Genomic DNA, 922,746 nt, shown 5'->3' with positions numbered 1-922,746 from the left:
TGGCCTGCTGGTCTACGTCCGCCGTCGTCCGGCTGACAGAGCGGATCAGCTCGGCAATCCGGTCGGTCATGTTATTGAATTCCGTCGTCAACTCGCCCAGCTCATCGCGGTTGCGCAAACTGATGTGCGTGGTCATGTCGCCGGCGGCAACGTTCCGTGCGGCTTCGCTGAAGCGGTTGATGGCGGTACGTACGGACATGAAGAAGCCGATGTAGAGATAGACAACCACAAGCAGCACGGCGATCAGGGCAACCACAATCAGGCGACGCTGGTTGATCTCACTCTCGAGCCGTGCGCGCAGGTTCGAGTCGACCACGCTGAAGGCAGCCGTCTTGACGTCGTCGTAGTGGGCCAACTGCCCGGACATCAGATCGTCGTATTCGGTCCAGGGCATTTCCAGACGCATGGGCGTTATCACGTTCAGATCCAGATGATCCCGAACCACCATCAAACTCTCGTCAACCCGTTGAATGGCGTTGCCTGCCTGATTGGCGAGGGCCGGCGATGCTTCAGAAGCAAGAGCCAAAGCCGGTGAAAGCAAGGAGGTGCGATTGGTCAACTGGTCATAGATTTCGTTCAGGGTTTCGCTCAGGGCGTAACCTACCTGCCCCTCGACCAGTGCGAAGATTCCGTAGGATTTTGCCCGACCGATCACGGTGCGTGCAGCCGGGAGAGAGTCCTGGACCAGGCCCAGAATCAACTGGTTTTCTCTTGAGGCCCCCTGCCCCAAACCAGAGATTTCAATGGTGGCCGAAAGCAGCGCCTGTGCCTTCTGGACGAATTCCTGATAATACTTGAACTGAGGATCGAAGCTGCCCTGATAATTGTCATCGGCCCGCAATGCTTCCCACTCCTGGCGAAGGCCTTCAACCTGATCGGCCCAGGAGCCAGTCGTATCGAACGAGCGCTCTTCTGCGGTCAGAGCCGCCAAAAGGCTATCAATCTCAGTGGCCGCTTCTTCGGAAACTGCGGTAATGGCACTCTCATCCTTGATGATCGCCGGTGAGCGATAGTCTCGATAATCCATCGCCGCATCCACCAGCCGATCCACTTGCTGGAGTTGCTCCAGCCCCTCGACACCCCGGGTCATGGTCTGAACCGAGCGATTCAGCTCGGAAATGGCAAGCCAGGACAGCCCACCAATTGGTAAAAGGAACAGAATGCTGATGAGACTGAACTTGTAGACCATCGGCAGCCGGTTCATCAGGGCAATGGCAGGATTAATGAGTTGCTTCACAGGGACCCTCGTGCTGGCAAATAACCACTGAACGTTAATTCTTTTCTTCCATTGTCGCCTAAAGTCTTAAAAACTTAAGCTTTATTTGTTGTTAAACTGTAATGTTTTATAAAATCCGGGCTAAACGACGCCGGAAATAACCAGCAGGGCGAGTATGCATATCCATACCAGCATGCTTCTGTTCAGCAGATCCCTTACCGCTCGCAGACTCCTTCCCCCAAACGCTGTCCACTCATCCGGGTGAATCCGGGAAAACCTCGCTGGATCCAGTGCATACCCGGTTAACGACCCGTTGGCCGAAATCATGAGTACCTCGCCCGCTTTTTTGGAGATTCCGGTCAGAGTCTGGCGAGTTTCACGCAGCCAGCCGGCCAGATCTCCGGCAATTCCGAACGTTAACGACAAAAGCCTGGCAGGAATCCAGCCGGCAAGGTCGGACATTTTTGCAAACCTGGGCCTGGCCGGCGCCTGCGGCCATTGCTCGGCGAGCGCTACCAGCCCACGCGCCAGGACCGCGAGACCGATACCGCCAACCACATACCAGAAAGCCACCAGAAAAAAGCGCTGGAACACCGAAACCATCAGTGCCTTGGACAGGGAGAGGTGCATGGCCTCGGGAGACACTGCGGCTCCCCGTTCATCGGCCGGAAGAAGGTCTTTCACATGATGCCAGGCCGACTGCATGTCTCCCCGATGCCACGCCTCCGCATAGGCCCGCAGTACCTGTCGCCAGCCCGGCGTTCCCATAAGGACGACCAGCACCAGGAACTCCAGCGGGTAAGCCGCCATTCTCCAGCCAGAAGACACCAGCAGGTATTCCGCAAGCCCCAGTATCAGGGCCGGCAACAGGACCAGTGCCAGCCCGGTTGCTATCCCCGATTCATGGCCCGCCCTGACCCGGCTGCCGTAGCGGAACCAACGGCGCCAGACCTCATCGCCAGACAGCATGTCCAGGGAATCCAGACGCCTACGTACCATGTAGGCCAGAAGAAACACAACAAATACCATTCAGACGTTCCTCCCCGATCCTCGGACTATTTCCAGGGCTGACCGGAAATACCGCCAGTCAAAAGCCGGGCCGGGATCGCTCTTCCTGCCGGGCGCAATGTCGCAGTGCCCGGTAATCCGATTGGCCGTGATATCCGGCCAGGCCGTCATAATCAGGTCCGCCACTTTCGCCAGCATGCGATATTGCTCGGTGGTGTAAGGGGTGTCGTCGGTCCCTTCCAGCTCAATCCCGATGGAAAAATCATTGCATTCCTCCTGCCCTTCAAAACACGATCGGCCGGCATGCCAGGCCCGATCAAGCAGGCTGACAAACTGCACCAGCGCGCCATCGCGGCGAATCAGCAGGTGCGCAGACACCTGGACGCCCTCGATAGTCTTGAAGTAGGGGTGCGCAGAATGGTCGAGTTGGTTGCAGAAGAAGTCTTCTATTTCGCGGCCACCAAACTGGCCCGGAGGCAGGCTGATATTGTGGACGACCAGAAGAGAGATGCCCGCTCCATCCGGACGAGGCCCGAAATTCGGCGAAGGGGTCCAGCGGGCGAAGGAAATCCGCCCGGTTTCGCGAAGCGAATTTCCATCGGTACCGGAGGCGGAAGGGCGTTCGGAAAAAACGTCTGAATCGGGCAAAGTAATTCCAAAAGTTTCAGAGCATTACAGCCTCTGATTGAATCACAAAGTTGCCACGGTTGCTACGAATCAGTCCTTGCGGCTGCAGCGCAGGTTGTCGATGATCGACTCCAGTGCCCGGTCGAAGATCAGACCATCATCCAGCATGCTGATTTTCCCGAATTCCATGTCGGCGGCCAGTTCCTGACGCAGATACTCTGCCACCTTCGCGCCACTGCGATTCACAAAGATATATTTGCCAGTGGCCTTGATAAAGGCCGCAAGCTTACAGCGCACCCGGGTTTCGTCGCGGGTAAGTTCAATCCAGGAACCCACACGCAGGCTTTCGGCCTTTGACAGCCACTCTGGAGATACTGAAGCAGTCTGCGTTTCAGCGTCCGCCTGGGAGGCAGCCTCGCTGACCACAGAAACAGGCACTTCAGGCTCGGCCGGCGAGGGCGTTGCTTTGACAGCGTCTTCGGCCGCCGGCTCAGGGGGCTCGACGGGCTGCTCAGCAGCGGGCTCCGGAACGAGCAGATCCTCTGGTTCCGAAGGTGATTCCGGCCTGGACGGAGCCGTCACCAATCGCTGGAAAACATCCACATGGGCAAGTTCAAGGTCGCGAATCGCCGCATCGGTGGCAAACGGGTCCCAGGAAATATCCTGCAGTGCCTTGCGAAGGTCGTCCACAATGGCCGGTATTGCCCTCAGCAGATCTGACCTGGTGGTATCAGTGACCGGGCGCGGATCCACACTCCAGACCAACTGCTCGGTCAGGTTCCGGGCGTGCTGCCACCGGTCGCTTTCCTCGCCCTCCCGGAGGACAACCCATTGCAGGTACCGGGTCCAGGCTTCGCTCAGGAGGCCGGCAACCGGTTCGGGCACGTCCCGCTGCTCTGTCAGCTCCTTAACCAAGCCTTCCGCCGCCTGGGACGCCCGCTCCTGTCGAGCCCGCCCTTCTTCAGCATCCCGAAGACGTTGCTCGACGAGCTCACGACGTCGGCGATCGAGATCCATGAAGTGGCTGAAATCTTTCAGCAACTCCTCGAACAGGGAGACGTTGGTAGTGAACTCAGACAGAACCCGATCTACAACCGATTCGATTTTGTCCCGAAGCGGGTCTCTTTGCCCGGCCTTCTTCTCGGTCCAGCCAATGGCCGAGAGTGCCAGCTCGTTAAGCAGTTTTCGAACCGGGTGACCGCCCCGATTGAAAAAGTTCTTGTCACTCAGCGCCACTTTCAGCACCGGAATCTGCAGGCGCCCGATCAATGCTTTCATCACCGGATGCAGTTGGCGATCTTCCAGAATAAAGTCGAACAGCATGGAAACCAGATTGATCACGTCACTGTCGACCTGCCCAACGCTCAGGCTGTTGCCATCGCCGGAACGCAGGATGGGTTGAAGCTGCTCGCTCAGAGGTACAACGGTACCTTCACCCCATTGCCTGCTGCTCGACTGCGCTTCTGTCAAACGGGCCATGAGCCTGTCGGTATCAATGTAGCTTTCGCCGACCGGGGATCCGCCAGTGACAGCATTAGACTCACCGCGATGCAACAGCGCGCTGAGCTCCGAGAAAGTGGCCTGTGATTGAGACATACCCTGACTCTCGCTGGCAGAATCCGCCTGACCGCTGGCACTGGTCGGCACTGAACTCTCTGCTGACCCACGCTGACCGGAGCGGGAGGGCACCTTGCCGGTGGGCGGTCGTTTCATGTCAGGCATTACGCCTTCACTGATCAAGGTGCGATTGGCTTCTTTGTAGAAATCACCGAGGGTATCGGCAAGCAGGCGATCAAACAGCTTCAGAACCACCAGCTTGGCCCGGATATCAATGTCGAGGTCTGCACAGGCCTCGGCAACACCGCCACAGATGATTTCAGGGCTTAGCGGCATTTGTGCGTCTTTCAGCTCGATGCCCGGCACCAGATGCCCGACCCGGACGGTAAGCAGACGGATCTGTTCGGTATAACGGTTCCGGAGTTTATTTATGAGATTGTCGACTGCCACCTGCTGCTCAAGCTGGGAATGATCAACGAGGCTGAGAGAGTCCTCGTCAACTTCATCCAGGGACCTGGCACTTTGCTGGGGCTGGAACCTTCCGATTTCATTGAAAGCCTGGCTGACGTACTGGAGGATCGAGACCACCATGGCCTTGCGACGAAGCCTGAGCTCCCGCATGGCATCAAAGTAGGCGGTCTGGTCGAGGTTGGAGCCGGCTCTGTCCGCGAGTTCAAACAGGGCATCATCGGCACGATCGAAAAAACTGGCAAGAACGGACTTGAGGGACTGACCCGATGCGTCACGCAGGCGCACGAGGGACGCAGGCAAAGAAAACCGGGCGGGCGGTTTCCGGCCTGAAAAGCTGACAACCTTGTTATCGTGCACCATCTCGCTGCTCCGCCTTGTATTACACAATTGCCTGTTTATTTCTCCACTTCACATGATACGAGCTGCCCACGTCAGGTTGTGTCAGAATTTGTCACCTTTTGTGTAGACCTGACGTGCATCACAGTTTAGCAGCCCAGCCCCAAGAGTTTGGCGATTCACCGGCGGCGCTTTAGAATTGACAGCCTGAAACGCCGTCAACCCACTGCACCGGACTTTTTGCCCTATGATTGCCCCTGAACTCCTCCGCCAGGCCAGAATTGAAAACGTTGCCCAGAGTCTGCGGGAGGACATCGGCGATGGCGACATCACGGCCAGACTGATACCCGCCGACAAACAGGCAACAGGGCGGGTAATTACGCGGGAAACCGCCATCGTCGCGGGCAGGGAGTGGGTGGACGAGGTTTTCCGACAGGTGGATCCGGCCGTTGAGCTCGACTGGCAGGTTGCCGATGGCGAGACCGTGTCGCCGGATCAGGTGCTGTTTACCATGCAGGGTTCGGCACGAAGCCTGCTAAGCTCCGAACGCGCGGCTCTGAACTGGCTCCAGTCCCTGTCTGGCGTTGCGACCGCCTGCGCAGGCTATGCCGCCCGGGTTGCACACACCGGTGTTCGACTGCTGGATACCCGTAAAACCCTGCCCGGTCTGCGCCTGGCCCAGAAATACGCTGTAACCTGTGGCGGCTGCTTCAATCACCGGATCGGGCTGTGGGATGCCTTCCTGATCAAGGAAAATCACATTGCCGCCTGCGGCTCCATTGCCCTGGCCATTGAAGCCGCCCACCGGATTGCACCGGGCAAACCGGTGGAGGTGGAAACCGAGAACCTTGACGAGCTGGAACAGGCCCTTCTAGCGGGTGCAGACATCATCATGCTGGATGAGTTCTCACTTGAAGACATGCGGACCGCGGTCGCTACCACTGGTGGCAAAGCAAAGCTGGAGGCATCCGGGGGAATCAATGCCGACACCCTGGTGCCGATCGCCGAAACCGGCGTGGACTTCATCTCGATTGGCGCGCTGACCAAGGATTTAAAGGCTGTCGACCTGTCAATGAGACTGGACTGATCACTCCCCGCTAAGCAGGCGATCGATCACCTCCAGCTCCCGAACCAGCCTGCTACCGGACTCCGGTCGCCCCCGGAAATGCTCTTCGGCCATCGGCGCTATGCCGGAGGCCGAGGGCAACGGGTGGTCGTTTTCGATAATGATCTTCATTCTTTCCACAAAAACAAATTGCAGCCACTGGGTAAATTCCAGCGTATCGATGCAAAAGGGCTGCGCACTCTGGAACGCCTCGTCCGGTGGTGGCTCTGACTCCCAGAGCCCCAGCTGCCGCAACTCCATCTCAATGTTCAGAAGGCAGTCCGCAACCTGCCCGACCGGGTTACCGGATTCGGTCATATCAGTCTCGCTTCAATCGTTAAGCGGCTCAAGCTCCACGGTTTCGCCATGCAGAACCCGGAACAGGTCCTCGTACTGGCGCGTCAGCGGGTGCTTGGGTGCCATGTGAATCAGGGGCTGCCGGCTCTGGTGGGACTCTTTCATCTTCACGGAACTCGAGAGACGCACAGGCAGAACCGGCAAGCCCTCCTCGGTAAGCTCCCTGACCAGCTGCTTGGGCAGGCTGGCCCGCGGCTGGAACTGGTTGGCAACAATCCCTTCGACAACAAGATCCTCGTTGTGGTCTTCCTGCAGATCACGAATCTCGTTGAGGATGTTGTACAGCGCCTGACGGGAAAAATCGTCACAGTCGAAGGGTATCAGGCAGCGCTGGGCTGCAATCAGGGCAGACCGGGTATAGAAATTGAGCGCCGGCGCGGTATCGATGTAGATCGCATCGAAGGATTCACCCAGTTTTTTCAGGGCTTCCCTCAGCTTGTATATCTTGTGCTTGGCCTCCAGCTTGCGCTCGAGAAAATCCAGCTCCGGGCTGGAGGGCATCACAAACAGGTTCTTGAACGGTGAGGCATGGACAAATTCGTCCGGACGGCGATTGAACACGGTAAAGGCCACCGTCTGCTCCAGCATATCCGCAACGGTGTCCTTGAGCTCGCTGGCAGGCTTGCCCAGCAGATAATGGGTGGAGTTTCCCTGCGGATCAAGATCCACGACCAGGGTGCGCTTTCCACGAGCGGCGCTGATAGCTGCGAGATTGCACGTGATACTGGACTTGCCGACACCGCCTTTCTGGTTGAATACCACCCGTCTCATATTGCCTCTCCCTTGATGAATCCCTTATCGATTTCTGCCCTGCGATGAACCCATTCCAACTCACCACCCCATCACTGTCTTCACAAACGGAATAGTAAGCCGCCGCTGTGCCTGAAGTGAATTTTCATCCAGTATATCCAGAATCCCCAGCAAATCACCGAGCCTTCGGGGCGCCCGGCGCATTATATAGCTGGCCACATCATCCGCCATCACCAGGCCACGTTTCTCGGCACGGGCCCTGAGAATGGTCAGGCGATCCTCATCCCGGTAAATACCCAACTGGATGATCAGCCCGTGACTGAATCTGGAGACCAGATCCGGCAACTCAAAGGGCAAACTGGCCGGCAAATCGGCCAGACTCACCAGCAAGAGGCCGCCTCGATCGAGAATCCGGTTATAGAGATGAAAAATGGCCTCTTCCCAGACCCGCTGGCCTGCGATGCGGTCGACATCGTCAAGACAGACGATCTCATGGGTCTCAAGCCCCGACAAGGCATCGGGACCAAAAGGCTCTAGCTCTGCGATGCTGATACACACCGCTGCCCTGCCCTGCTTTTCGCCCAGGTGGCACACTGCCTGTAGAAGATGGCTCTTGCCGGTATCGGCATCACCGCACAGAACAACGACAGGCATATCATCAGGTTGCTGACAAACGCTTTCAAGACGCTGGGCTGCGCTCGTGTTCCGGTCGCCATGGAAATTGTCGAATCGGGCGTCGTCACGCAGCTTGACCCCGAGCACCAACTGGGATGCGGTCATGGCCGGGTAGCCCTCCAGGCCCGCAAGCCCCACACAAACAGGTAATGCGCCCCGCTGAACACGGTGGAAACAGCCACCAGGATAATGCCGGCATCCACCACCCAGGGCTGCATCGGCAGGTCCGCCAGAAGCACGATGATGGCCAGGGCTACAAGAATCTGGATAAACGTATTGATCTTGCCGGGAATGCTGGGCTCCATATCGTATCGACCAACCTTGTAGTGGTAGGCCAGAGCGCCGACCACAATCAGCAGATCACGCCCCAACACCAGCAGAAACAGCCACACGGGCAGAACCTCGGTGAGAGTAAGCATCAGGTACGCGGTGATCAACAAGGCCTTGTCGGCGAGAGGATCTGCAATTGCACCAAGCCTGGAACGCCAATTGAAATGGCGGGCAAGGAAGCCGTCAACCGCGTCTGTGCCGGCGGCCAGAAAGAATATCAGCAACGCCCGGCGATAATCTCCGATCAGTAACGCTCCCGCGAAGGGAGCGATCAGAAGAATGCGCAGGAACGTCAGGGCATTGGGAATCCAGCGCCAGCGGTGCAAATTCAAAAGACTCCCTCCGGTTACACCTTATTCGCCGCCATCGCTCCCGATGACAGAAGACGGTTGCCAACGATAATACAGAACCTGGTACAGGGATTCGAACGCTTCCCTGGCATCTTCCTCATCGACGGGCACCGGCTGATAGGTAAACAGGGCAGTCTCTTCAGACGCCTCCGCAGAGGTTTGCTGATCCGGGCCAGCCGGCTGCGATACCTCGCTCTCGAGCGCCTCTTGCGGGTTCGGCCCAGACGACGCCACCTGGTCCTCTGCTGTGCGGGCGGTAACCGGAGGTTCTGCCGGAACGTCGGCCTCCATTGGAACGAAGCGCGGATCCAGGGCGATGTACTCCCGCAGCTGGTCCAGCTCACCGGAGAAAGCCACCCGCAGGGTCAGTTGCTCGTCCCGTACCCGATGGGCACCAACGCTAACCACGGGGGTCAGTCCTTCCAGCACCTTATTGGCGCCGGCATAGTCTTCAAGCGACGTAACGCCACGCAGCACAATGTCCACCTGGGGCGAATCGCCCACTTCCGACGCAGCAACCGCGTATCGGCTGGCGTATAACTCCGCCCAGCGGTTTATCGTCGCCTCCGCCAGCGCTTCCGGGGTATCGGCGGTTACCGACTCTTCCCCGGCATTCATGGCCATACCATCGAAGACCCAGCCGGCACGCCATTGCCCGCCAGCACGGCTGACCCGCACCAAAGCGAGCACATCATGGTCCAGATTCCCGGATGCAGACTTCACCCGACCAATAAACTGCCCCCAGATATCCGAGAGCAATTCGCGGTCAGAGCTGAAATCTGACGGGGGCAGCGCCACGGGCAAGCCACGCTTTCTGGCCGCCTCATCGAACGCAGCCCTCCAGGCTCCTGCGTCTTCCTGACCAGAGCCGGCCCCGGGCCGTGTTACGAGTGTTCTCGAGCCACGATCCTCGGCAGCAATCCAGGCCAGTGTGAGCGGTCTGTTGGCACCCCACACCGGCGCATCAATTGCAGCCAGCGCGCGATTCACGCCAACCGCTCCGAAGGACATGCTCAGAACACTCTGGCCGGACTCGCCACGGGCAACCTGATAGGAAAGAAGTAACGACTCGGCATCGGACAGCAGGGCTTCAACGCCCTCCATCGCCAGTACGTCTCGGGTACCGGAAACCCTTACCAGTACCTGGCTCAGCCCGTCTGCATATCCCTGGGCGAGTTGACCCGACGAGGACCCTTCCACTGGCACCTTTGCCGAATAGAGACCGGAAACCGTCACGGCACTCGCCTGGGCGGAAAACCCAGACAGCAGAACGGTGAACAACGCAACTACCCACGTCCCGGATAAAGACCTGTGTGCCGGCTTTTGCCCTGATACTGACATGAAACACCCTGCAATTCGCATGAATGGCGCATAGGATACACCATGCCCCAGGGTGTGAGTAGCGGCCCCGGATTTCGGAAAAGCAATATACATTTGGAGCGCCACACCGCACCTGTTAAAATCCGCCGCCTGACCCACTGGCCAACGGTTAAGTACACCATGAGCGAACAGAAGCCCTCCCTGACCTACCGCGATGCTGGCGTAGATATTGATGCCGGCAATGAACTCGTCAGCCGAATCAAGGACACCGCCGCGCGCACCCGCCGCCCCGAGGTTCTTGGCGGTCTCGGCGGCTTCGGCGCCATGGTCTCCATCCCCGCCGGATATAACGAACCGGTTCTGGTTTCCGGCACCGACGGAGTGGGCACAAAGCTCAGACTGGCCATGCAACTGGACAAGCACGACAGCATCGGCATCGACCTGGTCGCCATGTGCGTGAACGATCTGGTTGTCGGCGGCGCTGAACCGCTTTTCTTCCTCGACTACTACGCGACCGGCAAGCTGAACGTAGACGTTGCCACTCAGGTGGTTGCCGGAATCGGCGAGGGCTGCGAGCAGGCTGGCTGTGCGCTGGTCGGCGGTGAAACCGCTGAAATGCCGGGCATGTACGAAGGCGACGACTACGATCTGGCTGGCTTCTGCGTAGGCGTTGCCGAACGCAGCGAGATTATTGACGGCGGCCGCGTCCAGGCCGGAGACGTGCTGATTGCCCTGGGCTCTTCCGGCCCTCACTCCAACGGCTACTCCCTGATCCGGAAAATTCTGGAAGTCAGCAACGCTGACCTCGAGCAGCCAATCGGCGATACCACCCTGGCCAACGCCTTGATGGCACCGACTCGAATCTACGTAAAGAATCTTCTGCAGCTGATTCGCGAAGTCGACGTTCGTGCCCTCTCCCACATCACTGGTGGTGGCCTGCCGGAAAATATTCCCAGGGTGCTGCCGAACGGCACCATCGCTGCCATCGATACCAACAGCTGGTCATTGCCCCCGGTATTCCAGTGGCTCAAGGACAACGGCGGCGTTGCCAGTGAAGAGATGTACCGCACCTTTAACTGTGGTATCGGCATGATTGTCTGCGTGCCTGCCAACCAGAAGGAGCTGGCCCTGGATACCCTGAAAGCACTGGGCGAACATGCCTGGCAGGTAGGCCTGATCGAACGTGCCGATGACGAACAGGCAGATGCCTGCGTTCGCTATGCACCGGGGCTGCTGTCGGCATGAAGGCAGATCAGACCCCGTTACCGAAAATCCTGGTGCTCGCATCCGGAAGCGGCACCAACCTTCAGGCACTGATTGACGCCAGCCGGGAGCGGGATTTTCCCGGGCAGATCATTGCCGTTGGCTGCAACCAGCCCGGCGCGTTTGCCCTTGAGCGCGCGGCCCAGGCAAATATCGAGACCTTTGTGGTAAACCACAAGAATTTCGAATCCCGGGATGAGTTTGATGCCTCCCTGATGGCGGAAATACTCCGCTACAATCCGGAGTTGATCGTGTTGGCAGGCTTCATGAGAATCCTGACCACGGATTTTGTCCGGGCTTTCCGGGGCAAGATGCTGAACATACATCCGTCACTGCTGCCGAAGTACACCGGTCTGAACACCCACCGCCGGGCCCTGGAAGCCGGCGATAAGGTTCACGGCGTTTCAATCCACTTCGTTACCGAGCAGTTGGATGGCGGACCGGTTATTGCCCAGGCCGAAGTGTCCATTGCTTCGGATGATACTCCTGAGAGCCTCGCAGAGAAGGTACAGGCCAAGGAACATATCCTTTACCCTATCGTTGTGCGCTGGTTCTGCGAGGGTCGGATTCAGTTGGGCAGTGATTACGTGATGTTCGACGGTGAGCCGCTGAACGTCCCGATGCGCCTCCCCGAGACCTGATCAACCGCCTGAACGAATTGTCATCCCCCCAGCCTCCCCGAGCAGCTACACTGTCGCCACTGATGACGGTAATTGTTCGGGTTTAACAGGATGCTTTCACGACGACTCACCAGAATAGGTGGCGCGGCCTTGCTGACCTGCCTCGGCATTCTCGCCGGGCCGGTCACTCTGCTCGCTCAGACCGAGACCGAGCTGGTTCCTTTTGAGGCCAGCTACACCGCGGCCATGGAAAAGGGCCTCTCCCTCAATGGTACCGCAAAGCGCACACTCACCTCCCAGGGCAACGACGTCTGGCTGTACCGCACGGATGTGGACTCCTTTATCGTCAGTATCGATGAATCCCTGATTTTTCGCTGGGAGGACGGGCAAGTGATACCCATGCGATATCGCTACCGCCTGTCTGGCTTCCTGGTCAGTGACCGGAAAAACTCCATCGACTTTGACTGGTCCGAAGGCACTGCGACCGGGGAGCACAAGGGAAAACCCTTTGAGATAGAGCTGGAAGAGGGGCTGCTGGACCCGCTGGGGTATCAGCTTCAACTGCACCAAGACATCAAGGCCGGCAAGCGCGAGATGACCTATCGGGTGCTTGATGGCGACTCCATAGACACCGACCGTTTCGCAGTAATCAATGGCGGGAAAATGAACACCGGCAGTCAGCAGAGGGCCACACTCAAGGCAGAGAAGGTTCGCGAGGATTCCAAGCGCCAGACGCTGATGTGGTTCTCGCCGGAGCAGAATTTCCTGCTAGTCCGCCTCAGGCAGGTTGAGCCGGACGGCAGCACCTACGAATTGAAACTCAAGGAAGCAGAGTTCGAGCGCTAGACCTCACGCCCGGCCTCGCGCCACACGGCCTTGACCTCATCGGCAATGATCCGGAGGCCCTCGGCAACCCGATCGTCGTCCTGGGAGTAGGTCACGCGCAGACACTCATGCCGGTGCCTCCAGCCATCTTCCGGTAATCCGGGAAAGAAATAGTGTCCGGAAACGACCAGAACCCCTCGGCTCTTCAACCGCTGATACAGCTCAAGGCTGCAGATCGGCAGATCCGGGAACCAGAGCCACAGGAACATGGCGCCCTCGGGCTTGTGCACATACCAGCGGCAGCTGTCCTCTCCCATGGCCTCCCGGAACGCGGATACCGCCCGTTCCATCTTCGCCTTGTAGAACGGGCAAACCACATCCCTGCTCAGGGACAATATTTCGCCGGAACGAACCAGAGGCTCGGCCAGCATGGCGCCAAAACTGCCCGTGGCCAGGTTCATAATGGCATTAATGCCTGACAACGCCTTGATCACCGGCTCGGCGGCAATCACGATTCCGGTCCGCGCTGCCGGCAAACCAAGCTTCGAGAGGCTCAGGCAGAGGATGATCTGGTCGTTCCAGGTGGGTGTTGCATCAACGAACAGCAAGCTCGGAAATGGTGTGCCATACGCGCCATCGACGATCAGTGGTATGTCGTGTTGGCGGGCGAGCTCTTCAAGCCGGGCAAGCTCTTCGTCAGTAACGACGTTACCGGTCGGATTGGTGGGACGTGACACACAGATAGCGCCGGTCTCACCGGTAACCTCTACGGCATCAAAATCCACCCGGTATTTGAACTCGTGGGCGTCGGTGAACGAGATGTCCGGCTGCACCGCATGGAACAGGCCCGGTTCAATGCCAGCGTCAGCGTAGCCGATGTACTCGGGCGCAAGCGGCAAAAGAATATGCTTGCGGTTACCGTCTCCGTAGTCTCCGCCAAACATGTTGAACAACATGAAGAAGGCCGCCTGGCTGCCGTTGGTCAGGGCGATATTCTCAGGTTTCAGGCCCCAGCCATATTCGCGGTTGAGCAGCTCGGCGAGCGAGGCGATAAACTGCTTTTCCCCCTGAGGCGGATCGTAGATGCCGACCAGACGGCGAACATCGCCCTCGTTACGACTCATATCCGCGAGAATTTCCTGTACTCTCTGCTGGATCTCGGGAATATGCCCGGGATTTCCCCCGCCCATCATGATCATGTCGTCGCCGGATGCCATGGCGTTACCCAGGTCATCCATGAGGGACGTGATACCGGCATCGGCGGTGAACTTGCGACCAAAAGCAGAGAGTTTCATGGGATAAAATCCATCTGACCTATTCTGAATACAACGGGTAATACCGAAAGTGTAGCTTGCTCGCTCCCCAACGTTTATTCGGTGAGCGAAATGCCAAGGTTACTGACGCCCTCGTTGGCTGCATCCTCCCGGAGACGGGCCACGAACTGATCGGTTGGCGTGCGTTGGCGCTTCAGCTCCAGGATCAGGTCCCGCTGGAAGGTTTTGTCTTCTTTCATCAACGGGTGATGATCAAGCAGACGGACGAGCTCGTCTTCCTCGAGGTCTTCCCCTTCGGACAGCTCAATAAAGTTCATCACGGTTCCGGTCGCCATCTGTGACGCATCGGTAGCGCGGTGTTTGGAGGGGTTCAGGCGGTTCAGCAGCGCCTGCTCCAGTAGCTGACAGAAGTCGAAGGCCGGGTAAACACCGTAGGCGTCGTAGGCGTCCACGTCCGGCGACAGGGTTTCCAGTTTGGCGAGCAACTGCGGGATCGCCGATTCGGAGACGTCTTTTTGGAGCAAGTCCCAGCCAAGATCGAGAAGCTGGCGCATTTTGGCACCGGTCTTCAGGCCCATGGCATCGGCAAACAGGGCGTAGTTCGGGAATGAGCGCTCAGCCAGAGCGAGCAGGAAGGCGCATTCGCGCCATCCCTGCAGTTGTGAAACGGCTTTCAGGAACTGGTTGGCGTTCATGTCCTGGGCAGGGTCACGCCGGTCTGGCCAAGATATTTGCCACCCCGGTCTTTGTAGCTGGTTTCACAGATCTCGTCGGATTCAAAGAAGAGCATCTGGGCGACGCCTTCGTTGGCGTAGATCTTCGCCGGCAGGTTGGTGGTGTTGGAAAATTCCAGCGTAACCTGGCCTTCCCATTCTGGTTCCAGCGGGGTGACGTTGACGATGATGCCGCAACGCGCATAGGTGGACTTGCCCAGGCAGATGGTCAGGACGCTTCGTGGAATGCGGAAGTATTCAACGGTGCGGGCCAGTGCAAAGGAGTTCGGCGGGATGATGCAGACGTCGCCGGTGTAGTTGACGAAGCTGTTTTCGTCGAAGTTCTTCGGGTCCACGGTGGCGGAGTGGACGTTGGTGAAGATTTTGAATTCGTTGCTGCAGCGTACGTCGTAGCCGTAGCTGGAGGTGCCGTAGGAGATCACGCGGCCTTTTTCGGTTTCACGAACCTGTCCGCTTTCGAACGGTTCGATCATGCCGTGTTGTTCGGACATCCGGCGAATCCACTTGTCGGATTTGATGCTCATTGGCGAAGTCTCGTATCCACTGGGAAAATTGGGGCGTAGTTTACCTTTTCCCTTGGGGTCTGTCGAAGGCTGTCGAGTCTTTACTTCTGGGGGCTGCAGCTGGGTGCTCGGACCTCAGAATTGGCGGGCTGCGCTCATAGGAGCAGCCTTCCAAAAACCGCTACGAGCACATATATGTAGACCTCTTGTTGCGCAAGCCTCCCAAGCTCTCGGTGGTGTAAAAAGTTAACTGGGTAAAACTGCGCACGTATATCCGGCCTTTATGATGAGTCACTTCGGTGACTCTGGCCTCAATGAAAACCGCGCCCTTGCCGCTTATCGTCCGTACGGAGTTGGAGCTCCGTGTGCTCGCCAGCATTCACAAGGGCCGGTTTAACCCTGTTAACTCATTACTCACCGCATTTGCGTGGGGTGCCTTTGCTCCTTGGGTGCTGCTTTACGCCGCCCGGTACTCCGTTTGGTGGTAGAGCATTGCCCATAGAATTCTTGCCAACTTGTTGGCCACGGCAATCACCGCTTTGTGTTTGCCTCTGCGCTCAATAACCCCTGCCGCCCAGCGTGATAGCCGGTCGGTGGCTTTATCCGTGTATCGGATGACCGACCAGGCACCCTGAACCAATAATCGGCGCAGATAGTTATTCCCTCGACGGGTGATGCGTCCGAGCTTTTGCTTGCCGCCACTGGAGTGTTCGTTCGGAACCAATCCCAGATTGGCTGCAAAGTGTCGCCCGCTCTTAAATGCCTTACCGTCACCGGCATAGGCCACCACCGCGGTTGCCGTTTTCTCCGCAACCCCTTTCACGCCCATCAGGCGCCGTGCCGGCTCCAGCTGTTTGGCTGTTTGCTTCAGTTTCGCCTCATGCATCTGTATCTGGCGATTGGCCTCTCTCCACTCTTCCAACAGACTCTGTAAGGCCTCTCTGGCAGCACAGGTCAGTGGGTTCTCCGCGTCCTCCAGCAACTCTGGTAACGCCTTGAGTAATCGCTCCTTGCCCGGCGCAACGATGACGCCGTACTCGTTCAGAAAGCCCCGGATCTGATTGATCAACGCGGTCCGGGCCTGGACCTTCCGATTGATCAGCTTATGCAGCACCAGTATGTCTGTTTGCTCCAGCGATCTCGGTTCCACAAACCGCATCCTCGGTCGCCGGGCGGCCTCTGTAATCGCAAAGGCATCGTTCCGGTCGTTCTTGTTGCCCTTCACAAACGGCTTCACATGCTGGGGCGGAATCAATAACACCTCAAAGCCCAGCTTCTTTAGCTCCCGACCCCAGTAGTTCGAACCACTGCAGGCCTCCATGGCAATCGTCGCTTCCGGATACTGCAGCAACTTCTCAATCAGCCTATTCCTGCGCACTTGATGATTGAACGCCGGGTTGCCGCTTCGGTTCACACCACAAACCTGAAAGACAGTTTTTGCCAAGTCGATTCCGATTAGGGTAACGTTCATCTGAACACCTCTTGTTGTTGACCTATTGATTTTGCACATCTAATAGTGGCGCTTTGACGCCGATCTCAACAAGAGGTGTTCATCCCATCATCCATGTGCGCTTGGCGAAGGCCATCCATGGCCTTCGACATTTTTGGAAGGCTGCCCCTAAGACCGCGAACTAACATCGGAGTGAAACGCCGCAAACCTTGAGACGTTGTCAGTGCTCCGTCACTGAAACGCTTGAGATCGAACCGGAAAGGTTCCGCTCCCGAGTGGACAGTTCAGCCCCTACCCTTCTCGCGATATCCCGGTAACGACGGGCCACTTCGGAATCCGGTTCGGCGATCACCGAGGGGGTGCCGCCATCGGTTTGTTCGCGGATGGTCATGTGCAGGGGCAGCTGGCCGAGGAGCGTTGTGTCGTATTCCTGGGCAATGCGTTCGCCGCCGCCGTGGCCGAAGAGAGGCTCTTCGTGGCCGCAGTTGCTGCAGATGTGGACGCTCATGTTTTCGACAACGCCCAACACGGGGATGTCGACTTTGCGGAACATTTCGATGCCTTTCTTGCCGTCCAGCAAAGCGATGTCCTGGGGTGTGGTGACGATGACCGCGCCGGTTACCGGGACTTTCTGGGCCAGGGTGAGCTGGATGTCGCCGGTGCCGGGGGGCATGTCGACGATGAGGTAGTCGAGTTCATTCCAGAGGGTCTGCTGGAGCAATTGCATCACGGCGCCACTGACCATGGGGCCGCGCCAGACCATGGGGGTTTTCTCGGTAACGACAAAAGCCATGGAGTTGGCCTGGAGGCCGTGGGCATCCATGGGGACGAAGTATTTGTTTTCGCGGGTGTCCGGGCGTTTGCCTTCGGGCACGCCGAGCATCATGCCGATGCTGGGGCCGTAGATGTCGGCGTCGAGGATGCCAACCCGTGCGCCTTCGGCCTGGAGTGCCAAAGCCAGGTTGACGGCGGTGGTGGATTTACCGACGCCACCCTTGCCCGACGCGACAGCGATGATGTTTTTCACGCCGGGTACTGAGGGCAGGTCTTTCTGGACTTTGTAGGAGTGGATTTTCTGGCCCACGTGGACGTCTACCTTCTCGACACCGTCGACGTCTTCCAGAGCATTACCGACAAGCTGCTTGAGGGCACCTGCAATGCCTTTCGAGGGGTATGGCAGCTCGACCATGAGGGTGACGTTTCCGCGCTCGTCGGCGTTCAGGGATTTTACGGCACCCAGTTGGTAGAGGTCCTTGTTGAGGTAAGGATCACGGTACTCGCGAACCGCTGATTGCAGGGCCTGCTCAGAAATCTGTGTCATCGGGTTCTCCGGAATAAGCTCATGCTCGATTTTAAGCACGGAAACAGGTGATTCGGGTGAAAATTATCTGCTCGGAAGGTATCATCTGTGCCCGTTTCTGACCATATGGGATCTTTACCTGGGGCAATCAATCCAGACAGCCGCCAGTCCCCGTTTTGTCTTTCCAACCCGTGTCAACATAAGGTTCGGACATCACCATGACGCAAGCGAGCAAGCAACAGCGCGATATTCTGGTTACCAGCGCCCTGCCGTACGCCAACGGCCCTATCCATCTCGGGCACCTGCTGGAATACATTCAGACCGATATCTGGGTACGCTACCAGAAGATGCGGGGCCAGAATTGTTTCTACGTTTGCGCCGACGATGCCCATGGCACCGCCATTATGCTCCGCGCCGAGCGGGAGGGTATTACGTCCGAGCAGCTGATCGACCGGATCCGTGAGGAGCACCAGGAAGATTTCGCCGGGTTCCACATCCGCTTTGACAACTATTACACCACGCATTCCGAAGAGAACCGCCAGTTCTCGGAGTACATCTACCGTCAGTTGCAGGAAAACGGGCACATTGCCACGCGCAAGATCACCCAGTCCTACGACCCGGAAAAGAACATGTTCCTGGCGGACCGGTTCATCAAGGGCACCTGCCCGAAGTGCAAGACCGAGGACCAGTACGGTGATAACTGCGAGGCCTGTGGCGCCACCTACACACCTGCCGAGCTGATCAACCCGCGCTCGGCGGTCTCCGGCGCCACGCCTATCGAGAAAGAGTCCGAGCACTATTTCTTCAAGCTGCCGGATTTCCATGACTTTCTCGCCAAGTGGACCCGCAGCGGCACGCTGCAGCCCCAGGTCGCCAACAAGCTGGCGGAATGGCTGGACGCAGGCCTCCAGGAATGGGACATCAGCCGTGATGCCCCCTACTTCGGTTTCGAAATTCCGGACGCTCCCGGCAAGTACTTCTACGTGTGGCTGGACGCGCCGATCGGCTACCTGGCCAGTTTCAAGAACCTGTGCAACCGTGAAGGCATCGATTTCGAGCACTTCTGGAAAGCGGATTCCGAGGCCGAGGTCTACCATTTCATCGGCAAGGACATCATCAACTTCCACGCGCTGTTCTGGCCTTCCATGCTTCACGATGCCGGCTTCCGCACGCCGACGGCCGTCTGGGCCCACGGCTTTGTAACCGTCAACGGCAAGAAGATGTCCAAGTCCCGCGGTACGTTTATCATGGCCCGCACCTACCTGGACCATCTGAACCCGGAATACCTGCGCTACTACTTTGCCGCCAAGCTGACCGGCAGCGTGGATGACATGGACTTGAACCTGGAGGACTTTTCCGCCCGGGTTAATTCGGACCTGGTGGGCAAGGTGGTGAACATCGCCAGCCGCAGTGCCGGCTTCATCACCAAGCGTTTCGACGGTCAGCTTGGTCAGGTCACCGAACATGCCAAACTGAAGGAATTCATCGAAGCCGGCCAGGAAATCGAGGAATTCTATGAGGCCCGCGAATTCGGCCGCGCGATGCGCCGGATCATGGAACTCGCCGACATTGCCAACCAGTACGTCAATGACGAGCAGCCCTGGGTGATCGCCAAGCAGGAAGGCCAGGATGAAAATCTGCAGGCTATCTGCACCAACGCCATCAACATGTTCCACCTGCTGATGACCTACCTGGCACCGGTACTACCGGAAACCGCCAAGGCCTCCGAGGCGTTCCTGAATGCGCCGCTGGACTGGAACAAACGCGCAGAACGCCTCGAGAACCATGGCATCAACAAGTTCAAGCCGTTGATGAACCGTGTCGACATGGCCCAGATCGAGAAAATGCTGGATGCCTCCAAGGAAGAGTTGCCTGCAGCGACCGGCAAACCGGCACCTGCTTCCAATCTTGAGCCCATCGCGGATGAAATAGAATTTGGCGATTTCGCGAAAGTGGATCTTCGCGTCGTTAAAATTGTCAAAGCCGAGCACGTGGAAGGTGCCGACAAACTTCTTCGCCTTACCCTTGACGTGGGGCACGGCGACCGCAACGTGTTTGCTGGTATCAAGTCTGCTTACAGGCCGGAAGATCTCGAGGGGCGCCTGACTGTCATGGTGGCCAACCTCAAACCGCGGAAAATGAAGTTCGGGATGTCCGAGGGCATGGTTCTGGCAGCAGGCCCCGGTGGCAAGGATATCTTTATCCTGTCCCCGGATTCCGGCGCCACCCCCGGCATGCGGATTATGTAAGGGCGGCCGGGCAACGCTGGCAGGGGTCCAAGGGAGCAAGGTAAATGACCGAATATCTGCTGATTCTGGTCAGCACCATTCTGGTGAACAATTTTGTACTGGTTCAGTTCCTGGGCCTGTGCCCCTTTATGGGCGTATCCGGAAAACTGGAGACGGCCATGGGGATGTCCCTGGCCACCACGTTCGTTCTGACCCTGGCTTCGGTGTGCAGTTACCTTGCCTATACCTACCTGCTCGAGCCGCTGGACCTCGCGTTCCTCAGAACCATCACCTTTATCCTTGTGATTGCCGTGGTGGTTCAGTTCACCGAGATGGTGGTGCGCAAAACCAGCCCGTTGCTTTACCGGGTATTGGGCATCTTCCTTCCGTTGATCACCACGAATTGCGCGGTGCTGGGCGTCGCCCTGCTTAACATCAACAAGAACAACAACTTCGTTGAGTCCGTGTTGTATGGATTTGGTGCAGCAGCGGGCTTCTCGATGGTTCTGGTGCTGTTCGCCGCCATGCGTGAGCGCATCGCCGTGTCCGATGTGCCGGTGGCCTTTCGCGGTGCTGCCATCGGGCTGGTGACAGCCGGGTTGATGGCCCTGGCTTTCCTGGGCTTTGGCGGCCTGGTCAGCGTTTGATCGGCCGGCGGGATTAGGAGTAACAGGTTATGTGGACAAGCGTTCTTGTTGCCGTTTTGGTGCTTCTGGCCCTGGCCGTTGTTTTCGGCGGCCTGCTCGGATTTGCGGCCGAACGGTTCAGGGTGGAGGGCAACCCGCTGGTGGATCAGATTGACGCCCTTCTTCCCCAGACCCAGTGTGGCCAGTGCGGCTATCCCGGTTGCCGGCCCTACGCCGAATCCATTGCCGAGGGGGGGCCGATCAACAAATGCCCGCCGGGCGGCGAGTCTACCATCAAGGCACTGGCAGACCTGCTGGATGTGGAACCGGAACCCCTGGATGCCGAACACGGCGTTGAACAGGTCAAACGGGTTGCGGTGATTCGTGAGGACGAATGCATTGGTTGCACCAAGTGCATCCAGGCCTGCCCCGTGGACGCCATTCTTGGCGCCGCCAAGCACATGCACACGGTCATTGAGAGCGAATGCACCGGCTGCGATCTGTGTGTTGATCCCTGCCCGGTGGACTGCATCGACATGGTGACGGTGGAACCCGATATTCGTACCTGGACCTGGACACCGCCCAAGTCCGGACTCATTGCCACCGATCGCCAGGGAGCCAGTGCCTGATGACTCAACTCTGGGATTTCTCCGGCGGCATCCATCCTCCGGAACACAAAGACATCTCAACCGCGCGTCCGATTCGCGATGCCGGCATGCCTGCCCAGTTGGTTCTGCCACTTCAGCAGCACATCGGTGATCCGGCGGAGGCCATTGTTGAGGTCGGCGAGCGGGTCTTGAAGGGCCAGAAAATTGCCGACGTTAAAACCGGCATGGGCGTTCCCGTTCATGCACCGACATCCGGAGTGATCGAGAGCATCGCCGACTTCCCTGTCCCCCATCCCTCAGGTATGGCGGACCGGTGCATCACCCTGAAACCGGATGGCGAGGACCAATGGTGCCAGCGCAGTCCAGTGGCGGATTATCGTTCTCTGGAGCGCGACGAGGTTCTGCAAATTATCCGTGATGCCGGTATTTCCGGTATGGGTGGAGCCGGCTTTCCCACCAATATCAAACTCCGGCCACCAAGGGATCGCAAGGTCAGCACGCTCATTCTGAACGGCGCAGAATGCGAGCCCTATATCACCGCTGATGACATGACCATGCGGGAAAAGGCCGACGAGGTGGTTGCCGGGCTGAAAATCATGGCGTGGATTCTGCGCCCCGAGCGTTGCGTGATCGGTATTGAGGACAACAAACCCGAAGCCATTGCCGCGCTGCGAAAAGCCACCGAAGGCACCCAGACCGAAATTGCGGTTGTTCCCACCAAGTATCCCTCAGGTGGCGAGAAACAGCTGATCCAGATACTGACCGGCATGGAAGTGCCCAGCGGCGGAATTCCCGCTGATATCGGCGTGATGTGCCAGAACATCGGAACCGCCGTTGCCGTGGCAAATGCGGTCCTGGAGGGTACGCCGCTGATTTCCCGAATCGTTACCATCACGGGGGAAGCCGTTCGGGAACCGGGCAACTTCGAAACGCTTATTGGCACACCGATTGAGCATCTGCTCGGGCAGGCTGGTGTTAACCAGGATGCGGTCAGCCGCCTGGTGCTTGGCGGCCCCATGATGGGTTACACACTCACGACCGAAGCGGTACCGGTCATCAAGACCACCAACTGCGTGATTGCGGCAACGGCAGCTGAACTGCCGGCACCACCACCGGAACAACCCTGCATCCGGTGTGGCCAGTGCGCCGAAGCCTGCCCCATGGAGCTGTTGCCGCAGCAACTTTTCTGGCACGCCAAGGCCACCGAATTTGAAAAGGCGGAGCACCTGAACCTGTTTGACTGCATAGAATGTGGCGCCTGTTCCTATGTTTGCCCGAGTTCGATTCCGCTGGTTCAGTACTATCGGTTCGCCAAGGGTGAAATCCGTGCCCAACAGGCAGAACAGTTGAAAGCCGACCGGGCCCGGGAACGCTTCGAGGCACGCCAGGAACGCCTCGAGCGCGAGCAACAGGAGAAAGAACTGAGGCGCAAGGAGCGGGCGCAGGCCGCAGCCGAAGCAGCCGCGAAAAAACAGGCAGAGGCGGAGAAAGCGGCCGCCGAAGGTCAGGCTGTTGACGAACGTGCCGCCAAGTCGGCGCTTGTGGAGCAGGCCCTGGCCCGTAAGAAAGCAAAGGCACAAGCGTCCCAGTCGCCTGCCCCCAGTGCACCGCCGACCGAAGAAAAGCCCGACATCGAGGCCCTTGAGAAGCAGCTGGAGCAGGCCAGGTCCAAGCTGGAAACCATGCAAGGCATGCTTGATGACGCCAAAGCCCAGCAGGCAGACAACGTCGAGAAGCTGGAGAGGGCCGTGGCCAAGAATCACGATCGGGCGCAAAGAGCGGAACAGGCGCTGTCTGAGGCCAGAGAAAAGCTGGCCGCCGGTCCGACTGAATCCCAGACAACCCACTAAACGAGATCAGGCAACACATCCATGGCATTTGTTCAGCAGTCATCGCCACACGCCCACAAGGCCCGGCCAACATCCCGCGTGATGTTGTGGGTTCTTATTGCGGCATTGCCTGGCCTGTTGGCCCAGACGCTATTCTTCGGCTGGGGCAACCTGATCAACGTGGTCTTCTGTATTGCCCTGGCGATCGCCTCTGAAGCTGCCCTGCTCAAGCTCAGAAAAAAGCCGGTCGCCTTCTTCATCAAAGACAATACGGCCGCCGTCACCGGCCTTCTGTTAGGTCTGTCGCTGCCACAGTTTGCGCCCTGGTGGGTATCTGCTGTCGCAGTGATCTCGGCTATCGTTGTAGCCAAACAACTCTATGGCGGGCTGGGCTCAAATCCTTTCAACCCTGCCATGGTTGGTTACGCCCTGGTTCTGGTGTCTTTTCCGGTGGCAATGACAACGAACTGGGCAGAGCCCGCCATGCTCTGGGACGGTGCTCCGGGCTTTGGCGAGACCCTGGCGACCATAGCCTCCGGCCAGCAAACAGCGGTCGATGGCTGGACGATGGCAACGCCTCTTGACGAGTACAAACACAAGATCACCACCCACACAGCAACCGAGGTGCTGAACCACCCAACGTTTGGTGAGGGTATCGCCAGAGGCTGGGAATGGGTCAATGCGGCATTTCTGGCAGGAGGCCTTCTGCTCATCGCCCTGCGGATCATTACCTGGCACATTCCGGCAGGATTTCTTGGTGGGATGATCGTAATGAGCCTGGCCTTTGGCAACAATGCCGACCTCTATGCACCACTATCCCTGCATCTGCTTGCAGGCGGGACCATGCTCGGTGCCTTTTTTATCGCTACCGACCCGGTGTCAGCAGCTACGAGCCACCAGGGGAAACTCATCTATGGAGCGGGAATTGGCATTCTGATCTACCTGATCCGCACCTGGGGCAATTATCCCGACGCCGTGGCGTTCAGCGTTCTGCTGATGAATTTTGCCGTTCCTTTCATTGATCATTACACACCTCCACGCACTTACGGCCACCACAAGGCCCGTCGGGGTGTACCGGGGAGCCAGGGGTAATCATGGCTGCAGTTGCAAAGTCCATCCGCCGCAGCGCCATCGGGCTCGGCCTGTTCGCCGTGATCACCGGCGGCACCATTGCCGTAACCCAGGTGGCCACGGAAGAGCGAATTCGTGAACAGGCCGCCCGCGCAGAGGCCCAGGCCCTGTATGAAATCATTCCCGAAAGCCGGCACAACAACGACCTGCTCAGGGATACGGTACAGTTGCCTGCCAGTGAGCGCCTGGCACAGCCCGGCCCTCTGAACGTCTGGGTAGCTCGACAGAACGAGCAGCCCATTGGCATGATAATGCCCGTAGTGGCACCCGACGGGTATTCCGGCAAGATTCATCTCCTCGTGGGAGTGGACATGACGGGGACCATTCTCGGAGTGAGGGTAACCAGTCACAAGGAAACGCCGGGGCTGGGAGACCAGATCGAAACCCGCAAATCCGACTGGATCAGGAGTTTCGATGGCCGCTCGCTGGGCAAACCACCGCACCGGGAGTGGAACGTTAAAAAGAATGGTGGAGAATTCGATCAGTTCACAGGCGCGACCATCACGCCAAGGGCTGTAGTGAAAGCGGTTCAGAAAGCGCTGATCTATTTTCGGGAAAACCGTCAGATTATCCGGGAGCGGCTCAACGAAGAGCCGTCACCGAGAGACAAGATCCTGAACCCTGAAGCGATTGCCGGCGAATCGTCCAATACGGAGCATTCCTGATCATGGCAACCAAATCATCGAGCGAAATCATCCGCGACGGGCTCTGGGACAACAACCCGGCCCTCGTCCAGGTGCTTGGGCTCTGCCCGCTTCTGGCCGTGACCAGTACCGTTGTTAATGCCATCGGGCTGGGGCTGGCTACACTCATGGTGCTCATGGGGTCCAATCTTGCCGTGTCACTGATTCGCAATTTCGTAAGCGAGTCTGTGCGCCTGCCCGCATTCGTCATGATCATCGCTTCATTCGTAACCTGCGCCGAATTGCTCATGCAGGCCTTCACCTATGAGCTCTATCTGATTCTTGGCATCTTCATTCCACTGATCGTCACCAACTGCGCCATCCTCGGCCGGGCTGACGCTTTTGCTTCCAGAAATCCACCACTTCCGGCACTGCTGGATGGCGCCATGATGGGCCTTGGCTTTCTGGCGGTGCTGGTTGTTCTGGGCGGCCTTCGGGAACTTATCGGACAGGGCACTCTGTTTGTGGACATGCACCTGCTGCTGGGCCCCGTTGCTGCCGATTGGGTGATCCGCCCCTTCGACAACTACCCGGATATGCTGTTCATGATTCTTCCGCCCGGCGCCTTTATCGGGCTAGGACTGCTGATCGCGCTCAAAAATGGTATCGACAACCATCTGGAAGAGCGCCGCAAGGCACATGAACCAGCGCCTGTAGCAGCAGGCAGCAAGCGGGTCCGGGTTACCGGGAACGTATCCTGAGTCCGCACTTGCACAAGACTGAGAGCTGATGAACAAACAGAAACGCATTGAGATCTTCACCCGCCTCAGGGAGGCCAACCCCAACCCGACCACCGAGCTGAACTATTCCAGCCCGTTCGAGCTGCTGATTGCCGTTATTCTTTCGGCCCAGGCCACGGATGTGGGTGTCAACAAGGCTACTGACAAGCTGTTCCCGGTCGCCAACACCCCAGAGGCCATCCTGGCCCTGGGAGTCGATGGCCTGAAGGAGTACATCAAGACCATTGGCCTGTTTAACAGCAAGGCCGAGAACGTGATCAAGACCTGTCGAATCCTGATTGAGAAACACGGCGGCCAGGTGCCGGAGCGGCGGGAGGATCTGGAGGCGTTGCCCGGGGTCGGTCGCAAAACCGCAAACGTGGTCTTGAACACCGCCTTCGGCCACATGGCCATGGCGGTGGACACTCACATCTATCGCGTGTCGAACCGCACCGGCATTGCGCCCGGCAAGAACGTTCTGGAGGTGGAGAACCGGTTGATGCGCCTGGTGCCAAAAGAGTTTCTGCTGGACGCGCACCACTGGCTCATTCTGCACGGGCGCTATACCTGTACCGCCCGCAAACCGAAATGCGGCGCCTGTATCATTGAGGACCTGTGCGAGTTCAAGCAGAAACGGGATTATCTCTGAATCCTCGGCTTAAAAAAGCCGGCATCTTGCCGGCTTTTTGTTTCAGACGCCAAGCCGCGGTTAGCGCTGACCCAGCATTTTCTCCTTCAGATCCTTCTGCGCCGGCTTATCGGACAGCCAGATTCCGAACAGGGCCTTTTTAAAGGCCAGATCGCCAACCGTGTCCTTTTGCTCGCCGTTCTTGAGGACCCGCACGCCTTCGCCCGGCAGGTACACCAGATCGAAAACGTCACCCTCGGTGATTTCTTCCTGGAAGACCGCCATAAACTGGTCCACATCCTCCTGGATAGATGCCATATCGCCGTCGGTGGAGGCCTCGAAACCTTCCAGGGTGGCTTCTGTCATGCGTTCGCTGGTAATCATGCCGGAGATAATGTGCAGAGTGATGGCCTGGGGCTCATCTGCGTTAATCACGGCCTCACCATCGTCGATGGTCTCGGGAACGTACAGACCGCCGACATACAGGTCCATGAACCATTTGGAACGGGTACCTGCGCCATTAAGCGTCAGTTCGGTATCCATGGCGGAATAGGTATCCGGAACATCAACACCTTCCACGGTGAGTGCTGCGGCTGGAGCAGACAGCAGGGCCGTCAGCGTCAGAGCCGCAAAACCGGTTGTAAGAGCCTTCTTCATAGTCCTTTCCTTTTCGATCGTTATTATTGACGTGTTTCATTCGTGCACCGGGTTTCGACACCCTTATCCCCGCCCGGTCACGGCATTCTATCAACGGCGCTGGCGGGCGGGACGCGCCCTGGTTCTCATTTGGGGCGATCCTGAAACACAAAAAAGCCGGCCAGGGATTCCCTGGCCGGCTTTGGATCGAAAGAAAAGAAAGACGTTACTTGAACAGCAGGTTTCCGGACAGGCCTTCCTTCTCCAGGATCTCACGAAGACGACGAAGCGCCTCGACCTGGATCTGTCTTACTCGCTCACGGGTCAGACCAATCTCCTGGCCGACTTCCTCCAGCGTGCTCACCGGGTAGCCCCGCAGACCAAAACGGCGTGACAGAACTTCCTGCTGCTTGTCGCTAAGCTGGTCAATCCACTTCTCCAGGCAGGAACACATATTGTTGTCCTGCAGGAGATCCGCCGGATCCGAAGCCCCTTCATCCGCTACGGTATCCAGAAGCGACTTTTCGCCACCGGCACCAATGGGAGTGTCCATGGAAGCGACGCGCTCATTGAGACCCAACATCCGCTTGACGTCGGCCACGGGCTTATCGACCATTCTGGCGATTTCCTCCGCCGAGGGCTCATGATCCAGTTTCTGGGTCAGTTCCCGCGCTGCACGGAGATACAGATTGAGTTCCTTGACCACATGAATCGGAAGACGGATGGTGCGGGTCTGGTTCATGATGGCCCGCTCAATGGTCTGGCGAATCCACCAGGTGGCGTAGGTGGAGAATCGGAAACCCCGCTCCGGATCAAACTTTTCCACCGCCCTGATCAGGCCAAGGTTGCCCTCTTCGATCAGGTCCAGCAGGGTCAGCCCGCGGTTCACGTAACGTCGTGCGATCTTCACCACAAGGCGAAGGTTGCTCTCGATCATCCGTTTGCGGCCGGACTCCTCTCCCTTGCGTGCCAGACGGGCAAAATAGACCTCTTCTTCCGGCGTAAGCAGGGGGGAAAAACCAATTTCGTTGAGATACAGCTGAGTGGCATCCAGCTGCTTTTGACTGGTGAAATAACGTCCCTGGGTGGGGATGTCCTCTTCTACTTCGGCCACTTCTTCGGTGGGCTCTTTTTCAACTTTCTCTTCTGCTAACAACTGATCCTCGGCATCGTCCATGTCCGATACACGATCAATGATGATGTCTTCTTGCTCTGCTGACATTTGTCTTGCCCCGCCTCTCAATAATCCTGGATGTTCGCCCGATACTTCTTGTTATTGCGGACGTCTTTGTCTTCACACTTTTTTCTTCAGGACATTTTGTTGGTCGGCCTGTCATGGCCTTTACCGTTCTTGTTTTTCTTGCGAACGCGGTGTTTTGTCAGTGCCAGGGTGTGCGATCAGGGCAGCCTGCTGACTGCGTCATTCATTAGCGCGGCGGCAGATAATGGACTGGGTCAACCGGATTGCCATTTTTACGAATCTCAAAATGCAACATGGGTCGTTCAGCGCCACTGCTACCGAGCTCTGCGATCACCTGCCCGGCTTTCACATCCTCCCCTTCCTGCACCAGAATCTTCCGGTTGTGAGCGTAAGCACTTAAATAGTGCTCGTTGTGATTCACGATAATCAGGTTGCCGTATCCAAGCAACCCGTTGCCGGCATAGACCACATTCCCGGTGGCCGCAGCTCTTACAGCATCCCCGGCTTGCCCGGCAATATCAATACCTTTATTGACTTTTCCGGATGTTGAATATCCAGCAATTACAGTGCCAACGTGAGGCCAGCGCCATTCAATCCGGGCCACGGTCTGGGTCTGGGAAGCGAGCGGCGCGCCCTTGTTCGCCGCTCTCGTCACCGCAGGTTTGGGTGCCGTGGCGGCTGTCTGTTTTGGAGGCGAAGCACGACTCGCCGTTCTCGGCGGTTGCGATCCAGACGGCTTTTTGGCAGCTGTAGTCTGACTGCCCGAGGTTACACTTCCGCGAAGATCCAGACGAATCACCTGACCCGCTTTGAGATTCCAGGGCGGACCAATGCCATTGGCGTCGCCAAGCTCGCGGTAGTCCCGACCATACCGCCAGGCTATGCTGTAAAGGGTTTCGCCGGGTTTGACGACGTGGCGGCCCCAATAGACCGGGGGATTGTAAATGTCATCCTGGTAGAGTGCCGGCGTGTTACAGCCGGAAAGTAGCAGCAGGGCCATGAGGGGCAGGAGTGCAAGGCGGCTGGCCAGCACCTTTTTCGCGGGGCGATCAGGCTCTGAGGCACCGGACGGGAACCGCGGGGACGCCGGTGAAACGGCATTGATGAGCCCACGCATGAATCTCACAGGAATAAAACTGACCCAGTTATGAAAAATCCGTATAACCGCTGTCGGTTGTCGAAGCAGTTTCTAAAGTTTTTATAGTAACTTGCTAATATATTGCACATTTTTCTCGCGAAGCCAAGTTACTAACCGACCTCCCTTGTTACCTCCAGAAACATCCGTTTTGTGCGTTAGGTAACACTCTTCGCACACAGTCGCCTCAAATCACCTCGATGGTGCGACCTCTCCATGCCGGGAACCGAGCCACTCCACCAGCAGAACGAGGGCAAAACCGGCCGCCGCCATGAGCAGGGCAAATAGCACCTGGGGATCCTGGCCGGCCTGCTCTGCAAAGGTAGAGGGCCAGATACTCGTCTCATTCAGGGGAACTTGTTCACCGGAGCTGTTGATACGCCAACTGAGAGTCTCCTTCCAGGGCCAAACCTTGTTGAGCGCTCCGATCATGAAGCCGGTGAGCAAGGCGAGCACGAGATCATGAAAATGGTGGAACGCCCAGGTGATCAGGCGGGCGATGGATAAAAGACCCACCACGCAACCTGCCATAAACAGAAGCAGAATGCCCGCGTCCAACGATTTGATCGCGGCGAGCACGGGCGCATACATACCAATAATCACCAGGATAAAGCTGCCCGAGATGCCAGGAAGAATCATGGCGCAGATGGCCAGCGCTCCGGCACCAAAGAACGCCAGAGTAGAAGGCGCGACTTCGCTGGCAGACAGGGTGGTTATCCACCACGCGATAACAATGCCGAACAACAGCGGAACCAGCAGTGCGGGCTTGTAGTGTCGCACCTGGCGCCCGACATGCCACACCGAAGCGACGATCAATCCAAAGAAAAAGCTCCAGATCAGGATCGGGTAGGCCACCAGCATATAGCTGATCCCAGATGCCAGGGTAGCAATACTGGTCAGGACGCCCGCCAGCAAGGCGACCAGAAAAGTTCCGTCACAGGCATGCCAGAACCGGCTGAACCGGCCGCGAATCAAGTCATGGAAAACTGCTCCCGGAACCGCGTTGATAGCTTCCAGGAGGCGGAAATAGATACCGGTGATGAAGGCAATGGTACCACCGGAAACCCCTGGAACAATATCAGCGGCACCCATGGCGATTCCCCGAAGAAACACGGCTGCAGGGTGGTGGCTGCGTGCAATATCGCTGTCCAGGTTTGGTTTACTTTCTGAAGAGTCGACCATGATTATCGGACAACCCCGCCCAGAAGCGGCACAAACCGGACCGGTTCCAGCTCCTTGTGATCAAAGCGATCTCCCCGCCGGGTTACCTGCACCAGCACCTGATTCTCCTCACCGACAGGGGCAATCAACACGCCACCGTCTGCCAGTTGGGCGAGCAATTCGGCTGGAACTTCAATGGGCGCTGCGGTCACGATAATACCGTCGAAAGGGCCACGTTCAGGCCAGCCCATGCCACCATCAGCATGTTTCAGGAACACGTTTCTGGCGTTCAGTTGTCGCAACCGGTCCCGGGCCCTGTCCTGAAGCGCCTTGATACGCTCGACGCTGTAGATTTCGGCGAACAGACGGGATAGCACAGAGGTCTGGTAACCGGACCCGGTGCCAAGCTCCAGGACCCGTGAGGGCCCGTGGGCAAGCATTAATTCAGTCATGCGGGCCACTATGTAGGGCTGTGACAAGGTTTGGCCGTAGCCAATCGGTAGCGATGTATCTTCGTAGGCCCTATGGGAAAGCGCCTCATCCAGGAAAATGTGCCGTGGCACCTCTCCCATAATCTCAAGTACCCGGTCCGACTCGATGCCGGCTTCCCTGAGGCGCTGAACCAGTCGCATCCGGGTGCGTCGGGAGGTCATCCCGATGCCTTCGAGCTGCGCTGTCATCCCCGCCCCTCCAGCGAAACCTCCAGGGTATCGACCCAATCCCGGAGCCGTGAGAGCGCCTCATGCCGGGTCATGTCGATGTGAACCGGGGTAACCGAGACATAACCTTCACGTACGGCATTGAAATCAGTGCCGGGACCGGCGTCACCGCCGACACCTGCCGCCCCGATCCAGTAACGCTCTTTGCCGCGAGGACAGGTCATCGGGACGGCACCCTCTGCCCGTTCCCGGTGGCCGAGGCGCGTCACCCGAATGCCAGCCAGTTCCTCCCAGGGAACATCCGGGACATTCACGTTGAGAATGGAGCGAGACCCCAGCACCAGGGGACGCTCGTTCTCGAGCAGCACCCGGACAACCCGGGCGGCGGTCTCGTAGTGAAAGTGGCCATCGTTGACAAGGGAGACGGCAATGGCGGGAAGTCCGAGGTGGCGACCCTCGGTTGCCGCAGCAACGGTACCGGAGTAGATAATGTCGTCGCCTAGGTTGGCGTGGGTGTTGATACCCGACACCACCCTGTCGAACGGCTCACGGAACAATCCGTTCACCGCCAGATGGACGCAGTCGGTCGGTGTTCCATCGACCGAACGAAAACCGTTGGGATGTTCCTCAACCGTCAGGGGGCGATTGAGCGTCAGGGCGTTACTGGCGCCGCTGTGATCCCGGTCAGGCGCCACGACCTCAAGCTCACCCAGTCCTTTTAAGCCATCAAACAGGGCTATAAGCCCCGGTGAATGAACGCCGTCATCATTCGACAACAGAATACGCACAGTGTTCTCCGCTAGCCTTGTTGTTCGTTGTGTCGGCCGAGGCTCATGTCCTCAAGCTCGAAAATATCACTCAAAATCGTTGTCGCGTACTGGCCGGGCGAAAGAAAAAACGCCAGCTCCAGACAGTCCTCAGCGACCCACTGCCAGGAGAGGCTCTCCGGTTTTACCGCCAATGGCCTTCGCTCCGGTTTCATCCGGGTGACCGAAAACAGGGCGGCCAACTCCGGGGTTTGCGCGACAATGCCTCGCTCGAAGGTTTCCAGGGGCCCGCAAGCGGTGGTGCCGCCGTCACCCCACAGTGGACCTGTCGCTCCTGCCTCGGCCCAGCTGCCATCGTCTACCCGAGCTGCCAGCACCTCATTGAACAGCCAGGAGCGCGCTGCCGAAAAATACAATACGTTTTTCGAGCCGTCGCTGCCAGCTCGCTTTTTGCCACCCCGGCCTTTTCCACCGGACCGGCCACGTCGGTTCAGGGTAGCGGGATCAAGATGCACCGCTCGGTCAAGGTTAGCGCCATCATTGCCAAACCGTTGGGGGCCAAAGTAGTTTGGAGCCCAAATATCGCCCAGACGCTCCAGCGCTCGGTCAATAACCTGGTGCTCACCGGAGACGGCCCTCAGGGTAATCGTGAAGCCATTACCCCTGTGCTCCCCGCGCCGCAATTTCCGCGCCTGCCGCGAAGCCGCCAGAACCGGCCAGCGTAGGCCAATCTCCCGGATCAGAGCGTTGTCCTGATCCTCGTTTCCGGGACGGTACAGACTGAACCACTGGCGGGTCACAGCATGCCTATCCTTGAGCCCACAGAAACCGACATCAAAGTGACGACACCCGGCGATCCTGGCCAATTCGCGGGCAACATACTCTGTGTTATCACCCACTTTCTCCAGTTTCAAACAAAGATGCTCGCCACTGCCTGCGATTACATCTCCGTCGACGGCCGGGCCGCTTTCCGGCAGCTCCAGCAATTCGTCGACAATGAAATCGCCCGGGGCGGTTTTCAGGCGGCCAGAGGCAATACGACTGCCGCCGGAGGTTGGCCAGTCAAGGCGCCAGTTGCTCAAGATTCCACCGGTTCAAGCAGGCAGATCGCCTGGCAGGCAATGCCTTCCCCGCGCCCGGTAAAACCCAGCTTTTCCGTGGTGGTGGCTTTCACGCTGACACGACTGGCCGGCACGCCCAGATCTTCGGCAATGTTCAAACGGATGGCATCGATATGGGGTGCCATCTTGGGGGCCTGGGCAATGATTGTGGTATCCACGTTAACGACGGAGAAGCCCTCGTCCCGGACCCGGTTCACAACCCGACGCAAAAGGTCCCTGCTGTCGGCCCCTGCCCACTCGTCACTGGTGTCCGGGAAGAAATGCCCGATGTCGCCAAGCGCGGCAGCGCCCAGCAATGCATCTGCCAACGCATGCAGCAGGACATCACCATCAGAATGGGCCTTGAGCCCGTGGGAATGCGGAATGCTTACGCCGCCAATAATCACAGAGTCGCCTTCGCAGAAGGCGTGGACATCGAAGCCCTGACCAATACGCATAATGTGCTCCGGAACACTCCGAAAGTTCAGAATTGGCTCAGAATGAAGCCTGCCAGTGCCAGATCGGCGGGCACGGTGATCTTGATATTGTCCGGCCGCCCTTCAACCAGCACCGGCATGTTACCGGAAAACTCCACCGCGGAGGACTCATCGGTCACCGGAAGGTCCCGGGCAAGAGCTGCCTCCAGAGAATCAACAAGAACACGATAGCGAAACATCTGGGGCGTCAGAGCCCGCCACAACCCCGTGCGATCAACGGTCTCAATCACTTCCGGGAGTTCAGCAGTACCGGCTTTCTTTAAAGTGTCGGCAACCGGCGAGGCAAGCAGCCCCCCAACCGGATGGCTGTAGAGCCGGTCAATCAGATTGGAAAGATCCCGGGTATCAAGGCAGGGCCTCGCCGCATCGTGCACCAGAACCCAGTCGTCATCTTTCACCTGTTCCGCCATGGCGTGCAGCGCCGACAACACCGAACCAGCTCTTTCGGAACCGCCGGTACAGGTCTGGATTCGGCTATCGCCGCTGGCTTCGGTATCCGGCCACCAATGGTCGGCCGGGTGCAAGGGCACCATGCAGCCGGAAAAAGGCGCGGAATCCATCAGTCGGGAAAGGGTGATGTCGAGAATGAAACGTTGGTCGATCCGAAGGTACTGTTTCGGTTGCTCAGCCTGCATGCGCTGGCCGATGCCGGCGGCAGGAACAATCAGCCAAAGTCTCGGAGCAGGCATAGACAATCAGTTTTCAACAACCAGGAAAAAGGTCTCGTCGTCTCTTATCAGGCCGAGGTTCATTCTGGCCCGCTCTTCAACGGCGCCCTGCTCGTTACGCAGATTCCTGACTTCGGCATAAAGACGTTCATTGCGGGTAGCCAGCTCGGCATTTTCTTCACGTTGCTCGGCGATGGACTGCTCGAGTGCCCATACCTGCGCAAAGCTGCCCTCCCCGACCCACAGGCGCACCTGCAGCAGGAGAATCACAACCACCATTATGGTCCAGAGCAACTTCATTGCCGATTCCGTTCAAAATTCAATCAATCAAAATACCAACGCCGGACGTTGAGTATAGACCTTAGAGTAGATTAGCAACAAATTCTTCTAACTGCCTGTACAAAAAGGCCATCATGTCCGGAATTTCGCCCAGAACACGATGGCCTTAACAGTTTTTCGCCAATTACCGGCCAGACACTCTGCCAGAACCGGTGGGATCAGTCGATCAGCCCTGCCCTTTGATTTCGCTCAGGCCGCGGTAAGGCGCCTTACCATCCAGCGCTTCTTCGATGCGCAGCAGCTGGTTGTACTTGGCAACACGATCCGAACGGCACAGGGAACCGGTCTTGATCTGGCCGGCGCAGGTCGCCACCGCCAGATCGGCAATGGTGGTGTCCTCGGTTTCACCGGAACGATGTGAAATCACGGCAGTGAAACCGGCATCCTGGGCCATCTTGATGGCATCGAGGGTTTCGCTCAGGCTGCCGATCTGGTTGAACTTGATCAGGATGGAGTTACCCACACCCTTCTCGATACCCTGCTTGAGGATCTTGGTGTTGGTAACGAACAGGTCGTCGCCCACCAGCTGAACCTTGCTACCGAGCTTGTCGGTCAGCACTTTCCAGCCATCCCAGTCGCTCTCATCCATACCGTCTTCGATGGAGACAATCGGGTAACGCTCGCACAAACCCGCCAGGTAGTCGGCAAAGCCTTCGGAATCGAAGCTCTTGCCTTCACCGGACAGCTGGTACTGGCCATCTTTGTAGAATTCGGAAGACGCACAGTCCAGGGCCAGCGTCACATCGGTACCCAGCTTGTAACCGGCCTTCTCGACCGCTTCTTGAATCACTGCCAGTGCGGCTTCGTTGGAGGGCAGGTTGGGAGCAAAACCGCCCTCGTCACCCACCGCCGTGTTCAGGCCCTGGGCCTTCAGCACTTTCTTCAGGCTGTGAAAAATCTCCGCGCCAACACGAAGGGCTTCAGAGAAGCTCTTGGCGGAAACCGGCTGAACCATGAACTCCTGGATATCAACGTTGTTATCCGCGTGCTCGCCACCGTTCAGGATGTTCATCATCGGCACCGGCATGGAAAACTCGCCGGAGGTACCGTTGATGTCTGCAATGTGCGCATACAGCGGCTTGCCCAGGGAGATAGCTGCAGCCTTGGCCGCCGCCAGGGAAACCGCCAGAATTGCGTTGGCGCCCAGGTTGGCCTTGTTCTCGGTACCGTCGAGGTCCAGCATGATCTGATCCAGAGCACGCTGATCAGCTGCATCTTTGCCTACCAGTGCATCACGGATCTTGCTGTTCACGGCTTCCACAGCCTTCAGAACACCTTTGCCAAGGTAGCGGGAGGCGTCACCGTCACGCAGTTCCAGCGCTTCGCGGGAACCGGTAGACGCACCTGACGGCGCACAAGCACTGCCCACCGTTCCGTCTTCGAGGATAACGTCTGCTTCGACAGTCGGGTTACCGCGGGAATCCAGAACCTCACGGCCCTTGATGTTGGCAATCTTGGTCATTCTTCTCTGTCTCCAAGTTCATGTTCAAATTTGGGAGTCAGAGCGAGAGGGAACGGCCCTCTACATTTTCGCAGGGCCGTTCCCGCTCGCTCCCATAGTCCGCGTAAAACGCCAACACCGCCAATCAGGCGGTGTCGATAGGTTTAAAACTCTTTACCAGGTCATCCACAGCTTTCACCCGCTGCAGGAAGGGCTCCAACTGACTGAGCCGCAAAGCGCAGGGGCCATCGCATTTGGCCTTGTCCGGGTCCGGATGGGCTTCCAGGAACAGGCCGGCCAGGCCCTGGGACATACCTGCCAGAGCCAGATCCGTCACCTGGGCCCTGCGGCCGCCGGCGGAATCGGCTCGTCCGCCCGGCATCTGCAGGGAGTGGGTCACGTCGAACATCACCGGCACGTTCATGGCCTTCATGATGCCAAAGCCCAGCATGTCGACAACCAGGTTGTTGTAACCGAAGCTGCTGCCCCGCTCACACAGGATCACCTTGTCGTTGCCGGCTTCCTCGCACTTGGTGATGATGTGCTTCATTTCCTGGGGAGCCAGGAACTGGGCCTTCTTGATGTTGATCACCGCACCGGTTTTCGCCATGGCGACCACCAGGTCCGTCTGGCGGCTCAGGAAAGCCGGCAGCTGGATGATGTCGCATACCTGCGCTGTGGGAGCGGCCTGGGCCGGCTCGTGGACGTCCGAAATAATGGGAACACCAAACTTGCTTTTGATGTCCGCCAGCATCTGAAGACCTTTCTCCAGGCCGGGGCCGCGGAAGGAATTCACCGACGAGCGGTTGGCCTTATCAAAAGACGCCTTGAAAACGTAGGGGATACCGAGATTGCCGGTGGCTTCAACATAAGCCTCGGCCACTTCCATGGCCAGTTCCGGCGACTCGAGGACGTTCATGCCACCAAAGAGCACAAATGGCTTGTGGTTGGCGACGTCGATTCCCGAAACGTTTACGGTGCTCTGCGCCATACTCAGGATTCCTTCTTGCAGGCCAGTGCTGCCTCAACAAAGCCTTTGAACAACGGGTGGCCGTCCCTGGGCGTGGAAGTAAATTCCGGATGGAACTGACAGGCGACAAACCAGGGATGATCCGGCGCTTCAACCACTTCGACCAGACGACCATCGGTCGAACGACCTGAGATCTGAAGACCGGCCTCTTCCAACTTTGGCAGGAAGTGGTTGTTGACCTCGTAACGATGGCGATGACGCTCGCGAATGGTTTTCTTGCCATAGCAGTTGGCAATGGTGGAACCTTCGGTAAGCACGCAATCCTGGGCGCCGAGACGCATGGTCCCGCCAAGATCAGATTCTTCCGTACGCTCTTCGCGCTCTCCGGTGGAATCCAGCCATTCGGTGATCAGGCCCACCACCGGCTCCGGCGTGTGCTCGCGGAATTCTGTGCTATGAGCGTCGGTCAGGCCGGCCACGTTCCGCGCGTATTCAATTACAGCAACCTGCATACCCAGGCAGATGCCAAGGTAAGGCACCTTGTTCTCACGGGCATACTGAACCGTGCGGATCTTGCCTTCCACGCCGCGCTCACCGAAACCGCCCGGCACCAGAATCGCGTCGGCATTGGCCAGCGCACCGGTGCCATCACGCTCGATGTCTTCGGAATCGATGTAGTTGATATTGACCTTGGTGCGGGTCTTGATGCCGGCGTGCAGCAGGGATTCGATCAGCGACTTGTACGCGTCGAGAAGCTCCATGTACTTGCCAACCATGGCAATGGTCACTTCCTGCTCGGGATTCATCAGTGATTCAACAACGTTGTCCCACTCACTGAGGTCCGCAGGACGTGCATCCAGGCCGAATCGTTCGATAACGAGCTGATCCAGGCCATGCTCATAGAGCATGCGAGGAATGGCGTAAATGGATTTGGCATCCTGGAGAGGAATAACGGCCCGCTCTTCGACGTTGGTGAACAGGGCAATCTTGCGACGTGAACTGGCGTCCACCTCGTGCTCGGAGCGGCACAGCAGGATATCCGGCTGCAGGCCGATAGAGCGCATTTCCTTGACCGAGTGCTGGGTGGGCTTGGTCTTGATCTCACCCGCAGTGGCAATGTACGGAACCAGGGTCAGGTGCATGAAAAGTGCACGCTGGGGACCGACTTCAACCTTCAGTTGGCGGCAGGCTTCTAGGAACGGCAGGGATTCAATATCGCCTACCGTGCCACCAATCTCGATCAGCGCTACGTCGGCGCCAGCAGCACCTTCAACGACCCGGCGCTTGATCTCGTCAGTGATGTGGGGGATTACCTGCACAGTTCCCCCCAGGTAGTCGCCACGGCGCTCCTTGCGGATTACTTCCTCGTACACCCGACCGGTGGTGAAGTTGTTGCGCTTGCTCATCGGGGAGCGGATGAAGCGCTCGTAGTGGCCCAGATCGAGGTCTGTTTCCGCGCCATCCTCGGTGACAAAAACCTCACCGTGCTGGAACGGGCTCATGGTGCCGGGGTCCACGTTGATGTACGGGTCCAGCTTGAGAATAGTGACCTTCAGGCCGCGTGCCTCGAGGATCGCAGCCAGAGAGGCTGATGCGATACCTTTCCCCAAGGAGGACACGACACCGCCGGTGACGAAAATATAACGCGTCATGCAGATTCCGTGATTGTCTGGTTCGGTGAAGGAGGGAGATTGTCATCTCAAGATGGGACGCCAGACTACCAGAAAGGCCCCATTGACTCAATCACATTCCCGCTCTATGACCAGCCGCCAACCGGCGGCATGGGCGCCTCCCGAGTATTGTTCAGAACACCATAAATCGCCAATGGCAATGAGCTCTGCTGCGCCCTCTGAACCCGCGAAAACCAGCGGCAGACGGGCCCTTTCCCAGGGTGGAACGCCGACTTCCTGCAGCCATTTCTTGAGCGAACGGGACGGCCCATCGGGACGGAAACGGACCCGCTCGCCACCCTGCCTCGTAAATATCCGTATTGGCGGCAACGACTGTTCCGGGGTAACGACAGATTCCAACCTGAGGGACCACTCTCCCCACGCCACGCCCTCCCCCGGCTCGAGATCGACCGGAGCGTCCGGTAAAGGGCCGCGGTCGGGAACCAGGCAAAGATCACCCTGGAAACGTCGCAGACTGAAACCGTCGGACCGGAACTCCGGCTCCCGATCCTCTGCGGCAAACAGCAGGTCCCGAATGACCTGCTGCCAGTCACCAGGGGTGGGCGCATGAAACCCGCGTTCCCGTGCCCACCAACGGACCAGATTCTTCTGCTCCGCCAGAGGCAGTGTTTTCAGGCCATCAACGGGGAGACGGTCCCGGTCGCCGCCGATTGCCTGCCACTGCAAAGCGGCCAGTTTGCGGTTCAGCGCTTCGCTCTCGCCACAGGATTCCGCCGTGTGCCGCAGCCTGCGATTCAACCCCGGCCAGCGATCCCGCAAGAGCGGCAACACAGTGTGACGGAGGAAATTCCGGTCAAATCGCTGGTCGGTATTGCTGGGGTCATCAACCCATGACAGGCCAGCGACCCTGGCCCAGCGCTCGAGTTCGGCCCTCTCAAACGCGAGCAGGGGCCGGACGAGGGTCGCGGCGCCCAGCTCACGACTGGCCGGCATGCCCGCCAGCCCGGCCAAACCGCTGCCCCTGAGCATCCGGAACAGAACGGTTTCCGCCTGGTCATCCCCATGGTGAGCCATCAAGACCAGGTCGCCCTTCCCGACCAGCGCCTCGAGGGCGGCATAGCGAGCCTTGCGGGCAGCTTCCTCTATACCCGCACCCGAGCTACGACCACCATCGACGGTTACCCGCTCAACCACAAGCGGCACGCCAAGTCGCTCACATTCACCGCGACAAAACGACTCGGTATCCGATGCATTGGGTTGAAGCTGATGATTGATATGGATCGCCCGGACAGCGCCGGAACAGCCATGGCAGTGGGCTGCCAGGTGCAATAACAGGGTGGAATCGAGGCCACCGCTCAGGGCGACCCAAAGACGGGCGTGATCGGGGAGTTCTCTGACCGGGGCACACAGGGCCTCCGGCCAGTGGAATCCGGAACCGGGCTCAGCGCCCGGTGTCATAGCGGGTCAGCCGCTCGTAGCGGCGGGATACCAGCTCATCCAGTGGCAGGCGGCTGAGCTCAGCGACGCCTTTCGCCAGAACCTCTTTGAGGGATTCCGACATTTTTTCAGGGTTGCGGTGAGCACCGCCGAGGGGCTCGGTTACCACGTTATCCGCCAGCCCCAGATCTTTAAGCCGGTCAGCCGTAACACCCATGGCCTCCGCCGCCTGGGCAGCGTATTCGGCACTTTTCCAGAGGATCGACGCACAGCCCTCTGGGGAAATCACCGCGTAGGTGGAATACTGCAGCATGTTCAACTGGTCACAGACACCGATGGCCAGCGCGCCACCGGAACCGCCCTCACCGATCACCGTGGAGATAATGGGTGTCTTGAGGCGGGACATCACGGCCAGGTTGAAGGCAATGGCCTCACTCTGCCCACGCTCTTCCGCACCAATGCCGGGATAGGCACCCGGCGTGTCGATGAACGTGAGAATGGGCATCTTGAACCGCTCGGCCATTTCCATCAGGCGCAGGGCCTTGCGATAGCCCTCAGGGCGCGGCATACCAAAGTTGCGCTTTACCTTGTCCCGCACTTCCCGGCCCTTCTGGTGACCAATCACCATTACCGGCTTGTCGTCCAGCCGGGCAGTACCCCCTACGATCGCCAGGTCGTCTGCATAACGGCGATCGCCGTGCAGTTCATCGAAATCCTCAAACATGGATTCGATGTAGTCCAGGGTGTAGGGCCTGCGGGGATGGCGAGCCAGTCGGGCAACGTCCCAGGGTTTGAGATCGGAGAAAATGCTCTCTGTGAGGCTGACGCTCTTTTTCTTCAGCCGGGTGATCTCGTCGGTGATATTGATGTCGGTGTCATTGCCAACCATCCGAAGCTCTTCAATCTTGGCTTCCAGGTCGGCGATTGGCTGTTCGAAATCCAGATAGTTAGGGTTCATGATGTTCCATCATTTTTTGCCAGGCGGGAAAATGCTCCGCCAAACCAGAATTTACACAAAGATAGCAGCGCCCGGTCAGTGGCTAAAGCGGACATTGGTATGAGTCCGCTATCTGACAAACTTTTAATTTTCAGCTTACTCAATCATAGACCAGTTCTACCGACTGGTCGCCTACGAGGTAACGGAGCTCCAGTAGCAGGTTGTCATCCGGCTGCACCCGCCAGGATTCACCCAGCTCGATCCGGGTGGACGCCTCGGGGCTGCTGTACTCAATCCAGACCGGACTGCCATCACAGCGGAAGGGTCTAAGGGTGGTGTCCAATTTCTCCAGCAGGCCGTTTTGTAGCTGATCGGCACGCAGGTTCAGCTTCAGTCCGCGGCTGAACTGCTGGCGAGCGCTCGCCACATCCATAACCGTGCTCACCCGCATCTTCATCTGGCCGGAATAGTCGTCGTGGCTGACTTGCCCCTCCACCACGATCACCTGGTCCGACTGCAACAGTTCCCGATTTTCAAAGAAAGCTTCCGAGAATAAGGTCGCCTCGATCCGCGCGCTCCGGTCGTCCAGGGTAATGAAACACATGGTGGAGCCGGTGCGGGTTTTCATGGTGCGCTGGGCAACCACTAACCCGGCGACGCGCTGGGGTGACTTGTTCGGCTTCAGATCGGCGATGGAGGACCGGACAAACCGCCGAACCTCTTTCTCGTATTCATCGAACGGGTGGCCGGTGAGGTAAAGCCCCAGGGTATCTTTCTCGCCTTTCAGCCGCTGTTTTTCGGGCCACTCGCGCATACCGGCCACGTCCTCGTAGGGATCGCCACCGTCGCCCGCCTCGAGCATTTCACCGAACATATCCATCATACCGACGGATTCGTTACGGGATTGCTGACCGGCCTGCTGCACGGCCTTATCGATGCTGGCCATCAACTGAGCCCGGCTGGCGCCAAGCTTGTCCATGGCGCCGCACCGGATCAGCGCTTCCATGGCGCGCTTGTTGACCTTTTTCAGGTCAATGCGTCGGCAAAAATCGAAAATATCCTGATAGGGCTCGCCATCGCCACGACCTTCCACGATGCTCTGAATCGGGCCCTCGCCCAGGCCTTTGATAGCACCGAGGCCATACACAATCTGGCCTTCGTCGTTGACGGTAAAGGTGTATTCCGAACGGCTGACGTCTGGCACCAGAAGATCCAGTTTCATGTTCCGGCACTCTTCTACCAGCGTGACCACCTTGTCGGTGTTCTGCATATCGGCAGTCAGTACCGCGGCCATGAATTCTGCCGGGTAATGGGCTTTCAGCCAGAGTGTCTGGTAGGACACCAGTGCATAGGCGGCGGAGTGGGATTTGTTGAAGCCGTAGCCGGCAAACTTCTCTACCAGGTCAAAGATGTTTTCGGCCAGGGTCGTGTTGATCCCGTTCTGCTCACAGCCATCCAGGAAAAACTGCTTCTGCTTGGCCATTTCCTCGGGCTTTTTCTTACCCATGGCGCGCCGCAGCATGTCCGCATTACCAAGGGTATAACCGGCCATCACCTGGGCGATCTGCATGACCTGCTCCTGGTACAGGATAACCCCGTAGGTGGGCTCCAGAACCGGCTTCAGGCCTTCATACTGGTAATCCGGATGCGGGAAGGACATGGGTTGGCGGCCGTGCTTACGGTCGATAAAGTCGTCCACCATGCCCGATTGCAGCGGCCCCGGCCGGAACAGGGCCACGAGGGCGATCATGTCTTCCAGTGAGTCTGGCTGCAGACGGCGAATCAGGTCCTTCATGCCCCGGGATTCCAGCTGAAACACCGCCGTGGTTTCCGCTTTCTTGAGCATGTCGAACGAGGGCACGTCATCCAGCGGAATCTCGTTGATGTCGAGCGGCTGCATGCCCTTCTTTTCCCGGCGTGGATTGATCATGTTCAGCGCCCACTTGATGATCGTGAGCGTCCGCAGGCCCAGGAAGTCGAACTTCACCAGCCCGGCGTCTTCCACGTCGCCCTTGTCGAACTGGGTCACCAGGCTTCCGCCCTCGTCGTCGCAGTACAGGGGCGAAAAATCGGTGATCTTGGTGGGCGCGATCACCACGCCGCCGGCGTGTTTACCGGCGTTCCGGCAAACTCCCTCAAGCTTCAGGGCCATTTCCCATATTTCCTGGGCTTCCTCGTCGTTCTCGAGAAATTCGACCAGCTGTGGTTCCTGCTCCAGAGCCTTTTCCAGGGTCATGCCCGGCTCGAAGGGAATCATCTTGGAGAGTTTGTCAGCCAGACCGTAGGATTTGCCCTGAACCCGGGCAACGTCCCGCACAACCGCCTTCGCCGCCATGGTGCCGAAGGTAATGATCTGCGACACCGCCTCTCGCCCGTACTTCTGGGCGGTGTACTCGATTACCCTGTCCCGGCCTTCCATGCAGAAGTCGACGTCAAAGTCGGGCATGGAGACCCGTTCCGGGTTCAGGAAACGCTCGAACAGCAAGTCATACTCTAGTGGATCCAGGTCAGTAATCAGCTGGGCGTAGGCCACCAGCGAGCCGGCACCGGAACCCCGGCCTGGCCCCACGGGCACACCGTTGTTCTTGGCCCACTTGATGAAGTCCATCACGATCAGGAAGTAGCCCGGGAACCCCATCTGGATGATGATATCCAGCTCGAAGTTCAGGCGCTTGTAGTAGGCCTCGCGTTTGGCATCGTATTCCGGATCGTCCTTGCTGAGGGTCTTGGCCAGCCGCTCTTCCAGCCCCTCCTCGGAGACCTTCCGGAAATAGTCGTCCATGGTCATGCCATCGGGAATCGGGTAATTGGGCAGGAAATACTCACCCATCCGAACCTTCACCGAGCAGCGCCGGGCAATCTCCACGGTGTTCTCGATTGCTTCTGGAATGTCGCTGAACAGCTCGATCATCTCATCGGCGCTGCGCAGGTACTGCTGGTCACTGAAGCGGCGATCACGGCGCGGATCATCCAGGGTACGACTCTCACCGATACAGACCCTGGCCTCGTGAGCCTCAAAGTCTTCCGCCTCCAGGAAGTGCACATCGTTAGTGGCAACCACCGGAAGGCCAAGAGCACCGGCCAGCTCAACACTCAGGTGCAGGCAGTCTTCGTCTCCTGGACGACCGGTGCGCTGTAACTCGAGGTAGTAGCTATCCGGGTACAAATCCATCCAGTAACGGGCGCGCTCGCGGGCCAATTCCGTTTTGCCCGCCATCAAAGCCTTGCCCACATCGCCCATTCTCGAACCAGAGAGCGCAATCAAACCGTTCGGCCGAGCCTCAAGCCATTTGCGCTGGATGATCGGCTTGCCAAACCGCTGCCCCTCGGTATACCCCAGGGAAATGATTTCGGTGAGGTTGAGATAACCGTCGTTATCTCGCGCCAACAGCGTGATGCGGAACGGATTCTCGGGCTCGTCGGGATTTTCCAGCCACAGATCGGCGCCAATGATGGGTTTGACGCCCGCGCCCATGGCCGCCTTGTAAAAGCGAACCAGCGAGCACATGTTGGATTGCTCGGTAAGGCCAACAGCCGGCATGCCCAGCTCGGCAACGCGCTTTATCAGCGGTTTAACCCTGACCAGGCCATCCACCATGGAGTATTCGGAATGGACGCGGAGGTGTACAAAAGTCTGCGACATAACGTCAGGTTATTCCTGCTGTGTAATTCAGTTGGGGCGGCCGGCTCAACCGCCGATCACGGCCCGGAGTTCTTCTTCGGTCTGGGGTCCAAAACGGGTCTCGACCAGATCGCCGCCCGGATTAACCAGAAAAGTGGCAGGCAGCGCGACCGGTAACTTCCAGCCGAACCCCGGCCCTGGATCGTCCGCCAGCATGGTAAATTCAATCCCCATACGCTCGCCCAGTTCGACCAATGCGTCGCCCCGCACCCCATCAAAATTGACGGCTAGTACGGTAATGTCGGGCGCCTTGTCCAGCTCATTGAGCTCGGGAATTTCTTCGAGGCACGGTTTGCACCATTCCGCCCAGTAGTTAACCAACACCCACTGGCCGCGCAAGGTGTCCCAGTTCAGTTTTGTGCCTTCTGCCCGCTCAAGCTCGATTTTCTGGCAGCCGGACATCGCCAGAATGAGCAGCGCCACGGCCAGAACATGCAGGCCGGAACGCCTACGGACAGAATCAGGGTACTGCACTGGAAAACCTCCTGTTAGACTACCGGCCACAGAAATCGTGGACTCCATTCAGACAATCAGGCACGAAGATGACAGAACCCACCCGGATTTTCCACAACCCTCGCTGCTCGAAATCCCGCCAAACCCTTGAACTGCTTACCGAACGGGGAATTGAGCCAGAGATTATACGCTACCTGGAAACACCACCGACAGAGCAGGAGCTCAAGGATATCCTGAACGCACTGGATCTTCGCCCCCGCGAACTGATGCGCACGAAAGAAAAAGAGTATAAAGAACAGGGCCTGAACAGCCCCGACCTGAGCGACGAACAACTCATCGCCGCGATGGTAGCAACACCGAAACTGATTGAACGACCGATTGTGACCGCCAACGGCAAAGCAGCACTTGGCCGGCCACCGGAAAACGTTCTCTCGATCCTGTAACGCCCAACAATCTCCTCCAGCCAGATCAGAAGGATCTCTGAAGATGTCCGATCAATTGCCCTATGTTCTCGTGCTATTTTACAGCCGCACAGGCCAGACTGCGGAGCTGGCCAGCCAGATTGGTCGTGGCGTGGCCCGGGTAACAGGCATTGAAGCGAGGTTGCGGGCGGTACCGCCGGTTTCACCGGACACGGAAGCGTCCCTGCCCGCAGTTCCGGACTCTGGAGCGCCTTACGCCAGCAAATCCGATCTCGCAAATTGCGCCGGTCTGGCCATCGGCAGCCCCACCCGCTTTGGCAACATGGCAGCGCCCCTGAAGCATTTCCTCGACACGACCGGCGACCTCTGGCTGAGCGGAACCCTGGAAGGCAAACCGGCGGGCGCGTTTACCTCTACCGGCAGCCTCCATGGCGGGCAGGAAACGACTCTCATGACCATGATGATGCCGCTGCTGCATCATGGCATGGTGGTCTGTGGTCTCCCCTACTCGGAGAAGAGTCTCGGCGAAACGGACACCGGTGGCACACCCTACGGCCCTACCCACTGGGCCGGAACCGGCGAACAGCAACCCCTGAGCACGCATGAGAAAGCCCTGTGCCAGGCCTTCGGCGAACGTCTGGCGCGACTGGCGCTGAAACTCGCTGACTGATACGCGACCGGGCGCAGGACGTACTTTGCTTTACACTTACCGACTCCGGAACACACTATGCTGAACAACCCGAAGGCCCGCATCACTGTGCGGGCGACGATCGCCCTTTACATCGGCGTGCTTGCCACCCTGCTGATTACCACGTTCTACCCGGCTCCCGTCGAGGGTGTTTCAATACCCCTGATGCTGGCGGTGAAACTGGTCCCGCTTCTGCCCTTTGCGGTCACGGTCTTTCGCGGTCACAATCGGGGCTATATCTGGATGTCCTTCGTGGTGATCTTCTACTTCACTCAGGCCGTTGTTTCGGCATGGCTGAGCGAAGGCGCCCCGGGGCCGGTCATTTTGACGGTACTGACCTTCCTGTTGTTCACTGTTGCCATGATTCACCTGAAGGTGAACCGGCCGGTGGCAGACGGAAACACACCCTGAAGACCTGGAACTGACCCTCTATGGCTGACACAAGCAACTCCGGAACGGTGCAGCGGCCACCCGCGCCGCCCAGAAGTACCCTGACCCTGAGAGATGTTTGCACCGCGCTTGTTACCAGCGGGGAAATCAGCCAGGAAGACGCAGAGCGGGTGTTGTCGGCCAACCTGGGCGCGGCAACCGGCGACGGACAGAAAGGCAGGCGCCACCCGCTGGAACTGGTGGCGATTGCCGCGCTGACCAGCCAGAAGAGCGGTCGTACCCTGGATCTGGATCGGCTGACTCACTGGCTGGCCGACTGGGCGGGGCAACCCTATTACCATATTGATCCCCTCAAGATCGACACACCCGCCATTGCCCGGGTGATGTCTTACGCCTTTGCGCAGCGCCATGGCATCCTGGCCGTTGAGATCGGCGCCGATGAGGTGCTGATCGCCAGCGCAGAACCTTTCAAGAGCGATTGGGTGCAGAACCTTCAACAGGCCGTTCGCAAGGATATCCGGCGCGTTGTCGCCAATCCCGAGGATATCCGCCGGTACACCGTGGAGTTCTACCAGCTCGCCAATTCCGTCAGCAAGGCCAGCGGCAGCCAGGGCCCGGGTGTTGCCGGCAACCAGAATTTCGAGCAGCTGCTCGATCTTGGCGCCAGCGAACATCCGGACGCCAATGACCAGCACGTCGTCAAGATTGTCGATTGGTTGCTCCAGTACGCCTTCGACCAGCGCGCCTCGGATATTCACATAGAGCCCCGCCGCACGGTCACCCAGGTCCGGTTCCGGATCGACGGCGTTCTGCACAACGTTTATGAGTTCCCCGAGCATGTGGGCGTGGCGGTGACCAGTCGCCTCAAGATCCTCGGCCGCCTGAATGTGGCTGAGAAACGCCGCCCCCAGGACGGGCGCATCAAGACCCGCAAGCCCGACAACCGTGAGGTGGAGCTGCGTCTGGCCACCATGCCGACCGCCTTTGGCGAAAAGATGGTCATGCGGATCTTTGATCCGGACGTGCTGCTGAAGTCCTACGAGCAACTGGGATTCGGCAAGGAAGACCGCCAGCGCTGGCAGGAAATCACATCCCGCCCGCACGGCATCGTCCTTGTCACCGGGCCCACTGGTTCCGGCAAGACCACGACCCTGTATTCGACCCTGAAACAGATTGCATCGCCCGAGCTAAACGTCTGCACCATCGAGGATCCCATCGAAATGGTGGAGCCGGCGTTCAACCAGATGCAGGTTCAGACCAACATCGACCTGACCTTTGCCGCCGGCGTAAGGGCGCTGCTGCGTCAGGACCCGGATATCATCATGATCGGTGAGATCCGCGATCTGGAGACGGCGGAAATGGCCGTGCAGGCTGCCCTGACAGGCCACCTGGTGCTATCAACCCTGCATACCAACGACGCTCCGAGTGCGATCACCCGGATGATGGAATTGGGCATTCCCCCTTACCTGATTCGAGCAACGGTACTGGGCGTGATGGCACAACGGCTTGCCCGAACGCTCTGCCCTCACTGCAAATCCCCTGGCCCTGCTGATGAACAGGCCTGGCAAACCCTCACACGGCCCTGGAAAGCGCCGGTTCCAAAGCAGTTCTATCAGCCCGTGGGTTGCCTGGAATGCCGGAACACAGGGTATCTTGGCCGCGCAGGGGTTTATGAAATTATGACGCTGTCTGGCGCATTGCTACGACAGATCACCGATCATTGCGAGCTGGAGCAGCTCAGGCTGGATGCCTACAAGGAAGGCATGAAATCCCTGCGCTTGAGTGGTGCACAGAAAGTGGCCGCCGGCCAGACAACGGTGGAAGAGATTCTGAGGGTGACGCCGGAAAGCCAGCGCTGAATGAGGGTCAGGCTCCCGGGCGCAATCCGCACTGGCCCAGTAATTCCTGCCAGGCTTTGGTGTGGGCCATCATGGCCACGTCCAGTTCCCGCCACAGGCTGGCCTCGGCGCTCTGTGAGAGATGCCGCTCATACCAGCCGGCGAAACTTTCTGGCATGACCGCCCGCTGCATTTCCGCCAACTGCTCGAACGGCTCGATGAGCGCCACCCGTCCCTGGGTCACAGTGCTCATATAGGGTTGGATCTTTTCGATATAAACACTGAAAAACATACTCTGAACAATATCCGACTGGTTGTTCGGCTGGCCGTTAATACACAGAGGCTTGCCCTCAATTCTCTGCCTGAGCAATGCCGTCCCGTCCTTCAGCCTTGCAGTCAGAAGAAGCGCGCTGTTGATCAACTGACCGGCGCGGTATTCTGCCTGCCAGCGCTGATGAACGTCGCCGGCAAAGTCGAGGGAAACCGCCAGATCTTCAGAGTACAAACGGGCCACTGCTGCGTTCAGGCTGTCGATATCAAGGGCGAGATCAGACACCGGATTGCCCTCTGGCGCGACGGGATAGTCACCCTTGGCCAGGGTAAACAGTTTTTCGATTTCTTCGACGCCCCAGGTGGCATTCCAGATAGCAATGGGCAGGGATTCAAGCTTGCTGTCGATACCACCGGCAAGCTCTTCGGCAAATTCTTCATCTTCTATATCCGGCAGACAGTCCCTGGCCGCTTCGATAAACCGGATTTCATAACGAAGGCGGTTCAGGGGTTGCATAACCCGCCCCATCACCGAGTTTTTCTCACCAACAACGTACTGGAGTTCACAGCCGTAGAGCGATAGAAAATCGAGCATTCCCATGTCCAGTTCGGGCATGGTCAGCACACGGTCACGGCGGCGGGGAAGCTGGCTGGCGGAGGGAATGTCAGAAAACTCGGGATCGGCTTCCAACACGCGGGCCACCCGCTCCACATACTCGTCCATCATGGGACGCGCATCCGAGAACGGGTCGCAACCGGCAAGAAGCACGGCGAGAACCGGCGCAAAGATTCTGCAAATTCCGGTTCCGGGCATTCATTCCTCCTGCGATGGCGTTAAAAAGCCCTGGGCCTAGCGCTTTTGCAGCAGGGCATCAACCTCCGCAAAATCACGGGCAACGAAACGTTCGGTTTCCGGCAGATCTCCCTCGCGAACAAGCCAGGCAGTTTGCATGCCGGCTTCCTCGGCTGCCTCCAGTTCGGCTTCCACATCAGACAGGAACAGCACCGTGCAGGCCTCGACGCCCAACTCAGACAGAATATTCCGGTATGAAACGGTCTCTTTCTTGCCACCGATGCGGGTATCGAAATAGCCCGAGAAAAACGGCGTAAAATCGCCTTCCGTGGTAAAACCGAAAATCAGCTTCTGGGCTTTCACCGAACCTGATGAATATACGAACAAACGCAGCCCCCGATCATGCCAGCGTTGAAGGTAGTCGGCTGCGTCAGCATAGATGTGCCCTTTCAGCTCTCCCTGCTGATAGCCCTGCTCCCAGACCATGCCCTGCAGCGTCTTAAGAGAGGTTTCCTTGCGGTCTTCCCTGATCCAGGTTTCAAGCACTTGGATCAGCCCTTCGACATCCTCACGCGCAACGCCTGAAACCTCGGCCACTGCGTCCAGTTGCTCAGACACAGCCGAGCTGTCCTGATGCTGGTCACGGACAAAACGCGGCAGGTGCTCGCTGGCATAGGGAAACAGGACATCGTGCACAAACGAAATAGAGCTGGTGGTGCCTTCGATATCCGTGAGCACAACCCGGATCATTCGGCCGCTCCTGCCAGCGCCTCATAGCGAGGCAGGCGACCGGCGATGTCTTCACCGGTAAAGTCCGCCACCCAGCCCTCGGGGTTGGTGAACAGGCGAATGCAGGTAAACGCAGGTTCCGGGCCCATATCAAACCAGTGGCGAGTGCCATCGGGCACACTGATCAGATCGTTTTTCTGGCACAGCACGGCGAAAACCTCGTTGCCGAAGTGCAGGTAAAACAGGCCCTGGCCACGGACAAAGAAACGAACTTCGTCTTCACTGTGGGTGTGCTCATCCAGAAACTTTTGCCGGAACGCGTCTTTCTGCGGATTGTCCGGGTTCAGGCTGATCACATCCGCGGTCTGAAAACCACATTCGTGCTTCAGTTTCGAGACTTCCTCGCTGTAGGCCTCAAGGATGTCTTCCTGGGATGCGTCAGCCGGCAGATCTTTCGTTGGCCACTGCTCATAGCGCACACCGTGGCGGGCCAGAAGCTCCCGTATTTCTTCAGGATTCCCGGTCACTTTGCGTGCCTTTTCGGGCTGGCTCTGGTCGAAAATACTCAGGGTAGTCATGGGCGAACCCTCATGGTTTCAAGCTCACATTCAAACAGGAATTCAAAGGCCTCGACATGGCGCAGGCAATCGGCCATGGTTTTGCCCCAGGTGTACAGGCCATGGCCACGAATCAGGTAGCCTGGCTGTTCCGGATGCTCCCGGAACCATTCGCGAGTTTGCTCCGCCAACGCGTCGATGTCCTGGGTGTTGTCGAACACCGGAACCGTCAGGACTGATTCGTGGGTCTCAACGCCGGTAAACGCCTTCTGCAGCTCATAGCCTTCCAGCGCCAGTGGCTGGCCGGGCTCAAGCAGACGACTGAGCACCGTTGCCTTCACCGAGTGGGTATGCAGAACCGCGCCCACCTCGGGAAAGACCTCATACAGCACCGTATGCAGCCTTGTTTCTGCAGAGGAGCGACAGTCGCTCTGTACCGGCCGGCCGGCCAGATCGACCACCATGACATCACCCGCCCCCAGCTGCCCCTTGTGACGGCCTGAAACAGTAATGGCGATGTGTTCGGCATCGATGCGGGCAGAATAGTTACTGCTGGTTGCGGGCGACCAACCCTGCTGGTACAGGAATCGACCGGCTTGCACAATCGCATCCGCGGCGACGGCGTATCGGGTTACATCAAACACGAGTTCTCTCCCGGGTTTCAGAGCGCTTGGGACACTCCCATGGGCGCCATTATAGGGACGAACCAGCTCCTCGCAAATGATGCCGTGCGGCAATCAGATCGGCGACAATGGAGACAGCAATTTCTGCCGGTGTCTTGCTCGGAATATCAACACCAATGGGAGCTCGCAGGCGTTCGAGTGCCTCTTTTTCAAGCCCCAGAGATGCCAATCGTTCCCGCCGGGCTTCCGAAGTTCTTTTCGACCCCATTGCGCCTATGTAAAAGGCACTGGAGTGAAGAGCTGCAAGCAACCCCATATCGTCGATGCGCGGATCATGGGCGAGGGCCAGAATACCGGACCAGGCGTCGCCAAACTGTGTCGAAATCAGATCATCGGGCAGGCGCCGGTCCAGGGGAATCCCTTCAAAACTCCAGCCGGCGGCGAAGGCCTCCCTCGGCTCACAGAGGGTGACAGCAAAATCCGCCGCGGTCGCGAATTCAAAAACGTAACGGGCGACTTCGCCCGCACCGATCAGCAACAGCCGGCACTCGGGCTGCAAAGCATGAAGAAGCTGTTCACCGTCGAAGTGGACCGCGTTACCGGCCCGGGAGACAGAATGCTCCAGCGTCGGAGCCCCGTTTATCGGCACGCGACGAACCACCGGTTCGCGATCGCGCAAGGCAGCCGCCAATGCCTGAACGTGATCGAGACCCATCTGGCCCCGGAAGGGTTCAATCAGAAGCCGTATCCGGCCACCGCAAGGCAGCTGGAAATGATCCCGGTCATCATCGGTGATTCCATAATCAACGAAAACCGGATGTTCCGGCCCGTCTTCCGCTGTGCGCCGGAGCAGATCCTCTTCCAGACAGCCACCGGACACCGACCCGCTCCAGTGACCGGATTCTGCAATCGCCAGCCAGGAGCCGACCGGACGCGGCGAGGAGCCCCAGGTGTCCACTATGGTGCAAAGCCAGGCTCTCTGACCTTCCGCCAGCCAGTGAGACATTCTGTCTAATACGGTCTGGTGGCCAGTAGCGACCGAATAGGCGACGCTTGAATCAGGCATTGGCTCTCAATGGCAGGCTACGCTGCCGCTTTCCATTGAGCGCAAACAGGGCATTACCCAGGGCCGGGATCACCGGCGGCACGCCAGGCTCGCCGACTCCGGTCGGCGACTCGCTGCTTGCAACAATATCCACCAATACCTCAGGACGCTCGTACTGCCTCATTAGGGGGTAGTCGTGGAAATTGCTCTGCTGGACCTCGCCATTCTCCAGCGTGATTTCTCCATAAAGTGCCGCGGTCAGCCCAAACAGGATACCGCCCTCGATCTGGTCCTCCACGATACGGGGGTTAACGACCTGGCCGCAGTCCACCGAACAGGTGACCTTGTATACCCGGATCGCACCATTCTCGACTCCGGCTTCCACCACCTGGGCAACGTACGTTCCGAAACTCCGGAACAGGGCGAGCCCCCGGGCCCGCCCTTCTGGCACAGGCGACTGCCAGTCGGCCAGCCTGGCAACCCGGTCAAGCACTTCAAGGTGCCTCGGCTCGTGGGCAATAAGGCGACGACGGAACTGGTAAGGATCCTCACCTGCCTCATGGGCAAGTTCGTCCATGAAAGTTTCGACGGCAAACCCGTTGTGGGAAAAACCTACCGAACGCCACCAGGTAATCGGAATGCCGGGATCGGTGTGGGTATGACGGATATCAATATTGGGGACCCGGTAGGGGTATTCGATAGCCCCCTCAATCGCGGAGTGATCTTTCGGCGTGGCAATGCCTTCGGCCATTAGCCCGACTGAGCCAAGTGTGTCGTACATGAATTTTGGCGCCCAGGGATACTGGGCAGGGGCCGCATTGCGGACATACCAGTCCAGGATCTGAGGACCAACAATCTGGTGATGCCAGCCCGTCAGCTCAGCACTAGACAGGCTGGCTTTCATACGGTGCAGCATGGCAGGGCGATAGAGATCGTGACGGGTGTCCTCTTCACGGGACCAGATGACCTTAACCGGCCGTCCGACCCGATAGGCCACTGCCGCCGCTTCTTCGATATAGTCCTGAGTCAGTCGACGGCCAAAACCGCCGCCGAGAAAGGTCGTATTGATAGTGATATCGTCGGGGCCAAGATTGGTCACCCGGGCTGCTGCTATCCGGCCAAGGTCCGGCGCCTGTGTAGGGGCCCACACCTCCATGCCGTCCTCTCGGTACCAGGCCGTGGCACTCATGGGCTCCAATGTCGCGTGGGCCAGGTAGGGCTGGGCATATTCCGCTTCCACCACCCGGTCGCCCTCCTCCATGGAACTGGCAAAACTGCCCTCACTACGCTCGGACTCTCCGGGATCGTCATCGGCGGCGGCGCGGTAGGAGTCGAACACGTCGCCCGTAGACAGAGACACGGCATCCGAAAAATCCCAGTCTATCTTGAGCGCGTCCTGAGCCTTCCGGGCACGCCAGTATTTGTCGGCAACAACGGCCACGCCACGCTCGATCTCAAAAACATCAAGCACACCCGTCATTGCACGGACCTGATCAGCGTTGAAGTCCCGAACGCGGCCGCCGCGTCGGGGAGAGCGTGAAACAACGCCGTACACCATGTCCGGAAGATCGACATCAATCCCGTAAACTGCGGTTCCCGTGGACTTCGCCCGGGCATCGAGTTTGCCTCGCTGCTTGCCAATGTATTTCCATTCGCTCTGCGGCTTGAGCGCTATGTCACCACGCAGCACTTCTTTGGCGGCCAACTCAACCAACTGGCCATAGGCCATGGAGTCGATACCGTTCGGGTGCACCACCCTGCCTTCACTGGCGCGACATTCGGTTGCTTCGACGTTCCATACACGTGCTGCCGCCATAACCAGCATTTGCCGGGCTTCCGCTCCGGCCGTTCGAAGCGGCTCCCAACTGGTCGCAACACTGGTGCTACCGCCTGTCAGTTGAAGCTTGTACAGAGGATTTCGATACTCCGGCGCCACAGGTGCAAAGCGTGGGGTGATCCGCTCCGGCTGGATTTCCAGCTCTTCGGCAATCAAAGTGGTCAACCCGGTGTAAGTTCCTTGCCCCATTTCGACCCGGGCCAGGGTGAAGAAGACTTCATCATCGGCAGTCAGTTCCAGCCAGGCATCGGGACGCCATTCGCCCGTGTCCGGCTCATACCCCGTCTGGATTCCCGCGCAGCCCGGCAACGTTATTGAAACCATGAGGCTCCCGGAGGCCCCGGCACTGACCTTGAGGAAATTTCGTCGATTCATCGCCATGTTATGCGGCCCCTCCCTGAGCGCCGTCTGACGTATCAGCGACGACGGATTCCACGGCTGCAATGATCCGCGAGTAGGTGCCGCATCGGCAAAGATTGCCTGTCATGGCCGCAACAATTTCCTCACGTGAAGGCGCCGGATTGCTGGCCAGAAGGTGGGCCGCACTCATGATCTGGCCCGACTGGCAGTAGCCGCATTGAGGAACGCCGTGTTCTATCCAGGCATCCTGCAGTGCATGAAGACGACTTCCCTCCCCCAGGCCTTCAATCGTAACCACATCACCACCCGCGGCCATTTCGACCGGTGTCGAGCAGGAGCGCACAGGCTGCCCGTTCAGGTGAACTGTGCAGGCACCACAGAGGCCCGCGCCGCAACCGAATTTAGTTCCCTTGAGCCCCAGCTCATCACGCAATACCCATAGAAGAGGCGTATCCCCTTCAATGTTCAGCGACCGCTCGTCGCCATTGACTGTCAGGCTCACGGCCATCCCAACCCTCTCCTTTACCTGTCTCCGGTGTTGTTTCCGGCTTTATTATTGTCGCTACCCCTATGGCAGATACCAGAGTCCTATCTGACGACTTCTTCGCCATCCTTGTTAACCCAGATCTTGCGTTCGCCGGACTCCATCTTGCCGTTTGAGTCCCAGACCTCCCGATCCGTTGTGGCCTCTTCAACCTTGCCGTTGTCGTTCCAGATAACTCGATCCTTACAGCCCGCCAGTGCCAGTACGGCGAATACAACCAATACAGCTTTTTTCACGACGATAACCTCCGTTCAGCCGCCACCGCGGCTCGTGTTAAGGAATACCTGGGATTGGCAGCCCTAACGGCTGCCGTGGAGTTCACGATTATGCTGCTTATCCCGGTCACTCTTTCGCACCATGACATAAACAGCCCCCGTACCACCATGGTGTTTCTGGGCCGAATGAAAGGCCAGGACATCGTCCAGCTCCGGCAACCATTTGGCGAGGTAGCTTTTCAACTGGGCGATACCATCAGGATTACGCTCGCCCTTGCCATGAAGAATGATGACCGACCGCAGGCCATAGCGCACGCAATCACCGATGAACCTGAAGACTTCGCGACGGGACTGCTCAACGGTCATACGGTGCAGATCAAGGCGCGCTTCGATCGGATACTGGCCCAGCCGGAGCTTTCGAAATACGCCGTGCTGGATGCCTGGCCGCTGCCAGCTCAGGATATCGTGGGCCGTAAGCGGCTCTACCATGTCGGAAGTCAGGGGATTGGTGTCCCGCGCGGGCTTTTCAACAGCCGCCCGCTGACGTTCCAGATGACCTGGCGTCAGTTCCCGGGGCGTTGTCACCTCGGCCCGGTTGGGCTTGCGGATACGCCGGACGTCTTTCATTTCCTCAAGGAAACTGAGGCGCTCTTCTTTGGTAGTCATGGCGTTACAATTAATGACCTGTTTCAGAGACCGACTTTACCACCTGGGTAACCGGCCTTAAAGAAAACTGATCTATGTCAGACTTATTGCGACCAAAATCGTAGGGCAACAGATGCTTTGGCTACACTACACTTCAGACGGACAATAATAACCAGCGAGTGACGACGGACATGGCCTCAGCGCACCAGGAAAATGACCGCCCGCAGAACATCCGCGCCATCATGACGTTTTTGCGGGAACACGCGCCTTTCTCCAGCATGGATGACTCCCATCTTGCGCATTTCGCGGAGAACGCCTCCATCCAGTTCTACGCCGATGGCGATATCGTGCTGTCTCCGGATCAGGATGTCGTTAAACGATTTTACGTGGTCAAACAGGGGCGGATTCGTGGCGAGCGCCACAACGACAAAGAAGACCGCACGGAAACGACCTTCGAGATCAGCCAAGGCGAGTGCTTTCCCCTCGCCGCCATGATCGGCGAACGGCCAACCAGAACCCTGCATCGGGCAGACGGCGACACCTTCTGCCTCAGCATCGGGCAGACAGCGTTCGTTACACTCTTTGCTGAAAGCGAACCTTTCCGGGATTTTTGCCTGCGGGGCGTCAGCAGCCTGCTCGATCAGGTGAACCGGCGCATACAGTCAAGTGCCATGGCCTCAATCGGGTCCAGCACGTCCCTCGATACGCCACTTGAACGCTATGCCCTGCGCAATCCGATTGTCTGCTCGCCCGATCTGCCGGTGCGTAAAGCCGTGGCCCGAATGCACGAAAACAACGTCGGCAGCATTATCGTTACCGATGAAAACCGTATCCCGACCGGCATTTTCACACTGCGGGACCTTCGCACCATGATCGCCGAGGGCACCGGCCCCCTGGATACACCCATACAGCAGGTAATGACCAAGAATCCCTGCTGCCTTCCCTCCCATGCGGATGCGTTCGAAGCTGCCATGCTGATGGCGGAGCATCATTTTGCGCATCTTTGCGTCATCGACGATGACCGTAAACTGATTGGCGTGGTTTCGGAACGAGACCTGTTCTCCCTGCAGCGCGTGGACCTGGTAAACCTTGCCCGCACCATTGGCACGGCCACCCACCTGCGCACCCTGGTCAGCCTGCGAACAGACGTATCACGCCTGGTGGATGCGATGCTCGCCCACGGCGCCGACTCCGGGCAGGTGGTCAAGATCATCACCACGCTCAATGATGTAACCGTCAGACGGGTCCTGGAACTGAACATCAAGAAGAACGACCCGGGCATTCCCTTCACCTGGCTGACGTTTGGCAGCGAGGGCCGCCAGGAGCAGACCCTGCTGACCGACCAGGACAACGGCATACTGTTCCAGACGCCGGAAGGGATGACCGCCGAACAGGTCCGGGAAAAGCTGTTGCCCTTTGCGCGAAAGGTAAACGACGAACTGGCCGAATGTGGCTTCACCCTGTGCAAGGGCAACATCATGGCCAGTAACCCGAAACTCTGCTTGAGCGACAAGGAGTGGGACGACTGGTTTATCCGGTTCATTGATGCCTCCACACCCCAGAACCTGGTGTATTCCTCAATTTTTCTTGATATGAGGGCTATCTACGGTCCAACCGAGCCGCTGAACGATCTTCTGGACAAGATCCTCACGCGGATCCGGAAAAACGCCCTGTTCCAGAAAATGCTTGCCGGGAATGCGTTCCAGCGGAAGCCGCCGCTCACCATGTTCCGCAATTTCCGCTATATATCCGAGGGCAACAAGCACTCACTGGACCTCAAGCGTCAGGGCCTGGCGCCGTTTGTTGAGGCAGTGCGGGTTTTCGCCCTGGCGAATGGCGTTGAGACCGCGAACACGCTGGAGCGCATGGATGAGCTGGCGAAAAAGGGCGTCTTCGATCCGAAAGATGCCAACGCCTGGAAGGAAGGTTATAGCCTGATCCAGGCGATCCGCATGCGGGCCCACCAGGAAATGCTGGCAAAGGGAGAGGAGCTCACCAACTACATCGATCCCGACGATCTGAACCCACTCGACCGTCGAATCCTGCGGGAATCTTTCAGGCAGGCGCAGCGGTTGCAACAAAAACTCGAAGTTACCTACCAACTCTGACCTTCAGGCGCGAGACATGCTGGAACAGATCAAACAATGGATTGAGCATCGCCGGGGCGGAAAAATCGGCAGCCACGATCCTGGCAATCTGCCCAACCCGAAAACGCCAGGAGAACAGTTGCTTACGGACTGCCGTCTGATCGTGCTGGATCTTGAAACCACGGGACTGAACCCCTCCAAGGACGAGGTGATCGCTATCGGGGCCGTCGCCATCCGCGGCGGCATTATCCATCTGGGCGACCAGTTCGACCTGATCCTCAGGCGTCCGGAGCTCGACATCCGCGAAACCGTGCTCATTCACGGGATCGGGCCCGAGGCGCTGACCCAGGGGCACGAAATCGAGGATGCCCTTCTTTATCTTCTTGAGTGGATGAACGGCGACCCTATCCTGGCCTACCACTCGGCGTTCGATCAAAAATTTCTGGAAAAGACCCTGAAGGCGCAGCTTGGCTATACCCAGCCTCATACCTGGATGGACGTGGCCGACTTGATGCCTGCATTTTTTCCAAACACCAAGACCGGTGGCAAAGGACTCGACAACTGGGCCGATTATTTCGGCCTTGAAGTCAGCGAACGTCACCACGCCGCTTCCGATGCTCTCGCTACAGCCGAACTTACCCTGGTCGCACTTAATAAGGCGCGGTCGGAAGGGGTAAAAACTCTCAAAGGGCTTTACGACAAGCTCCATTACCATCGGCGCCTGCAAAACATGCATCGTTTCTGAATCGATGCCTGGCGGAACATCGCATTTATAGACCGACGTCACGCCAAATTACTGAGAATTAGACCTTTTGCCAATATCTATAAATCGCTTGACCAGTAAAGTCAGTAGGGACAACTAGTCGGAGAAGTACTTATATGAATAATAAATTCTCTAACAGAAGTGCCTCACCAAAAACCCACCCAACCTCCACAACAACAAAACAGGAGTGATCCTATGTCAGCAGGTCATAGCTACGATGCTGAAGCGTACTGGAAGGCGAATCTGCGCCTGATATTCGGGAGCCTGATAGTCTGGGCCCTGGTATCTTACGGCTTTGCAATTCTGCTCCGTCCGATGCTTGCCGGTATTCCGATTGGTGGTACTGATCTGGGCTTCTGGTTTGCCCAGCAAGGTTCCATCCTCACGTTCATCGCTCTGATCTTCCACTACGCGTGGCGCATGAACAAGATCGATGAAAAATTCGGCGTGCACGAGGAGTAAGAACGAATGAGCCAATTTGCCATTAACATCATTTTCGTAGGGGGCTCATTCCTCCTCTACATCGCAATTGCTATCTGGGCCAAGGCCGGAAGCACGAGTGACTTCTACGTTGCCGGCGGCGGTGTTCATCCGATCACCAACGGCGCAGCAATCGGCGCCGACTGGATGTCCGCGGCATCGTTTATCTCCATGGCAGGTCTGATTGCTGCCGGTGGCTACGCCAACTCCACCTTCCTTATGGGCTGGACTGGCGGTTACGTTCTGCTGGCCATGCTGCTGGCTCCGTACCTGCGGAAGTTTGGCAAGTTTACGGTTCCCGAGTTTATCGGCGACCGTTTCTACAGCAAGAATGCCCGCCTCGTAGCGGTTATCTGCCTGATCGTAGCGTCTGTTACCTACGTTATCGGCCAGATGGCTGGTGCTGGTGTTGCCTTCTCCCGCTTCCTGGAAGTTGATTCCACCGTTGGCCTCATGATCGCGGCTGTCGTGGTCTTCATCTACGCAGTTATGGGTGGCATGAAGGGTATCACCTACACCCAGGTGGCACAGTACTGCGTGCTGATCATTGCCTACACCATTCCTGCTGTGTTCATCTCTCTGCAGCTGACCGGTAACCCGATTCCAGGTCTGGGTCTGTTCTCGACTCACGTGGATTCCGGCATGCCGATCCTCAGCAAGCTGAACCAGGTTATCACCGACCTCGGCTTCAATGAGTACACCGCCGATATCGACAACAAACTGAACATGGTTCTGTTTACCCTGTCGCTGATGATCGGTACTGCAGGCCTGCCACACGTTATCATCCGCTTCTTCACCGTACCCAAGGTGGCTGACGCACGCTGGTCCGCAGGCTGGGCTCTGGTATTCATCGCCCTGCTGTACCTGACTGCGCCGGCGGTTGCTTCCATGGCTCGCTTGAACCTGATGACCACCATCTACCCGGACGGCACCTCAGCGGAGCCCATCCAGTACGATGAGCGTCCGAACTGGATCAAGGAGTGGGAAGTAACTGGTCTTATCCAGTTCACCGACAAGAACGAAGATGGTCGTATACAGCTGTATAATGACAGCGAGGCCTTCGCTCCCCAGGCTGAAGCAAGGGGCTGGAACGGTAACGAGCTCGTGGTTAACCGGGATATCCTGGTACTGGCCAACCCGGAAATCGCCAACCTGCCCGGCTGGGTCATTGGTCTTATCGCAGCAGGCGGCCTGGCAGCAGCACTGTCCACCGCGGCTGGCCTGTTGCTGGCGATCTCCTCAGCGATCAGTCACGATCTGATCAAGGGTTCCATCAATCCCAACATCACTGAGAAGGGCGAACTGATGGCAGCACGGATATCGATGGCCGTCGCGATCGCGGTGGCCACCTGGCTTGGCGCCAATCCCCCGGGCTTCGCGGCACAGGTGGTGGCCCTTGCCTTCGGTATTGCCGCCGCCTCCCTGTTCCCGGCACTGATGATGGGTATCTTCTCCAAGCGTGTGAACAACAAAGGCGCAATCGCCGGCATGCTGACCGGTCTGGCCTTTACCCTTGCGTACATCTTCGTGTACAAGGGCTGGTTGTTCATTCCGGGCACCAATAACCTGGCAGACACTCCGGAAAACTGGGTGCTGGGCATCTCCCCGCTGTCTATCGGCGCGGTTGGTGCAATCGTCAACTTTGCGGTAGCCTTCATTGTATCCAACGCAACTGAAGAACCGCCCGTTGAGATTCAGGAACTGGTTGAAAGCGTCCGTTACCCACGTGGTGCCGGTCAGGCTCAAGACCACTAAGCAACATCTCAGCCTGATTTGTTCGATGAACTGACAGGTTGATACTGAACGGGCTTCCTCAATGAGGAAGCCCGTTCTTTTTTGAGGAAGTCATAATATGTTCTGGACATTTGTCGCTACTGTAGTTTGCGGCCTTGGCGCTGCTGGTATTGCACTGGGTATTCGCGCCGCCACTCGAAACAAAGCCCCGAAGTGGATCATCCCCGTTTTTGCCGGCGCGGGCATGCTCGGCTATCTCATTTACATGGAATACACCTGGTTCGACCAGAAAGAAGCACGTCTGCCGGACGAAGCGGTGGTTGTGAGCACCGAATCCGACGGCATCCTGTGGCGCCCATGGACCTTCGTGCTCCCTTACGTCACCGCATTTTCCACGGTCGACACCAAAAGTATCAGCCGTGATACCAGCAGCGAAGACATCGTCCGGTTTACCCTCTATCGCTTCGAGCAGAAGATGACAGACGCGGTTTCTCATCGCGTTCACATCATTAACTGTGCGACCCGGGAACTGGTACCTCTGGGATCTGACGGAAGCCCGCGAGTGGATAACCTTAAACTGCTCGAGCCCGGAGACCCCCTGTATGAAACCGTCTGCGCCGAGTGATAACTCGTTAGCGTGATGCACCAACCTGCTGATACTGTCGGGAACGCGTAACCATGATTAGTGCCTGGCTGCTGGTCCTCATTTCCATCACCTACATCTCGATCCTGTTCGTGATCGCCTGGGCCGGCGACAAACACCCCGGGTTATATCGCAGGCGCCTGGCACGCACGCACATATACGCACTCTCCCTGGCAGCCTACTTCACCTCCTGGACTTTCTACGGCGCCGTTGGACGCGCCACCCAGGAGGGTCTGGGGTTTCTCCCCATCTACCTCGGGCCCTTGCTGGTCTTCGTGTTCGGTGCGCCCTTGCTGCGCCGGATCATCTATATCAGCAAGCGCAATAACAGTACCTCCATTGCCGACTTCATCGCCTCCCGGTATGGCAAATCCCAGCTCCTGGCCGCAATGATTGCAACCTTTGCCCTGATCGGCAGTGTTCCCTACATTGCGTTGCAACTGAAAGCCATTGCAATGGGCTTCAACGTGCTCTCGGCTACCGGAACAGGCTATGAAGAGCTGAGCACGGCGGCCTGGAGTGACTCCGCGTGGTACATCACCCTTGCCCTGGCGGTCTTTACCGTTCTGTTCGGTACCCGACACCTGGAATCCACCGAGCATCATCGGGGCATGATCCAGGCCGTGGCCTTCGAATCACTGATCAAGCTCGTGGCTTTCGTCGCTGTGGGGCTGTTCGTTGGCTACGGGCTCTATGGCGGGTTTGGCGATCTGTTTGAACGGGCTCGGGACGCCGACCTGATCGGCACCCTGACCACCGATGGTATCGAAGCGCCGGCATTCATTACCCAGACACTCATTGCCATGCTCGCGATCATCTGCCTGCCCCGGCAATTTCATGTCATGGTGGTTGAAAATACCGATCATCGGGACTTCGAGATTGCCCGCTGGGCTATGCCGATCTACCTGATCGTAGCCAGCGCCTTTGTGCTTCCTATTGCCGCTGCGGGCCTGCTGTCGCCCGAGGCCTCTGCTGGAAATCCTGACATCCTGATACTGCAGCTGCCGATCATGGCAGGCGAGGAATGGCTGGCCATACTGGCGTTCCTCGGTGGCGGGTCAGCGGCTGCAGCCATGGTAATCGTGTGCTCAGTGGCGATTGCCACCATGGTCAGCAACGAGATCATCATGCCGGCCCTGCTGAAATTTTTCCGACCAGGCATGAACCGGCGCACGGACCTCAGCTACCTGCTCCTGAGTATCCGCCGGGTCGCTATCTTTGTGGTGCTGCTCACCGCCTATGGTTTTTATCGGATGGCCGGCGAAGACTACAGCCTGACGGCCTTCGGCCTGCTGTCATTTGCGGCAGCGGCGCAGTTCGGGCCGGCGCTGGTAGGCGGCATTATCTGGCGCCGGGGCAATTACATGGGCACCGTCTGGGGCCTTGGCCTTGGTTTCCTGATGTGGTGTTACACCCTGCTACTGCCGGCACTGGCCACCACCGGTTGGGTCAACGACACACTGATTGAGCAGGGAATCTGGGGACTGAACTGGACGCGCCCCACTGCCCTGTTCGGGTCCGAGCTGGACCAGACCAGTCACGGCATTATCTGGAGCCTCGGCATCAACACTTTGGTGTACATCGTACTTTCGATGCTGACCCGTCAACGTGTCCGAGAGAAGATCCAGATTGCCTCCTTCTTCCACGATCCGCAGCCCAAAGCGGAGACCGCGCAGCATCAGAGCTGGCAGGGCGAAATACTGACATCCGACCTCCAGGCGCTAACCGACCGGTTCATGGGTGAAGAACGCTCGGAAACCATTTTCCGGAATTACGAACGCCGCAACGCCATCCGTTTGCACCCGCACCGCCCGGCATCGGCGCACCTGATGAAATACATCGAGCGCCAACTGGCCTCGGTGATCGGCGCCTCCACCGCCAGGGTGGTCCTGGAATCGACCCTCACCGGCCGGGACATGCAGATCGAGGATGTGGTCAGCATCGTCGACGAAGCGTCCCAGGCCATGACCTTCAGCCGGGAGTTGCTCCAGTCAGCGATTGAAAATATCAGTCTGGGCGTGTCTGTGGTTAACCACCAGCAGCAACTGGTGGTCTGGAACCACCGATATCTGGAACTGTTCACCTACCCGAAGGGCTTCGTCAGGGTCGGTCGGCCTGTTGAAGATCTGATGCGCTATAACCTTACCAATGCCAATCTATCTGCCCGCCGGATTGATGAGATCGTCGTCGATCGCTGCACGAGCATGCGGGAGGGACGGCCGATGTCCTACGAGCGCCAGAGACCGGATGGTACGGTGTTACGCATCGATGGCAGCCCGATACCTGGTGGTGGCTATGTCACCACGTTCCAGGACATCACGGCCATGCGCAGAACCGAGCAGGCCCTCAAGGAGACCAACATCTACCTCGAGCAGCGGGTCAAGGAGCGCACCCAGGAGCTTCAGGTCATCAATGAGCAGATGCTGAAGGCCAAATCGGTGGCAGAACAGGCGAACCAGAGCAAGACACGCTTCCTAGCCTCTGCCAGCCACGACCTTCTCCAGCCCCTGAACGCAGCCAGACTGTTTACCTCTGCTCTCGCCGGGAAAGCAGATGACGGCGAGATGAAAGATCTCGTGGACCACATCGACAGCTCTCTCGGGGCTGCCGAGGAAATCATCAGCACCCTGCTGGATATTTCAAAGCTGGACGCGGGTGCGTTGGAGCCCGATATCGGGGTCTTCCCCGTGAACGAGATCATGCGCCACCTGGCAACCGACTTTTCAGCAATCGCCAAGGACCAGAACCTGGAGCTGCACGTTGTGCCCAGCACGGCCTGGATCCGATCCGATTCCAAATTGCTGCGTCGTGTGGTCCAGAATTTCCTGTCCAACGCCATACGTTACACGCCGGAAGGCAAGATTCTGCTCGGGTGCCGGCGTCTGAAAGGCTATATTCGTATAGAAGTCTGGGATACCGGTCCCGGTATACCCGAGGACCAGCTGGCACACATTTTCGAGGAATTTCGTCGGTTTCAGCATGGCCGGGATAAAAAGGGCCTGGGGCTCGGTCTCGCCATCGTTGACCGTATCAGCGGCATGCTGAACCACCCGGTCAGCGTCCATTCCGTCCAGGGCCGAGGCAGTGTCTTCGGTATCACCGTGCCAACAGCGGCTCCGGAACAGAACGAGACCACCGCTGCCAAGCCCGCATCGGGCTCACGCAGGGTATCCAACCTCGGAGGCCTGCATTTCCTGTGCATCGATAACGATCCGGCTATCCTGCAGGGCATGGTCGCGTTGCTTGGGAACTGGAAATGTGACGTAACGGCCGCCGAAAGCCTGGAAGACGCCATGGAAAAACTGGAAGGGAATCGGCCTGATATTATACTTGCCGATTATCAGCTAGATGATAACAAGAACGGCCTCGATGCCATGGACAGCATTCGCGGTGCTCTTAATGCCAACATCCCGGGCATACTCATCACCGGTTATATGGCGCCTGAAGTTCGGGAGGATGCCATCAACCGGGGCTACCAGATTCTCTACAAACCGGTGAAACCGGCTGCACTGAGGGCACTGGTTAACAAGCTACTGAAACAGAAGCGCTCATGACCGACACCAAAGCGGACGCCAATCCTTTCGGCAAACTCAACTATCTCGTGATCGATGACTTCGAAAATTTCCGGTTGTCCATTCGCCAGATGTTGCGCAGTTGTGGCGCTGACTCTATCGAGCTGGTCTCCAATGCCAGTCAGGCCATCCAGCACTGTACCTACAATCACGTGGATGTCGTGTTGTGCGACTTCAACCTGGGAGAGGGCAAGAATGGCCAGCATATCCTCGAGGACCTCCGGTATAAAAAATTACTGAAGCGCTCATCCCTGTTCCTCATGGTAACAGCGGAGACTTCCAAGGAAATGGTCATGGGGGCGAGGGAGTACCAGCCCGATGCCTATCTGACCAAGCCCATCAACCGGGCTGTACTCGAGAAACGTCTTAGCGCCCTGATCAGCCAGCGCAACACACTCATGCCCATCAATCGGGAAATCGACCGGGAAAACTACCCGGAAGCCATTTCGCTCTGTCTCCAAATGCTGCCCCGGCAGCCACGTTACAAGACCTGGTTAATGAAAACCCTGGGCGACCTGTATTTCCAGCTCGGGGACCTGGCGCACGCGCTCAAAACCTTCGATGACGTTCTTGCACAACGGGAATTGTCCTGGGCAAGGCTCGGACGCTGCAAAGTCCTGCTCGCCAATCGAAGCTTCGACCAGGCTGTTGAAGGCCTGCGAGAGCTTATTGCAAATCATCCGGACTACATGGAGGCCTATGACCTTCTGGCAGAGGGGTTCGAACGGCAGGGCCGGCCGACACAGGCACAGCAGGTACTGGAGAAAGCCATAGAGCATTCCCCCAATGCCCTACTTCGGCAAAAGCATCTTGCACAGCTGGCCGGCTCCAACCAAGATCTCGAAACATCATCCGAGGCCTGGCAGCGCACAATAGAGCTTGGCACCCACTCGATTCACGACAATTCAGAGCATTACCTCGCCTTGGGCCAGGCACTTTCCGACCTCAGCGAGGGCAATCTTGAAGAAGAAGGCAAAGAAAAAGCCAGGGAAGCACTGACCGTTCTCAAGAAGATGGAAAAACGATTCGAGGCCGAGGAAGGTATCAGTTTGCGGAGCCAGATCGTCCAGTGCCGGGTTTATGCGGGACAGAGTCAGGATAAAGAGGCGACCGAAATCCTCGAGAGGATCAGACCGAAACTCGACAATGCCGCAGCCCTGGATGCCGCAACGGGTCTTGATTACGCCAAGACCCTGTTTCGACTCGGACATGAAAGCGACGCCAAAGCGCTATTACGAGAGATGTCAGAGCGGTTCAGCAACGAGCCTGACATACTTCAGAAGATTGAAAGCCTCCTTGATGAGCCCGTAGGGTTCCGGCAGAAAATCAAAGCCCGAACCCTCAACCGGGATGGCATAAAAGCGTTCGAAGCCGGGAACCTGCAAGAAGCCGTGGAGATCTTTTCAAAGGCTCTGGAAATCGTCCCGGACCACGCTGCCCTGAACCTTAACCTGGTTCAGGTGCTGATGAAGGAGAATGACAACAGTCCCGGTAACGCTGAGCTCCTCAAACGCTGCCAGACTTGCCTGGATCGCCTTGCAGGACTGCCGGAGCAACACCGCCAACATCGGCGCTATATCGCCTTACAACGAAAACTGAAGGGGCTGATGGTATGAAAGACCAGAATATCGATTTTTCCATGGTGCTTGCCTCAGCCGTTCACGATATGAAGAACTCGCTTGGCATGCTCCTTAATTCCCTCGACGAGCTTCGCAGCGAGCACGAGGAAAGCCTCGGGGAATCTTCCCGCTTCAATACCTTGCAGTACGAAGCCGAACGGATGCACAACGATCTGGTGCAACTCCTTGGTATATACCGGCTTGGCGAGAACAACCTCTCGGCACACATTGAGGAGCACTTTGTGCCGGATTTCCTCTCGGAACACCTGGCCAGACACAACCCTCTTCTGCAAGGGCTCGGCATTGATGTTTCCGTGGACGCTGAGGACATAAACGGCTTTTTCGACGAGGATCTGTTGACCGGTGTACTCAATAACACCATCAACAATGCCATCCGCTATACCCGCAGCAGAATCCGGCTTACCGCTGGTGAGAGAGACGGTTATCTGGTGATCGGTGTTGAAGACGATGGCAAGGGCTATCCTGACAGCATGCAGCACACGGGAACACTCAACTTCAAATCCCTTGATTTCAAGAGTGGCAGTACCAGCCTCGGGCTGTTCTTCGCCTCATCCGTTGCCAGACTGCACAGTGAGGGAAAGCGAAGTGGGTCGATAAAACTCCACAACGGTGGAAGCCTCGGTGGTGGTGTGTTTGAGATCTGGCTGCCCTGATCCAGGTCTTTTCTGAAGGCAATAAAAAACCCCAGCATCGAGGATGCTGGGGTTTTTGGTATTAGGAGCCTGACGATGACCTACTCTCACATGGGCAACGCCACACTACCATCGGCGCTGGTCTGTTTCACTTCTGAGTTCGGGATGGGATCAGGTGGTTCCAGACCGCTATGGTCGTCAGGCAAAACGGTTGATCACTGGGGGACGAGAAGGAACTGAGTGATGTTGATTTCGTTTGAGCGGTTAGGCTCTGCGTTATCCGCAATTGTCTTGGGTGTTATATAGTCAAGCCGCACGAGCAATTAGTATCGGTTAGCTCAACGCCTCGCAGCGCTTACACACCCGACCTATCAACGTCCTGGTCTTGAACGGCTCTTCAGGGACCTCGAGGGTCCAGGGAGATCTCATCTTGGAAGGGGCTTCCCGCTTAGATGCTTTCAGCGGTTATCCTGTCCGAACATAGCTACCGGGCAATGCGACTGGCGTCACAACCCGAACACCAGAGGTTCGTCCACTCCGGTCCTCTCGTACTAGGAGCAGCTTTCCTCAAATCTCCAACGTCCACGGCAGATAGGGACCGAACTGTCTCACGACGTTCTAAACCCAGCTCGCGTACCACTTTAAATGGCGAACAGCCATACCCTTGGGACCGGCTTCAGCCCCAGGATGTGATGAGCCGACATCGAGGTGCCAAACACCGCCGTCGATGTGAACTCTTGGGCGGTATCAGCCTGTTATCCCCGGAGTACCTTTTATCCGTTGAGCGATGGCCCTTCCATACAGAACCACCGGATCACTATGACCTACTTTCGTACCTGCTCGACGTGTCTGTCTCGCAGTTAAGCGGGCTTGTGCCATTACACTAACCGCATGATGTCCGACCATGCTTAGCCCACCTTTGTGCTCCTCCGTTACGCTTTGGGAGGAGACCGCCCCAGTCAAACTACCCACCACACAGTGTCCTCATCCCCGATAAGGGGACCAAGTTAGAACCTCAAACATGTCAGGCTGGTATTTCAAGGTTGGCTCCATGAGAACTGGCGTTCCCACTTCAAAGCCTCCCAGCTATCCTACACAAACATGCTCAAAGTTCACTGTGAAGCTATAGTAAAGGTTCACGGGGTCTTTCCGTCTAGCCGCGGATACACCGCATCTTCACGGCGATTTCAATTTCACTGAGTCTCGGGTAGAGACAGCGCCCCCATCGTTACGCCATTCGTGCAGGTCGGAACTTACCCGACAAGGAATTTCGCTACCTTAGGACCGTTATAGTTACGGCCGCCGTTTACCGGGGCTTCGATCAAGAGCTTCGCGCAAGCGCTAACCCCATCAATTAACCTTCCGGCACCGGGCAGGCGTCACACCGTATACGTCCACTTTCGTGTTTGCACAGTGCTGTGTTTTTAATAAACAGTCGCAGGGGCCTGGTATCTTCGACTGGCTTCAGCTCCACCCGCAGGGATTTCACTTACCACCAGCGTGCCTTCTCCCGAAGTTACGGCACCATTTTGCCTAGTTCCTTTACCCGAGTTCTCTCAAGCGCCTTGGTATTCTCTACCTGACCACCTGTGTCGGTTTGGGGTACGGTCTCGAATAGCCTGAAGCTTAGAAGATTTTCCTGGAAGCAGGGCATCAATGACTTCCCGCTCTAAGAGCAGTCGTCGTCGCGTCTCGAGATTGTGGACCCGGATTTGCCTAAGTCCACTCCCTACTCGCTTAAACCGGGACAACCGTCGCCCGGCTCACCTAGCCTTCTCCGTCTCTCCATCGCAGCTATCCAAGGTACGGGAATATTAACCCGTTTCCCATCGACTACACCTTTCGGTCTCGCCTTAGGGGCCGACTCACCCTGCGCCGATTAGCGTTGCGCAGGAACCCTTGGTCTTCCGGCGTGCGGGTTTTTCACCCGCATTGTCGTTACTCATGTCAGCATTCGCACTTCTGATACCTCCAGCATGCTTCTCAACACACCTTCGCAGGCTTACAGAACGCTCCCCTACCCCGCATACAAAGTATGCAGCCGCAGCTTCGGTGACCAGTTTGAGCCCCGTTACATCTTCCGCGCAGGCCGACTCGACTAGTGAGCTATTACGCTTTCTTTAAAGGATGGCTGCTTCTAAGCCAACCTCCTAGCTGTCTGAGCCTTCCCACATCGTTTCCCACTTAACTGGTACTTGGGGACCTTAGCTGGCGGTCTGGGTTGTTTCCCTCTTCACGACGGACGTTAGCACCCGCCGTGTGTCTCCCGGATAGTACTCACAGGTATTCGGAGTTTGCATCGGGTTGGTAAGTCGGGATGACCCCCTAGCCGAAACAGTGCTCTACCCCCTGTGGTATTCGTCCGAGGCGCTACCTAAATAGCTTTCGGGGAGAACCAGCTATCTCCGGGCTTGATTAGCCTTTCACTCCGATCCACAAGTCATCCCCTGGCTTTTCAACGACAGTGGGTTCGGTCCTCCAGTGCCTGTTACGGCACCTTCAACCTGCTCATGGATAGATCGCCCGGTTTCGGGTCTATGCCCAGCGACTAAATCGCCCTATTCAGACTCGGTTTCCCTACGGCTCCCCTAAACGGTTAACCTCGCCACTGAACATAAGTCGCTGACCCATTATACAAAAGGTACGCCGTCACGGAACAAGTCCGCTCCGACTGCTTGTACGCATACGGTTTCAGGATCTATTTCACTCCCCTCACAGGGGTTCTTTTCGCCTTTCCCTCACGGTACTGGTTCACTATCGGTCAGTCAGGAGTATTTAGCCTTGGAGGATGGTCCCCCCATGTTCAGACAGGATATCACGTGTCCCGTCCTACTCGATTTCACCAGACTCAGGTTTCGGATACGGGGCTATCACCCACTATGGCGGCACTTTCCAGAGCCTTCTCCTACCAGTTGTCTAGCTTAAGGGCTAATCCCCGTTCGCTCGCCGCTACTTAGGGAATCTCGGTTGATTTCTTTTCCTCGGGGTACTTAGATGTTTCAGTTCCCCCGGTTCGCCTCTTACACCTATGTATTCAGTGCAAGATACCGACCCGAAAGTCGGTGGGTTTCCCCATTCAGAAATGCCCGGATCACAGCTTGTTTGCCAGCTCCCCGAACCTTATCGCAGGCTTCCACGTCTTTCATCGCCTCTGACTGCCAAGGCATCCACCGTATGCGCTTAGTTGCTTGACTATATAACCCCAAGACAACTGTGTTCCATTCATCGATAACCTGGTAAACCAGGGCATCAATAAGTGGAGACAGTTCCTTGAAGCGATATAACAACCACTTCAACGACAACACCGGATAACGCTTGAAATCGTTATCACTCTGATCAATGAATTCCGGAGATAATGGAATCCATCAATCGTGTTCTATCTCGTCCAATTTGTTAAAGAGCAAATCTGACCCAGTGATCAGAAAGAAGGGCTTCGAACTTTTTCATCAAGTTGAAACACTTGTTTCTGCACACTGCTAACCGGAGTTAGTCAGTTATGTAAGCATCGATCGTTCAGGCTTTTGGTGGAGCCAGGCGGGATCGAACCGCCGACCTCCTGCGTGCAAGGCAGGCGCTCTCCCAGCTGAGCTATGGCCCCTCGATCTTCCACACAAGCCAGGTCGTTTAACCTTAGCTATAGAATTGTGTGGATCTAGGCGCTTGCAAGCGTAGCGTGCGAGTCGCACGTGAGCTTGGAAGCAACGACGAGCCACGCAATTCTGGTGGGTCTGGGTGGACTTGAACCACCGACCTCACCCTTATCAGGGGTGCGCTCTAACCACCTGAGCTACAGACCCAAAAACACGGGCCTGCAACGACCCATCTGCTCTCTTTATTCAGCTAACCAAGTAATTCGTGTGGACTCTGACCGAAGCGTTCGGCTTCGTTTAAGGAGGTGATCCAGCCGCAGGTTCCCCTACGGCTACCTTGTTACGACTTCACCCCAGTCATGAACCACACCGTGGTGATCGTCCTCCCGAAGGTTAGACTAACCACTTCTGGTGCAATCCACTCCCATGGTGTGACGGGCGGTGTGTACAAGGCCCGGGAACGTATTCACCGTGACATTCTGATTCACGATTACTAGCGATTCCGACTTCACGCAGTCGAGTTGCAGACTGCGATCCGGACTACGATGCGTTTTGTGAGATTGGCTCCCCCTCGCGGGTTTGCAGCCCTCTGTGCGCACCATTGTAGCACGTGTGTAGCCCTGGCCGTAAGGGCCATGATGACCTGACGTCATCCCCACCTTCCTCCGGTTTGTCACCGGCAGTCTCCCTAGAGTTCTCAGCCGAACTGCTAGCAACTAGGGATAGGGGTTGCGCTCGTTACGGGACTTAACCCAACATCTCACGACACGAGCTGACGACGGCCATGCAGCACCTGTGTCAGAGTTCCCGAAGGCACCAATCCATCTCTGGAAAGTTCTCTGCATGTCAAGGCCAGGTAAGGTTCTTCGCGTTGCGTCGAATTAAACCACATGCTCCACCGCTTGTGCGGGCCCCCGTCAATTCATTTGAGTTTTAACCTTGCGGCCGTACTCCCCAGGCGGTCTACTTAGTGCGTTAGCTGCGCCACTAAGACTTCAAGAGTCCCAACGGCTAGTAGACATCGTTTACGGCGTGGACTACCAGGGTATCTAATCCTGTTTGCTCCCCACGCTTTCGCACCTCAGTGTCAGTATTGGTCCAGGTAGCCGCCTTCGCCACTGGTGTTCCTTCCTATATCTACGCATTTCACCGCTACACAGGAAATTCCACTACCCTCTACCATACTCTAGCCTGACAGTTCGAAATGCCGTTCCCAGGTTAAGCCCGGGGCTTTCACATCTCGCTTATCAAACCACCTACGCGCGCTTTACGCCCAGTAATTCCGATTAACGCTTGCACCCTCCGTATTACCGCGGCTGCTGGCACGGAGTTAGCCGGTGCTTCTTCTGTGAGTAACGTCAAGCCCTACGAGTATTAGTCGCAGAGTTTTCCTCCTCACTGAAAGTGCTTTACAACCCGAAAGCCTTCTTCACACACGCGGCATGGCTGGATCAGGGTTGCCCCCATTGTCCAATATTCCCCACTGCTGCCTCCCGTAGGAGTTCGGGCCGTGTCTCAGTCCCGATGTGGCTGATCATCCTCTCAGACCAGCTACGGATCGTCGCCTTGGTAGGCCTTTACCCCACCAACTAGCTAATCCGACATAGGCACATCCAATAGCGCAAGGTCCGAAGATCCCCTGCTTTCCCCCGAAGGGCGTACGCGGTATTAATCCGGGTTTCCCCGGGCTATCCCCCACTACTGGGCAGTTTCCTATGCATTACTCACCCGTCCGCCGCTCGTCAGCGGGGTGCAAGCACCCCCTGTTACCGCTCGACTTGCATGTGTTAAGCCTGCCGCCAGCGTTCAATCTGAGCCATGATCAAACTCTTCAGTTTAAATCATACAAGAATCCGAAGATTCTCTATTCTTGCTCAAGACAAAACTCAATTTCGACGAGTCACTGTCCTGATATTTCATATCCGAAATACCTCGGCCAGCGCCCACACGAATTACTTGGTCAACTTTTTAAAGAGCGTTTGAGCTGTTGCTCAATCAAGGCCGCGTATTCTACATCGTAGCGCCGCCTTGTCAACCGTTTATTTTTCGATGTTTTCCGTCTCCGGAAAGCGCCGAAAAATGACCCGGCTTACTGCTTGTTTCGAGGCGCGCATTCTACAGTGAATCGCTTGCCTGTCAACTGCTTTCTGAAGAATTTTGAAACTCATTTTCTTCAGCGCTTTCAAACAGTTATCTTTCGATTCCTCAGCCGCCTCAGCGGTGCTCCCCTCGAAAGAGATGCGCATTCTACAGACCTGCCTGAAGGTGTCAACGGTTCGTTCCGAATTTTTTCGGAAATCGTCATCGAACCTTCATAAGCCTGGCTGATCAGAGCCAGGCCTGGGTGAACCTCACAGTTCAACGGTAATCGAATTTGCCGAGTCGCGAGCTTTCTTGCGCGCTTCATCCACCGTTGCGCCCTTCGCCAGGGCAACGCCCATTCGACGGCGCCCCTTCAACTCGGGCTTGCCGAACAAACGCAATTGAGTATCCGGCTCGGAAAGCGCTGTCTCAAGACCGGAATACGATACGGACGCCGAATCGCCCTCAGGAAGAATCACGGCTGATGCCGAGGGACCAGTCTGCCGTATCGCGGGAATGGGCAAACCCAGAATGGCTCGGGCATGCAGAGCAAATTCGGACAGGTCCTGTGAGACCAACGTAACCAGGCCAGTATCGTGCGGACGCGGCGAAACCTCGGAGAACCAGACATTGTCTTCCTTAACAAACAGCTCCACACCGTAGATGCCATAGCCACCGAGGTTTTCGACCACAGCGCGGGCAACTTCGGCCGAACGCTCGTAGGCCAGCGGGGCCATTGGCTGTGGTTGCCAGGATTCCCGATAGTCTCCATCTTCCTGCCTGTGCCCGATGGGCTCACAAAAAGATACGCCATCACGGTGCTTGACGGTGAGCAGGGTAATCTCATAGTCAAAGTCCACAAAGCCTTCGACAATCACCCTTCCCTTACCGGCACGCCCGCCAGACTGGGCATATTCCCAGGCCGCTTCAATATCATCCTCGGTCTTGACGGTACTCTGCCCCTTGCCCGACGAGCTCATGACCGGCTTTACCACAAGTGGCAGGCCTATTTCGTTCACGGCGGCAAGGTATTCTTCCCGGGTACCCGCAAAGCGGTAGGGTGAGGTAGGCAGCCCGAGCTCTTCAGCCGCGAGCCTCCGGATTCCTTCACGGTTCATGGTGAGGTTCACCGCTCTGGCGGTGGGGATGACGCGATAGCCTTCCTCTTCGAGCTTTACCAACTCCGGCGTGGCAATCGCTTCAATCTCCGGAACAATCAGATCCGGCTTTTCCTGTTCGATAACACTGCGCAGGCTGGCGCCGTCCAGCATGTCGATGACATGGCTCCGATGCGCCACCTGCATGGCAGGCGCATCCGCATATCTGTCGACAGCGATCACTTCGACGCCATAGCGCTGAAGTTCAATGACAACTTCCTTGCCAAGCTCACCGGATCCACAAAACAAAACCCTGAAGGCATTACCTTTAAGGGGAGTACCAATTCGAACTGAGTCAGTCATGATTTACCAACACCTATGTTAGCCGTGAATCAGGGAACCTTTTTCGCGCTCCGCCACTTTCCGGAGCACCTCGCGCCGTTCGTCGTCATCCATCCTGGTCCAGAGGGTGATCTCATCCCCACTTCGATGGCAGCCCACACAGATGTCATTTTCATCAAGCGCGCAGATGCTTACGCAGGGCGATCGAACCTTGTCAGCAACACTCATTTTTTCGGCTCGCAGGGCTTGAGCTCATCGGCGTAGCGGGCAGCATTCTGAACATAGTGCTGCGCACTCATTTCCAGCATCTTCTTCTGGCTATCGTTGAGCTCCCGCTTGATCTTGCCCGGCGAACCGACAACCATGGAGCCGTCAGGCACCTCCATTCCTTCGGGAATGAGAGCATTGGCGCCAATCAGGCAGTGCTTGCCAATCTTTGCTCCGTTCAGAACCACAGCATTTATGCCAATTAAAGAGTAATCACCAATCTCGCACCCATGGAGCATTACCTTGTGACCAACCGTTACACCCTTACCCAGAGTAAGAGGCATACCCGGGTCTGTATGCAGTACCGAACCGTCCTGAACATTTGTTTCAGGCCCAATGGTGATCCACTCGTTGTCACCACGTAGAACGGCATTGAACCAGACGCTGGCCTTATCCATCAGCCGGACACGGCCTATCACCGACGCGTTCTCGGCCACAAAGTGACCCTCACCTTCCAGTTCCGGCGTTCGGTCATTCAACTGGTAAAACATTCTCAGCCTCCTTCAGGCGGTTCAAGCAGATCGATTCCGGCATCGTACACAGCGTTCAGGAAGTCAACCAGAACCACTGCCGACAGGCCCCAGATCTCGTAGCGTTCCCAACGGTAGCAGGGTACGTAAAACGTATGGTTCAGGAAATCCAGAGCATCTGTGCGCTCCCGCCTGTCTTCCAGAAAAAACGATAGAGGCACGCGGAATACACTTTCGATTTCATGGGGGTTTGGCTCCAAAGGATGATCTCCGGGAATCACACCAACGTAAGGTGTAACTAGAATTCCGTAGCGGGACATCACCTGACTGAGCGGCGCAATTAGTTGTACTTGATCCGGCGGCAATCCGATCTCTTCATGGGTTTCACGTAACGCCGTTGCTGCCAGAGACGGATCTTCCGAATCCCTTTTGCCGCCGGGATAGGCGACCTGCCCGCGATGGGTGCTCAGATTCTCGGACCTGAGCGTAAAGATCATCTCCGGGTTTTTCAGATCGTCGGTTACCGGAACCAGTATGCCTGCCTCAGGATAATCCAGGGCCAACTGGCGCGGTGCATAGCCGGCCAGGCGCTCGGCAAGTAAATCACGCAATGTTCATCTCCACGGTACATCCGGAGGTTGGATGAGACAGAGGCAGCCGGGATCGTTAAACTGACTACCAAACCAATTTAAGTATACGGGGAAAATCATGAAGTACTGCAGCACATGCGGCCATCCGGTTGAACAACGCATCCCCGAAGGCGATAACCGTCACCGCTATGTCTGTGTCAGCTGCGATACCATACATTACCAGAACCCACGCATTGTCGCCGGCACGGTGCCCGTGTGGGAGGGCCAGATACTGCTGTGTCGCCGCGCTATCGAACCTCGCTATGGTTACTGGACGCTGCCTGCGGGTTTCATGGAGAACGCCGAAACCACCATCGAGGCCGCGGAGCGGGAAACGATGGAAGAGGCGCTTGCAGAGGTTAACATTGAAGGCCTCTATTCCATCATCGACGTCCCGCACATCAATCAGGTTCACATGTTCTACCGGGCCACACTGAAAGACGGTCAGTTTGGTGCAGGTGAGGAGTCCCTCGAATCCAGACTGTTCGGCCTGGACGAGATTCCCTGGGAAGAAATCTCGTTCCCGACCGTCAAGCGAACCCTGGAACTTTTCCTGTCTGACTACAGCCGCGAATCCTTCGGGGTTCACGTGAGTGATATCCGCCACCCCATGGCGAAAGACCGCAAGTAGCGCGGGCGACTACAATTCCTCCATTCGATAGATTTCGTAAGCGGGCTCCTCGTATGGGTGGGCCTGCTTGAGTGCCGCGAGAGCATCCTTTATCAGCTCGTCGGCGCAAACCAGCTCAACCTTGTATTCATCCACCGCTTCAATCTCCCCGGCATGACCGAGAAACGGATCGCTTCCTTCAAGCGGACGAAACTGCCCTCTTCCAAGACATTGCCAGGCACAGGAATCGTAATCACCGATTCGACCGGCGCCGGCATCGAACAATGCCTGTTTGGTTTTTTCGACGTGAGTCTCCGGAACGAAATAACACATCTTGTACATCGAAAAACCTCCTTCAGGTCGGATATTTTTTGTACAGATTAATAGCTTAGATACTTACCCACAGAATCTGTGGATAACTCTGGGGAAAGTTTTTGGGAACACGCCCTCAAACCCCGTAATCACTGCACTTCCGTTAAATTGGCGACAAAATCACCTGATTCATTTATTCTATATTTTTCAATTGGTTATGACTTTTGAGCAAAAGTTGAACCAAATTCCCGCTCTTTGTGCACAGAACAAACAGGGAGGCACCAGCAATGTGCATAAAAATACTGAGTCAAGGGGATTTTTGCCATTTTTGCCGATTTTTTCCCTTGAAAAACGCCCAAAAAAAGGGCGCAAAACAAAAAAGCCGGCTTTGGAATAAACACTCATGTTGAGCGCACCCAAAACCGGCTTGTCACTGGAACGGAAAATCAGCCGAACCAGCGTCTCGCATTTCGGAACATGCGAATCCAGGAACCATCTTCCTGCCATTCTGAGGGGCGCCAGGAATGCTGGACAGCCCTGAACACTCGCTCGGGATGCGGCATCATGATGGTGACCCTGCCATCGCGCGTCGTCACACCAGTAATACCGGCTTCGGATCCATTCGGGTTGTAGGGATAGCGTACGGTCGCCTGCCCCCGATTATCCACATAGCGCAGCGCCACCAACTCGTTCTCGGAGAGAGCTTCTGCCGAGGTGCCGCTGGCAAACTCAACCCTGCCCTCGCCGTGAGCAACGGCAATCGGCATACGGGAACCGGCCATGCCATCCATGAACGCCGACGGTGACGGCATCACCTCAGCCATAACCAGGCGCGCCTCAAACTGCTCGGACTGGTTGCGTACGAAACGTGGCCAGCCCTCACTTCCCGGAATCAGTTCGTGAAGATTGGAGAGCATCTGACAGCCATTGCACACACCCAGCGCCAGCGTGTCCTGGCGATTAAAGAACGCCGCAAACTGGTCCCTGACGCGATCGCTGAACAGAATCGACTTGGCCCAACCCTCGCCAGCGCCCAGAACGTCACCGTAGGAGAAACCGCCACAGGAAACCAGGCTGTTAAAGCCTTCCAGCGTAACCCGGCCGGAGAGCAGATCGCTCATATGCACGTCGACAGAATCGAAGCCGGCACGGTCGAATGCGGCTGCCATCTCAACCTGACCATTGACACCCTGCTCCCGCAGAACCGCAACTTTTGGACGGGCTCCCTTGTTGATATAAGGGGCAGCCACGTCGTCGTTGATGTCGTAAGAGAGTTCGGCGTGGAGACCGGGATCCTCTGCGTCAAGCAGGTTATCGAATTCTTCACGAGCGCAATCGGCGTTATCCCGGAGCGACTGAACACGGTAACTGGTCTCGGACCACAGGCGCTGGAGCTCCACCCGGGATTCATCCACCACAGTGCTACCTTCGAAGGTCAGGCGAAGGTTGTCAGTATCATTCGGGCTACCGATAACACTGATGTAATCCCCAAGACCCGCGGCAGAGAACTGCTGCAGGACAAAACCGGTGTCTTCCCTGCGTACCTGGATGACGGCACCCAGCTCTTCATTAAAAAGTTCCCGGGCAAACTGACTGCGATCCTCGGCGAGGCCATCCAGCTTGATATCAACCCCACAGTGGCCGGCGAAACACATTTCAGCAAGGGTGACGAACAGGCCGCCGTCTGAACGATCGTGATAGGCCAGGAGCTTACCGTCGCTGTTCAGACCCTGAATAACCGCAAAGAAAGCCTTGATGTCCTCCGGGTCATCCAGATCCGGTGCAACTGCACCGACCTGACGGTAAACCTGAGCCAGAGCGGAGCCCCCGAGGCGGTTCTGGCCAGCAGCAAGATCCACGAGGATCAGATCTGTCTCGCCAGCATCCTTGACCAGCTGGGGAGTCAGCGTCCTTGCAACATCAATAACCGGTGCAAAACCACTGACAATCAATGAAAGCGGTGCAGTCACGCTTTTCTGTTCGCCGCTGTCTTCTTCCCACATGGTCTTCATGGACATGGAGTCCTTGCCCACGGGGATCGTGATTCCAAGCTCCGGGCACAATTCCATGCCTACGGCGCGAACGGTCTCGTAGAGATTCTCATCTTCACCCGGGTGGCCAGCAGCGGCCATCCAGTTTGCAGAGAGCCGGATATCGGCCAACTTGCCGATCGGCGCTGCCGCCATATTGGTAATCACTTCACCGACGGCCATGCGACCGGACGCGGGCGCATCGATCGTGGCGACCGGCGTGCGCTCGCCCATGGCCATTGCTTCACCGGTGCGAACATCGAAGGAGGTGGCCGTCACAGCCACATCAGCCACCGGAACCTGCCAGGGCCCAACCATCTGATCCCGAGCAACCAGGCCGGTAATGGTCCGGTCACCAATGGTGATCAAAAAGCTCTTGGAGCCAACAGACGGCAGACGCAGAACGCGGCGAATGGCATCATCCAGATCGATTTTGGTGGAGTCGAAAATGGGCTTCGTAAAGGAAGCGCGGCTGACACTCCGATGCATGCGCGGCGGTTTGCCGAACAGCACTTCCATCGGCAGATCAACCGGCTTGTCGTCGAAGTAGGAATCGCCCAATTCCAGATGATGAGCTTCTGTCGCCTCGCCTATCACGGCATAGGGGCAGCGCTCGCGGCGGCACAGGGCGTCAAATTGCTCCAGGTTTTCCGGAGCCACTGCCATCACATACCGTTCCTGGGATTCGTTACACCAGATTTCCAGCGGAGACATTCCCGGCTCGTCACTGGGAATGTCGCGAAGCTCGAATTTACCCCCGCGACCGCCATCTTTGACAAGCTCAGGCATAGCGTTGGACAGACCACCGGCGCCCACATCATGGATGAACGCAATAGGGTTCTTGTCGCCCATCTGCCAGCAGCGGTCGATAACTTCCTGACACCGACGCTCCATCTCGGGGTTGTCCCGCTGCACTGACGCAAAGTCCAGATTTTCGTTACTGGAGCCCGAGTCCATGGACGAAGCCGCACCACCGCCCAGACCGATCAGCATGGAGGGCCCACCCAACACGATGAGTTTCGCGCCCACCGGGATATTGCCCTTTTCAACATGCTCCTCACGAATATTGCCAAGACCACCGGCAATCATGATCGGCTTGTGGTAACCGCGGACTTCTTCGCCGGCGGCTCCGGGCACTTTCTCCTCAAAGGTCCGGAAGTAGCCCGCCAGGTTGGGACGTCCGAATTCGTTATTGAATGCCGCGCCACCAATAGGCCCTTCAATCATGATGTCGAGCGGTGAAGCGATGCGTTCAGGTTTGCCGTAGTTGATTTCCCATGGCTGGGGATCGTCCGGCAGATTCAGGTTTGAGACTGTGAAACCAGTCAGACCCGCTTTGGGCTTGGAACCCCGGCCGGTAGCACCTTCGTCGCGAATTTCGCCGCCGGAGCCCGTGGCGGCGCCGGCGGCAGGAGCAATCGCCGTCGGGTGGTTGTGCGTTTCCACCTTCATCAGAATATGGATTTCTTCTTCGTTATATCCGTAGACACCCGTCTCGGGGTCCGGGAAGAAGCGGCCACCACGACTACCCCGAATAACCGAGGCATTGTCCTTGTAGGCCGATAGCACGCCCTCGCTGTTCATTTCGAAGGTATTCCGGATCATGGCGAACAGGGATTTTTCCTGACCCTCGCCGTCAATATCCCAGGACGCGTTGAATATCTTGTGGCGACAATGCTCGGAGTTCGCCTGGGCGAACATCATGAGTTCCACGTCGGTCGGATCCCGTTCAAGATCCGTGAAGGACTTAACCAGGTAGTCAATTTCATCTTCGGCAAGCGCCAGCCCCAGGCGCGAGTTGGCTTCCACCAGGGCATCGCGGCCACCGGCGAGAACTGGCACCCTCCCCAGGAGCCGAGGCTCTTCATGGCTGAACAACAGCTCTGCGCCGCCCATCTCATGAAATACTTTCTGAGTCATGCGGTCATGCAGCAGCGCTGCGATTTTCTCGCGTTGTTCCAGGCCAAGCTTGCGCCCCGAACGAATGTAATAGGCCGTGCCCCGCTCAATCCGATGTATCTGCCGCAAGCCACAGTTCCGGGCGATGTCCGTTGCCTTGCTGGACCAGGGCGAGAGCGTGCCGGGGCGAGGCACAACCAGGAAAAGCACGCCGTCAGGCTCTTCCACCGGCACACTCGGGCCATAGGTCAGGAGCCGGTCCAGAATAGCTTGCTCCGCGTCCGAGAGGTCTGCCTCCAGGTCAACAAAGTGCATGAACTCAGCATAAACATGCTCGATTTCAGGCACGATATCCTGAATCCGGGAATGCAATTTGCGGGAGCGGAATGGCGAGAGCGCGGGAGCGCCGCGAAGTTCAAGCATGATATCAACCTGTATCGCGCGAAACGGGGAAGTCTGGGTGCAATTTGAAAGGCCGACATGATACTCGAAAGCGGGGTCAGGATACAGCGCTTGAGGCGTTAATCCCGGGCTGTACAATTAACATTGTTTTGCACATTAATTAACCAGCTTTATTGACCAGGCCTCCGACACCAAGGATCATTGAATGTGTGGAAAGGAATTCCACGCTCAGGATAGACAAGGTTGCGTGGCTTTATGCGACGCTACAACCAGATGATCCAGCCGTGACGGAGTCCATGGACTTGCCAAAGATATTTGCTGCTTTCAAAAGCGCATCCGCCGGGATTGTTTTCTTCCTCGGCACTGCCCTGATACTGACCGGATGCTCACAGCCCAGCACTCTCCAGGAAATCCGTGATGAGGGGGTGCTGCATGTGATTACCCGGACGGCGCCGTCTATCTATGTGGAAAGTGAAGACGGCCCCACCGGCTATGATTACGAACTGGCAAAACTGTTCGCCGAGGAACTTGGCGTAAAGCTCCGGGTCCGCGTTGCCGATAACAACACAGAAATCCTGTCCGTTCTGGAAAAGAACTACGCCCACTTCGGGATGCTCGGGCTCTCCAGGCAACCCCATACTGCCAATCAGTATCGCACCGTAGCGACCGGCATCACCGCCCAGTCGATCCTGGTTTATAACCGCGATGTCGAGCGGCCTGAATCATTACAAGACCTGATCGGGAAAACGGTGCACGTGGTATCCGACAGCAACCACGAGCACCGCCTGAATGAAGCCCGCCGGGAAAACGCAGAGCTTGAATGGGAGGTGCATCCCGGACTGGACGCCGCGGGCGTTCTGTCCCGCGTTGAAAGCGGCGAATTCCCCTACGCAATGGTTTCCTCCAACGAGCTCGACCTTAACCACGTATTCTACCCGATGGTGAAGGAGGCCTTTACCCTTGGAGAACCCGGTGAACTGGCCTGGTTTTTCCCGTCAGCGCAGGATGATTCCCTGGCAAAAGCGGCCCGCCAGTTCCTGGAAAGTCTCGAGACCAACGGAACATTGGCCCAGATTTCCGAGCGCTTCTATGGCCACCTTGATCGACTGAATTACGTGGGTGCCCGAACCTTCATGCATCATGTGGAGAACCGGTTGCCCAAATACGAGTCGCTGTTTCGCGACTATGCCCGCGAGTTCAACATGGACTGGCGACTGCTCGCAGCCATTGGTTACCAGGAGTCCCACTGGCGCCCCAATGCGGTATCGCCCACCGGGGTCCGTGGACTGATGATGCTGACCAGGAACACCGCCAGCCATATCGGCATCAATAACCGCCTGGACGCCGAAGAAAGCATTCAGGGCGGCGCCAAGTATTTCCGGATCGTGCACGAAAAAATCCCGGAACGAATCCCGGAGCCAGACCGCACCTGGTTCGCCCTCGCCTCCTACAACGTGGGTTTCGGGCATCTGGAGGACGCCCGACGACTTACAGAAGGCGCGGGACGAGACCCTGACCGGTGGATGGACGTAAAGGAATTCCTGCCGTTACTGGCCGAGAAGGAATGGTATACCAAGACCCGCTTTGGCTATGCCCGGGGCCACGAACCGGTGATCTACGTCCAGAATATACGGCGCTATTACGATGTACTCGCCCGGCTCAACCAGCCGGGTATCCCGGCGACCGAAGCAGAGGAACAGATCGTACAGATGGAGGAAAGCCGGGCGCCGGAAGGCCGATCAGGCGAGCTGCAAACGGACGGAAAGCTCAGGGCCGGCCTGCCCGCAGAACTGGGCATGATACCGCCAACCCTTTGAAGAATCTGATTTCCGCCGGCTATTCGCTACGAGCCTCGAGCGCGCGCTCCACCTGACTGGCGGAAAAGCCCCTACGATTCAGAAAACGCGCCTGCCGCACTTTTTCGTCCCAGTCGTCACTCAGATCCGCCAGGCCGAAACGCTTATCGCGGATACCGATAGCTCGCTGACACCAATCCTCCTCCGCCATCTCGGCAACACACTCCGGAGTCTTGTGGACCCCGCGCTGCTGAAGTTCGCCAAGAATCCGTAGCGGTCCGTAACCAAGGTCCATTCTTTGGCGGGCGTAGACGTCAGCAAACCGATCATCGTCTAGCCAACCCTCTTTCTCGTAATCATCCAGAACAGCGTTAATAATGTCGCCCGGCAGCTTTCTTTGGCGGAGTTTAAGGCTTAACTCGAGGCGACTGTGCTCGCGCCTGGCAAGCAACCTGAGTGCCGTTGCCCGGGCCTTGTAATCCTGATCGTTGTCATTTTCCTGTTTTGCCATACAGACCCTTTCCGCACACGCATACAAAACGCTAGACTAGCCGCGAATTTTTCCTGCTGGCCAGCACCTCAGGCTGACCAGTCAAACTACCCGGTATCCCTGACCGGATGCCGACGGCCGGTGGCGGCACAACTTTGCCCGACACCGTGAACTGGTTTCAACACCCAAGGATACTCTTATGGCCGCGTTCATCCAGAAACTGTTCAAATCCCGCAAGACAACCGAGGCAACGCCAAAACAGCGGAAAGCCACCCAGCCAGAGCCTGTCGAACAGGAAGATACCCGGACTGACCGGAGGGAAGAACAGCTCAAAACACTGGAGAGCGCACCATCCCAGGATGTCCTGGCCAAGCTTGCCATTGAGGGCGTTACCGCGGATATCCGGCAGTCCGCTGCAGGCAGACTGACCGACGAAGCCAGCCTGCAGGACGTGCAGAAACAGGCCAAAGGCCGTGACAAAGGTGTCTACCAGATCGTTAAACTGGCACTGCAGCAGCGGCGCGAAGAACAGGCCCGGCTGGACAGCATCAGCCAGACCATCGCTACCCTTACCCGCCACGCGCAGGATCAGGCGAAGAGTGACGATACCAAGCTTTATGGGGCCCGGCTCGATGCCCTGCTGAAACAATGGACAGAGGTGGAAACACACGCCTCACCGGAACAGGCCCAGGCCTTTCTCGAAGCGGTTCACCTGTGCAAAGAGCGCATTGCGGCCCTGCAATCTGCGGCGGAAGATGAAAAGCGCCAGCGCGAGCAGAAGCTGCAACGTCAGGAAACCCTGGATCTGCTGACCCGCACACTGGACGAGCTCAAGTCTCAACCGCCTGAAACACTGCCCTCACTGGCGTCCCTGGATGCACTCCAGAAAACTCAGGAAAACCGCTGGCTGGAAGCAACCCGGGATACGGCAGTGGAGAAGCAGGAACAGAAAGCCTACGAAAACGCCATGCTGGCACTGCGCAATTACCTGAGTTCTGTCCGTCGGATTACCCAGGAACGGGAAACCATCGTCGAACTTGGCGCACTGCTCGAGCGCGCAGACGATGCCACCGACGAGCAGCGTGCCCAGGCAAAGACACTGGTTGCCGAGATCAACTGGCCGGAAGGCTATCCCATCCCGGCACTACTGGAGCCATTGCGGAAGCTGGCCGGCAAACGCAAGAAACCGGCAGAGCCCCGAGTTGACCAGGAGCAACAGAAAGCTCTGACGAATCGCCTTGAGGCCGAAATCAGGCAACTGGAGGAGGCTCTGGAGGCCAAACAGCTGAAAGAATCCAAACAGCTCTTCAAAACGGCACAACAGCACTTCCGGGATCTGGACCAGCGCCACGCAAAACCCTATCAGGCGCGTATGCAGCTGCTTACCGGGCAATTGCGTGAACTCTCGGACTGGCAGGGCTTCGCCACGGAACCCAAGCAGATTGCCCTGTGCGAGCAAATGGAATACCTGGCAGAGCAGCCAATGGATCCGGAAGCAAAGGCCGAGCGAATCAAGGAGTTGCAGAATGAGTGGCGCGATCTCGGCGGCTCTTCAGATCGCTCGCTGTGGTCCCGGTTCAAAGCTGCCTCGGACAAGGCTTACGAGCCCTGCAAGGCCTACTTCTCTGCCAAGTCCGGCCTCAAACAGGCCAATCTGGAAAAACGGTCCGCCATTTGCGAGCAGCTCGAAAGCTTCCTGGACAATGCCGACTGGTCTTCCATCGACTGGAAAGCCGCGGAACGAATCCACCAGACCGCCCGCCAGGAGTGGAAAGAGGCCTGGCCAGTGGAATTCCGCGACAATCGGGCCGTTCAAAAGCGCTTCGATGAACTGCTCAAGAGGCTGGAAGCACCCCTGGACGAGGAACGGCGCAAGAACGAAGGCCTGAAACAGACGATCGTGGACAAGGCCCAGGCCCTGGTCGAACACGAGCCGCTTCAGGAGGCCATGAACCAGGCCAAGGCCCTCCAGGGAGACTGGCAAGCCATCGGAATCACCCGCCATCGGGAAGACCGCAAACTATGGCAAGCGTTCCGAAAGGCCTGTGACCAGATCTTCGCCCGCCGTGATGCCGAGCGCTCGGAACAGCAGCAGGCATCACGTGCCGCCGACGAGACGGCGCAAGCAGGCCTGAATAAGGTTTCAGGAATATCCCCGGAAAGTGACGAACAGGCAGTCACTGCGGCCCTGGCGACGCTCAAGGATATTGATGCCGCTACGCTCTCAAAAGGCGTCAGGGAACAGGTCCAGCAAGAAAAGCAGCGGCTGAGCAAGATTCTCTCGGCTCTGAGACTGCAGGCAAAAATGGCTTCCTGGCAGTCTCTGGTGATGGCGGCCACAGCGGGCCAGTCCAGCAGTGAATCAGCGCCTCAGCACTGGGCTGCGCTGGCCGAAACGTCAGACGCCAGCGATCCGGTCGAGCTGGTGATTCGCGCAGAAATCCTTTGCGGCGTGCCCTCCCCCGAAGCCGATCAGCAGCGCCGCATGGAAATCCAGGTTCAGCGCCTTGCCAATGGCATGGGTTCCGCCGACAACAGCACGGATCAAATGCAGGATGTAGAGAAACTGCTGGCAGCCTGGTGCCTGGGTGGCACTGGCAAAAACGCGGACACGGAGCTCGCTGAGCGACTGAACAGGGCTATCGCCAATCTGAACGAGGCCTGAGGCGCCCAGCGGTCTACTCCCGCTGATGTTCCCTGACGAATTCCCTGGCTTCCTTTACGGCGGCCAGGGATTTCTGTTTCATCCCCTTGAGTTCCTCGTCCGCCAAGTAAAACATCATATCGATTGAATGCCGGTAATACCGTGTGGGCAGTCGGTTGAGAGCCACGCACATAACATCGGTCAGATAGTCCGCTGTGTCAGACTCCTCCCGCGTTGCCTCGATGGCATCCACCACCAGCCGCTCGTAGAAATTGTCGATTGCATCTCGCAGAGACATGGCTTCCGCCTCCCAAATTCGTCTGCGGTTTCTAACACCATAGAAGCCAGCCCCCTCCTTGTCATGGTTCATGAGCAATTTCGCCAATGCGATTGGCAGCCCGCGTCATTACCCCCTGCAACCGCAACCGGCTATGGTTGTGTCATCGGTAAATCAAACCCGAAAACAATATGACCAGAGGACAAGCAATGACCACCGAGGCTTATATCTTCGATGCAGTCCGCACCCCCCGGGGGCGCGGAAAAAAAGACGGATCACTTCACAGCGTCAAACCCATCTCGCTGTTGACCACGGTGCTCCATGCGCTGCAGGAGAGGAACAGCCTGGATACCGCCCAGGTGGACGACATTGTGATGGGCTGCGTAACCGCCGTGGGTGACCAGGGTGCAGATATCGCCAAGACGGCAGCGCTGGCCGCTGACTGGGATGAAAAAGTGGCGGGCGTCACCCTGAACCGTTTCTGCGCCTCCGGATTGGAAGCCGTGAATCTGGCGGCCATGAAAGTTCGCTCTGGCTGGGAAGACATGGTGGTTGCCGGCGGCGTGGAGGCCATGTCCCGTGTGCCCATGGGCTCCGACGGCGGAGCCTGGGCCACAGATCCGGAAACCAATCTGCATACCGGTTTCATGCCCCAGGGCATCGGCGCAGACCTGATTGCCACCCTCGAGGGCTTCAGCCGTGAAGACGTTGATGGCTTTGCCGTGAAATCCCAGCAGAAAGCGGCCAATGCCTGGCAGAACGGCTACTTTGCGAAGTCCATCATTCCGATCACTGACCAGAATGGCGTGGTGATCCTTGATCGCGATGAGCATGTGCGTGGCAACACTTCCCTGGAAAGCCTTTCCGGCCTGAAACCCTCCTTCCAGATGATGGGCGAGATGGGCTTCGACGGTGTCGCCCGGGAGAAATACCACTACGTGGAGAAGATTAACCACGTTCATCATGCCGGCAACTCCTCAGGTATCGTCGACGGTGCCACCGCCATGCTCATCGGCAGTGAAGCCAAGGGCAAAGCCATGGGGCTGACGCCGCGCGCTCGCATCATCGCCACGGCCGTGACCAGCACAGACCCCACCATCATGCTCACCGGCCCCGCCCCGGCAGCGCGCAAGGCACTGGAAAAGGCGGGCATGACTGCCGATCAGATCGATCTGTTTGAAGTGAACGAGGCCTTCGCCTCTGTGGTTATGCGCTTCCAGCGGGAACTCTCGGTTCCCGGCGAAAAAGTGAACGTGAACGGCGGGGCTATCGCCATGGGCCACCCGCTGGGTGCCACCGGCGCCATGATCCTTGGCACCCTGCTGGATGAGCTGGAGCGGCGCGAGCTGCGCTACGGCCTGGCCACACTGTGCGTCGGTGGCGGCATGGGCATTGCCACCATCATTGAGCGCGTCTGAACCCGTCCACTTTTCCAGGAGAACCAATTATGAGTGCTATTCGTTACGAACTGGGTTCAGACCAGATCCTGACCCTCACCATCGATATGCCCGGCCAGTCCGCCAACACCATGAACGCTGCTTTTCGGGACGCCCTGTCGGAAACCGCCGCAAAAGTGAAGGAAGACCTGGATAACATTCGCGGCATCATCATTGCCTCCGCCAAAAAGACGTTTTTTGCCGGCGGCGACCTGAAAGAACTGCATAAGGTCACGCGCGAAGACGCCGGGACTTTCGAGGATATGGTCAACGGCCTGAAATCGCACATGCGGTTTCTGGAAACCACCGGAAAACCCGTGGTGGCAGCCATCAACGGCTCCGCCCTGGGTGGCGGCCTCGAGATTGCCCTCGCCTGTCATTACCGTGTCGCCATCAATGACGACAGCATTCAACTTGGACTGCCGGAAGTGACTCTGGGCCTGCTGCCAGGTGGCGGCGGCACCCAGCGACTGCCTCGAATGATTGGCCTGGAGGCAGCCTTCCCGTTCCTGATGGAAGGCAAAAAGGTAAATCCGAAAGCTGCGCTCAAGGCCGGCATTATCAACGAACTGGCAGATTCTGCCGACGATATGATCACGAAAGCCCGAGCGTTCATTGAGGCCAACCCGAAATGTCAGCAGCCGTGGGACCAGAAAGGCTTCAGGTTCCCGGGTGGCGCGCCCCACCATCCTGCCATGGCGCAGAAGCTGGCGATCGCTCCGGCCATGCTGAAGCAGAAGACCAAAGGCTGCTATCCGGCCCCGGAGCGCATACTTTCTGCTGCCGTTGAAGGCGCTCAGGTCGATTTCGATAACGGCAGCCTGATCGAGACCCGGTATTTTGCGGAACTGGTGATCGGCCAGGTTGCCAAGAACATGACCGGCACCTTCTGGTTCCAGTTGAACGCCATCAAGGCGGGCGGCAGCCGCCCCGAGGGCGTTGAGAAAGAAACCTTCCGCAAGGTGGGTGTTCTGGGCGCAGGCATGATGGGCGCAGGTATCGCCTATTCAACGGCGACACGGGGTATCGATGTGGTGCTGAAAGACGTCTCCGTTGAAAATGCCGAAAAAGGCAAAAGCTACTCGGAGAACCTGCTCGCCAAGAAAGTCAGTCGTGGCCGAATGACGGAAGAACAGAAGGCAGACATCCTGAGCCGCATCAAGGCCACCGATTCGTCAGACGATCTGGAAGGCTGTGACCTGGTGATCGAGGCGGTCTTCGAGGACAGTGGACTGAAGGCAAAAGTGACCCAGGAAGCGGAACCCAAACTGGTGGCAAACGGGATTTTTGCGTCCAACACCTCAACCATCCCCATTACCCAGCTCGCCGGAGCCTCTGCGAACGCCGAGAACTTCATTGGCCTGCATTTCTTCTCACCGGTCGACAAGATGCAGCTGGTAGAAATCATCGTCGGCGAAAAAACCTCGGATGAAACCCTGGCGCGCTCGTTTGACTACGTTCAGCAGATCGGAAAGATTCCCGTGGTGGTCAACGACAGTCGAGGGTTCTTTACCTCGCGGGTCTTTGGGACCTTCGTCAACGAGGGCATCTGCATGCTTGGCGAAGGTATTCATCCAGCGAGCATTGAAAACGCGGGGGTGCTGGCCGGTATGCCCGTCGGGCCACTGGCGATTTCCGACGAAGTCAGCATGACCCTGATGCAACACATCCGGGATCAGAGCAGGAAGGATACCGAAGCCGCCGGCGGAACCTGGAATCCCCACCCAGCGGAGGCCGTCACTGATGCGATGGTCAACGAACATGGCCGCAAGGGCAAGGCTGCGGGCGCGGGCTTCTACGAGTACCCTGCCAACGGCAAGAAACACCTCTGGCCGGAGCTGGAAACTCTGTTCGTGAATGCGGAGAAGGCAAGAACGGTCAAACTGCAGGAGCTGAAAGACCGGATCCTCTTCATTCAGGCCATCGAAACCGTTCGTTGTCTGGAGGAAGGCGTATTGCGAACGGTAGAGGATGCGAATATCGGCAGTATCTTTGGCATTGGCTATGCGCCGTGGACCGGTGGCGCGATTCAGTTCATCAATCAGTATGGCGTGAGAGCATTCACGGAGCGGGCATCGGCGCTCGCCGAGACCTATGGTGAACGCTTTGCACCACCCAGACTGTTGCAGGAAAAGGCGGAAACGAACACACCGTTCGCCTGATTCAGCCTCTGCACGTCTGCTGCCGGGAGGATTTACCGATTCTCCCGGCAGTTTCCCCGTGTGCAACACGCCTCAACCCCGATGATCCCTCAGTTACGAACGTGGCGTCTTCATGGACAGATTGTCACGATCCGATACGCCCTGCCTATGGCATCGGGTGTAGTGCTTGCCTACAATAAATTTAATAAGTCACGGGTAGACACTCCCTCGCAAACCGAGGGGCTACCAACACCGTCGGGTAAGCATTTATGACCATCGCGGAAAGAATTATGGCTCGTCGCTCTTCGGCCGGATCTGTTCGGTTCGGGGTGTGCAAGGCAATGACTGTAGCATTGCTGCTGTCTGCGCCACTGGGGCTTCATGCGAACGTTGAAACTCCAGACGTGTACGAGCCAGTTGCACCGACGATTGATCAGGCGCGAGCCAATATCCTGATCGCCCGTCAACTGCAGTTTACCCACTTCCGGGACCTCGGAATCAGCGATGAACTCTCCGGAGATGTGTTTGATGCCTACCTGGATTACCTCGACGGGCAGAGAATCTATCTTTCGCAGGACGACATTGCGAAGTTCGACAAAATCCGCACTCAACTCGGCTCTGCCCTGAAAACAGGTCAGCTTCAGCCCGGATTCGATATTTACAATCTGGTTCAGCAACGGATTATCGAGCGCCTCCAGTTTGCTCTGGAAACAATCGACAAGGGCATCGACACGCTGGATTTCTCGGCCAACGAAAGTATTCTGGTCGACCGCTCGAAAGCGGACTGGGAATCGAACGCCGAGGCCCTGGACGATCTCTGGGTCAAGCGCATTAAAAATGCGGTGCTGGCTCAGCGCCTGAACGGGGCAGAAGACGAAGCCATCGTTGAAACCCTGCGCCGCCGCTACGAAGGCCAGTTGAAGCGCGCGTACCAGGCCCGCAGTGAAGATGCCTTCCAGGCCTATATGAATGCGTTTACCGGCATGTGGGACCCGCACACGTCCTACTTTTCGCCGCGCACCTCAGAAAACTTCAATATCAACATGAGCCTTTCACTGGAAGGCATCGGTGCTGTGCTTCAGTCGGACAACGAATACACCAAGGTGGTGAGACTGGTACCCGGCGGGCCCGCCTCCAAGCAGGGTCAGCTTGAGCCCGCAGATCGCATTGTTTCTGTCGCACAGGAAGACGAAAAGCCGGTGAATGTGATCGGTTGGCGTCTGGACGAAGTGGTGGATCTGATTCGTGGGCCGCGCAATTCGACCGTCACACTGGAAGTGATTCCGGCCAATGCCTCCGACGAGACCATTACCGAGACCATCGCCATCAAACGCGATGAAGTAAAGCTGGAAGAGCAGAGCGCCAGCAAGGACACCATACGTCTTGAACGTGGTGGCAAGGAATATACGATTGGCGTCATTACCATCCCCACGTTCTATGCGGATTTCCAGGCCATGCAGGCTGGTGACCCGAATTACAAGAGCACGACCCGCGATGTCCGCAACCTGATTGCGGAGCTCGAAGCCGACGGCGTTGACGGCCTGGTGATGGATTTGCGAAACAACGGCGGTGGTGCGCTGCACGAAGCCAATGATCTGGTCGGCCTGTTTATTGACAAGGGCCCCACCGTTCAGATTCGCAACGCCAATAACGATGTGCAGGTACTCAATGACGAGGATCCTTCCGTGGCCTACAACGGGCCTCTGGTGGTACTCACCAACCGCATGAGTGCGTCAGCGTCCGAAATTTTCGCCGGCGCCATCCAGGACTATGGCCGCGGACTGGTTGTCGGTTCCCAGACCTTTGGTAAGGGCACCGTTCAGGCTGTGCGTCCCCTGAACCACGGGCAACTCAAGATCACCCAGTCCAAGTTCTATCGGGTATCCGGCGGCTCCACGCAACACAAAGGGGTTATCCCGGACATCGAGATTCCTTCTCGTATCGACAAGACCCGCATCGGTGAGGACGCCCTGGATCATGCCCTGCCCTGGGACCAGATCGAGGCCGTGCCGCATACACGCTACTTCGATTTCAGCGGCATTATCGATGAGCTTCGCAAGCGGCACGAAGAGCGGTTCTCAACCAACCCTGAGTTCAGCCTGCTGAAGCAGGAGATCGACTTCCTGACCAAACAGCGCGCCACCGACAGCGTCAGCCTCAACCTGGAAGAACGCCGCGCTGAGCACGAACAGATTGAACGCACACGGCTCACGATCGCAAATGCCCGTCGTGAACTGAAAGGCCAGACACCGTTCGAGTCGCTGGAAGACCTTGAAGACTGGCAAGACCAGCAGGCGGCGGACCTGAATTCCACCGATGAGGAGCTGGATTTCGTGATACGGGAAGGTGGACATATCATGGCCGACATGCTGGACCTTGATAACCGCATGGCATCGATCCTGGATCCCCAGCAATTTGCGGCACAGTCTCCGGCCGCCGCAGTGACACGTTGAACAGGCAGCTCCAAGTCTCATGACTGAGCAGGACGCAGGCGGACAGGATAGCCACCAGAAAGCACGGATGTTGCAAGACATGCTACTGGACGCGCTACATGCCATGCGCTCCCTGGAGGAAGTGGAAGGGTTGGAGAAACCGGCGGCTCAGGAACGAACGCCGGAAGGCCTGATCGACCGCCTGGCAAGCCTTACCGGGTCTGCGCTCCGCTTCGGGGTCAAGGCGACGGATACGTCTCTTCGGGTGGGCCGGGCACTGATCAATTCCCAGGATCAGCTGCGGGCAATGCTCACAGCAGGCCAGTCTCTCAAAGACATCCGCGAAGTGGCCGGCCTCACCGTATCTGAAATGAGCGAGGCCCTTAACCTGCGGGACAAGTCCGTCCTGGAGGCTATAGAGAACGGCACCACCACCCTGTCCTTCGAACTGATACTACGTCTGGCAGCCCTCATTGCCAGAAACGATCCCATCCCGTTCATCATGCGCACCACGCGCAACTACAATCCCGAAGTCTGGCAGATTCTGAATGACTGGGGCGTGGCGAGACTGCCCCTGCAATTTGAGCGGGAGCGGGAGTTTATCAACATCTTCCGCCGGCATGATGACGCTCGCACGCTCTCGGATGAAGGTTTCCAGAAAGTGCTGGAGTTCACCCGTCAAAGCTTTGAAATGTCCCTGCACTTTATTGAGGAGCAGGAACGGCAGGTGGCCGAACTCAGGGCCACCTACGAGGAAAAGCACCCCGACGTGAAAAGGTCACCTGACAAGCCTGCCGCCAAAAAGAAGCAGCCGGAGCGCACCCCACCGTCAACCAAATAACGCCTGCATACCGGTTATATTCGGGTTATGCACCACGCCCTTTTCAGTAACGATCGCGTCGATCAGGCTTGCCGGTGTCACGTCAAAGACCGGATTGAATACGTTGATGCCTTCCGGCGCCAACCCGATACCGCGTATCTCCCGGATCTCAATGCCGTCGCGCTCCTCAATGGCCACATCTGCCCCTGACGCCGTGGCCATGTCCACCGTGCTTGAAGGCGCGACCACCATGAAGCCCACTTTGTGATGGCGGGCCAGAACCGCCAGGCTGTAGGTGCCGATCTTGTTGACCACATCACCATTGGCAGTTATTCGATCCGCGCCGACGATCACCCAGCGTACGTCTTTCCGGGCCATGATGGCGGCAGCGGCACCATCGGCATTCAACGTGACGGGAATGCCGTCGCGTGAAAGTTCCCAGGCCGTCAACCGGCCACCCTGAAGCCAGGGGCGAGTCTCGTCGGCATAGACGTCTGCCAGCAGCTTTTCCTCATGGAGACGACGAACAACGCCCAGTGCCGTACCGTAGCCCCCGGTGGCCAATGCACCGGTATTGCAATGGGTCAGCACCGAAAACGGTGCCTCTGCTCCGATAAACTCAAGGGCATGGTCCGCCATGGCAAAGTTGGCGGCCAGGTCTTCCTCATGTATGGCCCGGGCCTCCGAGGCCAGGCGTTTTACCGCTTCGTCCAGCGAATGGCACGCATGGAAAATCCTTTCCATGCGCTGCAGCGCCCAGAACAGGTTTACTGCGGTCGGACGTGAAGCTGCAAGCTCGCGAATGGCCTGTTTGATTTCGGCCTTCCAGTCCCCGCCACCGGCATGTCTGGCCGCAAGGGCCACCCCGTAGGCTGCACTGATGCCGATTGCAGGAGCGCCCCGAACCACCATATCCCGGATACTCTGCGCTACACCGGCAGCGCCTTCCAGCGTTATCCAGTGCTCCTCTCCCGGCAGCAGGCGTTGATCCAGCAGCTCAAGACTGCTGCCGTGCCAGCGAATCGCAACGGTGCCAATGGCCCGTTCTTGGGAGGGTTTCGGGGTTGTTGTCATAGAAGACTGCTCCGGTTTTTCAGCGCTGAAAACTGCCAGTATAACGGTTATACTTCCGGGCTACATTTTCAAGGTGTGGAAGCTCCGCGCCATGCGCTGTAAGGCAGGATAAATGACGGCAGACACTATCACCGCAGCCGATATTCGCATCAACGCGCGCTGGCTGATCCCGATTGAGCCGGCAGGCACGGTACTTGAGCATTATGCAGTGATTATCCAGGGTGACCGCCTTGCCGCAGTCATTCCCCAGGAACAGGCGGACAGATCGTTCAGAACCCGGGAAACCGTTGATCTTCCGAACCACGTCGTCATGCCCGGCCTGATCAACATGCACGGCCACGCGGCCATGAGCCTGTTCAGGGGCATGGCAGACGATCTTCCGCTGATGACCTGGCTGAATGACCATATCTGGCCGGCCGAAGGTCGCTTTATCAGCGAGCAGTTCATTGCCGATGGCACCCAACTGGCCATGGCCGAGATGCTGCGTACGGGAACCACCACGTTTTCTGACATGTATTTCTTCCCGGAAATTGCGGCTCAGATGGCGCACGATACGGGCATTCGTGCGCAAGTCTGTTTTCCGCTGCTCGACTTCCCGACGCCGTGGGGTGCCGGACCCGAGGAATACCTGAGCAAGGGCGCCGACTTTATCGACAGCTGGAAAAACGATTGCTACATCATGCCGGCCATTGGCCCCCATGCACCCTACACTGTGTCCGACGGCCCGATGATTGAAGCCGTCCGGCTCTCCGAAAAGACCGGCGCAGCCATCCAGATCCACCTGCACGAAACGGCATTCGAAGTGGCCGAGGCTACTGAAAAGCTGGGTCAACGGCCGACAGCCCGGCTGGCGGATCTCGGCCTGCTCCGCCCAGAGACCCAGTGCGTCCATATGACCCAGATCGATGCCAGCGATATCAGCTTGCTTAAACAAACGGGCGCCCATGTTATCCACTGCCCGGAATCGAATCTGAAGCTGGCCAGCGGCCTTTGTCCGGTGCAGGAACTCCTCGATAGCGGGATCAACGTTGCCATAGGCACCGACGGCGCCGCCAGCAACAACGACCTCGATCTGTTCGGGGAACTTCGGACTGCCGCCATGATGGCCAAAGTAGTGGCCAATGATGCCTCGGCGCTGTCGGCGCACAAGGCCCTACAGATGGCCACCATCAACGGGGCAAGGGCTCTGGGGCGGGACCATGAACTGGGTTCTCTGGCCGAGGGCAAGCTGGCGGACATCATTGCCATTGACCTGAGCGACCCGTTTTTGCAGCCGGTCTACGACCCGGCTTCGCACCTCGTATACAGCAACCATGGTCGATCAGTAAGCCACAGCTGGATTAACGGCGTACCACAAGTACAGGATGGCCGGCTTACCCGCATTGACGTTGCCGATCTCATGCTTCGAGTTGAGGACTGGGCCGGGCGAATCCGCACAAAGGCTGACTAACTGATTTCCTATTGATTCACCAGGCAGAACCAACCATGACAAACCAGAACGTAGACCGGAACGAGATCGCCAAATTCGAGGCCCTTGCCAGCCGCTGGTGGGATCCCTCGAGCGAATTCAAGCCACTGCATGATATTAATCCCCTGCGGCTGAACTACATCGACGAGCGGGTTTCCCTGGCCGGAAAGCGCGCTCTGGATGTCGGCTGCGGTGGTGGCTTGCTGTCGGAGGGCATGGCCCAGCGAGGCGCCCACGTTACCGGTATCGACATGGGCGAGGCTCCGCTGGCCGTCGCGCGGCTGCATGGCATGGAGAGCGGCGTGAATGTGGATTATCGCCAGATCACCATCGAGGAACTGGCCGAGGACAGCGAACACGCGGGCCAGTACGACGTGGTTACCTGCCTGGAAATGCTCGAGCATGTGCCGGATCCCGCATCGGTGGTGAGGTCCTGTGCCGCCATGCTGAAACCGGGCGGCCATCTGTTTGTATCAACCATCAACCGGAACCCGAAATCGTTTCTTTTTGCGATTGTTGGGGCGGAGTACGTGCTCAGGTTGCTCCCCAAAGGCACCCACGAATGGAAGAAATTTATCCGGCCATCGGAAATGTCCGACCATCTTCGCCACGCAGGGCTGGAAGTCCGTGAGCTTACGGGGATGACCTATAACCCCGTCACCAAGGTATACAAGCTCGGACGGGACGTGGACGTCAACTATCTGATGCATGCCAGGGATATTCGTGAAGCCTGAAACCACGCATCGAGCCTCCACGGTCCTGTTTGATCTGGATGGAACGCTGATTGACACCGCACCGGACTTTATCCGGTGCCTTAATCAGTTACGGGAACAACACGGGCTCCCCGCCCTTCCACACAAGCATATCCGACGCTCGGTCTCGAACGGCGCGCGCGCCATGATCCGGGTCGGCTTCGGCCTGGAACCGGAACATCCGGAATACCTGGAAAAACACACCGCGTTCCTCGACCTCTACGAGGCGGGCGTGGCAGTGGAGACCAGCCTGTTCGAGGGCATGGACGAGCTTCTCAAAGCCCTCGAGGAGCAAGGTATTCCCTGGGGCATTGTGACCAATAAGCCTGCCAGGTTCGCGGTTCCACTGATCGAAGTCCTTAACCTGGCTGACCGGTGCGCGGCACTGGTTTGCCCCGATCACGTTGCCCAGCGCAAACCTCATCCGGAGGCCCTCTATCTGGCCTGCCAGCAGATCGGCGCCGATCCCGCCACCGGCATTTATGTGGGCGACCACGAACGGGACATCGAAGCCGGGCGTAACGCAGGCATGAAAACCATCGCCGTCCGCTACGGTTACATCGAGGAGCCGGAAGCCATTGACCTGTGGCAAGCGGACCTCATCGCCGACACCGTCACGGATCTGGCAAAGCTGTTACAATAGCGCATCAAATTTAGGATCCGGTGTTCAGCCGGTAACAGCCTGACACGGAGACAGGTTATGCATAATTACCAAGCACCCGCCGATCTTCTGAAAGACCGCATCGTGATGGTGACGGGTGCCGGCAGCGGCATTGGCCGGGCTGCAGCCAAGGCCTACGCCGCCCATGGCGCCACCGTGGTACTGGTAGGTCGCACGGTCAGCAAACTCGAAACGGTTTACGATGAAATTGAAGCAGCCGGCCACCCCAAGCCTGCCATCGTGCCCATGAACTTCGAGGGCGCCGCGGTGAAAGACTACGAAGAATTGGCCATGACCCTGGAAGATAACTTCGGGCAGCTGGATGGTTTGCTGCACAACGCGGCAATTCTGGGCGACCGCAGTCCCGTGGAGCTTTATGACCCGGAAACCTGGAACAAGGTCATGCACGTGAACGCAACGGCGCCGTTCCTACTAAGCCGGGCAATGATTCCCCTGCTTCGAAAATCCGACGACGCCTCGGTGATCTTCACCTCCTCTGGTGTCGGCCGCAAGGCAAAAGCCTACTGGGGCGCCTATGCCGTCTCCAAGTTTGCCGTAGAGGGCCTGAGCCAGTTGCTGTCCGAAGAACTGGACGACGAGCGTCACAATGTCCGGGTAAACAGTCTGAACCCCGGCGCGACCCGTACCAACATGAGAGCCCACGCCTATCCGGCGGAGAATCCACAGCAAAATCCGGCACCAGAGGACCTGATGCCGATTTACCTGTATCTCATGGGCAAGGACAGCCAGGGCGTCAACGGCCAGAAATTGGACGCACAACCGAAATAATGGAACTGCTTTTTTACACAACCTCTCAGTGCCACCTGTGCGAACTGGCCGAAGCCCTGCTTGTAAGCACGCCCATGCCGGAGCCGATCCCGGTAGATGTGGTGGACATTGCCCAGTCCGAAGAACTGGTAGAACGCTACGGTACCCGGATACCGGTGCTCCGACGCAACGATACCGGTGTGGAACTGGACTGGCCTTTTACCAGGGATGACTTACTTACATTCCTGCAATGAGGATTGCCTGACATGTTGATGGTTGTTTCCCCTGCCAAAACGCTGGATTACGAGAGTCCGCTGGCGACCAGTACCTATACTCAGCCGGAATTCCTTGAGGATGCCTGCGAGCTGGTCGACCAGCTTAAAACGCTGGAGCCGCACCAGATCAGCAATCTGATGAGCATCAGCGACAAGCTTGGGCAGCTGAACGCCGAGCGCTTCCAGAACTGGCACACACCGTTTACCCCCGAGAATGCCCGGCAGGCTGTGCTGGCTTTCAAAGGTGACGTGTACACCGGCCTGGACGCCGAGAGCTTCAGTGAACAGGACTTCGACTTTGCCCAACAGCATCTGCGCATGCTTTCCGGTCTGTATGGCGTCCTGAAACCGCTGGACCTGATGCAGCCCTACCGCCTGGAAATGGGTACCCGGTTCGAGAATAACCGTGGCAAGGATCTGTATGCCTTCTGGGGCAGCAAGATCACAGAGGAGATCAACCGGCTGCTTGCGGATGACGACGGCGTGCTGGTCAACCTCGCCTCCAACGAGTATTTCAAAAGCGTAAAGAAGAAAGACCTTGAAGGCCGGCTGATTACCCCCCAATTCAAGGACTGGAAGAATGGTCAGTACAAGATGATCAGCTTTTATGCCAAGAAAGCCCGGGGGCTGATGTGTCGGTTTGCCATTCAGAACCGCATTACCCAGGCCGACGACCTCAAGGGATTCAACCTCGAAGGCTATTACTTCAGCGAAGACCAATCCGATAAGAACAACTGGGTTTTCCTGCGGGATGAACAGTAATCCACGTTGAAATCGGAGTCAGCAATGAACGAAGCAATGTTTTCCCAGATCGCCATGCTGGTGTTTCTGACCGGCCTGATTGTCTGGATGGGTGTCATCGTCTGGGATCTGGCCAAGAAATCCCAGGCCGGCAAGTTCGGCACCATCGCACTATTTACGGTGCTGGGCGCCGGCGTTGTGGGCTTTATCGTTAAAACCGTACTCGTAGAGATCATGCAAATATGAAAGACAAGGACCAGCCCTGATGTGGTTTCGCAACGCCCGCGTATTCCGATTTACCAAACCCTTTGATATCTCTGCCGAAGAGCTGGAGGAAAAGCTGCAGGCCGATGCCTTCAAGCCCTGCGGACCTCAGGAAACCAGCCGCCAGGGCTGGGTTCCGCCCCTGGGCAAGCATGGCGAACAACTGGTTCACAGCGCCAACGGCTATCACCTGATTGCCCTGCGCAAGGAGGAAAAGATTCTTCCCGGCCCGGTGGTGAAAGAAGCGGTTGAGGAGAAGGCCGAAGCCATCGAGTTCGAGCAGGGCCGGAAGGTCCGGCGCAAAGAAAAGGACGAAATCAAGGAACAGGTAATGCTGGAGATGCTGCCCCAGGCCTTCTCCAAGAACCGCCGCTCCTTTGCCTACCTCGCCCCCCAGGACGGTGTTCTGGTGGTGGACGCGGGTTCCGCCAAGCAGGCGGAAGATCTGGCCTCGACTCTGCGCAAGAGCCTCGGATCGCTGCCGGTTCGTCCACCCGCGGTGGAACAGGCACCTGCTTTCACCTTTACCGGTTGGCTGAACGAATCCATCGACCTGCCCGGCAAGGTGGTTCTGGGCACGGAATGCGAACTCAAGGATCCGTCTGAAGATGGCGGCGTGGTGCGCTGCAAAGGCCTGGACCTGAAAGCCGATGAAATCCGCAACCATCTGGATGCGGGCATGCAGGTGACCAAGCTGTCCCTGACCTGGGACGACAACGTCTCCTTTGTGCTGGATGAAGAACTGGGCATCCGTCGCCTCAAGTTCGGCGAAACACTTCAGGATCAACTGGATGATGTCGACGTGGACGACCACGCTGCCAAGTTTGATGCGGCTTTCACGCTCATGACCCTTGAGCTGTCCCGGCTGATTCCAGGGCTCCTGGAAGCGCTCGGCGGCGAAGATCGCTCTGCGATTGTCGAAGAGTAGTGCCGTAAATCCGGGTCAGATACCCGCTTTATCTGACCCGGCCTCCCTTGCGCTCTTCAGTGGGCACTCTTTCCCAGCCGCTCTCTCTGCCAGTCTTTTTCCGGTTCGTTCAGGACCAGCCGCAGATCCATCACTTCCTCTTCGGTATTGAACTTGATTTCAAAGCCCAGATGTTCCGCCAGCTGCAACATGGGACGATTATCCGGCAGCACATTGCCCACCATTTCCACGGTACCCCTGGCCCGACAGTAATCGATCATCTTTTGCATCAAGGCAACGCCGAGGCCTTCGCCCTTCATTTTATCGTGCACCATGACCGCGAACTCGCATTGCAGGTTATCGGCATCGGTCCAGGTGCGCACGGTTCCGAGGGTTTCCTCGCCTTCCCCGTCTTCCCTGGGCGCGTTGGCAATAAAAACCATCTCCCGGTCGTAATCGATTTGCACCATCTGGGCTACGTCTTCGCGAGAGAAATGCTTGCGATACTGGAAGAACCGGTAACGAATGGATTCCGGCGACTGCAACTCATGGAACGCCCGGTGGGCAGGCTCATCTTCCGCCAGTACCGGTCGAATGATGACCCGGCGCCCGGATTTGGGCAAAACAATCCATTCCTCCAGTTCCCGCGGGTAAGGCTGAATAATCGGCCGCCCCGGCTTGTCGGCCAGATTGATGGCAATATTGACAGCCACGGCCCCCTGCTCGTTGAACAGCAAGGGCGAGATCTCAAGCCCCTTGATTTCCGGAATGTCGATAACGATCTGTGAGAGGGTGACCAGGGTCTCGGACACCGCGCGGATATCCTCCTCCGGCTTCAGGCTGTGTTCTTTCAGCAGCTTGTACATGTAGGTACGGCGCAGAAGCTCACGGGCCAACACCATGTTCAATGGCGGCAGTGCGATCTGACGATCGGTCATCACGTTGATCTGGGCGCCAGCTGCACCACAAACCACCAGGGGCCCAAACAATGCGTCCCGGGTAATGCCGACACTGAACTCGATCCCACCCACGTGCTGGTAGGAACGCTGAACCGCAAACCCGAGAAATCCACTTTCCGGGAAATGGCTCTTGTATTCCTCCATCAGGTAGCGGCACGAATCCATGATGGCTGCCTCGCTGTTCAGTTTCTGGACCGTACCCTTGTAACGACGCTGGGTCGGACTCAGGTCCAGAAAAGGATGGCACGCCTGCTCATGAATGATGGTGATGTCGATGGGGCGCCGCTCAACCGCAAACACCTCCAGCACCTCTTCCATATCGTCGCAGTACATGGTTTCGATGGTGCTGATCCCGTAGTCCCGCACCAGATCCCGCGCTTCCCGGTTCGACAGGTGATACCGACCTGCTCGAAGGGCCCTGTTGACCACATGACGGGTATGGGTGCGGTCTGCAAAGTGGTCGGTAAAGGATTCCGGCGTTTCCGTAAGCAGCCGCTGAACCCGCTGGTGACGAACATGTTGCATGAATGCCATCACGGCTTTTTCGGGATTGAAGAACGACGGCAGCCCGGCCCGGTAAAACTCTTCCCGCGCATCCATGACCGTACTCTGGCCGAGCCAGCAGGTGAACACATTCAGACGTGTGCCCTTGGACGCCTGCACAACCGCGTCCGCAATCTGGAGGCTGTCCTCAGTCAGACTCGGGGCATACATCACCAGAACGTTTGCCACTTCCGGATCCTTTGCCAGGATCTTGATGGCCTGGCCGTAAAGTTCCGGCGAGGCATCGTAGTTAAGGTCAATGGGGTTTTTGCGGGTCCAGTAAGGTGGCAGCAGCTCGGCCAGGTTCTCAATGCTGGATTTCGACAGCTCTGCCAGTTCACCACCAAGATCCGCCAACCGGTCCACGGCCAACACCCCGGGGCCGACCCCATTGGCCATGATCGCCAGGGTTTCGCGGCGCAAGGGACGCATCCGCGTCAATGTCTCGAGCGCATCAAACATCTGGCCAAGGCCATCCACTCGGAGCACACCTGCCCTCTGAAGCATGGCGTCGTAGATTGGATCGCTGCGTTTCAGGCCATCAGGGAGGTCGTGGGGAAACCACTCCGACTCCGGCACCCGACCGGACTTCACCGCAATCACCGGCTTGGTGCGGGACGCCACCCGCACCGCCGACATGAAGCGGCGGGCATTGGGAATGTTTTCGATGTGCAGGAGAATCGCACGGGTCTGTGTATCCTGCGCCAGGTAGTCGATCAGGTCGTCGTGATCGATATCCATGCCATCGCCCAGGGTCAGGAAGTAGGAAAACCCCACACCACGGGCGAATGCCCAGTCGATGACCGAACTGGCGATGGTGCCGGACTGGCCAACGAAGGCAACCCGGCCAGGGATGGCGCCCATATGGGCGTAGGTAGCGTTCAGGCTGCGTGCCGGGACCATCAGGCCAATGGTGTTGGGGCCCAGAACCCGGATTCCGGTCTCCCGGGCCGCTTCACGAACGGAATACATCAGGGGCTGGCCGGTTTTACTGTGAGTACGTGACATGCCACCGGTCATAACGATCGCGGTGCGCACCCCGGCCTCCCCCAGCCGCTTGATGGTCTTGGCCACGGTATCCGGCGGCGTACAGATGATTGCCAGGTCCGGGGAAAATTCCATTTTCGAGACTTTCTTGACGCAGGGCACCCCGTGCACGTTGTCGTAATCGTTCTGGTTAACCACCAGTAACCGGCCGGGATAACCGCCCCCCATCAGGTTCCGCAACACCATACCGCCAAGGTTGTCTGCCCGCTCCGACGCACCGATCACCGCAATGGACGCGGGATTAAACAGGCTCTCCAGATACCGGGTGCTCAAGCTGACTCTCCTTTGTATGCGGCCGGCAGACCGTTGGGAAATAAATGTAATAAAACAGGTTACTTATGAGTGTAACTCTTATCTTAGGCCTTGATACCCCGATGTGAAACGACTATCGCCGTTATAAGACCAAAGAAACACGGCATCGTGCAGTTTTCCCTGATAAGCTTGAAGAAAATATAAGCATATCGAAGGCAGTCCGAGACGTATGACCACGGCATTCTTTTCCCACGATGACTTCATGAAACACAACATGGGGCCGGAACATCCGGAAAGCCCTGAGCGGCTGGCGGCCATCATCAGCTACCTTGCTGATACTGGCCTGGACCAGAAGCTGGACTGGGTGCGGCCGGAAGAAATCACCCGTGATCAGCTTCTGATGGTGCATCCGGAAAAATATCTCCATCAACTGGACCTGATGCAACCGACCCGCGGCCGCGTGTTTACCGACCCGGACACGGCCATGATGCCCGACACCCTTCGAGCCGCTCGTCTGGCAGCTGGTGCCAATATCCAGGCCGTGGATATGGTCATGAGCAGCCAGGTTACTAACGCGTTTGTGTGTGCCCGGCCGCCCGGGCACCATGCCGAGCGGGCGAAATCCATGGGGTTCTGTTTTTACAACAACGTTGCCCTGGCCGCCATGCGCGCCCTCACCTTTCATCATTTGGAGCGGGTCGCGATCATCGATTTCGACGTGCACCAGGGCAATGGCACCGTAGACATTGTCAGTGGCGACGAGCGTATCCTGATGTGCTCAAGCTTCCAGCATCCCTTCTATCCGCACTCCCACGTGCACCGGCAGGCCGACAACATCGTGAATATTCCGATTGAGGCAAACTGTTCGTCTGAAGAGTACCGGAAGCAGGTGGAGGCGGGATGGCTGAAGCGCCTGAATGAATTCAAACCGCAGTTGATCCTGATTTCGGCGGGTTTTGATGCCCACCGGCTGGATCCGATGGCAGAACTGAATCTGGATACGGAAGATTATCGCTGGCTAACAGAAATGATTGTGAGTGTCGCCAGTGAGCACAGCAATGACCGGATCATTTCAACCCTGGAGGGCGGGTACCATCTGCGGGCCCTGGCGGAAAGCGTCAATGCCCACCTGGAAGTACTGGATTCGGTTTACTGACGCCAATCAGCCCCTGGGTTCGCCGCCATAACCGTTAGCCTGCTGCAGTTCCGGGCGGTCACCGGCCCGTTGCAGGCGGATATTGGTGCGCCGGTTATCGGCGGGCCGGTTGGATACCGGGTACTGGTCGCCGTGAGCCCGAACGGTAATCATGTTTTCATCAATACCGCTCGCCTTGAGGTAGTCGGCCACCACATTGGCGCGATCTTCGGAAAGCGCACGGTTGTCGATCCGGCTTCCAATACTGTCACTATGACCATCCACGAAAATCCGCTCAACCGTGGAATCTGCGTTCACATAGGCCACGATGTTATCCAGTAGTTGCCTGTCGGCATCGGATAATTGCGTGCTGCCGCTGGCAAAGGGCACCCTCGAGCGCTGGATCTGATCAAAGTTTACCGGCAGTAGATTGGACGTACAGCGCTGATAACGCTGGTACTCGCCGGCGAAGTTAATGTTGGAGACCTGAACCCGCACCGGGCGGCCATCAAACCACGATTCCCTGGTTACCGTCGGGCGCATCCCGTCCAGAAGTCCATGGGCGACCACGAACGCCTGACGGGTATCCAGCGAGACCTGACGGCGATCATCCGAGACATTGACCGTTCCCAGGGGCTTCGGCGCCACACCCGGACGCCAGGCCGGTGCCTCGACCACAAGGCTGCCGCGCCCTGGTCGCATCAATGCGGAATCAGACTCCAGGAAAAAGCTGAGACTTTCACCGGCGCGATGATTGAACACCGCCCGACCGTAGCCGGGAACTTCGTGCACCAGCCGGCATTCAAATACCGACTCGGCGAGATACCACTGGCTGTTCTCGATTCCGGCGCCATAGCTGGCAGCCTGCGCGGTTGCCGGCAGAAGCACCACGGGCAACGTGGCAACCAGCAGAGTATTCAGGAGTTGTCCGGGGCGAAATCCCATAGAGCTAGCCATCAGTGTCCGGAGTTAGCAGAGTCAGACTGTTTAACGGCCTGAGCCGGAAGTTCTTTAGCCACCAACCGGAAAACAATCACCCGCGCCTTCTGGTATAATTCGCCAAATTTTTTCGGCTCCCAGAGAACCGGGCACAAGCTCGCCCCGCCAAAGGTATTTCGGACAAACGCCATGACAGACAAGCTCACGCTCACACGCCCCGACGACTGGCACCTTCACGTACGGGACGGCGACATTCTCAACGACGTGGTACCGGCTACGGCCGCCTGCTTCGCTCGCGCCATCATCATGCCTAACCTGGTACCGCCAGTTACCACCGCAGCCGATGCCACAGCCTACCGGGAACGCATTCTGGCGGCTGCCAATGGCACCGAGTTCGAGCCGTTGATGACGCTGTATCTGACCGAGAGCATGACGGCGCAGACCATCCGGGATGCCAGGGCTGCCGGCGTTGTGGCTGCCAAGCTTTACCCCGCCGGAGCAACGACCAATTCCGACTCCGGCGTGAAGGATATCCGCAACATCTACCCGGTTCTGGAAGCCATGGCCAATTGTGGCATGCTGCTGCTGGTACACGGCGAGGTAACCGATGCCGATATCGACATTTTTGACCGGGAAAAGGTATTTCTGGAGCGTGTCCTGGCACCCACTCTCGAGGCTTTCCCGAACCTGAAGGTTGTACTGGAACATATCACCACGGCCGATTCCGCAGAATTTGTCCGGCAGCACGCCGGTGACAACCTCGGTGCGACTCTGACGCCCCAGCACCTGATGTACAACCGCAACCACATGCTGGTAGGCGGCATTCGACCGCATCTCTATTGCCTGCCAATCCTGAAGCGTAACCGCCATCAACAGGCGCTCAGGGACGCGGTGGCCAGCGGCGACAAACGCTTTTTCCTGGGCACGGATTCCGCCCCCCATTCAAAGGATCGCAAAGAGGCAGCCTGCGGTTGCGCTGGCTGTTACTCGGCCTACGGCGCAATCGGTCTGTATGCGGACATTTTCGAAGAGCTTGGCATCCTGGATAAACTTGAAGCATTCGCCAGTTTCAACGGGCCGGATTTCTATGGCCTACCGCGGAATACCGATACCATCACCCTGATTCGTGACCCCTGGACCATGCCGGCAGAGCTGCCGCTGGCTGACGGAACCATCGTGCCCCTCAAGGCTGGTGAAACCGTTCACTGGAAACTGGCGTAAACCTGACTTATTCCTTCTCACACACGGCCAAGACCGGAGCTTGAGTGACTGACGAAAACAAACCACCGCATCCCATGTCCCGCCGCTTTCGCGGGTTTCTGCCTGTTGTAGTCGACGTGGAAACCGCTGGCTTCAATCCCGAGCGGGACGCCCTGCTGGAAGTGGCGGCAGTGATACTGACCATGGACGACGATGGCTGGGTGCGGCGCGCTGAAACCCACGTTCAGCAGATCGATCCTTTCGAAGGCGCGAATCTGGAGCAGTCCGCGCTTGATTTCACGGGTATTGATCCGTGGAATCCGGAGCGAGAAGCGGTACCCGAGCGGGAAGGACTCAGCGAGATCTTCAGCCCCATTCGCAAGGCGGTGAAGAACCACGATTGCAAGCGAGCCGTCCTGGTGGGCCACAATGCCACCTTTGACCATAACTTCATCTTTGCAGCCGCGCTGCGGGCCGACATCCGTCGTAACCCGTTCCATCCTTTCTCAACCTTCGATACCGCCACGCTGGCCGGCCTGGCCTATGGCCACACGGTTCTGGCCCAGGCCTGCAAACTCGCGGGCATTCCGTTCAGCAACAAGGAAGCCCATTCCGCCGCCTATGACGCGGAAAAAACCGCAGACCTGTTCTGTGGCATTGTGAATCGCTGGAAAGAACTGGGCGGCTTTCCGCCTCCGGTGATCCCCGAAGAGACCGAATAACCGCCATAAAAAAACCCGCCGCAGCGGGTTTTTTTCTGTGTGCCAGGCCTAAGTGTTGAAGGCACGCCTCATACTCAGCTGACTTTAAAGCGGGACAGAGAATCCCTGAGCTGATGAGACAACTCCGCCAAGTCACCACTGGCTTCGGAGATCTGGACCATGGCCTGTTTGGTCTCCAAGGACTTTTCAGCAATTGTGGATACGTTGCGCGTTACTTCTTCGGCCGTGGCTGATTGCTCTTCGGAAGCCGTAGCAATCTGCTCCGCCATACCGGACATCCGGGCAACCTCTTCCACTGCCTCGCGAAGCTGCAACACTACGGTTCCTGCCCGCTCAGAAATACCTCTGGCCTGGGTGCTGCAGCGGGTAACCACCTTTGAAGCACGCTCCGAAGAATTAACCAGAGTTTCGATGGAACTACTGATCTCCTCGGTCGCCTTCTGGCTGTTCTGGGCCAGGCTGCGCACCTCATCCGCGACCACCGCGAAGCCCCTGCCCTGTTCACCGGCCCGGGCCGCTTCAATAGCGGCATTCAAAGCCAGCAAGTTAGTCTGGTCGGCGATGGACTTTATCGAATCCAGAACCCTGGTGATGGATTCCATATTCTTTCGCAAGTCCTCTATGCCGGCTTCTGCTTCCTCCAGTTCCCTGGCCATAGCACGGGTGTCCTCAGCGGAGGATTCCACCTCGGTGGCGCTGCGGCTGACCGCCTCATCAGTGCGCCGGGCGGCGGCTGCCGATTCCGAGGTATTCTGGGACACCTCGCTGATGGCAGAGGACATTTCTTCAATGGCCGACGCCACCTGCTCAGTCTGCTCTGCCTGCTGATTCACACTGTCCAGAGTCTGCGAGGTGGTACCGGACAACTGTTCAGATGCACTGGCCTGGCGCTGGGACGCTTCTTCAACCTTGAAGATCACTTCTTTCAGGTCTGACACCATCTTGAGCATGGAGCCGTATACGCCCGTAGCCTTGTCACTGTCGGACGAATCAATGACCAGGTTACCTGCAGCTACCTGTTCCGCCAGTGCCTGCAATTCGGACGGGTCTTTGCCGAGGGGTTTCATGATCCGCACTGCGGTCCAGACCGCCACGGCCGCCACAGCCAGGAGCACAATAGCAATGGCTATCGCCGCCAGCGTCCACATTTCACGCACCGGCGCCAAGGCCTCGTCTTCGCTAATCTCCGCCACCAGCGCCCAGTTCAGCCCGCCTACGGTAACTGGCCTGTGGGCGGAAAACACTGGCTCGCCACGGTAGGACGTAACCACGCCTTCACCGGAATTTCCGGCCAGGGCCTCATCCACCGATGTCGAACTAATGCGTCCATTCTCCGGGTCGGCAAAGGAAGCGACAACACTGCGGTTTTCCGGATCCAGGTAGGAGTCTGACCGCATCAGGTTATCCGGCCCCACCAGATAGGCATCCCCGGTTTCGCCCATGCCATCTCGTTCCATCATGATGTTGTTCAGGCTGTCGATGGGGAACTGGAAGGCCAGCACGGCCAGCCGCTCATCTTTTTCGGAATATATGGGGGTTGCCACAAATCCGGCGGGCGCACCGTAGGACGGTACATACCGAGTAAAATCAACAAAAGTCGGAGCAGTATCCTGTCCGTCAGACATCGCCTGACGATAAGCTGCCGCCAGGCCAGAATCCGCGTAGGGACCATCTTTCAGGGAGGTAGCAAAATCCACCTCTTTGGCTACGGAATAGATAACGTGGCCTGTATCGGCATCAATGAGATAAATATCGTAGTAGCCGAACGCCTCCTGAAACTCCTTGAACGAGGTGTGCCACTGTTTGTGAAGCGTGTTATAAAACTGCGCGATATGGACGTCAGCCGATACCAATTCGTCTTTCTGCCCCACAGGATTCGGGTTGTCCACGATGTAACCCATCTGCAGAGCCAGGCTGTTTTTGCTGAGGGATGCAACGAAGTCCGAGGCTGAACGTCCGTTAGCACCACCATTTTGCTGCAAGGGTGGCAAAAAATTCTGCTGATAATAAGCCTCGACGTTTTCTCGTAAGGTCGACTGCTCCTCTTGTACCAGTTTTTCATAATTCTGGAATGCCAAACCAAACCCCTGGGCCGCCGTTCGGGTCCCGCGATTATTGGCCATGGCTTTCAGCTGCCGGGCAATAGTGCTGAGATAATCTTCAACACTATGCTGCTTATTGGTAGCCGCAATAGAGAGTTGTTGCAACGCCTGTTCCGTCAGGCTCTGTCGGGCAATTTCGGCGTTAAAAAATGAGATGGCAATGACGGGAAGCAGGCCAACCAGCAGCAAAGTCAGCAAAAGACGTTTCTTGAGAGTCATCAATAGCCCTTCTTTTATATTGTTCTTATGTTAACCATCGGCTATCGGCTGGTTTTCTTTAGCCCAGAACACTTTATAAAAGAGGCGAATCTCGTTTAACCCATTAATATGGGAGGGGAAATAACTCCCCCTCCCACTCGATTCGGGGGCAACTGCGTTACCAGTAGATGCCCCGCATGATGGCGGCGAAAGCCACCTGCTCGCTGGACACCTTCGGCTTCTCCCCGGAACGGCTACCGGCGGCGACCGGTGAATCCGGGAACATCCGGTAGCCGGTGTTCATGACGATCTCGGCCATCTTGGGCGCCAGGGCGTGAAGCACCTGGGTAAAGATACCCAGGCGGGTAGCGATTCGCTTCGGCCGATAGACAATGGCATCGGCAACCATGGTTGCAGCCTCGTCAGGCGTTAGCGTGGGGACAGAATCGTAGATCTTGGTTGGCGCAATCATCGGCGTTTTCACCAGCGGCATGTTAATGGTGGTGAACGTGACATTGCGATCCGACCATTCCGAAGCGGCGCAGCGGCTGAAGGCATCCAGCGCGGATTTGGAAGCCACGTAAGCCGAGAACCTGGGAGCGTTGGTCAACACACCGATGGACGAGATGTTGACCACGTGACCGCGGCGATTCTCAAGCATCTTGGGCGCAAAGCCCATGATCAGACGAACGGAACCAAAGTAGTTCAGTTGCATGGTGCGCTCGAAATCGTGGAAGCGGTCGAACGACAGATCCAGTGAACGGCGAATCGAGCGCCCGGCGTTGTTGACCAGCACGTCGACCTGGCCATGGTTATCCAACACGGTCTTCACGAACTCGTCGCAGGCATCCATATCGGAAAAATCGCAGGGATAGGCGTGTACGCTTGCGCCCCGGGACTCCAACTCTGCGGCCACCTCTTTCAGGCGCTCGAGTTTGCGGGCACCGATCACGAGGATCGCGCCGGCGTCTGCCAGTTTCTGGGCAGTTGCAAGGCCAATACCGGACGTAGCACCGGTCACCACGCAGACGCGACCTTCAACCGTGCCCTTGAGCGTGCGGTCCTTGAACAGGTCCGGATCCAGATTGCGCTCCCAGTAATCCCAGATCACCGGCGCGTAGTCCGGCAGGCGGGGCACTTCAATGCCGGTGCCTTTCAGAACGCGCTCGGTTTCGCGGGCGTCAAAACGGGTCGGGTAATTGATGAACGACATCACGGATGGCGGAATGCCCATGTCATCAAGAATGGCCGACGTCAGACGCTTCACCGGTGGCAGGTTCTTCAAGCTCTGGCGAATGAATGGCGGAATAAAGCCGAACATGCGGGAATCGATCCGCATCCCCATCCGGGGTGCGTGACCAGCCTCGCTGAAGATGTTGAGAATTTCGCCAACCTTGTACGGATCGGTATCCACCAGGTGGAAGCACTTGCCGTCTTCACCCTCAAGGTGAGCAATGTGATCCATGGCGTTAACCACGAAATCCACCGGCACAATGTTCAGACGCCCACCCTCGACACCAATGGTCGGGACCCACTGGGGCAACGCGTGGCGGATTTTCTGAATCATCTTGAAGAAATAGTAGGGGCCATCCACCTTGTCCATTTCACCGGTAGCGGTATGCCCAATCACCATGCCCGGGCGGTAGATGCGGAAGGGAACCTTGCATTCCTCACGAACGACCTTTTCAGATTCGTGCTTGGTCCGCAGGTACGGATGATCCAGCTTCTCGGCTTCGTCGAACATGTCTTCGCGGAAGATTCCCTTGAACAGACCGGCAGCCGCAATGGAAGAAACGTGATGGAAGTGTTTGGCGCCCATCGCTTCTGCAGCATTCACCGCAGCGCGGGTGCCCTCGATATTGGTCGCCTGCTGGGCTTCTTCATCTGCGCCCATATCGTACACGGCGGCGAGGTGAAAAAAGTGGTCGATTTTCCCTTTCAGGGCTTTCATCGTCTTGGCGTCGATGCCCAAATTCTTGCTGGTCAGGTCGCCTATGACGGCCTTCACCTGGGTTTCATCCGCGCCCCAGCGCTCACGCAATTTGTCCAGCTTGTCCTGGGATTGTTCACGCACCAGTACGTGGACAGTGCCACCACGTGCCAGAAGCTTCTCCACCAGGAAACGGCCAATAAATCCGGTGCCACCCGTCAGGAAATAATTCATCAATCTTCCACCCTGCCTGTTGCTCTGTTGTTGTCTATCCATGCCGGCACCCATACGACTAAAGTCTTAGAGTTTTCCGGAAACGCCGGCATTGTACTTAATTGCAACCTTCATGTATCGAACTTTTTTAGAGCTTTTACTCTGTAAGCCTTTGTTTTGTATAGAGCTATTACTCTAAATTTCTGACCCGACAAGCGGGACATGCCTGTCCGGTTCGTCGACACAATGTTTTTGAGACTAGCACAGAAATTGCCCCGTGCATGCTCAATTTCCGGATTACCACAATGCAATGAAAGCGCCCGCCAGCAATGACATAATCGGGAACTTATCGCGCCTTTTGGCATCTCTTGTTTTCACAGGAACACCGACCTTCGGAACCCCTACTATGCAGAAAGACAATCCCAACGCGGAACGCTACATTTCGATTGCCCGGGCCTGCCTGAAGGCCATCAACGACACAGCCGATAACGCTGGTTCACGGGAAGAGAAAATTCAGGCGGTCTACGAGGCCATCGACAAGGCCTTCCAGGCCGAGTTCGCCGATTATCGCCAGTCCGTCGCCATCATGGCCACGGTTCTTGAGCGTATTGCCTCGGGCCAGCTGGACAGTGAGAAAGCCGCGGATCTGGCACGTAAAACACTTGACCAGCAGCCTGAAAGCACCCGCAACGCGCTGATGCACTGATTCGCAAACCTCTTCTCCGGATCCCAGAGGGCCTATGAACACACGTACCGTCAGGAAGAACTCCATGCAGAACCCGATCTCACGCCTGTTTTCCCTGCTCATACTTTTGCTGTTCAGCACCCTTGCTCTTTCTGCGCAGATTCCCGAGAAGAGCCCCAATGACGACAACCAGTACCGGTTTATCGAACTGGACAACGGCCTGAAGGTCATTCTGGTGTCTGATGAGGATGCAGACAAAGCGGCGGCCTCAATGAACGTTGCTGTTGGTAGCGGAGATGATCCGGCGGAGCGCGAAGGCCTCTCCCACTTCCTCGAGCACATGCTGTTCCTCGGGACCGAGAAATACCCCGATCCGGGCGAGTACCAGCAGTTCATCAAGAGCCACGGTGGCCAGCACAATGCCTTCACCGCGTTCCAGGACACGAACTACTTCTTCGATGTTCAGGCCGAATTTCTGGAACCGGCACTGGATCGGTTCGCCCAGCAATTTTCCGCGCCCCTATTTACCGCCGAACTGGTGGATCGTGAGCGCAACGCTGTGCACTCGGAGTTCAGCGCCAAACAGAAAGACGATGGTCGACGCTTCTATTCCGTCAAGAAGGCCGTTAGCAATCCGGATCACGCCTTCAGTCACTTTGCCGTCGGAAACCTGAGCACCCTTGAGAATACGGAAGCAAATCCCCTTCGGCCGGATCTGATCGAGTTCTGGAAGCAGCATTACTCCTCGAACATCATGAGCCTGGCGGTTTACGGGCCCCAAACCCTGGACGAACTGGAATCCATGGTGCGAGGGCGGTTCGATGCCATTGAAAACCGCAACCTTGAGACCAAGCGTCACGTCGCCAGCCTGTACCGCTCAGATGAGCTGCCAGCCAAGGTCACAGCAGAAGCACTGAAGGACGTTCGAAGCCTGTCGCTCACGTTCCCTATTCCGTCCCAGGAAGCGAACTACCGCACCAAACCCGCCAGCTACGTGGCCAACCTGCTCGGCCACGAGGGCCCGGGCAGCCTGTTCGACGTTCTGAAACGGGCCGGTCTGGCGGAAAGCCTTTCCGCAGGTCTGGGCATGGATACCGGCGAGAACGCCACCCTCGAAATCAGCATTTCCCTGACACCGGAAGGACTGGCTCGCCATGAGGACATCCTGCCGCTGGTATTCGATTACATCGAGAAGATTCGCCAGAAAGGTATCAGCGAGCAGCGTTTCCTGGAAATGCAGAACCTGGCTCGCATCGATTTTCGATTCCGCGAACAGGGTAACCCCCTGCACGAAGCCATGCGCCTTTCTCGTTACCTCCAGGACTATCCCGCCGAAGACGTTTTGCGGGCGCCCTGGCTGGTTGAGCGCTTCGCGCCGGAACAGTACCGCGACATTCTGGACAGGCTGACGCCGGACAACCTCCTTACTTTTGTTCTGGCACCGGAGCCTGAACTTGAAAATCCGAACCGAACCGACTGGTACGAAGCGGCGTGGGCCCGAAAACCACTCGACCCGGCAACACTGAGGACCCAGTTCCTGCCAGAACTCGCTGCCCAGCTGCGCCTGCCGCCGGAGAATCCATTTGTGCCGGAAGATCTGGCGATGGTGCCCGGAAAAACCATGGCGCAGCCGACACAACTGGCAACCATCGAGGGAATGGATGTCTGGTTTGCCCGGGATACCCGGTTTGATACCCCGAAAGCCAACGTGTTTGTGGGCCTTCGTACGCCTGCCACCCGAGCGTCGGCACGCAGCTACGTGCTCACTCAGCTGCTGGTGGACGCTATCAATGCCAATCTGAACGCCTGGGCTTACTCCGCCAGTCTTGCGGGCCTGGATTACAGCGTCTATCCGCATCTCAGGGGTATCACGGTCCGGGTCGGCGGTTACGACGACAAACTCCATACCCTGATGAACCGGATTCTGCTCCAGGTGGCTGCACCGGAACTGACCGAACAACGTTTCGAGATCGCCCGGCAGCAGCTGATTGACGGCCTGCAGAACAAGGCCAAGGATCGCCCCGTCGAACAGACCTCTGAGTTTATCCAGACGTCCCTCATCGAAGGCGCCTGGCCCACCGACGCCAAGCTGAGAGCCGCCCGGGAAGTTAGCTTCGAGGAACTGCAGTCCTTCTCTGAAGCCCTGCTGTCACAGGTTGACCCGGTTATGATGGCGCACGGAAACCTTACCGAGGCCTCGACTCTTAACCTCGCGCGGCAAATTGACGCCATTGTTCTGGGCAACAGCGAGCTGGTCCGGGTAGCACGAAGCCAGGTGCGCCAGCTGCCAGATAATGAAACCCTCGTCTCCATCGACGTGGACCATCCAGACACGGGCTATACCCTCTACATGCAGGGAGACAACACCAGCTTTGAGGAACGGGCCCGATTCCGGCTGCTGGCCCAGATTATCAGCAGCCCGTTCTACGAAGAGATCCGAACCACCCGCCAGATGGGCTACATCGTTTACGCAACGCCTTTTGAAATGCTTGAAACACCGGCCCTGGGGTTTGTTGTGCAGTCACCTTCCGCTTCCCCGGCAGAGATTGACCAGGCTGTTCAGGAATTCTCCAACAGCTTTGAGGAAACCCTCTCCGCTTTGACAGCGGAACGCCTTGATCGGGAGAAACAGGCCGTTATCAGCAAGCTACTCGAGCGGGACCGGCAACTCGGCGAGATTTCCAGCCGCTACTGGCGTGAGATTGATCGGGGCATGGACACGTTTGATTCCCGCCAGCAGTTGGCCAACGCGATCAAGCAGGTCGGAAAACCACAATTGCTGGAAACCTTCAAAAAGGCCGTCCTGGAGCGCAAGCAGGCATTAGAAGTGGTTACAGGTGGGAATGGCCTGGAGGCAAACCGGGCGCTTGGCAGGCTCACCGAGCTGCCGCCGGTGCCCGCCAGCTAGCCCGAATTTCTCATGAGGGGATAAAAGAAAGCGGCTGAAAGTGTTAAAATTTCAGGACCTTACACCATCAATCAACACCAACAACCGCTATCCAAAATGGTACCTCAAAAACTGACCTTCTCGCCACTTTCCCGCCGCCAGATTGAAACCGACTTCTCCGGAGGCCATATCACCTCCGATGCCGGCTTGCTGTTACTGCGCGAAGTCGACAAACAACACCGGTTAACCCAACGGCTGGCCGAGACTCTGACCGACCAGCGGGATCCCCGGATGATTCGTCATGAGCTCAAGTCCCTGGTCCGGCAACGGGTCTACGGTGTGGCCGGTGGCTACGAAGATCTGAATGATCATGAAGCGCTTCGCTTTGATCAGGCACTACAAACCGCCACGGGGAATGCCTCGACTCTGGCCGGCAAGTCCACGCTTTGTCGAATGGAGCAGGCGATGGATCGGCAAACCATTGTCAAAGCGCATGAGTTGCTCTGGCACCACTTTATCGAGCAGCATGAGAAGCCGCCCAAGGAAATCGTGCTGGATTTTGACGGCACCGATATTCCGGTGCACGGCGACCAGCCGGGTAAGTTCTTTAACCGGTATTACGACCATCACTGCTACTTCCCGCTTTACGTCTTCTGCGGTAGGCACTTGCTGGTGAGCTATCTGCGCACCAGCAATCGAGGTGATGCCCGGCACAGCTGGGCCATTCTGGCGCTGCTGGTGCGATTTATTCGCGAGTATTGGCCACAGACCCGGATCGTGTTCCGGGGCGACTCCCACTTCAGCAAGCCCCGACTGCTGGCCTGGTGCGATCGCAACCAGGTGGATTACATCGTAGGCATGGCCCGCAACCAGCGGCTGGAGGCGCTTGCCGCCCCAGCCATGGACAAAGTCCGGACCTACTACGAGGCTCATGGCCATAAGCTCGCCAGCACCTTCCGCTTCCGCTACAAAGCCCGAAGCTGGCATAAGCCACGCTGGGTGGTTGCGCGCCTGGAATATGGCCCTCAAGGCCCGAACCCCCGGTTCGTTATCAGCTCCCGCTACGATGACGGATTCAAGCTCTACTACGAACAGTATTGCGCACGGGGTGATATGGAGAACCGGATCAAGGATCAACAACTGGATCTGTTTGCCGGTCGCACCTCCAGCACACACTGGTGGACCAACCAGTGGCGGCTGATCTTATCCGGCTTCGCCTACACCCTGTTCGAGCGTTTGCGGGTGCATCTGAAAAACACGCCCTTCGAACGTATGAGTGCCGGCACCTTGCGCTTGAAGCTGATCAAGGTTGGCGCAGTCATCATCCGCAACACCCGCCGAATACGGGTGTTGATGAGTGATAGCTATCCACACAAGAACGATCTCTCAGCACTGGTTCAGCGCTTGGTGCCCCAGTAGATAATCGGGCTCCCCCGGCCCGATACCAATGGGGGAAAGGGGGAGTTGTGCCTGAATGCCGGAAACTGGCTAAATAATCGCCAACTTCGACCATGACCACTCGGATCTGGCACTACCAGGCTTGGTCTGCGAAGGTTGTTGGAGCACTATGAGAAATCCGGGCTAGAGTACTCAAAGAGTGCGCAGAAAGCGCGCCCAGTCTTCGGGCTCGTCGACATCCCAGCGGGGCTCCAGCAAACAATAGCTGAGCCCCGATGCTTTAAGGCGCTCACAGGTCTGGGTCAGAACCTCCGGCGTGCCCCAGGCAATGTCATCCAACATTCCCTCAGCCACTCGGGAGGCTCCAATCAGGACATAGCCGCCATCGTCTGAGGGCCCAAGCACAACGTCGTAGTCTTTCAGGAGCGCGACGGCGTTACGGGCGTAATCCGGATCGACCGAGGGGCAATCACTGCCCACCACCAATGCCCGGTCATAATCCTGAAGAGACAGACTCAACGCTCGATACATCCGTTGGCCCAGTGTGCTCCCCTCCTGAACGCCTTGCATCAGGCCGGCGGCATCAAGCTCTTCAATGATAGAGGCCGCCTCGCCGGGCCGGTCATCCACCGGTCTATCCCACCAGAATTCCACCGGATAGCCGGTCGCACACAGGTTATCCAGCACAGCCAGCGTGAGCCGAACATGGGCTTCGAGAGCCCCGACCGCACCCAACTCGGGCATCAACCGGGTTTTAACCCGTCTGGCTTCCGGCCATTTGGCAAACTGGAGAAAAACCGCCGCAGGCGGATTACTTTGAGGCATTGCGCACATCCGATCGGTAAATTTGGGCCAGGGACTCCGGCGATTCACCACGCCAATACCGCCAGCGCAGCTGCCACATCAGAAAAATCGTTCGCCAGGCACCGTATTTCTGCCAACGGCGGCTATCGGTAACGACTGGCTCTTTTATACAGAAAGGATGGGACACCAGGCAAAGACGGCGTGAGAATTCGACATCTTCCATGAGCGGCATCGGGTGAAAACCATCCAGGGCGTCGAAAACGTCCCGCCGTACGAAAATTGCCTGATCACCGGTGCAGATGCCTGACAGGCGCGAGCGCTGGTTCATGAACCAGGCAATAACCCGGAAAAGCAGCCGCTCACCACTCAGCCGCACATCGAACCGCCCCCAGGCGCGACGGGAATGGACGAAACTTGCGAGATGCTCCAGAGCTTCTTCCGGCAGGCGCGTATCTGCGTGCAGAAACAACAGTAGATCGCCCTTTGCAACTGCCGCGCCGGCGTTCATCTGAAGCGCCCGGCCCTTCTCTGACACAACCACCCTGTCGCAAAGTGGCCGGGCCAGCTCAACGGTTCGATCGGTACTGCCACCATCAACGACAACCACCTCATGCCCCCGGTTACGGATCGGTTGCAGGGCGCGCAGGGTGTCGGTTACACCTGCCGCTTCCATCCACACGGGAACAATCACGCTTAGCGAGAAAGGATCTGGCAAAACACACTCCGTGGCATTCTCTGAAACCGGACCGAACCTTGAGCCTCAGGTCTTAGCCCGCTATCATACCGCCCTTCTCGCGATAATGCCCCCGTAGCTCATCTGGATAGAGCGTCCCCCTCCTAAGGGGAAGGTAGCAGGTTCGAGTCCTGCCGGGGGTACCACCTCTCTTAACCCCGATTCTCGGTCCGTGATATTCAACCTGGCTCCAGGCGAGCTAAACTGCCCTCCTTACCGACATCAGGACTTCTCAATGGCCCGCTTTACCGAAATCGGAACCGCAATGATCCCCGGCAAGGGAACCCGATTACGTCTTTTGCAACGCAATGATGAATTTTCCATCAAAATTGCCGGCACCACCGGAGAATTGATGAACAGCCGGATCCACGGCTCGGAGGATGCTCTTGCCACCCTGGCGTGCGAACGGATTGCCGATCAGCCTGCTCCCCGGGTTCTTATCGGCGGCCTGGGCATGGGGTTCACGCTGGCAGCAGCGCTGGCCGCTCTGGGCGACGATGCGCAGGTGACGGTAGCCGAGCTGGTTCCCGAAGTAGAAGCCTGGAATCGCGGGCCGCTGGGCTCTGCGGCGGGCAACCCGCTGAACGACCCGAGAGCACAGGTTCACATTGGTGATGTAGCCGAATTACTCAGAAACAGCGACGGCGAATGGGATGCCATCCTTCTCGATGTCGACAACGGCCCGGAAGGCCTCACCCGCAAAGAAAACAACTGGATCTACTCACCGGATGGCATTGCGGCCGCCCAGAAAGCCCTGCGACCTGATGGCATCCTTGCCTACTGGTCTGCCGGCCAGGAGCATTCCTTCACAGAGAGGCTGCGGCGGGCAGGATTTTCTGTTGAGCCCGTTACAGTGAGGGCCTTGCGACCCGGCAAGGGTGCCCGCCACGTTATCTGGCTGGCGTGGTAATCATTCATCGACTCTACCGGAATCTGTCCTGGCTCAATTTGGGATTATTCCTTTGTTATATACTTATTCCAAAGCCAAGAAGCCCGGGAGAGATTCAATGACCAAACCGACCATCACAACAGCCTTGCTATGCTCCTTGCTTTCCATGCCACTTCTCGCGCAACCCCAAGCAGATAGCCCGGAAGCAATGGTTGCCGAAGCACGTTCCCTGGTGAAAAGCTTCGGCGGCTCACTGAAGCAGGCGCTCCAGGCGGCCATCAAAGAAGGCGGCCTCACAAACGGTATTGGTGTTTGCAAGACTGTGGCACCGGAAATCGCCAGCAACAATAGCAGCGGCGGCTGGGTCATCAGTCGGACCAGTCTGAAAGTCCGGAACCCGGAAAACACCCCGACCGACTGGCAGGAGATCCAGCTGCTGGCCATGGACAGACAGCCGGTAAAGAACGGAAAACCGGTGGAGGTCTGGCAGGTCTCCGAAGCGTCCGGACAGCCGGCGTTCCAATATATGAGCGCCATCCCGACACAGAAACTTTGCCTTGGCTGTCACGGTAAGTCCATCGCCCCGGAGGTGAAGGCAAAACTGGCTGAACTCTATCCTGAAGACAAGGCGACCGGCTTCTCCGAGGGCGATTTGCGGGGCGCGTTCGTTGTTACGCGGGATGTTCCAGTAAACTGATGGCACTAGCCATTTCTTCAGCGATTGAGAACAGGTATGTCACTGAACTACAGAATCATTCCGGTCACGCCTTTCCAGCAGAACTGCTCACTGATCTGGTGCGAAAAGACGCGCCGGGCAGCCGTAGTCGATCCGGGCGGGGATCTGGAGAAGATTCGCGCCGCTGCGGCTGAGGAAGGCGTGACGGTCGAGAAAATTCTGCTTACCCATGCCCACATTGACCATGCCGGCGGAACTGCGGAGCTGTCCAAAGAGCTGGGTATTCCCATTGAGGGGCCGCAGAAGGAAGACAATTTCTGGATTGTTGGCCTGCCCCAGCAGGCGCAGATGTTCGGGTTTCCGGCCCCGGAAGTTTTCACCCCGGATCGCTGGCTGGAAGATGGGCAGCAGGTCACCGTGGGTAACCAGACCCTGGAAGTCCTTCACTGCCCCGGCCACACACCGGGACATGTGGTTTTTTACCACAAGGAATCCGGTCTGGCGCTGGTAGGTGACGTGCTGTTCCATGGCTCGATCGGACGCACGGATTTTCCAAAGGGCGACCACGCAACACTGATTCGCTCTATCAGGGAACAGCTGTTCCCGCTCGGCGACGAGGTTGCGTTCATTCCCGGACACGGTCCGATGTCCACCTTTGGCCGGGAGCGAGCCACCAACCCCTTTGTTTCCGACCATCGGGGCTGAGCCTGTCGCCAGACCCACGCCGCCGTTCTAAAGGCGGCTTTCCTGATTCAGCCGGAACTGTTCGATGGTTTTCCTGAGATTCTCGGCCATGGCCAGAAGGTCTCCGGCAATTCTCGCTGTCTCCTTGGCATCCCCGGAGGTCTGCTCTGCCGAGCGACTGATTTCAATCACGTTGTGATTAATGGATTCGGAGACATCGCTCTGCTCGTTGGCAGCGCTCTCCATTTCCTGATTGAGGTTGGTGATCTCCCGCACAGCAGAGGCAATGGTTTGCAGTTCAGACTCTACTGTCAGAATGGCTGAAACCTGATGCTCTGCCATCTCAGAGGCATGGCGCATGGTGGCCACACAATCGACAACCTCTCCCTTCAGTCCGTTGATGGTGTTCCGGATTTCCTCCGTTGAATCCTGGGTTCTCGACGCCAGCGCACGCACCTCATCGGCCACCACAGAAAAACCGCGCCCCTGCTCTCCGGCACGGGCCGCCTCGATGGCGGCATTGAGCGCCAGCAGGTTGGTCTGGTCAGCGATATTGGAGATTACCTCCAGCATATCCGACATCTGGCTGGTACGTTGATCCAGCTGCTCAATGCGTTTTGCGCCACTCTGGACCTCGGTGTTCAATGCCTCGATGCTTTTTACTGCATTCCGGGCAAGGCTCTCACCCTTGCTCGCTGATTCCGCAGTATCTGCGGATTTTCGGGTGGTATGAATGGCATTTTCCCGGACCTGAACCGCAGATGCGGCCATCTCGGTAGTGGCGCTGGCCACCTGATCTGTGTTGTCACGCTGGGCAAGCACTTCCCTCTCTGTCGTGTCAGCCTTCCCCGCAATGCTTCTGGCCGCCTGTTCAACCTGTTCGGCGTTGTCCATGACGGTATTCATGCTCTCCCGTATCTTCGCCATCATCCGGTTGAACGCCCGGGACACGGAACCGATCTCGTCGTTGCGGGTAACCTCAAGCTCAATGGTCAGGTCAGAATTTCTGGAGATCTCGTCCATGCGGTCGTGGAGTCGCCGCAAACGGGAAAACACCAGTCGACTCAAAGCGGCGGCGGTCAGGAAAAACACCGCAGCAAAGATGGCTACCTGAATACCGCCACTGGTCAGCAGTTGCTGCTGCAAACGGGCATCGCTGTCAGCCATGGAATAGTCCACCCGAATGGCTCCAAGAACGTCTCCCTCACTGGCCTGATGACAGCCAAGACAGTTGACGCCCTGATAGTTCTCCATCGCGATCACGGGCTCGATCAGTGTGTAGACTCGCCCGTCCTCATTGCTGGAATAGGACTCCACCCGCTCACCGGCAAGCGCTTTCTTGTCCAAAGGTTCCCGCTTCTGTTCCGACGCGTTGCCGTTGCCGAAGATCCGGTTCAAATGGTCACTGCGAATCACCCGCACGTCCAGCACGTCTTCAGACGCCATCACCTTTTTCCGAAGCACATCCCGGTTACCGATGGTGCCGGTGACCATCATGGTATTCAGCCCATCGAAATAGGATTTTGCCAGTCCATCCACGTATTTGTGGCTGAACTCTTCAAGATGATCACGCTGCGAGTCTGCACTGTAGATTACGGTAAACACGAGCACCAGGGAGAAGGCAGCCGCCAAAGCGGCAAGTAAGAGAAAGCGGATGGAATACTGTTTTTTCATGGTAACCCGACACAGAGACCGCGCGGCATGCGGCCAGGACGTTGTTTTGACGTTTCGTGATGACAACTAACTGTCGCCAAACTTTATAGATATGCGTCAATTATTTCCTGACCCAGATCAGATCCGGGAAAAGTCGTTTACACATGAAGGAAGGAGGGAGCCCTCAGCCCGGGACTTCATCGAGTTGGCCTGAAAGCTGCAGAGCATGATGACAAGCATTCGTGATTCCCAACGCTGACTGTTCGGAAACCGCACTCCGGTTGACCGAAGGAGGAAACCCACCCATGTCCCTACTGACATCTCTGATCCGGGCGAGCACCCAGTTCCAGCAGGCCATGGAAAGGCGCCAGACGCCTTCAACAGGGCCGGAAGCCGCGCCCGGCAAAGCACAGGCAAAGGCCATGGAAACCGAGCCGACACCTGGCGATGACCGCTTTACACCCTCGGAGAACAACCAGTCTGACCTCTCACGGCTGAAAGCCCGCCGACTGGCCATGACCGACTACAAACAAACTGTGGGGCAGGATCTTGCCTTCGTTCGAGAAACACTGCGGCACAAACTTGCCGAATACAACCTGCACCCGGCAACCGCATTGAACGTGAGCAAAACGGAGAATGGCAGCGTTGCGGTGGAAGGGAAAATCGCAGACAACACAAGCATCCAGATTGAAAAAGACCTGAACGTAAACAAAAACTTCAAGGAAGCGTTCAATCGCCTCAGCGTTAACGAGCCAACGCTGCATTTCATGGACAATGCGCTCAAACTGAATCAGGCGTACGGGGTGAATAACCCGCTATTGGACACACTGATCAGCGAGAACCAGCAATTTAACGGCCTGCAGGACCTCGTGCACCGTTACGACACCATGCGCCGCTCAGTGAGTGCCGAGCAAATCGAAGCTGCAGGGAATAGCCAGGCGTACGCCTTTAATCTGAACGCCCGGGCATAAAGGAAAGACGGATCAGGAGAATCAGACCTCGAAAGGCGCCGGATCCCCCTTACCAACACGGGTAACCACCGGAGCCTCGCCGGTAAAGTCCACGACCGTGGTCGCTTCCATACCGCAGAATCCCCCGTCGATAATCAGATCCAGCTCATGCTCCAGGGTTTCCCGGATTTCATAAGGGTCTGTCATCGGATCGGTTTCGCCCGGCAGAATCAGAGTGCTACTCATGATGGGCTCACCAAGCTCGCCCAACAGCTCCTGAACAATGGCATTGTCCGGCACACGGACGCCCACTGACCGGCGTTTGGGATGAAGCAGCCGCCGGGGCACTTCACTGGTGGCATCCAGAATGAAAGTGTAGGGCCCGGGCGTGAAATTCTTCAGCAACCGGTACTGGGTGTTGTCCACCTTGGCATAGACCCCGATGTCCGAAAGATCCCGGCACACCAGAGTGAAGTTGTGCTTGTCATCCAGACGGCGAATCCGCTTGATCCGATCCGCTGCCTGCTTGTCACCCAGATGACAGCCAATGGCATAGGCTGAATCCGTGGGGTACACGATCACCCCGCCACGACGCAGAATATCCACCGCCTGATTGATCAGACGCTTCTGTGGCGTCTCCGGATGAATCTGGAAAAACTGACTCATGAACCCTCTCCCTGTGCGGTCCGCGTCGCCATCGCCGGATCTTTCTTCGACCCGCCCATACAATTCGGAGATTCTGGCGCCGACTGCCCCGTCGCCTCCCATTCTTCCGGTGAGTATAGATGCAACGCCAGCGCATGAACCGGCCCCGCCAGTTCCTCGGCAAGCACCTTGTAAATCGCCTGATGCCGCCGCACCCTCATCTGCCCCTCGAATTCCGGCGACACCAGGGTCACCTTGAAATGGGTTTCAGAATTAGGCGGCACACTGTGCTTGTGGCTCTCGTTCTCCACCTGAAGCACACGCGCATCGAAGGCGTCGTTCAGCTTGGTTTCAATTGCATTCTGGATCTTCATGTTTCAATACTCCTGCCTCCGCGTTTGAACCGTAGAGGCGAATGGCACGTTGTCAGAAGCGGGTGTGGCGATGGCCTTCCCAAAAGTGTGCGTTGCCATGGATGGCAACGCCAAGCCCCCATGGATGGGTTCACGGCGTCTTTTGGGAAGGCCATCGCCACAGCCGCCTCCCCTACAGCAACCAGTCTACTACACATACCAGGCACCACCCGAACCTTGACACCATAAAGCCAAAGCGCCACATTCCCATCCCGATTCCAAAACACCCAAACCCCATGCACCTGTACATCGCCGAAAAACCAAGCCTCGGCCGCGCCATCGCCGCTGCCCTCCCTGGCCCTCACCAGAAAGGCCAGGGCTGGATACGCTGTGGCACTGGCGAAAATGCTGCCACCGTTAGCTGGTGCATCGGCCACCTGCTGGAACCGGCAGAACCTGCACGCTATAACCCCGCTTGGAAGAAATGGCGCCAGGAAGACCTGCCGATGTTTCCCGACAAATGGGAGGTCATGCCCAAGGACAGTGTTCAGCAACAATTAAAGGTGCTGGAATCCCTGATTCGCCAGGCCAAGACCATTATTCATGCTGGCGACCCGGATCGGGAAGGCCAGCTGCTGGTGGACGAAGTTATCCGCTATTTCGGTGCCAGCGCCCCGGTTCAACGGATACTGATCAACGATTTGACGCCAGCGGCCGTGGCCCGGGCGATCCAGAGCCCCAGGGACAACCGGGAATTCCGTCGGTTATCCCATTCCGCCCTGGCCAGACAACGCGCCGACTGGCTCTATGGCATCAACCTGACCCGATTTTATACCCTCAGTTATCAGCGGCAGGGTGAACAGGGGGTCTATTCCGTTGGCCGGGTACAGACTCCGGTACTTGGCCTTGTGGTTGAACGTGACAATACCATCGAACACTTCCAGCCCAAGCCCTATTACCGCATTGAAGCAAGGTTCAGGGCTCAGGAGGAAGAAGCCGACCAGCAAACCTTCACCGCCCGCTGGCAGCCCAACGAGCAGTTCCAGGATTACCTGGATGAAGAGAACCGCCTGCTCAACCGGGAAGTCGCTGAACAGATTGCCGACAGCGTTCGAAACCGACCCGGCACCATCACCGAGTCCCGCTTTCGGGATCGGTCGGAAGCGCCACCGCTGCCGTTTTCCCTGTCGGCCCTGCAAATTGAAGCAGGCCGGCTATTCCGCATGGGTGCCAAAGACGTCCTGGATACCGCCCAGAATCTTTACGAGCGCCACCAGCTCATCACCTACCCGCGATCAGATTGCCGGTTTTTACCGGAAGGCCACTACAGCCAGCGGGAGCAGGTGATAAGAGCCATTGCCCGAGTGGCACCGGATCTGGAGCAAGCCTGCAACGGCGCAGACCTTGGCCGCAGGACTTCCGCGTGGAACGACAAACAGGTCGACGCCCACCACGCTATTATCCCAACCAGCCGCCCGACGCCGAACGGCAAACTCAGTGACGCGGAAGAAAAAATCTACGGACTGATCAGCCGGTACTATCTGATGCAGTTCGCGCCCGATGCCGTGCACAGGGAGGGTAAGCTAACGGTACGAGTGTCAGAGCACGAATTCCGCGCGACGGAAACGGCCATCCTGGTGCCCGGCTGGAAAACGCTGGAACTGAAACTGCGAGAAGCTCGCAAGGAACCGGAGAAGGCACCGCTTCCCAGACTGGAAAAAGGCGAACCGGTATTCTGCGACGATAGCAACCTCAGCGAGCGCAAAACCCAGCCGCCCCAGCATTTCACCGATGCGACCCTGCTCTCGGCGATGACCAACATCGCCCGTTTTGTAACCGATACCGAACTCAGAAAAACCCTGCGGGAAACCGATGGCCTGGGCACCGAAGCGACCCGCGCGGCTATCATCGACACCCTGTTCAAACGGGATTATCTGTACCGCGACAGCCGACACATCCGCGCCACCGACAAAGCCAAGGCATTGATAGGCGCTCTGCCCGAATCGGTCAGCAAACCGGATCGCACAGCGGTGTGGGAAGCGAACCTGGAGAGCATCCGCCGTGGAGAGGGTGACCCGAGACAGTTCCTGGAAACCCTGAAAGAGGAAATTCGCGGCTTTCTCAACAGGCCACAGGGCCGGCCCGCCCAGGACAACGAACAGGCCGGTACAACTTCACCAGAGTCCCAGCCTCATTGCCCCAAATGTCGCGCCCCGATGCTGGAGCGAGAGGGCAAATTCGGCCGCTTTTTTGCCTGCACCCGCTACCCGGATTGCCGGGGCACCCGACCGCTGGAAGAAGCCACGCCTCAGGATGGCACTGGCCAGAAACCCATTCCATGCCCCCACTGTTTCTCGCCGCTGGTGCGACGAAAAGGGAAAAAAGGCTGGTTCTGGGGCTGCAGTAATTTCCCCGGCTGCCGACAAACACTGGACGAAGACAACGGAAAGCCTTCAGTCCGTTTACGCAAGTCTACATAACGATACTGAACGCAGATCCACATTTTGTGATAATTGATTGATATAGCAGAGTAGTCCATTGAAAGCTCTGCTCGATACCAGGCAAGAGAGCGACACTCCGGGAGAGGCTTAATGCGTATTGCTTTGCTTGAAGATGAAACCGAACAGGCACAGCACATCCAGTCAATTCTGTCTGAAAGCGGGCACCACTGCGACAGCTTCCCGACCGGCCAAAATTTCCTGAGCGCGGTTCTGCACCGCAGCTATGACCTCCTGATTCTGGATTGGCAGATTCCGGACATGACCGGCATTGATGTTCTCGAGAGCGTTCGCGCCCAGCTGAACTGGCCGATTCCAGTCGTGTTTCTCACTCAGCGGGACAGCGAGGCAGATATTGTTCGGGCTCTGGATGCCGGCGCCGACGATTACCTGGCCAAGCCGGCCCGTGCGGCGGAATTGGGCGCGCGCATCAATGCTCTGGCGAGACGCTCCAATCCTGACAGCGAAAAGGAAGTGCTTCGCTATGGTCCGTTCGAAATCAACACGCAGCAAAGGGTCATTGCACTCCATGGTGAAGAACTGACGCTGACCGACAAGGATTTCGATCTGACCCTGTTCCTGTTCCAGAACCAGGGCCGGCTGTTGACCCGGGAAATGCTGCTTGAGCGCGTCTGGGGTCTGGCGCGGGATATCAATACCCGTACCGTGGACACGCATATGAGCCGACTGCGCCGTCGTCTCGGCCTGAACCCGGAAAACGGCTTCCGCATCAAGACCATTTACCAGCGGGGCTACCGACTGGAGGCCATGAAGGCGCAGGACCAGGCCTTTGACGTCGACGAACCCGCCAGGGCAGCCAATGACTGACAGCCCGGCTCCGCGATTACCGGCACTGCTGCTGATCCTTTCACTGCTTGCCTGGGCTGCCCCCGCGGCTGCCGAGCTTTCGGTAACGCGCGGTTCAGCCGGGCATTCTGACGTTTCGTCGGCCAACCCGGTGCCCGAGTGGATCTACACCTTGCGGCCTGGAGAAAGCTTTTCGGAAGTGGCCAACGACCTGCTCGCACCCAATTATCCCGCGAGTCGCCTTCTGCAATACAACAAGATTGGCAACGGTGCCATTCTGGGTGCCGGCGACAGTGTGCGAATTCCCCTTGCCTGGCTAAAGCGCCAACCTCAGCCGGCGCGGGCGACATCGGTCACCGGAACCGTACAGCTGATTTCCGGAAATACCGGTCGGAAAACACCCCTGAGTGAAGACGCCCTCATCCGCGTTGGTGATGAAATTCTGTCCGCGTCCGGGACCGCCACCATTGAACTGGCGGACGGCTCGGAAGTAAGGATTTCTCCGAATTCTCGACTCATCTTCAATCGCCTGACCCAATACGGCAAAGCCGGCATGGTCGATACCAGACTCCGACTCGACAGGGGCGAGATCCACACCCGGGTGAAGCCGGTCATGGAGGGAGGCGCACGATTCGAGATTGAAACGCCTTCGGCCGTCGCCGCCGTGAGAGGTACCGCATTTTCACTCCAGACATCGGCAGAGGGCACTCGCCTGCAGGTAACCGAGGGCGACGTTGACTTCGGGGCCCCCGGCAAGACCCGCCGGATCCCTGCGGGTTTCGGAGCCAGCCTGTCCACCACTAACAATGACGGCCTGAGCATTCGCCGCCTACCGCCAGCGCCGGCGCTCGATCCACTGCCACCGAGACTGACCCAACTGCCCACCACCATGACCTGGCAGGAAAGTCGCGCCCCCATGCACCGGGTGGACATCTTCGAAAGCGACACAGGCCGCTGGGTAGAAAGCCGAAAACTGACAGGCAACAGCTTTGATATCGGGCAACTGGATAATGGCAGCTATGAGGTACACCTGGCGGCACTCGATACTCGCGGCACGGCGGGGATGCCACGCGTCGTCCCGCTGGAAGTCGATCTTCAGGCCAGGACTGCCAGCCTGGTTGCTCCGGAAGATGGGGGCACCGTCAACGACGATATGCCCGAGTTTCGCTGGCAGCTTAACGGCGACAATGAAGTGGCTCGGGTAGAGATAGCCGAAGATCAGGATTTCCGGAACCTGATCGCCACCAGCGAGTGGGCACCCGAAACGGCTGCCCTGCCCTCACGCCCGCTTGGGCCTGGCAAGTATTACTGGCGCGTGGTGACCGAAGCAGGCGGCAATTCAGTTGCTACAACGCAGCCGCGGGAGCTGGTGGTCAATGGCAGCCTGCCTCCGGTTCGGATCATCAGCGTGAACTACATCGACAGCCAGGTAAGGGTGTTCTGGGAGAAGGTAGACACGGCGGCAGAATACCGACTGCAACTCTCGGAGGAGCCGGGCTTCAACAATATCATCAAGGAGGCAACACTGCCTGATACCACGGCAGCCTTGCGTCTTATTCCCGGAAGGCGGTATTTTGTGCGCCTGAAAGCTCTTTCTGATGGTCCACTGCAAAGCCGTTGGGGACCAGGGAGGGAATTGTACCTGGAATAATCCGTTGATCGACCGAACCACACAGCAGGGCTCATGAACCGGGATTGGCTGCCAATTAAAACGACCCCCTGGACTCTGGGCCTGATACTGCTGGCACTGCTCCTGCTTATCCAGACAACCGAACTACCTCAACGCCTGGATTACTGGCTGTACGACCAAGCCATCACCTCGAATCCACTGGAAGCCTCGGACGAGGTGGTTCTGGTGACGATCGACGAGCTGAGCCTGAATCGCCTGGGCCGCTGGCCCTGGCCCCGTAATCTGCACGCTGAGCTCATTGCCAAGCTCAACGAGGCAGGCGCAAAAACCATTGTGTTCGATATTCTGTTCGCCGAACCGTCGCCAGACGACCAGCAACTGGCAGAACAGATGCGAAGTCACGGCAACGTTATTCTGCCAGTCTATCTGTCGCCTCCCACCTCCCAGTACCTGTTAAGCGAACAATTGCCGGTTGGAGTGCTGGCTTCAGCGGCCGCCGGTCTGGGCCATGCTCATGTGGAACTGGACAGCGACGGCGTTGCCAGAGGTCTTTACCTGTTTAATGGCCTCGGGAACCAGCTCTGGCCAAGCCTTGCGCTGGCCGCAAGCGGTGTTGGACCACAAAATCCGGAGGCCGGGGATACGCCTTCCTATGTCAATATCCGGGATCAATACCGTGCCGTGCCCCTGATCGGTGGTGCCGGCTCTCTCCAGTCGTATTCTTTCTCACAGGTACTCACTCAGCCGGCCGCACCCGAACACTTCAGTGGCAAAATAGTCTTTGTCGGTGCCACAGCCGCCGGTTTTGGCGACATACTGCCCACGCCCTTCTCGGGGCTGAGCCGTCCGATGTCCGGCGTTGAATTCCACGCCAACGTGTTGTCGGCATACATGCAGGGATTGTTGATTAAGCCGGCACCGGCGTGGGCGTCTGCCCTGCTGGCCATGACAACCATCCTGATACTCGCCCTCGCCCTGCCACCCATGCGCCCTGCGCGAACCCTTCTCGCCTGCGCGATGGTTCTGGCGGGACTGCTCGGAATCTATCTGTTCGTGCTGCTGACGATGCGATGGTGGTTTCCCCTTGCAAACGCACTGCTGGTTCCACTCTTGGCCTTTCCTGTATCCAGCGGCCTTCGACTGGCCATGACCAACCGATTTTTGAACCGTCAACTGGACGAACTGGCCAGAAGTCCCCAGGTCGCACTGCCCGCACCCTCGGGAAGGAACCCGACACAACTTCTGGAGCACTTCCAGGCCCTGTTTCGCCCCACAGGGTGGCTTTTGATGGAGGAGAACGACATCCTCTCCGCACGTGGACTGTCACAGAGCGATATTCCAGATGACCTGACTCCGGGGCACTGGTTTCACGACAGCAATCGCAGCTGGATTCAGCTATTGCGAGCCGGCACCCGCTATCACCTGGGCCTGCTGTTACCCAATGATCTCGGGCGCGAGGCCATCCAGCGCTATCTGCGCAGGCTTCACCTTGAGCAAGCCGTACCGGCGGATTCTGCAGCCAGACCCAGTGAAAACATTTCTGCACGAATCGAGCGGGTCCGCATCGCCACGGATCGGTTGAACCACATGCAGCAGTTCATCCGGAGAAGTTTTGAGCGCATGCCCGACGGTATCATCGTGACCGACGAACTGGGGGTCATCCGTTTTGCCAACGGCCACATAGAGGAATGGTTCCGCGAGCCCATGCCGAGCCTGGCCGGCCTTCCCCTGGTAAAACTGCTGGAGGGACACGATCCGCGGGAAACGCCACCCTGGCATGAAACCGTTTCCGACACCCTGACCCTATTACAGAGCCGCACCGTAGACCTCAGGATTCGCGACAAAGATTTCCTGATTCATTTTGCACCGTTTTCGCTGCCAGACAGCGACCAGCAAGGCATCATTGCCAATATTTCGGATATTTCGGAATTGCGGGAGCAGCAGCGCCAGCACCGCGAGGCAATCGACTTTATTTCCCATGACGTGCGCTCGCCTCTGGTTTCACAGCTTGCCCTGATCGAACAGTTGAAACGGGATCCCAGCCACATTGAACAGGAACAGCTGGAACAACTGGGGCGGCTGGCCCGGAGAAGCTATCACCTGGCCGAGGAATTCGTGCAGTTGGCCCGGGCGGAACAATTAACGGAAACCCGGTTCTACGAATGCGAATTTCTGGCGATCGTAGAGAACGCCCGTGACAGCGTCAGCGAGCAGGCTGTAGAGAAGCAGATACAACTCCAGTTACAGGGTACCGAGGATTTGTGGCTGAAAGGCAATGCAGAGCTTCTGGAGCGCGCCGTTATCAACCTGCTGACCAATGCCGTTCAATACAGCCCGAGTGGATCAGACGTCAGCATTCAGGTCTTCCGCGCTGGCCATCAGGCCTGTTTGACGATTGCCGATGAAGGTACCGGTATCGATCCGGAGGAACTGCCGCACCTGTTTGACCGTTACCGGCGTCAAAAAAGCACTGAGCTGGCCGGAGTCCACGGAACGGGACTCGGACTATCCTTCGTCAAAACCGTTGTTGAAAAGCATAGAGGGGAAATTTCGGTGTCGTCGCAACCGGGCGAAGGCTCTGCGTTCACCCTCAAACTGCCGATTGCAGACCCGATGGCCTGAGACTTCACACTCCAGGCCCGGGGTTCTAGTCTCAGGAACGGATGGACTTGCTCACAACATCGGAGGGCTCACTGATCAGCCCGTTGGTATCCTGAACCTGGATAGTGAAATACCAGGTCCCTGCGTCCAGACCACTCACTTCGTAGGACATTTCCGCTTCGGCCTGAGCATTGGTGACGACCACCTCTTCGCTCAGCTCGTCAGCATCCTGACCGTACCGGATCACATATTTGTCGAGCTCACCCATCGGAATGCTCTCGCCGTTAACGCGAGTCAGGGGAGCGCTCCAGCTCAATACTGCGGAGCGCTCGGGAGATGGCTCTTGTCCTCCGGTGCCCCCGGAATCAACTTGACCGCCTGAACCAGCGGAATCTCCAGAATCGCCCGGCGAACCGACGCTAGCACTACCCGATGATCCACCCCCACAGCCTGTGAGAAGTGCTCCAAAAATAAACGCGGCGATCCATGCCTGTGACACTTTGATGACGCGTTTCATATGCATTAAGCACCAATAAATCGTCGACTTTGTTAAATTGTATAAAACGTGGACGATTGTCGGTGTGACGGTGGTCATTTTCCTAATTACGAAAATGTCAATTTCCCGTCAGGGATTTGTAATAAAGCGGGGAAGTAATTGATCAGGCGGGCAAATTTTTGCCGAGCGGAATCAAGCGCCATACACAACGTTACAAAAAAGTCCGGGCAGGGGCAGTGGAGAGCAAAATGGGTGTGCTGGAGTGCGAAAAAAGCCCGCAAAAGCGGGCCGGGTCTGCACCATCCACTTGTCGACACGAGAAATCCAGTCGGCCATTGAGTCCGTTCAGGCGGGAAGTCGCAAGGCGGTGACTGACATAAATGCACAAGTTGCCAGTGCCGCAGAAGAGCAAAGTTCGGTGACGGAACAGGTCAACCAACTTAAAAGCGCGATCGAGTTTTTCAAGCTGAACAAAACCCGTTCCAACAGCAATTATTAATTGGTTATTCTCTTGAAGGGATAAATCTGAAGAAGATATAGGCGTTCGCTGGTGCAAAGTGAAGCAACTCGCTCTAAAGGGGTAGTCCCAAACAAAAGACACCCACGGCAGACCCCCTACCTTGAAATGAGAGGAGACCATATTCAAGTGACAGAGCGTGTCTCTTTGCAAATCAGGTGTTCCCTACAACAACGCCAGCACCAACCCCTCTTCCCAACTGATCAGCACCAGCGTCAGAATGGTTGCCAGAAGGAACGGAAGCAAAGCCCGGAAAATAGCCATCGGGGATGCGCCGGTCATGGCGGAAGAAATATAAAGGCCCGCACCAACCGGTGGTGTAAGCAGGCCAAGAACCAGCGTCAGGCACACCACCACGCCGAACTGGTAGGCGCTAATGCCAAACTGGGCTTCCGCTATGGGCATGAGGATCGGCACGACCAATATCAGTGCGGCAATGCCATCGATCACCATGCCCACCAGCAGCAGGATACCCACGACCAGCATCAGAAACATGAATGGGTCTGTGGTTTGTGCGGCGATCCAGCTGGCCGCACTTTGGGGAATTTTTTCGAAGATGATCACCCAGCCGAATACACCCGCGGCAGCAATCAGCATGATGACCATGCCGGAATTGAAGGCGGTCCTTTTCAGAACGCCAAAAAGGTTTTTGTACTTGAGGTCTCGGTAGACGTATTTTCCAATCACCAGAGCACCCAGTGAGGCCAGCGCGGCTGACTCTGTGGGAGTGGCCAGCCCGGTGAGGATACCGCCGATGATGATCAGCGGAATAAGCGCCGCCGGAATGCCCATCAGGAAATAATGCTTGGCCTGCTGTCGCGTTGGCCAGCTGCCTTTCGGGTACTCATATCTGAGGCCGAGCAGGCTGATCGCGATAAAGAACAGAAAAGACATGACCAGCCCCGGAATGATGCCGGCGATGAACATATCCGCAATCGGAACCTGGGCCAGTACGCCAAACAGCACGAACAGCATGGACGGCGGGATAATGGGCGAGAGCAATCCCCCGGCAGCGGTTATGGCGGCGGCATAAGGCTTTTCGTAACCGTCCTTCTCCATGGCAGGCACCATGGCGCGGGACATCATGGCGATCTGTGAGGCAGCAGAGCCCATAATGGCCGCCATCATCATGTTGGCCACCAGGTTGATGTAAGCCATGCCTCCGCGAAACCCGCCCACCAGGATGCGCGCCAGGTTCACCAGCCGGCTGGTAAGGCCACCTTCATTCATCAATTCGCCGGCAAGCATGAACAGGGGTATCGCCAACAGTCCATAGCTCTGGATGGCGCCGAATAGCTGTTGCAGGTAGGAATCTAGCAGCACGGTATTACCCGAATCGTAGATATACCAGAGCGCCGTCAGCGCCAGGACCAGTGAGATCGGCACCGCAAGAAACAACAAAACGGCGAAGACAACCGCAGTCATGTCATACCCACGCTCTGTTCGGGAGCAGTCTCGGAACTGAGAAGATTGGCTAAACCATGAAGGGTCAAAGTGATCGACAGAATGGGCAGAATCATCCACACCCAGAACTTTTTGATGCCAAGGGTGCTGGTGTTTTCCGCGTACATGAAGTTGAAGGTTTCCGCCTGAAAGTTTTGCAGGTCGAACCCCACCTGATACAACGTGAACGGGTCGTACCAGCGCCAGCTGAGCCAGGCCAGAATACCGCCAAACAGAAGCACCATCAGGTCACTGAATTTCGCCAGTACCGTTCGGGTGCTACCTTTTACATACTCGGTCAGCAGATTGACAGCAACGCTTTCCCGACGTTTTAGCAGCACGGATGTCGCAAAGAAGGTCATCCAGATCATGCAGTAAATCGCCAGTTCATCCACCCAATAGATGGCGTAACCGGCAGACCGGGTAATAATATTCAATAGGATCAGCAGGGTCACCGCACCGGCAAGCGATGCGGCGATGACAGCTTCAATGCGTGCGACAAAATCCGAAACAGCTTTAAGCATGGTGCGTCGCCCGGATTATTGGGCCTTGATGTCCTCGGCGACGTTGCGCAGGATGCCAAGAGACGGGGCTTTCTCAGCCCAGATGTCTTCCCAGGCGGAAATGGCGTCAGCGAATTCACTGCGGTTTGCTTTTTTCACGGTGATATCCAGCTCTCTGAGCTGCTGTTCCTGATCCTTCTCCTGGGCCACAAACTTGTCCATTACGGCATTCAGGTGAGCTTTCATGGTTTCCTGGATGAGCTGTCTGTCTTCGTTGCCCAGGTCACGCCAGACCTTGCCAGATACCACGCCCACCATGGGGAACATCATGTGGTTGGAAATCAGCAGGTGGTCGGCGCGCTCGTAAAACTTGAGCACCAGGATGGAGTCGAAATCCATGTCGATGGCGTCGACCTGGCCATTCGCCAGCGCGTCATACACCGCAGGCAGTGGCAACGGCGTGGGTGCCGCGCCGATGGCGTTGTAGAAATCCCGGATGGGCTCGAACGGGGTAATGCGTAGCTTCTTGCCCTCAAGATCGACAGGACCAGAAACCTCATCCCGGCTGAGCACCTGGCGCATTCCAGCCATGGCATAGCCTACACCTACCAGGCCAACGTTGGCCGGCAGTTGGTCCAGAAGTTTGTTCGCTTCCTCGGAGCGCAACAATTCCGCGGCCTGGTCAATGTTGTCGACCAGATAAGGCGCATATAGCGCGCCGAAATCCGGCACCCGGTTGGAAACTTCAGCAATGGTCAGGAACGCCATATCCAGTGCGCCCGTTTGCAGCTGCTGAACCATCTGCGCCTCGTTACCCAGCTGCCTGGCCGGGAAAACCGTTACCGAATGCTCTCCCCCGGACTGTTCATTCAGATCCTGCCCAAACTCGTTGGCCGCCTTGGTCCAGATGTGGGGCGGTGGCGTTATCAAGCCGAGGCGAAAATCGCGGGCCTCAACGGCGGCACTAGACATAACTGCAAAGGATGCAAACGCGGCAAGCAGGCGTTTCATTGAACTCATCGGAGGCTCCATTTCTGTTGTTTTAGTCATCAAACGATGGTTTCGGAAACTCAGTCCCGAAGCATACCCTAGAACGACGGAGTTTTGGACGGGCGATATGGCTAAACAAGTTCTCAATATCGCAACAAAAAAGGCAGACCAGTACGAAACTGATCTGCCTTTCTAGACTATGGTAGCGGGGGCTGGATTCGAACCAACGACGGTTATGAGGCCGATAATTTTGACCCACTTTTTTTGTGCCAGAATTATCAAAATTGCCATAAATCTACGTATGATCTAGGATTCTACAGAAATGGCGCGGTGGAAGCTAGTGTGCCGTTCGGTTAATTCGCTCATTTATTGTCAATCAAACTCAGCTTCGCCCGAGCCACTGACGTCATAATAGATTCTGCGCTTTTATGCCAACGGAACGGCTTTGCCAGTTTTTCGTTGTGAACCTTGATGAACTTTTTAATCGCAGACTTTAATTCGCCGACGCTGGTGAAAATACCTCGGTAAAGGGCTCGTCGCTCCAGTTGGCCAAACCAACCCTCAACCGCGTTCAGCCACGACGCACTCGTGGGCGTGAAGTGCAGCTTGAACCGAGGGTGCTCGGCCAGCCAGGCTTTGACTTCCAGCGTCTTGTGAGTCGAGCTGTTATCCAGGATCAAATGCAGATCCAGATCCTTCGGCGTTTCCCGGTCGATCTGTCGCAAGAAGTCTAAAAACTCCTTGGCCCGGTGGCGCTGAGTGATTCGTCCGATCACTTGACCCGTCAGCGTATTGAATGCAGCGTACAGGCTGGTTGTGCCATGACGCTTGTAATCATGTGTCTGTCGCTCAACTTGTCCCGGGCGAAGCTGCAATTTCGGCTGGGTCCGATCAAGAGCCTGAATCTGGGTCTTTTCGTCAACAGACAGAACCAGTGCATTGTCCGGAGGATTCATATAGAGCCCGACAACATCGCACACTTTTTCAGCGAAGTGGGGATCGTTGCTGATCTTGAACGTTCTGAGCCGGTGCGGCTTCAAATCGGCTGCTTTCCAGATCTGATGTACTTGCCAGCGCGTTACCCCGGCATGCTCTGCCATGAGACTGATGCTCCAGTGTGTGGCCTCTTTCGGAACTTTATGAACCGTGTCGTCTAAAATTTTCTTGACGGTTTTACCATCCAGTTTTCGAGGCTGGCCAGGTCGCGGTGCATCATGAAGCCCCTCAAGACCGCTCTCACTGTAGCGTTTGCGCCACTTGAAGACCGTTTGAGTGCTAACCTGAAGAGACTCCGAGATCCCTTTTGGTGTCTCGCCTTCGTTCAGTAACAAAAGTATCTTGGCGCGTTGCGCCAGGTGCTGACTCAGGGTATTAGCTCGGCACCAACTTTCGAGTTCCAACTGGTCGTTTACAGTCAAATTAAACGGCGCTGCGGGTTTGGGCACAATGGGAACCTTTTATTGCTGATCGACGGTTCCTATTATAACAAATATTGATCAGCGAATTAAACAGACGGAACACTAGATGCCCACACCGCCCATGCCGATGAGCTAGCCGACCCGTTGCCTCAGGAGCTCACTCCGCTGGAACGCCTCAAGGGTTCCGTCAAACGCTATGATCGGCCTACCGATTCGGTTTGGGACGAGTATTTCGACTCTGATGGCGTCAGTGACGATTTTATGGAAGACCGCGAGCCACCGGCACCGGATGAGCGTGATAAGTAACGATATCATCATCGCGGAAAGGTAGAGGCCTTCCATGCCAAGCATCACACGGATCGACCCGGAACCGTTTTTCAGCCTGCCACACCGCACCAGCGGCCCAGCCGGTGCGCCGCTGCATAATCGCCTTCCGTTTTACCGAGCCTATGCCACCGGCCTTCCGAGTCATGTGAAGAGCCTTGTGTTGACCTCCGATCTCCAGGGGCGAGAAGCCGGCGGTCAGAATTGGCTGCTCGGCGTGCCTGTTGCTGAAGCACTTTTGGCACTGTCTCGGGAAGGCGTCATTCCGGCGCCCGACGCGGTGTTTCTGTGCGGTGACCTGTACGACTATCCCGAATGCCGAAAACGCGGCGGTACTGGGCCGGTGGACGAGGTGTTTCAGGCGTTTTCTGCGATCACACCGGAGGTCGTCGGCGTTCTGGGGAACCACGACCAGATAGAGTACCCCGAGGCGCTTCCAGACAACACCACCGTCCTGGATGGCGAGGTGGTTGGGGTGTTGGGCAACCTGAACGTCGGTGGCGTCAGCGGTATCGTGGGCAATCCGAATCGCAATCAACGGCGAACCGAGGACGATTTTCTGGCCGCACTGGAGTCGGTGACCGATCAAGTCCCGGATATCCTGCTACTCCATCAAGGCCCAACCGACCCGGAACGGGCGGCGCGTCGGGGTCACACTGTGCCACCAGGTCACTCAAGCTGTACGATTTCTTATCCTTCATCATTTTACCTTCGAGAGCCTCTGCAACCCCGGATCACCGCGGCTTGCCGCACTCCGGTTTCTGAATTGGAGAATCTGTCTAGCGCCTGATATTCGCCATCCCACTCCGGAGCATGCCGGTACCGGACTACCTGTTCGGGGATGAGCTCGACAATATCATCAAATCCGGTTTCGTAGCCCTCGACCAGCACTGGCGTCTCCGGCGGCAACTTTTGTAGTTGCGTTATCAGCTCTTCTGCTGTCATTTCGACTCCCCCGGTCAAATTTGACCGCTTCAAACTTCTATCACAATCGGTGCATTCCGCGGCTCATACCGAGAAGTACAAGTACTGGCGTTAATCAACCTCGTTTGCCCTCGCTGGTACTCCCCATAGCCTTCGTGGATATGGCCAAAAATGTGCGCTTTGAGTGAGAGTTGCTGGATTCGGTCAAGCAAGTCAATGCAGCCAACATTCTGGCATTTGAATCCAAGGTTTGCCTCATCGCCGATACCTTTGGGTGGGCCGTGGGTAATGAGCACATCGGTATCGCCCGGTATAAGCTGCCATTTCTTGTGCAACTGCTGACCACGCTCCAGCATAAACGCCCAATCCATAAAGGTGGGCGTCCAGGGTGAACCCCAGAACCGAATACCCTCAATCTCCACGCCGCTGTCTTCCAGGTAAATGGCGTTGGTCAGTGCCTGACGGGCTAGTTCCGGCGTTTCCTGGAAAGCCCAGTCGTGATTGCCGGCAATCACAATCTTATACCGATGCGGCAGCGTTCCGAGCCAGTCATTGAGCTCTTCGATGTTCTCCAGCGTGCCCTGGCCCAGGCAGTCACCAGCATGGATCAATACATCTCCATCTGGAATATCCGGTATGCGATGGTGCAGGCTGTGGGTGTCGGAAATACAAACCAGTTTCATACTGGCACCTCCGGTGGCGTCAGCAACTCGGGTTCCAAAGACCAATCCATATACGGGAGGACTCGGGCCATATTTCGCGCATCGTCCACACCACGATGGTGATGGCCCTCAAAGTCCAATCCGTGAAAAGCTAGCGCGTGGGCAAATCCATTCTTTCTCTTCTGCCCCGTGGTGCGTCGCCAGATACGTTTCAAATTCAGGTGCGGGCGAGCCAGGATGACCGGCCAAGCACCATCCAGCTGGCTTTGGGCTTCCAGGTGCAGGCGGTCGTAGTTGCCCCTGCTGCACCAGATGAAGTCGTCCGGTAGATCACCCAGCCAGGCATTCATGGCCTCAATCGCCTCGGGGAGTGTGGGCGCGGCATCCACCATCGACTGGGTGATCCCGGTCAGCTCCGTGCAGAAGTCGCTCAGCACAGGATTCCGGGTTGGCCTGACCAGAAACGAGTGGGCATCCAGCAGGTTTCCCTTCCGAGTGGCGAGGGCACACCCGACTTCAATGATCTCCATGTTGTGGATACTCTGAGAATCACCATTGGGTGCCCGCTGCATCTCCCAGCAAGTTGCCTCTAGGTCCACAATCAGCAACATTGATTGTTCCAGCCCTGTTTCTCCAACACCCAAACACAACATGTAGACTTTAAGCCTACCACCCAACGCATCATATAGATGAACCGCACAAGGCCATGCTACCAACGCCCGCAAAGCTGCGCCACCGGTTCTTCACAGGTCAATGATGAGAAAAGAGTTAGGGTAAGTCCTTTTTGCCCAAGGGCTATAAGACCTATATGTAATATTCTACTACCCATGTTTGCACGCTAGTATTTAGGCCACTATGCGCCAACATGGAGTCAAGGAATGAGAAAAGTTTCAGTTCGTTGTTCGACCGTCGTATTTATCGCGTCAATTCTCTCAGGATGCGGAGGAGGTGGTGGTAGCGACAACAGCACTACCCCGCCAAAGACCGAAGCGCCGAAGCCTATTTCCGAAACCCTGAGTATAACCACCAGCGAAAACCAGCAGGTAACTCAAGCCCTGCGCGGCACACCGGTTTCCACCACCCGAATTCGTGGCACCGAAGCCATCACAGCAGACACCACCGAAGACGGCACCCTGAACATTTCGGTAGCAGAGCTTCAAAACGAAGGTGATGCCCGGTTCAAGGTGACCACCAAAGATGGCAACACCACCATCGAATACATCGTGAGCGTGAGCGCCGAGAACACCAGTGCACGGGCTTCGCTTGAGCAAGCCGAACAGATCACACAGGTGTCCGCTGAAAGCCTCGCCCTGACCGACGAACAGCGTCTGGCGCAGATCGCGCTTGAAATCGAATACCTGACTGGCGCGGTCGATGCCACCCTGAAAGATATGACGAACACTGAGATTGAGCAGACCATCACCCAAGCAGGCGCCAGCCTGACCGAAAGCCAAAGCCAACTGGCCCAGGCCATCAAGGATTATCAGAACGGCACCGCCACCGAAGCGGAACTGGCTGAGCATCTGGCACAAATGGACACCGATATTCAGGCAATCAATGAGACCGGCACAACCGTACTGGCCGCCGTTGAGACAACGCTGGTCGCCCTGGGCGTTGACCTCCCGGAAACCCTGACCTTCACCTATGACGAAACGCTGGGACGCTACACCCGGTTTACCAGTCCAGACCTCGGGGCATACAACGACAACGGCGAATGGGTATTCAATGCCGAATACGACTGGCTGAACGCTGCCCTGCCCCTGACCACCCAAACACAACGCTAAGCGCCGGGAGACACGATCATGAAAACCAACAACACACTGCGTACCGCCATCCCGACCGCCCTGTTTGCCACCGCAACCGGCGCTCAGGCTCTACCTGCAGAGACCACCACCCTTGCCATGAGCGGCACCCCGAAGGTCAACCAGAAGGCCGATACGGTATACCTGATGATTAAGCGGGAAAGCTTGAAAGCCGAAGGCTGGCCGTGGGAGCGGGTTGAAGTCAAAGCCAGCGAGGCGGAAGAGACCATCAAGGAGCTGCTGGAAGATCCGGATGTGCTGATCGTAGAAAAGGACACCAAGATGCACACTCAGCAGTCTTCCAGCACAGAGATCGACCTTGACCGTTACTACAACGATGAAGGCTACGCCGAACAACGAATCTTTAAGGATGCCTCCGGCACAAAAATGCGACTCATTGAGGGGCTTCAGCGCATCCAGTCTGATCGCACTATGCGCATCGGTGTACTGGACGGAGGTTTCGAGGTATCCAACGATATTGAGTACCAGGAGGGCTACAACTTTGTTACATGGGAGACGCCATCGATCCCATACGGTCCCGCCTTTCAAAATGGTGACTCCGGAATCTGTGACGGACGCGATTTTGTTAGCACTCACGGTGCAGGCGTCACAAGCATTGCCGCTGCAAAAACCAACAACTACATCGGGATTGCAGGCGTAGCACCCAATACAGAGGTTGTCGCAGGACGGGTGGCCAACTGCACCGGAAACGCCTTTAGCTCAGAGATCGCAGAGGGAATTCTTTGGCTAACCGGCTACGGGAGCAGCAGCAACGGCACCCACCCAATTGAGCCAGTAGAGGTCATCAACATTTCGCTTGGCGGAGAAGGCGCTTGCCCAGTCATGGTTCAAGAGGCTATCAACGAGGCAATCAGCCGAAACATTACCGTTGTTGTGTCAGCAGGCAACGAGTTGACTAACGCCGATGACATCAACCCGGCAAACTGTGATGGCGTTATCACGGTCGCAGCAACGAACCACGACGGCGAACTGTGGGAAGATTTGGAGTGGAACGAAGGCTCCAATACAGGATCCGTTGTTGATATTGCGGCCACAGGAGAGTGGGTACGTATGCTGGCCGAGAATGACCGCATCTCAATCGGTACCGGAACCTCTATGGCATCGCCGCTCGTAGCAGGCGCGATTGCTGCCGTTAAGCGGGATCGCCCCAACATGACACCCGCTGACTTTGAGCGCGCACTACAACACTCCGGCAACCCACTGACCGTTGAAACCACGCACTACGGCATCGGCGGTGGCGTACTGGACCTGATGAAACTGATGGACGAAGCCGGCATTCCCCGGGCCCAGGTTCCGGTGAACCATGCCCTGACCGGTGAGCGCGAGCGCTTTGCAGCGGCCCTGCTACACCCGAAGGCAGTTCAGTATGTGGCCGATACCGGCACAATCAGCGACAACCTGTGCAACCTGACCGAAGTGGATGGTCGTGACCTGAACCCGGACAATGAATCCACACCGATCAGCCTGTTCCGGGTAGCCAAAGGCTCGCCGCTGACTCCGGCTGACCCAAGCGCCACCATCATCGACCAACTGGATGCTAGTCAGAATCGCGGCATCATCGAGCTTGGCGCCACTCTGGACACCAGCGCCTATGACTACGGCATCGCCCAGTGCGACACCACCACCGGCCTTGGCTGCAACCAGAAAGACACCATCCGGGCCGTTGATCCGGCCTCACTGGTCACTCCTGCGGCCTGTGAAGGCCGAATTGTGGCCAGTCGGCTGTAAAGAGGCAATAACGGAAGGCTCACCGGAGCCTCGCTATCTCAGGACCTCCGGTAAGCCTCAATCTCCCGCTGTAAATTCGCAGAAAATGACAGCAACTCATCCTGGGTTGCTGGCTTATCAAACACCTTGGCAACTTTCTGCTTCTCAATCGCCTCACGCTGCTCTTGGTATACGTAGTGCAGCACCGATGCCGAAAAGTCGACCCCTTCGTTTTCATTCATCTGCTTGCGCAGTGCTTTGAACTGATCTGGGGCCGGAACCAATTTCCGTTTTGCAGCGATATCTTTCGGGCGTATCTCAAACCCTTTGCCCCACACATCCACGGCATGGTGCCATGCCGCCGTCAGAGGCCGGTCTTCGGTAATAAATACCTTCGCCGCCCTGCCCCGCAGGTTCACAGAGAAATAACACTGATCATGCTTGCAGCGATTACCACGCCCAATGCCGAGTGTGATCCCCTGAAAACCTACACCTCGGTGTGGCAGCGTAGAATAATGATTCTTAGAAATGAAATCCCGATACTGAACCGCAGCGGAACGTGCTTGCCACCGGGCCTCATAGTATCTGGCACGGGTTTCCTGGTAGCGAAACCAGACCTCTTCGGGGATGCGTTTACTCGGGCGGTTCAGTGAAAAATACTTCTGATAGCGTTTGCCACGAATGGTGGCAACCACTCTCCAGCCACAAAAACCTGAGGAGAGCTGGCCTTTCTCGTAGAAATTTATTGCCATTCAGTCCTGTAGCCCCATACCAATTAAAGAGTTAGCATAATACCAGCTGACTCTCAGGGAGCCATAATCATGAACATGCTTGCAGCTTTGGTAGGTTACGGTGGGTTTGTGCTGGCCTTATTGACGATAGGGCTCATCGGTTACTGGAAGGCAGATAAGCTAGAGGCTTGGGCCACACGAAAGCTCAAAGGCTAAGTGGCCGCCTCAATACCCGGGATAGCGCTCCCAAAGCCCGTCATCCTCCATATAAGAATGCCACTCCTGGCACGTCCACAAATCGGACGCAACGGCCTCAATAACGTCCCGAAGCTCCAACGGCTCCAGCCACCGCTGCGGAATCACCCCGGTGCCAAGCATGGCGCCAAGCATATTCCCGGTGATAGCCCCCGTGGAGTCTGAATCCCCATCGTGATTCACTGCCAGCACAATGCCCTGTTCGAAACTTTCAGCTACCAGGGCGCAATAGACAGAAATCGCCAGTGCTTCCTCTGCGACCCAGCCTTCGCCGAGTTCCTGGATAGCGATATGGTGTGGCATACCGGACTGGCTCAGTTCAACCGCCTTATCCAGAGCCGCCAACGTCTCCTCGTGACCGCGTTCTGTAACCAGTAATGTCTTGGCGGCACCCAGGGCATCCAGCAGAGTTTTGTCGTTCAATAACTCAAAGATCAAAATGGCCAACACGCCACCGGTCAGATAACCGCTGGGATGGCCGTGGGTGAGGCCGGCGCACATACACCCATCTTCAAATGCCCTTTCCAAACCGGAGTTACCGTTGAAGGTGCGCCAGTAAAGCCCTACCGGAGCCACCCGCATTACCCCGCCACACCCCTTACTGTCATTGCCGGCGGTCTCTGGAACACCCGGGTAATCCCGCAGCGCACTCAAACACGTCATGCCCGGTGCTCGCTGGCTGTGCAACTCTGGCTGCTGAAACAACCAGCCGTCTTTCTCTGCGGTTACCGCACGACACTCGTGGCCCTGTGTTGCCAACCAGCGCAGATAGGCAATGGCAACTGTGTGGTCGAAACCTACAATGCCTTTACTGACTCCCCGCATTCGCCCCCGCAACAGACCATCTGCGGTGAACAGGGTCATTTGGGTGTCATCGGTTATCTTGCCTTTGCCACCGTAGGCCGGGGCGTAGTCGGTTATGCCGGCAGGGCCAAAGCGGCTCAGGATTTCAGCGCGGGACATGAACTCCACGGCGGCACCGAGGGCATCGCCTATGGCGCCGCCGAGGAGGCAGGCTATGTAGTGGTCACGCATGCTCGCATCACAGTCGATAAGAGGTGACCTTTGCGATTGATCCATCATCTTGCTGCATCCTGCGTTGGTAAAGCATTCTCGAGAGAGCGCTTAACTCTCGCTATAACTTCCTCTCTGTATTCACCATGCCCATGCGTGGCCCGCGGATGAGCAATCCGAAAACAAACACTGCCTGCGTAAACCGCTGAAGGTTGCCACCCATTCCACGTGAAGCCTGCCACCCGGACCGGAGCAAGGCTGCCACCCATCGGAGCGTAGCGACGCGGGGTTTCTCTTCTTACTTCGAAGTCTCAGTGCCCGTCAACTTTGCCTGCTGTTTTCGCATGGATTCGCCCCGCAGATTGATCTTGTAGGCGTTGTGTACGAGCCGGTCCAGGATGGCATCTGCCAGAGTGGCGTCACCGATGATGCCGTGCCATTCCTCGATGGGTAATTGGCTAGTGGCGATGGTGGAGCGCCGGCCATGTCGGTCTTCCAGCACCTCCAGCAAGTCCCGCCGGTTCTCCGCGCTCAGCTTCATCAGCCCCCAGTCATCCAGGATCAGCACGTCGACCTTGGCCAGGCTGGTCAGGAGCTTTGAGTATTGGCCATCGCCCTTGGCGATGGTCAGCTCTCGTAGCAGCCGGGTCAGGCGGACGTACTGGGCGGTGTAACCCTCCCGGCAGGCCTTGTGTGCCAGAGCACAGGCCAACCAGGTTTTCCCGACGCCAGTCGGGCCGGTGATGAGCACGTTCAGGTGTTCCTTCACCCACTGGCAGCTGGCCAGACTCTGGACAAGCCCTTTATCCAGGCCCCGTGAGTTCCGGTAATCAATGTCTTCGAGGATGGCGGCGTGTCGCAGCTTGGCCCGGCGCAGGCGGCTGCTCATGCGTCGGTTGTCCCGTTCCGTCATTTCCCGGTCGACCAGCAGGCCAAGGCGCTCCTCGAAGCTCAGGTCGGTAATGTCGGGGGTGGCCGATTGATCCGCCAGGGCGGCGGCCATGCCGGTCAGTTTGAGGGCGTGGAGCTTATCCAGCGTGGGATGTTTCAGCATGTCAGGTTCCTTCAGTGGTAGTAGGCGGGGCCACGGATGTTGTCGTGTGTGTCGGGTAAGGCCAGTTCTTGTTGCTCTTCCAGGGGCTGCTCATCCAGGCGATGCTTGAGGATGGATTCGATGCTCTTGTATCGGCAGCTGCCCAGCATCAGGGCGCGTTGGCAGGCACGTTCTAATCGTGCCTCGCCGTAGCTCTGGCCCAGCCGGAGAATGCCCAGACAGGACCGATAGGCCTGTTGCGGATGCTTTCTTGCCCCCAGCGCGGTACGGATAAGCTTTTCAGTTGCCGGTCCAGTCTTGGCTGCCCAGGCGGTCAGTCGCTCTGGGGTCCACTCGCCGGCTTGGCGATGGGACTCCGGCATGTGAGCGGCGATGGTGCTATGCCGACCCTTCTGATCCGAACGCCGGTGGCTGGCGATCCGGTTGCCCCGGTGGAAGCATTCGATGGTGTTGTGGGTGATCCGGACCTCCACCTCTTTCTTGATCAGGGTGTAGGGCACCGAGTAGTAGTGCCCATCGATGGCCACGTGGTAGTCGATGTGTACCCGGGCTTTTTTCCACTCGGCGTAGACATACGGCTCGGCGGGTAGCGGTTGTAGAACCGGCTGGTCCAGCTGTTTGAAGTGATCAAGCCGGCACCCGGGCAACTTGCGGAAGGGGCGGCTATTGAGCTTCTCCAACAGCTCACGGATGGTGGCGTTGAGCTGCCCCAGGGAGAAGTGCTGACGATGGCGCAGGGCCGCCAGGATCCAGCGCTCAACGATCAATACGCCACCTTCCACCTTGGCCTTGTCACGGGGCTTGCGAACCCGTGTAGGGACAACGGCCACGCCATAATGGCCAGCCATATCCTGATAGGTCGATGAGATGGTCTCCTCCCCTCCTAATCGGCGTCGCAATGCGCCAGGATAGGGAAGGAGAATTTTCCTATCAGAAACGAGTGGGAGGAGACCATGAGTAAGGTTACAACGGTTGGCATTGATCTCGCAAAGAACACGTTTGTCCTTTTTGGGCTGGGCCCTAAAGGTCACAGCGGGTGGAAGCGCAAAGTGCGCCGCAAGCAGTTGCTGGAGCAGTTGGTGCGTTTGGAGCCTTGCACAGTCGCTCTTGAGGCGTGTGGGAGCTCGCACTATTGGGCTCGCCAGATACGAGCGTTAGGGCATCAGGTTGAGTTGTTACCGCCTCAACATGTGAAGGGCTATCTTCGAGGTCAGAAAAACGATTACAACGATGCTCAGGCCATTGCGGAGGCCAGTGAACATGGGCGAATTCGCCCGGTGCCGATCAAAGAGGTCGAGCAGCAGGATGATCAGATGCTGCACAAGCTGCGCCAGGGCGTGAGCAAGGATCGGGTACGAATCAGCAATCAGCTTCGAGGATTGCTGGCCGAGTACGGTGTGATCATGCCCCAGGGAATAGCGGCGCTGCGCCGGGAGCTGCCACTGGCACTGGAAGACGCTGACAACGGGTTGAGCGAGCGGGCCCGGCAGTTGTTGCACCGCCAGTATCAGCGTTTTCTGGAAGTAGAGCAGGAACTGGCCTGGTACGACCAACAAGTAAAGCAGAGATCGAGACAGGATGAGACCTGTCGGCGCCTGCAAGCGATACCGGGCGTTGGTGAAGTCGTCGCCAGTCTGCTGAAGGGCTGGATGGGTGATGGCCGCCAATTCCGGCGAGGCCGAGACGCTGGCGCAGCGCTGGGCCTGATCCCCCGTCAGAACAGCACCGGGGGCAAAGACGTCTTACTGGGAATCAGCAAGCGAGGCGACCCGTACGTACGCGCCCAACTGGTTCACGGGGCGAGAGCGGTGGTTGCCCGTGCGGACGGGAAAATGGACCGCCTCAGCCGATGGATCCAGCGACTCAAGGCAGAGCGAGGGTTCAACAAGGCAACCGTCGCATTGGCCAACAAGTTGGTTCGCATTGCCTGGGTGATTATCGCCCGAGGCGAGCACTACCAGCCATCGGAGCAACGGCTGGCGGTATGAATAAGTCAGGGATTGACTGAGCTAAATCACCGACGCGACGTCGGAAAGTAAAGCGGTTACCCTTCCCGCAGGTTGCGAGGGTCACAGCAATCGATGGCATAACAGGTCAGACCGGCCTGCCGAAAACCTGACTAATCCAAGGGCCCCAGAGGCCGTTAGGTCGATAAGGACGGCAGGCGCGGATCTTCCATCAAGGCCAGAGGCGACAAAGCCGCCTCATCAAACAGGCCGGATATACGGGCGCAAACCTGTCCCTGACATTGAGTGCTGAGACCTTGCAAACGGGGAGGAGACCATATACGGATTGAGGTCCGGCTCGTAGCGATGGGCCTTGCTGACGCCGGAACGGAGGTTATCCGGAACCACCAGTTCCGGCACGCCGCCCAGGAACTCGAAGGCTCGGATGTGGGAGCCGATCCAGTCCGGCAGGGTCTGGCTCCAGGTGGCCTCGGCGTAGGTGTAATTGGACGCACCCATCACCGCCACAAAGACTTGCGCCTCATGGATCTCACCGGTGGTGCGGTCAATGACGGGCACCGTGTGCCCAGCATAGTCCACGAACAGCTTTTCACCGGCTCGGTGGTCCTGACGCATCACCAGATCCAGCTTGCCCTGCCAGGCCCGGTAGTGCTCGCAGAACCAGCTGTACTGGTAGCCATCCGGATTGGCTTCCCGGTACTCCTGCCAGAGCAGGAACAGGGTGACGTTCTTGCCCCGTAAGCAATGGGATGGACTCCTCCTCACCTCACCGGCATCTACGTGGCAAAATGGTGAGTGATTAGCCAACCATCATGAAGATGAGGAGAAGCCCAAGTGAACATTATCCGTGTCGGTGTTGATATTGCCAAATCAGTTTTCCACGTGCACGGCGTAGACCGTCACGGCCAAACTCGATGGCAAGGCAAGTATTCTCGCAGCAAGTGGCTTGATGCCCTCAGCCGAAAAGTACCGGCCGGCGCCGAGATTGGTATGGAAGCCTGCGCGTCATCACACCACTGGGCTCGGGAACTCCAGAAGCGGGGGTATCATGTTCGGTTGATTGCCGCCCAATTTGTCAAACCTTACGTCAAGAGCAACAAGAACGACCGAGTAGACGCGGAGGCAATCTGCGAAGCCATGAGTCGCCCGAACATGCGATTTGTCGCTCCAAAGACGGTCGCTCAGCAGGATATTCAGGCTGCACATCGGATCCGGGAAGAGCTTGTGGGGCAGCGCACGGCCAAGGCCAACCAGATCCGGGGTTTAGTGGGCGAGTACGGTATTGTAGCGCCAGTGGGCATCCAGCAGCTGCGCCGGGCCTTACCAGGCTGGCTTGAAGATGCTGAGAGCGAGCTTACCGATAGTTTCCGCATTCTGCTCAATGGGTTGGCCGAGGACCTCCGGCATCTTGATGATCGCATCACAGCCCTTGATGACCGGATCACTGAGAGTGTCAGGCAGGATCCTGTAGCAAAGCGCTTAATGACATTACGCGGCGTGGGGCCGCTCACAGCCAGTGCCTTGGCAGGTGCCCTGGGCGACGGGAAGGCCTTCCGCAAAGGACGAGACTTTGCCGCTTCTCTTGGATTGACACCTCGACAGCACAGCACCGGGGGACGGGATCGTCTGTTAGGGATCAGCAAGCGCGGCGACAGTTACCTGCGCAAGCTGCTCGTTCACGGAGCACGGGCCGTGTTGCGTCATGTTGAGAGCAAAGACGACGGACTGAGTCATTGGCTCAAAGCCCTTGCCGCCCGGAAGCATGTCAATGTGGCAACGGTGGCATTGGCCAACAAAACAGCCCGTATTGCCTGGGCGCTGGTACACAACGAGGAAGCCTATAACGAAGGGCTCTCAGCGGCAGGAGTTTGAGTGGGTAGCTGCAAGGCTGAGTGTGCCAGGGTAACAACCGGCAACTTTTCAGGAGACGTCCAACACCACGATTGCATGGCATTTTGATTGATGGCGAACAGGTCGAACCGGCGCTGGGAAACCCCTAATGAACGTGGAGCCTTGAGCTCGTGTAAGCGATTGGGAACCAGTGCGCGGATAGCCCATCAGGGTCCGATGCCTACAGGGACGGCATCATTAAAGAGACCGAATACACGTAGGCAGTCGTACCTTAGTCGCGATCAGACAAAGTGCTTGCAATAGAGGAGGAGTCCATACACGTTCATTCCACGACGTTCTGCCACCCTGCTGAAAATCGCCCTACAGTAACCTCACACTTTCCAACACGAGGTTACCCCTATGAGAAAGCACCGCACACCCGAACAGTGGCAGGCTCTGGTCAATCAGCAGCGTGACAGTGGTCTGTCAGCTTCGAAGTTCTGCAAACAAGAGAACATCGGCTACGCCAGTTTCTGTAACTGGCGCAAGCGCCTGTCCGATCAGGCGGCCGGTGACTCAGCGGATTCCGGCGAAGCCGGTTTTCTGGGCCTGTCCTCTCTGATGGGTGCAGCGCAGTCCGGCCCAGGCTGGAACATTGTGCTGAGCCTGGGCAACGGCGTCGAACTGCGGCTGAGCCAGAACGGATGATCGGGCTCGATAGCCAGGCGCGCATCTGGCTGTGCACCGAGCCTACCGACATGCGCAAATCGTTCCGGGGCCTGAGCGCCCTGGTCCGGAATCAGTTAAAGCACGATCCGCTCAGCGGCCAGTATTTCGTCTTCGTTAATCGCCGCAAGACCCAGATGAAGATGCTCTACTTTACCGCCACCGGTTACTGTCTGTGGGCCAAGCGCCTGGAGCAGGGCCAGTTCCGGGTGCCGTTATCCGCCTCCGGTCAGCGAACCCTGACCCTGACGGATTTGCAGCTGCTGATTGACGGCATTGAGGTGCAGAAATACCGCCAGTTCAAGCGTTTTCGAGGGGTATAGAAGACAGAGTTCCGGTATAATATCGGCCATGAATTCAACGGCTTCAGCTTCTTCTCCCGGTACACTTTCCTCCTCGGCTCTGGCCGAGGAGAATGCACTGTTGCGGGAGCAGGTCCAGATCCTGCAGCGCCAGTTGGACTGGTTCAAGAAGCAGCTGTTCGGCCCCAAATCCGAGAAGCAGGTGGTCGATCTGCCCGGGCAGGACAGCTTGTTCCAGCCAGAGGAGGCACCGCGACCGGAACAGCCTACCGATGAAGAAAAACGCACTATTAAGGCTTACCAGCGCGGCACCGGCAAGAAGCAGCGGGACGACGATTGTCTGAACGACACTGGCCTGCGCTTTACTGCCGGGGTGCCGGTGGAAGTCATTGAACACCTGCCACCGGAGCTGACCGGTCCGGACGCCGACCAGTACGACATCATTGGCACTAAAACGACTTATCGCCTGGCCCAGCGCGCCTCCAGCTATGTGGTGCTCAAGTGTGAGCGCCCGGTGTTCCGTCGTAAGGGCACTGACTCAAAACCTGTGACGACGCCAGCGCCGTTCAACGTACTGGACAACAGCCTGGCCGACGTCAGCCTGCTGGCCGGGCTGCTGGTGGATAAGTTCCAGTTCCACCTGCCGCTGTATCGTCAACACCAGCGCATCCAGCAAGCCGGTATTACCGTTAGTCGCAGCACCCTGACCCATCTGGTCAAGCGCGCCATCGACCTGCTTCGGCCCATCGTGGCTGCCCAGACCGATAACGTATTGCGCAGTCGGGTGCTGGCCATGGACGAAACGCCCATCAAGGCTGGCCACCAGGGCCGGGCAGGCCCGCAAAAAGGCAAGATGAAATCCGGCTGGTTCTGGCCGCTGTACGGCGATGCCGACGAAGTGGTGTTCACCTACTCGAACAGTCGGGGCCGACTGCACATCGAGGAGGTTCTGAACGATCAGTTCAGCGGCACCCTGATCAGTGATGGCTACGCGGCCTATGCCCGCTATGCCGCTGCCCAGGAGAACGTCACCCACGCCCAATGTTGGGTGCACAGTCGCCGTTACTTTATCGAGGCTCAAAAGGATCACCCGGAGACCGTCACCGAGGCCCTGCAACGGATCGCCAAGCTCTACCAGAATGAAGAGACCATCAAAGCTCAAGGGCTGACCGGCGAGAAGAAACGCCAGTACCGCCTGGATCACTCCAAGCCGGTGGTCAGCGACTTCTTCCAGTGGTGCCGGGATCAACTGGAGCAAGGCGGTCTGGTGCCCAGCGATCCGCTGACCAGGGCTCTGAACTACGTGCTCAGTCGGGAAGTCAGCCTGACGGTGTTCCTGGAGAACCCGGACGTGCAGCCGGACACCAACCATCTGGAACGGGCCCTGCGCCCCATCCCCATGGGCAAGAAAAACTGGATGTTCTGCTGGACCGAACTGGGCGCAGAACACCTGGGGATCATCCAGAGTCTGATCAGCACCTGCAAGCTGCACGATATTAACCCCTACACTTACCTGGTGGACGTGCTGCAACGCATCAGCCTGCATCCAGCCAAAGAAGTGGCAGACCTGACGCCAAGACTCTGGAAGCTGCGGTTCGCGGATAAGCCACTGAGATCCCTGATCGATCCACGCCATCCTGACCGCCAGAACAGAGAGCCGGAGGCCCCCTTCCATGCGCATTGAAGATCTCAGCATCGATCAGTTACTGGAACTGAACCGGTATATCTGTCAACGCATCGATGAACTGCAAGATCAGGAAAACCTGCAAGCGTTGAGCCAGTTGCGGGTGGGGCTGAAAGTGACCTTCGAAGGCCGGGAAGGACCGGTGTTGGGGATCGTCACCAAGATCAACCGCAAGAGTGTGATCGTGCTGGGTGAGGATGGCAGGAAGCAGTACAAGGTCTCGCCGGAGTTATTAAGGCCCCTCCGTGACGTGAAGTAGGTCAACTACGTCGTGGAATGAACGTGTATGGACTCCTCCTCTATTGCAAGCACTTTGTCTGATCGCGACTAAGGTACGACTGCCTACGTGTATTCGGTCTCTTTAATGATGCCGTCCCTGTAGGCATCGGACCCTGATGGGCTATCCGCGCACTGGTTCCCAATCGCTTACACGAGCTCAAGGCTCCACGTTCATTAGGGGTTTCCCAGCGCCGGTTCGACCTGTTCGCCATCAATCAAAATGCCATGCAATCGTGGTGTTGGACGTCTCCTGAAAAGTTGCCGGTTGTTACCCTGGCACACTCAGCCTTGCAGCTACCCACTCAAACTCCTGCCGCTGAGAGCCCTTCGTTATAGGCTTCCTCGTTGTGTACCAGCGCCCAGGCAATACGGGCTGTTTTGTTGGCCAATGCCACCGTTGCCACATTGACATGCTTCCGGGCGGCAAGGGCTTTGAGCCAATGACTCAGTCCGTCGTCTTTGCTCTCAACATGACGCAACACGGCCCGTGCTCCGTGAACGAGCAGCTTGCGCAGGTAACTGTCGCCGCGCTTGCTGATCCCTAACAGACGATCCCGTCCCCCGGTGCTGTGCTGTCGAGGTGTCAATCCAAGAGAAGCGGCAAAGTCTCGTCCTTTGCGGAAGGCCTTCCCGTCGCCCAGGGCACCTGCCAAGGCACTGGCTGTGAGCGGCCCCACGCCGCGTAATGTCATTAAGCGCTTTGCTACAGGATCCTGCCTGACACTCTCAGTGATCCGGTCATCAAGGGCTGTGATGCGATCATCAAGATGCCGGAGGTCCTCGGCCAACCCATTGAGCAGAATGCGGAAACTATCGGTAAGCTCGCTCTCAGCATCTTCAAGCCAGCCTGGTAAGGCCCGGCGCAGCTGCTGGATGCCCACTGGCGCTACAATACCGTACTCGCCCACTAAACCCCGGATCTGGTTGGCCTTGGCCGTGCGCTGCCCCACAAGCTCTTCCCGGATCCGATGTGCAGCCTGAATATCCTGCTGAGCGACCGTCTTTGGAGCGACAAATCGCATGTTCGGGCGACTCATGGCTTCGCAGATTGCCTCCGCGTCTACTCGGTCGTTCTTGTTGCTCTTGACGTAAGGTTTGACAAATTGGGCGGCAATCAACCGAACATGATACCCCCGCTTCTGGAGTTCCCGAGCCCAGTGGTGTGATGACGCGCAGGCTTCCATACCAATCTCGGCGCCGGCCGGTACTTTTCGGCTGAGGGCATCAAGCCACTTGCTGCGAGAATACTTGCCTTGCCATCGAGTTTGGCCGTGACGGTCTACGCCGTGCACGTGGAAAACTGATTTGGCAATATCAACACCGACACGGATAATGTTCACTTGGGCTTCTCCTCATCTTCATGATGGTTGGCTAATCACTCACCATTTTGCCACGTAGATGCCGGTGAGGTGAGGAGGAGTCCATCCCATTGCTTACATGCCGCCTACAGCTTGCGTAGGCACCGGCTGCAACGCCAGCCGCTCACTGAAACGCTTACGGTAGGCCGGGTCTTTACGCGAACGCAGCAGGAAATATAACAGCAATACAGGCGTGAGCAGCAGCAACGCTGTTGAATACAATACTTTAATCATGGGTGTTTACAACACAACAAAGTACGTCAGCCCCATCAATTAGTAACAGGTAATAGCTCATGCCAGCGATGCTCCGCATAAGGCTTCTTGCTATTCAACACACCACCACTAATAACTTTTAGATAGCACTGCTGATAAGCCGCAGCCATCGTCAGGTTATTAAATCGGGTTTTAGCGTAGTGATGACAGGCTTCGCGATCATACTTGCTACTGTCTTGCATCACCGATGCAAGCTCACTGTAACTTGACGACAGAAAGCCAAGCTCTGGCTGGGTGATGATTTCAGGAATTGCACCATACGGCGTTGCAAAAACAGGAGCTCCCAAATATAAAGACTCAATAATGGCAAGACCAAAAGGCTCGTGCCAGCGGACCGGAAATAACAGCCCCCGTGAATTACGCACCAACTTGTTTTTAACTGCGCCCCCCACCATGCCGTTAAAACGTAAATGCCAATCAGGATGGAAATAAAAGCCTCTGCTACTGAGGCTAAATCGGACACCACCTAATATCTGTAACTTGACACCCGCTTGCTTTGACACAGCCACTGCGCCACTGAGGTTTTTTATCGGCCATTTGGCCTTGCCCAGAAAATGGAAATAATTCTGTGGTTTACCTAAATGCGGCTGGCCATATTCGGTCCAGTCCAGACCGTTGTGTATGAAACACTCCGCATTGTGGTTGTTAGCGTGGCGTGCACTTAAAAACACTGTATTTTGGCCATAGCTACGGGCATGTTCTGCATTACCATGCTCAGTACTAATATAAGGCACATCTAACTCACCATCAAAGGGCTGGTGAAAATGCACTATATCGGGCCAGCCGCCTATCTGCTCACGCATAGACTTTGTCGCATCATACCGAGCAGCATTCTTTGGTAAGTCTGGAGCGTCCCCCCACAACAAACGTACCTCGTGACCAGACGCCTGTTGCGCAGTTAATAAGCCCCAGACAATACGCTCAGTTCCACCGTAATCTCGAGCAGGCAAAGACAATTTACTTTGCAGTACGTGCAGAATTTTCATTTTAATCGTCCTCTCTGCAGAGCATCGGCATGTTGTTTACCGGCAAGCTGTTGGTATTCAAACAATTTTGCCTCTTTTAGAAAAGCATACATAGCTTCAATATGCGCATGCACAAGCCCCCGCTTACCAGACAGAAACATTCTTTGCAGAACATAGGATTTGACAAAGGTAAGAGGGAAAATAAAGCAGAGTTTAATCAGAGATGGTCTTTTACGTTTTTCAAACTTTTCAAGCGCTTTGAGCGAAGAGTACTTATTCTTTTTTTGCATCAGTAACTCTGTGGTTCCGTAACCAAAATGCGTAACCAGCCCCTGCACTTTGACAGTCGATACCCCTTTTGCCAACACCAGATTTTCATGAACTTTTCGATCAAGTGGGTACTGCGCCTGACTTCGCCGGAACACGCGGACTATAGAACGTTTGCCTGAATACGGCGACATGGGCTCGCCCCAAAAAACATCCTCAAAGTACAAGCGCATGGCAATGTCTTCGCTCTGTTCGTACAGTTTCCGAATATGTGTTATCACCTCAGATGAAAGTATTTCGTCGCCATCAACATTAATTACCCAATCATACTGGCACAATGACATGGCAAAGTTTTTTTGCTTAGCAAATCCCAGCCAGTCCTGATGAACTACTTTAGCACCTTTTGCCCTGGCTATTTCCTGAGTGCCATCTGTACTGCCCGAATCAACCAGAATAATTTCGGCAAAGTCCTGCAAAGCATCCAAAACGGATGCTATGTGCGCTGCCTCATTACATGTCACCAGAAAGGCACTTATGGGTAATTTTTCAGCAGACTTTGTCATTGCTGTTTTGCCTTATGCTCAGCCTGTAAAGTAACCAGTGCAGCGTATTTATTAAAACCGTATTGCCCCAAAATAATGGCCATCAAAAAGCCTCTCCACCCGTCTAAAAAACCAAGATGTAACAAATATTGCTGCAAGAAGTCGGTAAAAAAACGTAGCACTGCAAACGCCAGGCTACTCCTTTTTCCTTTGGCATATTTTTCTTCAGCCAGTAAACAGGCATATTTCAGGTGTTTTTCCTGTGCATGATGATAACTGCGCCAACTGTGGTGAATAATGGCAGACTTAAGCGTACGACTTTTCTCATTTGGAATAAGCAGCGTTTCATGCACTTGGCGGTTCTTAAAACTCACACCGGTCTTTAAAAATAATTTACCCTGCGGCGAGGAATAACGACCATGCTTCAGCAACTTACCAAAAAAGTAAGTATGCCAAGGCATTTTAAATAAATTTTCCTGCAAATCTGGTTCAGACAAGACAGCATCAATTTCTGCTTTAAGGGCATCAGTCATGACTTCGTCAGCATCGATGTTTAATACCCAATCATGCTCACACCAGGTTAAAGCGCGATTACGTTGAGGGCCAAAGCCCGGCCAGTCAGTCTGATAAACCTTGTCTGCATACTGTTGTGCTATAGCTACAGTATTATCCTTACTGCCCGAGTCCAATACGATTAGCTGATCTACCCAACCAGAAAGCGATTGCAAACAACGCTCTATCCGATCTTCTTCATTACAGACAATCACAAAACAGGAAATTTTTCTCGTTCTCATGGCTATTTTGTCCAAGTATCACACTACGCTGCTTCATTGACGCCTTAATCGAAAAGCGCCAGTACTCTCGCATCAGGTTGCCGCTGAATAAATGCCAACAACCGCTCAAATACCTGCTTTGGCGGCAAGCGTGTTTTACTGCCCACCACACAGAATAACCCCGGATTGTCGGCTGCGAAGCTATCCGCCACCTGCCACTGCTCATAGGGGTGAGAGTCGTGTATCAACATGAGCTGCGGCACTTTACTGGTGCCTGCAATCACATGAAACTGCTCTAACAGCTGATGCTTTAGCGCACACAGATAATATAGCGAATATTCGGTCCACTTTAGCTGCAGGTAACGGCCCAGCCACCAGTTGCGTGGGTCTGTAGGGTTGTGTAATGAGCACAACCTGTCAGCCCAAGTTAACTGTCTGTTTTTTGGTTTTAAATCCTGCATCAACTGTTGGCTGATGGTTTTTGCCATCAACGCCGGTGTCACTGTCATACCTACTCCTTTCGGGCCGATATTTGCACTGATACCTAACAGCCGGGCAGACGAACGCCACCATTTCGGATGCTGTGCCCTTGGCTCATACTGCAACAACGCCTTGCCCTCGGGTAGTAACAATAATTCTGTTAACGGCTTTAAGCAGACCACATCGGCATCCAATGTCAGATAGAACTTATTAGACACTTTATTTGCAATCGCTATTTTGACCAATTGCTGCTTACGCCAGCCGCGCATCTTAGGGTATTTTTTCAGCTCCGGCAGCAACTCGTCTTCAGAAATGACGATTATATTTAACCCTTGCCAACAGGCATATTCATGTCTGACCAATTCCACTTCATACCCGGGCACGACAACAAACAATTCGCTAATCAACCCCGCCGGCAAAAAAGTGCTGAGCGACGTAAAAAGAATGTGCGCCCGCTTTAAGTCGTTGACATCATAACTGCCACTGGCTTTCAGGGGCAAAACGGCGCTAATCGCCATAAAAACTCCTCTATAATCACACCGGCCCTATCCAGGGATAATTTTGTGTCACAGTGAAAGGCGGCGTAGCCTACCCTAACAGGCTGTTGAAAAATCTGGTTTTCCTGAATGCTACGACTTTTATAACAAGTGCGCCTTAGTAAAATTTATCTTGGTATTTCTCGATGCTTCAGCACCAATAATCTTTCTGCAGCAAGTCTTGTTCAAAATTTGATCAAAACACTCGTAAATGTCAGCTATCAAAGCCCTTACTAATCAGAAACAAAGTAAGCGAACATCACCCGGCGATATACGCCAGGTCCGGATGACCGAAAAAAGACTTCAATAACCGGGGTAGTTTCTGTAACCGCCGAAGTTGTCGATAAACGATATTCCGAAGTTGGTCTTTGCTGTTTATGATCTTTTTTCCGACGTGGTGGTATTTGATGTAGCCCCAAACGGACTCATCAGGATTCAGTTCCGGTGAGTAAGGCGGCAGGAAGAACAGCTTGAGCTTGCCGTTGAGGCCCTCCACGTATGCCCGGACCCGGCGGGCATGGTGCACTGGATGGTTATCCAGAATCAGGAATATCGGCTTTTCGGCGTCTTGTACCAATGCTTTGAGGAACCCAATGAAGGCGTCCGTATTCATTGTCCCTTCAATGGTTTTGAACCGAAGCTCTCCACGGGGGGAAATGGCAGAGATCATATTGATGCTGAAGCGACTACCGGTATTGCGAATCACCGGCGTTTCTCCGATGGGCGCCCAGGTAGTGCCACTATGGTAGTCAGAACGTATGCTGGCCTCATCACCAAAATAGATGGTGGCGCCGACCTTCTTGGCTTCTTTGCGAATCTCTGGGTAAGTTTCCTCTTTCCACTGCTTTACAGCCTCTGGCTTCTGCTGGTACGCCCGGTGCAGTGGCCTTTGCGGTGTCAGCCCCAGGTTGCGAAGCAGGCGACCGACAGAGACATCACTGAGTCGAACGTTGAACTTTTGCCGGATCAACTCCCGTACCCGACCCCGGGTCCACAAGGCAAAATCGAACTTCAACTGGTCCGGGGTAAAGGTGGTAATCCAGGTGTAAAGCTCCCGAATCTGTTCGCCGCTAAGCTTTTTCGGACGCCCGGGAATCTCTTTGGCCTTCAGTGCGTCAAACCCACCTTCACGGAAAGCAGCCAGCCATTCATAGATACGGGCCCGACTCATACCCAGGGCTTTGATGACAACTTCAGGACTTTCACCATCCATAACCTGTTGGACAGCACGAATGCGAAGAGCTTCCAGAGTTTTATGATCCAGTTTACGACCGTCAGTATGGCGCATGAGTAGGCAACTCCGATAAGGTCGGTTGAACAATGCCTACATTATAAATGATGTCCGCTTACTTTTGTACTTCTTAGTAATTGCCCTTTCAGACAATCAACACCTTCAATCGGGTCAAATTATAGGCAGCCGCCGTAAAGCGGAAGATCCAAGAGACCTTGGCTCGCCCAACATGACGAAGTTTTCTCATCAGCCCTATATCTTTCATCAAGCCGAAGCACTCTTCAATTCGCTTGCGTTTGACTTGGCTGATTTTATAGCCCTCGGTGCCCGTCGTTCGTTTATCAATGCAGCTACGCAAGGACTTGGCAGCTACGTGTGGGGTAATGCCCAAGCCACGACTACCCTCAACAAATTCCAGGGTGTCGTAGCCTTTATCGGCACCTACGGTTCTTCCGGGACGTGTTCCCTGTTTTGCCAACATCGTGGTACCCGCATCCCACTCTTTACTTGTGCCAGCTTCAGTGACTTCAGCCTCTACGATCAGTCCGTTTCGATTTTCCGTCAGGATGTGCCCCATGTGACACAGCTTTGACTCTTTCCCTTTGCCCTTGCGAAACAGCTTTGAGTCCGGATCTGTGCTTGATTGATGGGTCTCGTTGCTCCGCTTCTGGCCATGAAAGTTTTGACCATCACTGTCGTCGTCACCACCGTCATCTTTCGGCTTAAAAGATTTGACCGAGGCGCAGGCCTCCAGCAAGGTGCCATCCACGCTGAAATGATCTTTCGACATAAGCTGACGGGCGCTCGCTTGCCTCTTGATGGCATCGAAGAACAGCTCGTCGATCTCACTGGCAAGAAGGCGATCCCGGTTCTTTGAGAACACCGAGTGATTCCATACCTTGTCATCCATAGACAACCCAACAAACCAGCGGAACATCAGATCGTAGTCCAGGCGTTCCATCAGTTGACGCTCTGACCGGATCGTAAAGAATATCTGAAGAAGTAGTGCCCGAATCAACTGCTCTGGGGGGATCGACGGACGGCCAACAGCCGAATACATCTCAGAAAACGCAGGTTCAAGCTCGATCAACGCCTGATCGACTATTCCGCGCACCTTTCTGATGGGGTGCGACGTAGGAATTCGACTCTCGAGGTCAACATAGCTGAAAAGTGCCGCTTGAGTTTTGGATTGTCCCCGCATCGTCATTGCCCTTTGTAAACGGATGCGCTATTTTCTCATAAATCGGGTTTTTCAACAGCCTGCTAACCCGGATTTCTCATGAAGGGATAAAAAGAAGCGGCTAAAAGTGCTATAGTTTCAAGAACCTAACCAATCCACCAAGCACCAGTAGCCGCATCCAGAATGGTACCTCAAAAACTGACCTTCTCGCCACTTTCCCGCCGCCAGATTGAAACCGACTTCTCCGGAGGCCATATCACCTCCGATGCCGGCTTGCTGTTACTGCGCGAAGTCGACAAACAACACCGGTTAACCCAACGGCTGGCCGAGACTCTGACCGACCAGCGGGATCCCCGGATGATTCGTCATGAGCTCAAGTCCCTGGTCCGGCAACGGGTCTACGGTGTGGCCGGTGGCTACGAAGATCTGAATGACCATGAAGCCCTGCGCTTTGATCAGGCGCTACAAACCGCCACGGGTAACGCCTCCGCTCTGGCTGGCAAATCCACGCTGTGCCGAATGGAACAGGCAATGGACCGGCAAACCATTGTGAAGGCCCATGAGCTGCTCTGGCACCACTTTATTGAACAACACGAAGAGCCGCCGAAGGAAATCGTGCTGGATTTTGACGGCACCGATATCCCGGTGCATGGGGATCAGCCGGGTAAATTCTTTAACCGGTATTACGACCATCACTGCTACTTCCCGCTTTACGTCTTCTGCGGCCGGCACTTGCTGGTGAGCTACCTGCGCACCAGCAACCGGGGTGATGCCCGGCACAGTTGGGCCATTCTGGCGCTGCTGGTGCGATTTATTCGCCAGTATTGGCCACAGACCCGGATCGTATTCCGGGGCGACTCCCACTTCAGCAAGCCCCGACTGCTGGCCTGGTGCGATCGCAACCAGGTGGATTACATCGTAGGCATGGCCCGCAACCAGCGGCTGGAGGCGCTTGCCGCCCCAGCCATGGACAAAGTCCGGACCTACTACGAGGCTCATGGCCATAAGCTCGCCAGCACCTTCCGCTTCCGCTACAAAGCCCGAAGCTGGCATAAGCCACGCTGGGTGGTTGCGCGCCTGGAATATGGCCCTCAAGGCCCGAACCCCCGGTTCGTTATCAGCTCCCGCTACGATGACGGATTCAAGCTCTACTACGAACAGTATTGCGCACGGGGTGATATGGAGAACCGGATCAAGGATCAACAACTGGATCTGTTTGCCGGTCGCACCTCCAGCACACACTGGTGGACCAACCAGTGGCGGCTGATCTTATCCGGCTTCGCCTACACCCTGTTCGAGCGTTTGCGGGTGCATCTGAAAAACACGCCCTTCGAACGTATGAGTGCCGGCACCTTGCGCTTGAAGCTGATCAAGGTTGGCGCAGTCATCATCCGCAACACCCGCCGAATACGGGTGTTTATGAGTGATAGCTATCCACACAAGAACGATCTCTCAGCACTGGTTCAGCGCTTGGTGCCCCAGTAGATAATCGGGCTCCCCCGGCCCGATACCAATGGGGGAACGGGGGAGTTGTGCCTGAATGCCGGAAACTGGCTAAATAATCGCCAACTTCGACCATGACCACTCGGATCTGGCACTACCAGTGCTTGGTCTGCGAAGGTTGTTGGAGCACTATGAGAAATCCGGGCTAAGCGCAATCCGGTGTAAAAAATTCTTTTGCAATAGCTAAGATCCGTTAGAATAACCTCACTTAATCAGTGATTCGAGCTTAATATGCCCAATTTAACGCAAAGTTTTCTGGATAGCCTGCAACGTCATCGTGATGTATTTGCCATAGTAGAAGCCTATCATGACGCTGCTATGCAGCTGTTAGAAGCCGTGCAGAACTGCTTAAAGCAAGGCGGCAAAGTGGTTTGGATGGGTAACGGCGGCAGCGCTGCAGATAGTCAGCATTTGGCAGCCGAATTTATGGTGCGCTATAAAGCCGAGCGCGACCCGTTGGCCTCAATTGCCTTAACCACTGATACGTCTATTCTTACGGCCCATGCCAATGACTACCATTTTGACAGCGTATTTGAACGTCAGGTACGAGGCCTGGTGCGGCCACAAGATGTCGTAATTGGCCTGACAACCTCTGGCAAAAGCCCGAATATCAATCTAGCACTACAGGCCGCTAATGAGCTTGGTGCATACACTGTGGCGCTGACCGGCCGCGACGGGGGCCTGGTAAAAGATATTGCCAAGCTATCTATTATCGTTAAAAACGATGAAACCGCCCGTATTCAAGAGGTGCATATGTTTATTGGCCACTGGCTGTGTGAAGCCCTGGACATGGCTATTGTAGGACGCAACTAATGATCGACCTAAGCCTGCTGCAAAATTTGTCTTCTGCTTCTGTACTGGTAGTAGGTGATGTAATGCTGGACCGCTATTTTAATGGCGACTCACAGCGCATTTCACCTGAAGCACCGGTACCAGTGGTGAAAATAAGCAAAATTGAAGACAAAGCCGGCGGTGCGGCCAATGTGGCACGCAATATTGCACACTTAGATGGCAAAGTGGCCTTACTAGGCATTATTGGCGATGACAGCGCTGGCGACTCTTTACAACAGCTACTAGCCAGCGAGCAAATCCATTCAGAATTAATCCGGCAACAACAGAAACCGACTATCGCCAAAATGCGGGTGGTGTCACGCCAGCAGCAAATTGTGCGGCTGGATCAGGAAGACAGCTTCAGCAGCGCTGACGCGAAATTACTGGCCGATCGCTTTGCTGCCGTATTCAGCCACTATGATGTAATAGTATTTAGCGATTACTACAAAGGCTCGTTGCAACATATTACAGCTATGATTGCTTTGGCAAAAGCAGCCGGGAAAACAGTGTTAGTTGACCCCAAGCAAGCCGACTTAGCGGTTTATGCAGGCGCCGATGTGATTACGCCCAATTTAGGCGAATTTAAAACGGCAGGTGGCAAAACCGGCTCTGTCGACGAGATGCTAAGCTCAGCCCGCGAGTTAATGCAAAAAGCCGGCTTGGCATCCATTTTATTAACTCGCAGCGAACAAGGCATGAGCCTGATAACGCCGACCGAACACCATCATTTTCCGGCACAAGTACTGGAAGTAAGCGACGTAACCGGTGCCGGCGATACCGTTATCGCCACCTTAGCCGTAATGCTAAATGCTGGCATGTCGTTACCTGATGCCACTCAGCTGGCAAACTTAGCTGCTGGCATCGTGGTGGGTAAAGTAGGTGCCGCTACCGTATCGCCAGAAGAGCTTGCGGCTAAGTTGAACAAGGACTTATTTCGTCAGGGCGACTTTTACCAGACGCCTTTTGATAAAGTGCTGCAGCATATTCAGTTTGCCCGGCAAAACGGCGAGCGTATTGTGTTTACTAATGGCTGCTTTGATATATTACACGCCGGCCATGTCCGCTATTTAGCACAGGCCAAAGCACTGGGCGACAGGTTAGTGGTCGGCCTTAATTCAGATGCTTCAGTACGTCGGTTAAAAGGCGAACAACGTCCTATTAATAGCTTGGAAGACCGCGCTACGGTATTAAGCAGCCTTGCCAGCGTAGACTGGGTAGTGCCTTTTGGCGATGATGCAGCAGAACAGGATACGCCGTTAAAGCTTATCAGCAGCATTTTGCCCGATGTGTTGGTTAAGGGCGCCGATTACAGCATAGACACTATAGTAGGTGCAGATGTCGTGCTCGCCAACGGTGGCGAAGTGCAGGTATTAACCTTTGTCGATGGCCGCTCTACCAGCAAAGTAATCCGCAAAATCCAGGATTTGCAGGGAAATAGCTAAGTGCCTAAGCCGTTAACGTCCATTTGTATTTTGAGGTTATCCGCTATTGGTGATGTCTGTAATGCAGTGTCTGTAGTGCAAGCTATTCAGTGTCAGCATCCTCAAGCTCAGATCACCTGGGTGATAGGCAAAGTAGAAGCACGATTACTGGAAGGTTTACCTGGAGTGCGGTTTGTCGTGTTTGATAAAAGACAGGGCAAGGCTGCTTACCGCCAACTGAAACAGGACTTACAACACGACCATTTTGATGTGCTGTTGCATATGCAGGTGGCTTTTCGCGCTAATCTGGCCTCTTTGTGTATCAAGGCGCACAAAAAAATTGGTTTTGACTGGCATACGGCCAAAGAGCTACATGCGCTTTTTATGCGCCACCGTATCATACCCTCACCACGCAGCCATGTGCTGGATGGCTTTAGCCAATTTGCCAGAGCCATAGGTGTGTCAGAGCACTTACTAACGCAGCCGCCTAAATGGCAGTTACCTATACCGGAAAGCGATGAGCAATGGGCAAAGCAGCAACTGGCCGCCGTGGCGAATTCACGGGTATTGATCATCAGCCCCGCGGCATCTAAAGCCGAGCGCAACTGGCTGCCAGAGCGTTATGCTGATCTGGCAGATTATGCCCATACCAAAGGCTTTGCAGTGATATTGTGTGGTGGCCCCACGGAGCTTGAACGCACATTAAGCCAGGCCATTTTGGCAACGGCTAAGCAGCCGATCACAGACCTGACAGGTCAAACCAATTTAAAACAACTGCTGGCCCTGCTAAAACACGCTAGTGTAGTATTAGCACCAGACACTGGCCCTACCCATATGGCGGTCGCGGTCGGCACGCCAGTTATCGGGCTTTATGGCCATAGCAATCCGGATCGCACCGGGCCTTATTTATTTCGTCAGTATGTGGTAGAGGTGTATCATTCATCTTTGATCGCGCAACAGGGTAAAACCGCAGCACAGCTTAAATGGGGCACCCGCGTTAAAGGCAAAGATATTATGCAAAAAATAACGGTCGATGCTGTTATTGCGATGTTCGATAAAGTCGTCGCCGAGCAGCAGTTATGAACCACACACAAAAAGCCGCATTTTTGGACAGAGATGGTGTTATTAACATCGACCATGGCTATGTCAGCAGCCCGGAGCAGTTCGAGTTTATCGATGGTGTATTTGACGCTTGTCGCCACCTGCAGCAGCAAGGTTATTTACTGATAGTGGTGACAAACCAATCAGGCATTGGCCGCGGTTATTATAACGAGCAGCAGTTTGCAGCGCTGACCCAGTGGATGACAGCACAATTTGCACAGCATGGCGTTAGCATCACAGAAGTGTTTTTTTGCCCACATCATCCGACTAATGCCATAGCCCCTTACCAAATCGATTGCCAATGCAGAAAACCTGCACCGGGCATGTTGTTACAAGCCCTAGAAAAATATCAGATTGATCCTGGCCAAAGTCTTATGTTGGGCGATAAAAGAGCCGATATGCAAGCAGCAAGAGCCGCCGGCATTAAACGCAAAGTGTTAGTGCTGTCTGGTCAGAGTGTGAGCGAAGAAGATAAGGCCAGCGCCGATGAAGTCTGGCCTTCTATTAAAACCGCGTTAACTGCCTTGTAAACAGCCTGGCAGCCGACACAGTTACAGCGCCGCTAACATCACCTCAGCTTTGCTCACTTCAAAGGTTTTTGGCGCTTCAACGTTTAACAGTGTTACCACACCGTTTTGAACAACCATGGCATAACGCTGTGAACGGGTACCGCCAAAATCACCGGTTTCCATGGTCAGCCCAATGGCTTTATGAAAGGCCGCGCCGCCGTCGGCTAAAAACATAATTTCTTCAGCGTTCTGGCTTTTGGCCCAGGCATTCATCACAAACGCATCGTTTACTGCAGTACAGATAATGGCATCAATACCCTTGGCTTTAATTTGGTCAGCCAGGGTAATGTAGCCCGGCAAATGCGCAGCAGAGCACGTGGGTGTAAAAGCGCCTGGCACGGCAAACAGCACTACCTTTTTATTGGCAAACACCTGGCTGGTGGTTGGGTTCATTACGCCTTCTTTGGTCAGCTGCGAAAAGCTCACTTCAGGCAGTTTATCGCCGACTTTAATCATCTTGGTCTCCCCACGAGTTTCATTAGTTATTAAAGGTGTCGTTATTTATTAAATATCGGGTATACGGATTTAATGGTTGATGGGGCACCTTCACCCCATCAATCTGATACCACCCTCAGATGGTTGATAGATCGACTCCGTAGTTGAGTTCCTCTGCGAAGTCCGGCAGTCCGTAACCGATGGTTTTCTTGTAGAAAGGAGAGACCTTCGCAGTCGGTGCCTTCTTCTTGTGCTTCGTGGTGTAGAGCATTCGTGCCCGCATCACCTCGAAGGAGTAACCGCGCCCTTCACGGTTCTTGTCCTTGGCCAGTCGGTTGATGGACTCCGTGTAAGCGTTGGTGACGGGCATGTCCGTCTCGAAGTAGGTCATGGTCTCTTCGCGCCAGTTTCCCACTGCCCTGACCAGATCGCTCCAGACTTCCTTTTGGCCCTTCGGGATGGTGGCTATCCACTCGTCCAGGGCGGCTTCTGCCTGGAGCCGTGTGGTGGCGTCCCAGATGCCGTAGAGTAAGCAATGGGATGGACTCCTCCTCACCTCACCGGCATCTACGTGGCAAAATGGTGAGTGATTAGCCAACCATCATGAAGATGAGGAGAAGCCCAAGTGAACATTATCCGTGTCGGTGTTGATATTGCCAAATCAGTTTTCCACGTGCACGGCGTAGACCGTCACGGCCAAACTCGATGGCAAGGCAAGTATTCTCGCAGCAAGTGGCTTGATGCCCTCAGCCGAAAAGTACCGGCCGGCGCCGAGATTGGTATGGAAGCCTGCGCGTCATCACACCACTGGGCTCGGGAACTCCAGAAGCGGGGGTATCATGTTCGGTTGATTGCCGCCCAATTTGTCAAACCTTACGTCAAGAGCAACAAGAACGACCGAGTAGACGCGGAGGCAATCTGCGAAGCCATGAGTCGCCCGAACATGCGATTTGTCGCTCCAAAGACGGTCGCTCAGCAGGATATTCAGGCTGCACATCGGATCCGGGAAGAGCTTGTGGGGCAGCGCACGGCCAAGGCCAACCAGATCCGGGGTTTAGTGGGCGAGTACGGTATTGTAGCGCCAGTGGGCATCCAGCAGCTGCGCCGGGCCTTACCAGGCTGGCTTGAAGATGCTGAGAGCGAGCTTACCGATAGTTTCCGCATTCTGCTCAATGGGTTGGCCGAGGACCTCCGGCATCTTGATGATCGCATCACAGCCCTTGATGACCGGATCACTGAGAGTGTCAGGCAGGATCCTGTAGCAAAGCGCTTAATGACATTACGCGGCGTGGGGCCGCTCACAGCCAGTGCCTTGGCAGGTGCCCTGGGCGACGGGAAGGCCTTCCGCAAAGGACGAGACTTTGCCGCTTCTCTTGGATTGACACCTCGACAGCACAGCACCGGGGGACGGGATCGTCTGTTAGGGATCAGCAAGCGCGGCGACAGTTACCTGCGCAAGCTGCTCGTTCACGGAGCACGGGCCGTGTTGCGTCATGTTGAGAGCAAAGACGACGGACTGAGTCATTGGCTCAAAGCCCTTGCCGCCCGGAAGCATGTCAATGTGGCAACGGTGGCATTGGCCAACAAAACAGCCCGTATTGCCTGGGCGCTGGTACACAACGAGGAAGCCTATAACGAAGGGCTCTCAGCGGCAGGAGTTTGAGTGGGTAGCTGCAAGGCTGAGTGTGCCAGGGTAACAACCGGCAACTTTTCAGGAGACGTCCAACACCACGATTGCATGGCATTTTGATTGATGGCGAACAGGTCGAACCGGCGCTGGGAAACCCCTAATGAACGTGGAGCCTTGAGCTCGTGTAAGCGATTGGGAACCAGTGCGCGGATAGCCCATCAGGGTCCGATGCCTACAGGGACGGCATCATTAAAGAGACCGAATACACGTAGGCAGTCGTACCTTAGTCGCGATCAGACAAAGTGCTTGCAATAGAGGAGGAGTCCATACACGTTCATTCCACGACGTTCTGCCACCCCGCTAAAATTCGCCCTAACCCGGATTTCTCATCTTGGATTCAAATCCGAAGTGCATCACTTGATGAGGTAGAAAAGGCGGCCAGCTGAGAGTATGCTTTGCCGCTTTTTCTCCGGCAAGAGATTAAGTGATGACCAAACCATACAGCCAGCTGACCTATGAACAAAGATGCCAGATTTATCTGCTAAATAAAAGCGGTTTAAGCCAAAGAGAGATAGCCAGCGCTGTTGATGTCAGCCAGTCAACCATCAGCAGAGAGCTTGCCAGGAACCGAGGAGAGCGGGGTTACCGGTTTCAGCAAGCGCACGCCAAAGCCGTTGAGCGGCGCCAGGAGGCCGTCAAATGCACAAAAATGACCCCCGAGATGGTAGCAGTCATTGAGCATAGGATTCGCCGGGAATGGAGCCCAGAGCAGATTTCTGGCTGGTTGCTCGAAGATCAAGACAAGCTCATCACCCATGAGAGCATCTACCTTCACATCTGGGCTGACAAGCGAGCCGGTGGAGACCTCTACACGTATCTACGTCGCCAGGGAAAGAAATACGACAAACGTCGAAACGGTAAGTCCACCCGGGGCCAGATCAAGAACCGGGTCAGCATAGACCAGCGCCCCCCGGTTGTTGAGGAGCGTTCACGAGTCGGTGACTGGGAGATAGACACCGTCATCGGAAAAGGCCACAGCGGTGCCTTGGTGACCATTGTAGAGCGAATGACAAAGTTTACTGTATCCGCTCAGGTCAACAGTAAGAGCGCGGCTGATGTTACCCGAGCAACCATCGCATTGCTTCGGCCCTACAAGGAAGCTGTGCACACCATTACGGCTGACAACGGCAAAGAGTTCGCCTATCATGAGCAGATCAGCAAAGCGCTTGACGCCGAGGTTTATTTTGCCAACCCGTACAGCTCTTGGGAGCGTGGGTTGAACGAGAATACCAACGGGTTGTTGCGTCAGTATTTTCCCAAAGACACGAACTTGAAGCTGGTCACCAAAAAGCAGGTCAAGCACGCCACGGACCGGTTAAACAGCCGTCCGAGAAAAACATTGGGGTTCAAGACTCCCGATCAACTGATGCTCGACCACATGAGCAGACTAGCAGCATAGGTGGTGATGCACTTCAGAGTTGAATCCAAGATCTGAATTTATTGCGGCGCTTAGATAATGACCGTTTCAACTTTGCTTTTTTCCGAAGCCATTGGCCCTTCAGGCTTTCTCTAAAAATTCTTAGCTCTTCTTCGACAGGAAAGGTTGCGCACAATTTTGCATTGCTGCCAGCATCGTCTGACAGATTTGACAGGGCTTTTTCTAGCACTTCGGGAAGAATTAGAGAATCTCTCCAGAAATGCAGAAGATAAGGTTCGAGGCTTTTGGTTTCGAACTGCTTAGTTGCCTGTAACGAGACGGCTATCTGTTCGACCCAGCTGTTGTGGGGAAGGAAATCCAAAATTTGATCACACGTTTCCAATGTTTCAGAGAAAAACGCGCGATTTCCTTCAGGGATTCCTATGGCTCCTGAGTTCCACATTTCCCATGGGGGAGGGAAGTTTTGGCTGAGTGAAGGGTTTTCTGATAAAAGTGTAAAATAATCAGGGTGGTTTCGAATGGAAACTTTTCCTTCGAGCTGATGCATCCAACACATTTTTGGATTTTCCGCTAGTTCCCTCAAGGCGGGTGAAGGGGTTTTTATCCACTGTGTGTCGCAATCTACAAAAAGTATGGGACCGCTAGACATGGACTGGGCGTGGCGTAATATTTCGAGTTTGACTCGATGGGTGTACTGGTGTTTTCCTTTATACTGTCTAATTTGCTCAGGACTAATGGTTCGAGCCGTTATCAATTCGTGCCTAGGGACCCAGGTGTCATCGTCGGTGTAAACTATAATTCCAATTGAGTTGTCTGGCTCTTCCTTTAGCCAGTAAAGCAGAGAGTACAGAGAGAAGATTGCTTGCTTGGTGTACTTTTGGCCGCCGTGTGCTAGATAAACGATATTCTTTGATTTCATTGTTTTGGTTCCGGTTCACTGTTGGAATCTTTTGCTGGTTGTCAGGAGTGGTGAGTGTTTCTCAGTCTCAATTTGTATGGAGCCTAAAGTTTCATCCGCCTATGTGTCAACCTGAATCCATACACTGGCTCGATGAGTTAAACTCTATTTCAGAGCTCGAGATTCAGGAGCATTACCATGCCCAAGCCACAATCAGAGCTGCCCGAGAATCAGGTGACTCCCAACCCCGGACTGGAGAAGCGCACCCGGCGGCAGTTTAGCACCGAGTATAAGCTGAAAATCCTGGCCGAAGCCGACGCCTGCCAACATGGCGAAATCGGCGCCCTGTTGCGCCGAGAAAAGCTCTTCAGCAGTCAATTAACCACCTGGCGTCGCGAGCTGGCCGCTGGAGGTGCCGAAAAGCTGTCCAAAACCGCACCGGGGCCGAAAGCCTCCAAGTCCGCTGAACAAAAGCGTATTGACCAGCTTGAACGCGAGAACGAGCGCCTAAAGAAGAAGCTGGCGGTGACCGAGGACTGCGTATCGCTCCAAAAAAAGCCTTGTCGATGCTCGATCACACGAACAATGGGAGCGAGCAATGATTAGCGTTATTGAGCAGCGCCCGCCTCGGCTTCCACTGGCCACTGCGTGTGAGGCACTGGGCCTCAATCGCAGTACGGTCTACGCCTGGCGCTCCGGCACTAACAAACCTTCAGACCCAGCGGCACGGTGGCGCAAGCAAGCGCCGCAACCGAAGGCCTTGTCTGGCGCTGAGCACCAGGCGATGCTGGACACGGCGTTTAGCGAGAAGTACCGGGACCAGCCTGTCTACGAGATCTATCATGACCTGTTGGATAATGGCGTGTACATGGCGTCGCTGAGCACCTGGCACCGGGTGCTGCGCAAACACAACGCCAGCGGCGAGCGGCGCCCCCAGCGGGCGCCTCAGAGCCACGCCATCCCGCGTCTGAGCGCGAGCGAGCCGAATCAGGTCTGGAGCTGGGATATCACCAAATTACCGACACGCCGGCGCGGCGAGTACCTCAACCTGTATGTCGTCTTGGACCTGTTCAGCCGCTTTATCGTTGCTTGGATGATCTCACGCAAAGAGAACGCGGCGCTAGCTCAGCAGCTGATGAGCGAGGCGGCTCAGCGCTACGACATCCGCCCAGGCAGCCTGACGCTACACCAGGACCGAGGCGCACCAATGATCGCGCACAGCTACCTGGATCTGATGGCCGAACTCGGCGTGACCTGTAGCCACAGTCGTCCGCGCGTGAGCAATGACAACGCCTTTAGCGAAAGTCAGTTCAAGACCAGCAAATACCAGCCCGATTATCCGGGGCGCTTTGACAGCGTTGCCCACGCCCAGCAGTGGGTCAAAGACTATGTCCAGTGGTATAACCACGAACATCACCACAGTGGGCTGGCGGGCTTTACGCCGGAGCAGGTCTTTACCGGCCGTTACCTGGCAATCGCCCAGCAAAAACAACAGGCGCTTGATGCGCAGTTCGACGAGCATCCCGAGCGCTTTGTACAGGGTCGCCCAACGGTCGTCTTGCCGCCAACGACGGTCTCTATCAATCCGGTTCAGCCGGATGAGGACACCGGAGCGGTGAGCACGGCGGTAAACTTCCCGACGCTACCGTCGGCGAAACACACAGCCAGAGAATCGACATTAACTGATTAACTGACTGTCCGAATCAGGTTGACAGGTTCCCTCCCACTTCAGCAAGCCCCGACTGCTGGCCTGGTGCGATCGCAACCAGGTGGATTACATCGTAGGCATGGCCCGCAACCAGCGGCTGGAGGCGCTTGCCGCCCCAGCCATGGACAAAGTCCGGACCTACTACGAGGCTCATGGCCATAAGCTCGCCAGCACCTTCCGCTTCCGCTACAAAGCCCGAAGCTGGCATAAGCCACGCTGGGTGGTTGCGCGCCTGGAATATGGCCCTCAAGGCCCGAACCCCCGGTTCGTTATCAGCTCCCGCTACGATGACGGATTCAAGCTCTACTACGAACAGTATTGCGCACGGGGTGATATGGAGAACCGGATCAAGGATCAACAACTGGATCTGTTTGCCGGTCGCACCTCCAGCACACACTGGTGGACCAACCAGTGGCGGCTGATCTTATCCGGCTTCGCCTACACCCTGTTCGAGCGTTTGCGGGTGCATCTGAAAAACACGCCCTTCGAACGTATGAGTGCCGGCACCTTGCGCTTGAAGCTGATCAAGGTTGGCGCAGTCATCATCCGCAACACCCGCCGAATACGGGTGTTTATGAGTGATAGCTATCCACACAAGAACGATCTCTCAGCACTGGTTCAGCGCTTGGTGCCCCAGTAGATAATCGGGCTCCCCCGGCCCGATACCAATGGGGGAACGGGGGAGTTGTGCCTGAATGCCGGAAACTGGCTAAATAATCGCCAACTTCGACCATGACCACTCGGATCTGGCACTACCAGTGCTTGGTCTGCGAAGGTTGTTGGAGCACTATGAGAAATCCGGGTTAGCACCGTTGCCGGGTAAATGCCTGCTTCACAGCCCAGCTGCTGTCCTCACACAACATCGAATAAAAAAGGGGTGTGGCCGCAACGTGCTCACACCCCTCACTGTAGTTTTCATCCGCCTCATCCGTGAGCTTCTATCGATGGCCGCCAATATGTGTTGTTTCCGAGCCGCCCAAAACCGATTGGCTGGCGCTTTCGATAGGCCTTCCGCTGATTGTCAGCCATGGCACTCTGGGCATCGGCGTCCCGAACATAACGGGCAAGCGTCATCGCAGGGCTGACACCGTAGCGAGCACCGGGCGAGGCACAGGTCCAAATGTGCCGGAGTGCAAGAGCCGCATCAGGGTCTACCTTGTCAAGATAAGCCAGGCCGTAGGCGCAGGCCTCTAAAGTCATGTCGGCATGGTCGCACAACCTTGCAGTTGCTGTCGGCTTACCCCACGTATCATAGGTGTAGGTCTTGCCAATATCGTGCAACAAACCAGCGACGAAACCGAGTTCCTGAAGTTCTCGTGGCATGTCTGGTTCATTGGTCTTCGTCATGACCACTACGTTCTTCGCCACGTCCAAGGAATGAGCCAGCAGCCCGCCAGGCTCGTTATGATGGTAATTCCTGCTCGCCGGAGCTTTTAGAAAGACTTCCAGCCTGTCACGGCGCTCCAATACTCGCTTAATGAACATCTGTAACGGGGCTGACTGCAAAGACCGAACCGCAGCCACCAGCTGATCCAGTGCCTCCGGTCTCGGACAGAACGTCCGTGGCAAAGTCTGCAATGCAGGCAAGCCGGCAACGTCTGCCTGCAGCGGGCGGCGGATATCGGTCAGCAGGATCTCACTTTCCTCCGCACCCACACACACCTGCCCTTTGACCACGACCAGATCCATGTGGCCCAAGTGCTCTGGAATCAATATAGAACCAATTACCGCCAGAACCACGATGTCGCTGGCACAGCTGCTCAACCGAAGTTTCAGATACGGAATGCCTTCATCATCAAAACAGGCAACACGCCCCGTCAGTCGGTAGGTGCCTTTAAAAGTTTCCTGCATCAACGGGCGTAGATCATTCAGTTTCATCACCTACCTCCTTATCGTTTTCGATGACCCGACTCTGAATCAGTCGCTCAAAGGCGCTGCCATCCATGCGAGTCAGGTTCGGGATATAGCGGGAATACACTTTAAACAGCATTTCCGTTGAGGAATGGCCCAGAGTGCGGGCGACCCATTCCGGGTTTTCTCCCGACGCGAGGAGTAGCGTCGCAGCTGTATGCCGGGTCTGGTAGGGTCTGCGTTTCTTCAGCTTGAGGTGTTCCAACAAAGGGTACCAAACACGCTTGGTCACGTTATTGTGGTCCAGCGGCTCTCCCAGCCGGTTACAAAATACGAACTTGCTGAGTTTGCCGGTTGCCTCGTACTGGGATTTGAGTGCCTGGTACACGGGGCCAAACATTGGAATTTCCCTTTGTGAGCCGTCCGTTTTTGTGTATTCGGTTTGGCCGTGGATAAGTGTTTCACGTACCAGGATTTCCCGCTTTTCAAAATCCACGTACTCCCACTTGAGGCCATCAACCTCCCCCGTTCGCATGCCGGTGTAAAAACGCACCAGGTAATAGTTGTGGTAATCCTCTCTGACCGTTTCGAGAATCTTTTCTACCTCATTCAGGGAGAAAGGCTCGATGTGTACCCTCTGCTGCTTGAGCGGCTTTATGTTCAGATAGGGATTCGTGAAGTCAAACCGCTCAGCCGCCTCCGTTAGAATCATCCGCAAAATGGTCATGTGGCTGTTGATGGTTTTGGGCGCCATCAAGCCACTGGCCCCTCTTCCTTTCCGCCGAGCCATCTTGTTACGAGCGGCCAGAATATCCGGCTTGGAAATCTCGCCTACCCGTTTATCCTTGAAGGCTGGCTTGAGAGAACTGGCCAGGATGGATTCCACGTTGCGAGTGTGGGAGTTCCGCCACTGGATTTTGGATTCGAGGAACCACTGGTCAGCGAAGTCTGCGAACAAAGGAGTATCAGACGCCCTGCCATTTTCTGAGGTATTAGTTGCCCCAGAATTTGCTTGGCTGGCCTGGATCTTCTTGAGATTACGACTATCAGGAAAATACTCCGCATAGTTGAAGTCACCCAAGAGAATCATGGCCTCAACTTTCTGCAAAAGTGCGTTTACACGCTTTCGGTTTTGAGGCGTGTCCATCAAGGCCGTTTGCTCCCGACAGCGGTGACCTGCGTACATAAAGTCCAAATACAGCTTTCCGGTTTCTTTCCTTGTCCTGACCTTACCCATGACAAACCACCCCGCTCGCCATGGGAATAGCCAAATGCTCATGCTCCCTGGCACCGTCTAACATTTCCTTTTCGACCTCCTCCCAAAGAAAAAGAATCTTGCGGCGGCCGAACGGCTTGATGTAGTGCTTGCCCTCAAGGAGAACCGTGTCTTTCAGACACTGGCGAATGGTCCGGCAGTCATATTTGATTCGACCAGCCAGCTCTTCAGTGGTCAGATAGGTGTAAGAGTTTTCCATCGAAATATTCCTTCCGCTGCGATATTCTAAATCAACAAAAGACATTCCCTATATCAGAATGCCATCCTGAATGACATTTTAGACAACAAAAGGACATTTGCAAGAGCTTTTTGCCATTCTGGATAACATTTTTTCATTAAGGATAATTTAGAGATGATTCGATGCCACCTGGCCCGCATCATGGGCGAGCACAAAATGAAAATCGTAGATGTGGCGCGAGAGACCGGCCTGAACCGCAACACGGTGACTCTGCTGTATAAAGAGACCGCTCAACGGATCGATCTTGATGCGCTCGACAGACTCTGCAAATTATTCAAATGCGAGGTCAGCGATCTGCTGGAGTTTCAGGAAGACCAGTGAGCAACAATTAAAGGCAACTGGGGTAATGCCAGAGAAGAGGTTGCCAAATGAGGGTTGACCAGGCTATACGCAGCGAGGTTACCCAACCTGTGACAGCAAAAGACTTACGGTCAATCTCACCGAACCATCCAAATGGGGCGTCACAAAGATTGGCACAGATATGTCACATATTCGTCACAGGGAAGTTTGGCGGCCCCAAACGCAAAAAAGGCAGATCAGTAACTAACTGATCTGCCTTTCTTTTTTATGGTAGCGGGGGCAGGATTCGAACCTACGACCTTCGGGTTATGAGCCCGACGAGCTACCAGACTGCTCCACCCCGCATCAAAACTGGTTGTTTACCGGGCTACCCCGATCAACGTGCGCGTATATTAAGGATTGGATTCAAAACTGTCAATCGATATCTTCGAAAAGGTCTGCCCGGTACTGAAGCTCTTCGGGCTCTGGGGCAACGTGATCTTGATAGAATCCCACTGTCTCAATCACTTCCTGAACAGGTCGAAAGGAGCGGCGGTGTTCAGTGGTTGCTCCGAGGCGGCGCAGGGCCTCCAGATGGACCGGGGTCGGATAACCTTTGTGCTGCGCCAGGCCGAACCCGGGGAAACGCGCTTCCAGCGCTTCCATTTCCCGGTCACGGGTTACTTTGGCAATAATAGAAGCGGCGCTGATGGCAGCCACCCGACTGTCGCCTTTGACAACCGGTTCCGACGGCCAGCGCCACTTGGGACAGCGATTACCATCCACCAGAACGTACTCAGGCACCACAGCCAGCCCCGATACTGCGCGCTCCATAGCCAGCATTGTGGCCTGGTAGATATTCAGCCGGTCGATTTCGTGGGACTCGCACCGGCCAATGCTCCAGGCTTTGGCATGCTCGAGAATCTGATCGTAGAGGGCGTTGCGACGCTTCTCGGTCAGTTTCTTTGAGTCAGCCAGGCCTGCGATTGGCCGGTCCGGATCCAGAATGACCGCGGCAGTCACGACGGCCCCGATGAGCGGCCCCCGACCGACTTCGTCCACGCCGGCAAGCAAAGAACCGGTGTAACGACACTCGAAGGGTGGCAAAGGGCTCTTGGGCATCAGTGGACACCCTGCTCTATCAGGTCTGAGATCGCCTGAGCGGCTTTTTCATCAGCCCCCTGCTTCAGTGAATGGTGCAACTCGGTAAAGGCTTCGTTAAGCCTCGCCCTCTCCTCTTTGTTCTCCAGTCGCTCAAGCACTGCTGCACCCAGACTCTCGGCCGTGGCGTCGTCCTGGAGCAGCTCTGGAACAAGCTGGCGCTTCGCGAGGAGATTGGGCAATGCGACATGAGGCACCTTCACCAACTTCGACAGAAGCGCATAGCTGAACCCGCTCAGGCGGTACCCTACAACCATCGGCTTTTTGAGAAGCATCGCTTCGAGTGTTGCCGTTCCAGAGGCCAAGAGCACAACGTCGGAGGCGGCCATAACATCCCTGGAACGCCCACGTACGATGGTAACCGGAAGCTTCACCTCCAACGCATCGACCAGATCGCGCACCTGCTTATCCCGGTCCCGGTTCACGCAGGGGATCACCAACTGCAGATCAGGTCTTCTGTCCTGTATCCAGCGAGAGGCCTCAAGAAACAGGGTACCAAGTCTCTCCACTTCTCCTGCACGACTACCGGGAAGAACCGCCAGTACGGGTGCATCCGCATCTATTCCCAACGACTCCCGCATCTTGAGGGTATCCGGCGCCATGGGAATTCGATCTGCCAGTGGATGGCCCACGAAGGCCACAGGCACCTGATGCTCCTCGTAAAACCTTGCCTCGAAAGGAAACAGGGTCAACATCAGGTTGACCGATTTGGCAATTTTGAAGATCCGCTTCTGCCGCCAGGCCCAAACCGATGGGCTGACATAATGCACGGAAAGAATGCCGGCCTCGCGGCAGCGCCGTTCGATCGCAAGCGTAAAATCCGGAGAATCGATACCGATCACAACATCCGGTGGCGTGGCGAAGAAATAGTCCAGGAGCCGGGCCCGGATGCTGAACAGTTCACGAATTCGTCCAAGGACCTCCACCAGCCCCATGACCGAAAGACGTTCCATCGGCACCAGGGAATGAAATCCCTCCGCAACCATTTCCTCCCCGCCAATGCCGACGAACCGGGCCCGGGGATAGCGTTGGCGCAGCGAACGGATCAGGCCGGCACCGAGGATATCCCCCGATGCCTCACCGGCAATGATTCCGAATGTGATTTTACGCTCGCTGATGGTCGCGTGAGAAAGATCTGTCACCGACAGGCTCCTGCCGGGTTAGCGGATGATGCCGCGGTGAGCTCCACGCAGGGAGTCAATGAGGGGACGTATTTCTGCAACATCGGAATAGGACTTCTCAAGCTCTTCGACGGCCTGTTCGGTGGTCAGGCCCTGCCGGTATATGACCTTGTACGCCCGGCGCAGAGCCAGTAATACGTCCTTACTGAACCCACGACGCTTGAGGCCCTCCACGTTCATGCCGTGTGGCTCCGCCGACTGGCCGCTGGCCATCACATACGCAGGGATATCCTTCAACACAATACTGCCACCGGCTGCCATGCTGTGAGCGCCAATATGGCAGAACTGGTGAACCATAGTACCGCCGCCCAGAATGGCGAAATCACCAACGGATACATGGCCCGCCAGGGTCGCACAATTGGCCAGGATGGTGTTGTCGCCTACGATGCAATCATGGGCCACGTGTACATAGGCCATCAGCAGGTTGCCGCTGCCAATACGGGTTTCGCCCCGGTCCTGGACCGTGCCACGGTGAATCGTGCAGTTTTCGCGGATAATATTGTTATCACCAATCACCAGCGTGGTGGGCTCGCCGGCGTATTTCTTGTCCTGACACTCTTCACCGATGCTGGAAAACTGAAAAATGCGGTTATTGCGACCGATTACCGTTGGGCCCTTGACCACCACGTGGGAGAGAATCTCGGTACCCTCGCCGATCTCCACACCGGGACCGATGTAACTCCAGGGGCCTACGGTTACGTTGTCTGCCAGTTTGGCTGACGGGTCTACAATCGCCTGAGGATGGACACCCGACCAGTCATTTGTCGCCATCAAGCTTCTCTCTCAGCGGTCATGATTTCTGCCACGCACACCACTTCGCCATCAACGAGTGCCCGGCAATTGAATTTCCAGATACCGCGCTTGGCGGAGACAAATTCAGCCTCCATATCCATGCGGTCTCCCGGCACCACGGGGCGCTTGAAGCGCGCTTTGCTGGAGCCAGCCAAATATTGTATCACGCCATCAGAGGGTTTCCGTTCTACAGTCACAAAACCGAGAATGCCCGCCAACTGGGCCATGGCTTCGATAATCAGCACGCCGGGCATAATCGGGTTATCCGGGAAGTGCCCGGTAAAGAACGGCTCGTTGAAGGAGATGTTCTTGTAGCCTTTGATCGACTTACCTTTCTCCACATCGGTAACCCGGTCTACCAGCAGAAACGGGTATCTGTGTGGCAGGTACTCAAGAATCTCATCAATCTTCATCTGCATGTTGATCGGCCTCAGCCCTCTGATTTCTTTTCCAGTTCTTTTATGCGCCGGGCCAGGCTGTCCAGTTGCCTGAAACGCACGGCGTTCTTGCGCCAGTTCCGGTTAGTGTCGGCACTGGTGCCGGAAGAATACACGCCCGGCTCTCGGATATCACCCGTTACCAGCGTCATGCCGGTAAGGTGCACCTGATCCCCGATCTCCAGGTGCCCCGCCACCCCGGAGGCGCCACCAAACACACAGTGTTTGCCGATGCGGGTACTGCCGGCGATACCGACCATGGCAGCCATGGCGCTGTGATCACCGATATGAACGTTATGGGCGATCTGGATCAGGTTATCCAGCTTCACACCGTTGCCAATGACTGTGCTGTCGAGCGCGCCACGGTCGATGGTGGTGTTGGCGCCCACTTCCACATCATCACCCAGCACCACACCGCCAAGTTGGGCAATGCGGTGCCACTGGCCCCGCTCGTTGGCAAAGCCGAAACCGTCTGAACCGATCACCGCACCGCTGAGGATATGGCAACGCTGCCCCACCACAATGTCGTGGGCCAGGGTAACCCGGGGACGGATGATGGTGTGGTCTCCGATGCGGCTGCGTGCGCCGATGACGGTGCCGGCGCCTATTACAACGTGGGCTCCAAGATACACACCGGCTTCGATGACCGCGTGGGGCCCCACGCTGGCAGTGTTGTCTATGCTGGCGCTCTCATCTACCACAGCGGTGGGATGAACACCGGCTGAGGCCACCGGCGCAGGGTCAAACCAGTGACTGAGGCGAGCATAGCCCATGTACGGGTTGTCCAGTAACAGGACATTGGTAGGGCAATCATCTGCGGCTACAGGTGAGAGGATAACCGCACCGGCCCGGGTATCTTGCAGGTATTTGCCGTAGGCCGGATTGGCCAGAAAGCTGATCTGATCCGGGCCGGCGGCCTGCAAGGTGGCCAGGCCGCTGACCATGATATCGGGGTCTCCCCGGAGACTGGCTCCCAACGCATCGGCTATTTCCTGGAGCCGATAGGACTTCTGTGACATTGCCTTCTCCAAACACCGGGGCGGGGAGCCCCTTGTTCTTTACTTGTTCAGTTTGTCCAGCAGCTGGGACGTCAGATTCATTTCCGGCTTCACGTAAACCACCGCTTCGCTGGGCAGGATCAGGTCCAGGTCATTTTCCTCAAGAAGTTCTTTGACAGCCGCGTCCACTTCCGGGCGAGCCTCTTCCAGGAACGCCTGCTTGCGCTGATTGACGGCGGTATCGAGCCGCTGCTTGAGGAAGTTGAACTCTTTCACTTTTTCCTGGAACTCACCGGCAAGTTTGTTACGTTCGGTCTCGTTCATCATGGCGCCGTCCTTTTCGAGGCGATCCTTGAGCTTGTGAGCCTCTTCCTGCGTCTCGCGGACCTTGGCTTCATCGCCGGCAAAATCCTTCTGGAGCGATTCGCTGAAGGCCTTGGCATCATTTGAGGAAAACAGTGCCTGCCTCAGGTCGACCACACCGATGCGGGTTTCTGCCATGGCCGGGACTGAAAACGCCATAACCATGGCGGCGAATATCAACATGAATCGGGACATTGGTTTTCTCCTGATTTTCATCCGTAGGTTGTTATTATCCATGCGCTAGAAGGTCTGGCCCAGCGAGAACTGGAATACCTGGGTGTCATCACCCGGCTTGTCGTTCAGCGGCTTCGCCAGACTGAAGGCCAGCGGGCCAACAGCGGTAAGCCACTGGAAGCCAATACCGGCGGACATTCTGATTTCGCTCAGTTCCGGATCGAAACCGCGCGCAGTGTCGAACACCTGACCTGCGTCCAGGAAAAACGCCGTTCTCATGGAGCGGGTATCACCGGCAAAGGGCGTGGGGAATATCAGCTCAACACCACCTTCAGTGAGCAGGTTACCGCCGAACGGATCCGGGCGTGAGAGGTCGTTGACGTTGTTCGTAGCAAGGCGACCCAAGGAGTTGGCCCGGTACCCCCGAACCGATCCGTAGCCCCCTGCATAAAAGTTCTCGTAAAACGGCATCTGGGTCCGATCTCCGTAACCATCACCATAACCGATCTCTGAACGCGCCCGTAAGATCCAGCGATTATCGTCAGTCACCGGATAGTAGAAATCGGTCTTGTGTGTCACCTTGTAAAAGGTCAGATCGCTGCCCGGCACTGCTACGTCAAGCGACAACGACTGGCTATGGCCATCACTGGGCAGAACACCCCGGTTGAGAGTACTGCGGCGCCAGCTGCCGAAGAGGAAGAAGTTATTGAACGAATCCCCTTCCTCATCAATGAACTGAATGACCTCCTGTGAGGTGAACAGGCCTCCCGTAAGATTGGACTGGGTAAACCCGGCCCCGAAGTTCAAACGGGTGATATTGTCCGTGGGATAACCGAAGGTGATACGGCCGCCATATTCGTCCAGCAGGAAGGCGGAGATATCCTCTTGCTCATAATTGGTTTGCCGGGCAAAAAGACTGTAGCCACGGCTTACGCCGTCAACCGTGTAGTAAGGGTCCAGGTAGGAGACGTTTGCGCTTTTGACAAAAGCACTCACGTTGACACCGAAAGAGACGCTCTTCCCGGTACCGAAAAAATTATTCTCGGACACGTTGGCGCCAAGAATCACCCCGGACTGCTGCGAGAAACCGACGGAAGCGGAAAGACTGCCCGTCGGCTGTTCTGCCACGGAGTAGTTCACATCAACCAGATCGTCGGTGCCCGGAACTGGTACCGTCTCAACATTCACCATCTCGAAGAAGCCGAGACGCTCCAGTCTGGTCTTGGAGAAGTCGATACGATCCGAAGAAGCCACGCCCCCTTCCATCTGCGTCATTTCCTGGCGGAGAACGTCGTCACGAGTCGACACGTTGCCCTCGAAATTGATCCGTCGCACATAGGCCCGCTTGCCCGGTTCAACAAAGAAGGTGACGGCGGCTGTGTTGTTTTCTCCCGGCTCGGGGACGGCATTGACGTTGGCGAAGGCGTAGCCTTCCCTTCCGAGCCGGAATGCCAGGGATTCGGAAATTGCCGTCATGCGGGATCGGGAGAATACGTCGCCCTCCTCAACAGGAATCAGCGAGCGCAGCTCCTCTTCACCCATGATCAGCTCACCACGAAGGTTAATCTCGGAAATGGTGTACTGAGGCCCCTCATTCAGGGCAATCGCGATGAAGACTTTTTGTTTGTCAGGCGAAATGGATACCTGGCTGGACTCGACGTTGAAATCCAGATAACCACGGTCAAGATAGAACGACCGCAGCGATTCAAGGTCGCCACTCAGGCGCTCTCTCGCGTACTTGTCCGAGTTTGTAATTGAGTTCCACCAGCTCGTGGTCTGCAGCTCGAACAGCTCTTGCAGTTCTTCGTCACTGAAGTCCTTGTTGCCGATCAGGTTGATATGGTGGATCGCAGCGACCGACCCCTCATTGATATCCAGGCGAATCGCAACGCGGTTTCTGGGCAGCTCCTCGGCCGTTGCCTTTACCCGGGCGTTGTAGCGCCCCTGGGCAATGTAAGAGCGCAGAATTTCCAGTTCCAGACGTTCAAGAGTCGCACGCCGGAATACCTGGCCTTCCTGAAGCCCGGCGCCAGCGAGGGCATCCATCAACATCTCGGTTTCAATGTTCTTGTTGCCCTCAATCTCGATATCGCTGATGGAGGGTCGTTCACGAACCGTCAGGATAAGCACACCGGCATCCCGGCTGGCCTCAATGTCGGTGAAAAGACCGGTCCGGAACAGCGACTTGATCGCATCAGCCAGCTCGGTCTCGTCCACCTGCTCGCCAATATTGACAGGGAACGCGGAAAAAACAGTACCCGCAGATACCCTCTGCAGGCCTTCCACCTCAATATCCGCAACAGTGAACTGATCAGCAAATGCTGGCTTCAGGCCGGACACGGCTACAGCGAGGCCAACGGCTACACCTAGAAGAGAACGTCTCATTCAAATATTTCGCCTGGTTAATGCGCGTAAGGAGCTCGCAATTCTCACAACCGCATCAGGTCGTTGTAAAGAGCAAACACCATTAATGTGAGGATCATTGCCATACCAATTCGTAATCCAAACGCCTGAGCCTGCTCGGAAAGCGGCTTCCCACGGAGAGCTTCGATGGTGTAGTAAACGATATGACCACCATCTAGCACCGGCACAGGCAGAAGGTTCAGAATGCCCAGGCTCACGCTCAGATAGGCAAGAAAACGCACGAAGTCTTCGAACCCGGAACTGACACTGGCTTCAGCAACCCGGGCAATGGTAATTGGTCCACTGAGGTTGGTGGGTGACAACAGGCCGGTGACCATCTTCTTGATGGCCACCAGTGTCAAGCGGGTATCCGCCCAGGTTTCGCTGAGGGCGACCGGAACGGCGGCGAATGGGCCGTAGCTGACATCACGCAGCACCTCTTCTGGCCATGAGATAGCTTCCACACCGGCACCGACAAAACCGATTGACTCACCACTTTCCTGAGTCTTCGCTTCCGGTGTCACGCTGACGGATTGTTCCGCACCATTACGCTCGATGGTTACCTGAAGTGTCTGCTCCGGGGCATTGCGAATAAACTCGACCAGCTCAAACCAGCTACTGATCGGCTCGCCGCCCACGGCCACAATGCGATCCCCGGGCTGCAGGCCGGCAGCCTGAGCGCGGCCACCATCGGAAATCTGCCCCAATACCGGCGGAACAGCCGGGCGCCATGGCGTAATGCCGAACTCGGCTAACGGATTGGGAGTATCGTCACTCAGGCCCCAACCGGAAAGCTCACCGCTGACTGTACCGCGGGCGCCATCTTCCGATACCTCCATGGAAATCAGACCGTGCTCGCCGGTCCGCTCCAGAATGCGCATATTCACATCGCGCCACGAACTGACGCGATGGCCATCCACAGCGTGAATCTCCATACCCTCCTGAAGACCTACCCGCTCGGCCACACTCTCGTCAGCGATCTGCCCGACAATGGGTGCAACATGGGTAACGCCAACCACACTCAGCAGCCAGTAAGCAAAAATGGCGAACAGGAAGTTGGCCACGGGACCGGCCGCCGCAATGGCAATACGCTGGCTCGGAGGCTTGGAGGTAAAGGCCTGATCTCTCAGCTCCTCAGGAACTGGCCCTTCCCGCTCATCCAGCATTTTTACATAGCCGCCCAGAGGAATGGCGGCGACGGCAAACTCGGTCCCATGCTTGTCGTACCAGGAAAACATCGGTTTCCCGAAACCCACGGAAAAGCGAAGTACTTTTACGCCACAACGCCGGGCAACCCAGAAATGACCGTATTCGTGAAGGGTCACCAGGATGCCCAGGGTAAGCGCAAGTGCGAGGACGGTTTCAATAATCTGCATAGCGTTCCTGATTGAATGGCTTCAGCCGGGCAGCATTCTGCTGCGACTATCAGACAGTTAACAGACCTATCTGTTCCCGTGCACAAGCCCGTGCTTCTTTATCCTTGGCGAAGATAACGTCAAAGTTGTCGGCGGGCTCAACGGCGGTCACAGCGAGCGTTCGCTCTATGATAACGGGGATATCCGAAAAACACAGGCTACCCTCAAGAAAAGCGGCAACAGCCACTTCATTGGCGGCATTAAGAACCGCCGGGGCAGTGCCACCCTCCTCAAACGCTTCGGCAGCCAGGCGCAGGCAGGGGAAACGCACCAGATCTGGCCGCTCAAAGTGAAAGCGGCCGATCGCGAACAGGTCCAGAGGCGGGACACCAGCGTCAATACGCTCCGGCCAGGCCAGGCCATTGGCAATCGGCGTTTTCATATCCGGGCTGCCAAGCTGGGCCAACACAGAGCCGTCCGCATACTCAACCATGGAGTGAACAATGCTCTCGGGGTGAACATGCACCTCGACTTTCTGCGGTGTTGTATTGAACAGCCAGCAGGCTTCAATCAGCTCAAGGCCTTTGTTCATCAAGGTCGCAGAATCCACGGAAATCTTCTGCCCCATGGACCAGTTCGGATGGGCACAGGCCTGCGCCGGCGTTACCGACCGCAGGTCCTCGGCGGAGTGCTCGCGGAAGGGGCCGCCGGAGGCCGTCAGCAGTATACGCGTGATACCGGCACCGGCAGGATCCCGTATCTTGTCCGCCGGCATGCACTGGAAAATGGCGTTGTGTTCGGAGTCGATCGGCAGGAGTTCCGCCCCGGCCTCGGCCACGGCATCCATAAACAACTTCCCGGACATAACAAGGGCTTCTTTATTGGCAAGTAATACACGCTTCCCTGACCGCACCGCTGAAAGCGTTGGCGATAGCCCCGCCGCCCCGACAATAGCAGCCATCACCGTATCAACAGCCGGCGTGGACGCCACTTCGCACAGCCCTTCCAAACCAGCGAGCACTTCAATATCCGGCAGATCAGTCAGTAACTCCGAGAGCACACCGGCAGCTTCGGGATCGGCCATAACAGCCACCCTGGGACGGAATTCCCGGCACAGTACGGCGAGCTCTTCAGCGCGGGTGCTGGCGGTCAGCGCGTAGACCGAGAAACGCTCCGGGTGACGTCGAATAACATCAAGAGTGCTGAGACCGATGGAGCCCGTAGCCCCGAGTATACTGATATGACGGGTTTCCATGCTCACCAGTGCCCGGTTGTCAGCCAACCAAGTTGGGTAATAATCAATGCAAATACCGGAATGGCCGCCGTCAGGCTGTCGATCCGGTCCATGATGCCACCGTGACCGGGTAACAGCTGACTACTGTCCTTGATGCCACGGTGCCTTTTGAGCATGCTTTCCAGCAGATCGCCCAACACTGAAACAAGACCCGTGGCGAGGCTGGCAACAATTAGCAGCGAGGTCTGAACCGTCCCCGCCGAAGCCAGCCAGCTGACAACCAGGGCAAAAACCCCGACGGCCATCAGGCCGCCCCAAACGCCCGCCCATGATTTGCCAGGACTGACACGGGGCGCCAACTTTGCTTTACCAAACGCCCGACCGGCGAAGTAAGCACCGATATCGGCAACCCACACCACACAGAATACGTAGAGGATGAGCAGCAGGTTGTTGGTACTGTCACCAAACTGGAAACCGCCGGTTCGCAGGTGATTAAGGCCCACCCACGCCGGCACCAGAACGAACAGCCCCATGACGGCTCTTGCGGGGAGACTGCCCCATTTTTCGGAGCCGCCGGGATAACTACGAACCAGAAGAAAGCACACGCCCCACCAGAGCAACGATAACCAGAGGACTGCCACAAACGGAACGTTCAGCAGACCGTAGAGAAGGATAGCGGTGGCCAGTGCGTAGCCAACCCGACCAGCAGGACTCTCAATACCGGACATATTCGCCCACTCCCAGGCGCCCAGGGTAATGATGGCGCCGGTAAAGAGCGCAAAACCCAGGGGCGGGAGGAAAAAGATCCCGCCAATGGCGATAGGAGCGAGGATCAGTGCGGTAATAATTCGGGTTTTTAACACGGTTGACGTCGCTATCGTTCGTTATTGTTGTACAGCCTTGGCCGCTATCTGATCATCCGTCTGGCCAAAGCGACGCTGTCGGCCGGCATAGGCCTGCAGGGCCTTGAGCATCTCTTCCTGCTGGAAGTCAGGCCAATACACCGGCGAAAAGTAGAGCTCTGTGTAAGCCAGGTGCCAAAGCATGAAATTGCTGATTCTTTGCTCACCGGCGGTACGAATCATCAGGTCCGGCATTGGCAGGTCACCGATGCTGAGGTGCTGCTGAATCAGGTCATCGGTGATGTCAGAGGGTGCCAACTGCCCGGAACGGACCTGCTCGGCCACCTTGCGTGTGGCCTGCGTGATATCCCAGTGACCACCATAGTTGGCGGCAATTACCAGGGTCATCCGGGAGTTGTTGCGGGTCAGCTCTTCAGCCGCCTCCATGTGTTCACGCAGTGAGGTGCTGAACGCTGACCGATCACCGATAATGCGCAGGCGGATATCGTTCCGGTGAAGTTTGCGAACCTCGCGCTCAAGGGCGAACAGAAACAGCTTCATGAGCGCCGACACTTCGTCCTTGGGCCGACGCCAGTTCTCGCTGGAAAAGGCAAACAGCGTGAGCACTTCCACGCCTTCACGGGCACAGGTTTCCACCACTGCCCTGACCGCATCGACACCGGCCTTGTGCCCAGCCACTCCCTTGAGCCGACGGGCCTTGGCCCATCGATTGTTCCCGTCCATGATGATGGCCACATGCCGGGGCCGACTGTCTGCCGACACCGGAATCTCTGCGGATACAGTTCCCGTCATGAAATCCCCTGTGCGGCCGGAGCGCCTCGGTGCTTCGGCCTTTCAATTCGCTTGCAAGTAGGTCCGGACGGTTAAACCGCCATCAGGTCTTCTTCTTTGGCCTTGAGCATCTTCTCGACTTCTGCAATGTAGCGGTCAGTCAGCTTCTGAATATCGTCCTCGCCCTTGCGCTCGTCGTCTTCGGTGATTTCCTTTTCCTTCAGCAGATCCTTGATCATGCTGTTCGCGTCACGACGCGCATTACGGATGGAAACACGACCATGTTCGGCGTCTGCTTTTGCCTGCTTAACCATTTCCTTACGGGTTTCTTCTGTCAGCATGGGCATCGGGATACGGATGATATCGCCGCTGGTCGCCGGGTTCAGGCCAAGGTCTGACGCCATAATAGCTTTCTCAATGGTCGGCATCAGGTTTTTCTCCCAGGGAGAGACCGTCAGCGTGCGGTTATCCTCGACGTTGACGCTAGCCACCTGCTTCAGCGGCGTCTCCTGGCCGTAGTAGTTCACCATGACACTATCCAGGATAGAGGGGTGGGCACGGCCGGTGCGGATCTTGTTGAACGCGGAGTTAAGGGACTCCAGGCTCTTTTTCATTTTCTTTTCGGCTTCTGCTTTGATGTCGTTGATCACTTCAGCATCCTCAATTCGTTCGTCATGTCATTCTGTAATCTGGCGCCACGATCCTGTGGGGCCGGGACAGCGATTCATTCGATCAGTGTACCTTCTTTCTCGCCAGTTACGATGCGAGTAAGGGCGCCGGCACGGTTCATATCGAACACCCGCAGCGGCATGCCGTGGTCACGGGCGAGACAGATGGCTGTCAAATCCATCACACCCAGTTTCTTGTCCAGAACCTCATCATAGGTGAGGTAGTCGTATTTCTCTGCACTGCTGTCGAGGTGCGGATCCGCTGAGTATACGCCATCCACTTTCGTAGCCTTCAGCACCGCGTCGGCCTCGATCTCAATGCCACGCAGACATGCAGCGGAATCGGTCGTGAAGAAAGGGTTACCGGTACCGGCGCAGAAGATCACGACATCGCCATCCTTCAGATCCCGTACCGCGCGACGGCGGTCGTAGTGCTCAACAATGCCGCTCATGGGGATCGCGGACATCACACGGGTCCGGATGTTCGAACGTTCCAGGGCATCACGCATGGCCAGACCGTTCATCACGGTGGCCAGCATGCCCATATGATCACCGGTAACCCGATCCATGCCGGCCGCATTCAGGGCTGCGCCACGGAACAGGTTGCCGCCGCCAATCACCAGACCAACCTGCACGCCGATGCCAATCAGCGCACCGATTTCCAGTGCCATGCGGTCAAGAACTTTGGGATCAATACCGAAATCGTGCTCTCCCATCAGGGCCTCGCCACTGAGTTTGAGCAGAACACGCTTGTATCTGGGCTGGGTTTTCGATGATGTCGGCATGATGATCCCCTTGTCGTCTGTTGGCTGCTATCCGGCGTGGTACCCGTTGCAGGCTTGTATCTGACATACTCCTCATAAAAAGGGGTATCTCAGATACAAGCCCGCCACGAGAGCCGGGAATTCCCGGCTAACGTGGCAGACTCAGGTGATACAGTGGCTCAAAGCCCGCTGCATCGAACGAAGGATCAGGCCTTGCCTGTGCCGGCTGCAGCAGCAACCTCGGCAGCAAAGTCCACTTCTTCCTTCTCAATGCCTTCACCCACTTCCAGACGAACGAAGCCAACCAGCTCGCCGCCGTTGGACTTGATCAGCTCGCCCACGGTCTGGTCCGGGTTCTTGACGAAAGGCTGCTCAACAAGGCTGTTCTCCTTGAGGAACTTCTTGATGCGGCCACCCATCATCTTTTCGACGATCTCGGCAGGCTTGCCTTCCATATCCGGCTGGGCCTTGATCACATCCTTCTCTCTTTCGAGTTCTTCAGCCGGCATATCTTCCGGCTTGCCGACACGCGGGTTAACGGCAGCTGCGTGCATGGCGATGTCACGGGCAACTTCAGGATCACCGGCAGTCAGGGCGACAACCGAAGCGATCTTGTTGTTGCTGTGAACGTATCCACCAACAACCGGGCCTTCAACCTTGACGACACGACGAACAGTAATGTTCTCGCCGATTTTCTGAACCAGCGCTTCACGCTTGGATTCCAGATCGCCTTCCATCAGCTTGGCTACGTCGGTTTCGCCATTTTCAAACGCAACGTTCAGCACGTCGTTGGCAAAGTTCAGGAAGTTGTCATCGCGAGCAACAAAGTCGGTCTCGGAGTTCACTTCCAGAATAAAGGCAACGGTGTTGTCGTCAGAGATCTTGATCAGTGAAGCGCCTTCAGCGGCGGTACGGCCGGCTTTCTTGGCAGCTTTCAGACCGGATGACTTGCGCAGCTCTTCGATCGCAGCGTCAACGCTGCCTTCGGCTTCAACAAGTGCCTTCTTGCATTCCATCATGCCAAGGCCGGTACGCTCACGCAGCTCTTTGACCATTGCAGCGGTAATTGCAGCCATGTTCAATCCTCTCAACTGTTCCGAATTCGGTGGGGCGGTGTGCCTCGGAAAACACCAGGCACACCTTACATCTAAACCGTGAAGGTAAAACGTTACTCAGCGGCTGGAGCAGCGCCTTCAGCGTCTTCGCTGACTTCAACAAACTCGTCAGCACCGGCACCAGCAGACTGGGCTGCTTCCATGCAGGTATCAGCAACGGCTTTCACGTAAATCTGGATCGCACGGATAGCGTCATCGTTGCCCGGGATCACGTAATCGACACCGTCGGGATCACTGTTGGTATCAACAACACCGATGACAGGAATACCAAGCTTGTTGGCTTCCTTGATGGCGATACGCTCGTGGTCAACGTCAATCACGAACATCGCGTCCGGCAGGCCGCCCATGTCCTTGATACCACCAATGGAGCGCTCAAGGCGGTCCATTTCACGGGTACGATCCAGTGCTTCTTTCTTGGTCAGCTTGTCAAAAGTACCGTCCTGACTCTGGGTTTCCAGGTCACGGTAGCGACGGATAGACTGACGGATGGTCTTGTAGTTGGTCAGCATGCCACCGAGCCAGCGGTGGTTAACGAACGGCTGACCGGCACGCTCGGCTTCTTCCTTGATGATCTTGGCCGCGGCACGCTTGGTACCAACGAACAGGATCTTGTTCTTGTTCTCTGCCAGCTGCTGAACAAATTTCAGCGCGTCGTTCATGGCAGGAACAGTCTGCTCAAGGTTGATGATATGAATCTTGTTACGGGCGCCGAAGATGAACTTCGACATTTTCGGGTTCCAGTAGCGGGTCTGGTGACCGAAGTGAGCACCTGCCTTCAGCAGGTCACGCATATTTACCTGAGCCATGATAGTTACCTTTTTAGCTTCGGGTTAGTCCTCCACGTATCCGATTACCCCAACCTGACTCCTTTAAAAGCAGGACCAGGCACCCTGGGATAACGTGCCGACACGTGTGTGAATTTGCTGGATTCGTTTCCAGCGGGCGCGTTTATACCATATTCGGCCCGACAAACGCCATTATTTTTGACGGCGAGCTTCCTTGTACCCGGGCAGCAGGCCCCTTAAAATGCCGGTTTGGCACAAACAACGGGAAACCCAATGCAGGTATCGATCAAGACACCGGAAGAAATTGAAAAGATGCGCGTCGCTGGCCGCCTGGCGGCCGAAGTGCTCGAGATGATTGGCGATCACGTCAAGCCCGGCGTTTCCACCGAAGAGCTCGACCGGATTTGCCACGACTATATTGTAAACGAGCAAAAGTGCATTCCGGCACCACTCAACTACAAGGGGTTTCCGAAGTCCATCTGCACGTCGGTCAACCACGTTATCTGCCACGGCATTCCGTCTGAGAAGAAAATCCTCAAAGATGGAGACATCCTTAATATCGATGTCACCGTAATAAAGGATGGCTACCACGGCGACACCAGCAAGATGTGGATTGTCGGCAAGCCGAAACCTGGCACCGAGCGGCTGATCCAGATTACACAGGAGTGCCTCTATAAAGGTATTGAACTGGTCAAGCCGGGAACCCGTCTGGGCGATATCGGGCATGTGATTCAGCAGCACGCCGAGAAACACCGCTATTCCGTGGTTCGAGATTACTGTGGCCATGGCATCGGCGCAGTATTCCACGAGGAGCCTCAGGTAATGCATTACGGCAAACCCGGCACCGGTCTGGAGCTGCAGGAAGGTATGACGTTTACCATTGAGCCAATGATCAACCAGGGCAAGTACCAGACCAAGCTTCTGCCGGATGGCTGGACCGTCGTTACCAAGGATCACAAACTCTCTGCACAATGGGAGCACACCATCCTTGTGACGGCGGACGGTCATGAGGTCTTGACCAAGCGAAAGGAAGAGTCCTTCTAAGTGGACCAAAGCGAGCTGGAATCCCGCATCAGTAATGACCCATCTCCGGTTACGGCGGCCCGGGAGCTGTTAAAGGGCAGGTATGACGCCGATGCCGAGGCCTTTCGACAAGGAGCCGATGTGCGCGCCCTTGTCCGCTCCCGGGCTGACACGGTCGATACAGTTCTCAGATTGATCTGGAACCGCTACCCCTTTTCCGATTCACCGGACATTGCCCTGATCGCCGTCGGCGGCTATGGACGGGGTGAGCTGCACCCGCATTCGGACATCGACCTGCTCATTCTCACCCGTGCCGGCATCGAAGACAGTTGGCACGAAGACCTGGGCGCGTTCGTTACCCTGCTGTGGGATCTCAGGCTGGATATCGGCCACAGTGTTCGCAGCATCGAGGAAAGCAAGACAGCCGCCCGCGAAGATATCACCATACTGACCAACCTGCTGGAAACGCGCACGATTGCCGGCCCGGATGAACTCCGGTCAGATCTGAGCGAGCAAGTCTATTCCGATGATGTCAGCACCGACCGCGACTACTTTATTGCGAAGCGTGAGGAGCAGCAGCAACGGCATCAGAAATACGGCGATACCGAATACAACCTCGAACCAAACGTGAAGGGTTCCCCGGGCGCCTTGCGGGACATACAGACGATCGGCTGGATTACCAAGCGACATTTCGGACTGCAGAACATCGCTGACCTGACCCGCTTCAGCATTCTTACCGAGGAAGAGCATCAGATTCTGTTCCAGGGTGAAACCTTCCTCTGGCAACTGCGATACGGCCTGCAGCTGCTCGCTGACCGGAATGAAAACCGGCTGCTGTTCGATCATCAGCGAGCCCTGGCCCAGATGCTCGGCTATAGAGATGAAGGTAAGCGGCTCGGCGTCGAATTGATGATGCAGGCCTACTATCGCACCGTCCTGGCCCTCGCCGAACTGGCGGATGTGATTCTGCAGTATTACGACGAAGCGATTCTGGGTAGCCCATCGGAAGACGCCATCCAGCCCATCAACAAACGTTTCCAGATTCGTAACTACTATATTGAAGCGGTCAACAACCAGGTCTTCGCCTACGCGCCCTATGCCATCATGGAAATCTTCGTTCTGATGGCTCAGCACCCTGAGATCAAGGGCATCCGGGCCACGACGATCCGGTCGCTTCGGGCCCACCGGCATTTGATCGATGATGCGTTCCGATCTGATCTGGCGGTGACTACCCTGTTCATGGAGCTGCTCAGAACGCCCCATGCCCTGGATCAGACGCTGTCTGCCATGAAGAAGTACAACGTGCTCGGGCGCTATCTCCCGGAGTTTGGCCAGATCATTGGCCAGATGCAGCACGACCTTTTCCACATTTACACCGTGGATGCCCACACCATGCGGGTCATCCGCAACATGGTAAGGCTTGGCAGCGCGGAAGCCCGAACCGAGTATCCGCTGGCATCCCGCCTGATTCACCGGCTGCCGAAACTGGAAACCCTCTATATTGCGGGCATTTACCATGATGTGGCCAAAGGCCGGGGTGGCGATCACTCGGAACTGGGTGCCATCGATGCCGAAGCCTTCTGCCAGCGGCATCACCTGAGCGAACGGGACACCCAGCTGATTTCCTGGCTGGTGGAAAACCACCTGCTGATGTCCATGACAGCCCAGCGCAAAGACATCTCCGACCCGGACATTATCCACGGATTTGCCAGGGCAGTGCCGAGCCAGGCGCACCTGGATTACCTGTACGTTCTAACCGTATGCGACATCAGCGCTACCAATCCCAAGCTATGGAACACGTGGCGGGCCTCGCTGTTGCGCCAACTCTATATCGAGGCCAAACGGGCTTTGCGTCGGGGCACTGAAACGCCCATCGACCGACAGGAATGGGTTCGCGCTACCCAGTCGGAAGCCCGGGAAATCCTGCATGCCCAGAACATGACCGATGAACAGATCGACGCCATCTGGGACACCGTGGACGAAGACTATTTCCTCCAGGACTCGACCGTGGACATCGCCTGGCAGACTGCTGCCATCATCAGACACGGCGACAATACGGACCCGCTGGTGCTGATTCGAGACACGCGGGGCGGCCCGACGGACGGCTACTCCCAGATCATTATCTACATGAAGGACCGGGTTGCCCTGTTCGCTGCGACAACGGCGGTCCTCGAACAGCTGAACCTGAACATCGTGGACGCGCGCATCAGCTCAAGCGAGGGGCCCTACTCGATCAGTTCCTATGTGGTACTTGATGAGAAGGGACAGCCTCTGGGCATCGACCCTGCGAGAAAAGAACGGGTGCGTTTGCGCCTGATCGAAGAACTGGACGACCCGGATGACTATCCGGACATCATCCACCGGCGCACGCCACGCCAGCTCAAGCATTTCGCTTTCCCGACGGAAGTGACGTTCTCGAATGACACCATCAACCAGCGCACCGTAATGGAAGTGATCACGCCCGACCGCCCGGGGCTTCTGGCCCGCATCGGCCAGGTGCTGCTGGAGCACCGGGTACGCCTGAGCAACGCCAAGATTGCCACCCTGGGCGAGCGCGTGGAGGACGTTTTCTTCGTGACGGACGAACACGGCGAGCCCATCCGGGAGCCGGCGGTATGCCAGGCCCTGCAGCAAGATCTCTGTAAAATGCTGGACGACATTCAATGAATCCGAACCTCGACAGACTTCACCCCTACCCTTTTGAAAAGCTTGCCAAACTAAAGGCAGGCATCAGCGTGCCCGATCATCTCCGGCCGATTTCCCTGGGGATTGGAGAGCCGAAGCACCCGTCGCCCGATTTCGTCAAACAGGTCATTGCGAACAATCTGGACAAGCTTGCCAATTACCCCACCACCCGGGGTACGGATGAACTCCGCGAGGCCATCAGTGGCTGGGCAACCCGCCGATTCAATCTGAAGGCCGGCAGCCTCAGCGCGGCGAACAACATCGTGCCGGTAAACGGCACACGTGAAGCCATCTTTTCCCTGGTTCAGGCTGTCGTGGATGCCACCAAGCCTGCCACCGTAGTCAGCCCCAATCCGTTTTATCAGGTTTACGAGGGAGCCGCCCTCCTTGCAGGCGCGACGCCCGTATACCTCCCCTGCGATGGCTCAAATGGCTTCATTCCCGATTTTGATTCAGTGCCCGAATCCATCTGGCAAGAATGCCAGATACTGTTTCTGTGCTCCCCGGGCAATCCCAGTGGTGCTGTTATCTCCCGGGAGGCGCTGACCAAGGTGATAGCCCTGGCCGACAAACACGACTTTATCGTTGCTTCCGACGAATGCTACTCCGAACTCTATCCGGAGGAAGGCAACGCGCCGGAAGGCCTCCTGCAAACCTGCGCCGCCATTGGCCGGGATGACTACGCCCGCTGCGTGGTGTTCCACAGCCTGTCCAAACGCAGCAACCTGCCCGGCCTGCGATCGGGTTTCGTAGCCGGGGATGCCAGCATTCTTGACGGCTACCTGAAGTACCGCACCTATCACGGCTGCGCCATGCCCATCCACAATCAGCTGGCGAGCATCGCCGCCTGGAGCGACGAAGACCACGTTCGGGAGAATCGTGCAGCGTACCGCGCCAAATTTGAGGCAGTGGTCCCCATCCTCCGGGAAGTTATGGATGTTGATTTTCCGGATGCCGGGTTTTACCTGTGGCCGATAACTCCGATGGACGATGAAACGTTTGCCCGGGAGCTCTCGGCACAACAGAACGTGCACGTGTTGCCTGGGCGATATCTTTCCCGAACCGTGGATGGCCATAATCCCGGAGAAAACCGTGTCCGGATGGCCCTGGTCGCCCCGCTGGAAGAGTGCGTAGAGGCAGCGGAACGCATTGTTGAATTTGTTAAGGCGAACAAGCCATGAAACTGTACGGCATCAAAAACTGCGACACCGTAAAGAAGGCCCGGAAGTGGCTGGACGAACAAGGTATCGACTACGAATTCCACGACTTCAAGAAGGATGGCCTGCAGAGTGATTTGCTGTTCCGCTGGGAACACGCGGTCGGATGGGAAACCCTGCTGAACCGCCGTGGCACCACCTGGCGCAAACTTCCGGAGGACGTTCGTGATACCATTGACGCCCAAAGCGCTCACGAGATCATGCTGGAGAACCCATCCATTATTAAGCGTCCCGTTGTCGAAAACGGCGGTGATGTGCGCGTAGGTTTCAGTGCAGACGAATGGTCCGCATGGCTGGCCTGAATCTCGGGCAAACCAGATCCAAACTTTAATTTCAGGGGTCTTCAGGCATTGCCCTGGCCCCACATTCATAACAGGAGCAACCATCAGATGAGCTTTGCATTCGGTATCGGTATCGGCACCCAGAACAACCAGGGCGAGTGGCTGGAAGTGTTTTACCAGCAGCCGGTCATGACACCCGATAACACCCTGATGGACGTCATCTCCAACGCCCTTGATTACAAGGGTGGTAACCAGGCGATCAGCGCGACCGCCGAGCAGCTCAGCCAGCTCGCCAACGCCTTGCGTCAGATCGGCCAGACAGGCCAGGCATCACTGGCGGACAAAGCAGCCGCCAGCAAGCGCCCGGTGGTTGTCACAGTACTCGAAACAGATGACACCGCGTCCAGCACCCCGGAGGTTTACCTCAAGCTTCACCTGATTTCTCATCGCATGGCCAAACCTCACGGATTGAAGCTGGACGGCATTTTTGGCCTGCTGCCGAATCTGGCATGGACCAGCGAAGGCGCGATCGATCTGAACGAACTGTCCGACCGCCAGCTTCAGGCTCGCCTGGAAGGCCGCACACTGGAAGTCAAATCCGTGGATAAATTCCCGCAGATGACCGATTACGTGGTACCGAAAGGTGTCCGCATTGCCGATACCGCCCGGGTTCGCCTTGGCGCCTATGTGGGTGAAGGCACCACGGTCATGCACGAAGGGTTTATCAACTTCAACGCCGGCACCGAAGGCACCAGCATGATCGAGGGCCGTATTTCCGCCGGCGTCATGGTTGGCAAGGGGTCTGATCTGGGCGGTGGATGCTCCACCATGGGCACCCTTTCCGGTGGAGGCAACATCATCATTGCCGTTGGCGAGAACTGCCTGATCGGCGCCAACGCCGGTATCGGCATCCCGCTGGGCGACCGTTGCAAGGTCGAGGCCGGGCTGTACATCACAGCCGGCACCAAGGTTGCGCTGCTCGACGACAACAACGAGCTGGTTGAGGTGATCAAGGCCCGCGATCTGGCCAACCAGACAGACCTGCTTTTCCGCCGTAACAGCCAGACTGGCGCGGTGGAGTGCAAAACCAACAAGTCTGCCATCGAGCTGAATGAAGAGCTGCATGCAAACAACTGATTCCCCGACCCTCGAACTTGCCGTTGATCTGATCCGCCGGCAGTCTGTCACGCCAGACGATGCCGGCTGTCAGGAACTGATGATGTCGCGCCTTGCGCCTCTGGGCTTCACCGGCGAGAACCTGCGCTTTGGCGATACCGATAACCTCTGGGCCCGAAAGGGCTCCGAGGGGCCGGTGCTGGCCTTTGCCGGCCATACCGATGTGGTACCAACCGGGCCGGAAAAGAACTGGTCGCACCCACCCTTTGATCCCGTGATCAGGGATGGCTACCTCCTCGGCCGTGGCGCCGCGGACATGAAGGGCAGCCTGGCAGCCTTCGTAACCGCATGCGAGCGCTTCGTTGCAAGCTACCCGGACCATCGGGGTTCCATAGCCCTGCTGATTACCAGTGACGAAGAGGGGCCAGCCCAACACGGTACGGTCAAAGTGGTGGAAACTCTCGAAGCCAGGAACGAAAAGATCGACTGGTGTCTGATTGGCGAGCCGTCCAGCACCCGAGAAGTGGGTGATGTGATCAAGAATGGTCGACGGGGCTCTCTGCATGGTTACCTGACCGTGCATGGGGTTCAGGGCCACGTAGCCTATCCGCACCTGGCCGAGAACCCGGTTCACCTGGTTGCGCCTGCCCTGGATGCGCTGGCAAAGGAATTCTGGGATAACGGCAACGACTTTTTCCCGCCAACCACCTTCCAGATTACTAAGCTGGAGGCCGGTACGGGCAGCAACATTATTCCCGGTGAATGCCTGGTGCACTTCAACTTCCGCTACTGCACGGAAAACACTGCAGAAAGTCTGGAGGAACGGGTGGTAGCCATCCTGGACCGCCACAACCTGAAATACGATCTGCAGTGGCACCTCAGTGGCCGTCCGTTCCTGACGGACAAGGGCGCACTCGTGTCTGCCAGCCAGAGCGCCATTCGCACGGTGACAGGCCGGGAAACCGAACTTTCAACCTCCGGCGGCACCTCGGATGGTCGCTTCATTGCACCTACCGGCGCGCAGGTGGTCGAACTTGGCCCCATCAATGCGACGATTCACAAAGTGGATGAGTGCGTAAAGGCCGAAGATTTGAATACCCTGTCTGAAATCTACGAACAGATTCTGATCGAACTGCTGGCATAAAAGCAGGAGCCGGAATCCAACGAAAAGGGATCAGATGAAACCTTCATCTGATCCCTTTTTAATGCGCCACTTTCAATAATGAGGGGGAGGTGTTTCGTCCTGCTCTGACTTGATATTGGACGGTGAAACATCTTTCAACTGTTTGTGCAGCAGCCGCTTGGCCTCCCACAACTCACGGATATCCATTTCCTGCTTGGCAACCTGTTCGCTCAGGGTATTGATAACGTCGTCCTGAAAGGCCAGCCGCGTTTCCAGCTCGTCCAGTCGGGTTTCCAGATCGTTCTGGCTCATCGGGTATTGGTACTCCCCTGGGTAGTTCTCTCTAGAATGTGATTGATGACACTGCTTATTCCGTTGCTTGGTCAGCGCTCGGGATAATCTGGTATCATGCCGCTTTTGCCCGCCAGCACTCCCGTTTTTCGGGGTACTGTCGGTTTTCACCGGCCGGATGTGCGATTTTACCCGATATCCGGTTTTTATCGTTAGCGTTACAAGAATGGAGAAATTTCAGTCAATGCGTAATCCATCCAAAGCGATCCTTTTTTCTCTCCTGATCGCCATCCCCGCACCGCTGGTGCTTGCCCTGTTGCTGTCTTTTACACCAGAGCCTCTTCGCCTGATCGCTGCAGGTCAGCTTATTGAGGCCCTCGGTAGCACTCGTGGCATCGCAGCCTACATTATTACGCTGATCGTTTTCGGCATTGCGGGCTTCCTGGCCATTGCGCTTTCAGTCAAGAAACCGGCCGAACAGCAAAGCCCATCCCGGCCGAGCAACCGTGCCCCCAGCCAGAACCACAATGATGACGATGATGATGGCTATGACGAAAGCAGCCCTGAGGGTGATGAAGAAGGCACCGTCAAGTGGTTCAACGTGAAGAAAGGCTTTGGCTTTATTGTGCGCGATAGTGGCGACGAGGTTTTCGTACACTTTCGTGCAATCCGCGGCCGCGGTCGCCGGGTTCTGCGCCAGGGTCAACTGGTTCGCTTCAATGTTGTGGAAGCAGACAAAGGTCTTCAGGCCGACAACGTGTCCATCCTGAGCGACTGAGTCGTCCACTGAAAGCAAAGAGGCAGCCCACGGGCTGCCTCTTTCAGTTCCAGACGACCTGTTGTTCGCCCCGGTGGTCCAGGCGCCACCACTTTTCATCCTCTACCGGCTCGCCCTCTTTCCAGTCTCCCGGGCTGCAACGGATCTCGGCACCCATGGCACGCCAGGCACTGCGCGCGCAGTCGAGGTCGCTGTTCCAGGGCACCTTTGGCCCCTCAATGACCAATGAGGTGAAACGTTTGCCAAATGCCCCCGGATAAAGCGATATCCGCAGTCTCTCGCCCTCGAAGCGGGCAAAGCCCTTGATCACGCCTGTTACCTCAACGTCATCCAGTTCCAGTTCTTCAAGGTGGTTCTCAAGCCACCCGGAAACCGCCCCCGGCTCCAGATCACGAATGTAAATTTCCAGATCCTGCACCCGCTGAATCTCCATCCTGATTATTGCAATGCCGCACATAGTGAACCGGCCCGGGCCGCGCTGCAACCCAGCGTTCCAGTTCCTGCCGCAAATCTTCAGTGCTCAGCTGCCGGAGCTTGCCGGCGGCTTTACGCTCATGCCAGGCAACCTCTGCAGCCACACGATGAAGCTGAATTTCACCAAGCGAAGCCTCGATGTCGTCGATCGGCTCTTTCCGCGCCAGGGCAACCAGGGACTGACGCCTCAGAGTATCAGCCTGTCCAGCCAGGGCCACCGCCTCGGCCGGGCCTCTGCGGGCAACGAGGTTCAGCCGGGCGGCCGCCCGTTCCAGCCACTGCAGCATTCCGCCCGGCGTGCTCACGCACCGGCTCCGGCGAGAAGCAGCAAACCGGATCGCCGACCGAGGCACCTGCACATTCCACTGCTTCTCGATGGCGGCCTGGTGGGCTGTCAGAATGGCCTGACGCTGAACCACGCTTGAAACCGGCATATCAAAGGTGTCGAGGGTGCGGCCCAGACGATGCTGCAGCGCCAGGGCGGCACTGCTTTCGCGAGGCTCTTCAGGCCCCAGCAGAAGTATTGGACCTGCCCATTGAAGTACCAGCGCTGACGCCAGCCCATCAGGAAGATCCATCAGCGCAATCAGGTCCGCTGGCGAGATATTGTCCAGTACCAGTACCGGCCAGCGTGGCCCTTCCTCTCCCGGACCGCCCTCCGATGAAAGCGCCGGAAGAACCGGAAGATCACTGGCCATGATCTCCGCTTCACGCCTGAGATCCAACTCAACGTAATCCTGCTCCAGTACCGGAAGCAGCGATTGCAGCCAGGCGGTCTTGCCCGCTCCACGCTCGCCACGGACCCAGATCATGGCTGACGGCGACGCCGCCAGACCGATCGCGACATCCTCAGCCAGCTCAACCCATGCGGAATCCGTCACTACCACGGGCGCTCTCTGGAAGTTATCAATCGGCGCCGGCTCCCGCTCCCCGGACGAATCGGGCCAGCGTGGGACCAACTCAAAAACCGCCACATAGGCTTTTTCCTGCAGCCGCTCCGCGTGGCGAACCAGCGCCCCCAACAGTTGAGACCATCCGAGCCATGGCGAATCGTTGGTTTCCCGGGCCGCCGCGAACCAGTACATCAATTGGGAAGATAATTGCCCTTCGCCGCCCACTTCCGTCACGATCGGTTGTTCGCACTGAATGGTGCGGGTGAGTTCGTCCATATCCACGCCGCAGCCACGCAGAAAGCGGGCTATAGCGGGTGCGGAGTCCAGCAGGGCAAGCAGGTAATCTTCAACGGTAATCACCGAGCCACCACGGCGTTCAACACTTTCCCGGGCTCGTAATAAAGCGGTCTGGCACTGGGGATCCAGGCATCCTTGCCAATCGTCCATCAAACTTCTCCATGTTCTGAATGCATCGTCCTGATGCGAAAGCTATGTTTCAGGTTGTTATTGTATCACGCTCAAGCCCCTTGCGGCGCCCCGCCTGCGGGCTTACCATGTGCCAGTGTTTTCCATGCTGGCCCAGGGTTCCTTCGGTGGCAGCGCCTCGCCTTTCTGCAGAAGCTCAATCGAGATGTTATCCGGCGTGCGGATAAAGGCCATATGGCCGTCACGGGGCGGACGGTTAATCGTTACCCCATTGGCTTTGAGGTGCTCACAAAGGGCATAAATGTCACCCACCCGGTAGGCCAGATGGCCAAAATTACGCCCGCCGGTATACTCTTCCGGATCCCAGTTGTAAGTGAGCTCGATCATCGGCGCCCGGTCTTCACGGGCACGGGCTTCGTCTTCCGGTGCAGCCAGAAACACCAGGGTGAATCGGCCTTTGTCGCTGCTCTTGCGATTGATCTCAACCATTCCCAGCAGATCGCAAAAGAAATGGAGTGTCTCGTCCAGGTTGCTCACCCGGATCATGGTGTGAAGATATTGCATGAAGCCTCCTTCAGAACTGTATTGATCATCGTGCCTTGCGGACAGTTTACGGTATTCTGGCCATATGGATGCAAAAACAACCCCCTACTCAACTCGACAACTGACCACGCCGGCGATCAGGCACCTTGCCTGGCTATGCCGGGCGCCCCAGCTGCTGCAGTCACCACTGACGTTTGAGCCGGCCAGTTATCTCCCTGACGGTATTACAGAACAACTTCAGGCCTGGGATGAAAAGCCGGAAATAGCGCCTGCGCTGCTCAGAGAGACACCCCAGAAGCGGCTCGGCTTCTATTTCGAGCAGCTTTACCGCGTATTACTGGAAGACCTTCTGGGCTGGGATGTTCTGCTTCAAAATCGACAAATCCAGTCCCACGGCCGAACCATGGGCGAGCTGGATTTCGTGGTGCATAATCGGTCAGAAGATCGAATCGAGCACCACGAAATTGCCATCAAATACTATCTGGGAGTTCCGGAGCAAAGCGGGAGAACTCTGTGGTATGGCCCGAATGCCAAAGACCGGCTCGATCTGAAAACAGACCGGATGCTGCGCATGCAAAGCCAGAGAACCGCGTTGCCCGAGGCCCGGGCGTTGCTGGCAGACGCTGGAATCGCAGAGCCTGTCATTCCCCGGATTTTCATGCCGGGGTACCTGTTTTACCCGGCAGGAACACAGGTGATCGCTCCTGAGTCCGTGCCAGCCAGTCACCTGCGCGGCCAGTGGCGCTATCTCTCACAGATTGAGACATCGGACCTCCCCGGCTGGGTGGTATTGAACAAACCCCACTGGATCGGCCCGTGGCGTCAAAGCGAGCCACCGGCCCCCAATGCAGTAACTGCTGCATTGAACACCATCGAGCGCTACAACATCCCGCTCCTGTTCGCGAAACTCGAGGAGGACTCCATCAGCGGCCTCTGGCAGGAAACCAACCGCTTTTTCGTGGTGCCGGACAGCTGGCCATAGCCGTCTTTCAGTTATCAATAAGGTCGGTTGCCCACTGAGGCAAGACCTCCTGACAGGTACGCCACTGCCCCGCCTCCCAGACCGCAATGCGCACGTAGGGTTGATCGAGACTGGAGTTATCAACGAGGTGCAGTTCGTCCGCCAGCCCGATACATTCGCGAAGATTGGCAAGGGTCCTTGGAATTCTGGACTCAACCTTGGCCTCGGGCACATGATGGCCGCCGGATCTTACCCGGGAAGCCACCCGAGCCTTGTTCAACGCAGCGAATTCGAGGTGGAAATAAAACAGCCGAATGCGAAATCCGGCAGCCTTGGCAGCCCCGACAAAATCCACCTTCGAGGAATGAGAAAAGACAGTTTCGAAACAGAAACTCTGGCGCTCCTTAAGCAGTCGGAACCGTTCCTGTTCAGCAATCAGCGCCGCCTCATAACTGTGTTTCTCGGGCGCGTCAGGCCACACACTGCGGGCGATGTTATCGGCATTCACCAGAGGAATCTTCCGGCGGGCCAGGAACCGCTCATAGAATGTGGTCTTGCCGGCACCGTTGCCGCCAACCAGCAGCCAGAGTTCAGGCTGCGTTGTCACGGTCACTCAGTGCTTCAAAACGCCCGTTGCGAAACTGACCGACTTCCCGAGTGCCATCCGGATAAATCGCCTCCAGATAGCCGGGCTTTTCTCCAGACGCCTGATACACCGTACGACCTCTGGCAATCGAGCGCCCCAGATTACCGCTTTCCCGGGCCTGATCTACTTCAGCCCAGAGGTCATCACTGGAAACAGACTCAGCCACCACCGGTTCAACCCGCACCTGGCGGATACCCTGCAGAATAGCAATCAGATCTTCCGCACTCACGTCCCCGGCAACGGCACGGCCTATCTCGGCCCAGTACTCAATCTGCTTGGGTGTCGAACGCCGATGAACCGCGCCCTCTGCGGCGGCGTGGCGGACCAGAGTGTCGTCGAGACGGACAGCGGTTGTCATGGTGGCCTCCTGAGGTATTGCTTAACGCTTGTAACAGGCTACCACATGCGTTGCATTATGCAACAATTGAGGTTTTGTTCATCAACCCGGCTTTAGATTGGCCACGCACCGGGCGGTCGCAGCTTCCGATACTCCTCCATCGAGATCTTGCCCAATTGCGGCGTAAGCTTGCAGGTTCGGCTTCCCCAAGGAAACCTGCTCTGGCGCTGGTGGACCTCTGTCCAGCCTTCCCCGTCCTTCCAGGATTCAAGATCCAGGTCCCGCCAATACCTCGGGTTCCGCCCGGTCTTTCTGTCATGCTCAGCTGTTACCGGGTCCAGATGACGGAAGGGCTCTAGTCGCGGTGTATCCGGCAGTGGCTGGGTCACATCCATGTAGCGTTGCAACATATCCCACAACGCCAACACTTCTGACTTTTCCGACTCAATGGTACTGAAGCCTGTTTTGTTAAAGGTTTTCTGAGTGTAACGGTGCACCAGCATCAACCGGTAAAAGATACCGCCGTGCTGGACAACACGTTCCACATAAGCATCAAACTCCGCGAAAGGCGCCTCGAAAAAACGCCCCCGACACAGGGCAATACGAACCTGACCATCAACGCGGTTGAATTCGCTACAGCCGTCTTCAAGGGTGGAATCCAGTCTTTTGTTAATGGTGTTTTCGAAGGGTTTGAGGAGGAAGCTTATTCCGGTGCTCATTATCCAGTTGGTTGAAGGGGGAATAATCCAGAATGAAAATAACAACCAAGCTGGTACCAACAAAAAAAGCAGCAACAAGTGAATGAATGAGGGAAGTCCATACTCAGTCGCGGCATCAAAATCCTTATTAGAGAGGCTGATCCGCATTTCCCGGGGAACGATGATCGGCTCTTTCTGCCCCTCCGGCACGAAACACACCTCGCGGCGTTGGCGGTTAAACGGGCGGGCGTTACGTTCTTTAATTTGGAATAAGCCTGCCAGCACGGAAGGGAGAGTGTGAACAAGCCCAAAGAGCCACCTAACGTCATTTGCCAACCGAACACCGATGTCGCCCCTGCCCAAAAAGTCCAGGTATCCGTCATTCACTTCCCCCACCGCATGGCCATGATCCACCGGCGGCAGGCCGGTTGGCAGGGGTTTGGGGGATAAAAGAGTCAGCCGGCCACTCGGGAAAGGCTCGGAACGCCCCGCGTGTAGAGGCTGTTCGAACTGAGTACTTTTTGAGTTCATGAGAGACCGTCCATCGTCTGGCATTGACTGCAGACTAGGGTTTCCGATCTTCCAAGCTGATCAAGCTCGGCTTGTGACAGCTGAATGACGCCATAAAGCCTGTGCGGTTTGCGTTTACAATGTTTGTCATCATTTCCTCCTTGAAATGGCTTTACTACTTCATCAATTGGTTGATGCCAGCGGCAGACGGTCCTCCTCGGCATACACTTCCGCAAAGACTTCATAGGGCAACCGCCCCGGACGGGCCTTTTGCTTCTCAAGAACCTTCTGGCTTAAGCGCTTGAAGGTCTCGCTGGGCTTGGCCCACTCGCTCTCAGATAACGGTTCAGACCACTCCGCCATGTCCCTGGGCAGCGTTTTTCGGGTCATGCGTTTGATCTTCCTGACTTCCCACTCCACCAGTCGGTTGGGCAGGGTCCAAAAGGTCATCAGGTGGTACAGGTACCAGCCGGTCAGGTAGTGCACTCCCCGTTTGCCTTCCCGGTATTCCTCATGAAGACGTTTGCGGGCATTGCGGAAAACATGGACGCCCTCCCAGGGCGGATCATCCGGGCCCTGAAGTTCCAATGGATCCTGGATCTCTTTCAGGGTGTGGACTTCGTACTCCATGTAGGCCCGGATGGCCTCCCAGTTGCTGATGGCCTGGGGCAAACCGTAAGTCTGGAATTCCAAGCTGTACTTCTCGCCGGTTTGTGGGTGGAGAAAGCCTACACCGAAGCCGTACTGGCGCTGTACACCGTACTCGGTCACCCCCTGGGCCTCGGTCACCCAGGCCACCAGTTCCTCCCAGGGTACGAAAATGGGCTCCCGGTGACCATTGGGCACGAAGCACACCTCGCGGCGCTGGCGGTTGAAGCGGGTGGGGATGACCTGGGATTTTTTCTTGAGTTCTATTACGGACGCAACTAGCCACCAAAGCATTAAACCTCCCCCTCCCCAAAAGCCAATCCAGAAGCTGATCTCTATCACTCCCCAAAAAGCATGAATGGCATCGGGCAGACCATTGCCGAGCCAGTAAAGCATTAAAAAGGCAATCGCCGGAAAAACCATGGCCACCATAACGAATAAGCCAAAAGGGCCGCCAAGAGTCACCTGCCAGCCAAACACCGAAGGCAACCCCACCCCGAAGTCCAGATAGCGTTCGTTCACCTCACCCACTGCGTGCCCGTGGTCCGTGGGCGGCAAACCAGTGGGCAGGGGCAACGGTGACAGGTACGTCACCGTTCCGCTGGGGAACTTGTCACTTCGCCCGGCCCTGGGGGCGTTCGCTATATCCGCCTTGGGCGTTTCCTGTGTCATTCGAAGATATCCAGTTCCATAAAGGGATTGCGTACCTGGTACCAGAAGGTCCTGCCTTCGTTATCCTGGGGAGGTTCCTGGACAGGCGTCACCGGCCAGTCACTGTCAGGCGTTACCTTGAGCATGTACACCTCCTGGGTGTAGCGGTCCTCCGAATGGTGGGTGTCCAGCCGGACCATCAGCGCCAGGTCACGGGTTTCGGGATACGGATCGCTCTTGCTGTGGTCCGGGGGCGAGAACGCCAGTTGCAGATGCCCGCCCCCTTCCCGGATGGCCAGGCTCGTCAGGATATCATGGGAACAGCGCACCCAGGTTTCCGGGGTGTCACGGAACCAGCCCGAGCGTTCTGGCCGGATGCGCCAGGCACTGAGCCACACTCGCCGGGGCGCCGGCTGGTCCAGGGGCTCTATCAACCCCGCCGCCGTCAGAGCATGGCAGTTCAGCACCAGTTGGTCCTTACCGTCTTGCTCTTCCGCCGGGACCTTCTCCAGGGACAGGCTGTTGCCGAGCTGGGCGAAGGCCTGCTCGTACTCCTCCAGCGATCCGTTGTGGATCTGGCCGGGTTCCCGCGACCAGGGGGTGGTCTGCAGCCACTGATCCCGCTCGCTCAAATTGTAGCGGTTGTACAGCCAGGTGCCCCCCAGCTCGAGCATGGTAAACGCCAGCCCGGCAATGTTCAGGCGGACGAACAGGCTGGACAGACGGGTGCCTGCGGTGGCCCAGGCACCTGCCTTGTCGGCGGCTCGCCATACCTCCATCGCAGCTATTCGTGTCTGGTTTAGGCCATATAGATTTGTCGCCGTCAGCCCGCCGCTGCCCACCATGCCAAGGGTCGCCCCCAATTGCGCCTGCGCATTACCGGTCCGTACGGCTTCCAGCCAGTTGCTGGCATGCTTGTAGGTGCCGATGGCGGCGCTGATAGCACCCGCGCCGTATGCAAATATTCCCAACCCAACATGCAAGCGGCCCATCTGGATATGGACCGACTGCACGGCGCTGCGCTGCCAAGAGTTTGCCAGGGTCTGGGCCCTGGAGGACAGAGCGGTGTCCGCCAGGCTTTGGGCGGCCAGGAAACCGGCGCCGGATGTAGCAGACAGACTTTCGATAAGTTTGCCATAGCTCCTGGCGTCTGGTGACTGAGCTTTAACTTCGGAAACAGCGTGAAAAAAGTTCACCAACTGCGCCGCAAACACCATCACACCCAGCCCATCCCCCAGCAGGTTCACCCGTGGCGCAGAGGTCAGGCCCTGGCGGAGGTGCCCCATCAGTGTGCCCATCTGCTGCTGGCCCGCGGCAGGCAGCAGCAGGGAGATACCCGCCCTGCCCGTGGTTGCGGGCTCGAGCCGCAGGCCGGTATTGGTTTCCTCCACCGGGCTGAGGGCGCCGGCCAGACGCCGGCCCAGGGCCCGCTGTTCCTCCCGGGTGGCCTTGAACTCGTTGACGATGCTTTGCGCCCGCTCGGATTTGTGGCCGTGGGTGGCCTTGGCCACGTCGTGGTCGTGGGCCAGGGATTCCAGCCGCTCGTTCAGCGACAGCAGTTGTTCCAGGTTCTGGCGGAAGGTGGCCAGCTCCGGTTCCGAGGCAACGCGGAACTCTACCTCACCGGCTTGGATGACCTTGAGCATCTTGCCCTTGAAAAAATACGGCAGGTCCCGGAACAGGTCGTCCAGGGGCGGTATCCGGTTTGCCTCAATGCCTTGGTAAAGCTGTTCCATAGCCCGGGCGATACCTTTTGACACCGCCGGTGCCAGGGTGTCGCCAATGGCGGCTGCCTTTGCCTGGATTTCATGGGAGCGTAACTCAAGGTCCGGCAGGTGTCCGGCCTCCGCCTCGGCCAGGCGCCGCGCCCACTCGGCGGCCCTGGTCACCAGGCTGTAGCCGGCCCCTGCGATACCAAAGTAGGTGGTCGATGGCTCTGCATCCGGCGCCTGGGCGGCCTTGGGCAAGGTGTGGAACAAGGGGTGACTGTACTGGGGATTCTCCTCCAGCCAGGCCAGTACCTTTTCCGCCGCCTCGTCGGTGCGGCAAAGATCCTTCACGCAGGCATAGTTCAGGTCCAGGGCCGCCTCCAGTTGCTTCTCATCCGCCACGTCGAAATACCAGGCGGCCTGGTGGAAGCGGGAATCACACAACAGGGTGGCCCGGTCATCGGTGATGTCCGCCAGCAACCCTTGCCACCGTGCCAGCTTGGCCCGCTGCGCCGCCATGAAGGCATCCATACGGGGGCGGTCGATCAGTTCATTGATGCCGCGCTGGCCCAGTTTGGCCCCGTTAAGCTGGTAATAGTTCTGCAGGTTGAGCTGATTGATGGTGTCCCGGTGCTGATCGTAGTTCGCCTGCCCCAGGGCATCAATCATGGCCAATTGTGCCCGGACCAGGGGATTATCCCCGTGGTGCTCGCGCAGGTAGGTTTCGGGGCCCATCGGTTGCGGGCCACGGTAATCCCTTCGCACCTCCAGGTAGTCGTAGATGGACTGGCGTTGTGCATCGTCGGTACTCTCGTACAGCGACTGGAAAGGTTCGCCTCCCGGTCTTTCGCCAGCCGTCTCCAGAGCGTGATCGTTGATCAGTGTCATGGACTCTATCCAAGCACCCAGCATATAGTCCCGCTCGGTGTGCCCCGGCTCGTCACCACCTTCCGCCCAGTCGCCGATCCAGCCCACCACATCATCCTGCTGCTGAGCCAGGTCCAGCATCACGCCCACGTCGTCCCTCAGCACCAGGCACAGGCAATTGTCCGGGTCTTCCACGGCCTGCTGCTTGATCAACTTGCCAAATCGGCTCTTGTGGTAATAGGGCTGATTCTCCCAGTGATAGGGCTCGCTTTCCTGGGCGTGGCCGTTTTCGGGGGCATCCGGCGTATAGTCTTCGCCAAATTCAGCCACCCATTGTTTGGCCTGTTCAGGCGTCAGCAGGTGCTCACCGCCGCTGACCGGCGAGGCACTGGCCAGGTCGATTTCCTGCATGAAGTGCGCACGCTCCTCCTGGCTGTCAAGTATCTGAGCTTTCTTGCGTTCGGTGAGGGGCACATCGGCGAAGCAAACGTAGAGGGTGTGCTGCTTCGGGTATTCCAGCTTGCCACCGTTGTGGCCCGTCAGTTCACCATTTTCATGCAGGTACTCGTGGAGCTCCCCGGTATCTGCGTCCAATACATAAAGATAGCCATACCTAAGAAGGCGGTAGCCAAGCGGGCGGGAGGTCAGTGAGTAGGGGTACCCCGGGTCTGTATCGGCGGGCGCAACTTCTACCCTGCCGTACCGAATAGGCAGCAGGTTCACGGTTCTCAGCAGCGGGCATGAAGCGGGTTCATCAATGGGGGTGCCTGGTTGTTCCCAGCACAAAAGATCGTTGCTTGCCCGGTCGTCAGTGGGGCGTTGTATCCGTGTCATTGTTCATCCTTGATTCAATGGAGGCGCCGTTTCCGTCACGGCATTGCTATCGGCTTGTGGTGGCAAGGTTACGAACAGGAATTGCATAACCTCCCGCAAGTTGTTGCATCCGTTGCCAAGGGCCTCTTCCAGTATTCTGCCGAGTGCCGGGTAGGCATCCCTCAAATCAGGACCACCCAACTGGTTGCGCACCGACTCATGCAGGTTGTTCCATATGTGCAGTGCGCCTTTGCGCCGATTGAAGGCATCGAAAGCGCCCTTCAAGTCCCGCGAGGCCATCATTTTTTCGGGTTGGTCACCTATGTCGCCAGACTGAACAGCCGGGGGCTCGACAAGGTGCCACTGCTCGCTGATACAATCCGGAACAATCAACCGGTCCACGGCCCTGGTGGGGAAACGCGGCAAATTGCCCCCGATCACCGTGGCGGCCAGTGCCGGATGGGCAATCCGCACCAGTTCTTCACAGCCCGGCGCCACTTCTACCTGCAGGTGGGAGCGCATCCAACAGGCACAGCTAGCATGGTCTGTGGCCGAAATCAGCAGGTAACCCTGCTCTTGCCTGGGCCCCTGCTCCAGGAACCCTTCCAGCACCGGGTCTTCTGGCCCACTGAGCCATACAAGCCAGGGGGACAAGTCCGAAACCGCCTCCCAGCGGGTTGCAACGTACAGGCACTCTGCATTAATGGTTTGTCCGCCGGCCCACTGGTAGATTTGCTCACCGAGTTCGGGGATAGCAACACCATCCAGGACAAGCCCAACAGGTTGATGGCCAGGCCAGGGAACATGGGTAAAGGGCGACTCCCGCAACGACCAGGAATCCTGATTCATGAGTTTTGCTCCTCACAAACCGGGCAGGTTGCATTCCCCTTCCTGAGTGCCGCAACTTGGGATTCTACATTGATGGCCGGAGCGTTCTTCCGTTGTTCAACTTCCGCCAGTGCCTCCTGCTCGGGCTCGTGGGGCTGATCACCCTCAATAACCCTTGGCATTTGCGCCATCACCACGCTCTGTCCAGAACCGCTGCCTGGCGAACCACCAGAATTGATCTTGATGCCAGGCCCGGATAGCGTCACGCCGCTTGGGTCCAGTTTCAAAAAACTGCCACCCGCCGAAATGGTGATTTCAGCGCCGGCATCCAGCACCACTTTGGTTCCCGCCTTGTGGTGTACTTCAGTGCCCGCTTCGCTAAATGTTCCCTGGGAGGATTTCTGGTGGAATGTGCCGCCTATGTTCTGGCTGCAATCGCCTCCGATGGATTCCCGCTGTTCGCCATCGACTGTGCGATGCTCGTTGCCTTTCACATGACTGAAATCGTGGTTTTCCACAGTGCGATGACTGTAGTTCCGAATCACCTCCGTGCGGTTGTTCTCGGTAAGCAGGTCCAGATCTTTCTGGGCGTGTACGTAGATCTGTTCCTGATCGGCCTCGTCCTCAAACCGCAGTTCGTTACTGCCCTCGCCCTTGTGGGTTTTCGTTTTCAGGGTGGTGCGGGTTTTGTGCTCGGGCAGCCCATAGGGTGGCGTGTTGGTCACGTGATGGGTTCGCTGCCGCCTTCCTCTTCCAGAGCCTGGGGCTGCGTTCCGGTGTGGATGATAGACGTTAGCAGCCACTCCCGATTGAGATTGTCACTATCGTGCTCGGTCAGTTCCACTTTCGCGCCGGGGCTGAAATCCGGGCGGTTGCTCTCGCCGGAGGCGGTGCTGGCGTCATTGCGAAGGGATTGCAGTCTGGCTTCGGTAAAAGGCTGGCCACTGGCGTCGGCCTTGAAGCGGCCGGGGTAGTCGTAGTGCTGGTAGTCTTCCCGGTGCTTCAGATCGCCAGAAGCATGCTCATGCATCAGGGCATAGGCGGGATTTCTGAAGGTGTAATCCTTCATTGCCACAGAGGCCACCCGCACCCGTTCTTCATACCGGAACCGATACACCGCCGGGCGCTGGGTGCTGCCGCCTGCTTTGGCGTTGTATGCTGCCGGCTCCAGTTTCGGAGCATCGCCATGATGGTCGGCGATTATAAGCGCCGACTGGGTGTCCCCGTCCACGCTCCCCTGTTCATAGCGGTAATGCCAACCCTCTTCAGCCGCGAGGCGTTCGAGAAAGGCCAGGTCGCTTTCCCGGTGCTGAACACAGTATTCCCGTTGCTCCGGCGTGCGCTTCAGATCGAAGATCGAATCGATAATGCCGCGCTCTTCCAGGAGAGTGCGCACAATGGTGTCGGTGCCCTGGGTTTGGAAAATCCGGCTGTTGTGCATCAGTCCAAGACGCCAGAGCGGCGGCTGGATAATCAGTTCATAGCGGGTACGCCGGTGGCCGGCATCGCCTCGGACGAATTCGTTGACCACCCCGGTAAACCGCCGAAGAGGCATGCTGTCCTGCCAGATAACGAGATCTACTGGTTGCTCCAGAATCTCTGCAGCCTGAATGGAGGGGTCGGTGCTGGCCAGCTCAAGGTGACCCTGAAACACCTCGGACAGGCGCTCGGTCAGTTTAAAGCCAACCACTGAAAATAAATCTGAGGGGAGTCCGCCAACACGGGCGGTAAACTGCAATCCACTTGCCTGGGGCATATCTTCATTCCTTGAAGAGCAATCGGTTTTTAAGCTCGTCCTGAGCAGGCCTCCGATTATAGCCATCAAGCCGTAGAATGAAACCCCGGGGCCAGTCTTGTGTCGGCATGATGAGAGGTTGACCGGAAATCCATTCTGCTGCACCCTAATCTGGTTTCATTATGCAACCGGAGAGAACAAGTGAGCGAATACAAGAACCGAGCCGTCGTGCTCAAACAACGCCCACAGGGCGAAATCCAACAAGGCGATCTCGTTTTGGAAGAGCGTCCTGTCCGTTCCCCTAACGAGGGAGAAGTTGTTGCTCAAGTGCTCTGGCTTTCACTTGACCCCTACATGCGTCCACGCATGAACGATGCCAAGGGCTACATGGACCCCATTGGCATCGATGAGCCAATCGTCGGCGAGAGTGTTGCACGTGTTGTTGAGTCCCGCTCGGACGACCTGAAAGTCGGCGACCTGGTTACCTGCTACTCCGGCTGGCAGGAATACGTCACCTTCCCGGCGGACGCGCCGATGGTCTACAAAATTCAGCAACGGGACAATGTGCCCCTTCAAACCTACCTTGGCGTTGCAGGCATGCCAGGGCGCACCGGTTATTGCGGCCTTATGTACGTCGGCAAACCGAAAGCCGGCGAAACCGTGGTTGTCTCGGCAGCCTCCGGCCCTGTCGGCACTGTCGTTGGCCAAACCGCAAAAACAGAGGGTTGCCGGGTGGTTGGCGTTGCCGGTGGGCCTGAGAAGTGCGATTTCGTGGTCAATGAGCTGGGCTTCGACGCCTGCGTCGACTACAAGGCGGGGAACCTGGAAGCGGATCTCAAAGCGGCCTGCCCCGACGGCATCGACATCTACTTTGAAAACGTGGGTGGCGCCGTTACGCGCGCCGTTGCCCCATTGTTGAATGAGGGGGCCCGGGTGCCCATCTGCGGTTTTGTCTCTGCCTACAATGCAAAAGATATGGCCAGCGTGGAAACTCCCTTCCACGTGCTCGGGGCGCTTGATCCGGCGCCGGAGCATCGTTTTTTCCTCGTGACCGAATGGCAGGACCAGCATCAGGAAATCACGGACATCCTGGCCTCACGGGTTGCTTCCGGAGAACTGAAATACCGCGAAACCGTTGCCGAAGGGCTGGACAACGCCGTTGATGCCTTTAAGGGCATGCTCAAAGGCCAGAACTTCGGTAAACAGCTGGTTCACATTGCAGACTGACTGCAATACCTGAGACGCGTGTGGTCTGTGTGATTCAGTCCGAGATTTTCAGGAGCACCTTGCCGGTGTTCCTGTTCTCAGCCACATAGGCCATCGCCTCTTCCACCTCTTCTATCGGCCAGGTGCTATCGATCAGAGGTTCAATCTGGCCGGCTGCGAGCAGTGGCCAGACGTGCCGGTAGAGCGCCTGCATCACCTCCCCCTTATCCTCGACCGTGCGTGAACGGAGGGTGGAACCGATCAGGCGCTGGCGTTTGATCAGCATGATGCCCAGATCCACTTCGGCCATACGGCCACCCATGAGTCCGATGAGCACAATGCGGCCATCGACGTTCAGAACCCGCTGATCTTCGGCAATATAATTGCCACCGACCGGATCCAGAACCATATCCACGCCACCCCACGCTGTAACAGCATCAACAAAGGAGCCTTCGTTCCGGTTCCAGACGCCACTGGCTCCCAGATTGCGACAAACCTCCAGTTTGGCCTTATCACCGGCGGTCGCAAAGACCGGATTGCCAAAGGCCGTTGCGAGCTGAATTACCGCAGTGCCAAGGCCGCTGGCACCCGCATGCAGGAGCACACGCTCGCCCGGTTTCAAGGCTGCTTCGTGATACAGATTCAACCAGGCGGTCGCAAAAACCTCGGGAATAGCCGCAGCTGTCTCCAGCGAAACCCCTTTGGGAACGGGCAAAACCTGCACCGCGGGTACCACCACACGAGTCGCATAACCGCCGCCGGTCAGGAGGGCGCAGACTTCATCACCGGGTTTGAGGTGGGTAACGCCGGATCCGACCGAAGCGATGCGACCACTAACCTCCAGCCCGAGAATATCGGATGCTCCCGGAGGCGGGGGATAGACGCCAGCGCGCTGCATGAGATCCGCACGATTGATGGCTGTCCAGACAACCTCGATTTCGACGTGGTCTGCGGGCGGTTCACCCGGTCCTTCCCAGGGCTCCCAGCTTAGATTGCCCCCGGTTACCTTGATTGCTTTGATCATGTATGACGTCTCGGCCTTGCTCATATGGGCACAGGATACCCCAAGTTTTCCGAGCATTGCACAAATGGCGCAAAGACAGGATCAGCCGGTAACTTCCAGGTTGGACAGCCACACACTCTGATAAGGTTTCAGGGTGATCGAGCCAGACAGATCATCAATAGTCATCCCGGAAATCAGATCCAGCCAATGATCGGTGCCGATGAGATTGATGTCGCTCAGCGCTACCTGCTGCACCTCGTTACTGATGTTGTGAATGCAGAAGATGGACTGGTCCCGGCGCATACTCTGGCGCCAGAAACCAAACAGCTGCAGGCCGAGATGCAGGGTGAACTGGGTGGCGTTCGGGTGAAACGCAGGTTGCTTACGCCGGATGGCAATCAGCCGTTTCAGCTCCTCGAACGCCTTACTGTGATGGCTCAGGGGATCTGCGAGCTTCTGCTCCAGAGTATCCAGTTGCCACTGGCTGCGGTTAATGGATCGAAGCCGGCCGGTGTGCTCCACCCGCTCCAGATCGTTCTCAGTCGCCAGCAGACTGTGAATGTAGAAGGCCGGAATCCCCTCAAGCGCCAGCATCACGGTGTGGGCGCAGACGAAGCGCTGCAACTGCCAGTGGTCCCGACCCGACTCCGCCGTGCCTTGCAGCGCATCGTACAGGGCGATGTTGATTTCGTAGGGCTGGTCGCGACCATCCGGCGTGCGCCGGTACGAGACCTTGCCGCCGAACGAGTCCATGGTGTTGATCAGCCGCTGCTTCTCTTCCTCCGTCAGCAGACCATCCGTTGGCCGCATACCCACACCATCGTGGGACGCAATAAAATTCAGATAGGTGGTGCCCATCTGCGCGGGCGGCATGCTCATCAGCCAGGTTTTCAGGTGCTTGCAGTCACCGGTAACCAGGGTATTGATCAGCAGGGGCGGCAGGGAAAAGTTATAGATTACATGGGCTTCGTTGGCGTTGCCGAAATAGGTGAGATTTTCGCGGTTGGGTACGTTGGTCTCGGTAATCACCACCGCATCCGGGCTGTGGTGCTCGATCAACAGGCGCAGGATCTTGATCAGCTCATGGGTTTGCTGCAGATGAATGCAGGGCGTGCCCGGCTCTTTCCAGAGAAAGGCGACGGCATCGAGCCGGAAGATGATGATGCCACGCTCCAGATAGCGCCTGATGATCGCCGCGAACTCGATGAGCACCTTGGGGTTGGCAAAATTCAGATCGACCTGATCCTCACTGAAGGTGCACCAGACATACCGCTCGCCATCATCGGTCTGAACCGGATTCAGCAGTGGCGAGGTTCGGGGCCGCACAACGGCACTCAGATCATCCCTTGGATTGCCCTCGAAGAAATAATCCTTCCCCGGGTCGACACGTTTGCGGAAATTCTCGAACCAGCGGCTGCGGGCCGACATATGGTTGATCACCAGGTCCGCCATCAGCTTGTAATCCCGGGCGATGCCCTCGATATCCTCCCAGTTTCCGTGGGACTCGTTCACCGCCAGATAGTCCATGACCGAGAAACCGTCGTCGGAGCTGTAGGGGAAAAACGGCAGAATGTGCACTGACGAAATTGAATCTGACAGGCAATCCGCGAGGAACCGATGCAATGTCTGCAGTGGTTTTTCTTCCGCCCGCTGAACCGTGTCGGCATAGGTAATCAGCACCACATCCGATTCATCCCAGTTATTCTGGTGCGCAGGCGGCGGGGCCTGGTTGGGCTCCAGCCCCATAGTGGTCAGCAACTGTTCGGCCAGAAATTCACAGTCCAGCTCTGGATAGACGACATCCAGCATGGAAACCAGCTTCGCTTTCAGAGCCTGGGTCATGGCCGGAATTCCTCATTATCCAGCTCAACGGCCTCCAGCAACTGCTCCTTGATGTCGGGAATCGCGCTTGTGACCCGGTTCCAGCTGGGGATAAAAGGTGTGTCCATCGGGTTATCGAGGAAATAGGCGCCCGCCCGCATCACGTTCTGGGCGAACAGCTCCACCGCCTTTTCTTCCTTGTGTCGATCAAACGTCAGGCCGTTGATAATGGCGTCGTTCTGATAGGTCTCCACAAAATCCAGTGCAATACGGAAGTACGTGGCCTTGATAGTCCGGAATTTCTCATTGGAGAAAATCTCACCGTTGGTCGCCAACTTTCGGAACAGAGCCTTGGCGATATCCATGCTCATTTTGGACAGGCCCTTGCTGGCATCTTCCGGTGAGAGCTCCTGATGCTTGTGATCATAGACATCGGCAATATCCACCTGGCACAGGCGGTTGGTGGCGTAGTTGCGCTTCATCTCCGACAACACACCGATCTCCAGTCCCCAGTCGCTGGGAATACGCAGGTCATTGATCACATCCGTGCGAAACGAGAATTCCCCGGCCAGTGGGTACCGGTAACTGTCCAGGTAATCCAGGAAGTCGTTGGGGCCGCAGACCTTCTTCAGGGATCGGATCAACGGTGTTACCAACAGGCGACTGACCCTTCCGTTCATTTTTCCGTCCGCTACACGGGCGTAGTAGCCTTTGCAGAACATGTAGTTGAAGCCGGGGTTAGCCACAGGGTAGATCAGCCGGGCCACAAGATCCCGGGAATACGTAAGGATGTCGCAGTCGTGCAAGGCTACGGATTTGCTGACACCCGAAGCCAGTACATAGCCAAAGCAATACCAGACGTTTCGCCCTTTACCCATTTCCGTCGGTGCCAGGTTCTGCTCCCGAAGTTTCAGATCAATATTCCTGAGTCGAGGCCCGTCGTTCCAGAGCACCTTGAAGTTCTGTGGCAGCTCGGAGAAGTACTCCAGGGCGTGGCGGTATTGTTCCTCGTTGGCTCGGTCCAGGCCAATGACCACCTGGTCCAGATAAGGCACCTTGCCCAGCTCATGCACGATATTTTTCAGGGCCGGCCCTTCCAGCTCCGAGTACAGGGAGGGCAACACCAGGGACATGGGCCGGGTCTTGCGAAAACTCATCAGCTCCGCTTCGAGTTCCTCTACCGGACGCCGAACCAGGTTATGAAGGGTTGTGATAATGCCATTCTGGTAAAAGTCGCCCATGGCGGCTCTCCTTTTTTATACCCGCACTCGAACGGGTCAGTACCCGTACTCAAACAGGAGATTGAGCACGCACTCATTCCAGCCTTCGGGGCCGGGCTTGAGGGAGCGAATGGCGTGTTTTGCCGAAGGCAACTGAACCTCTTCGCTTTTTACGCCCCGGATTACCACCGGTATATCCGCCGATTCAAGCATCTGCTGATCGTTGGGGCTATCACCCAGGGCAATGGCCAACACTGGCCCATCGCCATACTGCTCCCGGTATTGCTCTTTGTATTTGTTTAGCAAGAACCGGGCCCCATCGGCTTTATCAAATATACCCATGGCATGGAGAAAACGTCCGCCCGCTACCAGGCGGAGATCCTCGGCACTCAGAGCCGCTTCAAACTCCGCCAGCTCCTGCTCCGAGCCCTGCCAGATCAATGGTTCGGTTCCCAGCCGCTCTTTGGCCCGCCCGGCCGCTGCCGGATCCAGGCCGGTCTGCGCTGCCAGTTCATCGGTAGACATGTCGGCAAAGCCCCTGAATCGCGCGCCCTTCTTCCGTTGCGTGCCCAGCACCTCAAGGACGCGTTCCCGGGTTGCACCAAAATTCACCACTTCTTCTTCCGCATTGCCCAGGGCGTGGGGCGGAATAACCACGGCTGCACCGTTTTCGACAATAAACGGATCGTTGTTTCCAAGTTCTTCCCTCAAAGCCCGGATCTCCGGCATGGTTTTGCTGGAGTTAAGCACCAGGGGAATATTGGCTGCCTTCAGCCTTTCCAGGGCGGGCCCCGCCGCGTGCCAGCGGTAGTCGTCGTGGTCCAGCAGGGTGCCGTCCAGATCCGAGAAGAGAATCAAATGGGGTCGGGCCATGGCCGGTCTCCGTCAGGCTTCGCGGAACTGCGGAAGGCCGAGGGAGTGATCCTCGGCCACGTTGATCAGAACATCGGCCCGGACCGGCATTTCAGCGAGGCAGGCACGGGTAACCCGCTCATAGTGCATCACGAAGCGGCCAACTTCGTCGTCGGTCATAATGCGCAAATCCTGTGCATTAGCATGGAGCTCGCCACGTTTTGGTGCATTGCGAATTTTCTTCGCCAGCTTTTGCTCCTGGAGTCGACGCCATTCAAGAACACACTCCATGGAAGGAGCCTTCAACATGACCAGATAATCGATTTCATCAAAAAACTGCCGGTACTCCCCTTTCAACTGATCGTTCACATAGCGCCGCCAGACGCCGTCCGGATCCTCGTTCTCCTCCAGGCGATTCATCGGCTCAGCGAGCGCACTGTCTTTCTCCGGTCGCGCATCCAGGCACCAGCCCTCCAGAAGAATGACCTCCGCCCTTCCCCCGAAGACAGGCCACTGATCCCGGGGAACCCGGTCGTCCCGCGACTTGTCGAATGCAGGAATCGGGGTGGCATCTTCAGGCACTGCACTGCGCAAGCGGTTCAAGACCTGTTGCCCGAGCGCAACGTCGTGTGTTCCCGGCACGCCACGGGTTATAAACAACGGGTGCACCCGTTCGGCGAGGTCCTGGCGTTCACCTCTGGTAAGGTAAATATCATCCAGGGAAAAATTGGCCGCAGACCGGTTGCGGTGGCGCAGCAGAATTTCCCGTAAAAAGAGTGTCAACGTAGACTTGCCCGTACCCTGGGCTCCGTGAATACCAACCACAATGGGTTGCTTTTCCGTATCATGGAGCGCACAGATTCGGTCTGCGAGCGGCAGAATGGTCTTTTCTACCGTTTCGGCGTAGGCATCGGGCAGGCCTTCCTGCTGAATCAGGGCACTGATGGTTTGTTCTAGCGAGCGATCAGACACGTTGGGTTTCCAGTTCAATGGATGACTTAAGAGAGACGGCAGCAGAATTCATACCAATGGGAGTATAGGCGTTTTATGAGTGGCAACGATTTTCGAATAGAGCATCGCTACCTGGAGCTCCCGGACAGTTTTTATACCCGGGTTCAGCCCTCACCACTAAAAGACGCAAAGATGGTGTGCTTCAACCACAAGCTCGCGGAACAGATGGGCTTTCGCGCCGATTCCGAATCGGAGTGGACCGGCGTGGGTGCAGGATCAGAGTTACTCGAGGGCATGGAGCCTGTGGCCATGAAATACACGGGCCACCAGTTCGGCGCCTACAATCCCGATCTGGGCGACGGCCGTGGACTGCTACTGTGGGAAACCGTTGGCCCCGATGGACGACGCTGGGACTGGCACCTCAAAGGCGCCGGTATGACTCCCTACTCCCGCTTCGGAGATGGCCGCGCTGTGCTTCGCTCCACCATTCGCGAATACCTGTGCAGTGAAGCCATGCACGGACTGGGTATCCCTACCACCCGGGCACTGTTCATGGTGAGCGCCAAAGACCCGGTGCGCAGGGAATCCATCGAGACGGCGGCGGCACTGGTGCGCGTGGCTCAAAGCCATATTCGCTTCGGACACTTCGAGTTCGCCGCTCACCACGAAGGACCTGAAAGCGTAAAGACTCTGCTTGAGCATGTGATCTCGCTGCACTTCCCTCATCTGATCAACCTGCCGGATGACGATCGATACGCCCGCTGGTTCGAGGAAGTGGTGGAACGCACCGCAAGAACGATTGCGGACTGGCAGGCAGTCGGCTTCTGCCATGGCGTGATGAACAGCGACAACATGTCCATCATCGGCGACACCTTTGATTATGGCCCTTTCGCATTCCTTGATGATTTCGATGCCGGCTATATAAGCAACCATACCGACCAGGGCGGGCGCTACGCCTACAACCGTCAACCACAAGTCGGGTTCGAGAATTGCCGCTACCTGGCCACAGCCCTGCTCCCGGTAATGGAGGAGGACGACGTGCGCCGGGGGCTTCGCCGCTATGAAGTGGCCTACAACGAACGCTTCCTCCAGAACATGCGAGACAAGCTTGGCCTGATCATCGAGGATGAAGCGGACCTGAGCCTGATCATGGATACCTTCAGCATGATGCACGAGCACCATGTCGACTACACGGCTTTCTTCCGGGCGCTCTCGAATCTGCACAGCCATGGCCATGGGCCGGTGCGGGATCTGTTTGTAGATCGCAGCGTGGCAGGCCAGTGGCTGGAGCGTTATGAGGAGAGACTCATGAACGAAAGCCGCGCTCACGATGAGCGGGAATACGCCATGCGCCGTGTAAATCCGAAGTATGTGCTGAGGAACTATCTGGCCCAGCAGGTTATCCAGGAAGCGCAAAACGGGGATTACGAACCGATAAAAGCACTATTGAAGGTTCTCGAACGCCCCTATGACGAGCAACCGGAAAGTGAGGCTTATGCTGCATTGCCGCCGGATTGGGGCAAGCACCTGAATATCAGCTGTTCAAGTTGAGGTAGCTGCGCCAGTCAACGAAAAAGGGCCGGACGATATACTCGTCCGGCCCTTTTGTTTTTTCTGCAACCTACCGAGATCAGACCGCCTTGGCAGCAATGATCTTCTCGTGCCACTCCGCAGGACCTGTCTGGTGCACAGACGAGCCGCGCGAATCAACGGCGACTGTGACCGGCATGTCTTCGACCTCGAACTCGTAAATGGCTTCCATTCCCAGTTCCGGAAAGGCAACCACTTCCGCATTCTTGATGGCCTTGGAGACCAGGTAAGCGGAACCGCCCACAGCCATCAGGTAGACCGCACCAAATTCCTTGATGGCGTCGATGGCCACCTGACCGCGCTCGGCTTTACCGATCATTCCGGTAAGGCCGGTCTTTTCGAGCATGGTGTGGGTAAACTTGTCCATTCGGGTTGCAGTCGTCGGGCCTGCAGGACCAACGACCTCTTCGCGCACCGGATCAACCGGGCCCACGTAATAAATGAAGCGACCCTTCAGATCGACTGGCAGTTCCTCGCCTTTCTCGATCATGTCGACCATCTTCTTGTGGGCAGCATCCCGGCCAGTCAGCATCTTGCCGGAGAGCAGGACGGTTTCGCCCGGCTGCCAGTCCTTTACGTCTTCCGGGGTCACCGTATCGAGGTTCACGCGACGCACGTTGTCGCCGACTTCCCAGGTAATTTCCGGCCAGTCTTCCAGGCGCGGCGGCGTCTGCAAGGAAGGTCCGGTGCCATCCAGAGTGAAATGCGCGTGGCGAGTCGCAGCACAGTTCGGGATGATGGCCACCGGCTTATTGGCAGCGTGCGTCGGGTAATCCTTGACCTTAACGTCCAGAACGGTGGTCAGGCCACCCAGCCCCTGGGCACCAATACCGAGATCATTCACCTTGTCGAACAGCTCAAGACGCAGTTCCTCGGCTCTGTTCGAGGCACCGCGCGCTTTCAGGTCGTGGATATCGATCGGATCCAGCAGGGATTCCTTGGCCATTTCCATCGCCTTTTCGGCGGTACCGCCAATACCAATGCCCAGCATGCCAGGCGGGCACCAGCCAGCCCCCATCTGCGGGACCATTTTAAGAACCCAATCGACAACCGAATCGGACGGATTCAGCATCGCGAACTTGGACTTGGCCTCTGAACCACCACCTTTGGCAGCCACGTGCACTTCAACCGTATCGCCCGGAACCATCTTGTAGTGGATGATAGCCGGCGTGTTATCACCGGTGTTCTTACGCTTGCCGTCCGGGTCATCCAGAATAGAAGCGCGCAGCACGTTGTCCGGATGGGTATAGGCGCGACGCACCCCTTCGTTGATCACATCATCCAGGGGTAGCTCGCAGTCCCACTGGACGTTCATACCGATGTTGACGAATACCGTCACAATGCCAGTGTCCTGACACAAGGGCCGATGCCCTTCCGCACACATGCGCGAGTTGATCAGGATCTGGGCCATGGCATCCTTGGCCGCCTGGGATTCTTCCTTCTGGTAGGCCTCATACACACCATCAATGAAATCTTTCGGGTGGTAGTAGGAAATGAACTGCAGCGCGTCCGCTACGCTTTCAATCAGGTCGTCCTGGCGGATTACGGTGGTCATAGGCGCCTCATCAGCTTGGTATCGTTATGTCGTGTCGTAAAAATCGGGAGGCGAGAGTTTACCAGAAAATCGGTTTGGCGAGTGATTGGACAGATGGCGAAGCAAGGATTAAAACCCGTGAAAAACGCCACGAGAAAAGGGTACCATCCTAACCAAACTAGAATAACACCGCAGGAGACACCGTGACTGACCTCGTCCTCACCGAAATAAAAGACCGGATTCTCATCGTTCGACTGAACCGGCCAGAGCGCAAGAACGCCCTCACCCACGCCATGTACACCGCCATGGGGGACGCTCTGGAGCAGGCCCGGGATGACACCAACATCCGGTGCGTACTCTTCACCGGCACAAGCGAGTGTTTCACTGCAGGCAACGACCTGAGCGAATTTGCCGCCGGCTTGCCCGGTGATTTCGAACAAACCCCAGTCGGCCGCTTTCTTTTATTACTGGCCAGTGCAACCAAACCTGTGGTGGCGTCGGTCAATGGCGCGGCCGTTGGCATTGGCACCACTATGTTGCTGCACTGCGATCTGGTGTTCGCCGGCAACAACACGGCGTTCCAGATGCCCTTTGCCAGCCTCGGCCTGTGCCCCGAGGGCGGCTCGAGCCTGCTACTCCCCTCCTGGATAGGCCGGGTGCGCACTGCCGAACTGCTGATGCTCGGCGGCGCCTTTTCCGCGGACGAGGCCTTCCGGCTTGCCCTGATCAACCGGGTTTGCGAGCCGGAGCAGACAGAAACCAGTGCCTTCGAGACCTGCCAGCGGCTGGCCGAAAAAGCGCCAGCTGCGATTCGAGCCACCAAAGCCCTTTTGAATCAGCCAACCATGGCGGCACTTCGGGAGACCATGCTCGAAGAGGGTCAGCTGTTTGCCGAGCGCCTGAAATCCCCAGAAGCTGCCGAAGCCTTCCGGGCCTTCATGGAAAAACGCGCACCGGATTTCTCGCGCTTCGAGTAAACCTCGACTGCGCCTCAATTTCCCCGTTGCCGGACCTCGACAAACCGTTATCCGGCAACTATTTTTCTCAAAGGCCGAACTCCAACTGTGCGGGGAGGATTCAATCCAGAAGAATCACACTTTTGGCTGATCAACACTTGCCATACTGTCGCTATAGTCAGAGATACAGAAATTGGCTTACAGCGCTGGCTACAATTTCAGACAACAGTTTAAGCAGAACAGGCCACTGACAACGGGCTTACCGGATCAGACCGGCCCCGTCAGCTGCCGAACATAACGACACAACAACAGGAAAAGGTTCCACCCATGTTCAAGAAAACTCTAATAAGTCTTGCCGTGGCGTCTTCCGTTGGACTTACAGGCTGCTTTGATAGCGGCGAGACGGGGGCGAATGCCAATCCGGATTATCTGATTGAAGATACAACGATTGATACATCAATCGTACGCCCCATCTACGATCCCAACCCGATCGCGGCCGATCCGAAATTCCCGATCAATGCGGACTTGATCCTGTTGTTGGGCGCCACCCAGAGCGCCAACTATGACTTCACAGGGCTCTCTGGCGGCACTTCTCCAGCCGATGATGCGGTAAACGATCTTTCCGGCTTCTCTACCTCCGGCGCGTTCACACTGAAGTTTGACGGATCCCTGAATCCTGTATCCGTTCAGGCCGGCGCCACAGTATTCCTGCTGCCAGTCAATGTGGCAGACGCCGTAGAGGGCGTTCCTGAGGCTCTGCCGAATACCAATCCATCCGGCATTATCCAGTCAAACCCGTTTGATCTTGCTGCAATTCCCAACTTCCGCGCTGATGTGGTGAGCGTTGACGGCGGCAGCGATAACGCAATTCGAATCGTACCTCTTGAGCCTCTCGCCGAGGGCCAGAAGTATCTGGTGATTGCAACTAATAACATCGTTGGCGCTGACGGACAGCCAATTGAGCGGTCTGTTCAAGACGTAAATCTTGCCGATGGTGTACTGGGCAACCCAGCCCTAGCTAACGTGAAATCGATCCTGCAGGCCTCAGACGCCCTGGCGAACGGTTTCCTCGCTCAGGCGATTCCTCAGGACACCCCAGAGTCGGCACTTGCCTATACCTTTACCACCAATTCTGATACCGACGTGTTGCGCGCTATGATGGCGCCGGCCGCATTTGGAAACGCGTTGGGTCAGAAAATCGGCTTTACAGCTCAGTTGAAAGCCGTCAGAGACAATTATCCGACGCTCAATTTCTCTCAGTTGACCACCAAACTCGGTGAAATTGCACAGCTTGCTGCGGACCTGCAAGCGGGCGACATAGATCCAAGCGACCTGGATGCCCAAGAGCTGGCAGCAATAACCGCTCTAGCTACTGTCGGCCCTCTTACAGAGCCAAGTGACCTGCAAGCAGCAATCGGTGCAGAAATTGGTGATACGCTTCATTTGCCGGTTCCCAGACCCTCCTTCTTTAACGCAGCTGAACCGGCGACTGATCTAGCTACTATCCAGGCATTGGCAGCAGACCCAACCAATGCTATCGCGCAGGCTGCACAGCAGGTGCAGGTTTCTGAAGGTGCCATCGCTCTGCCGTACTTCCAGTCACTTCCGGGTGAAACCGGAGCTGGCATTGTGACTGGCAGTTGGAGCGGAAGCACAAGCCTGGAAGAGGATCTGAATGAGAACCTGGCACCCGGCCAGACCGTTTTCTCATTCCTTCGCGACATTGACGGCACGCTGAACGTGAATGGGTATTTCCCGTTCCCAGAGCAGAATGCAACCACGACTGTCCCTGTGGTGGTGTTCAGCCCGGTTCTCGATGGCAGCCCAGCTCAGCCGGCCGCATGCGCGGGAACCAATGGAGCTGGGAAACCCGAAGGAGTAACCATTTTCCAACACGGCATCACGGTAGATCGCAGTGTTTCCATGCTGCCCGCTATCCTTCTGGCACAAAGCGCATGTCAGACTGTCGTGGCGATCGACCAGCCACTTCACGGCCTCGCAGGTGCTTCAACGGGCACTGTAGCAGGACTATCTGCTCTTGATGCGGACGCACTTACCACAGATGTAGAAGCTGCTATCAACCTTCTTGATCCCAATGACCCAAACCAAGCAGCAGTCATTGCCCAGCTCAACGCACTGATTTCGGCTGACTACATTGGTGAGCGTCATTTCGGATACACCGCTAATGCCTCCCTACAGCCGGTTCAGGCGCCGTTGGCCGATATCTCATCAGGTAGTCTGTTTATCAACCCGCTCAATATGATGAACAGTCGCGACAACCTCCGTCAGGGCGTTGTCGATCTGCTTAACGTTGCGGCATCAATTCAGACCTTTGACATCAATAAGGATTTCGCACCGGGCGACCTGGCTGATGTGCCGGTGAACTTTATTGGCCACTCTCTTGGAGGCATCTCCGGAACTGTCTTTGCCTCTCTGGCAAACGACGCGACCTTGAACGCCACTCTCAACGGCACGTATGTGCAGGCCGGAGTTCCTCTTTCGAACTTCACATTCCCGACGCTTAACTCGGTCGTATTGCACAACACCAGCGGCCAAGTTACTCGCCTGATCGAGAACTCTCCGGCCTTCTCCGGCCAAGTTCTTGGTGGGCTGGCTAACGCCGGTGTCACCCAGGGAACCTCTGATTTCGAGAGCTTCTTTTACGTCTTCCAGTCAATCTCAGATGCCGGCGATCCGGTGAACTTTGCGAAAGGTCTTGGTGCTTCTACCAGCAACCTTCTGGTCACAGAAGTTGTTGGCGACACCACGGTTCCCAACGAAGCCAACGTCAATCCGCTCAGCCCGGCGTTCTCTGCACCGCTGACAGGCACTGAGCCTCTGATGGCACTCCTTGATCTGGGCGCTGGAGGCAGCAACCTCGCTGATGGTAATGACCTGAACCTGCTGCAGGCGGGCGACACCTCAGGATCACCCACCCCAGTGGCTGTGTTCTTCGATGGCAGCAACCCTTGCACAACTGCCAATCACGGAACCTTTGTCGCACCAATCGTTCCGAATGAAGCGTGCGGAGGTGCGGCAGACACCAGCGCCGCCTTCAGCGTGATGGTGACCCAGACCGCCCGGGCCTTAAGCGGTCTGTCCGTGCCGGCAACACCGAGCAACATTGATGCTCTCGGAACCAGTCCTACTCTGGCGAACGCACTCGATCAGGACGAACAGGCTGCTCCGTAAGGACTAGCTTCTGCCTACAAGCCCCGGCATCGCCGGGGCTTTTTTTTGGCGAGCCCCCACATGGGTCAGAGACGAACCATCAACACATCGAAGAGCCTCCACCCCCCCAGAGCTCTTGCAGCAATGCAGCCGCACACATTGTTGGGACAACCATAAATTCTGAAGATGTTTGACGGCGCCCAGATAGCCAGAGGAACAGGCGTGTAGCGGAGGAAAGGTGGCTAGAAAGCAGGGACTTGCTCGCTTTACAAGTGGTTAGATCGCGCTCTTAATTGAACTCAACGGCATGACTAAGAGCAACAAAAAACGCCGCACTCGTCAGAGCGCGGCGTTTTCATTCTGGTTTAAGTCTTAATCTGAAGAAATAACAGTCTCACCCTGCGGCAACAGGTTTGCCTGAATATCTTCCTCAGTAAAGAACAACTGGCGGTAGTCCTTGTTGGAATACTGCTCGCTCTGATCACTGAAGAATGGTGACATGGCATCCGTAGACTGGGAATAACTCACGAGGCCATAAGCCTCCGGGCCATTGTCCGTAAATTCCAACCCGAAGTGCCAGCTAGTACCCCTGGCCATCAGCCAACCGTCGATGCCATCAGAGCCGTCTGATAGCCCTGCTGTGTTATCGATGGTTGAAGGTGCAATCCGCGGGAACCGGGTATCCTCCAGGAACGGATCTGTCACCACACCGATCGCATTGAAAGCCCCGTCAATGCTGCCGTCACCGCCGTGCCAGGGAATTGGCTGGGTCTGGAAAACGGGAGTCCCACCGGAACCGGGAACCACACCACCGGAAGCGCGGTAATATTGCAGGTCGCCCAATGCATCAGTCGGCAAAATTCCTTGAGACTGCAAAGCACTCACACCATCAGCAAGCGCCAGAAGCATCGTGTCGCTCGCTGTACCTGCATTCTCGTCGGAAGGATCCGCCGGTGTGCCTACAGGGTCAGCCGGGCTAAACGGCGTTGTCAGATCTGAATCCAGATCATTACGATAATTCGCCATGAACACACGGAAAATATGAGCGCCCACGCTGTCCCGATTGTACAGGCCATCCCAAGTGCTCAGAGATTGGCACCAGGAAGACAGATCGACGCCATTAACTGCCGTACTACCAATCGCATCACAACGCTGCAAAAGCTCCGGCAGGAACTGTTCTGCATACCAGGCCCGGTTGTTCCAGATCACGCCGATCAACTCTTCTGCACTGAACTTTCCGTCCTGTCCGGCTGGAAGCGGCGCATACGGAAAGCCAGGATCCATCAGATTCTGAAGCATCTTGATGCCCAGGCGCGTCCGAGCATTGATAGGGGCTTTTTCATCACCAAACAGAGGCGAGAAGCCTGTCAGGAACTCGTCCGGATTGGTTGACCAGTAGCTGCTGTTGGAGTTCTGTACCCAATCCGATCTAACCAGTTTTGGCTTCTGGTCATAAGGCACCAAAGGACCACAAGCGGTCTCCACCCAGTCCTCCTGGGAGAGTCTGCCGTCGAGCAACGTAACGCCCTGGTCAAAGAGGCCAGCGTATGCTGCACTGCCTGCCCTTCTGAAATTCACGAGCGCAATGGCTTTCTCGGAAAGGTTCGGTACCGAGCTGCTGTCGATGTAGAACGCATTGCCCTGATCATCCGCATAGGTGGTATTGGTCCAGAGGGTGGAACCACAGTTCTGGAAGACACCCTGGAACTCCTCAAGATTACTGGCTCGACTCATACCCAACCAGGTGTCCAGAAGACCGCCAGTGTTGGCATTGGCATCACGATAGGTGTGAGCCACCACTGAGGAGGTGTTCAACGCACCGTTGTCACCCCAAGACGGCAGCTGATTACTGACTGCATTCGCCGCGATCATCGGGCCGTATTCGGAGAAGTAGAAGGTTCTCTCCAGAACAACCGTCTGAGCCCCTAAATCGACCTCAATCTGATAGGTCTCTGTAGTGATCGGCTTTTCAACTCCGTCTTTCACGTAGGTGAGAAACTCTCCATCATCCTTGAGAACCAGCTCATACCAAGTAAAGCGACGACTAGTGGTGACAGTGTGAGACCAGGCAAGATTCTCGTTGAAATTGATTAACGGAATAGCCGTGCCCAGGAGGCCTGCGCCGTGGACGTTCAGGTATCCCGGAACAGTCATCTGGACTTCATAAAGCCGGCGATGGCCTGTGTACGGGAAGTGTGGGTTCGCCAGGAGAGCGCCCCTGCCCTGTTCGGTCAACTCACTACCAATACCCCACGCGTTACTGGCAAGGCCCATATCCGCGAAATTGGTCTGTGATTTTGCGCCGGCCTCTGCGGTAGCCACAACACTCTTGAGGAGCTTGTTTACTTCCTCAACATTCGTCACCGAGCTTACTGGTGTCGGTGCCGGACTCTCTGTTGGTGGGACTGCGAGGAAAACTGCCCCTGTGGCGAACAACGCACCGCTCGCGTACTGGCCGACAATGCGATAATGGGCCAGGAGATCCACCGGAGTTATCGGCTGCACCCATTCCTGATCCGCACATTCTGCAGGGAACTGAGACGAATCAGTTTCGTTAACATAGCGGTTATACCCCTCCGTAAAACCTTCAATGAGCGCACGGCTCTCTGGGCTCAGAGTGGGGAACTCAGCCTCTGCGCCGGCGTATATCTGCTGAGCCTTGTAACTAAAGTCATTGACTATATTGATACCGACACCAAATCCCGCATCCGGTCCAGGCCCAAAGTACTTCGCTCTCTCGCTTCGGGCCTTCACAACCGCCTCAGCCAGCATACAAACATTGTCCTGCGCCTGCGCATAGCCATGTCCGAAAGCCGCAGATTTCAGGTCGTCAGCGACGATATGAGGCACGCCGCCCGTAGTTCGACGGATGGTCGCCTCTAGCTGACCATCAGACGGAAAAAGGTTAGGATCCACCTCAGCCTGTGAGGGGCCGGAAGAGTCGTTATCGCTATCAAAACAACCTGCCAGCAAAGTACTGCCAAGCAGGGCGACAGTGAGACTGAGGGCATGTTTGCCACTCGGGGTTTTCCTGAGCTTCATAGTGTATTCCTTGTATTTGTTCACTACGGTTCCACCGTTTCCGGTGACATTTATAAAACTAGCAGAGCCCTCCTTTTCAGCCAGACAAAACTGAACACTTATTCACGTTATTTTCTTCTAAAGAAACCGATCGTTATCAGCTCCGAGCATTTTCCCGATCCGGGACGTTTCCGATGGCGTTTTCTCGAACTTGATCGGGAATCCGATCTGCGGTTGTTGAGTGCCATCCCCTCTATCAACACCAATCACCATGTCCCTGGCCTTCAGCTGTGGGTGCTCGGCGGCCTCCGAAATGGTCAGAACCGGCTCCACGCAGGCATCCTCGTCGGCAAAAATCTCCTGCCACTCCGCCAGGGGTTTCTCTGCAATCTTTTCTTTCAGAACCGCTTTAAGGTGTTGCTGATGCTCAGGATTCTGGCTCATGGCGAGGCTGGTTACCTCAGAGATCCCGAGGGTGTGGAACAAGCGGGAAGCGAACTGCGGCTCGAGACTGCCAACTGAAAGCCAGCGACCGTCGCGCGTCTGGTAGTAGTCGTAAAAGGAGCCGCCGTTCAGCAACGCGCGTTCCGGCTTCTGTTCCTGGCCTCCGGCGAGGCACGCCGCCCCGGCCATGGCGTTCAGCGCAAAGGCCGCGTCGGTCATGCTGATATCAACAAACTGCCCTTCTCCGGTTCGTTGCCGGTGAATTACCGCAGCCAGGATGCCCATCACGGCATGGTGAGAACCACCAGCTACATCTGCAATCTGTATACCCATGGGTGGCGGGCCGCTGTCGGCTCGGCCGCAGTGGCTGCTGACGCCCGCGAGGGAGAGATAATTGATGTCATGGCCCGCGCGGTCCTTGTAGGGGCCGGTCTGGCCGTAACCGGTAATGGAGCAATAGATGAGACGAGGATTTACTGCTTTGAGGGTCTGGTAGCCAATGCCGAGCCGGTCCATCACTCCCGGGCGAAACTGCTCGATAACAATGTCGTGGTCTTTGACCAGCTCCAGGACTTTCTCTCGGCTCCCCGGCTCTTTGAGGTTGAGACCGAGCGACTTCTTGCCTCGATTCAGAAAACCATGAGCCGTGCTCACCCCCGCATCATGGGGCGGCATTACCCGTGTCAGATCCACCCGGTCCGGTGCTTCCACACGTAATACATCTGCCCCCATGTCCGCCAGCAGCATGGTGGCGTAGGGACCGGGCAACAAGGTACTGAAGTCCAGAACTTTCAGCGAAGTCAGAGGACCCGCCATGATGATCTCCTTTTTATTGTGAGAGTTGTCCGAATAGCATTCGTTTCCTTCATGCTGCCCGGTTTTGCCAACGGGGCCAACTGCCGGTTCCGTCATTCCGATTGGCCGTTTCTACCAGCCTGTCCGGACGGCCTCGGTTGCATTGTTCTGCCGGGGTTTTATGATGGGTTTCGTTTTTATGGAATGGCGAGCGTGATGTCCGATCTGACGGTTTCGAAGCACTTTGTTCAGGCTGCCCTGGGGGGTGCTGAAAGACTTGGTTTTGATACCCGGGAAATGCTCCGGGAGGCAGGAATCTCGCCCGATCTCCTGCGTATCGAGATGGCCCGGGTCAGCAGCGACCAGTTCAGCCATCTTATGCAGGTGCTCTGGAACCGGATGGGGGACGAGTTTATGGGGCTTGGGCCCAGGAGGGCCCGGACAGGCACCTTCGCAACCATGTGTGCGCTGGTGATTGACTGCCCCAACCTGGAATCGGTGTACCGGCAAGCCTTCCAGTTTTCCCGGCTCTTCGAGCCCATGGTATCGATGGAGCTCGAAATCGGCGAGGACAAAGCCCGACTGGTGGCCAGGATGGAAGGCGAAATAAACGATCCCAGTTTCTTCTTGAGGGAAAGCATCCTCGTAATCTGGCATCGCTTGGGCAGCTGGCTCATCGGGCAACCCATAGAACTGGAAAAGGCCGAATTCGATTACCCCCGGCCGCCCCACGGCGACGAATACCGGCACATTTTCCACTGCCCCCTGGCATTCGAATCCGACAGGATTGCCCTTACCTTCGACAAACGCTTCCTGTCGGCGCCAGTGATCCGCGACAAGCCGGAGATGCGGCAATTCCTGAAGACGTCGCCCGCAGACCTGCTGTCCCGGCCTGACGAGAGCAATACCTTTACGGGGCGGATTCGTGCGCTGATCGGGCGAGATTTCTCAAAGCCGTTACCGGATTTCGAATGGATTGCCGCAGAGCTACATACCAGCCCGCAAACGCTGCGTCGCCGGCTGAAGCAGGAAAATACCTCGTTTCAGGAAATCAAGGACCTGCTACGGCGGGATATGGCGATTTACTACTTGAGCCGGCAGGACCTGCCCATCAACGACATCGCGGCCAAGGTTGGCTTCACCGAGCCCTCAACCTTCCACAGGGCTTTCAAGAAGTGGACAGGGGTGACGCCCGGCGCATACCGGGAGGGCGAACGAGGCAACCTCCCTGATTGAATCAGGATCCGGACGGTAGCTGAAGTGTCCGGATCAACTGCCCCAGCGTCTCAGCAATCTCCTGAACTCGCTCACGGTTCGCGGCCAGTTGAAGCAGGCGGGAGCCATCCCTTGGATCGTAAACCCAGCAGGTCGAAACAGCGGCTTCACAACGCCACTCAACCTGGGGGTTAATGCCAAACACCGACATCGGCTCGGTGCTCCTCAGTATACGGCCATCTTCGGCTCGCCTGATTTCCTGCACCTGAATCTCGTCTCCCTGGGTTCCCAGGCGATATTCCACATCTGCCGGCCGGTCCAGCCGCACCACTGCCTGATCACGGCGCCAGCCTGCGAGTTCAAGAAGGCTGTTGATATGAAGGGTCAAGGCTTCACGGTCTGAATCCGCCAGATAGAGCTTGCGCAGTGACTCAACGCGGCCCTCACCCGCTGGTTCAATAACCGCAACCGGCTCGCTTTCGCCAGCAGCCTGGGGTGCGACAGCGTTCTGTCGCCTGGTCTTCTCGATAGAGGTGATCAGCTGAAGGGATTCCTGATAGTGGGCTCCCTTCGCACCCGCCTGGCTTACATAGGTCTCAAGGGCCGACTGGGCCTCGTTCAAATGGGAGGACTGGAGCATCACCCGGCCCCGATAAAAATAGTAGTCTTCCGGCTTTTCCCCCTCCAGTTGCTGCAACCGGTTGAGGTATTCCGCAGCCTCACCCCAGTTCTCTGCGACAACGGCCTCTTCCGTAGCCAGCATCAACCTGCGGGTTTCATGTTCGGGCGCCAGCGCCAGCGCCGGCCCCGCCAGGAGCACGGAAGCCAGGGCGGCCCCGAGGACAAAACAGCGACCTGTTCCAAATAATACTGCCATGGCATCTACTCCTGCTCGTTATCTGCACCAATCGCCTGCTCCTCAGAATCAGGCCGGTCGTCGTCCCCGGAATGAAGGAATTCGTCGGAACCGTCCACTTCCGCCTGATCCATGATCCCCTTGGGCAATTCTTTCTTGACCCGAACACCCAGCTCAACAAAGCGATTGGCCTGCGAGATCAGGTTACCCCGCCCGCGGGTCAGGGTGTTCATGGCCGAGTCGTAGGTTCCCTGGGCGGTATGCAACTGGGTGCCGAGGCGTTCCATCGCTTCCACGAACACCCTGAGTTTGTCATAAACCGCGCCTGCCCGCTCGGCGATTCGTCGGGCATTCTGGCTCTGACGCTCATAACGCCAGATGTTTTCGATTGTTCTCAATGTTGCCAACAAGGTTGTTGGAGTTACCACAATAATCTTTCGCTCAAAGGCTTCTGCGAAAAGGTTCTCGTCCTGTTGAAACGCCGCCACAAAGGCAGGCTCGATTGGCATGAACAAAAGCACGAAATCCGGCGAATGAAGGCCATGCAGTTGGCTATAGTCCTTTTCACTCAACGTACGGATGTGATTTCGAACGGCCTCAACATGCTGTTTCAAAGCCTCTTCCCTGACCACGGAATCCTCGTCTTCCGTGACCCACTGCTGATAAGCCACCAACGACACCTTGGAATCAATGATCAGGTTACGGTTGTCTGGCAGATGCACGATGACATCCGGCCGATACAGCTGATTATCGCTGTCCCGATAACTGCCCTGGGTGTCGTATTCAACGCCCTTACGAAGGCCGGACTTTTCCAGTACACGCTCGAGAATCAGCTCACCCCAGTTGCCCTGGATTTTCTTGTCACCCTTCAGTGCGCGGGTCAGATTGGCGGCTTCTTCAGTGATCTGTCGGTTCAGGTCCTGTAGTGATTTGATCTCACTGCGCAGGGCCTGACGGTCCCGGGTTTCATTGGTATACACGTCCTCGACGCGCTTTCGAAAGTCCTGCAGCTGATCCCTGAACGGATTAAGCAGGGTATCCAGGCTGGTTCGTGTCTGTTGGCTGAAACGCTCGCTCTTCTGCTCGAAAATCTTGTTGGCAAGGTTTTCAAACTCCTGCTTCAGGGCGTCACGGTTACGCTCAAGCAGCTCCAGCTTCTCACTGGCTGAACGGCGCTCCTTATCAATTGTCACTTCCTGCTCCCGGAGCGACATGCGGGCCTCACCCAGCGCTTCGGACAGCTCTTCCGCCTTTGCCCTCAGGGTCTGACGTTCGCTTTCCACCTGCGCAAAGCGCTCTTTCCGGCTCTCCAGCTCCGACTCAAGCCCGGCCAGTCGGTTCTCAAGGCTTGCGGCATGCTGCCTCCAATGTTCGACGTCCTGCTCAAGTCGACCATTCCTGCCCCAAAGCCCTTTCAGAACGATCAGAAGAATCAAAACAACCATCAGCGCCGCCATCAGATCAGGACGGGACAACATCTGTTCCATGATGGCTTCAGGCACCTGGCAATACTCCCATTAAAACTCTCTTCAGATGAATGATCGGTACGATTCTGCTTGAACACAGTCTAACCCACGCAGGGAACCTTTTGCCCGGCGCACCGTCAAGTTGACTGGTGCTGCCGGTAAGGACCACGACTGTTTGGCAATAATTCGAAGCCCGGGCATCTAGCTCTGGACGCCCAACGTAATATCGTCTAAAAGGGTAAAATGTTCACCCGCCAAGTGGTTATTACCCTTTGGTAACCGTATGACGGGCACGGACGGGATCAGAAATGGATAACAGATCATGCTGAAAGAATTGTGGCGAAAGCTGGGGGCGGAGTTTCTCCACGATGACGGCTCCAGTCAGGACAGCCAATCCGGATTGTTCGGTACAGGCGCATCCCGGAACAAGGAAGCATTCAGAATCCTGCCGCACATTACCCACACTGGCGAGTTTCACCTCGAGCGCCTCACCAGCCTGCTTAAAACCCGGTACGGAAAGAGTTTCGGGATGCCTTCCAGCAGTGCCGAAAGCGACGAGAACATCCGGGAACTGATCAGTTTTGCCGCCCGAATTCAGGATCAGGATGTGCAGCGCGAACTGCTGCTTTTCTACCTCAATTGCTCCCCCGTTATTCAGGAATACCTGCGTGCTGAAACCGTGCTCGGTGAAGGACATTTCCTGTCACGGTAAACACTACTGCCCCTTAACCATCTGTAAATCAACCACACAGGTTGGATGTTGTATACTTCCATTCCGTTTTTATCCGGTTTCACATGCACAGACCGTCATCACCGTTCCCACTCAGGTATGACAGGCTGCCAGCTCAGGGGTTATTCATGGGTTTGAAATGTTTTCGGGCTGGACTGCCTAAACCTTCCTTCATCGCACTCGCAGGCATCCTCACACTGACGGGATGTTCGGCAGACCGTTATTTCATGGTTCCCAAAACAGACCTCAATGAGCTTCAGGGATCCGTCAAGAGCCAGCGTGCGACTCTCGTTACCATGGAAGAGAATGCAGCGACTCGACACGAGCAAGCCGTTGCCCAGACCCGCTCATCGACTCAAACCATACTGGACGCGATCGCCACCCAGGTAGAAAAGCCCGAATGTCCGCCCGTTCAGGTCCAGAAGCAGTGCCCCGCAACAGACAACTCAAAAGGCCGCGCTGATCGCCTCAAGGGGAAAGTCATTGTCGGTGAGGTAGAGAATTTCTACCTCGCGGACCCCGGCTTGATCTACAAAGCTCGAATCGACAGCGGCGCCGAAACTTCCTCCATCGACGCACGCAACATCACCCGGTTTGAGCGGGATGGCAGCAACTGGGTGCGGTTTGATGTACCCGTTCCCGGCGCCGACAAGTTCGTGACCCTGGAGAAAGAAATCTCCCGTCGTGTCCGGGTTATTCAGGCCAGCGCGGACGAGGCTGAGCGCCGTGTTGTTGTCGAACTCCAGTTCTTTATTGGCGACCATCGGCAGGTAGCCGAGTTCACACTTGCCGACAGAACAAACCTGACCTACGAAGTTCTGATCGGCCGCAATATTCTGCGTGACGTAATGCTGGTCGATGTCGGCAAGGAGTACGCCACCGAATTGCCTGAATCCATCCGCAAAAGCAACGGGAACGAATCGTGACCACCCGCTCGCGCCTGCCGTTTTATATTGCCGTTTTTCTCCTCATCGCAGCGGGCATTTCGCTTGCTGTCTGGAGACACATTGAGCTTGGCATACCCTGGCTGACAGGCGAGCAGCGTCCTGTCTGGATGGTCGAGGCCCGAATCGATTTTGACGCCGGCGACGGATCAGTGCTTGCCAGCCTCAACATACCCGAGCAACCCCCGGGATTCCGTATCCTTACCGAGCAGGCTGCATCACCTGGCTACGGCTTTTCTATCATCGACAGCTCGGGAAGCCGCCGGGCGGAATGGAGCAAGCGGGAAGTCTCCGGACCGCAGACACTGTACTTCAAAGCCCAGTTTATTCCGGACGCTAACGCTCAACCGGAAATTCCCGTGCGGGAACCGAAAACACCGAGGACCTTTTGGGAGGAACCCGAAGCCACAGCCGTTCAGGAAATACTGGACCAGGCCAGGGCCCGTTCGAGTACTCCAGAAAGCATGACCCGAGAGCTTATCCGGCTGATGCAGCCCGACACCCGCACCCAGAACACCACCCTGCTGGTCTCGGAAGAGAACTACCTGGACCTTCTGGTCGATATGCTCAACCATAGCGGTATCGCTGCCAGGATAGCCGACGGCCTCAGGCTTGAGGATGCGCGCAGGCGGCAACAGCTGATGCCCTACCTGCAAATCTACAATGGCAAACAGTGGCTCACCTTCAACCCGAAAACCGCTGAACAGGGCGTACCTGACGATCTGTTGCTCTGGCGCCAGGGCTCTGCTTCTTTGCTGGATGTCGTGGGCGGGGAAAACTCCGAAGTGAGCTTCTCCATGCTCCGGCAAACTGTTCCGGCCCTGCAACTGGCGACCATGGAATCCGCCTCCAACGGCCTCGGTTTCCTGAGCTTCTATGAGCTGCCCATTGAAGAACAAAGCATGTTCCGGATGCTGCTGTTGCTGCCACTCGGTGCACTCATGGTGGCCTTCATGCGGATCGTCATCGGCATCCGTACCTCTGGCACTTTCATGCCCGTGCTCATCGCCGTGGCCTTCGTCCAGACAACTCTGGTGCCCGGGCTGATTGCTTTCCTGTCGGTTGTCGCCATAGGTCTGCTCATGCGCGGTTATCTGTCCAGTCTCAACCTGTTGCTGGTATCTCGAATATCCGCCCTGATCATTCTGGTTATTTTCATCACCGCGGGCTTGAGCATTATCGGTTACCAGATGGGATTCAACACTGGCATGACGGTCACTTTCTTCCCGATGGTTATTATTGCCTGGACGATTGAGCGCATGTCCATCCTCTGGGAGGAAGAAGGCGCCCACGAGGTCATGGTTCAGGGTGCCGGCAGCCTGTTCGTGGCCATCTGCGCCTATCTGCTGATGAGCGCGCCTCTGGCTGGCCATCTGACCTTCAATTTCCCGGAGCTGCACCTCGTGATCCTCGGGCTGATCCTATTGATGGGCCAATACACCGGCTACAAGCTCAGCGAGCTACGACGGTTCACGCCAATGAAGGCGTACGACTGATATGGACTGGATTTCACCGCGATCTCTCAAGAGGCTCGGGATGCTCAATATGAACCGGAGAAATGTCGACTACATTTCCCGGTACAATGAGCGCTCGTCGTACCCTCTGGTGGACAACAAGCTGAAGACCAAGCTGGTGGTTGCCGAATACGGGGTAAAAACGCCCAAGCTGCTTCAGATTGTTCGCCAACAGCATGAAATATCCCACTTCCGGGAGATGGCTGAAGACCTTGAGGGCTTTGCGATAAAACCGGCGAAGGGGTCTGGCGGCAAAGGCATTACGGTGATTACCGGGCGCGATGGTGATGATTACATCAAGGCTTCCGGCTCCCGTGTCGATTCTTCATTCCTTGAGCGTCACCTGACCAATATTCTGGCCGGTCTCTACTCTCTTGCAGGCACTCCGGACGTTGCGATTGTCGAGAACCTGGTGGAATCCGCTCCCTCACTGGCAAAGTATTCGCATCAGGGTGTGCCCGACATCCGTATTGTGGTGTTTCAGGGTTACCCAGTGATGGCCATGCTGAGACTGGCTACAACCGCATCGGACGGTAAAGCCAATCTGCATCAGGGAGCTGTAGGCGTCGGTCTTGATATCGGGTCTGGTCGAAGTCTGAACGCAGTTCAGTTCAACCGTCCCATTACACTTCACCCGGATACCGGTCTTGCTCTGGAAAACATCCAGATTGAAGCCTGGGACGAGATGCTGGAAATGGCCTCTCGTTGCTACGAAGCTACCGGACTCGGCTACATGGGGGTTGATCTGGTGGTCGACGCCAACGAAGGGCCACTGTTGTTGGAACTTAACGCCAGACCCGGGCTGGCGATCCAGATGGCAAACGGTCGAGGGCTTCTGCCTCGCCTGAGGGCTATTGAGGCTCTCAAGCGGCCACACTTCACGCCACTGGAACGCTCTCGTTTCGCCATGGACACGTTCGCCAGTTTCTGAGCGCTAATCAGACATAAAAAAACCGGGGCCAGGGCCCCGGTTTTTTTATCTCAAAGCACTCTTAGGCGAGCTCACCTCTGGCAATCAGAAGTTTACGCTCGTGACTGAGGCCCTTCAAAAGTCCCCACGTCATGACCAGGAGAACGACCGTAAACGGCAGACCAGCACTGATCGCAGTCGCCTGGATTGCGCCGAGCGCATCCTCACCACCACCAAAGATCAGGGCTGCAGCAATGGCACCCTCTGCAACTACCCAGAACACACGCTGAGCGGTCGGAGCGTCGGTCTTGCCGCCGGCTGTGATGCTGTCGATAACCAGCGAGCCGGAATCCGAAGATGTTACGAAGAACACCAGCACCAGAATAATGCCCACGAATGACAGGATCCCGGTCAGCGGCAGATTCGCAAACATCTGGAAGGTCGCAAGTGAAACCTCAGTCAGACCGTTCTCAGCCAGTTCACCAACGCCCTGCTGAATCTGTTCGATAGCAGCACCACCGAAAGCACTCATCCAGACAACCGTGATAACGGTCGGAACGATCAGCACTGCAGTCACAAACTCACGAACGGTACGTCCCTTGGAAACACGGGCAATAAACATACCTACGAACGGTGACCAGGAAATCCACCAGGCCCAGTAGAATACAGTCCAACCCTGGAACCAGGCCTCATCTTCACGGCCAAACGGGTTACTGAGCTGCAACGCGTTGCCAACATAGTTGGAAGAAGTCACCCACAGGGTTTCCAGAATGGTCATGGTTGGACCGGCGAAAATAACGAACAACAGCAGAATGGCTGCAACGCCCATATTGATGTTACTCAGGACTTTCACGCCTCCATCCAGGCCCCTTAACACTGAGATCAAGGCAAGCGCTGTAACACCCACGATAATTGCCATCTGGACGTTCGTTCCAGCGCCCACATCAAACAGATAATTGAGGCCAGAAGCCGCCTGCTGGGCGCCAAAACCGAGGGATGTCGCAAGACCAAAAATGGTCGCTACAACCGCCAAAACATCAATAATGTGACCGGGCCAACCCCACACTTTGTCTTTAAGCAAAGGGAAAAAAGCCGAGCGGATGGTCAGAGGCATGTTCTTATTGAAGGCAAAAAACGCCAGGGAAAGAGCAACGATCGCATAGATGCCCCAGGGGTGCAGACCCCAGTGGTACATAGTCGCGCCCATCGCAAGATTGCGGGCTTCATTCGTACCCGCCTCTACGTTCAGTGGTGTCTCATACCATCCTGTGTAGTAAGCCACCGGCTCGGCAACGGCCCAGAACATGAGACCAATACCCATGCCAGCCGCGAAAAGCATGCAGAACCACGAAATTGTAGAGAACTCAGGTTTGCAATCCTGGCCGCCTATACGGATCTTGCCCATTGGCAGGAAGATCAACGCCAGGCACACAACCACGAAAATATTGGCACTGATCAGGAAAAACCAGTCAAACGTCGCGATAATGTCCCACTTTGTTCCATCGAGAAGCTCCTTCGCTTCCCCTGGGAACATCAGGGTTCCTATCACGAACGCAAAAACCAGTATCGCCGTAATCGGAAATACCGGTGCGTGGAGATCCAGCCCGAACGGTGTGATATTGTCCTGGCCGGCCACGTAGTCCGTCGAATATTCGTCTTTAACTACCTCGCCCACGTTATGGCGCCTCCTGAGTTGGTAAGTCGTTTATTCAGAATCGGAGTTCAAACATTACAAGAGCGTCATCATAATGTTTTGAGTTCAAAACATCAAAACTACAATTATTACCGCCGCCTTGATATTTATCATAGACCATGATCGACAACGGACCAGCCAAAGTCCGGACCAATCGCGGCAGAACTCCGCTTCGTAGGACTAAACTCTTCTTAATCCGGTGAGCCGGTCGAGCCGGTTTTGTGAGACAACCAGAGGATTCCATGGAAAAAACCAAGACCTTTCCGCTTCGCTATTCGGCCTACGGGCTCAGCATCATCGGCTTTTTCGTCTCTTTTGGACTGGTCATGTTCGCAGGCGTAAGTTTGGCGTTTCCGCTGATCTTTGGTGCCTTCGCAGCCCTTGGCACCTACGACCTGCTGCAAAGACGGCACACGGTCAGCCGGAATTACCCGATCATGGCCAACTTCCGGTACCTGCTCGAATCCGTCGGGCCAGAAATCCGCCAGTATTTTATCCAGTCAGACACCGAGGAGCGCCCCTTCTCTCGGGAGCAACGCACGATCGTCTATCAGCGAGCCAAGAATGTCCTCGACAAACGCCCTTTTGGCTCCCAACTCGGGATGTATGACGAGGGATTCGAGTGGATGAACCATTCACTCGCTCCCACCCGCCTCGACAGCAGTGACTTCCGGATTCTGATCGGCAGGAACTGTGATAAACCCTACAACGCCAGTGTATTCAATATTTCCGCAATGAGCTTTGGCTCGCTTTCCGCCAACGCCATCCTGAGCCTGAATACCGGTGCCAGAATGGGCGGTTTCTATCATGACACCGGAGAGGGCTCCATCTCCCGATACCACCGACAGCCAGGTGGCGATCTGGTCTGGGAGATCGGCTCAGGGTACTTCGGCTGTCGCCACAAAGACGGTTCGTTCAACGAAGATATGTTTCGGCAGAACGCCACGATTGAACAGGTCAAAATGATAGAACTCAAACTATCTCAGGGTGCCAAACCGGGCCACGGTGGAATTTTGCCGGGTGCCAAGGTTACCCCTGAGATCGCCGAAGCCCGGGGCGTTTCGGTGGGTGAGGACTGCGTTTCTCCCGCCAGTCATTCGGCGTTCTCAACCCCCATCGAGATGCTTGAGTTCATCGACCGCCTGCGTGAACTGTCTGGCGGCAAGCCCGTCGGCTTCAAGCTTGCCATTGGCCACCCCTGGGAGTGGTTCGCCATCGTCAAAGCCATGCTGGAAACCGGTCGAAAACCTGATTTCATCGTCGTCGACGGAGGTGAAGGCGGCACAGGAGCCGCTCCACTGGAGTTTATCAACCGCCTTGGCATGCCAATGACTGAGGCACTTCTGCTGGTTCACAACACACTGGTCGGCACCCATTTGCGGGAAGACATCGCCATTGGCGCAGCGGGCAAGATCACCTCGGCCTTCAACATAGCCCGAACTCTGGCCCTTGGTGCGGACTGGTGCAACGCGGCCCGTGGCTACATGTTCTCCCTGGGCTGCATACAGGCGCTCAGTTGCCACACAGGGCGCTGTCCGAGCGGCGTGGCCACCCAGGACTCCAGGCGCGGCAACAAGCTCGACGTAGAGCTCAAGAGCCAGCGGGTGTACAACTACCATAAGAATACTCTGGACGCGCTGCAAAACCTGCTTGAGGCTTCCGGGCTCAAGCATCCATCCGAGCTTGGTCCGGAACACGTTGTCCGGCGGGTGTCTAAAACCGAAGTTCACTCTTACATGGACCTTTTCCCGTTCCTTGAGCCGGGGGCCCTGTTGGAGGGAAAAACAGACCTGACTGTGTTCGATAAGTACTGGGAATCAGCCCGGGCGGATACCTTCGAACCACCGGAATTCATCCTCAAACTTCGGGAGACCAAGCTACGCTAAAAATTGCGATCAAAATCGCCGTCGGATGTTTATTTTTTCCATGGGCTCGTGTAGACTTCGCTCCCGCTAAGACACTGAGAATACTCTCAAGTTTCGATGTGGCAAAGAGCGAATCGGGGCGTAGCGCAGCTTGGTAGCGCACTTGCATGGGGTGCAAGGGGTCGTAGGTTCAAATCCTACCGTCCCGACCAGATTCCGACAAAAAGCCCGGGCCGAAAGGTCCGGGCTTTTTGTTATAGGCACTTACTCGGCAAACGAACCCGTAAATTCAATTTTGCCGCGCGCGAGACGCAACCTGCCCTTTCGCTCAAGCTCTTTGAGCAGCCTGCTTATCACCTCTCTCGCTGTGCCGAGCTCAATGGCAAGCTCCTGGTGGGTGATGGTGATTGCGCGGTGCCCGGCTCTTGCCTCAAGCCAGTGAAGAAGTCGTTCGTCCATTCGCCTGAACGCAACCTCCTCCACCAGCAGCATCAGATCGTTCAGGCGGCGACCGTAAGACTCCATTATGCCCAGCCGGAAATCGGCGGACTGGTCCATGAGCCGATCGAACAACCCCCTGGGCACCATCAACACTTTGGCATCCTCCTCAACCACGGCCTCTGCGCGAAAGCCGTCACCGGTCATCAGGCACCCGATCGAGAGCGTGCAAATGTCATCCGCGCCCATCCGGTACAGGACGATGCTATTCCCCGACAGCCCTGTCATCTGAACCTTTACACTGCCATGGAGCACCAGTGGAAGGCCCTGACACGGATCTCCCGCTCTAAAAAGCACCTTTCCATGCTCAAATTGAATCGCCTGCAGTCCGTTCAGAGCGTCCCGCCGAAGGGATTCCGGCAATGTTTCAAGAATGCTGTGTTGCAACGTCAGTTTTTCCATAGTTAACGAGACTAGCTTATCCAGTGCTTTTCCTTGTGTGACTTTATCACTGAACAGCCCGGGAGCAGGCGTTAGAGTGGCCTTACTGCCTCAAATCAACCAAGGAGAATGGATCATGAGCATCAATATGGGATCTGCGGACCGTATCATACGCGCCATTGTCGGCATTGTACTTCTGGCGCTCGTATTTGTGGGCCCACAAACCGCCTGGGGCTGGATTGGCATCGTTCCTCTGGCCACTGCCGCAGTGGGCAACTGCCCCGCCTATTCAATTCTGGGCATCAAGACCTGCAAGAAGCAATAAACCTGCAGGCATAAAAAAACCGGGGCAGCTTCTCGCTATCCCGGTTTTTCTTCAAAGCTTCGGAAGCATTATTTGACCGGCGCGTTGAGAACCTCGAGCACCTCTTCCAGCTCTGTAATCATCTGCCGGATCAGCTGCTTGTACTGGGAGGTATCGTCTTTCACCTCGTGACTGCTCAGCTTCTGCTTCGCGCCACCGATAGTGTAGCCCTGGTCATAGAGAAGGCTACGAATCTGGCGGATGGTAATAACGTCCGCCCGTTGATAGTACCGACGGTTGCCCCGACGCTTTACCGGCGACAGCTGCGGAAACTCCTGCTCCCAATACCGCAGGACGTGTGCTTTCACAGCACACAGCTCCGCTACTTCACCAATGGTGAAATAACGCTTCCCCGGAATGGTGGGAAGTTCGTTGTTATGACTGGGTTCCAGCATACGCTTCTACTTTTTGCTTTAGTTTTTGTCCCGGGCGAAACGTAACGACACGCCGTGCACTGATCGGAATCTCTTCACCGGTTTTCGGGTTCCGTCCCGGCCGCTGCTTCTTGTCCCGCAGATCGAAGTTACCGAAACCCGACAGCTTCACCTGCTCGTTGTGGCTGAGAGCGCCTCTGATCTCATCGAAAAAAGCTTCTACCATTTCCTTGGCTTCGCGTTTGTTCAGGCCCAATTCCTCGTACAACCGCTCCGCCATTTCCGCTTTCGTCAAAGCCGCCATCTCTCAACTCCTCAGTGTTGCCCCCAGCTCTTCTTTCAATGCGTCGATCACACCGTTGAAGAGCGAATGCACTTCATCCTCGTTCAATGTACGTTCGGGGTGCTGCCAGAACAGACTCAGAGCCAGGCTTCGGTTACCCTCACCCAGACTCTCGCCCTCATAGACATCGAACGCACGCAACGCTGTCAGCTGCTCGCCGGCATGCTTTCTCGCTACACGCTCCACATCGGCGAACGCTACCTCGCTTCCGATAATAATAGCCAAATCCCGACGAACTTCCGGGAATTTTGAAATTTCTTTGAAATTAGGCACATATCCGGTAACGATTGAATTCAAGAATAGCTCAAACATCAGGATCGTGCCATTAAGTTCAAGATTTTTCTGAACTTGTGGATGCAGAGTCCCCAGCCAGCCCACGTGCTCGCCGTCGCGCATGAGTTCTGCAGTCTGTCCCGGGTGCAGCGCAGGATGCTGGCTGCCAACAAAATGGATCTCAATGCCCAGCAGACTGAACAGACTCTCCAAATCCCCTTTTACATCAAAGAAATCCGCGGTTCTGCGACCGTTTGCCCAGTTTTCAGGATACTGGCTGCCAACCACCACACCGGCCAACATCGGTTGTTGATCAATCCGCTCGCCCTCCTGGAGGAAGCGCAGACCGGTTTCGAACAGACGTATGCGCGGCTGCTGGCGATTCTGGTTATGGGCCACGGTTTTCAACAAGCCACTCCAGAGGCTGGTACGCATCACCGACAGATCCGAAGAAATCGGATTGGTCAGCGCGATGCCCTGACGATCGGGGTCCACCAGTTGCTGAACCTTAGGATCGACAAAGCTGTAGGTCACCGCCTCCTGGTACCCATGATCCACAAAGAAGTTGCGGATGGCCGATACCGGGCGAACAGCTTCCTGCTCCGGGCGCAGACCGAGTGAGCCCGTAGGCTCGGTTACAGGCAGATTGTTGTAGCCATAAATTCGACCGACTTCCTCGATCAGGTCTTCTTCAATAGAGATGTCCGGGCGGAAGCTGGGCACACTGACACGCCAGCCGTCTTTCAGGAGCTTTTCCACCCGCAGGCCGAGCCTGGTCAGGATCTCCTCGACGGTGGTGCGATCAATTTCCATACCCAGAACATCGTTAAGCCGGCGGGATCGCAGGTCGACAACCCGATCCTCGGGAATATCCTCATCGCTGGCAACTTCGACGATTTCGCCAGGCTCACCACCAACGATGTCCATCAGCAACCGGGTGGCCCGCTCCATCGCATCCCGCGCCAACTTGTAGTCAACACCTCGCTCGAACCGGTGCGATGCGTCAGTGTGCAAACCATAGTGACGAGCCTTGCCCGCCAGCGTAATCGGATCGAAGTAAGCGGATTCCAGCACCAGGTCCCGCGTTTTCGGACTGACTCCGGAATGCTCACCGCCCATGACACCGGCAATGGCAATCGGCTTCTCATGATCCGCGATCACCAGCGTTCCCTGGGTGAGCTCGACCTCCTGACCATCCAGCAGAACGAGCTTTTCACCAATTCGCGCCATGCGGACAACGATCCCGCCCTGGATTTCGTCACGATCGAAGGCGTGCATGGGCTGGCCTAGTTCCAGCATGACGTAGTTGGTGACATCCACGGCGGCATCAATGGAGCGAATACCTGAACGGCGAAGCTTTTCCTGCATCCACAGGGGCGATTCCGCCTGCAGGTTCACATTGCGCAGAATACGGCCAAGGTACCGCGGGCAGCCTGCCGGCGCCTCCACCCGGATATCAGGCACTTCAGAGTGCACCGATTCCACGGGCTCGATTGCCGGGCTGTTGACCAGCATGCTGTTCAGAACACCCACTTCACGGGCGATACCCTTGATAGACAGGCAATCGGCGCGATTCGGAGTCAGATCCACATCAATGGTGACATCGTTCAGCTTCAGGTAATCGGCCACGTCCTGCCCCACCGGTGCGTCCGCCGGGAGCTCCATCAGGCCATCGTGATTATCGGAGAGCCCAAGCTCTGACTCGGAACAAAGCATGCCCTCAGAAGGCTGACCGCGAAGCTTGGCCTTCTTGATTTTGAAATCACCGGGCAGAACCGCCCCCACCACGGCAAAAGGAACCTTCATACCTTCACGGACATTGGGAGCGCCACAGACCACCTGAACCTCGGAGGCACCATCACTGACCTGGCAAACCCGCAGCTTGTCTGCATCAGGATGTGGCCCTACTGACTGAACTTCTCCAACGACCACGCCGCTGAATTGACCGGCCACCGGCTCGAAACCGTCCACTTCCAGACCTGCCATGGTGATCTGGTCCATTAATTCCTGGGTATCGATTTGCGGGTTAACCCACTCGCGCAGCCACTGTTCACTGAATTTCATGGTTATTGCCTTGTCCTGATGCGGTTATGCCTGTTTGATTGGATGCCGTGATCTTGCCGGTTAACGGAACTGGCGCAGGAAGCGCAGATCATTTTCGAAAAACATACGCAGATCGTTCACGCCGTAGCGAAGCATGGCCAGGCGCTCTACCCCCAGACCGAATGCGAAGCCACGGTATTCCTCGGCATCGATTCCGCAATATTCAAACACCTTGGGATGCACCATTCCGCAACCCATGACTTCAAGCCACTTGATGCTGCCATCGGCTTCCCGACCCCATTCAATGTCCACTTCTGCGGAGGGCTCCGTAAACGGGAAATAGGAGGGCCGAAAGCGGACCTGAAGGTCCCGCTCAAAGAACACTCGCAGGAATTCTTCAACAGTACTTTTGAGATCCGCGAAGCTGACATTTTTCTCGACCAGCAACCCCTCCACCTGGTGGAACATGGGGGTGTGCGTCATATCCGAATCACAGCGGTAAACCCGGCCCGGGCAGATCATCCGGAATGGTGGCTTGCCCGCTTCCATGGTTCGAATCTGTACCGGCGAAGTGTGAGTTCGCAGCAGGGTGCCCGGGTTAAAATAGAACGTATCGTGCATCGCGCGAGCAGGGTGATGGCCAGGGATGTTGAGGGCCTCGAAGTTGTGGTAATCGTCTTCGATCTCGGGCCCCTGCTCGACGGTATAGCCGGCCCGGGCGAAGAAATGCTCGATCCGCTGGAGGGTGCGGGTAACCGGGTGCAATCCACCCAGGTCCTGACCACGGCCAGGCAGAGTCACATCAATGGATTCACTGGCAAGTTTCTGCTCGATGGCGGCACGTTCAAGATCGCTTCGCCGGGCATTGATGGCTTCTTCGACCTGCCCCTTGGCTTCATTGATTTTCTGGCCGGCGGCAGGGCGCTCCTCAGCAGAAAGCTTGCCCAGAGTTTTCGCCTGCTGGGTAATCACACCCTTCTTGCCAAGATACTCAACACGAATTTGATCAAGTGCCTGCAGGCTGTCGGCGCTATCAACTGCTGCCAGCCCGTCCTGAACCAGTTGCTCCAGGTTTTCCATTGACCCTGCTCCAAACCAGAAATGGAAGTGCTTAAAAACGTAACTTCAAAAACAAAAATAGGGGAAGAGCGTGCCCTTCCCCTATCAGGAGGCGCCGTCATGAAATCATGAGACGCCCATATCGATCAGCAATCGATGAAAGAGCTAAGCGATCACAGGGACGCTTTGGCCTTCTCAACAACAGCGGCAAACGCCTGCTGCTCGTTCATGGCCAGATCGGCCAGAACCTTACGATCGATTTCAACGTTAGCCTTTTTCAGACCAGCGATCAGACGGCTGTAAGACAGACCGTTAGCGCGGGCACCAGCATTGATACGGGCAATCCACAGAGCGCGGAAAGCACGCTTGCGGTTACGACGGTCACGGTAGGCGTACTGACCGGCCTTGATAACCGCTTGCTTGGCTACACGGAATACCCGGCTACGAGCGCCGTAGTAACCTTTGGCCTGATTGAGAATCTTTTTGTGACGACGGCGTGCGACCACACCACGTTTTACACGAGCCATACTTTAATCCTTCTACCTGTACTTTCTAAGGAATGATACTCGCGGCTGGATCAGCACGCGGTCATACGCTTGATAGATGCAACATCCGACTTGGCGATGAGCTTGGTGCCGCGCAGCTGACGCTTACGCTTCGGGCTCTTCTTGGTCAGGATGTGACTGGTGAAGGACTGCTTGTGCTTGAAGCCGGTGGCGGTTTTCTTGAACCGCTTGGTGGCTCCGCTTTTGGTTTTCATCTTAGGCATTTTTTAAAACTCCGCATTCTATTTTTAAATAAACAATAATGTGCCCCTGAACGACAAATCCCCCGCATGCGCGGGGGACAAGCACCCGATCAGGTTCACTTCTTCTTGCGGGGCGCCACAACCATGGTCATCTGCCGGCCTTCCATTTTCGGCCGCATCTCTACCTGGGCAAGCTCTTCAATATCTGCTTCTATGCGCTGCATGAGCTGCATACCAATTTCCTGGTGTGCCATCTCACGGCCACGGAAGCGGATAGTGATTTTGCCGCGGTCCCCGTTTTCAAGGAAACGTACCAGGTTGCGTAGTTTGACCTGATAATCCCCTTCTTCAGTTCCTGGACGGAACTTAAGCTCTTTGACCTGCGTCTGCTTCTGCTTTTTCTTGGCAGCCGCCTTGGCCTTCTTCTCGTCGAAGATTTTCTTGCCGTAGTCCATTATCTTACAGACGATCGGATCGGAATCCGTAACCTGGACCAGGTCAAGAGATGCCTCTTCTGCTTGCTTGAGAGCATCCTCTATTGGTACTACACCGACCTGATTGCCTTCTGCGTCAATCAGTCGGACTTCGGTTGCGTCAATATTCTCATTGATAGGCGCCTTTGGTGTGCGCCCACCCCGATTCGCTCGCTGTTTAATAATCAGATCTCCGTCTTTGTTTTGCCCTTGCGTTCAACATCTTCACTTAAGAATTGCTCAAACGCTTCAAGCGATAAAGTTCCCAAATCTTCGCCCTTGCGGGTTCTCACCGCAACGGCGTTGTTGTCGACTTCTTTGTCACCGACAACGACAAGGTAGGGAACCTTGTTAAGAGTATGCTCGCGGATTTTAAAGCCGATCTTCTCGTTTCTCAAGTCAGCATTAACCCTATAGCCCAAAGAATCCCACTTTTTCGCCAGATTCTGACAATAATCACGCTGATTATCGGTGATATTGAGGATAGCCACCTGAGTCGGCGCCAGCCAGGTCGGGAATGCACCTTCGTATTCCTCGATCAGGATACCAATAAAACGTTCAAAGGATCCCAATACCGCCCTGTGCAGCATGACCGGGGTCTTCCGCTCGGAATTATCGGCAACATACTGCGCACCCAGACGACCCGGCATCGAGAAGTCCACCTGAATAGTGCCACACTGCCATACCCGTCCGATACAGTCTTTCAGCGAGAACTCGATTTTGGGTCCGTAGAAGGCGCCTTCGCCTGGCAGCAATTCCCAGTCTACCCCTTCGCGATTCAACGCTTCTTCCAGGGCGGCTTCCGCCTTGTCCCAGACCTCATCGGAGCCAACCCGTTTTTCCGGACGGGTTGAGAGCTTGTACAGGATTTCGGTAAACCCGAAGTCTGTGTAGATCTCGTGCAGCATTTCAATAAATGCCGAGACTTCCTGCTGAATAGAATCTTCTTCGCAGAAAATGTGGGCATCGTCCTGGGTAAAGCCCCGAACACGCATCAGTCCATGCAGCGCCCCGGAGGCCTCGTTCCGGTGGCAGGAGCCGAATTCCGCCAGTCTCAGGGGCAGATCCTTGTAGCTTTTCAGACCCTGGTTGAAGACCTGCACGTGGCAGGGACAGTTCATGGGCTTGATGGCGTAGTCGTGCTTCTCCGACTCGGTGGTGAACATGTCGTCCTTGAACTTGTCCCAGTGCCCTGACTTCTCCCACAGGGTCCGTGACACCACCTGTGGTGTCTTGATCTCCTTGTAGCCATGCTCCTGCTGCTTGCGGCGCATGTATTGCTCAACTTCCTGATACAGCGACCAGCCATCCGGGTGCCAGAAAACCATGCCCGGTGCTTCTTCCTGCATATGGAACAAGCCAAGCTTCTTGCCGACCTTCCGGTGATCCCGCTTCTCGGCCTCTTCCAGACGGTGCAAATAGGCTTTGAGATCTTTCTTGTTACCCCAGGCGGTTCCGTACACGCGCTGAAGCTGCTCATTGCTGGTGTCGCCACGCCAATACGCGCCGGCCACCTTGGTCAGTTTGAAGGCCTTCAGCTTGCCGGTGCTGGGAACGTGGGGACCGCGGCACAGGTCGATAAAATCGCCCTGGCTGTAAAATGAAAGGTCCTCATCGCCGGGAATGTCCTGAATGATACGGACCTTGTATTCTTCGCCCATATCCTCAAAGAGCTTGATCGCCTCATCGCGGGACATGATGGAGCGAGAAACCGGCAAGTCCTGTTTGGAGAGCTCTTCCATCCGCTTCTCGATCCGCGCCAGATCCTCATTGGTGAACGGGCGGTCGTACTTGAAGTCGTAGTAGAAGCCATTGTCGATAACCGGGCCAATGGTGACCTGGGCTCCTGGAAACAGTTCCTGGACAGCCATGGCCATCAAGTGCGCCGTAGAATGGCGAATGATATCAACGCCGTCTTCATCACGCTCGGTGACGATTGCCAGCTCGGCATCGTTTTCGATGCGATAACTGGTGTCCACGAGCTGGCCATCCACCTTTCCGGCAAGGGCGGCTTTGGCAAGGCCAGCGCCGATATCGGCGGCGACATCATGAACGGTTACGGGTTCGGCAAAACTGCGATGGCTACCATCGGGCAGGGTTACGACGGGCATGAAAGGCTCCTGTTGGTTACTCAGCGGTGATCTATACCAGAGACCACATGGTGACGGCACGGCGCGATACAAACCGCGGGCCGCTTCGAGGCGAAGTCTAACAGAAAAAAACCCGGCAGGTTAATGCCGGGTTTGCACGGACAGGTGTGGCGTCAGGCTGGCTGGCCGGCGGCTTCCTCCCTGGCCCGCCGACGCAACTGACCAAACGCCAGAAGGCCGAGTAACACCAGAGCAGGAATGAACATCAGCTCTTTTGGCGGCCGTTCCAGGTCAACCTGCACGGCATCGATGGTCCAGCCAAACTGGATGCCAGCATCCTCCGCCGGGCTACCGAAACCAACGAAGTCTACCGCCATCTTTTCGCCATCCGGGCTGAGTTCAAGGCCGGCGTCCATCAGACGTTGCTCGGGCGTGTCGCCAGCGGGAATCTCAAGCCGCACATAGGTGGTCACCTCGTCGCCGTCAATCGTCATCCCGGAAGCCTTCAGGACAATCGGTTTGTCTGCTGGCACATCCTCAACATACTCCATGATCTCGGCGCCGGGCCGATCTGCCGTGGGCGGGTAAACCATATCCCACCAGAAGCCGGGCCGGAACATGGTGAACGTAATCAGCAGCAATAACAGCGATTCCCACTTATAGCTCTTGGTAAACCAGAACCCCTGCGTGGCCGCGGAAAAGACCAGCATCGCAGTGACTGCACTGAAGATCGTAACCAGCAGGTCAAACCATCCGGTCAACCCAATGAGCAACAACTGGGTATTGAAAATAAACATGAACGGGAGGATCGCCGTACGGATGTCGTAGGTGAAGCCCTGGATACCCGTTCGTATGGGATCGGCGCCGGATATGGCAGCGGCGGCATAAGCCGCCAACCCCACGGGCGGCGTATCGTCCGCCAGAATGCCAAAGTAGAACACAAACAGATGCACCGCAATCAGCGGCACGATCAGCCCATTCTGGGCGCCCAGAGTGACGATTACCGGCGCCATCAGCGTGGACACAACGATGTAGTTGGCAGTGGTCGGCAAACCCATGCCGAGGATCAGGCTGATAATGGCCGTGAAGATCAGCATCAGCAGCAGGTTGCCGCCAGACAGGAACTCGACAAATTCGGTCATCACCAGGCCAATACCGGTCAGGGTAACCGTACCCACCACGATACCGGCGGTGGCAGTTGCCACGCCAATACCCACCATGTTTCGGGCACCGGTGGCGAGCGAATGCGCAAGATCAAACACGCCATCCTTGAACGCAGTGAGGAAGTTGCCGTGCTTGTAGAAAAAGGCCTTCAACGGTCGCTGTGTAACAACAATGAAAATCATGAACAGCGTGGCCCAGAACGCCGACAGCTGTGGCGAGAAACGCTCAACAGTAAGGCACCAGACCAGCACTACAACGGGCAGAAGAAAGTACAGCCCGGTCTTTACAGTTGGGCCAACCGGCGGCAATTCGCCCATGTCCTTATCCGGATCGTCTTCCTCGAGTTCCGGAAATCGGGTGGCATAGCCAACCAGGCCGATATAGATCAGCACCAGCAAAGGTGCCAACACCCACATCGCCGCTTCACCGAAAAGCGTTTTCGTCCAGCCGATCCCGTAATACACCACCAGGGTCAGCACACTCAGGCCGATGAGGATAACGACCCAATTCAGCATCCGCTGGGCAAGAGTCGGCTTGTTGAGACGCTCAATGCCCTGCATGTTCAGCTTGCAGGCCTCAAGGTGCACGATATAAATCAGTGCCACATAGGAAATCATCGCAGGGAGGATGGCGTGCTTGATGACCTCCAGGTAGGAGATACCCACATATTCGACCATCAGGAAAGCGGCCGCGCCCATGATGGGAGGTGTCAGCTGGCCGTTGGTTGATGCGGCCACTTCCACTGCGCCGGCCTTGGTAGCCGGAAAACCAACCCGCTTCATCAGCGGAATGGTGAACGTGCCGGTAGTGACGACGTTGGCAATAGACGAACCGGAAATAACGCCGCTTAAACCACTGGAAACCACCGCAGCTTTGGCGGGACCACCACGCATATGCCCCAACATGGCATAGGCGACTTTAATAAAGTAATTACCGGCGCCTGCTCTCTCAAGCAGCGCGCCAAACAACACGAACAGAAAGACGAAGCTCGTGGAAACCCCAAGTGCAACGCCAAACACGCCCTCAGTGCCCAACCACTGGTGCGACGCCAGCTTACTGAGGCTCACGCCTTTATGGGCAATCACATCCGGCATATAGGGGCCGGCAATCGAGTATGTGATGAAGACCGCAGCAACGATAGTCAGCGGGAGCCCGAGCGACCTACGCGTGGCTTCCAGCAAAAGCACGAGACCGATAAGCGCAACCCACAGATCCTGGGTGATCGGCGCGCCGGGCCGCGTTGAAAGCTCTTCGTAAAAAACGTAGAGGTATGAGGCGCAGAAAGCGGCAACAAGCGCCAGAATCCAGTCATAGATGGGGACGATATTTACATGCCGCCCCTTGATCATCGGGAAGGCAGAAAACGCCAGGAAAACGGCAAACGCAAGATGGATCGAGCGCGCTTCCGTGGAATTAAAGATTGCGAAATTGAAGATATAGGGCAGCGGTGACGCAATCCAGAGCTGAAACAACGACCACACCAGGGGAACGATAAAAAGAATAACCGCAGCATATCCGCTGGTCGCCCTGCCCCCGGTTTCAGTCTGCAGGATCTGGTCTACATTACTGCTACCACCAGCACCAGCTCCGTTAGCCGGATCGCTCGTCGCCATAAATTAGTCCCGTACGTAAAAATCAATCTCTGAAAGGGCGTCACAGCGGGCTTGAGCCCGCTGTGACGGAGTGCAGGCAGATCAGTCGATCAGACCAGCTTCTTTGTAGTACTTGGCAGCACCCGGGTGCAGAGGCGCACTCAGGGCATCAGAGACCATTTCTTCCTTGTTCAGGTTGGCAAATGCAGGATGCAGGCGCTTGAAGCTGTCGAAGTTCTCGAAAACAGCCTTCACAACCGCGTAAACAACGTCATCGGGCACATCAGTGGATGACACAAAGGTTGCCGCAACGCCGAAGGTGGTAACGTCATCGTCACTGCCACGATACATACCACCAGGGATGACTGCCTTACGATAGTACGGGTTTTCGTCGATCAGCTTCTGTGTGGCAGCGTTATCAACGTTAACCAGTACACTGTCACAGGAGGTGGTCGCTTCCTTGATTGCACCAGAGGGGTGGCCAACCGTGTAGAAGAAGGCATCAATGTTACCGTCACACAGGGCCTGGGACTGCTCCGCGGCCTTGATTTCGGCAGCCAGTGAGAACTTGTCCAGCGTCCAGCCCATCTCATCCATCAGGACTTCAGCAGTGGCGCGCTGCCCTGAACCGGGGTTGCCGACAGATACCCGCTTGCCTTCCAGGTCTTCAAAGGTTTTGATGCCTGAGCCCTTGCTGGCAACAACAGTGAACGGTTCCGGATGCAGAGAAAAGACCGCGCGGAGATCTTTGTTAGCACCATCATCCTTGAACTGGCTGGTGCCATTGTAGGCATGGTACTGCCAGTCGGACTGGGCAACTGCCAGATCGAGCTCGCCCTGGCGGATGGCATTCAGGTTGTAGACGGAACCACCGGTACTCTCCACAGAGCAGCGAATACCGTGCTCTTTACGGTCCATGTTCACCAGACGACAGATAGCACCGCCAGCCGGGTAATAAACGCCGGTTACACCGCCGGTGCCGATGGTCACGAAGCGCTGCTCCTGGGCGGAAACGGAGGTTGAAGCAGCGCCCAGGCTGACTGCGGCAGCGACAGCGAATGCGGAGGCTTTAAGTTTCAGTGTCATGTGAGTTCTTCCTTTTTTCTGTTCATTGTAATTCGGCGCCCGCTTCGGGAGCGGGCAAGACGTACGATCACCATAAAACATAGACCACTTCACACCATAAATAAAGTATGGATTAGCTCGCTAACCGGTTGACCAGACAACAAAAAAGCCCGCAAAGCGGGCTTTTTTGCAGGTCGGTGCGAATGTTATTTCGCAGCTCGAGCCTTGGCAAGCATCTGATCCGGCCGCAGCAGGAACCGGGCCAGGGCCGGCAACAGCCAGATGGCTCCAACCATGTTCCAGAGGAACATGAAGAACAGCAGGAAGCCCATGTCGGCCTGGAACTTGATTGGCGAGAATATCCAGGTGACAACACCCAGACCCAGAGTCACACCGGTAAACATAACCGCCTTACCAGTGGAGCGCAGGGTCTCGTAGTAAGCCTCCTGAAGCGTTTTGCCTTCAAGCAGGTATTTCTCCAGCTTGCTGTAGATATAAATGCCGTAGTCGACACCTATACCGACACCCAGGGCAATAACCGGCAGGGTCGCCACTTTGATACCAATGCCGGATACCGCCATGATTGCCTCACAGAGGATCGAAGTCAGTCCCAGAGGTATCACGATACACAGCACCGCACGGATCGAACGGAAGGTCGCGAAGCACAGCAAACTCACCACACTGTAAACGAGGATCAGCATCTTATCCTTGGCGCCGGAGATAACCTCGTTAGTAGCGGCCTCGACACCGGCGTTACCCGCCGCTAGCAGGAACCTGTGCTCATCAGTGCTGTTGTTCCCGGCAAACTGTTCGACGCGCTCAACGACGGTTTCCAGAGTTTCTGCCTTGTGGTCCTCAAGGAAGACCAGTACTGGCGTCAGGCTGCAATCAGTGTTGATCAACCCGGCAGGCGCCTCACGAATGGACGCATTGATAATGGTCTGGTTGCGGGAGATCTCATACCACTTCCAGTTGCCCTCGTTCAGAGCCTTGGTCACCATCTTGGAAACATCTGCAAGTGATACCGAAGACTGAACGCCCGGCGTGTTCTGAAGCTCCCACTGCAGAGTATCCATGGCCCGCAGCACATTATACTGCGTGCACTGCTCTTCCGGTGTTTTGACCATCACCACCAATACATCCGCACTGGTCGAGTAATTATTGATGATGTAGGCATTGTCCTTGTTGTAGCGGGAGTCCGCACGAAGCTCAGGCGCACCCTGATCCAGGTCGCCAATCTTCAGGTCCTGCTTGTAATAAAGACCAAGACCGAGACCAATTACAGCAATCAACAACGAAATTGGCGCAACGCCCGGATGGGAGAAGTAGGACAAAACACGCCATTTCCGATCCTGTTTTTCGCCGTGATTCTGCACGTGACGAATACCCCCTTTGGAGATACCGACATAGGACATAATCAATACATGCAAAACCAGGTTGGTGAAGATCACGAACGCCACACCAATACCTGCGGCAACAGCCAGGTCCCGGATAACGTCGATCTCGATAAAGAACAGGGTCAGGAAACCAAAGGCATCCGAAATCAGAGCCAGCATGCCCGGAATGTAAAGAGCACGGAAAGCCAGGCGCGCAGCGGTCACCGCATCAAAGCCCTTGGCAGCTTCAACCGCCATGGCATTCACAATCTGAACGCCGTGACTGATACCAATCGCAAACACCAGGAATGGCACCAGCACCGAATAAGGATCCAGCCCGTAGCCCAGCAGCCGAAGCGTACCCAACTGCAGGAACACTGCAATGATTGAGGTAAAGACAGGAACCAGGGTGCCGGCAATAGCCCGCGAGTACCAGAACAGAAGCAGCGTGGTCAGCAGAATGGTAATCCCTGCAAACCAGGCAATAGAACCAATCCCCTCAATCAGATCGCCGACCTTCTTGGCGAAACCGACTATATGAATCTTGATGTTCGGGTTCTGTTCTTCGTACTTTTCACGAATCTTTTCTTCAAGCTGACGGGAAAATTCGCCGTAGTCCAGAGCCTCACCGGTCTCCGGATTCTTCTCGTACAGCGGCGCGTAAACGATCGTTGATTGGAAGTTATCAGAGATCAGGCGCCCGACTTCGTTGGAACGAAGAACGTTCTGGCGAAGCTTCTCCAGACTGTCCCGGGAGCCGTCATAGCCGTCCGGTATGACAGTGCCACCCTGAAAACCCTGTTCGGTAACCTCAACCCAGCGGACATTCGACGTCCAGAGGGATTTGAGACCCGAACGATCCACGCCGTTGAGATAAAAAACCTCGTCGGTGATCTGCTTCAGGGTTTCCATGTACTCTTGGGTGAAAATATCGCCCTCTTCTACCTCGACGGCGATACGAACGAAGTTACCGAGGTTTTCAAGATCATCCCGGTGCTCAAGCATATTTACAATGTAGGGATGCTCAAGCGGAATCATTCGCTCGAAGCTGGCATCCGGCTGGATCTTGACGGCGTTATACCCCAGAAACAGCGTCAACACGGCGAAGACGACAAGAATGATTGGCCGATTATTGAAGATCAGCCTTTCGAGAAAGGGTTCGGCCTTGGGCGTGGTCAGATAGTGCTCGCCCTTGTCATGCTTAGGGTTGGACATTCAAAAGCCCCTCTATTATTCGTTCGGTTGTTGCCACATCAGGGCGTTATTGAAGGTTTCTTCCACGGGCGTCTGTGATTTTTACGCCACCTTCGCCGACAATCAGCAGGTCTGTTCCTGAGATAGGCACCGCGCTCATGACACCTTCACGATCACTTCTGAAATGCTCGCGGAAGGTTTCGGCGCCATTGGTGCTCATCAGTACCGCACCACTATTACCTACCAGGGTGATACGACCATCTTCCGAAACGACGCCGTCGTTGAGCGTAGCCCCAGCTGAATTGGGGACCATCCGCCAGCTTCTGCCGAGGTCTGAAGAGAACAGCATGTTGCCACGAAGGCCGAAGGCGAGCATCTCGTTCACCCGGCCTGTACCGATGACACCGAACAGGGAGCCTTCATAAGGCGCCTCACGGCGCTCAAAGGTCTCACCACCGTCTACAGAGACATGTATCTGACCGGCTTCACCAACGACCACCAGTGCACCACCCGTGATCCGGGTAATGCCATTGAGATGGAAGTTCTGCCGGTTATCAATTCTTGGCGCCCAGTCTTTCCAGGTCTCACCACCGTCCATGGTGCGCAGGAACATACCGTAAGCGCCTACCACAAAACCGCGGTTCTCGTTTTCAAACCAGACATCCAGCAGCGGGTTAACTGGACCAATGTCCATATCCGCCTGAATGTTCTCGAGGGCAAAGTAAAGGTCGTCCAGTGCCCACTCGAGATCCTCTTTCTCTTCTTCGGGCGCTTCTTCGATGCGCTCCTCCATGGCGGCAATCTGCTCTTCCCGGCTCTCAATGGCCAGTTCCATGGCGCGGATACCGTCAATCTGAAGGTCCCAGGTGGCCCCGGCGTCGCTGGTATGGAGGACAACGCCGCTGTGGCCCACGGCCCAGCCATGGCTGTCGGAGCCAAAATCGATCCCTGTCAGGGTCACAGAAACAGGTACCTCACCCTGAACCCAGGTTTTCCCCTCATCATCCGAGTAGATGATATGGCCGCGTTCTCCCACGGCCACAATGCGATCCCCAACCCGGGTCGCATCGGTGAGAAGATTTTCCGGGGCCAGATCCGTCGGCCGGGCCGGGGTTTCGATGATATCTGCAAGCGCAAACGCTGCAGGGGCAGACCAGACCATGGAAAGTCCAAGGCAGGCAGCGCCCAGAGTCTTGCACATCAACCTTTTAGCCATTCAGATTGCCTATTATGTTGTATTGAACTGTGTCTCTGACCGGCAAAGCCGGGAATAACTGTAAACATACCGGCAACCTTACGATTGCCGGTATGTCGGGTCGCCACTTCCTGTGGGCGGGGACGCATCCCTCGGCCAACAGTGCGTTAGCGAACACTCCTGCGGCGCAGGGAAGCCGGCGAGAAGTAACGCTTGTTCGGGACCTCATTGGTGAACACGCGGGTATTGGCCTCTTCTGTGTCCAAACCGAGTACATGATAACGACGGGCCTGAAGGTCATGATAGACGTCAAGAACCGTCCACACACCTGGAAGTTCATAATAATTTTTCGGCAGCCCCATCGTGACACGCCAGAGTTCGCCGCGACCGTCGTATTGATCCAGCAGAACCGTGTTCCAGCTGTCCTCGTCGATATAGAAGCGGCGCTTGCCATAGATATGGCGCTCACCGTCTTTCAGTGTGGCTTCTACCACGTGCACACGGTGAAGCTCCCAGCGGGTGAGGTCCGGATTCAGATGGGAGATACCGAGGATTTCCTCGTAAGGAAGACCTTTTTCCCCAATTCGGTAATTGTTGTAGGGGATGTAGATTTCCCGCTTGCCTTCGTAATTCCAGTTATAGCGATCCAGGGCCCCGTTGAAGATATCGGTATCATCTGCGGTCCGGAGGTTGTCAGCCGCTGCAATCGGGGAGTCGTACCCCAGGTTTGGCGCCCGACGTACCCGACGCTGACCGGCGTTGTAGCCCCAACCATTCCGGGGATTGATGATCTGATTCAGGGTCTCATGAATCAGAATGGCGCCACCGGCAAGGCGGGGTGGTGACTGGGTAAACGACAGGTAGTAGAAGATCACGTTATCCAGATCTTCTTCACCGCCTTCCGGGTTGTAGTAGTTGAAGAAGGCTTCCTGTTGAGAGGTAACCAGCGAGTAGTCACCGTTGGTCTGGACTGCCACCTCACTGGAGCGACGGGTTATATTCACGCCCCGCCAGCGGGTCAGGTGGTTCCAGACCGCCTGCCAGGCCTTCTGCTCGTCATTGCCGTGCAGGATCGGGAATGGGTAACCGCCAAAGGCTCCGTCCAGGCCTTCGCCCTGGCCAACAATCTCCGCGCTTACCGCGTTTTCACGGGTATTCTCAGCCACCCAATCAGGGACCGCATGGGTACGACGGGACTGGTAAACGGGCACACGGAATGTGGTCGGGTAGGTTTCGAGCATCGCCTTCACACCGTCAGTGAGGTACTCCTCATACTGATCCATGTTGGCAGGCGTAATGGTAAAAAGGACTTCATCATCCGGGAACGGATTAATGTGGTGCTGTCCGCTTCCCTCATAGCCGGGAGGCGGCTCTGTCAAGCCTCCGGTCCAGGCCGGAATGGTTCCGGCGCTGTTGCCGGCCTTGGGCGAGCCAAAGGGTGTCAACTCCTGGCCCAGACGGGCCGCTTCACTGGCGGAGACCGCCGCCCACGCAGGCGCTGATGCCACGGAGAAAGCCAGCAGGCCGCCGAGAATCGCATTTTTGTTATACATCATTGTGAAACCTTAAGTGCGTCTGGAAGCCTCTGCGGAGGCTTTTTTATTGTCGTCTGATGGAATTACAGACCTTACTCCAGATTACCCGATCCCAGACTAAAGTCTATCGACCGAAAGTGCGATTTTGTATCTGGCTTCACTCCGCGAGGCTCTTGTGCACCACCTCATAAACATCCCGGGACAATCCGGATTTGTCGCGAATACGCTCCAGGGCAGATTTCATCTGAGCGCTGTACGCGGGCGCAAACTTTCTCCATCGGGTAAGCGGCGTCACCAGGCGCGCAGCAATCTGCGGGTTGCTGTCGTCCAGGCGGCAGACCTGATCCGCCAGGAATTCATAACCAGAACCGTCAGGCTTGTGGAAAGCAGCCAGATTCTGACCCGCAAACGCACCCACCACAGAGCGAATCTTGTTGGGGTTTTTCCAGTCGAACGCCGGATGCTCCAGAAGCTTACGGATGTCCGCCAACTGCCCGGCCTGATCACTGGACGCCTGCACAGAGAACCACTGTTCAACAACCTGCGGATCTTCCTGGAACCGATCATAGAAGTGATCAAGCGCCTGCCGGCGATCAGCCTCAAAGCCCGAATTGACGAGCGCACGCAAAGCACCCATGCGATCGGTCATATTGTCAGCAGCGTTCAACTGGCTCACAGCCAGGCCCCGACCCTCCTCGTCATCAATCATCAGCAACCAGGCCAAAGCGGTATTGCGCAGGCTACGACGGGCAATGGCCTCCGGCGTCACCTCGTAGGGACCACTGTCCTGTTGGCGCTGGTAGCAATCAATCAGCTCGCCTTTCAGGGCACCGGCCAGGTGCCGCAGCACTGAGTCACGAGCCCGGTGAATGGCTGGCACATCGGCGTTTTCGGTAAGCTCAATCAGGTACGCTTCCGAAGGAAGCTGTAGCATTTTCGCCACCAGGGCCTGATCCAGATCGGTGTCGGAAATCAGCTTGCGATAAGCCTCAACCAGTCTTGGTTCGATGTCCGCATCGTCCGGCGCTCCGACCAGTGACTGGATGACATCGACGGCCAGTCTCTGGCCCGCATCCCAGCGGTTGAAACCGTCCGGATCATGGCTCATCAGGAAGAGCAGCTGTTCTCGGCTCCAGTTGTAGCGAACCCGAACCGGCGCGGAGAAGTGCCGCAAAAGTGATGGCACAGGTCTGGATTCGACGCCATGGAATTCGAACGTGTGGACGGCTTCGGTCAGCTCAAGCACCCGCTCCGTCGGCGCACCCGAATCTCCGGATTCAAGCTGCAACGGCAGGGGCTGGCCATCCTGTCCAAGCAGACCCAGCGCAAACGGGATGTGCTGGGGTTTTTTGTTGGTCTGGCCCGGGGTATCCGGAATGCTTTGCTCAATAGTCAGGCGGTACACACCTGTCTCCGCGTCAAAGTCGTCCGAAATGGCCAACACCGGCGTGCCGGCCTGCTCGTACCACAGACGGAACTGGCTCAGATCACGGCCGGAGGCATCCTCCATGGCTTTTACAAAATCATCGGTTGTGACGGCCTGGCCATCGTGGCGCTTGAAATACAGGTCACTGCCCTTGCGGAACATGTCCGGCCCCAGCAGGGTATGGATCATGCGTACGACCTCTGCACCTTTCTCATAAATGGTCAGGGTGTAGAAGTTGGAGATTTCCATGTAGGAAGCCGGCCGCACCGGATGCGACATCGGGCCTCCATCTTCAGCAAACTGGGCGGTACGCAGCAGCGTGACATCCTCAATCCGCTTCACAGTCGGCGAACCCATGTCTGCCGAGAACTGGGAATCCCGGAAAACGGTAAAGCCCTCTTTCAGGCTGAGCTGGAACCAGTCGCGGCAGGTGACCCGGTTACCTGACCAGTTGTGGAAATATTCGTGGGCGACGATGGCCTCAATGCGCTGGAACGCCAAGTCCGTAGCGGTTTCCTGGCTGGCCAGAACACAGGACGAGTTGAAGATGTTGAGCCCCTTGTTCTCCATGGCGCCCATGTTGAAGTCGTCTACCGCCACAATCATGAAAATATCGAGGTCGTACTCACGACCATAGACTTCCTCATCCCAGCGCATGGAACGCTTCAGCGAGTCCATGGCGTGATCGCATTTCTCGGCGTTACGGGGCTCCACATACATGCGCAGATCGATGTCGCGGCCAGAGCACGTGGAAAACGTGTCCCTTTTCTCAACCAGATCTCCGGCCACCAGGGCGAAGAGGTAACAGGGCTTGGGGAACGGATCTTCCCAGGTAACAAAATGACGGCCGTTTTCCAGCTCGCCTTTTTCGACGTCATTACCATTGGAGAGGAGAACCGGATAGGCGTCCTTGTTGGCTTCTATGCGAGTGCGGAAACGCGCCATCACGTCCGGGCGGTCCGGGAAGAATGTGATGCAGCGGAACCCTTCAGCCTCGCACTGGGTGCAGAACATGCCCGAGGACTTGTAAAGCCCTTCCAGACGGGTATTGTTCTGCGGCTCGATCCAGGTGACGACTGTCAAAGTGAACTGTTCCGGCACCGAGCGAACCACCAACTGATCGCCCCGATCTTCATAATCACCAGCGGCCAGCTCAGCGCCGTTCAGAGCGACGGATTCGAGCGTCAGACTGTCACCATCGAGCTCCAGAGGCGCCGCCGTCTCATCCGATTCCGGGTTCCGGCGGAGTTCGAGGGTGCTGTGCACCCGTGCGCCATCCTCAAAAAGCTCGAATCGCAGGTCTACAGTGTCGACCAGATACGCAGGTACCTTGTAATCGCTCAGATATATGGTTTGTGGCTGGCTGGTACGCATGGGTTTTCTCCAGAATTCGCGGCCGGCGGGCACTGGCATACAGTACCCACAGGCATGACAAGATTTGCCGGGAAAGGCGCTATCAGCCTTCCATGACCCGGAAGCGGACTTCATAACCGGTGAACTTCCGAATATTGATCACACCGGTATCCAGAATAAGGTACTGCCCCTTGATGCCCTCAAGTACGCCCTCGACTTCCGGCGATTTGTCGAGGTTATGGGTTTTGATCTTGGCTGGCCAGACCTGGACAGGATAGCTCAGGCCAAGCCCCTGCTCGTCAACTTCCCGAATGGAGTCCTGACCGTGGGCCTGCCTGAGCGACTCAAGGTCGTCGGATATCAGCCCAAGCATCCGCTGCCGCTCATCCACCAGATCGAGTTCCGGGACATCGCCCTTGAGCATGGCCCGCCAGTTGGTCCGATCGGCGACGTGAGCCTTACAGGCAACTTCCACAAGGCCTGCGAGGTATCGCGTTGCAACGCGCACCATCGGTATAGCGTCAACAGCCCCCTGGTCAATCCACCGTGTTGGCACCTGGGACGCCCGGGTAATACCAACCTTGAGACCCGACGAGTTCGCAAGGTACACCACATGCTCCACCATGCAATGGGTTTCACCCCACTCGGGCTCACGGCAGGTACCAAGATGATAGTGGCACTTCTCCGGACTCATGATGCAGCTGTCACAAGCGGCAAGCTTGCGGAAACAGGGGTAACAAAAACCCTGATTAAAGCTTTTGTTGGTTTTCCTGTCGCAATGAATACAGCGAATCACGCCATCAAAATCCAGGCGCAAAGGCCTGCCGATCAGATCATTAAGAGGGATACGGGTATCGCCAACGGCAATGGAATAGGCCACCGGGTTTCCGGCCTCCGCCGGCATTTTCCGGAGCCGGCCGGTGACATCAATCAGTTCGCTCAAGACTTGACCTCGACAAACTGGCTGGGGTCCATATCGTCTTTATCCTGCTTGCGCTGCACCGAAGGATCGCAGGCGGTACCGGCTTTGCTGCCCCGATCCAGGTAGCCAGTACGCTCTTCTTCAGGAATGTTGTGAAGGTTCTCGTAGTAGATCACCGCTTCCAGGCTGATTTCACGCTGTTCGGGCGTCAGTTTTCGGCCATCAGGCCATTTGCCGAGTTCAATTGACTGCCGGAGGCTCCGGTAGACATTGGGATCCAGTCGCTCGATCAGTTCTTCGTAAGTCATCCCGCTCTCCTGAAAAAACGTTCATTAAAAATATGGCGGAACCGTTTGACAGCATCAAACGATAATGATTATCATTAATTCACCAAATGACGACGGTCGTATCATTTGGTCTCTCTCATCAGGAGCTAAAAGCTCTTTTAATGCCCCGCCTCTGGCGGGGCTTTTTTATGCGCCCCTTCTGCCTTTTACGGGCAAAACCACCGCAAGGGCCAGGCCGGCAACGAATCCGCCCAGGTGCGCCTCGTTGGCCATACGCCCGAGCCCGATCATTTCCGGCAGCGGGGTAAACCCGATGACCATCCACGCAACGGCAAAGGTTACCAACGCAGGTGGAAACTGAAACCTCGGTGCCGATCGCTGGCTGAGCCAACAATAGCCCAGAATCCCATAAACCACTCCCGATAGCCCACCGAACAACGGGCCCGAGACAAAATACTGCAGGCCGTTGGAAATCAGGCTAGTGATCACAAACAGCATGATTAGCCGGGCGCGACCATCAAACCACTCGATCTGGCTACCCAGAAACCAGAGCATGACCGAATTGAAAATGATGTGGGTCCAGCTGAAGTGCAGAAAATCCGGCGTCAGCAGCCGCCAGACCTGGCCGCTTGCCAGCGTCGCTGTCAGCGCTTCAATGCGGCCGGCCATGGTGCTCCAGTCGTAATCCCGGGGGTCGATCACCATCAGGCTGGCCGCCAGCTCATTCTGCCCCATGGCCGTGAGCCAGACCATGGCTACCGCAAACACGATAATCCCCAGCACTAGCGGCGCATGACGCGGAGAAGGTTGCCAGCGGCCACCAACAAACACCGGCGAGCGGTTCTGACGATCCACCGCTTCCCTGATCTCCGGTTCCGCCATAAAACGGTCAAGGGCCGAGAGCACGGGTTCCGCATGGGCGGGATCTTCCAGCCAGAGCACCTGGAACCCGCCCTCTTCCGTGATGCGGTGGGCCACACCCTGACCGTTCAGCCAACGGCTGAAGCCCGCCAGGTTTACCGTGGTATCCAATTGCTTGACTCGGTACACCGTTTACTCCGCCTCCGGAAATGATTCAGCCACAACGCTCGGTCTAGCGTGCGAGACTGTCCTCGCTATTGGGATAATCCGCTTGCTCCGGTCTTTCCACATCAACCCAGACAAATTTGTCCCGGGAAAGTGCCCGCTCACCATCCATTCGGTAAGCGACCAACCGCCCGTACTTCACGGCACTGTAGTCGATGCACGCGACATTGGATTTGAGCGGCGCCGGCTCTCCTTCCATCCAGTAATGCCCGACAAAAACCGGGGGCGCATCGAGAGGATAACTGATCAGCTGCTTTCGCTCGCTTTCCGTCAATACGCGGCTTGCCACTTCCGGTGGCAACGGGTCCGGCTGGAAGACAACATCGGCATAGGTATGAGGATCGTCGGCCCAGAACTTGGTTCGGAAAAACTCGCGCACATAGCCATCCCGACCGGTGATGGTCATTCCCCGGGGGAGCCGCAGATCCGTCCCCCTCAAAAGGGTATCCATAACCTGCCCGGCAAAAGACTCGATGGCGGCAGAGGCGTGCAGGAAATCCTCATCAATGCACGCACCACCCTGCGACTGCTTGAATTTCTCGATCAGGTCGCCATCCCAACACGCGTGCACAACGCGGAAATCCTCGTCGTCGATGAACAGCGGTATGGTGTAGAACCACTCGAGAAACTCATTCCACTCGTAGGGGTGCGCTTCGAACTGCTCGAGAGTCTCGCGGATCAGGCGGTCGTGACGCGCGTTGTGCTCGCGCAGGAAGGTTTTGCCGCTGCCCGGGCGCGCCCGCGTACAGTAACCCAGGGCATTGTACTCATGGTTGCCCATGACAATTCGGGCCGAACCATGTTCCACCATATCGCGCACAAGGTGCAGGGCTTCACGGATGCGTGGGCCACGATCAATGATATCGCCGATGAAGATCGCCTGACGACGGGGGTGCTGGTAGACCCCGTTGATCTTCCGATAGCCCATCTGGTCCAGCAATCGGGCCAGGGTATTGGCACAGCCGTGAATGTCGCCAATGATGTCGTAACCGCGGTTTGCGGTCGGTTTTGTCGCAGCCATGATCAACTCGCTGATATTTCACTAGCCCAGCCAAGCTTGTCACGGCAGGTGGCGTAGAAATTATGGTCTGTGGGGTGAATCAACCGGATCTTGAACGGCTTTTTGGTAATGCGAATGATATCGCCTGGCGCGCAGGCAATGTTCATCTGGCCGTCAAAGCTGATTTGCGGATAGGTTTCATTGGTCTCCCCGATCACCAGTTTGATTTCACTCTTGCCATCGACAACGATCGGCCGGCTACTGAGAGTGTGGGGAAACATGGGCACCAGAACAATGGCGTCCAGCTTCGGGTGCATAATCGGACCACCGGCAGACAGCGAATAGGCGGTAGACCCTGTCGGCGTAGAGACAATCAGGCCATCCGAACGCTGGCTGTACACGAAATGGCCGTCGATGAAGAGGTCAAAGCCAATCATCCGGGTGGATTTACCGGGATGCAGTACGACATCGTTCAGGGCCGTACCAAACCCCAGGGGCTGGCCGTTGCGCTCAACATTGCCATCCAGCAGGAACCGCGTCTCCTCCATGTACTCGCCTTCCAGAACCTTGCCCAGGCGCTCCTCAAGATCGGACGGCGAAATGTCAGTCAGGAAGCCCAACCGCCCACGGTTCACCCCAAGCAGGGGAATCTTGGACTTGGCCAACTCCCGGGCGGCGCCCAGAAGGCTGCCATCCCCGCCAACCACGATGACCAGATCACAGATTTCGCCCAGAAGCTTTTTGCTGGCCACCTGCAGGCCATGCCCTGGCAGCATGCTGGCTGTGTCTTCTTCAAGAATGACGTGGTAATTGTTGGTGATCAGGTACTGTTTGAGCTGGCGCAGTGATTCAACCACTTTCACACTGCCCATTCGGCCAATTACACCAATGTTCCTGAACTGATCCATGAAGTTTCCTGTGATGTCGGGATGCGGCGGGGACCAACGAAACCGTTACCCCGGTGACAATCTGGCGTACAGTTTAACGAAAGTCACCCCGATACTGAAAAAGTTCGAACCTCAGGCCTGGTGTTTCTCACACCGATCGTCAACGCCCGGGCGGAATTCCGAGGGTTGGCTTACCCGCAGGATAGGCTCACCGCAGGGTTTGCCATCATTGCCCTTGTGGGTGCACACAGGATTTTCATAGTGATCCAGCCATTCACGATAGGCGGGTTCATTCATGCCGCAGCGTTCCGCGGCATAGGCGGTGGGGTTGCTGAAGTAGGTCTCAATGTCCTTGAAGGGCAGCGTTACGTGACCGACGCCTGGCTGGTAGGCCACCAGGAACACCGCCTGGCGCTGCAGGTGGTCCATGATGGAGTCTTCCGGAGGTTCGCGGTTTCTCAGCTCGTGGTTCTCTTCCTCGAGAGCGACAATCTTCTCGTCTCTCAGCTCGAGTTCACGCTGACGCCGCTCCAGCTGCTCCCTGAGGAGCAGGAGCTCGGCACCCGCGTTTGAATCCTCCCGCTGTTTCTCCTCACCTACCGCGGCCATCTGCTCCTGCATGGCGAGGTACTGCTCGTTTCTTTCGGAAAGTCGCTTCTTGAGCTGCTCATTACTGAGGCGCTGGCGTTCGTATTTCTGCTCGAGATCCGCAATATCACTGCGTAACCCCTGGACCTCCAGCCGGTGCTCTCGCTGGATATCCGAAAGCGCATCGCGGTGGACACTCTGGAGGGTCTTGATCCGCAGGCGTTGCTCACGAATCAACTGCGCCAGGCGGGAACGGTCGGCGGCGGCTGCGGCCTCTTCGCGCTCCGAAGAATCTTCTGCCTGCTCACTCAGAACCGGAATATTCTCTTCCTGTACCGGCTCAACTTTGCGGAATTTAAGGCTATTGGCCTCTACTGCCTTGCGAATGGCCTGGAAATGATTATTCCCCGGGGTCATGTCCGGGTCCCAAAGATCCTCCTTGAACTTGGGATCGGGGCATTGGCTTCGGCAAACCAGCCGGATCGGACCACCGCCCATGTCCGGCCCCTTGGCGCCTTGCCTGGCGAGCTCTTCAATCGGCAGGTTCCAGTGACTGTCTGCCCTGCCCTCCTCATCAAACCAGATTCGGAAGAACACGAGTGCCTGAACCCGAAGATCGGGACTCAACTCAACCAGAACAGCCCTGACATCGGTTTCGGCAAGATCGGACAGCCCAACGTAGCCATCCAGGAAAGCGCCGAATTCCGTGGCCCGCATTTCGCGAGCCACCTGGCTTCCTTCCACAAAAAATACCGCCGAATAACCATCGGTTGCCTGGTCGGCAGACACCATTGCACGTTCTCCAAAGTTCAACGACTCGACACCACACGACAGAACACTGAGAGATGTTCCATCCGATCGTGGTGCCGGCCTCTTCAACCCCAGCCTCCCGGAGCCGGGGCGAAGACGCAAGCTGACAGACTCAAAGCTATTAGTCTAGCCAGACAATCGTTTCTGCACAGGGAAAAAGTGCAACGATTTGTGATCGTGTTTGCGCTTAAAGCTCTGCTGCCAGGCGACTGCCCTGGTTGATCGCTCGCTTGGCATCGAGTTCAGCCGCCACATCCGAGCCACCAATCAGGTGAACTGGCAGGCCCGCTGCCTCGAGTTCGCTTTGCAGTTCGCGCAGCGGCTCCTGGCCCGCGCAGACGATAATGGTATCCACGGGCAGCATACGATCTTCGCCCTGCTCTGCGCCTTTCGGCGTGACCGTTATATGCAGCCCCTCATCATCGATTTTACGATAGGTCACACCGGGCACCATCTGAACCTGACGGTTTTTTAGGGAAGTCCGGTGAATCCAGCCGGTGGTCTTGCCCAGGTTCTTACCCACTTTCGAGGCCTTGCGCTGAAGCAGATAGACTTCCCGGGCCGGCTCCGGTACCTGGGGCTCAACGCCCTGGATGCCACCACGATGCTCGACACTGAGATCCACACCCCACTCACGCATGAAGTGATCGGTATCCAAAGCAGCTGACGTGCCCTTGTGGATGATAAACTCGGAGACATCGAAACCGATACCGCCGGCGCCGATCACGGCCACTTTCTGGCCAACCGGCTTGCGCTCCAGCAGCGCGTCCAGATAACCGATCACTTTGGGATGATCGATACCCTCGATTTCCGGCGTACGCGGCTTTACGCCAGTGGCCAGAATCACTTCGTCAAAGCCACCGGCTTTCAGGTCGTCAGCGCTAACCCGGGTGTTCAGGCGTAAATCGACCTGATGCTTGTCGAGCATCACCCGGAAGTAACGCAACGTCTCGTAAAACTCTTCCTTGCCCGGAATCAGCTTGGCAACGTTGAACTGGCCACCAATCTCACTGCCGGCGTCAAACAGTGTCACCTTATGGCCACGCTCTGCCGCCACGGAAGCAAAAGCCAGTCCTGCCGGGCCGGCACCAACCACCGCGATGGATTTGGGCTTCGCGGTCTTCACGTAGGTCAGCTCGGTTTCATGACAGGCGCGGGGATTGACCAGGCAGGACGTCAGCTTGCCACTGAAGGTGTGATCAAGGCAGGCCTGATTACAGCCGATGCAAGTGTTGATCTCCTCCGCGCGATCTTCCGCCGCCTTCAGAACCAGATCGGCGTCTGCGAGGAACGGCCGGGCCATGGACACCATATCGGCATCGCCCTCGGCCAGAATCTTCTCGGCCACATCCGGCATGTTAATCCGGTTGGTGGTGACCAGAGGAATGCTCACTTCACCTTTCAAGCGCGCGGTCACCTTGGTAAATGCGCCCCGGGGAACTGAGGTGGCAATGGTAGGTACGCGGGCCTCATGCCAGCCAATACCCGTATTGATGATGGTTGCACCCGCCTTCTCGATTTCCTTGGCCAGATGCACCACCTCTTCCCAGGTACTGCCGTCTTCAATCAGATCCAGCATGGACAGGCGGTAAATCAGGATAAAGTTCTCGCCCACTCGTTCACGAACCCGGCGAACGATTTCGATGGGCAGACGAATGCGGTTTTCGTAACTGCCACCCCAACGGTCAGTCCGATGGTTGGTATGAGACACAATGAACTGGTTAATGAAGTAACCCTCTGACCCCATCACTTCAACGCCGTCATAACCGGCGCTTTGTGCCAGTGCGGCGCACTCCGCATAGTCCTGAATCTGCTTCTCGATGCCGTCTTCATCCAGCTCCCGGGGCTTGAACGGATTGATTGGCGCCTGAATGGCCGAGGGTGCCACCAGCTCCGGAGAATAGGCGTAGCGGCCAGCGTGGAGGATCTGCATGCAGATCTTGCCATCAGCTCCATGCACCGCATCGGTAATGACCCTGTGCTTCTCGACTTCCTCTTCGGTGGTCATCTTGGCGGCGTGCTGGAAAACGCCCCCCTCCACATTCGGAGCAATACCGCCAGTCACGATCAGGCCGGCACCGCCTCTGGCACGCTCTGCATAGAATGCCGCAAGGCGTTCGAAGCCATTTTTGGCCTCTTCCAGGCCGGTGTGCATGGAGCCCATCAGGGTGCGGTTACGCAGTTTGGTAAAACCAAGGTCCAGTGGCTCAAGCAGGTTCGGGTACTTGGCAACGCCTGACGTCGTGCTCGCGGTCATGTTTGCTCTCCTCATCGTGATCTCGGGCGGAACGCCTGTAAATGACAGGGCTCCGTTCATTGTTGAGCCTTAAACTACCCGCGCATCTTGCCATCGACAATATCCAGGGATAACATTTTATTATCTTTGCATAACATGTCAGACAAAGGCTTCAATGAACGCCCACCTCTCCAGCCCGTCAAAAAACCGAAACTCACTCGGGGACATCAGTGTTCTCTATGTGTCGGCTCTTTTGCGGGCCGCCGAAGCCGAAGGCGCCAGCAGCGCAGAACTGGCATCCCGTTTCCAGCTTGACCATCAGACCCTGACATCACCGGAAGCGCGCATCAGCATCCCGCGGTTTATGCGTCTGGGGCATGCCGCGATCAACGAGACCGGCAACCCGGCTCTCGGGCTGAGGATGGGTGCGCTATCACGCCCTGTCGACGCGGGTATTGCAGGGCTGGCCGGAGAAACCGCCGGCACCGCTGGCGCAGCACTCGCCACGCTGATTCGATACGCTCTGCTAACCAGCCGCAATAGCCGTGGCGTTCCAACGGTCCAACCGGAAACCCGGCAAGCAAAGTTCTACTCGATTCGTCCCTATAACGGCTTCAACTACTTCGTGGTGGATTCTGTTCTTGCCGCGTGGACCCAGTTTCTCAGGACCGTTACGGGCCGTTATGACGTTCTGGAGAAGGTCACTATCGAATACCGATCAATCGGCCAGGATGATTTGTTCGAGAGCTGGTTCCGCTGCCCCGTGCAGTTTGGAGCTTCGAGCAACAGCCTTACCGTTCGTCAGGACATTTGGGAAAGCGCCAGCCAGCAGGCTCAGCCCGCCATGCATGAAAAGCTTTCGGATCTCTGCGAACGGGAACTGCAGCAGATACGACGGGGGTGGACCACAGGCGACCGCGTAAAAAACCTTCTCACACCCCTGTTTCGGGGCGAGACACCCAGCCTGGAAACCATTGCAGTTAAACTGGGGATTGCGCCATGGACGCTCCAGAGACAACTGGCCGCCGAGGGAACCGGATTCAGGGAACTGGTGGATGAAACGCGAAAACAGTTAGCGCGGGATTATATTCGGGAGACAGAGACATCACTGGCAGAGATTGCCTGGCTTCTGGGTTTTGCCAATCCTGCGGCCTTCCACAAAGCCTACCGGCGCTGGTTCAATCTAAGCCCCGGGGAGCACCGAAAGCAGATCAGGCATGGATGACATCGGTGATGGTTTCATCCCTTGCCTATAACTCCATGGCGTCGTCCCAGCCATCATCGTCTTCATATTCTTCGAACTGGTTTTCAATCAACTCTTCTTCGTAATCCCGCATCACAGCCTTCCTGATTCCTGAATTTTCAGAAATAGCCTAGAAGTTCTCAATGACAGAACGATGACAATGAAGCTTGGCGTTGAATGTAATGCAACTGGAGAAGTCGGATAACGTGAAAGGTAAAACGAGGGGAAAAAATGGCGGAGCGGACGGGACTCGAACCCGCGACCCCCGGCGTGACAGGCCGGTATTCTAACCAACTGAACTACCGCTCCGTGCGGGTCATCACAGCTCGCCTCGAAAAGGCTTGGCAATCAAGGGTGTGATTGCTCTGTGACAACGAGGGCGCATTATAAAGAGGCGCCCTGTTATGTCAACGCTTTTCCTAAAATATTTTCAGAAAAAGCGTTCTGTTACATGGCATCGACCATGGCGTCCTTGCCCTGGGCGGTTTTGCGGTATTCGATAGGTGTCATTCCGGACCAGCGTTTGAATGCGCGATAAAAAGTGCTGGGCTCAGAAAAGCCGGTCAGGTAGACAATCTCATCAATGGATTCATCGGTGGTTGCCAGCAACTGACGGGCCAGGCGATAGCGAAAATCCGCCAGTACCTGATTGAAACTGGTCTCGGCCTCTGTCAACCGGGTACGCAGGGTCCTCGGCTTGATGCCGAGCCGCTCGGCCACGGCATCGAGGGTGACCTCTCCACTATCGAGGAGCTCTGCGACAATCCGCTCCACCTGACCAACGATGTCTTTCTTCTCCAACCGGGCAACCTGTTCGCTGGCAAACCGCTCGTGCAGATCCAGCAGCTCCGGCTCGGCATGCGGCGAAGCATGGGAAAGCAGCTTGGCCGGGAAATACAGCCGGTTTTCCGGCGCACCGAAGGTGACATCGCACCCCAGCACCTCGCGAACATGATCCTGGCCCTCGGCACGCTCATGCTCGAACTCGATGCGTGACGGGTAAAAGTTGCCATCGGTGATGGAGCGGAAAAAGGTAATCAGTCCCAGCACGAAACATTCATTGAAATGCCGTAAACGACGTACATCATCAGACGCTGCATCCAGAACCATGCAGGCATCGTCGCCCTCAATGAAGAAATCGGTGTTAGCGGCATCACTCAGCAGACGCTGATAGTTCTGGGCCCGACGCAGGCCCTCGCCGAAGGTTGGGCTGCTCAGAAAAAGGTATTCCAGCACCTGCCCCTTATACGCTGGCAGCAACTGTCCCAGATGCAGGCCAACATCCGGATCGCCGGAAACATCCTCAACAGCCTGCCAGAAGTACATCTGCGCACTGTGGGGAGTTCGAAGCTGTTCGGTATAAACGTAATTTTCATCCACACCCAGACGGCTGAAAATCGCATTGGTATCGATTCCCTTCTTTTTCATCGCCTCATAAATCAGGCGCAACATCACTCCCGCGTCACGAAGTTCCTGCATAAGATCCCGTTTTCTTATTTGTTGACTTCTACTTTGGCCGGCCGGACAGTCGCCGGGGCTCGCCAGGTCAATGCCTGATCTGGCAGGGTTTGCCACACTCCAGAGGTTTGTCAGATCCAGAGGGCCCAGAAAAGGCACCCTGTTAGACAATCGTCTTATATTAGAGCATATCAGGCCACGAACGCCGAGTTGTACCAAAATGTAAAAAAAAGCATATCCTCTGCTACTACGCTTTTACTCAGGCAGCGCCGGCATTTCCGGTCGAGGCTATAAAGGAGAACATCCATGCCAGAGACCCTCGTTTACCACACGACACCACCCGCCCTATTGCCCATGTATGGCAGAACACTGCTGCCGAAACAAAAGCAAACCGGCGGTGACGTCAGCATCCCGGAGTTAGCCGCCAGCCTGCTTGGCGTCAGTACTGCCGGCAAGAACCTCAAGCGCTACCAGCAGGTCTGTGGCTTCGCGGCAGGTAGTCATCTGCCCGTTACCTGGCCCCATGTGCTGGCTTTTCCACTGCACCTGAAACTGCTCACCGAGAAGGCCTTCCCCCTGCCGCTGCTGGGCCTGGTGCACCTGCGAAACACCATTACCCAGCACCGGCCGATCGGCACCGGGGAGAACCTGGATTTATCTGTACGACTGGGGAATACCGCAAAAAGTGACCGGGGCGTGGAGTTTGATCTCATCACCGAGGCTCGCTCGGCTGGCAAACTGGTCTGGGAAGAAGCGAGCACAACGTTGTTCCGACAACCGGATGGCGAGAGCAAGTCGTCCGGCAAAAAAACACCGCCAGAGCTGGAACGTTATCCGAACACCGAAAATTTCAAGGCGCCCGAATCGATTGGCCGGCAATACGCCCGGGTATCCGGCGACAGCAACCCGATCCACATGCATGCCCTGAGCGCCAAAGCGTTCGGCTTTCCAAGGGCAATCGCCCACGGTATGTGGACCAAAGCCCACGCACTGGCGCTACTGGAACAACAGGAAGGCTGGCAAGCCAGTGCCCTCAGCATCAGCTGCCAGTTCAAGAAACCGCTGTTTCTGCCTGGTACAGCCCAGCTGAACTGGAAAACCGGAGAAACGGGGTGGGACTACCAGGTGCTGAATGCCAAAGGCGATGCGCCCCATCTAACCGGGCGCGTCGACTGGCTTTAGGCAGGCTTGCCATCCGGTGCGCAGGGGGAACCCTGGGCGCCGGCAACGGGCAACGTGAAATAGAAACAGGCACCACCGCCTTCCGGCCGCTCGAAACCGATGTCGCCACCCTGCGCCTGTATGAGGGAACGGCAGGTTGAAAGACCAATCCCCATCCCTTCATCCTTGGTCGTGAAGAACGGCAGGAACAGTTTCTCTTCGGCATCTTCCGAGAGGCCGATGCCGTGATCCCGCACCTGGATTCGAACACAGGTGCCACCCTGCACACTGGCACTCACTTCTACCGGCGCGCTGGAATCAATACTGCTGGTCGCTTCCAGAGCGTTGCGAATCAGATTCAGGGCGACCTGCTGTACCTGAACCGGATCGGCCAGAACCTCAGGCATATCCCCAGGCACGGACAGCTCAATAGCGCCCTTGTTATTACGCATATCCACCTCGGCAAACTGCCGGGTGTCTTCCAGCAACGCGGGCACCGACAGTACTTCCTTGCCCGTCGCCGGTTTTTTCATGAATCGACGAATGCGTCGGATGATTTCACTGGCGCGATGGGACTGTGCCTCGATCTTGTCGAGGGTCTCCTGGAGCACCCCCATGTCAGGGCTTTCCTTTACCATCATCCGCTTGGCGACCCGGGCATAATTGGTGATGGCGGTCAGCGGCTGGTTCACCTCGTGGGCAACGCCGGCGGCCATTTCACCCATGGTGGTCAGGCGCGAGGTATGGGCAAGCTGATCGCGCTGTTCCTGAACCAGTTGCCGGGCATCCTCCAGCGCCTTTTCATTGTCCAGTTCGGCGGTGATATCCCGGAATACAACAACAGCACCGTGGAGCTCGTCAGAGTCCAGTTTCGGCGTTGAGCGGTACTCCGCCGGAAATCCGGTTCCGTCGGCCCTTAGCATTCGGATATCCCGCTGGTTCTCGGCCACACCCTGCTGACAGGTCGCCTTCACCGGCAGTCCGTCCGGATTGTCACCGGCAGTCGCGAAGTGGGTTTCGAAGAAATCACGACCAATCAACTCTTCCACCGGGCAGCCAACAATTGATGCCGCCGCCGGATTGGCAAATTCAATAATGCCGTTCTCATCGAGGCCGTAGATGCCTTCGCTGATGGAGTTCAGAATCCGGGCCTGGTCACTTTGCAGCTCCCGGTTGCGGGCCTGCAACTCTCTTTCAAGACGAATAACGCTGGCGTGGGTTTTCACGCGAGCGATCACTTCCTGGGACTGGAACGGCTTGGAGATGTAGTCGGCACCGCCGAGTGAAAAGCCCTTCACCTTTGCCTGCAGGTCGTCCAGCGCAGACAGAAAGACGACGGCACAGTCGGCCGTCTGCGGGGCGGCCTTGAGGCGCTCGCAGACTTCATAGCCGTCCATCTCCGGCATCATGATATCAAGGAGAATCACTTCGGGCTGATGGCGGTGGGCAAGGTCGAGGGCCTTTTCGCCCTCGTTGGCAATGAGTAGCCGGTAACCTTTGTCTTTCAGGGTCTCATAGAGGACTTTGAGGTTCTGCGGATTGTCATCCACGAGCAGAACCGTCACCTCCGAGTTCTCGCTGACAGCTTCAGTCATAAATGTCGGGCCGGTTAGAAAAGTAACCGTATGATGCCGCCGGGATCACCCTGCGTCGATAAGGTCCTTTACGGACAGGACCATACGAACGAGATGTGCCAGGGAATGGGTCCCCATCTTGTGCATAACGCGGGAACGGTGGATCTCGACCGTGCGCTGGCTGATTTCCAGCTCAATGGCAATCACCTTGTTGGCCTGACCGGCAATCATACGGTCCATGATCTCGTGTTCCCGGGGGGTCAGGCTCTTGATGCGGCGAATGATCTCCTGCTTCTCGTCCAGAGACTTTCGCTGCTCAAGATCCTGTTTGAGGGCTGCCTCAATTTTCTCCAGCAGTGCCTCCTCACGGTAGGGCTTTTGAATGAAGTCCACAGCGCCCTCTTTCATGGCGTCGACGGCCATGGGGACGTCACCGTGACCCGTCACAAAGATAATCGGCAATATAGAGTGTTTTTCATTGAGCTTTTTCTGGAGCTCCATACCGTCCATGCCCGGCATGCGAATATCCAGCACAATGCAGCCTGCCATCTTGTCGGAGTAGTCCTTCAGGAAAGCGGTTGCACTCTCATAGGTCTTTACCGGCTTGCCGTCGGATTTCAGCAGCAGCTCCAGGGAATCGCGGACTGCTTCATCGTCCTCAACAACGTACACGGTTTGCTGGATATCAGTCATGGGTGTGTTCTCTCCTGTCCGTTTTCTTATGATCGCCGGTCAGTGAATTGACGGGTCTTTATGGTCGTCACGGGCATGTTCCTGGCGCTCGTGTTCCCGCATTTTTTCTAGCCGTTGCTGGATAATGCCAAAAACGCTCTGCTTCGGGTACCTGCCTTTGTCATCGGCCTTGCCCGCAGGCTTTCCAAGCAGCAGCGTGATGGCCTCTTCAACACGGGCGACCGCGTAAACCGCAAACTGCCCCCCGCGCACTGCCTGCACCACTTCGCTGTCAAGCATCAGGTTCTGCACATTGGTGGATGGCACAATGACACCCTGGCTGCCTGAAAGCCCACCCTTGAGCTGGCAGGTGGTAAAAAAGCCTTCCACTTTTTCGTTGACACCGCCAATGGGCTGAACCTCACCAAACTGGTTGACCGACCCCGTAATCGCAAGATCCTGCCGAACCGGTATACCGGAAAGAGACGAAATCAGCGCGCACAGCTCTGCCAGAGAAGCACTGTCTCCGTCCACTTCACCGTAGTTCTGCTCGAAGGTCAGACTGGCCGACAGGTGCATCGGATCGTTGACCGCAAAATGGGAGGCTAGCCAGGAGCTCAGGATCATCACGCCCTTGGAGTGCAGATTGCCACCAAGCTTTACATCTCGCTCAATATCCATGACCGCGCCATCTCCATAATAGCAGGTAGCGGTGACACGGTTGGAAAGACCGAACTCAAATCCACCCGTGGACAGCACCGAGAGTGCATTAACCTGGCCAACACACGTGCCACTTGTAGTTACGAGCGTTGTGCCGTCACGGATGGAATCATAAAACTGATCCCGGATCCGGCTGCTGCGGTATTTCGCGCTTTCCAGCGCGCGCTCAACGTGCAGGTCCTGGATCAGCTTGGCACCGGCCTGACGGGCCCAGAAATCGGATTCCCGCAGCAGGTTGGCAATATCGGCCGCGTGCAGGGACAGTCGATCCTGATGCTCGGCCATACGGGCACTGTGTTCAATCACCCGGGCAACCGCCTTGTTCGAACAGTGCAGTAGCTTCTTCTCGCTCACCAGGCTGGCGATGAACTTGGCATATAGCAGCTGACTGTCATCGGAACGGTACATTTCGTTCTCGAAATCCGCCGTGACTCGAAACAGCTCGGCGAATTCAGAATCGTATTCCTGCAGCAACATCCAGGTTTCACGGTCGCCGAACAGAACAATCTTGACGTCCAGGGGCACCGATTCCGGTTCAATTGAGATGGTTCCGGACAGCGTCAGTTCCCGTTCCAGGGAATTTATCTGTATGGACTTCGAACGCAGCGCACGCTTGAGGCCATCCCATACGAACGGTTGCTCCAGAACCTTGATGGCGTCCATCAACAGATAGCCACCGTTGGCCCTGTGCAGGCTGCCAGGGCGAATCAGGGAGAAATCCGTGAACACGGTGCCCTTGAAGGTGACGTTCTCAACGTAACCGAACAGGTTGTGGTAGGTGGGGTTATCCTCCACCACCATTGGTACTTCGTTGGTTTTCTGGTGCACCAGAACATTGACGAGGTAACGGCGGGGCATCTTCTTGTCGAGGGACGCATACGCAATCGCTGCCTGTTCCTCGTTGTCATCGAGGAAAATCTCGAGATTTTCAACCAGGTCCGCCCGAACCGCCTCAAAGAAGGCGACCACGTCCGGCAGATCCTTGTATTTCTCGATCAGCTCATCGATCTGATGGCCTGAGATACTCTCGAGGGTCTCCTGGTTCAGGGCTTGCTGTTTATCAGCGTATTCCTGTTCCCAGTCCGCCAGTTTGCGGAGCGCCTGCCTGAGCTTTTTCTCAAGCTTGTTGATGGCATCTTCGAACTTGTCGCGCTGCTCATCAGTCAGAGCCTGGAAAGATTCCGCAGTGTGGGGTTCGTCGCCATTCATGGCCACCAACCGATAACCGCCCGGGGTTGTCACAGTGAGGCTGACTTTTTTGCGCTTGGCCTGTGCCGCCACCTTCTCGAGCTCGTCTTCCTGTTTTTTGCCGTATTCGTTTTTCAACTGTTCCGAGCGCTCAAGAAAGCTGTCGCTGTCAAAGGTCTGTGGAATAACCTTGACCAGGCGACTCATCAGCTTTTCCATATCCTGTTTGAGCTGGGTACCCTTCCCGGCCGGGAGCTGCAACAGCTTCGGAATGCGCGGCTCCTCGAAGTTGGCCACGTAGCACCAGTCATGGCTCTGCTGATCCGTATCCACATGATGCTCGAGGTAACGCAGCATCATGGTGCGCTTACCCAGGCCATTACGGCCAACGGCATAGACGTTGTAACCGCCATGGGGCATTGCCAGAGCAAAACGCACAGCCTCCTGGGCACGGTTCTGGCCAACGATTTCAGCCAGGGGCTCCAGTTGCTTGGTGGTTTTGAACGGCAGATCTTTCAGAACACAGGCTTTGTAAAGCTGGTGCAGAGGCAGTGACTTCAAGGTTTGGTCCTGTAACGGTTAACACATTGGCCGGTCATTGTAGATTCTGCGGTCGGCTCTGTCGCGTTCAGCACGAAGATTTCTGGAGTCGCGCACATTGCGCGGGATTTTGTTAGGCAGTTCACAATTCCGCCGCCGCTCATTTTTCAGCCAGCCTTTCCGGAACTACACTTTATGTCCCAACCATAAAAACAATGCACGCAACGGACGCCAGCGTATGACCAATGATTCCGCAGAGCGCAGAATCAAGGATCGTTACCCCGCCTCCTGCCTGAAGGTCCAGCTCCGGGAGCGTAGCTTCCTTGGTCGTGGCAAACACCCCACGCCGGTTACCTGCCTGGACCTCAACCGGTACGGAATGGCAGTGCTATGCCCCCGACCAGTAGAGCCGGGCGCCCGTCTGTTCATGGATTTTGACGGCAAGTACATCAGCGAATCGCGGGTTTGTGCCCGGGTGGTGGAATGCCAGCCCTTCCAGACCGGCTATCGCGTCAGTGTCCAGTTCAGCTATTGCCTGGACAAGAAGGGCTATTCACGAACTGTCGACAATGCCCTGTCGCGGATTGAAGGCTTCTACAACCGGTTTGCCAGCTGAGCCAGGCCTTCGGAATCAAACCAGCCCGGCGTCAAGGCTGGCCGCAACATACATCCCCAGCTCCCGACACTGATCTTCAAACTCTTCCCGGTATTCACCCCGGCAGATCAAAGGCTCCTGGACCAGCTTCCAGCGTAGCCCGGTAGTAATGCTTTCTATTGCCCGCTTGGTGCCCGTGCCGTCATGGCCGGCGCGAATGTAATAGGCAAAAGGTAGCCCCTGGGTTTTCTCGAGGCAGGGATAGTAGCTGCGATCGAAGAAGTCTTTTAAAGCACCACTCATATACCCGAGATTCTCAGTGGTGCCCAGAATAATGGCGTCGCAGGCAAGAACGTCTTCGGGACCGGCATCCAACGGTGCCAGAACGGTTACTTCAACGTTTTCGATATCTTCATGGCGGGCACCCTCATCCACAGCTTCTCGTAGGCGGAGGGTGTTCGGGGAAGGCGCATGGGCAACAATCAAAAGTTTCTTCATGCCATCCATACGTCCTCCCTACATCAAGCTTAGAGCAGCTCGCCGTTGGCTTCTGCGGGCTCTTCTTTTGCGTCTTTCTTGGGTTCAGGCTTGGGCATCAACTTGTCCCGAACCTTGGCTTCGATCTCGTTGGCAATGTCCATGTTTTCTTCCAGGAACTTGCAGGCGTTGGCCTTGCCCTGACCGATCTTGTCGCCATTGTAGGCGTACCAGGCTCCGGACTTGTCGACAAAGCCTTCCTTGACGCCCATATCCAGCACTTCCGCCATGTGGTAAATGCCCTTACCGTACATAATCTGGAACTCGGCCTGCTTGAACGGCGGCGATACTTTGTTCTTGACCACTTTCACGCGGGTCTCGTTACCGACCACTTCGTCACCATCTTTCACGGCACCAATGCGGCGGATATCAAGGCGAACGGAGGAGTAGAATTTCAGCGCGTTACCACCGGTGGTGGTTTCGGGCGAGCCAAACATAACCCCGATTTTCATACGGATCTGGTTGATGAAAATCATCAGGCAGTTAGCGTGTTTGACATTACCGGTCAGCTTGCGAAGCGCCTGGGACATCAGTCGCGCCTGCAGACCTACGTGGCTGTCGCCCATTTCACCCTCGATTTCCGCTTTCGGGGTCAGGGCCGCCACGGAGTCCACGATGATCACGTCTACCGCATTGGAACGAACCAGCATGTCGGCAATTTCCAGGGCCTGCTCACCGGTATCCGGCTGGGACACCAGAAGGTCGTCCACATTGACGCCCAGCTTTTCGGCGTAAACCGGATCGAGCGCGTGCTCGGCATCCACGAATGCGCAGGTTTTGCCGGCTTTTTGTGCTTCGGCAATTACCTGCAGGGTGAGCGTCGTCTTACCGGAACTTTCCGGACCGTAGATTTCGCAAATTCGACCATATGGAAGACCGCCAATACCCAGGGCAACGTCCAGGCCAAGGGAACCGGTGGAGACCGCAGGAATGGCTTCGCGGGGCTGATCGCCCATTTTCATCACGGCGCCCTTGCCGAACTGGCGCTCAATCTGCCCAAGTGCTGCGCTCAATGCTTTCTTGCGGTTGTCTTCCATCAGTGCAAACCCTCTGTCGCCTGGGCCGCCACCCTCAGGAAAAGGCTGGCAGCGAAATAGTGAATCGGGAATCTGTACAGCTCGAACAGCCCATTCCCTGTATATTTGAACAGTATTAAAACATAACCCGCAGAGGAGACCAACCCCTCCGGATGTGAAAGCCGTCAGACTTCGTCCACAAAATTGTTAACCCCTTGAAGGGCAAAGAGAACGGCCTGCCTGCGGACCTGATCACGATCGCCCTCAAAGTGCTTTACCACGGCCACGGTGGAGGCCGGGCTGCTACCCCAGGCAAACCAGACGGTGCCCACAGGCTTGTCATCGCTGCCACCGCCGGGCCCGGCAACACCACTGATAGCCACGGCAACGTCAGCATCTGTCGCCACCAGGGCACCGGCAACCATTTCCCGCACCACCGGTTCGCTGACCGCACCGTGTTCATCCAGCGATTTCCGGGTTACGCCCAGAAGCCCCTGCTTGGCCTCATTGCTGTACGTGACCAGGCCACCCAGCACGTAGGCCGAAGAACCGGCACGATCGGTCAGTACCTTCGCAACCCAGCCGCCGGTGCAACTCTCCGCCGTCGCAACGGTACGGCCGGTTGTCAGCAGTCGTTCACCAAGGCGGTTGCCTGCCTCTTCCAATTCCTGATCGCTGGCCAGCATAATGACCTCCTTCGTTTCATCACGGCGGTTATTTTCTTACAATTCACGCCTTCATCCAAAGCAAGGCTACCGGACCCGTTCATGTCAGCAGCTCAGACCGATCTTTCCAAGCACACCCCAATGATGCAGCAGTACCTGAAGATCAAGGGCCAGCACCCCAATGAACTGGTTTTTTACCGCATGGGGGACTTTTACGAACTGTTCTACGAAGATGCCAAGAAAGCGGCCGAGCTGATGGGTATTACCCTCACCGCCCGGGGCCAATCTGGCGGCAATCCGATCCCCATGGCCGGCATCCCCTATCACTCTTCTGAGGGCTACATTGCCCGGCTGGTTCGGGCAGGTCAATCCATCGCCATCTGCGAACAGATCGGAGATCCTGCCACCAGCAAGGGTCCGGTTGAGCGACAGGTGGTGAGGATCGTCACACCGGGGACCCTGAGCGACGACGCCTACCTGGAGGATCGACGGGACAATCTACTGGTGGCTATCTATAACCATCGGGAGCAGTTCGGTTTTGCCTCGCTCGATATTTCCAGCGGCCGTTTTGCCGTGTCGGAGCTGGAAAACCTGGAGGCCCTGCAGGGCGAACTGCAGCGCCTGCGTCCGGCGGAAATCCTGATCAGCGAGGATTTTCCCTACGAGGACGTTCTGGAGGGTTTCACCGGAATACGCCGTCAGGGGCCCTGGCTCTTCGAATCCGATACGGCCCGCAGGGTTATTACCCATCAGCTTCAGGTCAGGGACCTGACAGGTTTCGGCTGCGAGGAACTCAATCTCGCCGTCTGTGCCGCGGGCTGCCTGCTGCAGTATGCCAAGGAAACCCAGCGTACCGCCCTGCCCCATATTCGCAAGCTGACCCGCGAACGGCGCGATGAAGCAGTCATCCTGGACGCGGCCAGCCGTCGCAATCTGGAAATTGACACCAATCTCATGGGCGGCCACCAGTATACCCTCGCCTGGGTCATGGACCGCACCGCCACATCCATGGGTGGACGGGAACTCCGGCGCTGGCTGAATCGGCCGCTTCGGGATGTGGAAATCGTCCGCCAGCGTCAGCAGGCGGTATCGGCACTGCTGGACGGGTTCCACTATGAGCCGGTGCACGATCTGCTGAAAGCTGTTGGCGACATTGAGCGCGTGCTCGCACGGGTCGCCCTTCGTTCGGCCCGCCCAAGAGACCTGGCGCGGCTTCGGGATGCCTTCCAGGCCCTGCCGGACCTGCAGGAAACCCTGAAACCGGTCAATTCCCACCACGTCGTCAGGCTGGCGACCATCATTGGGGAATACCCGGAACTGGCGGATCTGCTGGAGCGCGCCATCATCGACAATCCCCCGGTCGTGATCCGTGAAGGCGGGGTCATCCGGGAAGGCTTCGACGAGGAGCTGGACGAGCTGCGCAACATCAGCGAAAACGCCGGCCAGTATCTGCTGGATGTCGAAACCCGGGAGCGGGATCGCACCGGTATCAGCACCCTCAAAGTAGGTTACAACCGGGTCCACGGCTACTACATCGAAATAAGCCGGGCCCAGTCCGATCAGGCGCCGGTGGATTATATTCGCCGGCAGACCCTGAAAAACGCCGAGCGATTCATCACGCCGGAACTCAAGGAGTTCGAGGACAAGGCCCTGAGTGCCAAGAGCCGGGCCCTGGCCCGTGAGAAAGGCCTTTACGATGACGTACTGGAAACCGTCGCCGGGCAACTTGCGCCACTTCAGGATGCCGCGCAGGCACTGGCAGAACTGGATGTGCTGAGTAATTTTGCCGAGCGCGCCACCTCTCTGCGCTTTTCCGCGCCGGAGTTCAGCGAATCCCCGGGTTTTGACATTGAGGAAGGGCGCCATCCGGTGGTTGAACAGTTGCTGGACGAGCCCTTCGTACCGAACGATCTGCTAATGGACACCCAGCGCCGCATGCTGGTGATAACCGGCCCGAACATGGGCGGTAAATCCACCTATATGCGTCAGGCCGCGCTGATTGCGCTGCTCGCCTACACCGGCAGTTTCGTGCCCGCCAACCGGGCAGTGATCGGCCCCGTGGACCGGATTTTTACCCGCATGGGTTCCTCGGACGATATCGCCGGCGGCCGCTCCACCTTCATGGTGGAAATGACCGAAACCGCCAACATCCTGCACAACGCCACCGAGCACAGTCTGGTGTTGATGGACGAGGTTGGTCGTGGCACCAGCACCTTTGATGGCCTGTCCCTGGCCTGGGCTACTGCCGAACACCTTGCCCGGGAGATACGCTGCTACACGCTGTTTGCCACCCACTATTTCGAGCTGACCCAGCTGGCCGATGAGCTGCAACATGCCGTAAACGTCCATCTGACGGCCACCGAACACGATGACAGCATCGTGTTCCTGCACAACGTGCATGATGGCCCGGCAAGCCAGAGCTACGGTCTGCAGGTAGCAAAGCTGGCAGGCGTGCCACAGGATGTGATCCGTAACGCCAAAACCCAGCTCTCCCACCTGGAGGGCAGCGCTTCGCCAGCGGCGCCGGCAGCCTCGGCCGCCGAACAGGGCAACAACGCATCCCTGGCCAAGCCGGCAGCAAAGGTAAATGAATCCGTTTACCAGGGCGACATGTTCGCCAGCCTGGAGCCCAGCGCCGTGGAAGAGGCACTTAAAGACATGGACCTCGACGGACTAACCCCCCGGGATGCCATGAATCAGCTTTACGAACTGAAGGCGTTGATGAAGAAATAGCGAAGAATTGATCTGTGTAATAAGGTTATAGCAGTCGAACGCTTGCGGCTGTGCGGGTCGCTCCCTACAATATCGCGCACCAAAATATAACGGCAGCGCCCGACGGCGCTCCTGATGAGACTGACCGACCACTGGACCAGGGATCTGACTATGGCGTTTATCGTTACTGATAACTGCATCAAGTGTAAGTACACAGACTGCGTGGAAGTCTGTCCGGTAGACTGCTTCTACGAGGGACCGAACTTTCTGGTAATCGACCCGGACGAATGTATCGACTGCGCCCTGTGCGAGCCAGAGTGCCCGGCCGAAGCCATTTTCTCGGAAGACGAACTGCCGGCCGATCAGGTCCAGTTTGTTGAGCTGAATGCCGATCTGGCCGCCAAATGGCCGAACATCACCGAAAAGAAAGATCCACTGCCAGACGCTGAAGAGTGGGATGGCAAGCCGAACAAGCTTCAGTATCTGGAAAAGTAATCATCCGGAACTGGAACAAAAAAGGGAAGCCGAGGCTTCCCTTTTTCTTTGCCTGAAGTTCCGTGATTGCGTCAGGTGCTGGCCAGCTTGGCGCCCATGGCCACGAAAAACCCTCCCGTCAGGCCGTTCAGCGTTCGCTTTACACGCGCGTTTACACCAAGACTCCGAAACGTAACCACCACCCAGGCCAGACCACACTGCCAGAGCATTGCCAGCAGAAAATGCACACCGGCCAGCATCAGCGATTGCTGAAAGGCGTTGCCTGCCGGATCCACAAACTGTGGCAGCAAAGCCATGTAGAACAGGGCGGTTTTGGGATTAAGAACGTTGGATAGCAGGCCCTCACGAAAGGACACCGCCAAGCCAACCTTCCGGCGGGCGACCGCTACGTCCTTTGCCGCAGGCGCGTCACCCCGGCGAAGGGCCTGGCGCAACGAACCGATGCCGAGCCAGACCAGGTAGCAAGCGCCGGCCCACTTCAATGCAGAAAATGCCCAGGCGGTTTCCACCAACAGGAGGGAGATGCCCAGCGCCGAGAGCGTGGCATGAATGAACAGGCCGCTACAGATGCCGACACTGGTCACGCACCCATCCCGCAAACCGCCCCGGCCGGTATTACGCATCACCAGCAGGGTATCCACACCGGGCGTGATGGTGAGCAATGTAATGGCAACCAGATAGGCCCAGAACAGATCCGATATCAACGTCATGCCCTCTCAAAATCCTGAACGAAACCTTCCCCGGGGCCCTGCCGACAATCTCAGACTCAGGCCTCCTGCTGGAGAATCTTACGCGCAGCGGCGGACTTGTAAAATGGCGCAAGCCGCCGACGAACCAGGGCCTCAACATAGCCCTCTTCACGTAACACGTCTATAACCGGAATTGCGTAGGCATCTATCTCCGCCATAACAACCTCACGGCTTACCCCCATATCGCCCAGCAGGTCTGTAAGCGGGCGCTCGCCATATTTGTCGAACAGGTGGGAAACCACGGCCCGGGCACAGTTCTCAAAGTATCCGGTCTTGCGAAACTGCAGCCAGAACTCATAGCCAAGCACCACAAACTCCTGCAGCTGCACGTCTCCGAGCCCCTCGTGAAGCTCGGCAATGGTGCGATCCTCCAAAGACACCCAGGCGGCCATCACACTGTCGCGCAGCTCCTCATCAGACAGGGCACTGTGCAGGAATTGCTCACTGCGGCTGATCAAACCGGGCAGGCTGTCAGACAACCAGGCTTTCAGTCGACGCTCAAAGGTTTCATCCAGCCCCGGCACCGCCCGGTTGGCCATCCGCTTGCCAAATTTCATCATCGAACCAACGCCCGGCACAGACTTGGTGATCAGGTTATCCTCGTACAGGTAGTTCACCAGGCCGTGGTACACCACATTGGACACCAGCTCCTGATAGACCGGGTGCGCCATGATCTCGCTGATCACCCGTTCACGTTGCTGCCGGAGCTCCAGAGCTTCCTCCAGAAAGCCCGTGGCCTGTTCGCGGGTGATGATCTCGCCCAGGGTGGTCTTTGACTGCACATCGGCATTGAGCACCTCGGTGGCCATCTCCGCAGCCAGTTCCGGAATGCCTGCATCCAGTTCCATGTCCATAACGATACGCTGGATAACGCCCATCACCTGCTCTTCCGAGGTTATCCGGCCAAGGGTTATCTCGCCGGCATAATGCCAGAGCTCATCGAGCTCCTGCTCCAGGAACTTGCGCAGCTTTGCGCCCTTTAGCGAAGCCAGCTCATGTTTCACATGCTGCTCAAGCAGTTGGTTGGCGAGATCCGTTTTGCCTTTGGTCATGGCGTCAGTTGTCCTGTTGAAGAAATGAAACACACAGGCCAGAGGCTAACACGAACGAAACGCTGGCAGGTTTGCCAAAACTACAGGTGGAGAGGCGCGGCCGGGCCAGTATGATTCAGTCACGCACTCTGAGAAGGAGTTACTGAAAATCGTTGAAGGTGTGGGGTTCCGCAGCAAGTGCGAGGCAAAGACTGCCGGGGCCAACGTAGATGCTGCTGGTAATCCCCATCTGGGAGAGCAGCAGTTCCACACCATTGCGTTCGCAAGCATCGCGCAGTCGGTTGAGCCCGGGCAAATCCTCGATCTCCGTCCAGGTAAGACCACAGGACAGGCTTACATAGGGTGTCAGAAGCCCGGCTTCGACACGGGCAGCGGCATAGTTCATCACCTTTTCCACGGCCACGTCGAAACTCCGGGTTTTGGCCGCGGGCTGGCCCTCGGCCCCTTGCCCGAAGATAACCGGCGTAATGTTCAGTGCTTTGCCCAGGAAGGCAACCAGCGCCGATACACTCTTGTCGCCACGCCGCCGTGCCCGTTCACGGATGTAGTGCAGATCCCTCGGAATGACGCAGGTGTAGATCTTGTCGCTGAAGGTTTCCACCTCATGGCGCAGGGCATTCTTGGACACATTCTGGCCGATCAGCTTGAGCGTGTGGGCTGCCAGCAGGCCCTGGCCGGCAAAAATCTGTTTACTGTCGATCACACGCATAAAGAACCGGCCATCACGACCGGCGGCCTCCCGCGCACCTTCGTAATTCGCCAGGACACTGTTCATAGCCTCGGTGGCATTCTGGAAAATCAGGCTTCGGGATTTCGTGACCGTCTCGCAGATAGCAACATCGAACTGGGTGACGATCTTCTCCATGAACAGTTCGTGTATCTGCTCTGCGGTGAAGGCGCGGGTTTCCGCCTGATGTCCTTTCTGCAACAGGCCGCTCTGATAGAACTCCTGGGTCCGAACCGGATCATGCTTGTCTATGTAGGTCTGGCCATCGATTACAGCGGTTACCGGCAGCACGAACAGGTCGTGCTTGCGGCTGAACTCATAGGGTAAGTCGCACGCAGAATCGACGATCAAACCAACTCGCATGGTGGGCCTCCAGCTCCGGGTAGCTTCTCGAACGGAAGCCCCCTTTATTGTCGTTATTCTTTGTGCCGCACAGTCTTACACACCGCGATCAGAATTTCAGCAACCCGGCCCTATCGTGCTGCCGATGTCATATCCAGCTCACGGAGATTCTGCTCGAGCAGCTCGCGGTTGTCCTGCTGCCAGGGGTGAAAGCCTTTACGGAAATACGCCAGGAATTCCGGCAGACACTTGCGGAGCACTCCGGGCTTGCCCCAGAGAAAATTAAACCCGCCAACCCAGGTGCGCAGGCTCCAGAGTTTGCCATCGGCCTTCAGCAGGCTACAGGTATTCAAAAAGGTGTACTTGAAGAAATTCCAGGTAACAAAGAGGAAGACGATCCGGCGAAGCTGTTCATTGCCGACACATTCCCGGTAAACATCAAAGGCGACGGATTTGTGTTCGGTTTCCTCAATCGCATGCCATCTCCAGAGCTTTGCCATGGTCGGCGTGGCGCCTTCCATCCACTCCGGGTGGCTCAGGATGGCATTGGCCAGGACGGCGGTGTAGTGCTCGGCGCCACAGGTACCTGCCAGTTGGCGGCTTGGTGGCAGTTTACCCACCCACTCCATATGCTTGCGGAACCGTTGGTCCAGGGCATCAATATCGTAGCCCCGGGCCTTCAGGGCCTCGTTGTAATCCTTGTGCTCCCTGCTGTGCAGGGCTTCCTGGCCAATAAATCCGCGGATCTCCGCTTTAAGCTTTGGATCCTCGATCTTGTCCCGATAGAGCCTTACGGCATTGATAAACTGCTGCTCGCCATCGGGAAATTGCAGGGAAAGGGCGTTGAAGAACGCGGTCCGGAAAGCATCGTTGCCATGCCAGAGCGTTTTCAGATCCTCGCTGACATCGAACCGCAGATGTCTCGGCTCAACGGACACCCCCTCGGGCGTGGAGCTGATGGTCATGACTGCCTCCTGTTTTTGTAGTGTTGTTATCAGTATTGAACAGCGGACAAAATTTCATCAGTTCTGGCAGTTTAAACCCGGAAACCGCGCGGAAGGAATACTTCAGGAGGAAAAATTAGACAAATTGTCACGAAATGACATTCTGTCAACGCCCATGCTCAGGGAAACATTCAGGCATAAAAAAGGGAGGCACGAGGCCTCCCAAGGACACACAGGGGGTCAACGCCTTCCGGTGCAGAGCCGGAAGACGCAGGTTTAGTGCTCTTCCGCGGCTTTCACGCCCGGCGCTTCCGGGTCGGCGGTAAAGCCAAGCAATTTGGTACGTTCAATCAGGAAATAGAGGACGGCGCCGGTGGCCAGGCCCCAACCTGCACCGTATACCGCGAGAACCACACCCATAGTGCCGGCGATGCCACGCTCGGTGTTATTCTCCAGCTGCTCCAGGCCTACCATCAGGCAGATATAGCCGGTCAGCAGCAGTGTCAGTGACAGGGCAATCGGCAGCACCGGTTGGAAGAAGCTCACCAGCGGCAGAACGAAAAGCGCAATAAAACCCGTAATCCAGAAAGTACCGCCGCCACTGTAGATGGAGTCCATGGCGTTACGACCGTACTTGTAGCGCTCGGCCATGGTGGCAGTGACAGCCGTCCAGATCGGGCCCGCCAGCCCCGGATAGGGTGCGAAGAACGCGTGGCCACCATTGCGGATAGCGGTTACCAGATGCACCCGGTCGATGCTGTTATCGATATCTTCGTCTTTGCGCAGATGATCAACGCGGTTCATCAATGACTGGCCGACCACGATATCGCCGAAGGCAATCACGTAGGCGATCACCGCCGTGGGAATGGCGTACAGGAAGACGTTGGCATCCGGGAATCCGACGGCGAACGGCAGGTAGTTCCACAGCTCATCAAACGCGGGTTTGGTGATGCCCCACTCCACATTGGGCACCTCGTATTCGCCAGTTGCAAAGCCAACCAGGATCGCAACCACCATACCCGGCACCATGCCGTAGTTGGCAATCTTGCGGGCGATTGAATTGCTTTCCACAAAACCTTTGAACGATACCGAGAACATCAGGTAGAGGCACACCAGGCCACCGATGATCAGGGAGATCGGCGTGTTGGCGAGACGTCCGCCTGCCTCAATCTCACCCATCAGGGCGGCGATACCGGCACCGATGATAATCCCGCCTTTCATGGAACGGGGAATCAGCTCCACCAGTTTGCTGCCCAGGCGGGTAATACCCAGAACCAGGAAGATAATGAACACCAGGAACTGCAGCGCGAACAGCGCCTGAATCGCCTCGGGGCCCGGCTCATAGTCGCTCAGGAACAGCAGAACCACAGGAATCCCCGGCGTAATCCAGCCCGGAACCAGGGGAACACCCAGCAGTGCCGGCAGCATGAAACCGATACCACAGATCACCACGTAAGCCAGAGCCACGTCGTAGGGCACACCCAGGTATTTCTCAAGAAGGGGAATCATGGCCAGGCTGACCACGAACATGATCAGAGCCTGCACCATCTCCGCGAACTCCCAGCGGTAATGAACGAACGGCAGACGAACCTTGAAGGGACCGGCCGGCCAGAACGGCTGCTCTTCCCCGTTCTTTCGGTGAAACATTTGCATAAAAAGGTCTCCGGGCTCACGCGGCGCGTGTGCCTGACAGCGTTGTTTTTTCTGGTTTAATTCGGCTGCGCCGGGGCCGGCGCAGCCGATCGGGGAATCAGTCCAGTTCTTTGGCCTGGTCCCTCAGCACGAACTTCTGGATCTTACCCGTGGAGGTTTTGGGCAGCTCCGAGAAGACGATGGTCTTCGGTACCTTGAACCGGGCCAGGTGCTCGCGGCAGAAGTTGATGATGTCTTCCTCGCTGACTTGACCGGCTTCCGGCTTCAGGGTCACAAAGGCGCAGGGGGTTTCGCCCCACTTTTCGTCCGGCCGGGCAACCACAGCTGCCTCAAGCACAGCCGGGTGGCGGTACAGGGTATCCTCAACCTCAATGGTGGAAATGTTCTCACCACCGGAGATGATAATGTCCTTCAGCCGGTCCTTGATCTCCATGTAGCCGTCTTCGTGCCATACCGCCAGGTCGCCGGTGTGGAACCAGCCACCCCGGAAGGCCTCTTCGGTGGCTTTGGGGTTCTTCAGGTAGCCCTTCATCACGGTATTACCGCGCAGGAAGATTTCACCAATGGTTTTGCCGTCTTTCGGCACCGCTTCCATGGTGTTCGGATCGCCGACCATGGTGCCTGCCAGGGTGTGATAACGAACGCCCTGACGGGCCTTTTTCCGGGCACGATCATGCAGTGGCAGCGCATCCCACTCGGATTTCCAGGCACAAACGGTTACCGGGCCATAGACTTCGGTCAGACCGTAAACGTGAGTCACCTGGATGCCCATTTCCTCGATGGCACCAATGACCTGGGCGGGGGGTGCCGCGCCTGCTGTCATGGACTTCACGTCGTGATCAATGCCGGCCTTGGCGGATTCCGGCACGTTCAGCAATGCGTTAAGCACAATCGGGGCGCCGCACATGTGGGTAACCTGATGGTCGCGGATCAACTGCAGGATCTTCTCCGGGTCAACCCGGCGCAGGCAGACGTGGGTTCCTGCCATGGCGGTGATGGTCCAGGGGAAGCACCAGCCGTTGCAGTGGAACATCGGCAAGGTCCACAGGTACACCGGGTGCATGTCCATGGACCAGACTGTCTGGTTGCCGATGGCATTGATGTAGGCGCCACGATGATGATAGACCACACCTTTTGGATTGCCGGTAGTGCCGGAGGTGTAGTTCAGAGAGATCGCATCCCACTCGTTCTCCGGGAAGCTCCACTGGAATGCCGGATCCCCTTCCTGCAGGAACGCCTCGTAGTCCAGATCGCTGACCTGAACACCCTCGCCATACTCTGGATCGTCCACATCGATCACCAGCGGCTTGGTGTCCAGCCGGCTGACGGCGTCCCTGATCACCTCACCGAACTCCCGGTCGGCAATCACAACCTTGGCCTCACCGTGATCCAGCATGAAGGCGATAGCCTCAGCGTCCAGGCGAACGTTCAGGGTGTTCAGCACCGCGCCAATCATGGGCACCCCGAAATGGGCTTCCACCATTGCGGGAATATTCGGAAGCATGACAGCAACGGTATCACCGCGTCCGATGCCGCGCCCTTTGAGGGCTGATGCCAGACGGCGGCAACGTTCGTAGGTCTGCGCCCAGTTGTAACGGATGGCCCCGTGAATGACGGCGGGATACTCCGGGTAAACCGTGGCGGTCCGTTCGATGAAATCAACGGGGGATTGGACGGCGTAGTTGGCGTCGACGGGCGCCAGGCCTTGATCAAATATCGAGGTCATTGCGTGGTCCTCTTGAGTACTGTTGTTCTTATGGCGTATTCAGGAATATCGCTAAACTAGCTATACTTCGGGCTGGTCAGAATAGTATTGGATAGCAAAAACACTAGAAACTATACCAACGTATTATAGTTAATTTACTATAACGATAAGCCATGAACGATTTTTCCACTCCAAGTGTATTTAGTTTGCATGACGCCGACCCGCAACCCGGTTTGATCCTGGATGCGACAGGCAGCGTTCTGGAGGGCAACCTGGCCAGCCATCATCTTTGCCAGAACGCCAACCTGACCTCGCTGTTCCATCTGCTGCCGATCAACGTTCAGGCGCTTGTGAAGTCGTCCCTGGAGCAGGAACGGTCGATCGAGAATGTGGAAGCCAGAATTCCGGCAGACACCACCGAGCGTTTCCTGGTGTGGACGTTCGTCCCCGATATCGGGAGCTCGACGGTTCTGGCGCGGGCCAGAGACGCTACAGACGAAATCATCAACCGGGAAGAAGCGACCCGCTCCAACCGTCTTTACCGGCTGATTACCGAGAACACCACCGACCTCATTTCCCGCCATGCCCCGGACGGACGGTTTATCGATGCCACGCCCGCATCCTGGCGGCTGCTGGGCTACTGGCCGGAAGAACTGAGGGGTAAGCCCCTGGAAGAAATTTTCCGGGGCGATCAGGTGGTTCAGAAGCTGGCTGAAACCCGCAACCAGCTACGGGACGACGGCTACGCCACCATGACCCTTGAGATTATTCACCGGGACGGTTCCCGCCGCTGGTTCGAGATTGCCAGCAGGGCCATTCGGGAAACCTACACTGGCGCTGTGATTGAAGTCATCAGCGTATCCCGGGATATCACCGCCCGGGTAGAGTCCGAGGAGAACAACCGCAGGCTGGCCGACGAACTCGCCCACACCGCCAGGCTCGCCACTCTGGGGGAGCTTGCCTCAAGCATTGCCCACGAGATGAACCAGCCATTGGCCACCATCGTGAACTTTGCCAGCGCCAGCCAGCGCTATCTCAAAAGCGCCCGAACCAATCCCGAATGCCTCGATCGAGTGGACGATGGCCTCCAGAAGATTGTTCACCATGCCAACCGGGCCTCGGAGGTCATCAAACGTTTGCGAGCCTTCCTGCGCAAGGGGCAGAAGCGGACCGCACCAATCGCACTGAATGAAGTCGTCAGCAATGTCGCCCGTCTTTGCCAATGGGAGGCCGAGAAAAACAAAGTGCAGATCCGCGAGAATCTGGCCTGTTGTGCGCCCGTCATCACCGCCGACCCGGTGCTTCTGGAACAGGTGCTGATCAATCTGATCCGCAACGGTATCGAAGCCACTGTTGAGGCTCGCGGTGAGGACAACCCGGGCCCACACTCGCAGATCGCCATAACGACCTGCATCAACGATCAGAACGAAACCCTGATTGAGGTCATCGACGAAGGCCCGGGGCTCGACGCGCAGGGCATTCGCCAGATGTTCCAGCCGTTCTATACCAGCAAGCCCCAGGGGCTTGGCCTCGGGCTCTCGATGAGCCGTTCGATTATCGAAGGCTTTGGAGGCTTCCTGGACGCCAGGCCGGCAGCAACGGGCGGACTCTCCCTGATCTGCCGTTTCCCGGCCGGCCCGGGCCACAAGAACAGAACCCCGAACACGGAGATGCAGCCAGATGAGTGATCAAGCGACACCGGAAGCCACCACCGTTTATGTGGTTGACGACGACGCCGGCATGCTGGAATCCACCCAGTGGTTGCTGGAATCGGTCGGCTTGAACGTGGAAGCCTACAGCGACGGCCGGAAATTCCTGGATGCGGTTGGCAACAAGAAAGCGGGCTGCGTGGTTCTGGATGTGCGGATGCCCGGGCTGGGCGGCCTGAACGTTCAGGAGGAGCTTCAGAAGCGGGGGCTGGACCTGCCGATCATCTTTGTCTCCGGGCACGCCGACGTTCCCATTGTGGTGAGGGCGTTCAAGTCCGGGGCCTTCGATTTCATCGAGAAGCCGTTCAATGAACAACTGCTCCTGGACAGCGTCCAACAGGCGCTGCAGGAACATCAGCAGTCCGCTCCAGAGTTGCAGGGTGATGAGGCAACCGAAGCCCTGCTGGCCACCCTCACCCGCCGTGAACGGGACGTGTTCCTGCCACTGGCCCAGGGCTACACGAGCCGGGAAATCGCAGAACAGCTGGATGTCAGTGTCAAGACGATTGATCTCTACCGGGCACGAGTCATGAAACGCCTGGGCGCCGATCGCCTGCCGGATGTTACCGGCACAGCCATTGCCACCGGGCTGCTCGACCCGCTGGACCTGCGCAGGGAAAAGAACTGAACGGCAAGAACGACTCGGTACGGCACCCCCAGGCGCGTTATCATCAGTCGAAACCGCCCATCAGGAGAACAGCCATGACCTACCCCATTTACCAGGTTGATGCTTTTACCAGCAAGATTTTCGGTGGCAACCCGGCCGCGGTCATGCCGCTGGAAAGCTGGCTTCCGGACGAAACCATGCTCTCGCTTGCCATTGAGAACAACCTCTCCGAAACCGCCTTCTTCGTGCAGCTGCCTGAGGGGGACGAAGCCGATTTCCACATTCGCTGGTTCACTCCGGGCATCGAAGTACCCTTGTGTGGCCACGCCACTTTGGCCAGCGCCTGGGTCATCTTCAACAAACTTGGCTGGGACAAAGATCAGATTCGCATTCGCTCCAAAAGCGGCCCACTCTCCGTCCGGCAGGCCGATGATGGCTGGCTGGTATTGGATTTCCCGAATCTGGCTTTCGAGGAACAGAGCACGCCGGCACTGATTCGGGAAGCCCTGGATAACGCGCCTGATGCTTCGTTTTTTGTTCCAAACGACACCAATTACATGGTGGTTCTGAGGGATGAGGACGCCGTGCGATCTGCTCAACCGGATCTGCGCAAACTCAAGCAAATCGGCAATCAGGGGCTGATCATCACCGCACCTGGCGAAGACTGCGATTTCGTCAGCCGCTATTTCGCTCCGGGCGCCGGTATTGATGAAGACCCGGTTACCGGCTCCATTCACAGCGTGCTCGTGCCCTACTGGTCAGAAAAACTGGGCAAGACACGGCTCGACGCCCGGCAGGTTTCAGCCCGGGGCGGCGTGCTGCACTGCGAGTTGAAGGGGGATCGGGTCGACATCGCCGGCCAGGCTGCATTCTTCATGGAAGGCTCCGTCTACCTGCCCTGAGACTGGTATACTGCCCGCCGTTTTCTTTCCAACGGCGGGCAGTATGACGGCAGTTTCAGCATCACAGTACGACGTAATCATCCTCGGCGCCGGCGCGGCGGGCCTGATGTGTGCGGCAACCGCCGGCTATCGCGGCCGCAGGGTGCTGGTGCTGGACCACGCCAACAAGCCAGGCAAGAAAATCCTCATGTCCGGCGGCGGCCGCTGCAACTTCACCAACCTGAACAGCACGCCCGCCAACTTCCTGTCGGACAACCCGCACTACTGCATTTCCGCACTCAAGCGCTACACGCCCCAGGATTTTCTGGAACTGGTAGACCGGCACGGCATTGAGCATGAGGAAAAAGCCCCTGGCCAGTTGTTCTGCAAGGACAGCGCCAAGGATATCCTCAACATGCTGCTGACCGAATGCGAGTGGGCAGGAGCAGAAGTGAGAATGAAAACAACGGTCGACCGCATTACCGAAATCGACAGCGGCTACCGCCTGAGCGTCGGCTCCGGCGATCTCACCTGTGAATCCCTGGTGATCGCCACCGGTGGCCTGTCGATTCCCACCATGGGCGCCACCGCATTCGGTTACCGGGTAGCCGAGCAGTTCGGGCTGGACATACTTCCCACCCGCGCGGGCCTGGTACCCTTTACCCTGCAGCCGGAATTGAAAGACCAGCTCGCGCCTTTGTCCGGTGTCAGTTGTCCCGTTGACGTGCAGTGCCATGACCAGCACTTCCGGGAACCGATGCTGGTCACCCATCGCGGGCTCAGTGGCCCGGCGATGCTCCAGATTTCCAGTTTCTGGGAGCCGGGCGACAGCCTGGCCATCGATCTGCTGCCGGCCTGCCGCATCAAGGATGACCTGCTGAACCTCCGGAAAACCCGCCCGCAGTCAACCATTGCAAACTACCTGACCCAGCACCTGCCAAAACGGTTTGCCCAGGCCTTCAACGAACTGCAGGGCTGGACCGGTCCCTTGCAGGGCTACAAGAACAGCGATATTGAGCAGGTTGCCGATGTCCTCGGCCATTGGTCGATCAAGCCGGCGGGAACCGAGGGCTACCGCACGGCAGAGGTTACCCTGGGGGGTGTGGATACACGCCAGCTCTCCTCCAAAACCATGGCGGTGCTGGAGAAGCCAAACCTGTATTTCATCGGTGAGGTGGTGGACGTGACCGGCCACCTCGGCGGCCATAATTTCCAGTGGGCCTGGGCTTCGGGTGTGGCGGCCGGCAACAGCGCCTGAGGGCACATCCGACTGCCCAAAGCGACCGTCGAACTGGTAAGCTGAGTTCATGTATTGGCATGACCGGAGAACACACAAGATAGGGGGAACGGATGCTCCAGACCCACAGTGACACCACAACCAGCAATGCCCTCGTTGTCGAAGGTGGCGCCATGCGCGGCATCTTCGCCGCCGGCGTACTCGATGCCTTTCTCGAAAAGCGGCATCAGCCTTTCACGGAAGCCTGGGGCGTCTCCGCGGGCTCAACCAATCTCATCGGCTACCTCTGCGGCCATCACGGCCGAAATCATCGAGTAATCACCGACCACGCCTGTCGGCCGGAATTCATCAACTGGGGGCGTTTCTTCCAGGGCGGGCATTTGTGCGATGTTCACTGGCTCTGGCATCAGTCTTACCAGGAAGTACCACTCGATCTGGAACGCTACCTGTCTGGCACCACCAAACTCTGGGTGGCAACCACGTCGGTGGTGACCGGTGAGGCCCGGTATTTTCCGGTCGACGACCAGAACATCCACAACGTGCTCACCGCCTCCTGCTCCATTCCCCTGGCCTACCGTGATTATCCAAGAGTGGAGGACGAGCCCATGAGTGATGGCGGAATTGCCGATTCCATTCCGGTTGCGGAGGCCTATCGCCGGGGAGCCCGGGATATCACGGTGGTGCTTTCCCGACCGCTGGGCTATGAGAAGAAGCCGTTGGCGTTTCCGGCGCTCACCAAGCGGATGTTCCGGGAGCAACCGGGGCTCGCCGAGGCCATAATCCGGCGGGGCGAAAGATACAACGAGACACTGGAATTCATTCGAAATCCGCCGGAGGACTGCCGGCTCCGGATTATCGCGCCACCGGAGGATTTTCCGGTAAGCCGGTTGACCACGGATCTGAACAAGCTGGATCTGGGGTATCAGCAAGGCCACCGCGCGGCGATGGCCTATCTGGCCGAATTGGCCCAGGAAGTAACCTAGCGAAGCACCACCAGGGGCTTTTTGGCGGTTTTCAGCATCGTGGTGGTTGTACTGCCCACCAGGAACTGACGGATGCGGGAGTGCCCATAGGCGCCCATCACCAGGATGTCGATGTCGTGTTCTTCCTGGTAGGCGTGCAACGCGGGTTCCACATCCCCGGCCCGGATCGCCAGAGTGATCTCGGATTCCAGACCTGCCAGCATTTTCTCGGCTTTCCTGAGCTGCTCCCAGCGGTCGTTGGTGTCCGGTCCAACCATCACCAGATGCAACGGCATGCCTTTCAGAACCGGGCTGCCAGCCAGCAATTCCACGCCCTTGAACGCCGTAGCGCTGCCATCGAAGGCCAGCATGGCGCTGCGGGGCTGGGTATAGTCGTCCGGCACCAGGAGAATCGGGCGGTGCATGCTGCGAATCACCGTCTCCAACTGACTGCCGATGTGGGTGTCACGCTCGGAACTGCTTTCACCGTGCAGCCCCATGACCAGCAGGCGGGTCTGATTCTCCAGCGCCAGCAGAGACTCGGTCAGGTCACCATGGCGCTGACGCTGCACCACGTCATTGATACCGGATTCGCTGACCCGCTTTGCCGCTTCGTCCAGCATGTGGTGGCCGTGTTCCAGGGCCAGCTTGGCGCGCTTGCGGTCCAGCTCTGCCAGGTCTTCGAGCAGCTGTTCACGGCTGCCCAGACCAATGTTGCCAGCCAGATCCGGCTCCGCCGGATAACGTTCCTCGTCCAGCACGTGCAGCAGCATCATGGGCGTTTCCATGTGCTTGCTGGCCCAGGCTGCGTAATCGCAAACCGCCGGCGCCGCCTGGGAGCCATCAATACAGGCAACTACTCGTAACATCTCAACCTCGCCTTCATGATCCTTGTGATTGTTATTCTGACTGCGATCGCTGTTGGATTCCTTGGTCTGTGTCATGTCAGTGCCCCATCAGCTGGTCAACGGCGTCCGGCTTGTCGTGCACGCCAAAGCGGTCAACAATCGTGGCACTGGCTTCATTCAGCCCGATAACCTCAACTTCCGCGCCTTCCCGGCGGAACTTGATGACCGCCTTGTCCAGGGCACCGACTGCGGTGATATCCCAGAAATGGGCCCGGCTCAGATCAATGACCACATTATCGACTGCTTCCTTGAAATCAAAGGATTCCGTGAATTTTTCCGAGGAACTGAAAAACACCTGGCCCACCACTGTGTAGGTGCGGGTATCGCTTGCTTCATCCAGCTCAGAGGTCACCAGCATGTAATGGCCAACTTTGTTGGCAAAAAACAGGGCCGCCAGCAGAACGCCGGCCAGAACGCCGAACGCCAGGTTATGGGTGGCAACCACCACAATCACCGTAACAACCATCACGATGTTGGTTGAAAGCGGATGTTCCCGCAGGTTCTTGATCGAGCCCCAACTGAAGGTACCAATCGACACCATGATCATCACAGCAACGAGGGCCGCCATGGGGATCTGGACCAGCCACTTGTCCAGCACCAACACCATAATCAGCAGGAACACACCGGCAGTCAGTGTCGACAGCCGGGTACGGCCGCCGGATTTGATATTGATAATGGACTGCCCGATCATCGCGCAGCCCGCCATACCACCAAGCAGGCCGGAGCCGATGTTGGCAATGCCCTGACCCTTGCACTCACGGTTGCGGTCACTGGTGGTGTCGGTCAGGTCATCGACGATGGTTGCGGTCATCATCGATTCCAGCAGCCCCACAACAGCCAGCCCCACGGAGTACGGCAGGATGATCATCAGGGTTTCCAGGTTCAGGGGCACATCCGGCCACAGGAAGATCGGCAGAGTATCGGGCAATTCGCCCATATCACCGACCGTGCGGATGTCGAGGTTCAGGTACATGGCAACGCCGGTCAGAACCACAATGCACACCAGAGGTGAAGGCAGGATCTTGCCGATCCGGGGCAGCAGCGGGAACAGGTAGATGATGCCGAGGCCGGCCGCCGTCATGGCGTAGACATGCCAGGTAACATTCGTCAGTTCGGGCAGCTGCGCCATAAAAATAAGGATGGCCAGGGCGTTTACAAAACCGGTTACCACCGAGCGCGAGACGAACCGCATCAGGCCGCCGAGCTTAAGGTAGCCAGCGGCAATCTGAAGAACACCGGTCAGCAGCGTCGCAGCAAGGAGATACTCGAGACCATGCTCTTTAACCAGTGTCACCATCAACAGGGCCATGGCGCCAGTGGCTGCCGAAATCATGCCGGGACGGCCACCCACGAAGGCAATGATCACCGCAATACAAAAAGAGGCGTAAAGACCCACTTTGGGATCGACACCGGCAATGATCGAGAAGGCAATGGCCTCCGGGATCAGTGCCAGCGCCACGACGATACCGGCGAGCACATCGCCACGAATGTTCGAAAGCCAGTTGGCTTTTAGGGAATTCACCATAATGTCGGGTTTCCGGATTGCTGTGGAGATAAAAAAACTGAGATAAAACCGTCGATTGCACCCAACCTATCTCACGTTGGCTACAGGGATATGTCTCAGGGGATTAAACCAGAGGAAGAGGAAGCTGAGCGCTAGGGCGGAAGGATCGTCACGGTTTCAGTTTGCTGCACGGTTGATGAAAATCAGGTAACTGCGAATTTCAGGGTCGCGAAGCTTACCAGACCCCTAACGGGAAAGTAAGGCGGTTACGGGAATCTTCTTAGAGGTGTAACGACCGGTTGCACCTGCTGCTATCATCAACATATTCAATTATTAACAGGAGCCTACGCCCTCCCATGGATGATCTTGCTTCCCAGTTTCTGGCCGGAAACCAGACCACTCTCGACCTCGCCGTTGCGCTTTTGCTTGGCGCCATCATTGGCCTGGAGCGGGGATGGGATGCCCGGGAACAGAAATCCGGCGAGCGAATTGCCGGCATCCGCACCTTTGCCCTGGTAGGCCTGCTTGGCGGTATTTCCGCGGTATTGGCACAGGAAATCACGGAATGGGCGTTTCCCGTGCTTCTGGTCAGTGTCGTGGCCATGGCCATCGTGGCCTACAGCGAGCGCCTTGAGCATATCCGTAATTTCAGCATCACCGGTATGGTTGGCATGGTGCTGACCTTCTGCTTCGGTGCGGTGGCGGTGGCAGTGGACCCGGTCATCGCCACGGCCGCAGCGGTGGTAACCGCAATCATTCTGGACAACAAGGAAGAAATCCACGGTTGGGTCAACAAGCTGAAGGAACATGAACTGGATGCCGCTCTCAAGCTGCTGCTGATTTCCGTGGTCATGCTGCCGTTGCTGCCAAACGAAAAGATGGGGCCTGGCGGGGTTCTGAATCCCCGGGAAATCTGGTGGATGGTGGTGATGATCGCCTCCATTTCCTTTGTCGGCTATTTCGCCATAAGGGTCGCCGGTACCCGCAAAGGCATCCTGTTTACCAGCCTATTCGCCGGGTTGAGCTCGTCCACTGCCCTCACGCTGCACTTCGCCCGCCAGGCCTCGAAAACTCCGCAGCTCAACGCCCAGTTCGCCACCGGTATCCTGATTGCCTGCGGCACCATGTTCCCCCGTATCCTGGTTTATTGCCTGGTGATCAATCCCGATCTGTTGCCCAGTCTGATCTGGCCCGTGCTGGTGATGACCGCCCTGCTATACGGGCCCGCGCTCTTTATCTGGCGGAAAAATGACCGAGAGCTTCAGGTAAGCCAACCAACCCTTAACCAGAACCCGCTGGATTTGACCTCTGCCCTGGTTTTTGGCGCGTTGCTCACAGCCATCCTGCTTATGGGCGAGTTCCTCGGCAACTGGCTAGGTGATGCGGGCATCTATTTCCTGGCAGCCACCTCCGGCATCGCGGATGTGGACGCAATTACCCTCTCCCTGACCCGCATGTCCAACAACAGCCTGGCCATGGGAACAGCAGTCATAGGCATTGTGATCGCCGCTGCCACCAACAACCTCGTGAAATCGGCGCTGGCCGGGTTTGTCGGCAATCGCCAGATCGGGCTGCTGGTCGGGGGGCCGATGGTGCTCTCTCTGGCAGCCGGGCTTCTGGTCGCCTGGCTGCAGTAATCCCTTACCTGGCCCGACGGAACGTCAGATTGTAACGATACCCGCCCGTTAGCGGGTGCTCCCCGGCTTTGAGGGTCAGCACGCCGTGATAACGCATCCGGGCCGGGCCGCCCCAGACCACAACGTCACCATGGGCAAGTGGCACGCGGATGGGGCGTTCGCTGCGTTTGAGACCACCAAACTGGAACACCATCGGCAGGCCCAGAGAAACCGACACGATGGGCTGCGTGAAGTCCTGCTCGTCCTTGTCCTGATGCAGCCCCATTCTTGCCCCGGGCTGGTATCGATTGATCAGACAGGCGTCCGGTTCAAATCCCTCAAAACCAGCGGTTTCGGCGGCGCTTCTGGCCAGTTCCCGGAAAGCCGCAGGCATGGCGGGCCAAGGCCGGCCGGATTCCGGATCCTCCGCCTGATACCGGTAACCCCTGCTATCGGTAACCCAGCCAAGATCCCCGCAGCAGCTCATGGCCGCAGACATGGCATGGCCACCAGGGGTCTTCATGTGTCTGAACGGCGCTTCTGAGGTAACCGTTTCAATGCTGGCCATGAGTGATTCGGCGTTCGGGAGCGCGAACTGCCGCAGCACCACCGCGCCATCCATCAGAGGCTCGACTGTCTGTTCCGGTGGCAGGTTAGAAAACAGGTCTTGGGTCATGACTACTGCCCCCTCATAAATGATTTAATCTAATAGCTTACGTGGCTTTTTCACAGGTCGATGAAAGCCTGTTCATGAAGCCGGGCTGAAAAACACGTATATTCTATGGGCTGATTCATTCCTGTTAAGGACTTATTAATGCTGTTTGCAATCATAATTGGCGGTCTGATTGGCTACGCCTTTGGCAAATTCCCGGGCTTTCTCATAGGTGCGGCGATTGGCGCCTTTCTCTTGAACCTTCTCAAGCGCCGCCTGATTGGCAAGCTCCAGAGCATTCAGTCCGGTTTTATTGAATCGGTTTTTGCTGTGATGGGTGCCCTCTGCAAGGCAGATGGCGTGGTATCCAGGGATGAAATTCAGATGGCCGAAGCCATGTTCGTTCGCTTCCGCCTGAATGAAGAACAGAAAGCCAAGGCCAAAACCGCCTTCAACCGTGGTAAAGAGCCGGATTTCGACCTGGATGCCGAGCTTAACCAGTTCCTCCAGGCCAGCGGACGCCAACCCGCGTTTCTCCAGATGTTCCTGCAGGTTCAGGTATCAGCCGTAGCTGCGGACGGCAAGGTGCACCCGGCCGAACACGAAATGCTGGTAAAAATCGCCCGTGGGCTGGGGTTACCGGAGAGCCAGGTGGACCAGCTCGAAGCCATGCTCCGTGGGGCCCACACCAACCGGGCCGGTGCTGGCCAGCCCTCCTCCGCTGATCAGATCAGCGATGCCTACAAGGTTCTTGGGGTATCGCCTTCCGCCAGTGATGATGAGCTCAAGAAGGCCTACCGTAAGCTGATGAGTGAGAACCACCCGGATAAACTTGCGGGCCGGGGATTGCCCGAGAGCATGCGGGAGATGGCAGAGGAACGCACCCGCGAAATCAGTCATGCCTACGATGTGATCAAGGAAGCCCGGAAAAAATCTGCGTAAGGCCCTCTGCCGTCACCGGGTCAGAACCAGCGCGGTACCCGCACGCGATAATGCTCGTAGTCCTCGCCAAATTTATCCGCCAGCGCCTTCTCCTCCTCCCGGGCCTGGCGGGTGATCACCAGTACACCGGCCACCAGGCATACCAGGGAAAACACACTGGGCAAGGCCAGGAAAAAACCGAGCTGCCCAGCCATCACAGCCAGGAACAGGGGATTACGGGAACGGCCAAATGGCCCGCCTGTGAGCAGTTTGCGCTCATCCTTCCGAGGATCGATACCAGAGCGCCAATCCTCATGCATGTAGGCCTGCAGATAGTTCACGGTAGTAAATGAGCCAATCAGGAGGAGCATGCCAACCAGCAAAATCGGCCACACATAGAGCGGGCCGAACACGCCCAGCCAGGGGTCGATATCCGCAAAAATCCGCACCACGCAGACGCCGAGAATGAACGCCCGAAACACATTGAAGGTTTGCCGGTGCCACCAGGGCGCACTCCCTCGCTCACCATAGTTAATGTGCGAAAAGCGCATTCTCTGATACAGCCCGAGGCTTCGGCCAGCAAACTGCAGACCGATCATCAGAAAGAAAATGCCGAGAAAGTGGCGTACGAGGGGTTCAATAAATTCCATCAGGATCGCTTACAACGTTTTCAGGCCGACAGCTTATTATTTGAAGAGGTCTGTGAAAAGGCCCTGTGCTAGCCGCCGACCACTCACCCTACCTAAAATGACATGTCATCACATTTTCAAATGCAGTAGAGTCGTGGAATCACTTTCAAGGAGAGTCTGGCCATGAGCGCCCCGCAGTCCTGCCACAGTTTCAGAAACGACGCGATAGGTTGCGATGACGCCACTGCCCTTGCCGAACGGGTCCGCCGCCGGGAAATATCGGTCACCGAACTCACTCAAGCCGCTATCGCTCGCGCACAGGCGGTCGAACCGCTCCTTCACGGTCTGGCCTCGGCGAATTACGACCAGGCGATCCGGACTGCTTCAAAGCTTGATGCCGCCGACCAGACCGGTTCCTTTCCCCTGTTCCGCGGTGTTCCAACACTTGTCAAAGACAACACCAACGTGTCGGGCATGACCACACGGCACGGCTCCCTGGCCGTGCCCAGCGTTCCTGCATCCGATACCAGTCCATTTGCCCGCCAGTTGCTTGCCCAGGGTTTTCTGTGCCTGGGTAAAAGCACCCTGCCGGAATTCGGATTCAACGCCACAACCGAGCCCGCACACGCGCCGGCAACCTGTAACCCGTGGAACCTGGCCTATTCCTCCGGAGCCTCCTCAGGCGGTTCAGCGGCCCTTGTGGCGGCCGGCGTGGTACCCATTGCCCACGCGAATGACGGCGGAGGCTCCATACGGATTCCGGCCGCCTGCTGCGGCCTGGTCGGCCTTAAGCCCACACGAGGACGATTGATAGACAACGAAGCGGCGACCTCCCTGCCGATCAACATTATCAGCGAGGGCGTAGTGACGCGCTCGGTACGGGATACCGCTAATTTTTTCGAGCAGGCCGAGACCTATTTCCGCAATCCCGGCCTGCCGCCCATTGGAAGAATGGAGGGCCCCTCCGGTCGTCCGTTGAGAATCGGACTGGTGCTGGATTCCATCAATGGTCACAAAACCGATGACATCACCCGATGGACTGTCGAAGAAACGGCGCTCAAGCTGGAAAAAATGGGCCACCGCATTGAGCCAGTGCCCGTTCCGGTGCACAGCACCTTCCCCGATGACTTTGCCCTGTACTGGGCACTGCTTGCCTTCGGCATCAGGGCCAACGGCAGGAAACTGCTTCACCCGGCCTTCGACAAACACAAAACAGACGGCCTGACCAACGGCCTCGACAGGATGTTCCGGCGACAGTTCTGGCGCCTGCCAACTGCGCTCTGGCGGCTCAAGCGTTCCTGGCACGACTATGCACATGCCATGGCCGGATTTGATGCCGTGCTCACGCCGGTACTTGGCCACACCACACCCGCCCCTGGCCATCTGAGCCCCGATGTGCCTTTTGACACCCTGTTCGAACGGCTGCGCGAGTATGTGAGCTTCACCCCTCTGGCAAACGCCACGGGCGCACCGGCAATCTCACTGCCCATGGGCCACACGCCCGATCAACTGCCCGTGTCCGTTCAGTTTATGGGGCGGCACGGAGGCGAACGCACGTTGCTGGATATCGCCTTCACTCTGGAAGCCACCCATCCCTGGCCGCTGCTTTGCGATTTCAGCCGGAACAATCCTGGCAGTGGGGAACAAAACGCCAGGGACTCACTGGCCAATCCCGCTTGAAGTTGGACACTTATAAAAACAGCTGCCATATTCTTTAAAGAACTTAGACGTAACCTGATCAAGTATCCAAACCGAGAGCCAAGGCCGTTCGTAATTCGAAGAAGGACAATTTATTGAGCCCGGCCATGCGTGACAGTGAAGTCCTCGTGACCCACCACAAGGCACTGATGGAGCTGAGCCACAATACCAGCTTTATCGAGATGCCCCGCCCCCGGAAGCTGGCAGCACTCATGGAGCTGTGCACCCGGCTGTTGGGCGTGAAACGGGCGAGTGTCTGGCTTTTCCCTCCGGAACGGGACCGGATCACCTGCGAGTGGCTTCACGACACAGAGCTGCCCGGCCGCAATAGCTGCATCGCGCAGAATGGCTCAGAGTTCAACCTGTTTCGCTCAGACCACCCTGACTACTTCCGCGCCATCACCGAAGAACGAGTCATTGCCGTGGAAGACGCCCGCAATGATATCCGTACCCGTTCCTTCGACCGCGATTATCTGTCCGTGCAAAACATTCATTCCATGTTAGACGCGCCGATTTTCGACGGCGAACAACTCAGCGGGGTTGTCTGCCTGGAGTCAAGTGTGCGCCGTGACTGGTCGGTCCCGGACATTTCGCTGTCAGCTGCCATTGCAGACACCATAAGCCTGATGAACACTCACGAGGCATGGCTGAGATCCAAGCGGGCGCTGGAATACGTCAGTCGCTACGACTCCCTCACCGGACTCGCCAACATTGATTCACTGCGTGACCGGCTGAACCACCTGGTGCGCAAGATCAAAGGCCGGGGCACCGGCAGTCTTGCACTGCTCTGGATTGACGTTGACCGCCTGAAAACCATCAACGATGGCCTTGGCCCTCAGGCGGGGGATCAGGTCATCGCCGATATCGGACAGCGCCTGAAAGAAATCCAGTTGGCGGGCAAGGACTTTCTGGCGCGCATTGGAGGGGATGAATTTGCCCTGGTTATTCGCAACTACACCCAGCCGAGCTTTCTGGACGAGGTGATCCGCGAGATCCATAGCCGTATTCGCCAGTCGATCCGGGTGTCCGATCAGGATCTGAATGTCAGTGCCAGTGTGGGCATCTGTCACTTCCCGGGCGATTGCCACGAGTCAGAAGAACTGCTCAGAGGCGCAGAGGCTGCGATGTACCACGCGAAACGGCAGGGCGGGGACCGTTCGACCCTGTTCGATTCGGAAATCCAGATGACAGCCCGCTCCCGGTTTGCGCTCGAGAGCGAGCTGCGGGAAACACTCAGAACCAGCGGCCTCGATGTCTTCTACCAGCCAATCATGGACCGCACGGGAACACAGCTGGAAAGCGCCGAGGCCCTGGTTCGCTGGCAGCACCCGCAACGTGGCTGGCTGTCACCGATTGAATTTCTGGACGTGGCGCGCAGCGCCGGCCTGATGTATGAGCTGGGCGCCTGTGTGCTGAAAAACGTCTGCGCCCACTGGCGTGAGGCAAAAGACCGGAATACGCCATTACCAACGATATCCGTCAACCTGTCGGCAGAGCAGATATTGGTCCCAGAGTTGCCAGAGCTGGTAAAAGAGATCTGCGGTAACCAGGGCATGCCGGTCAGTGCCCTGCAGTTTGAGGTGACCGAAGACTCCATCCAGGGTGATTTCAGTGTCATCGGTCGGGTTCTGGAACAGCTGGTACACGCCGGCGCCGAGCTCGCTATCGACGACTTTGGCACCGGGTACTCATCGCTGTCCCGGCTCAAAAGCCTGCCCTTCTCCCGCATCAAGATCGACCGCTCGTTCATCAACAACCTTCCGGATGACGAAAACGATTGCGCTATCACCCTGTCGATCATTGGCCTGGCCAGGGGGCTTGGCCTTTCTGTCGTTGCAGAAGGTGTGGAGAGCGAAGCCCATGAAAGCTGGCTGTTCGAGAAAGGCTGCGACTACCTTCAGGGCTACCGTTACAGTAAACCGCTTCCCTACCCAGAGTTTATCAAGCGCTACTTTTCCGAGTGATCCCGTACGTCAAATCCCGGGAAAAGCGATAACACCTCCAGAAAGCTCGCCTCAGGCGCGGCGCTAATGGTCAGTGGTTTACCCGAAACAGGGTGTCGGAATGCCATCCGGGTTGCGGCCAGCATCAACCGCCCCTGGCCGAATCGCTCTGCAAAATAGCGGTTGTGGCGGCCCCGACCGTGATTGGCATCGCCAATGATCGGGTGGTTGATGTGTTTCATATGCCTGCGCAACTGGTGCTTTCGGCCAGTTTTCGGGTTCAGTTCAACAACGGCGTAGCGACTGCTCGGGTATTTCTCGATCTCCACTGGTATCTCGGTCGTCGCCAGCGTGCGGTAATAAGTGAGAGCGTCCCGCACCGGCTGCTCTTCCCCTTTCAGCCGTCGATCCTCCGGTTCCTCTCGCAAGGGATGATCAATCTCCCCGTGTTCCGGCGGCCAGCCACGCACCATCGCCAGATAGGTTTTCGTCACCTCACCGGCCATCAGCGCCATACCCAGCGTGCGGGCAGTGTCGCTGTCCCTGGCAAACACCAGGACGCCGGAGGTAGGCCGGTCCAGTCGATGGACCGGGTAAACATGCTGGCCCTCATTTAGCGCCCGGGCATATTGCAGGGCAAACTCGGTTTCGTGTTTGTCGATAGGGCTCCGGTGAACCAACAGCCCGGCCGGTTTGTGGACAGCCAGAAGGTGTTCGTCCCGGTAAAGAACGGTTAGTGGGTTGCTCATAAGATAGATGTCATAAAAGCTTCATATTCAAGTCGGCCAATTGCATTCAAGAGCCCGCTTCTCTAGCCGATACCAAAGTAGATAACCTAATCAACTAACGCTACGTATACACTAGCGACACACCCTTACCATCGATCGCTCCCAGGAATAGCTGATGAACTGGTACTCGAAAAGCATTCTCAACCGGGTTCTTCTCGTCGTTTTGACGGCAAATCTAGTCGTCGCCGCAGTGGCGGTGATTTACCTGAACTTCTCCCTGAAAGTCAAAGATGACTTCAACAGTCTTGTAAGTACCAGGATGGTGAACGCCCTTGAAGCCCAGGATGTGCTTTCTGATTTCAAGACCCAGGTCCAGGAGTGGAAAAACGTCCTGATCCGCGGAGCCGACCCGGAACAACTGGACAAATACTGGGGCCGATTTCAGCAGCGCGAAGCATCAATACAGAGCCAGCTTGATGACCTGATTCCCCGAATTCAGGAGCCACAGGCAAAGTCACTGATGTCCGACTTCAAACAGGCACACCAGACGATGGGGCGTGCCTATCGTGAGGGATTCGAGGCGTTCACACGCTCAGGCTTTGATCCGAACGCAGGCGATGCCGCGGTACAGGGGATCGACCGTGAACCTGCCAGACTGATTGTAGATGCTGCAACCGCAGTCCGTGAAGATAGCCTTGTCCGGGCCCGAACCCTGAACACCGTTGTCACCGAGCGTAGCTGGCTGGTGGCGGGTCTTCTGATTGCCGCCATCATTCTGGGTACCATCGCGCTGATAATGATCCTCTTGTCAGGTGTGGTCCGGCCCGCACAGAAGCTCACCTCGCAGATCTCCCGACTGGGCGACGGTGATCTTTCGGATCCTGTAACCATGCAGCGGGCTGACGAATTGGGGCAATTGGCCGACGCTGCCCGAAGCCTGCACCGCTTCCTCAGCGATACCGGAAGCCAACTGAGCGAGAACGCCAGGCAACTGAACGATACCGGCGAGTTGATCCGCCAGAACGCCGACAGTGTCGTCAGCCAGTCTGACCTGGCCCACCAGCGCATTGAGCAGATTGCGACAGCCATGAACGAAATGTCTGCCACCGCGGAGGATGTGGCCAGTCACGCTGCCTCGGTAGCCACCGAAGTGAGCCAGACATCCGACGAGACGGCTACAGCGGATTCGCAGATCAACAAGGCGGTAGACAGCATGCGGCGTCTGACCGACCAGATCCGGAACTCGGCCGAAACCGTTAACCAACTCGCCAATGATGGCAAGAAGGTCGGCGACGTTATGCAGGTTATCCGGGAAATTGCAGACCAGACCAACCTGCTGGCACTGAACGCCGCCATCGAGGCGGCCCGGGCCGGCGACGCAGGTCGCGGATTCGCGGTGGTTGCCGATGAAGTCCGGAACCTGGCTGCCAAGACCCAGGAAGCCACCGTGGAAATCGACCAGATCATCGGCGCCATCAGTGGGGCTTCGCGGGACGCCACCGAGTTCATGCAGGCCTCAGGCGTTGTAGCTCAGGAAAGCAGCGAGGCCGTTGAAGCCGTACGCGCCACCCTGGCCGAAATCAACCGGCGCATGGGCAGCATCAACGACGCAACAACCCAGGTTGCTACAGCGGCCGAAGAACAGACCAGTGTCTGTGAAGACATCAACCGCAATGTCACGGATGTGGCCGAAACCTCCGAAGCCATGCACCAGGCTGCTGAAAACAACCTGCGCACGGTACCTGAACTGGAAGCCATGGCTGCCCGGGCCCAGGAACTGGCGGGCCGGATCAAGCATTAAGTAGTTCGGAAGCGGCTGGTCAGACTCCCGAAAGCCCGACCGGCCCGGTTACCCAGCACCAGCAATGCAGGTGTGAGCAACAGCGTCAGCACCGTAGCAAACGCCAACCCCCCCGCGATGGCACTGGACAGCTGGGTCCACCACTGGGTTGATGGCGCACCAAGGCCCAGGGAGGGCGTCAGCAGGTCCACATTGACGCCGAGGACCATGGGCATCAACCCCAGCACAGTGGTGATGGCCGTCAGCAGCACCGGCCTCAGGCGAAGGCAACCGGTTTCCAGGGCGGCCTCGTAGGCCTCAACCCCGTCCTTGCGCATCTGGTTGTAGGTATCGATCAGAATGATGTTGTTGTTTACCACGATGCCTGCCAGGGCAATCGTACCCATTCCCACCATCACAATGCCGAACGACTGACCGTTTACCAGAAGCCCGAGCAGCACCCCGGCGGTGGAGAGCACAATCGCCGAGAGAATCAGGAAGGTCTGGTACAACGAATTGAACTGGGTCACCAGTATCAACAGCATGAGGCCGATGGCTACCAGGAAGGCCGTCGCAAGGAAGTTTGATGCCTGCTGCTGATCCTCGTTCTCGCCGGCAAACTTCACCGAAATTCCCTCTGGCGGTTCCGGCATCTCGGCCTGCAGGGCCCGCAGCAGCTCATCCACGCGGCGCCCCTGTGCCAGATCGGATTTGATGGTTACCGTGCGCTGGCCATCCACCCGGACAATACTGTTGGTTTTGTCGCCCGGGCGAAGATCGACGAATTCAGAGAGCGGCACCTGGCCCCGGGAGGTATGAATGGTCTGGCGCTGCAGATGATCCAGTTCCCGCCAGTTATTCGGAACTCGCACCACGATGTCCACTTCATCCCGCACGTCCTCAGGGCGATAGGTGGCCAGTTTCAACCCGTTGGTCACCAAGCGCACGGCACTGCCGATACCCAGCACATCGGTACCGAAGCGAGCGGCGGCTTCCCGGTCAACCTGCAGCCGCCACTCAATCCCCGGAAGGCTGCGGTCGTCTTCGATGTCCACGAAACCACCGAGCTCACGCATGCGGTCTTTGATTTCGTCCACGTAGCCATTGAGACTGTTTGCTTCGCGGCTGCTCACCTGTAGCTCTATCGGTTTGCCTTCGGCAGGCCCACCTTCCTGTTTGCGGAATTCCAGCTCAACGCCCGCTATATCAGAGGTCATGTCGCGGAAGTCCTCGAGAATCGCGCTGGCCGGTCGCCGGGTGAACCAGTCGGTAAACTGGAATTGCAGAACGCCTATGACATCTGGCGCCAGTTGCGAGCTGGTCTGTACCATTGAGCGGGCGTACAGGGCCTTCACCTCGGGCATGCCACGCAACCGCTGCTCCACTTCACGCACAATGGCATCCCGCTCCCACACTGAAAGATCACCCCTCGCCCTCACCTGAACCTGGGCGGAATCCGGCTCCACACTGGGGAAGAACTCAACCCCATGGTTGAAGCGGGCGTACGCGGCGTAGATCACGGCGATCACGCAGAGCACACCAATCAACGTCAGCCCCGGTGAACGAAGTAGCAGCCCCAGTACCCGTCGATAACCCTCCATCAGGCGCCCCGAAGAATGCCCCTGCCGCGCCCGGCGCCCCCCACTGGTGCTGCCCAGCACGGGCAGGAACACCAGCGCCATGGCCAGGGAAGCAATCAGACAGATAATCACCGTCAGCGGCAGGAACTTCATGAACTCCCCGACAACGCCGGGCCAGAACAACAACGGCACAAACACCGCCAGCGTGGTTGCGGTCGACGCAATAATGGGCCAGGCCATGCGACTGGCCGCCTCGGCCCAGGCGTGCTTGACCGTCTGCCCTTCCGACAGGTTCCGGTCCGCCAGCTCCGAGACCACGATGGCGCCATCCACCAGCATGCCCGCTACCAGAATCAGGCTGAACAGCACCACGATATTGAGCGTGAGCCCCATGCTCCAGATCACCAGGATACCGGTCAGGAACGCGCCCGGAATGGTCAGCCCGACCATCACCGCAGAACGAGGTCCCATGGCGGCGATCACCACAATCAGAACGAGCACGATGGCGGTAAGTACATTGTTCAGCAGATCACTGAGGATATCGCGCACTTCTTCGGACTGATCCATGATGTAGCGGATTTCCAGAGAGTCCGGCAGCTCCGGTCTGGCCTGATCAATCAACTCACGAACCTGGGCAATGGTCTCGATAATGTTGGCACCCGAGCGCTTGGAGACTTCCAGCACCAGCGCCGGCTCCCCATTGATACGAGCGAAACCGGTGGGGTCCTTGAAGGTACGCTGGAGCATGGCCACATCGCCGAAGGTGACCACTGTGTCACCGTCCACCTTGATCGGCATGGACATCACATCCTCGATGGTTTCGATCACCCCGGGCACTTTCAGGGCCATGCGGCCATTGCCGGTATCCAGCGAGCCGGCCGCCACCAGCTGATTGTTGCGGGTTACCAGCGAAGCCAGCTGATCAAAATCAACGCCATAGCTCTCCAGCACCTGGGGATCGACCACGATTTCCAGCAGATCCTCCCGATCGCCACCAATCTCCACTTCCAGAACTTCCGGGATAGACTCGATGGCATCCTGGAACCGCCGGGCGATGGTTATCAGCTCCCGCTCCGACAAGGGGCCAGACAGACCCACGGACAGCACCGGGAACAGGGACACGTTGATCTCGTTTACCCTGGGTTCATCCGCTTCCTGGGGCAGCTTGGTACGTGCTGTATCCACTTTCTCCCGCACGTCCTGAAGCGCCTTGTCCGGATCAAACCCGGCATCGAACTCCAGCATCACCGAGGCATGACCTTCCGAGGCGGTACCACGCATTTCCTTGATGCCTTCAAGCGAACGCAGCTCCTGCTCCATGGGCCGCACCAGCAGACGCTCGGCGTCCTCCGGGCTGATGCCATCCAGGGTCATGGAGACATAGATCATGGGGATGGTGACGTCGGGGTTGGCTTCCTTCGGGATGGTCTGAAACGCGGCAATACCCCCGAGCAGGAGGAACAGAAGCGTCAGCAAGGTGGTCCGGCTGCGATCAATGGCTGCGAAGATCAGTGCGCGCATGCGGTCTAGCCCCTGTCTTCAGCGGCGTCGACCGGCACAACCTGTTCCCCGGTGCTGACGAAACCACCGCCGCGGGTAATCAGGCGGATCTCATCCGGCAAGCCGGTCACCCAGGCACCCTCGGTGGATACACTCAACAACTTCACTTCACCGAACTCGACACGGTTCTCACCGTTCACGTATTTCACACCGGGGCGACCGTCATCACCGAGGGACAAATAAGCGGGTGAGATAAACATCGCCTTTACCTCCGGCAATGCCACCCGCAGGCTGGCGCTGCCACCGGCCACCCGTTTGCGATCCGGATTCTCCACCGCGATCTCCACGGCAAAACTCCGGGTTTCGGGCGAGGCAGCGCTGGCCACAAAGGTCACCACGCCAGAAAGACGGCTGCCATCCAGCAAATCCACGCGAACAGACTGACCGGGCGCCACATTGCCCACCGATTGCTGGGGGATCTGCGCGGTAGCCTTCAGGCGATCCACCCTCACCAATTGAAACAGGGGGGAACCCACCTGCACCAGATCGCCGATATCCACCGATTTGCTGTTGATAATGCCGTCAAAAGGCGCCTCGGGAGTGAGGTGGCTGATGGCCTGTCGGGCACCGGTCAGCTCCGCTTCAGCGGCAGCAAGTTCGCTTTCCAGGCTCAAAATCTGGGATTCCGAGGCAAGGTTATTGGCGCGGAGCCGGCGGGCCGCCACCAGGTCCGCTTCCAGTTTCCGAACCTGGGACTGCCAGCGCAACACCGCGGCACTCCGCCCTTCATCAGCTATCGTAAGCAGCTTCTGACCCTGCTGGACCTGCTCACCCAGACTCACAGCCAGAGACTCCACGCGGCCGGGCACCTGGGCACTCAGCATCACCGAACTCCAGGGCTCCAACTGGCCCTGCAGCATCAGGCCCGGCTCATGCAGCCGTGCCGTCAGGGTTTCCACCTGCACAGTTGTAGGCTGGCCATCGCCGCTGTCCTGACGTTCCGGAGCCTCATCACTGGCCACCTTTACCTCACCGGTCGCCATCCAGACCACCAGCGCGATCACGATCAGAAGTGACAGCCCAAGAGAACCCCATTTTGCTTTCGTCATTGAATGCTCACTGTTCCTGAATCGGAGGTTGGCAGAAAAACCGGCAATTAACGGTTGCATCTGTATAAAAACGTGGGGTAGATTCTACACAGAATCTTTTTACGAATTCAGAGCAGACTGTCGATTTTATGAATCTCAACGCAGTGATTGTCCTTGTGAAGCTTGTCCTGGTGGTCGTGGTACCGTCCGGGGGCTTCTGCGTGGACAAGCGGGTGAGATAGCGACAAACCTGACAAAACACCAGAAACCCCCGGCACCGAAAGGTCCCGGGGGTTTCTTTTTTTACGGCAAAAGAAAAGGGAAAAACGACCATGAACGGCGCACAGCACATTCTTGAAGCGTTCCACCGCCACAACATCAGCACGGTTTTCGGGTATCCGGGTGGCTGCATCATGCCGCTATACGACGCGCTGGTGGACGATGTGGGCGTGGAGCACGTGCTGTGCCGCCATGAACAGGGCTGCGCCCTGGCGGCAGACGGCTACGCCCGGGCCAGTGGCAAGCTGGGCGTCTGCATTGCCACGTCGGGCCCCGGCGCCACCAACCTGATCACCGGCGTTGCCAACGCGCACCGGGATTCCATTCCCATGCTGGTGATCACCGGCCAGGTTCCCTCGGGCCTGATCGGCACCGACGCCTTCCAGGAAACCGACGTACTGGGCATGACCCTGGGCATCGTTAAACACAGTTACCTGATTGACGATGCAGACAGCCTGCCGACCATCATGGAAGAGGCGATCGAACTGGCTCAGAGCGGTCGCCCCGGGCCGGTCTGGATTGATATTCCCAAGGACCTGTTGCTGAGCGAAGCGGCCTATGCGCCCTTCCCCCAGCCTGAAGCCCGTGAAACAGCTTCAACCGACCTGACGGACGCCCTGGCAATGCTGCGCGCAGCCCGCAAGCCCCTGCTCTACAGTGGCGGTGGCATCAGCCTGGCCCACGCCGAGGACAGCTTCCGGGCCTTTGCCGAATCCTCCGCCCTGCCCGCGGTTGTAACTCTGAAAGGCATCGGCAACCCCGGGAAACACAATCCCTACAACCTCGGCATGCTGGGCATGCACGGCTCCCGGGCTGCCAACAAGGCCGTCGACGAGTGCGACCTGCTGCTGGTCATCGGCGCCCGCCTGGATGATCGCGCCACCGGCAAACTGGATGGCTTTGCGCCCAACGCCAGGATGATTCACATCGATGCCGACGCAGCCGAAATCAACAAACTGCGCGACGCCGACCTGGCCATCCGCGGCGACCTGAACGAGATACTGAAATCACTGGCGGACGCATTGCAGGCCGAGCCACTGGCCATCAATGAATGGCAGAAACAGTGCCGCACCTGGCACACCACCGGCGGCTTCCATGCGGCCGACAACGATGACCCGATGGCCCCGATCACCGGCCCGGCCTTCATCCGCCAGCTCTCCCGGATTGCCCCGGACGACACCGTCATCGCCTGTGACGTTGGCCAGCACCAGATGTGGGTGGCCCAGCATTACGACTTCTATCACCCGCGCCATCACCTGACCAGCGGCGGCCTCGGAACCATGGGCTTCGGCCTGCCAGCTGCCATCGGCGCCCAGTTTGCGGATCGCAACAGCACCGTCATCAACGTAACCGGTGATGGCTCGTTCATGATGAACGCCCAGGAACTGGCCACCATCCGCCGCTACAACCTGCCGGTAAAGCTGATCGTCATGGACAACCAGTGCCTGGGCATGGTCCGCCAGCAGCAGGAACTGTTCTACAACAACCGCGAAAGCCAGATAAACCTGGACGACAACCCCGACTTCGTCGCCATGGCCCGGGCCTTCGACATTCCGGCCCTGCACATCGAACGCACCGACCAGATCCGCCGCGGCATCGAAACCATCCTGGCCTACAACGGCCCGATGCTGCTGCACGTTGCCATCAGCCGTGAAGAAAACGTATGGCCCATCGTCAAACCCGGCGCAAGCAACACAGACATGATCGACGAAACCGCCCGCACCGCAAAAGCCAGCAAGGAGCAAGTTGCATGAACCCGCAAAGCCAGCCATCAACGCCCAGCTACACCATCAACTGCCGCATGACCCACGAAGCCGCCGCCCTCGAGCGGCTCTGCCAGGTGGTCCGCATCCGCGGGTTCCGGATTGCCACCATGGCCGTCGAAACCGCCGGCGAGCATCTGAACATCGCCCTCACCCTGGAAGGCACGCGGCCGATTGCCATGTTGCAGTCGCAACTGGAGAAGCTTCATACGGTTGCCGAGGTTGCCCTCGCGGCTGGATCTGTGGCCCGGTCTCGTTCGGCCTGAGACTTTGGGGGGTATCGTCCTTTCCTAGCCTGAGGTTTGGCGGGCGTGGTCTTTCTGTAGCCTGAGATTTGGCGGGCAGGTACGGGGGTGGGGGTATCTTTTCTTCGGGGAAAACAACTCGCTGCGCTCAGACATCTTTTCCCTGTCAGAAAAAATACCCCCACCCCCTACCGACGGGCAGCAGCGATAATTCTAAAGGGAATATTTCGTAGGATTAGCGAAGCGTAATCCGACAAAACCCGTTGGATTACGCCTGCGGCTAATCCAACCTACAAAAGCACAAAAATCCTTAAACCGGTGAACCCGTGTTGCACGTCGGCGCGGGGTGGCAGGTGGATTTTTCGCCGGAAAAAGGTGTCTGAGCGAAGCGAGTTCTTTTTCCAAGAAAAATCCACCTGCCACCCCGCAGGCCCGCCCCTCAACCAACAGGCTACAAAGGCGGGCTCTTCCGATTTACCAGGCTTTGTAAGGCAGGAACTTCCCGTTCATAGTCACGACCACACGGTCGCCCTTCGGATTCTCTTCCTTCTCGATGTCCATGGTGAAATCGATGGCACTCATGATGCCGTCGCCGAACTTCTCATGGATGAGCTCTTTTATAGTGTCGCCGTAGACACCCACCACTTCGTACAAACGGTAAATCAGCGGATCCTGCGGAACGGCGCCGTCCCAGGCTTTTTTGGGGCAGACCTGCAGGGCTTCGGCTATCGGCTTGTCCAGGTCGAGGACTTCGCACAGGGCAAAGGCCTTGTCTTCGGTGAGGCTGTTCATACCCAGGGCCGCTGAGGTGGTGAACACCGGGGATAGGCCGATGGTTTCGGCGATGGCTTCCCAGGTCATTCCCTTGGACACTTTGGCTTCCAGGATTTTTGCGGTCATCAGTTCTTTGTTCATCATGGCTGTTTCCTCTCTTGGGTTTTAACGTCAGGCATTCACCGCACGGGCGGCAGTCTCAGATTCGGATTCGGTTTCAGAGTCGGCAGACGCTGGCGTGGACTGGGCAACGCCTTTGGCGGGTTCGACGATTTTCGGGGTGCCGTCTTTTTCCGGCAGAGCCGAGCCGCTTCGGTTGACCAGGAAGTCCACCAGGTAGTCCCGGGTTTTGTGGTAGGCCGGGTTCTGGAAGATGGTGGCCCGGGCCCGCGGGTGCGGAATGTCCACTTTCACGCTCTCAGCGATGCGGGCGTTGGGGCCGTTCGACATCAGGAAGATGCGGTCAGACAGTAGAATGGCTTCGTCCACATCGTGGGTGATCATGAACACGGTCTGGCGGGTTTCTTCCCAGATTTTCACCAGCTCGTCCTGAATCACACCCCGGGTGAGCGCATCCAGCGCGCCGAAAGGCTCGTCCAGCAGCAGGAGTTCCGGCTGGGTGGCGAAGGCCCGGGCGATACTCACCCGCTGACGCATACCGCCGGACAGCTGGGACGGCTTGCGGTTCAGGGCGTGGTCCAGGCCCACCATCTTCAGGTAGCGTTCGCTGTGCTCTTTCACCTTTTCCTTGGACCACTCCGGCCAGCGGGCGCGCACGGCGAAGACGATGTTGTTCAGGGTGGTTTTCCAGGGCAGCAGGCTGTAGTTCTGGAACACAACCCCGCGCTCAAGGCCTGGGCCTTTGATTTCCTTGCCGTTCATCACCACGTTGCCGGCGCTGGCTTCGTCCAGGCCTGCCAACACGTTCAGGATGGTGGATTTGCCGCAACCGGAGTGGCCGATGATGCAAACAAACTCACCTTTCTCCAGGGCAAAGCGGATATCCTCGAAGACGGTCAGCTCACCGCCCTGGCCGTCCGGATAGACTTTGGACAGGCCATCTACTTCCAGGAATGATTTACTCATAACAGGTCTCCATTCGGAGGGTTGAGGCCGGCACCGGAAACCGGTGCCGGACCGCTCATTCTTTGTATTCCACCAGTTTCTGGGCCTTGCCCAGGGCCAGGTCGAGCAGCATGCCCACCACCCCGATCATCAGGATGGAGAAGATCACACTGGCCAGATCCAGGTTGTTCCATTCGTTCCAAACGTAGTAGCCAATGCCGGTGCCGCCCACGAGCATTTCCGCGGCCACGATGACCAGCCAGGCAATGCCAATCGAGATCCGCATGCCGGTCAGAATGGTGGGTGCTGCGGCCGGCAGGATCACCGTAATGGCGGTGCGCAGTGGGCCGAGTTCGTGGGTGCGGGCCACGTTGACCCAGTCCTGCCTCACGTTCGCCACACCAAAGGCGGTGTTCAGAAGCATTGGCCAGATCGAGCAGATGAAGATCACAAAGATCGCTGAGGCATCGGAGTCCTGGATGATGAACAGGGCCAGGGGCATCCAGGCCAGCGGCGAAATTGGCCGCAGCACCTGGATGTAAGGGTTCAGGGCCTTGTACATCAGCGGCGACATGCCGATCAGGAACCCGACGGGCAGCGCAATGGCCATGGCCGCCAGGTAGCCGGTCAATACCCGGTACACCGAATAGGCCAGCTGGATGCCGATGCCCTTGTCGTTGGCGCCGGCGTCATAGAACGGATCGGACAACTCCGCCCAGGCCAGCTTGATCACCGCCGAGGGTGGCGGCACCCGGGATTCCTGCTCCACACCACCCATCAGCATTTCGTATTCGGTCAGTCCTGTCTGGGCCTCCGGGGGCTGGGTTGCCATTTCCCAGAGCCCCAGGGCCAGAATCAGGAACGACACCGACAGCAGTGCTGCCCGGACGTTCAGGGAAGCCATGGTTACACCCTCCCGATGTCGAAGCTGCGTGCGTATTCTTCGGCACGATCAGAATCGAACGTCTTGCCCATGATGGTGTGGGTCTTGTAGGTCTTGTCCGGAGCGGTGTAACCCAGTTCTTCCATGATCTTGCCGGTCTCGCTCGCCAGGTAGACCTGCTCGGCAATGCCTTTGTAGTCCACATCACCCTCGATATAACCCCAGCGCTTCATCTGGGTGAGGATCCACACGCCCATGGAGTGCCACGGGAACGGGTCGAAGTCGATGCGGTCCGGCACGTCTTTTACCTCGCCAAGGCCATCGGCGTAGTAGCCGGTCAGCACCTGCTGAATCACCGGAACCGGCTGGTTCAGATAGTTCTTTGGCGCGATGGCTTCGGAGATTTCCTTACGGTTATCCGGATTGTTGGAGTACTGCGTCGCGTCGATGATGGCGCGCAACAGGGCGCCGTAGGTGTTCGGGTTCTGGGTCGCGAACTGCTTGCTGCAGGCAAAGGCGCAGCACGGGTGGCCTTCCCAGATGTCCTTGGTCAGCATGTGGATGAAGCCCACCTTCTCCCAAACAGCACGCTGGTTGAACGGATCCGGTGACAAGTAGCCATCCAGGTTACCGGCGCGGAGGTTGGCAACCATCTCGGGTGGCGGGACCACACGGATCTGCACATCTTTGTCCGGGTCGATACCGTTCTCGGCCAGGTAGTAACGCAGCAGGAAGTTGTGCATGGAGTACTCGAACGGCACGCCAAACTTGAAGCCTTTCCACTGTTTCGGGTCGCGCTTGTCCTTGTGGTCGACGTGCAGCACGATGGCCTGGCCATTGATGTTCTCAACGGCCGGCATGATGAACGGCTCCGGTGTGGAGCCCGCGCCCATGGTCATCGCCAGGGGCATGGGAGTAAGCATATGTGAGGCGTCGTATTCGCCAGCCAGGGACTTGTCCCGGGCCACCGCCCAACCTGCGGTCTTGGTAACGGTCACATCCAGGCCATAGCGCTCATAAAAGCCCATGGGGTGAGCCATGATGATGGGCGTGGCACAGGTGATCGGTACAAAGCCAACGTTCAGCTTGGTCTTCTCAAGCTTGCCCAGGGATTCCTTTACCGCGGCCTTCGCCTTCTCCATCGGGAACACGCTGCCCAGAACCGCCGCTGCGGTACCAGCGCCCATCATTTTCATGAAGGCACGCCGGCTGTGTTCGTTGTGACCAAACACCGAGCGCACCACCGCGCCCTCGATGGCGCGATCCATCATCGCTTCTGAATCCAGATGCTCGTCAGCAACTGCCTGCTGGCCGGCAGAGGGCTTGAGATCGAGGGAAATGGACGGGGTGCTGTCGCCGGGTTTGCACTCCGGGCAGCCGCAGGTCTTTGCGTGAATCAGGGACTTGTCACCGTCAAACGGGTTTCCAAGGCTTTTCGTGGTCATGGCGCACTCTCCTGGGTTTGGGACCTAAGTTTTGGGTTATTTCTGCACTCTCACGGTGCAACAAAGGTGCGGCTCGGGCCCGAGGCTGAAAATGGTCGGGTCGGCTCCGCGTTCTGAGAGAGCTATCGCAGGGTTTGTGCCAAGTCCGGCTATTTTTTTAACCCATTGTTTTTAAATCATTAGGCATGCGAAGCCTGAAAACAGGAGAGCTACGACATTTCGTATTTCACGATTTTTCGTAGCCAGGACTGCGATTTTTCGTAGTTGGCACAGGGTTTGTTTCCTCCTTCGGGGACTGACTCAGGAAATCGCCATGAATACCGAAGCCATCATTCACCCTGAAATAACCGGCAGCTGGATTGACCACCTACCAGAAGCGGCCCTGCTGGTAGACGCGGGCCGGGATCTGATTCTGTCCGCCAACAGTGCCATGGGCCGGATGATCGGCACCGACCGGCAATCTCTCGTCGGAACGCCATGCACCCACCTGTTCACCGACCAGCGGCCCCAACTGATTGCATTCACTGAGGAAACCCTGTTTCGCAGCCACGGCTGGAGCCGGGATTTCTTTCTCCAGCACCGGGACGGCCACACCGTGGAACTGGAAATCTCCTCATCCAGGGTCGGCGAGGCGGAAACCCAGAATGTGCTGCTGTTGTTGAGGGACCGACGCCAGCTGCGAACCCTTCGGGAGCGCCACGATGCCAACCACTACCACCGGGGCGGCCTGCTTGAATGGCGGCGGGTGGAAGAGCTGTTCAAGGACATGGAGCGGGAAAACCAGCTGATTCTTCATGCTGTCGGGGAAGGCATCTACGGGGTGGATGCCGAGGGGCGCGGCACCTTCGCAAACCCTGCCGCCGAGCGCATGCTGGGGTGGCGAATTGACGAACTCATGGGTCGGGTTCTGCACCGCGTGGTGCACCACTCCCATGCCGATGGCAGCCTGTACCCGCTCAAGGACTGCCCGATATACGCCGCCTTCCGCGATGCCAGTGTGAAGCGGGTTGGCGAGGACTGGTTCTGGCGCAAGGACGGCAGCGGTTTCCCGGTGGAATACACCAGCACACCGATCCTGGACAACGGGCATCCGGTGGGTGCAGTGGTGGTTTTCCGGGATATCTCCGCCCGCCAGGAAGCCCAGCAAGAACTGCAGAAAGCGCTGGAGGAAGTGGAGACCCTCAAGCACCGGCTGGAAATGGAGAACGCCTATCTGCAGGAAGAACTTAGCGCCGAGTACCACTTCCACGAAATCTTCGGCCAGAGCGAGGCCATCAAAGCCATCGTGCGCCGGATCGGTATGGTGGCGCCCACCGATGCCAACGTGCTGATCACCGGCGAATCCGGCACGGGCAAGGAGCTGATTGCCCGCGCCATCCACCAGTCCAGCAGCCGACGGGACCGGCCCCTGATTCGGGTGAACTGTGCGGCCATCCCCAAGGATCTGTTCGAGAGCGAGTTCTTCGGCCACATCAAAGGTGCCTTCACCGGCGCCGTCAGCGATCGCGTGGGCCGATTCGAACTGGCCGACGGCGGCACCCTGTTCCTGGACGAAGTGGGCGAAATCCCCCTTGAACTCCAGGGCAAGCTGCTCCGGGTGCTGCAGGACCAGCAATTCGAGCGTGTGGGCGAAAACAACACCCGGGCGGTGGATGTTCGTGTGATTGCCGCCACCAACCGGGACCTGAAATCGGAAGTCCAGGAGAAAACTTTCCGGGAAGATCTCTATTTCCGCCTGAACGTGTTCCCCATCGAGTCGGTGCCGTTGCGCCGGCGCCTGGAGGACATCCCCATCCTCGCCCAGGAGTTTCTGAACCGGGCCTGCCAGAAGTTCAACAGACCGCAGTTGGCCCTGAAAGAGCGTGACGTTGAAACCCTGAAAGCCTACCACTGGCCCGGCAACGTGCGGGAGCTGGAGAACGTGATCGAGCGCCAGGTAATCACCTCAGACGGTCGGCTGGATCTGGACCTGCCAGGGCCAGAATCCGCTGCCCGAACCACCCCGGCAGAAGTGGCCCCGGCGAGACATTACAGCGGCGAATTGATGACGGAACAGGAGTTGCGGGACCTGGAGAAGCAGAATCTGGCCCGGGCCCTCATGATGAGCAGTGGCCGGGTCTTCGGCGATGACGGCGCGGCGGCCATGCTGGGCATCAAACCCACCACCCTGACCTCGCGCCTGAAAAAGCTGAAGATCGACGCCAGGGAGTTCCAGGTCAGGCCGGAGTGATGCCCACCTGGCTCAAGGCATAGGTCACCACAATCCAGATCAGCATCACCAGCGGCAGGTAGCGACCAACCAGGTACATACGCCATTCCCACCAGCGGCTCTGGGTGCCCAGTACCGTCCGGATCTTCTCGGGCGGAATGAACCAGCAGAACATGGCGGCCCCCAACACCCCGGAGAAGATGATCACATTACCGCCGGCCACCCGGTCGATCACATCCAGCACCGGCTCCCCCGCAATGTTCCATTGCAGGGGCGTAAAGCTCAGCGCGGATGCCGTGCCCAGCACCAGCATGACAAGAGTGACAAGACTCACAGCCTTGCCATTGCTGAGCCGAAACTCTTCCGACACCGCCGCAATCATCACCTTCAGTCCAGCCAGGCTGGAACTGAACGCCGCCATAAAAAACAGGCTGAAAAACAGCGTACCGACCCAATAGCCGCCAGCCATATCCTCAAACACCCGCGGCATGGTCACAAACGCCAACTGACTGCCCTCCGTAGGCTCCATACCCAGACTGAACACAAACGGAAAGATCATCCAGCCCGCCAGCAGCGCCACACTGGTCTCGGTACCTGCAACGATCAGACAGGCCCGGGGCACGTGGGTCTGCCGGGGGATAAAACTGCCATAGGTCACCAGGTAGCCCTGACCAATCGCCAGCGTGTAGAACGCCTGCCCGAACGCAAACGCCCAAAGCTTGCCGTCCGCCAGCCGGCTCCAGTCCACCTGGAAAAAGAAATCCTTGGTCTGCTCCCAACCGGGTGTGCGGCTGGCGAAAATCACCAGACCGATCATCACAATGATCAACACCGGCATCAGGATCTTCGACATCAGCTCAATGGCCGTCACATCCTTGGCCAGGATGACTGCCCCCAGCACGGTCACCGCGAAGAAATACCAGAGCGAGTTATACCCGGCGGTAAAGTCGCCAAACACTCGGAGATTGTCTGTTGCGGCATCCACCGCATAACCCAGGGTCCAGCCGGTAATCACCAGGTAATAGCTGGTAATGGCCATGGTGATGAGCACCACAAACCACCCGTAAACAACCCCGAAGCGGTTCACCTGCCGGTAGGTCTGAACCGTACTGCCCTTGGAAAGACGTCCTGCAGACACTTCCAGAATCATGATGGGCAAAACCACGACAATCAGCGCCAGCAGATAGGCCACCACAAAAGCGCCACCACCGTTCTCCCCCACCATGTACGGAAACCGCCACAGGTTCCCAAGCCCCACAGCCGCTGCGGCCATCGAAGCCACAAACGCGGGCTCGGAACTCCACTGTTTGCGGGATTCCTCAATAAACTCGTGGCTCTTTCGCACGGGGGTTCTTTCTCCAATGCCGGGGACGTTCAATGCATTTAAGGCTAGCAAATCATGGCTTGGGCCGCATGACTGATATCAAAGTCACTAACTTCGCGATATCTCAGGGGGTATCTCGGCGCGGGGTGACCGGTGGATTTTTCGCCGGAAAAAGGTGTCTGAGCGAAGCGAGTTCTTTTTCCAAGAAAAATTCACCGGACACCCCGCAAGCCCGCCCTAAAATGGGCAGGCTACAACGAGGACAATTCCACCAAATCAGATCAACTCGATAGCAACGGCAGTCCCCTCGCCACCACCAATACACAGCGAAGCCACACCGCGCTTCAGGCCACGCTGCTTCAGGGCATTGATCAGGGTAACGATAATCCGCGAACCGGAAGAACCGATCGGATGCCCCAGGGCACAGGCGCCACCGTGGACGTTCACCTTGTCAGCCGGGAGTTTCAGTTCGTTGATGGCCGCCAGGGTGACAACGGCGAAGGCTTCGTTGATCTCGAAGAGATCCACGTCGTCCACGCTCCAGCCGGCTTTCTTCAGCACCTTCTCGATGGAACCAATGGGCGCAAGGGTGAACTCGGCCGGCAGTCGGGCATGAGTGGCGTGGGCCACGATGCGGGCCTGGGGTGTCAGGCCACGGGCGTCGGCTTCGGCGGCGGAGGCCAGAACAAGGGCGGAGGCGCCGTCGCTGATGGAGCTGGAGTTGGCCGCGGTCACGGAACCGTCTTTGGCGAAGGCCGGCTTCAGGTGCGGGATTTTCTCCGGCTTTGCGTTGCCCGGCTGCTCGTCGGTGTCGACTTCGGTGTCACCGCCACGGCCAGGTACGGTTACCGGAACAATTTCGTCGCGGAACCAACCGTTTTCGATGGCCGCCAGGGATTTCTGCAGGGAACCGATGGCAAATTCGTCCATGGCCTGGCGGCTGATGTCGTATTTGTCAGCTGTACGCTGGGCGAAAACGCCCATCAGGCCGCCTTCGTAGGCGTCTTCCAGGCCGTCCAGGAACATGCTGTCCATCACCTGGCCATGGCCCATGCGCATGCCGGCGCGGGCCTTGGGCAGCAGGTACGGCGCCTGGCTCATGTTTTCCATGCCGCCAGCGATCATGATGTTATTGGTGCCTGCCTTGATCTGGTCGTGGGCCATGATCACGGCCTGCATGCCGGAGCCGCACATCTTGTTGATGGTGGTGCAGCCGGAGCTGTCGGGAATGCCGGAAGCACGGGAGGCCTGGCGCGCCGGGGCCTGGCCGAGGCCTGCGGGCAGTACGCAACCCATGATCACTTCCTGCACATCCGCCGGCTGGAGGCCGGAGCGTTCAATGGCGGTCTTGATGGAGATAGCGCCCAGATCCGGCGAGCGCACGGAGCTGAGGGAGCCCATCATGCCGCCCATCGGGGTTCTTGCTGAGCCTGCTATTACCACATCATTGCTATTCATTTGGTTGTCCTCCTGATTCTGTGGAAGGCCCGACCAGGGGGCAGCCTCTCCGGGACACGCTGTAAATACTTCCCTGTACGCTTGACTGCAGCATCCATGCTGCAGACAGTCCCGGAGAGGCTGCCCCCTGCTCGGACCCCGAGCATTCGACTTGCCTTCTGAGGCCTTAAAGGCCCTTCTTTCAGGCTTTGCCCAGTACCGACCGGGCAATAATTTCTTTCATGACTTCCGAGGTACCGCCATAAATGCGCTGCACCCGCGCGTCGATAAAGGCCCGGGAAATCGGGTATTCGGTGGTGTAACCGTAACCGCCAAACAGCTGCAGGCAGCCATCGGCCACGCGGCACTGCATTTCAGTGGCGCTGTACTTGGCCATGGAGGCAGTTGGCGCGTCCAGTTCACCCAGGTCGTACTGGTCGATGCACTGGTCCACGAACGCCTTGTTCACCCGGTAGTCGGTTTCCATGCGCGCGATTTCAAATCGGGTGTTCTGCAGTTGGGCCAGTTTCTGTCCGAACAGTTCCCGCTCCTGGGCGTAGGCAATGGTCAGATCCAGGGAGCCACGGGCGGCAGCCACGCCAAGGGCGCCAATCACCAGACGTTCACGGGGCAGTTCCTTCATCAGGTACACAAACCCCTGCCCCTCTTCGCCAAGACGCGCGGAAGCCGGGATGCGCATGTCGGAGAAGAACAGCTCGGAGGTATCCCCGGAATGCTGGCCGATCTTGTCCAGGTTGCGGCCTTTGCTGAAGCCAGGCAGTGAGGTATCCACCAGGAACAGACTGATGCCCCGGGCGCCGGCCTTCGGATCGGTTTTCGCGGCAACGATGACCATATCAGCGTGCTGACCGTTGGTGATGAAGGTCTTGGAGCCGTTCAGGATGTAGTCATCGCCATCTTTCACCGCACTGGTGCGGATCGCCTGCAGGTCACTGCCGGCACCGGGCTCGGTCATGGCGATGGCGCCAACGGCTTCGCCGGAAACCAGCTTGGGCAACCACTGCTGACGCTGATCTTCATTGCCCATGTGGCTCAGATAGGGAGCGACAATGTCCGAATGGACCATCACGTTGGTGGATAGCGCGCCGAATCCCATGCGGGCCAGCTCTTCACCTACCACCACGGAGAACTGGAAAGGCGCACCGATGCCGCCCCACTCTTCAGGCACATCCACGCACAGCATTCCGGCGTTGCCCAGGGTGTTCCAGAGCTCGCGAGGCACCAGCCCGGACTTCTCCCAGGCTTCGTAGTGCGGCGTCACTTCTTTTTCCAGGACCTTGATAACGGAATCCCGGAACATCCCCAGTTCTTCTTTATCAACAGACACGGTCATGTATGTCTCCTGCAATTGAATGCTTCACTTGGGCGCCATGCGGAGCGCGCAGTCCAGACGAATCACTTCGCCATTGAGAATCGGGTTACGCACCATCTGATCCACCATCATGCCGAACTCTTCCGGCTTGCCGAGGCGCTTCGGGAACGGCAGCGTGGCCGCCAGGCTTTCCTGAACTTCCTCGGGCATACCCGCCATCATGGGCGTCATGAACAGGCCCGGTGCAATCGTATTTACACGGATGCCCTCGCGAGCCAGCTCACGGGCCGACTGCAGGGTTAGCGATACCACACCGCCCTTGGAGGCACTGTAGGCCGCCTGGCCAATCTGGCCCTCATAGGCGGCCACCGATGCTGTATTGATGATCACACCGCGTTCACCATCGGCATTGGGTTCGCGCTGCGCCATATCCGCTGCCGCCAGGCGCAGGATGTTAAAGGTACCAATCAGGTTGACCTGAATAACCTTGCTGAAGTTCTCCAACGGCATCACACCCTCACGGCCCAGAATCTTCGAGGCCGTGGCAATACCGGCGCAGTTCACGGCAATACCGCAGGGGCCATGGGCCTCGCGGGCGGCGTTGATGGCGGCTTCGGCGCTGTCGGGGGAGCTTACATCGCACTCAAGGAAAATCCCGCCAATGTCCTCGGCCACCTTGCGGCCCTGCTCTTTCTGAAGATCCAGGATCGCCACCTTGCATCCGGATGCCGCCAGCGCACGGGCCGCACCCTCGCCCAGCCCGGAAGCACCGCCTGTTACAATGGCTGCCACATTTTTGAATTCCATCGTTCACTCCCCTTTTCAGGATTCTGTTTGTTAAAAATCGGACCCTAAAACTACTTTACGTTTACGTAAACTTTATCTAACCTAAGTCTAAAAAGGAAATCCCAATGGACATTAAACAGACATACAGCATCAGCGAGCTCGCCAAAGAGTTCGACGTGACAACCCGGAGCATTCGTTTCTACGAGGATCAGGAGCTGCTCAGGCCCACGCGGCGCGGGCAGACACGGATCTTCAGTTCAAAGGATCGAGTGCGTCTGAAGCTTATTCTCCGCGGCAAGCGAATGGGATTTTCCCTCGCGGAAACCAAAGAATTGTTCGATCTGTGGGACGAAACCCTCAGCGGCAATGAAAAACAGCTGCTGAAGATGCTGACCATCCTGGAAAACAAACGGGCTCAGCTGGAACAGCAGAAAAACGACATTGCCCAGGCAGAAATGGAAATGGATACAGCCGAAGCTCGGTGCCGAGAAGCCCTGGCCGAGCTGCAGAAGAAAAAGAAACAGCAGGCGCCGGCGAAAGAAGAAGCCAGGCAGACCGCTGAAAACTAATGAATGACAGAAATCAAAGGTAGCCAACGATGAAATCACAATACTCAGAGCTCAACTTCGGCCTCGGTGAAACCCTCGATATGCTCCGCGAGCAGATCAACGGCTTTGCTGCTTCCGAAATCGCACCGCGCGCCGAGGAAATTGACCGCAACAACGAGTTCCCCATGGACCTGTGGCGGAAAATGGGCGGCATGGGCCTGCTGGGTATCACCGTGAGCGAAGAATACGGCGGCTCCGACATGGGCTACCTGGCGCACGTCATCGCCATGGAAGAAATCAGCCGTGCTTCCGCCTCCGTTGGCCTCTCCTACGGTGCCCACTCCAACCTGTGTGTGAACCAGATTCACCGCAACGGCACTGAAGAACAGAAACAGAAATACCTGCCGAAGCTCGTCAGCGGCGAGCACATTGGCGCCCTGGCCATGTCCGAGCCCAACGCCGGCTCCGACGTCATCTCCATGAAACTGACCGCCAAAGATGAAGGTGACCACTACCTCCTCAACGGCAACAAAATGTGGATAACCAACGGCCCGGATGCGAACACCTACGTCATCTACGCCAAGACCGACACCTCCGCCGGCTCCAGGGGCGTGACCGCCTTCATCGTAGAGCGCGACGCCCCGGGCTTCAGCCGCCACCAGAAACTCGACAAGCTCGGCATGCGCGGCTCCAACACCTGTGAGCTGGTGTTCCAGGACTGCAAAGTACCCAAGGAAAACGTCCTGGGTGGTGTTGGCAACGGCGCCAAAGTCCTAATGAGCGGCCTCGACTACGAACGCCTGGTTCTCTCCGGCGGCCCGCTGGGCATCATGCAAGCCGCTATGGACGTGGTCGTACCCTACATCCGCGAGCGCAAGCAGTTCGGCCAGGCCATCGGTGAATTCGAACTGGTCCAGGGCAAAGTCGCCGACATGTACACCTGGATGAACACCGCCAAGTCCTACGTCTACATGGTTGCCATGTCTGCCGACCGTGGCGCGGAAACCACCCGTAAAGACGCTGCCGGCGCGATCCTCTACTCCGCCGAAATGGCCACCAAAATCGCCCTGGATGCCATCCAGCTGCTCGGCGGTAACGGCTACATCAACGAATACCCGACAGGCCGCCTGCTGCGGGATGCCAAGCTGTATGAGATCGGTGCCGGCACGTCCGAGATTCGTCGGATGCTGATCGGTCGCGAGCTGTATCTGAACAAGTAAACAGCCGCTGATCACATCGATTTACGGAAGATAACTCCCTCGGCACGCCGAGGGCGTGGCGGGTGTTCCTCCCGGGAATGTCTGCGGCCATGGATGGCCGCAGTCAAGCGCACATGGACGTGCTCGTAGCGTTTCCCGGGAGGAACACCCGTCACGCCCGGATGCCCCCGAATAAGAAGGCAGGGAAAATGACCATACTTCAAAGCAAAATCAATCCGCGGTCCGAAGAGTTCCAGGCCAACCAGGAATCCATGGCCCAGGCCGTAGCCGACCTGCGCGACAAAGTTTCCACCATCCAGCAAGGCGGCGGCCCCTCCTACCAGGAGCGCCACATCGCCCGTGGCAAGCTCCTCCCCAGAGAGCGCATCAACCGTCTCCTGGACGACGGCTCCCCGTTCCTGGAAATCGGCCAGTTCGCCGCCTACAACGTCTACGATGAAGAAGTCCCCGCAGCAGGCGTGATCGCCGGCGTGGGCCGCGTCTCCGGCACCGAATGCATGATCATCGCCAACGACGCCACCGTAAAAGGCGGCAGCTACTACCCGCTGACCGTCAAAAAACACCTGCGCGCCCAGGAAATCGCCCTGCAGAACCGCCTGCCGTGCATCTACCTGGTCGACTCCGGCGGCGCCAACCTGCCCCGCCAGGACGAAGTCTTCCCGGATCGCGACCACTTCGGCCGCATCTTCTACAACCAGGCCCGTATGTCTGCCGACGACATCCCCCAGATCGCCGTCGTTATGGGCCTGTGCACCGCCGGTGGCGCCTACGTGCCCGCCATGGCCGATGAATCCATCATCGTCCGTAACCAGGGCACCATCTTCCTGGCCGGCCCGCCGCTGGTAAAAGCTGCCACCGGTGAAGTAGTGACCGCCGAAGACCTCGGTGGCGCCGACGTACACTGTAAAATCTCCGGTGTTGCCGACCACTACGCCGAGAACGACGCCCACGCCCTGGAAATCGCCCGGCGCAGCCTCTCCAACCTGAACCGTCGCAAGCCAACGGATGTGGAAATCCGCAAGCCCAAGGCACCGCTGTACGACGCCGAAGAAATCTACGGCATCGTCGGCACCGACCTGCGCAAACAGTTCGACGTTCGTGACGTCATCGCCCGCACCGTCGACGGTTCCGAGTTTGACGAATTCAAACGCTACTACGGCCAGACCCTGGTGACCGGCTTTGCCCACATTCACGGCTACCCGGTGGGCATCATCGCCAACAACGGCATCCTGTTCAGCGAAGCCGCCCAGAAAGGCGCCCACTTCGTTGAATTGTGCTGCCAGCGCAACATCCCGCTGCTGTTCCTGCAGAACATCACCGGCTTCATGGTCGGCCAGAAATACGAATCCGAAGGCATCGCCAAGCACGGCGCCAAGATGGTTATGGCCGTGGCCTGTGCCAACGTACCCAAGATAACCGTACTGATCGGTGGCTCCTTTGGCGCGGGCAACTACGGCATGTGCGGCCGTGCCTACAGCCCCGACTTCCTGTGGATGTGGCCGAACGCCCGCATCTCCGTCATGGGCGGCGAGCAGGCAGCCGGCGTTATGGCCACCGTTCGTCGCGAAGGTATGGAACGCAAGGGCCAGGAATGGAGCGCCGAGGAAGAGGCTGAATTCAAGCAGCCGATCATCGACACCTACGAACACCAGGGCCACCCCTACTACGCCAGTGCGCGCCTCTGGGACGACGGCGTTATCGACCCGGCCCAGACCCGGGAAGTGGTTGCCCTGAGCCTGTCTGCCACCCTTAACCGACCCGCCAAGCCGACACGCTTTGGCGTGTTCCGGATGTAATCGGGGAGACTGACATGACAGACAACGAATCCGCAGTTCTGCTCAAACGTCGCGACGAAGGCATTGCCGAGGTGGTTCTAAACCGCCCTGACAAACGCAACGCCTTTGACGACGTGATCATCCAGCAGCTGATCAGCACCCTCACCGAGGTGAATGCCGACAACAGCGTGAAGATCGTTATCCTGCGCTCCGAAGGCAAGCACTTCTCCGCCGGGGCCGACCTTGGCTGGATGCGCCGCATGGCCGAGAACAGCCGCCAGGAAAACCTGGACGATTCCCGGGAACTGGCGCGGCTGATGAACGTACTCAACCATCTGGCCAAGCCGGTGATCGGACTGGTACAGGGCGCTGCCTTCGGCGGCGCGGTGGGCCTTGCCGCCTGCTGCGACATCGTCATTGCCACCGAAAAATCCAGCTTCTGCCTCAGCGAAGTGAAGCTCGGCCTGATTCCGGCGGTGATCAGCCCCTACGTGGTGCGCGCCATCGGCGAGCGCCAGGCCCGGCGGTATTTCATCTCTGCCGAAGTGTTTACCGCAAAGCAAGCTCAGGAATACGGCCTTGTCCACATCGTCTGTGACGATGTCGACGCCATGGAAGCCCGCTGCAACGAGATGCTCCAGCAACTGGCCATGAACGGGCCCGAGGCCATGAAAGCCGCCAAGGACCTGGTATTCGCCGTCAGCCACAAACCCATCAACGACGACGTGATTGACGACACCGCACACCGCATCGCGGATATCCGGGTGGGTGAAGAAGGGCAGGAAGGGCTCAGCGCCTTCCTGAACAAGCGCAAGGCCAACTGGGTTCCGGAGGAAGAATAACAATGTTCAGCAAGATACTGATCGCCAACCGGGGCGAAATCGCCTGCCGGATCATACAAACCGCCCACCGCATGGGCATTCGCGTCGTCGCCGTCTATTCTGAGGCCGACGCCAATGCACGGCACGTGGCTATGGCCGACGAAGCCTTCCACATCGGCCCCGCGCCCAGCTCCGAGAGCTACCTGCGGGCTGAAAAGATCATTGAGATTGCCAAGAAGAGTGGTGCTCAGGCCGTTCACCCGGGCTACGGTTTCCTCTCTGAAAACACCGCCTTCGCCGAAGCCTGTGAGGCCAACAACATTGTCTTCATTGGCCCGCCCTCCTCGGCCATTGCCGCCATGGGCTCCAAGTCTGCGGCCAAGGCCATCATGGAAAAAGCCGGCGTGCCCCTGGTGCCCGGTTACCATGGCGACGACCAGTCTGTTGAAACCCTGCGGACCGAAGCCGAGAAATGCGGCTTCCCGCTGCTGCTCAAGGCCGTCGCCGGTGGCGGTGGCAAGGGCATGCGCGTGGTGAATAACATGGGCGAGTTCGACGATGCCCTGGCGGCCGCCAAGCGGGAAGCCCAGAACGCCTTCGGCAACCCGGACATGCTGATCGAACGTTACCTGACCCAGCCACGGCACGTGGAGATTCAGGTTTTCTGCGACCAGGACGGCAAGGGCGTGTACCTGGCCGAGCGTGATTGCTCCGTGCAGCGCCGCCATCAGAAAGTCCTGGAAGAAGCCCCGGCCCCTGGCCTGAGCGAAGAAACCCGCAAGGCCATGGGTGAAGCGGCCGTGCGCGCCGCACAGGCCATTAACTATGTGGGTGCCGGCACCGTTGAATTCCTGTACGACGTCGACGGCTCCTTCTTCTTTATGGAGATGAACACCCGCCTTCAGGTCGAGCACCCGGTTACCGAAATGGTCACCGGCCAGGATCTGGTGGAATGGCAGCTGAAAGTGGCCTGGGGCGAGCCCCTGCCGCTGGAGCAGTCCCAGGTGAAAACCCGCGGCCACGCCCTGGAAGCGCGAATCTACGCCGAAGACCCGGACCAGGACTTCCTGCCGGCCACCGGCAACCTGCGCTACCTGAGCACCCCGGACGAAAGCGCCCATGTGCGGGTGGATACCGGTGTGACCGAAGGCGACGACATCAGCATCCACTACGACCCCATGATCGCCAAACTGATCGTATGGGACGAAACCCGCGACCAGGCCATCAACCGCATGGTCCAGGCCCTGGAGCACTACCGCATTGCCGGCGTGAAGACCAACATCCGGTTCCTGCACGCCCTGGCGGACGCCCAGCCGTTCCGGGAAGCCGACCTGACCACCGGCTTCATTGAGGATCACCGGGAACTGCTGTTCCCGAAGTCCAAACTGGATACCCATAAAGCCCTGGTACTGGCCGCCGGTTTTGTTCTGGAGCAGCGAAAATCCCGGGAAGTGGTCAGCACCGACCCCTGGTCACCGTTCGGCCGCCAGAACAGCTGGCGCATGAACTCAGAATACGCCCAGCCGCTGCAACTGCAGGTCGGTGACGAGATTCACGACCTGAAGGTACTGGAGCGTGATGACCGTTATCAGGTGTATGTGGGCGACAGCGTCTATAACCTCACCGCCCGCCTGGACGACGATTATCTGCAGGCGGTCATCAACGGCCACCGCATCAGCATCCACGGCAACCTGCACAACGACCAGCTGGTGCTGTTCTACGAAGGCGACACCTTCAACTGCACCGTGTACAAGGAAAGCTACGGCTTCGAGGAAATGGCCGGCGAAGGCAGCCTGGCCGCGCCCATGAACGGTGCCATCGTCGCCGTGCAGGCCAAAGTCGGCGACAAGGTCACCGCCGGCCAGAGCCTGGTGATCATGGAAGCCATGAAGATGGAGCACGCCATCAAGGCCCCGGCCGACGGCGTGGTCACCGAGATCTTCTTCGCCGAAGGCGACCAGGTTTCCGAAGGTGCCGAACTGATTGCCATTGAGGTGAACGACCCAGAAGCGAAACAAGAGGAGGCAGGCTAATGGCCTTTCCCAGACAGGTTCGCCTGGTTGAGATGAGCCCCCGGGACGGACTCCAGAACGAGCCCGGCCCGGTGATCGCCACCGCCATCAAAACCGGGCTGATCGACCGCCTGGCCGACAGCGGCCTGAGCCACATCGAGGCCGCCAGCTTCGTGTCCCCGAAATGGGTGCCACAAATGGGCGACGCCGCCGAGGTGATGGCCGGCATCAATCGCAAGGCTGGCGTTCGCTACTCCGCCCTCACCCCGAACCTGAAAGGGTTTGAGGGGGCACTGGCGGCGAAGGCCGACGAAGTGGCGGTGTTCGGCGCCGCGTCCGAATCCTTCACCAAAAAGAACATCAACTGCACCATCGCCGAAAGCCTCGAACGCTTCGCCCCGGTGGTGGAAGAAGCCCGCAAACACGGCATCCCAGTGCGTGGTTACGTTTCCACCGTCATGGGCTGCCCCTACGAAGGCGACATCGCCCCGGAACAGGTGGCCACCGTGGCCAAAGCCCTGTACGACATGGGCTGCCACGAAATCTCTCTGGGCGACACCATCGGCGTGGGCACCCCGATCAAAGCCAAGCGAATGCTCGAAGCCGTCGCTGCCCACGTGCCCATGGAAAAGCTGGCGGCCCACTTCCACGACACCTATGGCCAGGCACTGGCCAACCTGTACGCGGTGCTGGAAGAAGGCGTCAGCGTCATCGATGCCTCCGTCGCCGGCCTCGGCGGCTGTCCCTACGCCAAAGGCGCCTCGGGCAACGTCGCCACCGAAGACGTGCTATACCTGCTTAACGGCCTTGGCATCAAAACCGGCGTCGATCTGGAAAAGCTTGTCGCCACAGGCGACTGGATATGCAGCCAACTGAATCGCCACAACGGCTCAAAAGTCGGCCAGGCACTAGGCGGCAACTGCCAATGATCAAATTGGCGGGTGGGAACAGCTTCCCAGGACTGTCTGCAGCATGGATGCTGCAGTCAAGCGTACACGGACGTATTCACAGCGTGTCCTGGGAAGCTGTTCCCGCCCGCCAAAGCACCAAACAGGAAGGCTAGGAGCCCAAGAATGAGCAACAAAAACGTAGTGGCCCTCGATCTCCCCATCCCGGAGATCAAAGACATGCCGGAAGACACCCAGAAGTACTTCCAGATCTGCCAGGAAAAACTGGGCATGATCCCGAACGTACTCACCGCCTACAGCCAGAACCTTAAACAGCTGGACGGTTTCAACCGCCTGTATAACGAGCTTATGCTCGGTGAGAGCGAACTCTCCAAACTGGAGCGGGAAATGGTCGCCGTGGTGGTTTCCTCCGAGAACAAATGCTTCTACTGCCTGGTTGCTCACGGCGCCGCCGTGCGGGTCCTGAGCGGCGATCCCCAGTTGGGTGAGCACATGGTGATGAACTACCGCAGCGCCAAACTCGACAAGCGCCAGCGGGCGATGCTGGATTTTGCATCCCACCTTACCCGCTCGCCGGCCACCGTCACCGAAGACGACATCCAGGCCCTGCGGGATGCCGGTCTGAGCGACCGCGGCATCTGGGATCTCAGTAACCTGATCGGCTTTTACAACATGTCCAACCGGGTGGCGATTGCCAGCGATATGCAACCGAACCCCGAATATCACAGTCAGAGTCGCTAGCAGGTAAACCACCCTGCTCGCCCTCGAATACAAAAACAATGGAGGCAGAGATATGAGCAAGACTCTACCAAGTTATACCAGCGGAGCCGCGGAAGTGCCCCTGCTGGGCATGACCATCGGTGAAATGCTCGACCGCACCGCCGAGAAATACCCGGACAACGAAGCCCTGGTGTGCCTGCACCAGGACATTCGCTGGACCTACAAAGAGTTTGTTGAAAAAGTCGACGAAGCCGCCCGCGCCTTCATGGCCATTGGCGTCAAACGCGGCGACCGCGTGGGCATCTGGTCCCCCAACCGCTACGAGTGGACCGTTACCCAGTTCGCCACCGCCAAAGTCGGTGCCATCCTGGTGAACATCAACCCGGCTTACGGTGTCCACGAACTGCAATACGCCCTCAACCTGGCTGGTATAACCACCCTGGTGACGGCTGACAGCTTCAAAGCTTCCAATTACCGCGAGATGATCTACGAGCTGGCCCCGGAGCTGAAGCGAAGCTCCCCCGGCAAGCTCAAGGCCGACCACGTTCCGGAATTGCGGGCCGTGATCAACGTGCACGAAGACAAGCACGACGGCATGTGGACCTGGAGGGAATTCCTCGGCTTCTCAAGCGACGTGTCCCAGGACGATCTGGTAAAACGCCAGGGCGAACTGCAGTTTGACGACCCCATCAACATCCAGTTCACCTCCGGCACCACCGGCAACCCGAAAGGCGCTACCCTCACCCACCACAACATCCTGAACAACGGGTACTTTGTGGGCGAGAGCCAGTTGCTGACCGAAAAAGACCGCCTGGTGATTCCGGTGCCCCTGTACCACTGCTTCGGTATGGTCATGGGCAACCTGGGCTGCATCACCCACGGCTCCACCATGATCTATCCGGGCGAAGGCTTCGAGCCCAAGTCCGTGCTGCAGGCCGTGCACCAGGAAAAGGCCACCGCCCTGTACGGCGTGCCCACCATGTTCATTGCCGAACTGACCGAGCCGGAATTCGAGACCTATGACCTTTCCAGCCTGCGCACCGGCATCATGGCGGGGTCCATCTGCCCGGCAGAGGTCATGAAGAAGGTCAACGGCAAGATGAACATGAAAGAGGTTCAGATTGCCTACGGAATGACCGAAACCAGCCCGGTTTCCACCCAGACCAGCTCCCTGGATCCGTTCGAGAAGCAGGTCACCACCGTGGGCCGCACCCAGCCGCACCTGGAAACCAAGATCGTTGATCCGGGCACCGGCAACGTGGTTCCGCGTGGCGAGATCGGCGAGCTGTGCACCCGTGGCTACAGCGTGATGCTGAAGTACTGGAACAACGAAGAGAAAACCCGCGAAGCCATCGACAGCGCCGGATGGATGCATACCGGCGATCTGGCCACCATGGACGAAGAAGGCTATGTCCAGATCGTTGGCCGCATCAAGGATATGGTCATCCGCGGTGGCGAGAACATCTACCCGAAAGAAATCGAAGAGTTCCTCTACACTCACCCGGCCATCGAAGAAGTGCAGGTAACCGGCATTCCCGATGACAAGTACGGCGAAGAGCTGATTGCCTGGGTGAAGCTGGCTCCAGACGCGGCGCCAGTCACAGCCGAGGACCTGCAGGCCTTCTGCAAGGGCAAGATCGCTCACTTCAAGATCCCGAAGAACTACAAGTTCGTGGACGAATTCCCGATGACCGTCACCGGGAAGATCCAGAAATTCAAGATGCGGGAGATTTCAATCGAGGAGATGGGACTGAAGAAATAACCACGGTCCCTGCTTTGGTTGAACGGACAAACCCCGGCACTTGCCGGGGTTTGTCGTTTTCCGCTCCAGCAAATCAAGGCCGAATACGTGCTTGTCAGCGCTCCACCGCCATGCTTCACTTCTGTGATTAGCATGCAACCGGAGACGCCCCTATGCCCAGCCCCGCAACCGACTACTCGAAAACAAAAATCAGCCTTCAACGTGTCTGGGTGCTATTGCTCAGCGCGGTGCTCCTTGGCGGGTGCTCCACGGTGTACTACAAAACCATGGAAAAATTCGGGTATGAAAAGCGGGACATCCTGGTGGATCGGGTTGAAGATGCCCGGGACAGCCAGAACGACGCCCAGGAAACCTTCCGTTCGTCGCTTGAGCGTTTCCAGAGTGTGGTGGACACGCCTGACACCGAGCTAAAGGAACAATATGCCGAAATCAGCGATGCCTACGAAGACAGCCTGGCGAGTGCCGAAGAGGTTAGAGACCGGATCGACAAGGTAGAAGAAGTCGCCGAGGACCTGTTCGATGAATGGGAAGACGAACTCAGCCTGTACGAGAGCGCATCACTGCGCCGCAGTAGCGAACAGCAGCTGAAAGAGACCCGCGTTCAGTACGGCCAGCTGATCAGCCGGATGCACGACGCCGAGGACAGAATGGAACCGGTGCTGCAGGCATTTGAGGATCAGGTGCTGTACCTTAAGCATAATCTGAATGCCCAGGCGATCGGTTCGCTGGAAAACGAACTGGTCAGCATCCGTCAGGATGTAGATTCCCTGATTCGCAATATGGAACAGTCAATCGCGGAGTCTGAAGCCTTTATTCAACGCTTTCGCCAGGGCGGGTAATACCTCAAGGGAGCCAACGCTATGGAGCGCCAAGACGCAGATCCTGCGCTCAAGCCGGCATTGATGCAATTCGACATGGCGCTGGCAGAATTTGCCCGCGCCCGCAAATCGGACCCCAAAGCCTCAAGTCTCAGTCTCCTGGAGCGCACACGGATGCTGATGACGCTGCCAGGCGGCTTCGACGCCATCTACCGGCGCGTAAGGTCGCTCGAATCCGCTGGCATTTTCGGCACCAGCGACTGGGCCCGGCCAGCCCTGCTGCAACCGGCGCTCGCCAAACACTCTCTGAGGGAGGCGGGTGCAGTTACCACCATTGTCGAGGCGATCAGCGAACTACGCATGCTGGCCGTCACCCGTGGCAAATACTTCCATCCCGGAATTTCTGCTGAGCAGGCACGCCACTTTCTCACCCAGGTGATGGCATTAAACCTGGACCTGCTGTCTGGCCAGCTCACCGAAGCCGATCGTGAAAGACCCAAGCAACTTGGCACCATCGTTCAGGAACTCTATCGGTACCTGATCTCCCACCTCGGTTATGAAAGCCTATTGGACAGCCTGGTGGCGGAAGTCTGGCGATTGCTGGACCAGGGGCCGGTGCAGGTCGACAGTATTCGGGAAATGATCGGGCAGATCGCCAAATGCCTTTACGACCCCGACATCAAAACCGGACGCAATGCCGATGCCACGCGGCTGGTGAAGGCCCTCTTTGCCCCCACACCTGCCAGCGCCGAGGACCCCGGCCTTGCCGTTTACGAGCAGCGTTTGAAAGACATGGACGACGTGGCGCTCTCCTCCGAAGCCACCTACTTTGCCCGCAGCATGTTCGACACCGGCCTTGCCTCTCCCTACCACGCGGTGATGCTCCGGTTCCTGCGCGCCAGCGGCCAGGACGATCTCATCCCCAACACACTGGGGCTGACCATGACCGGGCTGGACGATCTCTACTGTTACACCGATCTGGTCCATGCCCTGATTGACGAGGCCATCTACCCGGAAACCTGCCAGGCCGTCTATGGCCTGACCATGATGCTGGAGCGCGGATCGCTGTTTACACCCTCTGTGGCCCAGGCACTGTGGCGGCAAATCAAACTGAAGCCCTCTGCGGAAACCGATCAGGCTCTCAGAGAGGCGTTCGGCGATGCCCGGCCACCCCGGGTATTCCTGCTGGCCGGGGTTATCAACCTGCTGGGCCAGCCGCTGGGCGTTGGTCAGGGCAACAACCCCACCTGCCAGTCTGCCATTGGCCTCTCCATGTGGGCGTCAAACGAGGCGGATTACCTGTTGCAAGTCCTGGCCTGGGCAGCACGCGACAACGAAGTGCTGAGCCGCTTTGAAGGCCAGGAGGTTTCTTCCCGCGATCTGGAACCGGGCCTGGTTAAGGGAACGCCAGTGGATGTGGACCCGGTATCGCTCGTGCTCATCCCTCATCTCGATCGCCTCTACGGTGAGATGTGGCGCCGCTGTGAGACCCGGGACGACGACGCCCATCGCTGGATCAACCCGGAATTCTACGGCTGGTGGGTCAGCCACGGCTTCCGCGTGGTCGCCGACGTAAAAACCGGCGAGGTAAAGGACTACGAGGGATTTATCCGGCATTTCTACGCGAGCTATCACCCCTTCTACAACGGCAACATACCGGTCATTCACGCCCAGCCGGCAGGGATTGCTGTAACAGACAGCGCCGCCCGCTTTGTTGGCCGGCACGCCATCAATATCCTGCGGGTTGCCCTGAGCCCGAAGAACGAGATGCGGGTGTACTTTTTTAACCCCAACAACGACAGCGGCCAGAACTGGGGCCAGGGCATTACCTGCTCAACCCACGGCAATGGCGAGTTTCGCGGTGAAGCTTCCCTGCCCGCGGCCGAATTCACGTCTCGACTGTACGCCTTCCACTATGACCCGCTGGAACTGGGCGATCTATCGGCGATACCCGATGAGGAAGTCGCCCGGGTTATGGACCTGGGCTACACAAGCTGGGCGGCGCCGAGAGATACATCCGAGGAATAACACTCTCGGCTATCCGCCCTAATAGCTCTCGGTCTTACCGGTGACCGGCGACAGGGGCTCGCCCTCCTCGTTCTGCAGCTGATAGTCGTAGGCGGCCTGCAGACCGGTATCCTCTTCGGTCTCATCATCCGGTTCGTATTCCAGATGCCTTGGATAGAGCGGCGACAACATGGCCACGATAATGCCGATGGCGCAGAACATGGCAAAGGCATCGGCGTAACCCACCTTGCCAACAAGAATACCGACTATCGGCGAGCCAGCCGCCTGGCCCAGTGATACTGCCATGAAAGGCAGTACGGGGCCCATGGACAGCCGCCCCGGCAGCAGGCGAATGCCGGTCATCAGGTACAGCCCGGTCAGACTCATGTAGGCCAGACCAAACACCAGTGCTGAAAACGCCGAAATCATCAGGTTGTCGGGGCTGGCCGCCAACAACGCCAGGCTCGCGGCCAGTGTCATCAGCATCAGGGCCTGGGTAACCGGTGGGTTGTTCCGGTCAGCCAGATCGGCCACCACCGCGCCGCCAAGGCCGGCAATACCGACCCCCAGCCACAGCCATGCCGTGGCATCGGATGGCATGGATCCCAGATTAACCACGAGATCGGGTGCGAAAATCCAGTAGGCGGCGGAGACAAAGCCCATCATGAACGCGAACAGCGAGAGCCTGAGCAGTCGCCACCATTGATCCGCACTGATTGGCTGCGCCGGCGCAGCATTGGCGGGCACAACACGGGATACAGACGGAATGAAGAACCAGGTGGCAATCACGCCAATTACCGCCAGCACGGCAAAGGACGCGTAGGCATAGCGCCAGGCCCCGGCGAGGAACAGGATCGTCGGCACAGCAACGACGACACCGATACTGGTGCCCGCGTTCATCACCGAGCTTACCCGGCCGTGGAGCGAGCGTCTCACCAACGCCTGCATGGCGGCTGTGAGAGCCGGCATCATCAGGCCCGTGCAGATACCACAGAGAACAACACCCACCCCGAGGGAGACGGCCCCCACGGCCTGGCTGATCAGCGCCAGGCCAACAACACCAAAAATACCGGATGCCATGGCGGTATTGCGGGCACCAAGACGATTTGCCGAGAGCGGAGCCACCAGGGTAGCGAATACGAAACTGATCAGCGGCAGCGCACCGATCACACCGATCACATCCGGCGCCAGCCCCAGGTCATCCCGGATCGGGGGGACGAACAGACCGAACGCAAAGCGCGCCAGACCATAGCTGATCGCGATCAGTGCTGCGCCGAGGAGTGCAAATGACGTGCTCGAAGGAAACTTCATTCCGCTGTGCTCCTTGCGCTGTCCATCTTCGTCAGACTAGACATCAAAGCAGGATTTTTAAAGCAGCGGATGGCCTGCGCCAGCGATCAGCCTGCGGTCTGGGGCAGAAACCGGCGGTCCCAGACCCGCTCAGCGGCCTCGAACAGGCTGTCCACCGTCAGCGCGAGCATGCCAATCAGAATCGCGCCCTGCAACACGTAGGCTGTGTTGCCATTGACGAGACCGGCGATCACCGGATCCCCCAGGGTTCTGGCACCGATGGTTGAGCCAATGGCGGCCGTTGCAATGTTGATGGTTACCGAGGTCCGGATACCGGCCAGGATCACCCTGCCCGCCAGCGGCAACTCCACCTGCAACAGCACCTGAAAAGGCGACATGCCCATACCCAGCGCCGCCTGCCTCACTGTGGCATCGACACCCTCCAAGCCGGCCAGGGTATTGCGCAGAATGGGCAGCAATCCATACAGAATCAGCGCCACCAGAATCGGCGCCTCACCAAACCCGAGAACCGGCACCGCCAGGGCGAGAACCGCCACCGGCGGGAAGGTCTGGCCGATAGAGGCGATCTGGCTAACCAGCGGCAGAAAGTCGCGCCCAGCCGGGCGCGTGGCGAAGATTCCCCCGGCAACCGCAGCGACGGTTCCAACCAGGGCGGAAATCACCACCAGCATCAGATGGTTCTGGAGCAGAAAGAGAAAGCTCTCCCGCTCGTAGACCACATTCTGTTTATCCGGCTGCACCCACTCGAAAAGCGGTTCGAGAGTCGGCATGCCCGCGCTCAGGGCACAGAGGAGCACAGTCAGCAACACAGGCGGCAGCCAGACCCGCATCAGGCACCTTCCTGGATAATGCGTTCACGGGTGATGGTTCCGGTTTCCTGGCCATCGGCATTGAACACCGGCACCTGCCTCCAGTTCTGCCAGAGCATGATTGAAAGAGCCACTCGCAGGCTGTCGTCTTCCTTGAGGCCGTCGGCGCCGGGTTCCGGCTCTCTGGGCTGAGGGTGAGCCTCCATCAGATCCCGCACGGTATGCAGGCTCATCAGTTTCAGGCCTCGGTCCTGCTTGCCCACGAGATTCTCCACAAAAACGGAGGCGGGTCGCCGGAGAATGTTCTCCGGCGTGTCGTGCTGGATAATCCGGCCCTGATCCATCACGGCAATGCGGGTCGCCAGCCTCAGGGCTTCGTCAATATCGTGGGTTACAAACACCGTGGTTTTCCGCAGCTGACTCTGGATACGCAGCATCTCCAGCTGCAGGTTCTCCCGCGTGATGTCATCCAGCGCACCGAAGGGTTCGTCCATCAGCAGAATATTGGGGTTGGCAGCCAACGCCCTGGCAACGCCCACCCTTTGAGCCTGCCCGCCGGACAATTGCTGGGGATATTTGTTGGCGTGGGTGGCCTGGTCCAGATCCAGCAGCGTCAGCAACTCATGCACGCGCTCGTCGATCCGCTCCCGTGGCCATTTCAGAAGCTGGGGTACCATGGCGATATTGCGGGCCACCGTCCAGTGTGGAAACAGCCCCGTGCCCTGAATCACATAACCCATGTTCAACCGCAGCTGCTCGGGGTTCATGGCGGTAACATCGTTACCATCCACCAGGATCTGGCCCTCACTGTGGGGCAGCAACTGGTTGATCATCCGCAGGGTAGTCGACTTGCCGCAGCCTGAGCTGCCCACCAGCACGCACACTTCGCCGGTTTCGACCGTGAGGTTTATCCGGTCCACCGCCACGGCATCTCCAAAGCGGCGGGTAACGTTTTTCAGTTCAATCATCCGGGCTTATCCCTCTCCTGTCAGGCCGTCGCCGGTGTCGGCTTGAGACTGGCCGCCAGCATGGTGAGCAGAGCATCCGCCAGCAGCGCGAGTGCAATGGTGGGCAGCGCACCAAGCAATACCAGATCCATCGCCGCCTGCCACAGGCCCTGAAAGATAAAGCTGCCAAAACCGCCGGCGCCAATGAGCGCGGCAACCGCGGTCAGGCCAATGGCCTGGATGGTGGTAATGCGCACGCCTTCCACAATCACGGGAAGCGCCAGTGGCAACTTGAGTTTGAAGAACAGCTGTCGCTCGTTCATTCCCATACCCCGCCCGGCATCGGCGAGGCTTTCCGGCACCTCGGTAAGCGCGACGAAGGTGTTGCGCACCATGGGCAACAGACTGTAAGCCACCAAAGCCAGCAAGGCCGGAGCCCAGCCAATGCCACGAATCCCCATGGCCTGCAGTGCCGGAAAAGCGGCCGCCAGCGCACTGAGCGGTGCGATCAGTAACCCGAATACCGCCAGGCTGGGAATAGTCTGAAGAAAGCTGACCGCGCCAAGGATGGGACGGCGCCAGGCCACACTACGAATCATCTTCAGGGCCAGTAGAAAAGCCAGACCGGCGCTGATGCCGACCGCGCCAAAGGCCAGTGCCAGATGAGTCCACAGGGCCTGCTCGAACTTGTCCGGGCGGGCGTTGAATTCCCGAACCAGCGACAAACTCTCCAGCCCACCGCCTCGAAGGATCCACAGCCAGCTGCCAACGATGACGGCCAGTATCATCAGCTGCAGCCCTCGCCCGCTCCCGAGGCGCCCGAGGATTTCGATCAGCATCAGCGACAGCAAAAACAGCAAACACCAGAAACCGGCTCCGATGGACGACCGCGCATAAGGTGCGTCTTCCGGCAGGTGCCGGCCCGCAAAGACCTCGAGCAACAGGGGCAGCAGCGCCAGGGAGAGGCCTACCAGGCCCAGAAGCGGCAGGTACCGCCGGCGCAACGGCAGAAAAGACAGCAGAACGCAGCCAGCCAGAACCAGTGACACCAGGCCAGCCCAGGGCCCGCCAACGGCCGAAATGAGGCCGTGACCGGTACCCGGAACAATGCGGTTGGGTTGAATGACGCCCAGGTCCAAAAGCCAGACCAGCGCCAGGGCAAGACACCCCAGCACAGGCAGGACACGGTTCGGCATGGTGTTCGAGGCAACAGAGCTGTAAATCGACAAACCTCAGTCCTGGGCCAGGGAATCCAGGTAATCCCGGGCGACGGTATCCGCCGGTACCCCGTTCACGGCCACCTGGCCATTCAGGCGCTGCAGCGTTTCGAGATCCAGCGATTCGAAGATCGGCGTCAGCACTTCCCGGATCTGCGGATAGGCTTCCAGCACCTCGCCACGCACGATCGGCGCTGGCTGATACACCGGCTGAACGCCTGCGGTATCTTCCATTACCTTCAGATCCAGCGCATCCAGCCCGCCATCGGTGCCGTAGGTCATCGCACCGTTTACGTCGTTGTTATTCAGGGCCGCCGCGCGCAATGTCGCCGCCGTGTTGCCACCGGAAAGAATCAACAGCTGGTCGGATTCCAGCTTGAAGCCATAGGCCTCCTGGAACGCCGGCAAGGCACTGGCGGATTCCACAAACTCGGCGCTGGCCGCAAACTTGAAGGCACCGCCCTCATTGATGTAATTCGCATGATCTTCGAGTGTGGCCAGGTTATTTTCCCGCGCCAAATCGCCCCGCACGCTCATAGCCCAGGTGTTGTTTGCTTCGGCGGGTTCCAGCCAGACAATGTTATGTGCCTCTTTATCCAGGCGAGCAGCCTCCTGGTAGGCCTTATCCGCATCTTTCCAGATATCCCGATCCGCCTGATCGTGAAAGAACGCAGCATTGCCGGTGTACTCGGGGTAGATATCGATTTCGCCGGCCTTGATCGCATTGCGGACGATGCTGGTGCCACCCAACTGCAGTCTGTTTTCAACCGGAATACCCGCCCCCTCCAGGGACTGCAACACCATCTGCCCCAGTACCGAGCCCTCGGTGTCGATCTTGGAGGACACCACCACGGGATCAGCAGCCATTACCGATCCGGACATCACGAACGCTATCAATGCCGCTGTGCGGCGCAAAAGGGATTTGGGAGTCACGGCCATTCCTCTCGGTTTTTGGTTACCACTATCAGTCTAGAGGCCGCATCTACGAAGGCAAACGGGATTTGGTCTTGCCGGCACCGGCCCGCAGGAGGCCAGTTCCAAAATCGGGCGGAACGGACATCGTATTTGAAATCCGGAAACCCAACGGGTTAGGCTGTCTAAATAGCGAGCAGCATGGTAGTGAAGGTTATGGCACAGACCCTGGAAAAGACCCTCGAACCCACCTCCACCGTAGCGCCCCTGAACCCTGATAACGTGGCACTGCTCGAACAGGAAGGTTTAACCCTCAAGCCACTGGACCCTATCGGCGTTGAGATCTACGGATCCGACGTGCGCAACCAGCTGCCAGAGCCGGCTATCAAGGCCCTGGAAGAGGAAATGGCAAATCGCGGGTTCATCGTATTCAAGCACCAAGCCGGCCTTTCCCCCGATGAACTGATTGAAGCCTGCAAATGGTGGGGCGGGCGCGAGATCCATTCCACCCACGGCGTGCATCCCGCAACACCCGGCCGTAACCGGCACATTTTCCGCTGCTCTAACGATGGCCGCCAGGGCATTCTTGGCGTTGGCCCGCAATGGCACAACGATGGCAGTTTCGAAGCCGCCACCTTCTCCCACAGCGCCTACTACATGGCCCGTGCGCCCGAGAATGGCGGCGGCACCCACTTCGCGCACCAGGGTGCGGCCTTTGACGCACTCCCTCCGGAGAAACAGGATTTCTGGGAACGACTGGTGTCGGTAAACTCCGCATCCAGTGTGACCCACCCCGTGGTTCACACCCACCCGATTTCCGGTCGCAAGAGTGTCTGGCTGCATCTGGGCATGACCGGCGCCGTGCTGGAGCGCCTGCCGGAAGAAGGTCTGACGCTCGACCAGTTAAAGACTCTGCCTGCACCCGCGGACAGCTTCCACCTGCTGGACGACGCCGCCATGAAGGAACTGTTCAACGATTACAATGATCTGCTGAACGATTCCTTCGAGGGTGGCTACGGAATTCGCTACGAATACGAAACCGGCGATCTGTTATTTATCGATAACTGGGCCGTCGCCCACCGCGCCGCGCCAGAAGCGCATCTGCCGGCAGAGCAACAGGGACTGCGCATCATGGACCGGGTCACCATCAAGGCACCGAGAAACCTGTCGCCCCATTTCGGGCTGCCCCAATACATCAACATGGCCGGCCCCCACCCGTTCAACAAAGACGGCGTATGGCAGGCCGGTGGCGTGGGCTTCCGGTGGAAAGACGATATCCGCATGCAGAACTGATTCACCCGTTTTGCATGCGGCCGTGCGTCACTGCACCGGCTGACAACCGCGCACAGCGAGAGAGATATTCGTTGCCGCCTTTATCTGATCGTAGTATTTCGCGGCGGTTTTCACGCCCATATCCGCGTAGTTCCCGGCACTGGGGCTGATCAAGGTGCCCAGCTGGGCCCAAGCCGCCGCGGATTGCCGGTCACTCTCATAGGCTGAAAATGCCTGGTAGATTTCATTACAGGTAATGCCGTCTCCATCCATAGCTGCGGAAGAAACATGAGAGGACGTCTGACAGCCCGTCAAAGCGCCAACCGCCAACAAAAACCCAAGACTCTTGTACTTCATTGATCAGGTCTCCCAGGCCGTAATGGCCTCTTTTCGAAAGTATGGATAGCATGGTCTTATACATTCCAGCCCGATGCCAGACCTGCTGGTCTCAATGGAAAGATGCATTGAAAATTCCTCGCCACAAACTAAGCTATTCCTGTCTCTTCACTCTTTTGAGCATGCCCATGAAAGCGTGTCTTCATGCAGGTCTCACTCTCGCGCTATCCATTCTGCTTCTCTGGAGCCCAGCCCGAATTGGCCATGCGGAAACCGTCCTGCACGTTGCCTACGAAGATAAAACGCAATTCCCCTACTACATGGGCGACACCCAGGAGGTTCTGGAGAGACCCGGCGCAGCGGTGGAGCTGGTCAAATTGCTGGAAGAGCGGGTACCGGGGTTGCGGATCAAGTTCAGCCGATACCCCTGGAAACGATGCCTGGCCATGCTCGAAACCGGCCAGGTAGATGGTATTTTCAATGCTTCTTACAATGCTGCCCGCACCCGAATTGGCGAATACCCCTGGCGGGACGGTCAGGTTGACCCTACCCGCCGACTAACCACCATCAGCTACAATCTCTATGTCCTGCCAGATACAGAGCTGGGCTGGAGCGGCAAGGCTTTCGAAGACACGGACCTGTCAGTTGGCGCCCCATTGGGCTACTCAATCGTGAACGATCTGGAGAACCTGGGCGTTTCCGTAATCAAGGTTCGGAGTTCCAGGCAGAGCCTGCAGTTACTGACTGCCAGACGCGTTCATGCCGTTGCGCTCCAATCGGTCACCGCCGATTTTCTGTTACGCCAGAACGCCAGGCAGCTCCCGGGCATTGTCCGGATTGATCCCCCTCTCAAAACCAAGCCCTACTACCTGATGCTCTCACGGGAATTCAAAGCGGCAAACCCGGAGCTTGCAGAGCACATATGGAATGCCATCGGCGAACTCAGAGAAGAAAAGCTTGAGGCCCTGGCGCAGCCCTATCTATCCGAGTCCGGCTAGTCAGCTTTCCCACTTATTTGGCCTATTGAGAGTGAGTAAGCCCATAGTCGATGGCAGCACACACCGCCGCGGCCTGCGCGGCATTGCATTGCTCGGGGGTTACGCGGGGGCTGTCGGGGTAAACCTCGGTGGTGGTCCGGTAGGGCGCACTCGTAATACCGGCGCACAGGCCCCACTGCGTGAGCGGATACGCGATCACGCCCCGGGCGACCACCGGGGAGCCGAAGATCTCGCCGCTGTCATCGGCCGGCGCAATATGCGTCACCTGCTCCACCGCTCTGATCAATGCCTGCTGGAATTCAGGCTGTGGGTTCTCGCTGTCGTCGACCACGTAAAAGCCATCGGGAATCCCCGCCGGTTCGAACGGCTTGCCGTCGCGGGCAGCCAGCGCCGGGCGAAACTCCGATTCGTCGGTATCGGCAGTCTCGTGCAGGTCGATATGAATCAAGGCACTGTCACGAACAGGCGCTACCAATCGCATAAGGGCGGCTGACTCCTCCGCCCGACTGCCCTCGTGGAATGAACGGTTGGGATCAATCGCATTATAGTTCCAGCGATGAATGCGCTCATACGCCCAGGGACTGACACAGGGCGCAACCAGCAAGTTCACGCGGCCGGCATAATCCTCCGCGTGCTTATCCAGGAACTGCAGCGCGCCATGCACACCACTGGTTTCATACCCGTGAACGCCGCCGGTTATCAGCACCACCGGCAGATCGTTATTCCAGTCGCGGCTGCGAATCGCCATCAGCGGATAGTAATCCGGGCCGTAATCCAGAGCGCCGTACTCTTCCACATCAAAGCGCGAGCGCAGGCCCTCGATCACACTCAACACCTCCGCCTCGTAACTGCGCTGGCGGGTCTGCCGTGACAACCACTCGGCGCGTTCCGCATCGCCCCAGGGAGTGCCGGGAGTGCCAATTGGATAGGGTGTTGAAACTGTGTTCATAGCAGCGCTCCGTTAACGATTGCCCGTAACTCCTGACGGATGGGGTATGTTGATGAGGGAATCAGTTGCGTCATGAAGATCATCACCAGCTCCTCCACGGGATCGACGAAAAAGTTGGTGCTCGCAAGGCCACCCCAACCGTACTCACCGACCGATCCGTTGGTCTGGGATTTGGCGACGTCGGTTTTTACCGAAAAGCCCAGACCAAAGCCAGTGCCGGCATAAGGTGTCTCGCTGAAAGCACCGACAGACAGGCCCGGTAGGTCCTGATTGTAAGGCAGGTGGTTACGACACATGAATTCCAGAGTTTTTCGACCAATAATCCGCCGCCCGCGGAACTCGCCACCCTGGCACAGTGCCTGGGCGAAGTGGAAATAATCGTCGATGGTGGAAACCAGCCCGCCGCCGCCGGACACGAACTGAGGCTTGCGCCGGAAGGGAGACGTCTCGGGGTCATCCTGCAGCGTGAACTGATCACCGGCCTGGTACTGATAACAGGCAGCGAAGCGGTCAAGCTGATCATCCCGAACGTGGAAGCCGGTGTCACACATGTCCAGAGGCTCAAAGATATGCTCCCGCAGATACTCATCAAACGGCTTACCAGACAGCAACTGCACCAGATACCCAAGCACATCCGTGCTGACCGAATAGTTCCAGGCTGTGCCCGGGGAAAACTCCAGAGGCAGCTCTGCGAGGTGATCGACCAGGGCTTCCAGCGTCATACTCCGGCTGCCATCCAGCTTAAGCTCGCGATAGGCAGCATCAACGTTGGTGCGCTGCATAAATCCGTAAGTCAGGCCTGACATATGCGTGAACAGGTCGCGAATTGTCATGGTGCTGGATGCAGGCGTGGTCAGGAAGTTGGGGTAAACCCCGCTTTTATAAATCCGCCGGGTTCTCCAGGCAGGAATATACTTGTGTACGGGATCATCCAGTAAAAACCGCCCCTGCTCATAAAGCTGCATCATGGCGATAGATGTGATCGGCTTGGTCATGGAATAGATGCGGAACACCGTATCCCGGCGGACCGGCTTGTTGCGTTCCACGTCCATCAGTCCCTGGGCTTTCACATAGGCAATTTCCCCTTGCCGGGCGACCAGTGTCAGCGCGCCGGGTAACTTCCCGGGCTGGATGTAGCAACGGTCAAGGTGGCTTTCAATGTTTGAAAGATGATCCGTAGACAGGCCAGCAACCTGTGTGTGTTCCGTCATTGCACGGGTACCTCTTCAAGCGCCTCATCCCAGGCTGCCCTGCTCACCGTGAAAATATGCGCCGTTGGCTTTATGGAGACTTCGGTGTCCAGACACCCTGCTGGAACCACAAGCAAACCTTGAACCTGAGTGCCTGGCAGTGCGGAACCACACAGCTTACAAAAACTCTTGCTATGGCGAGTACCCGGAAGCGTGTAGGACGTCACAGCATCCTCACCGGCCAGCCACGTCAATTTGGCGGATTGCGAAAACAGATTGGCTGCATGGGCAGAACCCGTATCCTTTTGGCAGTGCTGGCAATGGCACAGGTAAAAGTTCTCGAAATCGCCTTCAATCTCGAATGTCACGGTGCCGCAAAGGCAGGAACCAGAATGAACAGTCATCGGTGTTTCTCTATCGCTGTTACCGAATAGCCAGGACATCCTCGATATCAACCGGCCTTGAGAGTAGGGATTTATACCAGATAAGATCCTCCTTCAGCATCAAGGGAAGCTCAAGGCCAAGTAAGTGCACGGTCTCGTATCGAGAAAAATCGATGTTTAGCGCAACCCAGGTTCTATTTTGCGCATCGAAGATTTGTGCACGGTCGGCGTTACCCACCTCCACTTTGACACCTTCATACTTGAACTGGACGTAGGTCAGATCCCAGCCTTCCTCCCGGCGGTGAGCGGCAGCTTTGGATATGAACTGATGTCCTGCCTGGACCACAGACGAAAAGTGCTCCCCAGGGACAAAGAGTGGCAAGCCCCCGATACAGTAGACGCCTGATAGCGTTACACTAAACGCAAATCTACAGGTGTTGGTAATGAGCGGAAAGCGATACTCCGAAGAATTCAAAATCGAGGCGGTCAAGCAAGTCACGGAGCGTGGCTACAAAGTGACTGATGTGTGCCGGAGACTGGGGATTACCTCGGCCAGCCTGCACAAATGGATCAAGCTATACGGCGATGCTGGAAGCCAACACCAACAAATCAGCGAGCAGCAGGAAGAGCTGCGCAAGCTCAGAGCGGAATTGCGCCGGGTCAGCGAGGAGCGCGACATACTAAAAAAGGCCGCAGCGTTCTTTGCCAAGGAGTCCAAGTAAAGTATCGCTTCATCAGGGCTCACCAGAGTGAATTTCGAGTCCGTGTCATGTGCCGAGTTCTAGGCGTTCACTTCAGTGGCTTCTATGCCTGGCTAAATGCACCAGAAAGCCCTCGCACCAAGGCCAACCGCCGCTTGGTGGGACTGATCAAACAAGCCTGGCTCGAAAGTGGTGGCGTGTATGGCTATCGGAACATCACCCTGGATCTCAAGGACCTCGGCGAGAGGTGCAGTAAAAATCGGGTATATCGATTGATGAAGGCCGAAGGTATCCGCGCTCAGCGCGGCTATAAACGCCACAAAGGCTACTACGGCGGGGAACCTGCTCACGTCGCGCCCAATCACCTGGATCGTGATTTTGAGGCTCAGAAGCCGAACGAACGTTGGGTGACTGACATCACCTACATTCGGACCCATGAGGGCTTTTTGTACCTTGCCACCGTTCTGGACCTGTTCTCCCGGCAAATTGTGGGCTGGTCCATGAAGCCACGGATGTCGACAGACCTCGTTATGGACGCCTTACTAATGGCTTCCTGGCGGCGAAGGCCGAAGCAGGAGGTTCTGATTCATTCAGATCAAGGCTCTCAATACACTAGCCGTGAATGGAGAGATTTCCTGAAGGACCACCGTTTGAAGCCCAGTATGAGCCGTCGCGGAAACTGTCACGACAATGCGGTTGCGGAAAGCTTCTTCTCATTACTCAAAAGTGAGCGAGTGAAGCGGAAAATCTACAAGGATCGGGAAACAGCCCGGCAGGATATCTTCGATTACATCGAGATGTTTTATAACCCTGTTCGCCGTCACGGCAACAACGGTGGCTTGTCGCCGGTGGACTTCGAAAAGCAGTACTTCACAAAGCTGTCAGGTGTCTAAGATATCGGGGGCTTGCCAGAGATCAATGTCATGCAGATCGCGTTGAGAGCCATATCCCCTTGCGGCGAGCCCGCCACAAATCAGGAAGGGAATGTTCCTTTCCCTCAGTTGCGACACAATCCACTTGGCGGCTGATTGATGCACGCTCTCTCCTTTCGTGATTAAAGCTGGACGATTGCCCTGGTGGGTAGGATGCTTCGATTCCGCCCAACGCATCTGATAGTGTAATCGACCTTTCAGTAACCGTTCATTGGAACTCTGGCATGGCCCCCTCCAAGCAGCACCCATGGCTTCCGCTACTCATATTCCTGGGCGCGACCTTTACCTTCAGCGTGACCATGATCGGCACCACCATGCCGACACCGCTCTACCCCATCTACCAGGACAGGTTCGGCTTTTCGGATCTGATGATCACCATCATCTTTGCCGCCTATGCCTTTGGTGTGATCGCCGCGCTGGTAATGACGGGGCGCTGGTCCGATCAGATAGGCCGCCGGCCAATGCTGTTCGCGGGCCTTGCTTGTTCCATCATCAGCGACCTGGTGTTCTGGCAGGCCAATGGGCTGGGAATGATACTCACCGGCCGGGTGCTGTCCGGATTGTCTGCGGGGATCTTTACCGGCACCGCCACGGTGGCCGTGCTTGAATTGGCTCCGCCTCACTGGCGGGACAAGGCAACCTTCTTTGCCACGGCGGCGAACATGGGCGGGCTTGGCCTCGGCCCAATGCTTGCCGGCGCCCTTTCCGAGTATCTGCCCTGGCCACTGCACCTGACCTTTCTGGTGCACTCCGCCATGGCCCTGCTGGCCGTGTGCTGCATCTGGGCAGCCCCGGAGACCGTCTCAAAACCCGCTCGCCCAAAACTCACCATCCAGCGCCTGAGCGTGCCACCGGAAGTTCGCGGCGTATTCATTCCCGCCGCCATTGCCGGTTTCGCCGGCTTCGCCATGTGCGGCTTCTTCACATCCATCGCTCCGGCGATGATGGGCAAGGTCCTGGGCTATGACAACCGGTTGCTGATCGGTGTTGTTGCCGGAAGCATCTTCATCGCCTCAACCCTGGGCCAGTTCCTGCAAGGCGCCCTGCCGCTGCGGCTGCGCCTTCCCCTGGGCTGCGTGTCTCTGATGCTCGGGGTAATTCCGATAGCACTGGGCATCTATACCCAATCCCTCTCACTATTCATAACCGGGGCCGTGATTGCCGGCATGGGCCAGGGTATTTCGTTCCGGGCCGGCATGGGCGCCATTGCCTCAGCCAGCCCGACGACGGAGAAGGCCGCCGTAACGTCCGCCTTCTTTGTTGTGGCCTATATCGCGATCTCGGTGCCGGTGATCGGCCTGGGCGTGATGGCAACCGTGACCAGCCTGACGACAACCGGGATCAGTTTCGCCGCTGTTATGGGGTCACTGGCGGCGCTGGCATTGGTACTGCTGATTCGACGGGAACGGGCAGAGGCGTGATAAGGCCAGAGAAAAGGCGCGTAATACTGCGACTGGTTATGAGTTGGCTCTGCAACCACCCACCTTCAAGACCCGCTTGGTTGACGCCGGATATTTACCAAGCAGTGACGCAGGGCGAATCGGACGGGGTGAGAAATTACCACCACAGTTGGGGCATTGGTTACCCAAAACACCCGAGGCGCACGATTGGCAGAACGTGCATTCGAATGTGCAGATGACTGCCTCACTGGAGTCCGGTGGCAAATCCTTGTCGCAGCACTCGCAATTGGGTCTTAATTCGAGCATAGAATTCTCCGTACTTCTTCATTTGTACTATTTCTAGACGCTCACATTTCTCGCCCTGTGGTGCAGAACACGCTGGCCTCGGTCACGACAAGCTGGGCCAAAATAAGCCGTTTGTCTGACTTATCCAAAGGCACCCAATTTTCCTCTGGTAGCGACAGCGATTCAGGATCAAGGGTTTCCGGATCACCAGCGATCTGGGCGCGACGATCAGCCTGTGTCTTGATGCAGTTGTACACCTTTTCACTGATGTTCGTCGCTTCTTTCATTCCCACCAAAAAATGGTTCAGCTCGGCGCTGGTAAGCTTGCCGTCTGCATCAAAAGGTGGGTCAGTGAACAGTTGATCACATGCACTGGTGAATAGTGCGATAGACGTTAACAAGAAAGCACGCCCAAATCTCAGACCTTTTTCCATGCATCTAGGTCCCATGCAATGGTGTTGAAACCATAAATTGGCTGCTAATCCAGTCTACTGCTCTATCGCCAAGTAAGCCTTCCTTAGCAAACGTTTTCCAGGCAGATTCCATGCTGCCAATAATGACTAAATCTGCAGCTAAGAAGATTAGCGCTTTTGTTTAGCTGCGGCCATGTAGCGCAGCTAAATGGGTGTCCGGTGGAGGGTAGAAGGCCCGAAACAAACTACTATCACTTGTTACGCGTTACTCCTCGTCGCCCGACGGAAACCGCTCATAAGCCTTTAACGTGCCGAGGTGGGGCACCCAGGTTTGGCGCTCGGCCGTTTGGACCTGGACCCCGGGTGGTAGCGAGTTCGGGTTATCGAGAGTGGCGGTCTGCACGTCAATAAGACCTGGCAGAACATCGGCATTTCGGTAGAACAGCCCTGTGCCACACTCTGGACAGAACGAACGCATAGCAGCGCCGGATGAATTGATTGTCTTCGGCACACCCGCGATGACCTTGACCGATGATTCAGGAAACATAGCCCATGCAACGAGTGGTGCCCCAGCACTGCGTTGACAATCCCTGCAATGACAAACAGCCACTAAATTTGGACTGCCTGTAATGTCGTATTTAATCGATCCACACAAGCATTGACCAGTTTGTTTCATTGTCATTTCCTCGCGAGATGAACAGTGATGTTCTTCTTGTGCAGTGACGCATAACGCCAGCAATAAACGGCGCCCTGACAAGGCCGTAACGAATTTAATTGCCTTGTTATGAGTGCAGCCAACGTTGCACCCTCACTTTATCCTGACCAACGACCCGCTCGATTAATTCCGCCAAAAAATCCATGTTCTCGTAATGCTCGAGCCTTGTGCCCTGAAGCTCCGAACCTTTCAAGATAATGGAGTCGACTCGGGACCGCCTCTTGTTCAGCACGAGCTTATCAACTTTGCGGAGGTCGATCTCCGTCTTGTAAGCACTGCCTCGGCTTACGAGATTTTCGCCAATGATCTCCAGATGGTGATCTTTCCATAGCTCCGGAACAACCGGGCCGGTAAGGCTTCCCGCAGGGCCGGCGAATGACTCAGCCGCCACGGGCCGTGGGCTGATTTCGCGGTGTTCCAGGCCAATCTGACCGGGACACCCCGCTTTCTCAGCTCACGATACCCCCTTCGGCCCCATTGCTTCCACACGTAACTTCTCATTCTCCGCCGTATCCACTTGTCCAGGTCCCGCAGCGGGCTCAGTACTTCGGCTGCGTCGAAGTACGCTTTCCAACCAAGCAGGGTCTCTTTCAGATCTGCGATCACCCGGGCCAGTGAGTGGCCCCGTGTTCGGCGGCTCAGTATCCGGATCTGGGTTTTCAGCTTGGTGATGGCTTTGTCAGCCACTTTCAATCGCTGCCCTTTCCGGCTGAGGGTGAAGCCCAGGAAGCTGCGCTTCCAGGGCCGGTCTACCGCGCTCTTTCGTGTATTCACTGTGAGCCTCAGTGAGTCCTCGATAAGGCGCGTCAGACTCACCATCACCCGCTCGCCTGCGCGGTGACTGCCCACGTAGATCTGGCAGTCATCCGCGTAGCGAGCGAAGCGCAGGTTGCGCCGGTCCAGCTCCCAATCCAGTTCGTCCAGCACCACATTCGCCAACACCGGGGACAGTGGCCCGCCTTGCGGCACGCCCTCGGGGGTCGGAGCTTTGCGGTTGTCGATCTGAACGCCTGCCTTCAGGTACCGGTTGACCAGCCTGAGCATCGGCCTGTCCGGCGTATGCCGTTTCAGCCGTGCCATCAGCCGATCATGATTTACCCGATCGAAGAAGGCTTCCAGGTCCAGATCCACTATCCAGTTACGGCCTTCCCGAGCGCAATGCTGTCCGTATCGGACCGCATGATGCGCAGAGCGTCCCGGACGGAAGCCATAGCTGTGTGGATGGAAGCGGGGTTCCCAGTCCTGCTGGATAACCTGAGCGATTGCTTGCTGGATAAAGCGATCCAGCACCGTTGGAATACCCAGAGGGCGGGAACCGCCGTTGGCTTTGGGGATGGTGACCCGCCGGACCGGTTTTGGTCGGTAGGTCTGCTGGAGCAACTGCTGCCGAATCTCCGGCCAGTGTTGGCGCAGATAATCTGGCAGCTCATCCACGGTCATGCCGTCGATGCCCGGCGCTCCCTTGTTACGTCGAACCTGTTTCAGGGCGCGATTGAGGTTGTCCCTGCTCAATACACGCGCCATCCACGGTGAAGGTTGAACGGAGTGCGAGCCTTCCCGGTTTCCGGCAACGGGTTCATCCCCTGGTTGCTCCAGGGGCAGCGCAAGCTGCTTTGCGGATGCCATCCCGTTTCCCTGCACGGACTCTCGACTCCTGTCTCTGTTCGGGCCTTCAGTTCACGGGCGAACCTACTATGCCCTCGGCTGATTTCTGCCACGCGATCAGAAGCGATCGCTCGTCTCTCAGTGGGTCCGTCCACACGTGGCAGACCTCCCGGGGTAAGGCACAGAGCTTTCACGGCGTGAACGCCCGATTTATAAAGTACACCCCAATCGCAGAAGGAGGGCTTCGCGGTCACGTGCCCACTCGCCCCGGGTGTACCACACCTCGTATCGGGTTCCTGTTCGTCGCCCCGCCGCTTTGGATTGAGCTTCCTCCAGACCCCACCTCACGATGACGCCCTTGCCCTTCTCCTAGCCTTCGGCTCTGCGAACACCTGGCAGGAGGACTTTCACCTCCCTAGTTCTGTGCCATGCCCGGCACACACGCCGTTGTTCAGCGGTGCCCTTGTAGCGCAGCGAAAAGGGCATCCGGTGGAGGGCCGTCAGGCCCGGAACGAACTGGAACACTTGGTTAGATTTATTGGATCCTACCGCCTGAAACATGGGCCGCGAAACCTTCCCTCGCTTCCTGTGTTATGCCGGATAGATCTTTGGCCGGGACTCGCTCAACTTCAATCCCCATGGCCTCAGCGACTTTGACCAGATCATCCGCGTGGTACTCAGTCGCTATGAACAATTTTTGGGGTCTTGAGCCAGATTGGCCTTCAGCGTCGGCCAACAATTTCCGTGACAGGAATTCCGGCAAACCAGACATGCTTACCTGAACAAGCTCCATGCCAAAGATCATCCCCGTTGCCACCTCCATGATGGCCATAGCGTTGAAATCTCCATCGGCCTCCGTCATCACCGGTGCTTCGTTCAATTGGAAAAGCAGCCAGGCTTCATTGTGGGCATAATCAGACGGCTCAATTGGCAACGTACTCTCCTGATTCTTTTAAATCTAACGCGAAGCTTAGCGGCGCCCTTGTAATGGAGGCGAAGCCGCAATGGAAAAGACGTCGCCGTGCCTGCGATTGTTAGGCTTAGATGCCACAGTTAGCCAGTGCCTGTTTGATATCTTCGCCTAATGCATATTCTCCAGTAGTTGTTGCGACTGAATTCACTCCAAATCCGATAATACGCATTTTGAGCACTTTGCCTACTTGAAGTTGGTCGACAATCTTCTCCGCTTTTTCACCCGCTGTGGCCGTGTACGGGCTTGACATTTTTTGGACATTTTCCATAGTCGCAGCCATAGATTTCTCCATCGCCTCAGCGTCAACACCTTCAATGCCTTTCATGTAAGACATATCTATCTCGTGGGAGCTTGAGGAAAAGCGCAAAGGGGTTTCAGATTGCGATATCGAGATAAAGTTATTCCCATCAATCCGTATCTGAACATCGCCAACAGGTACTTCGTAATCGTTGTGCACCCCAAAAACAACACCATCAGGACCATTCTCAATGAAGGGATAATAATGTATACCGCCTAACCCCTTGACCATTCCCTTACCAAAATCAGTTCCGTAAACTACTCTGCACGTTTTTTGATCGGTAAATTCATCTTGATAGTTTCTTGCCGACCAGTTCGTCGATGCACAAGCACTTAAAAGGACAATGAAGAGTGATAGCACCACCTGTTTCATTACGAACTCCATTTTTCTATAAGCCTAACGCTGAAGCGCACCGGTGACTTTGAAGTAGCGAAGCGGAGACAAAGGCATCCGAGTGACGCGCCTGGCTAGCTGCTCTCGAGCATGTACGCACGGAGTTGCCTTTCCTCCCGCATTACATAAAGGACAAAAACCCGCTTATCATTCTCACGATAAAAAATGCGACACGGTGGAACAACTACTTCCCTGTATACCGAATTAGGAAGCTCTGGAGGAGTCCGCCCGGATTGCGGAAAATCTTCCAAGCGATCGGTTTTATCAAAAACCTCTTCTACCAGACGGCTTGCAGCGGCAGGATTATCCAGAGCAATGTACTCTGCGATTGCGCTTAATTCTTGAAGGGCCGGCTCAGTCCAGATTACTTCAGCCATTTACTCATTTTCTCTCTGGCCTCACTTTGGCTGTACGCTCTTCCCTCAAGTACAGCACGCTCCCCCCGTGACAGCCCCTCAAGCAGCTCAAGTCGGCGCTGCATGAACTCGTAATCCTGCACATCAACAAGGTATGCAGATGGCTGACCATGCTCCGTGATCAGTATCGGCTCTTTAGACACGTGCAAATCTGCCAGAATCTTTGTCGCTTGGCGCTTGAGATTCGTAACCAGCTCAACTTTCATGGGCTCACCCTGAATCAGACTAATAGTGACACTATAGTATCACTATTCAGATGGGGCAATCCCAGCTAACGCCCGCAGCATGCGCGGCTTTGGAATGGAGGCAAAGCCGCAATGGAAAAGACGTCGCCGTGCCTGCGTTTGTTAATTCTTTAAAATGGGGAGCTAAATATAAAAAAAGCGCCCCGAGGCGCTTTAATTTAGGCAGCTGCTTCTGTGAAACTACCTTTGAAATCAGCTTTATAACGATTAACTTTTTCTACAGCTTTTTTATGGTTAACAATAATGCTGAAATTTTTAACATTCTTTCTTCGGCGCATCTTCGACAGATGCCTTAGAAGCCTAATCTGCATTTTGCTATTTCGTTCCAAAAGGCTGGAAGTTATGGACATAAACTCAGCCATAATTTTCCTAACTTCTTCATTTTCAATCTTCTTCTTTATAACTCTAACGCGTCGCTCTTCCTCGGAAGAATTATGATACTCAATCAAAACGTTTATTATTTTATTTATGGAAACCGACTCTATAGTTTTAATATGAAAGTTTATTGAATCAACAATCTGCCGATACTCCCAAGAGTCTTCCTCAATCTCGCCCTTGACGACGAGCATCGCGAGTTGATCTCTAATCGCAAAATAACGAAATCTATACTTATCGAAAATAATTTGGTTGTAACGACTCACCTGTAAAGCAAGCATATAAACAACAAATGTCAACAAAATTAAATTGAAAGTGGTAGCCATAAAGCTCACCTTATTTTCCTGATTTTTCTTCCCTATCTGGAATCAAATATGATTCCTTGCAATCACCGTTCGTTGATCTGTGCTCTTTGATTAATGGACTTTCAGAACCATGATGGAGCAGTTCTTTTCGTACGTTTGCGAGTCTATCGATCTCATTTTGATAAACCCCTCTTATTCGTTTCAGCATGTAGGCCCACCCTACGTTTGTTACTACGATAATAACTATGAGCGAGCCTTTACCTACCAACACTTCATTAATCAAAATTTTCAAAATTTCAGCTAGCTCTGACCCCGGAAGCCTCCAGACGATCAGCGAAAAAATTCCTAGCAAAAACAGCCCGAAAGCTGGATAAATTTTATTATTATTTATTAAATTAAATAGGCCTTCTATAAAAATCGCGAGAACTCGCCAGCCGTTGTACTCGGGCGAAGGCTTGGCTTTCCGCGTCGACTTCCCTTTCTGTTTCGCCATAAAAATCCCAAATTACCTAAGCCTACTGAATGCTTGGACAAATTTCAACCAAAACAGACTCGCACGCTGGAAACGCGATCGATCCCCAGTTGCCAAAGAATTAACGCCGGCCATAAGCGGCGCCCTGACAAGGGCGTCCGGTGGAGGGCCATCGGCCCGGAACAGACTTAATGGCATTGTTAACTGGCATGAGGCACGTAACCCTCGAACTCCCATCCAAGGGTTCGGGATAATTTATTGGAAACCTCGCCCCAGTCCGAACCCGTACATTGGGTAACCAGCTTATTAACAGCTTCCTCTATACCTGCCCAAGAAAACTCTGGAAGAAGTAAGTAGCCTCTCAACCACGACGGAGCGGGCAAAGATTTGACGGCAGCTGGCGTAACCACCTCGAAAGAGAAAACCTCAGCCCCTTCACTTTCAGAAGGTCCGATTTCCACCTCTATCAAGACACAACAATTTTCGGGATCGTCCGGAAGTGAACCGTAGTCCAAATCCGGGCTCATGATACTCTTGACCCGAGCGTACATTGCTGATCCTTTGCTAGTTAACGCCGCGCACAACGGCGCCCTGACAAGGGCGTCCGGCGGCCGCAGGCCGCGTATTGATGCGCCTGGTTAAGGGCCGTTCACCCGATTACTTATTTTGGCACCCAATGCTGAATGCCCACTCCCGATACCTTGCACCAGGCTGACCCATGGCGCCAGGAACCAGAACACCGAATGCACGGAAACTACCCGATGAATACGCCGGATTGCCCCGCGACCTGAACACCGAAAGAGCGGGTAAAACCGCTGCCAGACCGCCGGCTGTGTTCTGCCCGAAAACTGCTGCCAAACCGCGCCCAAACACCGCGCCCAAGAACACTGGAGCCAGGCATTTAACGCCTTACTAAAAGGCGGAAAATGTTTGGCTATACTTTGCGACGAAGGAGCACAAGCCAAGCGTTTTGCGTCCTTTTGAGTAAATTGTTAGGGCTAGTGTTCCGTCTGTTTAATTCGCTGATCAATATTTGTTATAATAGGAACCGTCGATCAGCAATAAAAGGTTCCCATTGTGCCCAAACCCGCAGCGCCGTTTAATTTGACTGTAAACGACCAGTTGGAACTCGAAAGTTGGTGCCGAGCTAATACCCTGAGTCAGCACCTGGCGCAACGCGCCAAGATACTTTTGTTACTGAACGAAGGCGAGACACCAAAAGGGATCTCGGAGTCTCTTCAGGTTAGCACTCAAACGGTCTTCAAGTGGCGCAAACGCTACAGTGAGAGCGGTCTTGAGGGGCTTCATGATGCACCGCGACCTGGCCAGCCTCGAAAACTGGATGGTAAAACCGTCAAGAAAATTTTAGACGACACGGTTCATAAAGTTCCGAAAGAGGCCACACACTGGAGCATCAGTCTCATGGCAGAGCATGCCGGGGTAACGCGCTGGCAAGTACATCAGATCTGGAAAGCAGCCGATTTGAAGCCGCACCGGCTCAGAACGTTCAAGATCAGCAACGATCCCCACTTCGCTGAAAAAGTGTGCGATGTTGTCGGGCTCTATATGAATCCTCCGGACAATGCACTGGTTCTGTCTGTTGACGAAAAGACCCAGATTCAGGCTCTTGATCGGACCCAGCCGAAATTGCAGCTTCGCCCGGGACAAGTTGAGCGACAGACACATGATTACAAGCGTCATGGCACAACCAGCCTGTACGCTGCATTCAATACGCTGACGGGTCAAGTGATCGGACGAATCACTCAGCGCCACCGGGCCAAGGAGTTTTTAGACTTCTTGCGACAGATCGACCGGGAAACGCCGAAGGATCTGGATCTGCATTTGATCCTGGATAACAGCTCGACTCACAAGACGCTGGAAGTCAAAGCCTGGCTGGCCGAGCACCCTCGGTTCAAGCTGCACTTCACGCCCACGAGTGCGTCGTGGCTGAACGCGGTTGAGGGTTGGTTTGGCCAACTGGAGCGACGAGCCCTTTACCGAGGTATTTTCACCAGCGTCGGCGAATTAAAGTCTGCGATTAAAAAGTTCATCAAGGTTCACAACGAAAAACTGGCAAAGCCGTTCCGTTGGCATAAAAGCGCAGAATCTATTATGACGTCAGTGGCTCGGGCGAAGCTGAGTTTGATTGACAATAAATGAGCGAATTAACCGAACGGCACACTAGTCTATGAATTGTTATTGAGCTTCTTTTGTCTTTTAATATAGCTATACAAAAAAACAAACCAAATAAGACTAAAGAATGTAGGTGTTAATGCTTCAAAATATGAACCTAAACTAAGGTAGTACTTCCCATTTTTAGATAAATATACAATAGCAAAATCACCTGGTTGATAGAGGTTGGCATATTTCTTTTTTGAAATACATGTTGAAATATCACCTGGCTTAACATCCCCAATAATAATATTCTCATTGCTTGATAATATTTTTAATTCTACCTCAATGATGCAGGAGTTTCTAAAACCCACATCGGAATACCTATCGAATTCAGAATCAATTATTTCAGCTTCTAGAACTTCAGAGTCTAAGGCACTAAAAACTTCATAAACCTGAAAAGGCATAAAAAATACTGTAAGTCCAAAACTAAAAAAGGTGAGAACTAAAATACAAATACCTTTAAGCTTGTCCATTGGTCAAATCGATCCTTGATAGCCCTAACGCCCGCATTTGCGGCTGGTTTGGAGCGCAGCGGAAAACCAGTCCGACAACATGCGCTTGTTATATGCTTTATAGCGTAATTTATTTGGAGTTCATTCTTTCTTGTGCTTCTTTTTTATAAGTTACTAATGAACCACCTGGAGAATCATTATTTACTGAGAATTGATTGATTGCTGTTAAGAGTATTTCTTTCTTAAATGCCACGTGGATGGCATCTGCCGTTCCGTTGTTAATTCTGGCTGTCAAGGAATTGGGCCATCTGTTAGAAAGCTCTTTCGGTGCATTGATTGTGTTATATCCAACATACACGCAAATCAATGGTATCTTGTAAAAATCAACAGCCTTTTCGATTTCGTATGACAACATGCTTCCCGTTTTTCTGGTGTCATCACTTAATATTACAATACAGTTTTTTGATGCAGCCAACCTTTCTCTGATTCTTGATTCTAATGTACTCCGAAGACTTGTATCTCTTACGGCTGCAGTTTTGTCATGGCTATTTACAAACTTGAAATCAATGTTTTTTCCTGCGCTCCATGCTTGCATTGTTGCGTAATACTTAAAATCAGACTCCGTAGGGTTTGTTTTTCCTAGCCCGGATTTCTCATGAAGGGATAAAAAGAAGCGGCTAAAAGTGCTATAGTTTCAAGAACCTAACCAATCCACCAAGCACCAGTAGCCGCATCCAAAATGGTACCTCAAAAACTGACCTTCTCGCCACTCTCCCGCCGCCAGATTGAAGCCGATTTCTCCGGAGGCCATATCACCTCGGATGCCGGTGTGTTGTTACTGCGCGAAGTCGACAAACAACACCGGTTAACCCAACGGCTGGCCGAGACTCTGACCGACCAGCGGGATCCCCGGATGATTCGTCATGGGCTCAACACCATGATCCGGCAGCGCGTCTACGGCGTGGCCAGCGGCTACGAAGATCTGAATGATCATGAAGCGCTTCGCTTTGATCAGGCACTACAAACCGCCACGGGTAACGCCTCCGCTCTGGCTGGCAAATCCACGCTGTGCCGAATGGAACAGGCAATGGACCGGCAAACCATTGTGAAGGCCCATGAGCTGCTCTGGCACCACTTTATTGAACAACACGAAGAGCCGCCGAAGGAAATCGTGCTGGATTTTGACGGCACCGATATCCCGGTGCATGGGGATCAGCCGGGTAAATTCTTTAACCGGTATTACGACCATCACTGCTACTTCCCGCTTTACGTCTTCTGCGGCCGGCACTTGCTGGTGAGCTATCTGCGCACCAGCAACCGGGGTGATGCCCGGCACAGTTGGGCCATTCTGGCGCTGCTGGTGCGATTTATTCGCCAGTATTGGCCACAGACCCGGATCGTATTCCGGGGCGACTCCCACTTCAGCAAGCCCCGACTGCTGGCCTGGTGCGATCGCAACCAGGTGGATTACATCGTAGGCATGGCCCGCAACCAGCGGCTGGAGGCGCTTGCCGCCCCAGCCATGGACAAAGTCCGGACCTACTACGAGGCTCATGGCCATAAGCTCGCCAGCACCTTCCGCTTCCGCTACAAAGCCCGAAGCTGGCATAAGCCACGCTGGGTGGTTGCGCGCCTGGAATATGGCCCTCAAGGCCCGAACCCCCGGTTCGTTATCAGCTCCCGCTACGATGACGGATTCAAGCTCTACTACGAACAGTATTGCGCACGGGGTGATATGGAGAACCGGATCAAGGATCAACAACTGGATCTGTTTGCCGGTCGCACCTCCAGCACACACTGGTGGACCAACCAGTGGCGGCTGATCTTATCCGGCTTCGCCTACACCCTGTTCGAGCGTTTGCGGGTGCATCTGAAAAACACGCCCTTCGAACGTATGAGTGCCGGCACCTTGCGCTTGAAGCTGATCAAGGTTGGCGCAGTCATCATCCGCAACACCCGCCGAATACGGGTGTTGATGAGTGATAGCTATCCACACAAGAACGATCTCTCAGCACTGGTTCAGCGCTTGGTGCCCCAGTAGATAATCGGGCTCCCCCGGCCCGATACCAATGGGGGAAAGGGGGAGTTGTGCCTGAATGCCGGAAACTGGCTAAATAATCGCCAACTTCGACCATGACCACTCGGATCTGGCACTACCAGGCTTGGTCTGCGAAGGTTGTTGGAGCACTATGAGAAATCCGGGCTAGTCCGTCAAAAGCGATATAGGTTCCGGTTCTGTTTGCCATGCTATTCCCCAAGCAATATTAATTTAAACATTAGTTGTGACTCAAATTCCATTTTCTATGGCTTTAATATCCAATAGATTTATAGAAGCAATTTTATCTTTGTGAATGACAATGTTTAATTTCGCTGGATATTTGAATTTCATTTCACTCACTCGAAATGTCCAAAGCATTATCTTGAGCAATTCCTCATCACTGATATTTTTATGTTCTTTAATTCGAGTTATGCCAGACCCAAATATTGGAACCGAAACACTTTTCTGAGAATAAACTCGGTTAACGCTATCCCAAAAATTTATCAAGAATTCTAGATACTCAGGCATGCTAAGAACCGCTTTATTCTGGCTATCAAACTTCGAAAATGCAGCCAATAAATAGTCATCTATAAGACAAACGGTTCCTAGTTTGTATTTTTTTGACTTTCCCGTGCGTTTAACATCTCCATCTACTATCTCGCCATCCTCAAATGGATAATCTTCGATAATTTGATCCAGCTCAGCCACTGATAAGTTGGAGTGTTCATTGATGTATATTCCATTCAGTGAGTTCTTGGAAATAATCCTATCGTCCACTTGAGTATCGAAATATTCATTAAATGCTATCGCTTTAATGCCGCTCTGACTGAACAAATCTCCGGTCAATACTGATACTTTGCTTCCATCAATTGAAAGATTCAGGTGTCTGAGATTGTTGTATCTCCACCACAGAAATAGGTACAAGCCAGCAAAGAAAAGTACAACTGACAAACCGGCACAATATTTATACTTATCGGAAACATCAATAAAAATGAAAGCTATCGAGAAAATGGCCGATATTATCGACATCATTTTCAAGAACTCCTGCCGTATGGACTTGTCTGTAATCTTAACTTTCAATCTATGCTTCCTTTTCCTTGATCAATGATTTTGTAGCCCGATGGCTTGGGCATATAACGCCAACAGCACGCGCGGCTGCGGAATGGAGGCGAAGCCGCAATGTAGTAGACGTCGCCGTGCCTGTGATTGTTAGGAAATGCCGATGGTCCCGACATTACGTCAGATCCTGATAAGGGTTATAGGCTACTTCCCAGTAATGACCCTCCGGATCTTGAAAGTAACCGGAGTAACCGCCCCAGAAAACCTCCACCGCTGGTTTGATAAGTTGGGCACCTGCGGATACAGCCTGACTAAGAACAGCATCAACTTCTGACTTGCTTGCTACATTATGGGCCAATGTAATGCCGGAGAAGCCAGCCTGAGTGGAAATGGCTAACCCGATGTCCTTGGCTAACTCTTCCCGCGGGTAAAGTGCTAACCAGGTTCCCTCCAGGCTGAAAAAGGATATATTGCCACCTTCAAAGTCGTGCTTTGGCAGACCGAGCCCCTCGCCATAAAAACGGGTGGCCCTCTCCAGATTCTCCACACCAAGCGTGATGATGCTGATCTTCGGTTTCATGATTTCCTTCCTAACGCAGAGCGCACCGGCGACTTTGACGCAGCGAAGCGGAGACAAGGGCGTCCGAGTGCCGCGTTTTGTTAACTGGATTGTTCGATATTGGCACGGCGCTTTCGCTCCTGCTCAGTCATTTGTTCCTGACGCTCCTCAATGGAGTTCAGCCCAAGACGCGCGCGGCGTTCATTAACCGTAGCAGAATCCTCAATAGGAAACGGTGTCGGCCAACCGTTTTCATCAACATCAAACTGAGTGCCGTAGTATTGAGGCTTCCCAGCTAGAGTGCGCACCCGATCCTGAAGGAATGCCAACTGCCAGCCCGCTACATCCTCTCTTGCAACGGCATCTTCTAGTAGGGAGACACACTCTCCCATGAACTCGGGATCTGAAACGGAATGCTGAACGACCAGCCATGCAGCTTTGGCACCCTCTGCCCCAACTGACGAAACGCCAGGCCAACCGTATGCACCAATAATCTCTTTCAGGCGAGAAGCATTCTGCTCATGCAGAGCTTTCATCCGGGGATGATAAGACTCCGATGGCAGCTCTCCGGAATCGAAGAGTTGCTGCAATAATCGCTGGTCTTCTGCCATCATGGTGATCAGCTCTTCTGCAAGATTCTGATTCATGGGCTCCTTCCCAGTTAACGCTTTTGTTTAGCGGCGCACATGCAGCGCAGCGAAATGGGCGTCCGGTGTAGGGCCGGAGGCCCGGAACGAACTACAACTACTGGTTATGCAATTTTGCCGAGCCCGAAGTAGATGGCTGCGACAAAAAGCACCAAGTACAGCAACATAAAAGACAATCCGAATACGCCTTTTTGCCAAAACCGAAGCCCCAATTCATCAAATTCCTTGATCGCAACTGCCGCAGAAAACGCAAGGTAACCAAAGGCATAAACCACCAAGAGAAAGATCAGTCCATGGATAACGAAGGTGTTGCTGCCTGGCTTATCAAGCCCACGAGTGAGAAGCGCTGCTGCCACCAGCATTGCAGTTGGCGAAACAAGGCGTTTTATCGCCGAATCAATGGTATCAAGGACTTCCTTCACCTCACCCTCCTTGGTTAGATCTCAGTACCTGCATAACGCTGAGGTAACCGGTGCAGGAGCGCCAGCGGAGGGAACCAAAAGCGGTACGCTTTTGGCGTCCGGTTGACCGCCTTGTTAATGGCCGTTCACCACCGTGGTTGAGCCTGACACCCAGGCCGCATGCCCTCTCCCGGACAGCTTGCACCAACTCGACGGATGGCGAAAGGAACCAGAACGCAAAAGCCGCCGACCCGATTACCATTTAAGACGGACGGCCCCACGACTGGGGCACGTCATGAATACCGACACTGCTGGGCATTGTGGCAACCAAACCAGACAGCGAATTTTCCGGCCTTGGCGATCACCAGAGTGAGCGGGCTTACAACCAATCCCGGTGCCAAGGCCTTTGCACCCCACTTGCTAAAAACTCACGAATGCCGGGCCAATAACAGTTAATTATACGAACGCGTTCGTATATCACCCGTTCGTAAAACTCCATTCAAACACGCTCAAGAAAAAACGAACTTCTTCAGTAAAAACAATCCCTTGAGCACCAGTTACCACGGCTACCGCGGGAGTTATACGCCCTCTTTTGAGCCACTCCTGCTCCTTCGGTGGGCGTATAACTCCACCCAGTCTTTTCCATCTTTCCAACCCTATCAGATAGTTACCGACATTTCTCATTTGGCATCTGGAGTTTTGCGAACGCATGCGTATAACTCCAGCACCCGGCGCCTCGACACTACCCTCTCACTTGCATACCTGAGATACTCACCTATATCCACCAAACAGGATGTACCGGTCGTCTCCATACGCCGGGCGGTGGGCAAGGCTGCTCCCCTTTCGACAGGCGGGGCACAGGGAAACAACACGACAGGAGGTCACTCCCATGAAACGCATTGCTGTCTGCTTCGATGGCACCTGGAATCGCCCGGAAGAAATCCTGGGTGAGGACTTTCCCACCAACGTTCTGCAATTTGCCCGCGCCATCCGGCCTACCGACGGTAACGGGGTGGAGCAGGTGGTGTTCTACGACTGGGGCATTGGCTCCTACCACGATTCACTCCGCGCCGGCGCCACCGGTTACGGGCTGGAGAAGAACGTGATGGACGGCTACCGGTTTCTGGTGCACAACTACGAGCCCGGCGACGAGATTTTCCTGTTCGGGTTCAGCCGCGGTGCCTACACGGCCCGAAGTCTTTGCGGAATGATCAACAACTGCAGCATTCTGCGAAAAGAACACGGCAGCCGGATCGAGGAGGCCTTCAAGCTCTACAAAACCAAGAAGCACAAGGCCAACGGCGACCACTCCATGGCCTGGAAGGCGAAATATTCGCTGGAGCGGCGCACGCCCATCCGGTTTGTCGGGGTGTGGGATACCGTGGGTGCCCTGGGCCTGCCCTTTACTTTTTTCGGCCTGATCAAGGATCGGGACCTGTTCTACGATTGTAAGATCGGCAGCAACATTCGCGTTGCCCGTCACGCGCTTTCGCTGGACGAGCAGCGGGAGGATTTCGAACCCACGCTCTGGGAGCCGCGAGACGGCACCGATCTGGCCCAGGTCTGGTTTGCCGGGGTGCACTCGGACGTAGGCGGCGGTTACGAGCCAGACAAACAGGGCCGCACCCTGGCGGATATCCCCCTTCTGTGGCTGAAAGAGGAAGCGCAAAAACACGCCCTGGTGTTCAATGATTCCCTGCCCGCCGTAACCCACGCCAACGCCGATCAGCACAATGAGTACAAGGGCAAGTACAAGTTGCTGGGCAAGCTGGTGCGCGAGATACCCCCGCCCGAGACCAACCGCACCTGGGTGCATCCCACCGTGAAAGAGCGCTATGCCGGCGGCTACCGTAGCGAGCCCATCGAGCAGTACAACAAGCTCCACGGCCAATGGCCACCGCTCTGGCCGGGATAAGCCCGCGCGTTATCGGCCTGGTTTTTGATAGACTCCGCAGCCACAGAGTACCGTTCGGTCGTGCCGGACGGCTGTTCACCAATAGGGGGCTGTAAGTTGTGAAGAGCTGGATTTTTCTGGGCGTTGCCATCGTAGCGGAAGTGATAGCCACCACCGGCCTGAAAGCCAGTGAAGGGTTCACCAAACTCTGGCCCAGCCTGCTGGTGATCGCTGGCTATACAATTGCCTTTTACTTCCTCTCGCTGACTTTGAAGGAAATTCCCGTAGGCGTGGCCTATGCCATCTGGGCGGGGATGGGCGTTGTGCTGGTGGCACTGATCGGCTGGCTGATTTACGGGCAGGCTCTGGATGCCGCCACTGTGATTGGTATGGCGCTGATCATCACCGGTGTTGCAGTGATCAATCTGTTTTCCAAGTCAGTCGCTCACTAACCTGTCGGTAAAACCGGAGCTTCTCGATGCACCTCCCTTTCTGGCTGACGACTACCCTGCTCTTTCCGGTACTGCTCTACCAGGGCAAACAGGCGCGCCGCACAACGCCCAGGCTGCCGGAGGCCGGTGGCTCTCCGTGCGGCCAATATGGCGAAGGTACTCCCGCCAGGCGAGTCCTGGTGATTGGCGAATCCACGGCGGCCGGTGTGGGTGTTGAAACCCACGATCAGGGCCTGGCCAGCCAGTTGGCAAGGGAAATCCACGAGCGCACGGGCCAGACCATTGCCTGGCATACCTTTGGGGTCAACGGCATCCGGCTCGGGGCGTTGATTCACACGCTGGAAACCGCCGAGTTGCCAGAGGCGGATGTGGTGCTGTTGAGCATGGGGGTGAACGACACCACGGGCTTCACGCCCCGCTTTCGTTTCCGCCGGCAGTTGCAGGCATTGCGTGAATTGCTGGCGCCACGATATTCAGGGCCTATTCTGCTTTTGAGCGTGCCGCCGATGCATCTTTTTACGGCGCTGCCCTCGCCGCTTCGGCATGTGATGGGGTGGCGGGCCAGGCAGCTGGATAACCTCTATATCCGGCTGGCGCGCCAGTTTCCTGAAGACTTCCGTTACGTGAACTACCCGGTGGTTACCGATCCTGAGCTTCTTGCCAGGGATGGCTATCACCCCGGCCAGAAGGGCTACCGCTATATTGCCGAGGCACTGGCAGACAGGGTCAGCCCCACCAATCGGTCAGGCTAACCCTTCCTTCCCCCCTCAGGGCGCCAGCTTGCGCTTCAGCGCCTTGGAAACCGACAGCGGCAGGCTCGGCAGTGAGCGCAGCATCCAAGGCAGTATCCGGCGCTTTACCCCGCTCAGGGATTCCGGGATCACGGCTTCAATAAGGTGTGGGCCCGGCATTCTCTGGGCGTATTCCAGGGCTTTTGCCATTTCCTCAGCGGTGTGCACCCGCACGCCGTGAACGCCCATGCCGTTGGCCATTTCCGCAAAGTTGATCACCGGGCCCCGCAGGTCCAGCTGGGACTTGGCCTTCTCTCCGGCCTCTTCGGCACCGACCCGCTCCAGCTCGATGTTGAGCACGGAGTAGGAGGCGTTGTTGAAGATGATGGAGGTGACGTTCAGCTGTTCCCGGGCCATGGTCCACAGGGCCTGAATGGTGTACATGGCGGTGCCATCGCCGATCAGGGCGATAACCGGCCGGTCCGGACAGGCTACGGCAGCACCCACTGCATTGGGCAAGCCCTGGCCGATGGCGCCGCCGGTGAGGGTAATCATGTCGTGGCGGGGTGCACCGGCGGTCATGACCGAAAGCATCAGGCTGGAGGTGATGCCCTCGTCCACGATGATGGCGTTCTCGGGCATCAACTCGCCTACCGCTTTGCAGACTTTCTCGGCAGTCAGCTTGCCCCGTGGCCGGCCCGGTCGCTTCTCGGGCTGGAGCTTCGGCTGCGCCTGGCTGGCACCAACGGCGGCGTTGAGTTTGTTAAGGCTGGCCAGAATATCCTGGTCCGGGGCGGCCAGGGTGTGTACCTGGCAGGTATCCGGCACCAGGTAGCTCTTCTTGCCGGGATAGGCGAAGAAGGAAACCGGCGCCTTCGAATCCACCAGGATCAGCTGTTCGATGTCGGTCAGCTGCACCGTGGCGAGTTCCGCCAGGTAGGCGATCCGTTCGATGTAAGGCAGGCCGGCACCCCGCTCCATGCGGGTAGGGAAGGTTTCCGCCAGCAGGGTAACGCCGCTGTGGGCGGCCAGTTTGGCGGCCGCCAACATGCTGGGCTCTCGCAGGGAATGGCCGCCCATCAACAGGGCGGTTTTCTTGCCGGAGCGGATAGCCTTGGCAATGGCTTCCACGGTGGCATCGTCTGCCGGCTCCGGTGTCGGCGGTGCCATGGGCGCACTGGGCACACCGCCCTCGCCCCAGGACACATCGGCCGGCAGAATCAATGTAGCTACCTGCCCGGGTGCCGTACGGGCCGCCGCGATGGCTTCGGCGGCATCCTGGCAGAGGGTTTCCGTGCTCTTGGCGGTGCGCACAAACCCCGGGGACACGTTGCGGGCTACGGTCTCGATATCCGACTGCAACTGGGCATCGTACTTCACGTGGTAGGTGGCGTGGTCGCCCACAATGTTCAGCACCGGCACTTTGCCCTTGCGGGCGTTGTGCAGGTTGGCCAGGCCGTTGCCCAGCCCGCAGCCCAGGTGCAACAGCGTGGCGGCAGGTTTGTCGGCCATGCGGGCATAGCCGTCGGCGGCGCCGGTGGCGACCCCTTCGAACAGGGCAAGCACCGCCCGCATCTTGGGCTCGTCATCCAGGGCGGCCACAAAATGCATCTCGCTGGTGCCGGGGTTGCTGAAGCAGACCTCAACGCCGGCATTCACCAGGGTTTTCATCAGGGCTTGAGCGCCGTTTGTCATTGTTGTTCTCCAAGCTTTCCGGGTTCGGGGTTTTGGTTATGTGTTTTGCCCACAGGATTCAGCCTCCGGCCACGATGGCCCGCACCGCCGCCCGGGCTGTCATGATGCAGCCGGGCAGGAAGGTGCCTTCCAGGGAACGTTTTCCGTTCGCACCGCCGCCGCCAAAGCCTGCCGCCTCGCCGACACAATACAGGCCTTGAACCGGCTGCCCGTGGGCACCCAGGACGCGGCTTTGCAGGTCGGTTTGCAGGCCACCCAGGCTCTTGCGGGTAATCAGCTGCATTCGGATGGCGATAAAGGGGCCGGCGCCGGATTTCTGCAACGGGGCCGGCTTGCAGGTGCGCAGGCGATCCGGCTTCCATTCCCGGGCATGCTGGATCATCCGGATCTGGGGGTCGTCGTGGAGGCTGGTGCCTGCCGCGAAGTTGGCATCAAAGGCATCCGCGGTAGCCTTGAGTGTTGCCGGGTTGATGTCGTTGGAGCAGGTCAGCGCGTTCATCTTGCCGGCCAGATCCGTCAGGCTGTCGGCCACCAGGAAGGCCCGGCTTTCATGCTGCATCTGCCGAATCAGGGCGTGGTTGCCCAGCAACAGCTCTTTCACAAACTGGGGGAACTGTTTATCCCGGATGCGGGCATTATGCTCGGCGCCCGAGATGGCAAATTCCTTGGCGGCGATGCGCCAGTTAAGCAGGTGCCAGGTCCAGGGCTTTTCCTGCTCGGCCACGCGCTGGCACAGCCAGTGGGTATCGAAGCCGGTCACCAGGGGTTCCGGGCCAATCCGTTCACCCCGGTGGTTCAGCCACAGGGCCGATTTACAGGGAATGGTGGACAGGCCGTGGCCCGGAAAATGGGGGTACGGATGCGGGAAGCCGGCCGCGTAGTTCCACATTTCGCCGGCGTGGGTAATCCGGCCTCCGAGGGTGTCGGCCACCCAGTGATGCATGCGGCCATCGGCATAGGGGTGGGCACCATTCAGCATGCGGGTGGGTTGCGGGCGATCAACCGGCCAGTTCGCGCGGCATTCCTTGTGGCTGCCGTTGATGCCGCCAGTGGCCAGCACCACGGCCGACGCCGCGAAGCGAACTTCCTCTCCCGTGGCCTCGTTGATAGCCAGGGCGCCGCTGACTTTTCCCGCTTCGTGGTCCAGTTCGGTAATGCGATGCTGGTGCAGCAGCGTGAGCTTTCCGCTGGTGTTCTCCCGGTGCAGCGCGGTCATCAGGCAGCGGACCAGTTCCCGGGCGGTGCCCCACACCACATGGTACCGGGGCAAACGATTCCCATCGCCGAAACGGCCGCGCTCAACCCAGTTCACGGCGGGCAGAAATTTGATGCCTTCGTTGCTGAGCCAGTCGTAAACCTCGGAGCGTGAATGCTCAACGTAGTAACGGGCCCATTGCAGGGGCAATTCATCGTCGGGGGCCAGCTCGCCAAAGCTCAGCCAGTCTTCCAGGGCAATCTCTGGTGTGTCTGCAATCTTCATACGCTTCTGCAGCGGCGTGCCCACCAGCATCATGCCGCCAAAGGCCCACAGGGCCAGGCCTCCCATGCGCTCTTCGGTATCCCGGTCTGCCAGGACAACGGACTTGCCGGCGCGCAGGCCTTCCAGGGCGGCGACAATCCCAGCCAGCCCTCCACCGACTACCAGAATATCTGAGGAAATTACCTTGGCCATATCGCATCCGACCTGATCGCAATGAGTTGTCAGCTTTAAAGATATACCGGTACCATGGCTTTAAAATTGACTTCAGAGGCCAACAAAATTGACGTTAGAGGCCACGGTTTCCATTGGATGGGTTAACACCGTCATCGGTGCTGCCGAGAGACTGTCTTTAAACGCCAACCAACTGCTGGCAGAAGCCGGCATTCCGGAAGCCGCCTGCGAACTGGAGCGCTGGCCGATCGACGATATTACCCGACTCTGGCACGCCGCCGAACGCTGCACCGGCGACCCGGGCTTTGGTTTGAAGGTGGGAGCGGAGTTCTCCCCGATGAGCATCAGTGGCGTGGGTTTTGCGCTGCAATCTGCCGCAACCCTGCGGGAGGCCATTGTGATGGTGCAGCGTTTCCAGCGGCTGATCTCCGATGGCGGGCGGTTCCAGATTGTTGCCGGCAACACAGCCACCTGGCTGGTTTACCATCCCAGGCAGGGCCGGCTGGCCTTCAGCCCGCACCAGATCGAAGCGGTGCTGGCGTCGGTGGTGGGGTTCGGAAGCTGGGTTACCGGCACCCGGATGCAACCATCCCGGGTGCAGTTCAGCCAGCCCCGGTTGGGGCCGTTGGCCGGTTACCAGACCGTATTCAATTGCCCGGTGGAGTTCGAGCAGGCGTTCAGCGGTGTTCAGATCGACAACGCCGTTCTGGACCAGCCCCTGCCCCAGGCGGACCCCCAGCTTGCCCAGGTGCACGAGCGCTACACCAATGCCCGCCTTGCCGCCCTCTCCATCAACAGTGCCTCAGTGCCAGAAATACGAAGATGGCTCACTGCCCGGATAGGCCCGGTTCTGCCCCGCCGGGCAGACGCAGCCGAAGCCCTGGGCATCAGCGAACGCAGCCTGGCCCGGCGGCTCCGGGAACAGGGCCAGACCTTTGACGGGCTGGTCGACGACGTGCGCCGTGAAAAAGCCCTGCAGGCGGTCGTTGATTTCAGCGCTTCCCTACCTGAAATCGCCGAAGCGCTCGGGTTTGCCGAGGTAAGCACGTTTTACAGGGCATTCCGGCGTTGGACGGGCATGCCACCGGTGCGGTGGCGCAAGCAGGAAAACCTGACTTCGTAATTCTTCTTCGGCCGGCGCAAATGGTCACTAAGGTGTCACGTCACTGACACTGCATTGTCACCTCTCAGGATTAGCGTTGCATTGTAAGTCGCAATCAAGCGAGCTTATTCATTGCAAAAGGTGATCCAATGACGCCTGCTTCATACCCCGACATGATGCTTCGCATTGAGGACATGGGGGTGACTTACCCCGGCAATGTCCTTGCTCTACGGCCAACCACCGTTGATTTCAACAAGGGCGAATTTACGGTCCTGCTCGGCCTTTCCGGTGCGGGCAAATCCACGCTTCTGAGGTCACTCAACCACCTGGTGCAGCCAACGGCTGGCAAGGTCGTTTCGGCGGAATTTGGTGACCTTGATAACCGCAGAACCGTTCGGCTGCACCGAAGCCGCACTGCCATGGTGTTCCAGCACCATCAGTTAATTGAGCGCCACACTGCACTCCAGAACGTACTGACGGGCAGGCTTGCCTATCACAGCACCTGGCGCAGCCTGTTACCAATGCCCAGGCGCGATCTTGAACTTGCCCTTCACTGCCTTGAACGCGTTGGACTTGCCGACAAAGCCCTGGCCAGGATTGACCAGCTGTCTGGAGGCCAGCAACAACGAGTTGGCATCGCGCGCGCACTTGCACAACAGCCCTCAATGATCCTCGCGGATGAACCCGTTGCCAGTCTGGATCCGGCGACGTCGGAAAAGGTACTGGGGTTACTGCGCGATATCTGCCAGGAAGACGGTATTACCGCTGTTATTTCACTGCATCAGCTGGAATACGCCCAACGCTTTGCAGACCGAATCATCGGCCTGGCGAATGCCAGGATTGTGTTCGATGCACCACCTGCAGACTTGAAGCAACACCACCTGAATGAGATCTACCACGGAAACTACGAAACCAAACCCCGAACCGTCCCGGTTCCCGCCACCAAACCCGTTAACCCCCAACCGAAGAAACTGGAGATAGCCCGATGAAAGCGTTAATGAACCTCTTGATAGCACTCTGCCTGGTGACAGGATTGAATTCGCAGGCACTCGCAGCGGATCCAGACCCTGATCTTCTGAAAGTTGCTCTCCTGCCCGATGAAAACGCCTCTGAACTGATCAAACGCAATCAACCACTAAAAGACTATCTGGAAAGCACGCTTGGCAAGGAAGTTGAGCTGATCGTGACTACCGATTATTCATCAATGATTGAAGCCATGCGCTTCGGACGTATCGACCTGGCCTACTTCGGCCCTCTGTCCTACGTGATGGCCAAGAGCAAGAGCGACATCGAACCCTTTGCAGCCATGATTGTGGACGGCAAGCCAACGTACCGCTCCATCATCATTGCCAACGCAGACGCCGGGGTTGAATCCTATGCTGACATCAAGGGCAAGAAGATGGCCTACGGTGATCGGGCCTCTACATCGAGCCACCTGATTCCCAAAACTGTCCTGATGGAATCTGCGGGCCTGGAAGCCGGCCGTGACTATGAGGCACATTTCGTAGGGTCCCACGACTCTGTGGCAGTGAATGTGGCAAATGGCAACGCAGAAGCCGGCGGCCTGTCCGAGGTAATTTTCCAGCATGTGATGGATCGTGGCCTGATTGACCGCAATAACGTGAAGGTTCTCGGATATAGCGGCGAATTCCCCCAGTATCCCTGGGCCATGCGCTCAAATCTCGCCCCGGAGCTGAAAGAAAAGGTTCGAAATGCCTTCATCAGCATCGACGACAAGGAAATCCTGAGCAACCTCAAGGCTGAAGGCTTTGCTGCTATCTCCGATTCGGATTACGACGTAATCCGGCGCATGGGCAGCCTCCTGAACCTCGACTTTGCCAAGATGTGAGGAAATCCATGAGTTATACCCCGACGGAACCGGCGACTCTGTCGCCGGCTCCGTCAGCTCCGGTGCTGGATGAGCATGCCCGGGGCTGGCGGAAAAAACTCCTGCAGACAGGTCTGGTCCTTGCGGTGATTCTCATTGCCAGCTGGTACGTGGGCCTGCTCGATTTCAAAACCCTGGCCAATGGCATGCCAGCGATTGGCGTCCTGTTGGGTGAATCTCTGCCGCCCGACTTTACCAATGTCATGAACTGGGTTTCGCCACTTGTCGACACCCTCGCCATGAGCATTGCCGGCACTGCAATTGCGGTTGCCGCTTCGGTACCACTGGCTTTCCTTGCTGCACGGAATACGTCGCCACACCCGGCTGTTTTCCACATAACACGCACCATTCTGAATGGCCTGCGGTCAGTTCCCGAACTGATCATGGGGATTATCTTCGTCGCTGCCGTCGGCTTTGGCGCGCTACCGGGCGTTCTTGCCCTCGGCCTTCACTCTATTGGGATGGTCGGCAAATTCTTTGCAGAAGCCATTGAACATGTGGACGAAGCCCCGGTGGAAGCAGCCGATGCCGCCGGAGCGACTCGCCTACAGGTTCTCTGGCACGCAGTTCTGCCCCAGGTTCTGCCGCAGTTCGCAGATGTATCCATCTACCGCTGGGAGTACAACTTCCGCGCCTCGACCGTTATGGGCATGGTGGGAGCAGGGGGTATCGGTTTCGAACTCATGGGCTCACTGCGCATCATGCAGTACCAGGAAGTCAGTGCCATCCTGATTGTTATCCTCCTGATGGTCACGATTGTCGACAGCCTGAGCGGCTTCCTCCGTAAGAAATTCAAGTAAGGAAAACGAATGAAACCAAGAGTTGTGATAACTCACCGGGTACACGATGAAGTCCTGGCTGCCCTCGAACCACATTGTGAGCTTGTAACCAATCAGTCAAACCGCACGCTCCCGCCAGATTCGGTGAAGGCCAGGGTAGCCACAGCCGATGCCGTGATGGCCTTCATGCCGGACAGGATCGGCGATGAGTTTCTGGCGGATTGCCCGAACCTGAAGATCGTGGGCGCAGCCCTGAAAGGTTACGACAACTTCGATGTGGACGCCTGCACTCGCCATGGGGTGTGGCTTTCATTCGTGCCGGATCTTTTAACCGTACCCACCGCAGAACTGACCATCGGACTCACCGTTGGCCTTACCCGGCAGGTAAAGGCAGCGGACGAATTTGTTCGTTCCGGAGAGTTCAGAGGGTGGCAGCCGAAGTTCTATGGGCTGGGAATTGAGGGCGCTACCATTGGCATTGTTGGAATGGGTGCCATTGGCAAGGCCATAGCTGTCCGTCTGCAGGGATGGGGTGCGAACCTGCTCTACTCAGAGCCCGAGGGCTTGCCCTCTGATGAAGAGAGGAATTTGGGGCTGGCGCATACAGGACTGGAAGAGCTTCTCGCCCAATCCGATATCGTAATACTGGCGCTGGCACTGAACGAGCATACCTTTCACACCATAAACCCTATACGCCTGGCACTGATGAAGCGGGGTGCCTATCTGATCAACCCATGCAGGGGTTCTGTGGTCGATGAGAACGCCGTACTGGCGGCACTGGCCTCCGGACAGTTGGGTGGTTACGCCGCCGATGTATTCGAAATGGAGGACTGGGCACGAACGGATCGTCCGCATGAAATCAGTCCGGAGTTACTTGCCCATCCGAACACATTATTTACCGCTCACATCGGCTCGGCCGTACAAAGTGTAAGGCTGGCCATTGAGCAACGGGCGGCCGAGAACATTCTGCAGGCATTACGGGGTGAACGGCCGCGGGATGCGATCAATTCTCCGTCATTACGTGAGGACTCTCCATGCTGAATCCGGTCTGGCTCAAGAGCTTTATCGCGTTGGTCCAGCATCAGAGTTTTCAGGCCGCTGCAGAGAATCTTGGAATCGCCCAACCCACTCTCTCCCAGCATATCCAGAAACTGGAACAAGACCTGGATGTGTTGTTGATTCGAAGGGGAAGATCAGGCTGCGAGCCCACCAGGGCAGCTTTGGCACTGGTACCATTCGCAAACAGTATATTGCGCCTCGACAAACATGCCCGTGAAGCGGTTCGGGGGGCCGGCGTTCGGATAGGGGCGAGCTCAAACATTGGCATATATATGCTCCAGCCCTATCTTCGGGCCTTCAGGGACGATAAAGCCTCGCCCGACGTGGACCTCGTAATTGATAATAACCCCTCAATTGCCCGGCAACTAACGATCGGTGAACTCGACATAGCCATAATGGAGTGGTGGCAGCCTAAACCCGGATTTCTGGCGCAGGATTGGCGGCGAGAACAGATGGTACTGATTGTTCCACCCGATCACCCATGCGCAGATCTTCAAAGCATAGATCGGGACACCCTCGCAGAAATGACGCTGCTTGGCGGAGAGCCTGGCACAGGCACAGGCCGGCTACTGGCAAACTTCTTTGGTGACGAGGGACCGTTTCCGAAGGTGTCTATGCAACTAGGGAGCACAGAGGCTGTCAAACAGGCAGTCAAGGTTGGACTGGGTATATCGCTGGTGTTGGAAGCGACGGTAAGGGAGGAAGTCCAGGCGGGCTCGCTACGAGCCATCCCCGTTAGTAACCCTGGGTTGGAAAAGGAACTCATGGTGGTCTACCCGAATGCCTTGGCCAATCATCCGCCAGTCTCTGCATTCCTCAGCCAACTGTGCCACTGAGCAAACGAATAGCTCACACCGAGTGTTAGCCAGACTGCAATTTCATGTTGAGCAACAACGGACCAACCAGTAACCTGCTGATCAGACACCAAAGCCCGAGGCCCCATGAAGCCTGACTCCCATCAGCTCCCAGACAATGCCAGCGCAGGAACCGGCCCGCAGTCGCCATCCGATGGCCCTGAGCGTGTTGCCCGGCTGATTCACCGCGTCGCTCAAAAAGACCGCCAGGCTTTCGCCCTCCTCTACCAGGCAACTGCCCCGAAACTTCTGGGCACCGTGTTGCGTATCCTCAGAGACAGAGGGTGGGCAGACGATGTTATCCAGGACAGTTATCTCAAAATCTGGCAAAAAGCCGAGCAGTTTCAGGACGGCAAATCTTCGCCGATTACCTGGCTGGTGTCGATTGCCCGTAACGGTGCCATTGATGAGCTGCGCAAACACCCCGCCGGACGCACCACGAACAGCGACGAGCTGGATGAGATGCCAGGCCGGCAGACATCAGCTCAGGAACAGCTGGAAGACCAGCGGGCGGCAAATCAACTGAATCACTGCATCGACCAACTGGAAAAAGACCGACAGGACATGGTGCGCCTGGCCTACCTTAACGGATGGTCCCGGGAGGACCTGGCAAGCCAGTTTGAACAGCCGGTCAACACGGTAAAGACCTGGCTTCACCGCGCATTGAAACAGCTCAAAAGGTGCCTCGAATCATGACTGAACGCGACGACCTGGACATGCTGGTTGCAGAGTTCGTTCTGGGCACATTGCCAGCCTCGGAGCGGGCCTATCTTGAAAGCCGGCGCAATGAGGACCCGGAGGTAGATGCGCTGATTCTGCAATGGGAAGAGCGCCTGGGTAAGCTGGCCGAGGAAACCGAGCCCGTTCAGCCCTCACCGGCGTTGTTCGCAAAAATCGAGAAGGCTCTGGACCGGGTGGAATCGACGCCTCGCGAGGCTGCCGAAACGTCCAACGTGGTTGCGCTGCGCAGCCAGCTGAACCGCTGGCGCTGGAGCACGGCGATTGCCTCGGCGGCCGCCCTGGTTCTCGTGGCCATTCTGGCGTTCCAGCCGCAGCCCGAGCCTCAAGCCCAGTCGTTTGTTGCGGTTTTCCAGAACAACGATGAGCAGCCGGCCTTCCTGCTGACGGTGGACCTGAAGGAGCAACGGCTCAACATCCGGCCGGTCACCGCCGAGCCAAGACCCGGAAAATCCTATCAGTTGTGGATCAAGGCCGACGAGCTGGGTCCAAACCCCCGCTCCGTGGGCGTTCTGGGCAACGATTTCGCGCTGGATGAAGGGGCGTTGAGCAATTACGACCCTGCCCTGCTCAAGGAGGCCACGTTCGGCATCAGCGTCGAGCCCGAAGGGGGCTCACCCACCGGACAGCCCACGGGACCGGCGATTCACGGTTACCTCTACCCCACCGACGGAAACAATTAATAGGCAGGTGCCAAAAAAATCTTCCGTGCCTGAAACTTTGCGCATCGGCTCCCGTAGCTGCAGTTAACCCGCCCAAAAACAACCCAACGGGCGGGAAACACTGACACTCAGGAGAACGCAATGAACAAGCACGCAAAAACTTCCGCACTTCTGGCCGCCCTCGTTTCCGGCGCTTTCGCAACCGGTTCTGCATTGGCCGCTGAACACAAGGCCGGTGTCTGGACCAACGATCAGTCTGTTGCCAACGGCGTTGTATCCGCCAGAAAGGTGGTTGCCGAGCAGAATGGGTGGCTGGTGGTTCACCGCACCGACGAATCCATGAAGCCGGGCCCTGTTGTCGCCCACGCGCCGTTGCGCAAAGGTATGAACATGGACGTCGCCGCCATCCTGACCGAGGAAGTGCAATCTGGTGACATGCTGATGCTGATGGTTCACAGCGAAGACGGCGGGATGAAAACGGGTATTTTTGAATACACCCTGGGCGCCAAGGAAGACGGCCCGATCAAAAAGGACGGCAAGCTGGTGATGTCGACTATTACCGCAAAATAATCGCTGGCGATAGTGCCGGCTGCTGCGCTGACTGGCGAATGCAGCCGGCATATCAAACCGGATTAATTACCCACGGCCAACCCTATCTGCCGTCCCCCTTCACGCCCAATCTGTCGAGGTAAAGATGGAGTTCCGCCTCGCTAATGTCCACGTATTCAAGTACGCGCCCATACAGCATGGCGGTCGGGACATTGCGGCCCTTCAGCTCTTTCTGAGTTTCATGCAGGACGTAAAGAATGATTCTTTCAGTGCGGGTAAGGCCGTCTCTGGCGTCAGGGATCACTTCAAGGAGAGTGCGAGAGTAGTCTGAACCGGCCATGATGTACCTGGTATGGAGCAATGGACCAGCACATAGTAACAGGCTGGCAGCGAAGCCCCCAGAGGGGGTCGCTGCCTTTTACCGCCAAATCAGATCTGTTTGTAGACCACTTCAGACAACCGGCTGCGATTACCATCGGTGTCCAGGGTACGGATAGCGAAGTACCAGGTGCCTTCAGTCAGCTCATCAACCAGCAGCTCGTCGACGGAGGCGTCACCAATGGCCAGGCTCTGGTCGAGGTTTTCAGCGCTGGTACCGTAGACTACCTCGAAGCCTGCAATTTCACCCATGGCCAGGCTGTCGCCATTTTCGCGGGTCAGCGGCGCGGTCCAGCTCAGCAGTGCTGTGTTTGCAGGAGCGGTTTCCTCAGGCGTCGTCTCGGTGACGGGCTCGCTGATTTCAGTGTCTGTTCCTGTGTCCGCTACGGTTTCGTCGGTGGTTGTATCAGTCGTTGTATCGGTGGTTGTATCACCGCCTGACGTCGAGTCACCTGACGTATCGGGCTCAGTTGTACCGGCAACCTGCTCGTCGGTTGAACCTGTTGAGGTATCGGTCGAGGTATCGGTGCTGGTGTCGGTTGAGGTGTCAGTGGTGCTGCCGGAATCAGTTCCAGCGGTTTCATCGCCGCCAGTGGTTCCGTCGGTGGTATCACCGGAATCGGCGACGTCGGCATTGCTTTCTTCGTTAACATCGGCAATGGTTTTGAAGCGCTGTACATTGCGGTGTTCAACAACGGCCAATCTCTGGCTAATGACGCTTGATTCCACTGCATTCTGGAGCTCGGAAGATTGCAATGCGGCGGCGCTAACCAGATCCGCCAGTGCCACGTTGGTTCCATCGCCCATAACGCTGATCTGGCCGTCGGCACTCACCTGCGAGCTGACATCAGCCAACACATCAGAAATCGAATCCCATTGGGCGTTATCGTTGACCAGTGCAAGGAACGCCGCGTTCGCAATCGCCACCTGAATGGCGTCAGCGGATACGCCGGTCATCTCATCCAGATTGGTGAGATCCGGCGGTGTCAGACGCAGGGCGCCAGCCGGAAGGCCGAACCAGGTTTCGACTGTGGTGTAGGCATTGGAAATGGCAACCGGTGAAAGACCGTCACCACTGCGCTCCGCCAGAGTTACAGCCAAGTGGGTCAGTGGCGTGAGGTTTACGGTTTCCATGCGCAGGTCGCCAGCACCACGTAAGCTGAAATTGCTATCAAGGGGCATGCTCTGTCCAAACGCCACAGCCGCGCCGCCAGCCTGATCGCACTGGGGAACAACGTCGCAGATCATGCGGGTACCACCATCAGCGGTGAGCTCAACCAGCGCCCAGCCCTCGGCCTTGCCGCGGAGCTGCCACTCGTAACTGCCATCGTCTGCCGTCAACACCGGTTTCGCTGCCTGGCGTTGAGGCGCGTAAATGCCGTCCTTGTCCGCAATCAGGCGGTTGGCAACAACCAGCCCCTGCTGGATGACGCCCTTGACCGCTGCGCCGGCAATCTGGACCGTCGGCTCGGCAGTGACCGAGGGCTGTGTGGCGGTGTCTTCGTCACCTGAAATGTCCAGACCGCAGCCCGAAAGCATAACAACCGCAGGTAAAATCAGCAGTCCTTGCTTCGTTAGTTTTTTGCCGCAATATGACATTGTTTCGCACCAATTATTTGACGAATTTGAGCGAATCTTACAGCGGCAGTTTTCGGTTATATGCGGCCCAGTTCCGGATTTTTCGGCCGGATTACGTCAGAAAATTGGCGTTTACGGAGGGATACACGTTGTGATGGAAGGTTACAGCATGGAGCCCGGACTCCCGAGCATAGGTCATTGTTTTAGGTCCGCTTTTCACAATTCGCTTAAATCCCGGCTGTGGGCCGGGAGCGAATAGCGGGCCGACTGATTACAAATTTAAACGTTGATGAAACGGGTACCGTTTCACAGTTTTCCGGTGACTCAAACGCCCAACCTGTCCCGCAGCGCATAGTACCAGGCTCCCATCGCCGTCAACGGCACCCGGAAGGCGCGGCCACCCGGGAACGGGTAATGCGGCAGGCTGGCGAACGCATCAAACCGTTCCTCCTGATCCTGGATTGCCAGTGCCAATGCCTTGCCTGCCACGTGTGTGAAGGTAACCCCATGGCCGGAGCAACCCTGGGAGTAGAACACGTTCTCGTGCAAGCGCCCGAGCTGTGGCAGGCGCGACAGGGTCAGCAGGAAATTGCCGGTCCAGGCGTAATCGATCTTCACATTCGCCAGTTGCGGGAAGGTTTTCAGCATATTCGGGCGAATCAGCCGTTCGATGTTAGCCGGGTCGCGGGCGCCGTAGACCACGCCACCGCCGTAGATCAGGCGGTTGTCACCCGACAGCCGGAAGTAGTCCAGGAGGTAGTTGCAGTCTTCGACGCAGTTGTCGTTCGGCAGCAACTGCCTGGCAACGGCCTCCTCCAACGGCTCGGTAGCAATAATCTGCGAGCCGCAGGGCATGGATTTGGCCCCAAGCTCCGGCACCAGGCCGCCAAGATAGGCGTTGCCCGCCAGGACAACCGTTTGCGCCCTCACCTCGCCCATGTCGGTTTTAACGGTTACGGTTTTACCGGGGGCGATGCTCGTTACCGTGGAGTGCTCGTGAATCACGCCGCCGCGCGACTCGAGGGCCGCGGCTTCGCCGAGAGCCAGATTAAGCGGATGAATGTGGCCGCCGGTGTGATCAATGGCGCCGCCGACATACCGGTCCGTGCCAACCCGGGAACGGATGGCACTCCCATCCAACAGTTCCAGTTGGTCGTAACCGATCCCGCGCCACTGCGCTTGCTGAGACTCCAGGTGCCTGAGCTGCTTTGGATTGAGCGCTGCGAAAATACCGCCTTCTTTCAGGTCGCACCGAATGCCGTAACTCTTCACCCGCTGGCGAATGATCTGGCTGCCCTCAAAGGCCATCTCAGACAGCAGTTTCAGGTGGTCTTGAGAGGTCTGTCTTTCGATGCTGTCCAGATCCCGGCTGAAGCTGTTAACGATCTGGCCGCCATTGCGCCCCGAAGCACCCCAGCCGACCGTCGCTGCCTCCAGAACCACCACCCTGAAGCCAGCTTCCGCCAGGAACAACGCTGTCGAAAGGCCGGTGTAGCCGGCACCGACGACGCAAACATCGGCCTCGCAAGACCCTCGCAGCGCCGGGCGCACAGGGGCCGAATTGGCGGAAGCTGCGTAATACGAGGGAACCGGGGGATACTCGATCATTATGTGACGCCAGAAAAGGTGATAGAGACGTTCAGGATCAGGCTGCAACGATGCGCGCCGCAGGAAGTCTATGCCAGCGCCGCGCGTTCGGAAAGACACGTTCTTATACCTATATCGTGGGCGGCGCCTGGGGATAAAAGTGCTGCTATGATTGCTCAACTCTACAGCCTGCGAGGCGTCCATGAATCAACCCGTCAGCTCTTCCACACCGACCAGCCAGGCCGAATGGCAGGCCCTGGCCACAAACCTCACTCTGGAGGGCCGCGCCTATCTGAACGGCGCCTATCAATGGGCGGCCAACGGCGAGACGTTTACCTCGGTCAGCCCGATTGACGGGCGCGAGCTGGCCCCTATTGCCAGTTGCGATCAGAGCGATGCCGACCAGGCCGTTATGGCTGCCCGCTCCGCCTTTGAGGCGGGCATCTGGAGCCAGCTGGCACCGGCAAAACGCAAGGCGGTGCTGCTCCGGTTCGCTGAGCTTATCGAAGCCCACGGCGACGAGCTTGCCCTGCTGGAAACACTGGATATGGGTAAACCCATCAACCACGCCAGAAACGTGGATGTGCCGGCCACCGCCCGGGCAATCCGCTGGACCGCCGAGGCCATCGACAAGGTGTACGGCGAACTTGCGCCCACACCCCACAACCAGATCGGCATGATCTCCCGTGAGCCGATGGGTGTGGTGGCGGCCATCGTGCCCTGGAACTTTCCGATGATTATGGCGGCCTGGAAAATTGCCCCGGCCCTGGCTACTGGTAATTCCGTCATACTGAAACCCTCCGAGAAATCGCCCCTGAGCGCCATTCGCCTGGCCGCCCTGGCCGGGGAAGCGGGCGTTCCCGCCGGCGTTTTCAATGTGCTTCCAGGCTATGGTCACACCGTGGGCAAGGCCCTGGCGCTGCACATGGACGTGGACTGCCTGGTGTTTACCGGGTCCACGAATGTGGCCAAGCAACTGATGATCTACGCCGGCCAATCCAACATGAAACGGGTATGGCTGGAGGCCGGTGGCAAGAGCCCCAACATTGTCTTCGCCGATGCGCCAGACCTGAAAAAGGCCGCTTCAGAGGCGGCCAGTGCCATCGCCTTCAACCAGGGCGAGGTATGCACTGCCGGCAGTCGCCTGCTGGTCGAGAACAGCATTCGTGCCGAGTTTGTAAGGCTGATATGCGAGGCCCTGAAAACCTGGCGTCCCGGCCATCCGCTGGACCCGGCGACTACCTGTGGCGCGATCGTGGATCAGGCCCAGCTCGATCGGATCATCGACTACATCGGCATCGGGCAGTCTGAGGGCGCACACCTGGTGGAAGGTGGGCAGCGGATTCTGGAAAACACGGGCGGCCTGTTTGTTCAACCCACGGTGTTTGACGGGGTGAATAACCAGATGCGCATTGCCTCGGAGGAAATCTTCGGGCCGGTGCTTTCTGTCATCGGGTTCGATACTGCAGACGAAGCCGTTGCCATTGCCAACGATTCCATCTACGGCCTGGCTGCGGCGGTGTGGACCTCCAATATCAATACCGCCCATAAGGTAGCCAAGGCCCTGCGAGCCGGCAGCGTGTGGATTAACCACTATGACGGCGGCGATATGACCGCACCCTTCGGTGGCTTCAAGCAGTCCGGCAACGGCCGCGACAAATCTGTGCACGCCTTCGACAAGTACACGGAACTGAAGGCCACCTGGCTGGTGCTGGAGTAGTTCGGAATAGTTCGTCGCAGTCCGGCAAATGAAAAACGGCGCCTTCAAGGCGCCGTTTTTCATCCCGGAATTGATCAGACCGTGTGCAGGTACCAGAGATATTCGAGATCGGAGATGGTCATCTCGAATTCGTTCAGTTCATGCTCCTTGCAGGCGACGAACACATCCAGAAACTGGCTGCCGAGATAATCGGCCATCACTTTCGATTGCCCCAGCTCCCGCAAGGCATCCCGCAAGTTATTCACCAATGAGGCTTCGTGCTGTTCATGGGCATTACCCACGGTGACGGGGGGTGGCTCTATCCTGTTGGAGATGCCGTAGTGAATGCCCGCCAGCACCGCAGCCATCAGAAGATACGGGTTGGCATCGGCACCGGCGACCCGGTGTTCGATTCGCAGGGCCTCCGGATCACCGCCCGGCAGACGCAGCGACGCAGTGCGGTTGTCCACGCCCCAGGTGGCGGCGCTGGGAACGTAGTACTCCGGGCTGAACCGGCGGTAGGAATTGATATTGGGGCAGAACAAGGCCATGGCGTCGTTCATGGTGGCGACCAATCCACCCACGGCCCATCGCAACATGTCGTTTGGCTGCTCGGCGTCGCCGGCAAACACGTTACGGCCTTCGCCATCCACCAGGCTCACGTGCAGGTGCATGCCACTGCCGGCCTGGTTGTGATAGGGCTTGGCCATGAACGTGGTGTCCATTTCATGGTCGTAGGCCATGTTCTTGATCAGACGCTTCAGCAGAGTGGCGTGGTCGCACGCCTGCACGGCGTCATCCACGTAGTGCAGGTTGACCTCAAACTGCCCGGGCGCGGACTCGGCTACCAGCGCATCCGCCGGCAATTCCTGCTCATGGGCGGCATCCAGCACGTCCGCCAGGAATTCTGCGTATTCGTCCAGATCATCAATGGAATAGGCCTGCGTGCCCGCAGGGCGTTTGCCAGAGAGGGGTGATTTGGGTGGCTGAGGGCGACCGGCGAGGTTTTCCTGATCAATCAGGTAAAACTCCAGCTCAAAGGCCGCCACAGTAGTCAGACCCAGTTCCTCGAAGCGCTTCATGATGTTCTGCAAGACCACCCGCGGATCTGCGAAAAACGGTGTCTCGCGATCCAGCTCATACATGGTCAACAGAAGTTGCGCAGTGGGCCGCTTCTGCCAGGGTTCCATAGTGAGGGTATTTTCAATGGGCAGACAGACGCGGTCTGCCTCGCCAATATCCAGGCCGAGGCCGGTTTCTTCCACCGTAGTGCCCTGAATGTTCAGGGCAAAGATGGACGCCGGCATAGCCACACCGCGTTCAAACACCTTCGCCAAAGCAGACGGGTCTACCCGCTTGCCGCGAACAATGCCATTCATATCCGGGATCAGCAGATCAACAAACTGCAGTTCGGGGTGTGCCTGAAGGAACGAGTCGGCACTCGAAGAACCAGAAGCCATAAGGGAAGCCATCCACAACGCAAACAGGCCTGGTGCCGAGGAGCCGGCGCAGGGGTTTCAACACTCCTTTATCCCGCTTTCCGGGGTGTTTGGCAAGATAGGGACATACCACAAATCCCGGAGTAAAATTTTTATAGCGCAACCCCGCATCTCATGATAAATATCGCGAGAATTCGGCAGGTTCCCCACCGCCGTTTCCAGGACAAGCCTTAAAGGAGTCAAAAGGCGGCGACCGGTTCTTCCCGGGACAACAGCCACCTGCGGCCACCCTCAGCAGACCTGCACAACACCGCGTGCGTCCTGCACGTTTTGTATTTATCCCTTTTGAGTGAGGGACATCATCCAATGTTGAAGTTGTGTAAGCCACAGGCGCTGGCCGCCTCTGTTGCGTTGTCTCTGTGTGCCTCTTCCGCGTTTGCCGCCGAGGAAGTGCGTGTCTACAACTGGTCCGATTACATCGCCGAGGATACCCTGGCGAAGTTCACGGAAGAAACCGGCATCAAGGTGATCTACGACGTTTACGACAGTAACGAGATCCTCGAAGCCGCCCTGCTTTCCGGTCGTTCCGGCTACGATCTTGTTGTGCCGTCCAACCACTATGTGGCCAAGCAGATTTCTGCCAACGCCTTCGTAGCGCTGGACCACAGCAAGCTGCCGAACATGAGCAACCTCAACCCGGATCTGATGGACGATCTGGAAAAGGTTGACCCGGGTAGCCAGTTTGCTCTGCCTTATCTCTGGGGCACCAACGGCTATGGCTATAACGAAGGCCGTATCCAGGAAATCCTGGGTGACAGCGCTCCCACCGATTCCTGGGCCCTGGTATTCGATCCTGAAGTCACCGGCAAGCTTGCCGCCGGCGGCTGCGGTATTGCCATGCTGGATTCCGGCGAGGAAATGGTTCGTGCTGCCATGGCCTACATTGGCCTGGACCCGAACAGCAACAACGCCGACGACATCAGGAAAGGCGGCGAGGTGATCAAGGCCATTCGCCCGAACATCACCTACTTCCATTCGTCGCGTTACATTGCTGACCTGGCCAACGGTGACCTGTGTGTGGCTGCCGGTTACTCCGGCGACATCCTGCAGGCCGCCGCACGCGCCGAGGAAGCCGAGAACGGCAACGTGATCCGCTACACCATTCCCAAAGAAGGTGCAGTCCTGTGGTTCGACATGATGACCATCCCGGCCGGCGCACCGAACGTTGAGAACGCCCACAAGTTGATGAACTTCCTGATGCGTCCGGAAATCATCGCGGACGTGACCAACTATGTGTGGTACGCCAACCCGAACAAGCCGGCCAACGAATTCGTTGATCCGGAGATTCTGAGCGATATCAGCATCTACCCGACCGATGAGGTGATGAAGAAGCTGTACATCATGGAAGGCCGGCCTCAGGACGCCCAGCGTCTGATGACCCGCACCTGGACCAACGTGAAGTCTGGTCGTTAAGCGGTGGAAAACGGCAACAACACCTCCGCGCAAGCGGAGGTGTTACTCAGCATTCGGAGCATTTCCAAAAGCTTTGATGGCACGCTGGCCGTGGACAATGTGAACCTGGACATCCACAAGGGCGAGATCTTTGCCCTTCTGGGTGGTTCCGGTTCCGGCAAGTCCACCCTGCTACGCATGCTCGCAGGTTTTGAAACGCCCAACGCCGGCTCCATCATGCTCGACGGCCAGGACGTTACAGCTCTGCCCCCGTTCCTGCGCCCGACCAACATGATGTTCCAGTCCTATGCTCTGTTCCCCCATATGACGGTGGAGCAGAACATTGCCATGGGCCTGAAACAGGACAAGTTGCCGAAAAGCGAAATTCGCGACCGGGTGGCCGCCATGCTGAAGCTGGTCAAGATGGAACCCTATGCCCGGCGCAAACCCCAGCAGCTTTCCGGTGGTCAGCAGCAACGCGTTGCCCTGGCCCGCTCACTGGCCAAACGTCCCAAGCTGCTGTTGCTGGACGAGCCCATGGGCGCCCTGGACAAAAAGCTGCGTACCGAAATGCAGCTGGAACTGGTGGAAATTCTGGAAAACGTGGGTGCCACCTGCCTGATGGTGACCCACGACCAGGAAGAGGCCATGACCATGGCCAGCCGCATCGCCATCATGGCGCAGGGCCGGATTGCCCAGATCGGCTCGCCCATCGACATCTATGAGAGCCCGAACAGCCGCATGACGGCAGAGTTTATTGGCTCGGTGAACATTTTCGAGGCCCACATCCGGGAAGACGAGGCCGACAGCATCACGCTGACCAGCAACCTGCTGGATGCGCCGGTTTTCATTGATCGTGGTGTAACCACGCCAGCGGAAACCACCGAAACCCTGGTTGCCCTGCGCCCGGAAAAAATCTACCTCACCGCGGACAAACCCGAGGGCGAGCACAACTGGAGCTGCGGCACGGTGGACAATATTGCCTACCTGGGCGACATCACGTCCTACTACGTAAAGCTGGCCAGCGGCAAACGCGTTCAGGCGACCATGGCGAACGTGGAACGCCGTGGCGAGCGGCCAACCTGGGGCGACAGGGTATTCGTATCCTGGGAAGCCTCCAGCCCCATCCTGCTCTGGAACTGAGCAAATGAGACGGAAACTTTTACCCACCCCTCTGACCGAGCGGGTGCGTGCAGTGCTGTTTAATCGCCGGGTGGTGTTCGGTATCCCGTTCCTGTGGCTGCTGCTGTTCTTCCTCCTGCCTTTTGCGCTGGTGCTGAAGATCAGCCTGACCTCGGCGGTCATGGCCATCCCCCCTTACGAGCCCGTATTCCGGTGGGTGGACAACACCCTGTCGGTGGTGGTGAACATTGGCAACTACCTGTTCCTGCTCTCGGACAGCCTGTATTTCGCCGCCTATTGGGGGTCGGTGAAAACGGCATTCCTGGCAACGGTGGTGTGCCTGGTCATTGGCTACCCCATGGCCTACGCCATGGCGCGGGCGCCGAAGCACTGGCAACTGGTGTTGCTGTTGATGGTGATGCTGCCGTCCTGGACCTCGTTCCTGATCCGTGTCTATGCGTGGATGGGTATCCTCGGCAACCAGGGGTTGCTGAACAGTTTTCTGATGTGGCTGGGTCTGATTGACCAGCCCCTGAAAATGCTGAACACCAACTTCGCGGTGGTGCTGGGCATTGTCTATGCCTACCTGCCGTTCATGGTGCTGCCCATTTACACCAACCTGGTGAAGTTGGATGTGCGGCTGCTGGAGGCGGCATCAGACCTGGGCTGCCGCAGCCTGACCACCTTCTGGGCCATTACCCTGCCCCTGTCGAAGGCCGGCATTCTGGCCGGTTCCATGCTGGTGTTTATTCCCGCGGTTGGCGAGTTCGTTATCCCGGAACTGCTGGGCGGGCCGGATACGCTGATGATCGGCAAGGTGTTGTGGGAAGAGATCTTCAACAACCGCGACTGGCCGGTGGCGTCTGCCCTGGCGATCGTGATGCTGTTGTTACTGCTGGTGCCGATTGTACTGTTCCATCGGTTCCGGGCCCGGGAGATGGAAAAGCATGGTTAAGTCCCGTTCCTTCAGTTTCTCTAAAGTGATGCTGGTTCTCGGCCTGCTGTTCCTGTACCTGCCAATGTTCGTGCTGATCGTGTATTCGTTCAATGCGTCCCGGCTGGTGTCGGTGTGGGCCGGCTTCTCAACTCAGTGGTACGGCGAGCTGTTCCGGGATGAGCAGATTCTGTCGGCGGTGTGGATGAGCCTGCGGATTGCCTTCTACTCCGCCAGCATGGCGGTGTGCCTGGGCACGCTGTGTGCGTTCGTGATCACCCGGTTCAAGAAGATGCGCGGGCGCACACTGCTGTCCAGCATGATTACCGCGCCGCTGGTTATGCCGGAGGTCATCACGGGCCTGTCGCTGCTGCTGTTGTTCGTGCAGATGGCCCAGACCATTGGCTGGCCGGTGGACCGTGGCATGGCCACCATCTGGATCGCCCACACCACCTTCTGCAGTGCCTATGTGGCGGTGGTGGTATCGGCCCGGTTGCAGGAAGTGGACCGCTCCATTGAGGAGGCGGCCATGGACCTGGGCTGTACGCCACTGAAGACCTTCTTCGTGATTACACTGCCAGTGATTGCTCCAGCGCTCGTATCTGGCTGGCTGCTGGCGTTCACTCTGTCGCTGGATGATCTGGTGATTGCCAGCTTCGTTTCCGGGCCGGGTGCAACAACACTGCCGATGGTGGTGTTTTCCTCCGTGCGGATGGGGGTTTCGCCGAAGATCAACGCGCTGGCCACCCTGATCATCGTGGCTGTATCGCTGATTGCATTTATCGCCTGGTATCTGATGCGCCGGGCGGAACGCAAACGGCTGCAGACACCGGACGCCTAGCGTCCGGAAGCCCCGCTCGCGCCCTCACAGGGCATCGGGAAAGGCAGAGACAAGGTAGTCAACCAGCGCACGGACTTTGGGCGTAACGAACTTGCGGGTGGGATAGACGGCGTAAACGCCCAGCTCGGTGGAGCGATACTCTGGCATCAGCTCCACCAGCCGCCCGGCTTCCAGGTCTTTATGAACCAGAAAGCCGGGCTGCAGCACGATGCCCTGGCCGGCCACGGCAGCGCCGCAGCAGGTTTCGCCATTATTGGCGTACATCCATGGTCTTACCCGCACGCTTATTGCGCCATCGGGGCCTTCAAAAGGCCAGTCATTGCCGGTCGTGAAGTTGCTGTAGCCGATAACTCTGTGGCTGAACAGGTCTGCCGGTTTCGCTGGGGAGCCGTGAGTGGCAATGTAATCCGGCGAGGCGCAAGCCATCAGCCGGGTGGAGGTTATCCGTCGGCTGACCAGTGTAGAGCTTTGCAGTGTGGCAATCCGGATGGCCAGATCAAAGCCTTCCTCGACGATGACCACCAGCCGGTCTGAAAGGTCGATGGACAGCTCCACATCCGGGTAGCGGGCGTGAAACTCTCCCCACAAAGGCGCCAGGTGGCTGATTCCGAAGCTGACCGGCGCATTCACTCGTAACGTGCCCCGTGCGACATCATTGCGGGAGGTGATTTCCGCTTCGGCCTCCTCAACGCCAGCCAGTAACTCCCGGCATCGGACATAGAACACCTCCCCTTCTCCCGTCAGCGACAGCCGGCGGGTGGTCCGCTGCAACAGCCGAACCCCTAGACGGGTTTCCAGCTCGCTGACATAACGCGAGACAGCGGCCTTGGACATCCCCAGATTCTCCGACGCAGCCACAAAGCTCCCCGCCTCAACCACGGTGCAGAACGTCTGCATCTCCAGCAATCGATCCATTGTTTCATTTTCCGGAACAGTTAATTCATTAAAGCCACGTTTATCCCTTTTATTGATATTTGTAAAGTACCCACATGCTCACAACACACCCAAGGAGATTCATCATGAACAACGCATTCCTGAACAAACTGATCGCCACTGACGCAGGCTGGGGCGCTCTGGCCCTTCGAATTCCCGTCGGTATCATTTTCGCCGCTCATGGCGCCCAGAAACTGTTTGCCTGGTTTGGCGGCTATGGCCTGGAAGGCACAGGACAATGGATGGATTCCATCGGGCTGAGTCCCGGCTACCTGATGGCCTTGTTGGCCGGCGGTGCGGAATTCTTTGGTGGCCTGGCTCTGATCATCGGCCTGCTGGTTCGCCCCGCCAGCGCGGTACTGGCATTCGCCATGCTGATCGCCATTTTCAGCGTTCATATCGGCAACGGCCTGTTCATGAGTAACAATGGTTACGAGTTTGGCCTGGCCTTGCTGGCCGTATCGGTATCCCTGGTATTCAGCGGCGCAGGCCGCGCGTCCATTGACCGCGCGATTGCAGCCCGATAACCACCGCAACCCGGAGGAGCAAATCATGAGTCTGTTTGTTTCCCACGGCGCTCCCACCTTTGCGCTGGAGCCGGGCCTTGCTGGCCCGGCCCTGACAGAGCTGGGCAAACGCCTGACCCGGCCCGCAGCTGTGCTGGTGGTTTCACCACACTGGATGACGGAAGAAATCCGGGTAGGCGTCTCGGAAACACCCGAGACGATTCACGATTTTCGGGGTTTTCCACCCGAACTCTATAACCTCGACTATCCGGCACCAGGCCATCCGAAACTTGCGCGAACTGCTCTGGCGTTGTTGGAGGCAGGGGGCTGGAAGGCCAGTGCTGACGAGACCCGGGGGCTGGATCACGGGGCCTGGGTGCCAATGATGCACCTGTTCCCTGATCATTCGGTTCCGGTATTCCAGGTTTCGATGCCAACGGATCTTGGGCCTGCGTCTGCCTGGCGGTTGGGCCAGGCCCTGCAGCCACTAGAGCATGAGGGTGTGCTTATTGTCGGATCAGGCAGCCTCACCCACAATCTGTACGACGTTCGCTGGGGTGACCCGAACGCATCCGGGTATGCGAGGGAATTCACGGATTGGGTCCGTGCCAAAGTGCAGGACGGCGACCATCAGCAACTGATATCAGCGTTGGAGGAGGCTCCCCATGCCACGCGGGCGCACCCAACCACCGAGCATTTTCTACCTTTGCTGGTGGCCGCCGGTGCAGCCGGGGAGCAGCAACCCGGCGTGCTGATTGATGGCGGCATCGAACACGGTGTTCTGGCCATGGATGCCTTCGTTTTTCAGCACCCAGCCTGAACGGTCAGCGAACTACGCTGCCGGTTGGCGGCGGTCCCGAACAGACTGGATCCATTTGTAAAATACCGGGACCAGCAATGTGCCCAGAACGGTGGCGGCAACCATGCCACTGAGAACCGTAATACCGAGGCTTACCCGGCTTGCAGCCCCGGCGCCACTGGCAAAGCCCGCTGCCGCCTCCCCGGAGATGGTTACCGAGCGCTTCAAGTTGAAATGCTGGATGCTTGAGGGCCCAAGCACCGGCTTGAGCGAGGCCAGCGTGGTCAGCGTGGTCAGCGGCACCATATCGCCATCCCGGTTGCGGACAAAGTAATGGGACAGATCTTCAGGACGTTGCCGGAATTCACCTTCGGCCTGCAGAAGCACACGGTAGTTCTTGCCGAAACGGGTAAAGTCGTTCACGTAAAGCGAGCCAAGCTGGGTCTGCAGGGTAGAGAAGATATCGGAGAGCTCAATACCCAGAGCCTTGGCCTTGTTCCTCTCGACTTCCAGCAGGTACTGCGGAATGTTCGCGCGGTAGGTGCTGTATACCCGGGAAAGCGCTTCACTCTGGTTGGCTTCGTAGATGAGGCCATTCATAACCTGCGCCAGCTCCGAGACGTCCCTGCCCTGATTATCCTGAAGGCGGAAGTCGAAGCCGGATGAGGTTCCCAGCCCGGGGATCGGAGGCGGATTGAAGACCATCACCTGTGCCTCGGGGATTGTCCAGAGCCTGGAATACAGTCTGGGAATGACCGCCCCCAGACCCAGACTGGCATCTTCCCTTTCTTCCCAGTCTTTCAGCATTACAATGCCAAGGCCATTGTTTGAGGATGCGCCACCCAGCAGCGAGAAGCCGGATACCGTAATGAAGTCAGTTACTGCCGGGTCTTCCAGAACCATGTCCGTTACTTTGGTTAGCACGGCTTCCGTGCGCTCCAGGGAAGCAGCATCGGGCAACTGCACATCCACGAACAGGAAGCCCTGATCTTCCGGCGGGACGAACGCCGAAGGCACTGATTTGAACAGGCCGGCACCGGCAACCAGAATCACCACCAGGGCAACGCCAACGAGCGCCCCTTTGCGCAGGAGCTGCACCACCAGCTTCGAGTAGCCGCTGGTGGTCCGCGTAATCAGTACCTCGAAAGGCCGGAGCCAGCCAATGGCTTTGTCCCCGCTCCTGCCAAGCAGCGCAACGCACAAGGCCGGGCTCAGTGTCAGCGCATTGATTGAGGAAATGATCACGGCCACCGAAATGGTGACCGAGAACTGCTGGTAGAGCTTGCCGGTGATCCCGGGCATGAAGGCAACAGGCACGAACACGGCCAACAAAACCAGCGTGGTGGCAATCACCGGCCCTGTGACCTCCGCCATCGCCTTGGTGACCGCCTCGCGTATTGGCAGCTTCTCCTCAGCAAGAATGCGTTCCACGTTCTCGATAACCACAATGGCGTCATCCACCACAATGCCAATCGCCAGAACCAGTCCGAACAGCGTGATGGTGTTGATGGAATAGCCAAGCACCGACATAACCGCAAAGGTGCCGATCAGAGAGACCGGGATCGCGATACTGGGAATCAGCGTGGCCCGCCAGTTCTGCAGGAACAGGAACACCACCAGGATCACCAGGCCGACGGCCTGGAACAGGGTAACGATGACTTCGCTGATGGAGCGGCTGATAAACTCCGTGGTGTCGTAAAGTACGGTGTGATTCACACCCTCCGGAAAACTCGCGGACGCCTCATCAACCAGTGCTTTTACCCGTTCCGCGACCTCCAGAGCATTGGCATCGGGCAGCTGGTAGATCACCAGGAATGCCGTGTCCTGATTGTTAAGTTTCGCGGTGGAGGTATAGGAACGGGAGCCCAGTTCGATACGCCCGACGTCCCTGAGGCGCACAAAGCCGCCATCAGGCCTGGAGCGGAGAATGGTCTGGGCGAACTCGTCGGGATCTGACAGGCGTTCCCGGGTCTGGATACTGTAGACAAACTGCTGGCCCGCAGGCACGGGCGGCTGGCCGAGTTTGCCGGCCGCGACAATCTGGTTCTGCTCCCGGAGCGCAGCGGCAACCTCCGCAACGGTCACATCCAGCGAGGCCATCCGGCGGGGATCCAGCCAGACTCGCATGCTGTAGTCTTTCGCGCCCATCACTTCCGCCGACCCTACCCCTGGCACCCGACCAAGGGCTTCGACAAGGTTATTGGAGGCGTAGTTGCTGAGGAAGACGCCGTCGAGATCCGGTCGCTCGGAGCTCAGGTTAATACCCATCAGCATGTTGCCAGCCTGCTTGCTGACCACCACGCCCTGTCGACGGACTTCATCGGGCAAAAACGGTTCCGCCAGGGCAACGCGGTTCTGGACGTTTACCTGGGCGCTGGCCCCGGGAAGCGATGCGGTCACCTGAACCTGGGGCGGGGCCATGTCCGGATACATATTGACCGGCAGAATGCGTAACGCCAGTAGCCCGGCCAGGGTGATCAGGATGGAAATAACAAACGCAAACTTCGGTCGATGAATAAAAATCCGGCTGATCATTGGCCAGCCCCACCCATCTGGATGAGCGCTCCGGTTTGCTGATCAATCTGTTTTTCAACGGGACTGACCGTAACCCCGGGTCGCACTTTCTGCAGACCCTCGACAATCACCCGGTCACCGGCTTCGAGCCCTGAACTAACGACCAGCAGCGCGCCCTCCCGGGAGCCGGTCTGGATAAAATGCTGGGCAACCTGGTTCTGGTCATCAACCACCAGAACAAACTTGCCTTCAATGGTTTCCTGAACCGCCACTTGAGGAACGAGCACCTGCGGTTCTCCGGACTGCCCCTCAACCCGGAGCGTTACGTACAGGCCCGGCACGAGCACCGCGTCGGGATTGGGAAAGACCGCTCGCATCGCAACGGTGCCGGTGCTGGCGTCCGTCTGCACGTCGGCGAAATCCAGCACACCAGCCTGCTCATAGCGTTCGCCATCTGGTAGGGTAAGATAGAGCCCCAGGGATCTGGATAGCGCTTGAGCAGATTCCGCTCCCCGGCGGCGGAAGTTAATAAAGTCAGCCTCATTGATCTGGAATTCGACGTAGACAGGGTCGGTCACCTGGATAGAGGTTATTGCTCCAGAAGAGGGACTGACCACGGCTCCTACGTCATAGTTCAGGCGGCCGATCCAGCCATCAAAGGGTGCTCGTATTTCAGCGTACTCGAGGTTACTTCCTGCCTTCTGAACGGCCGCCTGGGCAGCCTGAAGGCGGCTTTCAGCTGCGCTGAAGCGGTCTTTGAGTTTGTCCAGGTCTGCAGCCGACAGGAAGCCTTTCTCCGACACTTCTTCCCCTCGTTTCAGATTTCGGCTCGCAGAATCCACTTCGGCGCGGGCCGCAGCCAGTTCAGCATCAGCCTGTTGGAGATCAGCGCTTGCGCGAGTGTCCTCAAGCCGGATCAGGAGCTCGCCCTGGCTGACTTTCGCGCCCTCGGTAAAAAGAATTTCCCGGATTTCCGCTTCTATGCGCGGCGTGATATCCGCTTTGGCGGAAGCGGCCGTTCTGGCAACAAACTCCCGGGAAGGCCGGATTTCACTGGCCTCAAGTACCACCACGGAAACGGCAACGGGATTGATTTGCTTTGGCTCCTGAGGCTCAGAACACGCTGTCACTGGGCGTTGACGATCCCTGCGCCTCACTGAAAGGCATCGTTGCTGATTACCCCTCTGGTTTTGAGGCTTACCGTGGCAGCTCCAATAGTTTCAGCTCGGTAACTGTCTACAATGCCAAAGAACAGATAATCCGCGGACACTGCGAAGTTTGGAGCTGGGCCAATAACGACAGCGCCTACGTCTGCTCCGGCAATACTCCCAACGACGAGGTGGCGACCACCAGGTACAACACGGCTGTAAACTGGATGGGGCAGTGCCTGGGTGATAGCTGGTCAAGCACTGAAGGGGAAAGAACGAGGGATGGGATGAATGCAGGAATGGTCACCCGGTTCAGCGCGGCTGAGGCTGGGAAACCGAATGTATCGGTTCACAAGGTGGCCTTCCGCGGCGATTCAGCGGTTTATGTGTATGTGGGTACACCCAGTCGTTTGGCGGAGTTCTAACCCGAGAAACCCTGCCAGTTGAACAACAAAAAGGGCCACCCCCAGAGGTGGCCCTTTTTGTTTTCCGAGCTAAAGCAGGCGTCAGCCCAGGTTCTTTTTCACGAACTTCTGGATCTCTCCCACGATACCGCTACGGAATGCCAGTACCGTCAGGACGAAAATCCCGCCGAGGATTGGGTCCACCCAGTCACGCAGGGCACCCTGGGACAACTGGTACTCGATGTTCACCACGAAGGTGGCACCAACCACCGGGCCCAACAGTGTTCCCATACCACCAACCAGAGTCATCAGGATGACCTCGCCCGACATATGCCAGTGGGCATCGTTGAGGGAGGCAAGCTGGAACACCACAGACTTCATGGAACCGGCCAGACCGGCCAGGGCCGCCGAGATGACGAACGCGAGCACCTTGTAGCGATCGACGTTGTAGCCCAGGGAGACGGCACGGGGTTCGTTCTGCTTGATCGCCTTCAGCACCTGGCCGAACGGACTACCGACGATACGCTGTACCAACAGGTAGCAGGCGATGAACACCGCCAGGACGAAGTAATACATGTTCAGGTTGTCTTCAAGATTGATGAAGCCCAACAACTCGCCACGAGGAATGCCGTGCATACCGTCCTCACCACCCGTGAATTCAGACTGGACGAAGAAGAAGAACACAAGCTGGGCAAGCGCGAGGGTTACCATCGCGAAATAGATACCCTGGCGACGAATCGACAGCAACGCAAAGCCAGTACCGAGCACTGTGGCCGCCAGCGTACCGGCGATGATGCCCATCTCGGTGCTTAGCCCGCTGTAATTACTGAGCAGGTAACCGGTGGTGTAGCCCCCTGTGGCCAGGAAGGCTGCGTGGCCAAATGACAACAGGCCGGTGAAGCCGAACAGAAGGTTGAACGCCACCGCAAACAGCGCGAAGCACAGGATCTTCATGAGGAAGACCGGATAGATCATGAACGGTGCCGCCAGCAGGAGGAGCAGCAGGACACCGTTCAGCATCATCTTTTTGCGATCCTGAGCGCCCTGTTCCTGAACGATAGCCTTGTGAATGTCGGCGGAATTGACTGGCTGATTCATGGTTATGCCTCCTTACCGAACAAGCCACTGGGCCGGAACATAAGAACCAGAACCATGACCAGGAAGATGATCGCCGAGGATGCCGGCGGGTAGAAGGTTTTGGTGAGCCCTTCAATCACGCCCATCAGAATACCGGTGATGATGGCGCCGCCGATGGAGCCCATACCGCCGATAACCACCACGGCGAAGACCGTAATCAGTGTGGCCGACCCCATGACCGGTGTCACCGAGTAGATGGGCGCGGCCAGAACACCTGCAAAGGCTGCCAGCGCAACACCAAACCCGTAGGTGAGGCTAATCAGAAGCGGCACGTTAATGCCAAAACCCTGCATCAATTGAGAGTCTTCCGTGCCGGCCCGCAGGTAGGCGCCCAGCTTGGTTTTCTCAATCACGAACCAGGTTGCAAAGCAGACGACCAGTGCCGCTACGATGACCCAGGCCCGGTAGTACGGCATGAACATGAAGCCGAGGTTTACGCCACCCTTGAACATGTCCGGCATGGTGTAGCGAAGCCCGGAAACCCCGAACCAGTTCACCAGTACACCCGAGATGATCAGCGCGACGCCGAACGTCAGCAGCAGACTGTAGATGTGATCCTGCCCCGCAATGCGACGCAGCAGAAAATATTCAATGGCGACACCGAAGGCACCAACCAGAAGTGGCGCCAGCAATAAGGCGACCCAGTAATTCACGCCCAGATAGTCGAACATCAGGACGGTGGTCAAAGCGCCGAGCATATACATTGCGCCATGGGCAAAATTGATGATCTTCAGCAGACCGAAGATGACCGCGAGCCCAAGGCTCAGAAGGGCGTAAAAGGCGCCGTTGATTATTCCGATCAGGAGCTGGCCGGATAGCACAGCTAAAGGGACGCCGAAAATCATGGACATTGGGCTAACTCCAGAAGCAGCACAGGGATTGTTTTTTGGCTTTATTCTTTTCCGTTTTCATGGGTTCGCCCTGCCCTGTTGCAGGACGAACCCATAACGGTCGCTTTTAGTTATTGACCAGCTTGCACTTGCTCTCGGAGAGCGGACGGTAGGACTCTTCGGCCGGGATGGTCCGCAGAATCTTGTACAGATCCCACTCGTTCTTGGACTCGGCCGGGGTCTTCACTTCCGCCAGGTACATATCGTGCACCATGCGGCCGTCAACGCGGATCTTGCCGTTCTTGGCAAACATGTCGTTGATCGGAGTGTCCATCATCTGCTTGCGCACAGTCTGGGCATCGTCAGAACCGGTGGCCTCTACGGCTTTCAGGTACTGCATGGCGCTGGAGTAGATGCCAGCGTGAACCATGGTCGGACGCACGCCGGTTTCTTCCATGAAGCGATCAGACCACTCACGGGTTTCATCGTTCATGTCCCAGTACCAACCGGTGGTGAGCTGGATACCCTGGGCCGTCTGAGCGCCAAGCGCATGTACGTCAGTCAGGAACAGCAGCAGTGCCGCCAGAGTCTGGCCGGACTGGGTTACGCCGAACTCACTGGCGGTGGTGATGGCGTTGGTTGTGTCGGCGCCGGCGTTTGCCAGACCGATAACATCAGCACCGGATGCCTGAGCCTGCAGGATGAACGATGAGAAGTCCTGAGTGGGGAACGGATGACGCACTGAACCGATGATTTCACCACCGTTGGCTTCGACCACGCGAGTCACGTCGCCTTCCAAAGCATGACCGAAAGCGTAATCGGCAGTCAGCATGTACCAGGTTTTGCCACCTTCTTTAACGACCGCACTGGCGGTGCCGTTGGCCAGCGGATAGGTGTCGTAGACATAGTGGATGTGGTTGGGGGTACAGTGTTCGTTGGTAATGCTTGAAGCAGCTGAACCGGAGATGATACCCAGGCGATCGTTCTCTTCCAGGATTTTGCTCACGGCAATGGAAACTGAGGAGGCCACCATACCGGCCACGAGGTCTACATCCTCGTTCTCAACCCAGCGACGGACGGTGCTGGATGAGGTATCCGGGCTGTTACGGTCATCGGCGCTGACCACTTCGATCTTGGCGCCGTTGACGTTACCACCAAAATCAGCGATGGCCATTTCCAGAGCTTTCAGACCGTTTGGTCCTGCCAGGTCACGGTAGGTGCCGGACATGTCCGCCAGATAACCGATCTTGACCGTGTCGTTGGAAATGGCCGCCTGGGCTCCGCCTACCATCATGGCTGATGCAACGGCTGATGTCAGAAGCTTTTTCATCATTGTCATTGTTGTATCTCCGCTACTGTCTTGCGTTGGTTCGGGTTGTTGTTACTTTTCTTGCTCTCGTCCTATCCGGGATCAGACCCCCAAATAGCCATCCAGCACCGACTGTTTTGCACTCAGTTCGTTGGCGCTGACTTCTTCCACAATCTGACCGTGCTCAACAACGTAATGACGGTCGGCTAACGGTGCTGCGAAGTGGAAATTCTGTTCAACCAGGACAATGGTCAAGCCCTTGTTTTTCAGGGCAATCAGGACCTCTCCCAGCTTTTCTACAATAACCGGGGCCAGGCCCTCTGTGATCTCGTCCAGCAACAGCATGTTGGCGCCGGTGCGCAGAATACGCGCCATGGCCAGCATCTGCTGTTCGCCGCCGGACAGCTTGGTGCCCTGGCTGAAGCGACGTTCATAAAGGTTGGGGAACATGTTGTAGATTTCTTCCAGGCTCATGCCGCCGCTACGCACAACTGGCGGTAGTGTCAGGTTTTCCTGGACACTGAGTGAGGAAAAAATGCCCCGATGTTCGGGGCAATACCCGACACCCAACCTGGCAATATGATGAGGTGCACAGGACATGGTCTCCTCACCATTGATCATAATGGAGCCGGTGCGCCGGCCAACCATATTCATGATGGCTTTGAGCGTTGTGCTACGGCCCGCGCCATTGCGACCCAACAAAGTCACCAGTTCCCCGCGGTTCACCACCATGTCGATGCCGTGGAGGATGTGAGACTCGCCGTAAAAGGCGTGCAATCCGGACAGTCGCAGCTGTTCGTACTCGCGGTCGGATTTCGTGGTCATTGCGCTGCCTCCGCCTGATCATTGTCGGCGGTGGTGCCGCGCTCGCCGCTACCATCACTGCCCATATACACCTCGCGAACCCGTGGATCGCCGGAAACCGTCGCGTAATCGCCTTCGGTCAGAACAGCGCCCTGAGCCAGTACGGTGATGCGATCACAGAGTTTGCTGACTACGCTGAGGTTGTGCTCAACCATCAGGACAGTTCGTCCTTCGGCAGCCTTGCGTACCAGTTCCACAACGCGATCAACGTCTTCCGAACCCATGCCCTGGGTTGGCTCGTCCAGCAACAAAAGTTGGGGCTCCATGGCAAGCGTGGTGGCCAGTTCCAACGCCCGTTTGCGCCCGTACGCCAACTCAACCGTGGTGGTGTTGGCGAATTCAGCCAGGCCCACGGCGTCCAGGAGCTCCATGCAACGCTGGTTGAGCTTGTGCAGGGAGTTACCGGATTTCCAGAAACTGAAGGAGGTGCCCTCGAACGTCTGCAAGGCTACCCGGATGTTCTCCAGCGCGGTCATGTGTGGGAATACGGCTGAGATCTGAAACGAGCGAACAATGCCCTGGCGGGCAATGGCGGCGGACTTCATGGTGGTGATGTCCTGATCCTTGAACAGGATCTGGCCCCGGGTCGGGATCAGGAATTTGGTGAGCAGATTGAAGACCGTGGTCTTGCCGGCACCATTGGGGCCGATCAGGGCGTGAATGTGGCCTTTCTGGACCTTCAGGTTCACGTCGTCGACCGCAACAAAGCCCTTGAATTCTTTGACAAGGTTACGGGTCTCCAGAACGTACTGTTCACTCATGAGCCAATCTACCTTTGTTATTGTTGTGCGTTTTATCTGACTACCAGATTAGATTGACGTATACGTAAACGTCAATACTTAATTGCAGTTTTTAAGTACACTCTCGCTACGCAAAAAGTCGTATAGGAGTTCTACTACCTGGTCCTGCTTTTCCAGGTGTGGCGAGTGCCCCGCATCCTCGAGAAGAACACCTCGGGCCTTTGGCCCGATGCCGGCAACGATATCCGTGACCTGCTCCGGCACTCCGTATTCGTCGTTTTCTCCCTGAATGATAATAGCCGGACATTCAATTGCCGCCAGCCAGCGACTGAAATCCATCGCCGCCTGAAACCCTTCGTCACGCCAGACTGTCTGCCAGGCGTTGAAAAGATCGTCAGTCCGGTTGCCGTGATAGCGCGCCAAACGATCCCGGATATCCGTCTCCCTGTAACGTACGGCCATTTCCTCGATACCAGCGAGGGTCAGGTGATCGGCATAGATGTGCGCCGCCATGGTCGCCAGCGCCTTTACACGCCCCCCCATGGTGCCGGCGGTCACGAGGGCAATGGAACCACCGTCGCTGTGCCCTATCAGCACCACATCCCTGATTTCGAGCTTGTCCAGGAGACGGGGCAACCACTGTTCGCCAGCTGCCTCAAGGTAATCGTGTGGGCGCGGGAGCTCTTCATCGGAAGAATGGCCATAGCCCTGACGATTGTAGATCAGCGCTTCGCAGCCGGTTGCTTTCGCGAGCTTCTCCGGAAACTTACGCCACAAGGCGATGCTGCCCAGGGACTCGTGGAGAAAAACCAGCACCGGCCCTTTCGGTTCCGCGTGCTGGATTCGCCTGACTTCCAGCTCAATACCGTCGCCTACCGGCACCATCATGTCACGAATCTGCATGGGATTACCGGTTTGGCGGAATTGAATAGGTCATGGTGGAGTGGGCAACCGGCTCTTCGGCACCTTCCGAGTAAACGAACACTTCGCCCACGCCCATGGTACGGCCGACTTTCAGCATGGTGGCACGGGCCCAGATGGGCTGATGCGCCACCGGCTTGCGCAGAAAATTAATGTTCAGATTGGTGGTCACCGCCAGGGGAACCAGGCCAATCTTGCTCAACAGCGCCGCATAAAGGGTGACATCCGCCAGCCCCATCATGGCCGGCCCGGAGACGGTGCCCCCGGGCCTGAGATGCGCCTCATCCACTTCCAGTTTCATTTCTGCCCAGCCATCCCCGAGCTTCTGCAGGGTGCCGTAGGCCTCCCCCTGCGGAAACTGCTCGTCAAGGAAGGCCTGCAGCTCTTCGAACGTAATGATCATGCGCCGATTTCTTCCTTGGCCTGATTACGCAGGACAAACCGCTGGATCTTGCCGCTGGGAGTCTTCGGCAGCTCATCGACAAACTCAATCTCCCGGGGGAAGGCGTGGGTCGAGAGCCTGCGACGAACCAACTCCTGCAGTTCGTCTTTCAGGGCCTGTTCGTCTCCAAGAGCGTAATCGCCCTTGATCACCACATAAGCCTTGATGATGGAACCGCGCTTTTCGTCCGGCTTGCCGACAACGCCGGACTCCGCCACAGCGGCGTGCTCAAGCAGCGTGCTCTCGACGTCTGCCGGTCCCACCCGGTAGCCGGCCGTGGTGATGATGTCATCATCCCTGCCACTGAAGGAGAAGTTGCCATTGCCGTGGTTGATGACCATGTCACCGGTGAGGTAGTAGCCGTTAACGAACGGGTCCTTTTCACCCCAGGTGTAACCGTCGAAGTGAAAAAGCGGGGACGCTTTTACGTCAACCGCCAGCTGACCAACTTCACCCTCGCCTACAACCTCGTTTTTCTCGTTCAGCGCGACCACCTTGTGGCCAGGAGAAGCATAGCCCATGGAGCCTTCACGGACCGGATGCGCCAGACCGTGGAAGTTGCAGCAGGTCATGCCAGTCTCGGTCTGGCCGTAATGATCTTTAACCGGGCAGTAGTGACGGTTGCGAATCCAGTTCACCACTTCCGGGTTCAGAGGCTCGCCGGCACTGCTGGCAACCCGAAGGCCCAGGTTCTCGCCTTCCGGCAGCACGTGATCGTTTGCCTTGAGCAAACGGTAAGCCGTAGGCGCCGCAGCCAGGTTGGTGATCTTGTACTTGCGGATCATGTCGTAGGTGGATTCCGGGGTAAAACCACCCGGGTTGAAGTGCGTGGCGTGGCCCATCAGCAGCGGCCCAACCACGGCATAGTAAAGACCGTAGGCCCAACCGGGATCGGCCACGTTCCAGAACCTGTCACCATCCTGCAGATCAATGGCGTATTTCATGTAAACGTAGAACGCCAGCAGCGCTTTGGCCGGTACCGCAACCCCTTTGGACTTACCCACGGTGCCGGAAGTGAACATCTGCAGGAACGGATCGTCGCCCTTGATCATGACAGGCTCAAAATCGCTCGACTGGGCCGCCAGGGTCTCTTCGAAGTCAGGGATGTCCGCGCCAATCTCACTGGCGTTTACACCCACAACCGGCGGGCAGACTTTGACGTCGTTCAGCTTGGGATAGTTCTCCGGGTTGGTCACCACCAGCTTGGTGCTGGCCCGCTCAAACCGGTACTCGATGGCCCCGGAACCAAAGGCCGTGAACAGCGGCTGATACACGGCACCAGCACGCAGGGTTCCGGCGATAACGATCAGCAGCTCCGGAGTGCGCGGCAGGAGTGCAGCCACCCGGTCGCCCTTTCCGATGCCCTGGGATTTCAGATAATTGGCAAAACGCGCAGAGGCCTCTTTCAGCTCGGCGAAAGTCAGAGTGCCGTCACCGCCATCTTCGGTTTCGTAGTAAAGCGCAACCCGACTCGGGTCATCTGCCCATTTGTCGCAGATTTCGTGACATACGTTGAGCCCGCTATCCAGACGTCCATCCAGGATGTCCGCTTCCAGAGCAGCAGGATCGAAGTTGTTGTAAACGTCGGTATATTCCGGAAGGCTCATTCTCAACTCCTGTTGTTTTTATCATTGAAAGCACGGGTCAAGGTTTAGCACAGGCTTCACTTTACGTAAAGGCAAACTTTAGACCAAAAAGGAAGAAATCTGCGGGGCTTTATGAGCAGGAAAAGCGGGTGCGACAGGCCTGCCGCACCCTTGAAGGGATCAAACACGAAAATCAGGATTTCGGCGTAATCTTCCCGGGATGGCGGCTTGAAAGTATGTGGTGCAGGGAGTCGCATTCCACCATGGGATCATCGCAATTGACCACGATGTCGGAGCGGGCAATGACATAACCCTTGCCGGTGATGCTGTTTTTGATCACCTGGTACTCACCCTCTTCCTCAACCGAAGTGAATTCACCGATAAAACCCGTCTCTCTGAGGGAAACGGTTTCCAGCTTGTCGCCCGGCTTGATACTGCCTTCGTAGTTCATCAACGCCAGACGGGCGGACGTGCCAGTGCCCGTTGTGCTCCGACAGATCACCCCGGGATGCACATAGGTTGCCGAGCGGGACCGGTAATAGCCCTCTGCCACATGTTCCACAGGGCCCATGAAGTGCAGGAACGGCAGTGGCCCTACGTCGCCAAGCGTATAATGGGAAAAGCCCCGCTCTGCCTGAATCGCCTCGACAATGGCGTGGGCGGTTTCTGCGAGTTTGCGTTCTTCGTCCAGGGTCAGATCGAAGCCCATGCTGGCTGCATCCACCAGCGCATAAAAGCCGCCGCTGTATGCAACACTGTAGGTAATCTCGCCCAGCGAAGGCACGTCGATGGTGGCCTTGTAGGTGTGGATATAGCTGGGCAGACCCTCACAGGTGATGGCTTCTACCACTCCGTCGTGCACCGTCGCCTCAATCTGGACCAGTCCGGCGGGCGATTCCAGTATAAAACTCTGCTGGCCTTCCTGTTTGGGCACAATGCCCGCTTCCAGCACCGCAGTAGCCGTGCAGATGGTGTTGGAGCCCGAGTAGATAGGGTAGCCCATGACTTCCATGATGATGTAACCGGCGGCAGCTCGCGGATCCGTGGGCGGCACCAACAGATCCACAGACATTTCCGGTATCCCGTAGGGCTCTTCCAGCAAAAGCCGGCGTAGACCGTCGGCGTCATCCCGCAGGTACTCCATCTGCGCTCGCACGGTATCACCGGGCAAAAGATCAATGCCACCGGTCACGATCCGGCTGACATCACCGCCGGCATGGGTATCCATCAACTGAATGGTAAGTTCCGGTTTCATCAAGCGCTCTCCAGTGACCAGGGTTGGCCGTGTTCTTCCCATTGTGAGTCGGGAACGATCACGATCTTGCCGAGATAATTACTACCCCGGTTCACAAAATATTCTTCTGCCCGGTGCAGGTCAGAAAGCCGAAACGCACCGTGCAGAACCGGTTTCAGTTGCCCTCCCCGGATCCAGGCCATTAGTTGTTCCGCCTCTTCGCGGGTGCCATGAGATACCCCGAAAATCTGTACCTGGTAGAGGTAGATCCGGGTCCACAGGATTTCGCTGATGTTGCCGCCACTGGCCCCGGCAATACTCAGGCGCGGGTAGGTGCTGCGGGCGTTCATATCGAAGATCATGGTGTCGATGAACACATCGGTCATCTCTCCGCCCACCAGGTCCATCACCGCATCAATGGGCTTGCCTCCGGTTTCCGCTTTCACCCGATCTACAAAGCTGTCCATATCGGAGCGATCCAGCACCGCCTCGGCGCCCAGTTCCAACAGCGCTGCCGCTTTGTCCTGTTTACTGAGAGCATAGGGAATAGCCCCCATAATTCGGCAAAGCTGGATCAGGGCCGTGCCAACGCCCCCGCTGGCGCCGGTCACCAGGACCCGCTCTCCGGCCTTGATGTTGGCCGAGGTAAGCATGTGCATGGCGGTCTGGTAGGAACACATGCCCATGGACGCCACTTCGGCATCCGCCAGTTCGGCATTGGGTATGTGATGGAACTGGTCAGCCGGCAGCGCTACGTATTCCGCGTAACCGCCGTCGGCACCGTGGCCGTAGTAATCGGGCGTGAGATTGATGTCTCGGCGGTCATTGGCGTAGATGTTGAAATCCAGAAGGCCCCGTTCTCCAATGCGGGACTCATCCACACCGTCACCAACAGCCACAACGCGCCCGGCGATGTCTGCCCCCTGGATCCGCGGAAAAACCAGCGTGGGCTTGCCGCCCATCTGGAAGGATGTCATTTCGCCTTTTTTGGTGGGATACAGCCCTTCCCGTGCCTTGCGGTCTGTGTTGTTCTTCGCCGTTGCCGTAACCTGAACAAGCACCTGACCGGCTCCGGGCGCAGGAACAGGCACGTCCTGGTACTCCAGTTTATCGACATCACCGTGACCGGTAAGAACCATGGCTTTCATGGTGTTCGGGATCATGGGCTGACGATCCTCCCTGTTTGCTGAATTTCGGGTATTCAAAGAGGATAGGTGAGTTTAGCGGGCGTGTCAGTGCGTGTTGCGGGTATCCATTATCAGACTACCGGGCAATCACTTTATAGACAGGACGCAGCTTGGGAATCTGCTTGAGTACCACCTGGATGACCGTCATCAGAGGCACCGCCAGGAGCACGCCTACCGGCCCCCAGAGCCAGCCCCAGAAGAAGATCGAGACGAAGATGATCACCGGATTGATCGCCATCCGAAAGCCGTGAATCCAGGGTTCGATAAAGAACCCGACCAGCGTGGTCAAACCCAGGAAGCCAAGTGGCGCAATGGCCATCATCCAGAACTCATCAAGGCTAATGGCAGAGACAATCGTCAGCATGGAGATAGAGAGAATAACCCCCAGGTAGGGAATGAACCGGGCAAGCCCGGCGACCAGTCCCCACACAGCCGGATCCGGCAGCCCGACGGCCCAGCAGATCAGACCAGTTGTGGTGCCGACGGCCAGGTTACTCAGGCCGAGAACGCCCAGGTACTGGGCAATCTGATGCTGAGAATCGTGGGTAATCCGAAGCACGGTTTTCCGCTGATCAATAGGCAACTGACGAACAAAGTTCTTGATCAGACGATCACCGCTCACCAACAGGAAATAGGTCAATGCCAGTGCCAAAGCCAGGCCAGCGATGCCGTTCCGGGCTTTGGTCATCAACTGGTTGCGCCAGGAATCCGTCTGCAGAACAACCGTCGTTGGCTGTTGCCTTTCTGACTCCGAGAGCTCCTCAACGGACTTTTCAACCTGTTCCGCAGACTCGGAGACTCTGGCGATCTGGCGACTGATTTCGCTCTCGCCCACCAGCAGCCTCGATATCCCCTGGGGCACTTCCTCAACCCACTTGAGGGCAGGCGTCGCGACGGCCAGTGTAATGCCGACGATGCCGGCGAGCACCAGGAGCACAAACACCAGGGAGCTGATCATCCGGGGAACCCGCCACTTAACGTATGCCTTCTTGACCAGGGGCGAGAGCAACAGGCTCGTCATCACCGCAAGAATAATGGGCAGGACAATCTGATGAGCAACGTACAGGGTGTACAGGATTCCCAAGCCGAACAAGCCGTATATCGGCGTGGCAAGATCCGATGAAATCAGCAGGCGCTTGTTCTCACCCGGCGGTTCCTTATTTGTGGATTGGTCTTCCATGATGAAGCCTGTATACCGTGAAAAAAAGCTGGCCCGGAAAATCCAGGCCAGTGTTAAAAACGGTCAGTCTACCTTCACCATGGCGCGAGCGCACCCGGGAGAGGGTTACGCGGGGTTCACTTGAGTCGTATTCAGCGCCCGATCAGCTCGCCATCTTTGGCAAAAAGGAGGTGTCCACCCAATACCGCTTGGGGTTTGTGGGATTGATGTAAACGGGAATGGACTCGCTCTGGATATGGTCCGAAGGATCAAACCAGAGGTTGCCGCTCCTGAAGACATGGATATCGGAGGTGACCGGATTCTGCCACTGGCAAACGATCTGATAGGGGCTCTTACCGTTCATGACGATCATCTGGTTCTTTTCGACACCCTGAAACATACCCTGAACCCGTTGCCCGGTTTTGCGAAGTTTGGCAGCCCCACTGGTCCTGACAGCGGGCACAACAAACATACCGGCTCCAACCATAAAGAAAACACCGCCCAAACCGCCTACGATCAGGGTGACTCCCCACAGCGAAAAGAATCCATCGATTCTTGCAGACTCAGCATTGCCGGGCATGAACAACACACGAACCGTCTCTCCGCGACTGTAACTCGGAGGGTTGCTGCCGCTGGATGAGAGGAACTCTGTGAGCCTGCCTTTTTCGTCTTCAAAACGGACGAGAGGATAGTAGGCATTGGAATCACTGGATCGTGATCGAATCAGGTCGGTTACAACGCCCGGCTTGGCTGTCGCGGTTTCAAGAAAGGTTGAAGTGCTCTGGAAAGAGAAAAAGGCGCCGACAAGCATGCCGACACCCACGAGTGAAAAAATCACCCGCAGCGTATTGAAGGTTTTCATATCAGTTCCCTTGAAGATTGCTTCCTTGCCCGAAAACACCCTGTTTTCGGAACTCGGAATTATACTCGATTCAACAAGGCTTGAAAGTCACAAGATGAGACGCGGTTCCTCCAATCCATACAAACTATCTCTATGGTAATTCTGTTGCTCCAAGCAAGTTGATAGAATATTCCCAACACATGGAGTGTTAACCCCATTGCCCGGAACATCCCGAACGCTTCCAGTCAAACCTACCGGCCGTAGTGTCATGGACCGATGCATCGGAGTTTTGCAGGTGGCTGGGCTCTCAAACTGATAAAAATATTCGGCTTCCAACCGAGGCGCAGTGGGAATATGCAGCCCGAAGCGGCGGTAAAACGTTGCGTTATGCCACTGAGAATGGACGTGCAGAAGAAGGTGTAACAATGGCCGCGCGCCCATCACAGTACCGACGGCAAAAACAAGCACTTCCGCAGCCGCCAGGGAGCTACCCTCCAAACCTGCTTGGCTTGCACGACATGTCAGGCAATGCTGCGGAATGGGTGAGAGACTATTATCGCGCCGATTATTATGAGCGCTCCCCTGTAAATAACCCAAAGGGACCCGAGAGCCCAGTCATAGAAAGCTGGAGCAACGAGCCCTACAGGATTCTCCGGGGCGGCGATTTTAGAGATTTTTCAGGGAACACAACAGTCACTAGGCGCAAAGCCATAGAACGGGTAACAAACGAATCGACGGGTTTCCGTTGTTCATTCTCAAAGAGTTTCACTGCGGAACATGCTTGAATTATCGACTTTCCGGATGCCCGTGTCGTTTTCGCTTTTAGCAATCTGATTCGGAAGCTCAGACTGTAGTGTTGCCTTGAGTAACCAAAGCCTACATCCATAGCATCCGAGTCACCCTGATTGGCCTCGAAAGTCACAAGATGAGACTCGGTTCTTCCAGTACACACAAACTATCTATTCGGTAATTCTGTTGCTTCAAGTAAGTTGATAGAATCGAGTAAACAAATGGAGTGTTAATCCCATTGCACGGAGCAAACATGCGTTACCACGTTATTTCCTCTCTTGTTGTCACTTCTGCCCTTTCCGGCTGTAGCCTGTATTACGAATCTCAGGCAAAAGACTTGGTCCAACGCCAGATGGACACCATGATTTTTGTCGAAGGTGGAGAGTTTTTGATGGGGAATCCTGGGGGATGGAGTGTTCGAAGCGATACTATCCCGGCACATCGTGTCATCGTTGATGATTTTTATATTCAGAAATACGAGGTTTCACAGCAGGATTTTGAGCTGTTCATGGCGGTTACGGGATATGAACCCTCAGACAGCCGCTATAAAGATATGAAGAACAAAATGCCGGAGCGTTTTGACAACGCATTACCAGCGGTCACGTCATGGATTGATTCAAATGCTTTTTGCCTTTGGTTGGGCAAACAGACCGGTAAAGAGGTCCGACTGCCCACGGAGGCTGAGTGGGAATATGCGGCACGCGCCCGTGGCCAAATGCTTCCGTATGCCACCGAGAGTGGAGAGGCAATTGAAAATGTCACGATGGCGGCCAAGACTGAAGTGAGCCGCTACTCCGATCCCTCTGCAAAAGCCTCACTACCAAACCCTCCCGGCGCATTTCCACCGAATGCTCTAGGCTTGTATGACATGTCTGGCAACGTTGGCGAATGGGTTGGCGATAAATACTCCAGTGATTATTATCAGAGATCTCCAATCGATAACCCTAAGGGGCCTGCAGTGGGACAAACAGACATCTTTGAAGGTCTTTCCTACCGGGTCCTTCGAGGAGGCCACTACGAAGAGTTTGAAGGAAACACAACCGTGACTCGCCGTAGGGGATCTGAGACACTAGCAGCAAATAGCCGAGGATTCCGATGTTCTTGGGATCCGGCAGGAAATTAACTTTTCAACAAATGCTAGCCGAGCACCCCTGACAACCACTGCTCGGTTCTTAGTGACTGGGGGGAACGAAATAACCTCTGAACAATGATTTTTGAGTAATTGGTCTTAAAATCATGGAAACTACCTTTACGCCCCCCATTACCAATTCTCTTAAAAACCTCTACCAATTCACGGTGGCTACTTATTGTCTCAAGAATTTGCATACTCGCTTCGTTGATCAATTCCTTATATGGATCCTTGAAGTTAAGAGAGCCTGAACTGTTTTTCGTTAGAGCGTCTAGTAATTCGGCCTTGGAAGGAGGGGTTAGCTTATTTAAGTTATCGTTCTCGATAATTACCGCAGCGACATCTCGAATTCGTGAATTGTCTTTTGTCAAATCCGCCCAAAACATTTCAATTCGTTCAACACCTTGAGAAACGATTTGGTTAAAGTCAGATTTAGTTATGGCGAATGTTTTAATTAATAAAGTAATATGCTTAAAAGCGCCTTCATCAATCCAATCCAAAAATCTAAAATCGCTCTGCTCTAGCGACCACCTAACAAACTTAACCAACTCCCAAATCTGCTCAGCATTCAGTTCCGCAGCAACGCCCCCACTCCCGCCGGGACCAAGAACCAAAGTACCCTTGAAAAAGGCCACGAGCTTGCTCTCGCGAAGTTCAATTTTGTAATCAAAACCAAAACCAATGCCGGATGAAACCGCAATTTCTGGCTTTACCTCAGCCAGCAATTCAAACTCAGGATCCCCCCCTGTTTGGTCATCAGTCGCTCCATCAACTTCCTTATAAGCAGCCCTCCACTTAACCCCAAATCTGGCTTCATTACTTACAGTTGCGCCAGCAAAGGCTTGCCCGTTGGTCTCTCCAGAGATACCAACATTCCCGGGTTCACTGGATAACTTCGCGTTTGCAGCGAGAGAAAGACAGGCACCCGCAAAACCCTGAATCCGGTACTCCGCATCGGCCCTGAAGTATCCACAGTGGAGCTCTATCGAGTTTCCCTGATGATCTTCGTACTCGAGGAGCACCTTTGCTCCGGTCTCATCCGGCAGCCTGGCCGCAAAAGTCGCCTCACCCTGCAGGAGACTGTACGCTCCTTGCATTTGGGTACCAATATAGGCTTGGCCCTTTTCGGGCTCGTAGTTGGCTTCCAGGCTGCACTGCGCGGCAAACCGGAACATCTGGGCTTCGGCACTTGCGGCGAAACGACCATCTTCGGTTGAAGCTTCTTTTTTGAATAATTCAATTTCCAACTGGTTGAAGAAGTTGTCCTCTTCGCTCTTCCATTCGGCAAACTTCACCTTGAGCGACCGGTCGCTCTTCAGGCCGTTTTTCGCCTCGTCCCAGGCCCGTTCAAAGTCGGCAGCACTCATAACTGCTCGAACATCCGAAGCCTTGAGCGGCTTCCAGTTACGGCGTAATTGATTCAGAACCTCCTGGCGGGCGTAGCGGAAACCCGCACCACCAGTGAGCTTAAGTTCGACCAGAGGTCGGGCCCTCATAGAGTCGAAATTCGGCTTGGCGAGAACATCGAGGGCCGAAGGCGGACTGGTTTTCACCAAACGCCTCAGGGTTTTCTCTATATCCACGATAAGGTCCCGTCGCTCCTGCTGCTCCTGACGGTACTTTTCAACTTCATCATGGTGGATTACGTTCCAAAGTCGGACAACCCAGGACACTTTCGCGGCATATTCGCTGACGTAATCCATGTAGGGAATCAGCTCATCATCGAGCTCATTCAGTCGTTTCTTTTTGTCTACCAAAGACTGAATATCGGCCTCTGCAATGAAATCCGGCCAACGGGTGTATTTCTTAAGTTCCTGGGCTTCATGCCTGAATTGTCTTATTTGCCGGCTGTCCAGCTCCTTATCGCTCTGGGCCATCCGATACTGCAGCTCAGCCTCCAACGCCGCCCGAAGAAACCTGAGCCTTTCATCCATTCCATCCAGGTCCTGCTTACTGGCTTCAGTTATGAGCTCGTAAGTCTCAACCTTGGTCTTTACAGCGGGCAGTGTCGCTTCCAGTTCAGCACAAAGCGTTGTGAAAACTTTTACTGAGAGCTGGTCTTTCCTGTCTGTGAGGTTGGATTGACTTGCGGGAAACAGAATCTGATTTCGGATCTGATTGATCTCATATTCAATCCGCTTTTCTCTACGACGCTGATGCTCGAGTCGTTGTCGCTCTCGTTTCCAGCGGGCCTCGTAGTCATTGAGCAGCTCCTTTGCTGTCGAACTTTGCTCAGTTTCGGGGAGTGCCCCCAACTCTCGAAGGCTGTCCCACGCCTTTTCGCGCGCAGCAGGTATATCCTCTACGGGCCCCGCTTCCGCTTCCTTTAGCTCAATCAAGGGCTCGTTGAGAGTCTCAATCTCACCAATCAGATCCTTCAGCTGAGTGCGACTAAGCGCATAGACAGTGTCTTCCTCACCAGTGACGTGGACAAGCGCTTCGCACTCAATTGAACACTGGGAGCATTCAAGATGATCTTTCGTATCATCATTAGCCGATTGCGCTGCCGGAAAAGCCTTTTGGTCTACGGAGTTTTCAGGGACAGTGAGATTCCATCCAGCTTCAATGTGATTCACATCCTTGATAATCGGATTCTCATTTTTGATCGCACTCAACGAAACCTGATACTTCGAAGCAATAGCTGAAAGCGTTTCCCCTGACTGAACTTTATGCTGTGGCATCCGTGCCCTCCAATATACGTTCCATCGCGTTCATACGGTCCGCCGGCGTCATCTCCGGGGCTTTCATAACTTTCTGAAAATCTGACGTCCCAACCAGATCAGAGCCAATGCGGATGCAAAGTCGCAACCAACGCTCTTGTAGTGAGGCGCTCTCACAACCGAGGTTCAATGCTCTCTGAAGCTGCTCCAGAACCCAGACTCTTCGGTCTCCGCTTTCAGGCAAATAATCCCGATAAACTTGCTCATAAGCCATTGCACGGTCAGCCAATCTATAGGGCGGCAACGCGGAGAGTTCAGACTGAACCAACGCGGGTTGTTCGGAGAGTTCTGTCTTTCCGGCTTGATCAGGCGATTGGTGTGCTTGCCAATCCGATCCGCTATGCCAGTAGATTGTTACTCCGGCATTCACGATCGGTTTTGCTCGCCCTGCAAAAGCCGCCAGCAATGGACGAAAAGACCTTGGATCGTAAAATCGAAACAGTCGCTCATCTGACTTTGCAAGTGCTAGCAACCATCCCTGAGCCCAATTAAAAACGCACGTCGAGCTTTCCGGCGAATCAATGAGGACTCCCAGCGGCAGAAAGCTCAATCGGTCTTTAAGCTTTCTATGAAATCGGGTGTCTCCATTGAGCGCCAGAAGTATGGGTCCTTGCTTCCATGAGGCCTGCCATCGGGTATTCTCCAGAAGACTCCACCACTGAACCGATCCATGCTGGTCAGCTTCGTAAAGAAATCTGAGGAAGCTATCATCGACCGCGAGGTCAATGACGGCAAAGTCCGCGCTGGAGGGTTCCTGGGCCAGCAAATCCAGGCTATCAAGCGTGCTGATGTAGTTTGCAGCGTCCATTCTCATCAAACTCACAATCGGAAACGACAGGCGCTCCCTGGTTGGCTGATTCCTTCAGCAATGTTGAGTGATCTGCCAAAACCTGCGGAGCACTCTTTCCGTTACCGCGTTGGGTGGTTTCTTCAACCTGCGAAACCTCCGGGCGTCCGATTGAGCCAGCAATCTCGGCAGGCAGCTCCGGGACTTTATACGCCACCCCACTCCCACTCCCAGGCCCACCGCCAGAGTTCATGCGCACCGAGGGCCCGGAGACCGTAACGCCACTGGGATCAAGCTTCAGAAAGCTGCCACCCGCCTTGAGCGTGAGTTCGGCGCCCGCCTCGATTACGACTTTCATACCCGCTTTGTGGTGGATCTCGGTGCCAGCTTCAACGAGCTGGTTTTTGCCCTGTTTGCTGTGAAGACTGCCACCGATGGAGAGGCTGTAATCACTTCCGACCGACTCACGCTGTTCGCCATCGACAGTTCGGTGCTCATTGCCTTTGACGTGACTGAATTCGTTGTTTTCGACCGTGCGGTGACTGTCGTTTCGAATCACCTCCGTGCGGTTGTTCTCGGTGAGCAGGTCCAGGTCTTTCTGGGCGTGGACGTAGATCTGTTCCTGATCCGCCTCATCCTCAAACCGCAGTTCGTTGCTGCCCTCGCCCTTGTGGGTCTTGGTTTTCAGGGTGGTGCGGGTTTTGTGTTCCGGCAGCCCATAGGGTGGCGTGTTGGTGATGTGATGGGTTCGCCCGGTGATGATGGGCTGGTCCGGGTCGCCGTCCAGGAAGGAGACAATTACTTCGTGGCCGATTCGTGGCAAGGCCATGAAGCCATACTGGCCGCCGGCCCAGCCCTGACTGACTCGGAGCCAGGCGCTGCTGTGTTCGTCGTTTTTCGAGTAGCGATCCCAAGGGAAACGGACTTTGACCCGGCCATGTTCATCGCAGTGGATCTCTTCGCCTTCCGGGCCGGTGACAATCGCAATTTGCGGGCCGTCCATCAGAGGACGATGGGGCGTTCGGGGACGCCAGGTCAGGTCTGCAGGTATGGCATTGAACCGGTTGTGATAGGTGGTGGGTTCGCTGCCGCCCTCCTCTTCCAGGGCCTGGGGCTGGGTGCCGGTGTGAGTGACGGCGGTCAGCAGCCATTCCCGATTCAGGGCGTCGCTGTCGTGCTCCTTCAGCTCAACCTTGGCGCCGGCGCTGAAGTCCGGGCGATTGCTCTCACCGGATGCGGTACTGGCATCATTGCGGAGGGATTGCAGTCTGGCTTCGGTAAACGGCTGGCCACTGGCATCGGCCTTGAAGCGGCCGGGGTAATCGTAGTGCTGGTAATCTTCCCGGTGCTTCAGGTCGCCGGAAGCATGCTGATGCATCAAAGCATAGGCGGGATTCTTAAAGGTATAATCCTTCATGGCCACAGAGGCCACCCTTACCCGCTCTTCATATCGAAATCGGTACATGACCGGGCGCCTGCTGCCGCCGCCGGCTTTGGCGTTATATTCTGCCGGCTCCAGCTTCGGTGCATCGCCATGATGGTCGGCGATTACAAGCGCCGGCTGTGTGTCTGCGTCCACGCTCCCGTGTTCATACCTGTAATGCCAGCCCTCTTCAGCCGCGAGACGTTCGAGGAAGGCCAGGTCGCTTTCTCGATGCTGAACACAATACTCCCGCTGCTCTGGAGTGCGTTTCAGATCGAAAACCGAGTCGATAATGCCGCGCTCTTCCAGCAAGGTACCCACGATGGTATCGCTGCTTTGGGTCTGGAAAATCCGGCTGTTGTGCATCAGTCCCAGACGCCAGAGCGGCGACTGAATATTCAGTTCATAGCGGGTGCGCCGGTGACCGGCATCGCCCCGAACAAATTCGTTGACCACACCGGTGAAGCGCCTTAGAGGCTCGCCATCCTGCCAGACCACAAGATCCACCGGTTGCTCAAGAATTTCCGCTGCCTGAATTGAGGGATCGGTACTGGCCAGCTCAAGCCGACCGTGAAACACCTCGGACAGGCATTCGGTCAGGGTAAAACCGACGAGTGAAAAAATATCAGAGGGGAGACCGCCAACGCGGACGGTGAACTGCAATCCATTTGCCTGGGGCATGTCTTCAATCCTTTGAAGTCATCAATCCGGATGATTCTGCTACAAAAACTGCACTATCCCTGGCAGTTCTTCCATCGTAGCGGGTGAAACATTAACAGCGTAGTCGCGGTTATTCAACGAAAAGACCGAACGTTACTCACTCGCCTCCTGGAGCGAACGATACCATTCGGCGTACGGCGTGTTCTCGATCTTGCACTGGGTATAGTCAGGTTCGTCATCAGACCACCAGACCGGCCCGCGCTCACCCAGGGCGCGCTTGGCGTGATCCACCTGTTGCCGGGCATCACGCTCCTGGCTCTCATCGCCGGACGCTTTCGCATCACGCACCATCCGGCGAGCAGCCATCAGGCGCTTGACCTGCTCCCGGTACACCTGCTCCGGAAGACCGGGATTCGAACAACGCCACAGGCGCCCCTTTACCACAAGGTAGCGCCCGTCCGGCGTTTTGATCGTGTCTTTACCCAACCTTTATTCAGGCTTATAAAGCCGCTGAATGCTGGAGAAATCCAGGCTACCGTTGCCCTGCCCAGCATGGAGCTGGAACAGGTTGCGGGCCAGAGAGCCCATGGGAATGGAAGCCTGGTTCTTGACGGCGTTGTCGAACGCCAGCCCCAGATCCTTGGTCATCAGATTGACCAGGAAGCCGCCCTCGTAGTTACGTGACGCGGGTACGCCCTCCATCACACCTGGCCAGGGGTTGTAGACATTCAGCGCCCAGTTGCCACCGGAACTCTGCTTCATGATTTCCGAGAGCACCGCCGGATCCAGACCGTTTTTCACTCCCAATGCCAGCGCTTCGCTGGTGCCGGACATAAGGATGGCCAGCAGCATGTTGTTGCAGATCTTGGCCACCTGGCCGGAGCCATGATCACCGGCGTGGAAGATGTTCTTGCCCATGGCATCGAGAATCGGCTTGGCCTTGTTAAAGGCCTCTTCCGAGCCACCGCAAATGAAGGTCAGCGTACCGGCCTTGGCACCGCCCACGCCGCCGGATACCGGCGCATCGAGGAACGGGATGTCCTTGGCTCGTGCCACTTCGGCCACGCCCCGTGCTGTTTCCGGCGCGATGGTGGAGGAGTCGATAACCAGGGTACCAGCAGGCAGTTTCGCCAGCAGGCCATCATCACCCAGGTAAACCGCTTCCACGTGTTGCCCGGCAGGCAGCATGGTGATGACACATTCAGCGCCATTGGCGGCTTCGTGGGCCGTGTCTGCCGTTTTTGCGCCTTCGGAGACCAGCGCAGCTACAGCATCTTTGGACAGGTCGAATACGGTGACCTCGTGGCCCGCTTTTACCAGGTTTCCGGCCATTGGGCCGCCCATGTTACCGAGACCGATAAAGGTAATCTTTGCCATGTCTTTTCTCCTTGTTCTTGTAATAGATCAGCTAAAAAAATCGTCGATCCAGGCGCTGTCCATTTCGGCAAGGGACGCATAGCGCCAGCGGGGCTGCTGGTCCTTGTCGATCAGAAGCGCTCGGATGCCTTCGGCAAACTCGCCCTTGGTCAGGCACTTGGTGGAAAGCACCAGTTCCTTGTCGAGCACCTCTTTAAGGCTGTCGTGTTTGCAGCCGTGCAGGTGCCGCCAGACCAAAGCCAGGGATGTGGGTGACGCACCAGCCAGGGAGCGGGTCGCTTTCGCCACCCAGCCGTCGCCACCAGACAGTTCTTTCAATTGATTAACGTTCGCTTCCAGGGAGTCAGCATCGGTAACCCGATTGATCTCATCGAAATGAGTGCGAACAGGTGACTCCGGCATGGCGTCGGCGCTCTCACGCTCGTATTGACGCAACACACTACCGACCACTGCATGAGGATCTTCGCCCTGCCAGTTACGCTTGCACAGCTCGGCAACAACATCGGCCTTCAGATCATGCCGGATGAAGCGGTCGGCAAGGCCAGTAAAGATTGCATCAGCGCCGTTCAGGCGAGCACCGGTCAGACCCAGGAACAAGCCGGTGCGCCCGGGGGTGCGGTTCAGGAACCAGCCCGCCGCAACATCGGGGTAGAGGCCGATGGTGATCTCGGGCATGGCAAGCTTCGATCCTTCCGTCACCACCCGGTGAGACGCGCCCTCCATAATGCCCATACCGCCACCCATTACGATGCCGTGTCCCCAGCAAACGAGCGGTTTCGGGAAGGTATGGATCAGGTAATCCAGCTCATATTCCTCGGTGAAGAATGCCTCACCCTCACTGGCACCCTGTGGCTCGGTCATGCTGCGATACAGGGCAACGATGTCGCCACCGGCACAGAACGCCTTGTCGCCCTCGGATTCCAGCCAGACGGCCTGGATTACGGGGTCCTCCGCCCAACGCTTCAGTTGCGGAGTCAGCAACCGGATCATTTCCAGAGACAGCGAGTTCAGCGCTTTGGGCGTATTCAGCCGGGCCACGGCGATCAGCGCGCCATCGCCCGTCTTCCATTCTTCGAAGATAATGGGTTGATCACTCATAACAGGTCCTTGAGCCAGCCATCAAAGCCGGCTTCAGCGGTTTTTCCATTCCGGCTTGCGCTTTTCGAGAAACGCGTTTACGCCTTCTTTCTGGTCTTCGGTAGAGAACAGCTCAACAAACAGTTCCCGCTCCATGCGCCAGCCGTCGTCGTGGCTGCGGCCATCGCGGGCGCTCATCACCAGGGTCTTGCAACGAGCCGTTGACGACGGGCTCTGCTGGCACGCCATTTCCGCCAACTCCAGCGCCTTATCAAGGCTCTGTCCGCTCGGCACCACTTCCTCAACCAGGCCGATTCGCAGTGCCGTATCGGCCTTTACCCGCTCACCGCACAGAATCATCCGCTTGGCCCAGCCCTCACCCACCAGCCAGGGCAGGTTCTGGGTGCCGCCGGCACAGGGCAGCAGGCCAACGCCTGCTTCGGGCAGTGCCATCTGGGCATGCTCTTCGGCAATGCGGATGTCACAGGCCATGGCGCACTCCAGGCCGCCACCCATGGCGTAGCCGTTCACCGCCGCGATAGAAACACCGCGGAACCGCTGCAGCGTGGAGAAGGCCTCGCCAAAAAGCTGGCCCATCTCGTTCGCCCGGGCCTTGTCGCCATCGGCGAAGGTTTTCAGATCGGCGCCGGCAGAATAGAACTTCTCGCCCTGCCCGGTCATTACCAGGGCAAAGATGTCCCGGTCTTCGTTCAGTTCCTTGACGATGTTCGTCAGGGCAATGAGGGAATCCTTCGTCCAGGTGTTGGCCGGTGGATTGTTGATGGTCAGTACCGCGATATGTCCGCGTTTTTCGAGCTGAATCAGGTCACTCATTTGCTATTCCTCATACTGAAAATGGGGTCGGATGACGTTTTCATCAGACCCCATTTTTATGCTTATTGAATTGCCTCAGCCACGCCGTCATCGAGCAGGCGACGGGCAACAATCAGACGCATGATTTCGTTGGTGCCTTCCAGGATCTGGTGCACACGCAGGTCACGCAGATAGCGCTCAAGCGGGTATTCACGAATGTAGCCATAACCGCCGTGAAGCTGCAGGGCCTCGTTGACCACTTCGAAACAGGCATCGGTGGCGAACCGTTTGGCCATGGCACAATGCAGTGTCGCTTCCGGATCGGCGTTATCAAGCTTGAACGCGCCCAGACGAACCATCTGCCTCGCGGCAACCAGGTTGGTGGCCATGTCGGCCAGCTTGAACTGCAGAGCCTGGAAAGCCGCCAGCGGCTTACCGAACTGTTCCCGCTCGTGCATGTAGTTACGGGCACGGAGAAGAGCCGCCTGGGCACCACCAAGGGAACAGGTGGCGATATTCAGACGCCCGCCATCGAGCCCCTTCATGGCGATGGCAAACCCATCGCCCTCGTCACCAACTCGGTTGCTGGCCGGAATGCGGACATTCTCCAGGCTGATCATCCGGGTAGGCTGACTGTGCCAGCCCATTTTTTCTTCGTTCTTGCCGTAGGAAATGCCGTCGGCATCTGCGGGAATCACGAAGGTGGAAATGCCTTTATAGCCGGAGTCCGGCGCTCCGGTTCGGGCCATCAAGACCAGAATATCGGTGGCCCCAGCGCCGGAAATGAATACTTTACTGCCGTTGATTACGTAGCTGTCGCCATCCCGCACGGCCTTGGTGCGAAGACTGGCCGCGTCTGAGCCGGCACCCGGCTCGGTCAGGCAGTAGGATGCGAGCCATTCGCCGCTGGCGAGTTTAGGCACGATTTCCTGCTTGAGATCATCCGACGCAAAGCTGGCGACCATCCAGGTAGCCATGTTGTGGATAGTGATAAACGCGGCGGTCGAAGGGCACGCAGCAGCGAGCTCTTCCACGATGACCGAGGTGTCCAGCCGGGACAGCCCCATGCCGCCAAGCGCTTCGGGCGTGTACATACCCATGAAGCCCATTTCGCCGGCTTCCTTCATCACATCGACCGGGAAAATATGCTCGTTGTCCCACTTCGCAGCGTGGGGCGCCATGGATTTTTCCGCGAACGCCCGCGCGGCCTCGCGAAACGCCAGCTGATCTTCGGTGAGGTTAAAGTCCATCGTTACGCTCCAGATATAGAGGGCTTGGCATTGGGCGGGGAAAACAAGGGGCCGGAAACAGGTTCCGGCCCAAATACCCCACCTTCAACGCAATTAACGCAACTGGATAGAGAAGTTGGCTTCCGAGCTGGTCGCTTCACTGGAGAACCAGCGGGAGGTAACCGTTTTGGTTTCGGTGTAGAAGCGAACCGCCTGCTTGCCGTAGGCATGCTGGTCACCGTAGAAGGAACCCTTCCAGCCGGTGAACGAGAAGAACGGCAGGGGCACAGGAATGGGGATATTCACGCCCACCTGGCCTACGTCGATCTCATGCTGGAAGCGACGCGCGGCACCACCGGAACTGGTAAAGATGGAGACGCCGTTGCCGTACGGGCTGTTATTCACCAGCTCGATGGCATCACCGAGGGTGTCGGTTTCCATGCAGGAAAGAACGGGACCGAAGATCTCCTCGTTGTAGATATCCATCTCGGTGGTAACACCGGAGAACAGCGTCGGGCCAACCCAGTTGCCATCGGGCAGTCCGTCTACGGTGCAGCCGCGACCATCCAGCAGAAGGTTAGCGCCCTGCGCTTCACCGGTCGCGATCAGAGACTCGATACGGTCTTTCGCTTTCGCGGAGATGATCGGGCCATAGCTGGCACCGGAATCGTTCCACGCGCCTGGACGAACTTTCGCCATGGCTTCTTTCAGCTCCGGAATCCACTGCTGGGCTTCGCCCACAAAGACCGCGACCGAAATTGCCATGCAGCGCTGGCCGGCAGCACCAACCGAGGCGCCAACCAGGGCATTGATCACTTGCTGTTTGTCAGCGTCCGGCAGGATCACCATGTGGTTCTTGGCACCGGCGAAACTCTGCACACGTTTCATGTTGCGGGTGCCGGTCTCGTAGATGTAACGGCCAACAGGCACAGAACCTACGAAAGAAACGGCCTTGATGGCGGGATCAGTCAGCAGTACGTCAACCTGCTCCTTGCCACCGTGAACCACCTGCAGAACGCCCTTGGGCGCACCGGCTTCTTCAAACAGCTCGGCAAGGCGCATGGGGGTCAACGGATCCTGCTCGGAAGGCTTGAGGATAAAGGTGTTACCGCAGGCAATCGCCATTGGGAACATCCACAGCGGGATCATGGCCGGGAAGTTGAACGGCGTAATGCCGGCGCACACGCCCAGCGGCTGGATCCAGGAGTGGGTATCCACTTCACGGGCAACGTTCTCAACCGTCTCACCCATCATCAGAGAAGCGACGTTTCCAGCGTGCTCAACTACTTCAATACCGCGCCAGACATCCCCTTTGGCGTCTTCAAACGTTTTGCCGGTTTCCTGCGAAAGGATTTCAGCAATCTCGTCATGATGTTTTTTCAGAAGTGCCTGATAGCGGAGCATAACCCGGGCGCGCTCGGAAACCGGCACTTCCTTCCAGGTCTTGAATACCTCACCGGCATACTTGATGGCCTGCTCCATTTCCGCATGAGTCGTGTTCGGAGCCTTGGCGATCACTTCGTTGGTGGCGGGGTTGGTAACTTCAATCCAGTCCTTGGTCTGGCTCTGGATGAATTCACCTGCAATATACAACGGTACATTTTTCATGTTGATGTCCCTGTTTGTTGTTGTGCGGGAAGCCGGCCGGAACCTGAGGGTTCCTTGCCACGTTTACCCAAAGGCTAGCACGGGATTGACCAATGGGTGATTGACTAAATTTCGCCCGTAATGGACTATCTTTCGATAAAGCTCAAACAAACAAGACCAGAAATGACCCAAACCTCACAGTGGCCGGTGCCCAAAGACAGCATTCGCTACGTGGTGCCTGAGCCGATCATTCGACTGCTCGCGAGCCATCCACTTACCCGGGATCTCTATCCGCTGGCGTTCGGCCACTACCGGCGCGCCGTCGGCCATCACATGCATCGGGAACACCATCACGACAATCTTTTGATCTACTGCACGGAAGGCCGTGCGTTCCTGAACGTAGGCGGGGAGCCCTACACGGTGGAGGCTGGCGATCTGCTGCTTTTGCCGGCCGGTGCCAACCATCGGTATACCGCCGATCCGGACAACCCCTGGACCATTCACTGGGTGCACTACACCGGACCACTGGCAGCAGATTTTCAACACTACATGGGGTTCGACGGCCCGACCCGGATTCGTCATTTGGGCCGGCAACCCCGGCTTCTGGTTGACTTCAATGGCCTGCTATCGGTGCGACAGACCGGTTTCCGGGCCCGCGGCCTGATCCACGCGGCCAACCGGCTTCGGCAACTGTTGGCTGCGGTTCCGATCAACGCCGACGAAACCGGGCACGAGCGGCAGGCAGAACTGGAAACCATTCACAACTATATGCGGGAGCATCTGGATGAGCGTATCAGCCTGGAGCAACTGGCCGATCTTGCCGGCCTCTCACCGGCTCATTTCGCCACCCGGTATCGGGAACAGACCGGCACCTCCCCGATCCAGCACTTCCTGCACCTGAAGGTGGAACGCGCCTGCCAGATGCTGGATACCAGCAGCCTGAGCTTCGCAGACATAAGCCGACGCCTGGGCTATGACGATGCTTACTATTTTTCCAGGCTTTTCAAAAAGGTAATGGGCCAGTCACCCCGGGACTACCGGCATACCGCCCGGCACTGACCCGTCGACAGAGGCCAGATTGAAACCTGCCGCCTTCTACGACTTTTGTTGTAGGAGCCAAGGGGTTAGGCTGGGGGCATCGAATGACAAAAAGAGTGAGCCCATGGCCATGTACACCATTGAAATTGACGAAACCTTTGACGTACCCCGACGACGGGTTTTCGCCCTGTTCGCCGACCATTACCGTTTCGGAAAACTGCTGGGAGCACCGGTCAAACGAATCAAGGACAGCGATCAGGCTGATCCCAACGGCATCGGCTCCGTTCGCAAAATCGGCATCGGGCCGGTCGGCCTGGAAGAAACGGTGACCAGCTTCGAGCCGGATTCACTGATCGAATACACCATCACCAGCATGAGCCCGATCCGCAACCATCTGGGAAGAATCCGTTTCGAGGACACACCGGAAGGCCACACCCGGGTGAACTACACCATCACCTTCGAAGACATCGTACCGTTCACCGGGAAGGTCGTCAGCAGCGCCCTTGAACAGGGTATTCGCCGCGGGATCAAACGGGTACCACAGCTGGCCTGAGAGCCGGCAACAACAAATCGTTACTTGAGGAATATCAGAGAATTGACCTGAGGCAAGAGTTGGCTTTTGTCAATTTTGTAATCTCCGCGCAGCTTGCAATATCCGGCCATTCCGGCCGGATCAAACTGTATTTTGCGGGAGACCGAAATGGCAGCCGAACCCATTGTCCTGTTCGATAACGGACACCACAAATGCCTGATGTTCGATTCCCTGGTAACCGGAGAGGGCGTCCAGTCCAACCAGTTCCTGATTGTCGACGGTAAACATGAAGCACTGATCGACCCGGGTGGTGACCTCACCTACACCCCGCTGTCGGTGGCGGCATCACGCTACATGAACATCCGCGACATGGATTACGTGTTCGCCTCTCACCAGGACCCGGACATCATCGGTGCCATCGACCGCTGGATCGTTCATACCCGCGCGAAGATCGTAACTTCGAAACTCTGGGCCCGGTTCCTTCCGCACCTGGTTTCCAGCTACGTGACCAACCAGCTCAGCGGCAGCGTGTACGACCGCATCGTTAGCGTTCCGGATGCCGGCGCCAATGTGAAATTCGGGGAATCCTATCTGCAATGTCTGCCAGCCCACTTCATGCATTCGGTCGGCAACCTGCAGTTCTATGACCCGGTCTCGAAGATTCTGTTCTCGGGCGACCTGGGCGCCTCCATGGGGGGCGAAGACGATCACCTGCCTGTGAAGGACTTCGACAAGCACATACCGAGCATGATCGGCTTCCATCGGCGCTACATTGCCTCCCGGAAGGTTTGCCAACTCTGGGCGAATATGGTCCGCGACATGGATGTTTCGATGATTGTGCCCCAGCACGGCAAACGCTTCGAAGGACCGGTGATGGTCGATCGCTTTCTGAACTGGGTCAGCGACATGGAGTGCGGCATCGACCTGATGACCCAGGAAAACTACCGGCGCCCGGTCGATTACGTTTAACTGCCGGAAGGCGAGCACCGAGACCGGGGCAATTTATTCTCCGGTCCGGCACTCGGCCCCAGCGCTGACAGGAACTGCTGTGCTGAGGGCTGGCCGCCGTCAACTGCCGCCAGCCGGATCAGACACAAGCCTTCAGCCATGCGGCCTTCGTCAAAAAGGCTTTTTCCCAGCCGCCAGCGGGCATCACTGTTTCCCGCTTCCGCAGCTCGGCGATACCAACTGAGTGCTTCGTCTTTATCCAGGACGGTTCCCCTGCCCTCTTCATAGGCCATGGCCACTTCGACCATACTGATGGAATCACCACTGTCGGCTGCCCGCAGGTACCACTGGAAGGCTTTCTCCTGGTTTTGTTCAACGCCCTGCCCCTGGGCATACATGTTGGCCACATTCAGCATGCCCTGGCGGCTGCCCTCCTCTGCCAGCTCCAGATACTGCTCGAAGGCCGATTCATATTGCCCCATCTTGTAGACGACATAAGCGTTGAGAACCCGGATCATGTCCCGTGCCACCTGGTCCTGATCGCCGTTCTCGTTACCCCCGGCACTCGCCAACGAGCATGAAAAGACCAGGCACAGAAACAGCATACGAACCATTGTCTGCGTTGCGCTTTGTCTTTGCATTCTGTTCCCCGACGCCTGCCAGTTGTCCTCTCACGCTAGCAGTGGCTTGCCTATAGGTCTGTGCATCAAAAGTGCTGTCCTGCTGGCACCTTGGTATTGGCGGATCGTGAAAACCATCCCGGAACAGGGGCCAAATAAGCCTGTCCCAAACCGGCAATGTTGAGTAAAATCCGGCCTTTTCCAGAGAACCAAGAGGCAGCGCAGATGGGCAGAGCCTACCAGAACCGCAAAGAATCCATGGCCAAGACGGCTGCGGCAAAAACCAAGGTCTACAGCAAGTACGGCCGCGAGATTTACATGAGCGCCAAGTCCGGAGGCCCCGATCCCCAGGCCAACCTGTCCCTGCGCGGACTGATCGAGCGGGCCAAGAAAGACCAGGTGCCTTCGCACGTCATTGAAAAGGCCATCGACAAGGCCAAGGGTGGCGCCGGCGAAGACTATGCTGCAGCTCGCTACGAAGGCTACGGACCGGGCAACTGCATGGTGATCGTGGACTGCCTGACCGATAACCCGAACCGCACCTTTGGCGACGTGCGCCTGGCCTTCACCAAGACCAAGTGCAAGATCGGCACGCCCGGAGCCGTGTCTCACATGTTCGACCACAGCGCTATTTTTGCGTTCAAGGGCGAGGATGAAGAGGCCGTACTTGAGGCGCTGATGGAAGCGGATGTCGATGTAACCGACATCGAGAATGAAGATGGCCTGATTACCGTGTTCACACCGAACACCGAATACGCCAAGGCTCGCCAGGCACTCGTGGACGCAATCGAAGACATCGATTTTGAAGTGGATGAAATCCAGTTTCTGCCCAAAACCACCACAATGGTGGAAGGCGACGACATCCCCATGTTCGAGAAATTCCTCGACATGCTGAACGAACTGGACGACGTGCAGAACGTGTTCCACAACGCCGAACTGCCAGAGCAGTAAACAACCCGGGCCGCCGGCCGCGCAGGAAGATAGCACCATGCAACAGAACGCTCCCACAAACCGCAAGGCGCGCGTGGTGGTCCTTAAAACAGGCACCACCTACCCGGACATTCGGGCAAGGTTTGGCGATTTTGACGAGTGGTTCCTGCGCGGGTTGTCAGATGAGCTGGATATAACCGTTGCCAATGCCGAAGCCGGTGAACTGCCGGGGAATCCGGAAGACTGGGACGGCATCGTGGTGACAGGCTCTCCTGCCATGGTCAGCGACCGGGCCGAATGGAGTGAGAACGCGGGGCGTTGGCTGGCAAAAGCGGTCAGAAGCGAAGTGCCGGTGCTTGGTGTCTGCTATGGCCACCAGTTACTGGCCCACGCGCTGGGCGGGGAAGCTGGTTACCATCCGAATGGCCGGGAAACCGGCACCCACGAGGTTGAACTCCTTCCCGAGGCAGCTTCCGATGTCCTGTTCCGGGAGCTACCGGAAAAATTTCCGGCCCAGCTGACACACCGGCAGTCCGTGCTGCGCCTGCCTGAAGGCGCGGTGTTGCTGGGACGCAACCAGTTCGAGCCTCATCAGGCTTTCAGAATTGGTCCCTGCGCCTGGGGCGTGCAGTTCCATCCAGAGTTCACGGACGCCATTATGAGCGCCTACCTGAAGGTCCAGGCGCCCGACCTGACACGGGAGGGGCTTGATGCGGAGGCCCTGATCGCCGGCGTAAAGCCAGCGCCGGATGCGTCCTCGCTGCTTTCCCGTTTCAGCAGATTTGTTCAGGATCGGATCCGGTAATTCGCGGGCCAACCGTTAGGGTCAGTCGAGGATATAGGCGGTTTTTTCCATTGCCTGCTCTTCTTCATCGATGAAACGGAACTCATTCCAGCCAATGCGCACCATGTCGTTGCTGTTGAGACGCTGGCGGTCAGCAACCCGCAATTCGTTCACAAAAGTGCCATTGGTGCTGTTGCTGTCGGTAATGTAGTAATCCACCGTACCTTCCAGATAGGCATTGGGCACCGCTTCTATCAGGGCGTGCTGGCCGCTCACAGAAATTTCATCAATCTGGATATCGTTGTCCGGGCGCCGACCGATGCGCGTTTCCGGTTGACCGAGTTCAAAGGTGTTAACAACAACGTTATCCACCAGTTGCGAAAGCGAAGCCATGTCAGTTTCCTCAATACTCCAACGTCAGTAATACCACAGACACATTGTCACCCGCCTCGTTTGCCAGGCCGGCATCAATCATTGCCTGAACCGTGCGCTCCATGCCGTCACTTTCCTTATGGATTTCAAGCCACCGGTATTCCGGAACCGAATCAGTTAACCCATCGGAACACAGCAGCAGCACATCTCCTTCATCAAGCGTTTCACGCCGATAACTGGGGGCCGCCTGCTCCACCGTTCCCACGGCCCTGGTCAGGACATTCCGGAACGGCACATTGGGCACGTCGGCCCTGGTAATGCTGCCGTCTTCCAGCATGTTCTGGACCACGGTATCGTCCCGCGTGAGACACAGCGCCTGGCTGCCACGCAGGCTGTAGCAACGGGAATCGCCAATGTGAGCAATATGCGCCTGATTGCCACTCAACCAGGCCACCACCAGTGTCGTGCCCATTTTTTCAAGTCTTGGATCCCCGGAACGGCGGCTCACTATGCGCTCATTGGCCAACCTGAAGGCCCGATCCAGTTTTCCCCGGATATCCGCATCCGTGGTGCCGCTCGAGGCACCGGCGATTTCAGGCTCAAGGGATTCGATGATGGCATCAACCGCAAGGCGACTGGCAACCTCGCCTCCCTGGTGACCGCCCATACCGTCAGCAACCACCAACAACGCCTGGTCACCCGCATCATTGATCCGCCAGTCCACCACATCCTGGTTTGATTCCCGGACGGCCCCGCGATGACTCTGGCCGGCAACGTGATATCGCATCAGGACGACACCTCCTGGCCAGCCTCACGAACGGCCAGACGACGCACGGCCTCGGCCATGGTGGCGGCACTGGCAAAGCGCTTGTCCGGCTCGCGCTGGATAGCCTTGTTGATCAGACGGACCACCCCGTTTGGCAGATCCGCGTTGAACTCGCGGACGCTGCGTGGGCGCTTGTTAAGAATCTGGTAGGTCAGGTTGGCCAGGGTATCGCCCTGATAGGGCGTTTCGCCGCTCACCAGCTTATAAAGCGTTACGCCCAGGCTGTAGATATCGGAGGCACCGGTTACCTTCTGACCCTTCAACTGCTCCGGCGACATATACAATGGGCTGCCCATTACCGCGCCGGTGCGGGTTCGCGAGTCATCGGAGATCTTGGCAATGCCGAAATCGGTGATCTTTATATCGCCATTGTCGGGATTGAAGATGATATTCCCGGGCTTGATGTCGCGGTGGACGATTTTCTGGCTGTGAGCGTAGGCCAGAGCGTCCGCCACGCGGGCAACGATATCCAGAACCCTGGGCAGGGGCAGTAACCGTCCGGTTCTGCCGAATTCACTGAGCGGACGTCCTTTCGCATAGTCCATGGCGATATAGGCGAGGTCTGCCTCCTCGCCAACGTCATACACGGTGACGATAGCCGGGTGGCTCAGGCGGCCAGCGGCTTCTGCCTCCCGGAAGAATCGCTCCTTGAGATCCTGAAGCTGTCCATCATCAAATGCCTGGTAGCTGAGAGTCTTGATGGCAACGGTACGGGCAATCTTCGGATCCTTGCCCAGATAAACCACACCCATGGCCCCTCGGCCAATCTCCCGCTCGATTTCGTATCTTCCGAGGGTCGGGCGACTAACGGCGGGCTCGGGCATCAACAGGGTGCGGGTATTGTCGAAACTCCCTCCCTGCATCAACGAGTTATCCGGCGCGAGCTTTTCCAATGCCGACAGCCTCGCGGCGGTATCCCGAAAACCTTTCTTTCGCTCCTGAATACTGCGGTAGGTGCTGACCGCCTTGTCGTACTGGCGCTTGCGCTCCTGCTGGATGGCGGCGTCGTAGCGCAGCTCGATCTCGCTTTCACAGTCGGGGCAGCGATCCAGCGCTTCGAGGGCCTCGTCTGTATGACCTTGTTGCAGAAATACCTTGGCCAGCTTCAGCCGCGCATCCCGCACATTATCTGTCAGTGCACGGATGTGTTTGCGGGGCTGCAGCCAGAACAGCATCACCACGTAACCGACCACCAGCAACGTGAGCACCACGCCAAACGGCACCCAGGCGTTGCGGTAGAACATCAAAGCCGCCTGGATCACCACGAGCGAGCCACCAAGCAAAAGAGTGACCGGCAGGGAAACGGCCGCGCCCATCGCCGGAATTGCAAGCACCAGATACAGTGCCGCAATTGCCAGCCCGGCGGTCACCGCCATGTCGGACCAGAGTGGTTCCGAAAGCCCCCGATCAGCCATAGCCGGCCCGAATGCCTCCTGCGGGAGAATCGTGGCCGGGGTCGCGCCCTCTGGCACGCCGAGAATGCTGAATAGCGCACGGTCAGCCCAGCCAACGAGGGCAAGCTGGTCCCCCATGAGGGCAAACACAACAGCCAGAACGAGAATAACGGCCCGCAGACTGAACAGGCGCGGTATGAAAGAGAGTATGGCGTTCACAGGCAACTTTGTTATAAATGGTTGATCTGGCTAGTTTAGAAAGCGTGGCGGAACTTCGATACAACGACCGGGGTGTTTTTTGTAAGTGTTTGTTTACCTGAGAGAGAGGTCACGTATAGTTATGCCGTCGTTTACCTCAGGGATGATGGAAATACACACATGACACTGAAGTTACTGATTCTCCTGCTGTTGCTCACCCTGGCCGGCATCGGCCTTTACCACACCCAAAAGCCACTGCCGCCAGGCATCAGCTATCGTGGAACCGCGGTGCCATTGGAGGAACCCGTCCTGCTGACAGACGTCACCCGTCACTATCAGAACGGCCGTGAGGAGCGAGACCATGAAATCTTCGACGAGGTGTTCCGGCTTGTGGGACAAGCCAACGAGTTCATTCTCATCGACATGTTTCTGTTCAACAGCACCAAGCCGGAGGATGTAGCCCACCGGCCTCTGGCTCAACAGCTCACAGAGGCCCTGCTGGCGAGAAAAGCGGAAAAACCGGAGCTATCCATTACGGTTATCTCCGACCCCCTGAACACCATGTATGGCGGCACGACCTCACCCTGGTTTCAAGCCCTGCGCGATGGTGGCATTCCGGTTGTGGAGACGGCACTCCGGCCGCTACGGGACAGTAATCCCACCTGGTCTTCAATCTGGCGGCTGTGTTGTCAGTGGTTCGGCAACAACCCCGATGGAGGCTGGCTGGACAACGCCCTGGGCACCAGGCCTGTTACCCTTCGAAGCTATCTCGCCCTACTGAACTTCAAGGCCAACCATCGCAAGCTTATGGTCGCGGATGAGGCGGGCTCCCTGAGGGCCATCGTTACCTCGGCCAACCCCCACGACGGCAGCAGCCGGCATAGCAACCTGGGGCTTAGCTTCACGGGGCCGGCGGTCTTTGATCTGCTGAAAAGCGAGCGGGCGGTTCTCGCCATGTCGGGAGCGGACACCACGCCCATTGATGAGCGAATCAGCATGGCTCCCGAAGTCACTGGAGAACCGCAGAAATCCGAAATCCCCCTGGTGGCAGTGCTGACCGAATCGGAAATCCGGGATCAGGCTCTGTCCATGATTCAAGAGGCCTCGGCCGGTGATCAGCTGGACATGGCCATGTTTTATCTCTCACATCGCGATATTGTCACAGCCCTGGTCGACGCCGCCAGACGGGGCGTTGCACTGCGAGTTCTGCTTGATGCCAACAACGAGGCCTTCGGCCACCAGAAGAGTGGCATTCCCAACAGGCAGGTCGCCATGGAACTGGTTCGCGCGGGCGTTCCGGTACGTTGGTGTAATACCCTGGGTGAGCAATGCCACACTAAACTGTTGATGTTGGCCAGAGAAAACGGCGCAACAGAACTGCTCCTGGGTTCGGCCAATTTTACCCGGCGCAATCTCGACGATCTGAATCTCGAAACAGATGTCTGGGTATCGGTGGTGGAGCAGTCACAGGTTGCGAGCGGAGCCCGGCGATTCTTTGACGAGCAATGGCAAAAAGGCCCTGGCGACGATCCGGTGATGAGCCTGCCCTACGAGCGTTGGGCCGACGAATCCAGACTTCGCTATTGGCGCTACCGGATTATGGAGGCGACCGGCCTGTCGACCTTCTGAACAGAACAGGACAAAAGCCATGACAACACCCGTGCATGCGCGCCCTATCGCAGAGCGTATCGACTGGCTGATGGAGCTCAGCCGGGCCCATTCGGCCAGCTTCTGTAGCCCGGAAAACCATCTGGCCAGGCAGCGCTACCTGGCAGAGCACAATACCCAGATCATTGCCATGAAGTGCATGGATGGCCGCATCCACCTGCCCTACGTGACCCAGACGCCTCTTGGTGTCATTCACCCGTTCCGGAACCTTGGCGGGATCTTTGAGCTGGGCTGGCCCTACCTTGGCGACATGCTGGCGGACACGGTCCAGCAAGCCGTAACCCAGGGACGACGGGTGCTGATCATCATTACCTACCACTATTCAAAAGGTTCACGGGAACGGGGCTGCGCTGGCTTTGACTGCGACCGTGAGGCCGCCATGCGCCATGCGTTCCAGATCCGAAGCCAGGTGGAAAAGCTGTTCGGAAACGGCCACCGAACGGTCTATCCCCTGGTATGTGGCTTCGAGAGCGACGAGGATGCACTGGTTCTGCACGGTAGCCAGGAGCGAACGCTGGATCTGTCTACCATTCCTGTAACGCGACTTGCCGATATGGCCTCCGAAATCGCCTCCCTTTGTCCGGATATGCCGGAACCGGTTCAGCGTGATCTGCTGCCCCTGGTTGAGGGCAATATCCGGCACGTGAACGAGATTCGGCGTTTTGACCGGGAACTGAACATAGAGCACCGGGAGTGGGTCATCTGCCTTGGCAGGGGGTTCGATTTCCTGCACGCACCCAACGTAGCCCTGATCATCGGCCCCTACAGCCCGGATCTGTCCCATCCCATCCGCCAGGCCGCCGGGATCATAAAGAGCAACATGGATAATGGCCGTGTTCCGGACGATGGTTTCCTGCTGCTCTGCTCCGCGCCCTACCAGGAACCGGGCACCCAGAAGGCCCGGGCAGAACTGAAATCGGCGTTCCTGGCAGAGTTCGGTGCCAACGTTATCCACCAGGCGTACCCAGACCTCGCCAGCCGAATGGTCGCACGCTCGGCTATACTCCATTGGCCGGAGCGAAAGCTGCAGGTTTGTGAATCCTGAACGATTCGTATGTTGAGGGAACGCAACCGACTGTTTTATCGTCCGGTTAGTGCAAGATGACTAACAAACCGCTACACCGGAAGTAGCCAACGAACAGGAGTGACCCATGTCAGGCATTCGCAAGCACTTGAGGTACGTTTGCTTTTTTATGGCCATGATGATGGCCCTTGGTTCCGTCTGGTCGGCCACCGCTACCGCCGGCATGGTTGGAACCGGCGAAATGATCGGGCAACAACAGGTTCAGCTGGACCGGCAGGAGCTGATCAGCATGCTCGACAGACAGGATGTGCAGGCCAAGTTGGCAGACCTTGGGGTCAGCCAGGACCAGGTCAAGGAACGCATCCAGAACCTCACGCCCGCGGAACTGGCGGATTTTGAACGTCAGCTCGCCGAGGCCCTGCAGGGCAGGATGTGGTCGGCATCATTGTGTTGTTCCTGCTGGTATTCATTATCACCGATATGCTCTGTGCTACGAATGTCTTCCCGTTCGTGAACTGCATTCGATAGCGGGATCAGTGGCTGCCATTTTTCCCACTCTAGAAGCGACGACATCCAGCAGGCTGATCCTGATGTTACTGGTTAGCCTGCTGGCCGGTTGCGCCAGTGCTCCCAAATGGCCAGCGCCCGAAACTCACCAGGCCATGCTGCCCGACAAGGTTGTGCTGGACGACGTACCTTTCTACCCCCAGGAAAGGTATCAGTGCGGGCCTGCGTCGCTGGCAATGATGCTGAACAGCCAGGGCCTTTCATCCAATCCCGATATTCTCAAGGAGCTGGTTTATATTCCGGGCCGGGAAGGCTCCCTTCAGGTCGAAATGATCGCCGGCGCACGCGCCCATGGCATGTTGGTTTACCCGCTGGACGGTAGATTAGAAAGTGTCCTGACCGAGATCGCAGCAGGCAATCCAGTCCTGGTTATGCAAAATCTGAGGTTTGGCTGGTGGCCCCAATGGCACTTTGCGGTTGTCATCGGCTATGACGCCGGCGAGCGAGACCTGATACTCCACACCGATACCCGCAAGCATGAAGCGATCGACCTGGAGGTTTTCGCCAATACCTGGGGGCGGGCCGATAACTGGGCCGTCACTATTCTGCCGCCGGATCGGGTTCCAGCTACCGCAGCACCGCTTCGTTTTCTGCAATCCGCCCATGACCTCGAAACAACCGGACGAACGACAGCCGCCGGCATTGCCTATAAGACAGCCGAGACGACCTGGCCGGACCAACCGACGGCCACTATGGCCAGAGGCAACCTTGCCTGGCAGTTGGGCCACCAAGGCGAAGCACAGGAGCATTTCTTGCGCGCGGTGAAACGTTTTCCGAAATTCGCCGAAGGCTGGAACAATCTCGCTTTCGCGCTGCAGGCGAGCGGCTGCACAAACATTGCGACCCAGGCGGCGAGATGCGCCGCCGCACTGACACCGGACCGCTTCGGTGAATCAGAATTGCTCAAACAAGAAGGCACCACATCCGCGGAACAGTGTCCTGCACTTCCCGAGTGCCCAAGGGAAGCCCCCTAGGCTGGCTTCCGGAACAGAGCCACATCCTTTCTCGGTATTTCCAGGTGCCAGCCAAACCGGTTGGCGAGCAGCTTGAAGGTGAATTCCCGGTAGAAGACCACATGGGTCGGGTCACGGCGATAATGCCAGTTGTCGAACCGGTCATCGTCGGTCTGGAAGCAGGTCATCACACCCAGCCAACCACCGGGCTTCAGCATCCGGTCGAGTTCCCTGAAAACGCCAGCGGGGGCGTAAAGATGCTCTACCACTTCGGTACAGGTTATGAAATCGTAGGTCTGATCGAGAGCCACTGCCGAGGGATAAAAATAGGGATCGTAGAGACTGACTGCCATGCCTTCCGCCTCAAGTATCTGCGCCAGAGCAGGGCCGGGGCCGCAGCCGAAATCCAGGCCGCTGGCGCCCGATGGCAGGCGCTCAAGCAGAGGTTCTGTCAGTTTCGAGAGAAATGTCCGGTACCCCGGATCAGACGGGTCATTATCATGCAGTTGGTAAATTTCCCGCTCCTGCTCAGGCGATAACCGGCAGGACGCATCCATCACCGTCACCTCGCAGACATCACATCGAAGGTAACGCTGGGCCTTCACTACACGGAAATCCGAGAGACTGCCCTGCTCGCACACCGGACAAAGACTCACGCCCTCACCTCGGATCAAGTCCCGCGGCCGCCCTCATGCGGGCATCGAGTTCCCGGGCGTCAATCTGATCGGACGCTATGATCTCTGCCCGGCTGTAGGCTTGCGGTTCACCCTGAATAACGGTCAGGGCTCCATCAACCACATTGATCGCCCGCCAGCCGTCCACGGTCTGAACGACAGCCTTGAAGCGCACAAAGGCTGAGTCCATGGCCATCACCAGCAATGCGTTCTCATCGAGTATCAGTTCCGGATGTATGCGCCAGCCAACACTGAAATGCCCCTGTCCCTGATTGGTAATCTGTTGCCAGGGCTCGTCATCAATAGCGGGGGCCGGCGATGCAGTCTTATGATGTTGGTGATGGTGAGCTTCCGGATCGGTCACCGGCAGGGCATCCGACTGGCCGTCCAGCCAGCCCGGTGCCAGATGCCCGAACCGCGTGTGGTGAATCGCCCGCTTGGCGGGTTCCAGTTGTGCGGCCCACTCATCAAAATGAGTCAGTTGCTCCGGGGTGCAAAGATCAGTCTTGTTGGCAACGAGAATATCCGCCGCAGCCACCTGATCCCGGAACTGCACATTGCCGAGCACCTTCGGTTCTTCGAGCCTTCGAGGGTCCACCAGGCAGATTACAGGGCCCATGGCGAGCACATCCTGATAGTGCTCGCTGGTCAGGGTGTCCAGAATCTGAGAGGGGTGACCGAGCCCGGTCGGTTCAATCAACAGACGGTCGGGCTTTGCCTTGTGAATCAGCTGGTTTAGCCCTATCTGCATCGGCAGGCCGGCAACGCAGCACATGCAGCCGCCGGGTATTTCCTTGATGAAGGCGCCTTCGGTTTTCAGCATGGCGCCATCGATGCCCACCTCACCGAACTCGTTGACCAGAACCGCCCAGACCTCGTTTTCCGGTTTGCTTTTCAGAAGATCCAGAATGGCGGTGGTTTTACCGACACCCAGAAAACCAAGTATCAGGCTGGTAGGAATAGGTTGAGCCATGGCGCCGGAGGCACTCCTCTAGGAATCAAAATGTTATATTATAACAATTTATCCGCCAGGACGATCCTCTTTCAGGAACAGTCCGACGGCCTTGTCTGATAGCAGGGCATGAGCAAGTGCCGGATAGGGCAGATAGTGAACAAACAGCGTGGCGAGGGTGACTGCATCCATGCCGGCATCCAGGAACATCCAGGCCCCGAAGGCGACGAACAGGGCGGCCAGAAAACCGCCATAGATCCACAGCGCCCGTGAGCGCTCCTCCTGCATCGGCAAACGCTCAAGGGTCCGTGCGATTGAGAAGCTCATGTAGACGGCAATCAGGGCCGCAATGACCAATGAGGCCAGCAACCCGGTAAATCCGATCAGATACCGGAACAGGTAGTTGGTCAGGAAAAACAGGGCAATGCAGGTAACGGCAACAATGGTGATGCGTGTCTTTTCCATGGCGGCTCAGGGTTTGTTGGTTTTAAGGATAGGCGCAAAGAATGGCAGAGACGCCCGGAAAGAACCACCCTTGCTGCGACCGGGGTTCCAGACTGATATGATGCCCGTCATTCTCACTGGCAACCGGAAACCCGATGACCACTGGCAATTCCACCCGGCTCAACAAATACATCAGCGAAAGCGGCATGTGCTCCCGCCGGGAGGCCGATCGCTATATCGAGCAAGGCAACGTCTACATCAACGGCAAACGAGCAACCGTGGGCGACCAGGTGCTTCCGGGTGACACGGTCAAGGTGAACGGCCAGGTGATCGAGCCACGGGCTGAAGAAGATCTCGTGTTCATTGCACTGAACAAGCCGGTAGGGATTGTCAGCACCACGGACAGCGCGGAGAAACACAATATCCAGCGCTTTGTGGGTCACAGCGAACGCATCTTCCCGATCGGACGTCTGGACAAGGACTCCCAGGGCCTCATCTTTATGACCAACAACGGCGACCTGGTCAACAAGATACTGCGGGCGGGCAACAACCACGAAAAGGAATACCTGGTTACCGTCGACAAGCCGGTCACCCGGGAATTCGTGGAGGGTATGGCCAATGGTGTGCCGATCCTCGGAACCATGACGAAAAAGTGCAAGGTGTCGCGGGAGTCACGATTTGTCTTCCGGATCACCCTGGTTCAGGGCCTCAATCGCCAGATCCGTCGCATGTGCGAGTATTTTGGCTACGAGGTTTCCAAACTGGAACGGATCCGGATCATGAACGTGAGCCTGAAAGGGCTTGCGGTGGGCCAGTGGCGGGACCTGAGCGAGAAAGAGCTGGCCGGGCTGTTCGATGCCATCCGGGATTCGTCTTCCGAAGCCCCGTCCGGCGCTGGCAAGCCAGCAAAAAAGAAGTCCGGAACGAAGGCCAAACCAAAGCCTGATCGCAAGCCTGGCTCTGCATCCGCACCAGGTAAGCCCGGTGGCGCCAGGCGCCCCGGCCCGAAAGGCAAGCCCGCACCTGGCAAAAAGCCGGCATCGGGCAAACGGCCAAAAGGCGGCAAGCCAAGGCAAAAGAGCGTTAAACGGTAAGCGAGGCTCGCACCTGGCCGCGCCGGGCTACTTTTTCACCCACTTACCGCCCATTTGCACATACTGGCCGGACGGAGTCTTCTCAATCGCCTTCTTGCCTGCAACCGTCTCCACCTGGGTTACCGGAATGTTGTGTTTTTCGGCAATGCGCTTGTACTCATCCCGACGGGCGCTGTTAATGGCTTCCACCACTTCCTTCGCCTGCCCTTCGGCGCGCACCACTTCCAGATAACCCGTCGGTGTTTCTCCAACCAGCCCCTGCTGCTTGACCGAGTCCAGTTTCTGTTTGGCTTCATCCAGCCCCATGGCAAGCACGGAGGCGCTGATACCGAACGCCAGAACCAGCGCAAACATCTGTATCAATCGTTTCATCTTCAACCCCTCAAACTTTCCGGACACAGTCAGAACAAGCCCTGTTCGCTGAACAGATCATCCACTTCCTTATCCACTTTCACGTAGATTTCGTGCTGGATTTTCACGTTCAGGTTGACCGTAATCGGCTCCTTTGGCGCCGCCATCTGCACTGTCGGCGTGCAGGCAGCCATCGCCAGAGGAAGCATCAGTATCATCAGTGTTCTTGCCATGGGCGACCTTTCAGGCCACCAGGGCCGCACGGGTTTTATCATGGTGCTTTCTCCTCACCGGATTCCTGCAGCAATTTCCGGACGCGCCTGGTAACAGCTTCATTGACCCTGCCACTCAACTGCAGACTGGTGAGCAGCGCGGGAATGTCTTCCTCAAGATTGACATTGAGTACCACCGGCTGCCCACCCCTCAGGTCCGGATTCTTACCTTCGAGGCGAAGGCCAAGGCTCAACTTACCCTGTTCATCGTAGTCTATCGTGCTGTTGAGGACTGAATAGTGAAAGTTTTGCAACGCCTGGACCACGATGCCCATGGCCTGGTTGCCACCGAGCATCGCCTGGAGCTTGTCCGCCGGCAACTGCAAACGGCCGCCAGGATCTATTGCGGAAATACTGCCTGCACTCACCTGCACCCCGTCGCCACTGATGCCCAGAGGAACTCGCCCTCGAAGCAACCCGCTTCCAGACAGTCCTTCGGCTGGATACACGGCCATCAGACGGCTGAGGGAGACGTCCTCAACCTCCACAGGGATGCGACCAGACCCACCGCCTAAATCGTACCTGGCAGGAGGCACTCTCAGGGTACCTTCGAGGAACCGGGCCCTGGCCTGCTGAACCTCCAGAGTGCCGGCCAGCAGTTCCGTGACCGGCGCGCTGTAATTCCCTGAAAAAAGAACCGAGGTGACGGGAATGCCGGCATTGATCTCGCCAACGGTCATGTCCCTGAAACGGGTCGTAATCCGGGAATTTTCCAGCGATCCCCGCACCTGGCCGGTGAGCCCTGATACCGCGGTCCGGTTAAATACCCCGCCAACATCCTGCAGTTCAACGCTGCCACTGGCTGCAAGTTCACCACCCTGGCCGGTCGAAACCTCCATCGACAACCGGGCATTGCCAGAATCCACTGTCAGCAGATCCGGCCATCCGACCAGGGTTTCTGCCAGGGCCTGAACGCCCTGTTTACCGTCGATAACAGAGTCGATGGCGACGGATACGCCGCCTTCGGGATTGAGCTGGATATCGAGATCAGCCGTAAAGCCGGACTCGGAAGCCAAGGTGCCCTGCACCCTGAGATCTGCCAGGCGGCCCTTTGCCCTTCCCTGAAAGTTCCACGTTTGCGGCAGTAATTGCGGATGTTCGACGCGCGCGGCATCGACCCTGATGTCGCCATCAATGGAAATGCGCTGCGCCCAGGGGCCATTTGCGCCATAGTCCAGGGTTACCGTTGTATTGCTGAGATCCGTGCGCAGGTTGTTGAGCGTCAGCGGCTGGTCTGCACCGACAAACGTGAGATGTTTGGTCAGAACAAGAGACGAAGGAGCAAAATCGATGGTTGCGACATCACCGTTGGCGGTCACAGAAGGCCGGACATCTGCACGGCTGCCTGTTACTTCCCATCCGCCGGACCGTATATCCGGCAATGCCATACCCACCGAGCTCTGTTCAATGGCAAAGGACCAGCCTGCAACCGCCAGGGGCCAGGCCACCAGAGCCATACCACCGGCCCAAAGAAGCCCGCGGCCGATGCGTTCAGGCTTTACAGACCCTCTACTGGGCAAAACGACGCTCCTGTCGGCTCGGTTTACTCACCACGCCAGGTCACGCTGTAAAGATCGTGCCGGCGGTCCTGAAGGTTTTTAACGGTACCACTGTTGCGGGCAGTGATCAGTACTTCCGGGCGCAGATCCGCAAAGGCAACCGTCTCCACGTTGGGCTCGGTGTCAGCGGCGATGCCATCCCGGGCGAAGGGAAAGTCGCAGGGCGTCAGGATGCAGCTCTGGCCATACTGGATTTCCATGTTCGGTACGTTCGGCAGGTTTCCGACGTTGCCGGACATCACCACGTAGACCTGATTCTCCACAGCTCTGGCCTGGCAACAATAGCGAACCCGCAGGTAGCTCTGCCGCTCATCGGTACAGAAAGGCACAAAGATGATATGCACGCCCTGGTCCACCAGGTGGCGGGTCAATTCCGGGAACTCCGCGTCGTAGCAGATCAGCACACCGATGGTGCCGCAGTCCGTCTCGATGGCGCTGACCCGGTTGCCGCCCTGAACGTTCCACCAGAACGCCTCGTTGGGCGTCGGATGAATCTTGGGCTGGCTGAACACCTGACCATCCCTGAGAAACACGTACGCCATGTTCCGGATGGTGCCGTCTTCCTCACGGACTGGCGTTGAGCCGGCGACAACATTGATGTTGTGGCGCAGAGCCAGATCCCGCATCAGTTCACGATAACGCTCTGCGTAATGGGTGACTGCGGCAAAGGTCTCGGCGGGGCTGCCCTTGCGGGCTTCGATGGAAAGCAGCTGCAGGGTGAACAGCTCGGGGAACACCACAAAGTCGCCCTTGTAGGTGGAAACAACATCGACAAAATAGCGGACAATCTCGCTGAATTCGTCGAACGATCCGACCGGGCGTTGCTGGTACTGAACCGTGCCTATGCGCACGGTATCGCGCATGCGTTGACCGTAGCGCTTCCGACGGCCGTTGTTCTCCGACTGGGGTACTTTCGGGTTACGCCAGACCAGATGAATACCATAGCCCATGGAATCGTGGTCGGCATCGAGATAATGCGGAATAATTCCGTGCACTTCGAAGCCCTGATGAAGCTGGAAGGAGAGCACCGGATCCTTCTGTTCCTTGCTTCGAATGGCCTCCACATATTCCTCGACGCTCGTGAACTTCTTCAGCCGCTGGCGCAGGCTCGGCAAACGGCCGGCAAACACCACTCCCTGCAGGTTCAGGGCCTGGCATAACTGCTTGCGCTCGTTGTAGAGCCGCTCCCCAATGCGGTAACCCCGGCATTCCGGATCAACACAGACTTCCATCCCGTACAACCAGTCCCCCTCCGGGTCATGCCGCGAGGCATAACCGTTACCGGTGATGGAGGTCCAGTCGTGGGCAGCGAGTGCGATCTCTTCCGCGATCCGGAACGTGGCGCAGTAGCCGACCACGGTGTCTCCGAGCATGGCAACAAACTGGCCGTCGGGAAAGGTATTGATCTGCCCGGTCAACGGCCCCTTGGTATAGCCGTACATGCCCGTGCCTTCATAAACCCGGCGACTGAGCTGGATGATGCCTGGGATATCTGCAAGCGTGGCATTGCGGACGTACAGACGCTGATCAGGATCGGAAAACGGGGGGCACATAGACACCTCAGGAAAGGCGTTGATTTCCCCTCATCTTTGGTGGGACGACAGGGATTCGTCAAGACAAATCGGCTATCCGGCGTTGCGCAGGGAGAAGCGATCGACCACTGAATACACGGAACCGGCCGGGCCAGGCTTGCTTTCGAAAAGCACAAATTCAGTCACCCGGAACTGGCCGAATCCATGGTCACCATATTCAACCAACAACGGTTCAACAGAACCCGGCTGGCGTTTGAAACGGGCCAGCGTAATGTGCGGGCGAAATGCCCGACGTTCAGCCACAAAGCCCAGACTCTCCAGTCGCCGCCCGAGAGTCTGGTGCAGCGCAGCCACCGGTGCCGCCGGCTGAACACCGGCCCATAGATTCTTCGGCCTTTCGGGCTGGCCGAAACAACCAACGCCGGCAACCTCAAGCGGGAAGGATTCCGAATCTATCTCACGGGCTGAACTGGCTACGGCTTCGAGACCTTCCCCGCTCACCTTCCCCAGAAACAGGAGGGTGATGTGCAATTGCTCAGCACTCTGCCATCTGGCGCCTGTCACCGGTGATCTGACCTTCAACAACCGGGCCTTGATTTCAGCCGGAAGCTCCAGCCCGAAAAAAAGCCGTGGCAACGCTCTATTCCTCGTAGATCATCTTGCGCACCATGCCGCCATCGGCCACAAAATTCTGGCCAGTGATAAACGAGGCCTCAGGCGAAATGAGGTAGGCCGCCAAGGAGGCAATATCCCCAGGTTGCCCTACCCTGCCCGCCGGGTGCTGCAGGTGGTCGTTTTCGGAAAGCGGTTCAACCGGCTCTGCGCCGCCCTGCCAGGCCCGGGTATCGACCCAGCCGGGACTGATGCAGTTCACGCGGATATCCGGCCCCAGGCTCACCGCCAGCGCATGAGTAAGTGCCACAATACCGCCTTTGGTAGCGGCGTACGCCTCGGTGTCCGGCTCGGACTGAAGCGCCCTTGTGGAGGCCATGTTAACGATAGCGCCTTTCGTTTTTCGAAGGTGCGGCACCGCATGCTTGGTGACCAGGAACGGCCCGGTCAGGTTCACGTCCAGCCGGCGCTGCCACTGATCCAGGCTCAGTTCCTCAATCGGCCCCGTCTCGGGGTTGGCGATTCCGGCATTATTGATAACGGCGTCCAGACGGCCACTCCAGCGAAGGGCTTCGGTAACGATGCGCTCCACATCGGTTTCCGAAGCCACATCGCCGGGCAGAAAGTGCAGTGCATGATCTGCACCGGCGGCCAACCGCTCACCGACAGCACTGTCGGTGTCACAGAACGCCACCTTCCAGCCAGCAGCGGCCAGGTGAAGCACAATGCCCCGGCCAATGCCTTTGGCGCCGCCGGTCACCAATGCGACGCGATCGGTTTGACTCAAAACAACCTCCGTTACGACCGCCCCTACCGGTTACTCAACCTTGGGCGTGGGCCGGACAAGAATTTCATTTACATCGACATGTGCCGGCTGAGCCACGGCATACATGACCGCATTGGCAATGTCCTCCGGCTTCAACGCATGACCAGGACGTTCATCAAAGAAGGGCGTGTCCACCATGCCCGGTTCGATCAGGGTAACGCGGATACCGGAGCCACGGAGCTCCTCACGAACACCATAGCCAATGGCGGTTACCGCCCACTTGGTCGCACTGTACATGGAACCGGGAATGGTGGCACGGCCTGCCGCAGAGCCGGTTAACAGCAAGTGGCCCTTGCTCTCTTTGAGCGCCGGCATGCAATGCTGGAGGGTCAGGCCCACACCGTAGATATTGGTGAGGATCATATCCTTCCACACGTCCGGGTCAGCGCCGCTGAATCCGCCCGGCTCACCACCGCGGCCGGCGTTGGCAAACACCGCATCAATGCGGCCAAAGGTTTTCAGGGCCTGGTCGACCATGTTTTTCTGGTCATCACCGCTCTGGACGTCGCACTGGACCGTCAACACCGTTTCCTCGCCACCCAGCTCCTGCTGTAGGCCTTTCAGTTTGTCTTCAGATCGCGCGGCCAGAACCAGCCGATAGCCCTGTTTCGCGGCCGCTCGCGCTGTTTCCGCGCCGATGCCTGACGACGCGCCGGTAATCAGCATTACAGGTTGATCTGCCATAAGCTTTTTCTCCTGTTGCTTGGGAAGTGTGGGTAGGGCTACGCCCGGTGACCCCAGACCGATCAGTCAGTAGATCTGCAGCAGGATGAGAGCGACGATGGCCAGGGCCAACAGAAACCAGCGGGCGTAGTGGTCGGGGCGGTCCTCTTGGTCGCTGGCAGCCCGGCTGAGACTGCTGCCGGACGTCTGCTCATACTCGAACACCAGTTGCCGCGCCCGGTAGAGATCCTCATCATCGACATGCACGTTGCTGAAGCCCGCGGCACCAATATCACCCATGGCACCCTGAAGGTAATGACCTCCGACATGGGCCTCAATACCGTTGGCTTCCAACAGACCAGCCACAATGTGGGCTTCGGTTATGTCTCTGGCCCGATAGGCTATTTGCAACACGCGACTCCTTCTGTGACCGTTCCGGGCAGAACCGGGACAAATCTGCGAGTATCATTTGAAGGATAGTTCGACCTGCCCGGTGGGGCCAATAACATACGGATCGACCATGCTCTGGATTATTCTCGCCATCATCGTGTTCATCGTTGCCGCAACCCTGCTTCTGTTCCGGCTTGAGGATCTGTCTCATCTGGACCGGGATGATTACCCGATCAAAGACGCAACACCAAGCGAAGCCAACCGGGAGGTGCTGGGACGCATCCGCGAGCTTGGGCAATCTTCAAAAGGCCTGCGCGGTAAGGCGCGGCTGATGGCGCTCCGAAAACACATGGACGGGCTGAGTGAAGGCATTGAACTGGCCTCGGAGCTGCGCCATTGCGAGTCACCCCGTGGCGAATGGGTTCTCGCCCCGGGATGTGATACCCGCCGCCGCATCCTGTACATTCATGGTGGCGCCTGGGCCGCTGGCAGCCCCAGAAGCCATCGGGCCATTACCGACCGTTTATCGCAGATAACCAGAGCCGCAGTGTTCGCACTGGACTACCGTTTAATGCCGGAGAACCGGTTTATGGACGGTGTCCGGGATTGTCGCGAGGCTTATAAATGGCTGCTGAAACACGGGCCCGACGGTGCCGAGCCGGTAGATTTCATGGTGGTCGCCGGGGATTCTGCCGGGGGCAGTCACACTCTGGGATTGATTGCCTGGATTCGGGACAATGGCCTGCGCCAGGCGGACGCCGCCATCGCTTTCTCACCATCCACCGATCTGACCCTGACCGCGCCGAGCAACCGCAACAACATCGGTACCGATCCACTGCTCGGGCCTGTGTTTGGTGGCCTGTCGAAAATCCCACTGCCGGTCATCTGGTGGGCCACACTGGCGGCATTCCGGGTCTCCCCGACCAGCCCTGTCGCCTCACCATTACGCGGGAATCTGAAGGACCTGCCCCCAACGCTGATACAGGCCAGCGACACCGAGATGCTGCTGGACAACGCCCGGCGTTACGCCGCGCGGGCAGAAGCAGCAGGTTCTCCGGTTACCCTTCATACCTGGCCGGGAATGGTGCACGTATGGCAGATCTTTGTGCCCTTACTTCCGGAAGCGGAGGAGGCTTTCGATGACATCAGGGCTTTCCTGGAGCAACTGGAGTCCCGGGGTAGCGAACAGGCTTCGGCCTAAACCTGGACCTTGCCCCGCAGGGCCTTGGTTTTACCTTTTTTGGTTTTCTTGTCCACACGCTTGCGCTGTGAGGATCGGGTCGGTTTGGTGGGACGTCGGGCCTTGCGGGGTTTGACGGCCTCCTGGATCAGCTCTTTCAGCCGCTCCAGCGCATCTTCCTTGTTCAACTCCAGGGTTCGGAAAGATTGCGCCTTGATGATCAGCACACCTTCTTTGCTGATTCGCTGATCATTGAGCGACATCAGCCGCTCCTTGTAGAACGGTGGCAGAGAGGAGTGGGGAATATCGAAGCGCAGGTGCACCGCGGAGGCGACTTTATTCACGTTCTGGCCGCCGGCACCCTGGGCCCGGATCTGGGTGATTTCGATTTCCCAGTCAGCAAGTTCAACAGCGTTGGATAGTTTCAGCATCTGCTAAGGTTAACAGAATCCAGAACCGTGGGCTTTCAGCACCGGGATTTGTGCGAGGAACAACCAGTTATCATGTGCGGACGATTCACCTTCTATACCCCACCGGACACCCTGATCCTCGAGTTTTTTCCCGAGGGCATGGAGGTGGACGGGCATTTTGACCCCGGCTACAACATCCCTCCCGGCACAGGTATTCCCATGATCCGGATGAGCATGAACGGCAGCCTGATCATGGCTCACTCCCACTGGGGCTTCCGGCCGGCCTGGGCGGATCAGAAAGCGCCGGCTCCGATCAATGCCCGTGCAGAAACAGCAGCCACATCAAAATACTTCCGGGACGCCTTTACCCATCACCGTTGCCTGATACCGGCCAATGGCTGGTACGAATGGCAACAAACGGAACATGGGAAAGAACCTCACTACATAACGCCAGCGAATTCCGGGAAGTATCCGGCGATTTTCTTCGCCGGCCTCTGGACCCCGAGAGAAGGCGACGAGACCACCGCCTGCGCCATCATCACCGAACCGGCCAGCGAACACCTGAAGCATATCCATGAACGTCAGCCCGTGGTGCTTGATCCGGCCTACCTGAGGGACTGGCTGAATCCGGAAATCACCGACCGGACACAATTGCGAGCAGTGACCCATCGCCTGGATCCTGGACAGCTGAAAGCCATTCCCGTTTCGCCGGAGGTGAATAATCCGAGGCATAACTCGCCGGACCTGATCCGGGAAGCCTGAGGCCTGTAGTAATCCTCTAATACCCGCTTCTTCACCGACGCTGATACTGTTTCCAGACTTGGCACGACAATCACAAGGAGACAGCCATGAGCGGGAAGAAGATTCTGATGATTACCGGTGACTTCACCGAAGATTACGAAACCATGGTGCCGTTCCAGGCACTGCAGGCCGTCGGGCACACGGTTCACGCTGTCTGCCCCGACAAGAAAGCCGGCGACACGGTTGCCACCGCCATCCATGATTTCGAGGGTGACCAGACCTACACCGAAAAACCGGGGCACCGGTTCGCCCTGAACGCGGATTTTGACGGGCTGGACCCCGCGAACTACGACGCATTGGTGGTGCCCGGCGGTCGCGCTCCTGAGTACCTGCGGCTTAACAAGGATGTACAGAATCTGGTTCGCCATTTTTTCGAGACTGACAAGCCAGTGGCAGCGATTTGCCATGGTGCCCAGTTGTTGGCCGCAGCCGGGGTTCTGGAGGGGCGCAAATGCTCGGCCTATCCTGCCTGCCAGCCGGAGGTGGAACTGGCCGGCGGCACGTTCGCCGGTATCGAGGTTGATCAGGCGGTTACCGATGCTAATCTGGTAACAGCGCCTGCATGGCCCGCTCATCCGGCCTGGCTGGCGCAGTTTTTCAAGCTGCTGGATCAGTAATGCAAACGGGGCCGGCCCACCGGCCCCGCCACGCTCTCAGGGAGGCCCGCATGTGCAAGCTCTTTATCAACGCCGATCCGGAGCTTTGGGTCAGCCGGACCCACTCCCTGCGAATCGATGGCATGGTGACCAGTGTGCGAATGGAAAACGCCTTCTGGCAGGCACTGGCCGAGCTGGCCGAACGGGATGGCATGAACCTGCCCCAGATGATCACACGGCTTTACCACGAATCCATTGATGCCGGCCACGACCTCGGTAACTTCACGTCCTTCCTTCGGGTGTGTGCGCTCCGCTATCTGGAGCTCCAGCTGAGCGGCGACGTTCCCCGGGATACCCGGGTTCCGATTGCCTCGCTGGATGCAGACCGCATTCTTGCCAGCAAATCCGGTGAGCCGGCAACACCGGAGGTGGTAACCAAGGCCAGGCACTGATAAGAGGAGGTCAGTCAGCGCTGGCGTCCCTGACCCGCCTGTTTTGCCTTGATATCCCGGGTGTCTGCGGTTTCCACAACCTCCTGAAGATTCCGCCTCGGAGCCGCCGGCAAATCTGTCGCCGGGTAACCCAACCTGAGCAGAATCTGCGGGAAACCCGAACGCCCAAGGAGGTGCTGAAGTTTCGGGCGAAGCACGGCGACCTGAATGGGCTGGTTCAGATAGGAAGCCTGCAGCCCCTGCCCCAGGGACCGGAGCAAAACCCGCTCCAGCGCCTGCCCGGCCTTCAGCCAGTCTTCTACGCCATCCCCGGCCGTTCCCAACGCAGCAATCACGGGTGATTCATCCGCCAGTTGACGGTCCTTGGCGCCAACGCCGTTGCCCATATCAAATGTGCGCACCACCAATTGGGCCACGGGCGCAACCATGCCGGGAACCGTCAAACCGTCTCCCTTGCGGCGGGGATGCATCCAGGCAGCCAACTCCCGTCGCCAACTCGGGTTGGACCATTGGGCAGCGTCGCCCTCCGCCACCAGCTCGGCCACCTGATGACGCGCATGCTCCGATTCCAGAACCTGGAACCATGCTCCTTCGGTCTCCGCCGACTCTTCAAGGATGCCCAGCACCTCGGAAGGCACCTGCTTTGACTCAAACCGCTTGCGATAGGTGCGTCGCCTGGCAATCGCCCGGAACAGTTCCGTTTGACGGCCCTCCTCCCCGGATACCGGTGTGAACGAGACGGTCGCCAGCAGATCCTCGTCGCCCGGGTCCGGCAAAAGCTGGCATTCGGTATTGAATCCTGCATGAGCGGCGGCAATCCGAAGATTAAACAGGGCACACCCGCAGCTGATGGTCAGTTCCCGGTCGTCGGGGTCGTTGACCGGCAATGCCCGTAACCGGTCCGCAAACAGGGAAATCCCGGTTTCGCCGAGTTCAAATCGCCAGGGCTGGGTGTTGTGGCTTGATGGCGCCAATGTTGCGCTCTCGAGGATGGCCGCCAGGGTGTCTCGCGGTATGGGGGTGTTGCGTGTTCCTTCGCTCATTGCAGCTCTCCCGAATGGTCTCGTGACAGACTATTCCTGCGTGAAAGGAAAAGATAGCCGGTGATGCCCGGCGACTTTGCTGAGCCGCATCAACAAAATCTCACGCTCCGTAACCTGACATTCCCGGGCGCGACAATTAAAGTGAAGACAGTGAAAACTTGCACAGGGTCTGAGATGCGTTATTCCTTAAAAAACATCTTATTTCTGGCATTCGTGGCGCTTGCGCTCGGCGGTTGCGCCAGTAGCGGAAAGCTGCAGTCGGGTTCTACGCCTGGACTACAGGCCGTTCCTGTCGACGCATCCAGTTCGGAAAAGGCCCAAAAACTCTGGCAGGTGTTCGAGCGTTACCGGGGCACCCCCTATGAATACGGTGGTACCTCCGGCAACGGCTTCGATTGTTCAGGATTCATTCTTACCGCCTACCAGGAAGGTCTGGGCAAACAATTGCCCAGGACAACGACCCAAATGCTTGCCAGTGGTGACGTGGTTCATCCCGGCGAGATTCGACCGGGCGATGTGGTGTTCTTCCGGATTGGCGGAAAGGAACAACACGCCGGTATCTATATGGGCGGGGACCGCTTTATCCACGCATCAACATCGGCCGGCGTTATCCAGTCCTCGATCAGCGGCTACTACTGGAAAGGCCGCCTGACCGAAGCGAGACGCTTTGACTGAGCCAAGCTGAATAGCCCGCTTCAACGCTTTTTCCGGCGCACATAGAGTGCTTTGAGGACGCGCGCGACGAGCTCACCGGATTCATCAACAATATCCACGTCCCACTCTGGCAGCATTTTGTCTCCGTTTGCCGTTGCGGCGCGGATCTCTTCAACACGCTCATCGGTCAATTCAAAGCGTGCCATCACTTTGCCCTTGCCGGGACGGATAAAATCAATACTCGCCGATTTATCCCACACGATGTAGTCATTGCCCAGCCGTCGCATCAGCAGCAGCATATATATGGGATCAACCATGCTGTAGAGCCAGCCGCCAAAGTGCGTGCCCACGTAATTGGTGTTGTACCAGTGCTGGCCCATCTCCACCCGGGCCGAGCTGAAATCCTCGGCAATGTGGGTCACCCGGATTCCAGCACCGATGTAGGGAGCAAACGTGGAAAGAACACGGCGCATGGCCCCGGCACTGGCAAGCCAGCGACGTAGAGTGGCGTTCATCAAACATCCTCGATGGTATAAATGACTGCAAATTCAGTAGCACGCTATCTTCCAACCCGACGCGCGCCGATGCAAGAAATTCATACGATCGTTTGAATATTAAAGACCACTGAACGTGAGATGCAGGGCGATGGCGGCCATCATGATTCCAATGACACCATCGATAATCCGCCAGGCCAGCGGCCGGGAGAGAATGGGCGCCAGCGCCGAGCCGCCCCAGGCAAGCAGGCCGAACCAGAGAATCGAGGCACTGCTCGCACCGGCCACAAAGGTGGTCGCGTCCTCTTGCTGGGCTCCGATGGCAGGAATCAACAGCAGCGTATCCAGATAAACCTGAGGGTTGAGCAGAGTGACTGCCAGGGTCGTGAACACCACGGCTTTAAGGCTTCGTTTGGTTACCTCACCCGCTTCAAGAGCCGCTCTGCCGCGGCTGGCGCGAACGAAGGACTGAATCGCAAGCCAGCCAAGGAAGGCCACACCCAGCCACCGGAGAATCTCCAGGGCCTCTGGCATGGCCATCAGGGCAGCACTGATGCCGAACATGCCCAGGGTAAACAGGGTGATATCGGCCACTATGCACAGCCCGGCTGACCACCAATGATGTTCCCGGCGTATTGCCTGGCTCAACAGGTAGGCGTTCTGCGCTCCGATCGCCACGATAATGCCGCCACACACAATCAGACCGGTCAGGTAACTCTCAAGCACGTGAATCTCTCCTTAATGAATGGCGCAAGGTTACCGCTTCCCAGCTATACTTGAAATTCATACTCATAATGCTGCATCAGTTTTACTTATGATTGACTACAAATTGCTGGAAGCCCTGGCGACGGTCATTGAGTGCGGAGGGTTCGAACGTGCCGGCCTGGCGCTCGGGCTGAGCCAGTCGGCCATTTCCCAGCGAATTCGCACCCTTGAAATCCGGCTCGGACAACCGGTTCTGGTGCGAAGCCCGGCACTCAAGGCCACACCGGCCGGACAGCGTCTGCTCAACCACGTTCAGCAGGTGCAATTGCTGGAGCGCGACCTGACCAAGTCCATCCCGGCACTCTCGGAACCCACAGCAAGACTGCGCATCGCGCTGAATGCCGACAGCCTGGCCACCTGGTGGGCGGCCGCGGTAGGCAACTTCTGTGCGGAGGAGACCCTGCTGCTGGATCTTGTGGTCGAGGACCAGGACATTGGCCTTCGCAGGATGCGGGAAGGGGATGTGGCTGCCTGCCTGTGCAGCAGCCCCCAGCCTGTTGCCGGTGCCCGCTGCGTGCCCATTGGCACCATGACCTACATGCCACTGGCAACTCCGGACTATGTGCGCCGATACTTCGGGAAAGGCCTGAGCGAAACCAGCCTGAAGAATGCCCCGGCCATTGTTTTCGGGCCGAATGACCAACTGCAACACCGGTTCCTGGCCCAGTGCGGCTATCACGGCACCTTCCCCCACCACCTTTGCCCATCCTCGGAAGGTTTTGTAAAACTGGCGCTGGCCGGCATGGGGTATGGCATGATTCCGGAAATGCAGGCCCGCCCGGAAATATCTGCCGGGCGCCTGGTGAGCATCGCGCCTGAACAAACCCTGGAAGTGCAGCTATACTGGCACTTCTGGCGCCATGGCGGCGGCGTGATGGACCGCCTGACCAACGCCTTGCGGTCTGCGGCCACGTTGAATTCAAACATGTAAACAGGGGGAGCAACGATCAGAATGAAGCACCTTGTGGCGGTTTACGGCACGTTGAAACGTGGCCGGAACAACAGCCATATTCTGCGAGGCGCCCGTTTTGTCGGGACAGACTGGATGCCCGAACTGAGCCTGTATCACCTGGGCCCCTACCCGGGTGCCATAGAGGAACCTTCCCCGGGCGTCCGCGTGGAAGTCTATGCGGTTACCGATACGATGCTGAAAACACTGGACGAACTGGAAGACTTCTTTCCTGAACGCCCGCAAAGCAGCCTGTATATCCGCCAGACCATGGACACTCGCCACGGGTCTGCCTGGGTGTACATTTACAATCGGCCGGTTAAAACGATCCAGCGGCTGCGCTCCGGGAGCTGGTAGACCATAGCCCACACACCTTCACCATAAGGACACCAGATTGGACCTGACAACGCCTGCCCTGCTCTTCCCGGCGATTTCACTGCTGTTGCTGGCCTTCACCAACCGGTTTCTGGTGTTGGCGCAGCTGATCCGCCAACTCAAGCAGATGGACACCGAGGAAGACCACGCCCTGATTGCCCGACAGATCGGCATGCTGCGCAAACGGATTGTGCTGACCAAACGCATGCAGGCGTTCGGCGTACTCAGTTTCTTCCTGTGTACGGTTTCCATGTTCCTGCTTTTCCTGGGTGCCGACCTGCCGGGGGTGATCGCGTTTGGCGCCAGCCTGGTACTGCTGTCTTTCTCGCTGCTGTACTCGCTGTACGAAATCCAGATCTCAACCAATGCCATCAATGTCGAGCTGGCCAGCTTTGAGGCCCGCAAGAGTGCCGGCCGGGAAGATGTCGACTATTCGTGAGGCCTGTTTGCGCCGGAATTCACGACCCGGACACCAAACCAGCGCGGAAACCGGAGCAGAAAAAACAGGGCAATCATGTCGTAAAGGGCGTGCCAGACCATGACCAGAGCAAGGCTTTCGGATAACAGGTAGGCCGCCCCCAGGACCATGCCAAGGCCGGTAGCCACCAGAAAATAGGTAAATGAAACGTAGTGCACCAGCCCGAATAACACCGATGCCGCAAGCACGGCCGTTACAGGGTCCGTCTTTGTCATCAGCCAGCCCTGGATTGCGCCCCGGAACAACAGTTCCTCACCGACTCCGGCCAGGAGGGATAGCAGAATGAGTACAGCCGGGGAGTAGCTGGAGGCAAAGTCATACAAACCCTGCATCTGCCGCTCGAGGTTCTCCGGGAACAAGCCGGGCACCCGCGTAAGCAACAGCAAAGCGGCGTAGGTAAGAGCGGCTCCAACCGTCCCCAGGAAGATGCTGGGCCACAGGCCTGGCCCAACATGCAGCACCGGAATTCCGAATAGCAGTATCGCCACTAATCCGATAACGCCAATGGCGCCCTGGAATAACAGAGCGGCATTGGAGGACATACCCGAGTTTCGTCGTTTACCCAACGCCATTTACTGGTCGAACAAGGGCTTCACTGGAAACAGCGCATCGTATTTTGGCGCCTGCTTCTGGGCTTTGGCCTGGAACGATTTCATCATGTCCGTCGGGCGGAACATGCCGGCCTGCCAGGTGGCCATATACTTGAGGCTGTCTTCCACACTGTGGTCGCGACTGTAATTGAGCATTTCCTTGCAGCCAGTGACGGCCAGAGGAGAGTTCGCCGCAATCTGGCCGGCAATGGCCATAACGCCTGCCAGCATGGATTCCTGGTCGGCGTAAACGGCGTTCACGAAGCCCAGATTCTGCGCTTCAGTGGCGGAGAATTTTCGGCCGGTGTAGGCCAATTCACGAACCACGCCCTCGGGCATCAGTTTGGGCAGGCGCTGGAGCGTGCCGACGTCGGCGGTCATGCCCAGCTCGGTTTCCTTGATGGTGAAGTAGGCATCTTCCGTGCAATAACGGCTATCGGCGGCACACACCAGATCCAGAGCGCCACCGATACAGCCACCGTGGATGGCTGCCAGCACGGGAAGCCGGATTTTTTCCAGAGAGGTGAGAGTATCCTGCAACTGCAGCACAACCCTGCGAAGGTTTTCCGCCATGCGCCCGGGGTCACCGTTCATGGGCACGGCTTTGGGATCGCTGAATACACCCAGATCCATGCCCGCAGAGAAGTGTTTGCCGGTGGAGGAAATGACGATAACGCGGGCATCGGTGTTGGCCTCAATATCCTGCATGCACCGGGGCAACTCGAGCCAGAACGCCTTGTTCATGGTGTTCAGGGCCTCCGGACGACTGAACTGAACGTGGGCGATGTGGTCTTTAACCTCAATCGAAAAACTCTCGTAACTGGACAACTCAGACAAGACAGCACTCCTTATATAAATGTCGCTAACCGGCTCATTAGCGGTCGCCCCGGCTAATGTATCGTCAATTCTGCTACCTTCGTATTATGGCGGACAGAGACACGACACGTTAACCCGAAAAGGCCTGGTATGGAATTCACCTTCCTCGGCACGTCAGCCGGAACGCCGACAAAATCGCGCAACGTAACCGGTCTGGCGCTGAGCCACGGCGGACCAAAACACTGGTACCTGATTGACTGCGGTGAAGGCACCCAGCACCAGTTGCTGAGAACCCATCATTCCGTGATGCAGCTGCAGGCAATATTTATCACCCACATCCATGGCGACCATACGTTCGGGCTGCCGGGACTGCTGACCAGCGCCTCCATGCTCGGCCGCACTGCTCCTTTGTACCTGGTTGCGCCAAGACCGGTAAAAACCTTCATAGAGGCCGCCATCGGTAATAGTGACTCCAGCCTGAGTTATGAATTGAGATTTGTCGATTCCGAAGCAGAGAACTTCCACTGGGAAGACGACTCCCTGTCGGTAACTGCAGTCCCCCTGTCCCATCGTGTCTCCTGCAGGGCCTTTGTGTTCACGGAAAAGAATCTGGAACGCCAGCTGGTCCGGGACAGGCTCGAAGCGGATGGTATTGAGGCCGGTCCCGCCTGGGGCCGCCTGCAACAGGGCGACGACGTGGTACTGGAAGATGGGCGCCTCGCCCGTTGTGATGATTACACCCGAATTGCCAGAAAACCTCGCAAGGTTATAGTAGCCGGCGACAACGACCAGCCCGACTTGCTTCTGGCAGCGTGCACGGGTGTTCAGGTGGTCATCCACGAAGCGACCTACACCCAGGAAGTCTCCGACCGGGTCGGACCCTGGCCGCAACACAGCTCCGCTGCCCAGGTAGCCCGCTTCGCCGAGGCCGCAGGCGTTCCCAATCTCGTCCTTACCCACTTCAGTTCCCGTTACCAGTTCAATCCGGATGCCTATCCGCACATTGGTGAGATCGAATCCGAAGCCAAAGGCATTTATCGGGGCAACCTGTATCTGGCCAGGGATTTCGCACGCTATACCCTGGGCAAAGATCTGATATTTAACGCCACTGAGCATCTATAATGCAGTCGTGGATTCAGGCTCGTGCATGACTTCAGATGTGTCGCTTTTGTACATTCACTTTGCGTTTGTTCAAGTTCCAATTAAACTGCAATCACGATAAATTGAACAAAGATTCATTTCTCACTGCTCAGGAAGGCGGTCAATGACCCGGCTCAACGCAAAACACTCCAGACTCAGCAAGGATGCGGTTGTCGTCGCGCCCGGCCTCATTCCCTGTGGCTGTGTCATTGACAGCGTGGCTCTGGGTAAAGAAGGGCTGCGCCTCACCCTGAAGCACTTTTCGTCGCCCGCGGTACTCGACCAACTGTCATCGTCTGCCGCTGCACAGACCGATCTTCATGTTTTCCTCGATAATGACCGTGAAAAACAGCATATCCATTACAGAGGCACGGTTCAGGTTGGCCGCAGTAGCGGCATTTCGCTGGACATAGCGGGGAACACTGAGGAACTCAGCAACGACATTGAGTGTTTGTTACAGCACACTGGAACGAATCGGCTCGAAGCCGCGACTCCGGATCCTTCACTGAAACAGCTCTACCACCAGCATTGCCGTCGGCTTCTGGAACAGTTGCTTCCGGAATTTATGGAAGGCACCTTCGAGGGCATTGAAGCCGACCTGGAAGAAGCTGCAGAGCTGCGTGAAATTACCCGGCTCAAGGACATGCGCTTCATTTTCCAGAGTCGCCAGCAACGAATGCTCCAGGATTTCCAGGCCCAGTTCCAGGCCAATCAGGCAAACCTTGAGCCCGCCGCCGAGTCCCGGGCCGGCAACAAGGAGTTGCACCTGCTGCAACAGCACGAGTTCGAGGACTGGCTGGACCTGCAGGCCATCGCCACCCGCGTAAACAAAGCAAATACCGGGGCCAACTTCCTGCTCAACCAGTTTCTCAACCAGATTTTCCGACAGGACGTCAACGATGACAACAATCCTCTGACGCCCCGGGCCCTGTGCGTCTGCCTGCAGTATATGGTCGATCATCTGGGCATTGCGCGGGAGCACCGCCTGACCATCTACCGCGCCTGGGAAAATGCTCTGGTCCGGGTCTGGCCCGCGGCCATCCGGTCCCTGATCAATGACTGCCGACGAGCTGGCCTTGAGGCCATAGATATCACCGAACTGCCCGCAAACTGGTCACTCCGCGACCGGGAGCACGCAACGGACGACTCAGGTTCAGCAACGACAGCCACAGAAGACTCATCCGAAGAAACTCCGGAAACCAATCACGCCAGGCACGAGGCGTCCGGGTCGCCTTCGGTCGGTCGCTCCCTGTTTCAATTGATGGCACTGGATTCAAACCCCTCGTCTGAAGTTGCAGACTGGGAGGAGCCCAATCCAAGGCTTTCGGAAAACCTCCGCTCCCGGCGCCGGGAACTCCTGGACCGGTTGCACGGCGACGAGCCCGATATGGCGGGACTGCTTCGGGAACTGGCCAACTCGGACTCCGAACTGGCCAGCTCCCTGGATCACACGGCCGTTGAGAAGGCCAACCTGGTGGACCGACTGTTCGAGCCTCTGAAAACCCACGATGAACTCTCGGGCTCGCTTCGCCACCAACTGCAAAAGCTTCGACTACCCGTATTCGAGACGCTGGTTGAAACACCGGATTTTCTGAATGCCGGCGACCACCCGGCCCGGGATATCATCAATAACCTGATGCACATCTGTCTTGCCGAGAGAGCCTCAAGCAAGAAGCTGGAAGCAACGGTTGCCGATATCGTCGAGGAGCTGACAGAGATCGAGGTATCGGATCCGGACCTGATGGGAAGCCTGGGCGAACGCCTGAAACAGCTTGTCGAGCGTCAGGACCAATCGTTTCTCCGCAACTCGGAACGGCTGGCAAAAACCCTGGAGGGCAAGGAGCGCCTGCGCCTTACCCGCAAGGAGGCAAGGCAGAGGCTGAACTCGCTCTTGAGCAACAGGCAGGTTCCGAACATTCTGATCCGCATTCTTCAGGCGGGCTGGGAGCAGTTGATCGTCCTGACCATGCTGAGAGAAGGTCCGGAAAGCCGGCATTGTGAGGAACTGCTTGATGTGGTTGCACAGCTCCAGGCCTGGCTTTCGCCTGCCGACACCTCCGAAGAGCTGGCATTTGAACGGGAGCTGGAGAGCAGCGTCATGCTGCAGTTCATCGAGCGAGAGCTGAAAACCGCCGGGGAAGTCTCACGCGTAAGGCCGGTTATTGACGAGTTATCCGGAATTCTCGAGGGCAACGGGGAAGCAGAAACCACATGGGTTGATGAGTACGGTGACGCCGATGAAGCGCCGGTCCCGCTGCCACCGGAGCTTGAAGACAGTCGTTGGGCCTCAAGGGCAAAGGAGATTTCCGTAGGCGACTGGGTTGAGGTTCGTCTGGATACCGGCGAGACCCGCCGGTTGCGGCTGGTGTGGGGCAGCGAGGATTCACTCAGGTTTGTTTTTCTTTCGCCCAAAGGCATGAGCGAAGTCAGTTACGGGTTTCCCGAGTTTGTGCAGAAACTCGCTGAAGGCGAAGCCTGGCTGGTTGAGAGCGGAGACATCCCATTCCTCGACCAAAGCCTGTTCAGCATCGTTGAAGATGTTTACCGGAAGCTCAATTTTCAGGCAACCCACGATGCCCTGACGGGGTGTATGCACCGCCATGACTTCGAGAAACAGGTTTCTCAGCTGATCAGCATCCTGCCGTCATCTGCTGAAGACCATGCCGCCGCCCTGATGGTTCTGGATATAGACGAGTTCAGTGTCATCAACGCCTCCTATGGCGCGGAAGCCGGCGACGCCCTGTTGAGGCATGTCGCCGACACACTCCGTAAGCAGAGCGAATCCCGATTCGCGGAGTCCCACGTTGGCCGGATCAGCGGCAATGAGTTTGCGGTGCTCATCAATAACATCAGTACAGAAGACTGCCTGGATTTTGCAGAGTCCCTGCGGCGCAACTTCGAGCAACATGTGTTCCGGCACGGGCAGGCGGAATATCGGGCAACCGTCAGCATCAGTATCCGGCCGGTAACCGGGGCGGGACAGTCACCTGGCGACCTTCTCAATCTTGCGAGCCTCTCGCTTAAAGCAGCCAAGAAGCTGGGCGGGAACCGGATTGAACTGGCCAGGGAGAACCGGGACCAGTCCCGGCTCGGCACCCCCCAATGGGTCACCGAAATAGACCGGACCATCCGTGATGGCAGCCTCTACCTTCGGGCCCAGCCAATCGTTGCCCTTGAACCGGAAGACGGCGAAGGCACGATGTATGAACTCTTGCTCGGCCTGAAAGACAGTTCTGGCAAGGAGATCTCGCCCCAGGGCTATATCGAGGCAGCCGAACAGTTCAAACGCAGCACACGGGTTGATTTGTGGGTCATTTCCGAGGTGCTGGCGTGGATGCGCGATAATCCCTCGGCGCTCGCCAGGATTGCCACTCTGAACGTTAACCTGTCAGGCTCTTCGTTGAGCGATGACAGCTTCATGCTCGGCCTGGAATCCAATCTCAGGGCGAATCCGGAGCTGGCCCACAAGCTCTGCTTTGAAGTAACCGAGACCTCTGCCGTCGCAAACCTCCATTTTGCCTCGGATTTCATGCGCGAGATGAAGCGGCTGAACTGCCGGTTCGCACTGGATGATTTCGGCACCGGCCTGTCTTCCTATGCGTACCTCCAGAAACTGCCAGTGGACTTCGTGAAAATTGACGGCATATTTGTAAAGGACATGGCGACCAACCTCACGAACTACGCCATGGTGAGGTCGATCAACGAGCTCTGTCATTTTCTGGATCTTCAGACCATCGCCGAATACGTGGAAGACATGGAAATCATGGACACCCTGAAAGAGATCCAGGTGGACTACGCCCAGGGCTTCGCCATTGCCAGGCCGCGCAGGCTGGACAGCCTTGGAACCGCGAATTCCACTCCCCCGGTTTATGCCTACAAGAAATAGCTTTGCTTTTCCCCGTGGCAGGAGTACAGTGGGCCTCGTTGGAAAGATTTAGCAAAGCATTTCATCAATAAGACCGCTCAGCTGTAATAAGTAGCACGTCCTGTTTTTGATCACGCCAGTTTTTTGTTTCCGCATACCGCCGATCAGCCATCAACAAGATGACGTGACGGCACATTAAATGATTGAAATCAGGAAGAATACTATGTCTACAGTTACCGGCAACGTTAAGTTTTTCAACGAAGCAAAAGGTTTTGGCTTTATCACTCGCGAAAGCGGCCCGGACGTTTTTGTTCACTATAGCGCTATTCAGGGCGGCGGTTTCAAGACTCTGGCTGAAGGCCAGCAGGTCGAGTTCACCGTTACCCAGGGCCAGAAAGGTCCTCAGGCGGAAAACGTTGTCGCTCTGTAAATAACAGACGACACGTTCAGAAAAAGGCAGCTTCGGCTGCCTTTTTTCGTTGTTGCTCCTTGCCGAAACTACAGAATACCTTCCACCGGGATCGTCTCGGTATTTTTTATCTCCCGCAACGCAAAGTTCGAATTCACCTGGGCAATGCCCTGCAGGGTAAAGATTTTTTCATTCAGGAACCTGTCGTAGCTGGCCATGTCCGGCACGATTACCCTGAGCACGAAATCGGCATTACCGGTCACCGCAAAGCACTGAAGCACCTCCGGATAACTGCTCACCTGCTGCTCAATCTCCGCCGTGCTGTCGACGTTGTGCCGCTGCAGTGACAGATTGACGAGCACGCACAGCCCCTGACCAATGCGTTCCGGATCCACTCTTGCGCTGTATCCCTGAATCACACCGCTTTCCTCAAGTGTCCGCACCCGGCGCCAGCAAGCAGCCGGTGACAAACCCACCTGTTCGGCCAGTAACTGGTTACTGATGCGCCCATCCTGCTGCAGCACCGATAGGATTTTCCGATCCAGCTTGTCCAGCTCCACCTGTTTCATTTGGTAACACCTGATTTTTATCAAAGGTTCTTTCACTTTATTGTCTTTTATCAAACATTCTTTCGCAAATCCTGAAAACCTCCTTCCAATAAGCAAGCACCTTTTGAGGACTTCCCTCTAGAATTTTGGTCATAAAATCGACAAAAAGGAGGGCGCCATGTCCGCCGATACCCCACAACTCGACGATTACAAACTCGAAGACCGCTACCTGCGGGAATCCGGTCGGGTGTTCCTGACCGGCACACAGGCCCTGGTCCGAATTCCGTTGATGCAGGCTGCCCTGGATCGCAAGCAAGGCCTGAATACCGCCGGCCTGGTCAGTGGCTACCGTGGTTCCCCCCTAGGTGCGGTCGACCAGGCACTCTGGCAGGCGAAAGACCTGCTGGACGAGAACCGGATCGATTTTGTTCCCGCCATCAACGAGGATCTTGCCGCGACGATCATGCTGGGTACCCAGCAAGTAGAAACCGATGAAGACCGTCAGGTAGAGGGCGTATTCGGCCTCTGGTATGGCAAGGGCCCGGGCGTGGACCGAGCCGGCGACGCCCTGAAACATGGCACCACTTACGGATCCTCCCCCCATGGCGGTGTGCTGGTGGTAGCGGGCGACGACCATGGCTGCGTGTCATCGTCCATGCCCCACCAGTCCGATGTGGCATTCATGAGCTTCTTCATGCCCACCATCAACCCGGCCAACATCGCGGAATACCTGGAATTCGGTCTCTGGGGTTATGCCCTTTCCCGCTACAGTGGCTGCTGGGTCGGCTTCAAGGCCATATCGGAAACCGTGGAAAGCGCGGCTTCTGTGGAAATTCCGCCAACACCGGATTTTGTCACTCCGGACGATTTCACCGCGCCGGAAAGCGGCCTTCATTACCGCTGGCCGGATCTGCCCGGCCCCCAGCTGGAAACCCGCATCGAACACAAGCTCGCGGCCGTTCAGGCCTTTGCCCGGGCCAACCGCATTGACCGGTGCCTGTTCGACAACAAGGAAGCCCGCTTTGGTATTGTCACCACCGGCAAGGGGCACCTTGACCTGCTGGAAGCCCTCGATCTGCTCGGTATTGACGAAGACAAGGCCCGGGACATGGGTCTGGATATCTACAAGGTGGGCATGGTCTGGCCCCTGGAGCGCCGCGGCATCCTGGACTTCGTGCACGGCAAGGAAGAAGTCCTGGTCATCGAGGAAAAGCGCGGCATTATTGAGAGCCAGATCAAGGAGTACATGTCCGAGCCGGACCGTCCCGGCGAGGTTCTGATTACCGGCAAACAGGATGAGCTGGGCCGCCCGCTGATCCCGTACGTTGGCGAATTGAGCCCCAAACTGGTTGCCGGCTTCCTGGCAGCCCGTCTTGGTCGCTTCTTCGAGGTGGACTTCAGCGAGCGCATGGCTGAAATCAGTGCCATGACCACCGCCCAGGATCCGGGCGGCGTCAAGCGTATGCCCTATTTCTGCTCGGGCTGCCCACACAACACCTCCACCAAGGTCCCGGAGGGGAGCAAGGCCCTGGCCGGCATTGGCTGTCACTTCATGGCGTCCTGGATGGGCCGGAACACCGAATCCCTCATCCAGATGGGTGGCGAAGGTGTCAACTGGATCGGCAAGAGCCGATACACCGGCAACCCCCACGTGTTCCAGAACCTGGGTGAAGGCACCTATTTCCACTCCGGTTCCATGGCTATCCGTCAGGCGGTAGCTGCCGGCATCAACATTACCTACAAGATTCTGTTCAACGACGCCGTCGCCATGACCGGCGGTCAGCCCGTCGACGGGCAGATCACCGTCGACAGGATTGCCCAGCAAATGGCCGCAGAAGGGGTCAATCGGGTTGTTGTTCTCAGCGACGAGCCCGAGAAATACGATGGCCATCATGACCTGTTTCCCAAGGACGTCACCTTCCACGATCGGTCCGAGCTCGACCAGGTGCAGCGGGAATTGCGTGAGATCCCCGGCTGTACCGTACTGATCTACGACCAGACCTGTGCCGCCGAGAAACGCCGCCGTCGCAAGCGCAAGCAGTTCCCGGATCCGGCCAAGCGGGCCTTTATCAACCATCACGTGTGTGAAGGCTGTGGCGACTGCTCGGTGCAGTCCAACTGCCTCTCGGTGGTTCCCCGCAAGACGGAGCTGGGACGCAAGCGGAAGATCGACCAGTCATCCTGCAACAAGGACTTTTCCTGCGTTAACGGTTTCTGCCCAAGCTTCGTGACCATCGAAGGCGGCCAGCTGCGCAAATCCCGCGGCGTTGACACCGGCTCCGTACTCACCCGCAAGCTGGCTGATATTCCAGCTCCCAAATTGCCGGAAATGACCGGCTCCTATGATCTGCTGGTGGGCGGCGTTGGCGGTACGGGCGTGGTGACGGTTGGCCAACTGATCACCATGGCGGCCCACCTGGAGTCGCGCGGCGCCTCGGTACTGGATTTCATGGGCTTCGCCCAGAAAGGCGGCACGGTGCTGAGCTACGTTCGTATGGCACCGTCTCCGGACAAGCTCCATCAGGTACGGATCAGCAATGGCCAGGCCGATGCGGTCATCGCCTGCGATCTGGTCGTAGCGTCTTCCCAGAAGGCCCTGAGCGTTCTCCGGCCAAACCACACCCGGATCGTTGCCAACGAAGCGGAACTGCCTACTGCCGACTATGTGCTCTTCCGCGACGCCGATATGAAGGCCGACAAGCGCCTTGGGCTACTGAAGAACGCCGTGGGCGAGGATCACTTTGATCAGCTGGACGCCAATGGCATCGCCGAAAAGCTGATGGGCGATACCGTATTCTCCAACGTGATGATGCTCGGTTTTGCCTGGCAGAAAGGCCTGCTGCCCCTGTCCGAGGCGGCTTTGATGAAGGCGATTGAGCTGAACGGCGTCGCCATCGACCGGAACAAGGAAGCCTTCGGCTGGGGACGGCTGGCGGCCGTGGATCCGAGCGCAGTCACGGATCTGCTGGATGACAGTAATGCCCAGGTGGTTGAGGTCAAACCCGAACCAACCCTGGACGAACTCATCAATACCCGGCATAAGCACCTGGTCAATTACCAGAACCAGCGTTGGGCCGACCAATACCGGGACGCAGTTGCAGGGGTCCGGAAGGCTGAGGAGTCCCTCGGTGAAACCAACCTGCTGCTGACTCGTGCAGTAGCCCAGCAGCTGTACCGGTTCATGGCCTACAAGGACGAATACGAAGTCGCGCGACTGTTTGCCGAAACCGACTTCATGAAAGAGGTGAATGAAACCTTCGAGGGTGACTTCAAAGTCCACTTCCATCTGGCCCCGCCCCTGCTCAGCGGCGAGACCGATGCCCAGGGCCGCCCGAAAAAACGCCGGTTCGGCCCCTGGATGTTCCGGGCCTTCCGGCTGCTGGCGAAACTTCGCGGCCTGCGCGGAACCGCAATCGATCCGTTCCGCTATTCCGCCGACCGCAAGCTGGATCGGGCCATGCTGAAGGATTATCAGAGCCTGGTAGACCGGATCGGTCGTGAGCTCAACGCCAGCAACTACGAAACCTTCCTGCAGCTTGCCGAGTTGCCTGCCGATGTCCGCGGGTACGGCCCTGTGCGGGAGCAAGCGGCAGAAAGCATTCGTGAAAAGCAGACTCAGCTGATCAAGGCGCTGGATACCGGTCGCCCGACGTTGATTCGCACCCAACAGGCTAACGAGGAGGCCAATCATGTTTGAAGCACTCCAGCCCCTGCCCCAGGATCCGATCCTGCAGTTGATGCAGACCTTCCGTGAAGACGATCGACCGGACAAGGTGGATCTGGGCATCGGTGTCTATAAGGATGACGCCGGCAATACGCCTATCATGGCCGCCGTGCACGAAGCCGAGCGTCGCCTGCTTGAGGGCGAAACCACCAAGAGCTACGTGGGCCCTGCCGGTTCCGCCGGCTTCAACAGCGCCATGGCGGAGCTGATCCTGGGCAGCAACAGCCCACTGGTCCGCGACGGTCGCGTATCGGTCATCCAGACACCGGGCGGCTGCGGCGCCCTGCGTATGGCGGCCGAGTTTCTGCGTCTGTGCAAAGCCGATACAAAAGTTTGGGTCAGCACGCCCACCTGGGCCAACCACTTGCCGTTGCTCGGTGGCGCCGGCCTGACTATTCGCGAATATCCGTACCTCAATCCAGAGACCCTGCAGGTAGACTTCGGCGCCATGCTGGAAACCCTGGAACGGGCGGATGCTGGCGACGTGGTGTTGCTGCACGGGTGCTGCCACAACCCCTCGGGCGCGGACCTGAGCCTGGCCCAGTGGCAGGAAGTGACCAGCCTGATCCAGCGCAAAGGCCTGCTGCCCTTTGTGGATATGGCCTACCAGGGCCTTGGCGAAGGCCTGGATGCGGATGCGGCCGGCCTGAGGCATCTGGCCAGTGCGGTACCGGAAATGCTGATCGCAGCGTCATGTTCCAAAAACTTCGGCCTTTACCGGGAGCGCACAGGCGCCCTCGCGCTGGTTTCGGGAACAGCAACTGTGAACGCAGCTGCCACCAGTCAACTGCTCAGCGTTATCCGGTCCCACTATTCAATGCCACCGGCCCACGGCGCCTCAATTGTGGAGACCATCCTTGGCGATGACGACCTGCGAGCCCAGTGGCAACAGGAGCTAAACGGTATGTGTGAGCGCATCCTGCATCTGCGTCACGCTTTCGCCGGTGCGCTCTCACCGGTAGGCGACTTCGACTTCATCGCCCGTCAGCGAGGCATGTTCTCTTTCCTGGGTATCAGCCCGGAGCAGGTTGGCCAGTTACGGAAGGAATACGGGATCTACATGCTGGAGAGCAGCCGCGTCAACGTTGCCGGCCTGAACGACCAGGTTTTGCCACAAGTGGCTTCAGCCCTGCGCGAGATTCTCGGTAAGTAAATATTTTGCGACAACAACCAATCAATCCGACAAAAACAACTAGCCGGAGAGAAAAATGAGTGAGAGTACCCAACCACACCAGCAGGCCAACAACCTCTGGTCCTCACGGATGGCCTTTATCCTGGCCGCTGCCGGCTCAGCAGTGGGCCTCGGAAACATCTGGAAGTTTCCATACATTACTGGCGAGAACGGTGGCGGCGCCTTCGTTCTGATCTACCTGGCCTGCATCTTCCTGATCGGCGTGCCAGTACTGATTGCCGAGACCATGATTGGTCGCCGGGGTGGTCAGAGCCCTGTGGCCACCATGCGCACCCTGACCAGAACCGAAGGCACTGCGAGGGGCTGGAGAGCCATCGGCTGGAACGGCGTGATCGCCTCATTCCTGGTGTTGTCTTTCTACGCCGTGATTGGCGGCTGGGCGCTGGTCTATATCGGCAAAGCCGCAACCGGCCTGTTTACCGGCGCGGACGCCGAAGCCATTGGTGGCCAGTTCGGCGGGCTGTTGGCCAATCCCTGGGAACTGTTGCTGTGGCACACCGTGTTCATGGCCATCGTTGTGTTTATCGTTGGTCGGGGCATTCGTTCCGGGCTTGAGAAAGCCGTGAACATGCTGATGCCACTGCTGTTCGTCCTGCTGATTGCGATGGTGATCTATGCCATGAACAGCGGCAGCTTCGGCCGGGCCGTAAGCTTCATGTTCTCGCCGGACTTCAGCAAGCTGACAACGGCCGGCGTTCTGACCGCCCTGGGGCACGCCGCCTTTACCCTGAGCATCGGCATTGGCGTACTCATGGCGTACGGCTCCTATCTGCCTAAGAACGTCAACATTGCCAGAACCGCCATGACCATCGGGATTCTGGACACCAGCGTCGCACTGCTGGCAGGCCTCGCCATCTTTCCGCTGGTATTTGCCAACGGCCTGGAACCAGGCGCGGGCCCTGGCCTGATCTTCGTAACCCTGCCACTGGCGTTTGGCCAGATGAGCGGTGGCGCCCTGTTCGGCACCATTTTCTTTGCGTTGCTGCTGGTAGCGGCCATCACCTCGGCCATATCCATGCTGGAACCGGTGGTGGAATGGCTGGAGGAACACAAAGGCGTCAGCCGGGCGAAAAGCGCACTTGGTGGTGGTCTGGCTATCTGGTTTATCGGCATCGGTACCGTGTTGTCTTTCAACGTCTGGGACAGCGTGCACCCGCTCGGTTTTATCCCGTTCTTCGAAGACAAGACAGTGTTCGATCTGCTCGACTTCCTGGTCTCCAACCTGATGATGCCCCTGGGCGGACTGGCCATTGCGCTGTTTGCCGGCTGGGCGATGAAGCGTGAGGGACTGGCTGCCGATATCGGTCTGCAGGGCGGCAGCTACAAGGCGTTCATGTTCGTACTGCGGTACTTGACGCCGGCTGGTATCGCCGTGGTGTTCCTTTACAATCTGGTGTAACCGCCACTATCCCCCAGAAAGCCCGGCCTTGTGCGCCGGGCTTTTTGCGTCAGTCGGCCTGTGGAAATTCTACGTTGGTCACTTCGGCAATGAAAAACGGAAAATAATCGTCCGCGGCAAAGAAATTCCCGGCTTCCACGCGGGTCGGCAAGATAAAGCCCTCGAACTCCCGAAACTCTGACAGGTCGCCGCCAAAAGGCTGCAGACGATGGACCTTTTCCGGATTCGCATTGCTCCAGCGGTCGAAACTCACCTGAAGCGGCTGGCCGTCTTCGGCCACGACAACATCCACCGTCTGCTCCATACCCTCGTGGCGGACAATTACCCGCGCTGTATTTACATCCACAAGCTGCCACGCAACCCCTTGGCCTGGGAGCAGTGCCGCCGGCGTCCAGAACACCGCCTCCGCCACATACCGGCCGAATGCCGAACGGGTGTGATCCGGGTCGCCGCCCATCCGGGCCACCGGCAACAATCCCATCAGCCAGAACCGCGTCCACTGTTCGGTGTCTGAGCCGGAAACCCGCAGGGCGCCGCGGCTGGCGCTCATTTTCCAGATAAAGCCTTCGGGCATGGCCAGCATCTGAGTGGCCTGCATATCCATGTAGTCGGGCGATTCCCGATTGCCCATGCCGAATTTTCCGGTCATGGATATCCGGGCAACCGTATAAAGCGGAGTTCCGGGCTGAATGGTGTACCGGAAATACCGCCGGGCGGGCTCCGGCAGCCCCTCGAGGAGAGAAAGATCAAAACGCTGCGGTGAAGCCGGCTGCAGAGCCGCCAACCTCGCCATGGCGGCTTGGTCCGCATTGTGGTCAGCCTGTCGCCAGAACCACAGAGCGACGGTGGCGGCAACCACCAGAATCAACAGGATCAGGAAAACGATTTTCATGTAAGCTATGCTCCGTAGCAGTCATTGTCCCTGCCCTGCCTGCATCCAGTCTTGTTCCAGATCAATGAACGTGGCTGGCCGACTCACTGTCCGTCTGAAAGGTTTTATGAAAGTACCGAAGAGATTACAACCACTTGTCGATGACGGCATGGTGGACGAAGTGCTCTACCAGCTTATGAGCGGCAAGGAAGCGCAGGTTTATGTGGTGCGCTGTGGCGACCAGACACGTTGCGCCAAGGTCTTCAAGGAAGCCTCCAAGCGAAGCTTCAAGCAGGCTGTGGAATACCAGGAAGGCCGAAAGGTCCGGAACAGCCGACGGGCCAGGGCCATGAGCAAGAAAACCAAATATGGCCAGAAGGAACAGGAAGATGCCTGGCTCAATGCCGAAGTGGATGCCCTCTACCGGCTTGCCGCTGCGGGTGTCCGGGTTCCCGAACCCCTAGGCTTTGTGGACGGTGTACTGCTGATGGAACTGGTGGCGGACGAAGATGGCAAGGCCGCTCCCAGGCTGGATGATGTCATTCTTTCCCCGGAACAGGCCCGTGACTTCCACGGCCAGGTAATCCGCGAGGTTGTCCGCATGCTGAGTGCCGGTCTGATCCATGGGGACCTTTCGGAATTCAACGTTCTGGCCGATGCCAACGGACCGGTCATTATTGATCTGCCCCAGGCGGTCAACGCCTCCGGCAATAACAACGCCGAACGCATGCTCGAGCGCGACGTCGACAATATGCGCCGCTATTTTGGCCGATTCGCGCCGGAACTGCTGAACACCGATTATGGCAAGGAGATCTGGGCACTCTACGAGTCGGGCGACCTGCACCCGGACAGCAAACTCACCGGCTGCTTCCAGCACGATGAGACCGCTGCCAACGTCGACGAACTGATGGAGATCATCGATGCGGCAAAAGAGGAAGAATGGGAGCGGCAGGAACGAATGAGGGACGCCGAGGAGGACTGACGCACTGGCCGGCGCTGATCAGCTGGCAGGCGTCGTTTTCTGTTCGCTGACCATTGCCGACAACACCTCCTGTTCCCTGGGCCCGGGCAGAACACCCGTTAACCAGGCTTCGATCACCGGTTCACCGTGCTGATTCGAGAGTATCGCTTCGGCCCGGGCCCGGTTACGCTCATCCACCTCGGTGATGGTGAACACACAGGTGATGGTATCGCCAAAATACACCGGCCGGCGGAATCGAAAATTCATGCCGGACGCCAGCCAGCCTATCTGCCCGCCTACTTCCGTGATCATTCCACCAACCAGCAGGCCATGGCAGATCTTGCCCTGCAGGTTCTTGGCTTGCGCGAACTCGTCGCTGTAGTGCACCGGGTTCTGATCGCGGCTGATCTCGCCAAAGGACAGGGTCTCATCCTCGGTGAACGTTCGCGCCAGGGTAAAGGAATCCCCCGCTTTCAGGCCGGCAATGGCTCTTTTGCGAATATCAGACATGGTATCGATCCCCGATCGCCCAGCCGGTTACAGGTACCGACCGCCCGACCCTATGGCGACTACAATCAGGCCGAGGATCAGATTGATACCGACGAGCCGGCGAATCTTGCCTACCTGAACACCGCCAGCCTGCGGATCCTTGGCTGCAACCGCCTGCTTGAGCCGCCGGAAGGGCGCAAAGTAAACATGGAAGTAGAGCAGCATCATCACCAGGCCGAGCGCCTGCATGGCATGAATATGCCAGCCAGCACCCGCCATACCGCCAAACACACTGAAAATCATCCAGTAACCGGTGACCAGTAGCAACACAACTGAGAGCCAAACCCAGCGAAAGAACCGTTCAAGCGTCCTGGACCAGAGAACGCCCCGCTGGGAGGCCTCCACCACCTCAACCACCGCCGGACGCATCGCCATGTAGGCGAAGAACATACCGCCAACCCAAATAACCGCAGACAGAACGTGCAGTGCAATCGCAAGACCCATCAAAACTACCCCTTTATCTCGTCAAATGGTTTCCAGCTCGACCCTATTCCGGCCGCCGGTTTTACCCCGGTAAAGCGCTTCATCAGCCCGGCTGACAGCCGCACTCAGGTCTTCGCCAGCCCGCAGTTCGCTCACACCGATACTGATCGTAACATCGGCATCACCGCCAGTAATCGCGCTCCAGTCCCTTGCCAAAAACGCATTTCGTATCCGCTCCGCGCTTGCCTGCGCTTTGCCGGAATCCGTATCAGGGAGAATGGCCAGGAACTCCTCTCCGCCCCATCTACCGATCAGGTCCTGAGCCCGCAGTTCCTCACGAATCACATCGGCAACAAAACCCAACACCCGGTCGCCGGTTTCGTGGCCATAGGCGTCGTTGATTGATTTGAAATGATCGACATCCAGCAGGAGAAAGCCAACCGGGTGACCGCTACGGCTGAACCGGGCCAATTCTTTTTCAGCCAGATAGGTCATGTGCCGGCGATTGAAAAGCCCGGTCAGTGAATCCGTTGTTGCCATTTCCCGGAGCTTGCGCTGGGCTGTGACCACCATTCTCAGGTAATAGGAAGACAGGTAACTGAACATGGCGAAGACCACGCTCAGGTTAAACAGATGGACGATATGCAGAGCCGTTTGATGAATCGGCTGTAACGGCTCGATGTACCACATCAGGACATCAAGGGCGGTGTAGTAACCCCACAGGGCCAACAACGCATAGATGGCCCATTTCCGTGATGCGGACACACAAATCGCCGGTATGAACATCAACAGGTAATAATGGAAACCGCTCTCCCATCCAATCAGAACGATGCCAAGGCCGGCATGGCCAAGCACTTCGGCCCAGATGAGTACGACCGCAATCCTGTTCCTGTGGTGTTTGAGTGCGTAATAGGCCCCGGCGTACATGGCCACGCTGACCACATTAACCCACGCCAGAATCGGCGACCCCAAGGCATGGAAAAGAAAGAAAAAGATGACATCCACAGTTCCGGCAATCTGGGCACACCGCATGGCCAGACGCCAGAACTGGGGCCTGCGATCCCGCTCAGGCTCATAATTCATTGGAGTAGTCGCACTTTTCATTGACCGCAGGATTCCTTTTTTAGGTAACAAGAATACTCGTTAAATCGGAATTCTGCCTCTCTCCAATGCAAACAAATGAAAATGATTTCAGGGTTACCAAGGCAACTCTTCGCCGTTGCTATGCCAGAACGACCCGGTATTCTCCAGAGTCAGGCCATCAATGCGCTCCGCCAGCCCTTTTGCCGATTCCTCCGGAGTGATCAACCCGCCAAAATTCACCATGCGGGTTTGGACATAGCCGGGATGTAGCTGTGCCACAGCAATGCCGCGGGGCTTCAGATCCATCGCCAGGGACTTGCCAAAGGCATTGAGCGCGGCCTTGGACGCACGGTACCCATAGCGGCCGCCGGAGTCATTGTCAGCGATAGAGCCCATCCGGCTGGTAATGTTGGCGATTTTCCCACCAGAGGGGATTTTTTCGAACAGGGCTTCAGCCACTCTCAGGGGAGCATAGGCATTGATCTCCATCTGGGTGCGGATGGAATCGAAATCAATACTGCCCAACTTTTCGTCCTGCAGCAGACCGGCATTGTTGATCAACAGATCGATGCGCTCGCCCTCAAGACCAGCCACGAGCTTGGCCACGCCCTCATCAGTCGTCACGTCGACGCTCTCGATAATCCGCTTGTCAACCTCTTCCAGCTCCGGCGAGGCCTCCCGACACACACCGATGACCGAACAGCCACGGCCCGCGTACAGCCGGGCAAGCTCCAGACCAATGCCACGGTTTGCACCGGTAATCACTACAACGGAATTCTCTGACATATCAGCCTCCTCGACGATGGGTAAAGTTCATGCAGCTTCACATCCCCTGCTATCAAGAACAACCAGCAATACGGAACCTGCCTGCTTGCAGATGCCATTTTTCTGTAAGATAAGGGGTAATTCAATCAACGGTCGCTGGGAGCAGCATGTCGGCAGCACTTGTTTTCGCAGTCTTTGCAGTGACCCTGATCGCGGCCACCGTTTTCTACCTCTTCTTTTACCGCACCTGGCGAAGAGAACGGGAACTGAGAGTCCCCTTTCCAGACCTCTGGAGACGACACCTTGAGTCCAGCGTGCCCCTTTACCGAAAACTTTCCGAGCCGCTGAAGCAGGCACTGGAGCAGCGGGTGCAACTGTTTCTTTCCGAGAAAGAATTTTATGGCTGTGACGGCTTTGACGTGGATGACGCCGTGCGGGTCACTATCGCCGGGCATGCCTGTGTGCTGATTCTTGCCCGCCCGTATTCGGATTTTGATGAGGTAAGCAGCATTCTGGTCTATCCCGATGCCTACCATGTCAGAGACATTGAAAGCGACGGAATGGTTGTCAGCGAGAGTAATGAAATCCGGGCCGGCGAGGCTTCCAGCCGGGGCCAGGTGGTGCTGGCCTGGAAAGAATGTGAAGAGGCGGCCATGAACCCGAACAGCAGTCACAACGTGATGCTTCATGAGTTTGCTCACCAGCTGGATTATCTCGACGGCACCGCGGACGGGGCGCCGCCCCTGGGCGGAGAACAGGCCAGGCACTGGCAAAGTTCAATGACCACGGCCTATGAGGATCTCAGGCATTCTCTGCAGCACCACCATAAACCGTGGCTTGATCCCTACGGCGCAACCGAACCGGCGGAATTTTTTGCCGTGCTGACTGAGGCGTTTTTCCAGCAGCCCGGTCACCTCAAGCACGAGCAACCAGAGGTCTACAAAGCCCTGCAGGGCTATTACAGGCTCGATCCGATGAATCTATGAGTAGCGGTTGTGGTAAGCAGTTGTCTGGTCCACTATTAAGGAAAGCCACCATCCAGGGAGACAGGTTTATGCCACTTATCGGCTGGGTATTCCTTTTACTCGCTATCGCTCTGGTAGTTGGCAGCCTTCTGATGCTGCGGGACAGTGCGAACAAATTCCCGATCTCCGATGAAAAGATGCGGAAGATACAGGCGCGGAAAGCCGAAGTCGAGGCGGAGGAAAGCGCCGAAGACCGGGAAAACTAGACGGCTGTTGCCCGCGCAACGAGGCATCAATGCCCGCTATGGTCCATACCATGGCCTGAGTGGTCCATAGTCTCGGTTTTGTCGGCCCGACCATCAAGAGACTCGACCGCAAGGTCAACCTGCATTTCTTCCGCGCCCTCAAAGCTCAGGGTCAGCGGAATGCTCTCACCCTCGCGCAACGGGCTTTTCAGTTTTTCCAGCATCAGGTGGAAGCTGTGGGGCTTCAACTCCACGGTAGTTCCGGCAGGAATTGGAAGCCCGCCTCTGACCGGCGTCATTCGCATCACACTATCGTGCATACTGGTCTCGTGAATCGATACGCTGCCTGCCCTGGGGGTTACGGCTCCGACCAGAGTGATATCACTGCTGCCATTGTTGGAGATACTCATATACCCCACCCCCATGGGGGTACCTGGCGGTGTAGGCCTGCTCCAGGGATGATCGACCTTGACGGGACCCTGGCTGTAATCATGGGCTAGAGTCGTCGGGGCAACCAGGGCCAATGCCAGCACAAATACGCTCAGGCAGTACTTCATGTCCAGTATTCCTTGTCGATGATGTAGGGTTAAAGGATAGAAAGACGTTACCGCGGAGCCAAGCTTTTCAGTGCGACGAATGGTCGCAGATGGGCTCAGCCACCGACAGTCAGAGCCGGATCCGCTTTAAAGCTCTCCAGGGCTTGTGGCCGACTGAAGTAATAACCCTGAAAACGGCGACAGCCCATTTCAGTCAGGGCCCGGGCCTGAGCCTCTTCTTCAACACCCTCTGCTACAAGTTCCATGTTATGGCTCTGTGCGATAGCGATGATACTGCGAATCATGTTCGCCGCTTTCTCGTCTTCCAGAATGGTGTCAACAAAGCTCTTGTCGATTTTCAATTCATCAAGTGGCAGCTTGCGCAAAAGGCTTAACGAGGAGTAGCCGGTACCGAAATCATCCATCGAGATTCGAATCCCGTGTTCACGCAATCGTTCGATTGTTTTCAGCACCTTGTCAAAGTCAGTCATGAACAGGCTCTCGGTGATCTCGAGGACCAGATCACCGGGTGACACATCATGCGCCTCCAGAGCCTCAAGCACTGTGTCGACAAAATCCGGCTGGCGAAACTGGATAACCGAGATATTGATCGCCAGGTCTATAGACCGGCCGATGACTTTGCGAAGCAGACTGTATTCCCGAATACTGGTTTCGACAACAAACCGCCCGAGAGGAACCATCAGACCACTTTTCTCGGCAACCTCTACAAACTCCGCCGGCGAAACAAATCCGAGTTCTTCGTCCTGCCAGCGCACGAGTGCTTCCACGCCTACCGTTTTTTGCGTCTCATCCACCTGAGGCTGATACACCATATACAGGGAGCCGGATGCGAGGCCGTATCTGAGACGCTGCTCAACCGAAAGCCTTCGAAGATAGGCCATTTCCATCTCGGTCCGGTACGTGCAGACATCGTTCCGGCTCTGTTTTGCCTCATAAAGCGCAAGGTGGGCACTTCGTATGACTTTGCTGAGAGAATCACCATGGTCCGGAAAGCTCGCCACCCCAATGCTCGCCGTCACTTGCAACTTCAATCGACCCACCTCAAACGAACGGGACAGGTCGCCCGCCAGCGCTACACAGCCTTGTTCAACGTCCTCAAGGTTGGTTTTTGGGGTCACAATGGCGAACTCATCGCCGCCAAGGCGGGCGAGATCATCCCTGCTTTCAACAAGCTCGGTCAGTCGCCGACTGAACTCCAGAAGGGTTTGATCTCCGGTTTCCAGCCCAAATCGATCATTGATGCCCTTGAAGTTGTCTATATTGAGGACCACGAGACAGAAAGGCTTCTTGTCTGGCAAGAGATCTTCGAGTCGGCCCAGCAATCCATTGCGATTCAACAGACCGGTCAGATCATCGTGCATCGAAAGATAGGAAAGTTCCTGTCGCCGTTTTTTCTCGGCATTATCAATGATCCGGAATCCTTTATAGAAAACCATTCCGACCACCACGAACACGAGGAGGTATTGCATCAGGGATTCGAGAAACTCCCGGTATAGCGGGGCAAACCGGGTTTCTGACACCGCCCAAAGCTCATAGCGCTTGTTGAAGACAGCGGCAGTAAGATAGTCCTCACCCCGGCGCCTGGTTCGGACAACCACCGACTCGCTTCCCTGCATGACCTCCTCCATGCTTAGGCCGAGCTCTTTTTCATAAACTGAACGGTTTTTGTCCCTCTGATCGATCGGCAACTGAATACGCGAGTACTGCTGTGGGCCAATCCCGTCAGCTGACATGAACTGGACATAGCCGTCTGACTCACGGAATAGCATCACCGAGTCAAAGGCGCCGTCGTGCAGAGTTTTGCCAAAAACGGAGTTATTGCCATCAAGCCGCATGCCGGCTGTCATGACGGCAATCACTTCGCCGGTCTCGGACCGGATTGCTTTTCGGATGGGAATCACCCAAGCGCCTAGGGCGTCTACGAAATAGGTCCGCCCCAGCACCATCGCTTCGGAAGACAGAGCCCGCAGGAAACTCCCACGGGTTTCGGGATCGCTTCTGAGATTCGGAAGGCTCGATAGATCAAGGTTGGTGCTGACACGTACCAGCGTGCCGTCGGGTCTTGCCAGCCCGAACCCCACAAGCACCGGGTTGGCTGCAAGGATGCTGTCGAGAAATGGAATCTGACGACCGCCGGATAACATATTGTTCTGATTCAACAATTCGCGGCCAATAACATCAAGAACAAGCTCCTGCGTTCGCAGGATACTGTCAACGGACTGAGCGACCAGCTCAACACGGGCCTTCTGGTAGAGCTTTTCGTCCGAAATCAGTCCCTGCCACCGGAAGAACAACACCGTACAGAGAAGCGCCAGACCACCAAGGAGGATGAGAGCGAAAAGTGTCCAAAGATTGCGTTTGAGAATCGCCAAAAGCAGTTCTAGGAATTCAGGAGATTGGATGACAGCCTCGCATCAGTATACGGGAGAGACTGCGAACTTCATTACTATTCCCTTTAATTTATAGGTTGTTATTTCCCATGGAACTAAATGCTTCGATTCATGACAACAGAGTAATCCCGGCCCCACCAATAACGAAGACAACGGGTGGTATATTCTAAAAATCTGAACGGCAATCGATATGGCAGGAGTGTGTGTATGAACGTGATGTCTGTACTGAACCAGGTAATGAAACAGGCCCAGGGCGGTCAGTCCCAGGGCGGAGGCATGGATGTCAACAAAATGGTGAACAGCCTTGGCAGCCAATTCAAGGGCGGCCAGGGTTCCGGTTCAGGCATCGACGTGAAAAGCCTGCTGGGCGGCGGAGCCCTGGGTATGATGCTGGGATCAAAACGGGGCCGGAAGATGGGCGGCAAGGCCCTGAAATACGGCGCCCTTGCCGGCGTGGGTGTGTTGGCGTGGAAAGCGTACCAGAACTACCAGACCAACAATCAGGCCTCCTCCCAGCCAGCACTGGCACAACAGGGCCAGCCACTGGAGCAACTGCAAGGACAGGAACAGGAACAAAGGGGGCTGGAAATACTCCAGGCCATGATCATGGCGGCCCGTGCCGACGGCCACATCGACGCCAACGAGCGCGCCCTTCTCACCCAGGAGATCGAAAAACTGGGGCCGGACGACGAACTCCACGCCTGGATCCAACAGCAATTCGACGCTCCGCTGGATGCATCTGCCCTGGCCCGCAATGCCGACTCGCCACAGGCAAGCCGGGAAATCTACATCGTCAGCGCAGTCATGATTGATGACCAGAACCCCATGGAACGAGCATGGCTGGATCAACTGGCCAGCGCCCTGCAACTCGACCCGGGTCTTGCGAGGGAACTGGAACAACAGATCCAGAGTGCAACAACGGGGTAAAAGTCAGGCTTTCTTGACGAACTCGGACTTCAGTTTCATGGCACCAATACCGTCGATCTTGCAGTCGATATCGTGGTCGCCTTCAACCAGGCGGATACTCTTCACCTTGGTGCCAACTTTGACAACGGAACTGGAGCCCTTGACCTTCAGATCCTTGATAACAGTCACCGAATCACCATCCTGAAGCTCATTGCCGTTGGCGTCGCGAACCACCTTCGCGGCGTCAGCTGCCGCAGCCTCCGCCTCAGACCACTCATGCCCGCACTCTGGGCATACCAGTTGAACGCCGTCCTCATAGGTGTATTCAGAACTGCACTGGGGGCATGGCGGAAGCTGCGACATTATCATTTCCTGTTAATTGAATGGGCGCAGGATTATACCATCAACGCCCGGGCGACACCCTCGCCAGAACCGTTGGCGTCTCGGAAAGAGGCAAGGCAATGATCACTCCCTCATTGGACGATGGGAAAATATCGGCCAGAGCCGTGACATTCACCTGGTGCGATACCATGATCACCGGCGCACCTTCCTCCAACTGATTGACCAGAGTAATCGTCTGCCGCGTCTGAGTCGGCCCGTCACCACGATTCCGGAAAAACGAATTCAGCGACGGCCACTCGGTCACTTCACCCATGTCCATTCCGGTAGCGGTATCCATACAGCGACACCACTGACTGCTGAACACCCGCGCCTCGGTAATACCATGGTCCGCCAGAAACGGCTTCCACGCCCGAGCCTGCTCCCGGCCGGTATCGTTCAAATTTCGCTGCGTGCTGCAATCGTTAATATCAAAGTTACCCGGATCCCCAGTCCCCGGCGCCAACGCGTGGCGCAGCATCAGAACAGCCCGTCCGTCTCGCAGGGCGTCCCAGGCTTCTTCGTTGTTATCGGCAGCGGAAACGCTGAAACACAGAGCCACCGACAGAAAAACGGTTAGAAGAAATCGACCACGCATAGTTGCTACCTCCCGAAAAGATCCAAGCTCGTTGTAGGATTCGCGGACAAACTGACCATGCCCGATCGAGGCATTGGGAGCCCCCTTCCAAAAATGTTGAAGGCCAGGGATGGCCTGAAACAAGCGCACATGGACGTGCTCGTAGCGGTTTTTGGAAGGGGGCTCTCAATGCCTCCAGCACCAAGTTCCAAGGCTACTGAAGAGATACGCGGACAACATCTATCAGGCTCATATCAACAAAAGGTAGACTCTCGAGAGAACCAAGCAAACAAAAGGAACCACCATGCCAATCTGGGTCGACGCCGACGCCTGCCCCGTCCCAATCCGGGAAATCATCTGCCGCGCCGCCACCCGCTGGCAAATCGACACCACCTTCATCGCCAACCACACCATCACCCTGCCCCCGAGCCCTTACATCAAGCGCCGACAGGTCCCACAGGGCTTCGATGTGGCCGACAACGAAATCATGGACCAGATGCACAAAGGCGACCTGGTCATCACCCAGGACATCCCCCTGGCCGCCGAAGCCATTGAAAAAGGCGCCGACGTCTTCAACCCCCGCGGCCAGGCTTTCACCAAAGAAAATATTCGCCAGCGCCTTGCCATGCGCAACTTTATGGAAGAAATGCGCAATGCCGGCCAGGTCACCGGAGGCCCCGCCCCTTTCAGCCAGACCGACCGCAAGGAATTTGCCGACAAGCTTGACCGTTGGCTGCAAAGAAACGCACGCAGGTGATAATGATTCTATTTTAAAACCTGGGCAGATCCGCTACCCTTCCCGCCTTATTATTTTCAGGCTCAACGCGGGCCTGCCTGATTCAAGGGAGAGAAGCGGAGTATGTCCTCACACAGCCACCAAACCACCAGCAGCTTTGCTGCCCTGGCCCGCCTGCTGAGATACGCCCGGGGATATCGCCGACAGATCATCGCTGCCACCACCTGCTCGATCATCAACAAACTCTTTGATATTGCCCCGGAAATCCTGATCGGTGTCGCCATTGATGTGGTCGTCAACCAGGAAGAGAGCTTTGTGGCTGGCCTCGGTTTTGAAACCGCCCAGGAACAGATCACCATACTGGCCGTACTCACCTTCTTTATCTGGGCCGGTGAATCCCTGTTTGAGTACCTGTTCCAGATTCTCTGGCGCAACCTGGCCCAGCGGCTGCAGTCGGACCTGCGACAGGATGCCTACGAACATGCCCAGCGCCTGGACATGAGCTTCTTCGAGGCCCGCAGTTCGGGGCAACTGGTGGCCACCATGAACGATGACGTGAACCAGCTCGAACGCTTCCTCGACGGCGGCGCCAACGCCATGATTCAGGTAGTGGTGACCGTGGTTGCCGTCGGCGCCGTATTCTTCGTGCTCTCGCCACTCATTGCCCTGCTGGCATTCACGCCCATTCCCCTCATTATCTGGGGCGCCTTCTACTTCCAGCGCAAAGCCGGGCCACTGTATGCCGATGTTCGTGAAAAAGTGGGTGACCTATCCAGCCGGCTGGCGAACAACCTGGGTGGCATCGCCACCATCAAGAGTTTTACCGCTGAACAGCGGGAGGCGAGGCGCCTCAAAGAGAGCAGCGAAGCCTACGTAGAGGCCAATCGCCGGGCCATCCGCATCAGCTCTGCGTTTATTCCGGTGATCCGGATGGCCATCCTCGCCGGCTTCCTGGCCACCTTCACAGTCGGCGGCATGATGGCTCTCGAGGGCAGCCTGAACGTGGGCGCATACGGCGTACTGGTGTTCCTGACCCAGCGCCTGCTCTGGCCTCTGACAGGGCTTGCCGAGGTCATTGACCTGTTTGAACGTGCCATGGCCAGCACCCGTCGGATTCTGGACCTGCTGGCCGAACCCGTGCACGTCCGTGACGAGGGAGGCAAGGCTCTCCAGGAACCGGTAAAAGGCGACGTTGAGCTGGAGAAAGTAAGCTTTCACTATCCCTCCAGCGGTGCCGGCATCCGGGATATCAGCCTGAGCGTGCCAGCCGGCAATACGCTTGCACTGGTTGGCGCTACCGGTTCCGGCAAATCGACTCTGATCAAGTTGCTGCTGCGGTTCTACGACCCCAGCCATGGCGAGATCCGAATCGATGGCCAGCCTATTCGGGATCTCAGCCTGCAATCTCTGCGTGGCGCGATCGGGCTGGTGAGTCAGGATGTCTATCTGTTCGAGGGCAGCATTCGGGAGAACCTGGCCTACGGAAATCCGGCTGCCAGCGACGCCGAGATCACCGACGCTGCGAAAACCGCGGAAGCCTGGTCCTTCATCGAAGCCCTCCCTGAAGGCCTGGACACACCGGTCGGTGAACGGGGCGTTCGTCTGTCCGGGGGACAGCGCCAGCGACTGTCCCTCGCCCGTGCACTGCTGAAAAATCCGCCGATCCTGGTGCTTGATGAAGCCACCAGCGCCGTGGACAACGAAACGGAAGCCGCCATCCAGCGGTCACTGAAGCGCATTGGCCATAACCGGACCGTGATCATGATTGCCCATCGACTCTCCACGATCGTTGATGCCGACTCCATTGCGGTGATTGAAGGCGGCAAAGTGCTGGAACAGGGAACCCACCGGGAGCTGCTGGACCAGGATGGCGCCTACGCCAACCAGTGGCGGGTACAGACCGGACAGATTCAGGCCGCCGTTTAACGCAATATATATTGATAGTGATTCGCATTTAAATTATCCTGCAGGCCCTAAGTATTCCGGGAGCCTGCATGCCTGTTTTTTTTGACGTTTCCAGTCTCAATGTCCGCATTGGCGACACCGCAATTCTTCAAAACCTGAACCTCGGATTCGTTGAGGGCGAGGTAACCGCCCTGCTCGGGCATAACGGCTCCGGCAAGTCCACGCTGCTCAAGGTGCTTGCCCGCCAGCTCGCACCGTCTTCTGGCGAAGTACAGCTTCTGGGGAAATCCTTCCGGAGCACAGGCGCCCGGGAGTTTGCCCGCAGCGTGGGCTATTTGCCCCAGCATCCACCGGGAACCGACGGTTTGACGGTCCGCGAGCTGGTTGCCCTGGGACGCTACCCCTGGCGCGGCCCTCTGGGCCGTTATAACGAGGAAGACCACCGACTGATTACCCAGGCCATTGAGGACACAGGGCTTGGTCCGTTCCAGCATCGCTCTGTCGACACCCTCTCAGGTGGTGAGCGCCAGCGTGCCTGGATTGCCATGCTGCTGGCCCAGCAGACCCAGTGCCTGCTTTTGGATGAACCCATATCGGCCCTGGATGTAAAACACCAGGTTGAAACTCTGCGCCTGGTCCATCGTCTCGCCGAACAGCGGGATCTTACGGTTGTCGTGGTGCTGCACGATGTGGATCTTGCCGCGCGGTTCTGCGACCGTCTGGTCGCCCTTAAATCCGGGCAGCTTGTCGCCGATGGCAGCCCCAGGGACATCATGGACTCCGGCATCCTGGAATCCATTTATGGCGTGCCCATGGGCGTAATGGAACGGGCGCCCGGACAGTGGGTGTCCTATGCTCACTAGGTCTGAACGCTTCTGGCGATACAGCGCGGCGCTGCTGTTGAGCCTGGTGCCGGTCCTTACCAGTGCCGCAAGCTGGCAGCACGAACAGGGGACCCTGACCCTCGATAAAACGCCGGAACGGGTGATTGCTCTGAACTGGGCCGCCACCGAGGCGCTGCTGTTACTGGGTGTCACGCCCATCGGCGTTGCTGATCGCGATGGCTATAACGCGTGGGTCAGGGAACCGGAACTTCCCGAAGGTGTGGCCAACGTCGGCACCCGGGTGGCACCGAGCCTGGAAGCTATTTCCGAGCTAAAACCGGATCTGATCGTCACCAGCTCCGAGATGGCTCCCGCAGCCAACCTGCTGGAGCGCATTGCGCCCACCTACGTTGTCAGCGTTTACAAGCAGGGCTCCCGACCGTTCGAGAAGGCCAGCAGTATGCTTACCACTCTCGGTGAGATGCTGAACCGGGAAGAACGTGCAAAGTCTGTTCTCAACGACATCGACCAGACCCTGCAGGCTCAGCGCCATCGTCTGGAGAATGCCGGCCTCACGGACCGACCGGTGGCGCTGGTGAACTTTCTGGACGACCGCCACGTTCGCGTATACGCACCCAACGGCCTTTTCCAGAGGGCCCTGAACGCCCTTGGCCTTGAGAACGCCTGGCCCCACTCCGGGAATTACTGGGGGTTCTCGGTCGTCGGGCTTGAAGCTCTTTCGCCCTATCAGGACAGCCGGATCATCATCATTTCTCCGACCCTGCCCGGGTTGTCTGACACCCTGGCCAACAGCCCTTTCTGGACCTATCTGCCGCCGGTTCAGCGCGATCAGGTGTACCAGATTGATCCGGTCTGGCCGTTTGGCGGGGTCTTCCCGGTCAAGCGACTGGCAACGTTGCTCGCTGAAGGTCTGCTGGCTGGAGGTTCAGACAATGTACGCTGAATCTGCAAACAACCAGGTCAGTCGCCCATCCCTGCCCGCAAGGGTGCCACTGGCTGCCGCACTGATCTGGTGTGGCGCGTTTCTCGCGAGCGCGGCGCCCTGGTTTGGCCAGCTCGACGTCGGCGCCCTCATCGCCGCCTTCTGGACGTTCGAAGCCAACAATTACGCGTCGGTACTGGCGCACTACAGCTGGGCACCCCGTGTCGCCATTGCCGTCCTCATTGGCTGTGGCCTTGGCCTCGCCGGCGCGGTTACCCAACAGATCCTTGGCAACCCCCTTGCCTCACCCACAACCCTGGGCGTGGAGGCCGGCGGCCAGTTCGGGATAACAGTCGCGACCATATTCTTTCCCGGGTTGCTCGCCTTCAGTCCGGACCTGGTGGCGGTTTCCGGCGGGTTACTGGCAATCGGACTGGTGATCGCGCTCACCTGGCGCCTGGGCTTTTCACCGGTCACCGTGATACTGGCCGGACTTGTGGTCACCTTTTTCCTGGGCGCCGTGAACATGGCGTTCCTGTTACTCAAGGGTGAATGGCTGGGGAACCTGTTTATCTGGGGCGCGGGCTCCCTGGTCCAGAATAACTGGCAGCCGTTCATGGAACTCTGGCCCCGGGTGCTGGTGCTGGGCGTGTTAATGATCCTGTTGATGCGCCCGCTGCAAGTCATGCAACTGGGGCAGACCTCCGCCCGGTCCCTCGGCGCCAAAGTCGGTCTGATTCGGGTGCTGGCGCTGTTTCTGGTGGTTCTGATGAGTGCCACGGTGGTCAGCCGGGTTGGTGTCGTGGCCTTTATCGGTCTTGCGGCACCGGTGCTGGCAAGGCTGCTGGGCGCCCGTACCCTGTCCGAGCGCCTGATCTGGAGCAGTCTCCTGGGCGCGGGTCTGCTGTTACTGGCGGATACCCTCGCCCACTGGGCATCCACCTGGGGCGACGGATCACTGGTTCCCACCGGCACAACCACCGCCCTGATCGGCGGACCGATTATTCTGCTGGCCCTGCAGGGTTTGAAGAACACCCATCATATGCCCGGGCAAGACGACAGCCCCGCCGGTTTCCTGCCCAAAAGACGTTCCACCCTTGTGATTGGCGGAGCCATAGCCGCCCTCCTTCTGAGCACCATTGGTATCTCCATGGGGTGGTCCCCGGGGCTGGACGAGTGGAGCTGGACTCCGATCGCCCAGTGGCACGAGGCGTGGGTCTGGCGCGGCCCCAGATTACTGGCAGCCATTCTTGCGGGCGTGGCCCTGGGCCTTGCAGGAACACTAATCCAGCGAATGACAGGCAACCCCATGGCCAGCCCGGAAATGCTCGGTATCAGCGGCGGCGCGGCGGTGGTTATGGTTTTGATCGTTCTGTTCGGTGCCGATATTGGCCGGGCAGGACAGCTTGGAGCGGCCACCCTGGGCGCCGCAGCTGCCCTCGGTTTGTTGATCATGCTGGCCCGAAAACACCGGTTTGCCGGCAACCAGCTCCTGCTCGGCGGGCTCGCTTTATACGTGTTCATGGACGCGGGCCTTCGCCTGGTCATGGCTTCCGGTGGCACGGTCGCCTCGCAGCTTCTCAACTGGATGTACGGTTCCACCTGGCTGGTCTCGGAAGCCGAGGCCCTGGGGCTTTTGGCGCTGATCGTGCTGATTTCGGCTGGCCTTCTGGCGATTATCCGACCCCTGAGCATTCTTCCCCTGGGTGAAACATCGGCCAGTTCACTGGGCTTGCCGGTAACGAAAGTCCGTCTGCTGTTGCTTCTGTTGGCGGCGCTGCTGACCGCTGCGGCGACGGTGGTGATCGGTCCGCTGAGTTTTGTGGGCCTTATCGCACCCCACCTGGCCCGTGTTCTGGGCCAGCAGACCGTAGGGCGACAGCTGATCGTTGCTGCCCTTGCCGGAGGCTTGTTGCTGGGCGTTGCCGACTACCTGTCCAGAATTGTTGTTTACCCCAACCAGCTTCCGGCGGGGCTTCTGGCCGCCCTGGTCGGTGGCCTGTATTTCCTCTGGGGGCTGAGTCGCCATGGCAGAGCCTGACCGTAAGCCCGGGCTCGGCCAGTGGGCCCGGGAATACAGCCATCTTCTGAGCCAGTCAGGGCTGGACAGGGAATCGGTTATAAACGAGGCGCTGCAACCCTCTGTGGGTGCGTGTAGCGGCCTCTTTTCTCTGGCCCAGTGCCTTGAGCAACCGTCGCTACTGCTCGGCCAGGTTGCCATCGACTACCCAATCGCCGGGCCCCGGGCCGTGCGCGCGTTTGTTTCTGTGCTTCAGCAGGATCTGGCGCTCAACGTGATCGCGCCGCTGACCCTCAGGCTGTTCCGCGACGGCCACGCGCCTTTACCGGACGCCAAACGAATATTCCTGGCCCCGGCGCACGACCAGACACAAACGGTATCCCGATGGTTTCAGGTGCCGGGCGGGGAGCGGGTTGATGAAGAAACGTTTGTCCGGTCCGCAGGCGCTCTGACAGCTGGGTGGTACCCGGCCTTCCGGCAACAGCTGGGAGTCAGCCCTGGTGCCTACTGGAGCAGTATAGGGCTTGGATTGGGGGCACCGTTCTCAGCCGTGTGGAATCGGGCCGAACCGCAAGCGCTTTGCCAGTTGGCGCAAGGATGGCTGGAGCAGTTCCAGAACGATGCAAACCAGTTCATCGACTGGATTCCAGCGGTGTTCGGTGAGCAGACCACGGCAATCCCCCAACGAAAGGGGTGTTGCCTGAAATACCTGCTCCCGGAAGGCGGTTACTGCGGCACCTGTGGTGTGCATCGCAAGGAACGACTCGCCGCACTTACGCCCCAACAGCGGACGACAGCGCCAGGCCAATGGCAACCAGGCCGATAAGCACACCCGCCCCTGCCGCAAGCTTCAAACCTTCGATCATTTCCTGTTCGGGTGCCATTCCCTTTCCTCCCGTTTAAGGTAAACCCATTGGACTCCACTTTATTGCGAATCATTATTATTTGCAATAGTCGATCACTGATCCGTAATTGACCCGGTGCCCTATACTCCTGGTAACGGGAGCGCTGCTCGGCGAAGCCCGCTTCAACTGCTACTCTGAATGTTCTAATGGCACCGGTAGGAACGGAGGCTTCAATGGGTATATTCAAACACCTTGTCCTGACAGGCAGCTTATTGCTGGTTGCCGTTCCCGGCATGGCCAACCAGACCTTTTCCTCCGATAAAGCAGATTTCCGCCTGGAAACCGTGGCACAGAATCTCGAACACCCCTGGAGCCTCGCATTTATGCCGGACGGCTCCATGCTGGTGACAGAGCGGGAAGGAGAGCTGCGAATGATTCGGAACGGTTCGCTGGTGAACGACCCCATCAGCGGAGTACCCGAGCTCGTGGTATCCGGCCAAGGCGGATTGCTGGACGTTATTCTCCATCCGGACTTTGAGCAGAATCAGGTGCTTTTCCTGAGCTACGCCCACCGAAACCGGGACGGCATGACTACCCGGGTAGCTCGCGCCCGGTTGAGTGGTGATCGCCTCACCGACGTTGAAGTCATTTTTGAGGCCCTGCCCCGCTCCGGCGGCGGCCGACACTTCGCGGGCCGCATGGAATTTGACCGGGATGGCAACCTGTACGTGGCGGTGGGCGACCGGGGAGAGATGGACCGGGCCCAGGACAATTCTGACGATGCCGGAGGCGTACACCGGATTACGCCCGACGGTGGCCCCGCACCAGGCAACCCGTTCCTGGACACCAGCGGCGTCAACGATACGTTTTATACAACCGGCAACCGCAATATCCAGGGCATGACCATCCACCCGGAAACCGGCGAGATCTGGAGCCACGAACACGGTCCCCGGGGTGGCGACGAAATCAACATCATCCGGGCAGGCACCGATTACGGATGGCCGACAATCACTTACGGCATAGACTATTCGGGCCTGCCCATTACTGACAAAACCAAGAAGGAAGGCATGGCCCAGCCACTGCATTACTGGGACCCGTCCATTGCGCCCTCGGGCATGGCGTTCTATACCGGAGATCTGTTTCCGGAATGGCAGGGGGACCTGTTCGTGGGCGCACTCAAGATGCGCAAACTGGTTCGTCTGCGCATCCAGGACGGAGAAGTGACGGAAGAGGAAGATCTGCTGACCGATCTCGACGAACGGATCCGCGATGTGCGCATGGGCCCCGATGGGGCACTCTGGCTGCTAACGGATTCACCCCGGGGCAAGGTTTACCGGATGGTGCCGGCTCAGTGAGGATCGTTGGTTCTTTCAGTCTTTTCGAACTGTGGCAGTTCGTCGGTAATCTCGAACCAGTCGGACTTTGAACCAACGAAGACGTGTTGGGCCGGCCCCTTGCCCAGGGGTTCGTTGATGCAACCGACTCTCAGGCGGAGAATCCCGGGAATGGCATCAACACGGCTGTAGAGCTGGCTGCCGCAACGGCTGCAGAAACCCCGGTACTTGCCGGGACGCGATTCGAACTCGGTAATCCTGTCTTCGCCGGTTACGAACCGGAACCTCACCTTCTGCACCGGCGCGCTGGCCGAGAACGCGCTACCGTGGGCGCGCCGGCACTGGCTGCAGTGGCACAGGGCAACCGGGCCGATAGGGCCATCGTATTCAAAACAGATATCGCCACACAGGCAACGACCGGTGTACATGGTGCGGGCCTCACTGGTTCGGCTCAGAGGTTGATTCAGGCGCGATGATACCCGGCGGCCACTTGAAGAACCAGTCTGCCGGCACCACTTTAAGAACACACCACTCGCTAAGGAGGACATTATGTCATTCAGCGCACTTCCGAAGATCGGCATGGGAACGTTCCGGCTCAAGGGCAACGACGCCCGTGATGCCGTCAAGAGCGCTCTGTCCCTGGGCTACCGCCATATCGATACTGCCCAGATGTATGGAAACGAAGCGGAAGTTGGTGATGGCATTACCTCCAGTGGTATTCCGCGCCGGGAAATTTTCCTGACCACCAAAATCTGGCACGACCAGCTGCACGCGAGTGACCTGATCAACAGCCTCCATGACAGCCTCGCACGGCTCAAAACCGACCATGTGGATCTGGCGCTGATCCACTGGCCATCGCCCGGTGACGAAGTGCCCATGAAGGAGTATCTGGGTGCCTTGAGGGATGCCCAGCGCGAGGGTCTGGCAGAGCACATCGGCATTTCGAACTTTACCTGTGCCCAGATGGATGAGGCGAAAGCCATACTGGGCGACACGCCCATCTTCACCAACCAGGTAGAAGTGCATCCGTTCCTGGCCAACCGCAAGGTGGTGGCACATGCCCAGAAGCTCGGCATTACCGTGACCGGCTATATGCCGCTGGCAGTCGGTAAGGTGATGGAGGACGAAACACTGCAGCGCATTGCCGCTGAGCGAAACCTGACGCCGGCCCAGGTGGCTATTGCCTGGGTGGCATCGAGAGGCGTTGTGCCGATCCCCTCCTCAACACGGCCCGGCCACCAGAAGGCTAACCTGGAGGCGCTGGAGGTTGAGTTGAGCGAGGAGGAAATCCGCGCGATTGACGAACTGGACCGTAACGAACGCATCGCTAATCCGGACTTTGCGCCGTCCTGGGACTGAGCCAGAACCCGGCTCCAACCAGCAAGAGCGTAGCCACCGGGGTGACAAGCAACCACCAGGTCTGAAGCACCCATAAGAGGGCGGCACTGAACAGACTCCACAACACCAGCAGCGGCAGGTAGACCCAGCGCCAGGTCCTGGTCACGAGTGCCAGAGCGAGCGCGCCAGCCGCTGCGGTGGTGCCGGGTGCTACGCCAAACAATCCGACGGCCTCCCACTCGCCGGAATCAGCCATTGCCAACCAGGGCAAGACACAGACAGCAAGCAGCCAGAGTACGGCAAGTCTTCCGATCGCTAGCCTGCTGTCATGAACCCCGCCTGAAAACACGGCAGCCGCAAGCAACGCGCCCTGGGCCACGAAGGCCCACCCAAACCACGCCGCCGGCCAGTTAATGGGGCCGAAATAGCCCACCAGAAACCCGTAACCGCTGACAATCCAGGCAAGCGACATCAGGCCGACGGCCAAACGCCGTGCCGCCCTGCTCTGTCTGGAGATCAGCACCGGTATAAAAATGGCCATCACCACCGCCAGCAACTGCCAGGGCCATAGATCCTGGTTGATCCGGACAAACAGCCGCAGAAACACCTGCGGCCCGAACATCACAAAATCCTGTAGCGAGTAGCTCAGCCAGTCAGCCCCACTCACAGCGATCTCACGTAACCCGCCATCCGCTGGCGCTGGCTGGCATCAGGCAATGTACCGTACATAGCCCCCATGTTTTCCTTCATGTGCTCGACCTTACTGGTCGCCGGAATGGCACAGGTCACCGCCGGGTGGGAAATAATGTACTTGAGGAAAAACTCCGCCCAGTTGCCAACACCGGCCTCCCCGGCCCAATCGGGCAGTGGCTCCGACTGGAACCGCCGAAACAGCGAACCACCCTGGAATGGACGATTGACGATCACCCCGATTCCGCGCTCTTGGGCCAATGGCAGCAACCGGTCCTCAACCTCCCGGTCCAGAACGTTGTAGGTCAGCTGCACAAAATCCAGAGGCTCCCGCTCCATAATCTGCGCGAATTCCCGATGCCGGCGACCATGGGATGTGGTGATGCCGATATACCGAACCTCACCGTTCGCCCTCATCTGCTTGAGCGTTTCAAGATGCCCCTGCCACCCCAACAGATTGTGCACCTGCAACAAATCGAACCGGTCAACGCCCCAACGCCTGCTCGAACGCGCCGCCTCCGCCCGGGTTGCTGATTCATCGCCGGTCCAGATCTTGGTAGCTGCAAAAATCCGGTCGTGGCCGTCCAGAGCGTTCAGCGCCTCGCCCATTACATCTGCAGCGCTGCCATACATCGGCGAGCCATCGACCACCGTGCCGCCGAGCTCGAAAAAGGTTTTCAAAACCTCAGTGCGCTGGGTGATTAATTGTTCGTCACCACCAACGTTGAAGGTGATCCAGGTGCCCATACCGATTGCAGGGATGGATTCGTCTGTGCCGGGAATCCGGCGCATGGTGGGAGATAATGCAGTGCTTCCCGATGTGTTTGCGAACAGCATCGGGGCTTTGAGAGCAATTCCGGCGAGGCCGGAACTGATCAGGAACTTCCTTCGAGTAATCTGATTCGCCATAGCGCCCCCACTGACAGAAATTTCAGTGCGAATAGCATGATGCTCAAACAGCGCGGGTGGGTCATCCCTTCTCCAGACCGTGGAGGGCCACGGATGGCCCGACCGAGCCTACATGGAAGTATTTACGGCGTGTCTGGAGAAGGGATGACCCACCCGGGCGGCAGCTACATGGCTGACAGTCTTACCAACAACTCAGTTCCCGTAGTGGGCATCAAGATATTTCAGAATACGGGCAGACTCGAACAGGCCTTCCCCGGTATTGGGGTCTTCAAGATAGGGCACCTGAACCCGCTTGTGCACCTGGAAAAACGCATCCCGCTTGCCACCGGGAATCGGCGTATAAGGCCCCGGCTTGATGCGCTGCTTCGCTGGCCCGATCTCTGTCCAGTGCTCCTTCCCGAGGTTGTGCAAGGTATACGGAATTTCCAGCTCGCACAGCCGCTCACGCACCAAACGTGAAAACGGGCTCCCCTCGAAACTCCAGAGGTGCAACGGCTGCTCCGGCCGCTTGCCCTGGCTGACCCTCAGCCCCCGCATGGCGCTGGTTACCGAGGCTACAGAGCCCAGGACCGGCTGCCAGACCCGGCCACGATAGTAGGACGGCACCGACCGGCCGGCATATTGCCGGAACAGATACTCGATGATTTCCTCGGATTCGTACATGACCGTGCCCGTGTTCTGGTCCGCCAGCAGCGGGAACTGTTGCCTGCCTCCCAGAGCCTCTGCCTGGGCCCGGAAAACCGAACCACCCGTCGGGCAGGGCCGGATGTCCACATCCAGATTCAGGGCAGTCAGGGCTTCACGAACACGACGGCAGTACGGACAGCCTTCCATGTCATAGAGCACAATGGGCTTTTCCGGCTGAGGAACCTTTTTAACCACCAGGCAACCGCGCCAGGCGGTGAGCGACGACGTTGCAACCGAGCCCAGCACGTGGACGTTATGAGAAAGCATATTCGACATAAACAAACCTTTTTTTGGAGACCACGCCATTATCACGCAATCTGACGATTTTCCATTGGCTCCCGGGTACCCATGATGTGATCAAACCAGGGTTTGGTCACGCACCAGTTGGCATTGGGGTTGGGTCCCATATGATGATCATAGTGCCAGGGCAGGTTCTTTCTCGCCCATTCCGGGTCCAGATGTGAGCGCTTATGTACCCGGTAGTAATTCCAGGCGCTGTAGTAGAGAGTACCCACAAAAAAGGGTGCGAATGGCAGCAGCGGGGTGACTGCTGCAGCCCCCGCAACGAGGGCAGCCACCTCCTTGGTTTGGGCATTCCAGGTCAGGGGCGGTCTGCGATAGTCGTCATCCAGGAAGCCATTTCGCCGGACATTTCGGTGATGATCGTGCCAGTGAAACGACCAGAAACTTGCCCGGTTCCGGCCCAGCTCATGAAGAACGTGTTTATGGAATACCCATTCCACGCCATTGGCGGTCAAAAGACCCAGTGGAATACCAATCATGGTGTCCTCCTTTTATTGTTTTCGGAACACTTGGTTACACATTCATCAGGAAACGCCTTTTTGGCCGCGAATTCCATGACTCAAACGCCGGAAAAAGCACCCATAAATCCGATAGAAAAGTCATTGACAACCCGAAGGTTAATTTTTATCCACCTAACTCCATGATTCGCAAGGGCACTTACATCGCGTCACAAAAGTTCAATACAAACAACGACACTACTGCCATTTTTTAACGTCATGTAGAGCTTTTCTGCATAGTACAAACCGGCAGGATGGGCTATTGTTGGACTATAGGAACTCACTGGATAGCGATCATGGTAGCCCCGGGTATGCGGCGTTCTGAAAGTAGAGAAAAAACAGGTTCTGGATTCAGACGGTCTCTTTTGGCATCCCTCACGGCCCTTGCCGTGATTACCACCCCGTCCGTTGTGGTCGCCGAAGACGATAATTCCGGTTTCTCGGGAAATCGCCTCTGGACGAACCAGCTTCAGGATTACGCGCTCAAGTCCCTCCAAAATGAAGACGCCATGAGCATGGCCGCCATTCCGCTGAATGGGCCCGGCATCAATCAGTACATCAATGCCGATGCGCTGATGAGCCCCGGTTCCATCATGAAGCTGGTGACAACCTTTGCGGCGCTGGAGGTTCTCGGGCCCAACCACCATTGGGATACCGATTTCCTGACCGACGGTGTCATGGTCGGCGACACTCTCAAGGGTAATCTCTACGTCCGCTTCGGAGGCGATCCCAAGCTCACTATTGAACGCCTCTGGACCACACTGGGTGAGCTTCGCAGCATGGGAATTACCAGAATCGAGGGAGACCTGATCCTTGATGGTTCCTACTTTCAGGTAGACGGTGGTTTTCCTGCGTTTGAAGACAACGGCGACAACCCCCACGCGCCGTTTCTGGTGGAACCGTCCGCCTATCTGACCAACCTGAACCTGATGCATTTCCAGGTTCGTGCCGATGAGCGTGGCACCCAGGCCTGGAGCACGCCCTCCCTGGGCGAAGTTGTCATCGACAACCGTGTGGTTGCCACTGCAGAAGGCCCGTGCCCATCACGAAGAAACTTTGAATGGGAGCCCATCATTCATGAAGACCACCGGGTGACCGTTCGGGTAACCGGTGAACTTCCCCAGGGCTGCCGAACCACCACCTATCTTTCATTGCTGTCCCATGAGCAGTACAGCGCCTCGTTGATTCGCTCCTTGCTGGCAGACCTTGGCGTCGTGGTGTCTGGTGGAGACCTGAATGGCGTAACGCCTGAGGATGCCCGACTGGTAATGAAAACCACCTCGCCGGACCTGGTTACCATGGTGAGGGACATCAACAAGTGGAGCAGCAACGTGATGGCGCGCCAACTGCTCCTCACCATTGGTGCGGAAAACCGCCAGGAAGATGAAAGCGATGACCGGGTTGCCGGTATACGGGTGATCTACCACTGGCTTGAAAACAAGGGCATCAATACCGCTGGCATGGTGATCGACAACGGCGCTGGCCTCACCCGACACGGGCGGATCACCGCGCGCCAGGGCGCTCAAATATTGGAACACGCCTGGAACAGCGCCTACTCGGCAGACCTCATGGCCTCAATGCCTATCATCGCGATGGATGGAACCATGGCACGCCGCCTGCGCAACACCGGCATGGATGGCGAGGGTCGCATCAAGACCGGTTACCTGGAGGATGTGAGATCGATCGCCGGATTCACCCGCGATTCCAATAACACCACCTGGGCCGTGGTCGGGATGGTCAATAACGATCCTGCCTGGAATGGCCAGGCCGTGCTGGACCGTATTCTCTATTCGCTGCATTTCAGGCCGCCGACCGGGACCGCTATTTCACATGCGGCTTCCGGCACTTCTGAGACTAGCATTCAATAAAAAGCCCCGGCGTAAGCCGGGGCTTTCAAGCTCGATCTTGCTTCCGAACTTACTCTATAACTGGAACAAAATCGTCCATGAGCGTTACCGTGGCGACGCTTTCGGGCCCTTCATTCAACCGGGCTATGGCAGTGTAGACACCGCCAACTTCCAGATTGAGACTTGGGGACTTGTAAAGCACGGTAGCGCCATCCGCCGAAGTTATAAAGACAACATAGTTCCCCTCGGCAACGCCAAGGTAACCGGAGGACTCAGCATAATTGAAGTCGTCCAGAGCAGGCATGGAATTACCTATGAGCGTGTTCTCGGCACCCCCAGCGTCCGTCGGAATAAGGAACACATCGACTGTGGGCGCTTCAATCGCTCCATGTATAACCCTCAGTTTTGCTTCTGTGGCAATTCGACGATTGTTGTCAGCAAAAACCAAAGCATCAAGCCCCTCCGCAAGTACACCTGCGGCAACAACGGTGTTTAAATCGCCGTTCGCAAAATTCAAAGTTGCATCGATAGCAGTCGAAGCAGTCACTCCTGTAGCTGTGACTGCAACACGGTTGTCGCCGGCATCAAGGGGAACGTACTCGCCTGTTGACGGCGCACCAGGCACTGTTTCACCAAATGCTAGATCAGTGGCCGCAGGCGATCCATCGGGCTCTTCGTTGAGATAAATGTCGACATTCGGAGTGGGAGCGGATGAATTATGAACTGCGCGGATACCAGCTCCCGTTCCAATATCGAGAAGTTCGGATACCTCAGCGCCGTTCAGAACCAAAAGACTCACAGGTGAACTTCCGAAGACCGTATTGTCAACAGCGCCTACCAGCAGATCAGAACCCACTGGCAACCCAATTTGCCCACTGTCGAATACAACTCCGTTAGATCCTGCAGCGGTAACCCGGATCTGATAATCGTCCGATGCAGGCAGCTCCAGTGGGCCAACACTTTCTTTAAAGGAGAAGCTGAAGGTAGCTTCAGCAGGGAGCGGATCCCCAAATGCAGTCACATATACATCCACTGGACCAGCGGCAACGGTCTCTGCCTCGGGCGAAAGATGGACAACCCTCAGACGCGCACTGTTGGCATCATCACGGGCACCATCATCCGTCAAGATCAGCGGCTCAATGGTCTCGTCACCAACTTTGCCAACTGCGATCACGTCATAGTTGGTATCCGCACGCAGCGATACGCCGTCAGCGGAAATTACAGTCGCGGTAGCACCGCCGGGCAGCAATCCATCAACCGCGATATCGGCAAGACCGGCACCCGGAGTGAGGACGGCAGCCTGCTTGTAATCAGCACCTGGAACGACAACATCACCGTTCACCCGTACATTCACCGCAGGTGCATCAGAGGACGCATGCAGGACCCGAACACTGGTTGTTGCTGGATCATCATCGTCATCAAGCCAACACCCGGATAGCACAACGCTACCCGCCAAAACCATCGGTAAAGCATATTTTGTCTTCATTTTTCAAACTCCCCACTTTTGAGGTTGTTTACCAGGATTTGAGTGGTTCGAACCTGCACAATTTCCGTCCATGAATCATGCGTCAATGCATTTTCGGGGAGTCAGAAAGAACGGATTTGCATCTTTTGACATTTAAGCTTACAGATGTACGCAATTAATCAAACCTGCGCATGGTGAACTCAGTCATCTTCCCGGCAAGCGGGGCGATGAAGGTCACGAGAGGAAAAGCAACGGCCCAGGCAACGAGAAAAGCCGGCCCCCACCGGTAATGGAATTCGCCGTCGATGCCCGTGTTGATGAAGGTGATCACCCCGGACATCAGCAGCGACATAATTCCGGACATGTAAAAGCCAAAGATCAGCTGGCGTAGACGTGAAAGTCTCATTTAGCTCATGACTTCTCCTGAACAATGCTCCAGGGTTCCCCGGAGCAGCATCTGAAAGGCGTGATATGTCGTACACTGATATCACTCAAAAATGAAATGATAGTGAGCTTGCAATCTTTTTTCGATAAGCTTTTTTACCAAGACAGGTGCGCCATGGATACTGCCAAAGACTGGACACCCGGCTTTTTCAAACCGTTTGTTCTCATTCTGGTACTGGTCCTTGGACTGGTTGGCTGCAGCTCGACCAAGATGGCTTATCGATACGCGGACTGGGGCATCGTGTGGTGGGTAGAAGACTACGTGACACTGACGGCCGACCAGAAACAGCAGCTCAACAGCGACATTGATCAATTGCGGCAATGGCATTGCAGTGCCGAATTGCCCCGCTACCAGGCCTGGCTGGATGAACTCGAGTCTGATGTTTCCAGCAACCCACCCGACAAGGCCACCGTCGACTACCATCAACAACAGCTTTTCAGTTTCTTCCCGAGTCTTCTGGAAAAGGCAACGCCTGTCGCGGTAAACCTTCTCTCAAGCCTGAGCGATGAACAGGTGCAGGAGTTGGCGAACAACATGGCGCAAAGTCAGCGGGAAATGGAAGACGAATTCCTGGCCGACTCCCCGGAGGCGACAGCCGAAGCACGCGCAGAGAGAACCGCGGAGCGGGTTGAGCGATGGCTGGGGGACCTGAACAGCGAGCAGCGCGACATCGTGCGGCAATGGTCAGCCAATCGGGGCGAGCAGACTGAGATCTGGCTGCAGGGTCGAAGGAACTGGCAACTGGCCTTGCTGGAACTGCTGGAAAACAGAAACGCGCCGACGTTCGAGGCGGAGCTGGAATACCTGATTCTGAATTCCGAAGAGGTGCGTGGTGAGGCCTATAAAGCCATGATGGCAGAAAGTCGGGCTGCCATGTCCTCCCTGATGCACGACCTGATTATGGCAGGTGACAGGGAAACACTGGCCCAGCTCCAGGATCGGACGGTGGAGCTGAACGATGACTTCGAGGCACTGACCTGTTCGCCGGCCTGATAAGCTCGGACGTAGTGAAGGCGGGGTCGGATGAAAGCGGTCATCCGACCCCAACGATTACTCAGACTGTCAGGTAGCCACCGTCGGCATTGATGCAGGCGCCCGTGGTGTAGCTGGAAGCATCGGAAACCAGATATAGCACCGTACCCGCCATCTCGCCCGGATCGGCCACCCGCTTCATGGGGATATGGGCCATCGCCTGCTTCTTAATGGCTTCGTTCGTAGTCAGGGCGCTGGCAAACTTGGTATCGGTCAGCCCTGGCAGCAGCGCATTCACGCGGATTTTCTGCTGACCCAGCTCCATGGCAAAGGACTTGGTCATGGAAATCACGGCGGCCTTGGTGACCGAGTAGATGCCCTGGTAGTGGCCCGGATTTACACCGTTCACGGACGCCACGTTCACAATCGAGCCGCCACCGGCTTTCTTCATCATCTGGGCGCCACGGGCGCACATGAAGAAATAGCCCCGGATATTCACATCCACGGTCTTGTTGAACGCTCCCAGGTCGGTGTCCTCTACCGGCCCGAAGTAAGGGTTGGCGGCAGCGTTGTTCACCAGAATGTCCAACTTGCCGTGGGTTTGCTCAATGTGCCCCCAGATACTTTCAATCTGGTCCATATCACCAATATGGCAGGCGTAGGCTTCGGCGCTACCACCGGCATCCCGGATACTGCTGGCAACGGCCTCGCAACCGTCAATCTTGCGGCTGCTTACGATCACGTGGGCGCCATACTCGGCCAGAGTCCGGGCAATACTCTCGCCAATGCCGCGGCTGGCACCGGTAATCAGGGCAACCTTGCCAGTCAGATCAAACAGATTCTTGCTGCTCATTCGTTCACCTCAATTCGCTATCGGAATGTCACCAGGGCGGGATCATCCGCTTCCAGGTGGCTGTAGTTATTAAAAACGGCCAGGCTGCGCCGGGGGCCTGAATAAAGGACCCGCGACACACTGGTGTTGGCGATCACCTCGTTCAGACCGAGTGCCCGGGCGTCATCAAGACCGAGCAGGTGCTGGGCGATCACGGAAATCGGCCCGCCGGAGGTCGCCACCAGCACATCGCCGCCATCGGCGTAGTCAATCATTTCCTCGAAGGCCGCCATAACGCGGGCCTTGAAGTCCGGCCAGCTTTCCTCGTACTCGTGGTCAAACTCGCCCGAGGCCCAGCGATGCACCGCGTGCACAAAGGCCTCCTGGAACGCTTTGGCCGGTTTGGGAAACGCCTTGAGGTCCCGCGCCATCACCGCGCGGTCACTCCACTCCGGGCGGTACCGGGCCACCACAGTGGTGTGATCAAACTCGTTGAAACCGGGAACCACCTGCATATCGGGCAGTTTGGATCCGTACCCGGTGGCGATGGCTTCAACGGTTTCCCGGTGACGTTCCAGATCGCCTCCGAAAACCGCTGCCGGTTCCACTTTGCCCGCCAGCCAGCGGCCAAGCACCCTACCCTGCTCCCAGCCCGTGGGAGACAGTTGATCGTAGTTTTCTTTCCCGAAACTGGCCTGGCCGTGACGAACCAGATAAATCGTCGCCATTACAGGGAGCTCTCCGCAATCAACCGCTGGCAGCGCTTCTCGAGATAATTAGCGGCATGGCCAAAGGCGGCGAAACGCTTGTCCTTGGTCTGGCCATGGTAAAAACGGTAATAGATCTGCTGGACGATCACTGCCAACCGGAACAGGCCGTAGATCTCATAGAAGTCGAAGTTGTCGACCTTTAAGCCGGACTGCTCCATGTAATAAGCCACCACTTCCTTGCGGGTAAGCATGCCCGGGCGATGGGTCGGCTGGCGGCGCAGCATCTGGAAAGGGCCTTCGTCGTCCGCCTCAATCCAGTAGGCCAAGCTGTTTCCAAGATCCATCAGCGGATCACCGATGGTGGCCATCTCCCAGTCCAGTACGCCAATGACCTCGAACGGGTTGTCCGGGTTCAGCACCACGTTGTCGAAGCGGAAATCGTTGTGGATCACCACCTGGGCAATGTCTTCTGGCATCTTGTCATTGAGCCAGCTCATTACCTGCTCAAAGTCACCCACATCGTCGGTGCGGGCCTTGCGGAAACGGTCACTCCAACCGCCAATCTGGCGCTGAACGTAGCCCTCGCCCTTGCCCAGCTTGTCCAGGCCTGCTGCCTTGGCATCCACACGGTGAAGATCCACCAGTTTGTCGATCACGTTCAGGCAAAGCTTGCAGGTATCGGCTTCACTGAGCTCGAAATCCTTGGGAAAGTCCTGGCGCAGGATAATGCCCTTCAACCGTTCCATCACGTAGAAATCGCAACCCAGCACGTCGTGATCATCGCAAATGGCAATGATGTTGGGTACGTAGGGATAAACCGGTTTGAGCGCCCGCATGACCTTCGCCTCACGCAGCATGTCGTGGGCAGACTTGGCAATCTTGCCAAACGGCGGCCGGCGCAAGACGTAGGACCGGTCGCCGTAATCCACCTGATAGGTCAGGTTTGAGGCGCCACCCGGGTATTGACGAATCTCTGGCTCGCCTTGCAGATCCGGGATCGCCTCTTTCATGAACCGGTCTACGGCGCCAGTGTCCAGCTCCTCGCCTTCCCGGATGTCCACGGCCTCGTCGATCTGGGTCATTCAGGACTCTCCTTTTGAATCTTCAGTTTAAAACAGTAAAAAAACCGCGCATTCAGGCCTTGCTGCCACCCATCTTGCTCATCCAGCGCTTGCTTTCCTGATGCATCAGCCAGTCGAAAGCCTTGGGCGCATGGCGTTTGAGCATCCACATGCGGCGCTCCTTGGCGTGGGGCAGTACCCAGAAGCTCTTGTTGTTGACCGACCGGAAAATATCCTCGGCCACGTCCTCGGCGGTTACCGTCGAGCGCTTCATCAGCTTGTTCACGTTCTGCTGAATTCCGGGGATATCTGAACGCATGCTGCTGGTCAGATTGGTCTGGAAAAACGCCGGGCATACACAGCTCACATGAATACCGGCATCCCGAAGCTCCTGGCTCAAGGTTTCAGACAGGGCAATCACCCCGGCCTTGGTCACATTGTAGCTATCCATCAACGGCGCCAGCATCAGCCCGGCCATGGAGGCCACATTCACAAATGCCCCGGAGCCCTGCTGCTTGAACTGCGGCGTGAACGCCTTACAGCCGCGAACCACACCCAGCACGTTGATATCGAGAATCCACTCCCAATCCGCCATGGTGGTATCTTCAATGGAACCGGCAGAGGCAACGCCAGCGTTGTTCACCACCACATCAACGCCACCCCATTTCTTCACAAGATCATCGCGGACCTTTTCGAAATCGGTCAGGCGTCGAACATCGCACTCGACGAAATAACCTTCGCCTCCGGCCGCATTAATCTCTTTCTCGACGCCAACACCCTGCTCCGGGTTAATGTCGCCGATGCAGACTTTGGCGCCTTCTTTGGCATAACGCAGTGCTATGGCGCGGCCAAGTCCGCTGGCGCCTCCGGTTATGAATACTCTCTGAGTCATCAATGCTTCCCCGCTGTTATCTTGCTAAAAACTGAAACCAACTCCGAAGTACGACGGATTTGGCGGAAGGGTGTTTCTGAAACTGTGCGGAGCCATGGATGGCGGAGCCCAAGCGTCACAGGGACGTGCCGCAAGGAGCGTGTTTCAGAAACACCCTTCCGCCGAATCCAGACTCCCGATTCAGATTCTCAATTTTTATATTTACGCAGCTCAAGACGGGCCACCATAGCCCGATGCACCTCATCCGGGCCATCCGCCAGGCGTAAAACACGGGCATAGGCAAACAGCTGTGTCAGCGGGAAATCGTCATCACTGACTCCGGCACCACCGTGAATCTGAATGGCCTGATCCACAATGGTTTGCAGCATGGATGGAATCACCGCCTTGATCATGGAGACCTCTTGAAGCGCCCCCATGATGCCCTTGGTATCCAGTGCCCAGGCGCATTTCAGCGTGAGCAGACGGGCCTGCTCAATGGCCATGCGGGCATTGGCAATGATATCCGGATTGCCGCCCAGCTTGGCGATCGGCCGCCCGAAGGCCTCACGAGTCGTTGCCCGCTTGATCAGAATCTCCAGCGTGCGCTCTGCCGCACCAATCGCCCGCATACAGTGGTGCACTCGGCCCGGCCCAAGACGGCCCTGGGCAATCTCGAATCCCCGACCCGGACCGGCAATGAATGCGCTCTTGGGCAAACGGACGTTGTCAAAAAGCACCTCGCCATGGCCATAGGGCTCATCATATTCACCGAATACCGGCAGCATACGCTCGATCTTGACGCCAGGCGTATCCAGCGGCACCAGCACCATGGAATGACGGCGATGCTTATGCGCATCCGGATCCGTCAGACCCATGAAGATGGCAACCTTACAGTCGGGATGCCCGATACCGGTGCTCCACCACTTGCGACCGTTCAGAACCACTTCGTCGCCTTCAACAACGGCCGTTGCCTCCATATTGGTGGCATCGGAAGAGGCAACCGCCGGCTCAGTCATACAGAAGGCGGAGCGGATCTCGCCGCTCAGCAGACGCGGTAACCACTCGGCTTTTTGCTCTTCAGAGCCATAGTGGATCAATACTTCCATATTGCCGGTGTCTGGCGCGTTGCAGTTGAAAATCTCCGGGGCAATGAAGCTGCGGCCGGTTTCCTCGGCAATCAGGGCGTAGTCGGAGTTCAACAAGCCACAGCCGTATTTTTCGTCCGGGAAAAACATGTTCCAGAGGCCCTGGGCTTTGGCTTTTTCCTTTAGCTCCCGGATGATCGGCAGCACAACCCAGCGGTTATCCAGTGAGGCAAGCTCCTTGTGGTACTGCTCTTCGATGGGAAAAATCTCATCCTTCATGAACTGCTTCACGCGGTTGAGATAATCCTGGCCTTTCTCGGAAATATTGAAATCCATCGCCGTCTCCTCGCTAACGGTTGCACGGTGGCGTGCACGGAATCATCACGTTGAGACCAGTCTAGGGATAACTTAACTATTACGCGACTGAATTATTCTTATCGTTTATTATTAACCAAACTTATTCAAATTCTCCAGAAACGGATCCCGCTCATGGCCCTCAACCGCCTGGACCTGAACCTGTTGCACGTGTTCGACACCATCTACCGGGAGGGAAGCCTGACTCGTGCAGCCAAGTCACTGCATCTCACTCAGCCGGCTGTCAGTCATTCCCTGTCGAGGCTAAGGGACCATTTTGACGACCCCCTGTTTACCCGTCAGGGCAACCAGATGGTGCCAACACCACTGGCCCGGCGGTTCCTTGAGTCCATGCGACCGGGGCTCACCCAGATCCAGGGCGCGGTAAACCAGTTTCATGCCTTTGATCCGGCCACCCAGCGTAAAACCTATTCGCTCGGGCTACGTGACATTCTGGAATCGACCTTCCTGCCCCGCCTGATGGCGCGCCTGGACGCCTATCCGGAACTGGAAATTGTCAGCCAGAGGATCGCGAGGCGCGACATGGAGACGCAACTGGCGGCCGGCAAACTGGATTTTGCCGTGGATGTGCTGTTGCCCGTGAGTAACCAGACGTCCCACGAACTCCTGAGGCGCGACCGTCTGGTGGTTCTGGCCCGGGAGGGGCACCCGCTGGCAACAGAGTCGCTGGATATGGAAGGGTACCTGTCCGCAAAACACGTGCTGGTATCCTCGCGGACCGAAGGACCCGGGATCGAGGACTTTGAACTATCGCGACTGGGGGTACAACGGAGTATCCGCTTGCGGTGTCAGCACTACTATGCCGCCTGCAGAGTGGTGGAAGAGACCGATCTGCTGCTGACCATGCCGGAAGCTTACGCCAGAATTATCGCCGAGCGGGCCAACATCCGGATTATGGATCCGCCGGCGGACCTGCCGTCTATCGACGTGCACCTGTATTGGCACAAGGCTTACGAGCGGGAGCCGGCGCTGATCTGGTTCCGGGAGCAGTTGAAGGCAATCAGTTGAGCCTCAGTAGGCGCCAACCACCATCAGGAAACCGAAGAATCCGATAGCCGTGATCCCCAGGGACGCCATTACGATGCCGAGGCCCCACCAGACGGCGGCACCATCGGATATCTCCACATCGTGGCCCCTCAGGGTTCGGTAGAAAGCCCAGGGGCCCAGGACAAATGCACCAACCACCGCGAATACCAGTCCGACGCTGATACCGGCAAAGGTCCAGGTGGCCAGAACCATGGCCCGGTCTTTGACCTGGTCGGTGACACCGTGGTGCTCAAGAAATTTCTTGCAGAAAAACCAGATCAGAGCGAACAGGATGATGACAAAAACCAGTCCGCCGACAAGGGTGATCATTCGGTATAGCAAGGTGTCGTTCCTGTCAGTTTAGAGGCCCGTCAGGCCGGAAACACGGGCTCCGGAAGGCACTCGAACCCCGGTTTGGCGAATAGATAGCCCTGGTAGAGATTGATCCCCTGGGAGCGCAACCAGAAGTATTCTTCCTTGGTTTCGACGCCCTCAGCAATGATCTGGCCGCCAAGCTGAGTCATCATGGTAATGATGCCTGCAACAACGGCCTGCTTGTTCGGCTGCCGATCAATATCACGGATCAATGCCATATCCAGCTTCAACAGATCGGGCGGGCTGGCCATCATGACATTGTACCGTGAGAAACCGGCCCCGAAATCATCAATGGCGGTGCTGAAACCCATCTCCTGATAAGCCTCGATAATCGACACGAGGTGGTCGACAGATGTGGAGGTCAGCTGTTCGTCCTCAGTAAGCTCGAAAATGATTTTCCGGGTATCAAAATTGTAGGTCTTGGCAGCCGCCAGGGTCGTGCGAATACAGTACTCGGCCCGGTACACCGCGTTGGGCATAAAATTAATGCTGAGCATCGGCTCCATGTTCAGCCTGGCGGCAAGCTTGACCGCCTTGACCCGACAAACCTGATCGAAGGCGTAGCGATTCTGCTCGGTTACCTTCGAGAGGACACTCATCGCCCCCTGACCCTCGGTGCCTCGCACCAGCGCCTCGTAGGCGTAAACAGATTTGTTGAGAACGTCAACAATGGGCTGGAACGCGAAGGTAAAGGAAAAATCCAACCCCTCTCCACATGCACATTGCTCGCAACGAGACTCGTCAAACAGTACGGCGGGTTGGTTCACTTCAACTCCTGAATTCACTTCTGGCGGTTTTGCTATGTTTATATGGCGTATTTTTCACCCAATATAGCCGCGATCCCCTCCCCGGTAAAACCACTTTCTGGTTAAAGCGTGTCAAACGGTGGCATCCCCTGCCTACATGACTAAACTGGGGTTTGTCGTTTATACGTGTCTGTCCACAAAAGGAGTTTCCCTAATGGCCCAAACTACCCGCATCGCTGTAACCCCGGGCGACGGCATAGGTCCTGAAGTGGTTGCCGAGGCTGTGCGCTGCCTCGAGACCCTGCGCGCCAAACACGGCCTGGACCTTGAGTGGACTCGATTCCCCTGGCCATCCCACGCCTGGCACGAGGAGCATGGCGAATCCATGCCCGCGGATGCCCTGGCGCAGTTACAGAAGTACGATGCCATCCTTCTGGGTGCCCTTGGCGATCCGGGCCCTATGGACGATCCGGACCGATACCTGCTTCCAGACAGCATCTCACTGGCGCCACTGCTGGACATGCGCAAAGGGTTCGACCAGTGGGTCTGCGAACGTCCGGCCCGGCTTCTGCCCGGTGCCCGCCAGTACCTGGCCGATGAGCGCGCCAAGGACATCGACATGCTGGTGATTCGGGAAAACTCCGAGGGTGAGTACGTCAGCCAGGGTGGACGTCTGCGCAAGGGCACGCCGGATGAAGTGGCCACCCAGATGGAGGTGTTCACACGCAAGGCAACCGACCGGATCATCCGCTATGGGTTTGAACAGGCCCGAAACCGCGCCGCAGACCGGGTTTCGGAGGGTCGCACACGGACATTCAGGACCCTGGATGGCAGAACCTGTGAAAGCCAGGTGTGCCTGGTCACCAAGCGCAATGCCTTGCGCTACTGGGGCGACATGTACACCGAAGCGTTCGAGGAGATAAGCAAGGACTACCCGGACGTGGCCACGCATCATGAGCTGGTGGACGCGGCCTGCATGAAGTTCGTGCAAAGCCCCTGGGCCTTTGACGTGGTCGTCGCGAGCAACCTCCAGGGGGACATTCTGACCGACCTAGCTGCGGTTCTGTCAGGTGGCATGGGCGTGGCACCCTCCTGCAACCTGAACCCGACGGATCCGGATATGCCGTCCATGTTCGAACCTACCCATGGCAGCGCGCCGGATATTGCCGGCCAGGGCCTGGCTGACCCCACCGCCATGCTCTTTACCGCCGCCCGCATGCTCGAGTGGCTGGGCCGCAAGGACCCTGCCATTGCCGCAGCAGGCAAGGAGCTGTTCGATGCAGTGGCTGCAGACCTTGCCGAAAACTCGGGCAGCCGACGAGGCACCCACGAGATCGGCTCTGCGATCTGCGAGCGGCTGTCCCGATAAATCAGGGTTACTGGTCGGCCATGACAAATTCGAGCCGGCCAGGCGCTACCCGCACATCTACCGGCATCATACCGAACATACGCTGGGCGAAGTCGGTTTCGTCCAGTCGGTACACCGGCATGGTCTCCAGCATCTGGGCAACCAACCGCATGACCGTATCGGTTACAGGCTTCAAATCCCCTTTGAAGAACGGAGAGTCAATACTGCTTTCAAGAAGCTGCAACCGCCGTATGAAGATGGCTTTCTCAGTGCTGTCGTAAACCGGCGCCCCTTCGACCTTCAAGGCAATGTCCACGGGCAGCTTCGCCATCAGCGCATTCAGCGCTACCTGACCTCTCACATCGATCACCGCCACATCGCGACCATCTGGTCCAAGGGTAATGTCGGCGTCGTCGAGACTCAGGCTCAATGGCGAACCACTACTCAGCTGGTTTCGGTCGAAGTCGCGAACCACATCCTGAAGGTGCCGTTCCAGCTCGCCTTCGGAGATGGAATAGGGCGACAGACTGGCGCAACCGCTGGCGAGCACCAGCAGCAGGGCCAGAAGCGCACGGAGGGCGTAAATCGGCGTTCTATTCATTTTCGGCCCGGGCCTCGACATGAGGCGTAAGAGTGTCGTCAAAAACCACGTGTATCAAGATGGGTCTGCAGCAGACCTGGCAATCCTCGACATACTCCTGTTCCGGTACCGACGGGTCGACGCTGACATCCAGCGTCTCCCAGCAGTACGGGCACTGAATCAGTACCGAATCCAGGGCGGACATGGCATCACCTCAGAACTGTTGCTTGGCCATCCAGGGGATGACGCGATCGAACGCCTCTTCCAGCTTCTCGCAGGTCGTGGAGAAACTGATCCGAACGGCGTTGGTGCATCCCTCGCCAAAGGCGTCACCGGGCACCATGCAGACGCCGGTTTCCTTCAGCATTCGCAAGGCCAGATCAGAGCCATCGACATGAGGCGGGAGATCTGGGAAGGCAAAGAAGGCACCGCCAGGCTTGTAACCGGTCATGTAGGGGGTCTGATCGACCAGCTCGACCACCTTGTCCCGGCGCTCACGGTAGATATCTACCATATCGCGAACGCACTGCTGGTCACCGGTCAGTGCTGCGACGCCGGCAAACTGGGACGGCGTGTTAGCCACGGAGGTGGTGAACATGTGGAAGCGACGCAGAGACTTGATGGCCGCCTGACTGGCAATCACCCAGCCAACCCGCAGACCCGCCATGCTGTAGGTTTTTGAAAAACTGCTGATGCACATGATGTTGTCCAGATCCATCGAGCAGTTCAGCACGCTGGCGAAGTCTTCGTCATCAAAGATCAGGTGGTCGTAGACTTCATCGGCATACACCTGAATTCCCCGATAGGCACATTCCTCCAGGATGGTCTCCACGGTGCTACGCGGGTAAACCGCTCCGGTCGGGTTGTTGGGGTTGTTCAGGATCAGCGCATAAGTCCTGGGCCCCATGGCCTTGATGACCTCATCCGGATCCAACTGGTGGTTATTCTCTGCCCGGGTCTGCACAAACTTTACTTCACCACCGTTCATGCGAATCAGGGGCGCATAGAGCAAAAACGACGGGTCCGTCACGATAAACTGCCGCCCGGGCGCAGAGGTGGCTGAAATAGCCAGGTACATGGCTTCTGTAGCGCCACTGGTGATCAGGATATTGTCCCGGGTCAGTTTCCGGTTGTAGCGCTTGCCGTAGTAGTCGCGCAGGGCAACCAGCAATTCAGGCAGGCCGGCATCCATGGTATAGCCGGTCTGCCCCGCGTTGAGCGCATCGATGTAGGCATCGATGACGTGCTTTGGGGTCGGCAGATCAGGCTGACCGATGGAAAGATGAATAACATCCTTCATGGTGGCCGCCATATTCACCATGCGACGGATACCCGGCACCGGGATCGCCTGCATGGCAGGGTTCCAACTGGCCTTGGTTTTCCGGTACTTCACTCTACGCGGTTTTTCCTGACCAGTTTCTTTGTTGGCGGCTTCTGCCATAAACACCTCCTGCAAACGGGGCAAATAAGATCTACCCCTGCAGGTTAGTCAGTATGGATGGCCTCTACAAGACAAAAAATCATATAGATGATGTACGTGAAAGTACCGCCATCAACGCTGTGAGTGGAAATTCCGGTGCCTCGCAAGTTGACCCGACAGAGCCTGCCGACCAGACTGTTATTACCCCTCGGGGCAACGACCAGTTCAACGAAGTCATTCATCAAAAAGGCGGAGGCTCAATGACTCAGCACAGCAAACCTGTTGTTACCGTTCTCACCGCGCCGGGAGAGCAGGAACCGCCGGGAATGGACGCAGTCAGGGCCCGCGCCGATGTGCGCTTTGCCTGTGACGAGCCAACCCTTCGCGACACCCTGCCGGGCACCGATATCATGATGGTGACGGACTTTCGCACGGAGGCCCTCGCGGCCGCCTGGCACACCGCAGACAAGCTCCAATGGATCCACGCCACCAGTGCCGGCGTCGATGCCCTGATGTTCCCGGATCTGATCAGGGGCGATGTAACCGTCACCAACGCGCGGGGCATTTTCGACCGTACCATTGCCGAATACGTGCTGTGCACCATCCTGATGTTCGCCAAGGATTTCCCGAATTCCATCCGGCTGCAAATGAAGCACCAGTGGAAACATCGGGACACAGAGCGGGCAGAGGGCAAGCAGGTTCTGGTTGTTGGCGCAGGTTCGATCGGCCGGCAGATCGGCCGCCTGGTCGGTGCCGCCGGTTTAAAAGCACACGGCATCGCCCGCAAGCCCAGGAAGGAGGACCCCGATTTTGTGGCGGTACACGGCAATGACGACCTTTACGAGCAGCTCGGGCATGCGGACTTTGTAGTGATTGCGGCGCCACTAACACCCCAGACCGAAGGCCTGTTTGACGAAAAAGCCTTCAAGGCCATGAAAAATTCTGCCCGTCTGATCAACATTGGACGTGGCCCGATCGTCAAAACCGATGACCTGATCACGGCCCTCGAAAATGGCGAAATTGCCGGCGCAGGACTCGATGTCTTCGAAGAGGAACCGCTGGCAGAAGATCATCCGCTCTGGGACATGGAGAATGTCACCATGACCGCCCATATGGCCGGCGACTTCATCGGCTGGAAACGTGCACTGACGGATCAGTTCCTGGAGAACTTCGACCGCTGGCACAAGGGTGACGAGCTGTTCAATTTGGTCGACAAGGAATTGGGTTACGCTGGCAGCAAATAACCGTGCCTGGCACTCATCCAAAAACAAAACGGGAGCCAAAAGGCTCCCGTTTTATATTCGAACCATCAAAACCAATCAGCTACCAGACAAGGACTGATCCGATGGATCAATCTCCATCTGCTGGATCGCAATCACCGCCTGAGTGCGGTTCCGCACCCCAAGCTTCCGGAACACCGCCGTGATATGGGCCTTGATGGTGGCTTCCGACACATCCAGATCATAGGCGATCTGTTTGTTCAGAAGCCCCTCGGCCAGCATACCCAGCACCCGGAACTGTTGAGGCGTCAGCGATGCCAGCTTCTCGGAAAAGTCTGTGGCATCTGAATGCATTCGCTCGATCTTGTCGGCCACTCCCTGCGGCAACCAGACGTCCCCTTCCAGAACCGCCTGAATCGCCTCGGTAATGGTTGGCAGTGGCGCCGACTTCGGTATGAAACCGGAAGCGCCGTAGTCAATCGAGCGACGCATTACCTGCAATTCCTCGGATCCTGACACAACCACCACCGGCAGCCCCGGGTACTGGCCTCGCATGAAGACGAGCCCCGAGAAGCCATGGGCACCCGGCATATTGAGATCCAGCAGAACCAGATCCGCATCCGGGTGCGACTCTACCGCCGCCTGCAGTGCCTTGATGCTGTCGACTTCCACCGTCTCGGCATCGGGCACCGCCTGACTGACCGCCTGCTTCAATGCTGCGCGAAACAGCGGGTGATCATCAGCGACGATAATTGTTTGTGCCATTCAACAGATTCCTTACAGGTACATGGCCTGGTAACACACAGGCGTTACTGGTTCGCACGACCGCTGATCAGGTCATCGACTACACCCGGATCTGCCAGCGTAGAGGTATCACCCAACTGGTCGTGTTCGTTAGCGGCAATCTTACGCAAAATACGCCGCATAATCTTGCCAGAACGCGTTTTAGGCAGTCCAGGTGCCCATTGGATCACATCTGGAGAGGCGATGGGGCCAATCTCCTTGCGCACCCACTGGACAAGCTCTTTCTTCAGCTCGTCAGAAGGTTCCTGTCCATGTACCAGGGTTACATAGACATAGATGCCCTGACCCTTGATGTCATGCGGATAGCCAACAACGGCAGCTTCTGCGACCTTCTCGTGGGAAACCAGGGCGCTTTCGACTTCAGCGGTACCCAGACGGTGACCTGACACGTTCAGAACATCGTCGACACGACCTGTGATCCAGTAGTAGCCGTCTTCATCGCGACGGGCGCCGTCACCGGTAAAGTACATGCCCTTGTAAGTGCTGAAATAGGTCTGAGCGAAACGCTCGTGATCCCCATAGATCGTCCGCATCTGGCCCGGCCAGCTGTCCAGGATGACGAGGTTACCCTCGGTCTTGCCCTCAAGGATGTTGCCGTCATTGTCTACCAGTGCCGGCTGAACACCGAAGAACGGTACCGTGGCTGAGCCGGGTTTCAGATCAATCGCGCCCGGCAGCGGGGAAATCAGGATGCCACCTGTTTCAGTCTGCCACCAGGTATCCACGATGGGGCACTTGCTGTTGCCGATAACCCGGTGGTACCACTCCCAGGCTTCGGGGTTGATCGGCTCGCCCACGGAGCCCAGCAGCTTCAGGCTTTCACGGGTAGTGCCGTTCATGCAGGACTCGCCTTCCGCCATCAGGGCGCGAATTGCGGTCGGAGCGGTGTACAGGATGTTGACCTTGTGCTTGTCGACAACCTGCCCCATACGAGAGCTGTCCGGATAGTTGGGCACACCCTCGAACAGAACGGTGATGGCACCGTTAGCCAGCGGGCCGTACAGGATATAGCTGTGACCTGTGACCCAGCCGAAATCGGCAGTACACCAGTACACGTCGCCTTCATGATAATCGAACACGTACTCGTGGGTCATGGAGGCATAGACCATGTAGCCACCGGTGGTATGCAGAACGCCCTTGGGCGCACCAGTGGAACCCGAGGTATACAGCATGAACAGCGGATCTTCGGCGTTCATCGGCTCTGGCTGGCAGTCGGCAGAGGCAGACTTCATCAGGTCTTCGTAACGCTCGTCGCGGGCCTCATTCCAGGGCACTTCGGAATTGCCGGTCCGGGTAACAACCACCACCTTCTCGACATTGGCGGCATCTTCATTCTTCAGGGCCGCGTCCACGTTCTTCTTCAGCGGAATCTTGCGGCCGCCACGAACGCCTTCGTCAGCGGTGACTACGAAGCGGGATTTGCCGTTCACAATCCGGGCACCAAGCGCTTCCGGAGAAAAACCGCCGAACACCACGGAGTGAATCGCGCCGATACGTGCGCAGGCCAGCATGGCGACGGCTGTCTCAACAATCATCGGCATGTAAATGGTGACAACATCACCCTTCTTCACGCCCAGACCTTTAAGGACGTTGGCGAACTTGCTGGTTTCCTCGTGCAGTTCGCGATAGGTCACGTTGCGTGAATCGGCGGGATCATCGCCTTCAAAGATGATGGCTGTCTGGTCGCCGCGCTTTTCCAAATGACGGTCCAGGCAGTTGGCTGAGGCATTCAACTGGCCATCTTCGAACCATTTGATGGACAGATTGTTGTAATCGTAGGTCGTGTTTTTCACCTTGGTGTAAGGCTTGATCCACTCAAGGCGCTTGCCGTGCTCACCCCAGAAGGTATCCGGGTCTTCGACTGACTGACGATACATTTCTTCATACTGTTCCCGGTTCAGAAGGGCCTGTTTGGCCACTTCCGGGCTTACCGGATATACCTGTTTACCAGTCATTGTGCTCCCCCTTTAGTCAGAGTCTGTTGTCATTGTCGGTTTTGGAATTCAGACGTTGAGGCCTCTCCGGCCCTTTAGACGGATAGTGGTAGTTCACCATGCTAGCCACTACACAATGAATTAGACTAACGTCCTAATCCGCCTGAACTTTTAGCCCAAAAAGGTCGGTAACCCGCAAGAAAACAACGGTAAATTGCGCCGAACGAGAAGCTTTTTAAAGGATAGTTGGATTGGAGCCGATGGCAAACCCGGGAAGGAAACGACCACGCATAAAAAAGCCCGGTCGTTGCGACCGGGCTCCTGGGTTCACGCTGCCTTTTTTCGGGCCTTGGCAGAGCGCAGGCTGTAAACCTTGCGCTCCTTGAGGGCGTATCGGTTCAGGCCTGCCAGGTGGATCTTGCGCAGATAGACCGACCAGTCAATCTGGCGGGCATCTACCGGGAACAGCACCTTGTCCAGCTCACCCATCCTCGATGCCAGGGCCAGCAGATCATCATTCCGGAAGATATAGTCTGGCGCGGTGTAGAAACCGAAAATGGTCGCCAGCGAGCGTGTCGTGTCCAGATTCCGGAGCACTTTCAACTCGCGATTCTGGCCCAGCATGCGCAGAACCTTCCCGGTAATGCTCAGTGGAATGCGCACCCCACCTACGACGGCATCGAAAAGTCTGCGATTGACTGCAATGAAGGGTTTGGTCGGCTGTCGGTAGAACAGCTGATCGTATTCGGCGAAGTTGGCTTTGGATTCCGCCATAAGGTGGTCAATAAACTGCCCAAGGGAAACCGGGTTGGAGCTGCCACTGCAACACTGGTAAATCCGGTGACGTGGCGAATCAGCAACGGCTTCAGCCGCCGCCAGGATGATGGCATTGGCCACCAGATCCACGGGAATAACATCGATGACCCCAGCGCGTTTGCCAGGGAAGAGCGTAACCTTCTCGCGGGCATACGCAAGGATAATGGCATCCGCCACCTTCACGCCTTCAATCCAGCCTGGCGCGGGTTCCTCGAGTGCACTTTCAATAATGGATGGGCGCACAATGGTCAGTGCCCGCCCGGACAGGGCCTTGAGCAGGAGTTGCTCACCGAGCCACTTGGTAAAGGTATAGGTATCACTCCAGCCATAATGGTTGGCTTCACGGATGCCAAGGTCCACCAGCTTCTTTTCCAGTGCCTTGCCGGAGTATCGGGAACGCACGTCCGCTATCTTGTCCTCCAGCAGCCGGACAAGTTCTTCGATCTCATAGTAACCTTCAGTGCTCCGGGGTATGGCCTCACCTGCCGGCTTGATCACGGTCTCCGTGATCTGTCCGGAATTCATGCCGTTTACATAGCAGGTGGAAACCTGCAGCACCGCCAGCGACTTGTTCTGTCGCGCAAGCTCGGCCACGTTGTCGAGGCAACGGGTATTGATGGCAAGCGCTTTATCGAGCTCTTCCCGGAAGTTCACACTGGCTGCGGAGTTGACAACCACATCGATGCCGCCAGCCAGCTTTCGGAAACGGTCAGCAGACAGACCAAACAAAGGCTCGGTCACTTCCCCGGTTACGCAATGCACACGATCTTCAATAAAAGTTTCGAAAGCCTCGTTGTCGTCCTGGCGAAGACGATCGAAGACTGACGACGTGGCGATCTCCTCAAAAAAACGATCCCGCGCATCGGGGTGACGTTTGTTTCCACGGATCAGCAAATGAATGCCGCCTATGTCCGGAACGGCGCGAATGAGCTTTTCCAGAACCACCTTGCCGAGAAAGCCCGTGGTGCCGGTAATCAGAACGTGCTTGCCCCGGAGCCGCTCAAGTACTTTTGATGACGCCTCGGGATTCAGCTGCTGTGTTGCCATGGGAGAACTCCTTCTCATTTCAATTCGTTGTCGCCGCATACCCGCCAACCAGAGGAAAGTTTGCGAATCAGATTCGACAGATGTGCTGCATATTGCGGGCCACGATTCAGATTTATGCTCAATCCTTGCACAACTTCGGTGACAGAGCGGTGACACACAGCAAACTTACGCTACAAAAAGTGTAAAAAAAATGACGGAAAAGAAGGTAGGTTTTTCTGCCTATCAGGAGCTGCTTTGGTCATTGCCGGAGAGAGATCGCAAGAGCTGATCCAGCGAGATATCTGCAGGCTGTTCCTTCAGTATGCGCACCAGACGATCCTGCTCACCAAAGCTGATGCGATCGTAAAACGGCTCGCGGAGGACGGATTGGGGCGGCTCGGCAGGCTCCGCTTTATGTTCGAGGGGTGAAATCTGGTCCGCCAGCTCGCGAAGATGAATGGCCAGATGATTCTTTCGCTCGGGGCTGAGACTCTCCCACTGGAACGACCCGAGACCGGTTTGCACAATCTCGACGGCATCACTGTCCAGCGTGCTCCCCAGCAGTGCAAAAAGACGGGTAAATGCTTCATAACGCAGCATAGGATCGATCGGCCCCGCATTAAAAACAGACTCAATCTCACCCACGGCCTGCAGGCACCGATCTTTCAGGGTATCAGCCTCACTTTCGGTTTCGGGCTCCGGCTTGGTCACTGTTTTGAGCGGGCTCTCGGATCCTCGTTTGGACACCTTGTGCCAGTAGGCTGCAATACCAGCCTTTCGTCTCGGCAACTGGGACAGCCGCACATCAAGCATATCCGCGAGGGTATGAAACTGGCGGCAGGAAGGGTCTGAAACAGGCAGAAGCGCGACCGGCTTCTGGTTGAGAACCGACTGCCGAAGGGTCTCGTCCCGCCAGATACCACCCATATAGTGGAGCGAGATTCCCAGGTGGCGCTGGGCAGCGGCGTCCAGGCGCTGGAACACGGACCGTGCCTGACTGGCGCCCTGGGCCATATTCACCAGAATGCTCGGAATCCGGTTATAGCCCCTGCGCCGGAGAACCTTGATCAGCGAAAAGGCGTCGGTAAGGGACGCGGGGTCCGGGGTCACCACCATGCAGGCCAGCTCTGTCGCGGCAATCATATGCAGACCGGCAGCCTGAAGCCCGGCAGCCGTGTCGGTAATGACGTAATCGTAGCGGTTTTCCAGGTTATACAGTGCCCGGAGTATGCGAAGGCTCTCCGTTGGCCCCATATCCATGCATTCCTGCACGCCGGAGGCCCCCGGAACAATATGCAGGCCGTAGTCGGTCTCCAGGATGATGTCCTCAAGACGACACTCTCCGGCCATCACATTGGCAAGGGTTTTTCTCGGATAAAGGCCAACCATAATGCTGACGTTGGCCAGATCGGTGTCGCCATCCAGCAACAGAACGCGGTTATCCTGCCTTGCGAGGGTGAGCGCAAGATTCAGGGCGACCGAGGTCTTGCCCACCCCACCCTTGCCACCCGTTATGGCGATGGTGCGAGGTTGGTTCGGATTGTGCTTGACAGGTTCTCTGGCGTTCATCACCGGCAATCTAGGTCCCTGATTTTTCGGTTTTCTGTATTTTAACCTGTAAAAATTCTACACATATCACGAATCAGATAATATATTGCTTGAAAAAAGAGCAATAAGTATTTAACAACGACGGATTATTGTCTAAGCTCTTTTCCGACAATAAGAATGAACGCTCCGTCAGTTAATGAATTGATTCGCCCCACGGCAGGTAAGCCTATGCACATTGCGCCTGATCTACAGCTACCGAGTCTTCCGGAAGTCACCTTGCGGGCGCTCGAGGCTTGCCATCAGGACGAGAGCTACCGGAAAATCAGCGAAATTGTGTCTGCCGATACCGCACTGGTAGCTCGTATCCTGGCACTGGCCAACTCCGCCCTGTACGGCCCTTCTACTCCGATCCGCTCCGTCGACCAGGCACTCCTGAGACTCGGCACCCGACGTTTTCACACGCTGGTCCTGACCGCAGCACTGCGCCAACTGCTATTCGAGCTGGGCGGTGACGAATGGCAACAACTCAGAGATTTCTGGCGACACTCGCTGACCACCGCGTTGACCGCCCGGGCCCTGGCAACGCTGACCCGTTATCCGGAGCCTGACGAAGCCTTCATGTTGGGCATGCTTCACAACATTGGCGAGCTGATCGCTATTAAAACGCCAGCCACCGAGGCGAAGCAACACTATCTTGATCATCAGTCCGACATCGCAGCGGAACTCGTTGCCTCCTGGGGGCTGGGGCCAATGGCCGCCGATGCCATGCGCTACCAGCAGGCACTACCGTCGGAGCTACGGGATGCCGGACATCTGGTGAAGCTGATCAGCCTGGCCACCCGACTGGCACTCTCCGATGCCGCCGGCATTGCAGCGGCAGGCACGGTATTCGGGCTGAACGAGGAACTGACCCGGGAGATAAATCGCCGCATCGGCCACGAAGTCTCGGGTATGGCTGCATCGCTGGGGATTCCTCTGGACGAAAATTATTGCGGCGAGAGCGCCTCTCGACAGCTGAAACAGACAATTCTGCGCCAGGCCATGGCGAACCAGGCGATCAACCTTGCCGATCTGACCGGAGAAACCGAGGACATTCTCGCCGAGACGGTCAACAGTCTAACGCTGATCACCGGCCTGCCGGCGCTGTGCTTTGGGCACACAGGCGAAAACCTTGTGCTCCTGTCCGGGACCATTGGCGACATCCCTGACCTGGCGGTCACCGCCAAGCCCGGCGGCAGCGTCCTTACGGAAGCCTTTATTTCTGGCCTGCCAGTCAGCCTTGGTGATCGATCCCCAACAGTACTCGACCGACAGTTGCTGTCACTGCTCCATACGCCCTCCATACTTGCCGTACCGGTTAACAATGGCGGGGACTGCCCTGGTGTCTTCGCCCTGGGCACAGACAACGAGCATCTGCCAACAACCCTGGAACTGGCCGATATCTTCACGGCTCAGTTGGCATCGGTACTGGCAGACCGGGTGCCGGCCCAAACCGATGCCGAAGCCAGTACAGAGGGCCTGGATCAGGAGATCGCCCGCGACCGGCTGCGTAAACAGGTTCACGAAGTCAGCAACCCACTGACCATAATCCGACAGTATATTTACCAGCTGCGAGGCAGGCTTGAAGATGCTGGTGTCCAGCAGGAGCTGGACGTAATCCGGGATGAGCTGGATCGGGCGGGCAATCTTTTACTGCAAATGAGCCATACTGACTCCGTGGATCAGGGCGATGACGGGGTTGAGCTCAATGCCGAACTGGAAAGTCTGGCTCGTATCCTTGAAGATAGTCTGTTCAGCTCAGATAGCCGCAGCCTTCGGTTATCGCTTTGCAGCGAGCCAACGCGGGTTGCGGCTGGCCCCACGAGGATTCGGCAGATTGTGATCAATCTGGTTCGAAATGCGGCGGAAAGCCTGGCGGATGATGGCGGCACGGTTGAAATACGGACGTCTTCGCCAGTGTGGCAGAACCACCGAACCTGGGTTGAGCTGGAAATCTCGGACACAGGCAGAGGAATACCCGGTGAGGTCAGGGACGCCCTGTTTTCACCGGTGAAAACCACAAAGGGAGAGGGCCACAGCGGTTTGGGCCTGAGCATTGTGAAACAGCTCGTTGATGACATGGAGGGCATCATTGCTTGTCGCACGGGGCAGGAAGGGACCACCTTCAGGATTCTGCTTCCAGCGGCCAGCCACAAAAAGAATGAGACCGACTGACGCAGAAACAACGGACACAGACCGATGGCACCTGAACATACTGATCAGCCTTTCAGTCACGGGTTAACGGCACGGATACTGGTAGCAGATGACGAACCCCGCCTGCTCAATACACTGGCTTCGCTGCTGCGTAGCCGGGGTTATGACGTTGCGGAAGCTCACGGGGGCCGAAAAGCCTGCGAGCTGATCGACCAGCAAACCTTCGACCTGGCCTTGCTGGATCTCCGGATGCCCGAGGTCACAGGTTTCGACGTTATGGCACACCTTGCCATCGGACAGCCGGATTGCGGCGTGATCGTGGTCAGCGGCGAAAGTTCGTTCAGTGCTGTGAGCCGCGCACTGCGGCGGGGCGCCCTGGACTACATCCGTAAACCCTTTGATCCTGAGGAACTGCTGGCCACCGTTGAGAGCGTGATCGGAAAAAAGTCACTCCTCGAAGCCCACGAGCATATCCAGATGCGGCTGGAGAAATCCGAGGCGCTGCATCGTTACATCGTTAACAGCTCTCCTGACATCGTGTTCATGCTTGATCAGGACGGTCACTTTTGCTTCGTGAACAGCAAGGTAGAAAGCCTGCTCGGATATAAGCCAGCGGAACTTTGCGGCCAGCATTTCCGCCACATTCTCGACGACCGGGACGTGACCCGCGGGACACTGGCCCTGAAGGGACCAAACATCACTGCAGATAACCCTCGAACCCTGGAAGTCCGCCTTAAAACCCGTGGCAGCCGGCGAGCAACCCGTCATTTCGAGATAACCGCTTTTCCCATCGATCCGCAAACCTGGCCGCACTCCGGTAACACGCAAGGAGGCGGCAGTGGCAACGGCGCCACCTATTATGGGACCGCACGTGACGTTACCGAGAGGAAGGAAGCCGAGGCCTTCATCAATTTCCAGGCCTACCATGACCTTTTAACGCGATTGCCGAACCGTGCACTTTTCAAGGACCGACTTGAGCTGGCGATCACCCACGCCAACCGTGGTGGCCAGAAGCTGGCGGTTATGTTTCTGGACCTTGACCGTTTCAAGGTCATCAACGATACCCTCGGCCACGCGATGGGAGATCGGTTGTTGCAGGCAGTGACCCACCGGCTCGAGAAATGCCTGCGCAAGGGCGACACCCTTTCCCGGTTCGGTGGCGACGAATTTACCCTGCTCCTGCCCTCCATCCACAATCACGAAGACGCGAGACAGATCGCCAAGAAGCTGATTGATGCCCTGCGGGCACCGTTTCAACTGGGGGATCACGAAGTCTTTGTGGGTGTCAGTATCGGCATCGCAATCTTCCCCGAGGCCGGCGAGACCATGGATCAGCTGATCCAGAACGCCGACATTGCCATGTACCACGTCAAAGGCAAGGGCAAGGACGGTTACCGCTTCTATTCCGACAGCATGAGTATCGATACGGCCAACAGGCTGAACCTCGAGCGGGATCTGCGTCAGGCCCTTGAACGGGACGAGTTGCGAGTGTTCTATCAGCCCCAGGTGTGCTCAACAACCAACCGGGTCGTGGGTCTTGAGGCCCTGGTTCGCTGGCAGCACCCGGAGCGGGGACTGCTTTACCCGAGAGACTTCCTGCCCCTGGCGGAGGAAACCAAATTGATAGGCCAGCTCAGTGAGCGTGTTCTCGACCAGGCCTGCCAGGATGTCGGCCGCTGGATCCAGGAGGGCCACACCCACCTCCGGTTGGCCGTCAACCTGTCCCCCATACAGGTTGAGCATCCGCGGTTTGTAGAAACCCTGATGCAGCAGGTAAAGGCCCACAATTTCCCGGCCGGCAACCTGGAAATCGAAATCACTGAAAACGTGATCATGAACGATCTGGAACAGATCTCCCAGAAGCTCCGTGAACTGGCAGCTTTGGATGTCCGGATCGCGATCGACGATTTCGGCACAGGCTATTCGTCACTGAATTACCTGCATCGCCTACCCATTCACACCCTCAAAGTCGACCAGTCTTTCGTGAAAGCCATCCGCAGTGGCGACGACGGTGCATGCATCGTAAACGCCATTGTCGCCATGGCCCATGGACTCAAGCTGGAGATCGTTGCTGAGGGCGTAGAAACCGACGAGCAACTGGATTATCTGCGGAGCCTGGGTTGCCACCAGGTCCAGGGTTTCTTCTACGGCCCTGCCAGGCCCGCCGCCGAGATTTCCAGAACTCTCGGATCCACCAGAGCCAAAGCTGCCTCATTCTGACATACGATTATCGATTGTCAGACACTCCGATATAAAAGCGCGATAGGGTTTGCAAAGTATTGCAGTACGTTACTTTGTGTATCCTGAAATGCGCATTACTGCACATATTTCTCCCACCCTGTTCTCTAAGCTCGAATCCATAGGCGCTGATTACCGGAATGTCCGACATTCTCGGACCAATAACGACAAAAACGGTGACAGCATCCAAGGAACAAGAACAGGCAGCAGTCATCATGCGCGACAAGTACAAATACATCGGTCCCGTCTACGATTTTCTCAGCAATCTCTATAGCGGCAAGAATATTCACCGCTGCAAAACCGCCATGCTGGATGTGGAAACCGTCCGGCCCGGAGACAAGATTCTGTTTGCCGGAGTTGGCCATGGCCGGGACGCCATTCGGGCGGCCGAGCTAGGTGCAGACGTGACCGTGGTGGATTTGTCCGAAACCATGCTGCGGAAGTTTGCCGAAGCTCAGGAAAAAGAGGCGCCACACCTCACGATCCGACGCATCCACAGCGACATCATGAAAGTAGATGAGTTCGAGCAGTACGACATGGTCGTGGCCAATTTCTTCCTGAACGTGTTCGATGAAGACATGATGGTCCGGGTCCTCGAACATCTGATACGGCTGGGCAAAGCCGACGCCCGGGTCGTTGTTGGTGACTTTTCCTACCCCACTGGCAACCTGCTTTCCAGAATGTTCAAGAAGCTTTACTGGTACATGGCCGTCTTCATTTTCTGGCTGTTCGCCAACAATGCATTCCACAAAATCTACAACTATCCCGAGCACATGCAGCGGCTGGGCCTTCAGGTCACGGACAAGAAGCACTTCAAGCTTCTGAACATGAACTGCTACTGGTCCATTCTCGGACGCAAGCAGGCCTGAGCACTTTGCTAGAGATTCACCCAACAAAAACAATCAGGGAGCAGCAGCATGTCGGATCAGATACTCGCACTGGACAGGGTTGGCACACTTGAGAGCGGCTCATTCACGTTTACCGAGCGGGTCGGCTTCCTGAAGAAGTACGGTACCCATTCCCAGTCGTTTTCAACGCTCCAACCGGGCATGCAATATTTTGATGTACCGGGCATGGGGTATATCGCCTACATGCGCAAATGGGGCGGCACCTTCGTGCTCTCGGATCCCGTCTGTGCGCCGGAAGACTTTGGCAACCTGCTGGAGAGCTTCCACCAGCGCTTTCCAAACGCCAGTTACATCCAGGTCTCCAAGCCCGTCGTCGATTTCCTGCACCTGCGATTTGGTCTCTACGGCACCCAGTTTGGCAGCGAATCCCGTATCGATCTGGGCCGCTGGTCCCTCAGCGGAAAGAAAAAACAGATCCTGCGAACCGCTTTGAACCAGGCAGAAAAAAACGGTATTACGGTGAAAGAGCGTTTCAGTGACGATCACACCCGTGAAATATCCGAGGCCTGGATTCGAACCCGCAAATGCAAGAGCAATGAAATCCGCTTTCTGATACGTCCCATGGAAATGGACTATCGCGAAAACGAACGGCATTTCTACGCCTATCAGGACGGCAAGGCCGTTGGGTTTATCTATTTTGACCCGATTTATCGCAACAACGAGATTATCAGCTACGTGCCCAATATCTCCCGGGCCAACGCCGATTTCCGACAGGGCATTTTCTATACCCTGATGGCTCATGCGATGGAGGTCTTCAAGGCGGAAGGCGTGCCTTATCTGGATCTCGGACTGATACCCCTTTCACTGGATCCTGCAACAGAGCATCAGGAGAGCAGGCTGTTGAAACGCCTGTTGCACGGGCTCTACGAGAAGGGCAATTTTCTATACAACTTCAAAGGCTTGGAGTTTACAAAGTCGCGCTTTAGGGGAGACAACTTCAAGACCTACTGTTGTCACAAACGGTCGATTCCGGCGCTGGAGTTTTTCGCCATGTTCAAGCTGACCCGGTTGCTGTAGCCCCCAGGGGCTCTCCAGGCCAGTGTTCGCTCACCCGTTTGGCCTCCAGCCCCAGGCCCGCCATGAAGGGCGCGATGCCCTTTGGTGCCGGCCCTGAAAACAGCGCAGCGCTCACAGGTTGTTTCCCTGCGCTGGCAACTGGGCCTTGAGCAACATCAAGCCGACCGGTCTGTTCCAACAGCCAGGCTACCCGTCGGGCAATGGCCTCACCCGAGTCCACCCAGAAACGAACCGTCGGCAGACTCGCCCTCAGACTCTCCAGTAACAGTGGATAGTGAGTGCAACCAAGCACCACGGTGTCCACACCGGCCTCTTTAAAAGGCCTCATGGCTTCGCTCAGCTCGGCAAGCGGAACCTCGATTCCGGAAACCAGGTCCTCTGCCCAGCGCACCAGCCCCGGATGGCCAATACGCTCAATCCTGCAATCGCCAGCGAATTCCTCGACCAGCCTGTCGAGATAAGGTCTGCGAACCGTTGCCGGTGTCGCCAGCAGCCCCATTCGCCGATTCACGGACTTTGCTGCCGCCGGTTTGATGGCCGGCACCACCCCCACAACCGGCACCGCCGTCATCGCACGTAAATGCGGCAGGACCACGGTACTGGCGGTATTGCAGGCCACCACGATGGCGTCTGACGGGTAGAGCTCAAGCGCTCTGGTGATCAGACCGCAACAACGGTCGATCACAACCGCCTCGGATTTGTCGCCATAGGGAAAGCCTGCGTTGTCTGCCAGATAGACGATCTCCAGTCCCGGCAGTTGCCGGTGAATGCAGGCCGCAACGCTCAGACCACCGACACCGGAGTCAAACACCAGAACCCTTGGAGGTGACTGCCTGCTCAAACCGGAATGCCTCCCCGGGAAATCTCGTGTTCCATGGCCCGGATCAATCGGCCAGAAATGGTGGTTTCCGGTGGTACCGGTGGCGTATCGCCCGGCAGGAACCAGTCGGCATCGGCAAGCTCGTCCTCCTGGAGAACCAGCTCGCCTCCGGCGTAATCGGCGAAGAAGCCGACCATGAGCTGATGGGGGAATGGCCAGGGTTGCGAGGCGTGGTAGCGGATGTTGGTGACGTCCAGCCCGGTCTCCTCTCTCACTTCACGGTGCACAGCGCCTTCCAGACTCTCACCCGGTTCAACAAAACCGGCGATGAGGCTGTAGAAGTGCCGTTTGACCCGCGAGGACTTCGCGAGCAGAAGCCGATCATCCCGGCGTATGACGACAATCACGCAGGGCGCCAGCCTCGGGTACCAGGGAATGCCACAGGGTTCGCACCACTTGGCCCGCTCACGCGGATGGAAACCGGTTTCCTCGCCGCAGCGGCCACAGAATCGGTGGTCGCGCCACCATTGCCAGACCTGAAAGCCGGTACTGAGCATATCCGCCGGCGCATCGCTAACCATCAAAAGCGCATCCCGCAGCGGTACAACCTCCTGATTACCGACGTCGGTGTCCGGCAGTTCGGTCACGAATACACCGCGCCCATTGTAACTGCCCAGAGATACGGAATCGGACAATTCGCCCCGGAAAAGGCTGCTGTCGCCGCTGTGCAGCCAGCCGTTATCGGGCTTGACCACACCCGATCCCGACAGCGCGAGGATCAGATCGCCGTTTTCCGGCCGGCGGGTCGTCCAGCCCGGTATCCACTGAGTCATTGCGATCACCATTCGATGCATCAACTGGGTTATTGGAAGATCAATCGGAAATGTACCACATTGCCGCACCGGCCAAGAATGAAAGGTCCACCTTTCCGCCCTGTACTCAACCAAGTAAACTTGGCACCTGTTTCGTCAACGGAGTTGCCATTTATGCGTCTTTACCAGGGCATTCGCAGCCTGATCCTGACCCTTTTCCGCAAGATACTGTTTATCTGGGTCCGGACTGATGTCAGCGGCAACAGCGTTGAAGCCCTCGCCCTGGATCCCGATAAACCGGTTTGCTACGTGCTGCAATACAGCTCGCTGTCGAGCCGCCTGGTTCTGGAGCAGGAAGTTATCCGTGCAGGACTTCCTGGCGCCACCGAAGCCCTTCCGGTGAAGAACGGCCCGTCCCACTCCTTCTTTTTCCTCTATCGCCGGATCGGTGGCTTTTTCAGGGGGCGTCAGGCGCCAGCACCCACGAACGAGTTTCAGGCCCTGGTTCGCTACGGGCTCGAACATCCGGACCAGGACGTACAGATTGTTCCAGTGTCCCTGTTCTGGGGCCGCTCCCCGGACAAGGAAAAGTCCCTGGTAAAACTTTTGCTGTCCGACACCTGGTCCATCGCCGGCCGGCTTCAGAAGTTACTGATCATCATGGTTCATGGTCGCAACACCTACGTTCAGTTTAACCAGCCGCTCTCACTGAAACAGGTGATCGACGAATACCGGCACAGCGAGGAGCGGGCCAACCGCAAGCTGGCCCGGATCCTGAGAACCCACTTCCGCCGGGTTCGCCAGGCGGTACTGGGGCCAGACTTGTCCCATCGCCGCACCCTGGTGGCAGGCCTGGTGCGCACCCAGGCGGTCAAGGAAGCCATCCGGGAGACCGCTGCCAGAGACGACATACCACCAGAGAAAGTCCGCGCCAAGGCCTACAAATATGCGGATGAGATTGCGGCGAGCATGTCCGTTGTCACGATTCGATTCATGGAGGTGCTGTTGTCATGGCTCTGGAACCGGATCTACAACGGCATTGCCATCAACAATATCCGGGTGGTGAAGGAAGTGGCGCAAGACAATGCCGTGGTTTACGTGCCCTGCCATCGTTCACACATCGACTACCTGCTGCTGTCCTACGTGCTTTACAAGAATGGCCTGATGCCTCCGCACATCGCCGCAGGGATCAATCTCAACATGCCCATTGTCGGCCCGATCCTGCGCCGTGGCGGGGCGTTCTTTATGCGCCGCAGTTTCAAGGACAACCCGCTGTACGCCACCGTGTTCAATGAATACATGCACGTGATGTTCTCCCGGGGCTATTCCGTCGAGTATTTCATCGAAGGCGGCCGAAGCCGCACAGGCCGCATGCTGCAACCCCGCCCCGGCATGCTGGCAATGACCGTACGCAGTTTCCTTCGGGACCATCGCAAACCCATCGTGTTCGTGCCCGTGTACATCGGCTATGAAAAGGTGATGGAAGGCCGTTCCTATCTGGGTGAACTTCGTGGCAAGAAAAAGGAAAAAGAAAGCGTATTCGGTCTTGCCAAGACCGTTCGCAAACTCAGTAACTCCTTTGGTCGGGTTTCAGTCAACTTTGGCGAAGCCATTCATTTGTCTGAGGTTCTGGACGATGTTCACGGTAGTTGGCGCGACGAGGCCTACGACGCCGAGTATCGTCCGAAGTGGCTTAACAGCGCGGTTTCAGAGCTGTCCTTCCGGGTAGCGTCGAACATCAACGCGTCGGTTGCGGTAAACCCGATCGGCATGGCCGCCACGGTTCTTCTTGGCACCGAGCGACTGGCCATGGACGAGGGACAGTTGATCCGCTTGATGGATCAATACGCCGCCCTGCTAAAGGCTTTCCCGTATGCGGAAACGGTAACCCTGCCCGAGGGGTCCGGCAAGGACTGGATCGCCTACTGTGAAGGCATGGGCCTGGTGACGCGCCAGCCGCAGAAGCTGGGCGACATTATTGCCCTCGAAGGCAGCAACGCAATCCTGATGACCTATTACCGGAACAACATCCAGCACCTGTTTGCGCTACCCTCACTGATCGCCAGCCTTTTCGAGAACAAGGATTCGCTGGGCCGGGACAAGATTGTGTTCCTCGCCAGCGTAGCCTACCCCTACCTGCAATCGGAACTGTTCCTGAAATACCAGCCCGATGAAGCCAGGAAGGTCATCAATCAGTGGATTGACGTTCTCATCGAACATGACTTGCTGAAGCCCCTGGACGATGACCGGATCGGTCGACCCGAGGAAGGCACCGAAGCCATGCTGAGGCTCAGGGTTCTGTCCCGCTTCATCATCCAGACGGTAGAGCGCTACCACATCGCTCTGGGCATTCTCCGCAAATACGGCTCGGGCAAGATCAGCGCCGCCGAACTGGAAGAACAGAGCGCGCTGCTGGCCGAGCGGATGTCGATCCTGTTCGGCCTGAATGCGCCGGAGTTTTTCGACAAGAGCCTGTTCCGCAACTTCATTGCCAATATGCAGAACAATGGCGTTATCACTACCGATGACAATGGCCTGCTCTGCTATGGGGAGGGGCTGGATGAGGTGGCGGACGATGCCCGCCTGGTGCTGAGTGTCGAGAAGCGACAGGCAATCCAGCAGGTCACCATGCTGGGTGCCTGATGGCGTTTACTGCGGTGGCAGCGCCCGGATGGCGTACACATCGTAGCGGCTGCTCTTGCCCTCAATGCGGGTGGTTGGCTCTGCTCCCTCAATGGCCGATGCCTTACGGGGCCGCTTGACTACCACCCGGTAACGGGCGCGCTCCAGAGCGGCCGCGAGCAATTGTGCGGAATCCTCGTCGTCTCCTACGATAGTGCGGAAAACCTGCATTTCCTTTTTTACCAGGGCCGACTTGTCCCGATGCGGAAACATCGGATCCAGGTAGACAACATCCGCCGCCTCGGTGCCTGGTCGGGCAAGCCATTCAATACTGCTGCCCTCCAGCAGTCGCATGCGCTCGACAATGGCCGCACAATCCACATTCAGGGCTGCGCGCGCAAGACCATCGGCCAAGAGAGCGTGAATGACCGGGTTACGCTCGAACAGGGTAACCGTGCAGCCAAGGCTGGCAAGCACAAAGGCATCCTGGCCAAGCCCTGCCGTCGCATCAACGATATGCAATGCGGCCCGTGTTTTCTGCAAGCCGACCGCCTTGGCCACCAACTGGCCCGCGCCACCGCCGTGCTCCCGCCGATACCCCATCTTGCCGGTCACGAATTCTGCACGCACCGGTCCCGGCGCACCTTTGCCAGTCATCTGCAGGCCAAGGCCCTGCTCATCCAGGAACAGTAAAACCGGGAAGTCGCGGATGTCTCTGGGGCGGACGACACCAAGATTCGGGACCCCGAGCGAATCGGCAAGAGCATCGGCCTGCAATCGGTCACCCAATGCACTGCGGGCAACAGCGACGATGTTCTGGAAACGTTCAGAGAGGGCGTACGGAGCGGACGGGGACGAGTCAGGCATCAGACCAGAATATCAATTCCGGCCAGGCTACCATTGCCGCCAGTTTCCTGACCGGCTGCGGCAACAGAGGCAAAGGTCGACAGCGCCCTGGCGGCTGGCAGGGACACTTCGTCTGCGCGGAACCGCTCCAGACGGGCGTCTTCAGCGGCACGACGGGCTTCTACACGCCGCTCGAGGCTTTCGGTCGCATTGCGGTCGCTGACAACACCCTGATTGCCATCGGCAAGGTCACGGCGGGCCGCGTCAGGTGTTTTTTCGGGCGTTGATGCCGGCGCACGGGCCGCATCGCTGCGCTCCCTGACCAGACTGTTGTTGCCGGTCTGGAAATTGAAATTGTTACCCGGGTTAATTCCGCCAATCATGTTCAGATACCGCTGGCCGGATGACAGGAAAACGTGAAATGGAAGTATGGAAGATTATCGCACGGAAGAAAAGACAGCTGGTCAGTTTTTACCCAAAGCGGTTTGCCCGGATCAGCCCGGGCGGCCGGGGTCACTATCGACCAGGCAGTTTTTTCCAGGCCACTTCATCCCTGATGTAGACAGGTTGAGCCTGCTCCGCCGGCACCGCCTTGCCCTGCCCGAATGCGATCACCGCCAGGCGCGCAACCCAGGCTGCTCGCAGCACCAGGGTTTCATCGACGGGATCAACGCGCCCTGACACCTCCGCTGGCATGGCGGAGCGGTATTGCCAGCCCGGCCCTGCTCCGCACCAGCGCTCGGGGCCCGCTGGCAGTGTGACTGCCTCGGGTGGACAGACCTGTTCCGAAGCCAACGCCGCAGGCAGTCCTGCCCGGGCAGCGAAGCAGCCCCAATACACCTCGCCCATGCGGGCATCAAAGGCTACCGCAATACCGGTTTCCTCGTGAGGATCCAGAGCATCCATGGCACCCAGCGCCACGGCCTGCAGTGAAGACACCGGCACCACCGGAATGTCCAGCCCCCAGGCAAGACCCTGCACAACACCGGTCGCGATCCTGACACCGGTAAAAGAGCCCGGCCCGCAGGCAAAGGCCAGGGCATCAAGCTCTGCCGGAGCAAGATTCTTCTCCGCCAGAAGCTCCCGCACCATCGGCATCAATAGCCGGGTATGGCCTCTGGGGGCAAGCTCAAAGCGTTCGGAGATTTCGCCATCAACAAGAAGGGCTGCCGAGCAGCCCTCTGATGACGTATCCAGTGCCAACAGTTTCACCGGTGTGAAAACCTCAGGTCAGGATGCCAATTTATTTGAGTTCAGACAGGATCTGGTCGCGAATGCTGTCCAGACTGCCAACGCCCTCGACACGGACGTATTTCGGTGCCGCGGCTGGCTCTTTCGACGCCCAGTCCTGGTAGTAGCCAACCAGCGGTGCAGTCTGGTCGTGGTAGATTTTCAGACGCTTGCGAACCGTCTCTTCCTTGTCGTCCTCACGTTGAACCAGCGGCTCTCCGGTCTGGTCGTCCTTACCCTCGACCTTGGGCGGATCGTATTTCACATGGTAGATACGACCGCTTCCCTCATGCACCCGGCGACCGGACAGACGGCTGACAATTTCTTCGTCATCCACGGCAATTTCGACCACATAGTCGATGGCAATTCCCTGGTCTTTCAGAGCTTCAGCCTGGGGGATGGTCCGCGGGAAACCGTCGAGCAGGAAACCGTTCTTGCAATCAGGCTGTTGAATACGCTCTTCGATCAGCGCAATGATGATGTCGTCAGACACCAGGCCGCCTGTTGCCATGACTTCCTTTACCTGCTTGCCCAGCTCGGACTCGGCTTTCACCGCCGCACGCAGCATGTCACCGGTGGAGATCTGGGGAATATCAAACCGTTCAGTAATGAACTGGGCCTGAGTCCCCTTGCCTGCGCCCGGCGCGCCTAACATGATGATTCGCATAACGCTGTGCTCCCGTTTTAGTCATTATCATTTGAAAAGCTGTGGCAAAAACCCGTGCCTTTGCGACAGCCTCTCCTGCACGGAACAGGTGTCAGCCGAAATCGGCGAAGGCGCATTATACGAAGTCAGCCACGTCAGAGAAAGTCGACCTCCGTATCATGCACCGGAAGTCCGTATTTCCCAGCGAATAACGACAGGGTGTCAGGATGACAGGGAGCTGGCCAGTGCGTCCAGATCCGGAGCCACACGATCCAGTTCAGCATTCAGTTCTTCCACAACATTGGGCGTCAGTCCCAGGCCTTCCAGCAAAGCGGGCACGTCGTCGGGATTGAATTCATCGCCAATACCGCGGTCCTTCAACAGGGCGTTGGCCAGCTGTACCATCAAGACATAGTTCTCGTGCTCGCCATGGTAACCCGATTGTTGATGCACGCCGGCCGCCTTGACCACAGGATCAGGCAGTTGCCATAAACGGTGGAGGATACCGCCGATAGCGCCATGGCCCACCGACAGGATTTCCTGGCCATTGCCCTGCCCGAACACCTGCTGCTCAAGCGAGTGCATGCTGGCTTCAGGATTCGCTTCGCGAAGCTCATTGAGCTCATCAAATTCGGCCGGGAACAGATGCCCGACCAGCAACAGGCCGAAGTTGTGCAACAGGCCGCAGAGATAGCCCAGCCCCTTTTCGGCGCCACATCGCGGCGCAATGATCTGGCAAAGGAACGCGCAGTACAGGGAGTGGCGCCAGAAGTTGTCCATACCGAGAATGCCGTGACGGGGTACTTCAAAGGCACGAACGGAGGCGATGCCCAGGGCGATGTGGGCCACACGATCGAAGCCCAGCACACGGGTGACCGCCTCCTGCACCGAATTGACCTGGCCGGGATAATTGAACAGTGCAGAACGGGCGTAACGCATGATCTGGGCCGTGAGACTGGGATCAAACTCGATCAGCTCTGCCAGCTCACGAGCCGTCGCATCGGTGTTGGCAGTCAGCCGCAAAATACGCAGCGCCAGGGCCGGCATGGGGGGCAGACGGTAAAGTTTCTGTAGCTTGTCGGCCACTTCCTCGAGCGTCAGCGCCTCGCGGTTGCCGTTACCCGGCCCCCGGATAACCAGGTGGCCCGCCCTGGCACCGGCCAGGGCCAGACGGAAGGATCGGCCATCCATCTCTAGCAGGGAATGATCAGTGCCACTGGAAAACACGACCTGATCCGCCAGCATCACATCCTCGTCCACGATAACGGGCAGCTCGTAAGCCTGTCCGATGGGCGGGGTGAAGCCGGGATCACAGTCACTGAACAGGCGCATGGTCTGCCGTGCGGTCAGCGGCTGAAGACGGCGACCGGTCAACTGGTGAACGGCATCCGGGTCCAGGGAACTGTCGAACTTGTGCACGGCCATCACGACACCGGTAATGTCGATCAGCAGAGTGGCCTGTACAAAGCTGTCCTGAGACATCCCCGAGGCAATCACTGCCGCATCCAGGCTGGTGACCTGATCTATCGGCAACTCCCGATAAGTGATGCCCTTGCGGGCGAGAAAACGTTCCAATCGTGCAGCCAGAGCCACAGCTTACTCCCTTTGTTCTTGGTCGGTGGCCAGACTACCCGGCCTTGTCCCGGCACTTTTTTCTATTCTGCTGCAAGGTCAGCCAGTATTCCGCATGCCCGCAGCGATACCTGCCATGGTGACTTTCAGTGCTCTTTCCACCAGTTCCGGCACCTCGCCCTTGCCTTCACTTTCCCGGTCCCGCCGTAGCAATTCGGCCTGAAGGTAGTGCAGCGGATCCGTGTATGGGTTACGCACCCTCATCGAATGCGCAAAGACGGGCTCTCCCTCCAGCAGATCCGTTTGCTCCTTGAGTTCCAGAAGTCGCTCGATACAACCCTGGAGGCGCACGCGAAGACTCTCCCCAAGGGCTTTCAACCGATCATCGTCCAGCAGCGTCTGCTCATAATAGCTGGCGATGCGCAGGTCTGCCTTGGCCAGCACCATTTCCAGCATATCCACATAGGTGCGGAAGAACGGCCAGCCCTGCATCATCTCACGCAATACTGGGAGCCGGTGGTCCCGGGCCGCCTCTTCAAGCGCCACGTCACTGCCCAGCCAACTGGGCAGCATCAGCCGCATCTGGGTCCAGGCAAATATCCACGGTATGGCCCGAAGGCTTTCCACGCCGCCGGTGGCCTTCCTCCGGGCCGGGCGACTTCCGAGTGCCAGTTTCCCCAGGGCCTGTTCCGGCGTGACCTGGCGGAAATAGGGCACGAAGTCGGGATTTTCCCGGACCACATCGCGGTAGGCTTTCAAGGACCGCTCGGTAAGCCAGTCCATGGTTTCACGCCAGCTGTCTTCGGGCTGTGGTGGCGGGGCCAGGGTAGCTTCGATAACCGCCGTGGTGTAGAGCGTCAGGCTCTGAACCGCCAGCCTCGGCAAACCGAACTTGAAGCGGATCATTTCGCCCTGCTCGGTAATCCGGAAACTGCCGTTTACCGAGCCCGGCGGCTGGGACAGTATCGCCCGGTTGGCAGGTCCGCCGCCACGGCCAACGGTACCGCCACGGCCGTGGAACAGGGTCAGATGCACGCCATACTGGCGGGCAACGTGGGTAAGTTTCTCCTGGGCCTGGTACTGGGCCCAGGCCGCCATCAGCTGGCCGGCATCCTTGGAGGAATCCGAATAGCCGATCATCACTTCCTGCCTGCCCTGGCAATACTCCCGATACCACTCAACCTCGTACAGCGCAGACATGCTGTCTGGAGCACCACGCAGGTCATCCAGGGTCTCAAACAGGGGCACGACCCGCATCGGAAACTTCATTCCGGATTCCCTGAGCAGCAAAATCACGCTCAATACATCAGAGGGCTTGCTGGCCATGGAGATAACATAGGACCCGAGGGCTTCCGGCGTTTGCTGCGCCACCACTTCACAGGTTGCCAGCACCTCGCCGACCGATTCGGAGGGCTCCCAAGTTTGGGGGACCAGTGGGCGCCGGCCCTGAAGTTCCTTCACCAGGAATGCCTGGCGCTCCTGTTCTGACCAGGACAGATAATCCCCCAGGCCAAGATAATCGACCATTTCGGCAACCGCCTCCGCGTGGCGGCTGGCCTCCTGGCGGATGTCCAGACGAATCAAAGGCAGGCCAAAAGTATGCGCCCGGCGGATGGTATCCAGCAGCGGACCATTGGCGATGTCCTCGAGTCCGCACTCAACCAGGGATCGGTAACAGAGCTCCAGGGGACCGGTGAAATCCTCGTTCTCAAAGAGAATACCGTTGGCATCCGCGGTCTCGCCGTTGACGCTCGCCTCTGCCCAGTCCCGGGTTCTGATCAGCCGCTCACGGAGTTCGGCGAGCACATGGCGGTAGGGTTCCCGGGAATCACCAACAACGGCCTTGAGCTCGTCGCTGGCCTGCCACATGGACAGTTCGGCCCGCAGCGCCTGAATATCACGAAGATAGAGATCCGCTGCCATCCAGCGGCCAAGCAGGAAGACCCGGCGGGTCACCTTGTGGGTGACATTCGGATTGCCATCACGATCACCGCCCATCCAGGATGCAATGCGGATGGGGGATGCCTGCAGGGGAAGGCCCTTTCCGGTCGCGTCTTCCAGCGACGTATCCAGGCTCCTCAGAAACTGTGGCAGGGCCTGCCACAGACTGTTTTCAATAACCGCAAAGCCCCATTTGGCCTCATCCACTGCGGTTGGTCGCTCCTGACGAATCTCGTCGGTGTGCCAGGCTTCGGTAACCAGTTGAGACAGGCGATTGACGATTTCCTCCCGTTCAGCAGGCATGAGGTCGTCATGGTCCAGACGCGCCAAGCAGTCCGACATCTCGTCGTATTTCATAATAAGGGTGCGACGCGCCACCTCGGTGGGGTGGGCCGTCAGCACAAACTCGATTCGCAGATCCGCCACCCTCTGATGCAGTTCCTCCGGCGTGACATCACCTTGCTTGAGCCGCTCAAACACCTCCCCGAGCGATTCGACCATCAGATCAGACTGGTGCCCGCGTTTGCGACGAATACCATGGTACTGCTCGGCAAGGTTGGCCAGGTTCAGGAACTGGTTGAAGGCACGGGTCACCGGAAGCAGCTCATCATCGCTCAACTTGCGCAGCAGATTGACCAGTCGCTGGCCGGACCCGCTTTCCTGGCGACGGTCGGACTTGGCAGCCGCCCGGATTTCCTCAATCAGCTCGTAGCATTCCTGTCCGGGATACCGCCGTATGCTCTGGCCCAGAAGTTCACCCAGCATTCGTACGTTCTCTCGGAGTTCGGGATGTAGCTCAGTCACATTGACGTCCTTTTGAATTGACGGAGGCGAAGTAAACTTACGATACTAAGGAACAGTCGAGAAAGTCTATTGGCGATTCAAGCCTGTAGCTGCAAGGAGTTATCATGAAGGTCACTGATTTGCCCAAACACTGGGAACAGCAAAAAGAGCCCGTGGAGCGTACCCACGATTATAACCTGCGCCTGCCGCTGGAAGATGCCGCACGCGTGGCCGCACTGGCGGAACTTTACCCGGACCGCAGTGAAAGCGATATTCTGAACGACATGATTGGTGCAGCTCTGGACGATCTGGTACGCCAGAGCCCACTGAAGGACAAGCTGGAAGGGAAAGACAAGTAAATAGCGGCGGGCAGCTTTCGCTGCCCGTGTCGTCAGGCGACTGATTCCAGTTGACGGGCCTTGAGGCGCTGGATGTGCTTCTGGCTCAGGCTGACAAACTTGGGAGTCAGGCCCTGATCTTCGTAGATCTCGAAGCCATCCTCGTCGTACGCCACCACTTTGGTGCCCTGAACATACGGAAAGCTGGTCTCCATTTCGTCCAGTGCTGCAGAAATCAGATCCCGCATCAGATCCTGAGGTGACTTCATCGGATAGAGCGCTGCGAGTTTCTCGAGACGCTTGTGATGCTGGTCAGACAACGCCATGAAGTAGGCGTCTCGGGTAAGCCGACCACGTGCATGCTTGTCCCAGTAGTTGACCAGATCTTTGATTTTCATGGTGCCTTCACTCCTGCATCTTATTGATGGCGCACGGCGCACGGCGCACGAAAACTGTGCATCCGTTTCCGGAAGTGTAGACGAAGCCGTCGGTCCGGGGGCGAGAAAATTGGTAACGGATTGTACTTACCGATCCGCCATTTTCAGTGCTCGTTCTCTCCCCGCTCCACGCCTTTCACCGCCTGCCACACGGCATCCAGCGCCTCCAGAGATTCTTCGTCCATATCGCGGCCCTCCCGTTCCAGCACACGTTCAATCGCCCGGAACCGGGCGTCGAATTTATGGTTGGTTCGATTGAGTGCCTGCTCAGGGTTAACCTTCATGAACCGTGCCAGGTTCACACAGACGAACAGGAGATCGCCGAGCTCATCTTCAACGGCATCGGGATCACCGGCGCCCGTCTGTGCGGCTTCCCATGCCTCCTTGAGCTCGTCGATTTCCTCGTGAAGTTTGTCGAAAACCGGGCCAACATCCGGCCAGTCGAAACCGTGCCTGGCTGCCCGTTTCTGGAGCTTCTCGGCCCGAGCCATTGCAGGCAGGGTCCGGGCAATGCCGTCAAGCCGACTTAGCTCGGCGCTGGCTTCCGGTGCCGGCTTCAGTGCCCGCTCCTCGGCCTTGATGCGCTCCCAGCTTTCCTTGATCCAGGCCTCATCCGGCCGGTTATCCGGATCGATGCGACTTTCCAGCGTCCCCTCCGGAAAAACGTGGGGGTGCCGGCGTACCAGTTTGCGCACCAGATGATCCACCACACCATCAAAATCGAAATGACCATCTTCGCGACCAAGCTGGGTATAGAAGATCACCTGGAACAGCAGGTCTCCCAGTTCGTCTTTCAGGTGCGGGTAATCCTCGCGCTCAATGGCATCGGCAACTTCGTAGGCCTCCTCCAGCGTGTGCGGCACGATGGTCTTGTAAGATTGCCTGGTATCCCAGGGACAGCCCGTCTCCGGGTCCCGGAGACGGGCCATCAGGGTTTTCAGATCCTCGATGGTATAGCTCATCCGCGTTTACGCCTTACATCAATGATATTGGGCAGGTTGCGAATCTGCGCCAACAACCGCGCCAGCTGCTCCAGGCTGGAAATCTCCACCGTCACGGTCATGGTGGCCGTATTCTCGTCCTTGTTGCTCTGGGTATTGAGGGACAGGACATCACTCTTGGAGGCCGACAGCACCTGGGTGATATCTCTCAGCAGTCCGGACCGGTCGTAAGCCTCAATCTCGACATCAACCGGATAGACCGCCGCCGGCCGGCCACCCCAGCTCACTTCAATGATCCGGTTGGGCTCGAACTCACGCAGGTTCAGGAACGTCAGGCAGTCCTGACGGTGGACTGTAACGCCCCGGCCGACGGTGATGTAGCCGCCAATGGCGTCACCGGGCAGAGGTTTGCAGCATTTAGCCACCTGGGTCTTGAGCTTGCCGACACCCAGGATCTGGATATCCGATTCGGTATCGTAGGGCTTGCGGCGCTGAGCACTGAGTTTCAGATCCAGCTGTTCGGACTTGGGCTCCAGCATCTGCTGGGCCACATTGGCGACATGGGTGGGGCGAAGGTCGCCGGCACCGGTGGCGGCAAACATGTCCTCGGCACTGTGGTAATTGACCTTTTTAGCCAGCTCACCAAGATCCACGTCGTACAGGGACAGGCGCTTGAACTCGTCCTCGAGGATGGCACGGCCGTCGGTGATATTGCGACCCCGATCCTGCTGTTTGAACCAGTGGGTAACCTTGGCCCGTGCCCGGGAGGTCTGGATGTAACCAAGACTCGGGTTCAGCCAGTCTCGGCTCGGGGCCGGGTTGTTGGAGGTCAGGATAAACACCTGATCACCGGTTTTCAGCGGATAGGTCAATGGGACAATCCGACTGTTCACCCGCGCACCACGACAGGCATGGCCGATTTCGGTGTGAACCCGATAGGCAAAGTCCACCGGGGTTGCCCCCTGCGGCAGATCCACAACGTGGCCCTCGGGCGTGAATACATACACCCGATCTGATGCCACATCGGATTTCAGATGGTCGGCCAGCCCGGACAGGTCGCCAAGTTCTTCCTGCCACTCCAGTACCTGGCGCAGCCAGTTGATCTTGGCATCGTACCCTGTGGACTTGTTGCCCTTGTCCATACCTTTGTACAACCAGTGGGCACAGACGCCCAGTTCCGCCTCCTCATGCATCTTGTGGGTACGGATCTGCACTTCCATAACCTTGCCCTCCGGCCCGATCACCGCCGTGTGCAGGGACTGGTAACCGTTTTCCTTCGGGTTGGCGATATAGTCGTCAAACTCGTTCGGAATGTGGCGCCATAGCGTGTGGACAATGCCCAGGGCCGCGTAGCAGTCGCGCACTTCCGGCACCAGGATACGCACGGCGCGGACATCGTAGACCTGGGAGAAATCGATGCCCTTGCGCCGCATTTTCCGCCAGATGCTGTAGATGTGCTTGGCACGCCCAGACAGCTCACCCTCTATGCCGTAGGCTTTCAGTTCGGTCTGCAGGGTTTCAATCACCCGCTTGATGTAGCTGTCGCGGGCGAGCCGCTTTTCATCAAGCAGCTTGGCGATCTTCTTGTACGCAGACTCATGCAGGTAGCGGAAAGACAGGTCCTCCAACTCCCACTTGATGTGGCCGATGCCAAGGCGATGGGCCAGGGGCGCATAGATATCAAACACTTCCCGGGCCACGCGCATGCGTTTTTCTTCCGGGGCATCCTTGACCGCCCGGATAGCACAGGTCCGTTCGGCCAGTTTGATCAGGGCAACCCGGACGTCGTCGATCATGGTGACGAGCATCTTGCGGACATTGTCCAACTGGCCTTCACTCTGTCCCAGCACGTTCCCTTTCAGCGGGTGGTGGATGGACGAAATCGCCGCCATCTGCTGTACACCGTTGATCAGGCCTGCCACCTCGTCGCCAAATTCCTTGCGGATCATCTCGAGCGGAACACGCTCTTCCCGCACCGCGCGGTAAAGAATCGCCGCCACCAGACTGGCCTGATCCAGGTGCAGCTCCGCCAGCACCTGGGCCATCTCGATGCCGATCCGGAAGCTGCTGGAACCCGGCGCCCACTGCCGGTCCTGCCGGAACGCCTGGAGATCAATCTCGGCTGCCTTTTCGCAGGCCTGCCGGAACTGCTCCGGGTCTTCCAGGTGTGTCTGGGAGGCTATCTGACGGACCCAGCCCTCGATATCCACCTGGCCGTCGCCGGTCATTGCGTAATCTTCGCGAACTTTTACCATATCAGTCTTGTTATTCCTGATGGTTGCCGCAGCCATCCCTGACTGCCCACCGCATCTTCAGTCGGAATCCCGTTCGAACAACGCGATGGATTCCACGTGAGTGGTGTGGGGAAACATGTCCATCACACCTGCGCGCACCAGGCGATAGCCATTGCGCACCATAACGCCTGCGTCCCGCGCGAGTGTTGCCGGGTTACAGGAGACATAGACTATCTTCCGGGCACCGAAGGCGGTCAGGTACTTGCAGATTTCCTCAGCGCCGGAGCGGGGCGGATCAATCAGGATCTTGTCGAATCCTTCCTTCGCCCAACTCTGGCCAGTGAAATCGCCGTGCAGATCGGCACCGTGAAAAGCGACATTGTTCAGGCCATTTAGTTCCGCGTTTTCCCGACCGCGGACAACCATGGTCTCGTCACCCTCCACGCCGACAACCTGTCCGCCACTTCGGGCCAGGGGCAGCGTAAAGTTCCCCAGACCACAGAAGAGATCCAGGACACGCTCACCCGGCTGGATATCCAGCCATTCCACAGCCCTGTGTACCATCGCACGGTTAATACCTGCATTGACCTGGGTAAAGTCCATGGGATGAAATTTCATGGTCAGGTCGAATTCTTCCAGCCTGTAGCTCAGTCGCTCATCATCCCGGCCAGAGGACTCGGGCCAGATCCGATGAACGGTATCGGGCCCTTTTGGCTGCAGGTAGATATGCAAATCGTGAGCCTGGCCGAAGGCAATGAGCTTCTCCCGGTCACCAGTGGACAGGTCATCCATATTGCGGAATACCATTACCGCCACATCATCGCCACAGGCAACTTCCACCTGGGCGATTCGGCTGTAGGCGTCCAGATCGTGCAGCATATTTCGAAGGGGCAGTATGCGGTCGCCAATGCGGGGATCCAGCACCACACAACGGTCGATGTCGGTCAGGAAACTGTTGCGTTTCTCCCGAAACCCCACCAGGACAGACTCCCGGGCCTTGACGTAACGAACCCCGAGGCGCGCCTTGCGGCGATAGCCGAGGCTCTCTTCCGAGCGCAGTGGCTCAATCCACTCCTCGGGTTCGATGCCCCCGAAATGGGCAAAATGCTCCCGCAGGGTATTCTCCTTGAACGCGATCTGCGCATCGCCACTCATATGCTGCAGGCTACAGCCGCCACACAGGTCGGCAAACTCGCAGGGTGGCGTCTGACGATCCGGCGCGGCTTCCAGAACCTCTTCGGTGCGCAGTTCGTCGAACTTGCTTCGACTGGACACCACTTTCGCCATCACGGTTTCGCCCGGAAGGGCGCCATCGACAAACTGGGTCTTGCCATCCTGACGGGCGATACCCCGGCCGTCATGGCTCAGGGTCTCAATCTCACAGCGCACGGGCTCTTTTGGAAGAACCTTCCTGCGTCGTCTGCTCATACTCGGGTCTCTTGGTGGAATCGTGTTCAGGCGCCGGGAAATACACCGGTGGATAGATAGCGGTCGCCGCGGTCACAGATAATGGCCACGATGATGGCGTTTTCAACCTGCTGCGAGAGCTTGAGCGCGGCCGCGATCGAACCGCCGGAGGAGACGCCACAGAAAATGCCTTCCTCGGAAGCCAGGGCCCGCATGGTGTTTTCGGCCTCTTCCTGGCCAACATCCAACACCTCGTCCACCCGTGCGGCATCGTAGATTTTCGGCAGGTAGGCTTCGGGCCATCGACGTATCCCGGGTATGGACGCACCTTCTTTGGGCTGAAGCCCGATAATGCGAATATCCGGGTTGCGCTCCTTGAGGTAACGGGACACGCCCATGATGGTGCCAGTAGTGCCCATGGAGCTGACAAAATGGGTGACACGCCCCCCGGTCTGCTCCCAGATCTCGGGACCGGTCGTGCGGTAGTGCGCCAGAGGGTTGTCCTGGTTGCTGAACTGATCCAGCACCCTGCCCTTGCCCTCCGCCTGCATCTTGAGGGCCAGGTCACGGGCAGTTTCCATCCCCTCTTCCCTGGTGACCGTGACAATCTCCGCACCATAGGCGCGCATGGATGCCCGACGCTCCTCACTCATGTTCGCGGGCATGATCAGCACCATCCGGTACCCCTTGATGGCAGCCGCCATGGCCAGGGCAATGCCGGTGTTGCCACTGGTCGCCTCGATCAGGGTATCGCCCGGCTTGATGTCGCCCCGACGCTCCGCCTCCTGGATCATGCTGATAGCCGGGCGGTCCTTCACCGAGCCGGCGGGGTTATTCCCTTCCAGCTTGGCCAGAATCACGTTACTCGTCTCACCGGGGAGACGCTGCAGGCGAACCAGAGGGGTGTGCCCGACATAATCTTCAATGGTGGGAAAATGCATATGATAACCCTGTGGTACACTTTTGGCTTCGCATGATACGCGTTATCGCCCCGGTCTCCCAATACAGCTTCTCGCTATATCCATGACCGGCGGCTATATCCGACACGGGATTTTCCGGTACCGTCGGGACTGATACCACAGTTATCCCGTTCCGGATCAGCTATTCTTAACACGGACGTTTTCCGCTCTGCGGCGCGGACAAAAGCAATAATTCAGGAACACGGTATGCGACGTTGGGGCATTCGCAAGAAAGTTTTAGTGGTGACGCTGGTTCCCACCCTGCTGACCACCCTGATGCTGGGGCTGTTCTTCACCTACAGCTGGGTCAACAATATCGAAAGTCTGCTGAAGGACCGGGGCGAGTCACTCTCCCGTCAGCTCGCGGCCGGTTCCGAGTACGGCCTTTTCACTGCCAACCGAAGTCTCCTCAGCAGCCTCTCCAATGCCCTCCTGGAAGAGCAGGACGTGCGTTCCATCACCTTCTTTGGCAGTGACGGCTCCCGCCTGCTCCACACCGGGCCCGGAAGCTCGGAGACCGTGCAGTCCGACGAACTCACCGCCGAGCACGCCACCCGGATATCCCGAAAAAACAGCACCCGGTTTATCACCCCCGTGTTTCTGCAGGATCTGATGATCGAGAGCATGCTCGACCCGGATGCCCGCCAGTCCATGTCGAATCTGCGGGAGCCTCTGGGCTGGGTGGTTGTGGAAATGTCCCATATCCGCACCGAAAAAGAGACGTACAAGGCCCTGCTTATTTCCCTGCTGCTCATTCTCGGGGGCGTCATTCTCAGCATGGCCATTGCCCTGCGACTGAGCCGTGCGTTCACCAACCCGGTATTCGAACTGAACGAGGCCGTTGCCAAACTCAAGGAAGGCAAGCTGGATACCCGGGTCTACACCGGCGCCGGGCCGGAGTTCGAACAGCTGGAATCCGGCCTCAATGCCATGGCCGAAGAGCTGAGCAAGGCCCAGGCGGAAATGCAGCAGAACATCGACCAGGCCACCGAAGATCTGCGGGAAACCCTGGAAACCATCGAAATCCAGAACATCGAGCTGGATTTCGCCCGGAAGGAAGCGCTGGAAGCGAGCCGGATAAAGTCAGAGTTCCTGGCCAACATGTCACACGAGATCCGCACCCCGCTGAACGGCATCATCGGCTTCACCGAGCTGCTCCTGAAGAGCCCCCTGCCACGGCAGCAGCGGGACCATCTGAGCACCATCAGGAAATCCTCGGAGATCCTGCTTACCATCATCAACGACATCCTGGACTTCTCCAAGATTGAGGCCGGCAAGCTGATCCTGGACCGGGTGCCCTTCCAGTTGCGGGATATTGTTGAGGAAGTCATGGTCATGCTGGCGCCGGCCGCCCATGCCAAGAACCTGGATCTGGTGCCACTGGTCTACAACGATGTGCCGGACAACATCATGGGTGACCCCTTGCGGGTCAAACAGGTGATCACCAACCTGGTCAACAACGCCATCAAGTTTACCCAGACCGGCGAGGTAGTCCTGCGGGCGAGCCTGGAAGAGGAAGAGACCGATTCCAACCGGGTTACCCTGCGCCTGAGCATCACGGATTCCGGCGTGGGTCTCTCCCGGGCCCAACAGCAATCCCTGTTCAACGCCTTCAGCCAGGCCGATGCCTCCACCGCCCGTCAATACGGTGGCACCGGCCTCGGGCTGGCCATCTCGAAGCGTCTGGTTGAGGAGATGGGGGGCAAGATCGGGCTTGAGAGCGAACTTGGCAAGGGCTCGACCTTCTGGTTCACCCTCACCTCGGAGCTTGCCACCAGCGGTGAGGCCATTGCCCCCCGGGATGCCCTGCGTGGTGAACGGGTCATCTATCTGGAACAACAGAAAACCACCGGCCTGGCCGTGGAACACCTGTTGCGGGACTGGGGCATGGTGGTCGACCGGGTGGCCTCCCCCGGTGCACTGCAGGAACACATTGAGGAAGCCCAGAAAAGCCAGGCCGGTTACGCCGTGGCCATTGTCGGCATTACCCGGCACCTGCTCAATTCCAGCCAGTACTGCAGCCTTGTCCGTACCCTTGAGATCGAACGGGATTGCCGGACACTGTTGCTGACCCCCACCCTGGAAACTCACGACACGCCACTATCGGGGCTTGCCAGCGGCCACCTCACCAAACCGGTGTGCCGCGATTCCCTCTACGACGAGCTTCTGCTGCTGGTGCACGGCATCAATTCCAGCGGGCGGGTGCCCGAATACGAGATTTCCGCCAACCGAGTGACCACCGCCAATGTTCCCCGGGTACTGGCAGTGGATGACAACGACGCCAACCTGAAGCTGGTAATGACCCTGCTGGAAGACTGCCAACTGGACGCCGAGGGCGCTTCCAGCGGATTTGAAGCCCTGAGCAAGGCCAGACAGAAACCCTTCGACCTGGTCTTCATGGATCTGCAGATGCCCGGCATGGACGGTGTGGAAACCACGGCCAGGCTGAGGGAGATGGATACCGGCAATCACCGGACCCCGATCATTGCCCTGACCGCCCATGCCCTGTCGGACGAGCAGGAACGGCTGACCAAGCAGGGTTTCGATGGCTACATGCCCAAACCCATCAGCAGTGGCCAGCTCAACGACATCATTCATGAGTACACCGGCTACGTGTGCCCGAAGAGCGGCAGCGACGGTCGGCTTCCCGTGCCGGAAGTTCGCGACACCCGTCGGGCCCTGCGGCCATCAACGCGCAAAATGCAGCAGGACTGCGTCAGCGTCGAGGAAAGCATTCAGCTGGCCGCCGGCAAAGCTGACCTGGCGGAAGAACTGTTCAGCATGCTGCTGGAACAGGTCCACGTGGATCGGGAGCGGATCCCGGAACTCTGGACCAACGACAATATGGAAGAGCTGCTGGAGTGCGTTCACAAACTCCATGGCGCCACCCGCTACTGCGGCGTACCGGAACTGAGGGCCGCAGCTAACCATCTGGAAACGGCGATCAAATGCTCTGCCCCGGATCTGGAGCACCAGAAAGACCAGCTGCTCTCGGCCATGGAGCGCCTGCAGATCTGGAGCGACCAGACCGACTGGCAACAGCTGTTCCGCGAACGCCACGAGGCCGCCGAAACGACCTGACGCTACCTCGAATCAGGCCCGGCTGCGGGCCTGATCAATAATGGCCTTCATATCCCGGACCGCTTCTTTCAGACCGGTGAAAACCGCACGGGCGATAATGGCATGGCCAATATTCAGTTCGTTGATGCCATGGATCGCCGCTACCCGCTCGGTGTTGTGATAATGCAGGCCGTGGCCGGCATTGACGATAAGCCCTTTCTTGCGGGCATAGGCCACCGCATCGGCAATGGTTTTGAACGCGGCATTTTCAGCCTCTGGCGTTTCGGCCTCGGCATACTCTCCGGTGTGAAGTTCGACTACCGGCGCGCCGCAACGCACTGCGGCATCAATCTGGGCCGGGTCCGGATCAATAAACAGTGACACCTCGGCACCAATCCGGGCCAGGCGCTCACAGGCCTTGGCAACCCGGGATTCCTGACCCTCGACATCCAGTCCGCCCTCGGTGGTCAATTCCTCACGCTTCTCTGGCACCAGGCAAACACATTCCGGCCGCACCTGTTCGGCAAACGCCAGCATCGCATCGGTTACCGCCATTTCTAGATTCATCTTGGTCTGGAGCACCTCTTTGAGCAGCAGCACATCCCGATCCTGAATATGACGCCGGTCTTCCCTGGGATGGATTGTGATGCCGTCTGCGCCGGCCTCCTCGGCCATCAGCGCTGCCTGGACCGGATCAGGGTACCGGGTACCTCTCGCCTGACGGAGGGTGGCAACGTGATCAATATTGACGCCAAGCAGTACTCTAGGATTCATGGGATTCTCCCCGAAGGTGAGTGAAAAGGCTGCGACTGTTCAGGGGACGCCCCTGGAGAAGGTAATCGATCAGGACTCGCATGACCCGTTTCGCCAGTCGCCGACAGCGCTCAGATTGCAAATCTTCCCCGGCCAGATCGAGCAAAACATCGCCCGGAAGATTTCGCAGGCGCACACCGGGCGACAGCCCGGACACTATGCCCTGCTCCGGATCATAACAATACTCCCCGCCGGGCTCGACGGATTGCCCGGTATCCGTGGCACGATCCCAGGCAAAGTCATAGCCGAGGGCGGAGGCAAAGGCGAGTTCAAAACGCCGAAGCACCGGCTCCACATCTCTGGTGTCGGACAACTGTCCGATGGCATCGATGTAGGCTGCAAAGAGCGTGGGATGGGGATCTGCAGCGGGCAGAATCCGCTGCAACAGTTCATTCAGGTAAAGGCCACTGTAGAGCGACACTGTCCGGGTAATTGTGGGGCCGGCCCGAACATCGACCTGGGTCAGGGTTTTCAGGTCGCCCCGGCCAGCCCAATCCACTATCAGAGGCTGAAAAGGTTGTAGCTGGGCTTTCAGGGGACTTTTGGCGCTGTTGGCTCCCCGGGCGATGACGGTCATCCGGCCATGGTTCAGGGAAAACAGATCCACCATGAGACTGGTTTCCCGCCAGGGACGTCGGTGAAGGACATAGGCGGGCTCCTGCAGCTCAGGCCCCTTCATGGCTGCCTCAGAGGTCGTTCATGCCCAGGCTTTTCAGGGCCCGGTCGCTGTCTGCCCAGCCACGCTTCACCTTTACCCAGAGCCTCAGCATGATCTTGCTGTCGAACATACGCTCCATATCCGTACGAGCTTCCTGACCAATGCGGCGCATCCGCTCGCCCTTCTCGCCGATGATGATCTTCTTTTGACCTTCGCGCTCGACCAGGATCAGGGCGGATATGTGCAGGGTCTTGCCCTCGCGCTTGAACTCCTCGATCTCCACCGCCACCGAATATGGCAGCTCTGCTCCAAGCTGTCGGGTGATCTTTTCTCGGACAATCTCGGAGGCCAGGAATCGCTCACTGCGATCGGTGATCTGGTCGTCCGGATAGAAATGAATACTCTCCGGCAGGAAACGCCCCACGGCCTCTTCCAGAGGTTCCAGATTGGTCTCTTTCAGGGCCGAAAGCGGAATGATCTCGGCAAACTCGCGCTTTTTCGAGAGCATATCCAGATGCGGCAGCAGGCTTTCCCGTTTTTCGATCTTGTCGACCTTGTTCACCGCCAGGATCACAGGGCATTTCAGGCGACTGAGTTTCTCCAGCACCATCTCATCCGCGGTCGTCCAGGCCAGCTGATCCACCACAAACACCACCACATCGACATCAATGAGCGCCGACGTGGCCGCCTTGTTCATGTAGCGGTTAATGGCACGGGGCTCCTCCTCGTGCATGCCAGGTGTGTCCACATAGATCGCTTGCACCGGCCCTACGGTCTTGATACCCAGCACCTGATGACGGGTGGTCTGCGGCTTGCGGGAAGTGATGCTCAGCTTCTGCCCGAGGATATGGTTCAGCAACGTGGACTTGCCCACGTTCGGACGGCCAACGATGGCCACAAAACCGCAGCGACTGTCCGGGTTTTCCGGACGGGTGATATCGTTCATTACTGGTTCTCCACGCCCAACTCTTTCAGGGCGTTACGGGCTGCCTGCTGCTCGGCCACCCGGCGGCTACTGCCAGTCCCGGTGGTCTTTCGGTCCAGCGACGGCAGCGCACAGGATACATGGAATGTCTGGTTGTGGGCCTCGCCGTCCACGGAAATGACGTCATAGCGTGGCAGCGGAAACTGACGCGACTGGAGATATTCCTGCAAACGGGTCTTGGGGTCTTTCTGGGTGTCCTGCAGGTCGAGCTTTTCCAGACGGTGCTCGAACCAGCGCAATACCTGTTCCCGGCAGGTATGGAAATCACTGTCGAGGTAGATGGCGCCGATGATGGACTCCACGGCGTCGGCCAGGATGGATTCCCGGCGGAAGCCTCCGCTTTTAAGCTCTCCCGAGCCCAATCGAAGGTATGTGCCGAGCTGGAACTCCCGACCAATTTCGGCGAGTGTAACGCCTTTTACCATCCGGGCCCGCAGACGACTCAACTGGCCTTCCCGGGCTTTTTCGAAGTGCAGAAACAGATACTCGGCAATCACCATATTCACAATGGAATCGCCGAGGAATTCGAGGCGCTCGTTATTCTGATTTCCATAACTCCGGTGGGTGAGTGCCAGCAGAAGCCGCTCTGGCGATTTGAACTGATAGCCGATGCGCCGCTGTAACTGATCCAGATCCGGTTGTGAACTCACTTGCCCTTCATCTCATATTTGTGCTTGAAGTGAACCACCGTATCCACATTGCTGAACAGGTTGTTGCGCACTTCGTAATCAACATTGATAACGACCAGATCGCCGTCTTTATCGACCGAAATATTCTTGGCGTCGAATCCCCGGACATTGTTCACGCTGAGCCGTTTGTTGATCAACGTACGGACCTGGGCAGGCCCCATCTGGGAGAGACCTTCGGTGCCATCAAGGCTTTCCAGCGCTTCCTGAATGGTTATGTCATCCAGATAGGCGGGACCAAGCTTGATCACCAGCGTCAGCAGGCCACCAAAAAACAGCACCATCACCATCATGGTCAATGCCGAGGCACCGCGCTGACGGCCCATGCCGGAAAGATTATTTTTCTTCATTACGACTGCGCTCCAGATAGTCCGAGTTACTCGATTCCGCCTACACGATCAAAGGATGGCAGACTGGTAAGGGATTTCCAGTGCATCCAGATAGCAAAGGCCTTGCCCACCACCAGCTCGTCCGGGACCGTGCCCCAATAGCGGCTGTCATTACTGTTGTCGCGATTGTCACCCATGACGAAATAATGACCCTCGGGCACCAGCCATTCGCCCTCACCACCGCCGCCAGACCGGCCCATGGTCAGAAAAATGTCGTGCTCTACTTCACCGAGATCCTCGCGGCGCAGTTCCATCGGCGGTAGCCGCGCGATAAACCGGGTTTCCACCCGATCGCCATTGATGAACAGCTGCTTGTCACGGTAGCGGATATGGTCGCCGGGCAAACCGATCACCCGTTTGATGTAGTTGGTCTGGCCGTCCTCCGGGTAGCGGAAAACCATCACATCGCCGCGCTGGGGATCGCCGACCGGAATCACTTTGGTGCCGGCAACCGGCAGCCTGAACCCGTAGGCGTATTTGTTCACCAGAATGAAATCGCCGACTTCCAGGGTGGGCAACATGGATCCCGACGGAATCTGGAACGGTTCAACCAGGAAGGACCGGAGGACCAGAACAATCGCCAGCACCGGAAAGAACGATCGGCTAAGGTCAACCAGGTAGGGCTCTTTTGGCTCCTCCGATTCCGCCGGGGAGCCTTCATCCACTGCGTCTCCGGTGCCGCTGGCACGGTAGGCAGCCAGACGACGCTCACGAAGAAACAGCTTGTCCGCCAGCCAGATCAGACCCGTTGCAAAGGTCAGTACCACCAGTACCAGGGGAAAATCGATATCCATCCAGGAGGCCTTTTATTTATCCACTTTCAGTACGGCAAGAAACGCTTCCTGAGGCACCTCGACATTACCCAGCTGCTTCATACGCTTTTTACCTTCTTTCTGCTTCTGCAGCAGTTTCTTCTTCCGGCTGACGTCACCACCGTAGCACTTGGCGGTTACGTTCTTGCGTAGCGCCTTCACGGTGACCCGCGACACAACCTGATTACCAATGGCGGCCTGAATCGCGATATCAAACATCTGCCGAGGAATCAGCTCTTTCATCTTTTCGATCAACTGGCGCCCTTTGTGGTGAGCCTGCTCCTTGTGCACGATCAGCGCCAGGGCATCGACACGCTCGCCGTTGATCAGCACGTCCAGGCGGACCAGGTTGGCGGTCTGGAACCGGGTAAAGTGGTAGTCCAGGGACGCAAAGCCGCGGCTGGCTGACTTGATACGATCGAAGAAATCCATCACCACCTCGGCCATCGGCAGCTCATAGGTGAGCTGGACCTGGGTCGTCATGAAGTGCATGTTCTTCTGGACGCCGCGCTTTTCCTCACACAGGGCTATCACATTTCCGATATGCTCCTGAGGCACCAGAATGTTCGCTTCTACGATCGGCTCACGCATTTCCTCAATGGAACCAATATCCGGAAGCCGGGACGGATTGTCTACCGACAGGGTCTCACCCTGTTTGGTAACCACCTCATAGATCACCGTTGGCGCCGTGGTGATCAGGTCGATGTCGTATTCACGCTCCAGCCGCTCCTGGATGATTTCCATGTGCAGCATGCCCAGGAAACCACAGCGGAAACCGAAGCCAAGGGCATCGGAATTCTCCGGCTCGAAAAACAGCGAGGCATCGTTGAGGGTCAGTTTTTCCAGGGCATCCCGGAAATCGTTGTAGTCGTCGGCGCTGACCGGGAACAACCCTGCATAAACCTGGGGTTTGACCTTCTTGAACCCCGGAAGCATAGGCGTCTGCTCGGCGAACTTCTGGTGGACGATGGTGTCGCCCACGGGCGCACCATGGATATCCTTGATTCCTGCCACCACGAAACCGACGTCGCCGGATTCCAGCACGTCGGTGTCCTTAGGCTTGGGATTGAAAATACCGACCTTGTCGGCGTTCCAGGCCTTGCCGGTGGATTTGATGACGATCTTGTCGCCCTTTTTCAGGGTACCTTCGGTCACCCTCACTAGCGACACAACGCCCAGATAATTGTCGAACCAGGAATCGATGATCAAGGCCTGCAGGGGCGCACTTCGGTCACCCTTCGGTGGTGGGATTTTCTTGATCAGATCTTCCAGAACATCTTCCACGCCCAGGCCACTCTTGGCGCTACAGCGGACCGCATCAGACGCTTCAATGCCAATGATGTCCTCGATTTCCGCCGCTACCCGTTCAGGTTCGGCCTGTGGGAGATCCATCTTGTTCAGAACCGGCACTACTTCGAGACCCTGCTCAATGGCGGTGTAGCAGTTGGCCACAGACTGGGCTTCAACGCCCTGCCCGGCGTCCACCACCAGCAGGGCCCCCTCGCAGGCATAGAGCGAGCGCGAAACCTCGTAGGAAAAATCCACGTGGCCCGGGGTATCGATAAAGTTCAGTTTGTATTCCTGCCCGTCACGGGCGGTGTAATTCAGCGTGACACTCTGGGCCTTGATGGTAATCCCTCGCTCACGCTCGAGATCCATGGAGTCCAGGACCTGCTCGGCCATTTCGCGGTCGGTCAGGCCGCCACAGACCTGAATAAAACGATCTGCCAGCGTGGATTTACCATGGTCGATGTGGGCGATAATGGAAAAGTTACGGATTCGGCTCAGTTCAGTCACAGACGATGAATACTCAGTTAAGACGAAGGATTGAGCCCGGAAGGGCCGCTACCGGGATCCGGGAACGGCGTGATTTTACCGGTTACCGGCCGCCATTGCCATGATCAGGAAATCAGCGGCCGTTCGTATTGCCGGATAAGGAAACCGATGAGCGCATCCTCGTCCAGCGGATAGCTGAACAGGTTGCCCTGACACTGGGCGCAGCCGTGAGTTTTCAGGAAGCTCAGCTGCTGTGGGGTTTCCACACCCTCCGCAACCACCGTAAGGTGGAGCTTGCGGGCCAGGGCAATCACTGCGGAGGCCACATCCGTGGCACTGACATTGTAGGGAATGTCGCGAATGAACCGGTGGTCGATCTTGATAACATCCAGCGGCAGCTGCTGCAAAGCAACCAGTGAACAGGAGCCGGTGCCGAAATCATCCAGTATCAGACAGACCCCGAGATCATGGAGTGACACCAGCAACTCCCTGAGCATTCGCGGATCTTCATTGAGCAGCTCCGCCGGCATCTCCAGCTCCAGCCGCTCCGGCGAGACGCCCGTCTCGGTGATGACCTGTCGGATCATGTCGAGGAAGCCCGAATCGGTCAGTTGTCGAACAGACAGATTCACCGCCATTTTCAGGGATTCAAAGCCGGCCCGTTCCAGGGCCTGAGCCTGAATACAGGCCTGTCTCAAAGCCCATTCACCCAGGCGAACAATCAGGCCGGTTTCCTCGGCAAGACCGATGAACTGCTGTGCCGACACCAGCCCCTTCTCCGGATGATGCCAGCGCAGGAATGCCTCAACCCCAATCACCCGCTCACTGGCCAGATCAATCTTCGGCTGGTAATGCAGAACGAAGCGATCGCCATCCAGCGCCGTGGCCAACTCCTCCTGTTGCAGAAGCCGCCTTGCCGCCTTGATGTTCATGGCCGGGGTGAAGAACTGGAACGTATTCCGACCCAGCTCCTTGGCACGATACATCGCCAGATCAGCGTACTTCATCAGGGTTCCGGCGTCCTCACTGTCGTGGGGAATCATGGTGATGCCGATACTGACCGTGATGCCGACTTCGTGATCGTTCAGCCGGATTCGCTGGCAAAGACTGCGCAGAATGGTCTCTGCGACCTTGCCGGCAGCATCGGAGTCACTGATCCGGGACAGCAATACCACAAACTCATCGCCGCCGAGCCTGGCAACCGAGTCCTCCTCACGGACACAACCCACCAGCCACTGCGCCACCTGGCACAGCAGTTCATCGCCGGAATCGTGCCCCAGGGTGTCGTTGATACGTTTGAAGCCGTCGAGATCCAGGAACATGAGGGCAGCCGGCTCACCGCTCCGGCGACTGCGGCTGACCACGTGATTCAAACGGTCCCGGAACAGTTGCCGGTTCGCCAGGCCGGTAAGCGGATCATAGAATGCCAGCCTGTGCAGCTCGGACTGGGCGGCCTTGAGCTGGGTCAGATCCCGCAGGCTAAGCACAACGCCATTGACGCCTGGCACCGACAACATGGCCGTAAAGGTGCCCTCCATATCCCGCCACTGCCCCTTGGCATCACGGATACGGACCCGGATGACCGGCATCTGTTTGCCCGGCGACTGAACGGAATCGTCAAAGCCTCGCTGCAGCTGGGGCCAGTCGTCACCATGAACGAGCTCCTCAAAGTTCAGGGCCTGAACCTGATCCGGCTCGAAGCCAAGGATATCCAGGCTGGACGGGCTCGCGTACAGGGGCTGCCCGGCACGGTCCATCACCAGGGTGACATTGGCTGCGCCTTCGGTAATCGCCCGATAGCGGCCGGCACTGATCTGCGCCATCAGCCGTGAACGGATCAAGGCAAGCACGAAGAGGAACAACAGGGCACTGATCACCAGGCCACTGCCGAGGACGATCGGAGGCCGCGGATCCGAGGCCAGGAAATCAAATGCGGGCGTGGAGCGCGTCTGCAACAGCCAGTCTCGACCACCATGGCTGATGGTCTGACTCATCTGGAAACTGAATTCGTTGTCCAGGGACCCCAGATTGGAGCCATACATGAGGTTCTGCCGTTCCACGACTCCGGCATCGTAGATCCGGACATCAAGAAACGGCGAGATCAGGCCAACGATGCCGTCGATAAGATTGTTCATCCGGAAGGCACTGAACACATAGCCCGCCAGCATCATGCGACGCTCGGCCCGGATCTCGGGCACTTCTCCCCCCTGGTAGACGGGGTAATACATCAGAAAACTGGCCTGGTCTTCGCCGAGCTCTTCCTGAACCAGCACCACCTTGGCAGTCACCGTGGGGATCGCATCATCCCGGGCCTGCTCCATGGCCTGGCGATGAATGGGATCACTGAAGGCATCGTAGCCGAGGGCCCGTCGGTTCCGTTCCGTGCCAGGCTCCAGGTAGACCATGGGGTAGTAGTAGGGACCGCTACCCAGCGGGTTCACCAGGTAATTATGCACCCCTTCCGCGCGGACAGAGGCAATATGGTCGGCCATCTGGCGTACACCGATACGGCGAACATAGCCAATACCCTGAATGCCCGGGTAGTAGCGGTTGATATCAACCTTGTCCACGTATTCGCGCCATTGATCACGGGAAACGTCTCCGGCCACCGCAAACAGACCGGCACTGCCGGCCAGCACCTGCTCGTAATTCAGCAAGCGCTCTTCGATGGCGGATTTAAGCTGGAGCGATTGGGTGCGAAAACGGGCTTCCGTGCGGTCTTCCACCAGCCGGATGGACACCTGCCAAAGCAATAGGGTGACGGCAACGGCTACCGCGAAGACCAGCCAGGCGACCCAGGCATTGCGGAATTCCAGTAGCTTACGGAGAGAGAGTTCCTGTCTGTTCATCATGGGGCTGGTCCGTTCCATGGCCGCTCATTTTTATTGATCCGCCGAGTATAACAAAAGCCCCCGCAAGTGTCGTTTCCAACACCTGCGGGGGCTCCATGTCAGGTAATCCGGATCAGCAGAAGGGTATCAGGGCTTCATCACCAGATACAGCGCCCGGCCCTGGCGCACCACCCGGACCGATACCGCCTTGCCCTCGGGCAGCGACTGAACAGCCTCGCGGAATTCCTGCACCGATGTCACCTTCTGGCGATTCATTTCCGTGATCACATCGCCCGCACGGATGCCCGCTTCGGAAGCCGCACCCCGCGCAACATTATTGACCACAACGCCGCCTTCAATACCCATGGAGTCGGCCATGTCCGTAGGCAGCGGTTCGACCATCATGCCCAGGGGCGCAGAGCCGGGACCATCACTGTCACTGGCCGGTGCGGAAGCCTGCTGGCTTCCCTCCTCGGGAAGGCGACCGATTTCAACCTGAAGCTCGATTTCCTCGCCACCGCGAAGCACTCTCAGTTCGGCAGTTTCACCAACCGGCGTGCGGCCAACCATGGGCGGCAAGTCAGAGGAAAGCTGCACATCGTCGCCGTCATAACTGAGGACGATATCCCCTGCCTGCAGGCCGGCTGCCTGCGCCGGCGAACCGGACATCACTTCGGCAATAAGTGCACCGCGGGGCCGCTTGAGACCAAAGGATTCGGCCAGATCACGGTTCACTTCCTGAATCAGCACCCCGAGCCAGCCACGGGAGACAGAGCCGTTGTCGCGCAACTGACGGAAGACGTTCATCGCATCGTCAATCGGAATGGCAAAGGAGACCCCCATGAAACCACCAGAGCGGGTGTAGATCTGGGAGTTGATACCGACCACTTCGCCCTCCAGGTTAAACAGAGGGCCACCGGAGTTGCCCGGGTTGATCGCTACGTCTGTCTGAATGAAGGGCACGTAGTTTTCCGATGGCAGGGAGCGACCCAGGGCGCTGACGATTCCGGCCGTTACCGTGTAATCGAATCCAAACGGGGAGCCAATCGCAAACACCCACTCACCGACTTTCAGATCCCGGGACCGACCTACCTGAACGACAGGCAGATCATCGCCGTTTTCAATTTTCAGCACGGCCATATCGGAACGAGGGTCTGTTCCAACCAGCGTCGCGGGCAGCTCGCGCCGGTCATTCAGCCGCACGATGATCTCATCAGCTCCCTCGACCACGTGATTATTGGTCAAGACATAACCGTCCGAGGAGACAATGAACCCGGAGCCCATGGAGCGGCGTGGCTGGGAGTTGCCAGGCCCACCTCCAAACGGAGACTGGGGGCCGCGGAAGAAATCCTGGAAAAACTCGGGAAGCTGTTCGAGCTGACGCTCATCAAACGGCATCCCGGGAGCGCCGGAATTGCGGCGCGTGGGCTCGGTGGTTGTACTGATGTTCACCACCGCACCGGCGTTATCTTCAACCAGCTCGGTAAAATCAGGCAGGCTGCGGGCTGAACTCGCCTGACTCCAGCCCGCCAACACCATGGCAGACAGCAAAATCAGCAAAGCGGCCGGCATCCTTCCGGGTATGAAATTACGTGACGACTGGGCAACTGCTGTTGCACTCGACATGTTGTACCCCCTGTTGTGCTTACACCTAGGCGTAGTTTTGGGTTCGGCCCACCGATTTTCAACTTACAAAACCGTAGGGTTTACAGACAGTTTTCAGAGGCTATCCGGCTTACCCGGACCAGGCGGGGCTCATACTCCTTGCCGCCCGCGTCTTGCAGTTTGCGTCCTGCGAAAAAACCCAGAGCCAGGCCAGCGACAGCGGCCAGCATCGCAGCGCCGTCGCTACCACCGGACATCTGGTGCCCGAGGATACTTGCGACAACCATCAGGATCAGTGGGACGGCATAGACCAGAATGGAAGCACCCAGCAACGCCTGCTCATCAATTCCGATGGTTACTTCATCTCCCACCCTGGCATTGACCGAGTTGGTCACCAGAATCTGGTTGGCGCGCCCGCCCGAGGCAGCCGCCAGGACTTTCTGACCACAACCATTGCGGGCAGCACAACTCTGACAGGCGCTGGTTCGGATCGTCTGGACCCAGACCTTGTCGCCCTTGAGCGCGACCACTTTTCCAGTTTCAGTAATCACGGCTTACCCGCACCCAGGGCCACCGAGTCTTCAATACGCACCGATTCGGCAACCTGGCGCGCAGTCTGCGGAGGCAGCTCACCCACGACGGTAACCAGAAAAGCGCTATCCCCTTCCGTCACCTGATGCATATAAACGGTGGTGGCGCCAATCAGGGAGGCGCCCGTCGGCATGCTAACCGGGCCAGCCGGCTCAACGAAGACCGAAAAAGCGGCCAGGCCATCGGAGAAGGCAACGGCCTGGCCCTTGCCGGAGCGGGGCGCCGCCGCAGGGACAAACCCTTCCGGGCGCCAGCCAAGCTGCCACCCATCCATACGCTGGACCACCGATGCCGTAGCAGCGGGCTCATCCAGCGTTCTGGAAATTTCCCGGCCCTCGGTGCGGATCTCGAATTCGCTATCGGGAATGTCCTCGCCGATGTGCAGGCTGGTGAACTGAAACTGCTCGAGCACTTCCCCCTCGGCATTACGAACGTTACTCTTGACCAGAAGACCGGTGGATTTCTCCAGCCAGAGCCGATGACTGTAGCGGTAGGGATCCTTGGCGCTTAGCGCCACTGAAACCACGTCATACCCTGCAACTCGGTCCTCACCTTTCATTTCCGCCCGATACCAGTGGCTGACCGGCATCAGCTGACTGGTGAACGCTTCGGCGAACGGGCCTGAAGGAATCACCTGGTCAAGCTTGACGCGGCCTGTTTCAGGAAGCACGCAGACCACATTCATGCCTTTGCGAACAATTTCTCCACTGCCGCCGTCCTGCAGAACCAGCCGCTCCTCAACAACGCCATTATTGTAACGATGGGCAATCTGCATGGAGTGCACGCTCTCGCCCCGGGCGTATACGAACACACCGCGGTAGGACGTCATGTTCAGGGCCGGACCCAGCCTTTCAAGCCAGGCGGATGCCTCGTCTTCGTCCGCGGCAGCCGGCAGCGACCCAGCAAGCGCAAGCAAAAAACCCACGAGCATGGACAACGCACGGCTTGGGACAACATTAATGAAGACTTGAGGCATGATTAAACTCTCGCTCCGGGGTTCAGTAGCCGGCACCGTTGGCACTGACCAGACGGGCATAGCCGACGGCGCCCCGCCCGGCGCCAACACTGTTGTGCTGTGCGTGTTCCAGCAGGTAGCGACTCATATACTCCCACTGTTCCTCATCAAGACCCTGCAGGGCAATTTCCCTGACCGGCTGGTCCTGCACAGGCGTTTCTGGTGCGGCTGCGGTCACCGGCTGAACCGGCCCGGTCGCGGATGAATCCCAACCGGCACCAGCACCGAACCCGACCAGCAGCGCCATGGCAACCATGGCGGCAGCCGGCCAGTGCCAGCGGCCGGACCTGGTGGCCTGTACGGCAGCTTCAGGCCTGACCGCGGTGGTGCCCCGCCCGTCAAGCCGTTCACGGACGCCCACACTGACGTCCATACCATGGGCCGGCGAGTGGCCGTCATGCATAAGGTCGCGAACATCCTGCCAACGCTGCCACTGCGCCCGAACCTCGTCCTGGCGATCGTGGGAAAGCAGGCGACGTACCGAAAGTTCGTCAGCTTCGTCGTCCATCATGGCGGACAGTGTTTCTCTGAGACGATCATCCATGGGATGCAACCTCAATTACGTCACCGAGTGATTGAGTAAAGGCCCAAGATGCCGATCAACCGCATCCCGGGCCCTGAATATTCTTGAACGGACAGTACCGATAGGGCACTCGAGGATACCCGCGATATCCTCATAGCTCAGCCCATCGTATTCCCTGAGCAGAAAGGCAGAGCGCAACTCCTCAGGAAGCTGGGCGATCGCCTTGTTCAATTCTTTCTGGAGCTGTTCCCGTTGCAGGAGCCGTTCAGGCGAAGCGGTGTCACGCAGCCGTGAACCGTCATCGAAATTCTCCGCTTCCGCCGAGTCGGCACTGCCCTGCGGCCGCCGGCCGCGGGATTCCAGGTAATTCTTCGCGGTATTGACGGCAATCCGGTACAGCCATGTATAGAAGGCGCTGTCCCCGCGGAAGCGCTCGATCGCCCTGAACGCCTTTACGAAGGTCTCCTGGGTCAGATCCATGACTTCCTGACTGTCGTAGACGTACCGACTGATAATTGATGCGACTCTGGATTGGTACTTGACCACCAGAAGATCGAAGGCGGCGCGATCACCATTACGGACCTTGCGCACCAGCTGCAGATCCGTCTGGCTGTCCGGGTGATCGCCCTGTTGTTTCTCTGTATCAGGAGTCATGGACTGGTTGCCGGGGTTCCCTGATTTGATGGCCAGCTGTCCGGCCTGTACCAAGTTTCGCTGCGTCATTGATGCTATCCGGCGTCCGTTCATGAAACGGGCTAGACCACCGGTCAGGCGGCTCACCCTGTCAGGCCAAATAGACAGCAAGCGTAAAGTTTAGTTCAATACACGTCCACATTATGGCCTGCGATAACGACCCGATGCCACAGTCCTTCGAATACGATGTTCTCATTATCGGCAGTGGTGCTGCCGGCCTCACCGTCGCGCTCAATCTGCCGGAGCACCTGAAGGTCTGCGTGGTGAGCAAGGCCCAGATCAGCAGTGGCGCCACGCTCTGGGCACAAGGCGGTATCGCCGCAGTTCTGGATGATCAGGATTCCACCGAAAACCACATCTCCGACACCCTCAATGCTGGCGCAGGCCTGTGCCATGAGGACGCCGTGCGGTTCACGGTCGAACATGGCAGGGAAAGCATCAACTGGCTGATCGATTCCGGTGTCGATTTTACGCGGGATCAGGACGCCCACTACCACCTGACCCGTGAGGGCGGCCACAGTCATCGGCGCATCATTCATGCAGCCGATGCCACGGGGCATGCGGTCTCAACCACCCTCACCTCCCAGGCAGAGGCACGACCTAACATAGAACTCATGTCTGGTAGGGTGGCTGTGGATCTGATCACCAATCGCAAACTGTCCCTGCCGGGAAACCGATGCGTCGGTGCCTACATCCTGAACCTTGAAGACAACCATGTAGAGCTGTTCCGGGCACGATTCACAGTGATTGCCACCGGCGGCGCCTCCAAGGCCTACCGCTACACAACCAATCCGGACGGCGCTTCCGGAGACGGGATTGCGATGGCCTGGCGGGCCGGTTGCCGGGTGGCAAATATGGAGTTCAACCAGTTTCACCCCACATGCCTTTATCACCCCCACGCCAAATCCTTCCTGATCACGGAAGCCGTGAGGGGCGAGGGTGGCCTGCTGAAACTGCCGGATGGTTCCCGGTTTATGGATCGCTTTGACGAGCGTGGCGAGTTGGCGCCCCGTGATATCGTTGCCCGGGCCATTGACCACGAAATGAAACGACTGGGTGCTGATCATCTCTACCTGGACATCAGCCACAAACCCGCCGACTTTATAAAGCACCACTTCCCCACCATCTACGAGAAGTGTCTGGGCTTCGGTATCGATATTACCCGGGAGCCCATTCCCGTGGTTCCAGCCGCTCACTACACCTGTGGCGGAATCATGAGCGATGAACGTGCCCGAACCGATGTTAACCAGCTCTACGTGGTCGGCGAGGCTGCCTTCACCGGGCTCCATGGGGCCAACCGAATGGCCAGCAACTCCCTGCTGGAATGCCTGGTTTATGGCCGTGCGGCTGCGGCGGATATTGCCCGCCGGGAAGCCGACATTCCACCACCGCCAGAGGCACCAGACTGGGATGAAAGCCAGGTGCGGGACTCTGACGAAGACGTGGTAATCTCCCACAACTGGGACGAGCTTCGCCATTTCATGTGGGACTACGTCGGCATTGTGCGAACCACCAAGCGGCTGCAGCGGGCCAAGCACCGGGTGGATCTTTTGTCTGCGGAAATCGGCGAGTTCTACAGCAACTACCGTGTCACCAATGACCTGCTGGAACTTCGTAACCTGGTCACCGTGTCTGATCTCATCATATGTTCGGCACTGCAGCGCAGGGAAAGCCGAGGGCTGCACTACACTCTCGATTATCCGGGACTGATCAATGAGGTGCGTGATACCGTGCTGGTTCCCACCACCTACCGTACACTCGCGCCCTGAACGAACACCGTTTTTACACAGGATTCAATGGTAAACACTATGTCAGAGACACCTGCATCGTCTGAAAAAGCAGAATTCAACCGCCTCTGGTGGCATAGCCGTAGAGGCATGCTGGAGCTGGACAACCTTTTGATTCCCTTCATGGAAGAGGCCTTCCGCGATCTGGACGCTGAAGACCAGGCCCGCTACAAGAAACTGCTCACCTGCGAAGATAACGACATGTTTGAGTGGTTCATGCAACGCAGCCGCCCGGCCGATCCCGATCTTCAACGCATGGTCGACATCATTCTCAAACGTGTCCAGCCGGATTGAACTAACGCTGACGCCCTCCCTGCTGGTTGGCCTGCTTGCGTTGCTGCCATGGGTTTTGCTGCTGGCTTTCCTGTTGATGGCGCTGCTGGCAGGCAAATTCTGGCTTCTCGTTGCAATCCCCATTGCACTGTGGGGCGCCGCCCTGCAGTATCGGTCAAACGGGTTACTTCTGGGCGATGGTTCCGTAAGTGGTCTCCTGATCGAACACGATAAAATGTATGCCAGAATCGGAGACAAGCAGAGGGTAGAGGTTATTCCACTTGCCTCCAGCCGGATCTGGTCAGGCCTGGCACTCTTGAAACTTCGGCCTGCCGGCACCAGATTCCGGTCATACACTTCACTCCTGCTGGCACCAGTACCCGGAAGCCCGGGCAATGTTCCGGCGGAGGATTTCCGTCGTCTCAGGGTCTGGCTCAGACTGGGCCGCCCCCGGCGATCATCTCACTGATTCAATAACCTGGAGTACGCCATGACCGACACAGACGCTTCTGTATCTGCCGTTGCAGAGTATCCCCTGCCGGACAACGGTTGGGCGGATCTCGACAACCGCGTGGTTGTATGCGTCAGCGGCCCGGGCACCGACAAGTTTCTTCAGGGCCAGTTCAGCCAGAACCTCAATGAGGTAATCCCGGAGTATTCGCCGCGCGCGGCCGCAGCAACGCCCAAGGGTCGCGCCTACTGCCTCACACGTATGGTCCGTTCAGGCGACGATATCGTGATGGACTTTCCCGCCGAACTCGCTGACGACATCATCAGCCACTTGCGCAAATATCTGATGCTGTTTCGTGGAACCACTATGGAGGTGGTTCAGGAAACGAAGATTATAGGGATTCTGGGCGACGGCCTGGCAGAGACGCTCGCCGGAAAGCCACTGGATTCTCTGAAAGAGCCCGGGGACGCCTGCACACTCCCTGACGGCATCCTCGTGAAGACGCAATCGACAGCCGAGGGCACGCCCCGCTTCGAGTTCTGGCACACTGAAGAGGGCGAAGCAGCACTTCCCGCCAGCGCCCGTATGTCGGCGGCCGACTGGCAGGCCTCCGAAATCGCAGCGGGCGTCGCCTCCCTGACTACCGCCACACAAGAGTCCTTCGTGCCTCAGATGCTGAACTGGCAGCATGTGGGCGGCGTGCATTTCAAGAAAGGCTGCTACACGGGTCAGGAAGTGATTGCCCGCATGCACTTCCTTGGGCAATTGAAAAAGAGCCTTTTCCGCTTCCGTATTGAACAGTCAGAAGACTTGCCAACCCCCGGAACCGCATTATTTGCTGGCGAGCGGTCAGTCGGAGAAGTGGTCAATGCGATCAAATACCGCGACGGCAGCGTTGAATTACTTGCGGTGGTTCGCCACGATGCCGCTGAAAACGCCTTGCATCCGGAGGGCCTGTCACAGGTGACGCTGGAGCCAATGCCACTGCCCTACCCGGTGCCCGAAAGGGAAAAAAGCGCACAATCAGATACATAAGTTGACAGGCAAACGCGCCAGAATTTGCTATTTTGCTATGCAGCAGCTCACATATTTGATTGTTCGGACAGTGGCCCAGGCATTCTGGCCATTCTTCGAAATCTTTAAGCGGACCTTTACTGACCATGTCGAATATTGTTGAAACCATCAAAGCCGATCTCAACGCAGCCATCGAAAATGACAAGCTGGTGCTTCCCACCCTTCCGGAGGTAGCCCTTCAGGTCAGAGACATTGCGCAATCCGAGGATTCTTCAATAGCCGACTTGGTAAAGGTCATCAGCAATGACACGGCCCTGTCCGCACGCATCATCCGGGTGACCAACAGCCCGCTGTTCCGGGGCAGCCGAGCCATTGAGAACCTGAACATGGCGGTAAGTCGCCTCGGTATGGCCTACACCAGCAACCTGGCCATGGGCCTGGCCATGGAGCAGATGTTCCAGGCCACGTCCGACATGATCGACAAGCGCATGCGGGCCACCTGGCAGACCAGTACCGAAGTGGCCGGCGTCTGCCACGTTCTGGCGCAACACTACACCAAACTCAAGCCGGACCAGGCTACCCTTGCAGGCCTTGTGCATCTGATCGGCGTACTGCCCATCCTGCGCTATGTAGAAGACCAGGACATCCAGATCAGCAGCATCATGCTGGACAACGTGGTTGATGAACTGCATCCGAAGATCGGGGCGACAATCCTTAAGAAGTGGGATTTCCCGAAGGAGCTTCAGAACGTTCCCCTAGAATACGCCAACTTCAACCGTGAGGTGCCGGCGGCCGACTATGCGGATCTCGTGATGGTTGCCAACCTGCAGCTGGTTGCGGGTTCGGAGCATCCGTGGACGGAGATGGACTGGACGAAGATTTCGGCCTTTGATCGTCTGGGGTTGGATCCGAATATCGACATGAGCGAGGAAGAGGATCTGAACGCTCAGATGGAAGCGGCGATGGCGCTGCTTCAGTAATTTTTTGCCTCTGGGAGTTTGACCGCCCGTCTTCAGGATGGGGTCAGGCTCCCAAAACACGCTGTGAATACTTCCCTGTACGCTCGGCTCCGCCATCCATGGCTCCGCACGGTTTTGGGAGCCTGACCCCATCCCGAAGACTACTTGCGGACATGCCCTCAGCTCTTCTTGTATCTCTCGATCAGCTCAGCTTTGCTTGGCAACGCCCAGTTAACGGTGGGCTTTCCCTGCTGCTCCAGCCAGTCGTTGGCCTTTGAGAAGTGCTTGCAACCGAAGAAGCCACGGTAAGCACTCAGGGGTGACGGGTGTGGGCCGTCGAGGACCAGATGTTTGTTGCGGTCGATGTGCTGGCCTTTCTTTTTGGCGTAGCTGCCCCAGAGCAGGAATACCACGCCTTCCCGTTCGCGGTTGATGGTTTCGATGACCTTGTCGGTGAAGGTTTCCCAGCCTTTTCCCTGGTGGGCGCCGGCCTGGCCCTGAACGACGGTTAAAACGCTGTTGAGCAGCAGTACGCCCTGCTCGGCCCAGGGCTGCAGGCAGCCGTGGTCCGGGGGAGCGATACCCAGGTCGTCCTGTATTTCCTTGAAGATGTTCACCAGTGAGGGCGGGATGGCCACGTTCGGGCGCACGGAGAAGCACAGGCCGTGGGCCTGGCCTGGACCGTGGTAGGGGTCTTGGCCGAGAATGACCACTCTCACGTTATCCAGTGGCGTGCTGTTGAGGGCGTTGAAGCAGTGTTGGCTGGCGGGGAACAGGACTTTGCCGGCCTGTTCCTCGGCGGCGAGGAACTCCGCCAGGCCCTGCATGTAGGGCCGGCGGAATTCTTCCGCGAGATGCTCTTTCCAGCCCCGGTCGGGCCTGAGCTGGCTGGCCAGTACCTCAACCGGGCTCATGGATCACTCCTCGTCTTTACGGCTGTCGGCCTTGTGCTCGGGGCGCATGGCCGGGAACAGGATAACGTCGCGGATTGATGCCGAGTTGGTCAGCAGCATGGCCAGCCGGTCGATTCCGATACCTTCACCGGCGGTGGGCGGCAGGCCGTATTCCAGGGCCATCACGTAGTCTTCATCGTAGAACATGGCTTCGTCGTCACCGGCCTCTTTCTCGGCCACCTGGGCCTGGAAGCGCTCCGCCTGATCTTCGGCGTCGTTCAGCTCCGAGAAGCCGTTGGCGATTTCGCGACCGCCCACGAAGAACTCGAAACGTTCGGTGACGAACGGGTTGCTGTCTTTGCAGCGGGCCAGGGGCGACACTTCTTTCGGGTACTCGGTGATAAATGTCGGCTGCATCAGGCGATGCTCCGCCGTCGCCTCGAAGATCTCGATCTGGACTTTGCCCAGGCCCCAACCATCCTTGAGATGAATACCAAGGTTTTTCGCCACCTGGCGGGCACTGGCGTCGTCCGCCAGCTGTTCCGGCTTGATGTCCGGGTTGTAGCGCAGGATGGCGTCGACCACGGTCAGGCGCTCGAAGGTTTTACCGAAATCGTACTCAACGGTCTCTTCGCTGCCATCTGCCAGGGTTCGGCTGTTCACCACGGTGGTCGTGCCCAGGACTTTCTGGGTAATGGTGCGCAGCATGTCCTCGGTGAGATCCATCAGGTCGTTGTAGTCAGCGTATGCCTGATAAAACTCCACCATGGTGAATTCTGGATTATGACGGGTGGAAAGCCCCTCGTTCCGGAAGTTCCGGTTGATCTCGAACACCCGCTCAAAGCCGCCGACGACAAGACGCTTCAGGAACAATTCCGGGGCAATACGCAGGTACATGTCGATACCCAGCGCGTTATGGTGGGTCACGAAGGGCCGCGCCGTGGCGCCGCCAGGAATCACCTGCAGCATCGGGGTTTCAACTTCCATGAAGTCCCGGTCGGTGAAGTACTGACGCATGGCGCTGATGATCTTCGAGCGCGCATAGAACACCCGACGACTGTCCTCGTTGACCATCAGATCGACGTAGCGGTGGCGGTAACGGGCTTCCGTATCGGTCAGGCCCTTGTGCTTTTCAGGCAACGGGCGCAGGGACTTGGTGAGCAACACGTACTCGTCCATGGTCACGTACAGATCGCCCTTGCCTGATTTGGACAGGCTGCCTCGCACTCCCACGATGTCCCCCAGATCCCAGTGCTTGGTGTCTTTCTGGACATCCTTGGACGCGTAGATCTGGATCCGGCCAGTCATGTCCTGGACCACCTTGAATGCCTTGCGATCGAGCATCATGCGGCCGGCAATGGCCACCTTGATACCGAGGGACTCCAGCTCTTCCTTGGTTTTTTCACCGTATTTCGCCTGCAGTTCGGCGGCGGTGGCGTCACGACGAAAGTCGTTCGGGAAGGCGTTGCCCTGGTCGCGCATTTCTGACAGTTTGGCGCGGCGCTCGGCAATCAGCTTGTTGTCCTCATGCGGTGCGGCATTCTGAGTTTGATCAGTCATTTTGGCTCACTAGGAATCGGGTTGTCCGGGTTAGCGTGGCAAAGGCGCTGGTTACAGCGCCATCTTCAGGCTGGCTTCGATGAACTTGTCAATGTCACCGTCCAGCACCGACTGGGTATTACTGGTTTCTACCTTGGTGCGCAGGTCCTTGATACGGCTGTCGTCCAGAACGTAGGAGCGGATCTGGCTGCCCCAACCGATGTCGGCCTTGGCGTCCTCGGCTTTCTGTTTCTCGGCGTTGCGCTCCTGCATCTCACGCTCAAACAGCTTCGCCTTGAGCTGTTTCATGGCCTGGTCCTTGTTTTGATGCTGGCTTCGACCAGCCTGACAGGCCACGACAATACCGGTGGGATTGTGCGTCAGACGCACCGCCGACTCGGTCCGGTTAACGTGCTGACCACCGGCGCCGGAGGCACGGTAAACATCCACCCGAAGATCCGCCGGATTGATTTCAATTTCGAAGCTGTCATCCACTTCCGGTGACACAAACACGGAAGAGAAAGACGTATGCCGACGGTTGCCGGAATCGAATGGTGACTTACGCACCAGACGGTGAACGCCGGTTTCGGTACGCAGCCAGCCATAGGCGTAGTCGCCCTGGATGTGAATGGTGGCGCTTTTGATACCCGCCACATCGCCTTCCATCAGCTCGACAATTTCGGCCTTGAAGCCCCGACGCTCTGCCCAGCGCAGGTACATGCGCAGGAGCATGTTGGCCCAGTCCTGGGCTTCGGTGCCACCAGAGCCAGCCTGAATATCCAGGTAGGCGTTGTTGGCGTCCATTTCGCCGGAGAACATGCGGCGGAATTCAAGCTTCTCGAGCTCTTTATCAAGGGCCTCAAGATCTGATTCGATCTCGGCAACGGTGCCCTCATCCTCTTCTTCTGCGGCAATGTCCAGCAGGCCCTCAGCGTCTTCAAGGCCGGAGGTGAGGTTGTCGATGGTCTTGACGATCAGCTCAAGATCGGCGCGCTCTTTGCCCAGAGCCTGAGCCCGCTCGGGGTCGTCCCAAACACTCGGCTGCTCCAGTTCGCGCTCAACTTCGGTCAGTCGCTCACTACGCTGATCGTAGTCAAAGATACCCCCTGAGCGCTTCAGTGCGCTCACGAAGCTCTTTAATCTTCGTCACAATGGGATTAATTTCCATGAAACCCTTACTCGCTCTAGAAAATGGAGAGTAAAAACAGAGGCGGGATTCTACCGGAAATCGGTTTGTAAATCAGCCTGCGGGTTTCCGTGAATCAGGCAAGAGGCTCGAGGTAATCCACCAGAAGCTGGAGATTGGTGCGCCCCCGGAAGGTATTGGCATCCGGCTTGTAAACCACCCGCGCACCGGTGCGCGTGTAATCAGGCACTTCCGGCCCGGTATTGAAGGCAATACCGTCGATGATCCCGCCGCCTTCGACAGGTTGCAACACCAATTTCAGATGGTTTTCGCCGACTATCCGCTGGCTGACCACCCGGAACTCGCCGTCGAACAGTGGCTCCGGGAAATGCTGCCCCCATGGGCCGGCGCGTTTGAGCAGCGCGGCGGTGTCCAACGACAGTTCACTTGCGCCCAGAGGCCCATCGGTTGTGATCGCCGCCTCCAGATCCTCGGCCGAGAGGGTGTCTCGAACGGCCTGATCGAAGGCCTCGGAAAAGGCATCCAGATCATCCCTGGCGAGGGTCATGCCCGCAGCCATCGCGTGACCGCCAAATTTTTTCATGATCCCCGGATGACGTGAGTCGACCACGGCAAGCACATCCCGGATATGAAGCCCGGGAATGGAGCGAGCAGAACCTTTGATGTCTTCGCCGTTTTCGTCCGGCGCAAAGGCAATGGTCGGTCTATGGGTCTGCTCACGGATACGGGCAGCCAGAATTCCAATAACGCCCTGGTGCCAATCGGTATCGAAAAGCGCAAGCCCCCAGGGCAGTCCATCCAGGTCCAGCGACATTGAAGACAGCAGATCCTGGGCCTGGGCTTTCATGTCCTTTTCGATGGTGCGACGTTCCCGGTTGAAGGTATCCAGCTCCCGGGCCAGTCGGCGAGCCTCGTCCGGACTGTCTGCCAGCAGGCAGGCAATCCCGATACTCATGTCATCCAGCCGCCCGGCGGCATTCAGGCGGGGCCCGACCACAAATCCAAGGTCGGTTGAGCTGATCGCCGTGTGGTCCCGGCCAGCGACTTCCAGCAGCGCCAGGATACCGGGACGGGCCTCACCCTGGCGTATCCGGCGCAAGCCCTGCTCCACGAAGATCCGGTTGTTGTGGTCCAGAGGCACAACATCAGCCACAGTACCGAGCGCCACGAGGTCCAGCAGGCACCCCAGGTTGGGTTCGGGATCAGGCAGGCGATTGGTTTCCCGGAGCTGCTTGCGCAACGCTGTGAGCACGTAAAACATGACGCCAACACCGGCCGCGTTCTTGCTCAGGAAAGGACAACCCGGCTGGTTTGGATTGACGATGGCATCGGCATCCGGAAGCTCTTCGCCGGCCAGGTGGTGATCGGTCACCACCACTTTCACGCCAAGTTCCTTGGCCGCGCGAACGCCTTCAACCGCGGATATGCCGTTATCAACGGTGACCATCAGGTCCGGGAGCTGACCCTCGTCGCGCAGGCGTTCAATAATACCCGGCGTCAGGCCGTAGCCATCTGCAAACCGGCTGGGCACGCGAAAGTCGATACTCTGCAGACCCAGCATGGAGAGTCCAAGCATGGCAACGGCTGTACTGGTAGCACCATCGGCGTCGAAATCGCCGAGCACAAGCACCCGCTGCTGCTGATCGATAGCCTCGGCAAGAAGCTCAACGGCCCGGTCAATACCTCTCAGAGACAGGGGTGAAGCCAGGTGTTTCAGGGTGTAGCTCAGCTGCTCATCAGAAGTTACGCCACGGGCAGCGTAGAGGCGGCGAAGCAAGGGAGGCAGGTTTTGCCCCCAGTCCGGAAGGGTATCGGGCTGGGGGCGACGCAGGATCTTTTTTGGTGTCATACCCGATCAGGCGTTTTTCCAGTGCTTGGCAATGAATGCCTGCACACCGTCGATATTATTATCCAATACGGTATACCGCTCTTCCCGCTCGAACAGGTCGGCCATATGCGCCGGCAGCGGTGGCTCTACACTGACGCCAGACTCTGCCACGGCATCCGGGAACTTGGCCGGGTGTGCGGTACCCAGGGTAATCATTGGCACCACCTGATCACGGCGGCAGTTGCGCGCTGCACGGACGCCGATGGCGGTGTGAGGATCCAGCAGATACTCGTTCTGCTCGTAGATCTCACGAATGGTGTCGCAGGTGGCCTTGTCGTCCACCGCATCGCTGTCAAAAAGCTTGCGCGCATGCTTCCAGCGATAGTCCTCAATACTGACGGGCCCCTTCGCAGCGTTTTCCAGCAGGGTTTTCACCGCCAGCCCGTCCCGGCCGTGGAGATCAAACAGCAGGCGCTCAAAATTGCTGGACACCATGATATCCATACTCGGAGACAGGGTGTGTTCGAGTTGGTGCTGCTCGTATTTGTTGCCACTCATGAAGCGATGCAGAATATCGTTACGGTTGGTGGCAATGACCAGCTGGGAGATTGGCAGCCCCATCTTCTTGGCAAGGTAGCCGGCAAAGATATCGCCGAAGTTCCCGGTGGGCACGGAAAACGCCATGCTCCGATCCGGACCGCCCAGTGCCAGGGAGGCATGGAAGTAGTAGACGATCTGGGCCATGATCCGGGCCCAGTTGATGGAGTTGACAGCTGCCAGCTGGGTTTTGCCACCCAGGAACGACTGGTTGCCGAAACTCTCCTTCACCATGCGCTGACAGTCGTCGAAGTTGCCACGCACCGCAATGTTGTGGATGTTTTCACCCTGAACGGTGGTCATCTGACGGCGCTGAACCTCTGACACCCGCTGGTAGGGGTGCAGAATGAAAATATCCACGTGCTCGCACCTGCGACAACCCTCAATGGCAGCCGAGCCGGTGTCACCGGAAGTCGCTCCCATGATAACCACGTGCTGCTTGCGCTTTTCCAGAACATAGTCGAGGAGACGCCCTAACAGCTGGAGGGCGAAATCCTTGAACGCCAGCGTCGGACCGCGGAAAAGCTCCATCACCCACTCGTTGGTATCCAGCTGAACCAGCGGGGCCACGGCCTTGTGGGCGAAAACCGAGTAGGTCTCGTCCAGCATCTTGCGGAAATCATCCGCAGGGATAGCGTCATCCACGAACGGGTACATGACGTTGAACGCCAGCTCACTGTACGAAAGCCCGCGCCAGCTCCGGATTTCTTCCAGATCAAAATGTGGCAGGGATTCAGGAACATAGAGGCCGCCATCTGTCGCCAGACCGGTCAGCAGAACATCCTCAAAGCCCAGTGCGGGCGCTTCACCCCGCGTACTGATGTATCTCACGTTCGTACCTGTCAGTTGAAGTTTTCAGCGCGGATGCGGACAACATGGCCATCGGTGTCGGACAGAGCTTCCAACTCTTCGATCGCACGGTTGATCTGGCGCTCCTGAACGGTATGGGTCAGGATGATCACCGGAATACGTCCGTCTTTCAGCTCGGATTCCTTCTGCATGATCGACTCAATATTGATGCCATGCTCGCTCAGGATGGAGGCAATCTTGGCCAGTACACCCGGACGGTCCAGTGCGGTAATGCGCAGGTAGTAGGCAGACTGGATGTCTTCCATGGACAGCACATCCAGGTCTTCCATGGCATCTGGTGAGAAGCCAAGGTAAGGCACACGGAGGTTGCTTTCTGTCGCCACGGCACGGGCCACATCGACGATATCGGCAATAACAGCCGACCCGGTTGCCTCATCCCCTGCTCCGGGACCATAATACATGGTCTGGCCAACGGCATCGCCATCCACCAGGACCGCGTTCAGGACACCATCAACCTGGGCAATCAGATGACTCTGGGGCACCAGGGTCGGATGCACACGCAGCTCGATGCCATCATCGCGGCGACGGGCAATGCCGAGGTGCTTGATGCGATAACCCAGCAATTCGGCGTGAGCAATGTCGTAAGGGGTAATCTTCGAAATGCCTTCGGTGAAGCCTTTCTCGAACTGAAGAGGCACGCCAAACCCGGCTGATGCCAGTATGGTCAGCTTGTGGGCGGCATCAATGCCTTCCACATCAAAGGTCGGATCTGCTTCGGCGTACCCAAGATCCTGGGCTTCTTTGAGAACCTCGGAAAATTCCCGACCGGCACGCATTTCGGTCAGGATGTAGTTCCCGGTGCCGTTGATGATGCCGGCAATCCAGTCAATGCGGTTTGCCGCCATACCCTCACGAACAGCCTTGATGACCGGGATACCGCCGGCGACACCCGCCTCGTAAGCCACCACAACACCAGCCTTCTCGGCCGCCTCGAAGATTTCGTTGCCGTGGACGGCAATCAGGGCCTTGTTCGCGGTAACCACGTGCTTGCCGTTGCGGATTGCCGCCAGCACCAGCTCTTTGGCCGCATCATAACCACCGATGAGCTCGACCACGATATCCACGTCGGGATCGTTCACCACGTCGTAAATGTCGGTGCTGAAGGGCACATCGCCGAGGTCCATATCCTCGCGAGCCCGGCGACTGGCGATCCGGGTAATCCGGATGTTGCAGCCGGCCCGGCCGGCAATGAGCCTGGCGTTGCGGGTCAAGACATTAAAGGTACCGCCGCCGACGGTTCCCAGTCCGCAGATTCCGACACTGACGTCTTTCAAACTCTCACCTCTGATCCCGAAGGGGTGCTGATGAATTATATTAGGCGGGCATAGTATACCGATTCAGGCCTCACTGAATAAGCCCTGAATCGGATCCTTCGAAAATACCGTGTAACGCATCCCGTACGATAGGTGCGCCAGGATTTCAGAGTAGCCCGAGGCCTTCCGCCAGACGCTGGGCCGGGACATAGCCACGAACCATGTTGCCATCTTCCAGAACAATGGCAGGTGTCCCTGTGACCCCTACCCGGCCACCAAGCTCATACTGCTCGCCCACCGGATTTTCGCAACTTGCGTCGGGTACTGAGCGGCCGGCCTTGGCTGCGTCCATGGCCGCCTGCTGATCGTCAGCACACCAGACCGACTCATACTTCTTGAAAGACGCTGTATTGGGGCCGGACCGTGGAAACGCGTAGTAATTGACGGTAATGCCATAGCCATTCAACTGCGGCACCTCGTCATGCAGCTTCCGGCAGTAAGGGCAGTCGATATCAGTAAACACGTTTACCACGGCCTTTTCGTTTTTCGCCGGGAAGCTGATAACTCCCTTGTTACCATAGTCCGCCATCATTTCGCGACGGGCCTCCGTGCGGGCGGCTTCGGTGACATTGGCAATGCCCTGATCGGTAATCTTGAGAAGATCTCCCGTCATCAGGTACTGGCCGTCCTCGGTCGCGTAGATGGTGTCGCCATTGTTGCTCTGAACCTCATAGAGGCCCTTGGCTTCGGATTCTTTTACCGACACCACCTTGAGGCCTGGGACAGCCTGGGTCAGACGCTCGGAAATCCGGTCTTCCACTTCACCGGCACTGACGCTGGCCGCGCCAAAGGCACCCAGGACAACTCCAAGCGCCACAACCACATGTTTCATATTCATTCTGGCAAACAACCTTTTCCAGTAAGCAGTTAAACAACCCGGGCAGTATTGGCACAGGCCGGGAATCAATTCAATGCGACAAATACACAAAAAGAAAGTTCACCCCCAATCGCGAAACCGCCCCACGGCTAGCCCCTGGGATGGTGAGCCTGGTGCAGCGACTGCAGTCGCTGACGAGCCACATGGGTGTATATCTGTGTTGTCGACAGGTCAGAGTGGCCCAGCAGCATCTGCACCACACGCAGGTCCGCACCATGATTAAGTAGGTGCGTGGCAAAGGCATGCCTGAGTGTATGAGGCGACAGGTGTTTGCGAATACCCACTCGAACCGCGTAGTGCTTGATACGATGCCAGAAAGTCTGACGAGTCATCGCCGCAGCACGGTTGCCCGGGAACAGCGCATCGCAGGATCGCCCTTTAAGGAGTTCCGGCCGCCCTTCCTTCATATACTGCAGCAACCAGTCCACTGCCTCTTCACCCAGGGGGACCAATCTCTCCTTGTCGCCCTTGCCAGTGATCCGAACCACGCCCTGACGAAGGTTTACCTGATCAACCCGCAACTCGGTCAGCTCCGAGACCCGCAGACCGCAACCGTAGAGTATTTCCAGCATGGCCTTGTCCCTGAGCTCGATGGCAATTCCGGGGTCCGGCTCGGAAAGCAGCGCATCCACCTCGCCCTCGGTCAGCGAGTCGGGGAGACGCCGAGGCAGCCTGGGGCTGTCAATCCGAAGGGTCGGGTCTTCAGTAATCAGGCCTTCTCGCAGCAGAAACCGATAAAACCGCCGCAGCCCGGACAACCGCCTGGCCGCCGTGGTGCTCTTGACGCCCTGCGCGAGGCCACTGGACATCCACGCCAGTAAGTCGGTTCTGCGAACATCCTTGAGCAGCGGCTTGCCAGGCTGATTTTCGAGCCATTCCGACAACCGCAACAGATCGCTCCGGTAAGCCTGGCGGGTTTTTTCGCCCAGTCCGTCCTCCAGCCAGATGGCATCAACAAACCTGACGATCACCGATTCATCTTCTGCTCTCATGGCAAGTTCCCAGACTGCATAGGTCCCACAACACACCAAGCATACCGAAACCTCAGACACAAAAAAGGCAGCCCTCGGCTGCCTTTTCCTGACTGCTGTTCAGCGCACTGCTGATCAGCCCAGCTTTTCCTTGATACGAGCCGCCTTGCCAGACAGGTCGCGCAGGTAGTAAAGCTTGGCCTGGCGAACATCGCCACGACGCTTCACGCTGATGCTTTCGATCAGCTTGGAGAAGCTCTGGAAAGTACGCTCAACACCAACACCGTAGGAGATCTTACGTACGGTGAAAGAGGAGTTCATGCCGCGGTTACGCTTGCCGATGACGACACCTTCGAACGCCTGAAGACGCTCACGGTTACCCTCGGTTACGCGAACCTGAACGACCACGGTGTCACCCGGCGCAAACGCGGGGATTTCCTTGGTCATCTGTTCTGCTTCAAGTTGACTGATGATGTTGTTCTTGCCGCTCATCGTAATGCTCCTGATACCCAATCTGTTAATGCCCTGATTATTCAGAGGCACCCGGTTCGTTCAAAATCTCTTCCAGCAGCTCACGCTCTTCGTCCGTAAACACCCGCTTTTCCAGCAGGTCGGGGCGTCGCTCCCGGGTTCGCCTCAGCGACTGCTTGAGCCGCCAACGCCGGATCTGATCATGGTGACCGCCCAATAAAACATCCGGCACCGCCTGACCTTCGTAAACCTCGGGCCGGGTGTAGTGCGGACAATCCAGCAAACCGTCGGCGAAAGAATCCTGCTCTGCCGACTGCGCATGACCCAGCGCTCCGGGGATGAGGCGTGTAACCGCATCGATAACAGCCATCGCTGCCAGTTCGCCACCGGACAGCACAAAATCGCCCAGTGACACTTCCCGATCGACTTCCGTCGCTATCAGGCGCTCATCAACACCCTCGTACCGGCCCGCCACCAGAATCAGTTGCTGTTCTGCCGCGAGCGACTCGACAACAGACTGGTTCAGCGTCTCACCCTGGGGCGACAGGTAAACCACACAAGGGTTTCCGGGTGCCGATTCCCGTGCCGCATGGATTGCGTCCCTCAGGGGCTGAATTTTCATCAGCATGCCCGGGCCGCCACCATAGGGCCGGTCATCTACCGTTCGATGCCGGTCCTGGGTAAATTCACGGGGATTCCAGGTCCGAAAGGTCAGCAGACCATCCCGAACCGCACGCCCTGTGATCCCGTAATCCGTCACCGCACCGAACATCTCCGGGAACAGACTGACTGCGCCAATCCACACCCGTCAGAACTCCGGATCCCAGTCCACCACCATTTGCTTTGCGGCGAGATCAACACTCTGCACCACTTCGCCCGGCAGATAGGGGATCAGACGCTCACGTTGATCAATGGAGCCTGCTGTTGCCTGCACCACCAGAACATCGTTGGATCCGGTTTCCATCAGATGGTGCACTTTACCAAGGCACTCATCATCCACCGTGAACACGTCAAGACCTTCCAACTGAAACCAGTAGTACTCCCCATCGGGAAGCGGCGGCAATTCAGCAGTGGAAACCCTGACTTCGGCACCACAATACGTGCGGGCCAGATCACGGTCGTTAATACCTTTCAGCCTGACGACGATCCCCTGCCCCTGGCGGCGACCTTCCTCAAGCTTGGCCGGAATACGCTTGCCATCCAGATCGAGAGTCCAATCGGGATAGTTCAGTATTCCTTCCTTGGGGTCTGTGTAGGAAAAGACTTTAAGCCATCCTTTGACCCCAAACACCGAGGTAATCCGGCCGATCACAGTTTCCTGCGAATTCTGTGTCATGCCATAAACCCCGGTGTCAGTACTGTCTTACCCAGCAGCCTTCAGCAGCTGTGCAACGCGCTCGCTGGTCTGCGCGCCCTGACCGAGCCAGAAATTGACACGATCACGATCAACGCGAAGACTCTCTTCCTGACCACGGGCTACCGGGTTGAAGAAACCTACACGCTCAATAAAACGACCGTCGCGGGATTTGCGGCTGTCGGTGACTGTCAGATGGTAGAACGGGCGCTTCTTGGAGCCGCCACGAGCCAAACGGATAATTACCATTTAACCAATATCCTGTTCTGTTGAACGAACTTTGTACGATTCACGCCTGCTGAATACCAGCTGACGCGAAGACCCATACTCGAAAGGGGCGCTATTCTATGCTAAAAAAGCGCCAAAGAAAACAGCAAAACCAGTTGTTTCCCCGTTTTCCATGTAAGGCTTTTTACATACGGCCAAACGGGGGCATTCCGCCTCCCCCACCGCCGCCAGGGGGCATCATGCCGCCCATGCCGCGCATCATATTCGCCATACCGCCTTTCTTGCCAAACTTTTTCATCATCTTCTGCATTTGCTTGTGCTGTTTCAGCAGACGATTGACGTCCTGGATCTGGGTTCCAGACCCCGTGGCGATACGGCGCTTGCGGGAATTGTTGATCACATCCGGGTAACGCCGCTCTTTTGGCGTCATGGAGCAAATGATCGCCTCCATCTGCCCCATGGACTTGTCGTTGACCTGTTGCTGCGCCACCTGGGCCATCTGCCCCATGCCGGGCAACTTGTCGAGCAGGCCACCGATGCCACCCATGTTCTTCATCTGCTGAAGCTGATCCCGAAAATCCTCCAGATCGAAGCTTTTGCCCTTTTTGATTTTCTTGGTGAGCTTCTGGGCCTTCTTCTGATCAAGCTTGCGCTCTGCCTCTTCAATCAGCGAGAGCACATCGCCCATACCCAGGATCCGGGAGGCAACCCGGTCCGGATAGAACGGCTCCAGCGCATCAGACTTTTCACCAACACCCAGGAACTTGATCGGCTTACCGGTAATGTGACGAACAGACAAGGCGGCACCGCCACGGGCATCGCCATCGGTTTTGGTCAGCACCACGCCGGTCAGCGGCAGGGCATCGTTGAACGCCTTGGCGGTGTTGGCGGCATCCTGGCCCGTCATGGCATCGACCACGAACAGGGTTTCAACCGGGTTGACCGCTTTATGCAGCCGACCAATCTCTCCCATCATCTGTTCGTCGACGTGGAGTCGGCCGGCGGTATCAAGAATTACCACATCAATGTGCTTCTTCCTGGCCGCGGCAATGGCACCCTCGGCAATATCAACCGGGTCCTGATCGGCACTGCTCGGGAAGAACTCGACACCCACTTCGCCAGCGAGGGTTTCCAACTGGCGAATCGCCGCCGGACGGTAGACGTCGGCGCTGACCACCAGGACGGATTTTTTCTGCCGCTCTTTAAGGAAGCGCGAGAGTTTGGCGACCGTGGTCGTCTTACCTGCACCCTGCAGACCCGCCATCATGACTACGGCCGGCGGCTGGACGTTCAGATTGAGGGATTCATTACCCTCGCCCATGACGCGTTCCAGCTCCTGCTGGACAACTTTCACAAAGACCTGGCCCGGCGTCAGACTGCGCTGCACCTCCTGGCCAATGGCACGCTTGCGGACGCCCTCAACAAAGTCCTTCACCACCGGCAGGGCGACATCCGCCTCCAGCAGCGCCATGCGCACTTCCCGCAGGGTGTCCTTTATATTGTCATCAGTGAGGCGCGCCTGGCCGGAAATCTTGCGCAGACTGCCGGAAAGTCGGTCTTGGAGGTTCTCAAACATGTTGCTCTTCCGTACCCCGGATAAATTGAGTGCGTGAATCGGCAGAGCCGGCGACGACTCCTTGATTCCAGTTGCATAATCGCGACATTATAACCAGACTATCGCCCTGAAACGACCAGCCCGGTCAAATCGGCGCAAACCAGCGCCGATCCCCAGTCAGAACAGTGGTTAATAAGGAAGTCATGGGAACGCTGATTCTCGCGGTCACCTCTCTTTTTCTTTACAGCGTCGGTACCGCGCTGCAGGCCCTGCATTTCAGAGGCCGGGTTCAAAGCAACATTGCCATTACTACCCTGATTGGCGTTCTCGCCCTGACCAGCCACGGACTTCTCATTGGCCAGACAGTCCACCACGACGGCGGCTTCGATTTCAGTTTTTTCAAAAGCTCCGTGCTTATTTCCTGGCTGATCGTCTTCCTTCTATTGGGACTCAACCTTAAAAAGCCGGTGCAAAGCCTGTTTCTCGGCGTGTACCCGCTGGCCGGCCTCACCATTATTCTCGCCCTGGTTACCCATGGACCCTCGAGACTGGTGTCCGAGCAAAGCTACGGCATGCTCTCCCATATTGCGCTTTCGGTGACAGCCTACAGCCTCTTTACTCTGGCGGCCATCCAGGCGGTTCTACTTTACTTCCAGAATCGCCAACTGAAGCACAATTACAACAGCCTGCTGGTTCGTAACCTGCCACCTCTTCAAACCATGGAGTCGCTGCTGTTCGAGATGGTCTGGGCTGGCGTCGTCATGCTGATTCTGGCCATTGTGACCGGCGCCCTCTTTATAGAGGATCTCTTTGCCCAGAATCTCGCCCACAAGACCCTGTTCTCGATCCTGTCCCTGCTTGTGTTTGTGGCGCTCCTGATTGGTCGTTACACCAAAGGCTGGAGGGGCATCACCGCCAGCCGTTGGACCCTCGCTGGCTGCGCACTCCTGATGCTGGCCTTCTACGGCAGCAAGTTTGTGCTGGAACTGATCTTCCAGCGCGGCGGCTGACACCGGAAGCACCGGTTATTCTCTTGACACAACGCTCGCCGAAACCCTATTTTCGCTACTTGTCAGCAATATAAGGACACCTCTTTTGAACGAAACATCGCTCACCGCGCTGTTTATTCTCCTGGTTGGACTGATCCTCCTTTCCGGTTTCTTCTCGAGCTCCGAGACGGGGATGATGTCGCTCAACCGATATCGTCTCAAACATATGGCCAAAACCGGCCATAAAGGTGCCAAGCGCGCCCAGGGCCTGCTGCAACGAACCGACCAGCTGATCGGCGTCATCCTGATCGGCAACAACTTCGTGAACATCTTCGCCTCTTCGATCGCCACGGTTATCGCGATTCGGGTCTGGGGCGATGCCGGCATCGCGATTGCCACCATCCTGCTGACCATCGTGATCCTGATCTTCGCAGAAGTCACTCCGAAAACCCTTGCAGCACTATTTCCCGAGAAAATTGCCTTCCCGGCCAGTTACATACTCGGTCCGCTGCTAAAAATCCTGTATCCGATTGTCTGGGCGGTGAACCTGTTCACCGGAGGCATACTGAAACTGCTGGGCGTTTCCGCCGCAGACGCTGCCAACGACCACCTCAGCCGGGAAGAACTGCGAACACTGGTGAATGAGGCAGGCGCCCTGATACCCGCCAAGCACAAGGACATGCTGGTCAGCATTCTGGACCTGGAAAAAGTGACCGTGAATGACATCATGGTGCCGAGAAACGAGGTAGTGGGTATCGACCTGGAAGACGACACCGACACCATTCTGCGCCAACTGCGCAGCAGCCAGCATACCCGGCTTCCGGTCTTCAAGGGCGACATCAATAACATTCAGGGCATACTGCACCTGCGCAGCGCTTCCAAACTGCTGCAACAGGAGGAAATCAACAAGGCCATGATCATGCAGCTTTGCCAGGAACCCTATTTCATTCCGGAAAGCACGCCCCTGAACACCCAACTGATCAACTTCCAGAAAGGTCGTCGACGGTTCGGCGTTGTTGTCGATGAATACGGCGACGTTCTTGGCCTCGCGACACTGGAAGACATACTTGAAGAGATCGTCGGCGACTTTACGACGGACTATGCCGCCACCAGCCCGGACATCATTCCGCAGGACAACGGCACGTTCATTATTGATGGCACTTCCGCCGTTCGAACCATCAACAAGACCCTGGGCTGGAAGCTCCCTACCGATGGCCCTAAAACCCTTAACGGCCTGATTACCGAAACCCTGGAGAACATCCCCGACACCAACGTCTGCCTGAAAGTGGACGGCCATCGGGTAGAAGTGCTGCAGATCAAGGACAATGTCGTGAAAGCAGCCATTGTGCACCCGAAAAAACGCAAAAAACGTTCTCTGTCACTGAAACAGTAAAACCCGGACACCTCCTCCCTATGGCGCTATAGACCCTTCGGTTATAGCGTCTCCCGTTCTTGAAAGATCAAAATTTAACCGCCAGCTTGACCCCCGGTGATCCCCCACCAACACTGAAGGAGCGTGCGATACAAAAACAATCACAAGGAATACGTCCATGAGTCTGACACACACGTTTGGCCTGCTCGCCCATCCCGACCAGGAGTGGGAGGCGATCCGCAATGAATCCGAGACTGTCACAAGACTGTACGCCGGCCACATTCTGCTGCTGGCATTGATCCCTGCGGTTGCCGGCTTCATCGGAACAACCCAGGTAGGCTGGCAAATTGGTGATGGCCAGATCACCAAGCTGTCGGTAACGAGCGCACTCCAGCTTTCCACACTTTTCTACGCGGCCATGCTTGCCGGCATTTTTATACTCGGCAAGTTCATTGATTTTTTCGCCGCAACGTATGATGCGGTAGAACGGACGCCCAGAGGCGTTGCTCTGGCGGCGTACACGGCAACCCCGATTTTCCTGATTGGCGTAATCGCCGCGTATCCGAACATATGGGTGAATATGCTGGCAGGCCTGGTGGCGGTTGCCTACGCGGTCTACCTGCTTTACGAAGGGCTACCGATTCTGATGAGGATCCCGGCGGACAAGGGGTTCATGTTCGCTTCTGCAGTCCTGACGGTTGGCCTGGTTATGTTCGTTGCCCTGCTCGCCATCAGTGTTGTTATCTGGAGCATGGGCATAGGCCCGGTTTACGTGAACTGACCGCAAATTATCTTGCAAGTCAGTAATCTGCACGAGGGTGCCTGTTGGGCACCCCGTGTTTTTTTGAATTTGCTCCCACGTTAGCGTTTGGTCATGTTAACTTTGGGCAAAATGCGGTAAATTTAACCAATAACGAGAATCCAAGGATTTCAAGCTCGGTCATGTATCCGGTTGAGGCGTAAACAGGAGTCTGCCATGAACAAGCAGTCCGGCATACATTACCTCCGCGAACACAGGGAAGCCGGAAGTAACAGACCGGTTCCTGCGGAGGTCACCCGCATCCGGGACACGGTTGTCGCCGGGCTCGGTGATTTGCTGCAGGGCGCCTTCGACGCCGTCGACGATTCGCTGTTCGAGCTGGCCAATAATGCCCGCAGCAACAACGAACAGAACCGGTACTTCGAGGCGATGCGTGAAATTCGCATCAAGCGTAAGGGTGTCGAGCGGCATTTCCAGAACACCGTTGCCCAATATTTTGCCACCCCCCCTCACACCGGACCGCTTCAGGAAGAACAGCTGAGCAAGCAGGCCAGCGCCGACACTCTTGCCCTGGTCGGCAATGACGACCTTGAGGAGCAGGTTGCCCTCAACGCCATGATCACCAAGGCAAAGGCGCACTTTCAGGGCCCACTGCTGCAACTCCAGACCCGTTTCAGTCAGGTGTACCCGGAAGCCACCGACGAATCACCGGTCAATCCGATGGCACCGGAACACCTTTGCAGTGCGTTCACAGAGGCAATACAGGCCCTTGAGATCCAGATCCGTGAGCGCCTGATCCTGCTCAAGCAGTTTGACCGCTATGTTGTGTCCAACCTCGGCATGCTGCTGGACGAAGCCAACCGCATACTGATCCAGGCCGGGATCATTCCGAACTTCCGTTATCACGGCAAATCCGGTCAGCAGCATGAGGCCTCCAGTCCCCAGTCGGCAGAGGCGCCAAAACAGGAAAGCGCGCCGGACGCTTCCGCGGCAGAACGGGCCGGCCAGGCCGCCAGCAGCAGCGCGGTTTTCGAACAGATCCGACAGATGCTGGCGCTGCAACGGGCCAATGCGGGCATACCTCCCCGTGCCTCGGACCCGAATGTCCGGGTCGTGGGTGACTCCGAGCTGGCAAGCCTTCTCAATTCATTGCCGCTTTCAGCCCCCCGGCAGGACCAGGGCAACCTGAGCGCCGGCGAACCTGTCAGCGTTGATCTCCGTCAGCTGGTACAACAGCTCCTTTCCCAGACCGATACCGGGGATGGTCGAAAACCGGCGCTTAACGAGGTCGATGAAGACCTCATTAACCTGGTTTCCATGCTGTTTGAATTCATTCTTGACGACTACAACCTGTCAGCTCCGGTTCAGGTGTTGATAAGCAGGCTGCAGATTCCGATCCTGAAAGTGGTTATCCGGGACAAGAGTTTCTTCAGCCAGGCTACGCACCCGGCCAGACGTCTCCTGAACTCCCTGGCGAGAGCAGGCATTGGCTGGAGTAGCAGCGACGAGAAAACCAAGGACAAACTCTACGGACAGATTCACAACATTGTGCAAAGGATTCTCAACGAATTTGACGGTGATGTTTCGCTTTTTGAAACCCTCAATCAGGAATTCGAACAGTTCCTTGAACGGGAGAACCGAAAGGCGTCTCTGGTTGAGCAGAGAACCCGTGAATCCGAGCGGGGTCGGATCAAGTCCCAGACGGCTCAACAAACCGTCGACAATCTTCTTAAACAGAAGGTGTCCCGTTACAAACTGCCGGAGTCCATCCATGACATCCTGATGAATGGCTGGAGCCGCGTGATGTTTCTTGCCTATCTCAGGGATGACGTGGAGCATCGGTGGAATGCCACGGTGAAGGTCGTCGATGATCTGATCTGGTGTCTTCACCCCCATCAGGAAGATGACGAAAGAGACCAGTGGGTGCGGGTCGTGCCTGGCCTGCTGAAATCACTGCGGTCAGGACTTGAAGAGGTCTCCTATAACTCATCGAGACTCGATGAAATGATGGGCCAGCTCAAGCATCAGCTGGCAGAGGCATTCCGGACCAATGCTGCCATCGAAGCACTACAGGATTCTCCTGAAGAGCCGGCGGAAGAGGAAATCGCGACCGTTCACCAGACGGCCGTTGAGCGCCAGCAGGAACTGGAAGACGCTGCAATCTCGGAATATGTTGCCCAGATTGACGGTATCGAGATTGGTAACTGGGTCGAGTTTCGACTGGTCAATGGTGCAAACTTCCGCTGCAAGCTGTCCGCCATCATTGATGAAGCAGATTGCTTTGTCTTTGTGAACCGGATGGGGCTGAAAGTGATTGAGAAAACCCGGGTTGAACTGGCCCATGAAATGCGCCGTGGCCGGCTGACCCTGCTTGAGCAGGGCGCATTGATTGATCGGGCCCTGGATGCGGTTGTCGGCACCCTCCGGAGCAAGACCGCCTGACGCCAATGCCTGAAAAAAGCAGTCCCAATGCCCTGCCGGCTGCCTACCGGCTTGGGCTTGCCTTGTCTCTGGCTCTTTTCCTACACACGCTCCTGCTTTCAGGCATCTCCTCGCCCAAGGAAGAACCAACGGTCACGCACAGGGAGAGTGTAAGGTTTGAGCTGGTAGCCCCGGGCACTCTTAGAACGGTTGCCGACCCGTCAGCTGACCTCAGTCCTCGTCGGGATGCACCACGGGTAACGCCGTTTGAGATTGATCCTCCTGAGCCGGAACCCCTCTCCAAACCGGAGGTTGTGACATCCCGCGAGCCGCAAACCCCCGCCCCGACAAAGGCAACAAATACCAGCGTCCCCCGGAGCGAAGCCGCACAGTCAAGCGCCAGCTCTGCTGCCGGAGAAGAACCCGAACAGCTCCCTGAAAAAACGGAGGAGAGCATTACGAGGGTTACGGAGTCACCGGGCGAGCTCGACCCCTATGTGGTCAAACTGGCCGTCCATCTGGCCCATCAACTTGAAGAACTGAGAGTGCCGGCCATGAGGAGCCTCACTGACACGGTCGCTATGGAAGTCGAACTGCAGTTGCTTGGAAATGGCGCCCTGACCCGGGCAAGGGTTCTGAAATCAACAGGAATCAAGCCAATCGATGAAGCTGCATATCGGGCTGCGCTGGCGGCTAGCCCCTACCCTCAGCCACCGAAGGATAGCGGGAGCGCGAACCGCTTCGAGGTGGAACTGTTGTTCACCCCGAAACGGCTCTGAGCGGCAGTGATCAGGCTTCTGCCTGCTTCGCCGCCTCTTTGACAAGTTTGGCCAGCTCACCGCTCTCGGACATTTCGAGAACAATGTCACATCCGCCAACGAGCTCACCATTGATGTACAGCTGGGGATACGTGGGCCAGCTGGAGTAAACCTTCAGGGCTTCACGAAGCTCCTGGTTATCCAGAATATTGACGAAGGCAAAGCGTTCGCCGCAGGCCATTACCGCCTGTACGGTTTTGGCCGAGAAGCCACACTGGGGTGCCTGTGGGCTGCCCTTCATGTACAGGATGATCGGATTCTCTTCAAGCTGGCTCTTAATGGTTTCATTGATATCCATGAACATTCACCTCTGTTGGAACAGTCTTGCCACACGGCAATTTTCTTGACGCTATTGTACACGGGTGCCGAACACCTCACCAAACACCTTGATTTGACCTCGAGCAACACCGGCAGTTCCAGCCCGGCCACAGCGTTGTCATACCTGCTCCGAAGGGCTAGACTTGATGCCCCATTTTTTCAGCCAACGTTCAGGCAATCCCGCCAGCAGCGGGGTTCGGTGAGATAAGGGCCATTGCATGGCGGCACGACATTTTCTGACATTGAATGACATGACAACCAACGAGCTGGAAAGCCTGGTTGATCATGCCACAGCATTGCGCAACGAGTGGCGGCAAGGGAAGGTTCGGGACTCCCTCAAGAACCGTGTCCTTGCGATGATCTTCGAAAAATCATCAACGCGAACCCGGGTTTCTTTTGAAGCCGGCATGACCCAGCTCGGCGGCTCCGCAATGTTCCTGTCGCCACGGGATACCCAGCTTGGCCGGGGCGAGCCGATAGAAGACTCGGCTATCGTTATCTCCAGCATGGTTGATGCGGTGATGATCCGCACCTTTGCCCATGAAACCGTGGAGCGCTTCGCGGCTGCATCACGGGTGCCGGTGATCAATGCGCTGACCGATGACTTTCACCCATGCCAATTGCTGGCCGATATGCAAACATTCCGGGAACACCGCGGCAGTATTCGCGGCGCTACCGTTGCCTGGATCGGCGATGGCAACAACATGTGCCACTCCTACATCAATGCCGCCGCACAGTTCGATTTCAACCTGAACATCGCCTGTCCTGAGGGCTACGAGCCGGCAGAATCAATGCTCAAGGGCCACGAAGACCGGGTCAAGGTGTTCCGGGAGCCGGCCGAGGCGGCCCGAAACGCCCAGCTCCTGGTGACCGACGTCTGGGCTTCCATGGGCCAGGAAGACGAGCAGAAAGCCCGTGAAAGGGCGTTCAGTGGCTATCAGATCAATCCCGGGCTGCTCTCTGTGGCCGATAAGGATGTGCTGTTCATGCATTGCCTCCCGGCTCACCGTGGTGAGGAAATATCGGCGGACATGATGGAGCATCCTGCCTCCGTGGTCTGGGACGAGGCCGAGAACCGCCTGCACGCCCAGAAGGCACTGCTCGAATTTCTCATCCTGAACCGGCTGGACTGATTCCATGAGCACAACCGCACAATCTCCGGCAGACTGGCTGCTCGAGGTCAATAACCTGTCCTGCGGCTACGGCGGGGATTCTGTGGTCAAGGATGTCAGCTTTGCCCTGAGCCATGGCGACATCGGCTGCCTGCTTGGCCCGAGCGGCTGCGGCAAAAGTACCATACTGCGCGCCCTCGCCGGTTTTCTTCCACTGAGTGGTGGCGAGATTTCGCTGCAGTCCCAGGCCATCAGCCTGCCCGGACGCACCCTGCCCCCGGAAAAGCGTCGGATCGGCATGGTGTTCCAGGATTACGCCCTGTTTCCGCACCTGACTATCGCTGACAACGTGGGGTTCGGTCTGCGGAATCTGAACAAGGCAGAGAAACGGCAGAAGGTCATGGAACTACTGAATGTCGTGCATCTGCAGGATCTGGCCGACAACTATCCCCATGAACTGTCTGGCGGCCAGCAGCAGCGCGTTGCCCTGGCCCGCGCCCTGGCACCCGAGCCCACGCTGATTTTGCTGGATGAGCCGTTTTCCAATCTGGACGCGGATCTGCGCCGTCGGCTGAGCCTGGATGTTCGCGAAATCCTGAAGACGCTCGGCATCAGCGCCATTCTGGTTACCCACGACCAGCAGGAAGCCTTCGCCATGTGCGATCAGGTCGCTGTGTTGCGGGACGGCAGGATCCAGCAGTGGGACGTGCCCTACAACCTCTACCATGAACCGGCAAATCGTTTCGTTGCCAGCTTCGTGGGTCAGGGCGGATTCGTCCCCGGCACCGCCCTGGGGCCGGATACTATTGAATCCGAGCTCGGCGTGATCCACGGCAACCGGGCCTACAAATGGGAACCCGGCACCCTGGTAGACGTTCTGATCCGGCCCGATGACATCGTTCATGACCCCGACTCGGATCTGCAGCCAAAGGTGGTTGAGAAAACCTTTGCCGGCACTTCCACGCTCTACCGTTTCCGGTGTTCCGAAGACACAGAGTTCGAAGCCCTGTTCCGCAGTCACCTGGATTTCAACCTGGGTGAGCATGTGCCGGTGCGTGTCGAGGCGGATCACCTGATTGCCTTCGAACGCACCACGTGATTGAGAGATTCAGTTGTTGCAGACGCGCTCGACAGCATCCAGCCAGCCAGCATAGAGAGATTCTCGCAAAGCCGGGCGCATTTCAGGGTGGAACTGCCGCTCACATTCCCAGAGCGCGGAGATCTGCTCAAGGTTGTCAAAAACACCTGTCTGCAGTCCCGCAAGGTAGGCAGCTCCGAGAGCGGTTGTCTCTGTAACCCGGGGCCGGTCAACGGTGACATTCAGTATGTCGGCCAGGAACTGCATCACCCAGTCGTTCACCACCATACCGCCATCCACGCGCAGCGATTCAAGTCGGGCGCCGTCGTTCTGGATCGCCCGCACCAGATCCTTGGTCTGATAGCAGACCGACTGCAGGCCGGCGGTAACGATCTCGCCAATGCCCGTATCCCGCGTCAGGCCCATGATGGCGCCGCGAGCATGAGGATCCCAATGAGGGGCTCCCAGGCCGGTAAACGCCGGAACCAGGTAAACCGGATTGTCGACTCCGACCGCCTCCGCGTGGGCGGAAGATTCATTGGCGTGGGCAATCAGCTTGAGCCCGTCTCTCAACCACTGCATGGCAGCACCGGCAACAAAAATACTCCCTTCTACCGCGTAACAGGGCTTACCGTTTAGCCGATAAGCCATGGTGGTCAGCAACCGGTTCTCGGACCGAACGGCCTTATCGCCCGTATTGAGCATGAGAAAACAGCCGGTGCCGTAAGTGCTCTTGGCCATGCCCGGGTAAAAGCAGGCCTGCCCCACGAGAGCCGCGTGCTGATCCCCTGCAATGCCGGCAATCATAACTGGCGCGCCCAACCACTGTGCTTCAGCGATGCCATAGTCTGCGGCGCTATCGAGTACTTCCGGCAGCAAGGCCCGCGGCACGCGAAACAGGGCCAGAACATCGTCGTCCCAGTCCTGCTTGTGAATATTGAAAAGAGCCGTTCTCGAGGCATTGGTGGCATCGGTGCAGTGGGATTTTCCGTTCGTCAGGTTCCAGAGCAGCCAGCTGTCCACCGTTCCAAAAGCCAGTGCACCGGATTCGGCCCGGGCGCGGGCGCCCTCCACGTTATCGAGAATCCAGGCTATCTTGGTGGCCGAAAAGTAGGGATCAATTAACAGCCCGGTTCGTTCAACAACCGTGTCCTCATGGCCGTCGGATTTCAGCTTGGTACACCAGGATGCGGTTCGACGGTCTTGCCATACAATGGCGTGGTAGATCGGCTCGCCGGTTGCCCGGTCCCAGATCACCGTGGTTTCCCGCTGATTGGTGATACCAATACCCGCCAGCTCCGAGGCGTCGATAGCCGCTTTGTCGAGCGCGCCGCGACACACCGCCAGAGTGCTGTCCCAGATTTCCCGAGCATCGTGCTCCACCCAGCCATCTTTCGGGAAATACTGGTGAAATTCCTGCTGATCGGTTGCAACGCTGTTGCCCGTTTGATCAAAAACAATAGCACGGGAACTGGTTGTGCCCTGGTCGATGGCAAGCAGATAACGGGTCATGGACGGCCTCCTTTTGTTTCCCGGAATTCTAACAGCAGAGCAGACGGGAAAGGGTGACCGATATGGAATTTGGGAGCAGGCATAAAAAAAGGGCCGGAAAACCGGCCCTCAAATGACGAATGAAACAAGGAAAGTTCGTAAGAACTACAACCTCAAAAGTCATCCCTTACGCTTTGCAGTATTGACCGGCCCGCCAAAAACTTCAGTAGTGCTTGTGTAGCTGCTTTGTTACATCAGGTGAGGCGATGGGGGCTGGCTCACACAATGGAGTCCACGGGTTTTTTTCTGGGCCAGACCAGGCTGAATTTTGCACCGCCAAGCGTGTCGCTCCTGCTGACGAAGGCGTGCCCTCCGTGCCAGTAGAGAATCCGGCGAACAATAGACAAACCCAGGCCGTAGCCGCCGGAGGTTCGGGTACGGCTGTCGTCCAGTCGGGCAAACGCAGTAAACACTTTCTCCCAGTCTTCCTCTGGAATGCCGGGGCCATCGTCTTCAACGTCAACGCGACAGTTGTCCTCATCGAAATGACAGCTGACCAGCACCTTACCAGCCGCGTAGCGTCCCGCGTTGCCTACCAGATTCTGGATCGCCCGATGCAGGTAGCGAGGCTCAATATCCGACAGCGCCCAACGTTCCGAGACCTCATCAATGTTGCCTTCGATACTCAGCTCGGGCCGGACCATCTGCTGCTCAGAGACCACCTGGCGGACAATGTCGGTTACCGAGGTTTCCTGCAGCGAGAAAACCGGGCCGCCCTGCTCCAGCCGCGCATAGGTCAGGATCTCATCAATCAGCTCGTCCAGTTCCTGGATATCGCCATCAATACCGTCCAGTTGCCTTTGCAGGGCAGCCTCGTCCTGGCAGTCCTCGATCATCTGGACGCCAAAGCGGATACGGGCCACGGGAGTGCGCAATTCGTGCGAAACCGCGTGAATCATTTCCCGCTGCACCTGCACCAGGCGCTGTATGTGTTCGGCCATGCCGTTGAATGACGAGGCCAGACGGGTTACCAGCGTTCCCTCGCCCGCCTGGACCCGGGCGCTCATTTCTCCACGTGCGATTCGAACCGCTACCGACTCAACGGTTCTGAGATTGCTGTCCACTTCCCGGAGCGCGAGGAAAACGGCAACGGCCAAAACCCCGCCAAGCACCAGGACCAGCAGCAGGACAACCGGCCAGGCCCAGGGATCAAACCCCGCGGGCATGTCAATCCGGTACAACTCACCGTCGGATAGCTGAACGATCACCCGTCCGCAACCGTCTGATTCGTCGGTGTAGAAGGCAAGGCCCCGCTCGGCGACCTGGCCCAGAACGTCAGAGTCCGGCAGCAGGTCGGCGGAGTCCAGTGGCTGCACTTCGACGTTGAGAGAACGGGCCATTTGCGAGGCAACATTGAGACGGTCATCCGCAGCGGCTGAATCAAGATGCCACCGGAATATCAACCCAATGGTTTCTGACACATCCCGGTAGGGCTCGTTCAGACGCAGCTGCAGGATTTCTCCGCTCAGTCCGGTTACCAGAACCCGATACCCTACGTCACTGTCGATGCCAACCACCTGGCCGTAGCCAAGTCGCTCCAGAGCCACCGGTGACAGGTTGAAACGGGAAGCAGCCCCCATACGAAGATCAACCGTCGAACTCAGCCAGTGGTATTGCTGTAATGGTGCCGGGGCCGCAGCCAGCCAGCGCATTAGTGGCTCGGGGAAGCGTTCATGCCAGAATTGGGAGCGCACCGAGTTGATCCCGGTGAACAGCAGGACACATAAAAAAACAACCAGCGCGGTCAGGCCGGCAAGGCGGGCATAAAGCTTGAGGAAGAACTTCAGGGGCATGGTACCAACCCTGGCATGGAACACCGGTATGCGGGCGAATGGCACACCGGCTCCAGAGACTGAATCGTCAGGCTTCCTTTACGAACAGGTAGCCTTTACTACGAACGGTCTTGATGCGTCGCGGATGGATGGGGTCATCGCCAATCTTGGGTCGAATCCGGGAAACGCGAACATCAATGGATCGATCCTGACCATCGTATTCAATACCACGCAAGGCGGTGAAGATTTCTTCCCGGCTAAGCACGCGGCCCGCGTTGCTGGCGAGCAACCAGAGCAAATCAAATTCGGCGCTGGTCAGATCAATGCTTTCTTCACTCAGCCAGGCCTCCCGCATGGAGCGGTCGACAACCAGATCATTAAACTGGAGGCGCACCGGTTCTTCGCCCCCTGCCTCGTCCGCCGACCCCGAGCCGGTTTCGGTCACCCGACGCAGCATGGCGCGAATCCGTGCCAGCAGCACCCGGGGTTTGACCGGTTTGCCAATATAGTCATCGGCACCCATTTCCAGACCCAGGACCTGGTCCAGATCGTCGGTTCGGGCAGTCAACATGATGATCGGACCGGAAAAGAAGGGGCGCACCCGTCGGCAAATGGAAAGCCCATCCTCGCCAGGTAACATAAGATCCAGAACCACCAGATCCGGCTGCTCGTTACGGATCCGCTCTACCGCGGCCCCACCATGAGTTTCCAAGGAGACGGTCAACCCGTTGCTTTCAAGGTATTCGCGGGTTAACTCCGCCAACCGCTCGTCGTCCTCGACAATCAGAATTCGCCAACTTTCGTTTGTCTGTTCCACGCCATCCATCTCTGGTTTTGTTATTCCGGTTTCAGGTCATTCTGTGTACCTGACGATACAGGCAACCTGCTGTAACAGCAATTATACGTGCTATTCAGAAATATACATGGAACCGCTGCTTCGTTACACCCTGTGACAGAGCTCCCTTAACCGCCAATCGGACCCCGATGTCACAGACACGTCACCTGGTGGTCACCGATGTGTCATACCGGCTTCATAGGCTTGTCGGGAAATGGAAACAAAAGAGACGACGCCATGACCACACAAACCGCGAAAGCCCGCCGCAGCGCCCGTCGCCTGAAAACCGACATGACCCGGTGCCCCAGACAGGTCGAAGCGGCCCAGCGGCTGCGTTACCGGGTATTTTCGGAGGAATACGGCAGCGACCTGGGCGCACAGACGCCCGGCATCGACGCTGACGAGTTCGATGCAGTGTGTGACCACCTGATCGTTACCGACCTGGATTCGGGCGAACTGGTAGCGACCACACGCATCCTGCACCAGAACGACACCAAAGATGTTGGCGGCTTTTATTCGGCCGGGGAGTTCGACCTGAGCGCCATGGAGAGACTCCCTGGCACCATAGCCGAGCTGGGGCGCACTTGTGTTCACCCGGATTATCGCAATGGCGCGACCATCAGCCTGCTCTGGTCGGCAGTGGCCGAATATCTGGTTGAGCGCGGTGTTGACTATATGATTGGCTGCGCGAGCATCGGCATGTCTGACGGAGGCCTGAAAGCCTGGCGCATCGCCCGCCACCTCCAGACCGAGTATCTGGCCGATCCGGCCTTTCTGGTAAAACCACTTCGCGCGATGCCGCATCTGACCCACACCCGGGACAGCGATCGACCGGTGGACGTTCCCGCGCTGATCCGAGCCTACATGCGTCTTGGTGCCCGTGTCTGCGGTGAGCCCTGCTGGGATCCGGATTTTCGCTGTGCCGACCTGTTGGTTGTGCTGGAGGTCAGTAAACTGGCCGGCCGCTACAGCCGGCACTTCATGCGCTCGGCATCCTGAAGACGGGAGTCTGTGAGATGAGCTGGCTGAGACTCTGCGTTCGGATCACTGCCTTTATAGCCTTCCTTGCAGGCACCACAATGTTGGCCGCCGCTCTGCGGATCACTGAAATTGTTACCCGCAATGCTATCGACCGGACACCCTGGGCCAGATTCTGTTTCCGCTGGGCCTGTCGGTGCCTCGGACTGAATATACGCCAGCACGGCTCACCTTCCGACGATACCGTTCTGTTCGTCAGCAACCACATCAGTTGGTCAGATATTCCGATTCTGGGAAGCCTGGCACCGATCCGGTTTCTGTCAAAAGCCGAGGTCGGCCAGTGGCCGGTCATAGGCTGGCTGGCACGACAGGCCGGCACGCTCTTCATTCGACGCGGCGGTGGTCAGGCCCGCCGGGTTCGGGACCAGGTCATCGGGAATTTGCGGGCCGGGGAAAGTGTCCTGATCTACCCGGAAGGAACCACCAGCGCAGGTCTGACGGTATTGCCGTTCCATGGCCTGTTGCTCAAGGCCGCTCCAGAGAGCAGAACGCCGGTACAACCGATCACTATTGCCTATCGCCGGGAAGGCCGCCCCGACCATCTGGCTCCCTTCATTGGTGATGATGAGTTCCACCACCATTTGTTGCGGATGCTAGCCCAGCCTTCTGCCCGGGTCGACGTAGTCTTCCACGAACCTTTACACCCGTCGGAAAAGATACCGGCCGGAGAGTTCGCCGCCAGCCTGAGAGAGACCGTTCTGGAAGGACTGACCCGAATATACCGTGGTGAATACGACAGACCGGCAACCGAGTGCCTCAGAACAGGGGACGACCCTGGGCTACCTCATCTTCCGTCGCTTCACGGCGGCCAACGATCTCCAGATCAAAGTACAGGGTAAAGCCCGCCAATGGGTGATTGGCGTCCACCTTAACCAGGTTGCCATCAATCCCGACAACCTGCACGATCTGCGCTTCATCGCCCGTGTTGGTCTGGAACTTCATGCCAATCTGCAGGTTCTCGATGCCTTCGAACAGTGAACGTGGCACCTTGCGCACCAGCTCGGGCTTGTGCTCACCGTACGCCATGGCCGGCGGCACCGTTACCTCCAGGCAATCGCCCACGTTGCGGTCTTTCACCGCCTGTTGGATCCCTTCAATAATCTCGGGACTGCCATAGACGAAGTGCAGGGGCTCACTGCCTTCGGAAGTATCAACCAGCTCGCCGATCTTGTTCTTCAAAACATAGTGAACGGTAAAAACGTCGGGTCTTGCTTGTGAAGCTGTCATCAGGTTTTCGAGTTTCCTGTATCCGGTGGTGTTTCGAGCTGTTGCAGGCCATGAATAACCAGTCGCTGATCCAGCTTGTCCCGCAATCCTGAAGGGTTACTCAGGCCCATGCGCTCAAGCAGGGACCCGTAACGGCCTTCGTCATCCCGGGCCCGGAGGGCCTGTAACAGAGTGGACAGTTTACCACGGCGAGTGGCCGTTGCGGCCTTGAGCCCCTTAAGGGCTTTCCCCAACGTCAGCTCCTCATCGGTAAAGTCCCTGCCAAACGGGAACGGAGGGAACAGGCTGGCATCTCCCGCAGCCGCAACGGCACGACGGATGGCTTGCGGGGTATTGTTACACCAGTCGGCAGGCAGCTTGAACGCAGGATCCACCTTGCCCGCCTTCTGGGCTTTTTTCAGAAGCTCCTGCTGGAACCGGGAGTCGGCAATGCGGATCAGCCTCAGGAAGACCTGCTCGTCGGACTGCCCTCTCAGATCGGCAATCCCATACTCGGTAATGACTATGTCCCGCAGATGGCGGGGTATGGTGCAATGACCATAATTGAACACGATATTGGACAGTACCTTGCCCTGGGATGACCGGGTGCTGCGCAGCGACAGGATCGAACGTGCGCCCGGCAGCTCGTGAGCCATGGCAACGAAGTTGTACTGGCCACCGACGCCACTGACCACACGACCATCTTCAAGACCATCCGATACGCCAGCACCGTTGAGGGTGTACATCATAGCCGAATTGATGAACCGGCCATGAACGCGCTGCGCCGCTTTCAGCTTCTGGTCTCCGAACCGGTGGTCATACAGGTGGTTGATGAAGTTCACGCTGGTCATGCAGATTTTTGCACGCTGCTCGTCGGTCATTTCCCTGAGGTACTGGTAAAACTGCTCGGGACCAACGTAAAAACCGCCGTGCATGGCGATACCGCCAGTCAGCCGTTCCCCGAGGATGAGGGTTTGGATGGCCTGCCGGGCCTCCGGATTGTCCAGATCACCCTCGACCGACTGATCACCAATACGTAAACGGCCGCCCTTGAACTCGACAGCTTCTTTAAAGATGCCGTGCTGGACCAGCCAATGAACATCCTTTGCCCGCAACGGGCTATCAATAAGCTTTTCGCGCCGCAGGACATCGAGGGTTGCGAGAGACACTTCGCTGGGAATATCACCGCGATTGATCAATGTCTGCAGACCGGCGTGATCGTATACCTCGCGGGTAAGGATGCCTTCCTGCATCAGGTACAGGAAACCATCCACCATCATTTCACTACAGCCATAAAGCCCCTCCTCGAAGGGGCCGGTGCCACCGTCCTCGCGAACGACGGGGAAATGCTGATCAACCTGGAGATGGTCAAACACCTGCCGCCAGGCCTTATTGTGACTGTGTCTGAGAATGGCACTGTGGACCAGGGCCGCGCCCAGTGAGCCGATGCCAACCTGGAGCGTACCGCCGTCCTTCAGGAGGGTACTGGCGTAGAATCCGATCAGGTGGTCTTCCGGGCTGACCGACATCTGGGGCGCTGAGAACAGCGGATAGTCTCCCGAAGGCTGATCAAGCAAGACATCGAACCGGTCTGCTTCAATCGCCGCATGATGGCCAAACCAGGGAAGGTTCTGGTTCATCTCGGCCACCAGCGCCACCGGCGTGCCAGCCGCCTCGCGCTCACGGAGCAGGGGAATCAGGTCCAGCGTCAGATCCGGGTTGCAGCTCAGACTGACCTGGCCGGGCTGCCCATGGGCCTCGCCCGGCGACACCATCTGGGCGACGACATTGACACCCACCGCCATCAGATCGCGAACGGCATGAGTATAGTTGGTACACACGTAATGCCGCTGCTGGGAACGATTGTTCAGATAACTGCCGGCTTTGAAGAAAAACTCCGAGACCTGAACATTCTCAGGAAGACGGTTTGCCGATACATCCTTGGCATAGGCCAGTTCAGGAATCCGGCCATAGAGGCGCTCAACAAAAGGCCCCATGAAACGCTTTTCCAGCGAGGAGCCGCCCTTTGGCGCCAGCAGCGACAGTGCCGTAACAATGTGCAGGCTGATTTCCGGATCGTCTTTCGCCCGCTGGTATAGCGCATTAACAAAGCGAACCGGTTTTCCGAGCCCGAGCGGCAAACCGAGAGTAATCTCCTTGCCAACCCGGCGAATCACCTCGTCAACACAGGCGTTCACATCATTTGATAACTGCCCTCTATCACCCGCCATTACCAAGCTCCTTATTGGCTAATCAGCATGTTAACGGAGATGATCACACGAGCATCGGGCACAGACAATGCGCCAGATCATGATTCTGGGGTTTGATGATACTGCCGGGTGCGGGGAATTGCGGGGTTCAGAAGTTCCACTTCAGGTTCAGGCAGGCACCCTCGTTCAGGAGCGCAATGCCATGGTCGGCCTGGGCCGGATCTGACGCATAATGCTTGCCGGAGTGCTTCGAACGGGTGAAGGTAAGGCTCAGCAGGCGGGAACCGATTTCGGCAAACGCATCGGAACTGTCCTCGCCAAAATCACCGGAAACCCGTTCCTGGATTTCGAAAATCTGCTCGCTGGCTGTCTTGCTTTCGACCTGTTCGAAGACGCGCTCGGATGCTTCGGCGCGAACGACGAAAGCAACAAGATTGAGAGCGAGTAACGCAACAAAGATTCGAATAATCATGACACTGCCTGAGACCTTTTTTCCGACACGGGAGTCTACGGATACCTTAGGCTTAAGTCTAATGATTAAGAGCCGGAAAAATGTGAATCTGCACACAAAGACGCCGACTTTTTGTCACGGCATCAGCATCTTTTTGTCAATTTATGATCCCCGATATTTCAGACTGTAACAGCACCCCCGGCCAGCGCCTCTCAGCCGGGGGTTCAAGCCAACCAAGCCGGCGGGCTCAGGGGCAGGGGTAGGTGAATTCCTGATGAATGGCCTCTATCGCTTCCAGTACCTCGGGGCTCAGGGTGACCTTTGCGGACCCTATGTTTTCCCGCAGCTGCTCCATGGATGTTGCTCCGATGATATTGCTGGTCACAAAGCTACGGCTGTTCACGTAAGCCAGCGCCATCTGGACCGGAGACAATCCGTTCTGCCGAGCCAGCTCAACATAGGCCTGGGTGGCATCCATGCCACGACTGCCGGTGTAGCGACTGAAACGCTCATACAGGGTCATTCTGGCTTTTTCAGGCCACTTGCCGCCCAGATATTTGCCGGAGAGCATGCCAAAAGCCAGCGGTGAGTAGGCGAGCAAACCGGCCTGTTCCCGGTGGGCAATTTCCGCCATCCCCACCTCAAATGAACGATTCAGGAGGTTGTAGGGATTCTGGATACTGGCCACTCTCGGCCAGCCTTTCTCGCCGGACAGACGAAGGTACTCCATGGTGCCCCAGGGCGTCTCATTGGACAGTCCGATGTGCCGGACCTTCCCGGACCGAACCAGATCATTCAGCGCTTCGAGTGTTTCCTCGATCGGCGTGAAAGATTCTTCCGGGTTGTGCTCGTAACCGAGCTTGCCGAAAAAGTTCGTGCTGCGATCCGGCCAGTGCACCTGGTACAGATCAATGTAGTCGGTCTGCAGGCGTTTCAGGCTGGCGTCGCAGGCTTCCATAATATGATCCCGGGTCAGGCGCGGACCATTACGCAGGTACTTCAGTCCGTTGCCCGGTCCCGCCACTTTCGACGCAATTACCAGTTCGTTGCGGTTGCCCCTGCTTGCAAGCCAGTTTCCCAGGTAGGTCTCGGTCAGCCCCTGGGTTTCCGCCCGGGGCGGCACAGGGTACATCTCTGCGGCATCAATAAAGTTGATACCCTCGGCGACTGCGTAATCCAGCTGTTCAAATGCTTCCTTTTCGGTGTTCTGCTCCCCCCAGGTCATGGTGCCCAGGCAAATCAGGGTAACGTCGAGATCGGTCTTTCCAAGCTTTCGCGTTTGCATATCGTCTCCGATTCGGTTCGGTTAACGGGTAAAGGGAATGTCACGGGAGTGTCGCATAACTGTCATGCCGGCTTTTCATAGTAGGGGCATGTCAAAGGAAGCACAGGAAACACCGTGACCGAGACCATGCAGGCCAACCGGCGCTCACAACACATTACCATTGTTTCGGAGACTTTTCCGCCGGAAATCAATGGCGTGGCAAACACGCTCAGGCAGCTTTGCCAGGGGCTGATGCAACGTGGGCACCGGGTAACGGTTATACGGCCGCGACAGCAGCATGAGCGCAAAGGCCACTTTGCCAGTGCTGGCGAGGCACTCTTCTCCCGTGAACATGTGGTGACCGGATTGCCGCTACCCGGGTACGCCGACCTGCGCTTTGGCCTCGCCCGAACCGGCCATCTGAAAAAGCTCCTGACCACTGACCGCCCCGATGCCGTCTACGTTGCCACTCAGGGCCCGTTGGGCGTTGCGGCGACCACAGCCGCAAGGCAGATAGGGATTCCGGTCAGCTCGGGCTTCCACACAAATTTTCACAGTTACAGCCGTTATTATGGCGTCGGCATGCTGGAGAGGCTGCTGTGCCTCTACGGTCGATGGTTCCACAACCGCACGGCCATCACCCTGGTGCCGACTCGAAAAATGCAGCAGACAACCCGCGCCATGGGTATTCCGGCGACCGGCCTCTGGAGTCGGGGCGTGGACTGTCATCGCTTTACTCCCCACAAGCGAGACAGCGCACTGCGGGAATCCTGGGGCTTACAGGCCAATGACCGCGCCATTCTGTATGTCGGCCGGCTTGCACCGGAAAAGAACCTTCGGATGGCGGTTGCCTGCTTCGAACGTATTCGCGGCCTTCACCCCCAGGCCAGGTTCATACTGGTTGGCGACGGCCCGCTACGGCGCCAGCTGGCTGAACGCCACCCCGATTACGTGTTCTGCGGCACCCGCCGGGGCGACGACCTGGCACGCCATTTCGCCTCAGGCGACCTCTTCCTGTTTCCGAGCAAAACCGACACCTTCGGCAACGTGGTGCTGGAGGCAATGGCCAGCGGACTGGGCGTCGTCAGCTTTGACGACGCCGCCGCAGCCGAACACATACGCCACGAAGAAAACGGCATGAAGGTGCCTCTGGACGAGGATGAAGCATACGTCGACAGCGCTCTCCGCCTGGCCGATCAACCAACCTTGCTGAACCGGATCAGGGCCCAGGCAAGGCTGGACGCTCTGGAACAGAACTGGAACTCGCAGATCGAACAATTTGAACAACTGGTTTTCAACCAAACCGCAAAGGCCGGATACCATGCCATCAACAAGCAAAGCATCTCGCTTCTTTGAACTGGCAGACCAGCGGGAAGTCGCTTTCTGCCAGTCTATTAACCGCGCTGTTCAGTTCCGGCCCGCCCTCGGGTATTTCCGACTGGTCAGCCGACTCGGCGACGGCTGGTTCTGGTACGCACTGATTCTGTTCATCCCCTTTCTCCGACCGGAATCCGGGCCAGGGCTGGCACTGCTTATGGCGTTGACCGGCCTCACCTGCACCCTCAGTTACAAGTTACTGAAGCGCTGGCTCATCCGTGAACGTCCATTTATATCCTTTCCCGCCATCAACTGCGGCACACCGCCCCTGGACCGCTACAGCTTCCCGTCCGGCCACACGCTGCACGCTGCCTGCTTTCAGGTCATGCTGACCGTGGCGGAACCGGCGCTGGCTCTCATCGTGCTTCCGTTTACGTTGAGTGTGGCGGCATCGAGGGTGGTGCTCGGCCTGCACTACCCCAGCGATGTCGCTGCCGGCGCCCTGATCGGTGGCCTGATGGGTTACGCGGCCATGAGCTGGCTGCACTTCTAATCGAACAGACGCAACTGGGTAACCGGCGCATCATCATTGCGGAAACGCACACCAAGACCCAGCAGCCGCACCGGCCGCTCCCGGTTAGTGACCAGCTCAGCCAGCAGTGGCAGATAATCATCCAGAGCCGGCTCTTTGACCTGCTCACGAACCCGCTCAAGGGTATGGGTTGAAAAATCACTGTAGCGGATCTTGATGAAGAGTTTGTGGATCGGTTTTCGGCGGGCCTTGCGCGACAGGCGAAGGTTGAGATCCGCAACCAGTGAGGCCATGACGGTCTGGCAGGCGGCCATATCTGGCAAATCCTGGGAAAACGTTCGTTCCACGCTTACCGACTTGGCAATCCGCGATACCACCACCGCCCGCTCATCCCGGCCGTGGGCCATCTCGTGGAGTCGATAGCCCTGCTTGCCGAACCGATCAATCAATACATCGGGCCCGAGCGCCTGCATGTCGCCGCAGGTCTTGACCCCCAGAGCATGCAGTTTCGAGGCGGTCACCTGCCCCACTCCGAACAGTTTTTCGACAGGCAACGCCTGCACGAAACTCCCAACGTCCTCAGGGCGAATCACGAACAGCCCGTCCGGCTTTTCCCAGTCACTGGCAATCTTTGCGAGAAATTTATTGGGCGCCACGCCGGCGGAAATAGTGATACCGACTTCCTGGCGCACCCTCTCCCGAAGGTGGCGAGCCATAAGCGTGGCACTGCCCTTGTGATCGGTCACATCGGAGACGTCCAGAAAGGCCTCGTCCAGAGAGAGCGGTTCCACCAGGTCTGTCAGTTCCCGCAGGATAGCCATCACCTGCTGTGAGACCGCCCGATACCGGCCCATATCTGTTGGCACCGTCACCAGCCCCGGGCAGAGCCGTCGCGCTTCGCTGCCGGGCATCGCCGACCGCACACCGTACGCCCGGGCCTTGTAATTGCAGGTAGTCACCACGCCCCGACCGCCATCGCCACCCACCGCCAGCGGCACATCCCGTAGGCTGGGATCGTCCCGCATCTCCACGGCCGCGTAGAAGCAGTCACAATCCACATGGATGATCTTGCGTTGTGGCATAATCAGAGGGCTCGCGTCGACTTTCTGTACATTTATACAGCCTTGTATCTTAAGCTAACATGCAGAGAATGTCAGGAACCCCAACAACCGGCGCATCAACCATTGCGAGGCCACCATGAGCAACCCGATTCCTGAAGCAGAACGCACCGAAATTGAAGCCGCAGCTTTTCGTCGCCTGGTCAAACACCTGCGTGACAACACCGATGTGCAGAACATTGACCTGATGAACCTGGCGGGTTTCTGCCGCAACTGCCTGTCCAAGTGGTACCGGGCAGAGGCGGATGAGCGGGGTTTCGAGATTTCTGACCCGCAGGCCCGTGAGGAAATCTACGGCATGCCCTATGAGGACTGGAAGGCGCTCCATCAAACAGGTCCCAAGCAGGAACACAAATAATGAGCGTCAACGATGCCGTAAGGATTCACCTGGCATCCCTGGACGCTGGCCACGCCAGCTTCAAAGACTCCCTGGCGCTGATCGAAGAGCATTTTGAGTACCAGCCCTGCGGCTTCCGCAACGGCCCGCTGGTAAACGCGGAGGGCGAGAACGCCGGGTCCTGCCGGATCTTTGGCCTTGGCCAGTACTGCAACCTGAGCGAAGTGGACACGCTCAAACTGTTTGCCGAACACTATCAGCAGGTTCTGGACGACCCGACCGGCGAGAGCCATGGCAACATCCGCCAGTTTATCAGCACCGGATGGTCAGGCATCCGATTCGAAGGCGTGCCACTCCGGCAGCGCCCCAACCCAACCGACAACATGACCAGGGAAGAGACGCCTTCATGAGCGATACCGCCACCTCCGGGGTAAAACAGGGTTTTCAGCTAAAAAGCGCCAGCGTGTCCATGACCGCCCTGGAGCTCTACTACTTTGACGACGGCGAGTTCGAAGAAGTTTTGCGGGACAAGATCAGCCAGGCCCCCGGCTTCTTCAAGGACATTCCGCTGATCATCAGTCTGGAGAAATACCAGGGTCTGGACAGCGAACTGGATTTTTTCAAGATCATCGGTACCTGTCGGCGCAACAACATCCACGTGATTGGCGTGCGCGGTGGCAGTGATGACCAGCGCCGCCTCGCCCGGGGCGCTGCACTGGCCTTGCTGCCGGGCAACGGCCAGCGGGATCGCACCCATGAAGCCGAACAGGCGGCCGCCGAAGAAGCAGAAACCGCTGCTGTTGCTGCCTCGACAGGCACTGCCGGCGACCCGCCCCCGGCCAAGATCGTCTCCCAGCCTGTGCGCTCCGGCCAGCAGGTCCACGCACCGGAAGGTGACCTGGTTATTCTGGCACCGGTGCAGGCCGGTGCCGAGGTGCTTGCGGCAGGCAACATCCATGTTTACGGTCCCCTCCGGGGACGGGCGCTGGCCGGCATCCATGGCGCAGAATCCGCAAGGATTTTCTGCCAATCCCTGGAAGCGGAGCTTGTGTCCATCGCGGGACACTATAAAATCTCCGAAGATCTTCAGGACAATGGCTGGAAAAGCGCTGTGCAAATCCAGCTCAGGGACGACCTGCTGGTGGTAACGCCACTGGACAAGGCCTGATATTGGAGCTGAATACAATAACTTGACCGGATAATTCGGCAGACACGACGAATCCACCGAGAAACAGGAACAGAACCTTGGCTAGAATTATTGTCGTTACCTCAGGAAAGGGCGGCGTTGGCAAAACTACCACCAGCGCCTCGATCAGCACCGGCCTTGCCAAACGGGGCCACAAGACAGTAGTCATCGATTTTGACGTGGGCCTGCGCAATCTGGACCTGATCATGAACTGCGAGCGTCGCGTGGTGTACGACTTCGTAAACGTGATCCAGGGCGAAGCCTCCCTGAACCAGGCCCTGATCCGCGACAAGCGGGTCGATACCCTCTATATCCTTCCGGCCTCCCAGACCCGGGAAAAGGAAGCACTGACCAAAGATGGTGTCGAGAAGGTCATCAACGAGCTTTCCGAAACGTTCGATTACATCGTCTGCGACTCCCCCGCCGGCATTGAGCACGGCGCGCTGATGGCGCTGTATTATGCCGATGAAGCGATCGTGGTCACCAATCCCGAAGTATCCTCCGTCCGGGATTCCGACCGCATTCTGGGCATTCTGCAGAGCAAGTCCCGCCGGGCCGAAATGGGCCAGGATCAGGTCAAGGAACACCTGCTTCTGACCCGCTACAACCCCTCTCGGGTTGAGAAGGGCGAGATGCTGTCCGTGGCGGATGTGGAGGAGATCCTCGCGATTCCGCTGCTGGGTGTCATTCCCGAAAGCCAGATTGTACTGAATGCGTCAAACCAGGGCTTGCCCGTTATCCTCGAAGAGGACAGCGATGCCGGCCAGGCCTATGAAGACGCTGTCGCACGCCTGCTGGGTGAGGAACGGGAACACCGTTTCATGACGTCCCAGAAGAAGGGTTTCTTCTCACGGATGTTCAAGGGGGGCTAAGGGATGAGTTTCCTCGATTATTTCAAGGGCAAGAAAAACAAATCCGCAAGTGTTGCCAAAGAGCGCCTGCAGATCATCGTGGCCCACGAGCGGGGCCAGCGCGAGCAACCGGATTACCTGCCCCAGCTTCAGCAGGAGCTGCTTGAGGTTATCCGCAAGTACGTTCAGATCAGCGACGACATGGTTCAGGTTGAAGTGGACCGCAACGAAAGTTGCTCTGTACTGGAGCTGAACGTCACGCTACCGGAGCGATAAACCGTTTGATCTGGCCTGTCCCGGGCGGGGCGGGCCATCTCCTACCACCTTGCGAAGTGGTCTTCCATCAGGCCCCGGAGACCTTTTACCTCGACTTTCCCGCCAGCTTCATCCGTCACCGTTCCATTAAACGTGCCCACGTACTGCCGGAAGTTGGATGCCAGCACCCAGGCGTTCAGTTTTTCCTTGCGGACACCGGCCGGGACAAAATGCAGATCAACCCGCCCATCCTCCGTGGTCACATGCCAGTCACTGCCCGGCTGATAGCGATCAAAACGGAATCTTGCCGCGCCCAGCTTGTGGCAGACACCATCCAGCCAGAGCGCGTTTTCTGTCATCCCCGTTTCATTGACCCCGGCAGCCAGGTTCAGCCCCAGAGATCTGCCATCCGGAAGCTGGCCCGCCAGACAGGCCCAGTTCCACGCGGTCTCCCGGCGCATGAAGCCGCAACTCCAGTCAATGGTGCCCCGGGTCTGCTCGTCGCAGCGCCAGATACGGTGATCCCAACGCACTTCCCCTTCCACCGGCAAGCCCGCCGACTTGCGGGTAAACACCCAGCCATTGTAGCCGGCCGGGCAAACCAGCCGGAGCGGATCCCGATCCTCTCTCAGGGTAAGTTCGATACGGATACCACCGGGAGCCGACACCGTAATCGTTCGCCCCTCAGCGGAAGGCGCGATTCGCACGGCAACCTCTCCCTTGCTGAACGTCGCCACGCCTTCCTCTGGCAGTGGCTCGATGCGGGTTTGCCTGGCCAGTGGCTGGAGGAACGATTGCTCCAACATCTGGCCGGTCTCGAAGTCATAGAGGTAGAAAAACCCGTTTCCCAGCAGTTTAAGATCCACCACCGCCAGGCCAAACACCCACCCCGGGCCCATGGCGCTGACAAACTGGAACTGGTTGAACCGCCAGCGTCTTGCCAGCTTTGAACGCGGGCGGTCCATCACCGTACGCAGGTCATAGTCCAGGTAGTTGATCTCGTCTACCGGTTCATCCAGCAGGCCCGGAATCACCTGCCCTTTGCCGTTGATAAGCTTCTTAATGGTCATAGTCGTCGTCAGATCGGGCCAATTTCGGTTACCAAATCAACAGGTCGCTACCTGGTTCACAATCCACTGTTTCCGTGGCCATGCCGGCAAAAGCCCCATGCTAGACTCGGCCCACCATCTGCAAGGAAGTGTACCCTATGAGAAAGAGCATAGCCCATGGCATTACGGGCTGGGCCTCGGTGATCAGTGGGCTGGTCTGTGCGTTGCTGGTGTTTGCTGTTGCCGCCAGTGCCCGGGCTGAATTGCCCAATGAAACCGACGAGGAATGGACGCTGCGCAAGGAAGCCGATCATATCCGCGTGTATACCATCGACCAGCCAGACTCCAGCTTCAAGGCATTCAAGGCCGTGGCGGTGCTCGATGCGCCCATCGAAAACCTGATGGCCGTCATGGCCAACCCCGGTTCCTGCGTCGAGTGGGTGCACAACTGCACCGAATCCTATGCCTTCGGCGATGGCGAGTTCCAGGATCGCTTTGCCTATTCAGTGAACGACATGCCCTGGCCGGTGACCGACCGTGACTATGTCCTGCGTATCCGGACACGGGGTAATCAGGCGTCCGGAGAGATTGTCATGGACCTGAACGCCATGCCCGACCAGCGGGCGGAGAACGGCAGCCGGGTTCGGGTGGACCGGTCCGACACCCTTTACCGATTCACGCCAGAGGGGGACAAGACCCGGATGGTCTGGGTTCAGCACACCGACCCCAATGGCTCGCTACCGGGGTGGCTGGTGAACTCTCTGCTGGTGGATATTCCCGTGCGATCCATGGAGGAGCTGGAACGCGTTGCCAATCGGGAAAAGTATCAGGGTTATGAACTGGTCTACGACAAAAAGGGCCAACTGACCGGTGTCAGACCGCCGGGTCCCTGAACCATCAGCCCCATGAAGGGATGACGCGCAAGGCATCACGCGCTAAGCTTTCAGAAAGGACTTCAAAAGGCAGCCCAGATCAATGACCGTTCTCGCCTACGAGATCATGACACCCAGCATCAAGGCCGTTCCCCAGTCCTGGACCATGGACCGGCTGGCGCGCTTTCTCACCGACAACGAAATAACCGGCAGCCCCGTCACTGACGATGACGGCGAGATTGTCGGCATTGCCACCCTGAAAGACATCACCGAATTCCGCTGGAACGCCACACGCTCCGATGCCGACAGGCACCTGACACCGGAAGAACGAGAGGAAGCCCGGCGTCTGCGGATGGTGATCTTTGAAGAAATGGGGAAGGTGCCGGTGGAAGTCCGCGACATCATGACCCCCATCGTTTTATCGGTTGACGAGAAGACGCCGGTGCGCGACATTGCCAATATCATGATGCGCGAACACCTGCACCGGATCTTTGTCACCAGTGATTCAAAAATTACTGGCATCATAACGACTTACGATATGCTGAAAGTGATCTCGGATGAGGAACTCACGCAACGCTGCGCCGATAACGACTGAGCCACCAGAGAGGTAGCGCCACTTATGCCCAGAGCACCGCAAGCTCGCCGAAAGATGTACGTCCTCGACACCAACGTCCTGATCCACGACCCGAACGCCCTCCTCAACTTTGAAGAACACGATGTCATCATCCCGATGACGGTCCTCGAAGAACTCGACAGCCTCAAATCCGGCAAGCAAGCCGTGGCCGCTGACTGCCGTCAGGCCATCCGCAACATCGATAAGTTGCTGGGCGATGCCAGCCCGAAGGTGATCGAGAAAGGTGTTCCCATCGTGCGTGGCAAGAAGGCCGAACCCCTGGGCACTCTTTCGATCCTGATGAGCACCGGTGACAGTGGCAACAATTCGCTGCCAGAGCATCTGAACGACAACAAGATCATCAACACCCTGGCTGCTCTCCAGAACCGCCACAAGTCCCGGGACATTATCCTGGTGTCGAAAGACATTAACATGCGCCTCAAGGCAAGGGGCTTCGGCGTCGAAGCTCAGGACTACCACAACGACCAGTTGCTCGATGACATTGATCTTCTGCCCAAGGGCTACCGGGAATTCCCCAACTCCTTCTGGGACACCATCGAGAAAGTGGAGACTGTTCAGCGGGAGGGTTCGACCGAACATATCCTCAAGCGGGAAGGCGAGCTGGCGAAGCTGAACATCAATGAATTCGTCATCGATCAAATGGGCTTCGTCGGCAAGGTGGTGGACCTCTCCGACGACCAGTTGATCATCAAGGACCTGCACCAACACGACCTGATGAACGAGGAAGTCTGGGGCCTGGTTCCCCGGGACATCTATCAGGCCATGGCGCTGAACCTGCTCCTGGACCCGGACATCCACCTGGTCAACCTCACCGGCTCCGCCGGCTCGGGCAAAACCATCCTGGCGCTGGCTGCGTGTATCGAGATGACCGTGGCCAGCAAGCTCTACAAGCGCATTATTGCCACCCGCTCCACCCAGGGCCTCGACGAGGACATCGGGTTCCTGCCCGGAACTGAAGCCGAGAAAATGGAGCCCTGGCTGGGCGCCATCGTCGACAACCTGGAAGCCCTCCACGAGGACGACGAGAACATGACCGCCAGCGTCGACTACATCCTCAGCAAGGTGCCCCTGCACTTCAAATCCATGAATTACATCCGGGGCCGCAGCTTCCAGCACAGCCTGATCATTATCGATGAATCACAGAACCTGACGCCCCATCAGATCAAGACCATCATTACCCGGGCTGGCAACGGGTCAAAGGTGATCTGCCTCGGCAACCTTGCGCAGATCGATACGCCCTACCTGAGTGCCCTGAGTTCGGGCCTCACCTACATGACCGAACGATTCAAGCGCTTTCGACATGGCGCCCACATCCACCTGCAGGGTGTTCCCCGGTCGCTACTGGCAGAATTTGCCGAAGCCAATCTCTGACATTGGCGAGCATTTAAAGAACGAAAAAAAGGGGCAGAACCCGAGTTCTGCCCCTTTCTCACTTAATCAGTAATGCCTACACCCGATACCGACTGACCTGCTCTGACATCTCGGACGCCAGGTTCTTCAGCCGTTGAGTTGCATCTCCGGCCCGACGGGTTCCCTGCGCCGTCTGTTCGGTAATCGCGACGATCTCATGCACGTTCTGATTAATGGTCTCGGAAACGCTGGTCTGCTCTTCGGCTGCGCTGGCAATCTGTGTATTCATGTCCGTGATCGTTGCCACAGCCTGACCAATGCGCTGCAGCGCATCGTTGACCTGCCGGGTTTCTTCCACGGTCGCTTCGCTGCGCTCACTGATGGAAGCAATTACCTTGACCGCATTCCCTGCCCCAGACTGAAGCCGCTCAATCATATCCTGGATTTCCTGGGTGCTCTGCTGGGTCCGGCGAGCCAGCGTTCGAACTTCGTCAGCCACCACGGCAAAACCCCGACCGGCCTCGCCGGCCCGTGCCGCTTCGATCGCAGCGTTGAGGGCCAACAGGTTGGTCTGATCAGCAATTTCGCGAATGACCTCCAGTACGCTATCAATCCGGCGAGAGTCAGTGCCAAGCTGCTCGATAACCCGAACGCCCTCTCCCACCTGCTCGGAGAGCCCGCCAATAACTTCGGTAGCCTGATGTACCAGGCCCTGGGCATCGCAAACCTGTCCATTGGCATGATCGGCGGCCGTGGAGGCTTCACTCGCGTTGCTCGCAACCTCCTGGGCAGCTGCGGTCATTTCGTTCATCGCCGTTGCCACCTGATCACTCTCGGATTTCTGTCGCTCGACGCCCTGCTCGGCTTCAGTCATGACCTGGTTCAAATCAGCCGTGGCCTCGTTCAGCGTGCGGGTAGACGACAGCACGCGTTCAACCAGTCCGTGCACCTGGTCGGCGAAACTGTTAAAGGCAGTCGCCAACTGTCCAAGCTCATCCTTGCCGGAAACGTCAAGACGACGGGTCAGGTCGCCATCGCCGCTGGCGATGTCATTCATTGCCGACACGGCCGATTTCAGGGGCCGAATGATGCTGCGGACCACGATCAGGGCAAGCAGGACGATCAGCGCCAATGCGACAAGTGAGGTGCTGACTGAGCCTATCACAGCGTCCTCGAGTGAAGTCCCCACCTGGCTTTCCATCGCCGCTACCTGGGCCTCAAGGCCGTCAATCCAGAAGCCGGTGCCGATCATCACACCCCACTTGGGCAGCATTTCCGCATAGCCCAGCTTGGGCGCTACTTGTCCGGTTTCGCTGTTTTTCCAACCATAAGGCACATAACCGCCGCCATTGCGCGCCGCCTTTACCAGCTCACGAATCAGGAAGGTTCCGTTGGGATCCTGGAAGTCCCAGAGATTTTTGCCTTCCAGAGACTGGTTGACGCCGTGCATCACATTGACACCCCGGGTGTCATACGCAAAAAAATAACCGGTGCTTCCCGAATCGTTAAAACGAAGCTGTCGCAGGATCTCCCACGCTTTCTCGCGCACCTCCGGATCGTCTGCGGACCCAGGCTGATTATAGAGATGCTCGATGGAAGACTTTGCAACGGCCAGATAATTCTGCAGTTCCTGGCGTTTACTCTCTTCCATATCGGAGGAGAAACCGGCAACGGCCTCTTCGCCAATAGCACTGGCCTGGTTAAGGTTGTAACTGGTCAGGAATGCCGTGAGCACAATCACCGGCACCAGGGCCAGCAACAGTACCCGTGTCTGGATGGTCAGGTTTTTCATGACTGGTAGTCTTTTTGGTTAAGTGATCAATTCGCCGGGCGATCCGGCATGGAAAAAGTCGCAAAGACTACGCAAAAACCGGGGGCAATATCATTGATGATACTGCGTAGTTTGTTTCCAGCCTGTAACCATGCCGGTAAATTTTTGTTGCTCATCAATCCTTGAACTGGGCTTTGTCCAACCCATGCTTGCGCATCTTGTCGTACAGGGTTTTCCGGGCAATACCGAGCTGGACCATGGTGTCCTTGATGCTGCCATGACTGGCATTCAGGGCGCTGATAATGGCAGAACGCTCGAAACCGTCCATCATTTCGGCGAGCGTCTGTCGACCCGCCACATTGGCCGTATCCGCAGGTTCGTTCTCATCCAGCGCTGCCGGCCCCAGCAGGACATAACGTTCAGCCAGGTTCCGAAGTTCGCGAACGTTGCCGGGCCATGAATGTTGCATCAGCCGGGCTGCCTGACCAGCATCAAGCGGTATGCTCTCCCGATCGTAACGGGCCGCGGCAATCAGCACGAAATGATGGAACAGCAGCGGGATGTCCTCTTTCCGCTCTCTCAACGGCGGGATGTCAACTTTGACCACATTCAGCCGGTAATAGAGATCAGGCCGGAATTCGCCGTCGTCACTGAGTTTTTTCAAATCCGCCTTGGTGGCGGCAATGATCCGGACATCCACCTCCTGAACCTGATTGCTGCCCAGACGCTCGACCCGTTGTTCTTCCAGCACCCGCAGGAGTTTCACCTGCAAGGGCACGGGCATACTCTCAACCTCATCCAGGAACAGGGTGCCCTTGTGGGCGTGCTCGATCTTGCCGATACGGCGCTTTTCAGCCCCGGTGAACGCCCCGGCCTCATGGCCAAACAACTCGCTTTCAATCAGGTTCTCGGGCACCGCGCCGCAGTTGATTGCTACAAAGTTGTGGGCACTGCGTCCACTGTTCTCATGAATGTATCGGGCCAGCGCATCCTTCCCGGACCCAGTTTCCCCGTGCAGAAGAATATTGGCCGAAATATCGAGGATGGGATCAACGGTCGCCATGACCTTTTGCATCAACGGCGAATCCCCCAACATTCGTGGACCGGGTCTGGCCAGGTGTCGCAGCTGTGCTTTCAGTCGACGGTTCTCGAGGGCCAGATGCCGTTTTTCCAGGGCATGACGGAGCAGTTCAATCAGTTCATCATGATCAAACGGCTTCTCGATAAAGTCGTAAGCGCCCTGCTGCATGGCCGTTACTGCCGTGCTTATGTCGCCCTGCCCGGTAAGAATGATCACGGGAATGGTGTTATCGATAGCTCGAAGCCGGTCCAGCAACTCCAGGCCGGTCATCTCCGGCATGTTGTAGTCGCAGAGAACCACGCCGTCGTAGTCGGCGTTGATATGTCCCAGCGCCGATGGCGCATCTTCGAAGCAGCTGACCGGCAACTCCTCCAGGGTCAGTGTCTGGGCAATAGCCTGGCGGATGTGTGGATCGTCGTCCACAAAGATTACCGAGGGTTCTGTCATTCCATGGCCTCCCGCTTCTTGAGGGTTACGACGAATTCTGCGCCCGGCCCATCCCGGCGGTTACGACCGGTCAGGCTGCCACCCAGCGCATCCACAATCTGGCGCGATATGGAAAGCCCAAGACCCAGTCCCTGCTTGACCGATTTGGTGGTAAAAAAGGGCTCGAAAATCTGTTCGGTGTCGCCCTGCAATCCGGGCCCGTTATCGCGCACCAGGCATTTCCAGTGCTGCTCGGTTTCTTCTATATCAATCCGGATTTCCGGCCGTGCACCGCCCTCTACCGCCTGAACCGCATTCGCCATCAGGTTAACCATAACCTGCTCTATCCGTATCAGGTCACCGTGGCACATCACCGGCGAGTCCGGACGGTGCCACTGGATATCGATTTCCGAACTCGATTGCTGGGCAACGATAATCTTCAGGGATGCGTCAATCGGTTGCCGGAGATCCACCATCGCTGGCGGGCCTTCGGATTTGCGCGCAAACACTTTGAACTGCCGGGTCAGCTCCGCCATCTTGTCACACAGCAGGATGATTTCTGACAGGTTAGCATCCACCATCTCCCCGGCACCTTTCTCAAGGAAGCGGCGGCTGTTTCGAGCATAGGTCTGAATGGCCGTCAGAGGCTGGTTCATTTCATGGTTGAGGCCCGCGGACATCTGGCCCAGCACCGCCAGTTTTGCAGCCTGGATCAGCTCCTGCTGTGTTTCCCGCAGCTCGGTTTGGGTGCGTTCTCGCTCTCGGATCTCCTCCACCAGTTTGCGATTGGAGTTCTCCAGGTCTGCGGTTCGCTCGGCCACGCTTCGCTCCAGCTGCTCGCCCCGAAGAGCCAGTTCAGCCTCGCGCCGGTAGCGCTCGCGCAGGTACAGCCAGGTCAACAGGCCGCCAAAGAACAGCGCTGCGCCACCGACCGCAAAACCCAACCGGGTCCAGACGACCGAGCGAGTGCTCACCATGACTTGAAGCGTCCAGTCCATCCTTGGCAGAGGCGTGCTTACGCTTAGATATTCCCGGGGTTTGCCACTGTCCTGGATGCGGACCGTTGCTGACTGCTCCAGAAGCCCCCATGGGGTTCCCAACGTTTTCAGTGCCATTGGCGTCAAATCACGGTCTGGATAACGCCGGCGGGAATACTCGTCGGGCACGGCATCGGCCATCCCCGAGAAATTGCGGTAGAGCCAGTCCTGCCTGCTCGCGAGAAAACTGATGCCATTATGATCAAGCACGACCATCTCCGCCTCTCGCAAGCCGGTAGGGCGATCCCATTGGGATTCCAGTTCATGAACCAGAACCTTCACGGCGACCACCCCGATAATCTCGCCGCCCTCGTCCCGAACCGGATGCGAGAAATACAGACCCCGAACGCCAGACATCAGGCCGAGGGCGAAATAGATCGCCGAATCGCCCGATTCCATCGCCTCATAGAAATACGGCCGGAAATTGAAATTCCGCCCGACAAAACTGTCTGGCTGCAGGTAGTTGTTGGCTGCGATCGTCAGGCCGTGAGTATCCATCAGGTAGACATCCGAACTGCCTACGATAGTGGCCATGCGCTGCATCTGTTCATTGGCCGCGAGAATAGCAGAGGGATTGTCAGGCGCCTCCAGCGCCCGCTGCAATAACGGATGCTCTGCCATCAGCTCGGGCACCGGGAGATACCGATTCAGTTCGTTGGCCACCAACTGGCGATACCGAAAGGACTCCTCGAGGCTCTCCTGCTCCACCTGCCGGTATCCAACCCAGCCACCGAGCAGCCAGGCGACCACCAGGGTCGCCACGAAAAGGAGAAAAACGCCAATACGGTAAGGCATAGGGTCCGGTTCCCGAAAAACCGCGGAAAGCCGCTAGAGTATAGCCAGGCCGGGTACAGAACAACCGTGCGATGCTTCCATGGCACGGTTGTTCTGACGCCGCCAGCAAGACCCCCTTTACAGGGCGCCAGCTGTGGCAAGGCGAGTTTTACGCTGCTTCTGGATGACGAACGCCAGGACCGCCAGGGCAATACCGGTGAGATCCGTCCAGAGCCCTCCCTCGATCATCAGCAACGCGGCCGCAATCAGCAGGAGTCGCGTTATCCAGGACGCGGAAATGCTCGCAAACCAACCGAGCACGCCGCCAGAAAGCATGTAAACGCCAAAGGTTGCGGTTACCAGCGCCCTCGCGATCTCGAACCAGCCGGCTTCCATCAACAACGCGCCGTTGTAGAAGAACATGAAAGGCACGATGAAGGCTGCGATGCCAATCCGGAACGAGGCCACGGAGGTTTCCATGGCGTTGGCGCCCGATATGCCTGCAGCGGCATAGGAGGCCAGCGCAACCGGCGGTGTGATCGCGGAAACTACAGCGAAGTAGAACACGAAGAAGTGCGCCGTCAGCGGTTCAATACCCAACTGGACAAGGCCGGGCGCGACCACTGAGGCAGCTACCGCATAGGCCGCCGTGGTCGGCATCCCCATACCCAGTAGAATGGAAATGAACATGGCGAAGATCAGCGCCAGCAACTGGCTCGTGGCCGCAACGTCCAGCAACAGCACAGAGAAGCGCGCGCCCACTCCCGTCAGCGAAATCACGCCCACGATTACCCCGGCCGCTGCGCACACCACGATAATCTGGATCGCCATATAGGAAGCAATTTCCAGTGCCTGAAGGATATGCCGCAGACCCATCTTGTTGGGTGACAGCCAGCTCACGACCGCGGCAGAAACGGTCGCCAGGGTGCCGGCCCGGATCACCGAATAGCCCATGAACAAGGCGACAATCAGGATTATGATCGGCACGAACAGATAGCACTGCTTCATCATGGTTCTAAGCTTTGGCAGCTCGTCTTCACGCATGCCGCGCATGCCGGTCTTGGCGGCTTCAAAATCCACCATGAAGTAGACCGAGGCAAAATACAGGATCGCCGGAATGATCGCCGCGATGGCTATCTCGGTGTAGGGAATGCCGGTAATCTCCGCCATGATAAAGGCGCCGGCGCCCATGATCGGCGGCATGATCTGACCACCGGTGGACGCGGCCGCCTCGACAGCGCCTGCGGATTGCTTGCTGTAGCCCACCTTCTTCATCAATGGAATCGTCAGGGAGCCGGTGGATACCACGTTGCCGGCACTGGTGCCGTTGATCATACCCATCAGGCCCGATGCAAAGATCGATACCTTGGCCGGGCCACCCCGGGAACGGCCGGCCGCCGCAAAGGCAAAGTTCACGAAGTAGTCACCCACCTTCGAGGACTGCAGGAAGGCGGCAAAAATGATGAACAGAATGATGTATGTCGAAGACACCGCCGTGGTCGGCCCAAGGATTCCGGCATCGGTATACACCTGACTGAAGAAACGCTGAACCGAAAGCCCCGGGTAACCGAGGAAACCTGGCAGGTAGGGTCCTGCGAAAACATAGGCCAGAAACACCAGACCGATGATCACCAGTGCCATCCCCGCCACGCGCCGGGTAAGTTCCATGATCAGGGCCGTGCCGGCAATGGCTGCAAACGAGATACCCACCGGCGCAAAGGAGGTGCCGGTCGACATCCGCATGGACGTGTTATAAACCACCAGGAAATAGGCGGCCACGGCCAGCGAGCAGACTATCAACACCAGGTCGGGCACACTGAATACCGATCGCTCGCGCTGATGAAACCAGCTCATGACAATGCCAACACCGGTCGCCGCCAGCAGCGGCCAGCCAAAGTGCCACACCTCCAGTTCGACCGGAATCCGCATGGCGCCGTTCTGAACCATCTGCCAGAACGAAAATGTCTGATACAACACATAGAGAGCCGGCAGCATGGCACCGGCACTGATCCAGGTTGTCCACCGGTGGCGTGCGCCGCCCTCTTCCGATGACACAAACCGGGCGCCGGCAAACAGAACGAAACCCAGCACCAGGGCACCGGCAATGTGCACAATCCGGAACGACCAGGTTTCCAGGGGCGCTATGTTCAGGGAATACAGGTGAAAGGCTGAATAGGCTATCGCCAGCAGCGCGACGAATTTCAGCAGGCCGCCTTCGAAAAGCCGGCGGTTGGCTTCGACCGGTTCCTCGTCCACGTTGTGCGCGAGTACATGGTCTTCGCCCACTTCAATGTCCGGAAGGTCTTTGGAATCTTGTTCGGTAGTCATGACACACCCTGCTTGCAGGCAAATCGGAGCCAGAACTCGGCTGGCCATACATTGCAGGAGGCTGCAGGGCAGCCTCCTGCTCGAGCACTGTTACTTGATCTGGCTGTCTTCGATCGGGTAACCATTCTCGTTGAACCAACGCGCAGCGCCCGGGTGCCAGGGCAGGACGTTGTTCTTTGTGTAGTTCTCGGGTACCGAGTTACGGGCCGCCTTGTGAATGGAGACCATCTTGTCGTTGTTCTCCATGGTCAGCTTGGTGATTTCATACACGAAGCTTTCAGATACATCACAGTTGACCATCGCGAAGTTCCACATGGATACCACGCGGGAAGGCGCATCCAGGGACTGGTAGGTGGACGCCGGAATGATGAACTCGGACACCGGGAAGTTGCTGATAATGGTCTCGGCCTCGGCATCGTTCATACCGATGATGTTCACGTCGGTTTGCACTTCCAGCTGGCTGACCGCAGGAATGGGAATACCGGCGGCGAAGGCAACCACATCAATCAGTCCATCCTGAAGCTGACCGCCCAGATCAGACCAGCTGCCGTTGCGGCGTTCGAAGTTCACACCCAGGGTCTCCATCATGCGCGGAAAGTAGGTGTCCGAGGTGGAGCCCGCCGGACCAAAACCGATCGTGGCGCCATCAGGGATATCGGCGATGGAAGTAATGCCAGAGCTGGATAGCGCGGTCACCGAGAACGGTGTTTCGTACATCGGGAACATGGCGCAGACGTTGTCCATCTTCATGCCCGGCGCAAGCGGGCTGTTACCGTCCATGGATTCACGAGCCGGGCCCATGGTGGTCAGGCCAAACTTCAGGTCACCAGTGTGCACCAGCGCCATATTCTGAACCGGTCCGCCGGTGATCTCGGCACCACCGGAAACGCCCAGGTTTTCAGCCACAAAGTTGGCCCAACCGGAACCGTAGGCAAAATAGGTTCCACCCTGACTGGCGGTGCCAACGGTGAAGTTGCTCGGCCAATCCGAACGATCTTGGGCTGTTGCGGGGGTTGCGACTGCGAAGGTGGAGGCAAAGGCCACCGCCATTACGGCTTGGGTTTTCATAAGGAATGCTCCCGATTCATTTTGTTTGTTGGGTGCTCAACGAAGCTCTAACAGCTCCGGTGGGTAACCCAATCAGCAAGGAGCAGACCAGATCTCGATTAATTCGGAAAAACAGGGCCTTACTAAAATCAGAGCAAGGTCAGGCGCTGGAAAATGGGTGGATATCCACCCATCGGAAAGAGCAGATGGGTGAATCCCGACACGTAGGGCGTTTCGGGTTCTGGCTACCAGCGACCCTGAAGAGTCGCCACAATACGACGACTACCGGCTCGATCCCGATGCTCGCAGAGATAAAGTCCCTGCCAGGTTCCAAGTGCCAGGCGACCATGGCTGACCGGGAGGGTCAGCGAGGGGCCGACCAGGATGCTTTTGATATGAGCCGGCATGTCGTCGGGCCCTTCCATAACGTGCTCATAGTGCGGCGCATTCTCCGGCACCATGACGTTGAAATGGCGTTCCAGGTCGCCCCGCACATCCGGATCGGCGTTCTCGTTCACCGCCAGCGAAGCGGAGGTATGCTGGATGAACAGGTGCAGCAAGCCGACTTCGCAGTTGGTCAGGTCCGGCGCCTGGGCAAGGATTTCATTGGTGACCAGATGAAACCCCCGCGGCAGCGGCGCCAACTCGATAAACGACTGATCCCAGATCATGACAGCCCTCTCGGTTATTTCTGCCGGTCATCCCAGGGGTGCACGGGAACCACATCGTCGCCGACATCGCCCTCGTAGCTGCTGCGGAAATAATCCATCGCTTTTTCCGCCTCGCTGAGCTCGTCAAATCGGGCGACGTGGTAAATTGCCTCGCCCTCGTTTACCAGTGGCAGGTTATTCACGCAGATTACGATACCTGAGCAGGGTGACACCACCGCGGTTTCCGATTCGCCGAAGGGATCCGCCACCATGGCCAGCCTCTGGCCTTTGCGAACCTTCTGGCCCAGCCGGGCGACAGGCCTCATGATCCCATCGATATCCGCCCGCACCCATTGGGAATTGGCCGCGGTTTCAGACCGCTTTCTCGGTGCCTTGGGCCCCTTCTTCGCCGGGATCATTTCGAGTTCACGCATCACCCGAATAACCCCTTTCACACCGCTGCCGATCACCACGTCATCAAATCGCAGAGCCTCTCCGCCTTCGAAGGTGATCACCGGAATGTCCTGTGAATCAGCGTAGGCCCGCAGGCTTCCCTCTCGGAGCCCCGAATTGATTATGATCGGGGCACCAAAGGCCTCGGCCATGCGCACGGTTTCCGGATTTTTCAGCTCGGCACGAATTTGCGGCAGATTGAATCGATGAACTGCACCCGTGTGCAAATCAATAATGTGGGTAACCCGCTCCATAATCTGGGTGCGCAGCAGGTAGGCAATACGCCCGCCCAGGGAGCCACTTTCACTGCCGGGAAAACAGCGGTTCAGATCCCGCCGGTCAGGCAGGTATCGGGTGCGCTGCACGAACCCGAAAATGTTCACGATAGGCACCGCAACCAACGTGCCCCGAAGGTGCCTCAACGCCGAATTGGTGAGCACCCGACGAACGATCTCAACACCGTTGATCTCATCACCGTGAATGGCACCACACACCATCAATACCGGGCCACTTCGCCGGCCGTGCACAACCTCAACGGGAATGTGCAGCGGCGTATGGGTGTACAGCTTGGCGACCGGAACTTCCACGGTTTGCCGGGTTCCGGCCTTTACCTGGGTCCCGGCAATTTCATAGGGGGCACGAGCCATGCTTTAGCCTCTCCCCTTGGTCCGGGTCTTCCAGGGCTTCTGATTCTTTTCGGTCCAGTTAATGATCATGCCGGCAACGTTCTTGCCGGTGGCGTTCTCGATGCCCTCAAGGCCAGGCGACGAATTCACCTCCATTACCAGTGGCCCCCTGCTGGAGCGGAGCAGGTCAACACCGGCAACGTTAAGGCCCATGGCTTTGGCGGCCTTGATAGCAGTGCTGCGCTCCTGTGGGGTGATGCGTATGAGGGAGGCAGTGCCGCCCCGGTGCAGGTTCGAACGGAATTCGCCCTCGGCACCCTGACGCTTCATGGCGGCGATCACCTTGTCGCCAATCACAAAGCAACGGATATCGGCACCGCCAGCTTCCTTGATGAATTCCTGCACGAGAATATCCGCTTTCAGGCCCATGAAGGCTTCAATCACACTCTCCGCGGCCTTGCGGGTTTCTGCCAGCACCACGCCGATGCCCTGGGTACCCTGCAGCAGCTTGATCACCACCGGCGCCCCGCCCACCATCTGAAGCAACTCCGGAACGTTGTCCGGCTTGTTCGCGAAACCGGTAATCGGCATTCCCACACCCTTGCGGGCCAGCAATTGCAGCGAGCGGAGCTTATCCCGGGAGCGGCTGATGGCCACGGATTCATTCACCGGAAACACGCCCATCATCTCGAACTGGCGCAACACCGCCGTTCCGTAAAACGTCACCGATGCACCGATCCGCGGAATCACCACATCGAAATCCTCAAGGACCTCCTCGTGGTAGTGGATCTGTGGATTGGCCGAGGTGATATTCATCGAACAGTGAAGGCAGTCAATCACCTTCACTTCGTGGCCACGATTAATGCCCTCCTCCACCAGACGGCGGGTCGAGTAGAGGTGCCGGTTTCGTGACAGTACCGCTATTTTCATTTTTCAGTCCTTAAGGCCGGCTTGCCGGCAAGATAGGAAGCTTCGGGATAGATCACTGAGCGCCCTGACATAGCGGTACGGCCAAGCAACATCCGGAACCGCATGGAATCTCGGTTGGTCAATGTCATTTCAATGGGCCATTTCTGGCCGCCAATCAGCAGCGTGGTCTCGATGACCAGGCGCATTTCCTTGTGGCCGCCGGAATCAGACACGTTCCGCTCATCCAGCACCCTGGCGTCACACTCCACCACCTGGTGAAGATCGTTCTGTACCGGATGAACCCAGAAGCGCACGCGCCGTTCACCGTTTTCCGTGTAGGGTTCAGTGCGGAACGTGTGGAGACAGGAAGTTCTGGCTCCGGTATCGATTTTCGCCTTGATACGGCTGATATCCAGGTCCGGCAGCGCCACCCATTCCCGCCAGCCAAGACTCATCTTACTCTCGGCGGGGGTCGGTGGGATGGTTTTGATAACGTCAGCTGTCTTTGTCGACATCCGGGAGATCCTTTTCAGTGATTTTTTCCGGCCCCAACAGCTGAACACGGAACGGCTCTGAATGGCTACCCGCATAAACGCTGGTGTGGGGGAACGGAATTTCAATGCCTTCCCGATCCAGGGTTTTCTTGATCGCGACCATCATGCCGCTTCTCCCTTCAAGCACCTTTTCCTTCGGCACCCAGTAAGAGAACTGCAGATCGACCGAGGATGGACCAAACGCTGTCACCAAGGTGAAGGGCTTGGGTTCTTCGAGACAGACCGGATTCTTTTCTGCCAGATTCAGAAGCAGACTTTCCACCCGCTCTACATCTTCAGCGTAGGCAATCCCCACCGTCAGGTCGAGCCGGCGTATCGGAAACCGGGAACGGTTGACCACCCTTGTCTTGATCAGGGTTTCATTGGGAATCCGCACGTACAGGTTGTCCGGCGTGCGTAACTTCACGCTCAGCATATCAATGCCGACGACTTCCCCGATGGTCGCGTCTACCTCAATGAAGTCACCGATTTCAAAGGGTTTTTCCACCAGCAGAAACAGGCCGCTGATCATGTTCGACGCCGAGGTCTGAGAAGCAAAACCAATGGCAACGGTGAGGATACCGGCAGCGCCGAGCACCACATCCAGAGAGAACCCGGCCTCCCGCAGGGCCGCCACAAAAAACAGCACCACGATGACGTAAAACACCAGCCGCCGAACCATGACGGTATGATGGCGGGAGGTGCGCTGCGCCATGAAACGGCCGACACTGCGGGCCGCCAGAGACCCGAGGAACAGCCCCAACACAACAAGAAAGGCGGAACTGATCCACTGCCCCCAGGCAATATCGGTAAAAAACTGCATTACGCCTGTTTGCATTGTTTCCAGCAAAGCGTCGACTCCATCAGATCCGTTTCAGCCAAACATCCGGTCAAACGCCCGGACAAGCCGGCCGCGGGCCATTTTTTCACGAGCATCCGCCACCGGCCGGCAGGTGCCCGCTGCGGCCAGCAACGACTGTTCCACATGCAGACTCGCTGAATTCATGTCGGTCTCAACTTCAACGGTTACCCCCGGCGTCCAGAGCTGGCCCCGATCGTTCTGGTGCAATGACAGCAACGGCGTGGGCAGACTGAAGCGCTCAAGCAGCAGGGGCTCATCCCGCCGGTTGATCAGCGTCACCGGCGTGACGGCTCGCCAGGGGCGTTTCGGCACCGCCTCAAGCACAAGACGGGCAAAACTATGAGAGGTATAACAAAGCTCGCCCTCCATGGTATTTCTGCCCACCCAGGTCATCGAAGGCGACGCCAGGGGAATTTCCGTCAACACGGTTTGCTTGTCGCCGGCACAGACCTTCATCCAGACCAGCGTGCCCACGTAGATTGTGCAACGGCCGCCGGCGGGAATCGTCAGGGGCTGGAAAGGACGAATCACGGTAGGCATGTTTGCGAGTGCCGGCAGGAATGTCACGGTCGACGACTGGTTTTCCCGAATGAAACGCTGCAGCGGCACAGACGCCGAAGGCAGAGTGTGGCCGATGGTTTCTGTCCAGCTGGCCGGATCCGTATCCAGTTCCAGCGTTTCTGAACGAATCTGCCATTCCTGGTCCAACAGAGTCACCCACAAACGAATATGACCCAGTTGATGATGCTGGGTCTGGCCGGAAGCCAGTGAATAAGGCTGGGCCCAAACGCCGTCACGGCGACCTTCGCTGTTGTTCTCCATTCCTGCCACAGAACTCCTTGAGGATCGGCCGGCTGAATTGCTGTAAAAGTATCCTAACTATAATCCAATCAGCCAGCCCGGGCGAATATCCAAGTTGGTGATTTTATTGATACACCGGGCTGTAATTACACTTACATCAATCCCTCAGACAACTATGGATTACGGATGACACAACTGGTCTGGTTCCGAAACGATCTCCGGGTTGCCGACAACCCCGCCCTCACCGCCGCCTGCGAGAGCAGCGAAGAAGTGCGGGCCTGTTTTATTCTCACCCCGGACCAATGGCAGGAACACGACTGGTCTCCGGCCCGGGTGCAATTCGTCATCGCCCATGCCAACGCCCTGGCCCAAGAACTGGCCCGGCTCGGCATTCCCCTCTCCTTTATCTATGCCGACAGATTCGACGACGGCATCGGTAAACTGCAGAGCCATTGTGAAGAGCACAAAGTTACAGCACTGCACTTCAACGAGGAGTACGGCGTCAACGAGCGCAAACGCGAAAAAGCCGTCAAGCACCGCTTTGACGAGCTCGGAATTACGGTTCGCAAATACCGCGACCAGACCGTCGCCCCGGTAGGCGAGATCCTGACCCAGCAGAACGAGCCCTACTCCGTCTTCACGCCGTTTTCGAGGCGTTGGCGCAGCTGGATTGAAGAAACCCATCCTGGATTGTTTTCGATTCCCAAAGCGAGGGGCGACGCGGTTAACCCGGAGCAGATCGACACCGTCCCGGAAGCCTTTCGGGACGCCCCCAAGCCTCTCGTACCCACCGGAGAACAGGCCGCCCACGACCAGCTTGAACGCTTCCTGGAAAAACGCGGCGGTGCCTACAAGGAAAACAGGGACTTCCCCGCCATCGACGGAACCAGCCTGATCTCCCCCTACCTGGCCAACGGCGTCCTCTCCGGCCGACAATGCCTGATCGCAGCCAGGCAGGCACAGGGCTCAGGCGGCAACCAGGAAGGCCTGGCAACCTGGATCAACGAAATCACCTGGCGGGATTTCTACATCAACATCCTGTACCACTACCCCCGGGTCAGCATGCACCGTGCCTTCAAACCGGAAACCGAAGCTCTGGAATGGAACACCCCGGGCGACAAGTTCGAAGCCTGGAAAACCGGCAACACCGGCGTCCCCATCGTCGACGCCGCCATGCGCCAACTCAACCAGACCGGCTGGATGCACAACCGCCTGCGCATGATCACCGCCATGTACCTCACCAAAAACCTGTTCATCGACTGGCGCCTGGGCGAAGCCTACTTCATGTCAAAACTGATCGACGGCTTCCTGGCCTCCAACAACGGCGGCTGGCAATGGAGCGCCTCCACTGGCACCGACGCCGCTCCCTATTTCCGGGTGTTCAACCCGGTGACCCAGAGCGAACGTTTCGACCCCAAAGGCGACTTCATCCGGGAATGGCTACCCGAACTGGCCAAACTGGACAGCAAACGGATTCATGATCCGGGCGCGAAAGGTGGTGTGATTCCGAAGGGATATCCGCGGCAGATCGTTGACCTGAAAGAAAGCAGGAAAGAGGCGATCACAAAGTTTCAGAAATTGAAAAACTGAGGTACACAATGAGGCGGGCTAATCCAGGACTCTGACGCAGTGCCGGGGATGGCCTTCCCAAAACTGTGCGGAGCCATGGATGGCGGAGCCCAAGCGTCACATGGACGTGCCGCCAGGAGCGTGTTTTGGGAAGGTTATCCCCGGCGCTGCAGCCCGAAAGCTCGCAAGCCCACCTGCACCAAAGTCAGCCAGAACAAACCGGGCAATCAGGATCCCGAGCCAGCTTCATCTCCCGCCACTGCATCTCCCAGGCATCCAGAATCAACAACCGCCCAATCAACGGCGCCCCCACCCCGGAAATCACCTTGATGGCCTCCATGGCCTGAGTCGCCCCGATCATCCCGACCAGAGGCGCAATCACGCCCGCCTCGGAACAGGTCAGATCCTCATTGCCCTGCTCCGGATACAGACAGTGGTAGCAGGGGCTGTCCTCCCGCCGGCTGTCGTAAACCGAAACCTGCCCCTCGCCCCGAATGGCCGCACCGGACACCAGCGGAACTTTCGACGCCACACAGGCACGATTCAGCGCAAACCGGGTGTTGAAGTTATCCGTGCAATCCACCACCAGAGTTGCCTCCGCGACCTTCCGCGTCAGAGCCTCACCTTCGAGGCGCTGATTCAGGGCGGTAACAGACACCAGCGGGTTGATCCGACGAATCCGATCGGCAAGGCTTTCCGCTTTGGATTCACCCAGCTGCGAGGTTTCGAAACCGATCTGGCGCTGAAGGTTGGCCAGCTCGATAGTATCGTCATCCACCAGGGTCAGGGTCCCGACACCTGCGGCACCCAGATACAGAGCGACAGGACACCCCAATCCGCCAGCACCGATCACCAGAACCCTGGCCGACTGCAGCTTTTCCTGGCCGGCAATATCGAACCGGGGCATAAGGATCTGCCGGCTGTAGCGCAATAATTCGTCGTCACTGAGCATCTGCATCTCCACTTTTAGGCACCCGAAGACCATTGTCCGAGTGTCATCCGATCCCGGTTGCCATAATCCTGCCGGGTCTCAACGGCTTTAAACCCGCGAGTGTGAAACAACTGTGCCACGGCCTCTGCCTGATCGAAACCATGCTCAACCAGAAGCCAGCCGCCTTCAACCAGCCAGTCCGGCGCCTGGCTGATAATCAGCCGCAGATCATCCAGGCCATCGCTCCCGGATACCAGGGCCGAGGCAGGTTCGAATCGAACGTCCCCTTCCTCAAGGTGGCGGTCGCTATCGGGGATATAGGGTGGATTGGAGACAATCAGATCAAACCTCTCTGGCTCCAGCCCCAAAAACCAGGAACTCTGGACCACGGAAAGGTTCAGGCCAAGGGCAACGGCGTTTTCACGGGCCAGTGCCACTGCCTCGGGCTCGGCATCACAGGCAGATATTCGCCAGCCCACGTGCTCACTGGCGAGAGCCAAGGCAATGGCGCCCGTCCCTGTTCCCAGATCCAGCACACTGGCTTGCGGTGGTAGCGGCAAAGCAAGAGCAACTTCCACCAGGCATTCGGTATCCGGTCTTGGAATCAGGGTGGAGGCACTGACTTTCAGCGGCAGTGACCAGAATTCCTGATGCCCCAACAAATGTGCCACAGGCCTGCCGACCACGCGCTCCTGCACAAGCGCCTCAAAGGCCTCAGCGTGAGTGTCGGTCACTTCCCGCTCCGGCCAGGCCCGGAAACTGGTTCGGCTAAGCCCCGTAATGTTGCTAAGCAGCAGCTCGGCATCCAGCCTCGGCGAATCACTTTCAATTCGGCTGGATGCCTCCTTCAGAAGGGCTTCGCAGGTCAGTGAAGGTTTACTGGTCATCGGCGAGAGAGGCGAGCAGCTCGGCCTGGTGCTCCTGCTGCAGAGGCACGACGACGGCGTCCAGGTCACCGGCAATGACTTCGTCGAGCTTGTAAAGGGTGAGGTTGATCCGATGATCCGTCACCCGCCCCTGGGGAAAGTTGTACGTGCGGATCCGCTCGGACCGGTCGCCACTGCCCACCAGGCTCTTGCGAGTCTCGGCCATGGACTTTTGCTGCCGCTCGGTCTCGGCATTCTGAAGCCGAGAGGCCAGCAGGCTCAACGCCTTGGCGCGGTTCTTGTGCTGGGAACGCTCTTCCTGGCATTCCACCACGATGCCCGTTGGCAAATGCGTTATCCGGATCGCCGAATCGGTCTTGTTCACGTGCTGGCCGCCAGCACCCGACGCACGAAACGTGTCTACCCGCAGATCCGCCTTGTTGAGCTCGATGGCCTCGGCCTCATCGGCCTCGGGCATCACCGCCACGGTGCAGGCGGAGGTATGGATCCGGCCCTGGGATTCGGTTTCCGGAACACGCTGCACCCGGTGGGCACCAGACTCGAATTTCAGGGCACCATACACTCCGTCACCGGCCACGCGCGCAATCAGTTCCTTGAAGCCGCCATGCTCGCCCTCGCTCTCGCTCAGAACCTCCACCTGCCAGCGCCGGCGCTCGGCATAGCGCAGATACATCCGGAACAGGTCGCCGGCAAAAATGGCAGCTTCGTCACCACCGGTGCCGGCGCGAATCTCCAGGAATACGTTCTTGCCGTCGTTCGGGTCTTTCGGCAGCATCAGGCGCTGGAGCTCTTCATCGAGCTCCTCGCTCTTCTGCTCGGCAAGTTGCAGCTCTTCCTCGGCCATTTCCCGCATATCGGCGTCGCCATCTTTCGCCAGCTCGCGCGCAGCCTCGATGTCATCCAGGGAGTGCTGCCAGGCCTGGAAACAATGAACAATGGGCTCAATCTCGGCGAACTCCCGGGAAAGGTCCCGGAACTTGTCCTGCTGGGAGATAATGGAAGAATCACTAAGCAATGCGCTGACTTCCTCGAAGCGGTCTGAAAGCTGCTCGAGGCGGGATTGGATCGATGGCTTCATAGTTTTTCCGGGGTTGTCGTCGTGTCCGCGTCCAGTGCATCCAGCTGGTGCAACTCACGCAGCCACTCTGTCACCTCGGTGCGACCTTCTGTGGTGGCCTTGCGAACCTGCACAGAGGGCTCGTGCAGGAGTTTGTTGGTGAGGCCGCGTGCCATACTGCGCAGCACGGTTTCAGGATCTGTGCCATTGCGCAGGGCGCGCAGGGCTTTTTCGGTCTCCGCATCGCGCAGCAGTTCGGCACGCTGACGGAACTGCTTGAGCGTGGACACCGCATCCAGCGCCCTTAGCTGGTTCAGAAAATCCTGAACCCCGGACGCCACCAGATTCTCGGCCTCCCGGGCCGCACCCTCACGAGAGCGGATATTTTCTTCGATAACCTGGCGCAGGTCGTCCACTGTGTAGAGATACACGTCATCCAGCGAGGCCACCTCCGGCTCGATATCCCGGGGCACGGCAATATCCACCATGAAATAGGGGCGGTGTTTGCGTTTCTTCAGGGCTCGCTCAACGGCACCTTTACCAAGAATCGGCAATGGGCTTGCCGTTGAAGAAATAATAATGTCGACATCGGCCAGATGTTCCGGAATCTCGGACAGCACAATGCCCTTGCCACCACGGGATTCTGCCAGTGCCTGTGCCCGCTCAAGGGTACGGTTGGCCACCAGGAAGTCTTTCACGCCGGCATCCGCAAGGTGCCGGGCTACCAGTTCGATGGTTTTGCCGGCACCGATCAACAGGGCCTTGTTGCGGGACATGTCGGCAAATATGTGATGCGCCATGCTCACCGCTGCGTAGGCAACAGAAACGGGATTTTCACCGATGGCAGTCTGGGTCCGCACGCGCTTGGCGACCGAGAAGGTATGTTCGAACAATCGGGACAGGAACGAGCCGCTGGCGCCGTGTTCCCTGGCCAGGGAATAGGAATCCTTCAATTGCCCGAGGATCTGTGGCTCGCCAAGCACCATGGAGTCCAGGCCGGCGGCCACTCGCATCATGTGCCTGACGGCATCGCCATCGCGGTGCACGTACAGCGCTTCTTCCAGTTCCGCGGCGTCCATTCCATGGAAGCCGGCCATCCAGCGAAGCACCATGGGGGCGCAGTCATCATCGCCGGCCAGGTACAGCTCGGTCCGGTTACAGGTAGACAGTATCGCCGCCTCGGTGGCGCCTGACGTCGCACGCAGCTCGGCGAACGCCTCCGCCATACGCTCGGGCGTAAACGCCACTCGCTCCCGTAGTTCTACGGGGGCCGTGCGATGATTGATTCCCAGCGTTACCAGTGCCATTTCGTGGTTGTACAACCTTTTGCCGATGAGCGGTTTAGATACGCGCAATTACTGGACATTTTAACGGCCAGCGGCCTGAGCTGCCACCCAAAACCACCGCAGCTTCGGCAAGTGCGGACAGGTTGGGCAAGATCAGGTGCTTATGCCATTATAGGGATTCGGCTGAGGCCGCGACCCGATCTACCTCAATTCCGGGGCTGGAGCGTGGTTATTTCAGATGCGTTTTCGACAGATCATGGGAAGTTGCATGCACAAATCCGTACCGTTTCTGTTTACCTGCCTGCTTGGCCTCACGCTGGCAGGTTGTGCCAGCCTCACCGGCACAGAGGAAGCGCCTGCCAAGAGCGAAACCGTCGCCGCTGGGGAAAAGACAGAACCACAACCGCCGGTTGAATACGCCGATTTTGAGCCCGAAACCCTCTATTTGCTTCTATCTGCCGAAATTGCAGCCCAGCGCGGACGCTACGACATTACCCTGGTTAACTACCTTAAGGCTGCCAAACAGTCCCGAGACCAGGTGGTGATCGAGCGGGCGATGCGAATCGCCCAATCCCTGAACGGCGATAACGCCCAGAAACAGCTCGCCGAGCTGTGGCTGGACATCGACCCGGATAATCTCCAGGCCCACCGGATTTCTGCGATCCAGGCCGTAAAGGGAAACGACCTCCAGACCGCCATCCATCACATGGAACGGATCATGGATCAGGGCGGTGATGCTGACTTCGACAGCCTTGCCGCTATGGCAGCCAATCTGCCGCCAGAGCAACAGCAGGAACTGCTCGCCCTTTATAATGAGATGTCGGACCGCCACCCCGACACCCCGGAACTGGAATACAGCATTGCGCTCCTGTTGAAAGTAACCGGGCAGCCACAGCAAGCCCTGGACAGACTCGAACCACTGCTGCAGGAAAACGCAAACTTCCAGCCGGCTATCATTCTCAAGGGCGACCTGCTCTACCAGACCGGTCAGAAAAGCAGCGCCCTGGATTACCTGCTGACCAACACCCGCCGCTTTCCGGGCAACCGACAGATGGGCACCCTTTACGGCCGCATGCTTATAAATGAAGGTGAATTGCAGGCTGCCCAGGATGAATTCAATCGCCTCGTAAAGCGGTACCCGGACACGCCGGGCCTGCGACTCTCTCATGCACTGGTCGCTCTTGAAAATGGGCAGACCGACCTGGCCCGGCAAGAACTGACACAACTGGCCGAACAGGGCCACCATACCAGCGAAGCCAACTACTACCTGGGCCGCATTGAAGACCAGGCAAGCAATACCGAGCAGGCCATTGGCTATTACCAGAGCGTGGAACAGGGCAATTACTACTTCCCGGCCCTGGCCCGCGCCAGCTCTCTGCTGGCCGAGAATGGACAGCTTGAGGACGCCATTGACCGCATTCGCAGGCTGCGCGAAGCCAATCCCCGCCAGGCAGAGAACTTCTGGCTGCTGGAGGTGAACCTGCTGCTGGATCAGGAACAACAACAGCAGGCCCTGAGCACCGCCACGGAAGCCCTGGAAGAACATCCGGACAATATCGAGATCCGGTACGCCCGGGCCATGCTCTACGATGGCATCGGACGGCCTGCCGACGCCGAAGCCGACCTGAAGCAGATTATCGAACAGGAACCGGAAAACGCCGTTGCCCTGAATGCCCTGGGCTACATCCTGACCACCCGGACGGACAGGCTGAGAGAAGCCCGCGGCTATATCGAGAAAGCTCTGCGGCTGGACCCGAACAATCCGGCCATTCTCGATAGCATGGGCTGGGTCCTGTTCCTCGAAGGCCAGCTCGAGCCGGCGCTAGAGTACCTCTCCCGTGCCTGGGCCGCCTTCCCCGATCCGGAAGTTGCCGCTCACTATGGTGAGGCGCTATGGATGAACGGAGCCGAAGAACAGGCCAGAATCATCTGGCAGGAAGGCCTCGAACAGGACAGCAATCACGAAGTGCTCAGAGAAACCATCGATCGGCTGACCAATGGTGGTGACACCGAATGAGACTGGCGCGAATTCTGGCCGCACTGACAATGCTTGCCACCCTCGGCGCCTGCACTACGATCCAGATCGAGCCATTGCCGGAGGGCATGACAGACCAGCCTCCGGCTGACTGGACCACTCGCGCAGTCAGTCTCGACAAACTCGACCACTGGAAGCTGTCCGGGAAGCTGGCCGTACGCCAGCCATCCGACAGCGGAAGCGCCATCATCAATCACTGGATTCAGGATGGCGAAGCCTACGATCTTGCCCTCTCCTCATCGTTCCTCGGTATGGGCAGCACAACACTCAAAGGGGTTCCCGGGTTTATCGAGTTGACCCTGCCGAACGGCGAAACTTACCGCTCGGGCGAACCGGAAGCGCTGGTCGAGGCGGCCACGGGCTGGCAGCTGCCACTGGAGAATCTGACCTGGTGGATTCGGGGCCTGCCATCCCCCGCCAGCGACTATCGCCTGCTGTTTGATAATCAGGGCACCCTGGCCATAATCCGCCAGAACGGCTGGGAAATCCGCTACGACCGCTGGCAGGCCTTCCTCTCTGCTTACCCTGCGCTGCCCGCCCGGATTACCGCGCTCAAGGACGACAAGCGGGTACGCCTGGTGGTCAGCGACTGGCAGGAGCAGCCCGAGTGACACCTGACCTGATACTGCCCTCACCGGCCAAGCTGAACCTGTTCCTGCACATTGTCGGGCGCAGGGATGATGGCTATCACGAGCTTCAGACACTGTTCCAGTTTCTGGACTACGGCGACGAACTGAGCTTCACCCTGACACCCGGCGAGCCGGGGGTGAGGCTCGCGGAGTCTGTTCCCGGTGTCGACGACGAGGACAACCTCATCATTAGCGCCGCCAGAGCACTCCTTGAGAGGGCTCAAGGCGACTTGCCCGGGGTCACCGTCGGCATCACCAAACGGCTGCCCATGGGCGGCGGTCTGGGCGGCGGCAGCTCCAATGCTGCAACCACTCTGCTGGCCCTGAACCATCTCTGGCAGCTCGACTTGAGCACCGATGAGCTTGCCGGAATAGGCCTCGGCCTGGGCGCCGATGTGCCGGTGTTTGTCCGGGGCCATGCCGCCTTTGGTGAGGGAGTTGGTGAAACACTGACCAACGCAAATCCGCCGGAAGACTGGTTCGTTGTCCTCAAGCCCGGCTGCAACATAAACACTGGCAAGATTTTTTCCGAGCAAGGGTTGACAAGGAACACCCCGAGAATCAAAATAGCGCCCGCTTTTGAGGGAGACGCCTCGAGGTACCGAAACGACTGTGAGGATGTAGTTCGAAAACTGTATCCTGAGGTTAACCAGAGCCTGGAATGGCTTTCACAATTCGGACCTGCAAGATTAACCGGAACCGGGGCTTGCATATTTGGACGTTTCCCGACAGAATCCGCAGCCCGGATCATCTGGGAAAGCAAACCCTCCGGCGTCACGGGGTTCGTAGCTAAAGGGGTGAACATTTCACCTCTACACAAAAAGCTAACAGAGCTGAAATGATGCCAAAAAAGCACGATACTGGGGTGTCGCCAAGTGGTAAGGCAACGGGTTTTGATCCCGTCATGCGCAGGTTCGAATCCTGCCACCCCAGCCACCTTTCTCCCGCTTCTTCTGAATCAAACGCCGATACTGAGAAGGATGCCGTCGTGTCCAAACTGATGATCTTCGCTGGCAACGCCAACCCTGAACTGGCTCAAGCGATTGCCCGCAAACTCCACATTCCCATGGGTCAGGCCACTGTTGGCCGTTTCAGCGACGGGGAAACCACCGTCGAGATCAATGAGAATGTCCGCGGCCATGATGTGTTCATCATCCAGCCGACCTGCTACCCCACCAACGATAACCTGATGGAACTGATCGTGATGGCCGACGCACTTCGCCGTGCTTCCGCTACACGGGTCACCGCCGTTATCCCCTATTACGGATACGCGCGCCAGGATCGCCGGGTACGTTCTACCCGTGTTGCCATCAGCGCCAAGGTGGTCGCAGACATGATTTCCAGCATCGGCGTTGACCGGGTCCTGACCGTTGACCTGCACGCCGACCAGATCCAGGGCTTCTTCGATATCCCGGTGGACAACATCTACGCCACACCGGTCATGCTTGAAGACATCTTCAAACAGCGTTTCGAGAACTTTGTCGTGGTATCTCCGGACGTTGGCGGCGTGGTTCGCGCCCGTGCCGTGGCCAAGCGCCTGGACGACGCCGACCTTGCCATCATCGACAAGCGTCGCCCGAAAGCGAACGTTTCCCAGGTAATGCACATCATCGGTGATGTCAAAGACAAGACCTGTATCCTGGTAGACGACATCATTGATACCGCCGGCACGCTGTGCAAAGCGGCCAACGCCCTGAAAGAACACGGCGCGGCCCGCGTGGTTGCCTACATCACCCACCCGGTTCTCTCCGGCCCGGCCATTGATAACATCAATGCCTCACAGCTGGACGAACTTGTGGTCTGCGATACCATCCCGCTGGGTGACAAAGCGCATAATTGTGATAGAATCCGCGTCCTCGGAATGGCCGGGCTGCTTGCGGAGTCGATTCGCCGCGTGAGCAACGAAGAGTCCATCAGTGCCATGTTCGAGAATGCCTGAGTGACCTTTCGGTCGTAATATCAAGGCATTACAAGCAGTTACCGGGTCGGGAGCCTACACAGGCTCCCGACTCTTTTAGTCAGCCGGAAAAATCCGGCTTTTCAGAAACATCACCTGATCCTACGCCTGGTCGCGGGCAGTTCAGGTGACGATTGAGGTTATTACCATGTCTCAGGAATTTGTTATCGAAGCATTTCCTCGTGACGATCAGGGGAGAGGTGCGAGCCGCCGCCTGCGTCGTGAGGAACGGAAAATCCCGGCCATCATTTATGGTGGCAACAAGGATGCAACTCCGATTGCCATCTGGCACAACGAGCTGAAAAAAGCCCTGGAGAACGAAGCATTCTTCTCCCACGTTCTGACCGTTGAGCTGAACGGCAAGAAAGAAAGCGTAATCCTGAAGGATCTGCAGCGTCACCCGTACAAGCCGATCCTGACCCACGCTGACTTCCTGCGTGTTGACAAGGACCACGAGATCCACGTCAACGTACCGCTGCACTTCATCAACGAAGACACTGCACCGGCTATCAAGCTCCAGGGCGGTGTAGCGAACCACCAGATCAACGAAGTTGAAGTGATCTGTCTGCCGCAGAACCTGCCCGAGTTCATCGAAGTGGACATGACCACTGTCGAAATGGACCAGGTAGTTCACCTGAGCGACCTGAAACTGCCGAAAGACGTCAAGATTGCCGCCCTGCTCCAGGGTGAGGATCATGACCTGCCGGTTGTGGCTATCCACAAGCCGCGCGGCGCGAAGGCTGATGATGAAGCCGAAGAAGGCGGAGAAAGCGAAGAAGGCGGCGAAGACAAGGAGTAATCACTCCTGTTCTGAGGAGGGCAGCGGCGAATGGCGCAGGATATTGTCATGGTGGTTGGTCTGGGAAACCCCGGCGCTGACTACGAGAATACCCGCCATAACGCCGGCGCTCTCTTCGTCGAAGCTCTGGCCCGCGCTGCGGGCCAGACGCTCCGCCCCGAAAAGAAGTACCACGGGCTCTACGCCCGCATTCAGTGGCAGGGCCTCGACCTGCACCTCCTGAATCCCACCACCTTTATGAATCGCAGCGGCCTGGCCATCAAGGCGCTGGCAGACTTCTTCAAGATTCAGCCCCAACAGATTCTGATTGCCCACGACGAACTCGATCTGCCCCCGGGTACCGCCAAGCTCAAGAAAGGCGGCGGCCACGGTGGACATAACGGCCTTCGCGACACCATCGCCCACCTGGGCACCAACGATTTTCAGAGACTGCGCATCGGAATCGGGCACCCCGGCGACAGCCGCAGGGTAACCGGCTACGTGCTCGGCCGCCTGGGCAAACAGGAGACCGAGGAACTGAACGCAGTGATCGACGAAATCATGCGGGTATTACCGGATGCAGCCAGCGGCAAGCTTCCCGCCGCCATGAATCGCCTGCACAGTTTCAAACCGGTATAATCCGCCCAAATTTTCCAGTACCAGCAGAGGCATTCCATGGGATTTAACTGCGGCATCGTCGGCCTTCCCAACGTCGGCAAATCCACCCTGTTCAACGCACTGACCAAATCCGGCATTGGCGCAGAGAACTTCCCGTTCTGCACCATCGAACCCAACGCTGGTGTTGTCGCCATGCCCGACCCGCGCCTCAACAAACTTGCCGAGATCGTTAAGCCGGAAAAGGTGGTGGCAACCACCATGGAGTTCGTGGATATCGCAGGCCTTGTAGAAGGTGCTTCGAAAGGCGAGGGCCTGGGCAACCAGTTTCTGGCCAATATCCGCCAGACCGACGCCATTGCCCATGTGGTGCGCTGCTTCGAGGACGACAACGTCATTCACGTTGCCAACAAGATTGATCCGGCTTCTGATATAGAAATCATTAACACCGAACTGGCTCTCGCCGATCTGGAAACCGTTGAAAAAGCCATCAAGCGGGTTCAGCGCGTGGCCAAGAGCGGTGACAAGGAAGCGAAAGCTCAGCTCGAAATCTTTGAAAAGCTGCTGCCGGTGCTGAACGAGGGCAAACCGGTGCGCAGCATGAACCTCGACAAGGACCAGATGGCCCTGATCCGAGAGCTCTGCCTGCTGACCGTGAAGCCGACCATGTACATTGCCAACGTCAGCGAAGACGGGTTCCAGAACAACCCGCATCTGGACACCGTGCGACAGATCGCTGAGTCGGAAAATGCCGCGCTTGTGCCCATCTGCAACAAGATAGAGGCAGAAATCTCCGAACTGGAAGACGATGAAAAATCGATGTTCCTGGAAGAAATGGGCATGGAAGAGCCAGGCCTGGATCGGGTAATTCGCGGGGGCTATGGCCTGCTGGGCCTGCAGACCTACTTTACCGCCGGGGTGAAAGAAGTCCGTGCCTGGACCGTAAAAATCGGCGCCACAGCGCCTCAGGCCGCCGGCGTGATCCACACCGACTTCGAACGCGGGTTCATCCGGGCAGAAGTGGTGAGCTACGACGATTTCGTTCAGTACAACGGCGAAGCCGGGGCCAAGGATGCCGGAAAATGGCGCCTGGAAGGCAAGGAATACATCGTGAAAGACGGCGACGTTATCCACTTCCGCTTCAACGTGTAATTTTTCAGGAAAAACTGGGCCCTAAGCCTTGACAGAAAGAGCCCAAATACTGAAAATACGCGCCTCGTTTGGGGCGATGCCCAAAGCGAAATGGCAAGGTAGCTCAGTTGGTTAGAGCACAGCACTCATAATGCTGGGGTCGGCGGTTCGACTCCGCCCCTTGCTACCAAGATTCAAAGGGTTGCGACGCGAGTCGTGACCCTTTTTTGTTGGATCTCCCCTTTTTGTCCCCTGCCCCAGAGCGCTGTAATCTTATTGAGGGTTGGCAAATTCACTGACGCCAGGTCCGTCTTCTGGATCTCGCTGTCTCCCGTGAATATCCCAGGCACCATGATTTTTCTCGCCAATCAAGCGGCAGGTTCTGATTGCATCCCTGAAATCTTCCGTGAGACGGCTGTCTTTTACTCTATGAGAGATGTACATGGACAAATCTATCCAGGCGGCTGTCCGTTCATAATAATGCCCCGGATAGTCATCGATATACAGGTCCATCATGATCCGCGGCAGAACCACGACATCCACGCGACCGAGCCGAAGCATTTCGACCGCCTGCGCCCAATCAGAGACATCAGTTACGCGAGGGCTATCACCTTTTAAAAGCTGTAAACCAGCAAATTTGCGGACAAATCCAAACCTGAGCCCCGTCATGGTTTCTAGCGGCGGCAAATCCTGAGCCATGAGATACACATATTCTAATCGGAACAGCGAACCGCCAAAGTCCGCATACTTGTCCCTTTCTGCCGTTTGAATCAAGGGCAATCCAACCGAAATACCACCCTTTTCCAGTTGGCGAAGTATCTGGGCCAAAGGCATATTAATGAACCTGAAATCGCCGCCTACGCGGCTAAAGACACAACGATAATAAGGCGCAAAACGACCCACGAGCTTTCCATTTTCTACAGAAATTTCGCGTTCTATATCGGCAAAGACTCCAACAAAATGGTGGCGTTTTGACTCGGCAGACAGAGATAGAGAGAAAAGCAGAAGCAAAAAGAAATGCAGAAGCTTGAGCCATACGAGCCTTTGCATGCCTCACCCCCCCAATCGTGCGAATGCAGTAACAGATACTAATCCACAGCTTCAAACGCTCTTTTCATAGTAGCTGTCGTATCGGCACTGCGCTCATCGTTTCCTTGCCAACCGGATTACGCAATGCGTGCAACGGAACGTCAGAGCGACGAGAATCGTGACCCTTTTTAATTGGTTAACTTCAAATTGACTGGATCATGGTCAATTTCCCAGATCCCGACGTCTAGCAGGGATATTCCAGCCGCCCTGATTTTGCTCTGCAATAAACCGACATTTTCTGATTGCCTTTCTGAGATCTTCCGTCAAATCACTATCATCCGCGCGATGTGAAATATACATCGAAAGGTCCACCCAAGCTGCAGTCCGAGCATAGTAGGGGCGGTCGAACCCCTTCATATACAAATCTATTAGCACCCAGGGTAGAACAACGACGTCCACACGACCGCGCTTGAGCATCTCGACAGCCTGGCTCCAATCAGAAACGGGGATTACGAGAGGGTCAGCACCTCTAAGGAGCTTAGCTCCAACGAACTGCCGGACAAATGCGAACCTGAGGCCACTGAGACTGTTGAGAGGTGGTAAGTCCTGGAGCAAAAGATAGACGTACTCTGTCTGGAACAATAGCCCGCCAAAATCCGCGTATTCATCCCGCTCAGCCGTCTGCACCATCGGCAACCCAGCGGAAATACCACCTTTCTGCAAGCGGTAAAGCATTTGTGCCAACGGCATTTCAACGAATTGGAAATCGCTATCTACCCGGCTGAAAACACATTGATAATAGGGTGCAAATCGCCCTGTTAGCTCGCCATTTTCAACAGCTCTTTCCCGATCGATACCTTCGAAAACCCCAATTACATGGGGGGGCCTTGAGTCAGCAAGTACCGATAGGGACAACTGCGATAGCCAAACCAGCAGGAGGAGCTTGGGTGAAGTGGGCCAATCCATGATTCTCACCTCCAAAGCACGCGGGTCCGTTAGGTGCTTTTCGATTGCATTGCGTATCAAAGAGGCCGCCATTCTTTTGGTAGCCTTACTGCTGATACGCACAATAATAGTGATCGCGCCACAAAATTGCCCATTTTTTGATCACTTTTTCTTCTTCTGCCCCACTTGAACCGACTTTGACAGTTCCTCATTTGGAACTTCTATACACCGCCCGCATTCACTTACACGTCCGGACAGTGAACGCAGAGCTGAAGGCTTTCGTAGAGTACTAGCCATGAGATCAACCAAAGATAGAGTTCGCCAGGCCATCTCCTTCGAAGTGATCGGCCTCCTGCTGTCCGTTCCCCTCGCTGCCGTTACGTTCGGTTTCGATATGGGCAGAACTGGCGTTCTGGGTGTGGTTGGCGCCACCATCGCGACAATCTGGAACTACCTGTTTAACCTGGGATTCGATCACGGCCTGAAGCACTTCACGGGCTCAACCCAGAAATCCCTGCGGGTTCGTTTCCTGCACGCGGTGAGTTTCGAGCTGGGTCTGATGCTGTTTTTCCTGCCGATTATTGCCTGGTGGATGGGCATCGGTCTTCTTGAGGCGCTGATCGTGGATATCGCGTTCGTAGTCTTCTATCTGGTGTATGCGTTCGTATTCACCTGGAGTTACGACACCATATTTCCTGACACGGATGCCAAGAAATCCAACGCCACCTAAACAAACTTTGACAATCCCGGGGGCAGTAGTCGGATAGAATAGAGGCTTCACCCGAATGCGTTTTAAGGCTGTATCGCATTATGAAATCCCGCCACGCGCTCACCGTGTTCCTGGCCGTTGTTCTGGTTCCCATTGCCCTTGGGTTCGCCGGCGCGAGCGTGAAGGCGGCCATCCTGTCGATCAGTGTTTTCTGGGTCTGCCTGGGGATATTCTTCTACCCATCCATCAGTGACTATCTCAGGTCTGCAAGGAGGGAGCGGGACGATCCTCTAAAGACAAACTCTGTGGCATACTCACGGGCTGAAACCCATAAAGAACAACACACCAGCAAGGACCGTTGACATGAAACCGGAAACCCTAGCGCTGCACGCAGGCTTCAAAAGCGATCCCACTACCCGGGCCGCTACCACCCCGATCTACCAGACCACGTCCTACACCTTCGATGACACCCAGCACGGTGCCGATCTGTTTGACCTGAAGGTTCAGGGCAACATCTACACCCGTATCATGAACCCGACCAACGCGGTTCTCGAAGAGCGGATGGCAGAACTGGAAGGCGGTGTTGGCGCCCTGGCCGTGGCCTCTGGCATGGCGGCCATCACCTATGCGCTGCAGACCATCTGCAAGGTGGGTAACAACATCGTCAGCACCAGTCAGCTATACGGCGGCACCTACAACCTGTTCGCGCACTCGCTGCCGAACCAGGGCATTGAGTGCAAGATGGTTCGCCATGACGATTTCGATGCCGTGGAAAAGGCTATTGATGAGAACACACGCGCCCTGTTCTGCGAGTCCATCGGCAACCCGGCAGGCAACGTGGTCGATATCCAACGCTGGGCCGAAATTGCGCACAAACACGGCATCCCGCTGATGGTGGACAACACGGTTGCCACGCCGTTCCTGTGCCGCCCGATCGAGCACGGCGCCGATATCGTGATTCACTCGCTCACCAAGTACATCGGTGGCCACGGCACCACCGTCGCAGGCGTTGTCGTGGATTCCGGAAAGTTCGACTGGAAAGCCAGTGCTGACAAGTTCCCGATGCTGAACGAACCGGATCCGTCCTACCACGGCGTGGTCTACACAGACGCCCTGGGCCCTGCTGCCTTCATCGGCCGCTGCCGAGTGGTTCCTCTGCGCAACACCGGTGCCGCCCTTGCTCCGTTCAATGCGTTCCTGATCATGCAGGGTCTGGAAACCCTGGCGCTGCGCATGGAACGTCATTGCGAGAACGCCGAGAAAGTCGCGAACTTCCTGCAGGAGCACCCGTCTGTTGAATGGGTCAACTACGCGACCCTGGCCAACAGCCCGTACAAGGCGACCTGCGAGAAGATTTCCGGCGGGAAAGCGTCCGGCATCCTGAGCTTCGGCATCAAGGGTGGCCGGGAAGCCGGGGCAAAGTTCATCGATGCCCTGGAATTGATCCTGCGTCTGGTGAACATCGGTGACGCCAAGTCCCTGGCCTGCCACCCGGCGACCACCACCCACCGCCAGCTCAACCCGGAAGAGCTGAAGAGCGCCGGTGTGAGCGAGGATCTGGTGCGGCTGTCCATCGGTATCGAGCATGTCGACGACATCATTGCCGACATTACCCAGGCCCTGGACAAAGCCCAGGCCTGATAGCGGTCAACCGGGTACGACCAATGTCGTGCCCGGCACCCTCGTGATTGCCCCTATCTGTCTTGTAACTCCCCCGCCAGGCCATTACTCTTTAGTGTTCCCCATGCCCGAATCGAGAGTCCGGTTGCAATGAGCGAAAGCGCAAAAACCCGCATTACCAGTGGTTCCAAATTCCGCAACGAGCATGGCTTCTCGGCCATCAAGGATGGCGTCAAGCGGTCATCGAAGCAGGAAGCCACAACAGCGGAAAAGCGAGAGCCGAAGCCCAAATGGCTCCGGGCACGCATGCCCGGGGGCGAGCGCTATGAGGCGGTGCGCAAGAACGTCAGTGAGCACCGATTGAGCACCGTTTGCCAGGAATCTCATTGCCCCAATATCGGTGAGTGCTGGACCGCCGGCACGGCCACCATCATGGTGATGGGGTCTGTGTGTACCCGGGCCTGCAAATTCTGCGCGGTGGACACCGGCAACCCGAAAGGCTGGCTCGATCATGAAGAGCCCGAAAACACGGCCAAGTCCGTAGAGCTGATGGGCCTTCGTTATATTGTGCTTACCTCGGTAGACCGTGATGACCTGGACGACGGCGGCGCTGCCCACTATGCCGCTTGTGTCTCTGCCATCAAACAGCGCACGCCGGAAGTCGCCGTTGAGGCGCTGACGCCGGATTTTGATGCGGTGATGGCGGACGTTGAGAAGGTGGTGGATTCCGGGCTGGATGTCTTTGCCCAGAACGTGGAAACCGTCAAGCGGCTGACCAGTCGGGTTCGTGATCCGCGTGCCGGGTATGAAAAAACCCTCCGGGTCCTGGAGCACGCCAAGAAGCACCGTCCGGACGTGCTTACCAAGACCAGCCTGATGCTGGGGCTCGGCGAAACCGAAGAGGAAATCCTGGAAACCATGGACGATCTGCGCGCCATCGGTGTGGATATCCTGACTCTGGGCCAGTACCTGCGCCCTACTCCGAACCACTTGCCGGTAGAACGCTACGTCACCCCCGAAGAGTTCAACCGTTACCGGGAAATCGGCCTGGAGAAGGGCTTCATGGAAGTGCCATCCGGCCCCATGGTCCGCTCCAGCTACCGGGCTGACAAAGTCTTCGATAAAAACAATCTGGGTCTCGCGGTGCCCGAGGTTCCCCAAGCCTCCAATGCCATGCAGATTCCGGTGAAGGCCATCGACTGAGAACATACATGCTGACAATGCTGCGAAATGCCCGGCTGAAGTACAAATTCTGGTTGCTGAACATTGTCGTTTTTGCAGTTCTCTGCTTGCTCGTTCTCTATGCCATGAACACGATTGCCGGGCAGACCGGCCGGACGTTCAACGAGGTCTTCGCTGATACGGCACCCGGCTTCGCGCTGGTTGTGGCAATACTTATGGTGCTCGAGATGGCCGGATCCCAGCTGCTGATCTCGTTTATCGAACGCCACGTGAACCGCCTGAAAAACACCATGGTCGACGTTCAGGCTTCGGGCAATCTTAGCCAGCGGGCGGTGGTGGATTCCACCGACGAAATCGGCGAGATGGCCAGCGCCTTCAACGCCATGCAGGACCGCACCGTGGGCGTGGTCCGAAGCATGAAGGAAGCCATCGAACGGCTGCACCGGGAAGTTGAGGAACTGACCGCGGCCGCCGAAGCCCGTCGTGATGACCTCGGTCGCCAACAACAGGGCGCCGACCGGTCCGCGGAAGTCATCGAAACCATGCTGCAGAGCTTCACCGGCATCGCCGAACAGGCCGGAATTGCCAAGACTCTCTCCCACGAGGCGAGCGATGCCGCTCGCGACGGCAGCACCCGTGTCGGACAGAGCGCCGACAGCATCCGCAAGCTTGCCGATGTGGTGCGCAATTCCGCCAGCAGCGTCGAAGCCCTGGCCGAAAACAGCCATGAAATCAGCCACGCCATCACCGAAATCCGGGGCATTGCCGAGCAGACCAATTTGTTGGCCTTGAACGCGGCCATCGAGGCGGCCCGCGCTGGCGAACAGGGCCGAGGGTTTGCTGTCGTGGCTGATGAAGTCCGTAAACTGGCCCAACGGGTCCAGGACTCCACCGATCAGATTCAGGGCACGATCGATCGGCTTCTAAGCGCCATTAACACCGCCGTAAATCAGATGACCGGAAGTTCCGAGGATGCCACCCGCTGCGTCGAGGAATCCGAGGAAGGCCGCCGAGCCCTGGAAGCCATCAACGAGGTGGTCAGCCGGATCGATCATACCAACCAGGAAATCGCCAACGTCTCGGCAGACCAGACCGCCGGCACCGACGATGTGCTGGCTAACGTTCAAGGCATTCGCGAGACCACCCAGAACATGGTGACCCAGCTTGCCGAGAGCGCGGATATGAGCCGCCGCCTGAAAAAGCTGATCGATTCCCTGGAAGAAGCCTCGTCAAAGGTCACGGTTCACTGAGGTTTATGGCACACTCTGCACTCGTTTGAACTGGCAGAGTAGTTGTTCATGAATCGTCTTCGCGCCCTGTATGACCGCCTGATTTTTCCGCATCCCGTTATTATCCTTGCGGCTTTCGGCCTCCTTCTAGCCATCGCCGCTATCAAATTCGGCGAATTCCGCCTCGATGCTTCCGCCGAATCCCTGGTACTGGAAAACGACCGGTCCCTCGAACAATACCGCCAGGTAAACCGCCGCTTCACCACCTCGGACGATTTCCTGATCGTCACCTATACCCCCGAAGGTGAACTGTTCTCCGAAGATGGGCTGGCCAGACTGGGCGCGTTGAGGGATGAACTGCAAGGCCTGGAAGCCGTAGGCTCCACCAACAGCATCCTGAACGTACCCCTGCTCCACAGCCCGGATCTGACGCTGGATACCGTGGACAGCGAGATCAAGACCCTGGACGACCACGATGTAACGCCGGACACAGCCCGCCAGGCGCTTCTGAACAATCCGCTCTACCCCAACCTGCTGATCAGCGAAGACGGGCGAACCACTGCCATACAGGTCAACCTGCCCACGCCGGATCGCTATTTTGAACTGCTGAGAAAACGCAACGATCTGAGAGACAAGGCCGATGCCGGCGAAGCCTCCGAGGCCGAGTTGGCCGAACTGGAACGGGTAAAACAGGATTTCATCGACTTTACCGAAACCCTCGGGGTCGAGCGCGATGCCACCATCCGCACGGTTCGCTCCATTCTCGACACCTACCGCGACGGCGCGGACATCCACCTGGGCGGGGTGCCCATGATTGTGGCGGACATGATCCGCTTCATCGAAAACGACCTGTCGACCTTCGGGCTTGGCGTCCTGGCTTTTCTGCTGCTCACTTTGGCCATCATTTTCCGGCAATGGCGCTGGGTTCTGGTGCCGCTGTTGTGCTGCAGCTTTACCGTCTGGCTGATGATCGGCTTTCTGGGCTGGGCCCAGTGGCCGGTTACGGTCATCTCCTCCAACTTTATCTCCCTGCTGCTGATCATGACCCTGTCGCTCACTATCCACTTGATCGTGCGCTACCGGGAATTCCAGCACGATGATCGTGAGGCCAGCCCGAGAGAGACCCTGCGCAACACCGTGATGGCGATGATCAAGCCCTGCTTCTACATGGCCATCACCACCATCGTCGCCTTCGGCTCCCTCACCTTCAGCGGCATTCGCCCGGTCATCGACTTTGGCTGGATGATGACCCTGGGCCTTGCAGTGGCCTTCCTGATTACCTTTATCATCTTCCCGGCACTTCTGACCCTGTTGCCCCCGCCACTGGACAGCCGGGTCACCTCTGACCGGATCCCCTTCACCGATGCCTTTGCCCGGTTCACCGAACACTTCGGCAAGACGGTACTGGTCGGATCCGGCGTGATTGCGGTGCTCTGCGTTATCGGCCTGAGCAAGTTGACGGTGGAAAACAGCTTCATCGACTATTTCAAATCCTCCACCGAAATCCATCAGGGCATGGTCACCATCGACAACCGCCTGGGCGGCACCACGCCCCTGGACGTGGTTATCACCGACGATCCGCCACCGGAAGGCGCGAGCGGCGGCGACCCGTTTGCCAGTGACTGCGACCCGTTCGTGGAAGACTGCGGTGCCGGAGAGGAATACCGCGATACCTGGTACACCTACCAGAAAATGGAACAACTGGAAGCGGTTCACGACTACCTGGACGGACTACCGGAAACCGGCAAGGTGCTCTCGATCAACACCACGCTGGATATCCTCGCCCAAATCAACCAGGGCGAGCCCCTGGACGCCCTGGAACTGGCGTTTGTACCCGCTGCGGTTCCGGATGACCTGCAGGGTACCCTGCTGACACCCTACATCTCGGAGGAGCACGACCAGGCCCGATTCAGCATCCGGATCCTGGAAACCATGCCGGAACTGCGTCGACAGGAGCTCTTGAACCGCATCCATGAACATCTGACAACGGAACTGGGATACTCGAAAGATCAGGTACTCTTTGCCGGCATGACCGTGATGTACAACAACATGCTGCAAAGCCTGTTCGATTCTCAGATCAAGACCATCGGCGTGGTCTTCGCGGCCATCATGGTGATGTTCCTGATCCTGTTCCGCTCCCTGAAACTGGCCCTGATCGGCATCGCCCCGAACCTCATCGCCGCCGGCTCAGTGCTCGGCCTGATGGGCTGGCTGGGCATTCCCCTGGATATGATGACCATCACCGTCGCCGCCATCACCGTCGGCATCGCCGTGGACGACACCATCCACTACATCCACCGGTTCAAAACCGAGTTCCATAAAGACGGCGACTACATTGCCACCATGCACCGCTGCCACCGAAGCATCGGCCAGGCCATGTTCTTCACGTCGCTGACCATCATCTCCGGGTTCTCGATACTGGTGCTGTCCAACTTCATCCCGACCATCTACTTCGGGTTGTTTACGGGGTTTGCCATGTTCATGGCTCTGGTTGGGGCTCTTACCTTGCTTCCCCGGCTGATTGTTCTGGTTAAGCCCTTTGGCTTGGGTGGGGCTTCTTCGGGCTTGGGCTCCTAGCCTTCTGGTTTCGGGGGTGGCTCGGCGGGTGTGGGCCTTTGCCAGAACCGCTACGAGCACATCCATGTGCGCTTGACGTCGGCCATCCTTGGCCGCCGACATTCTGTCAAAGGCCCACACCCGCCAAGCTTCGGAATCAAGAGATATTGGAAACAAACAACGCCACCAACTTTCAGGTCTGCCGGCTGTTCGTCTGATATCACTGTGAATTTTATAGAACAGCGGTGTTGGCCCCTCCCAAAAATGTCTGTGGCCAAGGATGGTCACAGCCAAGCGCACATGGATGTGCTCGTAGCGTTTTTTGGGAGGGGCCAACACCGCTGTTCCTCCCACAAAATCAGCAGGCTAGGCCCACAAAAAAAGGGCCACACCCGAAAGCGTGGCCCTTCTCCAACAAAGTCAGAGGGAAGTCAGGATTACTGCATGCCCTGACCTTGCCCCTGCTGCATCTGTTGTTGCATCTGACGACGCTGCTGCATTTGCTGTTGCATCTGCTGCATACGCTTATCCAGCTCGTCGCGCTGCTCCTGGGTAAAAACGCTGTCGACCTTCGCCTGCATCAGAGTGGACAGAGCAGCGATCTCGCCGGTCACATCACCCAGTTCTTTGGCCTGCTCGCGGATAGCGGATTCATCAAAGTCTGATTTGATCTCACCCTGCATCTGCTGCTGCAGTGCACGGGCTTCCTGGCGGAGTTCGCCGATTTCGCCCTGCATCTCGTCGATGATGGCACGGATTTCAGTTTGCTGGTCATCGGTCAGCCCCACCATCTGTGCCAGTTGATCAACCTGATCCGGCTGGCCACCGGATTGCTGGGCCACGGCCGGAACCGAGAGGCTAAGGGCTACCAGGGCAGTACCGAACAGTTTTACAAGCTTCATAAACGTCTCCGTTAACAGGGTGGCCACAATCTGAATACCACCGACATACATTGGTTTCATCGTTCAGGGACTACACCCTAAAACATACGGATACGGTTTTTCACCCCGATCAGCCCTCTTTTTGTACATACTTCTCAGTATCCTGCGCCAAAAGCCGCCACACACGCGGATTCAAACAAATGTGAAAGTTTGGTCATTCCCCTTCATAATGGCGCCGTTTAACCACATCCGGAGCAGACAAGATGGCCATTAACTGGTTTCCAGGGCATATGCACAAGGCCCGCAAGGAGATCAAAAAAGTCATGCCGCAGATGGATCTCATCATCGAAGTGGTTGACGCGCGTATTCCTTTCAGTAGCGAAAACCCGCTCGTGCCGGCCCTTCGTGGTGATACGCCACTGATCAAGGTATTGAACAAGCGCGACCTGGCGGATCCAGAAATTACCGAGCAGTGGTTAGCCTGGCTCGAGAAAGAACATGGGGTTCGCGCCATCACGCTTACCCACAACCAGCGCAATGAGGCACTGTCCATCCTCAAGCTGGCGGAAGAGATGACGCCCGGTCACGATCGCCAGAAGAGCGCATTGCGGGTGATGATCCTGGGCATTCCGAACGTCGGCAAGTCCACCCTGATCAACACACTGGCGGGACGACCTGCGGCCAAAACCGGGAACGAGCCGGCCGTGACCAGGGCCCAGCAGGCCATCAAGCTGCCTAATAACATTCTGCTCTACGACACCCCCGGCTTTCTCTGGCCTAAGCTGTCCCCCGAAGCCTGCGGTTACCGTCTGGCGGTTACCGGGGCGATTCGAAGCGCGGTGCTGGATTTTGAGGATGTCGCCATGTTCGAGGCCGAGTACCTGCTGGAAGCCTACCCGGAGCTTGTGCGGGCCCGCTACGGCTTTGAGGAACTGCCGAGAGATGCCCTGGCGCTGATGGATGGCATTGCCGCGAAACGCCGATTTTTCGGGCGGGGCGGCGTTCCGGACCTGCACAAGGTCTCGGAGGTACTTCTCAACGAATTCCGGTCGGGCAAGCTGGGACGCATTTCCCTGGAAACCCCGGAAATGGTCGAACGCGAAGCCCGGGCCGCCGAGGAGGCGGCAGACTGAGCGCCTCCTGAGCTCCCCTTACCAAGGTCAAATATCGTATCCGGGCCAAAGCGCCTAGACTGTCAAATTATGTTATTGATCGCAGGATCGGCCATTTCGGCCGGTCGGAAAGGAGGAACTTATGAGACGCGTCGTCGTCACCGGCATGGGCATTGTGTCCTGCCTCGGAAACTCACTGGACGAGGTCACCCAGAGCCTGAAGAATGGAAAATCAGGCATCCGCTTCAACGAAACCTATAAGGAAATGGGCTTCCGGAGCCAGATTGCAGGCTCGGTGGATGTGGACACATCCGTTATCGACCGCAAAATCCGCCGGTTCATGGGCCCATCCGCCATGTACAGTTTTCTGTCCATGGAGCAGGCCATCGCCCAGGCGGGGCTGACCGAAGACCTGATCTCCAACGACCGCACCGGCCTGATCGCCGGCTCCGGCGGCGCTTCCTGCTCAAGCCAGGTGGAAGCCACCGACATCATGCGCGAGAAAGGCGTGAAGCGCATCGGGCCCTATATGGTCCCCCGCATCATGACCAGCACGGTGTCCGCCTGCCTCGCCACCGCCTACAAGATCCGTGGCGTGAACTACTCCATGTCCTCGGCCTGTGCCACCAGCGCCCACTGCATCGGCCACGCCATGGAACAGATCCAGGCTGGCAAGCAGGACATCGTGTTCGCCGGCGGCGGTGAAGAAGAGGACTGGAGCCTGACCATGATGTTCGATGCCATGGGGGCGCTGTCCACCAAATACAACGATGCCCCTGAAACGGCTTCCCGCCCCTTCGATGCCGGCCGTGACGGTTTCGTGATTGCCGGCGGTGGCGGCATGATGGTGCTGGAAGAACTGGAACACGCGAAGAAACGCGGCGCCAACATTATTGCCGAGCTGACCGGCTACGGCGCCACCTCGGACGGCTATGACATGGTTGCGCCGTCGGGCGAAGGTGCCCAGCGCTGTATGAAGCAGGCGATGGCCACCATCCGGGGCAAGATTGACTACATCAATGCCCACGGCACCAGCACCCCGGTTGGCGACGTTGCCGAGATGGGCGCGGTGCGGGCCACTTTCGGTTCCGACATCCCGGCCATTTCCTCAACCAAATCACTCTCTGGTCATTCGCTCGGCGCTGCCGGTGTTCAGGAGGCCATCTACTCGCTGCTGATGCTGCAGAACGGGTTCATTGCCGGCACCAAGAACCTGAACAATCCGGACGAGAAAATCAGCGATATTCCGCTTGTAGGCCCTGAAGGTCGGGAAGCCTCGCTGAACACCGTGATGTCCAACAGTTTCGGATTCGGCGGAACCAACGCGTCCCTGGTATTCGAGAAGCTCTGAAACCGCGATGCATAAGGGCCTGCGGGCCCTTATTTTTTAAAAATATATTCTAAGATCATCCAGCTTGATTATTGGCAAAGACGGCCATCCGTATTAAGGTACATAGTTGACATGGATCAAATCGGACGGATTATCACGTATGGCTCAAGCAATTCCGTTTCGTCAGGCATCTCCCCTCAAGGCGTCCTGCCACCAGTGCAGTCTGAGCAACCTGTGCCTGCCCCTGGCAATTGAAGAGAATGACCTCGACCGGCTGGAAGACATTGTCCAGCAGGGGCGGATCTTCAACCGTGGTGAACACATCTTCGACCAGAGCACGCCCTACCGCTCCTGTTTTGCGGTAAAAAGCGGCTCCATAAAGACGTCGATCATTACCGAGAATGGCGAGGAACAGGTGACGGGCTTTTTCATGCCCGGAGAGCTGGTAGGCCTGGACAGCATTGGCAGTGAACATTATGCGTGCACCGCCAAGGCTCTGGAACGGACCAGCGTGTGTGAGTTCCCGATGGAGAAACTGGAGGAGCTGACCGGCAAACTGCCCGAGTTGCAGCACCACATGTATCACCTGATGAGCCAGGAGATCCAGAACAGCCATCAACTGGCCATGCTGCTGAGCAAGAACACCGCTGAAGAGCGCATTGCTGCACTGCTCTTGTCGCTGTCCAGCCGATTCCAGCGCCGCCGTATGTCGCCGACCAACTTCAGTCTGCCCATGGCTCGGAACGACATCGCAAACTTCCTGGGCCTCGCCGTTGAAACGGTAAGCCGGGTATTCACGCGCTTTCAGAATCAGGGCATCATCAAGGCCCGGGGCCGGGAAGTCGAACTTCTGGATATCGAAGCCCTGCAAATGGTCAGCCGGGAATTCTCCCGCCAGTGCAATAACTGAGAAACTGCGTTTTGCCCGCCGTTGCTACTAGCCGGCGGGCTCACTCTCCACTTCCCTGCCGTTATTCTTTTTCAGCATCGTCAGCTCATCCACCAGGCCGGAGCGCCAGGGCATCTGCTTGATGCCGAAGGTATTGCGGATCTTGGTGCAGATCAGCGTGGTATTGACCGGCTCAAGGTGGCCCCACTCGGGCACCTCGTCCACCACCCGGATCCCTTCGGGAATCCCGGGCAGCCCGGCAATCGCCAGGCCCAGCTCGTACAGATTGATTTCCTCGGCACCGGCGTACTGATAGGTGCCCCAGACCTCGGCCCCGCAATCAAGTTGCAGAACCACAGCCTCGATTACCCGGGCCAGATCACGGACCGATACGGGTTGCCCCCGGCATCGTCCGGGTAGTGACAGTATTTCACCGGCAGCCGTACTGGCCTGCACCTTCCGGATGAACCGTGCCAGGCTCCAGCCGGTCCGCAGGATAATATGCCGAGGCAACAGGGTCCGCAGGGCCTGCTCGCACTCCCATTGCCAGTTACCCAGCTCATTCACCGGCTGCCCTGGATTGGAAGTGATGTACCCGCTTTGCTTCCGGCCATCGAACACGTAGCAGGAGGACAGCTGGAGCAGCGCCATACCACGATCACGTGCAAACTCGGCCATGGCCACTGGTAGCGAGAATGCCGCCATATGGACCCCCTCAGGATCATTCTCGGCGACCTCCGGATCGGCCATCCAGAGAGCATTTACGATCAGGTCGGTATCTTCGGGAATCCAGTTCTCCAGTGCATCAAGATCGGCGTTGGAGGGATCGCTGACAAGCAAAGGGCTGACGTGCAGGTGCGTTGCCCGCAAGCGCTCCAGCAAAACCTTCCCCAAAGGGCCGTAATCGTGAACAACAAGTACATGCACGAGGATTCAATGCCTCCCGATATCACTGATGTGACGTTATTTCGGAACCGGTTTGGCCAATGGCTTCTGGATTCCGGCGCCTACACTGATGCAGTCTGAATTTAATGCTTTGCTATTTCTTTCAAGAGCATACAACAACAGGAACTGTCATGCTGAAACAACAGAGCCACATTGTGGCGCCGATCCCTGATGAGTTGCGAACCCGGGCCCTGTATACCGTCGGCGAACTGCGCGAACGCGGCAAGGCCGACAAGGAAGCCATCGACAAGCTCTTCAACCTGATTGTGGACATGACCGAAGAAGGTCTGGACTTCTTTTTCCTGGAGCCGCTTCGCCGCCTGCATGCCAGCAGCATGATGATGGGCATGGCCAAAATGGGCATCAGCAGCATGCTCAAGGGCAGCAAGATGGTCGTGCACAAGGTGCTCAAAAAGCTGGACGACCGCAGCCTCGCTGCCATTCTCGACTTTATCGAGGAAATCATTCACGAACCGGAACCAGGTTGAAAAAGCGCGCCACAGCGCTACCGGTATTGCCGCGGTACCCGCCCGGTGATGCCGGTCATCAACTCGTAGGAGATAGTGCCGGCACAGGCGGCTACCTCATCGACCCCCACGGTGCGACCCCAGAGTTCAACGCTGTCACCCTCCTTCGCATCGGGTGCATTGGTGAGGTCCACCGCCAGCATGTCCATGGATACCCGGCCAATCAGTCTGATCCGCTGGCCGTTGATCGCCGCAGGCGTATTGGTGCCGGCATGCCGGGGGTAGCCATCACCGTAACCGATCGCGACTATGCCCATCCGCGTGTTCCGATCGGCAACCCAGCCAGCCCCATAGCCAACGGACTCGCCCGCCGGCACCAAGCGGGTGCTGATCAAGGGGGCCTCAAGCGACATTACCGGCTCCAGGCCAAGTTCGGGACCGGTCGTGCCCACCATTGGTGAGCCGCCATACAACATGATTCCGGGGCGGCTCCAGTCAAACATCGGCTGGCCCGGTCGAAAATGGGCGGCCGAATTGGCAACGCTCTTCATTAAATCCGGGAACGAAGACGTAGCCTTTTCGAACACCGCAGTCTGCTGCGCCGTCATTGCGCTGTCTGGATCGTCGGCGCACGCAAAATGCGTGACGAACCCCAGGAGCTCTGTATCAGCGCTCATGGCCTGTAACCGGCTCATCACCCCGGCCAGCTCGTCCGGATGAAAGCCGAGACGGTTCATACCGCTGTTCACTTTCAGCCAGAAAGCGGGCCATGTATCCAGACGCTCCAGCCACGCCAGTTGCTGGAAACTATGGAACACCGGCTCAAAGCCACTCCGGGCGCATTCAGCGATATCCGCTTCAGCATGGACGCCCTGAAGCAGGACGACCGGCTGTGTCAGACCTGTTTCCCGAATGGCACGCGCTTCTTCCAGGCAAGCCACTGCGTATTTCGGCGCCAGGCTATCCAGCGCCGAAGCCACCGGCCCGATACCGTGGCCATAGCCATCGGCTTTCACCACGGCCATCACACTGGCCCCGCCTGCCCGCCGCTGGGCAGTCTGGAAGTTCCGGCGCAAGGCGTCCAGATCAATCCGGGCAATCGTACTGCGGGGCATCAATACTCCCCGCCGTAGTCGCTGTAATCGCCGTGGGCCAGATCTTCGAATTTCGTGTACTTGCCGATAAACGCAAGTCGGATGGTGCCAATGGGGCCGTTCCGCTGCTTACCAATAATGATCTCGGCAATGCCCTTGTCCGGGGTGTCCTCGTTGTAGACTTCATCCCGGTACACAAACATGATGACGTCGGCGTCCTGCTCGATGGCGCCGGATTCCCGCAAATCCGAGTTCACCGGGCGCTTGTTGGGCCGCTGCTCAAGGCTCCGGTTAAGCTGGGACAGGGCCACCACCGGGCAACTCAACTCTTTGGCGATACCCTTCAGTGACCGGGAAATTTCCGAGATCTCAGCGGTCCGACCCTCGGTGTTGCCGGGCACCCGCATAAGCTGCAGGTAGTCGACCATGATCAGGCCAATCTTGCCGTCGTTTTCCCGGGCAATACGGCGCGCCCGGGAACGCATCTCGGTAGGGCTCAGGCCCGGCGTATCGTCGATATAAAGCGGCTTGTCTTTCAGAAGGCTCACCGCCGAGGTCAGCCGGGGCCAGTCGTCTTCTTCCAGCTTGCCGCCGCGAACCTTGGTCTGGTCAATGCGCCCGAGCGACGAGAGCATACGCATGGCAAGGGCATCCGCCGGCATCTCCATACTGAACACCAGAACCGGCGTGCCGGTGCTGATCAGGGCATTCTCGACAATATTCATCGCAAAGGTCGTCTTACCCATGGAGGGGCGACCCGCCACGATGATCAGGTCCGAAGGCTGCATGCCCGAGGTCTGCTCATCCAGATCCTTGAAACCGGTGGTCAGGCCGGTGGTCTGCTCACCTGACTCAAACAGTTCCTCAATCCGGCTCAGGGTCTTGGCCAGAATGGGGTTGATGGCCTGCGGCCCGGAACCCTCCTTGACCCGCGCTTCGGCAATCTGGAAAACGCTGCGCTCAGCCTCATCCAGAATCTCATTGCTGTTTCGCCCGAGTGGATTAAAGGCCGAATCGGAAATCTTGCCGGACACCTCCACCAGCTGGCGCAGAATGGAGCGTTCCCGGACGATATCGGCGTAGGCACGGATGTTGGCTGCACCCGGGGTTTTCTCGGCCAATTCCGCCAGATAGGACAAACCACCGGCATCTTCGATATCACCGGCCCGCTCCAGGAATTCGGCGAGGGTGACCACATCCAGCGGCTCACTCTCACTGGCAAGGCGCTCCACAGCGCCAAAGATCAGCCGGTGGTCCTGTCGGTAAAAATCGGCGGCCGAAATCACCTCGGAGATCTCGTCAAACCGGCGATTGTCCAGCATCAGGCCGCCCAGGACTGCCTGCTCTGCTTCGACAGAATGAGGGGGAACCTTGATCCGGCTGGTTTCGAGATCGGTACTCGCGGGCTTCAGATTGGGCTTGGCCATGAACACATCTTCAGTTGCACATCATAACCACGACAGTTTAAGCGACCTGCCGAAGCAATGGGAGGGGGTTACAGGGTCTTAACAGCATACCAGAAAGCAACAGACCCGAAAGCCGCGAGATGCGGTTCGGGCCTGTCAGGTTGGCCGGCACCAGCCTCTAAAGAGGCAGTGGGGCCACCAGCGTATTACCAGAGCCGGGGCAACCCCAGCACCGTTTCCAGAGAAAACGGCTTACTCGGCAACAACCGCCAGCTTGACGCTTACTTCAACGTCGGAGTGCAGCTGAAGCTCAATCTCGTACTCGCCAGTCACCCGGATCGGGCCTTCCGGCAGACGAACTTCGCTCTTCTCTACTTCGGTACCACCGGCAGTGATCGCGTCAGCAATGTCGCGCACACCGATAGAACCGAACAGCTTGCCTTCTTCACCGGCCTTGGAGCTGATGGTGAAAGCGGCACCCTCGAGGGCCTCGGCGCGGGCCTGGGCAGCAGACAGCTTCTCAGCAGCTGCTTTCTCAAGCTCGGCACGACGCTCTTCGAACGCCTTCAGGTTTGCTTCAGTGGCAGGTACAGCCTTGCCATAAGGAAGCAGGAAATTACGACCGTAACCGGCCTTAACCTTTACCTTGTCACCCAGGGAGCCAAGGTTTGCAACTTTCTCGAGCAGAATAACTTCCATCTCGTTAACCTCTTCGTGCTTTATTCAGCCGGCCCGGCAGGGCTTATACGCCTCCGGATATCCAGCCAGCTATCCACAAAAGCCAGAACCACTAACAGAATCATCAGGCTTGGGCCCAAAAGGATCAGCGCTACATAAAACATCGCCAACCAGTTCCCACTGAGCTTTTTCAAACCAACAACGCCGTGTACCAGTGCCAGGCTGGCCAGGAACAGCGGTGTTCCCGCAGCCCAGGCAAGCAACATGGAATTCAGCCCGAGGATCGGACCAACCACCATGGTCACTGCACACAACACCGCAATCGGCGCCGACAGCCGCAGGCTATGGAATTCCTTGCGGAACCCACCGGGGTTATAAAGCCCCGCCTGCCAGGACCGCGCCAGCATGGTCATGCCCACACCCGTTGCCAGGTAGGTGCCGGCCATACTCGCGTTCATCGTGTCGCGGATAACCCTGTCGAGGTCATCGCCGAGACTCTGCGCGATTTCGGCATTGTACTGTTGGTAAAAGCTCACCCCGGCCTGGACCAGATCATCCAGCAAGCCCGGGTAGACCACAGGCAACATCAGGCCTGTGACGATTGCGAGAAAACTTCCCGCAAGCAGGGCTTTTTCCCAGGACTGCGTGGTTCTGATCAGCGACGCCATGAGCATCACCTGGAGCAATACAGCCAGAGCGGTCGGGTCCTGCCCGAAAATGCTCCAGCCAAGCGCCGGAAGTAATGCCCAGAGCCCGATATTGAGCCCCTGGCTGATGCCAAGCCTGAGAATAACCAGGCCGACAACGGCTGCGCCAATCCAGAACAACAAGGGCACTGCAGTCGTGACTGCTGCTACCCCGCCGGCCTGGAAGGGACCGCGCATTACATACTGTGCAAGTGCACGCATGGTCCCAAGTCCTGTGTTTCTGTTACTTAGTTATCGTGGCTGTCCGAGTACGGCAGCAGTGCCAGGTAGCGGGCACGCTTGATAGCGGTAGCCAGCTGACGCTGATAACGTGCTTTGGTGCCGGTGATGCGGCTGGGCACGATTTTGCCGGTTTCAGTGATGTAGCCTTTCAGGGTGTCCAGATCTTTGTAATCGATCTCCTTAACACCCTCTGCCGTGAAGCGGCAGAACTTACGACGTCTGAAAAAACGAGCCATAACTTAACTCCTCAACTCCGGTTAATTACTCTTCTTCGTCCTGGGTTTCAGCACGCTGACGTGGCTCGTCAGATTCGGCTGAACGACGCGGGCGATCATCGCCGCCACGACGGTCTTCACGGGACTCGGAAGCTTTCATCGGGGACAGGTCTGTATCCGCACCATCACGGCGCAGGATCATGTCGCGGATGATTGCATCGTTGAAACGGAAGTTGTGAGTCAGCTCGTCCATCGCGGCCTGTGAACATTCAACGTTCATCAGTACGTAGTGAGCCTTGTGAATCTTGTTGATCGGGTATGCCAGGTGACGACGGCCCCAATCTTCCAGGCGATGTACCTTGCCGCCATCTTCAGTGATGACGCCGGTATAACGCTCGATCATCGCGGGCACCTGCTCGCTCTGATCCGGATGTACCATAAAAACGATTTCGTAGTGACGCATGAGTTCTCCCTACGGTTTAAACAGCTTCCTTTTTACCGGCACGGCGTTGAACCCGCGACCGACAAACATGAAAGCAAGGAGTTGACAGCTGCTGCTGCCGGTTTCTTTTTGCTTTATCAATAAGGCTTTACAAGAAAGGCTTGATCAAAAGCTTGGCCCGGTATTGCCTGCAATCAGGCAATACAAAACCACCCCTTAAAAAAGGGGTCACGTATTCTAGGCGGGGAAGGCCCTGTGTGCAAGGGTTAACCAAGCCGCTGGCGCAGTGCTTCGTATAGGCAAACACCCGTAGCCACAGAGACGTTGAGGCTGTCTACGTGGCCGAGCATGGGGATATTGATCAGCTGATCGCAGTGCTCGCGGGTGAGCCGGCGCATACCCTTGCCTTCGGCGCCCATCACCAGCGCTACCGGCCCCTTGAAATCAGCCTGGTAAAGGGTGGCGTCCGCCTCACCGGCGGTGCCAATCAGCCAGACACCCTGATCCTGCAAACTGCGCAGAAAGCGGGCAAGGTTGGTGACCCGCACAAAGGGCACCGTCTCGGCAGCCCCACAGGCGACCTTTCGGGCAACCGGCGTCAGTGACGCAGACTTGTCCTTGGGCACGATAACCGCCTGAACACCAACAGCATCGGCGGTGCGCATACAGGCACCAAGATTGTGAGGATCGGTTACGCCATCAAGTACCAGCAGGAACGGCGGTTTGTCACTGGCGGCCAACTGGGCCAGCAGATCATCTTCGGTCCATTCCCGGCTTTCACTGACAGCCGCCACAACACCCTGATGGACACCGGACACCCGCTCATCAAGCTCCTTCCGGTGCACGACCTTCCATTTCACCCCAAGGCTGTCCAGGGTATCGGTAATGCTCTTGACCCGCTTATCCTGCCGGCCGGTCTGGATCCAGACCTGCTGAAGACGCTCAGGCTCGCGCTTGAGGACAGCCTCAACCGCGTGCCAGCCAAACACAAACTCTCCGGACACTGGTTTTGATTCCTGTTACTTGCCTGATTTTCGCGGCTTGGCTTTCTTGTCGTCTTTGCCAGCGCCACTGCCCTTCTTGCCTTTTTTCAGGGCAAGTTTCGCAGCCTTTGCAACCAGCTCATCTCTGGCAGATGGCGTTTCATTATCATCGAAGGCCTCAGGCCCCTTTTTCTTCGATGACGCCGACGCCGGGCGTTTCCTCGGGCGCTTCAGGCCAGGCTCGCCGGATGATGCACCCTTCTGGCCAGGCTTGGCTCTGCCGGGCGGCTTGCCACCTTTGCCGGGGCCGCGCTTGCCCTTTCCTCGCTCGCCTTTATCTGGAACCTTGAGCGCGTCGCGATCTGCCTGTCGATGCACGGGCTCGCTGATCAGCTCCAGGTCGATCTTGCGATCTTCCATTCCAACCCGAACGACTTTCACACGGACCTCATCACCAAGCCGGAAGCTCATTGCCGTGCGCTCACCGATGAGGCGATGCTTGGCTGAATCGTGATGGAAGAAGTCACCGCTGAGCGTCGACACATGCACCAGCCCCTCTATGTAGACGCCAGAAAGCTCCACAAAGAAACCGAAGGGCACAACGGACGCAATGACACCGTCGTACTCCTCACCGACATGATCACTGAGGTACTCACACTTCAGCCAGGCCATGACGTCACGGGTGGCATCATCGGCACGGCGCTCTGCCATCGAGGTGTGCTCACCCAACTGCTCCATCCGGGCCATATCGTAAGGATATTCGGCAAGCTCGGGATCCGGCTTCGGTGGCGGAACCACATCCTTGGAAGGCTGCCCGCCGTGAATAACCGACTTGATGGCCCGGTGATTAATGAGGTCCGGATAACGCCGGATCGGCGACGTAAAGTGGGCATAGCCTGCATAGCCAAGGCCAAAATGGCCACCCTCTTCCGGACTGTAGACGGCCTGGCTGAGCGAACGCAGCATAACCGTTTGGATCACATTGGCATCCGAGCGATCCTTGATACTGTTCAGCAGCTCCTGATAGTCCGCAGACGTGGGGCTATCGCCACCCCCCAATTGCAGACCCAGCTCACCCAGGAACAGCCGCACTGCATTAAGTCGCTCTTCTGACGGGCCATCATGGACCCGGTAGAGTGCCGGCAGTTTGTGTTTTTTCAGGAATCGCGCTGTGGCAACGTTCGCACACAGCATGCATTCCTCGATGATCTTGTGGGCGTCATTGCGCTGCACCGGAACGATCTCTTCTATCTTCCGATCGGCGTCAAACACAATCTTGGTTTCGGTAGTTTCGAAGTCAATTGCACCACGCTCGGTACGGGCCTTACGCAACAACTGGTAGAGGCCATAAAGATTGTGCAACTGCGGGAGCACGTTGGCGTATTGCTCACACAGCTTGTAGCCCTGTTCGGTGTCCGGGTGCTCCAGCATGGTGCTTACCTTGTTATAGGTAAGCCGAGCATGACTGAACATGACCGCTTGATAAAAACTGTAGCTGCTGATATTGCCAGCGGCGCTGATGGTCATATCGGCCACCATGCAGAGGCGGTCGACCCCCGGGTTCAGCGAACAAAGGCCGTTGGACAGCTTTTCCGGCAGCATTGGCACAACGTGATCCGGGAAATAAACCGACGTACTGCGGTTTACCGCCTCTTCGTCCAGTGGTGTACCCGGACGGACGTAGTGGGAAACATCGGCAATCGCAACCAACAGACGATAGCCACCACGGGGCCTTGGCTCGCAATACACGGCATCATCAAAATCCCGTGCCGTCTCGTCGTCGATCGTTACCAGCCTGAGATTGCGGATATCCTTCCGGTTGACCTTGTCTTTTTCTGTGACTTCTTCCGGAATTGCGGCTGTTTGCTCGCCCACGGCGGGCGGCCAGCTATGGGGAATGTCGTAGGAACGAATGGCAACGTCAATCTCCATTCCCGGCGCCATATGCTCTCCCAGCACCTCAACAACCTTGCCCAATGGCTGGGTGCGTACGGTAGGCTGACGAACAATATCCACCACCACGTACTGGCCATGACGGGCGTTGCCGCAATTTTCCTGGGGAATGAGCACCTCATGGTTGATCCGCGCATTTTCCGGAACCACGAAGCTGATACCGCTCTCCTGGAAAAAACGCCCTACTGTCTGGCTGGTCCGGTACTCAAGAACCTCGACAATCACACCCTCACGTCGACCGCGGTCATCCACCCGATCTACCCGGGCAGCCACTCGATCACCGTGAAACACCTGACGCATCTGGCGGGCTGTAAGAAACAGGTCGGAACCGCCATCGTCCGGCACCAGAAACCCGAAGCCATCCTTGTGTCCGATCACGCGACCGGTAACCAGATCCGCTTCTTCAATGGGCAGGTAGGCGCCACGGCGATTGCAGATCAGTTGTCCATCCCGGCACATGGCGATCAAACGCCGCCGAAGGGCTTCAATACCCTCTTCCGAAGACTGACCAAGCTCGGAACACAATGTTTCATGTGTTGCGGGAGCCCCGCGATCCTTGAGATGCGAGAGGATAAATTCCCGGCTTTGAATAGGATTATCGTATTTTTGGGCCTCACGGCTGGCGTGAGGATCCCGGTCGTTTTTCTTCCTGGAAACCATTCGGATCCTTGTCCTGAGGCTGCACCAACGCGGCACAGTATAGATTCGTTTGCAACGAGTATAACGTTGGGATGGAGGTCCTGCCTATCAACCTGCCCGGAATAGGCATAAATACCTGCCATTCTTTTTGCGAAAAAATGTTTGACAGCCCAGGCCGGAATTATTAAAGTACGCGCCATCGGTTGAGGCACACACCTCAACGTTGGCAGAAACGTTTAGTTTTCAACAAGCTAAGGTTCTGCAAATCACCTGCCGAGGTGGTGAAATTGGTAGACACGCTAGCTTCAGGTGCTAGTGGGGGCAACCCCGTGGAGGTTCAAGTCCTCTCCTCGGCACCATTTCCTCCCTCAGGAAGTGGTAAATTGGCCAACCGGCCACATGTTAAATCCCTTTGAATCACAGCCAACTCTTTTAACTCCCTTGCACGCGCTCCCTGCAGCCAGAAAAGAATCCGGTTCAATTTTGCCTATTCCAGCAGTTCAACCAGATACTCAGACAAACGCTGGTAGCTATACTCCACTCGCGCATACGCGGAGCTGGGAATGCCCTCGAACTCGCGGCCACAGTCACCGCTCGCATTGTATCGTGTCAGGTAGGCATCACGAATAAGATTCGGTTGTTCAGCAACGAAGCCCGGCCCGCCTGCTGTCGGGTAATTCATCACCCACTCGAAACTGCCATCCCCGGTTACCCTGTCTAGCCCAAGACGATCGGGATCAAGGAATCCGTATCGCAGCAGTCGAAGATCCGGTTGCTCCGGGCCGGAAAACTCCCTGCGGTCGAATTCCAGGACGGTATCGGTAAAACCCTCTGGCTGAGGGTCGTAGCCCGAAAACTGGTAAGGCTGAACGCCAGTGACAACCTGATTCGCGTCCACGGCATCCTCTTGCGGGGTGCAGTTACTGATGCCGACCGCAAACGTCACGGCCTCCACCTCACTGCCCTGCTCTGAAAGCCGGTAACCCGGAAATACAGAAGACGAATTCGCCATGTCCGGAACCAGCGTGCGGGTCTTGCCGGTGCCATACTCTGCAACCAGCTCGGCCAGCTCACCACTGTCCTTTGTCCAGCTGTAGGTTACCTCGGGGTTACCGCCGAGTTCAGTCGAGCCTGCTGAAATCCCGCGATACTGATGGCAGGTGGTACTGGTTTCGAAATAGGCACGGCGGCTGTCCCAGTCGAAAATGAGACGCTCATCCGTTCCGTCTTCATCGAAATTCAAGCGGCTCTGCTCCGACAGTGCGGCAGAGGGTAGCCACTGGGTGTGCAGGTTCGCCATATAACCATTTACACCAATCAGGCGCGCCAACTCCGGCATGGACGGTGACAGACAGCCATTCGCCGAGACGGATAGCAGACGCCCGCTCTCACTGTAATCGAAGGCCAGCTCGGCGGAGATCTGCAGGCCTGAACGATTGGCAGGCAGGGTGTCCTGGCTGGAAGGCTCGGCGTATACCTTCTGGCCGGTGAGCAGCACAGGATCGCTCAACTCCACATCCACTTCGGGCAGGGTCAGGGCGTCGGCATCGACATTGGCAAAGTCACCCTGAGCAGCAGTATCGACCACCGCAATAACGTCCGCGGCATTCTGAATCAGAGAGACGCCCAGCAGAAACGCCGCTTCCCTGCTCAGGAATCGCTCCGTGCCGTCACTGTTCTCTGCTGCCAGCAGGTCGTTGTAGGCCTCGGGGATCTGACTGGCCATGAATCTTGCCAATGCCCTGGCGTAGGCGTGTGAGCGGTCGTCCTGGGCGAGAATGTAATCCCGCACCAGATTCAGGTCCGCCAGGCTGGCAGCAACGCCAGATGGCGTTTCCAGGAACGAACCCAGCCCGACAACGCCCCGGTAACGGGCCAGTGTTGTCAGTGGCGTGATATTGCGGACACCGGGAGGCGCCGACATCAGATAGGCGCTGGCCACCGGCACCTCGCCGTTGCGTGTTTCCTCGAGGGTTTTACCCGGCAGGGCGACTGCATGTAACGGATAGTCCCTGGGATCCAGGTCCGGGCCCACGGAAGGGGGTAGAACCAACTCCGAGATGTCGATTGTGAAACGGCCACCGGTACCGCTCATTGCCGTGGGCTCACCCGAGGCAAGGGTGACTTCTGCCCCGTTATCCAGTTCGATGACCAGGGGCCCCGGCGTAAACTGGCTGTCGCCATCCATATCCAGCCAGACCCGGGCGTTGTTCAGGTATCCGTCGATAACCTTGCCGGTATAGGGCGCCGGCTCACTGTACTCCACACCATCAAAATCCCGCCCGTCCACGGGCAGTTCATCGGATTCCTCGCCGCAACCGGCCAGAGCGAGGGAGAGAACAGACACAGAGAAACCTATCAGGCGTTTCATCGCGGCAACCGTTTATCCTTGTTAGAGGTTGTGCCGCTACTTTAGGGGATGTGGTGATCGGAGACCTTGATAGGTTTGGCAATTTGTAAAGTTTGGTAACCAGACGGGACACTCCTCACGACGAACAGCTGTAATGAGAAAACCCGCCGAGATCGAACAGCTCGAAAGGCTTCAGACGGTTGTAGCGATTCTCAACCCCATCCGATTGCTCGTCATAGGGTTGATTCAATACTTTTTGCAGGTCCCTCAGTGGCAGGTAATCACCTTCGGCAGCTTGCTGATAGGCCGGAACCACGAACCACTCGCGCATGGTGTATTTTGGGTTCACGAGTTTCATGTCCCGGGAGAGCTCCTCGCGGAGCCGGGAACCGTTGCCCGCTCCGTCGATTCCAATCTGGCATTTCCACTTGGCAAGCCATTCGGACCACCGCTTGAGAAGCCCTTCCGAATCAGTTCCACCTGCTTCATCCAGTGACCTGTAAAAGCTCTGCTTTAGTGGCTCAATATCGTCGGGTACCGAGGACAGCTCACGAAAGAAGATGGTGTAATCCACCGGGGTGCGGGTCATCAGCATCACCAGCTCCCGGAAGAGTTCGGCGTCAAAACCTTTCAGCCCCAGTTTCGCTGACCACATCCGTTCCATTTCCGCCTGCATCACCTCCGAAAAACCCTTCTGAATCTCATCGAGCTGAGCCAGTTCCTCTTCATGGCCATTGAGCAGTGGACGGAGGGCCGAGCAGAAACTCTTGAAGTTCTGCTCAGCGGCCGCCGGTTGATTAAGGAAGGCAAAGTGTTGTCCGCCACCGGTCCACGGTTGATAAAACGGCTCAAACACTTCGCAGAAGCCGAAAGGCCCGTAGTCCAGTGTGAAGCCGCCAGCGGCGCAGTTGTCGCTGTTGAAATTGCCCTGGCAATAGCCGACTCGGATCCAGTTTGCGACCAGCGAGGCAAGGCGGCCGCGGAACGCCTGTGCAAGCATGACGACTTTTGTGGGAGTTGCGACCGTCTGGTCAATGACCCCGCTGTACTCCCGATCAATCAGGTGCAGCACCAGCTGTTCGAGCTCTTCGATCGCTCGAGGGTGCTCTTGTTTTCTGGCCCTGCGACCAAAGAGTTCAAGCTGGCCAACCCGGATGAAGGAAGGCGCAACGCGGGTGGAAATGGCAACCGGCTCCGAAACGAGCTGGTCGGGATCCCGGGAATGTGAGCCCTCGGAGTACCAGGAACGTCGCACCCGCTCCGTTTTCGAGACATAGAGGCTCAGTGATCGCGAGGTTGGCACACCCAGGGCGTGCATGTGCTCTTGCGCTAGGAATTCACGAACGCTGGAACGCAGAACGGCGCGGCCATCGCCACCGCGACAATACGGGGTCTGCCCGCCACCCTTGAGCTGCATTTCCCAGCGCCGACCGTTGAAAACGGCTTCGAGTACCGAAATGGCACGACCGTCTCCGTAGCCGTTGCCGGTCTGAAACGGGCACTGTTGGGTGTATTCGTTGCCGTAGATGGAAAGCGCGTAGCCAGAGGCCCAGCCCAGTTTTCGCATCGGCGCCGGTACAAGCGAGAGGTCGCCGGAGAACATCCGGATAAAGTCGTCGGACTGGGCCAGGCTGTCGGCAAAGCCCAGTTCGCGGAACAAATCCTCACTGTGGGCAACGTATTCAGGGGTTTCGATGGCCGTGGGCCTGACCGGCACATAATGCCCCGAAAAGACCTGCCTTGGCCGATGGTCAACACCATCAGACGTGGCGTCAGGATCAGGGGTAAGATGATCCATCAGGGAATAATCGGCCATCGGTGCAAGTTCTTCGAGGTTGGTCACCTCGAAACCGGTTTCTCGCGACAACGGCTGTTTCATCTGTGCCTCTCCTGATCAAAGGAAACGGGCAGTGCCAGCACTGCCCTCACTTGCCCTTATGACCAGCCCCCGTGGCGAGGGTTCAGAATGAACGGGCAACGATTTCCTTCATGATTTCATTGGTGCCGGCGTAGATCCGCTGCACCCTTGAGTCCGCCCAGGCCCGTGCGATCGGGTATTCCCACATGTAGCCGTAGCCGCCGTGAAGTTGAACACACTCATCCATCACTTTGCACTGCAGGTCTGTGGTGAGCTGCTTCAGCATCGCCGCGGTGGGGATGTCGAGCTTCTTGTCCAGATGCAGCTCCAGGCACCGATCAGTGAACACCCGGGCAGCGGTAATTTCCGCCTTCATTTCCGCCATCTTGAAGCGGGTATTCTGAAACGCAATCACCGGCTTGCCGAAGGCGTTGCGCTCCTTGACGTAATCCAGGGTCCACTGCCAGGCGGCTTCGGCTGCGGCAACAGCACCCAGGGCCACCTGAAGGCGCTCGGCCGCCAGCTCCTGCATCAGTTGGAAAAAGCCCTGGCCTTCGCCCGGGCCGATCAGATTCTTCTCAGGTACTTTCACATCCTGGAAGAACAGCTCGGAGGTGTCCTGGGCCTTCATGCCCACCTTGTTCAGGTTCTGTCCCTTCTCGAAACCTTCCCACGCGGTTTCCACCATGAACAGGCTGATGCCTTTGGCGCCTTCCTTGGGGTCGGTCTTGGCAACAACAATAACCACGTCAGCAAGCTGGCCGTTGGTGATGAAGGTCTTGGAACCGTTCAGCACGTAATGATCGCCGTTTTTCACCGCCGTCGTTTTCACGCCCTGCAGGTCCGAGCCGGCACCCGGCTCTGTCATGGCAATGGCGCCAATCATTTCGCCGCTGGCCAGTTTGGGCAGATAATGATTTTTCAGCTCGTCGGAGCCGTAGTTGAGCACGTAAGGTGCAACAATGTCAGAGTGCAGGCCCCAGCCTATGCCCGTCAAGCCGGCCCTGGCTACCTCTTCGATCAACACCGCACTGTACCGGAAATCCGCACCAACACCGCCGAACTCTTCCGGCAGGCATGGGCAAAGGAAGCCCAGCTCACCGGCTTTCTGCCAGAGCTCGCGGCTAACCTGGCCGTCTTTCTCCCACTGATCATGGTAAGGCGTTGCCTCTTGCTCCAGGAACTTGCGGACAGAATCGCGAAAGCCTTCAAGGTCGGCGTCGAAGAGAGTGCGTGGAATCATGGTGAACCTCGGTGAATAACCTGTGTTGTGATTGTCGTTCACCAAGTCTCTGCCCGGAGCCCGGTTTGCTCAATGATGAAAAGCATCAATCGGGCTGGCCAAAACCATCGCTTAGAGCAGCCTCAGCCCTTGCGCTTGTCCTCGGCTCGGGCTTCGCCCCATCGGGGCATCAGGTCCTGGGGCAGGTTCAGATGATCAAGGATTCGGGCAACAATAAAATCCACCAGATCCTCGAGCGACTGGGGCTTGTGGTAGAAGCCGGGGCTCGCCGGCATGATGACGGCACCCATGCGGGTCAGTTTCAGCATATTCTCCAGATGCACCTCGGATAAAGGTGCCTCCCTGGGAACCAGAATGAGCGGACGACGCTCTTTCAGCGCAACGTCTCCGGCCCGCTCAATCAGGTTGTTACTGGCACCGGTCGCCAGGGCCGAGAGCGTTCCGGTACTACAGGGGCAGACCACCAGTGGCGCTTTCTCCCCGGAGCCCGAAGCCGGCGGTGCAAACCAGTCTTCCCGACCAAACACCAGAACCTGCCCCGGTTCAGCGCCCGAGTAGGCAGACAATGTTTCCTGCATCGCCGGCGGCGTTCCCGGCAGTTTCAGATCGGTTTCCGTGGCGATCACCACCTGCGCAGCCCGGCTGACCATCACATTCACCCGGCAGCCTGCTGAGACCAGGCACTGCAACAGGCGCAGGCCATACTGGGCACCGGACGCGCCAGTGAAGGCCAGGTTAACGGTCGTTGGCCGGTTATGGTCGTTGGTCATGAATATCGCCACTTGTCAGTCAGGGGGAGTCGCCGGTTGCGCCGGATCAGCCACGGATACGCTCAAGCTCGGCAATAAGTTTACCGTGAATACCACCAAAGCCGCCGTTGCTCATGATTACAATGTGGCAGGGGCTGGGAAGATCTTCCAGGGTGCGCGCCAGCAAGTCTTCCACTGTAGCCTCCACCCGATGCCGATCGGAACCGGCATTCAGCGCCTGCCAACCGGCAATCAGTTCAGGCAGCCACTCCATGTCATTCAGGTTCGCCCACAGAACCCGGTCCGCGATTTCCGCGCTGGGCAGCAGTGTCTGCTGGTGGACGCCCTGCTTCATGGTGTTCGAGCGCGGCTCAATCAATGCCAGGATAGGTTCATCACCCACCTGGTTGCGCAAGCCCTCAAGTGTGGTGGCAATGGCGGTGGGATGATGGGCAAAGTCGTCGTATACGCGCACCCCGTCTATGTCCGCCAGCAACTCCATCCGCCGTTTGACGCCGGAGAACCGGCACAGGGCGGCCACCGCATGGTCTGGGGTGACGCCCACGTGACGGGCGGCAGCAATGGCAGAAAGAGCATTGCGGACGTTATGAAGACCGGTCTGATCCCACTTCAGCGTTGCCACCGGCTGTTCGTGGTGAATCACCAGAAACCGGCTGCCATCCTCCGATAGCAGCTCGGCCCGCCAGTCCGACATGCGCGGGGTCTCGCTGCCAATCGCGGTGTCCTGAACCGGGCTCCAACAGCCCAGTGCCAGGGCATTGTCCAGGTGGCCATCCACCGCGGGACGGATAATCAGGCCCTGGGAAGGGACGGTCCGGACCAGATGATGGAACTGCCGCTCGATGGCCTCGACGTTTTCAAAGATATCGGCGTGATCAAATTCCAGATTATTCAGGATCAGGGTATGGGGGCGGTAATGGACGAACTTGGAGCGCTTGTCGAAAAAGGCGCTGTCGTACTCGTCTGCTTCGATTACAAAAAAGTCGCTGTTGCCCAGACGCGCCGACACGGGAAAGTCCCGGGGAACACCGCCAACCAGGTATCCCGGTTCAAACCCGGCCTGATCCAGGATCCATAGCAGCATGGACGTGGTTGTGGTCTTGCCGTGGGTACCGGCTACCGCCATGACCCAACGGTGCCTGAGCACCTCGCGGCTCAGCCACTCGGGCCCGGACATGTAGTCGATATTGCGGTTGAGCACCGCTTCGACTTCCGGATTGCCGCGGGACATGGCGTTACCGATGAGCACCAGATCGGGTTTCGGCTCCAGGTGATCCGGGCTAAACCCTTCCATCAGACTGATACCCTGAGCCTCCAGCTGGGTGCTCATGGGTGGATAAACACCCTGATCGGAGCCTGTCACCGTATGGCCGAGTTCCCGGGCCAGAACGGCCAGGCTGCCCATGAAAGTGCCACAGATTCCCAGGATATGAATGTGCATTCGGCAACTGCCCTCTGAGTTGAAACCCGACAAGCCTCCCGTATCCGCCCCACCCCGTCAAGAGCCACGCTATCCGCAATCCTGCTCATGAAAATTGCCGTCGATTGGCGTATCATCTGCGCCATTGTCGAACCAGCAGGAGGCTCCAGCCCGAGATGGCCATCAAGAATGCATTCTACGCTCAGTCCGGCGGTGTCACCGCCGTCATCAATGCCAGTGCCTGTGGCGTCATCCAGACCGCCCGCAAGCATCCGGACAAAATCGGCAAGGTGTTTGCCGGACGCAACGGCATTATCGGGGCGCTGAAGGAAGAACTGATTGATACCAGCCTCGAGAGCGACGATGCCATCCAGGCGCTGATTCATACCCCGGGCGGCGCCTTCGGCTCCTGCCGTCACAAGCTCAAGAACATTTCCGAGAACCGGCGCGAGTACGAACGCCTTATCGAGGTGTTCCGGGCCCACGACATTGGCTACTTCTTCTACAACGGCGGTGGGGATTCACAGGACACCGCCTACAAGGTTTCCCAGATCGCCGACAAGATGGGCTACCCAATTACCTGCATCGGCGTGCCCAAGACCGTGGACAACGATCTGCCGTTCACCGACTGCTGCCCGGGCTTCGGGTCGGTTGCCAAATACATTGCCACGTCCACCCTGGAAGCCAGCCTGGACATCAAGTCCATGTGCGAAACGTCCACCAAGGTGTTCATCCTGGAAGTAATGGGTCGCCACGCCGGCTGGATTGCCGCATCCGGCGGCCTGGCAGGACAGGGCGAGGGCGAACCGCCCCACGTCATCCTGTTCCCGGAAATCCCGTTTAATCGCGACGCGTTCCTTGAGCGCGTGGATCATTGCGTGAAAGAGTATGGCTACTGTGTAGTCGTGGCCTCCGAAGGTGCCCAGTACGAAGATGGTCGCTTCCTGGCGGACGCCGGAGCCAAGGACGCGTTTGGCCACACCCAGCTGGGCGGTGTTGCTCCGGCCCTGGCCAATATGGTCAAGCAGGCCCTGGGCCACAAATACCACTGGGCCGTTGCCGACTACCTCCAGCGCAGTGCCCGCCACATTGCCTCCGCCACCGACGTGGAGCAGGCCTATGCGGTTGGCAAGGCCGCCGTGGAAATGGCACTCGACGGCAAGCAAGCTCTGATGCCCACGATCGTCCGCGAACAGGGCAAACCTTACGTCTGGAAGATCGGTGAGGCCCCGCTGAGCGAAGTGGCAAACCAGGAGAAAAAGATGCCGATCCACTTCATCACCGACGATGGCTTTGGTATCACCCAAGACTGCCGGGACTACCTGGAACCTCTGATTGCCGGTGAGAGTTTCCCGCCATTCGATAACGGCCTGCCGCGTGTTGCCAAACTCCAGAACACGCTGACCGAGAAGAAACTGAAGACCGAGTTCCAGCTGTAACCGATCGAACAGCGTACCGGAAAGCAAAAAAGCCTGACAGAGCACCTATGTCAGGCTTTTCCATTATTAAGACTCCATACGCAGATGGTTAGCGGGCCAGCTCCGATTGCTGGTCGCGCATGTAGGCGTAGAACTGATCAAACCCACCCACGTACTGGTTGCCCACCAGAATCTGCGGCACGGTATAAACCGGACGGCCAATCTTGTCCGCGATATCCTGCTTGCTCATGCCCTTCTCGATCATATCGACCCAGACGTAGGGAATGTTCCTGGCCTCACACAGGCGCTTTGCCTGAACGCAGAAACCACAACTCGAGCGGCCATAAATCGTGACCTGCTCCATAAACACCTCCCTAAAGTCTCTGACTGTATGTTTCGGGACTGCAATCCTATGGCTGAATGATGGCACGGCATACGCTAATTTAAAATTGATGCTTTGAATCGCCACCATAGTAGCCGCCCATCATGTCCTCAGGCGACCGAGCTCCCGCTCCAGAACCTGCACTTCATTGTCCAGGGCCTGACCACTGCCTTTGACGCGACCAGCAAGTTCCCGGAGATCGTTGGCGGCGTCACCGATATGAGTGAGGTTGCGATTGATTTCCTCGCTCACCGAGCTTTGCTCTTCCGCTGCGGTCGCCACCTGGGTCACGTGTTCGACAATGGTTCCGATCCGCTCGACAACCGTGGCCAGGGAATGGGCCGCCTCCTGGGTGCCATCCACCGCCGAGGTGGCGCGATCAACACCGCTCTGGATCACCGAAACCGCCCCGTTCACATCCTGCTTGAGGCCGTCGATCATGGTGCTGATTTCATCGGTGGATTCCCGCGTCCGGGAGGCAAGGGTTCGGACCTCATCGGCGACAACGGCAAAGCCGCGCCCCTGCTCACCGGCCCTTGCCGCCTCGATGGCGGCGTTAAGCGCCAGCAGGTTGGTCTGTTCTGCAACGCCACGGATGACATCCAGAATCCGGTTGATGTCCTCACTGCGATTGGCCACCTGGCCGATCGCAGTGCTGGCCTCGCCCATATCATTGGCCACCGCGCTCACGCCGTTGACTGCGGACGACAAGGTGTCCTGGGTAAAGCGGATGCCGTCCTGGGCCATCCGGGCGTTGTCCGCCGCCTCGCCGGCAAATCCCGCGACCTCACCGGCAGCGACAGACATTTCGTTCATGGCGGTCACCACGCTGTCGATGTCCTGATGTTGCCTGCCGGTCTGCTCATCGGTCTCAACCGCAATACTTCCGACATCCCTGGCCTGTTCGCGGACCTTGGCGTTTACATCCTTCAGGTCGTTGATCATCTCTCTCAGCCTCGCCAGGAAGGCATTGAATCCGCCAGCCAGCTCGATCAGCTCGGCGTGGGTGTCGATTTCCAGCTCACGGGTAAGGTCCCCTTCGGCACTGGCCAGGTTCTTCATGCGATCCCGGATCTCATCCAGCGGGCGGGTCACCGAGCGGACCAGGAGAACGAGGGCGACAACAGCAAGAACCACGACACCGATGCCTACCAGGGTCTGGCGGGTCGCGGTCGCGGCCACTTCGTCTGACAGCAGGCCCGTGATTTCGGAAACGCTGGCAAGCGCGGCATCTCTTGGCAGTTCAATCAACAACGACCACTCGGCATCGGGCAGGCTGATTTCGACGGGATAGGCCACGGCCAGGGTCTGGCCGTCATCGAAGGTCCCCTCACCCTGATGCAGTCCTGAGAAGGTATCGCCATGCTCCGGCAAAGCTTCCGGGAGGGGCCGACCAAGATGAGCCTCATAATGACTGGATGCCGCGATAAGACCCTGCTCGCTGATCAGCGTGACCCTGGACTTGCCGTCAAACAGTTCCTTGCTGACACCAGAAATGGTTCTTTGCAGTGTCGAGAGATTGATATCGACGCCCACCACGCCGGCGAATGCTCCGTCGTCCAGAATCGGAACCACCAGGCTGGTCATCAGCTCGGAATAGCCCTCACTGATTTCGTAATCATAGGGCTCCATGATGCAGGGTGCCTTGGTGTCCCGCGAGCACAGATACCACTCGGCTTCCCGAATCCCGAATTCGTTCAGGCTATCCAGATACTTCGTAGCCGGGTCCTCGGTGCGGCTGAAGTGAACCTTGCCCTCCGGATCCCGGTAGTAATAGATTTCCAGGGTGCCCTCGTCGCTGCTGTGCTCCTCAACACCACCGGTGAAATAGCGATCCTGCCCGTCATAGCCATCCGGCTCGAACTGTGCGTATATCGAGCTCAGACTTTTCTGCTCCTCAAGCACGGCGCCAACAGTCTCCTGCAGGGCCGTCCTGCTGATTCGACCGGAACTGTCGGACTGAATATTGCGGGTAATAACATTGCGGACGACTTCCGGGGTCCGAAAGGCAGTTGCAAACTGACCACTGACCAGCTCGCCGAACTTGCCAGCGGTTGCGCTGAGCTGATCCATTACAATGCCCTGCACCGTATCCCGGGTCTCGACACTCAACCTCTTCTCCATGGCTCCGAGAGACAGCTGGGCAGTCACCACGATACTGATGCCCATTATCAGAAGCAGGGACACAACGAGGGCGTAGAGCTTGAAGCGGAGCGATAACTGTTTCATGGTGAAGGCGGACCTGCGGGGAGTTGGGGGTTCATTCTATTTTAGAGCACGGAGGAGCCGGTGGCCTACCTGACGCTATTTCTGACCGCGTTCGCCGCTGCCACGCTGCTGCCCGCTTACTCGGAAGTTCTGCTGGGCACGCTGATAACACAGGGTTACTCCTGGTGGTGGCTGTGGTTCTGGGCAACACTGGGTAACACGCTGGGCTCGGTCGTTAACGGAGTTATCGGCCGGCAGGTAGATCGCTTTAAGCATAAACCCTGGTTTCCGATCAGCGAGATGCAATTGCACAAGGCGAGGAACCGCTTTAACCGATATGGCCAATGGTCTCTGCTGATGGGCTGGCTGCCTCTGGGCGGCGACGCGCTGACCCTGGTTGGCGGGATCATGCGCGTGCCGTGGCTCAATTTTGTGATACTGGTAGGAATCGGCAAGGGGGCCCGCTACGCCTTTGTGCTCTGGCTCGTCGCGGAGGCGTCCGGTGCATCGTCACCTTCACCGTAGAGGTATTTCCGAAGCAGCGGCTCGCCGTTAAATTCGGAATTCAGAACCGCAACGAAGGTGTAGACCCCGATCAGTTTACGGTTAAGGAACACGAACTCCTTCGGGGGCACGCGGAAATAGCGACTGATCGCCGACCGGGCCGCCTGACGCGCCACCCGGGACGGCAGCTCACTCTGCTTCCAACGATACTGGCCGTGGCTGTTTACTGCATAGTCTGGCCAGGAATCCTTGTCGCTGGAGAGCGGTTCAAGCACCGACATGCAGACCTGGCCAAACTTCTCCAGTACCTCCTCCGGCCACTCGGTGCTCATGAAACGCAGCTTCACGCCACCATCGATTACCGCATCGAGATCGTTCTCGTAGGATGCCTTGATCATCTGGATGACCGGTTTGAGAAACTCGTCCGAGTAGGACTGCACGGCGCCGAAATCGAGGAGGACGATACGGTCGTACCCCGGGTCATCCCCTTCCTCCCCGGCAATCCGGATGCGGTAGTTGCCGAAATTGGGATCGGTCTGTATTTCGCCCCAGATGAACAATTCCCGGAAAAACAGCTCCAGGGCGGCCTTGCCAAGGGCACTGCGACGTTCCAGCGGCAGGTCCCTGACCGACTGGGAACTGACCGAATGCCCGTGCTCGTAGGTTGAACAAATAACGTGCTCGGTTGAAAACTCCGGCAGGACCCTGGGCACAATGAATCTCGGATCCGATGCCAGCATGTTGCGGAATTTCTCGGTGGTCTTCGCCTCAAGGCGATAGTCCACCTCCCGATGCATCATCTGCCGGACTTCCTCCAGCCAGTCATTGAACTCGGGGCCAAAACTGACCAGCCTGGCCACTCGCAGCAACTGGGCGACAGCATTCAGGTCGCTGTCTACCGCGTCGGCAACGCCCGGGTATTGCACCTTCAGCACCAGCTCCAGGCCGTCACTGCGGCGCCAGGCCCGATGGACCTGCCCCAGCGACGCAGCGCCAATAGGCTCGGGCTCTACATCCAGTTGCGCCAGACGCTCCGCGCCCAGCTCGTCTTTCAGCACACGCTCGATAGCCGGCCATTCCAGAGAAGTGGTCTGATCTTCCAGGGTGTGGAGCGCTTCGGTGACTTCCTCGGGCAAAAAATGCTCGCCGTACAGAGCCATAACCTGGCCAATCTTGACCACGCTGCCCTTTAACTTGCCCAGTTCATCCACCAGGAACCGGGCCTGGCTCGAAAGCATGGCGCGGTGACGTTTTTCCCGATTTTCCCGAGTGCTGAACCAGTTGGTTGCCATATGTGAGGCCATACGGGTACCGGCAAACAACCCGGCACGGGTCAGACTCAGCCTGCGCTCGAAACTGCCTGTCTTGATGCGGGAAACCGAATTTCCTGAACGTCTGGAAGACATAGTGACCTGTTCGGATCAGAGAATTTCACCACGTTTGGCGGCTTACACCATTATACGGATAGTCAGGGGAGCTGACCTAACCGAGTCGACCGGCCTGCCGCGGCCACGGGGCCAATGCGCCAGCCCCGTTGCCGGTTTACATCTGCACAACCGGATCGTTTACGTTTCGACACAGTTTCCGCCGGGAAACCGGTCTAGTATTTCTAGATACGTAAGGTCCAACAACGACTATCACAACAACAAGATCTGAAAATGCCGCAATCCGCAAGAAAAACGCCGGATACGGAGCTGTCGCAGTTCCGGGTCAAGGGCGAGATTCCTGTCCCGATCCTGATCAACTGGCTGACCGCTGTTGCCGTGCCCCTGCTCTGTTTCTTTGCCTGGCGCTCCAGCCTGCAGAACGACCCGATCACGCCGCCACTACTGGTTGGCTTCGCCGTTCTTCTTGCCGTCAACTCTGTGAGCTACCTGCTCTTCGGTAACAAGACCCTGCAGCGTCGCGGCTTCATAACCCTGATTACGGTGCTGTTCACCTACCTGGCTATCAACGCGGTAGAGGACGGTTCCGCCATTATCTGGTTGTTTGCCTACCCGCCCATCATTTTCTACATCAGCGAATCCCGGGTTGGGGTGCTCGCCTGCTGTGGCGGGTTCGCCGCCGTCATCTTCCTTTTCAGCCCACTGGGGGATTTCCTGTTCGATCCGCCGCACAGCACCAGTTTCAGAATCACCATGATAGCGGTGCTGGGTTTTGAAATGGTCACCTGTTACATCCTTGACCAGAGCCGTCGACGCAGCAAGCTGGGGTTGCTGAAGCTGGCCGCGGAATTCGAGTATGCCGCCAAGCACGATGCCCTGACCGGCCTGGCCAATCGCCGCGAAGCGCTTGAGCAACTGGACATCGAGTATCAGCGCTATCTTCGCAACGCCCGGCCCTTTTCGGTGCTGCTGATGGACATTGACCTGTTCAAGAGCGTTAACGACAACTATGGGCACCATGTGGGTGACGAATTGATCATTCTGGTGGCCAGGACCCTTCGGGAACAATGCCGCAAAGTTGATACGCTGGCCCGATGGGGCGGTGAGGAGTACCTGGTTCTGCTGCCCGAAACCAATACCGGGGAGGCGCTGGCATCCGCAAACCGGATCCGTGAAGCTTTTGCCGCCAGATCCGTAAGCACGGAGAAGGGCCCGATTCAGGCAACCATCAGTGTGGGGGTGGCGTCGATCCGTGGCTCGGAATCCATCGATCGCCTGCTGCAGCGGTCAGACGAAGCCCTGTATCGGGCGAAATCCGAGGGACGTAACCGCGCATGCGGTTACGAGAATGAAGCCGCGGCCTGAGCTACCAGCCCTCGCGGAAATCGACATCGTGGTGAGCCAGGCCACTGACCAGCTGCTGCGACAACCGCCGCTGCACGTCAGCCAGTGTGACACCGGGAACAAAGTCGCGAACCTGACACATGGCCATTCCGGCATAGCCGCAGGGGTTTATGCGCTGAAAAGGCTCCATGTCCATATCCACATTCAGCGCCAGGCCATGAAAGGAACAACCCCGGCGAACCCTCAGTCCGAGCGAGGCAATCTTGGCGTCGCCCACGTAAACGCCCGGGGCGTCCGGTCTCGGAGCGGCCTCAACGCCCAATTCTGCAAGCGTGCGGACGATGGCCTGTTCGATCTCGTCCACCAGAGAACGTACACCAAGTTTTTTGCGAGTCAGATTGATCATCAGGTAAATCACGAGCTGGCCGGGACCGTGGTAGGTCACCTGCCCGCCCCGATCCACCGGGATCACCGGGATGTCGCCCGGGGCAAGAATATGTTCGGCCTTCCCCGCCTGGCCCTGGGTATAAACCCGCGGATGCTGCAAACACCAGAGTTCATCCGCCACACTGTCATCGCGGTCAGCGGTGAAGGCTTTCATGGCCTCCCAGGTTTCCAGATAGGGCTGCTCACCCAGGGATCGGACAATCAGGTCAGGCATCGGGCTCAGAGCACCATGTGTACGCGGCCACTGGCCTTGAGATCCTCGAACAGGGCCTTCAGTTGCGCTTCACCCGTGGCCACAATCTTCAGTTGAACCGAGGAAAAACGGCCTTTGCTGCTGTCGTTAACGGTGATATCGGTCTCGCTGATTCCGGGGGCATGCTGCTCCACAACCTCGACCACGAACTCGGTGAAATCCGGGGCCGCATTGCCAATCACCTTGATCACATAGTCGCAAGGAAACTCAATTTTTGGTGCTTTCGGCTCACTCATGCCGTTTTACTCCCCGGGATCAACATCACCTTACTGAAATAACTGAATGAAAAAGAGCTTGATGGCGTCCCAGATGCGTTTGAAAAAGCCACCTTCGGGAACCTCGGTCAGGGCCAACACCGGCTGATCAACCAGTACCTCGCCGTTATAGGAGACCTTCACCCGTCCCAGCTCGTCCCCAACTTTAATGGGTGCCTTAATCACAGAATCAAGGTCGACCGTCGATTCCAGATCGTTTCGTGAACCCCGTGGAATGGTCACGTAGACATCCTCAGTCATGCCAACGGAGAGCTGATCAGCCTGACCGCCCCAGACACGGGCTTCGATGAGCTCCTGGCCTGACCGGAACAGGCGTTCGCTCTCATAGTAGCGGAAGCCGTAGTTCAGCATTTTCTGGATTTCCTGGGCCCGTGCTTCTGAACTGTTGGTGCCCATAACCACGGCAATAAAACGGGTGTCGTTGCGTTTGGCAGAGGCAACAAGGCAATAACCCGCCTCCTCGGTATGGCCTGTTTTCAGGCCGTCGACGCTATCATCGCGCCAGAGCAGACTGTTCCGGTTCGGCTGGCGAATGTTGTTGTAGGTGAAATGTTTTTCAGCGTAGAGCGGATAGTTCTCCGGGTAATCGTTGATGATCGCGCGGGCCAGCATCGCCAGGTCATAGGCTGTTGAGAAATGCTCCGGCGAGGGCAGGCCGGTCGCGTTCACGAAATTGGTGTCTTTCATTCCCAGCAGTTGGGCCTGCTGGTTCATGATGTCAACGAAGGCTCCTTCACTGCCTGCAACGAATTCCGCCAGGGCAACAGACGCGTCGTTGCCCGACTGAATGATGACCCCCCTGAGCAGATCTTCGACCGAAACCTGGGTGCCTTCCCGAACGAAGGTGCGCGAACCTTCGGTCTTCCAGGCATTAACGCTGATGGGAACCATGTCGGACATGGCAATGCGGCCCTCATCAAGCTCACGCTCGACAATATAGGCCGTCATCATTTTGGTCAGACTGGCCGGAGGCAAGCGCTCGTGGCTGTTCTCCTCCATGATGATCCGTCCGCTCTTGGGATCCATCAACACGTAGGAGCTGCCGGCAATCTGCGGCGGCGACGGAATCAGCACCGACTGGGACATTGCCTTGCCTGTCAGGGCAAGCATCAGCACAAGGACAACGGAGAGAGTTCGAAAAGCAGAGTTTAAGGCCATGGGTCCATTCATTCGTCGTTAAGTGTATTTTTTTTAAATATGTCGTGTTCGGCTTATTCAGTGCGTGTCGGTCAGCAGGATAGACTGATCGAAACCACGGGCTTCCAGCAGGCTTTGGGTGCGCCTGGCGCTGTCTTCGTCATTGAAGGGGCCCACCTGAACTCGATGGAAGCGCCCCGCGGAGGTATCCACTTCCCGAACTCGCATTGGGTTCTCCAGCACCGCCCTCACCTGACTGAGCAGTTTTTCAGCCGGGTCCCGGCTGCTGAAGGACCCCAGCTGCACAAACAATGACCGGTTGGTCATGGCCATGTCGCCGCTTGCCTCCACCCGGCTTTCAGCGTATCCGGCCGGATCTCCCGGGGAATAAGGCTCGCCGGCAATGAACATGGCGCCATCCGGCCTGACGGTGATGGCAGCCACCTCTACACGGGCCGTGCCCCTGGCCTGGTACCCCAGCTTCTTGGCAGCGGCGTATGACAGGTCGATGATCCTGTCGCTGTGAAAGGGACCGCGGTCGTTGACACGGACAATCACCGAGCGACCGTTATCAAGGTTCGTTACACGTGCATAGCCGGGGATTCGCAGGGATTTGTGCGCGGCGGACATGGTGTACATGTTAAAGGTTTCGCCGTTGGAGGTCTTGTGGCCATGAAATTTCTCGCCGTACCAGCTCGCCGTACCCCGTGCGACATAACCGTCGTTGCTGTCGAGCACGTGGTATTGCTTGCCCCAGACCTGGTAGGGCGATTTGTTGCCCGCCCTCCTGGGGGCCTCGTAAACCGGAACCGCATCGTCAAGACCGGACACATCGAAGTTACCCGAAGGGGCCCTGTCAGTTGCCAGGGTATAGCGGGACGAATGGTCCGTTTCCGGGGCCGACGCGCAGCCGCTGAGTATCAGCGACACAACCACCGACAGCAGGAGGGAGAATGAGGGCTTGCAGTTCACTGTCCGGAATTCCTCTTGACTACACTGGCCACCGGTATCAGGTTCCCGGTGGTCCAGCCTTCATTGTAACGGGTTCTCCGACGGAATCACCATTACCCTGTGGCCATGGTTTGATTGACCGAATCAGGCGCCAATCATTCGCCGATGGGTATGAATCGACATCAAAACACCAAAGGCTGCCATCAGGGTGACCCCCGATGTCCCACCGTAGCTGATCAGGGGCAATGGCACACCAACGATTGGCAAAAGTCCACTTACCATCCCGACATTTACGAAGATGTAGATGAAGAACGTCATGGTGAGCGCACCCGCGAGAAGGCGGCTGAATGAATCCTGGGCTGTCGCGGCAATATACAGGCACCGCAGTATGATCAGGAAATACACCGTCATCAGGATCAGCATGCCCACGAACCCGAACTCTTCAGCCAGCACTGCGACGATGAAGTCGGTATGACTCTCTGGCAGAAACTCCAGGTGCGACTGGGTTCCCTGAAGCCAGCCCTTGCCATCCACGCCACCGGAACCGATGGCGGTCTTGGACTGGATGATGTTCCAGCCGGCGCCAAGGGGGTCACTCTGAGGGTCCAGAAGCGTCAACACACGCTGTTTCTGGTATTCCCTCATGACGAAGAACCACATCAGCGGGGCCGAAACGGACACCATGGCCACGAACGCCGTGATCAGTTTCCAGCTGATGCCCGCAAAAAACACCACGAAGATACCGGCCATGCCGACCAGCAGCGAGGTCCCCAGGTCCGGCTGCTGCATGATCATGACCATGGGCACCAGAACGATCGCCAGCCCGACGGTTACATGCCGGAATCTGGGCGGCAGGAAATGCCTGGACAGATACCAGGCCGCCATCATGGGAACCACCAGCTTCATCAATTCCGATGGCTGGAAACGCGGAAGTCCCGGAATAGCCAGCCATCGTTGCGCACCCTTGGCACCAACGCCCACCAGCAGAACCGCAATCAGGGCCACAATACCGGCGCCGTAGAGCCACGGCGCCCAACGGCGAAACACCGAGGGATCCAGCTGGGCAAATACCAGCATCACGACAAACGCCACGCCCAGCCGGATGCCCTGGGCCTTGACGACCTCAAGGTTCCGGTCGGCACCGCTGTAGAGTACGAACAGCCCGCCGGAAACCAGCAGGAGTAACAGCAGCAACAGGATTGGATCCAGATGCAGCGCTGTCCAGATGCTCCGGTGCCGGCCAAGAGGGTTGCTTGCGGTTGAATCCAGTAACGCCTTGAACGCCATCAGTCAGCCACCTCGCCGACACCACTGACCAATGCGCTATCCCCCTGGCCATAATCCAGCAACCAGGAGTCAAACAGCGCCCGCGCGACCGGTGCCGCGGTGCCACTGCCGCTGCCGCCGTTCTCGACAATAACGGCGACGGCAATTTTCGGGTTATCTACCGGCGCAAAACCCACGAAAAGCGCATGATCCCGAAGCCGCTCGCGGATTTCTTCCTCATCGTATTCTTCATCCTCGGCCAGACTGAAGACCTGGGCAGTTCCTGTCTTGCCTGCCATCTTGTAGGGGGCACCACGACCAGCACCCCGGGCAGTGCCCTTCGCTCCGTGCATGACTTCAACCATGGTTTCCACCACATACTCCCAGTCGTCCGGGTTCTTCAACTTGAGCGGCTCGTGGGTTTCGGCGGGTAGGAACTCCTCGACCGGGCGATCCCCCTTGATATCTTTCAGTAACCTCGGCTCGACCCACTCGCCTCGATTGGCGATTAGGGCGGTCGCTGTCGCCAGTTGCAACGGTGTTGCCAACATGAAGCCCTGGCCGATACCCAGGTTCACGGAATCTCCCGGATACCAGGGTTCATTGCGCACTGCCCTTTTCCAGTCTCTGGAAGGAAGCAAGCCGCTCAGGGCCCCGGAGACATCAAGCGTCGCGTCTTCCCCGAAGCCAAAATGAGACAGGTAGCTGTGCATGGTATCCACGCCCATTTCGACCGCCGCCTCGTAGAAGTAGACGTCACAGGATTCGGCCACAGCGTCCTTGAGATCAACCCAGCCGTGCCCCGTCCGCTTCCAGTCGCGCCAGACCCGGCCACCCTGATTCAGTCGGAAATGCCCCGGATCCCAGATGGTGTAATCCCGGGTGGTCGCGCCACTGTCGAGGGCGGCGACCGCAAGCATGGGCTTGAGGGTTGAGCCTGGCGGGTACTGACCGCGCAAGGCACGATTAAACAGGGGCTTGTCTTTGCTGTCGCTCAATTCCCGATAATCGTTGACGCTGATACCGGTGACGAATTTGTTGGCATCAAACCCCGGCACGCTGGCCAGCGCGAGAATGCCGCCGGTATCCGGTTCTATGGCAATGATGGCGCCCCGACGACCATCAAGAAGCTCGTGGGCACGCTGTTGCAGCCTGAGATCCAGATGCAGCTGCAGATCCTCCCCGGGAACCGGGTTCTCACGTTCCAGAACCCTGAGAGTCCGGCCACGGGCATTGGTTTCTACATGCTGGTAGCCGACCTGGCCGTGGAGGATTTCCTCGTAGAACCGCTCAATGCCCGACTTGCCGATGTAGTTGGTGCCTGCGTAGTTGACCGGATCGATCCTCTGCAACTCATCCCGATTGATACGCCCGACAAATCCCAGGGCATGGGCCGTCAGCTCACTGTGGGGGTAATACCGTACCAGCTCAGCCTTGACCTCGACGCCCGGTAGCTCGTGGCGATGCACGGCGAGGCGTGCCATCTCCTGCTCATTCAGGTCATAGCGAAGGGGGATTTCCTGGAAGGGTCGGCGGGGCTCCTGAAGCCGACGCTGAAACCGTTCGCGGTCTTCCTCAGAGATCTCCAGGATCGCGTCAAGCTGCGCCAGGGTATCGTCCATGCCCTGTACCCGCTCGGGCACAAGCGTCACACTGAAAACGGGGCGGTTCTCCGCCAGCAGGGTGTTATTGCGGTCGTATACCAGCCCCCGGGGAGGAGGCACGGACTGGACCTGGACGCGATTCTTGTCTGAGAGCGTGGTGTATATCTCATGTTCCACGACCTGAAGCTGGTACATCCGGGCAATCAGGCCACCGATAGCGAGCATGACAAGCACCAGCATGACCAGGCTCCGCCGCTGGAACAGCCGGCGTTCCGCTGCCGTATCCTTGAACTCACCCCATGGCATAACGTCCCCCTAGGCCCGGTGATACGGGTGATTGCGGGTGATCGACCAGGCCCGGTAGAGCTGCTCTGCCAGAACAATACGGACCAGGGGATGAGGCAGGGTCAGGGGCGACAGCGACCATTGCTGGTCGGCCCGTTTGCGGCAATCGTCGGCGAGGCCATCCGGGCCGCCCACCAGAAAGCTGACGTCCCGGCCATCCTGTTGCCAGTTCTCCAGCTGCGCCGCAAGCTTTTCGGTCGACCACGGCCGCCCACCAACCTCCAGCGCGATGACCCGGTCTTTCGCGCCGGTGGCCGCCAGAATGGCGTCACTTTCTCGCTGCATCAGCCTGGGGATATCGGGATTCTTGCCCCGATGGGCGACGGGGATTTCAACCAGTTCCACGGGTAGCTCCGGCGGCATGCGGCGGGCGTAATCTCCGAATCCGGTACTGACCCAGTCGGGCATTTTCTGCCCCACACAGATCAGGCGTAACCGCATGATTATTCGCTGCCCGCAACACCAAGATCCGGAGCATCACGCCAGAAGCGCTCCAGATCGTAAAATTCTCGTGTGGCAGGCATCATAACGTGAACAACCACATCGCCCAGATCCACGAGAATCCAGTCGCTGACGCCGGCACCTTCAACATTGCTCGCGCGCACGCCCTTCTCCTTCGCTTCGACCACGACGGAGTCTGCCAGGGATTTTACATGTCGGTTGGACGTTCCGGATGCCAGAACCATGAAGTCGGTGACACTGGTGCGGTCACGGACATCGATTACGCTGATGTCCTGTGCTTTCACATCTTCAAGCGCATTAATTACCAGATCTTTCAGTTGCTCTGCCTGCATAATCACCCTGTTGGACGGGCGTTTGCCGGTATGGCCGCCCGAAATGTCATATTCAGACGCGATTGTAGCACTAAAAGTTCCCGTCAGGGCATGCTCCATAGAGCCCCTGGCGGCGAATTTCTGTCCAGACCGAGTCAGGCACCAGATAGCGTGGCGAACGGCCGTCACCGATACGCTCCCGAATACCGGTCGCGGAAACATCCAGCAAGGGTGGATCCAGCTCAAGAACGCAGCCGCAGGGGCTGTCATGCAGGGCCTCCGGGCTTTCCACACCGCGCTCTGCCAGCAATCGGGCCGGTTCGGAGGATGGATCCAATGCCGGGCCCGGCCGACGGACCACAACCACATGCGCCAGACCCGGAATCTGCTGCCATTCCCGCCAGCGATCGAAGCCAGCAAATGCGTCCGTGCCAACCACCATCACCAGGGGTTCATCCGGGCCAAGCTCGGCCCGGAGTTGGCGGAGGGTATCGGCGGTGTAGGACGCTCCTTCCCGTGAGAGCTCACGGTCGTCAATCCGCAACTGGGGCTCACCGGCCACTGCCAGCCTCAACAACTCCAGGCGCTGACTGGAAGACGCCCCGGTTTGCCCCCGGTGCGGCGGAATATGACAGGGCACCAGGCTGACGTAATCCACGCCAAGACGATCGCTGATTTCCAGCGCAAGCCTGAGATGGCCATGATGCACCGGATCGAAGGTCCCTCCATAAATGACATGCATGGGCATCAGGTCCGGATGTGCCCGTCACCGAAGACCACGTATTTCTGGGATGTGAGGCCTTCCAGCCCCACCGGCCCCCGGGCGTGGATCTTGTCAGTGGAGATGCCGATTTCGGCCCCCAGACCATACTCGAACCCATCGGCGAAGCGCGTGGAGGCATTGACCATCACCGAACTGGAATCCACCTCCGTGATGAAGCGCCGTGCCCGCGTGTAGTTCTCGGTAATGATGCTGTCGGTATGCTGGGAGCTGTAGCGGTTGATGTGGGCAATGGCGCCTTCCAGGCCGTCAACCACACGCACTGCCAGGACCGGAGCCAGATATTCGGCTTCCCAGTCTGCCTCGGTAGCTTCGACCACGCCTTCGACGATGGCCCGTGTTCGCTCGCAGCCCCGCAATTCCACGCCTTTTTCAACAAAAGCCTGGGCCAGCAGAGGCAGGATATCCTCGGCGATTTCTGCATCCACCAACAGGGTTTCCATGGTGTTGCAGGTTCCGTACCGGTGGGTTTTGGCGTTGATCGCCACCTTCAGCGCCTTTTCCGGATCGGCATGGCTATCGATGTAGACATGGCAGACGCCATCAAGGTGTTTGATAACAGGCACCCGGGCATCGCGGCTGATGCGCTCGATCAGCCCCTTGCCGCCCCTGGGCACAATCACATCAACGTAGTCCGGCATGGTGATCAACTCTCCGACCGCAGCGCGGTCCGTTGTCTTGATCACCTGCACCGCATTTTCGGGCAGTCCCGCTTTGGCGAGCCCCGCGGAAAGACAGCGGGCAATGGCCTGGTTGGAATGAATGGACTCTGAGCCGCCCCGGAGAATGGTCGCATTGCCCGACTTGAGGCACAGACTCGCAGCCTCGACCGTCACGTTGGGACGGGACTCGTAAATAATACCGATGACGCCCAGCGGAACACGCATCTTGCCCACCTGGATACCGGAGGGCCGGTAGTTCATGTCGGTGATGGCACCGATCGGGTCTGGCAGGGAGGCCACCTGGCGCAGGCCCTCAATCATGGTATCGATTCGCTGGGGTGCCAGCTCCAGCCGGTCAAGCATCGCCGCATCCAGGCCATTTTCCCGGCCCATCTGCAGATCCTTGCCATTAGCGAGGGCCAGCTCTTCCCGGGCTGCATCCAGGGCCTCGGCCGTCGCCAGGAGCGCCTGATTACGCACGGCGGTGGTCGAACGAGCCACTCCGGTTGCCGCTGCACGGGCCTGCTGCCCAACCTCAGCCATGTACGCTGCAATATCCATTCAAATACCTTTCTGTTTTCAAGCGGAATCAGGAATCAGGGCCTAACTTTACCTTTCCCGTTTCAAGTACGCATCCCAAACAGATATTATACCGCTGCGATATGCCATACTCGGACCTATAAAGGTTCCCCGGGGACGGTTTTTCAAGGGAGTTCGGGAAAAGGAAGGACACCATGGCCCAGATGGCCGAAAAATTCCTGTTGAGCAAGTTGTCGCGAGCGGGCTTCGTGGCCCTGATCGCCATTGCGACCCTTTGCGCCGTGCTGGGCGAACCCATGGTTGCCGCAGCCGCGGCTGCCGCGGCAGGTATTGTCATTGCCGGAAAGACGTTCCACCCCAACCGGGTCCACCAGCCCTGGCCGAGAATCCAGCAGGCGTTCTTTGTCGTGCTTCTGCTGATACTGCTGGCCAGTTTCTGGACCGGCCCATGGATCCTGAGCCACTGGCTTTACGCGCTCCCTCTGGTTGCTTTCGCCCTGGTTCCGCCAGCGGCCGCAGCCGTGGTAACACTGATTATCGCTGTATTGGCAATGATCGCGACACAATGGGCGGTAGGCCTTGCCGACCGCCACCAAATGATCAGCGCCTTTCTTCTTACCCTGCTGCTTTCGGCGTTGCTGGTCTTCCTGCGGGACTACAAGACCCGTCAACTTGCGCCATTGCGCCGTACCGACGAACTGACCCAGGCGGCCAGCCGGGAATACCTGTCTGCCGACCTGCACAAGGAAATCCAGCGCAGTGAGCGGGAAGGCACCGATATGTCGATTATCATGATCGGGCTGGACACCCATTTGAGCGATGACGAACCGGATGAGGACATCCGCTCGATTCTTCCCCGCATTGGTCGCTACCTGCATTCCCAGATCCGTGATTTCGACACCTACTACCGGGTCGCGGACCTGCAGTTTCTGGTGATCCTGCCGGGCATTTCCACCAGCGACGCAATCGCCCGCGCCGAGACGATCCGCAAGGGCCTGGCAACGCTTCTGGAATCCCACGGTATGAACCTGACCGTCAGCACCGGGATCGCCGGCCTGAATATCGGTGACGATGCCAACAGTCTGCAGCAGAGTGCCGCGAATGCCCTGCGCCGGGCCCAGCAGCAGGGAGGCAACCGAAGCCAGGCCTACAGTTCATGGTCGCAGCCGGCACAACCAAGCCAGCCTCGGGCAGAGGGGCCATTGGCATGACAGAGACCCGACTGAGAACCTGGACCCATGCCTTTGGCTACGGCATCGCCTGCCTGTTCATTTTCACCCTGGCAATGCAGAACCTCCGCTATGGCTTCTATGAACTCTTTTACCTGGCCTCAGGGATGGCGGTTCTGACCCTCGCGGGTGCCGTTTACACCATCATTTGCCGCCGGCACCAGCTGTCGGCCCCCGGGCACCTGGTCATCCTCTCCGGCCTGAACAGTGGCATGCTGGCAGCGCTGCTGACCATGGATGCCCCGGGCATCAGCCACTGGGCCATGCCCCTGCTGGTGCTGAATCTGCTTATCCTGCCCCTGCGTCAGGGCGTCGGGCTATCGCTTCTGCTGCTGGTACCCATGTCGATCATCCTGTTCCTCGAAAAGGCACCGGCTGACGCCATTGCCATCACGGGGGGCCTGTTCATCCTTCTGGCGGTTGCAGCCCTGTACATCTGGCACTATGACCACATGGCCCAGTCGGCAGAAGACCTCGCCATTACCGATCCGGTGACTGGCGCCCATAATGCCCGCTTTCTGGATGAAACCCTTCAGAAAGAGATCAGCCGTGCCATCGCCACGGGGCACTGCCTGTCCGTCATCGACCTGAGCATTGATTACGCCGACGAAGTGGCCGACCTTCACGGCAGGGACCAGGTTCAGGGCCTGTTCAGGGATATGACCGAGCACCTCTTCGGCGTGATTCGGGCCGGCGATACCCTGTACACACTGAAAGACTCGGAGTTTTTCCTGATCCTGCCGTTTACCCCGGAAGAAGGCGTGCGAGTGATTGCCGAGCGGATTCGCCGCACCATTGCCGAACACCACTGGCCGGTGGTTGGCAAAGCCACAGTAAGCCTCGGCTGCACCACCCGCGGCAGTGGCGACACCCGTACCGACACACTCAGGGACCGGGCCCACCAGGCCATGGAAGAAGCTCGCAGACGCGGTACGGATTCGGTCTGGTTCAGCCCGGGAGAAACCATCGAAACATGAGCAGTGCCTGGCTGAACGATCTGTCGGCATGGCTCAGCCTGCATCCCGGCTGGCTGGCAACAGCCCTGTTTACGACTGCCTTCATCGAATCACTCGCTATAGCCGGCATTATTGTCCCGGGTGTCGCCATCCTGTTTGCCGTCGCCGTATTGGCGGGGGAGACCGGCATGCCGCTTGCGGAAGCACTGCTTTGGGCGGGCCTTGGGGCCATCGCCGGCGACACGGCAAGTTTTGGTCTGGGGCGACTGCTGCAGGGGCGCCTGACAACCGCCTGGCCACTGAGCCGCTATCCAAAAATCATCGCTACCGGGGAGCGCTTCTTCAAGCGTCACGGCGGCAAGAGTGTGATCATCGGCCGCTTCGTCGGCCCGGTCAGACCGATCATCCCGCTCGTGGCCGGGGCCCTGATGATGTCCTGGCGACGCTTTCTGGCTTTCAACATCGGCTCCGCTGTTGCCTGGGCGCCAGTCTACATCTTCCCGGGGTTTCTGGTGGGCAGTGCCCTGGCCAGTGATATCAGGCCTCCGGCGCATTTTTACGCGGTCATCGGCATCAGCCTAGCCGCCCTGACGGTGGTCTATTTCGTGCTGTTGAGGTTTCAGCTGGGGCTCGGGGAGGACAGCCGTTTCTACCGCTGGCTGAAGCAGTGGATGGCACAATACGAGGCTACGAACCGTTTCTGGCGCTTGTACACGAATCAACGGCCGGCCCGGGAGGGCGAATTCCCGCTGGCCTCATTCATGCTGGCGCTGGGTGCCTCCGCACTTCTTCTGATCTGGGGGCAGTTGGCTACCGCCACCAGCCTCCTGGATGGGTTCGATCAGGCCACCCTTCTCTGGTTTGAGCAACTCCGGCAACCTCTGCTGGACGGTCCCTTCATTGCCATTACCCTGCTGGGTGACGCGCCGGTGTTAATGACCGCCGGAGTGCTCGCCTGCGCGGCACTGCTATTCCGGGGCTATTACGCCGCGGCCATCCATGTTCTGGCGGCTATCGCAGTGACGGTGGTTCTGGTCTGGGGCCTGAAGGCGCTGCTGGGCGTGCCCCGGCCGGATGAAGTCATGGGCCCGCCGAATTCCGGCGCTTTTCCCAGTGGTCACACGGCGGGCATCACCCTGCTGGTGACGCTGCTGGCAAGTTTCGTCGCCGGCGAAAGCAGGCATCGGAGACGTTGGCAATACTACGTGCTGCTCTCGCTGCCACTGGTGCCCGTGGCTTTGAGCCGGCTCTACCTTGGGGTGCACTGGTTCACCGATGTGATTGGAGGACTGCTGCTTGCCCTGGCCGTTACCGGTGCGGTGCGGGCCAGTTACAGCCGCTATGACAAGGTTCCGTTGGCGCCGGATATCACCATCGTTGGTGCAGCGGTGGTTTGGTTAATCCTTACGGGAGCCTACATCCTGCTGTCCTGGGATCAGGCGGTTCTGAACTTCAGGCCGGTTGCTGGCACCTAGCCTTCTTCTAGCGCCTCCAGAAGCCCCTGTAGCCGGGTGAGCCGCTCCAGAGGGTCCTGCAATTCCACCAGCTTCTGCTTCTCCTGTTTGTCCAGGGGCAGAAGTTCCGTGAGCCGCCAGCCAACATCCCGGGCATCACCATAGTCAATGTCCATGTTCAGGTCCCGGATGACCGGATGACGAAACAACGCCTTAAGAACCGAGGGCAACTCGCTGAAACGCTCCGGCACCTCACTCTCTGCCTCTTCAATCAGGCACTCTACGTCCCCCACATTCAGGCCGTCTTCCTGCTGCCAGCTGCGGACCACGGAGACCTTGGATTCGCCCTCAACGGTAATCCCCAGAAGGCCGTTTTCCAGCTGCTGGAAATCAATAATACGTACATAGGTGCCGATATCGTAGAAGGCGGCGGTGCGCCCGGCCTCTCCGCCTTCCTGCAACAGCACCACAACGAACCCACGATCCTCCTTGAGACAACGGGTCAGCATGTCGATGTAGCGCGGCTCGAACAGCTGCAAGGGAATCCTCCCCCTGGGCAGGACGATGGAATTCAGGGGGAACAAAGGTACATTCATAAGTGCAACAGTCACCGGAAAGCAGACTCCACAGTTTACACAGCCCGGACAATCACCGGATGGACAACAATTGCTGAACTTCGTCGACCCGGGCCCTGGCCTCCGTCAGAAGCTGCAAACTGCGAGAAGCATTGAGTTCAAGCTCGCCCAGACGCCGATACGCTGGCACCTGGTCGAACGGGGGAAGCTCGGCATTCTGGCTGGAACCGATCATCGAATGCAATTGCGCCACGATAACCACATCCACCAATTGGGGTGATGTCTCTCGGCATTCATAGCCCCAGTCCTCGGCATGACGGACCGCCTCAACGAACGTCGGCGGGAACGACCAGTTCTCCAGAACCGCCGTACCCACATCCGCCCTGAGTTCGCGGATTGCATGGCTGAGGTTGGCCTCATCGGCAAAGAGATTCACATGATGTTCCGCCTGGACCAGGATCGGTACCACGCCGATATCATGGAGCAGCCCCGCCAGCAACGCCTCCTCCGGATTCAGTTTGGTGGCGTGATCCGCCAGCACCCAGCAAAGCGCAGCCACTTCACGAGAGTGACGCCAAAGCTTTTCCATCTCTTTCTGAAGCGACGCCTGACGAGTCTTGAACACCTCACGCATGGAAAACACCGTCACCAGCTGGCGGGTAGTGCGCATGCCCAAACGGACCACTGCTTCCCGGACATTCCGGACATCACTGAATCCGCGATAAAGCGGGCTGTTACAGGCGCGAACGAGCTTGGCCGCCATCGCCGGGTCGGCCGATACGGCAAGAGCCACCTGATCCGCCGTCGACTCCTCGCGATCTACCGCCCGCCGGACCTTCCAGGCCACATCCGGCACACTGGGAAGCTTCACCTGGTTCGATCTCAGCTCCGACAGGAATTCCATCAGCAGGTGATGTTCCTCGCTCTCGAGCCCTCCATTGCCTTCACCTGAATCCATCTCAACCTGTTCGACAGGCGCCGAACGCAGCAACTGGTTAAGGATGTCCTGCTCGACGACCAGGAATTCCGAGGGTTTGACGGCTGTAACGTCGTACATCCGTGGCTGGAGTCTGGCAATCGGGTTTTGAGCTTTCTCTGTTTCGGCTTCGATGATCGTTTTTCGGCCATCCACGGACTCAAGCTCAATCTTTCCTGCCACCAGGAAAAAATCGAGACCGTCACGGACACCACGTTCCAGAACCCTCTGCCCGGGCCCATGGGTACGACGCTCGGCCCGGCTGGCAAGCAAAACCAACTGGTCATCGGTCAGCCGGTTCAAAGGCTGGAACTCTTTAAGGCGACGAAGCGGCAGGCTTTCCTGGCCGGCCATAGGCATACTCCTTGTCGGATCAAACCGGAAAATAAGTTGGCAACTGTGTTAACTATTGTAAACAGAGGCTCTGAAAACAACCATGCGCCTGGAGTCTAATCTGGTATCCTCTGTTTTTTTGATCAACGTCATCAGGTAACAACAGAGAGAAAAGAACCCCATGCCCCAGTATCGTTCGCGGACATCCACCGCAGGCCGCAACATGGCCGGCGCCCGTGCCCTCTGGCGCGCCACCGGCATGAAAGACGGCGACTTCGGCAAACCGATCATCGCGGTTGCCAACTCTTTCACCCAGTTCGTGCCCGGCCACGTGCACCTTAAGGACCTCGGGCAACTGGTGTGCCGCGAAATCGAGTCCGCCGGCGGTGTTGCCAAGGAATTCAACACCATCGCGGTCGATGATGGCATCGCCATGGGCCATGACGGCATGCTTTACTCCCTGCCATCCCGGGAGATCATCGCCGACTCCGTAGAGTACATGGTCAATGCCCACTGTGCCGATGCGCTTGTGTGTATTTCCAACTGCGACAAGATCACCCCGGGCATGCTGATGGCTGCCATGCGCCTCAACATCCCCACGATCTTCGTCTCTGGCGGCCCCATGGAAGCAGGCAAGACCAAACTGTCGGAGCACAAGCTCGACCTGGTGGACGCCATGGTCATTGCTGCAGATCCCAACGCCTCCGACGAACAGGTGGAAGAGTATGAGCGCAGCGCCTGTCCGACCTGTGGCTCCTGTTCCGGCATGTTCACCGCCAACTCCATGAACTGCCTCACCGAGGCCATCGGTCTGGCGCTGCCGGGCAACGGTTCGCTCCTGGCAACGCACGCCGACCGGGAGCAGCTGTTCCTCAAAGCCGGCCGACAGATTGTGGAGAATGCGCGGCGCTATTACGAGGAGGATGACGCCAGCGTACTGCCGTTGAGCATTGCTTCAATGGCGGCTTTTGAAAACGCCATGGTCATGGACATCGCCATGGGCGGCTCAACGAACACCATCCTCCACTTGCTGGCGGCTGCCCAGGAAGGCGGTGTTCCGTTCACCCTGAACGAGATCGACCAGCTGTCACGTCGTGTTCCGCAACTCTGCAAAGTGGCTCCGAACTCACCCAAATATCACATGGAAGATGTGCACCGGGCCGGCGGTATCATGGGCATTCTCGGCGAGCTGGAACGGGGCGGTCTGATCAATACCGACCTTCCCACCGTGCACAGCAAGACCATGCGAGAAGCGCTCGAGACCTGGGATATCATGAGGTCGCCGCCCACCGAAGTGGTCGAGTTCTACAAGGCCGGTCCCGCCGGCATTCCCACGCAGACCGCCTTCTCCCAGAGCACCCGCTGGCCAACCCTGGACGGTGACCGGGAAACCGGCTGCATCCGTTCGGTTGAGAATGCCTATAGTTCCGAAGGCGGCCTGGCCGTACTCTATGGCAATATTGCCCTGGACGGCTGCGTGGTCAAGACTGCGGGCGTAGACGAGAGCATCTTCGTGTTCGAAGGCAAGGCAAGGGTATTCGAGAGCCAGGATTCCGCCGTTGCCGGAATTCTCTCCGACGAGGTCAAGCCGGGCGAGGTTGTCATCATCCGTTACGAAGGGCCCCGTGGCGGACCGGGCATGCAGGAAATGCTGTATCCGACCAGCTACCTGAAATCCAAGGGACTCGGCAAAGACTGCGCGCTACTGACGGACGGACGTTTCTCTGGCGGCACTTCCGGCCTGTCCATCGGCCACGCGTCGCCGGAAGCGGCCGCCGGCGGAGCCATTGGCCTGATCGAAAATGGCGACACAATCCGCATCGACATTCCGAACCGGAGCATCAACGTGGAGCTGGATCAGCCCGAACTGGATCGTCGCCGGGAAGCCAGGGACGCCAAGGGCTGGAAACCGGAACTGCCACGGGACCGCAAGGTGTCTGCAGCCCTGAAAGCCTATGCGCTACTGGCCACGAGCGCCGATAAGGGCGCCGTTAGGGATCTCGAAAAGCTCGACTGAGCACTGAGATCCTGAACCAACAAAAAAGCCCGGCGGGACATCTCGCCGGGCTTTTTTGTTCAGGAAACTCCGATTACCAGAGCGACCAGCCGCCATCTTCCTCTTCTTCAATGGCGTCATCCTGCTCAGGCTCCGGGGCCGAGGTTTCTGCCGCGGAAGAAGCCGACTCCTGAGCCGGCGCGCTGCTGGCTGCGGCGGACTGTGACGGTGCCGAAGCGGCAACCTGAACCGATATCATACCCAAGGCTTCCTTGGTCGGATCGTCCAGATTTCCCGTGGCCTGAAGACCATTATCCTGCTGGAACCGGGTTAGCGCGGACCGGGTTGAGTCATCCATCTGCGGGCTGACATTGGTAATGTCGTATCCTGCTCCGTAGAGCGCGTTCTTGAGTGCAACGATCTCATCCGCGAAGGCTGCAGGGGCAAAGCCCAGTGTGACCGCCAATCCGGCCGCTGCGGCCAGGCGTCCCAATCGGGTTGTTGCGTTTCTCATGGTACTCACCTGCTAACTCCTGATATCTCATCGATATCCGTTTCTTTCTTGTTGTGTGGTGCCTATCTCCACAGGCTGGGGCAAACGGTTAAAAGACTACCATACTTTTGTCGCATGTCGCCTTACGGGACATCATGTCCCGTTTTCTTGCTTTGCGCAGGGGTCTCTTCGTCCGCAGAAGCGGCTGGGCGGTGGGCTTCTTCGCTGAATTCGCGGATGAAAATGCCCCAGAACGCCATAAACAGTGCAGCTACCAGCGGTCCCATTACGAATCCGTTGATGCCGAACATGACAATGCCCCCAAGGGTCGACAACAGAACAATGTAGTCCGGCAGTTTGGTATCACGACCAACCAGTACCGGGCGCAGCAGGTTGTCTGCCAACCCGATGACCACCACGCCAAAGGCTGTCAGCACCACCGCTTCGACAACATCGCCCACGGCCGCCAGGTAGATGGCTGCCGGCACCCAGACCAACGCCGCACCCACAGCCGGCAACAGCGATACGATCGCCATAACCACACCCCAGAGCAACGCACCGCTGATGCCCAGGATCCAGAAAATCAGCCCGCCCAGAGCCCCCTGGATGATGGCAATCAGCAGGTTGCCCTTGACGGTCGCGCGGGTCACCTCCGCAAACTTGGCAAACAGCAACCGCTCCCGCTCATCGCCCAGCGGCAGAGCCCGAATCATCAGCTCGACCAGCGCACGGCCATCCCGAAGCAGAAAGAACGCCAGGTACACCATCAAGGCCAGGCCCAGAAAAAACTGGAAGGTATTCTGGCCCACGCCCAGCGCCTGCCTGCCCAGGAACTGGCTTCCTCCGACAAAGATACTCACGGCCCGGTCCCTCAGCTCGGCAAAGCTGATATCAAACTGTGCCAGGAAGGCCTGGATGGCGGGGAACGACTGGTTGACCCGATCTATGTATTCCCCGGGGCGTATTTCACCACTCTGGATCTGCTGATAAAGCGCGACGCCCTCGGCAACCAATGAGGTCACCAGTACCAGAACCGGGATAACCACGATGAACATGCAGATACACAGGGTAATCAGTGCATTTACATTGGGCCTGTCCCCGAGTTTCCGCTCCAGCAGTTGCTGCACCGGGTGGAAAATCAGGGCGATGGCGACCGCCCAGAATATGGGCCCGAAAAAGGGCTTCATAAGAAAAACAAAGGCAAGGGAAACGCCGACCAGCAACGCCAGAAAAGTCCGTGTTTCAAGTTTTGCGTACATAGATTATGCGGTTCCCTGATGTTGGTTCTGCGATATAACGAGTCATTCTACCCTACCACGCTGGCGTGGCCACTGTAGCTGTCTTCGGGTTATAGTGGACGGTTGTTGATCAACTAATAGACAGGTCATGTTGTTGGAACTGGAAACCTTCACCATCGAAACAGCCCTGGATGCGGCCACCGAGTTGCGCAAGGTTCTGGCCGCCCGAACGCACCGGCGCAAAGTGATGGGTCAGGAAGTCATGGTGCCGGGTCAGCTAGGCGAGGCCCTGCAGCTACCACGCATTATCAACCGGCTCCAGAGCAAGCAGATGAAGCAGAGGGAGCTCGGCCTCGAGGACTTCCAGGAGCTGTGGCCTACCCTGTCGCCACAGACTCGGGAGAGAGTGCTGGGGGCAATCGGCTGGTATGACCCCAAGGAACTTGACTGGGATGACAAGCGCTCCAACCGTCGGCCACTGGTCGATCCTGACAGTTAAGCCGTATAACACCGGCATCCCGACTTTGAAATGTCATACTTGGCCCATATGTTGGGCAGTATCAGGAGGATATTTATGACTGAACAACATCAATACACAGCACTTCTTGCTGAAGGCAGCGCGGTTCCCACACTCCTTTGTGGCCACTGCCACTCGATTCTCTCCAGGGCCCGGATTTTCCGGAATGAGGGCGACCAGCACCAGAACATGGAGTGCCAGACCATTGGCCTTTGCTCAGCCGACGATTGCGGCGCCGTCAATTGTTGCGATGACGCTCTGGCCCGCGTTGACAACCCCGAACGCCTGTTTGGCATTGCGTCCTGATTCAAAGCCACAACGCTCTGTTACGCAACTCAAACACACAAAATTTCCATCTGCTTTATCCTGATCTTCGACGATTGTAGTAGGGCACTATGAGCACCGGATGCCGCCCGGCAATCACGCAACCAATCAGTCAGGACAGTCGATGGCATGCGTATTCTGAGAACCGATGAAGCCCGCTTCGCAGGTCTTCCGGATTACCCCTTTGCTCCAAACCATCTTGACGTAGAACCGGGTCTCCGGATGCACTACGTTGACGAAGGCCCTAGAAACGCCTCGCCGGTTCTCATGCTCCACGGCGAACCATCCTGGTCCTACCTGTACCGGCACATGATCCCTCTGGTGGCCGAGGCCGGTCACCGGGTGTTGGCCCCGGATCTGATCGGCTTCGGCAAATCCGACAAGCCGGCGTCGGTTACAGACTACAGTTACGGCCGCCATCTCACGTGGCTGGCCAGTTGGCTTGAACAGCTCAACCTGACCAATATCACCCTTGTGTGCCAGAACTGGGGATCGTTGCTGGGCCTGCGACTGGCCGCGGAACACCGTCAGCGATTCAGCCGAATCATCGTCGGAAACGGCATGCTGCCGACCGGCGAAACGCCTGTTCCAGCGGTATTTTCCATGTGGAAGGCATTTGCCACCCACAGCCCCTGGTTCCCGGTCGGTCGTATCGTGCAACTGGGCACCGATCGCACCCTGAGCAAAGCTGAAATTGCCGCTTACGAAGCCCCATTCCCGTCAGCAGAGTTCAAGGCCGGAGCCAGGGCGTTTCCAAAACTGGTTCCGACGGAACCGGATACACCGGACAGCGACGCCAACAAGGCGGCCTGGCAGGTCCTGGAGAAGTGGAAGAAGCCCTTCATCACCTGCTTCAGCAGTGGCGACCCGATTACCCGGGGCGGCGACAGGCACATGCAGCGCCGGATTCCCGGTGCCCACGGCCAGCCTCACATCACGCTTCGGGGCGGACATTTCCTGCAGGAAGATTCACCGGAAGATTTCGCCCGCATCATCATCGATGCCCTGAAATCGGAAATGGCGGCCTGAGCCGCCATTTTTCCTGGCCGAACACGGTTACCGTCTGGCGGCGCAGAGTGCCGAGCCCGAGCAGCGGTTAGCTGCCTACAGGACTCATGACAAAGATTCCCCGGCATCGGATGGCAACGCAATGGCCTGTCCCCGGCAACTACCTATAGCCTCGCCGGGGTTTTGCGTATTAAAGCAGCAACAAAGCCGCTATAATGTCGGCACAACATGCATTGCCCGGCAATGCTCTACCTCCCGAATTCCGAGTGAATCAATGTCTGAATTGTCCTTTGCCGAACTGGGGCTGGATCCAGCCGTACTTGAAGCTGTGTCCGCCGTTGGCTACGAAACCCCGTCACCCATCCAGGCCCAGGCGATCCCCGCGCTGCTGGCCGGTAACCATCTGCTGGGCGTTGCCCAGACCGGAACCGGTAAGACCGCGGCATTTGCATTGCCCCTGCTGAGCCGGATTGACGCCTCTGTTACCGATCCCCAGATTCTGGTTCTGGCCCCAACACGGGAACTTGCCATCCAGGTGGCGGAAGCGTTTACCACCTATGCCAGCAAGTTCCGGAATTTCCACGTTCTGCCCATTTACGGTGGCCAGGACTTTTATCCCCAGATCAAGGGCCTGCGTCGCGGTGCCCAGGTGATCGTGGGCACACCGGGCCGGATGCTCGACCACCTGCGCAAAGGTACCCTGAAGCTGGACAGCCTGAAAGCGCTGGTTCTTGATGAAGCCGACGAAATGCTGCGCATGGGCTTTATCGACGACGTGGAAGCGATCCTGGCTAAGACCCCGGAGAACTGCCAACGGGCATTGTTCTCGGCCACCATGCCGCCGCAGATCAAGAAAGTGGCCCAGACCTACCTGCGCAACGCCACAGAAGTTCGCATTGAAAGCGAAACCCGCACGGTCGAGCGTATCTCCCAGTTCGTTCTGCCGGTCTATGCTGAGCGCAAGCTGGATGCCCTGACCCGCATTCTGGAAGTTGAGCCGATTGATGCCGCCATAATTTTTGTGCGCACCAAAGCGGAAACCACCATGCTGGCCGAAAAGCTTTCTGCCCGGGGCCACGCGGTCGCGCCCCTGAGCGGTGACCTGAACCAACGCCAGCGTGAACAAACGGTTGAAGACCTGAAGCGCGGAAAGAAAGACATTATCATTGCCACCGACGTGGCAGCACGCGGTCTGGACGTGTCCCGTATCACACACGTCATCAACTACGACGTTCCCTACGACACTGAAGCGTACATCCATCGGGTTGGTCGTACTGGTCGTGCCGGTCGCGAAGGCAAGGCGATCCTGCTGGTAACACCCCGCGAGCGCAGTTGGCTGCGAACGCTTGAACGCGCAACAAACTCGCCGATGGAAGCTTACGAGTTGCCGTCTCCCGTTGAGCTCAAGAAAATGAGGGAGCAGCAGTTCGAGTCCCAACTGCTGGGCTTTGCGGAAGACAAGAAGTTGGCAAAGGCGATGTCGCTGCTGGACGAAATCGCCGAGCGCAATGACATGGACATGGCCATGGTAGCCGGCGCCCTCGCCTGCTGGATGGAAGCAGCCCAGCCAGGCTCCCTGCCCCTCGAGCAGCCAGAGGCCTTGCCAACCGTGTCGGCAACACCTCCCCGCCGTGATCGTAAAGGTGGCGGCGGTCGTCCGGGCGAGAATCGCAAGGGCCCGAAAGGCGGTTTCAAGAAAGGTGGCCCGAAGGGTCGTGGCGGCCCCGGTGGTCGAGGCAAACCGCCCGGCAAGGGCGGCAAGCCCGCAGGCAAGCGCCCGCCTCGTCAGGCTTAAGCCTGACGCTGATAGACCACGAAACTGTAGTCGTAAGGGTTGTTATCGGACGCGGAGAAATCCTCCCGTCCGATTTCTTCCCACTCATCCCAGTTTACTTCCGGAAAAAACGCATCGCCGTCCACCTCAGCGTGCACCTGGGTGATGTACATCCGATCAACCATCGGCAATGCCTCGGCGTAGATCTGCCCGCCACCGATAATCATCACTTCGTCACCACCTTCCAGCTCCGCCTGCGCCTCGGCCTTCACCAGCGCTTCGGGCAAAGACTTCGCAGCCACTGTTCCGGTTGGCGCTTCCCACTCTTCATTGCGCGAGATCACCACGTTCATCCGTCCCGGCAATGGCCGCCCAATGGAGTCCCAGGTCTTCCTGCCCATGATAATGGGCTTGCCCATGGTAGCCTGCTTGAAATAACGAAGGTCACCCGGAAGATACCAGGGCAGTTTGTTGTTACGGCCAATAACCCGGTTACGGGACATGGCAACGATCAGGGCTTTTCTCATGTACTCGTCTCTTCGGGGTTCGGTCAAATGGCAATCGGCGCCTTGATGCCCGGATAGGGGTCATAACCCTCAAACTCGAAATCTTCCAGCTCGTATTCGAAGATGCTCGCGGGCTTGCGCTTGATCACGAGTTTAGGCAGGGCCCGGGGCTCGCGTTTCAGCTGCTCGAAGACGATGTCGTCGGTCAGGTGGTTCTGGTACAGATGGCAGTCGCCGAAGGTATGCACAAACTCACCGACATCCAGATCACACTGCTGGGCAATCATGTGCGTCAGCAAGGCGTACGAGGCAATATTAAAAGGTACGCCCAGGAACAGATCGGCGCTTCGCTGGTAAAGCTGGCAGGAGAGCTTGCCGTCGGCCACGTAGAACTGGAAAAGGCAGTGACAGGGTGCCAGCGCCATGCGACCCTCGCGAACGTTATCCTGGGGACCGATGGACTCATCCGGAAGCTCAGCGGGGTTCCAGGCGGACACGATCAGCCGGCGGGAATTCGGTTTGGTGCGAATCTGCTCGATCACTTCGCTGATCTGGTCAACCACCTCGCCATTGGGGCACTGCCAGCTTCGCCACTGTTTGCCATAGATAGGCCCAAGGTCACCATTCTCCAATGCCCACTCGTTCCAGATCGAGACCTTCCGTTCCTGCAGCCAGGAGTTGTCGGTGGAGCCCCGCAGGAACCAGAGCAGTTCGTAAATGATGCTGCGCAGGTGGACTTTCTTGGTAGTGACCAGCGGAAAGCCCTCCTGGAGGTTGAAGCGAATCTGACGGCCAAACACCGACCGGGTGCCGACACCGGTGCGGTCTCCCTTGTCGAATCCGTTATCAACAACGTCTTGCATAAGGTCGAGATAGGCTTTCATCGGGCTTGTCTCCGGTAGGCAATAAACATCAGGGCGGCGCCGGCAACGATCATCGGGAAGGACAGTACCTGCCCCATGGTAAGCCAGTCAAAGGCAAGATAGCCCAGCTGCGGATCCGGCTGACGCACGAATTCCACCAGGAAGCGGAACACGCCGTAGCAAATGAGGAACAGACCGGAAACCGCCATGGTCGGGCGCTGCCGGGATGAGAACCACCACAGGATCACGAACAGGGCAACGCCTTCCAGGGCAAACTGGTAAAGCTGGGAGGGATGACGGGCGAGAGAATCCGGAGCCGTTCGAAACACCATACCCCAGGCAACGTCAGTGGGCTTGCCCCACAACTCGCCGTTAATAAAGTTGCCGATCCGCCCTGCGCCGAGTCCAAGGGGCACCAGCGGCGCCACAAAGTCGGCCAGGCGCCAGAATCCGCTGCCCACCTTGCGGCCATACCACCACATGGCAAACATCACGCCCAGCAAACCGCCGTGGAAAGACATGCCCCCTTCCCAGACCCGCAGCAGCCAGAGCGGGTCCGCCAGGAAGGCGTCAAAGTTGTAGAACAGGACATAGCCGAAGCGGCCGCCCAGGATGACCCCCAGGGCCAGGTAAAACAGAAGGTCGCCCATCTGCTCTTCGTTGATCGGCGACCAGGGCTTGCGGGTGCGAATGCGTCCAAGCCACCAGCCGGCTAGAAAACCGAACAGATAAGTCAGACCGTACCAGTGGATCTTGAGGGGGCCGATGGCAATGGCCACCGGATCAATCTGGGGATGCTGCAGCATATACTACCTCTCAGCTCAGGAGAAAACGGAGCCCCACCAGCAGGAGCATGATGGAGAAAGTACGCTTGAGAATCCGGGGGTTCAGCCGATGTGCCAGATTGGCGCCCACCCGGGCAAAGAAAACGCTGGTGAGAATAATACCGATCAGGGCCGGCAGATAAATGAAGCCGGCGCTCGGTTCCGGCAGTGCGGGATTGTCCCACCCTGTCCAGATGTTACCCAGAGCACCGGCAATGGCGATAGGCAGGCCGCAGGCAGCCGATGTGCCCACCGCCTGCTGCATCCGCACGTTGCACCAGCTCAGATAGGGAACCGTCAGAGTTCCACCGCCGATTCCGAAAATCGCCGACGCCCAGCCGATACCGCCCCCGGCAACGCCCAGCCCTGCGACGCCGGGAACATCACGACCGGGCTTGGGGTCGACCTGGTAAAACATCTTCAGGCCCACCAGAATCACGAAAATACCGATCAGCAGTTCCAGCGCTCGCCCGCTCATCAGGGACGCGGTCCAGGCGCCAACCAGGGCACCGGCCACAATCCCCGCGGTCATGGGCCGGAACAGATCCCAGCGCACGGCACCGTGCTTGTTGTGGGAGCGAATGGAGCTGACCGAGGTAAAGACAATGGTCGCCAGCGAGGTGCCAACCGCCAGATGGGGAATAATGTCCGGATTGATTCCCTGCAGACCAAAGCTGAACATCAGCACAGGCACGATGATCAGCCCGCCGCCAATGCCAAACAGGCCCGCGACGGTGCCCGCCAGGGCGCCAAGGGCCAGATAAGATGCTATTACATAGAAAAGGGTCATAGTTTGAGACGCACCCGGGAAAACCAAGGCTGGTATGATACACAGCGCAAGAGTCAACTTCATTAAATCCGGGAGCCTACTCCTAAACCATGTGCCTGATCGCTTTCGCCCTTGGCCAGAACCCTCATTTCCCGCTGGTTGTTGCCGCCAACCGGGATGAATTCTTCCGTCGCCCAACAGCCGCCATGGACTGGTGGACCACAGAATCCGGCACCCGCGTGCTTGCCGGCCGTGATCTGCTTTCCGGGGGCACCTGGCTTGCAGTCAATGCCGATGGCGAGGTCAGTGCCGTGACCAATGTACGGGAAGGCACACCGGAGACCGGTCGAATCAGCCGGGGCGAACTGCCCTTGCGGGCCCTCACCGATTCCCGGGATAGGCTTGAGGGCTATCTACTTGATGAAGCCGATCAGTTTTCCGGCTTCAACCTCGTTCACCTGACCACGGGAGACGGCTGGTATTTCAGTAACCGGGATGCCCACCCCGGCCGGCGGATCCACCGCGGGGTCTACGGCCTGAGCAATCACCTTCTGCAGACACCCTGGCCCAAACTTCTGCGCCTCCGACAGGCCGCAGGGGACACCGTTGCCGCTGCCGGCCGCCACGCAGAAAAGCTGCACAACGAATTGATTCCTCTGCTTCAGGACAGCACGCCGGCACCGGACCACCTGCTGCCTGACACCGGCGTTGGGCTGGAGACCGAGCGCTTCCTGTCGTCGCCCTTTATCGTCGGCTCAGATTACGGCACCCGGGCAACCACCGTGGTGACCGTTTCAGCCAGCGGTGAAATCGAGGTGACGGAACAGAACTGGGGTCCGGATGCCCGGACCGGTGAACGACGTCACTTCCACTGGCGGCGATAGCGATCTGGCTCTGGTATAATCCGCGAAATTCTGCCACCCGATCGGAGGGCCTCTGATGGCCGGTGAACAAGGCGCCACATCGATAGCTGATTTTGAGAAGTCTCTTGATGAACTGGAAAAGCTGGTTCGCGATCTGGAGCAGGGCGAGCTGTCCCTGGAACAGTCCCTGACGGCGTTCGAGCGGGGTGTAAAGCTGACCCGGGAATGCCAGCAGGCGTTGAAGAGCGCCGAGCAACGGGTCGAACAACTGGTCCAGAACAGCGACGGCACCCTGGAAACCCGCCCGTTCTCACCGGATGATGCTGACTGATGTCCGGAAAGAACCTGCTTGCCTCTGATTTTCTGGAAACCTGCCGGGCCCGCGTCGATGCGGAACTGGATCGGTGCATTACCCGTGATTCCGCCTCTGGCCGGCTGCAGGAAGCCATGCGCTACAGCGTGCTGGGCGGTGGCAAGCGAATCCGGCCGGCGTTATGCCTCGCGGCAGCCAGGGCACTGGGACAGACTGGTGACGAAGCCCTGATTCCGGCCTGCGCGGTGGAGCTGATCCATGCCTATTCACTGATCCACGATGACCTGCCGGCCATGGACGACGACGAATTACGCCGCGGACGGCCCACTACCCACATTGCCTTCGACGAAGCCACTGCCATCCTCGCCGGAGATGCCCTGCAAGCGCTGGCCTTCGGCTGGCTCGCCGAGGCTCCGGGGTTATCGGAATCCGTGCGGCTGCTCATGGTCAGGGAACTGGCCCGGGCCAGTGGCCACGGAGGAATGGTTGGTGGTCAGGCCATTGATCTTGAATCGGTGGGCAAGACCCTGGCACTGGCCCAGCTTGAAACCATGCACCGGCACAAGACTGGCGCGTTGATCGAGACCAGCGTGCGGATCGGTGCCCTGACCGCGCCGTCGGTCAACGAGCAGGCTCTGGCCTCTCTTACACAGTATGCCAAGGCACTGGGCCTGGCCTTTCAGGTTCAGGATGACCTGCTGGACATAGAAGGGGACACCACGGTCATTGGCAAACCCCAGGGCTCGGATGCCGCCCGCGCCAAACCCACCTACCCCGCCCTGCTTGGCCTGGAAGGCGCCAGGGAGCACCTGGCCAATCTGCTGGAACAGGCCCAGCAAAGTTTGCAGGCGTTTGGTCCCGAAGCAGACCCCCTGCGGGCAATGGCCGATTACGTGGTGGCAAGAACCCATTGAACCCCGGCGCTCCGAAGGCGCACACTGGCCGTAAATATTTTCGTAACAACTGGCCCGCTTTGTGTGAAACAGCTTCCCCTGTTCCCTTATAATGCCAGTCAGTTACTGAACGTACCGGAAAAGACCCGAGCAGATGCAGGACACTTATATTTTCAAGGAAATCCCGTCACAGCGGCCCAATACGCCGCTTCTGGACCGGATTGACGAACCGGCCCAGCTCAGAGAGCTGGCCCCGGAACAGCTGACCCGGCTGGCCCGGGAGCTCAGGGCCTTTCTGTTATGGTCAGTGGGCCAGACTGGCGGTCATTTCGGGGCCGGCCTGGGCGTGCTTGAGCTTACCGTCGCCCTTCACTACGTCTTTGATACGCCGAGCGACCGCCTGGTGTGGGACGTCGGCCATCAGGCCTACCCCCACAAGATCCTGACCGGACGGAAAGAGTCCATGGGAAGCATCCGCCGCAAAGGCGGTCTGGCCGGCTTCCCGAAACGGGCCGAAAGCGACTACGACACCTTTGGCGTCGGCCATTCCAGCACTTCCATCAGCGCAGCGCTGGGCATGGCGATCGCAGCACGCCTGCAGCAGACCGGCCGAAAGAGCATTGCCGTTATTGGTGACGGCGCCATGACCGCCGGCATGGCGTTCGAGGCACTGAACCACGCCGGTCACCTGCACGCCGACATGCTGGTGATCCTCAACGACAATGACATGTCGATTTCCCGGAACGTTGGCGGGCTGTCCAACTACTTTGCCAAACTGCTGTCCAGTCGCACCTACAATCAGGTCCGCGATAGCAGCAAGAAGGTTCTGCAGGGAGCGCCACACCTGATGGCGCTGGCCAAGAAGACCGAGGAACACTTCAAGGGCATGATTGCCCCTGGCACGCTGTTCGAGGAACTGGGGTTCAACTACATCGGCCCGATCGATGGCCACGACCTGCCCCTGCTGGTTGAAACCCTGGAGAACATCCGCGAACTTGAAGGTCCGCAGTTCCTGCATGTGGTGACGACCAAAGGCAAGGGTTTTGCCCCGGCCGAAGCCGATCCGATCGGCTATCACGCCATCAACAAGATCGAGCCGGTTCCACCCAGTAAACCCGAACCGGTCAAGCCGAAACCGAAGAAGCCCAAATATGCCAACGTCTTCGGGCAATGGCTGTGCGATTCCGCCGAACAGGATGAGCGCGTGGTGGGCATCACCCCGGCCATGTGTGAAGGCTCGGATCTGCTGGCATTCTCACAGCGCTTCCCGGAACGCTACTTCGATGTCGCCATCGCCGAACAGCACGCAGTCACGCTGGCCGCAGGGCTCGCCTGTGACGGCGCCAAGCCGGTGGTCGCCATCTACTCGACGTTCCTGCAGCGGGCGTACGATCAACTGATTCACGATGTCGCTATCCAGAATCTGGATGTGCTGTTCGCGATTGATCGCGCAGGCCTGGTCGGTGAAGACGGTCCGACCCACGCTGGCGCTTTCGACATCAGCTACCTGCGCTGCGTGCCGAACATGGTGGTGATGACACCGTCGGACGAAAACGAAACCCGCCAGATGCTCCAGACCGGCATGCTCTACGAAGGACCGGCATCGGTGCGCTACCCCCGTGGCACGGGCCCCGGTGCCGAAATTCAACAGGAACTGACGCCGCTTGAGATTGGCAAGGGCCGCCGGATTCGCAACGGCAAAGGTGTTGCCATCCTCAACTTTGGCACCCTGCTGGCGCCTGCTCTGGAGGCAGCAGAAGCCATCGGCGCGACGGTCGCAGACATGCGTTTCGTCAAACCCCTGGATGAAGAACTGGTGCTGGAGCTGGCCGAGCAGCATGAACTACTGGTGACCCTGGAAGAAAACGCCATTGCCGGTGGTGCAGGCAGCGCCGTGACCGAATTCCTGAACAGCCGCCTGGTTACCATGCCGGTACTTCAACTGGGCCTGCCCGATACCTTTATGGACCACGGCAAGCACGGCGAGCTGCTGGCCGAATGTAGTCTGGACGCCGCAGGTATTGAATCGTCTATCCGCACGCGGATCGAGACCCTGCGCCACCAGTGTCATTTTCAGAAGGTGACTGCACGGAATATCAAGAGTCGGCTGCACAGTCTTTTCTGATCTGTGGTCGTCTCAGAAAACGGAAAATAAAGCACGCTAAGCTGTGGAAGCCCCTGCCAAGCTCGTTCCACCTTGCAACGACGCAATCAGCGGACACGAAACATTCCCCTGCCGCGAATGGCAGGCGCACACCAGGTCAGACAGCACAGCCTCCATGCGCGCCAAATCGGCCATCTTCTCGCGCACGTCTTGGAGCTTGTGCTCGGCCAGGCTGCTGGCCTCCTCGCAGTGGGTGCCATCGTCGAGCCGCAACAGCTCGGCAATCTCGTCCAGACTGAACCCCAGCCGCTGTGCCGATTTCACGAATTTCACCCGAACCACGTCCGCCTCCCCATAGCGGCGGATGCTGCCGTAAGGCTTGTCCGGTTCCGGCAACAGGCCCTTGCGCTGATAGAAGCGGATTGTCTCCACGTTGACCCCGGCCGCCTTGGCAAAAACGCCAATGGTCAGGTTTTCCAAATTATTTTCCATATCGCTTGACTCCGTACATGAGTACGGAAGTAAGGTTACGCTATCCAATCCAAATTCAAAAGGGCCAACGTATGTCTGAACCACAAAACGGGCGCGGTGCGCTCTTCGCCGGCGGGCTGGCCGCCATTCTTGCATCGACCTGCTGCCTGGGGCCGCTAGTACTGGTCGCCCTGGGCTTCTCCGGTGCTTGGATCGGCAACCTGACGGTGCTGGAACCCTATCGACCGTTGTTCATCGGCGCGGCGCTAGTGGCGCTGTTCTTCGCCTGGAAGCGGATTTACCGGCCCGTGCAGGCATGCAAGCCAGGTGAGGTCTGCGCGATTCCGCAGGTGCGCGCCACCTACAAGCTGATTTTCTGGATCGTGGCCGTGCTGGTCCTGGTCGCGCTTGGATTTCCCTATGTCGTTCCATTTTTCTATTAACCAGGAGTTCATCATGAAGAAACTGTTTGCCTCCCTTGCCCTCGCCGCCGCTGTTGCCCCGGTGTGGGCCGCCACGCAGACGGTCACCTTGGCCGTTCCTGGCATGACCTGCGCGACTTGTCCTATCACCATTAAAAAGGCCTTGAGCAAGGTCGACGGTGTTAGCAAGACCGAGGTCGACTTCTCAACCAAGCTTGCCGTCGTAACGTTTGACGATGCGAAGACCAACGTCCAGGCGCTTAGCAAGGCGACGACGGATGTAGGCTACCCATCTGAGCTGAAGAAGTAAGGCAACAAATAACGGCAGCATCGCTAGAACCACGGCAGAGATGCCGCTCAGGCGATTCTGCCGGTCGTCATCGCGTGAGCAGCCTGTAAACGACCCACGGAGCCTGTTCCCTGAAGCGCACAACCGATTCAGTGACCGAGGCGTCGTACTAGTTGGCTTGGGCACAACGGATAAAAGAGAGAGCGGAATGCAAGAGTTAAACGAAGTTGGTTTGAGCGTGGCGGGAATGACTTGCCCAAGTTGTACAAGGCACGTTGAGGACGCGCTGCTGGCGGTCCCCGGCGTAACGCGAGCGGCTGTCGATTATCCATCGAACAAGGCGCAAGTCACAGGCAATAGGCTTGACGTGTCCGCGCTCGTAGCAGCAGTGGGCGCCCTTGGTTACGGTGCTACGCCTACAGACGAATTTGAAAGCAAAGAGCGCAGTGTTGAACAGCCAGGACTCCTTGGCAAAGCCGCCCAGTGGCTGAGCGGCGAGCGCGCGGTGGAGAAACCGGCAGGTCAGCTGCATGTGGCGATCATCGGTACTGGCGGCGCCGCTGTGGCAGCAGCGCTGAAGGCAGCTGAAAACGGTGCCCGTGTCACCCTGATCGAGCGGGGAACTATCGGCGGCACCTGCGTCAACGTGGGCTGCGTCCCTTCTAAGATCATGATTCGGGCAGCGCATATCGCTCATCTGCGACGCGAAAGTCCTTTTGACGTGGGACTGTCGGCAACGCCCCCAGTTGTCCTGCGTGACCGTCTGCTGGCGCAACAGCAGGCCCGTGTGGACGAGCTGCGTCATGCTAAATATGAAAGCATCCTCGAAAGCAATCCGTCGATCAATCTGGTGCGAGGCAGCGCCCGATTCAAGGATGGCCAAACGCTTATCGTGGAAGCGGCAGAAGGTGACACTCGCGAAGTGGCCTTCGATCGCTGTCTCATTGCCACTGGTGCAAGCGCTGCCATCCCGCCGTTGCCTGGTCTTGCAGGAACGCCATATTGGACGTCCACCGAAGCCCTGGTTAGCGAAGCCATTCCTAAACGGCTGGCAGTAATTGGCGCCTCGGTCGTAGCACTGGAACTGGCACAAGCGTTTGCGCGCTTGGGCAGCGAGGTGACGGTCCTGGCCCGGCGCACCTTGTTTGCCAGTGACGACCCTGCCATTGGCGAGGCCGTGACTGCAGCTTTCCGTGCGGAAGGCATCACGGTGCTGACACAGACGCAGGCGAGTGCCGTGACCTATTGCGACCGCCAATTCATCCTGACGACCGCGCAGGGCGAGTTAAAGGTGGATCAATTGCTTGTTGCCACCGGCCGCACGCCAAATACCGCAAGCCTGAATCTCGAGCGCGCAGGTGTGACGTTTGACTCGCAACATCGCATCCTGATCGATCAAGGCATGCGCACGAGTGCTTCGAACATTTACGCAGCTGGCGACTGCACTGACCAGCCTCAGTACGTCTACGTTGCAGCCGCGGCTGGTACCCGGGCTGGCATTAATATGACCGGCGGCGACGTAAAGCTCGATCTCGACGCCATGCCGGCAGTCGTGTTCACCGATCCGCAAGTTGCCACGGTAGGCTACAGTGAAGCAGAGGCCCAGCGCATTGGTCTGCAAACCGAAAGCCGTACGCTCACGCTCGACAATGTGCCGCGTGCACTCGCCAACTTCGATACCCGCGGCTTTATCAAGCTTGTTGCTGAGGCAGGGTCCGGACGCATTCTCGGAGTCCAGGCTGTGACACCGGAAGCAGGCGAAATCATCCAGACTGCCGCGATTGCCATCCGGGCCCGCATGACCGTCCAGGATCTGGCTAACCAGCTTTTCCCTTACCTCACCATGGTTGAAGGTCTCAAACTGGTGGCACAGACTTTTTCGAAGGATGTGACACAGCTATCGTGCTGTGCCGGCTAAACCTTGGGCACCAAAACAGGGACAGAGGAGTTTTTATGTTTTGTGACATCAGACTTAAATTACGCCGTGTACGCGCGTGCTTGACGATCGTACTGGCAAGTACCGCAACGTTAGGCATGCCAAACCAAGCGTTGGCGGCTTATGATTTTTCTAAGCTCGGCGCCGCGATTGAAACATTGTCGCCAGAGACCGTCAGTGATTGGGAAAAGAAGGCCAGGGCTGGCGATGCCATGGCTCAGAACATCATGGGTCTTGCGTACAAATGCGGTATGGGCGTAAAGCAAAACCACGCGGCATCGATCCAGTGGTTCCGCAGGGCGGCCGAGCAGGGTGAAGCCGATGCACAGTTCAACCTCGGGCGCCTCTACGGAAGTGAAGTCGACGGTATGTATAAGAATGGGCGTGCGGCTCCTGCCAACGATGCAGAGGCTTTCAAGTGGTACCGCCTCGCTGCCGAGCAGGGACACACGCAGGCTCAAGTCAGGCTGGCCCAGCTGTTTGCAAAGGGTCTTACCGACATCGCGCCCGACCAGGTGCAGGCATACCAGTGGATGAGTCTGGCCGCAGCGTCGGGAGAACCGACAGCAGCAAAAGTCGTTGCAGACTATGCAGCTCAAATGAAGCCCGAACAGTTACAGCAAGCCCAGCTGCTGGCCGAGGAATGGCAACGCCGGCAAGGCACAAAGTAATTCGTCTTTTTTAAGCGCAGGACGTAACCGCCGAGTAAGGTTTATCTCGGTTGATCGCTGCCCGATATAACAGGTGGAAAATGAACAAGACTATTTATTCCAAAAAGATTGCCGAAAGCCTTTCATCTGGCAATCATCCTAAAGAGTTCGCAACGCTCTTTGTCGCGCTGCTCCGACAGCTAGCGATGGGGGGACCTGTATCACGCGAAAAGCTCGCCGGCGCACTCGGATGGTCTGGAGCGAGAGTTGCAACGGTACTTGAGCAGGCACCTGGTACGGAATATGACGACGAGGCCAATATCATTGGACTGGGGCTGACACTACGTGAAACCTCTCACGTTTTTGAGGTGGATGGCCGTCATTTGTACACATGGTGTGCGCTGGACACCTTGATGTTTCCCGCCTTGACCGGCAAGATTGCCCGTGTCACTTCCCGCTGCGCCGCCACCGGTAGGCCGATCACTCTCACCGTTGCACCAGAAGCAGTGCTTCATGTCGAACCGGCAGAAGCAATGGTTTCACTGCGAACTCCGGATACTTCGCCCGACATTCGTTGTTCGTTTTGCTGTCATGTGCATTTCTTTGCGTCTCCGTCTATTGCAAATTCGTGGGCTTCGACCCACCAAGGGATTGAGGTCGTGCCTGTCGAGAGTGCGTTCGACCTTGGTCATGATGTCGCGCTTAAGCTGCTAGAGGACTGCGAGGAAAGCCCAGTATGAATGCGTACTCGATATCGAAGCTGGCTGATGATGCTTGCGTCAGCGTGCATGTCGTGCGCGACTACATGATACGCGGCTTGTTGCACCCTGCTCGGCGAACCGAAAGTGGCTATAACATTTTCGATGACAAAACACTCGGAAGGCTGCGGTTTCTCCGCGCAGCCTTCGAGTCCGGAATTGGGCTCGACCGAGCAGGGACACACGCAGGCTCAAGTCAGGCTGGCCCAGCTGTTTGCAAAGGGTCTTACCGACATCGCGCCCGACCAGGTGCAGGCATACCAGTGGATGAGTCTGGCCGCAGCGTCGGGAGAACCGACAGCAGCAAAAGTCGTTGCAGACTATGCAGCTCAAATGAAGCCCGAACAGTTACAGCAAGCCCAGCTGCTGGCCGAGGAATGGCAACGCCGGCAAGGCACAAAGTAATTCGTCTTTTTTAAGCGCAGGACGTAACCGCCGAGTAAGGTTTATCTCGGTTGATCGCTGCCCGATATAACAGGTGGAAAATGAACAAGACTATTTATTCCAAAAAGATTGCCGAAAGCCTTTCATCTGGCAATCATCCTAAAGAGTTCGCAACGCTCTTTGTCGCGCTGCTCCGACAGCTAGCGATGGGGGGACCTGTATCACGCGAAAAGCTCGCCGGCGCACTCGGATGGTCTGGAGCGAGAGTTGCAACGGTACTTGAGCAGGCACCTGGTACGGAATATGACGACGAGGCCAATATCATTGGACTGGGGCTGACACTACGTGAAACCTCTCACGTTTTTGAGGTGGATGGCCGTCATTTGTACACATGGTGTGCGCTGGACACCTTGATGTTTCCCGCCTTGACCGGCAAGATTGCCCGTGTCACTTCCCGCTGCGCCGCCACCGGTAGGCCGATCACTCTCACCGTTGCACCAGAAGCAGTGCTTCATGTCGAACCGGCAGAAGCAATGGTTTCACTGCGAACTCCGGATACTTCGCCCGACATTCGTTGTTCGTTTTGCTGTCATGTGCATTTCTTTGCGTCTCCGTCTATTGCAAATTCGTGGGCTTCGACCCACCAAGGGATTGAGGTCGTGCCTGTCGAGAGTGCGTTCGACCTTGGTCATGATGTCGCGCTTAAGCTGCTAGAGGACTGCGAGGAAAGCCCAGTATGAATGCGTACTCGATATCGAAGCTGGCTGATGATGCTTGCGTCAGCGTGCATGTCGTGCGCGACTACATGATACGCGGCTTGTTGCACCCTGCTCGGCGAACCGAAAGTGGCTATAACATTTTCGATGACAAAACACTCGGAAGGCTGCGGTTTCTCCGCGCAGCCTTCGAGTCCGGAATTGGGCTCGACGAACTGGCGCGACTTTGCAAAGCATTGGACGCAGACGATAGCGAAAGCCTGGACCGATGCGTCGAGCGCGTGCGATGGAAGATCGACGTGCGTCGAACAGTTTTGACTGTCGTCGAGGCCTCTTTGAATGAAATGGCGGCCGGTGCAGCTACTTGAGGTCCGGCCGGTAAAAGCGTTGGAATTAGCCACTTCGTATATAATATATTGATTAATATAGCTTTTTCGATGAATGTTTGACTAAAGCCTTTATCGCGACAGTGACTCCTGAAGCTGCTTAAACTGCCCCTGAATCACCGCTTTTTCCTGAAGAATCAACTTGTTCTCATCGGACAGAACTTCCGCTCTATTCTGAGAGGCTTTCAGATCCGTTTTGGTGACCTCTAATGCTTGGGATAGTACGGCCACCTGCTTATCGGCATCTGCTTTCTGGCTTGCGAGTGCGGCAATATTATCCGCCAATTGTTTGCTTTCATGCTTCCGCTCCCGGTTTTTTGCCGAGGCGTCGTTAAGTTGATGCTCCAAGTTCTGGATATCGGCCACTTGCCTATCCAAGGTGCTTTTGTGCATCGCATTGGCCTGTTCGAGCTCATGCGTTTGTCGTTGTAATTGCGCATTAGTGTCTATCAGCTCGGACGCTCTTGACTCGGCTTGGATGAGCCGGTTTTGCAGGTCTTGAATCTGGTCTTTCAGGCCCCGGTTAACCATCTGGAATTGCTCGCGCTCCTGCTGCCGGTCTTCGGCGGTGCGTTGCTGGTAGGGGGCACCTCAGAAAACGGAAAATAAAGCACGCTAAGCTGTGGAAGCCCCTGCCAAGCTCGTTCCACCTTGCAACGACGCAATCAGCGGACACGAAACATTCCCCTGCCGCGAATGGCAGGCGCACACCAGGTCAGACAGCACAGCCTCCATGCGCGCCAAATCGGCCATCTTCTCGCGCACGTCTTGGAGCTTGTGCTCGGCCAGGCTGCTGGCCTCCTCGCAGTGGGTGCCATCGTCGAGCCGCAGCAACTCGGCGATTTCATCCAGGCTGAAGCCCAACCGCTGGGCCGATTTCACGAATCGCACCCGTGTCACGTCCGCCGCGCCATAGCGGCGAATGCTGCCATAGGGCTTGTCCGGCTCGGGCAACAAGCCCTTGCGCTGATAGAACCGGATGGTCTCCACGTTGACGCCGGCTGCCTTGGCAAAAACGCCAATGGTCAGGTTCTCCAAATTATTTTCCATACCGCTTGACTCCGTACATGAGTACGGAAGTAAGGTTACGCTATCCAATTCAAATTCGAAAGGACAAGCCGAGGAAGGTAGCGGACGACTCATTGGGGTACAGGCAGTGGCCCCGGAAGCGGGCGAGCTGATCCAGACGGCGGTGCTCGCGATCCGTAACCGCATGACCGTACAGGAACTGGCTGACCAGTTGTTCCCCTACCTGACGATGGTCGAGGGGCTGAAGCTCGCGGCGCAGACCTTCACCAAGGATGTCAAACAATTGTCCTGCTGCGCAGGATGAAAGGAGATGGAACCATGAAGCTCGCCCCATATATTTTAGAACGTCTCACTTCGGTCAATCGTACCAATGGTACTGCGGATCTCTTGGTCCCGCTACTGCGGGAACTCGCCAAGGGGCGTCCGGTTTCACGAACGACACTTGCCGGGATTCTCGACTGGCCCGCTGAGCGAGTGGCCGCCGTACTCGAACAGGCCACCAGTACCGAATATGACAAAGATGGGAACATCATCGGCTACGGCCTCACCTTGCGCGAGACTTCGTATGTCTTTGAAATTGACGACCGCCGTCTGTATGCCTGGTGCGCGCTGGACACCTTGATATTTCCGGCGCTGATCGGCCGTACAGCTCGCGTCTCATCGCATTGCGCTGCAACCGGAGCACCCGTTTCACTCACGGTTTCACCCAGCGAGATACAGGCTGTCGAACCTGCCGGCATGGCGGTGTCCTTGGTATTGCCGCAGGAAGCAGCCGACGTTCGTCAGTCCTTCTGTTGCCATGTACATTTCTTTGCATCTGTCCCGACGGCGGAAGACTGGGCCTCCAAGCATCAAGGATTGGAAGGATTGGCGATCGTCAGTGTCCACGAGGCTTTCGGCTTGGGCCAGGAGTTTAATCGACATCTGTTGCAGACCATGTCATCTAGGACACCGTGATCGGATATCGACCCAATGTTCTACGGCACCGGCATCGGATTCGCAGCGCGCGGATTGAACTCGGCGAAACGGTATATGCATTGCCGTGAACCGACCAAAAGGAGGTGTTCGATGAACGCCTACACGGTGTCCCGGCTGGCCCTTGATGCCGGGGTGAGCGTGCATATCGTGCGCGACTACCTGCTGCGCGGATTGCTGCGGCCAGTCGCCTGCACCACGGGTGGCTACGGCCTGTTCGATGACGCCGCCTTGCAGCGACTGTGCTTCGTGCGGGCCGCCTTCGAGGCGGGCATCGGCCTCGGCGCATTGGCGCGGCTGTGCCGGGCGCTGGATGCGGCGAACTGCGATGAAACTGCCGCGCAGCTTGCTGTGCTGCGTCAGTTCGTCGAACGCCGGCGCGAAGCGTTGGCCAATCTGGAAGTGCAGTTGGCCGCCATGCCGACCGCGCCGGCACAGCATGCGGAGAGTTTGCCATGAACAGCCCCGAGCGCATGCCGGCCGAGACGCACAAACCGTTCACCGGCTACCTGTGGGGCACGCTGGCCGTGCTGACTTGCCCCTGCCACCTGTCCATCCTCGCTGCCGTGCTGGCCGGCACAACCGCCGGTGCATTCCTTGTCGAGTATTGGGTCATCACGGCGCTCGGTTTGACCGGCCTGTTTCTTCTGTCACTGGCGCGGGCGTTGCGGGCATTCAGGGAAAGATCATGAGCGCTTCCCGGCCGGATGGATGGACTACGGCGGAGGGCCCAAGCGTTCGAGCGCGGGCAAGGCTTTCTGTTCGCAAAGCCGATGCCGGCGGCGGCATTCGCCGTCTTCGTCAGTCAATGGAGGGGTGCCACCATGAATGCAAATGATCCGACCGCCACCAGTTGCTGCGTGTGCTGCAAGGAAATTCCGCTCGATGCCGCCTTCACACCGGAAGGCGCGGAGTACGTCGAGCACTTCTGCGGGCTGGAGTGTTATCAACGTTTCCAGGCGCGGGCCAGCACTGCGACCGAAACGAGCGGCGAACCGAACGCTTGCGGTTCGCCGCCGTCAAATTGAGACAAACCACGCTTTCGCTACGTCGCCTCATGTCGGCATCAAATTCGGCTGAGTAGCTTCTCGCCATCTGGACGTAGCTCGCCCTTGGGTGAAATATGCCGATACAGGGTCTGCCGCGTGATGCCAAGTTCCTGGCACAGGTCGCCGACCTTGGTCTCTGACTGCCCCATTGCCGCCATCGCCAGCCGCAGCTTGGCGGCGGTCATCTTGAACGGCCGGCCGCCTTTCCGGCCGCGTGCCCGTGCTGAGGCCAGGCCCGCCACGGTGCGCTCGGCGATCAACTCGCGCTCGAACTCGGCCAGCGCGGCGAAGATACCGAAGACCAGCTTGCCGGCGGCGGTCGTGGTGTCAATGGCCGCGCCGTGCCCGGTCAGCACCTTGAGGCCGATGCCGCGTCCGGTCAGGTCATGGACGGTATTGATCAGATGGCGCAGGTCGCGCCCGAGCCGATCCAGTTTCCAAACGACCAACGTGTCGCCTGGCCGTAGTGCCTTCAGACAGCTCGCCAGACCGGGACGATCCTCGCGTTTTCCGGACGCTTGGTCTTCATAGAGATGCGCCGGATCAACACCGGCCGCGACCAGCGCATCGCGCTGCAAGTCCGTCGCCTGGGAGCCATCCGCCTTCGATACTCGCATGTAGCCAATCAGCATCTTGTACCTGTCACATATACGTTCGATTATGTGACAGTTTGCATCGGGAAGCTCTGCACGTCAAAATTTGTCACTTAACCCGTCATTCTGTCTAAGGCATGCAAAGGGTAGGCTAGGCTCATAATGTGACAGAAATTCCGGGGGGATGCCTTCCTTCGCGAAGGTGGCGCGCAACTGTTCCAAGGAAGCGGGGTCGCGCCGACCATAGGAAGCCAACGCGAACAGCGAGCGTGCCGTCTCGGGGTTGTGTCGTGCTTCAATGATGGCCTCATCAATGGCCTGGATTGCACGCTGCCAGTGATCGACGGGTTCGGGCTTCGGCGCTTTCGCCGGCAGGCCACTGGTGAACCCGGTTTGGGGCTCGGACCAGAATAGCTTTGCGTGCTCGCCTGGCGGGCTTATATGAGGGTCGGCAACGATTCTGACGAAATCCTCCAAAAAGCGCATTAACCATCTGTTTTACAAGCCCTAAATTAACTATTTCATCGCGTGCAGACGATGCGTTACCTGCCGTATTCCCACACCCAGTAGCCAAAAGCCGCGGCACATAAAAGCCATGTGCCAATAACGACTGCGGCCGCAACGTGGCTGATCGGCTTGGTTGCCACTTTAGCTGCTTTCGAGCGACTCGCTTCTATCACATTCGATGGCGTCAGCTTGATGACAAGGACGATGCCCAGCGGGACCAAGATAATGTCGTCAAGATAGCCCAGGATCGGTATGAAGTCCGGAATGAGATCAATTGGACTCATGGCGTACGCTGCGATTGCGAGCGCAAGCAGCCGAACGACTATGGGGGTATTCGAGTCTCGCGCCACAAAATAAACCGTCAGCGCATCATGCTGAATGCGTTTTGCCGCAGCTCGCAGCCTGCCAAAGGTCACGGTAGACATCTAAACTTCTCCTTGCGCGATTGGCATTACTCGCAACTCTCAGGGATGATCAGGCCGAGACAATAGCGGGCTATTTAGCCAGGCTTGTTTGTAGTTGTTTCAACTGACCCTGGAGGACAGCTTTTTCCTGCAGTAATTCGCGATTCTGATCGTTGAGGAACTGGTTTCGGTCGTCAGCCGCTGCCACGCGCTCTCTGAGGTCGGAGATCCGCTGCTGGCAGGCCGCGAGATGTTTTTCAGAATCCGTTAGGGCCGCACCAAGCTTCTCCCGGTGTTCGGCGTCGCTATCTCGCTCCAGCTGGAGGCGGTCGACTGTCGCTTCCAGCGTTTCTGTTCGCGTTGCCCATTATGTTATGACGGCCTGGCTCTCTACGTTTACGCCGGCTGCCTTGGCGAAGACGCCGATGGTGAGGTGGTCGAGTGTTTTTTTCATAACGCTTGACTCCGTAGCTGGATACGGAGTTAAGATTATGTCATTCACACATTGATCGAAAGGAGGGTTCCATGTCGGAACCGCGAAGTGGTCGTGCTGCACTTGTCACGGGAGGGCTTGCCGCCTGGGGCCTCTGATTCTAGTAACCCTGGGAATCAGCGGTGCCTGGATCAGCAACCTGGCAGTTTTGGAGCCTTATCGGCCGATCTTCATCGGCGCGGCACTGATAGCGATGTTCTTTGCGTACCGGGGGATCTTCCGTCCGGCACAAGCCTGCAAGCCGGGTGATGTCTGTGCGGTGGGGCGGGTCAAAACCTCGTACAAAGTGCTCTTCTGGGTCGTGGCCACGCTGGTTCTGGTTGCGCTTGGGTTCCCTTATGTCCTGCCACTGTTTTATTGAAACCGGAAGGAAAATGTCATGAAAAAAATCTTAACAGCAATCGTCCTGGCCGCTGGGTTCAGCTCATCCGTTTGGGCCGCTTCGCAAACCGTCACGCTTTTGGTACCCGGCATGACGTGTTCGTCTTGCCCCATCACGGTCAAACACGCGCTGAACAAGGTCGAGGGGGTCAGCGAGGCGCAGGTTAGCTTTGCAACCAAACAGGCTACCGTGACTTTCGACGATACGCTGACTGACGTCGAGGCGCTGACCAAGGCGACTACAGACGCCGGTTATCCATCTGAGCTGAAAGAATAGTCTAAGCCGGCAGCACGCTTGACTAGGCTCGCCATGTATCCAGGCGGCGCCAATTCTGCTCGCGGCGTCTCCACTCGCTTATCGGCGCAGTGGAGGCCATCGCAAACGTGCTAGCCGAGCATGTCTACCGGTCAGATGAATCGTCAGTAGTTACCGCGCCGGACCAATGCCGAAAGGCTGTCGGCCCCCAGTGCGAAAAAAGGAAATTACATATGAGCAAAACAGATCAAGTCACCCTTCAGGTGACGGGCATGACCTGCCCAAGCTGCACGCAACACGTCGAGGCAGCGCTACTGAAGGTATCTGGCGTATCGCATGCCGTTATCGAATACTCGGAGGGCCTTGCTCGTGTTACGGGCACCAGGCCGGACCTGTCAGCCTTGACCGCTGCTGTCCAGGCGTTGGGTTATCAGGCCGCCCCTAAGGAGGTTGTTATGTCTTGTAAAAAACTCGCGGGACGCTTTCCTCGGTCTTCACTGAGAAGCCTGTTGCTCGGTGTTGCAGCATTGAGTTTGTCAAACGCGGTTCTTGCCTATGACTTTTCAAAGCTGGAGACGGCATTTGAAACCTTGTCGCCGGAGACCATTAACAGCTGGGAGCAAAAAGCGCACGCCGATAATGCCCTCGCGCAAAATGTCGTAGGCGTGGCTTACAAGTGTGGCATCGGTGTAAAGCAGGACCATGCAGCGTCGGTCAAATGGTTCCGTATGGCAGCTGAGCAGGGTGAAGCTGATGCTCAGTTCAACCTGGCGCGCCTCTATGGAAGTGAGGTCAACGGGGTTTACAAGAAAGCTCGCGCAGTCCCTGCAAACGATAAAGAAGCGCTCAAGTGGTATCAGCGCTCGGCAGAGCAAGGACATACACAGGCCCAGGTAAAACTGGCGGAGATGTACGCAGATGGAGCGGACAAAGGCCTGCACGTTCAGGGCTTTGTCCTGGCTTATAAATGGCTGAGCCTGGCTGCAGCTGCAGGGGAACCAACGGCGAAAGAACTTATCCAGGTCTATTCGACACGGATGGAGCCCGAGCAGGTGGCTGAGGCCGAGTCGCTTGCGCAAGAATGGTTGAACCAAAAACGCGCTAGTTAAGCGTTGTATTCACGCCGATAGGCAAACAGGAGCGGGCGCATCTTGGTTTTTCCTGTTCTGTAACATCGCCGATACGTCCCGTATCCTGCTTGCCGCCCTAGTAGCCAAGAGGGCCCTTGGTACCAGATATAGCCGGAGCGTTGCCCACACCCAGGCCAACGCCCAGTGGCCGGACAGCAGGCGATCATCGCTCACTGTTACGCATACGATGCTGACTTTAATCACATCGTCAGAGCGCGGCAGGCAGGTCCGTTTCCTATTGATGCGCCCATCTTTGTTCAAAAAAAACTTGATCCCGTAGCCTGGTACGGAGACAGCATCCTCTTTTCTGTCTTCAGCGGCTAGAGACCGCCGCTAGGTAAAAATATCCGAACGCGGGATTTGCATGTACACACAAGGAAAGCGCTGTATTACACCTAGGCACAGTAACCAGAAGTACCTGTCTGGAAGCTTTGAGCGGCTACCTCCCGAGGGGGACTCGCGGCTTCCGATCAAGCTCACGAAGGGGTACGCCGTTTACCAGCATAAAGGAGCCCAAGCGGGTTGGTGAGGTTAGCGTACCTCCCTTCAGCCCTTAATTTTGTGTACGCCTCGTTCACGGACTGTCTTGTTCTTTAATCAGGTAAAAGCCGAGTTTTCAAGCCCATCCTGGAGCGATGTGATTAATGGGCATTCAACATTCCCACGCTGAGCGCAGCATTCCTGCACTAACCCGTCCAGCGCACGCTCGATGCGTCGCAGGCTTGAAATTTTCGCCCGCACACTGGCTAGTTTTTGCTCGCCCAATACCCGTGCTTCATCGCAATGGGTACCGTCCTGCAGTGTCAGCAGCCCTCCGATTTCATCCAGACTGAACCCCAGCCACTGGGCCGTTCGAATAAAGTGCAGGCGGGCCAACGCCTGATCGTCGTAATGGCGGATGCTTCCATAGGGCTTTTCAGGCTCTGCCTCTAACCCCCGGCGCTGGTAATAGCGGATGGTTTCCACTCCCATACCGGCGGCTTTGGCCAGGGCTCCAATGGTCATTGAGTGTTGTTTTTTTTTTTGGACATAGGGGTTGATTCCGTAGCTGACTACGGGAGTAACCTTACCTCAGTCACCCATTTTTAGAAAGGAGCCATCGTAATGTCAGAGTCCAAAAAATCCGGTCGCGGTTCGCTGATCGCAGGAGGGATTGCCGCTGCTCTGGCGTCTGCCTGTTGTCTTGGCCCCCTGGTCTTGATCACGTTGGGCATTTCCGGTGCCTGGGTCGGCAGCCTGGCCGCCCTGGAACCCTATCGGCCCTGGTTCATCGGTGCGGCACTGGTGGCGATGGTCTTTGCCTGGCGCCGGATATATCGACCTGTCGGGGCCTGCCAGCCGGGCGATGTTTGCGCGGTACCGCAAGTGCGCACGGCCTACAAGGTCGTTTTCTGGATCGTCGCGCTGCTCATTCTGACTGCGTTGGCTTTCCCCTTCGTCTTACCGCTGTTTTACTGAAACCTGATCCACTATGTTGACTGAGAGGCACTACACCATGAAAAAGTCCCTGATTGCTGCCGTACTGTTTACGCTGTTCAGCCTGCCTGCCCTGGCTGCGCAACAAACGGTGACCTTGTCCGTTCCAGGCATGACCTGTTCGGCCTGCCCGATTACGGTTAAAGCTGCCCTAAAGCGGGTCGACGGCGTGAGCGCTGTGGATGTCCGATATGAGGAACGTGATGCGACGGTTACCTACGACGATGAGAAAACCTCCGTTGAGGCGCTGACTCAAGCCACGACTAACGCGGGTTACCCGTCCACGTTGAAACAGCCCCAGGCGAAACAGGAGTAACCATGCGAACCCCAAACCTTGTTGCGGGTGAGCATCATTTGCACCGTGCTGGTCGCGCTGTTTCACGCCGATACTGGTGGTTTTGCTAGGAACGTTAGGCCTGGCTGCCCTGACCGGTTATCTCGACTACGTGCTGTTGCCCGCACTGGTCTTATTTATTGGCCTGACCTGTTATGCCGTCTGGCGCAAGAAGAAACACGACGCCTGCTGCGATAGTCCATCAACTAAGGAGTAACATTTATGAGTGACGACAACCTGCACATTGCTGTGATTGGCAGCGGCGGTAGTGCCATGGCTGCCGCCCTGAAGGCGACTGAACGCGGTGCCCGGGTGACACTGATCGAACGCGGCACCATTGGCGGAACCTGCGTCAACATTGGCTGTGTGCCCTCTAAAATCATGATTCGGGCGGCTCACATCGCCCACCTTCGCCAGGAAAGCCCGTTTGATGACGGCCTGAGCGCCCAGGCGCCGGTGGTGAATCGTCCGGCGCTGCTTGCTCAGCAACAGGGACGAGTGGAGGAACTGCGCGAGTCCAAGTACCAGAATATTCTCAATGACAATGCCGCGATTACCGTCCTCAAGGGCGAGGCGCGGTTCGTGGACGAGCGCACGCTGACGGTGACGCTCAACGCCGGCGGCGAACAGACGGTGAGCTTTGACCGGGCCTTTATCGGCACGGGCGCAAGACCCGCCGAACCACCCGTTCCGGGGCTGTCCGAAACTCCCTATCTCACCTCCACCAGTGCGCTGGAACTGGATCACATTCCCGAGCGCCTCGTCGTAATCGGTGCCTCGGTGGTGGCCATCGAACTGGCGCAGGCCTTTGCACGCCTCGGCAGCCAGGTCACGGTTCTGGCCCGCAGCCGGGTGCTGTCACAGGAAGATCCGGCGGTGGGTGAAGCCGTGGAAGCGGCCTTCCGTCGTGAGGGCATCGAGGTGCTCAAGCAGACCCAGGCCAGCGAAGTGAGCCACGACGGTCAGCTGTTTACCATACAGACCAACGCCGGCACGATACAGGCAGAGCAACTGCTGGTCGCCAGTGGTCGCACACCCAATACCGAAAACCTCAACCTGGAGGCCATCGGCGTTGCCACCGAGGGCGGTGCGATCCAGATTGACAAACATCTCCAAACCACTGCGTCGGGCATCTATGCCGCGGGCGATTGCACCGACCAGCCCCAGTTTGTCTACGTGGCCGCCGCCGGTGGTAGTCGGGCCGCCATTAACATGACCGGCGGTGACGCCAGCCTCGACCTCAGCGCCATGCCCGAGGTGATCTTTACCGATCCACAAGTGGCCACCGTCGGTCTGTCCGAGGCGGAGGCCCAGGCTCAGGGATACGACACCGACAGCCGCACCCTGACCCTCGATAACGTGCCCCGGGCCCTGGTTAACTTCGATGCCGGGGGCTTCATCAAGATGGTCGCTGAGCGTGGCAGCGGACGATTGCTGGGTGTCCAGTCCGTCGCGGGCGAAGCCGGTGAGCTGATCCAGACGGCCGTCATGGCGCTGCGTGCGCGTATGACCGTGAACGACATTGCCGATGAGCTGTTCCCGTACCTGACCATGGTGGAGGGGCTCAAGCTCTGTGCCCAAACCTTCACCAAGGACGTGAAGCAATTGTCGTGCTGTGCGGGATAAGACGGTGCCGCCAATGTATAACATGGATGAGATCGTGGAACGGCTGGGTCTGACCGGCGAAAGGGAAGCCGCGCTTCATGTGACGCTGTTGCGCGAGCTTGCCCTGGGACAACCGGTCACTGTTGAGCGGCTCGCGAAGTCGCTCAACTGGACGACTGATGAGGCAGAGTTGGTGCTGGAAAAACTGCCCTGCGGGACCATCGAGTACGACGGCCAGGGACGGCTGATCGGCTACGGCATCACACTGCGTGAAACACCGCATGCGTTTGTCGTAAACGACCAGACACTCTACACCTGGTGTGCACTTGATGCTTTGATGTTTCCAATCGTCATTGACGAACATGCGCAGGTTCAATCGCCTTGTCCGCATACCAACAAACCGGTCACCTTGACGGTTACGCCACAGGGGGTGCTTTTGCTCCAGCCGGAGGACGCGGTCGTCTCTTTAGTCTCGGTGGCCGCAGAGGGAGACATTCGAAGTGCCTTTTGTTGCGACGTCCTCTTCTTTGCCTCTCGACAGGCCGGGGAGGCCTGGTGCCGAGATAAACCGCACGCGAACATTGTGAGTGTTCAGGAAGGTTTCGAACTGGGTCAGCGGATTGCGCACCTTATACTCGACAGGGCAAGAAGCCACTAGCATGACGGTAAACACTCGAATGGTAAAACCCAGCCTTGAACGTGGGCCGGGGCCACAAACAGAAGGCTACGTCATTTCCGAGGCGGCCCGTCTCTGTGGCCTGTCTGTGCATCAGATCCGGACTTATCTGGATATGCGATTGGTGTACGCCTGTAGTACTACCCAAGCTGGTTTTCGCTTATTCGATGACAGCTGCCTGGAACGGCTGAAGTTAATCTGCTCCTGTCGTGAAGCCGGTCTCGGTCTACCCGAGATTACCGAGTTTATACAGGCGCTGGATAGCGGAGATGAACGGCAGTGCCGAGCCGTCGAACGGCAAATACAACACACGATTGGTGTTAAAAGAGCCGCGCTGAATCGCTGCACCCAAGTACTAACCAAGGCGGCACGTGGACATGACTGATAAGGCGCGCGAACCGGCCGAGGTATCCAGGCCGCTCACCGGTTACCTGTGGGGGGGTATTGGCGGTGCTGAGTTGCCCCTGTCATTTGCCGATTCTTGCCATCGTGCTGACCGGAACGGGTGCCGGCGTTTTTCTCGGGGACTACTGGGTAATCGTGGGTATCGCACTGACCGGTTATCTGGATTACGTCTTGCTGCCGGCCCTGGCCATTTTCATCGGCCTGACCGTCTACGCGCTATGGCGCAAGAGGCAGTACGATGCTTGCTGCGATACCCCGTCTGAGAAGGAGTCACAACCGTAAGTCGCGCAAACACCCACGCTCGCCAGCTACCGAGTACATCACCGTTTAGCCAGGAGCACCGCCATGCACTCAACCCCGCGCGATCTCGACACGCCCGAGGCCATCGCCGAGTTGCTGGATGCCTTCTACCGGAAGGTCCTGGCTGATGATCGCCTGCGCACGCTGTTCGTGGACGTGGCAGATATCGAGCTCGAAACGCACTTGCCGCACATCCGCGCCTACTGGTGCAAGCTGCTGCTCGGCGAACGCGACGGCTACCGGCGCAACATGGTCGCCCGCCACTTGGCGTTGCACGCGCGACACCCTTTGCAGATTGATGACTTCGAACGCTGGCTGAAGCTGTTTCGGGAGACCGTGAACGAAGATTTCGCAGGGCCGAGCGCAGACCGCGCCAAGACATTAGCAACACGGATCGCGGGGAATCTTGTGCAACTTACACGCTCACCAATCAACACGTAACGGACGATCGCACAACCCACTTTCAATGGAAAGCTGAATCATAAGACATCGCAAAACACTTTTGCGGGTTCGATAAGGAGTCACAACCATGAGTCATTCCAACGCCCAAGCCTTCGGTGACAACGGTCACCTGAACGGGATTTTTAACCAACTTGACGTCCCTGATGACGTTCGCAGGCGTCTGGCCCAGCCGCAGCAGAGCGTGCAGGTCAACATCCCGATCCGCATGGACGACGGCACCTTGCAATTCTTTCCGGCCTGGCGCATACGCTACGACGACACTCGCGGACCAAGCAAGGGGGGGCATTCGTTTTCATCCGGACGTGAGCGCGGAAGAAGTCACGGCGTTGAGCTTCTGGATGACCATCAAGTGCGCGGTGGTGGACCTGCCATTCGGCGGTGCCAAAGGTGGTGTTCGGGTCGACCCCAAGGCGCTCTCCCGACTGGAACTGGAACGTCTGTCGCGTGGCTATATCCGCGCCTTTCATGACCTCATCGGGCCGGACAGTGACATCCCGGCACCGGATGTCAACACCAACGACACCATCATGGGTTGGATGGCCGACGAATTTGCCCAGATCGAACGCCGTCAGGTACCGGCCACCATCACCGGCAAACCTTTAGGGCTGGGCGGTTCCAGGGGTCGCACCGCGGCCACCGGGCGTGGTGCGCTGCAGGTGCTTGATCTGTGGGCCGAGCGCCGCAGTAAAACGCATGAAGAACTCCGTGTGGCGGTCCAGGGTTTCGGCAATGCCGGTTATCACTTCGCTCGGCTGGCACGCGAGCGCGGCTATCGGATCGTCGCGCTGTCGGATTCCCAGGGTGCCATCTATGCTGCTGACGGACTCGATCCAGACCCGATCTGGCGCCAAAGGCACAAGAACCGGGAGCTCAAGGGCATGGTTTACTGTGATGAATCGGTCTGCCAGGAAGCCGACGTCGAGCAACTGACCAACGAAGAGCTGCTGGCTCTTGATGTCGATGTACTGGTACTAGCCGCACTGGAGGACGCCGTCACCGAGCAAAATGCCGCGACCGTAAATGCCGCCACGATCCTGGAAATTGCCAACGGGCCCGTCAGTAATGCGGCCGATGACCAATTAGCCAAACGCGGTGTCGAGGTGCTACCGGATGTACTGGTCAATGCCGGCGGTGTGATCGTCAGCCATCTGGAATGGGTGCAGAACCGTATCGGTGATACCTGGTCCGAAGACGAAGTCAATCGGCGCCTCACCGAACGCCTGGCCCGCGAGGCCGGCGCCTGTTTCGACCGGGCGGAGGAAGGTAACACAACGCTGCGGACCGCGGCCTATACACAGGCCATCGGCCGCATCGCCGATGCCATGGCGCAACAAGGCACGCAGGGCTATTTCAACGATCACCGAGCATAAGAGGTAAAGCCATACTTGACCACGAGGCAGTCATCCGGCTTGGGATCTTCACGGGCATCCTGCTTGTAATGATACTTGCCGAAGCCGCCGCACCACGTCGCGACCAGCGCTACACTCGCCGGCAGCGGTGGCCACATAACCTCTTGATGGTCGTGGTGGACACCCTGGTCGTTCGGCTATTGTTTCCCGTGGCCGCCGTCGGAGCTGCGGTGATGGCGAATGAGCAGGCGTGGGGACTGCTAAATCTGGCCAATCTGCCAGTTTGGTTGTCAGTCCTTTTGGGGACGATCGCGCTTGATCTCGCAATCTACTTTCAGCATCGCATCTTTCATGCAGTGCCCTGGCTCTGGCGCTTGCATCGTATGCACCATGCGGATTTGGAATTCGACGTAACGACGGGCCTGCGTTTCCATCCTCTGGAAATTGTGCTCTCCATGGCCATTAAAATCACCGTCGTGGTTGCGCTGGGAGCACCTGCGATTGCGGTACTGATTTTCGAAGTGATTCTCAATGCAACCTCAATGTTCAACCACGGAAACGTACGATTGCCTCAAGGGCTGGAGCAAAAGTTGAGACGGTTGGTGGTCACGCCGGATATGCACCGCGTGCATCATTCGATTGTTCCTGAAGAGACAAATAGCAACTTTGGTTTTAATTTGCCTTGGTGGGACCGGTTTTTTGGCACCTATCGGGATAAACCTGCCGCTGGCCATATTGGAATGGTCATCGGCATCGAGGATTTTCGAGAGCCGCGGGACCTCCGGTTGGATCAGATGCTGATTCAGCCATTTCGCAGCACCTACCGACGCCCCTGATCATTGTAAGCACTATCATCAGGAGTTCTTCATTTAATCGGAAAGACCTCATCATGGGGCACTGATAGAAAAGGTCCGTACATGAGTGGCCTCCACGAAACCGCCTATCCGCGATTGAAGGCGGACGTCTCTGAACAGGAACTGGCGGAAATCTATACACCCACCGCCAAAGAATGTGCCTTTGCCAGAAAGCACGGCCGAACACCGGCTGCTCGTGGTGCCTTGTTAATTCTCCTGAAAACGGTTCAGCGCTTAGGCTACTTCGTGAATCTCAAAACGGTCCCGCGGCCCATCACAGCGCATATCCTGGCCTGCGACGACCTTTTACCCGTCCCATTGAGCCAGCTCAGGGAATACGACCGCAATGGTGGCGCCCGTCAGCGGATGTTGGACGCGATTCGTCAACAGGTGGGCATCAAGGCGTTTACCGTCGAAGGCAAGGCTATCGTGAGGGACTTGGCGCGTGAAGCGGCAACCACCAAGCAAGATCTGGCGGACATTATCAATGTGGTGATCGAAGAGCTGGTGCGCCAGCGTTTTGAACTGCCGGGTTTTTCAACGCTGCAACGGTCCGCGCGTCAGGCTCGCAGCACGGTTAATACAGGTTACTTTCGGACGCTCAGTGCGGGTTTGACGGCGCAGCAAAAACAGGAATTTGACCGGCTGCTGCAAGTGCCAGACGATTCATCTCATACCAGTTGGCATAAACTGAAACAGGAACCCAAAAAGCCGACCAATACGGAAGTGAAGAAGTATCTTCAGCACCTGGAATGGCTTCAGGGCTGGTGTCAACGATTGCCCGCTGTTGATCACATTCCAGCCGCCAAGTATCACCACTTCATACTGGAAGCACGAGCGCTTGGCGCGGCCAACATCAAGGCTATGCAAAGCACCAAACGCTATGCCTTGATGATTCTGTTGGTCCATGCCCAATTGCGTCGCGCAATGGACGATGCCGTCGACATTTTTGTCCGCAAGATGCGCAACATCAAGACTAAGGCGGAAGCCAACCTGAACCAGTATCATCTGGATCACATGAAACGGATGGACAAACTGGTCGCTCAACTGCGTGACGTGCTGACCGCCGTTCAGGAAGCGCCGACGGATTCCGAGCGAGGTGCCCGAGTGGCGGCTGCCATCCAGAGCGACCCTGATGAATTACTGGCCGAGTGTGAGGAACACATGGCCTATGCTGGCAATAACTTCATCCCGTTTATGCTGCAACCCTATCGCCCGTTACGCCCCCTGCTATTCAATTGCCTTGAACTACTGGATCTGACGGCAACCAGCCACGATCAATCCTTGATTGAGGCGATTGCGACTCTGAAAAAGCACCGGCACAGCCGCAAGGAATGCCTTGTGCTCAGCACTCAACCCGTCGACGTGTCCTGGCTACCGGAGCGTTGGCGCCGTCTCATATTGGGGTCCGGGTCAAGCCAGCTACTGCCCGGTATGGTCTACCGGAAGTATTTCGAGCTGGGCGTACTAACGCAGGTGAAGCGTGAACTGATTTCCGGCGATCTCGCGGTCGCGAATAGCGACCAGTACAGCGACTACCGCGATCAGCTCGTGGATTGGAGTGTCTATGATGCCCAAATAGCGGACTACAGTGCGATGGTTGATATCGCATCCGACCCAGCCGCTTTTGTGGCGCAGGCCCGCTCACGCTTGAGCGAAACGGCGGACCGCATTGACCGTAACTTCCCGGAGAATGAATACGCCGTCTTCAATGGTGAAGAGCTGGTGATCCGGAAGCACCGTCGCACAGCGCCTCCCGATGGGCTGGCCGAAATTGACAAACAGTTATCCCAGAATTTGCCCGAAAAGAATATTCTCGACATCCTGGTGGAAGCCGAAAAATGGCTGGGGCTCCACAAACGCTTTGGACCACTTTCCGGTTTTGAGAGCAAGCTGGAAGACCCACGTACCCGCTTTGTTTCGACCTTGTTTTGCTATGGCTGCAATCTCGGGCCAACTCAGACCGCCCGATCCATCACGACACTTAATCGCCGGCAGGTGTCCTGGCTCAACCTGCGGCACGTCACCGAAGAGCGCTTGGAGCAGGCCATTGTGCAGGTTATCAATGCCTACAACCGCTACCGGCTGCCGCGACACTGGGGAACTGGCCAGCGGGCTGCCGCCGATGGCACAAAATGGAATCTGTACGAACAGAATCTGCTATCGGAATACCACATACGGTACGGTGGCTACGGCGGGGTGGGCTACTACCACGTCTCCGACAAATACATCGCGCTGTTCAGCCACTTCATCCCTTGCGGCGTTTATGAGGCCATTTACATCCTTGACGGGCTGATCAAAAACGATTCCGATATCCAGCCTGACACCTTGCATGGCGATACTCAGGCGCAAAGTGCGCCCGTCTTCGGGTTGGCTTACCTGCTGGGTATCAACCTGATGCCCCGCATCCGGAATCTGAAGCAGCTGGTGTTCTACAAGCCTGACAAACGCCAACGGTATGAGCACATCAATGCCTTGTTCAGCGAAACCATTAACTGGCAACTGATCGAAACCCATGTGCCCGACATGCTCCGGGTGGCGCTATCGATAAAGGCAGGGAAAATAGCACCGTCCACGGTATTGCGACGTTTAGGTACCGCAAGCCTCAAGAATAAACTCTACTTTGCTTTCCGGGAACTGGGGCGGGTAGTTCGGACAACCTTTCTTCTGGACTACATTGGCAGCGTGGAGTTGCGGCGAACCATTCATGCGGAGACGAACAAAACGGAGGAGTTCAACCAGTTCGTAAAATGGCTATTTTTCGGCGGCGAGGGGGTGATCGCCGAGAATATCCGCCACGAGCAACGGAAGGTGATCAAATATAACCACTTGGTGGCCAACCTGGTCATTCTTCACAATGTGGAGTCGATGACGTTAACCCTTAAAGATCTCAAGGATCGCGGCCATCATATTGATCACGATATTCTCAAAGGATTGGCCCCATACCGCACGGACCATATCAACCGATTTGGCGATTATACGCTTGATTTTGAACGGCAGGTTTCACCCATGAGCTACAACGCCAAAATAATTTAAATACAATAGGTTAAGGCACATTTTGGAGGATTTCGTCAGAATCGTTGCCGACCCTCTATATCCCTCACCTCAATCAAGCTGATTGCCGTTGCCGCCGCCTCCAGCATCTGCAACCGTACTGCCGGGTTCAGGGTTTCATACGGTCGCCACAGACTTTGCCCAGCACGCAGCGGATGCCCGCAGCATTCCCAGATTTGGCGGAGATACCCCGCGTAGGTGCCGCACGTCGAAAGCGGGGTGTTCAGCTCATCGAGCAGCGTGCGTAGCAGCCTAAACCACAATCCGGCGTGGATGCGTCGGCGCGGCAACTCCACGTGGCCGGTCGTCAGTGCCTGCCAGGTACGCTGGTCCATCGCCGCAATCGCGTCGCTGGCAGTGCGCGGTTCGGCGTCGGCGTTCTCCCAGCCGAGAAACCGCCCTGGCACGCCCCAATAGGATTCCAGCCAGCAGCCATGCAGTGGGCAGCTCAGCATCAGGGGCAGCTTCCACGCGAGCAGTACGGCTTGGTTCTCCGGATCGTTCAGACAGAGCGGGCAGGCGCGATGTATCGGCTGGCTGGGCAGCCAGGCACGCCAGCTCGTGATGGATCGCGTCCTACGGCGGAGTTTCGGCAGCAGCACCGAGAGCTGGAACGCATAGGTTTCCAATGCATCTGGAATCTGATCATCAAGGCTGTCCAGTAGCCAAGGCACCCAGCCGGCGAAACTCATGCAACGCAGCCGGTCCGGCTCGATGCCGCTCCGCTGGGAGAGCATCGCCAGCAGCGCCAGTGGTGGCGCGGTGTCCAGGTCATCAACCTGGCCGTGACCAAGATCGTGCTCCAGCAGCTCGGACACCTCCATGTGATAGCAAAGGGCCACGCGGTTGAGCCACGAAGACAAGGCTTCGCCTTCCCTGGGAGCCGGATGCAGTGGCCAGTGTGGCGCTGGCTTCACATCAGTTCCCGCTCGAATTGCCGCCGCCGCTCGCTGGGACCGGTGTAATCGGCCATGCTGAGCGTGCGATGGTTGATCGCTTCCTCACCGCTCTCCACGGCAGCGACGGCCGCCGCCATCAACAGGTGCGCCAGCTCGCCGATGGTGCCCTCGCTGCGCGTGAGCAGGTAGCGGGCCATATCCAGCGTGGCAATCGACGAGGGTCGCCGCAGCGGGAGCGAAGCCGCGAAGCTGGCCAGCAGTGAGCAGCAATCGTCGTTGGCCTCCCACACCGGCAGCATCATCGGCTCGAAGCGGTTTTCCAACTGGTCGTCCGAGCGGATCGCCAAGTAGGCATCGCGTGTGCCGACCCCGACCAGCGGGATGCGCAGCTCGTTGCCGAGGAAACGCAGCAGGTTGAGGAATTCCCGGCGGTTGACGCTGTTGCCGGCCAGGACGTTGTGCAATTCGTCGATCACCAGCATGCGCACGCCGACCTTGCGTAGCAGTGCCAGCGCCAATTGCTCCATTTCCGGCAGCCGTGGGCGCGGGCGCAATGGCGCGCCCATCGCGGCAAGTAGCGCGACGTAGAAGCGGATTACCGACGGTTCGGATGGCATCTGCACGACCAGTACCGGAATGTGCTCCTGGTCGGCGTCGGAGCTGGCCGGGTGGGTGCGGCGGAATTTCTCGACGATCATCGACTTGCCGTTGTTGGTTGGACCGACCAACAGCAGGTTGGGCATGCGTTGTTTGTTCGGCCACGCATACAGGGCTTCCAGCCGATTCAGCGCCTCGACTGCTCGCGGATAGCCGATCCAGCGGTCAGCGCGAAGGCGATGGATGCGTTCGTCCGCCGGAAGACGGGCCAAGCCCTGGGCCACCGGCATCAGGTGGGACAAGTCGATGATGGGATATTCTTCCACGGCTACCACTCCTCAATCTGGTCGAACGGTTTGGCAGGTGGCTGGTTGTCTGCCTGCGGGTCAGCCATGTCCGCGTCCGGTGGTGGCGTGGTTTTGAAAAGAACTGCCGTTGCCTTGAGATGCTGGCGTCGATCCGCGTCGCGCCGCGCCTTGCGCGTAGCTTTCTGCGCGGTGGACACGATTTCGCGCATCTGGCCGATCATGCGAAACAGCGCCGACTCATCCACCTGTTCGCGCCCTTGCTGCCGCAATTTCGCCAGCGCCTGTCGTTGTTCCCAGAGGGTGACAGCCGGGTGCGACAAGGTGCGGTATGGAATTTCCAGATAGTGCTGCCCCTCCGGCTCCAGCACCCAAATGCGGCTGATGTCGCGCGGGTCGCGCCGGATCAGGAACGCAGGCAAGCGGTCGCGCCGAGCTATCCACGGCTTGAGCGCATCGGCGTAGTAATGGATGTGGTCGATGACGAAGCCGGTGCGGGTCAGCGTGCGGCGGATGATGGGCAGAAAATCGACCAGAAAAGCCGTGGTGCGAGTGATGACGGTTGGCACGCCGGTCCGCGCGATAGCTTCGGCCCAGCGCGCTGCCGGCGGCTGGAGCAGGCCGTTGTGCACGGAGCCGTGGTAGGTGCCGACCGCCAATGTGAGCCAGCGCTCCAGCTCACGCAGCGTCAGGGCGGCCTTGTTTTCGGAATCGTAGTCGCCGCGCTGGTCAGGGTTGGAGAAGGTCGTCCCTGGCAATTCGTCGTGGATCATCTGCATCGCCGTGCCGATGATCCGTTCCACGATGCCGCCGTAGTGCGGCTGCCCGAGCGGGCGATAGTCAAGCCGGATGCCATGCTGCTCGCAGCCTCGGCGTAGCGCTTCGCTCTTGAACTCGGCCGCGTTGTCCAGGTAGAGCAGCCTGGGCTTGCCGCTCATCGGCCACTCCATTTCTATGTTCAGACCCTCCAGCCAGGGACGCTTGTCGCAGGCGACATGCACAAGGCACAGGCCGACCGAAACAGATGACGGCGCTTCCAGCGTGACGACCATGCCGAGCACGCAGCGGGTAAACACGTCGATGGCGATGGTCAGATACGGACGGCCAATCGGTTGCCGGTCGCGCTCGTCCACCACGATCAGGTCGATGACCGTGTGATCAATCTGCACTTGTTCCAGTGGCGCGGTCACGGCGGGAGGCTCACCACCGACACCTTGCAGGCTGCGGGACGCATCCTGACCTTCCCGGCGGCGAGTGGCCTTGAGCGGATCGAGGCCGGCGATCCGCAGAGCCACGGTGTTGCGCGCCGGCGCCCGCAGCTTTTGCGCTTTGCAAGCCTGCGCGACCTCGCGGTGGAACGCTGCCAGGCTACGCTTCTGCTTGGTCAGGAAGCGCTTTTGCAGCAACTCGCGGATGATGCGCTCAACTGATTCCGGCAAGCGTCCCTTGCCTTTTCCGCCGCCGGATCGGCTGCGAGCCAGGTCCGTCACAAGCCCAGCACCTTGCCGGGCACGGCGGATTAGGACATACACCTGCCGCCTGGACAGGCCAAGCGCGTGAGCAGCGGCATCGGCGGCTTCATGCCCGACCACATCAAGCGCTGCCAGCGGCCCGATGATTTCCGCCCGTTGCCGGGCCTGCGCCCAAGCCGCATCGGGCAGGGTGGCCACGCCTTGCTCGGCAATCAATGATGTGTCTGACGCCATGCTCACACCTCGCTTTGGTGCACACGAGTATTGAGCATAGTCGAGATTGGTGCAGATGACTTCTGATATTGCGTTGTCAGGAGTCGCCTGCACATCTGGCGTTACGCCCCGTCAATTGGTGCAGTCGTCTTCTGAAAATGACAACCAGAACCTGAAAGCCGTCAAATAGACGGAACACAAACCTGAGAATGCAAAAAAGCCCGCGGAGTTCGCGGGCTTTTTCGTATGTGGCGACAAATCCAGCTCAGATTTCGGGATCGTCGTCCTGATGGGTCTCCAGCCAGTGGCCGAGCTTGCTCTGCTTGGTATCGAGGTAGTGTTCATTGTGGGGGTTGCGGCCCACGTGCAGAGGTACCCTTTCCGTAATGTCGATGCCGTAGGAGGAGAGCGCTTTGACCTTGCGGGGATTATTGGTCATCAGCCTCAGGCTCCTGATACCGAGATGCTCCAGCATGTCTTTGCACATGCTGTAGTCACGAAGATCGGCCGCGAAACCCAAGCGCTCATTGGCCTCTACCGTATCAGCGCCCTGATCCTGCAGATGGTAGGCGCGGATCTTGTTCAACAGGCCGATTCCCCGACCCTCCTGACGCAGATACATGAGGATACCCCGACCTTCCCGGGCAATGCTGCGCAGCGCCTCTTCCAGCTGGTAGCCGCAATCACACCGCATGCTATAGAGGGCGTCGCCGGTCAGACATTCGGAATGCGTGCGGGCCAGCATGGGTTCGTCGCTATCCAGGTCACCGAGAGTCAGGGCAACGTGTTCCTTTCCGGTGTCCGGTTCTTCAAAGCCGTGCATATCAAATACCCCGAACGGGGTCGGCAACCGGCAGGTCTGGATGTAACGAACAGCCACAGTGTTTCCTCGTGGTTCAGTCAATCGGGCCGCGCATTCTATCACGGGCCCGCCCGCTTGGCGTAGTCTCGGCACTGTCGCTCCTCCGGAGTGGTCTTGGTAACCAACACTTACGAGCGCGGCGGTCCGCCAGATCAGGCTTTATCGGCGACCCAGTGGCCACTGCGGCCGCCTTTCTTCTCCAGCAGACGCACGGAATCAATCTCCATGCCACGATCGACCGCCTTGCACATGTCGTATAGCGTCAGTGCCGCCACGCTTGCCGCGGTTAACGCCTCCATCTCGACACCGGTCTGGCCGGAAAGTTTGCAGCGGGTCAGAATATGTACAGATGCCCCGTCGTCGCCCGGAGTCAGTTCAACTTTTACAGACGTCAGGTTCAGCGCATGACACAAGGGAATCAGATCATGGGTTTTCTTTGCGGCCATGATACCGGCGATGCGGGCAACAGCCAGGACATCCCCTTTGGGATGCTCACCCTCAATAATCATGTTCAGGGTTTCCGGCGCCATGCGGATGGTAGCTTCAGCGCGGGCCTCGCGTTCGGTGGCCGCCTTGTCGGTCACATCCACCATGCGGGCTTCGCCCTTGTCGTCGAGATGGGTCAGTTTACTCACGGTCTCTCCCGGAATCGGTTGTGCAAGATGGTGAAAAATGCAGGAACGACAGCATAACAGACATGGCCACGGCGTCGCTGACAAGTATCAGCTTTGCGGCCACCAGAAGCGGATTCCGGCGATGCCCTGACCGCCCCGCTGGCGAGCCTCGCGGAGATCGCCGGGCGACAAACCGCCCAGGGCAAATACCGGAAGCACCGCTTCCGACACCAGGTCGGCAAAGACCGACCATCCCAGGGTCGGCGCACCCGGATGGCTTTCGGTCGGCTGGACTGGCCCCAGGGTCACGTAGTCCGCTCCGATAGCCGTCGCATGATCGATTTCCTGCCTGTCATGGCAGGAAACCCCCAGCCAGACATCTTCCGGAACCGGTCTGGCCGAGAGTTTGTTCGCCTCGCGCCAGGGCAGGTGCAGCCCACGGGCGCCGGGTATGGCGCGGAATACCTCCGGTCCACCGTGCACAATCAGGGCGGCTCTGGCCTTTTCACAAACCGGCAACGCGTTCGCCGCCAACTCCCGATAGGCCGGCGGTCTCAACGCCGGAGCCCGGAGCAGTACCAGCGGTGGTCGAGCGGCGCTCAGACCCTCCTGAAGGTGCGCAAGGGTTGGCTCCAGGCCATTCTCGGAACCGGTGATTGCCAACTGCCGGGGCAAACGCAGAGCGCGAATGATCGGCCGGTTGGCGGCGGGGAAATCCTCATCCCGAAGCTGCTCCGGGGTCAGCCATTCCACGGGCTGCCCCTCACATCCCCTTGCTTCGCCCTCGGCAGCGCTGGTTTCCCAGACGTCCAGGAAAACCCGCTTGTCGCCATAATCGTGCCGAATACCGATAACAGGCTCCAGGGAACCCGCCGGCACGTGAAGACCGGTTTCCTCGGCAATTTCGCGCACAAGCGCCGCCTGAACCGTCTCGCCAGGCTCCACCTTGCCACCGGGAAACTCCAGTAAGCCCCCCTGGTGAACGTGGTCTGGCCGTCGGGCGATCAGCACCCGGCCATCACGGACGATGACCGCCACAGCAACGTGAACCTCTTTGACCGGCGTCTCTCTGGCAGACATGCTCAGGTACGATACTCGGCGTTAATAGTCACGTAATCGTGGGAGAAATCGCAGGTCCACACGGTTTCCCGAACATCACCCCGCTTAAGGTCGATGGCAATGGTGATCTCTTCCCGATCCATCACGGCCTGCCCGCGGGCTTCCGAGTAATCCTCGGCCCGGCCACCGTTGCGGACCAGGCAGACATCGCCCAGATAGATTTCAAGGGCATTGAGGTCCAGTCCTTCGACACCGGCGCGACCAACCGCCGCCAGAATCCGGCCCCAATTGGGGTCCGAGGCGAACAGTGCGGTCTTGACCAACGGCGAATGCGCCACGGTATAGGCAACGTCCAGAGCCTCCTGCTGACCGGCCGCTCCGCTGACGTCGATGGTGACAAACTTGGTTGCTCCTTCGCCGTCGCGGACAATGGCGTGGGCCAGTTCCAGATAGATTGCCTGCAAGGCCTCCCGCAGCTTCGGCAGCGCCGCGCTGGAGGCCGTAATCTCTGGGCCGGAATACTGGCCGCTGGCCATCAGCATGCAGGCGTCATTGGTAGAGGTGTCGCCATCGATAGTGATGCGGTTGAAGGACTTCCCCCCCAATTCCGAGGCAAGTGTCTGCAGCAGCTCCGGCGCAATCCGGGCATCGGTGGCAATAAAACCGAGCATCGTCGCCATGTTGGGACGAATCATGCCCGCACCCTTGCTGATGCCCGAGATGGTTACCGTGTGACCATCCAGCTCAACCTGACAGGAAGCGCCCTTGGGGCGGGTGTCCGTGGTCATGATACCACTGGCAGCTTCAGCCCAGCGATTCTCGGCAGTGTTCGCCAAAGCCTCCGGAAGCGCGCCAACGATCTTCTGGACCGGCAACGGCTCGCCAATCACCCCCGTGGAAAACGGCAGAATTTCGGCTTCCGTGACGCCCGCCTGCTTTGCCAGGGCCTGGCAACAGGCCATAGCATCCCGCATACCTTGCTCACCAGTACCGGCGTTGGCATTGCCCGTGTTGATCAAGAGGTACCGGGGCGAGGTCTCGGCCAGATGCCGGCGGCTGAGGGTAACCGGTGCTGCACAGAACTGGTTTTTCGTGAAGATACCGGCAACCCGGCTTTCCGGGGCCAGCTCGAAAACAACCACGTCCTTACGTCCCGGCTTCTTTATACCGGCACTGGCTATGCCGACCTTGATTCCGGCTACCGGATAAAACTCAGGTAAGGTTCCCGGACCTACCGCCATTCTGCCACTCCTCTTGTCTGGGGGTGCGTTCGAGGTAACACACGACCCGCTGAAAACGAAAAAACCCGCATCCCACCAGTTGTGGCTGGCAGAGTGCGGGTTCCGATGGTGCGGTCAGTGCTCTGAATCAGCTGACCTTGCCATGACACTGCTTGTACTTCTTGCCGGACCCGCAGGGGCAGGGTTCGTTTCGACCCACCTTGCGCTCCTGTCGAACGAAGGTTTCCGGAGTCGACTGCCGGGCTTCGTCAGCCTCACCCTCACCCTGGCTCTGGGCCGTGGCGCTGGTTTCGTCGTGGCGCAGACGGGCCTTTGCGAGCTCTTCTTCCAGCTCCTGTTTGCGACGGCGCTCGACTTCTTCCATCTCCTCACGGCTCTGGACACGCACGTGGCAGAGTACCCGGGTAACATCCCGCTTCATGGTATCAAGCATGGTTTCAAACAGGTTGAACGCCTCGCGTTTGTACTCCTGCTTGGGGTTCTTCTGGGCATAACCCCGCAGATGGATACCACGGCGCAGATGGTCCATGTTGGAAAGATGCTCTTTCCAGAGGGTATCGAGCACCTGCAGGAACACCTGCTTCTCGAACTTGCGCATGGCCTCGGAACCGGCAATCTCTTCCTTGGCCTGGTAGGCAGCCACGATCTCGTCGAGAATCTTCTGGCGCAGGTTTTCTTCGTACAGCTTGTTGTCTTCTTCCAGCCACTTCTGAACCGGCAGATCAATCGCCATCTCTGACTGGAGCTGTGCTTCCAGCCCGGCGACGTCCCATTGTTCCGGCATACTCTGGGGCGGAATGTATTCACTGATCAACGAATCGACAACGTCTTCCCGAATGGTCGTCACCATGTCCGAAATGTCGTCGGAAGACATGACTTCGTTGCGCTGGTCGTAGATAACCGTGCGCTGGTCGTTGGCCACGTCATCGTATTCCAGCAGGGTCTTACGCATGTCGAAGTTGCGACCTTCCACCTTGCGCTGGGATTTCTCGATCGCGTTGGTCACCATACGGTGCTCGATGGCCTCCCCCTTCTTCATGCCCATGGCCTGCATCAGGCTCTTGACCCGGTCTGGGGCAAAGATGCGCATGAGGTTGTCTTCCAGAGACAGGAAGAACCTTGAGGAGCCAGGATCACCCTGACGCCCGGCACGACCGCGAAGCTGGTTGTCAATTCGACGGGATTCGTGACGCTCGGTACCAATGATGTGCAGACCGCCGGCCTCCAGCACCTGATTGTGACGCTCGGTCCACTCGGCCTTGGCCCGGGCAATCTCCTCTTCGGAGGGATTGTCCATTGCGGCAACTTCGTGTTCCCAGTTACCGCCCAGCACGATATCGGTACCACGGCCAGCCATGTTGGTGGCGATGGTGACCGCCCCGGGGCGGCCCGCCTGGGCAATGATATGGGCTTCGGATTCGTGCTGCTTGGCGTTCAGGATCTTGTGTTCGATCCGCGCCTTCTTGAGCAGCATGGAGAGTAGTTCTGAGGCCTCGATGGAGGCGGTACCGACGAGAATCGGACGCCCTTCGGCAGTGACATCCTTGATCTCGTCAATAATGGCGTGGAATTTCTCTTCCTGGGTCAGGTAGACCAGGTCGTTGTAATCGGTCCGCTGGATCGGCTTGTTGGGAGGAATGACCACCACATCGAGGCCGTAGATCTGGCGAAACTCGAAGGCTTCGGTATCTGCCGTACCGGTCATGCCGGCCAGCTTGTCGTACAGCCGGAAATAATTCTGGAAGGTGGTCGATGCCAGCGTCTGGCTTTCGGCCTGAATCTTGACGCCCTCTTTGGCCTCAACGGCCTGGTGCAGACCTTCACTCCAGCGGCGACCCGGCATGGTACGACCGGTATGCTCGTCGACGATGACCACCTGGCCGCCCTGGACGATATAATCCACGTCTTTCTGGAACAGGTGGTGGGCCCGCAATGCTGAGTGCACATGGTGCAACAGGCTGAGGTTGGCGGCGGAATAGAGGCTCTCACCTTCCTTCAGAAGGCCTCGCTCAAGGAGAAGCTCTTCAACCTTCTCGTGACCGCTTTCTGTCAGCTCGACCTGGCGGGATTTCTCATCGATGGTGAAGTCACCGGTCGGCTCTCCTTCCTCAGGCACTTCGCCCTTTTCGAGGTTGGGGATCAGTTCATTGATGGCCTGATAAAGCTTTGAACTGTCCTCAGCTGCCCCGGAGATAATCAGCGGCGTTCTGGCTTCGTCGATCAGGATGGAGTCCACCTCGTCCACGATCGCATAGTTCAGCCCGCGCTGGACCTTGTCTTCGGTACTGAACGCCATGTTGTCGCGCAGGTAGTCGAAGCCGAATTCGTTGTTGGTACCGTAGGTAATATCGGCCTGGTAGGCTGCCCGCTTTTCCTCCGCTGGCTGGCCCGAGGCCACGACACCCACCTGCATGCCCAGGAACCGATAGAGCTTGCCCATCCAGTCGGCATCACGACGGGCCAGGTAATCGTTCACGGTAACCACGTGGACACCCTTGCCGGACAACGCGTTGAGGTACACGGAAGCGGTAGCAACCAGCGTCTTGCCCTCACCGGTCTTCATTTCCGCGATCCGGCCTTCGTGCAGGGTGATACCACCGATCAGCTGGACGTCGTAATGACGCATGCCCATAACCCGGCGGCCCGCTTCACGCACGGTTGCGAAGGCTTCCGCAAGAAGCGCATCCAGGGATTCGCCTTCGTCGATCCGACGACGAAACTCCGCGGTCTTACCCTGCAACTCGGAGTCGGACAGATTGCCATATTGCTCTTCAAGCTCGTTAATGCGCATGACCGTCTTGCGCATTCTCTTGATTTCTCTGGCGTTTTTACTGCCGAACATCTTGGTTGCAAGCTTTGTGAACATAGACCACTGCTTCTTTGATTAAACGGAGGAAGCCGGCATTCTAACCTTATTTTGTAACAGGACAAAAGGTAGGCCTCACACAGGCGCAATAAGTCGCTGATGAGGCACCGGATTCACGGATAAAAACTGGCCGGAGGCCGACTGGCGGGAAAGTACTGACAACGGCTTGCGGGCCGGAACCGAATTAGCGGCTCGCCCGCTTGATGTAGGTTTCCGGGTTTTCAGACTTGCCATTCCGGATGACTTCAAAGTGCACGTGAGGCCCGGTGGAACGCCCTGTGCTGCCCATCAGCGCGACTACCTGGCCTTTCTGGACAACATCGCCCACCTTCACCTTGATAGTCTTGCAGTGGGCATAGCGGGTTATCAGACCATCACCATGGTCGACTTCCACGAGGTTACCGTAGCCATAGCGCTCTCCGGCATAGGTAACGACACCGCCGGCGACCGAAATAATGTCGCTGCCATCCTTGCCGGCCAGATCAACACCGGCATGCCAGGTCCGCTTGCCGGTAAACGGATCGGACCGGTAACCGTACTTCGAAGACAGCCAGCCCCAGGTGATCGGGCGGCCTTCCAGGTACAGCTCATCTTCGAGCCGCTTGCTGGAGGCCAGCTGGTCGAGCAACCGCAGTTGCTGCTCGCGGTCTTCGATTCGCCATTCCATTTCCTCAATCATCCGGGTCAGCTCAGGTGCGGAGAAGGAATCCCCGGACAAGGCATCTTCTGGCCCGCCGACTGCAGCCGGCTGATCGAAGTTGAATTCGTCACTGGCCACGAGGCCGGATTCCACAAACCGCTGGCCCAGCGCATCCAGTCGCAGGAGACGGCCCTGGATCTCGCCGAGGCGAAGAGTCAGCGCATCAACCTGTTGCTGAACGTTCTCCTCAATACTGGCCAGTTCTGCCTTCTGGTCTGCCAGCTTCTGTTTCCAATCGGCGACCAGCTCGGAGTTGGTGGGCTCTCTGGCCTCTACCTGCTGCACAGCCATTTGATACCCTGCCCAGCCGGCCGCGACCAGCAGGGAGAGCACGAGGAACAGCAAGCAGGCAGCAAGCGTGCTGTTGATCGACAGCACACGGGACTTTCCGTGGCGTTTGCCAACGAGAATAATGTTCATATCATCATCTGGTTTCATCGTTGAGCCGCAACCGCATCCTGTAGTGTTGCGCCCCGGAAAAATCCGAAGGGGGTCTGCCATCCTTTGGCAACAGCTACATACTGAAAAAATTGCAGCGCCCGGTAGACATACTCATTTATCACAATGTAAAACGAGTGTAATACAGGCACTACGCATAAACCGTGCCGAAGTGTAACCAATCGTAAACGCAGCCGTCGAGTAAAAACGCCGCCATGAAACGCAAAAGCGAGCAAAAAATGACCTTCGACAAGCTTGGCAGAACCCCGGTACTGAAGGATCTTGTGGCAAAGGCCGAGCTCCATCGACAGGCGGAAGGAGAAGTCCTGGCCGCCCTGCCGAGCGAGCTGGTCAACGGGACACGCTTTGTCAGCTGCAAGGACGGAGAGCTGGTCCTGACCACCGAAACCGCGGGTAAAGCGAGTCAGATCCGGTTCCGCCAGCACGAAATCATGGAAAAGCTGCGAGAGAACGAACTGTTCCGGTTCGTCTGGAAACTGAAGGTCAAGGTTGCACCGCCCAGATTTCGGGAAAAACCGGTGTTCAAAAAAGAACCCTTGAGCAAAGAAAATGCCCGGCTCCTCAAAGAGGAGGCCGGGCACACGAAGGATAAAGCATTACGCGAGGTTCTCGAAAAACTCGCTAGCCACGTCCGGGATTAAAGCGTCCTGCTTCAGCCCGCCGCCAGCACAGGCTTCATATAGGAAATCGGGGCAGTGGCCTCGTCATCAAAGGTAACCACTTCCCAGGCATCCTCTTCTGCCCTGAGCTTGCGCAACAGCTTATTGTTCAGATCGTGGCCGGATTTGATCCCCCGGAACTCACCAATCAGGCTGTTGCCCAACTGATAGAGATCGCCGATGGCATCAAGCAGCTTGTGCTTCACAAATTCGTCGTCATAGCGCAGACCGTCTTCGTTGAGGATCTTGTAGTCATCAACAACGATGGCGTTGTCCACACTGCCGCCGAGAGCAAGGTTCATGGCACGCAATTTTTCGATGTCACGCATGAACCCGAAAGTCCGAGCGCGACTCACTTCCTTGACAAAGGAGGTACTGGAAAAATCGACGGTTGCTGTCTGGGCGCGGCCCTTGAACACGGGGTGATCAAAGTCGATACCGAAGCTCACCTTGAAGCCTTCGAAAGGCAGCAGGGTGGCCTTCTTGTCGCCTTCCTCAACCGTTACCTCACGCTTGATGCGGATGAAACGCTTGGCTGCATCCTGTTCGGCAATGCCGGCGGACTGCAGAAGGAACACAAAAGGACCGGCAGAACCGTCCATGATGGGCACTTCCGCGGCACTTAGTTCGACGAAACAGTTATCAATCCCGAGACCAGCCATGGCCGAGAGCAGATGCTCCACAGTCGCCACACGGACACCGTTTTTTACCAGCGTCGTGGACAGCATGGTCTCACCTACATTCTCCGCGCAGGCACGAATCTCAACCATCGGGTCAAGATCGGTACGGCGGAAGATGATACCGGAGTCCACCGGGGCAGGCTTGAGGGTCAGGTAGACCTTCTCACCCGAGTGCAAGCCAACACCGGTGGCACGGATGGTGTTTTTAAGTGTCCGTTGTCTGATCATCGGTACATAATTCCGTCACAAAAAGGCGATATTCTAGGCAAAAATCTGCCCGGAGAATATCAGAAAATAAGACTGAATACCATTTAACCAATCCGTTGTTGCTGAATGTTCATCCAGCATCCAACCCATGGCAATCAGTGCACGTATTTACCGGATACCGGGTTCCATGTTTCGCACAAGAACCACAACCGGATCACAATTGCACCAGATTATCAGTCAGCCTGGCGACGGAGGAATGCGGGAATATCGAGATAGTCGACACCCTGCTCCTCGCTATCCTTGCTCTGGTCGATTGCCACGTTTCCATGGGAAACGGCCCGGCGACGCAGAACAGCGGGACGATCCAGCTGGTTGTAATCGGTTTTTCCATCCAGAGTGCGGGTATTGTCCACCACCTTGGTCGGCTTCTCACGATCACCACCCAGGCCGGTCGCAACAACCGTTACCTTCAGTTCGTCGGTCATTTCCGGATCAATAACGGTACCGACAACGACGGTGGCAGAGTCAGAAGCAAACTCACGCACAATGTCGCCAACCTCGGAGAATTCGCCCAGGTTGAGATCCATGCCCGCGGTAATGTTGACCAGAATACCCTTGGCACCCTGCAGGTTGATGTCTTCGAGCAGCGGGCTGCGAACGGCCGCTTCGGCGGCTTCCCGCGCACGATTTTCACCCGTGGCACGGGCGGTGCCCATCATCGCCATACCCATCTCGGACATGACCGTCTTCACGTCGGCGAAGTCGACGTTGATCATACCGTTGCGGGTAATCAGATCAGCGATACCCTGAACTGCGCCCAGAAGCACATCGTTAGCTGCGGCAAATGCGTCCAGCAGGCTGGTTTTCTTGCCCATGACCGCCAGCAGCTTTTCATTGGGAATGGTAATCAGGGAATCAACGCTTTCTTCCAGCTCTTTCAGACCGGATTCAGCAACGCTCATGCGCTTGCCGCCTTCGAACATGAAAGGCTTGGTGACCACTGCAACGGTCAGGATGCCCAGTTCGCGGGCTACTTCCGCTACGATCGGCGCGGCACCGGTACCGGTACCACCGCCCATGCCCGCGGTAATGAAGACCATATCCGCGCCCTTGATGGCTTCGGCGATACGATCGCGGTCTTCCAGGGCAGACTGGCGACCGACTTCCGGATTGGCGCCGGCACCCAGCCCCTTGGTGATGTTGCCACCGAGCTGGATGATCTGACGCGCGTCCATATCGGTCAGCGCCTGGGCGTCCGTGTTGGCGCAGATGAATTCCACACCTTCGATGTCGCTGTTAAGCATATGGCGCACGGCGTTGCCGCCACCACCGCCTACACCGACGACTTTAATGACAGCGTTTTGCTGGACATTATCGACGAGTTCAAACATTTCCCCTACTCCTTCGTGCTGTTTTCAGCCCTTGTTCCGGGCTGTTTGTTCGAGATTGTGTTTTCGAGATACCTTCGTGTACTACCCGCCCGGCCCCGTCAGAAATGACCGGTAAACCAGGCTTTCATGCGCTCAAACAGCGAGGGTGCATCTTCACCCTTGAGCACCGGTGCCCGCCCCAGATCCATCTGGCGGAAACCATGAATCAACAACCCAACGCCAGTGGCGTAGATCGGATTGTTGACTACCTCCGTCATGCCGGAAACCGCCTGCGGACAGGCCAGCCTTACCGGCATGTGGAAGATCTCTTCGGCCAGCTCCACCACGCCTTCCATGGTGGAGGAACCGCCGGTTATCACGATGCCTGCCGGAATGAGGTCTTCAAATCCGGACCGGCGCAACTCTGACTGAACCAGGGTGAACAGCTCCTCGTAGCGCGGTTCCACCACCTCCGCCAGGGCCTGCCTGGACAGATCGCGCGGCGCGCGATCGCCAACACTGGGCACCTTGATGGTTTCATCCGCACCGGCCAGCTGGGTCAGTGCACAGGCATACTTGATCTTGATTTCTTCAGCATTCTGGGTCGGTGTGCGCAGCGCCATGGCAATGTCGTTGGTCACCTGGTCGCCGGCGATCGGAATCACCGCCGTGTGCCGGATAGCACCGCCGGTAAACACCGCAATATCCGTGGTGCCACCACCGATATCCACCACGCAGACACCCAGCTCTTTCTCATCCTCGGTGAGAATGGCGTGGCTGGATGCCAGCTGCTCCAGGATGATGTCATCCACCTCAAGCCCGCAGCGCTTCACGCATTTCTCTATGTTCTGGGCGGCATTCACCGCGCAGGTCACCAGATGAACCTTTGCCTCCAGGCGCACACCGGACATGCCCATGGGTTCCTTGATGCCTTCCTGGCTGTCGATCACGAACTCCTGGGGCAGAATATGGAGAATCTTCTGGTCTGCAGGAATCGCAACCGCCTGGGCGGCGTCAATGACCCGGTCTATATCGGCCTGGGTGACCTCACGGTCACGGATTGCAACAATGCCGTGGGAATTCAGGCTCTTGATGTGGCTGCCGGCAATACCCGCATACACCGAGTGAATGCGGCACCCGGCCATCAATTCCGCCTCTTCCACCGCGCGCTGAATTGCCTGGACGGTGGTTTCAATATTCACCACCACTCCACGCTTGAGGCCCCGGGAAGGATGGGAACCAATGCCCACCACTTCGATGGTGCCGTCCATCTTGCGCTTGCCGACAATCGCAACCACCTTCGAGGTTCCGATATCGAGGCCGACAATCATGTTTTCCGTTTCAACCGATGACATGTGTTCCACCAAACCGTAGGTCTGAATTAACCGTTGCTATGATTTTGGGCTGGAGGCTGTCTCGACAGCCTTCCACTTGACCGCCACACCGTTGGTGTAGCGGGCATCTACCCGACTGACTTCGTCCGACCTTGCTGCCAGCCGGGTTTCATAAACCGTGATAAACCGCTCGAAGCGTTGTTCCACCTGATCCCGGCCAAGCACCACCTCGATGCCATTGGCCAGTTGCAGGGTCCAGGCGCCCCGATGTTCCAGAGCCAGGCCCGAAAATCCGAGGCCCCGGGCGACCAGCTTGTCACTCATGGTCCGCGCCATATTGATCACATCCCGTACTCTTTCGTCGGGCCCGGCCAGACGGGGAAGTCGACCTGCGACTTCGGGATTGGACGGCGCAAAAAGTTCACCGGTCCGGCTCACCAGGCGCCCATCGGTCCAGTAGGCCAGCGGTTTTTTCTCCCGGATATCGATGACCAGCCGGTCCGGCCACACCCGACGCACTGCGGCGGATTCAACCCAGGGCCGACGCTCAAGGCTCTCCTTGATTTCCGAGAGATCCGTGGCGAAATAGCTCTTGCCGATCCAGTCGCCAGCGGCGCGCTCAATGGCGACTCGGCTATCGCCCACAAATTCTCCTTTCACATCGACGGCAAGGATCTGCTGATCCATGGCGCCCAGCACCTTGCCAGTGCCCCAGGGCACCAGTGCAGCCAACAGTACAATCACCGCGCCCATGCCCACCTGGAGCCAGGGTACAGCTGCCAGCACACCCTTCAACACGCCAAACCGGTCCCGCTCGGGACCGAGGGACGTTGCCCCCCGGCGTCGCGGGGGCTCGGACGGAGTCGCCCGGCTCCGGATCAGCAGTGTTTCAAGCATTGGCGTCCTCCAGACTGTCTTTCAGTATCCGGACCACCAGCTCTTCGAAGCTGATGCCTGCGGCTTTCGCAGCCATGGGCACAAGACTGTGGTCGGTCATACCGGGCACGGTATTGACCTCCAGCAGCCAGAACTTGCCGTCGCTGTCCTGCATGATGTCGACCCGACCCCAGGTCCGACAGCCAACAACCCGGAAGGCCTCCAGTGCCAGGTGCTGAAGGCGAACTTCGTCTTCAGGCGCCAGACCACAGGGAATGCGATACCGGGTATCGTCTGCCAGGTACTTGGCCTCGTAATCGTAAAAAACGTGCTCGGTGCTTGCGCTCAGGCCAATGGCCGGAAGCGCCCGATCCTGCAACAGGCTGACGGTGAACTCCGGCCCTTCGATCCACTCCTCCACCAATACCAGATTGTCCAGCGCGGCGGCGGCTTCGTAGGCGTCAGCCAGTTCGGCCGCCGTGTGTACCTTGCGGATGCCGATGCTGGAGCCTTCCCGGGAAGGTTTCACACTCAAGGGTGCCCGCAGTTCACCAATGATCTGTTCGGCCTGATCTGCTCCGGACATGGTGCGGAACTTTGGCGTTGGCAGGCCACAGCCTTCGAACACGTACTTGGTTCTCAGCTTGTCCATGGCCAGTGCCGAGGCCAGCACATCGCTGCCGGTGTAGGGAATACCGGCCTGCGAGAGGATGGCCTGCAAGGTACCGTCCTCGCCTCCACGACCGTGCAGCGCAATGAACACCCGGTCAAAATCAGGGTTGTCGACGGTTCTCAGCAGGCAACCGCGGACGTCCACGGCAAACGCATCCACGCCGGCTGACACCAGCGCCGCCAGTACCGCTTTGCCACTTTTCAGGGACACTTCCCTTTCAGCGGAATCTCCACCCATGAATACGGCCACCCGACCGAGCGACCGAACGAGCTCCGGGTCGGCCTGATAAGCCTGTGGTTCCACATGATGCATGTCACTCACCAGCTATCACTCCCGCGGCTGCCAGCCGCGCTGCCACGCCGCCAATATCGCCGGCGCCCTGGGTTATCAGCAGATCACCGTCCTGCAGCACATTGGCCAGCAGGGACTCGATTTCCAGGTTGTCCTCAACAAATACCGGTTCCACCTGCCCGCGCTGGCGAATACTGCGACACAGGGCCCGACCATCGGCCCCCGGAATCGCCGGTTCGCCGGCGGAATACACGTCCATTAAAAGCAGGCCGTCCACTTCCGAAAGCACCCGGACAAAGTCTTCATAAAGATCGCGGGTCCGCGTAAAGCGGTGCGGCTGGTAAAGCATGACCAGACGCCGGTCGGGCCAGGCATCATGTGCAGCCCGGATAACAGCCTCTACCTCCGTCGGGTGGTGACCGTAATCGTCCACCAGGGTGACCGTGCCCTTGGGGGTCTGGTAATCGCCGTAAACCTGGAACCGGCGGCCGACACCGGCAAATCCGGCCAGCCCGCGGCAGATCGCATCATCGGCAACGCCTTCGTCTGTGGCCACGGCTATGGCCGCCAGCGCGTTCAGCACGTTATGACGGCCCGGCATTTTCAGCTCGACCGTAAGGTCGCTGCGCCCGGCCGGACGCTTCACCACAAAGTGGGTCCGCAAACCGTCGGAATTGATGCTTTCGGCCCGGTAATCCGCCTCCGGGTTGTCAATTCCGTATGTGATGATGGCCCGGGATATCCGGGGGATGATCTCCTGAACGTAACCGTCATCGACGCACATCACCGCAACACCGTAAAACGGCAGGTTGTGCAGAAAGTCCACAAAGGTCTGCTTCAGCTTCTCGACATCGCCGCCATAGGTATCCATATGGTCCGCTTCGATGTTGGTCACCACTGAAATCACCGGCGTCAGATGCAGGAAGGACGCATCACTCTCGTCGGCCTCCGCCACCAGATAGCGGGAACCGCCCAACTGAGCGTTAGTGCCGGCGCTGTTCAGCTTGCCGCCAATCACGAAAGTCGGATCCAGGCCCGCCTCACCCAGAATGGATGCAATCAGGCTGGTGGTTGTGGTCTTGCCATGGGTTCCAGCAACGGCGATGCCGTGGCGATAGCGCATGATTTCCGCCAGCATTTCTGCCCTGGGTACAATCGGCACCCGACGACTGCGGGCCGCCACGACTTCCGGGTTTTCCGCAGACACCGCTGAAGACACCACAACCACATCGGCACTGGCGCTGTTCTCTTCCCGGTGACCGATCTGCACTTCTACGCCCATACCCTTGAGACGATCGGTAACCGCCCCTTCTTTCAGATCCGATCCGGAAACGTCGTAGCCCTGATTCTTGAGAACCTCGGCGATGCCGCTCATCCCCGCACCACCAATCCCCACAAAGTGGATGTGACGGATCCGGCGCATTTCAGGCACCTGATAGACCAGGGGCGGATTATTTGCATCAGCCATTGGCGGCCTCCAGACAGTAATTCACGACTCTCTCCGTTGCATCAGGGCGGGCCAATGTTCGGGCGGCCTTCGCCATTTTGTTTACCCGGTCACGATTCCGGGCCAGATCACCCAGGGTTTCCGCAAGCACCGCCGGGGTCATTTTTGCCTGTGGAATCAGAATGGCTGCCTTCGCCGACACCATTTGTTGCCCGTTTTTCGTCTGGTGATCATCCACGGCGTGGGGAAACGGCACCAGCACAGCGCCGATACCCGCGGCGCACAATTCCGAAACGGTCAACGCGCCTGCCCGGCACAGCACCAGGTCGGCCCACTGATAGGCCTCGGCCATGTCCTTGATGAACGGCTCAACGGCCGCCTCCACGCCATGCTCCTCATAGGCCTGCTTCGCCGCCTCGGCATGGCGCTCACCACACTGGTGGCGGACCACGGGCCGATCACCTTCCGGCAACATGGCCAGCGCCTCGGGGAGCTGCTCATTAAAGACCTGCGCGCCGAGACTGCCGCCGATCACCAGCAGCCTGAGAGCACCTTCACGGTCCGCCAGGCGCTTTTCCGGAACGGGCAAGGAGGCGAGGTCTTCCCGCACCGGATTGCCGGTACAGCGGGTAACCACTTTCGGCCCGAAGCTACCCGGAAAAGCCTCGAGCACGGTTTCTGCAAACCTGACCAGGATGCGGTTGGTCATTCCGGCAATCGCGTTCTGTTCATGAATCACCAGCGGCGTAAGGTTCAGCCAGGCGGCAACACCACCGGGCCCGGTAACAAATCCGCCCATGCCTACAACGCAATCCGGGCGAATCCGGCGCAGGATGGTGAAGGCTTCACCCAGCGCCCGCATCAGCCGGAACGGCGCCAGCAAGAGAGCGAGCTTACCCTTGCCCCGCAAACCGGAAATATGAATCAGTGACAGCGGGATATCGGTTTCGCCGATCAGTCTCTGTTCCATTCCGCCACTGGCTCCGAGCCAGTACACCTGGTGACCACGAGCCTCAAGCGCCCGAGCCGTTGCCAGGGCCGGGAACACGTGCCCGCCGGTACCGCCGGCCATCATCAGGAAGCGACGCTGTTCAGTCATACACCGCACCTCCCCGCGCCTTCGGACCGGTTTTCTCTCGGGCCAGCTTTTCCTGATCCAGGCGCTCCATTTCCACACGGGCAAGAACGCCAATGCAGATACAGGTAATCATCAGACTGGATCCACCGTAGCTCACCAGCGGCAGAGTCAGCCCCTTGGTTGGCAGAAGCCCGGTGCTGACCGCCATGTTGATGCCTGCCTGCAGGCCAATCAGCAGGGTAAGCCCATAGGCAAAACAGGCGCCGAACGGCATGTCCGCCTTCTCGGCCCGGCGGGCAATGACGAATCCGGTCACCACCAGCAGGGTGAACAGACTAAGTACCAGCAAGGATCCCAGGAGACCGAATTCCTCGGCGATAATGGCGAAGATAAAGTCGGTGTGGGCCTCCGGCAGATAGAACAGCTTCTGGATGGAGTTACCCAGGCCGACACCACCCCAGTCTCCGCGACCGAAGGCAATCAGGGACTGGGTCAACTGGTAACCGCTGTCGAACTGGTCTTTCCAGGGGTCGAGATAACTGACGACCCGCTTCAGACGGTAGGGTTGGGTAACGATCAGAATGGCACCCAGGACCACCAGCGTGCCGATCAGGGGAACAAACCGGCTAAGCCGGACACCGCTCAGGAAGATCATGCCCGCCGCCGCTGTCACCAGCACCACAGTGGCACCAAAGTCCGGCTGAATAACCAGAAGTACCGAGGCCAGACCAAGAACAACCAGAGGCTTGAGGAAACCCGGCCAGGTATTGAGAAGTTCATCTCGGCGACGGACCACGTAGCCTGCCAGATAGGCGATCAGACAGAGCTTTGCCACCTCCGAAACCTGGACGTTGAACAGACCAAACGGGATCCAGCGGGTGGAGCCGTTAACGGTACGGCCCAGAGGCGTAAGCACCAGAACAAGGGCCAGCAGACCGATGCCCAGGAGCAGCCAGCCACTGCGCTCCCACCAGGCCACCGGCACATTGACGGCGACCAGCGCCAGCAGGCAACCAAGACCGGCAAACATCAGCTGACGGATCACATAGTGGTAGCTGTTACCCATGGTTTCGGCAGCCATATCCATGGACGCCGAGGAAATCATGACAACGCCCATCACCAGCAATGCGACCGAACTGATCACCAGCATGGGCAGAGGCTGGACCTCGCCAAGCCATTGGTTCCGGTTCTGCAGGGAAAGATCTGCGTGCATCACAGGGCCTCCACCAGAGAACGGAACTGGTCACCGCGATCGAGATAATCACGGAACATGTCAAAGCTCGCGCAGGCCGGCGAGAGCAATACCCGATCCCCGGGCACCGCCAGCTCGGCGGAACGGGCGACCGCCTCGGCGAGGCTGTCCATCCGATGAACCGGAATACCGCTGCCCAGCACATCGGCGATGGCCGGCGCATCGCGACCGATCAACAGCACAGCCCGGCAATGCAGGGCAATGGGCGCTTCCAGGGCGGTAAAATCGGCACCTTTGCCGTCACCCCCGGCGATCAGCACGACCTTGCCATTGTCTGGTGCAAGGCTTTCAACGGCGGCCACTGTGGCTCCGACATTGGTGCCCTTGGAATCATTGATGAAATCCACATCGTTCAGCCGGCGCACAAACTCGCAGCGATGCGGCAGCCCCGGAAATTCACGGGCGACCGTCAACATCACATCCATGGGCAGACCAGCGGCATGGCCCAGTGCCAGAGCGGCCATCACGTTGCTGATGTTGTGATGACCCATCAGCTTCAACTCGCTGGCCAGCAAGAGGTTATCAAACCCGAAGGTAATCCAGGTGCCCTGGTCATCGTCCCGGGTGCTGAACGTCTCCGGATTCACCCGATGGAAGCCGAAACACAGGAACCTCAGGTTGTCCCTTGCCATGGGTGTGCTCAAGGCATCGTCCAGATTAACAATGGCGTTCTTGCAACCCCGGAATATCCGCTGCTTGGCCTGGAAATACGCCATCTTGTTGGGGTAACGGTCCATGTGGTCGTCACTGAGGTTGAGCACCGTTGCCGCAAGGGCGTTCAGCTCGTCCGTGGTCTCAAGCTGGAAACTCGAAAGCTCGAGCACATACAGGTCTGCGCCCTGGCCAAGAAGATCAAGGGCCGGGGTACCGATATTGCCGCCAACGGCGACGTTCCGGCCCGCCGCTCTGGCCATCTCACCCACCAGTGTGGTGACGGTGGTTTTGCCATTGGAGCCAGTGATCGCGACGATCGGCGCATCGGCAGCCTCGGCGAACAGATCAATGTCACCCCGGATTCTTGCTCCCTGGCGGGCGGCAGCTGCAATGGCTGGTTCGGCAATGCTGATTCCCGGGCTGACCACCAGTTCGTTGAAACCGGCAAACAGCTCTGCGTCAAAGGTCCCGAGGTGTACCGGAATATCCGGCCAACCGACCTTCAGCTGATCAAGACCCGGAGGAGCCGTGCGGCTATCGGCCACAGCAACGTCCCGCCCCTTTTCGGACAGATAGCGCACGCAGGAAAGCCCGGTTTTACCGAGCCCTACGATCAGTGTGCGACGATCCGAAACAATGACACTCATAGTTGCAGCGCTTTCCTATCTCAGTTTCAGACTGGCAATGCCAATCAGGACCAGAACGACCGTGATAACCCAGAACCGGACAATCACTCGTGGCTCCGGCCAGCCTTTCAGTTCAAAGTGGTGATGCAGCGGCGCCATGCGGAATATCCGCCGCCCGGTCAGACGGAAGGACGCTACCTGCAGGATCACTGACACGGTTTCCATCACGAACACACCGCCCATGATGAACAGCACTATTTCCTGGCGAACAATCACCGCGACCACACCCAGGGCGGCACCGAGGGCCAAGGCGCCCACATCCCCCATGAAAACCTGAGCCGGGTAGGTGTTGAACCAGAGGAAACCAAGCCCGGCGCCAACGAGTGCGCCGCAGAATACGATAAGCTCCCCGGTGCCCGGGAGATGCGGGATCAACAGGTAATTGGCGAACTGGGCGTGCCCGGACAGGTAAGCGAAGATACCAAGCGCTCCGGCGACCATCACCGTTGGCATGATTGCCAGACCATCCAGGCCGTCCGTCAGGTTGACGGCGTTGCTGCTGCCAACGATCACGAAATAGGTGAGCAGAATGAACAGCACCGGGCCAAGGGTGAGGGATACCTGCTTTACAAAGGGCACATACAGGGACGTCTCCTGAGGCAAGGCGGAACTGAAGAACAACACTACAGCCGCCGTAGCGCCGATAACCGACTGCCAAAAATACTTCCAGCGGGCCGGCAGGCCCCGCGGGTTACGCTCCACCACTTTGCGATAGTCATCAACCCAGCCGATTGCGCCGAACAGGAGCGTCACCAGCAGGGTGACCCAGACGTAGCGGTTACCAAGATCCGCCCAGAGAAGCGTACTGATGCCAATGGCTACCAGGATCAGTGCGCCACCCATAGTCGGGGTGCCAGCTTTGCTGAGATGGGTTTGCGGACCGTCATCTCTCACCGCCTGACCAATCTGGTACTGGCTCAGCTTGCGGATCATCACGGGGCCGATGATCAGCGAAATCAGCAGCGCGGTGAGTGTGCCCAGAATTCCACGCAGGGTCAGGTACTGAAACACAGTCAGTGCGGAGAAATACTGTGATAGGACCTCTGTCAGCCAGAGCAGCATGAGTTATTCACCTTTTCTTTAATTCCCTCCACCACACGCTCCATGGCGGAACTGCGAGAACCCTTGACCAGCACTGTCAATGGTGTGTTTTTATCCCCAATCGTCGATTCAACGGCCTGCTCATGGCTCAGCCCGAGTTCCGTGGACTCGCCAAACCCGTCGGCATAACCTTCACAACCCGACCCCACGGTAATCAGTCGATCGATACCATGCTCCCGGGCGCACACTCCAACTTCCCTGTGCAACGCATTTGCCTTGGCGCCAAGCTCTGCCATGGCACCGAGTACAGCAATCTTCTGACCTGCACGGCCGGCCAGCACGCCGAGCGCGGCTTTCATGGACGACGGGTTGGCGTTGTAACTGTCGTCAATCAGCGTCATTTCCGGCGACAACTCCAAGACCTGAAGCCGCCCTTTCACCGGCGCAACACTTGCCAGCCCTGCAACAATCGCCTGATCACTGGCACCCAACTCACGGGTTGCCGCGATGGCAAGCAGCATGTTGGTGATGTTGTGATCGCCCTCCAGGCCCAGCGTGACCCTGCATAGCCAGCCGTTCGAGCCGCTGATCTGAAAGGTTCTGGTTCCGGCGTCCTGGCCCTCAATGACTGCGTGATAATCCGCCTCGGCGCCGAGACGGCTGACACCTGCGACGCGGCGGGCCCCGGCTCGGGTGCGCCACTGCGCGAAGGCCGGATCGTCACCGTTGAGCACCATCAGACCGTCTGACGCGACGCCGTCAATGATTTCGCCCTTGGCCAGGACAATGTTCTCGTAGCTGCCAAACCCTTCCAGATGAGCCTCGCCAGCATTCGTGAGAATGGCAACGCGGGGCTTTGCCAGGGCGACGGTATGGGCAATTTCACCCAACCCACTGGCACCCAGTTCAATCACACCGTACTGGTGTTCCGGAGAAAGGCCGAACAGCGTAAGCGGGACGCCGATGTGATTGTTCAGGTTGCCTTTCGTTGAAAGCGTCTTGCCCATCTGCGACAGAATGGCGGCGCACATTTCCTTGACGGTGGTCTTGCCGCTGCTGCCAGTGATCGCGAGGATGGCCGCTGTGCTTTCTTCACGGTTGGCGGCCGCTAGCCGGGCAAGGGCCTCCAGTGTGTCATTCACTACCAACTGAGGCAGAGCCAGGTTGGTATCAGGCGTATCGACCACCAGGCCAACTGCGCCTTTATCCATGGCCTGTTGCAGGAAACGATGGCCATCGAAATTTTCGCCGCGCAGGGCCACAAACAGCTGGCCAGGCTCAAGGGTGCGGGTATCAGTGGAAACTCCGGCGAAGCTCACCGACGCAAGGTCGCCCGAAGCGCACTGGGCGCCCAGCCAACCCTTGGCTTCCGCCAGCGAAAAGGCGCGCATCATGCCACACCCCCATTGAGTTTCAAGACGTGGCGAACCTGCTCCGCATCACTGAACGGGTATTTCTGGCCGGCGATTTCCTGATAAGCCTCGTGGCCTTTCCCTGCGATCAGAACTACGTCGTTTGGCGTGGCCGAGCGGATCGTTGACTGAATGGCCTCGGCCCGGTCATGGATAACAGAGACCCGGGCAGCGTCCGTGAAACCGGCGAGGATGTGCCGCGCAATTGTTTCGGGGTCCTCACTGCGGGGATTGTCATCAGTAACGACCACCCGATCTGCAAGCCTCTCGGCTTCCCGGGCCATTTCCGGACGTTTACCGGCATCACGGTCACCGCCGCAACCAAACACGCACACCAGTTCACCGGTAACGTGTGGACGCAGTGCTGTCAGAGCATTGGCGAGGGCATCCGGGGTGTGGGCGTAATCGACCACCACCCTGACACCATTAGCACCCACAAACCGCTCCAGCCTGCCCGGTGGCGGTGTGAGCCGACCCACAGCCTGCTGCACGCGCTCGATCGGCACGCCAAGCGTCAGAACCGTTGCCATAGCCGCCAACACATTGCTCGCGTTGAAACTTCCCATCAGCGGAACCGAGACAACAAACCGGCTCCACTCGCCATCGACCTCAGCTTCAAAGCCTTCGTCGGTTGGTCGGAATTCCCGTAACCAGAGCTCGGTCTGGGCCTCGTGCAGGCTGTAGCGCACGCGATCACATTTGCCGTCCAGCTGTTCGAAGAGCTGTCGACCAAATGGATCGTCAAAGTTGATTACCGAAAAATGCAGCTCTTCACGCTGGAAAAGCTGCGCCTTGGCGGCACCATAGGCTTCCATGGAACCGTGATAATCCAGATGATCCCGGGTCAGATTCGTGAATACAGCGCCGGTCATCGAGAGGTTATCCACGCGGCCCTGATCAAGGGCATGGGAGGACACCTCCATCACGGCTGCCCGACCTTCCTGTTTCACGATCCGGGACAGCACCCGGTTAACCTGAACCGCATCCGGTGTCGTATGCGTCGCAGGCTGCAGGGTGCCGGGCATGCCATAGCCCAGGGTGCCGAGGATGCCGCAGGGCGTTCCCGTTTCCTTGAGCAGCTGTGCGACGTACTGGCAGACCGACGTCTTGCCATTGGTTCCGGTCACGCCAATCAGGCGAAGTCGTTGCGACGGATGCTCGAAAAAGCGATCAGCGATTCGCCCCACCAGACTGCGTAGGCCAGCGACAGGTACGATCAAGGCACCGTGGTGTTCGGTGCACTCTCCCGCCTGCTGCGCTTCCAGGAGGATGACAGTTGCGCCCGCTGCAATGGCCTTATCGACATAGAAGTCAGCCGGCGTTCGGGCGCCCGAGAGGGCGATAAAGGCATCGCCGGAGGCGACTTCCCGACTGTCGGTTTTCAGTCCGTGGATGGTCACGTCGAACACCGACGGAACCACTACGATACCCTGCAATAACGTGCTGAGAGATGTGATGCACATAGGCCTACCCTCGCTCTCCGGATGCAGAAGCAGCCATTTCGGCCTCTCCCACTTCCAGTTCAGGCTTCACATTCAACAGTCGCAGTGCGTCACTCATCACCCGTGAGAATACTGGCGCGGCCACTTCACCACCGTAGTATTCTCCGGACTGCGGCGCATCAACGGCCACAACCGTAACCAGCCTCGGGTTATCAATAGGCGCCATACCGGCAAAAATCGCCTTGTACTGGCTATCCTCGTAACCCTGGGCCCCAACAAGATGAACAGTCCCGGTCTTGCCACCAGCCGAGTAGAATCCAGGCTGGGCCCGCTTACCGGTACCCCTTGAAACGGCCTCGCGCAGCATATTGCGAACCTGGAGGGTGACCTGCTCCGAGAGCACTCGCTGCCCCTCCGGCTTCTTGTCCTGCCGGACCAGGCTCAGGGGATAACGCACGCCACCATTGGCGATCACCATATAGGCCTGGGCCAATTGAAGAGCGTTCACGCTCATACCGTATCCATAAGACAGTGTCGCCTCTTCCACGGGGCGCCACTTGGGTGGCGATGGCAATACGCCCACGGCTTCGCCGGGAAAACCGATCCCCGTTGGCTGGCCAAGCCCCAGACGGGCGTAAAGATCACGAATCACATCGCCGCCAAGGTCGGTAGCAATCCGGCTGATTCCGACGTTGCTGGACTTGACGATGATCTCGGTCATATCCATGACGCCATAGTTGCGATGATCCCGGATGGTGAAACGACCGAAACGGCGAAAACCCGGGTTGGTATCAATGGTGCTGTTAACCGAGTAGCTGCCGGATTCCAGAGCCGCCGCCGTGGTGATCGGCTTCATGGTTGAGCCTGGCTCGAACAGGTCGGTGATAGCCTTGTTTCGAAGATTCTCCGCTGCGAGCTGACTGCGGTCATTGGGGTTATAGGACCCCTGGTTGACCATCGCCAGGACCTCACCGGTATCCACGTCGAGCATGACCAGCGTACCCCCTCTGGCATTATGAGCCGTCACCACAGCCTTGAGTTCGCGATAGGCCAGGTACTGGAGGCGCAGGTCGATGCTGAGGGCGAGGTTCTGGCCGGGGCTGGCATCGCGAATCAGGGTCAGATCCTTGATAACCCGGCCACGGTTGTCTTTCAGGACCCGCTTCCGGCCGGTTTCACCGGACAGCCACTGGTTGTAGGCGAGTTCGATCCCTTCCTGCCCGCGTTCGTCGATATCGGTGAAGCCCACAACGTGAGCGGTGACTTCACCTGCAGGGTAATAGCGACGGTATTCCTGACGGGTGTATATCCCGTCAATCTCCAGTTCGAGAACCTTTCTGGCCAGATCCGGCTGAACCTTGCGGCGCAGATAGATGAATTCCCGCCCGGAGTATTCTTCGAGACGCTGCCGGAGAGAGGCTTCATTGATATCGAGCAGCCGCGCAAGGTTGGTGAGTCGCGCCTCGGAGGGATTGGCTTCAGAAGGATTCGCCCAGATGGTCTGCACTGGCGTGCTGACGGCCAGCGGCTCGTCATAACGATCGGTGACAACACCACGATGAGCATCAATACTCTCAACCCGGATGGTCCGGACATCACCCTGTTTACGCAGAAAGTCGTTATCCACGACGTGGAGGTCGACCAGACGCCATCCAAGTACACCAACGACCAGGAGAAAGACGCCCACGACGGAGCCAAAGCGCCAGGCTGCCAGCCCGGACGCCAAACGCTGCCCCCATGTTGTCTTCTTTCCCTGATCGGACACGTCGATCACCCTGAATCGTTGTTGTTTTCGTTTATTATCGGTTTGCAACCGGCGACATCAGCGGTACCAGCACAATATCCTGGCGCCCCGGCACTACCATGCTGAAACGCTCAGCCGCCAGCTTTTCGACTCGACCGTGGGCACTAAGCGCACTTTGTTCAAGCAGCAGCTGACTCCATTCACTTTGATAGCGGTCGCGCTCGGACTGAAGCTGCGACAGGGTATTAAAGAGCTCCCGGTTCTCGTGGGCGCTCACCACCACGCCGATGGAGGACGCCAGCAACACGGCCACCAGCCCAAGCGAGACCAGCACTTTGCCCTGCCGGGTCGCAGCGAATACCTGCCTTGAAATCCGGACCGCAGTTGCAACACCGTCGCGGACCTTCTGCTTGTTGAGCTTTGCCGTTTTTACCGGCTCTTCAATGGCTACCGCGCCCATGGTTACGCGCTCCCCTGCGAGTTTTTCCTGAGATCTGTGCGTTCCAGCACCCGCATGACTGCACTGCGGGCACGTACGTTGTCACTTACTTCGTCAGCGCCGGCCTTGCTGGCCTTACCAACCAAGCGGAAGTCGGAGGCCTCCTGCTCTGCCGTTACCGGAACACCTTTAGGCAACTGCGGCCCGCGGGCCAGATCCCTCATGAAGCGCTTGACCAACCGGTCTTCCAGCGAATGAAAGCTGATCACCACGAGTCGCCCGCCGGGTGCCAGATGGTCAACCGCAGACTTAAGGCCGACTTCCAGATCCTCCAGCTCCCGGTTGATAAAGATCCGGATTGCCTGAAACGTCCGGGTGGCCGGATGCTTATGCTTTTCTTTCTTCGGCACCGCCTCGCTGACCAACTCTGCCAACTGGCGAGTGGTTTCGACGGGCGCTTCCTGCCGACGCTCGACCAGTAGCCGGGCAATGCGCCGCGAGAATTTCTCTTCGCCGTAACGGAAAATCACGTTTGCGATATCCGACTCGCCCGCTGTTGCAAGCCATTCGGCGGCGCTGGGCGATTGTTCGGTATTCATGCGCATGTCCAGTGGACCATCACGCATGAAACTGAATCCACGGGAGGCATCATCAAGCTGCGGCGATGACACGCCGAGATCCAGCAACACACCATTCACTGTCTGCCAACCCTGACCGACCACCGCAGCGCCCAGCTCCGCAAACGAACCGTGGAAACTGTGGAACCGGTTATCCTGGGTTTCCAATTCCTTCGCCGCGCGTATCGCCTCGGGATCCTTGTCGATACCCAGCAACCGCGCCGACGGGCCGAGGCGACCGAGAATCAGGCGGCTGTGACCACCCCGTCCAAAGGTGCCATCCACGTAATTACCGTCGGGGTCGTTGACCAGATAGTCGACCGCCGAATCCAGGAGCACCGAGCGATGCGAGTACGCCGCCCCGGCCTCCTGATTGCGATCGGTGGTCATAAGGACAGCGCCTCCATCTCGGGCGGCATGTCTTCGTCATCAGAGGATTCATCCAGCCAGGCAAACCAGCGCTCTTCGCTCCAGAGCTCTAGCTTCTTGCCTTGCCCGATCAACATCAGCTTTTTCTCCAGATGGGCATAGCTTCTTAGAGTTGGCGGAATCAGAATGCGCCCGGCCGAATCCAGCTCCATGGGCGCAGCATTACCCAGGATCAGGCGCTGCAGCCGCCGGGCCGCCTTATTCATGTTGGGAAGCGCCTCGATTTTAGGCCGTAGAACTTCCCATTCGGGCTCCGGATAGACCAGCAGACACCGCTCCTCGTCAGCGTTTGCTGTCAATACAATGCGCCCACCACAAGCCTGCGCGAGCTCTTCGCGTACCTTGGAGGGGATCGCCAGGCGACCCTTCGCATCCATATTGATGGCATGACTGCCGAGAAAATTACTCATTTACGCTGTCTCTGGGTGCCCGATATCCACAAAAAACCACTAGAAACCACTTTTTCCCACTTCTGCACACTATAGAAACACGCAATACACAATGCAAGCGCCGCAAACAGCGCCACACTTGGAAAACTTCCTTTTATGACAAGAGGTTACAGAGCCAGATTCGATGAAATGGTGAGATTACGGAAAAGAAAAGAAGTAAAATCAAATACCTGCAAAAAACTCTGAAGACTGCAAGTGAGGTTTAAGATTTTTTGGCTATAAAGAACGCCTGTTGAGAATGACAGACGTTTCAGGAAGGGAAAAAGCGAGCTCGCCGATAAGCCGGGTTCTGTCTTGGACAGTCATTCATCTAGGGCCTGCGTCACCACAGGCCTCAAGCAACCTACCCGAATCCAGCGCGGGCCACGCCATTGGATTCCTATTTGGTCTTGCTCCAGGTGGGGTTTACCATCGCCGTGGACTGTTGCCAGCCACGCGGTGCGCTCTTACCGCACCGTTTCACCCTTACCGGCGCCCGAAGGCGCTTAGGCGGTATACTTTCTGTTGCACTTTCCGTCGGCTCGCGCCGCCCAGGCGTTACCTGGCACCTTGCCCTATGGAGCCCGGACTTTCCTCCCCCGGAAAACCGGCGGCGACTGTCTGGCGAGCTCGGGCGAGACAATACTCCTGCGCTCAGAGCCTTGCAAGGGAAAACGCCACTGTACTCAGCTGTCTTTCAGCGCCAGTGCGCGCTGGTACAGCTCATTCTTCGACAGACCGGTCAGCTCCGAGGCCATTTTGGCGACCTTCTTCACCGGAAGCTCTGCCAGCAAAACCCGAAGCACACGGTCCACATCCATGGTAGCCGCGTCATCATTACCAGGTTGCGCCATCGCACCTCGAACCATGACCACGAACTCCCCACGGGTTCCGTGGGGATCCTGCTCCAACTCTGCCAGAACCTCCGCAATCGAACCGGAATAGAAGGTTTCGAAGGTCTTGGTGATTTCCCGCCCCAGAACCATCTCACGATCCTCGCCCAGCACCTCGGCAATATCCCGTACCGACTCCAGAATCCTGTGCGGCGATTCATAGAACACCAGAGTGGCCGGCTCACTGGCCAGCGGCTCAAGACTGGCCCTGCGACCCGAGCGCTTGGCAGGCAGAAATCCCACGTACAGAAAGCGATCCGTCGGCAGGCCGGCCGCGCTCAGAGCCACTACCAGTGCACAGGGCCCCGGAATCGGGCTCACCCGATACCCCGCAGCCCTGGCGTCGCGCACCAGCACGTATCCGGGATCGGAGATAAGCGGTGTACCGGCGTCGGAGATCAGCGCCACATCGCGCCCGGCCTTAAGCTCAGCGAGGATTCCGGCTGCGCGATCTTTTTCGTTATGGTCATGCAATGCGATCATTCGCTTCTGAATGCCCAGATGGCTCAATAGCCGGCCACTGTGGCGCGTATCCTCTGCCGCGACCACATCCACGTGGGCGAGGGTCCGGGTTGCTCTTGGAGATAGATCATCAAGGTTGCCAATCGGGGTGGCAACAACATAAAGAGTGCCGCCCGGTTCATCCCTGCGGCTATCGGACGACGGGTAATCGCTGACCTCGTTTTTCAAAGCGTGTGCCTCTGTGATGGGGTATCCGGGAGCGTGACAGTTACGTCATGTGAATTAACCCCGGAGCTGTTAAACTTGCCAGCGTTAGTCTGGCGCTACAAGCCCAATCATCCGGAGTATGTCGAGCCTGCCATGTTAAATATCCGTATTCATCAACGAGCCCTGGCCAGCGTATTTACTGCCGCCCTTTTGTCGGCGGGCTGCGCCACCGTCAATCTCGAAACCCACGTCGCGCAAACGGCCGACCAGGCCCTCGAGCTTGCCGGCAACGAAGATAATATCGAGACCGCCCAGGCCTACCTCCTCCGGATCGCCAGCAGGTTTCAGGACCAGGGCAACCACGTGGCAGCACGAACGCTACTTCAAAGTTCGCAGCTGGCGCAACCGGCTGCGGACCTTGGCAACCAGAAACTCCTGCTAGCCATGGCAAGCGCCAAGGCCCTTGAGGACGAATCCTGGGCAGAGGCGCTTGCCGCCGAACTCACGCCGTCGACCTTTATAGAGTACCCGGCCGACCTGATGGCCCGGGCCGCCAACCTGCAGGCGGACACTTATGACCTGGCGGGCAAGCCGATGCCTGCGGCCATGACCCTTATCCTGCTGGCCCAGACGGATAACACCGCGGATGCGCAACAGATTCATAACCGCATCTGGTCCCTGCTGGAGAAGGTACCGGGCACCGAGCTGAGCTCGGCCTCTGCCGAAGCGATTGGCTATGAGGCCCAGGGCTGGCTGGAGCTGGCAAACCTGGTGCGCACTGCAGAAACCGGCATAGACGAGCAGGGCCGACTCATCCGGGGTTGGCAAAACAACTGGCCCGGCCATCCTGCCGCCCAGATTCTGCCCTCGGAACTCCAACTGATCGCCACACTGGCGGACAGCCGTCCGGAAAAAATCGCTCTTGCCCTGCCTCTCCAGGGCCCGCTGGCAACGGCGGGCAAGGCCATCCGGGATGGCTTTCTGGCAGCGTACTACCTGGATGACACTGCTGACCGGGGCAAAACCGACATTCGGATCTTTGATACCGCCGGCACGTCTTTCAGCGAACTTTACAAGCAGCTATCGGAACAGGATATCGACCTGATTGTCGGCCCCCTGGAAAAAGAGGCACTGGCCGGACTGGGTTCCATGAATACGCTGCCCGTACCCGCTCTCGGGCTGAATTACCTGCCGGCGGATACCAAGCCTGCTGACGGACTCTACCAGTTCGGTCTCTCGGCAGAGGACGAGGCCCGGCAAATTGCCGACCGGCTTGCCGCAGAACAGCTGCGGCAGGTTCTGGTGCTTATCCCCGGCGGCGAATGGGGCGATCGCGTTGAGGCTGCGTTGCTGAAACGCATGGCGTCCCATGAAGGGGTTGCCCTGGATATCGAGCGCTTCTATCGGGAAGACAACCTCAGGGCGGTAACGGCTGACCTGCTGGGCATTACCGTTTCCCGCGACCGGGCCATCCAGGTTGAACGCACCATTGGCATGAATGTCGAATTCGAGCCGCGTCGCCGGCAGGATGCCGACGCCATCGTCATGGTGGCAGAGCCCACTGTCGCCCGACAGTTCAAACCGCTTTTCGCCTTCTATTTCGGCGGGGACCTGCCTGTGTACTCGCCTTCCATTATCTATGAGGGCACACCCGCACCTTCACGGGACCGTGACCTGAACGGCGTTATTTTCACTGATATTCCCTGGGTACTGGGCGACGACAATGAGCTGCGTACGCGAGCTACCGAAAATCTGTCCGGAACCCGTGGCCAGCCCGGGCGCCTTTTCGCCATGGGCGCCGATGCGTGGCACCTGAGCAAACGCCTGCCGTTGCTGAAACAGGTTGAAAGCGCCTCGATATCAGGCCAAACAGGTGTGCTGACCATGACGCCCGAGGGCAGCATCCATCGGGAACAACTCTGGGCCCAGTTCCGCAACGGCGCCCCTGAACTCATTCCTGAACCGGTAACCGAAGAGGGAGAGATGGAAGGCGCTCAAGAGGAAGCCCCACCTCTCAGCGAATAACACCAACGGAGAAAAACAGTAGCCATGGATGGCACCAAAACCCTGGGTAACCACTTCGAGGGCGTTGCAGCCCGTTACCTCGCCAGTCGGGGCGTCCGGATTATTGAGCGCAACGTCTACAATCGCGGCGGCGAGATTGATCTCGTCGGACAGGAAGGTGAGACTCTCGTATTCTTCGAGGTCCGCTATCGGGGCGCTGGCAGCCTTGTAGATCCTGCAAGCTCCATCAATTACCCCAAACAGAAACGCCTGATTCGTGCAGTCTCGTTTTACCTGCACAGGCACGGGCTCTGGAACAGTCTCTCACGGATAGATGTGGTTGCCATCAGCCCGGGTACCGTCAAAAAATACCGGGTACAATGGATCAGGAATGCAATTCTGGCAGGATAGTGATACCGAAAATGACCGACACCGAACACCAGATCAACCAGTGGTTCGCAAGCCATATGGAGCATACCGCGCAGGCCGCGAGTACGGCCGGCCCTGCTATCGAGGAGGTTGCCAATGCCTTCGTGGAAACTCTGCTCCAGGACGGGAAAATAGTTACCTGCGCCAACGGTAATGCCAACATTCTGGCCCAGTACTTCTGTACCGCGCTTCTGAACCGTTTCGAACAGGACAGGCCGGCACTGCCCGCCATCAATCTCGGCGCCGACGCAACGACCTATTCGGCCATCTGCCGGGATAACCGTTTCAACGATACCTTCTCGCGTCAGGTCCGGGCGATTGGCAAACCCGGGGATCTGTTGTTCGTGATCGTCGACGATGGCCACAAGGCAAATCTTATCCAGGCTATCCAGGTTGCCCATGATCGGGAAATGAGTGTTGTGGTTCTTAGTGCCAGGGAGAAATCGGACATAACCTCTTTGTTGCATCCAGAGGACCACGAAATCGCCCTGAACGATCTCAGTCCCACGGAGGCTACACCTCTGCTGCTGCTCATCATCAATGCCCTTTGCGGGCTTATCGACGCAAAAATCTTCGGGGGATAAAAAAAGCCAGCGTAAGCTGGCTTTTCAAAACGAGTGCGCTGGCGTTATTTCACAACCTTGAGGGTAGGCCTGCCAGAGGGGCGATCCTCCTGACCAGGTGACGCCTGCTCACCATCGCGCTCCTTCGAGGTACCGTCAGGATCGGGAGAGCCCGGCTCACTGCCGAAGACCATGCCCTCGCCGTTTTCCTTGGCGTAGATTGCCATCACCGCCTGCAACGGAATAAACACCTGCATGGGCACGCCACCGAAACGGGCACTGAATTCCAGCGCTCCATTCCCGATGACCAGGCCGCGCACGGCGCCCGGGCTGATATTCAGCACAATCTGCCCGTTCGCGACATGCTCTGTCGGCACCTGCACACCCTGAATGCCTGCGTCCACTACAATGTAGGGGGTACAGTCATTGTCCAGAATCCACTCATTGAATGCTCGTACCAGGTACGGACGGCTGGACGTCATGGTGTTTTTACTCTCAGCCACTGCCACTCTCCTGCTCCGGCAAGCGGAACGTTACCAAATCAGCTGCGAATGTCTTCTTCCAGATCTGACAGGCTTGCCTTGAAGCCTTCCCGGCTGAAGATGCTCTCCATGTACTTCTGAAGTGGCTTGGCCTGCTTTTCATTCAGCTCAATGCCCAGCGACGGGAGACGCCAGAGGATCGGGGCAATACAGCAGTCTACGATGGTGAACTCTTCGGACAAGAAGAAGGGCATCTCCCCAAACAGGGGCGCCGTCGCCAACAGGCTTTCCTTCAGCTCTTTGCGCGCTGTCTCAGAAGCCTTGGCATTCGGCTGAGCCAGAATCTGGTCGACCAGGCCACACCAGTCTTTCTGGATCCGATGGATCATCAGACGGCTGTTGGCTCGAGCAACCGGGTATACCGGCAACAAGGGCGGATGCGGGAAACGCTCGTCGAGGTACTCCATCATGATGTTGGGCTCATAAAGCACCAGATCACGATCCACCAGCGTCGGCAGGGCGTTGTACGGGTTCAGGTCGGCCAGTTCAGCCGGCGGATTGTCGGGATCCACATCAACGATATCGACGGTAACACCCTTCTCTGCCAGTACAATCCGCACTCTGTGGCTGTAATGGCTGGCCGGATCCGAGAAAAACGTCATTGATGACCGCTTGGTCACAACGCCCATAGAACTACCTCACGAGTAAACAAACCGAAATGATCCTGAAAAAACGCAAAAATCCAGCGGGCCGGTTATGCCCGCTGGAACTCAGGGGACGGGATTATACCCTATTTCTCAGTGTACGTCCTTCCAGTACTCACGATTGAGCAGGTAGGCGAACACGAAGAAGATGGCCACAAAGATCAGGACAAAGATCCCCAGACGCTCACGCTCAAGCTTGATCGGATCACCCATGTAAGACATGAAGTTGGTCAGATCATACATGGCCTGGTCAAACTCTGCTCCAGACATGCTGCCTTCGATAGCGTACTCCGGGCAAACATCCGCGTTATTGATGTTGCCACTCAGGGGCTCAACGCTGGCCGGCGTTCCGATTTTCGGTTCAACGGCGCAGAGCCCCTGCAAATCAACCAGAACATGGGGCATACCGACATTCGGGAATACCACGTTATTGACGCCCAGCGGACGGGACTCGTCCTTGTAGAAACCGCGGAGGTAGGAATATACCCACGCTTCGCCACGCAGACGGGTTTCGAGCGTAAGATCCGGTGGCGGAGCACCGAACCAGTCAGCCGCCATGTCTTTGTTCATGGAGTTTTTCATCAGCTCGCCAATTTTGGCGCCGGTGAAGATCAGGTTTTCCTCATACAGCTCATCGGGAATTTCGAGATCCTCAGCCACACGCTTGTAGCGCGCGTACTCCATGGAATGACAACCCATGCAATAGTTGGTAAAGGTTGCCGCTCCGCGCTGGAGAGATGCCTTGTCAGAGTGATCTGACTCAAAGCTGTCCAGCGGCACGGTTGAACCCGCTGCCAGCCCGAGAGCTGGCAGGACCGCGATGAAAAGACCAAAAATCAGCTTTCTCATTATCCTGTCACCCTCTCTGGAACTGGCTTGGTTTTCTCCATGCGCGTATAGAACGGCATGAGGATAAAGTAGAGGAAGTACAGCACCGTCAGAATCTGGGCAACCATTGTGCGGCCTTCGGTAGCGGGTACAAGACCGAGATAGCCGAGGATCACAAAGCTCACCACGAAGATGGCCAGTGCAATACGGCTCAACCAGCCTTTGTAACGCATGGACCGTACCGGGCTCTTATCCAGCCAGGGCAGTACGAACAGGATGGCGATTGCCGCACCCATCACAACAACACCCCAGAACTTGGCGTCAAGACCGAACAGGTCGATCGTCACCGCACGCAGCATTGCGTAGAACGGAGTGAAGTACCACACGGGCGCAATATGATCTGGTGTTTTCAACGGGTTTGCCGGCTCGAAATTCGGCTTCTCGATGAACAACCCGCCACCTTCCGGGAAGAAGAACACCACGATAAAGAAGATGAAGAAGAAAACGCCCACGCCGAGAAGATCGTGCACGGTGTAGTAAGGATGGAACGGGATTCCGTCTTTGGGGATGCCGTTTTCGTCCTTGTTCTTCTTGATATCGATACCGTCGGGGTTGTTGGAGCCCACTTCGTGCAGTGCCAGGATGTGAAGCACTACCAGGCCCAGAAGCACGATCGGCAGCGCCACCACGTGCAGCGCAAAGAATCGGTTGAGGGTAATACCGGAAATCAGGTAGTCACCACGAATCCAGAGAGAGAGATCCTCACCGATCACGGGTATAGCACCAAACAGGTTAACGATAACCTGCGCACCCCAGTAGGACATCTGGCCCCACGGCAGGAGATAGCCCATGAACGCTTCAGCCATCAGGATCAGGTAGATCAGCATACCGAAGATCCAGATCAGCTCACGCGGCTTTTGATAGGAGCCATACATCAGCCCCCGGAACATGTGCAGATACACCACAACGAAAAATGCGGACGCTCCTGTGGAGTGCAGATAACGCAGCAGCCAGCCCCACTCGACATCACGCATGATGTACTCGACAGAGGCAAATGCACCTTCAGCCGAGGGGTTATAGCTCATGGTGAGCCAGATACCGGTCACCAGCTGGTTAACCAGTACCAGCATCGCCAGTGATCCGAAGAAGTACCAGATGTTGAAGTTTTTCGGAGCATAGTACTTGCCCAGATGCTTGTTCCAGGCTTCGATGACCGGAAGGCGCTCGTCCACCCAGTGAAGTAATTTGCTCATTACGCTGCCTCCGGATCAAGACCAATCGTGAGGGTCGAATCATCGTCGAAACGGTACGGCGGAACCACAAGGTTTGTGGGTGCTGGCTGTGCCTCGTATACCCTTCCTGCCATGTCGTAGCGGGAACCATGACAAGGACAGAAGAGACCGCCCAGCCACTCATCACCCAGGTCTGCCGGTGCAACTTCCGGCCGGTAGGACGGAACACAACCGAGGTGCGTACACAGCCCGACCAACACAGCAAATTCCGGCTTCAGCGACCGGAGTATGCCGTCGATGTACTCAGGTTGTTGCGGCACTTCCGAGTTCGGATCTTTCACCCGATCGTTAAGCTTTTCGATGTTCTCATTCATCTCGTCGGTACGGCGAATGATCCAAACCGGCTGACCCCGCCATTCAACGGTGATCTGCTGACCCGGTTCAATCTTGCTGATATTGACGGTTACCGGTGCACCGGCTGCTTCCGCTTTTGCACTGGGGTTCCACGACCCCAGGAACGGAACCGCCGCACCGACGACGCCGACTCCACCCACCACAGACGTAGCACCGATCAGAAACCGGCGCCGGCCTTGGCTAACGTCGCCATTATTCATTATGGTCTTCTCCCATCAGGCGATGCCACCGCCCGCAACACAGCCGACAATGCGCATCAAAAGGACTTCACAACCCAAAAATATAAGCGTCCAAATGGTAATGAAATTACCAGAGGCTTACAAGTCAGAAAGCCGCCGCTGGCGCCTCACCCCTGCTCCAGATCAATTTGCTGACAGATCACTCGAACATAAAAAAACCCGACCGAAAAGGGCCGGGTTTTCCAGGATCCTGCTCCAGCGAAATTAACGCTTGGAGTACTGAGGACGCTTACGCGCCTTGCGCAGACCCACTTTCTTACGCTCAACTTCACGTGCATCACGGGTAACATAACCCGCTTTACGCAGCGCCGGGCGCAAAGTTTCGTCGTAATCCATCAGAGCGCGGGTCAGACCGTGGCGAATTGCGCCGGCCTGGCCACTGATACCACCACCCTTAACGGTAATGTTGATATCAAAACGATCGGTAGACTCGGCAACCACCAGGGGCTGACGAACGATCATGCGCAGGGTTTCGCGACCGAAGAAATCTTCGATGGTGCGACCGTTGATGGAGATGTTACCGCTTCCCGGCTTGATAAAAACCCGAGCCGTGGATGTCTTGCGGCGACCAGTACCGTAATTTTGTGCTACAGACATATCCGCCTTCCGTTAAATGTCGAGTTCTTTGGGCTGCTGGGCTGCGTGAGGGTGCTCAGCGCCGGCATAGATTTTCAGCTTCTTGAACATGGCGCGACCGAGCGGTCCCTTCGGAAGCATGCCTTTGACAGACTTCTGGATGATTTGCTCGGGTGCCTTGTCGACCAGCTTCTCGAAGTTGATGGATTTGATTCCACCCGGAAAGCCGGTATGACTGTAGTACATCTTGTCAGATGCTTTCTTGCCGGTAACCCGCACCTGGCTGGCGTTGATCACTACAATGTAATCGCCAGTGTCTACGTGGGGGGTGTACTCAGGCTTATGCTTGCCCCGCAGACGAAGGGCGATTTCGGTTGACAGACGACCCAGCGTCTTGCCGGCTGCGTCTACAACGTACCAGTCACGTTTTACTGTTTCTGGTTTCGCACTCAGAGTCTTCATTGATTCCGCCTTGAACGCTATATAAGAAACGTTAAAAACCACCGCCGGTAAATGCAAGGCATCCGGAGGGGGTTCCATACCTGTGTTGCGTTGCCATCATTCGGGGCTGAGATAATGACATCGCCTTGAAAAGCCAGGGCGCGAAGTATACTCGAACCACCCAGGAAAGCCAACCCTGTGTCGATTCGTTTCGTTATTCCCCTATACCGGCAGTCGCCCAACCGTACAGCCCCGACACGTTATCCAGAAGCGCCGGCGCCAGATGCTCCGGCGACGTGCCACGGAGCTCCGCGAGCGCGTCCAGAATATCCGGCAGATAGCGTGGGGAGTTCTCTCCCTGTGGCACGCCTTCCGGCGCCATGTCCGGGGCGTCTGTCTCAAGCACCAGCGCCTCCAGTGGCAATTTTGCGACTGCGTCGCGGGTCTTTCGGGCCCTGGGATGGGTGATCACACCCCCTACCCCGATAAAGCACCCAAGATCGACCAGCTTTGCAGCCTGCTGGAAGCTTCCGCTGAATCCGTGAATCAGTGCTCGACCCTGCCACTGGCGACGATTGAGCACACCGTGAACTTCGTCATGGGTCTTGACGGAGTGGATCACCAGCGGCAAATTCAGTTCGTCAGCCAGCGCCACCTGGGCTTCAAACCAGGGCAACTGCGCTTCGAGACTTCCCCGGATTCGATCGAGTCCGCATTCACCGATTGCCACACAGCGGTCGGGACGACCCTCCAGCAATCGGCGGAGCTGAGTCAGATCTTCTTCAGAATGCTCTTCCACAAACCAGGGGTGAATGCCGAGACAGTAAAACAGACCATCATGAGCCAGCGCTGTCTCGCGGACGCGGTCCCAGTCCGCTCGCCGGACACCGGGTATCACCAGCCCCCGGAGTCCGCGCGATCGGCCCTGCTCAAGCTCTTTATCGCGGCGGCCATCGAACTGGGGAAAATCGAAATGGCAATGGGCGTCGATCAGCTGCACAGTCACCTCCGCCCGGAACCGTTAATGCTCCCGGGTCTTGTGGAACTGGATGTCCGGATACCGCTCCTGGGCCAGGTTCAGGTTGACCATGGTCGGAGCAATGTAGGCCAGCCTGTCACTCCCATCGAGGGCCAGGTTGTCGTTATTCTTGCGCTGGAACTCATCAAGTTTGCGCTCATCGCTGCAGGTGACCCACCGCGCAGTAGCTACGTTAATTGGCTCGTAGATGGCCTCCACCTTGTATTCGCTTTTCAAGCGACTGACCACCACATCGAACTGCAGCACACCGACCGCCCCGACGATGAGATCGTTATTCCGAAGCGGCCTGAACACCTGGACGGCACCCTCTTCGGACAGCTGTATCAGCCCTTTCTGGAGCTGCTTGGCCTTGAGCGGATCCTTCAGGCGAATCCGGCGGAACAATTCGGGCGCAAAGTTGGGGATGCCGGTGAACTTCATGTCGTCGCCAGCAGTAAAGGTATCACCCAACTGAATGGTGCCATGGTTGTGCAGGCCGATAATATCGCCGGCAAACGCCTGCTCGGCGTGTTCGCGGTCGCCGGCCATGAACGTCAGCGCGTCGGAAAACCGGACTTCCTTGCCAATACGGACATGACGAGCCTTCATACCCTGGTTGTAACTGCCGGAGACAATGCGGAGGAAGGCAACACGGTCACGATGCTGTGGATCCATATTTGCCTGAATCTTGAATACGAAGCCCGAGAACCCGTCCTCGGCCGGCTGGACCAGTCTCTGGTCGGTTTCCCGCGGTTGCGGCGCCGGGGCCCACTCCACCAGACCATCGAGCATGTGGTCCACGCCGAAGTTACCCAGTGCGGTACCAAAGAAGACTGGCGTCAGTTCACCGGCAAGAAAAGCTTCCTGGTCAAACTCGTGGGACGCGCCTTTGACCAGCTCAATTTCATCACGCAGATCGCCGGCGTAAGCGCCAATCGCCTGATCAAGCTCGGGATTGTCCAGCCCCGAGATAACGCGCTTGTCCTGAATCATATGGCCCTGGCCGGACTGATACAGAATAACCTCGTCCCGAAGCAGGTGATAAACCCCTTTGAAGCTCTTGCCCATACCGATGGGCCAGGTGATCGGTGCACAGGCAATTTTCAGAACTTCCTCAACCTCGTCCATCAGCTCCACCGGATCCCGGGTGTCCCGATCCAGCTTGTTCATGAACGTGATAATCGGCGTATCCCGCAGCCGGGTAACCTCCATCAGTTTGATGGTCCGTTCCTCGACACCCTTGGCGCTGTCAATAACCATCAGACAGGAGTCCACCGCCGTGAGCGTGCGGTAGGTGTCCTCCGAGAAGTCTTCGTGGCCCGGCGTATCCAGCAGGTTCACCAGCTTGCCACCATAAGGAAACTGCATGACGGAGGTGGTTACCGAAATACCCCGCTCTTTCTCCATTTCCATCCAGTCGGACTTGGCGTGCTGGCCAGACTTCTTTCCCTTGACGGTACCGGCCTTCTGGATTGCCTGCCCGAACAATAGCACCTTCTCGGTAATCGTGGTCTTACCGGCATCCGGGTGCGAGATAATGGCGAAGGTGCGGCGCTTGGCCACTTCCTGGGAAAGGTTAGACATAATCGAAAAGCAACCTGAATCTGAAGTTCTGGAAAAGGCGGCCATTATAGGCCCTATGCCGCTGTGACGCTAACTCGCACTGCAGTGATCACTGGCCGAGGGCAAGCATCAGGACCCGGGCATCCTCCCGCCCACTGGCAGACGGATAATACCCGGGGCGCTGGCCGATCTCGTGAAAGCCTTCATTCTGGTACAACGCGATAGCGGCATGATTGCTGTCCCTTACTTCGAGCAACAGCTGAGCCATACCTTCATGAGCTGCGGTTGCCAGAACATGCCTCAGAAGATAGCGCCCCACCCCCTCACCGCGGGCTCTCGGGTGGACGCAGATATTCAGCAAATGCGCTTCATCAACCATGTAGGCCACGACAGCGTACGCGGTGAGTTTGCCCCCATGGCAGGCACCCCAGAGCCGGTAGTTGTCCTTGAAACAATCCAGAAACACCGATTCGCTCCAGGGGTGCGAATAACCCTGGCGCTCTATATCGAGCACATCCGGGACATCCTCGGGCACCAGGGGGCGCACAATAAGATCGGCATCAAGAACTTTTTGGTAGGTTTCCGGATAAGGCATTAACGGGCGACCAGAGGCCGTATCTGTTGCCACAGGGAGCGCTTCAATGTCGGGTTGCCGGCAATCTCAGCAAGGGTGTGCGGAAACCGGACTGCTGCGTCGTGTCCAAGGGCTTCGCTCAGCCAGCTTTTTTCTGCATCCTCTCCACCCTGCAAGACGACAACCTGCTGACGTTCCAGGCCCGACAGAACACTGCGCATCACCTCAACAAAGTCATGGCCGGAGTTCCCGGGCACCAACAGATTGTTGAAGATAGGCCAGGAGACTTGCCCGAGCACTTGAGGCTGCTCCTCACAAAGGCTCTTGAGAATATTCAGTGCGAGGGTTTCCTGCAGTCGACTGCTGGCATCCGCAGACATACCTCCGATCAGTACCGCCCTGGTTCCCGCCCAGATCATGACGTTAACGTTTTCAGAGGGAATCCCGGCAGGCTGCTCTGACATGTCCTCTGGCGCTGCGGGCTCCGGAGAGTTCGCAGCGTCATCCGACACGGCAGGCGATTGGGGAGGCTGTCGGGAGGCGTTGCCTGGCGCGACAGCCTCACCTTCCATCAAGGCCTGAAGATCCGCTATTCGGGCCACGCCTTCAGTTCTATCTGGGCCCGTCGGTTTACGCGGCGCAGGGCGACCGGCATCTCTTACCGGACTGGGTATGGTTTCAGAAGTTCCAGGCATTGGCTCCGGAACCTGACTCTCCTCGGGAAACTCAAAATCCGGGCTTGGCGCCGCGCCGGGCAACGGTTGTCGGGCATACCACATGCGTATCCCCGCTGCTCCCAGATAAAACTGACGCTCTGCTTCCGATCCAACCATTACCTTCGCCTGTCGCGACTCACCGAATAACCATTCTCACACATCCGCGACCTGGGGATGCTGTCGAATTCCGCCCTTGCTGATCAGGTTCAGGGCCTCAATGTAAGCCTTGGCGGACGCGATGATGATATCAGTATCAGCACCCACGCCGTTAACGATGCGGCCACCGCGCTCCAGGCGTACCGTCACCTCGCCCTGGGCATCGGTGCCGCTGGTAATGTTGTTTACGGAATACAGCTGGAGATTGCAGCCGGAATCCACCAGAGATTCGATTGCCTTGAACGTGGCATCGACCGGCCCGCTGCCCTCGGCTTCAACCTTGTGCTCTTTGCCGTCTACGCTCAGCGTGAGATTGGCTTTGGGTACGACTCCGGTCTCCGAGCAGACCTGCATACAGACCAGGCCATAACGGCCGTCTTCCTCTTTCTGCCGGGTATCGGTGGCAATCGCCTGAAGATCCTCATCGAAAATCTCATGTTTCAGATCTGCCAGCGCCTTGAACCGTGTAAAGGCCTCATTCAGCTCCGTCTCGGTCTCAAACTGAATTCCGAGCTCCAGCAAACGGGTACGGAAGGCGTTCCGACCGGAGTGTTTGCCCAGGACGAGGCTGTTGGTATGCCAACCAACGTCCTGCGCCCGCATGATCTCATAAGTCTCCCGGTGCTTCAGAACCCCATCCTGGTGTATCCCGGATTCATGGGCAAAGGCATTGGCGCCGACGATAGCCTTGTTGGGCTGTACCGGAAAACCGGTGATTGTAGAAACAAGACGAGACGCCGGCACGATGTGCTGGGCATCAATGCGGGTATCGATATGGAACAGATCCTGGCGGGTACGAACCGCCATGACAATTTCTTCGAGCGCCGCGTTACCGGCCCGCTCACCCAGCCCATTGATGGTGCACTCTACCTGACGGGCTCCCTGGGAAACCGCCGCCAGGGAGTTCGACACAGCCAGACCCAGGTCGTTGTGGCAATGCACTGAAAAAATAGCTTTGTCCGCGTTTGGAATCCGGTTCAACAACTGACGGATGGTTTCACCGAACTGCTCGGGAATGGCATAACCGACCGTATCCGGGATATTGATCGTGCTGGCACCGGCATCGATGGCGGCCTCGATGATCCGGCAGAGGAAGTCCAGTTCGGAACGTCCGGCGTCCTCGCAGGAGAATTCGACGTCGTCGACATGACTCCGCGCGCGTTTCACTGAGCGAACCGCCTGCTCAATCACCTCATCCGGCTGCATCTGCAGCTTGTGCTTCATGTGAATGGGCGACGTGGCTATAAACGTATGAATACGCCCGCGCTGTGCCGGCCGGATAGCTTCTGCCGCGCGATCGATATCCTTGTCGAGCGCCCGGGCTAGACTGCAGATCGTTGAGTCCTTGATGGACTCGGCGATCGCTTTCACCGCCTCGAAATCGCCCTGGCTGGCAATCGCGAATCCTGCCTCAATAACATCCACCCGGAGCTTTTCCAGCGCTTTCGCAATGCGGAGCTTCTCGGCTTTGTTCATGGTGGCACCGGGGCTTTGCTCGCCATCACGGAGCGTTGTATCGAAAATAACCAGGTGATCAGTGGCAGGCATTGGCAGGCTCCATTCTGAGATGTCGTTCGTTATGGGGAGAGTATATCACCGGCCTGCCGTGAGTGAGGCCGTGAATTTCAGGCAATAAAAAACCCCAGCATCGAGGATGCTGGGGTTTTCGGTATTAGGAGCCTGACGATGTCCTACTCTCACATGGGCAACGCCACACTACCATCGGCGCTGGTCTGTTTCACTTCTGAGTTCGGGATGGGATCAGGTGGTTCCAGACCGCTATGGTCGTCAGGCAAAACGGTTGATCACTGGGGGACGAGAAGGAACTGAGTGATGTTGATTTCGTTTGAGCGGTTAGGCTCTGCGTTATCCGCAATTGTCTTGGGTGTTATATAGTCAAGCCGCACGAGCAATTAGTATCGGTTAGCTCAACGCCTCGCAGCGCTTACACACCCGACCTATCAACGTCCTGGTCTTGAACGGCTCTTCAGGGACCTCGAGGGTCCAGGGAGATCTCATCTTGGAAGGGGCTTCCCGCTTAGATGCTTTCAGCGGTTATCCTGTCCGAACATAGCTACCGGGCAATGCGACTGGCGTCACAACCCGAACACCAGAGGTTCGTCCACTCCGGTCCTCTCGTACTAGGAGCAGCTTTCCTCAAATCTCCAACGTCCACGGCAGATAGGGACCGAACTGTCTCACGACGTTCTAAACCCAGCTCGCGTACCACTTTAAATGGCGAACAGCCATACCCTTGGGACCGGCTTCAGCCCCAGGATGTGATGAGCCGACATCGAGGTGCCAAACACCGCCGTCGATGTGAACTCTTGGGCGGTATCAGCCTGTTATCCCCGGAGTACCTTTTATCCGTTGAGCGATGGCCCTTCCATACAGAACCACCGGATCACTATGACCTACTTTCGTACCTGCTCGACGTGTCTGTCTCGCAGTTAAGCGGGCTTGTGCCATTACACTAACCGCATGATGTCCGACCATGCTTAGCCCACCTTTGTGCTCCTCCGTTACGCTTTGGGAGGAGACCGCCCCAGTCAAACTACCCACCACACAGTGTCCTCATCCCCGATAAGGGGACCAAGTTAGAACCTCAAACATGTCAGGCTGGTATTTCAAGGTTGGCTCCATGAGAACTGGCGTTCCCACTTCAAAGCCTCCCAGCTATCCTACACAAACATGCTCAAAGTTCACTGTGAAGCTATAGTAAAGGTTCACGGGGTCTTTCCGTCTAGCCGCGGATACACCGCATCTTCACGGCGATTTCAATTTCACTGAGTCTCGGGTAGAGACAGCGCCCCCATCGTTACGCCATTCGTGCAGGTCGGAACTTACCCGACAAGGAATTTCGCTACCTTAGGACCGTTATAGTTACGGCCGCCGTTTACCGGGGCTTCGATCAAGAGCTTCGCGCAAGCGCTAACCCCATCAATTAACCTTCCGGCACCGGGCAGGCGTCACACCGTATACGTCCACTTTCGTGTTTGCACAGTGCTGTGTTTTTAATAAACAGTCGCAGGGGCCTGGTATCTTCGACTGGCTTCAGCTCCACCCGCAGGGATTTCACTTACCACCAGCGTGCCTTCTCCCGAAGTTACGGCACCATTTTGCCTAGTTCCTTTACCCGAGTTCTCTCAAGCGCCTTGGTATTCTCTACCTGACCACCTGTGTCGGTTTGGGGTACGGTCTCGAATAGCCTGAAGCTTAGAAGATTTTCCTGGAAGCAGGGCATCAATGACTTCCCGCTCTAAGAGCAGTCGTCGTCGCGTCTCGAGATTGTGGACCCGGATTTGCCTAAGTCCACTCCCTACTCGCTTAAACCGGGACAACCGTCGCCCGGCTCACCTAGCCTTCTCCGTCTCTCCATCGCAGCTATCCAAGGTACGGGAATATTAACCCGTTTCCCATCGACTACACCTTTCGGTCTCGCCTTAGGGGCCGACTCACCCTGCGCCGATTAGCGTTGCGCAGGAACCCTTGGTCTTCCGGCGTGCGGGTTTTTCACCCGCATTGTCGTTACTCATGTCAGCATTCGCACTTCTGATACCTCCAGCATGCTTCTCAACACACCTTCGCAGGCTTACAGAACGCTCCCCTACCCCGCATACAAAGTATGCAGCCGCAGCTTCGGTGACCAGTTTGAGCCCCGTTACATCTTCCGCGCAGGCCGACTCGACTAGTGAGCTATTACGCTTTCTTTAAAGGATGGCTGCTTCTAAGCCAACCTCCTAGCTGTCTGAGCCTTCCCACATCGTTTCCCACTTAACTGGTACTTGGGGACCTTAGCTGGCGGTCTGGGTTGTTTCCCTCTTCACGACGGACGTTAGCACCCGCCGTGTGTCTCCCGGATAGTACTCACAGGTATTCGGAGTTTGCATCGGGTTGGTAAGTCGGGATGACCCCCTAGCCGAAACAGTGCTCTACCCCCTGTGGTATTCGTCCGAGGCGCTACCTAAATAGCTTTCGGGGAGAACCAGCTATCTCCGGGCTTGATTAGCCTTTCACTCCGATCCACAAGTCATCCCCTGGCTTTTCAACGACAGTGGGTTCGGTCCTCCAGTGCCTGTTACGGCACCTTCAACCTGCTCATGGATAGATCGCCCGGTTTCGGGTCTATGCCCAGCGACTAAATCGCCCTATTCAGACTCGGTTTCCCTACGGCTCCCCTAAACGGTTAACCTCGCCACTGAACATAAGTCGCTGACCCATTATACAAAAGGTACGCCGTCACGGAACAAGTCCGCTCCGACTGCTTGTACGCATACGGTTTCAGGATCTATTTCACTCCCCTCACAGGGGTTCTTTTCGCCTTTCCCTCACGGTACTGGTTCACTATCGGTCAGTCAGGAGTATTTAGCCTTGGAGGATGGTCCCCCCATGTTCAGACAGGATATCACGTGTCCCGTCCTACTCGATTTCACCAGACTCAGGTTTCGGATACGGGGCTATCACCCACTATGGCGGCACTTTCCAGAGCCTTCTCCTACCAGTTGTCTAGCTTAAGGGCTAATCCCCGTTCGCTCGCCGCTACTTAGGGAATCTCGGTTGATTTCTTTTCCTCGGGGTACTTAGATGTTTCAGTTCCCCCGGTTCGCCTCTTACACCTATGTATTCAGTGCAAGATACCGACCCGAAAGTCGGTGGGTTTCCCCATTCAGAAATGCCCGGATCACAGCTTGTTTGCCAGCTCCCCGAACCTTATCGCAGGCTTCCACGTCTTTCATCGCCTCTGACTGCCAAGGCATCCACCGTATGCGCTTAGTTGCTTGACTATATAACCCCAAGACAACTGATCACGAATCCACACTCCTCACCAGGCAAGCCTGATTCAGAGGTTTCTTCGAGACAGCCACTTGAAGCAATAGAACAACCACTTCAACGACAACACCGGATAACGCTTGAAATCGTTATCACTCTGATCAATGAATTCCGGAGATAATGGAATCCATCAATCGTGTTCTATCTCGTCCAATTTGTTAAAGAGCAAATCTGACCCAGTGATCAGAAAGGAAGGCTTCATCGTTGTGAAACATTCGTTTCTGTACACTGCTAACCGAAGTTAGCCAGTAATTTGGTGGAGCTAGGCAGGATCGAACTGCCGACCTCCTGCGTGCAAGGCAGGCGCTCTCCCAGCTGAGCTATAGCCCCAGAACTTGTCCAGCTTCCGTTACTCGTCGTTGCAGCATTCATTCGCTTCAGTCTTGACCCATCGAGGGTCACTCCTTCACTCATTCAAGCTGCGCCTAGATTAACGCAATCTGTCCTGCGCTCTGCTATCGTCTCCAAGACCAGGATTTTGCTGATCTAGGCGTCAAAGTGCGCCGCATAGCCTGCTATGCAAGTGCTTTGACAACGACGAGCAGTGAAATTCTGGTGGGTCTGGGTGGACTTGAACCACCGACCTCACCCTTATCAGGGGTGCGCTCTAACCACCTGAGCTACAGACCCAAAAACACGGGCCTGCAACGACCCATCTGCTCTCTTTATTCAGCTAACCAAGTAATTCGTGTGGACTCTGACCGAAGCGTTCGGCTTCGTTTAAGGAGGTGATCCAGCCGCAGGTTCCCCTACGGCTACCTTGTTACGACTTCACCCCAGTCATGAACCACACCGTGGTGATCGTCCTCCCGAAGGTTAGACTAACCACTTCTGGTGCAATCCACTCCCATGGTGTGACGGGCGGTGTGTACAAGGCCCGGGAACGTATTCACCGTGACATTCTGATTCACGATTACTAGCGATTCCGACTTCACGCAGTCGAGTTGCAGACTGCGATCCGGACTACGATGCGTTTTGTGAGATTGGCTCCCCCTCGCGGGTTTGCAGCCCTCTGTGCGCACCATTGTAGCACGTGTGTAGCCCTGGCCGTAAGGGCCATGATGACCTGACGTCATCCCCACCTTCCTCCGGTTTGTCACCGGCAGTCTCCCTAGAGTTCTCAGCCGAACTGCTAGCAACTAGGGATAGGGGTTGCGCTCGTTACGGGACTTAACCCAACATCTCACGACACGAGCTGACGACGGCCATGCAGCACCTGTGTCAGAGTTCCCGAAGGCACCAATCCATCTCTGGAAAGTTCTCTGCATGTCAAGGCCAGGTAAGGTTCTTCGCGTTGCGTCGAATTAAACCACATGCTCCACCGCTTGTGCGGGCCCCCGTCAATTCATTTGAGTTTTAACCTTGCGGCCGTACTCCCCAGGCGGTCTACTTAGTGCGTTAGCTGCGCCACTAAGACTTCAAGAGTCCCAACGGCTAGTAGACATCGTTTACGGCGTGGACTACCAGGGTATCTAATCCTGTTTGCTCCCCACGCTTTCGCACCTCAGTGTCAGTATTGGTCCAGGTAGCCGCCTTCGCCACTGGTGTTCCTTCCTATATCTACGCATTTCACCGCTACACAGGAAATTCCACTACCCTCTACCATACTCTAGCCTGACAGTTCGAAATGCCGTTCCCAGGTTAAGCCCGGGGCTTTCACATCTCGCTTATCAAACCACCTACGCGCGCTTTACGCCCAGTAATTCCGATTAACGCTTGCACCCTCCGTATTACCGCGGCTGCTGGCACGGAGTTAGCCGGTGCTTCTTCTGTGAGTAACGTCAAGCCCTACGAGTATTAGTCGCAGAGTTTTCCTCCTCACTGAAAGTGCTTTACAACCCGAAAGCCTTCTTCACACACGCGGCATGGCTGGATCAGGGTTGCCCCCATTGTCCAATATTCCCCACTGCTGCCTCCCGTAGGAGTTCGGGCCGTGTCTCAGTCCCGATGTGGCTGATCATCCTCTCAGACCAGCTACGGATCGTCGCCTTGGTAGGCCTTTACCCCACCAACTAGCTAATCCGACATAGGCACATCCAATAGCGCAAGGTCCGAAGATCCCCTGCTTTCCCCCGAAGGGCGTACGCGGTATTAATCCGGGTTTCCCCGGGCTATCCCCCACTACTGGGCAGTTTCCTATGCATTACTCACCCGTCCGCCGCTCGTCAGCGGGGTGCAAGCACCCCCTGTTACCGCTCGACTTGCATGTGTTAAGCCTGCCGCCAGCGTTCAATCTGAGCCATGATCAAACTCTTCAGTTTAAATCATACAAGAATCCGAAGATTCTCTATTCTTGCTCAAGACAAAACTCAATTTCGACGAGTCACTGTCCTGATATTTCATATCCGAAATACCTCGGCCAGCGCCCACACGAATTACTTGGTCAACTTTTTAAAGAGCGTTTGAGCTGTTGCTCAATCAAGGCCGCGTATTCTACATCGTAACGCCGCCTTGTCAACCGTTAATCCGAAGAATTTTAAAACTCATTTTCTTCAGTACTTTCAAACGGTTACTTCTGCTCGGAAAACCGCTGTGAGTGGCTTGTCCCTCAGAAGTGGTGCGCATTCTACAGGCGTCAGGAAAACTGTCAACGAGGTTTTTGAATTAATTTATAGCGGTATCGGTTTCCACGTATCCGCCTGATCAGTCAGTGATCAGATCGTATTCTTTTTACTCAAAATCAGCCTCTGACAAACGGAATCAGCGCGCGACTCCCGCTCCATTTCCAACGAAGCGCCAGCAGAACTGCGATTATCAGGCCGTACACCACCATTTCTCCAACGTCACTGCGGGACTGCCAGATGAAATGAACCCATGCCGCTATCGCAATCGGGTACACCAGCTTATGCAAGGCTTTCCATTGCCGGCCCATCCGCCTCATCATCCCCTTTGTTGAGGTTAACGCCAGTGGCACAAGCATAAGGAAAGACACCGCCCCCGCCAGGATATATGGCCGCTTGGTGAACGTGGCCCATAGATCGCTCCAGCCAAGAATAAACTGCAGAAACGCCAATACATGCAACACCGCATAAAAGAACGCAAACAGACCAAGCATCCGGCGAACCCGGATCCACGCTCCCCACCCTGTCCAACGCTTGAGCGGTGTCATGCATAAGGTAGCAATCAATAACTGAAATGCCGCGATGCCCAGCGACTCTGTTACTTCTTGCCCGGGATCCGGGCCGAGGGACTGGCTGGCAATGCTGGCAATCAGCACCAACAGGGGAACGCTGGCGAGCAGCGCTACCAGCAGGCGAAACGCCAGCACAAACCCCGGTTGGTTCAGCACACGCTTCTCATTCATCAATAGAACTTGCTCAAATCCATGCCCTTGTACAGATCGGCAACCTGTTCTCCATAACCATTGAACTTGACGGTTTCCATGTAGTTGGGAGAGAGCAAGCCAGAGGGCAGCCTGCGCTCCCGCTTCTGGCTCCACCTCGGATGGTCAACTTCAGGGTTCACGTTGGCATAGAAGCCATACTCCTGGGGCGCAAGCATTTCCCAGGTAGTCTTGGGGCGCTCCTCCTGAAAGCGAATCTTGACGATCGACTTGATGCTCTTGAAACCGTACTTCCAGGGCACGACCAGCCGGATAGGCGCGCCATTCTGGTTTGGCATGGTCTTGCCGTAGAGCCCAACAGCCAGGAAGCTTAACTCGTTCATTGCCTCGTCCATGCGAAGACCTTCCTGATAAGGCCAGTCGATGGTGCTGAACAGCGAGCGCTGACCTCGCATCTGGTCCGGATCATAGAGGGTCTCGAAATAGACGTACTTCGCCCTGGAAGTCGGTTCGAGCCGCTTGAGAATGTCGGCCAAGGGGATCCCGATCCAGGGAATCACCATCGACCAGGCCTCGACACAACGAAGCCGATACACCCGTTCCTGATACTCGTGAGGTTTCAGCAGATCTTCCAACGCATACGCACCGGGCCGATCACATGCGCCTTCAACAACCACGGACCAGGGATCAACGGTCATCTCATCGGCGTACTTCGCCGGATCCCCTTTTCCAGTGCCGAACTCGTAAAAGTTGTTGTAACGGGTTACGTCCTCAAAAGGGGTTTTCTCCTCGTCGGTGGAAAAGCCGGGCATCGGAACAAAATCCAGCGCTTCTCCCGGGACAGGAAGCTTCGCTGCCGACAACAGACCGGGCACTGAAAGGCCAGCGGCCACAGCCAGGGTGCCGGACATAAATTGACGTCGGTTCAGGTAAACAGACTCGGGCGTAACTTCAGAATGAGGCAAAGCCCAGGAAGGGCGTTTCTTGATGAGCATGGAAAGTCTCCGTCGGGGCATCAGCCAGCAAAGGCGTTGACCGGAGACTGTATTGAAAATTCCCGGACCTCACTGAGGAGGCCCGGAAGGGGTGCTCAGTCAGCGGCGCCTGGAGCTTTCCGTGGCTTGCCACGGAAAAGCGCACGAACAGGGCCGGACAACGCGTATATCAGAAATCCAGTAAACAATACGGTTGCAGGATCCAGCGCGATCACTACAAAAACCAGCACCACAAGCAGAATGGCGGCAAACGGTACACGGCCACGCAGGTCCAGATCCTTGAAACTGCGGTACAGAATATTGCTCACCATCAAAACACCGGCACCGCCGACCACAAACATGGTCAACAAGGTGAGCCAGGTAGACGGTTCGAAAAGATGGAAACACCAGACCAGGCCCGCGACACAGGCAGCCGCAGCCGGACTCGGCAAGCCGACAAAGAACTTCTTATCGACCGAGCCAATCTGGGTATTGAACCGTGCCAGGCGCAAAGCGGCGCCAGCCACGTAGATAAAGGTGATGGCCCAACCAACCTTGTCGAAGGCGTTCAGTGACCAGAAAAAGGCTACCAGCCCGGGAGCGACGCCGAAGGCCACCATGTCGGCCAGACTGTCGTACTCCTCACCGAATTTACTCTGGGTATTGGTCATCCGGGCGACCCGGCCGTCGAGACCGTCCAGAATCATCGACACAAAAATAGCGATGGCGGCATTGTCAAAGACGCCGTTGGCGGCAGACACAATGGCGTAAAAACCTGAGAACAGCGAAGCGGTTGTGAGCGCATTGGGAAGCAGGTATATCCCCTTGCGGCGCACGGGCGCACCTCCTACCAGCTCTTCCTCAACCACTTCCCCGGCCTCGACTTCATAGTCCGGGTTCTGCTTGCCGTCGGCGGATTTTCTTTCTTCAGTCATTCCCATTACTCCGGAAAGCGTTTGGGCGGAGTATATACGAAAAACGCGGCCACCCGGGCCGCGTTTTTCAAAACCAGGCGGAATTCCGCTTAGTTTTTGTCCTTATCCACGATCTTGTTCGCGGAGATCCAGGGCATCATGCCGCGCAGTTTTTCACCAACCACTTCGATTTCGTGGGCAGCGTTCTGGCGACGACGCGCCGTCATGGACGGATAGTTCAGAGCGCCTTCAGAGATAAACATCTTGGCGTACTCGCCGCTCTGAATACGCTTCAGCGCGTTGCGCATCGCTTCACGGGACTGCTCGTTGATGATTTCGGGACCGGTCACATACTCGCCATACTCCGCGTTGTTGGAGATGGAGTAGTTCATGTTGGCGATACCGCCCTCGTACATCAGATCGACGATCAACTTTAGCTCGTGCAGACACTCGAAGTACGCCATTTCCGGCTCATAACCGCCTTCCACGAGCGTTTCGAACGCCGCTTTAACTAGCTCCACGGTACCACCGCAGAGAACGGCCTGCTCACCGAACAGATCGGTTTCGGTCTCATCCTTGAACGTGGTTTCGATGATGCCGGTACGGCCGCCACCGATACCGCTGGCGTAGGACAGAGCCAGATTCTTGGCGTTGCCGGAGGAATCCTGGAAGATAGCGATCAGGTCGGGAATACCACCACCGTTGGCGAACTCGGTGCGCACGGTGTGGCCCGGTGCCTTCGGAGCAATCATGATGACGTCCAGATCCTTACGCGGAACGATCTGGTTGTAGTGGATGGCAAAGCCGTGGGCGAACGCCAGGGTGGCGCCTTGCTGCAGATTCGGCTCGATTTCCGCCTTGTACAGCTGGGCCTGGTATTCGTCCGGAGTCAGAACCATGACAACGTCGGCGGCGGCAACGGCAGACGGCACGTCGCTGGTCTTCAGACCATAGGCTTCCGCCTTGGCGATGGAAGAAGAACCCGGGCGCAGGCCCACGGTCACGTCAACACCGGACTCTTTCAGGTTACACGCGTGAGCGTGGCCCTGGGAGCCGAAACCAATGATGGCAACTTTCTTGCCCTGGATGATGGAAAGATCGCAATCCTTATCGTAGTAAACCTGCATGAGAAACCTCTGTTATTTGTGATGGCCCCGAAGAGCCATATTGTTCAAACCCTGTTTGAAATCGTTAAAGGCTGAGCACCTTCTCGCCCCGGGCGATACCGGATACACCGCTGCGCACCACTTCCAGTACGCCCGACGTGCCAACGGCCTGAATAAAGCCGTCCAGCTTCTCGCTGTCACCTGCCAACTGAACCGTGTAAACGGAGCTGGTCACATCCACGATCTGGCCGCGGAAAATGTCCACCGTACGCTTGATCTCGGCACGCTGGGAACCCGTGGCTTTCAGCTTGACCAGCATCAGTTCGCGTTCGATATGGGCGCCTTCGGTGAGATCCACCAGCTTGACGACTTCAATCAGCTTGTTCAGTTGTTTGGTGATCTGTTCGATCACCTTGTCAGAACCCGTGGTGGTCACCGTAAGACGGGACAACGTCTCGTCCTCGGTTGGCGCCACGGTGAGTGTTTCGATGTTGTAGTTGCGCTGGGAAAACAGACCTACCACCCGCGACAGGGCGCCAGGTTCGTTTTCAAGCAAAACAGAAATGATTCGACGCATGATCAGACCCTCTCCGTCTTGCTGAGCCACATATCTTTCATGGAACCTCGGGCAACCTGCATCGGATACACGTGCTCAAAACGGTCCACGTAGATATCCACGAATACCAGCTCGTCTTTCATGGCCAGCACTTCTTTCAGCTTGGTCTCCAGATCCTCCTTCTTCTCAATCCGGACACCCTTGTGGCCGTAGGCTTCCGCCAGCTTGATGAAGTCGGGCAGGGATTCCATGTAGGACTCGGCATGGCGGGACTCGTAGTTCATGTCCTGCCATTGCTTGACCATACCCAGAGCCTGGTTATTCAGGTTAATGATCTTAACCGGCAGGTTGTACTGCTTGCAGGTCGACAGCTCCTGGATGTTCATCTGGATACTGCCCTCACCGGTAATGCACAGCACTTCGTCGTCCGGATGGGTCAGCTTTACCCCCATGGCCGCCGGCAGGCCGAAGCCCATGGTGCCGAGACCACCGGAATTGATCCAGCGGTTGGGCTTATCGAACTTGTAGTACTGGGCCGCGAACATCTGGTGCTGACCCACATCGGAAGTCACGAAGGCCTCGCCGTTGGTCAAGCGACACAGCATTTCAATGACTTCCTGGGGCTTGATCACATCCGGGCTGGTCTCATAGCGCATGCCATGGAATGCCCGCCACTCGTCGATCTGCTTCCACCAGGAAGCGATTGCGTCCGCGTCCGGCTTTTCCTTGGCTTCCTTCACCAGCGACAGCATTTCCTTGAGCACAGCGTCAACCGGGCCAACGATGGGCACATCGGCATCGACGGTCTTGGAAATCGAGGCTGGATCAATGTCGATATGGATGATGCGCGCGCCCGGACAGAACTTCTCGGTAGCGTTGGTCACCCGATCATCAAAACGGGCTCCCACGCAGAGGATGAGGTCCGAGTGGTGCATGGCCATGTTGGCTTCGTAGGTGCCGTGCATGCCAAGCCAGCCCAGGTGCTGTTTATCGCTGGCTGGGTAACAGCCAATGCCCATCAGGGTATTGGTGATCGGATAGCCCAGCAGCCGTACCAGCTCGGTCAGCTGATCCGATGCCTTGCCCAGAACAACCCCACCACCTGCGTAGATAATTGGGCGCTTCGCCGCCAGCATCATGTCGACCGCTTTCTTGATCTGACCGGCATGGCCGCGAATAGCGGGGTTGTAGGAGCGCAGTTTGACCTTCTTGGGATAGGCGTACTCGTAACGCTCGTTCGGCGTGGTCATATCCTTGGGAATGTCCACGACCACAGGACCGGGGCGACCGGTCGCGGCAATGTAATACGCCTTGCGGATAATCTCCGGGATTTCCTCGGGATGACGGACACTGAGATTGTGCTTAACCACCGGACGGGAGACACCCATCATATCGGTTTCCTGGAACGCGTCCTCGCCGATGAGGGTGGACGCAACCTGGCCGCAAAGAACCACCATCGGGATGGAATCCATGAATGCGGTGGCAATGCCGGTGATGGTGTTGGTGGCTCCAGGACCCGAGGTCACCAGTACGGTACCTGGTTTTCCGGTCGCGCGGGCATAACCGTCGGCCATGTGGACCGCCGCCTGCTCGTGCCTTACCAGAATGTGTTTGACTTTGTCCTGCCTGAACAGCGCATCATAAATATGAAGGGCTGCACCACCCGGATAGCCGTATATGTATTCGATACCTTCATCTTGAAGGGACCGGATCAGCATATCGGCGCCAGACAATAACTCCACGATTTTCTACCCTCTTGTACGAGTGAATGAGCCGGGACGGGTCCCGGTTGCCTGGATTCACGGTGTCCATGCTTCTTGTGAAAGCGGAACCGGCTGCTCCTCCACACCTTGTTAAGAGGTTGTCTCCTGGCCAGCCGCCCTCCTGAGGGTTGCGGAGAACGGCCAATCAACGGGTTGCACGTAAGCAACAACCATCCCGCGACGGATGCGCGGCGCGTTCAGTGTGGTAATTGATGGGGGATACTCGCTCGGGATTGCCTGCCGTATTGACCCCAGTCTTCAGGCAATCGGTAATTCTGACAGCGCGAAACTCCCTGTCAATAGCCGCTGCAGGTTTCTGTGCCTATACTGGCCAAAGGTCTGCCATACTTGACACAAATCCGATACAAAGATTTGAACCAGACAGAAGAAAATCCGCAACACTGGTGGCATGATAGGGAATAATAAGCTGAGAAAAAACGGGCCCGGTTTATCCAGGTTGTCTGCCTGCCCGGGAGCAGTGAACATACGCGAGTAGAGCCATGAACAGAAAAATCCTGACGCTGACCTTATTACTGGCCGTTGTACCAGGTGTCGCCATGAGCGCCTCTGTCTATAAATGGACCGATGAAAACGGGGTTACCCATTTTGGGGACCGGCAGCCTACGGGCTCAAAGGCCGAACGAGTCAATGTTCGCTCCGGCACTTCGTCGGATGCTTCCGGAAACAGACCGAGCCCCCAGGAGCGACTGCAGAATCTGCAGGAACACCAGGAAGATGAGGCAAGGCAGCGCCAGGAGACCGCCGTTGAGGAGGCCCGCCGGAAACAGCGCGACGCAAATTGCGCGACAGCCCGGTCCAACTTGGAGGTAATTGCCAACCACGCCCGCATCCGGATTGAGGAAAACGGCGAACTGCGCTATCTGACTCCGGAAGAGCTTGCCGAGAAACGGGCAGAACTTGAGCGAATGGCGGAAGATAATTGCGAACCGATGTGAACATGTAAAAATGGGGTCAGATGAAAGCTTTCATCTGACCCCGACTTCAGCTCCGACTCTCGGGTCAGGCTTTGGTGAAATCCAGGTGGTGGTCCTTCACTGTGCCACGAATGACATCACCCGACACAAACTCTCCCTTTAGCAGCCTCTGGGCCAGCGGGTTCTCGATCATCCGCTGGATGGCCCGCTTCAGCGGCCGGGCACCGTAGACCGGGTCATAGCCCACTTCCGCCAACAACTCCATGGCAGCATCATCCAGCTCCAGCTTCATATCCTGTTCTTTCAGGCGCTTGCTCAGAGACTCGATCTGAATCCGGGCAATGCCCTGGATTTGACTCTCCGCCAGCGGGTGGAACACCACCACTTCATCCACGCGGTTGATGAACTCGGGGCGGAAATGAGTGCCGACGACTTCCATGACCGCATTCTTCATGACCTCGTAGTTCTCCTCGCCGGCTTTCTGCTGGATGATGTCCGAGCCGAGGTTTGAGGTCATGACAATGACCGTGTTCCGGAAGTCGACGGTCCTGCCCTGCCCGTCCGTCAGGCGACCATCCTCAAGTACCTGCAAAAGTATGTTGAACACATCCGGATGGGCTTTTTCCACCTCATCCAGCAACAAGACGGAATACGGCCGGCGGCGAACCGCTTCGGTCAGGTAGCCACCTTCCTCGTAGCCGACATAGCCCGGAGGCGCACCAATCAGGCGGGCCACGGAATGCTTCTCCATGAACTCGGACATATCGATGCGCACCATGGCTTCCTCGGTATCAAACAGGAAGGACGCCAGGGCCTTGCACAGCTCGGTTTTACCCACACCGGTCGGGCCAAGGAACAGGAACGAACCGTTGGGGCGATTGGGATCGGACAACCCCGCCCGCGAACGGCGCACGGCGTTGGACACAGCTTCAACCGCCTCATCCTGGCCGATAACCCGACCATGGAGCGCTTCTTCCATGCGCATCAGCTTATCGCGCTCGCCTTCGAGCATCTTGGACACCGGGATGCCGGTCCACTTGGAGACAATCTCGGCGATTTCCTCGTCGGTTACCCGGTTGCGAAGCAGCTTCATTTCCATCATTTCTGCCTGGCTGGCCATATCCAGCTGGCGCTCAAGCTCAGGAATCTGCCCGTACTGGAGCTCGGACATCTTGCCGAGGTCACCGGCACGACGGGCATTCTCCAGATCAATGCGGGCCTGTTCCAACCGGCTCTTGATCTTCTGGGACCCGTGCAATGCCGCCTTTTCGGTATTCCAGACTTCTTCCAGATCGGCGTACTCACGCTCGACACCGGTGATCACATCGGACAGTTCCGACAGGCGTTTTTTCGAGGCAGCATCGGTCTCTTTCTTGAGCGCCTCACGCTCGATTTTCAACTGAATCAGACGACGTTCGAGACGATCCAGGGCCTCGGGCTTCGAATCCATTTCCATCCGGATCTGGGAAGCGGCCTCGTCCACCAGGTCAATGGCCTTGTCCGGCAGCTGACGGTCGGCAATGTAACGATGCGACAGTTTGGCGGCGGCGATAATGGCGCCATCTGTCACCTCAACCCCGTGGTGAACTTCATAACGCTCTTTCAGGCCCCGCAGGATGGCGATGGTATCTTCCTCACTGGGTTCGCTGACCAGTACTTTCTGGAAGCGACGCTCAAGAGCGGCGTCTTTTTCGATGTTTTCACGGTATTCGTCCAGGGTAGTCGCGCCCACGCAGTGCAGCTCGCCACGAGCGAGCGCCGGCTTGAGCATATTACCGGCATCCATGGAGCCTTCGGCCTTGCCGGCACCAACCATGGTGTGAATCTCGTCGATGAACAGGATGATCTGACCTTCCTGTTTGGACAGTTCGTTCAGAACAGCTTTCAGGCGTTCTTCAAACTCACCCCGGAACTTGGCGCCGGCAATAAGGGCACCCATATCGAGTGACAGAACCTTCTTGTCCTTGAGGCCATCGGGCACCTCGCCGTTGACGATACGCTGGGCCAGCCCTTCGACGATGGCGGTTTTACCAACGCCGGGCTCACCGATGAGAACCGGGTTGTTCTTCCGGCGGCGCTGCAATACCTGAATGGTACGGCGAATTTCATCATCGCGGCCGATTACCGGGTCCAGCTTGCCGGCCTCGGCTCGCTCGGTAAGGTCGATGGTGTATTTGGACAGAGCCTGACGGTTTTCTTCGGCGCTGGCGTCGTTGACGGCTTCACCGCCGCGAACGTCGTCAATCGCTTTTTCCAGGGCAGCTTTATCAACACCCTGCTCCCGAAGTACGCGACCCAAAGTACCCCGATCTTCCAGGGCGGCCAGCAACATGAGCTCACTGGAGATGTACTGGTCTTTGCGTTTCTGGGCGAGCTTGTCGGCAATGTTGAACAGCCGGCCCATGTCATTGGACATGGAGACGTCGCCGGCCGATCCCTGCACTTCGGGCAGGTTTTCGATCTCCCGGGCGATCGCCTGGCGAATGCGTCCGGGCTCTGCGCCAGCCTGCTTGAGCAGGGGTTTGATGGCGCTGCCTTCCTGATCAAGCAGTGCCTGCATCAGGTGCACCGGCTCAATGAAATTGTGATCCTTTCCGACCGCGATGGACTGTGCGTCCGCGAGGGCGGTCTGCAACTTGCTGGTCAGCTTGTCGATTCTCATGTGTACTTTCCCCAAATTTCTGCGAATACCATGGTGCCTTGGGTGGCGGATATTCGATTGCTTTGACAGTTAATGTAGGGGCAAGTAGAGCGACTTCAAGCGGGGCTTCGGTGTATTCGTCAGAAAATTGACGGCCGTCAGTTATCTGATTCGAGCTTGGGTGCAAGGCTGGTGCAGGACTACTTTCCAGAACACGCCGTAAATACGTCCATGTAGGCTTGACTGCAGCATCCATGCTGCAGACAGTTCTGTAAAGTAGTCCTGCACCAGCCCCCGAAATTTGCGATCACAATCAGAACTAAACCATGAAAGACACTAATAATCAGCCTGTTAGCCAGATCAAAGTTGCCATCCGTCCAGTCCGACCATCCCTGCGGTACGAAAAAAACCGATCTGGATTTTGAACGGTACACAGACCACCGCCAGTCACGACGGAAACACCAAGGCGATTTAAACGTAAGACGGCAAGGCGATAGATATCCGCCATGAAATGCCCTGGCCGAGCGCCTGCGTCTTTGAAGGCGTGGACCGCTTTGGGATCATGGTCGAGGAAGGCGTCACGCACTTCCGGGCCAACTTCGAAGCTGTCAGGACCGATGGCCGGGCCGAGCCAGGCTTGCAGGGTTTCGGGCGCAACCGCCATCTCGCTCACCAGATTCTCGATAACACCGCCACACAGGCTTCGCCAGCCACAGTGGGCGGCGCCAACAACCGTTCCTTCGCGATCGGCAAGGATAACGGGCAGGCAGTCGGCGGTAAGGATGGCGCAGGCGATGCCCGGATGACGGGTGTAGCTGGCGTCAGCCTCGACGGTTTGTCCGACGTTATTCGCGGTTAGTTCAACAACCTCGGTTCCGTGTACCTGGTTGAGCCAGCCAATCCGGTCGCTATCCAGTCCGATGGACTCGGCGAGCCTTCGCCGATTCTCTTGTACGTGTTCCGGGTCGTCTTCGACGTGACTACCGAGGTTAAGACTGTCCCAGGGTCGAACGCTGACACCCCCGACGCGAGTTGTGCTGATGGCCCGCACTCTATCGGGAGCAGACCAGTCTGGTTTCAGGGCGTTACCTTCAATAGTCACGGGTTTCCAGCTCCCGGGCGTGTTTGCGCAGAGCTTCGATCAACGCAACCATATCCTCAGGCAGGGGCACTTCCCAGGTCAGGATCTCACCGGTTTCCGGGTGTTCCAGTGTCAGCTGCTGGGCGTGGAGGGCCTGGCGATTGAACGCCGAAAGCGCCTCTCGAAGCTCTTCGGTGGTTCCCTTGGGCAACCTGAGCCGGCCGCCGTAGAGCGGGTCTCCGACCAGCGGGTGTTTTACATGGGCCATATGAACCCGGATCTGATGGGTTCGGCCGCTTTCCAGTTTGCAGCGAACATGGGTGTGGGCGGCAAAACGCTCGACCAGACGATAGTGGGTGACCGCAGGTTTGCCGGAGGCTACGACCGCCATTTTCTTGCGCTCCCGCGGATGCCGGCCAATGGGCGCATCAACCGTTGCGCCACCGGTGAGGGTGCCAACCACGACGGCCTCATACTCACGCCCCATGGTTCGGGTTTGCAACTGATCGACCAGGGACGTGTGCGCAATCAGACTGCGAGCAACGACCATGATGCCGGAGGTGTCTTTGTCGAGACGGTGTACGATGCCCGCCCGTGGTAAATTCTCGACTTCCGGTGCGTAGTTCAACAGGGCGTTGACCAGGGTTCCATCGGCATGGCCGGCAGCCGGGTGCACCACCAGGCCCGCAGGCTTGTTGATGACCAGCAAGTGCTCGTCCTGATAGACAATATCGAGGGAGATTTCCTCGGCCTGCCAGCTTACCTGGGCTTCCGGCTCCGCATCCAGCGCCAGGCGATCATCCAGCATCACTTTGTCCCGAGGCTTTCGCGTCTCTCCATTCACCGTCAACGCGCCGCTTTTGATCCAGGACTGCAGGCGGGAACGGGAGTGTTCGGGCATCAGTTCGGCAGCGGCCTGGTCAAGGCGCCGATCACTCAGTTCCGGCGGCACAACAAAGTTGGCGATGATTCGTTTTTCAGATGACATTAAGCCCCCAGGGCCTGTGTGTGTTACGTTTCGGTCAGATTATTGGAAACAGCGAGGCATTGCTCTGCACATGGAGCCACTTCCCCGCTACAATGACTGCCTTTGAATTAATCGACATTATACGGGATTCCGGAATGAGATCAGGTCTTCGTTTGCTGTTACTTTCCACACTGGTTGTTCTGGTCAGTGCCTGCGCCTCCAACAAGCAGGAGGAAGTACTTCCGGAGAAGACCTACTATGAGAATGCCCGCCAGGCCATGACCTCTGGAAACTTCAACGAGGCAGAGCAGAACCTGGATGCCCTGGAAACCTACTACCCCTTTGGGCGCTATGCGGAACAGGCCCAGCTCGACCTGATTTATGCCCGCTATCAGAACCTGGACCTTGAAGGTTCCCGTGCTGCCGCCGACCGTTTTTTGCGCCTTAACCCGCAAAGCGACCACGCGGACTATGCACTCTATATGCGCGGCCTCGCCTCCTATAACCTGGATATCGGGCTTGCTGCGCGCTACTTCCCGATCGATGTAGCGGCGCGCGATCCTGGCGAGCAGTTGCAGTCTTTCCGTGACTTTTCTGAACTTCTGAACCGTTATCCGGACAGCCAATACGTCGCGGATGCCCGCCAGCGGATGATCGCGGTGCGCAATCGCATGGCCGAGCTGGAACTATACGCGGCCCGCTATTACGTCAAACGCCAGGCCTATGTGGCGGCCAACAACCGGGCACGATACATCATCGAGAATTATCCGACCGCAACGGTTACTGAAGAGGCACTGATTATCCTGGCAGAAACCTTTCGCTTCCTGGATCTGAAAAAAGGTTCACAGGACGCCGTCGCTATGCTCCGTACCAATTTCCCGGAAAGTGAGGCATTCAATGCCGACGGCGAGTTTGAAGTGGATCTGCTGGAGGGTGAAAACCGCTCACTGACGAACGTTGTTACCTTCGGCTTGATGGGCGACGAGTAAGGGCTCAAACATCTGGAATTGGGGGCAGATGAAAAGTTCATCTGACCCCGAATACTTCAGCTATTTGCCGCTCTTCCAGCCGTTGGTGATCGGATAGCGCCTGTCCTTGCCAAATCCTCGCTCGGTAATCCGAACACCAATCGGCGCCTGCCGACGTTTGTATTCGTTGATATCTACAAGACGAATAACCCGCTCAACGTCGACTCGCTCGAAACCTTCCGCAACGATCGCATCGGCACTGAAATCCCGCTCTACATAGAGATTCAGTATCTGATCCAGCACATCGTAACCGGGCAGGCTGTCTTCATCTTTCTGGTCCGGCGCCAATTCTGCCGACGGCGGCCGGGTGATCACACGCTCGGGGATCACTTCTCCCTCCGAGAGCGTGTTGCGGTATTTGGCCAGGCGGAACACCAGGGTTTTGGGCACATCCTTGAGCACATCAAAGCCGCCAGCCATATCGCCATAAAGCGTTGAATAGCCCACCGCCATCTCGCTCTTGTTACCGGTAGTCAGCACCAGCGAACCGAACTTGTTGGAAAGCGACATCAGCAAAACCCCACGCAGACGTGCCTGCAGGTTTTCCTCGGTTGTGTCCGGCGTGGTGCCCTCGAAAGGTGCGGCAAGAGTTTCCATAAAGGCGTCGTACATGGGTTCAATGGAAAACACATCGTACTGCACGCCCAGGGCAACGGCTTCAGCCTCGGCATCTTCAAGGCTCATGCTGGAGGTGTAGCGAAACGGCATCATCACCGCCCGTACCCGATCCTTACCCAGGGCATCGACAGCGACCGCCAGCGTCACGGCCGAGTCGATACCGCCTGAAAGCCCCAGAACCACCGACTTGAATCCATTCTTGTTAACGTAATCCCGAACACCGGTCACCAGGGCGCTGTAGACATTGGCCTCCAACGTCGGCTCTTCCGGCAACGGCTGGGATACCGGCTGACAATGGTGCTCACACAGAAAGTCGACCGGGTATAATCCCTCACCAAACTGCGGAGCCTCTGCAGTCAGCACACCGGAATGGTCGAACACCATAGAGCCCCCGTCAAAAACCAGCTCGTCCTGACTGCCCACCAGATTCACGTACACGATGCTGACCAGATTCTCCCGGGACTTTCGCTCCAACAGGGCCTTACGACGTGCCTGCTTGTCGATATCATAGGGCGAGGCATTGAGGTTCAGGATGAGACGGGCGCCTGCAGCGGCGCAGTCCTCCACCGGCCCTTCCTTCCAAAGATCCTCACACACAGTAATTCCCACCGGAACGCCCCGGATATCCAGAGTCAGGACATCCCGGCCCTCGGCAAAGTAACGCTTCTCGTCGAAGACCTGATAGTTGGGCGGGAACCGCTTGAAATACCGACCAGTAATTTCACCGCCGTCGATGACCACCGCCGCGTTATACAGGAGCGCGCCATGACGAAGGGGAGCACCGATAACGATTACCGGATCCAGTTTTTCCGCCTGCAGCTTTTCCAGCGCCTCATTTACGCGAACTTCCATGCTGGGCCTCAAGAGCAAATCTTCAGGCGGATAGCCGGTCAGGCAAAGCTCCGGGAACACCACCACGTCCGCCTGATGCTCGGACGATGCCCGGCGGGCTGCGTCCAGAACCAGCTCGGTATTGCCAGGAATATCGCCCACCAGAAAATCCAACTGGGCCATCACCACCCGCAATTTTCTGGGAGACTCCCCGGACGCTGCCTGGTTTCCGGACACGGACATAAATCGGCTCCTGTAACTCATTGCCATGAAAAGGCTATTATAACCCTGCATAGGCGTGGATTTCTTCCGACCAACAGCGGATTCCTGTAAATCATGGCAGCAGATACACCAGCACAGTCGGCCGAAACGCTCGGCCAACCCCCTTCAACACCGTCCGGTGTGCAGCAGGCAAAGCTATTCAGGATCTACAACCACTACCGCCTGGTGGTGAGCCTGATGCTGGTGGCGCTGTTATTCGTGGACCCAGTCAACTTTGACATGCGTTTCCGGCTGCTGGATTACTACCAGGCAGGCGTCTCCGCTTACCTTGGTCTCAATGCCTTCATTGCCCTGCTCCTGGTGGCGGGCTTTCACCCCAGCCAGCGCCACATTACGCTTTCCATCCTGGTGGATATCCTGATCATGCACGGCCTGCTGCTTGCCAGTACAGGCATTACCAACGGCCTGGCCAACCTGGTGATTGTGTCTGTTGCGGCGGGCAATATCCTGACCCCAAGCCGCATGGGCACCTTCTATGCCGCTTTGGCCGCAATCTGCTCCCTGGGGATCTCTGGCTGGGCAGTTCTGGCTCTGGGCGAGTCCGCCGACGATATTGTCCGGGCCGGCTCACTGGGCATCCTTTACTTTGCTGCGGCTTTCGTCCTACAGAGCATTTCCCGCCGGATGATGCGCAGCGAGGCTCTGGCAAGCAGCCGCGCACGCAGTATTGCCGAGCTGGAGAAGATCAACCAGCAGATTATCCAGCGCATGCGTACCGGCATTCTGGTGCTGGACCGTTTCGGCCAGATCCGTCTTGCCAACGCTGCCGCCGAGGAGCTTTTATATGGTGCGCCAAAGACCTCGGTTCCGATTCAGGAGCGCGCAACCGTGTTGCCCAAACCGCTAAAGCAGGGCCTGGACGCATGGCTGAAGGACCCGACCCAGCGCATTGAGCCGTTCCAGCCCTCACCCACATCGCCGCTACTGCAGGCCAATTTCACCCAACTGGATCAGGAACGGGGTGACCAGATCCTCGTGTTCATTGAAGACATGAGCAAAGTCACCCAGCAGGCCCAGCAGATGAAGCTGGCATCGCTGGGCCGACTCACAGCCGGCATTGCTCACGAAATCCGCAATCCGCTGGGCGCAATCAGCCACGCGGCCCAACTTATGGAAGAAGCACCGAACCTGGAAGCCGGCGACCGCCAGATGCTGGCGATCATCCAGCGACACTCCCGCCGGGTGAACGGGATTATCGAAAACGTTCTTGATCTTTCAAGACGCCGGGCCGCCAATGCAGATCTGATCGAAGTCGCACCCTGGCTCCAGGAATTTCGGGAAGATTTCCTGCAAACGCAGGACGAGGACTGCACCACAGCCAACATTGTTCTGAAAATCGATCCGCAACTACCGCCAGCGCGGTTCGACAAAAGCCAGATTGAGCAGGTGATGGTGAACCTTTGCGACAACGGTTTACGCTACAGTCAGCAGCACTCGGGCCAGCAAAAGATCGGAATACACGCCGGGGCAACCGAGGATGGCGAGCGGGCCTATATCGATGTGCGGGACCTGGGCCCCGGCATTGCGCCGGAAAACAGAAACTCAGTGTTCGAACCGTTTTTCACCACAGACAAGACCGGGACCGGGCTCGGGCTTTATCTGGCCAGGGAACTGTGCGAGGCTAATCAGGCGCATCTTTCCCTGGTAGAAGACAACAAGCCCGGCTGCTGTTTTCGCATTACATTTGCTCACCCGAGGCGAATGATCTGAGCCTGCGCCGGCGGATATCGGGCGCTTGAACAACGACATGGAACCGACGACACAAGATGACCACATACACAGCGCTGATTGTTGATGATGAACCGGACATCCGGGAGTTACTCGAGATCACCCTCACCCGGATGGGAATATCAACCCTCACGGCACCCGACCTCACCAGCGCCCGGAAATTGCTGGAACAGAACGCCACCCACCTCTGCCTGACCGACATGAACCTGCCAGACGGTAATGGCATTGAACTGGTCCAGTGGATTCAGAAACACTCTCCGGCCACGCCTGTTGCCTTGATCACAGCGTACGGCAACATGGACACCGCGATTGAATCGCTCAAAGCCGGGGCTTTTGATTTCGTGTCCAAACCGGTGGAGCTGCCCCGACTAAGGGAACTGGTCAATAGCGCCCTCAAGCTATCTGAGCCCAAGGCAGACGCGGAAGATACAGCCGACGAGCCAGGCCTGCTACTCGGCAAATCACCAGAGATTCGAAAACTCCGGAACCAGACCCGAAAACTGGCCCGAAGCCAGGCCCCCGTGTTTATCAGTGGCGAATCTGGCAGTGGTAAAGAGCTGGTGGCCCGAATGATCCACCTCCAGGGACCCCGCCGCGAAGGACCGTTCATCGCGGTTAACTGCGGTGCGATTCCCTCGGAACTGATGGAAAGCGAATTCTTCGGCCACAAGAAAGGCAGCTTTACCGGGGCCGTGGAGAACAAAGACGGCCTGTTCCGCTCTGCCAACGGAGGTACCCTATTCCTTGATGAAGTGGCAGACCTGCCCCTGGCCATGCAGGTGAAACTGCTCCGCGCCATACAGGAAAAAGCCGTTCGGCCCGTCGGGGACACCAAGGAAGTGCCCGTCGACATTCGGGTACTGAGCGCCACCCACAAGAATCTGCCGGAGCTGGTCCAGGAAGGCAGCTTTCGTCAGGATCTTTTCTACCGGATTAACGTGATCGAACTCGCAGTACCACCCCTGAGAGAGCGGCCGGATGATATTTCTCTGCTTTCGAATCACATTCTTGAACGGATTGCGAAAGAGTATGAGTGTGACCCTGCCTCGTTAACGCCAGCGGCCGTGGACAGACTGCGAGGCTATGACTTTCCGGGCAATGTCCGGGAACTGGAAAACGTCTTGGAGCGGGCTTTTACCCTGTGCGACGCCGATCAGATCGATGCTGATGATCTGCATCTGGGGAATGGTGTTCAGCATGCAGCTTCGGCCTCGCAGATCATTGCTGAAGGGCAAGCAAACGGGGAAGATGGCATTGCAGCAGTACCCGATGGTGAAATCGATCTCGAAGGATATCTGGAAGGCATCGAGCGGCAAGCCATTGAGAAGGCGCTTGAGGCAACTCGGTGGAACAAGACGGCGGCAGCGAAACGATTGGGGATTAGCTTTCGAGCATTGCGGTATAGGTTGAAGAAGTTGGGAATGGAATAAAAATGTATTAACCTTCTCTTTGCCGTAAGGACTACGGTAGATAAAACTTAGCTTGACTGCCATCAAGGACTGGATGGCTAGTAGGAGATTCAAGGATGAGAACCACCTCCTCTTCCAAAGGCTTAACTTTGGTGGAATTATTGGTTGTTATATCGCTTTTAGCGCTTTTAGCAACGAAAGCTGTGCCTTCTTTCAATGAACTTATACAAAATAGCCAACGAACAGCTGCCATCTCTGAGCTTCGTCAGTTTCTAGCCTTAGCCAGACGACATTCAGTTATGACAGGGCAGATCGTAACCGTATGCCCTACGGAACCTGACGGTAAGTGCGGCCGAAATTGGAACGGGCCTGTTTCAATGTTTGCAGACCCAGGTAATCAACGGACTCTCCTTCAAGGCACCAAAGTCAATGCGGTTTTGCCTCCCCCTAAATTTGGAAATTTTATCGTGAGGTCACTGTCGAGAAGCTATTTCCAATTCAGACCAGATGGTTTTATATACAGCGATTTGGGAAACATCACCTGGTGCCCAGATTCAGGAGAAGCCTCTCTGGCAGGCCAGCTGATCATAAGCCGGAGTGGACGAATAAGAACCGCCACAGACAGCAACGGAGACGGCGTGGTCGACGACGCGAAGGGAAAGCCCGTGCGCTGCTGAATCACCAGCAGCCCGCAACGGTACTGCCATCTTTCACTGCAGTCTTCGCTCCGGTGTTCGAGATTCTGAGTGTGCCACAATCATCGTTCGCCTGATCACCCGAAGGCGCTGCCTGAAGAGAATAGGTGTTCGCAGTGACCGACCCATTAAAACCTATGGTGTAAAATGCAGTCCCACTCCGAGGAGACTGCGTAAACGGCAGCGTTGGGGCATTTCCGGAAGCATCAAGGTAACTGAAATTTGCGGAGTATTGACGTTCCATCCATTGGGCCAATTCCATTAAATCGGCTTGAGTCGCTGTCCGTCGAGTTTCTCTTACCTGGTTCTGATAGGAAGGATATGCGATCGCTGCAATAATCCCAATGATCGCCACTACGATCATTAACTCGATAAGAGTGAAACCAAGATTTTGCTGTCGGTTGGCGCCCTCTTTAGTTGTACCCAGCGAATGACTCATAGGGTATCCACCTCAATCAGAATCCGTTCCAATTCGCTACCAGACCTCTCATACTTCATTGACTTTAATTTTTGACCTTCACGAAGAATTTCCAACGCAGCTTGACCTGAAATCGATTGCCCGTTCATTATCACTTCCCGCTTAACGAACATTTCCTGGTCGTCGATAACCAACCTACCTTCGGTCGGGTAGATTGAATTGACAATAACCTGCTGCGCCTCCAACGTTGTATTTAAACCAGTTTTTGGCGACGTTTGGGCGATAGCCATGGCTGAGGAAACAGTCATGGCGAGCAAAAAAATCAAACCGAAAGCCTTATTCATGAAAATCCCCTTAGAGTCCAGACCCAAACAAACTATGGCGTTCACTCAACCAACTCATTCCAGCCACGACGACCAGCATTCGTAACTGCGCCACTCAATGGAGGAATTTCTACAACGTCGACAGGTTCGTCACCGTCGCTACCCGGCGTAAATCTGAAATTTCCAAGAATTGTAGACTGGTTTGGCATTGAATTTATCTTGTAGCCTGTCACGATCTGACTGAAGTCAAGAAAAGCTCTGGACTCTGGAGTTCTGCCGTCCAGACCGAACGCAAGAATCCAGCCCGCCCCGCCACCCAAGCAAGGATTTTGGTCCGGAATAATTGTGTTCAAATACAGAAACTCCCCTCTAACCTGCGGGCTAACGACAGCCCTCTCGCCACTAATATCCAAGTCAGCATACCAGCCATTAATCTCGGAAAAATCAAGGGCGTCCCCATTTGAGTAGCGAACCTCTGCGGTCGCCTCCCCCTCCAGAGCAAGGGTAGCCTCGTCAAGAGTTCTAGGCTCGAGTGTTGACCGTGTAAGACCAGCTACACCCTTATCCCATAACCCGTAAACTGACTGTGTATTTGTCGAGGTTACATCGTCACTTTCTAGGTATTGGCCGGTTCCGAAAAATATCAGCAGATTCGGTTCATTACCTGCACGGACTGCGTCTTTGTTTGCAGCCGCCACAGGCGCAGCCGTAATTGGCTGATTGGATGCTGCTGTGAAAAGCGGCTGTGGACCCGAGGCGTTGGAATATGCAGTCCCCCAGGAACCATTTGTGCCATCAGCTACCCAGAGCTTGCCATCAAGATCCCCTGCGTAGATCCGGTCAATCAGATAGTCACCAGTGGTATCGAAAGCACTGAGAGGAGATAGGCCATCACCATCCGAATCGAATTCGACATACCGGACTTCATCGCTCTCCCAAGTTCCATCCATACCCCCCTCGATATCCAACATGAAAAACCCGGTTGAATCTTCGGTAGAGTTGTATCCGTTAGATACGAAGGCGGTCCAGCGAATATCTGAACTTCCCCATTTGGCCATACCGATGATCGGGGCCTGCGTAACATAGCCAAGTTTGTTGTCGTTGCCCGCAGTAAACTCCCAAAGAACTATACTTTCTGCATTCGACTCTGAGAAGCTAGAAGGATCCGTTACATCAAGAGCGAAAATTCCTTTTGCGCCAGCTCTTCCGCCGCCAACAATGACACTTCTCCACGCCGTATCGTTAGTGAGGTTGCCATTTGCTCGCTTTCCTTTGGTATAGATATCCTGCTGCCTGATCTCCAAATCAACGTAGTACCGATGCTGATAGGCAGGGTCCGTGAGAAAATGAAGTCCTGCATTGTCAGCCGTAGAGTTGTAAACAAACTCAGGGATATATGCCAGAACTTCCTGCCCACCGCTCTTCGTCGCCGAGAAACCATGGAGCATTCCATCATTAGAGCCCACGTAAACAACAGGTGAACGATCTTTGTTGGTTTCCGCGAAGTCAGAGAAACGCTCGGAGGATTCGCCAAATGGATCCGAGTCCGGCCAGATAGCGCGTGGAGCACCCACAAACTCGGGGGAGGAATTAACAATGGATCCTAATCGGCTTCCCCGCTTACGAAACTCAGTGGTGTCCTCCAGTGAACGATCGCCGCGAATAAAATTCAACCTTTGCTCTGCCACAGTATCTGTGACGCCACCATAACGGAGGTCGTTTTTCTGGACATCGGTGAGATCATCCCAAAGAAAGGGGCTTGCGCTACCATTACCGTAGGTGATGATCACACGCTCATTGGTGCTGATGTCACGTTCATCCAGTAGGTCTCCAGCGGACCACCCGTTTCCGGCTTCTATCGCATCTTCAATATCGGGCACTACGGGGGTATCTGTTCCTCCAAGCTCAACGGCTTTGAGGTCGCCAGTCCAACCGTTTGGATCAAACTGGGATGAAAATATCAGTGCACCTTCCTGGAAAGAAGAGACATCAAACTCAACAGCCGTTGAAGACCCAGCTTCAGCTGTAATATCGCCTACGGTACCCTTTAGCTCTTTCGCAAAGGTCGAGGGGTTTGACGCACTAAAAAATCCACCTCGAGCGTTAACCGCGGCATGCAACATATCGTTCACTTTGTCTTCGTCAGAGGTTCCGCCCCACCAATTCAAGTATGTTCCATCTTCAATGGCTTTAAATGCAGCGACAGGATCCACCGATCCGGCGACGCCCAAGCCAACGGTATACGTAACCATATGTTGCCAAAAAGCGGGATTTCTCTCAGATACAGGCACATAGTTGTTAATGTCAGTTCTCAGGTCGCGCTTCCAGTAATACATGGCAACGTCTGCAAGGGTTCTGGAATTTCTGCCATCTTTAAACGGATCCACTGCCAAGTATTCGAAAGAATCGCCTCGTTCATTAGTTATCGCAGAGCCATTTACATCATCTGCCTGGTAGACATCAGAACTCGGATCACTACCGTTGTAGTAACCATCAGACATCAGGATGCTGTATGAGAGCCGACACTCTCTGACGGGATTTGTTTCAGAAACTTCTTTGCTCGGATCGTCTGACCAAGCCCTTTCACTTTCCTCAAAATACTGGCCAGCACCTTCGAGAGCGCGCCTCAGAGGGGTGTTACCACTGGCCGGGACATCATATAACCACCCTAAAAAAGCAGATCTTTGGTCATTTGAGTATTCGCGAACACCTGAAACAATTGCCCTGACGTCGGAAGCGTCGTCAATATCATTCTGCCCTCGATTTATTCTTCCCCACCCTAAGCGGAAAGAGGTCGGTAGCTCGAAAAACGCTTCCGCGATTCCGGCGCGCGACATGTACATTCTTGTTGAATAATAGGTAAACCAGTTTGCGAAATTTTGTCTCTCTTCATCAGATTGATCTTTGACAACAACCTTAGTATAGCAAGAGGCTGTTTTCGGGCTCGAAACACAAGCATCGGAGCTTTCATCCAACTGGTAATAAAATGCTGGCTCGTTATATGTATTACGCCAGGTCGGGAAGACATTCTCTAGGTTTGCGTCTCCCGCCGTAGTCATGTTGTCCGCGTAACCATAATAGTATGCCCCAGTAAAAGGACTATTCTGTTTACGCCCGGTTCCATCGGCTTTTCGTGGAGGCAGATATTGCAAATCAGGGTCAAACCATATGGTGTTCACTGCACTTGAAAAATACCAGGGACAATTTGAGGGGTTATTACAAAGATCATTGCCCAACTCATCTGGCATATATTCTCGCTCCATTGAGCCGGAATCATCGATGATGAACATCAAGTTCGGCGCAACAGCACTACCAATAAAAAGCGGCTCTTGAGCAAAATCCGGCCTAGCAGAGTAACCAGCGGTTGGAAGAACGAGAAGCCCAGCCAACGTACCAACAAACCATCTTGAATCAATCATTCGTTTCCTCCTGCCAGCCCACCAGGCTGAAAAATATAGAAGCCTTCCAGCAAGCGTGCGCTGGTCCCAGATGGCCCGGGAGCTCGAACAACGATACGCGCGTAGTCAAACTCGGTTGGTCCTGCCGCACCATACTGGCTCAGATCTCGCGGTAATTGCGCTTCAGCATCCAGAGTGACCTTACCTTTGTAGTCATAGAAATAAAGAGCTGAAATGCCATTTACAGCCGAAGCCTCGATTGCATTTACTGGATCCCCGGTTTCCCCGCTTTTGCTCCATGTCGTTGCTGCGAATGGAGAAGGGGGAGAAGCGCTTGAGCCCGGTGCTGACTCGTAAAACCCGGTTGTTGAGCCGAAATCGTCCAGATCGGCCAAACCATCCAGAGCCGCTTCAGCTTCAACCATTGCCCTTTCAGCTATCTCAAGTGCCAGCATCCCATCTCGCTGAGCTGAGGCCATCCGCTCCTGCATTACGCTGCCCTGCATACCTGAAATTGCCAGCAATGAGAGCACGAGCAGGATTACTAGCGAGACAAGGAGAACGGCACCCTTTTGTGTGTTTTTTGGCATAACATTTACCTCAGATGCGGTTCCGGATCGCGGCAGTGAAGTTAAAAGCTCTGTAGAGCCTGTCGTCTTGCGCAGTCCAGTTTTTTACTCCCGAGCAATCGGTCCAACTGGGGTAACAGAGTCTGGATCTGGTCTGCAAAACCTCATCTTCGCCGCCACGAACAAGCAGACTGACTTCCACAGCGAGCACGCTGTCCCAATCTAATGTTGAATCGCTTGGTAGCTTCCAATCCTGGACTCCAGTTGCAGGCTGCCCCTCACCAAAGCGCAGGCGCATATCAATAACGCCCGAAACAAGCTCAAACGTCGTCCCGTTGCGATCTCTCATAAAGAGGCCAGGCTCTCCTGATGCACCGGTTGCGATAAAGTAAGCCTCAGAGTAGGTCCGAAATACATCCGACCCTTCACCATACACAGCGCTCAAACAGTTCTGCGTGGTAGTGCAACCCGGAGGTGAATTGGCTGAAAAGTCATTCCCAGGCTCACCATTGCCACTATTTGCGACCAATGTAATTGTTGCGCCGCCAGTTCCGCCTTGAACATTAGACAATTCAAAAATATCGCCGTTAATACAGTCAGTTATCAGGATGATATCGCCAGTCTCAAGGTCTCCACGCTCATTTACTGTAAAAGATGCCGAGTTCACCTGAGCCGTTGAAGCAACTGAGGCGCCAGCTCTCCTAACACCCATTGTTACGAAAAAGTCAGTTCCTGCGATAGCGTCAGTTGGTCTCAGCGAACTTTCAGCCGTGATGCCCTGGAACTGGAAATCATGAAGTGCCGGATCATAATCAGAGTCGGAAACATCAAGGTTATTTGTGACCCCCTCTAAAGGGAAACAGCCGTAGAAGCCAGCATTTCGCAGGGCCCTCGAAAGAATATCTGCTCCAAAGCGGCCAGATTCCTGAGCCCGGGCACTTGCCTCCACTACCCGGAAGGACTGGCTGTTCGACGAAAATATCTGAACCAAACCCACTGTCAGAAAGGTGCCCAAAAGTAAGGCAATCATTAACTCGATTAATGAAAGCCCGCTCTGTTTTGATGGTGAGACGTTCAAATTCATTGCTTAAAGACTCGCGTTCATTGTCAGGGTTTGCGTAGCCGAGCCAGAATCACTAAACGGATCCCTCTCGGTCCACTGAACCGTAATCTGAGCCACATCTGCACTTACGGAAATCTGCAGATCACTGTCGGCACCAAGAACCTGCTGCATATTTGCCTCGAGTTGAGCGAGATCTGCTGAATCGAGAACATCTCCACCATTCGCCCTGACTCTGTCTGCAGCTGTTTGCGCATACAACGTTGCCTCCGAACGGAGAGTTGAATTCGCTGTTTGCTGCATAGACAGCAGTTGGACTCCTGCGACACCGAGCAAACCGATTGCCAGCACCAACAATGCGACAAGCACTTCGATCATTGAGAAGCCTGACTCTTTGTGGATTCGTCTCACTGGAGCTACCCTCACGGACATGTAATCGTTGTAGATTGGACCTGACCACCAAGAGTGACAGATACCTGAGTACCACGCTCTCCACTCTCGCCACATACGTTAAAAATCACATTGGAAGTATGTGTCGCCAGCCCATTAGCTCTAAAACCGGGATTTGAGCCAGATGTAAGCGATATATCTACACCGTCGCCCGGGCCTTCCACTTCTCGCAAAGTTTGCAAAGCTCCATTAACGGTAGCCTGAATCAAAACCCCCCCAGAGTAGTCTGAACCGTTTGGCGCCACAGAAACCGTAGTGCCCAATCGAACTGCTTCGGCTCGAGCCATGTTCAAGGCTCCCACCAAATCATTGCTTGACGACGTCAATCTGTTGCTCTCTATGAGCCTGCCAAAGCCCGGAACAGCCACAGTCGCCACGATTGCGATGAGTGTGATCAGAATGAGAAGTTCTATTAACGTAAAGCCAGCTGGCTGTTTGTGAATCAGCATAGTAGTTCCCACTATTCGTTATTCTTAAGGTAACTTGGGTAGGAGAGGCTATCTAGGGTAAGAGCGACGAAAGGAATTAAAGGTAGGATGAACGGTTATCAACTTGAGAAAAGATGACGCAATTCACAATCACGTCATCTTTTCATGCCATATGCGATGATGTAGACGCTTCACTAGTCGGCTAGCTAACCTCCACCACATCTATCCGAAGCTCTTTTGGCATAGAAAACACAATATTCTCCTCACGCCCGGCAATCTCCTCCGGAACGCTGCCGCCAAGCTCTCGCAGGCGAGTAATTACATCATTCACCAGAACCTCCGGAGCTGAGGCGCCAGCGGTCACGCCAACCGAGGTCTTCCCTTCCAGCCAGGCGGCGTCGATCTGGGAGGCCTCGTCGATAAGATAGGCTGGTGTGCCCATGCGCTCGGCCAGCTCGCGCAAGCGATTTGAGTTGGAGCTGTTCGGCGAGCCAACCACCAGCATCAGATCACAGTCGCCAGCCAGCTGCTTCACGGCGTCCTGGCGGTTCTGGGTGGCGTAACAGATGTCATCTTTTCGCGGGCCCTGGATTTCCGGGAACTTTGCTCGGAGGGCGTCGATGACCCGGGCGGTATCGTCCATGGACAGAGTGGTCTGGGTCACGTAGGAGAGCTTTGCGGGGTCTTTTACCTCGAGGTTGGCAGCATCCTCCTCGTTTTCCACGAGGTAGATTTCACCGCCATTGCTGTGGTCGTACTGTCCCATGGTGCCTTCCACTTCCGGGTGGCCGTGGTGGCCGATCAGCACGCATTCCCGACCATCGCGACTATAGCGCATGACTTCCAGGTGGACTTTGGTGACCAGCGGGCAGGTGGCATCGAAGACTTTCAGGCCGCGGCGGGCGGCTTCGTTCTGGACTGCCTGGGAAACACCGTGGGCGCTGAAGATAACCAGCTTGTCGTCTGGAACTTCATCCAGCTCGTCCACGAAAATGGCGCCGCGGTTGCGCAGGTTATCCACCACAAATTTATTGTGGACAACCTCATGCCTTACGTAGATAGGCGCTCCGAACACGTCCAGCGCCCGGTTTACAATTTCAATGGCGCGGTCCACGCCGGCACAAAAGCCTCGGGGATTGGCGAGTCGGATCTGCATATCAACCTGCTGCTCTGGTTAGTGGGCCGGGCCGACCGGCTCCACATCAATGATTTCTACTTCAAACGTCAGTGTACGCCCTGCCAGGGGGTGATTAAAATCCACCTCCACTTCGTCACCTTCTACGCGGCTGACAACACCAGGCAACTCACTCTGGCGCGCATCGGCGAAAGAGATCATCACGCCGGGTTCCAACACCATGTCGGGACTGAACTCATGGCGCTTGAACGTCTGCACGTTATTCGGGTTGTGCTGACCAAAGGCTTTTTCGGGCGGCACCTGAAAACTGTCCTTGTCGCCCGCCTTCATGCCCATCAGGTAGGCCTCAAAGTTTTCCGGCAGATTGTCATCACCGATTTCCAGGGAGGCCGGCTCTTTCTCAAAGGTCGAGTCAATCACTTCGCCATCAGGGAATTTCAGGGCAAAATGAAGTTTTACCCGGGTACCCTTGTCGACAGGCAGTTCATTCATAAGAGTTACTCACTCCTTTGCGCATCCCCGTCCGAATCGGCGGGTTTGCGGAACATATCAAGTATCATCATGGCGGCACCGATGGTGATCGCGGTGTCGGCCAGGTTAAAGGCGGGAAAGTGCCAGTCCTGCCAGTAAAAGTGCAGGAAATCGACCACGTAGCCGTGCACCACCCGGTCGTAGACGTTGCCCAGGGCCCCGCCGAGTATGAGTACGATGGCAATGGCCGTCCAGGTTTCATGGCGCTGAAGGTTTTTCAGCCAGTAAATCAGTACCACGCTGACCACAAGGGCCAGAGTTACGAAGAACCAGCGCTGCCAGCCGGCCGCTTCGGCCAGAAAGCTGAACGCCGCTCCGGTGTTGTGAAGCAACGTCAGGTTGAACATCGGAATCACGGGAACCGGATCGCCGTAGGTCAGCATAGCGGTGGCCATGGCTTTGGTGCCAAGATCCAGAACGATCACCAGCACCGCCAGCCAAAGCCACTTCAATTTGCTCCCGGTGACCTGCTCAGCCATGGTCGCCTCCATCAGGCGTAGGCGCGGGCTTCGCCGGGCCCTTCCACGTTGATCACACAGCGACCACAGAGGTCGTCGTACTTGGCATTGCGGCCGACGTCTTCCCGGTGGTGCCAGCAGCGCTCGCACTTGGTATGGGCAGCCGGTGCTACCTTGACTCGAAGACCCTCGTGGGAAGTCATTTCCGCATCGCCGGCTTCTGAAACTGGCTTAACGCTGGCCTCTGAAGTGATCAGAACAAAGCGCAGCTCTTCACCGAGGTGCTTCAGATCAGCTGCCAGATCGCCTTCACAGAACAGGGTTACCTCGGCGCTTAGCGAGCCTTTGATTTCACCCCGCGCCCTGGCTTCCTCCAGGCACTTGTTGACGGCCTCTTTCACACTGTACATCTCGCGCCAATAGTCGCGGCCAAGCTCGGCGTTATCCGGCAACGGGGTAAGGCCTTCATACCAGGTTTCATAGAACACGGTATCGCTGCGCTTACCCGGCAAATGCTGCCAGATTTCATCAGCGGTGAAGCTGAGAATCGGGGCAATCCAGCGAACGAGCGCTTCGGCCACATGGTACAGGGCCGTCTGGCAGGAACGCCGCGCCAGACTGTCGGCCTGGGTGGTGTACTGGCGATCCTTGATGATATCCAGATAGAAGCCGCCCAGAGTTGCTTCACAGAAGTTGTACACCTTCTGGTAAATCCGCAGGAAGGCGTAGTTGCCATAGTCTTCATGGAGCTCTTCCTGCAACTGCAGGGCACGATCCACCATCCAGCGGTCAAGGGCGATCATGTCTTCCGACGCCACCATGTGCTGCTCCGGATCGAATCCGGTCAGGTTGCTCAGCAGGAAGCGGGAGGTGTTCCGGATCCGGCGGTAACCATCGGCGGTCTGGCGCAGGATGTCCTTGGACACGGTCATTTCGCCGCTGTAGTCGGTTGCGGCCACCCACAGGCGCAGGATGTCGGCGCCCAGCTCGTTCATGACTTCCTGGGGCGCGATCACGTTGCCCAGGGATTTGGACATCTTGTGGCCCTTGCCATCGACGGTAAAGCCGTGGGTCAGAACCTGCCTGTAAGGCGCCACGCCATTCATGGCGATGGAGGTTTTCAAGGACGACTGGAACCAGCCACGGTGCTGGTCTGAGCCTTCGAGGTACATATCCGCCGGGAACTGGCCCAGCTCCTCGCGAACCCGCAGGACAGACTCGTGGGTGACACCGGAATCGAACCAGACATCCAGGGTATCCGTTACCTTCTCGTATTGCTCGGCATCACTACCCAGCAGGGACGACGCATCCAGCTCGTACCAGGCATCGATACCGCCCTCTTCGATCTGCTGGGCCACCTGCTCAATCAGGTTCTGGGTGTCCGGGTGCAGCTCCTGGGTTTCCTTGTGGATAAACAGGGTGATGGGCACGCCCCAGGTCCGCTGACGGGAGATGCACCAGTCCGGCGACTGGTTGAACATGGCTTCGATACGGTTCTTACCCCAGGACGGCACCCAACGTACACCCTGGATCGCTTCAAGGGCATCAGCGCGCAGGTTTTCCTTATCCATGCTGATAAACCACTGGGGTGTGGCCCGGTAGATCAGCGGGGTCTTGGTACGCCAGCAGTGGGGATAGCTGTGACGGAACTTCTCGGAGCGGACCAGCTTGCCCTCGCGCTCGAGGGCGCTGCAAACCGGCTCATCGGCCTTGTAAACGTGTACACCGGCCAGCTCACCGGCGGCGGAAGTGTAGGTGCCATCCGCCTGAACCAGGTTGATGGTGCCGATGTTGTAGGCCTTGCCTACCTCAAAGTCTTCCATGCCGTGGTCAGGCGCGGTATGAACCGCGCCGGTACCGGCATCGGTGGACACGTGATCACCCAGGATCACCGGCACCTGCTTGTCGTAGATCGGGTGCTGGAGAATCAGATTCTCAAGAGCCGCGCCAGCACAGGTTGCCAGCACTTCGTAGCTCTCAACCTGCCAGCGGGCCATGATGCCATCGACCATGTCGGCAGCCAGGATCATCCGCTCCGGGCCGTGCCCGACATCGGTCTGTACCAATGCATAGTCCAGATCGGCATTAAGGGAAACGGCCTGGTTAGCCGGAATGGTCCAGGGCGTGGTGGTCCAGATAACCACGGACACATCGCCATTGCCATTATCGGTGCCGAACAGTGACAGGGCTTTTGCCTGGTCAACCGCGGTAAAGCGCACATCGATCTGGGTCGAGGTCTTGTCCTGGTATTCAACCTCGGCCTCTGCCAGTGCGGACTGACCCACCACACTCCAGTAAACCGGCTTGTAACCACGCACGAGGTGGCCCTTGGCGACAATCTTGCCCAGGGCACGAACAATACCCGCCTCAACTTTGGGATCCATGGTCAGGTAGGGTTTGTCCCACTCCCCCATCACGCCCAGGCGAATGAAATCGGTTTTCTGACCGGCAATCTGCTTGGTGGCGTAGTCGCGACAGGCCTGGCGGAAGGTCTTGTAATCCACCTTCACACCGGCCTTGCCAATCTCCTGCTCCACCTTGTGCTCGATCGGCAGACCATGACAGTCCCAGCCCGGCACGTAAGGCGCGTCATAGCCCATGAAGCTGCGGGACTTGACGATCATGTCCTTGAGAATCTTGTTGACCGCGTGACCAATGTGAATGCTGCCGTTGGCGTAAGGAGGGCCATCATGAAGGATGAACTTTTCCCGCCCTTCACGCTGCTTGCGCAGGTTGCCGTAGACGTCGAGATCCTGCCAGCGCTTGAGCATTTCCGGCTCGCGCTTGGCCAGGTTGCCGCGCATGGGGAAGGCGGTTTCCGGCAGATTCAGGGTGTGCTTGTAGTCGCTCATGGTTTGTGTGCGTACTCTTTTGGTCTTGGTCAGTTTGAGTCAGTCATTTATTCGTTGGGGCGCAGCCGGGCGTTTCAATCCGCGCTTTTCACAGAGCCGTTTTCGGCAATCCACGCTCGGGCCTGGTCAAAATCCCGGGCAATCTGATCTTTCAGCTCGTCCACAGAACCGAATTTTTCCTCGTCCCGCAGGCCATGCCGGAACACAACCTCCAGGTGCTGGCCATAAAGTGTGCCAGCAAAGTCAAACAGGTGCACTTCCAGTGAGGGCCGCTTGCCGTCAACAGTCGGACGTACACCAATATTGGCAACGCCATCGAATCGGGCGCCGTCGTCCAGGGTGGCGGCAACCACATAGACACCGCGCAGGGCGGGTGTCCGATGTAACAGAATATTCGCGGTTGGCGCACCAATCTGGCGCCCCAGTTGGCGGCCATACACGACCCTCCCCCGGATTCGATAGGGGTGGCCCAGCAGCGATTCGGCTTTCTCGAGCCCATTCACCGTGAGTAAATCCCTGACACGTGTGCTGCTTACTCGCTCGCCGTCGACGGTTACTGTCAGGGTATTCTCGACAGAAAATCCGGCGTCGTATCCAACTTTCTCGAGAAGCGCGAAATCGCCCGCCCGATCACAGCCAAACCGGAAATCATCGCCGACCACCAGGTGACGAACGGCCAATCCATGGATCAGAACATCGTCGATAAAGCCCATGGCCGAATAACTACGGAACGCCTGGTTGAAGCGCAGGCACAGCACAATATCGATACCTTCCGCCAGCAGGGCCTCGAACTTCTGACGAAATCCCATCAGCCTTGGCGGCGCTTCCCTGCCCTGAAAAAACTCCCGGGGTTGGGGCTCGAAAATCATCACCACCGAGGGCACGCCCAGAGCCTTGGCCTTGCTTTTGACCTGATCAATAATGGTTTTGTGCCCAAAGTGCACACCGTCGAAGTTACCGATGGTGGCGACACACCCGTTGGCGAGCGGTGAATCCTCCCGACGGGAAAGCATTTTCAGGTTGGTCAGGCCCCGGATCAGACGCATGCAATGCGAACCTTCAATTGCCAGCTAGCTTTCAGCGCTCACTTTTGCCGCAACGCTGGTGAGAAAACGCGCGATTATACCTTACCTGTGGCGGAAATGTCTTACCCGAACCCCGGCCAGCGCCAGTGCAACGAAGTACACGGCGACACCCGCCCCTACCAGCATCGCCATGTCCGCTGCACGCTGATAGCCTCCGTTTGCCAGCCACACCGACACCGGGGCGTTGAGCCAGACAATGACGGCCGCCAGGGCACCGTTGGCAAAAAGCAGCTGTAGCAGAAACCGGGGCCAGCCGGGCTGGCTCTGCCAGGCCCCTTCCTTACGCAGTCCGCGCCAAAGAAGGTAGCCATTCAACCAGGCCGATATTGAGGTGGCCAGCGCGAGGCCGGCGTGGGCCAGCGGGAAAATGAGAATCAGGTTGAACACCATGTTTGCCACCATGGCAAGGATGCCGATCTTGACCGGGGTTTTGGTGTCTTCTCTTGCGAAAAACCCCGGCGCCAGAACCTTGATGAGCATGAACGCCAGCAATCCTGCGGAATAGGCTCGCAAGCTCTGGGCCGACATGGCCACATCCCGGTCGGTAACCGCGCCATAATGGAACAGGGTGGCAATCAGCGGCTCGGCCAACAGCGCAAGCGCCAGGGCAGCCGGAAGACCAATCAAAAGGACCGCCCGAACCGCCCAATCCAGGGTGGCCGCGAACTGGTCCGCTGACGCCGCTGCGTGTTTACGGGAAAGGCTCGGGAGAATAACCGTCGCAATGGCTATCCCGAACACGCCGAGGGGCAATTCCGAGAGCCGATCGGAGTAATACAACCAGGAAACGCTGCCGGTCTGGAGAAAGGACGCCAGAACCGTATCCAACAGCAGATTGATCTGGCTGACGGATACCCCGAACAGCGCAGGCGCCATCAGCTTGAGAATCCGGCTGACACCTTCGTGGCGATAATCCACACGAGGCCGTGGCAACAGGCCCAATCGCATCAGAAACGGCAACTGGAAAAACAACTGCAGTGCCCCGGCAATGAAAACACCCCAGGCCAGAGCCATCACCGGCTCATCCATCAGCGGCGTCAACCAGATGGCTGCCGCAATCATCGCCAGATTGAGAAGAACCGGGGTAAACGCGGGTACCGCAAAGCGATCGTAACTGTTGAGGATGCCGCCGGCGAAGGCCGTCAGGGATATCAGCAACAGGTACGGAAAGGTGATGCGCAACATGTCGCTGGTCAGCGCAAATTTCACCTCATCATCCAGGAAACCAGGGGCAAAGACCGCCGTCAGCACCGGCGCCCCGAGAATGGCCACCAGCGTGACGCCCAACAGCACCAAGCCGAGGGAGCCGGCCACCGCATTGACCAGCCGCTGAACGTCCGAGAGCGACTGATTCTCCCGATAGGATGACAGGACAGGCACAAAAGCCTGGGAGAAGGCGCCTTCCGCAAATAGCCGACGCAGGAAATTCGGAATCTTGAAAGCCACAAAAAAAGCATCGGCACCGGCACCGGCACCGAAATAGCGAGCGATGACCATATCCCGAACCAGACCCAGCACCCGGGACAGCATGGTCATAATACCGACGAGCCCCGACGATCTGAGTAGTCCTGGCGGCTTGGGTAATTGCTTCTGTTCAGGCGTTGATTCAGGTTCCGACGACATGCAGGCCCTTGCTTGGCATTCTGAATATCCTTTTGGCGCTCGTATTTCGGGAATTACCTGCTTCCCGGTCAAGCCCGCGTTCAGTGAGCCGCGAGTTTACCACAGGCCTTCTGTGTCGGGGCATGAAATGGGTTTTAGCCTTGACATTTGAAGGTTTGAGCGGCATAGTTCCGCGTCATTTATTTCGACGCGCTGGTTTTGGCGCGCCCGCGATGTAACGAATCATTCAGCAACGAATTTGAGATTTTCAGGAGTTTTACGGTGGCAAATTCCCCGCAAGCCAAGAAGCGCGCACGTCAGAACGAGAAGAACCGCAAGCACAATGCAAGCCTGCGCTCCATGGCTCGTACTTATGTGAAAAAGATCCAATCCAAGATCGAAGCCGGCAACTACGAAGAAGCCCAGGCCGCTTTCCAGCAGGCTCAGCCGATTCTGGACAGCATGGTCAACAAAGGCATCTTCGCGAAGAACAAGGTTGCTCGTAGCAAGAGCCGCCTGAGCGCCAAGATCAAGGCCCTGAAGAGCGCCTAATCAGCTCGATTCAGGCAAAAAAACCGGCCATCTGGCCGGTTTTTTTTATGGACGAGCGATTATCACACAATCACCAGATTGTCCCGGTGGATCATCTCCTCGCCTGACATATAGCCAAGGATCTCGGTAATCCGGTCACTGGAACGGCCGGCAATAGCCCTGGCTTCGTCGGCGTCGTAATTAACCAGCCCCCGGGCGACTTCACGACCACTCTGGTCGAAGCAGGACACCATCTCGCCACGGCGAAACTGCCCCGACACACCTTTAACACCCACCGGCAGAAGACTGCGGCCACCCAGGCACAGCACTTTCACCGCACCATCATCCAGAGTCAGCCTGCCACGGGTCTGCAGGTGGCTGGCGAGCCATTGCTTTCGGGCAGCAATCCGGCCCTGCTCCGGCAATAACAGAGTACCGATTACATCACCCTGCCGCAGGCGACCAATCACGCCCTCAATGCGACCACCAACAATGACGGTGAAAGCCCCGGACCGGGCAGCAAGCCGCGCAGCACGCAACTTTGTCTGCATGCCGCCGCGCCCGAGAACACCGGCGCCGCCACCCGCCATGGCATCCAGTTCGCGATCGCCGGCCCTGCGCTCGGTCACCAGACAGGCATCCGAATGCTTCCTGGGATCCTTGTCAAAGAGGCCCAGCTGGTCAGTGAGGATAATCAGGCCATCCGCCTCAATCAGATTGGCAACCAGGGCGCCCAGGGTGTCGTTATCGCCAAACCGGATCTCGTCGGTAACCACAGTGTCGTTTTCGTTCACAATGGGCACGACACCCAGGTTCAGCAGGGCCCTGAGGGTTCCCCGGCCATTCAGATAGCGCTTGCGGTCGGAGAGGTCGTCATGAGTCAACAGAATCTGGGCGGTATGGATATCGTGCCGTTTGAACTGGGCCTCCCAGGTCTGCACCAGACCCATCTGACCAACCGCCGCAGCAGCCTGCAACTCATGGAGCTGCTCTGGCCGGACAGTCCAGCCAAGACGACTCATTCCCTCGGCGACGGAACCAGAGGAAACGACAACCACCTCCACGCCATCTTCAATAAGCTCGGCGATCTGATCCACCCACAAACCCAGGGCCGCCACATCCAGGCCACGGCCATCGTTGGTCAGCAAAGCGCTTCCGATCTTGATAACCAGGCGACGGGCCTGGCGCAACTGTAGGCGTTCAGTCATGGTGCTTGAGCGATCTCTCTGGTATCAGTCCTTGGTTTACTCCGGGGCGTAGACCACTTCGACATCGTAATCATCATCGTCAAAGTCGTCGTCATCGTCCTCTTCGCGGGCCGCGCGGCGTGCCTGACGCTCGGCTTCAATACGGGCGCGAGCTTCGTCGTCCATCTGCCGGCGACGTTGGGCCTCCCGCTCCGCGAATTCCGGATTCTGGGCCTCTTCCTCAGCCTGCTCTTCGATCCAGCGCATGACGGCCTGAGCCAGGGACTTGGTGCCCTCGCCACTGAGCGCAGAGATCCAGAAAACCGGCCCTTCCCATCCGAGCTCATCGACAATGGCCTGACAATGAGCATCGCGATCTTCTTCGGCCACCATGTCGACCTTGTTCAGTACGAGCCATCTCGGACGGTTGGCCAGAGTTTCGCTGAACTTCTCAAGCTCATGCTCGATCGCTCTAACCGCATCGGCGGGCGACGAGCCATCGTACGGTGCCACATCCACAAGGTGCAGCAGTAGACGGGTGCGCACGAGATGCTTCAGGAAGCGGATACCCAGGCCGGCACCTTCGGCGGCACCTTCAATCAGACCCGGGATATCGGCAATCACGAAACTCTGGTGCGCCTGTACACTGACAACACCAAGATTGGGTACCAGCGTGGTAAACGGATAGTCCGCAACCTTCGGGCGAGCCGCCGACACCGAACGGATAAAGGTAGACTTGCCAGCATTGGGCATGCCCAGCAAACCCACGTCCGCCAGCACCTTCAACTCCAGCCTCAGGTTACGCAACTCGCCCTCGGAACCCTTGGTAGTCTGGCGCGGGGCGCGATTCACCGAGGATTTGAAACGGGTGTTGCCAAGACCATGAAACCCGCCCTGGGCCACCTTGAGGCGCTGGCCGGCGTGGGTCAGATCTCCCAGGACCTCATGGGTATCCATATCGACCACCGTGGTGCCGACCGGAACCGGCAGAACCAGGTCCTCGCCTTTGTTGCCGGTACAGTTGCGGCCGGAGCCCGGCTCGCCATTCTGGGCCTTGTGTTTGCGCTGGAACCGGTAGTCGATCAGCGTGTTCAGCGACTCCTCGGCTTCCAGATATACGGAACCACCATCGCCCCCGTCGCCGCCATCGGGGCCACCCTTGGGAACGTATTTTTCTCGCCGGAAGCTCAGGCAGCCGTGACCGCCCTTGCCGGCTTCCACAATGATGGTGGCTTCGTCTACGAATTTCATGAATCAACCCTTTGCGCCATGCGCATAAACTAAAAAGCCCCGCAGCCTCTAGGAAGCTTTGCGGGGCTCCGGATGGTTCTGAGCACCTGATAATATCAGGATATCAGCGCCACCCAGGGTTCGACAGAACCGGATCGCCGCTGCTTACGCAGCCGGAACGATGCTCACGAACTTACGGCTCTGCGGGCCTTTGGTTTCGAACTTCACCTGGCCGTCTGCTTTCGCAAACAGGGTGTGGTCCTTGCCAATGCCAACATTGCTACCAGCGTGGAAACGAGTGCCACGCTGACGGATGATGATGCTGCCTGCAGATACAGTCTCGCCGCCAAAGCGCTTCACACCAAGTCGTTTAGACTCGGAATCGCGACCGTTACGGGTACTACCTGCTGCCTTTTTATGAGCCATTACCAGCCTCCTTATTTAAGGGGTAATTCGAGAGCCTCAGCCCTTGATACCCGTGATCTTGACTTCAGTAAACCACTGACGGTGGCCCTGACGCTTCATGTGATGCTTACGACGACGGAACTTGATGATCTGAACCTTGTCATGACGGCCGTGGCTAACCACTTCTGCGGTCACTTTGGCACCATCAACTACCGGCGCGCCTACCTGAACCTTGTCGCCGTCGGCGATCAGCAGAACGCGATCAAACTCAACGTTACCGCCGGTTTCAACTTCCAGCTTTTCCAGCTTCAGGGTTTCGCCTTCTTTTACACGGTGCTGCTTGCCACCGCTAACAATAACTGCGTACATTCACTCGTTCTCCACGATTGACCCATCCCTGCTCTTATCCACCTGGTTCTAAGGGAGGCGCTCTGGCGACCCTATAGCAGGGAGCGCAGGTTGGGATGAGTTGGGCGCGTGATTGTACGAAAAGACGCACCGCAACACAAGCCAAGTTGACACTACCTTCGGCAATACCTAGCATTGCCGCGACCTGCCTTTAATATCAACAATCGTAACGACGATAACACCAGCAAGGGATCCACAAGCCGCATGACAGCCCAGCGCATTTACGACACCGTGGCCGACGACTTCAGCCGCGTTAATGATCTGATCATCCAGCGGCTTTCCTCAGATGTTCCCCTGGTGGAGAAAATCGCCCAGTACATCATTGAAAGCGGCGGTAAGCGCTTGAGACCGCTACTGGTTCTGCTTTCCAGCCAGGCCGCCGGCTACGAGGAAAACGACCACCTCAAGCTCGCAGCCGTGATCGAATTCCTGCACACCGCCACCCTGCTGCACGATGATGTAGTAGACACCTCGGACATGCGCCGCGGCCGAAGCACCGCCAACGCCCGCTGGGGCAACGCGCCAAGCGTTCTGGTAGGTGATTTCCTCTACGCCCGTGCTTTCGAGATGATGGTGGAGCTGAAAAGCCTGCGAATCATGGACGTTTTGTCCCACGCCACGGCGGTAATCGCCGAGGGCGAGGTTATGCAACTGATGAACGTGAAAAACCCGGACCTCACCGAAGAGCAGTACATGAAGGTCATCCACAACAAGACTGCCATGCTGTTCGAAGCCGCCTCCCACACCGGCGCACTGCTTGCCAACGCCAATGCAGAGCAGGAGCTGGGCCTGAAAGACTACGGCAAGCATCTGGGCCTGGCTTTCCAGCTGGTGGACGATGTCCTGGATTACCGCGGCGACGCCGAAGCCATGGGCAAAAACGTGGGCGACGATCTGGCTGAAGGCAAGACCACCCTGCCGCTGATCCACGCCATGAACCATGGCACCGGGGAAGAACGGCAGTTGATCCGTCAGGCCATCCGCAAGGGCGGCCTGGACGATCTGCCCCGGATCCTGGATATTGTTGAGCGCTCAGGCGCAATCGAATACACCATGTCAAAGGCGCGGGAGCAGGCGGAACTGGCCCAGACCTGCCTTCAACCCCTTCCAGACTCAGGCCATAAAGAAGCCATGGAACTGCTGACTGAGGTCGCAGTCGCGAGAGTTAGCTAAGCGACTCACGCCCGTGGGGTGAGTCAAAGTCCAGCTCCGGACCAACCGGTACTATCTGAGTCGGGTTAATGGTTCTCTGGCTTACGTAGTAGTGGCGTTTGATCTGATCAATATCCACGGTCTTCGCCACGCCTGGCACCTGGTAGAGGTCCCGAACGTAGGCAGAAAGCGCCGGGAAATCGCTGATCCGCTGGCGGTTGCACTTGAAGTGGCTGTAATACACTGCATCAAACCGGATCAACGTGGTGAACAACCGCCAGTCAGCCTCGGTCAGCCGGCCACCGACCAGATACCGTTGAGAAGACAACCGCTCCTCAAGCCAGTCGAGAGAATCAAACAGCGCATTGTAGGCTTCCTCGTACTTATCCTGGGCAGTGGCAAAGCCCGCTTTGTAAACGCCATTATTAACCGTGTCGTAAACCCGGGCGTTCACAGTATCAATCTCTTCTTGCAGCTCCCCGGGATAGAAATCCAGATCGGTACGAACACCCTCAAGGCCATCAAAAGCCGAATTGAACATCCGGATAATTTCGGCCGACTCGTTGCTCGCAATCGTTTCTTTCTTCTTATCCCACAAGGTCGGCACTGTTACCCGCCCAGAATAGTCCGGGGCAGCCTTGGTATAGACCTGATGCATGAAGCGGAATCCATGGAGATGGTCCCTATGCTGCTCACTGTCGGGCCGAAACTCCCAGCCGTTTTCCACCATGTCCGGGTGCACCACTGACACCGGAATGTGCTTCTCCAGACCTTTGAGCTTCCGGAAAATCAACGTCCGGTGCGCCCAGGGGCAGGCCATTGAAACATAGAGATGATAGCGCCCTGATTCCGCCTTGAAACCGCCTTCGCCATCCGGCCCCGGCGAGCCATCGGCGGTCACCCAGTTCCGGAAACGCGCTGCTTCCCGTTCAAACTTGCCACCGGTCTTGTCGGTGTCATACCACTTGTCGTGCCATTTGCCATCAATCAGCAGGCCCATAAAGCCCTCCCGTTAAAATTCCTGAACATGATGAAATCAATACAGGCAGAATACCGGGGACCCTGCTACGCTCTCAAACAAGCATTTCTGGCCAACAACCTCAGATAATTCGAACATGCATACAGCCATCACCATTGACGCCCTCAAAGTCCTTGATGCCATTGACCGCAAAGGCAGTTTCGCCGGTGCCGCCAACGAACTGTTCCGGGTTCCCTCCGCCATCAGTTACACCGTGCAGAAGCTGGAAGAGGATCTGAATGTCGCCATTTACGACCGAACCGGTCACCGCGCCCGACTGACACCGGCCGGCCGCTACCTTCTGGAAGAGGGCCGCACACTGCTCGAGGCGGCAGAAAACCTCGCGCACACCACACGCCAGGTCGCCCAGGGCTGGGAAACGCGGTTACGGATCGGGTTCAACTCACTGCTGCCGGCGGAATGCCTGTTTCCGGCAATCCGGGAATTCTATGAGCTGTGCGTACCGGTAGATGTACAAATCGTGGAAGAGGTCTTTGCCGGAACCTGGGATGCTCTGCAAAGCCGCCGCGTGGATCTGATCATCGGCGCCGATAATTTCAGCAAGCCAGCGGGAAACTACACAACCCAATCCCTGGGCGACATGCCGTTCGTTTTTGCCGTTGCCGCCGATCATCCCCTGGCCGATGCCGAAGCGCCGCTCTCCGAGGACGAAATCTCCCGTTATCCGGCAGCCGTCGCTGCAGACACATCAAGGTCCTTGCCCCCGGGCCACGCCGGCATATTCCACCGCCAGCGAACCTTGACGGTGGCCAACATTGACCAGAAGATCGCCATACAGGTAGCCGGCCTCGGCGTGGGATGGTTGCCAAGGGCACGAATCAGCGCAGAACTGAAGGAAGGCAAGCTGGTCATCAAGGAAGTGCAGGAATCGCGACAACCAATCAAACTGCAACTGGCCAGGCATGCCGAGGACCAGGGCAAGGCCCTGATGTGGTTTTGGGACCGACTCAGCGCGGAGGGAGCCGTTTCAGACTGGCTAACAGGCTGAAAATAAAGCAAATGGTATGACTCCAACTCGAAGTCATACCAGGCAAATGAGTCAACCGTTTGCCCGGGCACTTCGTTTATACTGCAGCTTAAACCAACGCCGAAGGGAGCTCTCTGATGCGGCAACTGTCGGAACTGGATGCCTCGTTCCTGTATCTCGAGTCGGAAACCACACCGATGCACATCGGAGGCATCTACCTCTTCGATGCTTCCGAACGGGAGAAACCGCTGGCCTTCAGCACCTTTGTCGCCTACCTTCGAAGCCGCCTGCATGTTGTGCCGGTTTTCCGGCAACGCCTGAAAGAAATTCCCCTGCGCCTGGGCCGCCCCTACTGGATTGATGACCCCGATTTCAGCATCGAGCGCCACCTTGCCTACGTTAATCTGGGCGAACACGGCCGCAAGGCAAGCCTGATGACGCTGGCCTCACGGATTCTGGAAGAACCTCTGAAAAGGGACCGCCCGCTGTGGCACATCACCTTCGTAGACGGTTTCAAACTGGACGAGCAGGACACCGGCAGTGATGGCTTCGCTTTGATCGTCAAATTGCACCACGCTGCCATCGACGCCTTCAGTGGCGAGGAGATTATTGGCAAACTACTGGAGTATACGCCCGAGCCCAGCCCGATTGCGCCACCTCGACCCTGGCAGCCCAGACCAGAACCCTCGGAAGAACGGGTCATGCTCCAGGCCGGTGCGAACATCATTCGCACGCCACTGCAGTTCACCTCTCTGGCGTTCAACGCAGCCGAGGCTACAGCCCGGGGACTGATCCAGAAGCAATTACGCAAACTGCCACTCCCGCTGCCCCTGTTTTCCGCCCCAAACAGCCCTTTCAATCGGCAGATTACGGCAAATCGGCAGATTGTCGCCCCCAGCGTGGAGCTTTCGCGCCTGAAGGCGATCAAGGCGTTTCTCGGGGACGTAACGTTGAACGATGTGGTTTTGGGCCTTTGTGCCGAGGCCCTGAAGCGCTATCTGATCAGCGAGGGCGCCAATGCCGACAAATCCCTGGTGGCAATGACACCGATTTCGGTTCGTTCCAACAGCCTACGACGAGCCACCGGGAACCAGATGTCTGCCATGCTGCTGGATCTCGCGACCGATGAAACCGATCCTGCCCAGCGGATACGGCGCATACACTGGAACGCGGTTGCCTCGGAGCCCTACCGGGAGGCTATTGCTGCAGATCGGCTGACGGAACTGCTGCCTTCAACCATGCTGGCGCTTTCCGCAAGACTTTACTCGGAATTGCAAATTGCCCAGCGTTACCAGCCGGTATTCAATCTGCCAATCACCAATGTTCCCGGACCACAGGTTCCACTGTATCTGCAGGGGGCACGCCTGGTTCAGCAATACAATACGGCGCCGCTGTTCGACAGTATGGGACTGGTTATTGTAGCGGTGAGCTATGAGGGAAGGCTGACACTGAATTTCACCACCTGCCCCGATGTGGTGGCCCACGGAGAGTCATTGCAGTCTCACGTGGATGAAAGCCTCAACGCCATTGAAGCAGCCATGGAACGGCTCGGAACAGAGGCAACCAAAGAACCCATCGCAGCCTCCCCAACACAGACCCTCGCAGATGATGCCATGACCGCGATGGAGGGGCTTCTCAAGAAAGCCCTGAAACGTTTCCGGGCCTGAACCGGACCCGGAAACGGTCAAGCAAGACTCGCTTATTCGAACGCCCAACGAAGAAACGCTTTCTTTTCCTCGTCACTCGCTGTTTCCCAGATGGTTTTCAACTGTTCAAGCGCGTTTTCAGCACTTGCCGGAGAACTCCGGCATTTCCTGCTCGGCCTCCTGACTCGACTCGGGCCGATCAAATTCGAACCCATAGGTCTCCCCGGCTTCCGCCGCTTTGGTAGCATTCTGACGAGTGCAAGACAACGGCGGGCTTCGCTGACCCACTCCGGCTTTTTCAACGCAGATCCCGATTGAGACCCAACCCGTAAAATTGTAAAAAAATGTTGAATTCGCCCCGAATTGGGTTAATTTTAAACAGATCGGCAGATATTAACGCGGCGCCCGAGAAGCAAGAACGAAAAGCGGGCAGTACAGGAGACGCCATGGACACCCATCGCAGGACCGGAGAAGAAGGGCCGGTTCCCTTTCGCAGTAGTCGATTCTTCTGCGTAGGGAGCAAATGGTACTTTACCACCCGGGAAGGGTTTGACAGTGGCCCGTTCGCTTCACGGGAGCGGGCGGAAACAGGCCTCAAACGCTTTCTGCACGTGGTCCGTATGCTGCCGGAAGAACAACAGCTTCACTGACAGGCCTTCGTGCCCGTCTAGACCATGACGGGCACCAGCCACACGTCTACTGCCCACAGGCAGATCAGGGCCATGACGCCGGCAATAACATCGTCAACCATGATACCCAAACCGCCAGGCAGGTGCTGGTCCAGCCAACTGATGGGCCACGGTTTTGCAATGTCAAAAAGCCGGAACAGAGCGAACGCCCCCAGAACCCCATAGATAGTGTCAGGGAAGAGGCCAAGGGCAATCCACATCCCGACGAATTCGTCCCACACAATGCCGCCATGGTCGTGAACCTTCAGGTCTTCAGCGGTCTTTCCGCAGAGCCAGATACCTACGATAAAAGCAGCCAGTACCACCAGCCAGTAGCCCACGGGCGGCAACCAGGCGAAGACGTACCACAGCGGAATCGCGGCCAGGCTGCCCCAGGTACCGGGCGCCCTCGCCGTTGCACCACTGCCAAAACCAAAAGCGAGCAGATGCACCGGGTTACGCAAGAATCCCGGCGGGAGTATGACTGCCGGCGCCTCCGGTTCCGGGGTCTCGCCTTCCTGACTCATAATTCACTCCTGAAATGGTCAAACCCGGCGGGCACCGCTTCCAAACCGCAATCGACACCGTCGAGATACAGGCCCGGCTCAGCTTCAACGAAGCCGATCACGGTGAGTTGGCGCTTCAGTGATTCCGGGGCACGCTCCCAGTTTTCCCGCGAGAAACACAGGCACAATTCGTAATCGTCTCCGGAGCGCAGTGCGCAGTCCAGGGCCTTCTCACCCTTTAGCCGAACAAGCGCTGGCGAAAGAGGCATCCTGGCACTCTCGATCCGGGCACCGACCCCTGATGCGGAAAGAATGTGCCCGAGATCTGCCAGCAAGCCATCAGAGATATCAACCGCCGCAGTGGCATATTGGCGTATAGCTCCTGCCAGATCCAGTCTCGGCCAGGGATGGTGATAGCGTTCGAGCACGGCAAGCATGTCAGCGGAAGGGGCAGGCTCCGAAAGATAGTCTAAAGCGGCGCCGGCATCCCCCAGGGTTCCGGACACGGCAATCAGATCTCCGGGACGGGCGCCGGAGCGTCGAATCCCGGCTCCCTGCTCTACAGTGCCATGCACCTGCAGGCTCAGGGTGAGCGGCCCGGAGGTGGTATCCCCGCCGGCCAGCTCCAGACCAAACGCCTCGCTGGCCTTTCGCAATCCCATCGAGAAGTCTTCAAGCCACTGCTCATCCACGGCTGGCAGCGTCAGTGCAAGCGTGAAACATTCCGGGTCGGCACCCATGGCAGCAAGATCGCTGGCAGCGGCGGCAAGTGCTCGCCAGCCCAGATAATCGGGACGGTAGTTTCGGGGAAAGTGGACACCCTCCACGAGGGCGTCCACAGAAAAGACAAGGTCCCGGCCTGCGGGAATACGCTGAATCGCGCAATCGTCCCCTGGGCCCAGGATCAGGGATCCGGATTCCCGCCGCCCGGCAAGCGGCAGAAAGTAACGGCGAATCAGCTCGAATTCGCCCATCGACTAGCGAGCGCGGGTCTCGGCAAGCCGGAGTCGGCCGCTCAGCTTGTCGAGAATGCTGTTAACAAATTTATGGCCCTCGGTGCCACCAAAGCGCTTGGCCATTTCAATGCCCTCGTTAATGACCACCTTGTAGGGCACATCAAGCCGATGCTTGAGCTCATAGGCTCCCAGACGGACAATCGCCAGTTCCACGGGATCAACCTCTTTAATAGGCCGATCCAGGAACGGCTCGATCAGCTTGTCCAGTTCGCCCTGCTCGCGATGTACCCCACGGAGCAGATCCCGGAAATACAGCAGGTCGACCTTGCTCATGTCGTTGTCGACCATGAACTCGGCTTCAATGTCAGAAATCGCCGTCTTGCTGAAATGGCGCTGATAGAGCCCCTGCATGGCGAGGGCCCTGGCACGGCGTCGATCACCGGCTTTCGGTTGGCCAGACGGAGCCGGCTGCGGTGATGTACCTTCGGTTTCGCTCATTACTCACCCAGCTTCTTGAACAGGCTGACCATTTCAAGGGCGGTGATTGCCGCTTCGGCACCCTTGTTACCGGCCTTGGTTCCGGAACGCTCGATGGCCTGTTCGATGGAATCCACCGTCAGCACACCGAAGGTTACCGGCACGTCGGTATCAAGACTGACCGCGCCAAGACCGCTGGAGGCCTCGCCGGCAACATACTCGAAATGCGGTGTGCCGCCACGGATGACTGCACCCAGGGCAATAATCGCATCGTACTCACCGGTTTCGGCAACGCGCTTGACGGCCAGGGGCATTTCATAGGCTCCCGGCACGCGGACGATGGTGACGTCGTCATCGGAAATACCGTGACGGCGCAAGGTATCCAGCGCGCCCTCGACCAGGCTTTCCACAACAAAGCCGTTAAAACGGCCCACTACCAGCGCATAGCGCCCGCTGCACTCGGTAAAATCACCTTCAATTACTCTGATATCTGCCATCGATGGCTCCTTCACGTGTCGCGGCATAGGGGCCACGACCGGGTTTATCATTCGGGGGTGTAGGGAACGTATTCGACCACTTCCAGATCGAAACCGGAAATGGCGGAAAATTTGATCGGCGGGCTCAGCAGGCGCATTTTGCCAACACCAATATCCCGGAGAATCTGGGAGCCGGTACCTACCGTGAAGTAAACGCCGGAGCTTCCCTTGCCGGAGGAGCCCTTACCCTCATCAAAGAATTCCTGGATCCGGTCTTCCAGGTTGTAGCTGTCCTCGGCGCTGTTCAGCAGGACGACCGCGCCCCGGCCTTCCTCTGCCACCTTTTCAAGGGCGTGATGCAGGGGCCAGCTGCGAGAATCCTTGCGGCGCGCACCGAGGAGGTCCCGAAGGGTGTCCGTGATGTGGACCCGGACATAGACCGGTTCATCGGGAGAAATGTCTCCCATCAACATCGCTAGATGGGTGGCTCCCTGGATATTGTCACGGTACGTCCGAAGCTTGAACACGCCGTACTCAGTGTCGAGGTCGTTTTCTTCCACACACTCAACAGTTCGCTCATTCATGGTGCGGTAGTGGATCAGATCGGCAATGGTGCCAATCTTCAGGTCGTGCTCTTCGGCGAATCGCTCCAGGTCTTCGCGGCGGGCCATAGAGCCGTCGTCATTCATGATCTCGCAGATCACGCCGGCCGGCTCGCAACCTGCCAGTGCGGCGAGATCACAGGATGCTTCGGTGTGCCCCGCGCGGCTCAAAACACCGCCGGGATCAGACATCAACGGGAAAATATGGCCAGGCTGAACCAGATCACTGGCCTTTGCGTTGCGTGCTACCGCTGCCTGCACCGTGCGTGCACGGTCTGCCGCCGAGATGCCAGTGGTCACACCCACGGCAGCCTCAATCGAGAGGGTAAACTTGGTTCCGAAGCCGGAGGCGTTCTGCTGGACCATCAACGGCAAACCCAGTTGCTCGCAGCGATCCCGGGTCATCGGCATACAGATCAGGCCACGACCAAAACGAGCCATGAAATTGATGGCTTCGGCCGTGCAATGCTCAGCAGCCATCACGAGATCGCCCTCATTCTCGCGATCTTCGTCATCCATCAGTATGACCATCTTGCCCTGACGGATATCTTCAATGATGTCTTCAATGCTGTTCAGTGCCATATGGTTTTGCACCCTTGCGGCGCTCCGGCAAATAATTGCTGCCGGAACAACCTGAGTTTATGGATTACCGGCGGGTGAGGATCAGACGCTGATCCTCACCTACCTGACGTCGGTCCAGCACCTTCCATTGTACTTTATCTGCCATGGTCTCCAGCGGCAGATGTGCGGTCGGACGTCCCGTGCTGCCGAGGAAAACCGGCGCCTGATAGAGCCAGAGTTCGTCGACCAGATTTTCGTTAATAAAGGTGCCGGCCAGAGTGGGTCCCGCCTCCACCAGCAGCTCGTTGATTCCGAGCTCGCCGAGCGAGTCCAGCAGCTCGGCCAGGTCGATCCCGTTATCTTTCCAGGCGACACCGGTAAGGCTGATGCCCAGGGCCGCGAGGTCCTGGGCTGGCGCAGTGGCCAGCGTCGATGACGCACAGAACACCTGCACGTTACCGCCCTGGAGGATCTTCGCAGACGACGGTGTGCGCGCATCGCGGTCGGCAATCACCCGAAGCGGCTGCCTGGACGGCTCCGTCGCGTCACCAATATCCCCCAGTTCCTCGCGCCGGACCGTCAATGAGGGGTCGTCGGCGAGCACGGTTCCGACACCGGTCAGAATGGCATCACTGATCGCTCTAAGACGCTGGACATCCCGACGTGCCTCAGGACCGGTAATCCACTGGCTCTCGCCGGAAGCCATGGCGGTACGGCCATCAAGACTTGCCGCCATTTTGAGCCGCACCCAGGGTCGGCCGGTGTTCATGCGTTTCATGAAGCCCGGATTCAGGCGGGCAGCTTCTTCCGCCAGCAGGCCTTCAGTAACCCGGATTCCAGCTTCCCTGAGCATGTCCAGCCCACGGCCAGACACCGAGGGGTTCGGGTCCTTGGTTGCGGCGTAGACGTGGGCAACACCAGCATCAATCAGCGCCCTGGCGCAGGGCGGCGTCCGGCCAAAATGGCTGCACGGCTCCAGTGTTACATACGCTGTCGCACCCCGGGCATCCGGACCGGCCTGGCTCAGGGCACGGGTCTCGGCGTGGGCTTCTCCGGCACGCTCATGCCACCCCTCACCAAGAACCAGATCTCCCCGGGCAATGACACACCCAACCCGTGGATTAGGGTGGGTAGAGTACCGACCGCGCCACGCAAGCTGGACAGCCCGCGCCATCATGGCCCTGTCGCGGTTCTCGATCATGCCTTGCCTTTCGGGGCGTGGTTATCCGCCAGCGCTTTGGCAACATCCACGGCTGCCTCACCGTTGCTGGCCGACAACCTCTCGATCTCTTCCTTGAATTCGTTGATATCCTGAAAGCTGCGATATACCGAGGCGAAGCGGACATAGGCAACCTTGTCCAACTGGCGCAATTCGGTCATCACCTCTTCACCCAACTGCATGGACTTCACTTCCCGCTCTCCGGTCGCCCGCAACCGGTATTTGATCCGATTGAGAGCCGCATCAATCTGTTCAATGCTCACGGGGCGCTTTTCCAGCGCTTTCATCAGCCCGGCGCGCAGCTTTTCCTCATCAAACGGTTGTCGGGTACCATCCTGTTTGACCACCCTTGGCATCACCAACTCGGCAGATTCGAAGGTAGTAAAACGCTCCCGACAGGAGAGACATTCCCTGCGGCGACGCACCTGATCACCCTCGGCCACCAGCCGGGAGTCAATCACCTTGGTATCTGCTTCACCACAGAAGGGACAATGCATAGTCAGGAGCTCCGAAGAGGAAGCCGGGCCGAAAAGTCGGCCCGGCAGGTCATGCCTGTAGTCTAGCTATAAAACGATTAGCCGTAGACAGGGAAACGGGCGCAGAGTGCACTTACCTGCTCACGAACCCGGCTGTTGACCGCCTCGTCGTCCAGGTTATCGAGGATGTCGCAGATCCAGCCAGCGAGGTCGCGACACTCGGACTCGCCGAAACCACGGGTGGTGATTGCCGGGGTGCCAATGCGAAGACCGGAGGTGACAAACGGAGACCGCGGATCATTGGGAACCGCGTTCTTGTTGACGGTGATGTGGGCACGACCGAGCGCCGCATCCGCATCTTTCCCGGTAATGTCCTGTTTGATGAGGCTGACCAGGAACAGATGGTTCTTGGTGCCACCGGAAACCACATCATAGCCACGATCCACAAACACCTGGGCCATGGCGGAGGCGTTCTTCACAACCTGCTGCTGGTAGGTCTTGAAATCGTCGCTCATGGCTTCCTTGAAGCACACGGCCTTCGCGGCAATCACGTGCATCAGCGGGCCACCCTGGCCGCCCGGGAATACCGCAGAGTTCAGCTTCTTCTGCAGATCAGCGTCATCGCAGGCCAGGATAAGCCCACCACGGGGACCGCGCAGGGTCTTGTGAGTCGTGGTTGCAACAACGTGGGCGTGGGGAACCGGATCCGGGTAAACGCCGGCGGCTACGAGACCCGCTACGTGGGCCATATCAACGAACAAATAGGCACCCACCTTGTCGGCAATCTCGCGGAAGCGGGCAAAATCCAGCTCCTGGGAGTAAGCGGAGAAGCCGGCGATGATCATTTTTGGCTTATGCTCGAGAGCCAGCGATTCGATCTCATCGTAGTCGAGAAGGCCGGTGTCGGTGTTAATACCGTATTGCACGGCATTGTAGATCTTGCCCGAGAAGTTGACGCTGGCGCCGTGCGTGAGGTGTCCACCATGGGCGAGACTCATGCCCAGAACCGTATCACCGGGCTTGAGCAGGGCCATGAAGACAGCGGAGTTGGCCTGGGAGCCGGAATGCGGCTGGACGTTGGCATAGGCAGCACCAAACAGCTCCTTGGCACGCTCAATCGCCAGCTCTTCAGCAATATCCACGAACTCGCAGCCGCCATAGTAGCGCTTGCCCGGATAGCCTTCCGCGTACTTGTTGGTCAGCACGCTGCCCTGGGCTTCCATCACCCGGGGGCTGGTGTAGTTCTCGGACGCGATCAGCTCGATGTGAGCTTCCTGACGCTTCTCTTCCGCCTGCATGGCGTTCCAGAGTTCGTCGTCAAAGCCGGCGATTTTCATTTCACGATTAAACATGGATGCGCTGCCCCTGTGTGCTTGGCTGGCCCGGAGAGCTTTGGCGATCTCCGCAGGCTCCCTGAAAAATTGGGCCGCTATTCTATCTTACAAACGGGTAAAAAATCATCCTTTATACCGTCCGCAGATACCGGCATGCGGCCAACTCCGGTTTCTGCTCAATTGCTATCAAAGGTAGGTTTCGATACCTTACCGGATCAATAGCAATCAGTCCGATCAAGGGCGGCGGGGCTGGCCTTCCGGGATCGTCAAAATCAGGGATGATTTTGTCGAGCTTACATGGACGTATTTACAGCGTATCCCGGAAGGCCAGCCCCGCCGCCCAAGCCATCAGTTTCCGAATTCACGAACCTGTTATATCAAGAGGTGTACGCCAACATGGCCCAATCAATGAATCTACCCCATTTGAATTTAGTCACCTTTGGGCAGGTGGCCGCCTGAAACCGATAAAACGAGCCCTCAAAGCAAAGGCTTGACAGAAATTTCTCCCGCTAGTGCAGAACAACTCGCAAAAATAGTTACGTTTAGCCCTACACCCTCGAATTATAGGGTCCGAAAGTTAACTTTTTCAGCCCTCTCATCAAATGAGAAAAGGCAGCCAACTGGTATTGCGACGATCGTTTGAGCGCTTTGGCGAAACCATGGTGTCACAGGTCAACAGAATCGGCCGCTCTTTGATAAAAGCGGACCTCTGGGAATGCGTATTTCTGGTAGGTGTGGTGCGCTGCGGTCGCAAAGCGAACATTCAGGTATGACGATTAAGCTTTCGTTTAGCGGCGCCCATGTAGCGCAGCGAAATGGGCGTCCGGTGGAGGGCCAAAAGCCCGGAACGAACTATAACAATTGGTTAGAAACGTCTCGAGTCCAGTTCTTTTGCGCATACTCCAGAGCCCAATTGATGACAACGCACTCAGCGGCGGCGACAGTACCGAAGAGTAGCAGGGAGGCAAATGTTGGGAGCATTTCTGTACTGAAGTCAAAGATCAGCCAGAGGCAAAAAACGGAAATGAAGATTCCGGAGCTGACCCTTAGTATGCCTAGGAATGAAGATGCCACTTCGTGAAGCACCTCGGAGGTAAGCCTATGGGCTTTTTTAAACCTACTGCTATGAATCAGAACCCGCCATTCCAAGAAAGAAACAATGATGAAAACTGCAAAACCGACCATGCTGTAGATCATGATCCATTTGTGAGCCATCATGCTTTTCGAGAGCTCAATCAAGAGATCTGTACCACCAAATGCGTAAGATGTAACGCTCGGAACCACCGACAAACATAAAATCACCAATAACTCTCTGAAAATCCTCAAACCGACATCCTGTAATTTTCTAACGCCTGCATTTTCGGCTGGTTTGGAGCGCAGCGTAGAACCAGTCCGACAACATGCGTTTGTTACACATTTCCGGAAAACTTAACCAGACTCATTTCAACGCTTTTAATACAATTTTCATCAGCACAATAATATGCCTGATAAAACTTAAAATCGCTCCTAGAGTGTTTATTACATTTATCTTCGATTATCTTAATCGTCTTAAGCTTATCTTCTTCTTTGGTATTGATACCAAAAATTATTCCTTTTAAAGAAGAGAAATCATAGGTCAAAGTCCTTCTATCTTTCTCTGAAAGATCCGTGATGCTACTGTGCAGAATCAGCCTATATTCGTTCTCATACTCCCAGTCTTTTGACTTAACTGTCAGACTTCGAATGAAATTTGACCAGTAGTTCGATCTCCAAGCATCTTCATCAACATTCATTTTATTGGCGCAGACACTTGTATTTCCGGCTTCATCCATATACCACATGGTATTTAGAACCGGTATGGGGAGGCTTCCTATCGATGTAAAAAAGTCTACCTCTCCAAACCCCTTTTTATAGTCTATGGGGTGAAACTCCATCGCTTTATCACCATATATTGGCCCGGATCTTCCCCAGCCTGTAATTCCGTTAAGCTTTATATATGATCGATCATTGATATTTTCCGAATCGAAAATTAGGCACATGCCAGTATGATTGTTCCCATAGTGCCCCCAAACTGATGAATTTTTACACTCAGACATGAAGCAGGATGTGTACCACTTAGGAAAGGTAATTTCCTCAAGGCGATTCAAATAGAGTGACGGAAAATCTATCATCAACAAATTTTTATTTGGCCTGCTACTAGAAATAGTTCCGTTGTGCTTATGTATTAAATTTGACTGCTGTTTTATGTGACTCTTTGCTTTAAATAGTTCATTGACAATAACCTGGTCAGCTTCGCCATCGGAAACTGATTTCTCTAAAAGACCTACAAAGTCATTGGATACAACACCACTAATTCCAGCAAAAGCCTTGTCGTCTATCCTATTATCTTCTTGAGAAAGGTTTTCCTCAATATAGACATCAAAGATCAACTTTAGAGCAGGGATATGCATGCAGTCGTAATAAAAGGCAAGCTCTTCTCTTCTAATTGGTGTGCTTCTTTTGGAAATGGCCAAAATTAGAGCTGAAACATACTTGTTTTCTAAAAATCGAGCCTTAATTTTTCTGAAGAGGTTTTTATAGGAATCAGTAGGAAGATCGTCTGTACTGCCAAATACTGGAATATGGTCGGCATCTATTTTGTTATCTTCTCCAGATATGAGAAGCAAGCTAGAAATTCTCTCTAAACAAAAGACATAATGAGCAAAAAGGTTCTTCCAAGCAATTAAGTCACCTCTCCAATAGATATCCCTATAACCTTCCATAGGGTCATTTAATTGCTCGGGTCGTGCGAAATATATTGTTTGCTTTTCAAGCTCACTATATCCGTCTAGCAAGTTATTGGTAGAACGAAATCTATAGAAGCTTTTTCCCATTACTCAAATTCCCAATGCTTTGTTGTGTAACGCAAAGCTCAGTCGCCGGTGAAACCGGTCGGCTGAAGCGCCATGTTAGATCCTATGGCCTCAACCTTGTCAGTAATGATAGGCATATCGGGTAACCCAAATTGCTCGTTTATAGCTTTAACTACCCGAACCATCATGGAGTTTGAACCAAGAAGAGGATGAACATAGACTGCTTCAATGAAGTCCGAAAGACTACTATTGAGTCCACCAATATTTAGCGAAATACCGTCCAGCTCAGGGTGCGGATCTGACAACGGTTTTCCGATCTCACGTTTTGGATATGCTATCAATCTAACTTCACTCTCATATTCATACAACGCAGGTTTTACGCTGAAGGCCCCGACCCTCACATCTTTGCCAACATTGAGCTTTTCTATCAGCTCTTTCTGCAACTCTTTCTCAGGGCTTGTCAATCCATCAATATAGTCCACGTCAATAACCTGTCCCTCCAGGCCCGCCTCATGCAACCAATCAGAATTTCTGTGTAGAAGCCCTTCTAGCTTCTCTGGCTTTAACCTAATAGCAACAGACTCACTACCACCGCCATATAGATTCCACATCGCGAGTGACATTGAGGCAGCGCGATTCCAGCAGCTGATATAAGTTGACTCTCTGTCAATGGCAACTTCTCTAAGCCATTCGGCAACGCGAGTGTTGTGTTTATCATGATTCTCTCGCCAATGCTGCACCGTAGTCTCTAGGTACTCAATACGTTTGTGAGGATCCACTACAGGTACTCGTTTCAAGACATCGGCCAGAACTGAACGCTCCTCTTCCAGAGGCAACTGATTATATAGATCTTCTGAATAGAGTAAGGCGTAGTCGTGATTCCCTTTTGCTTTATCGAGAACCTTTTGAAGTTCGTCGGCGTAGCCTCGGACGCGTTGCCATCTATCTTTTTCACCCCATAAAACAGCGTGGGCGATCCACTTACCCTCTGAATCATCTTGGAACAATGAGGCTTTAGGGCAAAAAATTGATCTTGAACGCAGCATGTCAACATACTTTGCCAAGGACATATACCGCCAAATATAGAGATCAGACATATAGCCTCTTAATTTAAGGACTAGCGTTAACGCCGTCTTTGAAAGGGCGAACCTGAGGAAAAACTGGTCGGATTGAAGCTATCCGCCGTTCTAAAATCGTCCGTGGAAACGGGGTAGACCCCGGGTTGCCCAAGTCGCCTTCCCTCATAATTACCTTGTTCTTTGTCTAGCGCCCGGTTCACGCGCCGGTTATGAGCTGTGGAACAGTAAAAAAACAGTCGCTGTGCACCCAAATATTAGGCGGCCAACGTAAGCTGACTGGTCCAGCATGCCCCCATGGACCACCGCGACGCTGTATTTGTCGCGGACGGGCTTGCAATCACAGTCCAACCTATCGATCGAGACGGACGCGAAGCCGCCTCGATCGTTCGCGAAATGCAGCTTCGCCACCCTCAAGGATTTCACAAACCACCTTGCGGATCGCAGCATCCTCTAGCCCCCCCGCTACATAGCTAATCGGCGGCAAACCACCTGAAAGATGCGGACCAGCTTCGGCGACGATTATCTGATCCGCGTCGGTGTTGATCACGAGATTGGCGTTATGTGTCACCATGATCACCTGGCGTTTCGCTTTCGCCGCGATGAAAAGCGCCACCAGCTCGTCGAAGACCGACTTTGGATCGAGGTTTTCCTCTGGCTGGTCAATAATCAACGGTCGGTCGTCGGAATCGTCTAGCGCGAGGTAGAGCAGCAAAAGGACGATCCCTCGGGTGCCTGGCGACAACTTACGGATATCCACGCCGTCGTAGGAAATCTCGTAGCGAATGGCAATGTGTTCGGTTCCAAAAAGCCAGTGTGCGAATCGCTTCGACCACGCGCGGAATTCAGTTTGCTGGGTTGGGGAAAATGGCGCGTGCGATAAGAGATCTCTTAGGTATTTTCCCATAAAGGCCGTCATAGCAGCCTGAACTTCAGCGGCAGAACCGGTTTCCCACGCAGGTTTGAGCGCGTCCGTCGCGGCCGCAATCAACGAGCCGCGCCCGTAAAAAGGGCCTGCCTTACGACGGTCGAGGAGTTCCTCTTCGGCAAACGCGCCCCAGGTCTGAACATCGGCAATCCTGCGGACTGAAAAACTCAGCTTATTGAGTGTGCCCGATGATGAGGATAGGCGCTCCATGAGCGGTGCATATAGGGCAGCCAACGCGTTTTGCTCGCTTATGATAGCTTCGAACACGCGGCCATAGGTGTCGTCACGTTCAGTCTGCAGGTCCTTCCGTCGCGCTGCCGCGCCCTTGGCGTCAGTGAGCCGTGCTTCCATAGTCTGAAGCGCCGAATTCTCCTGCGCAATCCGCTTCGTAAGCATCGCGTATTGCTCACGAATAAGCTTGTCCGCGCCGAATAGCGCCTCGAGTCGTGCCATCTCTGCTACGATCGGCGCAAGCGGAAGCATCGCGAGATCTGCGTCATCAGCAATCAGAGCAACATTGGGATCGCCGGGCGGTGGCGGAACACCGTTGAGCTTGCCAACCTCGGCGTCCGCCCATGCGGTGTAGGCCGTGAGGCTCTTGTCGACGTCGCCCTTATAAATCAGCAGGAACTCGTCCCACTGATTGGCATCTAGGCCACTGTTGTTATGTCGCGCCTGGATCTGTCGGAGCATTTCAGGCGCGCCGGTGGCTCGCATGCTACGAACCTCGTCTTGCAGAGCGACGAAGGTTCGGCGCTGATTGTTATAGGCTTGTATTTTGGTCCTTAGCTTCTGCGCCGCCCCGCTGAGCTGGGTGTGCCTTGCGACCTGAGCTTCGGTGCCCTTAACCACCAGCTTAGCCTGGTCAGCCGTATAGCCGGCGATCAGCTTCTTCTTTTGCTCAACCTGCTTGCTCAGGCTTGCAACGAGGCTCTCTTTCTCGAGCTCGGTAGCAATTCTGTCGGAGATATCGGCGATCGCCTCCGCCTCACGCTCACGGGCTTGCTGGAAGCGAGCGGTCCGTTGCTCGCGGAGCTCGGTGAAGTCAAGCGCCCACTCGCGGTCGTCCTGCGAGTGGGAATCGAAAATAACGCGCTCGATCTCATCGACGAGACCATCGGAGACACCCTTGGCCGAACACAGCTCCTCGACGAATTGCTGAGAAAGATATCTCGCACGAGGGAACGACATATGGCCGTTCGCGTCACGGCCATCAAGCGCACGCGTCTCCGTTGCGCCGCCGCCCCAAGTCAGTGTCGCGGAGGCGTCCCCGATGAGTTTGCGTGCGCGTGTGAGGAACGATGGGCTGACGTTCTCGTCAGCCTCCCAGCCAGCTGGAGTTATTGCATCGCAACCGGCGGCGATCACATCGGCCAGTGCCGTCTTGCCAGATCCCCGCGCGCCAATGATGGCGACTAGGCCGGGATTGAGCGGAATATCGGGCGTTTCCGCCCAATCTGCATCCTCAAAGTGTACATGCGAGATGACCTGCGACGGCATAGCCGAGCTTGGCGGTTTCTCGCCAACATAGGCCCGGCCTTCCGGATCGATGCAGGCCTGTCGTAGGGCGTCGAATGTTAGTGCACCCTTGATCCACGAGAAGCGATTGTCGACTGGCTTCCCGACGGACTTCTGGTCGTGGGAATCGCTGCCATGGAGACACGGCTTGCACCCCTCATAGCGCGAGCGCAGTTCTTCGACACTGACGTTCCGCTGGCCGATCCAGAATTCACGCTGTGCGGGGCTGCTGGAGAAAATGATGTGGGCGAATTTCTCTATCTCCTGGCGCACCGTAGAATCCGCGGCCTGACGAACTCCGGAAGTGCCGTCACTAGAACCACCAGCAACGGCGATTAAAATGTTCTTTTTCGCCCATTCACTTTCGGCGATAACTTTACGCAATTGATCGAAGTTGACTTTGAACTGTGTGGCGCCGTGTCGAAGCGCAGCCCCGTCGTCAATGATGGTAGTGTCTGAACGTTTGCCCAGCTTTATCAGTTCCTCCCGCGTGCAGTCGAAGCGGTCGCCAAAAGCATAGAATTGAAGGCGCTTCAGGATTCGCTTTGTCTCTGAGAGGTGTTCAGGGTCTTCAGGGCTGACCAACAAATGGACGTTCACGAAGCCCGTTTTCGACGCCACATCGAGGCGCAGCTCGATGTTAGGGAAGATTAGCGACACGTCGGGCAATCGGCCTGTGACCTTATGCTGAAGGAATTCCTCGTATGTGTCGGTAACGTAGTAGTCAGTGACCGCGACCGCCTCGACCTTCGGCGTTAAGGCTTCGAGCGTCGAGAGATAGGTGCTCCAGGGATCGGATACACCGAACTGATTGTTGAGGATCGTGCCGGGCGCATGGATATGCGGCTCCCATCTATGCCATTCAGAACCGCGATTGATCACTTACATCTCCAGATCATCATTCTTGTTTAGGTCACCACGACCCGAATCATTAGGAAAAGCTCGCTAACGCAGAGCGAGCCGGCGACTGGTTAAATATCAAAGTGCAGTGTCAATTTTATCCACATACTCCGTGCATTTTTTGAACACACTTTCAACTTCATCCCAAAATTCTTCATTCAAGATTATTGTCTGGTGGCCGCCCGAAAAATAACATAGTAAAGCACCGTCTTTAGTATCAAATTTCAGAGTTCCATGTGCAAAAGCGTTGCGCCAAGTCATTATTTTTTTGAGGAACCCCTGAAGTCTGCTCGAATCCTTACCCTTAAGTACCTCAGTTTCTTTGGTAATCGTGTTAATGAGGCTCTTTTTAAACGAAAACTGGAAAGATGAGGATTGTAATACTTCATTTACAAACACATTCCTGCGTCTTGTCGGAGAGTTCGTTTTTCCAAAAAAGAAGTCGGTAATCGTATCTTCGAGCTTTTTTTCCAAGCAAACAGTAGACCAGATGATGTGCATTCCGTTCTCTCTTGCAGTACCGAGCGTAGAGATTTCATCAGGGCCTATTCCGCCCAAGTAAACCTCTCCATTTTCATCGGCCTTCCCACTGCCTCCAAGTGGAATAGGTATAGAAATGGTGTTAGTTGCGGGCAAAGAAATCTTTCTCATTTAAATGACCTATCAGCAAATTAGGCAGCACGCTTTATCATTGTAGAAATCTGGCTGCGTCCTTAACACTAACTTCGAACCAGAAATCGCGTTTCACATAAATAAAAACAATAGCCTAGTGTGCCGTTCGGTTAATTCGCTCATTTATTGTCAATCAAACTCAGCTTCGCCCGAGCCACTGACGTCATAATAGATTCTGCGCTTTTATGCCAACGGAACGGCTTTGCCAGTTTTTCGTTGTGAACCTTGATGAACTTTTTAATCGCAGACTTTAATTCGCCGACGCTGGTGAAAATACCTCGGTAAAGGGCTCGTCGCTCCAGTTGGCCAAACCAACCCTCAACCGCGTTCAGCCACGACGCACTCGTGGGCGTGAAGTGCAGCTTGAACCGAGGGTGCTCGGCCAGCCAGGCTTTGACTTCCAGCGTCTTGTGAGTCGAGCTGTTATCCAGGATCAAATGCAGATCCAGATCCTTCGGCGTTTCCCGGTCGATCTGTCGCAAGAAGTCTAAAAACTCCTTGGCCCGGTGGCGCTGAGTGATTCGTCCGATCACTTGACCCGTCAGCGTATTGAATGCAGCGTACAGGCTGGTTGTGCCATGACGCTTGTAATCATGTGTCTGTCGCTCAACTTGTCCCGGGCGAAGCTGCAATTTCGGCTGGGTCCGATCAAGAGCCTGAATCTGGGTCTTTTCGTCAACAGACAGAACCAGTGCATTGTCCGGAGGATTCATATAGAGCCCGACAACATCGCACACTTTTTCAGCGAAGTGGGGATCGTTGCTGATCTTGAACGTTCTGAGCCGGTGCGGCTTCAAATCGGCTGCTTTCCAGATCTGATGTACTTGCCAGCGCGTTACCCCGGCATGCTCTGCCATGAGACTGATGCTCCAGTGTGTGGCCTCTTTCGGAACTTTATGAACCGTGTCGTCTAAAATTTTCTTGACGGTTTTACCATCCAGTTTTCGAGGCTGGCCAGGTCGCGGTGCATCATGAAGCCCCTCAAGACCGCTCTCACTGTAGCGTTTGCGCCACTTGAAGACCGTTTGAGTGCTAACCTGAAGAGACTCCGAGATCCCTTTTGGTGTCTCGCCTTCGTTCAGTAACAAAAGTATCTTGGCGCGTTGCGCCAGGTGCTGACTCAGGGTATTAGCTCGGCACCAACTTTCGAGTTCCAACTGGTCGTTTACAGTCAAATTAAACGGCGCTGCGGGTTTGGGCACAATGGGAACCTTTTATTGCTGATCGACGGTTCCTATTATAACAAATATTGATCAGCGAATTAAACAGACGGAACACTAGCCAAGGATGGCCATCTCTTGCGTATTCCGGCGAACGTGACCGGTCATTCCGGGGATCGTGACCGGTTTGCACACGGCCATCACGCTGGAGTCAGTTTTGTACTCTGAGCGGTCACGATGGGTCAACCGATTCCGTGTTTTGTGCCTTGGCTTTTCTTAGTGATTCTCCTTTTAGATTGAGTCGGTGAGCGCCGTGCAGAAGCCGGTCCAGAATGGCGTCTGCGAGTGTGGCGGAGCCGATGTAGTCGTGCCAGTGTTCGGTTGGTAACTGACTAGCGATCAGGGTTGAGCCTCTTCCGTGCCGATCCTCAATCACTTCCATCAGATCCTGTCGTTGTTGCACGGTGACCTTCTGCATCCCCCAGTCATCCAGGATCAGCAGGTCGGTTTTCAACAGTTGGTTCATCAGGCGGGCGTAACTGCCATCGCCGTGGGCGATGCGCAGCTGTTCGAACAGGCGCGGTACCCGCAAGTAACGGACTGAGAGCCCCTGCCGGCAGGCCTGGTTGCCCAGGGCGCACGCCAGCCAGGTCTTGCCGCAACCGGTAGGCCCGGTGATGCACAGGTTCAGGGACTGGCGGATCCAGTCACAGCTGGCCAGCCCCGCCATACGGGAGCGCTCCAGCCCTCTCGGGTGGCGGTAATCGATGTCTTCCACGCAGGCCGAGACCCGCAACCGGGCCGCCTTCAGCAGCCGTTCCAGGCGGCGGTTTTCCCGGTGCAGCACCTCCCGGTCGATCAGTAAGGCCAGGCGTTCCTCGAACGCCAGGTCGTGGGTGTCGGGCTGTGCCCGCTGCTGTTCCAGGGCATCGCACATGCCGGTCAGTTTGAGTTGGCGCAGGGCGTCGAGGGTGTTTTGAGTCAACATCAGTTTCTCCGGGATCAGTGGTAGTAGCGGGGGCCGCGAACGTTGGTGTGTACTGGCAGCTCTGTCAGTTCCGACTCCTCCTCGGCCAGGGGTAACGGGAGCTGATCCAGCCCCTGTTTCAGGATCGAGCTGATGCTCTGGTAGCTGGCCGAGTTGATAGCTAGTGCTCGACTACAGGCCTGCTCCAACCGGTCACGGCTGTAACGTCGACTCAGGTTCAACAGCCCCAGGCATGATCGGTAGCCATGCTCCGGATGAGGGCGATCCTTAAGCTGTCGCTGTACCACGTCGAGCGTGGCGGGACCGATGTCACTGGCCCAGTTCAGGAACCGTCCCGGTGACCAGTTCTGATGGGCCTGATGGGACTTGGGCATGTGCTCGGTCAGGGTCACGAAGCGGCTCTTGCCGTGGCGAGGATGCAGGGCTACCCGTTGTCCTTTGTGCATGACCTCAACGGACGTATCGGTCACCCGAACATCCAGCTTCACACCCACCAGGGCGTGAGGCACGCTGTACAGGCGTTTGTCGATCTCGATGTGGTAGTCGATGCCCGGTCGTGCCTTGCGCCACTCGGCGTAGACGTAGGACGTTGCCGGCAGTGGCCTGAGTGCAGGTCGGTCCAGCGCTTCGAACAGGCTCTGGCGGCTCTCGGAGCGCCCCTGGAACGGGCGCTGGTTCAGTGCCGGTAGCAGGTCTGCAATCGCCGAGTTCAGTTCGGCCAGTGAGAAGAACGTTCGGTGACGCAACCGGGCCAGGATCCAGCGTTCAACCAGCAGCACAGCGGCTTCGGCCTTCGCCTTATCCTTGGGCTTGTAGGGGCGGGCCGGTAAGACCGCCGTCTGGTAATGGGTTGCCAGTTCCGCGTAGGTCTCGTTGAGCTGGGGCGTGTATCGGTCTGCCTTGGTGACCGCTGCCTTGAGATTGTCCGGAACCAGCAGTTCCGGCACACCACCGTAGAACGCCAGCATCCGCTGGTGGGAGGCGATCCAGTCCGGCAGGCTCTGGCTCCAGGTGGCCTCGGCGAAGGTATAACTGGACGCGCCCAGCACAGCCACAAAGACCTGGGCCTTACGCATCTCGCCGGTGCTGCGGTCCACCACCGGCACGGTGGGACCGCAGTAGTCGATAAAGATCTTCTCGCCGGCCCGGTGGACCTGGCGCATGCTGCGCCGCTGCCGGCCGCGCCAGAGCCGGTAGTGATGGCAGAACTGACTGTACCGGCGGGCCTTGTCGCCGTGGCGTTCGACGTACTCAGCCCAGAGCAATTGCAGGGTGACGCCCTTGGTCTTGAGTTCCTGGTGGACCTGGAAGTAGTCGGGCTCAGCAAATCGAGATGGGGGTGTCTTGGCCGGGAAGAGCTGGGCTTCCAGTCGTGCCTCGTCCGTGCCTTCCGGCAACGGCCAGGTGATGCCCTGCGCGGTGGCCAGGCTGACATACTTGCCGACCACGCCCTTGGAGAGTCCGCAGGCACGGGCAATGCGCTCATGGCTCAGGCCCGCTTCGTACTTGAGGCGCAAGACCTCGATGATCTGTCGCATGGAAATCCTCGCTGCCGGCATCCGCCCTTCCTCGTGATGAAAAAGGAAGGGGTATGCCGGACAAAGTTGAAGAATTCCAGCGTGTTGGCAATGATTCCGGAGGAACGTGACCGGGGATTCCGGCATCGTGACCAGCGATTCCGGAAAAACGTCCAAAATCGGTCACGATAAAACGGAATGAGCGGTCACGATCACCCGGAACAGGCGGTCACGTTCAAACGGAATGGGCGGTCACGATGGGCCGGAATATGCATCTCTGCCATGTAATCATTCAGCGTCTGCAATTTGCTCCGCTCATCACTCTGGATGAGATGGCTACGACTAGCTTCGAAGCTCTGGAGAAAAGCTCTGACTAGAACGTTCGCTTTTGTTTATGAGGAGGTCGGCACAGCTCTTTAATAGAAGCCCAGGTCAACAGCAGTTTTTGCCTAACCCTATTCCTGCGCAAACGCCTTGGCGTGCCGGCCATTTTTCTCAGCTATGAACAGCACAGCCAAACGGGGCTTCGAATCAGTTGCATGCGCCAAAGGTCCCAGTGAAGCCAGGAAGGACGCCAGCACAGAATTGTAATTTCTCGAACTATCAGTATGTCTCCAGAAAAGCAAACAAGGGGACGTGGTATACAGGACTCATTGGTTTGCTCTACTCCGAAGACCCACTGGCCCTGGTTATGGGCGACAAGTATTCAAAAAGTCACGGAACCACGCAGCTTCGGTCGGTGTGGATTGCAGCCCATACTGTTTCACTATCCGAGAGAAACGGGCGACATACTGACACTGACCCGACGGCGGCAGCCACTCGTCCGGACCCTTGGCGCCCTTATTCCGGTTCAGATTTAGTTATACGAAGTAGGCATAACTGATTTTTGTTGTTAATTTTTCTCGAACCTCTGAAATCCATGCACTGCTCAGCTTTTTTACAGCAACATTTTTTTGCAACGTTATTTCGACCATCATTGATTCTTAGTTTCAACTCAGCCCGCAACATTTGTTCGTGCGCTCCACGAGACAAATCTAGGGTTGGCATAACGGCTGTGAGCGTAGACAGGACAATGCCAGAGAGAGAAGAGTTCAGTTCAGACATGAAGTGGGCACCCCAGCAGTAAGGGGATGACCGCCACCGTCGCTTTTCACCTCACCCAAGTTGGTCATTGAAATAGCCTTGAGTGCCCTGTTGAGCCATGGCATCCACAATCCGCCCGACACCCTGGATATAGGCGGCTGTGCGCAAGGGTATGGCTTTCTCCTCCGCCAGGTTGAAACAGGCATTCGCTTCACGCTCAAGACGCTGCCTGAGTTGCTTTTCCACGGCTTCGCCTGACCAGTAATCGCCCATCCGGTTCTGAACCCATTCCAGATGGCTGACTATCACGCCGCCGGCGTTGGCGATGATGTCCGGGATCACCGGGATATTACGATCCTTCAGGACGCGGTCACCGTCGCTGCTGACGGGGCCGTTAGCGATCTCCACGATCATCCTGGCCCGGACCCGATCTGCGTTGGCGTCCGTTATCTGGTTTTCCAGTGCGGCCAACACCAGAACATCGACGTCCAGTTCCAGCAATTCGTCGCCGCTAAGGGACTGCGTGTCCGCGAGGTCACACACGGAATCGTCGCAATAGACCATGCCCTTGAGTTCGCGGGTACGGTTTTTGTGACGCAGGATGGGCGAAGGATCCAACCCCTCATCACTGTAGATGCCACCCTGGGAGTCAGACAATGCGACAATATTATAACCGACATCGTGCGCCAGGCGCGCAAAATGCTGGCCGGCGTTACCGAACCCCTGGACAGCCACTGTCAGATCTTCCGGTTTCTGGTGCTGCCGTTTTACCCACAAGTCCAACACCTGCAACGCACCTGCACCAGTGGCTTCCTCACGACCAATGGAGCCCCCTAGTCCCAGGGGCTTACCAGTAATGACGCCGGGCACGTGCCGACGTTCGATCTGGGCGTATTCATCCACCATCCAGCCCATGATTATGGCGTTAGTGTTGACGTCGGGGGCCGGAATATCGCGTTCAGGGCCGATCACATCGTGAAAGGCACGGATATAGCTGCGGGACAATCGCTCCAGCTCCAGGCGGGAGAGGGTCTTCGGATCGACACAGATACCCCCTTTGGCACCACCAAACGGCAGGTCGACCGCAGCGCACTTCAACGTCATCCAGAAACTCAGTGTCGCGACCTCATCCTCGGTGACATCGGGGTGGAAGCGAATGCCGCCCTTGGTGGGGCCACGGGTATCGTCGTACTGCACGCGCCAGGCAGGAAAAACTCGCAGCGAGCCATCATCCATGCGCACCGACAAACTGGCCTGATGGATGCGTTTAGGTTGCCCCAGGCGGTGGCGACTATCGTCAGCCACCTCCAGCCACTCGTAAATGTCAGCCATTCGGGATTGGGCATCTTCGAGTAAGTGATGGGTATTACTGCTCATGGTTACCTCAATATCTCGATAGGGAAAGTAAGGTGTAGACAGCCGTGTCTTTTCTCTGGACACCGCTCCGGTGTAGGCGTTCACTTATGGCGAAATTGAATCGCTTAACCCGGCTCCACGCTCTGCCTTTGTCAACACTTGGGTACAGCGATTCAGCGCCGCCCTCTTAACGGCAAGAGTATCCTGTATTTGCCGCTTGGCTGTGCGGCACTGCTGCTCATCCCCGTTGTCGAGCGCATGAACAAACTCGGCGATTTCCGGGAGCCCCAGGCCTGCCTCACGACAAGCCCCAATGAACTTCAGCCGTTCCAGACAGCGGTAATCAAACAAGCGAAAGCCCCCCGAGGTTTTTCCGCAGGCCTGCACCAGTCGCATATCCAGGTACGTCCGAATTTGCGGCACCGACAGACCACAGCAACGGGCCGCCTGGGAAATGACATACCCTTGGCTTTGTGTTTCCGGTCCGCGTTCAACGTCAGGTTCTGCTCTTAGAGTATTCACCGTCATGTCAGTCACTCTCCGCTTTGTCGAGCAATTGCCGGGCAATGGCCTGACCCAGTTCGAAACCTTCCTGAACAGTCACAATGCTTGCGTGCGGTTTGTCCCCGGACCACGCTTCCCCGGCAGATCGAGAAGCAAAAAAGTGGACATCGCAACAGAAGGCACTGCGAATGTCGCCGTCCGTGGCCACGGAAACCAGCGAGAGAACCGCGTCCTCTGGCTGGAGCGAAAGCACTTCCTGTGGCGTGACCGTCAAGGTGACCGGCTTGTGGGTGTGGGGACAACGCGACCGAACCTGTGCGGGTTCGCCAATGACAGCCGGAAACATCAAGGCGTCGAGTGCACACCAGGTGTAGAGCGGCTGATCGTTTACCACAAACGCATGCGGCGTTTCACGCAGGGTGATGCCTGAGCCGACCAGCCGTCCCTGACCGTCATACTCGACGGTTCCGCAAGGCAGCTGTTCCAGCACCTGCACCACCTGGTCCGTCGTCCAGTTGAGCGACGCTGCAAGCCGCTCAAGAGTGACCGGACGACCCTGGACCAGCTCACGCAATAGCGCCACATGAAGCGTGGCCTCCGCTTCTCCGGTCAGGCCCAGCCGATTTACGATTTCACGCACATCATTCATGGGGCCTTGCCTTATCCCGCGCAGCAGGATAATTGTTTGACATCCTTGGTAAAGGTTTGAGCGCACAGCTTCAGACCCTCAACCATCGTCAGGTACGGGAACAGCTCATCGGCAATCTCGTTGACGGTCATGCCCGCGCGTATGGCCATCACGGCGGTCTGGATCAGTTCGCCGGCCTCACCCGCCACGGACTGCACACCCAGTAACCGCCCGCTTTCACGTTCCGCGACCATTTTAATGAAGCCTCCGGTATCAAAGTTGACCAAAGCCCGTGGCACGTTGTCGAGGGTCAGGGTACGGCTGTCGGTGACGTAGCCTCTTGCCTCGGCGTCGGCCTCGGACAAACCGACAGTCGCGATCTGCGGCTCGGTAAAGACCACCTCCGGCATGGCACTGAGATCCAGGCGGGCATCGCCGTCGGTCATATTGATCGCGGCCCGGCTACCACCTGCGGCCGCCACATAGACGAACTGGGGCTGATTGGTACAGTCGCCGGAAGCGTAAATGCCCGGCACCCGGGTCTGGAGTTGCTCATCGACGACAATGGACCCGCGATCCGTCTCGACACCGACCGCTTCCAGATTCAGCCTGTCTGTGTTCGGTGTGCGTCCCACGGCCACCAGCAGCCGATCGGAGCGCAGTTCCCCTGCGTTCGTGTCGAGCACGAATTCCTCGTTGGTATAACTGATCTGGCTCGCCTGGGTGTCATTCAGAACCTTGATACCCTCGGTTTTGAACGCAGTTTCAATGGCCTCGCCCACGGCCGGGTCCTCCCGGGAAAATAGCCGGCTGCGTGCCAGAATGGTCACCTCGCTGCCCAGTCGGGCAAACGCCTGTGCCAGTTCCACTGCCACGACAGACGCCCCGATGACAATCAGCCGGTCCGGAATGGTGTCGCTGGCCAGTGCCGTGGTGGACGTCCAGTACGGCGTATCGGACAGGCCCGGAACCGGTGGGATGGTAGGCCGCGCACCGGTACCAATGAACGCTCTGTCAAAGCGTACCTCGCGCTCCGTACCGTCGGCTCGCGTCACTGTCAGCGTATTGGCGTCGGTAAAACGGGCCTCACCCCGCACGACAGTAATCGCCGAATTGTCTTCGAGAATGCCCTCATACTTGTCGCGACGAAGCTCATCGACCCGGGCCTGTTGCTGGGCCAGCAACCGGGGCCGGTCAATGGACGGCTCGCTTGCCTCGATACCCTCGTCGAACGGACTGGTGCGGCGCATATGAGCCACGTTTGCAGCCCGGATCATGATTTTCGAGGGCACACAGCCGATATTGACGCAGGTGCCACCGAGGGTGCCGCGCTCGATCAGGGTGACCCGTGCTCCGCGTTCCGTTGACTTCAGGGCGGCGGCCATGGCAGCGCCGCCACTGCCAATCACGGCAATATGCAGGTTGTCGTTACTCATTCATGTGACTCCTTGGTAGATGGGCTATCGCAGCAGGCGTCGTATTTCTTTTTACGCCATACGGCGTAGCAGGTCAGGCCGATAAAAATGGCGAGCGCCGGCAACAGCACGTAATCCAGGTAGCCGGTCAGCGCTGCCAGACCAACGGATCCGAGTAAAACCACCAGAATCGGCGTGAAGCAGCACAGCGCGACCACGACAGTGCCAATAGCACTCGCTCGCAACAGCGTCTTGGGATCTTTCATGGTTACTCCTTGGTCGTCCCGGTTTATTTCAGGGTGGACGGATAACCCGCATTGGTGGTGGCCTGAGTCAGCGCCTCAACGGAGGTTTTCTCATCGTCAAAGGTCACCGTCGCATCCCGTTCCTCATATCGGACATCCACAGCACTTACGCCGTCGACCCGCTTCAGGGCGGCTTTGACGGTAATCGGGCAGGCCGCACAGGTCATGCCTGGAACGGACAAGGTCACCGTTTGTTGTGCCGCCAGGGTAGGCAGGCTGAACAGCGTAAACAGTACGGCGGTGATTAGGGACTTTTTCATGGTGTGGTGCCTCTCAGTAAATAGGTTGGATCAGGTTTCAGTAAAACAGCGGTAAGACGAAAGGGAACGCCAGCGCGGTCAGTATCAGCAGCGCGACGATCCAGAAGGTGATCTTGTAAGCAGTGCGCACTTGCGGTACCGCGCAGACTTCGCCCGGTTCGCAGTCCTGCGCGGGCCGGTATATCCGACGCCAGGCAAAGACCATCGCCAACAGAGCAGCACCAATAAACCACGGCCGGTAAGGCTCCAGAGCGGCAAGGTTGCCGATCCAGGCACCGGAAACACCAAGGGCGATCAGGACCAGGGGGCCAAGACAGCAGGCCGATGCGAGCACTGCTGCGACCCCGCCTGCGATTAATGACCCGCGACCGGATTTGGACTCTGATTTCAACTCTGACATTGTGATTGCACCTTTTATGGCCTTGTTCGATAAGTTAAGCTTAAAGCCGTAGTCAACTACGGAGTCAAGGCAAATGTCGGATGAAATGAACTCATTGACCATCGGGGGGCTGGCTAAGGCGGCGAACGTCTCAGTTGAGACCATCCGCTACTACCAGCGACGTGGGTTGATACCGGAGCCCCAGCGTCCTCTCGGGGGTATTCGACGCTACGCTCCCAGCGATATCAGCAGGTTGAGCTTTGTGAAAACTTCGCAGCAGTTAGGCTTCAGTCTCGATGAGATCAGCGACCTGCTCCGGCTCGAAGACGGCACCCACTGCCAGGAAGCCAGTGTTCTGGCCGAGCATAAGTTGCGGGACGTGCGCGAAAAGATCGACAGGCTGAAGAAAGTCGAGTTGGTTCTGGGCGAAATGGTTGACCGATGCCACGCCCAACAAGGCAATATTACCTGCCCGCTGATTGGGTCATTGCATGAAGGGATCAGGGGGCATATAACCCAGAGGGACGAGCAATCTGCCCAGTAATATTTGGCTTCGGGCCGGTGTTGATCTCGGTTAGCCCTGTGTCCACTCGGCCCCGTACCAAGGTACAGACGTTAATCTGGCAATAGAGATGGCAAGGGTGCCGCCCCACCCGCGCTCCCAGTGACCTTAGCATTCAGAAGTTAATAGAATCGTGGAGCTAGTGCCGACGACCCGGTCAACGAGACCAATAGATACACAGGGTACCACTTGCTTTGAACGCGATTTCAGATCTTCCGAGTAGATTGTCTGGCTCCCACTCGAAAAGTTCGTCTGGGTGCAAATTATCGATAACGTAATGGTCGGTATGCTGACGTACGGACTTGCGGTGTTCGGGTGGTGACCTGCTTCGATTTTTGCTGTCCATTCGTCATCAGGCGATCCCCAACTTCTTTTTTATCGGCAGAGGTAAACCTTCGAAGATTTCGTCCAACGGTTCTGCTGCCAATGTCCTCAACGCTTCGTTCTTCATCCGCAATTCCTTGACCAGATCGACCAGGTCGTCTTTCCGGCTCTTCCTGATCCCGGTGGCTGTGGGGCGTTCAGCCCGCTTCAGTTTCGCGCTCTTGGCTTCGTCTAGATCCACGTTTACTGCATCGAGGTACTGTTTGAGATGGGGTGAATAGCTCGACGTGTTCATGAGCGTCGCGCGGTTCATGCCGAGCACTGCGGCGACTTCGGAGCCTTTGATTTGATAACTTTTCTTCACGAGAAAATCCGTAGGCGTGCGGTGACGCCGAATGTAGAGCGCTTTCTCTCGTTTCATATCCTCAACACACTGCCAGGCGGCAGCACTGGCGTTTCTGTCGGAAACCCAGTCTGGACGATCTTCGAGTCCTTTGCCGGCCCCTGCCTCCGCACGTTTTTTTAGATACTCCATCACCATTACGCAGCCCTCAACTTGTAACTTGTTAACACGGATTCAAGCTCAGGTAGTGCCTCGTGGCGGGCGTTCAGCGTCCGGACGTGACGTGTGACATTGCGCACCAGCTCGAACGAAGGCTGTTTGAAAATGTCCGGGACGACCGGGTTGTTCAGAACCTCAACATGTGACGCAATTTGAAAAAGCATCCACTCGACATTGGTCGTCTGCATCAGATTATGGACGCACCCCAGACACAGCTCAGGGGACGCATTGTGGCGCATCGGTTCACCCTCTTCGGCACATCTGGCTCTATACCTGGTCCGCCGCATCAGCAAACAATACCCCCAGGGATTCGCCTTGATGTTTTCAACCTCTATGTTTGCCAGTTGCTCGGCCAATTCCGTCTGTTGCTCCGGGCTCTGGACGCGCGTCTGCCGGAGGAGGCGGCGCAGTAACTTGTTCATTTGACCGGCGTAGCCTTCGCCGTGATGTTTGATGTAGTTGTGGACAAGCGAACTAATGACACGGATCTTCACCCGTTGGTGGCCTGCGCGGTTGTCTTTATCGCGGATGTAAGCCAGCCACATGGTTCGACTGATGTGTTTGAACTGGCTGCGGATCATCCAGCCTGCATCACCATCAAACCGTCGGTAAATCGCCTCTGCCCACATGTGGCGGAACGCGTGGGGGCTTGGATACAGTGCCTCACCCAGCACCTCGCTGTGGATAGTTTTGGATGTTTCCCCCGATCGGCACTCGACTTCACTGAGTGAGAAAAGCCAATCCCGTGTTTCGTCGGACAGGTGAGTGTTAAGCAGAGCCCGCCAGTCTGGCCGCAGGGTACCGTTACGGTATTGGGTCACCCAGTCTTTCTTGTCGCCGACAGATTTCTGGAAAAAGAAAGCCAGCCGAGGCCACTCTTCACGGGTTCGACGATGCGCCTCTCGTAAATTCCCGTCTATTGTGAGTTCGTTCCATTCGTCGGCGGAGCGCGATACCAAAAGCCGTTCCTTTTCCCGGTACTGGTCCATCGTCAGCAAATCGCCGGATGCTTCAACTTGCGCCAAACTTTGCCACGACCCCCAGTTATCGATCAGTTCAAAACCGGCATAGTTTTGGACGTAGTGCGGCCAAAGGCCACCGACGGCTCTGAGCACTGATTCTTCAGACTGGGAGGGGATTTTTTTATTTAATGTTCCATACAAACATGGCCGGTCATGGTCAGAGCCATGTATACGCCCCAGGCGCTCAGCGATAGCAACAGCACTGAAAGTGACTTCCCGTAACTGTCGGACTCGCCCGGATGTCTTATAGACGTACCAATCTACCTGATAGCGATGCGGGAAGGCATACTGATCCAGCTTGTCCATGTTTCGGTTGCGCTGGATGTCAGAATAGGAAAACCCGAACTCGCTTGCTCGCCATCCGGTCAACGCCACCACACCGACTAAGCCAGCTGACGCGACCAGTTCAATGAATTGGCGAGGCAGACTGTAGCCACCTTTCGTCTTTTTTCCGCCCTCGTAGGCCGTTCCTTCAAGGCCAAAGGATTTAAAAAATGCCACCGTGGGCACAAAAGAGCCACTTTGGTCACAGCGTTGTTTCATGGCATCGAGATTTTGCAGGAACAAGTGCCAGGGCACCGGCCTCTGACATTCCCCCAGAAGGTACTGCGTTTCCTCGATATCCTCCCGGCGCAGCCAGTTCCAGATGATAACCCGCAGGCGGTCTACGGTCTCTGGTGACGGGATAAGGCCGAAAGCCTCGCCAATCTGCTCTAACACATTTTCTTTCAGGACGTGATGTTCGAAGCGTGCCTGACGGTGAGCTTCCAGGAAGTAATCCACAACAGGCGTCTGCACCCGCTGCCCCAATGCTGGCCTACTTGGCCATATCTCGGTGACCGGTCGCCCCTCAAGGACCCGTGAGATATGAGCCCTGACAGATGTCTGGCTCACGCCCAGATCCGTGGCAATCGTCGCAAAGGCTTGCAATGTTTGACTGAGGGCGCAGGCAAGCGCGGCGTGCTCCTCAAAAAAATTGAGACAGTGCTCCACATAATATCTTCCATGATCCAATGTAAGCAGGTTAAAGGATTGGCCTTTTTTCCAATCCTGGTAGGTCAGGTTATTATCCGTCAGTTCAGGGATCAGCTCCTTGAACTGCTTCCTGACATGAGCTTCGGTCACATCCCGAGAAATCCAGTCAAGGCCCAACTCCGAAGTGGCGTCTTTCAGCGCTTGAAGGGGCATGAGAAACGTCATGTCTATTTGACTGCGTACGGCTTTAAGCGGCGAGGGGCGTCCCCCTCTCCAATTGTTCGTTAGCATGAAGGCCAACACCTCTCGGCTGTTTTCGCGGGTGAGGCGGGGCAGGTTTCTTCGCGCCAAGGCGACCATCCATAGCCTCAGTCCTTTCAGTCTTCTTGTGTAGCTGTTGACGGTCGTCGATTCGGCGAGGGACAGCCAGATCTCTTTGGAGAGCGAGACGGGATCAATACCCTGTTCCCGCACCCAGTCTGGGTAGTCCTCAGACAGTGCCAAAACAGTGTCAAAGTCGACTGTGTAACATTTTCCCCTCAGGTTGATGAATTGCCATACGTTCTCCGTAAATTGATTACTCCGGTTACCAGGCAAAGCGTTGAGACGTGCCTGCAATTCATTGAGATCCGGTAGATTCCGATGCCGACGTGCTGTCGTTGCGGTCATTCCACAGTCTCCAGTAGGTAATCAAACAAATTGGGCAGATGGGGCTTAAGGTCGGCATATTGTTTCTGGGCCTCAGCAGCAGAACGCATACGAGCCAGATTGCGCGTCATCCATTCAACGCGGATCAACAGTGTGCGCTCGACCCAATCGGGCCGAACTGCCAGCATTTGCGGTAGCCGAGTCTCGGCTTCGGCGATCGTATGAATAAACAGCAGCGCCTGCTCCACTGTGTCAGGAACGAGGATGACATCGTCGTTTTGGATCCGTTTGATCGACTGATCGATCGAATGAACTCGAGCGTCCTCTGAACCGGTGGCCTCTACCACGCGAGTGTTCAACTCGAGATCGTTCACCGCTGCCGCCATTGCGGAGACGGATGGTTGGTATACAACATTCTGGAGATCGTTCAGAACCAGGCGGGTGACCCGACCTGCACGGTTGACGAAATCCTTATTGGCGTCGGTCAGATAAGCATGCTTTTCGGTTGCCGAGGTGTGCGAGTGGTGGTTGATCAGGTCACCGTCACGGTAACGGTCCGACCCCGCATGGACGGCAGTGGTCTTCACATGCGTGAGAGAAAATATGTTCTGAGGAAGCGGGCGCGCGACCGACTCGCGATACGCCCCGATATTATTTTCGGATGTCTTTGCGAAAATGCCCACAGGCTCGCTGCCCTGAGTCAGCGCCAACGCGGCGTCCAGAAAAATCGAACTGGCACCGGCTCGCCTTAAAGCTGCGTCAATTAGCCGCTGGACGCGAGGCAATTGCCAGATTCGCCACAAGAAAGAGATATCTCCTTTCTGCGCGAAACCTTCTCTAATGTCCGGCATCGCTTTTTCTGACATAACGTTGAATTGGAAGACAGGGCTAGAGACCGGCAAACCTGTTAAGTAGCGATACTGGGCTTTTGTCCAGCAGTCGGACGCCATCAGGATCGCTGGTTGCCGAGTCGAGCTGGCACGGCCCTTGTAGTAACAACACTCCATCGCAATCAGGCGACCGGATTGATTGAATTCGTGTGCGTAATCCGTTGTTTTCAGTTTGGGAATATCGGTTGGCTGCACCGCTTCACAGGCAACCAACCAGGCCATCAGGCGCTCCTCAAGAGGGGAGTAAACGTGTTGATAATCCGGATGATAAATGGTGGGAGAGCGAGCCCAGGATCGAATACGTTGGCCGCAGACCCGAGGCATAGAGGCCAAGCTTTCAATGCCGCTCTGCGATAACAGCGTTTTAATAGACCCTCGGTCAGAGGGGCGAACCAAATCCAGCCACAGCAGTTCTGTCCATGCCTCTCGCGGCTGCCCTGCGGAATCAAACGAACCAAAACGCCTTAATATCTTGTAGTTCCATTTACGAAACCAGTTCTTCCCGCAAGCAGACTCTTCAAACGTTGTGATGGGGTGTTGCTGCCATTCTGCCCGGACGTCCAGTAGATGAAGTAGTGTCTCGGCAATCGTCACCCGAAAGCTCAAAAACATTCTGCTTGGGCTTTCCAGTTGAAGGTATTTTTGCTCACCGAGAACAGATCGCAGCCAGGGCAGATTGAACCAGTCCGTAAGGGTATATGGCTTAGCACCCCCTCCTTTTGAAGGCTTTGACACCTTCAGTAGTGTCTTCAGATAGCCGAAATCCTCGTCCGTCAGGCCGGGGCTAGCCAGGGCCCTGTTCATAACTGCGGTTAAGAATTCTAACGGGCTGCGCTTCTGGCCCTGCTGATTCATGCAATACGCTTCGTAGGACTTCAGGCAATCGTAACGATTGATATCAGTGCTTTCGTAACCCGTTTCATTTACCCAATCGATGAATCGGCGTATGGAGTCCGAATAAGCTCGTCGCGATGTCTCTGTAAGGCCATGAAACCAGTCTGATTGAAATGTGGCAGAGGCCCCTTGGAAAATGGCTTCGTGAAATTTGTTTTCCCGGGTTAAGGCGATGATCTGAGTGGTACCAGCCTGGGTGTTGTATGTGATTCGAGTAGGCTTAATCGATGTATATGTGGGTTGTTCCGGCAGCGTCTGATCGAATGCTTTAGCCATATCGTCCGGTGCATGCGCCAGCTCAGCCACTCCGTCCAACTTTTCACTCACCTCCCGCCCTCAAGTTCTAACATTTGGAGTCTCATGCGGATGTACCGAGTTGTGACCGATGAAGCATGACCGTCTCGCCCGACGGTGTGCCGGAGTCGCTGGGCAACAACAATAAGCGCTGCCGATTCCGAGCGTGTTTCCCGGCCGTCAGGCCCCGTGAGTTCTTCATGAAACAGTTCCGTTGCGAAGGTATGGCGGAGATCGTGAAAGCTCAGACTGGAGTGCAAACCAGCCTCATCGGCCCTCTGTCGAAAGCGTCGTGAAGCGTGCCACTCGCTGATGCCCGTACCGAGGAATCGCGGATCTGTTCTGAGAAAAAAGCTTTCATCCGCCGTTCCGCTTTCGTCAATCGCCCACTGGCGTTCGGTACTAAAATACCGTCTCATATCCGAAAGCAACTCTCTGTCAAAATACACCCAACCACTCTTGCTGTTTTTGGCATAGCGACCCTCCAGCCAGTACCTAAACTGCTCGACGTGGTCGTAAGCTCGGTCATCCAACTGTTTGAACAGAACACACAAGGCTGGTGTGCGCAGACCCCGCAACTCCGCAGTCCTGAGCCCCACCTCAAACCCCAGTCTCATCATGAGTTTTTCAGCCAGCTTTTCACAATGATTCAGCAATGTGAGACGCGTGTGTCTCGGAACGTACTGGATGTAATGCTGTTTGGTGTTCCGTTCCGCCATGGCCTGCCGGGTCCGTCGATAAACGCGCAGCGCCAGGCGTGAAGAGAATTCCATGTAATGCAGGAAGTTATAATAAGCAGTGAGTGCTGATAGATGGGTCTGGAGGGATTGCGAGGATTTAAGACGGTTTGAAAGCACCTCATTGAGGTAATGATTCACGAATCGCTCACTACAGGACGAAGAGGCATGCAGTCCCGCCGTCTGATGACTCAGCCGACATTCTTCCAGGTAGCCCAAAAACTGAGCCAACGCGTAGATATAGGCTCGCATCGTCGCATCAGAGACCTCTCTCTCGACCAGTTCGTAGAGCTTGCCGGTGCGCCCTTGCAACGTTCCGTCGGACAATTCTTTGATCTCAAAGACAGCGCCGAATCGAGCTAGAAAGGTAGTGAACATAAGCGGCAGAAGCGGTGGTTTGCGCCGCTCATTGAGGATAAGCCAGAAGGGCTCAAAACGGTGACCGTTAAATTGATAATCGACTTGCTTCTCGATGAAAACAGTCACATCGTCACCGGCATTTGAATGGTCTTCTTATACTTTGCCGATCCGACTACAAAAGCAATGCTTTTCCTATTCGATATTGGTCTTTCGAAAAGCTCGCCTCGACTGGCCACAAGTTCACAGGGTCATTAGCAAAGCGCTCCCGTTTTTCATCACTCCAATCGTCGGCACCATGCGCCCAAGACCAGGCCAGCGGTACCACATGATCGATATCGATCTCACCGCTATTCTGAATCACTTTTCCCGTGAAGGGACTGATCCAGCGGCCCGTGGTTACCCGGCACCGATCGCCGTCGGCAAATCGGACCGTGGTTGTTGAAGCTGCGATTAGCGCTTCGGCCCGGCTGTTCTGGTTATCACTGAACTTTTTTGTTGACTGGAAGTGAGTGAGTGACTGGACACCCTTGTATGCTTGAGTTGGAGCCGTGATTGATTTAGAAATCCAGGTGTCAACGATGACAGTTCTAGAACGTTTCCCCGCAGAAACAATTAGCGTCTCCAAAACATTCCTCCAAAACATTTTTGTTGACTGATCGACTCATCAATTTAACCTATTCTCGGTATCCAAGGGCTCTGCCCTCTCGCCGCAAGCGGCGATTCACCCGAGGTATTTAAGGACCAGCGATGTTCTGGTATTCCGACCATAGATTGGCCGCTTTGGCCAAACTATGGAGTCATAGGTGAGCAGAATTGGCCGCTTTCTGATAAAAGCGGTCCTTTTTCAAATAGGGGTTTACCCGGTCCGCTATTCGGAAACAAGGCACGCTGAGGTCGCAAAGCGAACATTCGGATGGAACAGATGAACTGAGTGTAGTGCAGGAAAATGGTATCGCCCCCACAGCCTCTTGTTAGGGGCAGAGCTCCTAATTAACTTCTGATTCGGCGTAACTCAAAGGTGTAAATCGCCAACCATCAGCTTCCAATTTTCCCACATCTATAGATGGTGACTTTATGCTCCATACGTTAAACTGATCCATAGCTACCAATCTAGCTTGTATGTAATTGTTTGCAGCAATCAACTTGTCGCCATTTTTAGAAAATCCAGGTAACTCATACCCTAGACGTCTTTTAATATCCTTGCTATTCCATTGCTCCTTATTTAAAAGTACATCTAGTGCAGCTATTTTCATGCGTTCCACGTATGGTGCAACATCAAGCTCAAAGATTACTTCTTGGCTTATTGCCCCATCACCATGGAACGAAGGATGTCGAAAGCTTCTCCATTTCTTAATTTCTGATCGACTATACTCTAGCCTTGTTAAGCTCAGGTATTGATGGAGTTTTTTATCGACTTGTACAAATGGCATGCGAAATGCGATTTCAAAAAATCGCACTAGCTCTCGGAACTGAGAAAGCTTGGTATTACAATTGAGCGCTGCTGTTAAGGCTGCCAACCCCGCTGTTCTATCTTTAAAAAGTTCTAAAGCATTTCGAAGATCACCTAAAAGCAATTTACCTAATTCCATGCGAGAAGAGCCGGAACAGCCAAGCTCTCCCAACAGAGGCGCAATATATTGTTCCTCTTCGGGTTTATCTGGCTTAAATGCTATAACAGGTAACTCAGATAGTATTATATGCTCTGAACATGCTGAAATGCTCAAAATATTAGCTGTGTGTTCTATTGATGCCTCACATTTCCTTCTTTCTTCATGTGCTAGCTGAACCAAGTTTGACTCTTTGGGGTGGAACTTTCTTATTGCTATAGCTCTGTAATTTTGACAGCTTTTTTCTTCGCCTACCGAACACAGATAAACGTGGGTATCATCCATATCAAGCATTTCGTCAACCACCGTTGGCGAATCATCTTTTCTTATATGAATTCCACTAAATCTTGCTATGTGCATAAATGCTCACGTAATCAACGTATTGCCAGGCCCCTAACGCCAGCGCACAACGGCGCACTTGTAATGGAGGCGCAGCCGCAATGAAAAGGGCGTCCGGCGGCCACCGGCCGCGAATTGATGCGCCTTGTTAAATTTGGTTGCGACCGACGACATGGATTGCCCCAGCAGCAACGAGCGCGACTGTAGCGATAATGTCTGCGATGACGACCTTACGGACAGAGTCATTGTACCCGCCGACAGACCACGCAATAGCGATGAAGGAGACAACGCTGATAAGGCCCGCGATGATTGCCAGCGTTTGCAGAGATGGCTGGAACGCTGCATACAACAGAAACAGGCCAAGAAGACCAAACAAGATGGCCCGGTGGCGCATTAGAATCTCGATGTTGGGCTCACCCAGAGAAACGCCATACAGGGCGGCAAGACGTTCCACGCCCAGAACCCCGGAAACCGGCAAGAGATGAATGATGCCTACGAGCACCAGTAGGCCTGTGACAACTTTCTCCATGTTTGCCTCTCTTCCTTGAATTTAACAGCTTATTAGTTTGCATTCGTAGTAATGCCGCATCCGTGCCACCGTGTCCAAAACTGCTTCACACCCCTGATAGCGTAGATTTTTCATAGCCTTACCTGCCAATCGCTGGCCGTTTTCGGGTTTCTGCGTCCGTGAAAAGTGTGCACGCGGTTTATCCGTGCACGTTTCTGCAAGTTAAATACAGAAGGCCAAAATTTTCCAACATTAAATCAGCCACATACACGGCGCGTCTGTGAAAAGTGTGCAGAGCCGTGCACATTAAACCACAGGAATTTTGGCGTTTTTGAGAGTTTTTCATTATACCCCCACTTTAGCGACAGGTCGTTTTGCCATCGAGATTCACCGGTCGCAACCGGTCAATCGAACGTTTCTGAGTTTTGAGAATCATGGGTATCAGAAAGGCGCTGGAGGGAAAAATGGGCGGAAATGGATGGCTCTCGAATGTTCGCTTTTGTTTAGGAGAGGATCTTTTACTCTGGCTTGATTCTGTGGTGAAACGGTCAGTCGCGGCACCGTAAAAAAGGACCGCTTTGAGAACAGAGCGACCAACTTAACGTGACAGTGGGCGGCCAAACTATGGTGTCGCTATCAGTTCCGCTATGATCGGATTGCGGTACAGGGAGAGGTCCCGATGGCCGCGACCGGCGATGAGGGGGCGTGCCGTCAATGGCTAACCCCCGAATCCCTCTTCCCTTCGAGCAACAAATCTTTCAAGTAACTCGCTCGCCTGTTGGCATTACTCACTGACTTCGCCATTGAAGCAAAATCGCTGCTGTTCCCCACGATATGAACCTCGGCTTCTGCACGAGTCACCGCTGTATAGAGCCAAGCTCGATCTGAGATCCGCCCCTTCTGGATTGCGACTACGATTCTTGGGAACTGGCTACCTTGGGCCTTGTGCAGCGTAATGGCATAGCCCAGTTCCATACAATCGAAGATTTCCTCCGTGATCGGAATTTGCTCACCTGTATCCAGCGTCACCACGCCATAGGTGTCCTGATCGTCCTGATAGCCACGTTCTGTCGAGGTCAAGACGCCCAACGAGCCGTTCTGAATACCGAGGTTGTAATTATTTTTGGTGAACAGGATAGGGTCACCCAATCGGAGATCCAGGTAGAAATCCTCGCCATAGAGGGTAAATTGCAGACGCTCACCATCTGGGTTAATCAGCCGCTGACACTCCTGATTCAGCTCTCTGACTAAAGCCTTGGTTGCCCCGACGATTTGAGTGGGCTGAGGAGAATCTGCATAGAGCGCCTTGCACCGATCAACAATCTGTTCTGAACTCGCCTCATGGAACGTAATCGCTCCACAAGACAACGAGCGAGGGACCTCGCCACGATTGATGGTGGCTGAGTATTCAGGTATTCCTGTCGCACCTTCCTGACGCTTCACAATACGAAGTGCCTGAGTCGCCACCGCACCTGACTCAACGATGTCCGACAACACTTTGCCGCAACCGATTGGCGGGAGCTGATTGGGGTCGCCAGTGAGAATGATCCGAACTGATGGATCAAGATGCGTAATGAGTCGGTACATGGTCGGAAGGTCAATCATGCTCGCCTCATCGATGACGAGGACATGCTTTGGGCGATCCAGCGTGGGCTCTATCGGCTCCTCTCGAAGCAACCGGGCAATGGTCATGGTGAAGAAGCCAATGCTCTCGTGCAGCCGCATTGCCGCTCTGCCAGACAAGGCAACCGCATGAACTTCATATCCCAGTGAGTTGTACGCCCTGAGAACTGTCCTCAGCACCGTCGTTTTGCCCGTTCCGGCACCACCGATAATGCAGGACACAGAGTTGGTCAGACTGGATTCAACGGCCTGCACCTGTTGTTCCGTGAGGTCATAAGGCAGATCCAGAACCGCATCGGTTAAGGCTTTGAATACCTCCTCATCTGAGTCAGTCATGCTGGCCATGGATTTCAGGCGTTTGGCAACGACCGACTCCATCATGATTTGAGCGGTAGGATGGTAGGTGCCGTTATCGGGTCGGAGGATAAATTGGCCGCTCTGATGCCCGTTTTCGAAAGCGGCCGTTGTCAGTTCGGCGTCCTGTAAAAGCTCGTTAACCAAAGGCTTGAGGGCTTTGTGGGTGGCGTAAGTATGCCCCTTTTCAACCTGTTTGCGGATTGCCGTCTCCAGTGCCCCGGCAAGGCGCTGGGGCGCAGATTTCGCAAAGCCTAATCGCTCTGAGATGGTATCAATGTCCGTAAACGCCATCCCAAATCCAAGAAGTGCATAGGGATTGCTCTTGAGGACATCGACAGTGCGTTCATCGTGGTATTTCAGAATGCGTTGCTGGATACGCAACGGGATTCCGAGCGAGGCCAGCCAATTAGCGTGTGCGAGGTTTCGGTATTTGGCGTAGCCGTTGTATAGGGCGTCTACCGATACATCACTCAGAATGCCCTTCAGAAGCTCCCTGTGATCCGCTGTGTCGTATCGCAGCATCTGGTGTAGTTGGCTGCCGAAGGCGTCCCAGAGCGCCCGTGCTTTCGCCTCACCAATGCCGGTGAAATCTCTGTCTGACGCAATAAAGCGGATCAGTGCCTCACCGGATTCTGGCAACGTGCATTCCATTTCAACCGGCGCGTTATAGACATGCTGCTGTAGTTCAAAGTCGCCTGCCTGAACCGCCTCCAATACCCGCTCACCACGCACGCGCCATTGCTGGCCTACAGATGGTTTGATGGGCAGAGACTGGTTTTCGCACCGGATGGAGATGATGTATTTCCCGCTGTTGATGCGGTAGCTGTTGGCTTTCAGCGGGACACCAGAAAAGATCGTGTATTTTGCGCCTTCATGCTGACAACTGGTTACGCGGAAATAGTCTTCATTCATGGGGCGACACCAAATTCCGTCAGCACCTCAGATAACTCGCCATAGCGCTTGAGTTTGGCTTCCAGCGTTGCTACGCGGGCTTTCAGCTCAATGTTTTCCTGCTCCAGAACGGAGAGTCGTTTTGACTGCAGTGACCGCTGATTGGCGCTGGCATCGTAAGGCTTTGGCGCAGACCGTTGTTGCTGTGCGGATTCTAGCAGTGGCGGTAATACGCCTCTTTCACGGAGGTCCGTTTCGAGATGCTCCAAGGCCGTTTTTATCGCCGGATTCTGGCGCAAGGCGCTCTTTCCGATACCGATAGCGTTGGCAACTTCGCCACGGTTTAGCTGGCCGCGAGAGACGATCTGCTTGAAATCATCATCGGTTTGCGTAACGGCCCAACGCTGAAAGGCAACAAGGTTTTCCCGCGCTTTCTGCTGTCCGTTTGCCATGGTCAACTCCCACCTTTCGTCTGGGCAACCAGTCGTCTTAACTGATCTCTCTCTTCCGCCAGTTGCGCAAGCTCTTTAATAAGCTCACGGTTAGATTCGGACAAACCGGCATTCCGTCTGCGGCATGCGCTCAACTCAGACTCCAGAGCTTCGTTTTTCTCTTTCAGGTTGCGTTGCGTCGAAAGCAAATCTCGCTCAATAGCCGCTTCCAGAAATTCCTTCATTTTCAGGTTTTCCATTTCGTGGAGCTGCCTTTGCAGCACCAAATTCTCTGTCTCTGTCTCTGACTTTGTTTTATGACGTCCACGACGCGCCTTAAGCTTTAAAGCCTCATAACGATTGATTAATTTTTCATTTTCTCGCTCGATAAAATCAATGAGTTCCGGTCTTCGCGAAGACCTAATATTGCTCTTATCGATGTTCAATGAGAGAGCGATTCTCGAAGCGATTACTGTGCGCTCTCGCAAACTCAATTCATCGCCCTGGTCAATCAAGCCCTCAAGTTCTTTGACTTCTTCCACCACTTTTGAGTAGAGCGCTTTAGTTAGACTGTTTCCTTCTGCTACCCATGAAGGTGCATCGTTAACTAACGGGGATACGAAGTTCTCCAAATCAAAAGTGCTCATTATATCTCTCCTAATTCACGGAGAATCCGCTCTGCATTTTTGATAGCTTTTTTGCTCGCATCGACAGCCTTGCTCCGGATTTTGAGAGGATGTTTTTGAATGAAATTTTGATGGGCGACACCCAACCTTTTAATAGCTTCGGCATGGGGTTGAAGTACCAGGTTCATCGGACAGCCTGAACAAACAGAAAAACCCGAAAATCGGTGTGGATCGGGAAGATTAGTTCTTGGGTCCCTACAAAGAGCTTGACTTTTTCTCTTCGAACTGAACATGCAATAGCCATATTCATGAGCATTGATGATGTCAAAATCCCTGGCAATTTCATCGACTGCTTCCTCAAACTCGCCAACTGGAAGGAATACATGACTATCGCCAATAATTTCAGTGACCCGCTTCCTTATGTAGAGTGCGACGCCGCCAACGAATTCGTATTGGTCTTCAGACGTCGCAATTCTGGCAACCAGCTCATTAATGTAATCTCGCTCTAGCTGGTTCATTACGCTTGGGGTGAGTTTGCCGTCAGTGTACTTCTTTGTATAGCCACTGCCTTCACCGTGTAGAAAGTGTTGCCGAATAGCCTCCAGAACGTTTCCATCAAATCGTCGTAAGGCGAACGCAGCAAAACTGTGTCTGAACTGATGGGGACTGATTGAAGAATTTTTCGTTGTAACAGCATCTCCGTGTTTATCAATAAAACGGGCGTAAAACCTTTTTACATAGGACGAAACTGTATCCTTTTTTGGGTGGAAGTACTCTCCTTCTTCACCCCTGTCCACCATGTTTTGACATAAATTCCGGCTAAATAAACCAACATTGTCTGTCCGTTTGTCCGAGTAGCTCAGCGCCTCAAGCACATCGGCTGCTTCTGCGACCAAGCCGTGCATGACTCTAATCTCGCTTCCTCCAGCGTGGGTTTTATCTACTTGGCTTTTGAAAATCCACTCACCACTGTTTCTCTTCTCGTAATCGCTTACCTTTATTGTGCAAAGCTCAGAAACACGAATGCCCGTAAGACAGAGAAATATAACCGCGCAAGCCTCATATACCTCTGCACAATAATTAACGAACTCGCCGTGTGAGTTCCAAAATAGCGCAGACAGTTCTCGCCCAATTACTTCCGTGAATAAAGCATCAAGTCTCAGAATTTTTTCTCTGGCATTCCTTCTATGACCATGATTTCTAAACTCCGGAAAGATTCTACCTTGTTTCATGTATTTATTCAGACTGACCCGATTGCCTGATTCCCTTCCATAGACTAAATCATGCCGAATTTGATCAGGCGATCTCTGCACTTTACAGAGGGCGACTGCCGCCCGCGTCTGGTCAGATCGAAGCACCGCAATTGCTTCTGCTAGAAGAAGCATCGCAACTTCAGTAGCAACCTCACCGAAACTCCCTCCCTTAAAATATGCATCTATGTGGACGCCATGCTTTTTAAGAAGGTCGCCAAACATAGCATTCGCCGAATTTCTCCGGTTATGAAAGCAGATCGCGAAACCATCAGAAATTGCACCCTCTGAAAAAGCGTGATTACTAACATTTATAACAGTGAACAAACCATTTGTGCTTCCACGAGAAGCCAAACCGTCTGGTTTATCCTGCGCAGACAAAAACAATTCCCCAAGAAGATTAGCCCGAAACATCTCTGTGATCAGCTCCCTGTCCCATCGATGAAACTCAAGCGTTATATTACGTTGACTAGAAAATAATAGAATTTTTCGGAGATCAACGACAAAGCCCTTTATCGTACTTTTACGGGCGACAAGCTTTCCGTCCTCCGATACGTAACCACCCGAATAGAAAACAACCATTTCCTTTGCCCACAGTTTCTTTACATACGAGCCTTCATAAGATGCCCAATTTAACACCAAGATATCGGATGACGTTTCATCAGTGATATACCATTTCTCATCGCCCAGACGATTGAAACGCGGCGTTTCGAGATCTTTCTGTTCTTGCGAACCTGATGCTTTTGAAGAGACGGTGCTCATGAGTGTGCCTCGAACAATTCTGGAAACTCAAAATTCAGCCTTGCTTGAAGTTCTGAACCTGCCTTTTTAAGATGTGCCGGAAACTGGTCGAGAATTTCCAAAAGGTAGATTTTCTTTGTCATAAGGCTCTGGAAAGTTTTCGTATTTTTTTCAAAAACCGAACTCAGGACTGAATCAAGCTTCTTCACATATGCCTGTATGAGAGCGCTGGTTACCTCACTTTTAATAATAACAGTCTTGTCAGAAAAGGTTAGCTCTCCAAACAAGCCAAATTCTAGATCATCGATCATCTTCTGAGAAATTTCTTCCAAGCTTGCAGCGGGCGCCTTTAAACCCAGTAGTGACGATGCTTTTTCCAGATCGACAACTTCAGTGTTCTCAAGCATAAATGACAACTTTGACGCATCCTCCATCATTTTCTCGCCAACCTGCCTGGGAAAATGGGATTGCTTTATAATATGTTCAGGTTCTCTTGACCGAGCAAGATATACTTCTCGTTTTGTTTTCTGAGTATGTTTTGTAAGTGCAGCGGCAACCTCAGGGTCGTCTAGTTCCGCGTCGTCAAAGGTCGACTGATCAAGTAAAACACGGCTTCGCCCAATATTATCGACGCTTAAAGTTGTTTTGATGACATTTTTTATCCGCTTTTTTACAGTGCCGTAGTTTCGGCGATAATCTTCTTGTTTAATCCGTTCCTTTACAGCCTCATGGTTTGATAAAACATTCTCCATTAACCACAAGAATGGTTTTTCATCACCCAGTAAATCCATTTCACATTGGTTTCGAGGGATTGAGTCCGCGACGCAAAGATCACCAAATAAATACTCATAAGAAGTTAACGGACCGAGCGCAAATCTCCAGAATTGCCCACAATGCGGATTGAAGAGATTTCTTTCTGCGTTGGCGATATAAGATTCGCTTTGTTGCGTTAACTCAACAAAGTATTTAATTGCCTGATAAATGTAGGACTGCCGCTTATACTCTGGCGATGTAAACGGAATAGTCTTATTTGACCGAAATTTATAATGACTGTAGACCAATGTCCTTTCCGATATGGAAAAGTCATCAACCCTCATAGATTGCAAGGCAGCGGTCTGGACTCGGTCCGACGCTAGAATATAAGCAAGGGAAAGGTTCTCGACATACGTCGGTAAGACCAGATCGCGTATTGTGAAGCTATAGTTCGTTGAGAAACCACCGTGGGAATTTCCGAACTCATTACCGAATGATTTACTGTGATTTTTGATCAAATTAAAACTAAAGCCAGTGTCGAATTTGATACAGTCGTTTAAGAGCTCTCTCATGCGTTGAACAGAAGGCGATCTATAGTTTCGATTCTTCAAACCTGCAGGTATTATTGACCGAAACGCTCTGTTCACGAGCATTGAATTTTTGCTCTGGGCTGCCGTCTTGAGCATCTCTCCATAGATTTTTCGTGCTGAAAGTTCCTGTGAGGAGTTTAAGGTTCTTTGTCTCGAACTCAACGAACTGTTCAATATGATGGGATAAGAGGAAAAGCATAGGTCATCGAATATATGGCGTAGCTCCCCAACAACGTTTTCGTTATCCAATAATTCGTTTCGCTCTTGCGCAGTTCGATTTATTATCCAGCTACAGACTATTCGTAAAGAGTGGAGGAGCTCAAGATTAGAGTATGGACAATGCGGGAAAATCTCGCTCATTGACAATTTTGGCCTTTTAGGCGAAGGTTTTTTCAGAGCGCGATTGGTTGGAATCAATCTTTGAGCTATTCCTATATCGCCTTGATTCGATGATTGTGATAAGAAATATTTAAGGGCTTTTGAGACAATATTTACTTCGCTACGAATCGAATTCGTAGTCGCCGTTTTTTTGTTTTTTAGGTAATTGAAGTAGTTCGGGTATAAAAGTGTTTTTGCGCTTAGAGCAACAGGATAATCTAGGGTTCCTAAATAATCAAAAAAATTCCTAATCTTCAAAAACTCGCTTCTTCTTGTCGAAGGCCGTAAATTTGCAAATTTCGCAGAACACAAATATTTGAGGCACGCTCTGATAACAATGTAGCCGATCAGCTCCGGTTTTATTTCAAAAGTTCTATTAATTCCATCTACATTGGTTGAGTACAGGCCTCTGGATATCTCAACTATAATGCTTGAGGTACTTTCAGTGAGATTTAACAAGTTTGGCCCGCCCGCTATTTATATTGATTATTAAAAGGTGGTAACTTTCTATCGTTTCCCGCAAGTTTCTTTAATATATTATTTCTTTGATTCATAACTGCGTCAAAAAAGACATATATGAACGTGGTTTGCTTGTCGGTGTGACCCATATATTCGGGAACGATTACCCAAGGGTCGAAGCCATTTTCGTAACTCCAACTCACTAAATTCGTGGCGTAGCATTTTCGGAGTGTATGGAATCTACTTCTGCCCCAGGCAATGTCTGACCTTCCTTCAGTGCTGAGGATTTTGCTTCGGCAAAACGCGAATACATCGCTAGCCCGGATTTCTCATAGTGCTCCAACAACCTTCGCAGACCAAGCCTGGTAGTGCCAGATCCGAGTGGTCATGGTCGAAGTTGGCGATTATTTAGCCAGTTTCCGGCATTCAGGCACAACTCCCCCTTTCCCCCATTGGTATCGGGCCGGGGGAGCCCGATTATCTACTGGGGCACCAAGCGCTGAACCAGTGCTGAGAGATCGTTCTTGTGTGGATAGCTATCACTCATCAACACCCGTATTCGGCGGGTGTTGCGGATGATGACTGCGCCAACCTTGATCAGCTTCAAGCGCAAGGTGCCGGCACTCATACGTTCGAAGGGCGTGTTTTTCAGATGCACCCGCAAACGCTCGAACAGGGTGTAGGCGAAGCCGGATAAGATCAGCCGCCACTGGTTGGTCCACCAGTGTGTGCTGGAGGTGCGACCGGCAAACAGATCCAGTTGTTGATCCTTGATCCGGTTCTCCATATCACCCCGTGCGCAATACTGTTCGTAGTAGAGCTTGAATCCGTCATCGTAGCGGGAGCTGATAACGAACCGGGGGTTCGGGCCTTGAGGGCCATATTCCAGGCGCGCAACCACCCAGCGTGGCTTATGCCAGCTTCGGGCTTTGTAGCGGAAGCGGAAGGTGCTGGCGAGCTTATGGCCATGAGCCTCGTAGTAGGTCCGGACTTTGTCCATGGCTGGGGCGGCAAGCGCCTCCAGCCGCTGGTTGCGGGCCATGCCTACGATGTAATCCACCTGGTTGCGATCGCACCAGGCCAGCAGTCGGGGCTTGCTGAAGTGGGAGTCGCCCCGGAACACGATCCGGGTCTGTGGCCAATACTCGCGAATAAATCGCACCAGCAGCGCCAGAATGGCCCAGCTGTGCCGGGCATCACCTCGATTGCTGGTGCGCAGATAGCTCACCAGCAAGTGCCTACCGCAGAAGACGTAAAGCGGGAAGTAGCAGTGATGGTCGTAATACCGGTTAAAGAACTTACCCGGCTGGTCGCCGTGCACCGGAATATCGGTGCCGTCAAAATCCAGCACGATTTCCTTGGGCGGCTTCTCATGCTGCTCGATAAAGTGGTGCCAGAGCAACTCATGCGCTTTGACAATGGTTTGCCGATCCATCGCCTGCTCCATTCGACAAAGCGTGGACTTGCCGGCCAGAGTCGAGGCATTCCCCGTGGCGGTTTGTAGTGCCTGATCAAAGCGAAGCGCTTCATGATCATTCAGATCTTCGTAGCCACCGGCCACACCGTAGACCCGTTGCCGGACCAGGGACTTGAGCTCATGACGAATCATCCGGGGATCCCGCTGGTCGGTCAGCGTCTCGGCCAGCCGTTGGGTTAACCGGTGTTGTTTGTCGACTTCGCGCAGTAACAGCAAGCCGGCATCGGAGGTGATATGGCCTCCGGAGAAGTCGGTTTCAATCTGGCGGCGGGAAAGTGGCGAGAAGGTCAGTTTTTGAGGTACCATTTTGGATAGCGGTTGTTGGTGTTGATTGATGGTGTAAGGTCCTGAAATTTTAACACTTTCAGCCGCTTTCTTTTATCCCCTCATGAGAAATTCGGGCTAGGTAATTGGTCTGAGCTTCCGAGCCATGATCCATTTTTTTTGCAAATTAAGGGGCCAGGCGGAAGCTTCCCCCTCTCTCCATTTATAAACTTTGATATAGATGACACTAACCGTGGCGGACAGGGAACTGTTCTCAACTTTTCGCCCTTTCCTATAATTTCGATTTCGATTGCGGCGTTGAGTGTTGACCTCGCATTTAATTTGGCTTCCAGGACAGTTGTATCGAGATTTCTCGGATCGATAATTTCTCGCGCTCTCAATCCCGCATAATAACCAAGCATTAGAACTAGTTCTGCCCTTTGCCTGGTAAAGGTTGATTTTGAAATTAATTGAGACGCTGGTAGTACAGTATTTTGAAAATCGTCCTCGGAAATGTGTGTCTCCCGTAATTTTGCGATCGAATCTGCTGAGAGCGTTGATGTTTTAAAATCAAAATTTGACAGGTTGATTTCAAAGTTTGGAATATTTTCTATCAGCCCGATGGATCTTGAAAACCGGTAGAACCGGTTAAGTGCTGCAGTGTGATTTTCGACTGATTTTCGTTTTAATCCTTTCTCTTGAATGAGGTAACTATGGACATAAGCAGAGATATCTCGATCAGTAAGAGCGTTCCATTGGTCCACTCCTTTCCAATCCTCCAATGCTGTGAAAAAAGTCCTTAATCGGTCTTTGTAGCTTCTAACTGTGTTCTCTGATGCGCCGCGCATAGATTCACTTAAGGGTAAGCGCCGTTAAATCGACCCACTTGCCCTAATCGTATTGAGCCACTTTTTTCAAAGCCGGCAACTCGGCATTCCAGGGCAGCAAGGCTTCAAGCTTCTCCAGTGTATCGGCCCCAGCAATGCGCTCCAGCACATGGTGGATATAAGCGGAGGGCTCCAGGCCATTGGCCTTGGCGGTTTCTATGAGCGAATAGCAGGTGGCGCTGGCTTTCGCCCCTTGTGAGGTATCGGCGAAGAGCCAGGCCTTTCTGCCGAGGGCAAACGGGCGAATAGCGTTCTCGGCACCGGCATTGCTGATGTTCAGGTCACCGCGTTCGCAGTAACCAACCAGAGTGTCCCACTGGTTCAGGGTGTAGTCCATGGCCTTACGGGTGAGCAGGCCTTTCATCACCTGGGGGGCATTTTTCTCCAGCCAGGCTTTGAAGGTGTTGAGCAATGGCAGACTCTTTTCCTGACGTAACTGATAGCGCTCTTCATCGCTCAGATCTCGGGCGGCCTTTTCAATGGCGTACAGTTTGCGGATGTGGCTCAGGGCCACATCCGCTTTTGAGGGTGGGCCTTTTTTGCCTTTGGCCGGCGCAGCCCGGGCCGCTTCCACGTATTTACGTCTCGCGTGGTCCCAACATCCGATTCGGGTCAGCTTGTTCGCGGCACAGACCTGACCGTAGCCGGAATAGCCATCGGCTTGCAGAATGCCCTGGAAGTCATCCAGCAGGCGCACCGGCACTTTGCCACCTCGCGATGGGTCGTACTCGAACAGAACAGAGGGTTGTCCCGGTGGGCCACCCCGGGTGACCCACATCCATTTGTCGGAGTGAACCGATTTGCCGTCTTCCTTGAGCACCTGGATCCGGGTTTCATCGGCTTGCAGGTAATCACTGCCGTTCTGGGTTTCCCGCATCAGGTTGATCAGCGGTTGGAAGACGTCATTCAACCGGATGATCCAGTGAGCCATGCTGGTGCGACTCACTTCATGCCCCAGGCGCTGGAACATCTGTTCCTGCCGGTACAACGGCAGGCCGTCGGCATACTTGGAGGTAATGAGGCAGGCCAGCAGTGATGGGGTGGCGATGCACTTACCCAGCGGGTGTGCTGGCCGAGCAGCCGCAACAATCCGTTCTTCGCCGTCCTGCTCGAACACCGCCTTTTCCTGCCAGTACTCCAGCACTTTCAGTTGGGCCGGGATATATTCAAGCTCTTCTTTCACCTTGGTGAAGAAGGTCTTGGTGGCACCGGCTTTCTCTTCGTCGCTGAGGGTCAGTTCAATGCGCTCGCGCAGTAGCGTATCAGAGAAGCCACGCTGACGACGCTTGCGGGAACGACGAGGAGCGTCGGCCTCTTCGACATCCTCGGGCAGCTCCTCGCGCAGTTCATCAATCTCGATTTCCAGCTCCGCTTCATCGAACAGCAGGATCTGGTTGGGCTGCTTTTCACTGCTGGCCGCGAACTGCTGGATCTTCTTGTGACGCAGCAGTTCTTCGAGGATGGCGATATAGTTGTCGCGACGCTGGAGGGTCTCGTCGTGCTGTTTCAGTTGAACTTGTTGGTTCTGGAGGGCGTCTTCTTTAGCGGCCAGCTGTGCTTGCAGATTGCTGATAACAGACATCATTTCAGCGGTGGAGAGACCGCTGAAATCGGGAGTTGAAGAGGCGTTATCAGGCGTTGATTTCATGGCGAAATTATAGCAAAAACAACGTCCTGGCACACCAAAAAAGTGCTACTAAAAGCACTATCCAACGCTCTCATAATGCAGGGTTTTATGGCCTCTCAACAGCGTGATGTCGTAGCCGTCCAGCAGCCAGTTGATCTGCTCACCGGTCAGCGACATCAAGTCATCCGCGGGTCCTGGCCATTTGAACTTTTCTTCAGCCAGAGCTTTGTAATAGAGCACAAAGCCGTTGTCTTCCCACATCAGGCATTTGATCTTGTTCCGCTGCCGGTTGGTGAAGGCATAAAGCGCTCCAGAGAACGGGCTGTGCCCCAGTTCCTGTTCCACCAACAGGGCTAGGCCGTTGGCCTGCTTGCGGAAGTCGATCGGCTTTCGGTACAGATAGATCTCCGGCAGATCCCAGGAGGGACGCAGATAGCGGTGACGCATCACATCTGCCTCAGCACCGCGCCCAGCAACTCAATGTTGCCAGCGTGCAGGCCGGTGATTGATACGCCGCCGGGCAGTGACACGGTCAGACCGGCTCCGGCATTCGCAACCGGTGCCACGCGGGCGAATCCGGATCGAGTTTGAACCGGCTTGCTGGGCTCCTCGCGGCCAGTCAGCTTCTGCCGCCAGTAGACAAACCGGTGGTAAACAAGGGACTCTTGTTTGCAGTAGGCGGCACCGGACAGGCCCGAGGCCTGCCAGTCCGATAGCGTCTGTTGCCAGAACTGATGTAAATCAGGGGTGGTCATCGGATTCCTCCTTCATTTGAAAGCAGGAATCAGTGTGGCGAAATTCAGTTGCCAGCCACAGGTGCGGATTTATTGGCGCTTACACTTAAGGCGAAAAGTGTGGGAGCCAACAGAGGTTTTTTTCGATGCCAAAAAAAATAGCTGGAGATGTGTAAGGAGGGCGTTAGTTCAATGCCAGTAACTTTTTGAACAGTTATCATAATTATCACATAGTGCTTTTTGATGACAATACAAAAGAGCTGGCTTGCTGTCAACAAATAATCTCATGCTCGCGCACAGTGATAATCCTGACAATCCCCATCGGCGTCGCCCCAGCCATGACCGAAGGCAGACCGAGTATATTCTTTCCGGCCACCAGAGCGCGTCTGGCGCTCGCTAAGCGACGCCAATTTAAGTCCGTGGGGCAGTCGCCCGTCCGCCTCCAGGCACGCCTCAACAGAGTCGTAGGCGGTATAGTTCTCGGTACGCTCATACCAGCTGCTTTCTGGCGGGTGACAAATGCCTGACGACGTTTTCTTGATGGTTTCCGCCGCCACAGGCACGACCCCGATGACCCACGACGAAGCCAGAACCAAACACTGGAAATACCGCACTGACCGCTCCTTTCATCCGTAACTTTCTGAATTCATTGGGTATGGCAAAGCCTGTAGCGGAGCGTGTCTCGCTGTAGGAAATGTCTTATCGGATTTACAGAGATCTCGGATTACCCCGGGCGCCCCAATAACAGATACTCAACGCGAGTCGTTTGGTCAGGACGACCGGGGCTCGGCGCCGGCACGGATGCCAGGCAAACGCGACACCTGCCCAGTGGTGTGACGCGCCAGGGAGAGGCCTGGCACCATCACTTCAATGCCCATTCACCAAAACCCCAGATTATGCGCAGTTGGCCCTTGCTGTCAGATAAAGTTTTTTCACAGAGTCCTCAGGAAGGCAACCAACGATTCTAACTCTTCACTTGAAGTGACATCGATGTATTGCAGCAGCTCCGATCGACTTCCCAGAATCTTGCCATAAGTAAGCTTTTCCCGTGTCGAGTTCCAGCCCTTCTCGGCAAAGAATGGAATCGGATTCATGTGGAACAGAACGACCTCCTCCAAGCTGCTGAAAGCGCCGCTGTGTCCGTATGGGGGCGTTTCAGAAACTAATAGTAAAGGTGGCGTTCTGAATCGGAAGCGGTCATCTTTGTCATAAGTTACACCTGCCCGACCTATATCTTGGCCATGAATATGGGTCCCAAGATCGCCTTGCGGTGCAGCGATCGAATGAAACTGAAAATCGCTAAAGCGGCTACCAGAATGGCACGCAGCGCAACGACCTTTACCGAAGAAAACTATCGCTCCCCGCTTTTCTTCCGTGCTAAGAGCGTCGACATGTCCGTCTAAATACCGTTCCCAATCAGTTTTTGGGCAGTTACTGACTTTTTCTGCGATGAAGCTCGCTAAAGCATTTCCAACAAATGGCAGCGTCACTTGGGCTGCAGAAAACCCATTCTCTTCTAATACCTCCAAGAGCTGACCCACAAGTTGATTATTAGTGTCCGCAAGAATCAACTGGAGCACTTCATTGGCAGCATCCACCTTTTCGCCATAGTAGGATGAGTCTATGAGGTCAAGATGGGCGGTCGATTCTATGAATGACTGCTTTCCAAGGAATTCATCACGAGCGAGTAGAGGTAAAATTGCCGCCAGGGCCAAAGGCGACCTAAAGCCCAAGTCCCTTCCTTCCCCGATCGGCGAAAAGATTTTTCCATCTTGAGCAAACACCTTTCCGTCCCAGAAGAAAACCTCATACTCAGAAGATGCCCGACCAAAAAGCGTGAAAGCGTTCCTCGGGACTACAACTCCATCACCAGAAAGCCTCTCTTCTCCTTCACCCTCCGCGCCAACACCAACAGCCATGGGGAGTCCGTCCGTAAGTGCTCGCTGATCAAGGTGGCAAGTCGCACAAGAAGTATCTTGATAGCCGCTAAGGACGGGCGTCGAAAAGAGTACCTCACCGACCGAGGCCATTTCTGGGTCTTTTAATCCTTGCTCGATGTCGCATAGCGCTGGAGAAAGCCGATATACATCTATAATCATGTCGAGCTGCTGATCAAGCGTCAGGGCAGCTGCTCGACCGCTAGCTAAAAAAAAGAGGAGCGCAGTTACAAGGCTTAACCGACCGTATGAACTCATCTTTCCCGAAACCTGTGCTGTTCTACAAGGCGACTTACAGGTTGTTGTTCAGTCTCCAAAGCCTTTAACCCTAGGTACGCGAGAACGTTCTCAGACAGCCCCATTACTAACATCACTTTCCGCGTTTTATCGTACTCATGACAGACCATCAGGTGGACTTCCGCAGATTGCTTAAGCTCATCCGAGCCTTCTTGCTCTGCAAACCATGTTTCGTCCATGGCATTGGCACACTGAGATGCGAGGCGCTTATAGTCACCCTGAAAGTAAAAATATGCCGCGGCGGGTGCGACTATGTTCTTTCCAACCCAGGTAATGCAGAAAACAATCACTACAACCTGAAACACGGTTTTTATCATTGCGCTGCGATACCCAGTGAGTTCAGAAGCTCAGAGTCAATGAGGTTCCCGGCGGATAGATTCTTCTCATCACGATAATCTTTTATCGCCATCCGAGTTTTAGGCCCCATCATTCCGTCGATTTCCCCGTCATAAAACCCCCCAAGCATTAAACCGAGCTGTACTCGCATGATTACCTTCATTCGGTCGCTATAGTCTTTTTTTGTAGTTTTCGGAGCAGTGAACGCAGGCGTCGATGGCTGCCCTAAAGGATCTGCCGTACTCGGCCAGGAGGGACTCGGAGATGGGCTAGATCTTTTAGGGGTTGGTTTAGGCGCAGGAGTGGAAGGGTATGATTTATAACCGCTGCTGCCCGAAGATGACCGATGAGAACTGTGGCTGCGATGAGAGCTATGGCTACGATGCGCTGCAATATAAAGCGGTGTATGAACGTTCAACGGCGCGATCTCGATCCCTTGTAACGCGTCAAAGACGGCATCTTCAGTATTAGGTGCTTCCTCAATCGCATTTGTTCCCTCTGAGATTGCGAGGAACCCCGGCAGAAGCGCGGCCAGACTATTTTTTTTCTTCATACTATCTTCCTTGGTGACTCGTGGAATTTCCCTTGAGACGAACTGAAATAGCCCGAGCAACTTTGCTTGAGCACACAATCGTCACATTCTTCTGGATAGAAATTCTTCCAATCGGAGATGGACTTTACAGCGGCATCTCGGAGTTCTTCCGGTAAGTGGCATAAGGGGTAATTGAACAGGAGGACAGGCAGTCCTGCATCGCGAACCATTCTCACGCCTCGCTTGAGATCTCGGGCATAAATACTGGGATCGCAATAAAGGTTTGACCAGTTTTTGCGAGCCCAACCCGTTGGCTCCAAATTCATGATAGAAATCTGAATGACGTTAGATAAGCACCGGAGAACAAACTCGATGGTCGGGACTATTTCATCTAGATTCATTTGTGTTGGAATGAAGCGCAGTTCGATGGGGATCCCAGCATTACCGGCATTTATGAGGCCTTTCACAGTATCTGAAAAAGCACCTGGTGCTCCAACCAGCTCATCATGAACTTCTCCCAAGCTCGCATAGAGCGGTATCCCAAACGTGATATTAGAGCTTGCTCTAGCCCCAATTTTTTTTGCGAAAGAGCTGTCTGAGAATGCTCGTCCATTGGAAAGGACATGCAAATCAGTTTTAGGAGAACTCTTCTGGACAAAATCCAGAAATTTCACAAAAGCGTCCCCGTAGAGAAGAGGCTCACCTCCGCTTATTCCGACAGTCTCTTCACTACCAAAAGCGGCCAGAGCCATAGCGGCCTGACTAAGAAGCCAATCATCATTGTTCTGCTTGGGAGGTTGAGAGCAAAACGAACATCGGTTGTCGCATCTCTCAGTCACCAATAGGGTATTGTGATTCGCCCTACGAGAGAGAATTACTCGAACGTTCCCTCTACCTGTGAACATTCCGACGTCACCATCTTCGATCGAATCGTAAAGCTCCGTTGAAACTACAAGAGACCGAGAACTGGGCCCGGACTCCGGAAGTTCAATCGCTGAATCTTCACGAAGAACCAGAACTTCATCCAATAAACCATCTGAGCTGAGGGTCGTGTTACCGGCTTTCCTCAGAAGTCGACAACCGGGGTCAAGTTCAATGTCCGACGGGACTGCAAAGATGTCCTTTCTCACAGCATTAACCATGGTGCCAAGTCTCCAGCAGTTCTCTTGCATCATGATCGCTGTAGTACCGGTCTACCAAATATCGAAACATTGATTTGTGATAGTTACAAAATGTCGAAATGGATTTATCCCCAATAGGTTCTCCTTGCTCGCTTATCGACTGACAGGGGTCCGTCCCACAAAAAGGTTGATATGCACACTGCTCACATCCCGGATGAATGAAGTTCATTGAGTCCGTCAGAACCTTTGTATAAAGCGGGTTTGACTTCGCATCAAAATTCTCCAGAGACCCACAGGAAAAATCCACGTTTCCTAATACTCGTTGAAGCATCCTTGCCTCGTCACTCCCAAAAATCTGCCCGTCATAATTAAACATCACGCAATCTAACAGGAACCCACTGGGCGACTTGAGGTCTGCGTAACTATTGAATCCGGGATTGAAAACGCGCTTTAAATGAATGGCGCCTGAGTGCTCGAGTAACGGATGACCCTCGCGATTTCTTTCTACGAGGATGGAAAGCAGCCGATCGTAAAAGTCCATGTATTCTTCAAATGAGTAGCCCGCTTCCCCGCGTTTATTTGCAAACCCATAGGGGCTAATCGGGCGCACAAACATCTCATTCAAACCAAGCTCTAAGTGAGCCCTGACAAGAGACTCGGGCTCTTTTAGAAGGGCTTTGGTCACAGTTGTAACTGTTGCGACGCGTCCGGGACCAAGAACGTTGTTTATTGCCTCTACGCCCCTGACAACAAGCGCATGGGAATTATTTCCCGGCAGAATTCGGTTCTTGTTGTGAACAACTTCGGACCCATCAAGGGAAGTCGAGAAACCGACTTTTCTCGGTTTAGCCCAGTTCAACACAGCCTCGTCGATCAGGGAGAGACTGGTCGTGATTATCATCTCGAAGTAATCCTCTCCCAGCGCTTCAACCGCTTTGGCATAGACGTCCTTCACAAGATCGAACCTTACCAAAGGCTCCCCGCCTTGGATCTCTATCTTGTACGGCGGCTGTCCCAGCTGTAGTGGTTCAATGATTCCGGACACCAACGTAGGTGGTAATATCGCCACCATAAACGAGGTGTCTGATGACCAGAAAGCGACGTTCTTTTTCTCCTGAGTTCAAACAGGAAGCAGCCAGCTTGGTGCTGGATCAAGGTTACACGATTCCCCAGGCGAGCGTGTCTCTGGGAATTGGTGAAAGTGCTATCCGGCGCTGGGTTAACCAATTGACCGAGGAGCGTGACGGTGTCACCCCGAAGGGCAAGGCGTTAACCCCGGAGCAGCGCCGTATTCAGGAGCTGGAAGCCCGCTGCAAGCGCCTTGAACAGGAGAAAGACATACTAAAAAAGGCTACCGCTCTCTTGATGTCGGACGACATGAATCGTACGCGCTGATAGACCAGTTGAGTGAGCGAATACCTGTTGAAATGGTCTGCAATGCGTTTGATATCAGTCGTTCTAGTTACTACGAATACCGCCAACGGCGGAACCGTGTGGATGTTGAGCGTCTGGCCCTGAAGGTCCAGGTAAACCGGCTGTTCACGAAGAGCCGCAGCTCTGCCGGCAGCCGGACAATAAAGGGCTTACTCAGCGAAGAAGGCATTGTCGTCGGGCGCTTCAAGGTTCGACGTCTGATGAGCGAGTTGGGGCTGATCTGTAAGCAGCCAGGCCCTCACGCTTACAAGCAGGCCACGGTCGAACGACCGGATATCCCGAACCACCTGGCCCGCGAGTTCACGGTAGACCGGCCCAATCAGGCTTGGTGTGGTGACATCACCTACGTCTGGAGCGGCCAGCGGTGGAGTTATCTGGCTGTCGTGCTGGATCTGTATGCTCGCCGCGTTGTTGGTTGGGCGTTGTCATCCAGTCCGGATGCAGATCTGGTCGTCAAAGCTCTGGACCACGCCTGGGAACTGCGCGGTCACCCAGAGAAAGTTATGTTCCATTCGGACCAGGGAAGCCAGTATGCAAGCCGTAAGTTCCGTCAGAGACTATGGCGCTATCGAATGACACAAAGCATGAGCCGACGTGGCAACTGCTGGGACAACGCACCGATGGAGAGGCTGTTCAGGAGCCTGAAATCTGAGTGGATACCGGCCTTGGGATATCGGAACCTGCCTGAGGCCAAAAAAGATGTTGGTGGCTATCTGATGGACTACTACAACCGGCAACGACCTCACACGTTCAACGGTGGTATTTCTCCCGTTGCCGCTGAGGAAAACCTTAAAATACTGTCCGGGATTAGTTGACCACTACAATCGACAAACGTGCTCTGGAACTATGGACGGAAGAACAACTGAAGGACTCCGCCATCAAGGCAAGAGAAAGGCTCGAGCGTGAAGAGCGAATTGCCCAGAGTAAGGCTGAAGATAATGCACGCAAAGAAGCCCAGGCTAGACTCGCACGCGACATCGCAATGGAAAAGTTCGCCAATCCTGGCAACATCGGCAAACCGATCTGCATGGCGGGACAGCTTGAATACACCGTTCCCCGGATAAATGTTTTCGGTCAGCAGGTGAATGTAGAGAAAAGCGAGGCTGGGATGATTGTGGGGTATTTCGAGGGCATATCGGATGATATGAGTCGCGTGAAGATTCGCATCAAGGGCTGGTCCACTGACGCTGGACGCCTGCATTTCTCAGACGCTAATAGTTGGCCGAAGATGCGGGGGATATCCTCCAAGCCTGGCAGCATCGAATATCACGACACGAGATACTGGGGATTCTGCACTATCAATTGAATCTGAGGGGAGCGCCTCCTGCTTTCGGGCAACCGATCACGCAGGCACTGAGAAGACAGAACACCGTTTTCTGATGAAAGCATAGCGCAGCCAAGGATGTGGCCTTAGATGAGGATGCGAGAGATACTAAAACACTTCATTAACCACAAAAGTTCGGATGTTTAAGCCGAGTTTTAAACAAAAGCAAACAATCGCGCGCTGAAGATCCAGTAGAGGGGTGAGCACCATAAGAGTATTTGGCGAAGCACCAAAGTAAGAAAAACTCTGATCAGCTGTGCAACTAAAACAGGGATGTTTGCATCTGGGTACTGGACACTCGAACTCTTTAACTGGTCACCCTGAAGAGAGAAAAATACTGGGAAGGTGGAGTGCGAAATCGGAAAAGGGCGGGGTAAACTGGAGACTGATGCAGTTCTTGGGTTATGTGGCTCTCGGATAAAAACCGAGGCTGGGCCGATGACGCAAATTATTCCCGTCACCTCAGGAGGACTTTGAAATGGCTACTACAGCAGATAAGCTTCGCGAGATGCGCCGCAATGCCGGTAAAAACCACGACAAGATTATTCGCACTTACTACGACGAGGTGAATGCCCAAAAGCGCGGAATACCACTGCCGTACGCCATCAACGATGACGTGTACATGGCTCAATCTGACGGTCGCATGGAGAAGATTGATTTAAACTAGCTTTCTACTTTCTATCGAAAACTCTGTGGATGACGATGCGATGAAGCTAGAACACCAATTTTTCCAGTCCTCGCACTTAAACATTTCTTCTTTTGGTAAAGGCTTGAAGGTCAAGCTTGTTTTTGTCGACACCTCCTCGAGGTAGCACGTTGATCGATTTATCTGATTCGACGCTGCTGCTATTGGCTCTTATGCCAATAGCTTTGATTGGTTTGGCACGTCTATCAGCTCTGGTTAAGCCTAGTCTTGCCTGGATTTTGTTACTCTCTTGTCTAGGTATGATTACTTTGACTCTCCTAGCCATACCGATTTTTTTCCACCTTGAGGCATCAGGTATCGTCTACGTTACACCCCACCAAGCGGTAAGTTGGGGGCTTTGGGCTTTGGCTTCAGTCACTACGTCAATTCTGTGGGTCGTCATGATTATTATCCTCCGACAACGTCCAAATGCCTGATTCCGGTTAATCCGCTTCAGCACCCTTCAGTTGCTTCTGTTTTCTTCATCAAACCGCATGTTTTCTGGCGCAATCAGAGGGGAGGGATGCGCCAGAGATTTTCCGAACCATCCATCGAAATTCAAGCCTTTGGCTCCGCATTCCGGATAACTGAGAGCGTAAATATGACCGGTTGACGCGCGGTCGACTTTGCCAAATTATAGTTGCCTCTGCTTTTCGGGGGGATTACCGATGCCGTTGCAAGGTCGCCGATACCTGCGCGGAACTGAGCGATTCGGCACAACGATTCTCCTTGGTTGCACCTTGACATTTGGGCTTTGAGTTGCGCCCTATGGATATTGAGGAGCAAAAAAATGCAGGTCAATACAGGGCAACTCTCTTAATCGGCATCCGGAAAACCTCGCCTTCGACCTCATTGCTAGCATGATTGGTTGGAGAAAGTGCCAGAAATAGGGTTCATTTCTCTGTTTATGTTGGCTGGCGCCCTGACATTCGGGCTCTGAGCTCCAGTTTCAGGATATCGAGGGGCCAAAAAATGACAGGTCAAGACAGGACTCTTCTCTCGGTCGGCATCCGGAAATGGTGGGCGAAGGGCGGAGAAGAGGGAGGTCGATTTCGCCGTTGTGATTATACGGCCGACGATTTATGCTTTTTGACCACGATGCCGGGCCACACTCCGCAATGAGAGGATCAGTGATAGTCAAAAAGCCAAGTCGCCAGCCATCGAGCACCGCGCCCTACAAAAAGTCCATCTCCAAGATGTAATTGGGCGTCACCACTCGATCCGATGGGCGTCCGATAAATAGGAAGAATTGTGAAACCAGAGGCCATTTACTCTCGATGCGGTTGGAATCGCGGACTGGCGAGGGTAAAAAAATCGACTTACCCTGGTCCACTAGACACTCCTGACCTATGATTCGAGCATAGGAGGCCCTGTCATGAGCAGTCGACCCTAAGGAGACCTCGGATCCACTTTCGATTTGGCGAGTTCCTCGCCCTTTTTTTAAGGGTGTCAGGGCGTTCTCGGATAATCGAAGGTAAAAAAATTGCCAGTTGGCTGCCTTGTACCTTTCGTTTTGAACGAGAAACGTTCAGATTTTAAGTAGAGACACGGTTTCCAGTGGGCGTCCGATAAATCCGATGGGCGCCCGAAAAAATAAGAAGAATGTAAAACTAACGGCGTTTTTCAATAACGATCGAAAGATCGGACTGGCGAGGGTACTTAAATTGCACCTTTGCACCACAATTCTTAGAGCATTTTGCCGAAGGACACTCGGGCCCACACCCCATTTCGCGAATTCCTAGCTTTTTTACCGGGTATCAGGGCGTTCTCGGATGATCGAAGGTAAAAAAATTGCGAGTGGACTGCCTTGTTACTTCTGCTTTGAACAAATTGTTCAGGTTTCGGGTAGAGATAAGGTTTCCGATGGGCGTCCGATAACTGGATACACTTCCCATCATACTAATTCCTCGCCACAAGAAATTTGACGAATTTAGGGGCTAAAGTAGGCGTTTTCCAGCATGCTCCAGACCGGATCTTGAAGCACAAAATTTACTCGCGTCCTCGCTTGAGCGAAGCTTCAAGAGATTAAGTCTTTTTTTGAAGCTGGGAGACCGGCTGCTCTAGCTCTGATTGCGAAAGCCCGTGCATGTCAGCGTTCGCCTGCCAAATAAGGAAACGCGCATGCATATCTCGGACGGCTGCCAATAACTTCTGATTCTTCGCGGTCAGTTCCTCAATGCGCTGGTTGGCCGCCTGAATATCTTTGATCCAGCCAGGCTTCAGGTTCTGAGCCTTCAATGCCGCCTTACGATTTTTCATCGCCAAATCAACGGCAGGTAGCTTCATCAGAGACTGGCGAGCACGACTAATCCCTAATTCCTCTTTGCAGGCCTCCACAAGCAACGGCCAGGTCAACTTCGGCTCTGACCACTCTTCAATCAGCTTGATGATTCGTTGCTCGTCTTTCGGCGTTAGATGGCCCATCGCTAACCCTCAATCTCATTCAACAAAGCCGAAACATCATCCAACGATGGCAACGCTTCCTGCGCTCGGCTCTCGTCAATGAAATTGACGTCCATCTGCCTCGACATGATGACGGCATTCTTGGTTAGCGTCCAACCGTTATCGGCGTTCCACACAATGGCACCGTTCTCAAGTTCAGGGTTTTCCAATGTTTCGATGAGCGCTTCGCACTTGTAGAGCTTCTTCTCTAGTCTTTTAACCCACTCACAGGCTCCACACACACCGCGTGACATGGCACCCAGGGCTTTATCGAGGCGGAGTTTAATGTCGTCGCGCTCTTCCTTGAGGTTGCCCAGCTTAACATCATCCCCTTTGACGCACCCGAGCCGTCCGCAGTCCAGACAGGCTCCCATTTTGGGACAGGGCTCGGAGGCAAAGTCATGCACACAGACGCCGATGTGAGTTTGATGGATAATTCTGTCCTGCTCACCTTCGCGCAGATCTTTCACATCCCCCAGGCTCAGCGGCTGATTGGTTCTGACCTTATCCAAAGTCTGACTCGCGTTGCTGCTCTTGATTTTGGGGTGGTATGTCGCAACCCTTTGGGCCCTTTCCTCGATGGTTTCATGGTTGTAAACCGATCCCATCGTCGTGCGCCCGGAGAAGGCGTCTATCAGCAATTGGGACAAGCCAGCCCGATGCATTTCCGTGTTGAGTTCGTGCCGAAACGCGTGCGTGTTTACCCTAAGATTGTGGTAACCATGGTGCTCGAACAGGTTTTTCACAGCCGGGTTTTTCCAATTGCCCAATTGCGCCGACATTCGGTTGGGATCCGCCGCGATCTCTACGCCAAAACCGCGTTTGACAAGCGCAGCACCGGAGCCCTCAGCCAATGCTCCGGTGCGTACTGTGAACAACGCATCACGGTACTTCACGCGAGCTTTGCCGTCTGTGTAAGGCGTGGTGTAGGGAAAGTCCTTCGGGAGATACCTCTCGCGCAACAATACATTTAGCTTGCGCAGCGTAAGCACGAACCGGTCGTCAAACTCAACTCCCTGGATTCCTGGCTTGCCCCTAAAACGGATTGACCTCCCTCGGCTGCTATCCCACCCGTCAAGGATCTCGGCCAAGATCGTGCGTGCAGCAGGGCTGAGTGTCTCTAGCTTCTTCAAAGGTCTTACGAAATACATTTTAAACAGGGACCGCGGGGAGCTTGTCTCACCAACCTTGATTTGCAACGCAGCACAAGCCTCGGTGTAGGTTAGCGACTCATCCGGCCCTTTGGATGGCAGCCCTTTGTGTTGTGGAAATTCATCGGGATGGTCTTCCAGCCAGGCCGCATAGGCCCGCGCCTCATCAGTAAGCGGTTTCAGCAACACGATGGCCCGCTCGACGACCGGCTCCATCTCCGGCCTGATGACCGGCTTCAGCGTCACCTGATTTTTCTTTTCCGCATACCAGCGCAGGAACATGCGGCGATGGCCACTAGCACTCTCTTTAAACACCAAGCAATCCAACTCAACATCCGCCAATTCTCCCACGCGACTCGGGGCACTCAGCAGCAGCGCACAGGCCGAGGTCACAACGATATCTAGAGGACGGGTCATTTCGTTGTTGAAGATCTCTCCAAGAGCCTTAATTGCTTCACGACTGGGCAGTTTTTGTTCCCTATCTACTTTTTGCTGCTCGAGCGTACGACGAGAATCCTTTGTCAGCGGAGAGGACCACCGGAAATCCGTCCTGAGCAGTTTTTTGGCCCGCATCAGGGCGATAATCTGCACAAGTGCCTTGCTGTGTTGGTATGGGACGGCGCCCTTTGTCCAGTGACGGTTCATGTGTTCGCACGCCTTATTACAGACAGCGGCGGTCACCCGCGTCACGTCCCGCGAGCCAGTCAGGTCGACCAATGCAGCCTCCAAAGCCTTCATGGCGGACAGCCAGGTTTGCAACGACTTCTTCTGAGAATACACCCGCCGATATACCAAGATGGCCTTGGCAAACTCGATGAAGGGGGGCTGCATCGTCTTTGGGGCAGCTATCGTCGATCCAAGCGCCGTGAAACTGCAGCTTGTGAAACCATGCTTATGCCAGCTCCTATCTTGCCAGCGAATACTTTCGTACACGCGATTGGGAATACCTTTGGGCAGAGTTTGTTTGGCCCATTGAACGAACGCCTCGAGCTGAACCTCTGCATCTCGGTGGCTCTTCGGCTTAAAATCAACGATGTGATCTGTGGAACTAGAATCGAAAGGTTTTGTCATTTATTAACGCCCTCTGAACCGGTTTGACGCATTGCCTCGCAATCGAGAATGACCTTGCGGCAGGCCAGAATCGGCCGATCCCAGAGCACACCGGTCGTTTTGTCTGTGACCATGGCCTGCGCCCTTCGGCGCTCCAATCGTGCCAGGACAGCGCCGTGATCGGCGTCTAGAAATGGCTGGAATTTTCCACATGGGTAACAGGTAAACGGCGCATCAAGATGACAGATGGCATCGGCTCCGCACACCGCCAAATCCTCAATTTGTCGATCCGCTTGATCGCCGTTTTTCGCTGAGGAGCGATCCGTGACGATGCGCCCGGTAAACGCATTCACCACCAACGCCAGATGATCGCTCATCTTCGCGTCGATCGACGCCATTAACTCCGCCGAAACCTGCCGGTACTTGCGCACTGCTTGAGTAGTTTTTTGCATCAATGCGCAGGCTATCGCCCACTCATCCAGCCCGGCATTGGACAGGTCTGTACCGAGGGTGTGCCTAAACCGATGGCCCCGCGTCACTTTCAGCGGCTGATGCGTGCGAGGCGAAATCGGAAAGCTTTCCATCTGCTCAATGCGCCCAAGCCAAGCACCGACTGTTCCACGCCCCACATGAAAAATCGGCTGCGGCGCGTCTTCGAGGGCTTTTTGGTGGGGGCTATCGAGCAAAACAGGGGGATTTGTCCGCTCCCACAATTTTGCGCCACCTCCCAGCTTCCGACGAAAGAGCGGTACATTCTCAATGGCGGCGTCCCAGTCGGCGCGGCCTGGATACGTTTGCCAGAGTTGCGCCAGAACCAGCCCCTTGTATGCCTGCACGGTGTTGAAGAGGTCTTGATCCAGACTGAACGTTTCGGACTTTTCTCGCCAGCCCGCCTCGTCGTCTTTTTGTTTTACCCAATAAATCCTGACCTTGCAGCTTTGGTCAGTTTTCGTGAAATCACCAAAAACCATCATGCGCACCTGAGCACCACGCTGTCCGTAAATCATCAAAATGCGCAGGTACAGGTACTGCTCCGGATCTAACTGATCGTGACAAAACTGCTCATGTATCCATTGGTGCAGCGCGTCCTGCTCCATCTGCGTGAACGGGCCTTGTTCTGGGTCGAGACTAAGAACCACATCTTTGCTAGAACTCTTTTTTCTGGGCAGCGCCTTGTAGGCATCGATCAGGGATTGCGACGGGCGCTGTTCGAGGGATTCGCAGTCGTGCCAAAACGTCATGAAAGCAGCAAGGGCACTAAATTCACCACTGTTAAAGCGCTCCCGCAGATCGATAAGGTGTGTCTCATTGAGCGGGTCGCGCCCGGCCTGAAAAGCCCGCGACAACACACTGGCGACGCCACATACAGTCATCGCTGCCTGATCGGCCATTCGATAGGCCAGGGCGGCGTGCAGCCAAGGCCGGCAAGCTGGCGAGACGCAGGCAAGGGCCGCCTCCCAGTTGACTGAGTCATGGGCCGATTTATCCGGTTTCCACATCGGATCAGCAGGTGTAAACAACTCCCCACACTTGGCCAAGCGCGGTGTGTTCAGCCACGCATCGAGGGTGTTCTTCGTGGGTGCCTGAAGTGCATCGACGGCAATTTTCACGCTGGATCTCCCTCTGTCGTGTCGGCCTTAACCTTCTGACGGTTGGCTCTAAACCGCTCGGCCCGTTTTTGTATCGCTTCGTCTCCCTCTTCCTTATAGAATTTCTTGCCGTACAGACCGGGCATGTTTGATTCCTGACTCCAACCGAACATCCATGTGAGGGTCTTTTGAACCTGAGTGGTGCGATCCTCCGGTGAGAGCGCGACCAGTTGCTCGCGCATGCTTTCCAGCATGGTGTAAACCGCGTCATGCCTCAAAATATGCGAGTGAACATGCGCCAGTTCGGGAGCTACATCTCGGACCTTAGACATAACGCCATCGATGGCTTTTATTGTTAGAGGACCACCCTCATTTCGTTTGTGTGCGACGAGTAGAAATGGATGCTTCTTGGCTAGCGAGGCGCCTCTATGCGGCTTTCTAGAGCGATATTTGGATTCGTACTCACTGATCGCGTCATACACGTCATCAGTCATTACCAGCAGACGCTCGTGGGTTTTGAATTGCGGGGCCATCGATCGTGGATCGAGGCTCTCATCCTCCAGGTTGACCACCGCTAGTTGACGACTATGCCAGTGAATATCTCTGGTCTTGATCAGCAACATCTCGGAGCGTCGCAGACCCATATCGAGACCTAACAGCAAAATGATGTAGTTACGCTGCCTGATGGCTTCATCTGAAAAGGGGTTATCGGCGCTATCCGGATGCATGATTTCCAGCAATCGAGTTCGCTCCTGACTGGTAAGCCCCTTCATTTCGTCAATTCGCGTTTTTTTCCACGCTGGGCTGGCCGCTTTGATCTTGCGGTTGATACGCCTTTTCACATCGTCAACCGCCTCAGCTCGTGTTGAGAGATCACCCAACTTCTCATAGAGGAAAACCAGATAGTCGCGTACCGCTTCGATTCGCTGCCGCACATGGACTTTGCCAACGGATTTGTATGTAGTCGGATGCAAGCGCATCCCCGCATACTTCAAGGCCAAGGTTTTCTTGCTAAACCCCGCGTCCGACACAAAGCGAGAAAGTTCACTGTCTGTCAGGTATTCGCTTTTAGGGCGCTGTTCGAGGCGAGAAATGAGGTCAATGGAGGAAAAGGCCAGAAACTCTTCAAACACAGCCAGATGCTCCAGATACTTCTTGGTCGTTTCGAGTGCTGCGCCGGAGTGTTCGAAGGTGATGTATAAATTGGGGTAGTATACCGGAATCAGGTCTTGCACCAGCAGCTTTCTTCGAGCAGCATTCACAACTATTTCTATGACTTGGAAACCCACATCGCCCGCTCCTGAAAATTAACTTTTTTAAGTATAGTCAGGAACAAAATATAGGCAATGCAAAACCTAACTTTTTATTTTTCGACTTTGAGCGCCCCAAACCACCCTCAAAGCGCTTCAGAAACAATACTATAGGTGAGTTAAACCATGTCAAAAGGTGACAAAACAGGAAAAACAGGCTCTTACGTTTACACCATGAACCGCGTGGGCAAGGTGGTCCCGCCCAAGCGCGAGATTCTGAAGGACATTTCACTGAGCTTCTTCCCTGGCGCCAAAATCGGCGTTCTGGGTCTCAACGGTGCCGGTAAATCCACCCTGCTTCGCATTATGGCGGGCGTGGATCAGGATTACATCGGTGAAGCCCGCCCGCAGCCCGGCATCAACGTGGGCTACCTGCCCCAGGAGCCCGAGCTGGACGAAGAGAAAACCGTCAAGGAAATCGTCGATGAAGCGGTTTCCGGTGTGCATGACGCCCTGGCCGAACTGGACCAGGTGTACGCCGCCTACGCCGAACCCGATGCGGATTTTGATGCCCTGGCCAAGAAGCAGGGCGAGCTGGAAGCCTACATCCAGGCCACTGACGGCCACGATATCGAGCGCAAGATGGAAGTTGCAGCGGACGCACTGCGTCTCCCACCCTGGGATCAGAAAGTCAGCGTTCTTTCCGGTGGTGAGCGCCGCCGGGTAGCCCTGTGCCGCCTGCTGCTGTCCGGCCCTGACATGCTTCTGCTCGATGAGCCCACCAACCACCTGGATGCCGAATCCGTGGCCTGGCTCGAGCGGTTCCTGCACGATTACGAAGGTACCGTGGTAGCCATCACCCACGATCGCTACTTCCTCGACAATGTCGCTGGCTGGATTCTGGAACTGGACCGCGGCCACGGCATTCCGTTTGAAGGCAACTACAGCCAGTGGCTGGAGAACAAGGAGAAGCGCCTGGAGATGGAATCCAAGCAGGAAGCCTCTCATCAGAAAGCCATCAAGCAGGAACTGGAGTGGGTGCGCAGCAACGCCAAGGGTCGTCAATCCAAGAGCAAGGCCCGTCTGGCCCGTTTCGAGGAGATTAGTTCCCAGGAATTCCAGAAGCGCAACGAAACCAACGAGCTTTACATTCCACCCGGACCCCGTCTGGGCAACAAGGTGATCGAGGTTGACGGTATCAGCAAGTCGTTCGGTGACCGCCTGCTGTACGAAGACGTGTCCTTCAGCGTGCCGCCCGGCGCCATCGTGGGCATTATCGGTGGAAACGGTGCCGGTAAATCCACTCTGTTCAAGATGATTGCCGGTTTCGACAAGCCGGATTCTGGCGACATCACCGTCGGAGAAACCGTGGAACTGGCCTATGTAGACCAGATGCGCGATCTGGACGGCAGCAAAACCGTCTGGGAGGAACTATCCGACGGCAACGACATCATCAAGGTCGGCAACTACGAAACCCCTTCTCGGGCCTACGTTGGCCGCTTCAATTTCAAGGGCAGCGACCAGCAGAAGCGGGTTGGCGACCTGTCCGGCGGTGAGCGCAACCGTTTGCACCTCGCCAAGCTGCTGAAACAGGGCGGCAACGTGCTGCTGCTGGATGAGCCGACCAACGATCTCGACGTGGAAACCCTTCGCGCCCTGGAAGAAGCCCTGCTGAATTTCCCGGGCTCTGCCCTGGTTATCTCGCACGACCGTTGGTTCCTCGACCGTGTGGCCAGCCACATCCTGGCGTTCGAGGATGATGGCGAGGTGGTGTACTTCGAAGGCAACTTCACCGAGTACGACGAGGACTTCAAGAAGCGCAAGGGTGATTCGGCGATGCAGCCGCAGCGCATGAAGTACAAGAAGCTGGCCTGATGGCGAAAACGAGAACCGCCTACGTCTGCACCGAATGCGGTGCAGACTATTCCAAATGGCAGGGCCAGTGCACGGCCTGCCAGGCCTGGAACACCATCAGCGAAGTCCGCGGCGTCAGCAGCAACAGCAAAGGCGCCCGCGGTGGCCGCTTTGAGGGCTTTGCCGGCAGCCTGTCCGAGGTCCAGAGCCTGGATGATGTCAGCCTGGCAGAGCAGCCTCGTATCAGCTCCGGCATGCAGGAGTTTGATCGGGTTCTGGGCGGAGGTCTCGTCGAGGGCTCGGCTGTTCTGATGGGCGGCCACCCGGGCGCGGGCAAGAGTACCCTTCTACTCCAGGCCGTCTGCCACCTGGCTGCCAGCGTCCCCGCTTTGTACGTCACCGGTGAGGAATCCCTCCAGCAGGTGGCCATGCGCGCCAAACGGCTGGGCCTTCCAACCAAAGACCTGAAGATGCTGTCTGAAACCAGTGTCGAACGAGTCATGCAGGTGGCCGAGGCCGAAAAACCCCGGATTCTGGTGGTAGACAGTATTCAGGTGATGCACATGGCAGATATCGAGTCCGCCCCTGGCAGTGTCTCCCAGGTACGCGAAAGCGCCGCTTACCTGACCCGTTTCGCCAAGCAGACCGGCACCATCCTGTTTCTGGTCGGCCATGTCACCAAAGACGGCAGCCTGGCCGGCCCGAAGGTTCTGGAACACATGATCGACTGCTCTATCCTGCTGGAAGGCTCCAGCGACAGCCGTTATCGAACCCTTCGGGGGATCAAGAACCGGTTTGGTGCGGTGAACGAGTTGGGCGTGTTCGCCATGCTGGAACAGGGGCTAAAGGAAGTGAAGAACCCCAGCGCGATCTTCCTGAACCGCGGCGAAGACGCGGCCCCGGGAAGCGTGGTGATGGTAGTCTGGGAAGGCACCCGCCCGATGCTCGTGGAGATCCAGGCCCTGGTGGATATGGCTCAGGGCGGCTACCCCAGACGGGTCGCGGTTGGCCTCGATCAGAACCGACTGGCCATGCTACTTGCCGTATTGCACCGCCATGGCGGCATGCACGTTTCCGACCAGGACGTGTTCGTGAACGTGGTTGGTGGCGTAAAAGTAAACGAAACCAGCGCCGATCTCGCGCTGCTGGCCGCCATTGTCTCCTCCTTCCGCGACCGAGCCCTACCCCAGGACCTGGTGATCTTCGGCGAAGTCGGCCTCTCCGGGGAAATCCGCCCGGTGCCCAGTGGCCAGGAGCGCATCTACGAAGCCGCCAAACACGGCTTCACGCGGGCTCTGGTACCGAAATCCAATGCCCCGCGCAAGGCCATCGACGGCATGAAGGTGATTCCCGTTACCAAACTGAGTGATGCTCTTACTGCTCTGGAAGACCTTTAAGCCTGCCATCTTCGGAGTGAACGGTCAGGTTGACTTCGGAGCTTCCAAAAACCGCTACAAGCACATCCCTGTGCGCTTGTCCTCGGCCATCCTTGGCCTCCGACATTTTTGAAAGCTCCGAAGTCAACCTGACCTGCAGGCAGCGGTGCCAAAGTCCGGCTGCAAAAGCTCTAATCAATGAGGTGGGCAAACTCTCTTTCCAGCAACGCCTGATCTCCGAGGTTAAGTTCCACTAGGCGTTTTAAGTGGGTAGCACTATCGAGATCTATGTACTGGCATTTGAAACCCAGCCGGTGCGGCTCCACGTGCCTAAGCTCTACCGCCATAACAATACCTGCCTCATGATCATTCAGATGAATAATCACTTCGCAGGGCTGCTTTAAGGGGACCTGCCAACCCTCCGGCCGCTTCACCAGAACACCTTTCAGCGAAATATCCAGCACCTCCGTCGTCCAGACGGATTCCTGGCAGTGGAGCTCACACGGCGCATCAAACTCGATCCGGTGGAACCGGCGCTTTTCTGGGGTCTTGGTGGGCAAGTGGTTACTCCTGTTTACCGGTCTTGTTTTACCTGACTATAGACCGGACAGAAGATCGCTTCCAGAGGAGTTTTTGAGCAGATATATCTCTGCAGAACAAACAAGGCTGCTGTAGGGCCCTTTCCAAAAATGTCGGAGGCCATGGAAGGCCGGAGACAAGCCACATGGACGTGCTCGTAGCGGTTTTTGGAAAGGGCCCTACAGCAGGCTAGCCCGCATATTCACAGGCTAGGAGACGCAAAAATCCAAGTCTTAGCGGTGATACTCTGGGCTCAGCTCGACCACAGCTTCAATGAACGCCTTTGCATGCTCCGGATCGACATCCGGCGTAATCCCGTGACCAAGGTTAAATATGTGCCCATTGCCGGAACCGAAGCGCTTGAGGATATCAGCCACTTCCTGCCGGATCCGCTCAGGCGGTGCATACAGCATCGCCGGATCCATGTTGCCCTGAAGGGCCACTCGATCACCAATCCGGGCCCGGGCATTGCCGATATCGGTGGTCCAGTCCAGGCCAACGGCATCCGCACCGGAATCGGCAATGGATTCCAGCCACTGGCCGCCGTTCTTGGTAAACAGAATCACCGGCACCCGGCGACCGTCGCTCTCGCGAATCAGGCCGTCAACGATCTTCCTCATGTAGCGGAGCGAGAACTCTTCGTACGCCCAGCTGCTCAAAACGCCTCCCCAGGTATCGAAAATCTGTACAGCCTGGGCACCGGCCTTGATCTGGCCGTTGAGGTAGTCAATGACCGCGTCCGCCAGATGATCCAGCAAGCGGTGCATAACCTCTGGCTGGCCATACATGAGCTTCTTGGCCTCCCGGAAATCCTTGGAAGAGCCCCCTTCAATCATATAGGTGGCGAGGGTCCACGGGCTTCCGGAGAAGCCGATCAGGGGAACACTGCCATTCAGCGCACCGCGGATGGTGGAGACCGCGTTCATGACGTAATCCAGGTCCACCTCAGCGTTGATCTTCGGCAGAGCGGCAACATCGGCTTCGGAGCGGATCGTGTTCCGGAATTTCGGGCCCTCGCCGGTTTCGAAGTACAGGCCGAGACCCAGAGCATCCGGAATGGTCAGGATGTCTGAGAACAGGATGGCCGCATCCAGCGGGAAACGCTCCAGGGGCTGTAGCGTCACTTCACAGGCCAGCGGCGTGTTCTTGCACAAGCTGAGAAAATCCCCGGCCTTCGCCCTTGTCGCACGGTATTCCGGCAGGTAACGCCCCGCCTGTCGCATCATCCAGACCGGTGTGCGGTCCACGGGCTGGCGCATCAGGGCGCGCAGGAAACGGTCATTTTTCAGCTCGGTCATAGGAAATCCAGCGTGTTCTGTACAAAGGGGAAAATTGGATGGGGAGCCATAATACCCGGTTTGCGGGAATAAAAAAGGGCGGCTTTCCCTTAGGAAACCGCCCTTCTGATCAGGATCAATCCCGCAATCAGATATCCAGGTAATCCATGATACCTTCGGCAGCCTGACGGCCTTCCCAGATAGCGGTTACGACCAGATCCGAACCGCGGACCATGTCCCCGCCGGCAAAGATTTTCTCGTTGCTGGTCTGGAACATGAACTCGGACTCTTCCGGCGCGGTTACCCGGCCCGAATCGTCGGTGCTTACCTTCAGTTCGTCGAACCAGCCGGCCGGGCTCGGACGGAAGCCGAAAGCCACCAGAACCGCGTCGGCGGGAATGACTTCCTCACTACCCGGAACCACTTCCGGACGGCGACGACCATTTTCGTCGGGATCGCCCAGCCGGGTCTGAACTACCTTCACACCCTCAACCCGGTCTTCACCAATAATGGCGATGGGCTGACGATTGAAGAAGAACTTAACGCCCTCTTCCTTGGCGTTGGCCACTTCCCGGCGAGAACCCGGCATGTTGGCTTCATCCCGGCGGTAGGCACAGGTGACGCTCTCGGCCTGCTGACGGATCGAGGTGCGGTTGCAGTCCATGGCCGTATCGCCGCCACCCAGGACAACAACCCGCTTGCCTTTCATGTCGATGAAGTCTGCTTCGTCTTTCTCGAAGCCGAGACGACGGTTGACGTTCGAAACGAGGAACGGCAGTGCATCGTACACGCCCGGCAGGTTCTCACCCGGGAAACCTCCCTTCATGTAGGTGTAGGTGCCCATGCCCATGAAAACGGCATCGTACTCGTCAATGATCTCCTGCAACTGAACGTCCTTGCCCACCTCGGTAGACAGGCGGAATTCCACGCCCATCTCCTCGAACACCTTGCGGCGGCGGGTCATAACGGATTTTTCCAGCTTGAACTCGGGAATGCCGAAGGTCAGCAGACCACCGATTTCCGGATAGATATCGAATACAACCGGCTTGACGCCATTGCGAACCAGAACGTCCGCGCAGCCCAGACCCGCAGGCCCAGCGCCGATGACGGCAACCTTCTTGTCTGTCCACTTCACGGCGGACATATCCGGTTTCCAGCCCAGGGCAAAGGCGGTATCGGTAATGTACTTCTCGACAGACCCGATGGTAACCGCACCGTACCCGTCGTTCAGCGTGCAGGCACCTTCACACAGGCGATCCTGCGGACAAACCCGGCCGCAAACTTCAGGCAGGGAGTTGGTCTGGTGACACAACTCGACGGCCCGCATGATATTGCCTTCGGAAACCAGCTTGAGCCAGTTCGGAATATAGTTGTGAACCGGGCACTTCCACTCGCAATAGGGGTTACCACACTCAAGACAGCGATGGGACTGGGACGCCGCGTTATCTGCTGTGAAGGGGTGGTAAATTTCACCAAACTCTTTCTTCCGCTTCTTGGCCGGGACCTTTTTCGGGTCGACACGTCCAACCTCGACAAACTGGAAGTCATTACTCAGTCGTTCTTTCATCTGGATGCTCTCATCAACTCGATTTCGACAAGGGCGGCAGCCAGGCTGCTCGCCCCAAACCCTCTCAGCCTCTTACTCCGGACGCGCCCGGGTGCTGGCCAGCAGACTGCGCAGATTCGCAGCCTTGGGTTTCACCAGCCAGAAGCGGCCAATGTAGTCGTCGAAATTCTCAAGAATGTGCTCTGCCCACTCACTGCCGGTTTCCGAGATGTGCTCCCGGATAACACCACGCAGGTGATTGCGGTAGGACTCCATGTCCTCGCTGGAAATCCGCTGAATTTCCACCAGCTCGTGGTTGTATTTGTCCACGAACGTGTTGTTGATATCCATGACGTAAGCAAAGCCACCGGTCATACCAGCACCGAAGTTGTGGCCAGTAGAGCCCAGCACCGTCACCAGACCACCGGTCATGTATTCACAGCAATGGTCTCCGGCGCCTTCCACAACGGCATGGGCACCGGAATTACGAACTGCAAATCGCTCACCCGCGGTTCCGGCAGCAAAGAGTTTGCCGCCGGTTGCGCCGTAGAGACAGGTATTGCCGACGATAGAGGTTTCCTGAGTCTTGAACGCGCTGCCGCGGGGCGGCTTCACAACCAGCTTGCCACCGGTCATGCCCTTACCGACGTAGTCGTTGGCATCCCCTTCAAGGATCAGGTTGAGACCACCCACGTTCCAGACACCAAAACTCTGGCCAGCGGTACCGGTCAGGTCCAGGGTGATCGGTGCATCCACCATACCCTGGTTACCATGGATCTGGGCGATCTCGCCAGACAGGCGGGCGCCAATAGAGCGATCACAGTTGGTGACCCGATAGGACCAGGCGCCTCCACTCTTCTCTTTGATCGCCGCAGCGGTATCCTGAACCATCTGTTCCGCGAGCCTGCCCTCATCGAACGGGTGATTCCGTTCGACCTGACAGGTCTGCGGCTTGTCCGCAGGAATATGGTCGTTAGACAGCAGGCGACTCAGATCCAGCTTCTTCTGACGTTCGGTATCACCGGGCAGGCGCTCCAGCAAGTCAACGCGACCCACAAGCTCTTCCAGGGTACGCACGCCCAGTTTGGCCATCCACTCCCGGGTCTCTTCGGCCACGAAGCGGAAGAAATTCATCGCCATTTCCACCGTGCCCTTGAAGTGCTCTTCACGGAGGTGGTCGTTCTGGGTAGCCACACCGGTCGCGCAGTTGTTCAGGTGACAGATACGCAGGTATTTGCAGCCCAGCGCCACCATCGGGGTGGTACCGAAACCGAAGCTCTCGGCACCAAGGATCGCGCCCTTTACCACGTCCAGACCTGTTTTCAGGCCGCCATCAGTCTGCAGGCGAATCTTGCCACGCAGGTCATTGGCTCGCAGCGCCTGCTGGGTTTCGGTAAGCCCCAGCTCCCAGGGAGAACCGGCGTAGCGGATCGACGTCAGCGGGCTCGCCGCTGTACCGCCATCGTACCCGGACACCGTGATCAGGTCGGCGTACGCCTTAGCCACACCTGCGGCAATCGTACCGACGCCGGGCTCAGAGACCAGCTTCACAGACACCAGAGCCTGCGGATTGACCTGTTTGAGGTCGAAAATCAGCTGGGCCAGATCCTCGATGGAATAGATATCGTGATGCGGCGGCGGTGAAATCAGCGTTACGCCCGGGACCGAATAACGCAGGCGGGCGATCAGTTCATTGACCTTGCCACCGGGCAACTGGCCACCTTCGCCTGGCTTGGCACCCTGGGCCACCTTGATCTGCATGACATCCGCACTACGCAGGTATTCGGCAGTGACGCCGAAACGCCCGGAAGCCACCTGCTTGATTTTGGAGCGCTTTTCGGTGCCATAGCGGGCCGGATCTTCACCGCCCTCGCCGGAGTTCGAGCGACCACCCAGAGTGTTCATAGCGACTGCCAGGGCCTCGTGAGCCTCTGGAGACAGCGCACCCAGGGACATGGCCGCGGAATCGAAGCGCGGGAAAATATTCTCGATCGGCTCAACTTCCGAGAGATCAATCGGTTTGAGGTCCTTGCGGAAGCCAAGGAGATCACGCAGGGTTGCCACCGGCCGTTCATTGACCAGCCCGGCGTATTCCTTGTAGTGGCCATAGTCGCCACTGGTTACTGCTTCTTGCAGCTTGCCGACGACATCCGGGTTGAAAGCGTGGTACTCCTCGCCGTGGACGTACTTCAGCAAGCCACCCTGGACAATCGGCTTGCGCGGCTTCCAGGCCACGGAAGCCAGTTGCTCCTGGTCCTGCTGGAAGTCGTAGAAGCCAGCCCCCTTGATACGGCTGGGCACACCTTTGAAACACAGGTCAACGACGTCGTCAGCCAGCCCGATCGCCTCGAAGAGCTGGGCGCCCCGGTAGGAGGTGATGGTCGAGATCCCCATCTTGGAGAGGATCTTCAGCAGCCCCTTGTTGATACCCTTGCGATAGTTGTTCTTGGCGTCAATCGGATCCATCAGCAATTCGCCGGTACGGATCAGATCGTTGAGCACCTGGTAGGCGAGGTACGGATACACCGCTGTCGCGCCGAAACCGAAGAGTACCGCGAAATGATGGGGATCCCGGGCCCAACCGGTTTCCACGATTATGTTGGAGTCACAACGCAGACCCTGCTTCACCAGATGGTGATGAACCGCACCGGTTGCCATGAGGGCGTTGACCGGCAATTCACCTTCCTTCAGGTCCTTGTCGGTGAGGATCAGAAGCACCTTACCATCGCGAACAGCCTGTTCCGCTTCTTCGCAAACCTGGCGGATGGCCTGCTCCAGCCCCTGTTCGGGGCGATAGCTCATGGAGATACGAGCCACCTCGAAACCAGGGCGCTCGTTGTTGGCGATCTTCAGGAACTTGGCTGGCGACAGCACGGGGGTGGTCAGGATAATCCGGTCCGCGTGATCGGAGGTCTCCTCGAATACGTTACGCTCAGCACCCAGGCATGTCTCCAGGGACATGACAATCGACTCACGCAAAGGATCGATCGCCGGGTTGGTCACCTGGGCGAACTTCTGGCGGAAGTAGTCAGCAACGTGGCGGACCTTGCTTGAAAGCACGGCCATCGGGGTATCGTCACCCATGGAGCCGACCGCTTCCTGGCCGTTTTCCGCCAGCGGGCGCAACACCTGGTCACGCTCTTCGAAGGACACCATGAACATCTTCTGGTGCACCAGAAGTTCAGCCGAGTCCATCAACCTGAAATCCGGGGTGTCCTGGTTGAGGGTGGTTTCCACGCGCAGGGCATTCTCGCGAAGCCAGCGCTTGTAAGGCTGCGCCGTCTTCAGGCGCTGATCGATGTCCCTGGTGTGCAGGACTTCACCGGATTCGGTGTCGATTGCCAGCATCTGACCCGGCCCGACACGGCCTTTCGCAACCACGTCATCGGGCTGATAGCCGTAGGTACCAATCTCTGATGCCAGAGTAATAAAGTCATCCTTGGTGATGACCCAGCGAGCCGGGCGCAGGCCGTTCCGGTCCAGCATGCACACAGCATAGCGGCCGTCCGACATGACCAGCCCCGCGGGACCATCCCAGGGCTCCATGTGCATGGAGTTGTACTCATAGAACGCCCGCAGCTCGGAGTCCATGCTGTCGACGTTCTGCCAGGCCGGCGGAATCATCATGCGGACCGCGCGGAACAGGTCAACACCGCCGGCAAGCAGCACTTCCAGCATGTTGTCCATGCTTGAGGAGTCGGAACCGGTGAGATTCACCAGCGGCTGCAGAGTCTGCAGATCCGGAAGTTCCGGTGAACTGAACTTGGCGGCCCGGGCGATGGCCCAATTCCGGTTGCCGTCGATGGTGTTGATCTCACCGTTGTGAGCCAGATACCGGAACGGCTGGGCCAGTGGCCAGCGTGGCATGGTGTTGGTGGAGAACCGCTGATGGAAAACACAAATAGCGGTCTCAAGATCCGGGTCACCCAGATCCTTGTAGAAATTGGCCAGGTCCGCCGGCATCATCAGGCCCTTATAGGCCAGAGTGCGGTGCGACAGGCTACAGATATAGAATTCCGGATCATCGGCCATATCGCTTTCGGCGTGCCGGCGACCTACGAACAGGCTGATCGCAAAATCACGCTCCGCCTTGCCGGCAGGTACCACGAAGACCTGCTCAATGCGGGGCAGGCAATCCAGCGCCATGGGCCCGAGGCAGCTGTCATCCACTGGCACATCACGCCAACCGAGGATCTCCAGGCCTTGCTCGGTCAACCGCTTTTCAATAGCGGCGCGACCAGCGGAAGCCTTGGCTTCATCCGGGTTCAGGAATACCTGCCCCACGGCAAAAAGATCGCCTGGCTCCTTACCAAAGGCTGCCTTGGCGGCTTTTTTCAGAAAGCCATCCGGGCTCTGGATCAGCAGGCCACAACCATCGCCGGTCTTGCCGTCTGCAGCGATACCACCTCGGTGGGTCATGCAGGTCAGAGACTCGATGGCAGTTTGCAACAACTTGTGGCTGGCCTCGCCCTTCATATGGGCGATCAGACCGAATCCGCAGTTGTCCCTGAATTCGTCGGGATGATACAAACCTGTCATCATAAGCGTTCTCTCGCGTAGAAATGCTTTTCAATCAAAGAGTTAATTGGCGCGCGGCCATACAACCACCCTTTGACACTGAAAATGGGGGCTGGCTATTTTACACACGTAGAAATACGTACTCAAATCGGCGTGGAGTTATTGTGGGAAGCCGAAACGGGAATTACCAATCGACAAGTTTATGGAACAACAAGTTAGCGGAATAAATAGTGCCGCTATAAATTGTCGACCGGACGCACCCAGGGTGACCGGGAAGCCAGTTCTTCCGGCAAATCGGATGCTGCGGCATTCGCCGCCTCCCGGGTAGGAAATTCCCCATAGAATACCATAAACCAGGGCTGGCCTTGCCTTTCCCCGCGGGTGTAGACCAGATCACCAAGCTGTGAATAGCGGGAAATAACGTTCAGAGCAGTCTGTTCGAGATTGCCGGCCACCAGTTGAATGGTCCAGCCTCCACGCGCCCGAACCTGATCAATCGCCGAAAAATACGCCGGGGTTGCTGGAGTGAAGCTCGGCGCGGCCTCTGGCTCTGGCTCTGGCTCTGGCTCTGGCTCTGGCTCTGGCTCTGGCTCTGGCTCTGGCTCTGGCTCTGGCTCTGGCTCTGGCTCTGGCTCTGGCTCTGGCTCTGGCTGATCAGCTTCCGGCTCGGTTACCGGCTCTGTCAATACCGTTTCAGGCTCCACGGCAGGCTGGTCCTGCGACGGCTCTTCCGGGGTTGGCACTGAATTCTCTGTTTCAGGCCCAATGGTTATGCTCTTTCTCACCGGCTCCGGTGCTTTTACAGTCTCGCCGGCCACGGATTCATCATACTGGCGCGACACAAACCACCAGGAGCCCGCAAGGAGCACAAGGGCCAGCCCGGGCAAAAGGAACCGCTTCCACGGAACGTGCTTAGGGCGATCGACACTCGGCGAGGCCACCATGTCCAGCCAAACGCCCGGAGTCACACGCTTGAGTCGCGCAAAGCTACCCTGGCTCAGGGCGTGAATTTTGGAGACCCGGGCCGGACTCAGAAGTTCCCCTGCCTTGCCGCCGGCAGCGTGAACCCGTGGTTCCAGATAGGCAACGATTTCATCCCTGGTGAGAGGCCGCAGATGTATCTGGTGGACACTTGTGCTCGCATCATCCAGGCCCATCGACTGGACCAGACTATCCGTTCCGGCAAACACCGGGACGGCAGAAGAGCCACGCTCTGAAGCCAGATAGGCGGACAGGATAAGCCTTAGCAACTCCGTCGGCGCCCGGTCGGCATCGTCAATCAAAAGGACCATACGCTGGCCCTTTCGGACCCGCGATTCAGACCACTTGAAAAAGCCATAAACCAGGTCTCGGGGGCTGTCTTCCGGGCCGAGATTTGAGCGGGAAACCGCTTTCAGGTCCCGGGCAAGGGCCTGGGCGCTGGTCAGCGCTGCCGCCGGTATACGGTGAAAGTCGAGTCTGGATGATTCGCTGCGGACCAGCTCCGCCAGTATTCGGGTTTTGCCCGAGCCAGCAGCTCCGGTCAATAACAGAGCCATATCACCGAAGCCGCATAGATGGCGCAACGCTTCCAGAGCGTGATGACGCATGGCATCCGGAAAGAACGGCGTCTCCATTTCCAGCGGGTTGGCACGGAGGCTGTAGCGCTGCTGCAACCTGGGGAACAGGCCTCCGCCATCAAGACTGTTCAAGCTTTCTTCAGTCACGGGTCTTCCTTGTCTTCTGGTCCGCTACCAAATCATTGATGCCTTTGGGCCGTCATCATGTCGAGCTGCAAAAACGTGCAAAGGTGAGAGCAAGGTTTTCAGGACTCGCTTCGGATGTGACCACGGCGTCTCCAACCGAACGAAGCAGGACCAGCCTCAAAAGGCCATCCACGTTCTTCTTGTCGACAGCCATCAGACCCATAAAGTCATCGGCCGTCATTGCAACCGGGGGCTTATCCGGTAAACCGGCCCGGAGGATCAGTCGGTTTATACGATCACAATCGTCACGGCTGATCATCCCTTCAAGCGCGGATAATTCGGCAGCCATCAGCATACCGGTGCCTACTGCTTCCCCGTGCAGCCAGTTGCCGTAACCGGCATAGGTTTCGATCGCGTGGCCGAAGGTGTGACCAAGATTCAGAATCGCCCTGAGGCCACCTTCGCGCTCGTCGAGTGCAACAATTTCGGCCTTGCAAGCGCAGGACCTGAAGATGGCTTCTGCCAGCGCCTCCGGATCAAGACTGACCAATGCATCCATGTGCTCTTCAAGCCAGCCAAGAAAGCCCTGATCCCGGATCAGCCCATATTTGATAACTTCCGCCAGCCCCGCTGACACCTCTCTGGCGGGCAAAGTCTGTAGACTTGCCGTGTCTATCAACACCGCTTGCGGCTGATGGAAAGCCCCAATCATGTTCTTGCCAAGCGGGTGATTGATGCCGGTTTTCCCACCTACAGAAGAGTCGACCTGGGAAAGCAGCGTCGTTGGAATCTGGATGAACGGCACACCACGTTGATAACAGGCTGCTGCAAAACCAGCCATATCCCCGACCACACCTCCACCGAGGGCAACCAGAGTGGTTTTTCGGGTGTGGCGATGTTCAAGGAGACCGTCAAAGATGCTGTTAAGAGTCTGCCAATCCTTGAACCTCTCGCCATCCGGAAGTACGACGGTATCAACCCGCTTCCCCGGAAAGCTGGCTTTCGCCCGCTCAAGATAGAGTGGTGCCACAGTCTCATTGGTAACGATCATGACCTGCGCCCCGGAAACAAAAGCTGACAGATCCTGAGTGCCGAGAAGCCCCTCACCGATAAATATGGGGTAGCTGCGTTCACCGAGCTCTACCGAGAGCTCCCGATACCGATTAGACATGGTTGCGACCTTCCTTACGTATCTGCCTTTTGTGACGCGGCGTTTTCGGGTTCAGCCGATTGACCAGCTGACGCACCACCAGCCGGGGACTCTTTCTGTCCGTGAACATGATGATGTCCGCGAGACCTGAATACAGCGGATCGCGGATTGAGAAAAGTTTCCGCAAGACCGCCTCAGGGTCGTCGTTCTGTAGCAAAGGCCGATTGCGGTCCTTGCGTGTACGCTCTACCTGCTGCTCTATGGATGTTTTCAGATAGATGACCGTTGCATCTCTCTTGAGAATCGGGTGGTTTTCCTGGCGCATCACAGCTCCGCCACCAGTAGCCAGCACGGTTCGGTCCTCGTGGGACAACTCGTCCAGCATTGCTGTTTCCCGCAGACGGAAGCCGTCCTCCCCTTCAACATCAAATATCCACGGGATGTTGGCCCCGCACCGCTCTTCAATGATGCGATCAGAATCGAGGAAACGATAGCCGAGCTCTTTGGCGAGCATCCGGCCAATCGTGCTTTTCCCTGCTCCCATGGGGCCAACCAGGACAACGCGTTTCGGCAAAGACATAACTTCCGCTCAGTTTTGTTCAGGCGGGTGAGAATATCACAGGGCCGGTGATTGCATAAGTTCGGGGCCCGTCCTGGACAAAATTCAGGCACAAAAAAGCCGCCGGTTTTAAGCGGCGGCCTTTGAGCTAACCCGTTTAGCGCAGCAGATCGTTCTTGATGATCTTCGGTGTGATGAAGATCAGCAGTTCACTGCGCTCATCAATGTGTTCGGTGCGCTTGAAGATACGGCCCAGGTAGGGAATATCTCCGAGGAACGGCGTTTTGGTGGTCTGGGTCGCAACTTCCGACTGGAAGATACCGCCCAGAACAACTGTCTCACCGTTACCAACCAGAACCTGGGTGGTGACTTCGTTGGTATTGATCGACGGAATACCAGCAGTCACCTCGCCTCGGGAGTCCTGATTGACCACCAGATCCATGATGATCTTGTCATCCGGTGTAATCTGCGGCGTTACTTCCAGGGAGAGCACGGCTTCCTTGAAAGAAACAGACGTCGCACCGCTGGAGGCCGCTTCCTGATAGGGAATTTCCTCACCAGACTTGATCGACGCCGTCTGACGATCGGCAGTCACAACCCGGGGCTGGGAAACCACTTCAGCTTGACCATCACTCTCAAGGGCCGAGAGTTCAAGATCCACCAGGAAGTCGTCGCTGCCCCAACCGATTGCGAAGGAGGACGCTCCGTCACCACTCACTCCCAGATCTACCGCAAGTGCGCCGGGGAAAGACGTCTGGAAAGATCCCGGAGTCGCGGCGGAATCACGGGCATCTTGCACGCCATCAAGACCACCGCCGACCGAAAAGATGTTGTCTCCGCTAATGTCATATGCTGCGCCACCCCAGCGAACACCAAGGTTCTCAGCTACGTTGGTCTGGGCACGCACAATCCGGGCCTCAATAGAGACCTGCCGTACCGGCACATCCCATGTAGAGACCAGGCGGCGGATTTCATCAAGCTTTTCTGCAGTCTCACGAACACTGATGGTGTTGGTGCGGACATCCGAGGAAACGAAACCGCGATCAGAGATCAGTTCTTCGTCCTCTTGAATCAACCCAACGATATCGGCTGCCTTTGCGTAATTTACCTGAATAATATCCAGGCGAACCGGTGCCAATTCGGCGATCTGCTTGTTGGTCTCGAGCTCCAGCTTCTCCCTAGCTGCAATTTCATCGGCAGGGGCTACCAGCAACACATTACCGATCTGACGCTTATCAAGACCTTTGGTCTTCAGGATCAGATCAAGCGCCTGATCCCAGGGTACATTCTGAAGTCGCAGAGTGATGCTGCCACCTACGGTGTCACTGGCCACCAGATTCAGTCCAGTGAAGTCGGCGATCAACTGGAGCACCGAGCGCACTTCGATATCCTGGAAATTCAGGGACAGCTTGTCGCCGGTATACGGGAACTTCTCTTCCCGGCGGGATTCCGCTTCTTCCTGACTCAGCTCCTCGACACTGACGGTAAACTGAGTGCCAGACTGGTAAGCGATGTAGTCGTAGTTGCCCTGGGGGCTGATCTCAACAACGGCATTGCCATCTTCCACAAAGGTGTCAATGCGAGTAACCGGCGTGGCGAAATCCGTCACGTCGAGCCGGCGCCGCAGATCTGCAGGCACCGCAATACCATTCATCGTAAGACGAATTTTGCCGGAACGCTCTGTCAGGTCGACTGGCGTGCTGGAGCTGCCAAGATCCACAAGCACACGTCCTTCGCCGTCTTTGCCACGACGGAAATCGACGCCGGCAAGAGTATTAGATGGTGCCGCGTTGGTTGTTCCACTGCTCTGTGAAGAGGAGGTTGAGGCGCTGGCAACAACTCCCTCAGACTGCCCACCAATCGTCATGACCAGGGAGTTACCAGAACGAACTGTGTCATAGGGCACCAGCTCGACAAGGTTGAAAATCAACCGTGTTCGATCCTTGGTTTCGACCACGGTCATGCTCTGGGCATTACCCGACCCCAGAGGCACGCTTCGGCTATCAAGACCACTGGTCGTATCCCGAAGATCCACCGCGATCCGAGCGGGGCGCTCAATGGTGTAACCGGAGGGTTCCGGTGGCGCCCCATCAAATTGCAGTGTCACCTCAAGCCGCTCGCCCGGTAGCGACGAAAACGACACGTCTTCCAGCGTGACCGCGTTGGCCAGGCCGGATAACAACCCAAAAGCAATCACGCTGACGTATACATTGAGTTTTCTGAACATCGCTAGCCTCGACCCTAAACTTTTTTGTACGTGCATGTTTCTTTCAACTTTCATCCAGCCGCTCCTTAGCCTGCGCCCTCTTCCAGGGTCAGGGAGCGAGGACGCTCTACCCAGCCACCCCGGCCATTGGGAACGATTTCAATGAGCTCGATACGGGTTTCACTAACGCCCACAATGCGACCGTAGTTCTGCCCCATGTAATTTCCCGTGCGGACTCGATGGATCCCGCCGGTATCGTCTTCAATCAGAGCAAACAGATTACCCGATGCACCCTGAAGCGTGCCGACCATTTGAAGTGCTTTCAGGTCAAAATTCTCGAGAACCTCTCTGGGACGATCCAGATCCGGCTCCACATCACTGATCGGCTGTTCGTCCACCATAGTGAGCTGGACATCAATCGGCGGCTCAAATGGCGCCCGACGATCTGCCGCTGAGTAACTGAAAGCTTCGTACGCCTTGAACTCCGGCAAGGGCTCAACATACCCTCTCGGTTTTGCCCGAGTTTCGGCCATGAACTGATCAAGATCTGAAAATCCGTTGCCCTGGGAGCAGGCTGTCAGGAGAGACACCAGACAAACACCCAGCCAGGCTTTTACCGCATGCTTTCCTGTCATGCTCATTCTCCAGCCCGGTAGCGGTAGGTACGAGCTACAACCTGCATATCAAGCCGTTCTCCGTCTCCGCCAGTTGGTTTTATGGTCAAGTCGTGCAGCGTCACAATCCGGGGAAGGCTCGCAACACTGCTGACGAAAGATGCCAGCTCATGGTAGGAGCCAGACACCCGGATGTTGATGGGCAGCTCGGAATAGAAGTCCCGCCGCTGCTCCGGCTGAAGAGCCACTTCCTGAAGTGCCAGGCCGTTACCCAGAGCCGTATTCGTAATGTCCTCAAGCAACCCGGGCACTTCCGTCTCACTCGGAAGCTGCCTTACCAGAGCACCAAAGGTTTCTTCCATTTCAGCCATCTGGGCCTTGAAGACCTCAAGGTTGGCCACCTGGTAGGCCTTTTCTTCATAGGTTTTTCGCAGCTCCTGCTCTGTGCGCTCTACACGCTCTAGCTGAGCATACTGGTCCTTGATAAAGAACCAGTAGCCACCGCCGGCGATGAGCCCGAAGATTATCAGGACTACAATGAACTTGATGGGAGCAGGCCAGATACCGGCGTTGTTGACATCAAGATCGTTGATATCAAATTCATTAAGGCTTTTAAGAGAGTCCGCGAGGCTCATTACTTATCCTCCCCTTCGGGCTCGGGCGTTTTCTGTTTAACCGAGAGATTGAACTGGCTGTAACCGGCCCGGCGACTATCAGCTGCAGAGACATTCGAGAGGTTGGGATCCGTGAACCATTCGGAGTCCTCGAACTGGCGCATAAGCGTGGAAACCCGACTGTTAGACTCCGCCATCCCCACAATATCAACGCGCTCGCCGGTTCGCTTGAGATCGGTGTAGAACAAGCCATCGGGCAATGTCCGCACCAGTTCGTCGAAGACGCGCACGATCACGGGTCGCTTGCCCTGGAGATCCTGAATAACCTGCATTCTGGCAAGGAGCTCATCCCGCTTGCGCTTGAGGTTTTCGATCTCCTTGATCTGCTGATCCAGCTTTTTGGTGGCGGTCTCGATGTAGGCGTTGCGGGATTCCTGGTAGGCAATCCGGCTATCCATATCGGTTTTCCAGAGGAAGACCAGGCCGCCAGCAATGATCGCAGCGCCCAGAATCATGACCACAAACTGCTTCTGCTTCTCGGCACGAAGTTCCTCGCGCCACGGTCGAAGGTTAATCTTTGCCATCAGTCGAAGCTCCTCATTGCCAGGCCGCAGGCAATCATCAGGGAAGGCGCATCATTACTCAGTGCCGATGCGTTGACCCGTGACCCTACTGCCATGTCTGCAAAAGGATTCGCGACCATTGTCGGCGTTCCCGTCTTTTCTTCGACCATCTCCGTCAGCCCCTGAATCGAGGCAGTGCCTCCTGCCAGAACCACGTAATCGACAGCATTGTACTGACTGGCGCCAAAGAAGAACTGAAGTGCCCGGGCCACCTGCTGCACCACGGCTTCGCGGAACGGAGTCAGCACTTCGGATTCGTAGTCATCGGGCAATCCACCCTGTTTTTTGGCAAGACCGGCCTCTTCCAGAGACAGGCCGTAACGACGCTGGATCTCCTCGGTCAGTTGCTTGCCACCAAAAATCTGTTCGCGGGTGTAAACGGTTTTGCCGCCGGCCAGAACGCTCAGCGTGGTCATGGTCGCGCCGATGTCAACAATTGCCACCACCAGCTCCTCGCCCTGGGAGTCCAGCTGCGGCTCGATCAACGCGTAGGCCCGCTCAAGGGCGTAGGCTTCGACATCAACCACCTTGGTCGTCAAAGAGGCGATCTCGAGCGCATCTTCTCGAATGTCGACATTTTCCTTTCGGCATGCAGCCAAAAGAACATCTACCTGGTCGGGGTTGCTTTCGGAGGGGCCCTGAACTTCGAAATCGATGGCCACTTCATCCAGTGGGTATGGAATATACTGATCGGCCTCAAGGGCAATCTGGTCTTCCATCTCGAATTCGTTGAGGCCACCGTCCATCTGGATGACCTTGGTTATTACCGCCGAACCTGATACCGCAACTGCTACCTGCTTTACGCCGGAGCGGGACTTGGAAGCGACTCGCTTCATCACTTCGCCCACTGCTTCAACGTCCGTAATATTCTTTTCCACCACGGCATTGGCCGGTAACGGCTCCACCGCGTAGCTTTCGACCTTATAACGGTCACCCTGCTTTGACAGCTCCAGAAGTTTGACCGAGCTGGAGCTTATATCCACGCCCAGCACTGCACTGGATTTCTTTCCTAATCCAAACACGCGCTCACCCTATACCTGGTTAGATGCACCCGGTTACGTAACTTATGTGTTTTTTATTTAAGAGAATTTCTTCACCATTACGTCTACAATGCGTGTTCTTCTTTAGTTGAGAACTATTGCAGCGGTGAAGCACCTCTTCCATCCTAAAGCAATTTCTCAAATGATAGACCTATATCCAACAGTTGTCAGAAAAAAATGTCTCATTTGTTGCGCACATCTCGCCTTTTTGCCTGGTTGTTTCTTACCGGACTGAGTGTCGCCGTTATCGTAACCTCAGGCTTCTATCTTTACCTTCGCCCTGGCCTTCCGCCGGTACATCAGCTTCTGGACATCAAGCTTCAGACGCCATTACGGGTCTATAGCAAAGACAACAGATTAATAGCAGAATTCGGTGAAAAGAGAAGGGCACCCATCACAATCGAACAGATCCCAACAATTCAGTTACAAGCCTTTATGGCGGCTGAAGACTCGCGTTTTTACGAGCACTTCGGGGTCGACATCAAAGGCCTGGCGCGGGCTGCAATCGAACTGGTCTCTACCGGCGAGATCCAGTCCGGGGGCAGTACCATCACAATGCAGGTTGCAAAAAATTACTTTTTGTCACGGGACAGAACCTTTATCCGGAAGTTCAACGAGATACTTCTGGCTCTTCAGATCGAACGTGAACTGGATAAAAACCGCATTCTCGAGCTCTATCTGAACAAGATCTATCTGGGCAATCGGGCCTACGGAATTGCCGCCGCTGCACAGGTTTATTACAACAAGCCGGTCTCGGAACTGTCCCTGGCCCAAATGGCCATGCTCGCCGGCTTGCCAAAAGCGCCCTCGGCATTCAACCCCCTGGCCAATCCGGACCGTGCGATGATCCGGCGCAACTGGATTCTCGGACGAATGCGCGACCTGGGATACATCACTCCGGATGCCCACGAACTTGCTGTTTCCGCCCCCATTACTGCCAGCTACAACAGCACGGAGACTGAAGTCGACGCCGACTATGTTGCCGAAATGGCGAGATCCGAGATGGTTCGGCGGTTCGGCGAGGACGCCTACACCGATGGCTACACCGTCACCCTCACAGTTGACGGCAAGAAACAGCAGGTTGCCACAGAGGCATTAAGAGACGGCCTTGAAGCCTATGATCGGCGCCACGGCTTCAGGGGCCCCATTGGGCAGATTGATCAGGAAACCCTCGCCGAGAGTGAGCCATCAGATCTGATCCTGAACTACCCTCGCGTGGAGTCCCTGCTTCCCGCAATCGTCACAGAGGTTGACGACGAATCCGGCAAAGTGGCGGTGCACGCGCGCCGCATCGGCCCCGCCACCATGGCTTTCGAAACCATGACCTGGGCGAGGCGCTACAAAACTGAAAATCTCACAGGCCCTGAGCCTGAGAAACCCTCCGATGTTGTGGCTCCCGGCGACGTTATCTATGTGCGCGCCCAGAACCCGGAATCGGCCTCGCCAGAGCCAGAAGCCAACGGGAACGAATCCCCGAATGAGCAGTCGGAGCAGCTCGCTGAAGCCTCTGTTGCGCTTGCTCAAATCCCGAGGGTTGAAGGCGCGCTCATTTCACTGAAAGCCAAAACCGGCGCCATTGAGGCACTGAGCGGAGGCTACAGTTTTGGTCAGAGCAAATATAACCGTGCCATACAGGCAAGACGACAGCCTGGCTCCACCTTCAAGCCCTTTCTTTATCTGAGCGCTCTGGAAAGCGGCATGACACCGGCGACCATCTACAACGATGCGCCGATTGTCTTCGATGACTCGGAACTGGAGACTGCCTGGCGCCCCCAGAACTCCTCCGGACAGTTCTATGGCCCAACCCGCCTGCGGGAAGCACTCTATCGCTCACGCAACCTGGTCTCAATCCGACTGCTGCGCGACCTGGGCATCCAGAACACGCTGGATTACCTGGCACAACTGGAAATCCCGGTAGAAAACATGCCGGACGATCTGTCACTCTCCCTGGGCAGCGGGCAGCTTACTCCCATGGAACTTGCCCGAGGCATGGCCGTGATTGCCAACGGAGGCTACGACGTTGAACCCTACCTCATCGAGACTATCACTGACTTTAGCGGTGAGACCATTTACCAGGCGCCGAAAACCGTTCTGTGCGACAAAGACTGCGACGACGATACAGCACAGGAACCATCGGGCGAGCAAGAAGGCTCGCCAAACACCGGCGCCAATGTCTCTGAAACAAGTGAGGACTCGCCCGAGGTTCGGGTTATGCCAAGACTGGCGGACGAACGCTCGGTCTTTATTCTGCATTCAATGATGCAGGACGTCATTCGTCGCGGTACCGGCAGACGAGCGCTGGCCCTTGGCCGGGATGACATCGCCGGCAAAACCGGCACCACCAACGAACAGAAAGACACCTGGTTTGCCGGCTTCAATCACGAAGTGGCAACAACTACCTGGGTCGGATTCGACCAACCGGCACCTTTGGGCAGACGCGAATTTGGCGCCAGCACCGCGCTCCCCATCTGGCTGGACTATATGGAAGTGGCGCTCGAAGGGGCACCCTCTTCCTTCATGCCTCGACCCAATGGCATCGTCAATATCCGGATCAACCCCGAAACCGGACAGCGCGCAAGGCCGGGCGAGGATGGCATTTTCGAGGTCTTCCGGGAAGAGGATGCGCCACCGCCCCTGACATCCGAAACCGAGAACGACCGCAATGGAGGCTCCGAGGAAGACGACCTGTCAAGGCGAATCTTCTGACATCAGGAGCAGGCACAAAAAAACCGGCGGGATCACCGCCGGTTTTTTATACCCTGGATGACAGATCAGATAATGTCGTCCATTGACTTCAGCGGGTAGTGCGCAGGGTATGGATTACGTGCAACGCCGGAATCCACGGCAGCGCGAGCAACGGCGGCCGGCACAACTTCCAGCAAGCGGACGTCCATCGGCTTGGGAATGATGTACTCTTTCCCGAACTCGAAACTCTCCACACCGTATGCCTCGCAAATTTCCTGAGGCACAGGCTCCTTGGCCAGCTCACGGATTGCATTGACGGCCGCCACCTTCATTTCCTCGTTGATCGCATTGGCACGAACGTCCAGCGCTCCACGGAAAATGAACGGGAAACCCAACACATTGTTAACCTGGTTCGGATAATCAGAGCGACCGGTGGCCATGATCAGATCATCGCGGGTTGCCAGGGCAATTTCCGGGCTAATCTCCGGATCCGGGTTGGAGCAGGCGAAAACGATCGGCTTGGGAGCCATTTTCTTGAGCTGTTCAGCAGTCAGGAGATCCGGACCGGACAGCCCCAGGAATACGTCAGCACCATCAATCGCGTCGTCCAGAGTGCGCTTGTCCGTGTCGTTGGCGAACATTGCCTTGTACTGATTCAAATCATCACGACCAGAGTGGATCACACCCTTGCGGTCAAGCATGAAGATGTTCTCAGAACGAATACCGCAGCTGATCAGAATCTTCATGCAGGCAATGGCGGCAGCACCGGCACCCAGGCAGACCACCCTCGCCTCTTCAATCTTTTTGCCCTGCAGCTCGAGGGCATTGATCATGCCGGCTGCAGTTACGATGGCAGTACCATGCTGGTCATCGTGGAAGATGGGCACGTTGCACTTTTCGATCAGCGCGCGCTCAATTTCAAAGCACTCGGGCGCTTTGATGTCTTCCAGATTGATACCACCGAAGGTATCTGCAATACGCTCAACTGTTTCGATAAACGCCTGCGGGCTCTCGGAATTGACTTCAATATCGAAGACATCAATTCCGGCAAAGCGCTTGAACAGTACGCCCTTGCCTTCCATAACCGGCTTGCTTGCCAGCGGACCCAGGTTACCCAGACCAAGAATCGCGGAACCATCAGAGATAACAGCCACCAGGTTGCCCTTGGCAGTGTACTTGTATGCGTTTTCCGGGTCCTTTGCGATCTCGCGGACCGGTTCGGCAACCCCGGGGCTATACGCCAGGGAAAGGTCGCGGGAGGTCTTGGTTGGCTTGGTGATTTCGACACTCAGCTTACCAGGCCGCGGCTTGGCGTGATATTCAAGGGCTGCTTCTTTCAGATCTTGAGACATTGCCACTGTTCCGTTTGTCACGTTTAAAGGTAATGAACCGCCGGAGCTGTGGAGCCTCTAGTTAACACCGAACCGGAGGGCCCCTATCCAGCAGAGCGCGCCATTATGGCCCGCCAGACCCGAAACGACAAGTGGGCCATGAACATTTTGTGAACAGTCAATAGTGCTAATTGCGTATGTATCTTATGAGTACACTATGAGCTCCGGGCACAAAAAAAGCGCCCGAAGGCGCTTTTCCGAGTCCACTGCGATCAGTCTTTCTTGCCGCCAATACGGCCACCGAAACGCTTCTGGAAACGGTCAATACGACCACCGGTATCCATAACTTTCTGCTTGCCGGTGTAGAACGGGTGGCACTGTGAACACACGTCCAGCTGCAGATCATGGGTGTAGGTAGAACGGGTCTTGAATGTGTTACCGCAAGAACAGGTGGCGGTAATTTCTTCGTACTTGGGGTGGATACCTTCTTTCATGGCGAACCTCGTTAGGTCATGCCGCTACCTGATCGCGGGGTATCTTGATTACCCAGGCGCCAGGCACCGCATGTTTGAATCAATTGAGAAGACGGGGCACAATCATGCCCTGCCGGAAACAGACCGCGAATCTTACTTGCAATTATTGCTGCAGGCAAGCACCACACCTGACTTCCGGACTCGCCCTCCCCGGATTTCGCGGCAGGCCGCCGACTGAAACAGGATAAGGAAAAACCGTGACACCCGTCATCCAGTGGAGCACTCGGTGCCATTGATTGCACGCATCGCCCTGAATCGTCCTCTGCGTCGACTCTTTGATTACATTATTCCAGAAGACCTTGAATTGACGCCGGGTCAGAGAGTGCGAATCCCCTTTGGCCGGCAGCAGGCAACGGGTCTTGTTGTTCAGGTGGGCGTTGAGCCTCCTCCCGGCATCACTCTCAAGGCTGTGGCAGGGGCAATGGAAAACTGGCCTGCATTGCCCGTGGAAACCTTCAAGCTTCTCAGTTGGGCAAGCGACTATTACCAGCATCCGCTCGGCGAATGCCTGTTCACTGCCCTGCCCCCAGCACTCAGACGAGGGCGCATTGCAGAGGAAAAAAAGGATCAGTGGTGGCTGGCAATCGACAGCGGCTCGACGATTCCCGCGAATGCGCATAAACAAAAAGCCCTTTGGGATTGGCTGAACCAGCGATCCAACGGCGCCCCGACAACCGATATTCTGAGGGCGGGATTCAACCGGGCGCAACTCAAGGCACTGCAGGAGAAGCAACTGATCGAGGTTGTCTCGCCAGCCCGACCGGCGGATTTCAATGAAGCCCCCGAGCTGCTGGCCCGCCGACCCAGATTATCCGAGGCGCAGACATCTGCCGCCGAGCAGCTGGCTACCCCGGACGAAGGGTTTTCCGCCTTCCTTCTGTACGGCATCACCGGTAGCGGAAAAACCGAGATCTACCTTCATTACCTGAAAGAACACCTGGGAAATCAGGATCAGGCCCTGGTACTGGTTCCGGAGATCAATCTGACGCCCCAAACGGTCGCCCGATTCCAGCGCTATTTTGGCGCACGGATTGTCGTATGGCACTCAGCGCTGAACGACAGTGAACGTCTGACGACATGGCTGAAAGTGCGGAACGGCGAGCCCGTTATCCTTGTAGGTACGCGATCGGCTGCTTTGCTACCGTTCACCAACCTGCGAACCATCATTGTCGATGAAGAGCACGACAGCTCTTACAAGCAGGGTGAAGGTTTTCGGTACTCCGGCCGGGACCTGGCCGTCTACCGCGCACACCTGAACAAATGCCCCGTAATTCTGGGATCCGCCACTCCGTCGCTGGAATCCGTTCATAATGCAGAGCAGGCCAAATACCATCTGGTAAAGCTTGAAGAGCGCGCCGGCAATGCTGCGCCCCCGGTCATCAGCTTGCTGGATATCCGGAGTCGCCCATTGGAGGGCGGCCTCTCCCGCCCTGCCTTGAATGCCATCGAACAGATTCTGGCAAAAGGTGAGCAGGCGCTGGTTTTCGTCAATCGGCGAGGGTTTGCCCCGGTCATGATGTGCTTTGACTGCGGCCACATGGTTGAATGCCCGCGCTGCGACACTCGCCTGACCTACCACCGCCGGGACCGGGCGATGAGATGCCACCACTGCGACTACCAGACGGCGGCGACCGAGCAGTGCCCAAAGTGCAAGAGTGAGGCCTTCAAACCGGTTGGGCAGGGCACCGAGAGAACGGAGGACATTCTTGCCACGGCTTTCCCGGATACACCGGTGGTGCGAGTGGATCGCGACAGCACGCAGCGCAAAGGCAGCATCCAGGGCATCCTGAACCAGGTAAACACCGGCAAACCGTGCGTGCTTGTGGGCACCCAGATGCTGGCGAAAGGACACGACTTCCCGAATGTCACACTCGTGGTGGTGGTAAACGCGGATGGTGGGCTGTTCAGCGTGGACTTTCGCGCCCCCGAGCAACTCATACAGACCCTTCTGCAGGTCAGTGGCCGCGCCGGACGGGGCACAAAGCCCGGCAAAGTGCTTGTGCAAACCTGCCACAGCGACCACCCGCTGTTAAAGACACTGTGCGAAGGCCACTACCTCGACATCGCCGACCAACTCCTGAAAGAGCGGGAAGAAGGCCAATTCCCGCCATTCCGCGCCATGGCTATCTTCAGGGCAGAAGGCGACACCATGGAGAAAAGCTTGCAAGTGCTGGATACAATTAAGCCCCTCGCGAATACCACAGGCATCGAAACCTGGGGACCGTTGCCAGCCATGATTGCCCGGCGCGCCGACAAGCACCGCGCGCAACTGATCCTCAACGCCCGCAACCGGAAAAAGCTGAACAGCCTGCTTACCGGAATCTGTCAGGAACTGGACCAGAGAAAGCTGCCTGCCGGGGTCAAATGGATGATTGATGTTGATCCGCAGGAAACAGGATAATTTGAGCCGAGACTGCGGAATCCCGAGCCTTTTGCTTGCAGCCAAACTTTCCGCGATAATAGCCGCCTTCTGTTTTCAACGGGCCTCCTGCCCCGAATCCAATTCTCCTGTAAACCGAGTCATCTGACAGCATGAAAGAGACCGTTTCCGATCTGCTCCAGTCTGCACTGGCAGCACTCCAAGCCGATGGCACGCTGCCTGCGGACCAGTCCTTCACTCCACAGGTGGGCAATACCAAGGACAAGTCCCACGGCGACTATGCCTGCAACATTGCCCTGGTTGCCTCGAAAGCTGCCGGTTGCCCGCCTCGCAAACTGGCGGAGGCGCTTATCGAGAAGCTGCCGCAGAGCAACGCGGTGGAGAAAGTGGAGATTGCCGGGCCCGGTTTCATCAACTTCTTTATGAGCACGGCCAGTGCTTTTGAAGTGGTCAACACCATACTGAATGAAGGCGATCGTTTTGGCCGCAACAACCAGGGCCAGGGCGAAAAAGTTCAGGTGGAGTTTGTTTCGGCCAATCCCACAGGCCCACTCCACGTTGGCCACGGGCGTGGCGCGGCGATTGGCGACTGCCTTTGCCGGCTGCTCGAAGCAAACGGCTACGATGTGACCCGGGAGTTCTACTACAACGACGCCGGGGCCCAGATTGATAACCTGGCACTCTCAGTTCAGTCGCGGGTGAAAGGTCTGACGCCGGACGACGAGAGCTGGCCGGCGGACGGCTACCGGGGCGACTACATCGTTGATGTCGCCAAGGCCTACCTTGCTGGCGACACCGTCACAGCGGACGATCGGGAAGTGACCGCCAAGGCGGACCCCGAAGACCGCGACGCCATCCGCGAATTCGCCGTCGCCTACCTGCGCCGGGAGCAGGACCTGGATCTGAAAGCCTTCGGCGTTCAGTTCGATGTCTATTTCCTGGAATCCTCCCTGTACGAGGACGGCAAGGTTGAAGCCACGGTCAAACGCCTGCAAGAAAATGGCTACACCTACGAGCAGGATGGTGCCATGTGGCTGAAAACCACAGAGTTCGGCGACGACAAGGATCGGGTCATGCGCAAGAAGGACGGTGGCTACACCTACTTCCTGCCGGATGTCGCCTATCACCTGGACAAGTGGCAACGGGGCTTTACCACTGTTATCAACGAACAGGGTGCCGACCACCACTCTACCGTTACCCGCGTTCGCGCCGGCTTGCAGGCACTGAATGCCGGCATTCCGGAAGGCTGGCCAGACTACGTGCTGCACCAGATGGTGATGGTGACCCGCTCCGGCCAGGAGGTGAAAATCTCCAAACGCGCCGGCAGCTATGTCACAGTCCGGGACCTGATTGATGAAGTGGGCCGCGATGCCACCCGATTCTTCCTGGCCGCGCGCCGCGTCGATTCACAATTGACCTTCGATATCGATCTGGCTCGCTCCCAGACCAATGAAAACCCGGTTTATTACGTGCAGTATGCCCATGCGCGCATCTGCAGCGTGCTTCGAAAACTGGCCGAGGAAGGTGCAGAGCGCGGCCGCAACGAATGCATCGGCGACCTCTCACTGCTAACGCTTGACGAGGAAAAGGATCTGGCCAACCAGCTGGCCAAGTATCCGGAGCTCATTGCCAATTCCGCCGTGCAACGTGAACCGCACCATCTCACGCACTACCTGCGGGACCTGGCGGGCCAGTTCCATACGTATTACAACGCCCATAAGGTATTGATTGAAGATACCGCCGTTCGTGACGCCAGGGTCAGCCTCTACCTTGCCATAAGGCAGGTTATCGCCAACGGTCTGGACCTGCTGGGCGTCAGCGCACCGGAAGAGATGTAAGACGAATGTCCCGAGACTACGCCCGTAAGGACAGACCCGCCAAAGCGTCGGCTACGTCACGCAAAAAGCCTGCGAAACAGGCAAAGCCGACGGCTGCCCGGCCGAAACCGGCGGCCAGTGCCCGCTCCCAGCACGGTGGCCTGTCGCTCAAGTGGATACTGTCCCTGGCGGCCGTGGGCGGCTTTATCGGGTTTATCGTCTACCTGAACTCCTTGCCAACGAGTCCACATTCGCAGCAGCCAGCAGTCACTGAGAAACCGGCCCAGAAACCTGCGAAGACGCCCGCAGAGACCGCGAAGGAAGAGGAAAAACCCGGGTTCCGCTTCTACGAGATGCTGCCGGAATCCGAGGTGGTACCGCCGAAAGTCGAAGAATACACACCCGGACCGACACAAACGGATTTCAATTATCTGCTTCAGTCCGGCTCTTTCCGCAGCAAGGAGGACGCCGAACGACAGCGGGCTCAGATTGCCTTCCAGGGTTTGCGGGCAAGTACCCAGAGGATTGACCTGGACAACGGTTCGGTCTGGTACCGCGTCAACGTTGGCCCCTTCACCTCCCGAAGCCAGATGAACTCCGCCATCGACAAACTGGTTTCCCTGAATATCCAGCCACTGGTCCGGAAGATCCCCAAGGAAGGCTGATCTTTCGGGCCGGGTGCGAACACCTTGAATTCGCACCAGAAGCCTCCATAACAACGGGATACCAATTTCAATCAGGCAATTGGAGCCCAAATGACTACCATTCTTTCCGTCAGGCGCGATGACGAAGTTGCCATGGGTGGCGACGGCCAGGTTTCCCTCGGCAATACCGTAATGAAAGGCAATGCCCGGAAGGTTCGCCGCCTCTACAACGGCCAGGTGATCGCCGGCTTCGCGGGCGGTACCGCCGATGCCTTCACCCTGTTCGAGCGATTCGAAGCCCAGCTTGAAAAACACCAGGGCAACCTCACCAGGGCTGCGGTGGAATTGGCGAAAGACTGGCGAACTGACCGTGCGCTGCGCCGGCTCGAGGCCTTGCTGGCTGTAGCGGACAAAACCGCCTCGCTGATCATCACCGGCAACGGGGATGTGATCGAGCCGGAACAGGGCCTGATTGCCATCGGGTCTGGCGGGCCCTTTGCCCAGGCTTCAGCCCGGGCCTTGCTGGAAAACACAGACCTGTCCGCCCACGAGATAGTCGAGAAAGGTCTGGATATCGCCGCCGATATTTGTATCTACACCAACCACAATCGCACCCTTGAAGTGCTCTCCAAAAACGACTGATCCGGAGCGACCATGTCTGCAATGACTCCCCGTGAGATTGTCCACGAGCTCAACAAACACATCGTGGGCCAGGAAGAAGCCAAGCGGGCGGTGGCTATCGCCCTGAGAAATCGCTGGCGCCGGATGCAGCTGGACAGCAGCCTGCGCGATGAGATCACTCCCAAGAACATCCTGATGATCGGTCCCACGGGTGTGGGTAAAACCGAGATTGCCCGGCGCCTCGCAAAATTGGCCGATGCCCCGTTTCTGAAAGTGGAGGCCACCAAATTCACCGAAGTCGGCTACGTCGGCCGCGACGTGGAATCCATCATTCGTGATCTGGCGGATATGGCCGTCAAGATGCTGCGCGAAGCAGCAATGAAGCGTCACGAAGAACGGGCATTGGACGCGGCGGAAGAGCGCATCCTTGATGCACTGATCCCGCCGCCCCGGGATTTCGGTGAAGACAGCCAACGCAGTTCCGACTCCTCCACTCGCCAGCTGTTCCGGAAAAAACTCCGGGAGGGCGAACTGGATGACAAGGAAATCGAGATCGACCTGCGTAATTCCAACGCCGGAGTCGAAATTATGGCGCCTCCGGGCATGGAGGAGATGACCAATCAGCTGCAGAGCATGTTCTCCAACCTGTCTTCCGACAAGCGAAAAACACGGAAGATGAAGGTTTCTGACGCCCTCAAGCGGGCCAAGGAAGAAGAGGCTGCGAAGCTGGTCAACGAAGAAGAGATCAAGCAGAAAGCCATTCAGGCCGTCGAGCAGAATGGCATCGTGTTCGTGGACGAGATCGACAAGGTCGCCAAGCGATCCGAGAATACCTCGTCGGATGTTTCCCGCGAGGGCGTCCAGCGCGATCTGCTCCCGTTAATTGAGGGCAGCACCGTAAGCACGAAATACGGATCTGTGCGCACCGATCATATTCTGTTCATCGCTTCCGGCGCGTTCCACCTGTCCAAGCCCTCGGATCTGATTCCGGAGCTGCAAGGCCGCTTGCCGATCCGCGTTGAGCTTCAGGCACTGACACCCGAGGACTTCAAACGCATCCTGACCGAACCGGATGCCTCCCTGGTGCAGCAGTACGAAGCGCTGATGCTGACCGAAGGTGTGAAACTGACCTTCCGGGAGGATGCCATTGCACGTATCGCCGAGGTTGCCTGGAAGGTGAACGAGAGCACTGAAAACATCGGTGCCCGTCGGCTGCATACCGTCCTTGAGCGGTTGCTTGAAACCCTTTCCTTCGATGCCGGTGACAAGGTTACCGATGGCTTCGAGGTAACCGCCGAATACGTGGATGAAAAGCTTGGAGAGTTGTCCGAAGACGAGGATCTGAGCCGGTACATTCTGTAGGCGTGAGCGAGGGGGCAGATGACACAGTCATCTGCCCCCTCGCCTACTGAACATTATTGCGCCTTTGAAAAGAGGTGCGAAACGTTAGTCAAGCCACCCGCCAACCGGCCCTTCTCGGCTTTTTTCTTCCTGCCCTTGGCCACATACAGTGGCAGCATTTCGCCGTATAGACTGGTACTGATCGTCCGCTGCTCGTCTTCAAGGCGATCCCGGCGAAGCTTGATGCCATATTTCGCCAGCTTGGGCTCCAGCTGATCTGCGCGACTCAGAAGATCCCGCCGTGTCATCTGATAGGCGTGCTCACACACCATTCTACGGGACTGGAAGCTGAATACGTTGGAGAAGAACAGCTTGGCGTCGTCTCGGGTGGGTTCAAACAGCAGAATATCCTTGTCGGGATAATCCCGGGCATACTGGGCAATGCCCGACTGCATCCTTGAGTACACCATGGTCCTGAAGGTCTGTGACAGAACGTTTGGCATACCTGAGCGGGTCAGCTCGCCCGGCTTCATGGAGCCGGCCCGGACCGCCGCACTGGCGTCAATCGGCACCTGGGGATTCACGGCGAAAACCAGGTCGGCACCGTCTTCAAAAGCCACGGAGGCGTGCAAACCCTTGCGCAGCGTACCGTCCACATAATACCGCCCATCGATTTCCACTGGCACATACAACCCCGGTGAGGCAGTGCTGGCCTGAATAGCCTTGGAAATGGGCACATGATCAAAACCGGGAGCACCAAAGCAGACCGCTTCGGTACTCTCAACATCGGCAGCCACGATGTAGAGGCTGCGCTTGAGCTGACGGAAATCATTGGTGCGCCCAAGCATGGTGAAGGCCCGTTTGAGATACTCATGCAGGCCCTCGTTATCAAACAAGCCGGCAGGGGCTGCCTGGGCCAGGATGGTCATGGCTTCCAGCAGACTCTGATCGTAGGGGTTGTTGACGAAGCGACTCACTGCCGTCGAAACCAACCCGGGAATTGCCAGCAATCGACTGCCAATCTCCCGGAAAGCCGGGCGATAGAATACTTCCGGATGGAACGGGTGTACTTCCGCCTCGTTACGCACGAAAATTCGGCAAAGTTGCGCCGTGGTCATCTGGTTGGCGAGATTCGCCGCCACAAAAGAGCCGCCATTAACACCAACATAGACATCGATGTTGTTGAAATCGAGACCATCAAGTGCCTCATCCAGCGCCCGGAGCGCTCCGATTTCATAAATGCCGCCCAGAGGACCACCGCCACCAAGGGCAAGCCCGATGCGGGGAGCGGGTTTATGGTCAATTGGCGAGCTCATAGCCTTCCCTTTTCCGGATTAAGAATGCGGGTCCTTCAGGCAGACCGCCGGATAATTCCAGTTTCAAGATAACAACCGTATTTAGAGTGCGCACCCTATATTGCCCAAACCCGTACCTGCGATCAGGAAACGGCGGCCTCTGATACCGCCATAGCCGTCGACTTGCCGGGGCGCAGGTAACGGCCGAAGCCGGCATTACGCAACGCCAGGTCGACACAGCTCTTGATCACGTGAGGCGAGTCCAGTAACAACACATCCTCCAATAGCTGAATGGCCCACTCACGGCTGACACTGCGAATCACCGATTTGACCTTGGGCAAGCTGGCGGCGTTCATGGACAGGGAATCGTAACCCATGGCCATCAACAGCAGCGCACCGCCGGGATCACCCGCCAGTTCACCGCAGATGCCAACAGGCTTGCCCACCGAGTGAGCGTCCTGGGCGATTCGCACCAGCGCCTGGAGCACCGCCGGGTGATACGAGTGATAGAGCTGGGCAACCCGGGGATTGTTACGATCCACCGCCAGCAGATACTGGGTCAGGTCGTTGGAACCAACAGAGAGGAAGTCCACCCTGTCCGCCAGTTCCCGAATCTGGTAAACGGCAGCGGGGATTTCGACCATCACGCCCACCTTGGGCATGTGAATGTCGTAACCCTCTTCCCGAACTTCGTGGTACACCCGGTAAATCAGGTGCAGGGACTCCTCCACCTCCGAGATGTTGGAGATCATTGGCAGCATGATCTGGAGGTTGTTCAACCCCTCGCTGGCCTTGAGCATGGCCCGAACCTGAACCAGGAAGATCTCCGGGTGGTCGAGGGTAACGCGGATACCCCGCCAGCCCAGGAACGGGTTTTCCTCCTGGATCGGGAAATAGGTCAGCGCCTTGTCGCCGCCAATATCCAGCGTACGCATGGTAACGGGGCTCGGCGCGAAGGCTTCGAGCTGCTCCCGGTAATACTCTCGCTGCTCCTGCTCTGAGGGGAAGCGGTCCTTGATCATGAAGGGCACTTCGGTCCGGTAAAGACCGATACCCTCGGCACCGTGCGAGAGCGAGCGCACCACATCGGTCATCAACCCGGTGTTCACCAGCAGTGAGACCCGATGGTGATCGGTGGTTTCACAGGGCTTGTCCTTGAGAACTTCAAGCCCGCGAATAAGTTCGTCTTCTTCGTCGCAGATCGCCTGGTAGTAGGAGCGGAGGTCTGCCGATGGCGAAGCAAAAATCTGGCCCTCAAAGCCGTCTACGATCAGTTCCTTGCCGTCGAGCTGATTTACGGGAATATCGACCAGCCCCATAACAGTCGGCACGCCCATGGCGCGTGCCAGAATGGCGACATGAGAGTTACTGGAGCCTTTGACCGACACCAGACCCACCAGCTGCCCCTTGGGGACCTCGCCAAGCATGGCCGGTGTCAGCTCTTCGCTGACCAGGACCGTGCGCTCGGGGTAGTTCAGGTGTTTCTGCTCGCCTTCCTGCAGATGAGACAGCAGACGGCGGCCCAGGTCCCGGATATCAACAGCGCGTTCCTGCAGGTAATGATCGTCCATCATCTCGAAATGACGGATGTACTGCTGGACCACCTGCTTGAGAGCGCCCTGGGCCCAGATCCCTTCCCTGATCTTGTTCGACACCTCACCAGGCATGGCATCGTCGCCCAGCATTCTCAGATAGACATCGAACAGGGCCTGCTCTTCAGGACGCAGCTGCGAAGCCAACCGCTTGGCAACCCGCTCGATATCTTCCCTCACCGCTTTAATCGACGCTCCGAACAGGGCCAGTTCCTGATCAATATCGTCAGTCGGCTTTTCCGGAACCACATCAAGGTCAGCGGATGGATAAACGACAACGCCATTGCCGATGGCAACACCTGGAGCACCCGGCACGCCGTTAAAACTGACATCGTGTGCCTCCTCACCGGTCAGGGACAGGCCACTGATGGCGCCGGTGGCTTCACTATGGGCTATGACCCCCGCCAGCTGAGCGGAAACGGTTACCAGGAATGCCTCTTCGCCCTCATCAAAGCACCGGGAACTCTCCCTCTGCTGGACAACGAGCACACCCAACACCCGGCGATGGTGAATGATCGGAACACCCAGGAACGAGCGGAAGCGCTCCTCACCAGTCTCGGGGAAGTAACGATAGCGTGGATGGGAGGGCGCATCCTCGAGGTTGATAGGCTCCTCACGAGAGCCCACCAGGCCGACAAGACCCTCTGAATAGGCCAGGCTCACCTGGCCAACCGCCTTGCGGTAAAGGCCTTCGGTGGCCATCAAAATGTAGCGGTTGGTGGCAGGGTCAAGCAGGTAGACGGAACAGACCTCGGTTCCCATGGCTTTCTGCACCCGCGATACAATGATATCCAGCGCCTCCTGCAGATCGCGGGCGCTGTTTACCTCTTGTACTAGACTTCGCAGAATGCTCAGCATGGCGGTGTCAGTCCGTCATTTCTGGTGTTCCTGTAAACGCCGATTCTGCTCCGCCCTGTGCCACTGCTCCATGTTGTAGAACAGTCGCGGCGCAAGCTCTCTCAGCGCGCGTCGATACACTTCTCGCTTGAATGAAACCACCTGCCCCAACGGATACCAGTAGCTTACCCACTGCCAGCCGTCGAACTCCGGTGAATCCGTACCGTCCACGCAAACCTGCGCGTCCGGCGATAACATCCTCAGCAGGAACCATTTCTGTTTTTGGCCCACACAAACGGGGTGGGAGTTTTGGCGTACCATCCTCCTCGGGAGTCGATACCTCAGCCAGCCTCGCGTGCAGCTGATGATTTCCACATCGTTTGCACAGAGGCCGATTTCCTCTCCAAGCTCCCGGTACAGCGCATCCTCGGGGGATTCATCATGTTTGATGCCACCCTGGGGAAACTGCCAGGAGTCCTGCCCTATTCGCCTTGCCCAGAGAACTTCTCCTCTGTGATTGGCCAGAATGATTCCGACGTTGGGTCTGAAACCGTCTGAATCGATCACGGCACAGTCCTCTCAAAAGTCGGTTGACCGGTACAAAAATTCACCGGTCGGATTTGTCCAAGTTGCTCTCATTCTTACAGAATCCCAAGGGTTCGGCAAACGGAGCCGTTGGGGACAGGTCATGATAGACTTGGCGTTTTACTGCAAGCCCTGTGATCACCGGAGGTAGCCGCTTGACGCTCGCAATTTTTGATCTCGACAACACCCTTTTAGCCGGAGACAGCGACCACGCCTGGGGCGAATTTCTGGTGGAGGAAGGCATTGTCGATGCCGAGGAATACCGCCTTGCCAACGACCGCTTCTATCAGGAATACCTGAACGGCGAGCTGGATATTCTGCACTACCTGGGGTTTGCCCTTCAGCCTTTGGCCAGTCACAACATGGAAGAGCTACTGGCGTGGCGGGAAGCCTTTATGGAGAAAAAAGTACGCCCCATGATGCAGGCCACTGCGAATACGCTGCTGGACAGCCACCGGGAGCAGGGTCACACCCTGATGATCATCACCGCCACCAACCGTTTTGTGACTGAACCCATTGCCGAGGCCCTCGGCATCGAACATCTGATTGCCACCGAGCCCGAGCTTGTCAACGGCCGTTATACAGGCGAAGTGGCCGGCACTCCGAGCTTTCAGGATGGCAAAGTCGCGCGACTGGATGACTGGCTGAGTGCCCATAACAGGACACTCGAGGGGGCCTGGTTCTACAGCGACTCCCACAATGACTTGCCGCTGCTGAAAAAAGTGGACAACCCGGTGGCCGTAGACCCGGACCCGACCCTGGAGCAATTTGCCCGGGACAACGGCTGGAAAGTGATGTCACTGAGAGGCTGAAATGTGAATATGGGGTCAGATGAAAGCTTTCATCTGACCCCGACTTCAAATGCTTCAGAAGAAGCCTGTTAGTGAGCGTACAAAGCAGGACTTGATGTAATCGGTCTCGGGGATGCCCGGAATCACCGGGTGATCCGGAGCCTGATGCCCCTGCTCGAGCAACTGGACAAAGCGGTCGATCTTGCGGCCGCTGCCTCGAATGATGTCCACCAGCTTCTCCTGCGAGAGATGCATCGAACAGGACGCGGAAACCAGTATCCCATCGCGCTCCAGCAACCGCAGACCGAGCTGGTTCAGCCGGGCATAGGCCTCTTCACCCGCCTTCTGGTCCCTGCGCCGGGGAATCAGTGCCGGCGGATCGAGAACCACCACATCAAACTTCTCCTTCTCATCCGCCAGCGCCTTCAGGGCCTCGAAGGCATCTCCCTCAATGGTTTCCACATTGTCGAGGCCATTGAGCCTGGCGTTGTGGTGAACCGAATCAATGGCACCGGCCGAACTGTCGACACAGGTCACTTGGGTGGCCCCGGCACAAGCGGCCTGAATGCCCCAGCCACCGACATAACTGAACACATCCAACACCCGCTTGCCCGGCGCATAGGCCTGCAAACGGGCACGGTTCATCCGATGATCGTAAAACCAGCCCGTCTTCTGGCCGCCTTCCAACGGCACCTCGAACCGGACACCGTTCTCCTCCACCTCCAGCAGACTCACCGCAGCGCCATGGGCCTGCTCCACGTAGGTATCCAGCCCTTCCACCTTGCGCATCTTGCCATCGTTCTTGAGGATGATCGCCGCCGGGTGCACCAGCCGCTGAACTGCCCGAACCACCGCCTCCTTCATGGCCTCCATACCGGCCGTGGAAATCTGCACCACCACGATGGAATCAAACCGGTCAATCACCAGCCCCGAAAGCCCATCACTGTCGCCAAACACCCAACGGTAAAACGGCTTGTCAAAAAGCCGCTCCCGCAGCGCCAGAGCGGCTTCCATCCGCTGGGTCAACCGCTGAGGCGTCATGCCATGGCCCGGATCCCGACTGATCAGCCGGCCACAAATCAGCGCATGGGGATTAACGAACACTGTACCCAGAGGCTTGTCGTTCGACGCCCGAAGCTCCGCCTGAACACCGGCCTCGAATTCCGTCAGCGGACTGCGGCGGGTGTCCACCTCATTGCTGTAAACCCATAGATGGCCAGCACGGAGACGGCGCTCTGCGCCTTTTCGAAGATACAGAACCGGAAAATTCATAAAGACCACCTGGAAAGGAAAGACAGGGATTATACAAGATGAGTTGAAACTGATACCGATGTATGACGGGCTGACGGGGCGGGCCTTCCAAAACTGTGCGGAGCCAGGGATGGCGGAGCCAAGCTTACAAGGACGTATTCACAGCGTGTTTTGGAAGGCCCGCCCCGTCAGGCCAGCCTCCCAAGCGGAAGTGTTATTCCTCGGCCGCCACATGCTCCGCATAAGCTGTAGAATCCATCAGGCCATCCAGCTCACCAGCATCCTCGAGACGCACCTTGTAAAGCCAGCCGTCACCGTAGGGATCTTCGTTGACCTTCTCCGGCTCGTCCTCGAGGCTCTCATTCACCTCGATAACCTCACCAGTCACCGGGCTGAACACATCCGAAGCCGACTTGACCGACTCCGCAACGCCGGCTTCCTCGCCACCGTTTACGGTGGCGCCCACATCCGGAACCCCGATATAAACCACATCTCCCAGCTGCTCCTGGGCAAAATCCGTAATACCGACAGTCGCCGTGCCATCGTCTGACACGCGAACCCATTGATGGGTCTCAATGTATTTCAGGTCTGCGGGTATCTCACTCATAGTCTGGTTTCCTGAACGAATTTTTTGCGCAGTTTAACTGAAGAGGTTAATTCCAGCGAACCTCACGTGCCAGCTTCATGAACGAATTCAGGTAATCCACCTCCCGATCCCGCTCACGAAGTCCTAAAAAGATCTGTTTCGGAATCCCCGTTTCCCCGAGCTGAACCGGCCGAACCGGAATCCGGGTACCGTAATCCTCGACCAGCCACCGTGGGAGCGCGGCCACCCCGCGCCCTGCCGCGACCATTTGCAACATGATATCGGTGGTCTCGATGGTTTTATGCCGCGCGGGACTGGCGTGGGCCGGAAGCAGGAACCGCGTGTAGATATCCAGACGTTCGATCTCCACCGGATAGGTGATCAGGGTTTCTTTCTCCAGATCCCCGGGTTCAGCCCATGCCTTGTCCGCCAGAGCATGGTCCGCAGCCACCACCAACACCTGCTCGTAGTCGAACACCGGCTCGAAAACCAGGCCCGGGCGCTGCAGGGGGTCTGGAGTTACCAGCATGTCGATGTCGTGACCGAACAGGGCGCCAATGCCGCCAAACTGGAATTTCTGTTTTACATCCACATCCACCCCGGGCCAGCTCTCCAGATAGGGCCCGACTACTTTCAACAGCCATTGATAGCATGGATGGCACTCCATTCCGATACGCAGCGTGCCACGCTGCCCCCTGGCAAACTGGCCGATCAGCATCTCCGCGTGCTCCAACTGCGGCAGCAGCCTGTTGGCCAGTGAAAGCAGGTATTCCCCCGACTGGGTCAGTCGCAACTGCCGCCCTTCCCGCACCCAGACGTCGGTACCCAACTGGTGTTCCAGCTTACGGATGGAATGGCTGAGGGCAGATTGCGTCAAGTGCAGGCACTCGGCGGCCGCCGTCAAAGACCCCTGCTGATTCACTGCCCGGAGAATTTCCAGATGGCTTCGCTCGATCATTATCACCCTTCGCATGAGCAATATTCATTGATCTCTGAAATAATACCATTATTTTTCATTCCGCCAGGTGGATATTCTGCACTTTCTTCAAAATCACGAAATCAAGCAGAGGACACACCATGGTAACCACCCACAATCTCGGCTTCCCACGAATCGGGGCCCGCCGCGAGCTGAAGTTTGCCCAGGAAGCCTTCTGGAAAGGCCGGATAAACGAGGAGGATCTGCAGATTACCGGTGCCGATCTCCGGCGCAGGCATTGGCAGAACCAACGCCCACTGGACCGAGTGCCCGTCGGAGACTTCTCCTTTTACGATCAGATACTGGATATGAGTGTCACCCTGGGCAACCTGCCTGAGCGGGTGAACGACACCAAAGGCAGCGAACTCGACCGTTATTTCCGTGTAGCCCGGGGGCGTTCCGGGCAGGAATCAGCCTGCTGTGGTGTTCAGGCAGGGGAAATGACCAAATGGTTCGACACCAACTATCACTACATCGTGCCCGAGTTCCACCAGAACACCCGCTTTCGACTCAATGGCAACCGACTAATCGATCAGATCGACGAGGCGCGAGCCCAAGGAGTGACACCAAAGCCGGTGATTATCGGCCCCGTCACCTATCTCTGGCTTGGCAAAGCCAAAGACGACAGCGACCGACTGTTGCTGCTGGAGTCGCTACTGCCCGTGTACTCAGAGCTTCTGGAACTGTTAGCAGACCGTGGCGTTGAGTGGGTTCAGGTAGACGAACCCGCGCTTGTGACCGACCTGGATGCGGACTGGCGCCACGCCTTCAGCCTCGCTTATCACCACCTCAAGACAAGCACGCCGAAGTTGTTGGTAACCACTTACTTCGGTGAATTGCGAGAAAATCTGCAGCTGGCCTGTGAATTACCCGTGGCCGGATTGCACCTCGATGCCATCAGTGCCCCACAGGAAGTCCCCCGTGTGGTCGACTGGCTACCGCCCCACAAGCAACTTTCTTTGGGCGTTATCAATGGCCGGAATATCTGGCGATCGGATCTGGAGAAGACCCTCGACTGGCTCGAACCGGTCTATGAAAAGTTGGGGAATCGTCTCTGGCTCGCGCCATCCTGCTCACTGATTCATGTGCCTGTCGATCTAACGAGTGAAGACAAGCTTGACCCGGAAATCCGCAGCTGGCTGGCATTCGCCGTCCAGAAACTGGATGAACTGAAGACTCTCGCCACAGCGTTGAGTAATGGAAGAGCGGCCGTTCGCGAACAACTGGCGGAATCGACGGTAGCCGTCAACAGTCGGGCAACATCCGAACAAGTTCACAGCGCTTCTGTGCAGGCCCGTCTCGCCGACGTCAGCCCGGCACTCGGTCAGCGGCAAAGCCGTTTCCCGGACCGCATCGCCATACAGCAACGGAAGCTTGGCCTACCCCGCTTCCCGACAACCACCATCGGGTCCTTTCCCCAAACACGGGATATCCGCCAGACCCGCTTGCAGTTCCGAAAGGGTGAGCTAAAGGAGCCGCAATACAACGCCCGGATTCGCGAAGAGGTTCGTCGCTGCATTGTCGAGCAGGAGGCCCTGGGGCTCGATGTGCTTGTTCACGGCGAAGCCGAGCGAAACGACATGGTCGAATATTTCGGCGAACAACTGGACGGCTATGCCTTCAGTCAGTTCGGGTGGGTTCAGTCCTACGGCTCGCGATGCGTGAAACCACCCATCCTGTTCGGAGACATATCTCGCCCGAAAGCCATGACCGTCGAGTGGATCCGCTATGCCCAGTCGCTCACAAAAAAGCCTCTGAAGGGCATGCTGACCGGACCTGTCACCATCCTCAACTGGTCGTTCGTGCGGGACGACCAGCCACGGCGGGAGACCTGCCTTCAACTGGCACTGGCCATCCGGGAGGAGGCGCTGGATCTGGAGGCCTCGGGCGCCCGAATTATCCAGATCGATGAAGCCGCCCTTCGGGAGGGCTTGCCGCTGCGGCAATCCGATTGGAAGAACTATCTGGACTGGGCCATCGAGTCATTCCGGATATCTGCCAACGGCGTTCGAGACGAAACCCAGATCCACACCCACATGTGCTATTCGGAGTTCAACGACATTATCGAAGCCATCGCCCGGATGGACGCTGATGTGATTACCATCGAGACCTCCCGGTCAAACATGGAACTTCTCGATGCCTTCCGTGGTTTCCATTACCCGAACGACATCGGGCCCGGTGTCTATGACATACACTCGCCGAATATTCCCGACAGCGAGCAGATTCGATCATTGATGATAAAGGCGGCAGAGCGGATACCAGCAGAGCGGCTATGGGTGAACCCGGACTGTGGCCTGAAGACCCGTCAGTGGGAGGAGGTCCGCCCTGCCCTGAAAGGCATGGTCGCCGCCGCTCGGGAACTCAGGGAAACTATTCAGTAACCGGAACTGTTCTGATCCAGCTCGAACTGGAAATCCTCGGCCCGGCGGACTTCCGTTGCGAAGACGCCGGAATCGTGGAATTCAAACCAGCGGTACCCGGGCGGTAAATCCTCAACCGAGAACTTGCTGGAACCGGAAGTAAACTGGATGCAGGTGGACGGCGTGGCCAACAGCTGCACGCCGTTGCGCTCGCGCTCGTGCTCCTGATGGATATGTCCCCACAACACGATCCTGACCTGAGGAAATCGATCTAGCACCTGCCAGAACGCATCGCGATTGGTGAGGCCAATTTTCTCCATCCAGTCGGAGCCGATATCCACCGGATGATGATGGAGTGCAATCACTGCCGGTATGTCCGGATGTTGCTCAAGCGTCTCCGAGAGGAACGCCAGTTCGGATTCAGCCAAAGCGCCGAAAACCTTGCCGGGCACAGAGGAATCCAGCATCACAAACTGCCAGCCACCCTGAATCACGTGACGATCAGAAGCGTTGTACTCGCGAGAAACCTGGAGCAGGTTATCGATATGATCGTGATTACCAGCGATCCAGACTGAGGGACAGGAGAAAGACTTCAGGCTCTCACCAAAGACTCGGTACGCTTCCACCGACCCGTCTTGAGCGAGATCCCCGGTAGCCAGAATCAGATCCGGCTGACCGTGCACTTTCAATACCTCTGCAATAACCGCCTGCAGGCTTTCCCGGGTTCTAACGCCCAACAGATCTCCGTCGGCACGCGCCATCAGGTGCGGATCAGTCAGCTGCAGTACCCGCAGTGGCCGGTTTTTTTCCTTCGTGGTCATGGCGTTCTGGATCTACTCGCTGGCAATACGTGGTCTGATAACAAGTGTACGACGCCGATTCACAGATTTATCACTTTCGAATCGAACCCGGGTCACATTCTGGCAAGGCTTAGACGATATATTGCAATTTTTGACAACTATGGCACATCGGTGCGCCATAGCCACACCACTTTAGTACAGGATAAGCGTGTATCGAACCGCCTCAGTCGACGCCTTCACCGGCGGACCAGGCGGCGTGTTCCATAGGTAGGTGACCAAACCGAAGACAGTAATCCAGCCAATCGGCAAGGAAACCGTTGACCTGAACCTTCTCGTCCGGATGGTGCATGAAGCGATTGGGATAATCATTGACCGGGGCAATCTGGCGATCACGGTAACAGCTGATCACTTCCGCCATGTTGGCGTCGTGGTAGACCCGCACGGTCATTTGAGGGTTATTGAGCCAGCGCCCGGAATTATGCACCTGCTCAAGCAACAGGGTCTCGGTGAACCTCGCAGTCTGGAGCACCTGAATCCGGACCCGACCCAGATAATGGTTTTCCCGGTGCAACTCAAATTCGCAGACGGGCTTGCCGTCCACCTCCAGCTGACGCAGTTTCTGCAGCCGCTGATAGTTGCCGTCACACAGGGCACCAAGCTGCCTCAGATCCGGAACGTACCGCCTGGGTTTCATGGTCCACTCACCCATTACTACCACCCTTTTCTCAAGCGGGCCCGATTCAGCTCGAGCCACTGAAGGGCAATAATGGCGGCAGCGTTGTTGATACGGCCATCGTGGATCATCGCTATGGCATCGTCGGATGACACCACATGGGCACGGATATCCTCATGTTCATGTTCCATACCATACAGACCACCGGCATCCGCGGTGCTGACACACCCGCAATAAAGGTGAATCATTTCCGTGCTGCCGCCGGGTGACACCAGGTAATCGCAGATTTTTTCCAGCGGCTCAAAGGTAAGTCCGGCCTCTTCCTGGCCCTCGCGTTGAGCGACTTCTTCAGGGCTCTCGCCGTCTTCGTTCATACCAGCCACCAGCTCCAGCAGCCACGGCGACTGATCACGACCCAGGGCACCAAGACGGAACTGCTCAAGAAGGACTACCTCGTCCCGTTCCGGGTCGTAGGGAAGTACACAGGTGGCATCGCCACGAATGAAGAGTTCTCGGGTAAACACCGGCATATCCCGGCCATCAAAACGCGGGTGGGTCAGCCAGAGCTTATCCATTCGGAAGAAGCCCTGGAAGACGGTTTCACGTTTTTCGACGTTGACGTCGCTGGCTTTGAACTGGAACGGTTTGGCCATTTTTCATCCGGTCGTTGAATCGACTTGGAACGATAGCCTTTAGTTGGGTATTACTTCAAGTTCAAACCTTGTCGTAAAGCTTGCTCCCGGATTCCACGAACTCGCGGGATTTCTCCTGCATGCCTGCATCCACCGCGGATACCTCATCAAGGCCGTGCTCCCTGGCATACTCCCGAACTTCCTGGGAGATCTGCATAGAGCAGAACTTCGGTCCACACATGGAGCAGAAATGCGCCACCTTGGCGGATTCCTTCGGCAGGGTTTCGTCGTGATAGGCGCGGGCCGTATCCGGGTCCAGACCAAGGTTGAACTGGTCTTCCCAGCGGAACTCGAAACGGGCCTTGGAGAGGGCGTTATCGCGGATCTGGGCGCCAGGATGGCCTTTGGCCAGGTCGGCGGCGTGGGCGGCGATCTTGTAGGTGATGATACCGGTTTTCACATCATCCTTGTTGGGCAGGCCAAGGTGCTCCTTGGGTGTGACGTAGCAGAGCATGGCACAGCCGTACCAACCTATCATGGCGGCACCAATGCCGGACGTGATGTGGTCGTAGCCGGGGGCGATGTCGGTGATCAGGGGGCCAAGTGTGTAAAACGGCGCTTCGTCACAGCATTCGAGCTGCTTGTCCATGTTCTCCTTTACCAGATGCATGGGCACGTGGCCCGGGCCCTCGATCATGCACTGTACGTCGTGTTTCCAGGCGATCTTGGTGAGCTCACCGAGGGTTTCCAGTTCGCCGAACTGGGCTGCGTCGTTGGCGTCGGCGATGGAGCCGGGGCGCAGGCCGTCGCCAAGGCTGAAAGAGACATCGTAGGCTTTCATGATTTCGCAGATGTCTTCGAAGTGCTCGTACAGGAAGCTTTCCTTGTGGTGAGCCAGGCACCATTTGGCCATGATCGAACCACCCCGGGAGACGATGCCTGTGGTGCGCTTGGCAGTCATAGGCACATGGTGCAGGCGGACGCCCGCATGGATGGTGAAGTAATCCACGCCCTGCTCGGCCTGTTCGATCAGGGTATCCCGGAAGATTTCCCAGGTCAGGTCCTCGGCCACGCCGCCGACTTTTTCCAGGGCCTGGTAAATCGGCACGGTGCCGATGGGTACCGGGGAGTTGCGGATGATCCATTCCCGGGTCTCGTGAATGTTCTTGCCGGTAGACAGGTCCATGATGGTATCGGCGCCCCAGCGGATGCCCCAGGTCAGTTTCTCGACTTCTTCCTCAATGGAGGAGCTGACCGCTGAGTTGCCAATGTTGCCGTTAATCTTCACCAGAAAGTTACGGCCAATGATCATCGGCTCGGATTCCGGGTGATTGATGTTCGCGGGGATAATGGCGCGGCCGCGAGCCACTTCGTCCCGGACGAATTCGGGGGTAATCTGGTCCGGCAGGCCCGCACCGAAGGACTGTCCGGGATGCTGGTCTTTCAGCAGACCCTGTTCCCGGGCCTCCTGCAGCTTCATGTTTTCACGGATGGCGATGTACTCCATCTCCGGGGTCACGATACCCTGCCGGGCGTAGTGCATCTGGGAAACGTTTTGGCCAGGTTTGGCCCGTAGCGGTTTTCGCTCGTCCATGAACCTCAGCGGGTCAAGCTGGGGGTCTTTCATGCGGCGGCGGGTGAACCCGGAAGAGTAGTCCGGAAGCTGCTCCACATCACCGCGTTCGGCGATCCAGGCGGCGCGGACTTGTTTGAGACCTTTACGAAGATCAATAGCAGCTTCAGGATCTGTGTACGGGCCGGACGTATCGTACACAACCACCGGAGGGTTCGGCTCGCCGCCCATCTCCGTGGGCGTGTCCTGCACGGTAATTTCCCGCATAGGTACCCGCAGATCGGATCGGCTACCCTGCACGTATACTTTTCGTGAGCCTGATAATGGTTTGATGGCGGCGGAATCCGCCGCTGCGGATTCACTGAGATAGGCTGGCAAGTCCGTCATGGTCTGCTCCCGGTATTGGAGGGTTGTCGGGTCGCGTATGACGGGCCTTCCGGTACGGAAGAGGCTGGAACCAGCCCGTTTTGAATGGTCTTAATCCCTACGCCGGCATTATCCGGATCAGGTTGCGGGTTCCGCACTGCAATCTCAGCCAACCACCGGTTTTCGGTGTATCAGCACCCCGTCAAGACGCGAACTGCTCACAAAATGAGTGAACTCTGCAAGTGTAGAAGCGGAGGCGTTTATTGTCCATAATGAGCAACCAATACCTTTGGGTCACCGTCGGCACCGGCCCATACCTTGAATACAGGCCTTCCGAACCCCCTATCCAGATCAGGGATACCCGGAGATAGTTTGTCAGGAGAAGCAATGAATAAGCGTTTACTTCCAGGATTGATCAGCCTGCTCGCAGCCCAGCCTGCGTTCTCTCTGGATCTGATGGAAACCTATGAAAAGGCACTGTCCTATGACTCCGACATTGCCTCGTCCCTGGCGCAGTTCCAGGCACAGCAGGCAACCAGCGATGTCAGCAAGAGCGCCCTGCTGCCCAAAATCTCGGCGGTTGGGTCAGCAAGCTACACAAGTTTCGAGCCCAGGAATATACCCGGGGGGGCAAACGCCGATGAACTGACGCGGCAACTCTTCTCGGGAGACAGTTATCGCACCTACCGCTACGGAATCGAACTGACTCAGCCACTGTTCCGGGCTCAAGACTGGTTCAGCTATGAGGCCAGCCAGTTCCAGACCGAGGCGGCCGAGGCCCAGTACAACCTGGCCCAGCAACAGCTGATTCTTGATGTAGCAACCGCCTACTTCGATGTCTTGCGCGCCAAAGACACCGTCACAACCGCCAAAGCAACTGAAACGGCCATCCAGCGCCAGTACGAACAGGCCCAGGAACGGTTTGACGTGGGGCTCATTGCCATCACCGAAGTCTATGAGGCGCGTGCCAGCTACGACGATGCCAGAAGCCAGCGCATCGCCGCCGACAACGACCTCAATGTGGCCAAAGAACAACTGGCCCGGTTAACCGGAGAATATCCGGACTCCTTGGAAAATCTTAGGCAGAATTTTCCGCTCGGGCGCCCGGAGCCTATGGATCCAACTTCCTGGGAAACAACCGCCGTGGAGCAGAACTGGTCCATTCAGGCGGCCCAGAGACAGTTCAGTGCCAGCGAAGCCAGCCTGAAAGCGGCAAAGTCTGATCATTTACCAACTCTTGAGCTGAGCGCCTCCTACCAGGAAACCAGTCTGGAGAACGCCCTTTTTACTCAGCAAGAAGGCAACCAATCGATTGTCTCACTGTCACTGACCATCCCGTTCTACACGGGCGGCGGCACCCAGGCCGGCGTCCGGGAACAGCGCTCGCTGCTCACCGCCGCCGAACAGGACCTGAATACGGTGCGCCGGGACGTACGGGTGAATACCCGGAGCCTGTTCCTGACGGTCAACAACAATATAGAGACCGCTTCCGCCCTGGAACAGACCATCATCTCTCGCCGCAGCGCCCTCGACGCCACCCGCGCCGGCTATGAGGTTGGAACGCGCAATATTGTGGAAGTACTGGATGCGGAACGGGCCTACTACGTAGCCCTGAGAGATTACGCCAACGCCCGCTATGATTACCTGATCAACTCGCTTCAGCTCAAACAGGCCGCCGGAACCCTGACCCCTCGGGACCTGATCGACCTGAACAACTGGCTGAGCGCCGCTGCACCCGGCATCGAGGCGCTGGCCAACGAGAAGAAAACCTTGGACGATCCTACCCAGTAACCACCAGGGCGGGCCCGAAGGCTCGCCCGCATCTTTTGGGCGGATGTATCACACCCGCTCAATAATCCCATCAACCACCTTGTCTAACGCCCCGCGGTTCTTGTTCACCACTTCCAGGGCTCGCTGACCAATCGCTTCACGTTCCTGACCGTCACTAAAAAGAGACGACACGTGAGCGGCCAGATCATCTGCATCGGTAACCAGTTTAACGCCCCGGTCATTCAGCAGGCTCTGGTATATAGTTTCGAAATTAAAGATATGCGGGCCTGAAAACACCGGAATACCCCATCCGGCGGGTTCGAGGGGGTTGTGGCCGCCGCGCTCGATCAGTGAGCCGCCTACAAAGGCCAGGTCACTGGCGCCGTAAAGCATCATCAGCTCCCCCATGGTATCCCCGAGATACACCTGGGCCTGGGCAGGGCCCTCTCCAAGGGAGCGACGGGCCAGAGTCAGCCCCTCCTTGACCGCTTTTTCTGCCACAGGCTCAAAGCGGTCGGGGTGTCTCGGAACCAGGATCAGCAGAGCGCCTGGATGTTCTGCCAAAACTTTTCCATGAGCCGCCAGCAGTTGATCGTTTTCGCTGCCGTGGGTGCTGCCGGCAATCCAGACTGGCCGCCCCGCCAGCTCCTGTCGGAGCGCCATAGCCGCAGCTCGCACATCTTCAGGGATATCAACGTCAAATTTGACACTACCCGTTACGGCCACTTTCTCAGGCGCAACGCCAATTCGCCGAAACCTCTCGGCGTCTTTCTCTGCCTGGGCCGCCACCCAACTGATACTGCGCATGATTGGGGCTGCGAGGCCGCGAATACGCTCATAGCCCCGGGCGGATCGTTCTGACAGGCGGGCGTTGATCAAAAACACCGGAACCCGGCGAGCCCGGCACTGACGAATCATGTTCGGCCAGATTTCGGTTTCCATGATGACCAGTATTCGCGGGCTGGCGCGATCCAGGAAACGCCGGATGGCGCCCGGCGTATCATAGGGTGCGTAGGCGTACTGCACCTGATCACCAAACATCTTGCGTGCCTGGGCCAGGCCGGTGTCGGTCATGGCTGTCATCAGGATGGTGATACCCGGGTTCCGGGCCAGCAATCGTCGAACCATGGGCGCTGCCGCTATGGTTTCACCCACCGAGACAGCATGAACCCACACAACCCTGCCGCTAGCCCGGGGCACAATGCCCAAGCGCTGGTACCAGTTGCGCCTGAGTTCCGGAGCTCGACGTCCGTTCCACCACAGGCGCAGCAGAATGAACGGCAGAATCAGCCTAATAAGCTGGGAATAGATAAATTGCAGCACACAGGACTCCGGGCAAAACAGTGCGCTATCATAGCGCAAAACCTATTGATTTGCTTCCGATTGATGGCTCGGGCCATTGTGCCACCATCAATCGATTCAGACTTTGCAGGACCGGCTTTACGTGAAAACGAAATACCGCAAAATACCGCGAAACACGGATTACTCGGCCTACCGCCATCCCCGATGGTGGCCCACCTGGCTGGGAGTCTTTTTGATGTGGTGTGTGTCCCGGCTGCCAATACGCGTTCAGTGGTGGCTGGGCAAACTGGCGGGACTGCTGGCGTTCCGCCTTGCCCGGGAACGTCGGCACATCGCCGAGGTGAACATTCGGCTGTGCTTCCCGGAACTCACGGCCGCTCAGCAATCTGCGCTGGTTCGGAAAGCGTTTATTGCCAATGGTATTGGCTTGCTGGAAATTGGCATCGCCTGGTTCCGCGATCCAGCCAAACTGACAGGCATCACACAGGTCCATGGCCTTGAGCATTTCGAGCATGCTCTGGCGCAGGGCAAAGGCGTTTTATTACTGGGAGGCCATTACAGCACTCTGGATCTGGGCGGGAGCCTGGTGACCGAGTTCATTGAAGCAGACGTGATGCAGCGGGACCATAACAACCCTTTGATGAACGCCGTGATGACGAGAGCCCGTGAACGCCGGTATGGCAACGTGCTCGGCGCCAAGGACCTCCGGGGCCTGTTTCGCAGCCTTAAGAAAAACCGGGCCGTCTGGTATGCCACCGATCAGGATTACGGCCGCAAGGATATTGTCTTTGCGCCCTTCTTCGGAATACCGGCGGGCACGATTACCGCTACGTCCAGGATCGCGGAGCGCAGCGGCTGCAAGGTCGTCCCGTTCAGTCATTTCCGACGTGACGATGGTCCGGGTTACGACATCTACTTCCATCCTGCCCTTGAGAGCTTTCCCAGCGGGGACGATCTTCAGGATGCAACATTGATCAACCAGACTATCGAGCGAGAAGTGCGGCGCGCCCCGGATCAATATCTGTGGATGCACCGGCGCTTCAAGACCCGCCCTGATGAGAACGATCCGGGATTCTACAAACGCCGGTAATAACGAACTCAGGCAACACGGAGGCCGGCAATACATGCCGGAACACCATGGCCAAACCCGAGCCCAGAACGCAGGATGCATCCACTCCGGTGGTGTGGCTTCTGACCGACAACAAGCCGGGTCACCGGAATCAGCTGAAGGGGCTTGGCAACCGGCTTCGCGTCCTGGCGGGAGCAAGCACCTACTGGGTTGATGCCTCCACCGTAGAGGTACCTCTGTGGCGGGCATTGCTGGCCTCTTCGCCACGTATGGAGGCGTCACTGCCTCGCCCCGATCTTGTCGTCGCGGCAGGGTCCGGCACGCATCGATTACTGCTTGCGCTGCGAAAACGTCGCGGGACCCGAACGCTGGTCATCATGAAGCCCGCGTTTCCGCTGTCTCTGGTCAGCGGCGCCCTGATTCCAGCCCATGATCGCGTGCAGCCAGGCCCGCGGGTGCTGTTAACCGAAGGCGTTCTGAACACCATCACACCCCTGGCCAGAATCACCGAGAAACGGGAAGCGTTATTACTCATAGGCGGGCCTTCGCCGCACTTCGACTGGGACGACGATGTCGTCCTGGGCCAGATATCCCACCTGATCGGTCAGTACCCTGACTGGCGCTGGACCATCAGCACCTCACGGCGAACACCGGAGCCCCTGCAGGACCGCCTCGACGACATGGCCGGAGTGCGGATCACCGTTGTTCACCCCCAGCAGACCCACGAGGATTGGCTAAGCCATCAACTTTCCGCCTCACGGGCGGTCTGGGTGACTCCCGACAGCATGTCCATGGTTTGCGAGGCGGCAACCTCCGGAGTGCCAACGGGCCTTTTCGAGTTGGCGGCGAGACCCGGCAGCCGGGTCGTGGACGGAGTGGAACGGCTGGTCCGGGACGGCTATGTTGCCAAGTGGACGGATCACGCCAGCGTCATGGCCGGCAGGGCCGACCACAACCAGTCGCTCTGGGAAGCCAATCGCGCAGCCCTATGGGTCATCGAAAACGGGTTACTGCCAAAGAGCCACAAAACCAATCAACGCCTGCCCAAGGGGGCCCAGCCTTGAGAATTCTTCAGGCACTTCCAGCGCTGTACAGCGGCGGTGTAGAAAGAGGTACCGTAGAGTTCGCTGCAGACCTCGTCAAACGCGGCCACGAATCCTTTGTCGTCTCCAAGGGCGGACCCATGGCGGAACAACTGCGGGGACAGGGTTCAAAGCATATTTTCATGCCGATTCACCGGAAAAATCCGGCGTCCTTCGGGCAAATCCTGCCGATGCGAAAACTGCTTCTTGAACTGAAGCCGGACATCGTTCATGTCCGCTCGCGCATGCCCGCCTGGATTATCTTCCTGGCTCTGAAAAGCATCCCGAAACGGGAACGCCCGGCGGTTGTGTCCACATTCCACGGCATGTATTCGGTAACACCCTACAGCGCCATCATGACCCGCGCCGATCACATCATTGCTGTGTCCCAGTGTGTGCGGGACTACGTGATGAACAACTACCCCGTTCCGGCGGAGAAGCTGACGGTTATTCAGCGTGGTGTCGATGTGGATGCGTTCCACCAACGTGAACTTAGCCAGCAATGGCTGGACCGCTGGTTCCGTCAGTATCCGCAGCTTGCCGGCAAGAAAA

At 57.1% G+C, this 922,746-nt stretch carries 838 protein-coding genes, 11 tRNA genes, 6 rRNA genes, 1 other RNA gene, 12 pseudogenes and 1 riboswitch (2 of these 869 running past the window's edge); of the genes and pseudogenes, 324 read left to right on the top strand and 544 right to left on the bottom strand.

Annotation, left to right across the window (positions count from 1 at the left end; genetic code table 11):
* The 4 genes from AC5JQH_RS18110 to AC5JQH_RS18095 form a co-directional block, all read right to left on the bottom strand.
* Nucleotides 1-1,237: the 5' portion of a methyl-accepting chemotaxis protein gene (locus tag AC5JQH_RS18110; protein WP_053114921.1), read on the bottom strand. It extends 794 nt beyond the left edge of the window; only the first 1,237 of its 2,031 coding nucleotides appear in the window; the start codon lies at nt 1,235-1,237; its stop codon lies off the left edge, out of view.
* A gap of 120 nt (nt 1,238-1,357) precedes the next feature.
* A complete protein-coding gene (locus tag AC5JQH_RS18105) occupies nt 1,358-2,245 on the bottom strand; it encodes a hypothetical protein (RefSeq protein ID WP_008172824.1) in 888 nt (295 codons plus the stop codon).
* Nucleotides 2,246-2,872: a 1,6-anhydro-N-acetylmuramyl-L-alanine amidase AmpD gene (ampD, locus tag AC5JQH_RS18100; protein ID WP_062784867.1), complete on the bottom strand. Its 627-nt coding sequence runs from the start codon at nt 2,870-2,872 to the stop codon at nt 2,246-2,248. It abuts the gene before it with no gap.
* Between the two features lie 69 nt (nt 2,873-2,941).
* On the bottom strand, nt 2,942-5,239 hold the full coding sequence (locus tag AC5JQH_RS18095) for a DUF1631 domain-containing protein (protein ID WP_491713473.1): 2,298 nt from the start codon (nt 5,237-5,239) through the stop codon (nt 2,942-2,944).
* 223 nt (nt 5,240-5,462) lie between these two features.
* On the opposite strand from AC5JQH_RS18095, the gene nadC reads away from it, so the two are divergent.
* Nucleotides 5,463-6,302 carry a carboxylating nicotinate-nucleotide diphosphorylase gene (gene nadC / locus AC5JQH_RS18090; RefSeq protein WP_219119829.1) on the top strand — a complete coding sequence of 280 codons (840 nt, stop codon included), beginning with the start codon at nt 5,463-5,465 and terminating at the stop codon, nt 6,300-6,302.
* Here nadC and AC5JQH_RS18085 read toward each other — a convergent pair whose 3' ends face one another.
* The 5 genes from AC5JQH_RS18085 to AC5JQH_RS18065 are packed head-to-tail and all read right to left on the bottom strand — an operon-like array spanning nt 6,303 to nt 10,063.
* Nucleotides 6,303-6,638 (bottom strand): YqcC family protein, encoded by a 336-nt coding sequence (locus AC5JQH_RS18085; RefSeq protein ID WP_008172829.1) that lies wholly within the window; start codon nt 6,636-6,638, stop codon nt 6,303-6,305. It abuts the gene before it with no gap.
* Between the two features lie 12 nt (nt 6,639-6,650).
* Nucleotides 6,651-7,448, bottom strand: coding sequence for a ParA family protein (locus AC5JQH_RS18080; protein ID WP_008172831.1), 798 nt, complete (start codon nt 7,446-7,448; stop codon nt 6,651-6,653).
* A 60-nt stretch (nt 7,449-7,508) separates the two neighbouring features.
* Nucleotides 7,509-8,207, bottom strand: a complete 699-nt coding sequence (gene hda, locus AC5JQH_RS18075) for a DnaA regulatory inactivator Hda (protein WP_008172833.1) — start codon at nt 8,205-8,207, stop codon at nt 7,509-7,511.
* A complete protein-coding gene (locus AC5JQH_RS18070; protein ID WP_175497385.1) occupies nt 8,204-8,764 on the bottom strand; it encodes a CDP-alcohol phosphatidyltransferase family protein in 561 nt (186 codons plus the stop codon). The genes hda and AC5JQH_RS18070 overlap by 4 nt, the downstream gene beginning before the upstream one ends.
* A 21-nt stretch (nt 8,765-8,785) precedes the next feature.
* A complete protein-coding gene (locus AC5JQH_RS18065; protein WP_008172836.1) occupies nt 8,786-10,063 on the bottom strand; it encodes a DUF2066 domain-containing protein in 1,278 nt (425 codons plus the stop codon).
* 219 nt (nt 10,064-10,282) lie between these two features.
* Between AC5JQH_RS18065 and purM the strand changes: the two genes are divergently transcribed.
* The 3 genes from purM to AC5JQH_RS18050 all read left to right on the top strand — a co-directional run bounded on the left by purM (nt 10,283) and on the right by AC5JQH_RS18050 (nt 12,831).
* Nucleotides 10,283-11,347 carry a phosphoribosylformylglycinamidine cyclo-ligase gene (gene purM, locus AC5JQH_RS18060; protein ID WP_092031940.1) on the top strand — a complete coding sequence of 355 codons (1,065 nt, stop codon included), beginning with the start codon at nt 10,283-10,285 and terminating at the stop codon, nt 11,345-11,347.
* Nucleotides 11,344-12,006: a phosphoribosylglycinamide formyltransferase gene (gene purN, locus AC5JQH_RS18055; RefSeq protein WP_491713472.1), complete on the top strand. Its 663-nt coding sequence runs from the start codon at nt 11,344-11,346 to the stop codon at nt 12,004-12,006. Before purM ends, purN begins: the two co-directional genes overlap by 4 nt.
* 90 nt (nt 12,007-12,096) lie before the next feature.
* On the top strand, nt 12,097-12,831 hold the full coding sequence (locus tag AC5JQH_RS18050) for a DUF3108 domain-containing protein (protein WP_493791722.1): 735 nt from the start codon (nt 12,097-12,099) through the stop codon (nt 12,829-12,831).
* Here the strand turns inward: AC5JQH_RS18050 and AC5JQH_RS18045 are convergent.
* The 5 genes from AC5JQH_RS18045 to apbC all read right to left on the bottom strand — a co-directional run bounded on the left by AC5JQH_RS18045 (nt 12,828) and on the right by apbC (nt 18,092).
* Nucleotides 12,828-14,105 (bottom strand): valine--pyruvate transaminase, encoded by a 1,278-nt coding sequence (locus AC5JQH_RS18045; RefSeq protein ID WP_053114916.1) that lies wholly within the window; start codon nt 14,103-14,105, stop codon nt 12,828-12,830. The genes AC5JQH_RS18050 and AC5JQH_RS18045 overlap by 4 nt on opposite strands.
* Nucleotides 14,106-14,179: 74 nt before the next feature.
* Nucleotides 14,180-14,779 (bottom strand): YjaG family protein, encoded by a 600-nt coding sequence (locus tag AC5JQH_RS18040; protein WP_008172846.1) that lies wholly within the window; start codon nt 14,777-14,779, stop codon nt 14,180-14,182.
* Nucleotides 14,776-15,342, bottom strand: coding sequence for a dCTP deaminase (gene dcd / locus AC5JQH_RS18035; RefSeq protein WP_008172848.1), 567 nt, complete (start codon nt 15,340-15,342; stop codon nt 14,776-14,778). The genes AC5JQH_RS18040 and dcd overlap by 4 nt, the downstream gene beginning before the upstream one ends.
* A 436-nt stretch (nt 15,343-15,778) precedes the next feature.
* Entirely contained in the window at nt 15,779-16,792 is a 1,014-nt protein-coding gene (locus AC5JQH_RS18030) for an IS110 family RNA-guided transposase (protein ID WP_286816921.1), read from the bottom strand.
* 199 nt (nt 16,793-16,991) lie between these two features.
* Entirely contained in the window at nt 16,992-18,092 is a 1,101-nt protein-coding gene (apbC, locus tag AC5JQH_RS18025) for an iron-sulfur cluster carrier protein ApbC (RefSeq protein ID WP_008172850.1), read from the bottom strand.
* Between the two features lie 197 nt (nt 18,093-18,289).
* Between apbC and metG the strand changes: the two genes are divergently transcribed.
* From metG to nth, 8 genes are read left to right on the top strand one after another with little or no spacing between them, the layout of a single operon-like run.
* Nucleotides 18,290-20,320, top strand: coding sequence for a methionine--tRNA ligase (metG, locus tag AC5JQH_RS18020; protein ID WP_008172853.1), 2,031 nt, complete (start codon nt 18,290-18,292; stop codon nt 20,318-20,320).
* Between the two features lie 44 nt (nt 20,321-20,364).
* The gene (rsxA, locus tag AC5JQH_RS18015; protein ID WP_014576726.1) at nt 20,365-20,946 is read left to right on the top strand and encodes an electron transport complex subunit RsxA; all 582 of its coding nucleotides are present in this window, start codon (nt 20,365-20,367) and stop codon (nt 20,944-20,946) included.
* 29 nt (nt 20,947-20,975) lie between these two features.
* Nucleotides 20,976-21,554, top strand: coding sequence for an electron transport complex subunit RsxB (gene rsxB / locus AC5JQH_RS18010; protein WP_092031906.1), 579 nt, complete (start codon nt 20,976-20,978; stop codon nt 21,552-21,554).
* Complete coding sequence (gene rsxC / locus AC5JQH_RS18005) at nt 21,554-23,383, top strand: electron transport complex subunit RsxC (protein ID WP_288365770.1); 1,830 nt, start codon at nt 21,554-21,556, stop codon at nt 23,381-23,383. The genes rsxB and rsxC overlap by 1 nt, the downstream gene beginning before the upstream one ends.
* A gap of 21 nt (nt 23,384-23,404) precedes the next feature.
* Nucleotides 23,405-24,454, top strand: a complete 1,050-nt coding sequence (gene rsxD, locus AC5JQH_RS18000; RefSeq protein ID WP_041645144.1) for an electron transport complex subunit RsxD — start codon at nt 23,405-23,407, stop codon at nt 24,452-24,454.
* A 2-nt stretch (nt 24,455-24,456) separates the two neighbouring features.
* Complete coding sequence (gene rsxG / locus AC5JQH_RS17995; protein WP_482931016.1) at nt 24,457-25,158, top strand: electron transport complex subunit RsxG; 702 nt, start codon at nt 24,457-24,459, stop codon at nt 25,156-25,158.
* Nucleotides 25,159-25,160: 2 nt separating this feature from the next.
* Nucleotides 25,161-25,877 (top strand): electron transport complex subunit E, encoded by a 717-nt coding sequence (locus AC5JQH_RS17990; RefSeq protein ID WP_008172865.1) that lies wholly within the window; start codon nt 25,161-25,163, stop codon nt 25,875-25,877.
* A 28-nt stretch (nt 25,878-25,905) separates the two neighbouring features.
* Nucleotides 25,906-26,544, top strand: coding sequence for an endonuclease III (nth, locus tag AC5JQH_RS17985; protein ID WP_008172868.1), 639 nt, complete (start codon nt 25,906-25,908; stop codon nt 26,542-26,544).
* A gap of 60 nt (nt 26,545-26,604) precedes the next feature.
* On the opposite strand, the gene AC5JQH_RS17980 is transcribed toward nth, so the two are convergent.
* The 17 genes from AC5JQH_RS17980 to AC5JQH_RS17900 form a co-directional block, all read right to left on the bottom strand.
* A complete protein-coding gene (locus tag AC5JQH_RS17980; RefSeq protein WP_104271449.1) occupies nt 26,605-27,180 on the bottom strand; it encodes a chalcone isomerase family protein in 576 nt (191 codons plus the stop codon).
* Nucleotides 27,181-27,385: 205 nt separating this feature from the next.
* Entirely contained in the window at nt 27,386-28,381 is a 996-nt protein-coding gene (rpoS, locus tag AC5JQH_RS17975; RefSeq protein WP_008172872.1) for an RNA polymerase sigma factor RpoS, read from the bottom strand.
* A gap of 205 nt (nt 28,382-28,586) precedes the next feature.
* Complete coding sequence (locus AC5JQH_RS17970) at nt 28,587-29,477, bottom strand: peptidoglycan DD-metalloendopeptidase family protein (protein WP_008172873.1); 891 nt, start codon at nt 29,475-29,477, stop codon at nt 28,587-28,589.
* Nucleotides 29,478-29,687: 210 nt separating this feature from the next.
* Nucleotides 29,688-30,677 (bottom strand): polyprenyl-phosphate transporter, encoded by a 990-nt coding sequence (locus AC5JQH_RS17965; protein ID WP_062784895.1) that lies wholly within the window; start codon nt 30,675-30,677, stop codon nt 29,688-29,690.
* 2 nt (nt 30,678-30,679) lie between these two features.
* Nucleotides 30,680-31,336, bottom strand: coding sequence for a protein-L-isoaspartate(D-aspartate) O-methyltransferase (locus tag AC5JQH_RS17960; RefSeq protein ID WP_014576717.1), 657 nt, complete (start codon nt 31,334-31,336; stop codon nt 30,680-30,682).
* Entirely contained in the window at nt 31,333-32,103 is a 771-nt protein-coding gene (gene surE, locus AC5JQH_RS17955; protein ID WP_482931017.1) for a 5'/3'-nucleotidase SurE, read from the bottom strand. Before surE ends, AC5JQH_RS17960 begins: the two co-directional genes overlap by 4 nt.
* An 11-nt stretch (nt 32,104-32,114) precedes the next feature.
* Complete coding sequence (truD, locus tag AC5JQH_RS17950; RefSeq protein WP_493805805.1) at nt 32,115-33,164, bottom strand: tRNA pseudouridine(13) synthase TruD; 1,050 nt, start codon at nt 33,162-33,164, stop codon at nt 32,115-32,117.
* Nucleotides 33,161-33,640: a 2-C-methyl-D-erythritol 2,4-cyclodiphosphate synthase gene (ispF, locus tag AC5JQH_RS17945; protein ID WP_008172883.1), complete on the bottom strand. Its 480-nt coding sequence runs from the start codon at nt 33,638-33,640 to the stop codon at nt 33,161-33,163. Before ispF ends, truD begins: the two co-directional genes overlap by 4 nt.
* 26 nt (nt 33,641-33,666) lie before the next feature.
* The gene (gene ispD, locus AC5JQH_RS17940) at nt 33,667-34,368 is read right to left on the bottom strand and encodes a 2-C-methyl-D-erythritol 4-phosphate cytidylyltransferase (protein ID WP_483112255.1); all 702 of its coding nucleotides are present in this window, start codon (nt 34,366-34,368) and stop codon (nt 33,667-33,669) included.
* A gap of 6 nt (nt 34,369-34,374) precedes the next feature.
* Complete coding sequence (locus AC5JQH_RS17935) at nt 34,375-34,647, bottom strand: septum formation initiator family protein (protein WP_062784903.1); 273 nt, start codon at nt 34,645-34,647, stop codon at nt 34,375-34,377.
* Nucleotides 34,648-34,852: 205 nt separating this feature from the next.
* Nucleotides 34,853-36,148 carry a phosphopyruvate hydratase gene (gene eno, locus AC5JQH_RS17930; protein WP_493805804.1) on the bottom strand — a complete coding sequence of 432 codons (1,296 nt, stop codon included), beginning with the start codon at nt 36,146-36,148 and terminating at the stop codon, nt 34,853-34,855.
* Between the two features lie 124 nt (nt 36,149-36,272).
* Nucleotides 36,273-37,118, bottom strand: a complete 846-nt coding sequence (gene kdsA, locus AC5JQH_RS17925) for a 3-deoxy-8-phosphooctulonate synthase (RefSeq protein WP_493805803.1) — start codon at nt 37,116-37,118, stop codon at nt 36,273-36,275.
* Between the two features lie 2 nt (nt 37,119-37,120).
* The gene (gene pyrG / locus AC5JQH_RS17920; RefSeq protein WP_491713575.1) at nt 37,121-38,749 is read right to left on the bottom strand and encodes a CTP synthase; all 1,629 of its coding nucleotides are present in this window, start codon (nt 38,747-38,749) and stop codon (nt 37,121-37,123) included.
* Nucleotides 38,750-38,836: 87 nt separating this feature from the next.
* Nucleotides 38,837-40,186, bottom strand: a complete 1,350-nt coding sequence (gene tilS / locus AC5JQH_RS17915; protein ID WP_053114906.1) for a tRNA lysidine(34) synthetase TilS — start codon at nt 40,184-40,186, stop codon at nt 38,837-38,839.
* The gene (gene accA / locus AC5JQH_RS17910) at nt 40,170-41,123 is read right to left on the bottom strand and encodes an acetyl-CoA carboxylase carboxyl transferase subunit alpha (RefSeq protein ID WP_008172897.1); all 954 of its coding nucleotides are present in this window, start codon (nt 41,121-41,123) and stop codon (nt 40,170-40,172) included. Before accA ends, tilS begins: the two co-directional genes overlap by 17 nt.
* 139 nt (nt 41,124-41,262) lie before the next feature.
* Nucleotides 41,263-44,745: a DNA polymerase III subunit alpha gene (dnaE, locus tag AC5JQH_RS17905; RefSeq protein WP_493791729.1), complete on the bottom strand. Its 3,483-nt coding sequence runs from the start codon at nt 44,743-44,745 to the stop codon at nt 41,263-41,265.
* A 45-nt stretch (nt 44,746-44,790) separates the two neighbouring features.
* Nucleotides 44,791-45,258 (bottom strand): TlpA family protein disulfide reductase, encoded by a 468-nt coding sequence (locus AC5JQH_RS17900; protein ID WP_008172901.1) that lies wholly within the window; start codon nt 45,256-45,258, stop codon nt 44,791-44,793.
* A gap of 68 nt (nt 45,259-45,326) precedes the next feature.
* Between AC5JQH_RS17900 and arsC the strand changes: the two genes are divergently transcribed.
* The 4 genes from arsC to tfpB are packed head-to-tail and all read left to right on the top strand — an operon-like array spanning nt 45,327 to nt 48,596.
* Nucleotides 45,327-45,680 carry an arsenate reductase (glutaredoxin) gene (gene arsC, locus AC5JQH_RS17895; RefSeq protein ID WP_008172904.1) on the top strand — a complete coding sequence of 118 codons (354 nt, stop codon included), beginning with the start codon at nt 45,327-45,329 and terminating at the stop codon, nt 45,678-45,680.
* A 43-nt stretch (nt 45,681-45,723) separates the two neighbouring features.
* A complete protein-coding gene (gene wrbA / locus AC5JQH_RS17890) occupies nt 45,724-46,329 on the top strand; it encodes an NAD(P)H:quinone oxidoreductase (RefSeq protein WP_273073007.1) in 606 nt (201 codons plus the stop codon).
* A 57-nt stretch (nt 46,330-46,386) separates the two neighbouring features.
* Nucleotides 46,387-46,758, top strand: coding sequence for a DUF2069 domain-containing protein (locus AC5JQH_RS17885; protein WP_008172908.1), 372 nt, complete (start codon nt 46,387-46,389; stop codon nt 46,756-46,758).
* A gap of 20 nt (nt 46,759-46,778) precedes the next feature.
* Entirely contained in the window at nt 46,779-48,596 is a 1,818-nt protein-coding gene (tfpB, locus tag AC5JQH_RS17880; protein WP_288365776.1) for a type IV pilus assembly ATPase TfpB, read from the top strand.
* 7 nt (nt 48,597-48,603) lie between these two features.
* On the opposite strand, the gene AC5JQH_RS17875 is transcribed toward tfpB, so the two are convergent.
* The 9 genes from AC5JQH_RS17875 to smrA all read right to left on the bottom strand — a co-directional run bounded on the left by AC5JQH_RS17875 (nt 48,604) and on the right by smrA (nt 56,214).
* Nucleotides 48,604-49,659 carry a DUF3080 domain-containing protein gene (locus tag AC5JQH_RS17875; protein ID WP_008172911.1) on the bottom strand — a complete coding sequence of 352 codons (1,056 nt, stop codon included), beginning with the start codon at nt 49,657-49,659 and terminating at the stop codon, nt 48,604-48,606.
* 36 nt (nt 49,660-49,695) lie between these two features.
* The gene (gene mtnC, locus AC5JQH_RS17870; RefSeq protein ID WP_008172913.1) at nt 49,696-50,388 is read right to left on the bottom strand and encodes an acireductone synthase; all 693 of its coding nucleotides are present in this window, start codon (nt 50,386-50,388) and stop codon (nt 49,696-49,698) included.
* Entirely contained in the window at nt 50,385-50,945 is a 561-nt protein-coding gene (locus tag AC5JQH_RS17865) for a 1,2-dihydroxy-3-keto-5-methylthiopentene dioxygenase (RefSeq protein ID WP_008172914.1), read from the bottom strand. The genes mtnC and AC5JQH_RS17865 overlap by 4 nt, the downstream gene beginning before the upstream one ends.
* The gene (locus AC5JQH_RS17860) at nt 50,942-51,568 is read right to left on the bottom strand and encodes a methylthioribulose 1-phosphate dehydratase (RefSeq protein WP_053114901.1); all 627 of its coding nucleotides are present in this window, start codon (nt 51,566-51,568) and stop codon (nt 50,942-50,944) included. The genes AC5JQH_RS17865 and AC5JQH_RS17860 overlap by 4 nt, the downstream gene beginning before the upstream one ends.
* A gap of 49 nt (nt 51,569-51,617) precedes the next feature.
* Nucleotides 51,618-52,613, bottom strand: coding sequence for an XdhC family protein (locus AC5JQH_RS17855; RefSeq protein WP_227507745.1), 996 nt, complete (start codon nt 52,611-52,613; stop codon nt 51,618-51,620).
* Entirely contained in the window at nt 52,606-54,810 is a 2,205-nt protein-coding gene (locus AC5JQH_RS17850; protein WP_493805802.1) for a xanthine dehydrogenase family protein molybdopterin-binding subunit, read from the bottom strand. Before AC5JQH_RS17850 ends, AC5JQH_RS17855 begins: the two co-directional genes overlap by 8 nt.
* A 1-nt stretch (nt 54,811) precedes the next feature.
* Nucleotides 54,812-55,297: a (2Fe-2S)-binding protein gene (locus AC5JQH_RS17845; RefSeq protein WP_053114899.1), complete on the bottom strand. Its 486-nt coding sequence runs from the start codon at nt 55,295-55,297 to the stop codon at nt 54,812-54,814.
* A gap of 80 nt (nt 55,298-55,377) precedes the next feature.
* Nucleotides 55,378-55,569, bottom strand: coding sequence for a membrane lipoprotein lipid attachment site-containing protein (locus AC5JQH_RS17840; protein ID WP_008172919.1), 192 nt, complete (start codon nt 55,567-55,569; stop codon nt 55,378-55,380).
* 63 nt (nt 55,570-55,632) lie between these two features.
* Nucleotides 55,633-56,214 (bottom strand): DNA endonuclease SmrA, encoded by a 582-nt coding sequence (smrA, locus tag AC5JQH_RS17835; RefSeq protein WP_008172920.1) that lies wholly within the window; start codon nt 56,212-56,214, stop codon nt 55,633-55,635.
* A gap of 170 nt (nt 56,215-56,384) precedes the next feature.
* Between smrA and AC5JQH_RS17830 the strand changes: the two genes are divergently transcribed.
* From AC5JQH_RS17830 to AC5JQH_RS17795, 8 genes are all read left to right on the top strand, one after another.
* Entirely contained in the window at nt 56,385-58,301 is a 1,917-nt protein-coding gene (locus tag AC5JQH_RS17830; RefSeq protein WP_014576697.1) for a putative nucleotidyltransferase substrate binding domain-containing protein, read from the top strand.
* A 16-nt stretch (nt 58,302-58,317) separates the two neighbouring features.
* A complete protein-coding gene (locus AC5JQH_RS17825; RefSeq protein WP_008172922.1) occupies nt 58,318-59,025 on the top strand; it encodes a 3'-5' exonuclease in 708 nt (235 codons plus the stop codon).
* Nucleotides 59,026-59,238: 213 nt separating this feature from the next.
* Nucleotides 59,239-59,505 (top strand): DUF4212 domain-containing protein, encoded by a 267-nt coding sequence (locus AC5JQH_RS17820; protein WP_008172923.1) that lies wholly within the window; start codon nt 59,239-59,241, stop codon nt 59,503-59,505.
* A gap of 6 nt (nt 59,506-59,511) precedes the next feature.
* Nucleotides 59,512-61,278 (top strand): sodium:solute symporter family protein, encoded by a 1,767-nt coding sequence (locus tag AC5JQH_RS17815; protein WP_493805801.1) that lies wholly within the window; start codon nt 59,512-59,514, stop codon nt 61,276-61,278.
* 97 nt (nt 61,279-61,375) lie between these two features.
* Nucleotides 61,376-61,882 (top strand): hypothetical protein, encoded by a 507-nt coding sequence (locus tag AC5JQH_RS17810; RefSeq protein ID WP_014576695.1) that lies wholly within the window; start codon nt 61,376-61,378, stop codon nt 61,880-61,882.
* A gap of 53 nt (nt 61,883-61,935) precedes the next feature.
* Nucleotides 61,936-65,454 carry a hybrid sensor histidine kinase/response regulator gene (locus tag AC5JQH_RS17805; RefSeq protein WP_493805800.1) on the top strand — a complete coding sequence of 1,173 codons (3,519 nt, stop codon included), beginning with the start codon at nt 61,936-61,938 and terminating at the stop codon, nt 65,452-65,454.
* Nucleotides 65,451-67,088 (top strand): tetratricopeptide repeat-containing response regulator, encoded by a 1,638-nt coding sequence (locus AC5JQH_RS17800; protein WP_053114897.1) that lies wholly within the window; start codon nt 65,451-65,453, stop codon nt 67,086-67,088. The genes AC5JQH_RS17805 and AC5JQH_RS17800 overlap by 4 nt, the downstream gene beginning before the upstream one ends.
* Nucleotides 67,085-67,765, top strand: a complete 681-nt coding sequence (locus AC5JQH_RS17795; protein ID WP_008172928.1) for a sensor histidine kinase — start codon at nt 67,085-67,087, stop codon at nt 67,763-67,765. Before AC5JQH_RS17800 ends, AC5JQH_RS17795 begins: the two co-directional genes overlap by 4 nt.
* Before the next feature lie 67 nt (nt 67,766-67,832).
* Here the strand turns inward: AC5JQH_RS17795 and rrf (AC5JQH_RS17790) are convergent.
* The 10 genes from rrf (AC5JQH_RS17790) to AC5JQH_RS17745 all read right to left on the bottom strand — a co-directional run bounded on the left by rrf (AC5JQH_RS17790) (nt 67,833) and on the right by AC5JQH_RS17745 (nt 76,203).
* A 5S ribosomal RNA gene (rrf, locus tag AC5JQH_RS17790) occupies nt 67,833-67,947 on the bottom strand.
* A 99-nt stretch (nt 67,948-68,046) separates the two neighbouring features.
* Nucleotides 68,047-70,938, bottom strand: a 23S ribosomal RNA gene (locus tag AC5JQH_RS17785).
* 328 nt (nt 70,939-71,266) lie between these two features.
* A tRNA-Ala gene (locus tag AC5JQH_RS17780) sits at nt 71,267-71,342 on the bottom strand.
* Between the two features lie 122 nt (nt 71,343-71,464).
* Nucleotides 71,465-71,541, bottom strand: a tRNA-Ile gene (locus AC5JQH_RS17775).
* A 91-nt stretch (nt 71,542-71,632) separates the two neighbouring features.
* Nucleotides 71,633-73,172 (bottom strand): 16S ribosomal RNA (locus tag AC5JQH_RS17770).
* The 16S, 23S and 5S rRNA genes sit together here with 2 tRNA genes alongside, the layout of an rRNA operon.
* Nucleotides 73,173-73,373: 201 nt before the next feature.
* A complete protein-coding gene (locus AC5JQH_RS17765; RefSeq protein WP_273070307.1) occupies nt 73,374-73,580 on the bottom strand; it encodes a hypothetical protein in 207 nt (68 codons plus the stop codon).
* A gap of 105 nt (nt 73,581-73,685) precedes the next feature.
* Complete coding sequence (gene purT / locus AC5JQH_RS17760) at nt 73,686-74,876, bottom strand: formate-dependent phosphoribosylglycinamide formyltransferase (RefSeq protein WP_008171482.1); 1,191 nt, start codon at nt 74,874-74,876, stop codon at nt 73,686-73,688.
* Nucleotides 74,877-74,894: 18 nt separating this feature from the next.
* Complete coding sequence (locus AC5JQH_RS17755; protein WP_008171481.1) at nt 74,895-75,083, bottom strand: DUF1289 domain-containing protein; 189 nt, start codon at nt 75,081-75,083, stop codon at nt 74,895-74,897.
* On the bottom strand, nt 75,080-75,613 hold the full coding sequence (locus tag AC5JQH_RS17750) for a gamma carbonic anhydrase family protein (RefSeq protein WP_008171478.1): 534 nt from the start codon (nt 75,611-75,613) through the stop codon (nt 75,080-75,082). The genes AC5JQH_RS17755 and AC5JQH_RS17750 overlap by 4 nt, the downstream gene beginning before the upstream one ends.
* A gap of 2 nt (nt 75,614-75,615) precedes the next feature.
* Nucleotides 75,616-76,203, bottom strand: coding sequence for an NUDIX hydrolase (locus AC5JQH_RS17745; protein WP_008171474.1), 588 nt, complete (start codon nt 76,201-76,203; stop codon nt 75,616-75,618).
* Nucleotides 76,204-76,300: 97 nt separating this feature from the next.
* On the opposite strand from AC5JQH_RS17745, the gene AC5JQH_RS17740 reads away from it, so the two are divergent.
* A complete protein-coding gene (locus tag AC5JQH_RS17740) occupies nt 76,301-76,852 on the top strand; it encodes an NUDIX hydrolase (protein WP_008171471.1) in 552 nt (183 codons plus the stop codon).
* Between the two features lie 9 nt (nt 76,853-76,861).
* Here the strand turns inward: AC5JQH_RS17740 and AC5JQH_RS17735 are convergent, their stop codons facing one another.
* Nucleotides 76,862-77,173 (bottom strand): YqfO family protein, encoded by a 312-nt coding sequence (locus AC5JQH_RS17735; RefSeq protein WP_053114894.1) that lies wholly within the window; start codon nt 77,171-77,173, stop codon nt 76,862-76,864.
* On the opposite strand from AC5JQH_RS17735, the gene AC5JQH_RS17730 reads away from it, so the two are divergent.
* Entirely contained in the window at nt 77,166-77,540 is a 375-nt protein-coding gene (locus tag AC5JQH_RS17730; protein ID WP_141201893.1) for a hypothetical protein, read from the top strand. The genes AC5JQH_RS17735 and AC5JQH_RS17730 overlap by 8 nt on opposite strands.
* 49 nt (nt 77,541-77,589) lie before the next feature.
* Here the strand turns inward: AC5JQH_RS17730 and purL are convergent, their stop codons facing one another.
* The gene (gene purL / locus AC5JQH_RS17725; RefSeq protein WP_493805799.1) at nt 77,590-81,495 is read right to left on the bottom strand and encodes a phosphoribosylformylglycinamidine synthase; all 3,906 of its coding nucleotides are present in this window, start codon (nt 81,493-81,495) and stop codon (nt 77,590-77,592) included.
* 275 nt (nt 81,496-81,770) lie between these two features.
* Between purL and mltF the strand changes: the two genes are divergently transcribed.
* Nucleotides 81,771-83,291 (top strand): membrane-bound lytic murein transglycosylase MltF, encoded by a 1,521-nt coding sequence (gene mltF, locus AC5JQH_RS17720; RefSeq protein ID WP_104272199.1) that lies wholly within the window; start codon nt 81,771-81,773, stop codon nt 83,289-83,291.
* Between the two features lie 19 nt (nt 83,292-83,310).
* Here mltF and AC5JQH_RS17715 read toward each other — a convergent pair whose 3' ends face one another.
* A complete protein-coding gene (locus tag AC5JQH_RS17715; RefSeq protein ID WP_053114891.1) occupies nt 83,311-83,781 on the bottom strand; it encodes a regulatory protein RecX in 471 nt (156 codons plus the stop codon).
* Between the two features lie 178 nt (nt 83,782-83,959).
* Here AC5JQH_RS17715 and AC5JQH_RS17710 point away from each other — a divergent pair, with 178 nt between their 5' ends.
* Nucleotides 83,960-86,425, top strand: a complete 2,466-nt coding sequence (locus AC5JQH_RS17710) for a DUF349 domain-containing protein (protein ID WP_092034070.1) — start codon at nt 83,960-83,962, stop codon at nt 86,423-86,425.
* Between the two features lie 13 nt (nt 86,426-86,438).
* On the opposite strand, the gene AC5JQH_RS17705 is transcribed toward AC5JQH_RS17710, so the two are convergent.
* Nucleotides 86,439-86,702, bottom strand: coding sequence for a late competence development ComFB family protein (locus tag AC5JQH_RS17705; RefSeq protein ID WP_014576682.1), 264 nt, complete (start codon nt 86,700-86,702; stop codon nt 86,439-86,441).
* A gap of 188 nt (nt 86,703-86,890) precedes the next feature.
* On the opposite strand from AC5JQH_RS17705, the gene AC5JQH_RS17700 reads away from it, so the two are divergent.
* From AC5JQH_RS17700 to AC5JQH_RS17685, 4 genes are all read left to right on the top strand, one after another.
* Nucleotides 86,891-88,099, top strand: a complete 1,209-nt coding sequence (locus AC5JQH_RS17700; protein WP_092034067.1) for an acetyl-CoA C-acetyltransferase — start codon at nt 86,891-86,893, stop codon at nt 88,097-88,099.
* Nucleotides 88,100-88,128: 29 nt separating this feature from the next.
* A complete protein-coding gene (locus AC5JQH_RS17695) occupies nt 88,129-90,279 on the top strand; it encodes a 3-hydroxyacyl-CoA dehydrogenase NAD-binding domain-containing protein (protein WP_008171463.1) in 2,151 nt (716 codons plus the stop codon).
* A 248-nt stretch (nt 90,280-90,527) separates the two neighbouring features.
* Entirely contained in the window at nt 90,528-92,711 is a 2,184-nt protein-coding gene (locus AC5JQH_RS17690) for a carboxy terminal-processing peptidase (RefSeq protein ID WP_104272204.1), read from the top strand.
* Nucleotides 92,712-92,730: 19 nt separating this feature from the next.
* A complete protein-coding gene (locus AC5JQH_RS17685; RefSeq protein ID WP_039881881.1) occupies nt 92,731-93,531 on the top strand; it encodes a helix-turn-helix domain-containing protein in 801 nt (266 codons plus the stop codon).
* Here the strand turns inward: AC5JQH_RS17685 and mtnA are convergent.
* A complete protein-coding gene (gene mtnA / locus AC5JQH_RS17680) occupies nt 93,520-94,584 on the bottom strand; it encodes an S-methyl-5-thioribose-1-phosphate isomerase (RefSeq protein WP_008171458.1) in 1,065 nt (354 codons plus the stop codon). The two genes, AC5JQH_RS17685 and mtnA, sit on opposite strands and share 12 nt — an antisense overlap.
* Before the next feature lie 112 nt (nt 94,585-94,696).
* Here mtnA and AC5JQH_RS17675 point away from each other — a divergent pair, with 112 nt between their 5' ends.
* The 8 genes from AC5JQH_RS17675 to rdgC are packed head-to-tail and all read left to right on the top strand — an operon-like array spanning nt 94,697 to nt 100,441.
* On the top strand, nt 94,697-96,034 hold the full coding sequence (locus AC5JQH_RS17675) for a TRZ/ATZ family hydrolase (protein WP_008171456.1): 1,338 nt from the start codon (nt 94,697-94,699) through the stop codon (nt 96,032-96,034).
* Nucleotides 96,035-96,069: 35 nt separating this feature from the next.
* The gene (ubiG, locus tag AC5JQH_RS17670; RefSeq protein ID WP_008171454.1) at nt 96,070-96,786 is read left to right on the top strand and encodes a bifunctional 2-polyprenyl-6-hydroxyphenol methylase/3-demethylubiquinol 3-O-methyltransferase UbiG; all 717 of its coding nucleotides are present in this window, start codon (nt 96,070-96,072) and stop codon (nt 96,784-96,786) included.
* On the top strand, nt 96,776-97,447 hold the full coding sequence (gph, locus tag AC5JQH_RS17665) for a phosphoglycolate phosphatase (RefSeq protein ID WP_493805798.1): 672 nt from the start codon (nt 96,776-96,778) through the stop codon (nt 97,445-97,447). Before ubiG ends, gph begins: the two co-directional genes overlap by 11 nt.
* Nucleotides 97,448-97,504: 57 nt before the next feature.
* Nucleotides 97,505-98,254 (top strand): YciK family oxidoreductase, encoded by a 750-nt coding sequence (locus tag AC5JQH_RS17660; RefSeq protein ID WP_053115561.1) that lies wholly within the window; start codon nt 97,505-97,507, stop codon nt 98,252-98,254.
* On the top strand, nt 98,254-98,487 hold the full coding sequence (locus AC5JQH_RS17655) for a glutaredoxin family protein (protein WP_008171448.1): 234 nt from the start codon (nt 98,254-98,256) through the stop codon (nt 98,485-98,487). Before AC5JQH_RS17660 ends, AC5JQH_RS17655 begins: the two co-directional genes overlap by 1 nt.
* 12 nt (nt 98,488-98,499) lie before the next feature.
* Complete coding sequence (gene yaaA / locus AC5JQH_RS17650) at nt 98,500-99,270, top strand: peroxide stress protein YaaA (protein WP_493805797.1); 771 nt, start codon at nt 98,500-98,502, stop codon at nt 99,268-99,270.
* 24 nt (nt 99,271-99,294) lie between these two features.
* Nucleotides 99,295-99,495 (top strand): DUF2788 domain-containing protein, encoded by a 201-nt coding sequence (locus AC5JQH_RS17645; RefSeq protein WP_008171445.1) that lies wholly within the window; start codon nt 99,295-99,297, stop codon nt 99,493-99,495.
* A 19-nt stretch (nt 99,496-99,514) separates the two neighbouring features.
* Nucleotides 99,515-100,441, top strand: a complete 927-nt coding sequence (gene rdgC / locus AC5JQH_RS17640) for a recombination-associated protein RdgC (RefSeq protein WP_014576673.1) — start codon at nt 99,515-99,517, stop codon at nt 100,439-100,441.
* Between the two features lie 56 nt (nt 100,442-100,497).
* Here rdgC and AC5JQH_RS17635 read toward each other — a convergent pair whose 3' ends face one another.
* The gene (locus AC5JQH_RS17635; RefSeq protein WP_008171442.1) at nt 100,498-103,242 is read right to left on the bottom strand and encodes a bifunctional acetate--CoA ligase family protein/GNAT family N-acetyltransferase; all 2,745 of its coding nucleotides are present in this window, start codon (nt 103,240-103,242) and stop codon (nt 100,498-100,500) included.
* A 208-nt stretch (nt 103,243-103,450) separates the two neighbouring features.
* Here AC5JQH_RS17635 and AC5JQH_RS17630 point away from each other — a divergent pair, with 208 nt between their 5' ends.
* Complete coding sequence (locus AC5JQH_RS17630; RefSeq protein ID WP_053114886.1) at nt 103,451-104,377, top strand: histone deacetylase family protein; 927 nt, start codon at nt 103,451-103,453, stop codon at nt 104,375-104,377.
* A gap of 6 nt (nt 104,378-104,383) precedes the next feature.
* On the opposite strand, the gene AC5JQH_RS17625 is transcribed toward AC5JQH_RS17630, so the two are convergent.
* The gene (locus AC5JQH_RS17625) at nt 104,384-105,301 is read right to left on the bottom strand and encodes a flagellar protein MotY (protein WP_053114885.1); all 918 of its coding nucleotides are present in this window, start codon (nt 105,299-105,301) and stop codon (nt 104,384-104,386) included.
* Between the two features lie 183 nt (nt 105,302-105,484).
* On the opposite strand from AC5JQH_RS17625, the gene pyrC reads away from it, so the two are divergent.
* Both pyrC and rnt read left to right on the top strand, forming a co-directional pair.
* Nucleotides 105,485-106,516 (top strand): dihydroorotase, encoded by a 1,032-nt coding sequence (pyrC, locus tag AC5JQH_RS17620; protein ID WP_053114884.1) that lies wholly within the window; start codon nt 105,485-105,487, stop codon nt 106,514-106,516.
* Between the two features lie 44 nt (nt 106,517-106,560).
* Nucleotides 106,561-107,217 (top strand): ribonuclease T, encoded by a 657-nt coding sequence (rnt, locus tag AC5JQH_RS17615; protein ID WP_075267700.1) that lies wholly within the window; start codon nt 106,561-106,563, stop codon nt 107,215-107,217.
* 74 nt (nt 107,218-107,291) lie between these two features.
* On the opposite strand, the gene AC5JQH_RS17610 is transcribed toward rnt, so the two are convergent.
* Both AC5JQH_RS17610 and AC5JQH_RS17605 read right to left on the bottom strand, forming a co-directional pair.
* Nucleotides 107,292-109,538 carry a methyl-accepting chemotaxis protein gene (locus AC5JQH_RS17610; RefSeq protein WP_053114883.1) on the bottom strand — a complete coding sequence of 749 codons (2,247 nt, stop codon included), beginning with the start codon at nt 109,536-109,538 and terminating at the stop codon, nt 107,292-107,294.
* 157 nt (nt 109,539-109,695) lie between these two features.
* The gene (locus tag AC5JQH_RS17605) at nt 109,696-111,681 is read right to left on the bottom strand and encodes an SDR family oxidoreductase (RefSeq protein ID WP_493805796.1); all 1,986 of its coding nucleotides are present in this window, start codon (nt 111,679-111,681) and stop codon (nt 109,696-109,698) included.
* Between the two features lie 385 nt (nt 111,682-112,066).
* Between AC5JQH_RS17605 and AC5JQH_RS17600 the strand changes: the two genes are divergently transcribed.
* The 3 genes from AC5JQH_RS17600 (at nt 112,067) to AC5JQH_RS17590 (ending at nt 116,651) form a co-directional block, all read left to right on the top strand.
* On the top strand, nt 112,067-112,366 hold the full coding sequence (locus AC5JQH_RS17600; protein ID WP_008171428.1) for a hypothetical protein: 300 nt from the start codon (nt 112,067-112,069) through the stop codon (nt 112,364-112,366).
* Between the two features lie 64 nt (nt 112,367-112,430).
* On the top strand, nt 112,431-115,253 hold the full coding sequence (locus AC5JQH_RS17595; protein WP_092034043.1) for an insulinase family protein: 2,823 nt from the start codon (nt 112,431-112,433) through the stop codon (nt 115,251-115,253).
* A gap of 96 nt (nt 115,254-115,349) precedes the next feature.
* Entirely contained in the window at nt 115,350-116,651 is a 1,302-nt protein-coding gene (locus AC5JQH_RS17590; RefSeq protein WP_011784498.1) for an IS1380-like element ISMaq3 family transposase, read from the top strand.
* 171 nt (nt 116,652-116,822) lie between these two features.
* Here the strand turns inward: AC5JQH_RS17590 and AC5JQH_RS17585 are convergent, their stop codons facing one another.
* Nucleotides 116,823-117,455, bottom strand: a complete 633-nt coding sequence (locus tag AC5JQH_RS17585) for a TIGR04282 family arsenosugar biosynthesis glycosyltransferase (RefSeq protein WP_053114880.1) — start codon at nt 117,453-117,455, stop codon at nt 116,823-116,825.
* Nucleotides 117,442-118,149, bottom strand: a complete 708-nt coding sequence (locus tag AC5JQH_RS17580) for a TIGR04283 family arsenosugar biosynthesis glycosyltransferase (protein ID WP_075267689.1) — start codon at nt 118,147-118,149, stop codon at nt 117,442-117,444. The genes AC5JQH_RS17585 and AC5JQH_RS17580 overlap by 14 nt, the downstream gene beginning before the upstream one ends.
* Nucleotides 118,150-118,236: 87 nt before the next feature.
* On the opposite strand from AC5JQH_RS17580, the gene AC5JQH_RS17575 reads away from it, so the two are divergent.
* The 4 genes from AC5JQH_RS17575 to AC5JQH_RS17560 all read left to right on the top strand — a co-directional run bounded on the left by AC5JQH_RS17575 (nt 118,237) and on the right by AC5JQH_RS17560 (nt 120,437).
* Nucleotides 118,237-118,313 (top strand) — tRNA-Arg (locus AC5JQH_RS17575).
* An 89-nt stretch (nt 118,314-118,402) separates the two neighbouring features.
* Nucleotides 118,403-119,077, top strand: coding sequence for a spermidine synthase (locus tag AC5JQH_RS17570; protein WP_092033996.1), 675 nt, complete (start codon nt 118,403-118,405; stop codon nt 119,075-119,077).
* A gap of 97 nt (nt 119,078-119,174) precedes the next feature.
* Nucleotides 119,175-119,753 (top strand): Tll0287-like domain-containing protein, encoded by a 579-nt coding sequence (locus AC5JQH_RS17565; RefSeq protein WP_053114848.1) that lies wholly within the window; start codon nt 119,175-119,177, stop codon nt 119,751-119,753.
* 36 nt (nt 119,754-119,789) lie between these two features.
* Nucleotides 119,790-120,437, top strand: coding sequence for an MBL fold metallo-hydrolase (locus AC5JQH_RS17560; protein ID WP_493805795.1), 648 nt, complete (start codon nt 119,790-119,792; stop codon nt 120,435-120,437).
* 27 nt (nt 120,438-120,464) lie between these two features.
* Here the strand turns inward: AC5JQH_RS17560 and AC5JQH_RS17555 are convergent, their stop codons facing one another.
* On the bottom strand, nt 120,465-122,090 hold the full coding sequence (locus tag AC5JQH_RS17555) for a methyl-accepting chemotaxis protein (RefSeq protein WP_092033993.1): 1,626 nt from the start codon (nt 122,088-122,090) through the stop codon (nt 120,465-120,467).
* 284 nt (nt 122,091-122,374) lie between these two features.
* Here AC5JQH_RS17555 and AC5JQH_RS17550 point away from each other — a divergent pair, with 284 nt between their 5' ends.
* Nucleotides 122,375-123,040 (top strand): hypothetical protein, encoded by a 666-nt coding sequence (locus tag AC5JQH_RS17550; protein ID WP_493805794.1) that lies wholly within the window; start codon nt 122,375-122,377, stop codon nt 123,038-123,040.
* Between the two features lie 21 nt (nt 123,041-123,061).
* On the opposite strand, the gene AC5JQH_RS17545 is transcribed toward AC5JQH_RS17550, so the two are convergent.
* Together AC5JQH_RS17545 and AC5JQH_RS17540 are read right to left on the bottom strand one after the other, a co-directional pair.
* A complete protein-coding gene (locus AC5JQH_RS17545; protein ID WP_008171409.1) occupies nt 123,062-123,685 on the bottom strand; it encodes an L-threonylcarbamoyladenylate synthase in 624 nt (207 codons plus the stop codon).
* Nucleotides 123,682-124,038: a BolA family protein gene (locus AC5JQH_RS17540; RefSeq protein WP_008171407.1), complete on the bottom strand. Its 357-nt coding sequence runs from the start codon at nt 124,036-124,038 to the stop codon at nt 123,682-123,684. The genes AC5JQH_RS17545 and AC5JQH_RS17540 overlap by 4 nt, the downstream gene beginning before the upstream one ends.
* 275 nt (nt 124,039-124,313) lie before the next feature.
* Here AC5JQH_RS17540 and AC5JQH_RS17535 point away from each other — a divergent pair, with 275 nt between their 5' ends.
* The 4 genes from AC5JQH_RS17535 to AC5JQH_RS17520 all read left to right on the top strand — a co-directional run bounded on the left by AC5JQH_RS17535 (nt 124,314) and on the right by AC5JQH_RS17520 (nt 131,574).
* Nucleotides 124,314-126,497 carry a DNA topoisomerase III gene (locus tag AC5JQH_RS17535; RefSeq protein WP_493805793.1) on the top strand — a complete coding sequence of 728 codons (2,184 nt, stop codon included), beginning with the start codon at nt 124,314-124,316 and terminating at the stop codon, nt 126,495-126,497.
* 111 nt (nt 126,498-126,608) lie between these two features.
* Nucleotides 126,609-127,343: a response regulator transcription factor gene (locus AC5JQH_RS17530; RefSeq protein WP_008171403.1), complete on the top strand. Its 735-nt coding sequence runs from the start codon at nt 126,609-126,611 to the stop codon at nt 127,341-127,343.
* Nucleotides 127,336-128,973, top strand: coding sequence for a FecR family protein (locus tag AC5JQH_RS17525; RefSeq protein ID WP_008171400.1), 1,638 nt, complete (start codon nt 127,336-127,338; stop codon nt 128,971-128,973). The genes AC5JQH_RS17530 and AC5JQH_RS17525 overlap by 8 nt, the downstream gene beginning before the upstream one ends.
* A gap of 33 nt (nt 128,974-129,006) precedes the next feature.
* Nucleotides 129,007-131,574 (top strand): CHASE2 domain-containing protein, encoded by a 2,568-nt coding sequence (locus tag AC5JQH_RS17520; protein ID WP_008171397.1) that lies wholly within the window; start codon nt 129,007-129,009, stop codon nt 131,572-131,574.
* A 31-nt stretch (nt 131,575-131,605) separates the two neighbouring features.
* Here AC5JQH_RS17520 and AC5JQH_RS17515 read toward each other — a convergent pair whose 3' ends face one another.
* On the bottom strand, nt 131,606-132,070 hold the full coding sequence (locus AC5JQH_RS17515) for a fibronectin type III domain-containing protein (protein ID WP_227499711.1): 465 nt from the start codon (nt 132,068-132,070) through the stop codon (nt 131,606-131,608).
* Nucleotides 132,071-132,311: 241 nt separating this feature from the next.
* On the opposite strand from AC5JQH_RS17515, the gene AC5JQH_RS17510 reads away from it, so the two are divergent.
* Complete coding sequence (locus AC5JQH_RS17510; RefSeq protein WP_273094789.1) at nt 132,312-132,548, top strand: hypothetical protein; 237 nt, start codon at nt 132,312-132,314, stop codon at nt 132,546-132,548.
* Nucleotides 132,549-132,731: 183 nt separating this feature from the next.
* On the opposite strand, the gene AC5JQH_RS17505 is transcribed toward AC5JQH_RS17510, so the two are convergent.
* From AC5JQH_RS17505 to AC5JQH_RS17490, 4 genes are all read right to left on the bottom strand, one after another.
* Nucleotides 132,732-133,991 (bottom strand): TRAP transporter large permease, encoded by a 1,260-nt coding sequence (locus AC5JQH_RS17505; RefSeq protein ID WP_104270330.1) that lies wholly within the window; start codon nt 133,989-133,991, stop codon nt 132,732-132,734.
* Nucleotides 133,988-134,533 carry a TRAP transporter small permease gene (locus AC5JQH_RS17500; protein WP_273094797.1) on the bottom strand — a complete coding sequence of 182 codons (546 nt, stop codon included), beginning with the start codon at nt 134,531-134,533 and terminating at the stop codon, nt 133,988-133,990. The genes AC5JQH_RS17505 and AC5JQH_RS17500 overlap by 4 nt, the downstream gene beginning before the upstream one ends.
* A gap of 15 nt (nt 134,534-134,548) precedes the next feature.
* Nucleotides 134,549-135,532: a TRAP transporter substrate-binding protein gene (locus tag AC5JQH_RS17495; RefSeq protein WP_104270328.1), complete on the bottom strand. Its 984-nt coding sequence runs from the start codon at nt 135,530-135,532 to the stop codon at nt 134,549-134,551.
* Nucleotides 135,533-135,864: 332 nt separating this feature from the next.
* Complete coding sequence (locus AC5JQH_RS17490) at nt 135,865-136,947, bottom strand: IS630 family transposase (RefSeq protein ID WP_493805711.1); 1,083 nt, start codon at nt 136,945-136,947, stop codon at nt 135,865-135,867.
* A 117-nt stretch (nt 136,948-137,064) separates the two neighbouring features.
* Here AC5JQH_RS17490 and AC5JQH_RS17485 point away from each other — a divergent pair, with 117 nt between their 5' ends.
* Nucleotides 137,065-137,226, top strand: coding sequence for an AbrB/MazE/SpoVT family DNA-binding domain-containing protein (locus tag AC5JQH_RS17485; RefSeq protein ID WP_493791990.1), 162 nt, complete (start codon nt 137,065-137,067; stop codon nt 137,224-137,226).
* Between the two features lie 34 nt (nt 137,227-137,260).
* Complete coding sequence (locus AC5JQH_RS17480) at nt 137,261-138,034, top strand: metallophosphoesterase family protein (RefSeq protein ID WP_493791989.1); 774 nt, start codon at nt 137,261-137,263, stop codon at nt 138,032-138,034.
* A gap of 184 nt (nt 138,035-138,218) precedes the next feature.
* Here the strand turns inward: AC5JQH_RS17480 and AC5JQH_RS17475 are convergent, their stop codons facing one another.
* Together AC5JQH_RS17475 and AC5JQH_RS17470 are read right to left on the bottom strand one after the other, a co-directional pair.
* The gene (locus tag AC5JQH_RS17475; RefSeq protein ID WP_493791988.1) at nt 138,219-138,851 is read right to left on the bottom strand and encodes a metallophosphatase domain-containing protein; all 633 of its coding nucleotides are present in this window, start codon (nt 138,849-138,851) and stop codon (nt 138,219-138,221) included.
* On the bottom strand, nt 138,848-139,441 hold the full coding sequence (locus AC5JQH_RS17470) for a 3'-5' exonuclease (protein WP_493805792.1): 594 nt from the start codon (nt 139,439-139,441) through the stop codon (nt 138,848-138,850). Before AC5JQH_RS17470 ends, AC5JQH_RS17475 begins: the two co-directional genes overlap by 4 nt.
* A 267-nt stretch (nt 139,442-139,708) precedes the next feature.
* Here AC5JQH_RS17470 and AC5JQH_RS17465 point away from each other — a divergent pair, with 267 nt between their 5' ends.
* Both AC5JQH_RS17465 and AC5JQH_RS17460 read left to right on the top strand, forming a co-directional pair.
* A complete protein-coding gene (locus tag AC5JQH_RS17465; RefSeq protein WP_493791986.1) occupies nt 139,709-140,614 on the top strand; it encodes a hypothetical protein in 906 nt (301 codons plus the stop codon).
* 18 nt (nt 140,615-140,632) lie between these two features.
* Nucleotides 140,633-142,381, top strand: a complete 1,749-nt coding sequence (locus AC5JQH_RS17460) for a S8 family peptidase (protein ID WP_493791985.1) — start codon at nt 140,633-140,635, stop codon at nt 142,379-142,381.
* 38 nt (nt 142,382-142,419) lie between these two features.
* On the opposite strand, the gene AC5JQH_RS17455 is transcribed toward AC5JQH_RS17460, so the two are convergent.
* Nucleotides 142,420-143,112 (bottom strand): hypothetical protein, encoded by a 693-nt coding sequence (locus AC5JQH_RS17455; RefSeq protein WP_493805791.1) that lies wholly within the window; start codon nt 143,110-143,112, stop codon nt 142,420-142,422.
* A 69-nt stretch (nt 143,113-143,181) separates the two neighbouring features.
* Here AC5JQH_RS17455 and AC5JQH_RS17450 point away from each other — a divergent pair, with 69 nt between their 5' ends.
* Nucleotides 143,182-143,307, top strand: a complete 126-nt coding sequence (locus AC5JQH_RS17450) for a hypothetical protein (RefSeq protein WP_493805790.1) — start codon at nt 143,182-143,184, stop codon at nt 143,305-143,307.
* A 9-nt stretch (nt 143,308-143,316) separates the two neighbouring features.
* Here AC5JQH_RS17450 and AC5JQH_RS17445 read toward each other — a convergent pair whose 3' ends face one another.
* The 3 genes and pseudogenes from AC5JQH_RS17445 to AC5JQH_RS17435 form a co-directional block, all read right to left on the bottom strand.
* Entirely contained in the window at nt 143,317-144,429 is a 1,113-nt protein-coding gene (locus AC5JQH_RS17445) for an ADP-ribosylglycohydrolase family protein (protein WP_493805789.1), read from the bottom strand.
* 229 nt (nt 144,430-144,658) lie between these two features.
* Nucleotides 144,659-145,414 carry an IS21-like element ISSpu5 family helper ATPase IstB gene (gene istB, locus AC5JQH_RS17440; RefSeq protein ID WP_493791982.1) on the bottom strand — a complete coding sequence of 252 codons (756 nt, stop codon included), beginning with the start codon at nt 145,412-145,414 and terminating at the stop codon, nt 144,659-144,661.
* A gap of 11 nt (nt 145,415-145,425) precedes the next feature.
* Nucleotides 145,426-146,292: pseudogene (locus AC5JQH_RS17435) on the bottom strand (Mu transposase domain-containing protein); the annotation flags it as partial.
* Between the two features lie 75 nt (nt 146,293-146,367).
* Here AC5JQH_RS17435 and AC5JQH_RS17430 point away from each other — a divergent pair.
* Nucleotides 146,368-147,402 (top strand): IS110 family RNA-guided transposase, encoded by a 1,035-nt coding sequence (locus AC5JQH_RS17430; protein WP_008172057.1) that lies wholly within the window; start codon nt 146,368-146,370, stop codon nt 147,400-147,402.
* 300 nt (nt 147,403-147,702) lie between these two features.
* On the opposite strand, the pseudogene AC5JQH_RS17425 reads toward AC5JQH_RS17430, so the two are convergent.
* Nucleotides 147,703-148,122 (bottom strand): annotated as a pseudogene (locus tag AC5JQH_RS17425) (IS21 family transposase); the annotation flags it as partial.
* 93 nt (nt 148,123-148,215) lie between these two features.
* Between AC5JQH_RS17425 and AC5JQH_RS17420 the strand changes: the two are divergent.
* The 5 genes from AC5JQH_RS17420 to AC5JQH_RS17400 all read left to right on the top strand — a co-directional run bounded on the left by AC5JQH_RS17420 (nt 148,216) and on the right by AC5JQH_RS17400 (nt 152,182).
* Nucleotides 148,216-149,253 (top strand): IS110 family RNA-guided transposase, encoded by a 1,038-nt coding sequence (locus AC5JQH_RS17420; protein ID WP_200205258.1) that lies wholly within the window; start codon nt 148,216-148,218, stop codon nt 149,251-149,253.
* A 378-nt stretch (nt 149,254-149,631) separates the two neighbouring features.
* A complete protein-coding gene (tnpA, locus tag AC5JQH_RS17415; RefSeq protein ID WP_493792058.1) occupies nt 149,632-149,919 on the top strand; it encodes an IS66 family insertion sequence element accessory protein TnpA in 288 nt (95 codons plus the stop codon).
* Nucleotides 149,916-150,260: an IS66 family insertion sequence element accessory protein TnpB gene (gene tnpB / locus AC5JQH_RS17410; RefSeq protein ID WP_044630870.1), complete on the top strand. Its 345-nt coding sequence runs from the start codon at nt 149,916-149,918 to the stop codon at nt 150,258-150,260. The genes tnpA (AC5JQH_RS17415) and tnpB (AC5JQH_RS17410) overlap by 4 nt, the downstream gene beginning before the upstream one ends.
* A 28-nt stretch (nt 150,261-150,288) precedes the next feature.
* Nucleotides 150,289-151,923 (top strand): IS66 family transposase, encoded by a 1,635-nt coding sequence (gene tnpC / locus AC5JQH_RS17405; RefSeq protein ID WP_493805788.1) that lies wholly within the window; start codon nt 150,289-150,291, stop codon nt 151,921-151,923.
* Entirely contained in the window at nt 151,913-152,182 is a 270-nt protein-coding gene (locus tag AC5JQH_RS17400) for a hypothetical protein (RefSeq protein WP_493792056.1), read from the top strand. The genes tnpC (AC5JQH_RS17405) and AC5JQH_RS17400 overlap by 11 nt, the downstream gene beginning before the upstream one ends.
* Before the next feature lie 322 nt (nt 152,183-152,504).
* On the opposite strand, the gene AC5JQH_RS17395 is transcribed toward AC5JQH_RS17400, so the two are convergent.
* From AC5JQH_RS17395 to AC5JQH_RS17360, 8 genes are all read right to left on the bottom strand, one after another.
* On the bottom strand, nt 152,505-153,542 hold the full coding sequence (locus AC5JQH_RS17395; RefSeq protein ID WP_200205258.1) for an IS110 family RNA-guided transposase: 1,038 nt from the start codon (nt 153,540-153,542) through the stop codon (nt 152,505-152,507).
* Between the two features lie 93 nt (nt 153,543-153,635).
* Nucleotides 153,636-153,794 carry a hypothetical protein gene (locus AC5JQH_RS17390; RefSeq protein ID WP_205622664.1) on the bottom strand — a complete coding sequence of 53 codons (159 nt, stop codon included), beginning with the start codon at nt 153,792-153,794 and terminating at the stop codon, nt 153,636-153,638.
* A gap of 35 nt (nt 153,795-153,829) precedes the next feature.
* Nucleotides 153,830-154,819: a glycosyltransferase gene (locus AC5JQH_RS17385; RefSeq protein ID WP_105933634.1), complete on the bottom strand. Its 990-nt coding sequence runs from the start codon at nt 154,817-154,819 to the stop codon at nt 153,830-153,832.
* On the bottom strand, nt 154,816-155,628 hold the full coding sequence (locus AC5JQH_RS17380; protein ID WP_333972939.1) for a glycosyltransferase family 2 protein: 813 nt from the start codon (nt 155,626-155,628) through the stop codon (nt 154,816-154,818). Before AC5JQH_RS17380 ends, AC5JQH_RS17385 begins: the two co-directional genes overlap by 4 nt.
* A complete protein-coding gene (locus AC5JQH_RS17375) occupies nt 155,625-156,401 on the bottom strand; it encodes a glycosyltransferase family 2 protein (protein ID WP_027951216.1) in 777 nt (258 codons plus the stop codon). Before AC5JQH_RS17375 ends, AC5JQH_RS17380 begins: the two co-directional genes overlap by 4 nt.
* A 44-nt stretch (nt 156,402-156,445) precedes the next feature.
* Nucleotides 156,446-157,378, bottom strand: coding sequence for a DUF6492 family protein (locus AC5JQH_RS17370; protein ID WP_493805787.1), 933 nt, complete (start codon nt 157,376-157,378; stop codon nt 156,446-156,448).
* Between the two features lie 277 nt (nt 157,379-157,655).
* Entirely contained in the window at nt 157,656-158,684 is a 1,029-nt protein-coding gene (locus AC5JQH_RS17365; protein ID WP_287498697.1) for an IS630 family transposase, read from the bottom strand.
* Nucleotides 158,685-158,772: 88 nt separating this feature from the next.
* Complete coding sequence (locus tag AC5JQH_RS17360; RefSeq protein ID WP_493805786.1) at nt 158,773-159,828, bottom strand: IS5 family transposase; 1,056 nt, start codon at nt 159,826-159,828, stop codon at nt 158,773-158,775.
* A 162-nt stretch (nt 159,829-159,990) separates the two neighbouring features.
* Between AC5JQH_RS17360 and AC5JQH_RS17355 the strand changes: the two genes are divergently transcribed.
* The 5 genes from AC5JQH_RS17355 (at nt 159,991) to gmhB (ending at nt 165,193) form a co-directional block, all read left to right on the top strand.
* Nucleotides 159,991-161,292, top strand: coding sequence for an IS1380-like element ISMaq3 family transposase (locus AC5JQH_RS17355; RefSeq protein WP_493805540.1), 1,302 nt, complete (start codon nt 159,991-159,993; stop codon nt 161,290-161,292).
* A 249-nt stretch (nt 161,293-161,541) separates the two neighbouring features.
* Nucleotides 161,542-162,123, top strand: coding sequence for a D-sedoheptulose-7-phosphate isomerase (locus tag AC5JQH_RS17350; RefSeq protein ID WP_027951275.1), 582 nt, complete (start codon nt 161,542-161,544; stop codon nt 162,121-162,123).
* On the top strand, nt 162,123-163,583 hold the full coding sequence (gene hldE / locus AC5JQH_RS17345; RefSeq protein WP_493792017.1) for a bifunctional D-glycero-beta-D-manno-heptose-7-phosphate kinase/D-glycero-beta-D-manno-heptose 1-phosphate adenylyltransferase HldE: 1,461 nt from the start codon (nt 162,123-162,125) through the stop codon (nt 163,581-163,583). The genes AC5JQH_RS17350 and hldE overlap by 1 nt, the downstream gene beginning before the upstream one ends.
* Before the next feature lie 75 nt (nt 163,584-163,658).
* Nucleotides 163,659-164,645 carry a glycosyltransferase family 9 protein gene (locus AC5JQH_RS17340; RefSeq protein ID WP_493792016.1) on the top strand — a complete coding sequence of 329 codons (987 nt, stop codon included), beginning with the start codon at nt 163,659-163,661 and terminating at the stop codon, nt 164,643-164,645.
* Entirely contained in the window at nt 164,642-165,193 is a 552-nt protein-coding gene (gene gmhB, locus AC5JQH_RS17335; protein WP_027951287.1) for a D-glycero-beta-D-manno-heptose 1,7-bisphosphate 7-phosphatase, read from the top strand. Before AC5JQH_RS17340 ends, gmhB begins: the two co-directional genes overlap by 4 nt.
* Nucleotides 165,194-165,214: 21 nt before the next feature.
* Here gmhB and AC5JQH_RS17330 read toward each other — a convergent pair whose 3' ends face one another.
* Both AC5JQH_RS17330 and AC5JQH_RS17325 read right to left on the bottom strand, forming a co-directional pair.
* The gene (locus tag AC5JQH_RS17330; RefSeq protein WP_493792015.1) at nt 165,215-165,688 is read right to left on the bottom strand and encodes a peroxiredoxin; all 474 of its coding nucleotides are present in this window, start codon (nt 165,686-165,688) and stop codon (nt 165,215-165,217) included.
* Nucleotides 165,689-165,803: 115 nt separating this feature from the next.
* A pseudogene (locus AC5JQH_RS17325) lies at nt 165,804-166,193 on the bottom strand (transposase); the annotation flags it as partial.
* Nucleotides 166,194-166,292: 99 nt separating this feature from the next.
* On the opposite strand from AC5JQH_RS17325, the gene AC5JQH_RS17320 reads away from it, so the two are divergent.
* Nucleotides 166,293-167,330: an IS110 family RNA-guided transposase gene (locus tag AC5JQH_RS17320; protein ID WP_200205258.1), complete on the top strand. Its 1,038-nt coding sequence runs from the start codon at nt 166,293-166,295 to the stop codon at nt 167,328-167,330.
* 454 nt (nt 167,331-167,784) lie between these two features.
* On the top strand, nt 167,785-168,756 hold the full coding sequence (locus tag AC5JQH_RS17315; RefSeq protein WP_493792047.1) for an IS30 family transposase: 972 nt from the start codon (nt 167,785-167,787) through the stop codon (nt 168,754-168,756).
* A gap of 13 nt (nt 168,757-168,769) precedes the next feature.
* On the opposite strand, the gene AC5JQH_RS17310 is transcribed toward AC5JQH_RS17315, so the two are convergent.
* Nucleotides 168,770-169,654 carry a hypothetical protein gene (locus tag AC5JQH_RS17310; protein WP_493805785.1) on the bottom strand — a complete coding sequence of 295 codons (885 nt, stop codon included), beginning with the start codon at nt 169,652-169,654 and terminating at the stop codon, nt 168,770-168,772.
* Between the two features lie 177 nt (nt 169,655-169,831).
* Between AC5JQH_RS17310 and AC5JQH_RS17305 the strand changes: the two genes are divergently transcribed.
* From AC5JQH_RS17305 to AC5JQH_RS17295, 3 genes and pseudogenes are all read left to right on the top strand, one after another.
* Entirely contained in the window at nt 169,832-170,239 is a 408-nt protein-coding gene (locus AC5JQH_RS17305) for a transposase (RefSeq protein WP_493792060.1), read from the top strand.
* A complete protein-coding gene (locus tag AC5JQH_RS17300) occupies nt 170,232-171,323 on the top strand; it encodes an IS3 family transposase (protein WP_027951295.1) in 1,092 nt (363 codons plus the stop codon). Before AC5JQH_RS17305 ends, AC5JQH_RS17300 begins: the two co-directional genes overlap by 8 nt.
* A gap of 31 nt (nt 171,324-171,354) precedes the next feature.
* Nucleotides 171,355-171,981 (top strand): annotated as a pseudogene (locus tag AC5JQH_RS17295) (IS1380-like element ISMaq3 family transposase); the annotation flags it as partial.
* Between the two features lie 284 nt (nt 171,982-172,265).
* Here the strand turns inward: AC5JQH_RS17295 and AC5JQH_RS17290 are convergent.
* The 3 genes from AC5JQH_RS17290 to AC5JQH_RS17280 are packed head-to-tail and all read right to left on the bottom strand — an operon-like array spanning nt 172,266 to nt 174,667.
* Nucleotides 172,266-173,219: a TraI domain-containing protein gene (locus AC5JQH_RS17290; RefSeq protein WP_222447794.1), complete on the bottom strand. Its 954-nt coding sequence runs from the start codon at nt 173,217-173,219 to the stop codon at nt 172,266-172,268.
* Nucleotides 173,206-174,429 carry an Arm DNA-binding domain-containing protein gene (locus tag AC5JQH_RS17285; protein ID WP_144822321.1) on the bottom strand — a complete coding sequence of 408 codons (1,224 nt, stop codon included), beginning with the start codon at nt 174,427-174,429 and terminating at the stop codon, nt 173,206-173,208. The genes AC5JQH_RS17290 and AC5JQH_RS17285 overlap by 14 nt, the downstream gene beginning before the upstream one ends.
* The gene (locus tag AC5JQH_RS17280; RefSeq protein WP_094625544.1) at nt 174,422-174,667 is read right to left on the bottom strand and encodes a hypothetical protein; all 246 of its coding nucleotides are present in this window, start codon (nt 174,665-174,667) and stop codon (nt 174,422-174,424) included. Before AC5JQH_RS17280 ends, AC5JQH_RS17285 begins: the two co-directional genes overlap by 8 nt.
* 153 nt (nt 174,668-174,820) lie before the next feature.
* Here AC5JQH_RS17280 and AC5JQH_RS17275 point away from each other — a divergent pair, with 153 nt between their 5' ends.
* A complete protein-coding gene (locus tag AC5JQH_RS17275; protein WP_144822322.1) occupies nt 174,821-175,027 on the top strand; it encodes a helix-turn-helix domain-containing protein in 207 nt (68 codons plus the stop codon).
* A 247-nt stretch (nt 175,028-175,274) separates the two neighbouring features.
* Here AC5JQH_RS17275 and AC5JQH_RS17270 read toward each other — a convergent pair.
* The 16 genes from AC5JQH_RS17270 to rpsB form a co-directional block, all read right to left on the bottom strand.
* Nucleotides 175,275-175,351 (bottom strand) — tRNA-Met (locus AC5JQH_RS17270).
* 69 nt (nt 175,352-175,420) lie between these two features.
* A complete protein-coding gene (rnhB, locus tag AC5JQH_RS17265; RefSeq protein ID WP_062785142.1) occupies nt 175,421-176,107 on the bottom strand; it encodes a ribonuclease HII in 687 nt (228 codons plus the stop codon).
* Nucleotides 176,107-177,288 (bottom strand): lipid-A-disaccharide synthase, encoded by a 1,182-nt coding sequence (lpxB, locus tag AC5JQH_RS17260; RefSeq protein ID WP_491713206.1) that lies wholly within the window; start codon nt 177,286-177,288, stop codon nt 176,107-176,109. Before lpxB ends, rnhB begins: the two co-directional genes overlap by 1 nt.
* An 18-nt stretch (nt 177,289-177,306) precedes the next feature.
* On the bottom strand, nt 177,307-178,098 hold the full coding sequence (lpxA, locus tag AC5JQH_RS17255) for an acyl-ACP--UDP-N-acetylglucosamine O-acyltransferase (RefSeq protein WP_491713207.1): 792 nt from the start codon (nt 178,096-178,098) through the stop codon (nt 177,307-177,309).
* Nucleotides 178,098-178,532: a 3-hydroxyacyl-ACP dehydratase FabZ gene (fabZ, locus tag AC5JQH_RS17250; protein WP_200861362.1), complete on the bottom strand. Its 435-nt coding sequence runs from the start codon at nt 178,530-178,532 to the stop codon at nt 178,098-178,100. The genes lpxA and fabZ overlap by 1 nt, the downstream gene beginning before the upstream one ends.
* Before the next feature lie 17 nt (nt 178,533-178,549).
* On the bottom strand, nt 178,550-179,575 hold the full coding sequence (gene lpxD, locus AC5JQH_RS17245) for a UDP-3-O-(3-hydroxymyristoyl)glucosamine N-acyltransferase (protein WP_036219878.1): 1,026 nt from the start codon (nt 179,573-179,575) through the stop codon (nt 178,550-178,552).
* 39 nt (nt 179,576-179,614) lie between these two features.
* The gene (locus tag AC5JQH_RS17240; protein ID WP_491713208.1) at nt 179,615-180,112 is read right to left on the bottom strand and encodes an OmpH/Skp family outer membrane protein; all 498 of its coding nucleotides are present in this window, start codon (nt 180,110-180,112) and stop codon (nt 179,615-179,617) included.
* Nucleotides 180,113-180,157: 45 nt separating this feature from the next.
* On the bottom strand, nt 180,158-182,476 hold the full coding sequence (gene bamA / locus AC5JQH_RS17235; RefSeq protein WP_491713209.1) for an outer membrane protein assembly factor BamA: 2,319 nt from the start codon (nt 182,474-182,476) through the stop codon (nt 180,158-180,160).
* Nucleotides 182,477-182,520: 44 nt separating this feature from the next.
* Nucleotides 182,521-183,870 (bottom strand): RIP metalloprotease RseP, encoded by a 1,350-nt coding sequence (gene rseP, locus AC5JQH_RS17230; protein WP_008170369.1) that lies wholly within the window; start codon nt 183,868-183,870, stop codon nt 182,521-182,523.
* Nucleotides 183,871-183,919: 49 nt separating this feature from the next.
* Nucleotides 183,920-185,104 (bottom strand): 1-deoxy-D-xylulose-5-phosphate reductoisomerase, encoded by a 1,185-nt coding sequence (gene ispC / locus AC5JQH_RS17225; protein ID WP_491713210.1) that lies wholly within the window; start codon nt 185,102-185,104, stop codon nt 183,920-183,922.
* Nucleotides 185,105-185,106: 2 nt separating this feature from the next.
* Nucleotides 185,107-185,946 carry a phosphatidate cytidylyltransferase gene (locus tag AC5JQH_RS17220; protein WP_008170372.1) on the bottom strand — a complete coding sequence of 280 codons (840 nt, stop codon included), beginning with the start codon at nt 185,944-185,946 and terminating at the stop codon, nt 185,107-185,109.
* 21 nt (nt 185,947-185,967) lie between these two features.
* Nucleotides 185,968-186,738 (bottom strand): polyprenyl diphosphate synthase, encoded by a 771-nt coding sequence (gene uppS, locus AC5JQH_RS17215; RefSeq protein ID WP_008170374.1) that lies wholly within the window; start codon nt 186,736-186,738, stop codon nt 185,968-185,970.
* A 71-nt stretch (nt 186,739-186,809) separates the two neighbouring features.
* Nucleotides 186,810-187,367, bottom strand: coding sequence for a ribosome recycling factor (gene frr, locus AC5JQH_RS17210; protein WP_008170376.1), 558 nt, complete (start codon nt 187,365-187,367; stop codon nt 186,810-186,812).
* A 74-nt stretch (nt 187,368-187,441) separates the two neighbouring features.
* A complete protein-coding gene (pyrH, locus tag AC5JQH_RS17205; RefSeq protein WP_008170379.1) occupies nt 187,442-188,170 on the bottom strand; it encodes a UMP kinase in 729 nt (242 codons plus the stop codon).
* A gap of 185 nt (nt 188,171-188,355) precedes the next feature.
* Nucleotides 188,356-189,225: a translation elongation factor Ts gene (gene tsf / locus AC5JQH_RS17200; protein WP_008170381.1), complete on the bottom strand. Its 870-nt coding sequence runs from the start codon at nt 189,223-189,225 to the stop codon at nt 188,356-188,358.
* 92 nt (nt 189,226-189,317) lie between these two features.
* Nucleotides 189,318-190,070, bottom strand: coding sequence for a 30S ribosomal protein S2 (gene rpsB / locus AC5JQH_RS17195; RefSeq protein ID WP_008170383.1), 753 nt, complete (start codon nt 190,068-190,070; stop codon nt 189,318-189,320).
* Nucleotides 190,071-190,322: 252 nt separating this feature from the next.
* Here rpsB and map point away from each other — a divergent pair, with 252 nt between their 5' ends.
* The 6 genes from map to dapE all read left to right on the top strand — a co-directional run bounded on the left by map (nt 190,323) and on the right by dapE (nt 197,515).
* Entirely contained in the window at nt 190,323-191,093 is a 771-nt protein-coding gene (gene map / locus AC5JQH_RS17190; protein ID WP_008170385.1) for a type I methionyl aminopeptidase, read from the top strand.
* Nucleotides 191,094-193,739 carry a [protein-PII] uridylyltransferase gene (locus AC5JQH_RS17185; protein WP_008170387.1) on the top strand — a complete coding sequence of 882 codons (2,646 nt, stop codon included), beginning with the start codon at nt 191,094-191,096 and terminating at the stop codon, nt 193,737-193,739.
* The gene (gene dapC / locus AC5JQH_RS17180; protein ID WP_273085587.1) at nt 193,736-194,938 is read left to right on the top strand and encodes a succinyldiaminopimelate transaminase; all 1,203 of its coding nucleotides are present in this window, start codon (nt 193,736-193,738) and stop codon (nt 194,936-194,938) included. The genes AC5JQH_RS17185 and dapC overlap by 4 nt, the downstream gene beginning before the upstream one ends.
* Nucleotides 194,935-195,276 carry an ArsC family reductase gene (locus tag AC5JQH_RS17175; protein WP_008170391.1) on the top strand — a complete coding sequence of 114 codons (342 nt, stop codon included), beginning with the start codon at nt 194,935-194,937 and terminating at the stop codon, nt 195,274-195,276. The genes dapC and AC5JQH_RS17175 overlap by 4 nt, the downstream gene beginning before the upstream one ends.
* A gap of 87 nt (nt 195,277-195,363) precedes the next feature.
* Nucleotides 195,364-196,392, top strand: coding sequence for a 2,3,4,5-tetrahydropyridine-2,6-dicarboxylate N-succinyltransferase (dapD, locus tag AC5JQH_RS17170; RefSeq protein WP_008170392.1), 1,029 nt, complete (start codon nt 195,364-195,366; stop codon nt 196,390-196,392).
* The gene (dapE, locus tag AC5JQH_RS17165; protein ID WP_008170394.1) at nt 196,379-197,515 is read left to right on the top strand and encodes a succinyl-diaminopimelate desuccinylase; all 1,137 of its coding nucleotides are present in this window, start codon (nt 196,379-196,381) and stop codon (nt 197,513-197,515) included. Before dapD ends, dapE begins: the two co-directional genes overlap by 14 nt.
* Nucleotides 197,516-197,587: 72 nt before the next feature.
* On the opposite strand, the gene AC5JQH_RS17160 is transcribed toward dapE, so the two are convergent.
* On the bottom strand, nt 197,588-197,806 hold the full coding sequence (locus AC5JQH_RS17160) for a SlyX family protein (RefSeq protein WP_008170396.1): 219 nt from the start codon (nt 197,804-197,806) through the stop codon (nt 197,588-197,590).
* 223 nt (nt 197,807-198,029) lie between these two features.
* On the opposite strand from AC5JQH_RS17160, the gene AC5JQH_RS17155 reads away from it, so the two are divergent.
* The gene (locus tag AC5JQH_RS17155) at nt 198,030-198,563 is read left to right on the top strand and encodes a cold-shock protein (RefSeq protein WP_008170398.1); all 534 of its coding nucleotides are present in this window, start codon (nt 198,030-198,032) and stop codon (nt 198,561-198,563) included.
* Between the two features lie 43 nt (nt 198,564-198,606).
* Here the strand turns inward: AC5JQH_RS17155 and AC5JQH_RS17150 are convergent, their stop codons facing one another.
* The 3 genes from AC5JQH_RS17150 to AC5JQH_RS17140 all read right to left on the bottom strand — a co-directional run bounded on the left by AC5JQH_RS17150 (nt 198,607) and on the right by AC5JQH_RS17140 (nt 200,920).
* Complete coding sequence (locus AC5JQH_RS17150; RefSeq protein ID WP_288365859.1) at nt 198,607-198,981, bottom strand: hypothetical protein; 375 nt, start codon at nt 198,979-198,981, stop codon at nt 198,607-198,609.
* Entirely contained in the window at nt 198,953-200,377 is a 1,425-nt protein-coding gene (locus AC5JQH_RS17145) for a hypothetical protein (RefSeq protein WP_273156076.1), read from the bottom strand. Before AC5JQH_RS17145 ends, AC5JQH_RS17150 begins: the two co-directional genes overlap by 29 nt.
* 102 nt (nt 200,378-200,479) lie before the next feature.
* A complete protein-coding gene (locus AC5JQH_RS17140; protein ID WP_008170405.1) occupies nt 200,480-200,920 on the bottom strand; it encodes a VOC family protein in 441 nt (146 codons plus the stop codon).
* A gap of 64 nt (nt 200,921-200,984) precedes the next feature.
* On the opposite strand from AC5JQH_RS17140, the gene AC5JQH_RS17135 reads away from it, so the two are divergent.
* Nucleotides 200,985-201,881 carry a DUF1853 family protein gene (locus tag AC5JQH_RS17135; RefSeq protein WP_008170407.1) on the top strand — a complete coding sequence of 299 codons (897 nt, stop codon included), beginning with the start codon at nt 200,985-200,987 and terminating at the stop codon, nt 201,879-201,881.
* Between the two features lie 7 nt (nt 201,882-201,888).
* On the opposite strand, the gene AC5JQH_RS17130 is transcribed toward AC5JQH_RS17135, so the two are convergent.
* From AC5JQH_RS17130 to AC5JQH_RS17100, 7 genes and pseudogenes are all read right to left on the bottom strand, one after another.
* On the bottom strand, nt 201,889-202,467 hold the full coding sequence (locus AC5JQH_RS17130) for an ATPase (protein WP_008170409.1): 579 nt from the start codon (nt 202,465-202,467) through the stop codon (nt 201,889-201,891).
* Nucleotides 202,451-202,864 (bottom strand): TA system antitoxin ParD family protein, encoded by a 414-nt coding sequence (locus AC5JQH_RS17125; RefSeq protein ID WP_008170411.1) that lies wholly within the window; start codon nt 202,862-202,864, stop codon nt 202,451-202,453. Before AC5JQH_RS17125 ends, AC5JQH_RS17130 begins: the two co-directional genes overlap by 17 nt.
* Nucleotides 202,865-202,956: 92 nt before the next feature.
* Complete coding sequence (locus tag AC5JQH_RS17120; RefSeq protein WP_008170413.1) at nt 202,957-204,072, bottom strand: hypothetical protein; 1,116 nt, start codon at nt 204,070-204,072, stop codon at nt 202,957-202,959.
* A gap of 162 nt (nt 204,073-204,234) precedes the next feature.
* Nucleotides 204,235-205,371, bottom strand: a complete 1,137-nt coding sequence (locus AC5JQH_RS17115; protein ID WP_008170416.1) for a hypothetical protein — start codon at nt 205,369-205,371, stop codon at nt 204,235-204,237.
* Nucleotides 205,368-208,760: a toxin VasX gene (locus AC5JQH_RS17110; RefSeq protein ID WP_008170419.1), complete on the bottom strand. Its 3,393-nt coding sequence runs from the start codon at nt 208,758-208,760 to the stop codon at nt 205,368-205,370. The genes AC5JQH_RS17115 and AC5JQH_RS17110 overlap by 4 nt, the downstream gene beginning before the upstream one ends.
* A 3-nt stretch (nt 208,761-208,763) precedes the next feature.
* Entirely contained in the window at nt 208,764-209,588 is an 825-nt protein-coding gene (locus tag AC5JQH_RS17105; RefSeq protein WP_008170421.1) for a DUF4123 domain-containing protein, read from the bottom strand.
* Nucleotides 209,585-211,323: pseudogene (locus AC5JQH_RS17100) on the bottom strand (type VI secretion system Vgr family protein). Before AC5JQH_RS17100 ends, AC5JQH_RS17105 begins: the two are co-directional and overlap by 4 nt.
* Nucleotides 211,324-211,503: 180 nt before the next feature.
* On the opposite strand from AC5JQH_RS17100, the gene AC5JQH_RS17095 reads away from it, so the two are divergent.
* Nucleotides 211,504-212,529: an NADP-dependent oxidoreductase gene (locus AC5JQH_RS17095; RefSeq protein ID WP_104270313.1), complete on the top strand. Its 1,026-nt coding sequence runs from the start codon at nt 211,504-211,506 to the stop codon at nt 212,527-212,529.
* 34 nt (nt 212,530-212,563) lie between these two features.
* On the opposite strand, the gene AC5JQH_RS17090 is transcribed toward AC5JQH_RS17095, so the two are convergent.
* From AC5JQH_RS17090 to AC5JQH_RS17070, 5 genes are all read right to left on the bottom strand, one after another.
* Nucleotides 212,564-213,529, bottom strand: a complete 966-nt coding sequence (locus tag AC5JQH_RS17090) for an NAD(P)H-quinone oxidoreductase (RefSeq protein WP_405421152.1) — start codon at nt 213,527-213,529, stop codon at nt 212,564-212,566.
* A gap of 84 nt (nt 213,530-213,613) precedes the next feature.
* Nucleotides 213,614-215,353 (bottom strand): sugar phosphorylase, encoded by a 1,740-nt coding sequence (locus AC5JQH_RS17085; protein ID WP_288365862.1) that lies wholly within the window; start codon nt 215,351-215,353, stop codon nt 213,614-213,616.
* Nucleotides 215,350-216,573: a glycosyltransferase family protein gene (locus AC5JQH_RS17080; RefSeq protein WP_014576613.1), complete on the bottom strand. Its 1,224-nt coding sequence runs from the start codon at nt 216,571-216,573 to the stop codon at nt 215,350-215,352. Before AC5JQH_RS17080 ends, AC5JQH_RS17085 begins: the two co-directional genes overlap by 4 nt.
* A 36-nt stretch (nt 216,574-216,609) precedes the next feature.
* Nucleotides 216,610-217,425: an HAD-IIB family hydrolase gene (locus AC5JQH_RS17075; protein WP_459421067.1), complete on the bottom strand. Its 816-nt coding sequence runs from the start codon at nt 217,423-217,425 to the stop codon at nt 216,610-216,612.
* A 12-nt stretch (nt 217,426-217,437) separates the two neighbouring features.
* On the bottom strand, nt 217,438-218,376 hold the full coding sequence (locus tag AC5JQH_RS17070; protein WP_493805784.1) for a hypothetical protein: 939 nt from the start codon (nt 218,374-218,376) through the stop codon (nt 217,438-217,440).
* Nucleotides 218,377-218,451: 75 nt separating this feature from the next.
* Here AC5JQH_RS17070 and AC5JQH_RS17065 point away from each other — a divergent pair, with 75 nt between their 5' ends.
* Complete coding sequence (locus tag AC5JQH_RS17065) at nt 218,452-219,906, top strand: protein adenylyltransferase SelO (protein WP_483112388.1); 1,455 nt, start codon at nt 218,452-218,454, stop codon at nt 219,904-219,906.
* A 79-nt stretch (nt 219,907-219,985) separates the two neighbouring features.
* On the opposite strand, the gene AC5JQH_RS17060 is transcribed toward AC5JQH_RS17065, so the two are convergent.
* The gene (locus AC5JQH_RS17060) at nt 219,986-221,500 is read right to left on the bottom strand and encodes a fumarate hydratase (protein ID WP_014576609.1); all 1,515 of its coding nucleotides are present in this window, start codon (nt 221,498-221,500) and stop codon (nt 219,986-219,988) included.
* A 182-nt stretch (nt 221,501-221,682) separates the two neighbouring features.
* Here AC5JQH_RS17060 and AC5JQH_RS17055 point away from each other — a divergent pair, with 182 nt between their 5' ends.
* Complete coding sequence (locus tag AC5JQH_RS17055; protein WP_405418992.1) at nt 221,683-222,456, top strand: enoyl-CoA hydratase; 774 nt, start codon at nt 221,683-221,685, stop codon at nt 222,454-222,456.
* Nucleotides 222,457-222,762: 306 nt separating this feature from the next.
* Nucleotides 222,763-225,627: an MECDP-synthase gene (locus AC5JQH_RS17050; protein ID WP_493805783.1), complete on the top strand. Its 2,865-nt coding sequence runs from the start codon at nt 222,763-222,765 to the stop codon at nt 225,625-225,627.
* Between the two features lie 351 nt (nt 225,628-225,978).
* On the opposite strand, the gene AC5JQH_RS17045 is transcribed toward AC5JQH_RS17050, so the two are convergent.
* Together AC5JQH_RS17045 and AC5JQH_RS17040 are read right to left on the bottom strand one after the other, a co-directional pair.
* Nucleotides 225,979-228,648 (bottom strand): penicillin acylase family protein, encoded by a 2,670-nt coding sequence (locus AC5JQH_RS17045; protein ID WP_493805782.1) that lies wholly within the window; start codon nt 228,646-228,648, stop codon nt 225,979-225,981.
* Between the two features lie 117 nt (nt 228,649-228,765).
* Nucleotides 228,766-229,887 carry a CaiB/BaiF CoA transferase family protein gene (locus tag AC5JQH_RS17040; protein ID WP_483112385.1) on the bottom strand — a complete coding sequence of 374 codons (1,122 nt, stop codon included), beginning with the start codon at nt 229,885-229,887 and terminating at the stop codon, nt 228,766-228,768.
* Between the two features lie 195 nt (nt 229,888-230,082).
* On the opposite strand from AC5JQH_RS17040, the gene AC5JQH_RS17035 reads away from it, so the two are divergent.
* Nucleotides 230,083-231,102, top strand: coding sequence for an AraC family transcriptional regulator (locus AC5JQH_RS17035; RefSeq protein WP_041645126.1), 1,020 nt, complete (start codon nt 230,083-230,085; stop codon nt 231,100-231,102).
* Nucleotide 231,103: 1 nt separating this feature from the next.
* On the opposite strand, the gene AC5JQH_RS17030 is transcribed toward AC5JQH_RS17035, so the two are convergent.
* Entirely contained in the window at nt 231,104-231,958 is an 855-nt protein-coding gene (locus AC5JQH_RS17030; RefSeq protein WP_273018188.1) for a hypothetical protein, read from the bottom strand.
* Between the two features lie 5 nt (nt 231,959-231,963).
* Nucleotides 231,964-233,439 (bottom strand): DNA recombination protein RmuC, encoded by a 1,476-nt coding sequence (locus tag AC5JQH_RS17025; RefSeq protein ID WP_286802972.1) that lies wholly within the window; start codon nt 233,437-233,439, stop codon nt 231,964-231,966.
* 286 nt (nt 233,440-233,725) lie between these two features.
* Between AC5JQH_RS17025 and AC5JQH_RS17020 the strand changes: the two genes are divergently transcribed.
* The 4 genes from AC5JQH_RS17020 to AC5JQH_RS17005 all read left to right on the top strand — a co-directional run bounded on the left by AC5JQH_RS17020 (nt 233,726) and on the right by AC5JQH_RS17005 (nt 237,522).
* Entirely contained in the window at nt 233,726-234,115 is a 390-nt protein-coding gene (locus AC5JQH_RS17020) for a hypothetical protein (RefSeq protein ID WP_286802969.1), read from the top strand.
* Nucleotides 234,116-234,360: 245 nt separating this feature from the next.
* A complete protein-coding gene (locus AC5JQH_RS17015; protein ID WP_286802967.1) occupies nt 234,361-235,059 on the top strand; it encodes an ATP-dependent zinc protease family protein in 699 nt (232 codons plus the stop codon).
* Nucleotides 235,056-236,573 carry an inactive transglutaminase family protein gene (locus AC5JQH_RS17010; protein WP_104270304.1) on the top strand — a complete coding sequence of 506 codons (1,518 nt, stop codon included), beginning with the start codon at nt 235,056-235,058 and terminating at the stop codon, nt 236,571-236,573. Before AC5JQH_RS17015 ends, AC5JQH_RS17010 begins: the two co-directional genes overlap by 4 nt.
* A gap of 1 nt (nt 236,574) precedes the next feature.
* On the top strand, nt 236,575-237,522 hold the full coding sequence (locus AC5JQH_RS17005) for an alpha-L-glutamate ligase-like protein (protein ID WP_041645124.1): 948 nt from the start codon (nt 236,575-236,577) through the stop codon (nt 237,520-237,522).
* Between the two features lie 61 nt (nt 237,523-237,583).
* Here the strand turns inward: AC5JQH_RS17005 and AC5JQH_RS17000 are convergent, their stop codons facing one another.
* A complete protein-coding gene (locus tag AC5JQH_RS17000) occupies nt 237,584-239,176 on the bottom strand; it encodes a BCCT family transporter (RefSeq protein ID WP_493805781.1) in 1,593 nt (530 codons plus the stop codon).
* Nucleotides 239,177-239,436: 260 nt separating this feature from the next.
* Here AC5JQH_RS17000 and AC5JQH_RS16995 point away from each other — a divergent pair, with 260 nt between their 5' ends.
* Nucleotides 239,437-241,080 (top strand): FMN-binding glutamate synthase family protein, encoded by a 1,644-nt coding sequence (locus AC5JQH_RS16995; RefSeq protein ID WP_104270303.1) that lies wholly within the window; start codon nt 239,437-239,439, stop codon nt 241,078-241,080.
* 114 nt (nt 241,081-241,194) lie between these two features.
* Nucleotides 241,195-241,271: transfer RNA gene (locus AC5JQH_RS16990), tRNA-Pro, on the top strand.
* 52 nt (nt 241,272-241,323) lie between these two features.
* Here AC5JQH_RS16990 and AC5JQH_RS16985 read toward each other — a convergent pair.
* Entirely contained in the window at nt 241,324-241,959 is a 636-nt protein-coding gene (locus AC5JQH_RS16985) for a Crp/Fnr family transcriptional regulator (RefSeq protein ID WP_053114791.1), read from the bottom strand.
* Nucleotides 241,960-242,074: 115 nt separating this feature from the next.
* On the opposite strand from AC5JQH_RS16985, the gene AC5JQH_RS16980 reads away from it, so the two are divergent.
* The gene (locus AC5JQH_RS16980) at nt 242,075-242,263 is read left to right on the top strand and encodes a YgaP family membrane protein (RefSeq protein WP_053114790.1); all 189 of its coding nucleotides are present in this window, start codon (nt 242,075-242,077) and stop codon (nt 242,261-242,263) included.
* Nucleotides 242,264-242,331: 68 nt separating this feature from the next.
* On the opposite strand, the gene AC5JQH_RS16975 is transcribed toward AC5JQH_RS16980, so the two are convergent.
* The 21 genes from AC5JQH_RS16975 to AC5JQH_RS16875 all read right to left on the bottom strand — a co-directional run bounded on the left by AC5JQH_RS16975 (nt 242,332) and on the right by AC5JQH_RS16875 (nt 269,442).
* Nucleotides 242,332-242,697: a MerR family transcriptional regulator gene (locus AC5JQH_RS16975; RefSeq protein ID WP_008170477.1), complete on the bottom strand. Its 366-nt coding sequence runs from the start codon at nt 242,695-242,697 to the stop codon at nt 242,332-242,334.
* Nucleotides 242,678-242,980 (bottom strand): integration host factor subunit alpha, encoded by a 303-nt coding sequence (gene ihfA, locus AC5JQH_RS16970; protein ID WP_007151838.1) that lies wholly within the window; start codon nt 242,978-242,980, stop codon nt 242,678-242,680. Before ihfA ends, AC5JQH_RS16975 begins: the two co-directional genes overlap by 20 nt.
* Nucleotides 242,981-242,983: 3 nt before the next feature.
* A complete protein-coding gene (gene pheT, locus AC5JQH_RS16965) occupies nt 242,984-245,356 on the bottom strand; it encodes a phenylalanine--tRNA ligase subunit beta (protein WP_491713218.1) in 2,373 nt (790 codons plus the stop codon).
* 60 nt (nt 245,357-245,416) lie between these two features.
* On the bottom strand, nt 245,417-246,415 hold the full coding sequence (gene pheS / locus AC5JQH_RS16960) for a phenylalanine--tRNA ligase subunit alpha (RefSeq protein WP_008170484.1): 999 nt from the start codon (nt 246,413-246,415) through the stop codon (nt 245,417-245,419).
* A gap of 152 nt (nt 246,416-246,567) precedes the next feature.
* Nucleotides 246,568-246,921, bottom strand: a complete 354-nt coding sequence (gene rplT / locus AC5JQH_RS16955) for a 50S ribosomal protein L20 (RefSeq protein ID WP_008170485.1) — start codon at nt 246,919-246,921, stop codon at nt 246,568-246,570.
* Between the two features lie 50 nt (nt 246,922-246,971).
* A complete protein-coding gene (rpmI, locus tag AC5JQH_RS16950; RefSeq protein WP_007151842.1) occupies nt 246,972-247,163 on the bottom strand; it encodes a 50S ribosomal protein L35 in 192 nt (63 codons plus the stop codon).
* A 95-nt stretch (nt 247,164-247,258) separates the two neighbouring features.
* Nucleotides 247,259-247,804 (bottom strand): translation initiation factor IF-3, encoded by a 546-nt coding sequence (gene infC / locus AC5JQH_RS16945; protein WP_075267677.1) that lies wholly within the window; start codon nt 247,802-247,804, stop codon nt 247,259-247,261.
* Nucleotides 247,801-249,726: a threonine--tRNA ligase gene (thrS, locus tag AC5JQH_RS16940; protein ID WP_008170491.1), complete on the bottom strand. Its 1,926-nt coding sequence runs from the start codon at nt 249,724-249,726 to the stop codon at nt 247,801-247,803. Before thrS ends, infC begins: the two co-directional genes overlap by 4 nt.
* A gap of 152 nt (nt 249,727-249,878) precedes the next feature.
* The gene (locus AC5JQH_RS16935) at nt 249,879-252,482 is read right to left on the bottom strand and encodes a TRAP transporter permease (protein ID WP_008170492.1); all 2,604 of its coding nucleotides are present in this window, start codon (nt 252,480-252,482) and stop codon (nt 249,879-249,881) included.
* An 81-nt stretch (nt 252,483-252,563) separates the two neighbouring features.
* A complete protein-coding gene (locus AC5JQH_RS16930; protein WP_008170494.1) occupies nt 252,564-253,547 on the bottom strand; it encodes a TAXI family TRAP transporter solute-binding subunit in 984 nt (327 codons plus the stop codon).
* Between the two features lie 185 nt (nt 253,548-253,732).
* Nucleotides 253,733-256,117 carry an efflux RND transporter permease subunit gene (locus AC5JQH_RS16925; protein ID WP_008170496.1) on the bottom strand — a complete coding sequence of 795 codons (2,385 nt, stop codon included), beginning with the start codon at nt 256,115-256,117 and terminating at the stop codon, nt 253,733-253,735.
* A gap of 46 nt (nt 256,118-256,163) precedes the next feature.
* A complete protein-coding gene (locus AC5JQH_RS16920) occupies nt 256,164-257,312 on the bottom strand; it encodes a WD40/YVTN/BNR-like repeat-containing protein (RefSeq protein WP_227497736.1) in 1,149 nt (382 codons plus the stop codon).
* 146 nt (nt 257,313-257,458) lie between these two features.
* Entirely contained in the window at nt 257,459-258,844 is a 1,386-nt protein-coding gene (locus tag AC5JQH_RS16915; protein ID WP_008170500.1) for a DUF1329 domain-containing protein, read from the bottom strand.
* A gap of 139 nt (nt 258,845-258,983) precedes the next feature.
* The gene (gene pepN, locus AC5JQH_RS16910) at nt 258,984-261,626 is read right to left on the bottom strand and encodes an aminopeptidase N (protein WP_008170501.1); all 2,643 of its coding nucleotides are present in this window, start codon (nt 261,624-261,626) and stop codon (nt 258,984-258,986) included.
* A gap of 82 nt (nt 261,627-261,708) precedes the next feature.
* The gene (locus AC5JQH_RS16905) at nt 261,709-262,548 is read right to left on the bottom strand and encodes a DUF2797 domain-containing protein (RefSeq protein WP_008170503.1); all 840 of its coding nucleotides are present in this window, start codon (nt 262,546-262,548) and stop codon (nt 261,709-261,711) included.
* Nucleotides 262,545-262,835 (bottom strand): YeaC family protein, encoded by a 291-nt coding sequence (locus AC5JQH_RS16900; RefSeq protein ID WP_008170505.1) that lies wholly within the window; start codon nt 262,833-262,835, stop codon nt 262,545-262,547. Before AC5JQH_RS16900 ends, AC5JQH_RS16905 begins: the two co-directional genes overlap by 4 nt.
* A 165-nt stretch (nt 262,836-263,000) precedes the next feature.
* On the bottom strand, nt 263,001-263,864 hold the full coding sequence (locus AC5JQH_RS16895; protein ID WP_008170508.1) for a rhomboid family intramembrane serine protease: 864 nt from the start codon (nt 263,862-263,864) through the stop codon (nt 263,001-263,003).
* 43 nt (nt 263,865-263,907) lie between these two features.
* Entirely contained in the window at nt 263,908-264,921 is a 1,014-nt protein-coding gene (locus AC5JQH_RS16890; protein WP_008170510.1) for a metallophosphoesterase, read from the bottom strand.
* Between the two features lie 2 nt (nt 264,922-264,923).
* Entirely contained in the window at nt 264,924-265,808 is an 885-nt protein-coding gene (locus AC5JQH_RS16885) for an NAD(+) kinase (protein WP_008170512.1), read from the bottom strand.
* Nucleotides 265,809-265,919: 111 nt separating this feature from the next.
* Nucleotides 265,920-267,167: a hypothetical protein gene (locus AC5JQH_RS16880; RefSeq protein WP_008170514.1), complete on the bottom strand. Its 1,248-nt coding sequence runs from the start codon at nt 267,165-267,167 to the stop codon at nt 265,920-265,922.
* A gap of 205 nt (nt 267,168-267,372) precedes the next feature.
* Nucleotides 267,373-269,442, bottom strand: coding sequence for an NADPH-dependent 2,4-dienoyl-CoA reductase (locus tag AC5JQH_RS16875; RefSeq protein WP_273084837.1), 2,070 nt, complete (start codon nt 269,440-269,442; stop codon nt 267,373-267,375).
* 154 nt (nt 269,443-269,596) lie between these two features.
* Here AC5JQH_RS16875 and AC5JQH_RS16870 point away from each other — a divergent pair, with 154 nt between their 5' ends.
* Nucleotides 269,597-270,646 (top strand): AraC family transcriptional regulator, encoded by a 1,050-nt coding sequence (locus AC5JQH_RS16870; RefSeq protein ID WP_008170518.1) that lies wholly within the window; start codon nt 269,597-269,599, stop codon nt 270,644-270,646.
* 250 nt (nt 270,647-270,896) lie between these two features.
* On the opposite strand, the gene AC5JQH_RS16865 is transcribed toward AC5JQH_RS16870, so the two are convergent.
* Both AC5JQH_RS16865 and AC5JQH_RS16860 read right to left on the bottom strand, forming a co-directional pair.
* Nucleotides 270,897-270,973: transfer RNA gene (locus AC5JQH_RS16865), tRNA-Asp, on the bottom strand.
* Between the two features lie 138 nt (nt 270,974-271,111).
* Nucleotides 271,112-272,143 (bottom strand): AraC family transcriptional regulator, encoded by a 1,032-nt coding sequence (locus AC5JQH_RS16860; RefSeq protein ID WP_008170520.1) that lies wholly within the window; start codon nt 272,141-272,143, stop codon nt 271,112-271,114.
* 285 nt (nt 272,144-272,428) lie between these two features.
* Between AC5JQH_RS16860 and AC5JQH_RS16855 the strand changes: the two genes are divergently transcribed.
* Entirely contained in the window at nt 272,429-273,304 is an 876-nt protein-coding gene (locus AC5JQH_RS16855; RefSeq protein WP_008170521.1) for a MaoC family dehydratase, read from the top strand.
* On the opposite strand, the gene AC5JQH_RS16850 is transcribed toward AC5JQH_RS16855, so the two are convergent.
* The 3 genes from AC5JQH_RS16850 to AC5JQH_RS16840 are packed head-to-tail and all read right to left on the bottom strand — an operon-like array spanning nt 273,301 to nt 277,998.
* Entirely contained in the window at nt 273,301-274,878 is a 1,578-nt protein-coding gene (locus AC5JQH_RS16850) for an ATP-binding response regulator (RefSeq protein WP_008170524.1), read from the bottom strand. The two genes, AC5JQH_RS16855 and AC5JQH_RS16850, sit on opposite strands and share 4 nt — an antisense overlap.
* A 45-nt stretch (nt 274,879-274,923) precedes the next feature.
* Nucleotides 274,924-275,550 carry a response regulator FixJ gene (fixJ, locus tag AC5JQH_RS16845; protein WP_008170525.1) on the bottom strand — a complete coding sequence of 209 codons (627 nt, stop codon included), beginning with the start codon at nt 275,548-275,550 and terminating at the stop codon, nt 274,924-274,926.
* 39 nt (nt 275,551-275,589) lie between these two features.
* Nucleotides 275,590-277,998: an ATP-binding protein gene (locus AC5JQH_RS16840; protein WP_008170528.1), complete on the bottom strand. Its 2,409-nt coding sequence runs from the start codon at nt 277,996-277,998 to the stop codon at nt 275,590-275,592.
* Nucleotides 277,999-278,215: 217 nt separating this feature from the next.
* Between AC5JQH_RS16840 and AC5JQH_RS16835 the strand changes: the two genes are divergently transcribed.
* The gene (locus tag AC5JQH_RS16835) at nt 278,216-278,593 is read left to right on the top strand and encodes a PilZ domain-containing protein (RefSeq protein ID WP_008170530.1); all 378 of its coding nucleotides are present in this window, start codon (nt 278,216-278,218) and stop codon (nt 278,591-278,593) included.
* A gap of 15 nt (nt 278,594-278,608) precedes the next feature.
* On the opposite strand, the gene AC5JQH_RS16830 is transcribed toward AC5JQH_RS16835, so the two are convergent.
* From AC5JQH_RS16830 to pncC, 3 genes are all read right to left on the bottom strand, one after another.
* Nucleotides 278,609-279,079, bottom strand: a complete 471-nt coding sequence (locus tag AC5JQH_RS16830; protein WP_008170531.1) for a flavodoxin family protein — start codon at nt 279,077-279,079, stop codon at nt 278,609-278,611.
* 20 nt (nt 279,080-279,099) lie between these two features.
* Nucleotides 279,100-280,146 carry a recombinase RecA gene (gene recA / locus AC5JQH_RS16825; protein ID WP_008170534.1) on the bottom strand — a complete coding sequence of 349 codons (1,047 nt, stop codon included), beginning with the start codon at nt 280,144-280,146 and terminating at the stop codon, nt 279,100-279,102.
* Nucleotides 280,147-280,310: 164 nt separating this feature from the next.
* Nucleotides 280,311-280,811, bottom strand: a complete 501-nt coding sequence (gene pncC / locus AC5JQH_RS16820; protein WP_008170536.1) for a nicotinamide-nucleotide amidase — start codon at nt 280,809-280,811, stop codon at nt 280,311-280,313.
* 81 nt (nt 280,812-280,892) lie between these two features.
* On the opposite strand from pncC, the gene mutS reads away from it, so the two are divergent.
* Nucleotides 280,893-283,523 (top strand): DNA mismatch repair protein MutS, encoded by a 2,631-nt coding sequence (gene mutS, locus AC5JQH_RS16815; RefSeq protein WP_104270280.1) that lies wholly within the window; start codon nt 280,893-280,895, stop codon nt 283,521-283,523.
* 150 nt (nt 283,524-283,673) lie between these two features.
* The gene (gene fdxA / locus AC5JQH_RS16810; protein ID WP_008170541.1) at nt 283,674-283,997 is read left to right on the top strand and encodes a ferredoxin FdxA; all 324 of its coding nucleotides are present in this window, start codon (nt 283,674-283,676) and stop codon (nt 283,995-283,997) included.
* Nucleotides 283,998-284,068: 71 nt separating this feature from the next.
* On the opposite strand, the gene AC5JQH_RS16805 is transcribed toward fdxA, so the two are convergent.
* The 6 genes from AC5JQH_RS16805 to AC5JQH_RS16780 all read right to left on the bottom strand — a co-directional run bounded on the left by AC5JQH_RS16805 (nt 284,069) and on the right by AC5JQH_RS16780 (nt 291,190).
* A complete protein-coding gene (locus tag AC5JQH_RS16805) occupies nt 284,069-284,707 on the bottom strand; it encodes a LysE family translocator (RefSeq protein ID WP_104270279.1) in 639 nt (212 codons plus the stop codon).
* A gap of 56 nt (nt 284,708-284,763) precedes the next feature.
* Nucleotides 284,764-285,798: a hypothetical protein gene (locus tag AC5JQH_RS16800; RefSeq protein WP_008170543.1), complete on the bottom strand. Its 1,035-nt coding sequence runs from the start codon at nt 285,796-285,798 to the stop codon at nt 284,764-284,766.
* Nucleotides 285,799-285,937: 139 nt separating this feature from the next.
* A complete protein-coding gene (locus AC5JQH_RS16795; RefSeq protein ID WP_493805780.1) occupies nt 285,938-286,888 on the bottom strand; it encodes a DegV family protein in 951 nt (316 codons plus the stop codon).
* Nucleotides 286,889-286,998: 110 nt separating this feature from the next.
* On the bottom strand, nt 286,999-287,832 hold the full coding sequence (locus AC5JQH_RS16790) for a metal-dependent hydrolase (RefSeq protein WP_008170545.1): 834 nt from the start codon (nt 287,830-287,832) through the stop codon (nt 286,999-287,001).
* A gap of 255 nt (nt 287,833-288,087) precedes the next feature.
* Nucleotides 288,088-289,464 carry a solute carrier family 23 protein gene (locus AC5JQH_RS16785; protein WP_041645090.1) on the bottom strand — a complete coding sequence of 459 codons (1,377 nt, stop codon included), beginning with the start codon at nt 289,462-289,464 and terminating at the stop codon, nt 288,088-288,090.
* Nucleotides 289,465-289,561: 97 nt separating this feature from the next.
* Entirely contained in the window at nt 289,562-291,190 is a 1,629-nt protein-coding gene (locus AC5JQH_RS16780; RefSeq protein ID WP_273085210.1) for an acyl-CoA synthetase, read from the bottom strand.
* Between the two features lie 152 nt (nt 291,191-291,342).
* Here AC5JQH_RS16780 and AC5JQH_RS16775 point away from each other — a divergent pair, with 152 nt between their 5' ends.
* From AC5JQH_RS16775 to AC5JQH_RS16755, 5 genes are all read left to right on the top strand, one after another.
* Nucleotides 291,343-292,857: a PAS domain-containing sensor histidine kinase gene (locus tag AC5JQH_RS16775; protein WP_008170553.1), complete on the top strand. Its 1,515-nt coding sequence runs from the start codon at nt 291,343-291,345 to the stop codon at nt 292,855-292,857.
* Nucleotides 292,850-293,506 (top strand): response regulator transcription factor, encoded by a 657-nt coding sequence (locus tag AC5JQH_RS16770; RefSeq protein WP_008170554.1) that lies wholly within the window; start codon nt 292,850-292,852, stop codon nt 293,504-293,506. The genes AC5JQH_RS16775 and AC5JQH_RS16770 overlap by 8 nt, the downstream gene beginning before the upstream one ends.
* Before the next feature lie 74 nt (nt 293,507-293,580).
* Complete coding sequence (locus tag AC5JQH_RS16765; protein WP_008170555.1) at nt 293,581-294,387, top strand: PhzF family phenazine biosynthesis protein; 807 nt, start codon at nt 293,581-293,583, stop codon at nt 294,385-294,387.
* Between the two features lie 43 nt (nt 294,388-294,430).
* Complete coding sequence (locus tag AC5JQH_RS16760; protein ID WP_008170557.1) at nt 294,431-295,624, top strand: BaiN/RdsA family NAD(P)/FAD-dependent oxidoreductase; 1,194 nt, start codon at nt 294,431-294,433, stop codon at nt 295,622-295,624.
* Between the two features lie 92 nt (nt 295,625-295,716).
* Nucleotides 295,717-296,586, top strand: coding sequence for a patatin-like phospholipase family protein (locus AC5JQH_RS16755; RefSeq protein WP_008170559.1), 870 nt, complete (start codon nt 295,717-295,719; stop codon nt 296,584-296,586).
* On the opposite strand, the gene AC5JQH_RS16750 is transcribed toward AC5JQH_RS16755, so the two are convergent.
* Together AC5JQH_RS16750 and AC5JQH_RS16745 are read right to left on the bottom strand one after the other, a co-directional pair.
* Nucleotides 296,583-297,509 carry a universal stress protein gene (locus tag AC5JQH_RS16750; RefSeq protein WP_053114766.1) on the bottom strand — a complete coding sequence of 309 codons (927 nt, stop codon included), beginning with the start codon at nt 297,507-297,509 and terminating at the stop codon, nt 296,583-296,585. The genes AC5JQH_RS16755 and AC5JQH_RS16750 overlap by 4 nt on opposite strands.
* 1 nt (nt 297,510) lies before the next feature.
* The gene (locus AC5JQH_RS16745; RefSeq protein ID WP_053114765.1) at nt 297,511-298,998 is read right to left on the bottom strand and encodes a SulP family inorganic anion transporter; all 1,488 of its coding nucleotides are present in this window, start codon (nt 298,996-298,998) and stop codon (nt 297,511-297,513) included.
* 335 nt (nt 298,999-299,333) lie between these two features.
* Here AC5JQH_RS16745 and AC5JQH_RS16740 point away from each other — a divergent pair, with 335 nt between their 5' ends.
* Nucleotides 299,334-300,614 carry an MgtC/SapB family protein gene (locus AC5JQH_RS16740; protein ID WP_053114764.1) on the top strand — a complete coding sequence of 427 codons (1,281 nt, stop codon included), beginning with the start codon at nt 299,334-299,336 and terminating at the stop codon, nt 300,612-300,614.
* 4 nt (nt 300,615-300,618) lie between these two features.
* On the opposite strand, the gene alkB is transcribed toward AC5JQH_RS16740, so the two are convergent.
* Entirely contained in the window at nt 300,619-301,269 is a 651-nt protein-coding gene (gene alkB, locus AC5JQH_RS16735; RefSeq protein ID WP_273017253.1) for a DNA oxidative demethylase AlkB, read from the bottom strand.
* 138 nt (nt 301,270-301,407) lie between these two features.
* Here alkB and djlA point away from each other — a divergent pair, with 138 nt between their 5' ends.
* The gene (gene djlA / locus AC5JQH_RS16730; RefSeq protein ID WP_273017254.1) at nt 301,408-302,187 is read left to right on the top strand and encodes a co-chaperone DjlA; all 780 of its coding nucleotides are present in this window, start codon (nt 301,408-301,410) and stop codon (nt 302,185-302,187) included.
* 20 nt (nt 302,188-302,207) lie between these two features.
* Here the strand turns inward: djlA and AC5JQH_RS16725 are convergent, their stop codons facing one another.
* Nucleotides 302,208-302,816 (bottom strand): methyltransferase family protein, encoded by a 609-nt coding sequence (locus AC5JQH_RS16725; protein ID WP_008170570.1) that lies wholly within the window; start codon nt 302,814-302,816, stop codon nt 302,208-302,210.
* A 162-nt stretch (nt 302,817-302,978) separates the two neighbouring features.
* On the opposite strand from AC5JQH_RS16725, the gene AC5JQH_RS16720 reads away from it, so the two are divergent.
* The gene (locus tag AC5JQH_RS16720) at nt 302,979-304,475 is read left to right on the top strand and encodes an amidase (RefSeq protein WP_493791563.1); all 1,497 of its coding nucleotides are present in this window, start codon (nt 302,979-302,981) and stop codon (nt 304,473-304,475) included.
* A gap of 125 nt (nt 304,476-304,600) precedes the next feature.
* A complete protein-coding gene (locus AC5JQH_RS16715; RefSeq protein ID WP_430417080.1) occupies nt 304,601-306,457 on the top strand; it encodes a putative bifunctional diguanylate cyclase/phosphodiesterase in 1,857 nt (618 codons plus the stop codon).
* Here AC5JQH_RS16715 and AC5JQH_RS16710 read toward each other — a convergent pair.
* Complete coding sequence (locus tag AC5JQH_RS16710) at nt 306,442-307,185, bottom strand: pseudouridine synthase (protein WP_493805779.1); 744 nt, start codon at nt 307,183-307,185, stop codon at nt 306,442-306,444. The two genes, AC5JQH_RS16715 and AC5JQH_RS16710, sit on opposite strands and share 16 nt — an antisense overlap.
* A gap of 154 nt (nt 307,186-307,339) precedes the next feature.
* On the opposite strand from AC5JQH_RS16710, the gene AC5JQH_RS16705 reads away from it, so the two are divergent.
* Entirely contained in the window at nt 307,340-308,965 is a 1,626-nt protein-coding gene (locus tag AC5JQH_RS16705) for a methyl-accepting chemotaxis protein (protein ID WP_008170578.1), read from the top strand.
* Here the strand turns inward: AC5JQH_RS16705 and AC5JQH_RS16700 are convergent.
* The gene (locus tag AC5JQH_RS16700) at nt 308,962-312,045 is read right to left on the bottom strand and encodes an efflux RND transporter permease subunit (protein ID WP_053114759.1); all 3,084 of its coding nucleotides are present in this window, start codon (nt 312,043-312,045) and stop codon (nt 308,962-308,964) included. The two genes, AC5JQH_RS16705 and AC5JQH_RS16700, sit on opposite strands and share 4 nt — an antisense overlap.
* 5 nt (nt 312,046-312,050) lie before the next feature.
* The gene (locus tag AC5JQH_RS16695) at nt 312,051-313,133 is read right to left on the bottom strand and encodes an efflux RND transporter periplasmic adaptor subunit (RefSeq protein WP_104270269.1); all 1,083 of its coding nucleotides are present in this window, start codon (nt 313,131-313,133) and stop codon (nt 312,051-312,053) included.
* Between the two features lie 311 nt (nt 313,134-313,444).
* Between AC5JQH_RS16695 and ilvG the strand changes: the two genes are divergently transcribed.
* Together ilvG and AC5JQH_RS16685 are read left to right on the top strand one after the other, a co-directional pair.
* Entirely contained in the window at nt 313,445-315,145 is a 1,701-nt protein-coding gene (gene ilvG / locus AC5JQH_RS16690) for an acetolactate synthase 2 catalytic subunit (RefSeq protein WP_104270268.1), read from the top strand.
* A complete protein-coding gene (locus AC5JQH_RS16685; RefSeq protein ID WP_062785269.1) occupies nt 315,142-315,420 on the top strand; it encodes an ACT domain-containing protein in 279 nt (92 codons plus the stop codon). The genes ilvG and AC5JQH_RS16685 overlap by 4 nt, the downstream gene beginning before the upstream one ends.
* 453 nt (nt 315,421-315,873) lie before the next feature.
* Here the strand turns inward: AC5JQH_RS16685 and cynS are convergent, their stop codons facing one another.
* Genes cynS through AC5JQH_RS16665 form a run of 4 tightly spaced genes read right to left on the bottom strand, consistent with a single transcriptional unit; the run spans nt 315,874 to nt 319,566 of the window.
* Nucleotides 315,874-316,317, bottom strand: coding sequence for a cyanase (gene cynS, locus AC5JQH_RS16680; RefSeq protein ID WP_008170587.1), 444 nt, complete (start codon nt 316,315-316,317; stop codon nt 315,874-315,876).
* A gap of 27 nt (nt 316,318-316,344) precedes the next feature.
* Nucleotides 316,345-317,259 carry an ABC transporter ATP-binding protein gene (locus AC5JQH_RS16675; RefSeq protein ID WP_008170588.1) on the bottom strand — a complete coding sequence of 305 codons (915 nt, stop codon included), beginning with the start codon at nt 317,257-317,259 and terminating at the stop codon, nt 316,345-316,347.
* A 55-nt stretch (nt 317,260-317,314) separates the two neighbouring features.
* Nucleotides 317,315-318,142, bottom strand: a complete 828-nt coding sequence (gene ntrB, locus AC5JQH_RS16670; protein ID WP_008170590.1) for a nitrate ABC transporter permease — start codon at nt 318,140-318,142, stop codon at nt 317,315-317,317.
* 2 nt (nt 318,143-318,144) lie between these two features.
* Complete coding sequence (locus AC5JQH_RS16665; RefSeq protein ID WP_008170591.1) at nt 318,145-319,566, bottom strand: ABC transporter substrate-binding protein; 1,422 nt, start codon at nt 319,564-319,566, stop codon at nt 318,145-318,147.
* Nucleotides 319,567-319,879: 313 nt separating this feature from the next.
* Between AC5JQH_RS16665 and AC5JQH_RS16660 the strand changes: the two genes are divergently transcribed.
* The gene (locus AC5JQH_RS16660; protein WP_493805778.1) at nt 319,880-321,796 is read left to right on the top strand and encodes a sigma 54-interacting transcriptional regulator; all 1,917 of its coding nucleotides are present in this window, start codon (nt 319,880-319,882) and stop codon (nt 321,794-321,796) included.
* On the opposite strand, the gene AC5JQH_RS16655 is transcribed toward AC5JQH_RS16660, so the two are convergent.
* From AC5JQH_RS16655 to AC5JQH_RS16640, 4 genes are all read right to left on the bottom strand, one after another.
* Nucleotides 321,783-323,120 carry a sodium-dependent transporter gene (locus AC5JQH_RS16655; RefSeq protein ID WP_493791566.1) on the bottom strand — a complete coding sequence of 446 codons (1,338 nt, stop codon included), beginning with the start codon at nt 323,118-323,120 and terminating at the stop codon, nt 321,783-321,785. The genes AC5JQH_RS16660 and AC5JQH_RS16655 overlap by 14 nt on opposite strands.
* 255 nt (nt 323,121-323,375) lie before the next feature.
* Entirely contained in the window at nt 323,376-324,557 is a 1,182-nt protein-coding gene (locus tag AC5JQH_RS16650) for a thiolase family protein (RefSeq protein WP_273070802.1), read from the bottom strand.
* A gap of 181 nt (nt 324,558-324,738) precedes the next feature.
* Nucleotides 324,739-325,890: an acyl-CoA dehydrogenase family protein gene (locus tag AC5JQH_RS16645; protein WP_008170599.1), complete on the bottom strand. Its 1,152-nt coding sequence runs from the start codon at nt 325,888-325,890 to the stop codon at nt 324,739-324,741.
* Between the two features lie 24 nt (nt 325,891-325,914).
* The gene (locus tag AC5JQH_RS16640) at nt 325,915-326,676 is read right to left on the bottom strand and encodes a 3-hydroxyacyl-CoA dehydrogenase (RefSeq protein WP_014576485.1); all 762 of its coding nucleotides are present in this window, start codon (nt 326,674-326,676) and stop codon (nt 325,915-325,917) included.
* A 104-nt stretch (nt 326,677-326,780) separates the two neighbouring features.
* Here AC5JQH_RS16640 and AC5JQH_RS16635 point away from each other — a divergent pair, with 104 nt between their 5' ends.
* From AC5JQH_RS16635 to AC5JQH_RS16590, 10 genes are all read left to right on the top strand, one after another.
* Nucleotides 326,781-327,224, top strand: coding sequence for a MerR family transcriptional regulator (locus AC5JQH_RS16635; protein ID WP_014576484.1), 444 nt, complete (start codon nt 326,781-326,783; stop codon nt 327,222-327,224).
* Nucleotides 327,225-327,253: 29 nt separating this feature from the next.
* On the top strand, nt 327,254-328,423 hold the full coding sequence (locus tag AC5JQH_RS16630) for an isovaleryl-CoA dehydrogenase (RefSeq protein ID WP_493805777.1): 1,170 nt from the start codon (nt 327,254-327,256) through the stop codon (nt 328,421-328,423).
* Between the two features lie 188 nt (nt 328,424-328,611).
* Nucleotides 328,612-330,219 (top strand): carboxyl transferase domain-containing protein, encoded by a 1,608-nt coding sequence (locus AC5JQH_RS16625; RefSeq protein WP_493805776.1) that lies wholly within the window; start codon nt 328,612-328,614, stop codon nt 330,217-330,219.
* A 14-nt stretch (nt 330,220-330,233) separates the two neighbouring features.
* The gene (locus AC5JQH_RS16620; protein WP_405418941.1) at nt 330,234-331,040 is read left to right on the top strand and encodes an enoyl-CoA hydratase-related protein; all 807 of its coding nucleotides are present in this window, start codon (nt 330,234-330,236) and stop codon (nt 331,038-331,040) included.
* Between the two features lie 2 nt (nt 331,041-331,042).
* Nucleotides 331,043-333,052, top strand: a complete 2,010-nt coding sequence (locus AC5JQH_RS16615) for an acetyl/propionyl/methylcrotonyl-CoA carboxylase subunit alpha (RefSeq protein WP_493805775.1) — start codon at nt 331,043-331,045, stop codon at nt 333,050-333,052.
* A complete protein-coding gene (locus AC5JQH_RS16610; protein ID WP_493805774.1) occupies nt 333,052-333,960 on the top strand; it encodes a hydroxymethylglutaryl-CoA lyase in 909 nt (302 codons plus the stop codon). The genes AC5JQH_RS16615 and AC5JQH_RS16610 overlap by 1 nt, the downstream gene beginning before the upstream one ends.
* 144 nt (nt 333,961-334,104) lie before the next feature.
* Nucleotides 334,105-334,680: a peroxidase-related enzyme gene (locus tag AC5JQH_RS16605; RefSeq protein ID WP_493805773.1), complete on the top strand. Its 576-nt coding sequence runs from the start codon at nt 334,105-334,107 to the stop codon at nt 334,678-334,680.
* A 52-nt stretch (nt 334,681-334,732) separates the two neighbouring features.
* Entirely contained in the window at nt 334,733-336,421 is a 1,689-nt protein-coding gene (locus AC5JQH_RS16600; protein ID WP_493805772.1) for an AMP-binding protein, read from the top strand.
* 152 nt (nt 336,422-336,573) lie between these two features.
* Nucleotides 336,574-337,260: a DUF2959 domain-containing protein gene (locus tag AC5JQH_RS16595; protein WP_008170621.1), complete on the top strand. Its 687-nt coding sequence runs from the start codon at nt 336,574-336,576 to the stop codon at nt 337,258-337,260.
* A 21-nt stretch (nt 337,261-337,281) separates the two neighbouring features.
* Complete coding sequence (locus AC5JQH_RS16590) at nt 337,282-339,267, top strand: hypothetical protein (RefSeq protein WP_493791571.1); 1,986 nt, start codon at nt 337,282-337,284, stop codon at nt 339,265-339,267.
* Between the two features lie 18 nt (nt 339,268-339,285).
* Here the strand turns inward: AC5JQH_RS16590 and AC5JQH_RS16585 are convergent, their stop codons facing one another.
* The 5 genes from AC5JQH_RS16585 to osmF all read right to left on the bottom strand — a co-directional run bounded on the left by AC5JQH_RS16585 (nt 339,286) and on the right by osmF (nt 344,412).
* Nucleotides 339,286-340,557, bottom strand: a complete 1,272-nt coding sequence (locus AC5JQH_RS16585; RefSeq protein ID WP_008170625.1) for an MFS transporter — start codon at nt 340,555-340,557, stop codon at nt 339,286-339,288.
* 86 nt (nt 340,558-340,643) lie between these two features.
* Nucleotides 340,644-341,387, bottom strand: a complete 744-nt coding sequence (locus AC5JQH_RS16580) for an ABC transporter permease (RefSeq protein ID WP_008170629.1) — start codon at nt 341,385-341,387, stop codon at nt 340,644-340,646.
* The gene (locus tag AC5JQH_RS16575) at nt 341,387-342,334 is read right to left on the bottom strand and encodes an ABC transporter ATP-binding protein (RefSeq protein ID WP_493805771.1); all 948 of its coding nucleotides are present in this window, start codon (nt 342,332-342,334) and stop codon (nt 341,387-341,389) included. The genes AC5JQH_RS16580 and AC5JQH_RS16575 overlap by 1 nt, the downstream gene beginning before the upstream one ends.
* Before the next feature lie 20 nt (nt 342,335-342,354).
* Nucleotides 342,355-343,509 (bottom strand): ABC transporter permease, encoded by a 1,155-nt coding sequence (locus tag AC5JQH_RS16570; protein ID WP_493805982.1) that lies wholly within the window; start codon nt 343,507-343,509, stop codon nt 342,355-342,357.
* A gap of 36 nt (nt 343,510-343,545) precedes the next feature.
* Nucleotides 343,546-344,412: a glycine betaine ABC transporter substrate-binding protein OsmF gene (gene osmF, locus AC5JQH_RS16565; RefSeq protein WP_146083408.1), complete on the bottom strand. Its 867-nt coding sequence runs from the start codon at nt 344,410-344,412 to the stop codon at nt 343,546-343,548.
* A gap of 231 nt (nt 344,413-344,643) precedes the next feature.
* Between osmF and AC5JQH_RS16560 the strand changes: the two genes are divergently transcribed.
* Nucleotides 344,644-345,735, top strand: a complete 1,092-nt coding sequence (locus AC5JQH_RS16560) for a TauD/TfdA dioxygenase family protein (protein ID WP_493805770.1) — start codon at nt 344,644-344,646, stop codon at nt 345,733-345,735.
* 27 nt (nt 345,736-345,762) lie between these two features.
* Here the strand turns inward: AC5JQH_RS16560 and AC5JQH_RS16555 are convergent, their stop codons facing one another.
* Nucleotides 345,763-346,071, bottom strand: coding sequence for a hypothetical protein (locus AC5JQH_RS16555; protein ID WP_008170638.1), 309 nt, complete (start codon nt 346,069-346,071; stop codon nt 345,763-345,765).
* 167 nt (nt 346,072-346,238) lie between these two features.
* Here AC5JQH_RS16555 and AC5JQH_RS16550 point away from each other — a divergent pair, with 167 nt between their 5' ends.
* The gene (locus tag AC5JQH_RS16550) at nt 346,239-347,048 is read left to right on the top strand and encodes a substrate-binding periplasmic protein (protein WP_008170640.1); all 810 of its coding nucleotides are present in this window, start codon (nt 346,239-346,241) and stop codon (nt 347,046-347,048) included.
* Between the two features lie 22 nt (nt 347,049-347,070).
* Here the strand turns inward: AC5JQH_RS16550 and AC5JQH_RS16545 are convergent, their stop codons facing one another.
* From AC5JQH_RS16545 to AC5JQH_RS16530, 4 genes are read right to left on the bottom strand one after another with little or no spacing between them, the layout of a single operon-like run.
* Nucleotides 347,071-347,997: a M14 family metallopeptidase gene (locus AC5JQH_RS16545; protein WP_008170642.1), complete on the bottom strand. Its 927-nt coding sequence runs from the start codon at nt 347,995-347,997 to the stop codon at nt 347,071-347,073.
* On the bottom strand, nt 347,994-349,208 hold the full coding sequence (locus AC5JQH_RS16540; RefSeq protein ID WP_405418930.1) for a serine hydrolase domain-containing protein: 1,215 nt from the start codon (nt 349,206-349,208) through the stop codon (nt 347,994-347,996). Before AC5JQH_RS16540 ends, AC5JQH_RS16545 begins: the two co-directional genes overlap by 4 nt.
* Nucleotides 349,205-349,591 (bottom strand): GFA family protein, encoded by a 387-nt coding sequence (locus tag AC5JQH_RS16535; protein WP_288367309.1) that lies wholly within the window; start codon nt 349,589-349,591, stop codon nt 349,205-349,207. Before AC5JQH_RS16535 ends, AC5JQH_RS16540 begins: the two co-directional genes overlap by 4 nt.
* Before the next feature lie 19 nt (nt 349,592-349,610).
* Nucleotides 349,611-349,916, bottom strand: coding sequence for a hypothetical protein (locus AC5JQH_RS16530; protein ID WP_288367310.1), 306 nt, complete (start codon nt 349,914-349,916; stop codon nt 349,611-349,613).
* Between the two features lie 97 nt (nt 349,917-350,013).
* Here AC5JQH_RS16530 and AC5JQH_RS16525 point away from each other — a divergent pair.
* Nucleotides 350,014-351,164 (top strand): IS3 family transposase gene (locus AC5JQH_RS16525; protein ID WP_371915663.1). Its coding sequence is split into 2 segments (ribosomal slippage): nt 350,014-350,251 and nt 350,251-351,164, totalling 1,152 coding nucleotides; the frame shifts between segments, so codons are not numbered across the junction.
* A gap of 263 nt (nt 351,165-351,427) precedes the next feature.
* A complete protein-coding gene (locus AC5JQH_RS16520) occupies nt 351,428-352,624 on the top strand; it encodes an MFS transporter (protein WP_493805769.1) in 1,197 nt (398 codons plus the stop codon).
* A gap of 36 nt (nt 352,625-352,660) precedes the next feature.
* Here AC5JQH_RS16520 and AC5JQH_RS16515 read toward each other — a convergent pair whose 3' ends face one another.
* From AC5JQH_RS16515 to AC5JQH_RS16465, 11 genes are all read right to left on the bottom strand, one after another.
* Nucleotides 352,661-352,909: a DUF1272 domain-containing protein gene (locus AC5JQH_RS16515; protein ID WP_288944860.1), complete on the bottom strand. Its 249-nt coding sequence runs from the start codon at nt 352,907-352,909 to the stop codon at nt 352,661-352,663.
* 41 nt (nt 352,910-352,950) lie between these two features.
* Nucleotides 352,951-353,322, bottom strand: coding sequence for a hypothetical protein (locus AC5JQH_RS16510; RefSeq protein ID WP_288944861.1), 372 nt, complete (start codon nt 353,320-353,322; stop codon nt 352,951-352,953).
* Nucleotides 353,323-353,566: 244 nt separating this feature from the next.
* Nucleotides 353,567-353,977, bottom strand: a complete 411-nt coding sequence (locus tag AC5JQH_RS16505; protein WP_456264933.1) for a GFA family protein — start codon at nt 353,975-353,977, stop codon at nt 353,567-353,569.
* Between the two features lie 324 nt (nt 353,978-354,301).
* Nucleotides 354,302-355,642: a group II intron reverse transcriptase/maturase gene (ltrA, locus tag AC5JQH_RS16500; protein WP_493805768.1), complete on the bottom strand. Its 1,341-nt coding sequence runs from the start codon at nt 355,640-355,642 to the stop codon at nt 354,302-354,304.
* A gap of 514 nt (nt 355,643-356,156) precedes the next feature.
* Nucleotides 356,157-356,555 (bottom strand): DUF6930 domain-containing protein, encoded by a 399-nt coding sequence (locus AC5JQH_RS16495; RefSeq protein ID WP_008170669.1) that lies wholly within the window; start codon nt 356,553-356,555, stop codon nt 356,157-356,159.
* Between the two features lie 106 nt (nt 356,556-356,661).
* On the bottom strand, nt 356,662-357,264 hold the full coding sequence (locus AC5JQH_RS16490; RefSeq protein ID WP_232903312.1) for a hypothetical protein: 603 nt from the start codon (nt 357,262-357,264) through the stop codon (nt 356,662-356,664).
* 95 nt (nt 357,265-357,359) lie between these two features.
* Nucleotides 357,360-357,662 carry a type II toxin-antitoxin system RelE/ParE family toxin gene (locus AC5JQH_RS16485; protein WP_288944582.1) on the bottom strand — a complete coding sequence of 101 codons (303 nt, stop codon included), beginning with the start codon at nt 357,660-357,662 and terminating at the stop codon, nt 357,360-357,362.
* Nucleotides 357,650-357,907, bottom strand: a complete 258-nt coding sequence (locus AC5JQH_RS16480; RefSeq protein ID WP_493805767.1) for a type II toxin-antitoxin system Phd/YefM family antitoxin — start codon at nt 357,905-357,907, stop codon at nt 357,650-357,652. The genes AC5JQH_RS16485 and AC5JQH_RS16480 overlap by 13 nt, the downstream gene beginning before the upstream one ends.
* A gap of 197 nt (nt 357,908-358,104) precedes the next feature.
* The gene (locus tag AC5JQH_RS16475; protein ID WP_493805766.1) at nt 358,105-358,647 is read right to left on the bottom strand and encodes a hypothetical protein; all 543 of its coding nucleotides are present in this window, start codon (nt 358,645-358,647) and stop codon (nt 358,105-358,107) included.
* Nucleotides 358,648-358,657: 10 nt separating this feature from the next.
* The gene (locus tag AC5JQH_RS16470; protein WP_493805765.1) at nt 358,658-359,119 is read right to left on the bottom strand and encodes a hypothetical protein; all 462 of its coding nucleotides are present in this window, start codon (nt 359,117-359,119) and stop codon (nt 358,658-358,660) included.
* A 179-nt stretch (nt 359,120-359,298) separates the two neighbouring features.
* The gene (locus tag AC5JQH_RS16465; protein ID WP_353885793.1) at nt 359,299-359,625 is read right to left on the bottom strand and encodes an Imm8 family immunity protein; all 327 of its coding nucleotides are present in this window, start codon (nt 359,623-359,625) and stop codon (nt 359,299-359,301) included.
* A 550-nt stretch (nt 359,626-360,175) separates the two neighbouring features.
* On the opposite strand from AC5JQH_RS16465, the gene AC5JQH_RS16460 reads away from it, so the two are divergent.
* Nucleotides 360,176-361,258, top strand: a complete 1,083-nt coding sequence (locus tag AC5JQH_RS16460) for an IS630 family transposase (protein ID WP_493805711.1) — start codon at nt 360,176-360,178, stop codon at nt 361,256-361,258.
* 26 nt (nt 361,259-361,284) lie between these two features.
* On the opposite strand, the gene AC5JQH_RS16455 is transcribed toward AC5JQH_RS16460, so the two are convergent.
* The gene (locus AC5JQH_RS16455; RefSeq protein ID WP_092030685.1) at nt 361,285-361,746 is read right to left on the bottom strand and encodes a hypothetical protein; all 462 of its coding nucleotides are present in this window, start codon (nt 361,744-361,746) and stop codon (nt 361,285-361,287) included.
* A gap of 109 nt (nt 361,747-361,855) precedes the next feature.
* A pseudogene (locus AC5JQH_RS16450) lies at nt 361,856-362,338 on the bottom strand (TIR domain-containing protein); the annotation flags it as partial.
* A 126-nt stretch (nt 362,339-362,464) separates the two neighbouring features.
* Between AC5JQH_RS16450 and AC5JQH_RS16445 the strand changes: the two are divergent.
* Nucleotides 362,465-363,766 (top strand): IS1380 family transposase, encoded by a 1,302-nt coding sequence (locus AC5JQH_RS16445; RefSeq protein ID WP_493805489.1) that lies wholly within the window; start codon nt 362,465-362,467, stop codon nt 363,764-363,766.
* A 246-nt stretch (nt 363,767-364,012) separates the two neighbouring features.
* Here the strand turns inward: AC5JQH_RS16445 and AC5JQH_RS16440 are convergent, their stop codons facing one another.
* The 4 genes from AC5JQH_RS16440 to AC5JQH_RS16425 all read right to left on the bottom strand — a co-directional run bounded on the left by AC5JQH_RS16440 (nt 364,013) and on the right by AC5JQH_RS16425 (nt 366,450).
* Nucleotides 364,013-364,843 (bottom strand): macro domain-containing protein, encoded by an 831-nt coding sequence (locus AC5JQH_RS16440; RefSeq protein WP_288944587.1) that lies wholly within the window; start codon nt 364,841-364,843, stop codon nt 364,013-364,015.
* 154 nt (nt 364,844-364,997) lie between these two features.
* The gene (locus AC5JQH_RS16435; RefSeq protein ID WP_228224570.1) at nt 364,998-365,402 is read right to left on the bottom strand and encodes a VOC family protein; all 405 of its coding nucleotides are present in this window, start codon (nt 365,400-365,402) and stop codon (nt 364,998-365,000) included.
* Nucleotides 365,403-365,482: 80 nt separating this feature from the next.
* The gene (locus AC5JQH_RS16430) at nt 365,483-366,028 is read right to left on the bottom strand and encodes a DUF6624 domain-containing protein (RefSeq protein ID WP_493805764.1); all 546 of its coding nucleotides are present in this window, start codon (nt 366,026-366,028) and stop codon (nt 365,483-365,485) included.
* A gap of 104 nt (nt 366,029-366,132) precedes the next feature.
* A complete protein-coding gene (locus tag AC5JQH_RS16425) occupies nt 366,133-366,450 on the bottom strand; it encodes a hypothetical protein (protein WP_053113006.1) in 318 nt (105 codons plus the stop codon).
* Between the two features lie 868 nt (nt 366,451-367,318).
* Here AC5JQH_RS16425 and AC5JQH_RS16420 point away from each other — a divergent pair.
* The 3 genes from AC5JQH_RS16420 to AC5JQH_RS16410 all read left to right on the top strand — a co-directional run bounded on the left by AC5JQH_RS16420 (nt 367,319) and on the right by AC5JQH_RS16410 (nt 369,527).
* Entirely contained in the window at nt 367,319-368,344 is a 1,026-nt protein-coding gene (locus AC5JQH_RS16420; protein ID WP_008175850.1) for a T6SS phospholipase effector Tle1-like catalytic domain-containing protein, read from the top strand.
* Nucleotides 368,345-368,442: 98 nt separating this feature from the next.
* Nucleotides 368,443-368,775, top strand: coding sequence for an SMR family transporter (locus AC5JQH_RS16415; protein WP_008175853.1), 333 nt, complete (start codon nt 368,443-368,445; stop codon nt 368,773-368,775).
* A gap of 26 nt (nt 368,776-368,801) precedes the next feature.
* Entirely contained in the window at nt 368,802-369,527 is a 726-nt protein-coding gene (locus tag AC5JQH_RS16410; protein ID WP_008175854.1) for an SGNH/GDSL hydrolase family protein, read from the top strand.
* 15 nt (nt 369,528-369,542) lie between these two features.
* Here the strand turns inward: AC5JQH_RS16410 and AC5JQH_RS16405 are convergent, their stop codons facing one another.
* Complete coding sequence (locus AC5JQH_RS16405; RefSeq protein ID WP_008175856.1) at nt 369,543-371,201, bottom strand: acetolactate synthase large subunit; 1,659 nt, start codon at nt 371,199-371,201, stop codon at nt 369,543-369,545.
* Between the two features lie 58 nt (nt 371,202-371,259).
* Nucleotides 371,260-372,873 carry an FAD-dependent oxidoreductase gene (locus AC5JQH_RS16400; protein WP_273155926.1) on the bottom strand — a complete coding sequence of 538 codons (1,614 nt, stop codon included), beginning with the start codon at nt 372,871-372,873 and terminating at the stop codon, nt 371,260-371,262.
* 88 nt (nt 372,874-372,961) lie between these two features.
* Between AC5JQH_RS16400 and AC5JQH_RS16395 the strand changes: the two genes are divergently transcribed.
* The 9 genes from AC5JQH_RS16395 to AC5JQH_RS16355 all read left to right on the top strand — a co-directional run bounded on the left by AC5JQH_RS16395 (nt 372,962) and on the right by AC5JQH_RS16355 (nt 380,504).
* The gene (locus AC5JQH_RS16395) at nt 372,962-373,975 is read left to right on the top strand and encodes an AraC family transcriptional regulator (protein ID WP_092030138.1); all 1,014 of its coding nucleotides are present in this window, start codon (nt 372,962-372,964) and stop codon (nt 373,973-373,975) included.
* A 128-nt stretch (nt 373,976-374,103) separates the two neighbouring features.
* A complete protein-coding gene (phnC, locus tag AC5JQH_RS16390; protein ID WP_008175863.1) occupies nt 374,104-374,943 on the top strand; it encodes a phosphonate ABC transporter ATP-binding protein in 840 nt (279 codons plus the stop codon).
* Nucleotides 374,940-375,803: a phosphate/phosphite/phosphonate ABC transporter substrate-binding protein gene (phnD, locus tag AC5JQH_RS16385; RefSeq protein WP_008175864.1), complete on the top strand. Its 864-nt coding sequence runs from the start codon at nt 374,940-374,942 to the stop codon at nt 375,801-375,803. The genes phnC and phnD overlap by 4 nt, the downstream gene beginning before the upstream one ends.
* An 8-nt stretch (nt 375,804-375,811) precedes the next feature.
* Nucleotides 375,812-376,642 (top strand): phosphonate ABC transporter, permease protein PhnE, encoded by an 831-nt coding sequence (gene phnE, locus AC5JQH_RS16380; RefSeq protein ID WP_008175865.1) that lies wholly within the window; start codon nt 375,812-375,814, stop codon nt 376,640-376,642.
* 9 nt (nt 376,643-376,651) lie between these two features.
* Nucleotides 376,652-377,662 (top strand): phosphonate dehydrogenase, encoded by a 1,011-nt coding sequence (locus tag AC5JQH_RS16375; RefSeq protein ID WP_008175866.1) that lies wholly within the window; start codon nt 376,652-376,654, stop codon nt 377,660-377,662.
* Nucleotides 377,656-378,516 (top strand): LysR family transcriptional regulator, encoded by an 861-nt coding sequence (locus AC5JQH_RS16370; RefSeq protein WP_008175867.1) that lies wholly within the window; start codon nt 377,656-377,658, stop codon nt 378,514-378,516. The genes AC5JQH_RS16375 and AC5JQH_RS16370 overlap by 7 nt, the downstream gene beginning before the upstream one ends.
* A 105-nt stretch (nt 378,517-378,621) precedes the next feature.
* On the top strand, nt 378,622-379,230 hold the full coding sequence (locus AC5JQH_RS16365) for a sigma-70 family RNA polymerase sigma factor (RefSeq protein WP_008175868.1): 609 nt from the start codon (nt 378,622-378,624) through the stop codon (nt 379,228-379,230).
* Entirely contained in the window at nt 379,227-379,955 is a 729-nt protein-coding gene (locus AC5JQH_RS16360; protein WP_008175870.1) for an anti-sigma factor, read from the top strand. The genes AC5JQH_RS16365 and AC5JQH_RS16360 overlap by 4 nt, the downstream gene beginning before the upstream one ends.
* Before the next feature lie 120 nt (nt 379,956-380,075).
* The gene (locus tag AC5JQH_RS16355) at nt 380,076-380,504 is read left to right on the top strand and encodes a DUF7282 domain-containing protein (RefSeq protein WP_219122842.1); all 429 of its coding nucleotides are present in this window, start codon (nt 380,076-380,078) and stop codon (nt 380,502-380,504) included.
* Between the two features lie 82 nt (nt 380,505-380,586).
* On the opposite strand, the gene AC5JQH_RS16350 is transcribed toward AC5JQH_RS16355, so the two are convergent.
* The 3 genes from AC5JQH_RS16350 to AC5JQH_RS16340 form a co-directional block, all read right to left on the bottom strand.
* Complete coding sequence (locus AC5JQH_RS16350) at nt 380,587-380,823, bottom strand: hypothetical protein (protein WP_405418906.1); 237 nt, start codon at nt 380,821-380,823, stop codon at nt 380,587-380,589.
* 89 nt (nt 380,824-380,912) lie between these two features.
* The gene (locus AC5JQH_RS16345) at nt 380,913-382,400 is read right to left on the bottom strand and encodes a fibronectin type III domain-containing protein (RefSeq protein ID WP_412537274.1); all 1,488 of its coding nucleotides are present in this window, start codon (nt 382,398-382,400) and stop codon (nt 380,913-380,915) included.
* 363 nt (nt 382,401-382,763) lie between these two features.
* Nucleotides 382,764-384,044 carry an NAD(P)/FAD-dependent oxidoreductase gene (locus AC5JQH_RS16340; protein ID WP_493791883.1) on the bottom strand — a complete coding sequence of 427 codons (1,281 nt, stop codon included), beginning with the start codon at nt 384,042-384,044 and terminating at the stop codon, nt 382,764-382,766.
* A 184-nt stretch (nt 384,045-384,228) separates the two neighbouring features.
* Between AC5JQH_RS16340 and AC5JQH_RS16335 the strand changes: the two genes are divergently transcribed.
* Nucleotides 384,229-385,746: an aldehyde dehydrogenase gene (locus AC5JQH_RS16335; RefSeq protein WP_493805763.1), complete on the top strand. Its 1,518-nt coding sequence runs from the start codon at nt 384,229-384,231 to the stop codon at nt 385,744-385,746.
* Nucleotides 385,747-385,820: 74 nt separating this feature from the next.
* Here the strand turns inward: AC5JQH_RS16335 and AC5JQH_RS16330 are convergent, their stop codons facing one another.
* Nucleotides 385,821-387,185, bottom strand: coding sequence for a glutamine synthetase family protein (locus AC5JQH_RS16330; protein WP_092030145.1), 1,365 nt, complete (start codon nt 387,183-387,185; stop codon nt 385,821-385,823).
* A gap of 345 nt (nt 387,186-387,530) precedes the next feature.
* Here AC5JQH_RS16330 and AC5JQH_RS16325 point away from each other — a divergent pair, with 345 nt between their 5' ends.
* Genes AC5JQH_RS16325 through AC5JQH_RS16310 form a run of 4 tightly spaced genes read left to right on the top strand, consistent with a single transcriptional unit; the run spans nt 387,531 to nt 391,513 of the window.
* Entirely contained in the window at nt 387,531-388,637 is a 1,107-nt protein-coding gene (locus AC5JQH_RS16325) for a polyamine ABC transporter substrate-binding protein (RefSeq protein WP_008175893.1), read from the top strand.
* 3 nt (nt 388,638-388,640) lie between these two features.
* A complete protein-coding gene (gene potA, locus AC5JQH_RS16320; RefSeq protein ID WP_288944608.1) occupies nt 388,641-389,759 on the top strand; it encodes a polyamine ABC transporter ATP-binding protein in 1,119 nt (372 codons plus the stop codon).
* 4 nt (nt 389,760-389,763) lie between these two features.
* Complete coding sequence (locus AC5JQH_RS16315) at nt 389,764-390,693, top strand: ABC transporter permease subunit (RefSeq protein WP_493805762.1); 930 nt, start codon at nt 389,764-389,766, stop codon at nt 390,691-390,693.
* The gene (locus AC5JQH_RS16310) at nt 390,686-391,513 is read left to right on the top strand and encodes an ABC transporter permease subunit (protein WP_104270238.1); all 828 of its coding nucleotides are present in this window, start codon (nt 390,686-390,688) and stop codon (nt 391,511-391,513) included. The genes AC5JQH_RS16315 and AC5JQH_RS16310 overlap by 8 nt, the downstream gene beginning before the upstream one ends.
* A 24-nt stretch (nt 391,514-391,537) precedes the next feature.
* Here AC5JQH_RS16310 and AC5JQH_RS16305 read toward each other — a convergent pair whose 3' ends face one another.
* A complete protein-coding gene (locus AC5JQH_RS16305) occupies nt 391,538-392,428 on the bottom strand; it encodes a LysR family transcriptional regulator (protein WP_104270237.1) in 891 nt (296 codons plus the stop codon).
* 104 nt (nt 392,429-392,532) lie between these two features.
* Here AC5JQH_RS16305 and AC5JQH_RS16300 point away from each other — a divergent pair, with 104 nt between their 5' ends.
* Together AC5JQH_RS16300 and AC5JQH_RS16295 are read left to right on the top strand one after the other, a co-directional pair.
* Nucleotides 392,533-392,973: a DoxX family protein gene (locus AC5JQH_RS16300; protein WP_008175901.1), complete on the top strand. Its 441-nt coding sequence runs from the start codon at nt 392,533-392,535 to the stop codon at nt 392,971-392,973.
* A 25-nt stretch (nt 392,974-392,998) separates the two neighbouring features.
* Entirely contained in the window at nt 392,999-393,772 is a 774-nt protein-coding gene (locus AC5JQH_RS16295) for a DODA-type extradiol aromatic ring-opening family dioxygenase (protein WP_493805761.1), read from the top strand.
* A gap of 12 nt (nt 393,773-393,784) precedes the next feature.
* On the opposite strand, the gene AC5JQH_RS16290 is transcribed toward AC5JQH_RS16295, so the two are convergent.
* Nucleotides 393,785-396,286, bottom strand: coding sequence for an efflux RND transporter permease subunit (locus tag AC5JQH_RS16290; RefSeq protein ID WP_493805760.1), 2,502 nt, complete (start codon nt 396,284-396,286; stop codon nt 393,785-393,787).
* Nucleotides 396,283-397,395, bottom strand: a complete 1,113-nt coding sequence (locus AC5JQH_RS16285; RefSeq protein ID WP_482931265.1) for an efflux RND transporter periplasmic adaptor subunit — start codon at nt 397,393-397,395, stop codon at nt 396,283-396,285. Before AC5JQH_RS16285 ends, AC5JQH_RS16290 begins: the two co-directional genes overlap by 4 nt.
* Between AC5JQH_RS16285 and AC5JQH_RS16280 the strand changes: the two genes are divergently transcribed.
* Nucleotides 397,365-397,838 carry a hypothetical protein gene (locus tag AC5JQH_RS16280; RefSeq protein WP_482931264.1) on the top strand — a complete coding sequence of 158 codons (474 nt, stop codon included), beginning with the start codon at nt 397,365-397,367 and terminating at the stop codon, nt 397,836-397,838. The genes AC5JQH_RS16285 and AC5JQH_RS16280 overlap by 31 nt on opposite strands.
* Nucleotides 397,839-397,919: 81 nt before the next feature.
* Here the strand turns inward: AC5JQH_RS16280 and AC5JQH_RS16275 are convergent, their stop codons facing one another.
* The 11 genes from AC5JQH_RS16275 to AC5JQH_RS16225 form a co-directional block, all read right to left on the bottom strand.
* Nucleotides 397,920-398,915 carry a branched-chain amino acid ABC transporter permease gene (locus tag AC5JQH_RS16275; RefSeq protein WP_493805759.1) on the bottom strand — a complete coding sequence of 332 codons (996 nt, stop codon included), beginning with the start codon at nt 398,913-398,915 and terminating at the stop codon, nt 397,920-397,922.
* 2 nt (nt 398,916-398,917) lie between these two features.
* On the bottom strand, nt 398,918-399,805 hold the full coding sequence (locus tag AC5JQH_RS16270) for a branched-chain amino acid ABC transporter permease (RefSeq protein WP_008175912.1): 888 nt from the start codon (nt 399,803-399,805) through the stop codon (nt 398,918-398,920).
* Between the two features lie 106 nt (nt 399,806-399,911).
* Nucleotides 399,912-401,123, bottom strand: a complete 1,212-nt coding sequence (locus AC5JQH_RS16265) for an ABC transporter substrate-binding protein (protein ID WP_273155898.1) — start codon at nt 401,121-401,123, stop codon at nt 399,912-399,914.
* 72 nt (nt 401,124-401,195) lie between these two features.
* On the bottom strand, nt 401,196-401,918 hold the full coding sequence (locus AC5JQH_RS16260; protein ID WP_008175916.1) for an ABC transporter ATP-binding protein: 723 nt from the start codon (nt 401,916-401,918) through the stop codon (nt 401,196-401,198).
* Nucleotides 401,915-402,718, bottom strand: a complete 804-nt coding sequence (locus tag AC5JQH_RS16255) for an ABC transporter ATP-binding protein (protein ID WP_008175919.1) — start codon at nt 402,716-402,718, stop codon at nt 401,915-401,917. Before AC5JQH_RS16255 ends, AC5JQH_RS16260 begins: the two co-directional genes overlap by 4 nt.
* Nucleotides 402,719-402,796: 78 nt before the next feature.
* Complete coding sequence (locus tag AC5JQH_RS16250) at nt 402,797-403,600, bottom strand: alpha/beta hydrolase (RefSeq protein WP_273155896.1); 804 nt, start codon at nt 403,598-403,600, stop codon at nt 402,797-402,799.
* Between the two features lie 4 nt (nt 403,601-403,604).
* Complete coding sequence (locus AC5JQH_RS16245; protein ID WP_008175922.1) at nt 403,605-404,021, bottom strand: PaaI family thioesterase; 417 nt, start codon at nt 404,019-404,021, stop codon at nt 403,605-403,607.
* A complete protein-coding gene (locus AC5JQH_RS16240) occupies nt 404,018-405,667 on the bottom strand; it encodes an AMP-binding protein (protein WP_014576407.1) in 1,650 nt (549 codons plus the stop codon). Before AC5JQH_RS16240 ends, AC5JQH_RS16245 begins: the two co-directional genes overlap by 4 nt.
* Nucleotides 405,668-405,839: 172 nt before the next feature.
* Nucleotides 405,840-406,901: a proline racemase family protein gene (locus AC5JQH_RS16235; RefSeq protein ID WP_008175927.1), complete on the bottom strand. Its 1,062-nt coding sequence runs from the start codon at nt 406,899-406,901 to the stop codon at nt 405,840-405,842.
* Entirely contained in the window at nt 406,901-408,043 is a 1,143-nt protein-coding gene (locus tag AC5JQH_RS16230; RefSeq protein WP_108019406.1) for a zinc-binding dehydrogenase, read from the bottom strand. Before AC5JQH_RS16230 ends, AC5JQH_RS16235 begins: the two co-directional genes overlap by 1 nt.
* A gap of 100 nt (nt 408,044-408,143) precedes the next feature.
* Nucleotides 408,144-409,247 carry an AI-2E family transporter gene (locus AC5JQH_RS16225; protein WP_493805758.1) on the bottom strand — a complete coding sequence of 368 codons (1,104 nt, stop codon included), beginning with the start codon at nt 409,245-409,247 and terminating at the stop codon, nt 408,144-408,146.
* Between AC5JQH_RS16225 and AC5JQH_RS16220 the strand changes: the two genes are divergently transcribed.
* The gene (locus tag AC5JQH_RS16220) at nt 409,246-409,371 is read left to right on the top strand and encodes a hypothetical protein (RefSeq protein WP_264752422.1); all 126 of its coding nucleotides are present in this window, start codon (nt 409,246-409,248) and stop codon (nt 409,369-409,371) included. The genes AC5JQH_RS16225 and AC5JQH_RS16220 overlap by 2 nt on opposite strands.
* An 18-nt stretch (nt 409,372-409,389) precedes the next feature.
* On the opposite strand, the gene AC5JQH_RS16215 is transcribed toward AC5JQH_RS16220, so the two are convergent.
* Nucleotides 409,390-410,088: a DUF3592 domain-containing protein gene (locus AC5JQH_RS16215; protein WP_493805757.1), complete on the bottom strand. Its 699-nt coding sequence runs from the start codon at nt 410,086-410,088 to the stop codon at nt 409,390-409,392.
* A 221-nt stretch (nt 410,089-410,309) separates the two neighbouring features.
* Here AC5JQH_RS16215 and AC5JQH_RS16210 point away from each other — a divergent pair.
* Both AC5JQH_RS16210 and AC5JQH_RS16205 read left to right on the top strand, forming a co-directional pair.
* A pseudogene (locus AC5JQH_RS16210) lies at nt 410,310-410,852 on the top strand (formylglycine-generating enzyme family protein); the annotation flags it as partial.
* Nucleotides 410,853-411,109: 257 nt separating this feature from the next.
* On the top strand, nt 411,110-411,979 hold the full coding sequence (locus tag AC5JQH_RS16205) for a formylglycine-generating enzyme family protein (RefSeq protein ID WP_483112174.1): 870 nt from the start codon (nt 411,110-411,112) through the stop codon (nt 411,977-411,979).
* A 14-nt stretch (nt 411,980-411,993) separates the two neighbouring features.
* Here the strand turns inward: AC5JQH_RS16205 and AC5JQH_RS16200 are convergent, their stop codons facing one another.
* The 9 genes from AC5JQH_RS16200 to AC5JQH_RS16160 form a co-directional block, all read right to left on the bottom strand.
* On the bottom strand, nt 411,994-414,666 hold the full coding sequence (locus AC5JQH_RS16200) for a LysM peptidoglycan-binding domain-containing protein (protein ID WP_493805756.1): 2,673 nt from the start codon (nt 414,664-414,666) through the stop codon (nt 411,994-411,996).
* Nucleotides 414,653-415,513 carry a DUF4123 domain-containing protein gene (locus AC5JQH_RS16195; RefSeq protein ID WP_493805755.1) on the bottom strand — a complete coding sequence of 287 codons (861 nt, stop codon included), beginning with the start codon at nt 415,511-415,513 and terminating at the stop codon, nt 414,653-414,655. The genes AC5JQH_RS16200 and AC5JQH_RS16195 overlap by 14 nt, the downstream gene beginning before the upstream one ends.
* The gene (locus AC5JQH_RS16190; protein ID WP_493805754.1) at nt 415,482-417,596 is read right to left on the bottom strand and encodes a type VI secretion system Vgr family protein; all 2,115 of its coding nucleotides are present in this window, start codon (nt 417,594-417,596) and stop codon (nt 415,482-415,484) included. The genes AC5JQH_RS16195 and AC5JQH_RS16190 overlap by 32 nt, the downstream gene beginning before the upstream one ends.
* Nucleotides 417,597-417,728: 132 nt before the next feature.
* Entirely contained in the window at nt 417,729-418,061 is a 333-nt protein-coding gene (locus AC5JQH_RS16185) for a hypothetical protein (protein ID WP_493805753.1), read from the bottom strand.
* 3 nt (nt 418,062-418,064) lie between these two features.
* Nucleotides 418,065-418,952, bottom strand: a complete 888-nt coding sequence (gene mmsB, locus AC5JQH_RS16180) for a 3-hydroxyisobutyrate dehydrogenase (RefSeq protein WP_476157793.1) — start codon at nt 418,950-418,952, stop codon at nt 418,065-418,067.
* A 27-nt stretch (nt 418,953-418,979) separates the two neighbouring features.
* On the bottom strand, nt 418,980-420,050 hold the full coding sequence (locus AC5JQH_RS16175) for an enoyl-CoA hydratase/isomerase family protein (RefSeq protein WP_008175942.1): 1,071 nt from the start codon (nt 420,048-420,050) through the stop codon (nt 418,980-418,982).
* Nucleotides 420,051-420,083: 33 nt separating this feature from the next.
* Nucleotides 420,084-420,863 (bottom strand): enoyl-CoA hydratase, encoded by a 780-nt coding sequence (locus AC5JQH_RS16170; protein ID WP_008175944.1) that lies wholly within the window; start codon nt 420,861-420,863, stop codon nt 420,084-420,086.
* Between the two features lie 62 nt (nt 420,864-420,925).
* On the bottom strand, nt 420,926-422,092 hold the full coding sequence (locus AC5JQH_RS16165) for an acyl-CoA dehydrogenase family protein (protein ID WP_219122907.1): 1,167 nt from the start codon (nt 422,090-422,092) through the stop codon (nt 420,926-420,928).
* Between the two features lie 93 nt (nt 422,093-422,185).
* Nucleotides 422,186-423,679 (bottom strand): CoA-acylating methylmalonate-semialdehyde dehydrogenase, encoded by a 1,494-nt coding sequence (locus tag AC5JQH_RS16160; protein ID WP_008175948.1) that lies wholly within the window; start codon nt 423,677-423,679, stop codon nt 422,186-422,188.
* 162 nt (nt 423,680-423,841) lie between these two features.
* Here AC5JQH_RS16160 and AC5JQH_RS16155 point away from each other — a divergent pair, with 162 nt between their 5' ends.
* The 3 genes from AC5JQH_RS16155 to AC5JQH_RS16145 all read left to right on the top strand — a co-directional run bounded on the left by AC5JQH_RS16155 (nt 423,842) and on the right by AC5JQH_RS16145 (nt 426,197).
* The gene (locus tag AC5JQH_RS16155) at nt 423,842-424,717 is read left to right on the top strand and encodes an AraC family transcriptional regulator (protein ID WP_008175950.1); all 876 of its coding nucleotides are present in this window, start codon (nt 423,842-423,844) and stop codon (nt 424,715-424,717) included.
* Nucleotides 424,718-424,820: 103 nt separating this feature from the next.
* Nucleotides 424,821-425,249, top strand: a complete 429-nt coding sequence (locus tag AC5JQH_RS16150) for an SRPBCC family protein (RefSeq protein WP_008175952.1) — start codon at nt 424,821-424,823, stop codon at nt 425,247-425,249.
* Nucleotides 425,250-425,396: 147 nt separating this feature from the next.
* Nucleotides 425,397-426,197, top strand: coding sequence for an oxygen-binding di-iron domain-containing protein (locus AC5JQH_RS16145; protein ID WP_008175954.1), 801 nt, complete (start codon nt 425,397-425,399; stop codon nt 426,195-426,197).
* Here AC5JQH_RS16145 and AC5JQH_RS16140 read toward each other — a convergent pair.
* Nucleotides 426,194-426,817, bottom strand: coding sequence for a tetratricopeptide repeat protein (locus tag AC5JQH_RS16140; RefSeq protein ID WP_227497869.1), 624 nt, complete (start codon nt 426,815-426,817; stop codon nt 426,194-426,196). The genes AC5JQH_RS16145 and AC5JQH_RS16140 overlap by 4 nt on opposite strands.
* A 204-nt stretch (nt 426,818-427,021) precedes the next feature.
* Here AC5JQH_RS16140 and AC5JQH_RS16135 point away from each other — a divergent pair, with 204 nt between their 5' ends.
* Nucleotides 427,022-427,747: a YebC/PmpR family DNA-binding transcriptional regulator gene (locus tag AC5JQH_RS16135; protein ID WP_008175958.1), complete on the top strand. Its 726-nt coding sequence runs from the start codon at nt 427,022-427,024 to the stop codon at nt 427,745-427,747.
* Nucleotides 427,748-427,784: 37 nt separating this feature from the next.
* Nucleotides 427,785-428,531 (top strand): glutamine amidotransferase, encoded by a 747-nt coding sequence (locus tag AC5JQH_RS16130; protein ID WP_493805752.1) that lies wholly within the window; start codon nt 427,785-427,787, stop codon nt 428,529-428,531.
* 21 nt (nt 428,532-428,552) lie between these two features.
* Here the strand turns inward: AC5JQH_RS16130 and AC5JQH_RS16125 are convergent, their stop codons facing one another.
* From AC5JQH_RS16125 to AC5JQH_RS16115, 3 genes are read right to left on the bottom strand one after another with little or no spacing between them, the layout of a single operon-like run.
* Nucleotides 428,553-428,903, bottom strand: coding sequence for an FHA domain-containing protein (locus AC5JQH_RS16125; protein ID WP_008175962.1), 351 nt, complete (start codon nt 428,901-428,903; stop codon nt 428,553-428,555).
* 10 nt (nt 428,904-428,913) lie between these two features.
* Nucleotides 428,914-429,669: a protein phosphatase 2C domain-containing protein gene (locus AC5JQH_RS16120; RefSeq protein ID WP_008175964.1), complete on the bottom strand. Its 756-nt coding sequence runs from the start codon at nt 429,667-429,669 to the stop codon at nt 428,914-428,916.
* Nucleotides 429,669-431,321, bottom strand: a complete 1,653-nt coding sequence (locus tag AC5JQH_RS16115) for a serine/threonine-protein kinase (RefSeq protein ID WP_053114697.1) — start codon at nt 431,319-431,321, stop codon at nt 429,669-429,671. The genes AC5JQH_RS16120 and AC5JQH_RS16115 overlap by 1 nt, the downstream gene beginning before the upstream one ends.
* Before the next feature lie 159 nt (nt 431,322-431,480).
* Here AC5JQH_RS16115 and AC5JQH_RS16110 point away from each other — a divergent pair, with 159 nt between their 5' ends.
* The 4 genes and pseudogenes from AC5JQH_RS16110 to AC5JQH_RS16095 all read left to right on the top strand — a co-directional run bounded on the left by AC5JQH_RS16110 (nt 431,481) and on the right by AC5JQH_RS16095 (nt 435,533).
* Complete coding sequence (locus AC5JQH_RS16110) at nt 431,481-432,929, top strand: phospholipase D family protein (protein WP_008175968.1); 1,449 nt, start codon at nt 431,481-431,483, stop codon at nt 432,927-432,929.
* Nucleotides 432,930-432,948: 19 nt separating this feature from the next.
* Nucleotides 432,949-434,013 (top strand): carboxysome shell carbonic anhydrase domain-containg protein, encoded by a 1,065-nt coding sequence (locus tag AC5JQH_RS16105; RefSeq protein WP_008175970.1) that lies wholly within the window; start codon nt 432,949-432,951, stop codon nt 434,011-434,013.
* A 106-nt stretch (nt 434,014-434,119) separates the two neighbouring features.
* Nucleotides 434,120-434,520 (top strand): annotated as a pseudogene (locus tag AC5JQH_RS16100) (PA2779 family protein).
* A gap of 62 nt (nt 434,521-434,582) precedes the next feature.
* Nucleotides 434,583-435,533: a PA2778 family cysteine peptidase gene (locus tag AC5JQH_RS16095; RefSeq protein WP_288944664.1), complete on the top strand. Its 951-nt coding sequence runs from the start codon at nt 434,583-434,585 to the stop codon at nt 435,531-435,533.
* Here the strand turns inward: AC5JQH_RS16095 and AC5JQH_RS16090 are convergent.
* The 3 genes from AC5JQH_RS16090 to AC5JQH_RS16080 all read right to left on the bottom strand — a co-directional run bounded on the left by AC5JQH_RS16090 (nt 435,530) and on the right by AC5JQH_RS16080 (nt 437,603).
* Complete coding sequence (locus AC5JQH_RS16090) at nt 435,530-436,069, bottom strand: class I SAM-dependent methyltransferase (RefSeq protein WP_288366399.1); 540 nt, start codon at nt 436,067-436,069, stop codon at nt 435,530-435,532. The two genes, AC5JQH_RS16095 and AC5JQH_RS16090, sit on opposite strands and share 4 nt — an antisense overlap.
* Before the next feature lie 103 nt (nt 436,070-436,172).
* A complete protein-coding gene (locus AC5JQH_RS16085; RefSeq protein WP_008175978.1) occupies nt 436,173-437,159 on the bottom strand; it encodes a CobW family GTP-binding protein in 987 nt (328 codons plus the stop codon).
* A gap of 48 nt (nt 437,160-437,207) precedes the next feature.
* Nucleotides 437,208-437,603, bottom strand: coding sequence for a hypothetical protein (locus AC5JQH_RS16080; protein ID WP_493805751.1), 396 nt, complete (start codon nt 437,601-437,603; stop codon nt 437,208-437,210).
* A gap of 134 nt (nt 437,604-437,737) precedes the next feature.
* Between AC5JQH_RS16080 and rluF the strand changes: the two genes are divergently transcribed.
* On the top strand, nt 437,738-438,676 hold the full coding sequence (rluF, locus tag AC5JQH_RS16075; protein WP_493805750.1) for a 23S rRNA pseudouridine(2604) synthase RluF: 939 nt from the start codon (nt 437,738-437,740) through the stop codon (nt 438,674-438,676).
* Nucleotides 438,677-438,703: 27 nt separating this feature from the next.
* Here the strand turns inward: rluF and AC5JQH_RS16070 are convergent, their stop codons facing one another.
* From AC5JQH_RS16070 to AC5JQH_RS16035, 8 genes are all read right to left on the bottom strand, one after another.
* Nucleotides 438,704-439,048 (bottom strand): YdbL family probable chaperone protein, encoded by a 345-nt coding sequence (locus tag AC5JQH_RS16070; RefSeq protein ID WP_008175984.1) that lies wholly within the window; start codon nt 439,046-439,048, stop codon nt 438,704-438,706.
* Between the two features lie 29 nt (nt 439,049-439,077).
* Nucleotides 439,078-439,260: a YnbE family lipoprotein gene (locus AC5JQH_RS16065; protein WP_014576371.1), complete on the bottom strand. Its 183-nt coding sequence runs from the start codon at nt 439,258-439,260 to the stop codon at nt 439,078-439,080.
* Between the two features lie 38 nt (nt 439,261-439,298).
* Nucleotides 439,299-440,819 carry an intermembrane phospholipid transport YdbH family protein gene (locus AC5JQH_RS16060; RefSeq protein WP_227497871.1) on the bottom strand — a complete coding sequence of 507 codons (1,521 nt, stop codon included), beginning with the start codon at nt 440,817-440,819 and terminating at the stop codon, nt 439,299-439,301.
* A 23-nt stretch (nt 440,820-440,842) separates the two neighbouring features.
* Nucleotides 440,843-442,411, bottom strand: coding sequence for a bifunctional GNAT family N-acetyltransferase/carbon-nitrogen hydrolase family protein (locus tag AC5JQH_RS16055; protein ID WP_008175992.1), 1,569 nt, complete (start codon nt 442,409-442,411; stop codon nt 440,843-440,845).
* A 72-nt stretch (nt 442,412-442,483) separates the two neighbouring features.
* Nucleotides 442,484-443,026 carry an RNA 2',3'-cyclic phosphodiesterase gene (gene thpR, locus AC5JQH_RS16050; protein ID WP_008175993.1) on the bottom strand — a complete coding sequence of 181 codons (543 nt, stop codon included), beginning with the start codon at nt 443,024-443,026 and terminating at the stop codon, nt 442,484-442,486.
* A 4-nt stretch (nt 443,027-443,030) separates the two neighbouring features.
* The gene (locus AC5JQH_RS16045) at nt 443,031-443,789 is read right to left on the bottom strand and encodes an SDR family oxidoreductase (RefSeq protein ID WP_008175994.1); all 759 of its coding nucleotides are present in this window, start codon (nt 443,787-443,789) and stop codon (nt 443,031-443,033) included.
* A 30-nt stretch (nt 443,790-443,819) separates the two neighbouring features.
* Nucleotides 443,820-444,512: an SDR family oxidoreductase gene (locus AC5JQH_RS16040; protein ID WP_008175995.1), complete on the bottom strand. Its 693-nt coding sequence runs from the start codon at nt 444,510-444,512 to the stop codon at nt 443,820-443,822.
* A 66-nt stretch (nt 444,513-444,578) separates the two neighbouring features.
* Nucleotides 444,579-444,905, bottom strand: a complete 327-nt coding sequence (locus AC5JQH_RS16035) for a putative signal transducing protein (protein WP_264622635.1) — start codon at nt 444,903-444,905, stop codon at nt 444,579-444,581.
* Nucleotides 444,906-445,011: 106 nt separating this feature from the next.
* Here AC5JQH_RS16035 and AC5JQH_RS16030 point away from each other — a divergent pair, with 106 nt between their 5' ends.
* Nucleotides 445,012-446,082 carry an alpha/beta hydrolase gene (locus AC5JQH_RS16030; protein WP_008175997.1) on the top strand — a complete coding sequence of 357 codons (1,071 nt, stop codon included), beginning with the start codon at nt 445,012-445,014 and terminating at the stop codon, nt 446,080-446,082.
* On the opposite strand, the gene arfB is transcribed toward AC5JQH_RS16030, so the two are convergent.
* Nucleotides 446,079-446,492, bottom strand: coding sequence for an alternative ribosome rescue aminoacyl-tRNA hydrolase ArfB (gene arfB, locus AC5JQH_RS16025; protein ID WP_008175998.1), 414 nt, complete (start codon nt 446,490-446,492; stop codon nt 446,079-446,081). The two genes, AC5JQH_RS16030 and arfB, sit on opposite strands and share 4 nt — an antisense overlap.
* 72 nt (nt 446,493-446,564) lie before the next feature.
* On the opposite strand from arfB, the gene AC5JQH_RS16020 reads away from it, so the two are divergent.
* The 3 genes from AC5JQH_RS16020 to AC5JQH_RS16010 all read left to right on the top strand — a co-directional run bounded on the left by AC5JQH_RS16020 (nt 446,565) and on the right by AC5JQH_RS16010 (nt 448,320).
* The gene (locus tag AC5JQH_RS16020; RefSeq protein ID WP_491713169.1) at nt 446,565-447,233 is read left to right on the top strand and encodes an SOS response-associated peptidase; all 669 of its coding nucleotides are present in this window, start codon (nt 446,565-446,567) and stop codon (nt 447,231-447,233) included.
* 86 nt (nt 447,234-447,319) lie between these two features.
* Complete coding sequence (locus AC5JQH_RS16015; protein WP_008176000.1) at nt 447,320-447,889, top strand: DJ-1/PfpI family protein; 570 nt, start codon at nt 447,320-447,322, stop codon at nt 447,887-447,889.
* Between the two features lie 50 nt (nt 447,890-447,939).
* A complete protein-coding gene (locus AC5JQH_RS16010; protein ID WP_104270356.1) occupies nt 447,940-448,320 on the top strand; it encodes a ribbon-helix-helix domain-containing protein in 381 nt (126 codons plus the stop codon).
* Nucleotides 448,321-448,334: 14 nt separating this feature from the next.
* Here the strand turns inward: AC5JQH_RS16010 and AC5JQH_RS16005 are convergent, their stop codons facing one another.
* Nucleotides 448,335-449,363: an Acg family FMN-binding oxidoreductase gene (locus AC5JQH_RS16005; protein WP_008176002.1), complete on the bottom strand. Its 1,029-nt coding sequence runs from the start codon at nt 449,361-449,363 to the stop codon at nt 448,335-448,337.
* Between the two features lie 174 nt (nt 449,364-449,537).
* Between AC5JQH_RS16005 and AC5JQH_RS16000 the strand changes: the two genes are divergently transcribed.
* On the top strand, nt 449,538-450,038 hold the full coding sequence (locus tag AC5JQH_RS16000; RefSeq protein WP_483139817.1) for a C40 family peptidase: 501 nt from the start codon (nt 449,538-449,540) through the stop codon (nt 450,036-450,038).
* A 20-nt stretch (nt 450,039-450,058) separates the two neighbouring features.
* On the opposite strand, the gene AC5JQH_RS15995 is transcribed toward AC5JQH_RS16000, so the two are convergent.
* Nucleotides 450,059-450,532 (bottom strand): DUF4442 domain-containing protein, encoded by a 474-nt coding sequence (locus AC5JQH_RS15995; RefSeq protein WP_485526001.1) that lies wholly within the window; start codon nt 450,530-450,532, stop codon nt 450,059-450,061.
* Nucleotides 450,533-450,631: 99 nt separating this feature from the next.
* Nucleotides 450,632-451,237 carry a LysE/ArgO family amino acid transporter gene (locus AC5JQH_RS15990; RefSeq protein WP_014576356.1) on the bottom strand — a complete coding sequence of 202 codons (606 nt, stop codon included), beginning with the start codon at nt 451,235-451,237 and terminating at the stop codon, nt 450,632-450,634.
* Nucleotides 451,238-451,325: 88 nt separating this feature from the next.
* Between AC5JQH_RS15990 and AC5JQH_RS15985 the strand changes: the two genes are divergently transcribed.
* From AC5JQH_RS15985 to AC5JQH_RS15975, 3 genes are read left to right on the top strand one after another with little or no spacing between them, the layout of a single operon-like run.
* Nucleotides 451,326-452,207 (top strand): LysR family transcriptional regulator ArgP, encoded by an 882-nt coding sequence (locus AC5JQH_RS15985; protein WP_491713171.1) that lies wholly within the window; start codon nt 451,326-451,328, stop codon nt 452,205-452,207.
* A 21-nt stretch (nt 452,208-452,228) separates the two neighbouring features.
* Nucleotides 452,229-452,582 carry a gamma-glutamylcyclotransferase family protein gene (locus AC5JQH_RS15980; protein ID WP_008176007.1) on the top strand — a complete coding sequence of 118 codons (354 nt, stop codon included), beginning with the start codon at nt 452,229-452,231 and terminating at the stop codon, nt 452,580-452,582.
* Nucleotides 452,583-452,619: 37 nt separating this feature from the next.
* Nucleotides 452,620-453,039: a DUF2721 domain-containing protein gene (locus AC5JQH_RS15975; RefSeq protein ID WP_008176008.1), complete on the top strand. Its 420-nt coding sequence runs from the start codon at nt 452,620-452,622 to the stop codon at nt 453,037-453,039.
* On the opposite strand, the gene AC5JQH_RS15970 is transcribed toward AC5JQH_RS15975, so the two are convergent.
* Complete coding sequence (locus tag AC5JQH_RS15970; RefSeq protein WP_273158024.1) at nt 453,030-453,620, bottom strand: CPBP family intramembrane metalloprotease; 591 nt, start codon at nt 453,618-453,620, stop codon at nt 453,030-453,032. The two genes, AC5JQH_RS15975 and AC5JQH_RS15970, sit on opposite strands and share 10 nt — an antisense overlap.
* A gap of 30 nt (nt 453,621-453,650) precedes the next feature.
* Complete coding sequence (locus AC5JQH_RS15965; RefSeq protein ID WP_227507898.1) at nt 453,651-454,496, bottom strand: crotonase/enoyl-CoA hydratase family protein; 846 nt, start codon at nt 454,494-454,496, stop codon at nt 453,651-453,653.
* A gap of 138 nt (nt 454,497-454,634) precedes the next feature.
* On the opposite strand from AC5JQH_RS15965, the gene AC5JQH_RS15960 reads away from it, so the two are divergent.
* The 3 genes from AC5JQH_RS15960 to AC5JQH_RS15950 all read left to right on the top strand — a co-directional run bounded on the left by AC5JQH_RS15960 (nt 454,635) and on the right by AC5JQH_RS15950 (nt 459,919).
* Nucleotides 454,635-455,606 carry a ribonuclease Z gene (locus AC5JQH_RS15960; RefSeq protein ID WP_008176014.1) on the top strand — a complete coding sequence of 324 codons (972 nt, stop codon included), beginning with the start codon at nt 454,635-454,637 and terminating at the stop codon, nt 455,604-455,606.
* Between the two features lie 142 nt (nt 455,607-455,748).
* On the top strand, nt 455,749-459,510 hold the full coding sequence (locus AC5JQH_RS15955; protein WP_493805749.1) for a DUF1631 family protein: 3,762 nt from the start codon (nt 455,749-455,751) through the stop codon (nt 459,508-459,510).
* A 202-nt stretch (nt 459,511-459,712) separates the two neighbouring features.
* On the top strand, nt 459,713-459,919 hold the full coding sequence (locus AC5JQH_RS15950; RefSeq protein WP_008176018.1) for a cold-shock protein: 207 nt from the start codon (nt 459,713-459,715) through the stop codon (nt 459,917-459,919).
* Between the two features lie 68 nt (nt 459,920-459,987).
* Here the strand turns inward: AC5JQH_RS15950 and AC5JQH_RS15945 are convergent, their stop codons facing one another.
* Nucleotides 459,988-460,467 carry an Lrp/AsnC family transcriptional regulator gene (locus AC5JQH_RS15945; RefSeq protein WP_008176020.1) on the bottom strand — a complete coding sequence of 160 codons (480 nt, stop codon included), beginning with the start codon at nt 460,465-460,467 and terminating at the stop codon, nt 459,988-459,990.
* A 157-nt stretch (nt 460,468-460,624) separates the two neighbouring features.
* On the opposite strand from AC5JQH_RS15945, the gene AC5JQH_RS15940 reads away from it, so the two are divergent.
* From AC5JQH_RS15940 to AC5JQH_RS15930, 3 genes are read left to right on the top strand one after another with little or no spacing between them, the layout of a single operon-like run.
* Nucleotides 460,625-464,143, top strand: coding sequence for an indolepyruvate ferredoxin oxidoreductase family protein (locus AC5JQH_RS15940; protein ID WP_493805748.1), 3,519 nt, complete (start codon nt 460,625-460,627; stop codon nt 464,141-464,143).
* Complete coding sequence (locus AC5JQH_RS15935; RefSeq protein WP_493805747.1) at nt 464,136-465,323, top strand: amino acid aminotransferase; 1,188 nt, start codon at nt 464,136-464,138, stop codon at nt 465,321-465,323. The genes AC5JQH_RS15940 and AC5JQH_RS15935 overlap by 8 nt, the downstream gene beginning before the upstream one ends.
* Nucleotides 465,324-465,378: 55 nt before the next feature.
* Nucleotides 465,379-466,761: a sodium-dependent transporter gene (locus AC5JQH_RS15930; RefSeq protein ID WP_491713175.1), complete on the top strand. Its 1,383-nt coding sequence runs from the start codon at nt 465,379-465,381 to the stop codon at nt 466,759-466,761.
* 49 nt (nt 466,762-466,810) lie between these two features.
* On the opposite strand, the gene AC5JQH_RS15925 is transcribed toward AC5JQH_RS15930, so the two are convergent.
* Nucleotides 466,811-467,653 carry a DUF6544 family protein gene (locus tag AC5JQH_RS15925; protein WP_008176030.1) on the bottom strand — a complete coding sequence of 281 codons (843 nt, stop codon included), beginning with the start codon at nt 467,651-467,653 and terminating at the stop codon, nt 466,811-466,813.
* A 106-nt stretch (nt 467,654-467,759) separates the two neighbouring features.
* Between AC5JQH_RS15925 and AC5JQH_RS15920 the strand changes: the two genes are divergently transcribed.
* Nucleotides 467,760-468,614 (top strand): PA4780 family RIO1-like protein kinase, encoded by an 855-nt coding sequence (locus AC5JQH_RS15920; RefSeq protein ID WP_491713176.1) that lies wholly within the window; start codon nt 467,760-467,762, stop codon nt 468,612-468,614.
* An 18-nt stretch (nt 468,615-468,632) separates the two neighbouring features.
* On the opposite strand, the gene AC5JQH_RS15915 is transcribed toward AC5JQH_RS15920, so the two are convergent.
* From AC5JQH_RS15915 to AC5JQH_RS15900, 4 genes are all read right to left on the bottom strand, one after another.
* On the bottom strand, nt 468,633-469,103 hold the full coding sequence (locus AC5JQH_RS15915; RefSeq protein ID WP_008176034.1) for a MaoC family dehydratase: 471 nt from the start codon (nt 469,101-469,103) through the stop codon (nt 468,633-468,635).
* A gap of 27 nt (nt 469,104-469,130) precedes the next feature.
* Complete coding sequence (locus AC5JQH_RS15910) at nt 469,131-469,586, bottom strand: CopD family protein (protein ID WP_008176036.1); 456 nt, start codon at nt 469,584-469,586, stop codon at nt 469,131-469,133.
* A 21-nt stretch (nt 469,587-469,607) separates the two neighbouring features.
* Nucleotides 469,608-470,669 (bottom strand): GGDEF domain-containing protein, encoded by a 1,062-nt coding sequence (locus AC5JQH_RS15905; protein ID WP_008176038.1) that lies wholly within the window; start codon nt 470,667-470,669, stop codon nt 469,608-469,610.
* Nucleotides 470,670-470,762: 93 nt separating this feature from the next.
* Entirely contained in the window at nt 470,763-471,434 is a 672-nt protein-coding gene (locus tag AC5JQH_RS15900) for an SDR family oxidoreductase (RefSeq protein ID WP_491713177.1), read from the bottom strand.
* 146 nt (nt 471,435-471,580) lie between these two features.
* On the opposite strand from AC5JQH_RS15900, the gene AC5JQH_RS15895 reads away from it, so the two are divergent.
* Both AC5JQH_RS15895 and AC5JQH_RS15890 read left to right on the top strand, forming a co-directional pair.
* Complete coding sequence (locus AC5JQH_RS15895; RefSeq protein ID WP_008176043.1) at nt 471,581-472,399, top strand: M90 family metallopeptidase; 819 nt, start codon at nt 471,581-471,583, stop codon at nt 472,397-472,399.
* A 68-nt stretch (nt 472,400-472,467) separates the two neighbouring features.
* Nucleotides 472,468-472,644 carry a DUF2897 family protein gene (locus AC5JQH_RS15890; protein ID WP_491713178.1) on the top strand — a complete coding sequence of 59 codons (177 nt, stop codon included), beginning with the start codon at nt 472,468-472,470 and terminating at the stop codon, nt 472,642-472,644.
* Between the two features lie 26 nt (nt 472,645-472,670).
* On the opposite strand, the gene AC5JQH_RS15885 is transcribed toward AC5JQH_RS15890, so the two are convergent.
* On the bottom strand, nt 472,671-473,180 hold the full coding sequence (locus tag AC5JQH_RS15885) for a copper chaperone PCu(A)C (protein WP_491713179.1): 510 nt from the start codon (nt 473,178-473,180) through the stop codon (nt 472,671-472,673).
* Between the two features lie 95 nt (nt 473,181-473,275).
* Nucleotides 473,276-475,552 carry a putative bifunctional diguanylate cyclase/phosphodiesterase gene (locus tag AC5JQH_RS15880; protein ID WP_491713180.1) on the bottom strand — a complete coding sequence of 759 codons (2,277 nt, stop codon included), beginning with the start codon at nt 475,550-475,552 and terminating at the stop codon, nt 473,276-473,278.
* 225 nt (nt 475,553-475,777) lie between these two features.
* Between AC5JQH_RS15880 and AC5JQH_RS15875 the strand changes: the two genes are divergently transcribed.
* Nucleotides 475,778-476,497, top strand: a complete 720-nt coding sequence (locus tag AC5JQH_RS15875; RefSeq protein WP_008176052.1) for a tellurite resistance TerB family protein — start codon at nt 475,778-475,780, stop codon at nt 476,495-476,497.
* A 3-nt stretch (nt 476,498-476,500) separates the two neighbouring features.
* Here AC5JQH_RS15875 and AC5JQH_RS15870 read toward each other — a convergent pair whose 3' ends face one another.
* Nucleotides 476,501-476,839, bottom strand: a complete 339-nt coding sequence (locus tag AC5JQH_RS15870; protein WP_008176055.1) for a zinc ribbon domain-containing protein YjdM — start codon at nt 476,837-476,839, stop codon at nt 476,501-476,503.
* A 40-nt stretch (nt 476,840-476,879) separates the two neighbouring features.
* Complete coding sequence (locus AC5JQH_RS15865; RefSeq protein ID WP_493805746.1) at nt 476,880-477,452, bottom strand: histidine phosphatase family protein; 573 nt, start codon at nt 477,450-477,452, stop codon at nt 476,880-476,882.
* Nucleotides 477,453-477,735: 283 nt separating this feature from the next.
* Between AC5JQH_RS15865 and AC5JQH_RS15860 the strand changes: the two genes are divergently transcribed.
* The 7 genes from AC5JQH_RS15860 to AC5JQH_RS15830 all read left to right on the top strand — a co-directional run bounded on the left by AC5JQH_RS15860 (nt 477,736) and on the right by AC5JQH_RS15830 (nt 486,059).
* Nucleotides 477,736-478,188 carry a YaiI/YqxD family protein gene (locus tag AC5JQH_RS15860; RefSeq protein WP_008176059.1) on the top strand — a complete coding sequence of 151 codons (453 nt, stop codon included), beginning with the start codon at nt 477,736-477,738 and terminating at the stop codon, nt 478,186-478,188.
* Between the two features lie 102 nt (nt 478,189-478,290).
* A complete protein-coding gene (locus AC5JQH_RS15855; protein ID WP_491713182.1) occupies nt 478,291-480,093 on the top strand; it encodes an ABC transporter ATP-binding protein in 1,803 nt (600 codons plus the stop codon).
* Nucleotides 480,094-480,161: 68 nt separating this feature from the next.
* Entirely contained in the window at nt 480,162-480,935 is a 774-nt protein-coding gene (locus AC5JQH_RS15850; protein ID WP_491713183.1) for an ABC transporter ATP-binding protein, read from the top strand.
* Nucleotides 480,925-481,860 carry an ABC transporter substrate-binding protein gene (locus AC5JQH_RS15845; protein WP_491713184.1) on the top strand — a complete coding sequence of 312 codons (936 nt, stop codon included), beginning with the start codon at nt 480,925-480,927 and terminating at the stop codon, nt 481,858-481,860. Before AC5JQH_RS15850 ends, AC5JQH_RS15845 begins: the two co-directional genes overlap by 11 nt.
* A complete protein-coding gene (gene fhuB / locus AC5JQH_RS15840; RefSeq protein WP_092030239.1) occupies nt 481,850-483,880 on the top strand; it encodes a Fe(3+)-hydroxamate ABC transporter permease FhuB in 2,031 nt (676 codons plus the stop codon). The genes AC5JQH_RS15845 and fhuB overlap by 11 nt, the downstream gene beginning before the upstream one ends.
* Nucleotides 483,867-484,685 (top strand): (2Fe-2S)-binding protein, encoded by an 819-nt coding sequence (locus AC5JQH_RS15835; protein WP_008176072.1) that lies wholly within the window; start codon nt 483,867-483,869, stop codon nt 484,683-484,685. The genes fhuB and AC5JQH_RS15835 overlap by 14 nt, the downstream gene beginning before the upstream one ends.
* Nucleotides 484,686-484,937: 252 nt before the next feature.
* On the top strand, nt 484,938-486,059 hold the full coding sequence (locus AC5JQH_RS15830; RefSeq protein WP_008176074.1) for a PQQ-dependent sugar dehydrogenase: 1,122 nt from the start codon (nt 484,938-484,940) through the stop codon (nt 486,057-486,059).
* Here AC5JQH_RS15830 and AC5JQH_RS15825 read toward each other — a convergent pair.
* A complete protein-coding gene (locus AC5JQH_RS15825; protein ID WP_104270198.1) occupies nt 486,053-486,466 on the bottom strand; it encodes a GFA family protein in 414 nt (137 codons plus the stop codon). The two genes, AC5JQH_RS15830 and AC5JQH_RS15825, sit on opposite strands and share 7 nt — an antisense overlap.
* A gap of 121 nt (nt 486,467-486,587) precedes the next feature.
* On the opposite strand from AC5JQH_RS15825, the gene dkgB reads away from it, so the two are divergent.
* Complete coding sequence (dkgB, locus tag AC5JQH_RS15820; RefSeq protein ID WP_104270197.1) at nt 486,588-487,397, top strand: 2,5-didehydrogluconate reductase DkgB; 810 nt, start codon at nt 486,588-486,590, stop codon at nt 487,395-487,397.
* Here the strand turns inward: dkgB and AC5JQH_RS15815 are convergent.
* The 4 genes from AC5JQH_RS15815 to AC5JQH_RS15800 form a co-directional block, all read right to left on the bottom strand.
* Nucleotides 487,366-488,043 (bottom strand): DUF6064 family protein, encoded by a 678-nt coding sequence (locus tag AC5JQH_RS15815; RefSeq protein WP_273156666.1) that lies wholly within the window; start codon nt 488,041-488,043, stop codon nt 487,366-487,368. The two genes, dkgB and AC5JQH_RS15815, sit on opposite strands and share 32 nt — an antisense overlap.
* On the bottom strand, nt 488,040-488,975 hold the full coding sequence (locus AC5JQH_RS15810) for an aldo/keto reductase (protein WP_104270196.1): 936 nt from the start codon (nt 488,973-488,975) through the stop codon (nt 488,040-488,042). Before AC5JQH_RS15810 ends, AC5JQH_RS15815 begins: the two co-directional genes overlap by 4 nt.
* A 192-nt stretch (nt 488,976-489,167) precedes the next feature.
* A complete protein-coding gene (locus tag AC5JQH_RS15805) occupies nt 489,168-489,938 on the bottom strand; it encodes a glutathione S-transferase N-terminal domain-containing protein (RefSeq protein WP_273156672.1) in 771 nt (256 codons plus the stop codon).
* A gap of 32 nt (nt 489,939-489,970) precedes the next feature.
* Nucleotides 489,971-490,444, bottom strand: a complete 474-nt coding sequence (locus tag AC5JQH_RS15800; protein ID WP_041645015.1) for a sterol desaturase family protein — start codon at nt 490,442-490,444, stop codon at nt 489,971-489,973.
* A gap of 329 nt (nt 490,445-490,773) precedes the next feature.
* Here AC5JQH_RS15800 and dacB point away from each other — a divergent pair, with 329 nt between their 5' ends.
* Nucleotides 490,774-492,330, top strand: a complete 1,557-nt coding sequence (gene dacB, locus AC5JQH_RS15795; RefSeq protein ID WP_273156675.1) for a D-alanyl-D-alanine carboxypeptidase/D-alanyl-D-alanine endopeptidase — start codon at nt 490,774-490,776, stop codon at nt 492,328-492,330.
* Between the two features lie 49 nt (nt 492,331-492,379).
* Here the strand turns inward: dacB and AC5JQH_RS15790 are convergent, their stop codons facing one another.
* Both AC5JQH_RS15790 and AC5JQH_RS15785 read right to left on the bottom strand, forming a co-directional pair.
* A complete protein-coding gene (locus tag AC5JQH_RS15790) occupies nt 492,380-493,795 on the bottom strand; it encodes a DUF4397 domain-containing protein (protein WP_092030248.1) in 1,416 nt (471 codons plus the stop codon).
* 154 nt (nt 493,796-493,949) lie between these two features.
* Nucleotides 493,950-494,180: a DUF2798 domain-containing protein gene (locus tag AC5JQH_RS15785; RefSeq protein ID WP_338355210.1), complete on the bottom strand. Its 231-nt coding sequence runs from the start codon at nt 494,178-494,180 to the stop codon at nt 493,950-493,952.
* Nucleotides 494,181-494,333: 153 nt separating this feature from the next.
* Here AC5JQH_RS15785 and AC5JQH_RS15780 point away from each other — a divergent pair, with 153 nt between their 5' ends.
* Nucleotides 494,334-495,212: a DUF6279 family lipoprotein gene (locus AC5JQH_RS15780; protein ID WP_092030252.1), complete on the top strand. Its 879-nt coding sequence runs from the start codon at nt 494,334-494,336 to the stop codon at nt 495,210-495,212.
* Nucleotides 495,213-495,273: 61 nt separating this feature from the next.
* Here AC5JQH_RS15780 and AC5JQH_RS15775 read toward each other — a convergent pair whose 3' ends face one another.
* From AC5JQH_RS15775 to AC5JQH_RS15755, 5 genes are all read right to left on the bottom strand, one after another.
* Entirely contained in the window at nt 495,274-496,044 is a 771-nt protein-coding gene (locus AC5JQH_RS15775) for an SDR family oxidoreductase (protein ID WP_092030253.1), read from the bottom strand.
* Nucleotides 496,045-496,061: 17 nt separating this feature from the next.
* The gene (locus tag AC5JQH_RS15770; protein WP_405418832.1) at nt 496,062-496,751 is read right to left on the bottom strand and encodes a histidine phosphatase family protein; all 690 of its coding nucleotides are present in this window, start codon (nt 496,749-496,751) and stop codon (nt 496,062-496,064) included.
* A complete protein-coding gene (locus AC5JQH_RS15765; RefSeq protein ID WP_493805745.1) occupies nt 496,751-497,815 on the bottom strand; it encodes a phosphotransferase family protein in 1,065 nt (354 codons plus the stop codon). Before AC5JQH_RS15765 ends, AC5JQH_RS15770 begins: the two co-directional genes overlap by 1 nt.
* A gap of 52 nt (nt 497,816-497,867) precedes the next feature.
* On the bottom strand, nt 497,868-498,686 hold the full coding sequence (locus tag AC5JQH_RS15760; RefSeq protein ID WP_008176103.1) for an SDR family oxidoreductase: 819 nt from the start codon (nt 498,684-498,686) through the stop codon (nt 497,868-497,870).
* Nucleotides 498,687-498,874: 188 nt separating this feature from the next.
* Nucleotides 498,875-500,086, bottom strand: a complete 1,212-nt coding sequence (locus AC5JQH_RS15755) for an acyl-CoA dehydrogenase family protein (protein WP_053114652.1) — start codon at nt 500,084-500,086, stop codon at nt 498,875-498,877.
* Nucleotides 500,087-500,239: 153 nt separating this feature from the next.
* On the opposite strand from AC5JQH_RS15755, the gene AC5JQH_RS15750 reads away from it, so the two are divergent.
* On the top strand, nt 500,240-501,133 hold the full coding sequence (locus tag AC5JQH_RS15750; RefSeq protein ID WP_104270190.1) for a LysR family transcriptional regulator: 894 nt from the start codon (nt 500,240-500,242) through the stop codon (nt 501,131-501,133).
* A 3-nt stretch (nt 501,134-501,136) separates the two neighbouring features.
* Here AC5JQH_RS15750 and AC5JQH_RS15745 read toward each other — a convergent pair whose 3' ends face one another.
* Both AC5JQH_RS15745 and AC5JQH_RS15740 read right to left on the bottom strand, forming a co-directional pair.
* A complete protein-coding gene (locus AC5JQH_RS15745) occupies nt 501,137-501,493 on the bottom strand; it encodes a hypothetical protein (RefSeq protein ID WP_254775357.1) in 357 nt (118 codons plus the stop codon).
* Between the two features lie 29 nt (nt 501,494-501,522).
* The gene (locus tag AC5JQH_RS15740) at nt 501,523-502,293 is read right to left on the bottom strand and encodes an EAL domain-containing protein (protein WP_175497333.1); all 771 of its coding nucleotides are present in this window, start codon (nt 502,291-502,293) and stop codon (nt 501,523-501,525) included.
* Nucleotides 502,294-502,486: 193 nt separating this feature from the next.
* Here AC5JQH_RS15740 and AC5JQH_RS15735 point away from each other — a divergent pair, with 193 nt between their 5' ends.
* Nucleotides 502,487-503,641, top strand: coding sequence for an isocitrate/isopropylmalate dehydrogenase family protein (locus tag AC5JQH_RS15735; RefSeq protein ID WP_053114650.1), 1,155 nt, complete (start codon nt 502,487-502,489; stop codon nt 503,639-503,641).
* Between the two features lie 7 nt (nt 503,642-503,648).
* Here AC5JQH_RS15735 and AC5JQH_RS15730 read toward each other — a convergent pair whose 3' ends face one another.
* Genes AC5JQH_RS15730 through AC5JQH_RS15720 form a run of 3 tightly spaced genes read right to left on the bottom strand, consistent with a single transcriptional unit; the run spans nt 503,649 to nt 505,641 of the window.
* Nucleotides 503,649-504,221 (bottom strand): YceB family lipoprotein, encoded by a 573-nt coding sequence (locus AC5JQH_RS15730; RefSeq protein WP_008176117.1) that lies wholly within the window; start codon nt 504,219-504,221, stop codon nt 503,649-503,651.
* Nucleotides 504,214-504,405, bottom strand: a complete 192-nt coding sequence (locus AC5JQH_RS15725) for a CPXCG motif-containing cysteine-rich protein (protein ID WP_008176119.1) — start codon at nt 504,403-504,405, stop codon at nt 504,214-504,216. The genes AC5JQH_RS15730 and AC5JQH_RS15725 overlap by 8 nt, the downstream gene beginning before the upstream one ends.
* A 9-nt stretch (nt 504,406-504,414) precedes the next feature.
* Nucleotides 504,415-505,641 (bottom strand): pyridoxal phosphate-dependent aminotransferase, encoded by a 1,227-nt coding sequence (locus AC5JQH_RS15720; protein WP_008176120.1) that lies wholly within the window; start codon nt 505,639-505,641, stop codon nt 504,415-504,417.
* Between the two features lie 239 nt (nt 505,642-505,880).
* Here AC5JQH_RS15720 and AC5JQH_RS15715 point away from each other — a divergent pair, with 239 nt between their 5' ends.
* Nucleotides 505,881-506,864 (top strand): D-2-hydroxyacid dehydrogenase, encoded by a 984-nt coding sequence (locus AC5JQH_RS15715; RefSeq protein ID WP_169702130.1) that lies wholly within the window; start codon nt 505,881-505,883, stop codon nt 506,862-506,864.
* Between the two features lie 75 nt (nt 506,865-506,939).
* Here AC5JQH_RS15715 and AC5JQH_RS15710 read toward each other — a convergent pair whose 3' ends face one another.
* The 4 genes from AC5JQH_RS15710 to AC5JQH_RS15695 all read right to left on the bottom strand — a co-directional run bounded on the left by AC5JQH_RS15710 (nt 506,940) and on the right by AC5JQH_RS15695 (nt 512,989).
* Entirely contained in the window at nt 506,940-507,605 is a 666-nt protein-coding gene (locus AC5JQH_RS15710) for a response regulator transcription factor (RefSeq protein WP_008176124.1), read from the bottom strand.
* 44 nt (nt 507,606-507,649) lie between these two features.
* Entirely contained in the window at nt 507,650-509,599 is a 1,950-nt protein-coding gene (acs, locus tag AC5JQH_RS15705; protein WP_014576305.1) for an acetate--CoA ligase, read from the bottom strand.
* 306 nt (nt 509,600-509,905) lie between these two features.
* Nucleotides 509,906-511,441 (bottom strand): fatty acyl-CoA reductase, encoded by a 1,536-nt coding sequence (locus AC5JQH_RS15700; RefSeq protein ID WP_092030262.1) that lies wholly within the window; start codon nt 511,439-511,441, stop codon nt 509,906-509,908.
* Nucleotides 511,442-511,663: 222 nt separating this feature from the next.
* Nucleotides 511,664-512,989: a MinD/ParA family ATP-binding protein gene (locus AC5JQH_RS15695; protein ID WP_273156706.1), complete on the bottom strand. Its 1,326-nt coding sequence runs from the start codon at nt 512,987-512,989 to the stop codon at nt 511,664-511,666.
* Nucleotides 512,990-513,196: 207 nt separating this feature from the next.
* On the opposite strand from AC5JQH_RS15695, the gene AC5JQH_RS15690 reads away from it, so the two are divergent.
* The 4 genes from AC5JQH_RS15690 (at nt 513,197) to AC5JQH_RS15675 (ending at nt 519,324) form a co-directional block, all read left to right on the top strand.
* A complete protein-coding gene (locus tag AC5JQH_RS15690; RefSeq protein ID WP_008176131.1) occupies nt 513,197-515,182 on the top strand; it encodes an HDOD domain-containing protein in 1,986 nt (661 codons plus the stop codon).
* Nucleotides 515,183-515,206: 24 nt separating this feature from the next.
* Entirely contained in the window at nt 515,207-517,381 is a 2,175-nt protein-coding gene (locus AC5JQH_RS15685; RefSeq protein ID WP_493805744.1) for an EAL domain-containing response regulator, read from the top strand.
* A 233-nt stretch (nt 517,382-517,614) separates the two neighbouring features.
* Entirely contained in the window at nt 517,615-518,268 is a 654-nt protein-coding gene (locus AC5JQH_RS15680; protein WP_092030267.1) for a class I SAM-dependent methyltransferase, read from the top strand.
* Nucleotides 518,269-518,316: 48 nt separating this feature from the next.
* Nucleotides 518,317-519,324 carry a DUF2156 domain-containing protein gene (locus tag AC5JQH_RS15675; RefSeq protein ID WP_273017382.1) on the top strand — a complete coding sequence of 336 codons (1,008 nt, stop codon included), beginning with the start codon at nt 518,317-518,319 and terminating at the stop codon, nt 519,322-519,324.
* Here AC5JQH_RS15675 and murI read toward each other — a convergent pair.
* Together murI and nudC are read right to left on the bottom strand one after the other, a co-directional pair.
* A complete protein-coding gene (murI, locus tag AC5JQH_RS15670) occupies nt 519,302-520,165 on the bottom strand; it encodes a glutamate racemase (protein WP_008176140.1) in 864 nt (287 codons plus the stop codon). The genes AC5JQH_RS15675 and murI overlap by 23 nt on opposite strands.
* The gene (nudC, locus tag AC5JQH_RS15665) at nt 520,162-520,977 is read right to left on the bottom strand and encodes an NAD(+) diphosphatase (RefSeq protein WP_092030269.1); all 816 of its coding nucleotides are present in this window, start codon (nt 520,975-520,977) and stop codon (nt 520,162-520,164) included. Before nudC ends, murI begins: the two co-directional genes overlap by 4 nt.
* A gap of 153 nt (nt 520,978-521,130) precedes the next feature.
* On the opposite strand from nudC, the gene plsB reads away from it, so the two are divergent.
* Nucleotides 521,131-523,599, top strand: coding sequence for a glycerol-3-phosphate 1-O-acyltransferase PlsB (gene plsB / locus AC5JQH_RS15660; RefSeq protein WP_008176145.1), 2,469 nt, complete (start codon nt 521,131-521,133; stop codon nt 523,597-523,599).
* A 6-nt stretch (nt 523,600-523,605) separates the two neighbouring features.
* Here plsB and AC5JQH_RS15655 read toward each other — a convergent pair whose 3' ends face one another.
* The 6 genes from AC5JQH_RS15655 to ppc form a co-directional block, all read right to left on the bottom strand.
* Entirely contained in the window at nt 523,606-524,445 is an 840-nt protein-coding gene (locus AC5JQH_RS15655; RefSeq protein WP_008176148.1) for a class I SAM-dependent methyltransferase, read from the bottom strand.
* A complete protein-coding gene (locus tag AC5JQH_RS15650) occupies nt 524,445-524,807 on the bottom strand; it encodes a hypothetical protein (protein ID WP_008176150.1) in 363 nt (120 codons plus the stop codon). The genes AC5JQH_RS15655 and AC5JQH_RS15650 overlap by 1 nt, the downstream gene beginning before the upstream one ends.
* Nucleotides 524,808-524,940: 133 nt before the next feature.
* Complete coding sequence (gene tsaB, locus AC5JQH_RS15645; protein WP_053114638.1) at nt 524,941-525,636, bottom strand: tRNA (adenosine(37)-N6)-threonylcarbamoyltransferase complex dimerization subunit type 1 TsaB; 696 nt, start codon at nt 525,634-525,636, stop codon at nt 524,941-524,943.
* 31 nt (nt 525,637-525,667) lie between these two features.
* Nucleotides 525,668-526,321 (bottom strand): adenylate kinase, encoded by a 654-nt coding sequence (gene adk / locus AC5JQH_RS15640; protein WP_008176153.1) that lies wholly within the window; start codon nt 526,319-526,321, stop codon nt 525,668-525,670.
* Between the two features lie 201 nt (nt 526,322-526,522).
* Nucleotides 526,523-527,893, bottom strand: coding sequence for an HDOD domain-containing protein (locus AC5JQH_RS15635; protein ID WP_473977697.1), 1,371 nt, complete (start codon nt 527,891-527,893; stop codon nt 526,523-526,525).
* 78 nt (nt 527,894-527,971) lie between these two features.
* The gene (ppc, locus tag AC5JQH_RS15630; RefSeq protein WP_092030272.1) at nt 527,972-530,617 is read right to left on the bottom strand and encodes a phosphoenolpyruvate carboxylase; all 2,646 of its coding nucleotides are present in this window, start codon (nt 530,615-530,617) and stop codon (nt 527,972-527,974) included.
* 104 nt (nt 530,618-530,721) lie between these two features.
* Here ppc and AC5JQH_RS15625 point away from each other — a divergent pair, with 104 nt between their 5' ends.
* A complete protein-coding gene (locus AC5JQH_RS15625) occupies nt 530,722-530,955 on the top strand; it encodes a hypothetical protein (RefSeq protein ID WP_008176161.1) in 234 nt (77 codons plus the stop codon).
* A 32-nt stretch (nt 530,956-530,987) separates the two neighbouring features.
* On the opposite strand, the gene AC5JQH_RS15620 is transcribed toward AC5JQH_RS15625, so the two are convergent.
* The 5 genes from AC5JQH_RS15620 to cysM all read right to left on the bottom strand — a co-directional run bounded on the left by AC5JQH_RS15620 (nt 530,988) and on the right by cysM (nt 536,894).
* Complete coding sequence (locus AC5JQH_RS15620; protein WP_008176163.1) at nt 530,988-531,332, bottom strand: hypothetical protein; 345 nt, start codon at nt 531,330-531,332, stop codon at nt 530,988-530,990.
* Nucleotides 531,333-531,475: 143 nt separating this feature from the next.
* Nucleotides 531,476-532,333 (bottom strand): nucleoside triphosphate pyrophosphohydrolase, encoded by an 858-nt coding sequence (gene mazG, locus AC5JQH_RS15615; RefSeq protein ID WP_482931096.1) that lies wholly within the window; start codon nt 532,331-532,333, stop codon nt 531,476-531,478.
* Nucleotides 532,330-534,567: a GTP diphosphokinase gene (gene relA, locus AC5JQH_RS15610; protein WP_273093523.1), complete on the bottom strand. Its 2,238-nt coding sequence runs from the start codon at nt 534,565-534,567 to the stop codon at nt 532,330-532,332. Before relA ends, mazG begins: the two co-directional genes overlap by 4 nt.
* A gap of 57 nt (nt 534,568-534,624) precedes the next feature.
* Complete coding sequence (gene rlmD, locus AC5JQH_RS15605) at nt 534,625-535,974, bottom strand: 23S rRNA (uracil(1939)-C(5))-methyltransferase RlmD (protein WP_104270179.1); 1,350 nt, start codon at nt 535,972-535,974, stop codon at nt 534,625-534,627.
* 26 nt (nt 535,975-536,000) lie between these two features.
* The gene (gene cysM, locus AC5JQH_RS15600) at nt 536,001-536,894 is read right to left on the bottom strand and encodes a cysteine synthase CysM (RefSeq protein ID WP_008176171.1); all 894 of its coding nucleotides are present in this window, start codon (nt 536,892-536,894) and stop codon (nt 536,001-536,003) included.
* 225 nt (nt 536,895-537,119) lie between these two features.
* Here cysM and AC5JQH_RS15595 point away from each other — a divergent pair, with 225 nt between their 5' ends.
* Entirely contained in the window at nt 537,120-539,993 is a 2,874-nt protein-coding gene (locus tag AC5JQH_RS15595; RefSeq protein WP_053114633.1) for an ATP-binding protein, read from the top strand.
* A gap of 12 nt (nt 539,994-540,005) precedes the next feature.
* Here AC5JQH_RS15595 and pdxJ read toward each other — a convergent pair whose 3' ends face one another.
* From pdxJ to rpoE, 13 genes are all read right to left on the bottom strand, one after another.
* The gene (gene pdxJ, locus AC5JQH_RS15590; protein WP_053114632.1) at nt 540,006-540,746 is read right to left on the bottom strand and encodes a pyridoxine 5'-phosphate synthase; all 741 of its coding nucleotides are present in this window, start codon (nt 540,744-540,746) and stop codon (nt 540,006-540,008) included.
* Nucleotides 540,736-541,464, bottom strand: a complete 729-nt coding sequence (gene recO, locus AC5JQH_RS15585) for a DNA repair protein RecO (RefSeq protein ID WP_273069292.1) — start codon at nt 541,462-541,464, stop codon at nt 540,736-540,738. Before recO ends, pdxJ begins: the two co-directional genes overlap by 11 nt.
* 7 nt (nt 541,465-541,471) lie before the next feature.
* A complete protein-coding gene (era, locus tag AC5JQH_RS15580; RefSeq protein WP_008176182.1) occupies nt 541,472-542,389 on the bottom strand; it encodes a GTPase Era in 918 nt (305 codons plus the stop codon).
* Nucleotides 542,389-543,078 carry a ribonuclease III gene (gene rnc, locus AC5JQH_RS15575; protein ID WP_008176185.1) on the bottom strand — a complete coding sequence of 230 codons (690 nt, stop codon included), beginning with the start codon at nt 543,076-543,078 and terminating at the stop codon, nt 542,389-542,391. Before rnc ends, era begins: the two co-directional genes overlap by 1 nt.
* Nucleotides 543,075-543,464 (bottom strand): DUF4845 domain-containing protein, encoded by a 390-nt coding sequence (locus tag AC5JQH_RS15570; protein WP_008176189.1) that lies wholly within the window; start codon nt 543,462-543,464, stop codon nt 543,075-543,077. The genes rnc and AC5JQH_RS15570 overlap by 4 nt, the downstream gene beginning before the upstream one ends.
* Nucleotides 543,465-543,490: 26 nt before the next feature.
* Nucleotides 543,491-544,297 carry a signal peptidase I gene (lepB, locus tag AC5JQH_RS15565; protein ID WP_014576286.1) on the bottom strand — a complete coding sequence of 269 codons (807 nt, stop codon included), beginning with the start codon at nt 544,295-544,297 and terminating at the stop codon, nt 543,491-543,493.
* Nucleotides 544,298-544,309: 12 nt separating this feature from the next.
* Complete coding sequence (gene lepA / locus AC5JQH_RS15560) at nt 544,310-546,112, bottom strand: translation elongation factor 4 (protein WP_219123012.1); 1,803 nt, start codon at nt 546,110-546,112, stop codon at nt 544,310-544,312.
* Nucleotides 546,113-546,216: 104 nt separating this feature from the next.
* Nucleotides 546,217-548,943, bottom strand: a complete 2,727-nt coding sequence (locus tag AC5JQH_RS15555; RefSeq protein ID WP_273069228.1) for a bifunctional diguanylate cyclase/phosphodiesterase — start codon at nt 548,941-548,943, stop codon at nt 546,217-546,219.
* Nucleotides 548,944-549,069: 126 nt separating this feature from the next.
* Nucleotides 549,070-550,494, bottom strand: coding sequence for a DegQ family serine endoprotease (locus AC5JQH_RS15550; protein ID WP_053114629.1), 1,425 nt, complete (start codon nt 550,492-550,494; stop codon nt 549,070-549,072).
* 134 nt (nt 550,495-550,628) lie between these two features.
* Nucleotides 550,629-551,078 carry a SoxR reducing system RseC family protein gene (locus tag AC5JQH_RS15545; RefSeq protein ID WP_008176201.1) on the bottom strand — a complete coding sequence of 150 codons (450 nt, stop codon included), beginning with the start codon at nt 551,076-551,078 and terminating at the stop codon, nt 550,629-550,631.
* Nucleotides 551,075-552,049 (bottom strand): MucB/RseB C-terminal domain-containing protein, encoded by a 975-nt coding sequence (locus AC5JQH_RS15540; RefSeq protein WP_493791464.1) that lies wholly within the window; start codon nt 552,047-552,049, stop codon nt 551,075-551,077. The genes AC5JQH_RS15545 and AC5JQH_RS15540 overlap by 4 nt, the downstream gene beginning before the upstream one ends.
* A gap of 67 nt (nt 552,050-552,116) precedes the next feature.
* Complete coding sequence (locus AC5JQH_RS15535; RefSeq protein WP_008176205.1) at nt 552,117-552,677, bottom strand: sigma-E factor negative regulatory protein; 561 nt, start codon at nt 552,675-552,677, stop codon at nt 552,117-552,119.
* Nucleotides 552,678-552,692: 15 nt separating this feature from the next.
* Complete coding sequence (rpoE, locus tag AC5JQH_RS15530; protein WP_104270355.1) at nt 552,693-553,310, bottom strand: RNA polymerase sigma factor RpoE; 618 nt, start codon at nt 553,308-553,310, stop codon at nt 552,693-552,695.
* A gap of 203 nt (nt 553,311-553,513) precedes the next feature.
* On the opposite strand from rpoE, the gene nadB reads away from it, so the two are divergent.
* The 5 genes from nadB to AC5JQH_RS15505 all read left to right on the top strand — a co-directional run bounded on the left by nadB (nt 553,514) and on the right by AC5JQH_RS15505 (nt 557,854).
* A complete protein-coding gene (gene nadB, locus AC5JQH_RS15525; protein ID WP_008176209.1) occupies nt 553,514-555,118 on the top strand; it encodes an L-aspartate oxidase in 1,605 nt (534 codons plus the stop codon).
* A 39-nt stretch (nt 555,119-555,157) separates the two neighbouring features.
* Entirely contained in the window at nt 555,158-555,430 is a 273-nt protein-coding gene (locus AC5JQH_RS15520) for an FAD assembly factor SdhE (protein ID WP_014576278.1), read from the top strand.
* Nucleotides 555,414-555,878, top strand: coding sequence for a hypothetical protein (locus AC5JQH_RS15515; RefSeq protein ID WP_273082459.1), 465 nt, complete (start codon nt 555,414-555,416; stop codon nt 555,876-555,878). The genes AC5JQH_RS15520 and AC5JQH_RS15515 overlap by 17 nt, the downstream gene beginning before the upstream one ends.
* Nucleotides 555,879-555,899: 21 nt before the next feature.
* Nucleotides 555,900-556,895, top strand: a complete 996-nt coding sequence (ygfZ, locus tag AC5JQH_RS15510; RefSeq protein WP_493805743.1) for a CAF17-like 4Fe-4S cluster assembly/insertion protein YgfZ — start codon at nt 555,900-555,902, stop codon at nt 556,893-556,895.
* Nucleotides 556,896-557,020: 125 nt separating this feature from the next.
* Entirely contained in the window at nt 557,021-557,854 is an 834-nt protein-coding gene (locus AC5JQH_RS15505) for an HDOD domain-containing protein (RefSeq protein ID WP_008176220.1), read from the top strand.
* A 158-nt stretch (nt 557,855-558,012) separates the two neighbouring features.
* Here AC5JQH_RS15505 and ung read toward each other — a convergent pair whose 3' ends face one another.
* The 13 genes from ung to ffh all read right to left on the bottom strand — a co-directional run bounded on the left by ung (nt 558,013) and on the right by ffh (nt 571,497).
* Entirely contained in the window at nt 558,013-558,747 is a 735-nt protein-coding gene (gene ung, locus AC5JQH_RS15500) for a uracil-DNA glycosylase (RefSeq protein WP_008176222.1), read from the bottom strand.
* Nucleotides 558,748-558,750: 3 nt separating this feature from the next.
* Nucleotides 558,751-560,286, bottom strand: coding sequence for a lysine--tRNA ligase (gene lysS, locus AC5JQH_RS15495; protein WP_493805742.1), 1,536 nt, complete (start codon nt 560,284-560,286; stop codon nt 558,751-558,753).
* A gap of 51 nt (nt 560,287-560,337) precedes the next feature.
* A protein-coding gene (gene prfB, locus AC5JQH_RS15490) for a peptide chain release factor 2 (RefSeq protein WP_100169522.1) occupies nt 560,338-561,433 on the bottom strand; the annotation gives its coding sequence in 2 pieces (ribosomal slippage) (nt 560,338-561,360 and nt 561,362-561,433; 1,095 coding nt in all).
* 94 nt (nt 561,434-561,527) lie between these two features.
* The gene (gene recJ, locus AC5JQH_RS15485; protein ID WP_008176227.1) at nt 561,528-563,261 is read right to left on the bottom strand and encodes a single-stranded-DNA-specific exonuclease RecJ; all 1,734 of its coding nucleotides are present in this window, start codon (nt 563,259-563,261) and stop codon (nt 561,528-561,530) included.
* A 6-nt stretch (nt 563,262-563,267) separates the two neighbouring features.
* Nucleotides 563,268-564,668 carry a threonine synthase gene (thrC, locus tag AC5JQH_RS15480; protein ID WP_008176229.1) on the bottom strand — a complete coding sequence of 467 codons (1,401 nt, stop codon included), beginning with the start codon at nt 564,666-564,668 and terminating at the stop codon, nt 563,268-563,270.
* 11 nt (nt 564,669-564,679) lie between these two features.
* A complete protein-coding gene (locus tag AC5JQH_RS15475) occupies nt 564,680-565,981 on the bottom strand; it encodes a homoserine dehydrogenase (RefSeq protein ID WP_493805741.1) in 1,302 nt (433 codons plus the stop codon).
* A 145-nt stretch (nt 565,982-566,126) separates the two neighbouring features.
* A complete protein-coding gene (locus AC5JQH_RS15470; RefSeq protein ID WP_008176233.1) occupies nt 566,127-566,858 on the bottom strand; it encodes a DsbC family protein in 732 nt (243 codons plus the stop codon).
* A 128-nt stretch (nt 566,859-566,986) separates the two neighbouring features.
* Nucleotides 566,987-567,889: a site-specific tyrosine recombinase XerD gene (xerD, locus tag AC5JQH_RS15465; protein ID WP_288366333.1), complete on the bottom strand. Its 903-nt coding sequence runs from the start codon at nt 567,887-567,889 to the stop codon at nt 566,987-566,989.
* Between the two features lie 114 nt (nt 567,890-568,003).
* Nucleotides 568,004-568,360, bottom strand: a complete 357-nt coding sequence (gene rplS, locus AC5JQH_RS15460) for a 50S ribosomal protein L19 (RefSeq protein WP_008176237.1) — start codon at nt 568,358-568,360, stop codon at nt 568,004-568,006.
* A 37-nt stretch (nt 568,361-568,397) separates the two neighbouring features.
* Entirely contained in the window at nt 568,398-569,144 is a 747-nt protein-coding gene (gene trmD / locus AC5JQH_RS15455; RefSeq protein ID WP_008176240.1) for a tRNA (guanosine(37)-N1)-methyltransferase TrmD, read from the bottom strand.
* A 3-nt stretch (nt 569,145-569,147) separates the two neighbouring features.
* On the bottom strand, nt 569,148-569,675 hold the full coding sequence (gene rimM / locus AC5JQH_RS15450; RefSeq protein ID WP_008176242.1) for a ribosome maturation factor RimM: 528 nt from the start codon (nt 569,673-569,675) through the stop codon (nt 569,148-569,150).
* A gap of 27 nt (nt 569,676-569,702) precedes the next feature.
* Nucleotides 569,703-569,942, bottom strand: a complete 240-nt coding sequence (rpsP, locus tag AC5JQH_RS15445) for a 30S ribosomal protein S16 (protein ID WP_008176245.1) — start codon at nt 569,940-569,942, stop codon at nt 569,703-569,705.
* Between the two features lie 163 nt (nt 569,943-570,105).
* Complete coding sequence (gene ffh / locus AC5JQH_RS15440; protein ID WP_008176248.1) at nt 570,106-571,497, bottom strand: signal recognition particle protein; 1,392 nt, start codon at nt 571,495-571,497, stop codon at nt 570,106-570,108.
* Between the two features lie 182 nt (nt 571,498-571,679).
* Here ffh and AC5JQH_RS15435 point away from each other — a divergent pair, with 182 nt between their 5' ends.
* The 5 genes from AC5JQH_RS15435 (at nt 571,680) to AC5JQH_RS15415 (ending at nt 577,797) form a co-directional block, all read left to right on the top strand.
* Nucleotides 571,680-572,486: a cytochrome C assembly family protein gene (locus AC5JQH_RS15435; RefSeq protein WP_008176250.1), complete on the top strand. Its 807-nt coding sequence runs from the start codon at nt 571,680-571,682 to the stop codon at nt 572,484-572,486.
* Nucleotides 572,487-572,571: 85 nt separating this feature from the next.
* Complete coding sequence (locus tag AC5JQH_RS15430) at nt 572,572-573,858, top strand: HlyC/CorC family transporter (protein ID WP_008176252.1); 1,287 nt, start codon at nt 572,572-572,574, stop codon at nt 573,856-573,858.
* Between the two features lie 157 nt (nt 573,859-574,015).
* A complete protein-coding gene (locus AC5JQH_RS15425) occupies nt 574,016-574,618 on the top strand; it encodes a Yip1 family protein (protein WP_008176254.1) in 603 nt (200 codons plus the stop codon).
* Between the two features lie 195 nt (nt 574,619-574,813).
* Nucleotides 574,814-577,039 carry a DUF1631 domain-containing protein gene (locus AC5JQH_RS15420; RefSeq protein WP_008176256.1) on the top strand — a complete coding sequence of 742 codons (2,226 nt, stop codon included), beginning with the start codon at nt 574,814-574,816 and terminating at the stop codon, nt 577,037-577,039.
* A 5-nt stretch (nt 577,040-577,044) separates the two neighbouring features.
* The gene (locus AC5JQH_RS15415) at nt 577,045-577,797 is read left to right on the top strand and encodes an energy transducer TonB family protein (RefSeq protein WP_008176259.1); all 753 of its coding nucleotides are present in this window, start codon (nt 577,045-577,047) and stop codon (nt 577,795-577,797) included.
* A 10-nt stretch (nt 577,798-577,807) separates the two neighbouring features.
* Here AC5JQH_RS15415 and grxD read toward each other — a convergent pair whose 3' ends face one another.
* Entirely contained in the window at nt 577,808-578,134 is a 327-nt protein-coding gene (gene grxD, locus AC5JQH_RS15410) for a Grx4 family monothiol glutaredoxin (protein ID WP_008176261.1), read from the bottom strand.
* Nucleotides 578,135-578,372: 238 nt separating this feature from the next.
* Here grxD and argF point away from each other — a divergent pair, with 238 nt between their 5' ends.
* Complete coding sequence (argF, locus tag AC5JQH_RS15405) at nt 578,373-579,287, top strand: ornithine carbamoyltransferase (protein ID WP_008176263.1); 915 nt, start codon at nt 578,373-578,375, stop codon at nt 579,285-579,287.
* Between the two features lie 4 nt (nt 579,288-579,291).
* Entirely contained in the window at nt 579,292-580,365 is a 1,074-nt protein-coding gene (locus tag AC5JQH_RS15400) for an ABC transporter ATP-binding protein (protein ID WP_014576257.1), read from the top strand.
* Nucleotides 580,366-580,374: 9 nt separating this feature from the next.
* Here the strand turns inward: AC5JQH_RS15400 and glpK are convergent, their stop codons facing one another.
* The 3 genes from glpK to AC5JQH_RS15385 form a co-directional block, all read right to left on the bottom strand.
* Nucleotides 580,375-581,856: a glycerol kinase GlpK gene (gene glpK / locus AC5JQH_RS15395; protein WP_493805740.1), complete on the bottom strand. Its 1,482-nt coding sequence runs from the start codon at nt 581,854-581,856 to the stop codon at nt 580,375-580,377.
* 257 nt (nt 581,857-582,113) lie between these two features.
* Entirely contained in the window at nt 582,114-583,733 is a 1,620-nt protein-coding gene (locus tag AC5JQH_RS15390; RefSeq protein ID WP_493805739.1) for an ATP-binding protein, read from the bottom strand.
* A 22-nt stretch (nt 583,734-583,755) separates the two neighbouring features.
* Nucleotides 583,756-584,493 (bottom strand): response regulator, encoded by a 738-nt coding sequence (locus AC5JQH_RS15385; protein ID WP_014576254.1) that lies wholly within the window; start codon nt 584,491-584,493, stop codon nt 583,756-583,758.
* A gap of 246 nt (nt 584,494-584,739) precedes the next feature.
* Here AC5JQH_RS15385 and AC5JQH_RS15380 point away from each other — a divergent pair, with 246 nt between their 5' ends.
* Nucleotides 584,740-585,501: a GNAT family N-acetyltransferase gene (locus AC5JQH_RS15380; protein WP_493791457.1), complete on the top strand. Its 762-nt coding sequence runs from the start codon at nt 584,740-584,742 to the stop codon at nt 585,499-585,501.
* Between the two features lie 17 nt (nt 585,502-585,518).
* Entirely contained in the window at nt 585,519-586,379 is an 861-nt protein-coding gene (locus AC5JQH_RS15375; RefSeq protein ID WP_493791458.1) for a lysophospholipid acyltransferase family protein, read from the top strand.
* Here AC5JQH_RS15375 and AC5JQH_RS15370 read toward each other — a convergent pair.
* The 4 genes from AC5JQH_RS15370 to AC5JQH_RS15355 all read right to left on the bottom strand — a co-directional run bounded on the left by AC5JQH_RS15370 (nt 586,297) and on the right by AC5JQH_RS15355 (nt 590,692).
* Nucleotides 586,297-586,767 carry an FKBP-type peptidyl-prolyl cis-trans isomerase gene (locus AC5JQH_RS15370; protein WP_008176279.1) on the bottom strand — a complete coding sequence of 157 codons (471 nt, stop codon included), beginning with the start codon at nt 586,765-586,767 and terminating at the stop codon, nt 586,297-586,299. The two genes, AC5JQH_RS15375 and AC5JQH_RS15370, sit on opposite strands and share 83 nt — an antisense overlap.
* Nucleotides 586,767-588,977 carry an acetyl-CoA hydrolase/transferase C-terminal domain-containing protein gene (locus AC5JQH_RS15365; RefSeq protein WP_104270168.1) on the bottom strand — a complete coding sequence of 737 codons (2,211 nt, stop codon included), beginning with the start codon at nt 588,975-588,977 and terminating at the stop codon, nt 586,767-586,769. The genes AC5JQH_RS15370 and AC5JQH_RS15365 overlap by 1 nt, the downstream gene beginning before the upstream one ends.
* A gap of 127 nt (nt 588,978-589,104) precedes the next feature.
* Nucleotides 589,105-589,428 carry a hypothetical protein gene (locus AC5JQH_RS15360; protein WP_482931099.1) on the bottom strand — a complete coding sequence of 108 codons (324 nt, stop codon included), beginning with the start codon at nt 589,426-589,428 and terminating at the stop codon, nt 589,105-589,107.
* Between the two features lie 226 nt (nt 589,429-589,654).
* Entirely contained in the window at nt 589,655-590,692 is a 1,038-nt protein-coding gene (locus tag AC5JQH_RS15355; RefSeq protein WP_008176285.1) for an NADP(H)-dependent aldo-keto reductase, read from the bottom strand.
* Nucleotides 590,693-590,818: 126 nt separating this feature from the next.
* On the opposite strand from AC5JQH_RS15355, the gene AC5JQH_RS15350 reads away from it, so the two are divergent.
* Nucleotides 590,819-592,027: a glycosyltransferase family 4 protein gene (locus AC5JQH_RS15350; RefSeq protein ID WP_008176287.1), complete on the top strand. Its 1,209-nt coding sequence runs from the start codon at nt 590,819-590,821 to the stop codon at nt 592,025-592,027.
* Entirely contained in the window at nt 591,993-592,541 is a 549-nt protein-coding gene (locus AC5JQH_RS15345) for a phosphatase PAP2 family protein (protein WP_062785572.1), read from the top strand. The genes AC5JQH_RS15350 and AC5JQH_RS15345 overlap by 35 nt, the downstream gene beginning before the upstream one ends.
* Here the strand turns inward: AC5JQH_RS15345 and dinB are convergent.
* Nucleotides 592,538-593,602, bottom strand: coding sequence for a DNA polymerase IV (dinB, locus tag AC5JQH_RS15340; protein WP_092030294.1), 1,065 nt, complete (start codon nt 593,600-593,602; stop codon nt 592,538-592,540). The genes AC5JQH_RS15345 and dinB overlap by 4 nt on opposite strands.
* Nucleotides 593,603-593,717: 115 nt before the next feature.
* Between dinB and AC5JQH_RS15335 the strand changes: the two genes are divergently transcribed.
* The 5 genes from AC5JQH_RS15335 (at nt 593,718) to minE (ending at nt 596,288) form a co-directional block, all read left to right on the top strand.
* A complete protein-coding gene (locus AC5JQH_RS15335) occupies nt 593,718-593,996 on the top strand; it encodes a DUF1244 domain-containing protein (RefSeq protein WP_104322108.1) in 279 nt (92 codons plus the stop codon).
* Entirely contained in the window at nt 593,996-594,385 is a 390-nt protein-coding gene (locus AC5JQH_RS15330; RefSeq protein WP_008176295.1) for a HopJ type III effector protein, read from the top strand. Before AC5JQH_RS15335 ends, AC5JQH_RS15330 begins: the two co-directional genes overlap by 1 nt.
* Nucleotides 594,382-595,143 (top strand): septum site-determining protein MinC, encoded by a 762-nt coding sequence (minC, locus tag AC5JQH_RS15325; protein ID WP_104322109.1) that lies wholly within the window; start codon nt 594,382-594,384, stop codon nt 595,141-595,143. Before AC5JQH_RS15330 ends, minC begins: the two co-directional genes overlap by 4 nt.
* A gap of 77 nt (nt 595,144-595,220) precedes the next feature.
* Complete coding sequence (minD, locus tag AC5JQH_RS15320; RefSeq protein WP_104322110.1) at nt 595,221-596,033, top strand: septum site-determining protein MinD; 813 nt, start codon at nt 595,221-595,223, stop codon at nt 596,031-596,033.
* A 3-nt stretch (nt 596,034-596,036) separates the two neighbouring features.
* Entirely contained in the window at nt 596,037-596,288 is a 252-nt protein-coding gene (gene minE, locus AC5JQH_RS15315) for a cell division topological specificity factor MinE (protein WP_064227083.1), read from the top strand.
* Nucleotides 596,289-596,329: 41 nt separating this feature from the next.
* On the opposite strand, the gene AC5JQH_RS15310 is transcribed toward minE, so the two are convergent.
* Complete coding sequence (locus AC5JQH_RS15310) at nt 596,330-597,337, bottom strand: DUF2804 domain-containing protein (RefSeq protein WP_476157827.1); 1,008 nt, start codon at nt 597,335-597,337, stop codon at nt 596,330-596,332.
* Between the two features lie 137 nt (nt 597,338-597,474).
* Between AC5JQH_RS15310 and AC5JQH_RS15305 the strand changes: the two genes are divergently transcribed.
* The 3 genes from AC5JQH_RS15305 (at nt 597,475) to AC5JQH_RS15295 (ending at nt 600,193) form a co-directional block, all read left to right on the top strand.
* Nucleotides 597,475-598,209 carry an START domain-containing protein gene (locus tag AC5JQH_RS15305; RefSeq protein ID WP_476157828.1) on the top strand — a complete coding sequence of 245 codons (735 nt, stop codon included), beginning with the start codon at nt 597,475-597,477 and terminating at the stop codon, nt 598,207-598,209.
* A gap of 82 nt (nt 598,210-598,291) precedes the next feature.
* Nucleotides 598,292-598,783 carry a CBS domain-containing protein gene (locus AC5JQH_RS15300; RefSeq protein WP_493805738.1) on the top strand — a complete coding sequence of 164 codons (492 nt, stop codon included), beginning with the start codon at nt 598,292-598,294 and terminating at the stop codon, nt 598,781-598,783.
* A 24-nt stretch (nt 598,784-598,807) separates the two neighbouring features.
* The gene (locus tag AC5JQH_RS15295) at nt 598,808-600,193 is read left to right on the top strand and encodes a PhoH family protein (protein ID WP_008176310.1); all 1,386 of its coding nucleotides are present in this window, start codon (nt 598,808-598,810) and stop codon (nt 600,191-600,193) included.
* Between the two features lie 76 nt (nt 600,194-600,269).
* On the opposite strand, the gene AC5JQH_RS15290 is transcribed toward AC5JQH_RS15295, so the two are convergent.
* From AC5JQH_RS15290 to AC5JQH_RS15240, 11 genes are all read right to left on the bottom strand, one after another.
* Entirely contained in the window at nt 600,270-601,964 is a 1,695-nt protein-coding gene (locus tag AC5JQH_RS15290) for a methyl-accepting chemotaxis protein (protein WP_053114609.1), read from the bottom strand.
* A gap of 154 nt (nt 601,965-602,118) precedes the next feature.
* The gene (locus AC5JQH_RS15285) at nt 602,119-603,471 is read right to left on the bottom strand and encodes a sigma-54-dependent transcriptional regulator (RefSeq protein WP_092030297.1); all 1,353 of its coding nucleotides are present in this window, start codon (nt 603,469-603,471) and stop codon (nt 602,119-602,121) included.
* The gene (locus tag AC5JQH_RS15280) at nt 603,468-605,282 is read right to left on the bottom strand and encodes a sensor histidine kinase (protein WP_491713635.1); all 1,815 of its coding nucleotides are present in this window, start codon (nt 605,280-605,282) and stop codon (nt 603,468-603,470) included. Before AC5JQH_RS15280 ends, AC5JQH_RS15285 begins: the two co-directional genes overlap by 4 nt.
* Before the next feature lie 117 nt (nt 605,283-605,399).
* Nucleotides 605,400-607,589 carry a TRAP transporter permease gene (locus tag AC5JQH_RS15275; RefSeq protein ID WP_014576235.1) on the bottom strand — a complete coding sequence of 730 codons (2,190 nt, stop codon included), beginning with the start codon at nt 607,587-607,589 and terminating at the stop codon, nt 605,400-605,402.
* A gap of 90 nt (nt 607,590-607,679) precedes the next feature.
* The gene (locus AC5JQH_RS15270) at nt 607,680-608,657 is read right to left on the bottom strand and encodes a TAXI family TRAP transporter solute-binding subunit (protein WP_008176323.1); all 978 of its coding nucleotides are present in this window, start codon (nt 608,655-608,657) and stop codon (nt 607,680-607,682) included.
* Nucleotides 608,658-608,881: 224 nt separating this feature from the next.
* A complete protein-coding gene (locus AC5JQH_RS15265) occupies nt 608,882-609,307 on the bottom strand; it encodes a secondary thiamine-phosphate synthase enzyme YjbQ (RefSeq protein ID WP_053114606.1) in 426 nt (141 codons plus the stop codon).
* A gap of 14 nt (nt 609,308-609,321) precedes the next feature.
* A complete protein-coding gene (locus AC5JQH_RS15260; RefSeq protein ID WP_008176327.1) occupies nt 609,322-610,386 on the bottom strand; it encodes a succinylglutamate desuccinylase/aspartoacylase family protein in 1,065 nt (354 codons plus the stop codon).
* Between the two features lie 3 nt (nt 610,387-610,389).
* Nucleotides 610,390-611,295: a 30S ribosomal protein S6--L-glutamate ligase gene (gene rimK, locus AC5JQH_RS15255; protein WP_008176329.1), complete on the bottom strand. Its 906-nt coding sequence runs from the start codon at nt 611,293-611,295 to the stop codon at nt 610,390-610,392.
* Entirely contained in the window at nt 611,292-611,789 is a 498-nt protein-coding gene (locus AC5JQH_RS15250; RefSeq protein WP_041644996.1) for an ATP-dependent zinc protease family protein, read from the bottom strand. The genes rimK and AC5JQH_RS15250 overlap by 4 nt, the downstream gene beginning before the upstream one ends.
* Nucleotides 611,770-612,630 (bottom strand): mechanosensitive ion channel family protein, encoded by an 861-nt coding sequence (locus AC5JQH_RS15245; protein WP_008176333.1) that lies wholly within the window; start codon nt 612,628-612,630, stop codon nt 611,770-611,772. The genes AC5JQH_RS15250 and AC5JQH_RS15245 overlap by 20 nt, the downstream gene beginning before the upstream one ends.
* Before the next feature lie 51 nt (nt 612,631-612,681).
* Nucleotides 612,682-613,491, bottom strand: coding sequence for a DUF432 domain-containing protein (locus AC5JQH_RS15240; RefSeq protein WP_008176336.1), 810 nt, complete (start codon nt 613,489-613,491; stop codon nt 612,682-612,684).
* Nucleotides 613,492-613,656: 165 nt separating this feature from the next.
* Between AC5JQH_RS15240 and phrB the strand changes: the two genes are divergently transcribed.
* The gene (gene phrB / locus AC5JQH_RS15235; protein WP_493805737.1) at nt 613,657-615,060 is read left to right on the top strand and encodes a deoxyribodipyrimidine photo-lyase; all 1,404 of its coding nucleotides are present in this window, start codon (nt 613,657-613,659) and stop codon (nt 615,058-615,060) included.
* A 184-nt stretch (nt 615,061-615,244) separates the two neighbouring features.
* Here the strand turns inward: phrB and AC5JQH_RS15230 are convergent, their stop codons facing one another.
* The 4 genes from AC5JQH_RS15230 to hemA are packed head-to-tail and all read right to left on the bottom strand — an operon-like array spanning nt 615,245 to nt 619,221.
* A complete protein-coding gene (locus AC5JQH_RS15230) occupies nt 615,245-615,991 on the bottom strand; it encodes a molybdopterin-synthase adenylyltransferase MoeB (RefSeq protein ID WP_493805736.1) in 747 nt (248 codons plus the stop codon).
* Nucleotides 615,992-616,005: 14 nt separating this feature from the next.
* Nucleotides 616,006-616,857, bottom strand: coding sequence for a peptide chain release factor N(5)-glutamine methyltransferase (gene prmC / locus AC5JQH_RS15225; RefSeq protein ID WP_339622946.1), 852 nt, complete (start codon nt 616,855-616,857; stop codon nt 616,006-616,008).
* Nucleotides 616,847-617,935 (bottom strand): peptide chain release factor 1, encoded by a 1,089-nt coding sequence (gene prfA / locus AC5JQH_RS15220; RefSeq protein WP_008176342.1) that lies wholly within the window; start codon nt 617,933-617,935, stop codon nt 616,847-616,849. Before prfA ends, prmC begins: the two co-directional genes overlap by 11 nt.
* Complete coding sequence (hemA, locus tag AC5JQH_RS15215) at nt 617,932-619,221, bottom strand: glutamyl-tRNA reductase (RefSeq protein WP_286803871.1); 1,290 nt, start codon at nt 619,219-619,221, stop codon at nt 617,932-617,934. The genes prfA and hemA overlap by 4 nt, the downstream gene beginning before the upstream one ends.
* Before the next feature lie 247 nt (nt 619,222-619,468).
* On the opposite strand from hemA, the gene AC5JQH_RS15210 reads away from it, so the two are divergent.
* From AC5JQH_RS15210 to AC5JQH_RS15170, 9 genes are all read left to right on the top strand, one after another.
* Nucleotides 619,469-621,217 carry a tetratricopeptide repeat protein gene (locus AC5JQH_RS15210; protein ID WP_008176345.1) on the top strand — a complete coding sequence of 583 codons (1,749 nt, stop codon included), beginning with the start codon at nt 619,469-619,471 and terminating at the stop codon, nt 621,215-621,217.
* Nucleotides 621,214-621,846, top strand: a complete 633-nt coding sequence (gene lolB, locus AC5JQH_RS15205) for a lipoprotein insertase outer membrane protein LolB (RefSeq protein WP_493805735.1) — start codon at nt 621,214-621,216, stop codon at nt 621,844-621,846. The genes AC5JQH_RS15210 and lolB overlap by 4 nt, the downstream gene beginning before the upstream one ends.
* Nucleotides 621,843-622,706, top strand: coding sequence for a 4-(cytidine 5'-diphospho)-2-C-methyl-D-erythritol kinase (gene ispE, locus AC5JQH_RS15200; RefSeq protein WP_286803872.1), 864 nt, complete (start codon nt 621,843-621,845; stop codon nt 622,704-622,706). The genes lolB and ispE overlap by 4 nt, the downstream gene beginning before the upstream one ends.
* Nucleotides 622,707-622,725: 19 nt before the next feature.
* Nucleotides 622,726-622,800, top strand: a tRNA-Gln gene (locus AC5JQH_RS15195).
* A gap of 52 nt (nt 622,801-622,852) precedes the next feature.
* Nucleotides 622,853-623,803, top strand: a complete 951-nt coding sequence (locus AC5JQH_RS15190) for a ribose-phosphate diphosphokinase (protein WP_008176348.1) — start codon at nt 622,853-622,855, stop codon at nt 623,801-623,803.
* Nucleotides 623,804-623,969: 166 nt separating this feature from the next.
* Nucleotides 623,970-624,620 carry a 50S ribosomal protein L25/general stress protein Ctc gene (locus AC5JQH_RS15185; RefSeq protein WP_493805734.1) on the top strand — a complete coding sequence of 217 codons (651 nt, stop codon included), beginning with the start codon at nt 623,970-623,972 and terminating at the stop codon, nt 624,618-624,620.
* 30 nt (nt 624,621-624,650) lie between these two features.
* Nucleotides 624,651-625,238 carry an aminoacyl-tRNA hydrolase gene (gene pth, locus AC5JQH_RS15180; protein WP_008176350.1) on the top strand — a complete coding sequence of 196 codons (588 nt, stop codon included), beginning with the start codon at nt 624,651-624,653 and terminating at the stop codon, nt 625,236-625,238.
* Nucleotides 625,239-625,274: 36 nt separating this feature from the next.
* Nucleotides 625,275-626,366 (top strand): redox-regulated ATPase YchF, encoded by a 1,092-nt coding sequence (gene ychF / locus AC5JQH_RS15175; RefSeq protein WP_008176351.1) that lies wholly within the window; start codon nt 625,275-625,277, stop codon nt 626,364-626,366.
* A gap of 92 nt (nt 626,367-626,458) precedes the next feature.
* Nucleotides 626,459-626,535: transfer RNA gene (locus AC5JQH_RS15170), tRNA-Met, on the top strand.
* Nucleotides 626,536-626,618: 83 nt separating this feature from the next.
* On the opposite strand, the gene AC5JQH_RS15165 is transcribed toward AC5JQH_RS15170, so the two are convergent.
* Nucleotides 626,619-627,395: a substrate-binding periplasmic protein gene (locus AC5JQH_RS15165; protein ID WP_008176352.1), complete on the bottom strand. Its 777-nt coding sequence runs from the start codon at nt 627,393-627,395 to the stop codon at nt 626,619-626,621.
* A gap of 201 nt (nt 627,396-627,596) precedes the next feature.
* Nucleotides 627,597-628,340, bottom strand: coding sequence for a type 2 periplasmic-binding domain-containing protein (locus tag AC5JQH_RS15160; protein WP_493805733.1), 744 nt, complete (start codon nt 628,338-628,340; stop codon nt 627,597-627,599).
* A 274-nt stretch (nt 628,341-628,614) separates the two neighbouring features.
* Here AC5JQH_RS15160 and AC5JQH_RS15155 point away from each other — a divergent pair, with 274 nt between their 5' ends.
* The 6 genes from AC5JQH_RS15155 to AC5JQH_RS15130 all read left to right on the top strand — a co-directional run bounded on the left by AC5JQH_RS15155 (nt 628,615) and on the right by AC5JQH_RS15130 (nt 635,636).
* Complete coding sequence (locus AC5JQH_RS15155) at nt 628,615-629,049, top strand: PACE efflux transporter (protein ID WP_493791999.1); 435 nt, start codon at nt 628,615-628,617, stop codon at nt 629,047-629,049.
* 80 nt (nt 629,050-629,129) lie between these two features.
* Complete coding sequence (locus AC5JQH_RS15150) at nt 629,130-629,390, top strand: hypothetical protein (protein ID WP_008176354.1); 261 nt, start codon at nt 629,130-629,132, stop codon at nt 629,388-629,390.
* 1 nt (nt 629,391) lies between these two features.
* Nucleotides 629,392-630,669: an O-acetylhomoserine aminocarboxypropyltransferase/cysteine synthase family protein gene (locus tag AC5JQH_RS15145; protein ID WP_008176355.1), complete on the top strand. Its 1,278-nt coding sequence runs from the start codon at nt 629,392-629,394 to the stop codon at nt 630,667-630,669.
* Nucleotides 630,670-630,798: 129 nt separating this feature from the next.
* On the top strand, nt 630,799-631,851 hold the full coding sequence (gene lipA, locus AC5JQH_RS15140) for a lipoyl synthase (RefSeq protein ID WP_014576159.1): 1,053 nt from the start codon (nt 630,799-630,801) through the stop codon (nt 631,849-631,851).
* A gap of 8 nt (nt 631,852-631,859) precedes the next feature.
* Nucleotides 631,860-633,080 carry a methyl-accepting chemotaxis protein gene (locus tag AC5JQH_RS15135; RefSeq protein ID WP_493805732.1) on the top strand — a complete coding sequence of 407 codons (1,221 nt, stop codon included), beginning with the start codon at nt 631,860-631,862 and terminating at the stop codon, nt 633,078-633,080.
* A gap of 48 nt (nt 633,081-633,128) precedes the next feature.
* On the top strand, nt 633,129-635,636 hold the full coding sequence (locus tag AC5JQH_RS15130; protein WP_493805731.1) for an efflux RND transporter permease subunit: 2,508 nt from the start codon (nt 633,129-633,131) through the stop codon (nt 635,634-635,636).
* Between the two features lie 416 nt (nt 635,637-636,052).
* On the opposite strand, the gene AC5JQH_RS15125 is transcribed toward AC5JQH_RS15130, so the two are convergent.
* Nucleotides 636,053-636,517: a Spy/CpxP family protein refolding chaperone gene (locus AC5JQH_RS15125; protein WP_227497878.1), complete on the bottom strand. Its 465-nt coding sequence runs from the start codon at nt 636,515-636,517 to the stop codon at nt 636,053-636,055.
* 242 nt (nt 636,518-636,759) lie between these two features.
* Here AC5JQH_RS15125 and ylqF point away from each other — a divergent pair, with 242 nt between their 5' ends.
* From ylqF to fnr, 3 genes are all read left to right on the top strand, one after another.
* Nucleotides 636,760-637,629 (top strand): ribosome biogenesis GTPase YlqF, encoded by an 870-nt coding sequence (gene ylqF / locus AC5JQH_RS15120; RefSeq protein WP_491713740.1) that lies wholly within the window; start codon nt 636,760-636,762, stop codon nt 637,627-637,629.
* A gap of 121 nt (nt 637,630-637,750) precedes the next feature.
* On the top strand, nt 637,751-638,959 hold the full coding sequence (gene fabB / locus AC5JQH_RS15115) for a beta-ketoacyl-ACP synthase I (RefSeq protein ID WP_008176366.1): 1,209 nt from the start codon (nt 637,751-637,753) through the stop codon (nt 638,957-638,959).
* Nucleotides 638,960-639,098: 139 nt separating this feature from the next.
* Nucleotides 639,099-639,848, top strand: coding sequence for a fumarate/nitrate reduction transcriptional regulator Fnr (gene fnr, locus AC5JQH_RS15110; RefSeq protein ID WP_014576153.1), 750 nt, complete (start codon nt 639,099-639,101; stop codon nt 639,846-639,848).
* 27 nt (nt 639,849-639,875) lie between these two features.
* On the opposite strand, the gene AC5JQH_RS15105 is transcribed toward fnr, so the two are convergent.
* Complete coding sequence (locus AC5JQH_RS15105) at nt 639,876-640,754, bottom strand: SDR family oxidoreductase (protein WP_008176370.1); 879 nt, start codon at nt 640,752-640,754, stop codon at nt 639,876-639,878.
* Between the two features lie 149 nt (nt 640,755-640,903).
* Between AC5JQH_RS15105 and AC5JQH_RS15100 the strand changes: the two genes are divergently transcribed.
* A complete protein-coding gene (locus AC5JQH_RS15100) occupies nt 640,904-641,260 on the top strand; it encodes a hypothetical protein (protein ID WP_053114594.1) in 357 nt (118 codons plus the stop codon).
* Nucleotides 641,261-641,277: 17 nt separating this feature from the next.
* Here AC5JQH_RS15100 and alr read toward each other — a convergent pair whose 3' ends face one another.
* From alr to rnr, 8 genes are all read right to left on the bottom strand, one after another.
* Nucleotides 641,278-642,354: an alanine racemase gene (gene alr / locus AC5JQH_RS15095; RefSeq protein WP_493805730.1), complete on the bottom strand. Its 1,077-nt coding sequence runs from the start codon at nt 642,352-642,354 to the stop codon at nt 641,278-641,280.
* Entirely contained in the window at nt 642,354-643,760 is a 1,407-nt protein-coding gene (gene dnaB / locus AC5JQH_RS15090) for a replicative DNA helicase (RefSeq protein WP_041644976.1), read from the bottom strand. Before dnaB ends, alr begins: the two co-directional genes overlap by 1 nt.
* A gap of 231 nt (nt 643,761-643,991) precedes the next feature.
* Nucleotides 643,992-644,438: a 50S ribosomal protein L9 gene (rplI, locus tag AC5JQH_RS15085; RefSeq protein ID WP_008176379.1), complete on the bottom strand. Its 447-nt coding sequence runs from the start codon at nt 644,436-644,438 to the stop codon at nt 643,992-643,994.
* A 20-nt stretch (nt 644,439-644,458) separates the two neighbouring features.
* Nucleotides 644,459-645,325, bottom strand: coding sequence for a hypothetical protein (locus AC5JQH_RS15080; RefSeq protein WP_008176381.1), 867 nt, complete (start codon nt 645,323-645,325; stop codon nt 644,459-644,461).
* 26 nt (nt 645,326-645,351) lie between these two features.
* Nucleotides 645,352-645,582, bottom strand: a complete 231-nt coding sequence (gene rpsR / locus AC5JQH_RS15075) for a 30S ribosomal protein S18 (RefSeq protein WP_007154918.1) — start codon at nt 645,580-645,582, stop codon at nt 645,352-645,354.
* Between the two features lie 25 nt (nt 645,583-645,607).
* The gene (gene rpsF, locus AC5JQH_RS15070; protein WP_008176389.1) at nt 645,608-646,024 is read right to left on the bottom strand and encodes a 30S ribosomal protein S6; all 417 of its coding nucleotides are present in this window, start codon (nt 646,022-646,024) and stop codon (nt 645,608-645,610) included.
* Between the two features lie 245 nt (nt 646,025-646,269).
* On the bottom strand, nt 646,270-647,007 hold the full coding sequence (gene rlmB / locus AC5JQH_RS15065; RefSeq protein WP_053114591.1) for a 23S rRNA (guanosine(2251)-2'-O)-methyltransferase RlmB: 738 nt from the start codon (nt 647,005-647,007) through the stop codon (nt 646,270-646,272).
* A gap of 15 nt (nt 647,008-647,022) precedes the next feature.
* Nucleotides 647,023-649,599: a ribonuclease R gene (gene rnr, locus AC5JQH_RS15060; protein ID WP_288367270.1), complete on the bottom strand. Its 2,577-nt coding sequence runs from the start codon at nt 649,597-649,599 to the stop codon at nt 647,023-647,025.
* A gap of 251 nt (nt 649,600-649,850) precedes the next feature.
* Between rnr and AC5JQH_RS15055 the strand changes: the two genes are divergently transcribed.
* Nucleotides 649,851-649,937 (top strand) — tRNA-Leu (locus AC5JQH_RS15055).
* Between the two features lie 128 nt (nt 649,938-650,065).
* Here AC5JQH_RS15055 and AC5JQH_RS15050 read toward each other — a convergent pair.
* The 5 genes from AC5JQH_RS15050 to mpl all read right to left on the bottom strand — a co-directional run bounded on the left by AC5JQH_RS15050 (nt 650,066) and on the right by mpl (nt 657,240).
* Nucleotides 650,066-651,949 (bottom strand): hypothetical protein, encoded by a 1,884-nt coding sequence (locus AC5JQH_RS15050; RefSeq protein ID WP_491713289.1) that lies wholly within the window; start codon nt 651,947-651,949, stop codon nt 650,066-650,068.
* Nucleotides 651,950-652,064: 115 nt separating this feature from the next.
* Nucleotides 652,065-653,807 (bottom strand): protein adenylyltransferase SelO, encoded by a 1,743-nt coding sequence (locus AC5JQH_RS15045; protein WP_493805729.1) that lies wholly within the window; start codon nt 653,805-653,807, stop codon nt 652,065-652,067.
* Between the two features lie 82 nt (nt 653,808-653,889).
* Entirely contained in the window at nt 653,890-655,029 is a 1,140-nt protein-coding gene (locus AC5JQH_RS15040) for an acyl-CoA dehydrogenase family protein (protein WP_008176400.1), read from the bottom strand.
* Between the two features lie 122 nt (nt 655,030-655,151).
* Nucleotides 655,152-655,799 (bottom strand): flavin prenyltransferase UbiX, encoded by a 648-nt coding sequence (locus tag AC5JQH_RS15035; protein ID WP_491713287.1) that lies wholly within the window; start codon nt 655,797-655,799, stop codon nt 655,152-655,154.
* 46 nt (nt 655,800-655,845) lie between these two features.
* Nucleotides 655,846-657,240 carry a UDP-N-acetylmuramate:L-alanyl-gamma-D-glutamyl-meso-diaminopimelate ligase gene (gene mpl / locus AC5JQH_RS15030; RefSeq protein WP_092030329.1) on the bottom strand — a complete coding sequence of 465 codons (1,395 nt, stop codon included), beginning with the start codon at nt 657,238-657,240 and terminating at the stop codon, nt 655,846-655,848.
* A gap of 155 nt (nt 657,241-657,395) precedes the next feature.
* On the opposite strand from mpl, the gene AC5JQH_RS15025 reads away from it, so the two are divergent.
* A complete protein-coding gene (locus AC5JQH_RS15025) occupies nt 657,396-658,658 on the top strand; it encodes a 6-phosphofructokinase (RefSeq protein ID WP_008176405.1) in 1,263 nt (420 codons plus the stop codon).
* 88 nt (nt 658,659-658,746) lie between these two features.
* On the opposite strand, the gene AC5JQH_RS15020 is transcribed toward AC5JQH_RS15025, so the two are convergent.
* Together AC5JQH_RS15020 and AC5JQH_RS15015 are read right to left on the bottom strand one after the other, a co-directional pair.
* Entirely contained in the window at nt 658,747-659,001 is a 255-nt protein-coding gene (locus AC5JQH_RS15020) for a GrxA family glutaredoxin (protein WP_008176407.1), read from the bottom strand.
* 120 nt (nt 659,002-659,121) lie between these two features.
* Nucleotides 659,122-661,248 carry a methyl-accepting chemotaxis protein gene (locus AC5JQH_RS15015; protein WP_493805728.1) on the bottom strand — a complete coding sequence of 709 codons (2,127 nt, stop codon included), beginning with the start codon at nt 661,246-661,248 and terminating at the stop codon, nt 659,122-659,124.
* Between the two features lie 60 nt (nt 661,249-661,308).
* On the opposite strand from AC5JQH_RS15015, the gene AC5JQH_RS15010 reads away from it, so the two are divergent.
* The gene (locus AC5JQH_RS15010) at nt 661,309-661,752 is read left to right on the top strand and encodes a YqaA family protein (RefSeq protein ID WP_008176412.1); all 444 of its coding nucleotides are present in this window, start codon (nt 661,309-661,311) and stop codon (nt 661,750-661,752) included.
* Here the strand turns inward: AC5JQH_RS15010 and AC5JQH_RS15005 are convergent.
* On the bottom strand, nt 661,692-663,137 hold the full coding sequence (locus AC5JQH_RS15005; RefSeq protein WP_008176414.1) for an ABC1 kinase family protein: 1,446 nt from the start codon (nt 663,135-663,137) through the stop codon (nt 661,692-661,694). The two genes, AC5JQH_RS15010 and AC5JQH_RS15005, sit on opposite strands and share 61 nt — an antisense overlap.
* A 252-nt stretch (nt 663,138-663,389) precedes the next feature.
* On the opposite strand from AC5JQH_RS15005, the gene AC5JQH_RS15000 reads away from it, so the two are divergent.
* Entirely contained in the window at nt 663,390-664,481 is a 1,092-nt protein-coding gene (locus AC5JQH_RS15000; RefSeq protein ID WP_008176416.1) for a GGDEF domain-containing protein, read from the top strand.
* 1 nt (nt 664,482) lies between these two features.
* Here AC5JQH_RS15000 and lipB read toward each other — a convergent pair whose 3' ends face one another.
* The 10 genes from lipB to AC5JQH_RS14950 form a co-directional block, all read right to left on the bottom strand.
* Nucleotides 664,483-665,121 (bottom strand): lipoyl(octanoyl) transferase LipB, encoded by a 639-nt coding sequence (gene lipB / locus AC5JQH_RS14995; protein WP_008176418.1) that lies wholly within the window; start codon nt 665,119-665,121, stop codon nt 664,483-664,485.
* Between the two features lie 5 nt (nt 665,122-665,126).
* Nucleotides 665,127-665,396: an HP0495 family protein gene (locus tag AC5JQH_RS14990; protein ID WP_008176421.1), complete on the bottom strand. Its 270-nt coding sequence runs from the start codon at nt 665,394-665,396 to the stop codon at nt 665,127-665,129.
* A gap of 30 nt (nt 665,397-665,426) precedes the next feature.
* Nucleotides 665,427-666,593, bottom strand: coding sequence for a D-alanyl-D-alanine carboxypeptidase family protein (locus AC5JQH_RS14985; protein WP_053114581.1), 1,167 nt, complete (start codon nt 666,591-666,593; stop codon nt 665,427-665,429).
* 57 nt (nt 666,594-666,650) lie between these two features.
* Entirely contained in the window at nt 666,651-667,544 is an 894-nt protein-coding gene (locus tag AC5JQH_RS14980) for a septal ring lytic transglycosylase RlpA family protein (protein ID WP_493805727.1), read from the bottom strand.
* Between the two features lie 123 nt (nt 667,545-667,667).
* Entirely contained in the window at nt 667,668-668,810 is a 1,143-nt protein-coding gene (rodA, locus tag AC5JQH_RS14975) for a rod shape-determining protein RodA (protein WP_008176427.1), read from the bottom strand.
* Nucleotides 668,810-670,699: a penicillin-binding protein 2 gene (gene mrdA / locus AC5JQH_RS14970; RefSeq protein ID WP_014576128.1), complete on the bottom strand. Its 1,890-nt coding sequence runs from the start codon at nt 670,697-670,699 to the stop codon at nt 668,810-668,812. Before mrdA ends, rodA begins: the two co-directional genes overlap by 1 nt.
* 9 nt (nt 670,700-670,708) lie before the next feature.
* On the bottom strand, nt 670,709-671,179 hold the full coding sequence (gene rlmH / locus AC5JQH_RS14965; RefSeq protein WP_008176432.1) for a 23S rRNA (pseudouridine(1915)-N(3))-methyltransferase RlmH: 471 nt from the start codon (nt 671,177-671,179) through the stop codon (nt 670,709-670,711).
* A 2-nt stretch (nt 671,180-671,181) separates the two neighbouring features.
* Nucleotides 671,182-671,532, bottom strand: a complete 351-nt coding sequence (gene rsfS, locus AC5JQH_RS14960; protein ID WP_008176434.1) for a ribosome silencing factor — start codon at nt 671,530-671,532, stop codon at nt 671,182-671,184.
* A gap of 70 nt (nt 671,533-671,602) precedes the next feature.
* Complete coding sequence (gene nadD / locus AC5JQH_RS14955; protein WP_014576127.1) at nt 671,603-672,253, bottom strand: nicotinate-nucleotide adenylyltransferase; 651 nt, start codon at nt 672,251-672,253, stop codon at nt 671,603-671,605.
* Between the two features lie 5 nt (nt 672,254-672,258).
* A complete protein-coding gene (locus AC5JQH_RS14950; RefSeq protein ID WP_405418608.1) occupies nt 672,259-673,515 on the bottom strand; it encodes a glutamate-5-semialdehyde dehydrogenase in 1,257 nt (418 codons plus the stop codon).
* A gap of 173 nt (nt 673,516-673,688) precedes the next feature.
* Here AC5JQH_RS14950 and AC5JQH_RS14945 point away from each other — a divergent pair, with 173 nt between their 5' ends.
* From AC5JQH_RS14945 to AC5JQH_RS14935, 3 genes are read left to right on the top strand one after another with little or no spacing between them, the layout of a single operon-like run.
* Nucleotides 673,689-674,705 (top strand): GGDEF domain-containing protein, encoded by a 1,017-nt coding sequence (locus AC5JQH_RS14945; RefSeq protein ID WP_405418607.1) that lies wholly within the window; start codon nt 673,689-673,691, stop codon nt 674,703-674,705.
* A complete protein-coding gene (locus AC5JQH_RS14940; RefSeq protein ID WP_008176443.1) occupies nt 674,702-675,700 on the top strand; it encodes a GGDEF domain-containing protein in 999 nt (332 codons plus the stop codon). The genes AC5JQH_RS14945 and AC5JQH_RS14940 overlap by 4 nt, the downstream gene beginning before the upstream one ends.
* Complete coding sequence (locus AC5JQH_RS14935; protein WP_405418605.1) at nt 675,697-677,154, top strand: bifunctional DedA family/phosphatase PAP2 family protein; 1,458 nt, start codon at nt 675,697-675,699, stop codon at nt 677,152-677,154. Before AC5JQH_RS14940 ends, AC5JQH_RS14935 begins: the two co-directional genes overlap by 4 nt.
* On the opposite strand, the gene AC5JQH_RS14930 is transcribed toward AC5JQH_RS14935, so the two are convergent.
* Both AC5JQH_RS14930 and AC5JQH_RS14925 read right to left on the bottom strand, forming a co-directional pair.
* On the bottom strand, nt 677,151-677,729 hold the full coding sequence (locus tag AC5JQH_RS14930; RefSeq protein WP_039882136.1) for an LON peptidase substrate-binding domain-containing protein: 579 nt from the start codon (nt 677,727-677,729) through the stop codon (nt 677,151-677,153). The genes AC5JQH_RS14935 and AC5JQH_RS14930 overlap by 4 nt on opposite strands.
* 52 nt (nt 677,730-677,781) lie before the next feature.
* On the bottom strand, nt 677,782-679,038 hold the full coding sequence (locus AC5JQH_RS14925) for an HDOD domain-containing protein (RefSeq protein ID WP_092030342.1): 1,257 nt from the start codon (nt 679,036-679,038) through the stop codon (nt 677,782-677,784).
* A 160-nt stretch (nt 679,039-679,198) separates the two neighbouring features.
* Here AC5JQH_RS14925 and ilvD point away from each other — a divergent pair, with 160 nt between their 5' ends.
* Nucleotides 679,199-681,034, top strand: a complete 1,836-nt coding sequence (gene ilvD, locus AC5JQH_RS14920; RefSeq protein WP_008176452.1) for a dihydroxy-acid dehydratase — start codon at nt 679,199-679,201, stop codon at nt 681,032-681,034.
* A 73-nt stretch (nt 681,035-681,107) separates the two neighbouring features.
* Here the strand turns inward: ilvD and AC5JQH_RS14915 are convergent, their stop codons facing one another.
* Entirely contained in the window at nt 681,108-681,527 is a 420-nt protein-coding gene (locus tag AC5JQH_RS14915; RefSeq protein ID WP_008176454.1) for a peptidoglycan-binding domain-containing protein, read from the bottom strand.
* Between the two features lie 122 nt (nt 681,528-681,649).
* Nucleotides 681,650-682,765: an AI-2E family transporter gene (locus tag AC5JQH_RS14910; protein WP_008176456.1), complete on the bottom strand. Its 1,116-nt coding sequence runs from the start codon at nt 682,763-682,765 to the stop codon at nt 681,650-681,652.
* 127 nt (nt 682,766-682,892) lie between these two features.
* Here AC5JQH_RS14910 and AC5JQH_RS14905 point away from each other — a divergent pair, with 127 nt between their 5' ends.
* From AC5JQH_RS14905 to AC5JQH_RS14890, 4 genes are all read left to right on the top strand, one after another.
* Nucleotides 682,893-683,243, top strand: coding sequence for a hypothetical protein (locus AC5JQH_RS14905; protein WP_008176458.1), 351 nt, complete (start codon nt 682,893-682,895; stop codon nt 683,241-683,243).
* Nucleotides 683,244-683,318: 75 nt separating this feature from the next.
* Nucleotides 683,319-683,567, top strand: coding sequence for a hypothetical protein (locus tag AC5JQH_RS14900; protein ID WP_008176460.1), 249 nt, complete (start codon nt 683,319-683,321; stop codon nt 683,565-683,567).
* A 147-nt stretch (nt 683,568-683,714) separates the two neighbouring features.
* On the top strand, nt 683,715-684,614 hold the full coding sequence (locus AC5JQH_RS14895) for a haloalkane dehalogenase (protein ID WP_008176462.1): 900 nt from the start codon (nt 683,715-683,717) through the stop codon (nt 684,612-684,614).
* A 253-nt stretch (nt 684,615-684,867) separates the two neighbouring features.
* The gene (locus tag AC5JQH_RS14890; protein ID WP_062785656.1) at nt 684,868-686,388 is read left to right on the top strand and encodes a DEAD/DEAH box helicase; all 1,521 of its coding nucleotides are present in this window, start codon (nt 684,868-684,870) and stop codon (nt 686,386-686,388) included.
* Here the strand turns inward: AC5JQH_RS14890 and AC5JQH_RS14885 are convergent.
* Genes AC5JQH_RS14885 through AC5JQH_RS14870 form a run of 4 tightly spaced genes read right to left on the bottom strand, consistent with a single transcriptional unit; the run spans nt 686,385 to nt 689,350 of the window.
* Nucleotides 686,385-686,894 carry a dihydrofolate reductase gene (locus AC5JQH_RS14885; RefSeq protein WP_008176466.1) on the bottom strand — a complete coding sequence of 170 codons (510 nt, stop codon included), beginning with the start codon at nt 686,892-686,894 and terminating at the stop codon, nt 686,385-686,387. The two genes, AC5JQH_RS14890 and AC5JQH_RS14885, sit on opposite strands and share 4 nt — an antisense overlap.
* Before the next feature lie 23 nt (nt 686,895-686,917).
* Entirely contained in the window at nt 686,918-687,757 is an 840-nt protein-coding gene (locus tag AC5JQH_RS14880; protein ID WP_092030347.1) for a thymidylate synthase, read from the bottom strand.
* Nucleotides 687,754-688,542 (bottom strand): prolipoprotein diacylglyceryl transferase, encoded by a 789-nt coding sequence (gene lgt / locus AC5JQH_RS14875; RefSeq protein ID WP_008176473.1) that lies wholly within the window; start codon nt 688,540-688,542, stop codon nt 687,754-687,756. The genes AC5JQH_RS14880 and lgt overlap by 4 nt, the downstream gene beginning before the upstream one ends.
* Before the next feature lie 10 nt (nt 688,543-688,552).
* Nucleotides 688,553-689,350 (bottom strand): sulfite exporter TauE/SafE family protein, encoded by a 798-nt coding sequence (locus AC5JQH_RS14870; protein ID WP_273157754.1) that lies wholly within the window; start codon nt 689,348-689,350, stop codon nt 688,553-688,555.
* Between the two features lie 89 nt (nt 689,351-689,439).
* Between AC5JQH_RS14870 and AC5JQH_RS14865 the strand changes: the two genes are divergently transcribed.
* From AC5JQH_RS14865 to dxs, 4 genes are all read left to right on the top strand, one after another.
* Nucleotides 689,440-690,213, top strand: coding sequence for an NRDE family protein (locus AC5JQH_RS14865; protein ID WP_288367263.1), 774 nt, complete (start codon nt 689,440-689,442; stop codon nt 690,211-690,213).
* A 55-nt stretch (nt 690,214-690,268) separates the two neighbouring features.
* Nucleotides 690,269-690,523 (top strand): exodeoxyribonuclease VII small subunit, encoded by a 255-nt coding sequence (locus AC5JQH_RS14860; protein WP_008176478.1) that lies wholly within the window; start codon nt 690,269-690,271, stop codon nt 690,521-690,523.
* Nucleotides 690,523-691,419 (top strand): (2E,6E)-farnesyl diphosphate synthase, encoded by an 897-nt coding sequence (gene ispA, locus AC5JQH_RS14855; protein WP_491713285.1) that lies wholly within the window; start codon nt 690,523-690,525, stop codon nt 691,417-691,419. Before AC5JQH_RS14860 ends, ispA begins: the two co-directional genes overlap by 1 nt.
* Nucleotides 691,420-691,552: 133 nt before the next feature.
* The gene (dxs, locus tag AC5JQH_RS14850; protein ID WP_493791667.1) at nt 691,553-693,523 is read left to right on the top strand and encodes a 1-deoxy-D-xylulose-5-phosphate synthase; all 1,971 of its coding nucleotides are present in this window, start codon (nt 691,553-691,555) and stop codon (nt 693,521-693,523) included.
* 36 nt (nt 693,524-693,559) lie between these two features.
* Here dxs and merR (AC5JQH_RS14845) read toward each other — a convergent pair whose 3' ends face one another.
* Nucleotides 693,560-693,994, bottom strand: coding sequence for a mercury resistance transcriptional regulator MerR (gene merR, locus AC5JQH_RS14845; protein WP_032490487.1), 435 nt, complete (start codon nt 693,992-693,994; stop codon nt 693,560-693,562).
* 71 nt (nt 693,995-694,065) lie between these two features.
* Here merR (AC5JQH_RS14845) and AC5JQH_RS14840 point away from each other — a divergent pair, with 71 nt between their 5' ends.
* From AC5JQH_RS14840 to merD (AC5JQH_RS14800), 9 genes and pseudogenes are all read left to right on the top strand, one after another.
* Nucleotides 694,066-694,416: a mercuric transport protein MerT gene (locus AC5JQH_RS14840; RefSeq protein ID WP_001294663.1), complete on the top strand. Its 351-nt coding sequence runs from the start codon at nt 694,066-694,068 to the stop codon at nt 694,414-694,416.
* 13 nt (nt 694,417-694,429) lie between these two features.
* The gene (gene merP, locus AC5JQH_RS14835; RefSeq protein ID WP_011405607.1) at nt 694,430-694,705 is read left to right on the top strand and encodes a mercury resistance system periplasmic binding protein MerP; all 276 of its coding nucleotides are present in this window, start codon (nt 694,430-694,432) and stop codon (nt 694,703-694,705) included.
* Nucleotides 694,706-694,892: 187 nt separating this feature from the next.
* On the top strand, nt 694,893-696,602 hold the full coding sequence (gene merA / locus AC5JQH_RS14830) for a mercury(II) reductase (RefSeq protein WP_011405608.1): 1,710 nt from the start codon (nt 694,893-694,895) through the stop codon (nt 696,600-696,602).
* 35 nt (nt 696,603-696,637) lie between these two features.
* Nucleotides 696,638-697,291: a phenylmercury resistance protein MerG gene (merG, locus tag AC5JQH_RS14825; protein WP_011405609.1), complete on the top strand. Its 654-nt coding sequence runs from the start codon at nt 696,638-696,640 to the stop codon at nt 697,289-697,291.
* A gap of 80 nt (nt 697,292-697,371) precedes the next feature.
* Entirely contained in the window at nt 697,372-698,010 is a 639-nt protein-coding gene (gene merB / locus AC5JQH_RS14820) for an organomercurial lyase MerB (RefSeq protein ID WP_058672289.1), read from the top strand.
* Nucleotides 698,007-698,198 (top strand): annotated as a pseudogene (gene merD / locus AC5JQH_RS14815) (mercuric resistance transcriptional repressor MerD); the annotation flags it as partial. The gene merB (AC5JQH_RS14820) and the pseudogene merD (AC5JQH_RS14815), both read left to right, overlap by 4 nt.
* The gene (locus tag AC5JQH_RS14810; RefSeq protein ID WP_235924378.1) at nt 698,134-698,433 is read left to right on the top strand and encodes an SEL1-like repeat protein; all 300 of its coding nucleotides are present in this window, start codon (nt 698,134-698,136) and stop codon (nt 698,431-698,433) included. The pseudogene merD (AC5JQH_RS14815) and the gene AC5JQH_RS14810, both read left to right, overlap by 65 nt.
* Before the next feature lie 80 nt (nt 698,434-698,513).
* The gene (gene merB / locus AC5JQH_RS14805; protein WP_058672289.1) at nt 698,514-699,152 is read left to right on the top strand and encodes an organomercurial lyase MerB; all 639 of its coding nucleotides are present in this window, start codon (nt 698,514-698,516) and stop codon (nt 699,150-699,152) included.
* Complete coding sequence (merD, locus tag AC5JQH_RS14800) at nt 699,149-699,496, top strand: mercuric resistance transcriptional repressor MerD (RefSeq protein ID WP_021443905.1); 348 nt, start codon at nt 699,149-699,151, stop codon at nt 699,494-699,496. Before merB (AC5JQH_RS14805) ends, merD (AC5JQH_RS14800) begins: the two co-directional genes overlap by 4 nt.
* A 90-nt stretch (nt 699,497-699,586) precedes the next feature.
* Here the strand turns inward: merD (AC5JQH_RS14800) and AC5JQH_RS14795 are convergent, their stop codons facing one another.
* Together AC5JQH_RS14795 and merR (AC5JQH_RS14790) are read right to left on the bottom strand one after the other, a co-directional pair.
* Nucleotides 699,587-700,045 (bottom strand): hypothetical protein, encoded by a 459-nt coding sequence (locus AC5JQH_RS14795; protein ID WP_011405611.1) that lies wholly within the window; start codon nt 700,043-700,045, stop codon nt 699,587-699,589.
* 84 nt (nt 700,046-700,129) lie between these two features.
* Entirely contained in the window at nt 700,130-700,564 is a 435-nt protein-coding gene (merR, locus tag AC5JQH_RS14790) for a mercury resistance transcriptional regulator MerR (protein WP_010981353.1), read from the bottom strand.
* A gap of 67 nt (nt 700,565-700,631) precedes the next feature.
* Between merR (AC5JQH_RS14790) and AC5JQH_RS14785 the strand changes: the two are divergent.
* The 5 genes and pseudogenes from AC5JQH_RS14785 to AC5JQH_RS14765 all read left to right on the top strand — a co-directional run.
* A pseudogene (locus AC5JQH_RS14785) lies at nt 700,632-700,847 on the top strand (oxidoreductase dimerization domain-containing protein); the annotation flags it as partial.
* A gap of 14 nt (nt 700,848-700,861) precedes the next feature.
* The gene (gene merB / locus AC5JQH_RS14780; protein ID WP_000761850.1) at nt 700,862-701,500 is read left to right on the top strand and encodes an organomercurial lyase MerB; all 639 of its coding nucleotides are present in this window, start codon (nt 700,862-700,864) and stop codon (nt 701,498-701,500) included.
* Between the two features lie 111 nt (nt 701,501-701,611).
* Nucleotides 701,612-701,977 carry a mercury resistance co-regulator MerD gene (gene merD, locus AC5JQH_RS14775; protein WP_000995361.1) on the top strand — a complete coding sequence of 122 codons (366 nt, stop codon included), beginning with the start codon at nt 701,612-701,614 and terminating at the stop codon, nt 701,975-701,977.
* Entirely contained in the window at nt 701,974-702,210 is a 237-nt protein-coding gene (gene merE / locus AC5JQH_RS14770; protein WP_005413392.1) for a broad-spectrum mercury transporter MerE, read from the top strand. The genes merD (AC5JQH_RS14775) and merE overlap by 4 nt, the downstream gene beginning before the upstream one ends.
* A gap of 132 nt (nt 702,211-702,342) precedes the next feature.
* On the top strand, nt 702,343-702,546 hold the full coding sequence (locus AC5JQH_RS14765; protein WP_005413391.1) for a DUF3330 domain-containing protein: 204 nt from the start codon (nt 702,343-702,345) through the stop codon (nt 702,544-702,546).
* A 38-nt stretch (nt 702,547-702,584) separates the two neighbouring features.
* Here AC5JQH_RS14765 and AC5JQH_RS14760 read toward each other — a convergent pair whose 3' ends face one another.
* From AC5JQH_RS14760 to AC5JQH_RS14750, 3 genes are read right to left on the bottom strand one after another with little or no spacing between them, the layout of a single operon-like run.
* Nucleotides 702,585-703,199 (bottom strand): recombinase family protein, encoded by a 615-nt coding sequence (locus AC5JQH_RS14760; protein WP_010981357.1) that lies wholly within the window; start codon nt 703,197-703,199, stop codon nt 702,585-702,587.
* 60 nt (nt 703,200-703,259) lie between these two features.
* Nucleotides 703,260-703,646 (bottom strand): hypothetical protein, encoded by a 387-nt coding sequence (locus tag AC5JQH_RS14755; RefSeq protein ID WP_427775234.1) that lies wholly within the window; start codon nt 703,644-703,646, stop codon nt 703,260-703,262.
* A gap of 56 nt (nt 703,647-703,702) precedes the next feature.
* Nucleotides 703,703-704,092 carry a YkvA family protein gene (locus tag AC5JQH_RS14750; protein ID WP_008295667.1) on the bottom strand — a complete coding sequence of 130 codons (390 nt, stop codon included), beginning with the start codon at nt 704,090-704,092 and terminating at the stop codon, nt 703,703-703,705.
* A 504-nt stretch (nt 704,093-704,596) separates the two neighbouring features.
* Between AC5JQH_RS14750 and merT (AC5JQH_RS14745) the strand changes: the two are divergent.
* From merT (AC5JQH_RS14745) to AC5JQH_RS14735, 3 genes and pseudogenes are all read left to right on the top strand, one after another.
* Nucleotides 704,597-704,925 (top strand): annotated as a pseudogene (merT, locus tag AC5JQH_RS14745) (mercuric ion transporter MerT).
* An 18-nt stretch (nt 704,926-704,943) separates the two neighbouring features.
* Nucleotides 704,944-705,222 carry a mercury resistance system periplasmic binding protein MerP gene (gene merP, locus AC5JQH_RS14740; protein ID WP_125024960.1) on the top strand — a complete coding sequence of 93 codons (279 nt, stop codon included), beginning with the start codon at nt 704,944-704,946 and terminating at the stop codon, nt 705,220-705,222.
* A gap of 212 nt (nt 705,223-705,434) precedes the next feature.
* Nucleotides 705,435-706,310, top strand: a complete 876-nt coding sequence (locus AC5JQH_RS14735; protein WP_427775232.1) for a tetratricopeptide repeat protein — start codon at nt 705,435-705,437, stop codon at nt 706,308-706,310.
* Between the two features lie 618 nt (nt 706,311-706,928).
* Here the strand turns inward: AC5JQH_RS14735 and AC5JQH_RS14730 are convergent.
* Nucleotides 706,929-707,336, bottom strand: a complete 408-nt coding sequence (locus tag AC5JQH_RS14730) for a MerR family transcriptional regulator (RefSeq protein ID WP_493805726.1) — start codon at nt 707,334-707,336, stop codon at nt 706,929-706,931.
* A gap of 99 nt (nt 707,337-707,435) precedes the next feature.
* Between AC5JQH_RS14730 and merT (AC5JQH_RS14725) the strand changes: the two genes are divergently transcribed.
* The 12 genes and pseudogenes from merT (AC5JQH_RS14725) to AC5JQH_RS14670 all read left to right on the top strand — a co-directional run bounded on the left by merT (AC5JQH_RS14725) (nt 707,436) and on the right by AC5JQH_RS14670 (nt 716,828).
* On the top strand, nt 707,436-707,789 hold the full coding sequence (gene merT, locus AC5JQH_RS14725; RefSeq protein ID WP_008295676.1) for a mercuric ion transporter MerT: 354 nt from the start codon (nt 707,436-707,438) through the stop codon (nt 707,787-707,789).
* A 37-nt stretch (nt 707,790-707,826) separates the two neighbouring features.
* Complete coding sequence (merP, locus tag AC5JQH_RS14720) at nt 707,827-708,123, top strand: mercury resistance system periplasmic binding protein MerP (RefSeq protein ID WP_023659522.1); 297 nt, start codon at nt 707,827-707,829, stop codon at nt 708,121-708,123.
* Nucleotides 708,124-708,199: 76 nt separating this feature from the next.
* On the top strand, nt 708,200-708,358 hold the full coding sequence (gene merF / locus AC5JQH_RS14715) for a mercury resistance system transport protein MerF (protein ID WP_232774866.1): 159 nt from the start codon (nt 708,200-708,202) through the stop codon (nt 708,356-708,358).
* 5 nt (nt 708,359-708,363) lie between these two features.
* Entirely contained in the window at nt 708,364-709,767 is a 1,404-nt protein-coding gene (gene merA, locus AC5JQH_RS14710; RefSeq protein WP_008295678.1) for a mercury(II) reductase, read from the top strand.
* A 13-nt stretch (nt 709,768-709,780) separates the two neighbouring features.
* Nucleotides 709,781-710,404: an organomercurial lyase MerB gene (gene merB / locus AC5JQH_RS14705; protein WP_008295679.1), complete on the top strand. Its 624-nt coding sequence runs from the start codon at nt 709,781-709,783 to the stop codon at nt 710,402-710,404.
* A gap of 1 nt (nt 710,405) precedes the next feature.
* Nucleotides 710,406-710,807 carry a MerR family transcriptional regulator gene (locus tag AC5JQH_RS14700; RefSeq protein ID WP_273195536.1) on the top strand — a complete coding sequence of 134 codons (402 nt, stop codon included), beginning with the start codon at nt 710,406-710,408 and terminating at the stop codon, nt 710,805-710,807.
* Nucleotides 710,808-710,872: 65 nt separating this feature from the next.
* The gene (locus AC5JQH_RS14695; RefSeq protein ID WP_427775236.1) at nt 710,873-711,109 is read left to right on the top strand and encodes a mercury resistance system transport protein MerF; all 237 of its coding nucleotides are present in this window, start codon (nt 710,873-710,875) and stop codon (nt 711,107-711,109) included.
* A 63-nt stretch (nt 711,110-711,172) separates the two neighbouring features.
* Nucleotides 711,173-711,568: a group III truncated hemoglobin gene (locus AC5JQH_RS14690; RefSeq protein ID WP_015077961.1), complete on the top strand. Its 396-nt coding sequence runs from the start codon at nt 711,173-711,175 to the stop codon at nt 711,566-711,568.
* 88 nt (nt 711,569-711,656) lie between these two features.
* Nucleotides 711,657-711,830: pseudogene (locus tag AC5JQH_RS14685) on the top strand (hypothetical protein); the annotation flags it as partial.
* A gap of 97 nt (nt 711,831-711,927) precedes the next feature.
* The gene (locus AC5JQH_RS14680) at nt 711,928-712,959 is read left to right on the top strand and encodes a Glu/Leu/Phe/Val family dehydrogenase (RefSeq protein WP_493805725.1); all 1,032 of its coding nucleotides are present in this window, start codon (nt 711,928-711,930) and stop codon (nt 712,957-712,959) included.
* A gap of 68 nt (nt 712,960-713,027) precedes the next feature.
* The gene (locus AC5JQH_RS14675) at nt 713,028-713,774 is read left to right on the top strand and encodes a sterol desaturase family protein (RefSeq protein ID WP_218972799.1); all 747 of its coding nucleotides are present in this window, start codon (nt 713,028-713,030) and stop codon (nt 713,772-713,774) included.
* Between the two features lie 81 nt (nt 713,775-713,855).
* Nucleotides 713,856-716,828, top strand: a complete 2,973-nt coding sequence (locus AC5JQH_RS14670; RefSeq protein WP_273681880.1) for a Tn3 family transposase — start codon at nt 713,856-713,858, stop codon at nt 716,826-716,828.
* Between the two features lie 35 nt (nt 716,829-716,863).
* Here AC5JQH_RS14670 and AC5JQH_RS14665 read toward each other — a convergent pair whose 3' ends face one another.
* The 9 genes from AC5JQH_RS14665 to AC5JQH_RS14625 all read right to left on the bottom strand — a co-directional run bounded on the left by AC5JQH_RS14665 (nt 716,864) and on the right by AC5JQH_RS14625 (nt 728,112).
* Nucleotides 716,864-717,763, bottom strand: a complete 900-nt coding sequence (locus tag AC5JQH_RS14665) for a TniQ family protein (RefSeq protein ID WP_457824803.1) — start codon at nt 717,761-717,763, stop codon at nt 716,864-716,866.
* Nucleotides 717,760-718,668 carry a TniB family NTP-binding protein gene (locus AC5JQH_RS14660; protein ID WP_000393453.1) on the bottom strand — a complete coding sequence of 303 codons (909 nt, stop codon included), beginning with the start codon at nt 718,666-718,668 and terminating at the stop codon, nt 717,760-717,762. Before AC5JQH_RS14660 ends, AC5JQH_RS14665 begins: the two co-directional genes overlap by 4 nt.
* 2 nt (nt 718,669-718,670) lie before the next feature.
* Complete coding sequence (locus AC5JQH_RS14655) at nt 718,671-720,353, bottom strand: TnsB C-terminal domain-containing protein (RefSeq protein ID WP_010791757.1); 1,683 nt, start codon at nt 720,351-720,353, stop codon at nt 718,671-718,673.
* 244 nt (nt 720,354-720,597) lie between these two features.
* On the bottom strand, nt 720,598-721,212 hold the full coding sequence (gene ribA / locus AC5JQH_RS14650; protein ID WP_008176485.1) for a GTP cyclohydrolase II: 615 nt from the start codon (nt 721,210-721,212) through the stop codon (nt 720,598-720,600).
* Between the two features lie 134 nt (nt 721,213-721,346).
* Entirely contained in the window at nt 721,347-721,829 is a 483-nt protein-coding gene (gene moaC / locus AC5JQH_RS14645; protein WP_008176486.1) for a cyclic pyranopterin monophosphate synthase MoaC, read from the bottom strand.
* A gap of 87 nt (nt 721,830-721,916) precedes the next feature.
* Nucleotides 721,917-722,888 carry a Nudix family hydrolase gene (locus tag AC5JQH_RS14640; RefSeq protein ID WP_493805724.1) on the bottom strand — a complete coding sequence of 324 codons (972 nt, stop codon included), beginning with the start codon at nt 722,886-722,888 and terminating at the stop codon, nt 721,917-721,919.
* A 2-nt stretch (nt 722,889-722,890) separates the two neighbouring features.
* Nucleotides 722,891-724,108 (bottom strand): bifunctional glutamate N-acetyltransferase/amino-acid acetyltransferase ArgJ, encoded by a 1,218-nt coding sequence (gene argJ, locus AC5JQH_RS14635; protein WP_405418596.1) that lies wholly within the window; start codon nt 724,106-724,108, stop codon nt 722,891-722,893.
* A 127-nt stretch (nt 724,109-724,235) separates the two neighbouring features.
* Complete coding sequence (gene secA / locus AC5JQH_RS14630; RefSeq protein ID WP_008176491.1) at nt 724,236-726,974, bottom strand: preprotein translocase subunit SecA; 2,739 nt, start codon at nt 726,972-726,974, stop codon at nt 724,236-724,238.
* 184 nt (nt 726,975-727,158) lie between these two features.
* Nucleotides 727,159-728,112 carry a M23 family metallopeptidase gene (locus tag AC5JQH_RS14625; protein ID WP_008176493.1) on the bottom strand — a complete coding sequence of 318 codons (954 nt, stop codon included), beginning with the start codon at nt 728,110-728,112 and terminating at the stop codon, nt 727,159-727,161.
* 215 nt (nt 728,113-728,327) lie between these two features.
* Here AC5JQH_RS14625 and AC5JQH_RS14620 point away from each other — a divergent pair, with 215 nt between their 5' ends.
* On the top strand, nt 728,328-728,774 hold the full coding sequence (locus tag AC5JQH_RS14620; protein WP_008176496.1) for a DUF721 domain-containing protein: 447 nt from the start codon (nt 728,328-728,330) through the stop codon (nt 728,772-728,774).
* A gap of 11 nt (nt 728,775-728,785) precedes the next feature.
* Here AC5JQH_RS14620 and lpxC read toward each other — a convergent pair whose 3' ends face one another.
* The 18 genes from lpxC to rsmI form a co-directional block, all read right to left on the bottom strand.
* Nucleotides 728,786-729,700: a UDP-3-O-acyl-N-acetylglucosamine deacetylase gene (lpxC, locus tag AC5JQH_RS14615; RefSeq protein ID WP_008176497.1), complete on the bottom strand. Its 915-nt coding sequence runs from the start codon at nt 729,698-729,700 to the stop codon at nt 728,786-728,788.
* Between the two features lie 212 nt (nt 729,701-729,912).
* A complete protein-coding gene (gene ftsZ, locus AC5JQH_RS14610; RefSeq protein ID WP_008176500.1) occupies nt 729,913-731,070 on the bottom strand; it encodes a cell division protein FtsZ in 1,158 nt (385 codons plus the stop codon).
* 98 nt (nt 731,071-731,168) lie between these two features.
* The gene (ftsA, locus tag AC5JQH_RS14605; RefSeq protein ID WP_008176504.1) at nt 731,169-732,404 is read right to left on the bottom strand and encodes a cell division protein FtsA; all 1,236 of its coding nucleotides are present in this window, start codon (nt 732,402-732,404) and stop codon (nt 731,169-731,171) included.
* Nucleotides 732,405-732,440: 36 nt separating this feature from the next.
* Nucleotides 732,441-733,280 carry a cell division protein FtsQ/DivIB gene (locus tag AC5JQH_RS14600; protein ID WP_405418593.1) on the bottom strand — a complete coding sequence of 280 codons (840 nt, stop codon included), beginning with the start codon at nt 733,278-733,280 and terminating at the stop codon, nt 732,441-732,443.
* A complete protein-coding gene (locus AC5JQH_RS14595) occupies nt 733,273-734,244 on the bottom strand; it encodes a D-alanine--D-alanine ligase (protein ID WP_172835862.1) in 972 nt (323 codons plus the stop codon). The genes AC5JQH_RS14600 and AC5JQH_RS14595 overlap by 8 nt, the downstream gene beginning before the upstream one ends.
* A 1-nt stretch (nt 734,245) precedes the next feature.
* Nucleotides 734,246-735,691: a UDP-N-acetylmuramate--L-alanine ligase gene (murC, locus tag AC5JQH_RS14590; protein ID WP_008176511.1), complete on the bottom strand. Its 1,446-nt coding sequence runs from the start codon at nt 735,689-735,691 to the stop codon at nt 734,246-734,248.
* Nucleotides 735,684-736,769: an undecaprenyldiphospho-muramoylpentapeptide beta-N-acetylglucosaminyltransferase gene (gene murG, locus AC5JQH_RS14585; RefSeq protein ID WP_493791661.1), complete on the bottom strand. Its 1,086-nt coding sequence runs from the start codon at nt 736,767-736,769 to the stop codon at nt 735,684-735,686. Before murG ends, murC begins: the two co-directional genes overlap by 8 nt.
* Nucleotides 736,762-737,961 carry a putative lipid II flippase FtsW gene (gene ftsW / locus AC5JQH_RS14580; protein WP_008176515.1) on the bottom strand — a complete coding sequence of 400 codons (1,200 nt, stop codon included), beginning with the start codon at nt 737,959-737,961 and terminating at the stop codon, nt 736,762-736,764. The genes murG and ftsW overlap by 8 nt, the downstream gene beginning before the upstream one ends.
* Nucleotides 737,961-739,301 carry a UDP-N-acetylmuramoyl-L-alanine--D-glutamate ligase gene (gene murD, locus AC5JQH_RS14575; protein ID WP_008176518.1) on the bottom strand — a complete coding sequence of 447 codons (1,341 nt, stop codon included), beginning with the start codon at nt 739,299-739,301 and terminating at the stop codon, nt 737,961-737,963. The genes ftsW and murD overlap by 1 nt, the downstream gene beginning before the upstream one ends.
* Before the next feature lie 15 nt (nt 739,302-739,316).
* Entirely contained in the window at nt 739,317-740,402 is a 1,086-nt protein-coding gene (gene mraY / locus AC5JQH_RS14570; protein WP_008176520.1) for a phospho-N-acetylmuramoyl-pentapeptide-transferase, read from the bottom strand.
* Nucleotides 740,387-741,775: a UDP-N-acetylmuramoyl-tripeptide--D-alanyl-D-alanine ligase gene (locus AC5JQH_RS14565; protein ID WP_039882137.1), complete on the bottom strand. Its 1,389-nt coding sequence runs from the start codon at nt 741,773-741,775 to the stop codon at nt 740,387-740,389. The genes mraY and AC5JQH_RS14565 overlap by 16 nt, the downstream gene beginning before the upstream one ends.
* Nucleotides 741,772-743,256 carry a UDP-N-acetylmuramoyl-L-alanyl-D-glutamate--2,6-diaminopimelate ligase gene (locus tag AC5JQH_RS14560; RefSeq protein ID WP_288367254.1) on the bottom strand — a complete coding sequence of 495 codons (1,485 nt, stop codon included), beginning with the start codon at nt 743,254-743,256 and terminating at the stop codon, nt 741,772-741,774. The genes AC5JQH_RS14565 and AC5JQH_RS14560 overlap by 4 nt, the downstream gene beginning before the upstream one ends.
* Nucleotides 743,257-743,260: 4 nt before the next feature.
* On the bottom strand, nt 743,261-745,000 hold the full coding sequence (locus AC5JQH_RS14555; RefSeq protein ID WP_008176526.1) for a peptidoglycan D,D-transpeptidase FtsI family protein: 1,740 nt from the start codon (nt 744,998-745,000) through the stop codon (nt 743,261-743,263).
* A gap of 34 nt (nt 745,001-745,034) precedes the next feature.
* On the bottom strand, nt 745,035-745,439 hold the full coding sequence (gene ftsL, locus AC5JQH_RS14550; protein ID WP_008176529.1) for a cell division protein FtsL: 405 nt from the start codon (nt 745,437-745,439) through the stop codon (nt 745,035-745,037).
* A 2-nt stretch (nt 745,440-745,441) separates the two neighbouring features.
* Nucleotides 745,442-746,425 carry a 16S rRNA (cytosine(1402)-N(4))-methyltransferase RsmH gene (rsmH, locus tag AC5JQH_RS14545; RefSeq protein ID WP_008176531.1) on the bottom strand — a complete coding sequence of 328 codons (984 nt, stop codon included), beginning with the start codon at nt 746,423-746,425 and terminating at the stop codon, nt 745,442-745,444.
* Nucleotides 746,422-746,874 carry a division/cell wall cluster transcriptional repressor MraZ gene (mraZ, locus tag AC5JQH_RS14540; protein ID WP_008176533.1) on the bottom strand — a complete coding sequence of 151 codons (453 nt, stop codon included), beginning with the start codon at nt 746,872-746,874 and terminating at the stop codon, nt 746,422-746,424. Before mraZ ends, rsmH begins: the two co-directional genes overlap by 4 nt.
* A gap of 301 nt (nt 746,875-747,175) precedes the next feature.
* An RNA gene (rnpB, locus tag AC5JQH_RS14535) (RNase P RNA component class A) lies at nt 747,176-747,525 on the bottom strand.
* Nucleotides 747,526-747,578: 53 nt separating this feature from the next.
* Entirely contained in the window at nt 747,579-748,475 is an 897-nt protein-coding gene (gene rsmI, locus AC5JQH_RS14530; RefSeq protein ID WP_008176535.1) for a 16S rRNA (cytidine(1402)-2'-O)-methyltransferase, read from the bottom strand.
* A gap of 75 nt (nt 748,476-748,550) precedes the next feature.
* Between rsmI and AC5JQH_RS14525 the strand changes: the two genes are divergently transcribed.
* From AC5JQH_RS14525 to AC5JQH_RS14515, 3 genes are read left to right on the top strand one after another with little or no spacing between them, the layout of a single operon-like run.
* Nucleotides 748,551-750,479, top strand: a complete 1,929-nt coding sequence (locus tag AC5JQH_RS14525; RefSeq protein ID WP_227497880.1) for a penicillin-binding protein activator — start codon at nt 748,551-748,553, stop codon at nt 750,477-750,479.
* 24 nt (nt 750,480-750,503) lie between these two features.
* Nucleotides 750,504-750,869: a YraN family protein gene (locus AC5JQH_RS14520; RefSeq protein ID WP_008176539.1), complete on the top strand. Its 366-nt coding sequence runs from the start codon at nt 750,504-750,506 to the stop codon at nt 750,867-750,869.
* An 11-nt stretch (nt 750,870-750,880) separates the two neighbouring features.
* Nucleotides 750,881-751,471, top strand: coding sequence for a D-sedoheptulose-7-phosphate isomerase (locus AC5JQH_RS14515; protein WP_008176542.1), 591 nt, complete (start codon nt 750,881-750,883; stop codon nt 751,469-751,471).
* Nucleotides 751,472-751,515: 44 nt separating this feature from the next.
* Here AC5JQH_RS14515 and AC5JQH_RS14510 read toward each other — a convergent pair whose 3' ends face one another.
* From AC5JQH_RS14510 to AC5JQH_RS14400, 23 genes are all read right to left on the bottom strand, one after another.
* The gene (locus tag AC5JQH_RS14510; RefSeq protein ID WP_169702205.1) at nt 751,516-751,932 is read right to left on the bottom strand and encodes a ClpXP protease specificity-enhancing factor; all 417 of its coding nucleotides are present in this window, start codon (nt 751,930-751,932) and stop codon (nt 751,516-751,518) included.
* 59 nt (nt 751,933-751,991) lie between these two features.
* On the bottom strand, nt 751,992-752,621 hold the full coding sequence (locus tag AC5JQH_RS14505; RefSeq protein ID WP_008176545.1) for a glutathione S-transferase N-terminal domain-containing protein: 630 nt from the start codon (nt 752,619-752,621) through the stop codon (nt 751,992-751,994).
* 108 nt (nt 752,622-752,729) lie between these two features.
* Nucleotides 752,730-753,485, bottom strand: a complete 756-nt coding sequence (locus AC5JQH_RS14500; protein ID WP_008176547.1) for a cytochrome c1 — start codon at nt 753,483-753,485, stop codon at nt 752,730-752,732.
* Nucleotides 753,485-754,717, bottom strand: coding sequence for a cytochrome b (locus AC5JQH_RS14495; RefSeq protein WP_008176550.1), 1,233 nt, complete (start codon nt 754,715-754,717; stop codon nt 753,485-753,487). Before AC5JQH_RS14495 ends, AC5JQH_RS14500 begins: the two co-directional genes overlap by 1 nt.
* Nucleotides 754,717-755,310 carry a ubiquinol-cytochrome c reductase iron-sulfur subunit gene (petA, locus tag AC5JQH_RS14490; protein WP_008176552.1) on the bottom strand — a complete coding sequence of 198 codons (594 nt, stop codon included), beginning with the start codon at nt 755,308-755,310 and terminating at the stop codon, nt 754,717-754,719. Before petA ends, AC5JQH_RS14495 begins: the two co-directional genes overlap by 1 nt.
* Before the next feature lie 243 nt (nt 755,311-755,553).
* Nucleotides 755,554-755,946, bottom strand: coding sequence for a 30S ribosomal protein S9 (rpsI, locus tag AC5JQH_RS14485; RefSeq protein WP_008176554.1), 393 nt, complete (start codon nt 755,944-755,946; stop codon nt 755,554-755,556).
* A 12-nt stretch (nt 755,947-755,958) separates the two neighbouring features.
* The gene (rplM, locus tag AC5JQH_RS14480) at nt 755,959-756,387 is read right to left on the bottom strand and encodes a 50S ribosomal protein L13 (RefSeq protein WP_008176556.1); all 429 of its coding nucleotides are present in this window, start codon (nt 756,385-756,387) and stop codon (nt 755,959-755,961) included.
* Nucleotides 756,388-756,580: 193 nt separating this feature from the next.
* Complete coding sequence (locus AC5JQH_RS14475; protein WP_008176559.1) at nt 756,581-757,366, bottom strand: TatD family hydrolase; 786 nt, start codon at nt 757,364-757,366, stop codon at nt 756,581-756,583.
* A 21-nt stretch (nt 757,367-757,387) separates the two neighbouring features.
* Nucleotides 757,388-758,968 (bottom strand): peptide chain release factor 3, encoded by a 1,581-nt coding sequence (gene prfC, locus AC5JQH_RS14470; protein WP_008176562.1) that lies wholly within the window; start codon nt 758,966-758,968, stop codon nt 757,388-757,390.
* Nucleotides 758,969-759,056: 88 nt separating this feature from the next.
* Entirely contained in the window at nt 759,057-759,542 is a 486-nt protein-coding gene (rimI, locus tag AC5JQH_RS14465) for a ribosomal protein S18-alanine N-acetyltransferase (RefSeq protein WP_008176564.1), read from the bottom strand.
* The gene (locus AC5JQH_RS14460; RefSeq protein WP_493805723.1) at nt 759,542-760,354 is read right to left on the bottom strand and encodes a 2-isopropylmalate synthase; all 813 of its coding nucleotides are present in this window, start codon (nt 760,352-760,354) and stop codon (nt 759,542-759,544) included. Before AC5JQH_RS14460 ends, rimI begins: the two co-directional genes overlap by 1 nt.
* Nucleotides 760,355-760,390: 36 nt before the next feature.
* On the bottom strand, nt 760,391-761,941 hold the full coding sequence (locus tag AC5JQH_RS14455) for a 2-isopropylmalate synthase (RefSeq protein ID WP_008176567.1): 1,551 nt from the start codon (nt 761,939-761,941) through the stop codon (nt 760,391-760,393).
* A 130-nt stretch (nt 761,942-762,071) separates the two neighbouring features.
* Nucleotides 762,072-762,186: ribosomal RNA gene (gene rrf, locus AC5JQH_RS14450) — 5S ribosomal RNA — on the bottom strand.
* Nucleotides 762,187-762,285: 99 nt separating this feature from the next.
* Nucleotides 762,286-765,177: ribosomal RNA gene (locus AC5JQH_RS14445) — 23S ribosomal RNA — on the bottom strand.
* Between the two features lie 300 nt (nt 765,178-765,477).
* A tRNA-Ala gene (locus tag AC5JQH_RS14440) sits at nt 765,478-765,553 on the bottom strand.
* Between the two features lie 223 nt (nt 765,554-765,776).
* A tRNA-Ile gene (locus AC5JQH_RS14435) sits at nt 765,777-765,853 on the bottom strand.
* Nucleotides 765,854-765,944: 91 nt separating this feature from the next.
* A 16S ribosomal RNA gene (locus AC5JQH_RS14430) occupies nt 765,945-767,484 on the bottom strand.
* Between the two features lie 419 nt (nt 767,485-767,903).
* Nucleotides 767,904-768,527, bottom strand: coding sequence for a protein-methionine-sulfoxide reductase heme-binding subunit MsrQ (gene msrQ, locus AC5JQH_RS14425; protein WP_008170683.1), 624 nt, complete (start codon nt 768,525-768,527; stop codon nt 767,904-767,906).
* A complete protein-coding gene (gene msrP / locus AC5JQH_RS14420; RefSeq protein WP_053114538.1) occupies nt 768,527-769,501 on the bottom strand; it encodes a protein-methionine-sulfoxide reductase catalytic subunit MsrP in 975 nt (324 codons plus the stop codon). The genes msrQ and msrP overlap by 1 nt, the downstream gene beginning before the upstream one ends.
* A 95-nt stretch (nt 769,502-769,596) precedes the next feature.
* On the bottom strand, nt 769,597-770,415 hold the full coding sequence (gene pssA, locus AC5JQH_RS14415; protein ID WP_041644958.1) for a CDP-diacylglycerol--serine O-phosphatidyltransferase: 819 nt from the start codon (nt 770,413-770,415) through the stop codon (nt 769,597-769,599).
* An 89-nt stretch (nt 770,416-770,504) separates the two neighbouring features.
* Nucleotides 770,505-771,521, bottom strand: coding sequence for a ketol-acid reductoisomerase (gene ilvC / locus AC5JQH_RS14410; protein ID WP_008170689.1), 1,017 nt, complete (start codon nt 771,519-771,521; stop codon nt 770,505-770,507).
* A gap of 64 nt (nt 771,522-771,585) precedes the next feature.
* Complete coding sequence (gene ilvN / locus AC5JQH_RS14405) at nt 771,586-772,077, bottom strand: acetolactate synthase small subunit (protein WP_008170692.1); 492 nt, start codon at nt 772,075-772,077, stop codon at nt 771,586-771,588.
* Nucleotides 772,078-772,079: 2 nt separating this feature from the next.
* Nucleotides 772,080-773,798 carry an acetolactate synthase 3 large subunit gene (locus AC5JQH_RS14400; protein WP_008170695.1) on the bottom strand — a complete coding sequence of 573 codons (1,719 nt, stop codon included), beginning with the start codon at nt 773,796-773,798 and terminating at the stop codon, nt 772,080-772,082.
* Nucleotides 773,799-774,319: 521 nt separating this feature from the next.
* Between AC5JQH_RS14400 and AC5JQH_RS14395 the strand changes: the two genes are divergently transcribed.
* Nucleotides 774,320-774,775 carry a DUF4124 domain-containing protein gene (locus AC5JQH_RS14395; RefSeq protein ID WP_491713913.1) on the top strand — a complete coding sequence of 152 codons (456 nt, stop codon included), beginning with the start codon at nt 774,320-774,322 and terminating at the stop codon, nt 774,773-774,775.
* Nucleotides 774,776-774,839: 64 nt separating this feature from the next.
* Here the strand turns inward: AC5JQH_RS14395 and clpB are convergent, their stop codons facing one another.
* The 3 genes from clpB to rluD all read right to left on the bottom strand — a co-directional run bounded on the left by clpB (nt 774,840) and on the right by rluD (nt 779,464).
* On the bottom strand, nt 774,840-777,416 hold the full coding sequence (gene clpB / locus AC5JQH_RS14390) for an ATP-dependent chaperone ClpB (RefSeq protein ID WP_493805722.1): 2,577 nt from the start codon (nt 777,414-777,416) through the stop codon (nt 774,840-774,842).
* A gap of 322 nt (nt 777,417-777,738) precedes the next feature.
* Nucleotides 777,739-778,497: a peptidoglycan editing factor PgeF gene (gene pgeF / locus AC5JQH_RS14385; protein WP_491713988.1), complete on the bottom strand. Its 759-nt coding sequence runs from the start codon at nt 778,495-778,497 to the stop codon at nt 777,739-777,741.
* Nucleotides 778,487-779,464, bottom strand: coding sequence for a 23S rRNA pseudouridine(1911/1915/1917) synthase RluD (gene rluD / locus AC5JQH_RS14380; RefSeq protein ID WP_493791919.1), 978 nt, complete (start codon nt 779,462-779,464; stop codon nt 778,487-778,489). Before rluD ends, pgeF begins: the two co-directional genes overlap by 11 nt.
* A gap of 134 nt (nt 779,465-779,598) precedes the next feature.
* Here rluD and bamD point away from each other — a divergent pair, with 134 nt between their 5' ends.
* Nucleotides 779,599-780,432: an outer membrane protein assembly factor BamD gene (gene bamD / locus AC5JQH_RS14375; protein ID WP_491713724.1), complete on the top strand. Its 834-nt coding sequence runs from the start codon at nt 779,599-779,601 to the stop codon at nt 780,430-780,432.
* Nucleotides 780,433-780,492: 60 nt separating this feature from the next.
* Here bamD and AC5JQH_RS14370 read toward each other — a convergent pair whose 3' ends face one another.
* Nucleotides 780,493-782,163, bottom strand: a complete 1,671-nt coding sequence (locus tag AC5JQH_RS14370; RefSeq protein WP_493805721.1) for an NAD+ synthase — start codon at nt 782,161-782,163, stop codon at nt 780,493-780,495.
* A gap of 93 nt (nt 782,164-782,256) precedes the next feature.
* Between AC5JQH_RS14370 and AC5JQH_RS14365 the strand changes: the two genes are divergently transcribed.
* From AC5JQH_RS14365 to AC5JQH_RS14355, 3 genes are all read left to right on the top strand, one after another.
* Nucleotides 782,257-783,912, top strand: a complete 1,656-nt coding sequence (locus AC5JQH_RS14365; RefSeq protein ID WP_008170707.1) for a sensor histidine kinase — start codon at nt 782,257-782,259, stop codon at nt 783,910-783,912.
* Nucleotides 783,913-783,968: 56 nt separating this feature from the next.
* The gene (locus AC5JQH_RS14360; RefSeq protein WP_008170709.1) at nt 783,969-785,360 is read left to right on the top strand and encodes a sigma-54-dependent transcriptional regulator; all 1,392 of its coding nucleotides are present in this window, start codon (nt 783,969-783,971) and stop codon (nt 785,358-785,360) included.
* Nucleotides 785,361-785,455: 95 nt separating this feature from the next.
* Nucleotides 785,456-786,016 carry a GspH/FimT family pseudopilin gene (locus AC5JQH_RS14355; RefSeq protein WP_081467505.1) on the top strand — a complete coding sequence of 187 codons (561 nt, stop codon included), beginning with the start codon at nt 785,456-785,458 and terminating at the stop codon, nt 786,014-786,016.
* A gap of 1 nt (nt 786,017) precedes the next feature.
* Here AC5JQH_RS14355 and AC5JQH_RS14350 read toward each other — a convergent pair whose 3' ends face one another.
* The 13 genes from AC5JQH_RS14350 to murJ all read right to left on the bottom strand — a co-directional run bounded on the left by AC5JQH_RS14350 (nt 786,018) and on the right by murJ (nt 800,364).
* Nucleotides 786,018-786,473 carry a type IV pilin protein gene (locus tag AC5JQH_RS14350; protein WP_008170711.1) on the bottom strand — a complete coding sequence of 152 codons (456 nt, stop codon included), beginning with the start codon at nt 786,471-786,473 and terminating at the stop codon, nt 786,018-786,020.
* Nucleotides 786,470-786,796 carry a hypothetical protein gene (locus AC5JQH_RS14345; protein WP_139043660.1) on the bottom strand — a complete coding sequence of 109 codons (327 nt, stop codon included), beginning with the start codon at nt 786,794-786,796 and terminating at the stop codon, nt 786,470-786,472. The genes AC5JQH_RS14350 and AC5JQH_RS14345 overlap by 4 nt, the downstream gene beginning before the upstream one ends.
* Nucleotides 786,797-786,837: 41 nt before the next feature.
* Nucleotides 786,838-790,194: a pilus assembly protein gene (locus AC5JQH_RS14340; protein ID WP_008170716.1), complete on the bottom strand. Its 3,357-nt coding sequence runs from the start codon at nt 790,192-790,194 to the stop codon at nt 786,838-786,840.
* Nucleotides 790,191-790,763, bottom strand: a complete 573-nt coding sequence (locus AC5JQH_RS14335; RefSeq protein ID WP_008170718.1) for a pilus assembly PilX family protein — start codon at nt 790,761-790,763, stop codon at nt 790,191-790,193. Before AC5JQH_RS14335 ends, AC5JQH_RS14340 begins: the two co-directional genes overlap by 4 nt.
* Nucleotides 790,764-790,773: 10 nt before the next feature.
* A complete protein-coding gene (locus AC5JQH_RS14330) occupies nt 790,774-791,826 on the bottom strand; it encodes a PilW family protein (RefSeq protein WP_008170720.1) in 1,053 nt (350 codons plus the stop codon).
* Between the two features lie 3 nt (nt 791,827-791,829).
* Nucleotides 791,830-792,234, bottom strand: a complete 405-nt coding sequence (gene pilV / locus AC5JQH_RS14325; protein ID WP_081467502.1) for a type IV pilus modification protein PilV — start codon at nt 792,232-792,234, stop codon at nt 791,830-791,832.
* Nucleotides 792,225-792,701: a GspH/FimT family pseudopilin gene (locus AC5JQH_RS14320; RefSeq protein WP_081467503.1), complete on the bottom strand. Its 477-nt coding sequence runs from the start codon at nt 792,699-792,701 to the stop codon at nt 792,225-792,227. The genes pilV and AC5JQH_RS14320 overlap by 10 nt, the downstream gene beginning before the upstream one ends.
* Before the next feature lie 181 nt (nt 792,702-792,882).
* Nucleotides 792,883-793,836, bottom strand: coding sequence for a 4-hydroxy-3-methylbut-2-enyl diphosphate reductase (ispH, locus tag AC5JQH_RS14315; RefSeq protein ID WP_008170723.1), 954 nt, complete (start codon nt 793,834-793,836; stop codon nt 792,883-792,885).
* Between the two features lie 18 nt (nt 793,837-793,854).
* Nucleotides 793,855-794,307, bottom strand: a complete 453-nt coding sequence (gene fkpB / locus AC5JQH_RS14310) for an FKBP-type peptidyl-prolyl cis-trans isomerase (protein WP_104323148.1) — start codon at nt 794,305-794,307, stop codon at nt 793,855-793,857.
* Nucleotides 794,308-794,312: 5 nt separating this feature from the next.
* Nucleotides 794,313-794,837: a signal peptidase II gene (lspA, locus tag AC5JQH_RS14305; protein WP_493805720.1), complete on the bottom strand. Its 525-nt coding sequence runs from the start codon at nt 794,835-794,837 to the stop codon at nt 794,313-794,315.
* A complete protein-coding gene (gene ileS, locus AC5JQH_RS14300; protein ID WP_493791915.1) occupies nt 794,837-797,656 on the bottom strand; it encodes an isoleucine--tRNA ligase in 2,820 nt (939 codons plus the stop codon). The genes lspA and ileS overlap by 1 nt, the downstream gene beginning before the upstream one ends.
* Before the next feature lie 74 nt (nt 797,657-797,730).
* Nucleotides 797,731-798,702, bottom strand: a complete 972-nt coding sequence (ribF, locus tag AC5JQH_RS14295) for a bifunctional riboflavin kinase/FAD synthetase (protein ID WP_053114502.1) — start codon at nt 798,700-798,702, stop codon at nt 797,731-797,733.
* Nucleotides 798,703-798,783: 81 nt separating this feature from the next.
* Nucleotides 798,784-800,364, bottom strand: coding sequence for a murein biosynthesis integral membrane protein MurJ (murJ, locus tag AC5JQH_RS14290; RefSeq protein ID WP_075267663.1), 1,581 nt, complete (start codon nt 800,362-800,364; stop codon nt 798,784-798,786).
* Nucleotides 800,365-800,625: 261 nt separating this feature from the next.
* Here murJ and rpsT point away from each other — a divergent pair, with 261 nt between their 5' ends.
* Nucleotides 800,626-800,895: a 30S ribosomal protein S20 gene (rpsT, locus tag AC5JQH_RS14285; RefSeq protein WP_008170735.1), complete on the top strand. Its 270-nt coding sequence runs from the start codon at nt 800,626-800,628 to the stop codon at nt 800,893-800,895.
* A 62-nt stretch (nt 800,896-800,957) separates the two neighbouring features.
* Here the strand turns inward: rpsT and proB are convergent, their stop codons facing one another.
* From proB to rplU, 4 genes are all read right to left on the bottom strand, one after another.
* Nucleotides 800,958-802,082 (bottom strand): glutamate 5-kinase, encoded by a 1,125-nt coding sequence (gene proB / locus AC5JQH_RS14280; RefSeq protein ID WP_008170737.1) that lies wholly within the window; start codon nt 802,080-802,082, stop codon nt 800,958-800,960.
* Between the two features lie 36 nt (nt 802,083-802,118).
* On the bottom strand, nt 802,119-803,312 hold the full coding sequence (cgtA, locus tag AC5JQH_RS14275; protein WP_008170740.1) for an Obg family GTPase CgtA: 1,194 nt from the start codon (nt 803,310-803,312) through the stop codon (nt 802,119-802,121).
* Nucleotides 803,313-803,456: 144 nt separating this feature from the next.
* Nucleotides 803,457-803,717: a 50S ribosomal protein L27 gene (gene rpmA, locus AC5JQH_RS14270; RefSeq protein ID WP_008170742.1), complete on the bottom strand. Its 261-nt coding sequence runs from the start codon at nt 803,715-803,717 to the stop codon at nt 803,457-803,459.
* Nucleotides 803,718-803,753: 36 nt separating this feature from the next.
* Complete coding sequence (rplU, locus tag AC5JQH_RS14265) at nt 803,754-804,065, bottom strand: 50S ribosomal protein L21 (protein WP_008170744.1); 312 nt, start codon at nt 804,063-804,065, stop codon at nt 803,754-803,756.
* Between the two features lie 243 nt (nt 804,066-804,308).
* Here rplU and ispB point away from each other — a divergent pair, with 243 nt between their 5' ends.
* On the top strand, nt 804,309-805,277 hold the full coding sequence (gene ispB / locus AC5JQH_RS14260; protein WP_493805719.1) for an octaprenyl diphosphate synthase: 969 nt from the start codon (nt 804,309-804,311) through the stop codon (nt 805,275-805,277).
* Here the strand turns inward: ispB and AC5JQH_RS14255 are convergent.
* Nucleotides 805,270-806,256, bottom strand: a complete 987-nt coding sequence (locus tag AC5JQH_RS14255; RefSeq protein ID WP_493805718.1) for a glutathione S-transferase family protein — start codon at nt 806,254-806,256, stop codon at nt 805,270-805,272. The genes ispB and AC5JQH_RS14255 overlap by 8 nt on opposite strands.
* A gap of 115 nt (nt 806,257-806,371) precedes the next feature.
* Here AC5JQH_RS14255 and AC5JQH_RS14250 point away from each other — a divergent pair, with 115 nt between their 5' ends.
* The 3 genes from AC5JQH_RS14250 to AC5JQH_RS14240 all read left to right on the top strand — a co-directional run bounded on the left by AC5JQH_RS14250 (nt 806,372) and on the right by AC5JQH_RS14240 (nt 809,558).
* Entirely contained in the window at nt 806,372-807,283 is a 912-nt protein-coding gene (locus AC5JQH_RS14250; RefSeq protein WP_493805717.1) for a LysR substrate-binding domain-containing protein, read from the top strand.
* A gap of 116 nt (nt 807,284-807,399) precedes the next feature.
* Nucleotides 807,400-808,929: a WS/DGAT/MGAT family O-acyltransferase gene (locus AC5JQH_RS14245; protein WP_008170752.1), complete on the top strand. Its 1,530-nt coding sequence runs from the start codon at nt 807,400-807,402 to the stop codon at nt 808,927-808,929.
* A gap of 425 nt (nt 808,930-809,354) precedes the next feature.
* Nucleotides 809,355-809,558: a DUF6316 family protein gene (locus AC5JQH_RS14240; protein WP_008170755.1), complete on the top strand. Its 204-nt coding sequence runs from the start codon at nt 809,355-809,357 to the stop codon at nt 809,556-809,558.
* Nucleotides 809,559-809,575: 17 nt separating this feature from the next.
* Here AC5JQH_RS14240 and AC5JQH_RS14235 read toward each other — a convergent pair whose 3' ends face one another.
* The 23 genes from AC5JQH_RS14235 to merT (AC5JQH_RS14125) all read right to left on the bottom strand — a co-directional run bounded on the left by AC5JQH_RS14235 (nt 809,576) and on the right by merT (AC5JQH_RS14125) (nt 833,724).
* A complete protein-coding gene (locus AC5JQH_RS14235; protein ID WP_008170757.1) occupies nt 809,576-810,103 on the bottom strand; it encodes a phosphatidylglycerophosphatase A family protein in 528 nt (175 codons plus the stop codon).
* The gene (thiL, locus tag AC5JQH_RS14230; protein WP_092032996.1) at nt 810,100-811,056 is read right to left on the bottom strand and encodes a thiamine-phosphate kinase; all 957 of its coding nucleotides are present in this window, start codon (nt 811,054-811,056) and stop codon (nt 810,100-810,102) included. Before thiL ends, AC5JQH_RS14235 begins: the two co-directional genes overlap by 4 nt.
* A 3-nt stretch (nt 811,057-811,059) precedes the next feature.
* Nucleotides 811,060-811,536, bottom strand: coding sequence for a transcription antitermination factor NusB (gene nusB, locus AC5JQH_RS14225; protein WP_008170760.1), 477 nt, complete (start codon nt 811,534-811,536; stop codon nt 811,060-811,062).
* Nucleotides 811,536-812,012 (bottom strand): 6,7-dimethyl-8-ribityllumazine synthase, encoded by a 477-nt coding sequence (gene ribH, locus AC5JQH_RS14220; protein WP_008170762.1) that lies wholly within the window; start codon nt 812,010-812,012, stop codon nt 811,536-811,538. Before ribH ends, nusB begins: the two co-directional genes overlap by 1 nt.
* 47 nt (nt 812,013-812,059) lie before the next feature.
* Nucleotides 812,060-813,175 carry a bifunctional 3,4-dihydroxy-2-butanone-4-phosphate synthase/GTP cyclohydrolase II gene (ribBA, locus tag AC5JQH_RS14215; protein WP_062786483.1) on the bottom strand — a complete coding sequence of 372 codons (1,116 nt, stop codon included), beginning with the start codon at nt 813,173-813,175 and terminating at the stop codon, nt 812,060-812,062.
* A gap of 64 nt (nt 813,176-813,239) precedes the next feature.
* Nucleotides 813,240-814,355, bottom strand: a complete 1,116-nt coding sequence (gene ribD, locus AC5JQH_RS14210) for a bifunctional diaminohydroxyphosphoribosylaminopyrimidine deaminase/5-amino-6-(5-phosphoribosylamino)uracil reductase RibD (RefSeq protein WP_014576043.1) — start codon at nt 814,353-814,355, stop codon at nt 813,240-813,242.
* The gene (gene nrdR, locus AC5JQH_RS14205) at nt 814,352-814,870 is read right to left on the bottom strand and encodes a transcriptional regulator NrdR (RefSeq protein ID WP_008170769.1); all 519 of its coding nucleotides are present in this window, start codon (nt 814,868-814,870) and stop codon (nt 814,352-814,354) included. Before nrdR ends, ribD begins: the two co-directional genes overlap by 4 nt.
* Nucleotides 814,871-814,947: 77 nt before the next feature.
* Complete coding sequence (glyA, locus tag AC5JQH_RS14200; protein WP_014576041.1) at nt 814,948-816,201, bottom strand: serine hydroxymethyltransferase; 1,254 nt, start codon at nt 816,199-816,201, stop codon at nt 814,948-814,950.
* An 834-nt stretch (nt 816,202-817,035) separates the two neighbouring features.
* Nucleotides 817,036-817,509: a hypothetical protein gene (locus AC5JQH_RS14195; protein WP_493805716.1), complete on the bottom strand. Its 474-nt coding sequence runs from the start codon at nt 817,507-817,509 to the stop codon at nt 817,036-817,038.
* Between the two features lie 83 nt (nt 817,510-817,592).
* A complete protein-coding gene (locus AC5JQH_RS14190) occupies nt 817,593-819,035 on the bottom strand; it encodes a DUF2971 domain-containing protein (RefSeq protein WP_493805715.1) in 1,443 nt (480 codons plus the stop codon).
* Nucleotides 819,036-819,073: 38 nt separating this feature from the next.
* The gene (locus tag AC5JQH_RS14185) at nt 819,074-820,111 is read right to left on the bottom strand and encodes a DUF2971 domain-containing protein (protein ID WP_493805714.1); all 1,038 of its coding nucleotides are present in this window, start codon (nt 820,109-820,111) and stop codon (nt 819,074-819,076) included.
* Between the two features lie 331 nt (nt 820,112-820,442).
* Nucleotides 820,443-823,418, bottom strand: a complete 2,976-nt coding sequence (locus AC5JQH_RS14180; protein ID WP_493805713.1) for a TrlF family AAA-like ATPase — start codon at nt 823,416-823,418, stop codon at nt 820,443-820,445.
* Nucleotides 823,419-823,514: 96 nt separating this feature from the next.
* A complete protein-coding gene (locus AC5JQH_RS14175) occupies nt 823,515-824,087 on the bottom strand; it encodes a hypothetical protein (RefSeq protein ID WP_493805712.1) in 573 nt (190 codons plus the stop codon).
* A gap of 140 nt (nt 824,088-824,227) precedes the next feature.
* Nucleotides 824,228-825,310: an IS630 family transposase gene (locus AC5JQH_RS14170; protein ID WP_493805711.1), complete on the bottom strand. Its 1,083-nt coding sequence runs from the start codon at nt 825,308-825,310 to the stop codon at nt 824,228-824,230.
* Between the two features lie 190 nt (nt 825,311-825,500).
* Entirely contained in the window at nt 825,501-826,256 is a 756-nt protein-coding gene (istB, locus tag AC5JQH_RS14165; RefSeq protein WP_011786423.1) for an IS21-like element helper ATPase IstB, read from the bottom strand.
* Between the two features lie 14 nt (nt 826,257-826,270).
* Nucleotides 826,271-827,815 (bottom strand): IS21 family transposase, encoded by a 1,545-nt coding sequence (gene istA, locus AC5JQH_RS14160; RefSeq protein ID WP_011786424.1) that lies wholly within the window; start codon nt 827,813-827,815, stop codon nt 826,271-826,273.
* Nucleotides 827,816-828,928: 1,113 nt separating this feature from the next.
* Nucleotides 828,929-830,233, bottom strand: coding sequence for a Glu/Leu/Phe/Val family dehydrogenase (locus tag AC5JQH_RS14155; RefSeq protein WP_202348408.1), 1,305 nt, complete (start codon nt 830,231-830,233; stop codon nt 828,929-828,931).
* Between the two features lie 84 nt (nt 830,234-830,317).
* The gene (locus tag AC5JQH_RS14150; protein ID WP_117619675.1) at nt 830,318-830,740 is read right to left on the bottom strand and encodes a MerR family DNA-binding protein; all 423 of its coding nucleotides are present in this window, start codon (nt 830,738-830,740) and stop codon (nt 830,318-830,320) included.
* A 1-nt stretch (nt 830,741) separates the two neighbouring features.
* Nucleotides 830,742-831,365: an organomercurial lyase MerB gene (gene merB, locus AC5JQH_RS14145; protein WP_117619676.1), complete on the bottom strand. Its 624-nt coding sequence runs from the start codon at nt 831,363-831,365 to the stop codon at nt 830,742-830,744.
* 11 nt (nt 831,366-831,376) lie between these two features.
* The gene (gene merA / locus AC5JQH_RS14140; protein WP_117619677.1) at nt 831,377-832,780 is read right to left on the bottom strand and encodes a mercury(II) reductase; all 1,404 of its coding nucleotides are present in this window, start codon (nt 832,778-832,780) and stop codon (nt 831,377-831,379) included.
* On the bottom strand, nt 832,777-833,025 hold the full coding sequence (gene merF / locus AC5JQH_RS14135) for a mercury resistance system transport protein MerF (RefSeq protein WP_085919224.1): 249 nt from the start codon (nt 833,023-833,025) through the stop codon (nt 832,777-832,779). The genes merA (AC5JQH_RS14140) and merF (AC5JQH_RS14135) overlap by 4 nt, the downstream gene beginning before the upstream one ends.
* Before the next feature lie 23 nt (nt 833,026-833,048).
* Nucleotides 833,049-833,324: a mercury resistance system periplasmic binding protein MerP gene (gene merP, locus AC5JQH_RS14130; RefSeq protein WP_117619678.1), complete on the bottom strand. Its 276-nt coding sequence runs from the start codon at nt 833,322-833,324 to the stop codon at nt 833,049-833,051.
* 37 nt (nt 833,325-833,361) lie between these two features.
* Entirely contained in the window at nt 833,362-833,724 is a 363-nt protein-coding gene (gene merT / locus AC5JQH_RS14125; RefSeq protein ID WP_117619679.1) for a mercuric ion transporter MerT, read from the bottom strand.
* Nucleotides 833,725-833,797: 73 nt separating this feature from the next.
* Between merT (AC5JQH_RS14125) and merR (AC5JQH_RS14120) the strand changes: the two genes are divergently transcribed.
* Nucleotides 833,798-834,247 carry a mercury resistance transcriptional regulator MerR gene (gene merR / locus AC5JQH_RS14120; RefSeq protein ID WP_117619680.1) on the top strand — a complete coding sequence of 150 codons (450 nt, stop codon included), beginning with the start codon at nt 833,798-833,800 and terminating at the stop codon, nt 834,245-834,247.
* Nucleotides 834,248-834,617: 370 nt separating this feature from the next.
* Here merR (AC5JQH_RS14120) and AC5JQH_RS14115 read toward each other — a convergent pair whose 3' ends face one another.
* From AC5JQH_RS14115 to hxsB, 23 genes are all read right to left on the bottom strand, one after another.
* Nucleotides 834,618-835,130, bottom strand: a complete 513-nt coding sequence (locus AC5JQH_RS14115; RefSeq protein ID WP_117619681.1) for a hypothetical protein — start codon at nt 835,128-835,130, stop codon at nt 834,618-834,620.
* Nucleotides 835,130-837,817 (bottom strand): hypothetical protein, encoded by a 2,688-nt coding sequence (locus tag AC5JQH_RS14110; RefSeq protein WP_493805710.1) that lies wholly within the window; start codon nt 837,815-837,817, stop codon nt 835,130-835,132. The genes AC5JQH_RS14115 and AC5JQH_RS14110 overlap by 1 nt, the downstream gene beginning before the upstream one ends.
* On the bottom strand, nt 837,814-839,907 hold the full coding sequence (locus tag AC5JQH_RS14105) for a hypothetical protein (RefSeq protein WP_117619683.1): 2,094 nt from the start codon (nt 839,905-839,907) through the stop codon (nt 837,814-837,816). The genes AC5JQH_RS14110 and AC5JQH_RS14105 overlap by 4 nt, the downstream gene beginning before the upstream one ends.
* Nucleotides 839,904-841,097 carry a tyrosine-type recombinase/integrase gene (locus AC5JQH_RS14100; protein ID WP_117619684.1) on the bottom strand — a complete coding sequence of 398 codons (1,194 nt, stop codon included), beginning with the start codon at nt 841,095-841,097 and terminating at the stop codon, nt 839,904-839,906. Before AC5JQH_RS14100 ends, AC5JQH_RS14105 begins: the two co-directional genes overlap by 4 nt.
* Nucleotides 841,098-841,143: 46 nt before the next feature.
* The gene (locus AC5JQH_RS14095; protein ID WP_493805709.1) at nt 841,144-841,596 is read right to left on the bottom strand and encodes a GmrSD restriction endonuclease domain-containing protein; all 453 of its coding nucleotides are present in this window, start codon (nt 841,594-841,596) and stop codon (nt 841,144-841,146) included.
* A 361-nt stretch (nt 841,597-841,957) separates the two neighbouring features.
* Nucleotides 841,958-842,938, bottom strand: a complete 981-nt coding sequence (locus AC5JQH_RS14090; RefSeq protein ID WP_493805708.1) for a hypothetical protein — start codon at nt 842,936-842,938, stop codon at nt 841,958-841,960.
* Between the two features lie 127 nt (nt 842,939-843,065).
* On the bottom strand, nt 843,066-843,446 hold the full coding sequence (locus AC5JQH_RS14085; RefSeq protein WP_493805707.1) for a phosphopantetheine adenylyltransferase: 381 nt from the start codon (nt 843,444-843,446) through the stop codon (nt 843,066-843,068).
* A gap of 690 nt (nt 843,447-844,136) precedes the next feature.
* Nucleotides 844,137-846,317 (bottom strand): ATP-dependent DNA helicase, encoded by a 2,181-nt coding sequence (locus AC5JQH_RS14080; protein ID WP_058091438.1) that lies wholly within the window; start codon nt 846,315-846,317, stop codon nt 844,137-844,139.
* Nucleotides 846,314-846,748, bottom strand: coding sequence for a VPA1267 family protein (locus AC5JQH_RS14075; protein ID WP_431474599.1), 435 nt, complete (start codon nt 846,746-846,748; stop codon nt 846,314-846,316). Before AC5JQH_RS14075 ends, AC5JQH_RS14080 begins: the two co-directional genes overlap by 4 nt.
* Nucleotides 846,749-846,750: 2 nt before the next feature.
* The gene (locus AC5JQH_RS14070; RefSeq protein ID WP_058091436.1) at nt 846,751-847,374 is read right to left on the bottom strand and encodes a hypothetical protein; all 624 of its coding nucleotides are present in this window, start codon (nt 847,372-847,374) and stop codon (nt 846,751-846,753) included.
* Nucleotides 847,374-849,365, bottom strand: a complete 1,992-nt coding sequence (locus tag AC5JQH_RS14065) for a site-specific integrase (protein ID WP_493805706.1) — start codon at nt 849,363-849,365, stop codon at nt 847,374-847,376. The genes AC5JQH_RS14070 and AC5JQH_RS14065 overlap by 1 nt, the downstream gene beginning before the upstream one ends.
* Nucleotides 849,362-851,323: a hypothetical protein gene (locus AC5JQH_RS14060; RefSeq protein WP_493805705.1), complete on the bottom strand. Its 1,962-nt coding sequence runs from the start codon at nt 851,321-851,323 to the stop codon at nt 849,362-849,364. The genes AC5JQH_RS14065 and AC5JQH_RS14060 overlap by 4 nt, the downstream gene beginning before the upstream one ends.
* A 682-nt stretch (nt 851,324-852,005) precedes the next feature.
* Complete coding sequence (locus tag AC5JQH_RS14055) at nt 852,006-853,307, bottom strand: IS1380-like element ISMaq3 family transposase (RefSeq protein WP_011784498.1); 1,302 nt, start codon at nt 853,305-853,307, stop codon at nt 852,006-852,008.
* A gap of 80 nt (nt 853,308-853,387) precedes the next feature.
* The gene (locus tag AC5JQH_RS14050; protein WP_493805704.1) at nt 853,388-854,113 is read right to left on the bottom strand and encodes a tyrosine-type recombinase/integrase; all 726 of its coding nucleotides are present in this window, start codon (nt 854,111-854,113) and stop codon (nt 853,388-853,390) included.
* A gap of 43 nt (nt 854,114-854,156) precedes the next feature.
* Nucleotides 854,157-855,800, bottom strand: coding sequence for an IS66 family transposase (gene tnpC / locus AC5JQH_RS14045; RefSeq protein ID WP_248185957.1), 1,644 nt, complete (start codon nt 855,798-855,800; stop codon nt 854,157-854,159).
* Nucleotides 855,801-855,857: 57 nt separating this feature from the next.
* Nucleotides 855,858-856,226: an IS66 family insertion sequence element accessory protein TnpB gene (gene tnpB, locus AC5JQH_RS14040; RefSeq protein WP_008169629.1), complete on the bottom strand. Its 369-nt coding sequence runs from the start codon at nt 856,224-856,226 to the stop codon at nt 855,858-855,860.
* Nucleotides 856,226-856,534 (bottom strand): IS66 family insertion sequence element accessory protein TnpA, encoded by a 309-nt coding sequence (gene tnpA, locus AC5JQH_RS14035; RefSeq protein WP_008169631.1) that lies wholly within the window; start codon nt 856,532-856,534, stop codon nt 856,226-856,228. Before tnpA (AC5JQH_RS14035) ends, tnpB (AC5JQH_RS14040) begins: the two co-directional genes overlap by 1 nt.
* A 263-nt stretch (nt 856,535-856,797) precedes the next feature.
* A complete protein-coding gene (locus AC5JQH_RS14030) occupies nt 856,798-857,127 on the bottom strand; it encodes a hypothetical protein (RefSeq protein ID WP_493805703.1) in 330 nt (109 codons plus the stop codon).
* 318 nt (nt 857,128-857,445) lie between these two features.
* Entirely contained in the window at nt 857,446-858,708 is a 1,263-nt protein-coding gene (locus AC5JQH_RS14025; RefSeq protein WP_493805702.1) for a His-Xaa-Ser system-associated MauG-like protein, read from the bottom strand.
* Nucleotides 858,705-859,064, bottom strand: coding sequence for a TIGR03982 family His-Xaa-Ser system protein (locus AC5JQH_RS14020; RefSeq protein WP_007155098.1), 360 nt, complete (start codon nt 859,062-859,064; stop codon nt 858,705-858,707). The genes AC5JQH_RS14025 and AC5JQH_RS14020 overlap by 4 nt, the downstream gene beginning before the upstream one ends.
* Nucleotides 859,061-859,636, bottom strand: a complete 576-nt coding sequence (hxsA, locus tag AC5JQH_RS14015) for a His-Xaa-Ser repeat protein HxsA (protein WP_493805701.1) — start codon at nt 859,634-859,636, stop codon at nt 859,061-859,063. Before hxsA ends, AC5JQH_RS14020 begins: the two co-directional genes overlap by 4 nt.
* Nucleotides 859,633-860,757: a His-Xaa-Ser system radical SAM maturase HxsC gene (hxsC, locus tag AC5JQH_RS14010; protein ID WP_493805700.1), complete on the bottom strand. Its 1,125-nt coding sequence runs from the start codon at nt 860,755-860,757 to the stop codon at nt 859,633-859,635. The genes hxsA and hxsC overlap by 4 nt, the downstream gene beginning before the upstream one ends.
* Nucleotides 860,750-861,808, bottom strand: a complete 1,059-nt coding sequence (hxsB, locus tag AC5JQH_RS14005; protein ID WP_493805699.1) for a His-Xaa-Ser system radical SAM maturase HxsB — start codon at nt 861,806-861,808, stop codon at nt 860,750-860,752. The genes hxsC and hxsB overlap by 8 nt, the downstream gene beginning before the upstream one ends.
* A gap of 14 nt (nt 861,809-861,822) precedes the next feature.
* Between hxsB and AC5JQH_RS14000 the strand changes: the two genes are divergently transcribed.
* The 3 genes from AC5JQH_RS14000 (at nt 861,823) to AC5JQH_RS13990 (ending at nt 864,161) form a co-directional block, all read left to right on the top strand.
* Nucleotides 861,823-862,985 (top strand): IS3 family transposase gene (locus AC5JQH_RS14000; RefSeq protein ID WP_348296564.1). Its coding sequence is split into 2 segments (ribosomal slippage): nt 861,823-862,078 and nt 862,078-862,985, totalling 1,164 coding nucleotides; the frame shifts between segments, so codons are not numbered across the junction.
* On the top strand, nt 862,982-863,476 hold the full coding sequence (locus tag AC5JQH_RS13995) for a hypothetical protein (RefSeq protein ID WP_493805698.1): 495 nt from the start codon (nt 862,982-862,984) through the stop codon (nt 863,474-863,476). Before AC5JQH_RS14000 ends, AC5JQH_RS13995 begins: the two co-directional genes overlap by 4 nt.
* Before the next feature lie 496 nt (nt 863,477-863,972).
* On the top strand, nt 863,973-864,161 hold the full coding sequence (locus AC5JQH_RS13990) for a hypothetical protein (RefSeq protein WP_219496315.1): 189 nt from the start codon (nt 863,973-863,975) through the stop codon (nt 864,159-864,161).
* Between the two features lie 2,043 nt (nt 864,162-866,204).
* Here the strand turns inward: AC5JQH_RS13990 and AC5JQH_RS13985 are convergent.
* The 4 genes from AC5JQH_RS13985 to AC5JQH_RS13970 are packed head-to-tail and all read right to left on the bottom strand — an operon-like array spanning nt 866,205 to nt 871,700.
* The gene (locus AC5JQH_RS13985; protein WP_219496312.1) at nt 866,205-866,603 is read right to left on the bottom strand and encodes a hypothetical protein; all 399 of its coding nucleotides are present in this window, start codon (nt 866,601-866,603) and stop codon (nt 866,205-866,207) included.
* Between the two features lie 2 nt (nt 866,604-866,605).
* Nucleotides 866,606-868,843: a hypothetical protein gene (locus tag AC5JQH_RS13980; protein WP_219496309.1), complete on the bottom strand. Its 2,238-nt coding sequence runs from the start codon at nt 868,841-868,843 to the stop codon at nt 866,606-866,608.
* A complete protein-coding gene (locus AC5JQH_RS13975; RefSeq protein WP_219496307.1) occupies nt 868,840-870,432 on the bottom strand; it encodes a site-specific integrase in 1,593 nt (530 codons plus the stop codon). The genes AC5JQH_RS13980 and AC5JQH_RS13975 overlap by 4 nt, the downstream gene beginning before the upstream one ends.
* Nucleotides 870,429-871,700, bottom strand: coding sequence for a site-specific integrase (locus AC5JQH_RS13970; protein WP_219496304.1), 1,272 nt, complete (start codon nt 871,698-871,700; stop codon nt 870,429-870,431). The genes AC5JQH_RS13975 and AC5JQH_RS13970 overlap by 4 nt, the downstream gene beginning before the upstream one ends.
* A gap of 147 nt (nt 871,701-871,847) precedes the next feature.
* Between AC5JQH_RS13970 and ettA the strand changes: the two genes are divergently transcribed.
* Complete coding sequence (gene ettA / locus AC5JQH_RS13965; protein WP_493805697.1) at nt 871,848-873,536, top strand: energy-dependent translational throttle protein EttA; 1,689 nt, start codon at nt 871,848-871,850, stop codon at nt 873,534-873,536.
* The gene (radA, locus tag AC5JQH_RS13960) at nt 873,536-874,912 is read left to right on the top strand and encodes a DNA repair protein RadA (protein WP_008170775.1); all 1,377 of its coding nucleotides are present in this window, start codon (nt 873,536-873,538) and stop codon (nt 874,910-874,912) included. The genes ettA and radA overlap by 1 nt, the downstream gene beginning before the upstream one ends.
* A gap of 170 nt (nt 874,913-875,082) precedes the next feature.
* Here radA and AC5JQH_RS13955 read toward each other — a convergent pair whose 3' ends face one another.
* The 12 genes from AC5JQH_RS13955 to AC5JQH_RS13900 all read right to left on the bottom strand — a co-directional run bounded on the left by AC5JQH_RS13955 (nt 875,083) and on the right by AC5JQH_RS13900 (nt 891,284).
* Nucleotides 875,083-875,451 carry a PilZ domain-containing protein gene (locus AC5JQH_RS13955; RefSeq protein ID WP_008170777.1) on the bottom strand — a complete coding sequence of 123 codons (369 nt, stop codon included), beginning with the start codon at nt 875,449-875,451 and terminating at the stop codon, nt 875,083-875,085.
* Between the two features lie 252 nt (nt 875,452-875,703).
* Nucleotides 875,704-876,768 carry a uroporphyrinogen decarboxylase gene (gene hemE / locus AC5JQH_RS13950; RefSeq protein ID WP_008170779.1) on the bottom strand — a complete coding sequence of 355 codons (1,065 nt, stop codon included), beginning with the start codon at nt 876,766-876,768 and terminating at the stop codon, nt 875,704-875,706.
* Between the two features lie 127 nt (nt 876,769-876,895).
* Nucleotides 876,896-878,314: an FAD-dependent oxidoreductase gene (locus AC5JQH_RS13945; protein WP_493791469.1), complete on the bottom strand. Its 1,419-nt coding sequence runs from the start codon at nt 878,312-878,314 to the stop codon at nt 876,896-876,898.
* Between the two features lie 72 nt (nt 878,315-878,386).
* Nucleotides 878,387-882,835: a glutamate synthase large subunit gene (gene gltB, locus AC5JQH_RS13940; RefSeq protein WP_493805696.1), complete on the bottom strand. Its 4,449-nt coding sequence runs from the start codon at nt 882,833-882,835 to the stop codon at nt 878,387-878,389.
* 212 nt (nt 882,836-883,047) lie between these two features.
* Nucleotides 883,048-884,517 carry an SPOR domain-containing protein gene (locus AC5JQH_RS13935; RefSeq protein WP_493805695.1) on the bottom strand — a complete coding sequence of 490 codons (1,470 nt, stop codon included), beginning with the start codon at nt 884,515-884,517 and terminating at the stop codon, nt 883,048-883,050.
* A gap of 55 nt (nt 884,518-884,572) precedes the next feature.
* The gene (gene aroB, locus AC5JQH_RS13930; protein ID WP_482930644.1) at nt 884,573-885,667 is read right to left on the bottom strand and encodes a 3-dehydroquinate synthase; all 1,095 of its coding nucleotides are present in this window, start codon (nt 885,665-885,667) and stop codon (nt 884,573-884,575) included.
* Nucleotides 885,660-886,226 carry a shikimate kinase AroK gene (gene aroK / locus AC5JQH_RS13925; RefSeq protein ID WP_008170790.1) on the bottom strand — a complete coding sequence of 189 codons (567 nt, stop codon included), beginning with the start codon at nt 886,224-886,226 and terminating at the stop codon, nt 885,660-885,662. Before aroK ends, aroB begins: the two co-directional genes overlap by 8 nt.
* A 136-nt stretch (nt 886,227-886,362) precedes the next feature.
* On the bottom strand, nt 886,363-888,432 hold the full coding sequence (locus AC5JQH_RS13920; protein WP_493805694.1) for a type IV pilus secretin PilQ: 2,070 nt from the start codon (nt 888,430-888,432) through the stop codon (nt 886,363-886,365).
* Between the two features lie 65 nt (nt 888,433-888,497).
* Complete coding sequence (locus AC5JQH_RS13915) at nt 888,498-889,046, bottom strand: pilus assembly protein PilP (protein WP_493805693.1); 549 nt, start codon at nt 889,044-889,046, stop codon at nt 888,498-888,500.
* Between the two features lie 2 nt (nt 889,047-889,048).
* The gene (locus AC5JQH_RS13910; protein ID WP_088829299.1) at nt 889,049-889,660 is read right to left on the bottom strand and encodes a type IV pilus inner membrane component PilO; all 612 of its coding nucleotides are present in this window, start codon (nt 889,658-889,660) and stop codon (nt 889,049-889,051) included.
* The gene (locus AC5JQH_RS13905) at nt 889,660-890,223 is read right to left on the bottom strand and encodes a PilN domain-containing protein (protein ID WP_008170797.1); all 564 of its coding nucleotides are present in this window, start codon (nt 890,221-890,223) and stop codon (nt 889,660-889,662) included. The genes AC5JQH_RS13910 and AC5JQH_RS13905 overlap by 1 nt, the downstream gene beginning before the upstream one ends.
* Complete coding sequence (locus AC5JQH_RS13900; RefSeq protein WP_008170799.1) at nt 890,223-891,284, bottom strand: pilus assembly protein PilM; 1,062 nt, start codon at nt 891,282-891,284, stop codon at nt 890,223-890,225. Before AC5JQH_RS13900 ends, AC5JQH_RS13905 begins: the two co-directional genes overlap by 1 nt.
* A gap of 195 nt (nt 891,285-891,479) precedes the next feature.
* On the opposite strand from AC5JQH_RS13900, the gene AC5JQH_RS13895 reads away from it, so the two are divergent.
* Nucleotides 891,480-894,008 (top strand): penicillin-binding protein 1A, encoded by a 2,529-nt coding sequence (locus AC5JQH_RS13895; RefSeq protein WP_273018653.1) that lies wholly within the window; start codon nt 891,480-891,482, stop codon nt 894,006-894,008.
* Nucleotides 894,009-894,073: 65 nt separating this feature from the next.
* Here AC5JQH_RS13895 and AC5JQH_RS13890 read toward each other — a convergent pair whose 3' ends face one another.
* A complete protein-coding gene (locus AC5JQH_RS13890; RefSeq protein WP_493805692.1) occupies nt 894,074-895,339 on the bottom strand; it encodes a malic enzyme-like NAD(P)-binding protein in 1,266 nt (421 codons plus the stop codon).
* A gap of 251 nt (nt 895,340-895,590) precedes the next feature.
* Entirely contained in the window at nt 895,591-895,812 is a 222-nt protein-coding gene (gene rpmE / locus AC5JQH_RS13885; RefSeq protein ID WP_064230272.1) for a 50S ribosomal protein L31, read from the bottom strand.
* A 265-nt stretch (nt 895,813-896,077) separates the two neighbouring features.
* On the opposite strand from rpmE, the gene AC5JQH_RS13880 reads away from it, so the two are divergent.
* From AC5JQH_RS13880 to hslU, 5 genes are all read left to right on the top strand, one after another.
* Nucleotides 896,078-898,252: a primosomal protein N' gene (locus tag AC5JQH_RS13880; protein WP_483111924.1), complete on the top strand. Its 2,175-nt coding sequence runs from the start codon at nt 896,078-896,080 to the stop codon at nt 898,250-898,252.
* A 131-nt stretch (nt 898,253-898,383) separates the two neighbouring features.
* Nucleotides 898,384-900,069 carry an arginine--tRNA ligase gene (argS, locus tag AC5JQH_RS13875; protein WP_493791475.1) on the top strand — a complete coding sequence of 562 codons (1,686 nt, stop codon included), beginning with the start codon at nt 898,384-898,386 and terminating at the stop codon, nt 900,067-900,069.
* 5 nt (nt 900,070-900,074) lie between these two features.
* Nucleotides 900,075-900,713, top strand: a complete 639-nt coding sequence (locus AC5JQH_RS13870) for an SPOR domain-containing protein (protein ID WP_092032955.1) — start codon at nt 900,075-900,077, stop codon at nt 900,711-900,713.
* Between the two features lie 90 nt (nt 900,714-900,803).
* A complete protein-coding gene (hslV, locus tag AC5JQH_RS13865) occupies nt 900,804-901,334 on the top strand; it encodes an ATP-dependent protease subunit HslV (RefSeq protein ID WP_008170810.1) in 531 nt (176 codons plus the stop codon).
* Nucleotides 901,335-901,346: 12 nt separating this feature from the next.
* The gene (hslU, locus tag AC5JQH_RS13860) at nt 901,347-902,675 is read left to right on the top strand and encodes an ATP-dependent protease ATPase subunit HslU (protein ID WP_493791477.1); all 1,329 of its coding nucleotides are present in this window, start codon (nt 901,347-901,349) and stop codon (nt 902,673-902,675) included.
* Between the two features lie 53 nt (nt 902,676-902,728).
* Here the strand turns inward: hslU and AC5JQH_RS13855 are convergent, their stop codons facing one another.
* From AC5JQH_RS13855 to AC5JQH_RS13845, 3 genes are all read right to left on the bottom strand, one after another.
* Nucleotides 902,729-903,970, bottom strand: coding sequence for a patatin-like phospholipase family protein (locus AC5JQH_RS13855; RefSeq protein ID WP_008170814.1), 1,242 nt, complete (start codon nt 903,968-903,970; stop codon nt 902,729-902,731).
* A 122-nt stretch (nt 903,971-904,092) separates the two neighbouring features.
* A complete protein-coding gene (gene ptsP / locus AC5JQH_RS13850; protein WP_491713768.1) occupies nt 904,093-906,399 on the bottom strand; it encodes a phosphoenolpyruvate--protein phosphotransferase in 2,307 nt (768 codons plus the stop codon).
* A gap of 15 nt (nt 906,400-906,414) precedes the next feature.
* Complete coding sequence (locus AC5JQH_RS13845; RefSeq protein WP_041644941.1) at nt 906,415-906,945, bottom strand: RNA pyrophosphohydrolase; 531 nt, start codon at nt 906,943-906,945, stop codon at nt 906,415-906,417.
* 173 nt (nt 906,946-907,118) lie between these two features.
* Here AC5JQH_RS13845 and AC5JQH_RS13840 point away from each other — a divergent pair, with 173 nt between their 5' ends.
* Nucleotides 907,119-907,775, top strand: a complete 657-nt coding sequence (locus tag AC5JQH_RS13840) for a histidinol-phosphatase (RefSeq protein ID WP_053114358.1) — start codon at nt 907,119-907,121, stop codon at nt 907,773-907,775.
* 54 nt (nt 907,776-907,829) lie between these two features.
* Here the strand turns inward: AC5JQH_RS13840 and AC5JQH_RS13835 are convergent, their stop codons facing one another.
* From AC5JQH_RS13835 to AC5JQH_RS13825, 3 genes are all read right to left on the bottom strand, one after another.
* Entirely contained in the window at nt 907,830-909,026 is a 1,197-nt protein-coding gene (locus tag AC5JQH_RS13835; RefSeq protein ID WP_491713767.1) for a class I SAM-dependent rRNA methyltransferase, read from the bottom strand.
* Nucleotides 909,027-909,219: 193 nt separating this feature from the next.
* Complete coding sequence (gcvH, locus tag AC5JQH_RS13830) at nt 909,220-909,612, bottom strand: glycine cleavage system protein GcvH (protein ID WP_008170823.1); 393 nt, start codon at nt 909,610-909,612, stop codon at nt 909,220-909,222.
* A gap of 46 nt (nt 909,613-909,658) precedes the next feature.
* Nucleotides 909,659-910,549: a LysR family transcriptional regulator gene (locus AC5JQH_RS13825; protein ID WP_092032944.1), complete on the bottom strand. Its 891-nt coding sequence runs from the start codon at nt 910,547-910,549 to the stop codon at nt 909,659-909,661.
* Nucleotides 910,550-910,668: 119 nt separating this feature from the next.
* Between AC5JQH_RS13825 and metE the strand changes: the two genes are divergently transcribed.
* Nucleotides 910,669-912,948 carry a 5-methyltetrahydropteroyltriglutamate--homocysteine S-methyltransferase gene (metE, locus tag AC5JQH_RS13820; protein ID WP_493805691.1) on the top strand — a complete coding sequence of 760 codons (2,280 nt, stop codon included), beginning with the start codon at nt 910,669-910,671 and terminating at the stop codon, nt 912,946-912,948.
* Here metE and cpdA read toward each other — a convergent pair.
* From cpdA to thiC, 4 genes are all read right to left on the bottom strand, one after another.
* Nucleotides 912,942-913,748, bottom strand: coding sequence for a 3',5'-cyclic-AMP phosphodiesterase (gene cpdA, locus AC5JQH_RS13815; RefSeq protein WP_493805690.1), 807 nt, complete (start codon nt 913,746-913,748; stop codon nt 912,942-912,944). The two genes, metE and cpdA, sit on opposite strands and share 7 nt — an antisense overlap.
* Before the next feature lie 202 nt (nt 913,749-913,950).
* On the bottom strand, nt 913,951-914,436 hold the full coding sequence (locus tag AC5JQH_RS13810) for a DUF1249 domain-containing protein (RefSeq protein WP_286800934.1): 486 nt from the start codon (nt 914,434-914,436) through the stop codon (nt 913,951-913,953).
* Between the two features lie 2 nt (nt 914,437-914,438).
* A complete protein-coding gene (locus AC5JQH_RS13805) occupies nt 914,439-915,053 on the bottom strand; it encodes an NUDIX domain-containing protein (RefSeq protein ID WP_493805689.1) in 615 nt (204 codons plus the stop codon).
* Nucleotides 915,054-915,114: 61 nt separating this feature from the next.
* On the bottom strand, nt 915,115-916,992 hold the full coding sequence (gene thiC, locus AC5JQH_RS13800; protein WP_339622368.1) for a phosphomethylpyrimidine synthase ThiC: 1,878 nt from the start codon (nt 916,990-916,992) through the stop codon (nt 915,115-915,117).
* Nucleotides 916,993-917,069: 77 nt separating this feature from the next.
* Nucleotides 917,070-917,183, bottom strand: a riboswitch (TPP riboswitch).
* Between the two features lie 175 nt (nt 917,184-917,358).
* On the opposite strand from thiC, the gene AC5JQH_RS13795 reads away from it, so the two are divergent.
* A complete protein-coding gene (locus AC5JQH_RS13795) occupies nt 917,359-918,762 on the top strand; it encodes a TolC family outer membrane protein (RefSeq protein WP_493805688.1) in 1,404 nt (467 codons plus the stop codon).
* Nucleotides 918,763-918,810: 48 nt separating this feature from the next.
* Here AC5JQH_RS13795 and waaA read toward each other — a convergent pair whose 3' ends face one another.
* Nucleotides 918,811-920,064 (bottom strand): lipid IV(A) 3-deoxy-D-manno-octulosonic acid transferase, encoded by a 1,254-nt coding sequence (gene waaA / locus AC5JQH_RS13790; protein ID WP_053114348.1) that lies wholly within the window; start codon nt 920,062-920,064, stop codon nt 918,811-918,813.
* A 121-nt stretch (nt 920,065-920,185) separates the two neighbouring features.
* Here waaA and lpxL point away from each other — a divergent pair, with 121 nt between their 5' ends.
* The 3 genes in view from lpxL to AC5JQH_RS13775 are tightly spaced (at most 47 nt apart) and all read left to right on the top strand, a layout consistent with a single transcriptional unit that may run on beyond the window.
* A complete protein-coding gene (gene lpxL / locus AC5JQH_RS13785; RefSeq protein WP_075267653.1) occupies nt 920,186-921,133 on the top strand; it encodes an LpxL/LpxP family Kdo(2)-lipid IV(A) lauroyl/palmitoleoyl acyltransferase in 948 nt (315 codons plus the stop codon).
* Between the two features lie 47 nt (nt 921,134-921,180).
* Nucleotides 921,181-922,176: a mitochondrial fission ELM1 family protein gene (locus AC5JQH_RS13780; protein ID WP_053114346.1), complete on the top strand. Its 996-nt coding sequence runs from the start codon at nt 921,181-921,183 to the stop codon at nt 922,174-922,176.
* Nucleotides 922,173-922,746: the 5' portion of a glycosyltransferase family 4 protein gene (locus AC5JQH_RS13775; RefSeq protein WP_092032933.1), read on the top strand. Its footprint extends 542 nt past the window's final position; 574 of the gene's 1,116 nt are visible here — the first part of the coding sequence; its start codon is at nt 922,173-922,175; its stop codon lies beyond the right edge, outside the window. Before AC5JQH_RS13780 ends, AC5JQH_RS13775 begins: the two co-directional genes overlap by 4 nt.

The organism is Marinobacter sp. H13, assembly GCF_059072335.1.
The sequence above is the reverse complement of the archived record's forward strand: the minus strand, read 5'-3'. Positions and strand labels throughout refer to the sequence as shown.

Bases quoted from the DNA above. Each gene is read 5' to 3' on its own strand.
- AC5JQH_RS15210 (WP_008176345.1), top strand. From the start codon at position 619,469: ATGCACAAATCCGTACCGTTTCTGTTTACCTGCCTGCTTGGCCTCACG.
- merB (WP_000761850.1), top strand. From the start codon at position 700,862: ATGAAGCTCGCCCCATATATTTTAGAACGTCTCACTTCGGTCAATCGT.
- AC5JQH_RS16370 (WP_008175867.1), top strand. From the start codon at position 377,656: ATGCTGAATCCGGTCTGGCTCAAGAGCTTTATCGCGTTGGTCCAGCAT.
- AC5JQH_RS16220 (WP_264752422.1), top strand. From the start codon at position 409,246: ATGATGAAGCCTGTATACCGTGAAAAAAAGCTGGCCCGGAAAATCCAG.
- AC5JQH_RS14890 (WP_062785656.1), top strand. From the start codon at position 684,868: ATGTCTGAATTGTCCTTTGCCGAACTGGGGCTGGATCCAGCCGTACTT.
- AC5JQH_RS17430 (WP_008172057.1), top strand. From the start codon at position 146,368: ATGAGTAAGGTTACAACGGTTGGCATTGATCTCGCAAAGAACACGTTT.
- lpxA (WP_491713207.1), bottom strand. From the start codon at position 178,098: ATGGCGACAAATGACTGGTCGGGTGTCCATCCTCAGGCGATTGTAGAC.
- AC5JQH_RS16105 (WP_008175970.1), top strand. From the start codon at position 432,949: ATGACAACACCCGTGCATGCGCGCCCTATCGCAGAGCGTATCGACTGG.
- AC5JQH_RS14155 (WP_202348408.1), bottom strand. From the start codon at position 830,233: ATGAGCAGTAATACCCATCACTTACTCGAAGATGCCCAATCCCGAATG.
- AC5JQH_RS16215 (WP_493805757.1), bottom strand. From the start codon at position 410,088: ATGAAAACCTTCAATACGCTGCGGGTGATTTTTTCACTCGTGGGTGTC.
- AC5JQH_RS16785 (WP_041645090.1), bottom strand. From the start codon at position 289,464: ATGCAAATGTTTCACCGAAAGAACGGGGAAGAGCAGCCGTTCTGGCCG.
- AC5JQH_RS13980 (WP_219496309.1), bottom strand. From the start codon at position 868,843: ATGACAAAACCTTTCGATTCTAGTTCCACAGATCACATCGTTGATTTT.
- hslU (WP_493791477.1), top strand. From the start codon at position 901,347: ATGTCTGCAATGACTCCCCGTGAGATTGTCCACGAGCTCAACAAACAC.
- AC5JQH_RS14865 (WP_288367263.1), top strand. From the start codon at position 689,440: ATGTGCCTGATCGCTTTCGCCCTTGGCCAGAACCCTCATTTCCCGCTG.
- bamD (WP_491713724.1), top strand. From the start codon at position 779,599: ATGAGATCAGGTCTTCGTTTGCTGTTACTTTCCACACTGGTTGTTCTG.
- AC5JQH_RS14655 (WP_010791757.1), bottom strand. From the start codon at position 720,353: ATGGCGTCAGACACATCATTGATTGCCGAGCAAGGCGTGGCCACCCTG.
- AC5JQH_RS15135 (WP_493805732.1), top strand. From the start codon at position 631,860: ATGCTGACAATGCTGCGAAATGCCCGGCTGAAGTACAAATTCTGGTTG.
- AC5JQH_RS13910 (WP_088829299.1), bottom strand. From the start codon at position 889,660: ATGAGCCTCGCGGACTCTCTTAAAAGCCTTAATGAATTTGATATCAAC.
- AC5JQH_RS17820 (WP_008172923.1), top strand. From the start codon at position 59,239: ATGTCAGCAGGTCATAGCTACGATGCTGAAGCGTACTGGAAGGCGAAT.
- AC5JQH_RS14075 (WP_431474599.1), bottom strand. From the start codon at position 846,748: ATGGCAAACGGACAGCAGAAAGCGCGGGAAAACCTTGTTGCCTTTCAG.
- AC5JQH_RS15185 (WP_493805734.1), top strand. From the start codon at position 623,970: ATGTCTCAGGAATTTGTTATCGAAGCATTTCCTCGTGACGATCAGGGG.
- merB (WP_058672289.1), top strand. From the start codon at position 697,372: ATGAACAAGACTATTTATTCCAAAAAGATTGCCGAAAGCCTTTCATCT.
- AC5JQH_RS16270 (WP_008175912.1), bottom strand. From the start codon at position 399,805: ATGTCCATGATTTTCGGCGTCCCTTTAGCTGTGCTATCCGGCCAGCTC.
- AC5JQH_RS15240 (WP_008176336.1), bottom strand. From the start codon at position 613,491: ATGGAGAACAACAGCGAAGGTCGCCGTGACGGCGTTTGGGCCCAGCCT.
- fabB (WP_008176366.1), top strand. From the start codon at position 637,751: ATGAGACGCGTCGTCGTCACCGGCATGGGCATTGTGTCCTGCCTCGGA.
- AC5JQH_RS17105 (WP_008170421.1), bottom strand. From the start codon at position 209,588: ATGAATCAGGATTCCTGGTCGTTGCGGGAGTCGCCCTTTACCCATGTT.
- AC5JQH_RS16065 (WP_014576371.1), bottom strand. From the start codon at position 439,260: ATGGCAAGAACACTGATGATACTGATGCTTCCTCTGGCGATGGCTGCC.
- AC5JQH_RS13870 (WP_092032955.1), top strand. From the start codon at position 900,075: ATGTCCCGAGACTACGCCCGTAAGGACAGACCCGCCAAAGCGTCGGCT.
- AC5JQH_RS15780 (WP_092030252.1), top strand. From the start codon at position 494,334: ATGGATACTGCCAAAGACTGGACACCCGGCTTTTTCAAACCGTTTGTT.
- murJ (WP_075267663.1), bottom strand. From the start codon at position 800,364: ATGTCGTCGGAACCTGAATCAACGCCTGAACAGAAGCAATTACCCAAG.
- nusB (WP_008170760.1), bottom strand. From the start codon at position 811,536: ATGAGCGAAACCGAAGGTACATCACCGCAGCCGGCTCCGTCTGGCCAA.
- AC5JQH_RS16080 (WP_493805751.1), bottom strand. From the start codon at position 437,603: ATGGAAAAGACACGCATCACCATTGTTGCCGTTACCTGCATTGCCCTG.
- fdxA (WP_008170541.1), top strand. From the start codon at position 283,674: ATGGCGTTTATCGTTACTGATAACTGCATCAAGTGTAAGTACACAGAC.
- plsB (WP_008176145.1), top strand. From the start codon at position 521,131: ATGCGTCTTTACCAGGGCATTCGCAGCCTGATCCTGACCCTTTTCCGC.
- AC5JQH_RS17280 (WP_094625544.1), bottom strand. From the start codon at position 174,667: ATGGAAAACTCTTACACCTATCTGACCACTGAAGAGCTGGCTGGTCGA.
- AC5JQH_RS16170 (WP_008175944.1), bottom strand. From the start codon at position 420,863: ATGAGTGACCTGATTCAGCTCGAAAAACGCGGACATATCGCGGTACTG.
- rpmI (WP_007151842.1), bottom strand. From the start codon at position 247,163: ATGCCTAAGATGAAAACCAAAAGCGGAGCCACCAAGCGGTTCAAGAAA.
- prmC (WP_339622946.1), bottom strand. From the start codon at position 616,857: ATGACCAGTAAACCTTCACTGACCTGCGAAGCCCTTCTGAAGGAGGCA.
- rsxC (WP_288365770.1), top strand. From the start codon at position 21,554: ATGACTCAACTCTGGGATTTCTCCGGCGGCATCCATCCTCCGGAACAC.
- AC5JQH_RS16455 (WP_092030685.1), bottom strand. From the start codon at position 361,746: ATGGACAAGCTTAAAGGTATTTGTATTTTAGTTCTCACCTTTTTTAGT.
- AC5JQH_RS16485 (WP_288944582.1), bottom strand. From the start codon at position 357,662: ATGGCTGAAGTAATCTGGACTGAGCCGGCCCTTCAAGAATTAAGCGCA.
- AC5JQH_RS16410 (WP_008175854.1), top strand. From the start codon at position 368,802: ATGCACCTCCCTTTCTGGCTGACGACTACCCTGCTCTTTCCGGTACTG.
- AC5JQH_RS15980 (WP_008176007.1), top strand. From the start codon at position 452,229: ATGAAGCACCTTGTGGCGGTTTACGGCACGTTGAAACGTGGCCGGAAC.
- AC5JQH_RS13915 (WP_493805693.1), bottom strand. From the start codon at position 889,046: ATGACAGGAAAGCATGCGGTAAAAGCCTGGCTGGGTGTTTGTCTGGTG.
- AC5JQH_RS16835 (WP_008170530.1), top strand. From the start codon at position 278,216: ATGACCAATGATTCCGCAGAGCGCAGAATCAAGGATCGTTACCCCGCC.
- AC5JQH_RS15305 (WP_476157828.1), top strand. From the start codon at position 597,475: ATGAGAAAGAGCATAGCCCATGGCATTACGGGCTGGGCCTCGGTGATC.
- mpl (WP_092030329.1), bottom strand. From the start codon at position 657,240: ATGCACATTCATATCCTGGGAATCTGTGGCACTTTCATGGGCAGCCTG.
- AC5JQH_RS16290 (WP_493805760.1), bottom strand. From the start codon at position 396,286: ATGATCAGCCGGATTTTTATTCATCGACCGAAGTTTGCGTTTGTTATT.
- lpxD (WP_036219878.1), bottom strand. From the start codon at position 179,575: ATGTCACAGAAGTCCTATCGGCTCCAGGAAATAGCCGATGCGTTGGGA.
- AC5JQH_RS16150 (WP_008175952.1), top strand. From the start codon at position 424,821: ATGGCCATGTACACCATTGAAATTGACGAAACCTTTGACGTACCCCGA.
- AC5JQH_RS16085 (WP_008175978.1), bottom strand. From the start codon at position 437,159: ATGGCTCAACCTATTCCTACCAGCCTGATACTTGGTTTTCTGGGTGTC.
- AC5JQH_RS14255 (WP_493805718.1), bottom strand. From the start codon at position 806,256: ATGGGCCTGCTGATTGATGGCAAATGGCACGACAAGTGGTATGACACC.
- AC5JQH_RS17275 (WP_144822322.1), top strand. From the start codon at position 174,821: ATGATTCGATGCCACCTGGCCCGCATCATGGGCGAGCACAAAATGAAA.
- AC5JQH_RS16200 (WP_493805756.1), bottom strand. From the start codon at position 414,666: ATGCCACAGCATAAAGTTCAGTCAGGGGAAACGCTTTCAGCTATTGCT.
- AC5JQH_RS14870 (WP_273157754.1), bottom strand. From the start codon at position 689,350: ATGACCCTTTTCTATGTAATAGCATCTTATCTGGCCCTTGGCGCCCTG.
- tnpB (WP_044630870.1), top strand. From the start codon at position 149,916: ATGATCGGGCTCGATAGCCAGGCGCGCATCTGGCTGTGCACCGAGCCT.
- recJ (WP_008176227.1), bottom strand. From the start codon at position 563,261: ATGACACCAAAAAAGATCCTGCGTCGCCCCCAGCCCGATACCCTTCCG.
- AC5JQH_RS15690 (WP_008176131.1), top strand. From the start codon at position 513,197: ATGCACATTGCGCCTGATCTACAGCTACCGAGTCTTCCGGAAGTCACC.
- ileS (WP_493791915.1), bottom strand. From the start codon at position 797,656: ATGAGCGACTACAAGCACACCCTGAATCTGCCGGAAACCGCCTTCCCC.
- AC5JQH_RS16780 (WP_273085210.1), bottom strand. From the start codon at position 291,190: ATGACCTCGATATTTGATCAAGGCCTGGCGCCCGTCGACGCCAACTAC.
- rnhB (WP_062785142.1), bottom strand. From the start codon at position 176,107: ATGCCCAAGAGCCCTTTGCCACCCTTCGAGTGTCGTTACACCGGTTCT.
- AC5JQH_RS14895 (WP_008176462.1), top strand. From the start codon at position 683,715: ATGCGTATTCTGAGAACCGATGAAGCCCGCTTCGCAGGTCTTCCGGAT.
- AC5JQH_RS16915 (WP_008170500.1), bottom strand. From the start codon at position 258,844: ATGTATAACAAAAATGCGATTCTCGGCGGCCTGCTGGCTTTCTCCGTG.
- AC5JQH_RS17060 (WP_014576609.1), bottom strand. From the start codon at position 221,500: ATGACCACCGTAATCCGCCAGGACGACCTGATTGAAAGCGTAGCGGAC.
- AC5JQH_RS16860 (WP_008170520.1), bottom strand. From the start codon at position 272,143: ATGCAGGAACTTCGTGACGCGGGAGTGATGTTGCGCCTGATTTATGAG.
- AC5JQH_RS16975 (WP_008170477.1), bottom strand. From the start codon at position 242,697: ATGCTGGAACCCAGTCATAACAACGAACTTCCCACCATTCCGGGGAAG.
- tnpC (WP_248185957.1), bottom strand. From the start codon at position 855,800: ATGAAATCAACGCCTGATAACGCCTCTTCAACTCCCGATTTCAGCGGT.
- tnpB (WP_008169629.1), bottom strand. From the start codon at position 856,226: ATGCGTCACCGCTATCTGCGTCCCTCCTGGGATCTGCCGGAGATCTAT.
- AC5JQH_RS16145 (WP_008175954.1), top strand. From the start codon at position 425,397: ATGGCAGCCGAACCCATTGTCCTGTTCGATAACGGACACCACAAATGC.
- thrS (WP_008170491.1), bottom strand. From the start codon at position 249,726: ATGCCCGTCGTAACCCTGCCCGATGGTAGCCATCGCAGTTTTGCCGAA.
- minE (WP_064227083.1), top strand. From the start codon at position 596,037: ATGAGTTTCCTCGATTATTTCAAGGGCAAGAAAAACAAATCCGCAAGT.
- rpsI (WP_008176554.1), bottom strand. From the start codon at position 755,946: ATGTCTGTAGCACAAAATTACGGTACTGGTCGCCGCAAGACATCCACG.
- AC5JQH_RS17755 (WP_008171481.1), bottom strand. From the start codon at position 75,083: ATGAGTGTTGCTGACAAGGTTCGATCGCCCTGCGTAAGCATCTGCGCG.
- ubiG (WP_008171454.1), top strand. From the start codon at position 96,070: ATGACAAACCAGAACGTAGACCGGAACGAGATCGCCAAATTCGAGGCC.
- AC5JQH_RS16870 (WP_008170518.1), top strand. From the start codon at position 269,597: ATGAACGCCCACCTCTCCAGCCCGTCAAAAAACCGAAACTCACTCGGG.
- AC5JQH_RS17005 (WP_041645124.1), top strand. From the start codon at position 236,575: ATGGACTGGATTTCACCGCGATCTCTCAAGAGGCTCGGGATGCTCAAT.
- AC5JQH_RS17520 (WP_008171397.1), top strand. From the start codon at position 129,007: ATGAACCGGGATTGGCTGCCAATTAAAACGACCCCCTGGACTCTGGGC.
- AC5JQH_RS15755 (WP_053114652.1), bottom strand. From the start codon at position 500,086: ATGGATTTCAATATTTCCGAGAAAGGCCAGGATTATCTCAACCGCGTG.
- tfpB (WP_288365776.1), top strand. From the start codon at position 46,779: ATGGCTGACACAAGCAACTCCGGAACGGTGCAGCGGCCACCCGCGCCG.
- AC5JQH_RS15370 (WP_008176279.1), bottom strand. From the start codon at position 586,767: ATGACAGCTTCACAAGCAAGACCCGACGTTTTTACCGTTCACTATGTT.
- AC5JQH_RS14690 (WP_015077961.1), top strand. From the start codon at position 711,173: ATGCACTCAACCCCGCGCGATCTCGACACGCCCGAGGCCATCGCCGAG.
- murD (WP_008176518.1), bottom strand. From the start codon at position 739,301: ATGAGTGTCATTGTTTCGGATCGTCGCACACTGATCGTAGGGCTCGGT.
- pyrG (WP_491713575.1), bottom strand. From the start codon at position 38,749: ATGACGCGTTATATTTTCGTCACCGGCGGTGTCGTGTCCTCCTTGGGG.
- AC5JQH_RS16555 (WP_008170638.1), bottom strand. From the start codon at position 346,071: ATGAAGTACAAGAGTCTTGGGTTTTTGTTGGCGGTTGGCGCTTTGACG.
- AC5JQH_RS18030 (WP_286816921.1), bottom strand. From the start codon at position 16,792: ATGAACGTTACCCTAATCGGAATCGACTTGGCAAAAACTGTCTTTCAG.
- AC5JQH_RS17480 (WP_493791989.1), top strand. From the start codon at position 137,261: ATGCCAAGCATCACACGGATCGACCCGGAACCGTTTTTCAGCCTGCCA.
- AC5JQH_RS15420 (WP_008176256.1), top strand. From the start codon at position 574,814: ATGAACAAGCAGTCCGGCATACATTACCTCCGCGAACACAGGGAAGCC.
- AC5JQH_RS15045 (WP_493805729.1), bottom strand. From the start codon at position 653,807: ATGAAACAGCCGTTGTCGCGAGAAACCGGTTTCGAGGTGACCAACCTC.
- AC5JQH_RS17285 (WP_144822321.1), bottom strand. From the start codon at position 174,429: ATGGGTAAGGTCAGGACAAGGAAAGAAACCGGAAAGCTGTATTTGGAC.
- AC5JQH_RS16590 (WP_493791571.1), top strand. From the start codon at position 337,282: ATGGAGCGCCAAGACGCAGATCCTGCGCTCAAGCCGGCATTGATGCAA.
- rsfS (WP_008176434.1), bottom strand. From the start codon at position 671,532: ATGCAGGCAGAGCAACTGAAAGATCTGGTAATTAATGCGCTTGAAGAT.
- AC5JQH_RS13825 (WP_092032944.1), bottom strand. From the start codon at position 910,549: ATGATCGAGCGAAGCCATCTGGAAATTCTCCGGGCAGTGAATCAGCAG.
- lolB (WP_493805735.1), top strand. From the start codon at position 621,214: ATGAGACTGGCGCGAATTCTGGCCGCACTGACAATGCTTGCCACCCTC.
- alkB (WP_273017253.1), bottom strand. From the start codon at position 301,269: ATGACCCAAGACCTGTTTTCTAACCTGCCACCGGAACAGACAGTCGAG.
- nadC (WP_219119829.1), top strand. From the start codon at position 5,463: ATGATTGCCCCTGAACTCCTCCGCCAGGCCAGAATTGAAAACGTTGCC.
- AC5JQH_RS16420 (WP_008175850.1), top strand. From the start codon at position 367,319: ATGAAACGCATTGCTGTCTGCTTCGATGGCACCTGGAATCGCCCGGAA.
- AC5JQH_RS16725 (WP_008170570.1), bottom strand. From the start codon at position 302,816: ATGGAATTTATTGAACCCCTCGTACGCCACTTTCTCGGCATTTTCTTT.
- merP (WP_125024960.1), top strand. From the start codon at position 704,944: ATGAAAAAAATCTTAACAGCAATCGTCCTGGCCGCTGGGTTCAGCTCA.
- AC5JQH_RS14460 (WP_493805723.1), bottom strand. From the start codon at position 760,354: ATGGTTGGATCGGAAGCAGAGCGTCAGTTTTATCTGGGAGCAGCGGGG.
- mrdA (WP_014576128.1), bottom strand. From the start codon at position 670,699: ATGCCATGGGGTGAGTTCAAGGATACGGCAGCGGAACGCCGGCTGTTC.
- AC5JQH_RS17145 (WP_273156076.1), bottom strand. From the start codon at position 200,377: ATGGACGATTGGCAAGGATGCCTGGATCCCCAGTGCCAGACCGCTTTA.
- AC5JQH_RS15710 (WP_008176124.1), bottom strand. From the start codon at position 507,605: ATGGCACAAACAATTATCGTCGCTGATGATCACCCGCTGTTTCGCGCA.
- AC5JQH_RS14505 (WP_008176545.1), bottom strand. From the start codon at position 752,621: ATGGGCGTTGTGACCAAGCGGTCATCAATGACGTTTTTCTCGGATCCG.
- AC5JQH_RS15230 (WP_493805736.1), bottom strand. From the start codon at position 615,991: ATGCTCAGTGACGACGAATTATTGCGCTACAGCCGGCAGATCCTTATG.
- gltB (WP_493805696.1), bottom strand. From the start codon at position 882,835: ATGATGACAGGTTTGTATCATCCCGACGAATTCAGGGACAACTGCGGA.
- AC5JQH_RS14760 (WP_010981357.1), bottom strand. From the start codon at position 703,199: ATGCTGATTGGCTACATGCGAGTATCGAAGGCGGATGGCTCCCAGGCG.
- AC5JQH_RS17035 (WP_041645126.1), top strand. From the start codon at position 230,083: ATGTCCGATCTGACGGTTTCGAAGCACTTTGTTCAGGCTGCCCTGGGG.
- AC5JQH_RS15155 (WP_493791999.1), top strand. From the start codon at position 628,615: ATGAGATCAACCAAAGATAGAGTTCGCCAGGCCATCTCCTTCGAAGTG.
- AC5JQH_RS15020 (WP_008176407.1), bottom strand. From the start codon at position 659,001: ATGGAGCAGGTCACGATTTATGGCCGCTCGAGTTGTGGTTTCTGCGTT.
- AC5JQH_RS14985 (WP_053114581.1), bottom strand. From the start codon at position 666,593: ATGGCCTTAAACTCTGCTTTTCGAACTCTCTCCGTTGTCCTTGTGCTG.
- AC5JQH_RS15015 (WP_493805728.1), bottom strand. From the start codon at position 661,248: ATGAAACAGTTATCGCTCCGCTTCAAGCTCTACGCCCTCGTTGTGTCC.
- AC5JQH_RS14175 (WP_493805712.1), bottom strand. From the start codon at position 824,087: ATGAGAAAGATTTCTTTGCCCGCAACTAACACCATTTCTATACCTATT.
- cgtA (WP_008170740.1), bottom strand. From the start codon at position 803,312: ATGAAATTCGTAGACGAAGCCACCATCATTGTGGAAGCCGGCAAGGGC.
- radA (WP_008170775.1), top strand. From the start codon at position 873,536: ATGGCGAAAACGAGAACCGCCTACGTCTGCACCGAATGCGGTGCAGAC.
- AC5JQH_RS15025 (WP_008176405.1), top strand. From the start codon at position 657,396: ATGGCCATCAAGAATGCATTCTACGCTCAGTCCGGCGGTGTCACCGCC.
- AC5JQH_RS14730 (WP_493805726.1), bottom strand. From the start codon at position 707,336: ATGACCATTGGAGCCCTGGCCAAAGCCGCCGGTATGGGAGTGGAAACC.
- clpB (WP_493805722.1), bottom strand. From the start codon at position 777,416: ATGAGAATCGACAAGCTGACCAGCAAGTTGCAGACCGCCCTCGCGGAC.
- merA (WP_008295678.1), top strand. From the start codon at position 708,364: ATGAGTGACGACAACCTGCACATTGCTGTGATTGGCAGCGGCGGTAGT.
- AC5JQH_RS16345 (WP_412537274.1), bottom strand. From the start codon at position 382,400: ATGCTTTCGGGCTGCGGTCTGGACATTTCAGGTGACGAAGACACCGCC.
- AC5JQH_RS16325 (WP_008175893.1), top strand. From the start codon at position 387,531: ATGTTGAAGTTGTGTAAGCCACAGGCGCTGGCCGCCTCTGTTGCGTTG.
- AC5JQH_RS15790 (WP_092030248.1), bottom strand. From the start codon at position 493,795: ATGAAGACAAAATATGCTTTACCGATGGTTTTGGCGGGTAGCGTTGTG.
- AC5JQH_RS14625 (WP_008176493.1), bottom strand. From the start codon at position 728,112: ATGAAACCAGATGATGATATGAACATTATTCTCGTTGGCAAACGCCAC.
- dkgB (WP_104270197.1), top strand. From the start codon at position 486,588: ATGTCATTCAGCGCACTTCCGAAGATCGGCATGGGAACGTTCCGGCTC.
- merP (WP_023659522.1), top strand. From the start codon at position 707,827: ATGAAAAAGTCCCTGATTGCTGCCGTACTGTTTACGCTGTTCAGCCTG.
- rplI (WP_008176379.1), bottom strand. From the start codon at position 644,438: ATGGAAGTTATTCTGCTCGAGAAAGTTGCAAACCTTGGCTCCCTGGGT.
- AC5JQH_RS17450 (WP_493805790.1), top strand. From the start codon at position 143,182: ATGAACATGCTTGCAGCTTTGGTAGGTTACGGTGGGTTTGTGCTGGCC.
- rpsF (WP_008176389.1), bottom strand. From the start codon at position 646,024: ATGCGTCACTACGAAATCGTTTTTATGGTACATCCGGATCAGAGCGAG.
- AC5JQH_RS17630 (WP_053114886.1), top strand. From the start codon at position 103,451: ATGACCACGGCATTCTTTTCCCACGATGACTTCATGAAACACAACATG.
- pssA (WP_041644958.1), bottom strand. From the start codon at position 770,415: ATGACTGAAGAAAGAAAATCCGCCGACGGCAAGCAGAACCCGGACTAT.
- AC5JQH_RS15725 (WP_008176119.1), bottom strand. From the start codon at position 504,405: ATGTCCGCCCTGGATTCGGTACTGATTCAGTGCCCGTACTGCTGGGAG.
- AC5JQH_RS16745 (WP_053114765.1), bottom strand. From the start codon at position 298,998: ATGGTGAATTCCCTAAAAGCCAACTGGCTTTCGAACATTCGTGGCGAT.
- AC5JQH_RS14595 (WP_172835862.1), bottom strand. From the start codon at position 734,244: ATGCATCATGTGGAACCACAGGCTTATCAGGCCGACCCGGAGCTCGTT.
- AC5JQH_RS16740 (WP_053114764.1), top strand. From the start codon at position 299,334: ATGGATGATCTTGCTTCCCAGTTTCTGGCCGGAAACCAGACCACTCTC.
- ispA (WP_491713285.1), top strand. From the start codon at position 690,523: ATGTCCGGAAAGAACCTGCTTGCCTCTGATTTTCTGGAAACCTGCCGG.
- AC5JQH_RS17355 (WP_493805540.1), top strand. From the start codon at position 159,991: ATGGTACCTCAAAAACTGACCTTCTCGCCACTTTCCCGCCGCCAGATT.
- AC5JQH_RS17690 (WP_104272204.1), top strand. From the start codon at position 90,528: ATGACCATCGCGGAAAGAATTATGGCTCGTCGCTCTTCGGCCGGATCT.
- AC5JQH_RS16020 (WP_491713169.1), top strand. From the start codon at position 446,565: ATGTGCGGACGATTCACCTTCTATACCCCACCGGACACCCTGATCCTC.
- AC5JQH_RS16430 (WP_493805764.1), bottom strand. From the start codon at position 366,028: ATGAATCAGAATCTTGCAGAAGAGCTGATCACCATGATGGCAGAAGAC.
- AC5JQH_RS17160 (WP_008170396.1), bottom strand. From the start codon at position 197,806: ATGAGCCAGAACGATCTGGAAACCCGACTGGACGAGCTGGAAACGCGG.
- acs (WP_014576305.1), bottom strand. From the start codon at position 509,599: ATGACTGGTAAACAGGTATATCCGGTAAGCCCGGAAGTGGCCAAACAG.
- AC5JQH_RS17810 (WP_014576695.1), top strand. From the start codon at position 61,376: ATGTTCTGGACATTTGTCGCTACTGTAGTTTGCGGCCTTGGCGCTGCT.
- AC5JQH_RS14250 (WP_493805717.1), top strand. From the start codon at position 806,372: ATGCATACAGCCATCACCATTGACGCCCTCAAAGTCCTTGATGCCATT.
- AC5JQH_RS15520 (WP_014576278.1), top strand. From the start codon at position 555,158: ATGTCAGAGACACCTGCATCGTCTGAAAAAGCAGAATTCAACCGCCTC.
- AC5JQH_RS17750 (WP_008171478.1), bottom strand. From the start codon at position 75,613: ATGTTTTACCAGTTGAATGACCGAACGCCGGAACTGGAAGGTGAGGGT.
- rnr (WP_288367270.1), bottom strand. From the start codon at position 649,599: ATGGTTTCCAGGAAGAAAAACGACCGGGATCCTCACGCCAGCCGTGAG.
- AC5JQH_RS17115 (WP_008170416.1), bottom strand. From the start codon at position 205,371: ATGACACAGGAAACGCCCAAGGCGGATATAGCGAACGCCCCCAGGGCC.
- AC5JQH_RS16630 (WP_493805777.1), top strand. From the start codon at position 327,254: ATGAAATCACAATACTCAGAGCTCAACTTCGGCCTCGGTGAAACCCTC.
- AC5JQH_RS16490 (WP_232903312.1), bottom strand. From the start codon at position 357,264: ATGAAACAGGTGGTGCTATCACTCTTCATTGTCCTTTTAAGTGCTTGT.
- arfB (WP_008175998.1), bottom strand. From the start codon at position 446,492: ATGCTGAAACTATCCAACGCTGTTGAACTTGCTGACTGGGAAATCGAA.
- djlA (WP_273017254.1), top strand. From the start codon at position 301,408: ATGCTGTTTGCAATCATAATTGGCGGTCTGATTGGCTACGCCTTTGGC.
- AC5JQH_RS17610 (WP_053114883.1), bottom strand. From the start codon at position 109,538: ATGACTCTCAAGAAACGTCTTTTGCTGACTTTGCTGCTGGTTGGCCTG.
- AC5JQH_RS14345 (WP_139043660.1), bottom strand. From the start codon at position 786,796: ATGAATAAGGCTTTCGGTTTGATTTTTTTGCTCGCCATGACTGTTTCC.
- apbC (WP_008172850.1), bottom strand. From the start codon at position 18,092: ATGACACAGATTTCTGAGCAGGCCCTGCAATCAGCGGTTCGCGAGTAC.
- AC5JQH_RS16585 (WP_008170625.1), bottom strand. From the start codon at position 340,557: ATGAAGTTTCCTTCGAGCACGTCATTTGCACTCCTCGGCGCAGCACTG.
- AC5JQH_RS15245 (WP_008176333.1), bottom strand. From the start codon at position 612,630: ATGCAGTTTTTTACCGATATTGCCTGGGGGCAGTGGATCAGTTCCGCC.
- AC5JQH_RS16230 (WP_108019406.1), bottom strand. From the start codon at position 408,043: ATGATCCCGAACACCATGAAAGCCATGGTTCTTACCGGTCACGGTGAT.
- AC5JQH_RS16935 (WP_008170492.1), bottom strand. From the start codon at position 252,482: ATGGCGACGAGCGATCCGGCTAACGGAGCTGGTGCTGGTGGTAGCAGT.
- AC5JQH_RS17535 (WP_493805793.1), top strand. From the start codon at position 124,314: ATGCACCTGTACATCGCCGAAAAACCAAGCCTCGGCCGCGCCATCGCC.
- AC5JQH_RS16885 (WP_008170512.1), bottom strand. From the start codon at position 265,808: ATGGATCAGTTCAGGAACATTGGTGTAATTGGCCGAATGGGCAGTGTG.
- AC5JQH_RS14455 (WP_008176567.1), bottom strand. From the start codon at position 761,941: ATGCCTGCCACTGATCACCTGGTTATTTTCGATACAACGCTCCGTGAT.
- rpmA (WP_008170742.1), bottom strand. From the start codon at position 803,717: ATGGCTCATAAAAAGGCAGCAGGTAGTACCCGTAACGGTCGCGATTCC.
- ilvN (WP_008170692.1), bottom strand. From the start codon at position 772,077: ATGCGTCGAATCATTTCTGTTTTGCTTGAAAACGAACCTGGCGCCCTG.
- AC5JQH_RS17970 (WP_008172873.1), bottom strand. From the start codon at position 29,477: ATGCGTGGGCTCATCAATGCCGTTTCACCGGCGTCCCCGCGGTTCCCG.
- AC5JQH_RS16540 (WP_405418930.1), bottom strand. From the start codon at position 349,208: ATGACGGAACACACACAGGTTGCTGGCCTGTCTACGGATCATCTTTCA.
- AC5JQH_RS16765 (WP_008170555.1), top strand. From the start codon at position 293,581: ATGACCTACCCCATTTACCAGGTTGATGCTTTTACCAGCAAGATTTTC.
- AC5JQH_RS16995 (WP_104270303.1), top strand. From the start codon at position 239,437: ATGGAAAAAACCAAGACCTTTCCGCTTCGCTATTCGGCCTACGGGCTC.
- AC5JQH_RS14885 (WP_008176466.1), bottom strand. From the start codon at position 686,894: ATGAGAAAAGCCCTGATCGTTGCCATGTCCCGTAACCGGGTTATTGGC.
- AC5JQH_RS17550 (WP_493805794.1), top strand. From the start codon at position 122,375: ATGTCCCTACTGACATCTCTGATCCGGGCGAGCACCCAGTTCCAGCAG.
- AC5JQH_RS13920 (WP_493805694.1), bottom strand. From the start codon at position 888,432: ATGTTCAGAAAACTCAATGTATACGTCAGCGTGATTGCTTTTGGGTTG.
- AC5JQH_RS17075 (WP_459421067.1), bottom strand. From the start codon at position 217,425: ATGGCCCGACCCCATTTGATTCTCTTCTCGGATCTGGACGGCACCCTG.
- AC5JQH_RS16205 (WP_483112174.1), top strand. From the start codon at position 411,110: ATGCGTTACCACGTTATTTCCTCTCTTGTTGTCACTTCTGCCCTTTCC.
- gmhB (WP_027951287.1), top strand. From the start codon at position 164,642: ATGAACCACACACAAAAAGCCGCATTTTTGGACAGAGATGGTGTTATT.
- AC5JQH_RS17965 (WP_062784895.1), bottom strand. From the start codon at position 30,677: ATGGTCGACTCTTCAGAAAGTAAACCAAACCTGGACAGCGATATTGCA.
- AC5JQH_RS17375 (WP_027951216.1), bottom strand. From the start codon at position 156,401: ATGAGAACGAGAAAAATTTCCTGTTTTGTGATTGTCTGTAATGAAGAA.
- AC5JQH_RS16805 (WP_104270279.1), bottom strand. From the start codon at position 284,707: ATGACGTTGATATCGGATCTGTTCTGGGCCTATCTGGTTGCCATTACA.
- AC5JQH_RS15675 (WP_273017382.1), top strand. From the start codon at position 518,317: ATGTCGGATCAGATACTCGCACTGGACAGGGTTGGCACACTTGAGAGC.
- AC5JQH_RS14940 (WP_008176443.1), top strand. From the start codon at position 674,702: ATGACAGAGACCCGACTGAGAACCTGGACCCATGCCTTTGGCTACGGC.
- AC5JQH_RS15905 (WP_008176038.1), bottom strand. From the start codon at position 470,669: ATGAAAAGTGCGACTACTCCAATGAATTATGAGCCTGAGCGGGATCGC.
- ilvG (WP_104270268.1), top strand. From the start codon at position 313,445: ATGAACGGCGCACAGCACATTCTTGAAGCGTTCCACCGCCACAACATC.
- AC5JQH_RS15000 (WP_008176416.1), top strand. From the start codon at position 663,390: ATGCCGCAATCCGCAAGAAAAACGCCGGATACGGAGCTGTCGCAGTTC.
- osmF (WP_146083408.1), bottom strand. From the start codon at position 344,412: ATGTCCGGATCGGTAATGGCTGCTGATCCCGTGGTGGTGTCCTCCAAG.
- AC5JQH_RS17585 (WP_053114880.1), bottom strand. From the start codon at position 117,455: ATGCCTCAAAGTAATCCGCCTGCGGCGGTTTTTCTCCAGTTTGCCAAA.
- AC5JQH_RS17065 (WP_483112388.1), top strand. From the start codon at position 218,452: ATGAGTGGCAACGATTTTCGAATAGAGCATCGCTACCTGGAGCTCCCG.
- AC5JQH_RS15050 (WP_491713289.1), bottom strand. From the start codon at position 651,949: ATGAAACGCCTGATAGGTTTCTCTGTGTCTGTTCTCTCCCTCGCTCTG.
- AC5JQH_RS15825 (WP_104270198.1), bottom strand. From the start codon at position 486,466: ATGTACACCGGTCGTTGCCTGTGTGGCGATATCTGTTTTGAATACGAT.
- rluD (WP_493791919.1), bottom strand. From the start codon at position 779,464: ATGTCATCTGAAAAACGAATCATCGCCAACTTTGTTGTGCCGCCGGAA.
- AC5JQH_RS13795 (WP_493805688.1), top strand. From the start codon at position 917,359: ATGAATAAGCGTTTACTTCCAGGATTGATCAGCCTGCTCGCAGCCCAG.
- AC5JQH_RS17660 (WP_053115561.1), top strand. From the start codon at position 97,505: ATGCATAATTACCAAGCACCCGCCGATCTTCTGAAAGACCGCATCGTG.
- ribH (WP_008170762.1), bottom strand. From the start codon at position 812,012: ATGGCAGATATCAGAGTAATTGAAGGTGATTTTACCGAGTGCAGCGGG.
- msrP (WP_053114538.1), bottom strand. From the start codon at position 769,501: ATGCTCATCAAGAAACGCCCTTCCTGGGCTTTGCCTCATTCTGAAGTT.
- AC5JQH_RS14340 (WP_008170716.1), bottom strand. From the start codon at position 790,194: ATGATTGATTCAAGATGGTTTGTTGGTACGTTGGCTGGGCTTCTCGTT.
- AC5JQH_RS15955 (WP_493805749.1), top strand. From the start codon at position 455,749: ATGACCCGGCTCAACGCAAAACACTCCAGACTCAGCAAGGATGCGGTT.
- AC5JQH_RS14915 (WP_008176454.1), bottom strand. From the start codon at position 681,527: ATGAGAAACGCAACAACCCGATTGGGACGCCTGGCCGCAGCGGCCGGA.
- AC5JQH_RS17085 (WP_288365862.1), bottom strand. From the start codon at position 215,353: ATGACCCAGGCTCTGAAAGCGAAGCTGGTTTCCATGCTGGATGTCGTC.
- AC5JQH_RS17390 (WP_205622664.1), bottom strand. From the start codon at position 153,794: ATGATTAAAGTATTGTATTCAACAGCGTTGCTGCTGCTCACGCCTGTA.
- AC5JQH_RS17465 (WP_493791986.1), top strand. From the start codon at position 139,709: ATGAGAAAAGTTTCAGTTCGTTGTTCGACCGTCGTATTTATCGCGTCA.
- alr (WP_493805730.1), bottom strand. From the start codon at position 642,354: ATGCCCCGCAGTACGATTGCCCGGATTGATCTGGACGCCTTGCGCCGG.
- AC5JQH_RS15900 (WP_491713177.1), bottom strand. From the start codon at position 471,434: ATGTCAGAGAATTCCGTTGTAGTGATTACCGGTGCAAACCGTGGCATT.
- pheT (WP_491713218.1), bottom strand. From the start codon at position 245,356: ATGAAATTCAGTGAACAGTGGCTGCGCGAGTGGGTTAACCCGCAAATC.
- AC5JQH_RS17865 (WP_008172914.1), bottom strand. From the start codon at position 50,945: ATGACTACCCTGAGTATTTTCGACCAGAGCCAGCCCGAAAAGGCACGC.
- AC5JQH_RS16465 (WP_353885793.1), bottom strand. From the start codon at position 359,625: ATGAGCCCGGATTTGGACTACGGTTCACTTCCGGACGATCCCGAAAAT.
- AC5JQH_RS13945 (WP_493791469.1), bottom strand. From the start codon at position 878,314: ATGAAAGAACGACTGAGTAATGACTTCCAGTTTGTCGAGGTTGGACGT.
- AC5JQH_RS16600 (WP_493805772.1), top strand. From the start codon at position 334,733: ATGAGCAAGACTCTACCAAGTTATACCAGCGGAGCCGCGGAAGTGCCC.
- secA (WP_008176491.1), bottom strand. From the start codon at position 726,974: ATGTTCACAAAGCTTGCAACCAAGATGTTCGGCAGTAAAAACGCCAGA.
- AC5JQH_RS15995 (WP_485526001.1), bottom strand. From the start codon at position 450,532: ATGAACGCCACTCTACGTCGCTGGCTTGCCAGTGCCGGGGCCATGCGC.
- AC5JQH_RS15655 (WP_008176148.1), bottom strand. From the start codon at position 524,445: ATGCCTGACTCGTCCCCGTCCGCTCCGTACGCCCTCTCTGAACGTTTC.
- AC5JQH_RS15870 (WP_008176055.1), bottom strand. From the start codon at position 476,839: ATGTCGCAGCTTCCGCCATGCCCCCAGTGCAGTTCTGAATACACCTAT.
- AC5JQH_RS17455 (WP_493805791.1), bottom strand. From the start codon at position 143,112: ATGGCAATAAATTTCTACGAGAAAGGCCAGCTCTCCTCAGGTTTTTGT.
- AC5JQH_RS17700 (WP_092034067.1), top strand. From the start codon at position 86,891: ATGACCACCGAGGCTTATATCTTCGATGCAGTCCGCACCCCCCGGGGG.
- AC5JQH_RS14360 (WP_008170709.1), top strand. From the start codon at position 783,969: ATGACCACATACACAGCGCTGATTGTTGATGATGAACCGGACATCCGG.
- AC5JQH_RS16360 (WP_008175870.1), top strand. From the start codon at position 379,227: ATGACTGAACGCGACGACCTGGACATGCTGGTTGCAGAGTTCGTTCTG.
- AC5JQH_RS14755 (WP_427775234.1), bottom strand. From the start codon at position 703,646: ATGCGCTTTTTGGAGGATTTCGTCAGAATCGTTGCCGACCCTCATATA.
- AC5JQH_RS15005 (WP_008176414.1), bottom strand. From the start codon at position 663,137: ATGTCTTCCAGACGTTCAGGAAATTCGGTTTCCCGCATCAAGACAGGC.
- pilV (WP_081467502.1), bottom strand. From the start codon at position 792,234: ATGTCCGTGAGGGTAGCTCCAGTGAGACGAATCCACAAAGAGTCAGGC.
- AC5JQH_RS17715 (WP_053114891.1), bottom strand. From the start codon at position 83,781: ATGGCAAAACAGGAAAATGACAACGATCAGGATTACAAGGCCCGGGCA.
- AC5JQH_RS17765 (WP_273070307.1), bottom strand. From the start codon at position 73,580: ATGCGCATCTCTTTCGAGGGGAGCACCGCTGAGGCGGCTGAGGAATCG.
- AC5JQH_RS16225 (WP_493805758.1), bottom strand. From the start codon at position 409,247: ATGGAAGACCAATCCACAAATAAGGAACCGCCGGGTGAGAACAAGCGC.
- AC5JQH_RS16125 (WP_008175962.1), bottom strand. From the start codon at position 428,903: ATGGCTTCGCTTTCGCAACTGGTGGATAACGTTGTTGTTAACACCTTT.
- AC5JQH_RS16695 (WP_104270269.1), bottom strand. From the start codon at position 313,133: ATGACGAAAGCAAAATGGGGTTCTCTTGGGCTGTCACTTCTGATCGTG.
- AC5JQH_RS15835 (WP_008176072.1), top strand. From the start codon at position 483,867: ATGGCAGAGCCTGACCGTAAGCCCGGGCTCGGCCAGTGGGCCCGGGAA.
- AC5JQH_RS16250 (WP_273155896.1), bottom strand. From the start codon at position 403,600: ATGCAGATTCGTGACATGATGGTGCCGGTAGGCGACGGTATTGAGCTG.
- AC5JQH_RS17990 (WP_008172865.1), top strand. From the start codon at position 25,161: ATGGCAACCAAATCATCGAGCGAAATCATCCGCGACGGGCTCTGGGAC.
- rpsB (WP_008170383.1), bottom strand. From the start codon at position 190,070: ATGGCTCAGGTAAATATGCGTGACCTGCTGAAGGCAGGTGCTCACTTC.
- rplU (WP_008170744.1), bottom strand. From the start codon at position 804,065: ATGTACGCAGTTATTGTTAGCGGTGGCAAGCAGCACCGTGTAAAAGAA.
- AC5JQH_RS15785 (WP_338355210.1), bottom strand. From the start codon at position 494,180: ATGAGACTTTCACGTCTACGCCAGCTGATCTTTGGCTTTTACATGTCC.
- ribBA (WP_062786483.1), bottom strand. From the start codon at position 813,175: ATGGCACTGAACAGCATTGAAGACATCATTGAAGATATCCGTCAGGGC.
- dcd (WP_008172848.1), bottom strand. From the start codon at position 15,342: ATGAGCATCAAATCCGACAAGTGGATTCGCCGGATGTCCGAACAACAC.
- ribF (WP_053114502.1), bottom strand. From the start codon at position 798,702: ATGCGTCTGATCCGGGGCCTGACCAACCTGAAAATGCTTTCCCGTCGG.
- AC5JQH_RS16930 (WP_008170494.1), bottom strand. From the start codon at position 253,547: ATGACACTGAAACTTAAAGCCTCCGCATTCGCTGTCGCTGCCGCAGTC.
- AC5JQH_RS17515 (WP_227499711.1), bottom strand. From the start codon at position 132,070: ATGAAACGCGTCATCAAAGTGTCACAGGCATGGATCGCCGCGTTTATT.
- AC5JQH_RS15805 (WP_273156672.1), bottom strand. From the start codon at position 489,938: ATGTCGAATATGCTTTCTCATAACGTCCACGTGCTGGGCTCGGTTGCA.
- fhuB (WP_092030239.1), top strand. From the start codon at position 481,850: ATGTACGCTGAATCTGCAAACAACCAGGTCAGTCGCCCATCCCTGCCC.
- AC5JQH_RS16355 (WP_219122842.1), top strand. From the start codon at position 380,076: ATGAACAAGCACGCAAAAACTTCCGCACTTCTGGCCGCCCTCGTTTCC.
- AC5JQH_RS17605 (WP_493805796.1), bottom strand. From the start codon at position 111,681: ATGAATTATTTCCTGACGGGTGGCACCGGATTTATTGGCCGTTTCCTG.
- AC5JQH_RS16165 (WP_219122907.1), bottom strand. From the start codon at position 422,092: ATGGACTTTAACCTCACCGAAGATCAGCTGGCGTTTCGCGAGGCCGCG.
- istB (WP_011786423.1), bottom strand. From the start codon at position 826,256: ATGTTGACTCAAAACACCCTCGACGCCCTGCGCCAACTCAAACTGACC.
- AC5JQH_RS14350 (WP_008170711.1), bottom strand. From the start codon at position 786,473: ATGAGTCATTCGCTGGGTACAACTAAAGAGGGCGCCAACCGACAGCAA.
- rpsP (WP_008176245.1), bottom strand. From the start codon at position 569,942: ATGGTAATTATCCGTTTGGCTCGTGGCGGCTCCAAGAAGCGCCCGTTC.
- ptsP (WP_491713768.1), bottom strand. From the start codon at position 906,399: ATGCTGAGCATTCTGCGAAGTCTAGTACAAGAGGTAAACAGCGCCCGC.
- AC5JQH_RS16925 (WP_008170496.1), bottom strand. From the start codon at position 256,117: ATGTCCAACCCTAAGCATGACAAGGGCGAGCACTATCTGACCACGCCC.
- pncC (WP_008170536.1), bottom strand. From the start codon at position 280,811: ATGCTGGCCAGCGATCAGGAATTGGAAGAGGCAGGCAACCGCCTTGGT.
- AC5JQH_RS17155 (WP_008170398.1), top strand. From the start codon at position 198,030: ATGCGTAATCCATCCAAAGCGATCCTTTTTTCTCTCCTGATCGCCATC.
- gcvH (WP_008170823.1), bottom strand. From the start codon at position 909,612: ATGAGTGAGATACCCGCAGACCTGAAATACATTGAGACCCATCAATGG.
- AC5JQH_RS16470 (WP_493805765.1), bottom strand. From the start codon at position 359,119: ATGGCGAAACAGAAAGGGAAGTCGACGCGGAAAGCCAAGCCTTCGCCC.
- AC5JQH_RS15830 (WP_008176074.1), top strand. From the start codon at position 484,938: ATGGGTATATTCAAACACCTTGTCCTGACAGGCAGCTTATTGCTGGTT.
- lgt (WP_008176473.1), bottom strand. From the start codon at position 688,542: ATGCTGCAGCATCCCCAGATTGATCCGGTGGCCATTGCCATCGGCCCC.
- mraY (WP_008176520.1), bottom strand. From the start codon at position 740,402: ATGCTGCTCTGGCTGACAGAGGTCCTATCACAGTATTTCTCCGCACTG.
- dinB (WP_092030294.1), bottom strand. From the start codon at position 593,602: ATGCCACAACGCAAGATCATCCATGTGGATTGTGACTGCTTCTACGCG.
- AC5JQH_RS14620 (WP_008176496.1), top strand. From the start codon at position 728,328: ATGAAACGCAAAAGCGAGCAAAAAATGACCTTCGACAAGCTTGGCAGA.
- AC5JQH_RS16855 (WP_008170521.1), top strand. From the start codon at position 272,429: ATGCCAGAGACCCTCGTTTACCACACGACACCACCCGCCCTATTGCCC.
- AC5JQH_RS16510 (WP_288944861.1), bottom strand. From the start codon at position 353,322: ATGGAAAAAGGTCTGAGATTTGGGCGTGCTTTCTTGTTAACGTCTATC.
- AC5JQH_RS17525 (WP_008171400.1), top strand. From the start codon at position 127,336: ATGACTGACAGCCCGGCTCCGCGATTACCGGCACTGCTGCTGATCCTT.
- AC5JQH_RS15295 (WP_008176310.1), top strand. From the start codon at position 598,808: ATGCCCAGAGCACCGCAAGCTCGCCGAAAGATGTACGTCCTCGACACC.
- AC5JQH_RS17705 (WP_014576682.1), bottom strand. From the start codon at position 86,702: ATGTCTCTGCGAGATGCAATCGACAATTTCTACGAGCGGCTGGTGGTG.
- relA (WP_273093523.1), bottom strand. From the start codon at position 534,567: ATGGTAAAAGTTCGCGAAGATTACGCAATGACCGGCGACGGCCAGGTG.
- aroB (WP_482930644.1), bottom strand. From the start codon at position 885,667: ATGTCTAATCGGTATCGGGAGCTCTCGGTAGAGCTCGGTGAACGCAGC.
- AC5JQH_RS17350 (WP_027951275.1), top strand. From the start codon at position 161,542: ATGCCCAATTTAACGCAAAGTTTTCTGGATAGCCTGCAACGTCATCGT.
- purT (WP_008171482.1), bottom strand. From the start codon at position 74,876: ATGACTGACTCAGTTCGAATTGGTACTCCCCTTAAAGGTAATGCCTTC.
- AC5JQH_RS16005 (WP_008176002.1), bottom strand. From the start codon at position 449,363: ATGAGCGAAGGAACACGCAACACCCCCATACCGCGAGACACCCTGGCG.
- merT (WP_117619679.1), bottom strand. From the start codon at position 833,724: ATGTCAGAGTTGAAATCAGAGTCCAAATCCGGTCGCGGGTCATTAATC.
- AC5JQH_RS13895 (WP_273018653.1), top strand. From the start codon at position 891,480: ATGTCTCATTTGTTGCGCACATCTCGCCTTTTTGCCTGGTTGTTTCTT.
- AC5JQH_RS16880 (WP_008170514.1), bottom strand. From the start codon at position 267,167: ATGGTGTCTGCCGACCAGGCAACCGATGGTTATTCGGCGGTATTTTTT.
- dxs (WP_493791667.1), top strand. From the start codon at position 691,553: ATGCAGGACACTTATATTTTCAAGGAAATCCCGTCACAGCGGCCCAAT.
- AC5JQH_RS15855 (WP_491713182.1), top strand. From the start codon at position 478,291: ATGTCCTCACACAGCCACCAAACCACCAGCAGCTTTGCTGCCCTGGCC.
- AC5JQH_RS17300 (WP_027951295.1), top strand. From the start codon at position 170,232: ATGATTAGCGTTATTGAGCAGCGCCCGCCTCGGCTTCCACTGGCCACT.
- AC5JQH_RS15310 (WP_476157827.1), bottom strand. From the start codon at position 597,337: ATGACCATTAAGAAGCTTATCAACGGCAAAGGGCAGGTGATTCCGGGC.
- metE (WP_493805691.1), top strand. From the start codon at position 910,669: ATGGTAACCACCCACAATCTCGGCTTCCCACGAATCGGGGCCCGCCGC.
- recA (WP_008170534.1), bottom strand. From the start codon at position 280,146: ATGGAAGACAACCGCAAGAAAGCATTGAGCGCAGCACTTGGGCAGATT.
- eno (WP_493805804.1), bottom strand. From the start codon at position 36,148: ATGACCAAGATTGCCAACATCAAGGGCCGTGAGGTTCTGGATTCCCGC.
- AC5JQH_RS16850 (WP_008170524.1), bottom strand. From the start codon at position 274,878: ATGACTGAAGCTGTCAGCGAGAACTCGGAGGTGACGGTTCTGCTCGTG.
- AC5JQH_RS14515 (WP_008176542.1), top strand. From the start codon at position 750,881: ATGACCGACACCGAACACCAGATCAACCAGTGGTTCGCAAGCCATATG.
- AC5JQH_RS16375 (WP_008175866.1), top strand. From the start codon at position 376,652: ATGAAACCAAGAGTTGTGATAACTCACCGGGTACACGATGAAGTCCTG.
- AC5JQH_RS16265 (WP_273155898.1), bottom strand. From the start codon at position 401,123: ATGACAATGATGAAAAAGCTTCTGACATCAGCCGTTGCATCAGCCATG.
- AC5JQH_RS16900 (WP_008170505.1), bottom strand. From the start codon at position 262,835: ATGACTTACGAAGAACTGATCGAGCGACTGGATCCCAATGTCTACCGG.
- AC5JQH_RS17710 (WP_092034070.1), top strand. From the start codon at position 83,960: ATGGCCGCGTTCATCCAGAAACTGTTCAAATCCCGCAAGACAACCGAG.
- AC5JQH_RS14115 (WP_117619681.1), bottom strand. From the start codon at position 835,130: ATGGTGATGGAGTATCTAAAAAAACGTGCGGAGGCAGGGGCCGGCAAA.
- AC5JQH_RS16705 (WP_008170578.1), top strand. From the start codon at position 307,340: ATGAACTGGTACTCGAAAAGCATTCTCAACCGGGTTCTTCTCGTCGTT.
- glyA (WP_014576041.1), bottom strand. From the start codon at position 816,201: ATGTTTAATCGTGAAATGAAAATCGCCGGCTTTGACGACGAACTCTGG.
- AC5JQH_RS17560 (WP_493805795.1), top strand. From the start codon at position 119,790: ATGTCACTGAACTACAGAATCATTCCGGTCACGCCTTTCCAGCAGAAC.
- smrA (WP_008172920.1), bottom strand. From the start codon at position 56,214: ATGACTACCAAAGAAGAGCGCCTCAGTTTCCTTGAGGAAATGAAAGAC.
- AC5JQH_RS16710 (WP_493805779.1), bottom strand. From the start codon at position 307,185: ATGAGCAACCCACTAACCGTTCTTTACCGGGACGAACACCTTCTGGCT.
- fixJ (WP_008170525.1), bottom strand. From the start codon at position 275,550: ATGACTGATATCCAGCAAACCGTGTACGTTGTTGAGGACGATGAAGCA.
- AC5JQH_RS16240 (WP_014576407.1), bottom strand. From the start codon at position 405,667: ATGAGCCTTCCGGAATATACCGACGTTTACAACAACTTCGATCCTGCT.
- AC5JQH_RS17135 (WP_008170407.1), top strand. From the start codon at position 200,985: ATGGATGCAAAAACAACCCCCTACTCAACTCGACAACTGACCACGCCG.
- AC5JQH_RS14025 (WP_493805702.1), bottom strand. From the start codon at position 858,708: ATGAGTTCATACGGTCGGTTAAGCCTTGTAACTGCGCTCCTCTTTTTT.
- AC5JQH_RS15080 (WP_008176381.1), bottom strand. From the start codon at position 645,325: ATGCGTGCACTTGCACAGTATGTAATGCGCGGTCCCTTCCAGGCCGGC.
- AC5JQH_RS14680 (WP_493805725.1), top strand. From the start codon at position 711,928: ATGACCATCAAGTGCGCGGTGGTGGACCTGCCATTCGGCGGTGCCAAA.
- ispF (WP_008172883.1), bottom strand. From the start codon at position 33,640: ATGCGTATTGGTCAGGGCTTCGATGTCCACGCCTTCTGCGAAGGCGAC.
- AC5JQH_RS14905 (WP_008176458.1), top strand. From the start codon at position 682,893: ATGTTGTTGGAACTGGAAACCTTCACCATCGAAACAGCCCTGGATGCG.
- AC5JQH_RS15275 (WP_014576235.1), bottom strand. From the start codon at position 607,589: ATGACTACCGAACAAGATTCCAAAGACCTTCCGGACATTGAAGTGGGC.
- lpxC (WP_008176497.1), bottom strand. From the start codon at position 729,700: ATGATCAGACAACGGACACTTAAAAACACCATCCGTGCCACCGGTGTT.
- AC5JQH_RS13990 (WP_219496315.1), top strand. From the start codon at position 863,973: ATGGCTACTACAGCAGATAAGCTTCGCGAGATGCGCCGCAATGCCGGT.
- nadD (WP_014576127.1), bottom strand. From the start codon at position 672,253: ATGCATGTCATTTATGGAGGGACCTTCGATCCGGTGCATCATGGCCAT.
- AC5JQH_RS14520 (WP_008176539.1), top strand. From the start codon at position 750,504: ATGGATGGCACCAAAACCCTGGGTAACCACTTCGAGGGCGTTGCAGCC.
- AC5JQH_RS17400 (WP_493792056.1), top strand. From the start codon at position 151,913: ATGCGCATTGAAGATCTCAGCATCGATCAGTTACTGGAACTGAACCGG.
- merD (WP_000995361.1), top strand. From the start codon at position 701,612: ATGAACGCCTACACGGTGTCCCGGCTGGCCCTTGATGCCGGGGTGAGC.
- AC5JQH_RS15650 (WP_008176150.1), bottom strand. From the start codon at position 524,807: ATGATTGGCGGAATTAACCCGGGTAACAATTTCAATTTCCAGACCGGC.
- ygfZ (WP_493805743.1), top strand. From the start codon at position 555,900: ATGACCGACACAGACGCTTCTGTATCTGCCGTTGCAGAGTATCCCCTG.
- phnE (WP_008175865.1), top strand. From the start codon at position 375,812: ATGAGTTATACCCCGACGGAACCGGCGACTCTGTCGCCGGCTCCGTCA.
- ntrB (WP_008170590.1), bottom strand. From the start codon at position 318,142: ATGGCTTCCCTGAACGTCCGGGCAGCACTGCTGTCGGTGTCGTTCCTG.
- AC5JQH_RS15625 (WP_008176161.1), top strand. From the start codon at position 530,722: ATGAAGGTCACTGATTTGCCCAAACACTGGGAACAGCAAAAAGAGCCC.
- AC5JQH_RS16000 (WP_483139817.1), top strand. From the start codon at position 449,538: ATGCGTTATTCCTTAAAAAACATCTTATTTCTGGCATTCGTGGCGCTT.
- AC5JQH_RS14950 (WP_405418608.1), bottom strand. From the start codon at position 673,515: ATGGATATTGCAGCGTACATGGCTGAGGTTGGGCAGCAGGCCCGTGCA.
- AC5JQH_RS17125 (WP_008170411.1), bottom strand. From the start codon at position 202,864: ATGACAACCGCTGTCCGTCTCGACGACACTCTGGTCCGCCACGCCGCC.
- ispB (WP_493805719.1), top strand. From the start codon at position 804,309: ATGACAGCCCAGCGCATTTACGACACCGTGGCCGACGACTTCAGCCGC.
- hda (WP_008172833.1), bottom strand. From the start codon at position 8,207: ATGACCGCATCCCAGTTGGTGCTCGGGGTCAAGCTGCGTGACGACGCC.
- AC5JQH_RS15895 (WP_008176043.1), top strand. From the start codon at position 471,581: ATGTCGGCAGCACTTGTTTTCGCAGTCTTTGCAGTGACCCTGATCGCG.
- AC5JQH_RS15385 (WP_014576254.1), bottom strand. From the start codon at position 584,493: ATGGATGGCGTGGAACAGACAAACGAAAGTTGGCGAATTCTGATTGTC.
- ung (WP_008176222.1), bottom strand. From the start codon at position 558,747: ATGAGCCCGGTTGAGGTACTGGCCAGCCAGCTCAGGCCCGACCGGGGC.
- AC5JQH_RS16365 (WP_008175868.1), top strand. From the start codon at position 378,622: ATGAAGCCTGACTCCCATCAGCTCCCAGACAATGCCAGCGCAGGAACC.
- phrB (WP_493805737.1), top strand. From the start codon at position 613,657: ATGACACAACTGGTCTGGTTCCGAAACGATCTCCGGGTTGCCGACAAC.
- mmsB (WP_476157793.1), bottom strand. From the start codon at position 418,952: ATGGCAAAGATTACCTTTATCGGTCTCGGTAACATGGGCGGCCCAATG.
- lepB (WP_014576286.1), bottom strand. From the start codon at position 544,297: ATGGATATCGATTTTCCCCTGGTACTGGTGGTACTGACCTTTGCAACG.
- argS (WP_493791475.1), top strand. From the start codon at position 898,384: ATGAAAGAGACCGTTTCCGATCTGCTCCAGTCTGCACTGGCAGCACTC.
- AC5JQH_RS16770 (WP_008170554.1), top strand. From the start codon at position 292,850: ATGAGTGATCAAGCGACACCGGAAGCCACCACCGTTTATGTGGTTGAC.
- istA (WP_011786424.1), bottom strand. From the start codon at position 827,815: ATGCCGGCAGCGAGGATTTCCATGCGACAGATCATCGAGGTCTTGCGC.
- AC5JQH_RS16520 (WP_493805769.1), top strand. From the start codon at position 351,428: ATGGCCCCCTCCAAGCAGCACCCATGGCTTCCGCTACTCATATTCCTG.
- rplM (WP_008176556.1), bottom strand. From the start codon at position 756,387: ATGAAGACTCTGAGTGCGAAACCAGAAACAGTAAAACGTGACTGGTAC.
- AC5JQH_RS17855 (WP_227507745.1), bottom strand. From the start codon at position 52,613: ATGCCTGATTCAAGCGTCGCCTATTCGGTCGCTACTGGCCACCAGACC.
- AC5JQH_RS15760 (WP_008176103.1), bottom strand. From the start codon at position 498,686: ATGACTCAGAGAGTATTCATAACCGGAGGCGCCAGCGGACTTGGCCGC.
- AC5JQH_RS16445 (WP_493805489.1), top strand. From the start codon at position 362,465: ATGGTACCTCAAAAACTGACCTTCTCGCCACTCTCCCGCCGCCAGATT.
- AC5JQH_RS16190 (WP_493805754.1), bottom strand. From the start codon at position 417,596: ATGCCCCAGGCAAATGGATTGCAGTTCACCGTCCGCGTTGGCGGTCTC.
- pyrC (WP_053114884.1), top strand. From the start codon at position 105,485: ATGACAGACAAGCTCACGCTCACACGCCCCGACGACTGGCACCTTCAC.
- AC5JQH_RS16685 (WP_062785269.1), top strand. From the start codon at position 315,142: ATGAACCCGCAAAGCCAGCCATCAACGCCCAGCTACACCATCAACTGC.
- AC5JQH_RS15165 (WP_008176352.1), bottom strand. From the start codon at position 627,395: ATGCAAAGGCTCGTATGGCTCAAGCTTCTGCATTTCTTTTTGCTTCTG.
- adk (WP_008176153.1), bottom strand. From the start codon at position 526,321: ATGCGAATCATCATGTTAGGCGCGCCGGGCGCAGGCAAGGGGACTCAG.
- AC5JQH_RS16140 (WP_227497869.1), bottom strand. From the start codon at position 426,817: ATGCAAAGACAAAGCGCAACGCAGACAATGGTTCGTATGCTGTTTCTG.
- AC5JQH_RS16335 (WP_493805763.1), top strand. From the start codon at position 384,229: ATGAATCAACCCGTCAGCTCTTCCACACCGACCAGCCAGGCCGAATGG.
- AC5JQH_RS14185 (WP_493805714.1), bottom strand. From the start codon at position 820,111: ATGTCTGATCTCTATATTTGGCGGTATATGTCCTTGGCAAAGTATGTT.
- AC5JQH_RS14670 (WP_273681880.1), top strand. From the start codon at position 713,856: ATGAGTGGCCTCCACGAAACCGCCTATCCGCGATTGAAGGCGGACGTC.
- AC5JQH_RS13905 (WP_008170797.1), bottom strand. From the start codon at position 890,223: ATGGCAAAGATTAACCTTCGACCGTGGCGCGAGGAACTTCGTGCCGAG.
- AC5JQH_RS16160 (WP_008175948.1), bottom strand. From the start codon at position 423,679: ATGAAAAATGTACCGTTGTATATTGCAGGTGAATTCATCCAGAGCCAG.
- cpdA (WP_493805690.1), bottom strand. From the start codon at position 913,748: ATGACCACGAAGGAAAAAAACCGGCCACTGCGGGTACTGCAGCTGACT.
- AC5JQH_RS17305 (WP_493792060.1), top strand. From the start codon at position 169,832: ATGCCCAAGCCACAATCAGAGCTGCCCGAGAATCAGGTGACTCCCAAC.
- lipB (WP_008176418.1), bottom strand. From the start codon at position 665,121: ATGCCTGACCTGATTGTCCGATCCCTGGGTGAGCAGCCCTATCTGGAA.
- AC5JQH_RS16595 (WP_008170621.1), top strand. From the start codon at position 336,574: ATGCCCAGCCCCGCAACCGACTACTCGAAAACAAAAATCAGCCTTCAA.
- AC5JQH_RS16295 (WP_493805761.1), top strand. From the start codon at position 392,999: ATGAGTCTGTTTGTTTCCCACGGCGCTCCCACCTTTGCGCTGGAGCCG.
- AC5JQH_RS14240 (WP_008170755.1), top strand. From the start codon at position 809,355: ATGGACACCCATCGCAGGACCGGAGAAGAAGGGCCGGTTCCCTTTCGC.
- bamA (WP_491713209.1), bottom strand. From the start codon at position 182,476: ATGAGACGTTCTCTTCTAGGTGTAGCCGTTGGCCTCGCTGTAGCCGTG.
- nadB (WP_008176209.1), top strand. From the start codon at position 553,514: ATGCCACAGTCCTTCGAATACGATGTTCTCATTATCGGCAGTGGTGCT.
- AC5JQH_RS16830 (WP_008170531.1), bottom strand. From the start codon at position 279,079: ATGGATGGCATGAAGAAACTTTTGATTGTTGCCCATGCGCCTTCCCCG.
- AC5JQH_RS16660 (WP_493805778.1), top strand. From the start codon at position 319,880: ATGAATACCGAAGCCATCATTCACCCTGAAATAACCGGCAGCTGGATT.
- AC5JQH_RS16040 (WP_008175995.1), bottom strand. From the start codon at position 444,512: ATGGCAGATCAACCTGTAATGCTGATTACCGGCGCGTCGTCAGGCATC.
- AC5JQH_RS18105 (WP_008172824.1), bottom strand. From the start codon at position 2,245: ATGGTATTTGTTGTGTTTCTTCTGGCCTACATGGTACGTAGGCGTCTG.
- aroK (WP_008170790.1), bottom strand. From the start codon at position 886,226: ATGTCTTTGCCGAAACGCGTTGTCCTGGTTGGCCCCATGGGAGCAGGG.
- AC5JQH_RS15765 (WP_493805745.1), bottom strand. From the start codon at position 497,815: ATGACCCAGATCGACGAGGCCGTGGACATCCGGGAAGGCGAGGAGCTG.
- ispC (WP_491713210.1), bottom strand. From the start codon at position 185,104: ATGGAAACCCGTCATATCAGTATACTCGGGGCTACGGGCTCCATCGGT.
- AC5JQH_RS16635 (WP_014576484.1), top strand. From the start codon at position 326,781: ATGGACATTAAACAGACATACAGCATCAGCGAGCTCGCCAAAGAGTTC.
- pheS (WP_008170484.1), bottom strand. From the start codon at position 246,415: ATGGAAAACCTGGAGCAACTGGTTCAGGACGGGCTGGCAGCAGTTGAT.
- AC5JQH_RS15535 (WP_008176205.1), bottom strand. From the start codon at position 552,677: ATGGATGATCGTCTCAGAGAAACACTGTCCGCCATGATGGACGACGAA.
- AC5JQH_RS16305 (WP_104270237.1), bottom strand. From the start codon at position 392,428: ATGGATCGATTGCTGGAGATGCAGACGTTCTGCACCGTGGTTGAGGCG.
- AC5JQH_RS15160 (WP_493805733.1), bottom strand. From the start codon at position 628,340: ATGGATTGGCCCACTTCACCCAAGCTCCTCCTGCTGGTTTGGCTATCG.
- merB (WP_058672289.1), top strand. From the start codon at position 698,514: ATGAACAAGACTATTTATTCCAAAAAGATTGCCGAAAGCCTTTCATCT.
- era (WP_008176182.1), bottom strand. From the start codon at position 542,389: ATGAACGATATCACCCGTCCGGAAAACCCGGACAGTCGCTGCGGTTTT.
- AC5JQH_RS14065 (WP_493805706.1), bottom strand. From the start codon at position 849,365: ATGAGCACCGTCTCTTCAAAAGCATCAGGTTCGCAAGAACAGAAAGAT.
- AC5JQH_RS14395 (WP_491713913.1), top strand. From the start codon at position 774,320: ATGAACAGAAAAATCCTGACGCTGACCTTATTACTGGCCGTTGTACCA.
- ettA (WP_493805697.1), top strand. From the start codon at position 871,848: ATGTCAAAAGGTGACAAAACAGGAAAAACAGGCTCTTACGTTTACACC.
- AC5JQH_RS15720 (WP_008176120.1), bottom strand. From the start codon at position 505,641: ATGGCAGAAGCCGCCAACAAAGAAACTGGTCAGGAAAAACCGCGTAGA.
- AC5JQH_RS16980 (WP_053114790.1), top strand. From the start codon at position 242,075: ATGAGCATCAATATGGGATCTGCGGACCGTATCATACGCGCCATTGTC.
- ispD (WP_483112255.1), bottom strand. From the start codon at position 34,368: ATGCCTGCTCCGAGACTTTGGCTGATTGTTCCTGCCGCCGGCATCGGC.
- AC5JQH_RS15700 (WP_092030262.1), bottom strand. From the start codon at position 511,441: ATGGCAACACAGCAGCTGAATCCCGAGGCGTCATCAAAAGTACTTGAG.
- metG (WP_008172853.1), top strand. From the start codon at position 18,290: ATGACGCAAGCGAGCAAGCAACAGCGCGATATTCTGGTTACCAGCGCC.
- AC5JQH_RS15290 (WP_053114609.1), bottom strand. From the start codon at position 601,964: ATGAAAAACCTGACCATCCAGACACGGGTACTGTTGCTGGCCCTGGTG.
- AC5JQH_RS17360 (WP_493805786.1), bottom strand. From the start codon at position 159,828: ATGCGGGGACAATCCAAAACTCAAGCGGCACTTTTCAGCTATGTTGAC.
- AC5JQH_RS16090 (WP_288366399.1), bottom strand. From the start codon at position 436,069: ATGGATGCGTCCTGCCGGTTATCGCCTGAGCAGGAGCGGGAAATTTAC.
- AC5JQH_RS17310 (WP_493805785.1), bottom strand. From the start codon at position 169,654: ATGAAATCAAAGAATATCGTTTATCTAGCACACGGCGGCCAAAAGTAC.
- rimM (WP_008176242.1), bottom strand. From the start codon at position 569,675: ATGACACAGAATTCGCAGGAAACTGTGATCGGCCGGATTACCTCGGTG.
- AC5JQH_RS14085 (WP_493805707.1), bottom strand. From the start codon at position 843,446: ATGGAGAAAGTTGTCACAGGCCTACTGGTGCTCGTAGGCATCATTCAT.
- AC5JQH_RS17540 (WP_008171407.1), bottom strand. From the start codon at position 124,038: ATGAAGATCCAGAATGCAATTGAAACCAAGCTGAACGACGCCTTCGAT.
- ribD (WP_014576043.1), bottom strand. From the start codon at position 814,355: ATGATCGAGAACCGCGACAGGGCCATGATGGCGCGGGCTGTCCAGCTT.
- hxsA (WP_493805701.1), bottom strand. From the start codon at position 859,636: ATGAAGAAAAAAAATAGTCTGGCCGCGCTTCTGCCGGGGTTCCTCGCA.
- AC5JQH_RS17850 (WP_493805802.1), bottom strand. From the start codon at position 54,810: ATGGCGATGAATCGACGAAATTTCCTCAAGGTCAGTGCCGGGGCCTCC.
- AC5JQH_RS16550 (WP_008170640.1), top strand. From the start codon at position 346,239: ATGAAAGCGTGTCTTCATGCAGGTCTCACTCTCGCGCTATCCATTCTG.
- AC5JQH_RS17825 (WP_008172922.1), top strand. From the start codon at position 58,318: ATGCTGGAACAGATCAAACAATGGATTGAGCATCGCCGGGGCGGAAAA.
- ftsL (WP_008176529.1), bottom strand. From the start codon at position 745,439: ATGGGCGCGGTAGCCATTGAAGAGCCGGTAAAAACGGCAAAGCTCAAC.
- AC5JQH_RS15860 (WP_008176059.1), top strand. From the start codon at position 477,736: ATGCCAATCTGGGTCGACGCCGACGCCTGCCCCGTCCCAATCCGGGAA.
- AC5JQH_RS16405 (WP_008175856.1), bottom strand. From the start codon at position 371,201: ATGACAAACGGCGCTCAAGCCCTGATGAAAACCCTGGTGAATGCCGGC.
- AC5JQH_RS14050 (WP_493805704.1), bottom strand. From the start codon at position 854,113: ATGCGCGGCGCATCAGAGAACACAGTTAGAAGCTACAAAGACCGATTA.
- ilvD (WP_008176452.1), top strand. From the start codon at position 679,199: ATGCCCCAGTATCGTTCGCGGACATCCACCGCAGGCCGCAACATGGCC.
- dapD (WP_008170392.1), top strand. From the start codon at position 195,364: ATGAGCTTTGCATTCGGTATCGGTATCGGCACCCAGAACAACCAGGGC.
- AC5JQH_RS15800 (WP_041645015.1), bottom strand. From the start codon at position 490,444: ATGATTGGTATTCCACTGGGTCTTTTGACCGCCAATGGCGTGGAATGG.
- mutS (WP_104270280.1), top strand. From the start codon at position 280,893: ATGTCAGCAGCTCAGACCGATCTTTCCAAGCACACCCCAATGATGCAG.
- AC5JQH_RS14370 (WP_493805721.1), bottom strand. From the start codon at position 782,163: ATGTCCGTGTCCGGAAACCAGGCAGCGTCCGGGGAGTCTCCCAGAAAA.
- AC5JQH_RS14565 (WP_039882137.1), bottom strand. From the start codon at position 741,775: ATGATGCGCGCCTTTTCGCTGGCGGAAGCCAAGGGTTGGCTGGGCGCC.
- uppS (WP_008170374.1), bottom strand. From the start codon at position 186,738: ATGACGGGAACTGTATCCGCAGAGATTCCGGTGTCGGCAGACAGTCGG.
- fkpB (WP_104323148.1), bottom strand. From the start codon at position 794,307: ATGAATGAACTGCCTGTCGACAAGGGTACCCGGGTAAAACTTCATTTT.
- AC5JQH_RS17050 (WP_493805783.1), top strand. From the start codon at position 222,763: ATGTTCAAGAAAACTCTAATAAGTCTTGCCGTGGCGTCTTCCGTTGGA.
- AC5JQH_RS15925 (WP_008176030.1), bottom strand. From the start codon at position 467,653: ATGAAAATCGTTTTCCTGATCCTGTTGATTCTGGTGGTTGCCGCCACC.
- AC5JQH_RS15685 (WP_493805744.1), top strand. From the start codon at position 515,207: ATGGCACCTGAACATACTGATCAGCCTTTCAGTCACGGGTTAACGGCA.
- AC5JQH_RS15345 (WP_062785572.1), top strand. From the start codon at position 591,993: ATGCCATCAACAAGCAAAGCATCTCGCTTCTTTGAACTGGCAGACCAG.
- AC5JQH_RS15620 (WP_008176163.1), bottom strand. From the start codon at position 531,332: ATGAAAATCAAAGATCTGGTCAACTACTGGGACAAGCATGCACGTGGT.
- purN (WP_491713472.1), top strand. From the start codon at position 11,344: ATGAAGGCAGATCAGACCCCGTTACCGAAAATCCTGGTGCTCGCATCC.
- murC (WP_008176511.1), bottom strand. From the start codon at position 735,691: ATGGCTGATGCAAATAATCCGCCCCTGGTCTATCAGGTGCCTGAAATG.
- AC5JQH_RS15250 (WP_041644996.1), bottom strand. From the start codon at position 611,789: ATGTCGACAAAGACAGCTGACGTTATCAAAACCATCCCACCGACCCCC.
- cysM (WP_008176171.1), bottom strand. From the start codon at position 536,894: ATGCATTTTCCCACCATTGAAGATTATGTCGGGCACACCCCTCTGGTT.
- mltF (WP_104272199.1), top strand. From the start codon at position 81,771: ATGGACTTGCCAAAGATATTTGCTGCTTTCAAAAGCGCATCCGCCGGG.
- AC5JQH_RS15890 (WP_491713178.1), top strand. From the start codon at position 472,468: ATGCCACTTATCGGCTGGGTATTCCTTTTACTCGCTATCGCTCTGGTA.
- AC5JQH_RS16055 (WP_008175992.1), bottom strand. From the start codon at position 442,411: ATGTGCCCCCCGTTTTCCGATCCTGATCAGCGTCTGTACGTCCGCAAT.
- AC5JQH_RS15960 (WP_008176014.1), top strand. From the start codon at position 454,635: ATGGAATTCACCTTCCTCGGCACGTCAGCCGGAACGCCGACAAAATCG.
- map (WP_008170385.1), top strand. From the start codon at position 190,323: ATGCAGGTATCGATCAAGACACCGGAAGAAATTGAAAAGATGCGCGTC.
- AC5JQH_RS16015 (WP_008176000.1), top strand. From the start codon at position 447,320: ATGAGCGGGAAGAAGATTCTGATGATTACCGGTGACTTCACCGAAGAT.
- AC5JQH_RS16315 (WP_493805762.1), top strand. From the start codon at position 389,764: ATGAGACGGAAACTTTTACCCACCCCTCTGACCGAGCGGGTGCGTGCA.
- AC5JQH_RS15735 (WP_053114650.1), top strand. From the start codon at position 502,487: ATGGCCCAAACTACCCGCATCGCTGTAACCCCGGGCGACGGCATAGGT.
- AC5JQH_RS16580 (WP_008170629.1), bottom strand. From the start codon at position 341,387: ATGCGGGTCTGGCTGCCGCCTGTGTTGCTGACTGTGCTCCTCTGTGCC.
- ftsW (WP_008176515.1), bottom strand. From the start codon at position 737,961: ATGCACGCAGATCTTTCCCTGCAGAACCGGAACCAATGGCTTGGCGAG.
- AC5JQH_RS16645 (WP_008170599.1), bottom strand. From the start codon at position 325,890: ATGACCGTGTCTGTTGATAAAGAAGAACTGGGGATGTTCCGGGATTCC.
- merB (WP_008295679.1), top strand. From the start codon at position 709,781: ATGTATAACATGGATGAGATCGTGGAACGGCTGGGTCTGACCGGCGAA.
- AC5JQH_RS16030 (WP_008175997.1), top strand. From the start codon at position 445,012: ATGCTCTGGATTATTCTCGCCATCATCGTGTTCATCGTTGCCGCAACC.
- AC5JQH_RS17330 (WP_493792015.1), bottom strand. From the start codon at position 165,688: ATGATTAAAGTCGGCGATAAACTGCCTGAAGTGAGCTTTTCGCAGCTG.
- AC5JQH_RS16235 (WP_008175927.1), bottom strand. From the start codon at position 406,901: ATGAAACCGGAACTTACCATTCAGTTGATGGATACCCATGCCGGCGGT.
- merT (WP_008295676.1), top strand. From the start codon at position 707,436: ATGTCAGAGTCCAAAAAATCCGGTCGCGGTTCGCTGATCGCAGGAGGG.
- AC5JQH_RS15435 (WP_008176250.1), top strand. From the start codon at position 571,680: ATGGGAACGCTGATTCTCGCGGTCACCTCTCTTTTTCTTTACAGCGTC.
- AC5JQH_RS15040 (WP_008176400.1), bottom strand. From the start codon at position 655,029: ATGATTCCACGCACTCTCTTCGACGCCGACCTTGAAGGCTTTCGCGAT.
- hxsC (WP_493805700.1), bottom strand. From the start codon at position 860,757: ATGGTTAATGCTGTGAGAAAGGACATCTTTGCAGTCCCGTCGGACATT.
- cynS (WP_008170587.1), bottom strand. From the start codon at position 316,317: ATGATGAACAAAGAACTGATGACCGCAAAAATCCTGGAAGCCAAAGTG.
- murG (WP_493791661.1), bottom strand. From the start codon at position 736,769: ATGACTGAACAGCGTCGCTTCCTGATGATGGCCGGCGGTACCGGCGGG.
- purM (WP_092031940.1), top strand. From the start codon at position 10,283: ATGAGCGAACAGAAGCCCTCCCTGACCTACCGCGATGCTGGCGTAGAT.
- AC5JQH_RS16400 (WP_273155926.1), bottom strand. From the start codon at position 372,873: ATGGCCAAGGTAATTTCCTCAGATATTCTGGTAGTCGGTGGAGGGCTG.
- tsf (WP_008170381.1), bottom strand. From the start codon at position 189,225: ATGGCTGCAATTACCGCTGCAATGGTCAAAGAGCTGCGTGAGCGTACC.
- AC5JQH_RS17875 (WP_008172911.1), bottom strand. From the start codon at position 49,659: ATGCCCGGAACCGGAATTTGCAGAATCTTTGCGCCGGTTCTCGCCGTG.
- AC5JQH_RS18050 (WP_493791722.1), top strand. From the start codon at position 12,097: ATGCTTTCACGACGACTCACCAGAATAGGTGGCGCGGCCTTGCTGACC.
- AC5JQH_RS17460 (WP_493791985.1), top strand. From the start codon at position 140,633: ATGAAAACCAACAACACACTGCGTACCGCCATCCCGACCGCCCTGTTT.
- ychF (WP_008176351.1), top strand. From the start codon at position 625,275: ATGGGATTTAACTGCGGCATCGTCGGCCTTCCCAACGTCGGCAAATCC.
- AC5JQH_RS17595 (WP_092034043.1), top strand. From the start codon at position 112,431: ATGCAGAACCCGATCTCACGCCTGTTTTCCCTGCTCATACTTTTGCTG.
- AC5JQH_RS15845 (WP_491713184.1), top strand. From the start codon at position 480,925: ATGCTCACTAGGTCTGAACGCTTCTGGCGATACAGCGCGGCGCTGCTG.
- AC5JQH_RS16720 (WP_493791563.1), top strand. From the start codon at position 302,979: ATGAGCGCCCCGCAGTCCTGCCACAGTTTCAGAAACGACGCGATAGGT.
- pyrH (WP_008170379.1), bottom strand. From the start codon at position 188,170: ATGCCGACATCATCGAAAACCCAGCCCAGATACAAGCGTGTTCTGCTC.
- AC5JQH_RS17030 (WP_273018188.1), bottom strand. From the start codon at position 231,958: ATGGCAGTATTATTTGGAACAGGTCGCTGTTTTGTCCTCGGGGCCGCC.
- AC5JQH_RS18045 (WP_053114916.1), bottom strand. From the start codon at position 14,105: ATGAAACTCTCTGCTTTTGGTCGCAAGTTCACCGCCGATGCCGGTATC.
- AC5JQH_RS17140 (WP_008170405.1), bottom strand. From the start codon at position 200,920: ATGCAATATCTTCACACCATGATCCGGGTGAGCAACCTGGACGAGACA.
- AC5JQH_RS16505 (WP_456264933.1), bottom strand. From the start codon at position 353,977: ATGAAACAAACTGGTCAATGCTTGTGTGGATCGATTAAATACGACATT.
- AC5JQH_RS17795 (WP_008172928.1), top strand. From the start codon at position 67,085: ATGAAAGACCAGAATATCGATTTTTCCATGGTGCTTGCCTCAGCCGTT.
- AC5JQH_RS16665 (WP_008170591.1), bottom strand. From the start codon at position 319,566: ATGACCACGAAAAGCCTTGGAAACCCGTTTGACGGTGACAAGTCCCTG.
- rsxG (WP_482931016.1), top strand. From the start codon at position 24,457: ATGGCTGCAGTTGCAAAGTCCATCCGCCGCAGCGCCATCGGGCTCGGC.
- AC5JQH_RS16545 (WP_008170642.1), bottom strand. From the start codon at position 347,997: ATGAACACAGTTTCAACACCCTATCCAATTGGCACTCCCGGCACTCCC.
- AC5JQH_RS14910 (WP_008176456.1), bottom strand. From the start codon at position 682,765: ATGTACGCAAAACTTGAAACACGGACTTTTCTGGCGTTGCTGGTCGGC.
- nth (WP_008172868.1), top strand. From the start codon at position 25,906: ATGAACAAACAGAAACGCATTGAGATCTTCACCCGCCTCAGGGAGGCC.
- AC5JQH_RS17175 (WP_008170391.1), top strand. From the start codon at position 194,935: ATGAAACTGTACGGCATCAAAAACTGCGACACCGTAAAGAAGGCCCGG.
- xerD (WP_288366333.1), bottom strand. From the start codon at position 567,889: ATGAGAGCAGAAGATGAATCGGTGATCGTCAGGTTTGTTGATGCCATC.
- merB (WP_117619676.1), bottom strand. From the start codon at position 831,365: ATGAATGATGTGCGTGAAATCGTAAATCGGCTGGGCCTGACCGGAGAA.
- mtnA (WP_008171458.1), bottom strand. From the start codon at position 94,584: ATGACAACAACCCCGAAACCCTCCCAAGAACGGGCCATTGGCACCGTT.
- AC5JQH_RS15935 (WP_493805747.1), top strand. From the start codon at position 464,136: ATGTTTGAAGCACTCCAGCCCCTGCCCCAGGATCCGATCCTGCAGTTG.
- AC5JQH_RS14990 (WP_008176421.1), bottom strand. From the start codon at position 665,396: ATGAGTGAGCCGAAAGCACCAAAAATTGAGTTTCCTTGCGACTATGTG.
- mazG (WP_482931096.1), bottom strand. From the start codon at position 532,333: ATGAGCTATACCATCGAGGATCTGAAAACCCTGATGGCCCGTCTCCGG.
- AC5JQH_RS17830 (WP_014576697.1), top strand. From the start codon at position 56,385: ATGGCCTCAGCGCACCAGGAAAATGACCGCCCGCAGAACATCCGCGCC.
- AC5JQH_RS15595 (WP_053114633.1), top strand. From the start codon at position 537,120: ATGCGACGTTGGGGCATTCGCAAGAAAGTTTTAGTGGTGACGCTGGTT.
- rlmD (WP_104270179.1), bottom strand. From the start codon at position 535,974: ATGAGCAGACGACGCAGGAAGGTTCTTCCAAAAGAGCCCGTGCGCTGT.
- dapE (WP_008170394.1), top strand. From the start codon at position 196,379: ATGCAAACAACTGATTCCCCGACCCTCGAACTTGCCGTTGATCTGATC.
- AC5JQH_RS17565 (WP_053114848.1), top strand. From the start codon at position 119,175: ATGACCAAACCGACCATCACAACAGCCTTGCTATGCTCCTTGCTTTCC.
- AC5JQH_RS14235 (WP_008170757.1), bottom strand. From the start codon at position 810,103: ATGAGTCAGGAAGGCGAGACCCCGGAACCGGAGGCGCCGGCAGTCATA.
- AC5JQH_RS15715 (WP_169702130.1), top strand. From the start codon at position 505,881: ATGACTCAGCACAGCAAACCTGTTGTTACCGTTCTCACCGCGCCGGGA.
- AC5JQH_RS17625 (WP_053114885.1), bottom strand. From the start codon at position 105,301: ATGGGATTTCGCCCCGGACAACTCCTGAATACTCTGCTGGTTGCCACG.
- lipA (WP_014576159.1), top strand. From the start codon at position 630,799: ATGAGCGAAAGCGCAAAAACCCGCATTACCAGTGGTTCCAAATTCCGC.
- merP (WP_011405607.1), top strand. From the start codon at position 694,430: ATGAAGAAACTGTTTGCCTCCCTTGCCCTCGCCGCCGCTGTTGCCCCG.
- AC5JQH_RS15270 (WP_008176323.1), bottom strand. From the start codon at position 608,657: ATGAAAACCCAAGCCGTAATGGCGGTGGCCTTTGCCTCCACCTTCGCA.
- rpsR (WP_007154918.1), bottom strand. From the start codon at position 645,582: ATGGCTCGTTTTTTCAGACGTCGTAAGTTCTGCCGCTTCACGGCAGAG.
- tilS (WP_053114906.1), bottom strand. From the start codon at position 40,186: ATGACACCGGGCGCTGAGCCCGGTTCCGGATTCCACTGGCCGGAGGCC.
- AC5JQH_RS14070 (WP_058091436.1), bottom strand. From the start codon at position 847,374: ATGAGCACTTTTGATTTGGAGAACTTCGTATCCCCGTTAGTTAACGAT.
- AC5JQH_RS16715 (WP_430417080.1), top strand. From the start codon at position 304,601: ATGCGTGACAGTGAAGTCCTCGTGACCCACCACAAGGCACTGATGGAG.
- AC5JQH_RS14640 (WP_493805724.1), bottom strand. From the start codon at position 722,888: ATGTCTGCCAGAGAGACGCCGGTCAAAGAGGTTCACGTTGCTGTGGCG.
- AC5JQH_RS17960 (WP_014576717.1), bottom strand. From the start codon at position 31,336: ATGACAGCGCAGCTCGAAGGCATCGGGATGACCTCCCGACGCACCCGG.
- AC5JQH_RS16330 (WP_092030145.1), bottom strand. From the start codon at position 387,185: ATGGCTTCTGGTTCTTCGAGTGCCGACTCGTTCCTTCAGGCACACCCC.
- ylqF (WP_491713740.1), top strand. From the start codon at position 636,760: ATGGCCATTAACTGGTTTCCAGGGCATATGCACAAGGCCCGCAAGGAG.
- AC5JQH_RS16875 (WP_273084837.1), bottom strand. From the start codon at position 269,442: ATGACCGCGAGCACGACGTCAGGCGTTGCCAAGTACCCGAACCTGCTT.
- AC5JQH_RS16310 (WP_104270238.1), top strand. From the start codon at position 390,686: ATGGTTAAGTCCCGTTCCTTCAGTTTCTCTAAAGTGATGCTGGTTCTC.
- AC5JQH_RS16255 (WP_008175919.1), bottom strand. From the start codon at position 402,718: ATGAGTGAACAGTACGTTCTGGAGACCCGTAACCTTGTCAAAGAATTC.
- AC5JQH_RS17800 (WP_053114897.1), top strand. From the start codon at position 65,451: ATGACCGACACCAAAGCGGACGCCAATCCTTTCGGCAAACTCAACTAT.
- AC5JQH_RS14750 (WP_008295667.1), bottom strand. From the start codon at position 704,092: ATGTCTACCGTGACCTTTGGCAGGCTGCGAGCTGCGGCAAAACGCATT.
- AC5JQH_RS14150 (WP_117619675.1), bottom strand. From the start codon at position 830,740: ATGACGGTGAATACTCTAAGAGCAGAACCTGACGTTGAACGCGGACCG.
- AC5JQH_RS17555 (WP_092033993.1), bottom strand. From the start codon at position 122,090: ATGAAAAAACAGTATTCCATCCGCTTTCTCTTACTTGCCGCTTTGGCG.
- AC5JQH_RS16570 (WP_493805982.1), bottom strand. From the start codon at position 343,509: ATGCCGAACCGTGTCCTGCCTGTGCTGGGGTGTCTTGCCCTGGCGCTG.
- AC5JQH_RS16790 (WP_008170545.1), bottom strand. From the start codon at position 287,832: ATGACCATCAGCTCCACGCCCGAGGGGGTGTCCGTTGAGCCGAGACAT.
- AC5JQH_RS15540 (WP_493791464.1), bottom strand. From the start codon at position 552,049: ATGCTCGTGGGTTTTTTGCTTGCGCTTGCTGGGTCGCTGCCGGCTGCC.
- AC5JQH_RS14330 (WP_008170720.1), bottom strand. From the start codon at position 791,826: ATGAATTTGAACGTCTCACCATCAAAACAGAGCGGGCTTTCATTAATC.
- hxsB (WP_493805699.1), bottom strand. From the start codon at position 861,808: ATGGTGGCGATATTACCACCTACGTTGGTGTCCGGAATCATTGAACCA.
- AC5JQH_RS14810 (WP_235924378.1), top strand. From the start codon at position 698,134: ATGACAAAACACTCGGAAGGCTGCGGTTTCTCCGCGCAGCCTTCGAGT.
- AC5JQH_RS15260 (WP_008176327.1), bottom strand. From the start codon at position 610,386: ATGGCTCGTGCCCCCTATGAAATTGCCGGGACCCAGGTAAAGGCCGGA.
- dacB (WP_273156675.1), top strand. From the start codon at position 490,774: ATGCGGCGTTCTGAAAGTAGAGAAAAAACAGGTTCTGGATTCAGACGG.
- AC5JQH_RS15425 (WP_008176254.1), top strand. From the start codon at position 574,016: ATGAGTCTGACACACACGTTTGGCCTGCTCGCCCATCCCGACCAGGAG.
- AC5JQH_RS15885 (WP_491713179.1), bottom strand. From the start codon at position 473,180: ATGAAGTACTGCCTGAGCGTATTTGTGCTGGCATTGGCCCTGGTTGCC.
- AC5JQH_RS13985 (WP_219496312.1), bottom strand. From the start codon at position 866,603: ATGGGCCATCTAACGCCGAAAGACGAGCAACGAATCATCAAGCTGATT.
- prfC (WP_008176562.1), bottom strand. From the start codon at position 758,968: ATGTCTAACCTTTCCCAGGAAGTGGCCAAGCGCCGCACCTTCGCCATT.
- AC5JQH_RS15375 (WP_493791458.1), top strand. From the start codon at position 585,519: ATGAGCTGGCTGAGACTCTGCGTTCGGATCACTGCCTTTATAGCCTTC.
- AC5JQH_RS14930 (WP_039882136.1), bottom strand. From the start codon at position 677,729: ATGAATGTACCTTTGTTCCCCCTGAATTCCATCGTCCTGCCCAGGGGG.
- mraZ (WP_008176533.1), bottom strand. From the start codon at position 746,874: ATGAGTAATTTTCTCGGCAGTCATGCCATCAATATGGATGCGAAGGGT.
- rpoS (WP_008172872.1), bottom strand. From the start codon at position 28,381: ATGTCAGCAGAGCAAGAAGACATCATCATTGATCGTGTATCGGACATG.
- merD (WP_021443905.1), top strand. From the start codon at position 699,149: ATGAATGCGTACTCGATATCGAAGCTGGCTGATGATGCTTGCGTCAGC.
- AC5JQH_RS18095 (WP_491713473.1), bottom strand. From the start codon at position 5,239: ATGGTGCACGATAACAAGGTTGTCAGCTTTTCAGGCCGGAAACCGCCC.
- AC5JQH_RS16275 (WP_493805759.1), bottom strand. From the start codon at position 398,915: ATGAATCAGCCAGTCAATTCCGCCGACATTCACAAGGCTATCGTTCAG.
- AC5JQH_RS17655 (WP_008171448.1), top strand. From the start codon at position 98,254: ATGGAACTGCTTTTTTACACAACCTCTCAGTGCCACCTGTGCGAACTG.
- AC5JQH_RS16245 (WP_008175922.1), bottom strand. From the start codon at position 404,021: ATGATCATTACGTTCGAAGAGCTGCAGGCCTTCCTTGACGAGCAGTTT.
- AC5JQH_RS14560 (WP_288367254.1), bottom strand. From the start codon at position 743,256: ATGTGCATCACATCTCTCAGCACGTTATTGCAGGGTATCGTAGTGGTT.
- AC5JQH_RS14055 (WP_011784498.1), bottom strand. From the start codon at position 853,307: ATGGTACCTCAAAAACTGACCTTCTCGCCACTTTCCCGCCGCCAGATT.
- AC5JQH_RS16155 (WP_008175950.1), top strand. From the start codon at position 423,842: ATGACCCAAACCTCACAGTGGCCGGTGCCCAAAGACAGCATTCGCTAC.
- AC5JQH_RS15875 (WP_008176052.1), top strand. From the start codon at position 475,778: ATGAACGTGATGTCTGTACTGAACCAGGTAATGAAACAGGCCCAGGGC.
- recO (WP_273069292.1), bottom strand. From the start codon at position 541,464: ATGAAGGGGCCTGAGCTGCAGGAGCCCGCCTATGTCCTTCACCGACGT.
- prfA (WP_008176342.1), bottom strand. From the start codon at position 617,935: ATGAAGCCATCGATCCAATCCCGCCTCGAGCAGCTTTCAGACCGCTTC.
- AC5JQH_RS16605 (WP_493805773.1), top strand. From the start codon at position 334,105: ATGAGCAACAAAAACGTAGTGGCCCTCGATCTCCCCATCCCGGAGATC.
- AC5JQH_RS14355 (WP_081467505.1), top strand. From the start codon at position 785,456: ATGAGAACCACCTCCTCTTCCAAAGGCTTAACTTTGGTGGAATTATTG.
- AC5JQH_RS14935 (WP_405418605.1), top strand. From the start codon at position 675,697: ATGAGCAGTGCCTGGCTGAACGATCTGTCGGCATGGCTCAGCCTGCAT.
- merE (WP_005413392.1), top strand. From the start codon at position 701,974: ATGAACAGCCCCGAGCGCATGCCGGCCGAGACGCACAAACCGTTCACC.
- AC5JQH_RS14495 (WP_008176550.1), bottom strand. From the start codon at position 754,717: ATGAGCAAATTACTTCACTGGGTGGACGAGCGCCTTCCGGTCATCGAA.
- AC5JQH_RS16260 (WP_008175916.1), bottom strand. From the start codon at position 401,918: ATGACCACGAAATCCGACCGCGAGTACGAACAGCTGCGACTGTCCGGA.
- rodA (WP_008176427.1), bottom strand. From the start codon at position 668,810: ATGGCGTTCAAGGCGTTACTGGATTCAACCGCAAGCAACCCTCTTGGC.
- AC5JQH_RS17445 (WP_493805789.1), bottom strand. From the start codon at position 144,429: ATGATGGATCAATCGCAAAGGTCACCTCTTATCGACTGTGATGCGAGC.
- AC5JQH_RS17500 (WP_273094797.1), bottom strand. From the start codon at position 134,533: ATGCTTAAAGCTGTTTCGGATTTTGTCGCACGCATTGAAGCTGTCATC.
- rluF (WP_493805750.1), top strand. From the start codon at position 437,738: ATGACCACTGGCAATTCCACCCGGCTCAACAAATACATCAGCGAAAGC.
- AC5JQH_RS15865 (WP_493805746.1), bottom strand. From the start codon at position 477,452: ATGCGTGGTCGATTTCTTCTAACCGTTTTTCTGTCGGTGGCTCTGTGT.
- AC5JQH_RS16675 (WP_008170588.1), bottom strand. From the start codon at position 317,259: ATGAGTAAATCATTCCTGGAAGTAGATGGCCTGTCCAAAGTCTATCCG.
- hemA (WP_286803871.1), bottom strand. From the start codon at position 619,221: ATGGCACTGGTAACGCTGGGAATCAATCATCGCACGGCCCCCGTAGAA.
- AC5JQH_RS17685 (WP_039881881.1), top strand. From the start codon at position 92,731: ATGACTGAGCAGGACGCAGGCGGACAGGATAGCCACCAGAAAGCACGG.
- AC5JQH_RS15400 (WP_014576257.1), top strand. From the start codon at position 579,292: ATGAGCACAACCGCACAATCTCCGGCAGACTGGCTGCTCGAGGTCAAT.
- AC5JQH_RS15915 (WP_008176034.1), bottom strand. From the start codon at position 469,103: ATGTCTGATATTCGCAAAAGAGCCATTGCCGGCCTGAAAGCGGGGGAT.
- ftsZ (WP_008176500.1), bottom strand. From the start codon at position 731,070: ATGTTTGAACTCGTCGATAATGTCCAGCAAAACGCTGTCATTAAAGTC.
- AC5JQH_RS15770 (WP_405418832.1), bottom strand. From the start codon at position 496,751: ATGGCGACGATTTATCTGGTTCGTCACGGCCAGGCCAGTTTCGGGAAA.
- AC5JQH_RS16800 (WP_008170543.1), bottom strand. From the start codon at position 285,798: ATGACCAAAGGCAAAACGGATCTCGCCAACCAACTGCTTGAGCAGCAT.
- arsC (WP_008172904.1), top strand. From the start codon at position 45,327: ATGACAGAACCCACCCGGATTTTCCACAACCCTCGCTGCTCGAAATCC.
- AC5JQH_RS17040 (WP_483112385.1), bottom strand. From the start codon at position 229,887: ATGGCGGGTCCTCTGACTTCGCTGAAAGTTCTGGACTTCAGTACCTTG.
- AC5JQH_RS16350 (WP_405418906.1), bottom strand. From the start codon at position 380,823: ATGGCCGGTTCAGACTACTCTCGCACTCTCCTTGAAGTGATCCCTGAC.
- AC5JQH_RS17935 (WP_062784903.1), bottom strand. From the start codon at position 34,647: ATGAAGTTGCTCTGGACCATAATGGTGGTTGTGATTCTCCTGCTGCAG.
- AC5JQH_RS17045 (WP_493805782.1), bottom strand. From the start codon at position 228,648: ATGAAGCTCAGGAAAACCCCGAGTGGCAAACATGCCCTCAGTCTCACT.
- AC5JQH_RS15035 (WP_491713287.1), bottom strand. From the start codon at position 655,799: ATGACCAACGACCATAACCGGCCAACGACCGTTAACCTGGCCTTCACT.
- dnaB (WP_041644976.1), bottom strand. From the start codon at position 643,760: ATGGCCAAGCCCAATCTGAAGCCCGCGAGTACCGATCTCGAAACCAGC.
- AC5JQH_RS16620 (WP_405418941.1), top strand. From the start codon at position 330,234: ATGACAGACAACGAATCCGCAGTTCTGCTCAAACGTCGCGACGAAGGC.
- minC (WP_104322109.1), top strand. From the start codon at position 594,382: ATGAGCGATACCGCCACCTCCGGGGTAAAACAGGGTTTTCAGCTAAAA.
- merR (WP_032490487.1), bottom strand. From the start codon at position 693,994: ATGGAAAATAATTTGGAAAACCTGACCATTGGCGTTTTTGCCAAGGCG.
- merF (WP_085919224.1), bottom strand. From the start codon at position 833,025: ATGAAAGATCCCAAGACGCTGTTGCGAGCGAGTGCTATTGGCACTGTC.
- AC5JQH_RS18080 (WP_008172831.1), bottom strand. From the start codon at position 7,448: ATGAGACGGGTGGTATTCAACCAGAAAGGCGGTGTCGGCAAGTCCAGT.
- AC5JQH_RS14735 (WP_427775232.1), top strand. From the start codon at position 705,435: ATGAGCAAAACAGATCAAGTCACCCTTCAGGTGACGGGCATGACCTGC.
- AC5JQH_RS16130 (WP_493805752.1), top strand. From the start codon at position 427,785: ATGCAACAGAACGCTCCCACAAACCGCAAGGCGCGCGTGGTGGTCCTT.
- AC5JQH_RS14190 (WP_493805715.1), bottom strand. From the start codon at position 819,035: ATGGGAAAAAGCTTCTATAGATTTCGTTCTACCAATAACTTGCTAGAC.
- AC5JQH_RS14320 (WP_081467503.1), bottom strand. From the start codon at position 792,701: ATGCTGATTCACAAACAGCCAGCTGGCTTTACGTTAATAGAACTTCTC.
- mtnC (WP_008172913.1), bottom strand. From the start codon at position 50,388: ATGATCCGGGTTGTGCTCACGGATATCGAAGGCACCACCAGCTCTATT.
- ffh (WP_008176248.1), bottom strand. From the start codon at position 571,497: ATGTTTGAGAACCTCCAAGACCGACTTTCCGGCAGTCTGCGCAAGATT.
- yaaA (WP_493805797.1), top strand. From the start codon at position 98,500: ATGTTGATGGTTGTTTCCCCTGCCAAAACGCTGGATTACGAGAGTCCG.
- merP (WP_117619678.1), bottom strand. From the start codon at position 833,324: ATGAAAAAGTCCCTAATCACCGCCGTACTGTTTACGCTGTTCAGCCTG.
- AC5JQH_RS16515 (WP_288944860.1), bottom strand. From the start codon at position 352,909: ATGCTCGAATTAAGACCCAATTGCGAGTGCTGCGACAAGGATTTGCCA.
- AC5JQH_RS14600 (WP_405418593.1), bottom strand. From the start codon at position 733,280: ATGCTTGAAACACTGCTGATCCGGAGCCGGGCGACTCCGTCCGAGCCC.
- AC5JQH_RS15280 (WP_491713635.1), bottom strand. From the start codon at position 605,282: ATGCCTTACCGTATTGGCGTTTTTCTCCTTTTCGTGGCGACCCTGGTG.
- AC5JQH_RS16650 (WP_273070802.1), bottom strand. From the start codon at position 324,557: ATGAATAGCAATGATGTGGTAATAGCAGGCTCAGCAAGAACCCCGATG.
- AC5JQH_RS17365 (WP_287498697.1), bottom strand. From the start codon at position 158,684: ATGCGCCATACTGACGGTCGTAAACTGGATCATAAAACTCTGGAAGCT.
- ispH (WP_008170723.1), bottom strand. From the start codon at position 793,836: ATGCAGATCCGACTCGCCAATCCCCGAGGCTTTTGTGCCGGCGTGGAC.
- AC5JQH_RS16070 (WP_008175984.1), bottom strand. From the start codon at position 439,048: ATGAAACGATTGATACAGATGTTTGCGCTGGTTCTGGCGTTCGGTATC.
- AC5JQH_RS17590 (WP_011784498.1), top strand. From the start codon at position 115,350: ATGGTACCTCAAAAACTGACCTTCTCGCCACTTTCCCGCCGCCAGATT.
- AC5JQH_RS15810 (WP_104270196.1), bottom strand. From the start codon at position 488,975: ATGGCGAATCAGATTACTCGAAGGAAGTTCCTGATCAGTTCCGGCCTC.
- AC5JQH_RS16475 (WP_493805766.1), bottom strand. From the start codon at position 358,647: ATGGCTACCACTTTCAATTTAATTTTGTTGACATTTGTTGTTTATATG.
- AC5JQH_RS16890 (WP_008170510.1), bottom strand. From the start codon at position 264,921: ATGGCTGCGACAAAACCGACCGCAAACCGCGGTTACGACATCATTGGC.
- AC5JQH_RS15365 (WP_104270168.1), bottom strand. From the start codon at position 588,977: ATGGCGGGTGATAGAGGGCAGTTATCAAATGATGTGAACGCCTGTGTT.
- rplT (WP_008170485.1), bottom strand. From the start codon at position 246,921: ATGGCTCGTGTAAAACGTGGTGTGGTCGCACGCCGTCGTCACAAAAAG.
- nrdR (WP_008170769.1), bottom strand. From the start codon at position 814,870: ATGCATTGTCCCTTCTGTGGTGAAGCAGATACCAAGGTGATTGACTCC.
- AC5JQH_RS15970 (WP_273158024.1), bottom strand. From the start codon at position 453,620: ATGTCCTCCAATGCCGCTCTGTTATTCCAGGGCGCCATTGGCGTTATC.
- hldE (WP_493792017.1), top strand. From the start codon at position 162,123: ATGATCGACCTAAGCCTGCTGCAAAATTTGTCTTCTGCTTCTGTACTG.
- AC5JQH_RS16095 (WP_288944664.1), top strand. From the start codon at position 434,583: ATGTTACTGGTTAGCCTGCTGGCCGGTTGCGCCAGTGCTCCCAAATGG.
- phnD (WP_008175864.1), top strand. From the start codon at position 374,940: ATGAAAGCGTTAATGAACCTCTTGATAGCACTCTGCCTGGTGACAGGA.
- wrbA (WP_273073007.1), top strand. From the start codon at position 45,724: ATGTCCGATCAATTGCCCTATGTTCTCGTGCTATTTTACAGCCGCACA.
- AC5JQH_RS15380 (WP_493791457.1), top strand. From the start codon at position 584,740: ATGACCACACAAACCGCGAAAGCCCGCCGCAGCGCCCGTCGCCTGAAA.
- AC5JQH_RS14090 (WP_493805708.1), bottom strand. From the start codon at position 842,938: ATGCACATAGCAAGATTTAGTGGAATTCATATAAGAAAAGATGATTCG.
- rsxB (WP_092031906.1), top strand. From the start codon at position 20,976: ATGTGGACAAGCGTTCTTGTTGCCGTTTTGGTGCTTCTGGCCCTGGCC.
- AC5JQH_RS16010 (WP_104270356.1), top strand. From the start codon at position 447,940: ATGTGCAAGCTCTTTATCAACGCCGATCCGGAGCTTTGGGTCAGCCGG.
- merA (WP_011405608.1), top strand. From the start codon at position 694,893: ATGCAAGAGTTAAACGAAGTTGGTTTGAGCGTGGCGGGAATGACTTGC.
- AC5JQH_RS16615 (WP_493805775.1), top strand. From the start codon at position 331,043: ATGTTCAGCAAGATACTGATCGCCAACCGGGGCGAAATCGCCTGCCGG.
- AC5JQH_RS17530 (WP_008171403.1), top strand. From the start codon at position 126,609: ATGCGTATTGCTTTGCTTGAAGATGAAACCGAACAGGCACAGCACATC.
- AC5JQH_RS16760 (WP_008170557.1), top strand. From the start codon at position 294,431: ATGACGGCAGTTTCAGCATCACAGTACGACGTAATCATCCTCGGCGCC.
- AC5JQH_RS14675 (WP_218972799.1), top strand. From the start codon at position 713,028: ATGATACTTGCCGAAGCCGCCGCACCACGTCGCGACCAGCGCTACACT.
- AC5JQH_RS17240 (WP_491713208.1), bottom strand. From the start codon at position 180,112: ATGTCCCGATTCATGTTGATATTCGCCGCCATGGTTATGGCGTTTTCA.
- AC5JQH_RS17815 (WP_493805801.1), top strand. From the start codon at position 59,512: ATGAGCCAATTTGCCATTAACATCATTTTCGTAGGGGGCTCATTCCTC.
- AC5JQH_RS15930 (WP_491713175.1), top strand. From the start codon at position 465,379: ATGAGTGAGAGTACCCAACCACACCAGCAGGCCAACAACCTCTGGTCC.
- AC5JQH_RS15415 (WP_008176259.1), top strand. From the start codon at position 577,045: ATGCCTGAAAAAAGCAGTCCCAATGCCCTGCCGGCTGCCTACCGGCTT.
- AC5JQH_RS17740 (WP_008171471.1), top strand. From the start codon at position 76,301: ATGAAGTACTGCAGCACATGCGGCCATCCGGTTGAACAACGCATCCCC.
- ftsA (WP_008176504.1), bottom strand. From the start codon at position 732,404: ATGTCATCGGTTGAAACGGAAAACATGATTGTCGGCCTCGATATCGGA.
- AC5JQH_RS16625 (WP_493805776.1), top strand. From the start codon at position 328,612: ATGACCATACTTCAAAGCAAAATCAATCCGCGGTCCGAAGAGTTCCAG.
- merR (WP_117619680.1), top strand. From the start codon at position 833,798: ATGTCGGATGAAATGAACTCATTGACCATCGGGGGGCTGGCTAAGGCG.
- AC5JQH_RS15335 (WP_104322108.1), top strand. From the start codon at position 593,718: ATGAGCAACCCGATTCCTGAAGCAGAACGCACCGAAATTGAAGCCGCA.
- AC5JQH_RS15505 (WP_008176220.1), top strand. From the start codon at position 557,021: ATGTCGAATATTGTTGAAACCATCAAAGCCGATCTCAACGCAGCCATC.
- glpK (WP_493805740.1), bottom strand. From the start codon at position 581,856: ATGACCCGTTATCTGCTTGCCATCGACCAGGGCACAACCAGTTCCCGT.
- rpoE (WP_104270355.1), bottom strand. From the start codon at position 553,310: ATGACTCCTGATACAGAGAAACAACAGGGCGATCACCCGGACAGCCAG.
- AC5JQH_RS17080 (WP_014576613.1), bottom strand. From the start codon at position 216,573: ATGGGCGACTTTTACCAGAATGGCATTATCACAACCCTTCATAACCTG.
- AC5JQH_RS13780 (WP_053114346.1), top strand. From the start codon at position 921,181: ATGGCCAAACCCGAGCCCAGAACGCAGGATGCATCCACTCCGGTGGTG.
- AC5JQH_RS15330 (WP_008176295.1), top strand. From the start codon at position 593,996: ATGAGCGTCAACGATGCCGTAAGGATTCACCTGGCATCCCTGGACGCT.
- AC5JQH_RS16575 (WP_493805771.1), bottom strand. From the start codon at position 342,334: ATGATTGAACTGAAAAACGTTACCCGCCGCTTTGGAGATGCCGTGGCG.
- AC5JQH_RS15680 (WP_092030267.1), top strand. From the start codon at position 517,615: ATGCGCGACAAGTACAAATACATCGGTCCCGTCTACGATTTTCTCAGC.
- hemE (WP_008170779.1), bottom strand. From the start codon at position 876,768: ATGACCGAGCTGAAAAATGACCGTTTCCTGCGCGCCCTGATGCGCCAG.
- AC5JQH_RS17570 (WP_092033996.1), top strand. From the start codon at position 118,403: ATGGCCCGCTTTACCGAAATCGGAACCGCAATGATCCCCGGCAAGGGA.
- grxD (WP_008176261.1), bottom strand. From the start codon at position 578,134: ATGGATATCAATGAAACCATTAAGAGCCAGCTTGAAGAGAATCCGATC.
- AC5JQH_RS17315 (WP_493792047.1), top strand. From the start codon at position 167,785: ATGACCAAACCATACAGCCAGCTGACCTATGAACAAAGATGCCAGATT.
- tnpA (WP_008169631.1), bottom strand. From the start codon at position 856,534: ATGACCACCCCTGATTTACATCAGTTCTGGCAACAGACGCTATCGGAC.
- AC5JQH_RS15950 (WP_008176018.1), top strand. From the start codon at position 459,713: ATGTCTACAGTTACCGGCAACGTTAAGTTTTTCAACGAAGCAAAAGGT.
- AC5JQH_RS17475 (WP_493791988.1), bottom strand. From the start codon at position 138,851: ATGAAACTGGTTTGTATTTCCGACACCCACAGCCTGCACCATCGCATA.
- AC5JQH_RS15570 (WP_008176189.1), bottom strand. From the start codon at position 543,464: ATGAAGAAAAATAATCTTTCCGGCATGGGCCGTCAGCGCGGTGCCTCG.
- AC5JQH_RS16920 (WP_227497736.1), bottom strand. From the start codon at position 257,312: ATGGCTAAAAGGTTGATGTGCAAGACTCTGGGCGCTGCCTGCCTTGGA.
- AC5JQH_RS16750 (WP_053114766.1), bottom strand. From the start codon at position 297,509: ATGACACAGACCAAGGAATCCAACAGCGATCGCAGTCAGAATAACAAT.
- AC5JQH_RS15945 (WP_008176020.1), bottom strand. From the start codon at position 460,467: ATGAAACAGGTGGAGCTGGACAAGCTGGATCGGAAAATCCTATCGGTG.
- pdxJ (WP_053114632.1), bottom strand. From the start codon at position 540,746: ATGAATCCTAGAGTACTGCTTGGCGTCAATATTGATCACGTTGCCACC.
- AC5JQH_RS16985 (WP_053114791.1), bottom strand. From the start codon at position 241,959: ATGGAAAAACTGACGTTGCAACACAGCATTCTTGAAACATTGCCGGAA.
- AC5JQH_RS16795 (WP_493805780.1), bottom strand. From the start codon at position 286,888: ATGCGAGTTGGTTTGATCGTCGATTCTGCGTGCGACTTACCCTATGAG.
- AC5JQH_RS16110 (WP_008175968.1), top strand. From the start codon at position 431,481: ATGACACTGAAGTTACTGATTCTCCTGCTGTTGCTCACCCTGGCCGGC.
- AC5JQH_RS14765 (WP_005413391.1), top strand. From the start codon at position 702,343: ATGAATGCAAATGATCCGACCGCCACCAGTTGCTGCGTGTGCTGCAAG.
- argJ (WP_405418596.1), bottom strand. From the start codon at position 724,108: ATGGCGGTAGGTCCGGGAACCTTACCTGAGTTTTATCCGGTAGCCGGA.
- AC5JQH_RS16195 (WP_493805755.1), bottom strand. From the start codon at position 415,513: ATGGACGCTGCAAACTACATCAGCACGCTTGATAGCCTGGATTTGCTG.
- AC5JQH_RS17370 (WP_493805787.1), bottom strand. From the start codon at position 157,378: ATGGCGATTAGCGCCGTTTTGCCCCTGAAAGCCAGTGGCAGTTATGAT.
- AC5JQH_RS16300 (WP_008175901.1), top strand. From the start codon at position 392,533: ATGAACAACGCATTCCTGAACAAACTGATCGCCACTGACGCAGGCTGG.
- AC5JQH_RS14500 (WP_008176547.1), bottom strand. From the start codon at position 753,485: ATGAGAAAGCTGATTTTTGGTCTTTTCATCGCGGTCCTGCCAGCTCTC.
- AC5JQH_RS15145 (WP_008176355.1), top strand. From the start codon at position 629,392: ATGAAACCGGAAACCCTAGCGCTGCACGCAGGCTTCAAAAGCGATCCC.
- dapC (WP_273085587.1), top strand. From the start codon at position 193,736: ATGAATCCGAACCTCGACAGACTTCACCCCTACCCTTTTGAAAAGCTT.
- AC5JQH_RS17600 (WP_008171428.1), top strand. From the start codon at position 112,067: ATGCAGAAAGACAATCCCAACGCGGAACGCTACATTTCGATTGCCCGG.
- msrQ (WP_008170683.1), bottom strand. From the start codon at position 768,527: ATGAATGAGAAGCGTGTGCTGAACCAACCGGGGTTTGTGCTGGCGTTT.
- AC5JQH_RS14510 (WP_169702205.1), bottom strand. From the start codon at position 751,932: ATGACGTCCAGCCGTCCGTACCTGGTACGAGCATTCAATGAGTGGATT.
- tnpA (WP_493792058.1), top strand. From the start codon at position 149,632: ATGAGAAAGCACCGCACACCCGAACAGTGGCAGGCTCTGGTCAATCAG.
- rpmE (WP_064230272.1), bottom strand. From the start codon at position 895,812: ATGAAAGAAGGTATCCACCCCAAGTACGAAGAAATTACCGCCACCTGT.
- AC5JQH_RS17885 (WP_008172908.1), top strand. From the start codon at position 46,387: ATGCTGAACAACCCGAAGGCCCGCATCACTGTGCGGGCGACGATCGCC.
- AC5JQH_RS14840 (WP_001294663.1), top strand. From the start codon at position 694,066: ATGTCTGAACCACAAAACGGGCGCGGTGCGCTCTTCGCCGGCGGGCTG.
- fabZ (WP_200861362.1), bottom strand. From the start codon at position 178,532: ATGAAGATTGATGAGATTCTTGAGTACCTGCCACACAGATACCCGTTT.
- AC5JQH_RS17110 (WP_008170419.1), bottom strand. From the start codon at position 208,760: ATGACACGGATACAACGCCCCACTGACGACCGGGCAAGCAACGATCTT.
- tnpC (WP_493805788.1), top strand. From the start codon at position 150,289: ATGAATTCAACGGCTTCAGCTTCTTCTCCCGGTACACTTTCCTCCTCG.
- AC5JQH_RS17120 (WP_008170413.1), bottom strand. From the start codon at position 204,072: ATGAACTCAAAAAGTACTCAGTTCGAACAGCCTCTACACGCGGGGCGT.
- rsmH (WP_008176531.1), bottom strand. From the start codon at position 746,425: ATGACCACCGATCGCAATCAGGAGGCCGGGGCGGCGTACTCGCATCGC.
- AC5JQH_RS16560 (WP_493805770.1), top strand. From the start codon at position 344,644: ATGGTAGTGAAGGTTATGGCACAGACCCTGGAAAAGACCCTCGAACCC.
- merA (WP_117619677.1), bottom strand. From the start codon at position 832,780: ATGAGTAACGACAACCTGCATATTGCCGTGATTGGCAGTGGCGGCGCT.
- AC5JQH_RS14335 (WP_008170718.1), bottom strand. From the start codon at position 790,763: ATGCCAAAAAACACACAAAAGGGTGCCGTTCTCCTTGTCTCGCTAGTA.
- merR (WP_010981353.1), bottom strand. From the start codon at position 700,564: ATGGAAAATAATTTGGAGAACCTGACCATTGGCGTTTTTGCCAAGGCA.
- AC5JQH_RS15550 (WP_053114629.1), bottom strand. From the start codon at position 550,494: ATGCCGGCCGCTTTGCTGATTTTGCTGTCTGCCATGGTGTTGGCGGGC.
- rimI (WP_008176564.1), bottom strand. From the start codon at position 759,542: ATGCCTTATCCGGAAACCTACCAAAAAGTTCTTGATGCCGATCTTATT.
- AC5JQH_RS17695 (WP_008171463.1), top strand. From the start codon at position 88,129: ATGAGTGCTATTCGTTACGAACTGGGTTCAGACCAGATCCTGACCCTC.
- pepN (WP_008170501.1), bottom strand. From the start codon at position 261,626: ATGCGTACCAGCCAGCCACAAACCATATATCTGAGCGATTACAAGGTA.
- rplS (WP_008176237.1), bottom strand. From the start codon at position 568,360: ATGAGCGGCAAGAACAACATCATCAGTCAACTTGAAGCAGAACAGATG.
- AC5JQH_RS15360 (WP_482931099.1), bottom strand. From the start codon at position 589,428: ATGATTATTCGAATCTTTGTTGCGTTACTCGCTCTCAATCTTGTTGCT.
- AC5JQH_RS14945 (WP_405418607.1), top strand. From the start codon at position 673,689: ATGGCCCAGATGGCCGAAAAATTCCTGTTGAGCAAGTTGTCGCGAGCG.
- AC5JQH_RS16435 (WP_228224570.1), bottom strand. From the start codon at position 365,402: ATGAAACCGAAGATCAGCATCATCACGCTTGGTGTGGAGAATCTGGAG.
- AC5JQH_RS15695 (WP_273156706.1), bottom strand. From the start codon at position 512,989: ATGAACGCCAGAGAACCTGTCAAGCACAATCCGAACCAACCTCGCACC.
- AC5JQH_RS14795 (WP_011405611.1), bottom strand. From the start codon at position 700,045: ATGGTTAACCGGGGCCTGAAAGACCAGATTCAAGACCTGCAAAACCGG.
- AC5JQH_RS17505 (WP_104270330.1), bottom strand. From the start codon at position 133,991: ATGACTGCGGTTGTCTTCGCCGTTTTGTTGTTTCTTGCGGTGCCGATC.
- AC5JQH_RS17470 (WP_493805792.1), bottom strand. From the start codon at position 139,441: ATGTTGCTGATTGTGGACCTAGAGGCAACTTGCTGGGAGATGCAGCGG.
- AC5JQH_RS15285 (WP_092030297.1), bottom strand. From the start codon at position 603,471: ATGACAGAACCCTCGGTAATCTTTGTGGACGACGATCCACACATCCGC.
- AC5JQH_RS16135 (WP_008175958.1), top strand. From the start codon at position 427,022: ATGGGCAGAGCCTACCAGAACCGCAAAGAATCCATGGCCAAGACGGCT.
- rsxA (WP_014576726.1), top strand. From the start codon at position 20,365: ATGACCGAATATCTGCTGATTCTGGTCAGCACCATTCTGGTGAACAAT.
- purL (WP_493805799.1), bottom strand. From the start codon at position 81,495: ATGCTTGAACTTCGCGGCGCTCCCGCGCTCTCGCCATTCCGCTCCCGC.
- AC5JQH_RS17380 (WP_333972939.1), bottom strand. From the start codon at position 155,628: ATGACAAAGTCTGCTGAAAAATTACCCATAAGTGCCTTTCTGGTGACA.
- lspA (WP_493805720.1), bottom strand. From the start codon at position 794,837: ATGGAGGCGACCATGGCTGAGCAGGTCACCGGGAGCAAATTGAAGTGG.
- AC5JQH_RS13855 (WP_008170814.1), bottom strand. From the start codon at position 903,970: ATGAGCTCGCCAATTGACCATAAACCCGCTCCCCGCATCGGGCTTGCC.
- AC5JQH_RS15910 (WP_008176036.1), bottom strand. From the start codon at position 469,586: ATGGGTCTTGCGATTGCACTGCACGTTCTGTCTGCGGTTATTTGGGTT.
- AC5JQH_RS14925 (WP_092030342.1), bottom strand. From the start codon at position 679,038: ATGGCCGGCCAGGAAAGCCTGCCGCTTCGTCGCCTTAAAGAGTTCCAG.
- AC5JQH_RS16120 (WP_008175964.1), bottom strand. From the start codon at position 429,669: ATGCGATATCACGTTGCCGGCCAGAGTCATCGCGGGGCCGTCCGGGAA.
- AC5JQH_RS15940 (WP_493805748.1), top strand. From the start codon at position 460,625: ATGTCCGCCGATACCCCACAACTCGACGATTACAAACTCGAAGACCGC.
- AC5JQH_RS17845 (WP_053114899.1), bottom strand. From the start codon at position 55,297: ATGGCCGTGAGCCTGACAGTCAATGGCGACGAGCGGTCGCTGAACATT.
- AC5JQH_RS18040 (WP_008172846.1), bottom strand. From the start codon at position 14,779: ATGAACGCCAACCAGTTCCTGAAAGCCGTTTCACAACTGCAGGGATGG.
- AC5JQH_RS14110 (WP_493805710.1), bottom strand. From the start codon at position 837,817: ATGACCGCAACGACAGCACGTCGGCATCGGAATCTACCGGATCTCAAT.
- merG (WP_011405609.1), top strand. From the start codon at position 696,638: ATGTTTTGTGACATCAGACTTAAATTACGCCGTGTACGCGCGTGCTTG.
- AC5JQH_RS16775 (WP_008170553.1), top strand. From the start codon at position 291,343: ATGAACGATTTTTCCACTCCAAGTGTATTTAGTTTGCATGACGCCGAC.
- AC5JQH_RS16535 (WP_288367309.1), bottom strand. From the start codon at position 349,591: ATGACTGTTCATTCTGGTTCCTGCCTTTGCGGCACCGTGACATTCGAG.
- rsxD (WP_041645144.1), top strand. From the start codon at position 23,405: ATGGCATTTGTTCAGCAGTCATCGCCACACGCCCACAAGGCCCGGCCA.
- AC5JQH_RS13890 (WP_493805692.1), bottom strand. From the start codon at position 895,339: ATGTCTCAAGATCTGAAAGAAGCAGCCCTTGAATATCACGCCAAGCCG.
- AC5JQH_RS14365 (WP_008170707.1), top strand. From the start codon at position 782,257: ATGGCAGCAGATACACCAGCACAGTCGGCCGAAACGCTCGGCCAACCC.
- AC5JQH_RS15470 (WP_008176233.1), bottom strand. From the start codon at position 566,858: ATGAATATGAAACATGTGGTTGTGGCGCTTGGAGTTGTCCTGGGTGCC.
- nudC (WP_092030269.1), bottom strand. From the start codon at position 520,977: ATGACTCAGTGGATACCGGGCTGGACGACCCGCCGGCCGGAAAACGGC.
- rdgC (WP_014576673.1), top strand. From the start codon at position 99,515: ATGTGGTTTCGCAACGCCCGCGTATTCCGATTTACCAAACCCTTTGAT.
- AC5JQH_RS15555 (WP_273069228.1), bottom strand. From the start codon at position 548,943: ATGATGAACAGACAGGAACTCTCTCTCCGTAAGCTACTGGAATTCCGC.
- AC5JQH_RS15775 (WP_092030253.1), bottom strand. From the start codon at position 496,044: ATGAGCAGCAAGAATCTGTTTGATCTGACTGGCAAGGTTGCCCTGATT.
- AC5JQH_RS17385 (WP_105933634.1), bottom strand. From the start codon at position 154,819: ATGAAAATTCTGCACGTACTGCAAAGTAAATTGTCTTTGCCTGCTCGA.
- AC5JQH_RS17675 (WP_008171456.1), top strand. From the start codon at position 94,697: ATGACGGCAGACACTATCACCGCAGCCGATATTCGCATCAACGCGCGC.
- AC5JQH_RS15265 (WP_053114606.1), bottom strand. From the start codon at position 609,307: ATGATCTGGGATCAGTCGTTTATCGAGTTGGCGCCGCTGCCGCGGGGG.
- kdsA (WP_493805803.1), bottom strand. From the start codon at position 37,118: ATGGCGCAGAGCACCGTAAACGTTTCGGGAATCGACGTCGCCAACCAC.
- hslV (WP_008170810.1), top strand. From the start codon at position 900,804: ATGACTACCATTCTTTCCGTCAGGCGCGATGACGAAGTTGCCATGGGT.
- AC5JQH_RS14700 (WP_273195536.1), top strand. From the start codon at position 710,406: ATGACGGTAAACACTCGAATGGTAAAACCCAGCCTTGAACGTGGGCCG.
- ilvC (WP_008170689.1), bottom strand. From the start codon at position 771,521: ATGCAGGTTTACTACGATAAGGATTGCGATCTTTCCATCATCCAGGGC.
- AC5JQH_RS15750 (WP_104270190.1), top strand. From the start codon at position 500,240: ATGGCCCTCAACCGCCTGGACCTGAACCTGTTGCACGTGTTCGACACC.
- AC5JQH_RS16755 (WP_008170559.1), top strand. From the start codon at position 295,717: ATGCTCCAGACCCACAGTGACACCACAACCAGCAATGCCCTCGTTGTC.
- AC5JQH_RS16175 (WP_008175942.1), bottom strand. From the start codon at position 420,050: ATGAGTGATCAACCCATTATCTTCGAAGAATGGAAGACGGGCGATGGC.
- proB (WP_008170737.1), bottom strand. From the start codon at position 802,082: ATGACTGAACGCCTACAGTTGCGCCAGGCCCGTCGCCTGGTTATCAAG.
- accA (WP_008172897.1), bottom strand. From the start codon at position 41,123: ATGAACCCTAACTATCTGGATTTCGAACAGCCAATCGCCGACCTGGAA.
- AC5JQH_RS15130 (WP_493805731.1), top strand. From the start codon at position 633,129: ATGAATCGTCTTCGCGCCCTGTATGACCGCCTGATTTTTCCGCATCCC.
- AC5JQH_RS13835 (WP_491713767.1), bottom strand. From the start codon at position 909,026: ATGAATTTTCCGGTTCTGTATCTTCGAAAAGGCGCAGAGCGCCGTCTC.
- AC5JQH_RS16700 (WP_053114759.1), bottom strand. From the start codon at position 312,045: ATGCGCGCACTGATCTTCGCAGCCATTGATCGCAGCCGGACCACCTTG.
- AC5JQH_RS17015 (WP_286802967.1), top strand. From the start codon at position 234,361: ATGGTTCCCAAAACAGACCTCAATGAGCTTCAGGGATCCGTCAAGAGC.
- AC5JQH_RS15300 (WP_493805738.1), top strand. From the start codon at position 598,292: ATGACCGTTCTCGCCTACGAGATCATGACACCCAGCATCAAGGCCGTT.
- fnr (WP_014576153.1), top strand. From the start codon at position 639,099: ATGGCTCAAGCAATTCCGTTTCGTCAGGCATCTCCCCTCAAGGCGTCC.
- AC5JQH_RS15985 (WP_491713171.1), top strand. From the start codon at position 451,326: ATGATTGACTACAAATTGCTGGAAGCCCTGGCGACGGTCATTGAGTGC.
- AC5JQH_RS16480 (WP_493805767.1), bottom strand. From the start codon at position 357,907: ATGAAAGTTGAGCTGGTTACGAATCTCAAGCGCCAAGCGACAAAGATT.
- AC5JQH_RS15100 (WP_053114594.1), top strand. From the start codon at position 640,904: ATGCTGAAACAACAGAGCCACATTGTGGCGCCGATCCCTGATGAGTTG.
- AC5JQH_RS15355 (WP_008176285.1), bottom strand. From the start codon at position 590,692: ATGCAAACGCGAAAGCTTGGAAAGACCGATCTCGACGTTACCCTGATT.
- dnaE (WP_493791729.1), bottom strand. From the start codon at position 44,745: ATGTCGCAGACTTTTGTACACCTCCGCGTCCATTCCGAATACTCCATG.
- AC5JQH_RS17545 (WP_008171409.1), bottom strand. From the start codon at position 123,685: ATGAGTCAGTTTTTCCAGATTCATCCGGAGACGCCACAGAAGCGTCTG.
- AC5JQH_RS17495 (WP_104270328.1), bottom strand. From the start codon at position 135,532: ATGAGTTCAATGAAACGCCTGCTTGCCGCGTTTGCATCCTTTGCAGTT.
- rseP (WP_008170369.1), bottom strand. From the start codon at position 183,870: ATGCAGATTATTGAAACCGTCCTCGCACTTGCGCTTACCCTGGGCATC.
- AC5JQH_RS18085 (WP_008172829.1), bottom strand. From the start codon at position 6,638: ATGACCGAATCCGGTAACCCGGTCGGGCAGGTTGCGGACTGCCTTCTG.
- ltrA (WP_493805768.1), bottom strand. From the start codon at position 355,642: ATGGCATCCGCAAAGCAGCTTGCGCTGCCCCTGGAGCAACCAGGGGAT.
- AC5JQH_RS17980 (WP_104271449.1), bottom strand. From the start codon at position 27,180: ATGAAGAAGGCTCTTACAACCGGTTTTGCGGCTCTGACGCTGACGGCC.
- AC5JQH_RS14020 (WP_007155098.1), bottom strand. From the start codon at position 859,064: ATGATAAAAACCGTGTTTCAGGTTGTAGTGATTGTTTTCTGCATTACC.
- AC5JQH_RS14245 (WP_008170752.1), top strand. From the start codon at position 807,400: ATGCGGCAACTGTCGGAACTGGATGCCTCGTTCCTGTATCTCGAGTCG.
- AC5JQH_RS16640 (WP_014576485.1), bottom strand. From the start codon at position 326,676: ATGGAATTCAAAAATGTGGCAGCCATTGTAACAGGCGGTGCTTCCGGG.
- AC5JQH_RS17735 (WP_053114894.1), bottom strand. From the start codon at position 77,173: ATGTACAAGATGTGTTATTTCGTTCCGGAGACTCACGTCGAAAAAACC.
- AC5JQH_RS17645 (WP_008171445.1), top strand. From the start codon at position 99,295: ATGAACGAAGCAATGTTTTCCCAGATCGCCATGCTGGTGTTTCTGACC.
- phnC (WP_008175863.1), top strand. From the start codon at position 374,104: ATGACGCCTGCTTCATACCCCGACATGATGCTTCGCATTGAGGACATG.
- argF (WP_008176263.1), top strand. From the start codon at position 578,373: ATGGCGGCACGACATTTTCTGACATTGAATGACATGACAACCAACGAG.
- ihfA (WP_007151838.1), bottom strand. From the start codon at position 242,980: ATGGCGGCTTTGACGAAAGCGGAAATGGCGGAGCGGTTGTACGAGGAA.
- petA (WP_008176552.1), bottom strand. From the start codon at position 755,310: ATGAATAATGGCGACGTTAGCCAAGGCCGGCGCCGGTTTCTGATCGGT.
- AC5JQH_RS15730 (WP_008176117.1), bottom strand. From the start codon at position 504,221: ATGAATAGAACGCCGATTTACGCCCTCCGTGCGCTTCTGGCCCTGCTG.
- AC5JQH_RS14900 (WP_008176460.1), top strand. From the start codon at position 683,319: ATGACTGAACAACATCAATACACAGCACTTCTTGCTGAAGGCAGCGCG.
- thiC (WP_339622368.1), bottom strand. From the start codon at position 916,992: ATGACGGACTTGCCAGCCTATCTCAGTGAATCCGCAGCGGCGGATTCC.
- AC5JQH_RS15920 (WP_491713176.1), top strand. From the start codon at position 467,760: ATGAAAGTACCGAAGAGATTACAACCACTTGTCGATGACGGCATGGTG.
- AC5JQH_RS17290 (WP_222447794.1), bottom strand. From the start codon at position 173,219: ATGAAACTGAATGATCTACGCCCGTTGATGCAGGAAACTTTTAAAGGC.
- AC5JQH_RS13805 (WP_493805689.1), bottom strand. From the start codon at position 915,053: ATGGCCAAACCGTTCCAGTTCAAAGCCAGCGACGTCAACGTCGAAAAA.
- AC5JQH_RS14880 (WP_092030347.1), bottom strand. From the start codon at position 687,757: ATGAAAGCCTATCTCGACCTTATGCAAGACGTTGTTGATAACGGATTC.
- AC5JQH_RS16610 (WP_493805774.1), top strand. From the start codon at position 333,052: ATGGCCTTTCCCAGACAGGTTCGCCTGGTTGAGATGAGCCCCCGGGAC.
- istB (WP_493791982.1), bottom strand. From the start codon at position 145,414: ATGCTGAAACATCCCACGCTGGATAAGCTCCACGCCCTCAAACTGACC.
- AC5JQH_RS14080 (WP_058091438.1), bottom strand. From the start codon at position 846,317: ATGAATGAAGACTATTTCCGCGTAACCAGTTGTCAGCATGAAGGCGCA.
- AC5JQH_RS14860 (WP_008176478.1), top strand. From the start codon at position 690,269: ATGGCCGGTGAACAAGGCGCCACATCGATAGCTGATTTTGAGAAGTCT.
- thiL (WP_092032996.1), bottom strand. From the start codon at position 811,056: ATGGGCGAATTCGAGCTGATTCGCCGTTACTTTCTGCCGCTTGCCGGG.
- rlmH (WP_008176432.1), bottom strand. From the start codon at position 671,179: ATGCGGTTACGCCTGATCTGTGTGGGGCAGAAAATGCCCGACTGGGTC.
- AC5JQH_RS17020 (WP_286802969.1), top strand. From the start codon at position 233,726: ATGCTGAAAGAATTGTGGCGAAAGCTGGGGGCGGAGTTTCTCCACGAT.
- pth (WP_008176350.1), top strand. From the start codon at position 624,651: ATGGCGCAGGATATTGTCATGGTGGTTGGTCTGGGAAACCCCGGCGCT.
- AC5JQH_RS15125 (WP_227497878.1), bottom strand. From the start codon at position 636,517: ATGAAGCTTGTAAAACTGTTCGGTACTGCCCTGGTAGCCCTTAGCCTC.
- AC5JQH_RS13810 (WP_286800934.1), bottom strand. From the start codon at position 914,436: ATGGGTGAGTGGACCATGAAACCCAGGCGGTACGTTCCGGATCTGAGG.
- rimK (WP_008176329.1), bottom strand. From the start codon at position 611,295: ATGAAAATAGCGGTACTGTCACGAAACCGGCACCTCTACTCGACCCGC.
- AC5JQH_RS15850 (WP_491713183.1), top strand. From the start codon at position 480,162: ATGCCTGTTTTTTTTGACGTTTCCAGTCTCAATGTCCGCATTGGCGAC.
- AC5JQH_RS15350 (WP_008176287.1), top strand. From the start codon at position 590,819: ATGCAGGCCAACCGGCGCTCACAACACATTACCATTGTTTCGGAGACT.
- AC5JQH_RS17805 (WP_493805800.1), top strand. From the start codon at position 61,936: ATGATTAGTGCCTGGCTGCTGGTCCTCATTTCCATCACCTACATCTCG.
- lysS (WP_493805742.1), bottom strand. From the start codon at position 560,286: ATGACTGATCAAACTCAGAATGCCGCACCGCATGAGGACAACAAGCTG.
- AC5JQH_RS15150 (WP_008176354.1), top strand. From the start codon at position 629,130: ATGAAATCCCGCCACGCGCTCACCGTGTTCCTGGCCGTTGTTCTGGTT.